823 protein-coding genes, 10 tRNA genes and 1 pseudogene (2 of these 834 running past the window's edge) are annotated in these 919,527 nt (G+C 66.1%); 475 read left to right on the top strand and 359 right to left on the bottom strand.

Features of this window, described 5'->3' with window-relative positions; all coding sequences use genetic code 11:
• Both glmM and thiD read left to right on the top strand, forming a co-directional pair.
• A protein-coding gene (glmM, locus tag WDM91_10205; GenBank protein ID MEI9994956.1) for a phosphoglucosamine mutase crosses the window boundary here: on the top strand, positions 1 to 786 show its 3' portion. The gene continues 561 nt to the left of window position 1, outside the view; 786 of the gene's 1,347 nt are visible here — the last part of the coding sequence; its start codon lies beyond the left edge, outside the window; its stop codon occupies positions 784 to 786.
• Positions 787 to 867: 81 nt separating this feature from the next.
• Positions 868 to 1,668 carry a bifunctional hydroxymethylpyrimidine kinase/phosphomethylpyrimidine kinase gene (thiD, locus tag WDM91_10200; GenBank protein MEI9994955.1) on the top strand — a complete coding sequence of 267 codons (801 nt, stop codon included), beginning with the start codon at positions 868 to 870 and terminating at the stop codon, positions 1,666 to 1,668.
• Positions 1,669 to 1,675: 7 nt separating this feature from the next.
• On the opposite strand, the gene WDM91_10195 is transcribed toward thiD, so the two are convergent.
• The 3 genes from WDM91_10195 to WDM91_10185 all read right to left on the bottom strand — a co-directional run bounded on the left by WDM91_10195 (position 1,676) and on the right by WDM91_10185 (position 3,646).
• On the bottom strand, positions 1,676 to 2,548 hold the full coding sequence (locus tag WDM91_10195; protein MEI9994954.1) for an NAD(P)-dependent oxidoreductase: 873 nt from the start codon (positions 2,546 to 2,548) through the stop codon (positions 1,676 to 1,678).
• 29 nt (positions 2,549 to 2,577) lie between these two features.
• Positions 2,578 to 3,138 carry a PAS domain-containing protein gene (locus WDM91_10190; GenBank protein MEI9994953.1) on the bottom strand — a complete coding sequence of 187 codons (561 nt, stop codon included), beginning with the start codon at positions 3,136 to 3,138 and terminating at the stop codon, positions 2,578 to 2,580.
• Positions 3,139 to 3,199: 61 nt separating this feature from the next.
• Positions 3,200 to 3,646, bottom strand: coding sequence for a DUF1810 domain-containing protein (locus tag WDM91_10185; protein ID MEI9994952.1), 447 nt, complete (start codon positions 3,644 to 3,646; stop codon positions 3,200 to 3,202).
• 88 nt (positions 3,647 to 3,734) lie between these two features.
• On the opposite strand from WDM91_10185, the gene WDM91_10180 reads away from it, so the two are divergent.
• The 17 genes from WDM91_10180 to ftsZ all read left to right on the top strand — a co-directional run bounded on the left by WDM91_10180 (position 3,735) and on the right by ftsZ (position 22,828).
• Complete coding sequence (locus WDM91_10180) at positions 3,735 to 4,223, top strand: hypothetical protein (GenBank protein MEI9994951.1); 489 nt, start codon at positions 3,735 to 3,737, stop codon at positions 4,221 to 4,223.
• A 474-nt stretch (positions 4,224 to 4,697) separates the two neighbouring features.
• Entirely contained in the window at positions 4,698 to 5,159 is a 462-nt protein-coding gene (locus WDM91_10175; GenBank protein MEI9994950.1) for a hypothetical protein, read from the top strand.
• Positions 5,156 to 6,070: a 16S rRNA (cytosine(1402)-N(4))-methyltransferase RsmH gene (gene rsmH / locus WDM91_10170; protein MEI9994949.1), complete on the top strand. Its 915-nt coding sequence runs from the start codon at positions 5,156 to 5,158 to the stop codon at positions 6,068 to 6,070. Before WDM91_10175 ends, rsmH begins: the two co-directional genes overlap by 4 nt.
• Positions 6,071 to 6,082: 12 nt before the next feature.
• On the top strand, positions 6,083 to 6,433 hold the full coding sequence (locus tag WDM91_10165; GenBank protein MEI9994948.1) for a hypothetical protein: 351 nt from the start codon (positions 6,083 to 6,085) through the stop codon (positions 6,431 to 6,433).
• Positions 6,434 to 6,440: 7 nt separating this feature from the next.
• Complete coding sequence (locus tag WDM91_10160) at positions 6,441 to 8,048, top strand: penicillin-binding protein 2 (GenBank protein ID MEI9994947.1); 1,608 nt, start codon at positions 6,441 to 6,443, stop codon at positions 8,046 to 8,048.
• Positions 8,048 to 9,526 carry a UDP-N-acetylmuramoyl-L-alanyl-D-glutamate--2,6-diaminopimelate ligase gene (locus WDM91_10155; GenBank protein MEI9994946.1) on the top strand — a complete coding sequence of 493 codons (1,479 nt, stop codon included), beginning with the start codon at positions 8,048 to 8,050 and terminating at the stop codon, positions 9,524 to 9,526. The genes WDM91_10160 and WDM91_10155 overlap by 1 nt, the downstream gene beginning before the upstream one ends.
• On the top strand, positions 9,523 to 10,893 hold the full coding sequence (locus WDM91_10150) for a UDP-N-acetylmuramoylalanyl-D-glutamyl-2,6-diaminopimelate--D-alanyl-D-alanine ligase (protein MEI9994945.1): 1,371 nt from the start codon (positions 9,523 to 9,525) through the stop codon (positions 10,891 to 10,893). The genes WDM91_10155 and WDM91_10150 overlap by 4 nt, the downstream gene beginning before the upstream one ends.
• 4 nt (positions 10,894 to 10,897) lie before the next feature.
• On the top strand, positions 10,898 to 11,989 hold the full coding sequence (mraY, locus tag WDM91_10145; GenBank protein ID MEI9994944.1) for a phospho-N-acetylmuramoyl-pentapeptide-transferase: 1,092 nt from the start codon (positions 10,898 to 10,900) through the stop codon (positions 11,987 to 11,989).
• Positions 11,990 to 11,992: 3 nt separating this feature from the next.
• Entirely contained in the window at positions 11,993 to 13,411 is a 1,419-nt protein-coding gene (murD, locus tag WDM91_10140; GenBank protein MEI9994943.1) for a UDP-N-acetylmuramoyl-L-alanine--D-glutamate ligase, read from the top strand.
• Positions 13,408 to 14,559, top strand: a complete 1,152-nt coding sequence (locus tag WDM91_10135) for a putative peptidoglycan glycosyltransferase FtsW (protein ID MEI9994942.1) — start codon at positions 13,408 to 13,410, stop codon at positions 14,557 to 14,559. The genes murD and WDM91_10135 overlap by 4 nt, the downstream gene beginning before the upstream one ends.
• Positions 14,556 to 15,647, top strand: a complete 1,092-nt coding sequence (gene murG / locus WDM91_10130) for an undecaprenyldiphospho-muramoylpentapeptide beta-N-acetylglucosaminyltransferase (GenBank protein MEI9994941.1) — start codon at positions 14,556 to 14,558, stop codon at positions 15,645 to 15,647. Before WDM91_10135 ends, murG begins: the two co-directional genes overlap by 4 nt.
• A complete protein-coding gene (gene murC, locus WDM91_10125) occupies positions 15,644 to 17,077 on the top strand; it encodes a UDP-N-acetylmuramate--L-alanine ligase (protein MEI9994940.1) in 1,434 nt (477 codons plus the stop codon). The genes murG and murC overlap by 4 nt, the downstream gene beginning before the upstream one ends.
• A gap of 109 nt (positions 17,078 to 17,186) precedes the next feature.
• Entirely contained in the window at positions 17,187 to 18,089 is a 903-nt protein-coding gene (murB, locus tag WDM91_10120) for a UDP-N-acetylmuramate dehydrogenase (GenBank protein MEI9994939.1), read from the top strand.
• On the top strand, positions 18,086 to 19,012 hold the full coding sequence (locus WDM91_10115; GenBank protein ID MEI9994938.1) for a D-alanine--D-alanine ligase: 927 nt from the start codon (positions 18,086 to 18,088) through the stop codon (positions 19,010 to 19,012). Before murB ends, WDM91_10115 begins: the two co-directional genes overlap by 4 nt.
• Positions 19,000 to 19,935, top strand: coding sequence for an FtsQ-type POTRA domain-containing protein (locus WDM91_10110; GenBank protein MEI9994937.1), 936 nt, complete (start codon positions 19,000 to 19,002; stop codon positions 19,933 to 19,935). The genes WDM91_10115 and WDM91_10110 overlap by 13 nt, the downstream gene beginning before the upstream one ends.
• The gene (gene ftsA, locus WDM91_10105; GenBank protein MEI9994936.1) at positions 19,935 to 21,215 is read left to right on the top strand and encodes a cell division protein FtsA; all 1,281 of its coding nucleotides are present in this window, start codon (positions 19,935 to 19,937) and stop codon (positions 21,213 to 21,215) included. The genes WDM91_10110 and ftsA overlap by 1 nt, the downstream gene beginning before the upstream one ends.
• Positions 21,216 to 21,292: 77 nt before the next feature.
• Positions 21,293 to 22,828, top strand: coding sequence for a cell division protein FtsZ (gene ftsZ / locus WDM91_10100; protein MEI9994935.1), 1,536 nt, complete (start codon positions 21,293 to 21,295; stop codon positions 22,826 to 22,828).
• 41 nt (positions 22,829 to 22,869) lie between these two features.
• On the opposite strand, the gene WDM91_10095 is transcribed toward ftsZ, so the two are convergent.
• From WDM91_10095 to WDM91_10085, 3 genes are all read right to left on the bottom strand, one after another.
• Positions 22,870 to 23,703 carry a hypothetical protein gene (locus WDM91_10095; protein MEI9994934.1) on the bottom strand — a complete coding sequence of 278 codons (834 nt, stop codon included), beginning with the start codon at positions 23,701 to 23,703 and terminating at the stop codon, positions 22,870 to 22,872.
• A complete protein-coding gene (locus WDM91_10090) occupies positions 23,700 to 24,779 on the bottom strand; it encodes a hypothetical protein (protein MEI9994933.1) in 1,080 nt (359 codons plus the stop codon). The genes WDM91_10095 and WDM91_10090 overlap by 4 nt, the downstream gene beginning before the upstream one ends.
• 99 nt (positions 24,780 to 24,878) lie before the next feature.
• Positions 24,879 to 25,001: a hypothetical protein gene (locus WDM91_10085; protein MEI9994932.1), complete on the bottom strand. Its 123-nt coding sequence runs from the start codon at positions 24,999 to 25,001 to the stop codon at positions 24,879 to 24,881.
• Positions 25,002 to 25,187: 186 nt separating this feature from the next.
• Between WDM91_10085 and lpxC the strand changes: the two genes are divergently transcribed.
• The 4 genes from lpxC to ligA all read left to right on the top strand — a co-directional run bounded on the left by lpxC (position 25,188) and on the right by ligA (position 30,910).
• On the top strand, positions 25,188 to 26,045 hold the full coding sequence (gene lpxC, locus WDM91_10080; protein MEI9994931.1) for a UDP-3-O-acyl-N-acetylglucosamine deacetylase: 858 nt from the start codon (positions 25,188 to 25,190) through the stop codon (positions 26,043 to 26,045).
• Positions 26,046 to 26,179: 134 nt separating this feature from the next.
• Complete coding sequence (locus WDM91_10075) at positions 26,180 to 27,046, top strand: outer membrane protein assembly factor BamD (protein MEI9994930.1); 867 nt, start codon at positions 26,180 to 26,182, stop codon at positions 27,044 to 27,046.
• A 10-nt stretch (positions 27,047 to 27,056) separates the two neighbouring features.
• Positions 27,057 to 28,751, top strand: a complete 1,695-nt coding sequence (locus tag WDM91_10070; GenBank protein ID MEI9994929.1) for a DNA repair protein RecN — start codon at positions 27,057 to 27,059, stop codon at positions 28,749 to 28,751.
• Positions 28,748 to 30,910, top strand: coding sequence for an NAD-dependent DNA ligase LigA (gene ligA / locus WDM91_10065; GenBank protein MEI9994928.1), 2,163 nt, complete (start codon positions 28,748 to 28,750; stop codon positions 30,908 to 30,910). Before WDM91_10070 ends, ligA begins: the two co-directional genes overlap by 4 nt.
• Positions 30,911 to 31,055: 145 nt before the next feature.
• Here ligA and WDM91_10060 read toward each other — a convergent pair whose 3' ends face one another.
• The gene (locus WDM91_10060) at positions 31,056 to 32,066 is read right to left on the bottom strand and encodes an alpha/beta hydrolase-fold protein (protein ID MEI9994927.1); all 1,011 of its coding nucleotides are present in this window, start codon (positions 32,064 to 32,066) and stop codon (positions 31,056 to 31,058) included.
• A 272-nt stretch (positions 32,067 to 32,338) separates the two neighbouring features.
• On the opposite strand from WDM91_10060, the gene WDM91_10055 reads away from it, so the two are divergent.
• Complete coding sequence (locus WDM91_10055; GenBank protein ID MEI9994926.1) at positions 32,339 to 33,859, top strand: site-specific integrase; 1,521 nt, start codon at positions 32,339 to 32,341, stop codon at positions 33,857 to 33,859.
• Positions 33,860 to 34,110: 251 nt separating this feature from the next.
• Here the strand turns inward: WDM91_10055 and WDM91_10050 are convergent, their stop codons facing one another.
• From WDM91_10050 to WDM91_10040, 3 genes are all read right to left on the bottom strand, one after another.
• Positions 34,111 to 35,532 carry a UvrD-helicase domain-containing protein gene (locus WDM91_10050; GenBank protein ID MEI9994925.1) on the bottom strand — a complete coding sequence of 474 codons (1,422 nt, stop codon included), beginning with the start codon at positions 35,530 to 35,532 and terminating at the stop codon, positions 34,111 to 34,113.
• A complete protein-coding gene (locus WDM91_10045; GenBank protein MEI9994924.1) occupies positions 35,525 to 37,234 on the bottom strand; it encodes an AAA family ATPase in 1,710 nt (569 codons plus the stop codon). The genes WDM91_10050 and WDM91_10045 overlap by 8 nt, the downstream gene beginning before the upstream one ends.
• A gap of 169 nt (positions 37,235 to 37,403) precedes the next feature.
• Complete coding sequence (locus WDM91_10040; protein ID MEI9994923.1) at positions 37,404 to 37,601, bottom strand: hypothetical protein; 198 nt, start codon at positions 37,599 to 37,601, stop codon at positions 37,404 to 37,406.
• Between the two features lie 531 nt (positions 37,602 to 38,132).
• Between WDM91_10040 and WDM91_10035 the strand changes: the two genes are divergently transcribed.
• From WDM91_10035 to WDM91_10025, 3 genes are all read left to right on the top strand, one after another.
• Positions 38,133 to 38,354 (top strand): hypothetical protein, encoded by a 222-nt coding sequence (locus tag WDM91_10035; protein ID MEI9994922.1) that lies wholly within the window; start codon positions 38,133 to 38,135, stop codon positions 38,352 to 38,354.
• A complete protein-coding gene (locus tag WDM91_10030) occupies positions 38,351 to 38,728 on the top strand; it encodes a hypothetical protein (protein MEI9994921.1) in 378 nt (125 codons plus the stop codon). Before WDM91_10035 ends, WDM91_10030 begins: the two co-directional genes overlap by 4 nt.
• Positions 38,729 to 38,933: 205 nt before the next feature.
• The gene (locus WDM91_10025) at positions 38,934 to 39,743 is read left to right on the top strand and encodes a hypothetical protein (protein ID MEI9994920.1); all 810 of its coding nucleotides are present in this window, start codon (positions 38,934 to 38,936) and stop codon (positions 39,741 to 39,743) included.
• A 1-nt stretch (position 39,744) separates the two neighbouring features.
• Here the strand turns inward: WDM91_10025 and WDM91_10020 are convergent, their stop codons facing one another.
• The gene (locus WDM91_10020; protein MEI9994919.1) at positions 39,745 to 40,143 is read right to left on the bottom strand and encodes a hypothetical protein; all 399 of its coding nucleotides are present in this window, start codon (positions 40,141 to 40,143) and stop codon (positions 39,745 to 39,747) included.
• 6 nt (positions 40,144 to 40,149) lie between these two features.
• Positions 40,150 to 40,332: a hypothetical protein gene (locus WDM91_10015; GenBank protein ID MEI9994918.1), complete on the bottom strand. Its 183-nt coding sequence runs from the start codon at positions 40,330 to 40,332 to the stop codon at positions 40,150 to 40,152.
• Positions 40,333 to 40,421: 89 nt separating this feature from the next.
• Here WDM91_10015 and WDM91_10010 point away from each other — a divergent pair, with 89 nt between their 5' ends.
• Positions 40,422 to 41,138 carry a tyrosine-type recombinase/integrase gene (locus tag WDM91_10010; protein MEI9994917.1) on the top strand — a complete coding sequence of 239 codons (717 nt, stop codon included), beginning with the start codon at positions 40,422 to 40,424 and terminating at the stop codon, positions 41,136 to 41,138.
• A gap of 36 nt (positions 41,139 to 41,174) precedes the next feature.
• Here the strand turns inward: WDM91_10010 and WDM91_10005 are convergent, their stop codons facing one another.
• The 3 genes from WDM91_10005 to WDM91_09995 are packed head-to-tail and all read right to left on the bottom strand — an operon-like array spanning position 41,175 to position 42,706.
• Complete coding sequence (locus tag WDM91_10005) at positions 41,175 to 41,915, bottom strand: hypothetical protein (GenBank protein MEI9994916.1); 741 nt, start codon at positions 41,913 to 41,915, stop codon at positions 41,175 to 41,177.
• A 10-nt stretch (positions 41,916 to 41,925) separates the two neighbouring features.
• Positions 41,926 to 42,408 carry a hypothetical protein gene (locus tag WDM91_10000; GenBank protein MEI9994915.1) on the bottom strand — a complete coding sequence of 161 codons (483 nt, stop codon included), beginning with the start codon at positions 42,406 to 42,408 and terminating at the stop codon, positions 41,926 to 41,928.
• 16 nt (positions 42,409 to 42,424) lie between these two features.
• Positions 42,425 to 42,706, bottom strand: a complete 282-nt coding sequence (locus WDM91_09995) for a hypothetical protein (protein MEI9994914.1) — start codon at positions 42,704 to 42,706, stop codon at positions 42,425 to 42,427.
• Between the two features lie 118 nt (positions 42,707 to 42,824).
• Between WDM91_09995 and WDM91_09990 the strand changes: the two genes are divergently transcribed.
• Positions 42,825 to 44,396, top strand: a complete 1,572-nt coding sequence (locus tag WDM91_09990; protein MEI9994913.1) for a TraM recognition domain-containing protein — start codon at positions 42,825 to 42,827, stop codon at positions 44,394 to 44,396.
• The gene (locus WDM91_09985) at positions 44,393 to 44,941 is read left to right on the top strand and encodes a hypothetical protein (GenBank protein ID MEI9994912.1); all 549 of its coding nucleotides are present in this window, start codon (positions 44,393 to 44,395) and stop codon (positions 44,939 to 44,941) included. Before WDM91_09990 ends, WDM91_09985 begins: the two co-directional genes overlap by 4 nt.
• Before the next feature lie 6 nt (positions 44,942 to 44,947).
• On the opposite strand, the gene WDM91_09980 is transcribed toward WDM91_09985, so the two are convergent.
• From WDM91_09980 to WDM91_09965, 4 genes are all read right to left on the bottom strand, one after another.
• A complete protein-coding gene (locus tag WDM91_09980; protein ID MEI9994911.1) occupies positions 44,948 to 46,006 on the bottom strand; it encodes a hypothetical protein in 1,059 nt (352 codons plus the stop codon).
• 277 nt (positions 46,007 to 46,283) lie between these two features.
• Positions 46,284 to 46,751 carry a hypothetical protein gene (locus WDM91_09975; protein ID MEI9994910.1) on the bottom strand — a complete coding sequence of 156 codons (468 nt, stop codon included), beginning with the start codon at positions 46,749 to 46,751 and terminating at the stop codon, positions 46,284 to 46,286.
• A complete protein-coding gene (mobQ, locus tag WDM91_09970) occupies positions 46,741 to 47,727 on the bottom strand; it encodes a MobQ family relaxase (protein MEI9994909.1) in 987 nt (328 codons plus the stop codon). The genes WDM91_09975 and mobQ overlap by 11 nt, the downstream gene beginning before the upstream one ends.
• 690 nt (positions 47,728 to 48,417) lie before the next feature.
• The gene (locus tag WDM91_09965) at positions 48,418 to 52,008 is read right to left on the bottom strand and encodes a choice-of-anchor K domain-containing protein (protein MEI9994908.1); all 3,591 of its coding nucleotides are present in this window, start codon (positions 52,006 to 52,008) and stop codon (positions 48,418 to 48,420) included.
• Positions 52,009 to 52,374: 366 nt separating this feature from the next.
• Between WDM91_09965 and WDM91_09960 the strand changes: the two genes are divergently transcribed.
• The 3 genes from WDM91_09960 to WDM91_09950 all read left to right on the top strand — a co-directional run bounded on the left by WDM91_09960 (position 52,375) and on the right by WDM91_09950 (position 53,910).
• Complete coding sequence (locus WDM91_09960; GenBank protein ID MEI9994907.1) at positions 52,375 to 52,722, top strand: hypothetical protein; 348 nt, start codon at positions 52,375 to 52,377, stop codon at positions 52,720 to 52,722.
• Between the two features lie 568 nt (positions 52,723 to 53,290).
• Entirely contained in the window at positions 53,291 to 53,614 is a 324-nt protein-coding gene (locus tag WDM91_09955; GenBank protein MEI9994906.1) for a type II toxin-antitoxin system RelE/ParE family toxin, read from the top strand.
• Entirely contained in the window at positions 53,611 to 53,910 is a 300-nt protein-coding gene (locus WDM91_09950; GenBank protein MEI9994905.1) for a helix-turn-helix transcriptional regulator, read from the top strand. Before WDM91_09955 ends, WDM91_09950 begins: the two co-directional genes overlap by 4 nt.
• Positions 53,911 to 53,932: 22 nt before the next feature.
• Here WDM91_09950 and WDM91_09945 read toward each other — a convergent pair whose 3' ends face one another.
• On the bottom strand, positions 53,933 to 57,736 hold the full coding sequence (locus WDM91_09945) for an AAA family ATPase (protein MEI9994904.1): 3,804 nt from the start codon (positions 57,734 to 57,736) through the stop codon (positions 53,933 to 53,935).
• A 434-nt stretch (positions 57,737 to 58,170) separates the two neighbouring features.
• On the opposite strand from WDM91_09945, the gene WDM91_09940 reads away from it, so the two are divergent.
• Entirely contained in the window at positions 58,171 to 58,476 is a 306-nt protein-coding gene (locus WDM91_09940; protein MEI9994903.1) for a hypothetical protein, read from the top strand.
• 208 nt (positions 58,477 to 58,684) lie between these two features.
• Here the strand turns inward: WDM91_09940 and WDM91_09935 are convergent, their stop codons facing one another.
• Both WDM91_09935 and WDM91_09930 read right to left on the bottom strand, forming a co-directional pair.
• Complete coding sequence (locus WDM91_09935; GenBank protein MEI9994902.1) at positions 58,685 to 60,517, bottom strand: aminopeptidase P family protein; 1,833 nt, start codon at positions 60,515 to 60,517, stop codon at positions 58,685 to 58,687.
• Positions 60,518 to 60,656: 139 nt separating this feature from the next.
• A complete protein-coding gene (locus WDM91_09930; protein ID MEI9994901.1) occupies positions 60,657 to 61,514 on the bottom strand; it encodes a 50S ribosomal protein L11 methyltransferase in 858 nt (285 codons plus the stop codon).
• Positions 61,515 to 61,574: 60 nt separating this feature from the next.
• On the opposite strand from WDM91_09930, the gene WDM91_09925 reads away from it, so the two are divergent.
• The gene (locus WDM91_09925) at positions 61,575 to 62,126 is read left to right on the top strand and encodes an AAA family ATPase (protein MEI9994900.1); all 552 of its coding nucleotides are present in this window, start codon (positions 61,575 to 61,577) and stop codon (positions 62,124 to 62,126) included.
• 201 nt (positions 62,127 to 62,327) lie between these two features.
• A complete protein-coding gene (locus tag WDM91_09920) occupies positions 62,328 to 64,457 on the top strand; it encodes a catalase (GenBank protein MEI9994899.1) in 2,130 nt (709 codons plus the stop codon).
• Between the two features lie 13 nt (positions 64,458 to 64,470).
• On the opposite strand, the gene WDM91_09915 is transcribed toward WDM91_09920, so the two are convergent.
• Positions 64,471 to 64,872, bottom strand: a complete 402-nt coding sequence (locus WDM91_09915; protein MEI9994898.1) for a hypothetical protein — start codon at positions 64,870 to 64,872, stop codon at positions 64,471 to 64,473.
• A 407-nt stretch (positions 64,873 to 65,279) separates the two neighbouring features.
• Between WDM91_09915 and hpnI the strand changes: the two genes are divergently transcribed.
• The 10 genes from hpnI (at position 65,280) to hpnE (ending at position 76,074) form a co-directional block, all read left to right on the top strand.
• Positions 65,280 to 66,422 carry a bacteriohopanetetrol glucosamine biosynthesis glycosyltransferase HpnI gene (gene hpnI, locus WDM91_09910; protein MEI9994897.1) on the top strand — a complete coding sequence of 381 codons (1,143 nt, stop codon included), beginning with the start codon at positions 65,280 to 65,282 and terminating at the stop codon, positions 66,420 to 66,422.
• 9 nt (positions 66,423 to 66,431) lie between these two features.
• Positions 66,432 to 67,856, top strand: a complete 1,425-nt coding sequence (gene hpnJ / locus WDM91_09905) for a hopanoid biosynthesis associated radical SAM protein HpnJ (GenBank protein ID MEI9994896.1) — start codon at positions 66,432 to 66,434, stop codon at positions 67,854 to 67,856.
• A 190-nt stretch (positions 67,857 to 68,046) separates the two neighbouring features.
• Positions 68,047 to 68,880 carry a hopanoid biosynthesis-associated protein HpnK gene (gene hpnK / locus WDM91_09900; protein MEI9994895.1) on the top strand — a complete coding sequence of 278 codons (834 nt, stop codon included), beginning with the start codon at positions 68,047 to 68,049 and terminating at the stop codon, positions 68,878 to 68,880.
• 167 nt (positions 68,881 to 69,047) lie between these two features.
• On the top strand, positions 69,048 to 69,953 hold the full coding sequence (locus tag WDM91_09895) for a hypothetical protein (GenBank protein MEI9994894.1): 906 nt from the start codon (positions 69,048 to 69,050) through the stop codon (positions 69,951 to 69,953).
• Positions 69,954 to 70,076: 123 nt separating this feature from the next.
• Complete coding sequence (locus WDM91_09890) at positions 70,077 to 71,054, top strand: lysylphosphatidylglycerol synthase domain-containing protein (GenBank protein MEI9994893.1); 978 nt, start codon at positions 70,077 to 70,079, stop codon at positions 71,052 to 71,054.
• On the top strand, positions 71,054 to 72,043 hold the full coding sequence (gene hpnA, locus WDM91_09885; GenBank protein ID MEI9994892.1) for a hopanoid-associated sugar epimerase: 990 nt from the start codon (positions 71,054 to 71,056) through the stop codon (positions 72,041 to 72,043). The genes WDM91_09890 and hpnA overlap by 1 nt, the downstream gene beginning before the upstream one ends.
• Positions 72,040 to 73,170 carry a glycosyltransferase gene (locus WDM91_09880; GenBank protein ID MEI9994891.1) on the top strand — a complete coding sequence of 377 codons (1,131 nt, stop codon included), beginning with the start codon at positions 72,040 to 72,042 and terminating at the stop codon, positions 73,168 to 73,170. The genes hpnA and WDM91_09880 overlap by 4 nt, the downstream gene beginning before the upstream one ends.
• Entirely contained in the window at positions 73,167 to 74,003 is an 837-nt protein-coding gene (hpnC, locus tag WDM91_09875; protein MEI9994890.1) for a squalene synthase HpnC, read from the top strand. The genes WDM91_09880 and hpnC overlap by 4 nt, the downstream gene beginning before the upstream one ends.
• Complete coding sequence (hpnD, locus tag WDM91_09870; protein ID MEI9994889.1) at positions 74,000 to 74,833, top strand: presqualene diphosphate synthase HpnD; 834 nt, start codon at positions 74,000 to 74,002, stop codon at positions 74,831 to 74,833. Before hpnC ends, hpnD begins: the two co-directional genes overlap by 4 nt.
• Entirely contained in the window at positions 74,830 to 76,074 is a 1,245-nt protein-coding gene (gene hpnE / locus WDM91_09865; GenBank protein MEI9994888.1) for a hydroxysqualene dehydroxylase HpnE, read from the top strand. The genes hpnD and hpnE overlap by 4 nt, the downstream gene beginning before the upstream one ends.
• Positions 76,075 to 76,076: 2 nt before the next feature.
• Here the strand turns inward: hpnE and WDM91_09860 are convergent, their stop codons facing one another.
• Together WDM91_09860 and WDM91_09855 are read right to left on the bottom strand one after the other, a co-directional pair.
• Complete coding sequence (locus tag WDM91_09860; protein MEI9994887.1) at positions 76,077 to 76,853, bottom strand: SDR family oxidoreductase; 777 nt, start codon at positions 76,851 to 76,853, stop codon at positions 76,077 to 76,079.
• Positions 76,853 to 77,182, bottom strand: coding sequence for a nuclear transport factor 2 family protein (locus tag WDM91_09855; protein MEI9994886.1), 330 nt, complete (start codon positions 77,180 to 77,182; stop codon positions 76,853 to 76,855). Before WDM91_09855 ends, WDM91_09860 begins: the two co-directional genes overlap by 1 nt.
• 53 nt (positions 77,183 to 77,235) lie before the next feature.
• Here WDM91_09855 and WDM91_09850 point away from each other — a divergent pair, with 53 nt between their 5' ends.
• The 3 genes from WDM91_09850 (at position 77,236) to WDM91_09840 (ending at position 80,480) form a co-directional block, all read left to right on the top strand.
• Entirely contained in the window at positions 77,236 to 77,664 is a 429-nt protein-coding gene (locus WDM91_09850; protein MEI9994885.1) for a helix-turn-helix domain-containing protein, read from the top strand.
• A 6-nt stretch (positions 77,665 to 77,670) separates the two neighbouring features.
• A complete protein-coding gene (gene shc, locus WDM91_09845) occupies positions 77,671 to 79,626 on the top strand; it encodes a squalene--hopene cyclase (protein MEI9994884.1) in 1,956 nt (651 codons plus the stop codon).
• 182 nt (positions 79,627 to 79,808) lie between these two features.
• On the top strand, positions 79,809 to 80,480 hold the full coding sequence (locus WDM91_09840; protein MEI9994883.1) for a hypothetical protein: 672 nt from the start codon (positions 79,809 to 79,811) through the stop codon (positions 80,478 to 80,480).
• Here WDM91_09840 and hpnH read toward each other — a convergent pair.
• Together hpnH and ispH are read right to left on the bottom strand one after the other, a co-directional pair.
• Positions 80,424 to 81,572 carry an adenosyl-hopene transferase HpnH gene (hpnH, locus tag WDM91_09835; GenBank protein ID MEI9994882.1) on the bottom strand — a complete coding sequence of 383 codons (1,149 nt, stop codon included), beginning with the start codon at positions 81,570 to 81,572 and terminating at the stop codon, positions 80,424 to 80,426. The two genes, WDM91_09840 and hpnH, sit on opposite strands and share 57 nt — an antisense overlap.
• A 66-nt stretch (positions 81,573 to 81,638) precedes the next feature.
• Positions 81,639 to 82,586 carry a 4-hydroxy-3-methylbut-2-enyl diphosphate reductase gene (gene ispH / locus WDM91_09830; protein ID MEI9994881.1) on the bottom strand — a complete coding sequence of 316 codons (948 nt, stop codon included), beginning with the start codon at positions 82,584 to 82,586 and terminating at the stop codon, positions 81,639 to 81,641.
• A 212-nt stretch (positions 82,587 to 82,798) separates the two neighbouring features.
• Between ispH and WDM91_09825 the strand changes: the two genes are divergently transcribed.
• The 3 genes from WDM91_09825 (at position 82,799) to WDM91_09815 (ending at position 86,427) form a co-directional block, all read left to right on the top strand.
• Positions 82,799 to 83,734, top strand: coding sequence for a polyprenyl synthetase family protein (locus WDM91_09825; protein MEI9994880.1), 936 nt, complete (start codon positions 82,799 to 82,801; stop codon positions 83,732 to 83,734).
• Positions 83,734 to 85,545 (top strand): 1-deoxy-D-xylulose-5-phosphate synthase, encoded by a 1,812-nt coding sequence (dxs, locus tag WDM91_09820; GenBank protein ID MEI9994879.1) that lies wholly within the window; start codon positions 83,734 to 83,736, stop codon positions 85,543 to 85,545. The genes WDM91_09825 and dxs overlap by 1 nt, the downstream gene beginning before the upstream one ends.
• 264 nt (positions 85,546 to 85,809) lie before the next feature.
• Complete coding sequence (locus WDM91_09815; GenBank protein ID MEI9994878.1) at positions 85,810 to 86,427, top strand: ABC transporter substrate-binding protein; 618 nt, start codon at positions 85,810 to 85,812, stop codon at positions 86,425 to 86,427.
• Positions 86,428 to 86,471: 44 nt separating this feature from the next.
• Here WDM91_09815 and WDM91_09810 read toward each other — a convergent pair whose 3' ends face one another.
• The 4 genes from WDM91_09810 to WDM91_09795 form a co-directional block, all read right to left on the bottom strand.
• A complete protein-coding gene (locus WDM91_09810) occupies positions 86,472 to 87,437 on the bottom strand; it encodes an alpha/beta hydrolase (GenBank protein ID MEI9994877.1) in 966 nt (321 codons plus the stop codon).
• A gap of 212 nt (positions 87,438 to 87,649) precedes the next feature.
• Entirely contained in the window at positions 87,650 to 89,131 is a 1,482-nt protein-coding gene (locus tag WDM91_09805) for a hypothetical protein (GenBank protein ID MEI9994876.1), read from the bottom strand.
• A 10-nt stretch (positions 89,132 to 89,141) separates the two neighbouring features.
• Complete coding sequence (locus WDM91_09800) at positions 89,142 to 89,513, bottom strand: DUF423 domain-containing protein (protein MEI9994875.1); 372 nt, start codon at positions 89,511 to 89,513, stop codon at positions 89,142 to 89,144.
• Entirely contained in the window at positions 89,510 to 90,769 is a 1,260-nt protein-coding gene (locus tag WDM91_09795) for a M20 family metallopeptidase (protein MEI9994874.1), read from the bottom strand. Before WDM91_09795 ends, WDM91_09800 begins: the two co-directional genes overlap by 4 nt.
• An 86-nt stretch (positions 90,770 to 90,855) precedes the next feature.
• Here WDM91_09795 and WDM91_09790 point away from each other — a divergent pair, with 86 nt between their 5' ends.
• The 4 genes from WDM91_09790 to WDM91_09775 all read left to right on the top strand — a co-directional run bounded on the left by WDM91_09790 (position 90,856) and on the right by WDM91_09775 (position 95,226).
• Positions 90,856 to 91,644 carry an alpha/beta hydrolase gene (locus WDM91_09790; GenBank protein ID MEI9994873.1) on the top strand — a complete coding sequence of 263 codons (789 nt, stop codon included), beginning with the start codon at positions 90,856 to 90,858 and terminating at the stop codon, positions 91,642 to 91,644.
• A gap of 128 nt (positions 91,645 to 91,772) precedes the next feature.
• The gene (locus WDM91_09785; GenBank protein ID MEI9994872.1) at positions 91,773 to 92,696 is read left to right on the top strand and encodes a pepsin/retropepsin-like aspartic protease family protein; all 924 of its coding nucleotides are present in this window, start codon (positions 91,773 to 91,775) and stop codon (positions 92,694 to 92,696) included.
• 38 nt (positions 92,697 to 92,734) lie between these two features.
• On the top strand, positions 92,735 to 93,952 hold the full coding sequence (locus WDM91_09780; GenBank protein ID MEI9994871.1) for an acyl-CoA dehydrogenase: 1,218 nt from the start codon (positions 92,735 to 92,737) through the stop codon (positions 93,950 to 93,952).
• Between the two features lie 155 nt (positions 93,953 to 94,107).
• A complete protein-coding gene (locus WDM91_09775) occupies positions 94,108 to 95,226 on the top strand; it encodes a CoA transferase (protein ID MEI9994870.1) in 1,119 nt (372 codons plus the stop codon).
• A 245-nt stretch (positions 95,227 to 95,471) separates the two neighbouring features.
• On the opposite strand, the gene WDM91_09770 is transcribed toward WDM91_09775, so the two are convergent.
• A complete protein-coding gene (locus tag WDM91_09770) occupies positions 95,472 to 95,813 on the bottom strand; it encodes a hypothetical protein (protein MEI9994869.1) in 342 nt (113 codons plus the stop codon).
• A 78-nt stretch (positions 95,814 to 95,891) separates the two neighbouring features.
• Here WDM91_09770 and WDM91_09765 point away from each other — a divergent pair, with 78 nt between their 5' ends.
• Positions 95,892 to 96,089, top strand: coding sequence for a helix-turn-helix transcriptional regulator (locus WDM91_09765; protein MEI9994868.1), 198 nt, complete (start codon positions 95,892 to 95,894; stop codon positions 96,087 to 96,089).
• Between the two features lie 675 nt (positions 96,090 to 96,764).
• On the opposite strand, the gene WDM91_09760 is transcribed toward WDM91_09765, so the two are convergent.
• Entirely contained in the window at positions 96,765 to 97,661 is an 897-nt protein-coding gene (locus WDM91_09760) for an SDR family oxidoreductase (protein MEI9994867.1), read from the bottom strand.
• 129 nt (positions 97,662 to 97,790) lie between these two features.
• Between WDM91_09760 and WDM91_09755 the strand changes: the two genes are divergently transcribed.
• The gene (locus WDM91_09755; GenBank protein MEI9994866.1) at positions 97,791 to 100,367 is read left to right on the top strand and encodes a ligase-associated DNA damage response DEXH box helicase; all 2,577 of its coding nucleotides are present in this window, start codon (positions 97,791 to 97,793) and stop codon (positions 100,365 to 100,367) included.
• A gap of 219 nt (positions 100,368 to 100,586) precedes the next feature.
• A complete protein-coding gene (gene pdeM, locus WDM91_09750; protein ID MEI9994865.1) occupies positions 100,587 to 101,276 on the top strand; it encodes a ligase-associated DNA damage response endonuclease PdeM in 690 nt (229 codons plus the stop codon).
• Between the two features lie 160 nt (positions 101,277 to 101,436).
• On the opposite strand, the gene WDM91_09745 is transcribed toward pdeM, so the two are convergent.
• The 10 genes from WDM91_09745 to WDM91_09700 form a co-directional block, all read right to left on the bottom strand.
• Positions 101,437 to 102,186: a TIGR02186 family protein gene (locus WDM91_09745; GenBank protein MEI9994864.1), complete on the bottom strand. Its 750-nt coding sequence runs from the start codon at positions 102,184 to 102,186 to the stop codon at positions 101,437 to 101,439.
• Positions 102,183 to 103,100 (bottom strand): sulfite exporter TauE/SafE family protein, encoded by a 918-nt coding sequence (locus WDM91_09740; GenBank protein ID MEI9994863.1) that lies wholly within the window; start codon positions 103,098 to 103,100, stop codon positions 102,183 to 102,185. Before WDM91_09740 ends, WDM91_09745 begins: the two co-directional genes overlap by 4 nt.
• Before the next feature lie 198 nt (positions 103,101 to 103,298).
• A complete protein-coding gene (locus WDM91_09735; GenBank protein MEI9994862.1) occupies positions 103,299 to 105,632 on the bottom strand; it encodes a hypothetical protein in 2,334 nt (777 codons plus the stop codon).
• 292 nt (positions 105,633 to 105,924) lie between these two features.
• Positions 105,925 to 106,275 (bottom strand): DUF962 domain-containing protein, encoded by a 351-nt coding sequence (locus WDM91_09730; GenBank protein ID MEI9994861.1) that lies wholly within the window; start codon positions 106,273 to 106,275, stop codon positions 105,925 to 105,927.
• The gene (locus WDM91_09725) at positions 106,275 to 106,937 is read right to left on the bottom strand and encodes a CAP domain-containing protein (protein MEI9994860.1); all 663 of its coding nucleotides are present in this window, start codon (positions 106,935 to 106,937) and stop codon (positions 106,275 to 106,277) included. The genes WDM91_09730 and WDM91_09725 overlap by 1 nt, the downstream gene beginning before the upstream one ends.
• A 2-nt stretch (positions 106,938 to 106,939) precedes the next feature.
• On the bottom strand, positions 106,940 to 108,145 hold the full coding sequence (locus tag WDM91_09720) for an acetyl-CoA C-acyltransferase (protein ID MEI9994859.1): 1,206 nt from the start codon (positions 108,143 to 108,145) through the stop codon (positions 106,940 to 106,942).
• A gap of 62 nt (positions 108,146 to 108,207) precedes the next feature.
• Positions 108,208 to 108,876, bottom strand: a complete 669-nt coding sequence (locus WDM91_09715) for an SdpI family protein (GenBank protein MEI9994858.1) — start codon at positions 108,874 to 108,876, stop codon at positions 108,208 to 108,210.
• A complete protein-coding gene (locus tag WDM91_09710; protein ID MEI9994857.1) occupies positions 108,873 to 109,154 on the bottom strand; it encodes an autorepressor SdpR family transcription factor in 282 nt (93 codons plus the stop codon). The genes WDM91_09715 and WDM91_09710 overlap by 4 nt, the downstream gene beginning before the upstream one ends.
• A gap of 230 nt (positions 109,155 to 109,384) precedes the next feature.
• A complete protein-coding gene (locus WDM91_09705) occupies positions 109,385 to 109,939 on the bottom strand; it encodes a hypothetical protein (protein ID MEI9994856.1) in 555 nt (184 codons plus the stop codon).
• A 59-nt stretch (positions 109,940 to 109,998) separates the two neighbouring features.
• Positions 109,999 to 111,282: a tetratricopeptide repeat protein gene (locus tag WDM91_09700; GenBank protein ID MEI9994855.1), complete on the bottom strand. Its 1,284-nt coding sequence runs from the start codon at positions 111,280 to 111,282 to the stop codon at positions 109,999 to 110,001.
• Between the two features lie 174 nt (positions 111,283 to 111,456).
• Here WDM91_09700 and WDM91_09695 point away from each other — a divergent pair, with 174 nt between their 5' ends.
• A complete protein-coding gene (locus tag WDM91_09695; GenBank protein ID MEI9994854.1) occupies positions 111,457 to 111,867 on the top strand; it encodes a PaaI family thioesterase in 411 nt (136 codons plus the stop codon).
• 2 nt (positions 111,868 to 111,869) lie between these two features.
• Entirely contained in the window at positions 111,870 to 112,280 is a 411-nt protein-coding gene (locus WDM91_09690; protein ID MEI9994853.1) for a PaaI family thioesterase, read from the top strand.
• Here WDM91_09690 and WDM91_09685 read toward each other — a convergent pair.
• Positions 112,277 to 112,870: a TetR family transcriptional regulator gene (locus tag WDM91_09685; protein MEI9994852.1), complete on the bottom strand. Its 594-nt coding sequence runs from the start codon at positions 112,868 to 112,870 to the stop codon at positions 112,277 to 112,279. The two genes, WDM91_09690 and WDM91_09685, sit on opposite strands and share 4 nt — an antisense overlap.
• A gap of 103 nt (positions 112,871 to 112,973) precedes the next feature.
• Here WDM91_09685 and WDM91_09680 point away from each other — a divergent pair, with 103 nt between their 5' ends.
• The 4 genes from WDM91_09680 (at position 112,974) to WDM91_09665 (ending at position 117,001) form a co-directional block, all read left to right on the top strand.
• On the top strand, positions 112,974 to 113,423 hold the full coding sequence (locus WDM91_09680; GenBank protein MEI9994851.1) for a nuclear transport factor 2 family protein: 450 nt from the start codon (positions 112,974 to 112,976) through the stop codon (positions 113,421 to 113,423).
• A complete protein-coding gene (locus WDM91_09675) occupies positions 113,420 to 114,235 on the top strand; it encodes a hypothetical protein (GenBank protein ID MEI9994850.1) in 816 nt (271 codons plus the stop codon). Before WDM91_09680 ends, WDM91_09675 begins: the two co-directional genes overlap by 4 nt.
• Before the next feature lie 75 nt (positions 114,236 to 114,310).
• Entirely contained in the window at positions 114,311 to 115,132 is an 822-nt protein-coding gene (locus WDM91_09670) for an SDR family oxidoreductase (protein ID MEI9994849.1), read from the top strand.
• Positions 115,133 to 115,165: 33 nt separating this feature from the next.
• Positions 115,166 to 117,001 (top strand): patatin-like phospholipase family protein, encoded by a 1,836-nt coding sequence (locus WDM91_09665; GenBank protein MEI9994848.1) that lies wholly within the window; start codon positions 115,166 to 115,168, stop codon positions 116,999 to 117,001.
• Between the two features lie 163 nt (positions 117,002 to 117,164).
• Here WDM91_09665 and WDM91_09660 read toward each other — a convergent pair whose 3' ends face one another.
• Entirely contained in the window at positions 117,165 to 118,031 is an 867-nt protein-coding gene (locus WDM91_09660; protein MEI9994847.1) for an enoyl-CoA hydratase-related protein, read from the bottom strand.
• Positions 118,032 to 118,310: 279 nt separating this feature from the next.
• Here WDM91_09660 and WDM91_09655 point away from each other — a divergent pair, with 279 nt between their 5' ends.
• From WDM91_09655 to WDM91_09635, 5 genes are all read left to right on the top strand, one after another.
• Entirely contained in the window at positions 118,311 to 119,189 is an 879-nt protein-coding gene (locus WDM91_09655; protein MEI9994846.1) for a MaoC/PaaZ C-terminal domain-containing protein, read from the top strand.
• Between the two features lie 6 nt (positions 119,190 to 119,195).
• Positions 119,196 to 120,257 (top strand): tetratricopeptide repeat protein, encoded by a 1,062-nt coding sequence (locus WDM91_09650; GenBank protein MEI9994845.1) that lies wholly within the window; start codon positions 119,196 to 119,198, stop codon positions 120,255 to 120,257.
• Between the two features lie 57 nt (positions 120,258 to 120,314).
• A complete protein-coding gene (locus tag WDM91_09645; protein ID MEI9994844.1) occupies positions 120,315 to 120,974 on the top strand; it encodes a hypothetical protein in 660 nt (219 codons plus the stop codon).
• A 125-nt stretch (positions 120,975 to 121,099) separates the two neighbouring features.
• A complete protein-coding gene (locus WDM91_09640; protein MEI9994843.1) occupies positions 121,100 to 121,474 on the top strand; it encodes a hypothetical protein in 375 nt (124 codons plus the stop codon).
• Positions 121,475 to 121,558: 84 nt separating this feature from the next.
• Positions 121,559 to 122,158, top strand: a complete 600-nt coding sequence (locus tag WDM91_09635) for a TetR family transcriptional regulator (protein ID MEI9994842.1) — start codon at positions 121,559 to 121,561, stop codon at positions 122,156 to 122,158.
• A gap of 118 nt (positions 122,159 to 122,276) precedes the next feature.
• Here the strand turns inward: WDM91_09635 and WDM91_09630 are convergent, their stop codons facing one another.
• The gene (locus WDM91_09630) at positions 122,277 to 123,161 is read right to left on the bottom strand and encodes an alpha/beta hydrolase (protein MEI9994841.1); all 885 of its coding nucleotides are present in this window, start codon (positions 123,159 to 123,161) and stop codon (positions 122,277 to 122,279) included.
• Positions 123,162 to 123,285: 124 nt separating this feature from the next.
• On the opposite strand from WDM91_09630, the gene WDM91_09625 reads away from it, so the two are divergent.
• The 3 genes from WDM91_09625 to WDM91_09615 all read left to right on the top strand — a co-directional run bounded on the left by WDM91_09625 (position 123,286) and on the right by WDM91_09615 (position 126,165).
• A complete protein-coding gene (locus WDM91_09625; GenBank protein MEI9994840.1) occupies positions 123,286 to 124,830 on the top strand; it encodes an AMP-binding protein in 1,545 nt (514 codons plus the stop codon).
• The gene (locus WDM91_09620; GenBank protein MEI9994839.1) at positions 124,823 to 125,548 is read left to right on the top strand and encodes a gamma-glutamylcyclotransferase; all 726 of its coding nucleotides are present in this window, start codon (positions 124,823 to 124,825) and stop codon (positions 125,546 to 125,548) included. The genes WDM91_09625 and WDM91_09620 overlap by 8 nt, the downstream gene beginning before the upstream one ends.
• Positions 125,549 to 125,712: 164 nt before the next feature.
• Positions 125,713 to 126,165: a MaoC family dehydratase gene (locus WDM91_09615; protein ID MEI9994838.1), complete on the top strand. Its 453-nt coding sequence runs from the start codon at positions 125,713 to 125,715 to the stop codon at positions 126,163 to 126,165.
• A gap of 230 nt (positions 126,166 to 126,395) precedes the next feature.
• Here the strand turns inward: WDM91_09615 and WDM91_09610 are convergent, their stop codons facing one another.
• Positions 126,396 to 126,680 (bottom strand): TMEM165/GDT1 family protein, encoded by a 285-nt coding sequence (locus tag WDM91_09610; GenBank protein ID MEI9994837.1) that lies wholly within the window; start codon positions 126,678 to 126,680, stop codon positions 126,396 to 126,398.
• A gap of 109 nt (positions 126,681 to 126,789) precedes the next feature.
• Between WDM91_09610 and WDM91_09605 the strand changes: the two genes are divergently transcribed.
• Together WDM91_09605 and WDM91_09600 are read left to right on the top strand one after the other, a co-directional pair.
• Entirely contained in the window at positions 126,790 to 127,686 is an 897-nt protein-coding gene (locus WDM91_09605) for an alpha/beta hydrolase (GenBank protein ID MEI9994836.1), read from the top strand.
• An 89-nt stretch (positions 127,687 to 127,775) separates the two neighbouring features.
• Positions 127,776 to 129,104 (top strand): sorbosone dehydrogenase family protein, encoded by a 1,329-nt coding sequence (locus WDM91_09600; GenBank protein MEI9994835.1) that lies wholly within the window; start codon positions 127,776 to 127,778, stop codon positions 129,102 to 129,104.
• A 31-nt stretch (positions 129,105 to 129,135) separates the two neighbouring features.
• Here the strand turns inward: WDM91_09600 and WDM91_09595 are convergent.
• A tRNA-Gln gene (locus WDM91_09595) sits at positions 129,136 to 129,210 on the bottom strand.
• Between the two features lie 65 nt (positions 129,211 to 129,275).
• Positions 129,276 to 130,556 (bottom strand): cation:proton antiporter, encoded by a 1,281-nt coding sequence (locus WDM91_09590; GenBank protein ID MEI9994834.1) that lies wholly within the window; start codon positions 130,554 to 130,556, stop codon positions 129,276 to 129,278.
• Between the two features lie 370 nt (positions 130,557 to 130,926).
• Here WDM91_09590 and WDM91_09585 point away from each other — a divergent pair.
• The 3 genes from WDM91_09585 to WDM91_09575 all read left to right on the top strand — a co-directional run bounded on the left by WDM91_09585 (position 130,927) and on the right by WDM91_09575 (position 134,148).
• Positions 130,927 to 131,003: transfer RNA gene (locus WDM91_09585), tRNA-Pro, on the top strand.
• Positions 131,004 to 131,284: 281 nt separating this feature from the next.
• Positions 131,285 to 133,834 (top strand): CHASE3 domain-containing protein, encoded by a 2,550-nt coding sequence (locus WDM91_09580; GenBank protein MEI9994833.1) that lies wholly within the window; start codon positions 131,285 to 131,287, stop codon positions 133,832 to 133,834.
• Complete coding sequence (locus tag WDM91_09575; GenBank protein ID MEI9994832.1) at positions 133,831 to 134,148, top strand: hypothetical protein; 318 nt, start codon at positions 133,831 to 133,833, stop codon at positions 134,146 to 134,148. The genes WDM91_09580 and WDM91_09575 overlap by 4 nt, the downstream gene beginning before the upstream one ends.
• A 72-nt stretch (positions 134,149 to 134,220) precedes the next feature.
• On the opposite strand, the gene WDM91_09570 is transcribed toward WDM91_09575, so the two are convergent.
• Together WDM91_09570 and WDM91_09565 are read right to left on the bottom strand one after the other, a co-directional pair.
• Complete coding sequence (locus WDM91_09570; GenBank protein MEI9994831.1) at positions 134,221 to 135,012, bottom strand: TorF family putative porin; 792 nt, start codon at positions 135,010 to 135,012, stop codon at positions 134,221 to 134,223.
• A gap of 221 nt (positions 135,013 to 135,233) precedes the next feature.
• Complete coding sequence (locus WDM91_09565; protein MEI9994830.1) at positions 135,234 to 136,046, bottom strand: SDR family NAD(P)-dependent oxidoreductase; 813 nt, start codon at positions 136,044 to 136,046, stop codon at positions 135,234 to 135,236.
• A gap of 134 nt (positions 136,047 to 136,180) precedes the next feature.
• On the opposite strand from WDM91_09565, the gene WDM91_09560 reads away from it, so the two are divergent.
• Together WDM91_09560 and WDM91_09555 are read left to right on the top strand one after the other, a co-directional pair.
• Positions 136,181 to 136,741, top strand: coding sequence for a histidine phosphatase family protein (locus tag WDM91_09560; protein MEI9994829.1), 561 nt, complete (start codon positions 136,181 to 136,183; stop codon positions 136,739 to 136,741).
• A gap of 250 nt (positions 136,742 to 136,991) precedes the next feature.
• Entirely contained in the window at positions 136,992 to 137,738 is a 747-nt protein-coding gene (locus WDM91_09555) for a dienelactone hydrolase family protein (protein ID MEI9994828.1), read from the top strand.
• A gap of 684 nt (positions 137,739 to 138,422) precedes the next feature.
• Here the strand turns inward: WDM91_09555 and WDM91_09550 are convergent.
• Together WDM91_09550 and WDM91_09545 are read right to left on the bottom strand one after the other, a co-directional pair.
• Positions 138,423 to 139,409, bottom strand: a complete 987-nt coding sequence (locus WDM91_09550; protein MEI9994827.1) for a D-glycerate dehydrogenase — start codon at positions 139,407 to 139,409, stop codon at positions 138,423 to 138,425.
• 80 nt (positions 139,410 to 139,489) lie between these two features.
• Positions 139,490 to 140,743, bottom strand: coding sequence for a serine hydrolase domain-containing protein (locus WDM91_09545; GenBank protein MEI9994826.1), 1,254 nt, complete (start codon positions 140,741 to 140,743; stop codon positions 139,490 to 139,492).
• Between the two features lie 317 nt (positions 140,744 to 141,060).
• Between WDM91_09545 and WDM91_09540 the strand changes: the two genes are divergently transcribed.
• From WDM91_09540 to arfB, 5 genes are all read left to right on the top strand, one after another.
• Positions 141,061 to 142,386, top strand: a complete 1,326-nt coding sequence (locus WDM91_09540) for an acyl-CoA dehydrogenase family protein (protein ID MEI9994825.1) — start codon at positions 141,061 to 141,063, stop codon at positions 142,384 to 142,386.
• A 111-nt stretch (positions 142,387 to 142,497) separates the two neighbouring features.
• Positions 142,498 to 143,526, top strand: a complete 1,029-nt coding sequence (locus WDM91_09535; protein ID MEI9994824.1) for a fatty acid desaturase — start codon at positions 142,498 to 142,500, stop codon at positions 143,524 to 143,526.
• A gap of 79 nt (positions 143,527 to 143,605) precedes the next feature.
• Entirely contained in the window at positions 143,606 to 145,345 is a 1,740-nt protein-coding gene (locus WDM91_09530; protein ID MEI9994823.1) for a class I adenylate-forming enzyme family protein, read from the top strand.
• Positions 145,346 to 145,358: 13 nt separating this feature from the next.
• The gene (locus tag WDM91_09525) at positions 145,359 to 146,183 is read left to right on the top strand and encodes a DUF2971 domain-containing protein (protein ID MEI9994822.1); all 825 of its coding nucleotides are present in this window, start codon (positions 145,359 to 145,361) and stop codon (positions 146,181 to 146,183) included.
• Between the two features lie 213 nt (positions 146,184 to 146,396).
• On the top strand, positions 146,397 to 146,819 hold the full coding sequence (gene arfB / locus WDM91_09520) for an alternative ribosome rescue aminoacyl-tRNA hydrolase ArfB (GenBank protein MEI9994821.1): 423 nt from the start codon (positions 146,397 to 146,399) through the stop codon (positions 146,817 to 146,819).
• Between the two features lie 129 nt (positions 146,820 to 146,948).
• Here arfB and WDM91_09515 read toward each other — a convergent pair whose 3' ends face one another.
• From WDM91_09515 to WDM91_09495, 5 genes are read right to left on the bottom strand one after another with little or no spacing between them, the layout of a single operon-like run.
• Positions 146,949 to 147,323: a hypothetical protein gene (locus tag WDM91_09515; protein MEI9994820.1), complete on the bottom strand. Its 375-nt coding sequence runs from the start codon at positions 147,321 to 147,323 to the stop codon at positions 146,949 to 146,951.
• A 47-nt stretch (positions 147,324 to 147,370) separates the two neighbouring features.
• Positions 147,371 to 148,582: a TetR/AcrR family transcriptional regulator gene (locus tag WDM91_09510; protein MEI9994819.1), complete on the bottom strand. Its 1,212-nt coding sequence runs from the start codon at positions 148,580 to 148,582 to the stop codon at positions 147,371 to 147,373.
• A complete protein-coding gene (locus WDM91_09505; protein ID MEI9994818.1) occupies positions 148,579 to 150,060 on the bottom strand; it encodes an MFS transporter in 1,482 nt (493 codons plus the stop codon). Before WDM91_09505 ends, WDM91_09510 begins: the two co-directional genes overlap by 4 nt.
• Positions 150,061 to 150,068: 8 nt before the next feature.
• Positions 150,069 to 151,526 (bottom strand): MFS transporter, encoded by a 1,458-nt coding sequence (locus WDM91_09500; protein ID MEI9994817.1) that lies wholly within the window; start codon positions 151,524 to 151,526, stop codon positions 150,069 to 150,071.
• Between the two features lie 22 nt (positions 151,527 to 151,548).
• Entirely contained in the window at positions 151,549 to 153,084 is a 1,536-nt protein-coding gene (locus tag WDM91_09495; GenBank protein ID MEI9994816.1) for an MFS transporter, read from the bottom strand.
• A 336-nt stretch (positions 153,085 to 153,420) separates the two neighbouring features.
• Here WDM91_09495 and WDM91_09490 point away from each other — a divergent pair, with 336 nt between their 5' ends.
• The 12 genes from WDM91_09490 to WDM91_09435 all read left to right on the top strand — a co-directional run bounded on the left by WDM91_09490 (position 153,421) and on the right by WDM91_09435 (position 166,890).
• The gene (locus tag WDM91_09490) at positions 153,421 to 153,918 is read left to right on the top strand and encodes a spore coat U domain-containing protein (GenBank protein ID MEI9994815.1); all 498 of its coding nucleotides are present in this window, start codon (positions 153,421 to 153,423) and stop codon (positions 153,916 to 153,918) included.
• Between the two features lie 12 nt (positions 153,919 to 153,930).
• Complete coding sequence (locus tag WDM91_09485; protein MEI9994814.1) at positions 153,931 to 154,662, top strand: fimbria/pilus periplasmic chaperone; 732 nt, start codon at positions 153,931 to 153,933, stop codon at positions 154,660 to 154,662.
• A complete protein-coding gene (locus WDM91_09480) occupies positions 154,662 to 156,773 on the top strand; it encodes a fimbria/pilus outer membrane usher protein (protein ID MEI9994813.1) in 2,112 nt (703 codons plus the stop codon). The genes WDM91_09485 and WDM91_09480 overlap by 1 nt, the downstream gene beginning before the upstream one ends.
• Positions 156,763 to 157,236, top strand: a complete 474-nt coding sequence (locus WDM91_09475) for a spore coat protein U domain-containing protein (protein ID MEI9994812.1) — start codon at positions 156,763 to 156,765, stop codon at positions 157,234 to 157,236. Before WDM91_09480 ends, WDM91_09475 begins: the two co-directional genes overlap by 11 nt.
• Positions 157,237 to 157,301: 65 nt before the next feature.
• On the top strand, positions 157,302 to 158,771 hold the full coding sequence (locus WDM91_09470; GenBank protein MEI9994811.1) for an AlkA N-terminal domain-containing protein: 1,470 nt from the start codon (positions 157,302 to 157,304) through the stop codon (positions 158,769 to 158,771).
• 49 nt (positions 158,772 to 158,820) lie between these two features.
• Positions 158,821 to 159,372, top strand: coding sequence for a methylated-DNA--[protein]-cysteine S-methyltransferase (locus tag WDM91_09465; protein MEI9994810.1), 552 nt, complete (start codon positions 158,821 to 158,823; stop codon positions 159,370 to 159,372).
• A 27-nt stretch (positions 159,373 to 159,399) separates the two neighbouring features.
• Complete coding sequence (locus tag WDM91_09460; GenBank protein MEI9994809.1) at positions 159,400 to 160,698, top strand: ATP-binding protein; 1,299 nt, start codon at positions 159,400 to 159,402, stop codon at positions 160,696 to 160,698.
• 75 nt (positions 160,699 to 160,773) lie between these two features.
• Entirely contained in the window at positions 160,774 to 161,490 is a 717-nt protein-coding gene (gene phoU, locus WDM91_09455; GenBank protein ID MEI9994808.1) for a phosphate signaling complex protein PhoU, read from the top strand.
• Complete coding sequence (gene phoB, locus WDM91_09450) at positions 161,487 to 162,188, top strand: phosphate regulon transcriptional regulator PhoB (GenBank protein MEI9994807.1); 702 nt, start codon at positions 161,487 to 161,489, stop codon at positions 162,186 to 162,188. The genes phoU and phoB overlap by 4 nt, the downstream gene beginning before the upstream one ends.
• Positions 162,189 to 162,261: 73 nt before the next feature.
• Positions 162,262 to 162,891 carry a 2OG-Fe(II) oxygenase gene (locus WDM91_09445; GenBank protein MEI9994806.1) on the top strand — a complete coding sequence of 210 codons (630 nt, stop codon included), beginning with the start codon at positions 162,262 to 162,264 and terminating at the stop codon, positions 162,889 to 162,891.
• Between the two features lie 266 nt (positions 162,892 to 163,157).
• Entirely contained in the window at positions 163,158 to 165,446 is a 2,289-nt protein-coding gene (locus WDM91_09440; protein MEI9994805.1) for a TonB-dependent receptor, read from the top strand.
• 4 nt (positions 165,447 to 165,450) lie between these two features.
• Positions 165,451 to 166,890, top strand: coding sequence for an esterase-like activity of phytase family protein (locus WDM91_09435; GenBank protein MEI9994804.1), 1,440 nt, complete (start codon positions 165,451 to 165,453; stop codon positions 166,888 to 166,890).
• Here WDM91_09435 and WDM91_09430 read toward each other — a convergent pair.
• Genes WDM91_09430 through WDM91_09415 form a run of 4 tightly spaced genes read right to left on the bottom strand, consistent with a single transcriptional unit; the run spans position 166,823 to position 168,972 of the window.
• Complete coding sequence (locus tag WDM91_09430) at positions 166,823 to 167,797, bottom strand: phosphotransferase (protein ID MEI9994803.1); 975 nt, start codon at positions 167,795 to 167,797, stop codon at positions 166,823 to 166,825. The genes WDM91_09435 and WDM91_09430 overlap by 68 nt on opposite strands.
• A gap of 4 nt (positions 167,798 to 167,801) precedes the next feature.
• The gene (locus WDM91_09425) at positions 167,802 to 168,278 is read right to left on the bottom strand and encodes a glutathione peroxidase (GenBank protein MEI9994802.1); all 477 of its coding nucleotides are present in this window, start codon (positions 168,276 to 168,278) and stop codon (positions 167,802 to 167,804) included.
• A gap of 43 nt (positions 168,279 to 168,321) precedes the next feature.
• Complete coding sequence (locus WDM91_09420) at positions 168,322 to 168,489, bottom strand: hypothetical protein (protein MEI9994801.1); 168 nt, start codon at positions 168,487 to 168,489, stop codon at positions 168,322 to 168,324.
• 24 nt (positions 168,490 to 168,513) lie between these two features.
• Positions 168,514 to 168,972 carry a GcrA family cell cycle regulator gene (locus tag WDM91_09415; GenBank protein MEI9994800.1) on the bottom strand — a complete coding sequence of 153 codons (459 nt, stop codon included), beginning with the start codon at positions 168,970 to 168,972 and terminating at the stop codon, positions 168,514 to 168,516.
• A gap of 215 nt (positions 168,973 to 169,187) precedes the next feature.
• Between WDM91_09415 and WDM91_09410 the strand changes: the two genes are divergently transcribed.
• Both WDM91_09410 and argF read left to right on the top strand, forming a co-directional pair.
• A complete protein-coding gene (locus tag WDM91_09410) occupies positions 169,188 to 170,381 on the top strand; it encodes an aspartate aminotransferase family protein (GenBank protein MEI9994799.1) in 1,194 nt (397 codons plus the stop codon).
• Entirely contained in the window at positions 170,378 to 171,328 is a 951-nt protein-coding gene (gene argF / locus WDM91_09405; protein ID MEI9994798.1) for an ornithine carbamoyltransferase, read from the top strand. The genes WDM91_09410 and argF overlap by 4 nt, the downstream gene beginning before the upstream one ends.
• A gap of 195 nt (positions 171,329 to 171,523) precedes the next feature.
• On the opposite strand, the gene WDM91_09400 is transcribed toward argF, so the two are convergent.
• The gene (locus WDM91_09400) at positions 171,524 to 171,991 is read right to left on the bottom strand and encodes a GIY-YIG nuclease family protein (protein ID MEI9994797.1); all 468 of its coding nucleotides are present in this window, start codon (positions 171,989 to 171,991) and stop codon (positions 171,524 to 171,526) included.
• 23 nt (positions 171,992 to 172,014) lie between these two features.
• On the opposite strand from WDM91_09400, the gene WDM91_09395 reads away from it, so the two are divergent.
• Genes WDM91_09395 through WDM91_09385 form a run of 3 tightly spaced genes read left to right on the top strand, consistent with a single transcriptional unit; the run spans position 172,015 to position 175,719 of the window.
• Positions 172,015 to 173,724 (top strand): molecular chaperone HscC, encoded by a 1,710-nt coding sequence (locus WDM91_09395; GenBank protein ID MEI9994796.1) that lies wholly within the window; start codon positions 172,015 to 172,017, stop codon positions 173,722 to 173,724.
• Between the two features lie 2 nt (positions 173,725 to 173,726).
• The gene (locus WDM91_09390) at positions 173,727 to 174,749 is read left to right on the top strand and encodes a hypothetical protein (protein MEI9994795.1); all 1,023 of its coding nucleotides are present in this window, start codon (positions 173,727 to 173,729) and stop codon (positions 174,747 to 174,749) included.
• A gap of 43 nt (positions 174,750 to 174,792) precedes the next feature.
• Entirely contained in the window at positions 174,793 to 175,719 is a 927-nt protein-coding gene (locus WDM91_09385; protein ID MEI9994794.1) for an Hsp33 family molecular chaperone HslO, read from the top strand.
• A gap of 129 nt (positions 175,720 to 175,848) precedes the next feature.
• Here the strand turns inward: WDM91_09385 and WDM91_09380 are convergent, their stop codons facing one another.
• On the bottom strand, positions 175,849 to 176,706 hold the full coding sequence (locus WDM91_09380; GenBank protein MEI9994793.1) for an alpha/beta fold hydrolase: 858 nt from the start codon (positions 176,704 to 176,706) through the stop codon (positions 175,849 to 175,851).
• Positions 176,707 to 176,775: 69 nt separating this feature from the next.
• Here WDM91_09380 and WDM91_09375 point away from each other — a divergent pair, with 69 nt between their 5' ends.
• The gene (locus WDM91_09375; GenBank protein MEI9994792.1) at positions 176,776 to 177,390 is read left to right on the top strand and encodes an HAD-IA family hydrolase; all 615 of its coding nucleotides are present in this window, start codon (positions 176,776 to 176,778) and stop codon (positions 177,388 to 177,390) included.
• Here the strand turns inward: WDM91_09375 and WDM91_09370 are convergent.
• The 7 genes from WDM91_09370 to metZ form a co-directional block, all read right to left on the bottom strand.
• The gene (locus WDM91_09370; protein MEI9994791.1) at positions 177,362 to 177,853 is read right to left on the bottom strand and encodes a VOC family protein; all 492 of its coding nucleotides are present in this window, start codon (positions 177,851 to 177,853) and stop codon (positions 177,362 to 177,364) included. The genes WDM91_09375 and WDM91_09370 overlap by 29 nt on opposite strands.
• On the bottom strand, positions 177,850 to 178,992 hold the full coding sequence (gene argE, locus WDM91_09365) for an acetylornithine deacetylase (protein ID MEI9994790.1): 1,143 nt from the start codon (positions 178,990 to 178,992) through the stop codon (positions 177,850 to 177,852). Before argE ends, WDM91_09370 begins: the two co-directional genes overlap by 4 nt.
• 2 nt (positions 178,993 to 178,994) lie before the next feature.
• The gene (gene folE / locus WDM91_09360) at positions 178,995 to 179,606 is read right to left on the bottom strand and encodes a GTP cyclohydrolase I FolE (GenBank protein ID MEI9994789.1); all 612 of its coding nucleotides are present in this window, start codon (positions 179,604 to 179,606) and stop codon (positions 178,995 to 178,997) included.
• A 122-nt stretch (positions 179,607 to 179,728) separates the two neighbouring features.
• Positions 179,729 to 180,121, bottom strand: a complete 393-nt coding sequence (gene apaG / locus WDM91_09355; protein ID MEI9994788.1) for a Co2+/Mg2+ efflux protein ApaG — start codon at positions 180,119 to 180,121, stop codon at positions 179,729 to 179,731.
• A 65-nt stretch (positions 180,122 to 180,186) separates the two neighbouring features.
• Positions 180,187 to 180,642, bottom strand: a complete 456-nt coding sequence (locus WDM91_09350; GenBank protein ID MEI9994787.1) for an OsmC family protein — start codon at positions 180,640 to 180,642, stop codon at positions 180,187 to 180,189.
• 130 nt (positions 180,643 to 180,772) lie between these two features.
• The gene (locus WDM91_09345; GenBank protein MEI9994786.1) at positions 180,773 to 181,276 is read right to left on the bottom strand and encodes a hypothetical protein; all 504 of its coding nucleotides are present in this window, start codon (positions 181,274 to 181,276) and stop codon (positions 180,773 to 180,775) included.
• A gap of 106 nt (positions 181,277 to 181,382) precedes the next feature.
• Positions 181,383 to 182,576, bottom strand: a complete 1,194-nt coding sequence (gene metZ / locus WDM91_09340) for an O-succinylhomoserine sulfhydrylase (GenBank protein ID MEI9994785.1) — start codon at positions 182,574 to 182,576, stop codon at positions 181,383 to 181,385.
• Positions 182,577 to 182,729: 153 nt separating this feature from the next.
• Here metZ and WDM91_09335 point away from each other — a divergent pair, with 153 nt between their 5' ends.
• Genes WDM91_09335 through WDM91_09325 form a run of 3 tightly spaced genes read left to right on the top strand, consistent with a single transcriptional unit; the run spans position 182,730 to position 184,550 of the window.
• Positions 182,730 to 183,149: a tellurite resistance TerB family protein gene (locus tag WDM91_09335; GenBank protein ID MEI9994784.1), complete on the top strand. Its 420-nt coding sequence runs from the start codon at positions 182,730 to 182,732 to the stop codon at positions 183,147 to 183,149.
• On the top strand, positions 183,146 to 183,667 hold the full coding sequence (locus WDM91_09330) for a histidine phosphatase family protein (protein MEI9994783.1): 522 nt from the start codon (positions 183,146 to 183,148) through the stop codon (positions 183,665 to 183,667). The genes WDM91_09335 and WDM91_09330 overlap by 4 nt, the downstream gene beginning before the upstream one ends.
• Positions 183,657 to 184,550 (top strand): phosphotransferase, encoded by an 894-nt coding sequence (locus WDM91_09325; GenBank protein ID MEI9994782.1) that lies wholly within the window; start codon positions 183,657 to 183,659, stop codon positions 184,548 to 184,550. Before WDM91_09330 ends, WDM91_09325 begins: the two co-directional genes overlap by 11 nt.
• Before the next feature lie 10 nt (positions 184,551 to 184,560).
• Here WDM91_09325 and WDM91_09320 read toward each other — a convergent pair whose 3' ends face one another.
• Positions 184,561 to 186,084, bottom strand: coding sequence for a sulfatase (locus WDM91_09320; protein MEI9994781.1), 1,524 nt, complete (start codon positions 186,082 to 186,084; stop codon positions 184,561 to 184,563).
• On the bottom strand, positions 186,081 to 186,626 hold the full coding sequence (locus tag WDM91_09315) for a GNAT family N-acetyltransferase (protein ID MEI9994780.1): 546 nt from the start codon (positions 186,624 to 186,626) through the stop codon (positions 186,081 to 186,083). The genes WDM91_09320 and WDM91_09315 overlap by 4 nt, the downstream gene beginning before the upstream one ends.
• A gap of 444 nt (positions 186,627 to 187,070) precedes the next feature.
• On the opposite strand from WDM91_09315, the gene WDM91_09310 reads away from it, so the two are divergent.
• The 4 genes from WDM91_09310 (at position 187,071) to WDM91_09295 (ending at position 192,462) form a co-directional block, all read left to right on the top strand.
• The gene (locus tag WDM91_09310) at positions 187,071 to 189,014 is read left to right on the top strand and encodes a PrkA family serine protein kinase (protein MEI9994779.1); all 1,944 of its coding nucleotides are present in this window, start codon (positions 187,071 to 187,073) and stop codon (positions 189,012 to 189,014) included.
• A 142-nt stretch (positions 189,015 to 189,156) separates the two neighbouring features.
• Positions 189,157 to 190,455 (top strand): YeaH/YhbH family protein, encoded by a 1,299-nt coding sequence (locus WDM91_09305; protein ID MEI9994778.1) that lies wholly within the window; start codon positions 189,157 to 189,159, stop codon positions 190,453 to 190,455.
• A 100-nt stretch (positions 190,456 to 190,555) separates the two neighbouring features.
• Complete coding sequence (locus tag WDM91_09300; GenBank protein ID MEI9994777.1) at positions 190,556 to 190,981, top strand: GIY-YIG nuclease family protein; 426 nt, start codon at positions 190,556 to 190,558, stop codon at positions 190,979 to 190,981.
• Positions 190,978 to 192,462 carry a SpoVR family protein gene (locus tag WDM91_09295; protein MEI9994776.1) on the top strand — a complete coding sequence of 495 codons (1,485 nt, stop codon included), beginning with the start codon at positions 190,978 to 190,980 and terminating at the stop codon, positions 192,460 to 192,462. The genes WDM91_09300 and WDM91_09295 overlap by 4 nt, the downstream gene beginning before the upstream one ends.
• Here WDM91_09295 and WDM91_09290 read toward each other — a convergent pair.
• Positions 192,459 to 192,641: a hypothetical protein gene (locus WDM91_09290; protein MEI9994775.1), complete on the bottom strand. Its 183-nt coding sequence runs from the start codon at positions 192,639 to 192,641 to the stop codon at positions 192,459 to 192,461. The genes WDM91_09295 and WDM91_09290 overlap by 4 nt on opposite strands.
• A 271-nt stretch (positions 192,642 to 192,912) precedes the next feature.
• On the opposite strand from WDM91_09290, the gene WDM91_09285 reads away from it, so the two are divergent.
• The gene (locus WDM91_09285) at positions 192,913 to 193,284 is read left to right on the top strand and encodes a hypothetical protein (protein MEI9994774.1); all 372 of its coding nucleotides are present in this window, start codon (positions 192,913 to 192,915) and stop codon (positions 193,282 to 193,284) included.
• A 6-nt stretch (positions 193,285 to 193,290) separates the two neighbouring features.
• Here WDM91_09285 and WDM91_09280 read toward each other — a convergent pair whose 3' ends face one another.
• Both WDM91_09280 and WDM91_09275 read right to left on the bottom strand, forming a co-directional pair.
• Positions 193,291 to 193,515 carry a hypothetical protein gene (locus WDM91_09280; GenBank protein ID MEI9994773.1) on the bottom strand — a complete coding sequence of 75 codons (225 nt, stop codon included), beginning with the start codon at positions 193,513 to 193,515 and terminating at the stop codon, positions 193,291 to 193,293.
• A gap of 110 nt (positions 193,516 to 193,625) precedes the next feature.
• Positions 193,626 to 194,468 carry a VOC family protein gene (locus tag WDM91_09275; GenBank protein MEI9994772.1) on the bottom strand — a complete coding sequence of 281 codons (843 nt, stop codon included), beginning with the start codon at positions 194,466 to 194,468 and terminating at the stop codon, positions 193,626 to 193,628.
• Between the two features lie 3 nt (positions 194,469 to 194,471).
• Here WDM91_09275 and WDM91_09270 point away from each other — a divergent pair, with 3 nt between their 5' ends.
• Positions 194,472 to 196,346, top strand: a complete 1,875-nt coding sequence (locus tag WDM91_09270) for a potassium/proton antiporter (protein ID MEI9994771.1) — start codon at positions 194,472 to 194,474, stop codon at positions 196,344 to 196,346.
• Between the two features lie 79 nt (positions 196,347 to 196,425).
• Here the strand turns inward: WDM91_09270 and WDM91_09265 are convergent, their stop codons facing one another.
• The 4 genes from WDM91_09265 to pnuC all read right to left on the bottom strand — a co-directional run bounded on the left by WDM91_09265 (position 196,426) and on the right by pnuC (position 200,127).
• A complete protein-coding gene (locus tag WDM91_09265) occupies positions 196,426 to 197,337 on the bottom strand; it encodes an SDR family NAD(P)-dependent oxidoreductase (protein MEI9994770.1) in 912 nt (303 codons plus the stop codon).
• Positions 197,338 to 197,405: 68 nt separating this feature from the next.
• On the bottom strand, positions 197,406 to 198,566 hold the full coding sequence (locus WDM91_09260; protein MEI9994769.1) for an acyltransferase: 1,161 nt from the start codon (positions 198,564 to 198,566) through the stop codon (positions 197,406 to 197,408).
• On the bottom strand, positions 198,563 to 199,594 hold the full coding sequence (locus WDM91_09255; GenBank protein ID MEI9994768.1) for an AAA family ATPase: 1,032 nt from the start codon (positions 199,592 to 199,594) through the stop codon (positions 198,563 to 198,565). Before WDM91_09255 ends, WDM91_09260 begins: the two co-directional genes overlap by 4 nt.
• On the bottom strand, positions 199,546 to 200,127 hold the full coding sequence (gene pnuC, locus WDM91_09250; protein ID MEI9994767.1) for a nicotinamide riboside transporter PnuC: 582 nt from the start codon (positions 200,125 to 200,127) through the stop codon (positions 199,546 to 199,548). Before pnuC ends, WDM91_09255 begins: the two co-directional genes overlap by 49 nt.
• 87 nt (positions 200,128 to 200,214) lie before the next feature.
• Between pnuC and WDM91_09245 the strand changes: the two genes are divergently transcribed.
• A complete protein-coding gene (locus tag WDM91_09245; protein MEI9994766.1) occupies positions 200,215 to 201,492 on the top strand; it encodes a nucleoside transporter C-terminal domain-containing protein in 1,278 nt (425 codons plus the stop codon).
• On the opposite strand, the gene WDM91_09240 is transcribed toward WDM91_09245, so the two are convergent.
• A complete protein-coding gene (locus tag WDM91_09240) occupies positions 201,489 to 202,517 on the bottom strand; it encodes an LLM class flavin-dependent oxidoreductase (protein MEI9994765.1) in 1,029 nt (342 codons plus the stop codon). The two genes, WDM91_09245 and WDM91_09240, sit on opposite strands and share 4 nt — an antisense overlap.
• 84 nt (positions 202,518 to 202,601) lie before the next feature.
• Between WDM91_09240 and WDM91_09235 the strand changes: the two genes are divergently transcribed.
• The 13 genes from WDM91_09235 to WDM91_09175 all read left to right on the top strand — a co-directional run bounded on the left by WDM91_09235 (position 202,602) and on the right by WDM91_09175 (position 211,681).
• Complete coding sequence (locus WDM91_09235) at positions 202,602 to 203,132, top strand: PAS domain-containing protein (GenBank protein MEI9994764.1); 531 nt, start codon at positions 202,602 to 202,604, stop codon at positions 203,130 to 203,132.
• Entirely contained in the window at positions 203,132 to 203,701 is a 570-nt protein-coding gene (locus WDM91_09230; protein ID MEI9994763.1) for a PAS domain-containing protein, read from the top strand. Before WDM91_09235 ends, WDM91_09230 begins: the two co-directional genes overlap by 1 nt.
• 102 nt (positions 203,702 to 203,803) lie before the next feature.
• Positions 203,804 to 204,328 (top strand): PAS domain-containing protein, encoded by a 525-nt coding sequence (locus WDM91_09225; GenBank protein ID MEI9994762.1) that lies wholly within the window; start codon positions 203,804 to 203,806, stop codon positions 204,326 to 204,328.
• Positions 204,329 to 204,364: 36 nt separating this feature from the next.
• Positions 204,365 to 205,510 (top strand): acyl-CoA dehydrogenase family protein, encoded by a 1,146-nt coding sequence (locus tag WDM91_09220; protein MEI9994761.1) that lies wholly within the window; start codon positions 204,365 to 204,367, stop codon positions 205,508 to 205,510.
• Between the two features lie 126 nt (positions 205,511 to 205,636).
• Positions 205,637 to 205,855 (top strand): hypothetical protein, encoded by a 219-nt coding sequence (locus WDM91_09215; GenBank protein MEI9994760.1) that lies wholly within the window; start codon positions 205,637 to 205,639, stop codon positions 205,853 to 205,855.
• Positions 205,856 to 205,857: 2 nt separating this feature from the next.
• Positions 205,858 to 206,229: a PIN domain-containing protein gene (locus WDM91_09210; protein ID MEI9994759.1), complete on the top strand. Its 372-nt coding sequence runs from the start codon at positions 205,858 to 205,860 to the stop codon at positions 206,227 to 206,229.
• Positions 206,226 to 206,819, top strand: coding sequence for a uracil-DNA glycosylase family protein (locus tag WDM91_09205; protein MEI9994758.1), 594 nt, complete (start codon positions 206,226 to 206,228; stop codon positions 206,817 to 206,819). The genes WDM91_09210 and WDM91_09205 overlap by 4 nt, the downstream gene beginning before the upstream one ends.
• On the top strand, positions 206,756 to 207,715 hold the full coding sequence (locus WDM91_09200; GenBank protein MEI9994757.1) for a lysophospholipase: 960 nt from the start codon (positions 206,756 to 206,758) through the stop codon (positions 207,713 to 207,715). Before WDM91_09205 ends, WDM91_09200 begins: the two co-directional genes overlap by 64 nt.
• 70 nt (positions 207,716 to 207,785) lie before the next feature.
• Positions 207,786 to 208,760: an ATP-binding cassette domain-containing protein gene (locus tag WDM91_09195; protein MEI9994756.1), complete on the top strand. Its 975-nt coding sequence runs from the start codon at positions 207,786 to 207,788 to the stop codon at positions 208,758 to 208,760.
• On the top strand, positions 208,729 to 209,568 hold the full coding sequence (locus tag WDM91_09190; GenBank protein ID MEI9994755.1) for an ABC-2 family transporter protein: 840 nt from the start codon (positions 208,729 to 208,731) through the stop codon (positions 209,566 to 209,568). Before WDM91_09195 ends, WDM91_09190 begins: the two co-directional genes overlap by 32 nt.
• Positions 209,569 to 210,345 (top strand): ABC-2 family transporter protein, encoded by a 777-nt coding sequence (locus WDM91_09185; GenBank protein ID MEI9994754.1) that lies wholly within the window; start codon positions 209,569 to 209,571, stop codon positions 210,343 to 210,345.
• Between the two features lie 59 nt (positions 210,346 to 210,404).
• On the top strand, positions 210,405 to 210,587 hold the full coding sequence (locus WDM91_09180) for a hypothetical protein (protein MEI9994753.1): 183 nt from the start codon (positions 210,405 to 210,407) through the stop codon (positions 210,585 to 210,587).
• 230 nt (positions 210,588 to 210,817) lie between these two features.
• Complete coding sequence (locus tag WDM91_09175; protein MEI9994752.1) at positions 210,818 to 211,681, top strand: DUF2182 domain-containing protein; 864 nt, start codon at positions 210,818 to 210,820, stop codon at positions 211,679 to 211,681.
• Positions 211,682 to 211,735: 54 nt separating this feature from the next.
• On the opposite strand, the gene WDM91_09170 is transcribed toward WDM91_09175, so the two are convergent.
• Positions 211,736 to 212,392 (bottom strand): TetR family transcriptional regulator, encoded by a 657-nt coding sequence (locus WDM91_09170; GenBank protein ID MEI9994751.1) that lies wholly within the window; start codon positions 212,390 to 212,392, stop codon positions 211,736 to 211,738.
• Between the two features lie 107 nt (positions 212,393 to 212,499).
• Between WDM91_09170 and WDM91_09165 the strand changes: the two genes are divergently transcribed.
• Together WDM91_09165 and WDM91_09160 are read left to right on the top strand one after the other, a co-directional pair.
• The gene (locus WDM91_09165; protein MEI9994750.1) at positions 212,500 to 213,489 is read left to right on the top strand and encodes an aldo/keto reductase; all 990 of its coding nucleotides are present in this window, start codon (positions 212,500 to 212,502) and stop codon (positions 213,487 to 213,489) included.
• 14 nt (positions 213,490 to 213,503) lie between these two features.
• Positions 213,504 to 214,514: an NAD-dependent epimerase/dehydratase family protein gene (locus WDM91_09160; GenBank protein ID MEI9994749.1), complete on the top strand. Its 1,011-nt coding sequence runs from the start codon at positions 213,504 to 213,506 to the stop codon at positions 214,512 to 214,514.
• Positions 214,515 to 214,541: 27 nt separating this feature from the next.
• Here the strand turns inward: WDM91_09160 and WDM91_09155 are convergent, their stop codons facing one another.
• The 4 genes from WDM91_09155 to WDM91_09140 all read right to left on the bottom strand — a co-directional run bounded on the left by WDM91_09155 (position 214,542) and on the right by WDM91_09140 (position 219,708).
• Complete coding sequence (locus WDM91_09155; protein MEI9994748.1) at positions 214,542 to 216,194, bottom strand: phage tail sheath C-terminal domain-containing protein; 1,653 nt, start codon at positions 216,192 to 216,194, stop codon at positions 214,542 to 214,544.
• 134 nt (positions 216,195 to 216,328) lie between these two features.
• Positions 216,329 to 217,495, bottom strand: coding sequence for an acyl-CoA dehydrogenase family protein (locus tag WDM91_09150; GenBank protein ID MEI9994747.1), 1,167 nt, complete (start codon positions 217,493 to 217,495; stop codon positions 216,329 to 216,331).
• A gap of 141 nt (positions 217,496 to 217,636) precedes the next feature.
• Complete coding sequence (locus tag WDM91_09145; GenBank protein ID MEI9994746.1) at positions 217,637 to 219,070, bottom strand: class I SAM-dependent methyltransferase; 1,434 nt, start codon at positions 219,068 to 219,070, stop codon at positions 217,637 to 217,639.
• Between the two features lie 77 nt (positions 219,071 to 219,147).
• Positions 219,148 to 219,708, bottom strand: coding sequence for a carboxymuconolactone decarboxylase family protein (locus tag WDM91_09140; GenBank protein ID MEI9994745.1), 561 nt, complete (start codon positions 219,706 to 219,708; stop codon positions 219,148 to 219,150).
• Between the two features lie 174 nt (positions 219,709 to 219,882).
• On the opposite strand from WDM91_09140, the gene WDM91_09135 reads away from it, so the two are divergent.
• Together WDM91_09135 and WDM91_09130 are read left to right on the top strand one after the other, a co-directional pair.
• Positions 219,883 to 220,872 (top strand): aspartyl protease family protein, encoded by a 990-nt coding sequence (locus WDM91_09135; GenBank protein MEI9994744.1) that lies wholly within the window; start codon positions 219,883 to 219,885, stop codon positions 220,870 to 220,872.
• Between the two features lie 7 nt (positions 220,873 to 220,879).
• Positions 220,880 to 221,611 (top strand): SDR family oxidoreductase, encoded by a 732-nt coding sequence (locus WDM91_09130; protein ID MEI9994743.1) that lies wholly within the window; start codon positions 220,880 to 220,882, stop codon positions 221,609 to 221,611.
• A gap of 236 nt (positions 221,612 to 221,847) precedes the next feature.
• Here WDM91_09130 and WDM91_09125 read toward each other — a convergent pair whose 3' ends face one another.
• A complete protein-coding gene (locus WDM91_09125) occupies positions 221,848 to 222,828 on the bottom strand; it encodes a 2-oxoglutarate and iron-dependent oxygenase domain-containing protein (protein ID MEI9994742.1) in 981 nt (326 codons plus the stop codon).
• Between the two features lie 97 nt (positions 222,829 to 222,925).
• Here WDM91_09125 and WDM91_09120 point away from each other — a divergent pair, with 97 nt between their 5' ends.
• Positions 222,926 to 223,627 (top strand): SDR family NAD(P)-dependent oxidoreductase, encoded by a 702-nt coding sequence (locus WDM91_09120; protein MEI9994741.1) that lies wholly within the window; start codon positions 222,926 to 222,928, stop codon positions 223,625 to 223,627.
• A gap of 3 nt (positions 223,628 to 223,630) precedes the next feature.
• Here the strand turns inward: WDM91_09120 and WDM91_09115 are convergent, their stop codons facing one another.
• The 3 genes from WDM91_09115 to WDM91_09105 form a co-directional block, all read right to left on the bottom strand.
• A complete protein-coding gene (locus tag WDM91_09115) occupies positions 223,631 to 223,822 on the bottom strand; it encodes a hypothetical protein (GenBank protein ID MEI9994740.1) in 192 nt (63 codons plus the stop codon).
• An 86-nt stretch (positions 223,823 to 223,908) separates the two neighbouring features.
• Complete coding sequence (locus WDM91_09110) at positions 223,909 to 224,577, bottom strand: nitroreductase (protein MEI9994739.1); 669 nt, start codon at positions 224,575 to 224,577, stop codon at positions 223,909 to 223,911.
• Positions 224,578 to 224,587: 10 nt separating this feature from the next.
• Positions 224,588 to 226,534, bottom strand: coding sequence for an NAD(P)/FAD-dependent oxidoreductase (locus WDM91_09105; GenBank protein ID MEI9994738.1), 1,947 nt, complete (start codon positions 226,532 to 226,534; stop codon positions 224,588 to 224,590).
• Positions 226,535 to 226,882: 348 nt separating this feature from the next.
• Here WDM91_09105 and cydP point away from each other — a divergent pair, with 348 nt between their 5' ends.
• Genes cydP through cydX form a run of 4 tightly spaced genes read left to right on the top strand, consistent with a single transcriptional unit; the run spans position 226,883 to position 229,836 of the window.
• Positions 226,883 to 227,035 (top strand): cytochrome oxidase putative small subunit CydP, encoded by a 153-nt coding sequence (gene cydP, locus WDM91_09100; protein ID MEI9994737.1) that lies wholly within the window; start codon positions 226,883 to 226,885, stop codon positions 227,033 to 227,035.
• Positions 227,036 to 228,595 carry a cytochrome ubiquinol oxidase subunit I gene (locus WDM91_09095; GenBank protein MEI9994736.1) on the top strand — a complete coding sequence of 520 codons (1,560 nt, stop codon included), beginning with the start codon at positions 227,036 to 227,038 and terminating at the stop codon, positions 228,593 to 228,595.
• Positions 228,592 to 229,710, top strand: a complete 1,119-nt coding sequence (gene cydB / locus WDM91_09090) for a cytochrome d ubiquinol oxidase subunit II (GenBank protein MEI9994735.1) — start codon at positions 228,592 to 228,594, stop codon at positions 229,708 to 229,710. Before WDM91_09095 ends, cydB begins: the two co-directional genes overlap by 4 nt.
• A 9-nt stretch (positions 229,711 to 229,719) precedes the next feature.
• Entirely contained in the window at positions 229,720 to 229,836 is a 117-nt protein-coding gene (cydX, locus tag WDM91_09085) for a cytochrome bd-I oxidase subunit CydX (protein MEI9994734.1), read from the top strand.
• 17 nt (positions 229,837 to 229,853) lie between these two features.
• Here cydX and WDM91_09080 read toward each other — a convergent pair whose 3' ends face one another.
• Positions 229,854 to 230,666, bottom strand: coding sequence for a phytanoyl-CoA dioxygenase family protein (locus WDM91_09080; GenBank protein ID MEI9994733.1), 813 nt, complete (start codon positions 230,664 to 230,666; stop codon positions 229,854 to 229,856).
• Between the two features lies 1 nt (position 230,667).
• Positions 230,668 to 231,438: an SDR family oxidoreductase gene (locus WDM91_09075; GenBank protein MEI9994732.1), complete on the bottom strand. Its 771-nt coding sequence runs from the start codon at positions 231,436 to 231,438 to the stop codon at positions 230,668 to 230,670.
• A 99-nt stretch (positions 231,439 to 231,537) separates the two neighbouring features.
• Here WDM91_09075 and WDM91_09070 point away from each other — a divergent pair, with 99 nt between their 5' ends.
• The 5 genes from WDM91_09070 (at position 231,538) to WDM91_09050 (ending at position 235,631) form a co-directional block, all read left to right on the top strand.
• Positions 231,538 to 231,831, top strand: a complete 294-nt coding sequence (locus WDM91_09070) for a chorismate mutase (protein MEI9994731.1) — start codon at positions 231,538 to 231,540, stop codon at positions 231,829 to 231,831.
• Entirely contained in the window at positions 231,828 to 232,382 is a 555-nt protein-coding gene (locus WDM91_09065; GenBank protein MEI9994730.1) for an aspartyl/asparaginyl beta-hydroxylase domain-containing protein, read from the top strand. Before WDM91_09070 ends, WDM91_09065 begins: the two co-directional genes overlap by 4 nt.
• Positions 232,379 to 233,122, top strand: coding sequence for a hypothetical protein (locus WDM91_09060; GenBank protein MEI9994729.1), 744 nt, complete (start codon positions 232,379 to 232,381; stop codon positions 233,120 to 233,122). The genes WDM91_09065 and WDM91_09060 overlap by 4 nt, the downstream gene beginning before the upstream one ends.
• Before the next feature lie 91 nt (positions 233,123 to 233,213).
• On the top strand, positions 233,214 to 234,398 hold the full coding sequence (locus tag WDM91_09055; protein ID MEI9994728.1) for an acyl-CoA dehydrogenase family protein: 1,185 nt from the start codon (positions 233,214 to 233,216) through the stop codon (positions 234,396 to 234,398).
• Positions 234,399 to 234,500: 102 nt separating this feature from the next.
• A complete protein-coding gene (locus tag WDM91_09050) occupies positions 234,501 to 235,631 on the top strand; it encodes an acyl-CoA dehydrogenase family protein (GenBank protein ID MEI9994727.1) in 1,131 nt (376 codons plus the stop codon).
• Here the strand turns inward: WDM91_09050 and WDM91_09045 are convergent.
• Positions 235,613 to 237,100, bottom strand: coding sequence for an ATP-binding protein (locus WDM91_09045; GenBank protein MEI9994726.1), 1,488 nt, complete (start codon positions 237,098 to 237,100; stop codon positions 235,613 to 235,615). The genes WDM91_09050 and WDM91_09045 overlap by 19 nt on opposite strands.
• A gap of 122 nt (positions 237,101 to 237,222) precedes the next feature.
• On the opposite strand from WDM91_09045, the gene WDM91_09040 reads away from it, so the two are divergent.
• Positions 237,223 to 238,020 (top strand): crotonase/enoyl-CoA hydratase family protein, encoded by a 798-nt coding sequence (locus tag WDM91_09040; protein ID MEI9994725.1) that lies wholly within the window; start codon positions 237,223 to 237,225, stop codon positions 238,018 to 238,020.
• A gap of 30 nt (positions 238,021 to 238,050) precedes the next feature.
• On the opposite strand, the gene WDM91_09035 is transcribed toward WDM91_09040, so the two are convergent.
• Entirely contained in the window at positions 238,051 to 239,463 is a 1,413-nt protein-coding gene (locus tag WDM91_09035; GenBank protein MEI9994724.1) for a HAMP domain-containing sensor histidine kinase, read from the bottom strand.
• A 129-nt stretch (positions 239,464 to 239,592) separates the two neighbouring features.
• Here WDM91_09035 and WDM91_09030 point away from each other — a divergent pair, with 129 nt between their 5' ends.
• Positions 239,593 to 239,883 (top strand): putative quinol monooxygenase, encoded by a 291-nt coding sequence (locus tag WDM91_09030; GenBank protein MEI9994723.1) that lies wholly within the window; start codon positions 239,593 to 239,595, stop codon positions 239,881 to 239,883.
• A gap of 305 nt (positions 239,884 to 240,188) precedes the next feature.
• On the opposite strand, the gene WDM91_09025 is transcribed toward WDM91_09030, so the two are convergent.
• The 4 genes from WDM91_09025 to WDM91_09010 form a co-directional block, all read right to left on the bottom strand.
• Positions 240,189 to 240,446, bottom strand: coding sequence for a CHAP domain-containing protein (locus WDM91_09025; protein MEI9994722.1), 258 nt, complete (start codon positions 240,444 to 240,446; stop codon positions 240,189 to 240,191).
• Between the two features lie 66 nt (positions 240,447 to 240,512).
• Positions 240,513 to 242,090: a phosphoglycerate dehydrogenase gene (serA, locus tag WDM91_09020; protein ID MEI9994721.1), complete on the bottom strand. Its 1,578-nt coding sequence runs from the start codon at positions 242,088 to 242,090 to the stop codon at positions 240,513 to 240,515.
• Positions 242,091 to 242,106: 16 nt separating this feature from the next.
• Entirely contained in the window at positions 242,107 to 242,829 is a 723-nt protein-coding gene (locus WDM91_09015; GenBank protein MEI9994720.1) for an enhanced serine sensitivity protein SseB C-terminal domain-containing protein, read from the bottom strand.
• 11 nt (positions 242,830 to 242,840) lie between these two features.
• On the bottom strand, positions 242,841 to 243,998 hold the full coding sequence (locus WDM91_09010; GenBank protein ID MEI9994719.1) for a phosphoserine transaminase: 1,158 nt from the start codon (positions 243,996 to 243,998) through the stop codon (positions 242,841 to 242,843).
• 121 nt (positions 243,999 to 244,119) lie between these two features.
• Here WDM91_09010 and WDM91_09005 point away from each other — a divergent pair, with 121 nt between their 5' ends.
• Positions 244,120 to 244,593 carry a hypothetical protein gene (locus WDM91_09005; GenBank protein MEI9994718.1) on the top strand — a complete coding sequence of 158 codons (474 nt, stop codon included), beginning with the start codon at positions 244,120 to 244,122 and terminating at the stop codon, positions 244,591 to 244,593.
• Between the two features lie 60 nt (positions 244,594 to 244,653).
• Positions 244,654 to 245,151, top strand: coding sequence for a DUF3775 domain-containing protein (locus WDM91_09000; GenBank protein ID MEI9994717.1), 498 nt, complete (start codon positions 244,654 to 244,656; stop codon positions 245,149 to 245,151).
• Here WDM91_09000 and WDM91_08995 read toward each other — a convergent pair.
• From WDM91_08995 to WDM91_08985, 3 genes are all read right to left on the bottom strand, one after another.
• On the bottom strand, positions 245,148 to 245,957 hold the full coding sequence (locus tag WDM91_08995) for a PhzF family phenazine biosynthesis protein (protein ID MEI9994716.1): 810 nt from the start codon (positions 245,955 to 245,957) through the stop codon (positions 245,148 to 245,150). The two genes, WDM91_09000 and WDM91_08995, sit on opposite strands and share 4 nt — an antisense overlap.
• 120 nt (positions 245,958 to 246,077) lie before the next feature.
• A complete protein-coding gene (gene rpoH / locus WDM91_08990; GenBank protein MEI9994715.1) occupies positions 246,078 to 246,974 on the bottom strand; it encodes an RNA polymerase sigma factor RpoH in 897 nt (298 codons plus the stop codon).
• A gap of 147 nt (positions 246,975 to 247,121) precedes the next feature.
• Entirely contained in the window at positions 247,122 to 248,135 is a 1,014-nt protein-coding gene (locus WDM91_08985; protein ID MEI9994714.1) for an RluA family pseudouridine synthase, read from the bottom strand.
• On the opposite strand from WDM91_08985, the gene WDM91_08980 reads away from it, so the two are divergent.
• The 10 genes from WDM91_08980 (at position 248,125) to tsaD (ending at position 255,132) form a co-directional block, all read left to right on the top strand.
• Complete coding sequence (locus WDM91_08980) at positions 248,125 to 248,484, top strand: hypothetical protein (GenBank protein ID MEI9994713.1); 360 nt, start codon at positions 248,125 to 248,127, stop codon at positions 248,482 to 248,484. The two genes, WDM91_08985 and WDM91_08980, sit on opposite strands and share 11 nt — an antisense overlap.
• Positions 248,481 to 248,930, top strand: coding sequence for a M67 family metallopeptidase (locus WDM91_08975; protein MEI9994712.1), 450 nt, complete (start codon positions 248,481 to 248,483; stop codon positions 248,928 to 248,930). The genes WDM91_08980 and WDM91_08975 overlap by 4 nt, the downstream gene beginning before the upstream one ends.
• Positions 248,931 to 248,947: 17 nt before the next feature.
• A tRNA-Glu gene (locus WDM91_08970) sits at positions 248,948 to 249,022 on the top strand.
• Between the two features lie 318 nt (positions 249,023 to 249,340).
• Positions 249,341 to 250,963, top strand: coding sequence for an NAD(P)/FAD-dependent oxidoreductase (locus WDM91_08965; GenBank protein ID MEI9994711.1), 1,623 nt, complete (start codon positions 249,341 to 249,343; stop codon positions 250,961 to 250,963).
• A 97-nt stretch (positions 250,964 to 251,060) separates the two neighbouring features.
• Positions 251,061 to 251,543, top strand: a complete 483-nt coding sequence (tsaE, locus tag WDM91_08960) for a tRNA (adenosine(37)-N6)-threonylcarbamoyltransferase complex ATPase subunit type 1 TsaE (protein ID MEI9994710.1) — start codon at positions 251,061 to 251,063, stop codon at positions 251,541 to 251,543.
• A complete protein-coding gene (tsaB, locus tag WDM91_08955; GenBank protein ID MEI9994709.1) occupies positions 251,540 to 252,199 on the top strand; it encodes a tRNA (adenosine(37)-N6)-threonylcarbamoyltransferase complex dimerization subunit type 1 TsaB in 660 nt (219 codons plus the stop codon). The genes tsaE and tsaB overlap by 4 nt, the downstream gene beginning before the upstream one ends.
• The gene (locus tag WDM91_08950) at positions 252,186 to 252,908 is read left to right on the top strand and encodes a Sua5/YciO/YrdC/YwlC family protein (protein ID MEI9994708.1); all 723 of its coding nucleotides are present in this window, start codon (positions 252,186 to 252,188) and stop codon (positions 252,906 to 252,908) included. Before tsaB ends, WDM91_08950 begins: the two co-directional genes overlap by 14 nt.
• Before the next feature lies 1 nt (position 252,909).
• A complete protein-coding gene (locus WDM91_08945) occupies positions 252,910 to 253,533 on the top strand; it encodes a hypothetical protein (GenBank protein ID MEI9994707.1) in 624 nt (207 codons plus the stop codon).
• The gene (locus tag WDM91_08940; GenBank protein MEI9994706.1) at positions 253,530 to 254,144 is read left to right on the top strand and encodes an L-threonylcarbamoyladenylate synthase; all 615 of its coding nucleotides are present in this window, start codon (positions 253,530 to 253,532) and stop codon (positions 254,142 to 254,144) included. The genes WDM91_08945 and WDM91_08940 overlap by 4 nt, the downstream gene beginning before the upstream one ends.
• Complete coding sequence (gene tsaD, locus WDM91_08935; GenBank protein MEI9994705.1) at positions 254,137 to 255,132, top strand: tRNA (adenosine(37)-N6)-threonylcarbamoyltransferase complex transferase subunit TsaD; 996 nt, start codon at positions 254,137 to 254,139, stop codon at positions 255,130 to 255,132. Before WDM91_08940 ends, tsaD begins: the two co-directional genes overlap by 8 nt.
• Before the next feature lie 44 nt (positions 255,133 to 255,176).
• Here tsaD and WDM91_08930 read toward each other — a convergent pair whose 3' ends face one another.
• Positions 255,177 to 256,430, bottom strand: coding sequence for an MFS transporter (locus WDM91_08930; protein MEI9994704.1), 1,254 nt, complete (start codon positions 256,428 to 256,430; stop codon positions 255,177 to 255,179).
• A gap of 68 nt (positions 256,431 to 256,498) precedes the next feature.
• On the opposite strand from WDM91_08930, the gene WDM91_08925 reads away from it, so the two are divergent.
• A complete protein-coding gene (locus WDM91_08925; GenBank protein MEI9994703.1) occupies positions 256,499 to 257,401 on the top strand; it encodes a peptidylprolyl isomerase in 903 nt (300 codons plus the stop codon).
• A 112-nt stretch (positions 257,402 to 257,513) separates the two neighbouring features.
• Here the strand turns inward: WDM91_08925 and WDM91_08920 are convergent, their stop codons facing one another.
• On the bottom strand, positions 257,514 to 259,436 hold the full coding sequence (locus tag WDM91_08920) for an AI-2E family transporter (protein MEI9994702.1): 1,923 nt from the start codon (positions 259,434 to 259,436) through the stop codon (positions 257,514 to 257,516).
• A gap of 136 nt (positions 259,437 to 259,572) precedes the next feature.
• Here WDM91_08920 and secF point away from each other — a divergent pair, with 136 nt between their 5' ends.
• Positions 259,573 to 260,511: a protein translocase subunit SecF gene (secF, locus tag WDM91_08915; GenBank protein ID MEI9994701.1), complete on the top strand. Its 939-nt coding sequence runs from the start codon at positions 259,573 to 259,575 to the stop codon at positions 260,509 to 260,511.
• A 3-nt stretch (positions 260,512 to 260,514) separates the two neighbouring features.
• On the opposite strand, the gene WDM91_08910 is transcribed toward secF, so the two are convergent.
• On the bottom strand, positions 260,515 to 261,096 hold the full coding sequence (locus WDM91_08910; GenBank protein ID MEI9994700.1) for an EipA family protein: 582 nt from the start codon (positions 261,094 to 261,096) through the stop codon (positions 260,515 to 260,517).
• A 180-nt stretch (positions 261,097 to 261,276) separates the two neighbouring features.
• Here WDM91_08910 and WDM91_08905 point away from each other — a divergent pair, with 180 nt between their 5' ends.
• The 3 genes from WDM91_08905 to WDM91_08895 all read left to right on the top strand — a co-directional run bounded on the left by WDM91_08905 (position 261,277) and on the right by WDM91_08895 (position 263,152).
• The gene (locus WDM91_08905; protein ID MEI9994699.1) at positions 261,277 to 262,290 is read left to right on the top strand and encodes an SPFH domain-containing protein; all 1,014 of its coding nucleotides are present in this window, start codon (positions 261,277 to 261,279) and stop codon (positions 262,288 to 262,290) included.
• Between the two features lie 11 nt (positions 262,291 to 262,301).
• Positions 262,302 to 262,799, top strand: a complete 498-nt coding sequence (locus WDM91_08900; GenBank protein MEI9994698.1) for an NfeD family protein — start codon at positions 262,302 to 262,304, stop codon at positions 262,797 to 262,799.
• A 101-nt stretch (positions 262,800 to 262,900) separates the two neighbouring features.
• The gene (locus WDM91_08895) at positions 262,901 to 263,152 is read left to right on the top strand and encodes a hypothetical protein (GenBank protein ID MEI9994697.1); all 252 of its coding nucleotides are present in this window, start codon (positions 262,901 to 262,903) and stop codon (positions 263,150 to 263,152) included.
• Positions 263,153 to 263,158: 6 nt separating this feature from the next.
• Here the strand turns inward: WDM91_08895 and cysQ are convergent, their stop codons facing one another.
• Positions 263,159 to 263,953: a 3'(2'),5'-bisphosphate nucleotidase CysQ gene (gene cysQ / locus WDM91_08890; GenBank protein ID MEI9994696.1), complete on the bottom strand. Its 795-nt coding sequence runs from the start codon at positions 263,951 to 263,953 to the stop codon at positions 263,159 to 263,161.
• A gap of 160 nt (positions 263,954 to 264,113) precedes the next feature.
• On the opposite strand from cysQ, the gene WDM91_08885 reads away from it, so the two are divergent.
• From WDM91_08885 to WDM91_08870, 4 genes are all read left to right on the top strand, one after another.
• Complete coding sequence (locus WDM91_08885) at positions 264,114 to 264,755, top strand: ABC transporter substrate-binding protein (protein ID MEI9994695.1); 642 nt, start codon at positions 264,114 to 264,116, stop codon at positions 264,753 to 264,755.
• Positions 264,756 to 264,863: 108 nt separating this feature from the next.
• Positions 264,864 to 265,478 (top strand): histidine phosphotransferase family protein, encoded by a 615-nt coding sequence (locus WDM91_08880; GenBank protein MEI9994694.1) that lies wholly within the window; start codon positions 264,864 to 264,866, stop codon positions 265,476 to 265,478.
• Positions 265,479 to 265,570: 92 nt separating this feature from the next.
• On the top strand, positions 265,571 to 265,936 hold the full coding sequence (locus WDM91_08875; protein MEI9994693.1) for a response regulator: 366 nt from the start codon (positions 265,571 to 265,573) through the stop codon (positions 265,934 to 265,936).
• Between the two features lie 8 nt (positions 265,937 to 265,944).
• On the top strand, positions 265,945 to 266,781 hold the full coding sequence (locus WDM91_08870; protein ID MEI9994692.1) for a protein-glutamate O-methyltransferase CheR: 837 nt from the start codon (positions 265,945 to 265,947) through the stop codon (positions 266,779 to 266,781).
• Here the strand turns inward: WDM91_08870 and WDM91_08865 are convergent, their stop codons facing one another.
• Complete coding sequence (locus WDM91_08865) at positions 266,782 to 270,063, bottom strand: carboxyl transferase domain-containing protein (GenBank protein ID MEI9994691.1); 3,282 nt, start codon at positions 270,061 to 270,063, stop codon at positions 266,782 to 266,784.
• Positions 270,064 to 270,066: 3 nt separating this feature from the next.
• Between WDM91_08865 and WDM91_08860 the strand changes: the two genes are divergently transcribed.
• From WDM91_08860 to WDM91_08805, 12 genes are all read left to right on the top strand, one after another.
• A complete protein-coding gene (locus WDM91_08860; GenBank protein ID MEI9994690.1) occupies positions 270,067 to 270,831 on the top strand; it encodes an SH3 domain-containing protein in 765 nt (254 codons plus the stop codon).
• On the top strand, positions 270,815 to 272,356 hold the full coding sequence (locus tag WDM91_08855; GenBank protein ID MEI9994689.1) for an MFS transporter: 1,542 nt from the start codon (positions 270,815 to 270,817) through the stop codon (positions 272,354 to 272,356). The genes WDM91_08860 and WDM91_08855 overlap by 17 nt, the downstream gene beginning before the upstream one ends.
• 205 nt (positions 272,357 to 272,561) lie before the next feature.
• Positions 272,562 to 274,469, top strand: a complete 1,908-nt coding sequence (locus WDM91_08850) for a methyl-accepting chemotaxis protein (GenBank protein ID MEI9994688.1) — start codon at positions 272,562 to 272,564, stop codon at positions 274,467 to 274,469.
• Positions 274,462 to 275,961, top strand: a complete 1,500-nt coding sequence (locus tag WDM91_08845) for a chemotaxis protein CheW (GenBank protein MEI9994687.1) — start codon at positions 274,462 to 274,464, stop codon at positions 275,959 to 275,961. Before WDM91_08850 ends, WDM91_08845 begins: the two co-directional genes overlap by 8 nt.
• Complete coding sequence (gene cheB / locus WDM91_08840; protein MEI9994686.1) at positions 275,958 to 277,055, top strand: chemotaxis-specific protein-glutamate methyltransferase CheB; 1,098 nt, start codon at positions 275,958 to 275,960, stop codon at positions 277,053 to 277,055. The genes WDM91_08845 and cheB overlap by 4 nt, the downstream gene beginning before the upstream one ends.
• Before the next feature lie 46 nt (positions 277,056 to 277,101).
• Positions 277,102 to 277,644 (top strand): HEAT repeat domain-containing protein, encoded by a 543-nt coding sequence (locus WDM91_08835; protein MEI9994685.1) that lies wholly within the window; start codon positions 277,102 to 277,104, stop codon positions 277,642 to 277,644.
• The gene (locus WDM91_08830; protein ID MEI9994684.1) at positions 277,637 to 278,488 is read left to right on the top strand and encodes a protein-glutamate O-methyltransferase CheR; all 852 of its coding nucleotides are present in this window, start codon (positions 277,637 to 277,639) and stop codon (positions 278,486 to 278,488) included. Before WDM91_08835 ends, WDM91_08830 begins: the two co-directional genes overlap by 8 nt.
• Positions 278,481 to 278,864, top strand: coding sequence for a response regulator (locus WDM91_08825; protein MEI9994683.1), 384 nt, complete (start codon positions 278,481 to 278,483; stop codon positions 278,862 to 278,864). Before WDM91_08830 ends, WDM91_08825 begins: the two co-directional genes overlap by 8 nt.
• Entirely contained in the window at positions 278,861 to 280,717 is a 1,857-nt protein-coding gene (locus WDM91_08820) for a chemotaxis protein CheA (protein ID MEI9994682.1), read from the top strand. Before WDM91_08825 ends, WDM91_08820 begins: the two co-directional genes overlap by 4 nt.
• A gap of 125 nt (positions 280,718 to 280,842) precedes the next feature.
• Positions 280,843 to 281,220, top strand: coding sequence for a response regulator (locus WDM91_08815; GenBank protein ID MEI9994681.1), 378 nt, complete (start codon positions 280,843 to 280,845; stop codon positions 281,218 to 281,220).
• Positions 281,217 to 281,867: a chemotaxis protein CheX gene (locus tag WDM91_08810; GenBank protein ID MEI9994680.1), complete on the top strand. Its 651-nt coding sequence runs from the start codon at positions 281,217 to 281,219 to the stop codon at positions 281,865 to 281,867. Before WDM91_08815 ends, WDM91_08810 begins: the two co-directional genes overlap by 4 nt.
• The gene (locus tag WDM91_08805) at positions 281,860 to 283,878 is read left to right on the top strand and encodes a PAS domain S-box protein (GenBank protein MEI9994679.1); all 2,019 of its coding nucleotides are present in this window, start codon (positions 281,860 to 281,862) and stop codon (positions 283,876 to 283,878) included. The genes WDM91_08810 and WDM91_08805 overlap by 8 nt, the downstream gene beginning before the upstream one ends.
• Before the next feature lie 200 nt (positions 283,879 to 284,078).
• On the opposite strand, the gene WDM91_08800 is transcribed toward WDM91_08805, so the two are convergent.
• The 6 genes from WDM91_08800 to bioB all read right to left on the bottom strand — a co-directional run bounded on the left by WDM91_08800 (position 284,079) and on the right by bioB (position 290,516).
• A complete protein-coding gene (locus tag WDM91_08800; GenBank protein MEI9994678.1) occupies positions 284,079 to 284,699 on the bottom strand; it encodes a hypothetical protein in 621 nt (206 codons plus the stop codon).
• A gap of 10 nt (positions 284,700 to 284,709) precedes the next feature.
• Positions 284,710 to 286,014, bottom strand: a complete 1,305-nt coding sequence (locus tag WDM91_08795) for a tetratricopeptide repeat protein (GenBank protein ID MEI9994677.1) — start codon at positions 286,012 to 286,014, stop codon at positions 284,710 to 284,712.
• A gap of 367 nt (positions 286,015 to 286,381) precedes the next feature.
• The gene (purH, locus tag WDM91_08790; protein MEI9994676.1) at positions 286,382 to 287,980 is read right to left on the bottom strand and encodes a bifunctional phosphoribosylaminoimidazolecarboxamide formyltransferase/IMP cyclohydrolase; all 1,599 of its coding nucleotides are present in this window, start codon (positions 287,978 to 287,980) and stop codon (positions 286,382 to 286,384) included.
• Positions 287,981 to 288,015: 35 nt separating this feature from the next.
• Positions 288,016 to 288,216, bottom strand: a complete 201-nt coding sequence (locus tag WDM91_08785; protein ID MEI9994675.1) for a DUF2905 family protein — start codon at positions 288,214 to 288,216, stop codon at positions 288,016 to 288,018.
• A 3-nt stretch (positions 288,217 to 288,219) separates the two neighbouring features.
• Positions 288,220 to 289,488 carry an adenosylmethionine--8-amino-7-oxononanoate transaminase gene (locus WDM91_08780; protein ID MEI9994674.1) on the bottom strand — a complete coding sequence of 423 codons (1,269 nt, stop codon included), beginning with the start codon at positions 289,486 to 289,488 and terminating at the stop codon, positions 288,220 to 288,222.
• A gap of 50 nt (positions 289,489 to 289,538) precedes the next feature.
• Entirely contained in the window at positions 289,539 to 290,516 is a 978-nt protein-coding gene (bioB, locus tag WDM91_08775; GenBank protein MEI9994673.1) for a biotin synthase BioB, read from the bottom strand.
• Between the two features lie 81 nt (positions 290,517 to 290,597).
• Between bioB and bioF the strand changes: the two genes are divergently transcribed.
• Both bioF and bioD read left to right on the top strand, forming a co-directional pair.
• Positions 290,598 to 291,746 (top strand): 8-amino-7-oxononanoate synthase, encoded by a 1,149-nt coding sequence (gene bioF, locus WDM91_08770; GenBank protein ID MEI9994672.1) that lies wholly within the window; start codon positions 290,598 to 290,600, stop codon positions 291,744 to 291,746.
• Complete coding sequence (gene bioD, locus WDM91_08765; GenBank protein MEI9994671.1) at positions 291,743 to 292,420, top strand: dethiobiotin synthase; 678 nt, start codon at positions 291,743 to 291,745, stop codon at positions 292,418 to 292,420. The genes bioF and bioD overlap by 4 nt, the downstream gene beginning before the upstream one ends.
• Here bioD and WDM91_08760 read toward each other — a convergent pair.
• A complete protein-coding gene (locus tag WDM91_08760; GenBank protein ID MEI9994670.1) occupies positions 292,417 to 293,058 on the bottom strand; it encodes a glutathione S-transferase family protein in 642 nt (213 codons plus the stop codon). The two genes, bioD and WDM91_08760, sit on opposite strands and share 4 nt — an antisense overlap.
• Positions 293,059 to 293,346: 288 nt before the next feature.
• On the opposite strand from WDM91_08760, the gene WDM91_08755 reads away from it, so the two are divergent.
• The 5 genes from WDM91_08755 to WDM91_08735 all read left to right on the top strand — a co-directional run bounded on the left by WDM91_08755 (position 293,347) and on the right by WDM91_08735 (position 300,702).
• Complete coding sequence (locus WDM91_08755; GenBank protein MEI9994669.1) at positions 293,347 to 294,723, top strand: hypothetical protein; 1,377 nt, start codon at positions 293,347 to 293,349, stop codon at positions 294,721 to 294,723.
• 42 nt (positions 294,724 to 294,765) lie between these two features.
• Positions 294,766 to 294,850, top strand: a tRNA-Leu gene (locus WDM91_08750).
• A 99-nt stretch (positions 294,851 to 294,949) separates the two neighbouring features.
• Positions 294,950 to 297,088 (top strand): ATP-binding protein, encoded by a 2,139-nt coding sequence (locus WDM91_08745; protein MEI9994668.1) that lies wholly within the window; start codon positions 294,950 to 294,952, stop codon positions 297,086 to 297,088.
• A complete protein-coding gene (locus WDM91_08740) occupies positions 297,085 to 298,194 on the top strand; it encodes a DNA cytosine methyltransferase (protein MEI9994667.1) in 1,110 nt (369 codons plus the stop codon). Before WDM91_08745 ends, WDM91_08740 begins: the two co-directional genes overlap by 4 nt.
• Before the next feature lie 525 nt (positions 298,195 to 298,719).
• A complete protein-coding gene (locus WDM91_08735) occupies positions 298,720 to 300,702 on the top strand; it encodes an ATP-binding protein (protein MEI9994666.1) in 1,983 nt (660 codons plus the stop codon).
• A gap of 27 nt (positions 300,703 to 300,729) precedes the next feature.
• Here the strand turns inward: WDM91_08735 and WDM91_08730 are convergent, their stop codons facing one another.
• Positions 300,730 to 301,749, bottom strand: a complete 1,020-nt coding sequence (locus WDM91_08730; GenBank protein MEI9994665.1) for a hypothetical protein — start codon at positions 301,747 to 301,749, stop codon at positions 300,730 to 300,732.
• Between the two features lie 218 nt (positions 301,750 to 301,967).
• On the opposite strand from WDM91_08730, the gene WDM91_08725 reads away from it, so the two are divergent.
• The 3 genes from WDM91_08725 to WDM91_08715 all read left to right on the top strand — a co-directional run bounded on the left by WDM91_08725 (position 301,968) and on the right by WDM91_08715 (position 304,814).
• Positions 301,968 to 302,195 carry a hypothetical protein gene (locus tag WDM91_08725; protein MEI9994664.1) on the top strand — a complete coding sequence of 76 codons (228 nt, stop codon included), beginning with the start codon at positions 301,968 to 301,970 and terminating at the stop codon, positions 302,193 to 302,195.
• Between the two features lie 380 nt (positions 302,196 to 302,575).
• Positions 302,576 to 304,267, top strand: a complete 1,692-nt coding sequence (locus WDM91_08720; GenBank protein MEI9994663.1) for a ParB/RepB/Spo0J family partition protein — start codon at positions 302,576 to 302,578, stop codon at positions 304,265 to 304,267.
• Between the two features lie 337 nt (positions 304,268 to 304,604).
• Positions 304,605 to 304,814, top strand: coding sequence for a hypothetical protein (locus tag WDM91_08715; protein ID MEI9994662.1), 210 nt, complete (start codon positions 304,605 to 304,607; stop codon positions 304,812 to 304,814).
• Positions 304,815 to 304,847: 33 nt separating this feature from the next.
• Here WDM91_08715 and WDM91_08710 read toward each other — a convergent pair whose 3' ends face one another.
• From WDM91_08710 to WDM91_08700, 3 genes are all read right to left on the bottom strand, one after another.
• The gene (locus tag WDM91_08710) at positions 304,848 to 305,816 is read right to left on the bottom strand and encodes a hypothetical protein (protein MEI9994661.1); all 969 of its coding nucleotides are present in this window, start codon (positions 305,814 to 305,816) and stop codon (positions 304,848 to 304,850) included.
• 124 nt (positions 305,817 to 305,940) lie between these two features.
• On the bottom strand, positions 305,941 to 307,392 hold the full coding sequence (locus WDM91_08705) for a type IV secretory system conjugative DNA transfer family protein (protein MEI9994660.1): 1,452 nt from the start codon (positions 307,390 to 307,392) through the stop codon (positions 305,941 to 305,943).
• 3 nt (positions 307,393 to 307,395) lie between these two features.
• On the bottom strand, positions 307,396 to 307,869 hold the full coding sequence (locus tag WDM91_08700; protein ID MEI9994659.1) for a hypothetical protein: 474 nt from the start codon (positions 307,867 to 307,869) through the stop codon (positions 307,396 to 307,398).
• Between the two features lie 509 nt (positions 307,870 to 308,378).
• Between WDM91_08700 and WDM91_08695 the strand changes: the two genes are divergently transcribed.
• The 4 genes from WDM91_08695 to WDM91_08680 all read left to right on the top strand — a co-directional run bounded on the left by WDM91_08695 (position 308,379) and on the right by WDM91_08680 (position 312,349).
• A complete protein-coding gene (locus tag WDM91_08695; protein ID MEI9994658.1) occupies positions 308,379 to 309,527 on the top strand; it encodes a transposase in 1,149 nt (382 codons plus the stop codon).
• Positions 309,528 to 309,747: 220 nt separating this feature from the next.
• The gene (gene mobC / locus WDM91_08690) at positions 309,748 to 310,104 is read left to right on the top strand and encodes a plasmid mobilization relaxosome protein MobC (GenBank protein MEI9994657.1); all 357 of its coding nucleotides are present in this window, start codon (positions 309,748 to 309,750) and stop codon (positions 310,102 to 310,104) included.
• Positions 310,101 to 311,414, top strand: coding sequence for a relaxase/mobilization nuclease domain-containing protein (locus WDM91_08685; protein ID MEI9994656.1), 1,314 nt, complete (start codon positions 310,101 to 310,103; stop codon positions 311,412 to 311,414). The genes mobC and WDM91_08685 overlap by 4 nt, the downstream gene beginning before the upstream one ends.
• 341 nt (positions 311,415 to 311,755) lie before the next feature.
• Positions 311,756 to 312,349: a site-specific integrase gene (locus WDM91_08680; GenBank protein ID MEI9994655.1), complete on the top strand. Its 594-nt coding sequence runs from the start codon at positions 311,756 to 311,758 to the stop codon at positions 312,347 to 312,349.
• Between the two features lie 24 nt (positions 312,350 to 312,373).
• On the opposite strand, the gene WDM91_08675 is transcribed toward WDM91_08680, so the two are convergent.
• Entirely contained in the window at positions 312,374 to 315,301 is a 2,928-nt protein-coding gene (locus tag WDM91_08675; protein ID MEI9994654.1) for a cold shock domain-containing protein, read from the bottom strand.
• 138 nt (positions 315,302 to 315,439) lie between these two features.
• Here WDM91_08675 and WDM91_08670 point away from each other — a divergent pair, with 138 nt between their 5' ends.
• From WDM91_08670 to WDM91_08650, 5 genes are all read left to right on the top strand, one after another.
• Positions 315,440 to 315,823 carry a hypothetical protein gene (locus WDM91_08670; GenBank protein MEI9994653.1) on the top strand — a complete coding sequence of 128 codons (384 nt, stop codon included), beginning with the start codon at positions 315,440 to 315,442 and terminating at the stop codon, positions 315,821 to 315,823.
• A gap of 366 nt (positions 315,824 to 316,189) precedes the next feature.
• Positions 316,190 to 316,981: a type IV toxin-antitoxin system AbiEi family antitoxin domain-containing protein gene (locus tag WDM91_08665; GenBank protein ID MEI9994652.1), complete on the top strand. Its 792-nt coding sequence runs from the start codon at positions 316,190 to 316,192 to the stop codon at positions 316,979 to 316,981.
• Between the two features lie 186 nt (positions 316,982 to 317,167).
• On the top strand, positions 317,168 to 317,455 hold the full coding sequence (locus tag WDM91_08660; GenBank protein MEI9994651.1) for a helix-turn-helix domain-containing protein: 288 nt from the start codon (positions 317,168 to 317,170) through the stop codon (positions 317,453 to 317,455).
• Positions 317,452 to 318,741: a type II toxin-antitoxin system HipA family toxin gene (locus WDM91_08655; protein ID MEI9994650.1), complete on the top strand. Its 1,290-nt coding sequence runs from the start codon at positions 317,452 to 317,454 to the stop codon at positions 318,739 to 318,741. Before WDM91_08660 ends, WDM91_08655 begins: the two co-directional genes overlap by 4 nt.
• Positions 318,742 to 318,806: 65 nt before the next feature.
• Positions 318,807 to 319,589 (top strand): hypothetical protein, encoded by a 783-nt coding sequence (locus tag WDM91_08650; protein ID MEI9994649.1) that lies wholly within the window; start codon positions 318,807 to 318,809, stop codon positions 319,587 to 319,589.
• 544 nt (positions 319,590 to 320,133) lie between these two features.
• Here WDM91_08650 and WDM91_08645 read toward each other — a convergent pair.
• On the bottom strand, positions 320,134 to 320,316 hold the full coding sequence (locus WDM91_08645; GenBank protein ID MEI9994648.1) for a hypothetical protein: 183 nt from the start codon (positions 320,314 to 320,316) through the stop codon (positions 320,134 to 320,136).
• A 158-nt stretch (positions 320,317 to 320,474) separates the two neighbouring features.
• Positions 320,475 to 320,741, bottom strand: a complete 267-nt coding sequence (locus tag WDM91_08640; protein ID MEI9994647.1) for a hypothetical protein — start codon at positions 320,739 to 320,741, stop codon at positions 320,475 to 320,477.
• 237 nt (positions 320,742 to 320,978) lie between these two features.
• On the opposite strand from WDM91_08640, the gene WDM91_08635 reads away from it, so the two are divergent.
• A complete protein-coding gene (locus WDM91_08635; GenBank protein MEI9994646.1) occupies positions 320,979 to 321,830 on the top strand; it encodes a hypothetical protein in 852 nt (283 codons plus the stop codon).
• 14 nt (positions 321,831 to 321,844) lie between these two features.
• Here WDM91_08635 and WDM91_08630 read toward each other — a convergent pair whose 3' ends face one another.
• Entirely contained in the window at positions 321,845 to 322,570 is a 726-nt protein-coding gene (locus WDM91_08630) for a hypothetical protein (GenBank protein MEI9994645.1), read from the bottom strand.
• A 156-nt stretch (positions 322,571 to 322,726) separates the two neighbouring features.
• Here WDM91_08630 and WDM91_08625 point away from each other — a divergent pair, with 156 nt between their 5' ends.
• The 6 genes from WDM91_08625 (at position 322,727) to rlmJ (ending at position 326,493) form a co-directional block, all read left to right on the top strand.
• Positions 322,727 to 324,100 (top strand): MFS transporter, encoded by a 1,374-nt coding sequence (locus tag WDM91_08625; GenBank protein ID MEI9994644.1) that lies wholly within the window; start codon positions 322,727 to 322,729, stop codon positions 324,098 to 324,100.
• 123 nt (positions 324,101 to 324,223) lie between these two features.
• Positions 324,224 to 324,430: a hypothetical protein gene (locus tag WDM91_08620; GenBank protein MEI9994643.1), complete on the top strand. Its 207-nt coding sequence runs from the start codon at positions 324,224 to 324,226 to the stop codon at positions 324,428 to 324,430.
• Positions 324,431 to 324,539: 109 nt separating this feature from the next.
• Positions 324,540 to 324,914 (top strand): DUF2089 domain-containing protein, encoded by a 375-nt coding sequence (locus WDM91_08615; protein ID MEI9994642.1) that lies wholly within the window; start codon positions 324,540 to 324,542, stop codon positions 324,912 to 324,914.
• Positions 324,911 to 325,183, top strand: a complete 273-nt coding sequence (locus tag WDM91_08610; GenBank protein MEI9994641.1) for a hypothetical protein — start codon at positions 324,911 to 324,913, stop codon at positions 325,181 to 325,183. Before WDM91_08615 ends, WDM91_08610 begins: the two co-directional genes overlap by 4 nt.
• 12 nt (positions 325,184 to 325,195) lie before the next feature.
• Positions 325,196 to 325,621, top strand: a complete 426-nt coding sequence (locus tag WDM91_08605; protein ID MEI9994640.1) for a hypothetical protein — start codon at positions 325,196 to 325,198, stop codon at positions 325,619 to 325,621.
• A 62-nt stretch (positions 325,622 to 325,683) separates the two neighbouring features.
• Positions 325,684 to 326,493 (top strand): 23S rRNA (adenine(2030)-N(6))-methyltransferase RlmJ, encoded by an 810-nt coding sequence (rlmJ, locus tag WDM91_08600; GenBank protein ID MEI9994639.1) that lies wholly within the window; start codon positions 325,684 to 325,686, stop codon positions 326,491 to 326,493.
• A 24-nt stretch (positions 326,494 to 326,517) separates the two neighbouring features.
• Here the strand turns inward: rlmJ and WDM91_08595 are convergent, their stop codons facing one another.
• On the bottom strand, positions 326,518 to 326,694 hold the full coding sequence (locus tag WDM91_08595; protein MEI9994638.1) for a hypothetical protein: 177 nt from the start codon (positions 326,692 to 326,694) through the stop codon (positions 326,518 to 326,520).
• A gap of 144 nt (positions 326,695 to 326,838) precedes the next feature.
• Here WDM91_08595 and WDM91_08590 point away from each other — a divergent pair.
• Positions 326,839 to 326,928 (top strand) — tRNA-Ser (locus WDM91_08590).
• 3 nt (positions 326,929 to 326,931) lie between these two features.
• Here the strand turns inward: WDM91_08590 and WDM91_08585 are convergent.
• Together WDM91_08585 and WDM91_08580 are read right to left on the bottom strand one after the other, a co-directional pair.
• Positions 326,932 to 327,396 (bottom strand): hypothetical protein, encoded by a 465-nt coding sequence (locus WDM91_08585; GenBank protein MEI9994637.1) that lies wholly within the window; start codon positions 327,394 to 327,396, stop codon positions 326,932 to 326,934.
• Positions 327,397 to 327,507: 111 nt separating this feature from the next.
• Positions 327,508 to 329,316 carry an ATP-binding cassette domain-containing protein gene (locus WDM91_08580; protein MEI9994636.1) on the bottom strand — a complete coding sequence of 603 codons (1,809 nt, stop codon included), beginning with the start codon at positions 329,314 to 329,316 and terminating at the stop codon, positions 327,508 to 327,510.
• A gap of 115 nt (positions 329,317 to 329,431) precedes the next feature.
• Between WDM91_08580 and WDM91_08575 the strand changes: the two genes are divergently transcribed.
• From WDM91_08575 to WDM91_08560, 4 genes are read left to right on the top strand one after another with little or no spacing between them, the layout of a single operon-like run.
• Positions 329,432 to 329,818: a DUF6481 family protein gene (locus tag WDM91_08575; GenBank protein MEI9994635.1), complete on the top strand. Its 387-nt coding sequence runs from the start codon at positions 329,432 to 329,434 to the stop codon at positions 329,816 to 329,818.
• 2 nt (positions 329,819 to 329,820) lie between these two features.
• Positions 329,821 to 330,750, top strand: a complete 930-nt coding sequence (locus WDM91_08570; protein MEI9994634.1) for a phytanoyl-CoA dioxygenase family protein — start codon at positions 329,821 to 329,823, stop codon at positions 330,748 to 330,750.
• Positions 330,743 to 331,261, top strand: coding sequence for a mismatch-specific DNA-glycosylase (locus WDM91_08565; GenBank protein ID MEI9994633.1), 519 nt, complete (start codon positions 330,743 to 330,745; stop codon positions 331,259 to 331,261). Before WDM91_08570 ends, WDM91_08565 begins: the two co-directional genes overlap by 8 nt.
• Positions 331,236 to 331,973, top strand: a complete 738-nt coding sequence (locus tag WDM91_08560) for a DUF72 domain-containing protein (GenBank protein MEI9994632.1) — start codon at positions 331,236 to 331,238, stop codon at positions 331,971 to 331,973. The genes WDM91_08565 and WDM91_08560 overlap by 26 nt, the downstream gene beginning before the upstream one ends.
• On the opposite strand, the gene WDM91_08555 is transcribed toward WDM91_08560, so the two are convergent.
• The 11 genes from WDM91_08555 to WDM91_08505 all read right to left on the bottom strand — a co-directional run bounded on the left by WDM91_08555 (position 331,963) and on the right by WDM91_08505 (position 343,068).
• Positions 331,963 to 333,129 carry a phosphatidylinositol-specific phospholipase C1-like protein gene (locus WDM91_08555; GenBank protein MEI9994631.1) on the bottom strand — a complete coding sequence of 389 codons (1,167 nt, stop codon included), beginning with the start codon at positions 333,127 to 333,129 and terminating at the stop codon, positions 331,963 to 331,965. The two genes, WDM91_08560 and WDM91_08555, sit on opposite strands and share 11 nt — an antisense overlap.
• 37 nt (positions 333,130 to 333,166) lie before the next feature.
• The gene (locus WDM91_08550) at positions 333,167 to 334,105 is read right to left on the bottom strand and encodes an alpha/beta fold hydrolase (protein MEI9994630.1); all 939 of its coding nucleotides are present in this window, start codon (positions 334,103 to 334,105) and stop codon (positions 333,167 to 333,169) included.
• A gap of 6 nt (positions 334,106 to 334,111) precedes the next feature.
• Positions 334,112 to 334,291, bottom strand: a complete 180-nt coding sequence (locus tag WDM91_08545) for a DUF1328 domain-containing protein (GenBank protein MEI9994629.1) — start codon at positions 334,289 to 334,291, stop codon at positions 334,112 to 334,114.
• 74 nt (positions 334,292 to 334,365) lie between these two features.
• Positions 334,366 to 335,001, bottom strand: a complete 636-nt coding sequence (locus tag WDM91_08540; protein MEI9994628.1) for an ABC-type transport auxiliary lipoprotein family protein — start codon at positions 334,999 to 335,001, stop codon at positions 334,366 to 334,368.
• A complete protein-coding gene (locus tag WDM91_08535) occupies positions 334,998 to 335,873 on the bottom strand; it encodes an MlaD family protein (GenBank protein MEI9994627.1) in 876 nt (291 codons plus the stop codon). Before WDM91_08535 ends, WDM91_08540 begins: the two co-directional genes overlap by 4 nt.
• 14 nt (positions 335,874 to 335,887) lie before the next feature.
• Positions 335,888 to 336,655 carry an ABC transporter ATP-binding protein gene (locus WDM91_08530; GenBank protein MEI9994626.1) on the bottom strand — a complete coding sequence of 256 codons (768 nt, stop codon included), beginning with the start codon at positions 336,653 to 336,655 and terminating at the stop codon, positions 335,888 to 335,890.
• Positions 336,656 to 336,657: 2 nt separating this feature from the next.
• Positions 336,658 to 337,818 carry an MlaE family lipid ABC transporter permease subunit gene (locus WDM91_08525; protein ID MEI9994625.1) on the bottom strand — a complete coding sequence of 387 codons (1,161 nt, stop codon included), beginning with the start codon at positions 337,816 to 337,818 and terminating at the stop codon, positions 336,658 to 336,660.
• Positions 337,819 to 338,065: 247 nt separating this feature from the next.
• Positions 338,066 to 339,679 carry an inorganic phosphate transporter gene (locus WDM91_08520; protein ID MEI9994624.1) on the bottom strand — a complete coding sequence of 538 codons (1,614 nt, stop codon included), beginning with the start codon at positions 339,677 to 339,679 and terminating at the stop codon, positions 338,066 to 338,068.
• 113 nt (positions 339,680 to 339,792) lie between these two features.
• Entirely contained in the window at positions 339,793 to 340,674 is an 882-nt protein-coding gene (locus WDM91_08515; GenBank protein MEI9994623.1) for a Kdo hydroxylase family protein, read from the bottom strand.
• Between the two features lie 27 nt (positions 340,675 to 340,701).
• Entirely contained in the window at positions 340,702 to 341,388 is a 687-nt protein-coding gene (locus tag WDM91_08510; protein MEI9994622.1) for a VOC family protein, read from the bottom strand.
• Positions 341,389 to 341,541: 153 nt separating this feature from the next.
• Positions 341,542 to 343,068, bottom strand: a complete 1,527-nt coding sequence (locus WDM91_08505; protein ID MEI9994621.1) for an ABC-F family ATP-binding cassette domain-containing protein — start codon at positions 343,066 to 343,068, stop codon at positions 341,542 to 341,544.
• Positions 343,069 to 343,165: 97 nt separating this feature from the next.
• Here WDM91_08505 and WDM91_08500 point away from each other — a divergent pair, with 97 nt between their 5' ends.
• Positions 343,166 to 343,957: an SDR family NAD(P)-dependent oxidoreductase gene (locus WDM91_08500; GenBank protein MEI9994620.1), complete on the top strand. Its 792-nt coding sequence runs from the start codon at positions 343,166 to 343,168 to the stop codon at positions 343,955 to 343,957.
• Positions 343,958 to 344,162: 205 nt separating this feature from the next.
• Here the strand turns inward: WDM91_08500 and WDM91_08495 are convergent, their stop codons facing one another.
• A complete protein-coding gene (locus WDM91_08495) occupies positions 344,163 to 344,876 on the bottom strand; it encodes a class I SAM-dependent methyltransferase (GenBank protein ID MEI9994619.1) in 714 nt (237 codons plus the stop codon).
• Positions 344,877 to 344,915: 39 nt separating this feature from the next.
• Between WDM91_08495 and WDM91_08490 the strand changes: the two genes are divergently transcribed.
• The gene (locus tag WDM91_08490; GenBank protein MEI9994618.1) at positions 344,916 to 345,560 is read left to right on the top strand and encodes an SOS response-associated peptidase; all 645 of its coding nucleotides are present in this window, start codon (positions 344,916 to 344,918) and stop codon (positions 345,558 to 345,560) included.
• 3 nt (positions 345,561 to 345,563) lie between these two features.
• Here the strand turns inward: WDM91_08490 and WDM91_08485 are convergent, their stop codons facing one another.
• The 4 genes from WDM91_08485 to WDM91_08470 all read right to left on the bottom strand — a co-directional run bounded on the left by WDM91_08485 (position 345,564) and on the right by WDM91_08470 (position 349,076).
• A complete protein-coding gene (locus WDM91_08485) occupies positions 345,564 to 345,980 on the bottom strand; it encodes a Zn-ribbon domain-containing OB-fold protein (protein ID MEI9994617.1) in 417 nt (138 codons plus the stop codon).
• 5 nt (positions 345,981 to 345,985) lie between these two features.
• Positions 345,986 to 347,155, bottom strand: a complete 1,170-nt coding sequence (locus tag WDM91_08480) for a thiolase domain-containing protein (protein MEI9994616.1) — start codon at positions 347,153 to 347,155, stop codon at positions 345,986 to 345,988.
• Positions 347,156 to 347,291: 136 nt separating this feature from the next.
• A complete protein-coding gene (locus WDM91_08475) occupies positions 347,292 to 348,008 on the bottom strand; it encodes a DUF1365 domain-containing protein (GenBank protein ID MEI9994615.1) in 717 nt (238 codons plus the stop codon).
• A gap of 30 nt (positions 348,009 to 348,038) precedes the next feature.
• Positions 348,039 to 349,076: an acyltransferase gene (locus WDM91_08470; protein ID MEI9994614.1), complete on the bottom strand. Its 1,038-nt coding sequence runs from the start codon at positions 349,074 to 349,076 to the stop codon at positions 348,039 to 348,041.
• Between the two features lie 216 nt (positions 349,077 to 349,292).
• Between WDM91_08470 and WDM91_08465 the strand changes: the two genes are divergently transcribed.
• Genes WDM91_08465 through WDM91_08455 form a run of 3 tightly spaced genes read left to right on the top strand, consistent with a single transcriptional unit; the run spans position 349,293 to position 351,525 of the window.
• Positions 349,293 to 349,856, top strand: a complete 564-nt coding sequence (locus WDM91_08465) for a sigma-70 family RNA polymerase sigma factor (protein MEI9994613.1) — start codon at positions 349,293 to 349,295, stop codon at positions 349,854 to 349,856.
• Positions 349,853 to 350,494 carry a ChrR family anti-sigma-E factor gene (locus WDM91_08460; protein MEI9994612.1) on the top strand — a complete coding sequence of 214 codons (642 nt, stop codon included), beginning with the start codon at positions 349,853 to 349,855 and terminating at the stop codon, positions 350,492 to 350,494. The genes WDM91_08465 and WDM91_08460 overlap by 4 nt, the downstream gene beginning before the upstream one ends.
• A 47-nt stretch (positions 350,495 to 350,541) precedes the next feature.
• Entirely contained in the window at positions 350,542 to 351,525 is a 984-nt protein-coding gene (locus tag WDM91_08455) for an aldo/keto reductase (GenBank protein ID MEI9994611.1), read from the top strand.
• A 32-nt stretch (positions 351,526 to 351,557) separates the two neighbouring features.
• Here the strand turns inward: WDM91_08455 and WDM91_08450 are convergent, their stop codons facing one another.
• Both WDM91_08450 and WDM91_08445 read right to left on the bottom strand, forming a co-directional pair.
• Positions 351,558 to 352,982, bottom strand: a complete 1,425-nt coding sequence (locus tag WDM91_08450; protein ID MEI9994610.1) for an efflux transporter outer membrane subunit — start codon at positions 352,980 to 352,982, stop codon at positions 351,558 to 351,560.
• 379 nt (positions 352,983 to 353,361) lie between these two features.
• Positions 353,362 to 353,931, bottom strand: coding sequence for a hypothetical protein (locus WDM91_08445; protein ID MEI9994609.1), 570 nt, complete (start codon positions 353,929 to 353,931; stop codon positions 353,362 to 353,364).
• Positions 353,932 to 354,058: 127 nt separating this feature from the next.
• Here WDM91_08445 and WDM91_08440 point away from each other — a divergent pair, with 127 nt between their 5' ends.
• A complete protein-coding gene (locus WDM91_08440) occupies positions 354,059 to 354,400 on the top strand; it encodes a DMT family protein (GenBank protein ID MEI9994608.1) in 342 nt (113 codons plus the stop codon).
• A gap of 1 nt (position 354,401) precedes the next feature.
• On the opposite strand, the gene WDM91_08435 is transcribed toward WDM91_08440, so the two are convergent.
• Positions 354,402 to 354,839, bottom strand: a complete 438-nt coding sequence (locus tag WDM91_08435) for a hypothetical protein (protein MEI9994607.1) — start codon at positions 354,837 to 354,839, stop codon at positions 354,402 to 354,404.
• 161 nt (positions 354,840 to 355,000) lie between these two features.
• On the opposite strand from WDM91_08435, the gene WDM91_08430 reads away from it, so the two are divergent.
• A complete protein-coding gene (locus tag WDM91_08430; protein MEI9994606.1) occupies positions 355,001 to 356,227 on the top strand; it encodes a pyridoxal phosphate-dependent aminotransferase in 1,227 nt (408 codons plus the stop codon).
• Positions 356,228 to 356,385: 158 nt separating this feature from the next.
• Here the strand turns inward: WDM91_08430 and WDM91_08425 are convergent, their stop codons facing one another.
• The gene (locus WDM91_08425; protein ID MEI9994605.1) at positions 356,386 to 357,234 is read right to left on the bottom strand and encodes an alpha/beta hydrolase; all 849 of its coding nucleotides are present in this window, start codon (positions 357,232 to 357,234) and stop codon (positions 356,386 to 356,388) included.
• Positions 357,235 to 357,309: 75 nt separating this feature from the next.
• The gene (locus WDM91_08420) at positions 357,310 to 357,960 is read right to left on the bottom strand and encodes a methyltransferase domain-containing protein (protein ID MEI9994604.1); all 651 of its coding nucleotides are present in this window, start codon (positions 357,958 to 357,960) and stop codon (positions 357,310 to 357,312) included.
• A 133-nt stretch (positions 357,961 to 358,093) separates the two neighbouring features.
• Here WDM91_08420 and WDM91_08415 point away from each other — a divergent pair, with 133 nt between their 5' ends.
• From WDM91_08415 to WDM91_08390, 6 genes are all read left to right on the top strand, one after another.
• Positions 358,094 to 358,264, top strand: a complete 171-nt coding sequence (locus WDM91_08415; GenBank protein MEI9994603.1) for a DUF1843 domain-containing protein — start codon at positions 358,094 to 358,096, stop codon at positions 358,262 to 358,264.
• Between the two features lie 161 nt (positions 358,265 to 358,425).
• Entirely contained in the window at positions 358,426 to 358,596 is a 171-nt protein-coding gene (locus WDM91_08410) for a DUF1843 domain-containing protein (protein MEI9994602.1), read from the top strand.
• Positions 358,597 to 358,603: 7 nt separating this feature from the next.
• Complete coding sequence (locus tag WDM91_08405; GenBank protein MEI9994601.1) at positions 358,604 to 358,777, top strand: DUF1843 domain-containing protein; 174 nt, start codon at positions 358,604 to 358,606, stop codon at positions 358,775 to 358,777.
• A gap of 9 nt (positions 358,778 to 358,786) precedes the next feature.
• Entirely contained in the window at positions 358,787 to 360,238 is a 1,452-nt protein-coding gene (locus WDM91_08400; protein ID MEI9994600.1) for a radical SAM protein, read from the top strand.
• A 274-nt stretch (positions 360,239 to 360,512) separates the two neighbouring features.
• Positions 360,513 to 362,552, top strand: a complete 2,040-nt coding sequence (locus tag WDM91_08395) for an elongation factor G (GenBank protein MEI9994599.1) — start codon at positions 360,513 to 360,515, stop codon at positions 362,550 to 362,552.
• Between the two features lie 122 nt (positions 362,553 to 362,674).
• Positions 362,675 to 363,232 carry a DUF308 domain-containing protein gene (locus WDM91_08390; GenBank protein MEI9994598.1) on the top strand — a complete coding sequence of 186 codons (558 nt, stop codon included), beginning with the start codon at positions 362,675 to 362,677 and terminating at the stop codon, positions 363,230 to 363,232.
• Between the two features lie 337 nt (positions 363,233 to 363,569).
• Here the strand turns inward: WDM91_08390 and WDM91_08385 are convergent, their stop codons facing one another.
• The 3 genes from WDM91_08385 to trxB form a co-directional block, all read right to left on the bottom strand.
• Entirely contained in the window at positions 363,570 to 364,430 is an 861-nt protein-coding gene (locus tag WDM91_08385; protein MEI9994597.1) for a neutral zinc metallopeptidase, read from the bottom strand.
• Between the two features lie 251 nt (positions 364,431 to 364,681).
• Positions 364,682 to 365,572 (bottom strand): LysR family transcriptional regulator, encoded by an 891-nt coding sequence (locus WDM91_08380; protein MEI9994596.1) that lies wholly within the window; start codon positions 365,570 to 365,572, stop codon positions 364,682 to 364,684.
• A 76-nt stretch (positions 365,573 to 365,648) separates the two neighbouring features.
• Complete coding sequence (gene trxB / locus WDM91_08375; protein MEI9994595.1) at positions 365,649 to 366,590, bottom strand: thioredoxin-disulfide reductase; 942 nt, start codon at positions 366,588 to 366,590, stop codon at positions 365,649 to 365,651.
• Between the two features lie 288 nt (positions 366,591 to 366,878).
• Here trxB and WDM91_08370 point away from each other — a divergent pair, with 288 nt between their 5' ends.
• Together WDM91_08370 and WDM91_08365 are read left to right on the top strand one after the other, a co-directional pair.
• A complete protein-coding gene (locus tag WDM91_08370) occupies positions 366,879 to 367,358 on the top strand; it encodes an Lrp/AsnC family transcriptional regulator (protein MEI9994594.1) in 480 nt (159 codons plus the stop codon).
• Between the two features lie 79 nt (positions 367,359 to 367,437).
• Positions 367,438 to 367,782, top strand: a complete 345-nt coding sequence (locus WDM91_08365) for a hypothetical protein (GenBank protein MEI9994593.1) — start codon at positions 367,438 to 367,440, stop codon at positions 367,780 to 367,782.
• Between the two features lie 12 nt (positions 367,783 to 367,794).
• Here the strand turns inward: WDM91_08365 and WDM91_08360 are convergent, their stop codons facing one another.
• Complete coding sequence (locus WDM91_08360; protein MEI9994592.1) at positions 367,795 to 369,438, bottom strand: MFS transporter; 1,644 nt, start codon at positions 369,436 to 369,438, stop codon at positions 367,795 to 367,797.
• A gap of 61 nt (positions 369,439 to 369,499) precedes the next feature.
• Entirely contained in the window at positions 369,500 to 370,033 is a 534-nt protein-coding gene (locus tag WDM91_08355; GenBank protein ID MEI9994591.1) for a PAS domain-containing protein, read from the bottom strand.
• A gap of 214 nt (positions 370,034 to 370,247) precedes the next feature.
• On the opposite strand from WDM91_08355, the gene WDM91_08350 reads away from it, so the two are divergent.
• Positions 370,248 to 370,817, top strand: coding sequence for a VOC family protein (locus WDM91_08350; GenBank protein ID MEI9994590.1), 570 nt, complete (start codon positions 370,248 to 370,250; stop codon positions 370,815 to 370,817).
• Here the strand turns inward: WDM91_08350 and WDM91_08345 are convergent.
• A complete protein-coding gene (locus tag WDM91_08345) occupies positions 370,790 to 371,815 on the bottom strand; it encodes an aminoglycoside phosphotransferase family protein (GenBank protein ID MEI9994589.1) in 1,026 nt (341 codons plus the stop codon). The two genes, WDM91_08350 and WDM91_08345, sit on opposite strands and share 28 nt — an antisense overlap.
• 39 nt (positions 371,816 to 371,854) lie before the next feature.
• On the opposite strand from WDM91_08345, the gene WDM91_08340 reads away from it, so the two are divergent.
• The 3 genes from WDM91_08340 (at position 371,855) to WDM91_08330 (ending at position 375,285) form a co-directional block, all read left to right on the top strand.
• The gene (locus tag WDM91_08340) at positions 371,855 to 373,669 is read left to right on the top strand and encodes an acetyl-CoA hydrolase/transferase C-terminal domain-containing protein (protein ID MEI9994588.1); all 1,815 of its coding nucleotides are present in this window, start codon (positions 371,855 to 371,857) and stop codon (positions 373,667 to 373,669) included.
• Positions 373,670 to 373,750: 81 nt separating this feature from the next.
• Entirely contained in the window at positions 373,751 to 374,515 is a 765-nt protein-coding gene (locus WDM91_08335; GenBank protein MEI9994587.1) for a hypothetical protein, read from the top strand.
• Between the two features lie 8 nt (positions 374,516 to 374,523).
• Positions 374,524 to 375,285 (top strand): hypothetical protein, encoded by a 762-nt coding sequence (locus WDM91_08330; protein ID MEI9994586.1) that lies wholly within the window; start codon positions 374,524 to 374,526, stop codon positions 375,283 to 375,285.
• Here the strand turns inward: WDM91_08330 and WDM91_08325 are convergent.
• Both WDM91_08325 and WDM91_08320 read right to left on the bottom strand, forming a co-directional pair.
• Positions 375,282 to 375,776, bottom strand: a complete 495-nt coding sequence (locus tag WDM91_08325) for a GFA family protein (protein ID MEI9994585.1) — start codon at positions 375,774 to 375,776, stop codon at positions 375,282 to 375,284. The genes WDM91_08330 and WDM91_08325 overlap by 4 nt on opposite strands.
• A 132-nt stretch (positions 375,777 to 375,908) precedes the next feature.
• On the bottom strand, positions 375,909 to 376,916 hold the full coding sequence (locus WDM91_08320; GenBank protein ID MEI9994584.1) for an NAD(P)-dependent alcohol dehydrogenase: 1,008 nt from the start codon (positions 376,914 to 376,916) through the stop codon (positions 375,909 to 375,911).
• Positions 376,917 to 377,034: 118 nt separating this feature from the next.
• Between WDM91_08320 and WDM91_08315 the strand changes: the two genes are divergently transcribed.
• Entirely contained in the window at positions 377,035 to 378,078 is a 1,044-nt protein-coding gene (locus tag WDM91_08315; protein MEI9994583.1) for a serine hydrolase, read from the top strand.
• An 85-nt stretch (positions 378,079 to 378,163) separates the two neighbouring features.
• On the opposite strand, the gene WDM91_08310 is transcribed toward WDM91_08315, so the two are convergent.
• The 7 genes from WDM91_08310 to WDM91_08280 all read right to left on the bottom strand — a co-directional run bounded on the left by WDM91_08310 (position 378,164) and on the right by WDM91_08280 (position 387,708).
• The gene (locus WDM91_08310) at positions 378,164 to 378,547 is read right to left on the bottom strand and encodes a hypothetical protein (GenBank protein MEI9994582.1); all 384 of its coding nucleotides are present in this window, start codon (positions 378,545 to 378,547) and stop codon (positions 378,164 to 378,166) included.
• 50 nt (positions 378,548 to 378,597) lie between these two features.
• Positions 378,598 to 380,280: a DUF87 domain-containing protein gene (locus tag WDM91_08305; GenBank protein MEI9994581.1), complete on the bottom strand. Its 1,683-nt coding sequence runs from the start codon at positions 380,278 to 380,280 to the stop codon at positions 378,598 to 378,600.
• Positions 380,277 to 381,101 carry an ATP-binding protein gene (locus tag WDM91_08300; GenBank protein MEI9994580.1) on the bottom strand — a complete coding sequence of 275 codons (825 nt, stop codon included), beginning with the start codon at positions 381,099 to 381,101 and terminating at the stop codon, positions 380,277 to 380,279. Before WDM91_08300 ends, WDM91_08305 begins: the two co-directional genes overlap by 4 nt.
• A 93-nt stretch (positions 381,102 to 381,194) precedes the next feature.
• A complete protein-coding gene (locus WDM91_08295) occupies positions 381,195 to 383,105 on the bottom strand; it encodes a S9 family peptidase (protein ID MEI9994579.1) in 1,911 nt (636 codons plus the stop codon).
• A gap of 89 nt (positions 383,106 to 383,194) precedes the next feature.
• Positions 383,195 to 384,580 (bottom strand): HlyD family type I secretion periplasmic adaptor subunit, encoded by a 1,386-nt coding sequence (locus WDM91_08290; GenBank protein MEI9994578.1) that lies wholly within the window; start codon positions 384,578 to 384,580, stop codon positions 383,195 to 383,197.
• Positions 384,577 to 386,346 (bottom strand): type I secretion system permease/ATPase, encoded by a 1,770-nt coding sequence (locus WDM91_08285; protein ID MEI9994577.1) that lies wholly within the window; start codon positions 386,344 to 386,346, stop codon positions 384,577 to 384,579. The genes WDM91_08290 and WDM91_08285 overlap by 4 nt, the downstream gene beginning before the upstream one ends.
• 3 nt (positions 386,347 to 386,349) lie before the next feature.
• Positions 386,350 to 387,708 (bottom strand): TolC family outer membrane protein, encoded by a 1,359-nt coding sequence (locus WDM91_08280; GenBank protein ID MEI9994576.1) that lies wholly within the window; start codon positions 387,706 to 387,708, stop codon positions 386,350 to 386,352.
• 225 nt (positions 387,709 to 387,933) lie between these two features.
• Here WDM91_08280 and WDM91_08275 point away from each other — a divergent pair, with 225 nt between their 5' ends.
• A complete protein-coding gene (locus WDM91_08275; GenBank protein MEI9994575.1) occupies positions 387,934 to 395,034 on the top strand; it encodes a M10 family metallopeptidase C-terminal domain-containing protein in 7,101 nt (2,366 codons plus the stop codon).
• 99 nt (positions 395,035 to 395,133) lie between these two features.
• On the opposite strand, the gene WDM91_08270 is transcribed toward WDM91_08275, so the two are convergent.
• Positions 395,134 to 396,255 (bottom strand): IS630 family transposase, encoded by a 1,122-nt coding sequence (locus WDM91_08270; protein ID MEI9994574.1) that lies wholly within the window; start codon positions 396,253 to 396,255, stop codon positions 395,134 to 395,136.
• 61 nt (positions 396,256 to 396,316) lie between these two features.
• On the opposite strand from WDM91_08270, the gene WDM91_08265 reads away from it, so the two are divergent.
• The 4 genes from WDM91_08265 (at position 396,317) to WDM91_08250 (ending at position 400,595) form a co-directional block, all read left to right on the top strand.
• Entirely contained in the window at positions 396,317 to 396,907 is a 591-nt protein-coding gene (locus WDM91_08265; GenBank protein MEI9994573.1) for an alpha-ketoglutarate-dependent dioxygenase AlkB, read from the top strand.
• Between the two features lie 355 nt (positions 396,908 to 397,262).
• Positions 397,263 to 397,703: a hypothetical protein gene (locus tag WDM91_08260; GenBank protein MEI9994572.1), complete on the top strand. Its 441-nt coding sequence runs from the start codon at positions 397,263 to 397,265 to the stop codon at positions 397,701 to 397,703.
• A 23-nt stretch (positions 397,704 to 397,726) separates the two neighbouring features.
• Positions 397,727 to 399,784, top strand: a complete 2,058-nt coding sequence (locus WDM91_08255) for a tetratricopeptide repeat protein (GenBank protein ID MEI9994571.1) — start codon at positions 397,727 to 397,729, stop codon at positions 399,782 to 399,784.
• A 109-nt stretch (positions 399,785 to 399,893) separates the two neighbouring features.
• Positions 399,894 to 400,595: a hypothetical protein gene (locus WDM91_08250; protein ID MEI9994570.1), complete on the top strand. Its 702-nt coding sequence runs from the start codon at positions 399,894 to 399,896 to the stop codon at positions 400,593 to 400,595.
• Between the two features lie 696 nt (positions 400,596 to 401,291).
• Here WDM91_08250 and WDM91_08245 read toward each other — a convergent pair.
• From WDM91_08245 to WDM91_08235, 3 genes are all read right to left on the bottom strand, one after another.
• Positions 401,292 to 402,671 (bottom strand): hypothetical protein, encoded by a 1,380-nt coding sequence (locus WDM91_08245; protein MEI9994569.1) that lies wholly within the window; start codon positions 402,669 to 402,671, stop codon positions 401,292 to 401,294.
• A 36-nt stretch (positions 402,672 to 402,707) separates the two neighbouring features.
• Complete coding sequence (locus WDM91_08240; protein ID MEI9994568.1) at positions 402,708 to 402,950, bottom strand: hypothetical protein; 243 nt, start codon at positions 402,948 to 402,950, stop codon at positions 402,708 to 402,710.
• Between the two features lie 141 nt (positions 402,951 to 403,091).
• Positions 403,092 to 403,182: transfer RNA gene (locus WDM91_08235), tRNA-Ser, on the bottom strand.
• A 319-nt stretch (positions 403,183 to 403,501) separates the two neighbouring features.
• On the opposite strand from WDM91_08235, the gene WDM91_08230 reads away from it, so the two are divergent.
• Positions 403,502 to 403,996 (top strand): tetratricopeptide repeat protein, encoded by a 495-nt coding sequence (locus WDM91_08230; protein ID MEI9994567.1) that lies wholly within the window; start codon positions 403,502 to 403,504, stop codon positions 403,994 to 403,996.
• Between the two features lie 87 nt (positions 403,997 to 404,083).
• On the opposite strand, the gene WDM91_08225 is transcribed toward WDM91_08230, so the two are convergent.
• From WDM91_08225 to WDM91_08215, 3 genes are all read right to left on the bottom strand, one after another.
• Positions 404,084 to 404,515: a hypothetical protein gene (locus WDM91_08225; protein MEI9994566.1), complete on the bottom strand. Its 432-nt coding sequence runs from the start codon at positions 404,513 to 404,515 to the stop codon at positions 404,084 to 404,086.
• 135 nt (positions 404,516 to 404,650) lie between these two features.
• Entirely contained in the window at positions 404,651 to 404,971 is a 321-nt protein-coding gene (locus WDM91_08220; protein ID MEI9994565.1) for a lipid-A-disaccharide synthase N-terminal domain-containing protein, read from the bottom strand.
• The gene (locus WDM91_08215; protein MEI9994564.1) at positions 404,971 to 405,696 is read right to left on the bottom strand and encodes a glycosyltransferase family 2 protein; all 726 of its coding nucleotides are present in this window, start codon (positions 405,694 to 405,696) and stop codon (positions 404,971 to 404,973) included. The genes WDM91_08220 and WDM91_08215 overlap by 1 nt, the downstream gene beginning before the upstream one ends.
• A 217-nt stretch (positions 405,697 to 405,913) precedes the next feature.
• Between WDM91_08215 and WDM91_08210 the strand changes: the two genes are divergently transcribed.
• The 5 genes from WDM91_08210 (at position 405,914) to WDM91_08190 (ending at position 412,198) form a co-directional block, all read left to right on the top strand.
• On the top strand, positions 405,914 to 407,680 hold the full coding sequence (locus WDM91_08210) for a glycosyltransferase family 39 protein (protein MEI9994563.1): 1,767 nt from the start codon (positions 405,914 to 405,916) through the stop codon (positions 407,678 to 407,680).
• Between the two features lie 501 nt (positions 407,681 to 408,181).
• Complete coding sequence (locus WDM91_08205) at positions 408,182 to 409,423, top strand: KamA family radical SAM protein (protein ID MEI9994562.1); 1,242 nt, start codon at positions 408,182 to 408,184, stop codon at positions 409,421 to 409,423.
• 183 nt (positions 409,424 to 409,606) lie between these two features.
• Positions 409,607 to 410,599, top strand: a complete 993-nt coding sequence (locus WDM91_08200; GenBank protein ID MEI9994561.1) for a hypothetical protein — start codon at positions 409,607 to 409,609, stop codon at positions 410,597 to 410,599.
• Position 410,600: 1 nt separating this feature from the next.
• Positions 410,601 to 411,584, top strand: a complete 984-nt coding sequence (locus tag WDM91_08195; protein MEI9994560.1) for a hypothetical protein — start codon at positions 410,601 to 410,603, stop codon at positions 411,582 to 411,584.
• Positions 411,584 to 412,198 carry a hypothetical protein gene (locus tag WDM91_08190; GenBank protein ID MEI9994559.1) on the top strand — a complete coding sequence of 205 codons (615 nt, stop codon included), beginning with the start codon at positions 411,584 to 411,586 and terminating at the stop codon, positions 412,196 to 412,198. Before WDM91_08195 ends, WDM91_08190 begins: the two co-directional genes overlap by 1 nt.
• A gap of 168 nt (positions 412,199 to 412,366) precedes the next feature.
• Here WDM91_08190 and WDM91_08185 read toward each other — a convergent pair whose 3' ends face one another.
• From WDM91_08185 to WDM91_08175, 3 genes are all read right to left on the bottom strand, one after another.
• On the bottom strand, positions 412,367 to 413,077 hold the full coding sequence (locus tag WDM91_08185; GenBank protein MEI9994558.1) for a carbonic anhydrase family protein: 711 nt from the start codon (positions 413,075 to 413,077) through the stop codon (positions 412,367 to 412,369).
• Between the two features lie 473 nt (positions 413,078 to 413,550).
• On the bottom strand, positions 413,551 to 414,456 hold the full coding sequence (locus tag WDM91_08180) for a DMT family transporter (protein MEI9994557.1): 906 nt from the start codon (positions 414,454 to 414,456) through the stop codon (positions 413,551 to 413,553).
• 9 nt (positions 414,457 to 414,465) lie between these two features.
• The gene (locus tag WDM91_08175) at positions 414,466 to 415,440 is read right to left on the bottom strand and encodes a magnesium transporter CorA family protein (protein ID MEI9994556.1); all 975 of its coding nucleotides are present in this window, start codon (positions 415,438 to 415,440) and stop codon (positions 414,466 to 414,468) included.
• Between the two features lie 220 nt (positions 415,441 to 415,660).
• Between WDM91_08175 and WDM91_08170 the strand changes: the two genes are divergently transcribed.
• Both WDM91_08170 and WDM91_08165 read left to right on the top strand, forming a co-directional pair.
• Positions 415,661 to 416,653 carry a threonine/serine dehydratase gene (locus tag WDM91_08170; GenBank protein MEI9994555.1) on the top strand — a complete coding sequence of 331 codons (993 nt, stop codon included), beginning with the start codon at positions 415,661 to 415,663 and terminating at the stop codon, positions 416,651 to 416,653.
• Between the two features lie 97 nt (positions 416,654 to 416,750).
• Positions 416,751 to 417,344 carry a hypothetical protein gene (locus WDM91_08165; GenBank protein MEI9994554.1) on the top strand — a complete coding sequence of 198 codons (594 nt, stop codon included), beginning with the start codon at positions 416,751 to 416,753 and terminating at the stop codon, positions 417,342 to 417,344.
• Positions 417,345 to 417,434: 90 nt separating this feature from the next.
• Here WDM91_08165 and infC read toward each other — a convergent pair whose 3' ends face one another.
• Together infC and thrS are read right to left on the bottom strand one after the other, a co-directional pair.
• Complete coding sequence (infC, locus tag WDM91_08160; protein ID MEI9994553.1) at positions 417,435 to 417,923, bottom strand: translation initiation factor IF-3; 489 nt, start codon at positions 417,921 to 417,923, stop codon at positions 417,435 to 417,437.
• Positions 417,924 to 418,151: 228 nt separating this feature from the next.
• Positions 418,152 to 420,128, bottom strand: a complete 1,977-nt coding sequence (gene thrS / locus WDM91_08155; GenBank protein MEI9994552.1) for a threonine--tRNA ligase — start codon at positions 420,126 to 420,128, stop codon at positions 418,152 to 418,154.
• Positions 420,129 to 420,275: 147 nt separating this feature from the next.
• On the opposite strand from thrS, the gene WDM91_08150 reads away from it, so the two are divergent.
• Entirely contained in the window at positions 420,276 to 420,608 is a 333-nt protein-coding gene (locus WDM91_08150) for a hypothetical protein (protein ID MEI9994551.1), read from the top strand.
• 44 nt (positions 420,609 to 420,652) lie between these two features.
• Here the strand turns inward: WDM91_08150 and WDM91_08145 are convergent, their stop codons facing one another.
• The gene (locus WDM91_08145; protein MEI9994550.1) at positions 420,653 to 421,186 is read right to left on the bottom strand and encodes a DNA starvation/stationary phase protection protein; all 534 of its coding nucleotides are present in this window, start codon (positions 421,184 to 421,186) and stop codon (positions 420,653 to 420,655) included.
• Between the two features lie 485 nt (positions 421,187 to 421,671).
• Between WDM91_08145 and WDM91_08140 the strand changes: the two genes are divergently transcribed.
• Entirely contained in the window at positions 421,672 to 422,136 is a 465-nt protein-coding gene (locus WDM91_08140; protein MEI9994549.1) for a hypothetical protein, read from the top strand.
• A 121-nt stretch (positions 422,137 to 422,257) separates the two neighbouring features.
• The gene (locus WDM91_08135; GenBank protein ID MEI9994548.1) at positions 422,258 to 422,845 is read left to right on the top strand and encodes a PAS domain-containing protein; all 588 of its coding nucleotides are present in this window, start codon (positions 422,258 to 422,260) and stop codon (positions 422,843 to 422,845) included.
• Between the two features lie 13 nt (positions 422,846 to 422,858).
• On the opposite strand, the gene WDM91_08130 is transcribed toward WDM91_08135, so the two are convergent.
• Positions 422,859 to 423,557, bottom strand: coding sequence for a S24 family peptidase (locus WDM91_08130; GenBank protein MEI9994547.1), 699 nt, complete (start codon positions 423,555 to 423,557; stop codon positions 422,859 to 422,861).
• 310 nt (positions 423,558 to 423,867) lie between these two features.
• Between WDM91_08130 and WDM91_08125 the strand changes: the two genes are divergently transcribed.
• Complete coding sequence (locus WDM91_08125) at positions 423,868 to 424,359, top strand: PAS domain-containing protein (GenBank protein MEI9994546.1); 492 nt, start codon at positions 423,868 to 423,870, stop codon at positions 424,357 to 424,359.
• An 11-nt stretch (positions 424,360 to 424,370) separates the two neighbouring features.
• Here the strand turns inward: WDM91_08125 and trxC are convergent, their stop codons facing one another.
• Positions 424,371 to 424,895, bottom strand: a complete 525-nt coding sequence (trxC, locus tag WDM91_08120) for a thioredoxin TrxC (protein ID MEI9994545.1) — start codon at positions 424,893 to 424,895, stop codon at positions 424,371 to 424,373.
• Between trxC and WDM91_08115 the strand changes: the two genes are divergently transcribed.
• Positions 424,894 to 425,163 carry a DUF3297 family protein gene (locus tag WDM91_08115; GenBank protein MEI9994544.1) on the top strand — a complete coding sequence of 90 codons (270 nt, stop codon included), beginning with the start codon at positions 424,894 to 424,896 and terminating at the stop codon, positions 425,161 to 425,163. The two genes, trxC and WDM91_08115, sit on opposite strands and share 2 nt — an antisense overlap.
• 5 nt (positions 425,164 to 425,168) lie before the next feature.
• Here the strand turns inward: WDM91_08115 and WDM91_08110 are convergent, their stop codons facing one another.
• The 3 genes from WDM91_08110 to WDM91_08100 form a co-directional block, all read right to left on the bottom strand.
• Entirely contained in the window at positions 425,169 to 425,675 is a 507-nt protein-coding gene (locus tag WDM91_08110) for a DUF1993 domain-containing protein (protein MEI9994543.1), read from the bottom strand.
• 94 nt (positions 425,676 to 425,769) lie between these two features.
• A complete protein-coding gene (locus WDM91_08105) occupies positions 425,770 to 425,913 on the bottom strand; it encodes a hypothetical protein (protein ID MEI9994542.1) in 144 nt (47 codons plus the stop codon).
• A 341-nt stretch (positions 425,914 to 426,254) separates the two neighbouring features.
• Positions 426,255 to 426,908, bottom strand: a complete 654-nt coding sequence (locus WDM91_08100) for a retropepsin-like aspartic protease (GenBank protein ID MEI9994541.1) — start codon at positions 426,906 to 426,908, stop codon at positions 426,255 to 426,257.
• 160 nt (positions 426,909 to 427,068) lie between these two features.
• On the opposite strand from WDM91_08100, the gene WDM91_08095 reads away from it, so the two are divergent.
• Positions 427,069 to 427,623 carry an energy transducer TonB gene (locus WDM91_08095; protein ID MEI9994540.1) on the top strand — a complete coding sequence of 185 codons (555 nt, stop codon included), beginning with the start codon at positions 427,069 to 427,071 and terminating at the stop codon, positions 427,621 to 427,623.
• A gap of 530 nt (positions 427,624 to 428,153) precedes the next feature.
• Here the strand turns inward: WDM91_08095 and groL are convergent.
• Complete coding sequence (gene groL, locus WDM91_08090; protein MEI9994539.1) at positions 428,154 to 429,803, bottom strand: chaperonin GroEL; 1,650 nt, start codon at positions 429,801 to 429,803, stop codon at positions 428,154 to 428,156.
• Positions 429,804 to 429,840: 37 nt separating this feature from the next.
• The gene (locus tag WDM91_08085) at positions 429,841 to 430,149 is read right to left on the bottom strand and encodes a co-chaperone GroES (GenBank protein ID MEI9994538.1); all 309 of its coding nucleotides are present in this window, start codon (positions 430,147 to 430,149) and stop codon (positions 429,841 to 429,843) included.
• A gap of 181 nt (positions 430,150 to 430,330) precedes the next feature.
• Between WDM91_08085 and WDM91_08080 the strand changes: the two genes are divergently transcribed.
• On the top strand, positions 430,331 to 430,690 hold the full coding sequence (locus WDM91_08080; protein MEI9994537.1) for an NIPSNAP family protein: 360 nt from the start codon (positions 430,331 to 430,333) through the stop codon (positions 430,688 to 430,690).
• A gap of 7 nt (positions 430,691 to 430,697) precedes the next feature.
• Here WDM91_08080 and WDM91_08075 read toward each other — a convergent pair whose 3' ends face one another.
• From WDM91_08075 to WDM91_08065, 3 genes are all read right to left on the bottom strand, one after another.
• Positions 430,698 to 431,156 carry a host attachment protein gene (locus tag WDM91_08075; GenBank protein MEI9994536.1) on the bottom strand — a complete coding sequence of 153 codons (459 nt, stop codon included), beginning with the start codon at positions 431,154 to 431,156 and terminating at the stop codon, positions 430,698 to 430,700.
• A 76-nt stretch (positions 431,157 to 431,232) separates the two neighbouring features.
• A complete protein-coding gene (locus tag WDM91_08070; protein MEI9994535.1) occupies positions 431,233 to 431,628 on the bottom strand; it encodes a DUF1398 family protein in 396 nt (131 codons plus the stop codon).
• Positions 431,629 to 431,652: 24 nt separating this feature from the next.
• Positions 431,653 to 432,099, bottom strand: a complete 447-nt coding sequence (locus WDM91_08065) for a MarR family transcriptional regulator (protein MEI9994534.1) — start codon at positions 432,097 to 432,099, stop codon at positions 431,653 to 431,655.
• Positions 432,100 to 432,239: 140 nt separating this feature from the next.
• On the opposite strand from WDM91_08065, the gene WDM91_08060 reads away from it, so the two are divergent.
• A complete protein-coding gene (locus tag WDM91_08060) occupies positions 432,240 to 433,010 on the top strand; it encodes a hypothetical protein (protein ID MEI9994533.1) in 771 nt (256 codons plus the stop codon).
• On the opposite strand, the gene WDM91_08055 is transcribed toward WDM91_08060, so the two are convergent.
• Complete coding sequence (locus WDM91_08055) at positions 433,003 to 433,371, bottom strand: DUF983 domain-containing protein (protein MEI9994532.1); 369 nt, start codon at positions 433,369 to 433,371, stop codon at positions 433,003 to 433,005. The two genes, WDM91_08060 and WDM91_08055, sit on opposite strands and share 8 nt — an antisense overlap.
• A gap of 129 nt (positions 433,372 to 433,500) precedes the next feature.
• Positions 433,501 to 434,403 (bottom strand): formylglycine-generating enzyme family protein, encoded by a 903-nt coding sequence (locus WDM91_08050; protein MEI9994531.1) that lies wholly within the window; start codon positions 434,401 to 434,403, stop codon positions 433,501 to 433,503.
• 154 nt (positions 434,404 to 434,557) lie between these two features.
• Between WDM91_08050 and WDM91_08045 the strand changes: the two genes are divergently transcribed.
• The 3 genes from WDM91_08045 to WDM91_08035 all read left to right on the top strand — a co-directional run bounded on the left by WDM91_08045 (position 434,558) and on the right by WDM91_08035 (position 437,022).
• Entirely contained in the window at positions 434,558 to 435,013 is a 456-nt protein-coding gene (locus tag WDM91_08045) for a PaaI family thioesterase (GenBank protein MEI9994530.1), read from the top strand.
• Between the two features lie 49 nt (positions 435,014 to 435,062).
• A complete protein-coding gene (locus tag WDM91_08040) occupies positions 435,063 to 435,581 on the top strand; it encodes a hypothetical protein (protein MEI9994529.1) in 519 nt (172 codons plus the stop codon).
• A 313-nt stretch (positions 435,582 to 435,894) separates the two neighbouring features.
• Entirely contained in the window at positions 435,895 to 437,022 is a 1,128-nt protein-coding gene (locus WDM91_08035; GenBank protein ID MEI9994528.1) for a DUF6624 domain-containing protein, read from the top strand.
• Between the two features lie 410 nt (positions 437,023 to 437,432).
• Here the strand turns inward: WDM91_08035 and WDM91_08030 are convergent, their stop codons facing one another.
• Both WDM91_08030 and WDM91_08025 read right to left on the bottom strand, forming a co-directional pair.
• Positions 437,433 to 438,464 carry a histone deacetylase family protein gene (locus WDM91_08030; protein ID MEI9994527.1) on the bottom strand — a complete coding sequence of 344 codons (1,032 nt, stop codon included), beginning with the start codon at positions 438,462 to 438,464 and terminating at the stop codon, positions 437,433 to 437,435.
• Positions 438,461 to 439,300, bottom strand: a complete 840-nt coding sequence (locus tag WDM91_08025; protein MEI9994526.1) for a DMT family transporter — start codon at positions 439,298 to 439,300, stop codon at positions 438,461 to 438,463. Before WDM91_08025 ends, WDM91_08030 begins: the two co-directional genes overlap by 4 nt.
• Before the next feature lie 69 nt (positions 439,301 to 439,369).
• On the opposite strand from WDM91_08025, the gene WDM91_08020 reads away from it, so the two are divergent.
• The 3 genes from WDM91_08020 to ald all read left to right on the top strand — a co-directional run bounded on the left by WDM91_08020 (position 439,370) and on the right by ald (position 442,479).
• Entirely contained in the window at positions 439,370 to 440,503 is a 1,134-nt protein-coding gene (locus WDM91_08020) for a DSD1 family PLP-dependent enzyme (GenBank protein ID MEI9994525.1), read from the top strand.
• A 98-nt stretch (positions 440,504 to 440,601) separates the two neighbouring features.
• Positions 440,602 to 441,030 (top strand): hypothetical protein, encoded by a 429-nt coding sequence (locus WDM91_08015; GenBank protein MEI9994524.1) that lies wholly within the window; start codon positions 440,602 to 440,604, stop codon positions 441,028 to 441,030.
• A 330-nt stretch (positions 441,031 to 441,360) separates the two neighbouring features.
• On the top strand, positions 441,361 to 442,479 hold the full coding sequence (gene ald, locus WDM91_08010) for an alanine dehydrogenase (protein ID MEI9994523.1): 1,119 nt from the start codon (positions 441,361 to 441,363) through the stop codon (positions 442,477 to 442,479).
• Here ald and WDM91_08005 read toward each other — a convergent pair.
• The 3 genes from WDM91_08005 to WDM91_07995 all read right to left on the bottom strand — a co-directional run bounded on the left by WDM91_08005 (position 442,448) and on the right by WDM91_07995 (position 445,666).
• A complete protein-coding gene (locus tag WDM91_08005) occupies positions 442,448 to 444,454 on the bottom strand; it encodes an acyltransferase family protein (protein ID MEI9994522.1) in 2,007 nt (668 codons plus the stop codon). The genes ald and WDM91_08005 overlap by 32 nt on opposite strands.
• Positions 444,455 to 444,521: 67 nt before the next feature.
• Positions 444,522 to 444,905: a lysozyme inhibitor LprI family protein gene (locus WDM91_08000; GenBank protein MEI9994521.1), complete on the bottom strand. Its 384-nt coding sequence runs from the start codon at positions 444,903 to 444,905 to the stop codon at positions 444,522 to 444,524.
• A complete protein-coding gene (locus WDM91_07995; protein ID MEI9994520.1) occupies positions 444,902 to 445,666 on the bottom strand; it encodes an SDR family oxidoreductase in 765 nt (254 codons plus the stop codon). Before WDM91_07995 ends, WDM91_08000 begins: the two co-directional genes overlap by 4 nt.
• A gap of 100 nt (positions 445,667 to 445,766) precedes the next feature.
• Here WDM91_07995 and WDM91_07990 point away from each other — a divergent pair, with 100 nt between their 5' ends.
• From WDM91_07990 to WDM91_07980, 3 genes are all read left to right on the top strand, one after another.
• The gene (locus WDM91_07990; GenBank protein MEI9994519.1) at positions 445,767 to 446,402 is read left to right on the top strand and encodes an OmpA family protein; all 636 of its coding nucleotides are present in this window, start codon (positions 445,767 to 445,769) and stop codon (positions 446,400 to 446,402) included.
• Positions 446,403 to 446,491: 89 nt separating this feature from the next.
• Entirely contained in the window at positions 446,492 to 447,199 is a 708-nt protein-coding gene (locus WDM91_07985) for a hypothetical protein (GenBank protein MEI9994518.1), read from the top strand.
• Positions 447,200 to 447,275: 76 nt separating this feature from the next.
• Positions 447,276 to 447,746, top strand: a complete 471-nt coding sequence (locus WDM91_07980) for an OmpA family protein (GenBank protein MEI9994517.1) — start codon at positions 447,276 to 447,278, stop codon at positions 447,744 to 447,746.
• A 36-nt stretch (positions 447,747 to 447,782) separates the two neighbouring features.
• Here WDM91_07980 and WDM91_07975 read toward each other — a convergent pair whose 3' ends face one another.
• Both WDM91_07975 and WDM91_07970 read right to left on the bottom strand, forming a co-directional pair.
• A complete protein-coding gene (locus WDM91_07975; protein MEI9994516.1) occupies positions 447,783 to 448,265 on the bottom strand; it encodes a glutathione peroxidase in 483 nt (160 codons plus the stop codon).
• 55 nt (positions 448,266 to 448,320) lie between these two features.
• A complete protein-coding gene (locus WDM91_07970; GenBank protein ID MEI9994515.1) occupies positions 448,321 to 448,944 on the bottom strand; it encodes a LysE family translocator in 624 nt (207 codons plus the stop codon).
• A gap of 111 nt (positions 448,945 to 449,055) precedes the next feature.
• On the opposite strand from WDM91_07970, the gene WDM91_07965 reads away from it, so the two are divergent.
• The 12 genes from WDM91_07965 (at position 449,056) to WDM91_07910 (ending at position 464,340) form a co-directional block, all read left to right on the top strand.
• On the top strand, positions 449,056 to 450,297 hold the full coding sequence (locus tag WDM91_07965; GenBank protein ID MEI9994514.1) for an EAL domain-containing protein: 1,242 nt from the start codon (positions 449,056 to 449,058) through the stop codon (positions 450,295 to 450,297).
• A 64-nt stretch (positions 450,298 to 450,361) separates the two neighbouring features.
• Complete coding sequence (locus WDM91_07960; GenBank protein ID MEI9994513.1) at positions 450,362 to 451,207, top strand: TIGR01459 family HAD-type hydrolase; 846 nt, start codon at positions 450,362 to 450,364, stop codon at positions 451,205 to 451,207.
• A gap of 25 nt (positions 451,208 to 451,232) precedes the next feature.
• Positions 451,233 to 451,655, top strand: a complete 423-nt coding sequence (locus WDM91_07955; GenBank protein ID MEI9994512.1) for a MaoC family dehydratase — start codon at positions 451,233 to 451,235, stop codon at positions 451,653 to 451,655.
• Positions 451,655 to 452,602: a bifunctional riboflavin kinase/FAD synthetase gene (locus WDM91_07950; GenBank protein MEI9994511.1), complete on the top strand. Its 948-nt coding sequence runs from the start codon at positions 451,655 to 451,657 to the stop codon at positions 452,600 to 452,602. The genes WDM91_07955 and WDM91_07950 overlap by 1 nt, the downstream gene beginning before the upstream one ends.
• 322 nt (positions 452,603 to 452,924) lie before the next feature.
• On the top strand, positions 452,925 to 455,819 hold the full coding sequence (gene ileS / locus WDM91_07945; GenBank protein MEI9994510.1) for an isoleucine--tRNA ligase: 2,895 nt from the start codon (positions 452,925 to 452,927) through the stop codon (positions 455,817 to 455,819).
• Between the two features lie 174 nt (positions 455,820 to 455,993).
• Positions 455,994 to 456,512, top strand: a complete 519-nt coding sequence (lspA, locus tag WDM91_07940) for a signal peptidase II (GenBank protein ID MEI9994509.1) — start codon at positions 455,994 to 455,996, stop codon at positions 456,510 to 456,512.
• A gap of 3 nt (positions 456,513 to 456,515) precedes the next feature.
• The gene (locus tag WDM91_07935) at positions 456,516 to 457,121 is read left to right on the top strand and encodes a DUF3035 domain-containing protein (GenBank protein MEI9994508.1); all 606 of its coding nucleotides are present in this window, start codon (positions 456,516 to 456,518) and stop codon (positions 457,119 to 457,121) included.
• Between the two features lie 46 nt (positions 457,122 to 457,167).
• A complete protein-coding gene (locus WDM91_07930; protein ID MEI9994507.1) occupies positions 457,168 to 458,511 on the top strand; it encodes a pitrilysin family protein in 1,344 nt (447 codons plus the stop codon).
• Positions 458,508 to 459,848 carry a pitrilysin family protein gene (locus tag WDM91_07925; GenBank protein ID MEI9994506.1) on the top strand — a complete coding sequence of 447 codons (1,341 nt, stop codon included), beginning with the start codon at positions 458,508 to 458,510 and terminating at the stop codon, positions 459,846 to 459,848. Before WDM91_07930 ends, WDM91_07925 begins: the two co-directional genes overlap by 4 nt.
• A 91-nt stretch (positions 459,849 to 459,939) precedes the next feature.
• Positions 459,940 to 461,220 (top strand): hypothetical protein, encoded by a 1,281-nt coding sequence (locus tag WDM91_07920; GenBank protein MEI9994505.1) that lies wholly within the window; start codon positions 459,940 to 459,942, stop codon positions 461,218 to 461,220.
• A gap of 108 nt (positions 461,221 to 461,328) precedes the next feature.
• Positions 461,329 to 463,110: a DNA mismatch repair endonuclease MutL gene (gene mutL, locus WDM91_07915; protein MEI9994504.1), complete on the top strand. Its 1,782-nt coding sequence runs from the start codon at positions 461,329 to 461,331 to the stop codon at positions 463,108 to 463,110.
• Positions 463,111 to 463,230: 120 nt separating this feature from the next.
• Positions 463,231 to 464,340 (top strand): pentapeptide repeat-containing protein, encoded by a 1,110-nt coding sequence (locus tag WDM91_07910; GenBank protein ID MEI9994503.1) that lies wholly within the window; start codon positions 463,231 to 463,233, stop codon positions 464,338 to 464,340.
• A 4-nt stretch (positions 464,341 to 464,344) separates the two neighbouring features.
• Here the strand turns inward: WDM91_07910 and WDM91_07905 are convergent, their stop codons facing one another.
• Positions 464,345 to 464,986, bottom strand: coding sequence for a GNAT family N-acetyltransferase (locus WDM91_07905; GenBank protein MEI9994502.1), 642 nt, complete (start codon positions 464,984 to 464,986; stop codon positions 464,345 to 464,347).
• A gap of 214 nt (positions 464,987 to 465,200) precedes the next feature.
• Between WDM91_07905 and WDM91_07900 the strand changes: the two genes are divergently transcribed.
• A complete protein-coding gene (locus tag WDM91_07900) occupies positions 465,201 to 466,391 on the top strand; it encodes an MFS transporter (GenBank protein MEI9994501.1) in 1,191 nt (396 codons plus the stop codon).
• Here WDM91_07900 and rsmD read toward each other — a convergent pair.
• The gene (rsmD, locus tag WDM91_07895) at positions 466,364 to 466,897 is read right to left on the bottom strand and encodes a 16S rRNA (guanine(966)-N(2))-methyltransferase RsmD (GenBank protein ID MEI9994500.1); all 534 of its coding nucleotides are present in this window, start codon (positions 466,895 to 466,897) and stop codon (positions 466,364 to 466,366) included. The two genes, WDM91_07900 and rsmD, sit on opposite strands and share 28 nt — an antisense overlap.
• Positions 466,898 to 466,933: 36 nt before the next feature.
• On the bottom strand, positions 466,934 to 467,935 hold the full coding sequence (locus WDM91_07890; GenBank protein ID MEI9994499.1) for an NADP-dependent oxidoreductase: 1,002 nt from the start codon (positions 467,933 to 467,935) through the stop codon (positions 466,934 to 466,936).
• A gap of 100 nt (positions 467,936 to 468,035) precedes the next feature.
• On the opposite strand from WDM91_07890, the gene WDM91_07885 reads away from it, so the two are divergent.
• From WDM91_07885 to WDM91_07875, 3 genes are all read left to right on the top strand, one after another.
• Complete coding sequence (locus WDM91_07885) at positions 468,036 to 470,093, top strand: protein-disulfide reductase DsbD domain-containing protein (GenBank protein MEI9994498.1); 2,058 nt, start codon at positions 468,036 to 468,038, stop codon at positions 470,091 to 470,093.
• A 1-nt stretch (position 470,094) separates the two neighbouring features.
• Complete coding sequence (locus tag WDM91_07880; protein MEI9994497.1) at positions 470,095 to 470,844, top strand: N-acyl homoserine lactonase family protein; 750 nt, start codon at positions 470,095 to 470,097, stop codon at positions 470,842 to 470,844.
• Positions 470,845 to 471,413: 569 nt separating this feature from the next.
• Entirely contained in the window at positions 471,414 to 471,890 is a 477-nt protein-coding gene (locus WDM91_07875; protein ID MEI9994496.1) for a VOC family protein, read from the top strand.
• A gap of 11 nt (positions 471,891 to 471,901) precedes the next feature.
• Here WDM91_07875 and WDM91_07870 read toward each other — a convergent pair whose 3' ends face one another.
• The 3 genes from WDM91_07870 to phhA all read right to left on the bottom strand — a co-directional run bounded on the left by WDM91_07870 (position 471,902) and on the right by phhA (position 473,820).
• Positions 471,902 to 472,255, bottom strand: coding sequence for a hypothetical protein (locus tag WDM91_07870; protein MEI9994495.1), 354 nt, complete (start codon positions 472,253 to 472,255; stop codon positions 471,902 to 471,904).
• Positions 472,256 to 472,376: 121 nt separating this feature from the next.
• Positions 472,377 to 472,766, bottom strand: a complete 390-nt coding sequence (locus tag WDM91_07865) for a GIY-YIG nuclease family protein (protein ID MEI9994494.1) — start codon at positions 472,764 to 472,766, stop codon at positions 472,377 to 472,379.
• A gap of 145 nt (positions 472,767 to 472,911) precedes the next feature.
• Positions 472,912 to 473,820, bottom strand: coding sequence for a phenylalanine 4-monooxygenase (gene phhA, locus WDM91_07860; protein MEI9994493.1), 909 nt, complete (start codon positions 473,818 to 473,820; stop codon positions 472,912 to 472,914).
• 139 nt (positions 473,821 to 473,959) lie between these two features.
• Here phhA and WDM91_07855 point away from each other — a divergent pair, with 139 nt between their 5' ends.
• A complete protein-coding gene (locus WDM91_07855) occupies positions 473,960 to 475,027 on the top strand; it encodes a Glu/Leu/Phe/Val dehydrogenase dimerization domain-containing protein (protein ID MEI9994492.1) in 1,068 nt (355 codons plus the stop codon).
• 33 nt (positions 475,028 to 475,060) lie between these two features.
• Here WDM91_07855 and WDM91_07850 read toward each other — a convergent pair whose 3' ends face one another.
• The 3 genes from WDM91_07850 to WDM91_07840 form a co-directional block, all read right to left on the bottom strand.
• Positions 475,061 to 475,741, bottom strand: a complete 681-nt coding sequence (locus WDM91_07850) for a hypothetical protein (GenBank protein MEI9994491.1) — start codon at positions 475,739 to 475,741, stop codon at positions 475,061 to 475,063.
• Between the two features lie 102 nt (positions 475,742 to 475,843).
• Entirely contained in the window at positions 475,844 to 476,086 is a 243-nt protein-coding gene (locus WDM91_07845) for a hypothetical protein (protein ID MEI9994490.1), read from the bottom strand.
• Between the two features lie 80 nt (positions 476,087 to 476,166).
• Entirely contained in the window at positions 476,167 to 476,322 is a 156-nt protein-coding gene (locus tag WDM91_07840; protein MEI9994489.1) for a DUF3096 domain-containing protein, read from the bottom strand.
• 151 nt (positions 476,323 to 476,473) lie between these two features.
• Between WDM91_07840 and WDM91_07835 the strand changes: the two genes are divergently transcribed.
• From WDM91_07835 to WDM91_07800, 8 genes are all read left to right on the top strand, one after another.
• Positions 476,474 to 477,583, top strand: coding sequence for an S-(hydroxymethyl)glutathione dehydrogenase/class III alcohol dehydrogenase (locus tag WDM91_07835; GenBank protein MEI9994488.1), 1,110 nt, complete (start codon positions 476,474 to 476,476; stop codon positions 477,581 to 477,583).
• Between the two features lie 43 nt (positions 477,584 to 477,626).
• Positions 477,627 to 477,902, top strand: a complete 276-nt coding sequence (locus WDM91_07830) for a hypothetical protein (protein MEI9994487.1) — start codon at positions 477,627 to 477,629, stop codon at positions 477,900 to 477,902.
• Positions 477,903 to 478,230: 328 nt separating this feature from the next.
• Positions 478,231 to 478,821, top strand: coding sequence for a TetR family transcriptional regulator (locus WDM91_07825; protein MEI9994486.1), 591 nt, complete (start codon positions 478,231 to 478,233; stop codon positions 478,819 to 478,821).
• A 26-nt stretch (positions 478,822 to 478,847) separates the two neighbouring features.
• Positions 478,848 to 479,975 carry a ferritin-like domain-containing protein gene (locus WDM91_07820; protein ID MEI9994485.1) on the top strand — a complete coding sequence of 376 codons (1,128 nt, stop codon included), beginning with the start codon at positions 478,848 to 478,850 and terminating at the stop codon, positions 479,973 to 479,975.
• A gap of 154 nt (positions 479,976 to 480,129) precedes the next feature.
• Complete coding sequence (locus WDM91_07815) at positions 480,130 to 480,453, top strand: 2Fe-2S iron-sulfur cluster-binding protein (GenBank protein MEI9994484.1); 324 nt, start codon at positions 480,130 to 480,132, stop codon at positions 480,451 to 480,453.
• Positions 480,454 to 480,617: 164 nt separating this feature from the next.
• A complete protein-coding gene (locus WDM91_07810; GenBank protein ID MEI9994483.1) occupies positions 480,618 to 481,886 on the top strand; it encodes a cytochrome P450 in 1,269 nt (422 codons plus the stop codon).
• A gap of 399 nt (positions 481,887 to 482,285) precedes the next feature.
• Entirely contained in the window at positions 482,286 to 483,410 is a 1,125-nt protein-coding gene (locus tag WDM91_07805) for a diiron oxygenase (GenBank protein MEI9994482.1), read from the top strand.
• A 210-nt stretch (positions 483,411 to 483,620) separates the two neighbouring features.
• Positions 483,621 to 484,538, top strand: a complete 918-nt coding sequence (locus WDM91_07800; GenBank protein MEI9994481.1) for a DUF2189 domain-containing protein — start codon at positions 483,621 to 483,623, stop codon at positions 484,536 to 484,538.
• A 4-nt stretch (positions 484,539 to 484,542) separates the two neighbouring features.
• Here WDM91_07800 and WDM91_07795 read toward each other — a convergent pair whose 3' ends face one another.
• Positions 484,543 to 485,127 carry a helix-turn-helix domain-containing protein gene (locus tag WDM91_07795; protein ID MEI9994480.1) on the bottom strand — a complete coding sequence of 195 codons (585 nt, stop codon included), beginning with the start codon at positions 485,125 to 485,127 and terminating at the stop codon, positions 484,543 to 484,545.
• Between the two features lie 85 nt (positions 485,128 to 485,212).
• Between WDM91_07795 and WDM91_07790 the strand changes: the two genes are divergently transcribed.
• Positions 485,213 to 486,034, top strand: a complete 822-nt coding sequence (locus WDM91_07790; GenBank protein MEI9994479.1) for an SDR family NAD(P)-dependent oxidoreductase — start codon at positions 485,213 to 485,215, stop codon at positions 486,032 to 486,034.
• Here the strand turns inward: WDM91_07790 and hemE are convergent.
• Positions 486,031 to 487,053: a uroporphyrinogen decarboxylase gene (gene hemE, locus WDM91_07785; GenBank protein MEI9994478.1), complete on the bottom strand. Its 1,023-nt coding sequence runs from the start codon at positions 487,051 to 487,053 to the stop codon at positions 486,031 to 486,033. The two genes, WDM91_07790 and hemE, sit on opposite strands and share 4 nt — an antisense overlap.
• Positions 487,054 to 487,153: 100 nt before the next feature.
• Between hemE and WDM91_07780 the strand changes: the two genes are divergently transcribed.
• Complete coding sequence (locus WDM91_07780; protein MEI9994477.1) at positions 487,154 to 487,645, top strand: OsmC family protein; 492 nt, start codon at positions 487,154 to 487,156, stop codon at positions 487,643 to 487,645.
• 177 nt (positions 487,646 to 487,822) lie between these two features.
• Here WDM91_07780 and msrA read toward each other — a convergent pair whose 3' ends face one another.
• Positions 487,823 to 488,344 (bottom strand): peptide-methionine (S)-S-oxide reductase MsrA, encoded by a 522-nt coding sequence (msrA, locus tag WDM91_07775; GenBank protein MEI9994476.1) that lies wholly within the window; start codon positions 488,342 to 488,344, stop codon positions 487,823 to 487,825.
• Between the two features lie 305 nt (positions 488,345 to 488,649).
• Between msrA and WDM91_07770 the strand changes: the two genes are divergently transcribed.
• From WDM91_07770 to WDM91_07760, 3 genes are read left to right on the top strand one after another with little or no spacing between them, the layout of a single operon-like run.
• Entirely contained in the window at positions 488,650 to 489,978 is a 1,329-nt protein-coding gene (locus tag WDM91_07770) for a hypothetical protein (protein MEI9994475.1), read from the top strand.
• 39 nt (positions 489,979 to 490,017) lie between these two features.
• Positions 490,018 to 492,084 carry a LodA/GoxA family CTQ-dependent oxidase gene (locus WDM91_07765; protein MEI9994474.1) on the top strand — a complete coding sequence of 689 codons (2,067 nt, stop codon included), beginning with the start codon at positions 490,018 to 490,020 and terminating at the stop codon, positions 492,082 to 492,084.
• Complete coding sequence (locus WDM91_07760) at positions 492,014 to 493,210, top strand: NAD(P)/FAD-dependent oxidoreductase (GenBank protein ID MEI9994473.1); 1,197 nt, start codon at positions 492,014 to 492,016, stop codon at positions 493,208 to 493,210. Before WDM91_07765 ends, WDM91_07760 begins: the two co-directional genes overlap by 71 nt.
• Positions 493,211 to 493,479: 269 nt before the next feature.
• On the opposite strand, the gene WDM91_07755 is transcribed toward WDM91_07760, so the two are convergent.
• From WDM91_07755 to WDM91_07725, 7 genes are all read right to left on the bottom strand, one after another.
• Positions 493,480 to 493,644, bottom strand: coding sequence for a hypothetical protein (locus tag WDM91_07755; GenBank protein ID MEI9994472.1), 165 nt, complete (start codon positions 493,642 to 493,644; stop codon positions 493,480 to 493,482).
• An 870-nt stretch (positions 493,645 to 494,514) separates the two neighbouring features.
• Positions 494,515 to 495,021: a hypothetical protein gene (locus WDM91_07750; GenBank protein MEI9994471.1), complete on the bottom strand. Its 507-nt coding sequence runs from the start codon at positions 495,019 to 495,021 to the stop codon at positions 494,515 to 494,517.
• An 89-nt stretch (positions 495,022 to 495,110) separates the two neighbouring features.
• Positions 495,111 to 495,425: a hypothetical protein gene (locus WDM91_07745; protein MEI9994470.1), complete on the bottom strand. Its 315-nt coding sequence runs from the start codon at positions 495,423 to 495,425 to the stop codon at positions 495,111 to 495,113.
• Positions 495,422 to 496,531, bottom strand: coding sequence for an IS5 family transposase (locus tag WDM91_07740; GenBank protein MEI9994469.1), 1,110 nt, complete (start codon positions 496,529 to 496,531; stop codon positions 495,422 to 495,424). Before WDM91_07740 ends, WDM91_07745 begins: the two co-directional genes overlap by 4 nt.
• 471 nt (positions 496,532 to 497,002) lie before the next feature.
• A tRNA-Thr gene (locus tag WDM91_07735) sits at positions 497,003 to 497,077 on the bottom strand.
• 316 nt (positions 497,078 to 497,393) lie between these two features.
• Positions 497,394 to 497,861 carry a hypothetical protein gene (locus WDM91_07730; protein MEI9994468.1) on the bottom strand — a complete coding sequence of 156 codons (468 nt, stop codon included), beginning with the start codon at positions 497,859 to 497,861 and terminating at the stop codon, positions 497,394 to 497,396.
• A gap of 47 nt (positions 497,862 to 497,908) precedes the next feature.
• On the bottom strand, positions 497,909 to 498,328 hold the full coding sequence (locus tag WDM91_07725; protein ID MEI9994467.1) for a hypothetical protein: 420 nt from the start codon (positions 498,326 to 498,328) through the stop codon (positions 497,909 to 497,911).
• 327 nt (positions 498,329 to 498,655) lie between these two features.
• Here WDM91_07725 and murA point away from each other — a divergent pair, with 327 nt between their 5' ends.
• The 13 genes from murA (at position 498,656) to WDM91_07660 (ending at position 508,803) form a co-directional block, all read left to right on the top strand.
• Positions 498,656 to 499,936: a UDP-N-acetylglucosamine 1-carboxyvinyltransferase gene (gene murA, locus WDM91_07720; protein ID MEI9994466.1), complete on the top strand. Its 1,281-nt coding sequence runs from the start codon at positions 498,656 to 498,658 to the stop codon at positions 499,934 to 499,936.
• Positions 499,933 to 500,367, top strand: coding sequence for a DUF2948 family protein (locus WDM91_07715; protein MEI9994465.1), 435 nt, complete (start codon positions 499,933 to 499,935; stop codon positions 500,365 to 500,367). The genes murA and WDM91_07715 overlap by 4 nt, the downstream gene beginning before the upstream one ends.
• Before the next feature lies 1 nt (position 500,368).
• Positions 500,369 to 501,670 (top strand): histidinol dehydrogenase, encoded by a 1,302-nt coding sequence (gene hisD / locus WDM91_07710; protein ID MEI9994464.1) that lies wholly within the window; start codon positions 500,369 to 500,371, stop codon positions 501,668 to 501,670.
• Positions 501,667 to 502,137 carry a UPF0262 family protein gene (locus WDM91_07705; protein MEI9994463.1) on the top strand — a complete coding sequence of 157 codons (471 nt, stop codon included), beginning with the start codon at positions 501,667 to 501,669 and terminating at the stop codon, positions 502,135 to 502,137. Before hisD ends, WDM91_07705 begins: the two co-directional genes overlap by 4 nt.
• A gap of 4 nt (positions 502,138 to 502,141) precedes the next feature.
• Positions 502,142 to 502,603: a hypothetical protein gene (locus tag WDM91_07700; GenBank protein ID MEI9994462.1), complete on the top strand. Its 462-nt coding sequence runs from the start codon at positions 502,142 to 502,144 to the stop codon at positions 502,601 to 502,603.
• Between the two features lie 194 nt (positions 502,604 to 502,797).
• Entirely contained in the window at positions 502,798 to 503,016 is a 219-nt protein-coding gene (gene infA, locus WDM91_07695) for a translation initiation factor IF-1 (GenBank protein ID MEI9994461.1), read from the top strand.
• Entirely contained in the window at positions 502,976 to 503,593 is a 618-nt protein-coding gene (locus tag WDM91_07690; GenBank protein ID MEI9994460.1) for a Maf family nucleotide pyrophosphatase, read from the top strand. The genes infA and WDM91_07690 overlap by 41 nt, the downstream gene beginning before the upstream one ends.
• A 30-nt stretch (positions 503,594 to 503,623) precedes the next feature.
• Positions 503,624 to 505,147 carry an Rne/Rng family ribonuclease gene (locus WDM91_07685; GenBank protein MEI9994459.1) on the top strand — a complete coding sequence of 508 codons (1,524 nt, stop codon included), beginning with the start codon at positions 503,624 to 503,626 and terminating at the stop codon, positions 505,145 to 505,147.
• Positions 505,131 to 505,331, top strand: coding sequence for a DNA gyrase inhibitor YacG (gene yacG, locus WDM91_07680; GenBank protein MEI9994458.1), 201 nt, complete (start codon positions 505,131 to 505,133; stop codon positions 505,329 to 505,331). Before WDM91_07685 ends, yacG begins: the two co-directional genes overlap by 17 nt.
• 59 nt (positions 505,332 to 505,390) lie before the next feature.
• A tRNA-Phe gene (locus tag WDM91_07675) sits at positions 505,391 to 505,466 on the top strand.
• Positions 505,467 to 505,512: 46 nt separating this feature from the next.
• Positions 505,513 to 506,475, top strand: coding sequence for a glycosyltransferase family 2 protein (locus tag WDM91_07670; GenBank protein MEI9994457.1), 963 nt, complete (start codon positions 505,513 to 505,515; stop codon positions 506,473 to 506,475).
• Positions 506,476 to 506,485: 10 nt separating this feature from the next.
• Positions 506,486 to 507,463 (top strand): lysylphosphatidylglycerol synthase transmembrane domain-containing protein, encoded by a 978-nt coding sequence (locus tag WDM91_07665; protein MEI9994456.1) that lies wholly within the window; start codon positions 506,486 to 506,488, stop codon positions 507,461 to 507,463.
• 2 nt (positions 507,464 to 507,465) lie between these two features.
• The gene (locus tag WDM91_07660; protein ID MEI9994455.1) at positions 507,466 to 508,803 is read left to right on the top strand and encodes an NAD(P)/FAD-dependent oxidoreductase; all 1,338 of its coding nucleotides are present in this window, start codon (positions 507,466 to 507,468) and stop codon (positions 508,801 to 508,803) included.
• Between the two features lie 9 nt (positions 508,804 to 508,812).
• Here the strand turns inward: WDM91_07660 and WDM91_07655 are convergent, their stop codons facing one another.
• Entirely contained in the window at positions 508,813 to 510,348 is a 1,536-nt protein-coding gene (locus tag WDM91_07655; protein MEI9994454.1) for a glycosyltransferase family 39 protein, read from the bottom strand.
• Between the two features lie 189 nt (positions 510,349 to 510,537).
• Here WDM91_07655 and gnd point away from each other — a divergent pair, with 189 nt between their 5' ends.
• From gnd to upp, 4 genes are all read left to right on the top strand, one after another.
• Positions 510,538 to 511,554, top strand: coding sequence for a decarboxylating 6-phosphogluconate dehydrogenase (gnd, locus tag WDM91_07650; protein MEI9994453.1), 1,017 nt, complete (start codon positions 510,538 to 510,540; stop codon positions 511,552 to 511,554).
• Positions 511,554 to 513,128: a glucose-6-phosphate dehydrogenase gene (gene zwf / locus WDM91_07645; protein ID MEI9994452.1), complete on the top strand. Its 1,575-nt coding sequence runs from the start codon at positions 511,554 to 511,556 to the stop codon at positions 513,126 to 513,128. Before gnd ends, zwf begins: the two co-directional genes overlap by 1 nt.
• Positions 513,129 to 513,414: 286 nt before the next feature.
• Positions 513,415 to 513,951, top strand: coding sequence for a phosphoribosyltransferase family protein (locus tag WDM91_07640; GenBank protein MEI9994451.1), 537 nt, complete (start codon positions 513,415 to 513,417; stop codon positions 513,949 to 513,951).
• A 10-nt stretch (positions 513,952 to 513,961) separates the two neighbouring features.
• Complete coding sequence (upp, locus tag WDM91_07635) at positions 513,962 to 514,591, top strand: uracil phosphoribosyltransferase (protein MEI9994450.1); 630 nt, start codon at positions 513,962 to 513,964, stop codon at positions 514,589 to 514,591.
• Positions 514,592 to 514,645: 54 nt separating this feature from the next.
• Here the strand turns inward: upp and WDM91_07630 are convergent, their stop codons facing one another.
• A complete protein-coding gene (locus WDM91_07630; GenBank protein MEI9994449.1) occupies positions 514,646 to 515,104 on the bottom strand; it encodes a DUF2846 domain-containing protein in 459 nt (152 codons plus the stop codon).
• A gap of 172 nt (positions 515,105 to 515,276) precedes the next feature.
• Between WDM91_07630 and deoC the strand changes: the two genes are divergently transcribed.
• From deoC to WDM91_07605, 5 genes are all read left to right on the top strand, one after another.
• Positions 515,277 to 516,287 (top strand): deoxyribose-phosphate aldolase, encoded by a 1,011-nt coding sequence (deoC, locus tag WDM91_07625; GenBank protein ID MEI9994448.1) that lies wholly within the window; start codon positions 515,277 to 515,279, stop codon positions 516,285 to 516,287.
• A gap of 2 nt (positions 516,288 to 516,289) precedes the next feature.
• Positions 516,290 to 518,629 carry an aldehyde dehydrogenase family protein gene (locus tag WDM91_07620; GenBank protein ID MEI9994447.1) on the top strand — a complete coding sequence of 780 codons (2,340 nt, stop codon included), beginning with the start codon at positions 516,290 to 516,292 and terminating at the stop codon, positions 518,627 to 518,629.
• 140 nt (positions 518,630 to 518,769) lie between these two features.
• Complete coding sequence (locus tag WDM91_07615; protein ID MEI9994446.1) at positions 518,770 to 519,261, top strand: cytidine deaminase; 492 nt, start codon at positions 518,770 to 518,772, stop codon at positions 519,259 to 519,261.
• A 9-nt stretch (positions 519,262 to 519,270) separates the two neighbouring features.
• On the top strand, positions 519,271 to 520,599 hold the full coding sequence (gene deoA / locus WDM91_07610) for a thymidine phosphorylase (protein ID MEI9994445.1): 1,329 nt from the start codon (positions 519,271 to 519,273) through the stop codon (positions 520,597 to 520,599).
• A 38-nt stretch (positions 520,600 to 520,637) separates the two neighbouring features.
• Complete coding sequence (locus tag WDM91_07605) at positions 520,638 to 521,636, top strand: adenosine deaminase (GenBank protein MEI9994444.1); 999 nt, start codon at positions 520,638 to 520,640, stop codon at positions 521,634 to 521,636.
• A 264-nt stretch (positions 521,637 to 521,900) separates the two neighbouring features.
• Here WDM91_07605 and WDM91_07600 read toward each other — a convergent pair whose 3' ends face one another.
• Together WDM91_07600 and WDM91_07595 are read right to left on the bottom strand one after the other, a co-directional pair.
• On the bottom strand, positions 521,901 to 523,364 hold the full coding sequence (locus tag WDM91_07600; GenBank protein ID MEI9994443.1) for an AMP nucleosidase: 1,464 nt from the start codon (positions 523,362 to 523,364) through the stop codon (positions 521,901 to 521,903).
• Positions 523,365 to 523,590: 226 nt separating this feature from the next.
• Positions 523,591 to 524,799 carry a phosphopentomutase gene (locus WDM91_07595; GenBank protein MEI9994442.1) on the bottom strand — a complete coding sequence of 403 codons (1,209 nt, stop codon included), beginning with the start codon at positions 524,797 to 524,799 and terminating at the stop codon, positions 523,591 to 523,593.
• A 193-nt stretch (positions 524,800 to 524,992) separates the two neighbouring features.
• Here WDM91_07595 and WDM91_07590 point away from each other — a divergent pair, with 193 nt between their 5' ends.
• From WDM91_07590 to WDM91_07545, 10 genes are all read left to right on the top strand, one after another.
• Entirely contained in the window at positions 524,993 to 525,811 is an 819-nt protein-coding gene (locus WDM91_07590; GenBank protein ID MEI9994441.1) for a purine-nucleoside phosphorylase, read from the top strand.
• A gap of 345 nt (positions 525,812 to 526,156) precedes the next feature.
• A complete protein-coding gene (locus tag WDM91_07585) occupies positions 526,157 to 528,790 on the top strand; it encodes a TonB-dependent receptor (GenBank protein MEI9994440.1) in 2,634 nt (877 codons plus the stop codon).
• Positions 528,791 to 529,333: 543 nt separating this feature from the next.
• Entirely contained in the window at positions 529,334 to 530,398 is a 1,065-nt protein-coding gene (locus WDM91_07580; protein ID MEI9994439.1) for a LacI family DNA-binding transcriptional regulator, read from the top strand.
• Between the two features lie 227 nt (positions 530,399 to 530,625).
• Complete coding sequence (locus WDM91_07575) at positions 530,626 to 531,756, top strand: fumarylacetoacetate hydrolase family protein (GenBank protein MEI9994438.1); 1,131 nt, start codon at positions 530,626 to 530,628, stop codon at positions 531,754 to 531,756.
• Positions 531,753 to 533,189: an aldehyde dehydrogenase family protein gene (locus WDM91_07570; protein MEI9994437.1), complete on the top strand. Its 1,437-nt coding sequence runs from the start codon at positions 531,753 to 531,755 to the stop codon at positions 533,187 to 533,189. The genes WDM91_07575 and WDM91_07570 overlap by 4 nt, the downstream gene beginning before the upstream one ends.
• 18 nt (positions 533,190 to 533,207) lie before the next feature.
• Positions 533,208 to 533,954 carry an SDR family oxidoreductase gene (locus WDM91_07565; protein MEI9994436.1) on the top strand — a complete coding sequence of 249 codons (747 nt, stop codon included), beginning with the start codon at positions 533,208 to 533,210 and terminating at the stop codon, positions 533,952 to 533,954.
• Complete coding sequence (locus WDM91_07560) at positions 533,951 to 534,769, top strand: SMP-30/gluconolactonase/LRE family protein (protein MEI9994435.1); 819 nt, start codon at positions 533,951 to 533,953, stop codon at positions 534,767 to 534,769. The genes WDM91_07565 and WDM91_07560 overlap by 4 nt, the downstream gene beginning before the upstream one ends.
• Positions 534,770 to 534,903: 134 nt before the next feature.
• Positions 534,904 to 536,682, top strand: coding sequence for an IlvD/Edd family dehydratase (locus tag WDM91_07555; GenBank protein ID MEI9994434.1), 1,779 nt, complete (start codon positions 534,904 to 534,906; stop codon positions 536,680 to 536,682).
• 134 nt (positions 536,683 to 536,816) lie between these two features.
• Entirely contained in the window at positions 536,817 to 538,283 is a 1,467-nt protein-coding gene (locus WDM91_07550) for a sugar porter family MFS transporter (protein MEI9994433.1), read from the top strand.
• Between the two features lie 328 nt (positions 538,284 to 538,611).
• On the top strand, positions 538,612 to 541,929 hold the full coding sequence (locus tag WDM91_07545; protein ID MEI9994432.1) for a TonB-dependent receptor: 3,318 nt from the start codon (positions 538,612 to 538,614) through the stop codon (positions 541,927 to 541,929).
• A 315-nt stretch (positions 541,930 to 542,244) separates the two neighbouring features.
• On the opposite strand, the gene WDM91_07540 is transcribed toward WDM91_07545, so the two are convergent.
• From WDM91_07540 to WDM91_07520, 5 genes are all read right to left on the bottom strand, one after another.
• The gene (locus WDM91_07540) at positions 542,245 to 542,586 is read right to left on the bottom strand and encodes a hypothetical protein (GenBank protein MEI9994431.1); all 342 of its coding nucleotides are present in this window, start codon (positions 542,584 to 542,586) and stop codon (positions 542,245 to 542,247) included.
• Between the two features lie 89 nt (positions 542,587 to 542,675).
• Entirely contained in the window at positions 542,676 to 544,835 is a 2,160-nt protein-coding gene (locus WDM91_07535) for an alpha-glucuronidase family glycosyl hydrolase (GenBank protein ID MEI9994430.1), read from the bottom strand.
• A gap of 10 nt (positions 544,836 to 544,845) precedes the next feature.
• Positions 544,846 to 546,150, bottom strand: coding sequence for a serine hydrolase domain-containing protein (locus WDM91_07530; GenBank protein MEI9994429.1), 1,305 nt, complete (start codon positions 546,148 to 546,150; stop codon positions 544,846 to 544,848).
• Positions 546,147 to 547,322: an endo-1,4-beta-xylanase gene (locus WDM91_07525; GenBank protein MEI9994428.1), complete on the bottom strand. Its 1,176-nt coding sequence runs from the start codon at positions 547,320 to 547,322 to the stop codon at positions 546,147 to 546,149. Before WDM91_07525 ends, WDM91_07530 begins: the two co-directional genes overlap by 4 nt.
• Positions 547,319 to 550,177: a glycosyl hydrolase 115 family protein gene (locus tag WDM91_07520; GenBank protein ID MEI9994427.1), complete on the bottom strand. Its 2,859-nt coding sequence runs from the start codon at positions 550,175 to 550,177 to the stop codon at positions 547,319 to 547,321. The genes WDM91_07525 and WDM91_07520 overlap by 4 nt, the downstream gene beginning before the upstream one ends.
• Before the next feature lie 291 nt (positions 550,178 to 550,468).
• Here WDM91_07520 and WDM91_07515 point away from each other — a divergent pair, with 291 nt between their 5' ends.
• The 5 genes from WDM91_07515 to WDM91_07495 all read left to right on the top strand — a co-directional run bounded on the left by WDM91_07515 (position 550,469) and on the right by WDM91_07495 (position 558,415).
• Positions 550,469 to 551,749, top strand: a complete 1,281-nt coding sequence (locus WDM91_07515) for a hypothetical protein (GenBank protein ID MEI9994426.1) — start codon at positions 550,469 to 550,471, stop codon at positions 551,747 to 551,749.
• A gap of 1 nt (position 551,750) precedes the next feature.
• Positions 551,751 to 552,998, top strand: coding sequence for an MFS transporter (locus WDM91_07510; protein MEI9994425.1), 1,248 nt, complete (start codon positions 551,751 to 551,753; stop codon positions 552,996 to 552,998).
• On the top strand, positions 552,988 to 554,628 hold the full coding sequence (locus WDM91_07505; protein MEI9994424.1) for a glycoside hydrolase family 43 protein: 1,641 nt from the start codon (positions 552,988 to 552,990) through the stop codon (positions 554,626 to 554,628). The genes WDM91_07510 and WDM91_07505 overlap by 11 nt, the downstream gene beginning before the upstream one ends.
• A gap of 99 nt (positions 554,629 to 554,727) precedes the next feature.
• Positions 554,728 to 557,127: a glycoside hydrolase family 3 N-terminal domain-containing protein gene (locus WDM91_07500; protein MEI9994423.1), complete on the top strand. Its 2,400-nt coding sequence runs from the start codon at positions 554,728 to 554,730 to the stop codon at positions 557,125 to 557,127.
• 1 nt (position 557,128) lies between these two features.
• Positions 557,129 to 558,415 (top strand): MFS transporter, encoded by a 1,287-nt coding sequence (locus WDM91_07495; protein MEI9994422.1) that lies wholly within the window; start codon positions 557,129 to 557,131, stop codon positions 558,413 to 558,415.
• Here WDM91_07495 and WDM91_07490 read toward each other — a convergent pair.
• Positions 558,385 to 558,984, bottom strand: coding sequence for an aspartyl/asparaginyl beta-hydroxylase domain-containing protein (locus WDM91_07490; GenBank protein ID MEI9994421.1), 600 nt, complete (start codon positions 558,982 to 558,984; stop codon positions 558,385 to 558,387). The genes WDM91_07495 and WDM91_07490 overlap by 31 nt on opposite strands.
• A 44-nt stretch (positions 558,985 to 559,028) precedes the next feature.
• Between WDM91_07490 and WDM91_07485 the strand changes: the two genes are divergently transcribed.
• The 4 genes from WDM91_07485 to WDM91_07470 all read left to right on the top strand — a co-directional run bounded on the left by WDM91_07485 (position 559,029) and on the right by WDM91_07470 (position 562,635).
• A complete protein-coding gene (locus tag WDM91_07485) occupies positions 559,029 to 560,228 on the top strand; it encodes a sulfotransferase (GenBank protein ID MEI9994420.1) in 1,200 nt (399 codons plus the stop codon).
• The gene (locus tag WDM91_07480; GenBank protein ID MEI9994419.1) at positions 560,215 to 561,036 is read left to right on the top strand and encodes a Stf0 family sulfotransferase; all 822 of its coding nucleotides are present in this window, start codon (positions 560,215 to 560,217) and stop codon (positions 561,034 to 561,036) included. Before WDM91_07485 ends, WDM91_07480 begins: the two co-directional genes overlap by 14 nt.
• A gap of 178 nt (positions 561,037 to 561,214) precedes the next feature.
• Positions 561,215 to 562,324, top strand: a complete 1,110-nt coding sequence (locus WDM91_07475) for an IS5 family transposase (GenBank protein MEI9994418.1) — start codon at positions 561,215 to 561,217, stop codon at positions 562,322 to 562,324.
• On the top strand, positions 562,321 to 562,635 hold the full coding sequence (locus WDM91_07470) for a hypothetical protein (protein ID MEI9994417.1): 315 nt from the start codon (positions 562,321 to 562,323) through the stop codon (positions 562,633 to 562,635). The genes WDM91_07475 and WDM91_07470 overlap by 4 nt, the downstream gene beginning before the upstream one ends.
• On the opposite strand, the gene WDM91_07465 is transcribed toward WDM91_07470, so the two are convergent.
• Both WDM91_07465 and WDM91_07460 read right to left on the bottom strand, forming a co-directional pair.
• A complete protein-coding gene (locus WDM91_07465) occupies positions 562,632 to 564,554 on the bottom strand; it encodes an asparagine synthetase B (GenBank protein ID MEI9994416.1) in 1,923 nt (640 codons plus the stop codon). The genes WDM91_07470 and WDM91_07465 overlap by 4 nt on opposite strands.
• A gap of 21 nt (positions 564,555 to 564,575) precedes the next feature.
• Entirely contained in the window at positions 564,576 to 564,749 is a 174-nt protein-coding gene (locus WDM91_07460; protein ID MEI9994415.1) for a hypothetical protein, read from the bottom strand.
• A 349-nt stretch (positions 564,750 to 565,098) separates the two neighbouring features.
• Between WDM91_07460 and WDM91_07455 the strand changes: the two genes are divergently transcribed.
• The 4 genes from WDM91_07455 (at position 565,099) to WDM91_07440 (ending at position 567,361) form a co-directional block, all read left to right on the top strand.
• Positions 565,099 to 565,620 (top strand): tail fiber protein, encoded by a 522-nt coding sequence (locus WDM91_07455; GenBank protein MEI9994414.1) that lies wholly within the window; start codon positions 565,099 to 565,101, stop codon positions 565,618 to 565,620.
• A 23-nt stretch (positions 565,621 to 565,643) separates the two neighbouring features.
• A complete protein-coding gene (locus tag WDM91_07450; GenBank protein ID MEI9994413.1) occupies positions 565,644 to 566,186 on the top strand; it encodes a tail fiber protein in 543 nt (180 codons plus the stop codon).
• A 32-nt stretch (positions 566,187 to 566,218) separates the two neighbouring features.
• Positions 566,219 to 566,752, top strand: a complete 534-nt coding sequence (locus WDM91_07445; GenBank protein ID MEI9994412.1) for a tail fiber protein — start codon at positions 566,219 to 566,221, stop codon at positions 566,750 to 566,752.
• A 96-nt stretch (positions 566,753 to 566,848) separates the two neighbouring features.
• Positions 566,849 to 567,361, top strand: a complete 513-nt coding sequence (locus WDM91_07440) for a GNAT family N-acetyltransferase (protein ID MEI9994411.1) — start codon at positions 566,849 to 566,851, stop codon at positions 567,359 to 567,361.
• Between the two features lie 16 nt (positions 567,362 to 567,377).
• On the opposite strand, the gene WDM91_07435 is transcribed toward WDM91_07440, so the two are convergent.
• Entirely contained in the window at positions 567,378 to 567,671 is a 294-nt protein-coding gene (locus tag WDM91_07435; GenBank protein ID MEI9994410.1) for a hypothetical protein, read from the bottom strand.
• Positions 567,672 to 567,786: 115 nt separating this feature from the next.
• On the opposite strand from WDM91_07435, the gene WDM91_07430 reads away from it, so the two are divergent.
• From WDM91_07430 to WDM91_07415, 4 genes are all read left to right on the top strand, one after another.
• Entirely contained in the window at positions 567,787 to 568,716 is a 930-nt protein-coding gene (locus tag WDM91_07430; GenBank protein ID MEI9994409.1) for a hypothetical protein, read from the top strand.
• On the top strand, positions 568,713 to 569,609 hold the full coding sequence (locus WDM91_07425; GenBank protein ID MEI9994408.1) for a sulfotransferase domain-containing protein: 897 nt from the start codon (positions 568,713 to 568,715) through the stop codon (positions 569,607 to 569,609). The genes WDM91_07430 and WDM91_07425 overlap by 4 nt, the downstream gene beginning before the upstream one ends.
• Positions 569,606 to 569,908 (top strand): PqqD family peptide modification chaperone, encoded by a 303-nt coding sequence (locus WDM91_07420; protein ID MEI9994407.1) that lies wholly within the window; start codon positions 569,606 to 569,608, stop codon positions 569,906 to 569,908. The genes WDM91_07425 and WDM91_07420 overlap by 4 nt, the downstream gene beginning before the upstream one ends.
• Before the next feature lie 128 nt (positions 569,909 to 570,036).
• Positions 570,037 to 571,470: an ATP-binding protein gene (locus tag WDM91_07415; GenBank protein MEI9994406.1), complete on the top strand. Its 1,434-nt coding sequence runs from the start codon at positions 570,037 to 570,039 to the stop codon at positions 571,468 to 571,470.
• A 77-nt stretch (positions 571,471 to 571,547) separates the two neighbouring features.
• Here the strand turns inward: WDM91_07415 and WDM91_07410 are convergent, their stop codons facing one another.
• The gene (locus WDM91_07410) at positions 571,548 to 572,993 is read right to left on the bottom strand and encodes a class I SAM-dependent methyltransferase (GenBank protein MEI9994405.1); all 1,446 of its coding nucleotides are present in this window, start codon (positions 572,991 to 572,993) and stop codon (positions 571,548 to 571,550) included.
• A gap of 386 nt (positions 572,994 to 573,379) precedes the next feature.
• Between WDM91_07410 and WDM91_07405 the strand changes: the two genes are divergently transcribed.
• A complete protein-coding gene (locus WDM91_07405; GenBank protein ID MEI9994404.1) occupies positions 573,380 to 573,655 on the top strand; it encodes a hypothetical protein in 276 nt (91 codons plus the stop codon).
• 14 nt (positions 573,656 to 573,669) lie between these two features.
• On the opposite strand, the gene WDM91_07400 is transcribed toward WDM91_07405, so the two are convergent.
• Entirely contained in the window at positions 573,670 to 574,488 is an 819-nt protein-coding gene (locus tag WDM91_07400; GenBank protein ID MEI9994403.1) for a phytanoyl-CoA dioxygenase family protein, read from the bottom strand.
• Between the two features lie 230 nt (positions 574,489 to 574,718).
• Here WDM91_07400 and WDM91_07395 point away from each other — a divergent pair, with 230 nt between their 5' ends.
• The 5 genes from WDM91_07395 to WDM91_07375 all read left to right on the top strand — a co-directional run bounded on the left by WDM91_07395 (position 574,719) and on the right by WDM91_07375 (position 582,520).
• On the top strand, positions 574,719 to 577,121 hold the full coding sequence (locus WDM91_07395; protein MEI9994402.1) for a TonB-dependent receptor: 2,403 nt from the start codon (positions 574,719 to 574,721) through the stop codon (positions 577,119 to 577,121).
• A gap of 84 nt (positions 577,122 to 577,205) precedes the next feature.
• Complete coding sequence (locus WDM91_07390) at positions 577,206 to 578,540, top strand: MFS transporter (protein MEI9994401.1); 1,335 nt, start codon at positions 577,206 to 577,208, stop codon at positions 578,538 to 578,540.
• On the top strand, positions 578,537 to 580,183 hold the full coding sequence (locus WDM91_07385; GenBank protein MEI9994400.1) for a carboxylesterase family protein: 1,647 nt from the start codon (positions 578,537 to 578,539) through the stop codon (positions 580,181 to 580,183). The genes WDM91_07390 and WDM91_07385 overlap by 4 nt, the downstream gene beginning before the upstream one ends.
• Positions 580,180 to 581,766, top strand: coding sequence for an AMP-binding protein (locus WDM91_07380; protein ID MEI9994399.1), 1,587 nt, complete (start codon positions 580,180 to 580,182; stop codon positions 581,764 to 581,766). Before WDM91_07385 ends, WDM91_07380 begins: the two co-directional genes overlap by 4 nt.
• A 13-nt stretch (positions 581,767 to 581,779) precedes the next feature.
• Positions 581,780 to 582,520, top strand: a complete 741-nt coding sequence (locus tag WDM91_07375; protein ID MEI9994398.1) for a TetR/AcrR family transcriptional regulator — start codon at positions 581,780 to 581,782, stop codon at positions 582,518 to 582,520.
• Between the two features lie 10 nt (positions 582,521 to 582,530).
• Here the strand turns inward: WDM91_07375 and WDM91_07370 are convergent, their stop codons facing one another.
• The 4 genes from WDM91_07370 to WDM91_07355 form a co-directional block, all read right to left on the bottom strand.
• Positions 582,531 to 583,679, bottom strand: a complete 1,149-nt coding sequence (locus tag WDM91_07370; GenBank protein MEI9994397.1) for a diaminopropionate ammonia-lyase — start codon at positions 583,677 to 583,679, stop codon at positions 582,531 to 582,533.
• A 42-nt stretch (positions 583,680 to 583,721) separates the two neighbouring features.
• Positions 583,722 to 585,152, bottom strand: coding sequence for an amidase (locus WDM91_07365; GenBank protein ID MEI9994396.1), 1,431 nt, complete (start codon positions 585,150 to 585,152; stop codon positions 583,722 to 583,724).
• Between the two features lie 93 nt (positions 585,153 to 585,245).
• A complete protein-coding gene (locus WDM91_07360) occupies positions 585,246 to 585,860 on the bottom strand; it encodes a TetR/AcrR family transcriptional regulator (GenBank protein MEI9994395.1) in 615 nt (204 codons plus the stop codon).
• A 102-nt stretch (positions 585,861 to 585,962) separates the two neighbouring features.
• Complete coding sequence (locus tag WDM91_07355) at positions 585,963 to 586,121, bottom strand: hypothetical protein (GenBank protein ID MEI9994394.1); 159 nt, start codon at positions 586,119 to 586,121, stop codon at positions 585,963 to 585,965.
• Between WDM91_07355 and WDM91_07350 the strand changes: the two genes are divergently transcribed.
• The 10 genes from WDM91_07350 to WDM91_07305 all read left to right on the top strand — a co-directional run bounded on the left by WDM91_07350 (position 586,096) and on the right by WDM91_07305 (position 599,774).
• On the top strand, positions 586,096 to 587,556 hold the full coding sequence (locus WDM91_07350) for a M81 family metallopeptidase (GenBank protein ID MEI9994393.1): 1,461 nt from the start codon (positions 586,096 to 586,098) through the stop codon (positions 587,554 to 587,556). The two genes, WDM91_07355 and WDM91_07350, sit on opposite strands and share 26 nt — an antisense overlap.
• Before the next feature lie 42 nt (positions 587,557 to 587,598).
• Positions 587,599 to 589,800 (top strand): TonB-dependent receptor, encoded by a 2,202-nt coding sequence (locus WDM91_07345; GenBank protein ID MEI9994392.1) that lies wholly within the window; start codon positions 587,599 to 587,601, stop codon positions 589,798 to 589,800.
• A gap of 22 nt (positions 589,801 to 589,822) precedes the next feature.
• Entirely contained in the window at positions 589,823 to 591,724 is a 1,902-nt protein-coding gene (locus tag WDM91_07340) for a serine hydrolase domain-containing protein (GenBank protein ID MEI9994391.1), read from the top strand.
• A complete protein-coding gene (locus tag WDM91_07335; GenBank protein MEI9994390.1) occupies positions 591,721 to 593,115 on the top strand; it encodes an MFS transporter in 1,395 nt (464 codons plus the stop codon). The genes WDM91_07340 and WDM91_07335 overlap by 4 nt, the downstream gene beginning before the upstream one ends.
• Positions 593,116 to 593,129: 14 nt before the next feature.
• Positions 593,130 to 594,269, top strand: coding sequence for a C45 family peptidase (locus WDM91_07330; GenBank protein MEI9994389.1), 1,140 nt, complete (start codon positions 593,130 to 593,132; stop codon positions 594,267 to 594,269).
• A 72-nt stretch (positions 594,270 to 594,341) separates the two neighbouring features.
• The gene (gene surE, locus WDM91_07325; protein MEI9994388.1) at positions 594,342 to 595,229 is read left to right on the top strand and encodes a 5'/3'-nucleotidase SurE; all 888 of its coding nucleotides are present in this window, start codon (positions 594,342 to 594,344) and stop codon (positions 595,227 to 595,229) included.
• Positions 595,226 to 596,368: a DSD1 family PLP-dependent enzyme gene (locus WDM91_07320; protein MEI9994387.1), complete on the top strand. Its 1,143-nt coding sequence runs from the start codon at positions 595,226 to 595,228 to the stop codon at positions 596,366 to 596,368. Before surE ends, WDM91_07320 begins: the two co-directional genes overlap by 4 nt.
• A gap of 138 nt (positions 596,369 to 596,506) precedes the next feature.
• Positions 596,507 to 597,652, top strand: coding sequence for a TIGR03364 family FAD-dependent oxidoreductase (locus tag WDM91_07315; protein MEI9994386.1), 1,146 nt, complete (start codon positions 596,507 to 596,509; stop codon positions 597,650 to 597,652).
• The gene (gene phnX / locus WDM91_07310) at positions 597,649 to 598,446 is read left to right on the top strand and encodes a phosphonoacetaldehyde hydrolase (GenBank protein ID MEI9994385.1); all 798 of its coding nucleotides are present in this window, start codon (positions 597,649 to 597,651) and stop codon (positions 598,444 to 598,446) included. The genes WDM91_07315 and phnX overlap by 4 nt, the downstream gene beginning before the upstream one ends.
• 32 nt (positions 598,447 to 598,478) lie before the next feature.
• The gene (locus WDM91_07305) at positions 598,479 to 599,774 is read left to right on the top strand and encodes a DUF5690 family protein (GenBank protein ID MEI9994384.1); all 1,296 of its coding nucleotides are present in this window, start codon (positions 598,479 to 598,481) and stop codon (positions 599,772 to 599,774) included.
• 18 nt (positions 599,775 to 599,792) lie between these two features.
• Here the strand turns inward: WDM91_07305 and WDM91_07300 are convergent, their stop codons facing one another.
• Positions 599,793 to 600,761, bottom strand: coding sequence for a LysR substrate-binding domain-containing protein (locus tag WDM91_07300; protein ID MEI9994383.1), 969 nt, complete (start codon positions 600,759 to 600,761; stop codon positions 599,793 to 599,795).
• Between the two features lie 233 nt (positions 600,762 to 600,994).
• Between WDM91_07300 and WDM91_07295 the strand changes: the two genes are divergently transcribed.
• From WDM91_07295 to WDM91_07285, 3 genes are all read left to right on the top strand, one after another.
• The gene (locus WDM91_07295; GenBank protein ID MEI9994382.1) at positions 600,995 to 603,658 is read left to right on the top strand and encodes a TonB-dependent receptor; all 2,664 of its coding nucleotides are present in this window, start codon (positions 600,995 to 600,997) and stop codon (positions 603,656 to 603,658) included.
• Positions 603,659 to 603,720: 62 nt separating this feature from the next.
• Positions 603,721 to 605,727: a sulfotransferase gene (locus WDM91_07290; GenBank protein ID MEI9994381.1), complete on the top strand. Its 2,007-nt coding sequence runs from the start codon at positions 603,721 to 603,723 to the stop codon at positions 605,725 to 605,727.
• A 466-nt stretch (positions 605,728 to 606,193) separates the two neighbouring features.
• Positions 606,194 to 608,023: a beta-L-arabinofuranosidase domain-containing protein gene (locus WDM91_07285; GenBank protein MEI9994380.1), complete on the top strand. Its 1,830-nt coding sequence runs from the start codon at positions 606,194 to 606,196 to the stop codon at positions 608,021 to 608,023.
• A gap of 4 nt (positions 608,024 to 608,027) precedes the next feature.
• Here WDM91_07285 and WDM91_07280 read toward each other — a convergent pair whose 3' ends face one another.
• The 5 genes from WDM91_07280 to WDM91_07260 all read right to left on the bottom strand — a co-directional run bounded on the left by WDM91_07280 (position 608,028) and on the right by WDM91_07260 (position 614,166).
• Complete coding sequence (locus tag WDM91_07280; GenBank protein MEI9994379.1) at positions 608,028 to 609,794, bottom strand: sodium:solute symporter; 1,767 nt, start codon at positions 609,792 to 609,794, stop codon at positions 608,028 to 608,030.
• Positions 609,795 to 609,842: 48 nt separating this feature from the next.
• Entirely contained in the window at positions 609,843 to 610,778 is a 936-nt protein-coding gene (locus WDM91_07275; GenBank protein MEI9994378.1) for a Gfo/Idh/MocA family oxidoreductase, read from the bottom strand.
• Positions 610,779 to 610,801: 23 nt separating this feature from the next.
• Positions 610,802 to 611,782: an AraD1 family protein gene (araD1, locus tag WDM91_07270; GenBank protein MEI9994377.1), complete on the bottom strand. Its 981-nt coding sequence runs from the start codon at positions 611,780 to 611,782 to the stop codon at positions 610,802 to 610,804.
• 3 nt (positions 611,783 to 611,785) lie between these two features.
• Entirely contained in the window at positions 611,786 to 613,366 is a 1,581-nt protein-coding gene (locus WDM91_07265) for an aldehyde dehydrogenase (NADP(+)) (protein ID MEI9994376.1), read from the bottom strand.
• 80 nt (positions 613,367 to 613,446) lie between these two features.
• On the bottom strand, positions 613,447 to 614,166 hold the full coding sequence (locus WDM91_07260; protein ID MEI9994375.1) for a FadR/GntR family transcriptional regulator: 720 nt from the start codon (positions 614,164 to 614,166) through the stop codon (positions 613,447 to 613,449).
• 250 nt (positions 614,167 to 614,416) lie between these two features.
• Here WDM91_07260 and WDM91_07255 point away from each other — a divergent pair, with 250 nt between their 5' ends.
• The 4 genes from WDM91_07255 (at position 614,417) to WDM91_07240 (ending at position 621,140) form a co-directional block, all read left to right on the top strand.
• Entirely contained in the window at positions 614,417 to 617,122 is a 2,706-nt protein-coding gene (locus tag WDM91_07255; protein ID MEI9994374.1) for a TonB-dependent receptor, read from the top strand.
• Between the two features lie 72 nt (positions 617,123 to 617,194).
• Positions 617,195 to 618,223 carry an arabinan endo-1,5-alpha-L-arabinosidase gene (locus tag WDM91_07250; GenBank protein MEI9994373.1) on the top strand — a complete coding sequence of 343 codons (1,029 nt, stop codon included), beginning with the start codon at positions 617,195 to 617,197 and terminating at the stop codon, positions 618,221 to 618,223.
• Positions 618,224 to 618,234: 11 nt separating this feature from the next.
• Positions 618,235 to 619,791, top strand: coding sequence for an alpha-L-arabinofuranosidase C-terminal domain-containing protein (locus WDM91_07245; GenBank protein MEI9994372.1), 1,557 nt, complete (start codon positions 618,235 to 618,237; stop codon positions 619,789 to 619,791).
• Positions 619,791 to 621,140, top strand: a complete 1,350-nt coding sequence (locus tag WDM91_07240; GenBank protein ID MEI9994371.1) for a glycoside hydrolase family 27 protein — start codon at positions 619,791 to 619,793, stop codon at positions 621,138 to 621,140. Before WDM91_07245 ends, WDM91_07240 begins: the two co-directional genes overlap by 1 nt.
• A 5-nt stretch (positions 621,141 to 621,145) precedes the next feature.
• Here the strand turns inward: WDM91_07240 and WDM91_07235 are convergent, their stop codons facing one another.
• Entirely contained in the window at positions 621,146 to 622,288 is a 1,143-nt protein-coding gene (locus WDM91_07235; protein MEI9994370.1) for an aldose epimerase family protein, read from the bottom strand.
• A gap of 305 nt (positions 622,289 to 622,593) precedes the next feature.
• Between WDM91_07235 and WDM91_07230 the strand changes: the two genes are divergently transcribed.
• The 6 genes from WDM91_07230 to WDM91_07205 are packed head-to-tail and all read left to right on the top strand — an operon-like array spanning position 622,594 to position 630,119.
• The gene (locus WDM91_07230; GenBank protein ID MEI9994369.1) at positions 622,594 to 624,396 is read left to right on the top strand and encodes an IlvD/Edd family dehydratase; all 1,803 of its coding nucleotides are present in this window, start codon (positions 622,594 to 622,596) and stop codon (positions 624,394 to 624,396) included.
• Between the two features lie 36 nt (positions 624,397 to 624,432).
• Complete coding sequence (ugpC, locus tag WDM91_07225; protein MEI9994368.1) at positions 624,433 to 625,518, top strand: sn-glycerol-3-phosphate ABC transporter ATP-binding protein UgpC; 1,086 nt, start codon at positions 624,433 to 624,435, stop codon at positions 625,516 to 625,518.
• Positions 625,519 to 625,520: 2 nt separating this feature from the next.
• Positions 625,521 to 626,453, top strand: coding sequence for a sugar ABC transporter permease (locus tag WDM91_07220; GenBank protein ID MEI9994367.1), 933 nt, complete (start codon positions 625,521 to 625,523; stop codon positions 626,451 to 626,453).
• The gene (locus tag WDM91_07215; GenBank protein MEI9994366.1) at positions 626,450 to 627,283 is read left to right on the top strand and encodes a carbohydrate ABC transporter permease; all 834 of its coding nucleotides are present in this window, start codon (positions 626,450 to 626,452) and stop codon (positions 627,281 to 627,283) included. Before WDM91_07220 ends, WDM91_07215 begins: the two co-directional genes overlap by 4 nt.
• On the top strand, positions 627,283 to 628,602 hold the full coding sequence (locus WDM91_07210) for an extracellular solute-binding protein (GenBank protein MEI9994365.1): 1,320 nt from the start codon (positions 627,283 to 627,285) through the stop codon (positions 628,600 to 628,602). The genes WDM91_07215 and WDM91_07210 overlap by 1 nt, the downstream gene beginning before the upstream one ends.
• A gap of 14 nt (positions 628,603 to 628,616) precedes the next feature.
• Complete coding sequence (locus WDM91_07205) at positions 628,617 to 630,119, top strand: alpha-N-arabinofuranosidase (GenBank protein MEI9994364.1); 1,503 nt, start codon at positions 628,617 to 628,619, stop codon at positions 630,117 to 630,119.
• 180 nt (positions 630,120 to 630,299) lie between these two features.
• Here WDM91_07205 and WDM91_07200 read toward each other — a convergent pair whose 3' ends face one another.
• The 3 genes from WDM91_07200 to WDM91_07190 all read right to left on the bottom strand — a co-directional run bounded on the left by WDM91_07200 (position 630,300) and on the right by WDM91_07190 (position 631,639).
• Positions 630,300 to 630,953, bottom strand: coding sequence for an SLATT domain-containing protein (locus WDM91_07200; protein ID MEI9994363.1), 654 nt, complete (start codon positions 630,951 to 630,953; stop codon positions 630,300 to 630,302).
• Between the two features lie 180 nt (positions 630,954 to 631,133).
• Positions 631,134 to 631,427 carry a hypothetical protein gene (locus WDM91_07195; protein ID MEI9994362.1) on the bottom strand — a complete coding sequence of 98 codons (294 nt, stop codon included), beginning with the start codon at positions 631,425 to 631,427 and terminating at the stop codon, positions 631,134 to 631,136.
• Positions 631,428 to 631,483: 56 nt separating this feature from the next.
• Complete coding sequence (locus tag WDM91_07190) at positions 631,484 to 631,639, bottom strand: hypothetical protein (GenBank protein ID MEI9994361.1); 156 nt, start codon at positions 631,637 to 631,639, stop codon at positions 631,484 to 631,486.
• Between the two features lie 387 nt (positions 631,640 to 632,026).
• Here WDM91_07190 and WDM91_07185 point away from each other — a divergent pair, with 387 nt between their 5' ends.
• Both WDM91_07185 and WDM91_07180 read left to right on the top strand, forming a co-directional pair.
• Positions 632,027 to 632,860: an IS5 family transposase gene (locus WDM91_07185; GenBank protein MEI9994360.1), complete on the top strand. Its 834-nt coding sequence runs from the start codon at positions 632,027 to 632,029 to the stop codon at positions 632,858 to 632,860.
• A gap of 206 nt (positions 632,861 to 633,066) precedes the next feature.
• Entirely contained in the window at positions 633,067 to 633,741 is a 675-nt protein-coding gene (locus tag WDM91_07180) for a hypothetical protein (GenBank protein MEI9994359.1), read from the top strand.
• 14 nt (positions 633,742 to 633,755) lie between these two features.
• Here the strand turns inward: WDM91_07180 and WDM91_07175 are convergent, their stop codons facing one another.
• The 6 genes from WDM91_07175 to WDM91_07150 are packed head-to-tail and all read right to left on the bottom strand — an operon-like array spanning position 633,756 to position 640,378.
• Complete coding sequence (locus tag WDM91_07175; protein ID MEI9994358.1) at positions 633,756 to 634,676, bottom strand: Gfo/Idh/MocA family oxidoreductase; 921 nt, start codon at positions 634,674 to 634,676, stop codon at positions 633,756 to 633,758.
• A gap of 16 nt (positions 634,677 to 634,692) precedes the next feature.
• On the bottom strand, positions 634,693 to 635,436 hold the full coding sequence (locus WDM91_07170; GenBank protein MEI9994357.1) for a FadR/GntR family transcriptional regulator: 744 nt from the start codon (positions 635,434 to 635,436) through the stop codon (positions 634,693 to 634,695).
• A gap of 39 nt (positions 635,437 to 635,475) precedes the next feature.
• The gene (locus WDM91_07165) at positions 635,476 to 637,047 is read right to left on the bottom strand and encodes a sodium/solute symporter (GenBank protein MEI9994356.1); all 1,572 of its coding nucleotides are present in this window, start codon (positions 637,045 to 637,047) and stop codon (positions 635,476 to 635,478) included.
• Positions 637,048 to 637,086: 39 nt separating this feature from the next.
• On the bottom strand, positions 637,087 to 637,713 hold the full coding sequence (locus WDM91_07160; GenBank protein MEI9994355.1) for a 2-dehydro-3-deoxy-6-phosphogalactonate aldolase: 627 nt from the start codon (positions 637,711 to 637,713) through the stop codon (positions 637,087 to 637,089).
• Positions 637,710 to 638,648, bottom strand: coding sequence for a 2-dehydro-3-deoxygalactonokinase (locus WDM91_07155; protein ID MEI9994354.1), 939 nt, complete (start codon positions 638,646 to 638,648; stop codon positions 637,710 to 637,712). The genes WDM91_07160 and WDM91_07155 overlap by 4 nt, the downstream gene beginning before the upstream one ends.
• On the bottom strand, positions 638,648 to 640,378 hold the full coding sequence (locus WDM91_07150) for an IlvD/Edd family dehydratase (GenBank protein ID MEI9994353.1): 1,731 nt from the start codon (positions 640,376 to 640,378) through the stop codon (positions 638,648 to 638,650). The genes WDM91_07155 and WDM91_07150 overlap by 1 nt, the downstream gene beginning before the upstream one ends.
• Positions 640,379 to 640,619: 241 nt before the next feature.
• Here WDM91_07150 and WDM91_07145 point away from each other — a divergent pair, with 241 nt between their 5' ends.
• A complete protein-coding gene (locus WDM91_07145) occupies positions 640,620 to 643,343 on the top strand; it encodes a TonB-dependent receptor (GenBank protein MEI9994352.1) in 2,724 nt (907 codons plus the stop codon).
• A gap of 58 nt (positions 643,344 to 643,401) precedes the next feature.
• Entirely contained in the window at positions 643,402 to 644,505 is a 1,104-nt protein-coding gene (locus WDM91_07140; protein MEI9994351.1) for a glycosyl hydrolase 53 family protein, read from the top strand.
• On the opposite strand, the gene galA is transcribed toward WDM91_07140, so the two are convergent.
• The 3 genes from galA to WDM91_07125 form a co-directional block, all read right to left on the bottom strand.
• Positions 644,506 to 647,004 (bottom strand): beta-galactosidase GalA, encoded by a 2,499-nt coding sequence (galA, locus tag WDM91_07135; protein ID MEI9994350.1) that lies wholly within the window; start codon positions 647,002 to 647,004, stop codon positions 644,506 to 644,508.
• Positions 647,005 to 647,100: 96 nt separating this feature from the next.
• Entirely contained in the window at positions 647,101 to 647,814 is a 714-nt protein-coding gene (locus WDM91_07130) for an alpha/beta fold hydrolase (protein MEI9994349.1), read from the bottom strand.
• 12 nt (positions 647,815 to 647,826) lie between these two features.
• Positions 647,827 to 648,861 carry a hypothetical protein gene (locus tag WDM91_07125; GenBank protein ID MEI9994348.1) on the bottom strand — a complete coding sequence of 345 codons (1,035 nt, stop codon included), beginning with the start codon at positions 648,859 to 648,861 and terminating at the stop codon, positions 647,827 to 647,829.
• Between the two features lie 163 nt (positions 648,862 to 649,024).
• On the opposite strand from WDM91_07125, the gene WDM91_07120 reads away from it, so the two are divergent.
• Positions 649,025 to 649,840, top strand: a complete 816-nt coding sequence (locus WDM91_07120; GenBank protein ID MEI9994347.1) for an IclR family transcriptional regulator C-terminal domain-containing protein — start codon at positions 649,025 to 649,027, stop codon at positions 649,838 to 649,840.
• A 161-nt stretch (positions 649,841 to 650,001) separates the two neighbouring features.
• Here the strand turns inward: WDM91_07120 and WDM91_07115 are convergent, their stop codons facing one another.
• A complete protein-coding gene (locus WDM91_07115) occupies positions 650,002 to 652,281 on the bottom strand; it encodes a TonB-dependent receptor (GenBank protein ID MEI9994346.1) in 2,280 nt (759 codons plus the stop codon).
• Between the two features lie 205 nt (positions 652,282 to 652,486).
• Positions 652,487 to 653,647 carry a CoA transferase gene (locus WDM91_07110; GenBank protein MEI9994345.1) on the bottom strand — a complete coding sequence of 387 codons (1,161 nt, stop codon included), beginning with the start codon at positions 653,645 to 653,647 and terminating at the stop codon, positions 652,487 to 652,489.
• Between the two features lie 158 nt (positions 653,648 to 653,805).
• Here WDM91_07110 and WDM91_07105 point away from each other — a divergent pair, with 158 nt between their 5' ends.
• From WDM91_07105 to WDM91_07085, 5 genes are all read left to right on the top strand, one after another.
• Positions 653,806 to 654,591 carry a citryl-CoA lyase gene (locus tag WDM91_07105; GenBank protein MEI9994344.1) on the top strand — a complete coding sequence of 262 codons (786 nt, stop codon included), beginning with the start codon at positions 653,806 to 653,808 and terminating at the stop codon, positions 654,589 to 654,591.
• 77 nt (positions 654,592 to 654,668) lie between these two features.
• Positions 654,669 to 655,817 carry a cobalamin-independent methionine synthase II family protein gene (locus tag WDM91_07100; protein ID MEI9994343.1) on the top strand — a complete coding sequence of 383 codons (1,149 nt, stop codon included), beginning with the start codon at positions 654,669 to 654,671 and terminating at the stop codon, positions 655,815 to 655,817.
• Positions 655,818 to 655,838: 21 nt separating this feature from the next.
• Positions 655,839 to 656,375 (top strand): VOC family protein, encoded by a 537-nt coding sequence (locus WDM91_07095; protein MEI9994342.1) that lies wholly within the window; start codon positions 655,839 to 655,841, stop codon positions 656,373 to 656,375.
• An 8-nt stretch (positions 656,376 to 656,383) separates the two neighbouring features.
• Positions 656,384 to 656,812 carry a pyridoxamine 5'-phosphate oxidase family protein gene (locus tag WDM91_07090; GenBank protein MEI9994341.1) on the top strand — a complete coding sequence of 143 codons (429 nt, stop codon included), beginning with the start codon at positions 656,384 to 656,386 and terminating at the stop codon, positions 656,810 to 656,812.
• A gap of 132 nt (positions 656,813 to 656,944) precedes the next feature.
• Positions 656,945 to 657,292, top strand: coding sequence for a hypothetical protein (locus tag WDM91_07085; GenBank protein MEI9994340.1), 348 nt, complete (start codon positions 656,945 to 656,947; stop codon positions 657,290 to 657,292).
• An 88-nt stretch (positions 657,293 to 657,380) separates the two neighbouring features.
• On the opposite strand, the gene glk is transcribed toward WDM91_07085, so the two are convergent.
• Together glk and WDM91_07075 are read right to left on the bottom strand one after the other, a co-directional pair.
• Entirely contained in the window at positions 657,381 to 658,361 is a 981-nt protein-coding gene (glk, locus tag WDM91_07080) for a glucokinase (protein MEI9994339.1), read from the bottom strand.
• 108 nt (positions 658,362 to 658,469) lie between these two features.
• Entirely contained in the window at positions 658,470 to 659,039 is a 570-nt protein-coding gene (locus WDM91_07075) for an HD domain-containing protein (GenBank protein MEI9994338.1), read from the bottom strand.
• Positions 659,040 to 659,128: 89 nt separating this feature from the next.
• On the opposite strand from WDM91_07075, the gene WDM91_07070 reads away from it, so the two are divergent.
• From WDM91_07070 to WDM91_07060, 3 genes are all read left to right on the top strand, one after another.
• Positions 659,129 to 660,232: a pyridoxal phosphate-dependent aminotransferase gene (locus WDM91_07070; GenBank protein ID MEI9994337.1), complete on the top strand. Its 1,104-nt coding sequence runs from the start codon at positions 659,129 to 659,131 to the stop codon at positions 660,230 to 660,232.
• A gap of 63 nt (positions 660,233 to 660,295) precedes the next feature.
• Entirely contained in the window at positions 660,296 to 662,941 is a 2,646-nt protein-coding gene (pepN, locus tag WDM91_07065; GenBank protein MEI9994336.1) for an aminopeptidase N, read from the top strand.
• Positions 662,942 to 662,950: 9 nt separating this feature from the next.
• A complete protein-coding gene (locus WDM91_07060) occupies positions 662,951 to 664,342 on the top strand; it encodes an amidase (GenBank protein MEI9994335.1) in 1,392 nt (463 codons plus the stop codon).
• A 4-nt stretch (positions 664,343 to 664,346) separates the two neighbouring features.
• On the opposite strand, the gene WDM91_07055 is transcribed toward WDM91_07060, so the two are convergent.
• Together WDM91_07055 and WDM91_07050 are read right to left on the bottom strand one after the other, a co-directional pair.
• Positions 664,347 to 665,462 (bottom strand): aminotransferase class I/II-fold pyridoxal phosphate-dependent enzyme, encoded by a 1,116-nt coding sequence (locus WDM91_07055; GenBank protein ID MEI9994334.1) that lies wholly within the window; start codon positions 665,460 to 665,462, stop codon positions 664,347 to 664,349.
• Positions 665,459 to 666,424, bottom strand: a complete 966-nt coding sequence (locus tag WDM91_07050; protein MEI9994333.1) for a hypothetical protein — start codon at positions 666,422 to 666,424, stop codon at positions 665,459 to 665,461. Before WDM91_07050 ends, WDM91_07055 begins: the two co-directional genes overlap by 4 nt.
• Before the next feature lie 225 nt (positions 666,425 to 666,649).
• Here WDM91_07050 and WDM91_07045 point away from each other — a divergent pair, with 225 nt between their 5' ends.
• A complete protein-coding gene (locus WDM91_07045) occupies positions 666,650 to 669,019 on the top strand; it encodes a TonB-dependent receptor (protein ID MEI9994332.1) in 2,370 nt (789 codons plus the stop codon).
• A 62-nt stretch (positions 669,020 to 669,081) separates the two neighbouring features.
• Here the strand turns inward: WDM91_07045 and WDM91_07040 are convergent, their stop codons facing one another.
• The 4 genes from WDM91_07040 to WDM91_07025 form a co-directional block, all read right to left on the bottom strand.
• Positions 669,082 to 669,771 (bottom strand): TetR/AcrR family transcriptional regulator, encoded by a 690-nt coding sequence (locus tag WDM91_07040; GenBank protein ID MEI9994331.1) that lies wholly within the window; start codon positions 669,769 to 669,771, stop codon positions 669,082 to 669,084.
• A 49-nt stretch (positions 669,772 to 669,820) separates the two neighbouring features.
• A complete protein-coding gene (locus tag WDM91_07035; GenBank protein MEI9994330.1) occupies positions 669,821 to 670,966 on the bottom strand; it encodes a P1 family peptidase in 1,146 nt (381 codons plus the stop codon).
• A 7-nt stretch (positions 670,967 to 670,973) separates the two neighbouring features.
• Positions 670,974 to 672,296, bottom strand: a complete 1,323-nt coding sequence (locus WDM91_07030) for an aspartate aminotransferase family protein (GenBank protein ID MEI9994329.1) — start codon at positions 672,294 to 672,296, stop codon at positions 670,974 to 670,976.
• 77 nt (positions 672,297 to 672,373) lie between these two features.
• The gene (locus WDM91_07025; protein MEI9994328.1) at positions 672,374 to 673,768 is read right to left on the bottom strand and encodes an MFS transporter; all 1,395 of its coding nucleotides are present in this window, start codon (positions 673,766 to 673,768) and stop codon (positions 672,374 to 672,376) included.
• A gap of 227 nt (positions 673,769 to 673,995) precedes the next feature.
• Between WDM91_07025 and WDM91_07020 the strand changes: the two genes are divergently transcribed.
• From WDM91_07020 to WDM91_07010, 3 genes are read left to right on the top strand one after another with little or no spacing between them, the layout of a single operon-like run.
• Positions 673,996 to 675,417, top strand: a complete 1,422-nt coding sequence (locus WDM91_07020) for a serine hydrolase domain-containing protein (GenBank protein ID MEI9994327.1) — start codon at positions 673,996 to 673,998, stop codon at positions 675,415 to 675,417.
• Positions 675,418 to 675,427: 10 nt separating this feature from the next.
• Positions 675,428 to 676,438 (top strand): D-cysteine desulfhydrase, encoded by a 1,011-nt coding sequence (locus WDM91_07015; GenBank protein ID MEI9994326.1) that lies wholly within the window; start codon positions 675,428 to 675,430, stop codon positions 676,436 to 676,438.
• Entirely contained in the window at positions 676,431 to 677,132 is a 702-nt protein-coding gene (locus WDM91_07010; GenBank protein ID MEI9994325.1) for an amino acid racemase, read from the top strand. The genes WDM91_07015 and WDM91_07010 overlap by 8 nt, the downstream gene beginning before the upstream one ends.
• Here WDM91_07010 and WDM91_07005 read toward each other — a convergent pair.
• The gene (locus tag WDM91_07005; GenBank protein MEI9994324.1) at positions 677,129 to 678,106 is read right to left on the bottom strand and encodes a dipeptide epimerase; all 978 of its coding nucleotides are present in this window, start codon (positions 678,104 to 678,106) and stop codon (positions 677,129 to 677,131) included. The two genes, WDM91_07010 and WDM91_07005, sit on opposite strands and share 4 nt — an antisense overlap.
• Positions 678,107 to 678,192: 86 nt before the next feature.
• Between WDM91_07005 and WDM91_07000 the strand changes: the two genes are divergently transcribed.
• Positions 678,193 to 679,623, top strand: coding sequence for a serine hydrolase domain-containing protein (locus WDM91_07000; protein ID MEI9994323.1), 1,431 nt, complete (start codon positions 678,193 to 678,195; stop codon positions 679,621 to 679,623).
• Here WDM91_07000 and WDM91_06995 read toward each other — a convergent pair.
• From WDM91_06995 to WDM91_06985, 3 genes are all read right to left on the bottom strand, one after another.
• The gene (locus WDM91_06995; protein MEI9994322.1) at positions 679,616 to 680,938 is read right to left on the bottom strand and encodes an aminotransferase class III-fold pyridoxal phosphate-dependent enzyme; all 1,323 of its coding nucleotides are present in this window, start codon (positions 680,936 to 680,938) and stop codon (positions 679,616 to 679,618) included. The genes WDM91_07000 and WDM91_06995 overlap by 8 nt on opposite strands.
• Positions 680,939 to 681,130: 192 nt before the next feature.
• The gene (locus WDM91_06990) at positions 681,131 to 682,651 is read right to left on the bottom strand and encodes a carboxylesterase family protein (protein ID MEI9994321.1); all 1,521 of its coding nucleotides are present in this window, start codon (positions 682,649 to 682,651) and stop codon (positions 681,131 to 681,133) included.
• Positions 682,652 to 682,696: 45 nt separating this feature from the next.
• Positions 682,697 to 683,527 carry an FCD domain-containing protein gene (locus WDM91_06985; GenBank protein ID MEI9994320.1) on the bottom strand — a complete coding sequence of 277 codons (831 nt, stop codon included), beginning with the start codon at positions 683,525 to 683,527 and terminating at the stop codon, positions 682,697 to 682,699.
• Between the two features lie 161 nt (positions 683,528 to 683,688).
• On the opposite strand from WDM91_06985, the gene WDM91_06980 reads away from it, so the two are divergent.
• The 6 genes from WDM91_06980 (at position 683,689) to WDM91_06955 (ending at position 693,738) form a co-directional block, all read left to right on the top strand.
• Positions 683,689 to 685,956: a TonB-dependent receptor gene (locus tag WDM91_06980; protein ID MEI9994319.1), complete on the top strand. Its 2,268-nt coding sequence runs from the start codon at positions 683,689 to 683,691 to the stop codon at positions 685,954 to 685,956.
• Positions 685,957 to 686,073: 117 nt separating this feature from the next.
• Entirely contained in the window at positions 686,074 to 687,852 is a 1,779-nt protein-coding gene (locus WDM91_06975) for a CocE/NonD family hydrolase (protein ID MEI9994318.1), read from the top strand.
• A 25-nt stretch (positions 687,853 to 687,877) separates the two neighbouring features.
• Positions 687,878 to 688,891: an alpha/beta hydrolase gene (locus WDM91_06970; protein MEI9994317.1), complete on the top strand. Its 1,014-nt coding sequence runs from the start codon at positions 687,878 to 687,880 to the stop codon at positions 688,889 to 688,891.
• 138 nt (positions 688,892 to 689,029) lie between these two features.
• On the top strand, positions 689,030 to 690,091 hold the full coding sequence (locus WDM91_06965; GenBank protein ID MEI9994316.1) for an alpha/beta hydrolase: 1,062 nt from the start codon (positions 689,030 to 689,032) through the stop codon (positions 690,089 to 690,091).
• 42 nt (positions 690,092 to 690,133) lie between these two features.
• The gene (locus WDM91_06960; GenBank protein ID MEI9994315.1) at positions 690,134 to 692,404 is read left to right on the top strand and encodes a glycoside hydrolase family 3 C-terminal domain-containing protein; all 2,271 of its coding nucleotides are present in this window, start codon (positions 690,134 to 690,136) and stop codon (positions 692,402 to 692,404) included.
• A complete protein-coding gene (locus WDM91_06955) occupies positions 692,404 to 693,738 on the top strand; it encodes a sugar MFS transporter (protein ID MEI9994314.1) in 1,335 nt (444 codons plus the stop codon). Before WDM91_06960 ends, WDM91_06955 begins: the two co-directional genes overlap by 1 nt.
• Positions 693,739 to 693,889: 151 nt before the next feature.
• On the opposite strand, the gene WDM91_06950 is transcribed toward WDM91_06955, so the two are convergent.
• From WDM91_06950 to WDM91_06940, 3 genes are all read right to left on the bottom strand, one after another.
• Positions 693,890 to 694,672, bottom strand: coding sequence for a DeoR/GlpR family DNA-binding transcription regulator (locus WDM91_06950; GenBank protein MEI9994313.1), 783 nt, complete (start codon positions 694,670 to 694,672; stop codon positions 693,890 to 693,892).
• A gap of 86 nt (positions 694,673 to 694,758) precedes the next feature.
• Positions 694,759 to 696,048 carry an L-rhamnose catabolism isomerase gene (gene rhaI, locus WDM91_06945; GenBank protein ID MEI9994312.1) on the bottom strand — a complete coding sequence of 430 codons (1,290 nt, stop codon included), beginning with the start codon at positions 696,046 to 696,048 and terminating at the stop codon, positions 694,759 to 694,761.
• 17 nt (positions 696,049 to 696,065) lie between these two features.
• A complete protein-coding gene (locus tag WDM91_06940; GenBank protein ID MEI9994311.1) occupies positions 696,066 to 698,171 on the bottom strand; it encodes a bifunctional rhamnulose-1-phosphate aldolase/short-chain dehydrogenase in 2,106 nt (701 codons plus the stop codon).
• A gap of 109 nt (positions 698,172 to 698,280) precedes the next feature.
• Between WDM91_06940 and WDM91_06935 the strand changes: the two genes are divergently transcribed.
• The 7 genes from WDM91_06935 to WDM91_06905 all read left to right on the top strand — a co-directional run bounded on the left by WDM91_06935 (position 698,281) and on the right by WDM91_06905 (position 710,539).
• Positions 698,281 to 699,681 (top strand): hypothetical protein, encoded by a 1,401-nt coding sequence (locus WDM91_06935; GenBank protein MEI9994310.1) that lies wholly within the window; start codon positions 698,281 to 698,283, stop codon positions 699,679 to 699,681.
• Entirely contained in the window at positions 699,678 to 700,844 is a 1,167-nt protein-coding gene (lldD, locus tag WDM91_06930) for an FMN-dependent L-lactate dehydrogenase LldD (protein MEI9994309.1), read from the top strand. Before WDM91_06935 ends, lldD begins: the two co-directional genes overlap by 4 nt.
• Positions 700,841 to 701,920: an L-rhamnose/proton symporter RhaT gene (gene rhaT, locus WDM91_06925; GenBank protein MEI9994308.1), complete on the top strand. Its 1,080-nt coding sequence runs from the start codon at positions 700,841 to 700,843 to the stop codon at positions 701,918 to 701,920. Before lldD ends, rhaT begins: the two co-directional genes overlap by 4 nt.
• 89 nt (positions 701,921 to 702,009) lie before the next feature.
• Positions 702,010 to 703,587: a carboxylesterase family protein gene (locus WDM91_06920; protein ID MEI9994307.1), complete on the top strand. Its 1,578-nt coding sequence runs from the start codon at positions 702,010 to 702,012 to the stop codon at positions 703,585 to 703,587.
• Positions 703,588 to 703,625: 38 nt separating this feature from the next.
• Entirely contained in the window at positions 703,626 to 704,693 is a 1,068-nt protein-coding gene (locus WDM91_06915) for an alpha/beta hydrolase (GenBank protein ID MEI9994306.1), read from the top strand.
• A 186-nt stretch (positions 704,694 to 704,879) separates the two neighbouring features.
• Complete coding sequence (locus tag WDM91_06910) at positions 704,880 to 707,039, top strand: TonB-dependent receptor (protein ID MEI9994305.1); 2,160 nt, start codon at positions 704,880 to 704,882, stop codon at positions 707,037 to 707,039.
• A 146-nt stretch (positions 707,040 to 707,185) separates the two neighbouring features.
• Positions 707,186 to 710,539, top strand: a complete 3,354-nt coding sequence (locus tag WDM91_06905; protein ID MEI9994304.1) for a glycosyl hydrolase — start codon at positions 707,186 to 707,188, stop codon at positions 710,537 to 710,539.
• Positions 710,540 to 710,695: 156 nt separating this feature from the next.
• On the opposite strand, the gene WDM91_06900 is transcribed toward WDM91_06905, so the two are convergent.
• The 4 genes from WDM91_06900 to WDM91_06885 form a co-directional block, all read right to left on the bottom strand.
• Entirely contained in the window at positions 710,696 to 712,303 is a 1,608-nt protein-coding gene (locus tag WDM91_06900; protein ID MEI9994303.1) for a tannase/feruloyl esterase family alpha/beta hydrolase, read from the bottom strand.
• A gap of 60 nt (positions 712,304 to 712,363) precedes the next feature.
• Positions 712,364 to 714,049, bottom strand: coding sequence for an AMP-binding protein (locus WDM91_06895; protein MEI9994302.1), 1,686 nt, complete (start codon positions 714,047 to 714,049; stop codon positions 712,364 to 712,366).
• 162 nt (positions 714,050 to 714,211) lie between these two features.
• Positions 714,212 to 715,375: an efflux RND transporter periplasmic adaptor subunit gene (locus WDM91_06890; GenBank protein MEI9994301.1), complete on the bottom strand. Its 1,164-nt coding sequence runs from the start codon at positions 715,373 to 715,375 to the stop codon at positions 714,212 to 714,214.
• Positions 715,368 to 718,565, bottom strand: a complete 3,198-nt coding sequence (locus WDM91_06885) for an efflux RND transporter permease subunit (GenBank protein ID MEI9994300.1) — start codon at positions 718,563 to 718,565, stop codon at positions 715,368 to 715,370. The genes WDM91_06890 and WDM91_06885 overlap by 8 nt, the downstream gene beginning before the upstream one ends.
• A gap of 244 nt (positions 718,566 to 718,809) precedes the next feature.
• Between WDM91_06885 and WDM91_06880 the strand changes: the two genes are divergently transcribed.
• Entirely contained in the window at positions 718,810 to 719,406 is a 597-nt protein-coding gene (locus tag WDM91_06880; protein MEI9994299.1) for a TetR/AcrR family transcriptional regulator, read from the top strand.
• Positions 719,407 to 719,437: 31 nt separating this feature from the next.
• Here WDM91_06880 and WDM91_06875 read toward each other — a convergent pair whose 3' ends face one another.
• Genes WDM91_06875 through WDM91_06865 form a run of 3 tightly spaced genes read right to left on the bottom strand, consistent with a single transcriptional unit; the run spans position 719,438 to position 722,131 of the window.
• Positions 719,438 to 720,655, bottom strand: a complete 1,218-nt coding sequence (locus WDM91_06875) for an LLM class flavin-dependent oxidoreductase (GenBank protein MEI9994298.1) — start codon at positions 720,653 to 720,655, stop codon at positions 719,438 to 719,440.
• Between the two features lie 22 nt (positions 720,656 to 720,677).
• Positions 720,678 to 721,616 carry a cyclase family protein gene (locus tag WDM91_06870; GenBank protein MEI9994297.1) on the bottom strand — a complete coding sequence of 313 codons (939 nt, stop codon included), beginning with the start codon at positions 721,614 to 721,616 and terminating at the stop codon, positions 720,678 to 720,680.
• 5 nt (positions 721,617 to 721,621) lie between these two features.
• Positions 721,622 to 722,131, bottom strand: a complete 510-nt coding sequence (locus tag WDM91_06865; protein MEI9994296.1) for a VOC family protein — start codon at positions 722,129 to 722,131, stop codon at positions 721,622 to 721,624.
• A 166-nt stretch (positions 722,132 to 722,297) separates the two neighbouring features.
• Between WDM91_06865 and WDM91_06860 the strand changes: the two genes are divergently transcribed.
• Positions 722,298 to 722,900, top strand: a complete 603-nt coding sequence (locus WDM91_06860) for a TetR family transcriptional regulator C-terminal domain-containing protein (protein ID MEI9994295.1) — start codon at positions 722,298 to 722,300, stop codon at positions 722,898 to 722,900.
• 145 nt (positions 722,901 to 723,045) lie between these two features.
• Here WDM91_06860 and WDM91_06855 read toward each other — a convergent pair whose 3' ends face one another.
• Genes WDM91_06855 through WDM91_06845 form a run of 3 tightly spaced genes read right to left on the bottom strand, consistent with a single transcriptional unit; the run spans position 723,046 to position 725,434 of the window.
• Positions 723,046 to 723,696: a TetR/AcrR family transcriptional regulator gene (locus tag WDM91_06855; protein ID MEI9994294.1), complete on the bottom strand. Its 651-nt coding sequence runs from the start codon at positions 723,694 to 723,696 to the stop codon at positions 723,046 to 723,048.
• Between the two features lie 29 nt (positions 723,697 to 723,725).
• Complete coding sequence (locus WDM91_06850; GenBank protein ID MEI9994293.1) at positions 723,726 to 724,529, bottom strand: glucose 1-dehydrogenase; 804 nt, start codon at positions 724,527 to 724,529, stop codon at positions 723,726 to 723,728.
• On the bottom strand, positions 724,526 to 725,434 hold the full coding sequence (locus WDM91_06845; protein ID MEI9994292.1) for an alpha/beta hydrolase: 909 nt from the start codon (positions 725,432 to 725,434) through the stop codon (positions 724,526 to 724,528). Before WDM91_06845 ends, WDM91_06850 begins: the two co-directional genes overlap by 4 nt.
• Before the next feature lie 250 nt (positions 725,435 to 725,684).
• Between WDM91_06845 and WDM91_06840 the strand changes: the two genes are divergently transcribed.
• The 3 genes from WDM91_06840 to WDM91_06830 are packed head-to-tail and all read left to right on the top strand — an operon-like array spanning position 725,685 to position 729,343.
• Positions 725,685 to 728,009 (top strand): TonB-dependent receptor, encoded by a 2,325-nt coding sequence (locus WDM91_06840; GenBank protein ID MEI9994291.1) that lies wholly within the window; start codon positions 725,685 to 725,687, stop codon positions 728,007 to 728,009.
• A 60-nt stretch (positions 728,010 to 728,069) separates the two neighbouring features.
• Positions 728,070 to 728,867 (top strand): enoyl-CoA hydratase/isomerase family protein, encoded by a 798-nt coding sequence (locus WDM91_06835; protein ID MEI9994290.1) that lies wholly within the window; start codon positions 728,070 to 728,072, stop codon positions 728,865 to 728,867.
• Positions 728,868 to 728,869: 2 nt separating this feature from the next.
• Positions 728,870 to 729,343 (top strand): DUF3237 domain-containing protein, encoded by a 474-nt coding sequence (locus WDM91_06830; protein ID MEI9994289.1) that lies wholly within the window; start codon positions 728,870 to 728,872, stop codon positions 729,341 to 729,343.
• 168 nt (positions 729,344 to 729,511) lie between these two features.
• Here WDM91_06830 and WDM91_06825 read toward each other — a convergent pair whose 3' ends face one another.
• Positions 729,512 to 730,078, bottom strand: a complete 567-nt coding sequence (locus WDM91_06825; GenBank protein ID MEI9994288.1) for a VOC family protein — start codon at positions 730,076 to 730,078, stop codon at positions 729,512 to 729,514.
• 51 nt (positions 730,079 to 730,129) lie between these two features.
• Here WDM91_06825 and WDM91_06820 point away from each other — a divergent pair, with 51 nt between their 5' ends.
• Positions 730,130 to 731,752, top strand: a complete 1,623-nt coding sequence (locus WDM91_06820) for an NAD(P)/FAD-dependent oxidoreductase (protein ID MEI9994287.1) — start codon at positions 730,130 to 730,132, stop codon at positions 731,750 to 731,752.
• A 14-nt stretch (positions 731,753 to 731,766) separates the two neighbouring features.
• On the opposite strand, the gene WDM91_06815 is transcribed toward WDM91_06820, so the two are convergent.
• From WDM91_06815 to WDM91_06740, 16 genes are all read right to left on the bottom strand, one after another.
• On the bottom strand, positions 731,767 to 734,037 hold the full coding sequence (locus WDM91_06815) for a CHAT domain-containing protein (GenBank protein MEI9994286.1): 2,271 nt from the start codon (positions 734,035 to 734,037) through the stop codon (positions 731,767 to 731,769).
• 57 nt (positions 734,038 to 734,094) lie between these two features.
• Positions 734,095 to 734,361, bottom strand: a complete 267-nt coding sequence (locus WDM91_06810) for a hypothetical protein (protein ID MEI9994285.1) — start codon at positions 734,359 to 734,361, stop codon at positions 734,095 to 734,097.
• A 273-nt stretch (positions 734,362 to 734,634) separates the two neighbouring features.
• Positions 734,635 to 737,769, bottom strand: a complete 3,135-nt coding sequence (locus WDM91_06805) for an efflux RND transporter permease subunit (protein MEI9994284.1) — start codon at positions 737,767 to 737,769, stop codon at positions 734,635 to 734,637.
• Entirely contained in the window at positions 737,769 to 738,896 is a 1,128-nt protein-coding gene (locus WDM91_06800; protein MEI9994283.1) for an efflux RND transporter periplasmic adaptor subunit, read from the bottom strand. The genes WDM91_06805 and WDM91_06800 overlap by 1 nt, the downstream gene beginning before the upstream one ends.
• 175 nt (positions 738,897 to 739,071) lie before the next feature.
• Entirely contained in the window at positions 739,072 to 739,215 is a 144-nt protein-coding gene (locus WDM91_06795) for a hypothetical protein (GenBank protein ID MEI9994282.1), read from the bottom strand.
• Positions 739,216 to 739,340: 125 nt separating this feature from the next.
• A complete protein-coding gene (gene ccoS / locus WDM91_06790) occupies positions 739,341 to 739,481 on the bottom strand; it encodes a cbb3-type cytochrome oxidase assembly protein CcoS (GenBank protein MEI9994281.1) in 141 nt (46 codons plus the stop codon).
• Positions 739,478 to 741,664, bottom strand: a complete 2,187-nt coding sequence (locus WDM91_06785; GenBank protein ID MEI9994280.1) for a heavy metal translocating P-type ATPase — start codon at positions 741,662 to 741,664, stop codon at positions 739,478 to 739,480. The genes ccoS and WDM91_06785 overlap by 4 nt, the downstream gene beginning before the upstream one ends.
• Positions 741,652 to 742,131, bottom strand: coding sequence for a FixH family protein (locus WDM91_06780; GenBank protein ID MEI9994279.1), 480 nt, complete (start codon positions 742,129 to 742,131; stop codon positions 741,652 to 741,654). The genes WDM91_06785 and WDM91_06780 overlap by 13 nt, the downstream gene beginning before the upstream one ends.
• The gene (ccoG, locus tag WDM91_06775) at positions 742,128 to 743,642 is read right to left on the bottom strand and encodes a cytochrome c oxidase accessory protein CcoG (GenBank protein ID MEI9994278.1); all 1,515 of its coding nucleotides are present in this window, start codon (positions 743,640 to 743,642) and stop codon (positions 742,128 to 742,130) included. Before ccoG ends, WDM91_06780 begins: the two co-directional genes overlap by 4 nt.
• Before the next feature lie 9 nt (positions 743,643 to 743,651).
• Positions 743,652 to 744,524 (bottom strand): cytochrome-c oxidase, cbb3-type subunit III, encoded by an 873-nt coding sequence (gene ccoP / locus WDM91_06770; GenBank protein ID MEI9994277.1) that lies wholly within the window; start codon positions 744,522 to 744,524, stop codon positions 743,652 to 743,654.
• Positions 744,524 to 744,691: a cbb3-type cytochrome c oxidase subunit 3 gene (locus WDM91_06765; protein ID MEI9994276.1), complete on the bottom strand. Its 168-nt coding sequence runs from the start codon at positions 744,689 to 744,691 to the stop codon at positions 744,524 to 744,526. The genes ccoP and WDM91_06765 overlap by 1 nt, the downstream gene beginning before the upstream one ends.
• A 2-nt stretch (positions 744,692 to 744,693) precedes the next feature.
• Positions 744,694 to 745,422, bottom strand: coding sequence for a cytochrome-c oxidase, cbb3-type subunit II (gene ccoO / locus WDM91_06760; GenBank protein ID MEI9994275.1), 729 nt, complete (start codon positions 745,420 to 745,422; stop codon positions 744,694 to 744,696).
• A complete protein-coding gene (ccoN, locus tag WDM91_06755; GenBank protein MEI9994274.1) occupies positions 745,422 to 747,095 on the bottom strand; it encodes a cytochrome-c oxidase, cbb3-type subunit I in 1,674 nt (557 codons plus the stop codon). The genes ccoO and ccoN overlap by 1 nt, the downstream gene beginning before the upstream one ends.
• Entirely contained in the window at positions 747,073 to 747,243 is a 171-nt protein-coding gene (locus WDM91_06750; protein MEI9994273.1) for a hypothetical protein, read from the bottom strand. Before WDM91_06750 ends, ccoN begins: the two co-directional genes overlap by 23 nt.
• 64 nt (positions 747,244 to 747,307) lie before the next feature.
• A complete protein-coding gene (locus tag WDM91_06745; protein ID MEI9994272.1) occupies positions 747,308 to 747,595 on the bottom strand; it encodes a hypothetical protein in 288 nt (95 codons plus the stop codon).
• A 16-nt stretch (positions 747,596 to 747,611) separates the two neighbouring features.
• Complete coding sequence (locus tag WDM91_06740; protein MEI9994271.1) at positions 747,612 to 748,256, bottom strand: OmpW family outer membrane protein; 645 nt, start codon at positions 748,254 to 748,256, stop codon at positions 747,612 to 747,614.
• A gap of 214 nt (positions 748,257 to 748,470) precedes the next feature.
• On the opposite strand from WDM91_06740, the gene hemN reads away from it, so the two are divergent.
• From hemN to hisG, 6 genes are all read left to right on the top strand, one after another.
• The gene (gene hemN / locus WDM91_06735; protein ID MEI9994270.1) at positions 748,471 to 749,799 is read left to right on the top strand and encodes an oxygen-independent coproporphyrinogen III oxidase; all 1,329 of its coding nucleotides are present in this window, start codon (positions 748,471 to 748,473) and stop codon (positions 749,797 to 749,799) included.
• 831 nt (positions 749,800 to 750,630) lie between these two features.
• The gene (locus WDM91_06730) at positions 750,631 to 752,886 is read left to right on the top strand and encodes a PQQ-dependent dehydrogenase, methanol/ethanol family (protein MEI9994269.1); all 2,256 of its coding nucleotides are present in this window, start codon (positions 750,631 to 750,633) and stop codon (positions 752,884 to 752,886) included.
• 9 nt (positions 752,887 to 752,895) lie between these two features.
• Positions 752,896 to 753,465: a TonB family protein gene (locus WDM91_06725; protein MEI9994268.1), complete on the top strand. Its 570-nt coding sequence runs from the start codon at positions 752,896 to 752,898 to the stop codon at positions 753,463 to 753,465.
• 65 nt (positions 753,466 to 753,530) lie between these two features.
• Positions 753,531 to 755,006 carry a histidine--tRNA ligase gene (gene hisS, locus WDM91_06720; protein MEI9994267.1) on the top strand — a complete coding sequence of 492 codons (1,476 nt, stop codon included), beginning with the start codon at positions 753,531 to 753,533 and terminating at the stop codon, positions 755,004 to 755,006.
• A 2-nt stretch (positions 755,007 to 755,008) separates the two neighbouring features.
• Positions 755,009 to 756,175: an ATP phosphoribosyltransferase regulatory subunit gene (locus WDM91_06715; GenBank protein MEI9994266.1), complete on the top strand. Its 1,167-nt coding sequence runs from the start codon at positions 755,009 to 755,011 to the stop codon at positions 756,173 to 756,175.
• Positions 756,175 to 757,149 carry an ATP phosphoribosyltransferase gene (hisG, locus tag WDM91_06710; protein MEI9994265.1) on the top strand — a complete coding sequence of 325 codons (975 nt, stop codon included), beginning with the start codon at positions 756,175 to 756,177 and terminating at the stop codon, positions 757,147 to 757,149. The genes WDM91_06715 and hisG overlap by 1 nt, the downstream gene beginning before the upstream one ends.
• Here hisG and WDM91_06705 read toward each other — a convergent pair.
• Positions 757,146 to 757,298 carry a DUF3309 family protein gene (locus WDM91_06705; GenBank protein ID MEI9994264.1) on the bottom strand — a complete coding sequence of 51 codons (153 nt, stop codon included), beginning with the start codon at positions 757,296 to 757,298 and terminating at the stop codon, positions 757,146 to 757,148. The two genes, hisG and WDM91_06705, sit on opposite strands and share 4 nt — an antisense overlap.
• A gap of 140 nt (positions 757,299 to 757,438) precedes the next feature.
• Positions 757,439 to 758,794, bottom strand: coding sequence for a M48 family metallopeptidase (locus WDM91_06700; GenBank protein ID MEI9994263.1), 1,356 nt, complete (start codon positions 758,792 to 758,794; stop codon positions 757,439 to 757,441).
• 278 nt (positions 758,795 to 759,072) lie between these two features.
• Between WDM91_06700 and WDM91_06695 the strand changes: the two genes are divergently transcribed.
• Positions 759,073 to 759,819, top strand: coding sequence for a hypothetical protein (locus WDM91_06695; protein ID MEI9994262.1), 747 nt, complete (start codon positions 759,073 to 759,075; stop codon positions 759,817 to 759,819).
• Here the strand turns inward: WDM91_06695 and queG are convergent.
• From queG to WDM91_06675, 4 genes are all read right to left on the bottom strand, one after another.
• Positions 759,816 to 760,919 (bottom strand): tRNA epoxyqueuosine(34) reductase QueG, encoded by a 1,104-nt coding sequence (queG, locus tag WDM91_06690; GenBank protein MEI9994261.1) that lies wholly within the window; start codon positions 760,917 to 760,919, stop codon positions 759,816 to 759,818. The genes WDM91_06695 and queG overlap by 4 nt on opposite strands.
• Complete coding sequence (locus WDM91_06685; protein MEI9994260.1) at positions 760,900 to 761,544, bottom strand: glutathione S-transferase family protein; 645 nt, start codon at positions 761,542 to 761,544, stop codon at positions 760,900 to 760,902. The genes queG and WDM91_06685 overlap by 20 nt, the downstream gene beginning before the upstream one ends.
• Positions 761,545 to 761,639: 95 nt before the next feature.
• Complete coding sequence (gene mtgA / locus WDM91_06680) at positions 761,640 to 762,413, bottom strand: monofunctional biosynthetic peptidoglycan transglycosylase (GenBank protein MEI9994259.1); 774 nt, start codon at positions 762,411 to 762,413, stop codon at positions 761,640 to 761,642.
• A 47-nt stretch (positions 762,414 to 762,460) separates the two neighbouring features.
• Positions 762,461 to 762,625: a Flp family type IVb pilin gene (locus WDM91_06675; GenBank protein MEI9994258.1), complete on the bottom strand. Its 165-nt coding sequence runs from the start codon at positions 762,623 to 762,625 to the stop codon at positions 762,461 to 762,463.
• A gap of 210 nt (positions 762,626 to 762,835) precedes the next feature.
• Between WDM91_06675 and WDM91_06670 the strand changes: the two genes are divergently transcribed.
• On the top strand, positions 762,836 to 763,642 hold the full coding sequence (locus WDM91_06670) for an undecaprenyl-diphosphate phosphatase (GenBank protein MEI9994257.1): 807 nt from the start codon (positions 762,836 to 762,838) through the stop codon (positions 763,640 to 763,642).
• Here WDM91_06670 and WDM91_06665 read toward each other — a convergent pair.
• The 3 genes from WDM91_06665 to WDM91_06655 form a co-directional block, all read right to left on the bottom strand.
• Positions 763,617 to 764,591: a complex I NDUFA9 subunit family protein gene (locus WDM91_06665; GenBank protein MEI9994256.1), complete on the bottom strand. Its 975-nt coding sequence runs from the start codon at positions 764,589 to 764,591 to the stop codon at positions 763,617 to 763,619. The genes WDM91_06670 and WDM91_06665 overlap by 26 nt on opposite strands.
• A 63-nt stretch (positions 764,592 to 764,654) precedes the next feature.
• A complete protein-coding gene (locus tag WDM91_06660; GenBank protein ID MEI9994255.1) occupies positions 764,655 to 764,939 on the bottom strand; it encodes a hypothetical protein in 285 nt (94 codons plus the stop codon).
• 1 nt (position 764,940) lies between these two features.
• Positions 764,941 to 765,264, bottom strand: a complete 324-nt coding sequence (locus tag WDM91_06655; protein ID MEI9994254.1) for a YbjQ family protein — start codon at positions 765,262 to 765,264, stop codon at positions 764,941 to 764,943.
• Positions 765,265 to 765,517: 253 nt separating this feature from the next.
• Between WDM91_06655 and WDM91_06650 the strand changes: the two genes are divergently transcribed.
• Positions 765,518 to 765,602: transfer RNA gene (locus WDM91_06650), tRNA-Leu, on the top strand.
• Between the two features lie 174 nt (positions 765,603 to 765,776).
• On the opposite strand, the gene WDM91_06645 is transcribed toward WDM91_06650, so the two are convergent.
• The 12 genes from WDM91_06645 to WDM91_06590 form a co-directional block, all read right to left on the bottom strand.
• Positions 765,777 to 767,042 (bottom strand): FAD-dependent oxidoreductase, encoded by a 1,266-nt coding sequence (locus WDM91_06645; protein ID MEI9994253.1) that lies wholly within the window; start codon positions 767,040 to 767,042, stop codon positions 765,777 to 765,779.
• On the bottom strand, positions 767,039 to 768,127 hold the full coding sequence (locus WDM91_06640; GenBank protein ID MEI9994252.1) for a saccharopine dehydrogenase NADP-binding domain-containing protein: 1,089 nt from the start codon (positions 768,125 to 768,127) through the stop codon (positions 767,039 to 767,041). The genes WDM91_06645 and WDM91_06640 overlap by 4 nt, the downstream gene beginning before the upstream one ends.
• A gap of 7 nt (positions 768,128 to 768,134) precedes the next feature.
• Positions 768,135 to 768,596: a MaoC/PaaZ C-terminal domain-containing protein gene (locus WDM91_06635; protein ID MEI9994251.1), complete on the bottom strand. Its 462-nt coding sequence runs from the start codon at positions 768,594 to 768,596 to the stop codon at positions 768,135 to 768,137.
• A gap of 13 nt (positions 768,597 to 768,609) precedes the next feature.
• Entirely contained in the window at positions 768,610 to 769,572 is a 963-nt protein-coding gene (locus tag WDM91_06630) for a sterol desaturase family protein (GenBank protein ID MEI9994250.1), read from the bottom strand.
• Positions 769,569 to 770,342 (bottom strand): methyltransferase domain-containing protein, encoded by a 774-nt coding sequence (locus WDM91_06625; protein ID MEI9994249.1) that lies wholly within the window; start codon positions 770,340 to 770,342, stop codon positions 769,569 to 769,571. Before WDM91_06625 ends, WDM91_06630 begins: the two co-directional genes overlap by 4 nt.
• 33 nt (positions 770,343 to 770,375) lie before the next feature.
• The gene (locus tag WDM91_06620; GenBank protein MEI9994248.1) at positions 770,376 to 771,200 is read right to left on the bottom strand and encodes an SDR family NAD(P)-dependent oxidoreductase; all 825 of its coding nucleotides are present in this window, start codon (positions 771,198 to 771,200) and stop codon (positions 770,376 to 770,378) included.
• Entirely contained in the window at positions 771,197 to 773,332 is a 2,136-nt protein-coding gene (locus WDM91_06615) for an AMP-binding protein (protein MEI9994247.1), read from the bottom strand. Before WDM91_06615 ends, WDM91_06620 begins: the two co-directional genes overlap by 4 nt.
• Positions 773,333 to 773,335: 3 nt before the next feature.
• Positions 773,336 to 773,779 (bottom strand): hypothetical protein, encoded by a 444-nt coding sequence (locus WDM91_06610; GenBank protein MEI9994246.1) that lies wholly within the window; start codon positions 773,777 to 773,779, stop codon positions 773,336 to 773,338.
• Positions 773,776 to 774,537, bottom strand: a complete 762-nt coding sequence (locus WDM91_06605; protein ID MEI9994245.1) for an alpha/beta fold hydrolase — start codon at positions 774,535 to 774,537, stop codon at positions 773,776 to 773,778. Before WDM91_06605 ends, WDM91_06610 begins: the two co-directional genes overlap by 4 nt.
• Positions 774,534 to 781,928, bottom strand: a complete 7,395-nt coding sequence (locus WDM91_06600; protein ID MEI9994244.1) for an amino acid adenylation domain-containing protein — start codon at positions 781,926 to 781,928, stop codon at positions 774,534 to 774,536. The genes WDM91_06605 and WDM91_06600 overlap by 4 nt, the downstream gene beginning before the upstream one ends.
• Positions 781,921 to 785,289 carry an amino acid adenylation domain-containing protein gene (locus tag WDM91_06595; GenBank protein MEI9994243.1) on the bottom strand — a complete coding sequence of 1,123 codons (3,369 nt, stop codon included), beginning with the start codon at positions 785,287 to 785,289 and terminating at the stop codon, positions 781,921 to 781,923. Before WDM91_06595 ends, WDM91_06600 begins: the two co-directional genes overlap by 8 nt.
• 143 nt (positions 785,290 to 785,432) lie before the next feature.
• Positions 785,433 to 786,887 carry a coproporphyrinogen-III oxidase family protein gene (locus tag WDM91_06590; GenBank protein MEI9994242.1) on the bottom strand — a complete coding sequence of 485 codons (1,455 nt, stop codon included), beginning with the start codon at positions 786,885 to 786,887 and terminating at the stop codon, positions 785,433 to 785,435.
• A gap of 206 nt (positions 786,888 to 787,093) precedes the next feature.
• On the opposite strand from WDM91_06590, the gene WDM91_06585 reads away from it, so the two are divergent.
• The 3 genes from WDM91_06585 to WDM91_06575 all read left to right on the top strand — a co-directional run bounded on the left by WDM91_06585 (position 787,094) and on the right by WDM91_06575 (position 792,022).
• Positions 787,094 to 787,708 (top strand): 4'-phosphopantetheinyl transferase superfamily protein, encoded by a 615-nt coding sequence (locus WDM91_06585; protein ID MEI9994241.1) that lies wholly within the window; start codon positions 787,094 to 787,096, stop codon positions 787,706 to 787,708.
• 57 nt (positions 787,709 to 787,765) lie between these two features.
• A complete protein-coding gene (locus tag WDM91_06580) occupies positions 787,766 to 789,745 on the top strand; it encodes an SGNH/GDSL hydrolase family protein (protein ID MEI9994240.1) in 1,980 nt (659 codons plus the stop codon).
• Between the two features lie 396 nt (positions 789,746 to 790,141).
• Complete coding sequence (locus tag WDM91_06575; GenBank protein MEI9994239.1) at positions 790,142 to 792,022, top strand: carbamoyltransferase; 1,881 nt, start codon at positions 790,142 to 790,144, stop codon at positions 792,020 to 792,022.
• On the opposite strand, the gene WDM91_06570 is transcribed toward WDM91_06575, so the two are convergent.
• Genes WDM91_06570 through WDM91_06555 form a run of 4 tightly spaced genes read right to left on the bottom strand, consistent with a single transcriptional unit; the run spans position 791,985 to position 795,553 of the window.
• Positions 791,985 to 793,355, bottom strand: a complete 1,371-nt coding sequence (locus WDM91_06570) for an MATE family efflux transporter (protein ID MEI9994238.1) — start codon at positions 793,353 to 793,355, stop codon at positions 791,985 to 791,987. The genes WDM91_06575 and WDM91_06570 overlap by 38 nt on opposite strands.
• A 16-nt stretch (positions 793,356 to 793,371) precedes the next feature.
• The gene (locus WDM91_06565) at positions 793,372 to 794,439 is read right to left on the bottom strand and encodes an LLM class flavin-dependent oxidoreductase (GenBank protein MEI9994237.1); all 1,068 of its coding nucleotides are present in this window, start codon (positions 794,437 to 794,439) and stop codon (positions 793,372 to 793,374) included.
• A 29-nt stretch (positions 794,440 to 794,468) separates the two neighbouring features.
• Positions 794,469 to 795,371 (bottom strand): hypothetical protein, encoded by a 903-nt coding sequence (locus tag WDM91_06560; protein MEI9994236.1) that lies wholly within the window; start codon positions 795,369 to 795,371, stop codon positions 794,469 to 794,471.
• On the bottom strand, positions 795,365 to 795,553 hold the full coding sequence (locus tag WDM91_06555) for a hypothetical protein (GenBank protein MEI9994235.1): 189 nt from the start codon (positions 795,551 to 795,553) through the stop codon (positions 795,365 to 795,367). Before WDM91_06555 ends, WDM91_06560 begins: the two co-directional genes overlap by 7 nt.
• A gap of 363 nt (positions 795,554 to 795,916) precedes the next feature.
• On the opposite strand from WDM91_06555, the gene WDM91_06550 reads away from it, so the two are divergent.
• Entirely contained in the window at positions 795,917 to 796,423 is a 507-nt protein-coding gene (locus WDM91_06550; protein MEI9994234.1) for a hypothetical protein, read from the top strand.
• A 16-nt stretch (positions 796,424 to 796,439) separates the two neighbouring features.
• Positions 796,440 to 797,174, top strand: a pseudogene (locus WDM91_06545) (DUF6880 family protein).
• A 342-nt stretch (positions 797,175 to 797,516) separates the two neighbouring features.
• Here WDM91_06545 and WDM91_06540 read toward each other — a convergent pair.
• From WDM91_06540 to WDM91_06530, 3 genes are all read right to left on the bottom strand, one after another.
• Positions 797,517 to 800,555 (bottom strand): TIR domain-containing protein, encoded by a 3,039-nt coding sequence (locus WDM91_06540; GenBank protein ID MEI9994233.1) that lies wholly within the window; start codon positions 800,553 to 800,555, stop codon positions 797,517 to 797,519.
• A gap of 104 nt (positions 800,556 to 800,659) precedes the next feature.
• A complete protein-coding gene (locus tag WDM91_06535) occupies positions 800,660 to 802,069 on the bottom strand; it encodes a hypothetical protein (protein MEI9994232.1) in 1,410 nt (469 codons plus the stop codon).
• Positions 802,070 to 802,072: 3 nt separating this feature from the next.
• Positions 802,073 to 802,681 (bottom strand): hypothetical protein, encoded by a 609-nt coding sequence (locus WDM91_06530; protein ID MEI9994231.1) that lies wholly within the window; start codon positions 802,679 to 802,681, stop codon positions 802,073 to 802,075.
• Between the two features lie 1,117 nt (positions 802,682 to 803,798).
• Here WDM91_06530 and WDM91_06525 point away from each other — a divergent pair.
• The 3 genes from WDM91_06525 to WDM91_06515 are packed head-to-tail and all read left to right on the top strand — an operon-like array spanning position 803,799 to position 809,462.
• Positions 803,799 to 805,940, top strand: a complete 2,142-nt coding sequence (locus tag WDM91_06525; GenBank protein ID MEI9994230.1) for a TerB N-terminal domain-containing protein — start codon at positions 803,799 to 803,801, stop codon at positions 805,938 to 805,940.
• Positions 805,937 to 807,247, top strand: coding sequence for an ATP-binding protein (locus tag WDM91_06520; protein MEI9994229.1), 1,311 nt, complete (start codon positions 805,937 to 805,939; stop codon positions 807,245 to 807,247). The genes WDM91_06525 and WDM91_06520 overlap by 4 nt, the downstream gene beginning before the upstream one ends.
• Positions 807,219 to 809,462: a DEAD/DEAH box helicase gene (locus WDM91_06515; GenBank protein ID MEI9994228.1), complete on the top strand. Its 2,244-nt coding sequence runs from the start codon at positions 807,219 to 807,221 to the stop codon at positions 809,460 to 809,462. The genes WDM91_06520 and WDM91_06515 overlap by 29 nt, the downstream gene beginning before the upstream one ends.
• A gap of 198 nt (positions 809,463 to 809,660) precedes the next feature.
• Here WDM91_06515 and WDM91_06510 read toward each other — a convergent pair whose 3' ends face one another.
• A complete protein-coding gene (locus WDM91_06510) occupies positions 809,661 to 810,821 on the bottom strand; it encodes an aminotransferase class V-fold PLP-dependent enzyme (protein ID MEI9994227.1) in 1,161 nt (386 codons plus the stop codon).
• Positions 810,818 to 811,633, bottom strand: a complete 816-nt coding sequence (locus WDM91_06505) for a tryptophan 2,3-dioxygenase (GenBank protein MEI9994226.1) — start codon at positions 811,631 to 811,633, stop codon at positions 810,818 to 810,820. The genes WDM91_06510 and WDM91_06505 overlap by 4 nt, the downstream gene beginning before the upstream one ends.
• 55 nt (positions 811,634 to 811,688) lie before the next feature.
• On the opposite strand from WDM91_06505, the gene WDM91_06500 reads away from it, so the two are divergent.
• Genes WDM91_06500 through WDM91_06470 form a run of 7 tightly spaced genes read left to right on the top strand, consistent with a single transcriptional unit; the run spans position 811,689 to position 818,807 of the window.
• Complete coding sequence (locus WDM91_06500; protein ID MEI9994225.1) at positions 811,689 to 812,423, top strand: SDR family NAD(P)-dependent oxidoreductase; 735 nt, start codon at positions 811,689 to 811,691, stop codon at positions 812,421 to 812,423.
• Positions 812,420 to 812,878, top strand: coding sequence for a MarR family winged helix-turn-helix transcriptional regulator (locus WDM91_06495; GenBank protein ID MEI9994224.1), 459 nt, complete (start codon positions 812,420 to 812,422; stop codon positions 812,876 to 812,878). Before WDM91_06500 ends, WDM91_06495 begins: the two co-directional genes overlap by 4 nt.
• Positions 812,875 to 813,684: an enoyl-CoA hydratase family protein gene (locus tag WDM91_06490; protein MEI9994223.1), complete on the top strand. Its 810-nt coding sequence runs from the start codon at positions 812,875 to 812,877 to the stop codon at positions 813,682 to 813,684. Before WDM91_06495 ends, WDM91_06490 begins: the two co-directional genes overlap by 4 nt.
• Before the next feature lie 7 nt (positions 813,685 to 813,691).
• Positions 813,692 to 814,096, top strand: a complete 405-nt coding sequence (locus tag WDM91_06485; protein MEI9994222.1) for a RidA family protein — start codon at positions 813,692 to 813,694, stop codon at positions 814,094 to 814,096.
• A 3-nt stretch (positions 814,097 to 814,099) separates the two neighbouring features.
• Entirely contained in the window at positions 814,100 to 816,469 is a 2,370-nt protein-coding gene (locus WDM91_06480) for a hypothetical protein (protein MEI9994221.1), read from the top strand.
• A 26-nt stretch (positions 816,470 to 816,495) separates the two neighbouring features.
• Complete coding sequence (locus WDM91_06475) at positions 816,496 to 818,064, top strand: benzoate-CoA ligase family protein (protein ID MEI9994220.1); 1,569 nt, start codon at positions 816,496 to 816,498, stop codon at positions 818,062 to 818,064.
• Positions 818,061 to 818,807: a creatininase family protein gene (locus WDM91_06470; GenBank protein ID MEI9994219.1), complete on the top strand. Its 747-nt coding sequence runs from the start codon at positions 818,061 to 818,063 to the stop codon at positions 818,805 to 818,807. The genes WDM91_06475 and WDM91_06470 overlap by 4 nt, the downstream gene beginning before the upstream one ends.
• 10 nt (positions 818,808 to 818,817) lie before the next feature.
• Here the strand turns inward: WDM91_06470 and WDM91_06465 are convergent, their stop codons facing one another.
• From WDM91_06465 to WDM91_06440, 6 genes are read right to left on the bottom strand one after another with little or no spacing between them, the layout of a single operon-like run.
• Positions 818,818 to 819,672 carry an NAD(P)-dependent oxidoreductase gene (locus WDM91_06465; GenBank protein ID MEI9994218.1) on the bottom strand — a complete coding sequence of 285 codons (855 nt, stop codon included), beginning with the start codon at positions 819,670 to 819,672 and terminating at the stop codon, positions 818,818 to 818,820.
• A gap of 23 nt (positions 819,673 to 819,695) precedes the next feature.
• Positions 819,696 to 820,628, bottom strand: coding sequence for a 3-keto-5-aminohexanoate cleavage protein (locus tag WDM91_06460; protein ID MEI9994217.1), 933 nt, complete (start codon positions 820,626 to 820,628; stop codon positions 819,696 to 819,698).
• On the bottom strand, positions 820,625 to 821,584 hold the full coding sequence (locus tag WDM91_06455; GenBank protein ID MEI9994216.1) for a 3-hydroxyacyl-CoA dehydrogenase: 960 nt from the start codon (positions 821,582 to 821,584) through the stop codon (positions 820,625 to 820,627). Before WDM91_06455 ends, WDM91_06460 begins: the two co-directional genes overlap by 4 nt.
• Before the next feature lie 3 nt (positions 821,585 to 821,587).
• A complete protein-coding gene (locus WDM91_06450; protein ID MEI9994215.1) occupies positions 821,588 to 822,571 on the bottom strand; it encodes a dipeptide epimerase in 984 nt (327 codons plus the stop codon).
• Positions 822,556 to 823,578, bottom strand: a complete 1,023-nt coding sequence (locus WDM91_06445) for a DUF1611 domain-containing protein (GenBank protein ID MEI9994214.1) — start codon at positions 823,576 to 823,578, stop codon at positions 822,556 to 822,558. The genes WDM91_06450 and WDM91_06445 overlap by 16 nt, the downstream gene beginning before the upstream one ends.
• Complete coding sequence (locus tag WDM91_06440; protein MEI9994213.1) at positions 823,575 to 824,840, bottom strand: aminotransferase class III-fold pyridoxal phosphate-dependent enzyme; 1,266 nt, start codon at positions 824,838 to 824,840, stop codon at positions 823,575 to 823,577. Before WDM91_06440 ends, WDM91_06445 begins: the two co-directional genes overlap by 4 nt.
• Here WDM91_06440 and WDM91_06435 point away from each other — a divergent pair.
• The gene (locus WDM91_06435; protein MEI9994212.1) at positions 824,815 to 825,831 is read left to right on the top strand and encodes an XRE family transcriptional regulator; all 1,017 of its coding nucleotides are present in this window, start codon (positions 824,815 to 824,817) and stop codon (positions 825,829 to 825,831) included. The genes WDM91_06440 and WDM91_06435 overlap by 26 nt on opposite strands.
• On the opposite strand, the gene WDM91_06430 is transcribed toward WDM91_06435, so the two are convergent.
• Genes WDM91_06430 through WDM91_06405 form a run of 6 tightly spaced genes read right to left on the bottom strand, consistent with a single transcriptional unit; the run spans position 825,823 to position 833,367 of the window.
• Complete coding sequence (locus tag WDM91_06430) at positions 825,823 to 826,953, bottom strand: C45 family peptidase (GenBank protein ID MEI9994211.1); 1,131 nt, start codon at positions 826,951 to 826,953, stop codon at positions 825,823 to 825,825. The genes WDM91_06435 and WDM91_06430 overlap by 9 nt on opposite strands.
• Positions 826,950 to 828,389, bottom strand: coding sequence for a serine hydrolase domain-containing protein (locus tag WDM91_06425; protein ID MEI9994210.1), 1,440 nt, complete (start codon positions 828,387 to 828,389; stop codon positions 826,950 to 826,952). The genes WDM91_06430 and WDM91_06425 overlap by 4 nt, the downstream gene beginning before the upstream one ends.
• A complete protein-coding gene (locus WDM91_06420) occupies positions 828,386 to 828,922 on the bottom strand; it encodes a sarcosine oxidase subunit gamma family protein (GenBank protein MEI9994209.1) in 537 nt (178 codons plus the stop codon). Before WDM91_06420 ends, WDM91_06425 begins: the two co-directional genes overlap by 4 nt.
• Positions 828,915 to 831,836, bottom strand: coding sequence for a sarcosine oxidase subunit alpha family protein (locus WDM91_06415; GenBank protein ID MEI9994208.1), 2,922 nt, complete (start codon positions 831,834 to 831,836; stop codon positions 828,915 to 828,917). Before WDM91_06415 ends, WDM91_06420 begins: the two co-directional genes overlap by 8 nt.
• On the bottom strand, positions 831,833 to 832,105 hold the full coding sequence (locus WDM91_06410) for a sarcosine oxidase subunit delta (GenBank protein ID MEI9994207.1): 273 nt from the start codon (positions 832,103 to 832,105) through the stop codon (positions 831,833 to 831,835). The genes WDM91_06415 and WDM91_06410 overlap by 4 nt, the downstream gene beginning before the upstream one ends.
• An 11-nt stretch (positions 832,106 to 832,116) precedes the next feature.
• On the bottom strand, positions 832,117 to 833,367 hold the full coding sequence (locus tag WDM91_06405; GenBank protein MEI9994206.1) for a sarcosine oxidase subunit beta family protein: 1,251 nt from the start codon (positions 833,365 to 833,367) through the stop codon (positions 832,117 to 832,119).
• 90 nt (positions 833,368 to 833,457) lie between these two features.
• Between WDM91_06405 and WDM91_06400 the strand changes: the two genes are divergently transcribed.
• The 9 genes from WDM91_06400 (at position 833,458) to WDM91_06360 (ending at position 844,279) form a co-directional block, all read left to right on the top strand.
• Positions 833,458 to 834,390 carry a 3-keto-5-aminohexanoate cleavage protein gene (locus WDM91_06400; GenBank protein ID MEI9994205.1) on the top strand — a complete coding sequence of 311 codons (933 nt, stop codon included), beginning with the start codon at positions 833,458 to 833,460 and terminating at the stop codon, positions 834,388 to 834,390.
• Positions 834,272 to 835,510, top strand: coding sequence for a serine hydrolase domain-containing protein (locus WDM91_06395; GenBank protein ID MEI9994204.1), 1,239 nt, complete (start codon positions 834,272 to 834,274; stop codon positions 835,508 to 835,510). Before WDM91_06400 ends, WDM91_06395 begins: the two co-directional genes overlap by 119 nt.
• Entirely contained in the window at positions 835,504 to 837,084 is a 1,581-nt protein-coding gene (locus tag WDM91_06390) for an ABC transporter substrate-binding protein (GenBank protein ID MEI9994203.1), read from the top strand. The genes WDM91_06395 and WDM91_06390 overlap by 7 nt, the downstream gene beginning before the upstream one ends.
• Before the next feature lie 27 nt (positions 837,085 to 837,111).
• A complete protein-coding gene (locus WDM91_06385; protein ID MEI9994202.1) occupies positions 837,112 to 838,113 on the top strand; it encodes an ABC transporter permease in 1,002 nt (333 codons plus the stop codon).
• 23 nt (positions 838,114 to 838,136) lie between these two features.
• Positions 838,137 to 838,985, top strand: coding sequence for an ABC transporter permease subunit (locus tag WDM91_06380; GenBank protein ID MEI9994201.1), 849 nt, complete (start codon positions 838,137 to 838,139; stop codon positions 838,983 to 838,985).
• An 11-nt stretch (positions 838,986 to 838,996) separates the two neighbouring features.
• Entirely contained in the window at positions 838,997 to 839,974 is a 978-nt protein-coding gene (locus WDM91_06375; protein MEI9994200.1) for an ABC transporter ATP-binding protein, read from the top strand.
• Positions 839,967 to 840,929 (top strand): oligopeptide/dipeptide ABC transporter ATP-binding protein, encoded by a 963-nt coding sequence (locus WDM91_06370; GenBank protein ID MEI9994199.1) that lies wholly within the window; start codon positions 839,967 to 839,969, stop codon positions 840,927 to 840,929. Before WDM91_06375 ends, WDM91_06370 begins: the two co-directional genes overlap by 8 nt.
• A gap of 278 nt (positions 840,930 to 841,207) precedes the next feature.
• Complete coding sequence (locus WDM91_06365) at positions 841,208 to 843,238, top strand: TonB-dependent receptor (GenBank protein MEI9994198.1); 2,031 nt, start codon at positions 841,208 to 841,210, stop codon at positions 843,236 to 843,238.
• Positions 843,239 to 843,295: 57 nt separating this feature from the next.
• A complete protein-coding gene (locus WDM91_06360; GenBank protein ID MEI9994197.1) occupies positions 843,296 to 844,279 on the top strand; it encodes a CPBP family intramembrane glutamic endopeptidase in 984 nt (327 codons plus the stop codon).
• A gap of 209 nt (positions 844,280 to 844,488) precedes the next feature.
• Here WDM91_06360 and WDM91_06355 read toward each other — a convergent pair whose 3' ends face one another.
• A complete protein-coding gene (locus tag WDM91_06355) occupies positions 844,489 to 845,439 on the bottom strand; it encodes an AraC family transcriptional regulator (GenBank protein ID MEI9994196.1) in 951 nt (316 codons plus the stop codon).
• A gap of 163 nt (positions 845,440 to 845,602) precedes the next feature.
• Here WDM91_06355 and WDM91_06350 point away from each other — a divergent pair, with 163 nt between their 5' ends.
• From WDM91_06350 to WDM91_06325, 6 genes are all read left to right on the top strand, one after another.
• A complete protein-coding gene (locus WDM91_06350) occupies positions 845,603 to 846,361 on the top strand; it encodes an SDR family oxidoreductase (protein MEI9994195.1) in 759 nt (252 codons plus the stop codon).
• Positions 846,362 to 846,370: 9 nt separating this feature from the next.
• A complete protein-coding gene (locus WDM91_06345; protein MEI9994194.1) occupies positions 846,371 to 847,294 on the top strand; it encodes an SDR family NAD(P)-dependent oxidoreductase in 924 nt (307 codons plus the stop codon).
• Positions 847,295 to 847,689: 395 nt separating this feature from the next.
• A complete protein-coding gene (locus WDM91_06340; protein ID MEI9994193.1) occupies positions 847,690 to 848,205 on the top strand; it encodes a sigma-70 family RNA polymerase sigma factor in 516 nt (171 codons plus the stop codon).
• Positions 848,202 to 849,158: a FecR domain-containing protein gene (locus WDM91_06335; protein MEI9994192.1), complete on the top strand. Its 957-nt coding sequence runs from the start codon at positions 848,202 to 848,204 to the stop codon at positions 849,156 to 849,158. The genes WDM91_06340 and WDM91_06335 overlap by 4 nt, the downstream gene beginning before the upstream one ends.
• A gap of 183 nt (positions 849,159 to 849,341) precedes the next feature.
• Entirely contained in the window at positions 849,342 to 851,864 is a 2,523-nt protein-coding gene (locus WDM91_06330) for a TonB-dependent receptor (GenBank protein ID MEI9994191.1), read from the top strand.
• Complete coding sequence (locus WDM91_06325) at positions 851,858 to 854,065, top strand: prolyl oligopeptidase family serine peptidase (protein MEI9994190.1); 2,208 nt, start codon at positions 851,858 to 851,860, stop codon at positions 854,063 to 854,065. The genes WDM91_06330 and WDM91_06325 overlap by 7 nt, the downstream gene beginning before the upstream one ends.
• A gap of 85 nt (positions 854,066 to 854,150) precedes the next feature.
• On the opposite strand, the gene WDM91_06320 is transcribed toward WDM91_06325, so the two are convergent.
• Genes WDM91_06320 through WDM91_06310 form a run of 3 tightly spaced genes read right to left on the bottom strand, consistent with a single transcriptional unit; the run spans position 854,151 to position 857,536 of the window.
• A complete protein-coding gene (locus WDM91_06320) occupies positions 854,151 to 854,828 on the bottom strand; it encodes a class I SAM-dependent methyltransferase (protein MEI9994189.1) in 678 nt (225 codons plus the stop codon).
• Between the two features lie 50 nt (positions 854,829 to 854,878).
• Positions 854,879 to 855,409, bottom strand: a complete 531-nt coding sequence (locus WDM91_06315; GenBank protein ID MEI9994188.1) for a hypothetical protein — start codon at positions 855,407 to 855,409, stop codon at positions 854,879 to 854,881.
• Positions 855,410 to 855,421: 12 nt separating this feature from the next.
• Positions 855,422 to 857,536: a TonB-dependent siderophore receptor gene (locus WDM91_06310; GenBank protein ID MEI9994187.1), complete on the bottom strand. Its 2,115-nt coding sequence runs from the start codon at positions 857,534 to 857,536 to the stop codon at positions 855,422 to 855,424.
• 102 nt (positions 857,537 to 857,638) lie between these two features.
• On the opposite strand from WDM91_06310, the gene WDM91_06305 reads away from it, so the two are divergent.
• The 3 genes from WDM91_06305 to WDM91_06295 are packed head-to-tail and all read left to right on the top strand — an operon-like array spanning position 857,639 to position 859,555.
• Positions 857,639 to 858,799: a PepSY domain-containing protein gene (locus tag WDM91_06305; protein ID MEI9994186.1), complete on the top strand. Its 1,161-nt coding sequence runs from the start codon at positions 857,639 to 857,641 to the stop codon at positions 858,797 to 858,799.
• 4 nt (positions 858,800 to 858,803) lie between these two features.
• On the top strand, positions 858,804 to 859,004 hold the full coding sequence (locus WDM91_06300) for a hypothetical protein (protein MEI9994185.1): 201 nt from the start codon (positions 858,804 to 858,806) through the stop codon (positions 859,002 to 859,004).
• Positions 859,005 to 859,033: 29 nt separating this feature from the next.
• Complete coding sequence (locus WDM91_06295) at positions 859,034 to 859,555, top strand: iron transporter (GenBank protein ID MEI9994184.1); 522 nt, start codon at positions 859,034 to 859,036, stop codon at positions 859,553 to 859,555.
• Positions 859,556 to 859,607: 52 nt separating this feature from the next.
• On the opposite strand, the gene glgA is transcribed toward WDM91_06295, so the two are convergent.
• The 4 genes from glgA to WDM91_06275 form a co-directional block, all read right to left on the bottom strand.
• Complete coding sequence (gene glgA, locus WDM91_06290; protein MEI9994183.1) at positions 859,608 to 861,029, bottom strand: glycogen synthase GlgA; 1,422 nt, start codon at positions 861,027 to 861,029, stop codon at positions 859,608 to 859,610.
• A 133-nt stretch (positions 861,030 to 861,162) separates the two neighbouring features.
• Positions 861,163 to 862,209 (bottom strand): ROK family protein, encoded by a 1,047-nt coding sequence (locus WDM91_06285; protein MEI9994182.1) that lies wholly within the window; start codon positions 862,207 to 862,209, stop codon positions 861,163 to 861,165.
• A 29-nt stretch (positions 862,210 to 862,238) separates the two neighbouring features.
• The gene (gene otsB, locus WDM91_06280) at positions 862,239 to 863,018 is read right to left on the bottom strand and encodes a trehalose-phosphatase (GenBank protein ID MEI9994181.1); all 780 of its coding nucleotides are present in this window, start codon (positions 863,016 to 863,018) and stop codon (positions 862,239 to 862,241) included.
• Complete coding sequence (locus WDM91_06275; protein MEI9994180.1) at positions 863,015 to 864,118, bottom strand: mechanosensitive ion channel domain-containing protein; 1,104 nt, start codon at positions 864,116 to 864,118, stop codon at positions 863,015 to 863,017. Before WDM91_06275 ends, otsB begins: the two co-directional genes overlap by 4 nt.
• Positions 864,119 to 864,379: 261 nt before the next feature.
• Here WDM91_06275 and WDM91_06270 point away from each other — a divergent pair, with 261 nt between their 5' ends.
• Genes WDM91_06270 through treY form a run of 7 tightly spaced genes read left to right on the top strand, consistent with a single transcriptional unit; the run spans position 864,380 to position 880,156 of the window.
• A complete protein-coding gene (locus WDM91_06270; protein MEI9994179.1) occupies positions 864,380 to 867,130 on the top strand; it encodes an alpha-1,4-glucan--maltose-1-phosphate maltosyltransferase in 2,751 nt (916 codons plus the stop codon).
• Positions 867,127 to 870,303: a maltose alpha-D-glucosyltransferase gene (treS, locus tag WDM91_06265; protein ID MEI9994178.1), complete on the top strand. Its 3,177-nt coding sequence runs from the start codon at positions 867,127 to 867,129 to the stop codon at positions 870,301 to 870,303. Before WDM91_06270 ends, treS begins: the two co-directional genes overlap by 4 nt.
• On the top strand, positions 870,300 to 872,420 hold the full coding sequence (gene glgB / locus WDM91_06260; GenBank protein MEI9994177.1) for a 1,4-alpha-glucan branching protein GlgB: 2,121 nt from the start codon (positions 870,300 to 870,302) through the stop codon (positions 872,418 to 872,420). Before treS ends, glgB begins: the two co-directional genes overlap by 4 nt.
• On the top strand, positions 872,417 to 874,468 hold the full coding sequence (gene glgX / locus WDM91_06255) for a glycogen debranching protein GlgX (protein ID MEI9994176.1): 2,052 nt from the start codon (positions 872,417 to 872,419) through the stop codon (positions 874,466 to 874,468). Before glgB ends, glgX begins: the two co-directional genes overlap by 4 nt.
• On the top strand, positions 874,465 to 876,072 hold the full coding sequence (gene treZ, locus WDM91_06250) for a malto-oligosyltrehalose trehalohydrolase (GenBank protein ID MEI9994175.1): 1,608 nt from the start codon (positions 874,465 to 874,467) through the stop codon (positions 876,070 to 876,072). Before glgX ends, treZ begins: the two co-directional genes overlap by 4 nt.
• Positions 876,072 to 877,754, top strand: a complete 1,683-nt coding sequence (locus tag WDM91_06245; GenBank protein ID MEI9994174.1) for a 4-alpha-glucanotransferase — start codon at positions 876,072 to 876,074, stop codon at positions 877,752 to 877,754. The genes treZ and WDM91_06245 overlap by 1 nt, the downstream gene beginning before the upstream one ends.
• Positions 877,751 to 880,156, top strand: a complete 2,406-nt coding sequence (gene treY, locus WDM91_06240) for a malto-oligosyltrehalose synthase (protein ID MEI9994173.1) — start codon at positions 877,751 to 877,753, stop codon at positions 880,154 to 880,156. Before WDM91_06245 ends, treY begins: the two co-directional genes overlap by 4 nt.
• 26 nt (positions 880,157 to 880,182) lie before the next feature.
• Here treY and WDM91_06235 read toward each other — a convergent pair whose 3' ends face one another.
• The 7 genes from WDM91_06235 to WDM91_06205 form a co-directional block, all read right to left on the bottom strand.
• Positions 880,183 to 882,624 (bottom strand): glycogen/starch/alpha-glucan phosphorylase, encoded by a 2,442-nt coding sequence (locus WDM91_06235; GenBank protein MEI9994172.1) that lies wholly within the window; start codon positions 882,622 to 882,624, stop codon positions 880,183 to 880,185.
• A gap of 75 nt (positions 882,625 to 882,699) precedes the next feature.
• The gene (locus tag WDM91_06230) at positions 882,700 to 883,077 is read right to left on the bottom strand and encodes a GFA family protein (GenBank protein ID MEI9994171.1); all 378 of its coding nucleotides are present in this window, start codon (positions 883,075 to 883,077) and stop codon (positions 882,700 to 882,702) included.
• A 34-nt stretch (positions 883,078 to 883,111) separates the two neighbouring features.
• Positions 883,112 to 885,298 carry a prolyl oligopeptidase family serine peptidase gene (locus WDM91_06225; protein ID MEI9994170.1) on the bottom strand — a complete coding sequence of 729 codons (2,187 nt, stop codon included), beginning with the start codon at positions 885,296 to 885,298 and terminating at the stop codon, positions 883,112 to 883,114.
• A 62-nt stretch (positions 885,299 to 885,360) separates the two neighbouring features.
• Complete coding sequence (locus WDM91_06220) at positions 885,361 to 886,167, bottom strand: heme ABC transporter ATP-binding protein (GenBank protein ID MEI9994169.1); 807 nt, start codon at positions 886,165 to 886,167, stop codon at positions 885,361 to 885,363.
• The gene (locus tag WDM91_06215; GenBank protein ID MEI9994168.1) at positions 886,164 to 887,246 is read right to left on the bottom strand and encodes an iron ABC transporter permease; all 1,083 of its coding nucleotides are present in this window, start codon (positions 887,244 to 887,246) and stop codon (positions 886,164 to 886,166) included. The genes WDM91_06220 and WDM91_06215 overlap by 4 nt, the downstream gene beginning before the upstream one ends.
• Positions 887,243 to 888,094, bottom strand: coding sequence for an ABC transporter substrate-binding protein (locus WDM91_06210; GenBank protein MEI9994167.1), 852 nt, complete (start codon positions 888,092 to 888,094; stop codon positions 887,243 to 887,245). Before WDM91_06210 ends, WDM91_06215 begins: the two co-directional genes overlap by 4 nt.
• Positions 888,091 to 889,170 carry a ChuX/HutX family heme-like substrate-binding protein gene (locus tag WDM91_06205; GenBank protein ID MEI9994166.1) on the bottom strand — a complete coding sequence of 360 codons (1,080 nt, stop codon included), beginning with the start codon at positions 889,168 to 889,170 and terminating at the stop codon, positions 888,091 to 888,093. The genes WDM91_06210 and WDM91_06205 overlap by 4 nt, the downstream gene beginning before the upstream one ends.
• Before the next feature lie 119 nt (positions 889,171 to 889,289).
• Between WDM91_06205 and WDM91_06200 the strand changes: the two genes are divergently transcribed.
• Positions 889,290 to 891,437, top strand: coding sequence for a TonB-dependent hemoglobin/transferrin/lactoferrin family receptor (locus WDM91_06200; protein MEI9994165.1), 2,148 nt, complete (start codon positions 889,290 to 889,292; stop codon positions 891,435 to 891,437).
• Between the two features lie 45 nt (positions 891,438 to 891,482).
• Here WDM91_06200 and WDM91_06195 read toward each other — a convergent pair whose 3' ends face one another.
• Positions 891,483 to 892,211, bottom strand: coding sequence for a ZIP family metal transporter (locus WDM91_06195; protein ID MEI9994164.1), 729 nt, complete (start codon positions 892,209 to 892,211; stop codon positions 891,483 to 891,485).
• A gap of 71 nt (positions 892,212 to 892,282) precedes the next feature.
• On the opposite strand from WDM91_06195, the gene WDM91_06190 reads away from it, so the two are divergent.
• The 12 genes from WDM91_06190 to ptsN all read left to right on the top strand — a co-directional run bounded on the left by WDM91_06190 (position 892,283) and on the right by ptsN (position 902,371).
• Positions 892,283 to 892,546 (top strand): hypothetical protein, encoded by a 264-nt coding sequence (locus WDM91_06190; GenBank protein MEI9994163.1) that lies wholly within the window; start codon positions 892,283 to 892,285, stop codon positions 892,544 to 892,546.
• Positions 892,547 to 892,586: 40 nt separating this feature from the next.
• A complete protein-coding gene (locus WDM91_06185; GenBank protein ID MEI9994162.1) occupies positions 892,587 to 893,033 on the top strand; it encodes a GNAT family N-acetyltransferase in 447 nt (148 codons plus the stop codon).
• On the top strand, positions 893,030 to 894,214 hold the full coding sequence (locus WDM91_06180; protein ID MEI9994161.1) for an MFS transporter: 1,185 nt from the start codon (positions 893,030 to 893,032) through the stop codon (positions 894,212 to 894,214). The genes WDM91_06185 and WDM91_06180 overlap by 4 nt, the downstream gene beginning before the upstream one ends.
• Before the next feature lie 46 nt (positions 894,215 to 894,260).
• Positions 894,261 to 894,872: a ribonuclease H-like domain-containing protein gene (locus WDM91_06175; GenBank protein ID MEI9994160.1), complete on the top strand. Its 612-nt coding sequence runs from the start codon at positions 894,261 to 894,263 to the stop codon at positions 894,870 to 894,872.
• Positions 894,873 to 895,074: 202 nt separating this feature from the next.
• The gene (locus tag WDM91_06170; protein ID MEI9994159.1) at positions 895,075 to 896,097 is read left to right on the top strand and encodes a KpsF/GutQ family sugar-phosphate isomerase; all 1,023 of its coding nucleotides are present in this window, start codon (positions 895,075 to 895,077) and stop codon (positions 896,095 to 896,097) included.
• A gap of 1 nt (position 896,098) precedes the next feature.
• Positions 896,099 to 896,800: an LPS export ABC transporter periplasmic protein LptC gene (gene lptC / locus WDM91_06165; GenBank protein ID MEI9994158.1), complete on the top strand. Its 702-nt coding sequence runs from the start codon at positions 896,099 to 896,101 to the stop codon at positions 896,798 to 896,800.
• Positions 896,797 to 897,333 carry a lipopolysaccharide transport periplasmic protein LptA gene (lptA, locus tag WDM91_06160; protein MEI9994157.1) on the top strand — a complete coding sequence of 179 codons (537 nt, stop codon included), beginning with the start codon at positions 896,797 to 896,799 and terminating at the stop codon, positions 897,331 to 897,333. The genes lptC and lptA overlap by 4 nt, the downstream gene beginning before the upstream one ends.
• A 44-nt stretch (positions 897,334 to 897,377) precedes the next feature.
• Positions 897,378 to 898,163 (top strand): LPS export ABC transporter ATP-binding protein, encoded by a 786-nt coding sequence (lptB, locus tag WDM91_06155; protein ID MEI9994156.1) that lies wholly within the window; start codon positions 897,378 to 897,380, stop codon positions 898,161 to 898,163.
• A gap of 22 nt (positions 898,164 to 898,185) precedes the next feature.
• Positions 898,186 to 899,715: an RNA polymerase factor sigma-54 gene (rpoN, locus tag WDM91_06150; GenBank protein MEI9994155.1), complete on the top strand. Its 1,530-nt coding sequence runs from the start codon at positions 898,186 to 898,188 to the stop codon at positions 899,713 to 899,715.
• 233 nt (positions 899,716 to 899,948) lie between these two features.
• Complete coding sequence (locus tag WDM91_06145) at positions 899,949 to 901,334, top strand: ATP-binding protein (protein MEI9994154.1); 1,386 nt, start codon at positions 899,949 to 899,951, stop codon at positions 901,332 to 901,334.
• A 211-nt stretch (positions 901,335 to 901,545) separates the two neighbouring features.
• Positions 901,546 to 901,875: a ribosome-associated translation inhibitor RaiA gene (gene raiA / locus WDM91_06140; protein ID MEI9994153.1), complete on the top strand. Its 330-nt coding sequence runs from the start codon at positions 901,546 to 901,548 to the stop codon at positions 901,873 to 901,875.
• Between the two features lie 22 nt (positions 901,876 to 901,897).
• Entirely contained in the window at positions 901,898 to 902,371 is a 474-nt protein-coding gene (gene ptsN / locus WDM91_06135; protein ID MEI9994152.1) for a PTS IIA-like nitrogen regulatory protein PtsN, read from the top strand.
• Positions 902,372 to 902,377: 6 nt separating this feature from the next.
• Here the strand turns inward: ptsN and WDM91_06130 are convergent, their stop codons facing one another.
• Positions 902,378 to 903,319 (bottom strand): LysR family transcriptional regulator, encoded by a 942-nt coding sequence (locus WDM91_06130; GenBank protein MEI9994151.1) that lies wholly within the window; start codon positions 903,317 to 903,319, stop codon positions 902,378 to 902,380.
• A gap of 97 nt (positions 903,320 to 903,416) precedes the next feature.
• On the opposite strand from WDM91_06130, the gene WDM91_06125 reads away from it, so the two are divergent.
• Positions 903,417 to 904,676, top strand: coding sequence for an NADH:flavin oxidoreductase/NADH oxidase family protein (locus tag WDM91_06125; GenBank protein ID MEI9994150.1), 1,260 nt, complete (start codon positions 903,417 to 903,419; stop codon positions 904,674 to 904,676).
• Between the two features lie 71 nt (positions 904,677 to 904,747).
• Here WDM91_06125 and WDM91_06120 read toward each other — a convergent pair whose 3' ends face one another.
• Together WDM91_06120 and WDM91_06115 are read right to left on the bottom strand one after the other, a co-directional pair.
• Entirely contained in the window at positions 904,748 to 905,005 is a 258-nt protein-coding gene (locus WDM91_06120; protein ID MEI9994149.1) for a DUF1150 family protein, read from the bottom strand.
• A complete protein-coding gene (locus tag WDM91_06115; GenBank protein ID MEI9994148.1) occupies positions 905,002 to 905,451 on the bottom strand; it encodes an Hsp20 family protein in 450 nt (149 codons plus the stop codon). The genes WDM91_06120 and WDM91_06115 overlap by 4 nt, the downstream gene beginning before the upstream one ends.
• 159 nt (positions 905,452 to 905,610) lie before the next feature.
• Here WDM91_06115 and WDM91_06110 point away from each other — a divergent pair, with 159 nt between their 5' ends.
• Complete coding sequence (locus tag WDM91_06110; protein ID MEI9994147.1) at positions 905,611 to 907,392, top strand: aminodeoxychorismate synthase component I; 1,782 nt, start codon at positions 905,611 to 905,613, stop codon at positions 907,390 to 907,392.
• Here the strand turns inward: WDM91_06110 and WDM91_06105 are convergent.
• On the bottom strand, positions 907,366 to 907,743 hold the full coding sequence (locus tag WDM91_06105) for a hypothetical protein (protein ID MEI9994146.1): 378 nt from the start codon (positions 907,741 to 907,743) through the stop codon (positions 907,366 to 907,368). The two genes, WDM91_06110 and WDM91_06105, sit on opposite strands and share 27 nt — an antisense overlap.
• Positions 907,740 to 909,239: an FAD-dependent oxidoreductase gene (locus tag WDM91_06100; protein ID MEI9994145.1), complete on the bottom strand. Its 1,500-nt coding sequence runs from the start codon at positions 909,237 to 909,239 to the stop codon at positions 907,740 to 907,742. Before WDM91_06100 ends, WDM91_06105 begins: the two co-directional genes overlap by 4 nt.
• Positions 909,240 to 909,493: 254 nt before the next feature.
• On the opposite strand from WDM91_06100, the gene WDM91_06095 reads away from it, so the two are divergent.
• Positions 909,494 to 909,790: a hypothetical protein gene (locus WDM91_06095; protein ID MEI9994144.1), complete on the top strand. Its 297-nt coding sequence runs from the start codon at positions 909,494 to 909,496 to the stop codon at positions 909,788 to 909,790.
• Between the two features lie 47 nt (positions 909,791 to 909,837).
• Here WDM91_06095 and WDM91_06090 read toward each other — a convergent pair whose 3' ends face one another.
• A complete protein-coding gene (locus tag WDM91_06090; GenBank protein MEI9994143.1) occupies positions 909,838 to 910,470 on the bottom strand; it encodes a TetR/AcrR family transcriptional regulator in 633 nt (210 codons plus the stop codon).
• A 164-nt stretch (positions 910,471 to 910,634) separates the two neighbouring features.
• On the opposite strand from WDM91_06090, the gene WDM91_06085 reads away from it, so the two are divergent.
• Positions 910,635 to 911,552, top strand: coding sequence for an NADP-dependent oxidoreductase (locus WDM91_06085; GenBank protein MEI9994142.1), 918 nt, complete (start codon positions 910,635 to 910,637; stop codon positions 911,550 to 911,552).
• Positions 911,549 to 912,739, top strand: a complete 1,191-nt coding sequence (locus tag WDM91_06080) for a TCR/Tet family MFS transporter (GenBank protein MEI9994141.1) — start codon at positions 911,549 to 911,551, stop codon at positions 912,737 to 912,739. Before WDM91_06085 ends, WDM91_06080 begins: the two co-directional genes overlap by 4 nt.
• A 36-nt stretch (positions 912,740 to 912,775) precedes the next feature.
• Here the strand turns inward: WDM91_06080 and WDM91_06075 are convergent.
• Both WDM91_06075 and WDM91_06070 read right to left on the bottom strand, forming a co-directional pair.
• A tRNA-Ala gene (locus WDM91_06075) sits at positions 912,776 to 912,851 on the bottom strand.
• A gap of 79 nt (positions 912,852 to 912,930) precedes the next feature.
• Positions 912,931 to 913,434 (bottom strand): TIGR02300 family protein, encoded by a 504-nt coding sequence (locus WDM91_06070; GenBank protein MEI9994140.1) that lies wholly within the window; start codon positions 913,432 to 913,434, stop codon positions 912,931 to 912,933.
• 205 nt (positions 913,435 to 913,639) lie between these two features.
• On the opposite strand from WDM91_06070, the gene aroA reads away from it, so the two are divergent.
• The 6 genes from aroA to WDM91_06040 all read left to right on the top strand — a co-directional run.
• Positions 913,640 to 914,983, top strand: a complete 1,344-nt coding sequence (gene aroA, locus WDM91_06065; protein MEI9994139.1) for a 3-phosphoshikimate 1-carboxyvinyltransferase — start codon at positions 913,640 to 913,642, stop codon at positions 914,981 to 914,983.
• On the top strand, positions 914,980 to 915,669 hold the full coding sequence (gene cmk, locus WDM91_06060) for a (d)CMP kinase (protein MEI9994138.1): 690 nt from the start codon (positions 914,980 to 914,982) through the stop codon (positions 915,667 to 915,669). The genes aroA and cmk overlap by 4 nt, the downstream gene beginning before the upstream one ends.
• A 145-nt stretch (positions 915,670 to 915,814) precedes the next feature.
• A complete protein-coding gene (gene rpsA / locus WDM91_06055; protein MEI9994137.1) occupies positions 915,815 to 917,560 on the top strand; it encodes a 30S ribosomal protein S1 in 1,746 nt (581 codons plus the stop codon).
• Between the two features lie 505 nt (positions 917,561 to 918,065).
• Positions 918,066 to 918,497 carry a VOC family protein gene (locus WDM91_06050; GenBank protein ID MEI9994136.1) on the top strand — a complete coding sequence of 144 codons (432 nt, stop codon included), beginning with the start codon at positions 918,066 to 918,068 and terminating at the stop codon, positions 918,495 to 918,497.
• Positions 918,498 to 918,506: 9 nt separating this feature from the next.
• Positions 918,507 to 918,902, top strand: a complete 396-nt coding sequence (locus WDM91_06045; GenBank protein ID MEI9994135.1) for a TfoX/Sxy family protein — start codon at positions 918,507 to 918,509, stop codon at positions 918,900 to 918,902.
• A 55-nt stretch (positions 918,903 to 918,957) separates the two neighbouring features.
• A protein-coding gene (locus tag WDM91_06040; protein ID MEI9994134.1) for an ATP-binding protein crosses the window boundary here: on the top strand, positions 918,958 to 919,527 show its beginning. 1,119 nt of this gene lie beyond the right edge of the window; only the first 570 of its 1,689 coding nucleotides appear in the window; its start codon is at positions 918,958 to 918,960; the stop codon falls past the right edge of the window.

Genomic DNA, 919,527 nt, shown 5'->3' with positions numbered 1-919,527 from the left:
GCCTACAAGGTCGCGCCCGAAGTGCTGTGGGAGCTCGGCGCCGAGATCATCCCGATCGGCGTGGCGCCCGACGGCTTCAACATCAATTCGGGCTGCGGCTCGACCTCGACCGAGGCGATGTCGGCCAAGGTGCGCGAGATGCGCGCCAATTTCGGTATCGCGCTGGACGGCGATGCCGACCGCGTCGTGATGTCGGACGAACGCGGCCGCGTCATCGACGGCGACCAGGTGCTCGCGCTGATCGGCAAGTCGTGGTCGGCGCGTGGCAAGCTCAAGGGCGGCGGCGTGGTCGGCACGGTGATGTCGAATGCCGGGCTCGACCGCTACCTGAAATCGCTCGGCCTCAACCTCGCGCGCGCCGCGGTCGGCGACCGTTACGTCATCGAGCAGATGACCAAGGGCGGCTACAATGTCGGCGGCGAGCAGTCCGGCCATATCGTGCTCAGCGACATCTCGCCGACCGGCGACGGCCTGATCGCCGCGCTCCAGGTCCTCGCGGTGCTCGCGGCCGAGGGCAAGCCGGCCAGCCAGGCGGCGCATCTGTTCGACGCGATGCCGCAGGTCCTCGAAAGCGTGCGCTTCCAGAGGGGCTCGCCGCTCGCCAATGCCCGCGTCGCCGAATGCATCAAGGACGGCGAGGCGCGTCTCAACGGCTCCGGCCGCCTGCTGGTGCGCAAGTCGGGCACCGAGCCGGTGATCCGCGTGATGGCCGAAGGCGACGACGAGACGCTGGTCCGTTCTGTGGTGAACGACATCGTGAGCGCGATCCAGGAAGTGGCGGCCTAGTCGCGGCGACATTGTCATCCCCGGCTGAGCGATACTTTCGCGGCACTCGGCCGGGGATGACAGCATAGCTGGGGAAAGAAAATTCAAACGACCGCGAAACCCATCCGCTTCCTCAGCATCGCCGGCTCGGACTCCTCCGGCGGCGCAGGCATCCAGGCGGACATCAAGACCGCGTCGGCCTTGGGCGCCTATGCGATGACGGCGATCACCGCCATCACCGCGCAGGACACCACCGGCATCGGCGCGATCCATCCCGTTCCGCCCGAGGTCGTCGCCGAGCAGATCGTGCGCTGCCTCACCGACATCGGCGCCGATGCGATCAAGATCGGCATGCTGGGCACGGCGGCGGTCGCGCGCGCCGTCGCCGCCGCGCTCGCGCGGCACGCGCACGGCATCCCGCTCGTCGTCGATCCCGTGCTGACGGCCACGCGCGGCGCCGTGTTCGCCGACGATGCGGTCGTCGCAGTCCTCAAGACCGATCTCTTCCCGCGCGCCGCGCTCGTCACGCCCAACATCCCGGAAGCCGAGCGTCTGTGCGGTTTCGCCCTGCGGACGCCGGACGACCTGCAGCGTGCGGGGCGGCATCTGCTGTCGCTGGGCCCCGCCGCCGTGCTGCTGAAGGGCGGTCATGCCGCCGGCGCCACGCTCAGCGATCTTCTCTTCACGCACGACGCCGCGCCGCAAAGCTTCGCCGCGCCGCGCCGCGACACGCGCCACACCCACGGCACGGGCTGCGCGCTGTCCTCCGCCATCGCCTGCGGCCTGGGCGAGGGGCTGGCGCTCGCCGACGCGGTGGCCCGCGCCCATGCCTTCGTGCAGCGCGCCATCGCCACGGCCCCCGGCTTCGGCGCCGGCAACGGTCCGCTCAATCTCCTGGCCTGAGGACGTCCTATAGTCCCGCCTTCTGTGCGATCAGCGCCGTCACGGCCGTCAGGTCCTTCTCGCTCCAGCCCGCCGCGACCGCCTCATCCAGATGCGTCCGCATCAAATCGCCCAGCGGCAAGGTCGCGCCCAGCTCCGCGGCGGCATCGCGCGCCAGGTTCACGTCCTTCAGGCCGAGCACCAGCCGGAAGCCCGGCGGCTCGAACGCCTCGCTGACGATCAGCTTGCCGTAGCCCTGATAGATCGGCGACGCGAACAACGTCGACGCCATGATCTCCTGGAACTGCGCATGGTCGCCGCCGCCCTTGCGCAGCAGCGCGAAGGCCTCGCCCAGCGTCTCGACGACCGAGACGATGAGGAAATTGCCGGCGATCTTGAACAGGTTCGCCTGCTCCGGCTTTGTGCCGACGATCTCGACGCGGCGCCCGACCGCCGCGAACAGCGGCTGCAGCCGCGCGACGGCATCGGCGGCGCCGGCCGCGACCACCAGAAGCTGACCCTCCGCCGCGACGCCGGGGCGTCCGAACACCGGCGCCGCGACATAGCCGAGCCCGCGGGCCGCATGCGCCGGCGCGAGTTCGCGGGCCAGCGCCAGCGACACCGTCGCCATGTTGCAATGGATCAGGCCCGTGGCCGCATGGTCCAGCAAGGCGCCGTCGAGCCCGACGCCGCGGATCGCCGCGTCATTGGCGAGCATCGAGACCAGCACCTCGCCGCCCAGCGCTTCTTCGGGCGCCTTCGCCGCCGTCGCGCCTTTGGCGACCAGCGCCTGGACCGGCTCGGGCGAGCGGTTCCACACGGTGACCGCGTGTCCGGCGCGCAGCAGGCTGCCTGCGATCCCGGCGCCCATCGCGCCCAGTCCGATCACTCCGATTTTCATGGCATGGCCTCTGCGTCGCTGCGACGGGACTATACCGCGGCCTTTTCTTCGTGGAGCGCGCAGATTCGGAAATCGAGCGGATCGCCGAGCGCTTTTTGCGTCGAGCGGATCTGCACGAACTCCTCCGCCTTCCAGTTGACATGCACCAGCACCGGATGGGTATCGCCGCATTCCGGCGCGAAGGGCAGCAGGATCTCTTCGCAGACATAATCCGCGCCATGCGTCAGCGGCACGCGCCGGTGCCCGACGCCGATCGCGCCGCGCGCGATGGCCGAGATGATGCGCAGCCGCTCGGCGCGATAATGCTCCGGCGCCAGCGCGATCCAGTCCTGGCCGGTGAGTTCGGTGTTGAGGGCGCGGCGATAGCGCGTGCCGGCCAGGCGGATGACGACGCTCTTGTCGGGCACGACTTCGAACAGCAGCAGGTTCGGCAGGAACGGCTTGATCTGCCTGGGATCGAGCTTGGCGCGGGGCGGCAGGGCATCGCCGGTCCATAGCGAGAGCCAGTGATCGGCCAGGACGCGGTTGTCCGGTTCCAAGGCAAGGCCTGCAAGGACCTGTGCGGCGGCTCGTTTGCTGACCGGTTTCATCGCCTCGAAGACTCTCACCGCGCGACGCGGGCGAGGCTAGGGGCAAACCGCTAATGCTTTGTTAGCGCGGGTGTCGTCGCGGCTCGGCAAGTTTTGCGCGTGTTGCCGCATCCTCGACGCCGGCGAAATATTTCGTCAGGGCCGCGCGGAACACCGGTTCCTGCGGTGCCGCGCATGCGAACAGCGTCATCGACGAGCGGAATTTGAGGTCGTCCGGGCTGCCGAAGATCGCATGCGCATCGCGGCTTTCGACCGAGAGGACGAGCTCGGTGCAGGCCTTGAGCCGTGGCCCGAGCACCGGATGCGCCAGATAGGCGCGCGCCTCGTCGAGCGAGCCGATCGCGTAGCGTTGCGCCATCGCGCTGAAACCCAATCCCGCGATCTGCGGAAACACGAACCACATCCAGTGGCTGCGCTTGGCGCCGGCTTCCAGTTCGGCGTGGACGCGGGCGATGACCGGCGCCTGGGCCGTCACGAAGCGTTCGAGGTCGAAAGAGGGCTCGGACATGCAGAGACTATCGCACGGAAATAATTTTCCTACAGCCTCTTGAAATAAAGGTATTTAAGCCTATTTCTGGGATTTGGAGAGGAAGAGCATGACAGATCCCGTGAAGACCGCGTTGGAGCGCATCGCTGGCGGACAATCAGAATGGAAGGCGCGCCCGACCGAAAATTCTCCTGCGCCGGGGCCGCGCCGCGCCGTCATCCCCGAAGCGCCGGCGCTGCCGCAGCAGCCCACCCTTCGCATCCCCGCGCGTCCGCTGCCCGAAGAGGATCCCTGGACGCTCCACCGCAAGCCCGCCGCGCCACAGGACACCGAAGCCTGGCTGAACACGTTGATCGGCGAATGCCATTTCCTGATGAGCGAGGTCGCCTATCGCTGCCTCGCGCAGTCCTCCGATCCGCAGGATCGCTTGGCCTTCATGCGCGTCGCGCTGGAATGCGCCCATACCGGCGCCCATGTGGCGCAATCCGTTGCGACGCTGCGGTCCACACCGCTCAGCGAAGATCGCCGGTTCGCCGATGTCGTCGAAGCCCACAAGATCCTCGACGCGCGAAAAAAGGCGGAGGCTGGCAAACAATGATCAAGGCCTTGCGTCCCGACGATGTCTGGCAACCAAAGCTGGGCGCGCCACTCGGCAACCGCAATGCGCGAAAGCATGGCCGACGCGACGCCCAGGCGCGCCTGCTGCGGCGTCGCATCGCCGCCTTTCGCAGGAGCGCGAAAGCCTTGCTGGCACGGATTGAAAACGAGAGCGCGGAACCTCACCGACGGCATTGGAAGGACCAGATAGGCATAAATTCCACTAGGATATAATTCCGATGCTCGGCGTTAAGCTTTCGTTTACCGGGGTGACCATAGGGTTTACACGTTTTGGTTTTGTTCCGCAGACACTACAGCTTGACGAGGGGATTCTACGGGTAGACGCCAAGTCCCTCATTTTGCACGGCTTTTTGGTTGACTACCGTTCACATCCCATGCTATCCCAGACTGTCCCAGAGGCTTTGTATTAGGTCATCCCGCCGCAAAGCCCCTTCGGACGAGGGGATGCGCGTTTATGACCAGCCTGCCGTTCATGTCGACGGTGATGGGGTCGCTCGATAGCAAAGGGCGCGTCTGCATCCCTGCGACCTTCCGGCAGGTCCTCGCCGCCCAGAACACGGCCGGTGTCTATCTCTACCCCTCCTTTGTCGATGCGGCGCTCGAAGGCTTCGGCCAGGTCGCGATGGACGGTCTGAGCGCGCGGCTCGCCGCGCTCGATCCCTTCCTCTCGCCGGCGCATGACGACATGGCGATGGCGATCATCGCCCGCACCCAATTGCTTCCCGCCGACGATGGCGGCCGCGTCCGCCTGCCCGACGCGATGATCGCGCATGCCGGTCTCAAGGACCGCGTCGCCATCGTCGGCATGGGCCAGAAGTTCAAGATCTGGGACGCCGATGCCTATGCCGCGGTCGAGGCCGAAAGCGTCGCCCGCATGAAGGCGAAGTTCGAAGCGGCGAAGGAGGGCGGCGCATGAGCGGCCATCTCCCCGTGATGCTCGACGAAGTCCTGCGGATGCTGGCGCCCCGGGATGGCGAGCACTATGTCGACGGCACCTTCGGCGGCGGCGGCTACACCCGCGCGATCCTCGAAGCCGCCGATTGCCGCGTGCTCGGCATCGACCGCGACCCCGACGCCATCGCCCGCGGCCAGGCGCTGGTCGAGCGCTTCGCCGGACGCCTCACGCTGGTGCAGGGCGAGTTCTCGCAGCTCGCCTCCTATCTGGACGGCGCGCGCACCGACGGCATCGTGCTCGATCTCGGCGTCTCGTCCTTCCAGTTCGACGAGCCCGAGCGCGGCTTCTCCTTCGCCAAGGACGGGCCGCTCGACATGCGCATGAGCCGCGACGGCGAAAGCGCCGCCGATTTCGTGAACACGGCGGACGAGAAAACGCTCGCCGGCGTGATCGCCCGTCTCGGCGAGGAGCGCAACGCCCGCCGCATCGCGCGTGCCATCGTCGCCGGGCGTCCCGTCGAAGGCACCGCGCAGCTCGCCGAGATCGTGAAGACGGCACAGGGTCCCGCCGCCGCGCGCTTTGCGATCCATCCCGCCACCCGTACCTTCCAGGCGCTGCGCATCCATGTGAACGACGAGCTCGGCGAGCTCGAGCGGGCGCTCGAAGCCTCGGTCGACACGCTGGCACCGCAAGGCCGCCTCGTGGTCGTCGCGTTCCACAGCCTGGAAGACCGCATGGTGAAGCGCTTCCTTTCGGCCCGCAGCACCTCGGCCCCCAACGCCTCGCGCCATGCGCCCGACGCCCGTCACGCCGCGAACGCGCCGTTCAAGCTTCTGACCTCACGTCCGCTCAGTCCGTCCGAAACCGAGATCAATGCCAACCCTCGCGCCCGTTCGGCGCATCTGCGTGCCGCCCAGCGTCTGGCGGCTTAAGGAGGCTTCGATATGGTTCGCGTTCTCAACACTCTCTGCGTGGCCCTGGTCGGCCTGTCGATCCTCGCGCTCTACCACGTCTCCGAGCGCACGCGCGTCGCGCGTGTCGAGCTCGTCAACGTCAACCAGCAGATCGCCGCCGAGCAGGCGCATATGAGCGTTCTCGAAACCGAATGGGAGCGCGTCGCGCGCCCCGAGCGCATCCAGGCGCTGGCCGAGAACCATCTGGGCATCAGCGGCGCGCCGAGCGTGCAGCTGTCCTCGTTCGAGGCGCTGCCGCGCCGCGGCGACGAGGCGCCGCTCAGCGACACGCCGATCCGCCAGGCCGCAATCCAGACACCGGCGACCGATACGAGATTCTGAGCTGCGCATGACCCAGGCCCCGACGATCTATCAGCGGCGCATCGTGATCGGTGCAATCCTCTGCGTCGTGGCCTTCGCGCTGATCGGCGTCCGCCTCGTCGACGTCACGTTGTTCAAGGCACGGCTCGCCGGCGGCGCCGTCACCGACAACGCGGTCTTCGCGCGCGCGGACTTCGTCGATCGCAATGGCGAGCTTCTCGCCCGCGACCTCCCCGTGATGGATCTCTACGTCCTGCCGCACGCCCTCTATGACAAGGACGAGGCCGCGCGCGACCTCGCCGGCCTCACCGGCACCGACGCGCGCCGCCTGCGGGCGGCCTTCGACAACACCAAGCACCCTTATGTCCTCGTGGCGCGCCAGCTGACCCCGGACGTCCAGGACAAGGTGATGCATCTGGGCCTGCCGGGCCTGGAATTCGAACCGAACACCAAGCGCTATTACCCCGACGGCCGCGCGGCCGCGCAGCTGCTGGGCGTCACCGATCCGGACGGCAACGGCCAGTCCGGCCTCGAAGGCGGCCTCGACACCCAGCTGCGCACCGCGCCGTCCGAGCCGGTCCAGCTCGCGGTCGACATGCGGGTGCAATTCATCCTGGCCAGCGAGGTCGAGGCGGCGCGCAAGACCTTCCGCGCCGTGAAGGCCGGCGGCATCGTGATGAATGTGGACACCGGCGAAGTGCTCGCGATGGTGTCGGTCCCGAATTTCGATCCCAACGACCGGCATTTCAAGGGCGACGACAGCGACAAGAACATCATGGCGGGCGACCGCTACGAGCTCGGCTCGGTGTTCAAGGTGCTGTCCTTCGCGCTGGCGACCGAGGACCACACGACGACGCCGGACGAGGTCTTCCGCATCGGCAATGGCTTCAAGATCGGCAAGTATACGATCCACGAAGCGGAAGCGATGCCGGCCACCTATACGGCGCGCGACATCCTCGCCCATTCGTCCAATATCGGCACGGCGCAGATCGCTCTCCGCTCCGGCGGCACGCGGCAGCGCGAATTCCTCGACAGCCTCGGCATCCTCCACACGCTGCGCACCGAGCTGCCCGAATTCGCCCGGCCGCTCTACCCATCGCCGGCGCATTGGGGAACCATCGAGACCGCGACGATCGGCTTCGGCCACGGCATCTCGGTGGCGCCGCTCTCCTACGTCGCGGCCGCCGCCATCGTGGTGAATGGCGGGCGCCGGATTACGCCGACCTTCCTCAAACATCCCGCCGACGCCCGCGGCGCGCAGGTGCTCAAGCCCGGCACCAGCGCGAAAATGCGCGATCTGCTGCGCTATGTCGTGACCAACGGCACCGGCCGCAAGGCCGACATCCTCGGCTATGACGTCGGCGGCAAGACCGGCTCGGCCGAAAAGCCGCGCGAGGACGGCCATGGTTACCAGCACCATGTCCTGGTGACGTCGTTCCTCGCGGCGTTTCCGATCGAGGATCCCCGCTACATTGTCTTCGTGCTGCTGGACACGCCGCACGGCACCAAGGAAACCGGCGGAATCGCGCTCGCCGGCTCGACCGCCGCGCCGCTCGCCGGCCGCGTGATTTCGCGCATTGCGCCGCTTCTGGGCGTGCCGCAGAAGCCGGTCCCAGCGACCCGCGAGAATACATAATGGCAACACATTCCGGGGACAGGATCGGAGCCGGTCAGGTGGGCGAGAACGCCATGCAGGCGTCGGACGGTTTTACGGGACTCGCGAGCGACAGCCGCGAGGTCAGGCCCGGCTATTTGTTCGCCGCGCTCTCGGGCTCGAAGGCCGACGGCGCGGCCTTCCTGAAGGACGCCGTCGCGCGCGGCGCGGTCGCGGTGCTCGGCCGTCCTGACATCGGTCCGGCCGCCGCGGCGCTCAATGTGCGCTTCATCGCCGACGACAATCCGCGCCTCGGCCTCGCCCGCCAGGCCGCGCGCTTCTTCGGCGCCCAGCCGAAGACCGTCGCGGCCGTCACCGGCACCAAGGGCAAATCCTCCATCGTCGCCTTCGTGCGCGAGATCTGGACGGCGCTGGGCAAGCCCGCCGCCAGCCTCGGCACGGTCGGCGTCGTGACGCCCTCCGGCGAGATCCCGCTTCGGCACACCACGCCCGATCCGATCGAAGTCCACCGCCTGCTCGCGCAGCTGAAAAAGGACGGCATCGATCATCTCGCGTTGGAAGCGTCCAGCCACGGCCTCGATCAGTTCCGCCTCGACGGGGTGGAGATCGCCGCCTGCGCCTTCACCAATCTCAGCCGCGACCATTTCGACTATCACGGCACGGTCGAGCACTATGTCCGCGCCAAGCTGCGCCTGTTCTCCGAAGTGGTCCGCGAGGGCGGTCTCGCCGTCGTGAATGCCGATGCGGAATATGCCGAGCGCTTCATCGCCGCGGCGCGCCAGCGCGGCCTGAAGATCATGGCGGTCGGCGAACGCGGCGAAGCCATCCGCCTTTTGTCCCGCGAAGGCCGCATCGACGGCCAGACGCTCCGCCTTCGGCATGCCGGCCAGGATTATACGGTCGGCCTGCCGCTCGCCGGCAGCTTCCAGGCGTCCAATGCCTTGATCGCTGCCGCGCTGGTGATCGGGCTGGGCGACGATCCGGACCGAGTTTTCGCCGCGCTCGAACATCTCAAAGGCGCTCCCGGCCGGCTCGAGAAGGTCGCCTACGCCGCGTCCGGCGCGCCGATCTATGTCGACTACGCCCACACCGATGCGTCGCTCGCCGAGGTCCTGACCGCCGTCCGGCCGCATGTGGCGGGCCGGCTGCACGTCATTTTCGGCTGCGGTGGCGACCGCGACAAAGGCAAACGCCCGCTGATGGGCAAGGCGGCGACCGACAACGCGGATGTCGTGATCATCACCGACGACAATCCGCGCACCGAAGATGCCGCCACGATCCGCAACGAGGCGCTTGCCGGCGCGCCCGGCGCACGCGAGATCGGCGACCGGGCGACCGCCATCCACGAAGGCATCGCCGCGCTCGCGACCGGCGACCTGCTGATCATCGCGGGCAAGGGCCACGAGAGCGGCCAGATCGTCGGCACGGAGACCCGTCCCTTCTCCGACCGCGACGAAGCCGTGAAAGCCGCATTGTCTCTGGGAGGGCGCGCCGCATGACCGCGCTCTGGACATCGGAGGAGGCGCAGGGCGCCACGCTCGGCATTCCCGGCCGCGCCTTCGAGGTGGACGGCCTCTCCATCGACACGCGTACGCTGCGCAAGGGCGATCTGTTCGTCGCACTGAAGGGCGACAGCCGGGATGGCCATGATTTCGTCAAGGCGGCGTTCGACGCCGGGGCCGGCGCGGCGCTGGTCAGCCGCGATCCGCCGGGTCTCGGCGCCGGCGCGGCCTTGCTTACGGTCGCCAACACCCAGCGCGGCCTGGAAGATCTCGCCCGCGCCGCCCGCGCCCGGTCCTCGGCGAAGATCGTCGGTGTCACCGGCAGCGCCGGCAAGACCACGACCAAGGAATTGCTGCGCGTCGCCCTCGGCGCCCTCGGCACGACGCATTGCTCGGCCGCGTCCTACAACAATCACTGGGGCGTGCCGCTCAGCTTGGCCGCCCTGCCGCGCGACGCCAAATACGGCGTGTTCGAGATCGGGATGAATCATTTCGGCGAAATCCGTTCGCTGGTCGGATTCGTCCAGCCGCATGTCGCGCTGGTCACCACCATCGCGCCGGCGCATCTCGAATTCTTCGGGACCTGCGAAGCCATCGCCGACGCCAAGTCCGAGATCTTCGAAGGCCTGAGCCCCGGCGGCGCCGCGATCCTGCCGGCCGACAGCCCCTACGCCGACCGCCTCGGGGCCCGTGCCCGCCAGGCGCATGTCGGCCGCATCCTGAAATTCGGCGAGAAGCCGGGCAGCGACGCCCGTCTCATCGCCTATGAAGAGTCCGCCGATGGTTGTCACGTCAAGGCGGATATCTGCGGCACGCCGGTCGAATTCCGCATCGGCGCACCGGGTCGGCACATCGCGGGCAATGCCGTTGCGGCGCTGCTCGTCGTCGCGTTGCTCGACGGCGACGTGTTGAACGCCGCCGCGGCGCTCAAGGATTTTGCCGCGCTCAAGGGCCGCGGCGCCCGCTTCGCGGCCGGCGATGTCGATGTGATCGACGAGAGCTACAACGCCAACCCGGCCTCGATGGCCGCCGCGCTGGCGCTGCTCGGCGCCGCCAAGGGCCGCCGCATCGCCGTCCTGGGCGACATGCTGGAGATGGGTCCGGATGGCGCGTCGCATCACGCCGGCCTGGCGGTTCCGCTCGAGGCGGCCCGTGCCGATCTCGTCTTCCTCTGCGGGGCACAGATGAAATCCCTATGGGACGTCCTGCCCACGGCGCGCCGCGGCGCCTGGACGCAAACCTCGGCCGAGCTCGCGCCGCTTCTGACGGCGGCGCTGAAGGCCGGCGACACCGTCCTGGTCAAGGGTTCGCTCGGCAGCAAGATGGCCGTGATCGTCGATGCGTTGAAAGCGAGGGCTGCATAACGCCATGCTGTATTATCTCTCGCTGCTCACCCATACCGACCAGCTCGCCTTCTTCCGGCTGTTCAAATATCTCACCTTCCGCTCCGGCGGCGCCGTCATCACGGCACTGATCCTCGCCTTCATCGTCAACGGCTCGCTGATCCAGTGGCTGAAGGTGAAGCAGGGCAAGGGCCAGCCGATCCGCGCCGACGGCCCGCAGCGCCATATCGTCGAAAAGGCCGGCACGCCGACCATGGGCGGGGTCCTGATCCTGCTGCCCTGGATCGTATCCACGCTGCTCTGGGCCAACCTGTCCAACCAGTATGTCTGGATCGTGATGCTGGTGACGATCGCCTATGGCGCGCTCGGCTTCGCCGACGACTATCTGAAGGTGAGCAAGCGCTCGTCGGCCGGGGTCAGCGGCTATGTCCGCCTTGCGGTGGAGTTCGGCGTCGCCTTCGCGGCCACCTGGCTGGTGATGCGGCTCGAGGACCCCTCGCTGCAGGGCACGCTGGCGGTGCCGTTCTTCAAGAACTTCGTGATCCCGTTCGGGATCGGCTTCGTCGTGGTCGGCGGCATCGTGATCGCGGGCGCGGCCAATGCGGTGAACTTCACCGACGGGCTCGACGGCCTCGCCATCGTGCCGGTGATGATCGCCGCCGCGACCTTCCTGCTGATCGCCTATCTCGTCGGCAACTACAATTTCTCGAGATATCTCGAGCTGATCTACGTCGCCGGCAGCGGCGAGCTTGCCGTCTTCCTCGCCGCCCTGATCGGCGCCGGTCTCGGCTTCCTCTGGTACAACGCGCCGCCCGCCATGGTCTTCATGGGCGACACCGGTTCGCTCCCGCTCGGCGGGGCGCTCGGCGCCGTCGCGGTCGCGGTCAAGCACGAGATCGTGCTGTTCATCGTCGGCGGCCTCTTCGTGTTCGAGACGATTTCCGTGATCGTCCAGGTCATCTCGTTCAAGACCACCGGCAAGCGCGTCTTCCGGATGGCGCCGATCCATCATCATTACGAACAGCTCGGCTGGAAGGAGCCCACCATCGTCATCCGTTTCTGGATCGTCGCGGTGGTCCTTGCGCTGGTCGGCCTTGCAACCCTGAAGCTGCGATAGCCCATGATCGTTGCGCGCTCCTTCCATGGCAGGGACGTCGGCGTCTTCGGACTGGCGCGGAGCGGCCTTGCGTCCATCGCCGCGCTGAAGGCCGGTGGCGCGAATATCCATGCCTGGGACGACAAGGAGGAGGCGCGCCGCGAGGCTGCGGCGCTCGGCGCCGTCATCCTGCCCTTCTCGGAATGGCCGTGGGACCGGATCAGGTCGCTGGTGCTCTCGCCCGGCGTGCCGCTGACCCATCCCAGGCCGCACGCCATCGTCGAGCGCGCCAAGGCCGCACAGGTCGAAGTCATCGGCGACATGGAAGTGTTCGCCCGCGAGATGGGCGCCGATCCCGCGGTTCCGGGCCGTTCTCCCGTCATCGCCATCACCGGCACCAACGGCAAGTCGACCACGACCGCGCTGATCGGCCATATCCTCGCGGCCAACGGCTACGACGTGCAGGTTGGCGGCAATATCGGCAAGGCCGTGCTCGATCTCGAACCGCCTGGTCCGCAGACGGTCTATGTCCTGGAGCTTTCGTCCTACCAGATCGACCTCGCGCCGGGCCTTGTGCCCGACGTCGCGGTGCTGTCGAACATCACGCCCGACCATATCGACCGCCACGGCACGCTGGAGAATTACGCGGCCGTGAAGGCGCGACTCCTGAGCCAGACCTCGAAGAGCGGGCTGGTCGTGGTCGGCGTCGACGACGCGCCCTCCGCCGCGATCTTCACCCGCCTTGCCGCCGGCGGCGGCGCGGCGGCCGTTCCTGTCTCGGTCGGCAAGGTGCTGGGCCGCGGCGTCTTCGCGGTCGACGGCGCGCTCTACGATGCGCAGGGCCAGCGCGCCGCGAAGGTGATGGATCTCGCCGGCGCCGCACATCTTCCCGGTGCCCACAACCAGCAGAACGCCGCGCTCGCCTATGCCGCGACCAAATCCTTCGCCCGCGATGCCAGGACGATCGCGACAGCCATCGCCGATTTCCCGGGCCTGGCCCATCGCATCGAGGAGGTTGGACGGATCGGCGAGGTCCGTTTTATCAACGACTCCAAGGCCACCAATGCCGATGCGGCGGCACGGGCCCTTGCCTGCTATCCCGACATTTTCTGGATCGCCGGCGGCAAGGCCAAGGCGGGCGGCATCGAGAGCCTCGCGCCTTTTTTCCCGCGCATCCGCAAGGCCTATCTGATCGGCGACGCCGCGCGTAGCTTCGCCGCGACGCTCCGCGGCCAAGTCGCGTACGAGATATCCGGCACGCTCGGCTCGGCCGTCCGCGCCGCCGCCGCCGATGCGGCGCAGTCGGGGCTGTCGTCGCCCGTGGTGCTGCTTTCGCCCGCCTGCGCCTCCTTCGACCAGTTCAAGGATTTCGAGCATCGCGGCGACGTCTTCCGCGACCTCGTCGCCGATCTGCGCGCCGATCCCGTACGGGAGGCGTCATGAACAGCCGCGCCGACCGCAGCTCCTATGCCGCCTGGTGGTGGACCGTCGACCGCCCCGCGCTGGTGCTCATGCTCATGCTCATCGCCATCGGCCTGATGCTCGCCTTCGCCGCCAGTCCCGCCGCGACCGGCGGCTCGCTGACGGCCGGCGATTTCCGCTATGCCGTGAAGCAGATCGTCTTCGCGGTCATTGCGGCCGGCATCGTCGGCGGCGCCTCGCTGCTCTCGCTGCAACAACTCAAGGTCGCCGCTGCGATCATTTTCGCCGTGGCGCTGATCGGCTCCGGGCTGGTACTGGTGGTCGGCAACGAAGCCTTCGGCGCCCACCGCGCCGTCGAACTCGGTCCCTTCTCGCTCCAGCCTTCCGAATTCCTCAAGCCGGGCTTTGCGGTGCTTGCCGCGGCGATCATCGCCGACCGCAATCCGATGCCGCTGCCCAAACCGTTGATCGCGCTGCTCCTCATCCTGCCCGCCATCGCCGTCCTGCTGAAACAGCCCGATGTCGGCCAGACCACGCTGCTGCTCGCGCTCTGGGCCGCGCTGCTCTTCTTCTCCGGTGTGCCGCTCAAATGGATGAGCATCCTGGCCGGCAGCACCGTCGTGCTGGGCACGCTCGCCTATGCGCTGTTCCCGCATGTCCATCACCGCATCGACCAGTTCCTGGACCCCGACGGCGAGGGCGGCTACCAGACCAAGCTTGCGCTGCGGGCCTTTGCGCATGGCGGTCTCACCGGCGTCGGACCGGGTGCCGGCACGGTCAAGTACCACATCCCCGAGGCGCATTCCGACTTCGTCTTCGCCGTGGCGGGCGAGGAGTTCGGTCTCATCCTGTGCGGAGTCATCGCGCTGCTGTTCTGTGCCCTTGCGGTGCGGCTGCTGCTGCGTTCGGCCGAACAGCGCGACCGCTTCTCCCAGCTCGCCGGCGCCGGCCTCGCCACCGTCACCGCGCTGCAGGCCTTCATCAACATGGGCGTGGCGGTGCATATGCTGCCCGCCAAGGGCATGACGCTGCCGTTCATCTCCTATGGCGGCTCGTCGCTCTTCGCGGTGGCGCTCACCATGGGCTTCGCGCTCGCGGTCACCCGCCAGCGTCCGCAGCTCCCGACCCGCGAGCACTCCCTCTACGAGCTTCTGGGAGCGCGCGCATGAGCGTCATCGTGCTCTCGGCCGGCGGCACCGGCGGCCATCTCTTCCCGGCGCAGGCGCTGGCAGGCGAGCTGCAACGGCGCGGCGCGACGGTCGTCGTCTTCACCGATGCGCGTTTCAAGAACTACGCCACCGCCTTTCCCGATGCGCGGATCGAGACCGTGCCGTCCGCCGCCTTCTCCGACCGCTCCATCCTCGGCCTGCTGAGTGCGCCGTTCGAGATCGTCGGCGGCATCGCCCTGTCGTGGATCAAGCTCCGCCGCCTGAAGCCTGTCGCGGTGGTCGGATTCGGCGGCTATCCAAGCGTTCCCGTCATGATCGCCGCCATCGCGTGCCGCATTCCGACCGCGATCCTGGCGCCGGATGCGCTGCTCGGCCGCGCCAACCGGCTGGTGATGAATCACGTCCGCCTGATCGCCGCAAACCTGCCGCTGGTCCGCTTCCTGCCCAAGGACATGAAAAAGGTCGTCTACACCGGCAACACGCTGCGTCCCGAAGTCGTCGCGCTGGCCGGCGCGCCTTACGACAAGCCGACGCCGAGCGGCCCGCTGAAGCTGCTCGTCTTCGGCGGCAGCCAGGGCGCGCGCGTCTTCAGCGAGCTTGTTCCCGCCGCTATCGCGCTGCTGCCGGAGGCGATACGCGCCCGTCTCGATATCGTGCAGCAATGCCGGCCGGAGGACCTCGAAGCGGTCAAGGCCGCCTATGCCCGCGCCGGCGTGAAAGCCGAGCTCGCGCCGTTCTTCGGCGATATGCCGGCCCGGATCGCCGCCGCCCATCTCGTCATCGCCCGCTCCGGCGCCGGCACGGTGAGCGAGCTCGCCGCGATCGGCCGTCCCGCGATCCTCGTGCCGCTGCCGCACGCCCTCGACGACAACCAGACGCCCAATGCCGACGCGCTGGAGAAGGCCGGCGGCGGCTGGCGCGTCCGCCAGTCGGAGCTCACCGCGCAAAAACTCGCGGATATGCTGACCGCGGCATTTGCCGCGCCCGACGATCTCGCCCGGCGTGCCGCCGCCGCGCGCAGCATCGGCAAGATCGACGGCACGCAGCGCTTCGCCGATGCCGTCGAGCAGATCGCGAGGGCCGCATGACCGCCCCCGCCAAGACCCGCGTTCCGCTCGATGTCGGCACCATCCATTTCATCGGCATCGGCGGCATCGGCATGAGCGGCATCGCCGAGATCATGCACAATCTGGGCTACAAGATTCAGGGCAGCGACGTCGCCGACAGCGCCAACGTCAAGCGGCTGCGCAAGATGGGCATTCCGATCATGATCGGCCACAGCCCGGAAAATCTGCGTGACGCCCACGCCGTGGTCTATTCCTCCGCCGTGAAGCCCGGGAATCCCGAGTTCGATGCCGCCCGGGCGCTCAGCCTGCCGCTGGTGCGCCGCGCCGAGATGCTGGCCGAGATCATGCGCCTGCGCTCCTGCGTCGCCGTCGCCGGCACGAACGGCAAGACGACGACCACGACGCTGATCGCGGCCCTGCTCGACGCCGGCGGCCTCGACCCCACCGTCGTCAATGGCGGCATCATCAACGCCTACGGCACCAATGCGCGGCTCGGAGCCGGTGAGTGGGTCGTGGTCGAGGCCGACGAGAGCGACGGCACCTTCCTCAAGCTGCCGGCGACGGTTGCGGTCGTCACCAACGCGGATCCCGACCATCTGGATTTCTACGGCACCTTCGACCGCATGCGCGACGCGTTCCAGCGCTTCGTCGAGAACGTGCCGTTCTACGGTTTCGCCGTCCTCTGCCTCGATCATCCCGAGGTGCAGGCCATGGTCGGCCGCATCGAGGACCGGCGGATCATCACCTATGGCCTGTCGCCGCAGGCCGACATCCGCGCCACGAACGTGCGGTTCTCCGAGGGCGCCTCGCATTTCGACGTGGTGATCACCGATCGCCGCGCAGGCACGCAGAGCCGGATGGATGACCTCAGCCTTCCGATGCCGGGCGAGCACAATGTCCAGAACGCGCTGGCCGCGATCACCGTGGCGCGCGAGCTCGGCATCGGCGAGGAGATCATCCGTGCTGCGCTCGCCAAATTCGGCGGCGTCGGCCGCCGCTTCAGCAAGGTCGGCGAGTGGAACGGCGCGGCGATCATCGACGACTACGCGCACAATCCGTTCAAGATCGCGGCGGCGCTCAAGGCCGCCCGCCAAGCCTATAGCGGTCCGGTGGTCGCGATCGTCCAGCCGCACCGCTACACCCGCCTGCACGACACCTTCGAGCAGTTCGCCAAATGCCTGAACGATGCCGATGTGGCGATCATCGCGCCCGTCTATGCGGCCGGCGAGAAACCCATCGAGGGCATCAGCCGCGACAGCTATGCCGAGGCGCTGCGGGCCCATGGCCACCGCGACGTCCGGGTGATCGAGGGTGAGGCCGATCTGCCGGCGCTGCTCGCGACGCTGGAGAACAACCTGGACGGCGGCGCCATCGTCTTCCTCGGCGCCGGCTCGATCACGCAATGGGCACATGGGTTGGAGCTGGTGATGAAGGCGAGGGGCACGCCATGAGGTGTTCCGTGTGCATGGCGAATAGCGAATGGCGAGTAGCGAATAGGGAAAGCCACGTTTCCCCCCGCTCGCTACTCGCCATTCGCTATTCGCTTGCGGCAGCGGGGGCATGATGATGACCCGCCCCTGCGATGCCCTCCCGCCCGTGCGCGGCACCTACACCGCCGACGCGCCGCTCAAGGACCTCGTCTGGTTCCGTGCCGGCGGTCCGGCGGAGATTCTCTTCCGCCCTGCCGATGCGCAAGACCTCGCGACCTTCTTGGCGGCGAAGCCGGCGGATCTGCGCGTCGGCGTGATCGGTGTCGGCTCGAATCTCCTGATCCGCGACGGCGGCATTCCCGGCGTGGTGGTGCGCCTACCGGGCGCGATGGGCAAGACGAGCATCGACGGCACCCGTGTCACGGCCGGCGCCGCCGCGCTCGACGGCAACGTGGCGAAGCTTGCGGCGGATGCGGGGATCGCCGGTCTCGAATTCCTGCGCGGCATTCCCGGCACGGTGGGCGGCGCGCTGCGCATGAACGCCGGATGCTACGGCCGCGAGATCAAGGACGTGCTTGTCGAGGCCACCGCCATCAACGGCCGGGGTAGTGTCGTCACGCTCAAGCCTGCCGATATGGGTTTCACCTATCGCCACAGCGCCGTGCCGGACGATGTCATCTTCGTCAGCGCCGTGTTCGAGGGCACCCGGGACGATCCCGCCGCGGTGCGTGCCCGCATGGACAAGCTGGTCGCCGACCGCGAGGCCAGCCAGCCGGTGAAGACCCGCACCGGCGGCTCGACCTTCAAGAATCCGCCCGGCCGCAAGGCCTGGCAGCTGATCGACGAAGCCGGTGGCCGCGGCCTGCGGCGCGGCGCGGCGCAGGTCAGCGAGATGCATTGCAATTTCCTCATCAATCTGGGCGATGCGACCGCCGCCGATATCGAGGCCTTGGGCGAAGAGGTCCGTGCCCGGGTCAAGGCGAAGTCCGGTGTCGTGCTGGAGTGGGAGATCAAGCGGGTGGGCGTGGCATGACTTCATACAAGCGCGTGGCAGTCCTGCTCGGCGGGCGTTCCGCGGAACGCGAAGTCAGCCTGTCGTCCGGCGCCGGCATCGTGAAGGCGTTGCGCGAAGAAGGCTTCGAGGTGCTCGAGATCGATCCCGCCGACAATCTCGCACAGCAGCTTCTCGATGCGCAGCCCGACGTCGTCTTCAACGCGCTGCACGGGCGCTGGGGCGAGGATGGCTGCGTCCAGGGCCTGCTCGAGCTTCTGCGCATCCCCTACACCCATTCGGGCGTGCTGGCCTCGGCGCTGGCGATGCACAAGCAGCGTACCAAGGACGTCTATCGCGCGGCCGGCCTGCCGGTGGTGAACTCCATCGTGGTCGACCGCCGCGAGGCCGCGGCGCAGCACCTGATGGAGCCGCCCTATGTGGTCAAGCCGGTCAACGAAGGCTCGTCGGTCGGCGTCTTCATCATCCGCAAGGGCGCGAACCGCCCGCCCGAAGCGCTGGGCGCCGAAGACTGGACGATCTCCAGCGAGATGATGGTCGAGGAGTTTGTCCCCGGCCGCGAACTCACGGTCGCGGTGATGGGCGGCAAGGGACTTGGCGTGACAGAGATCACCACCAATCTCGAATTCTACGACTACGAGGCGAAATACGCGGAGGGCGGCTCGATCCACGTCCTTCCCGCGAAGATTCCGGCCGCCGTGGCAAAGGAAGCTTTGGCGCTGGCCGAGCGTGCCCATGCGGCGTTGGGCTGCCGCGGCGTGTCGCGCACCGACCTGCGCTACGACAACACGGTGACGGACAAGCATCGCCTGGTGCTGCTCGAAACCAACACCCAGCCGGGCATGACGCCGACCTCGCTGGTGCCGGAACAGGCCGCCGTCAACGGCATGTCCTATTCCAAGCTCTGTCGCTGGATCGTGGAGGATGCCTCGTGCGATCGGTGAAGATCGACCGCAAGACCGCCCAACCCCGCAGCAAGAGCGGGCGCGGCTCCGCGCGTGCGTCGCGCAAGACCCCTGCACAGGCAAAGCCGTTCGGCCGCCGCAGCCGGCCAGAGCGGCTCTCGCGTGCCTGGCGCGCTCTGACCGGCTGGCTCCTGTTCCGCCGCCCCATGCTGGTGTTGTCGGGCGTTCTGCTGCTCGCCGCCTTCGTCGTCGCGCTCTTCGCCGGCGGCTATGTCCACCGTGCCTTCGCTGCCGTCGATACCGCGACCGCGACGACGCTCGACGATGCGGGCTTCGGCATTTCCAAGGTGCATCTCGCCGGCAACCAGCGCACCCCCGCGGAGTCGATCATCGCCGCGCTCGGCTTCGAGCCCGGCCAGTCGATCTTCGGCGCCGACGTCCAGACCGCGCGGCTGAGGCTCAAGAAGCTGCCCTGGGTCGCCGATGCCGATGTTCGCCGGCGCTATCCCGACGACATCTCGGTCCGCATCGTGGAGAAGCTGCCCTTTGCCGTATGGCAGGCGCCGGACCGGAAGGTCTGGGTCGTCGAGCGTGATGGCGGCCTGATCACCACCGACGGCGTCGACGAATTCCGCCGCCTGCCGATCCTCGCCGGCGCCGGCGGCTCCAATGCCGCCGATATCGTCGATGCGGTGGCGACGCATCGCGCGGTTACCGCCCGCATCCGCGCCTATCGGCGGATGGAAGAGCGCCGCTGGGACCTGATCCTCGACGACGGCGTCGTCGTGCAGCTCCCCGAGACCGGCTGGAGCAAAGAACTCGACGCGCTCGAGCATCTCATCATCGACAAGGGCGTTCTCGAACGGGATGTGACCGTCGTCGATATGCGCGCGCCGCAGCAATATTTCCTCACGCTCAAGAGCGGCGAGAAGAAGACCGAGCCGAAGGGGAATGCCGCCTGATGGGAGAGACGATCAAATTGCGCACGGGAGGAGAGATGCCGGCCTATCGCGCCGGCCTGGTCGCCGTCCTCGATGTCGGCTCGTCCAAGACCGTCTGCCTGATCGGCCGCGCCGAGCCGGGGAGCTTGCGCGTGGTCGGCGCCGCGTTGCGCGAGAGCCAGGGCATCCGCGCCGGCACCGTGATCGGCATGGAGCATGCCGAGGAATCGATCCGCGATGCGGTTGCTGCGGCCGAGAACCATGCCGACCTGCGCATCCAGAACGTCATCATCTCGGTCAATTGCGGCCAGCCGGTCAGCGTGACCAGCCGCGCCGCCATGGCGCTCGACGGCGAATTGGTGAGCGACGCCCATCTGCGCCGCCTCCTGGCCGACGGCCGCTCGCGCTGCCTGCTCGAGGACCATGAGCTGATCCAGAGCGCCCCGACCACCTATGTGGTCGATGAGGCGCGCGGCGTGCGCAATCCGCTTGGGATGTTCTGCCAGCGCATCGGCGTCGCCATGCACGCGGTCGCGGTCAAGCCGTCGCCGCTCAACAACCTCAAGCTGGCGGTCGAGCGCTGCCATCTGGGCGTCGTCGGGACTCAGTTCGCGCCCTATGCCAGCGGCCTCGCGACTCTGACGGACGACGAGAAGCAGCTCGGCGCCACCGTCATCGACATGGGCGGCGGCGTCACCTCCATCGCGGTCTTCCTCGAAGGCCATCTCGTCCATGCCGACGTCGTGCCGATGGGCGGCCAGCAGGTCACGGCCGACCTCGCCCGCATGCTCGCCGCACCGATCTCCGCGGCGGAGCGCGCCAAGACGCTGTACGGTGCGGCCCTGGGCGACATGGAGGCCGGCGCCGACGTCATTCCGCTGGCCCAGATGGGCGAGGAGGGCGAGGACAGCGCGATGCGCGTGCCGCGTTCGATGCTCACCCGCATCATCCAGGCCCGCCTGGAGGAGATTTTCGGCCAGGTGCAATCGCGCCTGCGCGCCAGCGGCTTCGACGTGGCCGCCGGCCGTCGCGCCGTGCTGACGGGCGGCGCCTGCCAGCTCGCCGGCACGCGCGAGCTCGCGGGCCGCATCCTCAACAAGCAGGTGCGCATCGGCCGCCCGCAAAGCTTCCCCGGCCTTCCCGCCGCGTCGCTCGGTCCCGACTACGCGACGGCGGTCGGTCTTCTCATGGCGGGCGCGACGTTGCCGCCCGAGGTCCTGAACCCAGAACGTGCGCATGAAACGCCGGAAACAAAGGCGTCCGGATGGCTTGGCCGGTTGACCGGTGGGCTGTTCGGATGATTCAACAATAACAATGCGAATCAGTTGGGCGACTGGGTGTGACGTGGTCATGACGAAAAACAGCCAAGGAGAGCGATATGGCGATCAACCTTAAGGCGCCCGAACTTACGGAATTGCGTCCGCGAATCACCGTGCTCGGCGTCGGCGGCGCCGGCGGCAATGCGGTCAACAACATGATCGCGTCCAAACTCGAAGGCGTCGAATTCCTCGTCGCCAACACCGACGCGCAGGCCCTGGCCCAGTCCCGGGCCGAACGGCGCATCCAGCTCGGCCACAAGACCACCGAAGGTCTCGGCGCCGGCGCCTCGCCCGATGTCGGCCGGGCCGGCGCGGAAGAGTCGATGGACGAGATCATGGAGCAGCTCGCCGGCTCCCACATGGTGTTCATCACCGCCGGCATGGGCGGCGGCACCGGCACCGGCGCGGCGCCGGTCATCGCCCGCGCGGTGCGCGAGATGGGCATCCTCTGCGTCGGCGTCGTGACCAAGCCCTTCGCCTTCGAGGGCGACAAGCGCATGCGCGCGGCCGAGCGCGGCATCACCGAGCTGCAGCAATACGTCCACACCCTGATCGTCATCCCGAACCAGAACCTGTTCCGGGTCGCCAACGACCGCACCACCTTCGCCCAGGCCTTCGCCATGGCCGACGAGGTGCTGCATGCCGGCGTGCGCGGCGTCACCGACCTGATCGTGATGCCCGGCCTGATCAATCTCGACTTCGCCGACATCAAGTCGGTCATCTCCGAGATGGGCAAGGCGATGATGGGCACCGGCGAGGCCGAGGGCGAGGATCGTGCCTCCAAGGCCGCCGACATGGCGATCTCCAACCCGTTGCTGGACGATGTGTCGATGAAGGGCGCCCGCGGCGTGCTCATCAATATCACCGGCGGTCCGGACCTCATGCTGTTCGAGGTCGAGCAGGCCGCGAACCGCATCCGCGCCGAGGTCGATCCCGACGCCAACATCATCTTCGGCAACACGATCCTCGACGACATGGAAGGCCGCATCCGCGTCTCCGTGGTCGCCACGGGAATCGATGCGGAACAGCTGCGCATGCCGGAAAAGGTCCAGCCGCTGCGTCCGCACATCAAGCCGGTCGCCCTGAAGCCTGAACCCGCCAAGCCGGAGCCCAGGATCGAGCCGCGTCCGGCCGTCGCGATGGGCGTGACCAATGCCGTTCATCGCCAGCACGAGGCGCTGGCCGACGAGCTCGGCGCCCAGCTGCCGGTCCGCCCGGTGTCGCCCGCCGAAGAGATGATCCTCGGCGGCGAGGAAGCGCCGGCGATCGAGGACGACATCCCGCCGATGCCGGCCGTCGCGGCCGTCCGCAGCGCGCCGATCCCGCGCATCGAGCCGATGCGTCCGCAGCCGATCGCGCCGGAACCGGAAAAGAAGCTGTTCGGACTTTTCGGCCGCAAGAAAAAGGACGAGCCGCGCATCGAGCCGCTGCAGCAGCGCCCGGCGCCGCGCGCGACGGCGCAGCCCATCGTGGCCCGCCAGCCGCAGCAGGACGCTCCGAAGGCCGCTCCGTCGCTCGCCGACGACCTGTTCCCGGACCACAAGCGCGACGAGCAGTTCGAAATCCCCGCCTTCCTGCGGCGGCAGTCGAACTGAAGGCTCCGGGCCGCGCCGGCCAGGATTCCGGCGCGGCTTCGTCAGGTGGCGGACGAAGGCTGCGCTTTTGGCGTGGGCTTCGTTGGCGGCAACAGGCGCAGGCGTAAGGTGACGGTACGCCGGCAATGCTCCTTTGCGGCTCGCGATGCTTGCGAACAAAATTCGGCGTTTCCGGATCGCGCGCCGTGCGGCTCGGCGGCCATCGTCACGAAGCGCTGGATGTCCTGTTCGTCGGACGGAGCCGTCGCCGAGCATTGCCTGACGATATTGTCCGCGCGTTCATAGGCAATGAGGGCATTGCAGATATAGCGATCGAAGCCATTCACCTCAATCTGCGATATCGCGTGCGGAGTGAGTGTGCTTTGCACTTTGTAGTAACCCTCCAGATCGGCTGCTGTGAAAGGGCTTTTTTTTCTGCTGCGGGCGCGGCCGGCCCGCGGCGCCGCAGTCATGGCGCAGTTTTCGAAGTTGGAATATTCGCCGCTGGTGTGGCCAACGACCTCCAAAAGGACCGAAGATCGATTTGCGCGCGCGATCTGCACCAGGTCCTTCAGGTCCGTGCATAGCGCGACGAGGCCCTTGTTGTCGGTCCCGATCGTCGTCTGTGCTGTCGCATATTGAATGTCCGGGTACTGCGCGTCGATCTGACAGTTCGGAACATTTACGGTGCTGGTTCTTTCCGGTGTGGGTCGCGCGAACGCGAGCATGCCGGGATCCCTGCCGCATCGGGCGGGAAACGTGGCAACCCCCAACGAGGCATGGATCACAGCGCCTCCAATCATGATCAGTCCCGCGCCGCCGAGCGCAACCAGCCCCATGAAGTTCGCGAGCAAATCCATATAGATGCGCCAGATATTCAGGGGCTGGCGAATCACGAGGTCGGCTCGTCGGCTGCGTTGCGCTTGCCGGCTCCATCGCTCTTGGCTTTTACCATGGACTTTTTTTCCTGAGTCGGCTTTTCGCGGCCCTTCCAGAATTCTGCCCTGATCGTGCGCAAGACCTTTGTCCGGATTTTCGACAAGGCTCTGATCTTCTCTTCCAGCGCTTCCGCCGATTCCGGTCCGGCGGAAAGATCGTCGCTGTCGAGCTCATTGCGAATCGCCTGTTCGAATTCGGCGCCGTTCTTGTGGATGATGGCAGCCAATTTCCGGTCGATCATGTCGGAGACTTCGGCATCCTCCGCGGCGATGGCGTCGAGCTGGACTTGCATGGTCGCGATGTTCTTCGCCATATGTTCGAAGTCTCTCGAGAGATCGGCTGGCGATTTCACCGGCATGCCGAATTTCGCGGTAAGTTGACGAGCCGCGACGGCCAGCATGATGCCGTTGAGGCTGGCGATCAGGCCCACTGCCAAGCTCGAACCGAAGACCACCGCGGACGTCACGATCATCACGCCGAGTTCGCTGGGGTCGTCGGCGCCGATCACGGCTTGCCGGATTGTATCGGTCGAGAGCGTGACCAACCCGAGGGCCAGTCCGACAAAAGTGAACGCAACGCCGACCAGCGTGAAGATGTCGCCCGGCGGTTCGTGAATTGCAGCAATGGCGCGCAGATCGCGCTTGCCTATCAGCGGCGTTTTGTTGGGATGAGGCCGCGTAGCGCAAAGATAGATTCCGAACTGACGCCAGAACCGCCACAAGACGCCGAAGGCCAAGGCCGTCACAATGACGGACAGCCCACCCCCTTCCCAGAATATGGCACCTGCCGCATTCCAGAAGTCGCGCCACTCATAAGACGCGAAGATCGTATGTTCGAGCTGCCGCGTGCGCCAGAACCAGATAACGGCTACCAGAGCCGAGCAGATAAGAAACGGCCGGAGGAAATAAATTCGATGAACTGACAGGATATGCCTGTCATCCAGTAAGTATTCCTCGCTTAAATAGTGCTGCTTTTCTGTATCTGCACGATTACTTGATTTCCCTGCGTCATTTTCGAGATCTGAATACCCCATGTCCCCCAACAATACTGCCCATTGAGAGAGTATTTACCATCAGCCCAGACCGCTGTCCATAAGTTGAACCGTCCGCGGAATACAACCCGGCTTGGGTAGCTATACGACGATATCCAGGTGCCGCCCGGGCCGCACGGGCTCGCAGCGTTCCAAATCGGACGCCTCGGCTTCCAGCTGCTCCGCTGTGCGCTGCATCAGGTCGATATAGTTGAGCAGCGTCATCTCCGCCGCGCGACGGCGGAACCGCTCCGCGATCGCGCGGAGCTCTCCAGCCTTCGATATATCCAGCCTCGCCATGGAATTACAACGTGCGACGATCGCACGGCGTTCCGTTTAAGCTCTTGTTCAGCATGGCTTTGCCGGCTCGCCGCGGATTTCATTCGCGCCGAAAGGCTCTATATTGCGCCCATGACAACCCGTAGGACGCTCGCGCGCGAAATCCGGACTGAAGGCGTGGCACTTCATGCCGGCGGTCTCATGCATATGACCCTGTCGCCGGCCGCTTCGGGCTTTGGCATCGTGTTTCGCCGCAGCGACAAGGGCGGCGCCGAAATCCCCGCGCACTACGATGCCGTGACCGAGACCAATCTGGGCACGGTGATCGCCCGTGGCGACGTCAAGATCGGCGTGATCGAGCATCTGATGGCGGCCGTCGCGGGCGCCGGCATCGACGACCTGCTGGTGACGCTCGACGGCGCCGAGCCGCCGATCCTCGACGGCGACGCGCTCAGCTACCTGAATCTGCTGGATGCGGCCGGGACGAAGGAGCAGCCGGGTGTCCGGCGCGCCATCAAGGTGACGCGGCCGGTCGAGGTCACGATCAAGGACGCGCATATCCGGCTGAGCCCGGCCGAGACGCCGGAATATTCCTACGAACTCGACTATTCCAACACCAAGGCGATCGGCCGGCAGGTGTTCCGCACGGAGTTGTCGCGCGCCGCCTTCGCCCGCGACATCGCTCCGGCCCGCACCTTCGGGTTCATGCATGAGCTCGAATATCTCAACAAGATGGGTCTGGGCCGCGGCGCATCTCTGGAGAACACGCTGGCGATCCAGGGCGACGAGGTCCTCAACAAGGACCTGATGCGCTTCCCCGACGAATTCGTCCGCCACAAGATCCTGGACGCCATCGGCGACATGGCGCTGGCCGGCGGTCCGCTGATCGCCCGGTTCGAAGGGGTCAAGTCCGGCCACAGCACCAACAATGCCGTCCTGCGGGCCTTGTTCGCCGATCCGGCCAATTATGTGACGGTGGATTTAGGCTAAAGGCCGGCAAGCCATGCTATAAGCCGCCGTCGCGGGTCTTAACTTTGGCCCGGATTGGGCTGGACCGCGCCTTGCCGCGAATGGCATAAGAGCTTGGTCCCACACGAAAAACGAGCGGACGGGTAAGCTTTTCGATGGCGCTTCGAGTTCTCAAACCTGCCCGCAATGTGGGTCTGGCCCTGCTGCTTGCCGTGGCGGGCGCCGGCCTGTCCGGCTGCGACACGCTCAACAGCCTCACCGGCCGGGGCGCCGATGCGGACAAGCCGCCGGAATATGTCGAGCGCCCGGTCGACCAGATCTACAACGACGCCTGGAAGAAAATCCGGCAGGAAGACTGGGTCGGGGCCGGCAAGCAGTTCGACGAGGTCGAGCGCCAGCATCCCTATTCGATCTGGGCCCGCCGCGCGATGCTGATGTCGGCCTATTGCTACTACAAGGCCAACCACTACACCGAAGCCATTTCAAGCGCCGATTCCTACATCCAGCTCCATCCGGGCAGCAAGGAAGTGGCTTACGCCTTCTACCTCAAGGCGATCTCGCTCTATGAGCAGATTGTCGACGTCGGCCGCGACCAGTCCAACACCGAAGACGCGCTGACCGCGCTGCAGGACGTCGTGCAGCGCTTTCCCGACACCGAATATGCCCGCGACGCGACCCTGAAGATCGACCTGACGCTCGATCATCTGGCCGGCAAGGAGATGGCGGTCGGCCGCTACTACCTGCGTTCGCAGGATTATATCGGTGCCATCAACCGCTTCCGCGTCGTGGTGGAGCAGTATCAGAAGACGTCGCAGATCGCCGAGGCGCTGGAACGCCTGACCGAGGCCTATTACGCGCTCGGACTCTATAATGAGGCGAAATCGGCGGCGGCGGTGCTGGGCGCCAACTATCCCGGCAGCCCGTGGTACCAGGACGCCTACAAGCTCCTGACCGAACACGGCATGCAGCCGGAGATGGACGAAGGCTCCTGGCTGAGCAAGACTTTCGGGCGGATTCTCTAAGGCTGAGCCGATGCTCGCGACGCTCACTGTCCGGGACATCGTTCTGATCGAAAGCGCGGCGCTGGAATTCGCGCCGGGCCTCAATGTGCTCACGGGCGAGACCGGCGCGGGCAAGTCGATCCTGCTCGACGCGTTGGGCTTGGCGGCCGGCGGGCGCGGCGGCGGACGGGCGGCGGTGCGTCCCGGCGCAACCCAGGGCTCAGCGACCGCAGTGTTCGAACCGCTCAAATCCAATGGCGCCTTCGCGCTGCTGGCCGAACAGGCCATTCCCGCCGAGAGCGAAATTGTTCTGCGCCGGACCTTGGGGCAGGACGGCCGCACCCGCGCCTTCGTGAACGACGAGCCCGTCGGCGTGGCGCTGCTGCGCGATATCGGTGGCGCGCTGCTGGAGGTCCATGGCCAGGCCGACGATCGCGGCCTGTTCGACGTGGCGACGCATCGCGGCCTGCTCGACACCTTTGCCGGCCATGACGTGCTGCTGCGCGAGACGGCGCTGGCTTTCGCCGGGTTCGATGGCGCGCGCAAGGCGCTTGCCGATCTCAAGGCCGAGGCGGCCGCGGCGGCGGCCGATGCCGATTTCGTGCGCCATGCCGCCGAGGAGCTCACCGAGCTGGGCGCGGAAGAGGGCGAAGAGCCGCGTCTGGCCTCCGAGCGCGCGCTGCTGATGAATGCGACCCGCATTGCAGAGGATGTGAACGCCGCGGCCGACCTGCTGGCCGGCGACCGCGGCGCCGCCAATTCCATCTCCGGCGCCCTGAAGCGTCTGTCGCGGATGAACGAGGAGGCGCGCAAGGCCGCCGCCTCGGCCGAGCAAGCGCTGGACCAGGCCTACAACGCCATCGAGGAAGCCCGGCGTGAGCTCGAGATCCTGCAGGCCCGTCTCGACATCGAACCCGGCCAGCTCGAGACGGTCGAGGATCGCATCCACGATCTGCGCGCCGCTGCCCGCAAATACGGCGTACAGCCCGATGCGCTGCCGAAGCTGGCGGCGGATTTCCGCTTCAAGCGCGACACGCTGAGCGGCAGCGGCACCCAGATCAAGACCGCCGAGGCCGCGCTGGCCGCGGCACGCACGGCCTATCTGGCGGCGGCGCGCAGGCTGTCCAAGTCGCGGGCCGAGGCGGCGCGGCGGCTGGAGGCCGCCGTCGCGGCCGAGCTGGCGCCGCTCAAGCTCGGCCATGCGAAGTTTCGCGTCGCCCTCGAAGCGCTCGACGAGGATGCCGGCACGGCCGGCGGTCTGGAGCGCGTCGCGCTGGAAGTCGCGACGGTGGACGGCGCGGCCTTCGGCTCGCTGGCCAAGATCGCGTCGGGCGGCGAGCTGGCGCGCTTCTCGCTGGCGCTGAAAGTGGCGCTGGCCGAGGCGACGCCGCCGGCGGCGCTGGTGTTCGACGAAGTGGATCGCGGGGTCGGCGGTGCGGTGGCCGATGCGGTGGGCGAGCGGCTGCAGCGCCTGGCGCAGACCACGCAGGTCCTGCTGGTGACGCACGCGCCGCAGGTCGCGGCGCGGGCCGAACGGCATTTCCGCATCATCCGCTCCGGCGACAAGACCAAGGTCGTGCTGCTTGACGACGAAGCGCGGCTGGAAGAAGTGGCGCGGATGCTGTCCGGCGCCGTGGTGACGGAGGAGGCGCGCGCGGCGGCGCGGCGCCTGCTGGCCGAAGCGCGCACGCCCGCGTTGGCGCCGAAGAAGCGCAAGCGGGCATGAGCAGGAAAGGCGTCGACAAGCTGACCTCGGCCGAGGCGGCCAAGGAGCTCGACCGGCTGGCAGTCGAGATCGCCGAGCATGACCGGCGTTATCACGCCGAAGATGCGCCGACGATCAGCGATGCCGACTACGACGCGCTGCGCCGGCGCAACACGGAAATAGAGGCGCGCTTTCCCTTGCTGGTCCGCGCCGACAGCCCGTCGCATCGCGTTGGCGCCGCGGTGTCGGCGAAGTTCGCCAAGGTCGTGCATGCCAGGCCGATGCTGTCGCTCGACAACGCGTTCAGCGACGAAGACGTGCAGGAGTTCGCGGTGCGGGTGCGGCGCTTCCTGGGCATGAAGGAGGACGATCCGCTGGTCTTCACGGCGGAGCCGAAGATCGACGGCCTGTCGGCCACGTTGCGCTACGAGAACGGCGTTTTCGTGCAGGGCGCGACGCGCGGCGACGGCACGGAAGGCGAGGACATCACCGCCAACCTCAAGACCGTCAAGGACATCCCGCTGCGCCTCCACGGCAAGGCGCCCAAGGTGCTGGAGGTGCGCGGCGAGGTCTATATGAGCCATCGCGAATTCGCGGCGCTCAACAAGCGGCAGGAGGAGGACGGCAAGCCGACCTACGCCAATCCGCGCAACTCCGCCGCCGGCTCGGTGCGCCAGCTCGACCCGGCGATCACCGCGTCGCGCAACCTGCATTTCTTCGCCTATACCTGGGGCGAGGCGAGCGCGCTGCCGGCCGACACGCAATGGGGCATGCTGAAGGCGTTCGAGGCCTTCGGCTTCCACGTCAATCCGCTGATCAAGCGGGTCGACAGCGTCGAAGGCGTGCTGAAGTTCTACGAGGACATCGGGCACAAGCGCGCCGCGCTCGGCTACGACATCGACGGCGTGGTCTACAAGGTCGACAGCCTGGCCCTGCAGGATCGCCTCGGCTTCGTCTCGCGCTCGCCGCGCTGGGCCATCGCCCACAAATTCGCCGCCGAGCAGGCCGAGACCGTGCTCGAAGACATCGACATCCAGGTCGGGCGCACCGGCAAGCTGGCGCCGGTCGCCAAGCTGAGGCCCGTCACGGTCGGCGGCGTGGTGGTGCAGAACGCCACCCTGCACAACGAAGACGAGATCGCGCGGCTCGATGCGCGGATCGGCGACACGGTAATCATCCAGCGCGCCGGCGACGTGATCCCGCAGGTGGTGCGGGTGGTCGAGGAGAAGCGCAAGCGCAGCGCCAAGCCTTACCAGTTTCCCCACAAATGCCCGGCCTGCGGCAGCCATGCGGTGCGCGAGGTCGACGAGAAGACCGGCAAGGAAGACGTCGACCGGCGCTGCACCGGCGGGCTGATCTGCCCCGCCCAGGCCGTCGAGCGGCTGCGCCACTTCGTGTCGCGCCAGGCCTTCGACATCGAAGGCTTCGGCGGCGTCTATATCGAGACGCTGTTCGAGAAGGGGCTGCTGAAGGAGCCGGCCGACGTCTTCCGGCTGGCGAAGAAGCCCGACGTGCTGAATCGTGCCCTGGCCGAGCGTCGCGCCGAACTGTCGGCGGAGCGCCGTGCCAAGGACGGCAAGGACGAGGTCAAGAAGAGCAAGAAGGAGGCGGATGCCGAGGACAGCAAGCTGGTGGAGAACCTCGTCGCGGCGATCGAGGCGCGGCGCAGCATCGCCTTCGACCGCTTCGTCAACGCGCTCGGCATCCGCCATGTCGGCGAGACCAATGCGCGCCTCATCGCGCGCAACTATCCGACCATCGAGGCCTTCATCGCGGCGATGGAGGGCGAGAACGCCCAGGCCGAGCTGATGGAGATCGACGGCGTCGGCGATGTGCTGGCCGAAGCGATCAAGGATTTCTTCGACGAGCCGCACAACAGGAAGCTGGTCGATCACCTGTTGAAAGAGGTCGAAGTCGTGCCGCTGGCGGCGCGCAAGATCGACGGCTCACCGGTCGCCGGCAAGACGGTGGTGTTCACCGGCAGCCTGGAGAAGATGACGCGGCAGGAGGCGAAGGCACGGGCGGAGTCGCTGGGCGCCAAGGTCTCGGGCTCGGTCTCGGCGAAGACCGACCTGGTGGTCGCCGGACCGGGCGCGGGCTCGAAGCTGAAAGAGGCCGAGAGGCACGCCGTTCAGGTGATCGACGAGGATACGTGGCTGAAGATGATCGAGGGGTTGTAACTCCGCTGTCATCCCCGGCCGAACGCCGCGCAGGGGCGTGAGGGGAAGGGGACCCAGGCGCCCACCACCGTCACCGTATTTGCTGCCTGGGTCCCCTTCCCTTCGCGATGCTGACGCATCGCTCAGCCGGGGATGACAAGCGATGCTATGTCGCCAACGCCTTCGCCAATATCGGCAGGCTCACATCCATCCGGTAGTCCACCGAGGAGTGATTGTCGGGAAACTCTTCGTAGGTGTGCGCCACGCCCATCGCGTCCAGCCGCTTGTGCATCCGACGCGCGCCATAGACGAGGTTGTACTGATCGACGTCGCCGCAATCGATGTAGAGCGCCTTGAGCTTCTTCAGGCCCGGGCCATGCTGCTCGACCAGCGTCAGCGGATCCCATTTGAGCCAGTTGGCCCAGCGTTCCGGAATGACTTCGCAGGTGTCGTGCGTGACGGGCAGGCGCAGGCCGTAACGCGCCGCCGGATCGGGGTCGAAGCTCGCGGCCTGGGCGAGGATCATGAGGATGTGGACGTCGCTGTCCCTGGTCTTCTTCGCCTCCCAGAATTTGTCGACCCAGGCGCCCGTGTCGAAGCCGAGCTTGGTCAGTTCGCGCAGCACCGGCACGAATTCGTGGCCGTAGAGCAGCTGGAAACCCATGTCGCCGGAATGGACCGCGGCGGCGCTCCAGAAATCGGGATGGAGCAGGGCATGCACCATCGCGCCATAGCCGCCGCTCGACTTGCCGAACAGGCCGCGCCGGCCGTTGCCGCCGCAGCCGAATTCACTTTCGACGAACGGCGCGGCTTCCTGCAGCAGGAAATCGTCCCAGCGGCCCATGGCGATGGAGTTCACATACTGGTTGCCGCCCAGCTTGGTGAAGCAGTCCGGAAAGGCGACGACGCAGGGCGGCATGGCGCCCGCCGCGATCAGGCGGTCGAGGCGCTCGGGAAGGTTCTCGCCGAAATTCTTCCAGTTGACATGGACCGGTCCGCCGGCAGTGAAGCCGACGACGTCGACCAGGAGCGGCAGGCCCCGACCGTCATGGCCGTGCGGGACGTAGACGTCGATCTCGCGCCGGGTGGGGTCGCCCAGCATGTTGGCCTTGAGGACTGTGCTGTCGAGCGTCAGGCGATGGATGGCGCCGGCAGGTGTTCTTTGATCTCTTCGCATCTCATCCTCGAAAACTCCGCTGTCATCCCCGGCGAGCGAAGCGAGGGAAGGGGACCCAGGCGGCAAATACCGTCACGGTGTTTACCGCCTGGGTCCCCTTCCCCTCGCGATGCTAACGCATCGCTCGGCCGGGGATGACAATAAATAGCTAAATAACTAGAAGTAAACAACTATTTCTGGTATAAAATAGCTACACAAACCCGACACAGCACGGCTTATCAAGTACTTACAGCGGGAAACCTGCACGGAATCTGCACAGGGATGGAGGCGTCATGGCGTTCATGATGGACACGGAGGAGGTGAAGCGCGGCGTCGTAATCTTCCGGCGCGCCGATGTCGGTCACGACAACTGGTACTGCCGGATGCGGCTGCCGAAGCAGGACCGCTACAAGACGGTCTCCCTCAAGACGCCTTACATCGAAGACGCGCGCCGCATGGCGGGAGAGCAGGAAATCGAGCTGCGCGTCGCCATCAAGCACGACATGCCGCTGTTCAACCGGCCCTTCCGCCAGATCGCCAAGGACTTCCTGGCCGAGGAGGAGCTGCGGGCCAAGGCCGGACAGATCACCTATGAGCGCGTGAAGCGTATGCGCTCGGTCATCGAAAGCAAGCTCAACGCCTATGTCGGCTCCATTCAGATCAACCTCATCGGCTCCGACCGCTGGGAGAACTACCCCAACTGGCGGCGCGCCTATGGCGAAGGCCGCATGGCGCGCCCCGGCTTCACCCGGGAGCGCACCGATGACGAGGTCGAGCGGTCCAGGAAGCTGGCCGACGCCGCCGACGCGGCGCGCGAGAAGGCGCGCCGCGCCAAGATCGACCGGCGCAAGTTTCCCAAGGTCAATGCAACCGCCAAGGGCAAGGACCAGCCCTGGATCATCGTCAGCGACGCCACCATCGGGTTCGAGATGTCGATCTTCGGCGCAGTCATGGCCTATGCGCAGCGCAAGCGTTATGTGTCCGCCGAAAAGCGCTTCGAAGGCAGGCTGAACCTCAAGAAGCTCAGGCGCGACGAGTTCACGCTGGAGGAATATCGCCGCCTGCATACCAAGGCGCGCAAGTGGATCACGGAGGCCTCCGACGCGCGCTCAGCTTGGTATCGCGAGATCGCCTATAATTTCATGCTGATCATGTGCAACACCGGAATGCGGCCGCCCGAGGCACGCAATCTACGCTGGCGGGATATCACCGCCGCCAGGGACCGTGAAGGGCGTGATCTCGTGGTGCTGTTCGTGACCGGTAAAGGCAAGTCGCGCAAGCTGGTCGCGCCGGCCAGTGTCCATGGCTATCTCGAACGCGTCCGCAAGCTGAGCAAGGCTGTCGGCCCTGCCGATCCGGTGTTCTCGACGCTCAGTGGCAAGTCAGACAAATCGCTCTACAAGCACCTCATCGACGCAATGCTCGAATACGCCGAGCTGCGCGACGGCCCGCAGGGCATTCCGCGCTCGACCTATTGCTTCCGCCATACCTACGCCACGCTTCGCCTGAGCGAAGGTGTCGATGTGTATTTCCTGGCCGAGCAGATGGGCACTTCGGTCAAGATGATCGAGGAGCACTACGGCCACGTGAACACGATCAAGCACGCCGACCGCGTGCTGCAGGGCATCGGCAGCTGGGACCCGGTCGATCCGGCGCAGGATGCCGATGGCAATGCGGAAGCCGATGCCGGCAAGAAAACGAAACCCGCAAAGAAAGCGCGCAGCAGGAAAAGCAGCCGCAAGGATGCCGATGCCAAAGCGGCCCGTGCGCTGGCGATCCGCCGTAGGCCGACGCCGCCACGAACTCACGCCTGATCTTCGTTACCCTTTCGGGGCCTGCACGACGCCGGGAAAACAAGCAGCGAGCTTCGCTGCGCCGGCAGTTGGCGGCTCCGCGCCATGACGGCGCGCCGCTGGCGAACTTAGCCGTCCTGGCGCCAAGACGGCGGGCGGAGAAAGGCGCGTCGAGCCTCGACGCGGCCCGCCTGCCGGCGTCTTCCGCAGCGCCCGCCCATCGGCCGCCGGCCACTGGGATGGGCGGAAGCGAGGGCTTTTCTTCTCTCAACCTATCTCGGTTGAAGAATAGGATTCGAAGAGCAGACGACAAGCGCTTTCGAGCTGCGCGTCATTGCCACGTACAAGTTGTGCGCATCGAGAGCATCCGCGTTCAGGATGACTGCGACTTCGGCTTCGAGCCCTTTAAGCAGCAGCGTACTGCCGACAGCACGGCGCGGAAGCGAACGGCCGAGTGCGCGGTTCTGCTCCCGGACGCGAATGGCTGCCTCGTAGAGGGCGTTCGGCTCACCCTCCTTGCAGGATCGCAGAGTGCGCAAGCAAGCCTGCAGCACGCCCGGGCGATGGGCTCGTACGCCGCCTTGGCGACCAATCTCCGCTAGAAGTGCACCAGCCGAGGTATGCGAGGGACTTGTTGTGAAGTCGAGCGCGGCCTGCTCCGCCTCGCTGGCCGCTTTGCGCGCAGTTCCGCGTCTAAGAGAATCCACGCGTCGGATCATTTCTGCGGCGCCGACGTTCGTCATGACGCTTTGCGCGAAGTCGATAACGTGATTGACCGCGTCCGGCTGTGAGAGGTCGAATTTCTCGGCAAAGGTTACGAGGTCGCGAAGATCGACACTTTCAACCGTCACAGCGCCAGGCGTTTGGCTGGCGAACTCGCGTTGACCGGCTGGGTTTATTGCATCGCCAATAATCAGAACGCTGCCTCCCTCATCCGGCGCGCGCGTCGCGGCAGCCTTAAGCTGACGTTTGCGGTTTTCCGTACCATCGAGATGAACCCACGTCACATTGCTCGGCGCGGTACGCAAATCGATTGCCTCCCGCGCTAAGAGTTTTTTTCTCACGTTGAGCAGCCACTGACCGAAAGACTCTGTTCCGGCGTTCTTCCATCGCCAGGGCGTGGTCAGCTCTCCGACCAGCGGGAAATGCGCACAGACGTCCGTTGCCCAATCAACGAGACGGCCTTGAAATCCAAAAATTCCCTGCATCGGGTCGCCCAATAGGCAGCTCGGCAGAGTCGCTGCGGTGCAATAGACGATGCCATGCTGATGAAGGGAGCAGTCCTGATACTCATCAACGAGGAGTCGAGAATAGCTGGCATGAATGACGTCGCGGATATGCCCAGATTTGAGCAAGCCGAACGCGGCATTGCGAATGTTCGGATAGTCCGTCTTGGGGTTCGCAAGCGTCAAACAGTTCGGCGCGGCGCCGCTGCGCGCCGGGAATGTCGAAACTAATCGCATCGCCCAGCCATCAATGGTGGAAAGGCGGTAAGATCGCGGATTGACATTCGCGCCTTCCAAACGCCCGCGTAGCGCTGCCACGCCCGCATTGGTATGAGTCAACACTAAGATTGGCTTGGCAACGGACGCGCGCATCAGAGCCTGGGCGATTAGATGCGTCTTACCGCACCCAGCCGGCGCGGAAATAGTACCTCTCTCAATGGCCAGGAGATCAAACTCAGGGTCAGCCATTTTCCAGCCACATGAACATATCGTAGAGAAACTTCGAGAAGCCTTGGTCGGAAGCGGTTTCGAGCGCCGGCCCAACGATGTCGCAAGCAGCCGATTCCATCCATGTGACCGATTTGAACCAACCAGCTTTTTTGGAACACGACGCCCTGGCCAAGGTGGAACGTGCATTGTCATTCAACCCAACACGGTACGCCGCCAAGGCCGCAGCTCCGCCCGATGCGGATTTGATATGGTCGTCCACTAGGGATTCGCCATGGACTTCAATGGCGCGATTCAGCAGCAAAGCCACGGCCTGCAAGCTCAAGCTAGCAAACAGTTCATCTTCAAGGCAGCGCGGAATGCGCCAACACTGGAGCTTCCCTCCAGCGTGAGTCAGTAGACTTTCCTCTTCCGGCTTAGGCAGCACGTCGCTGTCGCGAAGCAACATAACGCGATAACCGAGCGCAAGAAATGCAAGTGCCCGCGGATAGACCTTGGTGATGCCGTTTCCGTCCACAAGCGCGACTCCCATGGCGCCGAGCGATTGGTAGCCTCTGCTTATGCGAAACAAATCCAAGCCTCGCAGAAGTCCCACCTCGCTGGCTCCTTCGCAAACTACAACGGTTGATGCCAAGAAAGCCTCGGGATAGAGACGCACGGTGCTTTGAATGTCATCGCTCGTTCCGACAGGAAGAACGACATGCGTATCCGCAGTCCGCCGGATGACAAAGAGCTGGTCGCCGGTGAGCTCCCGAACCGCAACGGGGGAGTGGGTGGTGACGAACGCCTGAAGCGGGGGCGCCTTCTCCTTCGCACCCAGCGAGCTGAGGAGCCGCATGATTCGGTGCGGCTCCAACCCATGCTCAAGTTCATCGACAAGAACGATGGTTGCTTGCTTGGACGCCTTGCGCTGCAGCGCAGCCGTCAGCAGCCGTACTGAGCCCAGGCCGAGGCCGCGCAAAGGCACACCTTGCTCGTCATGGAGGGAAATCGTGCCTCCGCTGAACGAGACGGAATGTGTGTCAAGCAGTGCCTTCAGTGCCTTGCCGAAGGGGATACCAAGCTCTTTTGCTGTCTTCGCGACTATGTCGAGTGTTTCGCCCAACTGTTCTTCGGCCTGATCGCCGAAAGCCGCGCGGGCATCTCTTGCTGCCTTGACCAAGGCTGCCGACGCGTCGGGCCGCTCTTCCGAAAGAAGATTCAGCACCGAGCCACGCCGCCAGCTCAGATTGTTGTCCGCAAATGCCCCGATGCGGGTCGGAGCTAGCCGAACGCGATCCGCCCAACTCAAATTTCTCGTGACGCCCTGCGCGGCAGCGCGTTCGGACCTCAGCGTCCATACTGGCTCAAGATCGGTTGATACGGAGAGGTTGATTGTCAGAACAGTCTCGCCGTCTTTCTCAGGTTCATCCTCGATTGCGCCATTCCTGTCATCGAAGCTGCGAAGGTATAGCCCGTATCCATCGAGCTCCTTGAGGCCTTCCTCAAGCTCTCCAATTGTAACCGAGATCGAGATCGGCGCTGAAATGTCGAGCGCATGAAAGTCAGCATCCGTGAACTGCACGTTCCGGCGCGCGCCGAGGCAAAGATCGATGGCGTCAAGCACGGTAGTTTTGCCGCTATCGCCCGGACCGATCAAGCAGTTGATACCGGCAGACGGAAGCCACCGAAGAGATTTGATCCCTCGGAAATGGTGTATTTCAACGACGCGAACCCGGGCCATTTCATCTCCCCTTCCGGCCTTAGTGATAGCAGTATTTGTAGTTGTCACCACCTCCCAATTCTCGTTCTAGGTGGCGCTCAAGGGCCACCCTTTACCGCATCGATGAGTTCAGCCAGCGCCGCGATCAGCTGAGCGACAGCAGCAAGCAGCAGCGTGAATTTCGCGAGCTTCATTGGCGCCTCCATTGAGAGGCGCTGTTTTTGGCCAGTCGTCCGGCGCGGCGGAGCCGTTCGCGAGCAGCGAAGGTTGCGCGTTGTCCATTCGGGCCTTGCGCGAGATCGAGCAATTCTGCCGTCACCGCGCAGGCGAAGGCCAGCACGCCCAGCCATTTGCAGGTCCTTAGTTCGATTTTCGTCAGTGGTTCCATAAGTCCTCCTTCGTTTCCGGCTCGCGACCATCGCGGCCATGCGAAGAGGAATTGCGCCGCAGGGGGCAGCCGCATCGCTTGCGACCGCAATGTAAGTGGAGGAGTGCTTGCACTTGCCGGCCCCGGCCGACGAAGGCGCTACCGATCGAGCCAGGCCCTGCGATGGCGACCGAATACGCGAGGACGCCAGAACCGTTGTGAATCGAACCCCGTGCCTGCCTGCTGGCGTGTTCCCATGTGCCGCAAGCCGATAGCTGCGTTGCAGCCCGTTCGGTTGGGCGAACGCCAACGGCTCCTCCCGGCGCCATACGTGAACATCGCTGCTTCTTATTAGTGAGCGTTTTGGCGCGGGCCCGCCGCCGATCAACCTAGCTCGCTTCCTCCCCCGTCTTCACTGCGCTTCGCCGAGTCCGTGCAGCTCCGCTCCCTTCGGGCACGGCGTGAGGTGTGACCGCCGGCTCGAATGGCCCGCTCCCTTGGCTCCCCATGAAGCCGCGGAATGGTCCGTGGCGGAATTGGAAGGAGACCATCATGGCTAAATCTGCAAACCAACCGAAGCTGCCGGGCCGAAAGCCCACGCATCGGCTCTACCGAGTCATCGGGGAAGGCGACGCAGCAAGCTGGACTCCCATCGGGGCCGCTTGGGTTCACAAGGATGGCCTGGGCTTCTCGCTCGCCTGCGATGCCGTGCCGCTGCAAGGCCGCATCGTCATGCGCATCATCCGCGAAGGTACCGAGGGAGGTCAGCAATGACCTCCCGCTCCTCTCGCAAGCCGCTGCGCAAAGCTGCCAAGCGCAATTCCGTCAAACCAGCCGCCAAGCCGAGGAAGCGCGGCGTCACAAAGGGAAAGCTGCTATGGACCGACGTCTCGCTCGAAATCTCCTACGAGCGAAACTGGATGGGAATGAAGGACGGCATCGCTCACCTTGAGATCCGGGTATTGAGCCCGAAGGGAGCTGTCATTCCCCTCACCGATACCGGCTACCGCTCGCACTTTATCAGCGACGTGTATGTCGATAGCGCCGGTGGCCCGGTCGCCTACGTCCGCGCGTGGCTTGCAGCCGAAGCCGCAACGGCCTCATGGAAGAAGCGAGATTTTGCCTCGCGTCAGCTGAGCCTGTTCTGACGGAGACGGGGCGGCTTCGGCCGCCCCTCTTTCGCGCGGTTGGTTCTCTTTTCGAGAAATCAGCCGCTTGCGCGAAAGTTAACGACTTCTTAATTGCCGTTTGCGATAATTTGAGTAGAGCGGAGTTGTTATCGCATTTCAGCCTACAGATTTATCGCGTCAGTCTGCATCGAGTGCGAACAGCAACGATGCGCTGTCCGCCGATATGCTTGGCGATCTTGACGCAGCCCAGCGCGCTCTTTCCGCGCAGCTCGACGAACTTCGCAGCGCTGATACGCAGCATCTTCATGCCGACACGCTGGCGCTTGGTGGCGCTAAGCTTCTCCAACTGAGCCGTTTGCGAGACCAATTGGTCTCAAGCGCGAAGGACGTGACCGTCCTTCGCGCGGCCCTGGCGTCCGCCGTAGCGGACGCTCACGCTTATACGTCAGCGGCGCGTACCGCGACGACGGCTGTCCAGGGCGCGACCACCGAACAGACGGCGAGCATGACGTTGACTGCCGCCAGCGAGGCGGCGCGCAACGCCACGACCGGCTTCATGGACGACTACTACAAGCGTCGCATCTTCGATTCCTACCTGACCTTCGCGTCGGCGCAGGATGAAGAAGAATACCGACATCGCGAGGCTGAGCGGCAGCAAGCTATCGAGAGGGCCAGGGCGGAGAATTCCCCGGAAGGAAACCTTCGTGCCGTCCAGCTCTCCATCGACCAGTTGCACGACGCTGGGGCGCACGGAGCGACGAGGAGCCCGGCGTACAAGAAATGGGAGGACGATCTGTACGCCAAACGGGACAGCCTCCAAGGCGCCATCGCCGGGCGGACAGAGGAAAAGACGGCGCGGGCAGCGTCAACGGCCGTCGATGCGGCCAAGCCGGTGGCTGTCGTTTCGCCCGAGCTACTCGCGGGCATCCGTGCGAACGGGATCACGCTCGCCGATCAGGACGGCACCGGCCCTGGCGTCGCCGCACGCGACACTTCGGCAAGCGGTCGGGCGGCCGCGCTACCGCCCCGATAGCTTACATCAGTCCCACCGCCTTGCAGGTCGCGGCCGTGCTTAAATAGTACGACCGGTCGCGCATCATCCGGGGCAGCTCGGAGTCCTGGGCGAATTCCAGGTCGCGGGCGATTTGCCCATCCGCCAGGCCGAGCTTGGCGCCGATCTTGTACGCAAGGTCGAAGGATCGCCGCGCTTTCGTCCGGTACTCGTCGGCCTTGGCGGCGTCACCCGCGTCATGGTGATCGTCACTGGCGAGACCGTTGGCGACGGCGCATTTGAGCGTCGCGTCGTAAGCCAGCCTGTTGGCGTGGGCGGCAGCATCGTCGGTTCTGCCGGCCGTTGCTGGAGCGCTAAGACCGAATCCGGCCAGCAGCGCGGCGGCCAGGAGCCGCCGCGCCTTCGAGGGAGTCGCGTGCATACTCGGCTACCGACGGCCCTTGAACACGAAATGCAGGATCGTCCCGCTGACGACGCCTCCGGCGCTCTGCTTGACGATGTCGCCCAGGAGCTTCTTGAAATTCTCGGCCGTGTGATCGTCGTGGTGGTGACTGGTCGTCACTGTATAGGTCTGGCCGTTGCTGTGCTTTGCTTCGTAGACATTTGCCATGTCGCGGTCCTCACCCAAGTCAAAAGCGAGGAATTTTTAACACTACGGGGAATTCCGTTGCGCAAAGCGCGGCTTTCTTCCAGGTGTGGATGCATGATCTCTTGCAGGAACATCGGCGCGGAAGGCGCCCGCGAAAATCTGTACTTCGTGAGGCCCGGCGCGCCTTTCCGCCCGGACCCGTCTTGCAACACTATTCCCCGAAATGGTGCATTCCTCCGGCGGGGCGCTTCATGCCCGCGCTCTTAGAGCTTTACGACGCGCATGGCGGACGCAAATATCTTTGCGCCAGGGAGCTATCGCGGTTCCTCGCGGCGGCGGCGCAGTCCGATGAATCGACGCGGTTGCTGTGCTCCCTGATCGCCTATTCGGGATGCCGCGTCAGTGAAGCGCTGGCATTGACCGCAGACCGGCTCGACGCCGATACCGGCCGTGTCGTTTTTCGCTCGCTCAAACGGCGAAAGCTCGCATTTCGCGCCGTTCCCATTCCGCGCGAGCTCTTGCTCGCGCTCAAGGCGCACACGGCCGCAACGCAAGGCGACGGCCGTGTGTGGCCGTGGTGCCGCCAAACCGCCTGGCGCCGCATCAAGAAAGTGATGGACGCTGCCGGCGTCACCGGGTCCCAGGCCATGCCGAAGGGGCTACGCCACGGCTTCGGCGTCGCCAATGCCGAGGAGAACGTGCCGATGGCGACCACGCAGCGCTGGCTCGGCCATGCGAAGCTGGAGACCACCGCCATCTACCAGCAGGCGGTCGGGCGCGAAGAGACCGCGTTCGCGCGTCGCCTTTGGCGAAAGTGGGATAGCTGAGGACGGACGTCGCTCCGATACGCGGCGACCACTACTCTAGCTGGCCAGCGCGACCAATGCCGGCCGCTCCCCTTCCGGCTCCGACTGCACCGGCACAAATCCGCTCAGCACGGTGTAGAAATTTCTGGATTGCAGGCCCAGCGTCCGCATGTGCGCGAGCGTGTTCTGCGTCATCTGCGCCAATGTCGGGTCGGTGGAGAGCAGCCCCTGCAGACTCTCGCCGGGATATTTCGCGTGAAGCTCATAGATGTACTGGGTGAGGTTCAGGAGCATACGGGTACGCCGATCCTGGTCCTGCTCGCCCTCGTAGATCAGCAGCTGGGAATCGACATCGCCGATGCGCGTCACCAGCTCATGCCGCCGATTGGCTGCCTGCGTGGCATCGGCTTCGCGCTCGGAGGTCCGGCGCATGGTCTCAAGCCCCTGCGCCTGTGCTTGCTCGCGGCTGCGCTGCAGGGCGTCCGCCCGGCGGAATTCCGAGGTCAGCTTTTGCGCCATGTACCAGCGCGCGAAATAGTGGGCCGGAATGAACATGAACGGCGCGGTGATCAGGCAGACGAACTTCTCGAATCCGTAGCCGGATTCGATCCCGCCCCTGTCCCACCATGACTGCGCGACGCCGATCAGGCCGCTCGCCTGCGGCAAGGCGGCGAGTGCGGCCTGTTCCGCCGCCGAAATGCTGTGCCACCAGTAGACGACCCAGGCGACCATGAGCAGCAGCCCGACACCGTTTCGAATCCGCTTGATGGCCTGGTGGACCTCTTCGATGTCGATCACGTGTGCCTCCTCAAATTGCTAGGGCGTTTACACAGCGCCCGTCCAGAATCAGGTTGCTTCCGTCGAGAAGAAAGACGATCTCCGTCATTTGCCGGTAGATTTGCCGGGCGTCGCTGCGGATGCGGCGTAGCTCCGTGTCCACCTCGTTGAGCCGCCACCGGTATTCCGAGCGCGCCAGCGGATCGTCCTGGCGCAGCATCTCGCGCGAGACCGCGCCCTGCTGGTCGAGGTATCGCGTCGCCTGCTCGGCATAGAGCTGCAGCACTTCGCTGAAGCCGCTCCGGACGGCCGAGACACGCTTGTCGATCAGCGCGTCGATCAGGCCCTTCATGACCTCGGCCCTCGCCTCGAACAACCCGCGCTCATGCGCCAGCCGCGCCGTCGATTCGTGGAGCTGGTGGCGGCTGGTCGCGACATCGCGGCTTTGGGTCGCCAGGTGCGCCGCCGTCGAGAGCATCCCGAGGATGATTTGCGAGTGTGCCGGGGTGATCATCGGGTCGTTTCCTTTCCTACCGGTCGATATCAAGGCCGCGTTCATGGCGGTCGCGCGCGTTCGGCTCGCGCGGGGTCCACATCTCTTCAAAGGATGGGCGGCGGTCGCCGAGCGATCCGAGTTGGTCGGCGGGCGGCCCCCGGTCCATTTCAACGACCGGCGCGGCGCTGACGGCCCGGCCGAACCAGCCCTCTTCGACAAGTTTCTGCCGAATGTCCTGAAGTGCCTGGCGGAATTCGCCGAATAGGAATTCCGCGAGGCCGGTCGGCCCCGACGGGTTTTTCGTCTCGCTGCTCATCTGTCCCTCGCTGCGGACCGCAGTCGCGAATATTACGAACGGCACGGAACTTTAGTTCCCGCCGTGAATTCAATATTTCATCGAATCTGTATTTCGATGACTTATCCGGGGACTTGAAATGACCTTTGTCAGCGATCTGGACGCGCCGCTCCTGCAGCTGTCGGCGAAGGATAAATTTACGATTCGCGACGCCTGTCAGGGCGTGCATGTCTTCGGCGGCATCGGCTCCGGCAAGACCTCCGGTTCGGGGAAAGCGCTCGCCGCGGCATTTTTGCGCGCCGGCATGGGCGGGCTGGTCCTTTGCGCCAAGCCGGAGGAGGTCGAGCAATGGTGCCGCTACGCCGCCGAGAACGGCAGGGCCGAATCGGCCATGCTCTTTGGCCAGCGCGGCGGGGGACGCTTCAACTTCATCGCCTATGAGCTGGCCCGCCAGGGGCCGGCGGGCATCGGCAGCGTCGTCGAATGCCTGATGCGCATTCTTGAAGCCGCGCGGCTATCGCATCCCAGCGCCGGCCAGGGCCAGCAGTTCTGGGACGACGCCATGCGCCAGTTGCTGCGCAACACGATCCCGCCGCTCTATGCCGCCACCGGCACCGTGCGCATGGGCGACATTACCCGCTTCATCGCCTCCGCCCCGATGAGTCTCGAGCAGGCGCATAGCCCCGCATGGCAGGGCTCATCCTTCATGTTCGCCACCATGCTGGCGGCCGAGAAGAACCCTGTCGTGCGCCTGAGCCGGCAGGACTTGGACAAGATCGGCAGCTACTGGCACGACGAGTTCGCCCAGCTCGACCCGAAGACCCGCAGCAATATCGCCATCTCGGTCTCCACCGCGCTCGACCGCTTCACACGCGGCCGGCTTCATACAGCTTTCTGCACCGATACGACGCTCGTGCCCGAGCTGACCTTTCACGGCGCGGTCATCATCATGGATATGTCGGCGCTGACCTGGAACGAGGACGGCATTATCGGCCAGCAGCTATTCAAGTACATGTGGCAGCGCGCCGTGCTGTCGCGCAACGCGCTGGAGCCGAAGCATCGCGAGCGGCCCGTATTCCTGTGGGCGGATGAGAGCCAGTATTTCGTCAATTCGTTCGACACCGACTTTCAATCGACCTGCCGGGGCAGCCGGGCCTGCACGGTCTACCTCACGCAGTCGCTGCCGACCTACTACGCCAAAATCGGCGGCGAGCAGGCTAAGCACAAGGCCGACATGCTGCTCGCCAACTTCGTGACCAAGATCTTCCATAACAATGCCGACCCGGAAACCAACCGCTGGGCCGCCGACACCATCGGGCGCGTCATCCAGCGCCGCGCCAATTACAGCGAGGGCAGCTCGACCGGCCGTTCCTACGGCATGAACGAGGGTGAGAACATGAGCTGGGGCACGAATTCCAGCGCCGGGTCGTCCCGTGACAGCCACGGCGGCTACTCGACCAGCTCAAGCATCGGCAGCAACGCAGGCGGCGGCGAGAGCACCGGCCGCAACCGTGGCCTCAATCGCGGCCAGAGCGTCAGCGGCGGCTTCAGCGAGACCATGGACTACGAGCTGGAGCCCGGCGCGTTCTCGCGCGTGCTCAGGACCGGCGGGCCCGCGAACGGCAACAACGTGACGGCGGTGTGGTTTCAGGCGGGCAAGTCCTTTCAGGACAGCCGCCGCAATTATCTTTTCACGAGATTCGTCCAATGAAGCGCCCCGGACCCGTCGTCTACCTCTTCGGAAATCCGCTGAGCGTTCTCGCGCTCGCAATCCTGACCGCATATCTCATCTATGTCTGGTGGGCCATGCAGGGCTCGGGAACGCTTGCCTTCGTCGCGCTCCTGACCGCTTCCTACGCCTTCAAGGCCAGCGATCAGCTCACGAAGTTCAGTCGGTGGAAACGCGAGTGGCAGGCGATGGAGGGCAGTGCGCCGGGCGCGTCGCTCCGTCGCTTTGTTCCGTCGTGGCGCGTCCTTGGAGGCGTCGTGGGCCTGGGCGGCGGAGGCTTTCTGTTACTTGCTGCTCCCAAAACGCCGGACGGCAATATCGCCAGTGGCGTTGTTGTATTGGCGGTTTTGATTGGCATCGTGGGGATACTCTTTCGCCGGTCGTGCCAGGGTCGTCCGCGACGCGGGGAGGCGGCTAGCCGCGACGTAGTTGTGACCGTGTGCGTGGTGATGCCGCGCCAAAAGTCGGCGCTGGCATATGCTTATGCTGCCCTGCCAGAATACTGTGCGGCGTTAATAAATTGGTGAAGCGATCTATATCTCTGTTCGCGCGTCTTTCCATTTGGCGTGAAAAATTGTCATGAATTTATCGAACAGCGGCTCCCTCCCTTTTCGCCACTCGACGTATGGCATGCGTTCAGATGAATACGAGCCGTAGAAGCCAGTGTAGACGACCTCGTATTCAAGTTTTCTTTTCCCGTCTTTTTCAGCGACGAGCTCGCGACCTACGGCAACAATCGGGTAATTCACTGTGTTCTCATAAAATCGCACTTCCAGCTTTCCTCCCGCTGTTCTGTCACTTGTTTTCTGAGCCCTCTGCCAGAAATCTTTGGCATCGACCATCACCCGCTCGGTGAAAGACTCAGGTGTTCCGTAATTCTCGGGTAACTCACGGAATCGATGGAGCAGGCTAGGGTCCGTTGGGTGCATAAGGAGCATTTTTACGTTTGCCCCTTCGGCTAGTGCCTCCGAAATTTCCAATCCAACCGTTTCCGTCGCTTCGGCAAAAGTATTCATGTAGTACACCGTCGAGCCCGGCTTAGCGGCTCGAACCGCCTCAATGAAGACGGTGCTTAGGGATGGACCCTTAACTCCCCGAGGGCGGGGTATACCCAGAATACCGAAGAAGCCGTGGTCGATAGCGGCCGTCTGGAATTGGTCATGACGGGATAGCTGATCTAAGGACTCTTCGTATGTCTGTTTTGACTCAGCGCTTATCCGTTTTATCCATTTGACAAGCGAGTCAGTTCTCTGGCCGAGGGCAGAGAGTTGGGTTCGAATGTCATTCTCGATCGGGCGAAGAATCCCATATCTTTCAAGCACGCTTAAAGTAACGCCGACCCCTGTTACCCCGATGATGCTGTTCAGAAGTGCGGCCGCTGTCCACAAATACGGGTTATCGCCATTGTTTTTTAGCAATATATCGATGCCAACCGAAAGCACTAGAAGAAGAATTGCAGATAGCAATAGAATAATTCGCGTTCTTATGTTATCGTGCGGTTCAGATAAGACACCGCTTTTTAATTCGATATCGATTTCCTTTATTTCGACATTTACAATTTCTTTCGTTTCAACATCCATTTCCTCAGTCATTTTATGGCTCCATCGGATGATGCATCACCACCTGGCCGGGTACCTTTGCATGGAAGGCTCAAAGTTGAGAAGGAGCATTTCGATCGAAGATTGCAAATCTTGGAAGACGGCGCGGAACGACTAGCCGACATTTTTAATGGCCGTCCCGATAGTTATTCTGAGCGAACTAAATTGGGTAAGGACAAAGGATCAAAGAGGGAATGACTTGGAAGTGATGGCTCTCATCCTGTCCAAGGTCTGAGCCCAACCATCCTGTCCAAGGTCTGAGCCCAACGGTCTAGAGGGTGATAGGCCCGGGCCTCACAATAGAAATCCTCTCTACTATCGCCTCTCCTTTGGGCGGTGTGCTCTGCCAAATGCACGGTGAGTATTGCTGCACGAAGGTGACCTGACGCCGCGCGAGCTTCTTGCGCAGGTCGCGCAAGTGCGCGCCGTCGATGACGACGATGCAGTCGGGCAGGAACAGCTTGATCTGTTCCTCGCCGACGTAGTCGGTGCGCATCAGGAAACGATATTGAACCTCCGTGCCCTGCGCGATGGTCGTATTCTCCATCCACCCTTGAATATCGCAGGTCTCGGCAATGCCCTCGGCCGCCATCGCGCCATAGGCGCGATACGCGTCGTGGCGGGCAGGCTGTTCCACCGCTGCCGGCGATGGCGGCAACGGCTGGCCGCGGCCGAGCCGTTCGGCGAAGGTCTGGGTGGCGACGGCGTTCGCGGTCCTGTCGAAATCTCTAGCGGTCAAGCGATACCTCCGGAATGTTTGGCGGTGGGTGGCGATGGCCGGCGGCGAAGTCCTCGGCCATCTCGGAGAGGCGCAGCACGAGTTCGGCGAGCTTGGTCGGGTCGCGGTTCTTATAGTGCTGCGCCTCGCGCCAGATCATGGCGCGCTTCTTGACCGCGACCCATTGCGTGATGCGATCGCGCAGATAGGCATAGGCATTTTCGATATGGCGGGCGAGGCCGATATGCGTCAGCGGCGGACGGAAAATGCCCTGCGCTTCCAGCGTCCGGTGGTCGATCCGCGCGGTGGAGCCGACCTCGCGCAGGGCCTTGTTGGCGGTATCGGCCCAAGCCTTCCGCCATTGATTCACATTGCGCTGGGCCTCGACGGCATCGAGCGCCAGCTTGTCCGTCTCAAGGCCGGTGTTGTTGAACCGCTTGCGCGCCTCGGCCACCGCCCTGGCGATGTCCGGGTCCTCATTCCATTCGCGAGATTTCTGTTTGGCGAACCCGGACGGCGTGGTCGGGTCCAGCCGGCGCAGGGTGAGCATCACATGCGCGTGCGGCTGTTCCTGCCCGTCCGAGGCGCTGGGGCAATGAATGCCGATATCCGCCACCATGCCCTTCCGCACGTAATTTTCATTGACGAATTCGCGGACCAGGGTGATGCACTGCTCCCGCGTCAACTCGCGGGGGAGGGTAATTTCGATCTCGCGCGCCAGCTGGGCGTCGCACCGCTTCTCGCAGCGCTCGACGGTGTTCCACAGCATTTGCCGGTTAAATACCCAATCCGGGGCACCGGCCGGGGCAAGTATCTCGTTGTGGAAGACATCGTCCCGCTCGAAGGCAAACCATTTCCCTTGCAGAGAATCGTATAGCCTCTCCCCCGAGCGATAGGCGGCCGCCGCCACGGCCGACTTGCGCGTTGCTCCACCCGGCCGGGCAGCTCTGCCCAGAGACCGGGAAATCACCTTGAGCCTGAGGTGATAGATGGCCAAAGCGCCAGACCCTTCCAACCCTTTCCAAAAGCGAGAAAAAGAAGGCTATACCGCCATGTGTGCACTTATACATTGCTACGCAACGTGCGTTTACAAGGACTCGCGTTTCGGTTGAGTAAAACGTGAAGTATTCGCGCAACTGCGGCATCGGACCCACAGTCGCGCGACGGGGGACTTGGAGGGGTTCGCGCCAACCCCTGTGACCCGGCGATCCGCCTCCATTCCCATTTTGGCGGAGCGGGCAGTACGCCTTCCCGCACCCTTGCGCTTGGGTTCAGGCCACCCAAGACCGGCCTCTCGTTTCAAGAATCTGCTGGCCGACGGTTGCCCCCATACATCGCGATGTATGTAGGTCGAGACATTCCTGACCCGCATACCTGCTGTCTCAGGCTCAGGCCACCCAAAATCAGCCTCTCGTTTCGAGAATGGCGATGCCAGTCAGGCGCTCTCGATCCCGCCGCTTTGCGGCTCCTGCGGGTGCACCACTGCGTGCGCTTTGGCGCTGAACCACGGACCCGGCGCTTCCCGGTCCGTCTGTCGCCAAGCCTCCTTGCATCCCCAGCGTGGCGGACGACGCCGGCCTTACGGTCGGACAAAGCGGGGGTGACAAATGGCGCACCCAAGGCCTTACACCGACTGAGACGGAGATCGCTGTAAGGCCGAATATGATGACTAGGGAAGATGTACCGTTCAGAAGTGATAGGCCGCGTCTAGATGGAAAAACGCCTGCTGCTGATTGCCGCTGAAACGGCCCTCGATGCCGGCATCGACGCTCCACATCGTCGAGAATTGCGCCATAAGACCGAGACGGACCAGCGCCGCCGAAGTGTCGGCACCAGGAGATGGCGCGATGAAGTCGGTGTTGAGGCTGTTTGCCAGCCGCATGGCGACCTCCGGTGAGGCCGAGTCCGTATTCACCGCTTCGAACGCTGCCAACAAATGCGGCCACAAGACAGCTCCGTTGGATGTCGTGAACGTGTGATTCAACATGATGCCGAAATCATACCGCCTCAAGTCACTGGAGCCGTGCAGACCGGCGAGATCGAGGCCGCCGCCACCTGTTTCGACAAGCGGGCCGTACGACAGGTGCGCGTAAGTCGCTCGGACGAGCGGAACAACGTCACCGTTCAGTAGCGGATGGCTGATCTGAGCGGAAAAACCGATTGTAGTATTCGTCACAGTAGATTGAATCGTGCTGCCAAAGCCGCTGGCACGGCTGATATCGGCATCGCCCGCCATATAGAAAACGTCTGCATCGAGGACGGCGACTGCCCAGGGCGCATGACCGGCGAGCGAAACGAAATACTCGTTGGTATCTGCTTTAGCATTGGCGCCACTGACACCCAGTGAGCCTGAGCTGTAGGCGGCTGCGATATTGAGCGACGCACTGTTGCTGAAGGAGCGATCAACACCGCCCATGAAACCCCAATTGTGGGTGGTGAATGCGGTCGCGCCATTGCCGGCATCGGTGTGCTCGGTGCCGCCAAAGCCATGCGCCCAGAATGACCAGGAACTGCAATCCGCCGCCAAGCCAACGGTATTGTTGACGTAGGACGTGCAACCACCGAATGCGGCATGATCGAAAGCGGTGACGTTCAGCGCCGTAGCATAGTCGAGGCCGGCGGTAACGAGATCACCATAGATTTGTCCCGCCGACTTCGGAGACACGACAATATCGACCTCCCTATTGGTCGGGGCATAATAAACGCCGTAGACCCAGTCGGCATTTGTGCCTGTGGCAGAAAAGGTCGAGAACGTGCCGGTGATCGAAGCAGCTTTCAGTATCGGGAGGATCGCCGGCGTGTAGGTCCCGGCGTCGAACGCGGCACTGAGCGTTCCATTGAGCGAGGCAGCGCCGGTGACATTGAGTAACGAAGCCATCGTCGGCGCAACTTCTACCGCCAGAGTACTGCTTGAACTCTGCGTATAGCTACCAACGGTCAATGTGCCGATGCTGCCGCCTGGCGCGACTGTGCCACCGGCAGTATTGGCGACACTGCCGGCGATCGTGCCATGTCCCGACAGAGTGGCCCGGTTGGCAACTGTGACCGGGCCTGCGAGGCTGGCAGTGGCATGGTTTGCATCCCCGACCTCAAGTCTGCCGGCAGCGACCGTGGTCAGGCCGGTATCGGTGTTCACGCCATTGAGAACCAGAGTGCCGCTACCCGCCTGGGTCAGCGCGCCGGTCCCGGAGATAACGCCGCTAAAGGTGAAGACATCGGAGCGGTTGAAGATCAGTCTGCCGTCGCTGACAACCAACTGACTGGCGATCGAACCCGTGGTGCCGCCGCTACCGATCTGCAGCGTGCCCGCGACAATCGTGGTGGTGCCTGTATAGGTGTTGGCACCGGTCAATACCTCAGTCCCACCGGTTATGGCAAAACCGCCGTCGCCTCCGATCACACCGGAAAACGTATGGCTCGCTGCGGTCAATACCAGCGTCTGCGCGCCCAGACTTACCATTCCGTTGCCGGATAGGGTCGTGATCGGAACAGCCGAAAACGCTCCGGAAATATCGAATGTGCCGTTGTCGACAATGCTCTGCGATGCAGCGAGGGAGCCAGATTCGCTCAGCGCCAATGTGCCGCCGCTGATGGTAGTTATGCCGGAAAATGTATTGGTTCCCGACAAGAACAAGGTGCCGCCCGTCAGCACAACATTTCCCGTTCCGGAAATCACGCCGCCGTAGTTTCCTCCCGCGGCGAGCGTCAGCGTGCTGTCGGCAAGACCAGTCGTGCCAAGACCTGTAAGGCTGCCGATCGTCTCGGAATCAGCAAGCGCAAAGGTCGCACCGTCCGCGATACTGATCTGTGCCGTGTCGGCGATGCTATGACCGCCCGAAGCCGTCAACGTACCAGCGAGAATGTACCAATCGGCATTTTGTGTGGCAGTGCCGGTCAAGGTGATATTTGAGGCATCCGCTTTAATGAAAGTGTTGAAGTTCGCATAAGTTGTGCCGATCAGGCCGGCGCCGAAGGAAAAATCCGTCGTCCCACCGAGTTGCAGCGTATTGGTACCGCCGAGTGCATCGATCGCCACATTCGTGTCGGTCGTCGCGTTGATATAGCAGACATCGTTGGCATTGGTCGGCGCGCATGCCGAGTCAATAAAGCCGCCGGAGGAAGGATTCTGGAAGCCCAGAACGGTCAAAGTATAACCGGCATCGGTGTAGATGGTCCCGGTCCAAACGCCGGAGTCCTGCGCATACATCCCCGTTGGTGCCGTTAACGTCGGGTTTAGTGTGACGTACAGATCGGCCGTGGCGGTATCACCTTCGAGGACGTGGAACGTATAGCCATAATCCCCAAGCACGACATAATCGGCGCTGGCCTCAGGGTCGTCGGTGTTCACGGTATTAACGAGTGTGAAAGAAGAATTCAGGGAAAAGTTCTTTTCGGGGATGTTGGTGAAATTTAGCGCCGCTCCGAAGTCGACTGAATCCGCACCGCTATCGCTGGTGATCGTGCCGTTGTGAAAGGTGATCGTTCCCAATTTGAACGGGGTCTTGGGTTTCGTGTCGAAGTCCGCACCCGTGAAAATCAATTCGCTCTGATCTGGGCTACCGACGCCCCAGGAAAAGCTGTCTGTACCAACACCGCTGACGGTGGCGGAACCCGGTGATGGATTGGTGAAGGTCCCCGCGACCGTGCCCACCGTCGCCTTTTTCATCGACCAGCCCCAGGAAATTCCATTCTCGATCGTTAGCGCATTTCCTTTCACCAACACCGGATAAAGGTTCGCCTGCCAATTGATGGGATACGCAGTGCTGAACTGCGACGAATCGCGAAGCGAAAAATCGTAGAAATTGATCTGGCCAGCCGGAATAGACGGAATCAAGTTTTCGTTCATGCAACCATAAAATGGCGCAGGCGAATGGCAATCCTTCGTTGGGCCGATGTCGAGAAAAGGCGACGTGGTGCTACCGGGTGGCGTATTTGCCGTGACAACCTGAATCCACTTCAAACTTGTCCCACTTGGCAATGCTGAGCCGTAAGAGTACAGCGCCTCGAAATGGCCGCCGCCCGTTGTGGCGCTCACATAACCCGCGCTGTATGCCGGGCTGGAAATGAACGACTGAATTGAGAGACTGCCCGTGTTTCCCGTTGTCGTCGTGTAGCCATAGCTCGCGAGCGGCGTTGTGAACGAATCTGCGATGACACTAGAGTTCGGCAGCAGACGGACGACGCTCGCCCCATCCGGCGACAATGCATAGTCTTGCGCTGATGCTGCGGACATCAGGCATGACGACAGTAACAGAATGCTTGTGATCGACAGTCTCATAGTCGCCCCCCGAACTCTTCAGACAACTATAAGTTTTGTTCGGAATTCATTACAAGGCGGTGGCGGGTCGGAATTCAGTATTTAGACGAGGCGCGCTATTCTACTGGATTTGATCACAAAATATTTCTAAGAAGAACTCGATGATATTTTAGTTCGGTATTATTATTGCGGTAAAACATATAATATTGATAATTACTTCATCGCGAAGGCAAGTCCGGAGGCAGCGTGTTCTGCAAGACGCGAAAAATGCTGTAATTTCCCGGGCCTTGGTGCAGTGGGGACGCAATGAACTCTCGGATTCGATATTTGTTGATAGGGGCCGCGATAATCGGAAGCTTAATCCCCGCTAGTGCCAATAGCCTGCAAGTGCTGGTTTTCGAACGTGTGGGTCCGCAAAATACCTCGCTGCGGCCGTGGACCATCGAGGTTGGGGCGGTCGAGCAGGGCGCGCCGATGTGCATCCGCGTTCCCCAAAAGGCCTATGATAAGATCACAGAGGCACTGGATGCTGATGCGCGCTCGTCGAATGATATACCGACACCGCAAGCAGCTTTTCTGGTGAAGGAGCAGGTTCCACCAAGCGGACGTGTCTGGCAAGTTCACTCTCAGGGAGTTCGCGCGATCATTTCCATCGTCCGGACGGCATATGCCGCCCGCAAACGCAGTGTACCGGCCCCTATGTCGTATATGGAAGCGGATGACGCGCCGCAGTAACCAGCTCAGTAAAGCGCGTCGACCGGCTATGGAGGATCCCCCTCAGAGGTCTAGCCGCTTAGGTTCGGACCCGATGTCGGCTATGCGTTTTGCCCGAATATCTTAACGAGCGACCCGAGTGCGATTAGCGAGAGGCGCTGAGCAAATAACAATGCGCGCCGGTTCTTGGGACGAGAGCGCACAAGCCAGTCAGGCGCACTCGGTCCCGCCGCTTCGCGGCTCCTGCGGGTGCGCCACTGCGTGCGCCTTGGCGCTGACTGGCACGCGATCCGGCGCGTCCCGCCTGCGCTGTTGCGCAGGCTCCTAGCAGCCTCTGGATAGTAGGTCGGTAGCAGCTTCTTGGCCGGACCCGGTATCGGCACGACGTGCCACCGAACCGATACCGTGCCGGCCGTCACTGCCAGTCCTTGCGGCACTCCGTCTGCGCCGGAACGGGACCAGTCCCGTATACCCAGATCGGGGTGGGCGCACCCCCGATACCCCCGCGCTAACCGCTCAAAATGCAGCCGTTCACGGTTTTTCTTGCGCCCTCGTCCTATATCATATATGGTATAGAAATGAGGAAGGCGTGAGTTGGTCCGTTCTGTACGTGAACGCTGCTGCGCGGGCCGAGCTGGAGGCTTTGCCTGCCGACATGCGTGCGCGGTTCGAGCGGATCGTGGGACTGATTCAAGCCCAAGGGTTGGAGAAGGTCCGGGAGCCTTACGTCAAACATCTTGACGGCAAGCTTTGGGAGATGCGGTTGAAGGGGCGGGACGGCATTGCACGCTCGATCTACGTGACGGCCAGCGGCAGGCGGATTGTGGTGTTGCGAACCTTCGTCAAGAAAACCGAAAAGACGCCGAAACAAGAGTTGGAGTTGGCGCGGGAACGCGCGAAGGAGATTTTATGAAACACAAGCCTATCCCCGTTGAAAAGAGCTTCGCCAAGTGGCGGAAAGACCCTGCCTATCGCGCAGCCTATGCCGCGCTGGACGAGGAGTTCACGCTGGCGTCAGCGCTGATCGAGGCGCGGACTACTGCCGACATTTCCCAAGAGGAAATCGCCAAGCGCATGCGCACGTCGCAACCGGCTGTCGCACGGCTGGAAGGCGGCAAGGGAAATCCCTCGCTCAAGACGCTTAGGGGCTACGCGCGCGCTACGGGCACGCGTTTGAAGATCACGTTTGTGCCAAAGGAAGCTCGGTGACAGCGCTCCCCGTCTGGTCGGATTATTTCGGCTTCTCGAAAAGGACGCCCAACACAGGCCACAGACGGGTCAGATTCGTACCGTCAGCGGCGTCCAGGGCAAGCACAATCGGCTCAAAATTTCCACCGATCTCCAGACTCTCGAGAATGATCTTGCCATTCCCCGAACGCAGCCGCTTGAAGTACCGCCCATTGTTCGAATCTTCGGCGATCACCGGCTTGCCTTCCAACAACGCGCCGGACTGCTGGTATGTCGTCTCGTCGCCGATAATCAGGAATTGCTCGTCCAGCGCATAGGGCTCGGCACTGTATCCATCCACTTCGACCAGGCCCTTGGTTCCTGCCATGGCCGAGGTCAACCGGCTCTCGCCGCCGCACTCCGCAATCTCCATCGCATCGCCTGTCGGCTTGTTCCATTTTGCGCTGTCGTAGATCACGCCTACGACCTTGCGTAACGTGAGCGTCGAGAACTTCGCCACAATTGGCGGTGCGATCATGCGCGGGTTGATCGCATCAGCAGTTAGCACCGCCACATCGGAATGGTTCTCCGCGATCTGCAAGCGTCGTGCAAGCAGGCGATCCTCGCTCAACGCTACCACCAACGACTTGGGCGTCACCTGGGCGTGCTCGCTTACCAGCAGTATGTCGCCGGCGCGGGCGACAGGCTCCAAGGTTGGCGTAGTTAGACGGAACACGACATGATCGCCCAGCTCAACGACGGGGAGCTTGCCCGTGTCGAAATTGAGTTCGACGCATCCATCCGCTGCCCGGCCATTGCTAAGCGCAGCCGCTTTTCCAAGAAGCGGAAGTTGGATCGTTCGAACCTTGTCTTTCAGGCCTTCAGGCAAGACCACAGTGGCGGGTAGGGCGTGCAGCGCGGTTAAGCCGCCGTGCAGTGCGCGATGCTCGCGCGCAATTCGAAACGCACGCTCTAGCGCGCCACGAAGATGTTCGCGCCAGTATTTTTCCAAATCGATAGCCTCGGCGAGTCCGAGATTAGCGCCCGATGCATGGTGAGCGGTCTCAAAATATTTGATTTCCTTGACGCCGTTGCCGAGCAACCCGGCGAGATTCGCGAAGGCGCTTTGATTCCAGGGCGCAATGTTCGCCTTGTTAAGTTCCGTTAGCTTGTTACGGGACGCGCCCACAACGAATGTCGAGACACTCGGGTCTACGCCTCGCAGCATGATCCGCAGCATGCCCTCGACGTACTCTCGCATCACCTTCATGTAGTCGCGCGCTGCGACAGACGTCTTGACCTTCTGCGCCTCAACCCAGCGCCGATTCAGTTCGTCGCCATCGAAGATCCCGATATGCCCTAGCTCCGGTCCTACCGACGAGATCATCGCGCGACGGCCTGTCACACCGTCGATTCCTAGGAACGACAGGAACAGTTCTTCATGCGTGGTCAGGACGATCTGCACGCCATCGGCGCTTTGCATTTTTGCGATCTGTTCGGCCCAGCGGTGCCGATGTTCGCTATCGAACGTTTGTTGCGGGTCATCGAGGAGTAGAATGGGGAACACGTCGCTCCCCATCTGCTCGACGGCTTCCTGCCGCAGGGCAAAAATGAATGCCCAAAGGATTCCGCGCAGCCACGAGGTATTGGCGACCAACGTCGCGTCGATCCGCACGTCGTTCGCGAGCTTGCCGCGCACGATCAGGCCAGCCTTCTTTTCGAGGCCCGCACTCTGAAATTTGAGCTGGTCGGCCAAATAGGTGGCGCTGTGAATGGTGCCGATCTTACCCGAAAGCTCATCGATGGCGCGGCGCGCTTCGGCTTCCGCCAGGTTTCCGAGCTTCTTTAACGGCTCCAGCGCGTCGGTGATCTCCTTGCGCTGAGCCTGTTCTTTTTCGATCGTGGCCGCTGTCTTGCCCTGCGTCCAAGCGGAACGCATGGCCTCGGCACCAATTCGGTATGGCTCCGCCGTGCTGAGGGATTTACTGAGCCGAGCTAGATGGGCAGTCAACGCCTCTGGCGCATCAGGTGTGGCACCGCCAGAGGTTTGGCTGATGCCCACCCACCACCCTGTCCATGAAGCTTCCTCTGCCCCAAACCAATCGGCGAGCAGGTAAAGCGCCTCGATTCGCGCCATGCGCTGAACAAGAGGTGCGATCTCGGGCGACGACGTAGCCGCCGCTGCTGGCTTCTGTAATTCGACCGCCGGCGCACCAGTGCAGCTCGCCGCACAGAGAGCCCCGCATTTCACGAGATATTTCGAATACCTGTCGGCGGACACGAACTTCTGTTGGAAGTCGGCCAGCAACGAGGCGCGGGGTTCGGCGGTGACGGAATCCGACAGATACCGCCTGAGCAGTATCGGTACAGCGTGTTCAAGCGCCATCATGATCGCGCTAACGTTGTCTCGGAGGCTGCGCGTCGCGGCCTCGCCAGCTGTGCGCAGCTCTTCCAATTCGGCGCGGAGCGTCGGATTTGCATCCATTGAAATTTGGCATAGCGGACAGCTCTCCAGAGCCCCCGAGCCGTGCTCTTGATGCCAGTGCGCGCCGGCAGCCTTTAGCCGATACCTTGTGTCGGCTTGTTCTTTGTCATGGAACGCACGCGCGGTAGCGAGCGCTTGCTGCGCCGAGGCAACCGCATCCCGCAATTGCTGGCGCTTTGCCGCATCAAGTGTGTCCCGGATCGTGCAAAGGAGCTTCCAGGTGGCTAGCCCTCCCAACCCTGAAGCCACATCCTCCTCGGCTCCGACGAGAGCCGCTCCGATCTGTTTCTGGATTTCAGGACTGGAGAGATCGAGGCCGGAAGCGAGATCGTCCGACACGACCTTGGTCAGCTCGGCAGCGTCGTCGTTCAGTTTTTTCCCCAGCAGCGCGAATGCACCGTCCTTCGCATCGGTGTCGCTCGGCTTGAAAACCGGCACCGCGATGGATACGGGCGCGAGCGCAATTCGGGCGCGTTCGACGTGCTGCTCGAACTGGCTAGCAGCTAGTTTCAGCTCGTTGGTCTTGTAAGCCCGGTATTCGCGGGTCGCATGGCATAGGCCCTGAACGAACGCTCCGAGCTCGACTAGATCATCTAGACCGGTGAGTTTTTGAACGGCATCAGTTAGCTGGCCCTTGCCCTCGTCTAGCCGCAGCCGCGGCAGTCGCGACGGCATGAGAAGGCCAGCTTCGAGCAAGATAGGTGGAATCTGCAGCGCCGGATCGATCAAGGGTTTCGATGGAGTGCCGTCATACGTTCTCACTGCCGAAGCTGTCGCTCCCGAGGACGTTGTGAACACGACCTCGACACGCACATTCGGCTTTTGCGTCAGTCCGGCGGCAGTGAGCGGATAGGTCGCCAGAGGCGGCCAGTCGCCGACCGGCTTGTCGTCGCTTCCGAACACCGGACGGACCTCATCGGGCGTAATCTCGCCCTGGTCGCGCGGACGCTCGCCGGTCAAAGTCCAAATAATCGCCGCCGTCAGCGATGACTTGCCGCTGCCGTTAGGCCCCTCGATGAGCAGGCTTTCGCCATCGAAGTTCAGCTCGAATGGCGGGCCACCGGGATAATTTACCCCGCCAAAGCCTTCGATCTTGACCGACTTGATTTTCCAGGGGCCCGACGTAGCCGGATTGATATTGGCTTGGTTGGCGGCCGAAGCAGGATCTCCGGCTCCGGCATAGGCGGCTGCGATACCCGTCGCAAAATCCTGGGGAAGCCCTTTGACATCGCGAACCTTCGATCCAAGCAGGTATGCGAACAGCCGCCGCTGTTTCGCAGAGTCGAGGACGATGGACGCGGACTTGTTGTTCGCTTCCTTCCACTCAACGGATTTTCCGTCGAGCAGGCGACGTTCAATTTCGCTCTTGGTTAGACGAGCCATCCCCACCCCTCCGCTTCCGATAGATACGCCGCACTCACGAGCGTTGGGTGCATTGCCTAAAATATGGATCGACTAGAGGTTGTAGCCGTGAGCTATCGCCGTCAAGCACAAAACTTGCATTTTGCGGATGTCTCTCAGGTCTTTGGTAGGGCTGCGCCTTTCCAGTTGTCTTGTTGGCGCGCCCTTCGGGCCTGGCTCTATACGCTGCGCGCACCGAGCCGCTAACGCGTCTCGGCCCTTCGGGTAACGATCCCTCGCGCGAGATAGGGCTGCGCCCTTTGCCGTCAAGACCAGGACAAGCGCCGCGCGTGACCGTGTAGTCGCTTCGCTCCGGCCCGCACCAACTTCACGCGCGACGGTCTGTGACGGCTTCAACCTGCTCATTGCCGCTTGGCTAGTTCGGTTTGCATTGCGCAAACCACTAGGAGGCTCAAATGAAGAAAGAACGTATCCAACAGATCGAAACGATTGAGTGGAGAGGGATCGAGGTAAAGGTGACCTATGAGCCGGACTGGCTCGGCATGGGTTACACCGCGCACCTACAGCTGGAGGCCGTGCGTCCGGAGAGGGTGAAGCTACCTGTTACCGAGACAGGCTATCGCTCCCACTTTCTTTCTATCGGCAGGATCGAAGCGTTCGGCGGCCCGACAGCTTATGCTCTCGGCTGGCTGGACGAAGCGGCCGCCACAAAGGAGTGGAAAGCCATCGAAGCTGCAAGCAGGCAGCTCTCGCTATTCTGATCCGCGCGGGTCTATTGGCACTTCCACCAATGTGAATAACAACGTTGTTGAACGTGCAAATTCGCGCCGTAACTGATAGAGATCGGCAGAAATGTGCAGAACCACCTACACAAATCCTACACAGCCAAAACTGGGCAAAATCAACTCATATATCTCAGTGGCTTGGATACCCTATGTCCTATCGCGGGGATGACAGCGGAGCGGTGTTTCAAATCGCTCTTGTCGCCTGCTCCAGCCAGGGCTGCGTCTCCTCGTCGACCAGCGGCCCCACCGTCTCGCGCACGCGGGCGTGATAGGCGTTGAGCCAGGCGCGCTCGGCGTCGGTCAGCAGGCTGGGCTCGACCAGGCCCAGGTCGATCGGCGCGAGCGTGATGGTCTCGAAGCTCAGGAATTTGCGTTGCGGGTCGCCGCCGGGCACGGGGGCCGCGTCGCTCACCACGACCAGGTTCTCGATCCGGATGCCATATTCGCCGGCCTTGTAATAGCCGGGCTCGTTGGAGCAGATCATGCCGGGCCTCAAGGGCTGGGTGACCGTGTAGCGCTTGGAGATGCTCTGCGGCCCTTCGTGCACCGAGAGGTATGAGCCCACGCCATGGCCGGTGCCGTGGTCGTAGTCGCATCCGACGTCCCACAGCGCGCGGCGCGCGAAGGCATCGAGCGCGGCACCCGGCGTACCTTCGGGGAAGCGCGCGGTGGCGAGCGCGATATGGCCCTTGAGGACGCGGGTAAAGCGGTCCTTCATCTCGTCGCTCGCTTTGCCGACGATGATCGTGCGCGTCACGTCGGTCGTGCCGTCGGGATATTGCGCGCCGGAATCGATCAGGAAGATCTCGTTGTTCCGGATCGGCCGGTTGGTCGCAGTGGTCACGCGGTAATGCACCACGGCGCCGTTCGAACCCGCGCCCGAGATCGAGTCGAAGGAGAGGTCGCGCAGCGCGCCGGTGCGGGCGCGGTAGCCCTCCAGCGCCTTGGACGCGTCGATCTCCGTCAGGTGCCCGTTCGGCGCCTCGCGCGCCAGCCAGAACAGGAAGTTCGACAGCGCCGCGCCGTCGCGGATGTGCGCCTTGCGCGTGCCCTCGATCTCGACCGGGTTCTTGCAGGCCTTGGGCAGCTGCACCGGATCGGGGGCGCGCTTGATCTTCGCGCCGGCGCTGGTGAGGCGGTCGAAGATCGCCGCCGCCGCCGTGCCCGGATCGGCGATCACCGTCTTGCCCTTCAAGGCGTCGAGCGCGGGCGCAAACTCCGATGGTGGGCGCAGGCGCACCGCATTGCCCAGATGCTTCTCGAGCTCGGGCGACGACTTGCGCTCGTCCATGAACAGGTCGGTCGAGCCGTCCGCGTTCTGGATCGCGAAGGACAGGGCAAACGGCGTGTGCGGCACGTCGGCGCCCCGGATGTTGAGCAGCCAGCAGATCGAATCCGGCAGGGTGATCACCGCGGCGTCGGCGCCTTGGGATTTCACCTCCTCGGCGATGCGGGTGCGCTTGGATTCGGCGCTTTCGCCCGCGAGGTTGGATGCCTGGATGATCGCCTTGGCGGTGGGCGCGTCGGGCTGGTCGTCCCACACTGCGTCGATGGGATTGGAGTCGAGCGCGACCAGCGTGCCGCCGGCCTTGTCTGCCGCCACGCGCAGAGCCTCGACGCCGTGCGCCGTGTGCAGCCAGGGGTCGTAGCCGAGCTTCGCCCCCTTGGGCAGAGCGTGCGCGATCCAGCCGGCGGGACCTTCCTCTAGCTCGCGCGGCTCGAACAGCGACGTGTCGGTCTGCTGGCGGATCTGCAGGGTGTAGCGGCCGTCGACGAACACCGCGGCTTTGTCGAGCAAGGCGACGGCGGCGCCGGCCGAGCCGGTGAAGGCGGTGAGCCAGGCGAGGCGCTCCGCCCGCTTGGGGACGTATTCGCCCTGGTGCTCGTCGGCCCGCGGCACGACGAAGCCGTCGAGGCCGCGGCGCTTGAGCTCGGTGCGCAGACGGCTAAGGCGCGGCGCGCAGGTCGCGGCGTCGGTCTCGTTGTCGTAGGTCTGGAAGGGGCCGGTCTTGTCCATGGATGGTGCCTATTCTGAAAAACCGTCATCGCCGCCCTCGTGGCGGCGACCCATGATCTCCCTGCCAGATGGGTGTTCATGGGTGGCCGGGACGAGCCCGGCCATGACGATGTGTTGGGCGATGAGCTTAGTCCTGCGCCTACGGTTTCTCCAGCACCAGCGCGGTCCATGGCCCGTCGCGGCGGCGGGCGCGCAAGATCAGGCGGTGCGGCGTATAGAAACTCACAACAAGATTCTCCTGCCAGGTCAGCAGACCCGAGAGGACCAGCGTGCCGCCGGGGGCCAGCGCCCGGGCGACCGCCGGGGCGATATGGGTCAGCGGGCCGGCCAGGATGTTGGCCAGGATCAGGTCGAACGGCGCCGCGGCCGCGATCACCGGATGGGTCAGCCCCTCCGCCATGGCCGCGCGGATCAGTGGCGCCACGCCGTTCGCCGCCGCGTTCTCCTCCGTCACCTCCACCGCGTCCGGATCGATATCGGTGGCCAGCACCGGGCGCCGCCACAGCTTGGCCGCGCCGATGGCCAGCAGCCCCGTGCCGCAGCCCAGGTCGAGCACATTCGTATAGCGCCGCCGCTTTGCCAGATCGCTGAGCGCGGCGAGGCATAGCGCGGTCGTCTCGTGGTGCCCGGTGCCGAACGCCATGCCGGCCTCGATGCGGATCGGGATCACGCCCGCAGGCACCTCGCCCGCATCATGCGCGCCATAGACGAAGAAGCGCCCGGCGCGGACCGGCGGCAGGCCCTCCTGGCTCAGCCGGATCCAGTCCTGGTCGGGCAGCGGCGCCACGTCGATGGTGTAGCCGGTGAGGCTGGAGAGGAATTGCGCGTCCGGCGGCTCTATATAGAGCGCCTCGACCGTCGCGTCCGGCTTGAACGGCTCCTCATGGATCAGCACCGCCTGCGGCCCGGGCGGCGCCAGCTCCAGCGCCGCGCACACATCGGCGGCCAGCGACTTCTCCAGCGTGACGCTGGCCTTCCACAGCGGCGGATTGCTCATGCGTGCTCGCATAGCGCAAACGCCCCTGCCGCGCAAAATTGCCTGGGCTATAATCGCCGCATGGCACGGATCATCCTCCTCAACGGCGCAGGCAGCGCGGGCAAGAGCTCGCTGGCCAAGGCCCTCCAGGCCGAACTGCCGGGCGTCTTCCTGCATGTGGCGATGGATGCCTTCCTTGAGATGATGCCGGCCAGGACGCTGGGCACGGCGGACGGGCTGACCTTCGAGACCATCCAAGAGGACGGCAAGCCGTCGGTGATCGTGACCTCCGGGCCGGCGCAGGAGCGGGCGCTCAAGGGCATGCGGCACGCGGTGGCCGCGATGGCGGATGTGGGCTGTGACCTGATCGTGGACGAGGTGATGTTCGATCCCGCGCCGCTGGCAGAATATCGCGCGCTGCTGGCGGGGCACCTTCTGTGGGTGGTGGGCGTGCAGGCGCCGCTGGGCGTGCTGGAGGCACGCGAAGAAGCGCGCGGCGACCGCGCGCCCGGCCTGGCGCGCTGGCAGTTCGGGCGGGTGCATCGCGGCATGGTGTATGATTTCGAGATCGATACCAGCATGGCGACACCGGAAGACTGCGCGCGGGCAGTGGTGGAGGGGTTGAAGTTCTGATCCGCCTCCCCGCGTGCGGGGAGGTTGACGCGCAACGCGCGTCGGGTGGGGACGACGCGCTTCTCCACCCGAACGTTGCGCGTTTCGACCTCCCCACGCTGGGGAGGTGAAAAGACGTTTTCTTTGGAACGATTCTGAACACTGCACGCTCCCCTCATGGGCAGCGCTTGTGCGCGCCCTTCACACAGACGGAGGCGGGCCATGGCGAAAGCATCCAAACGCGCGGGCAAGACCGCATCCCCCAGCGGAACCGGCCAATACGGCGAGGTCGAAGTTGTGCGCGGCGCCGGCGGCGAGACGCATCAAACGGCCGCCGAAGGCCTCGAAGTGATGACGACGGCGCAGGGCATGCCGATTTCGGACGATCAGAACTCGCTCAAGATCGGAACCCGCGGCCCGACGCTGCTGGAAGATTTCGTGCTGCGCGAGAAGATCTTCCATTTCGACCATGAGCGGATTCCGGAGCGCGTGGTGCACGCGCGCGGCTTCGGCGCGCACGGCTTCTTCGAAGCGTATGAATCGCTTGCCGACATCACGCGCGCGGATCTCTTCCAGCGCAAGGGCGAGAAGACGCCGGCCTTCGTGCGCTTCTCCACCGTCGCGGGCAACAAGGGTTCGGCGGACTTGGCGCGCGACGTGCGCGGCTTCGCGGTGAAGCTCTACACCAAGGAAGGCAATTGGGACATCGTCGGCAACAACATCCCGGTGTTCTTCATCCAGGACGCGATGAAGTTCCCCGACCTCATCCATTCCGCCAAGGACGAGCCCGATCGCGGCTTTCCGCAGGCGCAGACCGCGCACGACAATTTCTGGGACTTCATCTCGCTCACGCCCGAGAGCATGCACATGGTGATGTGGATCATGTCCGACCGGACGATCCCGCGTTCCTTCCGCTTCATGGAAGGCTTCGGCGTCCACACCTTCCGGCTGGTCAACGCCGCGGGCAAATCGACCTTCGTCAAGTTCCACTGGAAGCCCAAGCTCGGGCTGCAATCGGTGGCGTGGAACGAGGCGGTGAAGATCAACGGCGCCGATCCCGACTTCCACCGTCGCGATTTGTGGGACGCGATCCAGCAGCGCGACTTTCCGGAATGGGAATTGGGGATGCAGCTGTTCGACGAGGATTTCGCAGACAAGTTCGATTTCGACGTGCTCGACGCGACCAAGCTGATTCCGGAGGAGGAGGTGCCGGTGCGCATCGTCGGCCGCCTGGTGCTCAACCGCACCGTCGACAATTTCTTCGCCGAGACCGAGCAGGTCGCGTTCTGCACCCAGAACATCGTGCCGGGCGTCGACTTCTCCAACGACCCGCTGCTGCAGGGCCGCAACTTCTCCTATCTCGATACCCAGATCAAAAGGCTGGGCAGCCCCAACTTCACGCATCTGCCGATCAACGCGCCCAAATGCCCCTTCGCGCATTTTCAACAGGATGGGCACATGGCGATGCGCAATCCGAAGGGCCGGGTGAATTACGAGCCCAATTCCTGGGACGCCCAGGGCATCGGCGGCCCGCGCGAGATTCCGGACGGCTTCCGCTCGGTGGCCGAGCCGGCGGACGGCGTGAAGGCGCGCGCCCGCAGCGCCACTTTCGCCGATCACTACAGCCAGGCGCGCCAGTTCTTCGCCAGCCAGGCTGACATCGAGCAGCTGCACATCGCCAAGGCGCTGGTGTTCGAGCTCAGCAAGGTCGAGCGGCCGGAGATCCGGGCGCGGATCGTGGCGCATCTGCGCAACATCGACGAAGGCCTGGCGGGCAAGGTGGCGGACGGGCTCGGACTTCCCGAGCTGCCGGCCGCCGCGACGCCAGCGCTGGCGCCGCGCGACGACCTCGCGCCGTCGCCGCTGCTCAGCATCGTCGGACGCGGGCCGGCCACCTTCAAGGGCCGCAAGGTCGGCGTGCTGGTGACCGACGGCGTCGATGCCGGTCTGCTCAAGGCGTTGCGCGCGGCGCTCAAGAAGGAGGGTGCGGCGATCAAGATCGTGGCGCCCAAGATCGGCGGCGTGACCGATAGCGCGGGCGAACTCGTCCCGGCCGACGAGAAGATCGACGGCGGCCCCTCCGTGGTGTTCGACGCCGTGGCGATCCTTGCCACCGAAGAGGGCGCCGCATTGCTCGCCGCGCTGCCGCCGGCGCGCGACTTCGTGGCGGACGCCTTCGCGCATTGCAAATTCGTCGCCTATACGGCGGCAGCGCAGGCGCTGTTCGACAAGGCGGGCGTGACGCCGGATGACGGGTTCATCGCGCTGGCGAAACCGCGCGATGCCGCGACGTTTGTCGAAGCCTGCCGCGCGCTGCGGCTGTGGGATCGCGAATTGAAGATGCCGTCCTAGGACGGCGCGTGGATCAATTGCGGCCCGGCGCACCCTGGCTCGGCCTGAACAACCAGGGCGCCGCGATCGCGATCGCGTGCGCGGGCTGAAGAAGCGTATCGTATCCAAGCCCAACGAAGGAACCGGGTCCACCCGCCACCATCCAGCTTATCGTCGCTGCGATGGCCGCAGCGACGATCGGCGAGTTTCCCAGAAAGGCGCCGCCGATGGCGGCGACGCAATTGACCAGAAGCGTGACCACGGCGGCCATGACCATGAGAAGCGGAAATTCGATGAAAAACCGCGCCAGCATGCGGTCGGTCGACCCGCCGTCCGCCAACGCCAAGAGCAGGGCTATCGCCGCGAATATCATCACCGTCACGATCGTGTTGACGGGAATGTGCCGGATCAGGAGCATCGCGCGAGCGTAGCGCACGCATCATTGCAGTTCGGTTATGGGCTGAAGCCTTTCGGTCGCTGCTCCGCGGAATCGCGGAGTGAAGATGCCGGCATGAGGATTCGACCTTCCCATATGCGCGGCGGTGTGCGCTTCAGAACGCCGCAGGCCGCCCGACGACCCTGGTTCCACGCCCACCGCCGACGTCTTCGGATGAAGCCGAATGCGTTTGCAGGGCTGTTCCCCAAGGTTTCGTGCGGTTCTGCGCCTGTTCGGCGCCGCCGCTTGCCGGCAATCTCTCGGAATAACCAGACGGAACAATGGACTTACGCGGCCGTAATGCGACATCTCTTAACCGCGCGGCACGCTAGGGCTTTCCCATCCGGCACCGAAAATGCGATGTTGCGTCCGTCCGCAGTGGGGGCTGGGACGTCCGGAGCGCGCACGTGCATTTGGTTGTCGAGACCACTGGCTGGCTTTTCGTCGCCCTGTCGCTGGCAGGTGCGCTCTACGCGCTGCTGTCCGCCGGCGTGATCGGCCGTTTCGCCGCGACGCGGTTGCCCGCCGTCACGGCGCTGCCGGCGGTCACGCTGCTCAAGCCGCTGCATTTCGACTCGCTGGGCCTTGAGGACGATCTCGAGACCTTCCTGGCACAGGACTATCCCGCGCCGATCCAGATCGTGTTCGGCGTGCAGAATCCGTCGGATCCTGCCATCGCCATCGTCAACCATCTGAAGGCGCGCCATCCCGGCATCGACATCGCGCTGGTGGTCGACGAGCGGCGCTATGGGTCGAACGCCAAGATCTGCAATCTCATCAACATGGCCGAGCACGCCAAGCACGGCGTGCTGGTGATGAGCGACAGCGATATTGCGGTGCCGCGCGACTATCTCGCCAAGGTGGTGGGTGCGCTGCTGCAGCCCGGCGTCGGGGCGGTGACCTGTCCCTACACCGGCCTTGCCGGCGCCAGCGCGTGGTCGACGCTTGCGGCGATGGGGACCTCCTACGACTTCCTGCCGAACATGGTGTTCGGCACCTGGTGGGGCTTGGCCAATGCCTGTCTCGGCTCGACCATCGCGCTGCGCCGCGCCAGCCTCGACCAGTTCGGCGGCTTCGAGGCCTTCGTCAATTATCTCGCCGACGATTACGAGATCGGCCGCGCCGTGCGCCATCGCGGCCAGCGCGTCGTCGTGCTGCCGCTGGCCGTCACCCATCGCTGCACCGAGGAGACGGCGCGCGAGCTGATCAGCCACGAGCTGCGCTGGAGCCGCACGGTGCGGATCGTGCGGCCGGGCTCGCATGCCACCACGGTCATCACCCATCCCTTTCCGCTGGCCCTCTTGGGAGTCGCTTTCCTGGGGCTGGGGACGATCCCGCTCGCGGCGGTAGCAGCAGCATTGCTTGCCCGTTTAATCCTCAAGTTCCGTGTGGAAAAAGCATTCGGCGCAGCGTCCGGTCCGGCCTGGCTGATGCCGGTGCGGGACACTATATCGATGATGGTTTTCTTCGCGTCGTTTTTCGGTCAGAAGGTGGCTTGGCGCGGCACGCGCCTGAAGGTCGAGCCTTCCGGCGCGATGTCGCAGTTGTAGAGGTCTGTTATGAAAGCGCTTTTCCTCCAGGCTCCGTCCTTCGACGGTTATGACGGCGGCGCCGGCGCGCGCTACCAGATGAAGCGCGAGGTCAAATCCTTCTGGTTCCCGACCTGGCTGGCGCAGGCGGCCGCCATGGTGCCGGGCTCCAAGCTGATCGACGCCCCGCCGCACAACCTCTCCTTCCAGGACATCGAGGCGGACGTGAAGTCCCACGACTTCATCGTGATCCACACCTCGACGCCCAGCTTCAAGTCGGACTGCAAGACGGCGACGATGATCCGCGCCCTCAACCCCACCGCCAAGATCGGCTTCATCGGCGCCAAGGTCGCGGTCGAGCCGATTGAGAGCATGGAAGCGTGCAGCGCGCTCGATTTCGTGGCGCGCAACGAATACGACTTCACGATCAAGGAAATGGCCGAAGGCGCCGACTGGTCGACCGTCGCGGGCCTCACCTATCGCAACGCCGCGCGCGAGATCATCACGAACCCGGAGCGCGAGATCCTGGTCGACATGGACAAGCTGCCGTCGGTCCTGCCGCTCTACAAGCAGCTCGACGTGAAGAAGTATTTCGGCGGCTACCTGCTGCACCCCTACATGTCCTGGTACACGGGCCGCGGCTGCAAATCGCGCTGCACCTTCTGCCTGTGGCCGCAGACCATCGGCGGGCACAAATACCGCTTCATGTCGATCGACCGCGTCGTGGCGGACGTGAAATACGTCAAGGAGAACTTCCCCGAAGTACGGGAGATCTTCTTCGACGACGACACGCTGACCGACAATCACGACCGCGTGGAACAGCTCGCCAGGGCGCTCGGCCCGCTCAATGTCGTGTGGTCGTGCAACGCCAAGGCGAACGTGCCGCGCAAGACGCTGGAAGTGATGAAGGCGAACGGGTTGCGCCTGCTTCTCGTCGGCTATGAATCCGGCAACCAGCAGATCCTGCACAACATCAAGAAGGGCCTTCTGGTCGACGTCGCGCGCCGCTTCTCCAAGGACTGCCACGAGCTCGGGATCGTGGTGCACGGCACGTTCATCCTCGGCCTGCCGGGCGAGACGCGCGAGACCATCCAGGAGACGCTGCAATTCGCCAAGGACGTGAACCCGCACACCATCCAGGTGTCGCTGGCCGCGCCCTATCCGGGCACCTTCCTCTACAAGCAGGCCAAGGAGAACGGCTGGTTCGCCTCCGACGTCGACCTCTTGACCGACGACGGCACGCAGATCGCGCCGCTCAACTATCCGCATCTCGGCCACACCGAGATCTTCAATTCGGTGGAGGACTTCTACAAGAAGTTCTACTTCCGTCCGTCCAAGATCCTGGAGATCGTCAAGGAGATGCTGACCAGCCGCGACATGCTGGTCCGCCGTCTGCGCGAGGGCGTGGAGTTCTTCTCCTTCCTGCGCAACCGCGAGGACATGATCGTCTCGTAGCGCCGCTCCGGCGTCTCGGCCCACGCCCCGGTGTCATGGCCCGCGAATGCGGGCCACCCAGGTGGGGTTCGCTTCGGTCTCGATGTTTGAGCAATGTAATGGCGCCAATTTGCAGCAGATCGCCGGCGTCAACTGGGTGGCCCGCATTCGCGGGCCATGACAGTTTTTGTTTTTGGCGAAAATTACGCCTATGAAATCCCTCATCGTCACCGCCGACGATTTCGGCGCCGCGCGCGAGGTGAACGACGCGGTCGAGATCGCGCACCGGGACGGCATCCTCACCGCCGCGAGCCTGATGGTCGGCGCGCCGGCCGCCGGCGATGCGGTGCGCCGCGCCCGTGCCAATCCGCGGCTGCGCGTCGGGCTGCACATTGTGCTGGTGGAGGGCCGCCCCACGCTGCCCGCGCGTGCCGTGCCCGACCTGATCGGCGCCGACGGCAATTTCCGCACCGACATGGCGGCGGCAGCGGCGAACATGTTCTTCCGCCCCAAGGTGCGCCGCCAGCTCGAAGCCGAGGTCGAGGCCCAGTTCGATGCCTTCCGCGCCACCGGACTGCCGCTCGACCACGTCAACACCCATAAGCATTTCCACCTGCATCCGACCATCGCCTCGACCATCCTCAGGGTGGGCAAGCGCCACGGCCTGCGTGCGATGCGCGTGCCGTTGGAGCCGAACGGTCCGCTGCGCCGCGCCGACCGCCAAGCGAAGCTGCCATCGGCACTTGTCACCGCGCCCTGGGCGATGCTGGCGCGCGCCCGGCTGCGCGCCGCGGGAATGAAAGTGCCCGACCAGGTCTTCGGCCTCGCCTGGTCCGGCGCGATGACGCCCGCGCGCGTGCTGGGCCTGATCGAGAACCTGCCCGACGGTCTCACCGAGCTTTACCTGCATCCGGCGACCGGACCTTATGAAGGCTGCGCGCCCGGCTATGCCTATGCCGACGAACTCGCCGCGCTTGTGGCGCCGCGGGTGGTGCAGGCGTTTCGGAATTCCGCCATCGCCAAGGGCGGCTTCGCGGATTTTTGAGAGGGCTGTCCCGCGACACGGGCAATTCCATCTTCGCTTTTGCGAAATGGCCCGTGTTCTGCTATCTCCCAGCCACACTTAAGCCCTTCAATTTACGGAGTTTTCTCCGGGGCCTTGGCGTACGGGGAGCCCCCTGCGACAGTGGCGGAAACCGGCGGATGATACGCATGACGGCACTCACCTTTCCCGAGATCACCGGCACCGGCCCCGCCGTGCCCGAAGGCCGCATCCGCTGGGGCTCCGAAGAGCACAAGCGGCTGTTCTGCAAGACGCTGCTCGACACCTTCAATCCCTATCGCCCGGCCGTGATCGACTGGCCGAAGCTGGAGGCCGAGACCCAGGCGCGCATCACCGCGCTGCCGATCTGGGACATCGCAGTGCAGACCGAGAACCGCGCCGGCCTCAACGTCTGCACCTATGCCGAGCTGATCCCCGATCCGCTGCTGCGCAAGGCGGTCGAGCTCAACGGCTTCGAGGAGCGCCGCCATCGTTACGTGCTGTCGAACCTGGTCGAGGCCTACGGCATCAAGCTGGCGCCCGAGCCCGCCTATCCGCGCCCGAAGGATCCCGAATGGGCCTTCCTGGTGACCGGCTACAGCGAATGCATCGACAGCTTCTTCGCCTTCGGGCTTTTCGAAACGGCGAAGCAGTCGGGCTTCTTCCCCGCCGATCTTGTCGACACCTTCGAGCCGGTGGTGCACGAGGAAGGCCGCCACATCCTGTTCTTCGTCAACTGGATCGCCTGGCACCGCCGCAACATGCCGCTCTGGCGCCGTCCGTGGTTCGAGCTGAAGGTGCTCGCGGTCTGGGCCTTCCTGGTCTATGAGCGCATCGGCATCGCCTCGGACGTCGGCAACGGCCAGCAGGACAACAATTTCACCGTCAACGGCGCCACCCAGCTCACCGACGGCGACATCGACATCTACAAGCTGATGGATACCTGCCTGGCGGAGAACGACCGCCGGCTGGGGATCTACGACAGGCGGCTCAAGCGCCCGCGCTTCGTGCCATTCATGATCCGCACCTTCCGCCGCTTCTTCGGTCCGAAGCGCGCCGTTCCGGCGGTTGCTTGATCGCATGCATCTCTCTCCTGTCATGCCCGCGAAGGCGGGCATCCAGAAACAGCGAGGCTGGAGTCCCGCCTTCGCGGGCATGACAATCGCGTTGCGATCCCTATCCAGACCGGGGGGCGGCAAATGAAACTCGGTGTCATCGCTGCCGCGCTGGTCGGGCTCGCCTTGTTCGTCTGGCTGCTGCTGCATATCGGCATCGGCGAGGTGCTCGCGGCCGTCGCCTCGGTCGGCTTCCTCGGCTTCGCGCTGATCTGCCTCTACGGCCTCGCCGTCGTCATGCTGATGGGCGGCGCCTGGTATGCGCTGACGCCGGCGCGCTCGGTCCGCGCTCTCGCCACCTTCATCATCGGCCGCCAGACGCGCGACAGCGCCGGCGACATCCTGCCCTTCAGCCAGCTCGGCGGCATCGTGATCGGCGCCCGCGCCGTGATCCTGCGCGGCATCGCGGCGCCGCTCGCCTTCGCTTCGGCCATCGCCGATGTGACGACCGAGCTGATGGCGCAGATCGTCTTCATCCTGATCGGCATCGGCCTGTGCATCGCCGAGCTGCGCGCCGCCAGCGCCACCGCGCCCTATGTCGACGGGCTGATCCTCGGCACCCTGCTGCTGGTGCCGGGCATCGCCGCCTTCGTGGTGCTGCAGCAGCGCGGCAGCGCCTTCGCCGAAGGCCTCGCGACGCGCTTCCTGCCCGCCGCGCTCAAGCACACCGCGGCGTTCGGCGAGCAGATGCGCGCAATGTACGATTCGCCGGCGCGGCTCGCAGTGTCCTCGACCATCCATCTGGTGTCCTGGATCGCCTCCAGCGGCCTGATCTGGCTCAGCGTCCACCTGATCGGGAGGCAGATCGATTTCTTCTCCTGCATCGCGATCGAGGCGCTGCTGGCGGCGCTGCGCAGCGCCACCGTCTTCATCCCCGCCGCCATCGGCGTGCAGGAGGCGGGCTATGCCGCGCTGATGCCGCTGTTCGGCCTCGGGCCGGAGGTCGGCGTCGCCTGCTCGCTGCTGAAGCGCGCGCGCGACGTCGTGATCGGCGTGCCCGTGCTCCTCGCCTGGCAGGCCTTCGAGGGCCGCCGGGCGCTTGCCGCGCCGGTGGAAGGCTGATGGGCGACAAGGTCCTCGTCACCGGCGCCTCGGGCTTCGTCGGCTCGGCCGTGGCGCGCGCCTTGTCGCGCCGCGGCGATACGGTGCGGGTGCTGATGCGCAGCACCTCGGTCCGCACCAATGTCGAAGGCGAGGTCTTCGAGATCGCCGAGGGCGACATGCTCGACCGCCACGCCATGATCGAGGCGATGGATGGGGTGCGCCACGTCTTCCATGTCGCCGCCGATTACCGGCTGTGGGCCCGCGATCCACAAGAGATCGTGCGCAACAATCTCGAAGGCACGCGCGTGGTGATGGAGGCGGCGCGCGACACCGGGGTGGAGCGCATCGTGTACACTTCGAGCGTCGCGGCGCTGAAGCCGATCCACGGCGTCGCGGTGGACGAGACCTCGCGTCATTCGGAAGCGACGGTGATCGGCGCCTATAAGAAATCCAAGCTGGTGGCCGAGCGGCTGGTCGAGCGCATGGCCGGCGACGGGCTGCCGGTCGTCATCGTGAGCCCTTCGACGCCGATCGGGCCGCGCGACGTCAAGCCGACGCCCACGGGCCGGATCATCGTGCAGGCGGCCAATGGCGGCATGCCGGCCTTCGTCGACACCGGGCTCAACCTCGTCCATGTCGACGACGTCGCGCAGGGCCATATCCTGGCGCTGGAGAAGGGCCGCACCGGCGAGATCTACATCCTGGGCGGCGAGGACGTGCGGCTGAAGGACATGTTGGCGGTGATCTGTCCGCTGGTCGGGCGCAGGCCGCCGCGGCTGCAGCTGCCGCGCGGGCCGCTCTATCCGCTGGCGCTGTGCGCCGAGGCAGTGGCGCGCTACACCGGCAAGGAGCCGATGCTCACCGTCGATGCGCTGAACATGAGCAAGCACCACATGTTCTTCTCCTCGAAGAAGGCGCAGGACGAGCTCGGCTTCACAGCGCGGCCCTACCGCGAGGCCATCAAGGATGCGGTCGCGTGGTTCCAACAGGCGGGCTACATCACGTGATCGCGCTCGTCGCTCTCCTCCCGGTGGCGATCTGGCTTTACCTGCTGGCCGGGCGCGGCATGTTCTGGGCGATGCAGGAGCGCGACGACGCCGATACGCCGCCCGAGCCGGTGCAATGGCCCTCCGTCGTCGCCGTCGTGCCGGCGCGCAACGAGGCCGACGTCATCGCGCGTTCCATCGGCAGCCTGTTGGCGCAGGATTATCCCGGACCGTTCCGCATCGTGCTGGTCGACGACCAGAGCGGCGACGGCACCGGCGAGATTGCGCGCAAGCTCGACGGCACCGGCCGTCTCGAGGTTCACAGCGGCACGCCGCGGCCCTCGGGCTGGGCGGGCAAGGTGTGGGCGATGAAGCAGGGCGCCGGTCTCGCCGGTACGCCCGAATATCTGTGGTTCACGGATGCCGACATCGACCACAGGCCGGAAAATCTGCGCCGCCTCGTGGCGCGGGCGGAGGCCGGCAAGCTCGTCCTCACCTCGCTGATGGTGAAGCTGCATTGCAGGGGATTCGCCGAAGCCTATCTGATCCCCGCCTTCGTGTTCTTCTTCGACATGCTCTATCCGTTCCGCTGGGTGAACGATCCGCGCCGCAAGACGGCGGCGGCGGCCGGCGGCTGCATGCTGGCGCAGCGCGCGGCGCTGGAACGCGCGGGCGGCATCGACACGATCCGTTCCGAGATCATCGACGATTGCGCGCTGGGCCGTGCGATGAAGGCCGAGGGTCCGATCTGGCTCGGCCTCACCGAACGCGCCGCCTCGATCCGGCCTTATGCCGGCCTGCCCGAGATCCGCCGCATGGTGGCGCGCTCGGCCTATGCCCAGCTCGGCTATTCGCCGTTGGCGTTGCTCGGCGCGTTCGTCGGGATGATCGCGGTCTATGGCGCGGCGCCGGTGCTGGCGATCGTCGCGCGCGATTCGGCGCAGGCTTCGGGCTTCCTCGCCTGGCTGGCGATGGCCTTCGCCTTCCAGCCGATCCTCAAATTCTATCGCGCCTCGCCGCTCTGGGGCCTGGCGCTGCCGCTGATCGGCTTCGTCTATGCGCTGTTCACCCTCGACTCCGCGATCCAGCATTGGCGTGGCAGGGGCGGCATGTGGAAGGGCAGGGCGCAAGCCCTGGGGCAATCATGAGTGCCGCCGAGCTCGCATCGGGCAAGGGCGCGAAGGACGAGAACTTCCCGGTCGCCTCGGTATTGATCGCCAAGAAATACCGCCCGCCGGTGATGGCGTTCTATGCCTTTGCGCGCGCGGCCGACGACGTCGCCGACCACGCCGCCGCCCCGCCCGACGAGAAGCTCGCCGTGCTCGAAAGCATGCGCGGCAGCCTGACCGGCGAAAGCGACATCTCGCCGGAGGGCGTGGCGCTGCGGGCCGCGCTCTCGGCGCGGGGCCTCACCATCCAGCATGGTCTCGATCTGCTCGAAGCCTTCCGCCGCGACGTCACCAAGGCGCGCTATGCCGACTGGGACGAGCTGATGGACTATTGCCGCTATTCGGCGATGCCGGTCGGCCGCTTCGTGCTCGACGTGCACAGCGAGAGCCGCGCCACCTGGCCGGCCAATGATGCGCTCTGCGCCGCGCTGCAGGTGATCAACCACCTGCAGGACTGCGCCAAGGATTACCGCGAGCTCAACAGGGTCTATATCCCGCAGGACGTGCTGCCCGATCCGCAGGTCCTGTCGGCGCCGAAGGCCGGCCCCGAGCTGCGCGCAGCCCTTGCCGGCCTTGCCCGCCGGACCCAGGACCTGCTGGCCCAGTCCCGGCCCTTCGCGGCCCAGATCCGCGACCGCCGCCTGAGCCTGGAGGTCAGCGTGATCCAGACCCTGGCGGAGGACCTGACCGCCCGCCTGCTGGTCCGCGATCCCCTGTCGGAGCGGGTCCACCACCGGCGCGGCGAAATGCCGGGACTGTTGCTCCGCGCCCTCTCCCGCTTCGCCGTCTCGCGCTTTACAACGCCCTCATGAGCAGCGATTCCGGCACCACCCAGCAGAAGCTCGCGGGCAGCTCCTTCTATTCGGCCATGCGCCTGATGCCCAAGGCCGAGCGCGAGGCGATGTTCGCGATCTACGGCTTCTGCCGCATCGTGGACGACATCGCCGACGACGGGATCGGGACGCGGCCCGAGCGCGCGGCACAGCTCACCCAGTGGCGCGTCGCGCTGGACGACCTCTATGCCGGCCAGCCGCCCGAGCGCATCGAATTCCTGGCGCCCCATGTGGCGCGCTACGGCCTGCGCAAAGCCGATTTCCTCACCGTGATCGACGGCATGGACATGGATGTCGCGGAGGACATCATCGCGCCCGACCTGAAGACGCTCGACCTCTATTGCGAGCGCGTCGCCAGCGCGGTGGGCCGGCTCTCGATCAAGGTGTTCGGGATGGACGAAGGGCCGGGCGACGCGCTGGCGCATCACCTCGGCCGCGCCCTGCAGCTCACCAACATCCTGCGCGACATCGACGAGGATGCGGGCATCAACCGCCTCTATCTGCCGCGCGAATATCTCGACGCGGCGGGGATCGCGGCGCGCGATCCGAAGGCCGCCATCGCCGATCCGCGGATCGACATCGTGTGCCAGCGCATCGCGCGCGACGCGCATGGCTGGTACGACGGCGCCGCCGCGGTGCTGGCGAAGCGGCCGAAGGGCCGCCTCGCGACGCCGCGCCTGATGGGGGCGGTGTATGAGGAGATCCTGCGCCAGACCGAAGCGATCGGCTGGACGCCGCCGCGCAACCGCGTGTCTCTCTCCAAGCCGAAGCTCCTCGGCATCGTCCTGCGCCACGGATTGTTCGGATGAACACGACATATGTCGTGGGCGGCGGCCTCGCAGGCCTGTCCGCCGCCGTGGCGCTGGCCGGCAAGGGCCGCAAGGTCGTGCTGATCGAGGGCGCGCCGCAGGCCGGCGGGCGCTGCCGCTCCTATTTCGACGCCGCGCTCGGCCTCACCATCGACAACGGCAATCATCTGGTGCTGTCGGGCAACACGGCGGTGCAGTCCTATCTCGCGCAGATCGGCGCGGCCGACGCGCTGGCCGGTCCGCCGCGCGCGGTGTTCGACTTCATGGATGTGAAGGACGACCGGCGCTGGACCCTGCGTCCCAATGACGGGCTGCTGGCATGGTGGGTCTTCATCCGCGAGCGCCGGGTGCCGGGCACCGAGCCGCAGGACTATCTCGACCTGCTGCGCCTGATCGCGGCCGACGGCGACAAGACGATCGCGGAGGTCCTCGAATGCCGCGGCCATCTGTGGACGCGGCTGCTGCAGCCCTTCCTGCTCGCCGTGCTCAACACCGACCCGAAGATCGCCTCGGCGAAACTCGCGGGCGAAGTGGTCAAGCAGTCGCTGGCGCGCGGCGGCCTCGCCTACCGGCCACGGATCGCCCATCCCACGCTCGCCGCCGCCTTCGTCGAGCCGGCCCTGGCGTTCCTGAAAGCCAGGGGCACCGACATCCGCATCGGCCAGCGGGTGCGCGGCCTGACGATGGACGACTGGCGCGTCACCGGTCTCGATCTCGCGGGCACGCCGGTGGCGCTCGACAAAACCGATACGGTGATCCTCGCCGTGCCGCCTTGGGCCGCGACCGAGTTGCTGCCGGACCTCGTCGCGCCGATGGAGTTCCGGTCGATCGTCAACGCGCATTTCAAGCTCGCGCCGCCTGCCGGCACGCCGCTGATGACCGGCGTGATCGGCGGCAGCGCCGAATGGATCTTCGCCTTCGAAGACCGGGTCTCGATCACGGTCTCGGGGGCAGACGCCATCGTGGACGACGACCGCGAGGTGTTGGCACGGCGGTTCTGGACCGACGTGGCGAAGGTGCTGCGCCTGCCCGCCGATCCCCTGCCGCAATGGCAGGTGGTGAAGGAGCGCCGCGCCACCTTCGCCGCGACGCCCGAGCAGGCCCGCCGCCGCCCGCAAGCCCGCACGAAGTGGGCGAACCTGCTGCTGGCCGGCGACTGGACGGCCACCGGCCTGCCCGCCACCATCGAAGGCGCTATCCGTTCGGGACAGACGGCAGCGGGGCTGGTCCCGCCGCGTTGACGTCAGGCGACGGGGACAGTGCCGCCGTCTATCACATATTCGGCGCCGGTGATCGACGCGGCGCGTGGCGACACCAGGAACGCGACCAGATCGGCGACCTCCGCGGGCTTGGCGGGGCGGCCGAGCGGAATGCCGCCCAGTGAATCCATCAGCGCCTGCCGCGCGCTCTCCGTGCCGGTGTTCATCGTCTTGGCAAGAGTCTCGACCAGGCCGATAGCGGCCTCGGTCTCGACCCAGCCTGGCGACACCCGGACCACCCGGATGCCCTTGGGACTCACCTCCTTGGACAGCGCTTTGCTGTAGGTCGACAGTGCTGCTTTCGCTGCGGCATAGGCGGTGGTGGCCTCCGGCAGCGGCATCTGCCGCTGGATCGAGGTGACGTGCACGATGACGCCGGCGCCCCGCGCCAGCATCCCGGGCAGGAGCGTGCGATCCAGCCGCACCGCCGCCATCAGGTTGAGGTCCAGGGCGCGCTGCCACTGTGTGTCATCGAGCACCGCGAAGCCGCCGGCCGGCGCCGACGAGCCGCCCACGACATGGACGACGATGTCGATGCGGCCGAGCGTCTCGCGCGCCGCCTGGGCGATGATCCGGCAGCCCTCGGCGGTGGCCGCATCGGCCGCGACGAAGGACACGCCGGCTGGCGGGTCGACGGGCTGTGCGCGCGCCGTGGCGAGCACGGTCGCGCCCAGTTCGTGCAGCCGCGCCACGACCGCGGCGCCGATGCCCTTCGTGCCGCCCGTGACGAGGGCGTTCTTGCCGTCCAGTTCGCCGCCCATCAACCGACCTCCAGCGCCGCGATCCGGCCGTCGGCGGCGAAGCCGAAGCGGTAAGTCAGGAGGGCGGGGCTGCCGTCGAAGGTGCCGGAGACTCTGGCCTTCAGGACCGTGCGGTCGCCCGCGATCTGGGTCTCCAGCGGTTCCACCGTGACGCGGTATTTGGCGCTGGTCTGCTCCTTCCAGGCGCGGATCGCATCGCTGCCCACGATGTCGCGGCCTTCGTCGCGGACCCGCGCATCGGGAGCGAAACAGGCCACCAAGGCCTCGATATCGTGGCGGTTTTGCGCGTCGAGGTAGCGGCTGAGCGTGCTCGGGAGATCAAGGGCCATGGGGTTCCGTTCCATTTGCTGCGTCCAACCCGATGTGTTGCTATAAGGCGGTCATGGCAAGAACCGACAAAAAGGTGGGGTACTCACCAACGGGTTATCTTCGGGACGTCACACCCGAAATGGCGGCGCGCGGCATCGAGCGGGCGTTCTCCATCCTCGATGCGCGGTGGAAGATGGTCATCATCCTCCAGCTCTTCGACAAGGACACGCTGCGCTTCTCCGAGCTCGAAAAACTCATCGCCGGCGTCTCGCAGAAGATGCTCGCCCAGCACCTGCGCGAACTGGAACGCGACGGTGTCGTTGCGCGGGAGGTCTATCCGCAGGTGCCGCCCAAGGTGGAGTACACATTGACCGCCTGGGGCCGGGCGATGTGCCCGGCGCTCGACAGCCTGCTGGAATGGATCGCGCTGGAGGAACCTGCGAAAGCCGCGGCCGCCTTGCAGCCGCCCGGTGCGGCGCAATCGGCACAGCTGTTGGAATAGGCCGCGATGAACCAGATGCTCCTTTCCCGCGGCGCCGAAGACACCATCGCGGTCGACAAGATGCTCGGCGATGCCACCGCCGCGCTGCTCAAGTCGCAGCGCGACGACGGCCATTGGGTGTTCGAGCTCGAAGCCGATGCGACCATCCCGTCGGAATACGTGCTGCTCGTCCATCACCTGGCGGAGACGCCGAACCTCGAACTCGAAGCCAAGATCGGCAACTACCTGCGCCGGATCCAGTCCAAGGAGCACGGCGGCTGGCCGCTCTATCATGCGGGCGCCTTCGACATCTCGGCGACGGTGAAGGCCTATTTCTGCCTCAAGATGATCGGCGACGACATCGACGCGCCGCACATGGTACGGGCCCGCGAAGCGATCCGCGCCCGCGGTGGCGCGATCAAGGCGAACGTCTTCACCCGCATCCTGCTGGCGCTCTACGGCGAGACCTCGTGGCAGAACGTGCCGACCGTGCCGGTGGAGCTGATCCTGCTGCCGCGCTGGTTCCCGATCCATCTCTCCAAGATGAGCTATTGGGCGCGCACCGTGATCGTGCCGCTGCTGGTGCTGGCGGCGAAACAGCCGCTGGCGCGCAATCCGCGCGGTATCCATATCCCCGAATTGTTCGTCGAGGGCGTGCCGGTGATCAGCCCGCGTGCGCCGCACCAGTCGGCCGGCTGGTCGTTCTTCTTCAACACGCTGGACAAGGTTCTGAAGGTGGTGCCGTGGCCCAAGGGCCTGCGCAAACGCGCCATCGACAAATGCGTCGCCTGGACGACGGAGCGCCTCAACGGCGAGGACGGGCTGGGCGCGATCTATCCCGCGATGGCCAACAGCGTGATGATGTACGACACGCTCGGCATCGGGCCGGAGGATCCACGCCGCGCCATCGCGCGCAAATCGGTCGAACTGCTGCTGGTCGTCAAGGACGGCGAAGCCTATTGCCAGCCCTGCGTCTCGCCGGTGTGGGACACCGCGCTTGCGGCGCATGCGCTGATGGAAGCCAAGACCGGTGTCGCCGACGCCGCGGTCGCCAAGAGCCTCGAATGGCTGCGCCACCGCCAGGTGCTCGACGTCGCGGGCGACTGGGCGGAGGAGCGTCCCGACGTGCGCCCCGGCGGCTGGGCCTTCCAGTACAACAATGCGCATTATCCCGATCTCGACGACACCGCCGTCGTGGTGATGGCGCTGGACCGCGCCAAGAAGAGCAACATCGCGCTGTCCGATTATGACGCGCCTATGGCGCGTGGGCGCGAATGGGTCGAGGGCCTGCAGAGCAGGAACGGCGGCTGGGGCGCCTTCGATGCCGACAACGCCTATTACTACCTGAACAACATCCCCTTCGCCGATCACGGCGCGCTGCTCGACCCGCCGACCGACGACGTCTCGGGGCGCTGTATCGGCATGCTGATGCAATTGGGCGCGACGCCGGACGATCCTTATGTGAAAGCGGGCGTCGATTTCCTGCGCAAATCGCAGCTCGCGGACGGCTCGTGGTTCGGCCGCTGGGGCGTCAACTACATCTACGGCACCTGGTCGGCGTTGGCGGGACTGAACGCGGCGCAGGTGATGCCCGACGATCCGATGATGACCAAGGCGGCCGCTTGGCTGATTGCGATCCAGAATCCGGACGGCGGCTGGGGCGAGGATTGCAACTCCTACAAGCTCGATTACAAAGGCTACGAGCCCGCGCCCTCGACCGCGTCGCAGACCGCCTGGGCGCTGCTGGCGCTGATGGCGGCGGGGCAGGTCGATCATCCGGCGGTGGCGCGCGGCATCCGCCATCTCGAAGCGACGCAGCAGGCCGACGGTCTGTGGGGCCAGGAGCACTACACCGGCGGCGGCTTCCCGCGCGTGTTCTACCTGCGCTATCACGGCTATCCGAAATTCTTCCCGCTCTGGGCGGTGGCGCGGTATCGCAATTTGAAAGCCGGAAATTCGCGCCACGTGAGCTACGGCCTCTAGCACATGCATCTCTTGTCATCCCCGGCGAGCGCGAACGCAGTGAGCGCGAGGGAAGGGGACCCAGGCGGCAAACACCGTCACGGTATTTGCCGCCTGGGTCCCCGCACGCTGTCGCTACGGGGTCCCTCGCATCGCTTCGCGATGCTCGCCGGGGATGACAAGGATTTTGGGGTTCGCCCCACATGACCGTCATCGCCGTCACGGGCCTGGCGCGCGAGGCGCGGATCGCGCGGCGGGGCAAGCTCGTGCCCGTGATCAGCGCGGGCGACGGCGCGCTGCTCGAGAAGCGCCTCGAAGAGGCCATCGCCAAGCACAAGCCCAAAGGCATCGTGAGCTTCGGCATCGCGGGCGCGCTGGCGCCGCTGCTCAAAGTGGGCGACACGGTGATCGCCACCCATGTCGTGCACGGCGAGGAGCGCTATCCCACCGATGCCGCCTGGACCGCGGCTCTGCGCGCCAAGCTGCCGCGCGCCCATAGCGTGATCCTCGCGGGCCACGACCAGATCGTCAGCCATGTCGACGGCAAGCGCCGGCTCTTTGCGCTGACGGGGGCGCATGCGGTGGACATGGAATCCCACATCGCGGCGCGCGCCGCGGCGCGCCATGGCCTGCCTTTCGCCGTGCTGCGGACGATCTCCGACGCGGCGCGGACGGGGCTGCCGCCCGCGGCGTTGCTGCCGCTCAAGGCGAGCGGCAAGCCGCGGATGCTGCGCATCCTGGGCTCAGTCGCGACCGAGCCGTCGCAGATCGGCGATCTGTTGAAGACTGGCCGCGAGAGCGGCCGGGCGTTCCGCGCGCTACTCCGCGGCCGCCACGCTCTCGGGCTTCTGCTTGGCTTTCCGGATCTCGGCTAGCTTGTTCTCGACATGGGCGGAGAACACGAAGTCCGCCGGCCGCTGTTTGGACGTGTCGATGTCCTTGGCGAACGGGCCTTCGGTCTTCACGCCGCGCATCGCCAGCGGGATCAGCTTGTGCGGCCGCTTGATCGAATCGATCACCGCGGTGCCTTCGAAGCCGCAATGGACCATGCAGTCCTGGCACTTCTCGTATTTGCCGACACCGTACTTGTCCCAGTCGGTGTCTTCCATCAGCTCCTTGAAGGTCTTCACATAGCCCTCGCCGAGCAGGTAGCACGGCTTCTGCCAGCCGAACACGCAGCGCAGCGGCATCGACCACGGGGTGCACTCATAGGTCTGGTTGCCCGCGAGGAAGTCGAGGAACAGCGAGCTCTGGGTGAACTCCCAGTTCTTGCCGCCATTGCCGCGGCTGAGGATGTCGCGGAACAGCTTCTTGGTGCGGTCGCGGTTGAGGAAGCTGTCCTGGTCCGGGGCGCGCTCATAGGCATAGCCGGGCGAGATCGTGATCCCGTCCAAGCCCATCTCCATCATCGTGTCGAAGAACTTGGCGACGCGCTCCGGGATCGCGTTGGAGAACAGCGTGCAGTTGATCTGGGTGCGGAAGCCCTTGGACTTCGCCAGCTTGATCGCCGCGATCGCCTTGTCGTAGACGCCGTCGAGGCAGACCGAGTGATCGTGCATCGCCTTGTCGCCGTCCAGATGGATCGACCAGGTGAAGTTCGGATGCGGCTTGTACTGGTCGATCTTCTTGGAGAGCAGGATCGCGTTGGTGCACAGGATCACGAACTTGTTGCGGTCGATGAAGCCCTGCACGATCTGCGGCATCTCGCGGTGGAGCAGCGGCTCGCCGCCCGCGATGGAGACCGCCGGCGCGCCGCACTCGTCGATCGCATCCATGCAGTCCTGATAGGACAGGCGCTGGTTCAGGATGTCGTCGGGATAGTCGATCTTGCCGCAGCCCGCGCAGGCGAGGTTGCAGCGGAACAAGGGCTCCAGCATGAGCACGAGCGGATAGCGCTTCTTGCCCGTCAGGTGCTGCTTCATCACATAGGAGCCGATCTTCGCGGCCTGGTGCAGAGGTATACCCACTTTTATTCTCCCGTCCCGCGGAACGCGGGCAAACAGAACCACGCCCGCGGAACGCGGGCAGACACATTACGCGGCCGGAACGCGGTCGTTGCGCAGCTCCGCCGGCAGGCGGAACTCGATATGCTCTTTCTTGCCGTCCATGGTCTCGACGCTCACCGGCGCGACCGCGATCCGGCGCAGCGCGGCGATCACGTCCTCGACCAGCCGCTCAGGCGCGCTCGCGCCGGCCGTCAGGCCCACCGCGCTCTTGCCTTGGACCCATTCGGGCCTCAATTCGCTTCCATCCGCCAACAGATAGCTCGGCACGCCGACCTCGCGGCCGATCTCGACCAGCCGGTTGGAGTTCGAGGAATTCTTCGCGCCCACCACCAGGATGACGTCGGCGACCTCCGCGAGCTGGCGCACCGCGGTCTGGCGGTTCTGCGTCGCGTAGCAGATGTCGGTGGTCTCGGGCCCCACGATGTCGCTGAAGCGCTTCTTGAGCGCCAGGATGATGCCCTTGGTGTCGTCGATCGAGAGCGTGGTCTGGGTGATGTAGGCGACCGGCGTGGCGGTCGGAATGGTCATGTCGGCGACTTCGGCTTCCGACTGCACCAGCGTCACCGGGGCGCCGACCTGGCCCATCGTGCCTTCGACCTCGGGATGGCCGGCATGGCCGATCAGGATGAGCTGGCGGCCGTGCTGGACGTAGCGCTTGCCCTGATTGTGGACCTTGGAGACCAGCGGGCAGGTCGCGTCGAGCACCGGCAGCTTGCGGTCCTGCGCGGTCTGCACGACGGTCTTCGGCACACCATGGGCGCTGAACACGGTGACGGCACCGTCGGGAACCTCGGTGAGCTCCTCCACGAAGACCGCGCCCTTGTTCTTCAGCGTGTCGACCACGTGCTTGTTGTGCACGATCTCGTGACGGACATAGACCGGCTCGCCATATTTCTCGAGTGCCCGCTCGACGATGTCGATGGCGCGGACGACACCGGCGCAGAAACCACGGGGTTGGGCGAGAATGACTCGCATGAACGCTCCTTCAAGGACGGTATCTTGCCCGAATTCGAGGCTATAGCCAGCCGGATGATGCAGTGCAACCACAGGGGCAGAAGGACCCTCTGGCATTTACCATTCCCAGCATATAGGTCTGCCGTTTCTATCGATCAATTGTGCTAGGCTGATGGCGTTATGTCCCTGCCGGTTTTGGGGAAAATAGAAGCCGGCAGGCCTACGGGGTTTAGATGGTGAGTTCATCGATCGGGGTGCCGCGCGCGCCGGCCCGTCCCTTGAGTGCAGCCTTGCCGCAGGCCCTGGCCGCCGCCGCGACCGCGGTGGATGCCACGCTGGAGCAGGTCCTGCCCAAGCCGCACGGCCTGCAGGCGCGCGTGCAGGAAGCCATGCGTTATGCGACGTTCGCGGGGGGCAAGCGCCTGCGTCCCTTCCTCGTCCTGAACGCCGCCAAGCTGTTCGATGTCGACCCGGCACAGGCCGCGCGCGTCGGCGCCGCCATCGAGGTGCTGCACACCTATTCGCTGGTGCATGACGACCTGCCCTGCATGGACGACGACGATCTGCGCCGGGGCCGGCCCACCACGCATATCGCCTATGACGAGATGACGGCCGTGCTGGCGGGTGATGCGCTTTTGACACTCGCCTTCGAAATCTTGGCCCGGCCCGAGACGCACGCCTCGGCCGAGGTCCGTTCCGCCCTGGTCCTGCGCCTCGCCGAAGCCTCCGGCCACAGCGGCATGATCGGCGGCCAGATGATCGACATGCAGGCGGCGCAGAGCGCCTTCGGGCAGGACGAGATCCTCCTGCTGCAGCGCCTGAAGACCGGCCAGCTCTTCGAGTTCTCCTGCGAGGCGGGGGCGATCCTCGGCCAGGCCGGCAGCGAACATCGCGACCGCCTGCGCGCCTATGCCCGCGATATGGGCCTGGTGTTCCAGATCACCGACGACCTGCTCGACGTGACCTCGACGGCGGAGAAGACCGGCAAGGCTGTCGGAAAAGATAAGGACCAAGGCAAGGCGACGCTGGTATCCATCCTCGGCCTGGAGGGGGCGCGCGCCGAGGCCGAGACGCTGGCCCGCCGCGCCGCCGCCACGCTGGCGCCTTACGGCAATGCCGCGCCGGAGCTGGTCGATCTTCCCCTGTTCCTCCTGGACCGAGAGTCGTGATGCCCGATATCGCTTCCCGCACACCGCTCCTCGACAACATCGTCTATCCGTCGGATCTGCGCCGCCTCGACAAGGCGCAGCTGCGCCAGGCGGCGGACGAGCTGCGCCACGAGCTGGTCGATGCCGTGAGCGTGAGCGGCGGGCATTTCGGCGCCGGGCTCGGGGTGGTCGAGCTCACCGTCGCGCTGCACTACGTCTTCAACACGCCCGACGACCGCATCATCTGGGACGTCGGCCACCAGGCCTATCCGCACAAGATCCTCACCGGCCGCCGCGACCGCATCCGCACCATCCGCAAGGCGGGCGGGCTCTCCGGCTTCACCCGGCGCAGCGAGAGTGCATACGACCCGTTCGGCGCGGCGCATTCCTCGACCTCGATCTCCGCCGGCCTCGGCATGGCGGTGGGCCGCGACCTGCTGGGCAAGGACAACCATGTGATCGCGGTGATCGGCGACGGCGCGATGAGCGCCGGCATGGCCTATGAGGCGATCAACAACGCCGGCCACCTGGGCAGCCGCCTGCTGGTCGTGCTCAACGACAACGACATGTCGATCGCGCCCGCCACCGGCGCGCTTAACACGCATCTCAATCATCTCGCTGCGACGGGCTCGGCCGAGCACACGCTGTTCGAGAAGCTCGGCATGATGCATATCGGCCCGATCGACGGCCACGACGTCGTCGCGCTGGTCGCGGCGCTGGAGGCGATCCGCGACGGCGCGCCCGCGCCGGTGCTGCTGCACATCCGCACCCGGAAGGGCAAGGGCTATGCCCCGGCGGAGACGGCCGCCGACAAGGGCCATGCCAATAACGGCTTCGACGTCGCCACCGGCGAATTGAAGAAGAGCGCGTCCAAGGCGCCGACCTACACCGCGGTCTTCGCCAAGGCGCTGATCGCGGAAGCCAAGGCCGATCCCACCGTCGTCGCGATCACCGCCGCCATGCCGTCGGGCACCGGCCTCGACGCCTTCGGCAAGGCCTTTCCGGACCGCACCTTCGATGTCGGCATCGCCGAGCAGCATGCGGTGACCTTCGCGGCCGGCCTGGCGGCCGAAGGCCTCAAGCCCTTCGCGGTGATCTATTCGACCTTCCTGCAGCGCGCTTACGACCAGGTGGTGCACGACGTCGCGATCCAGAAGCTGCCGGTGCGTTTCGCGATGGACCGCGCCGGCCTGGTCGGCGCCGACGGCGCGACCCATGCCGGTTCGTTCGACCTCGCCTATCTGTGCTGTCTGCCCAATTTCGTGGTGATGGCGGCGGCCGACGAGGCCGAGCTGATGCACATGGTGGCGACCGCCGCGGCCCATGACGACGGCCCGATCGCGCTCCGCTATCCGCGCGGCGAAGGCACCGGCGTGGCGTTGCCCGAGCGCGGCCAGGTCCTGCCCATCGGCAAGGGCCGCGTGGTGCGCGAAGGCAAGGAGGTTGCGATCCTCTCGCTCGGCACCCGCCTGGCGCCGGCGCTGGCCGCCGCCGACGAGCTCGCGCGCAAGGGCATCTCCTGCACCGTCGCCGATGCGCGCTTCGCCAAGCCGATCGACACCGATCTGGTGCGCCGCCTGGTGCGCAACCACGGCATGCTGGTGACGGTGGAAGAGGGCTCGACGGGCGGTTTCGGCAGCCAGGTGCTGCACTTCATCGCCAATGAGGGCCTGCTCCGCCCCGGCTTCGACATCCGCACCATGACGCTGCCCGACCTCTTCCAGGAGCACGACAACCCGGACAAGCAGTACGAGACGGCGGGCCTGTCGGCCGCCGATATCGTCCGCGTGGTCCAGGCGCATTTCGTGACCAAGGCGCAGGCCAGGGGATAGCTGTCGGCAAGCACCTCTTGTCATCCCCGGCCGAGCATCGCGAAGCGATGCGAGGGGAAGGGGACCCAGGCGGTCGAGCTTCCGTGCTCTCGAAATTCATATCCCGTTCAGGCGCTGGTGTTTAGTCCAACCGCCTGGGTCCCCTTTCCCTCACGCCGCTGCGCAGCGTTCGGCCGGGGGTGACAACTGCGCAGCGTGGAACCAAAATCGCGTCGCTCGGTTGAAAGGGAAACTTCTCCCGCCTTTGTGTCCAAGGAGACCTCGATGAGATTTACAATCGCCCGTATTTCCGCATTCCTCGCGCTGTTCTTCGCCGTCGCGCTGCCCCTCGGCACCGCGCAGGCCCAGACCGACCCCGCCGTCGCCACCGTGCAGGGCTTCTACGACGCGCTGCTCGACTCGATGAAGGGCGGCAAATCGCTGGGCGCGCAGGGCCGCTACGCCAAGCTGCGCCCCGCGGTGGAACAGGCCTTCGACGTCAACACGATGATCAAATACGCCGTCGGTCCCGGCTGGGACACGCTCGGCGCCGCCGACCAGACGTCGCTGACCGCAGCCTTCTCGCGCATGACCGCCGCGCAATATGCCGGCAATTTCGACAGCTTCAACGGCGAGAAATTCGTGGTCGATCCGAACGTCACGGTGCGCGGCACCGACCACTACGTCTCGAGCAAGCTGGTGACCAAGGACCAGACGGTTCCGTTCATCTACCGCGTGCGCCAGTTCGGCGGCGGCTGGAAGATCATCGACGTCCTGCTCGACGGCAATATCAGCCAGCTCAATGTCTACCGCTCGGACTATTCCGCCACGGTGAAGGCCGGCGGCGCCGCCGCGCTCGTCAAGAAGATCGACGAGCTCGCGGACAAGGCGCTGAAGGGGTAGGGGCGGGTGTTTCCAAGAACTGGTGTCATGGCCCGCGCGCGTCCTCACCCGAAACGCCGCTTCAGCCAGTCGACCATGATCGTGTTCACCTGGTCGGGATGCTCCTGCTGGGTCCAGTGACCGCAGTCGCGGATCAGCGCCTTTTCGAGATCGGGGACATATTGCTCCATGCCCTCGGCCATGGCGGGGGAGAGGACGATGTCGTCCTCCGCCATGATCATCAGGCCGGGCACGTCCACCTTCTGCGCGATGCCTTCGGCGCGCTCCCAGTTGCGGGTGAAATTGCGGTACCAGTTGACCCCGCCGGTGAAGCCGGTGCGCGTATAGGTGTCGACCCAGTATTTCAGCTCCTCCGGCGTCAGCAGCGGCGCGCCGCCCCAGGCCGCTTCGTCCGACTGGATCGCGCCCAGCAAATTCAGGTTGCGCTGCTCCTGCGGCAGCTTGGCGTAGTCCGCCGCCTTCATCCCGGTCTTGCGGAAGAAGAAGCGCAGCGTCTTGCCGACGTCCTTGGCGAGGATCGGATCGGCATAGCCGGGCTTCTGGAAGGTCACGATGTACATCTCCTCGCCGAACACGGCGCGCATCATCGCGATGGGATCCATCGGGCCGCGGGCGAGAAAGGGCGTGTTCACCCCGATGACGCCGCGGACGCGGCCGGGGTGGAACAGCGGCATCTGCCACACCACGAAGCCGCCCCAGTCATGGCCGCAGAAGATCGCGTCCTTGAGGCCGAGCGCGTCGAGCAGGCCGGTGAGGTCGCCGGTCAGGTGCTCCATGTCGTAGTCGGTGATCGCTTCGGGCCGCGAGCTGCGGCCATAGCCGCGCTGGTCGGGCGCGATGGCGCGGAAGCCGGCGGCGGCGAGCGCCGGGAGCTGGTGGCGCCAGGAATAGGCGAGCTCGGGAAAGCCGTGGCAGAGCACGACGGGCACGCCGTCCTTCGGCCCCATCTCGTACACGGCCATGTCGATGCCGTTGGTCTTGATCATGGTGGGCTCGGGAAAGGACGTCATGTGTGTCTCCGTTTTCGAAAGTGATCGCCTCGAACATCGCTGTCATCCCCGGCGAGCAACGCGCCACGCGCGTTGCGAGGGAAGGGGACCCAGGTATCGAAGCCGCTGAAATGTCAGGGCGAGAAACTCCGCACCGTCCTTATCTTTACCGCCTGGGCCCCTTCCTCGCGCAATCCTCTGGATCGCTCGGCAGGGGACGACAAGCGGGGTTGTCACGCCGCGATGTTCAAGACCTTCATCATCCCGGCGCGGTCGGGGCCGGCCTTGGGCGGGTAGAGGCCGCGGCGCTCCTTGTCCGCCTTCGGGGTCGCCCACACCGCCATGATGCGCGCGACGATCGCGGGGCGTTTCAGGAAGGCGGTCGGCTCGTCCAGCATGTGGAAGATTCGCGACATGGCGCGGCTGACCTCGACGTCGGCGCGCTGCGCCGGCATCAGCCCGTCCTCGGTGAAGCTCTTGGCGAGGCGGGCGCGATAGCTCGGGCGGTGGCTGGGATCGAGCTCGTTCCTGGCGCGCTTGATCGCGTTGAGGTCGAGCGAAACCATCGAATCGAAATAGGGACGGATCGCGGCCGTCACGTCGCGCTCGTATTTCTTCGCGCGCTCGACCGGATCGGCGCCGGCGTCCAGCGCGGCGCGCAGCAGATGCGCCTCGACCACGCCGGAGGAGCAGCCGCGGCCGTAGAGCGGGTTGGTCCGCACCGCCGCGTCGCCCAGCGCGAAGAAGTTGAGCACCTGCGGCTCGCCGTCCTTCATGTAGTGGCGCCAGACATTGTAGAGCTCGCCCATCGCATAGACCTTGCTGACGGGCTCGGCGCGCGCCGGATCGACCCAGCGCGCCGCGCCGGGCATCGCCCGGCAGGCGGCATCGAACGCCTCGGGTTTCATGATGGCGGTGCGCAACCGGCTTTCGATCTCCGGCACCGCCAGGGTGACGGAGAAATGCCGGTTGTCGGCGATGAAGACGCCGAACTTGATGTAGCCGAGATCGGCGCCGCCGGGCGGGCCGTCGCGCGGCGGCTCGTCCTGCCCGTCGCGCAGCTTGTAGTGGCGGGTGAAGTAGAGGATGCCGCAGGGGCTCGATTCCTCGCGCACCGTGGCGCCTTCGGCGCGCAGCCAGTCGGGGAACGGCGTGTTGCGGCCGGTGGCGTCGACCGTCACGTCGGCGCGCATGTCTTCTTCCACGCCGTCGCGCTCGACCTTGAGGCCGTCGATCACGATCTTGCCGTTCTCGCGGCGCGTGACGAGACCGCGCACGCCGGCATCGGCGATGAAGGTGATGCCGGGCAGCTTGGCGGCGTAGCGGCGCAGGATCAGCTCCAGCGTGGTGCGGCGGCTGAACAGCAGCTTGAGATCCTCGTCGCCTTTGGCGGGCTTGTAGTCCTTGGCCAGGGCGGGCGTCAGCCCGTCCTGGAAGCCGAACAGCCGCGTGCCTTCGGCCAGCAGCTCGGCCATCAATTCGGGATAGCGGTCGCGGATCAGCGAGGTGAGGCGGCCAAGGAAGGCGTGGCTGTGGCGCAGCTGCGTCGCCCCGCGGCGCTCCCAGCCGGTGAACGCCTCTTCGGCCGAGCCGGCGGGCGGCGGCGGATCGCGGTCGAGGATGGTGACGCGGCGCGTGCCGCCGCCGAAGGCGAGCGCGGCGCCGAGCCCGGCAATGCCGCTGCCCGCGATCAGAACATGTTCGTCGTTGCGCATCACGCGTCCATCACCTCGGCAATCGCATGGCGGCCAGCGCGAGGGCGCTCCAGCCGATCAGGAAACACACGCCGCCTATCGGCGTGACCAGCGCCAAGCCCTTGGCGCCCGTCAGGGCGAGAAGATAGAGCGAACCGGAAAAGAGCAAAATGCCTGCGAGAAAAAAGCCGGACGCTACAGTCGCGGCACCTGCCGCTGCGTCACGTATCGCGAAGGCCGCGAGCCCGAGCGCGAGCGCATGATACATGTGATAGCGCGCCGCGGTCTCGAAGATCGCCAGCGCATGCGCGTCGAGCCGGCCCTGCAGGCCATGCGCCGCGAAGGCGCCTGACGCTACGGCAAGCCCGCCATTGATCGCCGCGATCAGCAGCCAGGGGCTCATGCGCAGCCGCAGCCGCCATGGCCGTGCTCATGCGGCGCGGATTCGCGGGAGCGCGCGATGGCGGCCTGGGAGAGCTCCGCGGTCGCGGCGAAATCGGCGCGCGCCGCCGCCATCCGCGCCGGATCGGCCATCAGGTCGAGCGCCGTCATCGCCATCGATTTGGCGCCGTCGATCACCGCCTGGTCGCCCTTGTCCGCGGCGGCGTAGCGGGCGAATTCCGGGTTGTGGATCACCACGCCGGCCGGCGCGATGCCGAGCATCGGATGGATCGAGGGCACGCGGTGGCTGACATTGCCCATGTCGGTCGAGCCGGCATAGCCGGGCGGCAGATCCTTGACCGGGAAGAAGTCGCGGCCGAGCTTGACCGCGTTCGCCTCGTACATCTCCGCCATCGGCCAGTTGGTCTTGAGGTCGAGATAGTCGGTGTCGCCCCAATGCGCCTCGAGCCGGCAGCCGGTGGCAAGCGCGCCGGCCTCGAAACACCGCTGCACCCGCAGCTTCAGCGGCGCCAGCTCATGCGCGTCGATGGCGCGAACATAGAAGCGGCAGGCGGCGCGGTCCGGCACGATGTTCGGCGCCAGCCCGCCCTCGGTGATGATGCCGTGGATGCGGTCGGTGTTGCGGATATGCTGCCGCAATTGCGCGATGGCCTGGTAGGAGGTCACGACCGCATCGAGCGCGTTCAGTCCGCGATAGGGCATCGCGGAGGCATGCGCGGTGCGGCCGTGGAAGATCGCCTCGACCTCCGCGATGGCGATGCAGGGCATGGTGACGAGATCCTGGTTGGAGGGATGGATCATCATCGCCGCGTCGGTGCCGTCGAACGCGCCCTCGCGCGCCATGATCTCCTTGCCGCCGAAGCGCTCCTCGGCGGGCGTGCCGAGATAGCGCACGCGCCCGGGCAGGCGGCCGTTCAGCTTGGACAGCGCGATGGCCGCGCCATAGCCGCTGGTCGCGATGATGTTGTGGCCGCAGGCATGGCCGATGCCGGGCAGCGCGTCATATTCGGAAAGGATCGCGATGTTCGGCCCGCCCGCCTTGCCGAACTCGGCGGCATAGCCGGTCTTGAGTCCGAAGGCCTCGCGCTGCACCTTGATGCCATGGCCTTCGACCGCATCGGTCAGGCGCTGGGCGGCCTTGAATTCCTCCAGCGCCAGCTCGGGCTCCTGGTGGATCGCATGGCTCAGCGCCAGCAATTCGGCGCGCAGATCGTCGACCGCCGAGCAAACGTCTTTCTTCAATTGTTCCAAGGACATGGACAAGCCTTCCGGGTGCGCGCACGCATCATAGACAGTCCCGCCGGGCTTTGCGAAGGTCGAACCGTCCCACAGGAAGGGCTCGGATGACCGTCTTTGCCACAGCCGCCGACGGCGTGCGCCTCGCCTATGAGATCGCCGGCGGCGGGACCGATATCGTGTTCCTCGTCCACGGCTTCGGCTCGTCGCGGGCGCAGAACTGGCACGACACCGGATGGTACGACACGCTGGCCAAGGCTGGCTATCGCGTCGTGGCGATGGACGCGCGCGGCCATGGCGAGAGCGACAAGCCGCACGCCTCGGAAGGCTATGGTCACGCCGCGATGGCGAAGGATGTCCTCGCGGTGATGGACGCCGCCGATATCGCGGCGGCGCATGTCATGGGCTATTCGATGGGCGGCTTCATCGCCATCCAGCTCGCCGCGCAGCATCCCGGGCGGCTGCGCAAGCTGGTCGTCGCGGGCGTGGGCGAGAGCTATCTCGACGCGTCCGACCGGCGGCGCGACCGGGTCGCCGATCCGCTTGTGCGTGCCGCGATCGTCGCGGCGCTGCGCGCGCCCGATCCCGCGACCATCGAAAACCCGACCGCCCGCACCTTCCGCGCCTTCGCCGACCAGCCGGGCAAGGACCGCCTCGCGCTCGCCGCCTGCATGGCGGCGCCGGCGGCGAACCTGCCGGCCGAAGCGCTGGCGCGGATCGCGCTGCCCGTGCTCGTCGTCTGCGGCGAGAAGGACGACCTCACCGGCCGCCCCGAGGGCCTCGCCGCGGCCTTCGCGCACGGCCGCGCCGTCACCGTTCCGGGCCGCGATCACATGACGGCGGTCGGCGACAAACTCTACAAGGGCGCGGTTCTGGACTTCCTCGCCGGCGATTGAGTAGAAAAGGCCGACGGACGTCTTTGGGGGGAGTCATGAAGCCGGCTGTGTTGTTCGGTGGGGCGGTCTTTGCTTGCGCGCTTCTCGCCTGTTTCAGTCCGGCATTGGCAGAAGACTGTGTCCTGAAAATGAAGACCTCGGTGCCGCTCACGATGAGCGAGAATTCGCTCGAAGCTTACGTGCCCATCGCAATTCAAGGCGTGCCGAAAGTGATGCTTTTGGATACGGGCGGCGCTGTCGAGGAAATCACCGCGACCGTTGCCGACGAGCTGCATCTGCACAGGACGATGGGCAAGATCACGTTGTACGACGTGGCCGCGCAGACCTCGAGCGACACGGTGTATGCCGACCTGCAGCTCGGCAATCTGAAAGCGCCGGCGGTTCCGATGGTCGTCTGGAACACGCCGGGCGAGCTCTCCGATCAGCCCGGTTTCGCCGGAATTTTCGCTCCCGATATCCTGCAGAACTACGACGTCGATCTCGATTTCGGCGCCAGGAAGCTTTCCCTGTTTTCGCAGGATCATTGTCCGGGCGGTGTCGTCTATTGGCCGCACACCGTGCTTGCAGTCGTGCCGATGAAGAGCCTGAGCGACGGGCATATCATCATTTCGGTCACGCTGGACGGCCATCCGGTGGACGCCATCCTCGACACCGGCGCCGGCGGAACAACGCTTCAGGATCGCGACGCCGAGCATGTATACGGACTGAAATTGGGATCGGAAGATACGCCGGCCATCGGCAAGTTCCAGGATGGGTCGGCGCGGCCTGTCTATCGCCACACCTTCGCATCGCTCGGCTTCGAGGGCATCGCCGTCACGCACCCGCAGGTGGACATCATTCCCGATTCCATGCGCAAGCGCTTCGAAGCCAAAAGCGAGATCGTCACGGGGAGCAATATCACCGGCACGCCGGAGCCTGGCGCGGGCGCAAGCATGCTGGTCGGCATGAACATCCTGCGGCATTTTCATATCTATATCGCGTACAAGGAGCGGAAGGTCTATATCACGCCCGGCAGCGCGCCAGCGGCCCCGGAGGCCGCCGCGCCACATTAGCGTCGTCTTCCGGCGGCGCGCCGATCGAGAGACACGTCATGAGCGCCGCCGAAGACCATTCCGCCAAGCCCTCCGCGAAGCTGGACCGCAACGCCTTCGACTGGGCCGATCCGCTGCTGCTCGAAGGCGAGCTCTCCGCGGAGGAGCGCATGGTGCGCGACAGCGCCCGCGACTATGCCCAAGACCGGCTGGCGTCGCGCGTGAAGCTCGCCTTCCGCCATGAGACCTTCGACCGTGAGATCATGACCGAGATGGGCGCGCTCGGCCTGCTCGGCGCGACGCTGCCGGAGGAATATGGCTGTGCCGGGCTCAACTATGTCTGCTACGGGCTGGTGGCACGCGAGGTGGAGCGGGTCGACAGCGGCTATCGCTCGGCGATGAGCGTGCAGTCCTCGCTGGTGATGCATCCGATCTATGCCTATGGCTCGGAGGAGACGCGGCGCAAATATTTGCCGAAGCTCGCGAGCGGCGAATTCGTCGGCTGTTTCGGCCTCACCGAGCCCGATCACGGCTCCGATCCGGGCGGGATGACGACGCGCGCGGTGAAGGACGCGGGCGGCTATCGCCTCAACGGCGCCAAGATGTGGATCACAAATTCTCCCATCGCCGACGTCGCGGTGGTGTGGGCCAAGCTCGACGACGTGATCCGCGGCTTCGTGGTCGAGCGCGGCATGAAGGGATTCTCGACGCCCAAGATCGAAGGCAAGTTCTCGCTGCGCGCCAGCGTCACCGGCGAGATCGTGCTGGAGGACGTGCTGGTGCCGGAGGCGAACCTGCTGCCGCATGTGCGCGGGCTGGGCGGACCGTTCGGCTGCCTCAACCGGGCGCGCTACGGCATCGCCTGGGGCGCGATGGGCGCGGCGGAGGCCTGCTGGCACGCCGCGCGGCAATACACGCTCGATCGCAAGCAGTTCGGCCGCCCGCTGGCCGCGACGCAGCTCGTCCAGAAGAAGCTCGCCGACATGCAGACCGAGATCACGCTGGGCCTGCACGGCGCGCTGCGGCTGGGCCGGCTGATCGATTCCGGCGACGCCGCGGCGCCCGCGATCTCGCTGATGAAACGCAACAATTGCGGCAAGGCCCTCGCCATCGCGCGCGAGGCTCGCGACATGCATGGCGGCAACGGCGTCAGCGACGAATACGGCGTGATCCGCCATGTCCTGAACCTGGAGGCCGTGAACACCTATGAAGGCACGCATGACGTGCACGCGCTGATCCTCGGCCGGGCGCAGACGGGGATCCAGGCGTTTAGCTAAGAGCCGCATAGCTTTTCTCCCCCGTAACCACGGGGGAGGAAAGATCGGCGCGACTATATCTTTCCACTACGCGCCGCGTCGATCTTCACAAGGTTCGCCCGCACATGGAGAGCTCTGCTATATCCGGACCGCAACCGAAATCGAGTGGGGCGGCCGTGAAGCTCGAAGGCGTCAAGGTGCTGGATCTCTCGCAGTTCCTGCCCGGGCCGCATCTGACGATGACCATGGCCGATCACGGTGCCGACGTGATCATGGTCGAGCCGAAGAACGGCACCGGCGAGCCGGTGCGGGCGATGGGCACGCGCGCCGCCGACGGCACGGCGGTGTGGTTCCGCAACATCGCGCGCGGCAAGCGCAGCCTCGCGCTCGATCTCAAGGACAAGGACGACGTCGCGGCCTTTTTCGCGCTGGCGGACGAGGCGGACGTGATCGTCGAAGCCTTCCGGCCCGGCGTGGTGCAGCGGCTGGGCATCGGCTATGACGCGGTGGCGGCGCGCAACCCGCGTATCGTCTATTGCTCGATCAGTGCTTTCGGACAGGGCGGGCCCTGGGTGCGCAAGCCCAGCCACGATCTCGGAGTCCAGGCGCTGGCCGGCACGCTCGATCTGTCGCGCGGCCTTTCCGACAACAAGCCGAACATGCCCAACCTCGTCGCCGCCGACATGGCGTCGTCGCTGACCGCGCTGTCGGCGATCCTGATGGCGCTGCTGGCGCGCGGGAGGACGGGCAGGGGCGACCATATCGACATCGCGATGTACGACGCACTGCTCGCCTGGACGCCGAACATCACCGGCGCGGTGCTGGGCGAAGGCCGGGCGCCGGAGCCGCATGCGATGCGCAATTATGGCGGCCAGGCGATGAACCGCATCTACGAGACCAGCGACGGACAGTTCATCGTGCTCGCGGGCTCGGAGGCGAAGTTCAGCGAGAACTTGCTGCGCGCGCTCGGCCGGCTCGATTTCCTCGCCATCGCAAAGGGCGAGCCGGGGCCGTCGCAGGCGCCGCTGATCGCCTGGTTCACCGAACTGTTCGCGAGCCGCACGCGCGCGGAATGGGAGGCGTTCCTGGCGCCGATCGATTTGTGCTGGGCGCCGGTACGCACGTTGAAGGACGCGCTCGGCGACGCGAACGCGGCGGCGCGCGGATTGCTGCTGCACGACGCCGCGGGCCATCCGCATATCGGCCCGGCGATCAAGTTCGCGGCCGAACCGGCGAAGCCGGGCTTCGAGCTGCCGGCATATGAGCCGGGAAAGATGTTGGGTTGGAAGCGCTGACGCATGGTTTTCCTTTCCGCTCGCGGGAGCGGCTGCCGGATGGATGGAGCTGTGGCGCGCTCGCTCAGCATCTGCATGCGGTGACGATGCTGATGAAGTCATGCGACAACTGGGCAGAGTTCGAACGTAGGTTAGACCGCGCAGCTCCTAAGCGGAGCTCAAACCCCGAACTTGAATTCGTTGACAAGTAAAGCGGGACGTCTTCACCGCAATAGCTTTTCTACGGAGAAAGACGCTGACGCTGTTTAGCGTTGTTGCGGTGCGGCGCATGCAGCAGCCCATGCATCCTCCGATGGCGCTTCGTTCAACTGCGGCGACGCTCCTGCTGCGATCTCGTCAGCATTCGGCATCAAGATGTAATACCGGCCGCCTCCAGCGATTCCGCATTTGACCAGATGACCGCCAAAGCTGGAATCCCACGTCCTATCGGGTACCGGCCTGCTGGGTGTTTCTTTGGTCGGCGCTGCCGCAGATACCGGCGCGGTCGGAGAGAGCGCGCTGAGAAGACCGCCGACGAGCGTTACGCCAAGAATCGTCATGACGATGATGCCGCCAGTTTTTGGCTGCACCTGTAGGCTCGAATCCATTATCGGCTCTGCCGTCGAAAATCATCACTATAGTGACTGTCTGGAAGTTAAAGAATCCTTCCGCTTGTTGGGATGCGATTGGCACGCATCCTCGGGATCGATGTCCGGCGGCTCCGCAAGGCGCGGAAGCTGAGTCAGGAGGCGTTGGCTGATGAGGTCGAGCTTGCCGTCACCTATGTCGGCCAGATCGAGCGCGGCAAGCGCAATCCAACGCTCGATGTGGTCGAGACGTTTGCGAAGCTCTTCGGCGTCGATCCGTTGGACCTGCTAAGATGAGATTGGTCTTGTGCCAACTTCCACAGCACAACGCCGTCAGGTCCATGCAGTGACTCCAACACGCCCATTGTCCGTCGATAACGGTTTAGGCAAACCCGTATGCGTTGCTGCATTGTGCGGAAGAGCTTTGCGTCATCCAAGGGCAACCCCCGCTCTTTCATGAGCTGTTCGGTGATGTGCCAAGTGCTCAACGGCTTTTTGGCAGCGTGCGGTACCTGAAAGATCGGTCGTATGGAGCCGCCAGAATGCGCTGCATTTGCTCCTCCCCCGCTTCGCGGGGGAGGATTTGTCGAACAAAAAACCTCGCCGCTTGCGCGACGAGGCTCTTCGATTTTTCGATTCCAAGAAGCTCTGCTTCCCGGTCGCCCTTTAAGAAGGGGCTCTCTCATACGGACGTCCGTCCGTTTCGACGTCGTTTCAATTGTGGGTGGCGATCGACCTTGCGTCTCGGCCGGTCGTGGCTCCGCGGCCTAGGCGGAGCCCCGGTCTTATACCCGGTGGAGTGTCTTCCATGCGGAGCCTCCTTTGATCTCTTCGGTTTCACCTGTCGCTCGCGGGTTACTCGCCGTCTCGTTGGGCCCGTTGGCCTGCGCCGCGTCCGCGCACACGACGGTCAGGATGCTCCGCCCGCCGGCCACATGAGTCAATACGCAACCGCGTGCAACTTCGGTTCCGTCATACGCTGCGTTGCGCCTTGTCCTTGTCATTGGTGGCGCGGATCTCGCCGCGGATCGCCTCCCATTCCGCGTCGCCCAGCGACGCGAGCCGCGCGAAATTCCCGCCCGTCGCAAGATGCAGTGCGCCGTCGATCGCCAGCGTCTGGCCGGTGAGATAGTCGCAGCCATCGGCCATCAGGAAGGCGGCGAGGTTCGCGAGCTCCACCATCTCGCCATTGCGCGCCATGCCGGCGGTCTGGCGCGCCGCCGCTTCGCTGTTGCCGGAGGCGGCGGGATTGAGACGGTCCCAGGCGCCCTTGGTTGGAAACGGTCCGGGCGCGATGGCGTTGAGGCGGATGCCGTTCGGGCCCCATTCCTGCGCCAGCGACTTGGTCATGATGTTGAGGCCGGCTTTCGACATCGCGCTGGGCACGGTGAACGGCCCGCCGTTCCAGATCCAGGTCGTCAGGATCGAGATCACGCTCGCCTTGACGTTCTCGTCGATCCAGCGCTTGCCGCAGGCCAGCGTGACGTAGAACGAGCCGCGGAAGACGATGTCGGCGATCGCATTGAAGCCGCGCGGGGAGAGGTCCTTGGTGCGCGAGATGAAATTGCCCGCCGCGTTGTTGACGAGGCCGGTCAGCGCGCCGCCATCGGCCCAGATCTGCGCGATCATGTCGTCGACCGCTTCGGCCACGCGGATGTCGCAGGCGATGCCTTTGACGGTGGAGCCGGTCTCGTCGCTGATCTTCTTGGCGGTCTCGTCGAGCACGGCCTTGCGGCGGCCGCAGATATAGACGGTGGCGCCGAGCTGCGCGTAAGCCTCGGTCATGACCTCGCCCAGACCGGTGCCGCCGCCCGTCACCAGGATGCGCTTGCCCTTTAAAATGCCATCCTTGAGCATGAGGTTGTACATGGTCTGTTCCTCCGGAAATCTTTGAGGCAGAGTAGGGGTGATGAAGCCCGAAAAGCAAAAATGACGGCGCGGAAGCTGAAAATCAGGTCCTCCACCGCGATAGCGGGGGAGGGGGACCATCGCGTAGCGATGGTGGAGGGGGCAGCCACGGAGCTGGCCCCCTCCGTCTTGGCGCTGGCGCGCCAAGCCACCTCCCCCGCTTGCGCGGTGGAGGAGCAGGTTGTCGCTGCGCTCCCTGCCGTCTTCTCCGACTGGTTCGCGTCGCGCGGCTGGCAGATTCGGCCGCACCAATCGGCGCTGATCGAACATGCGCAACGCGGCGAGTCCGTGCTGCTGGTGGCGCCGACCGGCGGCGGCAAGACGCTGGCGGGGTTCCTGCCCAGCCTGATCGACCTGGCGAACCGGCCGCGCCGGCGGGTGAGCGCGTTGCATACGCTCTATATCTCGCCGCTGAAGGCGCTGGCGGTCGATGTCGCGCGCAATCTCGAGGCGCCGGTGGCCGAGATGGGGCTGCCGATCCGGGTCGAGACCCGCACCGGCGATACCTCGGTGTCGAAACGCCAGCGCCAGCGGCACGCGCCGCCGGACATCCTGCTGACCACGCCGGAGCAGCTTGCGCTGCTGATCTCCAATCCCGGCGCCAGTCTGATGTTCGCGGACCTCAAGACCGTGGTGCTGGACGAGCTGCACGCCATGCACAATTCCAAGCGCGGCGATTTGTTGGCGCTGGGGTTGGCGCGGCTGCAGACGCTGGCGCCCGGCCATCGCCGCGTCGGGCTCTCCGCCACCGTCGCGGATCCGGCGCCGCTGCAGCGCTATCTGATGCCGCAGCCCCCCGCGGGCGAAGCCCGCCAACCGTCAACGGAGGGCGAGGCGAAATCGGCGCTGGTGCTGGGCCAGGCGGGGGCGAGGCCGCAGATCGAGATCAGCACCTCGGATTCCTATGTCCCCTGGGCCGGGCATCTGGCGCGCCACGCGATGATCGACATCATGGATGCGATCAAGAGCGCGAAGACCGCGCTGGTCTTCGTCAACACGCGCAGTCAGGCGGAGCGCACCTTCCAGGAATTGTGGCGGATCAATTCCGACAATCTCGCCATCGCGCTGCATCATGGATCGCTGGCGCCGGCGCAGCGCCGCAAGGTCGAGGCCGCGATGACGCGCGGCGCGCTGCGGGCGGTGGTCTGCACCTCGACGCTCGACCTCGGCATCGACTGGGGCGCGGTGGACAAGGTGATCTGCGTCGGGGCGCCCAAGGGCGCGGCGCGCCTGGTGCAGCGCATCGGCCGCGCCAATCATCGGCTGGACGAGCCGAGCCAGGCGCTGCTGGTGCCGGCCAACCGCTTCGAGGTGCTCGAATGCAACGCGGCGCGCGACGCGGTGCTGGCCGGCGAGCTCGACGGCGAGCGGCTGAAGCGCGGCGGGATCGACGTACTGGCGCAGCATGTGCTGGGCACCGCGTGCAGCAAGCCGTTCGATGCGACCAAGCTGTTCGAGGAGGTGCGCTCGGCGTCGCCCTATACGCATCTGGTGCGTGAGGATTTCGACAAGATCGTGGATTTCGTCGCCACCGGCGGCTATGCGCTGAAGCGCTATGACCGTTATGCGCGGCTGCGCCAGACGCCCGAAGGGCTGTGGCGCTTGTCCCATCCGCGGCTGGCGCAGCAATACCGCATGAATGTCGGCGTGATCGTGGAAGATCCCATGATCGACATAAGGCTGCAGGCCAAGGGCCGTCCCACCGGCGCGGGCGGCCGCGTGCTCGGCCAGCTTGAGGAGTATTTCGCCGAGCAGCTGACGCCGGGCGACACCTTCGTGTTCTCCGGCCACGTGCTGCGCTTCGAGGGCATGCGCGAGGACGGCGCCTATGTGTCGAAGACGCATGAGGCGGAGGCGCAGATCCCATCCTACAATGGCGGCAAGTTCCCGCTCTCGACCTTCCTCGCAGAGCGCGTGCGCCAGATGGTGTCGAACCCGGAGAGTTGGGCGCATCTGCCCGATCCGGTGCGCGAATGGCTGCGCATCCAGGAATTGCGCTCGGTGATCCCCAAGCCCGGCCAGTTGCTGGTCGAGACCTTTCCGCGGGGATCGAAAGAATATCTCGTCTGCTATCCGTTCGAGGGGCGCCTCGCGCACCAGACGCTGGGCATGCTGCTGACTCGGCGGCTCGAAAGATTGCGGCTGCGTCCGCTGGGCTTTGTCGCCAACGAATATGCGCTGGCGGTGTGGGCGCTGCGCGACATGGGCGGGGCCGACATGGCTGCGCTGTTCTCCGAGGATATGCTGGGCGACGACCTCGACGCCTGGCTGGCGGAATCGGCGCTCTACAAGCGCACCTTCCGGACCTGCGCGATCATCTCGGGCTTGATCGAGCGGCGGCTGCCGCGCGGCGGGGAGAAGACCGGGCGCCAAGTCACGTTCTCCTCCGACCTGATCTACGACGTGCTGCGCGAGCACGAGCCCGATCATGTGCTGCTGCGTGCCACATACGAGGACGCGGGTTCCGGCTTGCTCGACATCGCCCGGCTGGGCGATATGTTGCAGCGGGTGCGGGGCCGGATCGTGACGCGGCGGCTGGAACGCGTCTCGCCGCTGGCGGTGCCGGCGCTGCTGGAGATTGCGAAGGAGATGGTGGCCGGCGAGGCGCATGAGGATATCCTGCGCGAAGCCGAGGAGTCGCTGATCGCGGATGCGATGCGGATATAGGGATAAACCCTCCCGTGAACGGGACGGTTTGGAGTCTGTTGTGATCGGTTTGAATCACGACTGTCATCCCGGCCAAGCGATGCGTCAGCATCGCGCTGAGCCGGGACCCATTGTGCAAGCGGCTCAGTGGGTCCCGGCTCTCCCCCGGCTCAAGGCCGGGGTCGGCCGGGATGACATCTTGCGTAAGATTGATCGCACCTTGTTCTAGATTGGGAATCGATGTCGGACGATCTTCATGCCGAGGTGAACGGCGAGACGCTGATGCTCGACTGCGCGGGCGCGCTGTGGTGGCCGGCGGAGCGCACCCTCGTCTTCTCCGACATCCATTTCGAGAAGGGCTCGTCGCTGGCGCGGCGCGGCGCCCTGCTGCCGCCTTACGACACACGCACCACCTTGAAGCGCATGGCGATGCTGATCGGCCGCTATGCGCCGGCGCGGGTAATCGCGCTGGGCGACTCGTTCCACGACCGCGAGGCGGCGGACCGGCTGGATGCGGAGGAGCGCGCCGTGCTCGCCGGGTTCGTCGGCGGCCGCGACTGGGTGTGGATCGAAGGCAATCACGACCCGCAGCCGCCGGCCTGGCTCGGCGGCACGGTGACGGCGGAGATCGCGATCGGCGGTCTCGTCTTCCGGCACGAGCCGTCGGACGAACCGCAGCCGGGCGAGATCGCGGGTCATCTGCACCCTTGCGCGACGGTCACGCTGCGTGGCCGCAGCCTGCGCCGCCGCTGCTTCGCCTCCGACGGCACGCGGCTGGTGATGCCCGCCTTCGGCGCCTATGCCGGCGGCCTCGACGTGCGCGATGTCGCGATCGCGACGCTGTTCGGCGGCGCCTTCGCGGCCTACATGCTGGGCGGGCGGCGGGTCTATGCGGTCGCGGCGCGGGGCAGGCCGCGGATTGCGCTTTGAAGCATCCCTTGTCATCCCCGGCCGAGCGATGCGTTAGCATCGCGAAGGGAAAGGGGACCCAGGCGGGAAATGCCGTGACGGTATTTGCCATCTGGGTCCCCTTCCCCTCGCAGCGCTTCGCGCTGCTCGGCCGGGGATGACAAGGGAGGCATGGCGGACCTCACTCGTTCCGCCTGAACACCACCGAGCTCAGCCAGCCCAGCACCATCGCCATCAGCACCGTCGCGACGCCGTAGGACAAGGGCTCGTTGTGCGCGAAATTGTAGAGCCGGCGCTCGAGGCCGGTCTGGTCGATGAACAGCGGCGTCGACTGGGCGCTGATCACGTTCCCGTCGCGGAAGAGATAGACCTCGGCGTTGTACTGTCCGCGCGGCACCGTCGCCGGCACCGGCACGCGGGCGCGGAACAGGGTGGGGCTCAGCATCTCGACGCCCTCGGCCGTCTCGCCATAGAGCCCGTCCTGCCGCTTGTGGCGGATCAGCGCCAGGCGGAACGGTTCGGGATCGTGATGGCTGTCGGCGCGCTCCGGCACGATGTTGTTCAGGCCGATGGCATAGCGCTCCAGCGTGGTGCGCGCCGCGATGCGGTCCGGCGGCCGTGTGCTGGCGATGAAATAGTAGGACGGCATGCCGGACAGCTTGGCCTGGTCGCGGTTGATCCAGATGCCGCCGACCCATTGCTTTTCGCGCACCGTCATGTCGGCGTCCGGCCCGCGGACCACGACCACGACGTCGTTCGCGCCGGTGTCCTCGGGATGCTCGATGGCGCCGAACACCACGATGTCGGTGCCGGTGTAGTTGGAGGTGATCTCCACCGTGTCCTGCGACAGGCCGGAGACGAGGTCTTCGGTCGCCGCCGCGGGCGCGAGGCTGAGCGCGATCGCCGCAAGAAGTCCCAGCCGCCGCCTCACCGCATCACCGTCGCGACGGAGAACAGGTCGTCGGGCTTGAGCACCAGGCCGAGCAGGAGGCGGGCTGCGACCGCCAGCACCAGCAGCGCCAGCAGCAGGCGAAGCTGCTCGCCGCGCAGCCGCTCGCCGACCCGCACACCGAACTGCGCCCCGACCACGCCGCCCAGGATCAGGAACAGCGCCAGCATGATGTCGACGGAGTAGTTGCTGGTCGCCTGCAGGATCGTGGTCGCGGCGGTCACGATGATGATCTGGAACAGCGAGGTGCCCATCACGACATTGGTCGGCATGCGCAGGATGTAGATCATCGCCGGCACGATCACGAAGCCGCCGCCGACGCCCATGATGGCAGAGAGCACGCCGACGAACACGCCGATGATCAGCGGCGGGATCACGCTGATGAAGAGCCGCGACTCGCGGAAGCGCATCTTGAAGGGCAGGCTGCGCATCCACTGGCCCTGGCCCAGCCGGCGCGGCGGCGGCGCTCCGCCGCGCGCGGCGCGCAGCGCGCCCAGGCTCTCGTTCAGCATCAGCCCGCCGACCGTCCCCAGCAGCAGCACGTAGCTCGACGACACCAGCAGGTCCATCTGGCCGTAGCGCCGCATCACCGCGAACAGCCAGACGCCGAACGTCGTGCCGGCGAGGCCGCCCGCCGCCATGACGAGGCCCATGCGCAGGTCGAGCGCGCGCTTGCGCCACTGGGTCAGGGCGCCCGAGATCGACGACGCGGTGATGTGGCTGGCCGTGGTCGCGACCGCGACCTCGGCGGGCACGCCGTAGAAGATCAGCATCGGGGTCAGCAGGAAACCGCCGCCGACGCCGAACAGGCCGGAGAGGAATCCGATCGCCCCGCCCATGCCCAGCACGATCAGCCAATGGACCGACATCTCGGCGACGGGCAGATAGATTTCCATCTAAACGCGCGGATCACGGGAAAAATGCGAATCGAATGTGCGCGCGCAGGCCCGAGGGGTCAACCGCGCAGAGCCGCTGCGCCGCGCTTTACTCCAATGGAGGGGAGACGGCCCTCGTCCTTCGACACGCTCAGGATGAGGGCCAATTCACAACCTTCATCCTGAGCTTGTCGAAGGATGGATGGCAGATGCGAAGGTCTACCCCGCCACGTCGCCCATCTGCGGCGCGACATTGGCGCGGGGGTCGAGGGCCTGCGGCTTGAAGCTCTCCGCCGCGTGCTGCGCCGCCGCCTTGTCGTCGGCGGTGAGCTGGCTGCCCAGCGCGTCGACCCGCGCCTTGGATTCGTTGTCGCCGCTGGCCGCTGCGATCGAATACCATTTGAAGGCATCGGGCAGGCTTTGCGGCACGCCCAGGCCGCGCTCATAGAGCACGGCGAGGTTGAATTCCGAATCCGCCAGGCCGAGCGCTGCGGCCTTGGAGAACCAGCGCGCCGCCTCCGCGAGGTTCTTGGTCGTGCCGGTGCCCGAGGCATAGGCGACGGCGAGATTGTGCATCGCCTTGCGATTACCGGCCTGGGCCGCGAGCTGGTACCAGTGCACCGCGCGCGCCGTATCGGCGGGAACGCCGCGGCCGCGCTCATACATCGTGCCGAGACGATATTGCGCCACGGCAAGGCCCTGCTCGGCGGCGCGCTCCAGCCATTTGGCGGCATCGGCTTCGTTCACCGTCACGCCGTCGCCGTCGAGATATTTGAGGCCGACCACCAGCTCCGCCTTGGCGTTGCCGGCGGTGGCGAGCTGGGTGAGCTTGTCGAGCGGGGTCAGCGCGGCGGCCGGTTGCGGCTTGATCGCGGCGGCCGGCGGCGCAGGAGCGGCCGCAGCGGGAGCGACGACCTGCGGCGCATGCACGGGCGCGGACTTGATGGTGTGCGGCTGCAGCGGCGTCAGAGCCGGCGCCGGCGTCGCGGCGACATCGCTGCCGCTGGACGAGGGCAGCAGATCGGCGGCCGGGCGGGTCGGCAGCGGCGCCACGGCGTCGGCCTTCTTCGGGAACAGCAGGCTGACGGTGCGGGTGGAGTTGGAGTTCAGCGTATGGCTCAGCAGCACGCCGGCCGCGATCGCGAAGACCGCGAGCAGCGCGATGATCACGATCCAGACATAGTTGCGTGAGGCCGGCTTCTCCTCGGCGGGAATGGCGGCGGCGGCGCCCCAGGAGAATCCGCCCATGCGGCCGCCGCGTTCGGTGTCGGCCTGGGCCGCGGCGGCGCGCGCGGAGCGGCGCGCAGCGGAGAGATAGTTGTCGGGCTCGGAGACCAGCGGCGGCGGCGCGAAGGGATCGGCGGCGAAGACGCTTTCCGCGCCGAACGGCGTGGCCGGAGCATCGAAGCCCGGTGCGGCGGCGAAGGGATCGGCACTCTGCTGGAAGGGGCCGGCCGGCGCCATCTCGGGGAAGGGCGGCGCGTCGAAGCTCTGGTGCAGCGGCGGCGGCGCGAAAGGCGACGGCGTGCTCGACAGCGTGTGCAGCGCCGGCTCGGGCGCGGCGGCGCGGTTCGCCGTCTCGCTGATCGCGGCGCGCAATTCGGCGACCTGGTCGCGCTGACGCGCTTCGGCGGCCTCGATACGCTGGGCGAGGCGCTTGATGTTGTCTTCGACGGCGTCGTTGGAGGCCGGCGAGTCGAAGCGGCCGACGATGTCGGTGAGGCTGCGCTCGATGCCGGAGAGGCGGCGGTCGATCGCGGGATCCGGCGCGCGCGTCTCGATGCGCGAGACATTGTCTTCGAGGCGCGAGATGGCGCCGGCGGTCTCGGCATCGCGGCGCAGCGCGGCCGCTTCCTCGTCCTTGCGCGCTTCGATGCTGTGCACCGCATGGGTGAGCACGTCGTTGCTCGCCTGGGCAGCGCGCTCGACCGCGCGCAGGCGCTCGTCGAGGGCGGAGACCAGCGCCAGGCGCTGGTCGACATGCGCCACCTTGGAGTCGATCTGGGTCACGCGCTGCTCGATGCCGCGCACCGCGGCCTCGCTCTCGTTGCGCGCCTCGGCGAGGCGGCCGGCGAGCGCTTCGAGATTGCCCGCGAGCTGCGAGATCTGCGTCGCGGACTGGTTGGCGGTGGTGGCGATCTGGTCGGCGAGGCGCGACAGGCCCTGGTGCAGGCCCTTCACCGCATCGCGGGTGCCGTCGCTGGCGCCGGCACGTTCGAGCCGCTCGAGACGGTCGGCGAGGGTCACCACGCTGCCGCCGAGCTGGTCGAAGGCCTGGGCCTGCTCGCGTGCGACGACGTTGATCTCCGATGCCGCCTTGCTCATGGCGCGGTTGTTCTCGGACTGGCTGCGTTCGGTGGATTCGAGGCGGCGCGCGACGTTGCGCAACTGCTCCTCGATGCGGCGATAGACGTCCTGCGCTTCGCTCTCGCTGCGCGCGACGTGCGCGAGCATGTCCTCGGTGTCGCGGCGGGTCGCGCCGAGGCGCGGTGCTTCGGCATGGCCGGCATAGCCATTGCCGTTGGACGACCAGTGTTCACGCGCGGGTGTCATATCGTCCGGCCCATCGGAAAAGCTGCGGAGTATCCTCCGGGTCATCCATTCGCCGACTGACAGACCTTCGCGGCGTGCTGCGGCTCTTGCCGCCTCGCGCGCCTCGGGCGGGATACCCGCCACGTTCCAGGGAATGTCAGGCCGCATTTCGACTCACTTAGCACCGCACACGCTAGGATAAGTACCGGTGTCAAGATGTAGTGTAAAGAATGGTTGTGTACCCGTTGGGCAGCGGTCACTCCGAAGCACCGTTGCTCACCGATCAATTTCGCCGATCAGCGTTAATGTCGGGTTAGCGACCGACGCCGGCTTCGTGCAGCTCGGCCTCGAGATGGCCGGTGGCCCAGGACCACGCCATCCGGAAGTCGGAAACGAGCGACCAGACCGGATAGGTGAAGGTCGCCGGCCGGTTCTTCTCGACGAAGAAATGCGCGATCCAGGCCGGTCCATAGCCCGCGACAAGGGCGATCAGCGCGAGCAGCGGCCGGCCCAGCACGATCGCGCCAACGATGCTGGCGAGCGCCAGACCGGTGCCGAAGAAATGCAGATTGCGGGTCGCGGGCCTGGCATGTTCCTGCAGGTAATAGGGCCAGAACTCCGTATAAGTCCGGATCGGGCGGTTGGTCGGGCCGGCGCCGGTCATCAATTCACCCCTTCGCTTCCGCGCAGCAGCGGCTTGGGCTTGGGTTCGGGCATCGCGTCCTTGCCGGCCCTGGCGCTCGGCACGGGCGTGACCACGGCCGGCGGCGCGTCGTCCTGGTGCGGTCCCATGCCCAGATCGGTGGAGAAGAGCTGGGTCACATAGACCGTGTCGCCGTTCACCGCTGCGCCCACGCCGGTGCGATTGTAGTCGGCGAAGGCGAGATTCTCCTTGTGCGGCGCGCTCTTGAGCCAGGTGTCGACGAATTTGCGCGCGAAGCCCTCCACGTCGACGCCCAGCGCGGGCGTGTAATGCAGCGCCGCCATGTTCTCGCCGAGGATGCCCTGGAAATGCGGATCCTCCGCCGTCAGCAGCGAGCCCGAGGTGTCGCCATTGGGTGCGGTATGGGCGAAATAGTTCTTCGCCGCCATGTCGGCGGCGCGCTGACGCGCGATGCCCGACAGCTCGGGATCGATCATCAGCGGCTTGGCATTGGGATCGATGCGCGCGCGCGCGTCGGCGATCAGGACGGCGATGCGCTGCTCCAGCGCGGGCATCAGGGTGCGCGGATCGGGCGGCGGTGGCGCGGGCGGCTGCACCACGGACTCGAATGTCGAGCAGCCCGCCAGAAGGACGAGGACGACGAAGGGGGCGAGCCGGCGCATGCCTATGGCAGGATCTCGAACAGCCCGGCCGCGCCCATGCCGCCGCCGATGCACATGGTGACGACGCCGAACTTGGCCTTGCGCCGCCGCCCCTCGAGCAGCAGGTGCCCCGTCATGCGGGCGCCCGACATGCCATAAGGATGCCCGATGGAGATCGCGCCGCCATCGACGTTGCACTTGTCGTGCGGGATGCCGAGCGTGTCCATGCAATAGAGCGTCTGGCTCGCGAAAGCCTCGTTGAGCTCCCACAGGTCGATATCCGCGACCTTGAGGCCGTGACGGTTCAGCAGGCGCGGCACGGCGAGCACGGGGCCGATGCCCATCTCGTCCGGCTCGCAGCCCGCCACCGCGAAGCCCCGGAAAATACCGAGCGGCGCGATGCCGCGCCTGGCGGCCTCCGCGCCGTCCATCACGACGACGGCGGCCGCACCGTCGGCGAATTGCGAGGCGTTGCCGGCGGTGACGTATTTGCCGTCCTTGACCTGCTGGCCGCCGCTGAACACCGGCTTGAGTGCCTGGAGGCCGGCCAGCGTGGTGTCGGGCCGATTGCTCTCGTCATGGTCCACCGTGACGTCGACGACGCTTTCGGTCCCCGTCGTGCGGTCGAGCTTCTTCATCTTGGTCGCCAGCGGCACGATCTCGTCCTTGAACTTGCCCGCCTGCTGCGCGGCGGCGGTGCGGCGCTGGCTTTCCAGCGAATATTCGTCCTGGCGCTCGCGGCTGACCTGGTAGCGCTCGGCGACGATCTCGGCCGTCTCGATCATCGCCATCCACAGCGCCGGCTTCACCTGCATCAGGTGCTCTTCGGTGAAGTGGTTGAGGTTCATGCCGCCCATCTGCACCAGGCTGATGGACTCGACGCCGCCGCCGACTGCGACGGGCGTGCCCTCGGTCATGATCTGCTGCGCCGCCATCGCGATGGCGTTGAGGCCGGAGGAGCAGAAGCGGTTGATCGTGACGCCCGCGGTCGACACCGGGCAGCCGGCCCAGATCGCGCTGGCGCGGGCGATGTTGTTGCCGGTGGCGCCTTCGGGCAGGGCGCAGCCGAGATAGACGTCCTCGACCTCGGCGGGATCGATCCCGGCCCGCGCGATGGCGTTCTTGACGGCGTGGCCGCCCATCGTCGCGCCATGGGTCAGGTTGAAGCCGCCGCGCACGGATTTGGCGAGGCCGGTCCGCGCGGTGGAAACGATGACGGCGTCTTTCATGGAGCGCTCCGTGAGGGCAAGGCGCGCGAACCTAGCCTTTCACGCCGCGCGGGGCAAAGCGCTCAGGGCTGCGGGCTCCGCTCGGGGTCGCGGCGCCAATAGACATAGGATGCCACGATGCTCAGCACGATGGCCGCCGCGATCGCGGTGAGGAAGACGTGCGACGCTTCGCGCCCCGGCAGGGCGACGGCCGCCGCGAAGCCGACCGCGCCGGCGGCGACGAACATCTTGCCCGCCAGGCTGTTCGTGCGCTGCCAGGAATATTCGCTCGACAGCGTCCAGGGGGTGCGGACGCCGCCGAGGAACATCGACCGCGTCTTGCCCATGTAATTGCCGATCACGATCAGCAGCAGGCACACGGCCGCGAGGATCACGCTGCCGACGCGCAGGCCGGCATGCAGCGCGGCATAGAGCGCGACGCCATGCGTCAGCGCGAGCAGGAGGATCGCGCCGGTCCAGGCGGCGCGGTAGAACTTGCTGCTGGCGACAAGGTTGAGACGCCGGGGCTCGATCGCGGGGATTCCCCAGAACACTATCGTGATCAGCGCGGTCATGAACGGGATCACGAACAGCGCGTAGCGGCCATGGGCGAAGCCGTCGGCCTGGCCATCGATGCCCCAATGGATCGGGATCGGTGTGCCGGGCGGCAACTGGAACCAGGCCCAGGCGCTGGTGGCCAGCATGACGGCGAAGACGGCGGCGCTGACGACGAGAGGCGTGCGGCTGTTCATGTCTTCGACTCCTTCGCGCCGCGCAGGCCGGCCAGGTCCATCATGGCGGCGGCGGCTTCTTCCAGGACGCTCATGTTCACGCGGTAGAGGATGGTGGTGCCCTGGCGCTCGGCGCTGACGAGGTCGGCGGCCTTCAGCACCGCGAAATGACCCGACAGGGTGGGCTTGGCGAGATCGAACCGGTCCGCCAGCTCGCCGGCGCTCATCGCACGCCGGCGCAGCAGCTTGAGGATCTTGCGGCGGACCGGATGCGCCAGGGCGTCGAACACGTCGCTCATATTTCGGTATTTAGGGAAATAGCGAAATATAGTCAAGCGGGGTGCCGGAGCGGACGTGTTCAACGCATGCGTCTCGGGTGTCATCCCGGCCGAGCGCAGCGAGAGCCGGGACCCATCGAGACGCAGGGCGCCATGGGTCCCGGCTCGGCGCGATGCTGGTGCATCGCTTGGCCGGGATGACAGAGGAGGAGATCAATCGAAATGCAATTCGAGTTGGAGACCCTTCCGCGTCACTCCGGCGCGGCGCCGCCATGGCTGCGCAGATAGGCCGGATATCGGAGGCTGAAGGTCAGCGCCGCGGCCAGCGCGACAAGGCCCGCGACCACCGCCCAGGTGAGGGAGATCGCGCCCGCCAGCGTCGCGGCCGCGTCGGCCGCCGTCATCACCGCCAGCGCCGCCGCCCAGACGCCGCTGAGCACGTAGTTGGAACGCACGAAACCCGGCGCCTCCCATTGCTCGCGCGGGATCTGCTCGCGGGAATATTGCAGCGTGAAGGGCGCGCGGCGCAGCAGCGAGCCCAGCGCGAGCAGCAGCAGGGCGCCGTCCACCGTCAGCAGCACCGTGCCGAAGGACAATCCGGGCTGGAGGAAGCCCTTGTAGAGCGCGAGCAGGCCGAACAGCAGCGTGTTGCCCGCATCCAGGGTCTTGAGCACCTGGGTGTCGAGGAAGGAGCGGATGGTGAGCGTGAAGGCGGCGGCGAATGCGGCCCACAGCGCCAGGTCCACCGACTCGCGCATCAGAAGATCGAACAGGATGAACGGCACGAAGCCGAGCACCAGGGTCATGGCGGGACCTGGACAGGAAAGCGCCGGAGCGGTGGGCCGCTCCGGCGCGTTTCAGGACGTCACTTCGCCGGCGTGGCGGCGGCGTATTTGCGGTTGGCGAAGAGCAGCCAGAGATGCTGCGCTTTCGCGAAGCCGGGCGTCGGGTTGTGCAGCGCGTTGAACGCGGCGACCCCGCCGGCCGTGTCGCCCTGCAGGATCAGGGCTTCGCCGAGCACCATATTGGCCTCATTCGAGTCGGTCTTGGGACCGCCCTTGGTGAGGGCGCGGCGGGCCGCCTCGGCCGCGTCGGCATAGCGGCCATAACCGTAATAGGTCTCCGCCAGGCGCAGGTCGAAGTCGCCGGTCGCCGTCTTGCGGGCCAGCGCGTCGAACTGCTTGATGCTGGCGCGGTCGGTGTTGGCCCGGGCGCGCGCTTCGCTGATCTGGGCGGCGGTCTTGCCGCTCGCCTGCACCACGCCGGCGGCGATGCCGGCGTCGAGGAATGCCTCTGCCTCGACCGGATAGCCGGCCTGCAGCGCGATCGATGCGGGGATCGTGTAATCGTCCGCCTGGCCCTTGGCCTTGGCCGGCACGCGCAGGCGATAGATGTGCAGGCCTTCGAGGTTCTTGATGCCCTTGACGCCCAGCGAGGTGTCGATGAGCTGTCCCCACTCCTCGGCATCGTCGTAATAGGTGAGGCTCTTTTCGAGCGTCAGCATCGCGGCGTCCTGCTTGTTGGTCTTGAGCTGCGAGACGAACAGGATCTCGAACGCGGCCTGCGGCGGCGACGCGCCGGCCGGCGTCGTGTCGATCAGCTTCTGCGCCACCGCTTCGGCGTTCGCGTAATCGTTGCTGTAGTAATAAGCCTGTCCCAGGCTCGATAGCGCGACGGGATCCGGCGCGCCGCCCAGGGCGTTGAAGGCGCTCAGGTATTTGATGCCCTTGTCGTAATGCTTCTGCTCGGTCGTGAGCAGGCCGGCGATGCGCAGCGTCTGTGCCTTCTCCTCCGGCGTCACCTCGGCCAGGGAGGGCGAATCGGCCATCGCGATGTAGGCGGCCTCCGCCGTCGCATGATCGCCGGTCTTGATCGCGGCATTGGCGAGGAATTCGTTGATCTTGTAGGTGTCGAACGGCGTCTGGTCCGGCAGGGCCTGCGCCTGCTTGATGAGGCCGAGCGCGGTCTGCGGATCGTTCGCCTCCAGCGCCTTGGCGGCCGGCTGCAGCAGTTTGGCGACCGGCGCGCTCACGCTGGGTCCGGTGGGCTTGGCGGCATAGGCGGGCATCGCCGCGAAGGGCAGGGCGAAGCTTGTGGCGGCTCCCAACAGGCAAGCCGTCAGGGCGGCGCGGACGAAACGCATGGTCATGAAAGTCCTCACTTGGCTGGAAACCATCTGGGCTGGATACGGCGTGCGCTTGAGCGACCCCTCGCCTGACGCATCTTACTTATATCCCGAACTTTAGAGGGACCGCGCGACAAATCCAATGCGGCAAGGCGCGGATTGTTGCGATGCAGCGAGAAACCGCTTATCGCTTCGGCAATGAGCGAAATCCCTGAAGGCCTGCCCGCGGGCGCGGAAAACATATCGATCGGCGGCTTCAACCTCCATGCCGGACCGATATGGCGGCTGCCCGCCGACGGCGAGCTGCGGCGCTTCGCGCTGCCCATCCTGGCCAAGCACATGAACGGCTCGGGCAGCATCCATGGCGGCATGCTGATGACCTTCGCCGACATCTCGATGAGCCAGACCGCGCGCGCCGCGTCGGGTGCCGCGGGCTGCAGCACGGTCTCGCTGACCTGCGATTTCGTCGGGCCGGCCAGGCCGGGCGAGATCCTCGAGAGCCGCGTGCGGGTGACGCGGCTGACCCGCACCATGGTGTTCCTCTCCGCCGACATCGTCTGCGGCGCCCGGCCGGTGGCGGTGGCGACTGGTCTGTGGAAGATCGTCTGAGCATGGCCGCGCCCGTCCCGCCCGGATTCGCCGAGACCCATCTCGTCGATCCGTTCGAGGTCCATGTCGGGCCGCTCTACGAGCAGGGCGAGAAGGGCGCCAAGCGCTTCGGCTTCCGCGTCGCGGCGCGGCACGTCAACATGCGCGGCGTGGTGCATGGCGGCACGCTGATGACCTTCGCCGACGCGGCGCTCGGCCAGGCGGCATGGGATGCCTGCGACCGGGCCAATTGCGTGACGCTGAACATGCAGAGCCAGTTCCTCGCCCCCGCGCGCGAAGGCGACTGGATCGAATTCGCCCCGGTGCTGACGCGGCGGACCAAGGCGCTGCTGTTCCTGCGCGGCGATTTCACGGTCGACGGCGCGCCGATCTATTCGGTATCGAGCGTGTGGAAGATCCTGGGCGCGGATTAGGCGAGCGCGCCGCGCCAATATTCCGTCAACGCCTCCAGCAGCTCGGCATGGAAGCCCTGCGGGCGGGACGATTGCCACAAACCCCGCGTCAGGGCGTAGGTGCGCATCAGTATCCGCACGCCATGGCCGTCGGCCAGTTTCAGGGCGCTTTCGGCCAGCGCGCCCGTTTCACCCAGCGTGGCGAGGAACGCGGCCTTGAACGCCTTGAGTTTGGCCGGCTCGAGGTTTTTCTCGAGCACGCCATAGCCGAGCGCGTCGAGCCGCAGCAGCCCGGGATGGCTTTCCAGATGGCGGATGAAGGCTTTGAGAAACGCGGCGCTCTTCGCCGTCCGCGTGCCGCGCGTTCGCCCGAGCGTGCCGCCCACGTCCTGAAGCAGGGCGGCCCAGCCTTCGAGCAGCAGGGCCGCGAAAATCTCCTCCTTGGTTCGGAAATAGAGATAAACCGTGCCCTTTGCGATACCCGATTTCGCCGCGATCTGCGCCGCCGAGGGAAGGGTGCCGTCGCCGGAGAGGAAAAGCCGTCCGGCCGCGTCCAGGATCATCTGGCGGCGGCCCTGCTTGTCCTGCGGCGCGAGCGCGTGGCGTCCCATGGCGTCTTCTAGCGCCGGCGCCGTGGAATGACCAGCGGTCATTTTGATTGACCGCTGGTCATTTCATGGCTATGCAGGCGGCCGTACCGCAGGAGGCCGTCCCATGACAACCGACGACGAGATTCGCGTCCGAACCTTGCAGCTGGTCGGCGCCTACCAGACGCTCATGGCAAGGGGCGATTGGGACGCCTGGATCGATCTGTGGGCCGAAGACGGCGTCCTGGAATTTCCCTTCGCGCCGGCCGGCCGGCAGCCGATCTACTGCGGCAGGCCGGAGATCCTCGGCTATATGAAGGCGGCGGCAGGCAGGATCGCGATCGACGCCGTGGCGCGGGCCCGCGTCTTCCCGATGCACGATCCGGCGGTCGCGGTCGCGGAGGTCGCGATCAAGGGCCACGTGCTGCCGGGCGGCGCGCCATACGACCAGAGCTACGTACTGTTCTTCGAGACCAGCGATGGCAAGCTGGCGCGCTATCGCGAATACTGGAATCCGCTGGTCTCGATGGCCGCGTTCGGCGCGGACTGGGCAACCGGCTTCGGAACGCCGCGGTGAGCGTGGTCCTGGTCACGGGCGGCACCGGCAAGGTCGGCCGCCGGCTGGTGGCATCGTTGCGGGCCGGCGGCATCGCGCATCGCGTCGCCGCGCGCGCGACCGGCTTCGCTTGGAACGACGCCGGCACCTGGAGTGCCGCGCTCGATGACGTGTCGTCGGTCTATCTCATCGCGCCGACGCAGGCCGGCGATCCGTCGCCGGCGATGATCGCCTTCGCCCAGACCGCCATCGCCCTCGGCGTCCGGCGCGTTGTCCTACAGAGCGCCTCTCTGCTCGACGCCGACGGGCCGGCGATGGGACAGGTCCATCGATGGCTGCGGCACAATGCGCCGCAATGGGCGGTGCTGCGCCCGAGCTGGTTCATGCAGAACTTTTCGGAAGGCCCGCATCTGGCGACCATCCGCGGCGAGAACGCGATCTATTCCGCCACCGGCGACGGCCGCGTCCCCTTCATCGACGCGCGCGACATCGCCCGCTGCGCGCTGGCGGCGTTGACGAAAGCCGATGGCCCCAACGCGGATTTCGTGCTGACCGGCCCCCACACACTGTCTTACGACGACGTGGCGCGCAGCATCGGCGCGGCCGCCGGCCGTCATGTCGTTCATCGCCGCGTCGACGCGCAGGATCTGGCGGCGCGCCACATGGCCGCCGGGCTGTCGCCGCTGACGGCGCAGATCCTGGCGGGGATGGACGCCGCCATTGCGGGGGGTGCCGAGGACCGCGTCACCGGCGCGGTGGTCGCGCTGACCGGCGATCCGCCCGGCGATTTCGATGCGTTCGCGCATGCCGCGGCGTCGGCATGGCGCGATTAACGGAGCATTCACGCTAACGCCGCGTTTACCCGTCTGTGCCTAGATTGCAGGCATCAGGGGACGGAGGCTTTGCTCATGGGTCGGCACGACGCCGCCCTTTCCGGCGCGCAGGCGTCGACGATGTTCCGGCTCGACGGGCGGATCGCATTCGTCTCGGCGGCGCCCGGCCATCTGGGCCAGGCCATGACCCGTGCGCTCGCCGGCGCCGGCGCGCACGTGATCCTCAACGCGCGCGATGACGCCAAGCTTGCCGCCTTCGAGACCGAACTCGCCGCCGAAGGCCATTCGGTCGAGCGCGCCGCCTTCGACGTCGCCGACACCGCGGCGGCCCGCGCTTTCTTCGCGGCGCGCTCGCGCCTCGACATCCTGGTCAACAACGCCATCGCGATGACGCCCAAGCCGTTCGCCGCGCTGGAGCCCTCCGACTTCGCCGCGACCTATGCCTCCAGCGTTACCGCCGCCTTCGAGATGACGCGCGCCGCGCTTCCGGCGCTGCGCGCCGCCGCCTCCGCCGCCGGCGAGGCGAGTGTCGTCAACATCGCGTCCATGTATGCGCTGGTCTCGCCCGATGCGCGGATCTATGCCGAGCGCGGCGGCCAGAGCCCCTTTCACTACGGCCCCGCCAAGGCAGCGCTGCTCCAGCTCACCCGCCATCTTGCCGCCGAGCTCGGACCGGAAAACATTCGCGTGAACGCGCTGGTTCCCGGGCCCTTCCCGCGGCCCGCGATCCGGCAGGCCGATCCCGCTTTCGCCGCCCGTCTGGCCGCCCGCACCATGCTCGGCCGCCTCGGCGCGGCGGACGAGATCGCCGGGCCGCTGCTTTTCCTCGCCTCCCGCGCCTCGTCCTTCATGACCGGGCAGGCGCTGACCGTCGATGGCGGTTGGACCGCCTGGTGAGCTAAGAAGGAGGGGCAGCTTCGCAAGATGAATATGGCGTTTCTCTCGTCCTTCAAATCCGGGTCCGACACGGCCTATCCCGAGCATCTGCGCCAGCGGCTGCGCAGCTTCCCGCTGCTGGAGGATGTGAGCGACGCGGGGCTGAAGAAATTGCTGTCGGAGGCCAACTGGTTCGGCCTGCCCGGCGGCATGCTGCTGCGCCGCGATGGGGAGAATTCCCAGGCCGTGTTCCTGGTGATCTCCGGCAGCCTCGGCGTCTTCGCCGAGGACGAGCACGGCAAGCGCCGCTTCGTGGCGCATGTCCCGGCCGGCGAGACCGTCGGCGAGATGTCGCTGATCTCCGGCTCGACCGAGCATTCCGCCCAGCTCGTCGCGATGCGCGACACCGAGCTGCTGCGCGTCCCGCCCGCCGCCTTCGACGCGCTGATCGGCCGCCATCCCCGCGTCATGCTCAACATGATGCGCATCCTGGTGAAGCGGCTGCAGGAGACGACCAAGAATTCCACCGACACGGCGCGGCCCAAGACCTTCGCGATCGTGCCGCTGCAGCCCGGCCTCGACCAGTCGCCCATCGCGCACCGCCTGGCGAGCGCGCTGGTCAACATGGGCTCCAAGGCGGCGGTGCTGGATTCCTCCTGCGCCGAGCAGAGCGGCGACTGGTTCAACACCTTCGAGGCGGCGCACGACATCGTGTTCTATCGCGGCGACGCGCCCGACAGCGCCTGGACCCATCAATGCCTGCGCCAGGCCGACCGCATCTTCCTGCTGGCGCGGGTCGACCAGCCGCTGCCCGACCAGGCGCTCGAACTGCCCGCGTTCAAGGAGCGCGCCAGCGGCCTGCCGCAGCTCCTGCTGCTGCATCCCACCGAGAAGAACCAGAACCTGCCCGAGCATTTCGCGGTGCGCAGCGGGTTGTTCGAATCGCATCATCACGTCCGCGCCGGCAAGCCGGACGACATCAAGCGCCTGGCACGCTTCATCGCCGGCCGCGCCGTCGGCATCGTGCTGGCGGGCGGCGGGGCGCGCGGCTTCGCCCATATCGGCGTCGTCAAGGCGCTGATCGAGGCCGATGTCCCGTTCGACAATATCGGCGGCACCTCGATGGGCGCGCTGATCGCGGCCGGCCTGGCCTGCGAATGGGGCATCGAGGAATTGACCGAGCGGATGCGCGCGGCGTTCGTCAACGGCAATCCGCTGAACGACTATACGCTGCCCTTCATCTCCATCGTGCGCGGCAAGAAGGTCACCGACCTGCTCAAGCACAATTACGGCGACCTGCGCATCGAGGAACTGGCCAAGCCGTTCTTCTGCGTCTCGTCGGATCTCACCACCGGCCGTGTCCATGTCCACCGCGCCGGCACGCTGTGGCGGGCGCTGCGCGCCAGCGTCGCGCTGCCCGGCATCCTGCCGCCGGTCACCCATAACGGCCATCTGCTGGTCGACGGCGGGGTGATGAACAACCTGCCGGTCGACGTGATGGCCGAGCGCTCGAGCGGCCCGATCATCGCCTCGGACGTGACCGGCGAGCTCGACCTGCGGGTGGAGGACAGCAAATATGGCGAGCGGCCCTGGTGGCAGCTCCTGGCGCAGCAGATGGCGGGCACGCCGTCGATCGTCTCGATCCTGATGCGCTCGGGCACGGTGGGCTCCGAGGTGCAGCGCCGCCTGGCGCGCGAGCAGGCAAACTACATGTTCGAGCCGCCGCTGCAGGGCGTGGGCCTGCGCGACTGGCGCGCCTTCGACCGCTGCATCGCGGAAGGCTATGAGCACGCGCTGCGGATGATCGAGCAGCACGGCGTGCCGCTGACCGAGGTGTGGAGCGAGGGTCCCGCCGTCTCGATCGAGCACCACGTCAGCGCCGCGGAGTGAATTATCCTCGCCCGCGAAGCACCACTGTCATCCCCGGCTGAGCCGCGCGACAGCGCGGCGAGGGGAAGGGGACCCAGGTGCTTGCCACCGTGACGGTATTTCCGACCTGGGTCCCCTTCCCCTCGCAACGCTTCGCGTTGCTCGGCCGGGGATGACAGGTGTGCTACTCCCCGCTCAACGCCCGTCGCCGGATCGGCAGCAGCTCGTCGAACGCGCCGGGGCGCTTCTCGTTCTTCGCCTTGAACGCTTCCATCATGTCGGCCTCGGGGTGGTACATGCCCGCCTGCCATGTCGCGATGTAGTCGAGGCCGTCCGCGATCGTGTGGTCGCGCGCGTAGTTGATCATCACCTTCGAGCCGTAGACCGCGAGCGGGGATTTCTCCGCGATGTCCTTGGCGATCCCCATGACATGCTCGAGCATCGCCGCCTGCGTCGCGAACACCGCGTTGACGAGGCCGAGCTGCAGCGCCTTCTGCGCCGGCAGGCGGCGGCCGGCATAGGCGAGCTCGCGCACCATGCCCTCGGGCATCAGCTTGCACAGCCGCGGGAAGGTGCCGACATCGGCGGTCATCCCGATATTGATCTCCTGGATGACGAAGAACGCATCCTCGGTCGCGTAGCGGCAGTCGCAGGCGCTCGCCATGTCGACCGCGCCGCCGACGCAGCCGCCCTGGATCGCGATCAGCACCGGCACCCGCGCCTTCTCGAGGATGTTGAAGGATTCCTGGATGTCGAGCACCGAGAGCCGCAGGCTCGCGCGCACCCGGCCTTTCTCATGCGGCGCCCGCGCCGCCGCGGTGCCGGCCGAGCCGCCGCCGGTGAACACCGCCAGATCCATGCCGCCCGAGAAATGCTTGCCGGTGGAGGAGATCACGATCACCCGGGCCTTCGCGTGGTCGTCGATGTCCTTCACGATGGCGGGCAGCTCGGTCCAGAACTCCGGCACCATGGTGTTGAGCTCGGCAGCGCGCTTGAGCTGGATATGCGCGATGCCGTTCGCAATCTCGACGTCGAAGCAGCGATAGGTCATGGCAGGTTTCCTCTGCGGCAGGGCATGGTTTTGCAGAGACGCTAGCATCATCGCACGCATGGGCGCCATAAACTCCCTTGTCATCCCCGGCGAGTGCGAGCGAGCGCGAGGGACCCCGTAGCGACAGCGTACGGGGACCCAGGTAGGAAACACCGTGACGGTTTCTGCCGCCTGGGTCCCCTTCCCTTCGCGTCACTTCGTGACGCTCAGCCGGGGATGACAGCGGCGTGTTATGCGAACTACTCTCTCCGCCAGAACACATGCGGGAAGGAAACGGCCATGCCGATCGATTACGACCAGATGATGCAAGCCAAATCCGAAAATCTCGAAGCCAGCTATGGCGACCGCGAGGTGATGCTCTACGCGCTCGGCGTCGGCTTCCAGCGCGATCCGATGAACGAGGCGGAGCTGCCCTTCAGCTATGAGAACGACCTGCAGGTCGTGCCGACCTTCGCCACCGTGATCCCGCGCGGCCGGCCGCGCCCCGGCGCTGCGGACGGCGGCAGCCGCGCCCTGGCCGGCATCAACTACCTGATGGTGGTGCATGGCGAGCAGCGGGTGCAGATCCACAAGCCGCTGCCGCCCTTCGCCGAGGTGCTGTCCGACGAACGCGTGCTCGGGGTGTTCGACAAGGGCAAGGACAAGGGCGCGATCATCGTCAACGAGCGCGTCATCAAGGAGAAGGCGACGGGCGACAAGCTCGCCACCCTGGTCTCCACCATCTTCGCGCGCGGCGATGGCGGCTTCGGCGGCCCCAAGGAAGGCGCGCCCGAGCCGCACCAACTCCCCACCCGCGCGCCGGACGTCGTGCACGAATGCGACACGCGGCCGGACCAGGCGTTCCTCTACGCGCTGTCGGGCGATCGCAATCCGCTGCACCGCGATCCCAGGATCGCGAAGATGGCCGGCTTCCCGCGCCCGATCCTGCACGGGCTGTGCTCCTACGGCACGGCGTGCCGCGCGGTGATCTCGACCATCGCGAAATACGATCCCAAGAAGATCACCAGCTTCGACGTGCGGTTCTCCTCGCCGGTCTTCCCGGGCGAGACCATCGTCACCGAGATGTGGGTGGACGGGAACGTCGTGTCCTACCGCTCGCGGCTCAAGGAGCGTGACGTGGTCGTGCTCAACAACGGCAAGTGCACGCTCGCCGGCTGATCCGTCATGGTATCGGACGACCCCATCGGGGACGCGGTCGCGCTGATCGAGGGCGGTCGCGCGCCCGACGCCGCGGCGCTGCTGCAGGCACTGCTGGACGCCAATCGCGGCGGGCTCCTGGCGCGGCTGACGCTGGTGCGGGCGCTGCTCGCGGCCGGCGACGTCGCGTCGGCGCTGGAGGCGGCGCGCGATGCCGTCGCGCTCAACCCGCAAGTGGCGCAGGCGGTGATCGCGCTCGGCGACGCCCTGCTCGCGGCGGGGCTGCTGCCGGTCGCCATCGCGGAGTTCCAGCGCGCCCTGCGGCTCGATCCCGATTCGGACGAGGCGCGGCGCAAGCTCGGCCTCGCCTGGCTGGAGGCCGGCGAGGCGGACAAGGCGCTGGCGCAGTTCGAATCGCTCGACGATGTCGCGGAGCTTGTGGCGCGGGCGCAGGCGATGCGGACGCAGCCGCGGTCCGATGCCGGCTATGTCCGCCATCTCTTCGACCAGTTCTCCGCCGATTACGACCAGCGCATGCGCGGCCAGCTCCGTTATCGGGCGCCGGAGATCCTGCGGGAACTGGCGGATCTGGTGATGCCCGGGGCGCGCGGCCTGACGGTCTTGGATCTGGGCTGCGGCACCGGCTTCGCGGCGCAGGCCTTCGTCGACAGGGCTTCGGCGATCGACGGCATCGATCTCAGCCCCGCGATGATCGCCAAGGCGCGCGCCCGCGGCCTCTATCGCGATCTCGCAGTCGCCGACATCGAGACCGCGCTGACCCAGGGCGGGACGGATTACGATCTTGTCATCGCGGCCGACACGCTGGTCTATCTGGGCGATCTCGCCGCGACCTTCGCTGGTGTCGCGCGCCGCCTGCGACCCGGCGGCTTCTTTCTGTTCACCGTCGAGAGCGGCAGCGACGACTTCGCGCTCGGCCCCAAGCGCCGCTGGCGCCATTCCGAAGCCTATCTGCGCAAGCTTGCGGCAGATTCGGGACTGGACGTATCGGGTATCGTGGCTTGTGCGCCACGCTCGGAGGCAAACGCACCCGTCGAAGGCCTCGCCGTCGCGCTGGCCAAGATGTCCTAGGCACCAAATCTTGTATCCCGCGTTGTTGTCGGTGAACGGCAGGCGGAACTCGCAGACATGGTAGCCATCGACAGCTCGCACGAGATTGCGCCCCCGACGCAGACCCCCAGCGGCCATACGGGATCGATCGTCCTGTTCGCGCTGCTGCTGTCGGCGCTGGTCGCCGTCGCCTCGCTCAGTCTCCAGGCCGGAACCGGCAATGGCTGGGCGGAAGCCGGCACGCAGGTCGGCCGCTTCGCGCTGCTCCTCTTCGTCGCCGCGATGGTGGTCGAGCCGCTCGGCCGCCTGATCCCGCTCAAGCCGATGCAGGCCGCGGCCCGCGAGCGCGGCGGCCTCACCCTCGGCTTCGTCACCGCTTCCGCCGTCGCGCTGGCCTGCGAGCTTGCGCCGATGCAGTTCGGCGGCGCGATCGTCAGTGCGCCGACCATCGCCTATTGCGCCTTCACCGGTCTGATCCTGGCGGTCCTGCTGTTCAGCGGTCATCCCGCGACGCTGCGCTTCCTCGGCGAGCCCGCCTGGCGCGCCATGCAGCGCATCGCCACCGCCTATTTCTGGTTGGCCTTCACCCTCACCGGCATCGAGCACATCGTCGGGCCGCACCGTCCCGACAGCTGGCCCGGCTTCTCGTTGCTGCTTCTGGTCGCGGCCCTGCTGATCCGCTTCGCCGACGCCTTTGTCGCGCATTATCGCGGCGGCATGCCGCGCAGCGCGCGCTGACATGATGTTGGCGCCCGCCGCCCTGGCAGGGTGAACGCGCGGCCTTTATCCGCCCCCCGGTGATGTGCTTGTATCCCCGCAGCTTTGCGAGGGGTCGCAAACCCAAGGGGAGTAGGAACTCTATGATGTGGAAGACTTTTGCTTTGGCCGCCGCGCTGGCCACCGTTCTGGCCGCACCGGCCATGGCGCAGAGCAGCATGTGCTCGGAGCCGATCGCGCCGGCCGCCGTCGACGGCAGCACCGCGACCGCGGCCCAGTTGCATGCGGCCGTGCAGGACGTGAAGACCTTCCTCAAGCAGTCGGACGACTACCAGGTCTGCCTGCTGCGCGAGCTCGACAACGCCAAGGACGCGGCCAAGAAGGACAAGAAGGATATCGATCCGGCGATCCCCGCCGCCGTCGACGCCAAGATCAAGGCCAACCAGGCGCTCAAGGAGCGGGTGGGCGCGGAGTACAACACCGCCGCCACGGTCTACAACAAGGCGCATCCCGACAAGTGATCCGGCCGCGCCGCAGTTGAGGGAAGGGTCGCGCTTGTCGCGGCCCTTTTCGTTTCGGCGCCGCGAATCACGTATCGTCGCGCCATGACGAAGGCGGCCATAGCCGAGCACCGGACGAAGCGGCGGGCCCAGGCGCATGCCGCGACGCGCGGTGCGATCCTGGACGCGGCGCGCCGCGTCGCCGCGCGCGACGGCGCCCGCGACCTCTCGCTGCGCGGCGTCGCCGCCGAGGCCGGCTTCGCGCCGGCGGCGCTCTACGGCTATTTCGCGGGCAAGGACGATCTGCTGCTGGCGCTGGCGGCGGAAGACCTTGCGCAGCTCGCCCGCGCCATGCGCGAGGCCGCGGCCGCGCCGGGCGGGCAGGGCCGGCTCGCCGCCGCCTCCGGCGCCGCGCTGACGGCGCTCAGCGGCACCGAATCGCTGGCCGCGGCGCTGGCCGGCATGTCGAGCCAGGGCCATGCCAGCGACGCCCAACGCCTCTTCAACGGCCGGATGATCGCGGCGCTCAGGGCGCTGTCGGAGGCGAGCGGCAAGTCGGCCGCCAGCCGCGAGGCGCAATGCGATGTCGTTCTGGTGGCGGCGGCGGTCGCCGGTCTCGCCCTGCTGGCGCGCAGCGGCCGCCTCGAAGCGCTGGGCTTTCAACCGGCGGAAATCCTCGCGCGGCTGGATGCGCATTTCACGTAAGGCACCGCCCCCTTGTGGGGAGCACGTCGGGTTGGAGAGCGCTCTATCCAGATGGACCCACCCCCACCCCGAAATGCTTCGCGTTTCCGACCTCCCCGCAAGGGGGAGGTGACCAGTGCTACGCCGTCGCCCGTCCCATCCGCGCGATCTCGTCCTGCACCACGTCGGGCCGCTCCATCGGCAGGAAATGCGTCGTGCCGGGCACGTGCACGATGCGCGCATCCGGCTTGCGCCGCGCCACGACCGCGACCTCGCGTGCCTTCGCCGTGCCGCGGCCCGCATGGATCAGCGTCAGCGGACAGCGCACCCGTCCCGCCAGCCGCGCGATGCCGGGCGGCGCCGTCTGGAAATTCGCCGACTCCCAGGCGGGGTCGCAGGCCAGCCGCATCTCCGTCCCGTTCCCGGTTGGGATCAGCCCGCCTTCGAGATAATCCGCGATCACGTCTTCCGGCCAGGTCTTGAAGGCGCCGCGGCCGCGATAGGCCGACAGCGCCATCTCGAAGGAGGGGAAGATCGCGCGCCGCTTCGCCGCCATGGCCGCGAGGTCGCCATTGGGTGGCGCGCGGCCCAGGAGCTTCATCACCTGCATCATCTGCCGGGCAAAGCGCGGCATCAGCACCGGTTCGATCAGCACCAGCCCGCGTACCCGCTCCGGATGCGCCGCCGCGACCATCAGCGAGGCGATGGCGCCCATCGAATGGCCGGCGAGGATCACCGGCCGGTCCGGCGCCAGCGTGTCGATCACGCGGGAGAGGTCGGCGCCGTAGATTGCCCATTTTTCCTGCATGCCCGGCACGGCCGGCAATGCCGTCAAGCCATGACCCCGCATATCGGCGGCGGTGACGCGAAACGGGCCCTGCAGCGGCGTCAACAAGGCGCGATAGGTCTGCGCGTTGAAGCCATTGGCGTGCGTGAAGTGGAGCAGCGGCGCCTGCGCCGCCCATTCGAGATAGGAAACCTCGCCATCGGGAAGCGTCAGATTCTTGCGCGTCGGTTCAGCCATGCTTCGGATGTGGCGGTCGTCCGTGCCGCTGTCAACCTGACGGATGCGTCAGCGGCTTTACGCGCAGGCCCCACGCGCCGTACAAATTTTGCCAACGATATCCAGAAACGACCGGGAAACGCCCATGCATCCGACGATTGCCGCCCAGAAGACACCCGACAAGCCCGCCGTCATCATGGCGGCCACCGGCGAGACCGTGACCTTCGGCCAGCTCGATGAGCGCTCGAACCGCGCGGCACAACTCTTCCGCGCCCTCGGCCTCAAGCCGGGCGACGGCATCACCATCTTCATGGAGAACAACGCCCGCTATCACGAGATCTGCTGGGCGGCGCAGCGCGCCGGGCTCTACTTCACCGCGGTCTCCTCGCGGCTGACGGCCGGCGAGGTCGAGTACATCGTCAAGGACGCGGGCGCCAAGGTGCTGATCGCGGGCCATACCCTGGCCAAGGTCGCGGCCGAGGTCGCGCCGCTCCTCCCCGGCGTGAAACTGCTGATGGTCGGCGGCACGATCCCCGGCTACGCCTCCTATGAGGACGAAACGGCGAAGATGCCGGCGGCGCGCATCGCCGACGAGACTTCGGGCGCCGCGATGCTCTATTCGTCCGGCACCACGGGGCGGCCCAAGGGCGTGCGCCAGCCGCTCAGCGGCCTGCCGATCGACGCGCCGGCGCCGCTGCTCGGCCTCGTCACCATGCTCTACGGCATCAACGAGGATTCCATCTACCTCTCGCCCGCGCCGCTCTATCACGCCGCGCCCTTGCACTATTCGATGACGGTGCAGCGCCTCGGCGCCACCGTCGTTGTGATGGAGCATTTCGATGCGGAAGCGGCCCTGGCCGCGATCGAGACGTACAAGGCATCCGCCAGCCAATGGGTGCCGACCATGTTCGTCCGTATGCTGAAGATGCCGGAGGAACAGCGCCGCAAATACGACGTCTCCTCGATGAAGTCGGCGATCCATGCCGCGGCGCCGATCCCGATCGAGGTCAAGCGCAAGATGATCGACTGGTGGGGGCCGGTGCTGCACGAGTACTACGCCGGCACCGAGGGCAACGGCATGTGCTACGTCAACTCCGCCGACTGGCTGGAGCATCCGGGCACCGTCGGCAAATCGCTGCTCTCGCCCGTGCACATCTGCGACGACGAGGGCAACGAGGTGCCGGTCGGCGAGGAGGGCACGATCTATTTCGCCTCCGCGGCGCAGTTCACCTATCACAACGATCCCAAGAAGACCGCCGAGTCGCGCCATCCGGTGCATCCCGAATGGTCGACGCTGGGCGATGTCGGCAAGCTCGATGCCGACGGCTATCTCTATCTGACCGACCGCAAGGCCTTCATGATCATCTCGGGCGGGGTGAACATCTATCCGCAGGAGGCCGAGAACCTCCTGATCAACCATCCCAAGGTCGCCGACGTCGCCGTCATCGGCGTGCCGAACGAGGATTTCGGCGAAGAGGTGAAGGCCGTGGTCCAGCCGCTGGACTGGGCCGATGCCGGCCCGGCCCTGGCCGAGGAACTCATTGCCTATTGCCGCGCGAGCCTTTCGCCGATCAAATGCCCCCGGTCCGTCGATTTCGACCCGGAGCTGCCGCGCCATCCAACCGGCAAGCTCTACAAGAGGCTGATCCGGGACCGGTACTGGGGAAAACGCGAGTCGCGCATTGTCTGACGAAACCGCGAAATTCGACGATCCGTTCCAGCCGCTCGGCCGGGAGCTGCGCCGCGACGACTTCACGCCGGAGCGCGTGCGCCGCATCGCCGACGCCGCGATCGCCGGCGGCCGCCTGCCGCTGATGTCGGAGGAGGCGCGGCGCGCCTCGCTCAAGACGGTGCGGGACGCCATCCCGGCCGGCACGGACGCCTGGGTGTTCGGCTATGGCTCGCTGATGTGGAATCCGGCCATCGCGGTGGTGCAGAGCGCCAAGGCGCATGTCCGCGGCTATCACCGCATGTTCGGCCTGACGCTGCAGGTCGGACGCGGCAAGCCGGACAAGCCGGGCCTGATGCTCGGCATCGACCGCGGCGGCTCGGTCAGCGGCGTGGCGCACCGCATCGCGGCGGAGGCGGTCGACAGCGAGCTTTCCATCCTGTGGATGCGCGAGATGCTCTCGGGCGTCTATGAGCCGCGCTGGGTCAATGCCGATATCGCGGGCCAGGGCCGCAGCCGCGTGCTGACCTTCGTGATCAACCGCTATCATCCGCGCTATGAAGGCGCGATCGACGGCGCCGAGGCGGCGCGCCGCATCGCGCAGGCGGAAGGCCCGCTGGGGACCAACCGCGACTATCTCTACCGCACGGTTGCGCACCTCGCCGCGCTCGGCATCCAGGATGGCCCGCTGCACAGCCTCGAGGCGCGTGTGCGAGCCATCGCCAACGAATCCTGTTGAGGGCCGTGTGACACCAGGAAACCCGTCTTCTCAACCGTCATTGCCCGGCTTGTCCGGGCAATCCAATTCTGCACCGGCGAAAATTGGATCGCCCGCATGAAGCGGGCGATGACGGCTGGGAAGGTCCAAATCGAAACCTAACGAACCAGGCAGGAGCTTCTTTCATGCAGACCGCAACCTTCGAAACCGTGGCCGCGCTGGCAGGCCTGGAGATCGGCGTATCCGACTGGGTCGAGATCACCCAGGAGCGCATCAACCAGTTCGCCGAGGCGACGGGCGACCATCAATGGATCCATGTCGACGTCGAGCGCGCCAAGGCCTTGATGCCGGGCGGCAAGACCATCGCGCACGGCTATCTGACGCTATCGCTGATCCCCTGGCTGACGGGCGGCATGCTGCAGATCGACGGCGTGACGCGCGGCATCAATTACGGCTCGAACAAGGTGCGCTTCACCAGCATGGTGCCGGTCGGCTCCAAGGTGCGCGCGCGCCAGAAGCTGCTGAGCGCCGAGGCGCGCGGCGGCGGCATGCAGCTGATCAACGAAGTGACGATCGAGATCGAGGGCCAGGAGCGCCCCGCCTGCGTCGCCGAAACGATCAGCATGATTTACAAGTAGCGACGGCTTCCCATAACAGGCGCGCTGTCATCCCGGCGAGGGAGGCGTGCGTCAGCACGCCGAGGGAAGGGGACCCAGGCGGTCGGGTTATGAGAGTCTGGCCGGTCGAATGCGGTATTCGACCGGCTGCGCTCGCGTTGCGACCTGGGTCCCCTTCCCTCGCATCGCGCGCTGCGCGCGCAATGCTCGCCGGGGATGACAGCGGTGCTTTGACGGGTCGCGGCGAGAATTCACGCCCCCCGGAAATGACTCGCCACGGTCCAGGCGCCGATGGCGATGAAGCCCAGGCCGGCGATCAGCTTCAACGGGATGAATGTCAGGTAGCGCTCGGCCAGCGTGCCCAGCACCACCGCGATCGCGGTCGAGAGCACGAGGGCGCCCGCCGCGGCGCAGAACACCGCGAAGGGCGACACCTCGGCCTTGCTGTCGCTCGCGAACAAAAGGGTTGCGAGCTGGGTCTTGTCGCCGAGCTCGGCGAGGAAGACGGTCGAGAAGATCACGAACAATTCGCGCATGGCGGGCCTCGAAAAGCTGCGCCCGCTCTATAGCCCGCCGCGCCGCTTGACGGGTGGCGCGCGCCCGGCTCGAATTGCCGCAGCGAACATAAAAGGGGAGGCCTCCGCCATGCCGCAGATCGCCGCCAACGGCATCCAGCTCGAATATGTCTCTTATGGTCCCGAGAGCGCCGAAACGGTGCTGCTGATCATGGGGCTGGGGGCGCAGATGACGCGCTGGCCGCTGCCGCTGATCCAGCAATTCGTCGCCAAGGGCTATCGGGTGGTGACCTTCGACAATCGCGATGTCGGCCTCAGCCATAAGTTCGATGCCGCCGGCCCGGGCGATCCCGCCGCGGTGCTGGCGGCGCGCGCCGCCGGCCGGACGCCGCAGGTCGCCTACACGCTCGACGACATGGCGGACGACGCGGCGGGGCTGCTCGACGCGCTCAGGATCGCCCGCGCCCATATCGTCGGCGCCTCGATGGGCGGGATGATCGCGCAGATGGTGGCGGCGCGGCATCCGGGCAAGACGCTGTCGCTCACCTCGATCATGTCGACGACCGGCAATCCCGCGGTCCCGCCGGCCAAGCCCGAAGCGATGGCGGTGCTGATGACGCGGCCCGATCCCGAAGACTTCAAGGCGATGGTCGAGCATGCGGTGAAGGCGCAGATCGTCACCGGCTCGCCTGGCTATCCGCCGGACCCCGCCGCGCTCAAGCGCCAGGTGATCGCCGATCTCAACCGCTCGACCTATCCGGTGGGATTCAGCCGGCAGATGGCGGCGATCCTGGCGAGCGGCGACCGGCGCGAGGCGCTGAAGACCATCGCGGCGCCCACCGTCGTGCTGCACGGGACCGACGATCCGCTGGTGCCGGTCGAGGGCGGCCGCGACACCGCGGCGGTAATCCCGGGCGCCGAGCTGCGCGAAGTCCCCGGCATGGGCCACGATCTGCCGGCGCCGCTGTTCGGCGCGGTCGTCGAGGCGGTGGAAGCCGCCGCCGCCCGCGCCCGCGCGCTGGCCTGAGCAGGCTCCCGCCGTTCGGCAACCCGGAACCGATGCTGTAAGCTGGCGTTCCTGGCAGGGCGCCCGCCCCCAAAATCCGGAGATTTCCCATGCGCGCCTTGAAATGGATCGCGATCGTCCTGATCGTCGCCGTCGCGGCCGGCGCTGTGGTCTGGTTCACCCGCGGCGACACGGCGACCCTTCCGGCCGAGGCCGGCTACGGTCCCAGGCCCACGCTTCCCGCGCCGCATCCGACGCTGATCCCGACCATCAACCAGGCGAATGGCGTCGGCTGGCCGGCCGGCGTCAAGCCGGTTGCGGCTGCGGGCTTGGCGGTCGCGGCCTTCGCCGACAAGCTCAGCCATCCGCGCTGGCTCTATGTGCTGCCCAATGGCGACGTGCTGCTGGCGGAGACCAATTCGCCGCCCAAGCCCGACGACATGAAGGGCGTGCGCGGCTTTGTGGCCGGCGTCATCATGGGTGGTGCGGGCGCGGCGACCGATAGTCCCAACCGCATCATCCTGCTGCGCGACACGGATGGCGACGGCGTCGCCGACAAGCGCTTCACCTTCATCAGCGGTCTCAATTCGCCGTTCGGCATGACGCTGGTGGGCCACGACCTCTATGTCGCCGACACCGATGCGGTGCTGCGCTTTCCCTATCGCGACGGCGAGACGCAGATCGCGGACAAGGGCACCAAGCTCGTCGACCTGCCCGCCGGGACGATCAACCATCACTGGACCAAGAACGTGATCGCGAGCCCCGACGGCTCCAGGCTCTACGTCACGGTCGGATCCAATTCGAATGTCGGCGAGAACGGCATCGCCGCCGAGGCGGGCCGCGCCGCGATCTGGCAGGTCGATCCCAAGACCGGCGCGCACCGCATCTTCGCCTCGGGCATCCGCAATCCCAACGGCATGGACTTCCTGCCGGGCACGGACACGCTGTGGGTGACGGTGAACGAGCGCGACGAGATCGGCAGCGACCTGGTGCCCGACTACATGACCTCCGTGAAGGACGGCGCGTTCTACGGCTGGCCCTATTCCTATTACGGCCAGCATGTCGACAGCCGCATGCAGCCGCAGCATCCCGAGGCGGTCGCGCGCGCGATCGCGCCCGACTACGCGTTGGGCGCGCACACTGCGTCGCTGGGCCTGACCTTCTCCGACAAGGCGAAGCTCGGCGAGACTTACGCGCACGGCATCTTCATCGGCCAGCATGGTTCGTGGAATCGCAATCCGCGCGCCGGCTATCGCGTGATCTTCGTGCCCTTCGCGGGCGCCAAGCCGAGTGGCCCGCCGCAGGAGGTCCTGACCGGCTTCCTCGACGCCAAGGGCGGCGCCCAAGGCCGCCCGGTCGGCGTGGTGATCGCCAAGGACGGCGCGTTGCTGGTCGCAGACGACGTCGGCAACACGGTGTGGCGCGTGGTGCGGAAGTGATGGCGTAAGCCGGCTGCGAAGCAGGGTAGGCTGGCTGGGGCGGAAGGGATCGAACCTTCGAATGCCGGAATCAAAATCCGGTGCCTTACCGCTTGGCGACGCCCCAATGCTCCCGAAGGCGCGGGACCATAGGCAAAGTCGCCCGGCGTTTCAACGCGCGGTTCCCGCGCCTCAGGCTTCGACGCCGGCCGGGATGGCGTAGCCCGCCCGCGGCAGCAGGACGCGCAGCAGCGGCCCCGTCATCACCGTCGTGACCACCGCCATGATCACCAGCATGGTGAACACCTTCTGCGGGATGAAGCCGAGATCGAAGCCGATATTGAGCACGATCAGCTCCATCAGGGCGCGGGTGTTCATCAGCGAGCCGAGGATGGTCGACTCGCGCGGCGTGAAGCCGGAGATCCGGCTCGCAACATAGACCGGAACGACCTTGCCGAGGATCGCGGCGGAAAGGATCGCGGCCAGCCACGCGGCGTCGCTGGCGCTCGAAAGGCCGAGCACATTGGTGCGCAGGCCCGTATAGGTGAAGAAGATCGGCAGGAAGAACACCAGCACGAACTTGCCGATCTGCGCCCGCCAGGCCTCGACGAACGCCTTGTCCTGGTGGAACAGCAGGCCGGCGAGGAAGCCGCCGAAGATCGTGAAGATGCCGAGATAATAGGTGCAGATGCCCATCGCGAAGACCAGGCAGACGACGATCGTCATCAGGTTGGGCGGCAATTGCCCGTCGCGCACCGGCATCCACGCCAGCAGGCGCCGGACCAGCGGGCGGAGCAGGAACAGCGCGACGCCGAGCAGCAGGACGATCCCGCCGACCTGCAGTCCGATCGCGCCGGCCGAGAATTTCGCCGATGCATAGGCCGAGATGCCGGCGAGCAGCACCCAGCCCGTGACGTCGTTCACCGCGGCGGCCGAGATGGCGACGACGCCGATCTCGGTGCGGGTCAGGTCGAACTCGCGCAAGATGCGTCCCAGGATCGGGACCGCGGTGATGGCGAGGCCGACGCCGAAGAACAGGCTGTAGGTCAACGGATCGATGGCGGGCGCCAGATAAGGTCCCGAGAGCTGGCCGATGCAGAAGCCCAGCGCGAAGGGGATGCTGACGGAGGCGGCCGCGATGCCGATCGTGCCGTTGCGGTTCTTGCGCCGCGTGAGGTGGCCGAACTCGAAATCGGTGCCGATCTGGAACATCAGGAGCACCAGTCCGATCTGGCTGAGGATCGTGATCGGCGCCGAGGCCTTGGCGCCGAACAGAGCCAGCGAGGCCGCCGGATAGAAATGACCGAACAGCGAGGGTCCCAGCAGCAGGCCGGCCACGATCTCGCCGATCACGCCCGGCTGGCCGAAGCGGCGCAGGATCTGGTTGCCGATGCGCGCCGCGGCGATCATCACGATCAGCTGCAGCAGGATGTTGAACAGCAGGTTTTCGGTCTGATGAACCGTGGAATGCATGGCTTCCTCCCCGTCGCGCTTGCCGGCGACCCCTCAAGACTATGATAGCGCTATCAACACCTGACAATCCCCCATATATGTCGGGGTTGACCCGCGAAGCATGTGGTTCCGTGGGGGCATGACAAAGTGGTTGTGGTTACGCATCGCGTCCGGAGCCTAGAATCGTTTCCGGTTGAATTGCTCCCCTAATCCGTCACGGCCCACGTCATACGGGCGACCCATTTCACTCTTGGGCGGAAAAAGATGGGTTGTCCGGACAAGCGGGGCAATGGCGGGGTGGGACACCGGTTCAATATGAGGCCGTTTGGGCCGAGGCGGGCGGTTGCGGGGCCGGGGACGCCTCTATATAAGACCGCCTCCCGTCAGAAATCGGAGAGTAGCTCAGCCTGGTAGAGCACTAGCTTCGGGAGCTAGGGGCCGGAGGTTCGAATCCTCTCTCTCCGACCATTCGCGGCAAAGCCGCGGATGGTCGCCGCGCCATAGCTTCGAAGGAGCGTGGGCGGGCTGGAGCAGTTTGCGCGCCGACAAGCCGGCCGATAACGCGGGGACTTTCCGCGCGGTTTGCGGTGCGCGTTCCGGATGGTATCACTATCGTTCCAGCCGTTGCCGTGTGGGACGCTGGCTGTACGGTGAAGGCGTCCCAAAATCTGCGTGCTGGAATGTCCATGAGTGGAACCGATCAGGCCAACTCGCGTTCTGCTGACGGGTTGTCAGGGGTCGGGGGAATAGTGGCCGCCAATCGTTGGTTGTTGTTGGCAGCGGTACCTTTATTTCTGGTGCTGGCCGGCGCGGTTTATCTTGCCATCGCATTCGCCCGAGATGAGCGGGACGAGCAGGCCTGGGTCGTCCACACCTATCAGGTGATGGACTCCCTGCACGCCTTGTTGTCGGACGCATCCGACGCCGAGACCGGCCAGCGCGGCTATCTGCTGACGCACAAGCAGAGCTTCCTGACGCCCTATCGCGCGGCCGAGGCGCGTATCGACCGCGACCTGGGCACCTTCACCACGCTGACGCGAGACAATCCCGTGCAGCAGAAACGCGCCGTGGCGCTCCGCGGCCTGATGGAAGGCCGCCTCAAGATTCTCGACAAGGGCATCGCCGCCGGCGCGCTGGCGACGCCGGTGCCGGAGCCCCTGATGTCCTTGCTCGAACAGGGCAAGGCCGTGATGGACACGCTGCGCCTGGTGGTCGGCGCGGGCATGGACGAGGAGCGGCGTCTCCTGGTCCAGCGCGTCGCGAGCCGCCGCGCCGTCGAGCGCTCGGAGATCACCAGCGCGGTGCTGGCGGTCATCCTCGCCCTGATCGTCCTGCTGGGCGCCGCCGGCCTGCTGGTGCGCAACAATGCGCGCCTCGCGGTCAGCGAAGCGATCCGCCGCCGCCAGGCCGCCATCCTCCAGGCGACGCTCGACAATATCCGCGACGGCATCCTGGTGTTCGACGAGAAGGACCGCGTCGCGGCCTTCAACAACGTCTTCTTCCGCTTGATGGATTTTCCCGAACGCCTCGCCGCGATCGGCGCGACGCTCGACGCCTTCAAGAACTTCGACGCCGGGCGGTCGCGCCGCGGCTTCGGCGAGGTCGCGATCACGCCGGCCGGCGAGAGCCGCTATGAGCGCTTCGCCCGGGCCGAACGGGATCTGGACGTCTACCGCGCCAGCGTGCCGGGCACCGGCTTCCTGGTCGCCGCCGCCGATGTCAGCGCCCGCGTCCGCGCCGAGGCGACGCTGCGCCAGGCGCAGAAGATGGAGGCGGTCGGCCACCTGACCGGCGGCGTGGCGCACGACTTCAACAACCTGCTGCAGATCATCAGCGCCAATCTGGACCTCGCCGTCGCCGACGCGCGCGCCAATCCGAAGACCGCCGAGCGGCTGCAGAACGCGATCTCCGCCGTGGAGCGCGGCTCGCGCCTCACCGGCCAGCTCCTGGCCTTCGCGCGGCGCCAGGCGCTCGATCCGCGCTCGACCAATCTGGGACGGCTGCTGCACGACATGACCGACCTGCTCCGCCGGACGCTGGGCGAGCGCATCGAGGTGGAGTCGATCGTCTCGGGCGGGCTGTGGAACACGCTGGTCGATCCCAGCCAGGTGGAGAACGCGGTCCTCAACCTCGCGATCAACGCGCGCGACGCGATGCCGGAGGGCGGCAAGCTCACCATCGAGCTCGCCAATGCCTATCTCGACGACACCTATGCGGCGCAGCACGCGGAGGTGACGGCTGGCCAGTATGTGATGCTGGGCGTCAGCGATACCGGCACCGGCATGCCGCCGGAAGTCGTGGCGCGCGTCTTCGATCCCTTCTTCACCACCAAGCCGGAAGGCAAGGGCACGGGGCTCGGCCTCAGCCAGGTCTACGGCTTCGTGAAGCAGTCCGGCGGCCATGTGAAGGTCTATAGCGAGCCCGGACAGGGCACGACGGTGAAGATCTATCTGCCGCGCACCCGCAAGCCGCAGGAAGGCCTCGATCCGGTCGCGACGCTCGCCGCCGAGGGCGGCAACGAGACGATCCTGGTGGTGGAGGACGACGCCGGGGTGCGCGCCGCGGTGGTCGATATCCTCGGCGACCTCGGCTACAGCGTGCTGAAGGCGGAGAGCGCCGAGCAGGGGCTCGCGGTGATCTCCAGCGGCGCGCGGATCGATCTTCTGTTCACCGACGTGGTGATGCCCGGGTCGATGAACACCCGCGACTTCGCCCGACGCGCCCAGGAACTGCGGCCGGGGCTGAAAGTGCTCTACACCTCGGGCTACACGCAGAACGCGATCGTCCACAATGGCCGGCTCGACGACGATGCGTTCCTTTTGAGCAAGCCCTATCGCAAGGACGACCTGGCGCGGAAGCTGCGCAGCCTGCTCGACGGCACGCCGCCGCCGATCGCGCCGCCGCCGATCGTGCAGGTCGACGCGGGCGCCTTGCCCGCCGGGCGCCGCAAGGTGCTGGTGGTGGAAGATGTCGCGCTGATCCGCATGACGACGGTCGACATGACACAGGAGATCGGCTTCGACACGGTCGAGGCCGGCGATGGGGCGGAGGCGCTGGCGCTGCTGCAGAACGATCCGGCGATCGACGTCCTTTTGACCGATCTCGGCCTGCCCGGCATGAACGGCCGCCAGCTGGTCGAGGAGGCGCTGCGGCTGCGGCCGGAGCTCAAGGTGATCATCGCCAGCGGCTATTCGACCGAAAGCGGCGCGGGCGGCATGCCGGAGGGCGTGATCGCCCTGACCAAGCCCTTCGACATGAACGCGCTGAAGCGGGCGCTGAAGGCGGTGGGTGCGGCGTGACCAAGGAAGAATTGCGCGCCTGGGCGCTCGCCAATGGCTGGACCGAGATCGGCGGCTTCCTGAGCCTGACCAAGCCCTCGAAGCCGTCGGAAGCCATCGTCCGCCTGGTGCTGAAGGGCACGGTGGTGCAGCTCGAGATCAAGAAGCCCGCCGGCAAGTGGGAGAAGATCACCAGCACCGCTTACGCGGCGATCGAGCCCGATTCGGAGACCGGCTTTCCGCGCGGCCTCGGCCTGGACACGATCACCGGCTTCTCATCGCTCATGCAGGACAACAAGCTGCGCGCCGTCTTCGCGAAGAAACCGGGCCAATAGCCGGCTCGCCCGAAAAGAAAAAGCCCGCGGGCCTTTCGGCGCGCGGGCTTCCCCTATTCCAGGTCTACGCGATCACGGATTGAGGACGTCCGGGATGTTGTAGGTGAGCGTCGCCACAACGCCGGTGGTGCAGATGCCGGAGTTGAAATTGGCCGACGGCATGTAGAAGTTGCGGCAGGCCGAGCCGCTCAGATCCGTGCCGTTGGCGCGGACGTCCAGCGACCAGTGGCGGTAGGTCGCCGTCAGGCCGAGGTCGAAATGGGTGTAGTCGGTCGGCGCCGCGTCGACCCACTGATGGCCGACATTGCCGCTGATCGAGAGCCAGTCGAGCAGCGGATAGGACGCCGTGCCCTCGATATAGCCGCCGGTGCCGCCGCCCAGGCTGAACTCGGGCGAAACCGCGCCGGTTGCGGTGAGCGCCAGGTTGCCGAAGCTGTGCGACAGCTGGAAGATGCCTTCGAAATAGCTGGCCTTCTTCGGTCCGAGGAACGCCGAATTGGCATCGGGATAGGCGTAGTAATAGGCCTCGACGTTCAGGTCGGTGCCGCCGAGGTCGAAATGCTTGCCGCCATAGAGGTCGAGCTCATAGGACGGGGTGCCGCCGATGATCGGCGCGCCGATCCAGTTGGTCTTCGAGATCCAGGTGCCGACATAGAAGCCGTCCGGGCCGCTCCAGTTGATCGAGGCCTGCGGCGCAAATCCACCGGCGTTCTGGCTGATGCCGCGGAAGCGGTAATCGCTCGTGACGTCCACATAGGCGGAGACCGTGCCCCAATCGTCGTCGGCATAGGCCGCGCCGGTCGACGCCATCACGCCGGCGAGGCTCGCCGCGCCAAGCATCAGTTTCATTCCGAGATTCTTCATAGTCAGCCCTCTTGTTAGCGGCATTTCGCGCACGCAACAGCACACGCCGCGCCGGGACCGACTTTTGTGACCGGCGCGTATAAATTCAATACGAAATACCTCGTTGTACGCACGTTTCGTGCGGAATAGGACCAATTCGCCATCAGCGTTGTTGCGGCGCAACACATAGTTGCATGAAGGTTGTGCAAACCGCCGCCTGATTGGGCGAAAATTAAGTTGCCTTAACGGCGCGCGCCCGCAAATCCCAGATGGATGCCGCCATCGGTCAGCAGGGTCTCGCCGGTGATGTTCCCCGACTCGGGGCCGGCGAAGAACAGGATCGTCTTGGCGATCTCCGCCCCGTCCGCCACCTTCTGCAGCGGGTTGCGCTTGCCCTCGGCTTCCGCGATGCGTTCGGCCCGCTCCTTGCCGAACTGCTTGGCGAACCAGTTGGTGTCTACGAAGCCCGGGCACACCGCGTTCACCCGCACCTGCGGCGCCAGCGCGCGCGCCAGCGAATAGGTCATGGTGTTGAGCGCGCCCTTCGACGCCGCATAGGCGACCGAGGAGCCGATCCCCGCGACGCCAGCGATCGACGAGACGTTGACGACCGAGCCGATGCCGCTGGCGCGCAGCGGCGCCAGGCAGGCGCGGATCATCTGGAACGGCCCCACCACATTCACGGCATAGAGCTGGGTGAAGTCTTCGGCAGTGAGGCCGTCGAGATCGGCATGGTCGACGAATTTCGTGGTGCCCGCATTGTTGACCAGGATGTCGATCCGGCCCCACGCCTCCAGCGCGGCCTGCGCCAGCTTGATACAAGCCTCGTCCGAGGCCACGTCGCCCTGCACGATGCGCGTTTCCGTTCCGAACCTGGCGAGGCCGGCGGCGGTCTGCTCCGCCTCGGCGGCGCTGCGGGCATAGTTGATCACGACATGGGCGCCGCGCCGCGCCAGCCCTTCCGCCACCGCCGCCCCGATACCGGAGGCCGAGCCTGTGACAATTGCTACCTTGCCCGCGAGATCGCCGTGTTCCATCTGCCTCTTCCCCGTCATGTTGCGATGCTTGATTATGGGCGGATCGTATACAGCCCGGGCCCCGCGCTCGCCAAGGAGCCGCCATCAGCACCGTCGCCGCCGACCCGACGCCCGTCCGCCGCCTGCGCCGTCATGCGCATGCCGAGGCGCCGATGCGCATCGTGCTGATCCGCCATGGCCGCCCGGCGATCTCGACCAACCCGCGCACCTCGCATCACGGCTTCCGCGACTATATCGACGAGTACGAGGCCGCCGGCCTCGACCCCTCGAGTGCGCCGCCGGAGGAGCTGCAGGATCTGGTGAAGGAACTGGCCGCCGTCTACACCTCGGACCGGCCGCGCTCGACCGGCAGCGCCAAGGCGCTGGCGCCCAATGCCGAGCTGATCGCCGACCCGCTCTTCGCCGAGGCGCCGCTGGCCAGCCCGCGCATCCCGCTGCTGCGGCTCAAGGTGCCCGCCTGGGCGGTGATGGCGCGCATCCTGTGGCATGCCGGCTATCACCCCGAGATCGAGAACTACCGCAAGGCCAAGCACCGCGCCGCCGAAGCGGCCGACATCCTGATGAAGCGCGCCGCGGCGGAGGGCGCGACCGCGCTGGTGGCGCATGGCTATTTCAACCTGATGATCGGCCGGGAGCTGCGCCGCCGCGGCTTCCGCAAATCGGGCGCGCATCGCGTCCGCTACTGGAACGCGGTGATCTACGAGATGCCGTAAGCGACGCAAAAGCCATCGTGCGAGCTTGTCGCGGCACGCTTCACGGCCCGGAAAATCGCGCTACTCTCTTTAAGTAAACAAAGCTGTCATCCCCGGCCGAACGCCGCGGAGCGGCGTGAGGGGAAGGGGACCCAGGCGGCAAAGATCTATCGGTCTTTCAGACCTGGGTCCCCTTCCCTTCGCGTTGCTGACGCAACGCTCAGCCGGGGATGACAGCTTTGCGAGATTGAAAGAAACACCGGAACGCCCCATGCCCGAGACCCAGCACGATTTCGCCACGCCCGACGGCGCCGTCGAGGCGTTCCTCTTCACCCCTGCGCACGGCACCGGGCCGTGGCCGGGCGTGGTCTATCTCACCGACATCATGGGTATCCGCCCGGCCTATCACCAGATGGCGCAGCGCCTGGCGGACGAGGGCTATGCCGTGCTGCTGCCCAACGTCTTCTATCGCGGCAGCGAATTGCCGGTGCTCGATTTCGTGCCGAAATTCGGCGAGGAGAAGACGATGCAGCGCATGGGCGCGCTGCGCGCCGCCCTGCCCAACGCCAAGATGGGCCCCGACGGCGCCGCCTATGCCGACGAACTGTTGGCCCAGCCCTTCGTGAGCGGCAGCAAAGTCGGCGTCGTGGGCTATTGCTTCACCGGCGCGATGGCGGTGCGTAGCGCCGCCGCGGCGCCCGACAGGATCGCGGCGGCCGCCTCGTTCCATGGTGGTGGTCTGTACACGGATCAACCCGACAGCCCGCATCTCCTCCTGCCGCAGATCCGGGCCCGGCTTTATTTCGGCCATGCGGTGCAGGACCGCTCGATGCCGGCCGAGGCGATCGCGAAGCTGGAAGCGGCCCTCGCCGCCTGGCCCGGCCGCAGCGAAAGCGAAACCTACGAAGGCGCCCTGCACGGCTGGTGCGTGCCGGGACACGTGGGTGCCTACAACGAGGCGCAGGCGGACCGGGCGTTTGGAAAGCTGGTGGAATTGTTCGAGGCGGAGTTGAAGTAGGGCGGCGTGCGCCTCCGCACGCACACTGCTTGTCATCCCCGGCGAGCATCGCGCGCGCAGCGCGATGCGAGGGAAGGGGACCCAGGCGGCAAACACCGTCACGGTTTCGACGCCAAGGCACAACTGAAAGCCCGGTCAGCCGGCAAACATCCTCGATCCCGACGTCGTCATCGTCATCCGCGACCTGTTCGCTGTACCAATCGGGCATGGAAGATGCGTCGTCCATCGAGCCGCCAACCGGTCCGACATTGACCGACAGCATGCCGTGCTTAAGCGGATGTACACCGGACGGCCGTCCGGCGTTCGTGCGTGCCACTGGACCGGCAAGAAACGCGTGACCATTTCCACGTCCTTGACGACATGCGTGTTCACCGCGCCGCCCGATCCGGCGCTTCGCCTATGCCGATTGCGTCCTTCACACGCCGCAACACCCAATATTCCCCGGTCTCGCCGCGGCGATGCGCGCGGTCCAACTGGATGTCGCGATTGAACGAGGCCCAGTTGGTGCGCGCCGCGAAGATGCTGGATGCGTTTGCGGAGTCGTGAGAAACAAGGGCGAGACCGCCAATGTCTCATTGTCAACTGTGGCGCATAGAAAGTCAGATGATTTTGGACAAGTAGAGAGGCGGTTCCTTACGGTGGTGCCGCGCTTATTAGACTAATATTTGCCTCGCTAACGTCGCCCTACAGCATCGCCGGAATCACCCTATCCGGCGGCTTGTGCCCATCCGCGAAGGTCTTGATGTTGATGATCACCTTCTCGCCCATGTCGATGCGGCCCTCGATCGTCGCCGAGCCCATATGCGGCAGCAGCACGACGTTCTTGAGCTTCAGCAGCTTGGGGTTCACTGCCGGCTCGTGCTCGAACACGTCGAGCCCCGCGCCGGACAGCTGCCCGGCCTCCAGCATGCGCGCCAGCGTGTTCTCGTCGATCACCTCGCCGCGCGCGGTGTTGACGATATAGGCGCTCGGCTTCATCAGCTTGAGGCGCCGCGCGCTCAGGAGGTGATAGGTCGCCGGCGTGTGCGGGCAGTTGACGCTCACGATGTCCATCCGCGCCAGCATCTGGTCGAGGCTTTCCCAATAGGTCGCCTCGAGCTCGTGCTCGATGTCGGGATGCACCGGCTTTCGGTTGTGGTAGTGGATCTGCAGGCCGAACGCCTTGGCGCGCCGCGCCACCGCCTGGCCGATGCGCCCCATGCCGACGATGCCCAGCCGCTTGCCGAAGATGCGATGCCCCAGCATCCAGCTCGGCGACCAGCCCTTGAAGTGCTCGTCCTCCAGCTCCTTGACGCCCTCGACCAGGCGGCGCGGCACCGCGAGGATCAGCGCCATCGTCATGTCGGCGGTGTCCTCGGTCAGGACACCGGGCGTGTTGGTCACCGCGATGCCCTTGTCGAGCGCGGTCTTGACGTCGATGTTGTCGACGCCGGTGCCGAAATTGGCGATCAGCTTGAGGTTGGGGCCGGCCCGCACGATGACCTTGGAGTCGATCCGGTCGGTGACGGTGGGCACCAGCACGTCGGCCTTCTGCACCGCCTCGATCAGTTCGGCCTGGCTCATCGGCTTGTCGTCGAGATTCAGCTTGGCGTCGAACAGCTCGCGCATGCGCGTCTCGATCGCGTCGGGCAATTTGCGCGTGACGATGACCAGCGGCTTTTTGGCGGGCATTTCCGGGGCAACCTTGATCGAACGGGCGCCGTTTTACGGCGTCCGTCCGGTCTTAGCAGATGGTCCGACCCGGTCAAGGATCAGAGATTGCTCTCCGTCATCGCCGAATAGGCCAGGGTGCGCAGGTCGCGGCGCAGGGTCAGGCGCGCATCGGTGCCCATCACCTGGGTCATGAACACCACGGCGAGGTCTTCCTTCGGATCGATCCAGAACGCGGTCGAGGCCGCGCCGCCCCAGAAGAACTCGCCCGGCGTGCCCGGCAGGCGCGTCAGCTCCGGCCCCATGCTCACGCCGCAGCCGATGGAGAAGCCGACGCCGTTATAGCCCGCCTCGCTGAAGGTCACCGCCGCCGACAGGTCGCTCAAGAGCTTGCCGCCCGGCAGGAAGTTCATCCCGAACAGCGCCACCGTCTTGGGCGAGAGGATCTGCACCCCGTCCAGCGTGCCGCCGCCCAGCATCATGCGGCAGAACCGCATGTAGTCGGCCGCGGTGGAGACCAGGCCGCCGCCGCCCGATTCCAGCTTCGGCGGCTCGGCATAGGTCGACTTGCCCGCATCGTCCTGCAGGCGCAGCCCGCCGCCCGCCTTGGGCATGTAGCAGGACGCGAAGCGGTCGAGCTTGCCGGGCGGAATGCTGAACGATGTGTCGTGCATCTTCAGCGGCTCGAACAGCCTTGTGCGGAGGAATTCGCCGAAGGTCTGGCCCGACAGCTTCTGGACGAGATAGCCCATCACGTCGATCGATACCGAATAGTTCCACTGCGTGCCCGGCGAGAAGTCGAGCGGGATCTTCGCGAGTTGCTCGATGAAGGCATCGAGCCCGCCCGGCGTCTGGAAGTCGCCGACCTTCTGGCGGCGATATTCCGCGTCGATCGACGTGCGTGACATGAAGCCGTAGGTCAGGCCCGAGGTGTGGGTGACGAGGTCCAGCACCTTCATCGGACGTTCGCAGGGCAGCGTGATGAACTGGCCCGACGTATCGGCGACCAGGCTCGGCATGCCGCTGGCATAGACGCGCAGGTTCTTCCACGAGGGGATGTGCGTCGCGACCGCGTCGTCGAGGCCGATCGCGCCTTCCTCCGCCAGCATCATCAGCGCCACGGCGGTGATCGGCTTGGTCATCGAATAGATGCGCACGATGGCGTCTTCGCGCCACGGCTTGTTGCGTTCCAGGTCCATCGAACCGGCGAAGGAATTGTGCGCCAGCTCGCCGCGCCGCCAGATTTGCGTCTGGATGCCGGGCAGAAGACCCGAATCGACGTAACGCTCCTTCATCACCTTATCGAGCGTCCTCAGACGCGCCGACGACATCCCCACGCTTTCCGGCTTGGCCATGTGTTCTCTCTCCCTGTTGTCGCTGAGCACAGCTTGACCGCATCGCACCCCGCTTGTCATCCCCGGCTGAGCGCGAGCGACAGCGAGTGCGAAGGGAAGGGGACCCAGGTACCCGCGACCGTCACGGTGTTCCCGCCTGGGTCCCCTTCCCCTCACGCCGCTGCGCGGCGTTCGGCCGGGGATGACAAGATTGGCGCGCCCCGTCCGCCGCGACAATCGCGGCGCCCGCCGCCATTTTTCGAAAAACCGGTATCTTTTCCGTTGCGGCAGGTCCGGCGCGGCGGGATACTGCGGCAAAGACAAACGGGAGCGCGCCGATGGCCTGGGACTTCGAGACCGATCCGGAATACCAGAAGAAGCTGGACTGGGTGGAAGTGTTCGTCGAGACCGAGGTCGAGCCGCTCACCCATATCGGCGTCGGCCTGGGCGGGGTGAAGTCGAAGACCTACCAGAAGGCGATCCGGCCGCTGCAGGCCAAGGTGAAGGAGCAGGGCCTGTGGGCCTGCCACCTGACGCCCGATCTCGGCGGCCAGGGCTATGGCCAAGTCAAGCTCGCGCTGCTCAACGAGAAGCTCGGCCGCGTCGGCCTCGCACCCGTCGTGTTCGGCTGCCAGGCGCCCGACACCGGCAATGCCGAGATCATCGCCCATTACGGCACGCCGGAGCAGAAGGAGAAATATCTCTGGCCGCTGCTCAACAACGAGATCACCTCGGCCTTCTCGATGAGCGAGCCGACCGGCGGCTCCGACCCGCTCTATTTCAAGACCACGGCGGAGCTGAAGGGCAACGAATGGGTGATCAACGGCGAGAAGTGGTTCTCGACCGGCGCGCGCAATGCCGAAGTGCTGGTGGTCTATGCGGTGACCGATCCGGAGCACAAGGATCCCTACAAGCGCATGTCGATGTTCCTGGTCCCGAAGAACACGCCCGGCGTGAAGATCCTGCGCAATGTCGGCGTCGGCACCATGCAGCACGGCAATGAGGGATATGTGCAGTACAAGGACGTGCACGTCCCCTTCGACGCGATGCTGGGCCCGCGAGGGCACGCGTTCGAGCTCGGCCAGGTCCGGCTGGGCGGCGGCCGCGTGCACCACGCGATGCGCACCGTCGGCCAGTGCCAGAAAGCGCTCGACCTGATGTGCCAGCGCGCCGTATCGCGCAGCACGCGCGACGGCCGGCTCGGCGACTACCAGATGGTGCAGGAGCAGATCGCCGACAGCTACATCCAGCTCACCCAGTTCCGCCTGATGGTGCTGCACGTCGCCTGGCTGATCGACAAGCACAAGGACTACAAGAAGGTGCGCAAGGACATCGCCGCGGTGAAGGTCGCGATGCCCAAGGTCTATCACGACATCGCGGCCGCCGCGCTGCACCTGCACGGCGCGCTCGGCGTCTCCAACGAGATGCCGTTCATGGGCATGGTGACCTCGTCCTTCGTGATGGGCATCGCCGACGGACCCACCGAGGTCCACAAGGTGACGGTCGCCAAGCAGCTCCTCAAGCAGTTCAGCCCCGACAACGACCTGTTCCCCTCCTATCACCTGCCCAAAGTCCGCGAGCGCGCCCGCGAGAAGCACCCCGACCTGGTGGCGGAACTGAAGGAAGAATGGGCCAACCGGGCGCAGAGCATCGACGCGCTGTGATTTCGAGGCCCAGGCCGGCGAATTAACGCGATGCGTTTCGTCGATTCCGTACCCCTTTTCGCCCGAATTGGAGTATGGAGTGCGCGCCGCGTACCGCACAGGGCTGACCCATTGTCCCATTCAGAGACTGCCGCCGCCGAAGCTCCGGCGTCGGATTGGATCGGCATTCTCAGCCGCTACCGCAATCCGTCGCCGATCCGCAGCAGCTTCGAGCTGGTCGTCACCGCGGTGCCCTTCCTGGCGCTGTGGCTGCTGATCTGGGCGGCGTGGGAATTCGGCTTCTGGTGGGCTTCCGTGCTGCTGACCCTTCCTGCCGGTGCCTTCCTGGTGCGGCTGTTCATGATCCAGCACGATTGCGGCCACGGTTCCTTCTTCCGCTACCGCGCGACGAATGACTGGGTCGGGCGGATCATCGGCGTGCTGACGCTCACGCCCTATGACGCCTGGAAGCGGGCGCATGCGATCCATCACGGCACCTCGGGCAATCTCGACAAGCGCGGCGTCGGCGACCTGCAGACCCTGACGGTGCGCGAATACCGCGCCCTGTCGGGCGTCGGCCGGCTGGGCTACCGCCTCTATCGCAACCCGCTGGTGCTGTTCGGCCTGGGACCGGTCTACCTGTTCGGCGTGCGGCACCGCTTCCCGCTGGGACCGACCATCGCTCATTGGCGCGGCTGGGTCAGCCCGATGGCGACCAATCTGGGCATCGCCGCGGTCGTCGCCGGCATGATGTATCTCGTCGGCGTGAAGACCTTCCTGCTGACCCAGGTCCCGATCACGCTGATCGCCGGCACCATCGGCATCTGGCTGTTCTTCATCCAGCACCAGTTCGAAGACACGGTGTGGGCGGAGAACGGCGCCTGGAACGTGCACGAGGCGGCGCTGCGCGGCAGCTCCTATTACGTGCTGCCGCATGTGCTGCGCTGGTTCACCGCCAATATCGGCATCCACCACGTTCATCATCTCTATGCGCGCATTCCCTATTACCGGCTGCCGCAGGTGATCCGCGAGCAGATCCGCCTGGCCGATGTCTCGCGCGTCTCGCTGCTGCAGAGCCTGCGCTGCGCCCGCCTGGCGCTGTGGGACGATTGCCAGAACCGGCTGATCACCTTCCGCGAAGCCCGCCGCCTGCCGCGCTAGGGGCTCCGCGCCGCCTTTCCCGAATGCTTTGCGCGTGCCAATAATCGGCCAACCGCTATCAAAGCACCAGGAAACGCCCATGACTCTTCCCGCCGGCTGGCCCGCCATGTCCCTTGCCGAGGCGCATGCCCTTCTGACTGCGCCCGGTACGCGCTTCGAGACCGCGATGGAGATCATCCGCGGCATCCCCACCAAGGTGTGGAAGAACGCGCCGCCGACCAACCGCGAGGTCTTCCTCGCCGGCCGGATGTATGGCGATCGCGAATTCCTCGTCTACGAGGACGACCGCTGCACCTATGAGGGCTTCGCCCGCGCCACGCTGGCGCTCGCGGCGCAGCTGCAGAAGGATGGCGTCAAGAAGGGCGACCGCATCGCCATCATCATGCGCAACCTGCCCGAATGGCCGGTGGCGTTCTATGCCGCCGAACTGCTGGGCGCGATCGTCACGCCGCTCAACGCCTGGTGGACGGGGCCGGAGCTGGAATACGGCCTGGTCGATTCCGGCACCAAGATCGCGTTCGTCGACGCCGAGCGGCTGGAACGCATCGCCGAGCATCTGGTCAATTGCCCCGACCTCGCGAAGATCTACGTCAGCCGCTATTCCGACGAGATGCCCAGCCCCATCGTGCATCCGCTGGAGGATGTGATCGGCAAGGTGAACGACTGGGGCACACTGCCGCCCGGCGAGATGCCGGCGGTCGAGCTCGGCCCCGAGGACGACGCGACGATCCTCTATACCTCCGGCACGACGGGGCGGCCCAAGGGCGCGCTCGGCACCCAGCGCAACATGACCTCGAACATCGCTGCCGCCGGCTTTTCGGCGGCGCGCAACTTCCTGCGCCGCGGCGAGCCGGTGCCGGTGGTGGAGAACCCGCTGGATGCGCCGCAGCGCTCGACGCTGCTCAGCGTGCCGTTCTTCCACGCCACGGGCTGCTTCGCGGTGATGGGGCCGACCGTGGTCAGCGGCGGCAAGATCGTCCTGATGCGCAAATTCGAAGCCGAGAAGGCGATGGCCCTGATCGAGAAGGAGAAGATCAACGGCGCCGGCGGCGTGCCCACCATCGCCTGGCAGATCCTGGAGCATCCCAACCGGCACAAATACGACCTGTCCTCGCTGGAATCGATGGCGTATGGCGGCGCGCCCTCGGCGCCCGAGCTGGTGCGCCAGATCAAGGAAATCTGGCCGAACTCCGCGCCGGGCAATGGCTGGGGCATGACCGAGACCTCGGCGACCTGCACCACCCATTCGGGCGAGGATTACGAGAACCGCCCCAATTCCTGCGGTCCCGCCGTCGGCGCCTGCGAGATCAAGATCATGGACCTTGAAGGCGCGCGCGAGCTGCCGCGCGGCGAGGTCGGCGAACTCTGGGCGCGGGGCCCGAACATCGTCAAATGCTACTGGAACAAGCCGGAGGCGACCGCCGCGACCTTCGTCGACGGCTGGGTGAAGACCGGCGACCTGGCGCGGATGGACGAGGAAGGCTTCTGCTTCATCATCGACCGCGCCAAGGACATGCTGATCCGCGGCGGCGAGAACATCTACTGCATCGAGGTCGAGAACGTCCTCTACGACCATCCCGCGGTGATGGACGCGGCGCTGGTCGCGGTGCCGCACAAGACGCTGGGCGAGGAGCCGGGCGCCGTGGTGCATCTCAAGCCCGGCATGCACACCACGGAGGAGGAGCTGCGCCAGTTCGTGGCCGGCAAGCTCGCCGCGTTCAAGGTGCCGGTGAAGGTGGTGTTCTGGCCCGAGACCCTGCCGCGCAACGCCAACGGCAAGATCCTGAAGACCGAGCTGAAGAAGATTTTTGCGGGGTGAGGGTGGTAAGAGCGTGAAATCCAAAGATGGCTTCTTGCCTCCTGACGCTCAGTGTATGGGGATTTCGCGCCTCTATCATTATCAGGCCTTCAACGAGGTGCGCCTCCGATCGATTCTCCAAGAAAATCAGATATATTTCTCAAATCCGGCTGACTTCAACGATCCTTGGGATTGCCGACCGTGGTACGCGGTTCCTGGAACAGATCGAGAGCGCAGAGATTTAATTGCAAAGTTGAAGACTGCGCATCAGAAGCGATTTCCTAACCGGACGCGCGTAGAAAGAAGAAAGGCAGCAAAGTCTCTTCTCGGAACGCCAACACTATTGAAATCTGAAATCGAAAAGCTGTCCACGTCAATGTGGACGCAAATGCAAAATCGCTACCGTGTTTACTGCCTTACAGAGAACCCGGTCTGTCCTCTTATGTGGGGGCACTACGCTGACCATCATCGAGGGGTGTGTTTGGAATTTGACGCGTCCAACGAAATCGTCGGGGCCGCAATGAAAGTTGAATATTGCAAGGAATATCCCACGTTCAATTTTTTTGATGGATACGAGCTCTTGCCATTCGTCGCAAAATCTCACCATTGGAACTACGAACGAGAGTTCAGACTCGTTTCCGAAGAAATCGGAGCGGCGCTTTCTGCGGCGACGCTCAAAACACGGAATGGCATTTTCGACCTGCCTGCCAATTCGATCAAATCGATAATCGTTGGCTCGGAAGCGTCTATAGAGACGCACAAGATAGTCCGCGATTTGGCAACTGAGTTGGACGGGAGCGTCTCGGTCGTCAGGGCAGTTAGATCGGCGGATAAATATGAATTGCGAATTGACAAATAAGCTCACGCTGTAAATCGCGATCGCGGCGCACAAGGCGGAACTTGCGGGCATCGACTGCGGCAAGGGCTGCATCCGCTACAAGAACCTAGCCAAGATCGATTTCGGCGTCGTCGCCTCGCTGTTCGAACACATCGCGAAGCACAAGAGGTGAATCACGCGGAGACGCGGAGAGCGCGGAGGCGTATACTGTCGCCGCGTCTCCGCGTGCAAATCATGGACTTGAAAGTCACCACGTCAATTTTCATCCCCGAGCGCGAACTCGATGAGAGCTTCATCCTGTCCTCCGGCGCGGGCGGGCAGAACGTCAACAAGGTGGCAAGCGCGGTGCAGCTGCGCTTCGACGTGTTGCACAGCCCGAGCCTGCCCGACGACGTGCGAGTGCGCCTGCTGCGCCTGGGCGGCCATCGCCTGAGCAAGGACGGCGTGCTGATCGTCACCGCGCGCGAAAGCCGCGACCAGGTCCGCAACCGCGAGACCGCGCGCATGAAGCTGGCCGAGTTGGTCCGCGCCGCGACCCATGTGCCGAAGAAACGCAAGCCGACCAGGCCGTCGAAGGCGGCCAAGGAGCGCCGCATCGACTCCAAGAAGCGCGACGCACGGACGAAACGGCAGCGGTCGAAGACGTTCGAGGACTGACATCCTTCCGCGCTTCGCGGGCGAGGCGCGGCTCAGCCTTGCGTCCGGCTCGTCATCGCCGCCCGCATCTGCATGGGGGCTGCTGCTCTCCTCCATCGTCGCCGCGAAACGCCCCGACCCGGTTGGCGCTCAACTCGGCTTGAGCGCTTTCACGTCTTCGAAATCGCCAAAACTCTTGCTCAGGAGAATCGAGCAACCCCCGTTTTTGGCAGGGTTGGTGCCGAGAATGGCTTTGATCGTGGCGATCGAATCCGCGTCACTCGGGTCCATGGGATAGAGGCCGATGGACGAAATTTGCGACACTCCCGCATCGCCTTCCGGCGACGTTGTCATGAGGTCGATCCAGAGGCGCCGGTTGTCCTTGAGCACGATGGGCCCTATCCGTTCGGCGACCATTTTGCGAGAGCATCGTATTGAAACTGGAAATGGCCGCGTCGCCCGCATGTCGTGGCGTTCGGATTCGCGATCCGACATTGCCGCCAGTTGGCTGGCATCCGCGCTCATGGGCGCGACGTGGCCGGCCTCCGGGACGGCAGGCTGAACGACGGGCGTTATCGGCTGAACACGCCCATCAGCATCGGCTTGGCATACAGCGCCGGCGCGTCGAACGCCGCGACATCGGGGATCGTGAAGGGCAGGTCGGACGCGGCGTTCAGCGTCGCGTTGAGCATCTGCGCCGCGATATAGGGATCGACCGGGCGGATCGAGCCTTCCGCCACGCCGTCGGAGATCATCGCCGCGAAACGCTCCGACACGCGGTTGGCGCGCTCGACCATGGCGAGGCGCATCGGCTCGGGCAGGGCGCTGAGCGCCGAGGAGCGCAGCAGCGGCCCGCGATCCGAGAGCTGGAATTCGACCAGCGTCGCGGCGGCCGACGAGATCTTCTGCCAGTAATCCCCGCTCTCGCCCAGTGCCGCCGATTGCACCCGCCGCATCGCCTCGAAGGTGCGCTCGAAGCATTCGACCACCAGCGCGTCCTTGGCGTCGTTGTGATGATAGAAAGAGCCCTTGGTGACGTTGAGCTGCTCGGAGATCTTCTCGACCGAGGCGCCGCGATAGCCGCGCTGGTTGATCAGCCGCGTCGCGGCGGTGAGGAAGGTCTCGCGCTGGCTCTCCTGCGCATCGTGCGGCGGCGGCAGCTCGGGCAGGTGTGTCGGCCGCCACGCCGCGCCGTCGGGTGCCACGCCATGCGCCAGGATGTCGAACATCCGGTCGCGCACCCGCCCGTAATCGTCGAGGTCGTGGCGCGGCAACCAGGTCACCGACCAGTAGAGCTGCTCCAGAAGCATATGCGTGCGCGCCGTCGACATCCGCCGGTCGAGCCATTCGTAGCCCGGCGCCTTGAACAGCGCGCGCACCTTGCGGAAGAACTGGCCATAGGCCTTGCCGACGATCGCCAGGTGCGGCTCCTTGAGCGCGCGGATGTCGTTGAACACCGCGATCGGCGCCTCTTCGCCCTCGCGGATGCGGCGGTGCAGGTCGAGATAGAGGCCGAGGAATTTCAGCAGCCGCGCCGGCGGGTCCGCGTCCTGCAGCGCGACCGAGATCAGCGCTTCGAACCGCTCGATCCCACGCAGGTAGCAGGCGACCGCGAGGTCTTCCTTCTTCTTGAAGTAATAGGTGACCGAGGTGGTGATCAGGTCGACGCTCGCCGCCACGTCGGCCAGCGTCATGCCGCGCACCCCGCGCCGGTTCAGGATGCCGGCCGCTGCCGCGAGGATCGCTTCCTTCTTCTTGTTGTAGCGGTCGGTGGAGGGGTTCACGGGTGCTCGGACGCGGGCATGTGCTCGGCTTCTGCGGCCAGCCTACGCAGGTTTTCCTCGTGATGCGACCGGTCGATCGGGAAGCGCGAGATGATCGCGATGCCGATGATGTACAGGGTCACCACCGAAGGCAGGTAGACCAGGCCCATATTGTGGATGATCGCGGGCGCGACATGGCCGGGCACGGCATCGTCGGGAAAGCCGATGAGGTGCAGAAGCTGGCCCGACAGCAGAAGCCCCAGGCCCGACACCGCCTTCGCCATGAAGCTCGATCCGGCGAAGAAAAGCCCCTCGGACCGCCGCCCGGTCTTCAGTTCGCTGTCCTCGACCACGTCGGCCAGCATCGCGGTCATCAGGATGGAGCTGCCGATGGTCATCGCGCCCGAGACCACGGCAAACCCGAACAGGGTCGGCAGCAGCCAGGGCGAGCCGTTGGCCCAGAACAGGCCGAGCAGGCGCAGCGAGATGGGCAGGATGGAGACGCAGAGCCCGATCGCGAACAGCAATACGGCGCCGATCCGCTTGCCCAGGCGTTTGGCGACCGGCAAGGCGATGAAGAAGGCGAGCACGAAGGCGACGACGGTGCCCAGGCCGAGGACCGCGACCTGCTGGCTCGACAGCTCCCAGAAATAGGTCCCCAGATAGATCGCCATCGCGAAGACGAGGCCCGTGGCCGCGCCGAAGGCGAGCTGGGCCAGCATCAGCACCGCGAAGGCGCGGTTGCCCAGCGTTGCCAGCATCTCCCTGAAATATTGGACGATGGACATGCGCCGGTCCGGCGGCTTGCGCAGGATCGGGATGAATTTGTGCGTCCCCGCGGCGGAGATCAGGATCGCCGCGAACATGAGAATCGCGGCCAGGATGCCGTAGTGCGAATAGCCCGTCGCGTTGAGCTGCCCGATCTTGTGCGCCTTGTCCGGTGCCAGGAACACGAAGAGCGCCAGAAGGTACATCGTCATGCCGCCCGACCAGGCGAAGAAGACGCGATAGCTGGAAAGCGCCGTGCGCTTGTCGTAGTCGCCGGTGAGCTCGGAGGTGAGCGCGGCGCTCGGAATCTCGTAGCAGCTGATGAAGGTGCGCACGATCACGGCGACGACGAAGAGATAGATGACCAGCCCGTTCGGGCTCAGCGCGGGCGGGTTCCACAGCAACAGGTAGCTCGCCGCGACCGGCAGGGCCGAGAGGTAGAGCAGGGGATGGCGCCGGCCCCAGCGCGTGCGCAGATTGTCGGAAAACTGCCCGATTATGGGATCGAAGAGCGCGTCGACGCACAGCGCCAGGAACAGCAGCTGCCCGACGGTCTGCGGCGGCAGGTGCATGACCTGGTTGTAGAACAGCAGCAGGATGGTCTGGAACCCGTTGTCCTTGACGCCGAAGGCGACCGAGCCGAAGCCGTAGAGCAGCTTGGTGCGCAGGCTGCCGACATCGCGCTGCAGTTCGGGGAACGCGGTGGGAACGGCGATCGGTTGGTTGTCCATGCGAACCTCTATGGGGGCGGCGATGCGACGATCGCAACGGCAGCCTGGGCCTCTGCGTCCGACAGGAGCCGGATATTTTCCTCATGCCGCGCCTTGCTGATGCGATAGCGCGACAGGATGACGATGCCGACGCCGTACAGGACGATCAGCGCGGGAAGGTAGAGCTGGGCCATCGCAGAGGGCGATATCGCGCTGTGCCCGCTCGCGGTGGTCTGCGCGAGCTGCAGCACGGCCCCGGCCAGGATCAGGCCCATCGCGGACACCAGCTTGTTGACGAACGCCATGGCGGAGAACATCAAGCCTTCGGAGCGGCGGCCGGTCCGGACCGCATTGTCCTCCACCACATCCGCGACCATCGATCCGAACAGGATCAGGCAGCCCACGCCCAGCGTGAGCGAGAAAGCGCGCTCGGTGAACAGGAGCCCGACCAGCAGCGGCGTGCCGTTGGCGGGGAACAGATCCAGCAGGCGCAGCGACATCGGCGTGACGCCGAGCACCACGCAGGAAAAGTAGAAGACGAGCGCCGCGTTCTTCTTGCCCAGGTAACGCGACAGCGGCCAGGCCAGGAACGGCGGCAGGATCACGGCCGGCAATCCGGCCAGCGCCAGGAGCGAGATCTGGTAGTTGCTGAGGCCCCAGAAATAGGTGTTGAAATAGACCGCCAGCGCCGCCGCGAGGCCGATGGCCATCGCGCCGAACACCGTGGCCGAGAACACGACCAGGAATTGTCCGTGTCCCAGCGTCGAGAGTCCCTCGCGCACGATCTGGCCGACGCCCGGTCGCTTGGCCGTCGGGACGCGGAACAGCGGAATGTAGCGATGCGTGCCGCGCGCCGAGATCAGGATGCTGGCGAGCATCAGCACGGCCGAGACCAGCGCATAGCGCGTATAGCCCGCGGGATTGAAGCGTGCATCGGGATGCGCCGTGTCGGCGAACAGCAGGAAGCCGAAGGTCGCCGCGTTCATCAGCACCGCCGCCGCGACGCCGAAGACATAGCGGATCGAGATGAACGCGGTGCGCTGGTCGTAATCGTCGGTCATCTCCGGCACCATGGCGGAGCTCGGGATCTCGTACAGCGAGATGAAGAAGCGCACGACGACCGCCATGCCGAACAGGTAACCGAGCGTGGCGGGCTCGCTCCAGCCCTGCGGCGGGATCCACAGGAAGTAATAGGAGACCGCCAGCGGCAGGGCCGCGGCATACATCAACGGATGCCGGCGGCCCCAGCGCGTGTTGAGGTTGTCGGAGATCTGGCCGATGACCGGATCGACGACGGCGTCGACGCAAAGCACCGCCGCGACCACGAGGCTGACGGTCCAGGGCTCGATGCCGACCACGCGGTTGTAGTAGAACAGCAGCAGAGTGCCGAAGCCGAAATCCTTGATCCCGAAGGCGATCGAGCCGAAGCCGTAGAACAGCTTGGCGCGCAGGCTGCCGAGCTCCGCGCGCGCCACGGGACGGCTCATATGTCGTCTCCTGTCGAGAATCTCATGCGCCCGGCGCCCGCACGGCCAAGGCGGCATCCTCGGCCGTCTCGTCGCCGCTGCCGCCCATCGCCGACACCGGCGAAACCTCGGCCAGCACGGCGATCTGCGCCAGGCGCTCCAGGTTGTCCTCATGCGTCTTGCGGTCGATGCGGTAGCCGGTGACGAGCGAGATGGCGATGAACCACAGCACGAGCTGCAGCGGCATGTAGATGAGGACGAGGTCGCGCACGGCGTGCGGCGCGATGCGGTCGACCACGTCCGGCGCCGCATTGACGGGAAGATGCACGATGTCGATCAGCACGCTGCCCGCCAGCAGGCCCAGCCCCGACGTCGCCTTGTTCACGAAGCTCAGCGAGGCGGAGATCAGGCCTTCGGAGCGCCGCCCGGTCTGCCGCTCGCTGTCCTCGACCACGTCGACGATCATCGACGAGATCAGGATGCCCGCGGTGATGGCCAGCGCCACGCCGACCGTGATCGAGACGAAGAAGATCGCGAGCAGGGCGCCCGAGCCGCTGGGCGGCAGCAGGCCCAGAAGCTTCAGCGTCATCGTGATGTTGTTGACGAACAGCGAGGCGAAGGCGGCGACCATGAAGCCGCGCTTCTTCTCGAAGCGGGCGGAAATCAGCGGTGCGATGGCGACCGCCAGCGCCGTTGCGAGCAGTGCGGCGACGCCGATGACCGAGAGCTGCGCCGCCGTGAAGCGCCAGAAATAGGTGCCGAAATAGGTGTTCAGCGCATTGCCCATGCCGCTCGCCATGCCGCTGAACAGGCCGGAGACGGTCACCAGGATCAGCGAGCGGTGCGACAGCGTCGCGATCATCTGCCGGGCGATCTCGCGCAGCGCGGCGCGCGGCTTGGCGGGCGGCTTGCGGAAGCCCGCGATGCGCGAATGGGTGCCGGCGGCGGAGACCAGGATGCTGACGGCCATGACGATCGCCGCCACCAGGCCATAGGTGAGATAGCCGTCATGGTTGAGGATGCCGAGCGGCTGCGCCCTGGTCGGCACCAGGAAAAGGGCGAAGGCGACGATCAGCATGACCCCGCCGCCGAGCAGGCCGAACATCCAGCGATAGGCGAGCAGCGAGGTGCGCTGGTTGTAGTCGGGGCTCAGCTCCGGCGCGAGCGCCGAGCTGGGAATCTCATAGCAGGCGATGAAGAAGCGCACGAGCACAGCGACGACGACCAGGTAACCGAACAGCGCGCCGCCCGTCCAATGCGGCGGATTCCACAACAGAAAATAGAACAGCGCCACGGGCAGCGCGGCGCCGTACATGAAGGGATGGCGGCGGCCGAGCCGGGCGCGCCAATTGTCGGAAATCTCGCCGATGATGGGATCGAAAACCGCGTCGGCGACGATCGCGATGGCGATCGCCAGGCCCACCGCGCTCGCCGACAGGCCCAGCACCTGATTGTAGAAGAAAAGAAGGAAGATCGTGAAGCCGCCGTCCTTGATGCCGAACGCGACGGACCCGAAGCCGTAGAGCAGCTTCGTACCGATCCGTGGTGGCGGGTTCGCACCCGCTGCCGCATCCGCCATTCCCGTCTCTCCCGCCGTGCCCCTGGACGACCCGGCTCATTTTCTCGCGCGATCCTCTGCGGGGTCGGCGCCGGTCATGATGGCCGTGCGCTGCGCCGCCTTGTCAAACGAATACGGAAAAGCGGTATCGGCATTCCGCCGCCGAGCGCGACGCCGACCGTCAAAATCTCGCCGGAATCGGCGGCGCGTCCACGCTCCGCCGCGGCGAAAAGCTCATTTTAGAATGAATGGTATGGCCGTTGCGTCGGTAAATCTGCCTAGGGCGAAATTAACGCGGCGTTTACGGGTTGCGCCTAAATACCGCACTCAACCCATAGTTGTATAAAGGAAGGACAAATGCACAGACACTTTACGCTTGGCATTGCAGCGTTGACGACGGCTTGCCTGGGCGCAGCCCCTGCCTGGGCCGGCCAAGCCACCACGACCTTGGCCGTCAGCGCGACGGTCCAGTCGTCCTGCGCGGTCTCGGCCGGCAATCTGGCCTTCGGCAACTATACCGCGGCCTCCGCGACGCCGAACGACGTGACCAGCTCGATCTCGGTGACCTGCACCAGCGGCCTTGCCTATACGGTCGCCCTCGACGGCGGCACGACGACGACGACGGTCAACGCCCGGGCGATGACCGACGGGGCGACGCACAACCTGACCTATGCGCTCTACACCAACAACACCCACGCCACGCTGTTCGGCGACGGCACGTTGTCGACCCAGACCGCCAGCGGCACCGGCAACGGCGCGGCGCAGACGATCTCGGTCTTCGGCCGCATCCCGGTTTCGCAGTTCGTCACCGCGGGCAGCTACACCGATACCGTTGGCGTGGCGGTCAACTACTAGGGGGGACGTGCGATGCGGAAGCTCCTTCTGCCGTTGCTGCCGCTCCTGGCGGCTGCCGCCGCGCAAGCGGCGCCGCCCGCGGTCTCGATGGACGTGGCGCCGACGACGCTCGAGCTGACGCCGGGCCGGCCGGGCCTGTTCTACGTCTCCAACCACGGGCCGCAGCCGGTCACGGTCCGCATCGAAGGCTTCGACTGGGAGCAGCCCGGCGGCGCCGACCGGCTGGCGCCCTCCGGCGATCTCGTCGTGAGCCCGCCGCTGGCGACCATCGCGCCCGAGGCGCGGCAGCTCGTGCGCGTCCTCGCGCCGGCCGCCAAAGGCGAGCGCAGCTTCAGGCTGCTGGTGAGCCAGCTGCCCGTGCGCGACGCAACCCCGATCGAGCCACCTCCCAATGTCGCCGCCGGCACCGCCGTGCGCATCCTTCTCCGCTTTGGCGTGCCCGTGTTCGCGGGCGATCCGGTGACGTCCTCCCCCGTTCTCGCCTGGAACGTCGCCCGGCACGGGCACGCCATTCTTCTCACCGCGCGCAATGACGGTCCGCACACAGCCAAGCTGGTCGGCGTGCGTCTCGCCGACGGCGGCACGACCGCAAAGCCGGATGACGACAGCTTCGCCTGGCTGCTTCCGGGTGCGATCCATACCTTCACCTTCTCGCATCCGCCGCAGGGCGCCAGCCTGCACCTCGCCGCCCGCGACGGCCGTGGCGGCAGCGAGGTCATCGCCGATATTTCCGCGCCGCCCTGATGCGCGGCCCGGCGGGAGCACTGGCGGCGCTCGCGCTTTTCCTGGTGCCGGTTGCGGCGAAGGCGACGGACAAATTGCTGCTGGAAGTCTGGATCAACGGCGATACGCAGCATCGGACCATTGCGGTGACGCAACAAGGGAACGCTCTGCTTGCCGATGCCGAAGATCTGCGCGGCGCCGGACTGGTCCTGCCGCCGGGGACGCGCGGCGCCGTCGACCTCCATGCCCTGCCGGGCCTCGCGGCGAAGATCGACGTCCCCGATCAGGTGCTCGCGCTGACCGTCCAGGCCCGCGATCTCGACCGCAACGTCTACGACCTTCGCCCCTCGCTCGATCGTGCGGCGCCGGCCTCGATGCGCGGCGCGGTGCTGCGTTACGATCTGACGGGGGAGGCGGGCGACCTCGGCCGCCTGGGCCGCACGCTGTCGGGCGGCGCCGGCCTTTCGCTCGACGTCTTCTCGGGCGACATGCTGTTCAGCAGCAGCGGCTTCGCGAATTTCGCCAGCCACGCCAATTCGGCCCGCCTCGATACGACGCTGGAGATCGACGATCCCGCCGCGATGACCCACCTGGTGTTCGGCGACGCGATCGGCGGCGCGCTGTCCTGGTCGCGCGCGGTGCGCTTCGCGGGCGTGCAATATGCCAGCGACTTCTCGCTGCGCCCCGATCTCGTCACCCAGCCGCTGCCCGCCTTCTTCGGCGAAGCCGCGGTGCCGACCACGGTCGAGGTCTTCTCCGATGCCGCCAAGGTGTTCGAGCAGGACGTCCCGCCCGGCCCCTTCGAGCTCCACGACCTGCCCATCGTCACGGGCGGCGGCACGGCGTCCATCGTCACCAGCGACGCGCTGGGGCGCCAGACGACGCAGACCCTGTCGCTCTACACCACCACCGACCTTTTGGCCGCCGGCCTCACCAGCTTTGCGTTCGATGCGGGATTCCTGCGGCGCGACTATGGCGTGAAGAGCTTCGGCTATTCGCAGCCCGTCGCCTCCGCCACGGTCCGGCATGGCTTCGCGGACACCTGGACGCTCGAGGCGCATGGCGAGGCGGCGCCCGGCCTGGGCTTGCTCGGCGGCGGCGTCGCGCGCAGCCTCGGCGGCTTGGGCGCGTTCTCGCTGGACGGTGCGCTGAGCACCGGCGGGCACGGCACGGGCTGGCTCGGCGGCGCGACGGTCGAGGGCGGCAGCGGTCCGCTGCATGTCTTCGGCAACCTGCAGGCGACGGGCGGCGATTTCCGCGATCTGGCGAGCCTCGACGGCAGCGCGCCGCCGCTGTCGCGCTGGCAGGCCGGCGCGTCGATGGATTTCCACCACTATGGCGCGCTGGCGCTGAGCTGGATCGGCGAGACGCCGCGCCGCGGCACGCCATCGCAGTTCCTCACCGCATCCTATTCGCTGTCGCTGGCCGGAAGCGCCTCGGCCGGCGTCACCGGCTTGCGCGACCTGGCCGACGGCAAATGGTCGGTGCAGCTCTTCCTGTCCATCCCGCTCGGCGGCGGCTACCTCTCCGGCGCGCTGTCGGCGGCGCCGGACGGCCGCACGGCGCTCGTCGCCTACGACCATCCCGCGGATCCGGATGGCGGCCTGGGGTGGCGCGCCACCGCGCAGGCCGGCGATTTCGCGCGCGCCGAGGCTGATGTCGACTGGCTCGGCGACCGCGCCCATCTGGGCGCCGCCGCGGCGGTCGACGGCGCCATGCCCGCCCTGCGCGCCGACGCCGACGGTGCCCTGGTCCTGCTCGACGGCGCGCTGTTCGCGGCGCGCGACCCGGGTGGCGCGATGGCGCTGGTCCATACCGGCGTGCCGGGCGTGCATGTCGCGCGCGAGAACCGCCCGGTCGCCGTATCGGATTCCGACGGCGACGTGCTGCTGACCGGCCTCGACTCCAACACGCCGAACCATATCAGCGTCGACGCGCGCGACTATCCGATGACGGCCGCGCTGCCGCCTTCGGACCAGTCGGTCGTCACGCCGCGCCGTGGCGCGGTGGTGGCGGATTTCCGGCCGCAGGGCGAGATCGCCTTGCCCAACCTGCTGACCGCAGGCGCCGCGCAGGCGCCCAAGCGCTGCGCGACCGGCGATGCCTGCCTGAGGCTCGCCGATGCGCATTAGCTTCGCCGCCCTCGTGCTCCTTTTGCTGCTGCCGGCGCCGGCGCAGGCTTTGCTGTGCGGCACGGTGCTCGAGCCGGTGCGCGTGACGACCGCCGGGCTCAGCTTCGGATCCTATTTCCCCGGCGCGGCGAGCGATCTCAAGATCAACGGCACGCTCAAGATCGATTGCGGCGCGCTCAGCCTCGATCTCCTGCCCGACTTCACCGTCTCGCTCGGTCCGGGCAATGCGGCGACGCCGGCGCCGCGCTACATGCTCAAGAGCGGCGTGCACCTGAACTACAATCTCTACACCACCAGCGGCTACGGCACGGTGTGGAGCACCACCGCCGGCTCGACGGTGAGCTTCAGCGCGCTTCTCAACCTGGGTACCGTCAGCCTGACGGTCTATGGCGCGGTCTTCAAAGGCCAGTTCATCGCCACCGGCAGCTACACCGACACCGTCCAGGTCACCGTCAACTACTGACGGGTTTGGACGTCGGCGTCCGAAAACGGCCAGCCGGAACCCTCCGGCTGCGCTATACCAGGGCGATGGACGGGCTTGCCGACGACATCTGCTATCGCGCCATCGCGACGCGCGACGCCCGTTTCGACGGGCGGCTCTTCGTCGGCGTGAAGACGACGGGCATCTATTGCCGCCCCATCTGCCCGGCGCGCACGCCCAAGCGTGAGAACGTCACCTTCTGGCCCAGCGCGGCCGCGGCGCAGGAAGCCGGCTTCCGCCCCTGCCTGCGCTGCCGCCCCGAGATCTCGCCCGACGCCGCCGCGTGGCGCGGCACGTCGAACACCGTCAGCCGCGCGCTGGCGCTGATCGCCGAAGGCGGGCTCGACGGCGACGAGGCCTCGCTCGCCGCGCTCTGCGAGCGGCTGGGCGTCGGCGAGCGACAATTGCGCCGGCTGTTCGACAAGCATCTGGGCGCGCCGCCCATCGCCGTGGCGCAGACCCGCCGCGTGCTGTTCGCCAAGCAATTGATCCAGGAGACACGCCTGCCGATGGCCGCGGTCGCCGACGCCGCAGGCTTCGGCTCGGTCCGCCGCTTCAACGACGCGTTTCGGAAGCTTTACCGCCGCGCGCCGCGCGATCTGCGCCGCCACTCGGGCAGACCGGCGATGCTGTCCAGCGTCACCTTGCGCCTCGGCTATCGCGCGCCCTATGACTGGGACGCGATCCTCGCCTTCCTGGGCCAGCGCGCCATCGCGGGCGTCGAGCTGGTCGAGAAGGACCGCTATGCCCGCACCATCCAGATCGACGGCCTGTTCGGCGCCGTCCAGGTCGCGCCGGGCCGGAACCATCTGGAGGCGACGATCCGCTTTCCGCGCGTCACCGCGCTGCTCGCCATCGTCGCGCGGCTGCGCCGGCTGTTCGACCTCGACGCGGACATCCAGACCATCGGCGCGCATCTGTCGGGCGACAGCGCGCTGGCGCCGCTGATCGCGCGCCGCCCGGGCTTGCGCACGCCGGGCGCCTGGGACGGCTTCGAGCTCGCGGTGCGCGCCATCCTCGGCCAGCAGATCACGGTCGCCGGCGCGCGCAAGCTCGCGGTGACGATCGTCGGCCTCGCGGGCAGTCCCGTCGCACCCGAGATCAGCGGCGACGCGCGCCTGAACCGCGTCTTCCCGGCCGCGACGCGGATGGCGGTGGCCGATCTGTCGACGCTCGGCATGCCGCGCGCGCGGATCGCGGCGCTTGCGGCGCTCGCCGGCGCGGTCGCGGCCGATCCCAAGCTGATCGAGCCTGCAGGCTCCTATGAGGAGACCATCGCGAAGCTCCTCGCGCTGCCCGGCTTCGGTCCGTGGACCGCGCAGTACTGGGCCTTGCGGGCGCTGCGCGACAGCGATGCGTTCCCCGCCGCCGATGTCGCGCTGCTGCGCAGCCCGCTGGTTGCGGAGGCGGGCAAGCGGCCGACGCCAAAGGCGCTCCTCGCCCGCGCCGAGACCTGGCGCCCCTGGCGTGCCTATGCCGCGCAACATCTGTGGACCGCCGATGGCGAGCGGGTTTGACCGCGTTTTCACCTCCCCGCAAGAGGGAGGTGAACATGAGCAGCGAACGATGACCGAGAATATGCTCTTCCTCGACCATGTCGCGACACCCATCGGCGAGATCCTGCTGGTCGCGGACGGCGACGGCGTGTTGCGGGCCCTCGAATTCGCCGACAAGCCCGAGCGCTGGCGCCGCGATTTCGCGCGCCGCTTCGCCGACCGCGCGATGCGGGAGACAGCCAACCCTGCCGGGCTCTCCGCACAGCTCGACTCATATTTCAACGGCGACATCGCCGCCCTCGACGCGATCGCGGTCGCGCCGCACGGCACCGAATTCCAGCGCGCCTGCTGGACGAATCTTCGCAAGATCGCGCCCGGCACCACGACCAGCTATGGCGCGCTCGCCGCCAAGATGGGCAAGCCTTCGGCGACGCGTGCGGTCGGCCTTGCGAACGGCGCGAACCCGGTCGCCATCGTCGTGCCGTGCCACCGCGTACTGGGCAGCGACGGTTCCCTGACCGGATATGGCGGGGGCCTGGAGCGCAAGCGCTGGCTGATCGCGCATGAGCGAAGATACGCGGCCGCCGTGCGTAACTCGTCGCACCGTCACGAAACCGTCTAAGATGCGGCGCCTTGTAAGCGAACCCGCATGATTCCGATTCAAACCTACTGGTCCACCATCGCCCGCATCCTCTGGCCCGCCCTGCTCGGCATCGCCGGGGGCGGCGCGCTGGCGCTGCTGTACGGCGCGCAGACGCTGGCGATCGTCGTCGCCGGCGGGATTGCGGTCGCGCTGCTGGTGTCGTTCATCGCCCGCCAGGGCCGCCTGCATCTGCTGGAGCAGCGGGCCGAGCTCGGCGATCCGGGGAAGTCCGCGCTGTCGCCGCTGGCGCGCGAAGTTCTGGCGCATTTGCCCGATCCGCTGATGCTGCTCGATCCGGCCGGCCGCGTGCTGTTCGCCAATGCCGCGATGTATACGGTGATCGGCGTCGCGCCCGAGAACAAGCACGTCTCGCTGCTGCTGCGCACGCCCTCGGTGCTGGAGGCGATCGCGCATTCCACCGCGACCGGCGAGAACGCCACCGTCGAATTCGTCACCCCGGTGCCTGTGACGCGGCACTACCAAGCCTATGTCACGCATCTGGCGTCGCAGCCCCCGGTGACCGCGCTACTGCTGCACGACCTCACCGCGATCAAGCGCACCGAGCAGATGCGCGCCGACTTCGTCGCCAATGCCAGCCATGAGCTGCGCACCCCGCTCGCCGCAGTGTCCGGCTTCATCGACACGCTGAAAGGCCATGCCCGCGACGACGCCCAGGCGCGCGACCGCTTCCTCGACATCATGGCGGTCGAGGCCGGCCGCATGCGCCGCCTGATCGAGGACCTGCTGTCGCTCACCCGCATCGAGCTGAACGAGCATGTCCGTCCCTCCGGCAAGGTCTCGCTCGAGACCATCCTGCGCGAGGCCTTCGCGGCGCTCAGCCCGCTGGCCAGGATCGACGACATCGCGCTGGAGCTGAACGCGGCGCCCGGCCTGCCGTCGATCACCGGCGACCGTGACGAGCTGATCCAGCTCTTCCAGAACCTGATCCACAACGCGATCAAATATGGCCGGACCGGGGGGCATGTCTGGGCCAGCATCGTGCCGGCGCCGGCCTCGGGCGGCCGCGGTGCGGCATCGCAGCTCGCGGTCACCATCCGCGACGACGGCGAGGGCATCGCGCCCGACGCCATCCCGCGGCTGACCGAGCGTTTCTACCGCGTCGACGTCAAGCGCAGCCGCGAAAAAGGCGGCACCGGGCTCGGTTTGGCCATCGTCAAGCACATCGTGAACCGGCATCAGGGCCGCCTCACCATCGAGAGCCGGGCCGGGGAGGGCAGCGCGTTTACCGTCCTGCTGCCCATCGCGCCGGGCGCCGCACCCGCCGGTGTCACGGAAGTGTTATAGAATTGTCGCATATCCATGCGGCTGGGGCGCTAATCACCTGCCAGGCCCCTCAAGGCGCAGAGTCGGACAAAACACATGAACGATCACACAGTTAAGGCCTTCAGCGATCAGCTCGAGCAATTGTCCGCCTCCATCGCGCAGATGGGCGGCCTCGCCGAGGCGCAGTTCGCCGCCGCGGTCGACGCGATCGCGCGCCGCGACACCAGCCTTGCCGAGAGCGCGGTGGGCGGCGACGTCCGCATCGACCAGCTCCAGATCGACATCGAGGACAAGGCGCTCAAGCTCCTCGCCCTGCGCCAGCCCATGGCCGTCGACCTGCGCGAAACCCTGGCCGCGATCAAGATCGCCTCCGAGCTGGAACGCATCGGCGATCTCGCCAAGAACATCGCCAAGCGCGCCATCGTGCTCAACCGCGAGCCGCCGATGCGGCTCACCGCTTCGCTCGCCCGCATGGGCAAGCAGGCCCTGGCGCAGCTCAAGCAGGTGCTCGACGCCTATTCCGACCGCAACGCCGAGGCCGCCGAAGCGGTGTGGAAGCAGGACGGCGAGATCGACGAGACCTACAACAGCCTGTTCCGCGAGCTGCTGACCTACATGATGGAGGATCCGCGCACCATCGGCTCCTCGACCCATCTTCTGTTCATCGCCAAGAACATCGAGCGCAGCGGCGATCACGCGACCAACATCGCCGAAGTCGTCTACCACATGGTGCGCGCCGACCATCTGTCCAGCAACCGGCCCAAGGCCGACACGACGTCCGAGACGACGGTGCCCTTCGAGAGGAAATCATGAGTCTCAAGCCAAGCGTCCTGATCGCCGAGGACGAAGGCGCTCTCATCACGCTGCTGCGCTACAATCTGGAGCGCGAAGGCTATCGCGTGCTCGAGGCGCAGGACGGCGAGGAAGCGCTGCTGATCGCCGCGGAGGAGAAGCCCGATCTCGTCCTGCTCGACTGGATGCTGCCGCAGCTCTCCGGCATCGAGGTCTGCCGCCGCCTGCGCGGCCGCCAGGAGACCCGCAACGTCCCGATCATCATGCTCACCGCCCGCGGTGAGGAGAGCGACCGCATCCGCGGCCTCGACACCGGCGCCGACGACTACCTGACCAAGCCGTTCTCGATGACCGAGCTGCTGGCGCGGCTGCGCGCCGTGATGCGCCGCATCCGCCCGAGCCTCGCCCCCGACACGGTGGCGATCGGCGATATCGAGATGGACCGCGCCGCGCACCGCGTGCGCCGCGCCGGCAAGGAAGTGCATCTGGGTCCGACCGAGTACAAGCTGCTCGACCACCTGATCCAGCATCCGGGCCGCGTCTTCAGCCGCGAGCAGCTGCTCGATGCGGTCTGGGGCTCCGACGTCTATGTCGAGGCGCGCACGGTCGACGTCCATGTCGGCCGCCTGCGCAAGGCGCTCTATGTCGACGGCGTGCGCGACCCGATCCGCACCGTCCGCTCCGCCGGCTACTCGCTGGACGACGCATTGGCGAATTGATCTCCAACCCTCCCTCAAGGGGAGGGTTGGACGGTATCGCCGCCAATCCCGATTTGTTGCTATCCTCCGGCGCATGCCCGATCCGGCGCCCGCGCGAACCGTCTACCTGCCGCCCTACCAGCTCCGGCATGACCTGTTGCCGGCCGCGCTGGCCGACGAGCTTCTCGCCTTCGCGATCGCGCGCGAAAGCCGGTTCGTGCCGTCCGAGGTCAACCGCCCGCACGGTGTCGAGTTCGATCCGACCTGGCGCATTTCGCTGATGCTGCCCGAGCTGGGGAGCATCAAGGATGTGCTCAAGGCCCATGTCATGCCCCTGGCCCCCGAACTGACGGCGGCGCTCGGCATGGAGCCGTTCGAGCCCGTCCGCGCGGAGCTTTCGCTGGTCGCGCATGGCGACGGCGCCTTCCTCACGCGCCATATCGATTTCCTGCGTGCCCGGACCGACATGCCCACCCGGCGCCTCTTGAGCGGCGTCTATTATCTCCACGCCCGGCCGAAAGGCTTCTCGGGCGGCGCCTTGCGGCTGCACCAGCTGATGGCGCGCGGACCTGAGGCGCAGTTCATCGACATCGAACCGAGGCACAACAGCATGCTGTTCTTCCCCTCGTTCATGCCGCACGAGGTACGGCCCGTCGCGGTGCCGTCGGGCCGCTTCGCGGAGTCGCGCTTCGCGATCAATTTCTGGATCCACGGCGCGCGCTGAATTCCGGACTCGATCGCATCGCAAGAAAGATCGTCCCGGGCGCCCATGACGGTGGGGGATCAAGGCCTCCGATTAACCGCATCACCTGCGCGCCCGACCGCGTCACTGCGCGGCTGATAGCCGTTACAAAAGCGCAATCAACCTGTGAAATAGCTCTGCCTCTAACGACATCCGGCGCCGCGGACGCAAGTCCCGCGGCGCTTTGTGCAAGTGAGGGCAGAATGTTGCTGAAGTCCGCTGTCGCGTTCGGGGTTATCAGTTGTTTCATGTTTACAGCCCAAGCGGAGGCGGCGGATGCGCCGTCCACGGCGACGGACGGCAGCGAAGTCGAGACCGTCGTCGTCATGGGCGCCGGCGAGACCCGCTCGGTCTCGACCCTGCTGCCGGCCAACCTCGATGTGCTGCCGCCCGGCGCCAGCGTGCAGAAGGCGCTGAACGTCCTGCCGGGCGTGATGGCGCAGTCGATCGACGCGCTGGGCGTCAATGAACAGTCGCTGTCCCTCCAGGTGCGCGGCTTCAGCACCACGCATCTCGGCTACACGCTCGACGGCATGCCGCTCGGCGATGGCGCCTACAACAACTACAACGGCCTCACGATCAGCCGTGCCCTGATCTCCGAGAACCTCGGCCGCGCCGATCTCGCGACCGGCATCGCCGGTCTCAGCGTCGCCTCGACCAGCAACCTCGGCGGTGCGCTGACCTATGCGTCCAGCGCCCCGCACGAGGAGCTGGGGCTCGCGGCAAGCCAGAGCGTCGGCAGCGACGATGGCGCGCGCACCTTCCTGCGCTTCGATACCGGCGAGTACGACGGCTTTTCGGCCTATGTCTCCGGGCAGTACAGCCAGCAGGATCTGTTCGTAGACCAGCGGGCCTACAACCAGTCCACCGGCAAGCAGCTCAACGGCAAGGCGCAGTACAAGTTCGACGGCGGCACGATCACGGCCTTCGCGGACCTTTCGCGCACCAACCAGGCCGACGACCCCTACCTGTCGAAGGACATGCTCTCGCGCCTCGGCCCGGATTGGGGCGGCTACGCGCCGGACTGGCAGGACTATGTCAACCGCGCCGCATGCGGCGTGCCTTCGCTGGCAGCCAACTGCGTCACCTCGACGGCGCCGGAAAAGCTCGCCGACGTCACCTTCACCAACGGCCAGATCCTGCGCAACGACGACCTGTTCTATCTCGCCGGCGACTACGCCTTCACCGATTCCCTCAGCGCGCGCTTGCAGGTATATCGCCACACCGACAAGGGCGCCGGCAACAACTTCATCACCGGCTTGTCCACCCAGGGCACGGCGTCCACGGCCGACGACCTGCCGGTCCAGGTCCGCGACACGCGCTACACCATCAACCGCGACGGCGTGCTCGGAAGCCTGACATATGATCTCTACTTCAACCACATCCAGGCGGGCTTCTGGCTGGAGGAGAACACCAGCAGCGCCGCGCGCTATATCTGGACCAATGTCACGGGGCCGTTCAGCCTGGCGCATTTCCTGAAGGGCCAGCCGAATACCGCCCAGTGGGTGCAGCAGACCACCTGGAACACGCAGCAATTCTACCTTCAGGACACCGTGACGCTGTTCGATGACGCGCTGAGCATCGATTTCGGCTTCAAGAGCACCGACGCGAAGTCGGACGCCCAGGCCGAACGCGGCATCGCCGTGACGCCGCCGCCGGCGTCCAGCCAGTTCGCGACCGGTTCGCTGACGGCCAAGGACAATTTCATGCCGGAGGCGGGCGTGCGCTGGAAGTTCGCGCCCGGGCACGAAGTGTATGCGAGCTACTCCGAGAACATGGCGATGTTCCAGGGCGGCTTCAAACTCGGCCCACAATCGGTTTCGCAGGCCGTCTGGGACGTGCAGGGGAAGACGTTGAAGCCCGAGACCTCGAAGAGCTTCGACGGCGGCTACCGCTATGTGGGCGACCAGCTGCAGCTTTCGCTGGCGCTGTACGACGTGGATTTCAAGAACCGCCTGTTGCAGTACAACCCCTGTCCGACAAACCAGCAGCAAAACCCGGGCTGCGGCAACTCCTTCCACAATGCCGGCAGCGTCACGAGCAAGGGCGCGGAACTCGCCGTGCTGTGGCAGCCGCTGGCGTGGCTGAGCTGGTACAATTCGGCCTCGCTCAACGAGACCACCTACAATCAGGACCTCAACTTCTGCACGACCACCTGCGTGCTCTACGCCACGGCCGGCAAGCAGCAGGTGGATACGCCGAAGCAGATGTATGCCAGCGTGCTGAACCTGAGACAGGGCGGTTTCTGGGCTTCGCTGGCGGGCAAGTTCACCGGCCGGCGCTACTACACCTACACCAACGACCAGGGCTTCGGCGCCTACACCACGTTCGACCTCGGCCTCGGTTACGACTTCGACGCCATCGGCCCGCTGAGCGGCGCGAGGCTGGCGCTGAACGTCACCAACCTGACCGATGTGCGCTACGCGGCGAACTTCGACAACAGCGTGTTCGCGCCGAGCGATCCCGCCGGCAGCATCCTGGTATTCCACTCGTCGGCGCCGCGGCAGATATTTGCCACCATCAGCGCCGGGTTGTGAGCGCATGCGCGCCGCGCTGATCCTGTTGTGTCTCTTACCGGCCTTCCCCGCCTTCGCCGGCGGGGAAGAGTCCGCCACCCGGCCGCAGCTCGTCGGGGTTGGGCGCATCGCTTCGGATGCCCTGGACATGCAGGGCGAGACGCTGGGCGGCATGGGCTCGGGCATGATGCTTGTGCCGCATAGCTGGCGTCGTGTGGGGAAGACATTCGTCGCGCATCTCGATCTTTTGCCGGATCGAGGCTGGAACACCGCCGGCAGCGTCGATTACCGGGCGCGGGTGCAAAAGTTCGATATCAGCCTGTTGCCCGACTACGATGCGCCGGGACATGAAGGCCAACTGACCCTTGCTCTCAAGAAGAGCCTTCTTCTGACGGACGACAAGGGGATGCCGACAACCGGCTTCGACCCCGTTGCTGTGCGTCCCGCGGCCGGCGCAATTCCCGACCTGCCGGTCTCGGCCGATGGTCGCGTCAGTCTGGACGATGAAGCCATCGCACCGGACGGAAAGGACGGCTTCTGGATCGGCGACGAGTATGGACCCTATGTGTATCGCTACAATGCACAGGGGCGCATGATTGGAGCCCTGCGGCCGCCCGAGGCGTTCATTCCGCGGCGCGACGGCCAGGAGAATTTCTCCGCCAACAGCCCTCCGGCGGGCAGCGCAGTCGACACCGGCAATCCCGAAACGGGCCGGCAGAACAATCAAGGCTTCGAGGGCATGAGCGTCAGCCCCGACGGCCATACCTTGTTCGTCGTCAACCAGAGCGCGCTGCGCCAGGACCTCGACGCCGGCAATGTCGCCGCCACGCGCCGCAATGTCCGCCTGCTCGCGTATGACATCACGGCCACGCCCCGTTTGATCCATGAGTATGCGCTTCAGCTGCCGCTATATGAGGCGGGCGGAAAGACCAATGTTGCCGCGCAAAGCGAACTTCTGGCCATCGACGATCATCGCTTCCTGCTTCTGTGCCGCGACAGCGGCGGCGGGCTCGCGTCGAAGCGCCCGGCCTCGCTTTACCGCAAGGTCGTGCTGGTGGATGTGCAAGGCGCCACGGACATCGCGGGCCGCTATGATGACGCTGCCGGCAGCATCGCGCCGAACGGCATCCTGCGCGGCGATATCATGCCGGCGGCCATGGCGGATTTTGTCGACCTGAACGACAACGGTCAGCTCGGCCGCTTTGGACTGCACAACGGGGCACCGGCGGACGCCCATGATCTCTACGAGAAGTGGGAAAGCCTGGCATTGGCGCCCGCGGAGCAACCCGGCGAATATATTTTGCTTGTCGGCAGCGACAACGATTTCATCACCCAGCACGGCCGGATGGCCGGCAAAGCCTATGCCGACGGCAGCGGCGCCAATGTCGATACCTTGATCATGGCGTGGCGTGTCCGGATACCGGAGCAATCGTCTGCCGCAGGATCTGCTGCGCATCCGCGATGAGTGCGTCGCCGGCGAAGGGGCGCGAGAGGAAGTCCGCCCAGGCCGACATGTCGGCGAGCCGCGTCAGCGCGCGCCAATCCTCCGGCAGGAAGCCGCCCGCGGCGCGATAGCCGTCCGCCACGCCCTCGACGAATGCGGTGCTAAGGCCGAGCGGCGGGCGCAGCAGGTTGCCGAAATCCGGCGGCGGCGACGCGCTGGCGGCGAATTCCCAGTCCACCACGGCCGCGACCGAGAAATCGTCGCGCAGCAGGATATTGCTGCCGCCGAAATCGAAATGCGTCAGCCGCGGCGGCTGCGACCATGCGGCGAGGCGGTGCTCATTGGCCTCGGCGAAGGCCACGACCTCTGCCGCGAGCGGGCGGCCCAGCCGCTCGCCCGCGATGCCCTCGAACGTGGTCGCAAGGAACCCAGCCGAAGAGCTGCCGCCGGGAAACGGATGGATGTTCAGATCACCGTCGAGGAAGCCGGCCTGTGCGAAGGTGACGCCGTGGATCGCGGCGAGCACGCGGCCGACCTCGTGCCCCGCAAAGCGCAGGTCGCTCTCGCCCGCGCCGCGCGCCATCGCCTCCAGCGGGCGGCCCTCGATCCATGCCACCACGGCATAGGCCGCACCATTCACTGGGCGCGTGCCGCAATGGCGATAGACGGGCACGGGCACCTGCCCGGCCAGACGCCGCGACAGCGCCGCTTCCTTCCGCATCTGCCCTGGGTCGCGCTGGTAGAGCCGCAGCACGACGTCGTGCGGCGCGCCGCTCAGCCGCACACGGATATTGGTGTTGGATTTTCCGCCGCCCAGCGGCTCCAGCGCCGCCACCGCGACGTCGCCGAGGGCGGGGCGCAGAAGCTCGGCTGCCTCGGCCGCGCCCAGCGTGATCGCCGCATCCGCCCGCTGCCACGCCTCGCGCACGGCGTCAGAGCACCTTGGCGATCGCGCCTTCGATGTCCTTCGGCTTGGTGGTCGGCGCGAAGCGGCCCACCACCTTGCCCTCGCGGTTCACCAGGAATTTCGTGAAATTCCATTTGATGCCGCGCCAGCCCAGGCCGCGCTTCTCGTTCTTCAGGAAGGTGTAGAGCGGATGCTCCGCCGGTCCGTTGACGTCGATCTTGGCGAACATCGGAAAGCTCACCCCGTAATTGACCTGGCAGAACGCGCCGATCTCCTCGGCGCTGCCCGGCTCCTGCGCCCCGAACTGGTTGCAGGGAAAGCCCAGCACCACGAGCCCCTGGTCGCGATGCGCCTTGTAGAGCTCTTCGAGCCCTTCATATTGCGGCGTGAACCCGCATTTGCTCGCGGTGTTGACGATCAGCATCGGCTTGCCGCGAAACTCCGCGAGCGGCACATCCTTTCCCTGCAAGGTCTTGGCCGAGAAATCGTAGATGCTGGTCATCGAACCGCTCGCTCCCGGACGTCCGCCCGCGCGGGCAGGAAGACTAATGATACAACCCCGATGACAGTCTCGTCTCCGCCAGCAGCCGGTCGAGCAACGCGAGCGACGCCCCGCCGCCCCGCTCCATCTCGGCCCAGGCCTCGCGCAGCAGACGCGTGATCGCGGCGTCGCGCTTGACGGCAGGCACAGGCTCGGCGGCACGGTCTCTCATGGCGCCAAGCCTAGCACAGAGTCTTCAGCCGGCCATTCGTCCGCGGTCACGGCGCTGCTGCTGGGGCTGATACGCCTTGCGCGCATGCGCCTCGCAATAGGGCGAGCCGGATTTCGGGCTGCGGCCGCAGAAATGGAACGCGTCGGCCGAAGGATCGCCGATCGGCCAACGGCACATCCGGTCGTTGATGGTCAGCACCGTCGCGTGGTTGCCGTCCGCCAGCGTCAGCGGATCCTCCTCGACCACCGGGGCGGGCGGGGTGTGCTGGCGCAGCGAGACCTTCGGCGCCATGGGCAGGCGGGGGCGTTCGGTGCGCGACGGGCTGGCCCGGCCGGCGAGGCCGAGGCGGTGGACCTTGCCGATCACGGCGTTGCGGGTCACCCCGCCCAGCGCGCGGGCGATCTGGCTCGCGGAGAGCCCTTCGGTCCAGAGGTTCTTGAGCTGTTCGACGCGATCGTCGGTCCAGTTCAGCAATTGGGTCACAAGCGGCTCCTGATGGCTAAGGCCACAAGATATCGTATCGCTGCCGTCATAACGCACAAGCGGCACAGGGGTGCCGCAAGCCCTTGTCCACAACATGGTGAGTCGCACGCATGGGGGCCATTCGCTTGCCCGTCATGCGGTTTGAGTAGATAAACCGCGCCTTGCGCGGGGACTTGTCCGCGCCGCGTTCCGCGATCCCAGCGATGGAGAGTCCAGTGTTTCCCTCGGTTTTGCCGACCTACAATCGGGCGGATGTCGCCTTCGTCCGTGGCGAAGGAGCGTATCTGTTTGCCGAGGACGGCCGTCGCTATCTGGATTTCGGCGCCGGCATCGCCGTCAACGCCTTCGGCCATGCCCATCCGCGACTGGTCTCCGCGCTGACGGCGCAGGCGAATCGGCTGTGGCACACCTCCAACCTCTACCGCGTGCCCGGGCAGGAGAGCCTGTCGAAGAAGCTGGTCGATTCGACCTTCGCCGACACGGTGTTCTTCACCAATTCCGGCGCCGAGGCCTGCGAATGCGCCTTCAAGATGGCGCGCCGCTATCATTATGTAAGCGGCCATCCCGAGAAATTCCGCATCATCACCTTCGTGGGCGCGTTCCACGGCCGCACCATGGCGGGCATCGCCGCCGGCGGGCAGGAGAAATATCTCGAAGGCTTCGGGCCGAAGGTCGAGGGCTTCGACCAGGTGCCGCCCAACGATCTCAAGGCGCTGGAAGCCGCCATCACCCCGGCGACCGCCGCGCTGATGATCGAGCCGATCCAGGGCGAGGGCGGACTGCATCCCATGCCGCCGGATTTCCTGCGCGCCCTGCGCCGGATCTGCGACGAACGCGGCCTGCTGCTGATCCTCGATGAGATCCAGTGCGGCGTCGGCCGCACCGGCAAGTTCTTCGCCCATGAATGGGTGGGCATCGCGCCGGACATCATGTGCGTCGCCAAGGGCATCGGCGGCGGCTTCCCGCTCGGCGCCTGCCTCGCCACCGCCGAAGCCGCCAAGGGCATGACGGCCGGCACGCATGGCTCGACCTATGGCGGCAATCCGCTGGGCATGGCGGTCGGCAACGAAGCGGTCGATATGGTGCTGGAGCCCGGCTTCCTCGAGCATGTGCAGCAGGTCGGCGGTTATATGCGCCAGCGGCTCTCCGGCCTGATCGCCGAACATCCCACGGTGTTCGAGGAGTTGCGCGGCGAGGGCCTGATGCTTGGCCTCAAGCTGCGCGTCTCCAATGTCGAGTTCGTCGCCGCCGCGCGCAAGCACGGCCTGCTGATCGTCGGCGCGGGCGAAAACGTCGTGCGCCTGTTGCCGCCGCTGGTCATCGGCGAGGAACAGGTGCGCGAGGGCGTCGCGCTGCTCTCGGCCGCCGCGGCGGATTTCGAGGCCCAGGCCAGGACGGTGGCGGCATGAACGCGCCAACGGGACGGGTCGGGACGGTGAAGCATTTCCTCGACCTCAGCGATTTCGACGCCGCGACGCTGACGGCGCTGATCGCCGACGCCCGCCGGCGCAAGGACGCGCGCGCCCATCTGCCCAAGGGCGTGGAGGATGCCGACCGTCCGCTCGCCGGCCGGATGCTGGCGCTGATCTTCGACAAGCCGTCCACCCGCACCCGCATCTCCTTCGATGTCGGCATGCAGCAGCTCGGCGGCAAGACGCTCATGCTGACCGGCGCCGAGATGCAGCTCGGCCGCGGCGAGACCATGGCCGACACGGCGCGCGTGCTGTCGCGCTATGTCGACGCGGTGATGATCCGCACCCTCGACCAGGACATGCTGCACGAGCTGGCCGACAACTCGACCGTGCCGGTGATCAACGGCATGACCAAGCTCAGCCATCCCTGCCAGGTGCTCGCCGACATCATGACCTTCGAGGAGCATCGCGGTCCGATCCAGGGCCGCACGATCGCGTGGACCGGCGACTCCAACAACGTCCAGGCGAGCTGGGTGCATGCCGCGGCGACGCTGGGCTTCACCTTCCGCATCGCGACGCCGAAAGAGCTGGCGCCGCGCGAGAGCCTGCGCCAATGGGCCGAGGCCGCCGGCGCCAAGGTGCAGTTCATGAGCGACCCCGAGGCGGCGCTGGACGGCGCGGACTGCGTGATCGCCGACACCTGGGTCTCGATGGGCGACGAGGACACGACGCGCCAGCGCCACAACCTGCTCAAGCCCTATCAGGCGAACGAGCGGCTGATGGCACATGCCGCGAAGGACGCGATCTTCATGCACTGCCTGCCGGCGCATCGCGGCGAAGAGGTGACGGACGAGGTCCTGGACGGCCCGCACTCGGTCGTGTTCGACGAAGCGGAGAACCGCCTGCACGCGCAGAAGGCCGTGCTGGTGTGGGCGCTGGGGTAGCAAAATCGGGTGTCGGCCAATCGACCGAAAGCCCTATCGCGGCCTGAAACGGCGTGCTGGAAAGCGACGGCAATGAAAATTCGAGCTCCGAGCCCCAATCCTTCGGTGTCATGGCCCGCGAATGCGGGCCACCCAGGTGACGCCGCCGAGCTGTCGAAGGAATTGATCACCAACTGGTTGGCCCAGCATCAAGGATCAGGACAGCGTCTCATATAAATCCTCCCATTCGACATTCCGTACCTGGATCAAATTGATCTTCCATTCGCGTTTGTATTTCTTCAATCGCGTCTCGCGTGCGATAGCGAAGCCGATGTCATCGAAGACCTCATAGTAGACCAACGTCGTCACGTGATGCTTCTTCGTAAACCCTTCGACCAAGCCCTGCTTATGTTCCCAAACGCGCCGAGCAAGATCGTTGGTGACGCCGATATAGAGCGTGCCGTTACGCTTACTCGCAAGAATATAGACGTAGTAAGTCTTCGACACAGCGGCCGTCACCTGGGTGGCCCGCATTCGCGGGCCATGACAATTTGAGGTGGAGGGGTAGCCCCGCTCGGAAAATATACCTGCATCGCCTTTGAACTCAAAAAGTGACCGAGAGCCTGTTGGCGCACGACGCCGTCGCAATCCTGTGACCAATCGCAGGTTTTCGCCCGCTCGCATTCCGTGCCATCCTCGCGACCATCATGATCGTCGGCATAGACCTCGGCACCACCAACAGCCTGATCGGCGTCTGGCGGGAGGGTGAAGCAACCCTCATCCCCAATGCGCTCGGGCAATACCTGACCCCATCCGTCGTCGCGGCCGACGACGGCGGCAACATCCTCGTCGGCCAGCCGGCGCGCGACCGCATGGTCAGCCATCCCGGCTCCGCCGCCGCGTTCTTCAAGCGCTACATGGGCACCGACCGCGCCATCCCCGTCGGCAAGAAGACCTATCGTGCCGACGAGCTTTCGGCCCTGGTGCTGCGCGCCCTCAAATCCGATGCCGAGGCCTTCCTCGGCGAACCCGTCACCGAGGCCGTCGTCACCGTCCCCGCCTATTTCAACGACGCCCAGCGCAAGGCGACCAAGGCGGCGGCGCAGCTCGCCGGCCTGAAAGTCGACCGCCTCCTCACCGAGCCGACCGCCGCGGCGCTCGCCTACGGCTTCACGCTCGGCGAGGACGAGAGCACCGTGCTGGTGATCGACCTGGGCGGCGGCACGCTCGACATCTCGCTGCTGCATTCCTTCGAAGGCATCATGGAGGTCAAGGCGACCGCCGGCGACATCTGGCTGGGCGGCGAGGATTTCACCGACGCCATCGTCGCCGCCTTCCTGGCCGAGGCCGGCAAGGCCGCGGGCATCCCGCCGCTCGCCGAAGGCCTCGCGGTGCACGCGACGCTGCGCCGCCAGGCCGAGCTCGCCAAGCGCCTGCTGAGCGAGAAGGAGGAGGCGACCCTCACCCTCAACTATGAGGGCAAGCCCGTCAGCTGGACGCTGACCCGCGACGCCTTCGACCGGCTCGGCGAGCCGCTGCTGGCCAAGGTGCGCCAGCCGCTGGAGCGTGCGCTGCGCGACGCGCGCATCGCGCCGGACAAGATCGACCGCATCGTCTTCGCCGGCGGCGCGACCCGCATGCCGCTGTTCCGCAAGCTGGTGGCGCGGCTGTTCCGCCAGCTGCCGGTCTCGCACATCAATCCCGACGAGGTGGTGGCGCGCGGCGCCGCGGTGCGCGCCGGCCTGCTGGCGGGCGGCAAAGGCCTCGAGGAGCATGTCCTCACCGACGTCGCACCGTTCACGCTGGGCGTCGAGATCTCCAACCGGACCGAGAACGGCGCCCTGCTGCAGGGCCTGTTCCTGCCCATCATCGAGCGCAACACGATGATCCCCGCCAGCCGCTCGCATGTCCTGAGCACGCTGAGCGACAACCAGGATCGCGTGCTGGTGCCGATTTATCAGGGCGAGGCGCGCTTCGTGCGCGACAATGTCCGGCTCGGCGAGCTCCTGTGCTACGTGCCGCGCGCGCCGGCGGGCAAGGAGCGGCTCGAAGTGCGCTTCTCCTACGACTCCAGCGGCCTGCTCGACGTCGACGTGACGGTGCTCAGCAACGGGGCGCGCGCCAACCTGCTGATCGAGGGCAATCCGGGCGTGCTCACGCGCGAGGAGATCGCGACGCGGCTGGCGGGTCTGGCCAGGCTCAAAGTGCATCCGCGCGACGAGGCGCAGAACGTCGCGGTCGTCGCGCGGGCCGAGCGCATCTTCCAGGAATCGCTGGGCGACGTCCGTTTGGCGGTGGGCCAGTGGCTCGATGCCTTCTCCATGGTGATCGAGAGCCAGGACCTCGACGCCATCGCGGCGGCGCGCGCGGCCCTCGACAAGCAGCTCGACATGGTCGACACCAACGCGCTGCGCTGACCATGTGGAAGACGCTGGGGATCGCGCCGACGACGGACGCCAAGGCGATCCGCCGCGCCTATGCGCAGAAGCTGCGCGCGCTGGGCCCCGATCCGGACGCGCGGTCGTTCCAGACCTTGCGCCGCGCCTTCGAGGGCGCGCTGCACCATGCCGAGCGCGGCGCGGTGGCGGTTCTGACGGCGCAGGAGGACGCCGCCGCCGTCGCGGAAGAGATCGCGGAGACGCCCGCGACGCCGCCGGCCGTGCCCGTCCCGCAGCCGCGTCCCACGCCCGTGCCTGCGCCGGCCGCACCGCCAGAGCCCGACGAGGCCACGCTGCTGGTGCATGCGATGGACGCCGCACTGCGCGACCGGCGCTATGCCGATGCCTTCGAGGTCAACGACCGGGGCCTCGCCAACGGCGCCTTCACCTTCGGGGCGCGCGAATATCTCGCTGAGCGCATCCTGGCGGCGATGACGGCCGATCCCGCGATCGCGGGCGGCGCGTTCATCGCCGCCATGCAGCGGGTCGGCTGGGATGTGTTCCCCAAGGCCTCGGACCGCCTCTCGCGCGCGCGCAATGCGGCGAGCGCCAAGCTGGAGGCGGAACTCTGGTATCGCAACATCGCCGCCCTGGCGGGAGGGATCGGCGGACGCAAGCGGCGCGGCGAGCCGGACCGCTGGTGGCACAGGTGGATCGCGCGGCGCCGCACGCGGCGCGTCGCCGCGATCGTCGCCGGCAAGCCCGCTTGGTTCAACGTCGCGCAGGCGACGACGGCGGAACTCAAGGCGCGCGCGGCGGAATTCGCCTATTACGCCAAATGGCTGGGCGACCGCGGCCGGCCCGCGGCGGTGGCGCGGATCGAGCGCGTCCTGCGCCGCGACGCCGTCCTGGGTCGCGCGGCGCGCATCGCGCTGATGGTGCTGATCGCCATACCGATTGTCGGCGCCGGCCTCGGCTTTCTCGTCGGCGGCGGGCCCATCGGCATCGGCGTCGCGGCGATGCTGGGCTTTCGCTATCTCTTCGGCGCCGCGCGCCGTCGCTAGCCGCGATTGAAAAGCGGCCGGGGGTGCCCCATATAACCACCCCATGCCCGAAAAACCCTATCGCCACGCCCCTGCGGCCGACTTCGTCCTGCCGTTCGACCTGCCGGAAGTCGGCCTGCGCGGCCGCTTCGTGCGGCTCGACGCCACCGCGACCCGTGCGCTGTCGGCGCATGCCCTGCCGGAGCCTGCGGCGCGCGCCACCGGCGAAGCGCTCGCGCTGGCGGCGATCCTCGGCACCGCGCTCAAGCTCGACGGCCGCCTGACGGTGCAGACCAAGAGCGACGGCCCGCTCGACCTGATCACCGCCGACTACTACGGCGCCGATGGCGACGTGCCGATCGGCTTGCGCGGCTATGGCCGGCTCGATGCCCAGCGCTTCGCCGACCTGCCGGCGCCGGTGGCGTTCGAGGCGCTGGCCGGCGACGGCTCGATGGCGATCACCATCGAGCCGCGGCGCGGCGGCAAGACCTATCAGGGCATCGTCGAGCTCAATCCCGCCGGCGTCGCCGCTTCCGCCGAAACCTATTTCGCGCAGTCGGAGCAATTGCCGACCGTGTTGCGTCTCGCGGCCGGGCCGCTGTTCGTCGCGGGCAGGCCGGAGCCGACCTGGCGCGCGGGCGGCATCATGCTGCAGGCGACGCCGGACGGCCTGGGCGCCGACGACGATTGGGAGCGCCTGTCGATGTTCCTCGCTTCGGTCGAGGATCTCGAACTGCTCGACACCGAGCTTCCGGCCGAGCAGTTGCTGTGGCGGCTGTTCCACGAGGACGAGACGCGGGTGCAGCCCTTCCAGCCGGTCGAATTCCGCTGCGGCTGCGACACCAGCCGGATTTCCGCCGTGCTGAAGTCCTACAGCCCCAAGGACCGCGACGGCCTCGCCGATCCCGATGGCATGATCCGCGCCCGCTGCGAGTTCTGCGGCACGGTGCACGCGATCGATCCGAAGACGCTGGAAGGCGCGAGCAAGTAGCGTCTCTAGCTCCTCCACCGCGCAGCGGGGGACCATCGCGAAGCGATCGTGGAGGGGCGGTTGGGCGCTTGCCCCCTCCGTCTCGGCACCACGGGCCGATCCGCCGCCCCGCTTCGCTGTGGACGAGCGTTATTTCAAGAACGCCACCGCGATCGCGTTGTAGACATCCGGCTGCTCCAGCGGCCCGAAATGGCTCGCGCCCGGCACGATGATCTCCGTCGCGCCCGGGATGGCGTGCGCCAGCGCGTCGGTGTGCGCCCGCAGGATCGCGTCATGCGCGCCCGCGACGATCAGCACCCGCGCCTTGATCCGCCCCAGTTGCGCGGGCGTGTAGTGCGGCTCGGTCTCGATCAGGGTGCGGATCTTGCGCACCATCACCGGGAAATGCTTCGGGTCCGGTGCGATGGCCTCGTAGAACGGCCGCACCTCATTGATCTCCGCGTCGAACGTCGCGGGCGTGACCTGGCTTTTGTCGACGCCGTTCGCGTCGTAGTTCCCACCGATCGCGATCAGCCGGCGCACGCGGCCCTTCATCGCCATGTCGAGGCCGACGATCCCGCCATCGCTCCATCCCACCACGTCCGCCTGCCCGATATGCAGCGTATCCAGCAGCGCGATCATGTCGTCGCCCATCCGGCCATAGGTGAGCGGCTCCGGTCCGTCGGTCGAGCGGCCCTGGCCGCGGCTGTCGACGGCGATCACAGTGTGGGTCCCGCTGAGACCGCCGATGAAGTAGTGCATGGTCTCGAGGAACGCGCCCGCGCCGTGCAGCACCAGCACCGGCGGCCCGCTGCCATAGGTCTCGTAGTAGATGCTCACGCCGTTGACGGCTGCGCGATGGCCCCCATGGAACTGGCCGCCCAGCGCGCGCCAGACATAGAAGCGCGGAATGCCGAAATTGGCGCGGTCGATCTGCACGAAGCCGAAGATCGCGCCGGCGCCGGCGACGACCACGATGGACAGAATGAGCAGAAACCTGCGCGACATGCCGGACCTGTCTTGCGTGGCCGGCGAGTGTATGGCCGGCTGGCATGACGGCTCAAGCGGAAGGCGGCGATGGCGGTTCTGGTCCTGGATTGCGACGGCGTGGTGGTGCGCGGGCACGCGGAGGGCGGCCGCTGGGACAGGAATCTCGAACGCGACCTCGGCCTCGATCCCGAACGGCTGCACAAACGCTTCTTCGCGCCCCATTGGCGCCGCATCGCCGCCGGCGAGACCGAGATGCTGGCGGTGCTCGAACGCGTCTGGCCGGAGCTCGGCTGCGCGGCGAGTCCGCGCGCCTTCGTCGATTACTGGTTCGCCGGCGACGCGGCGCTCGATGACGCCGTGCTGGCGCAGGTCGATGCCTGGCGGGCGCAAGGCGGCCAAGCCTGGCTCGCCACGGTGCAGGAACACAACCGCGCCCGCTATCTGATGGAGACGCTCGGCCTCGCCCGTCATTTCGACGGCATGCTCTATTCCGCCGCGCTGGGCGCGCTGAAGCCGGACCGGGCGTTCTACGCGCGCGTCCAGGCGCGGCTGCCGGTCCGCGTCCCGGATGAAGTGATCTTCCTCGACGATGCCCTCGCGAATGTCGAAGCCGCGACCGCCTTCGGCTGGCGTGCGACGCAGTTCAGGACCGCCGACGACCTGCGCGCTGCGCTCAGCGCTTCAGCGCCGCCCAGGGATTGAGCCAGGTGGTCAGCTCGTTCCAGCGTTCGACCGCCAGCTTGCGCCGCGCCCGCCGCGCCACGACCTCGTGCCGCAGGCCGTCCGGATCGCCGAAGAAGATCGCGTAATAGTCATCGGCATATTCCGGATAGAGGGCCGGCGCCGTCGTCTCGATCCCCGCCGCCTTCAGCAGGCGCGCCAGCGTGTCGACCGCCGCCGCGTCCGCGACCTGCAGGCACAGATGGTGCAGCCCGGGCGCATAGGGATTGTGCTTGCCGCCCTGCGCGGGGCGGATGCTGATCTGCATGATCCTGTTGAAGTAGTGGCGGTGCGGCGCGCCGCCGACCGGCGCGTCGAGCTTGCGGAAATCGAGCAGCCCCAGCACCGTGTCGTAGAACGCCTCCGAGCGCGCCAGCTCCGACACCGTCAGATAGACATGGTCGAGCCCCACCACCTCGACCCGCTCGGGCAGGAGATCGCTCACGCCGCCGCCCTCGCGATCACCTTGCGCAGGAACGTCTCGCATGTCTCGAGCTCGCGCAGCGCCACGAATTCATCCGCCTTGTGCGCCTGCTCGATCGAGCCGGGGCCGCAGATCACCGCCGGAATGCCGGCGCGCTGGAAATGTCCCGCTTCCGTGCCATAGGCGACCGTCTCGACAGCGTTGGCGCCGCTGATCTCGCGCGCCAGCGCCACCGCGGGCGACGTCTCGTCCAGCACCAGTCCCGGGTAGCTCGCATGCAGCACGGTGTCGAAGCGCGCCTCGGCGGCCCGGGCGCGGTATTTCGGCAGGATCGCCGCATCGGCACGCGCCCGCACCGTCTCGACGATCCTGTCCACGTCGCGGTCGGGCAAGGCGCGGTATTCCCAGGTCACCGTCGCGTCACGCGCCAGGATGTTCACCGCCGAGCCGCCGGCGATCATGTTCGCCTGCAGGGTCGTGTGCGGCGGGTCGAAACGCGGATCGGCATCGGCGCGCAGCTCGTTCCACACCGCGTCCAGCAGCGCGACGAACTCGCCCGCCATCATCACCGCATTGGCGCCTTTCTCCGGTGCGCTCGAATGGCCCTCGCGGCCGTGGCAATGGGTGTGCAGCACCGCGCCCGCCTTGTGCGCGCCGACCACCGCCATGAGGGTCGGCTCTCCCACGATGGCGAGCGCGGGGCGGATCTCCGCCGCCTTCAGGTCCTCGAGCAGGCCGCGCACCCCGACGCAGCCGACTTCCTCGTCATAGGACAGCGCGAAATGGATCGGCCGCGTCAGCCTGGCCCGCGCGATCTGCGGCAGCAGCGACAGTGCCACGCCGAGGAAGCCCTTCATGTCGCAGGCGCCGCGCCCGAACAGCTTGTCGCCGCGCACCTCCGCCTTGAACGGGTCGGATGACCAGTCCTGTCCGTCGACCGGCACCACGTCGGTATGGCCGGAGAGCACATAGCCGCCCGGCGCGTCGGGCCCGAAGCTCGCGAACAGGTTCGCCTTGGTGCGGCCGTCGTCGAAGGTGCGGCGGCAGCGCGCGCCGGCCGCCTCCAGCATCTCCGAAACGAAATCGATCAGCGCGAGGTTGGAGCCGCGGCTCGTCGTGTCGAAGCCGATCAGCTTCTGCGTCAATTGCAGCGCGTCCACAGTCAGCTCATCCGCGAAGTGGGATTGCCGATCACCGCGAGGAATTCGCGCCGCGTGATCTCGTTGCTGCGGAAATCGCCCAGCATGGTGGAGGTCACCATGCTCACGCCGGTCTTGTGCACCCCGCGCGTCGTCATGCATTGATGCGACGCCTCGATCACCACCGCGACCCCTTTGGGCTCGAGCACGCGCTGGATGGTGTTGGCGATCTGGGCGTTCATCTTCTCCTGCACCTGCAGGCGCCGGGCATAGGCCTCGACCACCCGCGCCAGCTTGGAGATGCCCACCACCTTGTTGTTGGGCAGGTAGCCGACATGCGCCTTGCCGATGATCGGCGCCAGGTGATGCTCGCAATGGCTCTCGAAGCGGATGTCCTTCAGCACGATCATGTTGTCGTAGCCTTCGACCTCCTCGAAGGTCCGGCGCATATATTCTTCCGGATCGGCGCTGTAGCCGGAGAACCAGTCCTCGAAGGCCCGCACCACGCGGGCCGGCGTTTCCTTCAGTCCCTCGCGGTCCGGATCGTCGCCGGTCCAGCGCAGCATGGTGCGGATGGCGGCCTCGGCTTCTTCCCGGCTCGGGCGGTCGCGCAAAGGGGTCTTGGACTCGGACATGGCTCGGTCTCTTGAGGGGACCCGATTGTAGGCATGCCCGACCCGGGCTGTCATGCCCGCGCGCCGCGACCCTGTCATGCCCGCGCGGGCCATGACGCAGATATTTATATTGAGTCCAGACCCTAGTGGATCTGCCGCTGTTCGTGGGGGCTTTCGAGGAGAAACGCCGGGATATCGGCCTCGAAGGCCTCGCCGCTGCTTGAGCGCATCTGGTACTTGCCGCTCATATAGCCGGAGGCGGTGGGCAGCGGACAACCGCTGGTGTACTGGAATTTCTGCCCCGGCGCGATCACCGGCTGCGCCCCGACCACGCCCGGGCCGCGCACTTCCTTGGTCTGGCCGTGGCCGTCGGTGATGTGCCAATAGCGCGACAGAAGCTGCACCGTCTCCGGTCCCGTGTTCTCGATCGTGACCGTGTAGGACCAGAGGTAACGCTGATCGTCCGGATCGGATTGATCGTCGAGAAACGCCGGTTGGACGGCGACACGGATATTGCGGGTGGAGCGTTCGTACATGCCTAAAGTATCTTAAGGCGAAATCCCCGGCGCAAGGCCCTGAAAGCGCTGTCGTTAACGTCGCATCACCACTGTGGCGCCACCGACACGTCCGTCTTAACCGAGTTCGCGATGAAACATTCCTCATGGCTTCGGTGATGAATCTCGGCCAGGACCGCGATGTCCGGCGAAGTTCCCGCCGCGAACGCGACACGGGGAGCAAGGCGCACGCGCGCGATCCACAGTTTCCCGTTGGAACCCTTCTCCAGGAAACCGACCGCGTCATCCTCGTAAGCGTCGACCGCAAGCCGCTTGCGGGCGCAGATCGCGAGGAAGCTCAGCATGTGACAGGCGCTGAGCGCCGCGACGAACGCTTCCTCCGGATCGACGCGCGCCGCGTCGCCGCGGAAGGCCGGCGCAGCCGAGCCCGGCAGCATGATCGCGCCGCCCTTGAACCGCACCTCATGCGCGCGGTTGTAGCTCTCATAGGTGAAGTCGGCGCTGCTGCGGGTCCAGCGGACGGACGCGTGGTGTTCGGACATGGGCGGCTCCTTGCCGTCGTCCTTCGCGGCTTCCCCCGCTCTTCGGCCGGGGCCTCAGGACGACGCATTCTTCGGTCGCATCATGCCGAGATGCGGTGCGCAGCGTCGAGCCTCTAAGCGCGCATGAAAGCTATGCATCCCGCAGCCATTTCTGCATCGCGGGAAACGGCGCCATGTCGGCGCGCGCCGCCCGTCCCGTGTGGTTCGTCATCCCGCACCAGGCCAGGTACGGCACGCCGAAATACTTGCCCGCCGCGAAATTCTCCAGGATCGATGCGCCGCCGCCGCGATAGCCGGCTGCATGGAAGACGAGCGCCGGGTCGATCTCCAGATGCAGTGCCGCGGCATAGGACCAGGCGATCGCCCCCATCTCCTCGCCGCCGTCATTGCCGACGTCATGATGGAAGCTCGCGCGCTGGTCGGGCGCGGCGACTGCGAGATGCCCGGCCTCATGCAGCAGGTCGCCGGGATAGGCCAGCCGCGCCTCGTCGACGACGAGGACGCCATGGTCGATGTCGATGCCCGGCAGCGCGGTCTCGTCCGGCACCGCGCCGGCACGGATATCGAGTCCGATCTGCCCCAGGAAGATGGCGATGGCCCGCGTGAGCGGGTGCTCGAAGTCGGAAGAGGTCATGGCGAAGAATTGCCGCGGCCCGGCTTCGATGCCAAGCGGATTCGAACGCAAAACGCTTTTCACCTCCCCCTCGCGGGGAGTTGAAAGGTCTGCTACCCGCTGGGTTCTATGCCGCGTTCAGCGCCTGCGCCAGGTCTTCGCAGAGATCGGCCGGATCCTCGAGCCCGACCGACAGCCGCAGCAGGCCCGAGGTCACGCCCAGCTCGGCACGCGCCTCCGGCTTCAGCTTCTGGTGCGTCGTGGTCTCGGGGTGGGTGATCAGGCTCTTGGCGTCGCCGAGATTGTTGGAGATATCGATGATCTTGAGCGCGTTGCCCATCTTGAACGCGGCGGTCTTGCCGCCCTCGACCTCGAAGGCCACCACGCCGCCGCCGCACTCCATCTGCGCCCGCGCCAGGTTGTGCTGCGGATGGTCGGGCCGGAAGGGATAGAGCACCCGCGTCACGCGCGTCTGCTTCGCCAGGAAGTCGGCGACCTGCGCCGCCGCGTCGGAATGCGCCCGCATCCTGAGGTCGAGCGTCTCCAGGCTCTTGAGATGGATCCAGGCGTTGAACGGGCTGATCGACGGCCCGGTGTTGCGGATGAAGCTCTGCAGGTGGTCCTTGAGGAAATCCTCCTGGCACAGGATCACGCCGCCCAGGGCGCGGCCCTGGCCGTCGATATACTTGGTCGAGGAGTGCACCACGATGTCGGCGCCGAACTCGAAGGGCCGCTGCAGGCAGGGTGTCGCGAAGGCATTGTCCACCACCAGGCGCGCGCCGCCGCGATGCGCGATCTGCGCCACGGCTTTCAGGTCCACGATCGCCAGCGTCGGATTGGACGGGGTCTCGAGGAACAGCATTTTCGTCTCGGGCCGCATCGCCTGGGCCCATTGATCGACGTCGCCGCCGTCGACCAGCGTGAAGCCGATGCCGAAGCGCGGCAGGATCTCCTCCACCACATGGCGGCAGGAGCCGAACATCGCCTTGGCCGCCACGACATGGTCGCCGGCGTTGAGTCCGCTGAGGAATGTCGCGGTCACCGCCGCCATGCCGCTGGCCGTGGCGCGTGCCACCGGAGCGCCTTCGAGCGCCGCCATGCGCTGCTCGAACATGGTCACGGTGGGATTGCCGAAACGGCTGTATTGATAGCCGTCGATCTCGCCCTTGAAGCGGGCCTCCGCCTCCTCGGGCGCCTCATAGGCATAGCCGGACGTCAGGAAGAGCGCTTCGGAGGTCTCCTGGAACGCGGTGCGCTGTGTCCCGGCCCGCACGGCGAGCGTGCGTGGGCGCCATTTTCCGGGCTTTTTGTTCGTTGCCATAACCTGACCGTCATCCTTCGAGCCGCCTGCGCGGGCACCTCAGGATGACGCAAAGCCGTCATGGTGAGGTGCGAGCATCGCGAGCCTCGAACCATGGCGGCGCTTGGCAGGATGGGTCAAGTTTCATAAGGTCGCGCCGCATCGAGGACAACCATGAATAATATGAACACCATCAGCCATCACACCGCGCTCGTTTACGTGATGGTGATCATGTCCGCCGCCGACGGTTCCATGAGCGAGCGCGAGCTCAAGATCATCGGCGAGCTCAGCAAATCGCTGCCTTCGTTCGCCGGCTTCGACCACAGCCGGCTGCTCGCGGTCTGCCAGGATTGCGCCCAGATCCTCAAGGAACCCGACGGCATCGACGCCATCCTCGGCCTGGTGAAGGAAGGCCTGCCCGACGTGCTGCACGAGACCGCCTATTGGGTGGCGCTCGAGGTCGCGCTGGCCGACCGCCGGATCGCGCTGGAGGAAGTGCGGATGCTCGACGTGCTGCGCCGCGCCCTCGACATCGACAAGCTGACCGCCGCCGCGATCGAACGCGGGGCGCGCGCCAAGTATCAAATCGCGTGAAGCGGCTGCTGCTGCTGCGCCACGCCAAGGCCGTTCCCGGCGGCGGAAGCGACGATTTCGAGCGCGAGCTGACCGCGCGCGGCCGTGAGGATGCGCCCAAGCTCGGCACCTATATCCGGCAGCAGCGCTATACGCCCGACACCATCGTCGCCTCGCCGGCCCGCCGCACCATGGAGACCGTCGAGCTCGCGACCGACGAATTCAACGGCACGCGCCGCGTCGATTATCTGGAGCCGCTCTATCTCGCCGAGCCGGAGCTGATCCTGTCGATCGTCCGCCTGGCACTGGACAAGACGAAGACGCTGATGGTCGTCGGGCACAATCCGGGCCTGGAGCAGATCGCCACCTTCCTCGCGCGCGAGCCGGTCAAGCGCAAGGAGCGCGACCGCTTCGACCTGATCGAGGAGAAATTTCCGACCGCGGCGCTCGCCGTGCTCGATTTCGACGTGGCGCGCTGGCGCGACGTCGGCCAGGGGCAGGGGGTGCTGAAGGATTTCGTGCGCCCCCGTGACCTCTGACGCAGCCCCGGAGCTTCTCCTCGCGCGCATCCGCGAAACCTTTCCTGCGCTCGGCTTCACGCAGTCGCGCCTCATCGATGAGGGCGACGACAACCGGGTGGTGGTGCTGGACGAGGGCTGGATCGTGCGTTTCCCGCGCAACGACGAATACCGCGCCCGCTTCGCGGCGGAGCTGAACCTGCTCGAACGCGTCCGCGCTGCGACGGCGGTGCCCGTGCCGGCCTATGAGCATGTCGCGCCGGACCGCAGCTTCGGCGCCTACCGGATGATACGGGGTGATCGCCTGACGCCCGAGATCTTCCGTGCGCTGACGCCGGCGGAAGGCCGCGCGATCCTCGTCGCGATGGGCGTCTTCCTGTCGGCGCTCCACAGGTTGCCGCCCGCAACCATCGCGCAGCCCGATGGCGACATCCCGCCGGCCTGGAGCGGGGCGCAGTTCGCCGCGCTTTATCGCGGCCGGCGCCGGGCGAAGATCGCGCGGTTTGCCGATGCGAGGACGCTGGCCCGCTTCGATGCTTTCCACGACGCGTTTGCCCAGATCGCGCCCGGCGTCCCGCGCCTGATCCATGACGACCTCAGCGACGACCATATCCTGGTCGCCGGCGGCCGGCTGGCCGGCATCATCGATTTCTCCGACGCATCCTTTGGCGACGCCGCGATCGACTTCGGCTGGTTCTGGCGGCTGGGCGAGGAGTCCGTCGACACGCTGTTCGCGCACTACGATCTCTTCGCGGAAGACCGGGACCTGAAGCGGCGGTCCTACTGGACCTTCCTGCGCTATTTGATCAACCAGCTTTATTATGACGGCTTGGCGAAGTGGCAGCTGACGCCGGAACGGGCGCTCGCCGAGATCGCGCCGCATCTGACGGCGCTCGGCTTCTGACGGCCGGGCCTCAGGCCAGCCCCAGCCGGGCGAACTGTTCCTCCGGCGCCTCGACCGTCTTCAGCGCCTCGCGCAGCATCGCCGCAAGATCCTTCTCCAGCCCGCCGCCCGCGAGATTGTTCTCCTCGCCCGGATCCTGCGCCAGATCGTAGAGATGATGGCCGGAGAACCGCGCCGCCGCCCAGAACGGCACCGCGTCGCTCTCGTCCCAGGTCTGGCGGATCACCGGCACCTTGCTGCCCGGCATCCGGTCCAGCCGCGCCCGCGCATCCGGCAGCGGCATCTCCTGCTCGCGGCTGAGGACGTGCGTCGGCATGGTCGACCAGCGATTGGACCAGGTGCCCAGCGGCCGGTTCGCGGCCACCGGCGCCCGGGCATATTTGTGCCGCCCGTCGATATAATGCACCTCGCGGCCCCACACGCCCGCCAGCAGCCAGTCGCGCACCGCCGTCTTCTCGCCCGAGAGCAGCGGCAGCAGCGAGCGGCCATGCGTCCGCTGCCGCACCCGGTCGCCGACGCCGAACAGCGCGGCCAGCGTCGCGAAGATGTCGACGCTGGTGGTCAGCGCGTCGTTGGTCCCCGGCGCGACGCCCGGCGCCGCGATCATCAGCGGGATGTGTCCCAGCGTCTCGTAGATCGGCACGCCCGGCTTGCCCCAGACATCCTTCTCGCCGAGATAATGGCCGTGGTCGGTGCAGAGGACGACAAGCGTGTCGTCCCACAGCCCCTTGGCATCGATCTGGTCCAGCACCTTGCCGAGCCAGCGGTCGATCATGGTGAGCTTGGCGCCATAGCGGGCGCGAATCTGCTGCCCCTCGCGCGCCGTCATCACGCCGCGCCTGACGAGGCCCACGCCATAGGGCGGCCAGATCAGCGGCGGCCCGTCCCAGTCGGGATCGTAGCGCTTGATGTAATCGTCCGGCGTGTCGAACGGCTCATGCGGATCGAACTCGTCGACGAACAGGAAGAACCGCTCATGCGCCCCGGCATTGTCGGCCAGCCAGTCCGCCGCCGCCCGCATGGTGCGCGGCCCGGGAAAGTCCGCCTCGCCGCGGAAATAGCCGCGCGACTTGTCATAGGGCATGTCGCGCTGCAGGCCGATATGCGGCGCGCCGGCCCAGCTCGGATCGGCCTTGGTCTTCCACGCGTCGCCTTCATGGCCGCGCTGATAATCCCAGGCGGTGAAGTCGACGTGGTAGTTCTCGCCGCCGGTCTCGAACAGGTGCGGGTGATCGCTGATCAGCTGGCTGACCACGCCCGCCTTGCGCAGCGGATAGGTGATCGCGTCTTCCCACAGCTCGACCGAGCCCCAGGGCCGCCACAGGAAATCCCATGCGCCGCACAGGATGTCGTGCCGCGCCGGCATGCAGGGCAGCGAGGCCGCGTAGTGCTTTGTGAACCGCAACGAGCGCTGTGCCAACCGGTCGAGATTGGGGGTGGCGAACTCCCGTCCGCCATAAGCGCCGACCATGTGCCGGTTGAGGCTGTCCAGCAGAAGGACGATCGCGTTCTTCGCGACCGGTGCCTTGGTCATCGCGCGTGGCTGCGCTCGGCCAGCGCCAGCGTCTTCCAGCCGAACGCGACCTCGGGCACCATGTCGCCCATCATGCGCTCCGTACGCTCGGCCACGCTGCGCCCGCCCATCGACTCGTAGAAGAAACGCGCATTGTTCTTCGCATGCGCCCAGATCACGCAGGAGGAGAAGCCGCGCGCCCGCAGCACGGCGAAGCCGCCCTGCAGCAGCGTGCGCCCCGCGCCACGCCCGAAATGGTTCGGATCGACGTAGAGCGTGTAGACCTCGCCGTCATAGCCGAGCGTGCGGTCGCGCGACGGGCCAAGGCTCGACATCGCGACGATGCCCGCCTTCGCATCCTCCGCCACCAGCACGGTCTCGCGCTTCTGCGCCCGGATCGCCGCCTGCCAGCGCGCGGTCTGCCCCGCCGGCGTCATCGCGCACAGCATCGCGCGCGACAAAACCGCGGGATAGGTATCGTGCCAACTGTCGATATAGACGCGTGCAACGTCCGCCGCGTCCTTGGGACGCGCCACTCGTACCGAAAGGGCGAGCTCATCCATGCGCGAAGCTTCGCCCAACAAAATCGAACCGGCAAGCGGATTCGTAAGATGAACGAAGCGTCTTCGTTCATCTTCATGAACGGATGGTTGTTGCGGGCGCAACACGGACAGCCGGGAAATCATGGCGAATTCGCGGCCGGTAACAATGTCGCGCAGTAAGCATTTGCGAAGCGTGCGAAGCGGCGTATGCTCGAATCAACGATCAGCCGAGCTTTCCTTCGAAGGGGTTAGCATGCGAGCTGCGAAAACAGATGACAGGAAACGCCGGGACGGACGGTCGCGCGAGAGTCGCGCGGGCGAAGGTTTGGCACGTGGGCTGCGAGGGAACCAATGGTTCCCGTCAGCTTTAACAAGGTGCGATTACGAGAGTGGGACGCGGCAGACGGGGAATTTTCCAGGATCGGACATCATCGCCGCTAGCGGCGAACAGCAGGAGTCAGAGTCATGAGTTCGCTCGACGTCTTTGACATCTTTACCCGCGATTACGCGCGGGAGCGGTTCGAGACCATGTCCCTGCGGGACTGGCTGCTCGCCGCCCGCGACGACAAGATGCTCTATGCCACGCCGCCCGAACGCATGGTCGCCGCGATCGGCGAGGCCGAGCTGGTCGACACGGCACAGGATCCGCGCCTCGCCCGGCTGTTCTCGAACCGCACGATCAAGACCTACAAGGCTTTCGAAGGCTTCTTCGGGATGGAAGACACCATCGAGCGCATCGTCGGCTACTTCAAGCACGCGGCGCAGGGTCTCGAGGAGAAGCGGCAGATACTCTATCTCCTGGGCCCTGTGGGCGGCGGCAAGTCCTCACTCGCCGAGCGGCTCAAGGACCTGATGGAGACGCATCCCATCTACGTCCTCAAGGCCGGCGAGCGGATCAGTCCGGTGTTCGAGAGTCCGCTGGGTCTCTTCCGCTCGGCCGAGCTCGGCAACCTGCTGGCCGAACGCTACGGCATCGAGCGCCACCGCGTCGGCGGCATCATGAGCCCCTGGGCGGTGAAGCGGCTGGACGAGTTCGGCGGCGACATCTCGAAATTCGAGGTCGCCAAGATCTATCCCTCGAAGCTGCGCCAATACGCCATCGCCAAGACCGAGCCGGGCGACGACAACAACCAGGACATCTCGGCGCTGGTCGGCAAGGTCGACATCCGCAAGCTCGAGCATTTCAGCCAGAACGATCCCGACGCCTATTCCTTCTCTGGCGGCCTGTGCCTGGCGAACCAGGGGCTTCTCGAATTCGTCGAGATGTTCAAGGCGCCGATCAAGGTCCTGCATCCGCTGCTGACCGCGACGCAGGAAGGCAACTACACCGGCACCGAGACGCTCGGCCCGATTCCCTTCAACGGCACGATCCTCGCCCATTCGAACGAGGCGGAATGGACCGTCTTCAAGAACAACCGCAACAACGAGGCGTTCCTCGACCGCATCTGCGTCGTCACGGTGCCCTATTGCCTGCGCGTGACGGAGGAGACCGCGATCTACCGCAAGCTGCTGGTGGGCTCCAATCTCGTCAGCGCGCATACCGCGCCCGAGACGCTGGAGATGCTCGCCAAATTCTGCGTCGCGACCCGGTTGAAGGAGCATGAGAACTCCAACATCACCTCCAAGATGCGGGTCTATGACGGCGAGAAGCTGAAGGACACCGATCCGAAGGCCAAGACGCTGCAGGAATACAAGGACATGGCCGGCGTCGACGAGGGCATGACCGGCATCTCGACCCGCTTCGCCTACAAGACGCTGTCGGAGACCTTCAACTACGACCACTCCGAGGTCGCGGCCGATCCGGTGCATCTGATGTACGTGCTGGAGCAGGCGATCAAGCGGGAGCAGATGCCGGACGAGACCGAGAAGCGCTATCTCGAATTTATCAAGGCCGACCTCGCGCCGCGTTACGCCGAGTTCATCGGCAAGGAGATCCAGAAGGCCTATCTGGAATCCTATGGCGAATACGGCCAGAACCTGTTCGATCGCTACATCGCCTATGCCGACGCCTGGATCGAGGACCAGGATTTCAAGGACGCCGACACCGGCCAGCTGCTGAACCGCGAGTCGCTCGACAACGAGCTCAGCAAGATCGAGAAGCCGGCCGGCATCGCCAATCCGAAGGATTTCCGCAACGAGGTGGTGAAGTTCGCGCTCCGCTACCGTGCCCAGAACGACGGCCGGAATCCGGCCTGGACGGCCTATGAGAAGATCCGCTCGGTGATCGAGAAGCGCATGTTCACCCAGGTCGAGGACCTGCTGCCGGTGATCAGCTTCGAATCCAAGAAGGACAACGACACGGCGAACAAGCACAACGAGTTCATCAAGCGCATGCTGTCCCGCGGCTATACCCCGCGCCAGGTGCGCCGGCTGGTCGAGTGGTACATGCGCGTCAACAAGGCGGGGTGACTCCGATGCCATCCCCGGCGAGCCGCGAAGCGGCGAGGGAAGGGGACCCAGGTGGGAAGACCGGGTCCGGTCTCTCCACCTGGGTTCGCTTCCCCTCGCAATGCTTGCGCATTGCTCGGCCGGGAATGACAGCGGTGCTGACATGACCCACTTCGTCGACCGCCGCCTCAATCCCAAGGGCAAGAGCCTCGCGAACCGGCAGCGCTTCCTGCGCCGCGCCCGCACCCAGATTCGCGAGGCGGTGCAGAAATCGCTCAAGGATTCGGGCGTCGCCGACCTCGACAAGGATCGCAAGATCCGGATCTCGACCAAGGGCACCAAGGAGCCGCGCTTCCGGCTCGATCCGCGCGCCTCGGGCGAGCGCGACTTCGTGCTGCCCGGCAACCGCGAGTTCACGCCCGGCGACGCCATCGACAAGCCGAAATCCGGCGGCGGCCAGGGCGGCAAGGACGCTGCCGATTCCGGCGAAGGCGACGACGATTTCGAATTCACCATGACGCAGGACGAGGTGCTCGACATCTTCTTCGAGGACCTCGAACTGCCGAACCTGGTCCGCACCACGCTCAAGGAGACGCCGAACAAGCTCTGGAAGCGCGCCGGAATCACGACCGCCGGCTCGCCGACCCAGATCAACCTGGTGCGCACCATGCGCAACTCCTTCGGCCGCCGCCTCGCGCTCCGCCGCCCCACCACCGACGACATCGTCGCGCTGGAGGCCGAGCTCGAGGCCGCCGAGCGCGAGACGCCGGTCGAGCCCGCCCGGATCTCCGACGTGAAGGCGCGCCTTGCCCAGGCGAATGCGCGGCGCAAATGGGTCGGCTTCATCGATCCGATCGACGTGCGCTTCAATGCCTTCACCGAACAGCCCGTGCCGACCAGCCAGGCGGTGATGTTCTGCCTGATGGACGTGTCCGGCTCGATGGGCGAGCGCGAGAAGGATCTCGCCAAGCGCTTCTACATGCTGCTGCACCTCTTCCTGCGGCGGCGCTACAAGAAGGTCGACGTCGTCTTCATCCGCCACACCCATGACGCGCAGGAGGTGGACGAGCACGAGTTCTTCTATTCGCGCCAATCGGGCGGCACCATCGTCTCGACCGCGCTGGACAAGATGCTGGAGATCCAGAAGGAGCGCTACACTTCGGCCGACTGGAACATCTACGCCGCCCAGGCCTCCGACGGCTACACCCAGTCCGGCGACGCGCGCCACTGCGTCGACCTGCTGAACCAGATGATCATGCCGCTGTGCCAGTACTATGCCTATATCGAGATCCTCGACGAGCGCGAGATGGAGGTCTTCGCGAGCGAGGAATCCGGCGCCGAGCTCTGGCGCGCCTATCGCACCGTGGCCGAGGAATGGGAGAATTTCGCGACCAAGCGCATCGCCAAGCCGGCCGACATCTTCCCGGTGTTCCGCGAACTGTTCAAGAAGGCGGAGGCATGATGGCATTGCTTGCCCCCAACCACCGCTCTCGTCATGCTGAGGTGCACCGCGAAGCGGTGCCTCGAAGCACGCAGGGCCGTTGATGGGCGGCCGGTGCTACATGCTGCGCTGCTCCGACGACAGCTACTATGTCGGTTCGACGTCCTATGACGAGATCGACGTGCGCGTCGGCGAGCATGATGACGGTCGCTTCGAGGGTTACACGTCGAAGCGCCGACCGGTGACGCTTGTTTGGTCTGAGCGATACGAAGACCTCATGCAGGCGCATGCGGCGGAGCGCCGAATCAAGGGCTGGCGGCGCGAAAAGAAGGAAGCGCTGATCCGGCGCGATTGGAACGCGCTGCCCGATCTGGCCAGGCGCCCGGCCGCGCGTCGCCCTTCGAGGGCCGCTTCGCGGCCACCTCAGGGTGACGCGCTTTTGAGAGAACGCACCCGCGACGCGAAAACAGGCGCCAGCAGTTGTAATCGTCATCCTGAGGTGCGAGCGCAGCGAGCCTCGAAGGATGACGGCGGAGAAACCGCATGAGCCGCCTTCTGTTTGAAGAATCCGAATGGGACTTTCCCACCATCGACCGCACCTACCGTGCGATCGAGGACATCGCGCTGAACGACCTCAAGCTCGACGTCTATCCCAATCAGATCGAGATCATCTCGTCCGAGCAGATGCTCGACGCCTATTCCTCCATCGCCATGCCGCTGATGTACAATCACTGGTCGTTCGGCAAGATGTTCGCGCGCGAGGAGGCGATGTACCGCGCCGGCTACAGCGCGCTGGCCTATGAGGTGGTCATCAACTCCAGCCCGTGCATCTCCTACCTGCTGGAGGAGAACAGCATGACCATGCAGGCGCTGGTGATGGCGCATGCCGCGTTCGGCCACAACCACTTCTTCAAGAACAACTACCTCTTCCGGCAATGGACCAATGCCGAGGGGATCATGGACTATCTCGCCTTCGCCAAGCGCTACATCGCCGCCTGCGAGGAGCGCTATGGCCGCGACGAGGTCGAGGCGGTGCTCGACTCCGCCCATGCCCTGATGGACCAGGGCGTGTTCCGCTATCGCCGCCCGCCCCGCGCGTCGCGCGAACGCATCCAGGAAAAGCGCCGCCGCCGCGCCGAATACGAAGAAGAGGCCTATAGCGAGCTCTGGCGCACCCTGCCCGCCGGCATCGAGCCGCCGGCAGCGCCGCCGACGCCGGACCCCGAGGACGAATACGGCGGCGATGCCAAGCTGCCCGAAGAGAACCTTCTCTACTTCCTCGAGAAGAATTCGCCGGGCCTGCGACCGTGGCAGCGCGAGACGCTGCGCATCGTGCGCAACCTGGCGCAGTATTTCTATCCGCAGCGCCAGCTCAAGGTGATGAACGAGGGCTGCGCCACCTTCGTGCACTACACGATCATGAACACGCTGTACGATCGCGGCCAGATCACCGAAGGCTCGTGGCTGGAGTTCATGCACAGCCACACCTCGGTGGTGTTCCAGCCGGAATTCTCGGATCGCCGCTACAGCGGCTTCAATCCCTATGCGCTGGGCTACGGCATGATGGCGGACATCCGCCGCATCTGCGAGACGCCGACCCCGGAAGACCGCGACTGGTTCCCGGACTTCGCGGGCAAGGGCGACTGGATGGGCACGCTGAAGGACGCCTGGGCGAATTATCGCGACGAGAGCTTCATCGAGCAGTTCCTCTCGCCAAAGCTGATGCGCGACTTCCGGCTCTTCGCGCTCTACGACAAGGCGGATGCGGGCGCCTATAAGGTGTCAGCGATCCATGACGAGAAGGGCTACCGCGCGGTGCGCGCCATGCTGGCGCGGCAATACGACGTCGGCGCCGCCGACCCGAACATCCAGGTCACCGGCGCCGACCTCAAAGGCAACCGAACTTTGTATCTGTCCCACACGATGCATCGCGGCATCCCCCTGCACAATCAGACCAAGGAGCTCGTCCTCGCCCACGTCGAACGGCTCTGGGGCCACGACGTGAAGCTCGAGGAATGCGCCGCCTAGTTGCGTGCGAGCCGCTGGGGCGCCGGCGGCATGGTCACGGTCTGCACCGTGGCATGCTTCTCGCCGCCCTGGATCACCGGCGACCAGGTCGCCTCCAGGAACAGCAGCGCCGCGCCTGCGATCATCGCGAACATCAGCACCTTGGCGCCGAAACTGTCGGTATAGCTTTCGTCACGCATGACCCACTCCATTATCGGCCGGCGAGACCGTCTCGCCTGGCCATGACCGGGAAATGGGGCGCGTTGGGGAGTCCACAATAGCGGGCATGCTGCATTGCACCGAATGCGAGCCATGCGAAAATCGAATGCATCCAATCCTTGTCCCCGGCGCATCGCTCTCCAGATAGGGTGGGTGCGGCCTTCAACCGGCCTGCGCGCCGTGCCACGCTGCCTTTACCGGAGCGCGAGCCCCCGTTTGGGCGCCGCGAACACCGCGTGGAGGGGGAATGACATGGTTCGCAGGATTTTGGGCGTCGTGCTGGGCATCGCGGCCTGGTTCGTCGTCGTGCTGGGCATCAGTTTCGCGATCCGGGCGGCCGACCCGGCGCTGAATGCCGCACTGCTCGCGCACGCGACGACCGCCGCGCAGGCGGAGCGTCTCGCCATCAGCTTCCTGGGGACGCTGGCGGCGGGCTTCATCGCCGCACTGGCGAGCGGTGAGCGTTCGCGTGCGCCGCTGATCGCCGGCGTGCTATTGCTGCTCTTCTGGGGCTACTACCACGTCACGATGATCTGGCACCAGTTTCCGCTCTGGTACCACCTGACCTTCTTCGTCTCGCTGGTCCTGCTGAGCGTCGCGGGCGGACGCCTCAAGCGGGGCTGATTTGCCTCAGTCCTTTTGCCTTGGCGGTTCGGTAAGGGACGCCTTCTTCATGGCCCAGCCCGCGAACAGGAGCGCCGGGCCCAGGAAGACCGAGACGGACATCATCGTCCGGTCCGGCTCCTTGACGTGTTCGAACGATCCGCCCGTCAGGAGCAAGCCGATCGTCGAGAGCAGAAGCAATGCCAGGATGCCGCCACCCAAATACTCCAGGAATACGCCCAGCTTGAACATCTGCGTCTCCACCGCTCGGAGGCGATTTTTATCACGGCATCGCCGCGCGAAGAAGAGCGGCTTTGAGGCGGCGCCGTCAGTGCGAGCGAATCGGCCGATCGCGACAGGCTCTAATCGTTGCCCGACAGCATCAGGGTCGGTACGCCGCCGGTGCCGCTGCGCACCGTGAAGACCTTCGTTCCCGGCTTGCGCCCGCTCCGCACCTCCGACACGTCGAGGCCGGCCGCCGCGATGCGTGCCCGCGCGCCGTCCGGATCGCGCACCCGCCAGGCGAGGCCGCCGAAGCGGTCTCTCGCACCGCTCGCCGGCGCCTTCAGGCTCGCGCCGATCTCGACGACCGCGTCGCCGCAGCGGAAGAACAGCTGGCGCGCGCCCCATTCCTCATTCGTGCGGTCGAGCCGCAGGTCGAGTCCGAGCCGGCCGCCATAATAGGCCACCGCACGCTCCGGATCGGTGGTGGCGATCACGACGTGATCGAGCGCCGTGACGGAGGCCGCGCCGAACTGCGGCGCGGCGGCCGGCCAGCGCTCGGCGCCGCTCTCGACCAGGAATTGCGCCAGGCCGTGCGCGGAGTTGCGCCGCAGCACGGCGATCCGCCATTCGCGCACGCGTCCGTCATCCGCGACGGAGCGCGCGACATGCGACGGCACGAACGCGAGTCCGCGCCGTTCGAAAAGCCGCCGCGCGCCCTCGAGGTCCGGCACCGCAAAGCCCAGTCCCCAGATACCCTCCCCGAACCGTGCGATTTCGGCGCGGACGGCATCGGCAGCTTCGCTTTCGCCGTCGGCGCCGATGACATCCAGCGCCATGTTGGAGAACTGGAACCAGGCATGTTGCACGCCGTCCAGGCGCCCGCGCCAGTTCGGCACGACGCCGAAGACCGCCTGATAGCCGCGTAGCGCGGCTTCGAAGTCCTTCACTTCGATCGCGATGTGGTCGATGCCGGTGATCATGACTTGGCGTCCATCTTCGTCGCCAGTGTTTCATCCGATATCGCACGCGACAAGGCGGCGCGACTGGAATTGCGCCGCCGTCTGTCCTATCTCGAACGGATGGAAGCCTTGGAAACCGCCAACACCGTCCTGCTGCTCGGCGCCGCGCTGATCATCGCGGGCATCCTGTCGAGCCTGATCGCGACGCGCTTCGGTGCGCCCATGCTGCTGGTCTTCCTCGGCGTCGGCATGCTCGCGGGCGAGGATGGCCCGGGCGGGCTCCACTTCTCCGATTACCATCTCGCCAATCTGATCGGATCCCTGGCGCTGAGCGTCATCCTGTTCGATGGCGGTTTGCGCACCCGGCTGGCGGCGTTTCGCGGCCTGCTCGCGCCGGCGCTGGTGCTGGCGACCTTCGGCGTGCTCGTCACCGCGGCGCTGACGGCGGTCGCCGCGGCCTATCTCCTCCGTCTGGGCCCGGCCCAGAGCTTCCTCCTCGGCGCCGTGGTGGCGTCGACCGATGCGGCCGCCGTCTTCTTCCTGTTGCGGGCCGGCGGCGTGCAATTGCGCCGCCGCGCCGGCGCGATCCTCGAGCTGGAATCCGGCACCAACGATCCGGTCGCGGTGTTCCTGACCATGACGACCATCGCCTTCATCGCCGCGCCGGGCGGGATGGGCGCTCTCGCCATTGCCGGATCGCTGCTCCAGCAGGCCGGGATCGGTGCCGCCATCGGCTTGGGCGGCGGCTTCGCGCTGGTCGAGCTGCTCAACCGGGCCAAGCTGCCGAGCGGACTGCATCCGCTGCTCGCCATCGCCGGAGCGGTGCTGATCTTCGCGCTCGCGGCGACGGCGGGCGGCTCCGGCTTCTTTGCCGCCTATATCGCGGGGCTGGTCGTCGGCAACCGTCCGGTGCGGGCCTATGCCGGCATCCTGTCGCTGAACGACGCGGTGATGTGGCTGGCGCAGATCGTGATGTTCCTCATGCTCGGCCTGCTGGCGGCGCCGCACCGCCTGGTCGGCATCGCGCTTCCCGCATTGGGCCTTTCGCTGTTCCTCATCTTCGTCGCGCGGCCCGTCGCGACCTGGGCGAGCTTGCAGCCCTTCGGCTTCGATTGGCGCGAGAAGACCTTCGTGAGCTGGGTCGGCCTGCGCGGCGCGGTCAGCATCTTCCTCGCGGCCGTGCCGACCCTGGCGCATCTGCCGCATGCCGAGCTCTATTTCGACACCGCCTTCTTCGTCGTGCTGGTGTCGCTGCTCCTGCAGGGCTGGACCACGAAAGCCGTGGCGGGCCGCCTGCGCCAGGTCCTGCCGCGCCGCACCGCCGCGGTGCAGCGGATCGAGATCGATCTCCCCGGCCAGACCGATGTCGAACTGGTGGGCTACCCCATCCTGCCCGACAGCCGCGTGCTCAACGTGGCGGCGATGCCGCGCTGGGCGCGCACCGCGCTGGTCGTGCGCAATCGCCAGATCCTGGAGCCGTCCGAAGCGGGCAAGCTGAAGAGCGGCGACTACGCTTATCTTCTGGCGTCGGCCCTGCGCGTCGCGCGGCTCGACAGCTTGTTCGCCCCCCTGGCCGAGGCGGGCGCGGCCGATGATTGCGATTGCGAGTTCGCGCTCCACGGCTCGGCGCCGCTGGCGATGCTGTCGGCGATGTACGATCTCAGTCTCGCGGGACTCGACGGCAAGCAGACCATCGCCGGGCTGTTCGCCGAGCGCTTCGACCAGGCACCCGAGATCGGCGATCGCCTGCCGCTCGGCAATTGCATCCTGACGGTGCGCGCGCTGGACGGCGACGAGGTCGCCGAAGCGGGCCTGCGCTTCGACGAAGAACAAAAGGCGCGGCCCGCCCCGCGGCTCCGCGCCTTGTTCAGGAAATGGATCGGAAAAAAAGAGGGCTGAACCGCTTCCTTTCCTCCCCCGTGGTTACGGGGGAGGTGGCTCGGCGCGCAGCGCCGAGACGGAGGGGGCGGCGCAGCGTCTATCCCACCGCCGGCGTGTCCTGCACCCGCGCGAAGAACTTCTGGCTCTGCTCGCCGCCCTGGTTGTAGTGCTTCGCGTCCTTGAAGTCCGTGATCTTGGCGATGTTCGCCGCCACGTCGTCGGCCGTCGCGGCATGGCCGAGATTGACGCCGTCGGTCTCCACGATCTGCGCCGCCGCGAACACGCCCGCTGCCGCCGTCAGGATCGTGCCGGTCGGCGCGTCCTCGCTCACCAGGTACACCACCGCCGGCGTGACATATTCCGGCTTGAGCATGGCGAGGATGTTCGGCGGCATCAGGCCTTCGGTCATGCGCGTGCCGGCGACCGGGCAGATCGCGTTGACCTTGATGTTGTCCTTGGCGCCTTCGAGCTTCAGCGTGTTCATGAAGCCGATCAGCGAGAGCTTCGCCGCGCCGTAATTGGTCTGGCCGAAATTGCCGTACAGGCCGGTCGACGAGGTCGTCACGACGATGCGGCCATATTGCTGCTTCTTGAAGATCTCCCACAGCGCCTTGCAGGGCTTGACCGTGCCCATCAGGTGCACGGCCATCACCGCGTCGAAATCCTTCATCTCCATCTTGGCGAAGGACTTGTCGCGCAGGATGCCGGCATTGGCGACCAGGATGTCGACCCGGCCCCACTTGTCCATCACCTGGGCGACGAGATGGGCGACGCCCGCGTCGTCGCTGACCGACGCGCCATTGGCGATCGCCTCGCCGCCGGCATCCGTGATCTCCTTCACCACGGCTTCCGCCGCGGCGGAGTTGCCGCCCGTGCCGTCGACCGAGCCGCCCAGGTCGTTGACCACGACCTTGGCGCCGCGCTTGGCCAGGTCGAGCGCGTGTGCGCGGCCCAGCCCGCCGCCGGCGCCGGTGACGATGGCGACCTTGCCCTTGAACTCGATGGTCATGGCGAAAACTCCGTTGGAAAGAGGGTGGAATGGCAGGGGCAGAGTGATGGCGCAGCCCCGTTTCGGGGTCAAGCCGTGGCGGGTTTGGGCGCGAAAAAGCGCCGCAGTGCGCGGTTTGCCGGGATCTCGCCATAGGTGCTGAGGAACCAACCCCAGGCGATGCAGACCGCCAGCAGGGCGAAGGGCTCCGGCCACCAGATGAGGTCGGCGAAGCGCATCCCGAAGATCGGCGTGGCGTCCGCCGGATAGAAGCTCTCGGCGACGCGGATCAGCTGCAGGAAGATCGTCTGGCCGATATAGATCGCATAGGACCATTCGCCCAGCCGCCGCAGTACGCCGGTCTGAAAGAACCGCGCCAGGAAGCCGCGGTCGAAGCTGAGCGCATAGACCAGCGCGAACATCGGCAGCACGGTGTAGATGTCGCGTGCGGTGTGCGACCAGCCATTGTCGAACAGGCCGTAACCCAGCCAGACCAGCACACCGAGCTGCAGCAGCGAGAGCACCGTTTCGGGCAGGGCGTCGCCGGCGGCTTTCGTCTTGCCGTGCAGCACGCTCATCCCGACGCCGGCGGCGAAGGCGCTCATCCCGCGGAAGATGCCGTTGTGGAAGGTGATGTCGAGGCCGTGCTTGCCGGTGAAGGAGAGCCAGGCCAGCCCGGCGACGCCGGCTGCGACCAACCCGATGGCGCTCAGCCAGCCGCGCTGCGCCAGCACGAGATAGGCGGGAAACAGCAGGCAGAGCAGGAACTCCACGCTTACGAACCAGCTCGCGCCGTTCCAGGTCAGGTAGGGAAAGATGTTCCACGCCTGCACCAGGAAGAGGTTCGCGACGAAGCTTGGCCAGGTCAGGATGGGGTGATAGGGCAGCTCGAAGATCGAATGCCCGCCCGTCGCATGCGCGACGCCGTCGATGACGAGCATCAGGACGAGCATCAGCAGCAGCATCGCCAGGTGCAGCGGGTAGAGCCGCGCGAGCCGCGCGATGAGGAATTCCTTGTAGGTCCGGCCGCGCCAGAAGTCCCGGACGCGCGCCCCGTAGACATAGGTCAGGATGAATCCCGACAGCGCGAAGAAGAACTCGACCCACAGATAGCCGTGCCCGACCACCAGGTCGAACGGCTTGAAGTCGCGATAGCCGTGCCCCTCGCAGAAATGATAGAGCACCAGGATCAGCGGCGGGATGGCGCGCGCCCCCGCGAGGGCGCGGATTTCGCCGGGCCTTTCGCTCATGGCGTCGCCACCTCCGGAAAGCGTGCCGTGATCGCGTCCACGGCGGTCTTGAGCCGCGTCTCATGCGGCCCGGAGACCAGCACATAGGGCAGGCGACGCCTCTCCAATTCGTCGCGGCACAGCGCGAAGAAGCGTTTGCGCTCTTCCATCGCCGCCAGATGGCTGTAGCGCGTCCCGTCGAAGGTCCATGGCACGTCGATGTCGCACAGAAGGTAGAGGTCGGCGGTCCGCGCCACGCTGTCGAGATCGGCCGGCCGCCGACCCAGCAGCATGTCGGCCCACACCGCCGTCTCCACCGCGTCGGTGTCGAGGACCAACAGCTTGTTCGCCTCGCGCCGCGCCGCGAAATCCTGCGCCACATGGCCGCGCACGATGGCGCGAAGATCGTCTTCGTCGCATTCGCTGCCGAACACCTCGCAATAGGTCCGGCCGTATTCCGGCGCCGCCACCGTATCGAAATGTGCCGCCAGCGCCGCCGACAGCGTGCTTTTGCCGGTGCTCTCGGGACCGTGCAGGCACACCGTCTTGACGTAGTGCGCCCGCACCGGCGGCGGCAGGAAACGCCAGGCGGCGAACGGATCGTCGCGCACCTGCGTCGCCGACACCGGCAGGGTCAGCCGCTTGGGGTCGAACGGCACGAAATCGGCCCGCAGTTCATGCGCCAGCCGCGCGCCATATTCTTCGGACGCGAAGACGAAATCGATGGCTTCCGGATGCGCCGCCCGCGCGATGCCGCGCCAGATGTCCCAGAAGTCGGGATGCTCCGACGGCTCCTGCGGCACCTCCCGGTCGTAATGCACCACCCGCGCGCCGGGGCACAGCTCGCGCATCCAGGCAAAGCGCGCCGTGCCGTCGATCGGCTCCGAGGGCCGTGTGCAGACCAGCACGGTCAGCTCGTCGCAATAGGCGCGCGCGAAATCGCACAGCGCGACGTGGCCCAGATGCGGTGGCATGAACTTGCCGAGCAGGAAGCCGCGCGTCATGCCGCCGCCGCGAGCCTGCTCGCGCCGTCCAGCTGCCGCCGCCATTCGATGAACCCGATCACCGAGAGCACCAGGAACACGGCATAAAGCGCCGTCGTCGGATAAAGCCCCTTCCAATAATAGAGCCCGATCTGCACCACATCCGTCGCGATCCACAGGACCCAGTTCTCGAGCTTGCGCACCGACAGAAGATACTGCGCCACCACGCTCACCGCCGTGGTGTTGGCGTCCATCCAGGGCGCGGCGTCCGGGGTGTAGCGCGCCAGGTACCAGCCCTCGCCTACGGTCGCGACTGCGATCACCGCCAGGGCGATCAGCCGCGCGCTGTTACTCATGAGTTCGACCCGCGCCAGCCCGTCCGCGCCGCGGGCGCGCAGCCAGTTCCACCAGCCATAAATCTGCACCGCCAAGAAGAACACCTGCAGTGCCGCATCGGAATAAAGCTTGGCCTGAAAGAACACGACGCCGTAGAGGACCACCATTGCGATCCCGAACGGATAGTTCCAGATGCTGCGCCGGACCAGCAGCGCGACATTGGCCACGCCCAGGACGGCCGCGATGATCTCGATCGGCGACATGAAAACCCCTTGCGACCGGCCTTCTACCACGGCGCCGCTTCCTCTGCCCACGGTTTCGCGTAAGCTGGCAGCGCTTTGGGGGGATTCATGGCGCAGCTTCAGCCTTTCATGTCGCAATTGCAGTCGGCGTTGGGCATATTCGTCATCCTTCTGGCCGCTTGGCTGTTCTCGGAGAACCGGCGCCTCTTTCCCTGGCGGATCGCGATCGTCGGCATCGCGCTGCAGGCGGGCATCGCGCTGCTGCTGCTCAAGGTGCCGCTGGCGCGCGACGCCCTGTTCGGCCTCAACGGCGTGGTGACCGTCCTGACCGAGGCGACCCGGGCGGGGACGGGCTTCGTCTACGGCTTCGTCGGCGGCGGCCCATCGCCCTTTCCGGCCAGCGTCGTCGATCCGCGCAGCCTGACGACCTTCGCCTTCGGCATCCTGCCGCTGGTGATCATCATCTCCGCGCTGTCGGCGATCCTGTGGTATTGGCGCATCCTGCCGCTGATCGTCGGCGCCATGGCGTTCGTGCTGCGCCACACGCTGGGCATCGGCGGCGCGGTCGGCCTCGGCTCGGCGGCCACCGTCTTCCTCGGCAATATCGAGGGTTCTCTCGTGGTGCGGCCCTACCTGCCGCGCATCACCCGCACCGAGCTTTTCATCCTGATGACCACCGGCCTTTCCGTCGTCGCCGGCACCGTGTTCGTGGTCTACGCCAACATGCTGGAGAAGGTCCTGCCCGGCGCGCTCGGCCACATCCTGGTCGCTTCGATGATGTCCTTGCCGGCAGCGATCGTCGTCGCTTGCATCATGGTGCCGGGCGACGCGGTGACCGACGTCAGCCAGGTCGATGAAGAGCACAAATACCACTCCACCATGGATGCGATGGCGCGCGGCACCGAGGACGGCCTCAGGATCTATCTGCAGATCGTGGCGATGCTGATCGTCACCACCGCGCTGGTCGCGATCGTCAATTCCATCCTCGGCCATGTCCCCGCCGTCGCCGGCGCGCCGCTGACCCTGCAGCGCATCCTGGGCTGGGTGTTCGCGCCCCTGGTCTGGCTCTACGGCGTGCCGGGGAACGAGGCGGTGCAGGCCGGCAGCCTTTTGGGCGTCAAGACCATCCTCAACGAGTTTATCGCCTATTCGCAGCTCGCGGCCCTGCCGGCCAACACGCTGGACCCGCGCGCCACGCAGATCATGGTCTATGCGATGTGCGGCTTCGCCAATTTCGCCAGCGTCGGCATCCTGATCGCCGGCTTCGGCACGCTGATCCCGAACCGCCGCGACGAGATCGTGCCGCTCGCGATGCGCGCCATCGTCTCCGGCACGATGGCCAGCGGCCTCAGCGGCGCGATGATCGGCCTGCTGACGCCGGGTTAGGCCGCAGCCACCAATCCGAACGCCTCGGCCAGCAGCTCATAGGAGCGCAGCCGCGATGCGTAGTCGTAGGTGATGGTGAGGACGACGAGCTCGTCGGCGCCATGCGCCCGTGCCAGTTCGCTCAGCTTGTCCTGCACCACATCCTTGGTGCCGACGATGGAGCGCTTCGCCACCGTCGCCAGCAGCTTCTCCTCCTGCGCCGACAGCGGCTGGGCCAGCGCCTCCTCGGGCGAGGGAAACGGGATCGGCCGCCCGCTCAGCAGCCGCACGACCCACAGATTGCGCGACGCCGCGAGCCGCCGCGCCTCGTCCTCCGTCTCGCCGACCAGGGCCGCGACGCCCAGCGAGACGCGCGGCTCCGGGCAGGCGGCGCTGGGCTTGAAGCGCGCGCGGTATTCGGCGACCGCGTCCTCGCTGCCCTCATTGGAGATGAAATAGGCATGGCTGAACGGCAGCCCGAGCTCCGCCGCATACACGGCGCCATGGATGCCGGAGCCCAGCATCCACAATTCGGGGCCGGGGGTGTCCGCGCGCGGCATCGCATGGATGCCGCGATAGGGATGATCCTCGGCCAAGGGCGCGCGGCCCGACGAATCGTCGAGGAATTGCCGCAGCAACTGCACCTGGCTCGGGAAGGCATCGATCGGCCAGGCTTGCGGACCCGCCTGCAGCGCCCGCGCCGTCATCTGGTCGGTGCCCGGCGCGCGCCCGAGGCCCAGATCGATGCGTCCCGGGTTCAGCACATCGAGCATGCGGAACTGCTCCGCCACCTTGAGCGGGCTGTAATGCGTCAGCATCACGCCTCCGGAGCCGACCCGCAGCCGCGTCGTCTCCTGCGCCACCCGTCCGATCAGGATCTCCGGGCAAGAGCCCGCGAAGGAATTGCTGTTGTGGTGCTCCGCCAGCCAGTAGCGGTGATAACCCAGCCGGTCGCAGGCCTTCGCAAGTGCGATGGTCTCCGCCACGGCGTCGGCGGCTGTGCCGTCCTTGCGGATGGGGGATTGGTCGAGGACCGAAAGAAGCATCGCACACTGACTATTTCCGAGTGCCGTTCGCACTCCGTTAACCACTATCACGCAGCCTGTGGCGGACCAACCAAGAAACCCGCCGTGCCCGCACCGAACGTCATAACGCTCGCAACTGGCGTCCCGGAAAGCGCATCCGGGATCATAGCGCTGGACGCGATCGAAAGTCCCATCCTTCGCCAGGGCGTCGACTATTGGCGCCGGCTCAAGGGCGCCCGCACCTATCCGACCCGCGCCGACCTCACGCCGCGCGATCTCTCGCCGCTGCTGCGCAACATCGTGCTGCTGCGCCTGGTCGACGGCGGCGCCGACTATGAGTATCGCATCGTGGGCGACGCCCATGTCATCAGCCATGGCTTCACCATGCAGGGGCTGAAGGTCAGCGACGTCGACAAATTCTCGCCGGGCTACGGCCCGGTGCTGCGGAGCCTGTACGACCGCGCCGTGCGCCGCCGCGAGATCTATGCCTTCCGCGGCTGGCTGGAGCGCGGCGACAAGCACAAGCAATACATCTACAGCGAGAGCGTCTTCATGCCGATGGGCCCGGACGAGGCGACGATCGACCATGTGCTGAATTTCTCGGTCTACACCCCGCGCGACAGCTTCGACGGCTGATGGCGATGCAGGGGGCACCGAAACTGGACGTGGCGCCGTGGCGCGTCCCGCCGCCGCACACGCTGGAGATGCAGGCGGCGCCCGAGCAATCCTCGGTGACGGCGGTGGCGCTCGACGCGCTCGACAACGCGGCGACGCGCACGGCGGCGAACTATTGGCGCATGCTGCGCGGAAGTCGCGGGCTCCCGGCGCGCAGCGCTTTGAGCCCGAAGGACATGCGCGCCCTCCTGCGCAACATCGTCCTGCTCCGCGTGATCGACGGCGGTGCCGACTACGAATACCGCATCGTGGGCGACGACTTCGTCTGGGCTTATGGCCTGCGCTTCCGCGGCATGCGCCTGACCCAGATCGAACGGGCCGACCCCGGCCATGGCGCGCGGATGCGCGAACTCTACGAGCATGTGCGCGTGACGGCCGAGCCGCTCGGCCTGCAGGGCTGGATCGGCCGCGACCGGCCCAATTCGCTGTTCGTCTATTACGAGAGCGTCCTGCTGCCCTTCGCCGATGACGGGCGAACGGTCGACCATGTCCTGGTCTGCGCCTTCCACGTGCCCAAGGCGCCGGAGTGACCGCAACCTATCCGTGTACGGTATATTGTGCTGCGCGGCGGTCGAACGCTTCCATCAAATCTTAGGAGTTTCTGGCCGAACCTTCCGCATCCGGGGAATCCGATGCCGCCAGTTCTGGGAAGTGCCTCGCCGAACCGACGCGACCGATCGTCCGTCTACGTTGTTTCGCTCGACGCGCTGGACCATGCGATCCTGCGCAACGCCGCCGCGCTTTGGCGGGCCCTGAAAGGGCCGCGCCGGCTGCCGGCCCGCTCGCAGCTTCGCCCCCGCGACATGGCGGGCTTCCTGCGCAACATCGTCCTGCTTCGCGTCGTGGACGGCGGCAAGGACTACGAATACCGCATCGCCGGCGACGCCCATGTCCAGGCCTATGGCATCTCGTTCAAGGACCTGCGCATCAGCCATATCCGGACGGCGGAGCCCGCGCTCGGCAACATGATGTACAGCGTCTACGAGCACGTCCGCACGACCGCCGAGCCCTTCGCCGTGCGCGGCTGGGTCGGCCGGGAAATCCCCGATGCGCGTTTCGTCTATTACGAAAGCGCCTTCCTGCCGCTGGGCGAAGACGGCGAAACCGTCGACCATATCCTGGTGGTCAGCCTTTATGTCCCACGCGCGGCGGACTGATCTTTTTGCTACGCTCCTTTCCACAAGGAGATCCCCATGCCGCTCGACCTCGAGACCCGCGACCAGCTTCTGGACACCGTGCGCCGCTTCGTGCGCGAGACCTGCGTGCCGATCGAGGCCAAGGTGGCGGAGGAGGACCGCGTCCCCGACGCGGTGATCGCCCAGATGCGCGAGCTCGGCCTGTTCGGCCTGTCGATCCCGGTCGAATATGGCGGCCTCGGCCTCACCATGGAGGAAGAGGTCCTCGTCGCCATGGAGCTCGGCCGCACCTCGCCGGCCTTCCGCTCGGTGATCGGCACCAATGTCGGCATCGGCAGCCAGGGCGTCGTGATGTTCGGCAACGACGCGCAGAAGTCCGAATGGCTGCCCAGGCTCGCCAGCGGCGAAGTGATCGCGAGCTTCGCGCTGACCGAGCCGGGCGCCGGCTCCGATGCGGCCTCGGTCCGCACCACGGCGATCCGTGACGGCGACCACTATGTCGTCAACGGCACCAAGCGCTTCATCACCAACGCCAACCGCGCCGGCATGTTCACCCTGATGGCGCGCAGCAATCCGGAGCGCAAGGGCGCCGGCGGCATCTCGGCCTTCATCGTGCCGTCGAACCTGCCCGGCATCACGGTCGGCAAGCCCGAGAAGAAGATGGGCCAGCAGGGCGCCCATATCTGCGACATCCACTTCGACAATGTCCGCGTGCCCGCGTCGCTGCGGCTCGGCAAGGAGGGGGAGGGCTTCAAGGTCGCGATGCAGGTCCTCGACCGCGGCCGGCTGCACATCTCGGGCGTCTGCGTCGGCGTCGCCGAGCGCCTCATCCAGGACAGCGTGAACTACGCCCGCGAGCGCGAACAGTTCGGCCAGAAGATCGCCGAGTTCCAGCTCATCCAGGGCATGCTGGCGGACTGCAAGACCGAGACCTATGCCGCGACCTGCATGGTGATGGACGCCGCCCGCAAGCGCGACCGCGGCGAGAGCATCACGATGGAAGCGGCCTGCACCAAATATTTCGCCTCCGAGATGGTCGGCCGCGTCGCCGACAAGGCGGTGCAGATCTTCGGCGGCGCCGGCTATGTCGCCGATTACGGCATCGAGCGCTTCTACCGCGACGTCCGCATTTTCCGGCTCTACGAGGGCACCAGCCAGATCCAGCAGATCGTGATCGCGCGGGCTTTGCTTCGGAGCGATTAGCGCTTTCATTGACAGCAGTGCCAGCATTATGCTAGCACTGCTGTCATGGCAACACTGACAATCCGCAACGTCCCGGACGATGTCCACAAGGGCCTTCGCCTGCGCGCAGCCGAGAACGGCCGCAGCGTGGAGGAAGAAATCCGCCGCATCCTCGCGGAGCAGGTAGGGCCAGGAGCCGAACACAAGAATGCCAAGACGCCCGACGAAATCGACGCGGCGGTGAAGCGTCTGCAAGCGGCGTTCGCACCGCTTCGCAGTCGCTATTCCGTCGATGAGTTCATCGCCGAAAAGCGCGAAGAGGCGCGGCGTGAATTCGCGGATGAGCCGAGGCCGTTCGAAAAGTGATTGTGCTCGACAGCTCCGCGATCCTGGCCGTCGCATTGCGCGAGCCGGGCGCCGACGCCGTCGTCCGGATCGCGGCATCGGCTTTGATGTCGTCGGCCAATCTTGCCGAAGTGCTGCTCGTCGCGTCTCGCAAAGGCTTGGATAGCGAAGCGATCTGCCACGATGTTCTCGGTCTTGGTCTGGACATCGTTCCGGTCACGATTGGCCACGCTCGTATTGCCGCGCAGATCTGGCGTGCCCATCCGACGCTGAATCTCTCCCTTGGCGACAAACTGTGTCTCGCCCTGGCATTCGACAAGAATGCCGAGATCATGACCTCCGATCGCGAGATGACGAGGGTCGGGATGGATTTGACCATCACTCTTTTCCGATGACCGCCACGCCGCGCGAACTTGCCCGCCTCGTCGCCGAAATCCGCGCCTGCCGCATCTGCGCCGACATCCTCGATCCGCATCCGATCGTGCACGTCTCGCCCACGGCGCGCCTCCTGATCGCTTCGCAGGCGCCGGGCCTGCGCGTCCACCGGACCGGCATCTCCTTCAATGATCCTTCCGGCGACCGGCTGCGCGACTGGATGGGCGTCGACCGCGCGACCTTCTACGATCTCTCGCGCATCGCGATCACCGGCATGGCCTTCTGCTTCCCGGGCTATGACGCCGCCGGCTCCGACCTGCCGCCGCCGAAGATCTGCGCCCAGCATTGGCGCCACCGGCTGATGGAGGCGCTGCCGCCGCCGCGCCTGCTGCTCCTCGTCGGCTCCTATGCGCAGACCTGGCATTTGGGCGACGCCGCGAAATCCAATATGACGGAGACCGTGAAGGCGTGGCGCGACTATGCGCCCCGCCATATCCCGCTGCCGCATCCGTCGTGGCGCAACAATGCTTGGCTGAAGAAGAACCCATGGTTCGAGGACGAACTGCTGCCCTATTTGCGAAAGCGTGTGCGGGCCTTGCTCTCCTCCTGATCGCCGCCTGCGCGCCGGTGCTGGCGCCGCGCGGGATCGGTGATGCGGCGCCCGCGCTCGCGGACGGCGCGCTCGTCGCCCGGGACGGCGAGAGGCTGCCGCTGCGCGTCTGGGCGCCTCCCGGCCCGCCCAAGGCCGTCATCGTCGCGCTGCACGGCATGGGCGATTATTCCAACGCTTTCGCCATGCCCGCGCCGTTCTGGGCGGGACACGGCATCGTCACGCTCGCCTATGATCAGCGCGGCTTCGGCAGGGCGCCGAACCCTGGCTTGTGGGCCGGCGGCGACACGATGCGCCGGGACTTCGCCGATGCGCTCCGCGCCGCGCGCGCCCGCTATCCGGGCCTGCCGGTCTATGCGCTGGGCGAGAGCATGGGCGGCGCCGTCGTGCTCTCGGCGCTGGCGGAGCCCGATCCGCCGCGGCCCGACGGCGTGATCCTGGTGGCGCCGGCCGTGTGGTCGCGCTCCGACATGCCGCTGTCCTATCGCGTGGTGCTCTGGCTCACCGCGCACACAATGCCCGGACTCACGGTCTCCGGCCGGGGCGTGGTGCAGATCTGGCCCTCGGACAACATCCCGATGCTGCGCGCCTATGCGCGCGACCCCTTGGTGCAGAAGGCGACCCGCACCGACGCGGTCTATGGCCTGACCAACCTGATGGACGATGCGCGCAAGGCCGCGCCGCGCCTCGGCGATCCGCCGCCGCTCCTGTTTCTCTATGGCAAGAACGACCAGGTGATCCCCGCGCCGCCCACCGAAGCGGTGCTCGCGGATCTCGGCACGAAGGCCCAGGTCCACCGCTACGATCATGGCTACCATATGCTTTTGCGGGATCTCGAAGGTCCTGCCGTGTGGCAGGATGTGGTGGCGTGGATCGAGAAGGGGGGAAAGCAATGATGGCGACGATGCTTATGTGCGCGCAAGCTCGCACGCTCCGCTTCGTTCCTCCTGTTGCCGAACCGATCCCATGTCCATCGTCTCCGTCGAGAACCTCCGCAAGACCTATCGCTACGTCCGGCGCAAACCCGGCCTGAGCGGCCTGTTTCGGCGCGACATCCGCGTCGTCACGGCGGTCAGCGGCATCTCCTTCGAAGTCGCGCAGGGCGAACGCGTCGCCATCATCGGGCCGAACGGCGCCGGCAAGTCGACCACGCTCAAGATGCTGTCCGGCATTCTCGAGCCTGCCGGCGGAACCGCGCAGGTGCTTGGACTGGTGCCCTGGAAGCAGCGCCGCGCGCTCAACCGCCGCATCGGCGTGGTGTTCGGGCAGCGCTCGCAGCTCTGGCCCGAACTGCCGGCGCGCGACGCCTTCGCGCTGCTCCGGCGCATCTACGACATCGACCGGGCGGCGTTCGATCGCCGCCGCGACCAGCTCGTCGAACGCTTCGGGCTCGGCAGCCTGCTCGACCAGCCGGTGCAGCGCCTGTCGCTCGGCCAGCGCATGCGCTGCGAGATCGTCGCGAGCCTGCTGCACGGCCCGGCGCTGCTCTTCCTCGATGAGCCGACCATCGGCCTGGACATCACCGCCAAGGCGGCGATCCGCGACTTCATCCGCGAGCAGGCCGGCGCCGAAGGCCAGACCGTGCTGCTGACGTCGCACGACACGCGCGACATCGAGCTCGTCTGCGACCGGGTGATCGTGATCAACGAGGGGCGCATCGTGGTCGACCAGCCGACCGACCAGCTCCGCCGCCGCTTCCTCGGCCATCGCCTGGTGACCCTGCGCTCCGTTGCGCCGCGGCTCGAATTGTCGCTGCCCGGCGTCCTGCGCCGCCCCAGCGGGCCGCATATCGCGATCTTCGAAGTCGACACGGGCAAGGCGCGCGTCGAAGCCGTGGTCGCCGCGGCGCTGGCGCTGGGCGGCATCGAGGACATCACCATCGAAGACCCGCCGATGGAGGAGGTGGTCCGTGCGATCTACGACGCAAACGGCGCGCGCTGAGGCGCCGGCCGGCGCCGCGCTTGCAGCGGCGTTCTCGGCCTTCGCATTGGGCCTGCGGCGCAATTTCGCGAACTGGCCGATCCTGATGGGCCGCGCGCTGTTCTATCTCGTCGCGATGGCCGTGCTGTCGGGGCTGTGGGACAAGGTCGCGGCGCAGCGCCTGGCCGGGACGCTCGCGACCACGCTGCCGTCCGGCGGCCTCACCCTCTATTTCGGAACGACGGAGTGGATCGCGCTGTCGGTGGCCGCGATCCATCTGCGCCTGGAAGACGACATCCGCCTCGGCCTGCTGGAGCCGCATCTGCTGCGGCCCAAATCCTATCTGCTGCAGAAGATCGCGGAATCGTTCGGCGACTCGTTCGGCCGCCTGATCGGGATCGGCACCGCGGCGCTCGTTGCGCTCGCGCTGTCGGGCCGCGCCCTGCCGCCGCCCGCCGCCTTCGGCTATGCCGCCATCCTCGGCGTGTTCGCGACCATGATCGGCGTGCTGCTCTTCACGGTCGTCGGCCTCGCGGCGTTCTGGGTGCGCCGCGTCCTGCCGCCCTATCTGATCGTGCAGAAGGCGACTTTCCTGCTCGGCGGTCTGTTCGCGCCCATCACCCTGTATCCCGGCTGGCTCTATCGCTGGGCGGCGGTGACGCCCTTCGCGGCGAACCTGTTCGTCGCCGGCAACCAGATGATCGCGCCGTCCGCCGCCGCCTTCGCGGCGTCCCTCGCGTTGCAGCTGATCTGGCTCGCGCTCCTGAGCGGGCTGATCGCGCTGCTCTGGCACGCGGGCCTGAAGAAGATCCTCCGGGAGGGGCTGTAGATGGGCATCGTCTCGACCTATGCCGCCAATGTCCGCGCCGCGATCCGCACGTCGCTGACGGACCGCGTCAATTTCTTCCTCAACGCGTTCGGGATGGTCCTGAACGACATCTTCTTCCTGGCGCTCTGGTACATGTTCTTCGCGGGGTTCCGCCGGGTCGGCGGCTGGGGCCTGCACGACGTCGCGCTCCTGCTCGGCCTCGTCATGACGATCGTCGCCGTTTCGGGCGTGTTCTTCGGCGGCTATCGCGACATGGCGGCCGTCATCCTGCGCGGCGAGCTCGACGCGCTGCTGACCCAGCCCAAGCCGGTGCTGGCGCGGCTGCTCGCGCGCGAGAGCATCGCGACCGCCTGGGGCGACCTCGTCATGGGCATCTGGATGCTGGCGACCTTCGCGGACCTTGCCTGGCGCGACGTTCCGTTCGTGCTGCTCGGCCTGGCGTGCGGCACGACGGTCTATGTCGCGTCCGCCGTCGTGTATGCGAGCCTCGCCTTCGGGTTCGCCGGGGCGCGCAGCTTCGCGCGCGACCTGACGGATTTCATGCTGCTGTTCTCGAGCTATCCCGGATCGGTCTATTCCGGCGCGACCAGGATCGTCGCCTATACGTTGCTGCCGGCGGGCTTCGTCGTGCTGGCGCCGGTCTCGTTCCTGCGTGCGCCGTCCGTCGCGACATTGGCGGTGCTGCTTGCCTCGGCGGCCGGCTATGCCGCGCTGGCGCTCGCGGCGTTCCATCTTGGATTGCGGCGCTATCGGCGCGGTCTCGTGGCTGCGGCTTAGGCCGTGCAACGATTGCGTCGCGCGGCCGTTTTCTCTTTGGAACAACCGGAGAAAGTCCCATGGCTGCGAAACAGCACGATCTGCGCGACGACATCTATGCGCCGCGCACGACTGTTACGAACACCGACGAGCGCCTGGCCGGCGCGGAGCCGTCGACCGTCGATCCGGAAAACGGCAATTTGAAGCTCGTTCGCCCGGAACCGGGCAAGAACGTTCCCGACGGTGTGACGACGAAAGGCTGACAAAGGCCGGGAAGCAACGAGACCGGGACCGCTGGCGCACCGCGTCGGCGGTCCCTTCCTATGCGACAAGCGCGGCGATTGCCGAAATATTCGAAGTATTCGGACATGTATTACCATTGATATATTCAAGTATTGGGCGCAATCTGAAATAGAGATTTCGACCAAGGGGGCGTCGCTTGAGGAGTGGGCTCCACGGCGTAACGCGGCGGTCGGCTGTCCCGGGTCGCGGCATGAATGCCGTGCCGCCCGTCCCGCTGCTTCTGCTCCTGACGAGCGCGCTGGCCTGGACGGCGCTTTGGCGCGGGGCAAGCGCGGCCTTGGCCATGCCCAGCCTGTGCGGCACCGCTTCCGATCTTGCCGCGGCCTGGGCGGCCGCCCAGCTCGCGCTTGCCTTGCATCCGCCGCTGCAGATCGCCCTGTCCTGGCTCGTCCTGCTTCTTGCGATGACGCTTCCCCTGGCCGCGGGCCCTGCCGAACAATTGTGGCGCCGAACGCGCCATGGCTTGGCGCTGGGTCTGTTCCTCTGTTCATATCTCGCGATCTGGCTGGCGGCAGGTGCGGTGCTGGTGCCGCTGGCACTTGTCATCGGCGTCGCTGCGGCGGCCCTGGGGGTACCGGCACTCGGTCTCGTCGCGGCGCTGGCGCTCTTGTGGCAGGTCATGCCGCCCAAGCGGGCCGCGCTTCGGCTCAGCCTGCAGGCGCCGCCGCATGCCAGTCGCAGCCGGCCGATGCCCGTCGTGGCTCTACGCTTCGGCGCCCGTGCGGGGGCCGGCTGTGTCGGATCCGGCTGGGCCCTGATGCTGGCGCCGCTGGTGCTGAACGGCGGCAGCCGTCTCGTCATGATCGCGGTCGCGGCCCTGCTGCTGATGGAACGCCGAGCGGTGGCCGGCGCATTCGCCCATTGGCGGTGGCAGCGGAGCGCGGGCGCGGCGCCGGATCGCCGGGTTCGGGTGGCGACGAGCGCCGACACGAAACACGGCCGTGCCGATGACGGCATCGCCTCGCGATCGGAAGTCCAAGTGGAAGCGCGCTCCTGCGGCCGCCAGCTCCGCCTGCCGTGCCCCGCGACGCCATTCCACTTCGAAGTGCGCTGACGACCCCCCGCAGCGCACGCCGCGGCGGAGAGCGTCCGACGCTCTCCGCCGCGATCATCTCGAAGATCCCCTTCGGCTCGGGCGGCGCGCGCTCGGCCTCTTTGCTGCCGGCGAGTCCTCGCCGTCGATGAGCTGCTGGATGAGCGGTGCGAGAAGCGCGATGAGGACCTCGGGCTCGGCCTGCGCCAGGGCCGACAGGCCGATCATCTGCCGCATCACCTGGACGCCCGCGACCAGCGACAGCACCAGCGCCGCCCGCTGGGGCGCGAACCGACCGCTGAGCGCGCCGGTCAGCGACTTCTGATGCCCTTTTTCGATCTCCGCGCGGCCGATTTCGGCGGCGCGCCTGCTGGAGGCCGAGTGCAGCATGATCAGGAAGCCGTCGAGTGGCGTCTGCCCCGCCGCGGTCAACCCGATGAGCGCGGCGGCGATGTCGGCGCCCGGGGTCGCCGAACCCAGGATCTCCGGCACGAGGATGATGGGCGCCGCCATGGTGTCGGCGGTGACCTCCGCGAAGAGCTGCTCCTTCGAGCCGAAATAGCGATTGACCAGCATCGCGGTGACGCCGGCGCCCTGCGCGATCTCCCGCACCCCGGCGCCGTCATAGCCGGACCGTGCGAAGGCCCGTCGCGCCGAAGCGAGGATCGCGTCGCGCGTCGCGGCCGCGTTCCGGCGTCGCTTGGGCGGGGCTTTCGTGGAGGATTTCCGCATAATTCTACGACCGTAGACTTTTGTGCCAATGACAAGTATACATCGGTAGACATGGTGTGGGAAATGCCGCGAGCCCGGTGCCGGCGCTATTCGGCGGAAGGATATTCATGACGCTCCCCAAACGCAGGCTTGGCCGTCAGGGCCTCGAGGTCTCGGCCATCGGTCTCGGCTGTATGGGCATGAGCCAGTCCTACGGGCCGGCGGACGAGGCGGAGTCGATCGCGACCCTGCACCGCGCCATCGATCTGGGCTGCACCTTCTTCGATACGGCGGAGAATTACGGGCCCTTCGCCAACGAGGAATTGCTCGGCCGCGCGCTCAAGGGGCGCCGCGACCAGGTGGTGCTGGCGACCAAGTTCGGCTCCCGCTTCGAAGGCAACCGGATCGTCGGCGCGGACAGCCGGCCCGAGAACATCCGCCGGGTGGTCGAAGGCTGCTTGCGGCGGCTGCAGACCGACCGCATCGATCTGTTCTACCAGCATCGCGTCGATCCCGCCGTGCCCATCGCCGACGTGGCAGGCGCGGTCGGCGACCTCGTCGCCCAAGGCAAGGTCCGCTTTTTCGGCCTGTCGGAAGCAGGGGCCGCCAACATCCGCCGCGCCCATGCCGTCCACCCGGTCTCCGCGCTGCAAAGCGAATATTCCCTGTGGGAGCGGAATCTGGAGCCGGAGATCCTCCCCGTGCTGCGCGAGCTGGGCATCGGGCTGGTGCCGTTCTGCCCGCTCGGCCGCGGCTTTCTGACCGGCGAGGTCAAGCCTGCCGACGACTATCCGGAGGGCGATCACCGCCGCACCGATCCGCGCTACCAGGCCGGCAATTTCGAGGCGAATGTGAACGCCATGCGGGTCGTGCACGCGGTCGCGGCGCAAAAGCAGGCGACGCCGGCCCAGATCGCGCTCGCCTGGGTGCTCCACAAGGGCGAGGATTTCGTGCCGATCCCCGGCACCAAGCGGCGGAAATATCTGGAGGAGAACCTCGCGGCGCAGTCCGTCACGCTCGATGCCGCGCAGATGCAAGCGCTCGACGACGCGCTCGCGCCGGGAAAGATCGCAGGCCCGCGCTACGTGCCGTGGATCATGGCCACCATCGACCGCTGAAGGACTTTAAATCCATGACCGAGACGGTCCTCGTGACGGGCGGCAGCGGCTTCATCGGCGGCTGGTGCATCGCCGAACTCCTCAAGCGCGGCTATGCGGTGCGCACCACCTTGCGCAGCCTGGCGAAAGAGCCTGCGCTGCGCTCCGCCGTCGCGGCGGCCGGCGCTTCCGGCGATCGCCTGAACGTCCATGTCGCCGACCTGACCCGCGATGCCGGCTGGGACGACGCCATGCGCGGTTGCGACTATGTGCTTCACGTCGCCTCGCCGCTCGGCACCGGTGTTTCCGACGATCCGGGCGCCTTCGTCGCCGCGGCGCGCGACGGGGCCCTGCGCGTGCTGGCCGCCGCGGTGAAGGCCGGCGTCCGGCGCGTGGTGATGACGTCCGCCGCCGCGACGGCCCGTCCGCCGCTGGATGTCAGCAATGCCAGCGACGAGACCGTCTGGGCCGATCCGGACGATCGCCAGTTCGATTCCTATCGCCGCTCCAAGATCCTCGCGGAGCGCGCCGCCTGGGCTTTCATGGCGGGCAAGCCGACCGCCTTCACGACGATCCTGCCGGGCGCCGTGTTCGGTCCGGTGCTGACGAAAGAAAGTCTGGGCTCGGTGGGCGTGATCGCCGGCCTGCTGCATGGCCGGCCGCCGGGCATCCCCCGGATCGGCTTCTGGATCGTGGACGTGCGCGATCTCGCCGACCTGCACATCCGCGCCATGCTCGCGCCGCAGGCCGCCGGCGAGCGTTTCCTCGCCGCCGGAGACTTCCTTTGGATGGCACAGATCGCGGCGACGCTGCGCGCGGCTCTTGCCGCCCGGGGCGCGAAGATCCCGGCGCGGCGCCTGCCGGATTTCGCCGTCCGCGTCCTTGCGCTGTTCGTCGCGCGGCTGCGCATGATCCGGCCGCTCCTCGGCGTGAAGACCGATCTCTCGACCGCGAAAGCCCGGCGGATGCTGGGCTTCGCGCCGCGTCCGGCGACGCAGACGGTCCTCGACTGCGCCCGGAGCCTGCTCGCGGGCAAGACTGTGTAGCCCGTCCGCCGTCCTTGACGGCTTTCGCTATGCCTTGCCCGGTGCGGCTGCGGCGCCCTGCATCTGCTGCGTGAAGGTCAGCGCGATGAACTCGGCGGGATGGACCATCTGCAGCGTCACCTGGACGATCATGTAGCCGTTGAGGACGTCCTGGGCCGTCATCGTGCTGCCCAGCCCGCATTGCACCGTGTAGGCCTCGCTCGCCCGGGCGCCCATCAAGCCGCCCTGCGACCACACCCCGTTCAGGAAGTTGGAGATCATCGCGGTGACGGCGGCCCAGGTCGTCGCATCATTGGCCGCGAAGACGAAGGGCGCCAGCGCGCTCTTGATCGACTGCTCGATGTAGATGATCGTCCGCCGCACCTGGATATAGCGCCAGTCATTGCTGTTGCCGTCCAGCGTGCGCGCGCCCCATACGATGGTGCCGCGCCCCGGAAAGTCGCGGATCGCGTCGATCGCCTTGCCGTCGAGCGGCACGTTCAGGTCGCCCTGGAGCTGGTCGTCGATCGGCGCGCTGGCCTTTTGCACCATCTGGACGGCGATATTGGCCGGCGCGTTCCACACCCCGCGCATCGCGTCGTTGGCGGCGAAGAGGCCCGCCATCGCCCCGCTCGGCGGCAGCAGGCTCAGCTTGCCCGCGACGATGGCCTCCATCTCCCGCAGCAGCGGCAGCGCCGCGACCAGCGCCGCGTTCAGCTGTGCGATCGCCGCCGCATCGGCCGGCGGGCTCGATCCGGGCAGCGTGGTCTTCATCGCGGCGATCGCTGCCGCCACCTCGAGATATTCCGGATTGCGGTTTGTCGCAGGCGAGGTCGCGGCGCCGTCGGGATAGAGGGTGTTCGCCTGGGCCGTCAGCAGGCTCGCGAGCAGCGCCAGGTTCTTCGCGTCGGTCGCGAAACAGGTGTAGTCGATCTCGGCCGCCTGCACGACGGTCGTCACCAGGAACGGAAAATAGGCCGCGCCATAACCCAGGCCCGCATCGCCGGTCTGGGCGCGGAACGCCGCGGCGCAGGCCGTCACGCCGGCCGCGTTTGCCGTCGGCGTCCGCGTGTCGATCGCTTGCGTCCCGTAGAGATCGAGCAGCGCCAGACGATCGGTCCGCGCCGCGCATTGCGCCAGCACCGCGCGGATCAGCGCGCCGAAGGCCGTCGAGGTGGGGATGCCGTCCGCGGCGCCGTCCGCCGGCAGCGAGACGGCGTCCGGCACGGCAACCAGGGTGATCCCGGCCTGATCGCCCGCCGCCTTCACCCCTTGCAGCAGCGCCTCGGGCGTCACCATGCCGTCATAGCCGCCGACCGACACCACGAAACAGGAACCGCCGCCATTGGCGAAGAACAGGCGCAGGCTGTTGTAGAGCTGGAACCGAATCGGCACGGCGAGGGTGAAGCTGCCTCCCACGAAGGCGTCGCCGTTCCAGAGTGGCGCCACGATGTCGGGCTCCGCGCCTTGCGCCGTCGTCAGGATCGGACATTGCGCGGGCGCCGCGCCGCCGAACACGCGCTCATACGCCGCCAGCGATGTGATCGCCACCGGCGTGAGCGCCACGCTCTTGCCGTCCGCCGCCGCCGTCTGGGTATAGCCGATGAAGACCGGCACCGCCGTCGCCACGCCCACGATGCCGGGCGGGAAGGCGTCGAGCTCGGTGATGTAGACGCCCGGCGTCTTGCGGTCCTTGAACATGCTGTCCTCGTCGCACGAACAACGGGCAAGACGCACCCTCGTGCGCGAGACAAGCACATTCCGCCGCAAACGAAAACGCCCGGTTCAGGTCGCCGTGAAATTCCCCGCCCGCGCCGCGGCCGCGCCGCGATCCCTCATCGCTTCGACCCCAGGAGATTGCGCGCCACCACCCATTTGTGCACCTCGGTCGGGCCGTCATAGATGCGCATGGTGCGCAGCCTGGCCTGCATCAGCTGCAGCGGCAGCTCCTTGGTCATGCCCATCGCGCCATGCGCCTGCATCGCGCGGTCGACGATCTCGTAGGCCATCTCGGTCGCGAAGGCCTTGATCATCGAGATCTCGACGCGCACGTCGCGCCCCTGGTCGAGCTTCCAGGCGCAGTCGTACGTCATCAGCCGCGTCGCATGGATCTTGGTCGCCGCGTCGGCCACCCACCACTGGATCGCCTGGCGCTCCGACAGGGGCTGGCCGAAGGTCACGCGCGTCGGCGCAAACGCGCAGATCATGTCGAGGGCGCGCTGCGCCATGCCGATCGACCACGCCGCCATCTCCAGCCGCCGCGTGCCGAGCCGCAGCTGCATCGGCGCGAAGCCGTTGCCTTCCGCGCCGAGCAATTTCCAGCCCTCGACCCGGCAGTCCTCCAGCGCGATCTCATAGGTCGCCGCGCCGCCGATCATCGGGATGCGCCGCAGCACATTGAACCCCGGCGCGTCGCGGTCGACCAGGAAGGCCGAGATGCCGCCGCGCGCCCGCTTCTCCTTGTTGGTCACCGCCATCACGATGGTGAAGTCGGCATGGTCGGCGCGGCTGATCCAGATCTTGCGCCCGTTCAGCACCCAGTCCTCGCCGTCGCGTGTCGCGCGCGTGATCATCCCGGCCGGGTCGGCGCCCGCGCCCGGCTCCGAGATGCCGATCGCCGACACCGTCTCGCCGCGCACATAAGGCTCGAGATAGGCGACGCGCTGCCGCTCGTTCACCGTCGCCATCAGCATGCGCAGATTGGGCGAGTCCGGCGGCAGGGTGTAGGGCGTCACCGTCCGCCCAAGCTCCTCGTTCACCCCGATCATCGCGACCGCCGGCAGGTCGGCGCCGCCGATATCCTCGGGCGCGTCGAGCCCCCACAGTCCCAATTCCTTCGACACCTTGTCGATCCGCGCCGTTTCGGCCGCGCCGATGGTCAATCCCTGGCCCTTCGCCTCGCGGTCGAGCACGCCGGCCTCCAGCGGCATCAGCTCGTCCTCGACGAAGCGATGCACCAGGTCCTTCAGCATGCGGTGTTCTTCGGACAGCTCGAAATCCATCAGCGTTCTTCCCTTTGCATGGCGATCCTTGCCCGGCCGTGACGCGAAGCCACGGCAACCGATTACCGCCGTTTTCACGGATGTGAAAGACGAACCATTGCGCGCGAACGCCCGCGGCGCGGGTTTGGGCGGCGTCCGCGCTCATAGCGGCTTGCGGCACCAGAAGTCGTACATGGCCGTGAACAGGCCCGGATCGTCGCGCTCGGCCTGCACCCATGCCGCGAAGTCGCGCTGCAACGGATCGCCGGGATGCTCCCGCCGATAGCGCGCACGGTGCGCCTGGCGCGGCAGCTCGAAGCGGATGAGCTCGAGCCCGAGGTTGTCCAGCCCGCGCCGGATGCGCGGTATGTCGAACGGGTCCTCGTGGCGGTGCGCCAGGAGGTCGTGTGCCCCCGCCAGCGAATGGAAGTCGCGCGTGCGCAGATGCGTCCGGGTCGGGGGCAGCGCCAGCACGCGGCGACGGATCTCGCGCAACGTGTCGTCGCTCATCGGCCCCTTGACGATGTCGCCCAGGGTTTGGCGCAGCGCCGCGACGCGCAGCCGCCCCACCCGGCTATAGACCATGACATGCATCAGGCCGCCGGGCTTGAGCACCCCGGCCAGCGCCGTCCAGCCCGCCTCGGGATCCGGCAGGTGATGCAGCACGCCGGTGCACATCACGACGTCGAAACGGCGCCCGAGCGCGGCGGCATCGTGCAGGTCCAGCATGCGGAACGTCGCATTGCCGATTCCGAACGCGGCGCAGCGTTCCTCCGCGCGACCCAGGCTCGCATGGGAAATGTCGATGCAGGTGAAGCGGTCTTGCGGCGCGCGCAGCGCCCACAGCGCTACCTGGCGCCCGGTGCCGCAGCCCGCGATCAGGATTTCGGCGGGCGTGGCGATCGTATCGGGGCCGCTGGGATCTAAATCGCGCAGCCGCGCCGCGACGGATCGGGTGCCGCCCTGAAGGATGCGTGTCCAGGCCGGATAGGGCCACGCCTCATATTGTTCTGCGACGGCGCGCGTCACGGGGTCGGCGAAGGCGGGTTCGGCCCGCCGATGCGGTGCCGGCGGCAGATAGGCGCGGGCGAAATCCTCGGCCGCCGCCAGCGCGGCCCGTTCCTCTTCGTCGAACGGCCAGGCGCCGCCGTTCAGCGCGGCCTGCGCGATCAGCGCCGCGCGCAAATTCGGAAAATCCCCACCCTGCAGCAGCAGCCAGCGCCGCACCGCGGTCAGCGCCAGCTCCGCGCCGACATGCGCCACGACGTCCTCTTGCAACAGCGTCAGGACCAGCGCGTCGGCCGCGATCCGGCGCGCCATCTCCGGCGGCGGCGCCGTCAGCAGGTCCGTCTCGCGCGCCAGATAGCGCCATCCCGCGCCGCTCACCGCCGACGGATCGATCTCGCGCCGCGTGAGCAGCTCGATCAGCAATCCGATGCGGTCCGCGGTCAGAAGATCCGGCGCGTCGCGATAGATCCGCGCCAGGAAGATCTTTTCGCCCGGCCCCGGCGACGCATCATAGGCCCGCAGCGCCTCGCGCAGCGCATCGGGGATCGCGCCGTCCTTCCAAAAGCCCCGTGCCGCTTCCGAAGCCATGGTCAACCGATCCGATCCGACGCGGCCAGCCTCATGCCGGCGCCGATCACCACAGCGGTCTTGTCCTGCAGCCGCATCTAGAAGCCCTTGAGGTCGGGATCGAGGGTCTGGCCCTCGTCGAGCTGCACGCCGAAGGAATTGAGGATCATCGAGACCTGGGTGTACTGCCCTGCGGTGAACACGACGTCCATGCATTGCTTCTGGGTGAAATGCGCGCCGAGCGCCTTCCAGGTCGCGTCGGTGACGAACTGGCCCGCATGCAGCTCGTCGCTCGCCCGGATCAGCGCCGCGTCGGCCGCGCCCCAGCCGGCGTCCGCGCCTTGCTTGATCCGCGCGATCTCGTCGTCGTTGAGCCCTTCGCGCTTGCCGATGCCGACATGCTGCGTCCACTCATAGCCCGATCTGCAGAGGAACCCGATGCGCAGGATCACGATCTCCCGCTCGCGGGCGGGCAGGGCGTTGCGCTTCGACAGCACATAATTGCCCCAGGCGAGGAAGCCCCGGATCGCCTTGGGCTCGCGTACCAGGGTGCGGAAGATGTTCAGCACCCGTCCGCCCATCGGCGCCAGGATCTCCTGCTGCTCCGGCGTGAGCTCGGCGTCGGTCAGGGGCGCGATGCGCGGCTGGGTCAGTCTCACGTGGCGTCTCCGCTATGGTTTTCGCCGATCCTAGCACCGGAACGCGGCCCAGCGGCACGCCGCGAAGCCGCCGCCGCCGGCGGACCGAAGTGACGCGAGCGTGATCGCCGGCCCCCCGGGCCGGTGCTAGGCTCCGCCCAAAGACGCGTCGCCGATGGACGCCTGGGAGGGACCATGTCGCAGTTTTCCCGCCGGAGCCTCTTGGGAACGGGCGCCGCGGCGCTCGCGCTGGTGCCGCCGCTGGCCCGCGCCGCAACCGGGCCGCGCCTGGCGCCGCTCCCGCCGCTCGTCCTGCCGCCGCTTGCACTGCCGCCCGCGACCGAGAACATCCAGGGCGTCGCCGACGCGCAGGATCGCCTGACCGTCGAGACCTATATCAACCAGAAGGGTCCGTTCCGCTTCGTGGTCGACACCGGCGCCGACCGCAGCGTGATCGCCGACGACGTCGCCGCCGCGCTCGGGCTGGTGCCGGGCGAGAATGTGATCGTCCAGGGCATCGCGCGGGCGCTCCCCGCGCCGTCGGTGCATCTCGACAATCTGCGCGTCGGGCATGTCAACGTGGACTCGCTGCCCATGCCCGTCCTGCCCCATGGCTGGCTGGGGGCGGACGGCTATCTCGGCATCGACGTGATCGACCGCCAGGCGGTGACCTTCGACTTCCTGCATCATCGGCTGACGGTCGCGCCCTCCGATGTCGACGCCGGCTGGCGGTCGATCGTGTCGGACCAGGCGGTCGTCCGCGTCAACGGCTCGAACGGCAAGCTCACCGCGTTCAATTGCAGCGTCGACGGCAGCAAGGCCTTCGCCTTCGTCGATTCCGGGGCGCAGATCTCGATCGCCAACACGCATCTGTTCAACCAGCTTCAGAAGAACGGCGGCAAATATCTCGGCGATTCGGTGATCCAGCTCCTCGGCGTCACCGGCGGCTCGGCCGGCGGCCGCCTGACCTTCGTCGAGCACATCAAGCTCGGCGCGCTCGCCTTCAACAATTCGGTGCTGGTGGTCTCCGACCTCGACGTCTTCGACGTCTGGGGGCTGGCCGACAAGCCGGCGCTGTTCATCGGCATGAACTTCTTGCGCCAGACCTCTTCGGTCACTATCGATTACGGCCGTAAGGAGCTGCGCTTCAAGCTGGCGCAATTCATGATGGCGAGCCGCGGCTGATGCACCCATGCGTTTGAAGGACAAGATCGCCGTCGTGACCGCGGCCGGCGCCGGTATCGGCCGCGCCACCGCGCTCGCCTTCGCCGCCGAAGGCGCGACGGTCTGGGCGACCGACATCGACGAAGCGGCACTGGCGTCGCTGGAAGCCGGCGGCATCCGCGTCGCGCCGCTCAATGTCGTCGACGAAGCCGAGGTGAACGGCTTCTTCGCCGCGCTTGGCCGCTGCGACGTGGTGTTCAACTGTGCCGGAATGGTGCCGAACGGTACCGTGCTCGACACCGCGCCGGAGACCTTCAACCGGGCCTGGGACCTGAACGTCCTCTCCATGGTCCGCACCATCCGCGCCGTGCTGCCCGGCATGCTGGCGCGCGGCCATGGCTCGATCGTGAACATCGCGTCGGTGGCGTCCAGCCTCACCGGCGTGCCCAACCGCAGCGCCTATGGCACCACCAAGGCGGCCGTGATCGGGCTCACCAAATCGGTCGCCGCCGATTTCGTGGCGCAGGGCATCCGCTGCAACGCGATCTGTCCCGGCACGGTCGACACGCCCTCGCTGCAGGCCCGCCTCGCCGCCCAGCCCGATCCCAAGGCGGCCCTCGCGTCCTTCATCGCCCGACAGCCCATGGGCCGCTTCGGCCGCGCGGAGGAGATCGCCGCCGCCGCGGTCTATCTCGCGAGCGACGAGAGCGGCTTCGTCACCGGCCAGACGCTGGCGATCGACGGCGGCTGGACGACCTGAGAAGATTCTTTTGCCGCAACAAAATATCGTCCGCTGCGGCGCGGGCGCGGACTTATCCCCCACGCGTTCCGGTTTCCGTCAGCCGCGCCGCCGCTTTCACGCGCGTCTCCGGGGGATAGTCCGTCTACGGAATTATTTTTCGGCGCCCCTTGAACCGAGTCGGTCCAAGCCCCATTTCCGCCAAATCCCCACAGGTGCGTAACGAGCGCGTTTCCTGCACACGCCGTTGCGCGGCGCTACGACATCACGTCCCGCTTGAGGTCCGGAAACACCTTTCCGACCTTTCCCAGGAGATAGGCGCCATAGCTGCCGCGGAATGCATGCACGCTCTCGCCGTCCCACCGCGTCGCGCGGTCGTCCTGCGCCGTCGCATGCGCGGGCAGCGGCACGATCTGCGTCTCCCAGCCGGGATCGAAGAAAAAGGGAAAGGACAGCCGCCCGCGTCCGCTCGTGTTCTTGGCGCGATGCGGCGTCGAGCGGTAGAGGCCGCCGGTCAGGCGGTCCAGCATGTCGCCGATGTTGCACACCAGCGTGCCGGGCAGCGGCGGCGCCTCGAGCCAGCCCTGCGGCGCCTTCACCTGCAGCCCGCCCGCATCGTCCTGCGCCAGCAGGGTGAGCAGGCCGTAGTCGGTATGCTCGCCGACGCCCCATTGCGCCGACGCCGGCACGTCGGGCGGATAGTGGAAGATGCGGAACAGGATCGTCGGGTCGGCGGTGTAGTGGTCGCGGAAATATCCCGCCTCCAGGCCGAGGCTCAGCGCGATCCCTTCGAGGATCGCATGCGCCGCGCGTGTGTTGGCGTCCAGATAGTCGAGCACCGCCGCGCGCAAGCCCGTCGGCCGCGCCGGAAACTGGTTGGCGCCATGCAGCGGAACGCCGGCGCGCACCCGCGGGTGCTCCGCCGCAAGCTCGCTGCCGAAATAGATGCCCTCCTTGCGGTCGGGCTTGCCGGAGGTCAGTTCGCCGCCGACGGGGAAATAGCCGCGCCAGGCACGTCCGCCGCGCGCCATGGCGATCTGCATCTTCTCGGCTTCCGGCAGCGCGAAGAATTGCCGCGCCAGCCCGTCGAGCGGCGTGGAATCGACGCCGTGGCCGGTCGCATAGAAGAACCCGTTCTCGCGGCAGGCCCGCCCGATCGCGAGCGCCGTCGCGGCGCGCGCCGCATCGTCGCTGCCGAACAGCGGCGCGACATTGATGACTGGCAGGGTTTGGGACATAGGAGATAATATATGCGTCTTCCGCCGCATTGGGCAAAGCCGCCGGCGCGGCTTTCAGGGCGAGCCGCTCCGCCCGCGCCGTCTATTGGAGACCTGCATGTCTGATAAAGTCTGCCTCATCGCCGGCGTGGGGCCTGGAACCGGCGCCGCACTGGCCCGTCGTTTCGCGGCCGGCGGCTACAAGGTCGCGATGCTCGCCCGCGTCGCCGAACGGCTCGTGGCCCTCGAACGGACGGTGCCCGGTACCAGCGCCTATCCTTGCGACGTGACCGATCCGGCCCAGATCGCCGCAACCTGCGACGCCGTCGAGCGCGACCTCGGCGCCCCCTCCGTCGTGGTCCACAACGCGGTCGGCGGCACGTTCGGCAGTTTCCTCGACCTCAAGCCGGAGGTCCTGAACCAGAATTTCCAGACCAACACGATGGTCCTGCTCTCGCTCGCGCAACGCTTCGTCCCCGGCATGATCGCCAAGGGCGACGGCGCGCTGATCGTCACGGGCAACATGAGCGCCCGGCGCGGCCGCGTCGACCTGGCCGGACTGGCGCCGACCAAGGCCGCCCAGCGCATCCTCGCCGAAGCCATCGCGCGCGAGGTGGGCCCCAAGGGCGTGCATGTGGCTTATGTCGTGATCGACGCCGTGATCGACACGCTGTCGGCGCGTGATCGGCTGAAGGCCAAGCCGTCGGATGCGTTCATCAAGCCTGCGGCGATCGCCGATGAGATCTGGCACCTCGCGCACCAGGACAGGAGCGCCTGGAGCTTCAACGTCGAGATCAGGCCGTTCAGGGAAGTGTGGTAGGTCCTAGGGCTCCGGCGCGACGCTCGGCGGATCGCGCCGCTTGGTGTGTGACACCGCGGACATGATCCCCAGTCCCACCACGATCAGCGCGCCCACGATGATCCAGGTCTGCGGAACATGGACCAGGAAGGCCGCATAGATCAGTCCTGCCAGCAGGACGAAGAAGCCGACGACATAGAGCGTAAATGCGGACATGAGACGGCCTTGTGGGAACCCACCGAAGATAACGGTGGCAACAGAGGTTTCGTTCCTGCCTCGCCTCTCCCGCGAGGAGTTGGGGCTCAAAACCCGTGGAACGTCGCAAAACGCTCCACCGGCTCGCGCTCCGAGACCAGCGTGTTCACGGGCGACGCCTCGTCGGCATAGCCCAGCGAGATGCCGCAGAGGATGTATTCGTCCTCCGGCACGTTCAGCACCCGCCGCGTCACGCTCCAGTAGTTGTTCCACGCGCCCTGGGCGCAGGTGTCGAGGCCGTGCAGCTTGGCCGCCAGCATGAAGCTCTGCATGAACATCCCGATGTCGACGAAGCTCATCGCGTCGAGATCCTTGTCGATGGTGAAGATCAGGCCGACCGGCGCGTCGAAGAATTTGTAGTTGCGGCCCCATTGCGCCCAGTTCGCGGCCTGGTCGCCCTTGGGGATGCCGATCAGGGAGTACATGTCCTTGCCGAGCTTGCGCATGCGCCCGACATAGGGCTCCTTGCGCTTGCCGGTGCGCGGAAACTCGGCGCGGTCGTCGGGCGGATTGGAGTCGCGATGCGCCAGGACTTCGGCCTCGAGCCGGGCCCGCACCGCGCCCGCCACGACATGCACGTTCCACGGCTGGATGTTGGTGCCCGATGGCGCCCGCGACGCCAGCCGCAGCAGTTCCTCCACCGTCTCGCGCGAGACGGGATCGGGGCGGAAGGCGCGCACGGATCTGCGCGCATGCAGGACGTCGATGAGATGCACCGCGGGTCTCCTACTGTGCCGCGACCTTCGCGTCCGGCGCGCCGGAGAGTTCATAGTCCGCCGGATTGGGCGTGCGCGTCGCATCCCAGTAATCCACCAGCGGCCACGGCCAGTTCTGCGTCACCCGGCCGTTCTGGTTCTTGTACCAGGAGGTGACCTGCGGCACGCCCCAGGCCATCTGCGCATTGCTCTGGTCCACCCGGATGTTGAACGCGTCATGCACGTCCTTCTTCACCTCGATCGCGCGCGCATGGGAGCGCAGCAGCAGCTCGAGCAGGCCCTGGATGTAGCGGATTTCGCATTCGGAAAAGAAGATGATCGAGCCGTTGACCACGATGTTGGTGTTCGGCCCGTACATGATGAACAGGTTCGGGAAGTTCGGCACCGCGATGCCCAGATAGGCCCGCGCATCGCCGGCCCATTGCGCGTGCAGGTCGATCCCGCCCTTGCCCTTGAACGTCATCGGCTCCAGGAACTGGCTTGCGGTGAAGCCGGTGCCATAGATGATGACGTCGACCTCGAAGTTCCGTCCGTCCCGGGTCTTGAGTCCGGTCGGCGTGATCTCGGCGATCGGATCGGTCACCGTCTCGACGTTCGGCCGCTTGAGCGCCGCCAGCCACACGCCGTTGTCGCGCACGCTGCGCTTGCCGCCGGGCGGATAGTTCGGCGTCGCCGCCGCCTGCAGGTCGGGGCGCCCCTCGAGCTGGCTGTGCGTGTATTGCGTGAGCAGCTCGCGGAGCATGTCGTTCTGCGCCCCCACGCTGTCCTTGCGCGCCGTCCAGTCCGGATCGGCCTTGACGAACTCATAGATGCCGTCGGTCAGCATCCAGAACAGCCAGAAGCGGTACCACTTGGCATAGAAGGGCACGTGCTTGAGCAGCCACTTCTTACCTTCGTCGACCTTGTGATGGTAGTTTTCGGTCGGTCCCAGCCAGGGCGGATTGCGCTGGAAGACGGTGAGCCGCGCCGCATCGGGCGCGATCTCCGGAACGAACTGAAAGGCGCTCGCGCCGGTGCCGATCACCGCGACGCGCTTGCCTTTCAGGTCGACGGAATGATCCCAGGTCGCCGAGTGGAACGACCGGCCCTTGAAGCTCTCGATTCCCTTGATGTCCGGCAGGCGCGGCCGCGACAGCTGTCCTACCGCGGTGATCACCGCATTGGTGACAATGGTGTCCTCTTTACCGTCCGCGGCGCGCACCCGCGTATGCCACTGCGCCGTCGCCTCGTCATAGGCGCTCTCGATCACCTCGGTCTGGAAGCGGATCGCGGGCTTCAGCCCGTACTTGTCCGCCACGCCCTGGAAATATTTCCACAGCAAGGGCTGGGTCGAGAAGTGATAGGGCCAGTCATGGTTCGGCTCGAAGGAGTAGGAATAGAGATGGTTCGGATTGTCGACCCGGCAGCCCGGATAGGTGTTCACGAACCACGTCCCGCCGACCTCCGTGTTCTTGTCGACCATCACATAGGGAATGCCCGCCTGCTTGAGCCGTATCGCCGCCAGCAGGCCCGACATCCCCGCCCCGATGATCAGGACGTGGAAGTCTTCCTTCTTCGCCGCCGGCAGCGACGCCAGTGTCGGCACCGCCTTCACGTCGGTCGCCGTCAGCGCCAGCTCTTCTTCGAGGAACGGGACGTAGCGCTCCGGGATGTCCGCGCCCGCGACGAAGTTCATCATCTTGCGCACGGTCGCGGAATTGGGCTGGGCCGGGACCGCCTTGCCGTCGCGCAGCGCCTTCAGCGCCGCGACCGCCCGCGCTTTGGTGTCGGCGCGCTGCGCCTCCGTCAATCCGCCCTGGCCGTCGCCGAAGAAATCGTAGACCGGCTTGATCTCGCCGGTGACCAGGCTCTCGTCGCCGGTGACGTGCACCAGCGCCGCGATCAGGCTGGGCAGATGCGCCTGCTCGACGGCATTCGCGATGACATCGTCGCCATCCGTGACCGGCGGGGTGGACATGAGCGTGCTCCCGATATTTTCGGGGAGTTTAAGGAGAATCCCCGCCGAACCAAACCACAAAGCATCCGCCGGCAATTCCGTAGAGGAACCATTGTCATCCCCGGCCGAACGCCGCGTAGCGGCGTGAGGGGAAGGGGACCCAGGTGGGAGATACCGTCACGGTGTTTGATGCCTGGCTCCCCTTCCCCTCGCACTCGCCTCGCTCCTGCTCGGCCGGGGAGGACAGCAGAGTGCCGCCCCAATCCCCCACCGCCCCGCTCAACAGTCGCGGCATTCCCGCGCGCGGCAGCCCGCGCATGGACTTTCGCGCGCATAAGGAGAAGATATGGTTCCGAAGGGAATGAGCGCATGATCCTCGCGCGTCGCCGTCTCGGTTTGGAAATCGGCGCCTTGCTCGCCGCCAAGCTCGTTCTTCTCGCCGCGCTCTATTTCCTCTTTTTCTCGCAGCATGCGCCGAACGGGCCGGCCGCCACCGGCGCGCACATCATGGGAGTCCGCTGAATGGACATCGTCGTCCTCTCCCGCCTGCAATTCGCGACCACCGCGCTCTATCATTTCCTGTTCGTGCCGCTGACGCTCGGCCTCTCCGTGATCCTGGTGATCATGGAGTGCGTCTATGTGATGACCGGCCGCACCATCTGGCGCGACATGGTCAAGTTCTGGGGCACGCTGTTCGGCATCAACTTCGCCATGGGCGTCGCCACCGGCGTCACCATGGAATTCCAGTTCGGCACCAACTGGGCCTACTACGCCCACTATGTCGGCGACGTCTTCGGCGCCCCGCTGGCGATCGAGGGCCTGATGGCCTTCTTCCTCGAGGCGACGCTGATCGGGCTCTTCTTCTTCGGCTGGGACCGCCTCTCGAAGGTCGGCCATCTCGCGGTCACCGCCGCGGTCGCCGTCGCCAGCCAGTTCTCGGCGCTCTGGATCCTCATCGCCAATGCCTGGATGCAGTTTCCGGTCGGCGCGAAGTTTAATCCGGACACGATGCGCATGGAGGTCGCCGATTTCAGCGCCGTGCTGCTGAACCCCGTGGCACAGGCCAAATTCGTGCATACCGTCGCCGCCGGCTATGTCACCGGCTCGATGTTCGTGCTCGCGGTCAGCGCCTTCTATCTTCTCGCCCGCCGCCACCGCGCGCTCGCGCTGCGCTCGATGACGGTGGCCGCCAGCTTCGGGTTCGCCGGCGCGCTCTGCGTCGTCGTGCTGGGCGACGAGAGCGGCTACACCGCGTCCGAGAACCAGAAGATGAAGATCGCCGCCATCGAATCGATGTGGGACACCGAGCCTGCGCCGGCGTCCTTCACCCTGGTCGGCATTCCCGACCGCGCGGGCCGCAGGACCGACTACGCGGTCAAGATCCCCTGGGTGCTGGGCCTCATCACGACGCGCTCGGTCGATCGCCAGGTCCCGGGCATCAACGATCTCGTGAAGCTCGCGCAGCAGCGCATCCGCAACGGCCTCATCGCCTATGAGACCCTGGCCAGGCTGCGCGGCGATCGCGGCAATGCGGTTCTGCGGCAACAGCTCGACGCCCATGTCGCCGATCTCGGCTACGCGCTCCTGCTCAAGCGCTACCGCCCCGATATCGAGAACGCCACCGCGGCCGACATCGCGCGGGCGGCGGACTCCACGGTTCCCGATGTCCCGGTGCTGTTCTGGTCCTTCCGCCTGATGGTCGCCTGCGGATTCTGGTTCATCGCGCTGTTCGGCACGGCGTTCTACTTCTCCGCCACCCGCCGGCTCGACCGCTACCGGCTCTTCCTCTACGCGGCGCTGTTCAGCCTGCCGCTGCCCTGGCTCGCGGCCGAACTCGGCTGGATCGTCGCCGAATATGGCCGCCAGCCCTGGGTGATCGAGGGCGTGCTGCCCACCTTCCTCGGCGTCTCCGGCACCGATGCCCACAACGTCCTGTTCAGCTTGCTCGGCTTCGTCCTCTTCTATTCCGGCCTCGCCGTCGCCGACGTCTACCTGATGGTGAAATATATCCGCCTTGGACCCGACGGGACGATCGGTCACCCCGTCGCCCCGGCCGGCGCCCGCGAGGTGGTGACGCCATGAGCTACGAACTCCTCCGTCTCATCTGGTGGGCGCTGCTCGGCATCCTGCTGATCGGCTTCGCCGTCACCGACGGTTTCGATCTCGGCAGCGCCATCCTCAGCCCCTTCGTGGCGCGCAGCGACCTGGAGCGGCGGCAGGTCGTCAACACGATCGGCCCGGTGTGGGAAGGCAACCAGGTCTGGTTCATCCTCGGCGGCGGCGCGATCTTCGCCGCCTGGCCGATGCTCTATGCCGCGTCCTTCTCGGGATTCTATCTCGCGATGTTCGCCGTGCTGGCGGCGCTGATCTTCCGTCCGCTGGCCATCACCTATCGCAGCAAGGTCGCGCATCCGCGCTGGCGCGCCTGGTGGGACTGGACCTGGTTCGTCACCGGCGTCGTGCCGGCCCTGATCTTCGGCGTCGCCTTCGGCAATCTCTTCCTCGGCGTGCCGTTCGGCTTCGACGGCGATCTGCGCTTCCATTCGACGATCACGCTGCTGTCGCTGCTGCGCCCGTTCCCGCTGGTCGCCGGTCTCGTCAGCCTCGCGATGCTGACGCTGCACGGCGCGACCTGGCTCGCCCTGAAGACCGACGGACCGGTCGCCTTGCGCGCCCGCAGCGTCGTGCCCGTCGCGGCCGCCGTCTTCATCGCGCTCTTCGCGCTGGCTGGCGTCTGGCTCCTTGCGCTCGACGGCTATGTGATTGCATCGCGGATCCCGCATGACGGCGTCTCGAACCCGATGCTCAAGACGGTGATGCTGCAGCCGCGCGGCTGGCTGCTCAACGCCGGCGGCCATCCGCTGTTGTGGTTCGCGCCGGTGCTGGCCATTGCCGGCGCCCTCGTCGCGATCGTCTCGCGCCGGCGCCCGGTGCTGGCCTTTCTCGGCTCGGGTCTTGCCTGCGCCGCCACCATCGCGACGGCCGGCCTGGCGCTCTTTCCCTTCCTGCTGCCCTCCTCGAGCGAGCCGAATGCCAGCCTCACCATCTGGGACGCCTCGTCCAGCAAGCTGACTCTGGAGATCATGCTGGGCGTGACGGCCCTCTTCCTGCCCATCGTCCTGGCCTATACCGGCTGGGTCTATCGCGTGATGCGCGGCCCGGTCCGGACCGCCGACATCACCGACCATCACTATTAGGAGCGCGCCATGTGGTATTTCGCATGGATCCTGGGCCTCGGCTTCGCTTGCGCCTTCGCCGTCCTCAACGCGATGTGGCTCGAGTTCGACAGCGCGGAAGAACGCCCCGAGGTCGGCAAACAATGATCACGATCTAGCGGTCTTCAGATTCCGCCGTCCAAGATCTTGAACTGCCGCGCGGGATCGTCCTGCCGCACCCGCACGCCGCTGCGCGTCGTGTAAGCGTCCTCCGGCGCATATTGCAGGATATAGGCCTTGCGCACCGACCCGGTCTTCAGGTTCGGCCCCGTCCGGTGCGGCGCCAGCGAGGAGAACGCGATCACGTCGCCCGCCTTGGCTGGCACGCAGACCGCATCCTCGGCCTGTTCGAGGCACTTGAACCCGAGCGGCGTCAGCCAGTGTTCCAGCGTGCCGCGCCTGTGCAGCCCCGGCGCGATCCAGGGGCAGCCGTTTTCCGCGTCGACATCCACCAGCGGAATCCACAGCGTGAGATATTGCTGCGGCTCGATGAAGGTGTAGCCATTGTCCTGGTGCCAGGGGAATTCCTGCGCCTTGCCGGTCTTCTTGTAGACCGACTGGTCCCAATAAAGTCGCACCCCGCCGCCGATCAGGTCATGGCAGATGTCCTTGATCCTGGGATGCGCCGCGAAGGCTTTCAGCGTCTCCGACTTGGTGACGATATGGGTGGTGAAGGTGATGACGTCCGCCTCGGAGATCGAGATGCGGCCGCCCAGGCTGCGCAGATGCGCTTCGCCCGCCTGCTCCAGGGGATCGATCGCCGCGGTGACGGCCGCGATCTCCGCCGCCGAGAACACGCTCTCGAGCTTGACGAAGCCCTGCGCGTCGAACTGCCGGTACTGCTCCGGCGTCAGGGCGCGCAGGCCCTGTGGCTGCGGCATCGACCATGCAAAATCGACATTGAGCGGATGCGGCTTGATCTCGCGGAGCATCGACATGTCAGCCCCGCGAATAGCTGACGCCGCCGTCCACCACCACGGTCGAGCCCACGACGTAATCGCCCGCTCGCGAGGCGAGATAGATGGCGGCGCCCGCCATGTCCTCCGTCGTGCCGATGCGGCGCGCCGGAATGCCCTTGGACACCGCATCGCCGTGATCGCGCGCGTCGCGGTTCATGTCGGAGGCGAAGGCGCCCGGCGCGATCGCGGTCACCGCGATGTTGTCCTTGATCAGCCGCATCGCCATGCGCTTGGTCAGGTGGATCAATCCCGACTTCGACGCGGCGTAGGAGTAGGTCTCCTGCATGTTGACCGAGATGCCGTCGATCGAGGCGATGTTGATCACCTTGGCCAGCCGCTCCTTGGTGCCCGCCGCGCGCAGTGCGCCGTGCAGCGCCTGCGTGAGGAAGAACGGCGTCTTGACGTTGAGGTCCATGACCTTGTCCCAGCCGCTCTCGGGGAACTCGTCGAAATCGGCGCCCCAGGCCGCGCCCGCATTGTTCACCAGGATGTCCAGGGTCCGCTCGTGCTTGAGATAGGCCTCGGCCATGGCCTTGGCGCCGTCCGCGCCCGAGGCGTTGCTGGTGATCGCAACGCAGGGCCCGATCTTCGACAACTCCGCCGCCGTCTCCTCGAGCTGGCCGCCCTTGCGGGCCGAGATGTAGACCTTGGCGCCCTGATGCAGGAACCCTTCGGCGATCATCTTGCCGATGCCTCTGGAGCCGCCGGTGATCAGCGCGGTCTTTCCGGCCAGCGAAAACAGGTCTTTCATGCGGTCCTCCGATGGTTTTGCTGCCGCCCTTATGCCCCGGCTGTTGCCGTCAAACCAGGGCTTGCTTATGACTGGGCCCTCGAAACAGGGGCCTTTGCCATGACCGCGCCACATCCCGAACTGCTCCGGCTGCGCGACAGCATCGACAATATCGATGCCGCTCTGATCCATCTGCTGGCGGAGCGCTTCAAGTGCACCCAGGCGGTCGGCGAGTACAAGGCGAAGCACGACCTGCCGCCGGCCGATCCCGCGCGCGAGGAGCAGCAGATCGCCCGCCTGCGCCGGCTGGCGGACACCGCCAAGCTCGATCCCGATTTCGCGGAGAAATTCCTCAATTTCATCGTCAAGGAGGTCATCCGCCACCACGAAGCGATCCGCCAGCAACGCGCATGAAGCTGCCCGAGCGCCTGATCGAGCTGTTCGACTATCCGGTCGGCGACATCGCCGCGGCGATGCCGGACGCCGCGTCGCCGCTGTGGGACGTGAACCCATATCGCCAGACCAAGCACGCGGTGCACAGCCAGACCCGTTCGATCATCTTCGAATGGATCAGCGATTCCTGGCAGCCCGGACAGGAAGCGATCGTGCTGCATTCCGACCCGGCGCCGCCCGCCCTGACGCGCGCCGCCTATGCCTGCGCCGAGACGCTGAACCGCCGCTACAACGGCCAGATCATCCGCCTGCTCCTCGCCGAACTGAAGCCGCGTGCGAAGGTCGCGCCGCACAAGGACAGGGGGCCGGGCGTCGTCCTCGTCCATCGCCTGCACGTGCCGGTCGTGAGCAATCCGGGCGTCAAGTTCTTCATCGACGACGTCGCGCACTATCTGGAGCCCGGCATCGCCTACGAGTTCGACAACACCCGCCGCCACGCGGTCGACAACGACAGCGACAGCCCGCGCATCCATCTGATGTGCGACATCCTTCCCGCCGAACTCGTCGTATGATCCTCTCGCACCGGCACCGCTTCATCTTCATCAAGGGCATGAAGGTCGCCGGCACCAGCTTCGAGATGGCGGTCGCCCCGCTCTGCGGCCCGGACGATATCGTCACGCCGATTTCGCCGATCGACGAGTTGGCGCGGCTGCCGGCCGGCGCCTGCCGCAACTACGCCGCCGACCGTAGGGCCGAAGCGGACTATCTGGAGCGGCTCGCCGCCTCGCATCCGGTCGAGTTGGCGGCGCTGCAGCAACCGCCGCTGGTCTACTACAACCACATGATGCTGCGCGAGGTGCTGGCGAAGGCCGCCCGGCCGCTGGACGGCTACCGCGTCGTCGCGATCGAGCGTTCGCCTTACGCCAAGGTGATCTCGTGGGCGAATATGCGACTGAGCTATGGCGCCTACCGCATCGGCGGCGAAATGCGCGCGCGCGCCGAAGACGTCCGGTCCGCCATCGACAAGGGTTTCGAGACGGGCCTCGTCCTCGCCGCGCGCAACATCGACCGCTACCGGCTTCCCGACGGCCGGCTCGCCACGCAGCCTTTGCGCTATGCCGCCCTGCGCGAGGAGTTCACGGCTTTTGTCCGCAGCCTGGGGGTCGACGATCCGCCGTCCCTGCCGCACGCCAAGAAAGGCCCCATGTCCGACACGCTCGACCCGCGCGACGTCCTCCGTCTCGACCAGATCGCCCGCATCAACGAGGCTTTTGCCGGGGAATTCGACGCTTTCGGCTATGATCGGATCTGACCGCGCCATCGGTCGCGCTTTGCACCCTTGAAGCGCCGGTCGCGCTCGCTATCATGCCTGACAAAATGTCGATAAGCCGCCGGGAGTGCCCATGGACCTGACCTTTTCCCCCGAAGAAGAAGCCTTCCGCCAGGAAGTCCGCGCCTTCATCGCCGATGCGCGGCCGCAGCTTCCCGATGTCGGCGCCCCCGAGCTCGCCAACCGGACCAAGGAGGACTACCTCGCCTGGCACAAGCTGCTCTACAAGAAGGGCTGGGTCGCGCCACTCTGGCCCAAGCAGTACGGCGGCACCGGCTGGAACGTCACCCAGCGCTACATCTTCAATGAGGAAGTCGCCGACGCCGGGATGCCGACGACGTTGCCCTTCGGCCTCAACATGGTCGCGCCGGTGATCTTCACCTACGGCAATGAAGAGCAGAAGAAGAAGTATCTCCCGCGCATCCTTTCCGGCGAGGATTGGTGGTGCCAGGGCTATTCCGAGCCCGGCTCCGGCTCCGATCTCGCATCGCTCCGCACCAAGGCGGTGCGGGACGGCGATTTCTACATCGTCAACGGCCAGAAGACCTGGACCACGCTGGCGCAGTTCGCCGACTGGATTTTCTGCCTCGTCCGCACCGACCCGAATGTGAAGCAGCAGGAAGGCATCACCTTCCTGCTCATCGACATGAAGACGCCGGGCATCACGGTCAAGCCGATCATCGTGCTCGACGGCGCGCATGAGGTGAACGAGGTCTTCTTCGACAACGTCAAGGTGCCGGTCGAGAACCGTGTCGGGGAGGAGAACAAGGGCTGGACCTACGCCAAGTTCCTGCTGGTCAACGAACGCTCCGGCATCGCCGGCGTGGCGCGGTCCAAGAAGGCGGTCGAGCGTCTCAAGGAGATCGCCGGCGCCGAACGGATCGACGGCGAGCCCCTGATCGACGACGAGGATTTCGCCCGCAAGATCGCCGATCTGGAGATCGATCTCGCGGCGCTGGAGTTCACCGAATTGCGCACGCTGGCGGCCGAATCCAAAGGCCGGATGGCCGGGCCAGAGAGCTCGATCCTCAAGATCCGCGGAACGGAGATCCAGCAGCGCATCACAGAGCTGACGGTCGAGGCGATCGGCTACTACGCCTATCCCAACGATCGGGCCCTGGGCGCGAACGAATTCATCGGTCCCGATTACGCGCTCGGCGAAGCCGGCCATTACTTCAACATGCGCAAGACTTCGATCTATGGCGGATCGAATGAAATCCAGCGCAACATCATCGCCAAGGCTGTGCTGGGCCTCTGACCGATTTGATCCTCCCCCGCGAAGCGGGGGAGGGGGACCGCCGAAGGCGGTGGAGGGGGCGGTCGCCCCGCACCGCCCAGCGACAATTTAGGAAACGCACCAATGGATTTCTCCTTCACCGAAGAACAAACCCTTCTCCGCAACTCCGTTTCGAAATATCTCGCGGACAATTACAAGTTCGACCAGTGGCGCAAATTCACCCGCTCCGAGCTGGGTCGCGACGCCGGCCATTGGAAGCAATTCGCCGAACTGGGCCTGCTCGCCGCGGCGCTCCCCGAAGAGCATGGCGGTCTCGGCGGCGGTCCCGTCGATTCGCTCGTCATCATGGAGGAATTCGGCAAGGCGCTGGTCGTCGAGCCCTACATCCCCACCGTCGTGATCGGCGCGGGCTTCCTCAAGGCGGCCGGCAGCGAGGCGCAGAAGTCCGAGTGGCTGAACAGGATCGCCGCCGGCGAGACCATGATGGCCTTCGCCTTCGCCGAGCCGAAAGGCCGCTACAATCTCGCCGACCTGTCGACGACGGCGAAGAAGCAGGGCGCCGGCTATGTGCTCAACGGCCAGAAGGCCGTCGTGATCGGCGCGCCCTGGGCCGACACCCTCATCGTCACGGCGCGCACCTCCGGCGGCCAGCGCGACAGGAACGGCATCAGCGTCTTCCTGGTCGACAAGAAGGCCAAGGGCGTCACCACCCGCGACTATCCGACGGTCGACGGCCTGCGTGCTTCCGAGATCACCTTCGAGAACGTCGAGGTTCCGGCCACGGCGCTCATCGGCGCCGCCGACGCGGGCCTGCCGCTGGTCGAACAGGTGACGGACGAAGCGATTGCCGCCGTCTGCGCCGACGCGACCGGTGCCATGAAGGTGCTGGTCGACACGACGGTCGAGTATTCCAAGACCCGCAAGCAGTTCGGCGTTCCGATCGGCAAGTTCCAGGCGCTGCAGCACCGCATGGTCGACATGTTCGTGAACTACGAACAGTCGGTCTCGATCACCCTGATGGTCACGCTCAGGCTCGGCGAGAGCGAGACCGAGCGCGCCAAGGCAGCCTCAGCCGCGAAGGTGACGATCGGCAAGGCGGGCCGCTATGTCGGCCAGCAGGCGGTGCAGATCCATGGCGGCATCGGCATGACCGACGAGCTGAATGTCGGACACTATTTCAAGCGCCTGACGCTCGCCGACACGCTGTTCGGCAACATCGATCACCACCTCAAGCGCTATGCCGCGCTGAGCTGAGAGCGCTCGGCGGCGGTCCTGAAGCGCTGCCGTGCCCGCCCCGCCGGCAAGGTGATGGTGATGCGGGTGCCTTCATTGGGCACGCTGCGCAGCATCACGTATCCGCCATGCGCCTCGGCGAGGCCCTTCACGATGGGAAGACCCAGCCCCGTGCCCTTGTCGGCCAGGATCGCGTCGTGGCGGCCCTGGCCGAAGCTTTCGAACACCCTGGCATGATCCTCGGTCGCTATGCCGATGCCGGTGTCGTCGATGCCGAAGGACAGCGCGCCGTCGGGCGCGACATTCGCGAAGGCCGTGACGCGGCCGCCCGGCGGCGTGAATTTGATCGCGTTGGAAGCCAGATTGACCAGCATCTGCCGCAGCGCCCGCTCGTCGGCATAGATGTTCGGAAAGGCGCGCTCGACATGGACGGCAAGCGAAATGCCGCCCGCGATCGCCCTGGTGCTCATCATCTTCGCCGCATCGTCCATCAGGGACCGTATGTCGAGTTCGGCCTCGCGCAGCATCAGGCGCCCGGCTTCTATCTTCGCGAGGTCGAGGATGTCGTTGATCAGCGAGAGCAGGTGCTCGCCCGAGCCATGGATATAACCGCCGTACTCGGCATACTGATCGACCGCGTCGGGACCCATCGCCTTGGTATGGATGATCTCCGAAAAGCCCAGGATCGCGTTCAACGGCGTGCGCAGCTCATGGCTCATATTGGCGAGGAAGGCCGACTTCGCGGTGCTGGCCAGCTCGGCGCGATGCCGCGCGGCGTCCGACTCCGCCTTCGCGGCCTTGAGGCCGTCGACCAGTTCGGTGCGCTCCTGCTCCAGCCGGATCATCCGCTCGCGCGTATTGTAGTTCGCCATCAGGAGCACGCGCATGACCAGCCAGAAGCCGGCCGCGAGGACGGCCAGTGCCGCGCCCCCGGGCCGCCCGGTCGCCAATGGCAGCGCGACCAGCGTGACGAGATAGGCCGGCATCCCCACGGCCGCGGTGGCAAGATGGAACGCGCCCGTCGCGCTCCAGCTGGAAAGCGAACAGGCAAGGACCAGGAGGAGGAATCCCTGGTGTGGCGCATCGTCCGGCGTCCACAACGCCACGGCCATGGCGCACCACAGCGTGCTTTGCAGCAGCGTCAGGCGGGCATGCACCCGTGCCCTGCGCCCGACATCGGCCGCCGAATGATCGGCGCGGCGCAGCAAGTGGCGGTAGTACAATTCGCTCGCCGCGCATGCGACGATTACCAGCAGCGCCCACCCGGTCCAGCGCCAGACGGGGACGAGATGGGCCGTGGAGCCGGCGATCAGGACGGCACCAAACGGGCCGGCATAGACGTTTGCCCAGCTTGCATTGCGCGCCAGCGACAGCTGCTCGTCGACCAGTCTCACATCGGCCGCATCTTTGGGACGCAGCGACCGCCGGAGCGCGCTGCGGAATTCGGCAAAAGCCGAAGCCGTCGGTCGCGCAAAGGCTGCAATGGTCACCGACCCGGACTCCGAAACACTACTTCCGGTCGTGAGCATGACGTACGATCTCTTAACGGAACTTTTCGCTTTGCCTGCAATAGGATGGTAAAACGCCGTTCACGATATTTGGCGAGGAAAACATGCCCGCATTGCTGATGGAAAAGAACGGCGCCGTCGCGACGTTGACGATCAACCGGCCCGAGAGCCGCAATCCGCTCGGCGAGGACGGCGACGGACCGCTTTTCGCCGAAGCGTGCGCCGCCATCAATGCGGACCGGGAGATTCGCTGCGCCATCCTGACCGGCGCGGGCGCGGCGTTTTCGGCGGGCGGCAATGTGAAGGCGATGCGCGAACGCTCGGGCAGCTTTGCCGGCGCGGGCGTCCATCTTCGCGAACGCTATCGTAACGGCATCCATCGGATCGTGAAGAGCCTGTGGAATCTGGAGGTGCCGTTGATCGCGGCGGTCAACGGCCCCGCGATCGGACTGGGAAACGACGTCGCCTGCCTGGCCGACATGCGGATCGCCGCCGACAACGCCGTGTTCGGCGCGACCTTCCTCAAGATCGGCCTCGTGCCCGGCGACGGCGGCTCGTGGATCCTGCCGCGCACCATCGGTCACGCCCGCGCCGCCGAATTGTTCTTCACCGGCGACACGATCGATGCGCCGACGGCGCTGGCCTGGGGTCTGGTGAGCCGCGTCGTTCCCGCCGGATCGCTGATGGACGAGGCGCGCGGCCTCGCTGCCAAGATCTGCCGCCAGCCGCCCGACGTGCTGCGCATGACCAAGCGCATGATGCGCGAAGGGCAGAATGTGAGTTTCGATATCATCATGGAGATGTCGGCCGCGTATCAGGCGCTCGCCCACCTGACCGACGATCACCAGGAAGCGGTTGCGGCGTTCTTCGACAAGCGTCCGGGCATCTACAAGGGGCAGTGAGCGCGCCGCGTTCGTCTCCGGGACTTTCGTTCAGAACGCGATTTTCAGCGCCGTGTCCTTGCTGACGCGGCTTGCGGGGAAATAGACGGTCACGGTCGTGCCTTCGCCCGGTTCGCTGCGCAGCGCGATGCGCCCGCCATGCGCCTCGGCGAGGCCCTTGACGATGGGGAGGCCGAGGCCGGTGCCTCTGTCGCTGGCGACCACGTCGTGGCGGCCCTGGCCGAAATTCTCGAAGACGCGGTCGTGTTCGTTCTTCGCGATGCCGACGCCGGTGTCCGTCACGCCCAGGCAGATTTCTCCGTTCGGCTCTTCGCGCGCGAAGACCAGGATACGGCCTCCCGGCGGCGTGAATTTCACTGCGTTCGAAGTCAAGTTCAGCAATATCTGCATCACCGCGCGCTCATCGCAAACCAGGGTCGGAAGCTCTTGCGCCACGTCCGTGACAAGGGCGCAGCCGCCCGCGGCTGCCTTTGGCCGCATCATGGCGCAGGCGTCCTCAATGAGCGTGCCGAGCTCCACGTCCTTTTCGCGAAGCCGCCAGGTTCCGGATTCGATCTTCGCCAGATCCAGGATGTCGTTGATCAGCGACAGCAAATGCGCGCCCGAGCTGTGGATCAGGCCGGCATATTCGTATTGTTTTTCCGGCGCGCCGGCGAAGATGCGCGAGGTGATCATCTCCGAGAAACCCATGATCGCATTCAAGGGGGTGCGCAGCTCATGGCTCATATTGGCCAGGAATTGCGACTTGGCACGGCTCGCGCCCTCGGCGGCCTCCCGCGCCTTGTCCGACTCGGCCTTGGAGCGCGCCAGCGCCTCGATCAGGTCGTTTTTCTCGTAGCTCAGCAGCAGCATGTCGCGCGCCGTGAGGTAGATCTGCCGCGACATGAACAGCATGTAGCCGATGTAGATCAGCGAAAGCACCGCGATGCCGTGATAGACGAGGCCGCTACCCTGCAGGGGCGTCAGCACGAGCGCCGTGCCGTAGCTGCCATAGGACACGAGGGTCAGCGGCCGGCAGGCGCCGACCAGCGCACCGTTTCCCGCCGCCGTGCATGCGATCAGCATGATGGCGATCAGGCTGGCCAAATCATTGTGCGGTACCCAGAGGAAGAAGCCCAGCGACGACCAGCCGATCGTATAGGCGAGGTAGGCCAGCGCCGCGGCGATCAGCGGGCGCCGCGATTTCAGCGTCGCCGGTCTCTCGGGGAACCGCCGCGCCACGATGGCCAGCGGCGTGCAGGTCAGCACGACCAGGGAAAACCAGAGGGCCAGGCGCGGTGCCGCGATCCATTGGTGGAACATCACGCAGATCACCGCCGCCAGCACCGGCATGACATAGGCGTTGGGTCGAAGATTGCGCAGCGCAAGGCCCAGCTGATCCAGCACGAGCTTGCGCTCGTGTTCATCGGGCGATCTTGTGAGGCGCTGGCTACCTGCGGTCATCACGTCCTTGAAGGCCGCTGGCGCGGCGTTTCGAGGATGCGGCCCGCCGGGTTAATTGCGGATAAAGGCGCTTTGCGGTTTGCCGACGTCCGGTTTACCGTCTGCGCCGGCTAACCATCGGAGGACATTATGGCTATTGGCGTCGTTGCGACCATCAAGATCAAGGAAGGCACGAATGAGGCGTTCGAGGCGGTCGCAAATGAAATGATGGCCGCGGTGCGCGCCAACGAGCCCGGCAACACGCTCTACCAGTTCTGCCGCTCGAAGAGCGAGCCGACGACTTATGTCGTGATGGAGATCTATGCCGACCAGGCCGCGCTGGAGGCGCATGGCAAGTCCGAGCACTTCCGCACCATCGGTCCGAAGATGGGCCCGTCACTGGCCGGCCGCCCGGACGTGCAGTACTTCGATACGGTTTAGAGTCCTGGAGCGGATCACCATTCCGCGGAATCGGCGATCCGCTCGAAGTTGGTTGGTCGCGATTCCTGACGGAAAACCGCCTCGCGATTCGCGCGGGCGCGACGCGTCGGCGTAACAAATTCGCCGCGGCGGCTAGGGTCCGGACTCAATTGGGATTCGCAGTGTCACTGTCATGGCCCGCAAAAGCGGGCCATCCAGGTGACGCCGCCACAATCGTCGAAAGCACGAGCGCACCAACGGGATGGCCCGCTCTCCGGCGGGCCATGACAAGCCTTTGAATGACTCAGGGCAATTGAGCACGGACCCTAGGCCGTCGTGTTGATGAACCCTTTTACCGTCTTGTCGTACCGCCGCGTCCGGCGGGCGACCTTGCCGCCGTCCCGCTGGCTGCCATGTCCCGTCGTCGTGTTGAATTCGATGGTGGAAAGGGAGGCTCCTGTTGCGCTTTCGACGATGCCGACATGGTCCGCGCCTTTCCCGAAATTGTAGATGACCAGCCAGCCGGGCTTTGGAATCGTGGCTTGCGGCTTGGCATCGAGCCATCGGCGCTTTCCCTTGGCCACGTAGTACATGTCCCACACTGATGGGCTGGGATAAAAATGATAGTGGTCGAACTCGTCCAGTATTGATCAGAACGCAAGCGCCTTGGCGTGCCGCACCAGCGGAAGGCTGCGGATGTCGGCCAGCACCTTCTCGCCGATCGGTCCGTCGACTTCCACCAGCGCGATCGAATCCTGGCCGGGGCCGCTGCGGCCCAGGTTGAAATTCGCGATGTTCACCAGCGCGTCGCCGAGCAGCGTGCCCAGCTTGCCGATGAATCCCGGCTTGTCCTCGTTCACGACGTAAAGCATGTTCGGCGCGAATTCGGCGTCCAGGTTGATGTCCTTGACCTGGATGAGCCGTGGCCGGCCGTCCGAGAAAACCGAACCGGCCACGCGGCGCGTCGTGCCGCCGAGATCGACCGTCACCTTGATGTAGCCTTCATAGATGCCCTGGCGCGGACGCCGCGTCTCGCTGACCTTGATGCCGCGCTCCTTGGCGACGATCGGCGCGTTGACCATGTTCACGCCCGACAGTGTCGGCTTGAGCAATCCGGCGAGCGCGGCTTGCGTGAGCGCGCGCTGGTTGAGTTCCGCGGCCGTGCCCTCATAGAGGATCTCGACGCCCAGGATGCTGGTATCCGTCACCTGGCCGGCGAAGGAGCCGAGCTTTTCCGCCAGCGAGATCCACGGCCGGACCTTCTGGGCCTCCGCGGCGGAGATCGACGGCATGTTGAGCGCATTGGTGATCGCGCCTGTGAGCAGATAGTCCGAAATCTGCTCGGCGACCTGCAGTGCGACGTTCTCCTGCGCTTCGGCCGTCGAAGCCCCCAGATGCGGCGTGGCGATCACCTTCTCGTTGCCGAACAGGAGGTTTTCCTTCGCCGGCTCCTCCTCGAACACGTCGAGCGCCGCGCCGGCGACCTGACCGCTGTCGATCGCCGCCTTCAGCGCCGCCTCGTCGATCAGCCCGCCGCGCGCGCAATTGATGATGCGCACGCCCTTCTTCGTCTTGGCGATGGCGTCGGCCGACAGGATATTCCGGGTCTCCGCCGTCAGCGGCACGTGCAGCGTGATGAAATCGGCGCGCGCCAGGAGATCGGCGAGCTCGACCTTCTCGACGCCGAGATCCTGCGCCCGTTCCGCCGACAGATAGGGATCATAAGCCACGACGCGCATCTTCAGACCGCGGGCCCGATCCGCGACGATGGAGCCGATATTGCCGGCGCCGATCAGGCCCAGCACCTTACCGGTGATCTCCACGCCCATGAAACGGTTCTTCTCCCATTTGCCGGCCTGGGTGGAGGCGTTGGCGGCCGGAAGCTCGCGTGCCAGCGCCAGCATCAGCGAGATCGCATGCTCCGCCGTGGTGATCGAATTGCCGAACGGCGTGTTCATCACGATCACGCCGGCGGCCGTTGCCGCGGGAATGTCGACATTGTCGACGCCGATGCCGGCGCGGCCCACGACTTTCAGGTTCTTCGCCGCCTTGATGACGTCCGCCGTGATCTTGGTGGCGGAGCGGATCGCGATGCCGTCATACTGGTCGACGATCTTGAGCAATTCCTCCTTGCCGAGCCCGGTCTTCACGTCGGCCTCGACGCCGCGCTCCTTGAAGATGGCGACGGCGGCAGGCGACAGCTTGTCGGCGATCAGAACGCGGGGCATGGCGGTTTCCTTCGGCTCAATTCAGGACGGGTGTCCGGGCATAGAAAGGCGGGGTTTGCGCCAGCCGGCCGGAAAGGCTCTCCGGCGGTTCGGCGCGGTCGATCGGCACGAGATCGAGGATCGTCTCCGGCGAGACCGCGGCGGCGAGCGCGCTCACCTCGGCTGCGATCTTCGACCAATTGTCCGTCGTCTCGATTCCGATCAGCGGATGCGGCGGCTCGCTGCCGTCGAGAGGCGCGGCCTCGAGCAGATGCGCGGCGAGGACGCTGCCGCGATTCCGGAAGAAGATGCCGAGCGCGTCGATCAGCTTGCGCGGCGGCGCCGGGGCGGCGGCAAGGCGCACCTCCGTCGCGCGCAACCGGCGCCGCGCCCGCGCCGAAGGATCGAGCCAATAGGCGATCTCCGCGGCCGTCAGCAGCTTGCCGCATGCGCAGTTCGGATTGAGCGTGAAATTGACGCCCTTGGTCGTCTCGAACAGCGTGCGCGCCGGCATCCGGAAATGCTCCCGCCCCGCACCGGCGAAGGTCGTCAGGCGGGAAAGCGCGCTGAAGGCCGGCAGATATTCGCGGCCGTTGTGGCGCAGCGCCGCAATGGTCAGCTGCAGCGGTTCTCCGGCCGCGCGGCCGAGCACGACGAGCTCGCTCTCCATCAGGAGCCGGTAGAATTCCGGACGCGCGAGCGGGTCGCTCACCGCCCGCGCCAGCGTCTCTTCCAGCGGATTTTCCGGCAGGAACGCCATGCGGCCCTCCGTCAAGACGCCTTCACTTTGGACCAGGCCCAGTCGAGCCAGGGCGTCAGGGCTTCGAGATCTTCCTTGTCGACGGTCGCGCCGCACCAGATCCGCAGGCCCGGCGGCGCCGAGCGATAGCCCGCGACGTCATATGCGACGCCCTCCTTCTCGAGGAGCGAGGCGATCTTCTTCGCGGCATCCGCCTGTGCGTCCGGGCTCAGGCCGGCAAACCAGGGATCGACGATCTTGAGGCACACGCTGGTGTTCGACCGCGCGCCTTGCTCGCGGGCCAGGAAGTCGGCCCAGCCGCATTCGCGAATCCAACGGTCCAGCACGCCGAGATTGTCCTGCGACCGCGCGATGAGCGCCCTCAGCCCGCCGAGGCCCTCCGCCCAGGTGAGCGCGTCGAGGTAATCCTCGAGCGCCAGCATGGACGGCGTGTTGATCGTCTCGCCTTCGAAGATGCCGTCGACGATCTTGCCGCCCTTGGTCATGCGGAAGATCTTCGGCATCGGCCAGGGCGGCGTGTAGCTCTCCAGCCTGGCGACCGCGCGCGGCGAAAGCACCAGCATGCCGTGCGCCGCTTCGCCGCCGAGCACCTTCTGCCAAGAGAAGGTCACGACGTCGAGCTTGTCCCACGGCAGGTCCATCGCGAACGCGGCCGAGGTCGCATCGCAGATCGTCAGGCCTTCGCGGTCCTTCGAGATCCACTCCGCATCCGGCACCCGCACGCCGCTGGTCGTGCCGTTCCACAGGAACACGACGTCATGTGCGGGATCGGCCTTGGTGAGATCGGGCAGTTCGCCGTATTCCGCCTTGAGAACGCGGCTGTCCTTGATCTTGAGCTGCTTGAGCGTGTCGGTGACCCAATCCTCGCCGAAGCTTTCCCAGGCGAAGCAGTCGACCGGCCGGGGGCCCAGCAGCGACCATAGTGCCATCTCCACCGCGCCGGTATCCGAAGCCGGCACGATGCCGACGCGATAGTCCCCAGGAATCCCCAGCAGCGTCTTGGTGCGGTCGATGGCGTCCTTGAGCTTGGCTTTACCGGGCTTGGAGCGATGCGAGCGCCCCAGCAATGCGCCGTTCAGCGCTTCCGGCGTCCACCCCGGCCGTTTGGCACAGGGGCCGGACGAAAAAAAAGGCCGTGCAGGGCGCACGGCCGGCGTATCACCGGTCATATCGACATTCCTTCCAGAATGTTCGCGCCTCGTTGGGGAGGCGTGGCCCGCGATCCTTTTAGGGAGTCGCATGCGCGCCGTCAATTCCGTAGCATCGCCTGCGACACAATGGGGTGCTGTCATGCGTCACAAATCATTCGCCATCTTGTCTATCGCCGCCGCGCTTGTCGCGACCTCCGCACATGCGGCTGCGACGAAGATCGCCGATCCCGTCGTCTTCGTGAGATCGGTCTACGCCACGACGGTCGGACGGCATCCCGAGCCCGACGACATCTACACGCCGCGGTTGGATGCGCTCTTCAAGCTCGAGCAGAAGGAAGCGGGCGACGGCGTCGGCCGTCTCGATTTCGATTTCTGGATGAACGGCCAGGACGGCACGATCACAGGCGCCGCCATCTCCAAGATCGATGTCGAGGAGGCCGCCGGACGCGTGATCGTGGTGGCGAAGTTCAAGAATGAGAAGACGCCGAACGAAATCCACTTCTATTTCGAGAAGATCGGCGGCGGCTGGAAGCTGGACGATGTGCGCTCGGTGATGAACGATCCCTGGGTGCTGTCGCTGATCCTCAAATATGGCTGGGACGGCAAGCCCTGAGCTTGAGGGAACGGCACGTGCGGCCGGGCGTTCCTGTTGGGAACAACAGGATAATTCCCCATGCCGCAGAACGGCGCCGACGCAGACACCACATCCGTGCCGCAGACGACCGACGAGGACGGGTCGCCCGCGCTGACCATTCCGAGCGACAAGCTCGCCTTCATCATCGAGAAGGCGCGCGAGTTCGACGTGAAGGAGGAAGTCTCGGATCCGGATTCGGGCTCCAACCCGACCGATGACGGATCGACCGACGTGCTCGAAGACCAGGCCGATGATCCGACCCGCGCCGAATTGTTCGATGCCATCCGCGGCCTCAACGAGGATCAGCGGATCGAACTGATCGCGCTCGCCTGGATCGGCCGCGGCACCTACGACATCGCGGACTGGCAGGAAGCGCTCGACACCGCCTATGCCGAGCACGGCAAGCGCCCGGCGACCTATCTGCTGTCCATGCCGCTGCTCGGAGATTATCTCGAGGATGGCATGGCCGAGTTCGACGAGGGCATCGTCGACACCGACGAGGCGCTCGAAGGCCCGTCGACCGAAGACAACGCCTAGACCGTTATCTCCGCCGTCATGTACAGCGCACAGGGTCCGGAAAGGATCGTGCGGCCGTCCGCGTCGGTGCAGACCAGGTCGCCGCCGCGCGGGCTGACTTGGCGCGCCTTGAGCGTCGCCTTGCCGAGCCGTTTCGCCCAATAGGGGGTGAGCGCGCAATGCGCCGAACCTGTGACGGGATCCTCCGGCACGCCCTTGTCCGGCGCGAAGAAGCGGGAAACGAAGTCATAACCCTGATCGCCCGGTGCGGTGGCGATAAAGCCCCAGAGACCCAGCGAGCGGAGGACGCGTGCGATGTCGCCCGGTCCGCGCAAACCGCGCACGACCCGGGCATCGTCCCACACGGCAAAGAGATAGCGGCCCTTCAGAATCCGCTCGGGTGCCGGCGCGTCCAGCGCCGTGCCGATCTCCTCGGCCAGTCCGGTCGCGTCAAAGGGGGCCACGGGGTCGGAGGGCAGGGACATCACATGCAGGCCATTGTCCCCACGCTCGACCGTCAGGGTGCCCGAGCGCGTCTCGAAGGCGACGGCCTCCAATTCGGGTTCGAGCCGATCGAACAGCAGCCAGGCGCTGGCCAGCGTGGCATGGCCGCAGAGATCGACTTCCGCTTCCGGCGTGAACCAGCGCAGGTGATATCGGCCGGGTGCCTTGCGTACGAAGAAAGCAGTCTCGGCGAGATTGTTCTCGTTGGCGATGCGCTGCATCAGCCCGTCATCGATCCAGGTCTCGAGCAGTACGACCGCCGCCGGGTTGCCTTCGAGCACGTTCCTCGCAAACGCATCGACCTGCCAGAGCTTCAGGATCATCGCCGCCTCCAGAATGGGCGGCGAGCCTAGCCGTTCCGGCCGATCTTTGGCATTACCGGAGTCGCATGACGGTCACGCGGACTGATGGTGGAGGGCTTCCAATGGGGAAGCCCTCCGCCGCTAGGCCTGCACCGGCACGATGCTGTTGGCCTTGGCGCTCAGCGCGCTCTTCATCTGCTTCTGCAGCTTCTCGAAGGCGCGCACCTCGATCTGACGCACGCGCTCGCGCGAGATGCCGTATTTCTGCGACAGCTCTTCCAGCGTGGCGGGCTCGTCCTGCAGGCGCCGGGCCTGGATGATGTCGCGCTCGCGCTCCGTCAGCTCGTCCAGCGCACCGGTCAGCAGCGTGTGACGGTCGCCCAGCTCCTCGCGGTCCGCCATGCGGGTTTCCTGGTCGAGCGTGTCGTCCGCCAGCCAGTCCTGCCACTCGCTTTCGGAGTCCGACCGCAGCGGCGCGTTCAACGAGGAATCCGGGCCGGACAAGCGCCGGTTCATCTCGGTGACCTCCTGGGCGCTGACGCCGAGATGATCGGACAGCGTCGCGACATGCTCGTTCGTCAGGTCGCCTTCCTCGATGGCGCCGATCTTGTTCTTGGCCTTTCGCAGGTTGAAGAACAGCTTCTTCTGGTTCGCCGTCGTGCCGAGCTTCACGAGACTCCACGAGCGCAGGATGTATTCCTGGATCGCGGCGCGGATCCACCACATCGCGTAGGTCGCGAGGCGGAAGCCCTTGTCGGGCTCGAAGCGCTTCACGGCCTGCATCAGGCCGACATTTCCCTCCGCCACGATCTCGGAAACGGGCAAGCCATAGCCGCGATAGCCCATCGCGATCTTGGCGACGAGGCGCAGATGGCTGGTGACGAGCTTGCGCGCGGCGCTGGGGTCCTCGTGTTCCTTCCAGCGCTTGGCCAGCATGTACTCCTCCTGCGGCTCCAGAAGCGGGAACTTCCGGATTTCCGAGAGGTATCGGGATAGACCGCCTTCGCCCGAGAGGGCCGGCAAGCCGCGACTGCTCATGAAAAGACCCCTTTCCCCCGTCGTGACGATGCCCAAGCGCATCGGCCGGCGGCTGCGTGGCTCTAGCAACTATACAACGCCCGAGCCCGCAGGTGGACTGCGACAGCCTTCGAAGTGCCGCAACCCGGAGCACGACATGGGGACGGATCAGGACTTTTTCAACCCTCGAAGCGCGGTCGCCAAAGCTTCCATGTCGGCCGGCCAGTGCCGCTCGAATCGCAACGTCCGATGCAGGCTGGGATGTTGAAAGCCCAGAATAAAGGCATGCAGCGCCTGGCGCGGGAAATTGGCGGCGGCGGCGAAAGCCGTCTCTTCCTCCGGGGTCTTTGCCCGAGGCGGCAACCGGGCCTTGCCATAAGACGGATCGCCGATCAGCGGATGGCCCAGATGCGTCAGATGCACGCGGATTTGGTGCGTCCGCCCGGTTTCCAGCCGGCACTCGACGAGGCTGGCGAACGGCCGCGCGGGGTCGCCGAAGGTCTCGGCCACGCGGTAGCGCGTCCGGGCCTCCTTGCCGCCGCCGCGCAGCACGGCCATGCGCTTGCGGTCGAAGGGATTGCGGCCGATCTGGCCTTCCACCAGGCCCTCGCCTGCGCGTGGAGCGCCCCAGACGATGGCGTGGTAGGCGCGCTCGATGGTGTGGTTGGCGAATTGCTTGCCCAGGCTGGTCATCGCCCGCTCGTTCTTCGCCGCGACGAGCAGGCCGCTGGTGTCCTTGTCGAGGCGATGGACGATCCCCGGCCGCGCCTCGCCGCCGACGCCCTGCAGCGAGGTTCCGCAATGGGCGATCAGCGCATTGACCAGCGTGCCGTCCGGGTTGCCCGCCGCCGGATGCACGACCAGCCCGGCGGGCTTGTCGATCACGATGAGATCCTTGTCCTCGTAGACGACGTCCAGCGGGATGTCCTGGCCTTGCGGCTGCGCCGGCAGGGGCGGCGGCACGGAGACGGTGTAGGCTTCGCCGGGTTTGACCCGGAAATTGCCGTCTCTTATCGTTTTGCGCGTGTGCGTGACCGCGCCGCCTTCGAGCAGTTGCTGGATGCGCGAACGGCTGATATCGCCCAGGGCAGCGGCCAGGAAACGATCGAGCCGCCAGCCGGCCTGTTCCGGCGCAACCACCGCGCGGCGCGGCGCTTCATCGGAGGAATGGGTGTCAGACATCGAAACGCCGGTCGATCCTAAGAGCACGGCGGGCTATCGCGCGGCGAAGCTCGCCGTCATCGTGCTCTCCGCGCTTATCATCCTGGCGCTCGTCGGGCTAGTCGCCGGCATGGTCCTGAAGATGAGCGGCCGGCCGGTCCATCTCCTGGGCGGGACCGGCCCCGAGGCGGCGGGCAACGCCGCCGGGACCGCCGTCTTCACATTGCCGCCCGGCGCGAAACTCGTCTCGATGGACAGCCAGCCCGGCCGGCTGATCCTGCATCTCCGGACCGGGAACCGCGACCAGATCGATATTCTCGATACGGATGACGGGCACCTGGTCGCGAAAATCGCCGCCCCGGATCGATGAGCACGCTCGCCCTGCCGCCCGCCTTGCGGCTGCAGCTCGAGCGCGAGGCCCGCGGAGCAGATCCGCGCGAGTGCTGCGGTTTGATCGAGGGCGCAACGCATCCGGCGGGCTTCGAAGCCTTGGCGCTTCATCCTGCGCGCAATCTCTCGGCCGACGACAGCAGTTTCGAAATCGCGCCGGCCGATCACATCCCGATCCTGCGCGCGGCGCGGACGCGGCGGACTGCGATCATCGGGTGCTATCACTCCCACCCGAACGGAAGGCCCGAACCCTCTGCGCGCGATCTGGCCGGCGCGGCGGAGACCGGTTTCGTCTGGCTGATCGTGGCGCTGCGGGGCGCTGAGGATGTCGAGATCGGAGCCTATGTGTTTGACGGAAAGGGATTTTCCGCTCTCACACTTACCGAGGCGGTGTCGCTTGATCCTGCGGCGCGCTCAAGGGTATAAGCGCCGCCTCACCGCATGCTCCCATCGTCTAGCGGTTAGGACGCGGCCCTCTCAAGGCTGAAACCGGGGTTCGATTCCCCGTGGGAGCGCCAGATCTCGGTCAGAAATGTGAACCTCAGATACAGGACTACGTCACCCTCTCGTTCTTCGGCGTAGCCGGAAGCGATCATTTCCATCCATTCATCGCGCAGACTCCAGATGCCGTCTGAGGGTGATGCGCCGCCATCAATCCAGATGGGTTACGGTATCGTGCGTCACCGTAGGTGCGACGATCCTGATGCCGCCGACATACAGCTTGAAAGCACGACCAGCTTTTGGACACGCCCGCATTTTTTTGATGGTATTCCATGGGGCACCGAGCCTGCCGGAGCAGGCGCGCTCCCTAGGCGTGCAAGACGGTGGCAAAGCTTGTGAGCAGAAGCACTTGCGACGCGGCGATTGTCGGCGGCGGGCATAACGGGCTCGTCTGCGCCTTCTATCTCGCCCGCGCGGGTCTCAAGGTGCGCGTCCTGGAACGCCGTCATCTCGTCGGCGGCGCCGCGGTGACAGAGGAATTCCATCCCGGCTTTCGCAATTCGGTCGCGAGCTACACGGTCAGCCTTCTCAATCCCAAGGTGATCGCCGACATGGCGCTCGCCGATCACGGCCTGAGGCTCGTCGAGCGGCCGATCGCGAACTTCCTGCCGCAGCCGGACGGGCGCTATCTCAAGTTGGGCGGCGGTCTGGAACGCACACAGGCCGAATTCCGCAAGTTCTCGGACCGCGACGCCGAGATGCTGCCCGAATATTACAGCGCGCTCGATGCCGTCGCGGATGTGCTGCGCGGCCTCGCGCTGCAATCGCCGCCCAATGTCGGCGGCGGGTTGCCGGCATGGGTTGCGGCTGCCAGACAAGGCCGCAGCCTCGCAGGCCTCGATATTTCGCGGCAACGCGATGTGCTCGACCTCTTCACCAAGAGCGCACGGACGTTTCTCGACACCTGGTTCGAAAGCGACGCCGTGAAAGCCGCGTTCGGCTTCGATTCCGTGGTGGGCAATTATGCGAGCCCGGATACGCCGGGCTCCGCTTATGTCCTGCTGCATCATGTTTTCGGCGAAGTGAACGGCAAGAAGGGCGCCTGGGGCCACGCCATGGGCGGCATGGGCGCGGTCACCCAGGCCATGCGCAAGGCCTGCGATCGCGTGGGTGTCGAGATCAGCCTGGAGGCGCCCGTCGCGCGGGTGCTGGTCGATGCCGGCAAGGCCGTCGGCGTGCTCCTCGAAACCGGCGAGGAGATCATGGCCGCGGCGGTCGTATCGAATGTCGGGCCCAAGCTGCTCTATGACAGGCTCATCGCAGCGGACGATCTGGCGCCGGAATTCCGCCGCCGCATGCGGGGATACAAGGTCGGCTCGGGCACCTTCCGCATGAATGTGGCCCTGTCCGAACTGCCGAGATTCACCTGCCTGCCCGAGCCCGGCGAACACCATCAGAGCGGCATCGTCATCGCGCCGACCCTCGACTACATGGATCGCGCATTCGCCGACGCGAAGCGTCTCGGCATGTCGGAGAAACCGATCGTCGAATTGCTGATCCCATCCACGGTGGACGACAGCCTCGCGCCGCCCGGCCGGCACGTCGCAAGCCTGTTCTGCCAGCAATTCGCTCCCGCGCTCCCCGACGCAAAGAGCTGGGACGATGCGCGCGAAGCCGCGGCCGACCGCATCATCGAGACGGTCGATGCCTATGCTCCCAATTTCAAGAACGCGGTGATCGCGAGGCAGATTCATTCGCCGCTCGATCTGGAACGCAAATTCGGACTGAGCGGCGGCGACATCATGCATGGTGCCATGTCCCTCGATCAGCTCTGGTCGGCAAGGCCGATCCTGGGTTACGGCGCCTATCGGGGGCCGCTCAAAGGGCTTTATATGTGCGGCGCGGGCACGCATCCCGGCGGCGGCGTCAGCGGTGCGCCCGGACACAACGCGGCGCGCGAAATTCTGGCCGATCGTGGCTTCCTCAAGCGCATATTCGGACCGGCAGCTTGGGGCTAAGGTTCGCCGCCTGCCGGTTGCTCAGGCGACGGCGCAAGGCGTATCACCCTGCTGCGCATGATCACGTCGGGATGAAAATCTGGGATAGCGTAGAGTTATGTATGCCATTGAAGTTATTTGCGAAAATGTTGCACGGACGGCGGCACTGGCCCATGCGTTTGGGCCTTTCGTCCGGCCAGGCGATGCGATCTTGCTCAGCGGGGCCCTGGCAAGCGGAAAGACCTACTTTGTGCAGAATCTCGTGAAGACGCTGGGCTCGTCCGATCGGGTCACGAGCCCGACCTATGCCATCGCGAATTCCTACCAGACCGAGGCCGGTCCCTTCCTGCATGTGGACGCCTACAGGCTGTCCGGCGTGGCGGAATTCAGGGATCTGGGTTTTGACGATCTGGACGGCGCGATCGTCGCAATAGAATGGGGCGAGAAGCTTCAGAGTGAGTTTCCGAACGGCCTGCACATGAATTTTGCCTTTTGCGGAACGGAGCAGGAGCAGCGGCGGATCAGGCTTTCGGGCAGCGATGCCCGCTGGGCGGCACCTCTGGCGAATTTGCGGGACGAGTTCGAAAGGATGTCGCCGTGAGCCTGTTGCTCGGGATCGAAACATCGTCCAGCGAATATGCGATGGCTCTTGGCCGCGACGGCAAGATCATTTTCGACTCGGCACCGCTTTACCGGGATCGCGCCGCTCGGGACCTGAGCCTGATATTGGACCGTGCCTTGGCGGAACTCCAGATCCAGGTTGCGGACATCGATGGGATCGCGGTGAATGTCGGTCCGGGCGGCCTGGGAGCGATCAGGGCCGGCGTGGCATTCGCCAATGCGTTGAGCTTTGCCCTCGGCAAACGGATGCTTCCGATGAACTTTTTCGAGCTGGCAGGCGTACAGGCGCAAAGGCAATTCGAACGTCCTGTGCTGACCGCGATCCCCGCCTCCGATGGAATGGCGTATCTCGGACTCTTCGAGAACGGACGGGTGCAGGAAGCGAGGTTCGGCCGCTTCGAAGATCTGGTGGGCCAAGTGGCCGCCGGCCGCGGAAGCCTGGCCGCAGCAGGGCGTCTTCGCGGCGCCGTTTCGAAAATGTTGCCCGATGTGGACGTCGCGGATACACAGATCGACTCGCCAAGTCCCGCGACGTTGATCGCGGCGGCTGCCGCCGCGCTCCATCGGCCGGAGCTCTGGGTTTCGCAGGTGGTGCCGTTGAACGAGGAAGCGGAACTATTCCATGCGAAAGCCTGATCTGATCGTCGGTCGGGACGAGAGAACGCGGAACGGCGCACTGCGCACATATATCGTTCAGCAAGCTCGGAACAGCCTGCTGAAACAGGGATTTGTGCTTCTTCCCAGCGACACCTGCTATTCACTCGCGATGCTCGCCGCAGACGAGGCGGCGCACGCAACGGTCAACCGGATATTGAATCGGAAAAAAGCGCCGCTCTCGCTTGCGTTTCCGAGCTATCTGGAGGTTCAAGGTTTTGTCGACATGGACGCAATCACGGCTGCGCTTTTGGAGCGGTTCTGCCCCGGACCTCTCACCGTGGTTTGCAGGGCGACCGACAAGCTGCCCGAGAAATTTCTTACGCACACCATTGCAAGCACGCGGCATACCATCGGCGTGCGGATTCCGGACAGCATCGTCGAACGCGACATCGCGGCGAGCACGAGATATCCGCTGACCACGGTCGCAATTCGCGATCCGAAAACGAATGTTCCTGTTCGCGACTTCGGCAAGGCGATTGAGATTTTGTCCGACGGTATCGCCAAGGTGGGGGATGCGAGCTGGATCGCAATCGAGGGGGGTGAATTCTATTCCGACCATTCGACGGTCGTGGAAGCGGTGGGCGGCGCCGAGAGAGTAAGACTTCTGCGAGAAGGAGATATTCCGTTTCGGGCGATTCTGGACATAGCCCAGGGCATTTCGGGCCTGATGCTGGAGGGTTGGAGATAATATGTCGTCGTCGGAACTCGAGGGACGGTTCGCGGCAGCCGGGTCCAACGTATTCGCCAGTCGCGATGCCGTGGAGCGCATAAGATCGCAACTCGCCGTCGGCGATATCGGCGAGAGCGAGGCGCTCAGGCAGTTGACGCAACTGGAACGATCGCTGTCGCTTGCGCCGTTGCAGTTCACCTCGCGCCAATTCGAAGATGAATGGCTCACCCTATCGCGATTGCTGGAGATGTCGGAAGCAAAGTGGAAGCGTCTCGCATCAAGTCAATTTCTTGTCGGACTGACGGCGTTGCCTCTGACGGTGACGCTCGCGTTCGGTTCGCTTCTCCTCGGATGGCAGAAAGAACCCGGCGCTGCGATCGTCGCCGCGGTGCTTGCCGGATGTTTATCGGCGATTGCGGTTCATTCGTTTCTGATCTTGCGGATTCATCAACAAGCGGGGCTGGCGGCGGAGCGCCTATCGGAGAAGCGTGTCGGGGCTCTCTTTCTTCGCCTTGCCGCGAGCCGGGAAGACTCGGAGGAAGCCGGACGGCTGCTGAGCGCGGGCACCGCAATGTTCCTGGGGCACTACGCTCCTGACACCGTCCCTTTGCGTGCAGACGATTTTTCGGCGGCAAAACGATGACGTCCTCCGCTTTCGATGAGCAAGTTCAACGTGTGGTGGCGAGCCTGTCTTCGGGCGGCGTCGCGCTGCTTCCCACGGACACGGTCTATGGACTGGCCGCCGTCCCGACGATGAGCGCCGCGGTGGACCGTATCTTTGCTCTGAAGCGGCGCCCGCCGGAGGTGAATCTCCCCATAATGGTCTCCTCCATCGCGGAGCTGGAAGGTTTGGGCCTGGCGCTCGATGGAGGGGCTCATCGTCTTCTGCACTCTCCGCTTGTGCCGGGCGCCTTGACGATCGCGCTGGGTTTCCGGGGGACGGCCGCGGTCGACTGGCTGCGGGACCGTGACGAGGTCGCCATCCGGATCCCGAACGATCGTCGCTTGCTGGAGATATTGCGTCGCATCGGGCCGCTTCTCATGACGAGCGCCAACGCCCACGGCAATGCCGCCGGCGAAGACGTGCCGGAAATCCTGGCGCAGCTTTCCGGAATGCCGGACGTCGTGATCGACGGCGGCACGCTGCCCAGGGTTCCGTCGACCCTGGTGAACTGTCGAAAAACGCCGCCGCAGATCGAGCGCGAAGGCGTGATACCTCGAAGCGAAGTGGAAAAGTACCTGGCCGATGCGTAAGGAACTGGTTCTGGGAATCGAGTCGTCCTGCGACGACACCGCCGCATCCGTCGTCGATCGCGCGGGCAATGTCCTGTCGTCCGTCGTGGCGACGCAAACCAAGGTCCACTCCGCCTTCGGCGGCGTCTATCCGGAGTTCGCGAGCAGGGCGCACATATCGACCATCGTCGGCACCGTCGAAAAGGCGCTTGCGGACGCCGGTGCGGTGCCGCGGGATCTCACCGCGATCGGCGTTACCCGGGGGCCGGGGCTCATCGGATCCCTGGTCGTGGGTCTCAATACGGCGGCGGGCCTCGGGCTGGGCTGGGGCGTGCCGGTCATCGGGATAAACCATCTGCGCGGGCATCTGCGAAGCGCGGACCTCGAAGAGCGCCGCGTGAAGTTTCCGGCCGTCGTGCTGCTGGTCTCCGGCGGCCACACTTTTCTGGCCTATATGGAGGATTTCGGAAGCATCGAGTTGCTGGGTACCACGCGCGACGATTCCGTGGGCGAGGCCTATGACAAGGTCGGCCGGATGCTCGGCCTTGGCTATCCCGCCGGAGCGGCGGTCGACCGGATGGCCAAGACGGGCAATCCCAGAATACGGTTCCCGCGCCCGATGATCTCGGAAGGCTTCGAGTTTTCCTTTTCCGGCCTGAAGTCCGCCGTCGCGCGGCATGTGGAGCATTCGGAAAATCCGGTGTCCGAGGATGTGGCGGCATCCTTCGTCGAGGCGGCAATGGACATTCTGCTGACCAAATGCGCTCGGGCCCTGAAGGAGCGCAGTCCGCGCTCTCTGGTTGTCGTCGGCGGTGTTTCGGCCAGTCCGCAGCTGCGTGCGCGGGCGAAGGAGCTATGCGACAGGGCGGATGTCGAATTGTGCCTGCCGCCGCTGCGCTGGTCGACCGACAATGCCGCAATGATCGCGCTCGCGACCTGGGACTATCTGGACGCGGGACAAGCGCCGCGGCCGCTGCCGCAAACCGAACTTCCAATCACGGAGTACTGAACGGCCGCCTTGTTGCATGCGATGTTGCAGAGCGCGTTTGCCATCTAATTTTCGGGAAGCGTAGGCTCTCCATGAGGGATGGGCAACGCGGCGCGGCTCTTGTGCGTCGCCGCATACCACGCAAAGAAGATCGCGGGCAGCACCATCAGGCTTGCCGAAAAGAACGGCGCATCGACGCCGATCCGGCGGAACGTCACGTCCGCGACGGAAGGCCCGGAAAGACGCGCCAGGGCGCCGACGGCATTGTTGAGGCCGAGATACTGGCCCTGATGCTTCAGGTCGACGTTGCGGGAAAGCAGCGCGGAGACGTTGGGCCATGCCACGGACTGGCCGAAGGCCGAGAGCGCCAGCAGCGCGACCGTGATCCCGCCGCTTGGCGAGAAGGCCTGCAGCGCGGCGCAGACGCTGGTCAGCGCCATGCCCAGGGTCAGGACGCGCGCCTCGCCGAAACGTTTCGAGGCCGGTCCGGTGACGAACACCTGGCAGATCGCCGCAACGACGCCGGTGATCGCGAAGGCGGTGCCGACTTCCTGCGGTCCCCAGGCAAAACGCGCCTGCGTCCAGAGGCCGAAGATGTATTCGATTCCGTTGAAGGCACTGCCCGCGAGGAACGTCACCAGGAACAGCCGCCCCACGACCGGGTTGCCGATCGCGGTCGCAACCACCGCCCAGCGGCTGGGGCGGCCGGAGATGCGCTGGTGCACCCGGCTTTCCTTCAGGAAGAAGATCAGGCCGATGACGCAGACCGCCGACAGGCTCGAGGCGACCAGGAGCGGCGTGCGGAAGCCGGCATGGCCGGCGGCGGGGTTCGCCAGCAATCCGCCCAGCGCCGGGCCGACGATGAAGCCGATGTTGTAGGCGGCGCCGAGCCACGACATCTTGGCCGTCCGCTCGTCCGGCGGCGTCACATCCGCAATGTAGCCTTGGATTACCGCGCCATTGCCGCTCGCCATGCCGCCGAGAAGCCGGACGGCGAAGGCGACATAGATGTTCGGTGCGAAAGCGAGGGCGAGATAGCAGAGACAATTGCCCGTCACGGTGCTGATCAGGATGGGCTTGCGGCCGATCGTGTCGGAGAGCCGGCCCCAGAACGGCTCTCCGAAGAATCCGCCGATCGCATAGGCGGAGAACACCAAAGCCATCTGCCAGCCCGGCGCATGGAACGACTTGCCGTAGAACGGCAGCAGCGGAACGATGATGCCGAAGCCCAGAAGATTGATGAACATCACGGACAGCAGCGTCGGCAACGCGGCCGGGGAGACCGGTGTGGATGTGGGATTTTGGCGGGCGGCGGTCATGGCGTAGGGTCTTAATAGGCAAGCGGGCGCGCCGGGCAAGGTGCGTCCGGTCGCAGGAGCGGGTGGCGATGAAGTTTCATGCGGCGTTTGCGTTGAGCATGCTTCTTTCCGTGGCGATGGCTTCGGCGGCCGAAGGACCGTCCGCGCCGCCGCCGGAGGCTTGGCGGACGGTCGATCCCGAAAACCTGGTACTGATCGCGACGAAATATGGCGAGGTCGTGGTCGAACTCGCACCGCAATTCGCGCCGGAGCATGCGGAGCGTGTCCGTGCGCTGATCCGGGCCCATTTTTACGACGGGCTATCCTTTTATCGGGTGATCGAAGGCTTCGTGGCCCAGGGCGGCATCGGCGAGGGTACGGCCTCGACCAAGGATCATCCCAAGGAAGCGGAAGGGCTCAAGCAATGGCCCGCGCTGAGGGCCGAGTTCGATCGCGCTTCGCCGCCCGCCGGTTTCACGCCGCTCGGCAATGCGGATCTGATGGCGCCTGAAGTGGGATTCGAGGACGGCTTTCCCGTCGCACGGGATCCGGCGGCCGATCGGGAGTGGTTGATCCACTGTCCCGGCACCTTCGCGTTCGCGCGCGACAACGATCCGGACACCGCGACGACCGAGTTCTACATCGTCATCGGCCAGGCCCCGCGGCGGCTCGACCGCGACCTCACCGCGTTCGGCCGGGTGTTGAGCGGCATGCAATATCTCCAGAAGCTCGAGCGCGGGGATCCGGATGTCGACAGCGGCGTGATCGGCGATCCGGGCAAGCGCGATCCGATCCTCCGCATGCGGCTGGCGTCCGATCTGCCGGCGGCGGAGCGGCCCGCATTCCAGGTGATCCGCACGGATTCGAAAACTTTCGCCGACCAGGTGGAGGCGCGGCGCCACCCGACTTCGCCCTTTTACTTCCGCAAGCCGCCGCCGGTGCTCGACATCTGCGGCGTGCCGGTGCAGGCAAGGCGTATCGGCGGCCCTTGAAGACGGGCTTGCGCGTTCGGAAGTCTTCACGCCTTCGCGTTGGTGCCCGTCCGGACGACGGCGGGGATTCGACCATGTACGGCGCGCGGGACGTCCGACGGTGCAATAAGCATCAGTCGGTCACCGCCTCTTCTTCCGCCGGGCGCACGATGCTGACGAAGCGGCCTTCCGACGCCGGCTTGCGCATCAGCGCGACGACCTGATCGACCGCCTGGCGCAGCGTGTTGGCGAGGAAGTCGCATTCGGTGGCTTCGAAGCTGTCGAGATATTGCGTGTCGTCTTCGATCACGCTCCAGAACCCGGCGATCAACGGCAGGCCCGGCATGCGCTTGCGCAGGCGACGCGCGAGATAGCGGGCGTTCTTCGGGCTTCCCGGCTCCAGGTAAGAGACGCAGATCGCGCGTACGCCGTCGCAGACGAGATCGTGGATGTTGGCCGGCGACACCTCCTCGAAGGTCGCAAGCCGCGCCCCGATTCCCTGGCGCTCGAAGAGATGGGCGAGCAGCGAGGCTGCGGCATGATCCAGCACGCTGCGCCCCGCGACGCACAGCACGGGTTTGTGCTGCCAATCGGGCGGCACGACCTCATGCGTGATGCTCGCCTCGCGGCTCTCGGCGCTTTCGTTCAACGTCAGATTGTCGATGAAGCCCTCGACCGCCTTGGCGATGCGCTGGCGGCCTTCCTCGGTGAGCGCGCCGCGGTTGACGTCGAGCTGGGCCAGCGCCAGGCCGCGGACCGCGACGTCGTCGAAATAGGCGGGCAGGGTGTGCTCCGACAGATAAGCCTCCGCCTGTTCGGCGGCCTCGTCGGCGTTGCCGGCGAGCATGCGCAGATAGAAGCTTTCTTCGGGCGCCATCGGCGGCGCGTCGCCGAGCATCACATCGAGGAAGCGCAACTGATCGACATGCCGTCCGATCACGACCAGGCACATGGTGAGGGGCGTGGAAAGCAGCAGTCCCACCGGTCCCCAGACGAATGTCCAAAAGCCGGCCGCCACCACGACGGCCAGGGCGGACAGACCCATGTTGCGGCCATAGAGCCAGGGCTCGACGGCCTGGCCGGTGATCGATTCCAGCCCGATGAAGACACCGAGCGTCCAGAACGTGACCGACCAGCCGGGATCGACGGCGATCGACAATGCGAGGGGCAGCACGGCGGCGATCGGAACGCCGATATAGGGCACGAAGCGGAACATCGCGCCGATCAATCCCCACAGGGCGGGGTTCGGCACGCCGGCCGCCCACAATCCCAGCCCGACCAGCAGGCCGAACGACGTGTTCACGCCCGTTTGCAGAAGGAGATAGCGGCTGAGGCGCTCGGCGCCGTCGTCGATCGCCAGCGTCGTTCGCTGCAGGTCGCGCGCGCCCGCCAGCATGATGAAGCGGTCGCGCAGATCCTCCTTCTGCAACAGGATGAAGATCACGAAGATGATGATGATCGTGAGGTTGGCCAGCGGCTCGAGCACCGGCCCGGCGAAATTCTGCATCAGTTCCAGCGGCCCGGGCGGCGGCTGCTGGATCACCACGGGTATGGCGGGATTGCTGGACTGCGAGGTCGTCTTGGATTGCAGCTCGCGGTCGCCGACCGTCGGGCCGGGAACCTGCGCGATCTGTTCCGAGAGGTTGTTGAACAGCCCGATCGCGCCCTTCACGATGCCGTTGTTGGCCGCCGAGCCTTCTACCGACTGAATCTTGGAAACGATGTTGTGTTGATACTGCGGCAGGCCGACCGCGAGCCAGGCGATCTGGGTGCCGATGAAGGTGGCGATGCCGATGATCACCAGCACTGCCAGCGTCACCGTCACGATCACGCCGGGAATGCGGCCCAGCCTCAGCCGGCGCAGGAATTCCACCACCGGGGCGAGCGCGAAGGCCATCAGGATCGAAAGCGCCAGCGGCACGAGCAGCGGCCGACCGAAATAGACCAGCGCCACCACCACCGCTGCGATGACCGCGGCATACGCGGTTTCCCGCAAGCCCGCCTCGCTGGGCGTGACCTTGGCTGGCTCGTGGTGGCCGTGCTGGGCGGCGGCCATGAAACGGGTCCTTTGGCTTCCGGCGAAAGTGTCGCAAAAACAGGGAATTATGCAAATCGGCTTGCCGGCCGCGGCTCGCCTTGTCGGCGCGGCCCGCACCGGATATGTCTGCCGGGCTTTTTCCGGAACCCTATTTATGTCTTGGCTGCGCTTTATCCCCGAGACCACCAATGTCGATTTCGTCGGATGGCGCCGTTGGGCCTTCGCTGTCGACGGGCTGCTGCTGCTGGCCTCGATCGTCTCCATCCTCGTCCAGGGCTTCAATCTGGGCATCGACTTCAAGGGCGGCGTCCTGATGGAGGCGAAGGCCCAGCATGCGGTCAACATCAGCGAAGTGCGCGGCCGGATCGCGACCCTCGGCTTCGGCGAAGCGCAGATCCAGACCATCGGCGGCGGCGGCTGCGACACCCCGGCCAATTCCTGCGTGATCATTCGCGTGCAGCCGAAGACCGATCAGCAGAGCGCCGGCGCGGTGCAATCGATCAAGGACCGGCTCGGCGCCGGCTACACGATCCGCAACACCCAGGTCATCGGTCCCAAGGTGAGCCAGGAGCTGTTCCAGAGCGGCGTCATCGCCATGGTGCTGGCCGTCGTCCTCATCTCGGCCTATGTGGCGTTCCGCTTCGAGTGGCAATACGGCGTCGGTGCGCTCATCGCGACGGGCCATGACGTGCTCGTGACGGCCGGCTTCTTTTCCATCGTGCAGATGGATTTCACGATCAACACCGTCGCGGCCCTGCTCTTGCTCGCGGGCTATTCGATCAACGACACGGTGGTCGTGTTCGACCGCCTTCGCGAGAACCGGCGAAAATACAAGCGCATGGGGCTTCCCGAACTCATCAACCGCTCGACCAACCAGATCGCGACGCGGACCACGCTGGTGTCCGCGGCGACCGCCTTGTCGGTCATCCCGCTGCTGTTCGGCGGTCCCGTGCTGCTGAACTTCAGCGCCGCGATCCTGTTCGGCATCGTGGTCGGCACCTTCTCGTCGACCTATGTCGCGGCGGCGCTGCTGCTCTACCTGCCGGCGCCGGCCGGCAGCTTCACGGGCGAGCCCGGCGACGCGACGGCCTAAAGGTCAGAGCGGAAACCAGTCCCGCTTGTCGCTGTAGACCTGATAGTGGGCATTCACGCCGGCGCGCAGGCCGACGCCGGTCCGCATCGGCGCCAAAGTCACGCCGCCGGACCGCATATAGTTCACGCCGATGCCGGCGACGAAATAGATGCTGCCTTCGACACCGGGAAAGCGCTGATAGAGCCGCTGCTCTTCCTTCAGATCGTAGACCAGGGTGAAGACCTTGGACCCGTTGCCGCCCGCGTCGAAGCCGATCGACGGACCGCGCCAATAGACCTTCTTCGGCTCCATGCCCTTGCGGATGAGCCAGCCCGAGCCATAGCGCAGCCCGACGACGAACGCGCCCGAGCCTTCGTCGCCTTTGATGTAGCCGTCCGGCAGGCCGAGATCCTCGGTGACCCGCTGCACGGCTTTGGCCATTACCTCGGTGGTCACGCCGAAGAAGTCCGACCCGGCCTGGACGACCTCATTGGGTGTGAAGGTGTCGTCATGGGTGTCCTCGTCATTGGCGGCGGTGGGGCTGATGCTCAGCGCCAGCACGGCGAGGCCGGCGAACAGGGGGCTCAGAAGCCGAAGCGGTTTCATGGGTTTCTCCACAGCGAATCAGGTCGTCCCCGCCCATGTCATCTTTGCCAAAATCGGCGTGCCGCGACAAACCGGGTAGCGCCATGTTGTCGGCTTTCAAGGCCTTTTGATGGCCCCGTGGCGTGATTATGTGGGAGCGCGTAGGCTGATCGAAACAGCGGAAACGGGGAGGTTTCATCCATGGATGGCTTGACGCTGGTTGCGGCGGCGATTGCAGCCCTGGCGCTGGTGACGATCTTCGCGGGCGTCAAGGCCGTGCCGCAGGGGCGCGAATGGACCGTCGAGCGTTTCGGCCGGTTCACCAAAGTGCTCAAGCCCGGCCTGAACCTCATCATTCCCTATTTCGACCGGATCGGCCGCAAGCTGTCGATGATGGAGGAGGTCCTCATCATTCCCAGCCAGGTCGTGATCACGCGGGACAACGCCACGGTCACGGCCGACGCCATCGCCTTCTATCAGGTCGTCGATGCGGCCAAGGCGGCATATGAGGTCGCGAACCTGCAGGCCGGCATCACAAATCTCTGCTTGACCAATGCGCGTACCGTGATCGGCGCGATGGATCTCGACGAGGTCCTCTCCAAGCGGGACGAGATCAACCAGCGGCTTCTGTCCGTCGTCGACCAGGCGACCAGTCCGTGGGGCGTGAAAGTCACGCGTATCGAGATCAAGGACCTTTCGCCCCCGACCGACATCACCGAGGCGATGGCGCGGCAGATGAAGGCCGAGCGCTTCCGCCGCGCCGAGGTCACCCAGGCCGACGGCGAGAAGCAGGGCGCGATCCTGCGCGCCGAGGGCGCCAAGCAATCCGCCATCCTTCAGGCTGAGGGCCGCAAGGAAGCGGCGTTCCGCGATGCCGAGGCACGCGAGCGGCTGGCGCAGGCCGAGGCCAAGGCGACGCAGATGGTTTCCGACTCGATCGAGGCCGGCAACGTCAATGCGCTCAACTACTTCCTCGGCCAGAAATATGTCGACGCGTTTGCACAGCTCGCCAGCGCACCGAACCAGAAGTTCGTCATCGTGCCGATGGAATCGGCCGGCCTGCTCGGTTCCATCGCCGGCATCGCCGAAATGACGCGCGAGGCGATTTCCAGCCAGGTTGCGTCCACCGCGACGCCGGCCGCCGCGCGAGGTACGCGCGCCGCCGGCACGGTGCCGAATGTCCAACCGCCGCCGACGCGGCCGGCCGGAACCTGAACGAGGCCGTCATGCAAACTCTCACCGATGTCCTCAATTCGCAGCCGGCTTGGCACTGGTGGGTGCTTGGCGCCGCACTGCTCGCCATCGAGATGATCAGCACGACACAATACCTGCTGTGGCCGGGGATCGCCGCACTGGCCGTCGGGCTGCTCAAATTCATCATCCCGCCATTGGACGGATGGGTGGCGCTCCTGCTGTTCGCCGCCATATCGGTCTTCGCGACGGTCGCGTGGAAGCGCTCTCCCATGGGCCGCGCCGAGCGCAAGACGCACGCGACCCTGAACCAGCGCAGTGCGCAATATGTTGGCCGCGTGGTCGAAGCCGAAGAAGACTTCGTCAACGGCCGCGGTGCGGTGCGGGTCGACGACACCCGCTGGTGCGCCGCGGTCGTCGATGGCTCCGCACCGATCAAGGGCGACAGGCTGCAGGTCTCCGGCGCCGATGGCGCGGAACTGAAGGTCCAGTTGGCGCCTGGTTCCCTGGTGCTCGGCGCTGTGGCGTCTTAGCTCTTAACAAAGTCCTAATTTTCGGGCCGTTCGCCGCAACACGCCTGCCATGATGAACGAGAAGTTGGTTGTCGCGTTATCAGGGCATGAGTGGCAGCTATATGACAGACGGACATGACAGCGACGACCACGCCCACCTTTCGCGTGGCGGGTGGCTGGCGCTCATCGTCCTGCTTGGATTCCTCGCGGTTTCGATCTGGTACGCGGTCTACACCTGGACGGCCATTGGCGACGCGCATATGAGCGCGTTCGGCTGGGTTGCGCTGGTCGGCGGCTCCCTCATCACCATCGCGGTCGGCGGTGGCCTGATGGCGCTGGTGTTCTATTCCAGCCGGCACAATTACGACCGCTAGCCGCCTTCAGATGCCGCCGCGCGCGACAAAGTGCGGGTTGGTGAACCCGTCTTTCGTGCGGCCATAGAGGAACGGCGAGCCGTCGAGATGTGTCACGGAGCCGCCCGCGGCCGCCAGCACCGCGTGGCCGGCCGCCGTGTCCCATTCCATGGTCGTGCCGTGCCGCGGATAAATGTCGGCCTCGCCCGCCGCGACAAGGCAGAATTTCAGCGACGAGCCCGCCGTGATGAAATCCCTCACCGGGTAGGCTGCAAGATATTCCTCGGTCTTCTTGTCGCGATGCGAGCGGCTGGCGACGGCGATTAGGCCGTCCTTCGGCGCAGGCCGCACGTGGATCGCGCGCGCCAGTGCGAGATCTGGCGGCGTCTCGACTCGGGTTTCGCTTTCCCAGGCGCCCCCTGGCGTCTCGCCGAGGAACAGCCGTCGCTTGGCGGGGGCGTAGACCACGCCGCGCACCGCGATGCCGTCGACGATCTCGGCGATGTTCACGGTGAACTCGCCATTGTGGCTGATGAACTCCTTGGTGCCGTCGAGCGGATCGACGAGAAAGAAATGGCTGCCGACCTGCGGCAGGCGCCCGGCCGCGACTTCTTCCTCGGCGACGATCGGGATTCCGGGTGCGATCGTCGCAAGGCCTTTGAGGATATGCGCTTCGGCTTCCTCGTCGGCGTCCGTCACCGGCGAGTGGTCCGACTTCCGGCGCGCCTGGGTTCCGGCCTCGTAATGCCGCATGACGACGACGCCCGCTTCATGCGCCAGCGTGGCGAGCGCGATCAGGCGCGGCGAAGGAATGAGACTCATGCAGCTTACCCCGGTGACGGATTTTCCTAGCATATTACGCTCTCGATGGAACTCGCCGTTCCATATGCTCGGCCCTATTGCCGCCATCATGCGACGTCATACGGCGCGCGAATGTGCGGCGCCCCCGCCTTGCACCCCGCTCCTACAAAACGGATCCACGATGCGCACCAGTTCTCCTGGCTTTGCTTCCGCCGTGCGCCATGTCGTTTTCGCGATGGCGCTGCTCTTCTGCGGCACCGGACTGGCCGCGGCCGCCACCCCGGCGGAAGCTCTCATCTCCGGCAACATCAACACCGGTCTCGAAATCCTCAACGACCGCCAGCTCGACACCGAGCAGCGGCGCGTCCAGTTCGAGAATTTCCTTCTCGGCGTGACGGACCTGAAACGGGTTGCCACCTTCACGCTCGGGCCCTATGGCGCCAAGGCCTCGCCGGAAGACCGTGACGGGTTCGCCATCGCGTTCCAGAATTACGCGGTCGCGGTGTACCAGTCCTACTTCGCGAAATATGCTGGTCAGAGCCTGACGGTCACCGGATCCAGACAGGTCGCTCCCCAAGACGACATCGTCAGCACGGTGCTGATCGATCCGACCGACCGCGGCGGCCGCCCGCTGGAGGTCGATTTCCGCGTCCGCTCGAATGCGGCCAAGCCCGTCATCGTCGACTTCGCGGTCGCAGGCGTCTGGCTCGCGCCGGCAGAGCGCGACGAATTCGCCGCCTATCTCGGGCAAAATGGCGGCGATGTGCGCAAGCTGATCGCTTATCTGGACCAGTTGCGCGGGCGGATCGCCGGCGGCGGCTGACGAAGTGCCCGTCGCCTCGCGGTTGCGCCTCTCTTAAGTCTTCCTTAAGACGCCCTGATCATGGTTACCAATCCCCAACCATCGATCGCTCATGAGGGCCGGCCTTCCATGGATGATATTGAATTCGCTGCCTTTCTGGTCAGCCGTGTCTGCCATGACCTGGTCGGTCCGCTCGGGGCGGTGGTGAACGGCCTCGAAGTCATGGAAGACGAGCGCGACGCGGCCATGCGGGCGGATGCCCTCAAAATCGTCACCTCCAGCGCACTCCAGGCGCTGGCGCGGTTGCAGTTCCTGCGCATCGCGTTCGGTGCCGCCGGTTCGGCGGGTGCCGAACTCGACGTCGGCGAGGTCGGACGGCTGGTCAGCGGGCTGCTTTCCGGCGGCAAGGTCCAGCTCAACTGGCAGGCCCAACAGATCAACTGGCCCAAGAATTGGGCGAAACTGCTCATGAACGCGGCGCTTTTGGGAGCGGACTGCCTGCCGCGCGGCGGCCAGCTCGAGGTGACGATCGGCGCCGATCCGGCCATACCCTCCTTCCGCATCGTGGCGACCAGCCCCTATGCGCGGCTCCAGGAGGACGTCGCCAACGCGGCGCGGGGCGAAGAGGCGCATCTCGATGCACGGGGAATCCAGCCCTATCTCACCCACAAGCTGTCGCGAGACCTCAATGCCGGACTGACCCTGACGGCGTATGAGGGCCGGGTCGAGCTGGCGGCTGGTTAATCGCTCCCTAAACGCGACATTTACGTCTTACACTCTAAGCTGGATGCGGGAATCACTGCCGCGGCGTCGCGGCTCCGCCAGGGTTTTGAACCATGAGACATTGCCTCGTCGTCGACGACAGCCGGGTGATCCGCAAGGTCGCCTGCCGGATCCTGCAGGATCTGCAGTTCGCGACCGACGAGGCCGAGGACGGGCTGAGCGCGCTGGCGGCGTGCCGCGCCCGGATGCCGGAGTTGATCCTGCTCGATTGGAACATGCCCAACATGAACGGCATCGAGTTCCTGAAGACCCTGCGCCGGGAGCGCGAGGGACAGACTCCGATCGTCGTGTTCTGCACCACCGAGAACGACGTGGCGCACATCACCGAGGCGCTGAGCGCCGGAGCCAACGAATACATCATGAAGCCGTTCGACCGCGAGATCATCGAGGCGAAGCTGGTCGAAGTGGGCTTGATGTAAGACCGCCGATGACCGAAGACGATCTCAGCTTCCTCGCGCAGGTGGTGCGCCGCCGGTCGGGCATCAACCTGCCGCCGCACAAGACGCAGTTCATCGAGGGCCAGCTTGCACCGGTGATGCGGCGTTTCGGCTTCCGGACTGTCGACGGGCTGCTGGCCGAACTGCGCCACGGCCGCGATTCGCTGGCACGCGAAGTGACCGAGGCGATGACGACAAACGAATCCTCCTTTTTCCGCGACCGCCCCGCCTTCGAGCAGTTCCGCGACCTCGTCCTGCCGCGCCTGATCGAGGATCGTGCGAAGACCAAGCGCCTGCGCATCTGGTGCGCCGCCTGCGCTGCGGGGCAGGAGCCTTATTCGCTGGCGATGCTGCTCGACGACGAGAAGCTCGCGGCCAAGGGCTGGAGCATCGACTTGATCGCGACCGATCTCAGTTCCGAGATGATCGCGCGCGCCGAGATGGGCGTCTATTCGCATTTCGAGGTGCAGCGCGGCCTCGCGATCCGCCGCCTGGTCGCGCATTTCTCCCAGGAAGGCGGCAGCTGGCGCATCCATGAGAGCCTCCGCCGCATGGTGACGTTCCGCCAGTTCAACCTGCTCGATTCCTATGGCTGGCTCGACGACCTCGACGTCGTGTTCTGCCGCAATGTGCTGATCTATTTCGACCGCAAGATCAAAATGGACGTGCTGGACAAGATCGCCGACGCGCTGATGCCGGACGGCGCCCTGATGCTCGGCCATGCCGAGACGGTGCGCGGGCTGTCCAGCGTCTTCCTGCCGGTCGACCACGCGCCCAGCCTGTTCGTCAAGGACAAGGCCGTGGCGCAACGTCTGGCGGCGAGCTGATCACCACGTATCGATGAACGTCCGGCGCTTGCCCGGATCGTGCGGCGGCAGCGAGCGATAGCCGCGCAGGATCCAGCGCCGCGTGTCGGCGGGATCGATCACATCGTCGATCTCCAGATAGGCTGCCATGTTGGTCGCCTTGCCGCGGGCATAGGATTGCGCCACCAGCTTCTTGAACAGTTCCTCGCGCGCTTCGGGCGTCGGCTCCGCTTCGAGCTCTTTGCGGTAGCCGAGGCGCGCCGCGCCTTCGAGGCCCATGCCGCCGAACTCGCCGGTCGGCCAGGAGACGATGAAGAACGGCGCGTGGAAACTGCCGCCCGCCATCGCCTGGGCGCCGAGGCCATAGCCCTTGCGCAGCACGACGGTGAAGATCGGCACGCTGAGCGCGCCGCCGACCACGAACATCCGGCTGACGCGGCGGACCAGCGCGGTCTTCTCCGCCTCCGGCCCGACCATGAAGCCCGGCGTGTCGCAGAGTGAGATGATCGGCAGGCCGAACGCGTCGCAAAGCTGCAGGAACCGTGCAGCCTTGTCGGCGCAGGGGCCGTCGATCGCGCCCGCGATGAACATCGGATTGTTGGCGATCAGGCCGAAGGGCTGGCCCTCGATCCGCACCAGCGCAGTGATCATGCCGGGCGCGAAGCCGGCCCGCAATTCGAGCACGCTGCCGGTGTCGGCCAGCGTCTCGATCACCTTGTGGCTTTCATAGACCCGCAGGCGGTTCTCCGGGATGAGATGGCGCAACGCCTTCTGGTTGGCGGCATCCCATTGGGCGAGCGGGCCCTGGAAATAGGCGAGGTATTTCTTTGCGACCTCGACGGCCTCGATCTCGTCCTCCACCGCGACGTCGACGACGCCGTTGGGAACCTGCACCGACATCGGCCCGACCTCGTCCGGCTTGTAGACGCCGAGTCCGCCGCCCTCGATCATTGCGGGACCGCCCATGCCGATATTCGAGTTCTTCGTCGCGATGATCACGTCGGACGCGCCGAGCAGGGCCGCGTTGCCGGCGAAGCAGCGGCCCGAATTGATCCCGATGCGCGGGATCAGGCCGGAGAGCTTGGCGTATTGCCGGAAGGTCGGGGTGTCGAGCCCCGCGACGCCGGGGAAATCGGTATCGCCCGGCCGGCCGCCGCCGCCTTCGGCGAAGCAGATGATCGGCAGCTTCCATTCCTCGGCGATCTTCAGAAGGCGGTCCTTCTTCTGGTGGTTCATGTGGCCTTGGGTTCCGGCCAGCACGGTGTAGTCGTAGGCCATGACGGCGCAGCGCGCCTTGTTCTCTCCGAAGGCGGCGGCGTTCACCGTGCCGATGCCGGTGATGATGCCGTCGCCCGGCGTGTTGGCGATCAGGTCCTCCAGGGTGCGGCGGCGGCGCTGCGCCGCGAAGGCCAGCGCACCGTATTCGATGAAGCTGCCCGGATCGCAGAGCTGTTCCAGGTTCTCCCGCGCGGTCCGCTGGCCGGTCTTGCGGCGGCGGGCGACCGCCTCGGGCCGGTTGGCGTCATGGCCGAAGGCATGCCGCTCATTGGCCTCCTGGAGATCGGGCCGGATGAAATCCGGGTCGACGGTCTGCTGCGCGCCCGCATCGACGCCTGCGACGTCTTCGGGGCTGAGAAAGAGCAAGGCGTCGCCCTCGAACAGGACCGTGCCGGGCGCCTGGGCCAGCGAGTGGACGCGGCCGGAGACGGCGGCGGTGACGATGTGCTCCATCTTCATCGATTCCAGCACCGCGACGGCAGCGCCTTGGCGCACCGTATCGCCCGGCTTCACGTCGATGGAGACCACCTTGCCCTGCATGGGGGCCTGGACGGCGACGGTGCCCGGCGGCAACGCGGCATGGGTGACGACCGGCGTCGCGGCCATCGGCATCGGGGCCGCCATCGTCTGCGGCTTCCAGGTCGCGGCGGCGGCGACGAGATCGGCGGTATGCTCTTCGACATAGCGCGTATGGGTCGCGCCGTTCAGCACATCGTCGCGCACGATCAGCGCGTGCAGGAAAGCGATGTTCGTCGCGACGCCGTCGATCGCGAATTCGCTCAGCGCCCGTTTCGCGCGGCCCATCGCCGAGGCGTAGTCGGGTCCGTGCACGATCAGCTTGGCGAGCAGCGGGTCGAAGGCGGGATTCGTCGTGTATCCCTCATAGCCGAACGTATCGACGCGGATGCCCGGCCCCGAAGGCGGCGTGAAGCGCGTGAGCGTGCCGCCCGACGGCTTGACCGTGCCGTCGGCTTCGATCTTCTCCATGTTGATGCGCAGCTGCACGGCGCTGCCGCGCGGGACCGGGACGTCCTCCTGGTGCAGGCCGATGTCGCGCAGGCTTCGGCCGCGCGCCAGCTCGATCTGTACGCCGACGAGGTCGACGCCGGTGATCTCCTCCGTGACCGTGTGCTCGACCTGCAGGCGCGGATTGGCTTCGATGAAGGCGAAGGCCGAGGCGTGGCGCACCGGCTTCGGATTGACGAGGAATTCGAACGTCGCCAAGCCGCGCAGGCTCACATCGTCCGCCAGCCAGACCGCCGCGTCGCAGAGCTGCTTGCGCAGGCCGGGATCGAGCCCCGGCGCGGGCGCGATCTCGACGATCTTCTGATGCCGGCGCTGCAGGGTGCAATCGCGTTCCCAGAGATGGCTCGCCGATTTGCCGTCGCCCGCGACCTGGATCTCGACATGGCGGGCGTCCGGCATGAAGGCCTCGGCATAGACGGCATCGTTGCCGAAACCGGTCAGCGCCTCCGACCTGCAGCGCGTATAGGCGCTTTCGAGCTCCTCCTCCTTCGTCACCACGCGCATGCCGCGGCCGCCGCCGCCGGCAATGGCCTTGATGATGATCGCGCCGTGCTTGCGGAAGAAGGCGCGGGTCTCTTCGAGCGTCGCCGGTCCCGGCGTCCCTGCCAGGACCGGCACGCCGAAACGTTCCGCAAGGGCGCGGGCGCGGGCCTTGTCGCCGAAGATCGACAGCACCTTGGGCGATGGTCCGATGAACTGCAGCCCGACCTTCTCGCAATCGGCGGCGAAGTCCGCGTTCTCGCTCAGGAAGCCGTAGCCGGGATGGATCGCCGCGCAATGCGAAGCCTTGGCCGCGGCGATGACGCGCGCGATGTCGAGATAGGCGGCGGGACCGCTGGCCCCCAGCGCCTGTGCCGCATCGGCCGCCTTGACATGGGCCGAAGTTGCATCGTCGTCGGAATACACCGCCACGCTTCTTATGCCGAGATCGGCGGCGGCGCGTGCGATGCGGACCGCGATCTCGCCGCGATTGGCGATCAGGATGCTGTCGAAGGTCATGGCTTGTCCGAGGGAATGGCGATCCTTGGACTTTGCCATGCCTGCCGGGGCTTACAAGGTGGCTCGGATGCCCCGTGGCCGGCGATGCCGGGCGCCGCCAACCGGCGCGCCTGCCGGACCGGTTCTCGGCCGCTCGAACAGTTCCCATCGACCGTTCAGCGTACCGGCACAGATGCGAGACGTTCCCAAGACCAAGCGGGCGGACGGGAACCTATGTCGTCGCACCGCATCAATCCTCTCGAAAAGCGGCCGCCGGGCCGTATCATTTGCGCCGCGATGATCAGCGATTCTCCGAGAATATTGCGTGCCGCCGCGATCCTGGCGGCTTTGGTCCTGTTGTCCGCCGAGACGCCGCCGCCGAACGTGCCGCATTATGCGAGCATCCGCCGCGGCGAGGCGAACCTGCGTGAGGGACCGTCCTATTCCCACCGCATCTTGTGGATTTATCAGCACAAGGATTATCCCGTGAAGATCATCGCCAGCTACGATGCGTGGCGCCGGGTGAAGGATTCGGACGGGACGATCGGCTGGATGCACCGGACCCAGCTCAGCGATCGCCGCACCGTCCTGTTCATCGGATTTACAAAGTCACCCCTGCGCCGTGCCGGCGACCCCAAAGCGGCTATCGTGGCCTATGCCCAGCCCGGCGTTGTGGCCCGGCTCAAGGCATGCGAGCCTCAATTCTGCGAAGTCGAAGCTGCGGGCGTCGACGGCTGGGTCGACAAGAGAAACATCTGGGGAGTGGAGACGGGTGAAGTCTTCCAATGACGCGGGCGCCAAGCCCGCGCGGCGTTTGGCGGACGCGGAGCCGGCAACGGCCGGCGAACCCACGGATCCCGCTTCGCAGGCGGCCTTGGCAGCCACCGGCCTCGCGGCCTGGCTGCACAAGCCGGCCGGCATCTCCGCGACCGGCGGGCCGATCGCCAGCCGGCTCGGCCAGATCTCGTGGGCGATGTTCGAGTGCGCTCGCATCCCCTATATCCTGCTCGTCACGATCTATCTGTTCGCGCCCTATTTCACGCGGCACATCGTCGGCGATCCGGTGCGCGGCCAGATCATCTGGTCGGCGATCTCCTCCTGGGGCGGTTTCGCGACCGCGGTGGCGGCGCCCTTCCTCGGTGCCATCGCCGATATCGGCGGACGCCGCAAGCCTTGGATTTTCGTCTACACCCTGATCATGGCGGTCGCGATGCTGGCGATGTGGTACGGCGTGCCGCACGCCTCGACCGGCCAGCTCGTGCTGATCGGCGTCGCGATCGTGGCGGCCAATTTCGCCTATGAGTTCTCCTCGGTCTTCCACAATGCGATGCTGCCGACCATCGCGCCGCCGGAACGTGTCGGGCCGCTTTCCGGTCTCGGCCTGGCGTTGGGCAATCTCGCGGGCATCGTCCTGCTCGTCTTCATGATGATCGCGTTCTCGCTCCCGGGGCACGTCGACTGGTCTTTCGTGCCGAGCCATCCGCTGTTCGGCGTGAGCCAGGCGGCGCACGAGCCGGAGCGGCTGTCGGGGCCGGTCTCGGGCCTGTGGCTGCTCGTGTTCAGCCTGCCGTTGTTCCTCTTCACGCCCGACAAGCCCGACACCGGCGTTCCGCTCGGGCGGCAGATGCGGCTGGGCATCCGCGCGGTGTGGAGCACGGTGAAGAGCCTGCGGCACTACCGCAACGTCGCGACCTATCTCGTCGCCCGCGTGTTCTTCAACGACGGCATGAGCGCGGTGCTGCTGTTCGGCGGCATCTACGCCGCCGGGACGTTCGATTTCGGCGCGCTGGCGATGATCGTCTACGGGATCGAGCTCAGCGTGTTCGCGGTGCTCGGCGGCTTCTTCGGCGGTTGGCTCGACAACCACCTGGGCTCCAAGCGCGCCATCTTCGTGAGCGTCGGCGGGACGCTGATCTTCTTCGCCGCGGGGCTGACGATGGCGCCCGACCGCATCCTCTGGTTCATCCCCTATGACGTGCATGCACCGCACATCGACGCGCTGCCGTTCTTCAATACCTGGCCGCAGGTCATCTATCTGATGCTGGTCAACGGCGTGGCGGTGTGCATCACCGCGGGCTATGCCAATGCGCGCACCATGATGGCGCGGCTCGCGCCGCCGGAGAAGATGACGGAGTTCTTCGGGCTGATGTCGCTGTCGGGCACCTCGACGACCTTCCTGGCGAATGTTTCGGTGACGGCGATGACGGCGCTGACCCTCAGCCAGCGCGGCGGAATGCTCGCAATATTGGGTTTCCTGGCGCTGGGTCTCGTGCTGATGGCCTTCGTGAAGGAGGAGCGCGCCGTCGCGGTTTAGGGCTGGCGCTGCTCGTCGACCGCACGCACCGGACAATCTCCAGAACGCATCCCGGTCGGGCAAGGTTTGGCAGCGCTTGACGGTCGACCATGCCTTCGCCGGTGGTTTCGACGGGTTTTCGGGCCGAGTTGGATGTCCGAATGTTGTGGACTACGCTCGCAGCTTCTCGCCTCCCGCGTCGCAGCTCCTTCGGATACGGACCCTCATGGCTCTCGTCAAAACGACCAAGATTTCCGCGAACAAAGCTGACAGCCGGCCCTTGCCTGCGAAAGCGGCGGCGGTGAAGGCGCCGGCCGCGAAGTTGCGCGGGAAGGAAACCTTGTCCGAGCGCGTGGCGGCTGCGACCGAACAGCTGGCGAGCGGGTTGACCGAAGCGTCGGCGGCGGCGAACCAGCTTCGCGCTTCCATGGAGCAGATCGCGGGCGGGGCCGAAGAAGCGGCCGGCGCTTCCCAAGAGCAGCTCGGCGCGATCAAGCGCATCTTCGACGCGTTGCGCACCGCCCGCACCGAGGCGGACGCCTCGCGGCGCCGGACCGAAGCGGTGCAGTCGCTGCTCGCGGAGACGTCGGGCCAGATCACGACGTCGGCCCGCGCCATCGAGCGCAACGCCAAGCGTCAGGAAGCGTCGATCGAGATCATCTCCGAACTCGAACGCCGCGCCCGGGACATCGGCGAGATCACGCAGACCGTGAGCCGGATCTCCGACCAGACCAATCTCCTGGCGCTCAACGCGGCCATCGAGGCGGCGCGCGCCGGCGATCACGGCCGCGGCTTCGCGGTCGTGGCCGACGAGGTGCGGGCTTTGGCCGAGACTTCGGAAGGAAGCGCGCAGGAGGTCAAAGGCCTCGCGGGCGATATCCAGAACGAGGTGCGGGGCGCGGTCGCGAGCGTGAGGAGCGCCGCGACGACTTCGGCAGGCGAGGCGAAAGCTGCGTCAGCCGTCGTCGAGGCGCTCGACGCGCGGCGCGAGGACATGGCGCGCCTTGCGGAGGGCAGCCAAGACGTCCTGACGGCCGCGTCCGAAGCAGAACGCGCCGCGGCGGAGGCGCAGAAGGGCGCGGAACAGGTCGCGAGCGCCGCCGAAGAGCAATCGGCCGGGGCGAGCGAAGCGCAATCCGCGATTCAGGAGCAGGCACAGTCGCTCGAACAGGGGCAGATCGCGGCGCAGAACCTCGCGGCGCTTGCCGAGCAGCTTCGCACCGGCAAGGCGGGCGCGTCCGGCGCCGAGCAGATCGGCGCCACCGCGGAAGAGCTTTCGGCGACCATCCAGGAACTGACCAGCGCCGCCACGCAGATCATGGCGGCCGTCGAGCAGATCAATCGCGGCTCGCAGATACAAGCCTCCGCGACGCATGAAACCGCCGCCGCGCTGTCGCAGATCGAGAAGAGCGCGCGGATCGCGCAAAGGAACGTCGCCGATGCCAATGCGCGCGTGCGCAAGCTGGAAGAATCGCTCGCGACAAGCCGCCAATCCATCGAGAAGCTCATGAACGGCGTCGGAGAGGCGCTGACGGAGACGAGGGCGAGCGTCGCGACCATTGCGAAGCTCGAAGCGGTCGGCCGGCGCATCGAGAAGATCGTGGACGCCATCGCCCTGATCGCGGTGCAGACCAGCATGCTGGCGGTGAGCGGCTCGGTCGAGGCGGCGCGCGCGGGCGAGGCAGGGCGCGGCTTTGCGGTGGTGTCGGGCGACATCCGCGTTCTGGCGCGCGAGGCGGCCGACAATGTGGACCGCGCCAAGGATACGGTGCGCGGCATCCTCGAGCAGATCGCGGCCCTCAAGCGCGACCTGGAACTGAGCATCGCGACCGCCGAGATCGAGGTGCAGAACAACCGCAACGTCTTCGGTGCGCTGGACAAGGTCGCGGCCGAAGTGGCCGCGGTGAGCGCGGGCAACAAGGCCATCCTCGATGGCGCCGAAGCGATCCTTTCGAGTGCGTCTGAGACTGCGGCGGGAGCACGCCAGATCGCCGCGGCGGCCGAAGAGGCAGGCAACGCTTCGCGCCAGGCGGCGACGGCGTCGGCACAGCAGGCGCAGGGCGCCGACGACCTCGCTGCCGCCATCGAGGAGATTGCGGCCCTGGCGGATACATTGAAACAGCAAAATGGCTGACGCCCAGATTTCCGGCGCGTCGCGGCGTTTCCTGACCTTTCGTCTGGATCGGCGGCTCTACGCCCTGCCGGCGGAGGAGGTCGTCGAGGTCATCCGTCTGCCGCAGGTCGCGAAGGTGCCGCAGGCGCCCAAGGCGCTCATCGGCGTCGCCAACTTGCGCGGCACGGTGCTTCCGCTCGCGAGCTTGCGGGTGTTGCTGGGTGGGGACGACGCCGATCTGTCTGCGACGCGCGCGATCGTTCTCGACGGCGCGGCGCCGGCGGCCATCGCGGTCGACGGCATCGAAGCGCTGGTGACGGTCGCGGCCGAAAAGATCGAAACCCGCCAGGCGGAACTCGCGGCGAGGGGCGGCGAGAAACTGATCGGCGCGTTCGAGGTCCACGGCCAGGGCATCGCGAAAATCGTCGACATCAAGGCGCTGCTCGATGATGTTTTTGCGGCGCGCGCGCAACGCAAGCGCCAGCCGGCCGCGCCGGCGCTCGGTGCCGTGAAAACTGTCGAGAGCGACCTTCGAGGTGATGCCGAGGTTCTCGTCACCTTCGACGTGGCAGGGCAGGAATATGCGCTTGCGTTGTCTGCGGTGCAGGAGATCGTGCCGTCGCCCGAGACGATCACCGCGATGCCCCACGCCGAGGAGTTGGTCGTCGGCATGATGGCCTTCCGCGACCAGCTCTTGCCGCTGCTGTCTTTGCGCGGCCTGCTGGGGTTCAAGCCCGGCGTGCCGGATGCAAGCGAGAAGGTTCTGGTCACGTCGGTCGGCGGCGCGGTCGTCGGCCTCGTCGCGGACCGGGTGCGCGCGGTCATCCAGGCGGAGCGCGAGTTGATCGATCCGGTGCCTTCGGTGCTGGCGGCGCGCTCGGGCGGCGAGACGCGGATCGCGGCGATCTATCGCGGCGACGCGGGCAAGCGCCTGATCTCGATTCTCGCGCCGGATCGGCTCTTCCGGGAGGACGTCATGCAACGTATCGGGCCAGCCCGACAAGGCAGGCCGCAGGCCGACGCCGCGGCGCGATCCGCCGAACGCCGATTCGTGGTCTTCCGCCTCGGCGACGACGAGTTCGGTCTGCCGATCGAATCCGTGGACGAAGTGGCGCGTGTGCCCGAACAGGTGACGCGCATACCCAGGACGCCGAAATTCCTCGAAGGCGTCGTCAACCTGCGCGGCGAGGTGCTGCCCGTCGTGGACCAGCGTCGCCGCTTCGATATGCCGGTGCTGGAGAGCGGCGACGGCCGCCGACTGATCGTGGTTCGGACGGAGCGCCATCGCGCCGGTCTCATCGTCGACAGCGTATCGGAAGTGCTGCGCTGCGCGGCCGATGCGATCGAGCCGCCGCCCGACCTGACGGGCGACATCACGCGGCTTGTGCATGGCGTCGTCAATCTCGAAGGCCAGGGCCGCATCGTCCTTCTGCTCGATCCCGCGGAACTGCTGACGCGCGCGGAGCACGGGTTGCTCGACGCGTTCGAAGCCAAGGCAAAGGCGGCGAAGTGACGAAGGTCCTGGTGGTCGACGATTCCGCGCTGGTGCGGAAACTGTTCGGCCGGGTTCTGGAAGGCGAAGCGGATTTCGAGGTCGCGTTCGCCCGCAACGGGCTGGAGGCGCTCAAGCAGCTCGAGGCATTCCGGCCCGACGTGATCACCCTCGACATCCATATGCCGGAGATGGACGGCCTCGCATGTCTCGACCGCATCATGTTGGAGCGGCCCTGTCCCGTGGTCATGGTGTCGTCGCTGACGGCCGAGGGTGCCGAGACCACGCTGGAGGCCCTGCGGCTGGGCGCCGTCGATTTCGTCGCCAAGCCGGAAGGCGCGGTGAGCCTTCATATGGACGTCTTCGCCCCGCTGTTCATCGCCAAGGTGCGCTCGGCGGCCGGCGCGAAACTGAAGGCGAGTCTGCGCCTGCGCGAACGCATCCGCCATCGCATCGGACGTGCCCCGGTGCTCCGAAGTCCGGTGTTGCCCCTGCTGGGCGCCGATGGGCATGCCGAAGGCGCTGGGCTCGTCCTGGTCGGAACGTCCACCGGTGGGCCGCCGGCGCTCGAAGCCCTGCTGACGCCGCTCCCCGCCACCTTTCCCTGGCCTATCGTGATCGCGCAGCATATGCCGGCGAGCTTCACCGGCCCGCTGGCGCGGCGGCTGGACGGGATTTGCCAGTTGCGGATCGAAGAGGTCACACGCGCCACGATCCTCGAACCGGGCCGCGCCTATATTGGCCGGGGCGACGGCGATGTGGTGGTTTCGCGCAGGGGACCGGATTTCTTCGCGGCCCCCGCCGCGCCCGAAGATTATCCCTGGCATCCGAGCGCCGACCGGCTCGTCAGCAGCGCTTTGCTCGGCATCCCCGCGAGCCAGCTCATAGGCGTCCTCATGACCGGCATGGGCAATGACGGCGCTGCAGCCATGGCGCGGCTTCGCGCGTTAGGAGGGCGAACCATCGCGGAGGCCGAAGAGACCGCCGTGGTATGGGGCATGCCGGGCGAGCTCGTCAAAGCCGGCGGTGCCGACTGGATTTTGCCGGTGCAGAAGATCGCGGAGAAATTGCAACAATTGGTCCCGTTCCATGCCGCTGATACGAAAAGCGCCTGACACGGCGCTCGCACCGCCGACGACAGAGGGCGACCTCGCGTCTCGATTGGCGGATCCCTCTCCGGATGTCCGGTGGACGGCGGTCCGCGATGCGGCGACCGGGCACGGAAGCGTCGCAACGCTGTCGCGGGCTCTGATCCACGAAGGCGATGCGCGGGTACGCGAGGCGATCTTCACGGCGCTGGTCAAGCTCGCGTCTTCGGAGAGCATAGACGTGTTGCTGCAATCGCTGCGTTCCGATGAATCGCATTTGCGCACCGGTGCGATGGATGCGCTGCGGACGGCACCGGCGGTGATCGCGGTCCAGCTCCCCCTTTTGCTGGCGGACGCCGACAGCGATGTCCGGCTTCTCGCCTGCGATCTCGCGCGCGAACTGGACGGCGCGGTGGTGCAGGGCCTGCTCTGTGCCCTGATCGACAGCGATCCGCAACCCAATGTCTGCGCCGCCGCCATCGAGGTGCTCACCGAGATCGGCGATGGAGAGGCGCTGCCGTCTCTGGCGCGTTGTGCCGATCGCTTTCCGGACGATCCCTTCCTGCTGTTCGCCATCGCCGCGGCCTCCGAGCGCCTGAGCGCACCCCGTGGCTGACAGCGCGCCGATCACGCACGAAGAATATCGCAGGCTGTGCGAGTACCTCTATCGCCGCACGGGCATGACGTTCAACGAGACGCGCCGCTACTTCGTCGATCGCCGCGTCGCCGACCGCATGGCGGCGACGGGTGCAAGCACTTTTGCCGATTATTTCGCGCGGCTGCGCGGCGATATCGACGGCGAGATCGAGCAGTTCGTCAATGCCTTCACCGTCAACGAGACCTATTTCTATCGCGAGGATCATCAGCTTCAATGCCTGACCGCGAATCTACTGGAGGAGCGGTTGAAGGTGAAGCAGAACGGCGAAACCATGCGCATCTGGTCGGTGCCTTGCTCGACGGGTGAGGAGCCCTACTCGATCGCGATGTGGCTGCTGGAGAACTGGCCGCAGGTAGACGCGCACGATATCGAGATCGTTGCTTCCGATATCGACACCGAAGTTCTCTCGGCGGCGCGCGAGGGCGTTTTCGGCAAGCGGGCGCTCATGCGGCTTTCTCCCGCGCTGATCGACAAATACTTCGTCGCGCTTGGCGGCGATCGCTGGCAGATATTGGACGACCTGCGGAATTCCGTGCGGTTCACGCCCGCCAATCTGGTGGAGCGCGCCGAAACCCGCCCGCATGGACTATTCGATGTCATCTTCTGCCGCAATGTGCTGATCTATTTCGACGACACCTCCCGGCGTGTCGCCGCGGAGAACCTTTATGAGAACCTCGCGCCCGGCGGCTATATCTGCCTGGGGCATACCGAATCCATGAGTCGCATCTCGCCCTTGTTCGAAGTGTGCCGGTTCGCGGACGCCATTGTTTATCGCAGACCGATGGGGGATAGGCGTGGTTGATGCGAAGCGGGTTCTCGTCGTGGACGACGCCGATCTGATGCGGCGCTATTATCGCCAGATCCTCGAGACGGCCGGCTACACGGTCGACGAAGCGCTCAACGGTATCGAGGCGATGGAGAAACTGCTGGAGAACGCGCCAGACCTTCTCATCGTCGATATCAACATGCCGCAGATGGACGGCATGACGTTCCTCGATATGCTGCGCCGCCAACCGCTCCCGCATGGCGGCATCCCGGCGCTGGTGACGACCACGGAAGCGAAAGTCCGGGACCGGAATGCCGCGCGAAAGGCGGGCGCCAATTTCTACCTCACAAAGCCGGTCGGCAAGCAATCCCTGGTCGATCACGTGGCATTGCTTTGTGGCGGTCCGGCATGAACGAGTTTCTCGAACAATTCGTGCTGGAAGCACGCGAGCTTTGCGAACAGGCGACGGCGGAGCTTCTCGCGCTCGAGGCCGCGCCGGAGGACAAGGGCAGGATCGATGCCGCGTTCCGTGCCTTCCACACAATGAAGGGCGGCGCCGGAATCGTGGATTTCATGGCGATGTCGCGGGCCGTGCATGCGGCGGAGGATGCCTTGGCTGCGGTGCGCGCGGGCGATCTGCAGATATCGTCCGGCCTGATCGGCGATGGCCTGTCCTGCATCGATCTCGTGTTGCAATGGCTCGACCAGATCGAAGCCTCGGGCGATTTGCCGGCGGCGCCCGACGCCGCCGCGGATGCGATGGCCGCGAGGTTCGAGGCGGCACGGCCTGGTGCGAGCGTTGGCGTCGTGCAGGCGGTGGAAGTCGCCGCCCCGATCGGCGCCGTCGCCCGCGCGATCCTCGCGGAACAGCTTCTGCTGATCGCCGATCCGGAATGGGCGGCATCGGAAGGCCGGCTGGCGTCGGCGATACGCGTTACCGCGAATGTCTTTCGCAAATCGGGTGTCGGAGGCGAACCGCTGGAGGAAGCAGTTCTGGCTGGTCCGAGCGTGCAGCCGGACGCGCTGGCGAGCGCCATTCGGCATGCCCTGGGCGAGGCGCCCAAGGCGGGCGGCGGCGCGCCGTCGAAGGCCGATGCACCGTCGCGCGTTCTGCGCGTCGATGCCGAGCGGATCGATGCGCTCGTAAGCCTCACGGGGGAACTCATGGTCGCCAAGAACGCGATCGGCCATATCGCAAAGCGGGCGGGATCGGGCGAAGGCGATGTCGCGGCATTGCTGAAGCAGGAATATGCCCGCCTCGAGCGGCTCACTGCGCGGCTGCAGGAGTCGGTGCTGGCCTTGCGCGTGCTGCCGCTGCGAAATGTTTTCCAGCGTTTCTCGCGTGTCATCCGCGAACTGGCCGTGGATTTGGACAAGCCGGCCAGCCTGGTTACGGAGGGCGACGATACCGAGGCCGACAAGGCGATCGTCGAGATGCTGTTCGAGCCGCTGCTGCACATCGTGCGCAACGCGATGGATCATGGCATCGAGGCGCCAAAGGACAGGGTGGCGTCCGGCAAGCCGGTGGTCGCCACGATAAGGCTGCGTGCGTCGCGCCAGGGAGACCATGTCGTCGTCGAAGTGGCGGATGACGGCGCCGGTGTCGACCTGGATCGCGTGCGGGAGGTGGCCTTGCAGCGCGGGGTCGCGACGCTGGAGAGCCTCTCGGCGATGAGCGATCGGGACCTTGCCGATCTCATCTTCGCGCCCGGCTTTTCGACCGCGAGCGCGGTGACCGATCTCTCGGGCCGCGGCGTCGGGCTCGACGCGGTGCGGGCCGCCGTCGAGCGCATCGGCGGCCGCGTCGGCCTGTCGACGGACAGGGGCAAGGGCAGCACGGTGCGCTTCACGTTACCCTTCAGCATCATGATGACGCGGGTGATGACGGTGGAGGCCGGCGGCCAGCTCTTCGGCATTCCGCTCGACTCGGTGGTCGAGACCGCCCGCCTGCCGCGCGAACGCATCCGGCCCATCGGCAAGATCGCGGCGTTCGTCCTGCGCGACCGCACGATACCGCTCATCGATCTGGCCGCGACGCTCGGACGCGGCGGTACATCGCCCCCGGCGCATGAGGCCTTTGTGGTCATCGCACAAATGGCCACGGAGCTGGGCGCGCTGGAGATCGACCGGCTGGGCGAGCGGATGGACATCATGCTCCGGCCGACCGAAGGCCTTCTCGCCGGCACCCCCGGCATCGCGGGCACGACCCTGATGGGCGACGGCCGGGTCTTGCTGGTGCTCGATCTGGCGGATTTGCTGGGTTGAAATGAGTCCTTTTCTCGGCAATTTCATTGCCCTAGGTTGCGCGCGCGCAACGGGCCTTTTCCGCCATCGCGCGTTTCTTCGAGAACTTTCTCAAATCGGAATTCTTATTGGCAGGCTGGGTGTTCATGAAAGTGCTCGTGGTTGACGACAGCAAGCTGGCGCGGATGGCGGTTGCCAAGGTGCTGAGTGCCGTTCATCCCGGCTGGACGAGGATCGAGGCCGCCAATGCGGATGAAGCGCTCGTGCAAGTGAAGACCGCCGATCCCGACATCGCCGTGTTCGATTTCAACATGCCCGGACGTGACGGTTTGGACCTGGCGGCCGAAGTGCGCTCTCTCAAGCCAAACATGCAGGTCGCGATCATTTCCGCGAACCATCAGCAGGAAGTTGTCGATCGCGCGATCGCGCTCGGCGCGGTGTTTCTTTCCAAGCCCATCACGGAAAAGGCGTTGACGGATTTCCTGGACGTCGCGGAGAAGAAACTGAAAGCGGTGGGTCGGTGACGTTCGCCAACCCCACGGTGATCACCGAGCTTCAGCTCGATGCCCTGACGGAGCTCGTCAATCTCGGCGTCAGCAAGGCTGCCGTCAGCCTTCGCGAGATGGTTGCCCGACAGGTGCTGCTCTCGGTCCCGAGCGTCGAACTGGTGAGCAGGGACCGGGCCATCGAGGTCTTGAGCAAGACCGGGCACAGCAATCTCGTCGCCGTCCATCAGGTGTTCGAGGGCGACATCACGGGCCGCGTGCTCCTGATCTTCCCGGAGACGAAAAGCCTCGAACTCGTACGCGCCGTCACGAACGGCGACCTGCCGCTCGAAGACATCATCGAGCTCGAGCAGGAAGCGCTCGCCGAGACCGGCAACATCATCCTCAACGGCTGCCTGGCGACCATAGCGAACGAGTTGCAGCGCACTTTGAAGATATCCTTGCCGGAGATCCTGCGCGGCGACAGCCAGACGCTGTTCAGCCTCGAGCCGCCGCCCGAGGCCGGCGACGTGGTGCTGTTCGTCTACATCAATTTTTCGGTGAAAGACCGCGATCTTCAAGGCTACATCGCGATGTTGATGGACATGCCATCGCTGGCGGCGCTCACGGCGCTGCTGGACGATTACATCGTGCGCGCCGGTGGTACACCGGAAGCCGATGTCTGAGGCCGGACAGGACTATTCCCGCGCGATCTTCGATGCGCTCGACACCGGCTTGATATTGCTGGATCGCAAATGCCGGGTGATCCTGTGGAATGCGTGGTTCTCCGCGATGTGCGGCGTGAGCTCCGACGCCGCGGCGGGCAAGACCTTCGAGCAGATATTTCCGGACGGGAAATCGCCGAGGCTGGCATCCGCCGTCGCGTCGGCATTCGAGTCCGGCGTTTCGAGCCTGCTGACGCACTCGCTGCATCCATCGCTCTTCCCGCTGAGGACTCGCGCCGGCCGCAAGCTCGTTCACGACGTGATGGTCGGCGCCGTCGGCAAGGCGCCGGCCACGCTATGCCTCATTCAGGTCGTCGACGTCACGGTGTCGGCGGAACGCGAGCGTGTGCTGCGCGACCGCCAGAACGCACGCTACGATGCGGTGGTCGACAGCGCGCCCGACGTGATCGTGACGCTGGACGAGGTCGGCACGATCCAGCTTGCAAACCCGGCGGCACAGAGCCAGTTCGGGTACGATTCCGCCGAGCTGGTCGGGCGGAGCGTGGAGATCCTGTTCCAGGATCAGCACAGCTGGAGCGAAGCGCTGGCCGCCATCATCGCCGGGCGGCCGGTCCAGCAGCCCGTCGAGGTCGTCGCGCGGCGCAAGGACGGCAGCATCACCTATCTCGAAGTCTCCTTTTCCCGATGGCAGAGCGAGGCGCGGGTCTTCGTCACCGCCATCCTGCGCGACGTGAACGAGCGCCGCAGCGCCGAAGCCGCGCGGCAGGCGGCGGCGGAGGCCTTGGCGGAGCTCAACGCCACGCTCGAGCAGCGCGTCATCGAGCGCAGCACGCAGCTCGTCGAAGCCGAGGAGGCGCTGCGGCAGAGCGCGAAGATGGAGGCCGTCGGTCAGCTGACCGGCGGGATCGCGCATGATTTCAACAATCTTCTGCAGGGCATCATCGGCGCGCTTGATCGCGTCCGCAAAAGAATCTCCGAGGGCCGCATCGGCGACGTCGACCGCTTCCTGGACGGCGCGGTGGCGTCGGCCAACCGTGCGGCCGCACTCACGCACCGGCTGCTCGCTTTTTCCCGGCGCCAGCCGGTCGATCCGCGTCCGGTCGATGCCAACGACCTGATCGCTTCGGTCGAAGAGCTGTTGCGCCGCTCCATCGGCGAGACGATCGCCATGAGCGTCGTGCCCGCAGCCGATCTCTGGCTCGTGCGCTGCGACAGCAACCAGCTCGAAAACGCCCTGCTCAATCTGACGATCAACGCGCGCGATGCGATGCCCGAGGGCGGCAGGATGACGATCTCGACCGAGAATATCGTGCTCGGCCAGCGCGAGGCGCTGCAGTACGAATTGCCGCCCGGCGAATACGTGTCCTTGCGCGTCACCGATACCGGCGTCGGCATGCCGCCGGACGTGCGCTCCCGTGCGTTCGACCCGTTCTACACCACCAAGCCGATCGGGCAGGGCACCGGCCTGGGCCTCTCCATGATCTACGGCTATATCCGCCAATCCGACGGCTCGGTGCGGATCGAAAGCGCCGTGGGCAAGGGCACGATGATCGAGATTCTTCTGCCTCGCTATGTCGGCGATGCCGCGGTGACTGCGGCGGCGGAAGACGCCGGCGACAGCCCGGCGGGCGCGAACGAGGTCGTTCTCGTGGTCGAAGACGAAGCGGTCGTGCGGCTTCTGATCGTCGAGTTGCTGAACGATCTGGGCTATCTCGCCCTCGAAGCGCATGACGGACAGTCGGCTTTGCGCATCCTGCAATCCGCCCAGCGCATCGATCTGCTCGTCAGCGATATCGGGCTGCCGGGGCTGAACGGCCGCCAGCTGGCCGATGCCGCGCGCGAGACGCGCCCGAACCTGAAAGTCCTCTTCATGACGGGTTATGCCGAGAAGGCTGCCGGCAGCGCGTTTCTCGCCTCAGGCATGGAGATCGTCGCCAAGCCCTTCACGATGGACGTCCTGGCGACGAAAATCCGGGAGATGATCGAAAGCACGCCGAGACCGCCAAGCTAAAGCGGATTTGGATTGAGTTTACCCATTTCACTTCCGTCATTGCCCGGCCCCCCGGCTCGCGCGAAGCGCGACCGATCGACTCTAGCGTCCGGCGTCCGGCATGCAAAGGTCGACCGAAGACATCGCCGCGGAGCGCGGTCAGGGCGATGGACTTCTTTTCCTTGCCCGTGGTTACGAGGGGAAAGGAAGGCGAAGCTCGGTCAATGGCCGTGCCCATCATGCCCATCGTGACCGTCATGACCGTCATGACCGTCGTGATCGTCGTGATCGTCATGATGCGGCGGCGGAGCATCGGGGCCGCGGTCGTCATCGTCGCGCCAGTCGGCGTCGCTGTGGCCATACCAGTCATGGCCATGCGCCTCGTCCGGAAGGACGCGCTCGCGGCGTCCGCGATCCAGCCATTCCTGCCCGACATGGTCGCCGTCGCGCCAGCGCCGTTCATAGTGCTCCGCATCGTAGCAGCGCGCGCTGGTGCAGGGCGCCGGCCCGTCATGCTCGCCGTCATGTCCGTCATGATGGTCGTGGCGGTCGCCGTCGCCGCACTCGTCGTCGCAGCGACCTTCGTGGCGATAATAGTGGCGGTAGTGATGGCGGCGATAACAGCCCTCGTCGCAATCGACATCGCGATAGCCGCCGCAACCATAGCTGCAGCCGCCGCCATAGCCGCCGAAATGATGGAACTGGATCTCCGGCACCGGATCGAAGGGATCGAGCAGCACCGCGCCGCTGGTCGCAACGCCGGCGCTGGCTCCGGCGGGCAGCAGCAGTGCCGCCATCAGCAGGCCTGCGGGCAAGCCCAGTCTGCGCAGGAATGTCGTCATGGCATACCTCTCAATTCTGGCCGGGACGCGGTGGCTCGTTCGCGGCGGCGTTCAGCAAGGCCCCAAGCTGGTTCATCGTCGGGCGGAAGCCGGCGACGGCGGAACTGGTGATGTAGTCGTTCGACTTGTGCAGGTCCTGCTCGATGCCGGGCGGCCCGACCTTGTAGAGCACGCCCAGATGATAGAGCGCCGCGGGATAGCGCTGGTCGGCGGCCTTGGCGAACCAGTACTCGGCGCGGACATAATTGGTCACGACGCCCAGGCCCTTGGCATACATCACGCCCAGCGTGTTCTGCGATTCCGCGTCGCCATCGACCGCCGCGCTCTGGATCGCGCGCACGAGCTGGCTCGCCGTCAGCCGTCCCGTCGCCTCGTCGGGCAGCGAGGCCTGGTATTTCACGATCGCCTGCGGTCCCTTGAAGCCGAGGAAATAGAGCGCGTGGCGCGTCGCCTCCGGCGGAACCGCGGCGGCGAGGGCCAGCGCCCGCGAGCGCTCGATCCCGACCGGGCATTCGTCGCTGAGCGGCACGCCGCCGGCGGAGTCGCCGGGCGGATAGAATTCGAAGGGCGGTGTCCAGTAATGGAAGGCCTTCGCCTGCTTGTCGACGATGCGGTTGCCCAGATAGGAGCTGCGCATGGCGCCTTCGAGCGTATTGAGATAGGGCCGGCCGAGCGGGCTGCCCATCGCGTCGGCGATATGGAAATAGACCAGCGCCTCGGAGTCGTTCGGCGTCATCACCGTCGGCGGCGGGCCGCGGCGGTCGCGGCCGCGACCATTGTCGTAGCCGCCATCCTCGTCATCGTCATAGTCGCGGCTGTGCGTGTTGGTCGTGATGCGGCCGAGTTCCAGGAAGCCGTTCGCGCCGCGGCAGCTGAGGATGTAGGTGATGCGGTCGCGGGCATCGCTGCGCTGGCTGTTCGACAATTCGAGCAGGAGCTCGCCCTGCTTGGCGAGGGCATGGCCGCGCCTGGTGCGCATCACGTCGGCGGCCTCGTCGCCCCAATAGCGGCCGTGCCCGGCCTTGTTGCGGCCCGCGATGTAGAACCAGACATAGGCTTCGACCGGATCGTAGAAGCGGCTGTCGGAGGCGTTGGAATAGACGTCGCCGAGGCGCACCTGGGCAAGGAAGTCGTCATTGGCCCAGGAGGCGGCGCGCCAGATGCGGACCGCAGCTTCGAGGCTGATGTGATTGGCGGCGTAGTTGCCGTCGGCATAGTCGGCGGCGCCGGCCGGCGGAATCAAGATCGCGGCCGCTGCCAGCCCGAGCGCCAATCCAGCCTGCCGGATGGCGCGATATACGCCCGAATAATCCACGGCCAATTCCCCCGACCGCAAAACCCAAAAACGTTTGTCTAATTAGGTTTAACGTTAACAGAGAAAACGTGCCAGCGCGAATCCGGTGGGTTCGTTCGCTCTGTGTGTGCGGTTTACATGGTTAATCGGGAATGGGGCGGATTGTGGGCGTGGGCGGTGAGAGAATCGCTCTTCACTGTCGTGCCCGCGCAGGCGGCCGTTTGGTGATGCGCACTATCACCACATCGTCATCGCCGGGCTCGTCCCGGCGACCCATGAACTCCCTGCCAAATGGGTGTTCATGGGCGGCCGCCACGAGGGCGGCCATGACGGTTTTAAAATATCGCCTCGATTGTTGAACCCGCCTTGTGTGGGGCACGGCGGCGCGCTAGTGCCGGAAGTGCCGCATGCCGGTGAAGACCATGGCAAGGCCGGCTTCGTCGGCGGCGTCGATCACCGCCTTGTCGCCGATCGAGCCGCCGGGCTGGATCACCGCCGTGGCACCGGCTTCGGCGACGGCAAGGAGCCCGTCGGGAAACGGAAAGAACGCCTCCGACGCGGCGGAAGAGCCCTTGGTCATCGGCTCGGCCCAGCCGGCGGCCTTGGCGGCGTCCTTGGCCTTCAGGAAGGCGATGCGCGCGGAGTCGACGCGGCTCATCTGGCCGGCGCCGATCGCGGCGGTGGCGCCGTCCTTCACATAGACCACGGCGTTCGACTTCACATGCTTGCCGATGGTCGAAGCGAGCAGCATGTCGGTGAGCTCCTGCTCGGTCGGCTGTCTCTTCGTGACGACCTTCAGTTGCGCGCGCGCGACGCGGCCATTGTCGCGCGTCTGCACCAGGAAGCCGCCGGACACCGAGCGGAAGGTGAGGCCGGCGCTGTCGGGATCGGGCAGGCCGCCGGCGATCAGCAGGCGCAGATTGCGCCGGCTGCTGAGAATCCTGCGCGCATCTTCGTCCGCATCGGGCGCGATGATCACTTCGGTGAAGAGCTTGGCGATCTCCTCGGCGGTCTCGCCGTCCAGCGTGCGGTTGAAGGCGAGCACGCCGCCGAAGGCGCTGACCGGGTCGCAGGCCAGCGCCTTGCGATAGGCGTCGGCGAGAGTCGGCGCGAGCGCGACGCCGCAGGGATTGGCATGTTTGATGATGGCGCAGGCGGCCGAAGCGGTGGGCGCGAACTCCGCGACCAGCTCATAGGCTGCGTCGGTGTCGTTGATGTTGTTGTAGGAGAGTTCGCGGCCCTGGAGCTGCTGCACCGTCGCGACGCCCGGGCGCGGATCGCCGGTGACGTAGAACGCCGCCTCCTGGTGCGGGTTCTCGCCATAGCGCAGCGGCTGGCGCAGCATGCCGGCGAAGCTGCGGCGGCGCGGCGGCGCCTTGTCGCCGTTCCGCGCGAGCTCGCCCGCGAACCAGTTCGATACGGCGGCGTCGTAGGCGGCAGTGCGTGCGAAGGCGATCTGCGCCAGACGGCGGCGCAGCGCGCCCGACACCGTGCCCTTGTTGTCATCCATCTCGCCCAGCACGAAGCTGTAGTCTTCCGGATCGACGACGACCGCGACCCATTCGTGGTTCTTCGCCGCCGAGCGCGTCATCGCGGGACCGCCGATGTCGATCTGCTCGATCGTGTCCTCGAAGCCCGCGCCCTTCGCGACCGTCGCCTCGAAGGGATAGAGGTTGGAGACGAGCAGATCGATGCCTTCGATGCCATGGCTCGTCATCGCCTCGGCGTGGTCGGGCTTGTCACGGAGCGCCAGGAGGCCGCCATGGACCTTGGGGTGCAGCGTCTTCACGCGGCCGTCCATCATCTCGGGCGAGCCGGTGACCTCGGAGATGTCGGCGACCGTCAGGCCCGCATCACGCAGCGCCTTGGCGGTGCCGCCGGTGGAGATGAGGAACACGTCGTGGCGCGCAAGTCCCTGCGCGAATTCGACGAGGCCGGTCTTGTCGGAAACCGAAAGGAGCGCGCGGCGGATCGGGCGGTGCGTCATGGGCGACTCGGGCGCTTGCGGGGTTACGGCGGGTCTTACCGCTTGACCGCCCAAAAGATAAGCCCCGCCAACGCCACAGCCCCCAGCGAATAGAGCACGGGGATGTGGATAGTCCAGGTTTCCGAGGCCTTATAGGTGATGTCGCCGGGCATATCGTCGAGCCCGATCAGGACGACCACTTGGCTGAACAGCAGCATCCCTGCCAGGATCACGACCAGGTAGATCAGCCAGCGCATCGCTCATGCTCCTTGCGACACGACCGCCACGACGGCGTCGGTCAGCGTCTTCAGGTCGTCGGGGCCGATCGTCAGGGCCGGCGTCAGGTAGACGATATTGCGGAACGGACGTACCCAGACACCCCGCGCCGCCAGCCGGCGCTTGAGATCGTTGAGATCGGCGATGCCATCCAGCTCCACCACCCCGATGGCGCCGCGCACGCGGACGTCGCGGACGCCCTTGAGTCCGAGGCAGGCACCCAGCGCCGGCGCCATCGTCTTGGCGATCTCGGCGGCCTGGAGCAGGCGATTCTCCCGTTCGAAGAGGTCGAGCGAGGCATTGGCGGCGGCGCAGGCCAGCGCATTGCCCATATAGGTCGGGCCGTGCATCAGCGCCTTGCCCGGATCGTCGGACCAGAAGGCGTCGAACACCTTGGCGGTCGCGAGCGTCGCGGCGAGCGGCAGGGTTCCGCCTGTCAGGCCCTTGCCGACCGTCAGGATGTCGGGCGCGACCTCGGCCGCCTCGCAGGCGAACATCGCGCCGGTGCGTCCGAAGCCGGTGAAGATCTCGTCGAAGATCAGCAGCAGTTCATATTTGTCGGCGGCGGCCCGCAGCCGGCGCAGCACGCGCGCGTCGTGGAACAGCATGCCGCCGGCACCTTGCACCAGCGGTTCGACCAGGATGCCGGCGATCTCGGGCGCGTGGCGTTCGAGGAACGCGTCGAAGGCGGCGATGCTCGCCTCGTCGCGCGGCAGGTCGATCACGTGATGCTCGGGCAGCAGGCCGGTGAAGAGGGCATGCATGCCTTCGTCGGGGTCGCAGACCGCCATGGTCGCGATGGTGTCGCCGTGATAGCCGCCGCGAAAGGCGAGGAATTTCGTCCGTCCCCGGACGCCCCGGTTGAGCCAGTATTGCGTCGCCATCTTCATCGCGACTTCGACCGCGACGGAGCCGGAATCGGAAAAGAACACGCGTTCCATGGCGCCGGGCGCGATGGCGCACAGGCGCTGCGCCAGGGTCAGCGCCTGCTCATGGACGAGGCCGCCGAGCATGACATGCGGCAGCTGCGCCGCCTGCGCCTGGATCGCCGCGACGATGTGGGGATGGTTGTAGCCGTGACAGGCGGTCCACCAGCTCGCGATCCCGTCGACCAGCTCGCGGCCGTCGGCGAGGGTGATGCGGGTGCCTTGGGTGCGCACCGCGGCGAGAGGCGGGTTGGCGGTCTTCATCTGGGTGTAGGGCAGCCAGATGTGCGGCAGGCCCTGCGCGTACCAGTCTATTTTTTCCGTCACAGTATATCCACATCGTCATGGCCGGGACGAGCCCGGCCATGACGTTCAATTTATAACGCCATCGGCGCGATGCCGAGCTTTTCGAACAGCTTGTGGTCGTGGCTCTCTTCGGGGTTCGGCGTGGTGAGCAGCTTCTCGCCGTAGAAGATCGAGTTGGCGCCCGCAAGGAAGCACAGGGCCTGGGTCTCGTCGCTCATCTCGCCGCGGCCGGCGGAGAGGCGCACCATCGACTGCGGCATCACGATGCGCGCCACCGCGATGGTGCGGACGAAGTCGATGGCGTCGAGCGCCGCGCTGTCGCCGAGCTTCGTGCCCTTGACCTTGACCAGACCGTTGATCGGCACGCTCTGCGGATGTTCGGGCAGGGTCGCGAGGGCATGGATCATGCCGACGCGGTCGTTCTCCGCCTCGCCCATGCCGACGATGCCGCCGCAGCACACATGGATGCCGGCGTTGCGCACCTGCTCCAGCGTGTCGAGACGATCCTGGAACGTCCGTGTGGTGATGATCTCGCCGTAATATTCCGGCGAGGTGTCGATGTTGTGGTTGTAGTAGTCGAGCCCGGCGGTCTTCAGCCGCGCCGCCTGCGGACCGGTCAGCATGCCGAGCGTGACGCAGGTCTCCATGCCGAGCGCCTTGACGCCCTCGACCATCGTGCACACCGCCTCGAGATCCTTGTCCTTGGGCGAGCGCCAGGCGGCGCCCATGCAGAAGCGCGTCGCGCCGGCGGCCTTGGCGGCGCGCGCATCGGCCAACACCTTCTCGATCTCCATCAGCTTGGAGGCCTTGAGCCCGGTCTCGTGGCTGGCGCTTTGCGAGCAATAGCCGCAATCCTCCGGGCAGCCCCCGGTCTTGATCGAAAGCAGGGTCGAGATCTGCACCTCGTTCGCCGCGAAGTTCTGCCGGTGCACGGTCTGGGCCCGGAAGATCAGGTCGGCAAAGGGCAGGGCGAAGAGCCGCGCGATCTCCTCCCGCGTCCAATCATGCCGCACGGCGCCGTCATGGAGTTCGGGAGCGGGAGCGTTCATGGGACACCTGATTTGTAGCGCGGACCTTGAGCCATTATAGGGGCGGACGATAACGCGCAAGCTGGGTGCCGAACCGGACATATGCCATCGCTCGATCACGTCGCCTCCGCCAAGCTGGCCGCGCTGGAGACGGCGCATTTGCGGCGTTTCCCGCACGAAACGGCGCGCGCGGACGGGCTCTGGGTGACCCGGGGGAACCGGCGGTTGCTGTCCTTCTCGTGCAACGACTATCTGAACCTCACGCACCACCCGCGGGTGAAGGCGGCCGCCATTGCCGCCATCGAGAGGCATGGCGCCGGCGCGGGGGCCTCGCGGCTGGTGACCGGCAACCATCCGCTCTATGCACGGCTCGAGGCGCGGCTGGCGGCGTGGAAGGAGACCGAGGATGCCTGCGTCTTCGGCTCGGGCTATCTCGCCAATGCGGGCATCATTCCGGCGCTGATCGGCGAGGGCGACCTTCTGCTGGTCGACGCCTTGTCGCATGCCTGCCTGTGGGCGGGCGCACAGCTGTCGCGCGCGACGGTGATCACCTTCCGGCACAACGACGTGGCGCATGCGCGCGACCTGCTTGGGGCGATGCGCGGCCGATATCGCCATGCCCTCATCGTCACGGACGGCGTGTTCTCGATGGACGGCGATCTCGCGCCGCTGCGCGACCTCGCCGCGCTGGCGCGCGAGCATGACGCTTGGTCGATGTCGGACGATGCGCATGGTCTCGGCGTGCTCGCCGATGGCCGCGGTTCGGCCTTCGTCGATGGAGCGAAGGCGGCGGTCGACCTGCAGATGGGGACGCTGTCGAAGGCGATCGGCTCCTATGGCGGCTATCTGTGCGCCTCGCGGCCGGTGATCGATTTGATCAAAACGCGGGCGCGCACGCTGATCTATTCGACCGGGCTGCCGCCCGCGAGCGTCGCGGCGGCCATCGCGGCGCTCGACATCGTCGCGGACGATCCGGCGCTGGCGGCGCGGCCGCTGGCCAAGGCACGGGCCTTCACGCAGGCGCTCGATCTGCCGCCGGCGCAAAGCCCCATCGTGCCGCTGCTGCTGGGCGAGGCGCCGCGCGCGCTGGCGGCACAGGCGGCGCTCGAACGCGAAGGCTTCCTCGTCGCCGCGATCCGGCCGCCGACCGTGCCCGCGGGCACCGCGCGGCTGCGCTTCGCCTTCACCGCCGGACATCCGGAACAAGACATCGCGCGCTTGGCGCGCCTCGTACGGGAGCAGATTCTTTGACCGCATATTTCGTCACCGCCACGGGCACCGACATCGGCAAGACCTTCGTCACCGCGGGGCTGATCCGCGCCTTTCGCGACGCGGGCAAGAAGGTCGATGCCTTGAAACCGATCGTCAGCGGCTTCGACGTCGCGACCTCGGCGCTCAGCGATCCGGGCGTGCTGCTCGAGGCGCTGGGCGAGCCGGTGACGCCCGAGGCGCTGGACCGCCTGTCGCCCTGGCAGTTCGCCGCGCCGCTGTCGCCCGACATGGCGGCGGCGCGCGAGGAGCGGACCATCGTCTTCAACGATCTCATCGCGCTGTGCGAGGACGCGGCCGCCGCCAGCCGCGGCGGCATGCTGTTCATCGAAGGCGTCGGCGGCGTCATGGTGCCGCTCGACGCGCGGGTCACGGTGCTGGACTGGATGCGCGCCTTGAACATCCCGCTGATCGTCGTCGCGGGTTCCTATCTCGGCAGCATCAGCCACACGCTGACCGCGCTCGAGGTGATCGCGCGCGCCAAGCTGAAGGTCGCGGCGCTGGTGGTGAACGACAGCGGCGATGGCGCCGTGCCGCTGGACGAGACGGTGTCGACGCTGCGCCGCTTCGTCGGCGTGCCGACCGTCACGCTGCCGCGGGTCAAGGCGCCGGCCGGCGCGCGCGCCGCCTTCGCGCGGCTCGCAGCCCTGCTTTAGGCCGCCGCCTTCACCCCTTCGGCGCGCGCGCTCGGCCGTGCCGAGACGCGGGCGTGCCAGGCGGTCAGATGCGTCAGATCCGCCGGGATCGGCATATCGACGAATCTCGCGAAGTCGAGGCCGCAGAGCAGCACGATGTCGGCCATCGAGAAATAGTCGCCGACCAGATACTGCCCGCCGCCGGACAATTCCTTATCGAGCCATTTCATCGCGCCGGCGGTGACGCGGCGCATATGCGCGCCATAGTCCTTGAACTGGTTGGGATTGACGCGGGCGGTGCGCGCGTCGTCGTGGATCCAGACCTGGCCCATCGGCGTCCATAGGCGGAATTCGGCGCGGCGGATCCACATCTCGACCTCCGCCATCTCGAACGGGCTGCGCCCGAACAGCGGCGGCACCGGATGGAGGGCCTCGAAATAACGGCAGATCGCGACGGATTCGGAGAGAAAGCGGCCGTCATCGGTCTCCAGCACCGGCACTTGGCCGAGCGAGTTCTTGGCGATGAAATCGGGCGCCTTGTGCATGCGCTCCATCATCCGGGTATGGACGCGCTCGACGTCGGCGATGCCCTTTTCGGCCAGATAGATGTGGACCTTGCGCGGATTGGGCGCGGGGTAGTTCTCGGTATAGAGTTTCATGGCGTTTCCCCTTTTTTGTTGCCGCAAGCGTAGTGGCGCGGATACGGGCCGCGCAACGGCGATAGAGCGCAGTGGCGGTCGATCCGCGTCGATAATTGTTGGCGAACGCGCGCCGTCTTGCTAGACGTAGCGGCCATGCCCGAGTGGTGGAACTGGTAGACGCGCTGGACTCAAAATTGGATACGAACGAAAAAACATAACAAAATCAGGTATATAGTAACATCAAAGGCTTACACAAAGCTTACACACTCTGGACATTTTTACGCAAAGCGCGTATGCGTACGCGTGATGAGTGGGACGCTCGACCTCGCCGGCGGAAAGCTGCATCTCTACAAGAGAGAGAACAGCGACCTATGGCAGTGTTCGGCGTATCTCGCAGGCAAGAACCGCCGCATCTCGACGAAGCAGCGCGACGTCGAACGCGCGCGCGAAGTCGCCGAGGAGTGGTATCTCTCCCTGCGCGTGAGCGACCGCTCCGGCGAGCTAAGAGGTGGGCCGACCCTCGCCGATGCCGCCGCCAAGTTCACTCCTGAATACGAAACCCTCACCGCCGGCGAGCGGAACGCCCAATATGTGAAGAGCCATGGCGACCGGCTACGGGTTCATCTTCTCCCCTTCTTTGGCAAGATGCCGGTTGCCGCGATCACCTCCCAGACCGTGCAGGACTACCGGGTCGACCGCATGACGAAGTCCGAAGCGGTCAAGAAGCGCGAGGAGAAGCAGGCGGAAGAAGATAGGCTTGCCCGAGAAAAGGGGCAGAAGGTCAAAATCCGCAAGCCCTGGACGGCGCCGTCGCGCAGCACGATGCATCAGGAAATCGTCACGTTGCGCCTCGTCCTTAAGACGGCGCACCGTCTTGGCTGGATATCGGCCATTCCCGATCTCTCTCCCCCTTACAAATCGTCGGGCAAGATCAGCCATCGCGGCTGGTTCTCGCTCGAAGAATACAACGAACTCTGCCGGGTCACGCGCGAACGCGCGAAGGACCCGCCCAAGCCTCGCTGGAAGTGGGAATGCGAGCAGCTCAACAACTTCGTCGTCTTCATGGTGAACACCGGACTTCGCCCGGACGAAGCCGCACGGCTGGAATTCCGGGACGTGGAGATCGTGAAAGACAAAGCCACCAACGAAACCATTCTGGAAATCAGCGTGCGCGGCAAAAGAGGGGTCGGCTACTGCAAGAGCATGCCGGGCGCCGTCTATCCCTTCGAGCAGCTGAAACAGCGCAAGCGCATGGCGAAGGCCGGCGTTCGCCGTTCGAAAGGCGGCGAGGCCGAGGAAGCCGAAACGGATCTCGTGCTGCCTCAGCCGACCGATAGGCTGTTCCCGTCGCTTCGCCCTCATCACCTGAACGCCGTGTTGAAGGAAATGGGATTGAAGTTCGACCGCGAGGGGCTGCGCCGGTCGGCTTATTCCCTCCGCCACACCTACATCTGCCTTCGCCTCATGGAAGGCGCGGACATCTACGCCATCGCCAAAAACTGCCGTACCAGCGTCGAGATGATCGAAAAGTTCTACGCCGCTCACATCAAGAACATGATCGACACGACGAAGACCAATGTAAGGTCCAAGGACGGGCCGAACGGCACCGTCCCCAAGCGCGCTGCGAACGCGAAACGCGCCCCGGCGGCAAAGGCCCGAGGGTACCCGAGGCCCCGCCGATAATTCTTGGCGAACGCCACCCGGCTTGCTAGAGGTATCCGCCGTGCCCGAGTGGTGGAACTGGTAGACGCGCCGGATTCAAAATCCGGTTCCGCAAGGAGTGTCGGTTCGATTCCGACCTCGGGCACCAACGACGCTCCCAGCGTCGCGTGTACGTGAGCCTCTCGGCCGACGAGGAATTCGCCACCCTCGCAGCATCGCAAGAAGCAACGGCGGAGAAGGGGGCGAAGTGGCGAATAAATACTCGATGCGCATTTCGCGCCTCACGGTCGATAAACTCGGCGTGAAGCTGTACGACCGCGCGTCCGCAGTCATCAGCGAACTCATTTCGAATTCCTACGATGCTGACGCGACGCTCGTGACGATCGAGGCACCCATGGGCCAATTTCTCGCGACCCAAGCGGGGGGGAAGATCACGGACAAGGGCTTTGCAATCAGCGTCATCGACAACGGCATCGGCATGACGCCAGCCGAATTGCAGGATTTCTACCTCATCATCGGCAAAGAGCGCCGTAACGATCCTAAGCAGGGAAGTCTCTCGCGTATCTTCAAACGCCACGTTACAGGGCGCAAAGGAGTCGGGAAGCTCGCGCCCTTTGGCATTTGCCGCACGATCGAGGTGATCAGCGCGGGCGGCGAGTTGGTTGACGGCAAGGACGCAAGCGGCAAGAGAGCCAAAGGTTATCTCACTTCACACGTCATTTTGGATTACGAGAAAATTGCCGTCGACGATGGTGACAAAAACTATGAACCGACCGTCGGCAAGCTGGATGGCACCGTAAGCAAAGCCAGCGGGACGACGACGCGGTTGAGCGGTTTCGCGCATCGGCGCGTTCCCGACATGGATGATCTTTCGCGCCAGATTGCGCAGCGCTTTGGCTTGCCGTCCAAGAATTGGAGCATCGTGCTTCAGGACAATACCAAGACGAAAGGCTCTGCCGGGTACGAGACGAAGGTAGGCGACTTCAAAGTCGAGACCATGCCGAACACGAAGATTGTCTTTCACGGGCCGGAGACGACGTTTCTGAATGGTGCCGCATCTTCGAAGTACTACGTCACCGGACCCGATGGCGAGACGATCGACGACCTTGCGGCTGGATTTTTTCACGACGGCCAATTTTATCCCGTTCGTGGTTGGGTCGCCTACTCCAAGGTGCCGTACAAGGACGACTTGATGGCAGGCGTTCGTATTTACTGCCGCGGCAAGATCGCTGCTCAAACGTCCGTCTTTGGGCGCAAAGCCGGCTTTACGGGCGAACACAACGTGCGTTCCTATCTGGTTGGGCAGATAGACGCGGATTGGCTCGATGAAAAGGAAGATCTGATCCAGACGGATCGCCGAGACCTGCTTTGGTCCGACGAAGTGGCTTCTGCGTTCGAACAGTGGGGCCAGAAGATCGTAGCCCGCATCGGCACACTGGCGCGCGATCCCCTGCGTAAGAGTGCCATAGAAAAGTTCTTCGAAGTCGGAAACGTCGAGAAACGCATCACCCAGGAATTCCCCGGAGCCGAACAGAAGGAAATCCGTGATAGCGCAGTCGAAGTCGCGCGCACCCTGGGACGGGCGATCTCTCCCGGCGATCTTGACGACGAAGATGTCGTCAAGGACTTCGTCGATCTTACGTTGCTCTTGGCGCCGCACATTACCCTCGACGAAATGCTCCGGGCTGCGGCCGACGAACCGGCCAATCTGCTTGGGGCCATTTCGAGCATCTTGCGGACGGCCCGGCTTGCCGAATTGGCTTCCTTCGGTCGCATAGCCGAAGACCGTATCCGCGTCATCGAAAAGCTCGAGCAGCTCAAGGATGACGACGACACCAACGAAGACGAATTCCAGAAACTCATCGAGGACGCACCTTGGTTGATCAACCCCCAGTGGGCGCCAGTATCGGCAAATGCGTCCTTCAACACGCTGCGGCGCGAGTTTGAGAAGTTCTACAAGAAGAACATCGGCAAAGAGATTTATCTCGGCGAATTCTCGTCGGGGAAGAAGCGACCTGACTTCGTCTTGTCGAGCCAGGATACCTATTTGCAGGTAATCGAGATCAAGAAGCCCGGCCACAAGATCGCCAATGCGGAAATGGACCGCATCATCACGTACGACGAGCAATTCGATCAATTCCTCAGCGATCCCAAGCATGAGGAGTTCAAGCAGATGGTGCCGAACTACAAGATCACGTTGGTTGCAGACGGTCATTCGCTCACCGGTGCGCAGAAGAAATCGTACGAGTCGATGATCAAGGAAGGAAGGCTGGAGCATATTACCTGGCGGTCCTTCCTCGCGCGCACGCGAAAGATGCATCGCGCCTTCCTCGACGAGGCCGAACGACAAAAGAAAATCGCTCGCGAGATGGGGAAGACGTCGTGAACGATTTGACGGCAATCGACCTGTTCGCCGGCGGCGGTGGTCTAACCGTGGGACTTAAACGCGCCGGGTTCGAAGTCGCAGCTGCGGTCGAATTGGATGACAGTGCGTACGATACTTACATCGCCAACCATCGGGACGTTCGAGCGTACAAGCAGGACATCAGAACGATTTGCGGACGCGATCTTGTACCTGGCGATCACCAGGCAGTGATCGACCTGATCAGCGGCTGCCCCCCTTGCCAAGGCTTTACGAGCCTGACGGCCAAATACAAAAAGAGCGATCCTCGCAACGCACTCATAAATGACATGCTGCGGATCGTCGGTGAACTGAGTCCGCGCGCGGTAATGATGGAGAACGTTCCAGGGCTGCTCATTCGCGGTAAGCGCCGGTTTCAGAAGTTCAAAAAGTCACTGGAGGCGATGGGCTACGTCGTTTCTTACGGAGTTCTTCAAGCGGCCGATTATGGCGTTCCTCAGTACCGACGTCGCCTCGTTCTGTTGGCGGGTCTAGGCTTTGAGATTCCATTGCCCGCGGCGACGCACTCGAAAGATGGCAAAGACGGGCTGAAAAAGTACAATACGGTGCGCGACACGATTAGCAGCATGTCCGTGCCCGTACATTTTTCCGATTTGCGTGAAAGGAAGATTTCTCCAGCGAAAACCGACTGGCACATCATCCGAACTTTGACGCCCGAGAACATGGCACGGATGCGCGCAGCACGCGTTGGCCAACAATGGTGGAAGATACCTTCAAAGCTCCGACCGAATTGCCATAAGGGACGCAGCTACCGGGGATTCGGCAGCGTATATGGTCGTATGCGCTGGGCTGACGCGTCTCCGACCATCACAGGCGGCTGTACCACGTTTAGCAAGGGCCGTTTCGGGCACCCACAGGCGAACCGGACGATCTCGGTTCGGGAAGCGGCGATGCTGCAAACGTTTCCAAAGGATTACGTTCTCGATACGTCGAGCATTGAAGATGCCTGCAACATCGTCGGTAACGCACTGCCTTGCTTGTTTGCCGAGGTTCTTGCTCGCCAATGCAAGAAATATTTGAAAGCCAACCAGACCCCGTCAATATCGAGGAAGAAAAAACGGCAAAGGTGACGTTTCAGCACGGCCCGCGTATGTCTAAGGTGAGGCAAGCGAACACGCCTCCCGAGATAGCGGTGCGGCGCATCGCTCATGCCTTGGGTCTTCGGTTTCGCCTTCACGGGAAGAATCTGCCGGGCCGCCCCGATGTCGTTTTTCCCAGGTTCAAAACCGTCGTATTCGTGCATGGCTGCTTCTGGCATCGCCACGCAAAGTGCAAACGAGCGTCGATGCCAAAGTCGCGCGTGAAATTTTGGACGGAAAAGTTCGATCGCAACGTCGCTAGAGATCGCCGCGTGACGCAAGCTCTTAGGAGCCTGGGTTGGCACGTGTTTGTGATTTGGGAATGTCAAACGACGAACGAGTCGCTTATCCGGCATAGGCTCTCGGCGATTGAGCGACGCTGAACCGCGGCATTAAGCGAGATTTCGCTTGAATTGGCGTTAAACTGGTCGAACGTCGCCAAATCGTCGAAAAAGCACTATGTTATCCAGCCTTCGATTCTAGACCTCACCATCGTCGCGCGATTGGACACGTTCAATGGCACGTCCGCGCAAGATTCGTCAGACACCAAGTCAGGTTCTGCTTGAGGGAAGAGACCCCAAAGAACTGGTGCTCACTTATGCCGGTAACATCATCAAGCATCTCGGCGTCCAGATGTATGCAGGACGTCCTGTGCCGGCCATCGCTGAACTCATCTCCAATGCATGGGATGCCGACGCGCGGACGGTAGACGTCATTGTCCCGATGGGCGAGGCCTGGCGACCTGACGATGCTGCCCACGTTATTCGCGTCGAAGACAACGGCAATGGCATGACCTGGGATATGATCCGAGACGCCTATCTCGACGTTGGCCGTGACAGACGCGAGGAAGACAATACGGACAAATCACCTGGCGGCCGTCTTCTTCAAGGCAGGAAGGGGATCGGAAAGCTAGCCGGGTTTGGCGTAGCAGACGTGCTCGAAGTCCAAACTGTGTATCGTAAGCCCGACAAGAAGCTGGGCGAGAGGGTGCTGATTTGGTTCAAGCTGGACTTGCAAAAGCTAAAGGAGATCGAACGTCGACCTGCCCCCGTTGACGTAATTTTCGCCGGCCCGGTAAGCAAAGCCCCGGCCAAAGCGCGCACGACGCGCGGCACCACGATCATCTTGCGCCGCCTTCATTCTCGGAAGGCGCGGAGCAGTGAACTGTTCAACCACAGCATGGCGGAACGGTTTCTTTTCATTGGCCCGAAATTTCGCGTTCGCCTCAATGGCGACGACCTGAAACCGGAGGACATCAACCTTCAGTGGCGATGGCCGAAGGCCGGCTGGACCAAGGATCACGTCAAGGGCTGCGGTGACGTTCGGTATTGGATTGGATTCACGCCCACCCCGAGAAAACAGAACGAAGGGCAACTGAGCGGAATCCTGATTTATACGCGGGAGAAAATCTCTCAAGAGGCGATGGTATTCGACATTAGTGGCGGCGTGACAGGCCAACATGGACTTCGTTATCTCGTCGGCATGGTGAAAGCTGAGTGGCTCGACGCCGGCATTCACGAGACGGACTTCATCGCGACGCCCCGAGATGCAATCGCATGGGAGAGTCCCCAAGGCGCCGCGTTCAAAGAGTGGGGACAACAACTCGTCAAGAAATACCTCGCCGAGTGGGCACGTCGCCGCGCCAAGCTGCGCGAGAAACAGATCAAAGAGCTAAATCCGGCAATTGCCGCGCGCATCGATCATCTAGCACCCGCCTACAAGGACGTAGCGGTTCAATTCGTTGATAAGTTCAAGTCCATTGAGATGGAACCCAGTGAGTTCGAAGGAATCCTTTCTTGGTTCCTCGACGCGCTGGAAAATGCCACGCTTCGAAGCATCCTGAAGAAGCTGCGCGAGTCCGACATCAGCGATCTCGCTCAATTGGACGATCTTCTTTCGAAGATGGAAGTGCGCACCGCCGTAACGCTTTTACAGATCATCGACAGCAACCTGGCTGCGATCGACACTTTGCAACGAATGCACGATCACGACGCTAAGGAACGGGGCGTGCTCGCGAAGCATCTTGAAGGCAATCCTTGGCTCATCGACACAACTTGGATGCTCAATAAGGCCGAAGGCAGGGTCGCCACTTGGATAAGGACGGAATTCGGGAAAAAGGCTGGACGGCAGAAGCGGAAGGGAGACGACGACCGAGCCGATTTCTTCTGCGTGGCCATTGGCGGAACACTTCACATCGTCGAGATCAAACGAGGCGCGTTCGTAGCGAGGCTGGCCGACGTCAATCAAGCTAACCGGTATCGCGACTATGTGCTTAAGCGCTTTTCGGAACTTACTGATCCCAAAGCAATAAAGTACACCCAGGTACAAAGCCATTTGATTGCAGCTCGCCTCCACGACGAGGCCTTGTCCACCGCCGAGTCCCTTCAGAATACCGGCAAGGTTTTTTTCACGTCATGGGATGACCTGATTGAGCGTGCCAAGCACAGCCATCGTCAGTTCCGCGCTGCACTCCAAAAGAAGGCCGTGGAAGCCGGCTAAGGCATTCCACCCACAACCCACGCTAGCCTAGCCGCGGACCAGTTTCTCAGGGCTGTCGGCGATCTTGAGCTGGACACTTCGCCCGTCGGGCAGGTCTGGCTCCGGATTTGCATTTGCCATGTGCAAAACTAGGGAGCCAGCCGTGATCACTATACGGCCGGACGCAACACCCTCATCGACGAGGGCTTTTTTGATTGCCGTCACCCGGCGAAAGCTTATGTCGGTAATACTGCCATCATCTCCGCCAGGTGATGCAAGCGCTGTCGCGAGCTGTGTGAGCGACGTAAGCGTCTGCGATGGTCCCTGCCGGATTTGTTCCTGCGTGATCAAATTCACCATCAGTCCTGGATGTTCGTTCAGCAGGCCTGCCCATTGCATCAGTACAGTCTTGCCCGAAGGCGAGATCTCCGCGCTTTCTCGTCCGAAAAAGATTTTGTCTCCGATCGACGTCAATTCATGCTCTGCGATCGTCATTTCGCTATCGCTCGGCCGTGCCAAAGGCATGGCAATGCCAGCCGAACGACGGACCGCGTCGGCGTTGGGATCGGTGCTTGGCGGCAACTGAACAGGTAGCGATGTATTTGCCTCAACCTGAACTGGTGAAGAAGGTCTAGCCGGCGCCAGCGCCTGCCTAACCCCGACTGGACGCAAGTTCGAAACGGCTTTGACATCGCCGCGAGCCAGCGTGGTGGGCGGCGGCGCGAGACGATTGCTGGGAGCCGATACAACCCGCACAGGAAGTGCGGACACCGAACTCGGGACAATGTGTTGACGGCCCAATGCGACTTGATGCCTAGGAACGACGTGCTGAACGCGTGTTCTTTCCGCTAACCGGTGATCAACCATGCGGTCGATGAATGCCGAGAAAGTGTCACCAAGAAAGGTATATGCCGAAAGCGCGGCCTCGAAGCCTCCGACTATCGCGAGCACCGCCGTGATAACGGCGAGACCCCGGTTGCGCCGGTGTTTCTTCCGGAACACCACCCCAGAACTCAATACAAAAAATAGTCCTGAGATCGCAGCTACTAACGCATGAATTATCGCCATTGGCCGACGCCTCCAGCATCCTTAATCGGCTCGCACATAATAACCATCCATCGGTTATTTGTGCTCAAGGCTTTTTGTGCCGGTGTGATCGCTTGGAGAATCTAGTGTTGCCAAGCACTTATAGATCAAGATTTTCCTTTTTACTTTCACAAAACCACGCTATTTTTTATGTGAAATAGCGAGGACCTGTGTTTGACCGACCCAATGTAGATGCACCTTTGTCGAACGATGACGCGTGGGATTGTGAAGTCGATTTGATTCGAAGAAATGCGATCATCACCGGGTTTGGTTTAGGGGCTTTCGAAATACTCCTGGGCATTTCAGACGGTCTGGCCGTCCGCAATCTGCCGTACCTAATCGGCGCTGTGGCGGTATTCCTGTTGGCGAGCCGTCCAAACATTGTGCGCCTTGGCGAACTAAATCGCGCGGCGAGATTAGATCGTTAGCCAATTCCACTTGTGCGCGCCGCTTCGCGGCCGGGCTCTCGCGTGCCGAGCCTGAAGTCTCGGCCCTTCGGGCTTCGATCCCTCGCGCAAGGAGCTTCCGGCATCGCTGCGCGATGGCTTTGTTTGAAGCCAATCCCGGTGCGCCGGGTGGGCGGCGCTCCCTTCTAGGCCGTTCGCGGCGAGCCGCAACCCGCTATCGCGGGTCCTCCACTTCGTTGCGGCCCTTCGGATGCAGCCCGCCTCAATCGAACGGCCTCTGCGGTCGCTTTCTCGCCGCCCACCCTGCTTCCGGGGATTGGTGCGGAAGGGGGCAGGTGCAGGGTGCGCCAGTTTTCCTTCTCGATTGAGAGCATCCCCGGGGGCGTCAATGGAGACACACTATGGAACTAAGACACATACCCCTTGAGCAGTTGCATATCTCATCCCTCAACATGCGCCATGAGAAGAAGGCCCCGGATGTTTCCGACATCCTGCCAAGCATCCGCGCGCGGGGCATCCTGCAGCCGCTTCTCGTCCGCCCGAACCGGGAAGGATTTGAGATCGTTGCCGGGCGGCGGCGCTACTTCTCGGCCAAGGCCGTCGAGAAGGAGCGCGGGTCGTTCGACGATATCCCCTGCGCCGTGATGCAGCAGGGCGACGACGCGGCGGCGCTCGAAGCGTCCCTTATCGAGAATGCCGCCCGGCTCGACCCCACGCCCATGAAGCAGTTCGAGACCTTCTATCGCCTCGTGAAGGAGGGAAGGACGCCGGAGCAGATCGCCATCACCTTCGGCCTCACGAGACGTCAGGTGGAGCAACGCCTGGCGCTCGCCAATCTCCATCCCAAAATCCGCGAGCTCTATGGCGACAGCGAGGTCGGTGACGAGACTGTCGAGTATCTGACGATGGCTACGAAAGCGCAGCAGAAAGAATGGCTGGAGGCGCACGAGGATGGAGTGGCGTTCTATGGCCGCGACTTCAAGCACGTTCTGTTGGGCGAGGAAGCCATCGATACCGGGGCGGCGCTCTTTCCCATCGGGGACTACAAGGGCGGGATCAAGACCGATCTGTTTGGCGAGGACAGCTACTTCTCGGATGCCAAAACCTTCTGGGAACTGCAACGCGCCGCCATCGAACAGCGCAGGCAGGCCTACCTCGAAAGCGGCTGGCAGGAGGTGATCGTGCTGCCGGACGGCGACCACTTCCAGCAGTGGGAGCATGAGCGGCTTCCGAAGACCCGAGGCGGCAAGGTCTTTGTCACCGTCTCCAAATATGGCCGGGTCGAGTTCTTCGAAGGCTGGATCAGCCGCGCCCACCTTGAGCGGGCGAAAAAGCAGGAAGCAAAGGCGAAAGCCGATAAGCCCGATCCCGCAAACCGTCCGCAGATGACGCAGGCGATGGAGAACTACCTTGAGCTTCATCGGCACGCCGCCGTGCGGCTTGCCCTGCTTGTCGATCCCGCGAAGGCGTTTCGCCTTCTCGTCGCCCACGCCATCGCATCGAGCGGCAACTGGTCCGTGCGTTTGGAAGCGCAGCGTTCGCACTCGAACGCGATCAAGGGCAGCATCGAGAGCAGCGCGGCGCAGCAGCAGTTCGAGAAGGAACGCCGGAAGGCCTACGATCTTCTCGACCTGCCGGAGACCGTCACGGGCGACGAGCGCACCGCGCTCTGCTTCGTGAAGCTGCTCGGCATGAAGGACGCGCAGGTCATGCGCCTCGCGTCCGTCATCATGGCCGATACGCTCGCGGTGGGTTCCTTCCCGGTCGAGACAGCAGGTGCCGTGCTGGAGGTCGATGCCCGTCCGCACTGGCAGGCCGACGACTGCTTCCTCGACATGATCCGCGACAAGGCAACGTTGAGCGCCATGATCGCAGAAGTCGCGGGCAAAGACGTGGCCAAGGCGAATGCGGGCGGGAAGGCCGCAACGCTCCGCCAGATCATCCGCGACGCGCTTGCGGGCCGAAACGGACGCAAGAAGGCAGAAGGCTGGTTGCCCGGCTGGATGGCATTCCCGTTCGCCGCCTACGGCAAGGGCTCGTCGGGTCTCGCGGAGGCATCGGCTACCGCGAAGAAGCTTCTCCGCAAACTGTAGGAGCGGCGCGCTCCGTCGCCGCTTCTGCGGCTGGAAAGGCCCGGCGAAAGCCGGGCTTTTCTTTTGCCCTTCGAATCAGCTTGGCGTGATCGGGGAGCCTTGGTTTCCGTGTCTTGCGCCGTTCCTTTCGGGCGAACCGCTTATCGGCCTCAAGACGATGCGTGGTTCTGGACGCGCGCGCGCCGCCGTCAACGGGTGGGTGCTCGCTTCCTCCACTTCGTTCCGTGCAGCTCCGCTCCCGCTACGCGCCGTTGACGCCGCCGCTTCTCCGCCCGTCCAGACGAACCGCATCGAGGCCGCATGAAGCGGGCTCACCAACAAGCGAAAGGAACAGACAATGAGCAAGACAAAACCCGAAACCAAGGCCGCGCCCGCCTACCGCATCTTCAGCGTGACGAAAGAGGAAGGCAAAGATGCCGTCTGGCAGGAGATCGGCGCCGCCTGGATGCACAAGGACGGCAAGGGCCTCAACCTTCAGTTCAAGGCGCTTCCGCTTCCCGATGGCGAGATCGTTCTCCGCGAACCGAAGCCGAAGGAGCAGAAGTAGGATACCGCCGGCCGGAGCGGGCAACCGCTCCGGCTATCGCGGCTCCGTGGGAATGGCCCTGATCCGGCCGAGTCGCTGGCGATGGAATTGCAGGTAATATTTCTGCATGTTGTTCGCGGGCTTCGTAGGCGGCGCGAAGGGTCGTATAGACGTGCCTTCGCGGGCGTATTTTGCGCGCAGGTCGTTCGCCAGTTGGATCGCCTCCTGGCGGCGATGCGGCGGCGGCTCCCATCCAACCGTGAGAAGACGATAGAGCCGTGCATGAGCCCACATGGTCATGCAGTGATCTTCCTCCAAGGGTTTGCCGTAATCGCCCAGCTCGCCGCCCAGGACCATCCAGCCGTCATCAAAGTCTCTTACTGTCTCGCACTCCGAACGCGCAATTGCGTGCAAATCGTCAATCGTCTTGTAGTAAAAATACATGCCGGATTCGGAGAGGATGAACATGCTGGTCTCGGTCGGCTTGGTTTGAACGCCTCGCAGAACTCCTTCGTGAAACCAGAATCCCTGGCGGTTCCAGTGCGCGTCGAGATCGTCCTTCGGTGGCGTCCGGAAAGGCTGGTCGAGACGCCCGAGAAGTTTAAGCGGGAGATTTACCTCTGGGCTGTTGGAGAGTCTCGGATAGCCCTGGTCGAAGTAGTATTCGGGGATGGGCTGACCGACCTCGATGTTCGCCAGCGTGAATATCGTGGACGGTTTGGCGCGATAAGGCGCATGTCCGCCGCTCAAAGGCGCGGCGATCTTCGCGCGAAATGCCAGGCCAGGCCGAGGCGGTCTATGTGCTGCGCCGTTCCGAAACCCGATATTGATTTTGCCAAACCGCACGGCTTGGCGGTCGAATATCGTCCGCTTGACCTCCGTAAAGACCAACGCCGTCAGGATCGTGTGAACCGAGCCGTCCGCACCGACCCACTCCGTGCCAGTGGACTGGTGCATCATGCCGTGAATGGTCGCGCCGATATCGAGCTTCGAAAGTGTCGTGCCGCGTCTATGTAATCCCATCTTGCCCCCGCCGCCGATTTTAACGGCAGAGGGCGCAAGTATTTACAAAATTCGTCCGTAGCCGGACGATCTGTTGATATTCAAGGGGAAATTGGACCGCAGAGTTAAGTTTCAGGCAGGGACGTCAGCCGGACGCGTGCTTATAGGGATTTTCCCTGGCCCTCTTTTCGAGCTTGATCACTTCCCCGTAATAAGGCGCGTAGGCCGAGATGGTCTCCGACATCCCGGCAAGCCACATGAACATGAACCCGTTGCGGACCGCGAAAAATTTCTGCGGCACGAGGAACGGCACCTTGATCTGCTGCCAGCTGAGGCTTTCGCTGGTCGAAGTCCCGTTTTCGCTCACACTTGAGCTCTTGCTGCGGTTCTCCGCGGTGTCGGTCATGTCGCCCGCGCGCTCCGACATCCATTTCGCCGTTGTTAAGTCTCGCGCGCCGAACGATACGACTGCTCCCGACATGCCGATGAACGTTTCCCAGCGTTCCTTGTAAAGTGCCTTCAGCTGGTTGAGATCTTGCAGCACCGGCATGATCTGGATGCCGTAGCCTCGGACCAGGGCCCAGACGGTCTCGATGATCTGCAAATGGCCCAGCGCCGCGAACTCGTCGATCATGAAGAGCGTGCGCGGTTCGCCTTTTTCCCGCGCGCGCATGACGCCGCGGAGCGCCGAGGTCAGGACGAGCCTGATCCATTTGGAATGCCGCTCGATCATCTCGGGCGGAAGAACGATATAGACCGTCACGGGCCTTTTCTTCATTTCCCGGAAATCGAACGTGCCGCGCGCCAGGTCGGATGCGATCTCGTCATCGTCGAACGGTTCCGTCTGCCGCTTCGCGGCGGAGGCGATGCTGCGGATTTCGTTCGTCCAATCGTTGAATTGCCCCGCCTTGTTGCGCAAGCCGGCAACAGACGATTGCATCATTTCGCGGGCAAGTTCGGGAATGCCACGCCCGCGATAACCGTTCCGCTCGTTCGGTTCTTCGCTTGCCATACAGAGGAGTTCGCGCACGTCGGAGAAGACCGGAATGTTTCCCGTGCGGCGCGCTTCGATGCAGACATACATGATGATCGCGGCAAGAAGGCTGCGTGCCGATCCGTCCCAGTGGGGATCGCTGCTCTCGACCTTGATCAGAGCTTCCGCGAGCAATGCGGCATCCGCATTGAAGGAAGGTGCCGTCGGATCGAGCGCCACCATCGGATTGAACCCATCGCTCTTGAGGTCTTCGTAACCCGGTCTGCCGGCAAGAATGCCGAACGGATTTATGATGACGACCTCGCCAAGCGTTCGCCGGTAGGGAGCCGAGACGGCGGCAAGCTCTCCTTTCGGATCGACCACGACGATGCTTCGATCTTCGAGTTCGAGGAGATTGGGAAGCAACAGTCTCGTGCTCTTGCCCGAACCGTTGGGGCCGAACACCAGGGTATGCAGTTGCCCGCCGTAGCGCATCTTGCCTCCAAATTCGGGCACGTCACCGTCGAGCCTTACGATGCGTCCCAGATTGATGGCATCGGGAGCGGAGGAACCGAGAACGGATAACCCTTTTGACGCTTGTCTCGCGGGGTACGGACCGGGCATGGGCTAGTCCTCGAATTGAGGGGGAATCTCTGGTGTGGGATCGCCTTTGAGAGCGATATGTACATGGCTTTCCCGCGCGACGGGAGGTTTGCCGTACGGATAGTGGTGTGCGCGATCTTCAAAGCCGAGCGAGGAGTCGGCAACGAAAAGCGTCTCATATACGAGAGAGAAAAGGGACAGGACGAGAACAGCGCTTTGGCAAAAGCCAGCATATAACAGCAGCGCCATAACGCCTTCATGGTTGCTGGGATTTCCGGTGCGATGGAGAGCGAAAATGCCTAGCCCGCACACTGTCACGCCTACAAAGAGGGGCCGGATGTATCCCCTCAAGAGGTGCCAGCTGCTTTTGAAGCGTTCAGGCAGAGAGAGGAAATAGCGTCGCCAGGGAAATTTGCGAATCCAGTTGAAGACGATCAGGCCCAGGCCTGCCGCGACAAGCGCGGCGACTAGGTTTTCTGGCCGATCCCACCCGTGCATGGCGAGCGTCCCCGGAGTGACGGGATAATTCTAACCCCACCGACCGAAAATTTCACAAGAGATTGGGGTGCGCCTCGATCTACCAGTTTCTTGGGATAGTCCCGGCTACGGACGATCTGGTATATTTCCCATATTCCGTGCCATGGCCGGAACGGGCGGCGGTTGCCCTGCCGCCGCACCTCGTCCCCCATATTGAGGGGGATCGAGGTGCTCGCTCCGAGGGAGAAAAAGGGCAAAAATAGTCGAGAGAAAGGTTTGGCAAGCCATGCGCGGTAGTGCGCGTCGGATTTCCGGCAGAGCCGAAAACCCTTGCGCGCCGCGCGGCTTGGCAGGGGGCTTGCGCCCCCGTGCACCCCCTAAAAAAAGGCCTTGCCCCTCGTTGGATGGCCCGCGCAGAGGTGCTTCAGCCCCTGCGTCCCGGACCGAAGGGGTCGCTCCCATAGGCGCTAACTTAAGCATGGACGTATGGAATCGCTCTGTGATTCATAGGGAAGATGCGAATCGCATCTTTGCTGACCGGTCGCTGGGACGAGCTTGCTTTGGCGGTTATGCCCGGCGCGGAGCTTCAATCGCTGGCACGGGCGCGCCGTGCGATCGTGCGCAGCCGCAAGCTGGGCCAAGCCCAGCAATTGCTGCGCCTGGCTTGGCTGTACGGCCCCGGCGGAATGTCGTTGCGCACGGCGGCGGGCTGGGCGAGCGGCAGCGGACTTGCGGAGCTGTCCGATGTCGCCGTGCTCAAGGCTTTGCGCCGCATGGCCGATTGGATGGAGGCGCTGGTCGGCACGGCGTTGGCATCGCGGCTGGAGCAGGCGATCCCCTGCGAGCGTCCGATCGTGCTGATCGATGCCACCAGCGTGGCGCAACCGGGCGGGACGACGGCGGACTGGGTCCTGCACTGCCGCTATCGCACCGATGTCGGCTTCACGGGCTTCGAACTGACCGATCAGCATGCCGGCGAGCACCTGTCGCGTCATCGGCTCAATGCCGGAGAACTGGCAATCGCCGACCGCGGCTATGCGCGCGGTTCGGGGCTCGCTTATGCCCTGGACTGCGGTGCCGACTACCTGATCCGCACGGGCTGGCGCTCGCTGGCCTGGCGCGACGCGGACGGCAGCCGCTTGAACCTGCTCGGCCGTCTGGAACATCTCAAGCCCGGCGAGATAGCCGATCTGCGCGTGCAGGTCGCGGTCAAGGAACGGACGCTGACGACGCGGCTGATTGTGCTGGCGCGCGACGAAGAGGCCACGGCAAAGGCCGAGCGCAACGTAAGGCTCAAGGCCCAGAAGAACTGCCGCCCGGGAGACAAGCGCAGCATGACGGCGGCGCGCTATCTGATGGTCGTCACCTCGCTCGATGCCGAGCACTACCCCGCGCAAAAGATCCTGGCGTTGTACCGGATGCGTTGGCAGATCGAGTTGGCGTTCAAGCGCCTGAAGTCGCTGCTGCGCTTCGACCGCCTCCCGGCCAAGGACAAGGATTTGGCGCGAACCTGGCTCAACAGTCATCTGCTGCTCGCTCTGGTTCTCGACAAACTGACCCAGCAAGCGCTGGACTCTCCCCCCTGTGCGGATCGCAACGCGCGGGCGGCGGCACTCTATCTGGCGCGTCCAGCATTTGCTCAAAACCGCTCTCCTCGTCATCGTCATGGACGGCATTGAACAGATGTGGCGACGGCTCGAAGGCGTCTTCTACAGATTGTTCGAGCCGCCAAGACGACGAACCCTCCAACTGGAGCTGCCGCCATGAGCGCCGCAAAGTTAGCGCCTATGGGGGTCGCTCCCTCGGGACCCCCGTCCGAGGAGCCTTGCTCCCCAAGACGCCAGCGCCGGACGTGGGATGTTTCCCTCTACGGCTCCTTCCAGGCCCCGGGTGCCGGCTATGACCAGCGGCACTGAAAAACGCGCACGGAGCAGTCACATCACGATCCGGCTGACAGAGGACGAGCGCGCGGCTGTCAACGCGGCAGCGGAAGACGCGGGCCTCACGCCGGGAAGCTACGTCCGCCAGGTCGTGCTCGGGGCGCCTGTGCCCCGACAGGGCAAGCGCCGTCCGACCGAAAAGACAGAACTGGTCCGTCTCCTCGGCGAAGTCGGAAAGATCGGCAGCAATCTCAACCAACTCGCGCACCGGGCGAACAGCGGCGATGCCGTCAAAGCCCAGGAAGTTGAGACTGCCCTTGCCGGGTTGCATAAGATGAGGGCGTCGCTCCTCAAGGCACTCGGACGCGAGCCATGATTATCAAGGGCAAGTCGATCACCGGGCCGCAGGCTCTTGGTCCCTATCTCGGGAACGCCGAAAAGAACGAGCGTGTCGAGGTCCTCGAAGTCAAAGGCACGCTTGCACAAGACCTTGTTGGCGCCCTCATCGAGATGGATGCCTACGCCGAGGGCACCAAATGCGAGAAGCCGCTGTACCACGGGAAAATCAATCCCGAACCGCCATATCGCCTGACGCCAGAGCAACGCAGCGAGGCAATCGACGCGTTGGAGAAGAAGCTGGGACTGGAAGGTCACGCCCGCGTCGTCGTCCTTCACGAAAAGCTGGGGCGCGAGCACATCCACGTCGTCTGGACGCGCATTGATCTCGAAAACATGCGGGCCGTCCCGGACAGCCATAACTACCGGAAACACGAGGAAGTCGCACGCGACCTGGAGCGGCGCTTCGATCATCCCCATGTGCAAGGCGCACATGCCGAACGCGACGGCGCCGAGCGGCCAGACCGCAGTCCTTCACGCGCGGAAATGCGGCAGGAAGAACGCACCGGCATCAAGGGCAACGAAGTCCGCGCCGAAGTGACAGCGGCGTTCCGAGCAAGCGGCGGCGCTGAGGCATTCAAGGCCGCACTCGAAGCCAAAGGCTACATACTCGCCCAGGGCGACCGGCGAGATTTTGTGATTGTCGATCGCGAAGGCGGCGTTCACAGCCTCGCGCGCCGGATCGAAGGGGTAAAGGCGGCAGAACTGCGCGAGTTCATGAAGCCGGTCGACCGGGGAAACCTGCCAAAAGCCGAGCAAGCGAAAGAGGCACAGTTAGACCGCCAACAGGGTCGGTTATCGCTACTCGATCAGGCCGAATGGGATAACGCGTTGGACAAAAACGCAATCAAGAAGGCGAAAGAGCAGGACGACGACCGGAAGCGTCGCACGGCGGAAGGCCGCGGAGCGCGGAAGAAGGCGAAGGTTGGAAAATCATATGCGCGGGGCGAAGATTATGTGACCCAGTCCACAGCGGCGCTCAAGCATCACAAGCGCCGACAGAAGAATATTGATAAGGAAGCGCGGCCGCAGAGACCGCAAGCCGCTGTTTCGCATTATGAAAAAATAAAGGCCGGCGAGACACCGCGTGCAGAGCAGCAGATATCCGGGAATCATTTGTCGCTCTATGAGCGCATGAAGGCGAAGGCATCCGGCAAAGAAGTCACCGACAGGATGGGCCGGGCGCTTGACCGCGCTTCGGCAAATTCCCTCGAAGGAGAGCACTGGACTGACCGAGATCCCGACCGGCAGCCGGAGGCTCCTGGTGGAGGCCGCACCCGGAGCCGATAAGGGCAGCTGGCCAAAGCTGTAAATCATATGGGTATGACTGGCGCGGTGCAGCGGATGTCGTTGTAAGCCCGTTGCCGATTCCCATTCGTCCGAGCGGGATGTGCGAGGCGCAGCGGGCGGATTTTGCCGCCGCGTGCGAAGGCAAAATCACCTGGCAGCAGTACTTCGCCAAGTGGGGGCCTGCGTGCCTCAAATTGTAGAGAAAAATGTGGATCGATTTCGCTAGGCGACTCGGATGCGCGAGCGTATCGGTGAACAGAATGCTGTATTCTGTTCACGCCTCCTTTTCTCCGTCAACCGCTCAACCTCGCTTTTCGGCACAAAATGCGCGGAATTCGCCTATGTCGGATTCCCTTTTTGACGCTTACGGCGCACGCAAATACATCGTTCCCCGCGAAAGAGAGGCATTCGTTAGGACCGCTTTGCAAGCAGAGACCGATTTTGCAGCGTTTTGTCTGACACTCGCGATCACCGGCGCGCGCATCTCAGAGGTCTTGGCTCTTGGCTGTTCCGGAGTGGATGCCGGGGACGAAGGTATTGTTTTTCAGACTCTAAAACAGCGAGGGAAGAAGCGATTTCGCTTGGTGCCCGCTCCCGCCTTTCTCCTCCGACGGCTCATCGCACTTGGAGCTAACCAGAGCGGAGACCGTCTTTGGGCGTTTCAGCGGACCCACGCGTGGAGCCGGGTAAAAGCGATCATGCGCACGGCGGGTATTGGTGAACAGCAGTGTAAGCCAAAAGCACTTCGACATGGATTTGCTGTGGACGCGGTGCTTAACGGCGTCCCGCTAAATATCCTTCAGCGATGGATGGGCCACGCACGAATAGAGACTACGGCGATCTACGCTGCCGTCCTCGGTGAAGAGGAAAGAACACTCGCCCGTCGGGTATGGCGTTCAATTGAAGTTGCAGTAACGCCACCTTCGTCTGATTGAGCGGCCAATCTCAAATAGTGAGCGCTATATGATCTCGACTGACGTTGCCATGTATCCCTTACCCAATCGGCCGGACTCAATCTTCACGCGAACCGCCTGATCTTGGACCAGGTTTTTTATGCCGCTCTGATCAAGGACGCGCGCAGAGACATAGACGTCTTCTGGGAGTAGGTCAGCCTTAATGAAGCCATAGCCTTTGTGCGAATTGTAGAACTCGACGTGTCCATCAACTTGCTGCTGAGCTGTAGACGTTTGCACCGTTGAGCCCTGGCTTCGCTGCAATGAGTATACCGCAATCACCTGCAATCTGCCCTGAGCTCCTACCGCAATGTCACAGGTGATAGAGTCTCCCTCGCTGACGTGATCGATTTCCGCGAGCTTTAAGATAGTGCCGTGGAGAAATGCATCTTCTTCCAACCCCGCTTCGACAAAGCCATATCCTTTAGCGGGATTGAACCACTTTATAGTGGCCGGAACTTGACTGTATCCGGGTTGACGAGATGTGCGTTCATCGCCCTTAGCGCCTTGCGCTATAGTGTCGTCGATCCACCGTCCCCGAAGGTCGGCTCTCAGCTGTCTTTGCCCATTGTACAATTCGTCTGCCGGCAGTCGCATGAAAATCGTGTCTTCAGCGACGCAATAATTAGCAAACAACTTCTGGACTTCGCGCCAAGCACCTGCCCCCATCTTACCTTCGCTACGAATCCCGCGCAGACGATCGACAAATTCGGTACTTCTGGCCGGCGTGGCGTAGGCCATATCGGTCAGGTAAATCGGATCATTCAGTGCCATATCGTAGTGAATACGGCCCGCATGGGTAATCGCGATACGGTCTGAGGTTTCCAACGTTTCATTCGATGCGTCATATGGCTGCAAAAGTCGGCGAGCTAACAGGACGCTCAAGCCGTAATTTATAGCGGCCTCAGTGACGCCGGTTGAATCAAAATATTGCCGCACTTGGTCAACCGACATGTAGTTACCGATACCTGCCTCGTCGCCTGCGCGATCGATCAGCACTTTCAGCACGCTTAGAAGCAGCAGCGGACTAGTCGGGTAATGCGGGGATATCTCGAACACATTCAAAATGTATGGATTTTCTTCTGGTTGAAAATGATTGTGGTTGCCGAGAACCAACGCGTGCATCATTTTGCGGTGCTCAAGTTGCACGTGCATCTGCGCACCGCCGGCAATATATGCCTTCACCAGATCATCGATACTAAAGTATGGCGAGATTATAACACGGTGCGTGATGGCGAGCGTCGTCTGAACGTTGTTATTCGCGAGCCAACTAACTCGACGTGCTGCAAAATCTTCTTGGAGAAATACTTCCTCGACACATGCTGCGAAGGCGTTGATGTTGTCGACGCTGAGTTTAATCCCGCGGGTAAGAAAGTATGCTTTCTTGTCAACGCTTTCGTCGACTTTTCGTTTTAGGTAAGCGACTCTCTTTTCCAGCACAGCCTTGGCGGACGGCACTGGCAAATAGAACATTTTGCTCTTGTACGATTGGAACGGGCCGGCTTTAGAAAGCCGCCAAAAACTTGTATCCGTTATCGGTACGATCGCAAACGTGAATGGAATGTTCTCTCTTATTGCCTGAGAGAACTGAAATACGCTCTCTTGTACTTTCAGACTTGCTAGGGCGTCGGTATTGTCAAAAATCAGGCACGGTAGCAGCTTGCGATTATGCACTACATCCGAGAGCATTCGTAGAACATAGTCGTAGGGATTTTTGTCGAGCTGCTCGTGCAAAAACTCTCCGAACTTAATCTTGAAGGCGTCCTTGTTAGAGTCGTAGAGCGGCTTGAAGTGACCCTGGCTCCATCGTTGATATTCAGAGAAATATAGCCCCATCAGCGCGTCGTAGTTGGGGCCAGTCGCTCCATAGAGCAATTGTTCAATCGTGGCTTTTGCTTTGAGCGTCAACCACCCCTGCAACGCCCCTATGTCGCCGGACCACTTTTTAAGATCGATTTTGATGACTAAACACCTACTGCGAAGTGTCGGCTCAAGCACAGAAGCAAAAAATCTTTCCATGAACGTCGATTTGCCAGCGCCGGCATTTCCAACGATGACAATCGCTTCGCCAGTGCCACTTTCGACGGCGGTCAGAATTTCCTTAGCCAGAAGATTGTCGGTTGCGGGGCCCAGCTCCTCGATGGAGGTGGTTACTGTCCGTACAAGTTTCTCAAGGCTGGCATCGGCGAAGCGGCTTTCCCGAGTCTCCACAAAGCAATCGATTAGCATTTCGAGATTGTTATCGGCGGACATCGCACCGAAAAATTCTCGGAATACCGGGTCAAGATCTGCTGCGAGAGGACTAGGAGCAATCAGACGCGCGTCTTCGTTTCGGTTCGCAACAACAAGCGGCTCAAATTCCGCAATAGAGAGACCTGCCGCGCGAGCGAAACGCAGCGTATAGAGTCGGCTTGCGGCGCCAGACTTTGATAGCAAATCAAAGAACGCTGCGAACTCGTCGAGGATGGCCGTGAAGTTTGGAAAAACGAAGGCATGACCTTCACGGAATGAAACGCCCGCACCGGGGAAGGGCATAAAGACAATCCATGCAACTCCCGTGGTTACGACCGCACAGTTTACGCCGTGGTCGAAACAATATTTTGCTGCTTGTTCGACGCCGTCGATTGCGGAGGCGATGGCCTTGCCGCCAACCTTATAAGAGGCAAATCGCGGATTGAAGGTATCGACAAGTATTGTCCCTATGCGCTTGGCCTCCACAACAAGGCGCTTTTGGCCTGTGGCGCTGAGTAGGTAATCAGTGAATCCTGAAGGGCTATGAGGTTCGGTCTTGATGTCGGCGTAATCCCATCCCAGCACCTCGACCAAAATACGATTGATGAGTTGGAGACGTGCGTCCTGCTCGGTCTCAATCTCGCGGACGCGGTCAGTGACTTCGGCAAACAACGCGGTCGCCTTTGCCAGTGCGTCATCCATCTGCATTTTGAGGATGCCTTTCACAAAATTGGGGCGAGCTGGCCAGAACTCGCCTTGCGCCGCCGGCTATCCTACTGCGAACCCTAGGGTTTGCCATTGTGATGAACAGAATACAGCAAATTGTTCAGGGCGGCGGCCATGGCCGTGGAAAGGCTGAAGGCGATGACGAAGCGTCTATTCAGAGGACTTATGGGTGCGGGGCTTGGCTTGGTATCGGGAGCATTTTGGGGCCTCGTCGGAACGGCGGCGCTCATGGCCTTTCTCGGCCTTCTGGCGGTCGCTATTGCGGCGTTGTTCGGTTTCCTCCCTGCTCTCAACCCGCACATGGCGCCTAGCACGCTGGGCATGTACGCCCTCTGGGTTCTGAAAATCGGTGTGGTTATCGGCGTCGTGGTCGGCCCCTGGCTTGGGTTCGCCAGTGGATTCGAGAAAGATGCGTCGGAAAAGTCGTACTATGACTATGTGAAACCGATCTGGCCCTTCTATCTATTTCGCCGCCGTAGCGCGAACGGTGAGGCCTAGATTTGGTTGGAGGGTGTTGGTTGATCGATAGAAATGTTCTCTATCGATCATCGCAGGAAACTTGCGTTACGGCATATCCCGCTCCAACAGCCGTCTCGATTTCCGCGCGCTTATTCTGCGACGGTGCGATAACGCCTGAGTTATCGAAGTCGGCCAGACTAATAACGTAGGCGTTATCGTGCGATGGCCGTGCTGTTGAACGTTATTCCGCAGTTATATTGTCAAGTTTTTTAGCAAGAAAACTTGACATAACCGGCCGCTATGGGGCGCTCACTCTACCCAATTTCATCGATCAGCCCGCGGTTATGGTTTATATTATAGTAGATTTGCGGCGATCATCGCCGTGAGAATTGCAGTGAGTAAACCATGCCCGTGAACGCCGACCTGCGCGCGAGGCTCACCAAACTGGTGCCCTACGGGTTTCTGGTCACGCGCCGTTGGCTCATCGCTCAGGGTGTCGAGCGGCATGGCATCGATAACCTGGTGAAGAGTCGCCAGCTCATAACTTTGTTCTCCGGCGTCTACACGCGCCCCGAAACCAAGCCCACCTGGCAGGGCGTCGTCTGCTCGCTTCAGCGCATGGGAAGTTCGCTCACCGTCGGCGGCCTTACTGCGCTTCAGCTTCAGGGCTTCTCGCACTATCTGCCCCTCTCGGAATCCGTGACCGTCCAACTTTGCGGCAGCGATCTTCTGCCGGCATGGGTGAGCAAGTTGGGATTCAAGGCGAAGTTCTTGCATCGCAGCGACGCGCGACTGTTCGGACGGGAGAAAGCATCTTCGGCCGACCGCAATAAGGATTCCACCGTCCGACTCCCGTGGGGAGATCACACTTTTGCCTTGCGGGTATCAGCCCCCGAGCGGGCAGTATTTGAACTTCTCGAAGAGGTGCCGGAGAAAATCTCCTTCGAGCATGCCGACCAGTTGATGCAGGGATTGGTCAATCTATCGCCGCGCCGGCTGGAAAACCTTCTCCGCCGCACGCGGAGCATCAAGGTCAAGCGGCTGTTCTTCTGGTTTGCCGAACGTCAGCGCCATGCTTGGTTCAACAAGCTCCGCTCCGAAGATTTCGATCTCGGCAGCGGAAAGCGCGTCCTGGCAAAGGGCGGCAAGTTCGACAAGAAATACGGCATAACCGTTCCGGAGGAGATGTGCAGATAGGCCGGCCGACATCGTCGGGTGATCGACAGGTCAGAGGGTCACTCGTTTAATAGTTAGGTATTTCAAATGCTTACGTGAATGCGGCCGTTGATGAGTTGCGGAATGTAACCGATAGATGACATTTTTCATTGTAATCGATCGGTGACATATGGTAGTGTACCCGAACGGTGACATTTGAAAAGCACGATGCTCATAAGAACTCCGGCCGATCTTGGCGCGGTCATTCGGGACCGCAGGAAGCATCTTGCCCTCGACCAGGCGACGCTTGCCAAACGGATTGGCGTCAGCCGCCGATGGGTGATCGGAATTGAGCGAGGACGCGCGCGCGCCGAGCTCGGTCTCGTCCTGCGCGCGCTCGACGCCCTGGACATAAACCTTCAGGCAGACATGACAACCCGGAAGCCCGGCCGTTCGCCCGTGCCTGGCGTCGATCTCGATGCGATCATCACTTCCGCGAAGAAGAGCAAGCGGTGAGCGACCTCATCGCACTCATAGCCGGGAAGAAAGTCGGCCGTGTCCATCGCGATGCCCGAGGCCGGTTGACCTTTGTCTACGACGAGGACTGGCGGCAGGCCAGCGGCGCATTCCCTCTTTCGCTTTCGATGCCGCTGGCAGCCGCAGAACACCGCCCGGCCGTCGTCGAGGCTTTTCTATGGGGGTTGCTTCCCGACAACGAAATGGTTCTCGGGCGCTGGGCGCAGAAGTTCCAGGTGTCGGCGCGCAATGTCTTCGCGCTCATGTCGCATGTCGGCGAGGACTGCGCTGGAGCGGTCCAATTCATCCCGCCGGAACGCCTGGAAGAAATCCAGAGCGGCAAGGACGACAAGGTCGATTGGCTCGACGAGCGCGGTATCGCCGAACGGCTGAGGACCTTGCGCGAAGATCATGCCGCGTGGCGCCTGCCGCGCGACACCGGACAGTTCAGCCTGGCGGGAGCTCAGCCCAAGACCGCCCTAATCTTCAAGAACGGTCGCTGGGGTATTCCGTCGGGGCGGATTCCGACGACGCACATCTTGAAGCCGCCGACCGGCCAGTTCGACGGTCATGCCGAGAACGAGCATATCTGCCTCGCGCTGGCGCGCAGCGTCGGCCTGCCAGCCGCACAATCGAAAGTGATGCGCTTCGGAGACGAGATCGCCATAGCGATCGAACGCTATGACCGGCAGCGCACCGGGAGCGAAATCGTCCGCGTGCATCAGGAAGATGCCTGTCAGGCGCTCGGCATCATGCCGACAAAGAAATATCAGAACGAGGGCGGCCCCAGCGCCGCAGACGTCGCCGAATTGCTTCGCGTCTATTCGAGCGAGCGCGATGACGACGTGACGACGTTTGCAAAGGCGATCGGCTTCAACTGGCTGATCGCCGGAACGGACGCGCATGCCAAGAACTACTCGCTCCTGATCGGCGGCGGGCCGCGCATACGGCTTGCCCCGCTCTACGACGTTGCCAGCATCCTCCCCTACAAGGAATTCGACCTTCACAAGGTCAAGCTCGCGATGAAGGTGGGCGGCGAGTACCGGCTGCGGCAGATCAGTGGCCGGCACTGGCAAAAATTTGCGCGGGAAGTGCGTGTGGAATCCGGCGCGTTGTTCGACGCGTTGCGCGCAATGGCAGAACGGGTACCGGACGGATTGAACGATGCGCGAAAGCGCGCGCATGAGGATGGCCTCGATGGAACGGTCATAGACCGTCTCGCCGCCGGCCTGAACGAATGGATTGCGGAGTGCAAAAGAGCGTTGAGTTTCGTGGGCAAGGAGTAAGATTTGCGAGGCATCTGTATGCCCGATCGCTGGTGCCATTGTTCCAGCACAAAGGAGGAAGCGCGATGCCTAAACGCCCACCATCCATATTCGACAATCCCCAGCTCATCGAGCTTCCGGCCGAACTTCACCCTCTCGTCGCGGCCTGGATGGAGTGGGAGCGCCGAGCCGAAGAAGAGGCGCGCAAGGAAAACCGCAAAACCTGGCCGAAGAACGAAGACACTTACATCGGCCGCCGAAGGATCCGCATTCGTGACGCTCTGTTCAAGGCTGCGGAGGCGAAGGGCCATGGCTTGGAGCATCCCGAGGGACAACCATTTCCGGTTTCATTCCAGATCAAGGGGCGGCTCGTAGAATGGTCGCTCGAGGAGCAGCCCGGCCACACCTTCAGGCTTATTGCCACGATAGGGCAGAGGAAAAGCCGGATATCGGAAAAGCCGCACAAGTCTTTCGACCGGCGGGCAGACGTGCTGCTCGATCGCCTTGAGAAGTTCGTCGACGCGACGATCGCCGATGAGATCAGGTGCGCGGAAATCGATCGGCAAATCGAAGCGGAGATCAGGGCTGAGGAGCGGCCCCGGCGGTTGAAGGCGATGGAGAGCGCCCGTTGGGATTGCCTAGGCGAGCTTGCCAAGGATTGGCAGAAGGCAAGATTGCTGCGATCCTTCATCGACGAGGTCGAACGGTCGTTGGGGCCGAACGCCCGAGCGGGCAGGGCAACGGCCTGGCTGGAATGGGCACGAGCGCGGGTGCACCGGCTCGATCCCTTGTCCGATGGACGCATCGACGCGCGCAGGATCGTCGGTTGGCGCTACGAGCCCGATCCTGATGAATATGAGGTTTACTGAAGGCCGATGCAGGCCGCTATCGCTAGAAGCCTTACACATTCCTTACACATAGACGTAAAATTAATAAAATATACCATTAAAACAATGACTTAGAAATTGTCCATACAGACTCAAAATCCAGTACCTTCACAGGTGTGTCGGTTCGATTCCGACCTCGGGCACCATGCTTCCCCGCGTCTCTATCGTCTCCGGTCCATGCGCTTGGAATATCTCGCAAAGCCCGCGTTGGTAGAACGCCGGGCGTGGTACCCAGTGCTTCCCCGAGGTTAGGGCGTGCATCTCTATCGAATCTGCGGACTGGTCGTTGCCAGCGATTTGGTTTTGCCGGGTGCGATCGCGCTGGAAACACGACGGGACGCCGCCGATGTCCGCCTCCGAGAGGCCAACGTTCCGCCAGATCTCGAGGCTGCCCTCCACTCGGGACCGATCTGGCAATTCGATGCCGACCGATTTCTCATGCACATCCCCGGCGTGGGACGCTTCCTGTCGACCGCGGGCCGGGACATCACCTTTGCGCGGGACGATGGCGTGCCGACGGCCGACATCACGGCGTTCTGGTCGGAACGATGTTCGGCATCCTGCTGTACCAGCGGTCCCAGGTGGCGCTGCATGTGCCGGTTACGGTGCCGGATTCGGCGCGCTTCGCGGACACTCCGAAGAGCTTCGGCGCTTCATGACTTTTTTTGCCGGAAGCACCGATGACATCCACCGTCTTCTCGCGATTCATTTCGCACTTCACCCAAGAATGGGCGGACCATGCATAAATATGAGGTCGTCGCCAATTTTTGCGGCCGCGCTTCGAAAAGTTTTCGCGGGTATCGATTGCAAACATGAGGCGGTCGTAATGTCCGTAGCAGGCGCCATCCTGCGTGACGCGAACGAAATCTACCGTCGCTTGCGCCTTCCGCTGGCGAGTCGCTTTTGATTGGCGCGCATGATCGTCCGATAACGGCGCAGGACGCTCGTCGGCGATCCGCCGCTTGCGAGCGTGGCAGCGGCTTCCATCCCTGCGAGGAGTTTTTCGCGAACCATCGTTTGCGCTTCTCTCTGCGCGGCGGCATCGCCCTTTGCCAGTTTCACGAGACGCAACGCGATGACCTGCTGGGCTTCGATACCGGCCGCGACGACGTCGTAGGAGAACTGCCACCACATTCCGTCAAGACCGCAAAATGAGTTCCGTGTCCGAGGCATCGCGTAGCCGGACAGGATCGAACGCCGCCGTCGGAGAGAACCATTTGGCACGGCGCGGGTTCCCGCGTCCCGCCGCTGCTGGCGCGAGTTCCCGCAGTGCAAGCATTCATTAACCCCGAATGCGGCCAATCGTCGGAAAATTTAAACCAATTGGCCGGCCGCGCGTAGTCGCCATACAACCCGTCTGAAGGGGATTCGGTGGCTTTTCTTTCGACCTCGCAAAGCGCCGGCGTCGTTGCGCCCATTCCGCCGCTCGCCGCGGCGGAACGTGCGCCTCTTGTCACCCTGGCGCAGACCGGCGCGCTGCCCGACAGCGATCTGGTCCTGCGGTTCTTCCCGGTCTACGACTTCCAACGTCAGGGTGTGGCGGCGCTGTTCTGCACGCCGATGTGCGACCGCGTCGGAGCTGAGGCGATCTACGGTCATCGCGCGTTCCGTGACTTCTCAGTCGAGGAATGGACCGCGATCGATTGCGCCATGCTCAGCCATGCGGTCGACTTCGCCGATCTGCTGGCGCGCAATGGGATTGTCGTCGCGGTCGGTGCTTCGGTGAGCTTCGCGACGCTCAGCGATCCGCGCGGCCGCGTCGCCTATCGCGAGGCGCTGCGCGGCAGTCACGCGCGCGAGCAGACCTATCTCGTCGTCAAGCTCGAGGACATTCCGGCGGCGACCGCCGGCAAGCGTATCGGCGAGATCGCGTCCTGCCTGAAAGGCCTGGCGCCGCGCGTTTGGGTGCATCTGCCGGGCAGCCATGTCCCGCTCGGCGGTCACGATGCGCTCAGCGCCGCCGGTCTGGTGCTTTCGATGCCGGCCAAGCTGCCGCTCCACGGCATGCAGACCGAAGCACGCTGGCTGGCGAAACAGGCGACGCAACATGCCGCGCTCGCTTGCATGGATCATGTCGACACCGCGGCGGAACTGGACACGACACGCGCCGCCGGCGTGCGCTTCGTGGCGGGTCATGCGTTGCACCGTCCCGCGCTCGCGTCGGCCGCGCCGCTGGATGAGATCCGCGCCTCGCTCTACGGCGAGGTCGCCGGCAGCCGTTAGGGACGCGACCACCGTCAGTAGCGGATCGCGGCGAGGCTGTGATCGCGGTTCTTGATGATCGTGATGTCGGCTGCGGCGCGATCCTTGACGATGTGCTCGCGCAAGTTCGGCAGGTTGATACCGTTCCATACCCGGCCGGCGAAGTCGCGCCGGCCGATGTCATCGAGGTCGCGGAAGCCGAAATAGAAGGATTTGGGATCGTCGCGCCCCGCCAGCATGAGCGGCAGCAGGCGAGCGGTGAACCAGGCCTCTATCAACACCTCTTCCGCGTCGAGATAGATCAGGCTGTCGATCAGGCGCGGCGCGCCCAGCCGCTCGATCTGCGCCAGATGAAGGCCGTCGAGGATCAGGACGCCGGGTCTCTCGACGACCATCGGGTTCTCGCGGTCGACGTCATAGGTGATGTGCGAATAGCGCGGCAGCGCGACACGGTCGCCGCTCTTGATCGCGGCAATGGCCGCGCGCATCGAGTCGACGTCGAAGGATTCCGGAAAGCCCTTGCGCAGCGAGAGGCCGCGCTCGGCGAGGACCGCGTTGGGAAAAAGGAATCCATCGGTCGCGACATTCTCGACGCGCGGCCGTTCCGGCCAGGCGGCGATGGCGTCGCGCAATGCCGCCGCGAAGGTGCTCTTGCCGACCGCGACGCTGCCGGCGATGCCGACCACGAAGGGAATGCCCGCGGCTTGGGCCGGCGCCGCGCGGCGGCGCAGCTCCGCGCTCAGGGAAGACAGATCGCTCATCCGCCGATTATGGCATGGACAGCGGCATGCGGGGAGCACGGGAGGAATGCCCGGGATGATCGGTGGTCGAGCCGGCCCGACTCTCCGGGGCTCGCATGCCGGACTATCTGACGACCGTCGCCTGAGCTAAGTAACGCTCCCCGGGGAGAACACGTCATGGACAGCACCGTCGCGGGCATCGCCGCGCGCCTCGAACGCCTGCCGGCCGGACGCGCGCTGTGGACGCGGGTGGTGCTGCTGTCGCTCGGCGGCTTCTTCGAGTTCTACGACATGTTCATGGCGGCCTATGTCGGACCGGGCCTGGTGCGGGCGAAGATCCTCACGCCCACGACACCGGGCCTGTTCGGCACCGAAGGCCTCGCCGGATTCGTCGCCGCCTTCTTCGCCGGCCTGTTCGTCGGGACCGCGCTGTTCGGCTTCGTCGCCGACCGCTTCGGGCGGCGCAGCATCTTCACGTTCTCGCTGCTCTGGTACACCGTCGCCGCGGCGGTGATGGCGTTTCAGACCACGGCGTTCGGCCTCGACCTGTGGCGCTTCATCGCCGGCATCGGCATCGGCGTGGAGCTCGTCACCATCGACGCCTATATCGCCGAGCTGGTGCCGCGCCATGTCCGCGGCCGTGCCTTCGCCTTCAACCAGGTGGTGCAGTTCGCCGCGATCCCCGTGGTCGCGCTGCTCGCCTGGCTGCTTGTTCCCATCGCGCCGCTGGGGATCGACGGCTGGCGCTGGGTGGTGCTGGCCGGCTCGGCCGGCGCGCTGGTCGTGTGGGTCATCCGCCTCGCCGTGCCCGAGAGCCCGCGCTGGCTGGCGCAGCATGGCCGCAACGCGGAGGCGGACCGCATCGTGGCGGCGTTCGAGGCCCAAGCGGCGGTCGAGAGCGGGCCGTTGCCGCTCGCGATCGCGCAGCCGGTCGAAACGCTGCAGGGCGGCTTCGCCGAGATATGGCGCGCGCCCTATCTGGCGCGCACGCTGATGCTCATCGTCTTCAACCTGTTCCAGACGGTCGGGTTCTACGGCTTCAACAATTGGGTGCCGAGCTTCCTGATCGGGCAGGGGATCGGGGTGACCAAGAGTCTCGGCTACACGTTCTTCATCGCGCTGGCCGCGCCGGTCGGGCCGCTGCTGGCGGTGCTGTTCACCGACCGGATCGAGCGCAAATGGGCGATCGTGGGTGCCGCCGCCTGCGTCGCGGTGTTCGGGCTGGCCTTCGGACAGATGCGCGATGCGGCGCCGCTGATCCTGTTCGGCGCACTGGTGACGCTGTCGAACAACATCATGTCGTTCTCCTTCCACGCCTATCAGGCGGAGCTCTACCCGACCCGCATCCGCGCCCTCGCGGTGGGCTTCGTCTATTCCTGGAGCCGGCTGTCGACGGTGTTCAGCGCCTTCGTGATCGCGTTCGTGCTGCGCGATTTCGGCGTCGCGGGGGTCTTCACGCTGATCGCCGCGAGCATGGCGGTGGTGATCGCCGCGATCGGGATCTTCGGCCCCAAGGTGAAGGACCTGACGCTGGAGGAGATCTCGAAATAGCCGGCGGCGGCCTTAACCACGTTCGCGGGTTGCATGCTGCCTGGGCGAGTTTGCCTGTATCACGAACGCACGACCGGCCCCGGGGACCGGTTTGACGTAAATGATTTGTGGAGTACCCCGGAAATGGCGACCACGATGAGCGTGCGGGCGACCGCCGATTTGCTGATCCAGGGCTTTCCGGACGACGCCCATGCGATCGCGCTGCACTTGGCCGAAGACAATCTCAACAACGGCGACCCCGACCGCGCCGCGATGTGGGCCGACGTCGCCGAGACGGTCGAGGTCCTGATGGAGATGGGCCGAGGCGAGGATGTTCCGGCGGACGCGTAGGGACGCAGGAAGTCTCCAGTGAAGCAGATAGTTGAGAAATTCAATTTTTCTGACTTGAAATATCAATTTTATTGATCAATATACCGCCCGTGTTCCGGCGCGTCTGCCCATGCCCAAGGCCAAAGACTGGCAAGACCTCACCGCCCTGACCCAGGGTGCGCCGCTGGTCGTGGAGCGGGTCCGGCTTGCCGATCGCGACATCGCCGTCGAAGGCGCCTTCGAGCTGCCGCAGCTCGCGCGGCTGCCGATGGACGACCAGATCTTCATCGCCGCTTTCGTGAAGAGCCACGGCTCCATCAAGGAGATGGAGAGCGTGTTCGGCGTCAGCTACCCGACCATCAAGGCGCGGCTGAACCGCATCGCGGGGATGCTCGAATTCATCGACACCGATCCGGCGCCGGGCCGCAGCGAAGTGCTGGACCGCCTCGCCCGCGGCGAGATCAGCGCCGCCGATGCCATCAAGGCCCTGGAGGGACGCTCATGACCTTGCTGCCGCCCATGCTGGCCGTCGTGCATATCCAGCCCAGCCGCGCGCGGCGCGGCATCCGGCTGTGGGTGCCGCTGTTCCTGATCTGGCTGCTGCTGTTGCCCTTCATCCTGGTGTTGCTGCCGGTCTATTTCGTGATCTGCGCGGTGATGGACATCGCGCCATTCAAGACGCTGGGGGCGTTCTTCGCGGTACTCGGCAGCCTCGGCGGCATGCATCTCGAGGTCGATAGCCCCGACGCCGCCGTCTTCATCCATGTCTATTGAAAGGGCACAGCCATGAGCGAGAACCGCCGCCAGATCCTGGATATGCTGGCGTCCGGCAAGATCACCGCCGACGAGGCGGAGCGTCTGTTGAGCGCCGTGGAGCGCGAACCGGCCGCGCCCGGTCCCGCAAGCGAGCCGCGCCGCGGCGATCGGCTCAAATATCTGCGCGTCATGGTCGACGCCGCGGATGCGCATGACGGTGCGACCAAGGTGAATATCCGCGTGCCGATGCAGCTGCTGCGCGCCGGCGTGAAGCTCACCTCGATCATCCCGCCGCGGGCGCGCGATGAGGTCAACGCGGCCCTGAAGAAGGAAGGCATCGAGATCGATATCGGCAAGCTGACGCCGGAAAGCCTCGAGGAGATCGTCGAACAGCTGCGCGACCTCACGGTCGACGTCGACAACGACAAGGCGAAGGTCCGCGTCTTCTGCGAGTGAGCCGCGCCGCGGCGCGGTCCGACACTGTATGCGAGCACGGGTTAGGAACGGCCAGCCTTGCAATGAACTACCGTCACGCCTTCCATGCCGGGAATTTCGCCGATGTCGTGAAGCATCTGGCGCTGGTCGCGATTCTTTTGCATCTGCGCAGGAAGGATGCGCCCTTCGCGGTGATCGACACCCATGCCGGGCGCGGGCGCTATGATCTCACGGGCGCGGAAGCCTCGCGCACGTCGGAGGCGGCCGATGGAATCGGCAGGCTCGGCGCGGTGGAGGCAGACGGAGCGCTGGGCGAATATCTGCGTCTGGCGCGCGGTGGATCGAGCTATCCCGGGTCGCCATTGCTCGCGGCGGCACTGCTACGGCCGCAAGACCGCCTCGTGGCGATCGAGAAACAGCCTGCGGAGGCGGCGCTGCTGAAGGCGGCGCTGGCCGGACTGCGCAACGCGCGGGCGGAGGAGGGTGACGGCTATTTGCGGCTGCCGGCGCTGCTGCCGCCGCCCGAACGGCGCGGGCTGGTGCTGATCGATCCGCCTTTCGAGGCGCCGGACGAGTTCGCGGCGCAGGCGCAGGCGCTGACGGCAGCGCTCAGGCGGTTCGCGACGGGCATCTATCTCCTCTGGTTTCCGATCAAATCGGCGGCGGAGGCGAATGCCTTCTGCGGCGAGATCCTGGCGAGCGGCGCCAAGAAGGTGCTGCGCGTCGACCTGGATCTCGGCCTGCGCGATGCCGAAAAGCTGTCCGCCACGGGCCTGATCGTCATCAATGCGCCCTATGGCTTCGCACAGGAGATGGAGGCCGTGCTCCGGCGCATTGCGCCGCTCCTGGCGCCGAACGCACGCGCCGATGTTCGTGTGTTGGCGGGCGACTGAACTGTCGCAAGGCAGGCCGGCCTGCTAGGCTGCCCGCAGCGCTTCCCCTTCGCGGACGACGCGCTTGCGCTGCGCCGTTTCGACGACATGGCGAAGGACCCGCGAGCCGCGACGCCGTCCGCTGCGCACTTCCTGCATCATCTCCCGGTCGCGCGCGCCTTCAACGCGGCCCGCGAGGGCGACCGACGCGCGCCGTTGCATGATATCCCCAAGTCTCCGGAAGCGATTGCCGTTGCTCGGGGCGCCATTGCCCCAGCAGGCTGGAGACAGGCCCGGAGCCGCGACCGGGAGCAACAGGGGTGGCTTGCACTCCCGCCCCATCTTAAGTATTTGAGCGCGTTCCGCGGACAGGTGGTCGAGTGGTTGATGGCACCGCACTCGAAATGCGGAGAACCTTTACGGGTTTCGTGAGTTCGAATCTCACCCTGTCCGCCACTCTCACATCCCGGCACGTTCCGCCTTGCGCGACCGGGGCCGTCGCGCCGGCTGCGTCGCCGCTATGCCGTTCAGCATCGTATGGGTGAGTTCCCCGGCGAAGTCCTGCGGCCAGGGCCGCTTCGGGTCCGCCAGCAGGATGAGCGCATGGAGAAAGAGCGGGCAATGCGTCGCCGCCCAGCCCTCGTCGGATCCGAAGAGCTGCAGCGAGAGCGGCGCGGTGAGCTTGCTCAGAAAGCGCAAGGCGCTCAGGGCCACCCGCTCGTCGCTCTGCGCCGCTTCCGCTTCGCCATAGAGGACGCACCGCGAGGAGCGATCCGAGGGATGGGCCGAACAACGCGATCCGGTCGCGATCCACATCCCGCCGTCCGACGAGATAGTCGAGGACGGCTTTGGCCGGCACGTGCGCATGAAGTTGAATGCAGGCGTTCCGATGTCCATCGCCTTTTCGCCGAAATCGATTTTCACGGAACCTCTTCCGCGCCGTGCGCCGGACGATCCCTGCGCCGGAGTTGCGTCAAGAGCGCAAAGGCTCCGCTCATGTGGGGATGTTCGCGAGGCGCACCGCCGTGCGGGCTTTCAGCCCCGCTCGATTTCTTCGCGCAGCATCTCGAGCTCCAGCCAGCGCTCCTCGCCGGCGGCATGCGCATGCTGCGTCTCGGCGAGGTCCTGCGACAGGGCCGCGAATTTCCTGGCGTCGCGCGTGTAGAGATTCGGCGCGGCGAGCTGCGCCTGCAGCTCGGCGATCTGTTTTTCCAGCGCGGCGAGACGGCCCGGCAATTTCTCCAGGTCGTGCTTGTCGGAGAAATTCATCTTGCGCTTCGGCGCCTCGCGCACGCGCTCACGCCCGCCGGACGGCTTTGCGGCCTTCGCCGCGCCGTCGACCTTCGCCTCCACGCCCTTGCCGCGCTGCGCCAGCATGTCGGTGTAGCCGCCGGCATATTGGACGAAGCGGCCGTCGCCCTCCGCCATGAGGATCGAGGTCGCGACGCGGTCGAGGAAATCGCGGTCGTGGCTCACCAACAGCGCCGTGCCGGGATATTCGTCGATCATCTCCTCCAGCAGGTCGAGGGTCTCGAGATCGAGGTCGTTGGTCGGCTCGTCCAGCACCAGCAGGTTCGAGGGCTGCGCCAGCACCTTGGCGAGCAGCAGCCGCGCCCGCTCGCCGCCCGACAGGACCTTCACCGGCGAGCGCGCCTGGTCGGCGGTGAAGAGGAAATCCTTCATGTAGCTGACGACGTGCCGCGGCTCGCCGCCGACCTCGATATAGTCGCCGCGCCCACCGGTCAGCACGCTGGCCAGCGTGTCGTCGGGCTCCAGCAGGACGCGGGTCTGGTCGAGCCGCGCCATCTTCACGTTCACGCCGATCTTCACATTGCCCGCATCGGGCTCGAGCCGGCCGGTCAGGAGGTTCACCAGCGTCGTCTTGCCCGCGCCGTTCGGGCCCACGATGGCGACCCGCTCGCCGCGATGGACGCGCAGCGAGACGTCGTTCACGACGGGGTTGTCGCCCCAGCTCTTGAAGATCCGCTTGGCATCGATGACGCGGGTGCCGCCTTCCTCGCTCTCGGTCACTGTCATCTTGACGCTGCCGGTGACGTCGAGCTGCTCGCGCCGCCCGGTGCGCAGGCCGCGCAGCTTGGCGAGGCGGCCCTGGTTGCGCTTGCGCCGGGCGCTCACGCCATAGCGCACCCAGTCTTCTTCCATGGCGATCTTGCGGTCGAGCTTGTGGCGCTCGATCTCTTCCTGCGCCAGCACCTCGTCGCGCCAGGGCTCGAAATGCGCGAAGCTCTTTTCCAGCCGACGCGTCGTGCCGCGGTCGAGCCAGACCGTGGCGCGCGACAGGGTCTCCAGGAAGCGGCGGTCGTGGCTGATCAGGACAAGCGCGGATTTGAGCGCCGTCAGCTCACCCTCCAGCCACTCGATGGCGGGCAGGTCGAGATGGTTGGTCGGCTCGTCCAGCAGCAGGATGTCGGGCCGCGGCGCCAGCGTGCGGGCCAGCGCCGCGCGGCGCGCCTCGCCGCCGGACAGCGTATCGGGCGTCTCCGCGCCGCTCAGGCCGAGCTTGCCGAGGAGGTAATACGCCCGCGCCGGGTCGTCGCCGGGCATGAGGCCGGCCTCGACATAGGCGTGGGTGTCGGCATAGCCGGCCAGGCTCGGCTCCTGCGCCAAATAGCGGATGGTGGCGCCCGGCTGGGCGAAACGGGTGCCGTCATCGGCTTCCATGAGCCCCGCGGCCACTTTCAGCAGCGTCGATTTTCCCGAGCCGTTGCGGCCCACAAGACACAGCCGTTCGCCCGCCGCGACGGATAGTTCCGCGCCGTCCAGCAGATGGGTGTTGCCGAACGTCACATGGATGTCTTGCAGGAGAAGCAAAGGAGGTGCCATGGCCGCCTTATGTCACATTTTGCGGCAACTGCACGGCAATTCCGGGCTTGAAAATCGGCGGTTTTGGCATAGTTTCCGGTCTTCTCCCGGCGAAAAGGATGACAGGTTGAACGGCATGCGCGGTTTCAAGGAAAAGGGCTTCAACGACAGACTTCAGGAACAGGCAAAGGCGAAGGCCGCGCTGCTGGAACGGGCACGCGCCAAGGCGCCGCAGAACGATCCCGAATTCGCCGCCCGCCAAGCCGAACGCAAGCGCATCGCCGACGAGCGCGAGGCGCGCGAAGCGGCCCGAGCCGAGGCCAAGGCCGCGGCGTTGCGCGAGGATGCCGAGCGCAAGGCTGCCGAGGAGGCCGCCAAGCTCGAGGCCGAGCGGTTCGCGGCGGAAGAGGCTGAACGGGCCAAGCGCGCCGAGGCCGACAAGCTGGTCCAGCTCCTCGCGGAGCAGAAGGCGGCGCGCGATGCGCGCTATGCCGCGCGCAAGACGCGCCAGAAGAAGCGCTGACCGTGAACGCGCGCTTCACCCAGGAGCATATCGACACCTGGCGGCGAGAGGGCGCGTCGCCGATCCCGAATTTCTTCACGCCGGAGGAGGTCGCCGCCGTGCAGGCGGACTTCGAGGCGGTCTTCGCGCATCCCGAAGGCGAGGGCGAAGTCCTGGACAAGAAGCGCCCGGGCGAGCTCGGTCGCTTCCACAAGTCCCAGTTCAAGGACATCCAACCCGTTCCGATCGACTGCTCGCCGGCGCTGAACCTGATCGGCGTGCACCCGGCGCTCATCGCCTTCGCCAAGGCGGCGCTCGGGACCGACGACGTGCACTGCTACCAGTGCCAGAGCTGGGCGAAGTTCACCGGCGATGCCGATTACGACCAGCCCTTCCACACCGACTTCTCGAATCACACGCTGACCGTGCCGTCGGAGGACGTGACGAAGAACTCCGTCACCATCTTGTGCTATTTCAGCGACGTCACCGACGCGCATGGCGCGATGAACTACGTGACGCGGGGCGACAGCTTGAAGGTCGCGGGCCCGGAAGCCTCGCTGAGCCAGGAGCCGGCGGCGCAGGCGGCGCTGCAGGAAGGGCTGCAGCGCTATGCCCGCTCCAGCGCCATGCCGGCCGGCAGCATCGTGCCCTACAGCACCGACATCTATCATCGCGGCACCAATCTGACGGCGCCGAATGCGCATCGCTATGCGCTGATGACCTGTTTCCGCAAGGCGCATGACGACAGTGTCGCGTTCACCGCCTGGGCGTTCCATCACCAGAAGCCCTGGGCGAACATCTTCGACCACGCGACGCCCGAACAGCTCGCCTGCTTCGGCGTGCAGAAGCCCGGCGATGCGTTCTGGACCGAGACCACGCTCGCGCGGGCGCAGATCCGCTATCCCAACTGGGACCTGACGCCCTACCGCCGGGCGATGCGCAAGGTTGCCTGAAGCGCCGGTCCTTCCCGACGTTCTGCCGCCCGGACTGACCTTGGTATTCTGCGGCACGGCGGCCGGACGGCTGTCGGCACTGCGCGGGCAGTACTATGCCCATCCGCAGAACAAATTCTGGCGCACGCTCCATGCCGTCGGCCTCACGCCCCGGCTGTATGCGCCGCACGAATATCCGCTCTCGCCCGGACTCGGCATCGGTCTCACCGACATCGCCAAGCATGCCAGCGGCATGGACCACCAGTTGCCGGCCGGCAGCCTGGGCCGCGAAGCGATCGACGACCTGCGCGCGCGCATCGGACGGGCCAGGCCGAGAATCCTCGCCTTCACGAGTCTGGCGGGCGGACGGCGCCTGCTCGGGCCGAGGGCCAAGGCGGGCAAACAGGACGCGACGATCGGCGAGACCGCGCTGTGGATATTGCCGTCGCCGTCGCCGGCGGCGCAGAACGCCTGGAACGAAAGCATTTGGCGGGCGCTAGCACGGGATGTCGTCCGCCTCCGCGAAACCTAGGATTCTCATCGGTACGGCCGGCTGGAGCCTGCCCGGTACGCAGCGCGATCGCTTCGCCGAAGGCCCGAGCCTTCTGGCGCGCTATGCCACGCGACTGGACGCGGTCGAGATCAACTCGTCCTTCTACCGCCCGCATCGGCCGGCAACCTATGCGCGATGGGCCCAATCCGTGCCGGACGGCTTCCGGTTTGCGGTGAAGCTGCCCAAGACCATCACGCATGAGCGCCGCCTGAGCGACGCGGAAGGCCTCCTTGACGTGTTCCTGCATGAATGCGGCGCCTTGGGCGACAAGCTCGGACCCTTGCTGGTGCAATTGCCGCCGAGCCTGAAATTCGATCCGCAGATGGCGCGGGCCTTCTTCGCCGTGCTGCGGGAGCGTTTCGACGGCGCCGTCGTCTGCGAGCCGCGGCATGCGACGTGGTTCACGCCGGCGGCCGACGGCTTGCTGGCTGCGGCGACGGTCGCCCGGGCGGCGGCCGATCCCGCGCGCGCGCCGGGCGCGGAGCGGCCCGGCGGCGACGCGGCTATCGCCTATTACCGATGGCACGGCTCGCCGCGCCTCTATTATTCGGACTACGACGCCGCGCGGCTCCGGGCCTTGGCGCAGCAATTGCGCGCGACGCGCGCGGGCCAGGTATGGTGCATCTTCGACAACACGGCGCTCGGTGCCGCGACGGCGAACGCGCTGGAGATGGCCGCGCTCATGGCTTGACGGCCGCTTCGACCGGCAGTCCGGCGCAGCGCTCGGGCCGGCGCTGCGGGTTGCAGGCCGCGACCACGCCTTGCGGCATGCGCGCGAGATAGGGGCCGAGCCGCGAATCCGGTTGCATGTAATCCGTCGAGACATATTGCGCGCCGGAGGCGAGGGCCTTGTCGCGCCGCTCGGTGGTGTTGGCCCGCGCTTCCACCGTGTCCGCATCGGCCCGGGTGCGCACCAGGAAGTTCTTTCGCACATCGGCCGTGATGCGCGGAATGTCGGCGGTCTCGTTCAGCGTGAGATAGGCGGCGGCCGGCGAATCCTCGTCCGTGTTGACGAACATCACGCGGCCCTCGAGCGATTTGCGGCCGCCGATATAGGCCTTGATCTTGTCGCCGCTCTCGTCCAGCGCGAACAGGACCTTGCCGCGCGTCGCGCCCAGCGTCGGCCAGCCATTGGCGAGGATCGCATCGCGCAGGGTCGGAGCCGCGCCCTGGACCGCATCGGGTGTGACGATCCCGTCGCGCGGGAATACCGAGAGCACTTCCGCGTCCAGGGCATCGAACGCTGCCGTGTCGAACGGCAGCGGGGTCACCGAGCCGGGCATCGAGATCGCATCGTCCTTGGCGTTGAGCGTCACGAGGATCGGCACATGGTCGGGATGCGCGTCGGACCATGCCTTGAGCTCCCGCAGGCAGGCGGTGAAGGTCAGGCAGACGGCATGGAAATCGATATCCTGGATGTGCAGCACCTTGAAGCCGGGCTCCGCCATCGTCGCGGCGAAGCTGTCCGGCATCGTCTCGCCGGTCATCGCGGCCCCGGCCGGATGGGCGTAGAGACCGCCTTTCGGATCGTAGACGACGTCGATCTCGATCGCGCGCGCGCCGTCGTTCAGCTGATCCGTCAACGGCAGGTGCGAATAGTCGAGACCCGGAGCGACGCGCGGCGCCCCCATCCGGATCAGAGCCATGATCTTGGGCGGGATCGCCGCCTTGTAGCTGTTATGCGTCCCCACCGTGACGATGTCGTTGAGCCGGAGATTGGCGTCCATCCAGGCACGGGCGCATCCCGCGCCCGCGGCGGCGGCATCCGCGGCATGGAGGTCGCACTGGGCCAACGCCGGCGTGGCGCACAACAAGACCGCCGTCACGGCGCCCGATAGAATTCGCATCGATTCCCCCTCGAAGGCGTCCCACGACCTTATACGGCTAACGGGCGCGCGCCAGCCGGCCGTCGAGCCAGGAAAACACTTTGCCGAGTACGCGGTCCCGCCGCTTCCAGTGAAGCAGCAAATGGGGGCCGTTCCTGAAGCGGGCCCAGTCTTTTTCGCCCGAAAGGCCGTGATGCAGCCGCGCGATGCACGCCTCGCGCAGCAGATCTTCCTTGCCGCCGATCATGGTGAGGGAGGGGATGCGGACATGTCCGGCCTCGTCCACCGCGCTGCGCGACAGCTTGAAGAGACCGAACAGCTGCGCCGGCCGCACGCGGCGCAGCACCATCGGGTCGCTCAGCAGTCGGATGGCGGAGGCCGGGGTGAATTCCCAGGCGGACAGCCGCTCGATCCGGATGCCGGCATTGGGCAGGAAAAAGCGCAGCACACGCGTCAGCGCCGAGCCGAACAGGCGGCGCCAGGCGCCGCTGATCGCGCCCGGCGCCGCCAGCACGATGCCGGCGAGATCGAGGTCTGGCGCGCGCGACGCCGCATGCACCGCCAGCGCCGCACCCATGCTCTCGCCGACGATGAAGACCGGCAGGGCATCGCCGTAGCGCTTGCGCAGGAACAGCACCGCCTCGATCGCATCGCGGATCATGCGGTTCTTGCCGCACCACAGTCCTCGCGTGGCGGTGGCACCGAAGCCGCGCTGGTCGATGGCGAGCGCCGTGAATCCCCGCGCGGCGAACAGCGGCCCGATCTCATCGAATGCGCCGGCATAATCGGTGGCGCCGTGCAGCAAGAGCACCATGGCGCGGGCGTTCTCCGCCTTCCACAGGCGATACGGCACCTGCTGGCCGTCGGAGGCTTCGAAGTGACCGGAACGCAGTCGCGCCGCAGGATCGAGCCCCGACAGCGACCAGCGGGCATCGGCGATGCTCGGCTGCTCGGCCGGGGGGTAGAACTCGAACCCGACGCGGTAGACGTCGCTCACCGGGATTTATTCTCCCGACACACGTCGCGCGACCGTGAGGCCGAGGACGAGCAGCACCAGGAAGATCACCATGAAGACGTAGAACAGCGTCTTGGCGATGGCAAAGGAAGCGCCGGCTATGCCGCCGAAACCGAGCAAGGCCGCGACCAGCCCGATGATCAGGAAAAGAAACGCCCAGCGAAGCATTCGGGAACTCCGTGCAAAATCCCACAGTTAACGGGATTTGACCGGGGAAAGTTCCCTGCGCGCCGATGCGTCATCTAGGTCCGGGCCGGTATCGGCGCGCCCAGCGTCCAATCGACGATCTGGCTCAGCGTGGCGCCGAGCGCCTGGTTGAACGCCATGACCACGGCCGGCACGCTATTCGCGGCGGCGGCGACTTCGCTATGCGCGATCAGCGATTGCGTGATGATGCGGCCGTGTGCCGCGATCAGCTTCGCCGCGATCCGCACGGTCGCCGTCGGGACGCCGTCCTGCTGCGCATAGACCGCTTCGAAATCGCGGACGTCGGTCTCCAGCAGGTAGTCGGATTTGAGGCCTTCGGTGTCGCGGCCCACCGCCGGGATGCGGCCGCTGGCCTCGAAGGCGTCGATCAAGGCGCTCTGCACGAGGAAGGGCATGCGGTCCTGCCACGAGGAGTTCGCGTAGTAATCCCACTGGTTGTTCGGCTGCACGAGAGCGATGCGGCTGGTATCCAGGCTGTCGGCGGCTTCGGGAAGGACGACCGAAAGCTGCCAGGGCACGCGCGGGCCGCCGCCCGGCGCCGGCGGCACGGGCTTGAGCAGGTAGAGCGGGCCCGGATCGGGCGGGCCGATCAAGCCGCTGCACGCCGACAGCGCGACGGAGGCGAGGCCGGTCGCCAGCAGGGCGCGGCGGTTGAGCGAGAAGGTCGTCATTTCGGTGTGTATCCCTTGCGCCTGTCGCCGAAGATCACGCGTGTCGGCTCGCGGTTGAGTTCGTCGGACAGCTTGGTGAGGCTCGTGACCAGGCGCCGTCCGTCGGCCAGCAGCGCGGAAAGCTGCGCGACGCCGTCGCCCGTCACCACCGCGTCCGCGTCGGTGGAAAGCTTGTCGAGCTTCTTGAGCGTCGCATCCGCCTGGACCAGCGTGGGATGCAGGTCGCGGCTGGCGACCGCGAGGTTGTGGGTCGCCTCGTTGGTGCTGCGGAAGGTCGCGTCGATATCGGCCTTGTGCGACGCCAGCGTCGTGCTGAGCGTGTCGAGATTGGCCAGCGTATGCGCGAAGGCGGCGCGGTTCTTGTCGTCCAGCACGAGGTTCAGCTTGTCCGCGATCTTGTTGAGCTTGTCGACGACCTGCGGCGCGGTCTGTTCCAGCAGCGCCAGGGTCGATTGGCGCGACTTGATCTCGGGATAGGGCTTGGCCGTGGTCTTGGGCAGCTTGTCCTGCTCGTCGCGCAGCTTGCCGCCGATGATCTCGATATAGGAGCCGCCGGTCAGGCCCTGGCTGGCGATGGAAGCCGTGGCGTCGCTGTAGATCGACAGGTCCGGCCGCACCTGAAGGGTCGCGATGACGCTGGAAGGATCGTTGGGCGCGAAGTCGAGGCTGTCGACGCGGCCGACCTCGATGCCGTTGTAGCGCACGACCGTGCCCTTGCCGAGCCCGCTGACCGAGCCGCTGAACTTGGTCGTGTAGTAGACATATTCCTGGCTGTACTGCACGCCGGCCAGCCACAGCACCGTGACGACCAGCGCCAGCATGCAGGCGAGGACGAAGGCACCGACGGCGACGTAATTGGCTTTGGTTTCCATTCGCTAAAATCCCCCTAGGCCGCGGCGCGTCCGCGCGGGCCGGAAAAATACTCCTGAATCCACGGATGCGGATTGCGGCGCAATTCGTCGATCGTCCCCACCACGATCTTCTTGTCGACCAGCACGGCGATGCGATCGGTGGTCGCGCGCAGCGTGTCGAGGTCGTGGGTCACCATGAAGACGGTGAGCTTGAGGCTCTTCTGCAGGTCCTTGACCAGCTCGTCGAACATGTTGGCCGAGATCGGGTCGAGCCCCGCGGTCGGCTCGTCGAGGAACACGATGTCGGGGTCGAGCGCCAGGGCGCGCGCCAGACCGGCGCGCTTCTTCATGCCGCCCGACAGCTCGGAGGGATGCTTCGCCGCCGCATCCTCGGCCAGGCCGACCATCGAGAGCTTCATCGAGGCGATCTCGTTCATCAGCTCCTGCGACATGTCGGTGTATTCGCGCAAAGGGACCTGGATGTTCTCCGCGATGGTCTGGGAGGAGAACAGCGCGCCTTCCTGGAACAGCACGCCCCAATGCTGCTCGATCTCGCGCCACTGCGCCTCCGAGAGGTTGGAGGTGTCGCGGCCGAACACCTCGATGGTGCCCGACTGGATTTGGTTGAGGCCGATGATCGAGCGCAGCAGCACCGACTTGCCGGTGCCCGAGCCGCCGACCACGCCGAGGACCTCGCCGCGATAGACGTCGAGGTCGAGATGGTCGTGCAGCACCTGGGTGCCGAAGCCGTTGACCAGCCCCCGCACCTTGATGACGACGTCCTTGTCCTGTCCCTCCGCCACGCTCAGATCCCTATGATGGAGAACATGATCGAGAACCCGGCGTCGAGCACGATCACGAGGAAGATGGATTCGACCACCGAGCGGGTCGTGAGCTTGCCCACGCTGGCGGCGTTGCGCTCGACCTGCAGGCCCTCGAAGCAGCCGACCAGGCCGATGATGAAGGCGAACACCGGCGCCTTGATCATGCCGACCATGAAGGTGTTGACGCTGATGGCTTCCTGCAGCTGGCGCATGAACACCGGGATGGTGATGCCGAGGTCGAAATAGCACATCACCGCGCCGCCCAGCAGACCCATGATGTCGGCATAGAAGGTGAGGAAGGGCAGGGCGATGACCAGGCCGAGAACCCGCGGCAGCACCAGTGCGTCGACCGTGTTGATGCCGATGGTCTGCATCGCGTCGATCTCTTCATTGACCCGCATCGTGCCGATCTGTGCGGTGAAGGCCGAGCCCGAGCGGCCCGCGACGATGATGGCGGTGACGAGGCCGCCGAGCTCGCGCAGCAGGCCGACGCCGAGCAGGTTGATGGTGAAGACCTCGGCGCCGAAGCGCTTGAGCTGGTCGGCGCCCTGATAGGCGAGCACGATGCCGATCAGGAAGGACAGCAGGCCGACGATGGGCAGCGCGTTGATGCCGGTCTCTTCCACCTGGTGCACCAGCGCCGCGATGCGCAGATTGCCGCGCGGATGGTAGATCGCTTCCGTCGTCTCGACGGTGACGCGGCCGATATAGCCCAGGATGCCGACGCCCTGTTGCAGGCCGTGGATCGTCGCCTTGCCGACACGGGTGACGAACGCCTCCAGGGTGTGGCGGTCGTCGATGACGACCGGCGGCGCGGTGTGTTCGTTCTCCACCGTGTGGAGCAGGGTGGCATAGACCGCCGGCAGGCTGATCGGGCCGACACGCTTGCCGCGCTTCTCCCATTCCCGCTTGGTGCGCACCAGCAGCCAGGCGCCGGCGCTGTCGATGCGGGCCAGCGCCGATCCGTCGATCTCGGCGTCCACCGCGTCGCCCAGCTCGATGCTCTTGAGCTGGCTGTCGAGTTTGGCCGCATCCTTGGTCGTCCACTCGCCTTCCGCGACGAGCCGCAGCAGGCGCGGCTTGCGCTCCATGCGGAAGCGGGCGCGCGCATCGGCGGCCGTGGCGTCGTGGGCGGTGCTCATGTCCGGTGAAAACTCTAGCGAGGGCGCACTGCAGAGACCATGCTATACCCGCGGAATGCGCACAAGGCGACGGCGGGCGCCGTGCCGGTGAGCTCGGCATGGCCGGATCAAGCGATTTGGCGCGACCCCGGCCCGCAGATTGCCATTACCAAGTCTTGGGAACTTTAAGGGGCAGCTCGACGTCTCCGCCCATGGATGCCGGCCGGGACCGGCGGCGGGGACAGGTGTCCCGCCGCCTTGGCCAGCCTCATACGACCATGCGCAGGACGTAATACAGCCCGCCCGCGATCGCCATCGCGGCGGGAAGCGTCAGCACCCAGGCGGCGGCGATCGAGCGGATGGTGCTCCATTGCAGGCCGGAACCGTTCGCGGCCATCGTCCCTGCGACGCCGCTCGACAGGATATGGGTCGTCGAGACCGGCAGGCCGTAGACCTCCGCCGCGCCGATGGTCAGCGCCGCGACCAGCTCGGCCGAGGCGCCCTGTGCGTAGGTCAGATGGGTCTTGCCGATGCGCTCGCCGACCGTCACGACGATCCGCTTCCAGCCGACCATGGTGCCCAGCCCCAGCGCGATGGCGACGCAAACCTTCACCCAGAGCGGGATGAAGCGCGTGCCCTTCTGCAGCCCGTCGGTATAGGTCTTGAGCGTCGCGCTCTCCTTGTCCGAGAACTTCGCGCCCTCTTTCGGCAGAAGGCGCACGGCGTCGCCCGTCAGGTACATGTCGTTGCGCAGGTTCGGCGTGGCGGCGGCCGGGACATGCGAGATGGAGCCATAAGTCCTGACATTCTTCGCGATGTCGCCGGACAGGCTGGCGAGCGCCGCATAGACGTCGGGGCGGTTGACCGTCTTTTCGCGCAGTGCGGTGCCCACGACGCCGCGTGCGGCCGCCGGCGAGACCGCCGCCTGCCCGGCGGCATGCGCCGCGAACACGCCTTGCGCCGCGACGGCCGATTGCACGAAGGCGGGCGCTGCTTCGTCCGGCATGGTGCGGTTGAGCGCATAGGCGGTCGGCGCCGCGCCGATCAGGATGAGCATGATCAGGCCCATGCCCTTCTGCCCGTCATTGCCGCCATGCGCGAAGGACACGCCGGTGCAGGTCAGGATGAGCAGGCCGCGGATCCACCAGGGCGGCGGCGCATCGCTCTTGGGCTCCTCGTAGAGCTTGGGGGAGCGCACCAGGAACTTCATCACCAGCAGCAGCAGCGCGGAGAACACGAAACCCATCAGCGGGCTGAACAGCAGGGCTTCGCCGACATTGAGGGCCTGGTTCCAGTCGACACCGGAGGTGCCCTGGCCGGCCTTGGCCATCAGCTGATTCGCCAGGCCCACGCCCATGATCGAGCCGATCAACGCGTGGCTGGAGCTGTTCGGGATGCCGAGCGCCCAGGTCGCGAGGTTCCAGGTGATCGCGGCGATCAGCAGCGCGAAGATCATCGCATAGCCCGCGCTGCTGCCGACCTGTAGGATCAGCTCGACAGGCAGCAGCGTGATGATGCCGTAGGCGACCGCGCCGGTGGAGACCATGACGCCGAGGAAGTTGAAGACGCCGGACCAGATGACCGCCACCACCGGCGCCATCGAATGCGTATAGATCACGGTGGCGACGGCATTGGCGGTGTCGTGGAAGCCGTTGACGAATTCGAAGCCCAGGGCGATCAGCAGCGCCAGGCCCAACAGCGCGAACACGCCCAGCGCGAGCGGCTCGTGGACGCTCCGGATGTCGTCGAGCAGCCCGTGGATTCCGTAGCCGATGCCCGCCGCCAGCAGGCAGAAGAAGACGATCACGGTGACCGGCCCGGTCTTGTGGTCGAACTTCGGCTTGCCTGCGCCTTGGAATGTCGAAGCCGTCGCGTCCGTCATGGTCTCGTCCCCGCAAAGTGCGTGGCCGATCTAAGCTGGTGGCGCGAAACTTTTATGACCGTTGCCGTGCAGGCGCTGCTTACACCCGCGGCATCCCCGTCCGGGCGGCGGCGTCAGACCAGCGCCTGCCCGGTCATCCGTTCGAGGATCTTGAGCGGCGAGCGCTCGGGATAGGCGAGCGCGGCCACCGGCAGGTGGAAGGTCTGCTCCAGCGCGAACTGGCCGCTGCGTGCGGCATGCATCGCCTGGTCGGTGAAGCACATCCAGCTCGTGCCGGCGGGAAAGGCGAACGCCACCTGCGGCGCATTGGCCTGGTAGCCGGTATCGAGCTTGGCGCCGTCATGCAGGCCGAGCATCAGATAATCATAGGCGCTGCGCCGGCCGCGCGTGACGCCGAGGGCCTCGAACAGCCAGGGTTCGAGGGGCAGGGGCTTGCGCGCCTTGGCGGCGTATCGCTTCGCGACGTCTTCGAACGGCTCGCCGACATGCCAGACGCGGCGCCCGCCCATCGGGTGGATGTTGGAGAACACCCGCAGGATGCGGCTGCCGCGCTGCGGCCGCGACGGGAAGGCGTCGACGTGCAGCCGCTTGTCGTCGTTGCGCGGGCTGGCGCTGCGCCCGGCGATCTCGACGGGTCGATAGCTCGTGCGGGCCTGCGCGATGGTCGCGGCATAGCCGGGGAAAAGCCCCAGCACCAATGCGCGGGCCTGCTCGGCGAAGCGCCCCATCATCGCCGAGAGCTGCGCCGCCGTTTCGGGCGCGGCGGAATCGCCCTGGATGCGGCCATCGGGATCGCGGCTGATGTTCTTCTGCCGCCCATTCGACAGCGCGTCGGTCAGCAGCGTGTTCTCGCTGTTGCCGACGACGAAGGGCAGATGGGGGAAATAGAGCACCTGGCCGCTCTCCAGCGCATCCTGCGCCGCGGCGCGCTCGGCGTCGCCGAACGGCCCGGTCCAGCGGTCGAATTCGAAGGTCGAGATGGGCTCCAGCGTCATGCAGGCCTTGTAGCAAAGGGACGCGCGCTACTCCAGCGAGCCGGTGAGCGTGGCGCGCTGGGAGATCTCGATCCAGTTGCCGTCCGGATCGCGCACCATGGAGATCCGGGCCGTGGTGCCCAGCGTCGTCGGCGCCAGCGCCTCGCGCCCGCCATGCGCGAGGATGCGGGCGTGCTCTTCGTCGCATCTGAACACCTGGAAGGTGATGTAGCGGAAGCCCGCGCCCTGGAACGCCGCATCGGCCGGCGCGTCGTCGGACTCCTCGAGCAGGATCGCAGTCTCGCCGGCGCGGAAGGCCGCGCCATGGCCGTGCGCGATCTCGGTGAGGCCGAGCGCTTCGCGATAGAACCGCTTGTGCGCTTCGAGATCGCGCACCTTGAGCTTGATGCCGATCTGCTCGATGCCGAGCGTGCCCGGCGGCACGAGCGTGACGGTCGTGCCCTCCGGGTCGGTGAACAGCTGGATGTCCGGCAGGCCGGCGCGCGCGATGAGGACCTCCGCGTAGCCCGCCCGCGGCACCTCGGGCAGAGGATCGGCGAAGTGGTTGATCTTGAGGACGGAGCCCGACAGATCGTGACGGTGCTGCTTCTGCCCCTTGCGGATCGGCAGGACATGATCGAACGGCACGCCCATCCGTCCCTGCCAGAAGGCGAGCATCTCCTCCAGCCGGTTGGTGTTGAGCCCGATATCGACGCGGGGCTTGGCGAGGTTCATGGATAGTCCTTCTCGCTGTCATCCCCGGCTGAGCGCGCGCAGCGCGCGAAGGAAAGGGGACCCAGGTAGGAAATAGCGTGGCGATGTTTGCCACCTGGGTCCCCTTCCCCTCGCGATTCCGTCGCATCGCTCGGCCGGGGATGACAAGTTGTTTCAATCCGATTGCGCATCAAAGAACTCATCCGCATTCTCCACATCCACCAGACGCCCTTTGCGGATCTCGAGGAACCGCGTTGCGGCGGTGCGGGTGAAATAGCGGTCATGGCTCACGAAGATGCAGGAGACGTCCGATTCTTCAAGCTGCGCCTCGAGGTCTTCCTGCCCCTCGATGTCGAGATGGTTGGTCGGCTCGTCCAGCATATAGAAGTTCGGCTTGAGCAGCTTCATGCGCAGAAAGACCAGCCGTGACTGCTCGCCATAGCTGAGGCTGCCGATCGCCGAATCCATCCGCTCGAAGGCGAAGCCCGCCTTGGCCAGCACCGCGACCGCCTGGGCGTTGTTCACGGTCTTCACCTGCGCGATGTATTGCGCCAGCGTCATGTCCAGCGGCAGGTCCGCCATGCGCTGGTCGAAATAGACGAGATTGGTCGCCGGGTTGAAGCGCACCGGGGCGCGGCCGTCGTAATGCTCCTGCGCCGGGTCATAGGCGCGCGCCAGCACGGTCAGAAGCGTCGATTTTCCCGAGCCGTTCGGCCCCAAGAGCGCGACGCGCTCGCCCGCCGCGACCACCAGGCGGTCGATGGTGACCAGGGTGCGCGCGCCGTCCGGCGTCTTGACCGCCAGGTTCGAGAGCCGCAGCGCGACCTTGGCGTCGATCGCCTCGTCGTTGAGCTCCAGCTTGCGGTTCTTGGGCCGGTAGACCTCGGTCGCGCCGTCTTCGATGCGCGCGATGCGCTTTTCGGTGGCGCGCTGCTTCTTGTGGAATTTCGAGTTGAGCACGCCCCAGGCCTTGTAGCGCGCCGCTACTTTCTCCAGCCGCGTCACCTCGCGCTCTTCCAGCTTGCGCTGCTTGGCGGCGGTGGCATCGCGCTGCAGCAGCTCCTCGCGCGCCGCGGCAAAGGGCGCCTTGAAGGCATGCGCGCCGTCCTTGCGCAGGAAGATCGTGCGCGCCGTGGTGCGGCCGAGGAATTCGCGGTCGTGGCTGACGATCAGCATCGGCATGCGGTCGTCTTCCAGCCAGCGCTCGAGCTTGTTGATGTTCTCGAGGTCGAGATGGTTGGTCGGCTCGTCGAGGATCACGATATCCGGCTCGCCGAGCTTGGCGGCGGCGATCAGCAGCAGCCGCTGCCAGCCGCCGGACAATTGCCCGAACGTCTTCTCCGCGATCTCGGACGGGATGCGCAGTTCGTCGAGCAGGACGTCGATCTTCCAAAGATCGTCGCGCGAATCGGCGGGCAGGGCGTGCTCCAGCATCGCGCGCACCGGCATGTCGGCCAGCGCCTCGGGAATCTCCTGCGGCACGATGCCGACTCGCAGGCCGCGGCTGCGCACGATCGTCCCGTTCGACAGTTCGAGCTCGCCGGCGAGGCATTTGAGCAGTGTGGATTTGCCGGCGCCATTTTCGCCGACCAGCGCGGTGCGCGCGTCGTCCAGCAGGAACGACACGTTCTCGAAGATCTTCGTGACGCCGAAATGAAAGCCGCCCCGGTCGATGCCGAGGACGGCCTGACGCGCTGCCATGGCCGGTTCGATTGATATCCGCCGGCAGTTTCGCACACGCTTTGCGCCCCGCCAAATCGCCCCTATGCTCGTCGCCAGAAGACATCGGGAGAACGTCATGGATCGCTTGAAGGACAAGGTCGCCATCGTCACGGGCGCGGCCAGCGGCATCGGCCGCGCCAGCGCCAAGCTGTTCGCGGCGGAGGGCGCCGCGGTGGTCGCGGTGGACCGTGCCGAGGGCGTGGCGGAGACCGTGCAGGCGATCAAGGATGCGGGCGGCCGCGCGCTGGCGCTCACCGCCGACGTCTCGCAGGAAGAGGATGTGGCCGGCTTCGTCGACGCCGCGGTCAAGGAATACGGCAAGCTCGACGCGATCTATGCCAATGCGGGTATCTCCGGCGGCGGCCAGCCGCCGTTCTTCGAGCTGACGGCGGAGCATTGGCGCCAGGTGCTGGACGTCAACCTGATCGGCGTCTTCCTCGCGATCAAGCACGCGGCGCGGGTGATGATCCCGAACAAGAAGGGCTCCATCGTCTGCACCGCCTCGGTGGCGGGCATCCGTTCGGGCGCGGGCGGCGGACCCTACAGTGCGTCCAAGGCGGGCGTGATCAATCTCGCCACCACGGCGGCGAATTACCTGGCCGGCACCAATGTGCGGGTGAATGCGATCTGTCCCGGCATCATCGAGACCGGCATGACCAAGCCGATCTTCGACTATGCCGAGCAGCGCGGGACGAAGGACCGCATCGGCCAGCTCAATCCGCTCAAGCGCTACGGCCATCCGGAAGAAATCGCGGCGCTGGCGCTGTTTCTTGCGAGCGACGAGGCGAGCTACGTCAACGGCCAGCACATCGCGGTCGATGGCGGCCTGACGAGCTCGATGCCGGTGACGGGACGGATTGGGCGGTAGGGGCCTTGAGTCGAGTGGAAGGTGGCGGGTCTGCGGCCATGGTGCGCGATGCTCTTTGCAGCCTACGCAAGAATGTCGTCCCGGCCGAGCGGAGCGAGAGCCGGGACCCATCCAGACGCTTGCACAATGGGTCCCGGCTCAGCGCGATGCTGACGCATCGCTTGGCCGGGATGACAGACGTGATTCAAACCGAACCCGACGAACTCTAAACCCGCTCCGCCAGCACCAGCCAATCCCACGGCAGGCGCGTGCCGGCGCCGCGCGGCTTGCGCAGGCCTTCCTTCTGCCAGGGATACGTTACGCGCTGCAGCTTGCTGACGCGGAACCCGTGGCGACCCAGGATCTCGTGCAGTTCATCGCGCGCGAAATGCTTCTGCCGTGCGCCGCCCCGGTCCACCAATCCGCCCGGCGCCTCCGCCTTGGCCTGCGCCAGCGAGGTGCCATAGGCGACGCGCTCCACCATGCGGTCCGACTCGATGGAGGGCACCACGATCAGCGCATGGCCGCCCTTGCGGGTGACGCGCGCGATGCCGTTCCACATGCTCTCGCGGATGCGGTCCTCGGGCATGGTGATGACGTTCATGCAGACGGCGAGATCGGCGCGGCGCCCGATCTTTTTCGCCGCCGGCGGAATGTTCGAGGTGAGGAACGTCACGTCTTTGCGCCCGGCCAGCGCCTTCTTCGCCCGCGCGATGATGCGCGGCGCATGCTCGACCGCATAGCTGTGCGCGAACAGGCCGCCATAGCGCGCCACGAACGTGCCCAGGCCGCAGCCCAGATCGACCAGAACCGGCTTCTTCGCCTTCAGAGACAGGCCGCGCACGATCCGCGCGATGCGGTCGGTCCTGGTCTCGCGCGTGATGTCGCAGACCTCGCGCTCGAACGCATCCGCGAGCTTGTCCCATTCTTTGCGGCTCACCATGTGCTAAAGGAACGGCGATTCTAGAGCCTTGCGCAAATGTGCGGAAAATTCACACAGGATTTGAACGACGCCGAGCTGGATCGCGTGATGCCGTCGCTCGCCGTCGAGACGGTGACGCCGATGCGCTTCGCCAGCGTGGTGCGGCTGGGCGCGCAGGGCGTGCGCGAGATCGCGCGGATGCGCTGGGGTTTGGTGCCTGCCGATGCGGCGGACCCGAATATCGGCACCAAATTCATCCATGCTCGCGCCGAGACCATCGAGCAGAAGCCGACCTTCCGCGATGCGTTCTTCCGGCGCCGCGGCCTCGTCGTGGTCGGCTCCTTCAACGAAGGCAAGGAGATCACGCCGAAGAAGACCGAACAGTATGTCGTCACGCCGCGCGGCCGGTTGTCCCTCGCCATTGCGGTGATCTGGGAGCGCTGGAACGGTCCCGCGCCGGTGCCGCTGGAGAGTTTCGCAATGGTGACCACGCCGCCCAACGCGCTGATCGCCAGCATCACGGACCGGATGCCCGCGGTGATCGCCGACGCGGACTGGGGCAAATGGCTGGGCGAGACGCCTGCCACGATCGACGAGCTGAAGGCGATCCTCAAGCCGTCCGACATCGCGATGGACATGGAGCGCGCCGGCAAGCCTCCGCCGCCGCCCAGGCCCGCGCCGGTGCAGGGGTCTTTGTTTTGAGCGCTATGCCAGCGTGAAGAACGGCACCGGCGCGCCGCCGTCGCTCGGCTTCCACACGAGCTTCGCCGCCGCGTCGATCGCGATCTTCTCGAAGTCGCAATCGACCAGGTTGGTCAGGATGCGCGGCCCTTCGGCGAGCTCGACATAGGCGATGGTATAAGGGCCGGTCGGCGAACGGTACATGATCGAATAGGCATAGACCGTCGCATCGCCGCTGGCCTGCCGCCATTCGACGCGCTCGGAGAAGCAGAAGGGGCAGAAGCTCCGCGGATAGTAATGCGGCTCGTTGCAGGCGAGGCAATAGCCGTAGAGCAGCTTTCCTTCTTCAGCGGCTTTCCAGAACCTCTCGGTCTCCGTGTTCACGGCTGGCGGGAAAATCTTGCGGACGGCCGGCGCCTTCTTCTCTCCCGGTTCGGACATCGCCGCTACTCCCGTTCCATGATGAGCGTGGCCGAGCCATGCCGTGTGCCCAGCGAGCCGCCCGTGCCATGCGCGATGGCGAGGTCGCAACTCGGCACCTGCACCTTGGGATGCGCCTCCCCGCGCAGCTGGCGCACCGCTTCGATCACCTTGGTGATGCCGCCGCGGTTGGTCGGATGGTTGTTGCACAGCCCGCCGCCATCGGTGTTGAAGGGCAACTTGCCGACGCCGGAGATCAGGTTGCCGTCGGCGACGAATCTGCCGCCCCGGCCCTTCTCGCAGAAGCCGAGGTCTTCGAGCTGCATCAGCACGGTGATGGTGAAGCTGTCGTAGATCGAGGCGTATTTGATGTCGGACGGCTTCACGCCCGCTTCCGCGAAGGCCTTGGGCCCGCTCCACGCGGCGCCCGTGAAGGTGAGATCGACCTTGCCGCCATAGGTGCCCTTGGGCGCCTCGCCCGCGCCGAGCACCTTCACCTTCGGGCGGTCGAGCTGCTTGGCGACCTCCGGGCTGGTGACGATCAGCGCGCCGCCGCCATCGGTGACGACGCAGCAATCGAGCCGGTGCAGCGGCGTCGCGATCATCGGCGAGTTCACGACATCGTCGACCGTCACGACCTCTTTCAGGAAGGCATGCGGGTTCCACTGCGCATGATGCGAGGCGGCGACCTTGATCCAGGCGAGCTGCTCGCTGGTCGTGCCGAACTCATGCATGTGGCGCGTCGCGCACATCGCGTACTGATTGTGCGTGGTGCCGCCATAAGGCATCTCGAACGCCGCTTCCGGCGCGGCCGCGAAACCGCCGCCGCCGCGTCCGCCGCCGGGCGGCGAGGTCCGCGGCTTGCCGGCCAGCGTGATCAGCGCGACCGAGCATTTGCCCGCGGCGATCGCCTCCGCCGCATGTCCGACATGCAGGATGTAAGACGAGCCGCCGGTCTCCGTGGAATCCATGTGCCGCAGGTTGCGCAGGCCCATATAATCGGCCATCGACAGCGCGCCGAAGCCCGGCGCGTCGCCGGCGCAGAAATAGCCGTCGATGTCGTCTTTGTTCAGCCCGGCATCGGCCAGCGCGCCGCGGGCGCATTCCGCGTGCAACTGCGCGACGGATTTGTCGGGCGCCTCGCGCGTCGGGTGCTCGAACGCGCCCATGACATAGGCCTTGCCTTTGATGCTCATCGTCGGTCGTTCCGCGGATATCGATGCCCAAAGGCTCTACAAGCGCGCCGGGAATGAATCAATCGGCGATGCCGAAAGCCGCGATTGCCGCAGGGGCGGCAAGGCTCGCCGAAGGTCGGGCAGCAAGTGCCGATGCCTAAGCCGCACCATGGGCGTGCCGTGCCACGCCTTTCCACATCAGGCGCACGGCCTCGAAATGGATCGCTGCGATCACCTTCACCGTCATCAGCGGATGGCGCAGCAGGACGGCGAAGAGTCCGGCGTTTGTGAGCGCCTTGCGCGTTCCCGAAAACGTCGCGGTCAGGATCGCCTTGCCGGCTTCTTCCTCGTCGATCGCGACCAGCACGCCATCGCCCGGCGGCTTGACCTTGAAGTTGTAGACGCAATCCATCGAGAGGAAGGGGGAAACATAGAAGGCCTTCGCGGTCCGCTGGCGCACGACCGTCGCGTCGTCGCCCACGCGCAAGACATAGGCGTGCCGCTCGCCATGGGTGTTGTGGACTTCGTAGACGATGGCGGCGAGGCGCCCGGCGCCGTCCTGGCAGAACCAGACGCTCAGGGGATTGAAGACATAGCCGAACAGGCGCGGATAGCAGAGCACGCGGCGCGGGCCCGTCGCGACGATGCCTTCACGCCCCAGGAGATCGTCGAGCCAGGCGCGAAGCGGCCGGCCGTCGCCGTGGTCGCGCGCCGCAAAGCCGACGAGGCCGAGCCGGAACGGCCACAACCGCCTCAGCGCCGCGATCTCGTCCAGGTCGAGCAGCAGCGCGAAAACGCGATAGCGGAAGGCATGATGCTTCGGCGCAAGCCGGCGATGCATCACCCAGCCATCGTAGATCGCGCTATTCTCCATCCCCTTGTACGGCCCATGGCGCGGGATGGATCAGGCCGGCGCGAGTTTCCGGGGCTGGCGCAGCAGACTCTGGATCGGGTGGTCGAAATAGCGGTTTGCCAGGGCGGCTGCGGCGACAAGGCCGGCGAGAAGCAGGCTCGATGCGGCGGGCAATGCCGTGGCCGGCACCAGCACGGTGATCGCCGCGATCAGCGGCGGGTGCAGGATGTAGAGCGGATAGCTGACCGCGCCGGCCCAGGCGAAGGCCCCGGCCAGGCGCCGGGCACCGATGGGTTCGCGCGACGCGATCACGACGGCTGGAAACAGCCCCGCCACGACGACGAGATCCCAGATCGGTCCGCCTCCCGCAAAGCCCGTGAACGCGAGTCCCGTCGCGCCCAAGGTCAGCCAAGCCGGCGCCCGCAGAGCCGGCAGCCTGCCGGCTGCGTGCAGGCGATACAGCAGCACGCCCAGCGCGAACGAGAACAGGAACCGCACATAGCCGCCGGCGAGACCGGCGCTCGATACCCCGACATCCAGGTTGCCGGTCTTGAAGGCAACGACCGCCAGGCCGCACAGCCCCACCGCGGCGAAAGCCGCGAGCAGCGGCGTCCGCAGCGTGCGAGCCAGACTCGCATAGGCGAGGTTGCCGAACAACTCGACCGAGAGAGACCAGGACGCGGAATTGAACGGGAAGGCTGGGCCGCCATAGGCCGCAAGCTGCGGCAGGAATGCCAGGCTCGCCGCAATCGCGGCGGCCAGGGGCATGTGCGGAAAGACGAACGGGGCATCGGGCCGTGCGAACCGTATGAGCGAGAAGACCAGGACGCCAAGCACGACGCCGAGGCCATAGAGCGGCCATAGCCGCTTCAACCGCACCAGCAGGAAGGCGCCGGTGCCCATCCCCGCCAGCAGCCGCGCTTCATAAGCGGCGGCGATCACGAAACCACTCATCAGGAAGAACAGGTCGACCGCGAGATAGCCGCGCGGCGCCAACACGTGCAGCGGTCCCGGCAGGTGGTAAAACACCACGCCGAGTGCCGCGATCGCGCGCAAACCGTCAAGCCTGTCGAATTTTTGCCCAGCCATCGGCCGCAATGTGCCGCCGCCGCCCTTACCAAGCCGTTTCGCCGGCGCCGCGGTCTTCCGTGCCAAAATCGGTCATCACTGATCCGAATGCGACGCGGCCGCGTAAAGCGCGCTATGATGGCGTATGCGGCGAGCTGGTCTCAGCCCTTGTCTTTTCGCCCCCTGCGGACGGGGAGGGCGCGGGCGCATCCCTTTTCCGGGGCGGCGAGCGCATTGATGGAAAGGGCGGCCAGCGACCCGACGCGCCTGAATGCGGCCATGGCGGCGGTTGCGCTGGCGCGGGATCGAGCCGCCTTCCAGTTGCTGTTCGATCATTTTGCGCCGCGCGTGAAGGGCTATCTGATGCGCCTCGGCGTCGGCAACGCCGCGGCCGAGGATCTCGCGCAAGAGGCGATGCTGCTCGTATGGCGCAAGGCGGCGCTGTTCGATCCGGCAAAGGCCTCGGCATCGACATGGATATTCACCATCGCCCGCAACCTGCGGATCGATGCCATTCGCAAGGAGCGGCGGCCCGAACTCGATCCCACCGATCCGGCGCTGCAGCCCGAATCGGAGCGCCCGGCGGACGAGTCGATCGACTGGAGTCAGGCAGAGGATCGTTTGCGTACAGCGTTAGCCAGCCTGCCGCGCGAACAGTCGCAGATTATCGTGCTTTCCTTCCTTGCGGAAAAACCGCACAGCTTGATCGCGAGCGAATTGGGATTGCCGCTGGGTACGGTCAAGTCCCGCATCCGCCTTGCCATGGCGCGCTTGCGTGTTGCGTTGGGAGATGGAGCATGACGATCAACCACCATCCGGGCGAGGAGCTGCTGCTCGCTTACGCCTCGGGTGCGGCCAATGAAGCGGTGTCGCTGCTCGTCGCCTCGCATCTCACGCTCTGTCCGCTCTGCCGCGCGGCGGTCGCCAGCGCGGAAGCCGCGGGCGGTTCGCTCCTCGCCGAGCTGCCGCCCGTCCCGCTCGATCGCCAGGCCTATCAGGCATTGCTCGCCCGACTGGATGAACCCTCGGCAGAAATTCTGCGCAATGCCCGTCTGACGAGCAATGTGCCGGCGCCGCTGCGGCCTTATATCGGCACCGATTTCGAGGCCATTGCCTGGCGTCATATCGCCGACGGTCTCTCGCACTACCCGCTCGTCACCAAGGGCGGTGTCCGTGCCCGCCTGATCCGGGCGATGCCCGGCGCGGCGGTCGCGACCCATACCCATCGCGGCGAAGAATGGACCCTGGTGCTGACCGGCAGCTTCAGCGACGCCACCGGCCGCTACAGGATCGGCGATGTGCAGTCGACCACGCCCGATGTCACCCATGAGCCGACGGCGGATCCGGGTCCGGCCTGCATCAACCTGGCGGTGACCGACGCGCCGCTGGTGTTCCGCGGCTGGTTGCCGAAGCTTGTGGGAAAGATTCACGGTTTCTGAGCCGCGCGCCTCGGCTAAACTCCTCCCGGCGAAACCGGAGAATGCCGATGGAAACGACGCGTCTTGGCCAGACCGGCCTGAAAGTCTCGCGCATCTGCCTGGGCACCATGACCTATGGATCGCCGAACTGGCGCGACTGGGTGCTGGGCGAAGAAGAGGCGCGGCCCTTCATCAAGCGCGCCCTCGAAGCCGGGATCAATTTCTTCGACACCGCCGACGTCTACTCGACCGGCCGCAGCGAGGAGATCGTCGGCAAGGCGCTCAAGGACTTCGCCAGGCGCGACAATGTGGTGCTGGCGACCAAGGTCTGCGGCGTGATGAGCGACGACGCGAACGACCGCGGCCTGTCGCGCAAGCACATCCTGTCGTCGATCGACGCTTCGCTGCGCCGCCTCGGCACCGATTACGTCGATCTCTACCAGATCCACCGCTTCGACCCGACTACGCCGGTCGAGGAGACCGTCGAGGCGCTGAACGACGTCGTGCGCTCGGGCAAGGCGCGCTACATCGGCGCCTCGTCGATGTATGCCTGGCAGTTCGCGAAATACCTGCATCTGCAGGAGAAGACGGGCGCGGCGAAGTTCGTCTCGATGCAGAATTTCTACAACCTCGTCTACCGCGAGGAGGAGCGCGAGATGCTCCCGCTGTGCCGCGACGCCGGCATCGGCGTGATCCCGTGGAGCCCGTTGGCGCGCGGCTTCCTCGCCGGCAACCGTTCACGCGACGGCGAGGCGCAGACGACGCGGGCCAAATCGGACGCCAACATCCTCACCCCAAGCGCCTTCCTCGAAAGCGACTATGCGATCCGAGACCGGGTCGACGCGATGGCGCAGGAGAGGGGCGTCTCGGCGGCCCAGATCGCGCTCGCCTGGCTGCTGCATCGGCCGCCGGTGAGCGCGCCGATCGTCGGCGCGTCGAAGATGAAGCATCTCGACGATGCGATCGCCGCGGTGGACGTCAAGCTGAGCGAGGACGACGTGAAGGCGCTCTCGGCGGGCTATCAGACGCGGCGGATCATCGGGCACGTGTAAGACCGACCCTCCCTCAAAAGGGAGGGTAAATCCTACAGCGGGCTCCAATCCACCGGCGGCGGCGCGTTGGGGTCGGTGGCGACCGTCCAGCCGCCGCCCAGCGAGCGATAAAGGCTGATATTGGCCTGCAGCCGCGCCAGGCGGATCTGCACCAGCTGGTCCTGCGCGGTGAACAGCGTCTGCTGGGTCTGCAGCACGTTCAGCAGGTCCGTCACGCCCTCGCGATATTGCAGCTCCGCGATCCGGTAGGCTTCCGCCGCATTGCGCTCCTGCTCGGAGACGAAATGCTCCTGATCGGTCAGCGATTTCACCTGGCCCATCGAGCTCTCCACGTCGCTGAGCGCGCTGAACACCGCCTTGCGGTAGTCGAGCACCAGCTCGGTCTGCATCGCCTTCTGCAGGTCGCTCTCGGAGGACAGCAGGCCGCCGTCGAAGATCGTCTGCAGCAGCGAGGCGCCGATATTCCACGCCAGGCTGGAAGGACTGAAGGCCTGCGTGATGCCGCCCGACAGGTCGAGATGCGGGAAGAATGCCGCCCGCGCCGCGTCGACATTGGCGTGCTGGGCGCGCAGCTGGGCTTCCGCCTGGGCGATGTCGGGCCGCCGCTCGAGCAGCTCGGTCGGCAGGCCGCCCTTCACGGCCGGCGCGACGATGCCGTCGAGATTCTGTGCCGTGACGTCGAAGCCCTCGGGGGCGCGGCCGAGCAGGATGGCGAGGGCGTAGCGCGCCTCGCGCTCGAGTTCCTCGAGCTGCGGCACGGCCGCTTCCTCGCCCGCGACCTGGGCGCGCTGCTGCGCCAGTTCGAGGTTGGACGACACGCCGTTCTGCACCTTCGCCTCGGTGATGGTGAGGATGCGCTTGGCCGCGTCGATGTTGCGCTTGGCGATCGCGATGCGCTCGCGCAGCGCCAGGACGTCGAGATAGGTGTTGGCGACGTCGGAGGTGATGGTCAGCGCCACGGTCTGCTGCGCATAGCGCGCCGCAAGCTCGGACTCCTCGGCGGCACGGAGCTGGTCGCGGTTGAGGCCCCACAGGTCGACCTCGTAGCTTGCCTGTGCCCCGATGCCGAAAGTGTTGCCGGTGTTGGTCGTGCCCGGCAAGCCGCGCAGATTGGTGCCGCTGCGCGAGGCCGTTGCCGTGCCGCTCAGCGTCGGGAAGAGCGCGGAACCCGCGATGCCGGTATTGGCCTGGGCCTCCACCACCCGCGCCGCGGCGGCGAGGAGATCGAGGTTCTCGGCCTTGGCCGTGGTCTCGAGGCCGGGGAGCTCCGCGGCATTGAAGCCGGTCCACCAGTCCGTGGCGGGCCAGATCGGCGCGGTGGCGGTCTCCGGGGTGGTCGGTGCGGTGAAGGCGGGCGGCACGTCACCCGGCTTCAGCGGCACGGGCGGCGGCGTGGCACAAGCGCTCAAAGCCAGGGCCAAAACGGCCAGCGACGACGTACGCATCAGGAATTTCATGGGGGGATCTCTCGAAATCGACCGGACCGAGTCCAGCTTACATAAAGGCTCGAAGGCCGAACACAAGTGCCGACCGCTGAAGGTCCCTACACCGCCCATCCCCATTGGGGCAACGCGGGTTTCTGAACGGGAGACGAAGGTGGGCGGCCGGGCCGAATGCTTCGACTTGGGGGCGTCTCAGCCGGCCCAGCCGCCCCTTCGACCGTGCCCGGACTGGAGCGCCTAGGGGGCACGGGCAAATTGGTGCGTGGAACGACTGCAATGTGCCGAGGCGGATGCTGCGGGGAAAGGCTGCAATTGTATTGGTCTGTCGCCCTGCAACGGCCGAAGCGAGGCTTCGCGAAACAAATCGCGGTAATGCGAACGCTGCCTGCGCCCGTCAGGTGCCGCTGGGCTTTTCGACGAGCTTGAACCGCTTCAATTCGTCGCTCGCCGGCGCGAAATCGGGCTTCAGCGTTGCCGCCTCGCGATAGTCGTCATAGGCGGCCCGCAGATCGCCCAGCCCTTCCTCCGCAATCGCGCGGTCGTAATAGGCCAGATGCGGCTGCTTGGTGCCCAGAGCGAGGCCCTTGGTGATGTTGCGGACAGCCTCGCCGTAGCGCTTGTGCGCGATCTGCGTCGCACCGAGATCGATATAGGCCTCGCCCATCTTCGCATCGATCGCGAGACTGGCCTGGAAGTCGGCCGCGGCAGGGTCGACGTCGGCCATCGCCAGCTTGAGCACGCCGCGGTTGACGAACGTCGCGGCGCGGTCCGCATCCGACAGGGTGCCCGCGAGCGCCTGGTCGCAATAGCTCATGAAATCGGCCGGCGAGGCGTTGGTGTCGGCGGCCTGGTAGCACAGCTGCGCCGGGCCTGCGCCGACCACACTGACGGCGGCCTCCGCGCTCAAGGAGAACAACGCGGCACCGAGCACCGCGGCAGGCGCCCATCCCAGGCGAGCGTTCATGGCAGCCCTCCTCGCTGTGAACCCCTGGAGCATGGCATTTTCACAGCCGATTCGTCCACGGCCCGGCCAAGGGGCGGAACACCGTAAATCCAGCCGCGTTCGCTGCTGGCGCTGCAAGGAGCCTCTCATGACCTGGCCGATGGTCTTCCCCATTCTGTTGCTCTGCGTCTCGAACGTCTTCATGACTTTTGCCTGGTACGGCCAGCTCAAATTCCCCACCACGCCGGTATGGATCCTCATCCTTGCCGGTTGGGGCATCGCCTTCTTCGAATATTGCTTCGCGGTGCCGGCCAACCATTTCGGTCAGCGAGTCTATTCGCCGGCGCAGCTCAAGACGATCCAGGAGGTGATCACGCTGCTCGTGTTCGCCGGCTTCTCGGTGTTCTATCTGGGCGAAGCGATCCGCTGGAATCACATCGCGGCGTTCGGCTGTCTCGTCCTGGCGGCCTATTTCTCGTTCATGAAGTAAGTCAGTGCCACGGATCGTCGCTGAAATCGGTCACCGGCTTCAACGGCATTTTGATCACAGGCCGCGTGCCGAGATAGACGTAAAGCGTCATCGCCTTGGTCGCCGGGTCCCATGCGATCTGCGGCGCGATTCCGCCGGGCTTGCGGAAGACCGTGCCGTCGAAATCCATTTTCCGGGGCGCGATCTCGCCCCAGCCGCCCGCCAGCCTTGCCGCCATGTTCTGGCGCATCATGGCGCGGTCGTCATCGCCGACGGCGCCCGTATCGGCCACGTCCGGGGCGCTGACGCGCACCTGGCCGTCGCTTTCGATCTCCAGCCGCGCCGCGACGAACGTGCCGTCGGCCTCATAGCCGCCCTCCCAGCGACCGCTGGGTGGCAGGGCCTTCGAACAGGCGGCGAGAACCAGGACGGCGAGCAGCAGCGCGGGAAAAGAGCGCATGGGAGCACCCCCGAATCGACGCAAGGAGGATAAGCCGGGTTGAGAAACGCTCATACCGGCTCCCCAAATCGCCCTTGCGGCCATTTTTCGTTGTACCTGGGGCTTTCGGATTGATACGTCATCGCCCCGGCCCAAGAAATTTCGTGTTGAGAGTCCTTCCCATGTCGCAAGCTGGCGCCCTGCCCAAAGGCTTCCTCGCCGAATCGCTCAACCGCATCCAGCCCTCGCCGACCATCGCGGCGACCCAGAAGGCACGCGACCTCAAGGCCGCCGGCCGCGATGTCATCGGCCTCGCCGCCGGCGAGCCCGACCACGACACGCCGGAGAACATCAAGGAGGCTGCGATCGCCGCGATCCGCCGCGGCGAGACCAAATACACCGCCGTCGAAGGCATCCCGGAGCTGCGCGCCGCCGTCGCCGCGAAGTTCAAGCGCGAGAACAATCTCGACTACAAGGTCTCGCAGACCTTCGTCTCGCCGGGCGGCAAGGCCATCGTCTACAACGCGCTGCTCGCGACGCTGAATCCCGGCGACGAGGTGATCTGCATCGCGCCTTATTGGGTGAGCTATCCCGACATCGTCCTTCTGGGCGGCGGCACGCCGGTGATCGTCGAGGCGAAGCTCGAGGACGGCTTCCGCCTGACGCCGGACGCGCTCGAAGCCGCGATCACGCCCAGGACCAAGTGGCTGATCTTCAACCAGCCCGGCAATCCGTCCGGTGCCTGCTATACGCGCGCGCAACTCAAGGCGTTGACCGACGTGCTGCTCCGTCATCCGCAAGTGTGGGTGCTGACCGACGACATGTACGAGCATCTCGTCTATGGCGGCTTCAAGTTCTCGACCATCGCGGAGGTCGAGCCCGGGCTCTACGACCGCACGCTGACGATGAACGGGGTGTCCAAGGCCTATTCGATGACCGGCTGGCGCATCGGTTATTGCGCCGGGCCGGAGCCGCTGATCAAGGCCATGGCCAAGCTGCAGTCGCAATCGGCGTCGAACCCCGCCTCGATCTCGCAATGGGCGAGCGTGGAGGCGCTGAACGGGCCGCAGGATTTCATCCCGAAATTCCAGAAGATCTTCGAAGGCCGCCGCGACCTCGTGGTTTCGATGCTGAACCAGGCGAACGGCATCGAGTGCCCGACGCCGGAAGGCGCGTTCTACGTCTATCCTTCGGTGCGCAAGCTGATCGGCAAGGCGACGCCGGGCGGCAAGACCATCGCGAGCGACGCGGATTTCGCCAACGAGCTGCTGGAAAGCGAAGGCGTCGCGGTGGTGCACGGCGCCGCGTTCGGCCTGTCGCCCTTCTTCCGCATCTCCTACGCGACGTCGACGCAGGCCTTGGAAGAGGCATGCCGGCGCATCCAGCGCTTCTGCGGGAATTTGCGATAAGATAAAAAGTGTCATCCCCGGCGAGCGCGAACGTAGTGAGCGCGAGGGAAGGGGACCCAGGCCGGAAATACCGTCACAGTGTTTCCGGCCTGGGTCCCCTTCCCTCGCCGCGCTGCGCGCGGCTCGCCGGGGATGACAACGGAACAGGATGCGGGCGATTAACTGTCCGCTTCCATCTCCCCCGCAAACGCGCGCAGCACCTGCGCATACGCCTCGGTCTGGCTGACGAATGGCGCGTGGCCGGCGTTCTCGATCCATTGCGTCCCGCCACGCCACAGATTGCCCCAGCGCAAGGCGTCGAGCTTCGCCGGATCGAAGAACACTTCCTGCCGTCCTTGAACCAGCGCGATGGGCCTCGGCCAGCGTGCCACGGTCACGCGCTGCGGTTCCAGGTGCGGGTTGGCGAAGACATATTCAAAGAAATGCCGGCGCAGCCTTCCATCGGCGCGCGCAGCGGCTGCCGCCTGTGCCGCGTTCGGTAACGAGGGCGCATAGACGATCTCGAGGAACGCCGCGATCTGTGCCGCGCTCGGATGTTCCATCGACATCACTTCGCTGCCTGCCACGGGCAGGAAGGTCGCGGCGATCTCCGCGGGGTCGGGACCGCAAGGCGGCGTTCCCGTCAGCACGAGGCCCGCCGGCTCGGCGCCATGCAGCAGCGCCTCGATCGCGACGTGGCCGCCGAGCGACCAGCCGACCAGGGCATAGCGCGTCAGGCCCAATGCGTTCACGACCGCCACGACCGCTTCCGCAAGGCCGGGCAGGTTATAAGTCTCCTGCGGCGCGCGCGCGTCGGCGGACTCGCCGCAGCCCGGCAGGTCGAGCGCAACCAGCCGGTGCCGCGCCAATGCGGTGCTTTCGAACAGCGGACGGAAGGCCTCCTTCGAACAGGAATTGCCATGGATCAGCACGAAGGGCAGGGCGTCCCCGTCGCGATCCCATGCCGCGATCCCGTCGCCGCGGTGCGCGAGCCGGACGGTGTTCGTATGGGCAGGCGCGGTGGGCATCGGCGTCGTCTCCTCGGGCGCGGCCCGGTTCGTCCGACTTTTCACCAGGCGATCGGAGATTTCAAACCCGTCTTCTCAATGGCGGACTTCGAAGGCACCGAGCGCGATCCAGCCGACCTCCGCCGCGCCGATCTGGCGGAACCGCCGGTCGGCGGCAAGGCGGTCGCGCAGGGTGGAGACGCTGATGACGACCGTCTGCCTAGCCGCCGCATAGTCGAGAAGCCGTGTCCGCAAATGGCGATAAGCGGAGGGAAAGAACGGATTCATGACGATCAGGGCCTCGGCGGCGGGCCAGGGCAGCTTCAGCGCGTCGCCGGTCCGGATCGTCGCGGCGCCTGGCGGCAGATGCGCCGACGCCGCCATGCGCGCCAGCGCCGCCCGCGCTTCGAGGATCTCGATCCCCGTCACGCGCGGTGCGCCCAGCAGCGCGGCGTAGAGCAGCACGCGTCCCCGGCCGCAGCCGACATCGAGCAGTGTCATGCCGGGACGGGGCAGAAGGCCGAGCGCGGCACGCACCACGTCGTAGTTGGGCGGATCCTCGCCGAATTTGTGCAGCCCCAGCCGCTGGACCGTCTCGCCCAGGCCGTCCTCCGCCAACGCTGCCCCGGTTCCGAAGATGCGTCGTTCGATTTCGCGGCTGGAAAGCGCGATCTCGCCGGCGTGATAACGGCGGATGTCGCGGTACAGGCTTCGGCGATCGCCGGCGATCGATGAGCGGGCCGTCATGAATATTGTATTCCTCAGATATCACCCAAGTTGTGGTGATATAGACGGCCGAATACCAAATAATTATTCTACCAATATTGATGTATTCGGTGAATGCTGCGAGCCTCAGGGGGCGTTTAACAGGGAGAGGCATATGGTCAAGCCTTACGGCCCGGCGATCCAGCAGGCAGTCGCTTCGGGCAATCTCAAGACGATGAAATCGCTGGCGACGGCCGCGGAGAAGCATCTCGAAGCGCATGGCGACGTCAGCGCCGCGCTCCAGATGCTGAAGGCGGAGATCGCCAAGCTCGAGCACAAGGCGTAGCCGCACAACCGGCTGAAGTCGATTTCCGAAGCATTGATAAAGTTATATGGTTATTTCTTCCGGATTTCGTGAAATCACTGACAAGTATTCGTAAATTATTGACTTGATAGTGCATATAAATACTGACATATTATTGTGCGTCATCTGGTTGGGAGGCGGACATGATCCTCGCATATGGGCCTGCGATTCATCAGGCGGTCGCTTCGGGCAATCTCAAGAACATGAAGGCGGTGGCGAAGGCGGCGGAGAAGCACCTTGCCGAATACGGCGATGTGCGATCCGCCCTCGAACTGCTCAAGATCGAGATCGCCAAGCTCGAACGCAAAGGATAGGTGCGGCATGTCGGTTGAACCTTACGGCCCTGCGATCCAGCAGGCGGTCGCATCGGGCGATCTCGGAGCGATGAAAGCCGTGGCGAAGGCCGCCGAAAAATACCTCGCCGAGTATGGCGACGTGCGCAGTGCGCTGGAAGTGCTGCGGGGCGAGATCGCCAAGCTCGAACGCGGGAAATAAACACCGGTCGTGATTGCGCGCTGGCGAACGGCACAGGATCTCGAACGGCGAAGGCCGCGCCACGCCGTCTGGGAATTCACGCTGTCCTGCAACCTCAAATGCCGCCATTGCGGCTCCCGCGCCGGTGCGCCGCGCGACGACGAATTGTCGACCGCCGAGGCGCTGGCGCTCGTCGACGACCTCGCCGCAGCCGGGGTGCGCGAGATCACGCTGATCGGCGGCGAGGCCTATCTGCGGCGCGACTGGCTGGAGATCGTCGCCGCGATCCGGCGGCACGACATCTATTGCGATATCCAGACCGGCGGGCGGGCGCTGACGCGCGAGAAGCTCGCCGCCGCGGCGGAAGCGGGGCTGGACGGCGTCGGGGTCTCGATCGACGGCCCGGAGGAGATCCACGACGATATCCGCGGCGTGCCCGGCTCGTTCCGCCAGGCGCTTTCGGTCGTGCGCAACGCGCGCGCGCTGGGGCTGGCCGTGAGCGCCAATTCGCAGGTGAATGCGCTGACCCGCGGCGCGCTCGATGCATTGTTCGACATCCTCGTCGCCGAGGGCGTGACGCATTGGCAGCCGATGCTCACCGTACCCATGGGCAACGCGGTGGAGAACGAACGGCTGCTGCTGCAGCCGCATGATTTGCTCCGCGTCATCCCCAAACTGTCCGAGTTGTGCCTGCGCGCCAAGGCGCGCGGCATGGTGGTCACCGCGAGCAACACGATCGGCTATTTCGGACCGCATGAACGGCATTTCCGCGGCCTGGCGCAGGCAGAGCGCCATTGGAAGGGCTGCGAGGCCGCCGCGACGGGCATCGGCATCGAGGCGGATGGAACGATCAAGGGTTGCCCTTCGCTGGAGACGCGCAAATTCGGCATGGGCCATGTGCGCGAACGCGCCTTCGCCGATATCTGGCGCGACGGTGAGCCCGTGCGGCGGCGCAAATCCGGCGCGGCGGAGGACCAGCCGAATTTCTGCAATGTCTGCTACCACCGCGACACCTGCGCGAGCGGCTGCAGCTGGCAGGCCGATTCCGTCACCGGCGATCTGCGGAACAACCCGTTCTGCCACTACCGCGCGCTCAGGCTCGCCACGCATCGCCTGCGCGAGCGCGTCGCGAAGGTCGAGGAAGCGGCACCGCTCCCCTTCGCGGTGGGGCGCTTCGCCGTGATCCTCGAGGACCAGAACGGGGCGCCGGCCGGCGCCGAAGCCTGGGACCGCGTGGCGGCGGACGAGATCGCCAAGCGTGCCGGCGTGCCGGCGGGCGACATGCTGCTCTGCGCGAGCTGCGACCAGTTCTTCTATGCCGGCCACGCTGATTGTCCGCACTGCGCCGCGCCGGTCGGCGAGGACGAGCGGCGCGACCAGATCGGCACGCTCGAAGCCTATCGCGCGATGGATTTCCTGCGCGACCGCCTCGGCGAGCTCGGCGTGCCCCTGGCGCATGACGAGAACCCCGCGCCGGCCTGAAGCGCGTTGGTTGTCGGATCGACGGTTCTGCGAACTGTCGCATCCGGCCTTCGCAGTCGCAATATCCGAAGCGTCCCTCCGTCGCCGGTTTTTGTGACGGCGACCGGCTTGCCTTCGGCCTCGCCCGGCGCGAGCATCGGCCATCGAAGTGGGGCGCGTGACGCGACCCGAAGACCCGGGATGCACGCCCGCCGCGCCCTGAAGCGCAACGTCAGCCGCGCGCCCAATAGGCGCGCAACGTCTGCTGCGCTTCAAAAAGTCTGAGAGGCGCTCAATGTCTGGAGAAAACAAAGGCGGCAGAGAACCACGCGCCGTGGCCGTGGTGGGACCCTATGGCAGCGGCAAGACCACGCTGCTGGAGAGCATCCTTTCCGTCACGGGCGCGGTGCAGAGAAAAGGCGCGATCGCGCAGAAGAACACGGTGGGAGATGGGAGCGCGGAAGCGCGCGCCCGGCTGATGAGCGTCGAGGTCAATTGCGCCACGACGCGCTACATGGAGCAGAATTTCACCTTCCTCGATTGTCCCGGCTCGATCGAATTCCTCGCCGACACGCTGAACGTCCTGCCCGGCGTGGACGCCGCCATCGTGGTGTGCGAGCCCGAGCCCGGCAAGCTGCAGATGCTGCAGCCCTATCTGAAGCGGCTCGCCGATCTGCGCATTCCGCATTTCCTGTTCGTCAACAAGATCGACAAGGCGAGCGGCTCGCTGCGCGCCCTGCTCACCATGCTGCAGGATGCCAGCGGCGCGCCGCTTCTGCTGCGGCAGATCCCGATCTGGGAGGACGACGTCGTCTCCGGTTTCGTCGATCTCGCGCTGGAGCGCGCCTATATCTACCGCAGTCACGCTCCCAGCGAGATGATCGACATCGCGGACAAGGACGGCGAGAAGGAAGCGCGCTTCGCGATGCTGGAAAAGCTCGCCGATTACGACGAGCACCTGATGGAGGAGCTCCTGTCGGATATCGAGCCGCCGAAGGAGGAAGTCTTCACCGACCTCGCCAAGGAACTGGCGCAGGGCCTCGTCGTGCCGGTGCTGATCGGCTCGGCGGAAGGCGACAACGGCATCCGCCGGCTGCTCAAGGCGCTGCGCCATGAAGTCCCGTCCGTCGGTGCCGCTGCCGAGCGCCTCGGAATAACGCCGAACGGCGATGCGGTGGTGCAGGTTCTCAAGACCTACCATTCGAGCCATGGCGGCAAGCTCAGCCTGGCGCGGGTGCTCGCCGGCACGCTGAAGGACGGCGCCCTGCTGCGTCGGAGCGATGGCGACGAAGCCCGCGTCGGCGGCATCTTCGCGCTGAAGGGCGAGGCCCAGACCAAGCTCGCCGAAGCGGTGGCGGGCGAGACCGTCGCGCTCGGCCGGCTCGAGGGCGTGGCGACCGGCGAGACGCTGGCGACGGGCAAGACGAAGCTTCCGAACGTCGCGATCGAACGGCTGACGCCGGTCTATCGCCTCGCGATCGAAGCGGCCGACCGCAAGGACGAGGTCAAGCTCACCGCCGCGATCGCCAAGCTGCGCGAGGAAGATCCGTCGCTGGTCTTCGAGCAGAACGCCGAACTGCAGGAGATGGCGCTGCTCGGCCAGGGCGAGATCCATCTCAAGGTCGCGGTCGAGAAGCTGCAGAGCAAATACGGGCTCAGGCTCAACGTCCATGCCTCCCGCGTGCCCTACAAGGAGACGATTCGCAAAGCCGTCGCGCAGCATGGCCGTCACCGGCGGCAGAGCGGCGGCCACGGCCAGTTCGGCGACGTCCATATCGAGATCAAGCCCCTGCCGCGCGGTGGCGGCTTCGTCTTCGAAGATCGCATCAAGGGCGGCGTGGTGCCGCGGCAATGGATCCCCTCGGTTGAAAAAGGCGTCGTCGACTATCTGCACAAGGGCCCGCTGGGCTTTCCCGTCGTCGATGTCGCGGTGGCGCTGACCGACGGCTCGTACCATGCCGTCGATTCCTCCGACGCGGCGTTCCAGACGGCGGCCCGCCTCGCAATGAGCGAAGGCATGCCGAACTGCGCCCCGGTCCTCCTCGAATCCATCATGCATGTGCGCATCCATGTGCCGAGCGAGGCGACGGCGAGGGTCAATGCGGTGGTGAGCGGCCGGCGCGGCCAGCTCATGGGCTTCGACGCGCGTGAGGGCTGGAAGGGCTGGGACACGGTGGAGGCGCAGATGCCGTTGGCCGAGCTGTCCGACCTGATCATCGAGCTGCGCTCGCTGACCCAGGGCGTCGGCACGTTCGAGACCGCGTTCGACCACCTTGCCGAACTGACCGGCAAGCTGGCCGACCAGGTCGTGGCGAAACACCAGGCCGCGGCTTGACGAGGGGCAGGCGGAACGGCTGCGGGCACGGCCGTTCCGCTCTTTGCCGCGGCATCGGGTTCGATTGAATTCGCACGCGAACAGGCGCTAGCTCTGCAGGCCGCCTCCCGCAGGATCCTCCCATGGCCGATGCCCGCCTCGACACACCGTTTCACGGCCGTCTGCGTGCCTCTTCCGGCGGCCTGTTCTGGCTCGGACTTGCGATGGTGCTGCTGGGTCTGGCCGCCATCGGCTTTCCGCTGACCTCGACGCTGGTCGCAGCGCTGCTGGTCGGCTGGACCTTGCTGTTCGCCGGGATCATCGCCTTCGTCGGCGCGTTCTCGATCCATGGCACGGGGCCGTTCTTCGGCGCGCTGCTCTCCGGGCTGCTCTCGCTGGCGGCCGGCGCCTTCGTCGTCTTCAATCCGCTCGCGGGCGCCGTGGCGCTGACCCTCATCCTGGGCTTCGTCTTCATGATCCAGGGCGCGTTCGAGATCTTCTTCGCTTTCGAGACGCGGCCGCATCCCGGCTGGTGGGGCATGCTGCTCTCGGGCCTGGCGAGCGCGGTGCTGGCGGTGGTGATCGCGATCGGCTGGCCGGCGATCTCGATCATGGTGCTCGGCATCCTGCTGGGGGTGAATTTCATCTCCACCGGGCTGGGCTACATGCTGATCTCGCGGGCATTGAAGAGCACGACCTGAAACGGCTTGGTGTGAGTCGAATTGCCCCAATCCGTCATCGCCCGCTTCATGCGGGCGAGCCGATTTTCCCAGCCGCAGAAAAATGGGTTGCCCGGACAGGCCTAGGGTCCGTATTCAATTGCCCTGAGTCATTCAAAGGCCTGTCATGGCCCGCCGGAGAGCGGGCCATCCGGTTGGTGCGCTCGTGCTTTCGACGATTGTGGCGGCGTCACCTGGATGGCCCGCTTTTGCCGGCCATGACAGTGACACTGCGAATCCCAATTGAGTCCGGACCCTAGCGAGAGCGTGGGCCGGGCAATGACGACTATTGGGTGCGGCTTCCTGAGCCAGAATTGGTCTAAAGCGTGCTCGCGCCGAACGTGTCGCAGGCGTTCATGTCGCCCTCGGCGAGGCCGCGCTTGAACCAGCGCACCCGCTGCGCGCTGGTGCCGTGGGTGAAGGAATCCGGCACGACATAGCCCTGGTTCTGCTTCTCCAGCGTGTCGTCGCCGACCGCGCTGGCGGCGCGCAGGCCTTCCTCCACGTCGCCCTTCTCGAGGATGTGGAAGCGGACATTCGCATGATAGGTCCACACCCCGGCATAGCAGTCGGCTTGCAGCTCGGTCCGCACCGAATTGCTCTGCGCGCCGGTCTCGCCGTCCTGGTGCGCCGCCATCGTTCCCATCAGCTGCTGGATATGATGGCCGTATTCGTGCGCGATCACATAGGCTTGCGCGAAATCGCCGGCGGCGCCGAACCTCGTCGCCAGCTCGTTGAAGAAGGCGAGATCGAGATAGATGTGCCCGTCGGACGGACAATAGAACGGCCCCGCAGAAGACTCGCCCTCGCCGCAGCCGGTCGGCGTCGCGTTGTCGTAGACGGTGAAGGTGGCCGGCGTGAACGCCACGCCACGCGCCTTCAGGATCGGCGACCAGACGTCCTCGGCCGAGCCGACGATCTTGCGGGAGAATTGATACGCGGCATCGTCGCTGCGCGGGCCGCCGCCGCCCCGGCTCTGCTGGGTCGCCACGCCGACATTGCCGTTCAGCAACTGGTTGGGGTCGACGCCGAGCAGCATCGCAACCACCACGACGCCGACGAGGCCCAAGCCACCGCCGATATGCGGACCGTATCCACCGAACCCGCCGCCGCCAAAGCCGCCGAAGCTGCCGCGCCGATCGTCGGTATTCTCGGTCGGGCGGAGGTCGTCGAGACGCATGGCATTCCCCTGCAGCGGCGGATGAAAAGATAGTACGCGCATGGCGGCGGAAAAGTGTCGGTGCCGGCACAAAAAAACGCCGGAGCGATTGCGCGCTCCGGCGTCAGGCTTTGCTTGGGATGCGCGGAACGGAAGGCTCCGCACCCGGGCGGGTGCCTTGGGAGCACCGTCCGTGCCGCGGGCCAAACTGGGGGGACGGTCCGCGACACCAGTGAGATAAGGACGAGTTCCGGGCCTTCAAGCCCCGGCGATCAGAATTTCCAGTCCTTCGAGGCCTTCACCAGGAAGTCGCGGAAGGCCGCGACCCGCTTGGACTGCCGCAGCGCGTCCGCATAGACCAGATGAACGTCGAAGCTCGGGCCCGGCACGTCGGGCAGCACGCGGATCAGGTGCGGCCGGCTCGCCGCCACATAGTCCGGAACGGCCGCGATGCCGAGACCGGCTTCCGTGGCGCACAGGATGCCGGTGACGTTGTTGATGCGCACCGTGCGGCCCTTGCCGCCCAGGCGACGCCGCGTCTCTTCCAGCAGCCAGTTGATCTCGCGGATTTCCGGCGCCGCGGTCTCGCCATAGGCGATGACGGTATGATCGGCGATCTCGTCCAGCGTCTTGGGCACGCCACGCGCGTCCAGATAGGCTTTCGTCGCGTACATATGGTAGTGCACGGTGAAGAGCTTGCGCTGGATCAGGTCGGCCTGGACCGGCGCGCGCATGCGGATGGCCAGGTCGGCCTCGCGCTGCGCCAGGTCGAGCTCGCGATCCTCCATGATGAGATGGACTTCTACCTCGGGGAATTCCATGAGGAATTCGTCGAGCCGCGGCAGCAGCCAGTACGTCCCGATGCCGTGGCTGGAGGTGATCTTGAGCGCGCCGCGCGGCGCCTCCCGCACGTTCTTCAGCGCCTCTTCCGCCTGTGCGAGGCGGTTCAGCACGTCGCTCACCGCGGTATAAAGCATCTCGCCCTCGTCGGTGAGGGTGAGCCCGCGGGCGTGGCGCTGGAACAGCGGCGTGGTGATCTCTTCCTCCAGCGCGCTGATCTGGCGGCTGACCGCGGACTGGCTGAGCGTCAGCATCTGCCCGGCATGGGTGAAGCTGCCCGCCGAGGCGACCGCGTGAAAGATGCGAAGCTTGTCCCAATCCATCTTCGTTGCCTTTTTCGGGCCGCTCTCATGCGGCCCTTATCGTCGCCCTGCAATGCACGCTTCGTGACGCATAATTTCAGGAACCATGACCGCTGGCCAGGAACCGTTCCGCCTCGAGCGCCGCCATGCAACCCATGCCGGCCGCCGTCACCGCCTGGCGGTAGATCTTGTCCTTCACGTCGCCGGCCGCGAACACGCCGGCGACGCTGGTGTGGGTCGAGTCGGGGGCGGTCTTGATGTAGCCCGCCTCGTCCATCTCGATCTTGCCCTTGAACAGTTCCGTCGCCGGCGAATGGCCGATGGCGACGAACACCCCGTCCACCGCGAGATCGCGGGTCGAGCCGGTGACGGTGTTGCGCAGCGTGACGCCGGTGACGCCCTTGGGGTTCTCGCCGCCCAGCACCTCGACCACTTCGGTGTCGAACAGGCAGTCGATCTTCCGGTTCGCCAGGACGCGCGCCTGGTTGGTCTTGTCGGCGCGCAGCGTGTCGCGGCGATGGATCAGCGTCACCTTGTCGGCGAAATTGGTGAGGAACAGCGCTTCCTCGGTCGCGGTGTTGCCGCCGCCGACCACGGCGACGTTCTTGCCGCGGAAGAAGAAGCCGTCGCAGGTGGCGCAGGCGCTGACGCCGAAGCCTTGATATTTGCCCTCCGAAGGGAGGCCGAGCCAGTTCGCGCTCGCGCCCGTCGCGATGATCAGCGTGTCGGCCGTGTAGGTCGCGCCGCTGTCGGCCTTCAGCGTGAAGGGCCGGCGCGCCAGATCGACGTCGACGATCGTGTCCTGCACCATCCTGGTGCCCAGATGCGCCGCTTGCGCCTGCATCTGCTCCATCAGCCACGGTCCCTGGATCGCCTCGGCGAAACCCGGATAGTTCTCGACCTCGGTGGTGATGGTGAGCTGGCCGCCCGGCTGGATGCCGGCGATCAGAGTCGGCTCCAGCATGGCGCGCGCCGCATACACCGCGGCGGTGCAGCCGGCCGGTCCGCTGCCCAATATAATGACTTTGGAATGAGACATGGCGGCTCCGACTCGAAAGAGCCGGATGCTTCCGGCCCGCCGCCATCGGCCGCGCACCGCGAAGCCCTCTGCCCCTTGGCTTGATGCCCCTGATATCGGAAGCGCGGCCTCAAAGGTCAAGCTTGGCGATTACACTTTTGTGGCAAGCGCTTGCCCGGTGCTGTCGCGGCTTCGAACAATGGGTATGGCGAATCGCCGGACCGTCGCACCTTTGTCAGAAATATTATTGCGCTAAAGGCCTCCCTTAGGTTAAAAGCGGGCCGTTTCCTGTCACCCGAAGGTCCCGCCGTGGAGCATCACAAGCTCGATTCCATCGATATGCGCATCCTGGCCGAGTTGCAGGCCAATGGCCGCATCACGAATGTTGAATTGTCCCGCCGGGCGAAGATCACCGCGCCACCCTGCCTGCGCCGCATGCGGGCGCTCGAGAAGACGGGCTTCATCCAGGGCTATCACGCCGACCTCGACGCCAAGGCGCTCGGCTTCGAAGTGACGGCCTATGTCTTCGTCGGCCTGTCGAGCCAGCATGACGCGGATCTCAAGCATTTCGAGGAGCGCGTGCGCTCCTGGCCGGCGGTGCGCGAATGCTACATGCTTTCGGGCGAGGTGGACTTCCTGCTGAAATGCGTCGCCACCGACCTCTCCAGCTTCCAGCGCTTCATCACCGAGACGCTGACCGCGGAGAAAAACGTCGCCAGCGTGAAGAGTTCGCTTGTAATCCATTCGAGCAAGAGCGAAGCCGGCGTCCCGCTCGACGTGCGGCCCTAGCCGCAGCGGCATACCACCCGCGATTGCACTTTGCTTTCCATCGGCTAATCTCCCGCAGATTCCCGGGGGGGCGATGATGATGAGAGCATTCCGTACGGTCAGATTGCTGGGTGGTTTGGGTGCCGTGCTGTTTCTGGCGGCCTGCAGCGGTCCCAAGATGGAAGTCCACCGCTACAATTTGGCGTTTGTCGATCACGTGGTGATCACCTCGCAGGACAGCGATCCCTTTACGATCCAGCGCATTGTGATCAACGGCAACAGCACCGATTCCGGCTGCACCGATTCGGACCAGGTCACGCTGCAGCCTCGTGAACAGCACGAGCTGACCTTCTGGCGCTGCGGCACGCTTTCGACCATCGAAGTCCAGACCGACCGCGGTACCTGGTCGGGCACGGTGACCGAGCAGCAGCCCGGCGGCTCGTGAGGGCGCGGGGCTTCAGGTCGTGATGTCCCGGCCTCTCGTCTCCGGCAGGAAGAGCAGCGTCACCACGAAGCCCACGGCCGCCACCGACACCGGATACCAGAGGCCGGCATAGAGGTTTCCGGTCGCCGTCACGATGGCGAAGGCGATGGGCGGCAGGAAGCCGCCGAACCAGCCGACGCCCAGGTGATAGGGCAGCGACAACGCCGAATAGCGGATGCGCGTCGGAAACAGCTCGACCAAAGTCGCCGCCTGCGGTCCATAAAGCGCCGCCGCGGCGATCACGAAGAGCAGCAGGATCGCGAAGGCGAGCGGCGCGTTCACCCGCGCCGGATCGGCCTTGGCCGGATAGCCGGCCTGGCTCAGCATCCTGTTGACCTCGGACCCGAAATTCTTCTGCGCCACCGCCAGCGCCGAAGGCGCCAGGACCGTCCCGTCGATGCTCGACAGCGTCACCGTGCCCACACGGATGCGCGCGAGCGCGCCGTCCTCGATCGCCTCGTTGCGATAGGGCACGCCGAGATTGGCCAGCGTGCTCTTGGCGATGTCGCAGGAGGTCGCGAATTTCTTGGTCCCCACCGGATCGAACTGGAAGGAGCAGTCCGAGCGCGCGGCGAAGACCGTCACCGGCGCCCGCGCGATGGCCTCGCTCAGGCCGGGATTGACCGCCGCGGTCAGCCATTGGAAGCCCGGCAGGAAGACCAGCGTCGCAAGGCCCAGCCCGAACAGCATGATCGGCTTGCGGCCGATCCGGTCGGACAACCGGGCGAAGAAGATGTGGAGCAGGGCGCTGGCGACGGTCACGCTGAGGATCAGCCAATTGACGGTCACCGGCTCGACCTTGACGGCGCGTTCGAGGAAGAACTGGGTGTAGAACTGGGCCGTGTACCATACGACGCCCTGGCCCATCAGCAGCCCGATCAGCACCACGAACACCACGCGCAGATTGCGCCAGCGCAGGAAGGTCTCCGACAGCGGGGCGCGCGAGGTCCGGCCCTGCGCCTTGAGTTGCTGGAAGGCCGGCGATTCGTCGAGCTTGAGCCGGATCCATACGGAGATCGCGAGCAGCACCGACGACAACAGGAACGGCACGCGCCAGCCCCAGGCGGCGAACGTCTCCTCGCCCAGCGTCTTGCGGACGGCGAGGATCACGCAGAGCGCGAGCAGCAGCCCGACGGTCGCGGCGACCTGGATCCAGCCGGTCGCCGCGCCGCGCTTGTTCGCGTCGGCATGCTCGGCGACATAGACCGCGGCGCCGCCATATTCGCCGCCGACCGCGAAGCCCTGCAGCACGCGCAGCCCGATCAGCAGATACGGGGCCAAGGCTCCGATCGCCGCGGTGTCGGGCAACAGCCCGATCGCGAAGGTCGCGAGGCCCATGACGACGATGGTGATGAGGAAGGTGCGCTTGCGCCCGGTCAGGTCGCCGAAATAGCCGAAGACAAGCCCGCCGAACGGCCTGACGAAGAAGCCGACCGCGAAGGTCAGGAGTGCGAAGATGTAGCCCTGGGTCTCGCCCGCATTGGCGAAGAAATGCTTGGTGACGATCGAGAGCAGCGAGCCGAAGATGAAGAAGTCGTACCATTCGAAGACCGTGCCGGCCGCCGAGGCGGACAGCACCAGTCCCATCCGCGCGCGGCGCGGCTCCGCCTCGGCCATTGCGAGCCCTCCCCGGGTCGCGCCATAGCTAGCGGAGCGGCAGCGCTACCTCAAGCGTTCGTCAAACCGGCCGGGGCGGCGGCGGGCTCACCAGCTTGCCGCCGTTCAGGCGCGCGATCTGGCGCGCCAGCAGCATGCGGTCGCGGTCGCAGACGAAGGCGTGCAGGATGTGCGTGACCGTTTCGCCGTCGTCCGAGAGCGGCAGATAGATCGCCTCGAACTCCTCCATGCCCTCCGCCAGCCAGTTCGCATCGCCGGCGGTGCGCACCACCACCTTGTCGTGCGCCACCTTCTCGAATACGGCGTTGACCGCCTTCGCGACGGCCTCGCCACTGAGCGCGAACGCCTCCGTCACCGTCTGGCCGGTGGCGTCGGTCGCGAAATATTGCGTCACGAGGGTACCGATCAGGCGGTAGCGGAAATCCCGCCCGCCGGGCAGCACGTCCACGATCATCACCCAGCCGAGATGGTCCTTCAGATGGGCCGGCGAAAGATCGCTGCGGGCCGGCATGGCGCGCGCCCCGCGCCGGACGTTCCAGTAATTGCGCAGGAACATGCAGGTCGGATGATCGAAACGATCGGGATCGACTTGCATGACGGTTTCGGGAGTCCGCTGGGCCATGGGCGTGAACCGCCACTTGTCTTGCCGGGGGAATCCTAAGCGCAGGCGCTTAACAGGTCGTTATGTCCGGCCGCGCGGCATTAACGGCCGCATCGGGGCGGACGGCCGTTTCCCCAGCGGAAAGAGGTTCGAACTCGTGTGCGGCGGCGGGTTCTGTTAGCCTGAGGGCGCGATCGGGAGTTCGGCCATGGCCAACACGGAATTCGACCTGCGGGGCGTCAATCACCTCGCGCTGGTGTGCAAGGACATGGCGCGCACCGTCGATTTCTACAGCAACGTGCTCGGCATGCCGCTGATCAAGACGATCGAGCTGCCGAACGGCATGGGGCAGCATTTCTTCTTCGACATCGGCAATGGCGACAGCTTGGCCTTCTTCTGGTTTCCCGACGCTCCGGCCGCCGCGCCGGGCGTCGCCAGCGCGACGCCCGGCATGCTGCCGGGACCGTCCGCCCACGGATCGATGAACCATATCGCGATCAACGTGCCCGGCGACCGGATCGACGAATATTACGAGAAGCTGACGGCCAAGGGCATCCGGGCGAGCCGTGTCATCAGCCACGACGAATCGCCGATGCAGGCAAGCCTGGAGATCACGCCGACCACCTTCGTGCGCTCGATCTATTTCTTCGATCCCGACGGCATCGCGCTGGAATTCGCGGCCTGGACTCGGCCGCTGGGTGCCGCCACCGACGTCGCGGTCAAGCCCGCCAAGGCGGTCGACAAGGAACGCTATCGTGAGCCGGCGACCGCGAAATAGGTTTCCGCCAGCAGGTCGAGGTTGTAGGGCGGCTCGATGATCATCTGCAGCGCCGCCGCGCGGACGAAGGCGCGGTCGGCGTCGTCCGTCAGATACTCCACCGGCGATTTCCCGTCGACGCGTGCCAGGAACAGCATTGGCAGCAGCCGCGCCGTGCGCCGGTCGATCTCCTGCGCCTTCTCCCAGGTGACGCCGGCCAGATAGGCCGCCTTCATCGCCGCGAAGCTGCGCGCATAGCCGGTGGTCCATTCGGGATGCCACACCGCCTTCAGCAGGAAGTGATTCAAGCAGAACGCCAGGTCGAACGCCGGATCGCCGTAGCAGGCGGTCTCCGCGTCGAGGAAGACCGGACCTTCGGGCCCCTGCAGGATGTTCTTCGGGCTGATATCGCCTTGCATCAGCGCGATCCGCGCGGCTGCGATGCGGTCGACTTCGTCGCGAATCGCCTGTGCCAGGTCGGTATGCCGCTCGGCCGTGAACAGAAGATAAGGCTCCAGCCGCAGGGCAAGGAATTGCGCACCATTGTCGAACGCCGCCGCGACCTCGCTCTTTCCCGCCGTCGCGCCGTGGATGCGCGCCAGCGCCGCGCCGACATCGCGCGCGAAGCCCGTGTCGATCCGTCCCGCCGCAAGCTCCGTCTTCCAGACCGGATATCGCTCCGGCGGCAGGAATTCCATCGCAAACAGATGGCGTTCCCGGTCCTCGCCGAGAATCGCCGGGACCCAGCGCGGCGCGATGCCGGCGACCAGCCGGATCCAGGCCACCTCCGCCGCCGCCCGTTCCGGCGGCGCCTCCCACAGCGCGCTGACCCGCAGCCGCGGCAGGGCCCGCTTCACCACGAAGGGCGCGCGTCCGCCGGCGGTGACGCGAAGAACGTCGCAAGACACGCCGCCCGACAGAGTCTCGACGCCGAAATCCTCCCCCGTGCCGATCAGTCCCATCGCCGCGAGCGACGTCCCGATCTCCGCCAATTCTCCCGGCGCTGTCTTTGTGGTCATATCGCTCTATAACCGCTTCGCCCCGCCCGACACAAAGCCATGCCGAAAATCTTCACCGATCCCGACACCATCGTGGACGCCATCATCGCCGAGGTCGGGCGCAAGATCGTGCTCGGCCTGCCGCTGGGGCTGGGAAAGGCGAACCACATCGCCAACGCGCTCTATCGCCGCGCCGCCCGCGACCCGTCGCTCGACCTCCATATCTTCACCGCCCTGACGCTCGAGGCGCCGCGCGGCAAGAGCGAGCTGGAAAGGCGCTTCGTCGACCCGATCTCGCAGCGCCTGCTGGGCGGCTATCCGCCGCTCGAATACGCCCTGGCGGCGCATCGCAATGCCCTGCCGCCCAATGTCCGGGTGGACGAGTTCTTCTTTCTCGCCGGACAGTGGATGGGCAATGCGGGCGCCCAGCGCAGCTACATCTCGGCCAATTACACCCACGCCGCGGACTACCTGCTGGCGCGCGGCGTCAACGTGGTGGCGCAGCTCGTCGCGAAAAAAGTCGGACGCTACTCGTTGAGCTGCAATCCCGATCTCACGCTCGACTTGCTCGATGTACGGGCCGCCGGCCGGGCGCGGTTCGTCCTCGCGGGCCAGGTCAATTCCGAACTGCCCTTCATGCCGGGCGACGCCGATCTTCCCGCCCATGCCTTCGCCTTCGTGCTCGACGGCCCCGCCGCCGACTTTCCGCTGTTCGCGGCGCCGCGCCAGCCGATCTCGACGACCGAGCACGCCATCGGCCTGCACGTCGCGCGGCTGATCGCCGACGGCGGCACGCTGCAGATCGGCATCGGCGAGGAGGGGGACGCCGCCGTCCATGCCATGATCCTGCGCCATCGCCAGACGGCCGCGTTCGGCGACACGATCGCGCGCCTCACCGCCGATGCGCCGCCGCTGGCGATCGAGGCGCGCACGCCGTTTGCGCAAGGTCTTTATGGCGTCAGCGAGATGTTGGTCGACGGCTTCCTCGAGCTCATCGACGCCGGCATCCTCACCCGCGCGGTGGACGGCATCCTGGTCCATGGCGGATTTTTCGTCGGCCCGGGCAGCTTCTATCGCCGCCTGCGCGAGATGCCGCCGGACGCGCTTGCCCGCATCGCGATGACGCGGATCACCTTCACCAATCACCTGTATGGCGACGAGGCGGGCAAGCGCGCCGCGCGCGTGAAGGCGCGCTTCATCAACAACGCGATGATGGCGACGCTGCTGGGCGCGGTGGTCTCCGATGGACTGGAGGACGGCCGGGTGGTCAGCGGCGTCGGCGGCCAGTTCAACTTCGTCGACCAGGCTTTCGCGCTCGAAGGTGCCCGCTCGATCCTCTCGGTCAAGGCGACACGCGGCCGGCAATCGAACATCGTCTGGTCTTACGGCCACACCACGATCCCGCGTCACCTGCGCGACGTCATCGTCACCGAATACGGCATCGCCGATCTGCGCGGGCTGAGCGACGAGGATGTCGTGGCACGCATGCTCGCCGTCGCGGATTCGCGCTTCCAGGGCGATCTCCTGGCCAGGGCCAAGGACGCCGGCAAGATCGCGAAAAGCTATCGGATCCCCGCCGCACAGCGCGAGAACCATCCCGAGCGCATCGCCGCCGCGCTGGCGCCGCTGCGCGAACGCGGTCTTTTGCCCGATTATCCGTTCGGCGGCGATTTCACCCCGGTCGAGCAGCGCCTGCTGCCGGTGCTGGAGCGCCTGAAGAACGCGACACCGTTCCAGCTCGCCCGTTTCGCCGCCGCCGGCCTGGCGCCTGCGCCCGACGATGCGGAGCCGCTCGCGCGCCTGGGTCTCCTGCGGCCCGCGACTCTGGCCGACAGGTTTTACAAGGTGCTTTTGCGCGGCGCGCTCAGAGCCTGACGGATTGTCCGGGGTTTCACCGGTCCGTGCATCCCTGCCGCGGCCGAGGTAGGGTGTCATAACACCAAAGGGGAGAACGTCATGAAACGCCATTGGATGCTCGCGGCCGCGCTCGCCGCCGCGTTTGCCGCATCGGCTTTCGCCAAGCCCGTCACGCCCGCCTATGTCGCTGCCGCGCTGAGCGACACTGCGCGCCCGGACGATGAGAAGAAGCTCGATGCCGACCGCAAGCCCGAGGCGTTGATCGCCTTCGCCGGCGTCAAGCCCGGCAGCCGCGTGATGGATATCATGCCGGGCCAGGGCTATTTCACGCACATCTTCGCCAAGGTCGTCGGCGACAAGGGCTATGTCTACGCCTACTCGCCGACCGAGATCGATTCCTTCGTCCAGAAGAAGTCTCCGGGCGCCGACGTCACCAAGCAGTTCGCCGCCTATCCGAATGTCAGCGTGCTGCACGCGCCGATCGACAAGCTCTACGCTCCGGAGTCGCTGGACGTGGTGTTCACGGCACAGAACTATCACGACCTGCACGACAAGTTCATGGGACCGGCCGACCTCGCCGTGGTGAACAAGGCGGTCTATGACGCGCTCAAGCCGGGCGGCGTCTACATCGTGCTCGACCATGCGGCGGCCGACGGATCGGGCCTCTCCGCGACCGAGACGCTGCACCGGATCGACGAGGCGGTGGTCAAGCAGGAGGTCGAGGCGGCCGGCTTCAAGCTGGCCGGCGAGAGCAATGTCCTGCGCAACCCGAAGGATCCGCGCGACAAGCTCGTATTCGATCCCTCGATCCGCCATCATACGGACCAATTCATCCTCAAATTCGTCAAGCCGAGACACGGATAAGGATCACGATGCGCGCCCGGAACCGGTTCTTCACACTGCTTTCGGGCGCGCTTCTCCTGATCGGTGCGGCCGGCGCCCAGACCGGCCAGCCGGCGGTGCTCGCGGTTCCGGCCGTCGCACCCGCCGTGCCCGCGCCGTCCGCCACGCTTGCGCCGCCCGGCACGCAGCAGCGCTATCGCGGCACCATCGCCGAGTTCGACGGCCCCTTCCTCACGCTCAAGACGACGGAGCGCAAGCTCGTCACGCTGGGCATGACGACGGCGACGCGGCTCGTCCACAACCGGCTGCTCAAGCTGACGGATCTCCAGCCCGGCGCCATCCTCATGGTCGCCGCGTTGAAAGGCGCCGACGGCAAGTTCCGCGCCCAGGGCATCCGCGTCTATCCCGCCACCCTGCGCGGCCAGAACGAAGGCGCCTGGCCGGTCGACCCCGCCAACCCGACGCGCCTGGTGATCGGCGGCGCGCTGACGGCCGTGACGCCGGGCGGCGTCGGCGGCACGCTGGTGGTGGCGTTCCATGGTGCCGAGCCGCCGGGCTCGCCGGCCTGCGATGGCCATGCCGCGCCGGGCGGCACCGGTTGCAACGGCGCGGCAGAGATCCAGTTCGCCCGCGGCGTCCCGATTCTCGCGATCGAAGCCGGCGACACATCGCAGCTTCTTCCCGGCGCAACGATCAGCGCCGCCGCCGCGGCCGATGCCGGCGGCACGCTGGTCGCGACCGGCGTGACGGTCGAGCGCGACGCGCCGGCGCCGAAACCGCCCAAGCCCTAGTCGATCCAAAGCCCGCGCTTGCGGTGCCACTGCTCGATCGAGAGCCTGGGGTATTCGCGGAACTTCTGGTCGCCGCGGCCGAAATCCGGCACCACCCAGCTCGGCTTGAAGCGCAGCATCAGGTGCACCTTCGACGGCGGCTTGGGCAATGCGGTGTCGATGGCCGAGGCGAAGGGATGCACCAGCTCCGGCCATTGCGGATCGAACAGCCAAAGCGCGCTGGCGCACTTGCTGCAGAAATTCCGCTGCCCCTTACTGGTCTCGCAACGCCCGGAATCGTCGCGGATGCGCGCGCGATAGACCCGCAACGCCCGCTTGCCCTTGATCTCGAGCGTCCGCGCATCGCCCATCAGGTTGATCGTGAAACCGCCGCCGCCGGCCGTCTTGCGGCAGATCGAGCAATAGCAGAGTTGGTAGGGATAAGGCGTATGGCTCTGCACCCGGAACGTGACCGCCTGGCAGCGGCAGGAGCCTTCGAGCAATTTTGGCATGGAATACCTCGCGCGTGAACAACAGACGAAGGCGACGGTTGTTCCGCACGCCGGAACTCTCGCGAGCCAGCTCCTCCCCTGCGCATCGCGCGGGGGAGGGCCCGGCAGCCTCGCCCCGCGCGGTAGAGGTTCTCAAATCCTCAGCACGATCTTCCCGAAATGGCCGCCGGCCTGCATCAGGCGCAGGGCGTCGCGCAATTCGCCGAACGCGAACACCTGGTCCACCACCGGGGTCAGCTTGTGTGCCTCGATGAAGGCCGCCATGTCCTCGAACTGTGCCCGGCTGCCGACCGAGATGCCGTGGATGTGCAGGTTCTTGGCGAACACGACCGGGATCATCATCGGGGCGGAGAAGCCGCCCAGCACGCCGATCACCACGATATGCCCGCCGACCCGCGCCGCGTCGAAGGATTGCGACAGCGTGTCCTCGCCGCCGACCTCGACCACGACGTCGACGCCGCGCCCGCCGGTGATCTCGCGCGCCAGCCGGCCCCAGTCCGGCGTGGTCTTGTAGTTGATCAGGTGATCGGCGCCGAGCGCCTTGGCCCGCACCAGCTTCTCGTCGCTCGACGAGGTCGCGATGACGCTTGCGCCGCGCGCCTTGGCGAATTGCAGCGCGAAGATCGACACGCCGCCCGTGCCCTGCACCAGCACCGTGTCGCCGGGCCCGACCGGCGCCTCGACGGTCAGCGCACGCCACGCGGTCAGTCCGGCGCAGGGCAGGGTGGCCGCTTCCTCGAACGACAGATGCGCGGGGAATTTCGCGACGCCTTCGGCTTCGACCAGCATCTTCTGCTGCAACACGCCGTCGAGCGGCCCGCCCAGCGGCCGATGACGGCTTTCCGCCGTGACCGGCCCGCCGAGCCAGGACTGAAAGAACAGCGGGCACACGCGGTCGCCCACCGCGACGCGCGTCACGCCCGGCCCGATCGCCTCCACGATGCCCGCGCCGTCGGAGAAAGGGATCAGCGGCAGCGGAAAGCCGCCCGCGAAGCCCTGCACGGTCATGAGGTCGCGATAGTTGAGCGACGCGGCCTTCATCGCCACGGCGATCTCGCCCTTGCCCGGCTTCGGCGCCGGCCGCTCGGCAATGTTGAGATTGTCGATGCCGTAGGCGTTCTGGATTTCCCAGACTTTCATCGCGTCGGTCCTTGCAAGTGGGAAAGGCGGTCGCCGCACTCTGCGATCTGCCCGCGATGCGATCAACCTTCCGCCACGACACTCGCGGCGCACAAATTTTGCGTCTAGGCTTGTCGGCATGAGCACGCTTCCGCCGCTTCCCCCGCAACCCGCCGACACGCCCTGGCCGACGCAGGACTGGCCCCTGGGCGACATCCCTGCGGACGCCGACGCCGCGCGATTGGCAAGCCTGGTCGACTATGCCTTCACGCCGCTCCTGCCCGACGATCTGCGCGAGACCAACGCGCTCGTGATCGTCCATCGCGGCCGGCTGGTGCTCGAACGCTACGGCCAGGGTCATGCCGCCGGCGACACGCAGCCCTCCTGGTCCATCGCCAAGAGCATCACCCAGGCGCTGGTCGGCCTCGTTGTGCAGGACGGCAAGCTCGACATCCACGCGCCGGCCGCCGTGCCGGAATGGCAGGCGCCGGACGATCCGCGCCGCGCCATCACGCTCGACCAGTTGCTGCACATGTCGAGCGGCCTCGCCTTCATCGAGGAATATGTCGCCGACAGGACGTCCGACACCATCGCGATGCTGTTCGGCGCGGGCAAGGACGACGTCGCGCATTACGCGGCGTCGCAACCGCTGGCCCATGCGCCGGGCAGCTTCTGGGCCTACTCCAGCGGCACCGCGAACATCGTGGCGCGCGCCGCGGGCGCGGCGGCGGGCGTATCGGGCGCCGAACTCGAAGCCTATATGCGGGCACGCCTGTTCGCACCGCTGGGCATGACGTCGGCGCTGCCGAAATTCGATCCGGCCGGCACCTTCATCGGCTCATCCTTCTGCTTCGCGACGCCGCGCGACTTCGCGCGCTTCGGCCTGCTCTATCTGCGCGGCGGCGTCTGGGACGGCGCGCGCATCCTGCCGGAAGGCTGGGTCGACTACGCCCGCACGTCGACCTGGCAGCAGCCGACCGACAGCGCGCGCTATGGCGCCCATTGGTGGCTCGACCTCGCCGGCCCGGGAAGCTTCTCGGCCAATGGCTATCAGGGCCAATATGTCGTGGTGGCGCCCGAGCGCGACCTGGTCCTCGTGCGCCTGGGCGTGACGCCCGACGATGCGCTGGAGCCGGTGAAGCGCTGGCTCAAGTCGATCGCGGAATGCTTCTCGCGGGGCTAGGTTGGGGACTCAAAAAAAGTGTCATGGCCGCGACTGCGGGCCATGACACGGCGTTTGATTTGTTGGCGCCAATTGAGTCCAGATCCTACCCGATCCGCCGGCAGCTGACCGTGTAGATATTCCTGCCGTCGAGCAGCAGCGGCCACCAGAAACTGTCCGGCACCACGCCGTCCAGATGCGTCGCCTGCATCGAGAATTCGCCGCGGCTCATGAACCCCATCGCGCCGCCCCAGTGGATCAAGCCGCCGCTCACGCCATAAGGCGCGAAGGGCTGGTCGTCCGGCTTGCCGCTTTCGTGGAAGCGATAGGTCTGGCCGCGGATCTCGACCTGGCCCGGCGTGGTCAGGTTGCCATAGGCCGAGGCGCCCGTCAGGCAGTTGTAGGTTCCGTCGCGCAGCACGGCCGCCGAAGCGGGCGCGGCGATGAGAAGCGCGAGCGCGCCGAGCGCGATGGTCCGTCCGAAGGTCATGGAATCGTTCCGGGATGCGCCCGCACATTGGCGCAACCCGTCGCGCGGGTCTACTCCCGCTCGCGTCCGCCCAGGCGCCAGCGGGTGACGATGGCGTCGAGCGAGGCGCGCTCGAGCTTCTGCGTCTTCCACGATTTCGAGAAGCCGGCATTCATGTTCTTCGGTACGTTGCCCCGGGTGAGCTGGTCGAACTTGATCCGCATCGGCATCGACACGCCCTGGCCGAGCACGATGGCCTCGCGGTCGCCGAGCAGCGGCAGGAAATCGAGCAGGTCGATCATCCCCTCATAGGTGTTGGCGCGGATCACCTGCTGGTCGCGCTCGCTGGACAGCCGCATCGCCACCGCGGTGCCGCATTGCGAGAGGATGTTGGGGTCGAGGTCCGACGGCCGCTGCGTCACCAGCGCCAGCGACAGGGAATATTTCCGTCCCTCCTTGGCGATGCGCGACAGCGCCGCGCGGGTCGGCACGAAGGTGAGGTCGGCGCCGGCCGGCGCATAGCGATGCGCCTCCTCGCAGACCAGCAGCATCGGCACCGCGCCGTTGCTCCATACCGCCAGGTCGAAGGCGAGGCGCGAGATCACCGAGATGATCACGTCGAGGATCTCCGGCGGCGCGGTCGAGAGGTCCACCACGGTGATCGGCCGGCCCTCGTTGGGGATGCGGAACAGCCGGCTCAGCACGTCGGTCATCGTGTCCTGGATGGTCAGGCTGCCGAACATGAAATTGTAGCGCTGGTCGGCGACGAGATATTCGATCTGCGTCTTCAGCCGGCGATAGGGCAGGGTGAGATGCGTGCGCTCCAGCTTGCCGAGCCGGTCGTCGATATAGGCGGTGACGTCGGACAGGCGGAACGGCGTCGGGGTGTCGACGCTGATCGTGCCGGTGAATTCGGTCGGCCGGCGCGCCCGCCCCGCCGCGGCCTCGGAATAGCGGCGCTTGGCGAAGACCACCGCTTCGCTGAGGATCTCGAGCTCGGCATCGTGGTGCTGGTCCTTGGAGGTCAGCGCCGCGGCGAGCTCGGTGAAGTTGAGCAGCCAGAAGGGCAGGTTGAAATTGTTCAGCGTGACCTTCTCCACCATGCCTTCGAAGGCGGTGGAATATTCGTTGTGCACGTCCAGGATCACGACATGCGCGCCGGAATGCTCGTAGAGCAGGCGCTGCAGGATGGCGGTCAGGGCGCAGGATTTTCCCGAGCCGGTCGAGCCGACCACGATGAAATGCTTGGACAGGAGGTCGTCGGTCAGCAGCCGCGCCGGCACGCTCGGGTCCTGGAACAGCGTGCCGACCTTGACGCTCGCCACGGCGGGTGGGGCATAGACGCGCGTCAGGTCGTGGCGGTCGGCGAACAGCACCGCGTCGCCGATCGAGGGAAGCTGGGTCACGCCGCGCTTGAAGGTCAGCCGCTTGGAGGCGTCGTCGAGGCCGACCTCGCCGGCGAGATTAATCTCGATCAGTCCCATCTCCTCATGGCCTTCGCCGTTCGGCATCGGCGCGGTCATCGCCGAGACCAGGCCCATCACCGCGGAGTCGGGTGTCACGATCTTGACCAGCGCGCCGATCTGCACGCGGGGATCCTTGGCCGCGGCGGCGGCTTGCGCGGGCTTCTCCAGCACGGCGATGGCGTGACTGCCCGCGACGGAGACGATATGGGCGATCTGCACCGGCGGCACGGCCGGCACGCCGCGGCGCTCTTTGGGCGGGGTCCGCGGGTCGCGGAAGATCTGGTTCATGACGCGGCTCCCGTATCGGGCGGCAGCCGCAGCAGCACCGTCGTGCCTTGTCCGGGCCGGCTCTCGATCAGCAGCTCGCCGCCATGCTGCCGCGCAAGGCCGCGCGCGATCGGCAGGCCGAGGCCGGTTCCCTCCGCCGTGCGCGACAGATGGGACTGCACCTGTCCGAACGGCTTCAGGGCCGTCGCGATCTCGTCCGGCGACATGCCGACGCCGGTGTCCGCGACGGCAATGGTCGCGCCGCCGTCGGGATTGCGCTGCGCCACCGCAACGATCCGGCCGCGCTCGGGCGTGAACTTGTTGGCGTTCGACAGCAGGTTGACCAGCGCCTGGCGGACGCGCTTGCCGTCGACCGACAGCATCGGCAGGTCCTGCGGCAGCCGCAGGTCGAGCGTCTGATGCTTGGCTGCGACGGCGTCGCGCAGCGTGTCGGCCGCGTGCTCGACGATCTCCGCCAAGTCGGTGGGCTGGCGGTTCAGCACGAAGCTGCCGCTCTCGATCTTGGAGATGTCGAGGATATCGGACACGACGTCGAGCAGGCGGCGCCCGGATCGGGCGATATGCGCCGCATATTCGGCGTTCCTGGGATCCTTCTGCGCCACGATCACGTCGGAAAACCCGATGATCGCGTTGAGCGGCGTGCGCAGCTCGTGGCTCATCGTCGCGAGGAAGGCGGATTTGGTGCGGCTGGCGAGTTCGGATTCGGCGCGCGCCGCCTTCATCGCCTGTTCGTTGCGCCGCCGCATCGCCATCTCGCCGAGAGATTCCGAATATCTCGACAGAAGCGAATCCCTGAGCGCGATCTTGCGCTGACGCTGCATCTACGCATGTTCCCAGCCTGCGCGTGCAGTGTAAGGATTAACTCATTCACCGCCGGTTAACGTCGGCGGGGCCGATGGTAAAGGCGCGTTAACTCAGTCGGGCGGATTGTTGGCCTCGAGGAACGCGACCATCTCGCGCAGCATCTGCAGCCGCGTGTCGGAGCGCGACAGCCAGTGGTCCTCGCCCTCCAGTCGCACGAAGCGCACCGGCTTGCCGGCGGCGCGCAAGGCGTCGTCCATCTCCTCGCTCTGCGCGATCGGGACCACGGTATCGTCCTTGCCGTGGATCAGCAGGATGGGAATGTCCGCCTGGGCCGCATGGAGATGCGGCGAGATGTCGGCCAGCCGGGGATCGTCGATATCCTCCGCGCCCATGAAGCGCGTCCAATAGCGCAGCGTCGCGCTGTCCGAGCGGTATTGCCGGGACCGCTCCCACCGCATCATGTCGTGAAGATCCGACAGTCCCGACACCGATACGGCGCAGCGATAGACCCCGCGGTCCAGCGTGGCGCCGGCCAGCGCGGCATAGCCGCCATAGCTCGCGCCCGCGATGCAGACGCGCTTGGGGTCGATCGTGCCCTCGGCCGCGAGGTGGCGCACGCCGTCCGACAGGTCGGTCTGCATCTTGCGCCCCCACTGGCCGAAGCCGGCGCTCAGATGCGCGAGGCCGAAACCGGTCGAGCCGCGGAATTCCGGCTGCAGCACCGCATAGCCCCGGCTCGCCAGGGCCTGCGACCACCAGTCGAACTCCGGCGAGTCGCGGTAGGCCGGACCGCCATGCGCCAGGACGACCAGCGGCAGGCCCTTCGGCGTCCGGCCGAGCGGCAGGGTGAGATAGGCGGGAATCTCCATCCCATCGGCCGCGCGATAATGGATCAGCTTCACCGGCGCGACCGCTGAAGGATCCAGGCCTTCGTAAATCGGGGCCAGCACCGTCGCCTTGTGCGCGTCGAGATCGACCAGCTGGTAGACCACCCCATCGCTCGGCCCGTCGACCCGCACCACGACGCGTTGGCGGTCGTCGCTCCACGACACCAGCTCGACATTCTCGCCGTCGAAGGCCGTCATCAGGCTGCGCCAGGCGAGGTCGTCGGCGTGTCCGAAAAAGACGTAGCGATAGGCGATGCCCTCGCGCATCGCGCCGATCATGCGGTGCGTGACCGGATCGTCGACGGGCATGTTGTAGTCGCTCTCATAGGGCGACGGAACGACGCTGCCGTCCGCCAGCTTGATCAGCCGGTCGTCCTCGCCAGGCAAGGCCAGGATCAGTCCGCCGCCGTCCGGCGCGATGCCTTCGATCTGCGGCAGGTCGATCGGCGCGGGCGTGGAAAACACTTCGCGCCAGCTATTGCCGTCATGCAGCCGCACCCGCCAGACCTGCGACCGCTCGGAATATTCGGTCACGGCGACCACGCGGCCGCTCTCGTCGATCGTCCAGCCTTCGGTGTCCTGCGTGCCCTGCTGGACCAGCCGGGTACGGTCCGCATCGAGATCGGCGGCGTACAGGGCCGGCACGCCGGTCTCGCTGGGAAAGTCGATGCCGGTGAGGAACACGACGGTATGACCGTCCATCGTCCGGACTTCCGGGTTCCCTCGCACGACGTTCATCGCGTTCGCGATATTTTCCAGCAGCGGCTTCAGCTTGTGGGTGCTGAGCTTGAAGCTCTGGATGAGGTAATATTCCTGCTTGGGGCCGCTGACTCCGATCGCGGTGTGCGCCGTCGACGAGGTGATGAGCAGGTTGTCGTTGCCGGCCCAGCTCAGGTCGCGGATCTTCTCGTCGCCGGTGTGCATGGCGGCGATGATCTTGTTGTTGTCGCCCAGAGCGGCGATTGCCACGGCGCGCTGGCCGTCCAGGCTGGTCGCGAAGGCGATATCCTTGCCGTCCGGCGAGATCGCGATGTTCTCGACGCCGGGCAGCCGGCCATAGGTCTCGAGCGGCGCCGCGAGCGCCCCGGCCGGCAGGCAGATCGCGAGAGCCGCGAGGATTTGCGTCAGGCGCATGACAGGCCCCCCGCCTGCGAACGGACGCGACACCGCAGGCATTTTCCCGAGGCGAAGCTAAGCCGGTCCGCCGCCCGCGCGCAACGCGATTACTTCTCCCGCATCCCCTTGCGCAACACGTCGGTGATCGGCTCGACGAAATACTCGAGCGCGGTGCGCGAGCCGGTGTCCAGCGCGACCTCGACCGGCAGGCCCGGGATGATCCGCGCATTGGGATAATCCTTGAGCGGCGTCCGGTCGACGGTCAGGCTGACATTGAAATAGGCCTGTCCCGTGCGCTGGTCGGTCAGCCGGTCGGCGGAGACCGTGTTCACCACGCCTTCGATGATCGGCAGGCGGCGGCTCTGATAGGCGCTGAGATTGACCTTCGCCGTCATGCCGACATGGATGCTGTCCGCGTCCTCGGGCCGGACATGCGCTTCGACTTCGAGCGCGTCCTTCTGCGGCACGATCTCCATGATCGTGTCGCCCGGCTTGAGCACGGCGCCGTTGGTGTGCACCGCAAGGCTCACCACCTTGCCGGATACCGGCGCGCGCACCGTCAGGCGCGCCAGCACGTCGCGCGCCTGCTGCGCCCGGTCGAGGATGTCGAAGCGCTTGGTCTGCACGTCGCGCAGGTCCTTGACCACGTCGCTGAGCTGCTGGTTCTTCAGGTTCATGATCTGCAGCTCGTTCTCGCCGGAGGTGAGCTCGGTCTGCGCGATCTTCTCCACCAGCTGGCCGTGCTGGCCCGCGAGATCCGCCGCCTGGCGCTGCAGCGCGAGCAGCCGGGACAGGGTCGCGAGCTTCTGGTCGTAGAGCCCCTGCACGCTCTGCGTCTCGCGGTCGATCAGGGCCTGCTGCTGCTCGACCGCGGTCACCTCGTTGCGCAGGCCCGCGACGATGCGCGCGTTCTCGGCCGTGCGCTTGCTCAGGATGGCGATCTGCTTGGCCAGCGTCTCGCGCCGCGCGCCGAAGGCGCTCAGCTCGCCCTTCATCGCGGCGTCGACCTTGAGGTCGGCGGCGCGCGCCAGCAGGTCTGCGGGGAAGGCCACCGTGGCGGCGCCGTCGCGTTCGGCGGTCAGCCGCGCCTCCTGCGCCGCCAGCGCATCGCTCTCGCCCATCAGCAATTGCAGGCTCGCCCGGGCCTGGGTGTCGTCGAGTTGCACGAGCAGCTGGCCCGCCGTGACGGTCTGGCCGTCCTTCACCAGCACGTCGCGCACGATGCCGCCTTCGAGATGCTGGATGGTCTTGCGGTGCGTCTCCACCACGATCACGCCGGGCGCCATCACCGCGCTGTCGAGCGGCGCCAGCGCCGCCCAGCCCAGGAAGCCCACGACGAAGACGAGGATGACCAGGCGGCCGGTGCCGATGATCGAGCGCGCCTTCATGAACGCGAGATCGGGATCCTTCGACTCCTCCACCGGCGAGACGAGCTCGCGGCCCCAGACGGCCGCGGCGCCGGCGCCGTTCCTGATCTGCGACAGCCAGGTCATGGCATGCGCCCCGATCCGTCGCCCGGCGTCATGGCGACGACATTGGCCTGCGGCCGCTGCGGCGCCTGGCGGGCGGCGAATTTCTGCATCACCTCGGCGCGGAGTCCGAACATGTCCATCGTGCCGTTGGCCTTCAGCACCAGCATCTTGTCGACGTTCTGCAGGATGCTGGGGCGGTGCGCGACCACGATGACGGTGACGCCGTCCTGCTTGAGATCGGCCAGGGTGCGCAGCAGCGCCTCCTCGCCGGCGCCGTCGAGATTGGAATTGGGCTCGTCCAGCACGACGTAACGCGGCTCGCCATACAGCGCCCGGGCGATGCCGAGGCGCTGGCTCTGGCCGCCGGACAGCTTGTGGCCGTAATCGCCGATGTCGGTGTTGTAGTCCTTGGGCAGTCCCAGGATCATCTCATGCGCCCCGGCGCGCGTCGCGGCGCGCACCACGGCGTCCGGCTCGCCCTCGTCCAGCCTTGCGATGTTCTCGCGCACCGAGCCCGCGAACAGCTCCACGTCCTGCGGCAGGTAGCCGATATGCCGGCTGAGCTCGCCGCGCGGCCAGGCATAGATATCGGCGCCGTCCAGCCGCACCACGCCGGCGCTGCACGGCCAGGCGCCGACCAGAAGGCGCAGCAGCGTCGACTTGCCCGAAGCCGACGGGCCGATGATGCCGAGCGTCTCGCCGGCATTCAGTTCGAAGCCGATGCCCGAGAGGATCGCGCGCCGCGTCCCGGGCACGACATATTGCAGGCCGGCGACCTGGAGGCGGCCGGTCGGCGCCGGCAGCTTCATGCCTTCGTCGCGCTGCGGCGCCTGGGCCAGCAGCTTGACGAGACGGTCCCATGCCCCGCGCACGCCGATGATGTGCTTCCAGGTCGAGACGACGGTCTCGATCGGCGCCAGGGCGCGCGCGCCGATGATCGAGGCGCCGATCATGATGCCGCCCGTCGCCTGGAAATCGAGGATCAGCAGCGCGCCCACGCCGAGCAGCACGACCTGGATCAGCAGCCGCACGCCGCGCGACAGGGAGGAGAGCCGGCTGTCGCGGTCCGAGGCCTGCGTCCCCTCCGCCAGCGCCGCCAGCCAGCCCTTGCGCCAGCGTTCGACGAACACCGCCGACATGCCCATGCCTTCCAGAACTTCGGCATTGCGCAACCCGTCATCGGCGAAGGTTTGCGCCCGCATCGAAAGCTGGATGGAGCGCGTCAGCGGCGGATGGGTCGCGCGCTGGTTCGCCAGCGCGATGGCGACGAGGATGGCGCCGCCGACCACGACCACCAGCAGGAACCACGGGCTCAGCAGGAACAGCACGAGCATGTAGACGACGATGAACGGCGCATCGAGCAGCGCGGCGAAGCCGGGACTGGCGACGAAGCCGCGGATGGTATCGACGTCGCGCAGCCCCGAGCGCAGCGTGTTGCCGCCGTTCTGCGACGCCAGCGCCACCATGGCGCGCAGCACCCGCGACGCCAGCGCCTCGCCGACCCGCATGCCGATGCGCTGCAGCAGCCGGGCCCGCAGCGAATCCAGCGCCGCGAACACGCCCAGCGCGACCACCGCGATGACGGTCAGCAGCAGCAGCGTATCGTCGCTGCGGCTTGCCAGCACGCGGTCATAGACCTGCAGCATGTAGAACGAGGTCGTCAGCGCGAGCAGGCTCATCGCGGCGCTGAACAGGATGGCGCTGGCAAAGAGCGGCCGGCTGGCGGCGAGTGCCTGCCGCACCGGATCGTGTCCGCTCTGAAGCGTGTTGGTCGGTCCGCCGCTCATCGTCTATTGCCCAAATCCCACCCAGGCGTCCGCCGCGCCGTCATAGTGCTCCCGCGGGTCGTACAGCTTCACGTTGAGGCTCAGATGACGCGCTGTGAGCTGCCCGGTCGCCGACAACACGCGATAGGACGCCACGAAATAGTCGTGGCGCGACGCCGCGGCCGCGATCTGGGCGTTGATGTATTCCTGCTGCGCGTTCAGCACGTCGAGCTCGGAGCGCTCGCCGCCGCGGCGCTCCTCCGCCACGCCCGCCGCCGCCTCGCGGTCGGCTGCCGCTTCGGCCTCGCTGGCGAGCGCCGCCGCTTTTTGCGACAGCAGGGCCGACCACGCGCTCGCGACGTCCTGCTCGACGCTGCGCTGCGCCGTGACGATGTCGATCCGTGCCTGGTGCGAGATGTCCTTGGCGCGCCGCACCGTCGCCTCCTCGCCGCCGCCCTGGTAGATCGGCACCGTCACTTGGCCCAGCACGCTGAGGATCTGCTGCGGACTCTTGGTCGCGAAGATATTGGTCCCCGCCGCGTCGCGCAGATATTGATACTGTCCGGCGACCGAAACCTGCGGCAGCAGCGCGCCCGCCGCATCGTCGACGGCATATTCCGCCGCCCGGGCGTCGTACATCGCGGCGACGAGATCGGGATTTTGCCGCAACGCGATCGCCAGCGCCGTCTCCCGCGATGCCGGCAGCGCCGGCGCGCGCAGGTCTTCCTGCAGCGTTTCCGCCGGCCGGCCGATCACGGCCTCGAAGGCGGCGCGGCTTGCGGCCAGTCGCGCCTCCGCCAAAGCCAGGTCGGACTTCGCCCGCGCCAGCCTCGCCTCGGCCTGCAGGGCGTCCGTCTTGGTGACATCGCCGGCGGCGAGCTCGGTGTGCACGGCCTTCACTTCGGCTTCGAGGCTGCGGACGTTCTCATTGTTCAGGCGCCAGACCGTCGAGTCGCGCACCACATCGGCATAGGCCGTCACGGCCGCGAGCAGCACGGCCTGTTCCGTGGAGGCGAGCTGGGCGCGGCCGGCATGGACCAGCGCAATGGCGCGCCCGATCTCCGCCACCGTGCGGCCGCCGCGGAACAGCGGCTCGCTCACCGTGACCTGTCCGATCAAGGGATAGGAGTCGAAAGGCGCTGCTATGCCGTCGACGGTCCCATGGGTGTAACCATACGAACCGCTGGCATTCACGCTCGGCCGCCAGCCGGCGTTTGCCTGCGCCACGCCCTGATCGAGCGCGTCGAGCGCCGCGCGGGCGCTGGCAAGCTGTGGATTGGTGTCATAGGCGGTGACCAGCGCATCGCCGAGCGCGAACGGCTGTGCGCACGCCGGAACCGTGAACATGGCGATCAGTCCGAACGCAGCAAGGCGTGCACGCATCGAGGAGTTCCGAACGCTCGAACACTTTGCCGGATGAATGGGAACGCCGAAGCGCCGGCAATGTCCGCTCCGCACAAGTCGGATGGCGCCGCCGATGGAACTTTCCCGTCTTCCAGCCGCCCACGGGAAAGTTCTCGGCAAGATAATGCATCGGCGATGGCGGCACAAACAATGGGCTTCGGTCTCGCCGCCCGTGCTGTTTCTCTATAAGGTGAACGCGCGCGCATGATCGAGGCGGACTTGGCCGCGAAGACCTTTTCGTGGTTCCGGAATTTGTCGCGGCTCGACGATGACGGCCGCGACCGTTTCGGAGACCCGACGGACAGTTTCGCGAATCCCGCCGATGGGCATCCCGCGCTTGCCGGCGGTCTCCATGCCTCGCAGCCGCAATTGCTGTCCGGTTTCGCGCTCGATCCCTATGCCGTGGACGGCGCCGCGCGGGTCGAGCTCAGCCCCACCTCGGCGGCCTTCGGCCAGTCCGACGAGATCGCCTTCATCGCCGGCGTCTACCAGGACGGCACGCTGCCGCTCTATGCCTTCAGCGCCTGGAACGGCGACAATCCGGCCACCTATACGGGTGGGTTCACCAACACCGGAAAATGGGGGGCGCCGACGGCGCAGACCGCGGGCGGCACGATCCTCTATTTCTTCACGCCGTCGTCGCATTGGAGCAGCACCGAACAGACGTTCCTCGCGGCCGGTCTCGCCTTGTGGTCCGACGTCGCCGACATCTCCTTCGCCCAGACGACCAACGCATCGCAGGCCCAGATCGTCTTCACCCGCGGCAGCGACGGCGGCGCCGAGACCTCGCCGACGCTGAGCGACCCGGGCGGCGGCGGCCAGACCGGCGGCAGCGTGCTGCTCACCCTGACCAAGGCGACGATCTCCATCGACACGTCCGGCAATGGCTTCGGTCCGATCGACGGCGCGTTCACCACCCAGGGCGGCTACCCGATCATGACCTTCCTGCACGAGGAAGGACATGCCATCGGGCTCGGCCATGCCGGTCCCTACAATGGCAATGTCGACGTCACGACGCAGCAATTCAGCCCGTATGACACGCGCCTGTGGTCGATCATGTCCTATATCGAGCCGCGGACGACCTCGGCGGAGTACTACAGCCAATATCCCGTCGCCGGCACGAACTGGCGTGGCAGCGCCGGGTTCAGCGATCCCACCGGCCTCATGCCGCTCGACATCCTGGCGGCCCAGGCGCTGTACGGCGCCCCCACGTCGACGCCGCTGTCCGGCGGCCAGGTGTTCGGCTTCAACTGCAACATTGTCGGGCCGACGGAGATGTTCTTCGACTTCACGAAGAACAGCACGCCCATCCTCACCCTGTGGGACGCCGGCACGGGCAACACGCTGGATCTCAGCGGCTTCGCGGCGGCCTCCGCGGTCAACCTCAGTCCCGGCACGTTCAGCAGCGTCGATGGGCTGACGAACAATCTCGGCATCGCCTTCGGCACCGCGATCGACAAATTCGTCGGCGGTTCGGGCAATGACGCGGTCGCCGCCAACGGCGACGGCGACACGTTCAGGGGCAATGGCGGCAATGACCGCTTCACCGGCGGCAGCGGATCGGACACCGCGGTCTTCAGCGGCAACTACGCCAGCTATACCGTCAGTCCGGCCGGCGGCTCGACCTTCACCGTTGCCGACAACCGCGCCGGTTCGCCCGATGGCGTCGACACGCTGACCGGAGTCGAATTCGCGCAATTCGCCGACCGGACCATCGCGCTGGGCGGCAATCTCGCGCCGGTGCTCGGCGGTGCCGGCAATGCGGTCGGCTATACCGAGCAGGCCGCCGCGGTCGCCGTCGATCCGGCGATCACGGTCGGCGACTCCGACAGCGCCAGCCTCGCGGGCGCGACCGTCACGATCGCGTCCGGGTTCGTCGCCGGCGATCGGCTCGCCTTCACCAACCAGAACGGCATCACCGGCGCCTACGACGCCGCGACCCATGTCCTGACCTTGACGGGCTCCGCCTCGGTCGCGAATTACCAGGCGGCGCTGCGTTCCGTCGCCTTCTCCTCGACCAGCGACGATCCCACCGCTGGCGGCAGCGCGACCCGGACCATCAGCTTCACGGCCAGCGACGGCACCAGCACGAGCGCGGCGGTCAGCGCGACGGTCGCGGTCACCGCGGTCAACGACGCGCCGACCCTGGCCGGCGCCGGCAACACCGTCGGCTTCATGGAGCAGAGCGCGGCCGTCATCCTCGACGGCGCCATCACGGCCGGCGACGTCGACAATGCGACGCTGGCGGGCGCCACGGTGACGATCTCCGCCGGTTTCGTCACCGGCGACACGCTCAACTTCGCCAACCAGAACGGCATCAGCGGCAGCTACGATGCCGGCACCCATGTGCTCACCCTGACGGGCGCCGCATCGGTCGCGAGCTACCAGGCTGCGCTGCGCTCGGTGACCTTCTTATCGGCGTCCGACAATCCGGCGAATTTCGGAGCCAGCCCGACACGCACCATCTCCTGGCTGGTCGATGACGGCCAGAGCGCAAATCACGCCAGCAGCACCGTCACGACGACGCTGAACCTCACGGCGGTGAACGACGCGCCGACGCTTTCCGGCGCGGGCAACACCGCCGGATACACGGAGCAGGGCGCGGCCGCGCTCCTCGACGGCGCCATCACGGTCGGCGATGCCGACAGTGCGAATCTGGCGGGTGCGACGGTGACGATCTCCGCCGGCTTCGTGGCCGGCGACACGCTCAATTTCGCCAGCCAGAACGGCATCAGCGGCAGCTACAATGCCGCCACCCATGTGCTCACCCTGAGCGGCGGCGCCTCGGTCGCGAACTATCAGGCGGCGCTGCGTTCCGTGACGTTCTCCTCGACTTCCGACAATCCGGCCAATTCCGGCGCGAGCCCCGCACGCACCATCTCCTGGACCGTCGATGACGGCCAAAGCGCGAGCCATGCCAGCAATAGCGTCACGACGACGCTGAATATCACCGCGGTCAACGACGCGCCGACGCTGGCCGGCGCCGGCAATACCGTCGGGTTCACGGAGCAGGGCGCGGCGACCGTCCTCGACGGCGCCATCACGGTCGGCGACGTCGACAACGCGACCTTGGCAAGCGCGACGGTGACGATCTCCGCGGGCTTTGTCACCGGCGACACGCTCGATTTCACCAACCAGAACGGCATCACAGGCAGCTACAACGCCGGCACCCATGTGCTGACGCTGAGCGGCGCCGCGTCGGTCGCGAACTACCAGGCCGCGCTGCGCGCGGTGACCTTCACCTCCGCCTCCGACAACCCGGACAATTTCGGCGCCAGCCCGTCGCGCACCCTTTCCTGGGTTGTCGATGACGGCCAGAGTGCGAACCATGCCGCCGGCGCGGTCACGACGACGCTGGACATCACGGCCGTCAACGATGCGCCGACGCTGGCCGGCGCCGGCAATTCCGTCGGGTTCACGGAGCAGGGCGCACCCGTCGTTCTCGACGGCGCCATCGTCGTCGCCGACGTCGACAACGCGACGCTGGCGGGTGCCACCGTGATGATCTCGGCCGGTTTCGTCGCCGGCGACACGCTCGATTTCGCCGGCCAGAACGGCATCGCCGGCAGCTACAATGCCGGCACCCATGTGCTGACGCTGAGCGGCGCCGCCTCTGTCGCGAACTACCAGGCGGCGCTGCGTTCGGTGACGTTCTCCTCGACTTCCGACAACCCGGACAATTTCGGCGCGAACCCGTCTCGCACCCTTTCCTGGGCTGTCGATGACGGCCAAAGCGCGAACCATGCAAGCGCCGCCGCAACGACGATGCTGAACGTCACGGCCGTCAACGACGCGCCGAGCCTCGGCGGCGCGGGCAACACGCTGGGCTATACGGAGCAGGCAGCGCCCGTCGCGCTCGATGCCGTGCTCACCGTCGCCGACAGCGACAGCACAAATCTCGCCGGCGCCACGGTGGCGATCTCGTCGGGGTTCGTCTCGGGCGACACGCTCAACTTCACCAACCAGAATGGCATCGCCGGCAGCTACAATGCCGCCACGCATGTGCTGACGCTGACGGGCGCGGCAAGCGTTGCCGGCTATCAGGCCGCCCTGCGTTCGGTGACGTTCTCCTCGACTTCCGACAACCCGGACAATTTCGGCGCCAACCCGTCGCGCACCGTCTCCTGGACCGTCGATGACGGACAGGGCGCGAACCATGCGAGCAGCACGGTCGCGACGACACTGAACATCGCGGCCGTGAACGACGCGCCGACGCTCGCCGGCGCCGGCAACACTGTCGGGTTCACCGAGCAGGGCGCGGCGGCGGTCCTCGACGGCGCCATCACGGCCGGCGACGTCGACAATGCGACCCTGGCGGGCGCGACGGTGACGATCTCCGCCGGCTTCGTCACCGGCGACACGCTTAGTTTCACGAGCCAGAACGGCATCACAGGCAGCTACGATGCCGGCACCCATGTGCTCACCCTGACGGGCGCGGCGTCGCTCGCGAGCTACCAGGCGGCGTTGCGTTCGGTGACCTTCACCTCCGCCTCCGACAATCCGGACAATTTCGGCGCCAGCCCGTCACGCACGCTTTCCTGGAGCGTGGACGACGGCCGGCCGGCCAATCACGCCGGCGCGCCGGTGACGACGACGCTCGACATCACGGCGGTCGACGACGCGCCGGTCCTCGGCGGTGCCGGCAACAGCGTCGGCTATACCGAACAGGCAGCCGCGGTCGCCATCGACGCCGCGCTGACGCTCGCCGACAGCGACAGCGCCAGTCTCACCGGTGCCACCGTGACGATCGCTTCCGGCTTCGTGGCGGGCGACCTCCTCGGATTCACGAACCAGAACGGCATCACGGGCAGCTACAATGCCGGGACCCATGTCCTCACCCTGAGCGGTGTCTCCAGCGCCGCGAACTACCAGGCCGCTTTGCGCTCGGTGACATATTCATCGCTCAGCGACGACCCGACGGCAGGGGGCGCAGCCGCGCGGACCATCGGCTTCGCCGTCACCGACGGCGTGGCGGCCAGCGCGGCCGCGACGAGCACCGTCGCGGTCACGGCCGTGAACGACGCGCCGACGCTGGGCGGCGCGGGCAACGTCGTCGGGTTCACCGAACAGGGCGCAGCCGTCGTTCTCGACGGCGCCATCGTCGTCGGCGATGTCGACAGCGCAACGCTGACCGGCGCGACGGTGACGATCTCGGCCGGCTTCGTTTCGGGCGATACGCTCACCTTCGCCGGCCAGAACGGAATCAGCGGCAGCTACAATGCCGCCACCCATGTGCTCGCTCTGACGGGCGCGGCGAGCGCTGCCAACTACCAGGCGGCATTGCGCACGGTCGCCTTCTCCTCCGCCTCGGACAATCCGGCCAATTTCGGCGCGAGCCCGGCACGCACCATCTCCTGGACCGTCGACGACGGCCAGAGCGCCAACCACGCCAGCAATGCGGTCACGACGACGCTGACCGTCACGCCGGTCAACGACGCGCCCACCCTGGGCGGTACGGGCGGCACGCCGAGCTATACCGAGCAGACGGCACCCGTCGCCGCCGATGCCGCGCTTACCGTGGTCGACAGCGACAGCAACACCCTGGTCGGCGCCAGCGTGACGATCTCCACGGGATTCGTGTCGGGCGACACGCTCGGCTTCACGAACCAGAACGGCATCGCCGGAAGCTGGAACGCGAGCACCCATGTCCTGACGCTGAGCGGCACGGCGAGCCTCGCGAGCTACCAGGCGGCGCTGCGCGCGATCACCTTCTCCTCGTCCAGCGACAACCCCGACAATTTCGGCGCCAATCCCGCCCGTAGCCTGTTCTGGACGATCGACGACGGGCAGTCCGTCAACCACACCGGCAGCTTCTATACATCGCTCACCATCGCCGCGGTGGACGATCCGGCGGTGCTGCACGACGACTCCTTCGCGACCGGGCGGCAGATCGTCGCCGAGAATGTCTTCGCCAACAACGGCCATGGCGCCGACAGCGACCCCGACACCGTGTTGCACGTCACCGCGGTGAACGGCAGCACCGGCAATGTCGGCCACCAGATCACGCTGACCTCGGGCGCGCTCCTGACGCTCAACGGCGACGGCAGCTTCATCTACGATCCCAACGGCGCCTTCGACAGCCTGCCGAGCCCCGATTCCGGGGCCGCGAACGCCACAGCGACCGACAGCTTCACTTATTCGGTCGGCGGCGTCACCGCGACGGCGACCATCCAGGTCACCGGCGACGATTCCAACGACATTCTCGTCCCCGGCACGGCGGATGTGATTCACGGCGGCGACGGCAACGACGTGCTGATGTTGAGCGGCAACCAAGCGGATTACACGCTCACCCTCCAGGACAGGCCCTATTGGATCGGGCAGATCTACGGGCTTCCGTCGTCGGGCTGGGTCCTCGCCGACAACCGCTCGGGTGCGCCCGACGGCTCGCACCAGATCGACGGCATCGAGACGCTCCATTTCGCCGACGGCAGCACGCTCGATATCTCGAGCGACACGGTCAACAATTCCGTAGGCAGTGCCGGCGGGCCGGAGACGATCGTCTACGACACCGGCAACGACTTCCACTGGGGCTCCATCGACATCAGCCACGACGCGTCGGGCAGCATCAAGTATGTCGACACGATCACCGATGCCGGAACGGAATGGACCAGCTTCTTCGACGTCCAGAACCAGTTCGATCTCGCCTGGGCGGTGACGGAACGCTCGACCGATCCCTCCAGCAACGCGCCGATCACGCAGACGGAGACCTACGACAACGGCACGCATGACGTCTATCTGGCGGATATCGGCAACCAATATGCCTTCGCCTGGGCGCGGATATTCTACGATGCCAATTGGAACGTGACGGGCATCGAAGGCCAGCAGGACACCGGCAGCGCGCCGGTCACGCTGGCCGAGGTCGGGCCCGCCTTCGATGCCCAGCTCTGGCTCACCACGCCCTATGATCCCAACCAGGGCGCGGCCGTCGCGCTGAACCAGACCGGCGGCAGCGAAAACGACATGCTCTACAGCTTCGCGGGCAACGACACGCTGAACGGCATGGGCGGCAACGACCTGATCGTGGGCGGCACCGGCAACGATATGCTGACCGGCGGCGCGGGCGACGACCGCTTCGTCTTCCACAATGGCGACGGGCTCGACACCATCACCGATTTCAGCCCCGGCAGCGCCTCGGGCGACGTGATCGAGCTGCACGGCTACGACGTCGCGACCTTTGCGGCGCTCCAGGCCCTGATGACCCAGTCCGGCTCGGACACCGTCATCGCCTTCGACCCCGCCAACCACATCACGCTGCACAACGTCGTCCTGGCGCAACTCAACAGCGGCGATTTCGTCCTGGGCTGATGCACAAGATATCTTTCAGTACCGTCTGGAGTCTGTTGTGATCGGATGGAGCCACCCATGGCACAGGGTTGGGTTGCATCAACTTGAAAGCAACGGACTCTAGTGTCCTGATTCAGAAGTTCTAGCGTTTTTGGCTTGGTAGTTGGCGATCTTCAGGGTTGCGAGACAGAAGCGCTTGATGGAGGCCAGGATGTCGTCTGCGGTCTTTGTCCACCGGAAGGGCTTTGGGTCGTCGTTGACGCATTTGATGTAGTCGCGGATCGCGGCTTCGAGCTGGCGCGTCGAGCGGTGGGCGCCACGGCGGATTTTGCGTTCGCTCAGATCGGCGAAGAAGCGTTCGACCTGATTGATCCAAGAGGCGGAAGTGGGCGTGAAGTGGACATGCCAGCGCACACGCTTGGCCAGCCAGCGGCGGATCGCCGGCGTCTTGTGCGTGGCGTAGTTGTCCATCACCAGGTGGATGTCGAGATCGTCCGGGACATTGGCCTCGATCTCGCGCAGGAACTTCAAGAACTCGCTGCCGCGATGGCGCGCGAAGCATTTGCCGATCACCGTTCCGCTTGCCGTATCGAGGGCCGCGAACAGCGACAAGGTTCCGTGGCGGGTATAGTCGTGACTGCGCCGCTCGGCTTGTCCGGGCCGCATCGGCAGCAAGGGTTGCGTGCGATCCAGCGCCTGGATTTGGCTCTTCTCGTCGACGCACAGAACCAGCGCCCGCTCCGGCGGAGCGAGATAAAGGCCGACGATGTCGCGAACCTTCTCCACAAACAGCGGGTCGCCGGAGAGCTTGAAGGTCTCGCTGCGGTGCGGCTGAAGACCGAAGGCCTGCCAGATGCGGTGGATCGTCGAGGGCGCATGACCAACCGCCCGCGCCATCGAGCGCAAGCTCCAATGGGTCGCGTTCGCCGGTGCCGCCTCCAGCGTCAGACGGATCGTCTCGGCAATCTCGTCGTCACCGATCTGGCGCGGTGCGCCCGGACGCGGCTCGTCGTAAAGCCCCTCCAGGCGCTTGGCCGCATAGCGCCGACGCCACGATCCCACCGTGTTCTGGCTCGCCCCAAGCCGCTCCGCGATGACTTGGTTCTCAACTCCGTCCGCCGCCATCAGGACAATTTGCGCACGACGCGCCAGTCCCTGTCCCGTCTTGCGCCGCCGCGCCAATCCCTCAAGCTCTCGCCGTTCCGGCGCGCTCAACTCAATCGCGGGTGCAGGCTTGCCCATCCATCATGCCCTCCGAATCACTCAGACATGATCTCAGAAACTTCTCGATCAGGACACTAGGATGGCCGCCAAGCACCAGCCCGATCTCTTCGCCGCGCCCGCCCCTCAGCCCGACGGCTTGCGCTACCGCGAAGCCGTGCTCTCGCCGTCCGAGGAGAGAGCCTATGCCGCGCGGTTCGCCGCGCTGCCGTTCAAGCCATTCGAGTTCCACGGCTATCTCGGCAAGCGGCGCATCGTTTCCTTCGGCTGGCGCTACGACTATGCCGGCCATGCGCTGCGGGAGAGCGTGCCGATCCCCGATTTCCTGCTGCCCTTGCGCGAGACGGCCGGCGCTTTCGCCGGCCTGCCCGCCGCCGGCCTGCAGCAGGCCCTCGTCACCGAATACGCTGCGGGAGCCGGCATCGGCTGGCACCGCGACAAGCCGATGTTCGACGACGTCGTCGCGCTCTCGTTTCTTGCCGACTGCACCCTGCGCCTGCGCCGCCGCCGAGGCCCCGGCTGGGAGCGCGCCGCGCTGCCGGTCGCGCCGCGCTCGGCCTATCTGCTGCGCGGCGCGGCGCGGCACGTCTGGGAGCACAGCGTCCCGCCGGTGGCGGCGCTGCGCTACTCGGTGACCTTCCGGAATTTCGCGGGCGCCCCGACCAAGGCGTAGCCCCGCGAGGCCGCAGCCGGAATCGATGGCGGAGGATTGGGCACCGAAAGCGGATATTCCCCGGCCCTCCTACGCCAAGGCTTCGGAGGGCATCCACCGCGGGGTTGGCTCACCTCGTCCGCCGGAGCTTCGGCGAAGGCGGATGGCGGGCCGCGACCGACGATGATGAGCACTATGTCTACGCTATAGCCCTATGATTTCGTATCCCTGCGATGTCCGGACGCAGTCGGGAAAAGTCCAACGCTACGCAGTCTACGATGCACCTCCTTTTGCCGTCTGGCCTCGCGTGTGATTTTCCCGATTTCGGACGCCATGTCTCAAGAAAGGCTTAACGCGTGGGCGATATTCTGACGGGATGGCTGACGAAAGCAGGCAGCTCGCGACGCTGCTCCTGGGTAACGCGATGGGATTCCATTTGGCCGCTAAGCGCATCGCGAGTTGCGGCGTTGAACGCGACTTTCCATGGCCGCCGTTCTTCGCCAACACCGGATATGCGCTCGAATTGTCGTTGAAAGCCTACATCATCCATAGCGGCGGAACCGACAAGAAATGTCGCGCTATAGGACACGATCTGCACAGAGCCATAGATGCAGCATGCGCTCTCGACCTCACCCATCCGAGTCAAGCCGTGATGGCATTAGTTGATAGGATCGGACCTTATCATCGGGACCACAACTTTCGCTATATGGCGCCCATCGATGTTGAGGTGCTGCCGGACGTTCAGGAGACGCTTACCGTCACCAATCAACACCTGTTGAGCATCGCAGACCAGTTGCCCGAATTACTGCCGGAATGATTAAGCCGCGATAGGAGAATCCCGTGTTCGGTTTCAAGCGCAGTGCCCGTGAACATGCTGCCCACGACGCCGCAGTTGTGGCGGCCGTGCATGCCAAGCTCACCCGTGAAATCGCGGAGGTTCTCGCGTCGGCTATAGCACAGCCCGGCAGGACACTGCTTGACGCCGATAGGTTCACATTGAACGCCGCGGACATGCAAAGAGGCGTTGACGCCTTGCTAATCCACGGCGCCGATCCCCTTGGCCCCGACCTTGCGCAAGCCGAACGCCACACCCAAGCCGGTGCCTGGCTGGCGCGCGCGGCATGGAACATGGCCGTGCTTGGTAACACCCTCGATAGTCCCCAAAGCTACACTGATTTTTACCGCGCACTTCGGCTTCCACGGGACTTCGCTGCGCTTCGGCAAAAAGCTGAACAAGGCGATCGCGCGGCGCAGTTCCAGCTCGCCTTCGCCTTGTCGCAAGACACAAAGGTTGACGAAGATGCGCCAACTTACGATGAGGCGGTGAAGTGGTGGCGAGAAGCCGCCCTGCGCGGCGATACGCGTGCGCAATTCAATCTTGCCTATCTCTATGCCACGGGCCGTTGGGCATCGAAAGGCGGACCCAGAAACCTGGAGGAAGACCTACAAACGCAGCTCCAACAGGGAGACTTGGCACGCAAGGAAGGCCGTGAGGAAGCGATCAAATGGCTGCATACCGCCGCGGAGAATGGCCATGCTGGTGCGCAGTACGTGCTCGGTCACATATCAGGTCTGGATTCGGCAGAGCAGGCGATAGAGGCGGTCAAGTGGTACCGGCTTGCCGCCGAAGCCGGGCATGCCGGAGCCCAATCGCAGCTCGCGTCCATTTTTGCCAGCGAAATTCTGCATAATTCCCCCGACTTTGCCCCGGCGGGCTTGAAAGAAGCCAAGCTGCACGACCCCGTTGAGGGTGCCACATGGTATCGCAGAGCGGCCGAACAAGGCGTAGCGCACGCCCAGGTCGAACTGGGCGACATTTGCACGATAGGCAAAGGTGTTCCGCAAAATCTCGCCGAAGCTGCGCGATGGTACCGAGCAGCAGCGGAACAAGGATCATCGTGGCGCGGCGAGCCCGAAAACAGACTCGGTCATATGTACGCTGTCGGTGACGGCGTGCCGCAGAACTTCGCCGAAGGTGGCAAATGGTATCGCTTGGCGGCTCAGCGGCTTCGCTGGCGCAAGGAGGACGCAGGCAGTTACGAAGGGCGCATTCACTTCTGGCCGGCGACTCGTGCCGAGGCAGCGGCATGGCTCTGTGGTGCCGCGGAATCCGGATGGGAATTGGCCCGGCGCGCAATCGACGGTATGCGCGAAGTATCGGCGAAGGAGCCTCAAGAGGAACTCATGAGCGAGTTCCGTCAGGCCGCTGAAGCAGGGGACATGAAAGCGCAATTCCATCTTGGTGGAGAGTGGTTGCAAAAAGCAGCACGCCAGGGCTTCGCGCCCGCCGCGCGTCAGCTTGGCGGGATGTACGAAGAAGGCGAGGGCGTTTCTCGGGACCGTAATCAATCAGAATACTATTATCGCAAGGCTGCTGAATCAGGGGACGCGATTGCGCAATACGAACTCGGACGCGCGCTGCTACACGTGGAAGTACCGGCGGCGCTGCTTGTAAGGTCCGGCGACGCAATAACGGACCTACTCCAAGGCGCTGCAAAAATAGGTGAACTTACAAGCATGATCCCCGCGCAGAAATACGTCGAATCCGCGGACTGGTATGGGAAGGCCGCTGCACAGGGGCACGCTCAAGCGCAGTATCAGCTCGCGATCATGTGCCGCGAGGGAAAATGGATACCGAAGGATCATGAACGCGCCGCAAAATTGTTCCGCAGTGCCGGGGAGCAAGGCTACGCCAACGCGCAATATGAGCTTGCAGAGATTTATTCGGGCGGCCGAGGCGCTCCGTGGGATCGTGACGAAGCCAGGCGGTGGTATAGCAAAGCCGCAGCCCAAGGCCACAAGCCGGCCAAGGACCGCTTAGGAGGATTCGACTTTGCCGGTGATCCGCTGTCGCAGAATGGCGCCGAAATAGTGGCATGGCTTGAGAGCGCGGAATAGAGGCTCCGTGCGCCGACGCGCGGCAAATAGCATACAGGAACACCTTCCCCTTTTGGTGCAGCCGGTCTCAATCTTCGAGTGGCATTTCAAGGGATGGGGAGATCAGAAAATGGCAACGTCCGCTGGCGACTTACCGCCGCACCTCGCGCACAAGTGGCGGCAGGAACTGCTGGAACAGATGAGGGGAGAAGAGATTCTAGACGCCGATGAGCTGTCCCTGTTCGAGTGGTACGTGCATGAAAATGGGAAGGTGATAGAGCGGATGCTCGCGGAGGAGCGTGCGTTTGTAAATGAACAGATCGACGCCGGACAAACAGACGCGAGTGCCGACAACGCGGGGTGGCTTGTCGCTGAATACCACATAAAGAGGATCCGTTACGCAGATGTCATCTATATGGCGTCGTTATTGGAAATGTATCTTGCCAAAGCTTGCAAAAAGGTGACCACAATCCTCGGCGAGCACAACGTCGTATTTCGGTCCGACGAATTGGCTGGCGACAAATGGACCAAGCGAAAGAAGTTTCTTGAACGCTATGGAAGGTTCGAGTTTCCGCCAGATAATTGGTCTGAACTTCAGGTACTCGTCAGAGTCCGGAATATTCTCGTGCATGAGAATGGAAGTTCAGAGTCGATCACCGCGTCCGACAAGAACCAGCTTGTGGCGCGCGGCATAACGGTTGATCGGCATGAGCTGGTGATCGAAGATGCGTTCATCACGCACTGCTTTTTAGCTTTCCGCTTGCTTGTCGCGTTCGTTGGGCAGCAGGTTGATCAAATGGCGGCTCGCGCTTTGCACCCTGAGAGCTTGTGAGGTGGGCCTGTGAGCGGGCCGGCGCCGTATTCTACTTGCAGGAGTGCAAACACCGCACGCCTGAGCTGGTCTTGGTCACCACATTGATCGCCAATTTTTGGCCGATTGAGGCGCGAAATCGCCGCATCGGGATTACAGCGGTGAGCATGAACCGGGCGCGTCAGTAGCTTGAATTCCACGCCTAATCCCCATTGGAATCTAGGCTTGGCACGTGGATTTGGCGCGCCGGTCGTCATGTCTTCTGCAACGAATAGGCGTGTTGGCCACCCAATTTTTGTGATCGTTTAGACTTCTCGGCGGCACATGCAGTGCCGAATCGGAACGCGCTGACCCCAACATGCGAGTGTCGGAATATAGAAATTTTTGGACTGCGAGATAAAAGCGTCCTTAGCGGGTCGTGGATTGTGGTTCTGCTACAGAGGTTTACGGCGACCGATGCGACGCTTGCAGCCAGCCGCGCGCCACACTTGCCGCTGATACTCAAAGGCTTAGATGCCAGCCATCCCTCCAAACGTGCGATTTTGTGCGATGGCTCGCCGCGATGGCGAACCGCACCGTGGCGCATGAATCGGCCATTCTGCTTTGGCCGCGATGGCGCGACGCTTGGCTCATGTCCGAGCGCCGCCAACCGCCAAAAGATTCGCCGCTCCGGAACACCCGGACGCTCTCGCGGCGTGGCATCCTTCCCGACGATCTTTACGACTTCGCGGCACCACCGGCGCGGCGGAGCGGACGCCCGCCAGCGCACGACCTGTCGGCCTGGACAGTCACCGACGACTGGCCGGAGCACGTGCCTGTGACGGACCGCGAAGTGGATGTGTTCGAAGCCTGGTTTGGTGATATTTTGGACGAACTGCTTGGACCCATCTGAGGAGTGACACCATGAACGCACCGCAACGGACCGTGCCGCTCCGCGCAGCCCTTTACTTGCGTGTCTCGACCGTCCGGCAGGCCGAGCATGACGTGTCCATTCCCGACCAGCGGCGGCAGGGCGAAGCCTATTGCCATTCGCGCGGCTATCAGCTCGTCGAGACCTATGTGGAAGCGGGTGCCTCGGCGACCAACGACCGGCGGCCAGAGTTTCAGAAGATGATCGAAGCGGGAACCAGCAAACCATCGCCGTTCGACATCGTCATCGTTCACAGCTTCTCGCGTTTCTTCCGCGATCACTTCGAGCTGGAGTTCTACGTCCGCAGGCTTGCGAAGAACGGCGTCCGGCTCGTCTCCATCACACAGGAGATGGGCGACGATCCGATGCACGTCATGATGCGCCAGATCATGGCGCTGTTCGATGAGTACCAGTCCAAGGAGAACGCCAAGCATGTCCTGCGCGCCCTGAAGGAGAATGCCCGGCAGGGCTTCTGGAACGGCTCGCTGCCGCCTATCGGCTATCGGGTGGTCGCGGCCGAACAGCGCGGTGCCAAGACCAAGAAGAAGCTGGAGGTCGATCCGCTCCATGCCGATACGGTCCGGCTGATCTATCGGCTCTTCCTGGAAGGGGATGGAACGTGCGGCCCTCTCGGTGTGAAGAAGATCGTCTCCTATCTGAACACACACCGCATCTTCACCCGCGACGGTGGCCGGTGGGGTGTTGGGCAGGTCCACCGTATCCTGACCCGCCGCACCTATGCCGGCGCGCACGAGTTCAACAAGCGCTCCAAGTCCAAGGAGCTGAAGCCCATCAGTGAGGTGGTGACGGTTCCCGTCCCGCCGATCATCGATCAGGCCACGTTCGATGCCGTGCAGGCGCATCTGCGCGCGCGCAATCCAAAGGTGATTCCCGCCCGCGTGGTGAGCGGCCCAACGCTGCTTACTGGCATCTGCTTTTGCGCCGACTGCGGCGGCGCCATGACGCTGAGGACCGGGAAGGGCGGGCGCTATCGGTATTACACCTGCTCGATCAAAGCCCGGCAGGGCGAGACCGGCTGCAAGGGCCGGTCGATCCCGATGGAGAAGCTGGACGATCTGGTTGCCCGCCATTTGGAGGATCGGCTGCTCGATAGCGAGCGCCTCGAAGAAGTCCTCGCCTCGCTTCTGGACCGGCGCCAGGAGCGCACCGAACGCCGCCGCGAGCACATCGCCGAACTGAACAAACGCGCTGCCGAAACGGAGCTACGCCTCAAACGCCTCTATGACGCCATCGAATCCGGGATTGCCGATCTGGACGACCCGGCGCTCAAGGACCGAATTGCCGGTCTCAAAGCCGTGCGGGATCAGTCCCGGAACGACGCGGAACGCGCCAAGGTTAGTTTGGAAGGTGCAGGCGCCGCCATCACACCGGCGCTGCTCAAAGGCTTTGCCAATGCCGCCAGGACGCGCATCCGATTGCCCGGTGGCGGCTACCGCCGCGACCATCTTCGCGCCCTCGCGCAGCGCGTGGAGGTCGCCGCGAGCGAAGTTCGCATCATGGGATCGAAGAGCGATCTGCTCCGGACTCTCACCGCGGCGGCAGGCGTAAAATCGGCTACGCCCGGCGTTCGCAGTTCGGTACTGAAGTGGCGGACAGGGAGGGATTCGAACCCTCGAACGGCTATTAACCGTTACACACTTTCCAGGCGTGCGCCTTAAACCACTCGGCCACCTGTCCGGGGAGCCCGCCGATCAGCAGGCAGGGAGCGCGAAATATCCTGCCTGCGCCCCAAAAGCAAACCAGCCGCCCAGGCCCGTGCGGCGTACCCGCGCCCGTCGAAGCCGGCCGTCTCGCCACGGCCGGAGCGGCCGGGCCGGTGCACTGCCGGGCGTGGTCGAAAGGCGGCCCGCCATCGTGTCCGGCGACCGTCGCAAGCGGCATTTCCAACGAAAACTTCATGATATTCCGGCCCGCGCCGGGAAACTTTTGAGAGATGCCGCGCCTTAGCTGACACGGGAATGCGGACGTCGTGGGGATGCCGCCGCGGGAAGCACACGTGCAGACACCGGACAGCCATGCCAGGATTGAGGTTCCGGTCGAGCTGCTTGCCGCGATCGACCGCGCCGAGCAAGGCGGCGACGGGGCGGCGGCCGTCGCGCTGGCGCAGCGCGCCATCGAAAGCGGCTACGTCCATCCGCGCCTGTTCGATCTGCGCGGCCGCTGGATGCGCGACCGGGGCCGGCTTCGGGAGGCGCTCGACGACCTGCAGCGCGCCCACACCCTGGCCCCGAAGACGGTCTCCATCCTCGTCGCGCTGGCGGCGTGCCTGAACGATCTGGGCCGCCACAAGCAGGCGCTCCTGGCGGCCGGCGACGCACGGGCGATCGATCCCGCCTGTCCCGGCGCCTGGCTGCAGAAAGGCATCGCCCATCGGCGGCTGGAACAGCGGGATCGCGCCCGTGCCTGCTTCGCGGAAGCCGTCCGTCTCGATCCCGGCATGAGCGACGCGAAGGCGCAGCTCGCCGAACTGGGCGCCGCACCGTCCCCTTGAAGGCAACAGGCGCCCCGGGCCGCCGCACGAACGGAAACGGGCGGCCTTTTTGGGGCCGCCCGTCCTCTGCGGTTGTCGCCCGTCCGCTCAGTCCGTGCCGGCGCGGCCCAGGCCGAGGTCGTGCTCCGCCGCGACGATGGAGATCGTGTAGCCCGCGATCACGTCGAACAGGGTCATGATCATGATGAAGAAGAAGGGCGACGAGGCGAAGCCCTTCAGCGTGATGAACTCGATCAGCGCGATCACGAAGGTCAGCATAGACAGGCCGTGATTGATGATCTCGCGCGAGGTCGTGCGCGTCGCCTTCACCACTTCCACGAACAGCAGGGCCAGCGTCAGCAGGATCAGCAGGTCGCCGAAGCTGAAATTCCACGCCTCGCCCGAGAACATCCGGATGGGAAGCGCATGCGCGCTGCTCAGCGCGTCCTGGATGTTCATATGGAACAGGACGCCGCCGAAGAACACGATCAGATTGTAGATGACGACCGGGACCAGAAGCAGCGGAAACAGACGGAACATCGAAACCTCCCCTGAAGCATCCCGGCGGGCTTGCCCGGAAGATGCGCCAAACCAACGGGCCACCACGGCCATGTGAGGCTTGTACCATATTGGGGCGAAAAAGGGGCGCGGTTAACGCGGCTTTCGCGGCCTTGGTTAAGCGGCCGGGCTCTCCGCCGACCGGTCGCGATATATAAGGTACAGGTTGCGGACATAGATCGGGATCGGGATCGCCTGGCCGAGCACCAGCGGCCAGGCCTGCATGTGCACCGCATATGTCAGGCTGATGACGCCGCCGATGATGCTGCAATACCAGAAGGCCAGCGGCACCACGCTGTGGCCCTCCTGCTCGCTCCGCACCCATTGGATGAGGAACCGGATGCCGAACACGATCTGGCCCACGAACCCGATGCCGCCCCACAGCGTGTCGTAGGGATGCGACGCCGCCTGCAGGTAGAGATGCGTGAGATAGGTCATCAAAGCTCTCGCGTTTCGCTGCCGCGCTTGAAGCGCCGCTGCAGCCAGCGCACGCCCAGAAGGTCGTTCACGCTCACCAGCATGCGGCCGAAATTGGTGTATTTCGAGCTGCCGTGGGTGCGCGGCCGGTGGTTCACTTCGACGAAGCGCACGTCATAGCCCTCGCGGATCATCAGCGTGATGATGAAGCGGTGCAGGTGATCGAAATAGGGCAGGGCGAGGAAGGCGTCGCGGCGGAAGGCCTTGAGGCCGCAGCCCGTGTCCGTCGCGCCGTCGTTCAGCAGGCCCTGGCGGATGCCGTTGCCGAGGCGCGAGGCGAGACGGCGGCTGAACGTGTCCTGGCGCTTGGCGCGCACGCCGGAGACGACCCCGATCTGCGCGTTGTCGGGCCCGCGCAGGATCGCGAGCAGCTTGGGGATGTCCGCCGGATCGTTCTGTCCGTCGCCGTCGAGCGTGACGATGATGTCCGAGCGCGCGGCGCGCACGCCGGTGCGGATGCCGCGGCTCTGTCCGAGATTGGTGCCGTGCTGGATGACGCGCAGCGACGGGATCTCCGCTTTCAGCGCCTGCAGCGCCTCGGCGGTGCCGTCGCGCGAGCCGTCGTCGACGAAGATGATCTCGGCCCCGGCCTCGCCGGCGACCGCGGCCGCGATCTCGCGCGCCAGCGGCCCGACATTCTCGGCCTCGTCCTTGACGGGCACGACCACGGAGAGAGAGGCCGCCATGCTGAGGTTCCGTTCGATCCCGTCGTAGAATAGAGTGGCGGCCTGCCGGTCTTCCCGGCTTCCCGCTTTCGCGTATGCGTTCCGGCCGGGCGCCTTATACAGGCCCATGCCGTCCAGAAACAGGCTTGTTCCAGGATGACCCATTTGCCGCATTCCTTATGGCCGATCCGTCCGGCCCCAAGGCGGGCATACAAGCTTCGTTCCGGAGGAATCTGACATGAGAGACGACGCGGATGAGGCGCCGTCGCCGGCCGTCCTGCCGCCGGCGGGTCCGGTCGTTCCGGCCGGCCCCGCCGGCCATGCACTGTCCTGGGCGGCACGGCATTGGTGGGCGACGCTGGCGTTGCTCTGCATCGTCCTGTGGACGCCGGGCATCCTGAGCCTGCCGCCGATCGACCGCGACGAGAGCCGCTTCGCCGAATCCTCCCGCCAGATGCTCGAGAGCGGCAATTTCGTCGACATCCGCTTCGGCCATGTCCCGCGCTACAAGAAGCCGGCCGGGATCTACTGGCTGCAATCGGCAACGACCGCGATCGCCGGGCTGGGCGACCGCAGCCATATCTGGACCTACCGCCTCGCCTCGCTGCTCGGCGGCATCCTCGCCGTGCTGCTGTGTTTCTGGTGCGCCCGCGCCTTCGCGAGTGCCGAGGTCGCGTGGGGCGCCGCCGCCCTGCTGGCGACCTCGCTCCTGCTCACCGCCGAATCGACCATGGCGACGACCGATGCCTGCCAGCTCGCGGCGGTGATGGGCGCCATGGGCGTCCTGCTGCGCGTCTATCTCGCGGCGCGCGACACAACCCGGGCCGCCGTTCCGACGCGCACCGTCCTGCTCGGCTGGGCCGCGTTCGCCGCCGGGGTCCTGATCAAGGGACCCGTCGTGCCCGGCGTCTGCGCCGTGACCATCCTCGCCCTTCTCGCCTGGGAGCGCGGCGACTGGCGCTGGCTGAAGACCACCAGGCCGCTCTATGGCGTGCCGCTCGCGCTCCTCATCGTGCTGCCCTGGGCCGTCGCGATCCTCGTCGCGAGCCACGGCGAATTCTACGAGCAGTCGCTGGGCCAGGACTTCGCCGCCAAGATCGCCGGCGGGCAGGAGAGCCATGGCGCGCCGCCCGGCTATTACCTGCTGCTGGTGACGCTGACCTTCTGGCCCGCGATCCTGTTCGTGGTGCCCGGCCTCGGCGCCGCGTTGCGCCGCCTCGCCGATCCCGCCACCCGCTTCCTGCTCGCCTGGGCCGGCGCGAGCTGGCTGATGTTCGAAGCCGTACCGACCAAGCTGCCCAACTACGTCCTTCCCGCCTATCCGCCGCTCGCCATGCTGGCCGCGCTATGGCTGTTCTGGCCGCGCGACGCGAGCGAGCGCCGCTGGCAGCCCGTGCTTTTCTATCTCGCGGCCGTGCAATTCGCGGTCGGCGCCGCCGCGCTCGCCGCCGCGCCGATCCTCGCGACCCGGTCCTATGGCAGCGGGACGACCTGGTGGCTGGTGGGATTGGCCGCGCTGGGCGCGGCGCTGGGCGCCATCGCGCTCATCGCCCATCTGCGCCGCGCCAGGCTTTTCGCCTTCACGGCTGCGGCGCTTTCGGCGCTGGTCTTCTATCCGACCCTCACCGCCGGCGCCGCGCCGCGCCTCGACGCGATCTGGATCAGCCCCCGCGCCGCCGCGCTCATCGCGAAATACCAGCGTCCCGGCGACCCGCCGCCCGCGCTCGCCGGCTACACCGAGCCCAGCATGATGTTCCTCCTGGGCAGCGAGACCCGCCTGACCGACGGCCGCAGCGCCGCCGAGATCGGCGGCTATCAGGGCGGCCTCGCCCTCATCGAGGACCATGAGCGCGCCGCCTTCCTCGCCCATATCGCCGAGCTCGAGACCGACGCGGCGCCGCTCGCCCGGCTCGACGGCCTCAACTACACGCGCGGCGCCAAGGTCCACATGACCCTCTACCGAGTCACCGCGACCCATGACGTGACCGTTCCCCCGGCCGAGTGATGCCAGCGGGCCACAAATGCGATTTTCATTCACAGGGACGTAGCCCCCGCCCGGCCTCGGCGCGACCCCGCCGTCGCGACATCCGCGATGGACCGGCGACGCTTGCAGGAGCCCTGGCCCCGTGCCGTTGCCGCGATTCGCGAAACACGTTTCATATCGATGGCGCAAGGCTTAGATGAAATCGCGCCCGCCGCGCCCGCCGGCGTCCGCGCCGCCGGCCGAAATAATCCGTCTACGGATTGAATCGGGGGTGTACGGCCTTCCGGGGCGCTGCGTTGCGCCATCGCGGGCTGCACCCCCTCTCTCGTTTCTCTTGACGGCTGTATTCAAGCCACTAAATATCGGCGCGTTGCAGGATCGTTGATGGGGAGTCGTCGGGGCTTTCGCGTGATCGGCAACACCGGAGCGTCTTATAGGACGATGAGTCTCCAGATCGCGCGGGGGCGTGAAGCCAAGCCTCCGCTTCGGACGATACGCCCAAGGCAGGACGTCCGACCCCAATTGAAGGAAGCGTCCGACGCGCCCGTCGCCGCGGCACTGCCCGCGAAGAAGACCGCGCTCCGCTTCCCCGTAAACCCCGACACCCGCGCATTCTATAAAGAGTTCTACCCCGGCACCTCGACGGTCGAGTGGAACGACTGGCGCTGGCAGATGCGCGCCCGCATCCGCACCCTCGACGAGCTGGCCCGCATTTTCCGCCTGTCGGAGGACGAATATCAGGCGGTCGCCCGCCACAAAGGCTCCTTGCCCGTGGGCATCACGCCTTATTATGCGTCGCTCATGGGCCTCCGGGATCCGTCCGAGCCGCTGCGCCGCACCCACATCACCACCGGCGGCGAATACATCCGCACCGCGGGCGAGGACAACGACCCCCTGGGCGAGGACCACGACACGGTCGCCCCCGGCATCGTCCACCGCTACCCCGACCGCGTCCTCTTCCTCACGACCGGCACCTGCTCGACCTATTGCCGCTACTGCACCCGGGCCCGCGTCGTGGGCAATCCGGGCGGCGAGTACAATTTCTCGCTCAAGCAGTGGGAACAGGCGCTGGCCTACCTTGAGGCCCATACCGAGGTCCGCGACGTCCTGCTCTCGGGCGGCGACCCGCTCACCATCGGCGACGACAAGCTGGACTGGCTGCTGACCCGCCTGCGCGCCATCAAGCACATCGAGTTCCTGCGCATCGGCACCAAGATGCCGGTCGTGACGCCCCAGCGCATCACCAAGAACCTGGTCTCGATCCTCAAGAAGCATCATCCGCTGTGGATGAGCATCCACTTCACCCATCCCAATGAGCTGACGGACGAGGTCACCGAGTCCACCGCCCGCCTGGCCGACGCCGGCATCCCGCTGGGCAGCCAGACCGTGCTCATGAAGGGCATCAACGACGACATCGCCGTGATGAAGCCCCTGATGCAGGGCCTGCTCAAGCGCCGGGTGCGTCCCTATTACCTCTACCAGTGCGACCCGATCAGCGGCTCGGCCCATTTCCGCACCACGGTGCAGAAGGGCCTGGAGATCATCGAGGGCCTGCGCGGCCACACCACCGGCTATGCGACGCCCATCTTCGCGGTCGACGCGCCCGGCGGCGGCGGCAAGATCCAGCTCGCCCCCGATTTCGTCATGGGCCGCGACGGCGACGACCTGCTGCTCAAGAATTTCGAGGGCCAGGTCTACCGCTACCCCGATCCGGGCGGCACGCTGGGCCGCGGCAAAGGCAAGCTCAAGCTCGCCGCCGAATAACGACGCAGGTCGAGAGCAGCTATGATGGATCATCACCTCCCCCTTGTGGGGAGGTCGAAAAATCGCGCAGCGGTTTTTCGGGTGGGGGGATGCCCCGTCCGGATAGAGCTGCCCCCCACCCGACGCGCTTCGCGCGTTCGTACGCTGTCGCTACGAACCCTCCCCACAAGGGGGAGGTGATCCATGCTCCGCATCGGCGTCACCTACGACCTGCGCTCCGACTACCTCGCGCTGGGCTACAGCGAGGAGGACACCGCCGAATTCGACGCCGAGGTCACCATTGACGGCCTCTGCGACGCCCTCACCGGCCTCGGCTTCGTCCCCGACCGCATCGGCAACATCAAGCCGCTGACCGCCCGCCTCGCCGCCGGCGAGCGCTGGGATGGGGTCTTCAATTTCTGCGAAGGCCTGCACGGCCTCTCGCGCGAGGCCCAGGTTCCCGCCCTGCTCGAAGCCTATGAGATCCCTTACGTCTTCTCCGATCCGCTCACCATGGCGCTCACACTGGACAAGGCGATGTGCAAGCGGGTGGTGCGCGATTGCGGCGTGCCCACCACCGATTTCGCGGTGATCGAGACCCTGGCCGACTTGCCCAAGGTGACGCTCCCCTTCCCGCTCTTCTGCAAGCCGGTCGCCGAGGGTTCGGGCAAGGGCATCGGCACCAACAACCGGGTCGAGAACTCTGCCGAGCTCGCCGCCACCGCCGCCGACCTGCTGGCCCGCTTCCGGCAGCCCGTCCTGGTCGAGCCTTATCTGCCGGGCCGCGAGTTCACCGTCGCGATCACCGGCACGGGCGACGCCGCGTCCGTGCTGGGCGTCAGCGAGATCGTCCCGCTCGCCGGCTATCACGGTCACGGCTACGGCCTGGTCAACAAGGAGGACTGGCACGGCCGCCTCGACATCGTGGGCGCGCCGCCGGCCGATGCGAAGGCCGCCGGCGACGTCGCGCTCGCCGCCTGGCGCTGTCTCAGATGCCGTGACGGCGGGCGAATCGACATACGCTATGACGGCGCGAGCCGCCCGCATTTCATCGAGGTGAATCCGCTGGCCGGCCTGCGCCCGGAGTATTCGGACATGTGTTTCATCGCGGAGCGCGAGGGGGTCTCCTACCAGGAGCTGATCGGCAAGATCATGGAGTCCTTCCTCGCGCGCTATCCCGCGCTCAAGGGGAAATAAGATGCGCATCCTCGTCCTGCACTCCGACGTGGCGCCCGACGCGCCGCCGGAGGAGATCGACACCCTGACCTCCGCCGCCGCGGTCGCCGACGCGCTCGCCCTGAACGGCCACGAGGTCGCCCAGGCGCCCTTCACGCCCGATCCCGACCGCTTCGAGGCGCTTCTGGCGGCGCACAGGGCCGACGTCGTGTTCAACCTGGTCGAGGGCATCGACGGCATCGGCGCGCTCGCCTGCACCGCGCCGCGCATGCTGGACGAGGCCGGTGCGGTCTTCACCGGCGCCGACGGCGTCGCCATGGCGCTCACCTCCGACAAGCCGCTCACCAAGCGCCGCATGCGCGAGGCCGGCATCCCCACCGCCGACTGGTGCGAAGGGCCTGACTGGAAGGGCCTGAAGGACGACGCGAAGTACATCGTCAAGTCCACGCTGGAGGACGCCTCGGTCGGCCTCGACGACGGCTGCGTCTGCCTGGGCAAGGACGTCGTCGCCCGCGCCGAGGAGAGCGCCCGCCGCCACGGCGGCACATGGTTCGCCGAGGCCTATATCGACGGCCGCGAGTTCAACATTTCGGTGATGGACGGCCCCGACGGGGAGCCTCTCGTGATGCCGCTGGCCGAGATGCGGTTCGACGACTGGCCGTCCGACAAGCCGCGTATCGTCGGCTATGGCGCCAAATGGGACGAGAGCCTGGACATCAACGACCAGATGGTCCGCGCCTTCGATACCGAGAAGAACGATCCCGTCCTCGCCGCCAAGCTGCGCAAATCCTGCATCGGGGTGTGGAAGCTGTTCGACCTCACCGGCTATTGCCGCGTCGATTTCCGCGTGACCCCTGAGGGCGAGCCGCTGGTGCTGGAGATCAATACCAACCCCTGCATCGCGCCCGATGCCGGCTTCGCCGCCGCCGGCGCCGAGCTCGGCATCCCCTACGACAAGCTCATCGTCAAGCTGGTGGACACCGCGCTGGCCGGCGCCGCCCGCTGATGGCCGTCGTCCGGCTCGCCCGCGACTATGTCTGCGTGCAGGGCGCGCCGGTGATCCATTCGGTGGATACCGACATCTTCGCCTTGCGCTATTTCGCGCGCTGCATGGACTGCGCCTTCTGCGACGACCAGTGCTGCTCCTATGGCGTGGACATCGACCTGGGCAACGTCATGCGCCTCGCCGCGCTGGGCGAAGACTTTGCCGCCCGCATCGCCGTGCCGCGCAGCGAATGGTTCACCGCCGACATCGTCGAAGATCCGGAATTCCCCACCGGCCGCTATGTTCGCACGCAGGAGAAGGGCGGCCGCTGCGTCTTCCGCAGTCCGCAGGGCCGCGGCTGCGCCATCCATGGCTATGCGCTGGAGAAGGGCATCGACTATCACGAGCTCAAGCCCATGGTGAGCACGCTGTTCCCCACCACCTTCGACTATGGCGTCCTGGTGGCGAGCAGCGAAGTCCACGACAAGAGCCTGGCCTGCGCCGGCGCCGGTCCCACGGTGTATGAAGGGGCGCGGGACGAGCTCAGGTACTATTTCGGCGAAGAGTTCGTCGCCGAGCTGGATAATCTTTGCCGCGCGACGCAACAAGAAGGCGCCGCCAAGAGCTTCGCGTAAGATTTTTCCTCCCCCGTTGTTACGGGGGAGGGGGACCAATCGCGAAGCGATTGGTGGAGGGGGCCGGCACGGCGCTGCCCCCCTCCGTCGCGCCGCTGCGCGGCGCGCCACCTCCCCCGTAAACACGGGGGAGGAAACGCGACGCGTCGGCACTCCGGATGACGTCTTTCAATGTGCCGGTCCCTCCAGGATGAACCGCCGGTTCAGGTCCTGCACCTCCCGGGCATCGTTCGGGAAGATGCTCGCGAATTTGTCGATGCTTGGCTGGTCGACCCGCACATGGTGCTTGAGCACGATCCAGCGCACGACCTGGTCGTAGTCCGGCGTCGTGAGCGAGCCCATATACATCCAGTAATGATGATCCGCCGGCAGCAGCTCGCTGGGGTCGATGTGGACCACCACATGGACGCCGGGCTGGAGCGGCGCCGCCCGCATGACCGTTGCGAAGGCGGGATTTTGCCCGCCGGCATCGACGAACACGCCGAAGACCACCGCGGTGCCGTCCGCGTTCTTGTTGACGAAATGCACCTCCATCTGCGGTGCAGGCGGCGGCGCGTTGGCCACCTGGTGTTCGGCAGGATGGTGAAAATGGAATTCGGACAATTTGTAGGTCTTGCCGTCATACATCGTCTCGTAGGTGACGCGCAGCGGTGCGACCTTGATCGTATGGCCGTCATTGTAGACGTCGAACTCCGCCAGCCCGCGCGGATAGCGGATCTGCAGCGGTTGGATATGCGCCGGAATGGCGCCGGTGATCACGATCGGCGATTGCTGGTCGCCGAGGGGCTGGCCGGCCGGGGCTTGGCCCAGGGCGACGAGGCCGGAGAACGCGACGGCAAGGACGGCCGCGAAGCCGCCCGCCACAATTCTGCGATGCATGGGAATCTCCAAGTCCACTGTCGTCACGTAGACGCCGCGACTCGGGTTGCAGTATGCCTCGGGACGCGACCTGCGGCGAGTAACCGGAAGTAATTGCATCGCGAAAATCCGGACGGGGATAAGTCGTGTCGGATTCTATCTAGCGCGTTGATTTTATTAGTCTTGGATAAATGTTATCCAACACCGGAAAACCGGCCTTATACTGCTCACGATAAAGGTCCGAGGAGGCTATGAACTAACGGGGTGCAGCATGGGCACATACAGGTCGGGGGCGCGCGCTCGTGCTCGCCCGCGCGGACGCCGAGCGGTTCCCGCCTCGCTATGCGAGGGTCTGGCAGCGCGGAGCAGGACGCAGGGGACCGTGGGTTCGAAGCGAGGAGTGCCTGTCGGCCGGCCGGATGCGGCCGACCGCTGGCTGCGGCGCGGGTAGATCAGGGGCGGAGACGGCAACGACTCCGCCCTTTTTTTCGCGGCTATATCGCTTCGACCCGGCTCGCCAGCTCGCGTCCCAGCCGATGCTCGCGCCAGGCGATGAACGCGCCGGCGGCCGTCACCACCGCGGCGCCCGCGATCACCGGAAGCGCCGGCACTTCGGCGAAGATCAGATAGCCGAAGGCCACCGCCCAGATCATTCCGATGTAGTCGAACGGCGCCAGCAGCGACGGCTCGGCATAGCGATAGGAAAAGGTCATGGCGATCTGTCCCACCCCGCCCGCGATCCCCGCCGCGACCAGCCAGCCTGCCTGGTCCCAGCGCAGCGGCACCCGCCACCACAGCATGGTCGCCGCGCCGACCACCGCGCAGAACGACATGAACCAGAATACGATGGTCTCGCTCTTCTCGCTGGCGCTCATCTGGCGGATATAGATCACCACGAAGGCCGAGCAGAACGCGCCCGTCAGGGCCAGCAGCGCGCCGCCCGACAGCCCGTGGCCCGCGATGGCGAACAGCCCGCCATGCGGCTCGATCATCAGGAGGATTCCGGCGAAACCGATCACCACTGCGGCGCCGCGATGCGGCCCTACGGTCTCCTTCAGCACCAGCGCCGCCAGCACCACCGCGAAGATCGGCTGCACGAAGCCGAACGCCGTGATGTCGGCCAGGGGCAGACGCTCGAGCGCCGCGAAGTTCAGGAACATCCCCGTCGCGCCCACCGCCCCGCGCACGATATGCAATCCCGGCCGCGCCGTATGCACCGCCGCTTTCAGTCCCACGGTCCGGGTCGCCAGGAGGAAGAGCGGGATCAGCGCGAAGAAGGCGCGGAAGAACACGATCTCGCCGACCGGCACGTTGCCGGCCAGCTTGATGCCGACATATTGCAGGGCGAAAGCGAGCGTGGCGCCGAGCTTCAGCGCGATGCCGCGGGAGGAATGCTGCATAGCGCCCGACTATAGCCAGCCGCGGCGCTTGAACCACACATAAGGCAGAATGCCGGATATGACGATCATGACCAGCGCGACGGGATAGCCCCAGGCGGTATGCAGCTCCGGCATGTTCTGGAAGTTCATTCCCCAGATCGAGGCGAACAGGGTCGGCGGCAGGAACACGATCGCCGCGACCGACATGATCTTGATGATGTTGTTCTGGTCGATATTGATCAGCCCGAGCGTCGCGTCCAGCAGGTAGTTGAGCTTGCCGCCGAGGAATCCGGTGTGGTCCTGCAGCGACTGGACGTCGCGCGTCAGCGTCTTGATGTGCGTCCGCACCTCCTTGTTCGGCTTTCCCTCCATCGCCGGTGTGAGGAAGGAGAGCACGCGGCTGATCGACAAGAGACTCTCGCGCATCTTGCCCGTCAGGTCGTGCTTGCGGCCCAGCCGGCGCAGGACGTTCTGGAAGTCCTTGGATTGCATCACGGTGCCTTCGTGCGGCTGGAAGATCTCGCGCGAGAGGGTCTCGATCTCCGCCCCGGCACGCTCCAGCACGTCGGCCATGCGGTCGATGATCACGTCGAGCAGCCCCATCAGCACCATTTCGGCCCGCTGCGGCGTCGCACTGCCGCGCTCGCAGCGCGCCGCGAAGGTCTTGAAGGGCTGCGGATCGATGTAACGTACGGTCGCCAGCTTGTCCTGGCTCAGCACGAAGCTCACCACGTCCGCGAACGGCTGGTCGGTCTCCATGTTCGACAGGATCAGCGCGGTCAGGAAGATGCCGCCGTCCTCCTGGTAGAGCCGGCTGGAGACTTCGATCTCCTCCATGTCGGCGCGGGTCGGCATCTCCATGCCGAGCATGGCATTGACCTTGCGCCGCTCCTCATTGGTCGGGCTGATCAGGTCGAGCCACACGGCATCGGGCGGAATCGGATCGGCCTCCGAAAGGTTCATGCCTTTCAGGCCGCCATTCTGCTGCTGATAGATCTTCAGCATGCGAAGTCTCGCGTCGCGCAAATCGGATTAAAGGCTTGTATCCGCCGCCCCCGGGCCCGGACACGGCCGGACCATAAGCCGGGCTCGCGAACGGTGCCAACCCCTTCCGGCCTGCTATGCGGCGATATGCGTCCAGCCATGATTCGCCAGACCCGGCATGCATGCCGCCGCCCGCAGGAATCCGTTCTAGGATCGCGCCGGAGTCGTCCAGCGGCCCGCCATGTCCATCGCAGTCCCCACCTTCGCCGACGTCGAAGCGGCCGCAGTCCGCATCGCACCCCATGCGGTCCGCACGCCCCTGCTCGAGAACGCTGAACTGAATGCCCGTACCGGTGGCCGCGTGTTCCTCAAGCCCGAGATTTTCCAGCGCACCGGCTCCTTCAAGTTCCGCGGCGCCGTGAATGCGGCGCTCCAGATCCCGGAAGAACGCCGCGGCAACGGCGTCATCGCATTTTCTTCGGGCAACCACGCACAGGGTGTCGCGGCGGCCGCTGCCCTCTTCGGCATGCCTGCCACGATTGTCATGCCCAAGGATGCTCCGGCCGCGAAGATCGCCGGCACACGCCGCCTCGGCGCCGATGTCGTGTTCTACGATCGCCGCACCGACGACCGCGAAGCCATCGCTCGCGAGATCGTCGGCCGCACCGGCGCCACCCTGATCCAGCCGTTCGACAACGCCATGGTCATAGCAGGACAGGGAACTATAGGCTTGGAGATCGCGGCGGACGCCAAGGCTCTTGGCATCGCTCTCGATGCGGTCGTCGCGCCTTGCGGCGGCGCGGGACTCCTCACCGGCGTTGCGCTCGCCCTCTCCGGAGCAAGCCCGGGGACCAAGGTGATCGGCATAGAACCCGAACGTTTCGACGGGATGCGTCTGTCCCTGGCAGCGGGCCGCCGAACCTTCGCGCCGGGCGGCGCCCTGTCCCTCGCGGACGCCCTGATGGCGCCGGCGCCCGGGCACATCCCCTTCGCCCTCGCAAAAATCCTGGCGCCGGAAATCCTTACCGTGAGCGACGGCGAGCTCGAAAAAGCCGTGAGTTTCGCCGCGCAGCGCCTCAAATTGGTCGTCGAACCGGGCGGCGCAGCCGCCCTCGCAGCCCTGCTGGCGGGCAAAATCGCCACGGAAAACAAGGCGATCGCGCTGGTCCTGACGGGTGGTAATTGCGATCCTGCAACCCTGGCGCGCTGCTGCGCGGCAGTCACCAATCCGTAATCGCATTCGCTTACCATGCTTTCTTCTTGAGCTTCCCTTATCCACAACAACCTGTTTAGGATTGGGCAACCATAAGAAGTCGGGCGTTGGGGTAATTATGGGCGTGGGACAGGCCAGCGGCTCTATCCGCTATGCCGCTTCGATTGCAATTGCCGTGGTGGCTCTGGCGCTGGTCGGATGCGGCACCCTCACGCTGCTGCCGCGGCAAGCGGATTCACCCGCCAACAGCATCAAATCGCTCAAGGATCTTGCCGAAGCTTATGCTCGGGTTCAGCCGGGCGAGACCCGCGCCTCTCAACTCGGCGGTCTCGGTTTCGATTCCGCCACGCCGAATGTGGAAGTGCTTTCCTATCTCGGCGTGATGGAACGCTTCATGACAGGCGACTCCACGAAATTCGATCGTCTGGACGAGGCGCTGCAGGACTGCATCGAAGCGCGCGACCACTGCACGGCCTATGTCTTCAAGTCCGCCGACCTGGAACCCGGCAAGGGGAACATGCTGGCCTCGCTCGGCTTCGGCGCGGCCAATGCCGCCGGTCATATACCGGAAGTGACGCTGGTCGTTGAAAACGGTCGGGTAGCCTACAAGATGATCAGCGGCGTGCCGCAGACCCTGCTGGCGCGCCATATGCCTGTTGCACCGATGGCGATGCCGCGGACCGCAGTTATGCCCGTCGCGTATCGCTACTGACCAGCTTTCACGGCGCTTTCCGTACCATAAGCAAAAGGCGCCGACAGCGATCGCCGTCGGCGCCCGATGCTATCGCCGGTCGCAAGACATCTATCGCGGCGCCAGGACCATCATCATCTGGCGGCCTTCCATCTTCGGCCACTGCTCCATCTTGGCGACCGGCTCGACGTCCTTGTGGACGCGGTTCAGCAGGTCCATGCCGAGATTCTGGTGCGCCATCTCGCGGCCGCGGAAGCGCAAGGTGACCTTGACCTTGTCACCCTCGTCGAAGAAGCGCCGCATCTGCTTCATCTTGGTGTCGTAGTCGTGGTCGTCGATGGTCGGGCGCATCTTGATCTCCTTGATCTCGATGACCTTCTGCTTCTTGCGCGCCTCGGCCGCTTTTTTCTGCTGCTCGTATTTGTATTTGCCGTAGTCCATCAGCTTGACCACGGGCGGCTTGGCCTCGGGCGATACCTCGACCAGGTCGAAGCCCTTCTCCTCGGCGATCGCGCGCCCTTCGTCGATGCCGATCTCGCCATACTTATGGCCGTCGTCTCCGATCAAAAGGATCGTGCGCGAGAAAATCTCGTCGTTGATTCTGGGCCCGTCCTTGGCTGGTACCTTGTCGGGCTGCTGGAAACGTCTGGGAACTATGACTTTCTCTCCTGTGGTGAGCCCGCGCGGAAACGCATTTCGCGAGAACCTTGCCTGTCAGCCTCGCGAAACGATGTCCGATTCCTGGGGCGTGGGCGTGTGTCCTCGTGGCGCGCCAAGCGGGCGGCGTTGACGTGTTAAGAATAGGAGCCAAATCCGTTTGCGCAAGGGCTATTCGGCCACATCCACGCGGGATTCGGCCTCCTTTTTCAATCTTTCGATGACGGTTTCGACCGGCATCGGCCCCAGATCCTTGCCGGAACGCAGGCGAACCGCGACCTTGCCCTCCGCAGCCTCGCGTTCGCCGACCACCAGCATGTAGGGGATTTTCTGCAGCTGCGCATCGCGGATTTTCTTCTGCATGCGCTCATTCGAGGTATCGATGTCGACGCGCAGGCCGGTCGTCCCGTTGACCACAGGGGCCTGGAATATCCGCTCCACGACCTTGTGGCCGTATTCGAACGCCTTCTCGCTGATCGGAATGACCCGCGCCTGGACCGGCGCCAGCCAGGTCGGAAAGTTGCCGGCATAGTGCTCGATCAGGAACGCGGTGAAGCGCTCATGCGAACCCAGGGGCGCGCGATGGATGACATAGACCGGGTGGTCCTGCCCATCCTCGCCGATGTACCTCAAGCCGAAGGTCTGGGTCGCCATGAAATCGAGCTGATTGGTCGAGATCGCGTATTCGGTGCCGATCACCGATTTGATCATGAAGTCGACCTTCGGGCCGTAGAACGCGGCTTCGCCTTCCGCCTCGATATAGGGCAGGCCGCTTTCGTTCATCGCGTCGCGGATCACCTGGCCGGCGGCTTTCCACTGCTCCGGCTCGTCCACGAAGTTGTGCTTCTTGGTCAGGTCGGGCAGCGAGAACCGCATATAGTAGTCCTTGATGCCCATCAGGTCGTAATAGCGCGCGTGCAAGCGCATGACCTTCAGGAACTCGTCCTTGGCCTGGTCGAAGCGGCAATAGATATGCGCGTCGTTCTGGGCAAAGCCACGCACCCGCATCAAGCCCGATAGCCCGCCCGACGCTTCATAGCGATAGCAATGTCCATACTCCGCCAGCCGCACGGGCAGCTCGCGATAGGAATGGCGTGTCGCCAGATAGATCATGTGATGATGCGGGCAGTTCATGGGCTTGAGGTAATAATTCTCGCCCTCGATATCGATCGGCGAATACATGTCGTCGCCGTAATAGGCGAGATGCCGCGACCGGATGTAGAGGTTCTCCTTGGTGATCTCCGGAGTCGAAACGCGCTTGTAGCCGTCCTTCCGCTCTTCCTGGGTCGCGAGAAATTCCAGTTCCTGCCGTATCACCATGCCATTGGGCATCCAGAGCGGCAGCCCCGCGCCGACGTCGGGCGAGAAGGTGAAGAGTTCCAGGTCCTTGCCGATGCGGCGATGATCGCGCTTTTCCTGTTCCTCGAGCCGCTTCAAATATTCGTCGAGTTCTTTCTGGTCGCGCCAGGCGGTGCCGTAAATGCGCTGCAGCTGCGCGTTCTTCGCGTCGCCGCGCCAATAGGCGCCCGCGAGTTTGGTCAGCTTGAATGCATCGCCGACTTGTGCGGTGGTCGCAAAATGCGGCCCACGACACAGGTCGTGCCAGTTGCCGTGATAGTAGATCGAGACATCCTCGTCCGACGGAATGCTCTCGATCAGCTCCGCCTTATAGGTCTCGCCGATATCCTTGAAATGCTGGATCGCCTTGTCGCGCGGCCACACTTCACGTGCGGTCGGCAGCCCCGCCTTGACGATCTCGCGCATCTTGGCTTCGATCTTCGGCAGATCGTCGAGTGTGAACGGCTCGGCGCGCGCGAAGTCGTAGTAGAAGCCATCATCGATCGCCGGGCCGATGGTCACCTGGGTGCCGGGATACAAGTCCTGAACCGCCATGGCGAGCACATGGGCCGCGTCGTGCCGGATCAGCTCCAGCGCCTCGGGATCCTTGCGGGTGATGATCCGTATACGGGCGTCTTCTTCGATCGGCCGGAACAGGTCCCATTGCCGGCCATTCACCTCCAGGATCATTGCGGCCTTCGCCAGCCCCGGACCGATGGAGGCCGCGATTTCCGCGCCTGTCACGCCCTTTTTGAATTCCAGCGCCTTGCCGTCGGGCAGGGTGATGTGGATCGGGGCGGCGGCGGACATGGCAGTTTCTCCATACGGAAGAGCGGGCGAGACCATGATTCAATGTGACGACGTAAGTCAAGGAAAGCCGCGAGATTCCGGCTATGCGCCGGCGCCCGTCTGCGCGAAACTGGCTTCGGAGCGGCAGTCAAAAACTGGAGGATCGATATGAAGAAGATCGTAGAGCTTGGCGCCCTGCTGGCGCTGGGTGCGTTGCTGGCGACGCCGGCGGCGGCCGAGCGGCACAATATCTGCCTGGAAACGAGCCGCATCGACCGCACCACGGTGGTCGGCACGCAGGATATCCTGTTCCGGATGAAGGACGGCAAGGTTTACCGCAGCCACCTGCGCACGCCATGCCTGGGCCTGAAGTTCAACGGCTTTTCCTACGTGACCCCGATCGACGAAATCTGCGGCGGCGCCCAGTCGATCCGCGTGCTGCAAACGCGTGAGCTTTGCATGCTTGGGCCATTCGAGCCGGACACGGTCAAGCACGGCTAGGCGAAACAGCCTCTCCCCTTGCGGGGAGAGGCGTCTTGCACCTGTCAGTGGCCGGAGCCGTCGACCCCGCGGCTGGCCTCGAACAAGAACCAGTTGCGCTTCTCGGCCTGGTCGATGAAGTTCTCCAGGATGCTCGCGGTCGCGACGTCGTCGTGCTTGTCCGCGACCTCGTGCGCCGCCCGCATGTTGCCGATGACCGTCTTGTTGTCGTTCATCAATTCGCGGAGCATGTCGCCGGGCGATACGAAGTCCGCCTCATTCTCCTTGATTGAAGTGATCTTGAGCATCTCGGCCAGCGAGTGCACGGTCTTCGCGCCCAGCTTGCGCACGCGCTCGGCCAGATCGTCGGTGCTCGCGAAAATTTCCGCCGCCTGCTCGTCGAACAGAAGATGATAATCGCGGAAGTGCGGTCCGGAGACGTGCCAATGGAAATTCTTGGTCTTCAGATAAAGCACATAGGAATCGGCGACGAGGCCGTTCAACGCCTCGGCGATTTCCGGAATCGCATTGTCCGACAGGTCGGTCTGGGTTTCCAGACGTGCTGGGGCTTTGCTTTTTTGCTTGTTGGCCTTCGACATGGCTTGTCCTCAATAAAGGTGGATCTCCCCTAGGAGCCTCGGCTGGTCCGGGAGGTGCCGAGGCACGCCTAGCAGATCTAGTTTAGAGCATTTACAATCTGTTCGCGCCACCCAAGCATCGCTTTCGAGACGCAGGTATAGCCTCGCCTTCACTTTACCCCGGTTGCACAGCTTGGTTGGTGCGATTTTCCAGTCATTGGCCGCAGCCATCGTCTGGACCTGACGGGGCGCCGGGGGCAAGTATTTCGCCTTCGCTTCGGCTGTCATTGCCGCAATGGCCCTTCGAACTGGATTTTGGATTTCGTCGTGCATCAATCCGAATTGCTGCTTTGGGGCCCCGGCATGCCTGCAATGGGTTTCGGCTTAGGCCATCCTGGATTCCGCGTTGTCGAATTCATGTTAGCAGCCCATGGGTCGATGACCGTAGCTGCGCTCTGCGACCAGGAGTTGGGATGAGGTCGATCCGGCGCGCGGCGCTCTTTTGTTTGGCTTCATTTTTTGTGCTCAGCGGCTGCGGCGGCCCGCCGCCTCCGGCCGACAAGGACATGGCGGCGTTCTTCGTGGCCAAGCGGGCCAGCTTCGAGGCGCTGCGCACGGCGTTGTGCAAGCTGCATTACGACCAGACGATCATGCGCGACCCCGCCTGGGCCCAGCCTCAGATGCCGGCCGAAGACGAGAGGCATTTTCGCGCGCTGCTGGCGGATATCGGCGCCACGGGAGTCAAATATCTGCGCGGCTGCCAGTTCTGGATCGGAATGTGGTCGTCGGGGACCGGCCCCGATGCCGCATTCAAGAAATTCCGCTATGGCCCGCCCATGTACCGCATCATCGAGGTCAAGGAGCCCCCGCCGAAGGACCTGAACAGCTACCTCGACAAGCGCGTTCGCATCGCCTCGTTCGAGAAGAACATCGAAGGCGATTGGTGGATCGAGCTCGATCACTGGCAATAGCCGGGCGCGAATTCTACTCGCGGTAGAGGGCCCGGCGCTCTACGCCCCCCAAAATAAGGGGGATGCCGCAGGGAGCGTTTCACCCAATATTTTCGGCGGTAGCCGATATCCTGCGGATGCAATGACACGCACATCCGAAGACGGCGCGAACGTGCACGGCCGTCTGCCCACAGACCAATTCGCCGCGGTCTTCGAGAAGACGCCCGGCCTCCATCTGGTTCTCGATCCGAGCTTCACGATCGTGGCGGCGACCGATGCCTATTGCGCGGCGACGATGACCGATCGCGACAAGATCGTCGGTCATCACCTCTTCGAGGTCTTTCCGGACGATCCCGACGACTACGCGGCCGACGGCGTCAAGAACCTGCGCGCCTCCCTGCTGCAGGTCCTGAAATCGCGGACCCCCGATCGGATGACCATCCAGAAATACGGCATCAGGCAGCGCGGCTCGGACGTCTTCGAGACCCGGTATTGGAGCCCGTTCAACGTGCCCGTGCTGGGCGCCGACGGCTATGTCCAATGGATCATCCATTGCGTCGAGGACCTCACCGAGCTCGTCGGCCTGCGCGCCGAGTTCGCGGCGCGGCGGGATGGCGCGGCCGCGCAGCGGATATTGGTCCGGTTGCGCGATGCCGAGCGCGAGCTCGAGGCGGAGCGCGACGAGAATGCCGAGTTGCGCGAGACGATCCGCAAACAGGCAAAGACGTGAAGGGTCCCGGCCGTCAGATCAGACCGCCGCGCCAGCGCACCAGGCCGAAGACGTTGAGCCGCGCCGCCTCTTCGGGCGATAGCGTCTGCATGCCGTAGTCGGGATTGCGCGACTTCAGCGCAACACGGCCGTCGATGAAGGTTTCGACGAAGCGCGCGAGATAGCGCGCATCTCGCGCGAAGACATAGAGCGCGTCGTCGGTGATTCTCTCGACCGAGGTGTCGACCAACATCGTATCGCCGTCGCGGATCGCCGGCTCGTTCGCATTGCCGCGCTGGACGACGATGCGGAGCTTGTCCTGCGGCCCCGGCGCGATCATCCGCAGCCAGGCGCGCGAGAACAGCAGCACGGATTCCTCCTCTGTGCCGCCGAAACGCGTATCGGCATCGGCCTGAACCGGGACGGCAACGAAGCCGTCGGGCTCTTCGCTGCCCGTCGTCCGGGCGCCTTCCCCACTCGCCAGCCAGTCGAGCGATACCTGTTTCGTGGCCGCGAGCCGGGCGATCAGTTCGAAGGGCGGCTTGGCCCGTCCGGCGATATAGGAAGGAAGATGCTCGGGGGATACGCCGGCGATCTCTGCCGCTTCCGCCCGGGTGGAAAACTGGTCGAGAAGCCAGCGGATGCGCGAGCCCAGTTCGACGCGGAACTCGGCCGGACCTTCCCCGACATTGCTCGGAGACCTCGTGTTTACTTTAGGCTTCCGGCCGCTCAAGACGATTTCCCTGCACTTTTATCTTGACGCCGGGTTGCAAACCCCGGTATTTAAACTTTTGTCTGCAATCCGACTTGCAGACCAAAGGATTTCCGAAGGTGACCCTTGTAAATCTAGGGTTCTCTCGCGGATGCGTGCCCGCAAATCGCGGGAAGGCTAGTCCTTTATCGGGTTGGTATGCGGAGGGCGTCAAGGTAGCGGCGCACAGAAGAGTTGCGTCCTCGCCAGCGTCTTCCGCTCTGGTGGCTCTTCTGTGCGTTGCGTCCAACATTTTTTTGGGTGTCACGCGCCGGCCGTTACGGCGTCGCGCGTGAAGCGAACGTCGACGCAGATGGGCCAGCCGCAGCAGGAAATCCATCGCCTGGGTGCCCAGACGCGCTCCCTGCCGTCTCACCTGGAATCGCTGCTGTCTTACTGGCTGCAGAAATGTTCCGGCCGGGAGATGCCTTCGCGGGACGAATTGCCGGTGCAGGAATTGCGCCCCTGGCTCGGCCAGCTCGCGTTGATCGAAGCCGCCGGCGAAGCCGACTTCCGGATAAGGCTTTGCGGCACCAACCTGATCCGGCGGTTCGGACGCGAGGCAACCGGCTTGGCGGTCGATGAGCTGGCCGATGACATCGCGCAGCAGTTGCGGGCGATCCTGCGGGCAACGGTGCGCGCCGGGGCGCCGGTGGTCGCCGTCTCGCCGGTACAGCTTGGCCGCATCACGGTTTGGCATTCGGAGGTCGCCCTGCCGCTCTCCGGAGCCGCGGGCCAGATCACCACGCTGATGCTGGGCTGCTACCCGGTTCGCGAGGCGTAGCGCGCATCGGGTCAGGCCGGCAGATGCGCTTCGAGCCAGCGGTCCAGCTCCGCCGGCGGCAGCGCGCCGCTGATGCGGGCGATCTCCTTGCCGCGTTTGAGCATCACCAGGGTGGGGATGGAGCGGATGTTGAAGCGCTGCGCCAGTGCCGCTTCCGCGTCGGAATCTACCTTGGCAAAACGGGCACGCGGCTCGAAGGCGTGCGCGGCCTTCTCGAACACCGGCGCCATGGTCCGGCAGGGGCCGCACCAGGCGGCCCAGAAGTCCACCACCAGCGGCAGCTCGGCCTGGGCATGGCGGTCGAACCGCGCCGCGCCGAGCGCAACGGGATGCCCCTCGAACAGCGGCTTGTGGCACTTGCCGCACTGGCCTTGGACGGCGGCACGGCCGGCGGGCACCCGGTTCAGCGTGTCGCAATGCGGGCAGGGAACAATTCTCGTCTCGGTCATGATCGGGGAAATGGGGATCGCGGCGGCGGGTTGCAATCCCGCGCCCGGTTCGCATAGTGCCGCCGAAATCCCAGCGCGGCCCGCCATGCCCGATACGCTTCCCGACCGCCTCTCCACCGACCCGACGAGCAAATATTACGATCAGGCGCTGCTCGAACGCGGCGTGGGCATCCGCTTCAACGGCGCCGAGAAGACCAATGTCGAGGAATATTGCGTCAGCGAGGGCTGGGTCCGTCTCGCCGTGGGCAAGACGGTCGACCGCCACGGCCGGCCGATGACGGTCAAGTACAAGGGCACCGTCGAGCCCTATCTGCAGCACACACCGCAGACCGAGCCCGACGGCAAGCCCGAATAGCGGCCTCAGGCGCCGCCGAGGAAATCCATCTTCCCGATCGCGATGCCCTTGTGACGCAGCAGGGCGTAGGCGGTCGTCACATGGAAGAAGAAGTTCGGCAGCGCGAAATTCGCGAGGAAGTCGCGGCCGGTGAACTTCATCTCCCCTTGCGGGAATTTGAGCACGACCTCGCGGTCCTCGGCGCCGGCCAGCTGTTCCGGCGTGACGCTCTTGAGGAAGTCGATCGTCTTGGCCAGACGGGCGTGCAGCTCGGCGAAGCTCGTCTCGGTATCGGGCATTGCCGGCGCGGCGATCCCGGCCAGGCGGGCGGCGCAGCCCTTGGCGGCATCGGAGGCCGACTGGATCTGGAAGGTGAAGGGCCGCATGTCGGCCGCGAGCTTCGCCTCGAGCAGGTCGGAAAGCGGCTTGTCTTCGCCCTTGGCCTGCGCCACCGCCTTGTCGAGGATCTTCGACAGGTTCGTGAGCGCGCGGATCATCACCGGGATGGAGGCATCGTAGATCGAATAGGCCATGGGTTCCTCTTATCTGTTATCGGGCACGCGCAAAGAACCAGGTGATCCGCCGATCGGCGCACCAGGTCCGCGCGCTCGAGAGGGTACCGAGACTTTACGAGAACAAGTCGAAGTCGACGCCGGAATTCTCGAAGAGCTGGCTCCCCGGCACCAGGATGACCCCCACCGTCGGCTTGACCCACTCCGATTTCGTGACCGTCGTCTTGGGAGTGGACGGCGCCGCTTGCTGCTCTTTCATGTCTCCTCCGTCACCGGTCCGCGAACTGAAGCCAACGTTACGGTTACAATATCCTGCGCCAGCGGTCGAGCCCCGCACCCGCGCCGCGCCGGCACGACAGATGCCGCTTTCACGCCATGCCGTTGCGGTTAGAACATCATCTCCTCGAACGCTTCGTCGAGGAAAAGCTGGGGATTCGCGGCGCGGATTATCAGCGAGGATAGCAAATTTAATGCTGGCGCGAATAGGCGAATGGAATCCGCGCCGGCGCGCCGGCGCGGCTGTAACAATCGGCCGCGTTATCCCCCAGGGCGATTTTCGCGGCTGCTGGAGTCAGTCGGCAAGGGGAGCCGCGGCGAGTCCTAGTGCGGCCCGCCATCCTGCGCCGTGAGCCCGCCCTCGTTCGGCGCGGCGTGCGCGGGGGAGGAGGGACGTTCGTCTTCGCTGTGCGACGCGTGACCGTTCGACGTCTGCGCCACCATCGGTCCGCCGTCATCAGGTCCCTGGCGGTGCGGGGCCGGGGGACGTGGCGGCAGCGTCGCTGCGGTCGGCGTTCCGACGAGCACGAGCGCATGATGGCGGTTGTCCAACGACCACGCCGAAAAGCGTTCCAGGAAGCTTTGGCCCAGCAACGCGCTGGCGCCCGCGCCGCCGACGCTCGCCACCACGTCCTTCACGACGAGGCCGCCGACCTTCAAGGCCCTGATGCGCACCACGCGGCCGCGCTGGGTCGAGCCGTCGGCGAGGGTGTAGGTCCGCGTCCCCAGCATGTCGCCGTCGCCCAATGAGCCGGAGCGCAGCAATTGTTCGAAGACGCGCGAGGGGATGTTCACGTCGCTCGCGCCGCTGTCGACGATGCAGTCCACGGTGACCGCGCCGTTCACCGATACCGGCACGACATAGACGCCGCCGTCCTTCTTCATCGGGATCGCGGTGGTGAGCGCGGGCTTGGGCGGCGGGGCGGCGCGCGCCGCGCCCGGCACGAGCAGGGCGGCGGCGACAACGAGGGCGGACATCGGATTGCGCATCGGGAGGCTCCCAGCACCGGGATCATCATTGCCCGGGAAAATGGACAAATTGTGGACCAAGGGGAAGGCCCGAGCTGCCACGAGGCTTTCCGGTGCGGTTTTGCCGCCGGGCGGCTAAGCTGCGCGCCCATTCCAGGCAGAGGCCTTTGTGATCGTCATCGAGTTCGTCATTTTCATCGTGTCGTCCGGGCTGTTCTACAGCGGACGGTTTCGCCACCACATCTGGGCGGTGCTGATCGCCGGCGCCATCGCGACGGGGTCGTCGCTGCTGTTCTTCTACGACGTCTACGAGAAGCTGCAGGCGCGCACCGAGGCGCCGGTCAAGGTGGTGCGGCAGACGGTGCGCGTGCCCGTCATCCAGCACGTCTCGCGGCCGCCGGCGCTGTCGAAGCCGGAGAACTGCCGCGACCATTATCCGTTCTTCGCCCGCATCCTCGGCGACGAGGGCACCACCGAGCTCGCCTTCACGGTCTCGGCCGACGGCACGGTGCGCGACGTCAAGGTCGCCAAGTCGAGCGGTTCGGAGCGCCTCGACGACGCGGCCGTGGAGTGCGTCGCCAAATGGCACTACCGGCCCGCGATCCAGGACAGCCAGCTCGCGGATGCGCCGATGACGGTGAAGGTGGGATGGAATTTGGATGAGAAGGATGGGGCAGCCGACGCCGCCACGAACCTTGAGACCACGGGCAGCGACAGAAAGTAAGACGCGTCAGCGCAGGTTGGCATTCCCCGCGAGATGAGCGGCCGAGTCCGTAGTCTGGCTGCACAGCCATGAGGTCTCTGCGCACGTCGTTGGCCAACGGGTATCTCACAAATTGTTCGAGCCAATGTCAGCGCAAAAGACACGACCAAATCGTCGAATCTTTTTATTTGTTCGTCATCCCTGGGGTCCGAGCTCAATAAACGGTGTCATGGCCCGCGAATGCGGGCCATCCAGCTGGGTTCTGCAGGATGCCATTCGTTTTATGAAATCAGGTTGATTGTGGTTGGATTTCGCAGGGATCACCTGGATGGCCCGCATTCGCGGGCCATGACACCTTTTACGGGTTCAGACTCTATCATTGCCGGTCAGAGTGCCGAACGATTTGTCCGCACTGCGCAAACAAAAAGGCCCGGTGCTCGCGCACCGGACCTTTCCGCATTCTGTGCTGGGTTCCGGACCGACCCGCCTTCCCCCGGACCAAGTCCGGGGTTCGGCGTGGTCATTGTCCGGCGCCTTGCGGCGCCGTCCAATCAAAAGTCCATGTCGCCCATGCCGCCGCCCATGCCGCCGCCGGGCATGCCGCCGCCGGCCGATTCCTTCTTCGGACGATCGGCGACCATCGCCTCCGTCGTGATCAGGAGCGAGGCCACCGAGGCCGCGTTCTGCAGCGCGGTGCGGACGACCTTGGTCGGGTCGACGATGCCGGTGTCGATCAGGTCGCCATACTGCTCGGTCTGCGCGTTGAAGCCGAAGGTGGTCGACTTCTGCTCGAGCAGCTTGCCGACGACGATGGAGGCCTCGACGCCCGCGTTCTCGACGATCTGACGGATCGGCGCCTGGATGGCGCGACGGACGATCGCGATACCCTGGGTCTGGTCGTCATTGTCGCCGGTCACGCCGTTGAGCGATTTGGTGGCATAGAGCAGGGCGGTGCCGCCGCCGGGCACGATGCCTTCCTCGACCGCCGCCTTGGTGGCGTTGAGCGCGTCGTCGACGCGGTCCTTCTTCTCCTTCACCTCGACCTCGGTCGCGCCGCCGACGCGGATCACCGCAACGCCGCCCGCCAGCTTGGCGAGACGCTCCTGCAGCTTCTCCTTGTCGTAGTCGCTCGTGGTCTCCTCGATCTGCGCCTTGATCTGGTTGACGCGGGACTGGATGTCCTTCTTCTGGCCGGCGCCGTCGATGACCGTGGTGTTGTCCTTGTCGATGCGGACCTTCTTGGCCGTGCCCAGCATGTTCAGCTTGACGTTCTCGAGCTTGATGCCGAGATCTTCGCTGATCACCTGGCCGCCGGTCACGATGGCGATGTCTTCCAGCATGGCCTTGCGGCGATCGCCGAAGCCCGGTGCCTTCACCGCCGCGACCTTCAGGCCGCCGCGCAGCTTGTTCACGACGAGCGTGGCCAGGGCCTCGCCCTCGATCTCTTCCGCGATGATCAGCAGCGGACGGCCCGACTGCACGACCGCTTCGAGGATCGGCAGCAGGGGCTGCAGGCTGGTCAGCTTCTTCTCGTGGATGAGGATGTGCGGCTCGTCGAGCTCGGCCACCATCTTCTCGGCGTTGGTGATGAAGTAGGGCGAGATGTAGCCGCGGTCGAACTGCATGCCTTCGACGACGTCGAGCTCGGTGAGCAGGCTCTTGGCCTCTTCCACCGTGATCACGCCTTCATTGCCGACCTTGGCCATCGCCTGCGCGATCATCGCGCCGACTTCCTTGTCGCCGTTCGCCGAAATCGTGCCGACCTGGCCGATCTCGTCGTTCGACTTGACCTTCTTGGAGCGCTTCTTGAGGTCGGCGATGACGATCTCGACCGCCTTCTCGATGCCGCGCTTCAGGTCCATCGGATTCATGCCGGCGGAAACCGCCTTCGAGCCTTCGCGCACGATGGCGCGGGCCAGAACGGTGGCCGTCGTCGTGCCGTCGCCGGCCGCGTCGTTGGTCTTGGAGGCCACTTCGCGCACCATCTGGGCGCCCATGTTCTCGAACTTGTCGCCGAGCTCGATCTCCTTCGCCACCGTCACGCCGTCCTTGGTCGTGCGCGGGGCGCCGAAGCTCTTCTCGATCACGACGTTGCGGCCCTTCGGGCCCAGCGTCACCTGCACCGCGTCGGCGAGGATGTCGACGCCGCGCAGAAGCTTCTCGCGCGCGTCGGCACCGAATTTAACGTCCTTGGCTGCCATGTGATTCTATCTCCTGAATTGTTTTGAGTGGCGCGGGTTACTTCTTCGAAGCCTTGCGGCCTTCGAGAACGCCCATGATGTCGGACTCCTTCATGATCAGGAGATCCTCGCCGTCGACCTTGACCTCGGTGCCCGACCACTTGCCGAACAGCACGAACTCGCCGGCCTTGACCGTGGTGGGGATGAGCTTGCCGTTGTTGTCCGGCGCGCCGGGGCCGACCGAGATGACTTCGCCTTCCTGCGGCTTCTCCTGGACGGTGTCCGGGATGATGATCCCGCCGGCGGTCTTTTGATCTTCTTTCACGCGGCGGACGACCACACGGTCTCCAAGCGGACGGAATTTCATGCGTCTTGCTCCCTAAAGGTATGAAAAGATTACGAAATCTGTTCGTGGCAGCACTCAGCCTTGGGGAGTGCCAAGCCACTGGCCGGGTATTTAGGGAGACTTCCGGACAGCGTCAAGGGCGGCAGGCAGGGCAAGTCTGGCGCCGCGAGGTCTATTCTTCCCGCTCATCGGGGAGTCGAGGATGTTCACCTGCTTCATCCGCTACCAGATCGCGCCCGGGAAGCGGGCCGAATTCCTGGAATATGCCCATGCCTGGATCGCGCTGATCCGCAAATATGGCGGGACGCATCACGGCTATTTCTTGCCGGGCGGCGAGGGCGACGTGCTGCCCGAAGCCGCGTTCAGCTTCCCGGAGCTGGGGCACGCGGGGCCGCCCGACACCGGCGTCGCGCTGTTCAGCTTTCCGTCGCTCGAAGCCTACGAGAAATATCGGCGCGACGTCGCGCAGGACGAAGGCTGCGACGCCGCGACCGCGCGGTTCAACGAGACCCGGTGCTTCACGCGCTATGAGCGAAGCTTCCTGGTGCCGGTGTTCGATTAGGCCGCGGCTAGGTGGCCGGCTGCTGCAGCAGCGGGATCAGGTGTTCGCGGATCTGCGGATCGGTGAGGTTGGCGTACTCCTTGGCGACTTCGCGCCAGACGGTCTTGAGCACGCTGGGGCTCGCGACGCTGCGGAATTCGCCGACGCTGCGCGAGGGCGCCACGATCACCAGCCGGCCATAGGCGTGCTGGCCGAGCGCGCTCTCGATCGCGCCGGCGATGGCGCGCACGAAGTCGTGCTTCTCGAGCTTGCGGGGGTCGTGCTCGGATTCGAAGGCGTGGTGCTGGCCGTGCGCGATCGAGCTGCCCGGCCGGTCTGCCTCGATGTCGCGGCGCGCATGGTGCAGGCCGGAGGCGACCTCGCCCAGCACGACCTCCAGATGGCCGTGTGCCTCCTTGTATTCGAAGAACCGGACATGCGCGGAATCGAAGACGGCGACGAGGGTGCGATCGGCAGCGGCGGTCATGGGGGAGCCTCCTTGGCGCGAAGGTAACGCGATGGCGCGGGCATCGTTTCGTGCCGGTCGGCAGGTTCGGCCGCCGCTAGGAGGGGAAGTGCTCGACATGGGTCTCCGCGGTGCGCCCGAAATAGACGACGCGGCGGCCGAGGATCGACACGAGATAGCCGGGACAGCCGGCCGCCATGATCATCCCGCGGAAATCCTCATAGCTGTGCGCATTCGCTTGCGACAGGCGGACGGCCGTTTCGACCGCAGCCGCGTCGAAGCGTTCGGCCACCGCCGCGGCGGTCCTGTGCCCTGCGATCTCGATGCTCTCGCCATCGGGAAGATAGTAGACCTTCACCCCGCGGCGCAGGTCGGCGTAGTAGGCTTCGATCCCCGCGGCTGCGAGCTTCGCGAGCGTCTGGGGAAAGCTCAGATGGCCGTCGTCGGAAGCCTTCGAGCATTCCTCGGCGACGGATTTGGCGTGCGTGTTCATCTTTTGCCTCTGCAATTGGATGGGTCAGTCGATCGGGAGGGTTTTGAGACCGCGGCGCTCGACGATGCCCTTGAGCAGGCGCTTCAGCGTCGCCGTCTCCGCCGCCGTCAAATGATCGAAGAACTCGGCGTCGTTCCGGTCCGCCAGCGCCGCAAGTTCGGGCACCAGGCGCCGGCCTTGCGCGGTCAGCGTCAATGTCTGCGCGCGCGCATCGTCCGGATTGGCCTTGCGCGTCGCGAGCGATTTCTCGATCAGCCGGTCCGCCAGCTTGGTGATCGCGCCGCGCGTCATGCCGAGCCGTCCTGCAAGCCGGCTGGGCGCCACGGCCTCGCCGTCGTGAAGTTCGCGCATCACGACCCATTCGGCCGCCGTCACGCCATGCCCTTCGAGCTTGCGCGCGAAAGCCTGCGATACGTGATTGGAGACGTAACGCAGCCAGAAGCCGACATGGGCGGTGAGATTCGAGACCACTGGGAGATGCCTTTTGTTGAATAGGAAACTATATCGCTTCTGTTTCCTTGTCAACTATATCTTCGGTGCGCGCTTGCCAGCCTGCCGGCACGCAGGCAGCATCGCGCGGGGGAGATGCGAAGGACGTCCGCGCAAGCCGCATGCCCGCCCGATTCACCTTGAAGGACGCACAGATGCTGTGGCGGGCAGGGCTTGCCTATGCCGAGGGCGACGGCCGCGGCTTGGCGGGATCGCTGGCGCTGCACGGCCTGTTCGCGCTGCTCGTGGTCCTGCTGATGCTGCGTGGGCTGAGCGCGCCGCCGGCGGCGCCGCCGCGCTTCGTGCCGGTGGATGTCGTGCGCATCGGCGAGGAGACGACGTCGCCGCCTTCACCCGTCAAGGCGAAGATCCCGCAGCCGCTGACGCCGCGCCGCCCGCCGCGCGCCCCGGCCTCGGCCAACGCGCCCGAGGGCACGTCGCCGACGGGCGTCAAGCCGGTCGACGACCTGGAGACCAAGCTGCGGGCGCTGGCGCATCTCAAGCAGCCGGAGAGCAACACCGCGCCGCTCGATACGCCGGGTGCGTCGGACCAGGCGACGAGCAACGACGCCCAGCCGGGGGCGGAGACCGCCTATGCCGTGCGCGACCTGATCCGCGCCCAGGTGATGCGGCGCTGGAGCTTCAACGCGGTGGCGCTGGGCAGCCACAGCTTCCAGATCGCGCTGCGGGTGACGGTGCTGCGCAACGGAACGGTCCAGAAGGCGGAGATCCTCGACCGCGAGCGCTATACCAACGATGCGCTCTATCGCGACATCGCGCTCAGCGCGCGCAACGCGGTGCTGCTGTCGTCGCCGCTGACGCTGCCGGCGGGCGCGTTCGGCGACCGCATCGTGGTGACGCTGACCCTGAACCCGCGCGATACGCTCAGATAGCGGACGACGCCTCGCGCAGGCGCTTGGCGCCCGCAAAGCCTTCCATGCCCATCTGCCATTGCAGCGCGACGACCGCGCCCTTGACGGGCTGGATCAGCGCCAGCGCCATCGCCACGGTCAGCGGCAGCCAGATCAGCGCCGAGAGCCAGAGGGGCGGCGCGAAGGCCACCTCGACCGCCAGCGTCAAGCCGACGATCACATGGCCGACGATGACGACCACGAGATAGGCGGGGAAGTCGTCCGCCCGGTGGTGATGCAGCTCCTCGCCGCAGGCCGGGCAGGTATCGGCGACTTTGAGGAAGGCGCGGAACATGTGGCCTTCGCCGCAATTGGGGCAGAGGCCGCGAAAGCCGCGAACCATGGGTCTCGCGAGAAAGTCCGCGAGCTTTTCAGACAGCGCGTTCATGGAGGAGATGTAGGCCCGCAGGCCTTGCGGAACAATGCAGACCGGCCCCCATGTCGCAGGCCCGGTTGTCGCAGCCCGTGCCGCTCACGGCAGCGTCCGCGCCACGCGGAATCCCGCCAAGCTCGAATAGTCGTATTCCCCTTTGACCGCCGGGGCGCCGCTGCGGGCGGCGGAGCGCACGAAAAGCGGGACGTTGTCCCAGGAGCCGCCGCGCAACACATGGCGCGTGCAGTCGCCGCCGGCGGTCCAGGCGCTGCCGTCCTGCGGCGCGCCGCTATAGCTGGGATGCCAGCAATCCGCGGTCCATTGCCAGGCATTGCCCAGCATGCCGTAGAGCCCGAACGGGTTGGCGGCGAAGCTGTCGACATCGGTCAGCACGCGGGCGTCCGAGGCGCTGCCGCAGCCATTGCAGTTCGCGTTGCCGGTGCCCAGCGCGTCGCCCCACCAGCGCGCGGTCGTGGTGCCGCCGCGCGCGGCATACTCCCACTCCGCCTCGGTCGGCAGGCGATAGGGCCCGGCATGGCCGCCGATCTGCGGCCGCGCCTTGCGCACCATTGCGTTGAGCCAGGCGATATAGGCCTGCGCATCCTTCCATTCGAGACAGACCGCCGGCCAGCGCGGCGGCTCGACTTCGACCGGCGGGCGCGCGATGCCGTTGTCCGGCGCATGCCAGCGCAGATCGAGGATCGGATTGCAGGGCGCGGGCTTGTAGCCGGTCGCCTGGAGGAAGTTGAGGAACTGCTCGCCGGTTACGTCGAACTTGGCCAGCGCGAAGGCGCGCACATGCACCGCGTGACGCGGCCCCTCATTGTCGAAATGGCCCACCTCTTCCGCCGGACTGCCCATCGTGAAGCTGCCAGCCGGAATGCCGATCATGAGCGGGCAGTCGGGACATTCCTGGAATTCGCGCTCCTTGTGCTCCTCGCCCCAGGCCGGCGCGAGCAGCGCGCAGGCGAGCAGCGACAGCAGGAGAATGGCTCTTCGCAACGGTGATCCGGCAATGTTGGGCGGCATGACGGACGGTAAGTTTGCACAGGCGCGCTGGCAAGCCGCGCCGACAGGGTGACGCAATCGTGAGCCCGATGTTGTGTGCGCCAGCATTCGCCGCCACAGTGACTGCAACCGCTATCCAAAGGCCGCCATGTCGACGAACATCCCGGAAGGCTTCAGGCCGCTCCGCTTCAACACCGGCTTCATCGAAGCCATCGGGCCGCTCTACGGCAAGTGGGACGGCAGCAAGCTGGTCATGGGCTTCCGGGTCGAGATGCGCCACTGCAATCCCGGCCAGGTCGCGCATGGCGGCATGCTGGCGACCTTCGCCGACATGTTCATTCCCATCGGGGCGCGGATGCAGAGCAAGGCCGATGTCGGCTTCGCGCCCACCGTCAACCTCACGCTCGACTTCATCACGCCGGCCAAGCTGGGCAGCTGGGTGGAAGGCAGCGCGGAATTCCTGCGCGCGGGCAAGAGCCTGTTCTTCGCCCAGGGGCTTGCGACGGCGGATGGAATCCTGTGCCTGCGGGCCAGCGCAATCTTCAAGGTCACCGCGCCGATCGGCGCCATGCCCACGCCCGAGACCATGTTCGGCGATCCCTGACGACGCGAAGTTCTGGCGCCCTCGTGCCCTCCTGAGGCAGGATGGCGCCATGACCGATGCGCCCGTGCCCGTCCCGCCGCCCGCCGAGCCCGTTCCGCAACGCGATCCGGACGCACGCTGGCGCTTCCTGCGCGACGTCGCGGTGTTCGAACTCAAGCTCGCGCTGAACAATCTGCACAATTTCTTCCAGATACCCCTGACGCTGGCGGTGGCGGCGTTCGACCTCGTCGCCGGGGGCAAGACGGAGGGCGAGCGCTTCTACAAGCTGGTCGAGATGGGCCGGACGATCGACGATTCCATCGACATCTACTCCATCGTGGAGCATCGCGAGCGCAGCCTGAACAAGGACTACACGGTCGACACCGTGATCGTCAGGCTCGAGGACGTCATCAAGCGCGAATACGAGAAGGGCGGCACCGCGGCCAGCGTGAAGCAGGCGCTCGACAAGGCGATCGACGGGCTGCAGGCCACGGCGGGCAAGCCGGCGAGCAAGGCCGCCGACGCGATGAAGTCCGCCGCCGACAAGCTGCACGAGGCGATGCAGAAGATGGGCGGCGACGCGCCGTGATGGGCGCGTCTCTCATGCGGAGCGCGTAGCGACCGCGCTCTATCCGGATGGAGTTTCCCCCACCCGGAAATGCTTCGCATTTCCGACCTCCTACGGAGGAAATCTCCAAGGTGCCGGGTGGCTGTTGGATTGACACATTTTGCGGATCGCCGGCGGCCGAGAATGCTCCCAACGAAGTTGCATATAAAGATGTTAAGCACATTCTGCGAGTTTCTGGAGTCGGCGGCAGCCGGAGAAATATTCAACAGAGCGAACAGAGACGTTTCCTTTCAGGATGTGTGCGCGAGGTTTGATGCTGAGGAGACGCTCGTCCTTGAGCATCGCATGCACCGATGCCATCTTACTCCGGCGCTCGAGTATTGATGCCATGCGAACGACCGCATCGGAACATGGAGGCATGCACATGCAATTCCGCCGGCTGGCTTTCTTGATCGGGCTGACGTTCGCGAACAGCTTTTCTGCAATGGCAGATAGTCCACCGGCGGAACCGGCGATGCCGACGGTATTGGGCAAATATCTCGTGGATGGACGTATCGGCGTCGATGATCTTGGGTGGATGCGAGGACGATTTCCGCACGCCTCTTTGACAGATCAGGCGAATTGGCAAGAAATCAAGAAATGGCTGGAGGGGTGTCAGCAACGGGCGACGGCACACGTTCGGGAGGAACTGATATCTTTGGGGGTGCAGCCGACAGCGTTGCAGACTGACGCTTATGAGGATGAATCCTGCGCTCTGGTTCTGTTCGCGGACTTCATAGCGAACAAATTTGATTCTTGGACGACCTTTGAAGCGGCACGAAAGGAAGCACTTCCTTACTACTTGAGCTATCGATATGCATCTGAGGTCGCGGGCGCTGTCGCGGAGCCCGACGATCCGACTGCGATCGGTGAACGTCTACGAGCGGCATTCACCGTCGACCAGATATTGCGTCATGGTGCCCACTGGCAAGGGCATGATGAAATAAAGCCGCCGGAGCTATCGGGAGCGGCCAAGCAGGTTCTATTATTTCTCCTATCTCGAGAATTCGTGCATCACGACTTTGCCGACACTGCAATGCTAAGATCAATTATCTCGTCCGGTGGATGGCCGAAAAGCTCCGTGGTTGGAAAGACCGTTGCCTTTGATGCTTGGTTGCTTGTTCAGCATGCGGATGCCGATCCCGCCTTCCAACTAAGAGTTCTGAGGTTGATGGAGCCAATGGTCAAAGCGGGTGACGTTGACCCTGGCGACTACGCGGCACTCTTTGATCGGACGATGTTGAAGATAACCGGCCATCAGGACTATGGAACACAATTCCTGTGCGTCGCTGGCCGCTACGAACCGAAGGGGCTTACGGATATGGACGGCGTCGATATTCGGCGAAAATCTGTCGGCTTAGGACCCCTCGCTATATACCGCAAGACGATCGAATCCAGTTACGGAACGACATGCACATCATAGTGGTGCTAGAACTTTGTAGGTTGGTTCAGACCGGCAAGTGAAATTACACGATCTGCGCTCGCAATTGTTTGTGGACGGTGAGCTAATATGATGCGGGTCGCTCGTTGTTCCCGAATTGCCATGGCGATTTGGGCCTCGCGTTCCACATCGAGATGACTTGTTGCGCCTCGCGCGCAGATTGTCCTGATGGCGGCGGATGGAGTTGAGAACCAGGTCATCGCGGAGACGCTCGCTCGGTGCTTTCTTGCGCCCGAAAAGCTCAACAGCAGTCGGTCGCAAATTTTTGTGCAGACCGCTTGGAAAGCGCCTTATTTGTGCAAAGCCCCGCAAGGGGGAGGTGATTGGAGGCGGTTGTGATCGGATTGCGTCGTTGGAAGCCTATCATGGCCTCAACCTGAAAACAGCCGGCTCTAACGGCTTTCGAACCCTTCCAGTACGTTCACCGTAATCTGCGCCAGCGCTTCGAGGTTGTAGCCGCCTTCGAACAGGAACACGGTCGGCAGCTTCAGCGCCGCGATGCGTTCGCCCAGCCGCAGATAGTCCGTCGCGGCGAGCTTGAACTTGGAGATCGGATCGGCCTCGAAGGTGTCGAGCCCGAGCGACACCAGCAGGACGTCCGGCCCGAACGCCGCGATGCGCCGTGCCGCCGTCGCGAGCGCCTGCGCATAGCCGTCCCACGCCGTGTACATCGGCAGCGGCAGGTTGAGATTGGCGCCTTCGCCCGGGCCTTCGCCACCCTCGTCCGCGAAGCCGAGGAAATGCGGAAAGGCGAACACCGGATCGCCGTGCAGCGAGCAGAACAGCACATCGGGGCGGCGGTAGAAGATGCTCTGCGTGCCGTTGCCGTGATGGTAGTCGACGTCGAGGATCGCGGGCTTCAGGCCCTGGTCGACCAGCCACTGCGCCGCGATGGCGACGTTGTTGAGATAGCAATAGCCGCCGAACACGTCGGCGCTCGCATGGTGTCCGGGCGGCCGGGCCAGCGCGAAAGCCGCGCGGTCGCCGTCCTTCACGGCCTGCGCCGCCGACAGGGCGCAATTGGCGGCTGCCAGCGCGGCGCTCCACGTGCCCTTCACGATCGGCGTCGCGGTGTCGAAGGCATAGGTTCCGAGCCGCGCTTCCACATCGCCCTCGAAGCGGTTGCGTAGACCGCGGGCCGGCCACGCCGACGGGATCGCGGGCGGCGCGCCGTCGCCATAGCGCTTGCGCCACAGTTCGTTCGCTTCGCCCAGGAACCGCAACAGGCCCGCGTCGTGCACGCGGACTGCCGGCTGGAGACCAAAGTCCGCTGGCGCCAGGACCGGGCCGAGCTTGCGCCGCTCCGCTTCCGCCTTCACGCGTTCGGCGCGGGCCGGAACCTCGACGGCAGGACTCAGCCGGCCGCCCTCGAATTCCTCGGGCGGGGCATGCTCCAGATGCGCGGGCGAATAGAAGACCTTCATGAGCCCATTTGTAGCATGATCGCGCCCGCCGCAATCACGCCGGCGGCGATCCAGCGGCGCAGGGTCATGTGCTCGCCGAGGAAACTCATCGCCAGGGCGGTGCCGAACAGCACGCTGGTCTCGCGCAGGGCCGCGAGCTGCGCCGTTGCGCCGAAGCGGTAGGCGAGCATCGCCGAGCCATAGGTGACGATCGACAGCGCCGCCACGCCGACGCCCAGCTTCCATTGCCGCCGCGCCTCGATCACCACGGCGCGGCCGCGGATCCCCGGCGCGGTCGCGAGCACGCAGGCGCCATGCGCCACGAAGAACCACAGCACGTAGGTGAAGGGCTCGGGGACGGCCCGCACGCCCGAGGCATCGATCAGCGTGTAGCAGCCGATGGTCACGCCCGTCGCGAGGGCATAGCCCAGGCCCTTGAGCGCGCCTTCGGTGGCGCGGTGCGACAATCCGATCGCGATCACGCCGCCGCAGACCATCGCGATGCCGAGGATCTCGGTCGGCGGCGCCGGCTCGTGCAGCAGCACGATGGCGCCCAGCGCGGTGAATAGCGGTCCCGTCCCGCGCGCCACCGGATAGACCGCCGAGAACGCCGCCGTCTCGTAGGATCGCACCAGCAGCAGTTCGTAGAGCGCGTGCACGAAGGCCGTGCCTACCAGGAACCAGACGGCGGGGCCGCGCGGCAGCGGTACGAAGAACAGGGCGGGCGTGACCAGCACGGCGGAGAACACGCCGATCAGCAGCCGCATGGCGTATTTGTCGTCGGCCCGCTTGGTCAGCACATTGACCACGGCATGCACGATGGCGGAAAGAAAGATGAGAAGGAGTGCGAAGGTCACGCAGCGACCTTATAATGTGCCCGGGATCGCGCAATACTCCGCGTCATCTCACGCAACAGCCGGGGAACGATGAAAGCTCTGAACGAAAACCTGATCGGCATCCCCGGCGGTGCCGCGAGGCTGCAGACACCCGCCCTCGTCCTCGACCTCGATGCGTTCGAGCGCAATGTCGCGCATATGGTCGAACATGCGCGCAAGGCCGGCATCGGCTTGCGGCCCCACGCCAAGACGCACAAATCCGTCGAGATCGCCAAGCGTCAGATCGCGGCGGGCGCCAATGGCGTGTGCTGTGCAAAGCTGGGGGAAGCCGAAGCACTGGCCGCCGGCGGGATCGGTTCGATCCTCCTTACCTCGCCGGTGGTGACCGAAGCCGGCATGGCGCGGCTCATGACGCTCAATGCAGGGATGGAGGAGCTGATCGTCGTCTGCGACAACGCCACCGTTGCGGCCCGGCTCGACGATGCGGCGCGCCAGGCGGGCAAGCCGCTCAAGGTGCTGGTCGACATCGATCCGGGCATCAGCCGCACCGGCATCCGCCCCGCCGACGCGCCCGCATTGGTGGCGCAGGTCGCGGCCGCCGCCGGTCTCGAGTTCCTGGGCCTGCAATGCTATGCCGGCCAGGCGCAGCACATGGAATCGCCGAACGAGCGCCGCGACACCACGCTCAAGGTGATGGCGGACCTCGGCGCGCTGCGCGACACGCTCGCGGCGGCGGGCGTCGCGCCGAAGATCATCTCCGGCGGCGGGACGGGCACGTTCGATATCGACCCGCAAGCGCATGTGCTGACCGAGCTGCAGGTCGGCTCCTACATCTTCATGGACAGGCAGTACAACGACGTCTGGGAGAAGCCGGGCGAGCGCCTGCCGTTCGAGACCTCCCTCTATGTGCAGGCGACGGTGATCAGCGCCAACCGGCCGGGCCTCGCCACCACCGATGCGGGGTTCAAGTCCTTCGCCACCGATGCGGGGCTGCCGCAACTGAAATCCGGCGCGCCGGAGGGTGCGGCCTATTTCTTCTTCGGCGACGAGCAGGGCGGCATCGGCTATCCGCGCGAGGGTGGGGCGCTGGCGCCGGGCGACGTCGTGCGCTGCATCGTTCCGCATTGCGATCCGACGGTGAATCTCTACGACCGCTATCATGCGGTGCGCGGCGATACCCTCGAAGCGATCTGGGATATCGAGGGAAGAGGGCGCTCCGCCTGATTTTCTCATGCGCCGTTTCCTGACAACGCCATTCATGTTGGGTTCAGGCGGCGGCCGTCATTCTCATCCTCGGCAATTGATTCCAAACGAGGTGAGCCATGAAACTCTTCACGAAAGCAGCACTCGGCGCGTTGATGCTGGCGGGCGCCGCCGCCTTTACGGCGGCGCCGGCAGAGGCGCGTGTCACGGTCGGCATCGGCCTGGGCGACGGCTATTACGGCCCGCGCGTACCGGCCTATTGCGACCCTTATAGCCGCTGGTACGACCCCTATCGGTGCGACGACTACGACAACTACGACGCCTATGATGGGCCGGTGTTCATCGACGGCATCTGGCTGAACGGCGGTTTCCGCTCGCGCTGGTACGGCGGACATCGCCAGTTCTACTACCATGGCGGCTGGCATGGCGGTTCGGGCTGGCATGACGGCGGCTTCGGCCATGGCGGCCATGGCGGCGGCGGACATGGCGGTGGCGGCCACTGGGGTGGCGGTCACGGCGGCGGTGGCGGTGGACACCACCACCACTAAGGTCGGAACGCCGGCCTTGTGTCAGGCGGCGTGACGCGGACGGCTCCTGTGGCGCAACATGGGAGCCGTCTGTTTTTTGCAGGCGAGGGTCGAGCGCATGCGGCTCTCTGTCCCGCGCGGCATGTCCCGGATGCGCGTGGATTGCGGCGCACGGCGTTCGGGTGAAGCCGGGCGACGAGGCGCGAATCGACGACGTCCGCGTTCTGTGGCTCTCGCGGGCGCTGTTCTGAAACTTTCGATCCCCTGCGACCATGCATCGCGCAACGTCCTTCGATTGAATGTGGAGAGGTCCGCGCGTAGTTTCGGCTCCGCTTGCGAAAGGATTCCGCCATGCGCGTCGGCGTGCCGAAGGAAATCAAGAACCACGAATATCGCGTCGGCATGACGCCCTCGGCGGTCCGCGAACTGACCTCGCGCGGGCACCAGGTGTTTATCGAGACCCATGCCGGCGACGGCATCGGCCTGCATGACGAGATGTACGTCCGCGCCGGCGCCCAGATCCTTGCGACGGCGGACGAGGTCTTCGCCACCGCCGACATGGTCGTGAAGGTGAAGGAGCCGCAGCCGGTCGAGATCGCGCGGCTGCGTCCCGGCCAGGTTCTGTTCACCTATCTGCATCTCGCGCCCGATCCCGAGCAGACACAGGGACTGCTCAAGAGCGGCGCGATCTGCATCGCCTATGAGACGGTGACCGACGCGCGCGGCGGCCTGCCGCTGCTCGCGCCGATGAGCGAAGTCGCGGGCCGCATGTCGATTCAGGCCGGCGCCCACTGCCTCGAGATCGCGCAGGGCGGCCGCGGCCAGCTGCTGGGCGGCGTGCCGGGCGTTCCGGCGGCGAAGGTCGTGGTGCTGGGCGGCGGCGTCGTCGGCACCAATGCGGCGCGGATGGCGATGGGGCTGGAGGCGCATGTCATCATCCTCGACGTCTCTCTGGGCCGCCTGAAGGAGCTGGACGAGCAGTTCGGCTCGCGCATGCACACGCTGTTCTCCACCATCGACGCGATCGAGGAGCAGGTGATCAGCGCCGATCTCGTCATCGGCGGCGTCCTGCTGCCCGGCGCCGCGGCGCCCAAGCTGATCACGGCCAAGATGGTCAGCCAGATGAAGAAGGGCTCGGTGATCGTCGACGTCGCGATCGACCAGGGCGGCTGCGCCGAGACCAGCCATGCGACGACGCATGCCGATCCGACCTATGTGGTTGACGGGGTGGTGCATTACTGCGTCGCCAATATGCCGGGCGCGGTGGCGCGGACCTCGACCTTCGCGCTCAACAACGCGACGCTGCCCTTCACGATCGCGCTGGCCGAGCGCGGCGCGGACGGCGCGATGAAGGCGAACAAGCACCTGCTGGCCGGCCTCAACGTCTACAAGAACACGTTGACCTACAAGGCGGTGGCGGACGCGCAGGGCCTGCCGTTCAAGGCGGCGGAGAGCGTGCTGGGCGCGTGACGGGGCCTGCCAGATAGCGCATCAGCGGCTCGAACGCCGCTATCGCATAGGCGGCGCCCTCGATGTTGAGATGATGGGTGTCGCGGTATAGCGGAAGCCCGCCACGCGCGACACGGCATCGCTGCGCGTCGCACAAGAGCGCCGCCGGATCGAGGAAGCGGATCCGATAGCGCCGCGCCAGTGCGGCGAAGCTTGCATTTGCGACCTCTCCGCTCGCATCGAATTCGGCCCGCGTGGCGCCGAGCGCCAGCGTGGGCGGCGGGATGCCGTTGGGATCGTCGAGGCCGAGGATGCGGGCCTTCGCCAGGGTCCGCGTGACACTAACCCTGGCCTCGGGAACATCCCGCGCGATGTACAGCGTGCCGCCCGTGTCCCGCACCAGGCGGGCCATCCGGCCCAATCCGTCGTCCAATTGCGCCAGCCATTGCCGGCCGCGCGGATCGCCCGCGAGGGCCGCCTGCCTGGCCAGCGCGGCGGTGCTCCAGCGTTGCGCGATGATCACGGCCTTGGGCTTGAGGGCGACGATGAGCTTGCGGATCTCGGCGTTGCGCGCAGCGCATGCTTCGTCCGCCGGCTCGGCGGCGGCGAAGACGAACGCGCGGCAGGCTTCCGCGCTGAACATGTAGCCCGATACGCCGAAGCGGCGCGCCAGCGCGTCCAGCGCTTCGAAATACATGTCGGCGTGGGAATCACCCGAGATGACGAAGCTCGGCGGCGCCAGCGGACTGCCGAGCTTGCAGAGCCTGCCGTCGGCGACGGACCGCGCCGACTGCCCGTCGCAGGGATTGTGCACGCGCACCTCGTCCCGGACGATCCGCCGGGTGAGCGGATCGAAACGCTCCGGTGCGCCTTTCAGGGCGACGACGCCCACGGCGAACAGCGCCAGGACGAGGCTGGCGCCGGCCGCGGCGAGAAACACGGCCGGGCGCGACGGGAGCACGGCGCGAGCGCGGAACGGCCGCTCGACATAACGCCAGGACAGGAATGCGACCGGAACGCTCGCCAGCGCCAATGCGATCTTCGCCGCGGGTTTGTAGCCGTCGTCCAGGATGTAATACGTCCCGAAGGCGATGAACGGCCAGTGCCACAGATAAAGCGAATAGGAGGCGAGCCCGAGCAGGACGAGGGGCCGCGCGCCTAGGACGCGCGCGACGCGCGATCCCGGCGCGCTGGTTCCGTCGATGACGAGCGCGGCGCCCGCGCAGGCGAGCAGGACTTCGACCCAAGGGAAAAACGGCGTGGCGTGCGCGCGCGGCACTGCGCCGGCAATCAGGGCGATACCCAGCACCGCCAGCGCGTCGCCCACCCCCCGCGACCGCGGTAGCGGAAGACCGCCCGACGCCAGGAAGGCGCCCAGCAGGAACTCCGCTGCGCGCAGCACAGGCGAGAAAAAGGCGGCATAGGGCAGGCGGTCCACGACGGCGAGACCGACGAACACGGCGAGGCCGCCGCTCACGGCGATGAAGGCCGCCGCGCCGCGCCGGCCGAAGCGCGCGGCGACCAGGACGAGAAGCGGCGGGAGGACGAGGTAGAGCTGCTCCTCCACCGCCAACGACCAGGTGTTCAGCAGCGGCGCATATTGCGGATCGATCCCGAAATAGCCGAACGACCGCCAGAAATAGAGATTGGAGGAGAACGTGACGGTCGACAGCAGGCTCTTGCCGAATACGACCAGGTCTTCCGGCAGCAGCAGCAGCGAGACCGCGGATGCAAGCGCCAGCATCGTCAGCAGCGCCGGCATGATCCTGCGCACCCGCCGCTCGTAGAAAGCCGCGAAAGAGAAGCTCCCCGACTCGGTCTCTCGCAGCACGATGCCGGCGATGAGGTATCCGGATATGACGAAGAAGACGTCCACGCCGGCAAAGCCGCCGCCGAACAGCGGCACGCCGGCGTGGAAGAAAAGCACCATCAGGACCGCGATGGCCCTCAATCCGTCGATCTCGGGACGGCGGCGTGCGATCGGTGACGAGGTCATCGGTGCCCGGATTCGTCTCGCGGAGATTTCCCGGATCGATCGCCCGCGGCGGCCGGCGCGGGCCTCGTCATCGCACCTCTTTCAGCAGCTGCTCCAACTGGCGGGTGCGCGCATCGGTCAACGCCGTGACGCAGCCGGCATAGACCATCGGGTAGATCGTGCCGCCCTCGTTCTGCGCCGATTCGAGCCGACACTCCTGGTCGCGGAATTGAATCCAGGCGCGTTGCGCGTCGCGCAGCTTGAGCCGGCCGCCATCGTCCAGCGCGGCACGCAGCGTCTTGTAGACCGCGTTCAGCTTTCCATCGGATTTGTAATAGTCCTTGTCGGCGCAGATGTTCATGTCGAACTGCGTGATCGCGTGGGCGCAATCGACATAGTCGTCGGCGGCGTGGGCGGGAACGGCGGGCGACACGCAGCAGGCGAGCGCGGCCGCGAGCAATGCGCGTCTCATGCCAGCGTGCCGCCGTCGATCACGATGCTCTGGCCGGTCATCCACGCGCCCGCCTTGGAGGCGAGGAACACGGCGGCGCCCGCGATGTCGTCCGGCTCGCCGAGGCGGCGCAGCGGAAATCCCGAACTGGCGCGCTTCTCGCCTTCCGGCGTGTCCCACAGCGCCTTGGCGAAATCGGTCTTTACCAGGCCCGGCGCGATGCAGTTGACGCGGATGTTGTTCGGGCCGTTCTCCACTGCGAGGTTGCGTGCAAGCTGCAGGTCGGCGGCCTTGGAGATGCAATAGGTCCCGATCACCGACGAGCCGCGATAGCCGCCGATCGACGAAACGATGATGATCGCGCCGTCCTTCTTCTCGATCATGTCGGGCAGCACCATCTGGGCCAGCCAGTGGTTGGACTTGATGTTGGCGCCGAGGATCTTGTCGAAAGCGTCGTCGGCGATTTTCGACATCGGGCCATAGGCCGGATTGAGGGCTGCATTGCACACCAGGACGTCGATCTTGCCAAGCTGCCTGTGGGTCTCGTCGACCAGCAATTGCAGCTGTTCCTTGTAATTGATGTTGCAGGCGATCGGCACGGCGACGTTCGCGCCGCGCGCCGCGTTGATGTCGTTGGCGACCTTCTCGCAGGCATCCGCCTTGCGGCTGGAGATCACCACCCTTGCGCCGTGCTCGGCCATGCGATGCGCGATGGCTTCGCCGATGCCCTTTGTCGAACCGGTGATCAGCGCGACTTTTCCCGTCAGATCGAACAGCGTCATTTTTTCTTCCCCGTGCGTTTTGGAAATGGCGATAGCCTTCTTTAGCAGGGGGCCGCGGTCTGGCCAAATATCCGCCACCTTTGCGAGGCGAAGTCCGCCGATGAAAATCCCCGCCTCCCGTTTCCTCATTTCCGCGCTCGCCGTTGCGCTTTGTGGGTGCGGCGGCCCGCGGCCGATCCTGGAAGCGCCCCTGCCGCTGCCGGCGCGCGCCCGTCCCGCACCGTCAAAGCTGCCGCCGCTACGCAATGCCGCGCGGATTCCGGCAAAGCCGTTGCCGCCGCCGCCCGTGGTCACGCCGCTCACCGTCGCGCGCGTCGGCAGCTATATGGATGAGCTCGAGGGCGAGCTGCGCCGCCATGTCCATGGCGGGGCGATCGCGCGGCAGGGCGACAACATCACGCTCGTCATTCCCAATAGCATTTTATTCCCGGACGATGGCGGCGTCGCGGGCGACAATGTGCTCGGGCCGCTGGCCGCGATCTTGCGCAACCATCCCCATATCCGCATCGCGGTGAACGGCTACACGGACACGCCGGGCACGGCGCAGCAGAATCTCGCCGTGTCGCAGAAGCGGGCGCAACTGGTCGCGGATGCCTTGGCGCGCCGGGGTGCCGCGGCGGGCCGCATCACGGCGACTGGGTTCGGCGAGACCCATTTGCGGGTCGCGACCGGCGACGACCGCAAGGAGCCGCGCAACCGCCGCATCGAGATCGCGCTGCGGCCGGCGCCGGGATGACGCAGCGGTACGCCGTAAACCTGCCGCCGCCTTGCGCCGGGGCGCGATATCGTGTGCATTGGCGCGAAAATCCGAACCGGGGAAACGCCATGACATTCCGTATGCTGACGATGACCGCCTTCCTCGCCCTTACCGCGACGGGCGCGGCCGCCGCTCCGGCCGCGCCGCCGCCGCTGCTGGTGCGCGGCACCATCACGGGCGTCGATGCCAAGTCGATCACCATCGCGAAGGCGGACGGCACGTCCGTCACCGCCACGCTCGCGCCGACGACCTTCTTCGCCGCGGTCGAGCCGCGCCGTTTCGAGCAGATCAAGGCGACCGATTTCGTCGGCGTCACATCGGTGCCGGGTCCGAACGACACGCTGAAGGCGGAGGAGATCCATATCCTGCCGATCCATGTCGGCGAAGGCTCTTATCCCTGGGATCATCATCCCGATGGCGCCAAGACGGCCGGCAGCATGACCAACGGCACCGTCGCGGTCGTGCATGCCGGGCCGACGACCGCCGGCAGCATGACCAACGGCACGGTGACGACCTCGAACGGCTGGTCGCTGAAGGTGACCTATCACGGCTCGGCGGTGGTGAACGGCAAATGCGTCGGCCTCGCCGCGATGGGCGGCACCAGTCCCTGCACCGGCGTGGCCAGCGTCACGGTCACGCCCGCGACGCCGATCGTCGCGATCGTGCCGGCAAAACCGGCCGATGCGAAGGCCGGGCTCGCGGTGTTCGCGAATATCTCGAACGGCGCCGCGGCGTCCGTGGTGCTGGAGAAGAACGGCATCAAGCCGCAAATGTAGGGAACCGCCGCCACCATTCGGCCGCAGATTCGTTTCCGACGCGAGCGGGGAGTTCCCTCCAGCGAAGGATTTGAACATGTCGCGTATGATGTTGGCTGTAGCCGCGTCCGCTCTGCTGCTTTCCGGTTGTGCGGACCATTACGACTACAATGCGTACCCGGACGGTCAGGCGCCCTGGCGCATGACCCAGAGCGGGAACGAGATCGACTACGAATTGCTGGATCAGGTCCTGTTCCGCAACGATTCGGCGGATCTTTCGGAGCATGCCGAGCGGGTGATCGGCGCGCTCGCAAACGAGGCGCGGCGCCATAAGGGCGCGGCGATCGTGGTGGACGGCTATACCGACACCACCGGCACGCCCGAGCACAACCTCGATCTCAGCCGCGCGCGGGCCCAAAGCGTCGCCGATGCGCTGGTGCGCGAGGGCGTCAACGACCGGCGGATCGAGACGCACGGCTTCGGCGAGACGCATCTTGCCGTGCCGACCGGCGACGAGGTCAGCGAGCCGCGCAACCGCCGCGTGGTGATCCGCCTGATTCCCGCCTGAGCCGATGCGAGCCTTCCTCCCGGCGCGGGAGGAAGGCTACTTCGCCAAGGCCTCGTCGATGGCCGCGTTCATCGCGGCGTCGTCGGGCGCGGTGCGCGAGCCGAACACGCCGGCGATCGTGCCGTCCCTGTTGATAAGGTATTTGTGGAAGTTCCATTTGGGCGCGGCGTCCTCGCCGAGCTCGCCGGCGAGCCATTTGTAGAGCGGGTGCGCCCCGGCGCCGATCACGTCTTCCTTCGCCGTCATGGGAAAATCGACGCCGAACCGGGTTTCGCAGAACGTCTTGATCTCGCCTTCCGTCCCCGGCTCCTGCGCGCCGAAATTGTTCGCCGGAACGCCCAGCACGACGAGACCCTTGTCCTTCTTGGATTTCCACAGCGCCTCGAGGCCCTCATATTGCGGCGTCAGCCCGCATTGGCTGGCGACATTCACCACCAGCACCGCCTTGCCCTTGAAGCCGGCCATCGGCAGATCGCCGCCGCCGATGCCCTTGAATGTGAAATCATGCGCCGTGGTCATGGCGGCTCTCCTCGATTGACCGCCGAGTGTACCGCCGGATCGCCAAGCGAGCCAGCTAGCGCCTCTGCGAAAACAATCCCACGCCGAACGCGATGAGCACGCTGCCCGTTACGCCATCGAGCGCGCGGGTTACGCTGCTCTTCTGGATCCAGCCCGCCATCGGCCGCATCAGCGTCGTCAGCAGCCAGAACCACAGCAGGCCCTCCGCATCGTGGATGAGCGTCAGCAACAGGCTGAAACCGACGACGTTCGCGCCGGGCGGAATGAACAGCGGCAGGATGGTGATATAGAACGCGCCAGCCTTCGGATTCAGGATATTGCAGAGAAAACCGCGCAGCAGCCACGATCCGGTCCCGCTCGTGTCCGCGGCCGCAGTCGCTTCGGATTTGCGCCATGCCGCCAGCACCAGGCGTGCGCCCAGCCACATCATGTAAAGGGCGCCCGCGATCCGCAGCGCGTCATAGGCGAGCTGCGAAATCGCCAGCAAGGCGCCCAGCCCCAACGATGCCGCGGTGCCCCAGGCCAGGCAGCCGAGGCCGATGCCGGCCGCGACCTGCATGCCGCGGCCCCGGCCTTCCACCGCCGCGGTCCGGAGCACCAGTGCGGTATCGAGTCCCGGCGTCACGGTCAGAAGACCGGCGGCCAGCGCAAAGGCGGCAATCGCCTGGAGATGGGTCATCTTTACCCTTTGTTAAGGCCATGAGCCTGACAGAGCGGCGCGATTTTTGGTTAAGCAATTTGAAATGACAGCCATGCAAATTTTGCCCAGCGAACATTTCGGACCCCTGCCATGACGCGTGCCCTGATCGTCGTGACCTATCTGATGGCCTGCGCCACCGTCGCGACCGCGATGTTCATGGTCGCGGGGATTCCGATCGGCCTTTTGACCGGCGTCGTGCTGGCGCTGGCCTGCACCCAGATCCATGCCGCGTTCGGCCGCCGCCACGACAAGCGGATCGCCGATCGCGAGATCGCCGGCCTCAAGCGCGTGAGCTTCCAGTTCGAGCAGGCGCTGAACGACACTCGCAGCAAGATGGACGGCATGTCCCAGGCGATCGAGGCGAAGACGTCCGCTCAGAACCGGAAGATCGTCGCCGAGCTCCAGGTGCTGGAAACCTTGATGCGCGAATTCGCCAGCAAGGTCTCCGGCAGCGCCAAGAAGGAGCCGCTGGCGGCCGCTTCCGCGCCTGCGCCGCGCCAGGGGACGGTCGGCGCCTATATGAACACGCTGGGCGATTCCGGCATGCTCGAGACCATCCGCGCCTCGCTGGAGCAGAATCGCGTCGACCTCTATCTCCAGCCGATCGTGAGCTTGCCGCAGCGCAAGCTGCGCTTCTACGAGGCGCTGTCGCGGCTGCGTTCGGAGGACGGCAAGGTCATCATGCCCGAGCAGTACATCAAGGTCGCGGCCCCCGCCGGCCTGATGTCGGTGGTCGACAACCTGCTGCTGTTCCGCTGCGTCCAGATCGTGCGCCGCCTGACCCAGAAGCACCGCGACATCGGCGTGTTCTGCAACATCTCCGGCGACACGCTGACCGATGCGGAGTTCTTCCCGCAATTCCTGGAATACATGCATCACAATCGCGATCTCGCGAGCCAGATCGTGTTCGAGTTCAGCCAGGACGCGGTGCTCAAATCCGGCGCCCAGGGCGAATCCAACCTCGCCTATCTCGCGAGCCTCGGCTTCGCGCTGTCGATGGACCATGTGGGCTCGCTGGCGCTCGATTTCGCGAAGCTCAAGAAGATCGGCTTCCGCCACATCAAGGTCCGGGCCCACACGCTGACCGACGGCATGAGCGGGGCAGGCGCCGCCGTCGCCGCCGAGGACCTCAAGAAACTGCTCGAGCGCAACGGCCTCAACCTCATCGCCGAGCGCGTCGAGGACGAGCGGACGGTGGTCCAGCTCCTCGATTACGGCGTCGATTTCGCGCAGGGCTATCTGTTCGGCGAGCCGCGCGCGGTGCGCGAGGAATCGCTCAAGGCGATGGACAAGGACAACGCCACGGTCGTGCCCTTGCGCAAGGCCGGCTGACGACTCCGCCCGAATCCAACACGCCCCATTGACCGCGCGGCGCCGGACATGCGACCGCTAGCACATGACGGACGAGCCCTTGCTGTTGCAGCACTTTTCGGACATCGCGCAGGACTATGACGCCCTGATCTGCGACGTCTGGGGCGTGCTGCACAACGGCGTGGCGGCCTTCGCGCCGGCCTGCGCCGCGCTCAAGGCGTTCCGCGAAACCCGCGGCCGCGTCATCCTGCTCTCCAATGCGCCGCGCCCGGCCAGCGATATCGAGAGCCAGTTCGAGCGCTTCGGCGTGCCGCTCGATTGCTACGACACCATCGTCACCTCGGGGGGCGCCGCGCGCGAGGATCTCGCCAGGCGCGCCGCCCGCGGCGGCGTCGCCATGCTGCATCTGGGACCCGCGCGCGATCACGGCGTGTTCGACGGCCTCGGGGTCGACCTCGTCGACCTCGCCCAGGCGGAGATCGTCCTCTGCACGGGCCCCTACAATGACGACGTCGAAGGGCCCGACGACTACAAGGCGATGCTGGCCGACCTGAAGGCGCGGGACCTCGCCATGCTCTGCGCCAATCCCGACCTCGTGGTCCAGCGCGGCGGCAAGCTGGTCTATTGCGCGGGGTCGCTGGCGAAGGCCTATGAGGCGATCGGCGGGAAGGTCGTTTACTATGGCAAACCGCACGGTCCGATCTACGACCATGTCCGCGCCGTGGCCGGCGGGGCGCGGCGGATGCTGTGCATCGGCGACGGCCTGAAGACCGACGTGAAGGGCGCCAACGCCGCCGGCTTCGACGCGCTGTTCATCGCGGACGGCATCCATGGCGAGGACGTCCGGGAGTTCACGCCGGCTCATATGGCCGAACTCTTCGCCAAGGAGGGCGTGCATGCCCGCGCGGCGATGCGGGCGCTTGTCTGGTAGGCGTGGGCTCCGTTAGAACGGAGCCATGACCTATTATATCGACGACCTGAAGCCCGGCATGTCCGAAAGCTTCACCAAGACGGTGACCGAACGCGACATCGAACTGTTCGGCGAGGTCTCGGGCGACGTGAACCCCGTCCATTTCGACGAAGCGTTCGCCGCCAAGACCATCTTCAAGGGCCGCATCGCGCATGGCGTGCTGTCGGCGTCCTACATCTCCACGGTGCTGGGCATGAAGATGCCGGGCCCCGGCACGATCTTCCTGTCGCTGACGACGCGCTTCAAGGCGCCGGTGCGGATCGGCGACACGGTCACCGCGACCTGCACGGTGCGCGAGGTCGTGGCCGACAAGCGCCGCGTCGTGTTCGACTGCGTCGCCAAGGTGGGCGACACCACGGTGGTCGACGGCGAGGCGATGGTCATGGCGCCGGCGCGTCCGAAAGCCTGATGCGCATCTTCCGCCACTACAAGGATGTGCCCGATGCCTATAAGGGCGCGGTGGTGGCGGTCGGCAATTTCGACGGGGTGCATCTGGGCCACCAGGCGCTGCTCGGTGCGGCGCGCGACATGGCGCGCGAGCGGAGCGCATCGTTCGGCGTCCTCGCCTTCGAGCCGCATCCGCAGGAGTTCTTCCGGCCCTCGCCGGAGTCCTTCCGCCTCACCCCGTTCCATGCCAAGGCGCGGCTGATCGCCGAACTCGGCGCCGACGTCCTCTATGCGCTGCACTTCGACGCCGAGATGGCCGCCAAATCCGCCGAGGATTTCGTGATGGACGTGCTGGTCGACGCGCTCGCCGTCGGTGCCGTCGTGGTGGGGCGCGATTTCCAGTTCGGCAAGGGCCGGGCCGGCGATGCCGCATTGCTGGGCTATATGGGCGAAATGGAGGGCTTCGGCGTCACACTGTTCGATCCCGTCATGGCGCATGGCCACGACAAGATCTCGTCCACCGAAATCCGGGACGCGCTGAAAGCCGGCAAGCCGGAAATCGCGGCGCGCCTGCTCGGCCATCACTGGGGCATCGAGGCCAGGGTCGAGCATGGCGACAAGCGCGGCCGCACCATCGGCTTTCCGACCGCCAATATGCGGCTCGACGATTGCCTGAAGCCGGCCTTCGGCATCTATGCGGTGCGCGCGAAAATCATCGAGGAGGGCTGCGTGGTCGCGGTGCATGACGGCGTCGCCAATTTCGGCATCCGTCCGATGTTCGAGACGGACGTGCCGCTGCTGGAGACCCATCTGTTCGATTTTGCCGGCGATCTCTACGGCAAGCACATGGCGGTCGAGCTGATCGCCTATCTGCGGCCCGAGGCGAAGTTCGACTCGCTGGACGCGCTGGTCGCGCAGATGAACCGCGACAGCGAGACGGCGCGGAAGGCTTTGGCGACCGCGCCATAGTTTCCTTCCCCCGTTGTTACGGGGGAGGTGGCTCATCGCGCAGCGATGAGACGGAGGGGGCCGACGCCGGTGGCCGCCCCCTCCACCACATCGCTGCGCGATGCGGTCCCCCTCCCCCGTAACCACGGGGGAGGAAAGGATGGACGCTCCCCCTCCGGCGCTGTTAGAACCAACCAAACCGATTTAGGCTCGAACGCAAATGCTTGATTTCGCGGGATTTTCGCGAATTCGCCACCCGGCTCTGCGCCGGGGCTGACCCCTCACGCGCGGAGGCCGGGTTCGAAACCTCGCCAACCACTTTCCGCGAAAGCCTTTAGAGACAATGGCCAAGACCGACACACCGAGCGACGCGCACGACTATCGTGCCACCCTGTTCCTGCCTTCGACCGACTTTCCGATGAAGGCCGGCCTGCCCGAAGCCGAGCCCAGATGGCTCGCGCGCTGGGAGGCTATGGACCTCTACGGCCGCATCCGCAAACAGGCGAAGGGCCGTCCGCTCTTCGTGCTGCATGACGGCCCGCCCTACGCCAATGGCGAGATCCATTCGGGCACCGGCCTCAACAAGGTGCTCAAGGACATCGTGGTGCGCAGCCGCGGCTTCCTCGGCTTCGACGCGCCCTACATCCCGGGCTGGGATTGCCACGGCCTGCCGATCGAATGGAAGATCGAGGAGAAATACCGCAAGGAAGGCAAGTCCAAGGACGACGTGCCGATCGACCAGCTGCGCAAGGATTGCCGCGACTTCGCCAATCACTGGATCGACGTCCAGCGCGCGCAGTTCAAGCGCCTGGGCTGCATGGGCCAGTGGGACAAGCCCTATACGACGATGGATTATCGCGCCGAGGCGACCATCGCACGCGAGCTGCACAAATTCGTCGACAACAAGCTGCTCTATCGCGGCTTCCGCCCCGTGATGTGGTCGCCGGTCGAGAAGACCGCCCTCGCCGAGGCCGAGGTCGAGTATCACGAGAAGACCAGCCCGACGATCTATGTGAAGTTTCCCATCGTGAAAGGCTCGGACTCGCTCAAGGACACGAGCATCGTCATCTGGACGACCACGCCTTGGACCATCCCCGGCAACCGCGCCATCGCCTTCGCCCCGACGCTCGACTACGGCGTCTATGAGGTAGTGGTAGCGGAAGAGGGCGCGCTCGCCTCCGTCGGCGAGAAGATCGCGCTGGCCGATGCGCTGGCCGACCAGACCGCGCGGCATTCCAAGATCACTCTTAAGCGGCTGCACGCCGCCGATCCGAAGGACGCGGTCGCGGCGCATCCGTTCCGCGGCAAGGGCTACGAGTTCGACGTTCCGGTCTTGCCCGGCGATCACGTCACCGCCGACACCGGCACCGGCTTCGTCCACACCGCGCCCGGCCATGGCGAGGAAGACTTCGTCCTGATGATGGACACCTATCCGGGCTATGCCGCAAGCAATCCGGATGCCTTCAACGTCGTGAAGGAAGACGGCTCCTTCAACGCCCATGTCCCGATCTTCGCGGGCAAGTTCATCCTGTCGCGCGACGGCAAGAAGGAGGGCGATGCGAATGGCGCGGTGATCAAGGAATTGATCGATGCCGGCGCGCTGCTCGCCAAGGGCACGCTGCGCCATTCCTATCCGCATTCCTGGCGCTCCAAGGCGCCGGTGATCTTCCGCGCCACGCCGCAATGGTTCGCGGCGATGGACAAGGAGATCCCCGGCGGCGGCACGCTGCGCGAGCGCGCCATGACCGCCATCGGCGACACCAAATGGTATCCGCCCTCGGGCCAGAACCGCATCGCGGGCATGGTCAAGGACCGCCCCGACTGGGTGCTGTCGCGCCAGCGCGCCTGGGGCGTGCCGCTCGCGATCTTCGTGGAGAAGGCGTCCGGCGAGATCCTCAACGATCCGGCCGTCAACCAGCGCATCGGCGATGCGTTCGAGGTCGAGGGTGCCGACGCCTGGTTCAAGGCCGACTCCGCTGCCCGCTTCCTCGGCAACGAACGCGATCCGTCCGATTACGAGCAGGTGAAGGACATCCTGGACGTGTGGTTCGACTCCGGCTCGACCCATGTCTTCACGGTGGAGCAGCCGCTGGAGCCCGAGTGGCCGCAGAAGGACCACGCCGACCTTTATCTGGAAGGCTCCGACCAGCATCGCGGCTGGTTCCAGTCCTCGCTGCTCGAAAGCTGCGCCACCCGCGGCCGCGCGCCCTATGACGAGGTGCTGACCGCCGGCTTCGTGCTCGACCGCGAGGGCGACAAGATGTCGAAATCGGTCGGCAACGTCATCCTGCCGCAGACCATCGCCGACAAGAACGGCGCCGACATCTTCCGCCTCTGGGTGGCGTCGTCCGACTTCACCCAGGACCTGCGGATGGGCAACGACATCATCCAGTCCAACACCGACGCCTATCGCCGGCTGCGCAACACCATCCGCTTCATGCTCGCGAACCTCGAAGGGTTCGACGCGAAGGAGCGCATCGGCGTGGACGAGATGCCGGAGCTCGAGCGCTTCATCCTCGCCAAGCTGGCCGAGATCGACGCGGTGGTGCGCGAGAGCTATCGCACCTACGACTTCAACCGCGCTTACAACACGGTGTTCAGCTTCTGTACCAACGAGCTGTCGGCCTTCTATTTCGACATCCGCAAGGACGCGCTCTATTGCGATGCGAAGTCGTCGGCGCGCCGTCGCGCCTCGCGCACGGTGACCGATGAGGTGTTCCGGCGGGTCGCGACCTGGCTGGCGCCGATCTTGTGCTTCACCATGGAAGAAGCCTGGCTGCTGCGCTTCCCAGGTGCCGACGACAGCGTCCACTTGCAGACCTTTCCGGAGACGCCGGCGACCTGGCAGGACGATGCCCTGATCCAGAAATGGGATCGCATTCGCACCCTGCGCCGTGTGGTCACCGGCGCGCTGGAGATCAAGCGCCGCGACAAGGTGATCGGCGCCAGCCTCGAAGCGCGGCCGGTGCTCTATGTGAGCGAGCCGAAGGACGCCGCGCTGTTCGACGGCCTCGACCTCGGCGAGATCGCGATCACCTCGCGCGCCAGGGTCTCGACGCATGAGGCACCCGTCGACGCCTTCCGCCTGCCGGAGATCGCTGGCGTCGCGGCGGAATTCCATCATGCCGAGGGCGACAAATGCGCCCGCTGCTGGATGATCCTGGAGGAAGTCGGGACGCATCCGGCGCATCCGGATCTCTGCAACCGCTGCAGCGAGGCGGTGGATGCGGCCGGCTGACATCGCTCCGAAATCTCCTCCCCCGCTGTTGCGGGGGAGGGGGACCATCCGCCGAAGCTTTAGCGTAGGCGGATGGTGGAGGGGGGCAGCCGCCTGCGCCGGCCCCTTCCGTCTTGGCGCTGCCGCGCCAAGCCACCTCCCCCGTTACAACGGGGGAGGAAAGTGACGTTGCGCATGACACCGCGCGACTGGGGGCTTGCGGCGGCGGCAGGGGCGCTCTTCCTCGACCAGGCGAGCAAGCTCGCCATCCTTTATGGGCTCGGCTTCAAGGCGGCGGAGGACTATGTCTCCATCCCCATATTGCCGTTCTTTAATCTGACCATGGTCCGCAACCATGGCGTCAGCTACGGCCTGTTCCCGGCCCATAGCAGCTGGGGCGTCGCCCTCCTCGTTTTTCTCTCGTTTCTGGCGGTAATCGGGCTTGGCTGGTGGCTATGGAACGCACCGCGCCGGGCGTTGACGGTCGGGCTGGGGCTCGTGATCGGCGGGGCGATCGGGAACAATCTGGTCGACCGGCTGATCTATGGCTGGGTGGCCGATTTTTTTGACTTTCACGGCTTCGGCTATCACTGGTATGTGTTCAACGTGGCCGACGCCGCCATTACTTTCGGCGTCATCGCGCTGCTGTATGATGCGCTGATGCGGCCGGAGAGCGGCCCGGAGCCGGAAAAACGTAGATCTGTTCAGGAGTAGTCGATGGTTTCGCGCAAAGTCCTTGGCATCGCGCTTCTCGCCGGCGCCGCCGTCACGCTGGCCGGCTGCGACACGCTGCGCAATGCCGCGGGGCAGGGCAAGGATTCGCCGGACGAGTTCGCGGTCGTCACCAAGGCGCCGCTGGTCATCCCGCCCGACTTCAACCTGAAGCCGCCGGCGCCGGGCACGGCGCCCGCCAACCAGGTCGAGCCGACCCAGGCGGCGCAGAACGCCCTGTTCAACGCCGATCCGGCCACCGTCGCGGCTTCGCTGCCGCCCAGCATGAGCATGGGCGAGCGCTATCTGCTTGCTTCGGCCGGCGTGCAGAACGCCGACCCGACGATCCGCCGCCAGATCGCCGCCGACGGCGCCGGCATGCGGGGCTCCGACGACGATTTCACCAAGAACGTGCTGTTCTGGAACGGCCCGACGCCGGCGCCGGGCTCGACGCCGGTCGATGCCGACGCCGAGGCGCGCCGGGTCGATGCCGCCCGCAATGGCGGCGCGGCCAACGCGCCGGCCGCCGCCACGGCAACGCCGGCACCACCGCCCGCTCCGCCGCCGGCCAAGAGCGACGACGGCTGGCTCAGCGGTCTGTGGCCGTTCTGATCACTTGCTCCTTCATGTGATGCATCCGTCTTCGACGACCTCCCCCTTGTGGGGAGGCGATTTCCGGCGATGCTGCGCCGTCCTATGTGCCGTCGCGTTTTTCGCCCTTGCGCCCGCGCGGGCCGCCGATCCCGTCGTTTCGCAGTTCACGCTCGCCAACGGCATGGAGGTCGTGGTCATTCCCGACCACCGCGCCCCGGTCGCCACCCAGATGATCTGGTACCGCGTCGGCGGGATGGACGATCCGCCGGGCCGCTCCGGTCTCGCGCATTTCTTCGAACACATGATGTTCCGCGGCACCAAGGCGGAGCCGAACGGCGCCTTCAGCCGCGACCTTGCCCGCAATGGCGGCGACGACAACGCCTTCACCACCGAAGACTACACCGCGTTCTACGAGCAGATCGCGCGCGACCGCCTCAAGCTCGCCATGACGCTCGAGGCCGACCGCATGGCGCATCTCGACCTCTCGGACGCCGCCGTGCGCACCGAGCGGGACGTGGTGCTGGAAGAGCGCCGCATGCGTATCGAGAACAGTCCGGCCGCGCTGGCCGGCGAGCAGGTCGACGCCGCGCTGTATCTCTCCCATCCCTATGGCCGCCCGGTGATCGGCTGGCCGCAGGAGGTGCAGCGCCTCGATCGTGCCGCGGCGCAGAGCTTCTACGACCATCACTATGCGCCCAACAACGCGATCCTGGTGATCGCGGGCGACGTCACGCCGGACGAGGTGAAGGCCGACGCGGCGTCGACCCTCGCGCGCGTTCCCGCCCGTCCGCTGGAGCCGCGCACCGTGTTCGCCGAGCCGCAGCGGCTGGGCGAGACGCGCCTCGCGATCTCGCGCCCCGATGCGACGGTGCCGAGCTTCACGCGCGCCTATCGGGTCCCGAGCTATTCCACCGCCCGGTCCGGCCAGGCCGAGGCGCTCGACGTGCTCGCGGCGCTTCTGGGCGGCGACGCCAACGGATTGCTCTACCGCAAGCTCGTGGTCGAGCAGAAGCTCGCCACCGATGCTGGCGCAAGCTATGACGGCGACGCGCGCAATTCCGGCTCTTTCTCGGTCTATGCCGTGCCGCGGTCCGGTGTCGCGCTCGCCGTCGTGGAACGCGCGGTCGACGCGCTGATCGCACAACTCGCGCACCGGGCGGCCGCAGCGCCGGACCTGGCACGCACCAAGACCCAGCTCGTCGCCGGCGAGGTCTTCCGCCGCGACAACCAGCTGTCGCTCGCGACCGAATACGGCCAGGCACTGGTCGTCGGCCAGAACGTCGCGGAGGTGCAGAGCTGGCCGCGCCGCATCGAAGCCGTCAGCGCCGCGGCCGTGCGCGATGCGGCGGCGCAAGCCCTGCAACGCCGCGAATCCGTGACGCTCTACCTGACACCGGGGCCGGCGTGAGAAAGCTCGTCGCCGCGCTCTGTTTCACGGCGATGTGCGCCGTGCCCGCCTTCGCATCGCCGCCGCGCATCCTTGAGATCGGGGCGAACGAGCAGGTCTGGTTCGAGGAAGACCACACCGTGCCGATGGTGGCGCTCAGCATCTCGCTGCCCGCCGGCTCGGGCTACGACCCGGCCGGCAAAGCCGGCCTCGCCGCGCTCGCCGCCTATATGTTCAATGAGGGCGCCGGCCCGCTGCGCTCCGAGGACTATCAGCGCGCGCTCGCCGACCGCGGCATCCAGCTTTCGATCGCGCCCGACCGCGATTACCTCGTCCTTTCGCTCACCATGCTATCCTCGCAAAGCAAGGAGGCCTTCCGGCTCTTCGCGCTCGCGCTCCAGCATCCGCGCTTCGATGCCGACGCCGTCGCGCGCGTCCGCGTGCAGATGCTGCAGAGCCTGCGCCAGGACGCCTCCGATCCCGCCGCCGTGGCGGGCGACCGATTCTACAAAGTCTATTTCGGCACGCATCCCTACGCCCACGCCGTCGGCGGCGACGAACCGGGCCTTGAGCATATCGGCGTGGCGGACCTCAAAGCCTTCGCGCGCGACCACTGGGTCAAGGGCGGCGCAAAGATCGCGGTCTCGGGAGACGTCGATCCGGCGACGCTGACCACACTGCTCAAGTCGACGTTCGATGCGCTGCCGGCCGCGGTGCCTGCGCCGCCGCCGCCCGTGCTGCACGCCGGGGCGCCGGGCGAGAGCGTCGTCGCGATGGCCGTGCCGCAGCCGACCGCGGTCTTCGGCCTTCCGGGTCTCTCCCGCGCCGATCCCGACTATCTTGCGGCCTACGTCGCCAATCACATTGTGGGCGGCGGTGGATTCTCTTCGCGCCTGACGGACGAGGTGCGCGAGAAGCGCGGCCTGACCTATGGAATCTCGACGGGTTTGAGCGATTTCCATGGCGGCGGCCTGGTGGTCGGCCAGGTCGCGACCCGCAACGACGCGATGGATGCTTCGCTGGCCGTCGTCCGGCATGTTCTCGCCGACTACGCCGCGCACGGCCCGACCCAGGCCGAGCTCGACGACGCCAAGACCTATCTGACCGGCTCCTATCCGCTGGCCTTCGCATCCAATGCTGGAATCGCCTCGCAGCTCAACAGCTTCCAGCGGGCCGGTCTGCCGCTCGACTATGTGGCGCGGCGCAACGGCCTGATCCGGGCGCTGACGCTGGCCGATGTGAAGCGCGCCGCGGCTCGCCTGTTCGATCCCGCCCGCCTCACGGTCGTTGTCGGCGGCAGCATCGCGGTCGCGTCGACCGGTCACAAGCCGGCCAGGAAACCCGCCTCGCGCGGGTGAGTTGTTGCTTCGGCCCGTCCCTTGCGGGAGGGTCGCTCCGCCCGATTTTCGCCCCTCCCAGCGGGAGGGTAGGAACACAAAGGACACGCCCATGGCTCTTCCCTTCAGCATCTCCCTCGACCTGGCGCTGGGCGGACCCGGCGCGGTCCCGCGTCCCGCGTTCGACGCCGCGCTCCAGGAGGCCGGCACGGCGCTCGCCTGGCTCAGGGACCAGAAGAAAGCACACGCCCTCGAACTCCTCGACATCGTCGAGCGGACCGACGACATCGACGCCGCGAAGGCCGTCGCCGACGAATGGAGCAAGGACACGTCCGACGTCGCCGTGCTCGGCATCGGCGGCTCGAGCCTCGGCGGCCAGGCCTTGAAGGCGATCGCCAAGGCCGGCCACACGCCGCGCGTCACCTTCCACGACAATCCCGATCCCTGGAGCTGGGCCGAGGCCATCGCAGGCTTCGACCTCAAGACAACGCGCTTCATCGTGATCAGCAAGTCCGGCGGCACCGCCGAGACGCTGTTCCAGGCGCTTACCGCGGCCGAAGCCATCGAGAAGGCGGGCGGCGGCAAATGGCTCAAGCAGCATTTCGTGGCGATCACCGAGCCGAAGAAGAGCGCGCTGGCCGATTTCGCCGACAGCATCGGTGCGCCGAAGCTCGATCATCCGCTCGGGATCGGCGGGCGCTATTCGGTGCTCAGCATGGTCGGCATCCTGCCCGCGCTGCTGATGGGCCTCGATGTCCACGCCCTGCGTGCCGGTGCGAAGGCGGCGCGCGACGCGGTGCTCGATGCGCCCTCGGCCGAGCAGGCGAGTTCTGCCGCCGGTGCCGCGCTGCATCACGCCCTCGCACGCGAGGGCAAGCTGCACCACACCGTGCTGTGGAACTATGCCGACCGCCTGGGCACGTTCAGCGGCTGGTGGCGCCAGCTCTGGGCCGAGAGCCTGGGCAAGGATGGCAAGGGTTCGACGCCGGTCGGCGCGGTCGGTCCGGTGGACCAGCACAGCCAGCTCCAGCTCTTCCGCGATGGGCCGAACGATGCGCTCTACACGCTGGTCGTGCCCGACACCAAAGGCGAAGGCCTCGTCGCGCCGCCCGCGCGCGCCCGCGCGCTGGGCCTCGACTATCTGGCCGGCAAGCATATGGGCGACCTGGTTGCCGCAGAGGCGCGCGCCACGGCGCAGACCTTGTCGAAGAACGGCCGTCCGGTGCGGCAGATCCGCGTGCCGAAGATCGACGAAGAAGCGGTCGGCGCGCTGATGATGCATTTCATGCTGGAGACCATCCTGATGGGCCGCCTGATGGGCGTCGATCCCTTCGACCAGCCCGGGGTGGAAGAGGGCAAGGTGCTGGCAAGGCAGTTCCTCGGCGAAGGATAGAGCCGCGTCGCCGTCTTCCTCCCCCGTAACCACGGGGGAGGAAACGATGAAACCCTTCATCCACAGCGCTTTTGCGGGTGTGCGGCAATGGCCGTGTATAGTCGGCGCATGAAGATTCGCCGCCTGTCCGAGGGAACCGTGAACCGCATCGCCGCCGGCGAAGTGGTCGAACGGCCTGCGAGCGCTGTGAAGGAACTGGTCGAGAACGCGCTCGACGCCGGCGCGCACCGCATCGAGATCACAACCGCCAGCGGCGGCGTCGACCTCATCCTGGTCGAGGATGACGGCGAAGGCATGGAGGCCGACGATCTGCGCCTCGCGGTCGAGCGCCATGCGACCTCCAAGCTGCCGGCCGACGACCTCTCGCATATCGTGACCATGGGCTTTCGCGGCGAGGCGTTGCCCTCCATCGGCGCGGTCGCGCGGCTGACGATCTGCAGCCGCACCGCGCGCGGCGAGGCGCATGAGATCAAGGTCGATGGCGGCATGTTGTCCGGCCCGTCGCCGACGGGTTTCCGGGCCATGGGCCAGCACGGCACGCGGGTGGAGGTGCGCGAGCTGTTCTTCGCCACGCCGGCGCGGCTCAAATTCCTCAAATCGGCGCGCTCCGAGGATCTCGCGACGCTCGATGTGATCAAGCGCCTCGCCATGTCGCGCCCCGATGTGAGCTTTACGCTCGTCATGGACGGCCGCCGCGCCCTCGATCTGCCCGCAGAGACCGATCTGATCGGTCCCCAGCTGAAGCGCCTGTCGAAGATCATGGGCCGCGATTTCGGCGACAACGCCGCGCCGGTGAATGTCAGCCGCGAGGGCGTCGCCATCGCAGGCTTCGCGGGCCTTCCCACCTACAACCGCGCCAACGCTCAGATGCAGTTCCTGTTCGTCAACGGCCGCCCGGTGCGCGACAAGCTTTTGGTCGGCGCGGTGCGCGGCGCCTATGCCGATTTCCTCGCGCGCGACCGCCATCCCGCGCTCGCCCTGTTCCTGCACTGCGATCCGGCTTTCGTCGACGTCAATGTGCATCCCGCCAAGACCGAGGTGCGCTTCCGCGACGCCGGCCTGGTGCGCGGGCTGATCGTTTCGTCGCTCAAGCATGCCCTGGCCGATGCGGGGCATCGCGCCTCGACCACGGTCGCAGGGGCGGCACTCGCGGCGCTGCGGCCGCAGACGGGGACATTCTACCAGCAGGATTACACGCCGCGCCCGGGGACCAACGACCCAGGGCGGAATTTCTATGCGCCGCTGCTGGACGGCAATGCGGCGCCGGCCGCACGCATCGAAGAACCGGCGGCACAACACGCCGCGCAGGAGCTTCCGCTCGGCGTCGCGCGGGCGCAATTGCACGAGACCTATGTGATCGCGCAGACGCCGGACGGCATCGTGATCGTCGACCAGCATGCGGCGCATGAACGGCTGGTCTATGAGCGCATGAAGAAGGGCCTGGAGAGCGGCGGCATCGCGCGCCAGCCGCTGCTCATCCCCGAAGTGGTCGAACTCGATCCCGCCGAGGTCACTCGCGTCGCCGCGCGGGCCGGCGAGCTTGCCGAACTCGGCCTGGTGGTCGAGCCCTTCGGTCCCGACGCGGTGATGGTGCGGGAGATGCCGGCGATGCTCGGCAAGGCCGACATCAAGGGCCTGATCCGCGACCTCGCCGACGATATCGCGGAGACGGGCAATGCGCTCTCGCTCAAGGAACGCCTCGAAGAGGTCGCCGGCACCTTGGCGTGCCATACGAGCGTGCGCGCCGGCCGGCGCCTCAATGCGGAAGAGATGAACGCACTGCTGCGCGAGATGGAAGCGACGCCCCATAGCGGCCAATGCAATCATGGCCGACCGACCTATGTGGAGCTCAAGCTCAGCGATATCGAGCGGTTGTTCGGGCGGCGATAGGGCCGCGGCGGATTTGGGATGTTGTCGGCCGTCGCACCGGCGCAAGCATTTCCTTAAGGCTTGTCTGCGACACTCGCACGATCCGTCCGACGGGCCGGAATCGTGCTGCAGCGGGCGTTCATGCTCAAGAGCCTCTATCAGGATCCGCGGAAGGCGCTGAGCCAGCAGGAGCTCAACGCCGTGCTCCTCGCGCATGAGCGGATGCTGTCCTATCAGCGCGGCGCCGCCAAGGCGGAGCTTGCGCGGACCAAGCTCGACCGCCTCAACCTCGCCAACCGCAATCTCGCCGAAGCGGATTTCTCTTTCGCCTCGCTGGTCGGCGCCGTCGCGTTCGGCACGACGCTCGACCGCGCCAATCTGCATTGCGCCGATCTGCGCGACTGCGACCTCACCTCGGCCAAGCTCGTCAAGGCCGATCTGCGCGGCGCCTCGATCTGCGGCGCCAGGCTCGGCTTCGCGCGACTGGACGGCGCGGATCTGCGCGCCGTCACCGTCGCCTATAAGGGGCCGGGCGCGGCCAAGGAGGGCGAAGAGACCTATCGCGTCGATTTCTCCAACGCGTCGCTCAAGGGCGCGTCCTTCGGCCATGCCCAGCTCGAGGGCGTGAACTTTTCCGGCGCGATCCTGGAAGGCGCCAATTTCAAGAACGCCAGACTGTCCAATGTCACCTTCAAGAACGCCGTCCTGACCGGCGTGAACATCGCCGATCTCGGCGTTCCGCCACAGGCGCTGGAAGGCTGCATCCTGAGCGCCACGGCCGCGGCCATGGCGAGGGCCGGCGCGCTCGTCGCGATGCTCGACGGGCATGTACTCTGCATCGCCAGCGGCGCGGTGCAAGGCGCGCAGGCCGTTCTCGACGGCGAGGACTTGCGGGTCGTGCGCAGCCAGTTCGCCGGCAAGGCGCTGAGCGGCCTGTCGGCGCGGCGCGTGCTGGCGATCGGGATGGATTTTTCCGACTGCCAATTGCAGGGCGCCCGGTTCGAGGGCGCCGATCTGCGGGACTGCGATTTCTCCGGCGCCGACCTGCGCGGGGCCTCCTTCCGCAACGCCCGGCTGGCGCATGCCAAGTTCGAGAAAGCCAATCTCGGCAGCTTGCGTCTGCCCGGCGGCAAGACGCTGGCGCCGGACTTCACCGGTGCCGACGCGGTACGCGGACAGTTCTTCCACGCGATCTTGGAGGATGACATCAAGGCCTTGGGCCTCGGCGCGCCGGCCGCGATTGCGGCCTGACCTGCTATAGATCGAGCGCCAGCCGCCGGATTCCCGGCACGCCCATCGCCGCTTCGAAATCCTTGGCAAGCTTCTCCTCGGCGAAGGTGAAACCGCAGGCGCGATAGACCGCTTCCGCCGGCGCGTTGCCGATGAGGAAGCTGATCTGCACCTGTTTGGGGCCGCGGCCCGTCGCCATGGCGTCGAGCATGTGCTCGATCAGCGTCCGCGCGATGCCCTGGCCGCGGAATTCCGGCAGGGTCGCGACGTTCTCGATGGTCCAGCAATCCTCGTCGCCGCTGGTGGCGCTCATCATGAAGCGGCCGCGCGGCCAGAGCTCGGCCTGCTCGGCCTTGCCGATGCCCATCCGGTCGGACGCTTCCGCCATCGCGTCGCCCGAGACCCTGTAAGGCGCCTCGTCCGGAAAGGCGCAGGCGGCCGCCGCCGGCGCGCCATCGACTTCGGCGATGGTGAAGAAGGAATGGTGCCACCACGATTTCGCCTTGGCGTTCGCCAGCCGGGCGCAGAAGGCGAGGTCGAACTCGACCGGGCGGCGCAGCACGATGTCGAACCAGCCGCGCGGCAGGTGTCCGCGCGCCGCCATGAACATCACCCAGCCGAGGAATTTCGCGTCGGCGGCGGTCGCGGGGCGGAAGTGTGTCGTCATGGATGACACAGTAGCGCATTTTCGCCGCCGTTCCTCCCCCCTGTCGATTGAAGGTGTCGTCGTGACGGTCTAGCGTGACGGGATCAAGGAAGGATCGGTCCAAAAGTGTTGGTCGGACGAACAAGGTAACTCGCTCTTTCGGTGCGCGCCGCGCGCGGCCCGCCGAAGGAAGACGCATGCCTGATTCTCGCCAACACGTTCCTTGGGGACCACCATGGCCTTCTTTCACAATCGCACCATAAATCTGCTCAACCTGCATTACGTCATCGGCACCGTCGCGATCGGCGGCGGCGGGGCGTTCTTTTCCGTCTATCTGCTGAAGGCCGGTCTGGGCGTACCGGCCGTGCTGCTGACCCTCGCGATCGTCTTCGGTTCCCGCCTGGCGATCCGCACCGTCCTGCTTCCGCTCGGGATCCGGATCGGGTTGCGCCGGCTGGTGGTGCTCGGGGCGGTCCTGATGGGCTGCAGCTATCCCTTCCTCGCGGGGGTCCACGGCGTGGGCTGGGGCCTGGTCTGGCTGGTGCTGGTCTCGGCCCTGGCCGACACGGTCTACTGGCCGAGCTATCACGCCTATTTCGCGGCCCTCGGCGATGCCGAGCACCGCGGCCAGCAGCTCGGCATCCGCGAGGCGGTCGCGGCGATGCTCGGCATCGTCAGCCCGCTGGCGGCCGGCTGGCTGCTGGTCGTCTTCGGACCGCAGACCGCTTTCTGGGCGACCGGCGCGGTGCAGGTGCTGTCGGCCATTCCGCTGCTCTGGACGCCGGATATCGCCGTCGCGCGCAGCGCACCCGGCGTGTTCCGCGCCGCGTTGTCCGGCGTCATGTTGTTCGTCGCCGATGGCTGGGTGGCGGCGGGGTATTTCATCGTCTGGCAGGTCGCGCTGTTCGTGACCCTCGGCCAGGACTATCTCGCCTATGGCGGCGCGCTGGCCATCGCGGCCCTGGTCGGGGCGGTCGGCGGCCTTGTGCTCGGCAGGTTGATCGATTCCGGCAAGGGCAGCCGCGCCGTGTGGTATTCGGTCGGCCTGCTGTCGGCCGTCATCGCCTTGCGGGCCAGCGTGGCGCATCATCCGGTGCTCGCGGTCGCGGCCAATGCGCTGGGCGCCCTGGTCTCCTGCCTCTATGTGCCGACGCTGATGACGGCGGTGTACAACCAGGCGAAGCGCTCGCAATGCGTGCTGCGATTCCACATCGCGGCGGAGGGCGGCTGGGATGTCGGCGTGACGAGCGGCCTGTGCCTCGGGGCCGCGATCACCGGGCTCGGCTATCCGATCGCCGACGCCATCCTCATCGCCTTCGTCGGCGCCGCGACGGTGTTCGTCCTGCTGCAGCGCTACTATGCGGCGCATGCGGCAGAGCTCATCGATGCGTCGCAGACTCAGGCCGAGGAAGCGCTGAAGATATGAATCGCAGTCTCGCCATAGTTGCGGGAGTCGACTGAGCGGAAGCCATCGGGCGGGGCGAGCGTCTCGTCACTTGCGGTCTCGATAATGATGAGCGCGTCCGGGGCAAGCCAGCCGCCCGCGGCCAGGCTGGCCAGGGCCCGCTCGCTGAGACCCTTGCGATAAGGCGCGTCGAGGAAGGCAAGGCTGAACGGGCCGCCGGCACCGGCGCCGAGCGGGCCGAGATCGGCGGCATCGCGCCGCCAGATCTTGGTCGTGCCGGTGAGGCCGAGGCCCTCGACATTGCGCCGGATCAGGGCGCGGCTGTCGGCGCTGTCGTCGACGAACAGCGCGAAGCCGGCGCCGCGGCTCAACGCCTCCAGCCCGAGCGCGCCGGTGCCCGCAAACAGGTCGACGACGTTCGCGCCCGCGAGCGTGAAGCCGAAAGCGTTGTGCGCGAGGATGTTGAAGATCGCCTGCCGCACCTTGTCGGAGGTCGGCCGCACCCGGTTGTCCGGCGGCTCGGCCAACGACCGACCGCGCAATGCGCCGCCCGTGATCCGCACTCAGGACTCCTGCGAGACCTGCAGCAGCAGCTTGCCGGTGTTGCCGCCGGTGAACAGCATGCCGAGCGCGTCGAGCGCGTTCTCGATGCCGGGCACGATGGTGGTGTCGTATTTGATCTTGCCTTCCGACACCCAGGGGCCCATCGCGGCGATGAATTCGGCGAAGCGCGGCAGGTAGTCGATGATGATGAAGCCCTCGATCCGCGCCCGCTTCATCAGGACGTTGGTGAGGCTGGGGCCGGGCGGCGGGGTCACGGCATTGTACTGCGAGATCATCCCGCACAGCACGATGCGGGCCTTGAGATTGATCTGCTCCATCACGGCATCAAGGATCTCGCCGCCGGCATTCTCGAAATCGACGTCGATGCCGTTCGGGCATTCGCGGCGCAGCGCGGTACGGAGATCTTCCGTCTTGTAGTTGATGCAGGCATCGAAGCCGAGAACGTCGACCGCGTGGCGGCACTTCTCGTCCGAACCCGCGAGCCCGACGACCCGGCAGCCCTTGAGCTTGGCGATCTGGCCGACGATGGAGCCGACGGCGCCGCAGGCGGCGGAGACGACGACGGTCTCGCCCGGCTTGGGCTGGCCAAGGTCGAGCAGGCCGAAATAGGCGGTGGCGCCGGTGGCGCCGAGCACGCTCATATAGGCGGGCAGGGGGACGGACTTGTCGAGCTTCTGGGCGCCGTCGAGCACGACATATTCCTGCCAGCCGCTGAAGGCGTTGACGACGTCGCCAGGCTGGAAGGCCGGATTGTTCGACTGCTCGACCACGCCGATGGTGCCGCCGCGCATCACCTCGCCCAGCACCACGGGCGGCATGTACTGATCCATGTCGCTCATCCAGATGCGGTTGGTGGGATCGAGCGAGAGATACACGGTGCGCATCAGGAACTGGCCGGGACCGGGGACGGGGATGGGCTGCTCCACCAGTTCGAGATCGCCCGGCTTGATGTCGCCTTCCGGCCGCTTGCGCAGGATCCATTGGCGGTTGCTGTTGCGCATGTTCGTTTCCTCGATGGTGGTTGCGCGGGAGCCTAGCCTTGCGCTCACGCCTGCGCGAGGGCGCTGGCGGAGGCACGCGGACGCAGCTATGACGCTCAGGATGAGAGCATTCCTGACCCTGCTGCTCGCGATGTTGTTCGCCGTGCCCGCCCTGGCGCAGGTCGACGGCGCGCCCAAGGTCCAGGCGCGGCTGATCGCCGAGCAGGACAGCATCGCGCCGGGCGGCACGATGACGGTGGCTTTCGAGCAGATCATCCGGGCCGGCTGGCACACCTATTGGCGCAACCCCGGCGATGTCGGGCAGCCGACCACGCTGGACTGGTCGCTGCCGCAGCGATGGAAGGCCGGCGCGCTGCAATGGCCCTATCCGAAGCGCTTGCCGGTCGGGCCGTTCATGGATTTCGGCTATGAGGGCACGGTCTGGATCCTCTCGTCCGTCACCGCGCCGGCCGATGCCAAGCCCGGCGACCGCGTCACGCTGAAAGCCGCCGCAAGCTGGCTGGTGTGCAAGGAGGTCTGCGTTCCGGAGGACCGGACGCTCAGCGTCACGCTCGTCGTGGGCGCGCCCGGCGCGGCACGGGATGCCGCTGCGTTCGCCGCAGCGCGGACTCGCCTTCCGGTGCCGGCGCCCTGGCCGGTGCGCTATCACGCCGATGGCGGCATCCTCGATCTGGGCATCGCGAGTGCGGGTCTGCAGTTGGCGGCGCCAGTCGGCGTCGATTTCTTTCCGTTCGACGACACCGTGAAATACACGGCGCCGCAGCGCCTGGGCAGCAATCGCGACGGGCTCGTGCTGCGCATGACGCCGGGCAAAGGCTTCGGCAAGACGCGCGAGCTGCGCGGCGTGCTGGTGCTGACGTCGCGCGACGGGTCGGTGCAAGCGGTGGCGGTCGCTGCGCAGCCTGGGCCGGTGGCGGCGCCGGTCTTCGCGGAAGGCAGCGCGTCGGGCGGCTTCCTCACCGCGTTATTGCTCGCCTTTCTCGGCGGGCTGATCCTGAACCTGATGCCTTGCGTGCTGCCGATCCTGGCGATGAAGGCCTTCGCGCTGTCGTCGCAGGCGGGACGCGACCGCCGCGAAGCGGTGCGCGAGAGCGTCGCCTATGGCGCCGGCGCGGTGCTGAGCTTCCTGGCGCTGGGCGGCCTGCTGCTGGGCTTGCGCGCCGGCGGCGCGGCGATCGGCTGGGGCTTCCAGTTGCAGGAGCCGATCGTCGTCGCGGGTTTCGCGCTGTTGATGTTCGGCGTCGGGCTCAACCTGTCGGGTGTGTTCGAGGTCGCGGGCTTCGGCGGCGGCGACCGGCTCACCCATGCGGGCGGCGCGGTGGGCTCGTTCTTCACCGGCGTGCTGGCCGTCGCGGTCGCGGCGCCCTGCACCGCGCCGTTCATGGCGGCGGCGCTCGGCTTTGCCCTGACGCAGCCCGCGGCCCTGGCGCTCGGCGTGTTCCTCGCGCTCGGCATCGGCTTCGCCGCGCCGTTCGTCGCGGTCGGCGTCTCGCCGCTGCTGCTGCGCGCGCTGCCGCGGCCCGGGACCTGGATGATCGTGTTCAAGCAGGCGCTGGCCTTCGCGATGTACGGCACCGCGGCGTGGCTCGTCTGGGTGCTGGCGCAGCAGGCGGGCGCCAATGCGGTGGCGGCGGTGCTGGCGGCGATGGTCGCAGTCGGATTCGGCGCCTGGATCTGGGGCCTGTCGCGCAGCTTCGCGCCGCGCGGCCGCGGGATCGGGGCGCTGCTGACCCTGGTCGCCATTCTCGCGGCGCTGTCCTGTCTCTCCGTCCTCAAGGCGCTGCCGGCGCAAGCGTCGAGCGTGAACGCCACCGGTCTGGCGTCGGAGCCTTATTCGGCGGCGCGGCTCGCGGCGCTGCGCGGCGAGGGCCGGCCGGTGTTCGTCAACGCGACGGCGGCGTGGTGCATCACCTGCCTGGTCAACGACGAGGTCGCGCTGTCGGGGCCGCGCTTGAAAGCGGCGTTCGCGCGCCGCCATGTCGCCTATGTCGTCGCCGACTGGACGCGGCGCGATCCGGCGATCACGGCGCTTTTGTCCGTACACGGACGATACGGCGTGCCGCTCTACCTCTATTATCCGCCGGGGGCGGCGGAGGCGACGGTGCTGCCGCAGATCCTGACCGAGGACACGGTGCTGGCGGCGATCGGGGAGCATTGAGGTGACGGCGGCGCTCTTCGCCTTCACCTGCGGCCATCTCAGCGATGCGCGCGACGCCTTCCTCGCCGGCGAGGCGGGCCGCATCACCGTGCCGATCCCGGCCTATCTGATCGAACACCGCCAAGGCCGCGTCCTGTTCGACACCGGGCTCAACCTCGCGCTGCAGCAGGCCGCCGCGATCGACCGCCCGGCGCAGGCGATCGACTTCCCGCCGGGCACCGACATCGCGTCGCATCTCGCGCGGCTCCGTCTGAGGCCCGCCGACATCCGCTATGTCGTCAACTCGCATCTGCATTTCGACCATTGCGGCGGCAACGCGTTCTTCCCCGACGCGACGCTGATCGTGCATGCCAAGGAGTGGCGCGCGGCGCAGCTGCCCAGCACCCAGGCGGCCGGAATCTACAACCCCGCCAACTTCGCCCATATGGAGACGGTCCGCGTCCTCGACGGCGCGCTCGACCTGTTCGGCGACGGCGACGTCGTCGTCTTCCCGACGCCGGGGCACACCCCCGGCCATCAATCGCTGCGCGTCCGGATCGCCAGCGGCAGCGTCGTGCTCGCCGCCGATTGCTGCTACCTCCGGCAGACGCTCGACACGCTCCACCTGCCGGCCCAGGCCTACAACCGGGACCAGATGCTCGAGAGCCTGGCGGAGCTCCGGCGCCTGCAGGGCGAGGGCGCGCGTATATTTTTCGGCCATGACGGCGAATTCTGGCGAACCGTGCCGCAGGCGCCGGCGCCCGTGGATTAGGCCCTCCAGCGCCCGCAGCAGGCCGCCCAGGGCGCGGGCATCCGTCAGGCGCTGGGCGGAGGCACGGCGGGCGGCGCGGGCGGCGGCACGCGCGGCCCGGGCGGCGCGGCTGTAGCGGCCATGGATCCAGCGATTGCGGTTGCCCAGCGGCGCGCCGGGTTTTCGCCGCGGTGGAAAAAGTGCGGATTGGAGGTTCAATTCCGCCGATTTCGCGCCAAGGGCCTGACACCATTGGACGATCGCGGGGGACAGGGGCGGGACGGCGGGCGGCCGGACAGCGGCGCGGTCGGGCGCGCGCGGGCGCTGCCGCGGGGACGGCGAGGCAGGACGGACGGGGCGCGGGCTCACGGGCATCCGCCGCAGATAGGCTTTCATTCTATGCAATCAAGGGTTGCGGAGGTTTATTTCATGCGCCCGAGGGCGCGGTGCGTGTCGGGACGGCGGCTGGCAATCCCACCCGAAAATTCGCTCCCCGAATTTCGGCCCCCCGTGCCGGGGCGGTGGATCGGCGTTGGTGTCGGGGCGATGCTCGGGCGAACGTCTTTCAGAAGGATCAGGAAGGACACGTCATGACCAAGATCATTCCCCATCTCTGGTACGCCCGCGACGCCGAGGCGGCGGCGCGGTTCTATGTTTCGCTGCTGCCGGATTCGCGGATCGACAGCGTCGACACGCTGCCCAGCGACAGTCCGAGCGGGCCGGCGGGGTCGGTGACGATGGTGCGCTTCACCCTGGCGGGGCAGCCCTTCCAGGCGATCGGCGCGGGGCCGCTCGATCCCTTCAACCATGCGGTGTCGTTCGTGATTGCCTGCGACGACCAGGCGGAGATCGACCGGCTGTGGGCCGCGATCCTGGCGCATGGCGGGACGGCGGAGCAATGCGGCTGGATCCGCGACCGCTACGGCCTCTGCTGGCAGATCGTGCCGCGCGTTTTTCCGGAGATGATGGCGGACGGCGACCGGGCGCGCGCCGGCCGCGTCGCGCAGGCGATGCTCAAGATGGTCAAGTTCGACATCGCGGCGCTGCAGGCGGCGTATCAGGGGTAGGGCACAGGGCCCTACCGCGCGACCGCGACCTGCGCCTTGTCCTTGATCACGATCTCCGGCTTGTCGTGGTAGCGGGTGATCGTGCCGGTGATTGCCAGTGTCTTGCCGATCAGCGCATGGCCGTCGGGGATGCCGCTCACGCGCAGCGGGATGAAGATCGTGATGGGATTGCCGGGATAGGCGCCGCCGACATTCCACAACACGCTGCCGCCGCCGGTCACATGCACGCCGGAGAGCACGCCGACCACCGTCACCGTCTGGCCGACATGCGCGGCGGATTGCGCCGCCGGGATGCGGGCCGGCGCGGCGAGCGCCGGCGCGGCGGCGGCCAGGGCGAGTGCGAAGGCAAGAGAGACCGGGCGCATGTCGCGTGTGTCCTCGTAAAAAGGCCGCGTCGGGAGGATGGCGGAAATCGGGAGGGGAGTCGATTGGGGGCGACGGTTGTCATCCCCGGCAGAGCGACGCGCTGCCAGTGCAACGCACGTGTCATCCCCGGCTGAGCGACGCGCCAGCGTCGCGAAGGGAAGGGGACCCAGGCATATCCGGCAGCGCGATCTCACCCATCAAGCGATCGTATATATCGTTCCAGCCGGAATTATGCTGTTCGATAAGTTTCACCTTCCACGCTCTATTCCAGCGCTTCAGGCGTTTCTCGCGAGCGATCGCGACGCTGATATCCTCATGGACCTCGTACCAGACCAGAATGTGCACCCCATACTTCTTCGTGAAGCCCTTTATGAGGTCGTTCTTATGCTCCCAGGTCCTTCGCATGACGTCGTTCGAAACACCGACATAGAGCGTGCCGTTTCGACGGCTCGCGAGAATGTAGACGTAATAGACATGCTCCTTCATCTTTCGAGAATAGCGCGAACCCACCGCATTTCGTAGCGCTCGACCACCTGGGTCCCCTTCCCTTCGCGACGCTGACGCGTCGCTCAGCCGGGGATGACACGTGTGAGTCTGCGCTGGCGGCGCGTCGCTCAGCCGGGGATGACAAGGGCGTTGCGGGATGACAGCCGCCTTACGCCGCGTGGGTGCCGCCGACATAGGTGTGGGTGCCGCGGGTGTGCAGGCGGTCGGCTTGCAGGATGTCGCCGGGCTTGTGGGTCGGGCCGCTCTGCAGCTTGGTGTAGAGCGCCGCGAAATCCTTGTAGGTCTCCTGGAACAGCGCGTCGAAGGAGTCGATGACGAAGTAGCTCTCCTGGAAATCGTCGATCCGGTATTCGGTGCGCATCACGCGCTCTAGGTCGAAGGCGATGCGGTTGGGCGAGGGGCTCTCGACCGCATAGACGGTTTCGGCGCGGCTCGAGACGATGCCGGAGCCGTAGATGCGCAGGCCGTCGCGGCCCTGGATCAGGCCGAACTCGACCGTGTACCAATAGAGCCGCGCGAGGTTCTTCAGCGCCGAGAATTCGTTGAGGGCGCGCACGCCGCCCTTGCCGTAGGCCTCCATGTAATCGGCGAAGACCGGATGGGCGAGCATCGGGACATGGCCGAACACGTCGTGGAAAACGTCGGGCTCCTCGATGTAGTCGAGCTGGTCGGGGCGGCGGATGAACTGCCCCGCGGGGAAGCGGCGATTGGCCAGATGGTCGAAGAAGATCTCGTCCGGCACCAGCGAGGGCACCGCGACGACGCGCCAGCCGGTGAGCTTCTGAAGGCCGTCCGAGAGGCGCGCGAAATCGGGGATGCGGTCGGCGACGAGGTCGAGCTTGTCCAGTCCCTGCAGGAACTCGTCGCAGGCGCGGCCGGGCAGGACCTTCGCCTGACGGTCGAACAGCGTCTTCCAGACGCCATGCTCGGCGGCGCCGTAGCGCTCCCAATGCTGGTCGATGGTGAAATCGGGGCGGATTTCGGGGTGCTTGGCGCGCAGCGTGTCGAGGTTCGGCATGGCGGGAATAGAGAACGCGGAACCGGCGCTGTAAAGCATTTCCCCGGGTGATTTTTGTTGCGCGCGCCGCGGCATGCCCGCACCGGTCATGCGGCCTGCGGCGCGAAAAACGCAAGCCAATTGCCGCGCGCAAAGGCTAAGGTCGCGCAACTTCCTTGCCGACGAAAGCGCGACCGCCATGAACGTGTTCGATTCCGCCGATTTCGACCATCACGAGACGGTCGCCTTCTTCGACGACAAGCAGACGGGGCTGCGCGCGATCATCGCGATCCACTCGACCGCGCTCGGCCCGGCCTGCGGCGGGACGCGGATGTATCCCTATGCGAGCGGCGACGCGGCGCTGACCGACGCGCTGCGCCTGTCCAAAGGCATGAGCTACAAGAACGCCATCGCCGACCTGCCGCTGGGCGGCGGCAAGGCGGTGATCCTCGGCAATCCGGCGACCGACAAGTCGGAGGCGAAATTCGCCGCCTATGCCGAGGCGATCAACGCGCTGGGCGGCCGCTACATCACGGCGATGGATGTCGGCGTGGTGCCGGCCGACATGCCGGTGATCGCGCGGGGCACGCCGCACATCGCGGGCTACGACCAGCCGGGCCGGGCGGGCGGCGACAGCGGTCCGGCGACCGCGCTGGGGGTGTTCGCGGGACTGAAGGCCGCGGTGAAGCACCGGCTCGGCACCGACACGACGAAGGGCTTGCGGGTCGCGATCCAGGGGCTGGGCAAGGTCGGCATGGGCGTCGCGAAGCGCCTGCAGGCCGAAGGGGCGCGGCTGATCGTGGCCGACACCAATATGACCGCGGTGCGCGAGGCGGTCGAGACGCTGGGCGCGGTGGCGGCGACGCCGGACCAGATCGTGACGGTGGAGTGCGACGTGCTCTCGCCCAATGCGCTGGGCGCGATCCTCAACGACCAGACGATCCCGCGGCTCTCCGCGCGGGTGGTGGCGGGCGGCGCGAACAACCAGCTGGCGCGCGACCATCACGGCGCGATGCTGCGCGACCGCGAGATCCTCTATGCGCCGGACTACGTGATCAATGGCGGCGGGATCATCCGCGTCGCGGCACAGATCGAGGACTGGAGCGACGCCGAGGTCGAGCGCCGGGTGCTGGGCATCGCCGACACGCTGGGCGCGATCTTCAGCCGCGCGGCGCGCGACGGCGAGCCGACCAGCACGATCGCCGACCGCATGGCGGAAGAGCGCATCGCGCGCGGCCGGGCGGCAGGCGCGAAGGCGGCGGAATAGACGTCTTCACCTTCCCCTTGCGGGGAGGTGAACTCAGCGCTCCAGGAACTGCGCGTCGCCGCAGACCCAGCCGGTGTAGAAGGGCATGCCGGAGGGCAGCAGGATCTGGCTCAGCGCGTCTTCCGAGACCGCGCCGCCGAGCAGCGAGACGAAGGCGGCGTATTCCTCGAACCAGTGGCGGTGCGGCGAGAAGGAGTGGACGATCATCACCGCGGCATCGGTCTTGAAGCGGCCCGCTTCGATGATCGCCGAGCCGGCGCGGTGGAAGAGCTGGTAGAAGAGGTGATCGGGCGGCGGATAGTCGATGCCCAGCGCGCCGCAGAGATAGCGCAGCCGCGCCTGCTTGCCCTCCGAGGCGCCGCGGCGCCAGTCGCCGACCGTCTGGCCGAACGGCTCGGCCACCTTGCCCTCGACCGCCATCGCGATGGTGCGGTCGCCGCAGCGCAGCAGCGCGAAGACATCGTTCTGGCTTTCCGTCGTGCCGCCGGGCAGCGGCACCTTGTGCTCGGGGATGGCGATCAGCAATTCGGGCACGGCCTTGAAGCCCGGCGTCGCCGCGAAGCGTTCGGCGATCTCGGGCGGCAGGCCGTCGGCCGCTTCCCAGCTATGCGCCAGGGTGCGCGCGGAATAGCCGGTCTTCCATTGCCGCTCCGGCTCGGGGAGGAAGGGCTTCCACGACTCGGCGCCGGTGCTGGGGACATAGATGCGATTCATGACGGTCTCCGGACGGTGAAGCGGAATTCACCATGGCCTGCATAAAAGAAAAGGCCCCCTTCCGGGGGTTGGAAGAGGGCCTCGTCCGAAAATCGGTCTGGCTCAGTAGGTGTGCGGCACGGCCGCATCGCCGGTCTTCACCTTCTTCTCGGCTTCCTTCACGGCGTGCGTGTCCGGCGTCGGCGAGTCGCTTTCGCGCTCGACCGGGGCGCCGACGATGTGCTTGCCGCCCGAGAAGCTCGGCGGGTCGGAGGCGGGGAAGGTGTCCTCCATCTGCTGATCGACCTTCTGGTCCAGCTTCTGCTTTTTCGTCTCGGGGGTCTTCTTGTCGGGTGTGACGGACATGGGTGTCCTCCGTTCTTGGCAAGCACGCAGACGCACCCGCCTTGGACAGTGGAAACGGCCGGGCGCGGCGAAAGTTGCCGTCAGCCGGTGAAGCGGGTGAGCAGGCCGAGGCCGGTGATTCCGACCAGGATCAGGTAGATCGCGATCAGGTAGTTCAAAATGCGTGGCATCAGGAGAATGAGGACGCCGAAAATCAGCGCGATCAGCGGCTGGATAGTGACGGATGTGAGATGCATGGCGGGAGTTCCCTCTTTGTCGCGCCGTTAACGCATGGGCGCGGCTTTCGTTACCTGAATTCAGCGACAGATGCGGCGGTCCGCTTGCAATATCGCGGCGCCGCGCTAGGAAGCCGCGTCGCCTTACGCTGAACGTCCCGGGAGAGATCGCTTGAAAACGCGTGCCGCCGTCGCCTTCGAGGCGAAGAAGAAGCTGGAGATCGTGGAGCTGGACCTCGAAGGGCCCAAGCCCGGCGAGGTGCTGGTGGAGATCAAGGCCACCGGCATCTGCCACACCGACCAGTACACGCTGTCGGGGCTCGATTCCGAGGGGCTGTTCCCCTCGATCCTCGGCCATGAAGGCGCCGGCATCGTGCGCGAGGTCGGGGCGGGCGTGACCAGCGTCAAGCCGGGCGATCACGTGATTCCGCTCTACACGCCCGAATGCCGGCAGTGCAAATCCTGCCTGTCGGGCAAGACCAATCTGTGCACCGCGATCCGCGCCACCCAGGGCAAGGGGCTGATGCCGGACGGGACGTCGCGCTTCTCCTATCGGGGACAGCCGATCTTCCACTACATGGGCTGCTCGACCTTCTCGAACTTCACCGTGCTGCCGGAGATCGCGGTGGCGAAGATCCGCGCGGACGCGCCGTTCGACAAAGCTTGTTATTGCGGGTGTGGGGTGACGACCGGTGTCGGCGCGGTGATCAACACCGCCAAGGTCAAGCCGGGCTCGAACGCGATCGTGTTCGGGCTGGGCGGCATCGGGCTCAACGTGCTGCAGGGGCTCAAGCTCGTCGGGGCGCAGATGATCGTGGGCGTCGATCTCAACCCGGGGCGCGAAGAATGGGGCCGCCGCTTCGGCATGACGCATTTCGTGAACCCGAAGACCATCGACGGCGATCTCGTGGCGCATCTGGTGGCGCTGACCGATGGCGGGGCGGACTACACCTTCGACTGCACCGGCAACGTCACGGTGATGCGCCAGGCGCTCGAGGCCTGCCATCGCGGCTGGGGCGAGAGCACCATCATCGGCGTCGCGCCGGCGGGGACGGAGATTTCGACGCGGCCGTTCCAGCTGGTGACGGGACGGGTGTGGCGCGGCACGGCGTTCGGCGGGGCGCGCGGCCGCACCGATACGCCCAAGATCGTCGATTGGTACATGCAGGGCCTGATCCAGATCGATCCGATGATCACGCATGTGATGGGGCTGGAGCAGATCAACGACGCGTTCACGCTGATGGAAGAGGGCAAGTCGATCCGCAGCGTGGTGGTGTATTGACGTATCGCTTTCGGGGACGGGCGAGGAAGACGGGAAGGAAGCTATGAGCGACGCTCTCGGCCCTGGCGATTTGGTTCTGTGCGTCAATGCCGCCCCGAACCATGTCACCGGCCGGCCGGTGCCTCTGGTGGCCGGAGAGACCTACCGTGTGGTCGAGGTCATGGCGTATGCCTGCCCCTGCGGGCGTTCCGATGCGCTGCTGGATGTCGGCGTTGAATTCGCCTGGTGCCAGACGCGTTTCCGGCTTCTGCCCAAGCCCAAGGCCGAGAGCAAGCCGCGCCGCGTCTCGGCGCCGAGGGAGAAGGAAACGGTTCGGTAGACCGCGGCGCATTTGGGAGGCGGTACTCACCGGGCGGTAGCAAGAAGGCGTTCGACCGCCTTCGTTCAAGGCACCGTTGTCATCCCCGGCCGAGCGCGAGCGAAGCGAGTGCGAGGGGAAGGGGACCCAGGTGGGAGATACCGTCACGGTGTTTGGCGCCTGGGTCCCCTTCCCCTCGCGATGCTGTCGCATCGCTCGGCCGGGGATGACAGCTATTTGACATCCTTCCCCACCGGCGCCGCCGCGATCAGCCGCGGCAGGTCCGCCAGCGCGCCAAGTCATTTCCCGTTGACATCGGTTCCGGACGTCGCCACGATGTCATCCCAGAATGACAAACGCCACGACCCTTGCTCCCGAACGCACGCCTGCGCGCAAGCGCGATGCGGAAGCGACCCGCGCCGCCATCCTGGCGGCGGCCAAGAAATGCTTCGCCCGGTCGGGCTATGACGGGGCCTTCCTGCGCGACATCGCGGCCGAGGCCGGGGCCGACGCGGCGCTGATCAACCGCTATTTCGGCGGCAAGGACGGGCTGTTCGCCGCCGCGCTCAAGGATTCCATCGCGCCCGACGCGATCTCGCACTGGGAGCGCGCCACCTTCGGGCGCGCGGTCGCCGAGATGATGGCGGGCCATGCGCACCAGCATGTCGAGCGCACCCATGCCTTCGAATTCCTGCTCCAGGCCGCGACCAATCCGGCGACCGCGTCGCAGCTCAACGCGGCGGTGCAGGAGCGCTTCATGGGCCCGATCCGCGAGTGGATCGGCGGCGCCGAGGTCGAGGCGCGGGCGCGGCTGCTCGCCTCGATCTTCATCGGCCTCCTGGTCGAGCGGCTGATCCGCGACGAGGCGCTGGCCGGCGCCGAGCGCGAAACCTTCATCGAACGCACCGCGGCTTTGTTGCAGTCGCTGGTGGACCATTAAAGCAACGCTGGACGGAGGAACGGGACATGGCAGACGGGAACATCACCAAGGACATCATGTACGACGCGGTGGCGCCGGACGATTTCGAGTCGATGATCGAGCTCGACCGCTATGAGAAGCGCTCCACCGCCTTCGACAAGATCATCAGCGCGACGCACGACCATTTCTGGGATCCGCTCGACAAGAAGTACATCGACTTCGACGAGCCGTGGGACATGACCCAGGCGATGCAGCCGGAAGACCAGATCTTCGCGCTGCAGATCCCCTATGTGAAAGACCACCTGGAGAAGACCGGCCAGGTCGCCAAGTTCATCAATGAGATGACGCTGTGGAATTTCTCCTCGATCCTGCATGGCGAGCAGGGCGCGCTGAATCTGTCGGCGTCGCTCTGCCACGTCCTGAAGGACCAGGGGGCGCAGGAATACGCCGCCAACCAGACGCGCGAGGAAGCCCGCCACGTCACGGCGTTTGCGAAGTATGTCAAGGCGCGCTGGGGACGGCCGCGGCCCTGCGGCTCGGTGCTGAAGGCGCTCCTGGTCGACATCATCGCGGCGCCGGAGGTCTATAAGAAGATCATCGGCATGCAGATGCTGGTCGAGGGCCTCGCCATGGGCGCCTTCGCGGCCGGCTACAAGTTCAACCGCGACCCGCTGGCCAAGAAGCTGTTCCAGCTCGTGATGACGGACGAGGCCTTCCACCACAAATTCGGGAAGATCTGGGCCGACAAGACGATCCCGAAGATGTCGGAAGAAGAACGCAACATCGTCGAGGACTGGGCGGCGCACTGCTTCCAGTCGCTGATCATGAACATGGGTTCGCCGCAACAGCAGGCCGAGATGTTCAACGAGTTCGGCCTCGATCCCGCCAAGGTGATGGAAGGGCTGATCGCGCTGCGCGCCGACGCCAAGCAGCGCGAGCGGATGAAGGAGAGCACCAACATCTTCCGCGTGCTGATCAAGACGCTGCTCAAGGCGGGCCTGATCACCGACCGTACCCGTGCCTTCTATGCGACCTATGTCGACATGGAAGAGCTGGTGGCCGAGGGCGACCGCATGGTCGGCGACGACATCGCCGAGGAAGGCATCAAGTACCTGCAGGAGATCAACTTCAAGGACCGCTCCAACGCGGCCGCGATCCGGATCGCGGCGGAGTAGCGCTGCACCCTTCGAGGCATCGCGGGCTTCTCACGAAGCCCGCGCTGCACCTCAGGGTGACGAGAATTGAAATGAAAGCGTCATCCTGAGGTGCTTCGCGCAGCGAAGCCTCGAAGGATGCGCGGCACGGACAGCATCACAAAAACGGACGGACATGCCCAAGATCAAATACATCGAGCACAACGGCAAGGAACACGAGATCGAGGTTCCGGAGGGCTGGTCCGTCATGGAAGGCGCCGTGAAGAACATGCTGCCGGGGATCGACGCCGATTGCGGCGGCGCCTGCGCCTGCGCGACCTGCCACGTCTATGTCGACGATCCGGCCTTCGCGGCGAAGATCCCGCCCAAGACCGACATGGAAGAGACCATGCTCGACTTCGCGCCGGAGGTTCAGCCGACGAGCCGGCTGTCCTGCCAGATCAAGGTGACCAAGGAATTGGACGGGCTCGTCGTGCGCATGCCCGAGAGCCAGCACTAGAGGAGCTGTTTTGAAACACCCGCCGCCGTCATCGCCGGCCTTGTGCCGGCGACCCATGATCGCAACTGCTGCAGGGGTGTTCCTGGGTGGCCGGCACAAGGCCGGCCATGACGCTGACAGGTGATTCAACTCAAGCTGAAAGACCTTCAAAAAAGGAAGCGCCGATGAACATCGCCGTGAAGCCCGACATGAAATCCGCCCGCGACGCGGCTTACGCGCTGCCGCTCGCCGAGCTCAATCCGGCGCAGGGCATCCTGTTCCAGACCGATACCATGTGGCCTTACTTCGAGCGCCTGCGGAAGGAAGACCCGGTCCACTACACGGCGGACAGCGAGTTCGGCCCCTACTGGTCGATCACCAAGTACAACGACATCATGGCGGTGGACACGAACCACCAGGTGTTTTCCTCCGACTTCACCTATGGCGGCATCACCATCGGCGGCGGCCAGGCGAATTTCGAGCCGCTGCCCATGTTCATCGCGATGGACCCGCCGCGCCACGACATCCAGCGCAAGGTGGTGACGCCTGTCGTCAGCCCCGCGAATTTGCAGGTGCTGGGCCCGATCATCCGCGAGCGCGCCGGCAAGATCCTCGACGATCTGCCGATCGGCGAGCCGTTCGACTGGGTCGACAAGGTCTCCATCGAGCTGACCACCATGACGCTGGCGACGCTGTTCGATTTCCCGTTCGCGGACCGGCGCAAGCTCACTTACTGGTCCGACGTCGTGACCGCCGTGCCGGGGCATGGCCTGATCGACACCTTCGAGCAGAAAATGGCGGTGTTCCAGGAATACCACGCCTATTTCACCAATCTGTGGAATGAGCGCGTCAACGCGACCGAGACGAAGGGCGACCTGATCTCGATGCTGGCGCACAACCCGGCGACTCGCGACATGTCCCCGCGGGAATATTTCGGCAACGTCGTGCTGCTCACCGTCGGCGGCAACGACACGACGCGCAACACGATCACCGGCTCGGTCCTGGCGCTCAATCAGAATCCCGACCAATATCAGAAGCTGCGCGAGAACCCATCGCTGATCCCATCGATGGTGTCGGAGACCATTCGCTGGCAGACGCCGCTCGCCCATATGCGCCGCACCGCGACGCAGGACTTCGAATTCCAGGGCAAGCAGATCAAGAAGGGCGACAAGGTCGTCATGTGGTACGTCTCGGGCAACCGCGACGACGAGGTGATAGAGCGGCCCAACGACTACATCGTCGACCGCGAGAACCCGCGCCGCCACATCTCCTTCGGCTTCGGCATCCACCGCTGCGTCGGCAACCGGCTGGCGGAATTGCAGCTCCAGATCATCTGGGAAGAGATCTTCAAGCGCTTCCCGGTGATCGAGCAGGTCGCCGAGCCCAAGCGGACCTACTCCACGTTCGTGAAGGGCTATGAACACCTCCACGTGGTGATCCCGAAGCGCGTGTGATCCACCCTTGACTTGTCATGGCCCGCACGTCTCCAGCCGTTGCGCTATCCAGCGGCCGAGGCGCCGTTCTACGATCCCTTCGCCCGCTGGGTGGCCAGCGCGCCGTCCGGCGTGCGCCGACCGGGCCGACCTGCCGGAGAGCTGCACCCCAACGCGGCGGGCTATCGGCGCATGGGCGAGCGGTTTCATAAGCTAATGCTGACGGGCAGCCATGCGCTTATTTGAAACTCCGCTGTCATCCCCGGCCGAGCGTAGCGAGGGGAAGGGGACCCAGGTGGGGGACACCGTGACGGCACTTCCTACCTGGGTCCCCTTCCCCTCGCGCCGCTGCGCGGCGTTCGGCCGGGGATGACAGCGGAGTGGCTGGACGGGCATACTGCATCGCTTCGGGAGGACCTGATGACCGACACGAACATCACCAAAGACCAGATGTACGGCGCCGTGGCGCCGGACGATTTCGAGTCGATGATCGAGCTCGACCGCTACGAGCAGCGCTCGACCGCTTTCGACAAGATCATCAGCGCCACCCATGACCATTTCTGGGATCCGCTGGACAAGAAATACATCGATTTCGACGAGCCTTTCGACCTCGAGAACGAGGCCATGCTGCCCGAAGAGCAGCAGCCCTTCCTGCGCCTTCCCTATATCGCCGAAAAGCTCAGCGATCCCAAGGACCGCATCCGCTTCATCAACTACATGCAGCTGTGGAATTTCTCCGGCATCCTGCATGGCGAGCAGGGCGCGCTGAATCTCTCGGCCTCGCTCTGCCATGTCCTGAAGGACCAGGGGGCGCAGGAATACGCCGCCAACCAGACGCGCGAGGAGGCGCGCCACGTCACCGCCTTCGCGAAATACATCAGGGCCCGCTGGGGCCGCCCGACGCCCTGCGGCACCGCGCTCAAGGCGCTGCTGGTCGAGATCATCGACAGTCCGCTAGTCTACAAGAAGATCATCGGCATGCAGATGCTGGTCGAGGGCCTCGCGATGGGCGCCTTCGCCAACGGCTACAAGCACAACCGCGACCCGCTCGCCCGCAAGCTGTTCCAGCTGGTGATGACCGACGAAGCCTTCCATCACAAATTCGGGAAGATCTGGGCCGACAAGACCATCCCGAAGCTCAGCGAAAGCGAGCGCAACATGGTCGAGGATTGGGCCGCGCATTGCGCCCAGTCGCTGCTGTTCAACCAGGGCTCGCCCGACCAGATGGCGGTGATCTTCGGCAAGTTCGACCTGGATCCGCAGCGCGTCGTCGCCGACATCATGGAACGCCGCAAGAGCCGCGACCCGAAGAAACGTTTCCGGAGCGAGACCAACATCTTCCGCGTGCTGATCAAAACCCTCCTCAATGCCGGCCTGATCACCGCGCGGACGCGCGGCTTCTACGCGACCTATATCGACATGGACGAGCTCCAGGCCGAGGGCAGCCGCATGGTCGGCGACGACATCGCGGAGGAGGGTATCCGCTACCTCCAGGCGATCAATTTCAAGGACCAGGGCCGGGTCGTTTCGGTCGCGGCGGAGTAGGCCCGCCCCCTCCGTCTCGTCCGCTGCGCGGCCGATCCACCTCCCCCGCTGCGCTGTGGAGGAGCCGATTCCCGCTGTGCGGGCAAAGGCAAGAGGTATAGGGTGCCTCCCATATCGAAGGTTGCGGGGTTGCCGTGACCGACGGCAGGTGTAGGCCGCCAGGCCATGCGATCCACGAGCCCTCGAACAACAACGTTCGGGAGATCGCTCATGACAACTATCAAAAATCCCATCGAATGGGGCGGCGCGCAGCTGGCGCAGGCGGCGCATGCCCTCGGCGCGGCGGGCAGCTCGCTGCATCACATCCAGGACACCATCCACTCGCCCATGCCTCGGGTGGCGAAGATCGGCGTGGCGGATCTGCGCGCGGCGCTGGCCGAGGGCTTCGCCGATTTCGAGGCCTATCGCAGCGACGTGCTGTTCGTCGGCGTGGTCTATGCGGTGGTCGGCGCGGTGCTGGCGCGGGCGGCATTCGGCATGGACCTGCTGCCGCTGCTCTTCCCGCTGGCGTCGGGCTTCGCGATCGTCGGGCCGTTCGCGGCGGTCGGGCTCTATGAGATGAGCCGGCTGCGCGAGCAGGGCGTCGCGGCGAACTGGACCAATGCGTTCGACGTCTTCAGGGCGCCGGCGATCGGCGCGATCGCGGTGCTGGGCGGGACGCTGATCGCGCTGTTCCTCATCTGGCTCGGCACGGCGTGGGAGATCTATGCCTGGAAGTTCGGGACCGAGCCGATCGTCTCGCTGCGGCAGTTCTTCCAGGACGTGTTCTATTCGCCGGGCGGCCACGTGATGATCGTCGTGGGCGTCGGCGCCGGCTTCCTCTTCGCCCTGCTGGCGATGGCGATCAGCCTGGTGTCGTTCCCGCTGCTGCTCGACCGCGACGTCGGCCTGGACACCGCGATCCGCACCTCGGTGCGCGCCGTGGTGCTGAACCCGGCGGTCGCGGCGCTGTGGGGCCTGACGGTGGCGGCGGGCCTGGTGCTCGGCTCGCTGCCCCTGTTCACCGGACTGATCGTGGTGCTGCCGGTGCTCGGCCACGCGACCTGGCATCTTTACCGCAAGCTGGTGCCGCGCGAGGGCGAGGGGCGCGGGGCGCTGCGGCAGGCTGCGTTCGACGACGTGCAGTAGCGGCTCAGCGCGGCGGGCGGTAACGCAGGCCGTCCATCACCAGCCGCAGCACCCGGGCGGCGCGGGACTGCCAATCGCCGTCGCCCGCGAAGGACCAGGTGCTGGCGGCGACGGCGAGCAGCACGTCCTGCGGATCGGCGTCCTCGCGGATCGCGCCGCTGCGCGCCGCCGCCGCGACGAGAAGCGCGGCGGCGTCCGCGAGGCGGTCGCGCGAATAGTTCGAAGTCTCCGAACCCGGCTCGAAGATCGATTGCAGCGCTTCCTTGAGGCCGCGCTTGGTGACGATCAGAGCGGAATAGCGCCGCAGCCATTCCTCCAGCGCGGCATCGGGCGGCAACTCGGCGAGAAGCCGGTCGGCGTCTTGCGCAAGGCGTTCGACCTCGTGGCGATAGACCGCCTCGACCAGTGCGTCGCGGGTCGGGAAGTGCCGATAGAGCGTGCCGATCCCGACGCCGGCGCGCTCGGCGACCGCCGACAAGGTGACCTCGCCATTCGAGGCGGCGAACAGATCGAGCGCGGCGGCGAGCAGGCGCTCGCGGTTGCGCTGGGCGTCGGCGCGGGGATTGCGGGAATTGTCGGCGTGCGACACGGTCGGCCTCTTGTAAAACGGAGGACCCTCCGTATATATCCTGCGAAGCGGAGCGTCCTCCGCTTCCTATATGGAGGCAAACAGCATGTCCGACAAGGTTTGGTTCATCACCGGGGCGTCCAAGGGATTCGGTTATGTCTGGGCGGAGGCCGCGCTGGCCCGCGGCGACAAGGTCGCGGCGGCGGCGCGCAATATCGGCGCGCTCGACGCGCTGGCGGCGAAATACGGCGACCGGCTGATGCCGGTGAAGCTCGACGTCGGCGACCGCGCGGCGGCCTTCGCGGCGGTGGCGGCGGCGCATAAGCGCTTCGGGCGGATCGACATCGCGATCAACAATGCGGGCTACGGCCTGTTCGGCGCCATCGAAGAGGTGAGCGAGGACGAAGCCCGGGCCCAGCTCGAGACCAACCTGTTCGGGGCGCTGTGGGTGACGCAGGCGGTGCTGCCCATCATGCGGGCGCAGAAATCGGGGCACATCATCCAGATTTCGTCCATCGGCGGCGTCTGGGCGGTGCCCACGGTGGGGCTCTACCACGCGTCGAAATGGGGTCTCGAGGGCTTCAGCCAGGCGCTGGCCGCCGAGGTAAAGGAGCTGGGCATCAAGGTGACGATCGTGGAGCCGGGCGGCTTCGCGACCGAATGGGGCACGACCTCGGCGCACCGCGCCCAGCCGCTTGCGGCCTATGACGCGGCGCGGGCGTCGCTGTCGGGCATCCGCACCGCATCCAAGCCGGGCGATCCCAAGGCGACGGCCGCGGCGCTGTTCAAGATCGTCGACGCCGAGGCGCCGCCGCTGCGCGTCTTCTTCGGCGATGCCGGCCTGAAGATGATCCGCATCGAATATGCGCAGCGGCTCGGCGAGTGGGAAGCGTGGAACGACGTGTCGGTGCTCGCGCAGGGCAACTAGACGCCCTTCACGATATCCACCAGCCGCGCGACGTGATCGGGCGGGGTCGGCTGAAGCACGCCGTGGCCGAGGTTGAAGATGAAGGGCCGTCCCTTCATCGCGCCGAGGATGCGGCGTGCGTCGCGCTCCATCGCGTCGCCGCCCGCGAGCAGCAGCAGGGGATCGAGATTGCCCTGCAGGGCGATCCGGTCGCCCGCCGCGTGCCGCGCGAAGGCGAGGCCGGTGAAATGGTCGACGCCGACCGCATCGACGCCGGTGCGCTGCGCATAGGCCGCCAGATGCGAGGCGGCGGCGCGCGGGAAGCCGATGATCGGCAGGGCGGGATGGCGGGCCTTCACGGCCGCCACGATGCGGGCGGTGGGTCCGATGACGGCGGTCTCGAACAGCGGCGCGGGCACGCTCCCGGCCCAGGTGTCGAAGATCTGCAGCGCCTCGGCGCCGGCATCGGCCTGGGCGATCAGGTAGGACGCGGTGGCATCGACCAGCTTGTCGATCAGCGCAGCGAACAGGGCCGGCTCCTGCCACATCATGCGGCGGCAATTCTCGTAGTCGGTCTTGCCCTGGCCCTCGATCATGTAGGTCGCGACGGTCCAGGGCGCCCCGGCGAAACCGATCAGCGTCACGTCGGCGGGCAGGACGGCGCGGACGCGCCTGATGGTCTGCATGACGGGCGCGAGGATCTCGGCGGCGCGATCTTCCGACAGCCGGGCCAGCGCGGCGGCGTCGCGGATGGGCTCGAGGCGCGGCCCTTCGCCCTCGAAGAAGCCGACGGTCTGGCCCAGCGCGTGCGGGATCAGGAGGATGTCGGCGAACAGGATGGCGCCGTCCATGCCGAAGCGGCGGACGGGCTGCAGCGTGACCTCGGTCGCGAGCTCGGGATTCAGGCAGAAGTCGATGAAGCTCTTCGCATCGGCGCGCAGGGCGCGGTATTCGGGCAGGTAGCGGCCGGCCTGGCGCATCAGCCAGACGGGCGGGCGGGGCAGGGCTTGGCCCGACAGGGCGGCGAGGAGCGGTTTCACGCGCCACACATGAACCGGCGGCCCGGCCCTGTCAAAGCGGCGGCTTGACCGCCTCCGCGGGCCGGCTCACACCGGGCGGCAAAGCGGACGGGAGGCAGGCATGAGCGGCGCGGCGGACAAGGACGGCGAGGCGATCCTGGTCGAGGAGACGGGCGCGGGGCGCTTCCAGGTCAAGGTGACGGCGCATTCGGCGAGCTTCCTGGTCGACGAGCCCACCGAGGCCGGCGGCCTGGGCACGGGACCCAATCCCTACGACCTGCTCAGCGCGGCGCTGGGCGCCTGTTCGGCGATGACGGTGCGGCTCTATGCCGAGCAGAAGAAATATCCGCTGGCGCATGTGCGGGTGAAGGTCACGCATCACCGCGCGGCGCTGGCGGCGCGCGACGTGTTCACGCGGGAGATCTCGTTCGAAGGCGCGCTGGACGCGGCGCAGACGGCGCGGCTGCTGGCGGTCGCCGAGCGCTGCCCGGTGTATCTGACGCTGACGCGCGGGGCGGACGTCCAGACCACGATCGTGCAGGTGCCGCCCGGCGCCGATCCCGCGACCAAGTGCGAGCACAGAGCGGGGATGGACGAGGCCTGCCGGGAGTAGATTCGCCATTGTCATCCCCGGCGAGCGCGAGCGATAGCGAGCGCGAGGGAAGGGGACCCAGGCGGCCAACACCGTCACGGTATTTGCCGCCTGGGTCCCCGTACGCTGTCGCTACGGGGTCCCTCGCTTCATGCGCAATGCGCATGAAGCTCGCCGGGGATGACAATGGTGCTGCGTTTACTCCGCCGCCTGCTGGCTGCGTTTTGGCAGGATCCAGTTGGGGCGGGCGAAGTGGCAGGTGTAGCCGTTGGGGATGCGCTCCAGATAGTCCTGGTGCTCCGGCTCAGCCTGCCAGAAGGGGCCGGCGGGCTTGACCTCGGTCACCACCTTGCCGGGCCACAGGCCCGAGGCGTCGACATCGGCGATGGTGTCGAGCGCCACCGCCTTCTGCTCCTCCGACGTGGTGTAGATGCCCGAGCGGTAGCTCATGCCGAGGTCGTTGCCCTGGCGGTTGAGGGTCGTGGGGTCATGGATCTGGAAGAAGAATTCCAGCAGCTTGCGGAAGCTGAGTTTGGCGGGATCGAAGACGATCTCGATGGCTTCGGCATGGCTGCCGTGGTTGCGGTAGGTCGCGTTGGGCACGTCGCCGCCCGAATAGCCGACCCGGGTGGAGATCACGCCCGGCATGCGGCGGATCAGGTCCTGCATCCCCCAGAAGCATCCGCCGGCAAGGACGGCACGTTCGGTCTGGTCGGTCATGAGGGTCTCCGTGAATGGGGCAGGTGGGAGAATACCATGTGGGCGCGGGGAGGACAGCAATCAACGGGGGGCGGGGCGCAACCCGCGGCAACCGATCCGCCTTGGGCTTCGTCGGAGGCGCGCGTCGCCGATGTGGATACGTCCCGCGAGTCATAAACAGATCAAGAATAATGGCTTTCGAATATTGTGCATTCGCGCCGAGTTATTTGACTTACTTTTGTCGTTAACTTAGCTTCCCGGGACCGTGAGACAGCGTCCCGCGCCGATGTGCGTATCACCCGGCGCCCCGATAGAGGAGGGTGCATATGGGAGCGAGGCTTCTGTCCTGCGCGGCCGCGGCCGCTTTCCTTGCGATGGCCTGGGGACCGGCCGCCGCGCAGAGCGATGCGCCCTGCCTCGCCATCGAGAAATGGTTTCCGCATCCCAAGACCCGACCGCCCAATTCGAAGGGCTTCCCGTCCGCGCCGAACAATTGCGACTTCCATCAATGGTCGTGGAACGCGTTCCTGTGGCTGACCCAGGACGTGAAGGGCCAGCCGCGCTTTGAGACCATGCCGGCGGACGGCGTCGAGACGCCGGCCGGCGTGCTCAATCCGCTGATCGGCCGCGCGGCCAAGGCGACCGAGCTCAATCTGGTGCAGCAGGCCGGTCCCGACGGGATCATGGTCGATCTTCAGGGTCATCCGATCTACTACTCGATCCATTCCGACAAGACCTTCGGCGCCTTCGTGAAGACGAACGGGCTGCTCGATCCGGCCAAGCTGCGCGCCTTCGATCCCAACACCAGCTTTCCGGTCGACACGCTGACCTTGAAGGCGGCGTGGAAGGTCGTGGAAGCGGGGGAGGACACATCCGGCTTCTACACCCGCCGAGCGAAGATCGCGCTGCTGGCGACGAAGAACGGCCAGATCGTCGTCACCAACAAGACCAAGACCGTGAAGGTCGCGCTGATCGGCTTCCACGTCGCCGGCACGGTGAACGGCCATCCGGAGATGATCTGGGCGACCTTCGAGCAGATGCAGAATGCGCCCGACCTGCCCAAGGCGGTGGACCAGATGGCGCCGAACGACATCGTCTCGGACAAGAGCTGGACGTTCTACACCGCCAACACCCCGTTCAAGACCTGCAACGTCAATTCGGCCGGCGCGGGCGCGCTCAAGCTGGACGCGGCGGCGCAGACGCTGAGCCCCGTCACGCAGGTCTGCCGCATCATCCCCTATGGCGGCGGCGCGGCGAGCAACATCGCCAACATCAAGACGTTGAACGATTCCGTGCACAAGACGCTCACCGGCGTATGGAACAACTATTTCGAGGTCGGTGCGATCTGGTTCAACCGGGCCGACGCCCTCAAGCCCGACTGCACCTTCCAGCCCGGCGCGCTGCAATGCTCGACGACGCCGATCCTGACCGGCTCGACGCAGTTGTCGAACGCGACGGTTGAGACCTTCACCCAGGCGCAGTCGGCGCAGAACAACTGCTTCGCCTGCCACAACACGGTGCAGGTGACCTCGCCCAACACGACGATGCCCTCGCTGCCGGGCAAGAATGTCGACATCAGCCATGTGCTGATCGACGCCTATTTCAACCCGACGCCGAAGACGAAACCGAAGCCCAAGGCCAGGGCGAAACCCTGACGTCAGGCGCTCGATCTCTCGGGACACAGGAGCAGAACCATGTCCGAACTCATCTTCCGCGTGCACCCCGCGATCGGCATCGGACGCGTCGGCTACAGCGAGGACTTCTACATCGCGCCGGTGACCGCGGCCGGTACCTACGAGCCCGGCGGGTTGATGGGCGGGCTGCCGATCAAGCCGGGGACGGAGGACACGGCGATCACGGCGGACGATTTCCGCGACGCCCAAGGCCATGTGAAACGGCAGGCGGCGCGTTTCCGCATCTATGCCTATCCCGCCGGAACCTCGGGCACTTATCCCAATGGCGGCGGCGCGCCGGTCACGATCGGCAGCACAGTCAACGGCAAGAAGGTCGTCGATATCGTGTGGACGGTGCATCTCGCCAACAAGAAGCTCAACAACTACTCGACGGTCAGCAAGGGCGACCAGTTCCGCGGCATGGACGCCTATAAGGACCCCTCGCTGCTCGAGCTACGGAGCGATCCCTACAAGGGCAGCTCCAACAAGGACGATCCGGTCAGGCTGCGCGAGCTGTTCATCGATCCGGGCCCGCGCGCGATCAAGGCTTCGGGCGGCACAGGCGCGGTGATCGGCTTCGACGCGGCCACGCCCGCGGCCTATGCCGACACGACGGGCGCCATCGTGCCGGTGCCGAACTATCCCAAGAGCTTTCCGTCGATGTTCAACACGCTGGTGGAGGAGCTGGGCCCGCTCACCTCGCTCGGCGACATCCGCGTCGACGAAAAGGGCGGCGTCATCGTCGGCGGCGGCTACGGCAAGGTCGCTGCGGTCAGCGCGGACGGCAAGACGCCCGACGATCCGCTCGACCAGGCGACCGAGAACGGACTCTGGTACGACGATGCCGGCGACGGACCGGTCAACGCGGTGCTGGTATTCGACGACAAATCCACGACGGCGGTGCAGGGTGCGTGGTACGTCACCGGCGATCCCGGCTATGCGCCGCAGACCCGCAACATCATCTCGACCTGGGACGACGTCTACGACGTGTGGGTGCGCGAACTGGGCCTCGTCCCGGCGCTCTACGCCGGCGGCAAATTCCAAGCGAGCTACAAGCCGTCTTTCCCGGACGACATCCAACCAGTGTTCCACGGCGCGATGCTGCAGCGCTGGAACACCAACCTGCCGCAGGTCGCGATCCAGAACCACGACATGGTCGGCGCGATCAAGCCGACGGACGATCCCACCGCGAAGATTCCCAATTTCAAGACCCTGCTGCGCGATCCGAGCAGCAGCGCCGACACCCAGACCGGCGCGCCGATGATGCCGCTGTCGCTCGGCGATGCGCAGAAGAGCTTCCTCTCGGTCAGCCAGACGCAGTATTTCCTGCTGAACCAATGGCACGCGAAGCTCTTCGCGCCGGGTCCGGGACCGAAGCACGGTCCGGGCGAACTGCTCGACCGGATCACGCTCGAGAACTGCCTGGGCGGACGCTACAGTCCCGGCATCGAGGTGTCGTTCCCGGTGCGCGACGCCAATCTCTACATCATGGATTGGCAGAAGCAGGATTGCGGCCCGTTCCGCATCAACGCAGCGCCGATGGACTACAGCAAGGCGTCGAAGGACACGCCGTTCCTCACCTTCGGCTATATCCCGCTGCAGAAATACGCGGTCGAGCCGGGCGACGTCTCCAAGTTCATGTCGGTGCCGTGGTTCACCGACTACAATTCCTGCGGCACGCACCTGCCCGATCCCAATCCGGCGGGCAACAACACGCTGTTCTGGTCCTGGCCGGCGGAGCGGCCCTTCGCGGTCTATCCGGTGTCGCTGTGCCACTACGATCCGAAGGCCAAGACCTGGACAGTCGGACAGCAGGTCTATTCCGTGCGCGGTCCGGGCACCGAGACGGATTATCCCGCCCAGGCCGGCCGTTTCCAGAAATATCCGGACTACCTGAAGAACTGGTTCAAGGTCGGCTTCATCATCGAGGGACCGCAGGTCGCGCCGCCCGCGGGCAAGGCGCCCTATCCGGCGAACATCTTCCTGGAAGTCGCCAGCGCGTTCGACACCGGCAGCGATTTCGTGCCGCCCTGGCCGCAAGCCGACGTGCCGCACTATACCGAGCCGCCGCCGGTGCGGGGCCGGTGAAGCGCTGAACGCGCCGGGGCCAGTCCATGCCCGAAAGCACCGCGTCGTCATCGTCGGCGGCGGGACGGCCGGCTGCGCCACGGCGATCGCGCTGCGCGCACATGGGGTCGCCGACATCGTGGTGGCCGAGATGCGGCCGGCGCCGGAATGGCGCATCGGCGAGGCGATCCCGCCTGCGGCCGGCGCGTTGCTGCGCAAGCTCGGCGTCCGGGACGCCTTCCTCGCGCAGGATCATCTGCCGTCGGCCGGAAGCTGCGCGAGCTGGGGCCGCGACGCGCTCGCCTATAACGACTTCATCCTCGGTCTCGAAGGCGAGGGCTGGCACATCGATCGCGCGGCGTTCGACGCGATGCTGGCGCGTGGGGCGGAGGATGCGGGTTGCCGGTTTCTGCGCGGCCATCGGCTGCGCGATGCGGCGCGGCGCGAGGACGGAGGCTACGACCTCACATTCGACACGGACGCAGGCGGCGGGACGGCGCTGGCGGCGGAATTCCTGGTCGACGCGACCGGTATCGCGGCCGGCGCCGCGCGGCGGCTGGGCGTCGCGCGCAACCAGGTCGATTGCATCGCGGTGATCGCCGCGCCGTTCGAACTCGCGCGGCCGCAGACCGTCCCATCGCAGGCCCTGCTGGAGGCGAGCGAGGAGGGCTGGTGGTATGCCGCCAAGCTCCCGCGCGCGCAGATGATCGTGGCGCTGGCGGTCGAGCCCGCGGAGCGGAGCCGCTTCGCCGACGCGGCGATGTGGTCGCGCGCCCTGGCGCGAACGCGCCATGTCTCGGCCTGGATGGCGCGGGGCGGGGCCGGCGGGCCGGCGCCGTTGCGCGTCGCGTTGGCGCCTTCGGCGATCCTGAGCTGCGTGGCGGGTCAGGAATGGCTTGCGGTGGGCGACGCGGCCAGCGCCTATGATCCCATCGCCGCGCAGGGCATCGTGAAGGCGCTCGGAGACGGCTGGGAGGCCGGCGAGGCCATCGCGGGCTTCTTCGCGCGCGGCCAGGCGCCGCTGGACGCCTATCAGGAGCGCGTCTTCGCGCGCTTTCGCGATTACGTCCGCCTGCGCGGCCAGCTCTACGCGCGCGAGCGGCGCTGGAACGACGCCCCGTTCTGGCGCGGGCGGAGATTTGATTGAGAACGAGCCACAGCTCGCGGCAACGGGTCCGGCTTCGCCCCTGGGGCTATGCCGCGACAGTCCGAATGTGCCGGGCGCGCATCCGGCCCGCTCTCACCACCGGCGATCACCCACGGCTTCTCCTTCATGTGGAGGAAATCGCCGGGAAGACGCAGCGGCCCGAGCGCTGGCTCATAGGAGACAAATATCTGCCAACCCATTCGTGCGAGGGGCCGGATGTAATGCCAGCGCTCGTCGAATTCTTGCTGGCACTCGGTTGAGAAGCCCAGTCACAGCCGCGGGTTCGGCCACGGCCCGCAATGTGAGACTTCCCGCTTGTCCGGACGTGGCTGGGCGATGGCATCGATCTCAGCATCCAGCAGGTCGTACAGATATGGATCCAGAAAGAAGCGCGCCATCACGTCGGCGCGCTTGGTGAGCAACTGTTCTTGCATCAAGCACATTTGGTCGTGCTACAGCGGATTCAACTATTTAGAACGGATCGAGAGTCCGGTATTCGAGTCGTCGGGCGAGCACCGTTCAATCGCAAAGCGGGCTTCTATCTTCCTACGAACCCCACCGCTTTGCTCGCGACTTCCGAGCTATCTCCGAAGCGTTTCTGTCCTTGGGGCCTTTAGGTATCCGCTTTTCCCTTACGGTTCATTCTCCAGAGCAGTAGGCCGAAGAAATAAAACCCAATACCTATTCCGACCCAGCCCATGAGAACATGGTCAAAGCTGAACATCTCCTGGAGTCCGGCCAAGATGGCGAAGAGGCCACACGCCAGAAGGAAGCGCGTTGGATCGTCTGTTATGCGGAAGGACACGTGACAGGACTCCTGGCTACCTCCGACCCTAAGCCCTAGCCGAAAATCCGGCAATCCCGCAACTTTCAAACTGAGAGACCATCAGAAATAGGGGAGGCGCTTCACCGCATGGATCACGGTAATCTTTCCCAGCCTCGCCCCGCTGCGGTCTTTGGTTTCGGCGGCGCTTTGGTATGCCGCCGGCTCATTTAACCAGCCAACTATATATCGCCCTAATCACAACGAATCCTGCGATACCAGTGATCACGCTCACTATCGCCGGTGCCCCCATCCTATCTGCAACGATGTAGAAGAACGCGGCACAAGCCAGGCTCAATGAGATGGCGGCGCGCGTGCTCAATGCCGTCTGATGGACATGCGTGTACCCATCCTCGATCAACTGCAACGGCTGCTCTACCAATTCCACTAGAGCGTGATTCTTCCTCGTCGACGACCGACCAACACAAATCGCCTCTGTCGATGTGCATGCTGCCGAGGCGGCTCTGCTTGTGAAGCCGCTTTAGATAGTCCCGAAAATCGACATAGCGAAGTCCGCCGCGACGGGAGAAAACGAATTGAATTTTTGACCGCCCCCGTTCCGATGGGGGAACGCGGTCCTCGCAAAAGCTAGTGACTCGCTCAAGGAGCAGTCGCGTAAGCCACCAATAGAGCCACGCAGTTCCTTGCCGCTTACGAATTCGGCTGCTTGATTTTTCCACCCCTCGATATTCTTTTTGTTCGATACAACGACGAAGAACCGGCATGCCTTTTCGTTGATTGTCTCGCAAGCGATTTTCTTCTTTGCTGGGATCAGGTCCTTGTAGTGGAGAAATTCGGAATTTACGTTTGTGAACTTGGATTTTATCTCTCGGACCCAGCCGAGGCATTTGTGATCGTTTTCGATTTTGACCACAAAACACGATAGAATTAGCCATTCGGTAGCGCCCGCCGCCGAATTACTCGGTTTGACATTTTCAAGCCCGGTGTCTCCCGACTCGTCGATGTATGCTACAAATCGAATAGCCACGAATGAGGACTCTGCAAATGGCTTGGAAGCCAAACGCAGCAAAACCAAAGAGTCAAACCAAGGACGACTTCGAGTCAGTCGGCAAGCGTCTAGCAGGCTGTTGAAGAAGTCTTTTGCCGACGGGCGATGAAGGGGATGTCGTCGCCGTTTTGGAGGGAGATTTCGCCTTCGAGGGAGTCGTCGGTTTTGATCTCGGCCCATCCCTCGCCGGAAGCTTCGTCCATTTCGTCGTTTCCTGACCATTCGAACTCGATGGCATCGCTTGCGCAGGCGCCCTGGAAGGAACCGGTGAGGCAATCCAGGGCGAACTCGCCCCCATCCTTATCGAACAGGATGTAGGAGCCCGGCCCGGCCATGTCATATCCCGGCGTCTCGACGACGCGCCATTTGCCCTTCAGCGTCATGCCGGCACCGCCAGGAGTTTGGGCAGGCGGATGAGGTTGTAGGCGGACAAGGCCATGACGAAGGTGGCATTGACACGCGCCAGCCCACGGACCTTGACCTTGGCCAAGCCGGCCGATGCCTTGATCCAACCGAACACCTCTTCGATGCGCTTGCGGCAGACTTGGCTCACGGCATAACCGCAATGGCGCAGCGTCCGGTTGTCGATGGCCGTCTTGCGCGGCTTGCCGGTCTTGCTCAAATGCCCATCGATGGCGACGTGCGGCGTGATCGCGCGCGCCCTAAGCGCCTCGACGAAGGCCTCCACGTCATAGGCCTTGTCGGCGCCTAGCGTGATCCGCCGTCGTCGCCGGGGACGATGGCGATCCACCAGCGTCAGCGCTTGGTCCCGTTCGGCCATGCCGTTGGCTTGGCTCGCCTGGCCTAAGACCGCCAGGCCGTGGCGGTTCTCCATCAGCGCATGCCCCATGTAGCAGAGCTTGGCCGGCTGGCCATCGCCCTTCTTGTAGAGCTTGGCCTCAGGATCGGTCGTGCTCTCATGGGTCTCGTTGGAGCGTTTCTCCTTGTGGAAGCTGCGCTCGGCGTTGCGGCCCGGACCATCCTGGTCGTTGTCGGCGCCGTCCTTCCTGCGGAAGCTCTTGAGCGAAGCCCACGCCTCGATCAGCGTCCCATCCACCGAGAAGTGCTCGCTCGACAGAAGCCGCTTCACTCGAGGCTGAGCCAGGATCGCGTTCAGGAACTTGGCCGCGATGTCACCTTGAAGCAGCCGATCCCGGTTCTTCGAGAACACCGAGTGGTCCCATGCCGGATCATCCACCCCAAGCCCGACGAACCAGCGGAACAGAAGGTCAAACTCTATCCGTTCCATCAGCAGCCGCTCCGAGCGCACACCGTAGAACGCCTGCAACAGCGTCGCCCGCAACAGCTTCTCCGGCGCGATCGAGGGACGGCCAAAGTCCGTGTAGAGCTCGTCGAAGTCCTTCGACAGATCCATCAACGCCGCGTTCGCAATTTCCCGGATCACCCGCAGAGGATGGTCATGGCGAACCCGGGACTCCAAATCCACGTAACTGAACAGCGCCCCGGACCGCTCGTCGCTTCCACGCATCGTCCATCCCTCGGCCGACCCGCCCAAAGGGAATCACGATCCCAAACGCGCCGCCAGAGACTTCTTCAACAGCCTGCTAGGCGCCTACGAGGATAAGGACCGCTTTGAGGCGAAGCTAAGGAAGATCGCGAAGGCGAAGTCAAAGGCCAAGCAGTGATCCGCGCACCCGCCATTGTCCTCGCGCTGGCCCTGCCCATAGGCTTGGCGGGCATCTTTCAAACTTCTGCAGCCTACCGCACTCCGGTCATCATGAGTGAGCGTTCGCGCGAAGAGATCGTTTGGCTCCGGCTTCCCTGCCCGCGCCCTTGCACTGGCCCGGTGTGCAATGAATGCTTGGAATATTACATTCCTCCGCCGGACCTCCCTATCGAGCCCTAGCCCCGGGTTTGTCAAAGATAACATCGCCGGTCCGCCTTCGCTCGCTTTGCGAGCTTCGGCGTGACGGCACCATTTCTTCGCGAAGCGAAGAAATGGTGCCGGAGGAGAGAATTGAACTCTCGACCTACCCCTTACCAAGGGGTTGCGCTACCACTACGCTACTCCGGCATCCGAGGCCGCAAACGCTGCCGTTTGGGCCGAAAGGAGGGCTGCTATAGCCAACCCGAAGGCAAAGGGAAAGGCCTGTTCCGCCGCCATGGTCAAGAAGTCCTCTTCCCGGGAGGAAAGGCTGGCCGCGGCGCTGCGGGAGAACCTCAAGCGGCGCAAGGCGGCGGAGCGAGAGAGAAAAGCCGCCGAGGCCGGCCCGGCGCCACCCGCCCCGGCGCCACCCGCGTGTCCGGACGGCGACGGCTCGGGGCCCGCTCCACCGGAGACCGGCGGCTAACCCCCTCCCGCCGCAGGGGGGTCGCTCGACCGAGCGCGGTCAGAGCGATTCGAGCGCCCGGCCTTCCGCCATCGCAACGGCCTGCACGTCGACGGGCAAGGGAAGGCGCCAGCACTTCTCGGGCTCCCGCGACACCGCGGCGTCGAGAAACTCATTGTCGAACGTGATGTTCATGTTCTGCCAGACATTCGCGTATTTCTCGGGCAGGTATTTCTTGACGACGAAAAGAGTCGGTCGCCGATCCCCGAACGCCGATCGCTGGAGCAGCAGACCTTCGGGGACGAAGACCCCGCGCGCGCGCAGCGCATCTTCCTGCAGCAGGACCGAGACGACGAAGCCCGGGCGCTCCGCCAGCGGCAGGCGTCCCATCTCCGCCATCACGGATTTGAACGCCGGTGTCGTGACGAAATCGATGATGTCCGCATAGGTGCGGCGCATCACCGCCGCAAGTTCTTCCCGGCCGTAGCCGAGACGATCATAAGTCCGGTCCGTGGCGGGCGCAGACATGCGAATGCCTCCTTCGTTCCAATGGAGCAACCCTGGCCCTGGCGCCGCTAGGTCGAAAAGCCGCCGCAGCCGCAGAAGGTGAGTCCGCCGGCGCCGGCGCAAGCGCCCCAGGCGGCCGTACCCTGCTCGAGAGAGGAAACCGGATGCGCCTCGAAGCGCATGCCGCTCGCCTTGTCTTCGAACACGCGGCTGGTCAGCCGGAAGTCTTCGGGGATTTCGGCGCCGGCGCCACGCAGCGACTCGAGGCTCAGGAGCTGCCCGGCGGTTTCGATCCCGGCGCCGCCGGCGATCTTCTCACGCGCCTGGCGCATCTTTTCGATGAATTGCGGCGACGTGATCGTCTCGATCACGCTGTTGGTGACGCGGACCAGGCGTTCCCGGTCGAGTTGCGATTTCACCTCGGCGCGCTGGGTGTCGATGCTCGCGATCTGCGCAGCGAGGGCGGTTTCCTGGGGTCGAGTCTGCATATCCCACTCCCTTTCTCATTTTCGTAAAGTATTCATCAAAAGTAATATTGGTAATTATTATCGTCGTTGGAAATACAATTCAAGATTGCAGACAGTTTTATTTTACATTTCGCAATATAGAGATGAGTTGAGTTGGTAACTTCGTCCGGCATGACTTGCCGTTCGCGCCGCGTTTCCGGCGAAGGGCTTTCGGTGGCCCGTTCGCGCTCGCCCGAATCCGGCCGGAAAGGTGCGATCCCATGAGACGGCAGGCGTGGCTGTTCGCGGAGGCGGAGCCACGCTACAAAAGGCTTTGCGCGGCGGGCGTCACGCCCGCCCAGAGGGACCATGGACAGAATCCGCGTACGGGGCGGCAACCGCCTCAAGGGTGACATCCCGATTTCCGGCGCCAAGAATTCGGCGCTGAAGCTGATGGCGGCGGCGCTGCTGACCGACCAGCCGGTGACGCTCCGGAACATGCCGCGGCTCGCCGATATCGGCGGGATGAGCGACCTGCTCATGCAGTTCGGCGTGACGCTGAACATCCGGCGCGGCGCCAGGCTGGGCGAGAGCGATACGATGAAGCTGCACGCGGCGACCATCGAGTCGGCGCTCGCGCCCTACGACATCGTGCGCAAGATGCGGGCGAGCTTCCAGGTGCTGGGGCCGCTGCTGGCGCGGCATGGCGAGGCGAAGATCTCGCTGCCCGGCGGCTGCGCCATCGGGGCGCGGCCGGTCGACTTCCACATCCAGGGCCTCGAGGCGATGGGCGCGAAGATCGACCTGGAAGACGGCTATGTGATCGCGAGCGCCGCGGGCGGCTTGCAAGGCACGAGCTTCACCGTGCCGCGCGCCTCGGTCGGCGCGACGGAGAACCTGATGACCGCCGCGACGCTGGCCAGGGGCACCACGGTGCTCAAGAACGCGGCGCGCGAGCCGGAGACGCGGGACCTCGGGCATTTCCTCAACGCGATGGGCGCCAAGGTCACGGGGCTCGGCACGGGCGAGATCGTCATCGAAGGCGTCGACCGCCTGCACGGCGTCGACTATGCGGTGATGCCGGACCGGATCGAGACCGGCACCTATGCCATCGCCACCGCGATGGCGGGCGGCGAAGTGGAGCTGGTGGGGGCGCGGGCGGATTCCAACGTCGCGCTGTTCGCGCTGCTGCGCAGCATCGGCACCGAGGTGCGCGAGACCAATCGCGGCGTCGCGGTGCACCGCAACGGCGTGCGGCCGACCGCGGTCGACGTCGCGACCGACGTGTTCCCCGCCTTCCCGACCGACCTGCAGGCGCAGTTCATGGCGCTGATGGCGGTGGCGGGCGGCGTCTCGCATATCCGCGAGACGGTGTTCGAGAACCGCTTCATGCATGTGCCCGAGCTCGCGCGCATGGGGGCGAACATCAAGGTCGAGGGCGACACCGCGACCGTGACGGGGGTCGACAAGCTCAAGGGCGCGCCGGTGATGGCGACCGACCTGCGGGCCTCGGTCAGCCTGGTGCTGGCGGGGCTGGTCGCGGAGGGCGACACGATCGTCAACCGCGTCTATCATCTGGATCGCGGCTTCGAGCGGCTGGAAGAGAAGCTCTCGGGCGTCGGCGCGGATATCGAGCGATTGTCGGCATGACAGGCATGACTTTGGCGGCGGAAGATGCCGCCGATCTGGAAGTGATCTCGGCGCGGCTGCAGGATGCGGTGGCGCAAATGCAGGATCTCGTCTACCTGCCGAAGAAGCGGCGCTTCGCGGCGCTGTTCAACCGCTTCCAGTGGGAGACGGACAAGAAGCGCGGCGACCTCAGGGTCCGCTCGGGGCTGCATTTCGACGGCGTGCTGTCGGTGAAGTCGCACAATCTCAAGCGCGGTGCGCCCGAGGCGGTGGTGTCGCTGCTCGCGATCACCTTCACGCCCAGGGGCGGCGAGGATCCGGGCGGCACGGTGGAAATGGTGTTCGCGGGCGGCGGCGGGCTGAAGCTCGAGGTCGAGGTGCTCGACGCCGGGCTGACCGACATCAGCGGCGTCTGGGCGGCGCGCGGCCGGCCCGAGCACGAAGAATCTTGAGATGGCGCGGCGGCTCGATGCTCAGGCGCCCGATTTTCCGGCGCAGTTCGACGCACTTCTGAACGCCAAGCGCGCGGAAGAGGAGGATGTCGCGGCGGCGGTGCGCGGCATCCTCAAGGAGGTGCGGACGCGGGGCGACGCCGCGCTGGTCGAACTCACCAACAGATTCGACAAGGCCGGCGTCACGGCGGCGACGCTGCGGCTGACCCAAGCCGAGATCGATGCGGCGGAGGCGCAGTGCTCGCAGGCGGCGCTGGATGCGCTCGGCGTCGCGGCGCAGCGGATCGAGGACTATCACCGGCGGCAGATCCCGCAGGATGCTTGGTTCACCGACGCCACCGGCGCCAGGCTCGGCTGGCGCTGGACGGCGCTCGACAGCGTGGGACTGTACGTACCGGGCGGCACGGCCTCCTATCCGAGTTCGGTGCTGATGAACGCGGTGCCGGCGCGGGTCGCGGGCGTCGGGCGCGTCGTGATGGTGACGCCGGCGAGCGGTGGGACGATCAATCCGCTGGTGCTGGCGGCCGCCAAGCGCGCGGGGGTGCGCGAGATCTACCGCGTCGGCGGAGCGCAGGCGGTGGCGGCGCTGGCTTACGGCACGGCCAGCATCGCAGCGGCGGACAAGATCGTCGGGCCGGGCAACGCCTATGTCGCGGCGGCCAAGCGCGAGGTGTTCGGCACGGTCGGCATCGACTCGGTGGCGGGACCGTCGGAGATCCTGGTCGTGGCGGACGGCGCGAACAATCCGGACTGGATCGCGGCCGACCTGCTCAGCCAGGCCGAGCACGACGCCTCGTCGCAGAGCATCCTGATCACCGACGACGCGGATTTCGCGGGACAGGTCGAAGCGGCGGTGGAGCGGGCGCTGGCGCTGCTGCCGCGCGAGACGATCGCGCGTGCCAGCTGGAGCGATTACGGCGCGGTGATCGTGGTCGCGACGCTGGACGATGCGGCGGCGCTGGTCGACGCCATCGCGCCGGAGCATCTGGAGATCGCCACCGCCGAGCCCGAGCGCCTGCTCAAGCAGGTTCGTCATGCGGGCGCGATCTTCCTGGGCCGCTACACGCCCGAGGCGATGGGCGACTACATCGCGGGACCGAACCATGTGCTGCCGACCTCGCGCACCGCGCGGTTCTCCTCCGGCCTGTCGGTGCTGGACTTCCTGAAGCGCACCACGCTGCTGCAATGCGAGCCCGGCACCATCGCGCAGATCGGGCCCGACGCCATCGTGCTGGCGCAGGCCGAGGGGCTGGACGCGCATGCCCGCTCGATCGCGGCGCGGCTGAACGCAGCGCGCGGATGAGCGATTTCCGCCTCTGCGCCATCACGCTGGACGAACGCTCCATCGTGCGCCGGACCCGCGAGATCGAGCAGGAGCGCGACATCGCGATCTACGACCTGCTGGAGGCCAACAGCTTCACGCCGGAGGGCTCGCCGGGCGGGCCGTACCGGCTGATGCTGGGGATCGAGGAGAGCCGGCTGGTCTTCGACATCATGCTCGAGGACGGCAGTCCGCACGGAAGGGTGATGCTCTCGCTCACCCCGTTCCGCAAGGTGATCAAGGATTATTTCATGATCTGCGAGAGCTATTTCAAGGCGATCCGGCACGCCCCGCCGTCGCAGATCGAGGCGCTCGACATGGGGCGGCGCGGGCTGCACGACGAGGGTTCGGCGCTGCTGCGCGAGCGGCTGACGGGCAAGGTCGCGCTCGACCACGACACGGCGCGCCGCATCTTCACCCTGATCTGCGTCCTGCACCTGAAGGGCTGAGGCGATGCGGGGCCCCCATGGCGAGGAGCTGCCCGGCGCCATCCTGTTCGCCTGCACGATGAATTCGGTGCGCAGCGTGATGGCCTTCGCCATCATGAAGCACCTGTTCGGCCGGTTCGTCTATGTCGACGCGGCGGGGGTGCGGGCCGGGGCGCTCGATCCCTTCGCCGTCGAGGTGATGGAGGAGATCGGCATCGAGATCGGCAAGTACCATCCCAAGACCTTCGAGGAGATGGAGGATTCGTCGATGTTCGACCTCTGCGTGACGCTGTCGCCCGAGGCGCAGCACCGCGCGGTCGACCTGGCGCATACCAGCGCGATCGAGATCGAGTACTGGCCGACCATGGACCCGACCCTGGTGGAGGGCTCGCGCGAGCAGCGGCTGGAGGCCTATCGCACGGTACGCGACGGCATCCTGAAGCGGATCCAGGACCGCTTCGCGGAGAAACAGGCGAGCGATACGTGAGACCGCCCCCGCTTGCCGGAGGGCGGGAAAATCGGAGCGGCGCGATATATTTCGAGGCGGCGTCCCGCCTTCGCGCCGGAGCCCGCCCCGAATTCGCCGTGCGAATTCGACTCTCCCGCGCGGGGAGGGTGGATTTTCTTGCTTTTGGCCGGTTTCAGTGGCATTTCCCCCGCCAGCCAGACACAAGAGGACGAATGGCAAAGGAAGACCTACTGGAATTCGAGGGCACGGTGAGCGAGCGCCTGCCCAACGCGACGTTCCGCGTCATGCTGCAGAACGGCCACGAAATCATCGCCCATACCGCCGGCAAGATGCGCAAGAACCGCATCAGCGTGCTCACCGGCGACAAGGTCATGGTGGAAATGACGCCTTATGACCTCACCAAGGGACGCATCACCTATCGCTTCAAATAGGCCGCGGCTCGTCCTGGCGAGCGAGAGCCCGCGGCGCCTGGCGCTGCTGGCGCAGGCCGGACTCGTGCCCGACGCGGTGCGGGCGGCCAGCATCGACGAAACCATCCACAGAGAAGAATTGCCCCGGCCCTATGGCTTGCGCCTGGCGCAGGCCAAGGCGCAGGCGGCCGCGGCCGCCTGGGACGGCGGGCCGGCCCTGTTCCTCGCGGCCGACACGGTCGTCGCGGTGGGGCGCCGGGTGCTGCCCAAGGCGGAGACCGACGACCAGGTCCGGGACTGCCTGACGCTGCTGTCGGGACGGGCGCACCGGGTGACGACCGCCGTCGCGCTGCGCACGGCCGAGGGAAAGATTCGTATACGGAGCGTCGAGACGAGACTGATATTTTGTCGGTTGGATCGGGCGCAGATCGAGGCCTATGTGCGTTGCGGCGAAGGCCTCGGCAAGGCGGGCGGCTATGCGGTGCAGGGCCGGGCGGAAATCTTCGTGCGCCGGATGAGCGGCTCCTATTCAAATGTCGTCGGACTGCCGCTGCACGAAACAATCTCGCTGCTTCGGGGTTCGGGTTATCCGTGTTAGCGTTCGTCGTCGCTATTGCCTGAGCTCGAAATGCAGAAGGACGTCCTGATCAACGCAGGTGCGGGGGAAATCCGCGTCGCCGTCGTCGAAGACGGGCGGCTGCAGGACCTCATGCTGGAGCGCACCATCGGCCTCGACGACGGGCCGCGCCGCAAGAGCGACGGGCGCAGCGGCCACAGCCTGATCGGCAACATCGTGCTGGGCCGGGTGCAGCGCGTGCTGCCCGGCATGCAGGCGGCGTTCGTCGATGTCGGGCTGGAGCGGGCCGGCTTCCTCGGCGCACGCGAGGCGCGCTGCCTTGCCGACCTGCCGGGCTACGACGAAGAGCGCATGCCGAAGATCAGCGAATGCGTCCATGAGGGCGAGGAGATCCTCGTCCAGGTCGTGAAGGATCCGATCGGCGACAAGGGGGCACGGCTTTCGGCCAACATCACCATTCCGGGGCGGCTCGCGGTGATGGTGCCCAACACGCCCGGAATCGCGCTGTCGCGGCGCATCGAGGAAGAGGGCGAGCGCGCCCGCATGCTGGCGCTGGGCGAGCAGATGATCGCGGAAGGCGGCGACCGGCTGGTGCCGGGCGCGGGCTATATCCTGCGCACCGCGGCGAGCGAGGCGACGCTGGCCGATCTCAAGGAAGACGCCGAGCGGCTGGCCGAGGCGTGGCGGCCGGTGCTGGCGCGGCGTCAGGCCGCGAAGGCGCCGGCGACGCTCTATCACGATCTCGATCCGGTCGAGCGCACGATGCGCGACACGGTGCGCAGCTCCACCACGCGGGTGGTGATCGACGACGCGCAGGCGGTGGAGGCGGCCAAGGCCTATTGCCGCCGCGCCATGCCGGAAGCAGAGGCGAAGGTCGAGCTGTTCGCGGGGCCGGGCGCGCTGTTCGACGCCTACAATATCGAGGACGAGATCGACCGGCTGACCACGCCGAAAGTGCCGCTGCCCTCGGGCGGCTGGATCACCATCGAGGGCACCGAGGCGCTGACCGCGGTGGACGTGAACTCGGGCAGCTTCACCGCCTCGACCGGGCTGGAAGAGACCAGCTTCCGGGTCAACCTCGAAGCGGCGGACGAAATCGGGCGGCAGGTGCGCCTGCGCGGCGTCGGTGGGCTTATCGTGGTCGACTTCATCCATCTGGGCGAGCCCGCCAACATCGAGAGGGTGCTCGACACGCTGGCGGAGAGCCTGTCGAAGGACCATACGCCGACGCAAATCTCGCCGATGTCGGAGTTCGGGCTGGTGGAGATCACGCGCAAGCGGGTGCGCGATCCGCTGGTCAAGCTGATGAGCGAGTGCTGCCGCTCCTGCTCCGGCCATGGCCGCAAGCGGACGCGCGACAGCGTGGCGCTGGAGGTATTGCGCAGCGTCGAGCGCGCGGCGCTCGCGGCGCCGGGCCGGCCCGTGACGGTGCGGGCGTCGGGCGAGGTGGTGCGCTGGCTCGAGGATCATGGCGACGAGGTGCGGATCGCGCTGGCGCGGCGCGGCGCCGGCCGGGTGGCGTTCGAGGCGAACGACGCCTTCGCGCGCGAGGGCTTCGATGTCTCCACCGGTTGAAGGCGGCGGCTCCTGCCCGATCTGCGGCAAGCCGCGCGACGCCAAGTTCAAGCCGTTCTGCTCCAAGCGCTGTGCCGACCTCGATCTCGCCAAATGGCTGCGCGGCGAATACACCATTCCCGGGGCTCCGATCGACGAGGCGGAACCGGCCCCGGAGCCGGACGAAGACGCTGAATTGCATTGATTTTCGCCGCGCTGGACAGGGCGGCGGCTGTCGCTTAAAAAGCCCGGCCTTGACGGCAAGCCCAGGTAGCTCAGTCGGTAGAGCAGTGGATTGAAAATCCACGTGTCGGCAGTTCGATTCTGTCCCTGGGCACCAGTCTTCGTTGCAGCCGTCCGACAGCCGCCGGTTCGGGGAGTGGATTTTGGATAGCCGGCCTCTCCTTTCGGTCATCGTGCCCTGCTTCAACGAGCAGGAGGTCATCGAAGAGACCCATAAGCGCCTGAGCGAGACGCTGACCCAGGTGCAGGGCGGCGTCGAGATCATCTATGTGAACGACGGCAGCCGCGACCGCACCGTCGAACTCCTCTTCGCCATCCAGGCCCGCGACCCCACCGTCCGCGTGATCTCCCTGTCGCGCAATTTCGGCCACCAGCTCGCGGTGACGGCCGGCATGGACGCGGCGGCGGGCGAGGCTGCGGTGCTCATCGATGCCGACCTGCAGGATCCGCCGGCCGTGATCCTCGAGATGGTGGAACTCTGGCGCCAGGGCTATGACGTCGTCTACGGCACGCGCAGCGAGCGCGAGGGCGAGACTTCGTTCAAGCGCGTCTCGGCGAAATACTTCTACCGCATCCTGAACATGCTGTCGGAGGTGCCCATTCCGCTCGACACCGGCGACTTCCGGCTGGTGAGCCGGCAGGTCCTCGAGACGATGAAGTCGATGCGCGAATACGACCGCTTCGTGCGCGGCATGGTGAGCTGGGTTGGCTACCGCCAGATCGCGCTGCCCTATAAGCGGGCGCCGCGCTTCGCCGGGGTGAGCAAATACCCGTTCTGGAAGATGGTGCGCTTCGCGGGCGACGGCATCCTGTCCTTTTCCATCGTGCCGCTGCGGCTGGCGACCTGGATCGGCGTCGTGACGGCCGGCCTGGGCTTTCTCGGCATCTTCTATGCGCTGGTGCTGCGTCTTTTCACCAGCAACTGGGTCAGCGGCTGGACGCTGCTCTTCATCGCGATCGTGCTGATGGGCGGGATCCAGCTCGTGATGCTGGGCGTGCTCGGCGAGTATATCGGCCGGCTCTACCGTGCCAGCAAGAACCGGCCGCTCTATGTCGTGGGCGACCGTCGCGGCTTCGGCGATCCGCCGCCGCCGCCCCGCCGCTGATCGCGACCGCATGAGCCCCCGCACCCGCCGCATCGCGCAGATCGCGTTCGGCCTCGCCGTCACCGCCGTCTTCGTCTGGCTGATCGCGCGCAAGGTCGATCTGGGGCAGATGCGCGCCGCCTTCGCCCATCTCCGGCTCGGCGTCGCGGCGTGGGGCCTGCTGGCGCTGGCCGCGGCCTATGCGGTGCGCATCCGGCGCTGGCAGCGCATGCTGGCCGCGCTGGGCGCCGGCGTGACCTATCTCGCGACGGCGCGCGCCTTCCTCTCGGGCACCGCGATCAACAACGTCGTGCCGCTGCGCGCCGGCGACGCGGCGCGCGTCGTGCTGATCGCCCGGCACAGCGATTTTCCCATGTCGCGGGTGCTGAGCTCGTTGATCGTCGAGCGCCTGCTCGACGTCTGCGTCCTGCTGATCCTGCTTTTCGCGATGCTGCTGCTGATGCCGGCGCACACCTTGCCGGGCTGGATGATGCGCTCGTCGGAATGGCTGATGGGCATCGCCGTCACGGCCGCCATCGCGATCCTCGCCGGGCCGAAGCCCGCCATGCGGCTGATCGAGCGCTTCGTCACGCCGGTGTCGCCGAAGATCGGCGCCGTCGTGCACAACATCGCCTCCGCCTTCGCGGATCTCGCGCGGCCGGCGCTGATGGCCGAGCTGTTCGCCTACAGCGTGGTGTCCTGGGGGCTCGAGGGGCTGCTTTACGTCGCGTTCGTCGCCGCGGCGCAGGGCCGCGAGCCGGTCGCCGCGGGCTTCACCACCTTCGCGCTCGGCACGCTGTCGACCCTGATCCCCAGCGGGCCGGGCTTCGTGGGAACTTTCGACATGTTCGCGATCATCGCCCTGCAGATTTTCGCCATCGGCGCGAACACGGCGGCGGTGATCGCTGTTAGCATCCACGCGACATTGTGGGTGGTGACGACCGCGGCGGGGGCGTGCTTTCTCGTGCTCGGACGTTCGCTGTTCGCTTCGAAGACAAAGGCAGGATGACGATGGATAGCACTGCGCGCGAGGACGGCGTCGTCGTGATCGGCGGCGGGTTCGCGGGATTGGCGGCGGCCTGGGACCTGACGCGGCGCGGCATCCCCGTCACCGTGCTGGAAGCCGATGCGACGGTCGGCGGGCTGGCGGGCGGCTACGAGGTCGGTGGCGAGATCCTCGAGAAATTCTATCACCACTGGTTCAACAACGACCTCCACATCCAGAACTTCGTGCGCGAGCTGGGCTATGGCGACCGCATCGTGGAACATGAGAGCCGCACGGGACTCTATTACGTCAACACGATCTTCCGGCTGAGCAAGCCGACCGACGTGCTCAAGTTCAAGGCGCTGAGCATCGTGGGGCGTTTCCGCCTCGGCATCCTCGCGCTGCTGGCGCGCCGGGTGCGCAACTGGCGCAAGCTCGAATCCGTCACCGCGCGCGACTGGCTGATCCAGCTCGGCGGCGCCGAGGTCTACCGCGTGGTGTGGGAGCCGCTGCTGCGCGGCAAGTTCGGGCGCTATGCCGAGCAGATCTCGGCGGTGTGGTTCTGGAACAAGCTCTGCCTGCGCGGCGGCAGCCGCGACACGTCGGGCCGGGAAGTGCTGGTCTATCTGCAGGGCGGCTTCCTCGCCTTCGCCGAGGCGGTCGCGGCACAGATCGAGAAGGCGGGCGGCAAAGTCCTCACCAACACCGCCGCCACCGGGCTCGAGGTCCGGGGCGGGCGGGTGCACGGCGTGACGACGGCGGCGGGCGTCGTCCCGTGCAGCACGGTGATCGCCACGCCGGCGCTGCCGATCCTCGCAGACATCTTCGAGGGGGCGTTCGATCCGGCGTATATCGCGCAGCTGCGCAAGATCGAATATCTCGCGAATATGTGCCTGGTGCTGGAGCTCGACCGGCCGCTGTCGGACACCTACTGGATCAACGTCAACGACGCGAATTTCCCGTTCGTCGGCATCATCGAACACACCAATTTCGAAAGCGCGAAGAGCTATGGCGGCCGCCACGTCGTCTATCTCTCGAAATACCTGCCGGCGGACCACGAGCTCTACGGCTTCGGCGACGAGCAGTTCCTGAATTACGCGGTGCCCTTCATCAAGCAGATCTTCCCGCAATTCGAGGAGAGCTGGATCCTGCGTTACAAGCTGTGGCGCGCCGACTACGCGCAGCCCGTCGTCGGGCTGCACTATTCGCAGCTCATCCCGCCGACCAAATCGCCGGTCGCGGGCGTCTATGTCGCGACCATGGCGCAGATCTATCCCGAAGACCGCGGCACCAACTATGCGGTGCGCGAGGGGCGGGCGGTGGCCGCGCTCGTCGCCGCCGACCGCGCGGCGCAGACGGCCTGACGTTTTCCGTCAGGGCGACAGCACGATGATGTCGGCGTTGCGATAGACGATCTTCGCCGCGGGCGCCGCCTGGGCGGAGTCCCAGCGGGCCTGCGCATTGGCGTCGAGGAAGCCCTGACGCGGGATCACATAGAAGTCCGCAGCAAGCGCGTGACCGGCGAGCACCGGCAGGGTGCAGGCGACGGTGGCGCAGGCGGTGATCGCGGGAACGATCTTCTCGGAATAGTCGGTGAAGGTGGGATGCCGGCTGGTCCATTCCCGGCCGCGATAGGACAGCAGGTCGGTGCGGCCCGCGGTCACCGGAAACTCCTCGCCGGCATCGCCGAGCACCACGAAGCGCGCGCCGGGCGGGGTGTGCTCGCGAAGCCAGACGAAGCCGCTCGCGACAGTGGCCGTGAAAGGGTGGGCCCGGGCGTGCGGGTCGAGCGCCGGCGTCACATAGGCGAGGCCCTCGAACAGCTGCACGACGAGCAGCGCGGCGCCGATCAGCAGGGCGGCGTGGCGGTGGGCGGCAAGAAGATACTTTTGCCACGGCTTGGGCAGGGCGGTCTCGGGCGGCGCGGCCGGCGCCCATTCGGCCATGAAGCGCGCCGCGAGCAGCGCGCCGACCAGCAGCGTGCGCGGCTCGCCGAGCGTGAAGCCGGCGAGGAACAGCCAGCCCGGCAGGACCAGGCGGCCGCGGCTGAGATCGTAGAGCGCGAGACAGAAGGCGATGGGACCCAGCGTGGAGACGAAGCTGCCGCTGGTGGCGCGGAAGAGCGTGAGGAACCAGTAGAGGCGCGCGGCATGGCGCGAGCCGCCGGCCTGCAGGATGGGCGACAGCCCGCCATGCAGCACGATCGGCGCCCACCACGGACTGGAGACCAGGAGCGCAACGGCGCCGACGGCGACGAGCCGCTGGAGCGCGCGCAGCCAGGGCCGGCGGAAGACGGCGAAATAGACGATGGAGACGACGCAGAAGAGCGCTTCCTGCGGATGCGTGCCGACCGCAAGGCCCGTGAAGGCACCGCAGAGGATGATCGCCGCCACGCCGGCGCGGTCGGGCTCCCGCAGGAAGACGCGATGGGCGAAGACCAGCGCCGTGGCCGTGAAGAGCAACCCCAGGGCACGGACATAGCCGCCGGCATCGGTCGCGAACTCGATGGCGGCCGGCGACAGCGCGTAGAGCGCCGTCGCGATCGCGGCCGCGAGCGCATTTTTCGAGAAGGCGACGGCGAGCCGGTAGATGGCGACCAGCGCCACGCCGTAAAGCGCATAGCCGATCCACAGCAGGCTCTGCATGGTGACGAGGCCGAGACGGTCGAACAGGGCGATGAACCACAGGCCGAACACCGGATAGGCCATGGGCACCGCATCGGGGCCGTAACCGGAGATGCTGCCTGGCCGTGCCCCGGCGTGCCGCGCCAGGTCGAGGAAGAAGCCGCCGAGACCGCCCGCCGCGTGGAAGCCGCGCCACTCCGCCAACGCGACCAGCGCGAGCGGCACCAGGAAGACGCCGGCCAGCGCGATCGAGGTGGCGGGACGGGGCGACGCGGATTCGGGCATGGACGCGGACCGGTGGATGGCGAGGGCCGCCACCGGAAAGCGCCCCCGCCTCGTTGCGCCGGCATCTTCGGGGCTGGTCGTGCGATATTCAAGCCGAAGCGGCAACGGAACGGATGGAGTTCCGGATCGTTTGACAAGCTTGGACCGGGCGAACAGGTTGGCGCGGCGGTCGCGCGAGAGTATCTCAACATGCAGATCGGCGTAGTCGGCCTCGGCCGCATGGGTGGCAATATCTCCCGCCGTTTGATGAAAGCCGGACACCGGACCGTTGTTTTCGACGTCAACGCGAAAGCGCGCACTGCGCTCGTCGCGGACGGCGCGACGGATGCCGCGTCGCTGGCCGCAATGGTGCAAGCGCTGGGCGCATCGCCGCGCGCCGTGTGGCTGATGCTGCCGGCGGGCAAGATCACCGAGGACGCCGTCAAGCAGCTCGCCGGGCTGCTGGGCGACGGCGACATCCTGATCGACGGCGGCAACTCCTATTACAAGGACGACATCCGGCGCGCGAAGCTGCTCGCCGAAAAGGGCATCCGCTATGTCGACTGCGGGACATCGGGCGGCGTATGGGGGCTCGAGCGCGGCTATTGCATGATGATCGGCGGCGCCAAGGAGGCGGTCGATCACCTCGATCCGATCTTCGCCGCGCTGGCGCCGGGCGAGGGAGACGTCCCGCGCACGCAGGGCCGCTCGGACGGCGCCGATCCGCGCGCCGAGCGCGGCTATATCCATGCCGGGCCGCCGGGCGCCGGGCACTTCGTCAAGATGGTGCACAACGGGATCGAATACGGCCTGATGCAGGCCTATGCCGAGGGCTTCGACATCCTGCGCAACAAGAACTCCGACCAGCTCTCACAGGACGAGCGCTTCGACCTCAATATCGCCGACATCGCGGAAGTGTGGCGGCGCGGCAGCGTGGTGTCGTCCTGGCTGCTCGACCTCGGCGCCTCGGCGCTCGCCAAGGACGCGAAGCTCGACGCCTATTCGGGCTTCGTCGACGATTCGGGCGAGGGACGCTGGACGATCGAGGCGGCGGTGGAGCAGGCGGTGCCGGCGCCGGTGCTGTCGGCGGCGCTCTATGCCCGCTTCCGCTCGCGCCAGGACCATACGTTCGGCGAGAAGATGCTGTCGGCGATGCGCTTCGGCTTCGGCGCCCATATCGAAGGCGCGTTGGAAGGCGGCAAGCCGGTCAAGAAAGAGGACAAGTGATGCCGCAGGACGGGGCTATCCGCGTCGCGCAGGGCGCCGCGGCGCCGCAGGATGCGTCGGTGCACGCGCCGCGCCCGGCCGATCCCTGCGCGCTGGTGATCTTCGGCGCGGGGGGCGATCTCACCAAGCGCCTGCTCGTGCCGGCGCTCTACAACCTGGCGCGCACCAAGGTGCTGCCGGAGAATTTCGCGCTGATCGGCGTGGCGCGGCACGAGATGGCGGTCGAGGATTGGCGCAGCCAGCTCCACGATTTCCTGAAGGACTCGCTCAAGGGCGAGATCGACGAAGCGGCCTGGGCCAAGCTCGCCCAGGCGATGTCCTATGTGCGCGGCGATATCACCGAACCGGCGCTCTATGAGGCGCTGAAGGGCGCGCTGGACGAGGCGGCGAAGACGCACGGCACCAAGGGCAATGCGATCTTCTACCTCGCGGTGGCCGACAAGCTGTTCGGCCCGGTGATCGACGCGCTGGGTGCCGCCGGCCTGACGCGGGAGACGGACGGCGCGTGGCGCCGCGTGGTGGTGGAGAAGCCGTTCGGGCACGATTTCGCCTCCGCCAAGGCGCTGAACAAGCGGATCCTCAACGTGCTGCGCGAGGACCAGACCTTCCGCATCGACCATTTCCTCGGCAAGGACGCGGTGCAGAGCATCATGGCATTCCGCTTCGCCAACGGCCTGTTCGAGCCGGTGTGGAATCGCGACCGCATCGACCATGTCCAGATCACGGTGGCGGAGACCGTGGGCGTGGAGACGCGGGGCGATTTCTACGAGTCGACGGGCGCCTTGCGCGACATGGTGCCGAACCACGTCTTCGCGCTGGTCTCGATGGTGGCGATGGAGCCGCCGGTGGGATTCAACGAGGCGGCGATCCGCTCGAAGAAAGCGGACGTGCTGTGCGCCATGCCGTCGATCGATCCGGCCGACGTGGTGCGCGGGCAATACGGCGCAGGCACCGTTCTCGGCAAGGCGGCGAAGGCCTATCGCCACGAGCCGGACGTCGCGCCCGATTCCGATACCGAGACCTATGTCGCGATGCGGCTGGAGATCGACAATTGGCGCTGGGCCGGGGTGCCGTTCTATGTCCGCACCGGCAAGCACCTGGCGGCGCGCAACACCGAGATCGCGATCTGCTTCAAGCAGGCGCCCTATGCCGCGTTCCAGGACACCACGGTGGAGTCGCTGCGGCCCAACTGGCTGGTGCTGCGCATCCAGCCCAACGAGGGCATCTCGCTGCAATTCGACGTCAAGCGGCGCGGGCCGGCGGTCGAGCTGGCGGCGGTGAAGATGGATTTCCGCTATGACGACTGGTTTCCGAAGGAGGCCAATGTCGGCTACGAGACCTTGATCTACGACGTGATGATCGGCGATCCGACGCTGTTCATGCGCGCCGATACGGTGGAGCAGGGCTGGCGTGCGGTGCAGCCCGTGCTCGACGCCTGGGCGGCGAAGGCCACCGACCTCGAAGCCTATGAAGCCGGCAGCGACGGACCGGCGGCGGCCGATGCCCTGCTGGCGCGCGACGGCAGCCGGCGGACTTGGCGGCCGGTGCGTTCGCCGGGCGACGGAACGTCCTAGGGTCCGGACTCAATAAAAAACAGATGTCATGGCCCGCGCCCTTCGACGCCGCCTGCGGCGAAATCCAGCAATGCTTTCTCAGGCGCCACAAGATAACCGGCATCTTGCAGAACCCAACTGGGTGGCCCGCATTCGCAGGCCATGACAAGTTGTTGATTAGGTTGACGCCAATTGGGTACAGACCTTAGACCACCCTGCGGCGAAGGGTCCTGCTGTGCATAGAGCCGTGCCGGGCCGTTCCCAAGCGCGGCGAAGGCGGCGATAGTCCTTTCGACGGAGGACTTTCATGCGGCTGGAAAACAAGCGGCGCCTGTATGTGCGGGTGAGCTGGAACGAGATCCATCGCCAGATGCGCGAGCTCGCCTGGTGGGTGCACGACGTGATGACCGCCGGGCGCAAGATCGAGATCGTGGTCGGCGTCTCGCGCGGCGGCCTGCCCTTCGCCGCGGTGCTGGCGCGCGAGCTCAACATCCGCGAGAACATCGAGAGCATCGGCGTGTCGTCCTATCGCGGCGAGAAGCAGGTGAGCGGGGCGCAGATCATCAAGCCGCTGCATCCCGACATCGTCGCGAAGATCCGCAACGGCGGCGAGAACATGATCGTGCTCGACGACCTGGTCGACACCGGCGGCACCTTCCGCGAGCTGCGCAAGCTGTGGCCCAATGCGCTCTACGCCGCGATCTATTCCAAGCCGGAGGGCGAGGCCGAGGTCGACATGCGGCTGCTGCAGGCGCCGCAGAATTCGTGGGTCATCTTCCCCTGGGACGCCAAGGACGGCGATCCGCAGGAGGTCGACCCGATCGGCGGGGCGGAGACGGAATAGGGAGCGCGCCATGGCGGGTCTGACGGTCCTCGATCATCCGCTGATCCAGCACAAGCTGACGCGGATGCGCGACAAGCGCACCGGCACGAAGGATTTCCGCGAACTGCTCAACGAGATCGGCATGCTGATCTGCTATGAGGTCACGCGCGACCTGGCGGTCGAGACGGTCGAGATCGAGACGCCGGTGGCGGCGATGCGGGCGCCGGCGCTGGCGGGCAAGAAGCTGGTCTTCGCGCCGATCCTGCGCGCCGGCACCGGATTCCTCGAAGGGATGCTGAGCCTGGTGCCGTCGGCGCGCGTCGCGCATATCGGACTCTATCGCGATCACGCGACGCTGGAGCCGGTCGAGTATTACTTCAAGGCGCCGGAGGACATCGCCGAACGGCTGGTGATCGTGATGGACCCGATGCTGGCGACCGGCAATTCGGTGAGCGCGGCGGTGACGCGGCTGAAGGCGGCGGGGGCGAGGCGCATCCGGCTGATGACGCTGCTCTGCGCCCCCGAAGGGATCGCCACGTTCCAGGCGCGCCACCCGGATGTGCCGATCTGGACCGCGGCGATCGACAGCCACCTCAACGCGCACGGCTACATCGTGCCGGGCCTGGGCGACGCGGGCGACCGGATGTTCGGGACGAAGTAAAAAAGGCCGGGCGGATTGCCCCGCCCGACCCGCCCTTTGAGATCGCGCCCTGCTCTACGGCTTTTGCGGATCGCCGATATAGTGACAGCCCTTGATCTCCGCGATCGCCTGGTCGGGCCAGATCAGCGACGGCGCGACATGGCCGACCAGCAGTCCCATCTGGATGTCGAGCCGCACATAGCGCACCTCGCCGCTCTTGATCGCCACGCTGATCGATTCCTTGGTTTCGGTCGTGGTGCTGACTTCGTATGTGCCGGCGGGACGATCGACATAGAAATATCCGCCGGGCTTGGCGGAGCCGACCGCGACCCCGTCGATCTTGACGGACGGCTGGATGGCGGAACCCACCATCGTCGAAAGCCGGTAGAAATAGATACGGGCGGATTCGGCGCTCACCGCCGGTTCGCTCGCATGCAGCGCATCATATGTCGGTCCGCTGGCACAGGCCGCGAACAGTGGCACGGCCGCCACGATGAACGCTGCGCGCAGCCAAGTCTTTACGCCGATAAGCATTCTTGCCCCCTCATGAGCTTGGTGAAGGCGCAAGCATATTAAACGGCACGGCTCCGGCGCAATGTTCGCGGTCCGCGACAAAAAACGACGAAAAGCGAAGCGGCCGTCGAGCCTGCGCAATCGCAATCGTGCCGTCCTTGACTGGCGGGAAGGGGCGTGAAAGTTTCGCGCGATGTCCAACATCCAACCGATCATTTCGCGCGGTTCGCTCCGCGGCAATGCCCATTTGGCGCTGGATAGGCATGCCCGCAATCCGGGCATCGCGTTCGATGCCGACGTCATCGACTCGCTGCGGGTGAACCGTTCGGCGGCGGAGCGGCGGGTCGCGACGCTGCCGGCGCGGCGTTCGGTCAAGAAGGAATGGCAGGCGGCGTGGCTGCTCAAGGCCGTGACCTGCATCGACCTCACGACGCTGGCGGGCGACGACACGCCGGGGCGGGTGCAGCGGCTTTGCGCCAAGGCGCGGCGGCCGGTGCGGCAGGACCTGCTCGATGCGATGGGCAGGGATGCGATCACGACCGGTGCGGTCTGCGTCTATCACAATATGGTGGAGACGGCGGTCCGGGCGCTGGCGGGCACGGGGATTCCGGTCGCCGCGGTGTCGACGGGATTCCCGGCCGGGCTCACGCCCTTGAAGCTGCGGCTGCAGGAGATCGAGATGTCGGTCGCGGCGGGGGCGCGCGAGATCGACATCGTGATCGACCGCGGTCATGTGCTCACGGGAAACTATCGCGCGGTCTATGACGAGATGACGGCGTTCCGGGCCGCCTGCGGTCCGGCGCATGTGAAGGCGATCATCGGCGCCGGCGATCTGGGGACGCTGAGCCATGTCGCGCGCGCCTCGATGGCCTGCATGATGGCGGGCGCCGATTTCATCAAGACCTCCACCGGCAAGGAGCCGGTGAATGCGACGCTGCCCTTCGCGCTGGTAATGACGCGGATGATCCGGGCCTATCGCGAGATGACCGGCGTCCGCATCGGCTTCAAGCCGGCGGGCGGCATCTCCACCGCGAAGGACGCGCTGAACTACCAGATCGTGATGAAGGAGGAGCTGGGACTGCCCTGGCTGCAACCCGATCTCTTCCGCCTCGGTGCGTCGAGCCTGCTGACCGACATCGAGCGCCAGCTCGAGCATTTCGTCACCGGCCGCTATTCGGCCGCGCACCGCCATCCGATGGGTTGACCGTGAACGTCCGCAGCGCTTTCGAGACGATGGACTACGGCACGGCGCCGGAGGCGTCCGCGGCCGCCGAGGCCTGGCTCAAGCGGCATGAAGGCGGGTTCAAGCTCTTCATCGGCGGCGCCTGGGTTACGGCGGCGGCGCATTTCGACTCGGTCAATCCCGCGACCGGCAAGACGCTGGGCCGCGTGGGCGACGCGTCGGCGGCGGATGTCGATGCCGCGGTGGCGGCGGCACGGGCGGCGCAGCCCGGCTGGGCGAAGCTCGGCGGGCATGGACGGGCGCGCTTTCTCTATGCCCTGGCGCGGCTGGTGCAGAAGCATGCGCGGCTGTTCGCAGTGCTGGAGACGATGGACAACGGCAAGCCGATCCGCGAGAGCCGCGACATCGACGTGCCGCTGGTGGTCCGGCATTTCTATCATCACGCCGGCTGGGCGCAGCTGATCGAGAGCGAGTTCGCGGGCTACGCGCCGCTCGGCGTGGTGGGGCAGGTGATCCCGTGGAATTTTCCGCTGCTGATGCTGGCGTGGAAGATCGCGCCGGCGCTGGCGGCGGGAAACACGGTGGTGCTGAAGCCGGCGGAAGACACATCTCTCACGGCGCTGCTGTTCGCCGAGATCTGCGAGGAGGCGGGGCTGCCCCGGGGCGTGGTGAACATCGTCACCGGCGCGGGCGAGACCGGCCAGGCGCTGGTCGAGCATCCCGGCATCGACAAGGTGGCATTCACCGGCTCGACCGAGGTGGGGCGGCTGATCCGCGCCGCGACCGCGGGTTCGGGCAAGAGGCTCACGCTGGAGCTGGGCGGCAAGTCGCCGTTCATCGTGTTCGAGGACGCCGACCTGGATGCGGCCGTCGAAGGCGCGGTGGATGCGATCTGGTTCAACCAGGGCCAGGTGTGCTGCGCCGGCTCGCGGCTTCTGGTGCAGGAGAGCGTCGCCGAGACGCTTTACGCCAAGCTGCGGGCGCGGATGGAGACGCTGCGCGTCGGCGATCCGCTCGACAAGAACACCGACATCGGCGCCATCGTCTCGCCCAAGCAGCGGGCGCAGATCGAGGCGCTGGTGCGCAAGGGCGTGGACGAAGGCGCGACGCTGTTCCAGCCGAAAGGCTGTCCGGAGGGCTGCTTCTATCCGCCGACGCTGCTGAGTGGCGTCGAGGCGGCTTCCACGGTGGCGCAGGTGGAGATCTTCGGGCCGGTGCTGGTGGCGATGAGCTTCCGCACGCCGGCCGAAGCGGTGCAACTCGCCAACAACACGCGCTATGGCCTGGCGGCGAGCATCTGGTCGGAGAACATCAATGTCGCGCTCGACCTCGCGCCCAAGGTGAAGGCGGGCGTGGTGTGGGTGAACTGCACCAACCAGTTCGACGCCGCGGCGGGGTTCGGCGGCTATCGCGAATCCGGCTTCGGGCGCGAGGGCGGGCGCGAGGGAATGTTCGAATATCTCAAGCGCGTGTCGCTCGCGAGGCCGCAGAAGGCGGCGAAAGCGGTCGTTGCGAAGGAAGCGCTGCCCGCGCCCATCGACCGCACGGCCAAGCTGTTCATCGGCGGCAAGCAGGCGCGGCCTGACGGCGGCTACAGCCGCGCGGTGCTGTCGCCCGCGGGCAAGCAGATCGGCCTGGTCGGCGAGGGCAACCGCAAGGACATCCGCAACGCGGTCGAGGCGGCGGCGAAAGCGGAAAGCTGGGCGGCGACCAGCGGTCACGCGCGGGCGCAGATACTCTATTACTGCGCCGAGAACCTGTCGGCGCGGGCCGACGAGTTCGCCAAGCGGCTGACGCAGATGACCGGCGTGTCGGGCGCGCGCGAGGTCGCGGCGTCGATCCGGCGCCTGTTCACCTATGCGGCCTGGGCCGACAAGTTCGACGGCGCGATCCACGATCCGCCGCTGCGCGGCGTGGTGCTGGCGATGCACGAGGCGGTCGGGACGATCGGCATCGCCTGTCCGGACGAAGCGCCGCTGCTCGCATTCATATCCTTGATGGCGCCCGCCATCGCGATGGGCAACCGGGTGGTGATGGTGCCGTCGGAACGCCATCCGCTGGCGGCGACGGATTTCTACCAGGTGCTCGAAACCTCGGATGTGCCGGCGGGCGTGGTGAATATCGTCACGGGAGCGTGCGATGCTCTGGCGCAGACGCTGGCCGAGCACGGCAATGTCGAGGCGGTGTGGTATTTCGGCGGCGCGGATGGGGCGCGGGCGGTCGAGGCGGCATCGGCCGGCGACCTCAAGCGGACCTGGACCGGCGAGGCCATCGCCTGGTTCGACGATCGCGACGGCGAGGGGCGGCATGTCCTGCGGCAGGCGACGCAGGTGAAGAATATCTGGATTCCCTACGGCGCTTAGGGGTGGGGCTCAAAAATCCTGCGAAATGGTGTCTATCGGATCTTGTAAGATAAAGGGCATTTTGCAGAACCCAACTGGGTGGCCCGCATTCGCGGGCCATGACACCTGTTTTTGCTGAGTGCAGACTCTAGGAGCACACCATGGACATCACGCGTCGGGATACCGTGCTGGCGGCGGTTGCGGGCGGCACGCTGCTGGCGAGTGCCGCGGACGCGAGCGCGGCCACCAATGCGACGCCGGCGCAGCAGGCGCTCATCGACGCGGCCATCGCGGCGCGGCAGCGGGCTTATGCGCCCTATTCCCATTTCCTGGTCGGCGCGGCGCTGGAGACCGCGGATGGCACGGTGTTCCAGGGCTGCAATGTCGAGAACCTGTCCTATGGCGCCACGATCTGCGCCGAGCGCAATGCGGTGTTCCAGGCCGTTGCGGCGGGGCACCGCAAATTCAAAGCGATCGCGGTGGTGGGCGACCTGCCGGGGCCGATCACGCCGTGCGGGATGTGCCGCCAGGTGCTGGGCGAGTTCGGCGGCGCGACGGAAGTGATCTGCGCCAATCTCAAGCAGGACGTGATGGTGATGACGGTGGGCGCCCTGCTGCCGGCGGCGTTCGACTTCGATCCGACGAAGGTGTAGCGCACCGCCGTGCTCCCGCAAGAACTCATCCGCAAGAAGCGTGACGGTCATGCCCTGACCGAGGACGAGCTGGTCTTCGCGGTGAAGGGCATCACCGACGGCGGCTTCAGCGAGGCCCAGGTCGCGGCCTTCGCGATGGCGGTCTATTTCCAGGGCATGAACGGCGCCGAGCGCGTCGCCTTCACCCGCGCCATGACGCGCTCGGGACGGGTGCTGGACTGGGGCGAGCACGAGCTCGGCGGGCCGGTGCTCGACAAGCATTCGACGGGCGGGGTGGGCGACAAGGTGAGCCTGATGCTGGCGCCGATCGTCGCGGCCTGCGGCGGCGTGGTGCCGATGATCTCGGGGCGCGGCCTCGGCCACACCGGCGGCACGCTGGACAAGATGGGCGCGATCCCCGGCTATGTGTGCGATCCCGACATCGAGACCTTCCAGCGCGTCGTGCGGCAGGTCGGCTGCGCCATCATCGGGCAGACTGCCGACCTGGCGCCGGCCGACCGGCGGCTCTATGCGGTGCGCGACGTGACCGCGACGGTGGAATCCATCCCGCTGATCGCGGCCTCGATCCTGTCGAAGAAGCTGGCGGCGGGGCTGAGCGGGCTGACGATGGACGTGAAGACCGGCTCGGGCGCCTTCATGGCGAAGGCGGACGATGCGCGTGCGCTGGCGGAGACGCTCGTTTCCATTGGACAGGGCGCGGGGCTGCCGGTCACCGCGCTGATCACCGACATGGATTCGGTCTTGGGCACCACGGTGGGACATGCGCTGGAGATGCGCGAGGCGCTCGATTATCTCACGGCCAAGGGCGCGCGCGACGCGCGGCTGCACGCGGTCACGCTCGCGCTGGCAGCGGAGATGCTGCTGCTCGGCGGCTTGGTGCCGAACCTGGACGAGGGGCGCGACGAGGCACAGCAGGCAGTGGACAGCGGGCGCGCCGTCGAGGTCTTCGCGCGCATGGTGGCGGCGCTGGGCGGCCCGGCGGATTTCGTCGAGCGCGCCGACGCCTATCTGCCCGCGGCGCCGGTGGTGAAGCCGGTGATCGCGCGGCGCACCGGCTTTGTCGCGGGGATGAATGCGCGCAGCATCGGGGTGGAACTGATCGACCTGGGCGGCGGGCGGCGCCGGACGACGGATATGCTCGACCTCGCGGTCGGTTTTTCGCGCTTCGTGCAGGCGGGCGCGAAGGTGAGCGCGGGCGACACGCTGGCGCTGGTCCATGCGGCCGACGAAGCGGCGGCGGCCAACGCGGTCGCGGTGCTGGGCCGCATCCTCCATATCGACGATCCCGAGCCGGGGGCGCGGCCGGTCGTGACCGCGCGGATCGCGGCGCCGCGCTGAGCGCTCGACTTTTCGCGCGGGGCGCCATAACAGGGCGCATGACGAACCGCGCCGCCTTCATCGCCGGCCTGCCCAAGGCCGAGCTGCACATGCATATCGAGGGCAGTCTCGAGCCTGCGCTGATGTTCGCGCTGGCGCGGCGCAACAAGGTCGCGATCCCGTTCCGGAGCGTCGAAGAGGTCCGCGCCGCTTACAGCTTCTCGAACCTGCAGGATTTCCTCGACATCTATTACCAGGGCGCCGCGGTGCTGCAGACGGAGGAGGATTTCGCCGATCTCGCTTCGGCATATCTCGCGCGGGCGCGGGCCGATGGCGCGCGGCATGTCGAGATGTTCTTCGATCCCCAAACGCACACGGCGCGGGGCATTCCGTTTTCCGTCGTCGCCGACGGCTTCCTCGGCGCGATGGCCAATGCGGGCATCAGCTCGAAGCTGATCCTGTGCTTCCTGCGCCATCTCGACGAGGACGATGCCTTCGCGACGCTGAAGGCCGCGGAGCCTTACCTGGACCGCATCGCGGGCGTCGGGCTGGACTCGTCGGAGCTCGGCCATCCACCGGCGAAGTTCGCGCGGGTGTTCCGTGCGGCACGCGAACGCGGGCTGAAGCTGGTAGCGCATGCCGGCGAGGAGGGGCCGCCGGATTATGTCTATGAGGCGCTCGACGTGCTGCAGGTCGACCGGCTGGACCACGGCAACCGGTCGCTGGAGGATGCGGCGCTGGTGGCGCGGCTGGCGGCGGCGCGGATGACGCTGACGGTGTGTCCGCTGTCGAACCTGAAGCTTCGCGTGGTGAAGGACCTGAGGGAACATCCGCTGCGCCGCATGCTGCAGGCGGGGCTGCGCGCGACGGTGAACTCGGACGATCCGGCGTATTTCGGCGGCTATCTGAACGACAATTACACGGCGGTGGCGGAGGCGCTCGACCTGACGCGGGACGAGATCGTGACGCTGGCGAAGAGCAGCTTCCTGGGATCGTTCCTGAGCGAGGCGGAGATCGCGGTGCATCTTGCGGCGGTGGATGCGTATGCGGGCGCATAACACCCTTGTCATCCCCGGCGAGCACGAGCGTCGGCGAGTGCGAGGGAAGGGGACCCAGGTCGGAAACACCGTGACGGTGGTAGCCACCTGGGTCCCCTTCCCTCGCCGTGCTGCGCACGGCTCGCCGGGGATGACAAAGGGGGCGGGAAAGACCGTAGCGCCCTGGAGCAATTCCAGGAAAAGTGCGAGGCGGTTTTCCGCCGGGAATTGCGACCAACCCATACCTTAGAGCGGATCACCGATTCCGTGAAACGGTGATCCGCTCTAGCGAAACGCCGGCTCGGTGAAGCTGCGCAGTTTGCGGGAGTGAAGCGTCCCCGCCCTGGCTTCCTCGCGCATGAATTCCAGCGCCTTGATGCCGATCTGCAGGTGCTGGCTCACGCGCTCCTCGTAGAACGCGTCGGCCATGCCGGGGAGCTTGATCTCGCCGTGCAGCGGGCGGTCGGAGACGCAGAGCAGGGTGCCGTAGGGCACGCGGAAGCGGTAGCCGTTGGCCGCGATGGTCGCCGATTCCATGTCGATGGCGATGGCGCGGCTCTGGTTGAAGCGCATCGCGAGCTCGTCGAAGCGCAGCTCCCAATTGCGGTCGTCGGTCGTCACCACGGTGCCGGTGCGCAGGCGCTCCTTGAGCTCCTTGCCCTTGAGGCCGGTGACGGCGGTCACGGCCTGGGCCAGGGCGAGCTGCACCTCGGCGATGGTGGGCACCGGGATGGCGAGCGGCAGGACCTGGTCGAGCACATGGTCGTCGCGCAGATAGGCGTTGGCGAGGACGTAGTCGCCCAGCCGCTGGCTGGCGCGCAGGCCGCCGCAATGGCCGACCATCAGCCAGACATGCGGCCGCAGCACGGCGAGATGGTCGGTCACGGTCTTGGCGTTGGACGGGCCGACGCCGATATTGATCAGCGTGATGCCTTCGCCGTTCGGCTGCACCAGGTGATAGGCGGGCATCTGCGGCAGCTTGGCGAGCGGTGGGGCGGTCGGCTCCCGGCCGCGCTCGGTGATCCGGTTGCCGGGCTCGATGAAGCGGACCGCGCGGCCGGCCTCGATCTCGGCGAGGCCATAGGCGACGAACTCGTCGATATAGCGCTGGTAGTTGGTGAAGAGCACGAAGCTCTGGAAGCTGGCCGGATCGGTGCCGGTGTAGTGGCGCAGCCGATGCAGCGAATAGTCGACGCGCTCGGCGGAGAACAGCGCCAGCGGCCCGGTCTCGCGGCCGGTCCAGCGGCCGCCATCGACCACCGTGTCGTGCGCCGCGTCGAGGCGGGGCAGCGGGAAGTGCCGCGCCAGTTCGAGACGCTGCTCGGCCGACATCGCCGAAGCGGCGCGCTCGACCGCAAAGGTCAGGGGGATCGGGCTGTGGCTCTTGCCGACATAGATGTCGGCTTCGCAATTCTGCGCCAGCAGGGTGAGCTGCTCGGTGAGGTAGCCGCGGAACAGGCGCGGATTGGTGACGGTGGTGCCGTAGAAGCCCGGCCGCGCCACCTTGCCGAAGGCGAGCGGGGTGGAGCGCGGCACCGAGCTGACCTCGACGCCGAGATAGGGGTAGACCGAATTCTTCGCGGGCTTGTGCTCGCCCCGCGCGAAGGCCTCGAAATTGGTCTCGATCTGCGCGATGGCGGTGTCGTAGAGATCGACCAGGCGTTCGACCGCGTCGTCCACATTGCGGCAGTGCGTCAGTTCGGTGGCGGGGACATTGCCGGCGCGGGGGCCGTGGGAGGCGGTGGGCATTTTGTTTTCTAGAGCAGAGTGGGGGGCGGGTGAAGCACTCATTGTCATCCCCGGCTGAGTGCGAGCGTAGCGAGCGCGAAGGGAAGGGGACCCAGGTGTCAACACCTGGGCGGCGAGGAAAGAAGAGCACCGCGCAAATTCTCCACACCGAACAGGCTTCGACGCCTGGATCCCCTTCCCTCGGTGCGCTACGCGCACCTCGCCGGGGATGACAGCGGCGGGGCGGTTATAGGAACGACGTACCCACCGGCAGCGCGTCCATGCCCAGATGGCTCGCCACTGACTGGCCGATATCGGCGAAGGTGTCGCGCTGGCCGATGGCGCCGGGCGCGACCTTGGGACCGAAGGCGATCACGGGAACGAATTCGCGGGTGTGGTCGGTGCCCGGCCAGGTCGGGTCGCAGCCGTGATCGGCGGAGAGGATCGCCAGATCGTCCGGCCGCAGCGCGGCCCGCAGCTCGGGGATGCGCCTGTCGAAGGCTTCGAGCGCGGCGGCATAGCCCGCGACGTCGCGGCGATGGCCGTAGAGCGTATCGAAATCGACGAAATTGGCGAAGATGATCGCGTCGGCGGGGCCGTTCTTCACGAGGTCGAGCGTGGCGTCGAACACCTCGTCATTGGTGAAGGCCTTGACGTAGTTCGTGATGCCCCTGGCGGCGAAGATGTCGGAGATCTTGCCGATGCCGTAGGTCGGGCGGCCGGTCGCGGCATAGCGGTCGAGCAGGGTCGGCGCGTGCGGCGGCATCGCGTAGTCGTGCCGGTTGCCGGTGCGCGTGAAGGCACCGGCGGTCTCGCCGACAAAGGGCCGCGCGATGACGCGGCCGATATTGTATTTGTCGACCAGTTCGCGCGCGACGTGACAGCAATCGTAGAGCCGTTGCAAGCCGAAATGCGTCTCATGCGCCGCGACCTGGTAGACCGAATCCGCCGAGGTGTAGACGATCGGCTTGCCGGTGCGGATATGCTCCTCGCCGAGCCGGTCGAGGATCTCGGTTCCCGAGGCATGGCAATCGCCCAGGATGCCCGGCACGCCGGTATGCGCGATGAAGGCCGCGGTGAGCGCGGCGGGGAAGGTCGGCACGGTGCGCGGGAAGAAACCCCAATCATAGTCGACCGGCAGGCCCATCATCTCCCAGTGACCGCTCGGCGTGTCCTTGCCGCGGCCCAGTTCCGCGGCGTAGCCGTAGCGCCCCGTGATCCGGGCCGGCGCGGCGAAGGCGACGCGCGGATCGGCCGCCTTCGCCGCCTCGCCCAGACCGAGGTCGAGAAAGTTCGGGATGTCGAGCGGACCGCGGCGGCCGTCCTTGCGCGGCAGGCCTTCGGCGCAGGCTTTGGCGATATGTCCGAAGGTGTTGGCGCCTTGGTCGCCGAAACGTCCGGCATCGGGTGCGGAGCCGAGGCCGAAGGAGTCGAGAACACCGATGATCGCGCGCAAAGGGACGGTCCTGGAGGATGCCGCCCAGACTACAGATTTCCTCCGGCGGACGGAAATGTATTTGCATGGCCGGCAACAGCGGACCATCCGGCTGGTCAAGCACAATTCCGAAACGGCGAAGTGCGCGTCACCTGGATGGCCCGCATTCGCGGGCCGTGACAGAGTGTGTTGTTGGAAAGCGAGGGACGAGCCCATGACGGAGATCGAGCGCGGCGTCGCCGCGGTGAAGGCCGTTCTCGGCGAGGCGTTTCCCAAGACCGCGCTGGTGCTGGGCAGCGGGCTGGGGCCTTTCGCCGACACGATGGCGGACGCGGTCGACATTCCCTATGGCGACATCCCCGGTTTCCCGGTGCCGACCGTCGCGGGGCATGAGGGACGGCTGCGCATCGGTACGGTGGGCGGACATCCGCTCGTATGCATGCAGGGGCGGCTGCATGGCTATGAAGGCCATCCGGCGCAGGCGCTGGCGGTGCCGGTGCGCATCCTGCGCCGGCTCGGCGCCGAGCGGCTGATCCTCACCAATGCGGCGGGCGGATTGAGACCCGATCTGCCGGCGGGCACGCTGATGATCGTCGAGGACCACATCAATTTCTCCGGCCGCAATCCGCTGGTCGGGCCGAACGACGACAGCTTCGGGCCGCGCTTCCCCGACATGTCGCATGCCTATGACCCGGAGCTGCGCGTGCGGCTGGCGCAGGCGGCGCGCGACGCGGATGTCGCGGTGACGCAAGGCATCTATGTCCATGTGCTGGGACCGAGCTTCGAGACGCCGGCCGAGATCCGGATGTTCGCGGCGCTCGGCGCCGACGCGGTCGGCATGTCGACCGTGCCCGAATGCCTCGTCGCGGTGCATGCCGGCATGAAGGTCGCGGCGCTGTCGCTCATCACGAATCTCGCAGCCGGCTTGTCGGCAGTGCCCTTGACCCATCATGAGACGCTGAGCGAGGCGGCGAAGGCTTACGCACGGGTCGAGCGTCTGCTGCTGCGATTCTTCTCCTCCTTCGAGGACTAGCAACAGGCGTCACGGACTGCGTTCACGCCGCGTGATGGTTGCGCGAAACGCCGATGACATTTTTCAGAACCGGACACAGTCGCGAGATTTTTTTTCGCGCCGCGGATTTTCCGCGCCGTTGGCGGCGCGTCGCGCGCCGCGTTGCAAATCTGAAAAGCGCGTAACGTAAATCTGTAAATGACGCGAAATACATTGCGCGTGTTGAACGCATGCGAGCGCGCGTTCCATGCAGAACCGCGTCGCGACATGCTGGGGGACCAGGAAACCGAACGTCGAAGCTTCCGGACGGCAGAGATGCCGTGTGCGGCGTGGAGCCGCTTTGTCGAAATTTTGAGGGGATCTAGAATGAAGACGCGTAACCTGAAATCGCTGATGCTGGGCGCCAGTGCGCTCACCCTGGCCGCACCGCTGCTGTCGATCGCCGCGCAGGCCCAATCGACCGGCACACAGGAGGTCGAGACCGTCGTCGTCACCAGCGAACGGACTCAGACCAACGGGCTGATGAACGCCGCGCCGATCGCCAAGGAGCGTTCGACGATCACCAGCGAGTTCCTGCAGACGCAGACCGCCGGCCAGACGGTGTTCCAGTCGCTCAACTACATGCCGGGCGTGAACTTCACCAACAACGATCCCTATGGCTCGAGCGGCGGCAACATCCGCATGCACGGCCAGGACGGCAACCACATCTCGCTGACGCTCGACGGCATGCCGCTGAACGACACGGGCAACTACGCCGTCTACACCAACCAGCAGCTCGATCCCGAAGTGGTCGACCGCATCAGCGCCAACCAGGGCTCGACCGACGTCGACAGCCCGACGGCGGCGGCCACCGGCGGCGTCATCGCCATCATCTCCGACCATCCGCATGAGAATTTCGGTGCCGAAGCCGTGCTCACCGGCGGCTCGTTCAGCGACCAGCGCTATTTCGGCCGCATCGATTCCGGCACGTTCGGTCCGTGGGACACCAAGGCGTTCGCCTCGCTCTCCTGGCAGGACTACGACAAGTTCAAGGGTCCGGGCGACCTCAAGAAGTGGCAGGGCAACGTCAAGTTCGAGCAGGACTTCGGCGATCTCGGCTGGATCACGCTGGCCGGCCACTGGAACAGCAACCGCAACAATTCCTATTACGCCGAAGACTATGTGCCCAACACCACGGGCTTCACGGGATCGACGACGGTGCCGCCGAGCGGCCTCGCGGCGACGGCCGACCTCATCAAGGGACCGGATGGCGGCTATATCGCCAACCCGCTGAACACCTCGACCAGCTTCAGCGGCACGGGCTGGGACCGCGACTACATGACGAGCTGCGCCTATACCGCGCCGGTCGCCGGCACCGCGGACAACACGATGACCACCTGCGGCAACTTCTACAAGGTGAAGATCAATCCGTCGGACACCGGCAATATCCGCATGCAGTCGCTGTGGCATCTCGCCGATGCCCTGACGCTGACGGCCGACGCCAACGTGCAATATGTGCTGGCGAATGGCGGCGGCGCGTTCTCGTTCAAGGAGAATGGCGGCCAGCTCATCGGCAACACGACGATCGCCGGCGCGGGCACCACCACGACGCCTTATACCTGCCTCGCGGGCCGCGGCTGCGACCTGAACGGCGACGGCGACGTGATGGACACGGTCGAGCTCTACCAGCCCAGCACGACGAATACCCGCCGCTGGGGCTTCAACATGTCGCTGATCTACGAGTTCGACGACAACAACACCGTCCAGGCCGCCTACACGCTGGATTACGGCCTGCACCGCCAGACGGGCACGACGTCGTACTTCGATCCGGTCAACGGTCCCTACGATCCCTTCGCGGGTCTCAAGGACAAGGCCCATGAGGTGCTCGACGCGGACGGCACGCCGCTGCGCTATCGCGATCGCAAGTCCAAGGCGATCATGAACCAGGCGGCCTTCGACTATGAAGGCAAGTATTTCGACGGCGCGGTGCGCGCCTCGCTCGGCTTCCGCCTGCCGTTCCTCGAGCGCGACCTCAACCAGTACTGCTACGAGCAGGCCGGCTCCTCGACCGCATACTGCACCAACCAGACGCCGACTTCGTTCGACGCGGCCAGCAACCGGTACTTCTTCGCCGGCGGCAACGCGGCCGGCTATACGGCGCCGGGTCACACGGTGCGGCGCTACAACCGCTTCCTGCCGCATCTGGGACTGAGCTATCTGCCGTTCGGCGACGAGCATCAGTTCTTCGCGTCCTACACCCAGGAAATCGCGGCGCCGCGCACCGACAACCTGTACCAGAGCGTCTGCACCTCCAACTCCAATCCGTGCACGCACTACACCACCTTCACCAGCACGAAGCCGGAGACCTCGACGACCTATCAGGCGGGCTATCGCTACCTGACGAGCGACCTGCAGGCCTCGCTGGTCTATTGGAACTCGCAGGTGCGCAACCGGATCGTCAGCTCGTTCGACCCGGACACCAACACCTATTTCGACCACAACGTCTCAGGCGTGAACTTCTGGGGCTTCGACATGGAGGCGAACTGGTTCGCGACCGACCAGCTCAGCTTCTACGCCAATGGCGGCTACGACCGCGCCCGCATCACCGGCAACATCCCGGTGGGCGGCGGCTCCGTGCCGACTCTGAACAAGCAGCTTTCCGAGACGCCGAAATGGACCTTCTCGGGCCGGGCCCAGTTCGCGGCCATGCCGGACCTGCGCCTGGGTCTCGAAGGCAAGTATGTCGGCAAGCGCAACCAGACCGAAGACAACAACGCCTTCGTTCCGGATTATTTCACGGTCAATGCCGACATCACCTACGACCTCGACGCGATCGGCTGGGACAATTCCTCCATCCGCTTCAACGTCGACAACGTGCTGAACAAGCACTACTTCACGAGCCTCGGCACCCAGACCTGCTGGACGCCGGTGGCGCCGACGACCAGCGGCTGCACCACCTTCCCCTATGCTTATCTGGGCTCGCCGCGGATCTTCCAGGTCTCGCTGACCGCGCGCTACTAGGCGGCCGGTGGAAATCAGGCCGGCCGGGCGCAATCCCGGCCGGCCTTTTCCGTTTGCGGCGCGTAGCGATGCCGCCGTCCGGGCGCCGTCAGTCCTGGCTGGGTAACTGCCGCCCGGGCATCGGCAGGACGCTAGCGGTCCTGGGGTCCCTTGGGCGTGGTTTTATGTATCGCAATATGCTAAATCCACGCCGCGTAAAGCGGGGACGATCCTCATGCACCGCGTAGGGTTTGCCCTTCTGGCCGTTCTCATTGCCGTGGTCCTCCTATCCGGGGCGGCCTATGACGCCAGTCTTCTTTCCCATTACCTCATCCGCGCAATGGCTCACGCCGGACGTGCTACCGCCATATCCATCTCGATGACAACCAGCTTGGGCTGCGCCTATTTCGTCATATGGATGGGCTTGCGCCATCGCGCGCGCAAGCAATAGCTCCAATCCGCGCCTGAAAATCCGAACTGCAACCGTGCCGCCGTCCGGGGATACTTTGCCCGGGCGGGATTGTCTGGTAGGGGAGGGTCCCGCCTCAACCGGAGAGTGAAAGTTTGGCCCAGAAGAGCGGCCGCCGCGGCAATAACGTCGTGACCATTCACGAAGTGGCGCGCCATGCCGGCGTCTCGCCGATGACGGTCAGCCGCGTGGTCAACGGCGAGAGCAATGTGCGCGAATCGACCCGCGTGAAGGTCGCGGCCTCGATCAAGACGCTGCATTATTCGCCCAATCTCGCGGCCCGCAGCCTGGCCAGCGCCAGCGCGGTGCGGGTGGGCCTGCTCTACTCGAACCCGTCCGCCGCCTATCTGAGCGAATTCCTGGTCGGCAGCCTGGAGCAGTCCTCGCTCAGCGGCTGCCAGCTGGTGATCGAGAAGTGCGACGGCCCCGACAGCGAGCGCGCCGCGATCGAGAAGCTGGTGCGCACCGGCGCCGACGGCGTGATCCTGCCCCCGCCGCTCTGTGATTCCGAGGAGGCGTTGCGCGCGGTCGTCGACGCGGACATCCCGGCGGTGGTGGTCGCCACGGGACGGCCGGCGGCGGGCATGTCGGCCGTCAGCATCGACGATTTCGAGGCGGCGCGCTCGATGACGCGGCGCCTGGTGGCGCTCGGCCATCGCAATATCGCCTTCATCACCGGCCATCCCAACCAGACCGCGAGCGAGCAGCGCTATCGCGGGTTCGTCGCGGGCATGGAGGAGGCGGGCCTCAAGCCCGACCCCAAGCAGGTGGCGCAGGGCTATTTCACCTATCGCTCCGGCCTGGAAGCGGCGGAGAAATTGCTGCGCGGGCCCAAGCGCCCGAGCGCGATCTTCGCCAGCAACGACGACATGGCGGCCGCGACGGTCGCGGTCGCGCATCGCATGGGACTGGACGTGCCGCGCGACCTCACCATCGCCGGCTTCGACGACACGCCGCTGGCGACGACGGTGTGGCCCGCGCTCACCACGGTGCGCCAGCCGATCGCCGAAATGGCGCGCGAGGCGGTCAAGCTGCTGCTGGAGCAGATCCGCCGCAAGCGCTCGGGCGCGGAGTCGGAGCCGGTCCAGAAGCTGCTCGAGTTCACCCTCGTGCCGCGTGAATCGACCGGCCGGGTCAGTGCGCTGGCGCCGGAGCGCTAGCTTCAGCGGTCCGACGGGCCGGTCGCCTTTTGCACAAACCGTCGACCCGTGGTCCGCTATTGTGCATTGCAGCAGGGGCTTGGCCCGTTGCGCAGGCGCGTTCGCCGCGCCCAACGCCCTTGACAGGCAGGCGCCCTTGCTGTGTTGGTAGCGCAACCAAAACACAAGAAGCGTCGGAACGGACGCCGTGGGATGCTGTGGATGGGACGCTTTGAACAGGTTCTGTCATGACTGATTTTCTGCCCCGCGACTGGCGGGAGGCGACGCTGGTCGGCCGGCTCGACCAGGGCGCCGGGCCGGTGCCCGTGCTGCTGCGCGAAGGCCGCGTGCTGGACGTGAGCCGCGCCGTGCCGACCGTGTCGGCACTGCTCGACGGCTGGACCGGTTCGGCGAGCGGCCGCGATCTGGGCGAGATCACCGATCTGGGGCTGCTTGAGGCCTGGGTCGGCAAGGGCGAGGCCAGGCTGCTGGCGCCGCTCGACCTGCAATGCGTGAAAGCCGCCGGCGTGACCTTCGCGGTCTCGGCGGTGGAGCGGGTGATCGAGGAACGGGCGCGGGGCGACGCGTCGAAGGCACAGGACATCCGCAATGCGTTGAAGGATCGCGTCGGTTCCGACCTGCGGGCGGTGAAGCCGGGGTCGCCCGAGGCGGTGAAGCTGAAAGCGGCGCTGATCGCCGACGGACTGTGGTCGCAATATCTCGAGGTCGCGATCGGGCCGGATGCGGAGATCTTCACCAAGGCGCCGCTGCTGTCCTCGGTCGGCTGGGGCGATTTCATCGGCATCCGCTCGGATTCGGACTGGAACAATCCCGAGCCGGAGATCGTCATCGTCTGCAACCGCGACGGCAAGGCGATGGGCGCGGCGCTGGGCAACGACGTGAATCTGCGCGATTTCGAGGGCCGCAGCGCGCTATTGCTCGGCAAGGCCAAGGACAACAACGCCTCCTGCGCCATCGGGCCGTTCATCCGGCTGTTCGACGAGCATTTCACCATGGACGACGTGCGCCAGGCAGTGATCGAGCTGGAGATCGTCGGGCCGGAGAACTACCGGCTCGAAGGCCGCAGCACGATGGCGGAGATCAGCCGCGATCCGCTGGACCTGTGCAAGCAGGCGATGAGCGAACATCAGTACCCGGACGGGTTCGCGCTGTTCCTCGGCACGCTGTTCGCGCCGACCCAGGATCGCGACCATCCCGGCCGCGGCTTCACCCACAAGATCGGCGACATCGTGCGCGTCTCGACTCCCAAGCTCGGCGTGCTGGAGAACAAGGTGACGACGTCGAAAGCGGCGCCGCCGTGGAATTTCGGCGTCGGCGACCTGATGCGCAGCCTGGCGCAGAGAGGACTGCTGCAATGACGCAGACCCTGACCCATTTCATCGACGGCGAGCGCGTGACGGCGGATGCGCCGCATGAGAGCCTGAACCCGTCCAACACCGACGAGGTGGTGGCGCGCTTCCCCGACGGCGGCAAGGCCGAAGTCGACGCGGCGGTCGATGCCGCGCGCAAGGCGTTTCCCGGGTGGAGCGGTGCGTCGCCGGAAGTGCGGGCCGACCTGCTGGACAAGGTGGGCGAGACGATCCTCGCGCGGCGCCACGATCTCGGAAAACTGCTTTCCCGGGAAGAAGGCAAGACGCTGCCCGAGGGCATCGGCGAGGTGACGCGCGCCGGGCGCATCTTCAAGTATTTCGCGGGCGAGGCGGTGCGGCGGCATGGCCAGAACCTGGATTCGGTGCGGCCCGGCGTGGAGATCAACACCTTCCGCGAAGCGGTGGGCGTGTTCGGGATGATCACGCCGTGGAATTTCCCGATCGCGATTCCGGCGTGGAAGACCGCGCCGGCGCTGGCCTTCGGCAACACGGTCGTGCTCAAGCCGGCCGGTCCGACGCCCGCGACGGCGGCGGCGATGGCCGACATCCTCTTCGAATGCGGCGCGCCCAAGGGCGTGTTCAACATGGTGATCGGACGCGGCCAGGTGGGCGACGCCATCGCCAAGCATCCGGATGTCGACGGCATCTCCTTCACCGGCAGCCAGGGCGTCGGCGGGCAGGTCGCGCTGGCGGCGGTGGCGCGCCAGGCGCGGGTGCAGCTCGAGATGGGCGGCAAGAATCCGCTGGTGGTGCTCGACGACGCCGATTTCGACCGCGCGGTGCTGTGCGCGCTGGACGGCGCGTTCTTCGCCACGGGCCAGCGCTGCACCGCGTCGAGCCGGATCATCGTGCAGGACGGCATCTACCAGAAATTCGTCGCGGCGCTGACGGAGAAGACGCTGGCGCTCAAGGTCGGCGACGCGCTCGATCCGGCGTCGAAGATGGGCCCGGCGGTGAGCCAGCAGCAGCTCGAGCAAAACCTCTCCTATGTCGACATCGCGGTGAAGGAGGGCGGCCGCCTGACCGGTGGCGGCGCGCGGCTGACGCTGGGCACGCCCGGCTACTACATGAGCCCGGCCGTGATCGCCGACACCACGGTGCCGATGCGCATCAACAACGAGGAAGTGTTCGGTCCCGTCGCCTCGGTGGTGCGCGTGAAGGATTACGACGAAGCCCTCGCGGTCGCCAATGCCGGCGAATTCGGCCTGTCGGCGGGCATCTGCACCGGCTCGCTCAAATATGCCCGGCATTTCCAGCGCAACGTCCGCGCCGGGATGGTGATGGTCAACCTCCCGACCGCCGGCGTCGACTATCACGTGCCGTTCGGCGGCTCGCGCAAGTCGAGCTATGGCGCGCGCGAGCAGGGCTTCGCCGCCATCGAATTCTACACCCAAACCAAGACCGCCTATTCCTTCGCGTAAGGGGTCTGAAGAGGAACTATGTCGTCAGCCATCTATCCGAGCCTGAAGGGCAAGCGCGTCGTGGTGACGGGCGGAGGCTCCGGCATCGGCGCCGCGATCGTCGCCGCCTTCGCGCGGCAGGGCGCGAAGGTGTATTTCCTCGACATCCTCGACGCCGAGAGCCATGCGCTGGAGCAGGAGTTCGGCGGCTGCGACCACGCGCCGGTGTTCTGCCACTGCGACCTGACCGATTTGGACGCGGTCACCAAATTCTTCCGGGAGACCGGTCCGGTCGACGTGCTGGTGAACAATGCCGGCAATGACGACCGCCACAAGCTCGCCGACATCACGCCGGCCTATTGGGACGAGCGGATCGCGGTGAATTTGCGTCACATGCTGTTCTGCGCCAAGGAGGCGGCGCCGGGCATGAAGGCGCGGGGCGGCGGCGCGATCATCAATTTCGGCTCGATCTCCTGGCATCTGGGCCTGCCCGACCTCGTCATCTACGAGACCGCCAAGGCCGGGATCGAGGGCATGACGCGGGCGCTGGCCCGCGAGCTGGGCGGCGACAATATCCGCGTCACCGCCGTGGTCCCCGGCAACGTCAAGACCCCGCGCCAGATGAAATGGTACACGCCGGAGGGCGAGAACGAGATCGTCAGCCAGCAGTCCTTGAAAGCGCGCGTCGAACCTGAAAATGTTGCGGCGCTGGTGCTGTTCCTGGCATCGGACGACGGCCGGATGTGCACCGGCCACGAGTATTGGATCGACGCCGGCTGGCGATGACACCCGACTGCGTATGGAACGTGGAGGCGATGCTGGGCGAGGGACCCCTCTGGGTGCCGCGCGACCAGGCGCTGTGGTTCGTCGACATCAAGAAGCGGCATATCCACCGCTACGAGCCGGCGACGGGCGGCAAGGCGACGTTCGACGCGCCGGAAAGCCCGGGCTTCCTGACGCCGGAGGGCGACGGCTTCATCGTCGGCCTGACCAGCGGCCTCTACCGCTTCGATCCCAAGACGAGCGCATTCGACCTGCTGCACCGTGTCGACGCCGACAAGCCCGGCAACCGGATCAATGACGGCGCGCGCGACGCCGCGGACCGGCTGTGGTTCGGCACGATGGACAATGGCGAGGCGGCGCCGACGGGCAGCCTCTACCGGCTCGACGCCTCCGGCCCTGTCGCGGTCGAGGGCGGGATCGCCATCACCAACGGGCCGTGCTCCAGCCCCGACGGCAAGACGTTCTATCACACCGACACGCTGAAGAAGCAGGTCTACGCCTACGATCTCGGAGCGGACGGGGCGCTGTCGAACAAGCGCGTTTTCGCGACGATCGAGGACGGCGCGGGCTATCCCGACGGCTCGGTGATCGACGCGGAGGGCTGCCTGTGGCTCGGGCTCTATGGCGGCTGGGCCGCGCGGCGCTATGCGCCGGACGGAAAACTCGTGTCCACGGTGCGCTTTCCCTGTGCCAACATCACCAAGCTCGCCTTGGTGGGCAAGACGGCCTATGCCACGACGGCGTGGAAGGGGCTGGACGACAAGGCGCGCGCGGAGCAGCCGCTGGCCGGCGGGTTGTTCGCGTTCGAGCTCGTGTAATCCCTATTGTCATGGCCCGCAAAAGCGGGCCATCCAGGTGACGCCACCAAGCTTTCGCCAGATGTGGCTCACCAGCTGGATGGCCCGCTTTTGCGGGCCATGACAAGTCAGTTGAACGGCAAAAGGAGAGGCCCATGCCCGAGCGCAAACCCGCCAAGCGTTTCCGCTCCCTGGACTGGTTCGCGGCGCCGGGGCGCAACGACATGGCGGCGCTCTATCTCGAGCGCTTCATGAATTACGGCATGACGCCGGAGGAATTGCGCTCGGGGCGGCCGATCATCGGCATCGCGCAGTCGGGCAGCGATCTCAATCCCTGCAACCGGCACCATCTCGAACTCGCCAAGCGGGTGCGCGACGGCATCCGCGACGCCGGCGGCATCCCCATCGAATTCCCCACCCATCCGATCTTCGAGAATTGCCGCCGCCCCACCGCGGCCGGCGACCGCAACCTCGCCTTCATGACGCTGGTGGAGATCCTGCACGGCTATCCGATCGACGCGGTGGTGCTGACCACCGGCTGCGACAAGACCACGCCGGCGGCGATCATGGCGGCGTCGGCGATGGACATCCCCGCCATCGTGCTGTCGGGCGGACCGATGCTGGACGGCTGGCATGACGGCGAGCTGGTCGGCTCGGGCACCGTGATCTGGCGCAGCCGGCGCAAGCTGGCGGCGGGCGAGATCACGGAGGAGCAGTTCCTCCAGGCCGCCTGCGATTCCGCGCCGTCGGCCGGACATTGCAACACGATGGGGACCGCTTCGACGATGAACGCGGTGGCGGAGGCGCTCGGCATGTCGCTGCCCGGCTGCTCGGCGATCCCGGCGCCCTATCGCGAGCGCGGCCAGATCGCCTATGAGACCGGCAAGCGCATCGTCGACATGGCCTATGACGACCTGACGCCGTCGAAGATCCTGACCCGCGCGTCCTTCACGAATGCGATCGCGACGGTCGCGGCGATCGGCGGCTCGACCAACGCGCAGCCGCATATCGTGGCGATGGCGCGCCATGCCGAGGTGGAGATCGGCGTCGCGGACTGGAACGCGGCGCACGACATCCCGCTGCTGCTGAACATGCAGCCCTCGGGCAAATATCTGGGCGAGCGCTTCCACCGCGCCGGCGGCGTGCCCGCGATCCTGTGCGAGTTGCTGAAGGCCGGGCGGATCGACGGTTCGGCCCTGACCTGCACGGGCGCGACGCTGGCGCAGACTATCGCGGGCCGCGAGACCCGGGACCGCGAGATGATCGCGCCCTATGACAAGCCGCTGATGGAGCGCGCCGGCTTCATGGTGCTGAAGGGCAACCTGTTCGACTTCGCGATCATGAAGACCAGCGTGATCTCGGCCGATTTCCGCAAGCGCTATCTCAGCAGCCCCGGGCGCGAGAACGTGTTCGAGGGCAAGGCGGTCGTGTTCGACGGCTCGGACGATTATCACCACCGGATCAACGACCCGGCGCTCGGGATCGACGGCAACACCATCCTGGTGATCCGCGGCGCCGGCCCGGTGGGCTGGCCGGGCTCGGCGGAGGTGGTGAACATGCAGCCGCCCGATGCGCTGCTGAAGCAGGGGATCGCGTCGCTGCCGACGCTGGGCGACGGGCGGCAATCGGGGACGTCGGACAGCCCGTCGATCCTCAACGCCTCGCCGGAAAGCGCGGTGGGCGGCGGGCTGTCCTGGCTGCGCACGGGCGACCTGATCCGCATCGACCTCAACAAGGGGACCTGCGACGCGGTGGTGCCGGAGCCGGAGATCGCGCGCCGCCGGACCGAAGGCCTGCCACCGGTGCCGGAGACGGCGACGATGTGGCAGGAGATCTTCCGCGCCACGGTCACGCAGATGGACAGCGGCGCGGTGATGGCGCCGGCGCTCAAATACCGGCGGATCGGCGCAAAGACGCCGCGGCATAATCATTGAGCGCGCATTGAGCGGGGAGCATCGCTAACAATTCCCGCGCCCTTGCGCGGTGGTATCGCTATCAATAGGGTTTGCCAAGGGATTTGACGTCCGGCGCCAAGACCGGGCCGTCAGGAAACGCAAGGGGATACGCCATGACCAAGCCGAACTACGGCCTCGTAATCATGCTGACCGTCGCGGCGACGCTGGGCGGCCTGCTGTTCGGCTACGACACGGCGGTGATCTCCGGCGCGACCGATGCGATCACCTACAATTTCGTCACGCCCCTGCACCTGCCGGAGAGCAGCGCGAATTTCCTTTCCGGTTTCGCCATCGGCTGCGCGCTTCTGGGCTGCGTGCTCGGGGCCGCGATCGCCGGGCCGGTCTCGACCGGGCTGGGACGCCGCACCGGCCTGCTGATCGCGGGCGTGCTGTTCTTCGTCTCGTCGATCGGCGCGGGCTTTCCCGAATTCGGCTTCGGCGCGCTGGGCTTCACCGGGCCGCATGCGCTGCCGATCTTCATCTTCTATCGCCTGATGGGCGGCACCGCGATCGGCATGGCCTCGATGCTGGCACCGATGTACATCGCCGAGATCGCGCCGCCTTCGACCCGCGGGCTTCTTGTGACGTTTCAACAAATCGCCATCGTGGTCGGCATCAACCTGGTCTATTTCGTCAATTGGTTCGTCCAGTCGATGGGCAATCACGACTTCCTGATGAATCTGGGCTGGCGCTACATGCTGGCCTCGGCGGCGATCCCCGCAACCCTGCTGATCGTCTTCATGCTGCTGGTTCCCGAGACGCCGCGCTATCTGGTGCTCAAGGATCGCGGCGCCGAGGCGCTGGCGCTGCTGCGGCGGCTGGGCGGCGGCGATCCCGACACCACGCTGAAGGAGATCCAGGCGACGCTGACCCAGCACACGCGGCCGCTGCTCAGTTTCGGCTGGCTCGTGCTGATCGTCGGCATCATGCTGTCGGTGTTCCAGCAGGTCGTGGGCATCAACGCGGTGCTCTATTTCGCGCCCAAGATGTTCCAGAACATGGGCGCCTCGCAGAACGACGCCTATCTCGAATCCGCTTGGTTCGTCGGCGTGACCATGACGCTGTTCACCCTGGTGGCGACCGCCACGGTCGACCGGCTCGGGCGCAAGCCCTTGCTGGTGTGGGGCGCGCTGATCATGGCGGCGGCGATGCTGACGCTGGGCACGCTGTTCCACCTGCATCTGGTGAGCGCCACGGTGCAGGCCGGCGCCTCCGGCACCAGCGGCTCGTCCTATGTCGCGATTGCGGCGGTGGTGGTCTACATCATCGGGTTCTCCTTCTCCTGGGGACCGGTGACCTGGGTGATGCTGTCGGAGATCTTCCCCAATTCGATCAAGGGCAAGGCGATGTCGATCGCCGTGGCGGCGCAGTGGATCGCGAATTTCGTGGTGTCGCAGACCTTCCCGATGCTGGACGGCTCGTCGGCGCTCAACGCCGCGTTCAATCACGGCTTCGCCTATTGGCTGTACGGCGTCGGCGGCTTGCTGGCCGCGGTGTTCGTGCTGCGCTTCGTGCCGGAGACCAAGCAGCGCAGCCTCGAGGCGATCGAAGGCCTGTGGGGCAAAAAGCGCGCCGGCTGATTCGGGGACGTCTGCGGAAGACAGCGCTGTCTGCCGGCGCATGCCAGGGGCCGCCACATGAATCCGTCACGTCCGCGCCGATCCGTCCGTGCACGCATGATCGCGGCGTTGCCAATTGGACACCCTGCGCGGAATTCCATTGCGCGTTTGCAGTGCAGCACGACGCAATCCTCTTGACGGCACTGTCACAGAGGAATAAACATGCAGCGTTATGGGACCGCTACCATAACAAGGGGATTAACAGGAAACGTCAGTTCGCTACCGCTAACAACGAGACCGCATAAGCGGTCCGATACAGGCGGGGCTGCGAACACTAGGGGAGGTATGCATGCGTCCGTCTTTTCGCATTCTGAACAACCGTGCGAAGTCCGTGCTGAGGGGCACGACATTGCTGGCCGGTCTCGGCGCGGCTTTCGTGGCGACTGCGCCGGCTTTCGCCGCGGACGCCGACCAGGTCGAAACGGTCACCGTCACGGGCTATCGCGCCAGCTTGACCGCGTCGACCGACGCCAAGCGCGCGTCGACCAACTTCACCGATTCGGTGTTCGCCGAGGACATCGGCAAGTTTCCCGACACCAACATCGCCGAATCGCTGAACCGCATTCCGGGCGTCACGATCAGCCGTGAAATCGACGGCGAAGGCGTGAACGTCTCGATCCGCGGCCTGGGCACGAGCTTCACCAAGATCACGCTGAACAACGCCGCCATCGCGGTGGCCTCCACCGGCGCGACCGACGCGCGCAACAACAACCGCGAAGTCGACCTCAACATGTTCCCGACCGAGCTGTTCACCCAGCTCACGGTCTCCAAGTCGCCGACCTCCGACCAGGTCGAAGGCGGCGCGGCGGGCGTGGTGAACATGCGCACCCAGCGGCCCTTCGACAAGGAAGGCTTCCGCTTCACCTATAACCTGCAGGGCTCCGACGTTTCGACGGCCAGCGAACCGGGCGAGCGCGGTGCGCTGATCCTCTCCGATACCTGGGGCAGCTTCGGCGCCCTGATCGGCGTCGCGGGCGTGCACAGCAACGTGTTCGTCAAGGGCTGGGAAGACGGCAATGCCGGCTGGGTCGGCCCGACGCTCGCGACAACGGCATCCGCCACCACGCCGGTGCAATGCTCGCCGGCCGCGAGTTGCGGCACCTTCGGCTCCAAGTCCTGGGGCGTGCCGGGCACAATCCCGACCAACGTCGCCATCCCGATCCCCGGCGGCGGCGGCGCGACCTACGCGCCCGGCACCGCCATCGACCAGGCCTGGCTGCTCGCCAACAATCCGGGCCTCACCATCGGGCAATTGTCCAACGCGCTTCTGCCGCGCCTCGGCCGCTCGATGTTCTCGGAAGGCACCCGCGACCGCTACAACGCGGTCGCGAGCCTGGAATGGCGCCCGATCGACGGCATGCACTTCTATTTGGACGGCATCTTCGGCCGCCAGTTCAACGACCTGAACCGCTCCGACATCAACTTCGGCGTCCGCGCCGGCAACGGCAGCCAGCCGCTCATCCCGACCAATGTCGTGCTGCAGCCCGACTGGCTGGGGCTGTCCAATGGCGGCGGCGGCGCGGTGCAGAGCGGCACGTTCTACAACGCCCAGTTCGCGCTGGAAGCGCGGCCGTTCCGGGAGAAGGGCGACTTCTACAGCCTGAACCCGGGCGTCGAGTGGCAGGTCAACGACACGCTGTGGGCCGACGTGCAGCTCAACGCGACGCGCAGCCACTTCTTCCGCGATTCACCGACCGTATTCGTCGTCACCTGCCCCAGCGCCGGCAATGCCGGCGTACCGGGCTGCGCGGCACCGGCCGGCGGCGTGGCCGTGAACTTCAGCAATCCCGTGGGCGCGGCCTTCCCGTCGATCACGACCAACATCAACCTGAACGACCCGGCCAACTACCAGTGGAACAACGGCCGCGTGAATCTTCAGGACGAGAAGCGCTTCACCGTCACCGACGGCGCGCATTTCGACGTGAAGTGGGGCGGCGACGCGCTCTCGATCCAGGGCGGCGGTGCGTTCGACCATGCCTTCCGCAGCATCATCGCCGTCGATGATTCGGGCCGCTGGCAGAATGCGATCTGCGGCGACAACCCGAACGTCTACCTGCCCGGCCCGAACGCCGGCAATGGCGTGGGCTGCAACGGCCAGACCAGCGCCACGCCGGTCGGCGCCAACAATCCGCTGACCAACTGGCCGGGCTACGGCACGGGCTACAGCAGCGGCTTCCCGGCGCAGGTCTTCCAGGGATCGCTGGTGCCGCAATCGGCGCTCGCGAGCTACCTGGAGAAAGGCCCGACCGGCTTCGTCACGGTCGACTACAACAAGATCTTCGCGGCGTCGAACTACTACGCGATCGACAATGCGGCGATCGCCTCGCTGGACAATTGCTCGACGCTGAAGTGCACGCCGATAAGCCCGGCCTTCGCGACGGCTTCGAACACCGGCGGCACCTCCGGCGGTGTCGACGAGAAGACCTACGGCCTCTACCTGAAGGCGGATGGCATCCTGCACCTCGGCGAGCGCGACCTGAAATGGGATGCCGGCGTGCGCTGGTTCGAGACCCACCAGACCATCATCTCGCCGACCCAGCATACCGATCCGCGCAATGTGGGCCTGGCGCAGGGCGGCCTCTATCCGAACTACTTCACCTTCTCGCCGGCCAAGAACGACTACAACGCGTTCCTGCCGAACCTGAACCTCGTCTACGACGTGGCGGACGATTTCCTGGTCCGCGCCTCGCTCTCGCGGACGATGACGCGCCCCGATCCGAGCCAGATGATCTCGGCCGTCAACTTCTCCGACCCGACGGCAGCGGCGGCCAGCGTGGGCAATCCGGCGCTCAAGCCTTACTTCTCCAACAACATCGACCTGGGCGTCGAGTACTACACCGGCGGCGAGGGCTATGCGAGCGTGGCGGTCTTCCGCAAATCCGTCAGCAATTTCACCAACCAGGTCAGCATCAAGCAGCCCTTCTCTTACCTGGCGCAGTTCGGCATCAACTATGCGAGCCTGACCGACAGCCAGCAGCAGGCCCTGTGCGCGCGGGCCGGCTGCGCGAACTACCACACGGCGACCGACGCGGACGTGGCCGACACGTCGCTTTCGGTCACCGAGCAGCTCAATTCGCCGGGCCTCAAGATCATCAACGGCATCGAGCTGGGCTATGTGCAGCCGCTGGACTTCCTGCTGGAGCCTTACGGCCTGAAGGGCTTCGGTCTGACGGGCAACCTCACGATCATCGACCAGAAGGCCACGGGTTCGGTCCCCTCGATCGCAACCGGCGTGGCGCCGTTCACCTACAACGTCACCGCCTACTATGACGACGGCAGCCTGAGCGCCCGGCTCTCCTATGGGTTCGCCGACACGTCCTACGCGTCGCTCTCCAACCAGCAGAACGTCTGTCTGCCGGCCGGCTCGTCGCCGAACTGCCAGACGGGCGCGTATCTGTTCTCGAAGGCTTATGGCCAGGCGGACTTCTCGTCCAGCATCCACCTGAACCGGTTCTTCGGCGATTTGCCGAGCGATCCGGAACTGACCTTCGACGTGCAGAACATCTTCAGCGCCAAGCAGGTCAGCTACTTCCAGCTGCCGGACGCGGTGCACAGCTACTACATCAAGGGTCAGACCTACCTGTTCGGTATCCGCGGCACGTTCTGATCTCCGCGATCGCGTACCGCCGCCGTTCGACGAGGAACGGCGGCGGATCTGAGTGTGATTGGATTCCCCAATAACTCGAGCGGCCCGTCCCAAGGATGCGCCGCTCGATTTTTTTATGGGACGTGCGCCGGGAATTGCTCCGGACCTGTCGCAATCAGATGGGCTCAAGAAATCCGTCATGGCGCGCGAATGCGGGCCACCCAGGCGACATTTGTGCCTGCTTTGGAAGAAGAAATACCCGCGCGCCTTTTGACATCGTGCAGAACCGAACTGGGTGGCCCGCGGGCTATGACATCAGCTTGAGATCAAATCGCTCTACGGCGCCGCCGGCGGCGTATAAGGCTCGGCGTGGCTGATGCGGCAGGTCTGGCGATGGCCGTCGATCGTGCCGGCGATCACGTCGTCGCCCATCCCGACGCAGTTGAAATCGCTCGACAGCCGGATCATGTCGGCCGAGCGCAGGCCGATGCAAGTCGTGCTGAGGCGCAGCTGGCGATGGTCGCGGCCGATGGTCTGCCTGGCAACGATGTCGTGGCCTTCCAGATACAGCGCCTGGTAACTCCTCCGGGGATCGATGCAGATCTTGCCGGGCGGCGGCGCGGCGAGGGCGGCCGGGGCGGCCAGCAGCGCGGCCAATACGATGCAGGATGGTCTCATGGGCGGGTCCTCCCTGACGCGACGGCGCCAAGCTGCAAGATATCGTGCCGCGACTGAACCGGCGATGAACGGATGAATGTCGCCCGTCGTCAATGCCCCGGCACGAAGGGGAAGTTGATCGCCTTGTAATAGGCGACGTCGTGCGGCGGTGCGGCGTGCCCGGCCGGGAAGGGCCGCTTCGAGAAGGTCGCGAAATAGGCGAGGCAGGCATCGCGCCACCACTGCGCCTCCTTCTCCTCGATCGCGAGATAGGCGGCCTCTTCGTTGAAGCGCTGGGCATCGACCCAGGGCTTCATCCGGCTCCAGGTCGCGCGCGCCCGCGCCGTCGCGTCGACACCGTCGTCATAGCGCACCACCAGCTCGTCCCACAGGGTGCGGCCCGACTTCATCTTGCGGTCCCAGGGCACGTGATGGAACCAGAGGAGGAATTTCTCCGGCGTCGTGTCGATGTCCTCGAATTGCTTTGCCACCGGCGGCGCGTATTGCGAGGTGGCGCCGCTGCCGGTCGCCGCGGTGCGGTCGAAGCCGAGGCCCGCGGCGTCGGCGCGATGGTAGTAGACCGGATTCCAGTCGGGCCGCTTGAGATCGTCGACCCAGGGGCCCGGGCCGTAATGATGCCCGGTCGCCATCAGGTGATGCAGGCCGAGCGGCGTCATGTAATCGACCGTCGCCTCGCGCGAGGCCATCATCATGTCGACCACCGGTCCCAGGAAATGCGAATCGTTGCTGAAGGTCTGCCGCGCCCATTCCTCGGCGATGGCGCGCGACGAGAGCGACGGATCCCAGGCGAGGCGGCCGAAGACGTACCAGTTCGCCTGGTTGAACTCCGAGCCGGTCCAGTTGCGGTCGTCGCCCATGTTGGACACGCCGGCCATGCCGGTCAGCGTGTTGCCGAACAGCGAGCCGTCGACGACTTTCTCCACGGTCGAGCCCGGCCCCTTCGCGTAGGTGTCGGCGTGCAGTACTTCCTCATAGAGCGGCCCGAGATAGGCGAGGCTGGTCGCCAATCCGAGATATTCCTTGGTGAGCTGCACTTCGAGGAACAGGTTGGTGTGCGGCAGGGCGCCGAACAGCGGATGGAAGGGCTCGCGCGGCTGGAAATCGATTGCGCCGTTCTTGGCCTGCACGACGACATTGTCGCGGAACTTGCCGTCGAGCGGCACGAACTCGCCATAGGCCTGCTTGGCGCGGTCTTCCGGATTCTCCGCCGCATAGACGAAGGCGCGCCACATCACGATGCCGCCGTGGGGTTTCAGCGCATCCGCCAGCATGTTCGCGCCGTCGGCGTGGCTGCGGTGATAGTCGCCCGGTCCCGGCTGGCCCTCGGAATTGGCCTTGACCAGGAAGCCGCCGAAATCGGGTACGTAGCGGTAGATCTCGTCCGCCTTGGCGTTCCACCAGGCCTGCACCGCGGGGTCGAGCGGATCGGCGGTCTTGAGGCCGCCGATCTCGATCGGCGCGCTGAAGCGGGCGGAGAGATAGACCTTGATGTGCCAGGGGCGGAACAGATCGGCCAGCGCCTTCACCTTGGCGAGATAGAGCGGCGTGAGAATCTGCGCGCTCGCCGCGACGTTGTTCAGCACCGCGCCGTTGATCCCCAGCGAGGCATCGGCGCGCGCGTAGTCCGTGTAGCGCGGGTCCATGTAGTCCGGCATCTTGTGCCAGTCCCAGATGGAGAAGCCGGCATAGCCGCGTTCCTGGGTGCGGTCGAGATTGTCCCAATGATCGAGGATGCGGACCTTGAGGCGCGGCGCCGAGGCGATGTCGAGCATGTCGATCGGCTGCCAGGTCTGCAGCAGCCGCAGATAGGCGAACACGCCGTAGAGCACGCCGGCGTCGCTGTTGCCCGCGATCACCGTGACCTTGCGGCCCTCCGCGACGGTGGTGCGGATGAGATAGCCTTCGTCGCCGAGCCCGTTCAGCGCCGGCGCCAGGGTCCGGATCAGCGGCGAGCTCGTGGGCGTGCCGAGCACGATGGTGCCGTCGCGGGCGATGGCGCGCGTCACCGTGAACGGGCGTCCGAGCAAGCCGCTCAGGTCGCGCCGCAGCTCCTCGGTCGCGGCCGCGATGGTCGGCGAGGTCTCGCGGCCGCTGGGCACGATGGTCGCAAGCTGGCTGCGATAGACCCGCAGCGGCGAAGGCGCGATCTGGCGATAGCGCAGCCACAGATCGTAGCCGTCCTCGGCATGGGCGAAGGTCGGCATTGCAAGCGCGGCAAGAGCGACAATCAGGCGGAGGAGGGATCGCATGAGGACACCTTTATCGTGACGAGGAGGGGGCGCCGTAGACGGCGTCGCGGAAAGCCTTGTGCAGCGGCACCTTGCCGAACGGCATGTATTGCGTGAACAGCACGGCGGTGATGCGGTTGACGGGATCGACCCAGAACAGCGTGTCGGCGGCGCCGTCCCAGAAGAACTCGCCGACGGTACCTGCGGCCTCGTCGCCCTGGGGCTGGGCGGTGCGCACCGCGAAGTCGAGCCCGAAGCCGACGCGGCCCTTGCTCGGCAGCCAGGAGCGGTCGGCGATCTCGGCCGGAAGCTGGTTGGTGGACATCAGGCGGACGGTCTCGCGCTTCAGGACGCGCGCGCCATCGAGCTCGCCCTCGTTCTCCAGCATGCGGGCGAAGCGCATATAGTCGTCAAGCGTCGCGGTGAGGCCATAGCTTCCGGGCGTCAGCGGCCAATCGCCGGTGTTGAAGGCGAAGGCGCGGTCGTCGGGGGCGCGCGTCAGCGAACCGTCCTCATGCCAGTCGTAGAGCGCCGCCAGGCGGGCGCGGCGTTCGGGGCCGACATGATAGCCCGTCTGCGTCATCTTCAGCGGCGCGAAGATGTGATCCTGCAGATAGAGGTCGAAGCGCTGGCCCGAAAGACGCTCGACCAGCAGGGCCTGCATGTCGACCGCGGGGCTGTAGAGCCAGTGCTCGCCGGGATGATAGGCGAGCGGCACCTGGCCCAGCAGCCGCGCCTCCTCGGCGAGCGTGTGGGCCTTGTTGCCGGGATCGAGACGCGTCATCTCGTTCTCGACATAGGCGATGCCGGAATAGCCGGTCGTCATGCCGGCGGTGTGGCGCATCAGGTCCAGGATGGTCATCGCGCGATGCGGCGCCACGAGGATCGGCTTGCCGGCGGGATCGAGCCCGGCGAAGACCTTCACGCCCGCGAGCTCCGGGATGTATTTCGCCACCGGATCGTCGAGCCGGAACAGACCGCGCTCGTAGAGCTGCATCAACGCCGCGCCCGTGACCGGCTTGGTCATGGAGAAGATCTGCACCAGCGTGTCGCGCCGCATCGGCACGGACATCTCGCGGTCGGCCGCGCCGAAGGCGCCGAAATAGACCTCCTTGCCGTCCTTGAAGACGAGGGCGGAGACGCCGACGAGCTGGCCGCGATCGACGAAGCCCTTCAGCGCTGCGTCGATGCGCGCGGGATCGATGGCGGTGACGATGCCGGCACCCGGCGGTGCGACTGCGACCGGCGGAGGCGGCGCGACCGGCGGCGGCGGTGCAAGTGTGCTGCAGGCCGAGAGCACGGCCGTCGCCGCCAGCGCGAGGACGGCCGGCCTCACAGCAGCCAGTTCCGTTGCGGCGCGGCGCGGAAGGCGCCGGCGATGGCATCGCGCATCGGCTTGGGCCGGTAGTCGTCGTCATAGAGGCTCGGCCGCTTGGGCAGGCCGTCGGGGCGCGGCCAGCGTTCGCGCAGCCAGGAATATTTGTCGACCAGGCCCCAGGCCATGACATAGCGCAGCTGCGGATAGCTCAGCATGACGTCGAAATAGCGCCGCGCCAGGTCGGCCACTGCGGCGTCGCGCAACGCGATGTCGGCCGGCAGGTTCTGGTCGCCTTCGTCGAACTCGGTGATCACGAGGTCAAGGCCGAGCCCCGTCGCGGCGTCGAGGAAGCCGCGCCATTCGCGCTCGTCGCCGGGTCCGAGGGTCGGCGTGGTCGCCGAGGCGCCGGGGCCGATATGGGCCTGCACGCCCAGCGCGTCGATCGGTGTACCGTTCTTCTTCAGACGCTCGAGCAGCGCGACGACGCCGGCGCGATGCTTCGCATTGCCGGGTCCCCAGCTCATATAGTCGTTGTAGACGAGCTGGGCATGCGGCAGCGCGGTGCGCGCCGCGTCGAAGGCGATGTCGATCACGCGGTCGCCGAGATAGCGCGTGAACACCGTCTCGCGCATCCCGCCGGTGTCGGGATCGATCGTCTCGTTGACGACGTCCCAGGCGAAGATGCGGTCGCCGTACTTGCCGCAGACCGTTGCGATGTGCGCGCGCAGCAGGCGCTCGGCTTCGGTCGCGGGGCGGGGTCCGAAGTCGTAGTTCGCGACCCAGGCGGGAAACCATTGCATGTTGTGCCATAGCAGCGTGTGACCGCGCATCAGGAGGTTGTTGGCATCGGCGAAGGCGATCAGCCGGTCGGCGCGGCTGAAATCGAACACGTCCGGCGCCGGCCGCAGCGTGTACCATTTGAGCTCGTTCTCCGGCACCAGGATGCCGCATTCGCGCAGGAAGATTTCGCGCACCTGAGGATCGTCGTAGGAATTGGCGCGCTTGCCGTCGAAGCTGCCGGGATGCGGCGCGCCGCTCGGTCCGGTGCCGAGACAGGACCCGAAGCGCAGGCCCTTCGCGGCGGCGAGCGCGTTGAGCGAGGCGGGTCCGGCCGCCGAAGCCCGCGCGAAGCCGGGCATCAGCGCGGCGGCCGACAGGGCGAGCAGTTCGCGGCGGGACAATTCGCTCATTTCACGATCCTCGTTTCGGGCACCGGGTCATAGGCGCGGGGTGCGCCGTCGAAGGCGATCTCGAAACGGTCGAGGATCACGCCGGGGTCGAGCGCGGTGACGCGCAGCGTGTGCGCCCCGGGCGCGAGCCGCAGGGCGTTCACTTCGCCCACCGCGCTGTTGCCGAGCACGTTCTGCCGCCAGGCGGCGCTGAATTCGGCGGTCTTGAAATCGAGCACGACCGGCGCGCCGCCGTCGATCGCAACCGCGACCCGCATGCCGTTCCGCGATGTGATAGGGAGCACGGGAAGCGCGATCACCCGCAGCGTCGCCCGATCGTCGGCCGTGGTGGTGGCGAAGCGGTAGGTTGCGCTGGGGCCGCTTGTTTCGGACGATTCCGTGTTCAGCGCGCTGCGCAGGCTGGCGCCGGTATGGCCGAGGCCGTTCAGAACCTCCCAGGCGCCGGTCATCATGTCGGGATGAGTCGCATAGATCGAGACGATGCGATCCTCTTCGAGGAACGAAACATCCTTCACGGTGTTGCGCGGCGCGAGGCGGACGGTCACGGCGAGCGTCGTCACTGTGCCGTCGCAGGTCAGCGCGATGCTGCCTTGCCCGCCGTCGGGCGCGGCCTCCCAGTCGATGGAGACGTGCAGGCGCTGTTCCGCGGTCCGGGCGTCGAAAGCGCCCCGGAGGCGGTCGAGCCTGATCCACGGCGCGCTCGGAGTCGCCGTCCAGTGCGCCAGCGCCGGCGCCTTCAGGAAAAGATCGATGTAGCGCGTGCGCGGCAATTCGCGATGGAAGGGCGGCAGGGCCGGCGTGGCGCCACCCCTGTCGTAATAGCTTCCGCCCTCAGCCTGCAGCGCGCAGCTCGCGTCGCCGCTGTTGCTCCAGTACGGATAGTCGGGCTGGTCGTATTGCGGCAGCTTCGCCGGCGCGATGTCCATCATGCCGCGCCATTTGCCGCCGCCCATCGCGTTGTAGGCGGCCGCGCCGGCGAGCAGCGCCGCATGCGCGTCACGCGCCCGCAGCGCGTAGGCATTGGCACTGGCGCGGCGCTGCAGGCCATAGGCGATGGCCTTGTCGAGATCGAGGGCGCGTTCGTTGATCGCGGCGGCGGCGCCGACCGGATAGAAGACCAGCTGATCGAACGCATCCCACCGGTCGCTCGGCAGCGTCGTGCGCAGGGCGGCGGCGCGGGCCGCGATGTCGCGATAGGCCTCGAGGCGGCGCGCGTTCTCGTCGCCGAAGTCGATCATGTCGAAGTCGGTCTGGCGCGGTGCGGTGGTCGGGTAGTGCGTGTTGAAGCCCATGAACTCGGGCTTGCGCGAGAAGGCGAGGTCGTAATAGCGCCACAGGATATCGGTGATCGCATCGGCATGCTCTGCGCCGAACTGGGCCGCGGCGAAGGCGTGCAGATGCGCCCGCACGCTCGCGATGTCGGCGAAGGCGTCGTCGTCCCACGCCATGTCGAGGAAGAGCTGGCTGAGATACTCGCCCGGCTTGATGTCGCCGACATTGAGCACCCAGATGCGCCGTGCGTCGAACAGATAGGCCTTGCGCATCTCCTCCCACATCAGCGCGGGATGCGCCGAGGCGAGCCAGAGATAGGACATCGGCCCGCCCCAATAGGAGATGTGATAATAGACGCCCGAGCCGCCGCTACGCCCGCGCTCCTGCGGATTCGAGAGGCGGCGGATATAGCCGAAATTGTCGTCCGGCCAGGTGAGCGTGACGTCGTCGGGCACTTTGAGCCCGGTGTCGTAGGCCGGCAGCACTTCCTTGTAAGGCGTGAAGACCTGCGGGATCGTGTTCGCCGGCCGCCCGAGGCGATGCGCGAGGATGGCGCGCTGCCGGCCGAAGACGTCCGTGAGGATGTCGCGCATCTGCTCCGGCCCATCGGCGCCCAGCATCGGGTAGTCGCCGACGCCGCGCAGGCCCAGCGTGTAGATGTTCTCATACTGCTTGTGGCCGTCGACGGCCTCGTCCCAGTAGTCGAGCAGGGCCTGGCGATTGGTCTGCCAGTTGAACGGTCCGCGCCTGGCCGGATCCCATTCCCGGTCGTTGTTGCGCAGCATGGGCTCGGCATGGCTGGTCGCGTGGATGATGGCGTAGTCGTCGGCGGTTTGGGCATTGCCGGGCACGTCGTCGAACGCCACCGTGCCCTTGTGCATGGCGGGCCAGATCGTGTCGGCCTTCAGCCGCCACATCAGCTCGAAGATACGGGCATAGGTGCGCGGACCGACGGTGCCGGCCTCGGGCTCATAGGTCTTCGCCGCCCAGGGCTTCAGCCCGAAATCCTCGTCGTTGAGGAAGATGGCGCGATAGCGGACGGACGGCTCCCGGGAATAGCGCAGCGCGGCGTCGACCGTGAGGGTCGCGACCTTGCGGATCGTCACGTCCGCCCACCATTCCCAGGCCGAGACGCCCAGTTCGCGCGTCAGGTCGATCACGCCATAGATCGCGCCGCGCGTGTCGGAGCCGAAGATCAGAAGCGCCCGCTGCTTCGGATTCCATGGCGCGGGAACGACGGCGCGGCCATAGGTCTCCCACTTGCCGGCGATGGGGGCGGTGTCGAGGCGGTTGGCTCTGAGCAGGCTGGCGATCCAGGGCTGGTCGATCCGGCCGACGATCACCGCCGTGCCGTCGACGCCGCCCGGACCGGTCGCGATTTTCGGTGCATGGCCGGTCAGCGCGGTCAGGTCGTGCGCCAGCAGGGCGGCCGCCTTGTTCAGCGGCCGGCTGGCGGCGCCGTCGGTGACGATGCTCGCGACCTGAGCATCGCTATATAGAGTGACACTCCCGGCCCGCGCCGGCAGGGTTGCGAGCAGCGCCAAGGCGATGCTCCAGCCGAGTTTCTGCAATGCGTCCCACATATTGCAGCGCACCAAATTCGATTTCGCAGCGCAGCGTCGATTGTTGGATTTTTCCTTTGGCGCCCGCCAAAGGTAGCGTTACCACTTCATCGCGCCCTGCTCAATGTGGTCTGCGCGCCAAGACGAGAAAGAAGGGGGCAGCGAGGCTGAAGCGAATGAAGCGCCGGACAGGTACACCGTTGCGACCGTCACGGTCAGCATGCAGTTTGACCGCGGAAATCATTCTGGAGGCGATGGCATGAAGATGCGGAGCACGACCGGGCACACGGTGCCGGACGCGGAGCGCGGCTGATGCGGCTGGCGATCTTCGCGATGGCGGCCGCGCTGGCGGCAACCGTGCCGCTGACGGCGGAGCAGGACCACCAACGTATTCTGGACGAACTCCATATCACCACGCTGCGCCCCGGCGTCGACGGCGATGCCAGGGCGCCGAACGCGGCCAATTACGACGAGGCCAAGGCGAACCCGGCGCCCGACCTGCCCGATCCGCTGAAGCTCAGGGACGGCACGCCGGTCACGTCGCGCGACATGTGGTGGCAGCACCGCCGCGAGGAGATCGCCACAGACTACGAGGCCGAAGTCTACGGCAAGCTGCCGGCGGCTGCACCGATCCTCAAATGGGTCGTGGCGGGCACCGCGCCGGAGACGATCGGCAAGGTGGCGGCGACGACGCGCCATCTCGTGGCTCATCCGGGCGGGCTGAGCCCCGCCGCGTTCGACATCACGATGACGGTGAGCCTGCCGGCGAGCGCCAAGGCGCCGGTGCCGGTGGTCCTGCTGCTTTCGGGCGGCGCGAAAGCGGGCCGGCCGTCGACCTGGCGCGCGCAGGTGCTGGCCAGGGGCTGGGGCGCGGCGGAGCTGGACGTCACGAGCGTGCAGCCGGACGACGGCGCGGACCTGGTCAAGGGCGTGATCGGATTGGTCAACGCCGGCAAGCCGCGCGACCTGCACGACTGGGGCGTGTTGCGCGCCTGGGCCTGGGGCGCCAGTCGCGCGATGGATTATTTCGAGGAGGACGCCGCGATCGATTCCGCGCATGTCGGCATCGCGGGACATTCGCGCTATGGCAAGGCGGCGCTGATCGCGATGGCCTATGATGCACGCTATGCCGTGGCCTACATCTCGTCCTCCGGCGCGGGCGGCGCGGCGCTGCTGCGGCGCAATTTCGGCGAGCGGATCGAGAATCTCGCGGGCACCGGCGAGTATCACTGGTTCGCCGGCGAATTCCTGCAATATGCCGGGCCGAAGACGGCGGCCGACCTGCCGGTCGACGCGCATGAGCTGTTCGCGCTGGCGGCGCCGCGACCCATCTTCGTCGGCGCGGGCGCGAAGGGCGACAATTGGGTCGATCCACGCGGCATGTTCATGGCCGAGGTGGCGGCCGGACCGGTCTATGCGCTGCTCGGCAAGAAGGGCCTGGAGACGGCCACCATGCCGCCGGTCGGCAAGGGGCTGACCGGCGGCGAGCTAGCCTTCCGCCAGCATGCGGAGGGGCACACGCCGGAGCCGAACTGGCCGGCCTTCCTCGCCTTCGCGCAGCGCTATCTGCGGCCGGCACCGAAGAAGGGGTGAGATGGGAAAGATCGTCGGCCTGCGCTGGTGGACCATCGGCCTCATCATGCTGGGTGCGACGCTCAATTTCCTGACGCGCAGCACGCTGTCGGTCGCGGCGCCGACCGTGCTGGCGGATCTGCATATCGGCGAGCGGGAATATTCCTGGGTCCTGCTCGCCTTCCAGCTCGCGATCATGGCGCAGCCGGCGGTCGGCTTCTTCCTCGACACGGTCGGCCTGCGGATCGGCATGGCGATCTGTGCCGCGGCGTGGTCGGTGGTGTGCATGGCGCATGGCTTGGCGCACAACTGGCAGACCCTGGCGGGATTGCGCGGCCTGCTCGGCTTTGCCGAAGGCTCGGCCAATCCGGCCGGGATGAAAGTGGTGTCGGAGTGGTTCCCGGCACGCGAGCGCGGCATCGCCGGCGGGATCTACAATATCGGCGCCTCGGTCGGCTCGATGCTGGCGCCGCCGCTCGTGGCCTGGGCGATCATCGCTTATGACTGGCAGATGGCGTTCGTCATCACCGGCGCGCTGGGCTTGGCCTGGGTCGTGCTATGGCTTCTGTTGTACCGGCCGCGCGAGGACCACAAGGCGCTGACCGGCAGCGAGCGCGCTTATATCGAAGCGGGGCAGGAGCCGCATCTGACCGCGCAGTTGGCGCGGCCGTCGCTTCTTTCCCTTCTGCAACAGCGCAATTTCTGGGGCATCGCGCTGCCGCGCTTCCTCGCCGATCCGACCTGGGCGGCGCTGACCTTCTGGCTGCCGCTCTACCTGGTGAAGGCGCATCATTTCGACCTTCGGCATATCGCGCTGTTCGCCTGGCTGCCCTTCCTCGCCGCCGATCTGGGCAGCCTGTTCGGGCCGCTGGTGGTGCTGGCGCTGCAGAAATTCGGCGTCGGGTTGATCGATGCGCGGCGCGGCGCCTTCACGCTGGGCGCCGCGATGATGACCGGCATCGCCTTCACCGGCTTCGTCGCCGATCCCTATGCGGCGATCGCGCTGCTCTGTCTTGGGGCTTTCGCGCATCAGACGCTGTCGGTGACCGTCATCACCATGGCGACCGATCTCTTCCGCCGCGGCGAGGTCGCGACGGTGGCCGGCATGGCGGGGACCTTCGGCAATACCGGTGCGCTCATCTTCAACACGATGGTCGGCGGGCTGGTCGCGCTGGTGGGCTATTCGCCCTTCTTCGTGGCCCTCGCGGTGCTCGACATCGTCGGTGCCGTCGTCCTTTGGTCTTTCGTGCGGGAGCGCCATGTCCGGTAACACGATCCGCAATCCCATCTTGCGCGGCTTCAACCCCGATCCGTCGATCGTCCGCGTCGGTGACGACTACTACATCGCGACCTCGACTTTCGAATGGTTTCCCGGGGTGCAGATTCACCACTCGCGCGACTTGCAGCACTGGCGCCTGCTGACGCGGCCGCTGCGGCGGGCGCGCCAGCTCGACCTGCGCGGCGATCCGGATTCCGGCGGCGTCTGGGCGCCGTGCCTGAGCCATGCCGACGGTCGGTTCTGGCTGATCTACACCGATGTGAAGCGCTACGGCCGCACCAGCGTGGGCGGCGCGTCGGGCGCGAGCCTGCGCGACTTCCACAACTATCTCGTCACGGCGGAGCGGATCGACGGCGAGTGGTCCGATCCGGTCTTCCTGAATTCGAGCGGCTTCGATCCGTCGCTGTTCCACGACGACGATGGCCGGAAATATTTCGTCAACATGCTGTGGGACCACCGCCCCGGCAACAACCGCTTCGCGGGCATCGTGCTGCAGGAATATGCGCATGACGCGCAGCGCCTGGTCGGCGCGCGGCGGCTGATCTTCACCGGCACGCCGCTGGGCCTCACCGAGGCGCCGCATCTCTACAAGCGCGGCGGCTGGTATTACCTGATCACCGCCGAGGGCGGCACGGGCTGGAACCATGCGGTGACAATGGCGCGGTCGCGCAGCATCGACGGTCCCTACGAACTGCATCCCGACACCCATATCCTGAGTGCGCGGACGCGGCCCGATGCGCCCTTGCAGCGCGCCGGCCATGGCGATCTCGTCGAGACGCAGGGCGGCGAGACCTACATGGTCTATCTCTGCGGCCGGCCGCTGCCCAATCGCGGGCGCTGCGTGCTGGGGCGCGAGACCGCGATCGAGCCGATGGTTTGGGGGCCGGACGGCTGGCTGCGCAGCGCCGACGGGCAAGGTATTCCGCATACGGAGGTTCGCGGGCCCGGCCTGCCGCCGCACCCTTTCGCCGCCGCGCCGGAGCGCGAGGATTTCGACGGGCCCGGCCTGCCACTCGCCTTCCAATGGCTGCGCTCGCCCGATCCGGATGCCCTGTTCAGCCTGGCGGCGCGGCCGGGCCATCTGCGGCTGTTCGGGCGCGAGAGCATCGGCAGCCTGTTCACCCAGGCGCTGGTCGCGCGGCGGCAGCAGGCCTTCTGCTATACCGCCACGGCGGCACTCGATTTCGAGCCGCAGCATTACCAGCAGGCCGCGGGCCTGGTCTGTTATTACAGCGGCGTGAAATTCCACTACCTGCACGTCAGCCATGACGAGACGCATGGCAAGCATATCCGCGTGATGTCGGCGCTGCCCGATCAGCCGCAGGCCGATGCCTTCACCGCACCGATCCCGATCCCGCCCGGCACGCGGACAGAATTGCGGGTCGATGTCGACTATGAGCGGCTGGTGTTCTCCTATCGCGTCGGCGGCGCGGCATGGATTCGGCTGCCGCAAGTTTTCGATGCCAGCATCTTGTCGGATGAAGCGACCGCGCCGGGCAATCCGAACTTCACCGGTGCGTTCGTCGGCATGGCCTGCCAGGACACGGCCGGCACCGGTCATCCGGCAGATTTCGACTGGTTCGACTACCGCGAGCGCGACTATATAAGCGTGTTGCCGTGAGCGGGCTGCTTTACAAAAAGGCCTGCAATACCTAGTCTGATAGCGTTACCAATAATAATCGCCGGCGCGACCGGCGGCGCAGGAGAGGGATCGAACGCCATGACGCTCCAACGGGCGGTTTCCAGCACGCTTGTCCTTGCCGCCGCGCTGACGGCGCTTGTCGCGCTCACCGATGCGGCGCCGACGAAGAAGCCCGCGCCGACGAAACCCGCAGCGCAGGCCGCCGCGGCGCCGCTTTACAAGGACGCGTCGGCGCCGATCCCGGCGCGGGTCGAAGACCTGCTCAAGCGCATGACGCTGGAGGAGAAGGTCGCGCAGATCGGCACGATCTGGAACAACAAGGACTCCATCCTCACCCCCGACGGCAAGTTCGATCCCGCCAAGGCGGGCGCGCAGCTGCCTTATGGCGTCGGCCAGATCGCGCGGCCCGGCGACCTCGAAGGCACCAAGCGCACCGGCCGCAGCCGCGACACGCGCGAGGCGACCGCGCTGATCAACGACATCCAGCATTGGGCGGTGGAGAAGACGCGGCTCGGCATCCCGGTGTTCTTCCACGAAGAGGGCCTGCATGGCGCGGTCGTGGTCGACGGCACGAGCTTTCCGCAGGCCATCGCGCTCGCGAGCAGCTGGGACCCCGATCTCGTCCGCCGGGTCAATGCGGTGACGGGCCGCGAGCTCGCGGCGCGCGGCGTCAACGAGGTGCTGTCGCCCGTGGTCGACGTGGCGCGCGATCCGCGCTGGGGCCGCATCGAGGAGACCTTCGGCGAGGATCCCTATCTCGTCGGCGAGATGGGCGTGGCGGCGGTGCAAGGGCTGCAGGGCGATACGCTGCCGCTGGCCTCCGACAAGGTGTTCGCGACCCTCAAGCACATGACGGGACACGGCCAGCCCGAGAGCGGCACCAATGTCGGCCCCGCGCCCTATGGCGAGCGCACGCTGCGCGAGAATTTCTTCCCGCCCTTCGAGGAGGTGGTGCGCCGCACGAAGATCCAGACGGTGATGGCGTCCTACAACGAGATCGACGGCGTGCCGAGCCATGTGAACACCTGGCTGCTGAGCGGCGTGCTGCGCGGCGAATGGGGCTTCAAGGGCGCGGTGGTGAGCGATTATTTCGCCATCGAGCAGCTCGCCGACATCCATCACGTGGTGCCGGACCACGCCGCGGCGGCGATCCGCTCGCTGCGCGCCGGCGTCGACCTCGACAATCCGAACGGCGCGTCGTTCGGCACGCTGGTCGCCTCCGTGCGCGCCGGCAAGCTGGGCGAGAAGGAGATCGACGCGGCGGTGCGCCGGTTCCTGACGCTGAAATTCGAGGCCGGGCTGTTCGAGCATCCCTATCACGATGCCGAAGCGGCCAATGCGCTGACCGGCAATGCCGAGGCGGACGCGCTGGCGGCGGAAGCGGCGCGGCGCGCCATCGTGCTGCTGAAGAACGACGGAACGCTGCCGCTGTCGAAGAGCGGGAAGACGCTGGCGGTGATCGGGCCGAACGCGGCCACGATCCATCTGGGCGGCTATTCCGGCATTCCGCGCAAGACGGTGAACATCCTGGACGGTATCCGCGCCAAGCTCGGGCCGAACGTCAATGTCGTGACGGCCGAAGGCGTGCGGATCACCGAGAGCAGCGAATGGGGCGCCGACGACGTCAAGCTCGCCGACCCGGCGGAGAACCGCAAGCGCATCGCCGACGCCGTCGCGGTCGCGCGCAAGGCCGACACCATCGTGCTGGTGATCGGCGACACCGAACAGACCAGCCGCGAGGCCTGGGCCGACAACCATCTGGGCGACCGCGACAGTCTCGATCTCGTGGGGCAGCAGGACGAGCTAGCGGACGCGCTCTTCGCGCTGGGCAAGCCGGTCGTGGTGGTGCTGATCAACGGACGGCCGCTCTCCGTCAACAATGTCGCGGCCAAGGCGAATGCGCTGGTCGAGGGCTGGTATCTGGGCCAGGAGACCGGCACCGCGATGGCCGACGTGCTGTTCGGCGACGCCAATCCGGGCGGCCACCTGCCGGTGACCATCCCGCATTCGGTGGGACAGCTGCCGATGTTCTACAACTACAAGCCCAGCGCGCATCGCGGCTATCTGTTCGACACCACGGCGCCGCTGTTCCCGTTCGGCTATGGCCTCAGCTACACGACGTTCGAGATCTCGGCACCGCGGCTGTCGGCGGCCACGATCAAGCCCGACGGCGCAGTGACGGTCACGGTGGACGTGAAGAACACCGGCGCGCGCGCCGGCGACCAGGTCGTGCAGCTCTATCTCCACCAGCAGGTCGCGTCGGTGACGCGGCCGGTGAAGGAGCTGAAGGGCTTCCAGCGCGTCACGCTGGCGCCGGGCGAGAGCCGCACGCTGCGCTTCGCGCTCGGGCCGCATGAGCTCAGGATGTACAACCAGGATATGAAGCGGGTGGTCGAGCCGGGCGCCTTCGACGTGATGGTCGGCGGCAGCTCGGCGACGCCCGACCTCAAGACCGCCGTGCTGACGGTCGCGAATTAGCGTGAGCGCCGCGGCGGAAAGCCCCGCGCCGGCCCCGCTGGGCGCGACGCGCTGGATCGTCTGCGCGCTGCTCTTCGCCGCCGTCGCGCTCAGCTATATCGACCGCCAGGTCCTCAGCGTGCTCAAGCCCACGCTGCAGCAGAAATACGGCTGGGAAGAGCAGGGCTATGGCGACGTGGTGTTCTGGTTCCAGATCGCCTATGGCGCCGGCTATATCGCGTTCGGGCGGATCGTCGACAGGATCGGGGCGCGCTTCGGCTATGCGCTTGCCGTCACGCTGTGGACCATCGGCCATATCGGCCATGCGCTGGTCACCACCACGCGCGGCTTCGCGCTGATGCGCATCCCGCTGGCGCTGGGCGAATCCGGCGCCTTTCCCGCCTCACTGGCGGCGGTGGCCGAGTGGTTTCCCACCCGCGAGCGCACCCTGGCGATCGGCCTGTTCAACGCAGGCTCCAACATCGGCGCGATCCTGGCGCCGCTGATCGTGCCGTTCGTGACCCTCGCCTTCGGCTGGCGCATGGCCTTCGTGCTGACGGGATTGCTCACCGTCGTCTGGCTGGCGGTGTGGCTGTGGTTCTACCGCAGCCCGCGCGATCATCGCGGCGTCTCGGCGACGGAGCTCGCCTATATCGAATCCGACCGCGCGCCGGAGACGCATGCGACGATCCCCTGGCGGCAGCTCTTCGCCCGGCGCCAGACCTGGGCCTATATGGCGGGCCGCTTCCTGATCGATCCGATCTGGTGGACCTTCCTGTTCTGGCTACCGGATTTCTTCGGCAAGCAGTACCACCTGGACCTCAAGAATTACGGCCCGCCGCTGGTGGCGATCTATGTGCTGGCCGATCTCGGCTCCATCGCGGGCGGCTGGGGCTCGTCGACGCTGCTCGGCCGCGGCTTCGACCTCAATGTCTCGCGCAAGGTCGCGATGCTCGTCTGTGCCCTGGCCGTCGTGCCGGTGGCGTTCGCGGTGCAGGCGGCGAATATCTGGATCGCGGTGGCGCTGATCGGTGTCGCCTGCGCCGGGCATCAGGGCTTCTCGGCAAACCTCTATGCGCTGCCCTCGGACCTTTTCCCGCGCTGGGCCGCCAGTTCGGTGGTCGGGCTGGGCGGCGCGTCGGGCGCCCTGGGCGGCGCCCTGATGGCGAAATATTCCGGCTGGGTGCTGCAGACCCTGGGCAGCTACACGCCGATCTTCGTGGTCGCGTCCTGCGCCTATCTCGTGGCGCTGGCGGCGGTGCACCTGCTGGTGCCGCGCTATGCGCCGGCCGCGGCCGCCGAATCCTGAGAGGCGCGCGCGAGCAGGTCGTGCAGCCAGCCGTTCACTGCCGCGTCGATCACCAGATGCACGCGGTCGGTGGCGCCGGTGTTCGCGACGCGATGGGGATCGGAGAGCCGCAGATACCAGGCGCTGCCGGGCTCGAGCAGCACGCGGCGGCGGTTGAGCTCGAACACCACGCCGGGATTGGTCGTCACGGGAATATGGATGCGGACCGTGCCGCTGTCGGCGTCGAGATCGAGGTCGCGATGCTCCTTGATCGTGGAGCCGGGCGTCAGGCGCATCAGGCGCACGGATAAAAGTTCGCAGCGGAAGCGCGACAGCACGTCTTGGAAGTAGGGACAGCGGGCGAGGAAGGCGGTGTCCTCGAATTCGGTCGCGTTGGGGTCGGAATAGATCTGCATCACCGGATGGCTCGCGCCCTTGGTGCCGCGCAGGGGCAGCACGCTCCAGTCGCCGTCATAGTTCTGCTGGACGAAATGCGCGATCCATTCGTCGCCGGCAAGGCCCGCCAGGTCGCGCTCGAGCGCCTGCGCGTCGAACGCGAAAGGCAGGCGCAGGCGGTCTGGTAAACTCATCGCGCCACGATATTGTGGCGCCGGGCGGCGGACAAGCGGACGGCATGAGCGAAGCAGGCACAGAGGCGGACGCGGTCCAGGCATTTTTCGCGGCGGTGCGCGCCGATCCCGCGCTGCAGGCGGAATTCGCCGGTTTCGAGGAGCTCACATCGTTCCTGCCCGTCGCGGTGCCGCGGGCACAGGCGCTCGGCTTCTCGCTGAGCACCGAAGCGCTGCGCGACGCGCTGCGCCCGGCGCCGGTGGGGATGGAACGCTACACAGGCGGGCCGCCGACGCTGGACGTGCCGCCGCCGGGCTGGCTGCCGGTCTCCGTCGCTCCGATGTACGGTCAGGTCTGCGTCGACTGGGCCTGGTTCGGGGCAAGGCCGTTCGACGACCCGTTCTATGAAGCCTCGATCCGCTATGCACTGGGACGGCCGTTGTCGCGGATGATGCCGACGCGCACGCTGCTGGGCAATCTGCCGGGATTGACGGCGCAGCTGCCGGTGCTGACGCCGGCGGCCTTCATCTTCCACATGTCGCGCTGCGGCTCGACGCTGGTGTCGCAGATGCTGGCGGCCGAGCCGCGCAACCTGGTGCTGTCGGAAGCGGCGCCGTTCGACTCCGTACTGCAGCTCGACCGCATGGTGCAGGGGCTCAGCGAGGATGTGCATATCGCGCTGCTGCGCGCCATGGCGGGCGTGCTGGGGCAGAAGCGCGTGCCGGGGCAGGAGCGGGTGATCTTCAAGACGGACAGCTGGCACAGCATGGCGCTGCCGCTGCTGACCAAGGCGTTTCCGGATGTGCCCTGGGTCTTCATCTATCGCGAGCCGGTCGAGGTGCTGGCCTCGCAGGTGCTGGAGCGCGGGATGCAGACGCTGCCCGAATTCATGCCGCCCGCGGTCTATGGCCTCCGCGACGAGGATGCGGAGGACTCGACGATCTATTGCGCCAAGCTGCTGGCGGCGACCTGCACGGCGGTGCTGGAGCCGTTCAAGGCGGGTGGCGGGCTGCTGGTGAATTATCGCGAGCTGCCGGATGCGGTGTTCACGAAAATCCTGCCGCATTTCGGGGTGACGGTCGGCGACGAGGTCCGCGCCGCGATGAGCGTGCTGACGCGGTTCCACGCGAAAACGCCGGGCATACCGTTCGAGACGCGGGAGGCGGCCAAGGCGGAAGTGATCGACGCCGCGCTGCGCGCCCATGCCCAGGCGCATATGATGCCGGTCTATCGCGAGCTGGAGCGGCTCCGTGGCGCGGGCTGAGGTCTACGATCTCACGCTGGCGTCGGCCGATTATCCGGATTGGACGGGCCCACCGCGCCGCTGTCTCGTCCTCTGCACCCAGCAGCGCTCCGGCAGCACGCTGCTCGGCGAGGCCCTCACCTTCGCGCGCGGCCTCGGCTGTCCGCTCGAGTATTTCCACGAGGGGTTTCGTCCCGCGTTCCAGGCGCGCTGGCAGGCCTCGGAGCTCGACGGCTATGTCGCGAATCTGTGGCGCCGCCGCACCGATCCGTCCGGCGTCTTGTCGATCAAGCTGTTCTGGCGCGATCTCGTCGCCCTGGCGGAAGAGATCGCGCCCGACAACGTCGCGGATGAAGACCGCATGCGTCCCGCCGCCACGCCGGCGGATTTCTATCGCGGTCTCTTCGCACACATCGCGCCGCGTCTGCCGCATGCGGAATTCCTCTTCCTGCACCGCCGCGACACGGTGCGGCAGGCGATCTCGAACTACGCGGCCTGGCGGACCGGCGGCTGGCGGCGGCTCTCGGCGCGCGACGCGCCGCCGCCGCCTTACGATTTCGACGCGATCCTCGGTCTGCACCGCCGCATCCTGCGCAGCAACGCCCATTGGCGGAATTTCTTCGCCGCCAACGCCCTCGTGCCGCACGAGATCGTCTACGAGGATATGGAACAGGACTACCAAGCCGCCATCCGCCGCCTGCTCGATGCCCTCGGGCGTGCGGACGCGCCCGTCGTCCCGCCGCGCCTCCACAAGCAGGGCGATGACGCGGCAATTGCCGCGCTCACCGAACGCTTCCTGCGCGATTTCCACGCCCGCGGCGTCCCTTAGAGCGGATCACCGTTTCACGGAATCGGTGATCCGCTCCAAGGTATTGGCTGGTCGCAATTCCGGGCGGAAAACCGCTTCGCGCTTTTCCCGGAATTGCTCTAGCAGGCTGTTGAAGAAGTCTCTGGCGGCGCGTTTGGGATCGTGATTCCCTTTGGGCGGGTCGGCCGAGGGATGGACGATGCGTGGAAGCGACGAGCGGTCCGGGGCGCTGTTCAGTTACGTGGATTTGGAGTCCCGGGTTCGCCATGACCATCCTCTGCGGGTGATCCGGGAAATTGCGAACGCGGCGTTGATGGATCTGTCGAAGGACTTCGACGAGCTCTACACGGACTTTGGCCGTCCCTCGATCGCGCCGGAGAAGCTGTTGCGGGCGACGCTGTTGCAGGCGTTCTACGGTGTGCGCTCGGAGCGGCTGCTGATGGAACGGATAGAGTTTGACCTTCTGTTCCGCTGGTTCGTCGGGCTTGGGGTGGATGATCCGGCATGGGACCACTCGGTGTTCTCGAAGAACCGGGATCGGCTGCTTCAAGGTGACATCGCGGCCAAGTTCCTGAACGCGATCCTGGCTCAGCCTCGAGTGAAGCGGCTTCTGTCGAGCGAGCACTTCTCGGTGGATGGGACGCTGATCGAGGCGTGGGCTTCGCTCAAGAGCTTCCGCAGGAAGGACGGCGCCGACAACGACCAGGATGGTCCGGGCCGCAACGCCGAGCGCAGCTTCCACAAGGAGAAACGCTCCAACGAGACCCATGAGAGCACGACCGATCCTGAGGCCAAGCTCTACAAGAAGGGCGATGGCCAGCCGGCCAAGCTCTGCTACATGGGGCATGCGCTGATGGAGAACCGCCACGGCCTGGCGGTCTTAGGCCAGGCGAGCCAAGCCAACGGCATGGCCGAACGGGACCAAGCGCTGACGCTGGTGGATCGCCATCGTCCCCGGCGACGACGGCGGATCACGCTAGGCGCCGACAAGGCCTATGACGTGGAGGCCTTCGTCGAGGCGCTTAGGGCGCGCGCGATCACGCCGCACGTCGCCATCGATGGGCATTTGAGCAAGACCGGCAAGCCGCGCAAGACGGCCATCGACAACCGGACGCTGCGCCATTGCGGTTATGCCGTGAGCCAAGTCTGCCGCAAGCGCATCGAAGAGGTGTTCGGTTGGATCAAGGCATCGGCCGGCTTGGCCAAGGTCAAGGTCCGTGGGCTGGCGCGTGTCAATGCCACCTTCGTCATGGCCTTGTCCGCCTACAACCTCATCCGCCTGCCCAAACTCCTGGCGGTGCCGGCATGACGCTGAAGGGCAAATGGCGCGTCGTCGAGACGCCGGGATATGACATGGCCGGGCCGGGCTCCTACATCCTGTTCGATAAGGATGGGGGCGAGTTCGCCCTGGATTGCCTCACCGGTTCCTTCCAGGGCGCCTGCGCAAGCGATGCCATCGAGTTCGAATGGTCAGGAAACGACGAAATGGACGAAGCTTCCGGCGAGGGATGGGCCGAGATCAAAACCGACGACTCCCTCGAAGGCGAAATCTCCCTCCAAAACGGCGACGACATCCCCTTCATCGCCCGTCGGCAAAAGACTTCTTCAACAGCCTGCTAGGCGTTGCCGCCTTCGAACCAGCAGACGAAGCGTCCGATGTGCACCGCGCGCGTCAGGCCGGCGGCGAGCTCGGCCTTGCGCGGTTCTGCGGCGTCCGCATCCTCCGGCCAGTCGGCCATCGCGGCGCGCAGGCGCTTGAGATCGATCAGGCGCGAGGCCAGCGGCGAGGCGGCGATGCGCGCGATGTCCGCCTCGATCGCGCCGCGCTGCAGCTTCAGGCGCGCGAACCATTCGGGCGTCTGGATGCCGGCCTTCTGGTTGCGCAGGATCTGCGGCGGCAGGCGGTCGGCCAGCGCATCGCGCGCCAGCGCGCGTGGCCAGCCGCCGCGCAGATAATGCTCCTCGGGCACGTTGAGGCAGAACTCGATCAGGCGCGGATCGCCCAGTGGGCTGCGTTTCTCGAGTCCCATGAAGGCCGGTGCCTGGCCGGTCCAGTCCAGCCCGATCTCGTTGCTGCGCACCAGCCATTTGACCCGCGCGGCGAAGGGATCGGCATCGGTGCGCCCTTCCTGCCAGCCGCCGATCTCCCGGATCCGCGCCTTGAGGTCGTGCGCGGCGAGGAAGTCGGGCGCGACGAAGCCGCCATGCTCAAGCCCCACGCCCAAGCCGCGCCGCCGCCGCCGCCAGGCGCGCAACGCTTCGGGCTCCAGGCGCCGCAGCAGGCGGTGGCGCAGGACCTTGTGGAACGGCCGGCCGCTGACCCGCCAATTGGCGTGGAGCTCGCGCAGGAAGGTGAGCGGCGCGCCGTGCAGCAGGTGCCAGTGCAGGCTGCTGTTGGCGCCCCAGGTGAGGGTGAAATTCCCCCAGAGCCCATCCAGCAGGACGCGATGGCCGCCCGCCACGGCCCGGTCGATGGTGGCGGAGAGCCAGCCATGGTTGAGCGGGTTGAACACCGGCATGCCGTTGATCGCGAAACGCAGCGCGGGATTGAGGTCGACCGCATGCAGATCGGCGTCGTCCGCCTCGACCAGGTCGATATTGGGGTGCATCGCGGCCAGGGCGCGCACCCCGGGGCCCTCGTCGAAACACTGCCGGTCGTTGTCGGGCCGGCGCAGCGCCGCGGGCGGCACGCGCGCGATGACGGTGAGATGCCGCGGCGCCAGCAGCCGCGCCGCCGTTGCGGCCACCGCCGGAGAGTCGAGCCCCGCGCTGCATTGCACCGCGACGGGCCGCTCGCTGCGCAGCATCGGCGCCACGGCGCGGTCGAGGTGTTCGCGCGCGGCCTCGACATAGTCCGCATGCCGCTTCAGGCCCAGGTCGCGGCGCCGCGGCGTCCAATAGGACGATACGCGGATGCCGTTCGCGTCGCACTGCGCGAGGCTGCCGGAGGGCACGCGCAGCACGCCGCGATAGATCGTGCGGCTCTGCTCGAACATGTTGAGGGCGAGGATGTCGCCGAGCACGGTCTCGTCCAGCGCGCGCGGGATTTGCGGCAGCATGAAGAGCGCGTTGAAGCTCGTCGCGAAGGCGAGGAAGCCGTCGCCGCAGTGGTAGAAGAGCGGCCGCCCGCCCATCTTGTCGCGTCCGAGCAGCAGAGTCCGTTGCGTGTCGTTCCATAGGGCGAACGCAAAGCCGCCTTCCAGGCGCGGGGCGGCTTCGGGCCCGAAGCGCTCGAAGGCCATCAGGCAGAGTGCGCCGTCCGGGGTTTCGCGCAATGTCGCGGCGCCGACGCCGAGCGCGGCGGCAATCTCCTCGCGGTTGTCGAGCCGGCCGGCGAAGACGAAACGGCTGTCTCGGCCGTGACCACTCAGCGGCTGGCGCTCAAGCCGGTCCTCCGGCGTGATGACGAAGAGGCGATGGACGAGGGCGGCGCGGGGCGATGACCACTGGGTCTCACGCAATCCATCGAATGCGGGAAGGCCGCGCGCCAGACGCTCGACATCGCGCACGCCCACCGGCGGACCGGTGAAGCGGATCAACCCGGCAAATGCGCTCAGGGCTTAGGACGCGTCGTTGGAAGCATGTGGGTTGGAGTCCTGGTGCAACTGGTAGGAGTTGGCGGAATCCTCCAGCCCCGTGCCGTGCACGACGCGCGGCGTCAACCACGGCTTGCGCTGCACCGCGCCACCGGACGCAATGTCTTTGATTTCCCGAGACTTACCGGCGCCGTTCATACCATCCCCGCTGTAGAATCGATCAGGAACCGGCTTTAGCACACGCCGGACGCACCGTCAGGATGGTACCGAACTTCCTCCGCGATCACAACCGCCATGCAGTGCGGTTCGGCGGCGGCGTACCATTTGCGTCACGTAGTTTTCGCACACGCGAAATCGCCTCTTGGTATTGCGATATCTGGGCGCGCAACCACAACGATTTTATCATTCCAAAATGTACTTCGGCTGTTCTAACAATTCATTTGAACAATCGCGACTCGCTAGTTAAGTTTCTCGTGCTGTCGATTCCTATTCTCTGGCGAAACGCCGGAATCCCTCCTGTCTACTTCCCCTCTCTTGAGGAGTTCTCATGACCAACTATTACCTGGGCCAGATCGGCATTTACGGGTTCAACTTCAATCCGCGCGGCTGGGCGCTTGCCAAGGGAGACATCATCCCGCTGGCGCAGAACACGGCGCTCTATTCGCTGCTGGGCACGACCTATGGCGGCAACGGCCAGACGACCTTCGGCCTGCCGGACCTGCGCGGCCGCACGCCGATGGCGTTCGGTCAGCTGACGTCGATGGGCGAGATGACCGGCACGGAGAGCGTGACGCTCCTGATCACCGAGATGCCGTATCACTCGCATGCGTTCATGGCGAACAACAGCCCGGGCACCCAGGCGGGCCTGCAGGACGGCGTGTTCGCCGCGCCGGTCAACGGCAAGACGGGCGCCGCGGAGAACTTCTATTTCGCGACCGGGCCGAACGTCGTCCTCAACCCGCAGCAGTGCAGCGTGGCCGGCGGCAGTCAGGCTCACAACAACATCCAGCCGAGTCTCGGTCTGAACTTCTGTATCGCGACCACCGGCTATTATCCGGCCCGTAATTAGCGCCTGGAAAGAGGAAACCACACATGACCAATCCCTATCTCGGCGAAGTCCGGATGTTTGCGGGCAACTTCGCACCCAAGAACAATGCGATGGCCTGGGGCCAGATCATCAGCATCCAGCAGAACAGCGCGCTATTCTCGCTCTACGGCACCTATTACGGCGGCAACGGCACGACGACGTTCGGACTGCCGGATCTGCGCGGCCGTCTCGCGGTCGGCCAGGGCCAGGGTCCGGGCCTGCAGAACTGGACCATGGGTGAGCAGCAGGGCACGGAGGCGGTGACGCTGACGACCCAGCAGATGCCGATGCACAACCATCCGCCGACCGCGACAACGGTCGGCACGGCGAACGTGAACACGCCGCAGGGCAATTATCCCGCGACGCTCGCGAACCCGCCCTGGACGGGCTACTGGATCGCGAACGGCAAGCAGACCGGCTCCCCGATCCAGTTCTCGGCGAGCGCGGTCGGCTTCACCGGCAACAACCTGCCGCACGAGAACCGCATGCCCGCGATGGCGCTCACCTACATCGTCGCGCTGTCGGGCATCTTCCCGAGCCGCAACTAATCCAATTCAACCCCTCGCGGGAGACCAAAACTATGTCGATGCAGTATATCGGTCAGGTCATGCTTTACGGCTTCAACTTCGCGCCGATCAATTTCGCGTTCTGCCAGGGCCAGCAGATCGCGATCTCGCAGAACGAGGCGCTGTTCTCGATCATCGGGACCACCTATGGCGGCAACGGGGTGACGACCTTCTCCCTGCCGAACCTGATGGACCGCTCCGTGATGAGCTGGGGCCAGGGGCCGAGCCTGTCGAACTACGACCTGGGCCAGACCTCGGGCCAGACCTCGGTGACGCTGAGCCAGAGCCAGTTGCCGCAGCACAACCATCTGGTCTATGGCACCCAGCCCGGCGCCACCACGGATTACGGCCTGGTGCCGACGCAGAACGGCTGGTTCGGCGACCGCGGCCAGCCCGGCAGGATCTTCGCGCCGACCCCGACGGGCAACACGCTGGGGGTCAATGCCCTGCAGCCCAGCGGCGGCAGCCAGCCGCATGAGAACGAGCAGCCGATCCTGGGCATGAACTATTGCATCGCGCTCTACGGCATCTTCCCGTCGCGCAACTAGCCGCGGGTCCGCAAAAGCGCGCCACGGGCGCCGGTTTTGGAGCATGATCCGACCCCATGGAATCGGGTCATGCTCCCATCGTTTTGCGGGATCGCCATGCTTGCGCTGCCTGAACGCCTGACGCGCGACGGCATCGCGCTGCGCCCGTCCAGGAAGCGCGACCAGCCCTTCCTGCGCGCCCTGTTCGCCACGCTGCGCATGGATGCGGCCGCCCTGGCGCAATGGCCGGAGGCCCAGCGCGAGCCTTTTCTCGACGACCAGTTCCGCCTCCAGGACCTCCATTTCCGCCGCTTCTATCCGAAGGCGGACTTCCTGGTGATCGCGCAGCATGGCACGCCCATCGGCCGGCTGATCCTGGACCGTGGCCCGAGCGAATGGTCGCTCATCGATATCGGTTTCCTGCCGCCCTTCCGCGGCCGCGGGCTGGGAGAGGGGCTGCTGCGCTGGGTCCAGGCTTCGCTGAAGGACGCCGGCGCCAGGACCTTCGTGCTCCAGGTCGAGTTCGGCAACCCGGCGCGCCGGCTCTATGAGCGCCTGGGCTTCGTGGAAGACGGCAACCTCGAGCCGGGCGGGCTCCATGCCGCGATGGTGTGGAAGGCCGGGCCGTGATCCGACCGGATCGCGCTTAGTTGAAGATCGCCTCGTATACGACGCCGTCGCGCTCGCGCCCGATCGGCACGATGAAGATGTCGAGCTTGCCGGTCCCCGGGTTGGTGAACGGGTAGGTCTTCTGCGGCAGCAGGATCGGATTGGCGCATTTGAAATAGAGCGTAAAAGGCTCGGCCCGCAGGCCCGCGACCACCCGCGGCGGCCGCCGCCGGGCCTCGACCAGGGTCATGTCGACCGACGATTCGCCCAGCGCGATCGAGAAGATTTCGCGCAGATGGCCCGCAAAGAACTCATAGGAATAAGCCTGCATTACAGCCCCGATTACCGCTTCGACATCTGCGCCGAATTTTCGCCGTCCACGCGCAACTTGTAAATATGGCAAGGTTCGTTTAGCCCAAACACGTTGGGGACAAGGCAAAGGCGGCATGCATCATTACCGGGTGTGCGGTTACACCGTGGTCTCCGATCTCGATCTCCCGGGCGCTATCGCCGCGCCGCCCCCCGGTGCGGCACCGGACGTGCGGGTGCGCCGCGGCGCGGTCCCCGCCACCCTTGGCGAGGCCTCTCACCGCGGTCCCAATTGGGCGATGACGGACGACCGCTTCATGCTGCGTGTTCCCGGCGTGGCCCGCTTCCTGATCGCGCAAGGCCGCGAGATCCTGTTCGAGACCGAAGGCGGCACCAGCGAGGCCGATGCCGCGATCTTCCTGCTCGGCAGCGCGTTCGGGATCTTGCTGCACCAGCGCGGGCAGATGGTGCTGCATGCCAGCGCCGTGTCGGTGAGCGGAAAAGCCGTGCTGTTCTGCGGCCCCTCGGGCGCCGGCAAGTCGACCATCGCCGCGGCGCTGGGGGCGCGGGGGTTCGCGCATGTCAATGACGATGTCTGCTGCCTCGGCTCGGATGCCGACGGCCGGCCCACCATCGTGCCCGACGGCAGGATGCTGAAGCTCTGGGCCGACGCGGTGGAGCGCCTCGACGTGGCGGAGCACAAGGGCGCGGCGGTGCGCTCGCAGATGGAGAAGTTCTATGTCGAGCCGTCGTCGGCGGCGGTCGAGGACGCGCTGCCGATCGGCGCGATCTACATGCTGCGGCGCGAGCGGCCGTCGCTGGCGCGCGGCATCGAGCCGCTTTCGCCGCTCGATGCCGCGATCCTGCTGCGCCGCAACGCCTATCGCCCGCGCCTGATGCGGATCATGGGCCTCGCCGATCGCTTCTTCCGGGAATCCTCGTCGCTGCAGCGCCACGCGGGCCTGTTCCGGCTCACCCGGCCGCTCGATTTCGCCATGATGCCGGAGGTGGCGGACATGCTCGCGGCGCATTGGCGCCGGCTCGGATTGCTGGAGACGGCGCGGTGAGCGGTCTGGTCTGGCTCGCCTCCTATCCCAAATCGGGCAACACCTGGTTCCGGCTGCTGCTGTCGAACCTGGCGGGGCAGGGCGAGACGGACATCAACGATCCGAACGAGGACATGTCGGTGGCGAGCGCGCGCTACCCTTTCGACGACATCACGATGCTCGATTCGAGCCTGCTGACGCCGGACGAGGTCGATCTCCTGCGCCCCAGCGTGTTCGAGACCATCGCCGGCGGCGACTATCGCGACTATTCGGCCTCGCGCGAGATCGCGAACGGTCCGTGGCCGCGCATCATGAAAGTCCACGACGCCTACACGCGCAACGCCGACGGCCGGCCGCTGCTCGGCGCCGCGCAGGGGGCCATCGTGATCGTGCGCGATCCGCGGGCGGTGGCGCCGTCGCTCGCCAACCATCTGGGCTGCAGCATCGACGCGGCGATCGAGACGCTGGGCTCGGAGAACAACGTGTTCGGCGGCGTCTCGGGCCGGCTGGGCGTCCAGCTGCGGCAGAAGCTGCTGAGCTGGAGCTCGCATGTCGCGAGCTGGCTCGACCAGAGCGATGTGCCGGTGCATCTCGTGCGCTATGAGGCGCTCAAGGCCGACACGCCGGGGGTTCTGCGCGCCGCGCTGGCCTTTGCGGGCCGCGACATCACGCCGGCCGAAGCCGGGCAGGCGGCGCGCCTCGCCGATTTCGCGCGGCTGCAGGCGCAGGAGCGCGCCAAGGGATTCCGCGAATGGACTTCGCCTCATGGCGGCCTGTTCTTCCGCCGCGGCGAGGCGGAGGCCTGGCGCGAAGAATTGTCGCCGCCGCAGATCGCGCGGATCGAGGCCGACCATGCAGCCATGATGCGCCGGCTGGGCTATAAATTCCTGCAGCAGGGGGGAATGGGCGGATGAGCGACGACATGGACCTGACGCCGCGGACGCGGATCGCACGCGCCGAGGGCTGGCTCACGGCGCGGGTCGGCGACGAGCTGATCATGATGAGCGGCAGCACGGGCCGCTATATCGGCTTGACCGAAACAGGCAGCCGCATCTGGGAACTCCTGGCCGAGCCGCTGGCGCTGGCGCCGCTTTGCGATGCCCTGGAAGCCGAATACGACGCGCCGCGCGACGTCGTCGAAGCGGAGGTCGTTGCGTTCCTGCGCGACCTGGCCGCGCATGGCGCGGTGCATCTGACGCCGGCCGCCGGCTAGCGAAGCGCCAAGGGTTGAAATTGCGTGAACGGGGCAAATTTCCGTTAACCCTGAGCGCTATGCAAATCTTTACTCGGGCTGGGGATGATACGGCGGGAACACCATAATCAGGTCCGCTGGTTATCCGGATGCAGGCGCCGACACAAGATACTTCGAGATCGGCCGACAGCGGTTACGATCTGGACCGGTTGCGTCTGCGCTTCGGCGATCCGGCGATCGAGGAGCGCTTCCGCGTCGAGAGCATAAATGAATCCCGCCCCCTGATCCGCACCTATCTCGTCGCCGCGGCGATGCTGTACCTGACCTTCGGGGTGCTGGATGCGGTGGTCGGCGGCTCGCTGGTGGGCATCCTCTGGTTCATCCGCTACGCCGTGGTCTGCCCGATCCTGCTGGGTTCGGCGGCGCTGACCTATGTGCCGTCCTTCGAGACGTTCTCCCAGCGGGTCATCTCGACCGCCATGATCACGCCGGGGCTCGGCGTGGTGGTGATGACGGCGATCATGCCGGCCCCGTTCAACAGCCTCTACTATGCCGGCCTCATCATGGTGGTGATCTACGGCAGTTCGCTGGTGCGCCTGCGCTTCATCAATTCGGTGATCATCTCGCTGACGCTGGTCGGCCTCTACCAGGTCGTCTCGCTGGTCATCAATCCGATCCCGTTCAAGGACTACCTCAACAACAACTTCTTCCTGGTGATGGCGACGGCGGTCGGGCTGTTCTCGGGCTACATCCAGGAGACGTATGTCCGCCGCTCCTATCGCGCGCAGAAGGTGATCGAAGCCAAGAACGCCGCCGCCAACGTCCTGCTGCTGGAGGCCGACAAGGCGAACCGCGCCAAGAGCGAGTTCCTCGCCAATATGAGCCATGAGCTGCGCACGCCGCTCAACGCCATCATCGGCTTCTCCGACATCCTCAAGAAGCAGCTCTTCGGGCCGATCGGCAACGAGCGCTATGTCGAATATGTCGGCGACATCAACGACAGCGGCAACCACCTGCTCGCGATCATCAACGACATCCTGGATCTCGCCAAGGCGGAGGCCGGCAAGCTGACGCTGCAGGAGGACGAGATCGACCTGGTGCGCTGCCTCGAGGATGCCATGCGCATGTGCCGCGGACGCGCCGCGGCGGGCGGCGTCGAGCTCTCCTTCACCGGCGGCGGCGAACAGCTCTATGCCAGCGTCGACGAGCGCGTCGTGCGCCAGATCGTGCTCAACCTGCTGACCAACGCGATCAAGTTCACCCGCGAAGGCGGCCGCGTCACGCTCGGCGTCGCGGCGGAGCCGGGCAGCGGGATCTACATCCGCGTCACCGATACCGGCATCGGCATCGCGCCGGACGACATCGCCCGCGTCATCCGCCCGTTCGAGCAGGTGGAGAACGTGCTGTCCCGCACCCATGGCGGCACCGGCCTGGGCCTGCCGCTGACGGCCAAGCTCACCGAACTGCACGGCGGCGAGCTCACGATCACCAGCCAGGTCTCGCAGGGCACCACCGTCACGGTCCGGCTGCCGCCCGAGCGCCTGCGCGCCCCGCCGATCAAGCGCATGCTGAAGGCGGTATAGACCGCAGGGGACGGGCTCATCCTTCGACAAGCTCAGGCTTGAGCGGGTCCCTCAATCCGAGCCTGTCGAGGGCCGCCTCAAGCCTTGCGTATGAACAGCATCCGCACGCGTCCCGTCCGCTCCGTCTCGGTCCACGCCTTGGCCGCGTTGAGGCCGTCGGCCCAAGCGGTCATGCAGGCATCGTCGCGATAATGCAGCGTCCAGTCGGTGATGTATTCCATCGGCCAGTAATTGCTGAGCGGGCATTCGTTCATGTTGCCGATGATCAGCAGGCCGCCCGGCGCCAAGAGGTCGAACAGCTGGCCGACCAGCGCTTTGGCGCGGTGGTCGGTCAGGTAGTCGAGCAGACCGACCGAATAGACCAGATCCTGGGGCGGCAGGCCGGCGAAAGCCTCGTTGCCGCGCAGGATGTCGGTGAAGGAGATGTTGAGTCCCTGCACCTTGATCCGCCCGTCGGAGTTCAGCACATAGGGATAGGTCGACTCATGCGCATAGAGCAGCGCCGATTCTTCCTGGTCGATCAGCGAGAACTCGACGCGATGGCCGCCCGCGCTGTGGCTGCTCAGATAGGAGCCCACCTCGCGCGCCGGGCCGCTGCCCAGGCTGGTGATGCGCGCCGGCCGGTCGTGGCCGCGCTCGCGCACCACGTCGGCGATATGGGTGCGCACGACCTCCATGCGGGTGCGAATGCACTCGGCGACTTCGAGGCCGACGCGATGCATCAGCATCTCATAGGCGTCGGTGCCGAGGCGTTCCCAGTCATAGACCTGGTTCATGATCTCGAAGTCGCCGGGATAGCCGAGCGGCTTGGCGTAGGAGCGGTCCCAGATCGCGCCCTTGCGCAATTCGGGCGTCAGCACGAGCTCGGTGAACTCCTTCGCCGCCTCGCGGACTTCGCGGTCGTTGATCAGCGGCAGGGTGAGGTCGTTGCCGGTGCGCCACAGCGCGCGCCATTGCTGGATCAGGCGCGGCTCGCAGGTCTCGAACGCCTCGACCTGGTCGAGGCCGTGGCGGAATTCGTTCGCCACCGCCGAATTGGATTCCAGCACCATCCGATAGGAGCGCAGCAGCTTCAGCACGTCGGCACAGAAGGCGCGGTATTCCAGCGGCACGAGCTGCACGGACTCCGAAGCGAAGGCCGGCGCCCGGGCCGCGATCTGCGCCTGGGTGTTGCGGGTCAGCAGCTTGTCGAACTCGACGAAGCGGTCGACGAAGTTGAAGGCGAGCTTGGAGCCGAACACCGTGCTCTCGGAACGGCAGACCCGCGCCGTGCTCTCGAAGATCGGCAGGCCCGATTGCTGGATGGACAGCGCGACGGTCTCGCCGACCTCGGGCAGGTCGTCATGGCTCTGCTTCGACAGCGCGGCGAGGCCGCCGAGGCTGATGTCGTGCAGACGAAAGGCCGACGAGCGCACGCGCACGCGCGGCGCCAGATTCGGAAACATCCGGCGCGCGTCGTAGCGCGGCGGGCGGAAACGGATCTGACGTCCCGTCGATCCCTTGAGCTCTTCATACGCAAGCATGGCGGCACCTCTGTGAGAACAACTCGGTCTCCTCCTGAAGGCACCCCGCGGCGCCCCTGTTGCGGGACGCCTTTTTCCATCACCCCGTGGCGCCGGCCGTTGAGTCGTCCGGTCACCGGTGAAAGCGTTAACGAAACATTAATAGCCGAAAGAGTCAGCGGAATCAATCGGATGCGCACCCCCTATTTTGGGGGAGGGGTAGGGTTACCCGTTAACCTTGGTAAATTTCGTGCCAAGGGATTCAAAAGGTTGTGCAATTTGAGTCGCTTAACGCGCGGGAACTTCCGGCGCGGGGGCCGTACGACGCGTAAAATACTTCGTATCGCGATAGCCGATCCTTAGCGGGCGCGGCGATAACATCGTCCCGCAGTCGATGCGAGGCGGCGATGTTTCTTTATCGCGTGAAAGTCGAAGAGCGCGAGGCGGCGCGGATGATCGCCCTCAAGGGCGATGTCGAGTGCAGCGAAACGGCTCTGCGGAGCCATTGCCCGATCCGCGAGATGAGCGTGGTCGCGCAGGCGACGGAACTCGATATCTATCTCGCGCTCGACGACGTCATCGAGACCCTGCAGCTGCACCGCCTCGTGACCGCACTCAATGCATTGCTCGAGGGCAGATCGGCTGTGCGCCGCACCGTCAGCTCCGAGCTGATCCACATTTGAACGGGCGACGGCGATCAGCCGTCGTAGAAGAACGCCGGGTGCAGGCCGATCAGCGTGCGTTCGCGCTCGGTCCGGGCGCGTGCGATCGCTTCGGGCATCAGGTGATTGACCTCTGCCGTCGTGCGGATGCGCTGTGCGATGTCGCGGCGGCCGTAATGGCATTGGAGGAAGAAGCGGCGGTGTCCGTCCTGGGCCGGCGTGCCGCGATGCCAGACGTCGGAGACGAACAGGATCGCGTCGCCCGCCCTTGCGGGAAGCAGCACCGGCGCCTTGTTCTCGAAAGTGAGGTCGGGATCGTCCTGGCGGTCGCGCGGCGGCGCGCGGCCCGAGCGGTGGGAGCCCGGCAGCACCGCGGTGGGGCCGTGCGCGACGGTGCAGTCTTCAAGGAAGAGATGCGCGCCGATGGCGAACACCGGATAGGGAATCGCGTCCGGCCACGGCACGTTCTCCGGCCGCGGCACATGCGGCCCGGCATCGACATGCCAGCGTCCGCCCCGATGTCCCGGCGCGTTGCGCCACGCGGTGTTGGCGATGACGTGGCAATCCTCGCCGAGCAGCGGCTCGACCGCGTCGAGGATGGCGCGGCTCGCGACGGCCTTCTGTGCCAGCGCCGAGCGGTTGAGCATGCCGTAACGGAATTCGTCGCGTGCATCGCGCTCGCGGTCGGTGCCGGAGGCCTCGAACACCGCCGCGATCTCGGCCGCCAGGGCCGCGACGCTCTCGGCGTCCAGCACGTTGCGGATCAGGGCATAGCCGTTGCGCTCGAGCTGCTCGGAGGCCGCGGGCGCGGGCTCCCGACGCAGTTTCAGATTGCCGTGGCGGCGCGTCAGCATCGCGGAATGCTAAGCGCGCAAGCGCACCGGGAGCAACATTCTCGCAAGCGCGGCAATAGGTGGGACGTCGAAGCTCCAGGCGGTACTTATGTCTATATCCGCGAGGCTATCGGGGTCGGAATGATATTAACTCCCGTGTGAGTGAGTATTGACAATGGCCGCGTTATGGGTTGCCATCGCGACGTTGGAGCGTCGGCACTCATGATCGACGCGTTCGGGAGGGAAATCAGATGAGGGCAATTCTTCTCGCGTCGGCTTGTGCCGTCGCGCTGTCGGCGCCGTGCATGCCTGCGCGAGCACAGACAACTCAGGGCGGCGGGGACAGTGCCGATCAGGCGGGGCAGCTCGAGACCGTGGTCGTGACGGCGGAGCGCCGATCGGAAAACCTGATGAGCTCGCCGATCTCCGCCGACGTCATCGCCGGAGACGAGCTGAAGAACAAAGGCGTGCTCAAGGTCGACGACCTGCAATTCGTCTCGCCGGCCGTGACGATCAACAATTTCGGCCAAGGCATCGACTTCAACATCCGCGGCATCGGCAAGGGCGAGCACAACAGCCAGACCCTGACGGGCGTCATCACCTATCGCGACGGCGTGCCGACCTTCCCCGGCTATTTGACGGAAGAGCCCTATTACGACATCGCGAGCGTCGAAGTGCTGCGCGGCCCCCAGGGCACGTTCGTGGGCCAGAACGCGACCGGCGGCGCGGTGTTCGTTACCTCGAACAATCCGCAGATCGGCGGCGGCTATGACGGCTACGGCTTCGCCCAATACGGCAACTACAACGACGTCGACCTGCAGGGCGCGCTCAACATCCCGATCAGCGACACGCTGGCGGTCCGCGTCGCCGCCAATGGCGAGAGCCGCAGCAGCTTCTACAGCATCCAGGACCGGACCACGACCGCCAACACCGCGCCCGGCTACTTCACCTCCGCGCCGGACAATTGCCCGGGGGCAAAATATGCGGGCTGCAAGCCGGGCTTCAATCCGGGCGACCAGCGCTGGGGCGCCGGCCGCGTCAGCGTCCTGTGGACACCCACCGACTCGCTGACGGTTTCGTTCAAGACCGACGTGGACTATCTCGACAACGGCGCCTATCCGGCCGATCCGTACACGGATCGCCTGCCGGTCGGCACCATGGTGCCGGTCCTGCTGGGCTATGGCGCGTCGGACCCCAGCTCGACCGTCTTCCGGCCGAATCCGCAGCAGAACGACCTGTTCCACATCACGGCCAATTCACCGCAGTCGGCTCTCGACCGGCTCGTGCGCTCGGTTCTCAAGATCGACTACGTGTTGCCGGGCGGCATCACGCTGCGCTCGGTCTCCGGCTACCAGCAGGGCAACACCAACTACACGGCAGACCTGGACGGAACGGACATGGGCGGGCTGCCCAATCTGACGATCTACGGCGTCCAGGCCAACAACTACACGTTCTTCGATCGGGTGGACGAGACCATCTATTCCCAGGAATTCAACCTGATATCGCCCGACAACCAGCGCCTGACATGGATCTTCGGCGTGTTCGGGCAGTCGGACAGCTACAACTTCGAGAAGCCCTATCAGTTCTGGATCGGCACCCCGTACTTCGTCACCTCGCCGCCCACCGCGCCATCCGGACAAACCGGTTCCTATGGGCTCCAGGGCACCAACGCAAACGCCGCCTGGGCGGCGTTCGGTCAGCTCAGCTACAAGCTGACGGATTCGTTCGAGGTGCAATTCGGCGGCCGCTGGTCGACGAACCGGTCGCACAACGTCGTCGACATCGCGCAGTACGGCACGCTGCTGACGGCCAATCAGGCGACGAGCTCGAACAGCCTGGACTACAAGGGCTCGCTGAACTGGCAGCTCAACGAGAACAATTTCCTCTATGCCTTCATCTCGACCGGCTACAAGCCCGGCGGCCTGAACCTCCCTGCCTATGTCGGCGATCCCGCTCTCCCGTTCGGTCCCGAGCGTGTCACGGAATACGAGGGCGGCTGGAAAGCGACCCTGTTCGACGGCCATGTCCGCACGACGCTCGACGGCTACTACAACCAGTACAAGGGCTTCCAGGTCACCATCGCCTATCCGTTGATCCCGACCTTCGGGCGTGAAATCAACGTTCCGCACACGACCTCCATCTACGGCATGGAAGGCGAGATCGAAGCGGCGTTCGGCGATTTTTCGGCCAGCGCCGGAATAGGCCTGCTGCACTCGTCGCTCGGCGGATTCTATGCCGTCGACAGCCGGGAGTGGAAGACCGGCTTGACCTGCGATCCCGTGGCGGGCAATCCGGGCAATCCCAATTGCGTGTATATCGGCGGACATCCGCAGACTTATGCACCGAGCGTGTCGGGCGACATCGGCGTGCAATACATGTTCCATCTGGACGGCGGCGACACGCTGACGCCGCGGGTGAGCTTCGCCTATCAGGGCGGGCAATGGGCGTCGCTGTTCGACAACCCGCTCGAAGGCGACCTGCTCGATGCGCGCCATCTTCTGGGTGCGCAATTGGAGTGGAAGACCGCCGAATGGACCTGGACGCTGTACGGCACCAACCTGACGGACCAGCACTATGTCGCGGCGATGAACTCCGGTCTCGACTTCGCCGGCCCGCCGCGGCAGTTCGGCGTGCGCTTGCTGAAGGTGTTCTGATCCCCGAACTGTCGGCTGCCGGCGCAACCCGTCGGCAGCCGAATCTTTTCCCGGTCATATTCCGCATGGGCCATGATTTCTGAGATGCGCGCCGCAACGAGACCGCCCCATGCGGCTGGACGTCCGGGCACCGCTTCGGCCGTCTCGGCCGCGCGGCCCGGCGCGCGCGCCTGGATCGTGTTGGGCATCCTGTGTTTCGTCTATGTCCTGAATTTCCTGGACCGGTCGCTGCTGTCGATCCTGGCCAAGCCGATCCAGGACAGCCTGCACGTCTCCGACGGGCAGCTCGGCCTGATCGGCGGTCTTTATTTCGCGCTCTTCTATTGCTTCATCTCGATTCCGGTCGGCTGGATCGCCGACAGGACCAACCGGGTCTGGGTCCTGTCCATCGCCTGTGCGCTGTGGAGCGCGGCGACGATGGCGTGCGGTGCCGCCGCGACCTATCCCCAACTCGTTGCCGCACGGATGACGGTCGGCGTGGGCGAGGCGGGCGGCGTGCCGCCCTCCTATGCGATCATCTCCGACTATTTCCCGTCGGGCCGCCGCGGCACGGCGCTCAGCCTCTACAATCTGGGTCCGCCTATCGGCGCGGCGCTGGGGACCGCCTTCGGCGCCTCCATTGCCGCGGCTTATAGCTGGCGCGCGGCATTCGTCGTCCTGGGATCGGTCGGCCTGTTCGCGGCCTTGCTCGTCATCCTGTCCGTTCGCGAGCCGCGGCGCGGCGGCCTCGATGCGCCCTCCGTCGGCGCCGCGGCGTCCGGTTTCGGGCAGACGATCGTGATGTTCTTCTCGAAGCCGGCGCTCGTGCTCGCCGCGCTCGCGAGCGGCGCGACGCAGATCATCACCTATGGCGCGGGAAACTTCTCGACGCTGTTTCTCATGCGCGAGAAGGGCATGACGCTGCACGAGGTCGCGATCTATGCCGCGCTGGCCGTCGGGATCGCGATGAGTGCCGGCATCATCGTCTCGGGCCGGGTGATCGACCGGTTCACGCGACGCTCCCGGCAGGCCTATGCCCTGATTCCCGCCGCGTCGCTGACGCTCGCCATCCCGTTCTTCGTCGGATTCATCCGGGCGCCGACATGGCCGCTGGCGCTGGCCTTCATGATCGGCCCGTATTTCCTCAACTACTTCTACCTGTCGTCGTCGGTGACGCTGGTGCAGGAGGAAGTGCGGCCCGACCAGCGCGTCACGTCCGGCGCGCTGCTGCTGCTGGTCATGAACCTGATCGGCATGGGGGTCGGCCCGACCTTCGTCGGTGCGGCGAGCGATTTCTTCCATGCGAGCCATCCGCACAATTCGCTTCAGCTCGCCTATTATGCGCTCGTGCCGTTCTACGTCCTTGCGATCGTGCTGTTCCTGTGGCTGGCGCGCGTGCTCCGCAACGAAGACCTCACGATGGGAAAGTCACCGCGATGATCGCCTTGCGTCGTCTCATCCTCAGCGTCGCCGCGGTGGCCAGCCTTGCCATAGCCTCGCCCTCGCGCGCGGACGAGACACCGGTTCTGGACGCGCCGGCCGGTCCATTGAAGGGACAGATCGAAGGCGCGCTGCATGTCTTCAAGGGCATCCCCTATACCTTGCCGCCGGTGGGCGCCTTGCGCTGGAAGCCGCCCGCGCCGATGCCGCGCTGGACGGGGGTCAGAGCGGCGACCGCATACGGACCCGAATGCGTCCAACCCAAAGGCGCACTCTCGACCATCTACTCCGAAGATCCGGTGCCGATGAGCGAGGATTGCCTGACGCTGAATGTCTGGGCGCCCGCCGACGCGCATAATGCGCCGGTCTTCGTCTGGATCCATGGCGGCGCGTTTTGGGGCGGATCGAGCCGGGAGACGCTCTATGACGGCGCCCGCCTGGCCGCGCACGGCGTCATCGTGGTCACGATCAACTATCGGCTCGGCGTCCTGGGCTGGCTTGCCCATCCGGCGCTCAGCGCCGAGTCGCCGCTCGGCGTCTCCGGCAATTACGGCCTGCTCGACCAGATCGCGGCGCTGCGCTGGATCAAGGACAATATCGGCGCCTTCGGCGGCGATCCCGCGAACGTGACCATCGCCGGCGAGTCGGCGGGCGGCCTCAGTGTCGTCTATCTCCTGGCCTCTCCGGAGGCACGCGGCCTGTTCTCGAAGGCGATCGCCGAAAGCGCCTATACGATCTCGACGCCCGAACTCCGCGACAGCCGCTTCGGCGATCCGCCGGCCGAGGCGGTCGGCGTCTGGCTCACGAAGAAAGCGGGCGCGGCCGATCTCGCGGGGCTGCGCGCGATGGACGCCGTCGCGCTCACCGATGCGGCGGCGCAAGCGGGGTATGGGCCGTTCGGGACGGTCGACGGCAAAATCCTGCCGCGCCAGCTCGTCGAGACGTTCGATCGGGGCGAGCAGGCGCGCGTACCGATCCTCGCCGGCTTCAACAGCGGCGAGATCCGCTCGCTGCGCATCCTGGCGCCGCCGCCGCCGCCCGATCCGGCGAGCTATACGGCCATGATCCGCGCCCGCTACGGCGATCTCGCCCACGACTTCCTGCAGCAATACCCCGCGGCCACGCTGAACGAGAGCATCCTGAGGACGACACGGGACGCGCTCTATGGCTGGACCGCCGAGCGGCTCGTCGCCAAGCAGGCCGCGCTGGGCGCGCCGGCTTTTCTCTATTACTTCGATCACGGATATCCCGCGGCCGATGATGCCGGTCTTCATGCCTTCCACGCCAGCGAGCTCCCTTTTGTGTTCGGCAATACCGACCGCACCGCGCCGCTCTGGCCGAAGATCCCGGCGACGGCCGCGGAGACGAACCTGACGGACGCCATTCTGGGCTACTGGACCGCATTCGCCCGCGACGGCGCGCCGCGCGCGGCCGGCCAGCCGCAGTGGGCGGCCTATGGCAGCGATCGCGCCTATATGGCTTTCGAAGACGCGCCGCGGCCCGGCACGCATCTTCTGCCCGGCATGTACGAGTTGAACGAACAAGTGGTGTGCCGGCGCCGTGTCCAGGGCGGCATCGCCTGGAACTGGAATATCGGCCTCGTTTCACCGCCGCTTCCCGCCGCATCACCGGAGTGCCAATGATCGACGGCGACATGCAGCCGTTTGCGCTCACGCTCAACAAATTCCTCGAGCACGCCGCCAAATGGCATCCGAGCGCCGAGGTCGTGACGGCGCGCGAAGGCGGCCGGATCGAGCGGATCGGCTATGCCGCGCTGAAGGCGCGCAGCCTGAAGGTCTCGGGCGTGCTCGGGAATTTCGGGATCGGGGCGGGCGACCGGGTTGCGACGCTGGCGTGGAACACACAGGCCCATGTCGAGGTGTGGTACGCGGTCATGGGGATGGGGGCGGTCTGCCACACGCTCAATCCCCGCCTCACCGATGCGCAGCTCGCCACGATGGTGGCGCAGTCGGAGGCCCGTATCCTGATCGCGAGCGCGGACCTCGCGCCCCTTGCCCGGCAAATTGCTGCGCGCGTGCCGTCGCTCGAACGGCTGCTCGTCATCGATGTGCCACAAGACGTTGCCGCCCCGGGTGCAGAGGCTGCGCCTGCACTCGAGCCGTTGATCGCCGCGGCCGAGGACGGCGTGCGTTGGGGCGAGTTCGCGGAGACGACGGCGTCCGGGCTGTGCTTCACCTCGGGGACCACGGGGGCGCCCAAGGGCGTCAGCTATACGCACCGGTCGAGCTTCCTGCACACGCTGCGCCTGCTGCAGGCCGATGCGATGGCGATCACCGCGGCGGACAGCGTGCTCGCGGTCGTGCCGATGTTTCATGCCAATGCCTGGGGCCTTCCCTTCGCCGTGCCTGCGGCGGGCGCGAAGCTGGTGTTGCCGGGCCGCCAGAGCGACGGCGCGAGCCTGGCGCATCTGATCAATGCCGAAGGCGTCACGATCGGCGTCGGCATCGCCACCGTCTGGCTCGGGCTCTTGGAGCATCTCGAGGCCGGCGGCGGCGAGGTGGCGACGCTCCGGCGCATCATCGTGGGCGGCGCGGCGCTGCCGCCGGCCCTGATGGCGCGCATCGAACGCCGGCTGGGCGTGACCGTCCAGACCAGCTGGGGCATGACCGAGCTGTCGCCGCTGGGCACGATTTCGCCGCCGGGGGAGCCGGTGCGGTCCGCTGCCTCGTCCGGCCGTCCCGCGGTCGGCGTCGATCTCCTGCTGACCGATGCCGAAGGCCGCGCGCTGCCCGATCAGCGCGGTGTCGAGGGACATCTGCGCGTCCGCGGCGCGGCCGCCGTCGCGCGCTATTTCGGCGAGGAGACATGCGCGACGGATTCCGGCGGCTGGTTCGCGACCGGCGATCTCGCGAGGATCGATCCGGACGGCAATCTGATCATCACCGGCCGCGCCAAGGATCTGATCAAGTCGGGCGGCGAATGGATCAACCCCGCCGAGATCGAAGCGATCGTCAGCACGCTTCCCGAGATCTCGCTCGCCGCGGTCATCGGACGCGCGGATCCCAAATGGGGCGAGCGGCCGATCCTGCTGGTGGAGACGCGCGGCGCGCAGGCGATCAGCGACGAGGCGTTGCTGGCGCCGTTGCGCGGCGCAGTCGCGTCGTGGTGGATTCCCGACGCGATCATCCGTCTTCCGCGCATGCCGCTGGCGCCCACGGGCAAGGTCGACAAGATGCGCTTGAGGGCCGAATATGGCGGCGATTGAACACGAGACCAGCATGCGATCGCCCAACGCCGTCACCCCGGCGCGCAAAACCCGCGCCGCGCCTGAAGACGGAAAATCCCGCCGCCGCCCCACCAAGGTGCAGCAGCGGGCGGATAAGATGGAGCAGATCCTCGACGCCGCGGAATTGCTGTTCTCGAGACATGGCCTCCATGGCGTGACGCTCAAGGACGTGGCGAAGCTCGTCGGCGCGCATCATACGCTGCTGAACTATTATTTCGACGACAAGAAGAAGCTGTTCGATGCCGTCTTCGCCCGCCGGGCGGCGGTCACGAGCACGCGACGCATGGAGGCGCTCAACGCCTATGACGCGGCGACGAAAGGCCGGCCGACCGTCGAAGGCGCGCTCCGGGCGTTCCTGGACACCGATCTCGACCTCTACATTCAAGGCGGCGAGAGCTGGAAGAATTACGGTGCGCTCGGCGCCCAGGTCGCCAACACCCCGCAATGGGGCGCCGAACTGATGGACGAGCATTTCGACCCGGTGGTGCTGCGGCTGATCGAACTTCTGAAGAAGGCGCTTCCGGACAGCGCGGAGGAAGACATCTTCTGGGGCTATCACTTCGTCACCGGCGCGCTGATGCTCACGCTCGCGCGGACGGGACGTATCGACAAGCTCTCGGCCGGGCTTTGCAAGTCGGACGACTTCGTCGCCGTCAAGGACCGCATGGCCTCCTTCATGGCGGCGGGCTTCCTTGCGATCCATGCCCGTCACAAGGATGGCCAGAGGCGCTGAGCGGGCTGCGTCAGGTCGGAGCCTTGCCGACCAGGCGCTCATATTGCTCGGGGTCGGTCGCGCCCTCCGTGCCGATGAGGAGCACCGTGGCGGCCCGCGACAGCCCCAGGGCATCGAACCAAACCTCGCGTGCGCAGACGGCCAGCAGGCCGGCGAGACCGGTCGCGCCGGACTCGCCGCTGACGATCGCGGGGTCCGGCGCCGTCGGAAATGCCAGGCGCCGCATGGCCGGCACGGCCAGCGCGTCGGGGACGTCCAGGAAGTCGTCGCAGCCGGTGTCCAGGATGTCCCAGGCGGGCTGCGAAGGACGCAGGCATTCCAGCATCGCGTAGATCGTCGGTTCCGTCTGCGGAATCTCCAGAAGCCCGCCGGACCGGCAGCTCTCCAGCAGGCAATTGGCGCGCTCCGGCTCGACCACGACGATGCGGGGCGCGTCGTGTCCGAAGCGGTTTCCGCAATAGGCCGTTACGGCCGCGGCAAGACCGCCGACACCGGCCTGGACGAACACATGCGTGGGCGGTCGCGGCAATTGGGCGATCGCTTCGTCGATCAGAACCGTGTAGCCGCGCATGATCAGATGGGGAATCTCCGCGTCGCTTTGTTCCGCGGTGTCGGGCACCAGCGTCCAGCCGCGATGCAATGACTCGCGGCGCGCCTCCTCGACGGAATGGTCGTAGGTGCCGGGGACGATGCGGATGTCCGCGCCCAGCTGCGCGATCCAGTCGCGTCGGGCGGCGCTGACGCCTTCGTGCAGGAACACGACGCATCTGGCGCCGAACAGCCGGGCGCCGGCCGCCACCGAGCGGCCGTGATTGCCGTCGCTCGCACAAGCAAAGGTCATCTCCGATGCGATCCCGCGAACGTCGTCCGAAAGAAGATCGCGCGGCGATATCGTGCGGCCGGTTTCCCGTTCGGCGCGGCCGCGGAGGATTTCGGCGATGGCGTATACGCCGCCCAGCGCTTTGAAACTGTTCAGCCCGAGCCGATAGGATTCGTCCTTGAAGAACACACCGCCCAGCCCGAGCTCCGCGGCCAAGGCATCCAGATGCCATAGCGGCGTCGGCTTGTAGACAGGACAGCAGGCGAGCAAACCCAGCACCTCGCGTGCGGCAGCCATGCCGAGCGCCGCGACCGCCGGCGGCATCGGGTTGCTCGCCATGCGCTTTCGGGGATTGTGAAGCAATTCCATGTGAGGGGGCCGTCAGAAGATGCCGATGGCGGGATGCCGGTCGCGCCACGGCAGCGCCTGTTCGAGCTGGCCGGCGAGCGAGAACAAAGCCTCTTCCGCGGCGTAGCGTCCGACCATCTGCGTGCCGATCGGCAGGCCGGCGGCGTTTTGATGGAGCGGCATGGTCATCGCGGGCTGGCCGGTCATGTTGTATTGCGCCGTGAACGCTGCCAGGCCGAGCAGATCACGCAGATAGCGCGCCATGTCGGTCACAGGCGCGTCGGCGTCGATCACGCCGAGCTTCGGCGCCGCCTGGGACAGGGTCGGCGTCACCAGGACGTCGTATGTCTCGAAGAACGTGCCGATCTGCCGGCTGATCGCGTTCATCCGGTCCAGCGCGCCGAGATAGGCGTTGGACGAGATCTCCGCGCCGAGCCGTGTCATCGCCAGGGTCGACGCCTCGAGCGTGTCGCGGTCCGCTTTGCGCCCGGTGGCCGCTTCGAGCTTGCGAACGCTGTGATGGATGTTGGCGCACCAGATGGTCTCCAGCGTTTCGACGAACGTCTCCGGATCGAAGGACGGAGCGGCCTCCTCGACATGATGTCCGAGCCGGGCGCAAAGCGTCGCCGTCGCGCGCGCCGCGTCGCGGACATCGCTTGAAACGCGGTCGGCCAGCGGGCTGCCGAGCGAGACGGCGATGCGCAGCCGGGCCGGAGCCCGCCTTGCCGCCGAAAGAAACGTGCCGCCGGACGGCGGCGCGGCGTAGCGGCATCCCGCATCGGGGCCGGCAGTGGCGTCGAGCACGGCCGCCGAGTCGCGCACCGTTCGCGTGAGGACGTGCGCGACCGTGAGGCCGGCATTGACCTCGCCGGCCTGCGGCCCCGTCGGATTGCGGCCGCGGGTGGGCTTCAGGCCGAACACGCCGCAGCAATGTGCGGGCACCCGGATGGAGCCTGCGCTGTCGCCGGCATGTGCGACCGGCACCGCGCCGGACGCGACGGCGGCCGCGGCGCCGCCGCTGGAGCCGCCGACCGAGCGCGTGAGATCCCAGGGATTTTTCGTGGCGCCGGTCGTTTTCGGCTCCGTCGTGAAGGTCCCGCCCAGTTCGGGAGTCGCCGAGCGGCCGATGATGACCAAACCCGCTGCGCGCAAACGGCGCGTCAGTTCGGAATCGCGATCGGGTGTGAGGCCCTGCGCCAACGCGCAGCCCATCTCCTGCGGCAGGCCGGCCACCGCGGCGCCGATGTCCTTGATGAGCGTCGGCACGCCCGCGAAAGGCACGTCCTCGGTCGGGGCAGGCGAGGGGAGGGCAACCGGTTCGCCGACCAGAAAGTTGAGCTCGCCGTTGAGCCGGGCGCTCGCCTCGGTTGCGGCGGCGCGCAATTCGGAGGGCGAGACCTGCTTGGCGCGGACCAGCTCCGCCAAGCCCAAGGCGTCGTATCGTGCATATTCGACCAGTTTCATTTGCGACTCGTTCCTCGGTTCGAGACCTTTGCGACGCACTGACTGACAGTTATTCATTGGGTCGGGCAGGCCCCTGGACGTCCCGGCACGTCGTCAAGACCGGGATTTCTTCGAGGGCCCTTGAAAGCTGCGCAGGGCGGCGAGGATCCAGCCGACCACATAGGCTTCATAGTCTTTGGAAACGCGGTTGCCGGAATGGCCGAACAGGCGGCCCATGGCGCCGTTGACGGAGTCGATGATCAGCCAGGACACGACGTTGGGATCCGCATCGGGACTGACGTCGCCACGCTTCTGCCAGGTCCGCACGAGATTCAGCGCGAACTCGTTCGTCGGGCGATACATCTCGTTCCACGCCTGGCGGTCCATCCCATGCGCGGCGCCGCCATCGGTGCTTTCCAGGACGTCGCGATATTGAAAGCAGACCTTATAGTAGGACATCACGGTGTTGCGCAGCGCCGTTTCCATGTCCTGTTCCGGCGAATGCGTCGCTTCGATCATCGCGAGTGCGTCGTTGATCATGCTCCGGAACAGCTCGGCAATGACCGCTTCCTTCGACGCGAAGTGCAGATAGAACGAACCCTGGCTCATGCCGGCCTTTTCGACGATGTCGGAAACCCGCATCTGTGCGAATCCCTTCTTGGCCAGAACGGCGCGCGCCGCCTTCAGGAGCTGTTCCTTGCGGACCTCGGCCGGCCTTGTGCGCGTCATGCTCTTCCCGTTCCGTTTGCGCGACCTCGCCGCGCCATGCTCCGCCGCTTCGCGGTCACGACGATCTCCAACCGATTCTTCGTGCGTACCAATCATGACGTCCTATTGACAGGAGCCAAACGGCGCGTCAAGAATAAATGACTGACGATCAGTCGTATTCTTGCAGAGGCCTGTTTCATTGGTGCGCGGGCGTAAAATCAGGGTGTTTTCCGGCGCGATCTCGGCGGAGACGAATGTGTTCTCGCCGATCACCACCGACATGGCGAGCTTCGAATCGCATCTTTTCGTCCGGGCCGGCACGCTGGATTTCGACGGCGAGGCGGCATGGCCGCTGCCGCTCGAAGGCTTTCGGCAAAGCTGCCGGCGGAACGGCTGGCAGATGGTGCAGGGTCTCTGCGTCGGCGCAGAGCCGGCGGGTCCGGTGCCGCAGGATGTCTATGAGCGGCTGCGCGACGGGCTGCTGGCGGACCTCGCCGCCGCGCTCCCCGTGAATATCGTGGCGCTCTGCCTGCATGGCGCGATGATCGCTTCGGATTGCGACGATTGCGAAGGCGACATCCTGCGCCGCGTGCGCGCGATGGTCGGCCCGGACGTCCTCGTCGGAGCGGTGCTGGATCCGCACGCCCATCTGAGCGATGCGATGATCGACAACGCGACGGCACTGGTCTTCTTCAAGGAATACCCGCACACCGACGTCCGCGAGAGCGCCGTCGAACTGATCGAACTTCTGGGCGCATGTCTTGCCGGGAAGGCGCGGCCACAAGCCTCGGTCTTCGATTGCCGCATGATCGCCTTCTATTTCACCGACAGCGAGCCGATGCTCGGCTTCGTCAAGGCGATGCGCAGATGGGAGGCGCGGCCGGGCATCCTGTCCGTCTCGCTGGTGCACGGCTTTCCCTGGGGCGACACGCCGGCCATGGGAACGAAAATGCTCGTCTACAGCGATGCGCAGCCCGAACTGGGCGCACGTTGCGCGCGCGAACTGGGCAGCGCGCTTTTCGAATTGCGTGGCCGGACCATGCCGGAATTGTCGTCCATCGCCGCAGTGGTGTCGGAATTGACCGCCGCGCGAACCGGAACGGGACCGGTCGTGCTCGCGGACGTGGCCGACAATCCGGGCGGCGGGGCGCCCGGCGATGCGACCTTCCTGATGCGCGCGCTGATCGAGCGGGGCGTCGAAGGCGTGGCGTGCGGCCCCTTCTGGGATCCGCTCGCGGTGCGCAACGCTTTTGCCCTCGGCGAGGGCGCGCGGGGATTCATGCGCATCGGCGGCAAGGGCTCGCCATTCTCGGGCGTGCCGCTCGATCTCGATGTGACCGTGGAGCGGCTGGTGCCGGCGGCACATCAGGTCATCGACGGCTGGGCCTGGCCGATGGGCGACACGGCGCTCCTGCGAGCGGGAGGCACGGCGTTCGTGGTGACGACCGAGCGGCTGCAATGCATCAATACGGACATCTTCACGGTCGTCGGACTTGCGCCCGAGCGGCAGGACGTGATCGTCGTGAAGTCGGCGCAGCATTTCGTTGCGGCCTATGCACCGTTCGCCGTGGCGATCCGCTATGTGGATTCGCCGGGCGCGCTCTTCCTCGGCGCCGATCCGGACCGGTACCGGCATCTGACGCGGCCAAAATGGCCGTTCGATGAACAGCCCTTCGGCGCGGCTCCGGCGGGGGACGTTTTGCGGTCCACTATATGAATGATCGTCAGTCAGTATGAATCCAGCGAGTAAGGGGGCAGTATGCGTAGGTTCAACGTCGAGAAGCAGGTAATGGAGTTGGCCGGATCGTCGACATGCGGGTGGCGGCGGTCCTGTGCGGTGGGAGCGGGGGTTTTTCTGACCCAGGTGCTGGGCAGCGCGGCCTATGGACAGGTAGCGCCGGCCAAGGCGGACCAGACGATCGAGACCGTGGTGGTCACCGCCGAAAAGCGGCCGGAGGATCTTCAGAAGGTCCCGCTTTCGATGACCGTGCTTTCGTCGCAAGACCTCAGCAAGAAGGGCGTCAACAATCTGCGGCAGCTCGAATTCTCGGTTCCCAACCTGACCTTCGAGGGTGTCGATACCGGCATCGGGCCGACAGTGGCGATCCGCGGCATCTCCAGCGACGCGCGCAATATCGGGTTCGAAAGCGGCGTCAGCATGTATGTCGACGGGGTCTATACCGGTCGGCCGGACACGTTCAACGCCGACATGCTGGGCATCGAGCAGATCGAGGTGCTGCGCGGTCCGCAGGGCACGCTGTTCGGCAAGAACACGACGGCGGGCGCGCTCAACATCACGACGCGGCAGCCGACCGACACCGTGCAAGGCTCCGCCGAGTTCGAGTACGGCAATTTCAACCAGGTCGTCGGCCGCGGCACGATCAGCGGGCCGCTGGTGGACGGCAAGCTCACGGCGGAGGCCGGCGGCTTCTTCCGCTTCCGCGGCGGCTATGAGGAGAACCTGTTCGATCATTCGCGCGAATACGACGAGAACTCGCTCGGCGGCCAGGCGAAATTGCGCTTCACGCCGTCCGCGTCCACCGACATCACCCTGGCCGTCGACGGCCTGGCGGAGCATTACCGTCCCGACGTCAACCAGGTGCTGCCGGGCAGCTTCGGCTATGCCCCGGGCCAGGACCCGCGCGCGGTGAACATCGACGCGCCGGTCTTCCAGAAGCGCCAGATCTTCGGCACCAGCCTGACGACGAACGTGCAGTTCGACGACGGCTCGACGCTGACCGCCATCAGCGCCTATCGCCTGGCCGATACCCATTTCCTGTCGGACGACGACGCGTCGCCCGAGCCCTTCCTGACCTCGAACTTCATCGACGACCAGAACCAGTTCTCGCAGGAGGTGCGCCTGGCGTCGCCGAGCGACGGCAGGTTCAGCTATGTCGCGGGCGTGTTCTTCTTCGCCCAGGGTATCGGGACGCGGCGTGCCTCCGTCATTCCGCCGTTCACGCTGCTCGGCCCAGCAAGCGTCGCGGTGACGCTGGACGGCAGCGTCGACACGCGAAGCTATGCGGCCTTCGGGCAGGCCGAATACAAGTTCACCGACGCGCTCAGGCTGAGCGCCGGCCTGCGCTACACCTATGAGGAAAAGAACCTCTGGATGAACCTGGTGGGGTCGCCGCTGTTCAACATCATCGACCTCAGCACCACGCGATCGATCTCCGATTCCAACCTTTCGCCCATGGTCTCGCTGTCCTACGCGTTCAACGACGAGGTCAACGGCTATGCCAAGATCTCGGAGGGCTTCAAGTCCGGCGGCTTCAATGCCGACTTCGTCGCCAGCAGCCAGCTGGAGTTCAAGCCGGAGACCGTCACCAACTACGAGATCGGCCTCAAGACTCAGATCGCCGACCATCTGCGGCTCAATCTCGCGGCGTTCTACATGGACTACGACGATTTGCAGGTCTCGAGCTTCGAGCAGTTTTCGGGCTTCGTCATCTCCAATGCGGCCAAGGCCCATATCTGGGGCGCGGAACTCGACGGCGTCGCGGACTTGTTTCCCGGCTTCGCGCTCAGCGGCGGGCTCGGCTACCTGAACGCCACCTTCGCGTCCTACCCCAATGGCGGCGGACTTGGCATCGATTACACAGGCAACACGCTGCCCAACGCACCGCATTGGACGGGCAATGTCGCGGGCGAATACGACTTCAAGCTCCTGGATCTGGGCACCGCCTTCGTCCGCGCCGAATACGCCTATCGCGACTTCTCCTTCACCGATGCCAGCGACGACGCCGATCATCTGCTTTCGGGCTTCGGCCTGCTCGATGCGCGTGTCGGCCTGAATTCCGAAGATGGGCGCTGGACCTTCGAGGTGTGGGGGAAAAACCTGACGGACAAGCTCTATGCCAATGATCGCGGCGTTCCGATCCTCGGCGGCATCCTGGGGCAGACCTTCACCAGCTATGGCGCGCCTCGCACCTTCGGCCTCCGCGTTGCAACCAATTTCTGACCTTCACGATCGGTTTGATGACATGAAACGCTTTCTTGTTCTCCTTGTGTTGGTCGCGGCGTTTTTCGTGCCGGGGACGGGCCTCGCCGGCGCCGCGCCGCCTCCGGCGCAGGGAGAGCTCGAGCATTGGGCCGACGCCATGCTGGCGCGCGATCTCGCTGGGCATCGCGCGTCCGGCCTGGCGATCGCGATCGTCAGTGGCGGCCGCATCTCCTATCTCAACGGCTACGGCCCGGCCGGCGTGGGCGACAAGACGCGGGTCGACCCCTCGAACACATTGTTCTCGCTGGGTTCGATCACCAAGCTGTTCACCGCGACGGCCATCGCGCAGCTGTTGGAGCGCGGCCGGATCCACTCCCTCGACGATCCGGCGAACCGCTACCTGCACCGCTTCCAGCTGCCGCGCGCCTTCGGCCGCGACATCACGATCCGCAACCTGCTGGATCATCGCGGCGGATTCGACGAATCCGTCTACAGCCTGGCGACGATGCACGACGTGGCGGTGCCGATCAGCGGGCAGGACATCCTCAAGCGCCTGCCCAAGGTCGTTCGCATGCCGGGCCAGATCTCGGTCTATTCGAACGCAGGCTATGGCGTTCTGGGAATGCTGGTCGAGGACGTCAGCGGCCTGACCTATCGCGACTATGTCCGGAATAACATTCTCAAGCCGCTTGGCATGACGAAATCCTATATCCGCTACAGCCCATCGGAGCCCATCGCGACGCCGGGGACGGTGGCGGCGGACGGCAGCCTTTCGCCGATCTCGCAGAAATGGGCCTATCACCCTTTCATCGCGCCCTCGACATCGCTGGTCTCCACCGCCGAGGACATGGGCAAGTTCATGCTGGGCCAGTTGAAGGCCGAGCATGGCGCGCAGCCGAACCTGATCGGCGTCAAGGGCGCGCATCTGCTGCACGACCGCGGCACCGCCAACGCCGCCGCCACGACGGGCTTCGGCATGAGCTTCTTCGCGCATCGGTGGAACGGCGAGCGCATCGCGGAGAACGCCGGATCCGGCCCGGGCTTCCAGGCCACGCTGATCCTGCTGCCGGACAGCGATGTGGGCTTCCTGGTCATGATCATGGGCAATTCGGCGACGCAGGGAAACTCGCTGGACATGTTCGAGGTGCGCGAGAAATTCCTGAACTACTATCTCGGTCCGCTGCATCCGAAGGCGGGGCCGCCGTCCGGCCTGCCGATGCGCGCATTCGCCGGCCTGTATCGCAACGAGCGCCGGCCGCACGGCACGGTCGAGGCGATGATGAACATGGGCACCAGCCTGCAGGTCGAGGCCGGCGGCCCGGACACGCTGACCATCGACGGACGGCCCGGATACCGTGAGATTGCGGCGGGCGTGTTCTGGAAGCCGGGCGTCATTCCCTTCGTGCCGGACGAGGCGAGCTCGGATCTCTATGCCTTCAAGATCGAGAACGGGCGCGTGATCGGTGCCGTCCCCTATATGGGCATGGACATCTACAAGCCGGCGATCCTGGCGCCGCAGACCGCACTCTATCTCATTGCCGGCCTGCTGGTGCTGTGTGCCACGGGGCTCGGCGCGTTCTTCTGGCGCGCGACGACACGGGTCGAACGCTGGACGAGACGGGCTGCGGTGTCGATCGGCGTCGTTGCGATCGCCGTGCCCGTCTCGCTGATCGCGGGGTTCATGATCGTCGGCAATCCCTATCTGTCGTTCGGCTTCGGCAACGTGACGCTCTACATCGTCACCGCGACCTTCACCAATCTCCTGGTGCTTCTGACCTTGATCTTCCTGCCGCTCACCGTCGTCTGCGTCGTGCGGAACGGCGGGCCGCGTTCGATCGCCGGGACGGCGCGCCATCTGCACTACGGCGTCGTGCTGTTGGCGGGGCTGGGGCTGATCCCGCTGTTCGGCTATTTCAACTTCCTCGGCTATCAGATCCCGTGACAACGCCATCGCGCCGCAACGGCTCATCCCAGGACGACGGGCGTCTTTCGCTCCGGACGATCCTGATCTTCGCGCTGCCGGCCTTGCCGATCGCGATGATGCACATCCCGGTCGGTGCGGTGATCCCCGGGTTCTATGCCAAGCATACCACCGTCACCTTGTCGGCCATCGGCGGCATCTTCCTGCTCTCGCGCATCTTCGACGCCGTGATCGATCCGGGCATCGGCTATCTGAGCGACCGCACGAGGAGCCATTTTGGCAAGCGCAAGCCGTGGATCGCCGCCGGCACGGTGATCGCGGCCGTGTCGATCTACCTGCTGTTCACGCCGGCGCCATCGGCCGGCCCGCTCTATCTCCTGACGGCGTCGATGGCGCTCTATCTGGGCTGGACCGTCCTCGAAATCCCCTACCGCGCCTGGAGCGCGGAGCTTACCCACAGCTACACCGAGCGCTCGCGCATTTCCGTCCAGATCGCGGTGATGGGTGCGCTCGGCACCATCCTTTTCATGGGCGTATCGCTGCTGCCGGTCTTCAAGGACCGCGAGATCGGGCCCGACACGATGCGCGTCATGGCGCTTGTCGTCGTCGTGCTGCTGCCCGTGCTGACATTTCTCGCCTTGGCGCGGATTCCGGAAGGGAAGCATGTGGCGCCGGCGCGGTCGTCGGCGCTCGACGTGTTCCGCTCGGTCGGCCAGAACAAGCCGCTACAGATCTTCGCAGTGGCTTATATCTTCGGCGGGCTCGCGAACGGCGTCTTCAACGCGGTGCTGTTCATCTATGTCGATTCCTACCTGGCGATCGGCGATAGGTTCACCACGATCTATGTCTTCAACGCCATGGCGAATCTCGTGGCGCTGCCGGCATGGAACTATGCGATCGCCCGGCTCGGGCAGCATCGCTCGCTGGCGCTCAGCTGGTTCTGCGTCTCGGCACTGCAGCTTGTCATGCTGGCGGTTGCGCCGGGGCCGGCGGCTTTCCTGCCCATGGTCGTGTTCGGCGTGATCTACGGCGTCGGCGAAGCAGCGACCAAGGCGGTGCCATACGCGCTGCTGGGCGACATCGTGGATTATGAGATCCTGCGCAGCGGGGTGAACCGCAGCGGCAGCTACTTCGCCTTCCTCACTCTGGTCGCCAAACTCAACTTCGCGATCGGCGGCGGCGTCGCTCTCCTGCTGCTGGGGCTCGTCGGCTACCAGGTCGGTCACGCCAACGATCTGATGGAGAAGAGCGGATTTCTCGCGATCTTCATTGGGCTTCCGGCGCTGCTGTTCCTGCTCGCCGGCCTGGTGCTCTGGCGCTTTCCGCTCGACGAGCGCCGCCAGGACATCATCCGTCGCCGGATCGAGCAGCGCGCCGCGCGGAACGCTCGCAATGTCCTCGCACAAGCTTGACGATGGTATAATCCATGCTAACCAGCCGATTGCCGGTCATCGAATTGTCGGGAACGCCGCGGGAGCGGGGGCGGATCCACGGCGCGGCGATGCGCGAGCACATCCGTGCGCTGATCGCGGCGCACGAGCAGTTCCTGCGCGAGTATTTCGGCGCCGATCCCGACGAATACCTGGGCAGCTTCCGGGCTTATGGGGCGTTCGAGCAAGCACTGGCCCGATGGACGCCGGACCTGCTCGAGGAAGTGCGCGGCATCGCCGAAGGCGCGGACCTGCCGTTCGAGACGATGCTGCAATATCAGTTGATCGACGAGGAATGGGCTTACGGGTTCTATCATCGTCGGCCCGTCGTCCTGCGCCAGAAGTGCAGCGCGTTCGGCATGCTGCCGCAGGACGGACAGCCCGGCTATGCCGGACAGAACATGGATGTGCCGCGCTATATCGACGGTCATCAGGTCTTGCTGCGGATCGCCGACGCGCAGACGGGCGCCGCGAGCTATGTCTTCACCTATGCAGGTCTCATCGGCCTCGCCGGCATGAGCGACGTGCCGTTGGGCATCACCTGCAACACGCTCAACCAGCTCCGTGCGTCGAATGACGGCCTGCCGGTCGCGTTCATCGTGCGTCATGTGCTGGCCTGCCGTTCGCCGCAGGAGGCGCTAGGATTCCTGCGCACGGTCCCGCATGCCTCGGGGCAAAATTACATCCTGAGCAGCCGCGACAGCGTGCATTGCCTCGAATGTTCCGCCGGCAAGGTGGTGGAGTTCTTCGGCAACGGCGCGGGCCGCCGGGTCTGCCACACCAATCACGCGCTCGCCAACGACGACGAGCAGGATTTCCAGGCCCTGATGGCCGCGCTGCCGCCGGACGAGCAGGTTCATTTCAGCAATTCGCGGCAACGCTATGCTTCGATAAGCACGCGGCTGGGCGATCTGCGGCGCTTCGTCGACCTGGCGGCGGTCAAGACGGCGCTTAGCGCGCATGACGATCCCGAGAACCCGGTCTCGCGCACCTATCTCGACACCCATGGCAGTTACATCGGCTTCACCGCGGGATCTCTGATCTACGATTACGGCGAGCCGCCGCGCCTGCACCTCGCATCCGGCCCGCCCTGCTCGACGGAATACCGGACGTTCGACCTGAAGCGCGCGCAATGAGCGCGCCACGCCGGAAGGTCGCGGGTTCTGAAGTGCTCTTTTCGGACCTCGTATGGAACTGAAGATGTGGAGATGCGCGCGATGATGCGGCAAACGACGATGCCTTGGGCCGGAGCGTGGACGACGCGCGTGCTTGCCATCGTGGCGTTCCTAGCGGCCGGACTCGTTTCGGCTTCGGCGCAGGACACAAGACCCTGCCGCATTCTGGTCACCAATGACGACGGGATCGGTGCGCCCGGCATCGCCGCGCTCTATCGGAGCCTGAAAGATATCTGCGAGGTGCTGGTCGTCGCGCCGGCCGTCGACCGGTCGGGAACGAGCCATTCCATCCCCGACGCGCGGCAGGGCTTCGCGGCGCGACCGGTCGAGGTCGATGGCGACAAGGTCGGCTATTCCGTGGACGGAACGCCAGCCGAGGCCGTGGCGCTTGGCTTGATACAGTTCGGCGTGGACAGGCCGTTCGATCTCGTCGTGTCCGGTATCGACAACGGCGAGAACACCGGACTTGCCAATCTCTATTCCGGAACGGTCAACGCCGGGATGGAAGGCCTGGTCCGCGGCGTACCCGCGATCGCGATTTCGCAGTCCGGTGCTTTCGGGACGGACTACACCGTCGCGGCGGCGTTCGCACGTATGCTCGTGCGCCGGGTGCTCAAGAGCGGATTGCCCAAGGGCATCATGCTGAACGTCAACATTCCCAAGCCGGCGACCGGCGAAGTCCTTATCCTGCCATCGGCCGGGCTCAGCCTCGCGCTGACCGGCTTCACCGCGACGCCGCTGGCGCAAGGCGGCCTGTTCTACAGGCCGAATTTCCGGCCGGCCGCCCAAACCGGTGCGGAGAGCGACACGGCGATGTTTGCCGGCGGCCGGATCACGATCGCGCCTTTGGCGCTCGACCGGACGGCGTATGGCGCCTTGGCGGCCCTTCGCAGCTGGAATTTGTCCGGCGAACGACCATGACGAAGCCCAGCCTGAATGCGCATCTCGTCGGTGTGGAAGGTGGGCGCTGGCGCCTCAATACACCGGCGTTGATCGTCGACCTTGATGCGTTCGAGCGGAACCTCGCGGCGATGGCGGTGCATGGCCGCTCGCATGGCATCGCGCTGCGGCCGCATGCCAAGAGCCACAAATCCGTGGCCGTCGCGCGGCGTCAGATCGCGGCTGGCGCCATCGGCCAGTGCTGCGCCAAGCTGGGCGAAGCCGAAGCGCTGACCGACGGGGGCATCTCGTCCATCCTCATCACCTCGCCGATCGTCGCACGCGAAGCCATCGCGCGGCTCGTCCAACTGAACGCGCGCGCCGATGATTTGATGCTGGTCGTGGATTCCCGGCCGGTATTGGCCGATCTGGCGAGGGCGTTGGCAGGTTCCGGTCGGCGTCTGAAGCTGCTTGTCGATATCGATGTCGGACTGCGGCGCACCGGCATCGTTCCGGGGCCGGAGGCCTACGCGCTGGCCGAGGAGATCGCCGCGAACCCCGCGTTCGAATTCGCGGGCATCCAGGGCTATGCCGGCCATCTCATGCATGTCGCGGATCGGGCGGAGCGGCGTGCCCGTTCGCTGGAGTCCATGTCGCTTCTCCGGGAGGTACGGGACGTCCTGACCGCGAGAAATCTTGTGCCGCGCATCGTGACGGGGGGCGGCACCGGCACGTTCGATATCGATCCGGCAGCCGACGTCCTGACCGAGCTGCAGGCCGGCTCCTATGCCTTCATGGATCGGGAATACAACGACGTATGGCATGGGCCGTGCGATACGCCGCCCTTCGAAACCGCGCTTTTCGTGCAGACGACGGTGATCAGCGCCAATGCGACGGGCCTGGCGACGACGGACGCCGGCTACAAGGCGTTCGCCACCGATGCAGGCCCGCCGGCGATCGCCGCCGGCGCGCCGGCGGGAGCCGCATATTTCTTCTTCGGCGACGAGCATGGCGGCGTCACCTTCGCGTCGGACAAAGATCGGCTTGCGCCGGGGCAGGTGCTCACCTGTATCGTGCCGCATTGCGATCCGACGGTTAATCTCTACGAGCACTACCATGTCGTACGAGACGGCAGGCTGGTGGAGATCTGGCCGATCGAAGCGCGCGGTGCGTCGCAATAGGACGGGCGGCGCATTTCCATCGCTTATCCGGAAGCCGTATCCATTCTGTCATGAAGGCCGCGTAGCTTGGCCGCTTCGCGGGTCGCTCCCGCGAGAGTCCGCGCTCGCAAATGAGCTCCCATCCCGAATGTCGATGTGATGTCTTCCCAGATATTCGATCTGGCCGTGGTCGGCGGCGGCGTGATCGGCCTTGCCCATGCCCTTATGGCGGCCAAGGCCGGCAAGCGGGTCGCGGTGATCGAGCGGAATGCCCGTGCCGACGGCGCCTCGATCCGCAATTTCGGCTTCATCACCGTCACCGGCCAGGAACGTGGCGACAGCTGGCGGCTCGCACGCCGCACGCGCGACGTCTGGGCGGAGCTGGCGCCGCAGGCCGGCGTGCGGATCGAGCAGCGCGGCCTTTGCCTTACCGCGCGTTCGGAAGAGGCGATGGCCGTGATCGCGGCCTTTCTCGCAACGGAGATGGGCGAGGGATGCCGGCTGCTGACGCCCGACGAATATCGGTGTTCGGCGGGAGGGCTGGGCGGTCCCGGGCTGAAGGGCGCGCTTTTCAGTCCGCACGACATCCGCGTCGAGTCGCGGACTGCGATCCCCGCCCTGACGGCCTGGCTGAAAGAGAGGCAGAACGTCGTCTTCTTCAACGAGACGGCGGTTTTCGAGGCCGCGCCGCCGCGCCTGCGCACCTCGCGCGGCGTGATCGCGGCGGGCGCCGCGGTGGTCTGTCCCGGCGACGACTTCGTCACGCTCTATCCCGACCGGATCGCACACCATGCGCTGCGCCGCTGCCGTCTCTCGATGGTCAAGCTTGCCGATCCCGGCATAAGGCTGCCGCATGTGCTGATGTCCGACCTCGGCCTGACGCGCTATCGCGGCTATTCCGCCCTGCCGGAGGCGCGTGCGCTGGAAGCCAGGCTGCGCGCGGAGCATCCGGGATGTTTCGAACACGGCGTGCATCTGATCGTCGCGCAAGGCGCGGACGGCGGACTGATCGTCGGCGACAGCCATCACTACGACGATCTGCCCGCACCATTCGCGCCGGCGGGCGCAGAGCGGGAAATCCTGGGCGAATTTGCGCGCGCCACCGGACTTGAGCCGCCGGCGGTGCGGGAGCGCTGGACCGGCGTCTATGCCGTCGCCGACGATCGCACCTATCTGATCGACACGCCGGAGCCCGGCGTGCGGCTGGTGATCGTCACCAGCGGGACCGGCGCTTCGACCGGCTTCGGCATCGCCGAGCGAGTCGTCGGCGACCTCTTTGGCCTGGATGTGGAGGGCAGGGCGTGAGTTTTCCCGTCAAGGCGGTGGTGTTCGACTGGGCCGGCACGATGATCGATTTCGGCTGCATGGCGCCTGTGCGCGCCCTGATCGATGTGTTCGCCGGCGCGGGGATGGCGCTTTCGGCGCAAGAGGCGCGGCGCGACATGGGCAAGGCCAAGCTCGACCACCTGCGCGCGCTGCTGGCGAATCCGGCCGTGGCCGCGCGTTGGACGGCGTTGAAGGGCCGTCCTCCGGCCGAGGCCGATGTCGACCGGCTCTATCAAGAGCTCGTGCCGGCGATGACGCGCGCGGCGGCCGAAAGCGCGCTTCTGATACCCGGTGCAGCCCGCGCCGTAGACGAATTGCGGGCGCTCGGCATCCGTATCGGCTCCGGCACCGGCTATACGCGCGATATGATGGCGGAGATCCTGCCACGCGCAGTGGAGCAGGGCTATGCGCCGGAGATCGTGGTCTGCGCCGGCGAGACGCCGAGCGGAAGGCCGGCGCCGCTGATGACCTGGAAAGCGCTCATCGCGCTCGACGCGTGGCCCGCGCGCGCCTGCATCAAGGTGGACGACGCGCCCGTCGGGATCGAGGAGGGCCGGCTGGCGGGATGCTGGACGGTCGGCTTGTCCGCCTCGGGCAACGAGGTCGGGCTCGATCGCGAGTCATTCGAGGCTCTGGCGCCGCCGGAGCGGCGGGCAAAACTCGACGAGGCCGAACGCACCCTGAAGGCTGCCGGCGCGGATTTCGTCATCGAGGACGTGTCGCTGCTCCTGCCCGTGGTCCACGAGATCGCGCGCCGGATCGCCGCGTCATGAGTCAGGCATCGGCTTCTCGCAGGCTATCGATCATGGCGCGCTTGCGCGACTGGCTTTCCCGCGCGCCGGCGCCGGTTTTCGCGCTGTACGGCGGCACGATGGCGTTCGGTGCTTACTTCGCCATGTATGCGTTCCGGAAGCCTTTTGCGGCGGCGAGTTTCGCCGATGCCGCGCCGGTCCTGATGGACTACAAGATCGCCCTGGTGATCGCCCAGGTGTTCGGCTACGCCTTGTCCAAGGTCGCGGGCATCAAGGTGGTCTCCGAAATGCCGCCGCAGCGGCGGGCCGTCGCCATCCTGGTCCTGATCGCGGCCGCCGAGCTCGCCCTCGTGCTGTTTGGCCTCATTCCCGCGCCTTGGAACATCGCCTGCCTGTTCGCCGACGGCCTGGCGCTCGGGATGATCTGGGGTCTCGTGTTCGGCTTCCTGGAAGGACGACGGGTGTCCGAGGTGCTCGGCGCGATGCTGTGCGCCAGCTTCATCGTCTCGTCCGGCGTGGTCAAATCGGCCGGCGCAAGCGTGATGCTGCATGGCTGGGCGAACGAATACTGGATGCCGGCGGTGACCGGGCTCCTGTTCACGCCGCTCCTGCTGGTCTGCGTGTTCGGTCTCGCCGCCCTGCCGCCGCCGAACGCGCAGGACGAGGCGCAGCGCGTGGCGCGGGCGCCGATGGACGGCGCGTCGCGACGCGCCATGTTCGCGGCCTTCGCGCCCGGCCTGATCGCGTTGATCGTCATCTATGTCGGGCTGACGGCCTTGCGCGATTTCCGCGACAATTTCGCGGCCGAGATCTGGAACGATCTCGGCTTCCGGAACGACGCGGAGATCTTCACGCTGTCCGAGCTCCCGGTGGCGGCCATCGTCCTCGCCACGCTCGCCCTTCTGATGTTCATCCGCGACAACCGCCGCGCCTTCCTCGCCAACCTCGTCCTGGTGGCGGTGGGATTGGGGCTGGCCGGACTGTCCTCCGCGGCCTTTCAGGCCCATATGATCGGGCCGGTCGCGTGGATGATCGCGCTGGGCGCCGGCCTCTATCTCGCCTACACGCCGTTCAACGCCTTGCTGTTCGATCGCTTCATCGCCGCCAGCGGGCGCAGCGGCACGGCCGGATTCCTGATCTACGTCGCCGATGCCTGCGGCTATCTGAGCTCGGTCGCGCTCCTGCTGTTCTACAATTTCGTCGGCGTGCACATCCCATGGGTCCCGTTCCTGTGCCGTATTTCGTATGTCGCGGCGGCGGCGGGGCTCGTGCTGATCGTCGGCGCGGCGGTCTATTTCCGCCGGCGCCTGGTACGGGGCGATCCGCCGGGCGCGGCCGGCAGCGCCTGACGCCTTGCGTGGCGAACGTCAGCGCGCGGCCGCCAGCAATTCGGCTCTTCCGGCGGGACGCGCCGACTGCACCGCCACGGCGCCTGCGGGATGCACGGGCAGGGGGCTCATGGCACGAAGCCCGGCGGCGGCGTCCACGACCGAACACAAAAGCGGCGTCCGCCGTCGTTCGTTGAGGCAAACGACGTAGCCGGTGAGACGGCACAGGCCGACATCGACGTCGAGCGGCACAAGGCCGATCCGGTTGTCGGGCGGGCAGTCGAGCGAGAAGAATATCCCGAGGCCCAGGCCGATCGCGACGCCCTCACGGATCGCTTCGCGCGTATGCAGCTCCATCACCTCGGCCGGCGCGATGTCGAAGGCCTGCAGGAGCTCTTCCGTGGCCAGCCGCGTCCGGGAATTCGACTCGCGGACCAGCAGGCGCTCGCTTGCGAGCGCGGCGAGCGGGAATACGGATTGCCTGGCCAGCGGATGGTCCTTGGGCACCGCGATCACGAGCCTGTCGCTGAACAAGGGGTCATAGGTGAAGGCGTTGTCGCCGGGCGGATCGCTGACTATTCCGACGTCGATCTGCCCGTCTTTTAGCCAGGAGAAGGTTTCCACCGCATTGCCGATACGGACGCGGATGGCGATCGCCGAATTCCGCGCGCGGATTGCGGCCGCTAGCCGCACGGCAAAGAACGGCGAGTCCGATCCGAGACGCAGCTCGGCTGTCATGCGTCCTTCAGGATCGCGCAGCAGGTCGTCGATGTCCTGCGAGGCCACGAACAGCTTGCGCGTCAGGTCGAACAATTGCTGACCGAAGGCCGTCAGCCGGAGCGGGGGCTTGCGTCCGTCGAACAGCGCCGCCTGGTGGCGCCCTTCGAGCGCCTTGAGCTGTTGCGAAAGCGTGGGCTGCGCCACGTTCAGCCGCCGTGCCGCGCGGCTGATGCTGCCTTCGATCGCGATCACGTGAAACGCGCGCAGATGCTGATGATTCACGCTCACGCGCCGAATGCCCCGCGATTGACCGGCCAACGCGGGAGCATACGCGCCAAGGCCGACGGTTTTGTGACGCGCGGCGCGCCATAGGTCCTGCCTATGCCGCGCATTCAAGCGAAGTATTAGCCGCCGTTCGCGGAACGCATGTATCCCCGCACCGCAACACGCGACCGTTGGGATCGACGCGGCGTTGCGATGGTTTTTGGGCGTTCCTGCGAGATTTCCCGGGGGTTAAATTCATGAAAGCCAGATACAAGTTTTCCTGCGCCGTCGCGGCGCTTCTCAGCGGATATAGCAGCGCCCTTGCGGCCGACGCGAACACGCAGGGCGGCGGCATCGAAACGGTCGTCGTGACCGTCGAGCGCCGCGACCAAAGCGTGCAGGACGTCCCCTCGACGGTGCAGGCGTTCACCGCGCACGACCTCGCCGACCTCAACGTGGTCAACGTCCAGGAGCTTCTGCGCTACACGCCCAACGTCACATACGGCAACAACGGCCCGGGGCAGGGCGAGATCATCATGCGCGGCCTGAGCAACGGCTTCCGCGGCAACCAGTCCAGCGGCACGATCGGCAACTTCCCGAACGTCGCGATCTATCTCGACGACCAGTCGATGCAGTTCCCGGCGCGCAACGTCGACATCTACATGGTCGACATGAACCGCATCGAGGTGCTCGAAGGCCCGCAAGGCACGCTGTTCGGCGGCGGCGCCGAAGCGGGCGCCATCCGCTACATCACCAACAAGCCCAACCTCGATGCGTTCGAGGGCAAGGCCGAGGCCGGCTATGGCCTCACCGCCGAAGGCGCGGACAACAGCAGCGCGAATGCGATGATCAACGTGCCGATCATCGACGGCAAGCTCGCGATCCGCGCCGTGATCTATGACGAGCGCCAGGGCGGCTATATCGACAACGTGCCGAGCACCTTCACGCGCTCCAACCAGGATCTCGGCAACCACTATTTCGGCATCCATCCGACCGGCGGCACCTGTCCCAACGGCCAGGCCGTCGCGGATCCGACGAGCTATTGCACCCTGCCGAACGCTCCGCAGGCCAACAACTTCTCGGTGCAGGGCAAGGACTTCAACCCGACCACCTATAGCGGCGGCCGGGTGTCCGCGCTGTACCAGATCAACGACGACTGGAACATCCTGATCGCAGAGAGCCTGGACAATCTGGACGCCGACGGCCTGTCGGTCGAATACCCGACCGGCTCGGACTTCCAGCCCTTGCAGCCGCTGCAGGTCACGTCCTTCGCGCCGTCCTATGTCAAGGACCGCTATACCAACACGGCCTGGACCGTCAACGGCAAGATCGCCGACTTCAAGGTCGTCTATACCGGCGGCTATACCGACCGTCACATCTCGCAGCAGGAAGACTATACGAACTACTCCCGTTCGGGCGGCGGCATGTACTACCAGTGCGTCGGCGGCTCGACCGGCTGGGGCGCCGGCGCTCCGAGCTGCTACTCGCCGGTCGGCTACTGGCAGGACACGATCAGCAGCACGCATCTGAGCAACGAATTCCGCATCAGCACGCCGGACGACTGGCGCCTGCGCTTCATCGCCGGTGCGTATTGGGAGCAATTCCGCATCTACGACGACATGAACTTCAACTACAAGACGATCCCGTCCTGCAATCCGGCCAATCTCACGGCGGCGCTCGGCGGCGGGCCGGTCTGTGTGGCCAATGTGCGCACCGCGCCCGATTCGACCGCGAACTTCCCGGGCATCCGCAGCGACGCGACGGCCTTCGGCGAGGATACGCAGCGCGGCTACGACCAGACGGCGTTCTTCGCCTCCGCCGACTACGACGTCATCCCCGACACGCTGACGGTGACGGCCGGCACGCGCTGGTATCAGTACCGCGAGTTCGAAGTGGGCTCGCAGTACGGCACCGGCACGGGCTGCCTGAACGTGCCCAACGGCCAATGCGCCGGCGGCCTGGTCAACATCGACGATGCAAACGACCGGAAGACCTATGCGGGCTTCAAGAGCCGCGCCAACGTCACCTGGCACATCACGCCGGACATCATGGCGTACTACACCTTCTCGCAAGGCTTCCGTCCGGGGGCGTTCAACCGCTCGGTCAGCGCGGTCGCGACCGGTCCCGGCAACATCCCGCAGTTCATCAAGCCCAACGGCTACGGCCCCGACTCCCTGCAGAACCAGGAAATCGGCATGAAGGGCACGTTCCTGGACAACCGCCTGCAGGTGAACCTCTCGGCTTACCTGATGCAGTGGAACAACGTGCAATTCCTGTTCTTCAACCCGCCCTATCTCGGCAACACGACCTTCGGCATCAACGGTCCCGACTATCACGTGAAGGGCCTCGAGGGGCAGATCGAGGCGCTGATCACCGACGGGCTCACGGTCGAAGGCTCGGGCTCGTACAACGACGACACGCAGGCCGGCTCGCCGTGCCTCGTCAGCAACAATCCGGCCTCGCCGACTTTCGGAAGTTGCATCACGGAGATCGTCCCGAAGGGCGGCAGCACGCTGCAGCCCTTCACGAACCCCTTCGGCGCACCGGGCACCGTTCCCGCCTTCTCGCCGAAATTCCAGGGCAATATCCGCTTCCGCTACGACTGGACGGCGTGGACCTACAACATGTTCGCGATGGTCGGCGCCAGCTACACCGGCAGCATGTACAACCAGCCGGCGACCTATACGTCGGGCGTGGGCGTCGTCGTGCCGAGCACCACGTTCCTGCGTTACCTGCAGCCGGCCTTCACGACCTTCGACGCCTCATTCGGGATCTCGCTGGAGAAGTGGTACGTGCAGATCTACGGCACGAACCTGGGTGACAGCCACGCCAGCCAGTTCACGTCTTCGGCGCAGTTCATCAAGTCCGAAGTCCCGCTGCGCCCGCGGGTGGTCGGCGTGAAGATCGGATACAATCTCTAGGATCGTTTTCTGCTAAGGTGATAGGCGGGCGGCAACGCCCGCCTATTTCGTTTGTGGACTCCATGGCGGCTGTTGCAGACATCTCGCCCGTCGAACGGGACGTGCGCCGGCTGCAGGACCTGCAGAAGGCCGGCCGGCACGCAGACGCCCTGCGCGAGGCCCAGTCCCTGTTGTCCGGCCTGCCGGAAAATCGCGATCTGCTGCTGATCGCCGCCGCCAGCCATCGGCACCTCGGGCGCCTGGAGGAAGCGCTGGAGACGCTGGCGCGCCTCGAAGCGCTTCGGCCGCGCTTCAGCCTGATGCACCAGGAGCGCGGCCTGTGCCATATCGCGCGCCGCGACGCGCCGCGCGCCATCGACGCCCTGCTGCGCGCCGTGAACATCAACCCGGCGCTGCCCTTGAGCTGGCGCATGCTGGAGGGCACCTATCGCATCAGTGGGGACATGCAGAACGCCGCGACGGCTGCCGCGCATGTCGCGACGCTCAAGCATCTGCCGCCGGAGGTCGTCACCGCGACGTCGCTGTTCTCCGACGGGGACCTCGTGCCGGCGGAGCAGATCATCCGCGCCTTTCTCCTGCGCCACGGCGATCATCCGGAAGCCATGCGGCTGCTGGCCAGGATTGCCATGGCGCGCGACGTCCTGGACGACGCGGAGCTCCTGCTGGGCGCCGTCCTGACGCTGTCGCCCGACCATCGCGCGGCGCGCTACGACTATGCGCAGACGCTGGTGCTGCGGCACAAATACCCGCAGGCGCGCGAGCAGGCCGCACGGCTGCTGGCGCTCGAACCCGCCAATCCGGATTATCGCATGCTGTCGGCCACGGCCGCGATGGGCTTGGGCAGAAACGAAGAAGCCATCGCGCTCTACCGCGACATGCTCGCGACCGTGCCGGATTCGCCGGACGTGAATCTCTGGCTGGCGCATGCCCTCAAGACCGTCGGGCAGGTGCCGGAGGCGATCGTGGCCTACCGCGCGGCCGCCGCGGCGCGAGCCGATTTCGGCGATGCGTATTGGAGCCTGGCGAACCTGAAGCTCTATCGCTTCAGCGAAGACGAGATCGCAACGATGCGCGCCGCGGAAGCGGCGGCGCCGACCGCGCCGGTCGATCGCTATCATCTGTGTTTCGCGCTCGGCAAGGCGTTCGAGGATCGCGGCGAGATCGCAGAGTCCTGGCGCCACTACGAGCAGGGCAACGCGCTGAAGCGCTCGGAAAGCCGGTATCGCCCCGAGGTGTTCGAGACCAACACCGCGAAGCAGATCGAAACCTGCACGCGCGATTTCTTCCGGCGGCGCGTGGGTTGGGGCGATCCGCGGCCCGATCCGATCTTCATCGTCGGCCTGCCGCGATCCGGCTCGACCCTGCTCGAGCAAATCCTCGCCTCGCATTCGCAAGTCGAGGGCACGCAGGAGCTGGCCGACATCCAGCGGATCGTCCTGGAATTGCAGGGCCGCGATCCCGATCTCGACAATCCGCGTTATCCCGCGGCGCTCGAGGACATGACGCGCGAGGATTTCGCACGGCTGGGTGGGCGCTATCTGACGGAGACGCAGGTTTACCGGACGGACAAGCCCTTCTTCATCGACAAGATGCCGAACAATTTCCGGCATGTCGGCCTGATCCACCTGATGCTGCCGAATGCGCGCATCATCGACGCCCGGCGCGAGCCGATGTCCTGCTGCTTCAGCAACCTGAAACAGCTCTTCGCCAACGGACAGGAGTTCAGCTACGGCATTGCGGACATCGCGCGCTACTACCGCACCTATCTGGATCTGATGCGGCACTGGGATGAGACGCTGCCCGGCCGCGTCCTGCGTGTGCAGCACGAGGACGTCGTCGCCGACCTCGAAGGCAATGTGCGGCGGCTGCTGGATTTCTGCGGCCTGCCGTTCGAGCCCGGCTGCGTCGACTTCCACAAGACGAGGCGCAGCGTGCGCACGCCGAGCTCCGAGCAGGTTCGCCGGCCGATCTTCCGCGACGGGTTGGAGCAGTGGAAAGCCTACGAGCCCTGGCTGGAACCGCTCAAGGCCGCACTGGGCGATGCCCTGTTTCGCTATCGGGACGAATAGCCGCGCGCCGCCGCCGCGGCAACCGCTATCATCGTCCCGTCATGAATCCGAAGCCGCGAAAGAGAACGAAACGCGGCCCGTCTCTACCGCATCTCGCGGTCGATGCGATCCTTTCGGGGATGTCCCTCCCCCAGCGGCGGCTGCCGTCGTCCCGGGAGCTTGCCCGGCATTTCGGCGTCGCGCGCAACACGGTGGTGCTGGCCTACCAGCTTCTCACGGCGGAAGGCTATCTGATCGCGCGAGCGCAGCGGCCTGTATATCAACGAAGACGTCATCAAGGGCCGTGGCGAAGGATTTCGTGATCGTCGAAGACGATTTCGCATTCCGCATTCCGGGGGATCATCGCATCGACACCGCTGCGACGGCCCATGCTGCCCAGGCCCTGCCGTCGACGCAAGACCGCGCGCGTTGAAAGCGCCTCGCGGCCATGCCACTCTAAATGTCAGACAAATCGCGGAGGCAAGGCATGACCTTTTCGCGGCGATCCCTCCTGCGGCTCGCCGGCGCGGCGGCGGCGGGTGCGGCTCTGCCCGGCCGTGCGCGGGCAGATGTCTTGCCGGTGTCGCAGGCCAGGCTGGTGCCGGCACGTTACGGAGATGTGGCATTGCGCGACGGGCCGCTGCGCGAACAGTTCCTCGCCCAGCGCGCGGCGTTGCTGGCGATGGACGAGGACGCCTTGCTGAAGCCGTTCCGCGCCGCCGCCGGCATGGCGGCGCCGGGCGCCGCGCTGGGCGGCTGGTACAACGCGTCGCCGTCCTTCGATCCGCCGGCCGACATGCACGGCTTCATTCCCGGCCATAGCTTCGGACAATACGTGTCCAGCCTGGCCCGCGCCTTTGCGGTCACCGGAGACGAGGCGACGCGGCAGAAGGTGCGCCGGCTGGTCGCCGGTTTCGCACAGACGATCACGCCGCGTTTCTATGACGGCTATACCCTGCCGGCCTACACGTTCGACAAGATCAATATCGGCCTGATCGACGCGCATGAATTCGCGGGCGACGAGACGGCGCTCGCGGCGCTGAACCGCGCGACCGACGCGGCGCTCCCTTCTCTGCCGGAGAAGGCGCTGACGCGGCCGGAGATGGCGGCGCGGCCGCATCCGAACGTCGCGCACACCTGGGACGAGTCCTATACGCTGCCCGAGAACCTCTATCTCGCCTGGCGGCGCGGCGCGGGCGAGCGCTATCGGGCGCTGGCATCGCGGTTCCTTCTGGATGGCGATTACTTCGAGCCGCTCGCGCGCGGCGAGAACGTGCTGCCGGGCCGCCATGCCTACAGCCATGTCAACGCGCTCAGCTCGGCGATGCAGGCCTATCTCGTCGATGGCGATCCCAAGCACCTCCAGGCGGCGAAGAACGGCTTCGACTTCGTCGTCGCGCAGAGCTTCGCGACGGGCGGCTGGGGACCGAATGAGGGCTTCGTCGTCCCCGGCTCCGGCGCGCTCGGCGACTCCCTCGGCACCACCCATGCCAGCTTCGAGACGCCTTGCGGCGCGTATGGACATTTCAAGATCGCGCGCTACCTGATGGGCATGACGGGCGACAGCCGCTATGGCGACAGCATGGAGCGCGTTCTCTACAACACCGTGCTCGGTGCGCTGCCGATGAAGCCGGACGGCACGGCGTTCTACTACGCCGACTACAATGGGAACGGCGCGAAGACCTATTTCGAATATCGCTGCCCGTGCTGCTCGGGCACGCTCGGCCAGGCCGTGGCGGATTATGGGATCAGCGCCTACTTCACGGACGATGATGGGATTTACGTCAACCTGTACGCGCCATCGCGCTTCACTTGGCGACGCGGCGGGCACGCCATCGCGCTTGGCCAGGAAACGGCTTATCCCCTTGACTCCGACATCGCGCTCACCGTGGAGGCGGCAGCAGCCGAGACGTTCTCGGTGCGCCTGCGCATTCCCGCCTGGGCGGGACCACGGACGGCGATCGCCGTTAACGGCACGCGCATCGCCGCGCCCGTCCGCCCGGGCAGGTTCCACGCGATCCGGCGGACATGGCGCGACGGCGACAAGATCACGCTGTCGCTCGACAGAGCGCTGCGGTTGGAAGCGGTTGACGACAAGCATCCCGATCTTCTGGCGGTAATGCAGGGGCCGCTGGCGCTGTTCGCGACCGGCGACCGCTTCCTGCCGCTGAAGCGCCGCGATCTGATGGCTGTGCGGCAAGTTGCGGCGGGCGGGCCCGATTGGCGTGTCGAGACCGCCGACGGCGCGCAGACCTTCAAGCCCTATTTCGCGATCGGCGGCGAGACCACGCGGCTGTACCAGCCGGTCTCGGGCTGAACCTTTACCAGAACGCGACGTAGAACGCGGCCACTGTCGCAAGGACAACGACGCTCAGCGCCACGTCCCATCCGTTCCAGCTCGCGCGGGTGGCCGCTTTCTCCGCCGGCGTCGCGCCATACCAGGTGAAGCGGCGGGTGGCGGCGTCCGGCGCGGGGCTCAGCAGGCTGATCGCAACCATCAGTACCGCGGTCACGACCAGAAGGATCTGCGTGTAATAGAGCCAGTTGATGTTCCAGAAGTCGAAGATCCAGCCATGCGCGGCTCGGATCGGTGCCAAGGCCGCTGCATATTGGTCCGCCGTGATGGCATGGTGAAAAAGCTTCTGCTTGAGCGCGGTCACGGCCGCGCCGTCGTCGCGCATGACGAGGTCGGCCGCCAGCCGCGCAAAGCCGCCCGCGACTCCGACGACGAAGGCCCAAAGGGCCGCCGGCGCGGTCGCGCGCGTCCAGAACACGCCGAACAGGAACAGCACGGCGATGGCCGGCGAGAGGTAGCCCTGGACGCTCTGCAGGTAGACGTAGAGATCCGAATGCAGGCTCTTGATGACCAAGACCCACAGAATGCCCATGACGACGATCGCCGCCGTCGCGATGCGCCCGACCAGGACCTCGGTGCGGCCCGACGCGTCCGGATACCATTCGCGGAAGAAGTCCATCGTGAACAGCGTCGCCGAGGCGTTGAACTTCGAGGCCAGCGACGCCATCAGCGCCACGATCATCGAACAGGCGACCATGCCGCGCAGCCCATGCGGCAGGATCTGCGCGACGAGCGAAGTATAGGCGGCGTCGCCGCTGGTCGTGAAGCCGCTGCCGGGGGCCTTGGTCAGCGCGAAGGCGATCATGCCGGGCACCAGGAAGATGAAGACCGGCGTGAGCTTGAGGAACGCCGCCAGGATGGCGCCGCGGCGCGACTGCTGCTGGTTCTGTCCCGCCAGGACGCGCTGCACGATGTACTGGTCGGTGCACCAGTACCAGAAGCCGATGATCGCCGAGCCCGGGATCACCGCCGCCCAGGACCATTCGGGGTCGCCGAGCGGCCGGATGAGATGGATGTTCGCGCCGGCCGCCGCGAGCGTGGCGCGCCAGCCGGCCGCAAGGTCGCCATGCCCCAGCGCGCTCAGGCCGGTGTAGAGGATGCAGAGCGATCCCAGGATGAGGACCGGCGCCTGCAGCACGGCGGTGTACATGATGACCCGCAGTCCGCCGAGCACGGTGTAGAGGCCGGTGGTGAAGGCGAGCCCCAGTGCGATGACCCAGAACACATCGACCCGCACGCCCAGCAGGTTGACGCTGTCGATCCCCAGCAGCGTGCGGATGACGACGTCGCCGGCATAGATGGTCACCGCGATCTTGGTGAGCACCAGGCTCACGATGGTGAGGAAGCTCAGCACGTTGCGCGAGCCGCGGCTGAAGCGCAGCTCCAGGAACTCCGGCATGGTGAAGACCTTCATCCGGCTGTAGAGCGGGACGAACACCCAGCCGAGCACGAGGATGAGCCAGGACTGAATCTCCCAATGCGCCATCGCCATGCCGGTGGCGAACCCTGCGCCGGCGAGGCCGACGAGATGCTCCGAGCCGATGTTGGAGGAGAAGATCGAGCTGCCGATCTGCAGCCAGTTGCTGTCGCGGCCGGAAAGGAAATAGTCCTCGCCGCTGCGGACCTTGGTGCGAATCGCATAGAGCACGATCGCGATCATGGCCGCGACGAAGGCCGCCACGACCAGCCAGTCCTCGAAATTGAACACGGATTCGTGCAGCGCCGCCTTCATGAAATCCTCCCGTTTCCATGCGTCGGCGCGGTATTCCGCTGCCGCGTTTCAATCTTCGAAGGGCTCGACCGCGATGTGCTTCGCGACCAGGAAAATGTCGGCGACGAGCTGCAGGGGGCGGGCGTCGACATCCGAGGCGCCGCGCGCGATCAGCGCCGCGAAATCCCGGTAGATCGCTTCGTACTCGCTGTGCAGGGCGCCCGGATCGCGCGGCACTTCGTCGGCGCCGACGGTCAGGATCCCACCGCCGGCCGACAATTTGAGCGGACCGCCATCCGTGTCGATGTCGATGTCCCAGGTCTGCGTGCCGGTGTGACGGAAGTCCAGCGCCGCGGAAATCTCCACGCCGCCATCGGTGACGAATTCCAGGTCGGCCGCTATCGGCGCGTCGCAATTGGCGGGAACGTAAAGGCTTGCGGATCGCGGGTAGAACGGCTCGGGGACGATCCGCGTCAGGATCGAGAGCGCGTTGATGCCGGGGTCGAGGACGCCGAAGCCGCCGGCCTGCCAGATCCAGGTCTGGCCGGGATGCCATTGGCGCACATTCTCCTTCCACGTCACCTGGACGCGGCGGAGCTTGCGCTGCCGCAGCAGCCGCTCGGCGGGCGCGACGCCATGCGCATGCTGCGAGTGCCAGGTCTGGTAGAGCGTCCGCTTTTGCCTTGCCGCCAGTCTGACGAGATTGTCGAGCCGTAGCAGCGACGTGCAGGGCGGCTTTTCCAGGAGAACGTGCTTGCCGGTCTCGAGGGCGAGTTTCGCGGCGGGATAGTGCACCTGCGGCGGCGTGCAGATCGCCACCGCGTCGACATCGCGGCAGCCTTCGAGCATCGCCTCGATGGTCGGGAAATTCCGGACGCCTTCGACCGTGCCGTGCCGGCTCGCGGCCGCCACGAGCGCGAACGCGCCGTTCGCGGCGATCGCCGGAATGTGCTGGTCGCGCGCGATCTTGCCGACGCCGACAATGCCGATGCGCGTTGGCTGCATGATCCCGCCTCCCGTTGCCGCCGTCACAGGCTTCGCACGCCGCTCGGCGGCGCGGCCACGATCTCCAGCGGATTGCGCAGCGGAAGACGAAACGGCGCCGCCGAAATCTCGAAGACGTCTCCCGGCTGCGCCTTCACGCCGTCGGCGAAGGACAGCGTCGCCGTGCCGAAGAAATGCACATGGATGTCGCCCGGCCGGCGGAACAGCGCATATTTGAAGTGATGGTGCTCGAGATTGCGCAGGTGATGCGACATGTTCGCCTCGCCCGTCAGGAACGGCTTCTCCCAGATCGTCTCGCCGCCGCGCGTGATCTTCGCCGTGCCGCGGATATCCGCCGGCGGCTCGCCGACAAGCAACTCCGGTCCGAGCGACGCGGGGCGCAGCTTGGAATGGGCGAGATAGAGATAGTTCGTGCGCTCGGTGACGTGGTCGGAGAATTCGTTCGCCAGCGCGAAGCCGAGGCGGAACGGCGTGCCGTCGCGGCCGATGACGTAGATGCCCGCCAGCTCCGGCTCCTCGCCGCCGTCGAGCGCGAAGTCGGGTGAGGCAAGCGGCTTTTCCGGCGCGATGAGGCTCGTGCCGTCGCCTTTGTAGAACCATTCGGGCTGCACGCCGGCGCCGGTCGCGGGCTTGCCGCCTTCGAGCCCCATGCGGAACATCTTCATCGAATCCGTCGCGTCGGCGGATTGCGCCTTGGCGTGCATCCGGTCGCGGGCATCTGCCGAACCCAGATGGGTGAGGCCGGTCCCGGTCAGGAGAACGCGGGCGCTGTCGGGATGATCGATCGGCGCCAGGATGCGGCCGCCGGCCAGCGACGCCTCGAGGTCGACGTCGTCGCCATATCCGGCTTTCGCGACGACATCCGCGAGGGTGGCATCGCGATCGATGGCCGCGTTCGCCAGCGCATAGGTGCTTGTCGCATCCTTCACGCGCCTGGCTCTTGCGCCATCGTCGGCGACCACCATCCGATCGCCATTCGCATCCAGCATCTGCACCAGCCGCATGTCTCAGACCTTCGCTTCGTATCTTCCGTCGACCATCCGCCGGAATCCCGCCTTGTCGTCGCGGCGCAATTCCGCCGGCAGCACTGCGTCCGGGACATCCTGGTAGCAGACGGGGCGCAGGAACCGCTCGATCGCGAGCGTGCCCACCGAAGTGGCGCGCGAATCCGAGGTCGCGGGAAACGGTCCGCCATGGACCATGGCGGGCGACACTTCGACGCCGGTCGGCCAGCCGTTGAACAGGATGCGCCCGACCTTGCGCTCCAGCAGCGGCAGCAGGCGCGACGCCAGCGCGTGATCCTCCGCATCGGCGTGGAGCGTGGCGGTCAGCTGTCCGTCGAGCCGCGCGACGACCGTCGCCAGCTCGTCGATGTCACGGCAGCGAACGATCAGCGAGGCCGGCCCGAAAACCTCTTCACCGAGCACATGGCTGGCCAGGAAATCGCGCGCGCTGGTCTGGAACAGCGCGCCGCCGGCGAGGCCCTTTCCATCCGACGCGGGACCGGCCGCGATATGCGCGACGCCGGCATGATCTCTCAGTCGCCCGACCCCGGCCTGATAGCTCGCACAGATCGCCTGGGTCAGCATGGTTCCGGCCGCGGATTTTGCCAGCGCCTCGGTCGCCGCGGCCACGAACCGGTCGAGATCCGGACTTTCGAGGACCAGGACGAGGCCGGGATTGGTGCAGAATTGGCCGACGCCGAGCGTCAGCGATGCCACGAAGCCGGTCGCGATCGCTTCGGCCCGGACCTTCAACGCGGCGGGAAAGAGAAGGACGGGATTGACGCTGCTCATCTCGGCATAGACCGGGATCGGCTCGGCCCGCGCCGCGGCGAGCCTGGTCAGCGCAAGGCCGCCGGCGCGCGAGCCCGTGAAGCCCACCGCCTTGATGCGGGGATCGGCGACCAGGGCGGCACCGAGTTCGTTCGACGGCCCGGCAAGATGCGAGAAGACGCCGTCGGGCAGGCCGCAGGCGCGCGCCGCATCGACGATGGCGGATGCTGCAAGCTCCGACGTGCCCGGATGCGCGGGATGCGCCTTGACGATCACCGGGCAGCCGGCGGCGAGGGCCGAGGCGGTGTCGCCGCCGGCCGCCGAGAAGGCCAGCGGGAAGTTGCTCGCGCCGAACACGGCGACGGGGCCGAGCGGTATCTTGCGCTGCCGCAGGTCGGCACGGGGCAGCGGCTTGCGCTCCGGCTGTGCCGGGTCGATCCGCAGGCCGAGCCAGTCGCCCTGCCGCACCACGTCGGCGAACAGGCGGAGCTGTCCGACCGTGCGGGCGCGCTCGCCTTCGAGCCGGGCGCGGGGCAGGGCGGTCTCGCGGCTCGCCCGATCCAGCAGCGCGTCGCCCAGCGCCATGAGATTCTCGCCGCAGAGTTCGAGAAAACGGGCACGCGTCGCCAGATCGGACTGGCGATAGGGATCGAACGCCGCGGCGGCCAGCGCACAGGCCCGTTCGACATGCTGCGGGCCGGCGATGCTGAAGGCCGGCTCCAATATGCCGCCACGCGCCGCATCCACCGCATGGAAATGCTGTGGGGAAGAGACGCGGCCGAAGCCGATCAGGATGTCGCCGGCGATGGGCATAGGGACGGGGGACCTCGGGAAGCGGCAGGACCCTATGATAACTCAGACAATATGTCAGCCACAATCTTCGGATCGCGGTGCTATCCGGCGCGCCGCCGATTCGCGCCGCCGGAGATCGGCGTGTCCATGCGCGCGAGCTCGATCAGTTCGCTCATCGCCTGCTGGGCCTTGGCGGAATCCTTCTCGGCGATGGCTTCGAAGACCTTGAGATGGTCCGGAAGCGGATCGCGGCGCAGCGGCCGCTTGCGCTGCTTGAACATCGTGGTCGTGCTGATCGCCGCGCTGACGCCGTTGGTCAGCGATATGATGAAGGGGTTGTTCGTCGCGTCCAGCAGCGTGGCGTGGAAGTCGAGATCCGACTGGCGCCCCGCTTCGGTCGCCAGCGTATGCTTCGCCATGCCTTCGAGCGCCGCGCGCATCGCCTTGAGGTGGCTCGGCGACCGCCGCAGCGCCGCGAGGCCTGCGGCGGCCGATTCGACGACGTTCCGCAGTTCGAAAAGGCTGTTCAGCAGGGCGAGATCGGGCTCGGTGTCGAAGGTCCAGTCAAGCACGTCCGGATCGAGCAAATTCCATTTGCTCTGCGGATTGATGCGTGTGCCGACCTTGGGGCGGGCGTCGACGAGGCCCTTCGCGGCCAAAATGCGCACGGCCTCGCGATAGGCGGTGCGCGACACTTCGAGCTGCTCGCTGGATGCGATCTCGCCGACGAGGAGATCGCCGGGCTTGTATTTGCCCGACACGATCGCGATGCCGAGGGCGCGCGCAATCGTGCCGTGCAGGCGTAGCGATTTTCCCGGCATTCCGGGCGCGCGCGACCGTTCGTCCATCTGTGCCAATGAAGCCCGTCCACCGCCATTTTATCTATAGGCCGTTGATACGATTGTCCAATCGGACCCTCCGTTGCGGCCAGGGCACACCGGCCGGACAAACAAAAAAACTCAGACAAAAGAGAATTTGCGCCCTTGTCGGACATTTCGGGTCGGCATATTGTCTGAGTTATACAAAATAGGAGTCGCGCCAACGTGCGGCGGCTCTCGCAGGAGGGGAAAGATGAAATTGCGTACGGCATTGGCCTGTTCAACGGCCCTTTTCGCCATGTCTGTTGCCGCGACTCCGTCACAGGCACAGAACGACACACAATCCGGCCAGGTCGAGACCGTGATCGTCACCGGCGTCCGGGCCAGCGTGCGGTCGGCGATCGACACCAAGAAGAACTCCGACCAGATCCAGGACTCGGTCGTGGCGGAGGACATCGGCAAACTGCCGGACAACAACGTGATCGAGGCGTTGCAGCACGTCACCGGCGTGCAGGTGAGCCGCAACGCCGCCGAGGCGAACCAGCTCCTGATCCGCGGTCTGCCGGACATCGCCACCCTGCTCAACGGCCGTGAGATCTTCACCTCCACCGGCCGCTTCATCACCTTGCAGGACATTCCGGCCGAACTGCTCGCCAGGGTCGACGTCGTGAAGTCGTCGCGGGCCGACGATCTCGAAGGCGGCATCGCCGGCCTGATCGACGTGCGCCTGCACCGGCCGTTCGATTTCGAGGGACTCGAGGTCGCCGGCGGAATCCAGGGTACGCACAGTTCGCTCTCGAACGCTTTCGATCCGAACGGCAGCCTGCTGGTGAGCGATCGCTGGAACACCGGAATCGGCGAGATCGGCCTGTTGGTGGACCTGTCCTTCCGGCAGGATCACTATAAGGAAGAGATTCTCGATAACTACATCTCCAGCCAGTCGATCGGGCCGGTTCCCGGCTCGACGGGGCCGGGCGGCGTCGCCTATCTGCCGCTGACCCAGGGCGCCCAGTCGATCCCGGGCAATCGCCAGCGCGCCGCCGCGGACGTCGCGCTGCAATGGCGCCCGAACGAGAACGTCGAGGCCTATGCGGAAGTGTTCTACACGCGCTATCGCAACCCCAACAGCGACGACTTCTTCGTCGGCCTGCCCTGGCTCGGCGCTAACCCGGCAACCGCAACGGTGTTTCCCGGCACCGACGAGGTGAAGACGGTGAATGCCGGCGGCTACGACCTGACGAGCGACCAGTCCTTCGTACCGAAGACCGACACCTATCAGGCGGCGAGCGGCGTCACCTGGACGCACGACAATCTCACGCTGTCGTCCGAGGTCGACTACACCGACAGCAAGTTCACCCAGACCGGCGTCATTCTCGACACCGAATACTATCCGCCGGCGGCGCCGGCCACCGGCAACGGCCCGGGGCTTCCCGGCTATTATGCCGACTTCAACTACCACGGCACCGGCACGCCTTACATGAACGTCACCGGCGTCGATCTGACGGACCCGTCGCAGTACCACATGCGCCAGTTCTACGATCAGTGGACAAGGCAATCGGGCGACGAGATCGACTGGCGCGGCGATGCGAGCATCGCGCTGGGCGACGACAGCTTCTTCCGGTCGGTCAATTTCGGCGTCCGCTATGCCAACCGCTATGCCCAGAACCGGGCGGACAATGCGGGCGGTCTCGACTGCCGCGGCGTGGCCGATCCCTCGAGCCCGCAATTCGCGGCGGTCGCGGCGGCGATCGCTTCGCATGCCTGCTTCACGGCGCTGAACGATCCGACGCTGCCGGGCACGGCCTGGCACCTGACCAGCGGACGGCAGTTCGACGGACAGTTCGGCATCGTGAACTGGATCGACGCCGATCCGAAATGGCTCAACAACAATGTCGGATTCCTGAGAGCCGATTTCGGGCAATCGCCCACCGGCGCGCCGCCACCGGAAGACCCGACCCAGTCGTTCGACGATCGGGAAGTGAGCTATGCGCTCTACGGCAAGACCAGCTTCGGATTTCAGCTGGGATCGCTGCCGGTGGACGGCAATATCGGTCTTCGCGTCGTCGACACCGATGCCGACATGAAGGGCAACACGCTGGTGGTGACCAACACCGGCGGCGTTTATTCCTTCGCTTACAGCCCGACGGAAAGCAAGACGAGCTCCGTCGACTGGCTGCCCAGCCTCAACATGCGGTTCCAGCTGCAGGACGACCTGTTCCTGCGCGTCGCCGCGAGCCGGACGGTCACGCGTCCGACCTTCGCGCAGCTCAATCCGGGCTTGAGCCTTTCGGCGTCGACCGCGACGCTGCTGGGTTCGGGCAGCAGCGGCAATCCCGACCTGGGACCGGAGAAGTCGGACAATGGCGACATATCGCTCGAATACTATTTCGGTCCCTCGAACGTCGTCAGCGGCGCGGTGTTCTACCGTTCGGTCGACGGCTATATCGGCAGCACCGTCACGCCCGAAGTGATCGGCGGCATCACCTACCAGGTGACCATGCCGATCAACTCGCCGGCCGGCCATATCGACGGCGCCGAGTTCGGCTATACCCAGTTCTTCGATTTCCTGCCGGGCTTCTGGAGCGGGTTGGGCACGCAGATAAACGCCACTTACGTCGAGGGCGCGTTCCAGAACATCTCGAAATGGTCCTACAACCTCGTGGGAATTTACGAGCAGGGACCGGTCTCCTTCCGCGCGGCCTACAATTGGCGCGGCGGATTCAATGTCGGCCCGGCGCCGGGCGGCGGCATGCAGCCGGGGACCATCTTCGCCAAGTCGCAGCCCTGGCTCGACCTGTCGGCGAGCTATCGCTACAGCGATAACATCACGCTCACCCTGGACGCCACCAACCTGCTGAACAGCAACTACCAGGACTATTTCGGCAATCCGACAGTCGATCCGCGCGACACGCGCATCTTCGACCAGACGATCTCGCTGGGTATCCGTTTCCGGCTGTAGGGCCGCGTGTTTGACATAGGCCGGCCGCTCGAGAAGGCGGCCGGCCGTTGCCGTCCGGGAGAGGAGAACGCGGTGACCGGATCCATGCTCGATAGACGCGCCCTGTTGCATGCCGCGCTGGCGGCGGGTGGCACCACGCTGGCCCTTGGGACGCTGGGCCGCACGCTGGGCGGCGTGATCAACGACCGCCTCACGGGCGATCTTTCGCCGGTCCACGATCCCTGCGCCATCAAGGACGGCGACACTTATTACGTCTTCTGCACCAGCGGAAACGCGACGGAGGGCGGCCTGATCCCCTTCCGCGCATCGAAGAACCTGCTGCAGTGGGCGCGGCGCGGCGCGGTGTTCGCCGAGATGCCGAAATGGGCGGCCGACGCGGTGCCGGGCGCCAAGGGCATCTGGGCGCCGGACATCTCCTTCTTCGCCGGCCGCTTTCACCTCTACTACGCGGTCTCGACCTTCGGCTCGAACCATTCTGCGATCGGGCTCGCGACGAATGCGACGCTCGATCCCACATCGCCAAATTATGCCTGGCAGGACCAGGGTATGGTCTTCTCCTCCGACACCTTCGACAAGTACAACGCCATCGATCCCAGCCATGTCGTGGACCATGACGGCGGACACTGGCTGTGCTTCGGGAGCTTCTGGACCGGCATCAAGATGATCCGGCTCGATCCGGCCACCGGCAAGCGCGCCGCCGACGACGACATGGTGCATGCGCTCGCCTGGCGGCCGCAGCCGCCCGATGCGATCGAAGCGCCCTTCATCATCGAGCGGGGCGGCTATTATTACCTGTTCGTCTCGTTCGACTTCTGCTGCCGCGGCGCCAACAGCAACTACAACATCGTGGCGGGACGCGCGACGCAGATCGCCGGACCGTATCTGGGCCCCGACGGCAACGACATGATGCACGGCTACGGCCAGCAGCTCCTGGTCGGCAACGACCGCTTCAAAGGACCCGGCGGCGCCTCGGTGCTGCGCGATCCCAACCGCGACTATCTCGTCTATCATGCCTATGATGCGCAGAATGCCGGCATTCCCACGCTGCGCATCTCGCCGATCGGCTGGACGCCGGATGGATGGCCATCCGTCATTCTCTAGCGGAGGACCACATGCTCTTGTCGCGATACGCCCTGGCGCTCGCCCTGCTTTTGCTTCCGCTCTGCGGCGCGCGCGCGCAGCCGGCAAGCGTCGTCGCGACGATCCATGCCGATCGTCCGGGTCCGGTGATCGATCGTCATATCTACGGCCAGTTCGCCGAGCATCTGGGCCGCGGACTCTATGAGGGCGTCTGGGTCGGCGAGCATTCGTCGATCCCCAACACGCGCGGCTTCCGCAACGACGTGCTGGGCGCGTTGCGCGCGCTGCATGTTCCGGTCGTGCGCTGGCCGGGCGGCTGCTTCGCCGACGAATATCACTGGCGCGACGGCATCGGGCCGCGCGCCAGGCGGCCGGTGACGCTGAACACCAATTGGGGCGGCGTGCCCGAGCCCAACAGCTTCGGGACGCACGAGTTTCTCGACTTCGCGCAGATGATCGGTGCGGACGCCTATGTCAACGGCAATCTCGGCACCGGTTCGCCGCGCGAGATGGCCGAGTGGCTGCAATACATGACCTCGGACAAGCCGACGGCGCTGACCGCCGAACGCGCCCGCAACGGACATCCAACGCCCTGGAAGATCGCCTATTTCGCGGTCGGCAACGAGGCCTGGGGCTGCGGCGGCGACATGACGCCGGAGCATTACGTCGATCTCTTCAGGCAATACGCGTCGTTCCTGAAGGCGCCGGCCGGGGCGCGCCCGCTGATCGTCGCCAGCGGCGGCAACGACAACGATACGTCATGGACCGAAGCGCTGATCTCCAAGGTCCCGCTGCGCGACCTCGGCGCCATCAGCTTCCACTACTACACGATCCCGGGCGACAAATGGGATACGAAGGGCCCTTCGACCGGCTTCGGCGAGGAGCAGTGGATCTCGACCCTGGCCCATACGCTGCGCATGGACGATTTCATCACGCAGAACGCGGCGGTGATGGACAAATACGATCCGCAGAAGAAGGTGGCGTTCGCGGTCGACGAATGGGGCACCTGGTACGATCCGGAGCAGGGCCGCGTGCCGGGCTTCCTCTACCAGCAGAACACGCTGCGCGACGCGGTGGTGGCGGCGCTGAACTTCAACATCTTCCACCGCCATGCCGACCGCGTGCGCATGGCGAACATCGCGCAGATGGTCAACGTGCTGCAGGCGATGATCCTGACGGACGGCCCGCACATGGTGCTGACGCCCACCTACCACGTCTTCCGCATGTTCCGGCCGTTCCAGGATGCGACGTTCCTGCCCGTAGATGTTGTGGCGCCGCGTTACGCCTTGGGCGGCGTGTCGGTGCCCGCGGTCAGCGTGACGGCCGCGCGAACGACCGATGGCGCGATCGCGATCGCCCTGGTCAATCTCGATCCCAACCACGCCATGCCGATCTCGGTACCGATCGCCGGAACGCCGGCGCGGCATGCGAGCGGTGAAATCCTGACGGCGTCCGCGATGGACGCGCGCAACACTTTTTCCGCACCCGATGCCGTGCATCCGGTGGCGTTCTCGGGTGCTTCCATTGCCGACGGAGTGCTCTCGCTGACTCTGCCGGCCAAGTCCGTCGTCGTCCTCAGGCTGGAGTGATGTTCTCCCGCCGTGCTGCCTTGGCCGGCCTGGCGCTGACGCCGCTCGCGGCCAGCCGGGCGCGCGCGGCGCAGGACTTCCGCAGCCTGGCGCCGACGCCGCCGATGGGGTGGAATTCCTGGGACAGCTTCGGGCCTACCATCGCGGAGGAGGCTGCGCGGGCCAATGCGCGGATCCTGGCGGAACGGTTGCTGCCGCATGGCTACGACGTCTTCACGATCGACATCCAGTGGTACGAGCCGGGCGCCGACAGTTTCGACTATCGCAAGGGCGCCGAACTGACGATGGATGGTTGGGGACGGTTGCTGCCGGCGCCCAATCGCTTCCCGTCGGCGGCGGGCGGTGCGGGGTTCAAGCCGCTGGCGGACTTCGCGCATTCTCTCGGTCTCAAATTCGGCCTCCACATGATGCGCGGCGTGCCGCGGCAAGCGGCCGACCGCGATCTGCCGATCCAGGCAAGCGCCTATCGCACGGGCGCCATCGCCGACCGTGTCAATGTCTGTCCGTGGAACACCGACATGTACGGGATCGACATGGGCAAGCCGGGCGCCCAGGACTACTACGACTCCGTCGCCCGGCTTTATGCGTCCTGGGGCGTCGATTTCGTCAAGGCCGACGACATGAGCAGGCCCTATCAGCGCAACGCGCCGGAAATTCATGCACTACGCCACGCCATCGACCGCTGCGGCCGTCCCATGCTGCTGTCGCTGTCGCCGGGCGAGACGCCGCTCGCCGCCGCCGACGACGTCGCGCGCAACGCGAACATGTGGCGGATCAGCGACGATTTCTGGGATACTTGGCCGGCGTTGCTCGAGCAGTTCGGCCGCTTGAGGAATTGGAGCGCTTTTCGCCGGCCCGGCAGCTGGCCGGATGCCGACATGCTGCCGCTGGGCGTGCTCGAGATGGGGCGGCGCACGACGCGATTCACGCCCGAAGAACAGACGACGCTGATGACGCTGTGGTGCATCGCGCGCGCGCCGCTGATCATGGGCGGCGATTTGCGGGCGCTCGACGATGTCACCCTGGCGCTGCTCGCGAACGACGAGGTGCTCGCGGTGCATCGCGCCAGCGACGGCAATCGCGAGCTCTTTCGCGCGGACGGGCTGGCCGCGTGGCACGCGCGGTCGACCCTGGATGGCGCGAGATACGTCGCGCTCTTCAACCTGCGCGACACGACGGCGGACGGTGCGCCCGCGGCTGTGCCCGTCGCGCTCGCCGCGCTGGGATTGGATGGGCCGGTGCAGGTGCGTGATCTTTGGCGCCGTCGTGATCTTCCGTCGGTCCGTGATGTCTTCGCGCCGACTATTCCGCCGCACGGTGCGGGTCTCTATCGGCTGTCGGCGGCTTAGCGAAGCTATTTCACGACGCGGAAGGCGAGCACGGTCTTCTCGGAATAGGTTTCGCCCGGCCGCAGGATGGTGGACGGAAAGTCCGGGCGGTTCGGCGAGTCCGGGAAGTGCTGCGTCTCCAGGCACAGGCCCGTGCGGTGCGCGAACACCGTGCCGCCGCCCGCCGGCTTGCCGTCGAGGAAATTGCCCGAATAGAACTGCAGGCCGGGCTGCGTGGTGCGCACTTCCAGCGTGCGGCCGCTGCGTGGGTCGAAGAGCAAGGCCGCGCGGCTCAGCGCACCCGGCTTCGGCTTGGTCAATATCCAATTGTGGTCGTAGCCCTTGCCGATCCGAAGCTGGTCGTCTGCGGCTTCGATGCGGCTCCCGATTGCCGCAGGCGTGCGGAAATCGAACGGTGTGCCCTGCACGGCGCGAAGCTCTCCGGTCGGAATGAGCGTCGGATCCACCGGCGTGAAACGGTCGGCGTCGATCGTCAACACGTGGTCGAGGATCGTCTGCCGCGGGTCGCCGGTCAGGTTGAAGTAAGCGTGGTTGGCGAGATTGAGCGGCGTCGGCGCCGTGGTCGTCGCCTCGAATTCGATCGCCAGCGCGTCGTCGTCGCCGAGCCGGTAGGTGACATGGACCGTGAGTTCGCCGGGATAGCCTTCTTCGCCCGCGGCACTCACATAGGTCAGGCGGAGCGCCGGCCCCTGCGGCGTGTCGAGCGGCTCCGCCGTCCAGACGCGCTTGTCGAAGCCTTGCTTGCCGCCATGCAGGCTGTTGGGGCCGTCGTTTTGCGGCAACTGGTAGGTCTTGCCGCCCAGGGCGAAGCGGCCATTCGCGATCCGGTTGGCGTAACGGCCGACCGTCGCGCCGAAATACGGAACGCCCGCGAGATAGGGTTCGAGCGTGTCGAAGCCCAGGACGATGTTCTGCAGATGGCCGTCGCGGTCCGGTGTCTTGAGCGAAACGATCGCCGCGCCATAGGTCATGATGCGCGCCTCGATTCCGCCGGCATTGGTCAGCGTATAGATGTCCACGGTCTCGGCCCCGGCCTTTCCAAACGGCATTTTCAAGATGGCATGATGCAGCAATCCGGCCGCCGGCGCGGACGGCACCATGGTTGCAGCCGAGAGCGCAATGGCTGCGACCAATCGGGCAAATCCCATGCGCGTCTCCCCGGTCCTTGCCGCTGCGGATCGCGATTAAATCAGACAATTGGAATTCCAACCAGCCTGGAAATATTTGGCCGATAGGCCCATCTGCGGGCGCGGACGGATCGGTCCTCATCTTGCCAACCGGAGACCGCTATGGCAATTTGTCTGAGTAAATACGAACAGGGGCGGCGCCGTGCGGCGCCTCGCGGTTCACGGGCCCGTTCGGCACCCGCACACCGCGTATTCTCTCTATCGTTTGGCCGGAGCCGGCGAAGGCGAAGCGCCGGCCCTTTGGACATCGTGATCGGACAGCAAGAATGACATCGGCTCCCCAGCCCAGCCGCCGCCTTCGCTCCCGCGCCTGGTTCGACGACCTGGACAACACGGACATGACCGCGTTGTACCTGGAGCGCTACATGAATTTCGGCCTGACGCTCGAAGAGCTGCAATCGGGCAGGCCGATCGTGGGGATCGCGCAGACGGGCTCCGACCTGTCGCCGTGCAACCGCCACCACCTGGTGCTGGCGCAGCGCGTGCGCGACGGCATCCGCGACGCCGGCGGCGTGCCGATCGAGTTTCCCGTCCATCCCATCCAGGAGACCGGCAAGCGTCCGACCGCGGGGCTGGACCGCAACCTCGCCTATATGGGGCTTGTCGAAATCCTCTACGGGTATCCCATCGATGGCGTCGTGCTCACCACCGGCTGCGACAAGACCACGCCGGCCTGCCTGATGGCGGCCGCGACCGTCGACATTCCCGCGATCGCGCTGTCGGTCGGTCCGATGATGAGCGCATGGGCGGACGGAAAGCGCATCGGTTCCGGCTCGGTCGTGTGGAAGGCACGCGAACGCCTGGCCGCGGGGGAGATCGACCGCGCCGCCTTCATCAAGCTGGTGGCCTCTGCTGCGCCGTCGACCGGCTATTGCAACACGATGGGGACCGCGAGCACGATGAACAGCCTGGCCGAGGCCTTGGGCATGTCGCTGCCCGGATCGGCCGCCATCCCGGCGCCGCACCGCGACCGCCAGGAATGCGCCTATGAGACGGGCCGGCGGATCGTCGAGATGATCCACGCCGACCGCAAGCCGTCGGACATCCTGACGCGCGAGGCGTTCATCAACGCCATTCGGGTAAACTCCGCGCTCGGAGGCTCGACCAATGCGCCGCTGCATCTCATCGCGCTGGCGCGGCATATCGGCGTCGAGCTCACGATCGACGATTGGCAGACCTACGGCTACGACGTCCCGCTGCTGGTGAATCTGCAGCCGGCCGGCGAATATCTCGGCGAGGATTTCTACCGCGCCGGCGGCGTGCCCGCGGTCGTCGCGCAGCTGATGGCGCAGGGGCTGATCCACGAGACGGCGCTGACCGCCAACGGCCGCTCGCTCGGCGAAAATTGCACGGGCGTCCGGATCGAGGACGAGGCCGTGATCCGGCCGTTCGGCAAGCCGCTCACCGACAAGGCCGGGTTCATCGTGCTGCGCGGCAACCTGTTCGACTCCGCCATCATGAAGACCAGCGTCATCGCGCCGGAATTCCGGGCGCGCTATCTCTCCGATCCCGCCGATCCCGACGCCTTCGAAGGCCGTGCCGTCGTCTTCGACGGACCGGAGGACTATCATGCGCGGATCGACGACCCCGCGCTGGACATCGACGAGCGCAGCATCCTCTTCATGCGCGGCGCCGGCCCGATCGGATATCCCGGCGGCGCCGAGGTCGTGAACATGCGCGCGCCGGTGCAGCTCATCGCGCGCGGCGTGCACCTCCTGCCCTGCATCGGCGACGGGCGGCAATCGGGCACCTCGGCCTCGCCGTCGATCCTCAACGCCTCGCCGGAAGCTGCGATCGGCGGCGGGTTGGCGGTGTTGCGGACGGGCGACCGCGTGCGCGTCGACCTGCGAAAGGGCGCGGTCAACGTCCTCTTGTCCGATGAGGAAATGGACGAACGGCAGGCGGCGCTCGCCGCCGCGGGGGGATACAAGTATCCTGCAAGCCAGACCCCATGGCAGGAGATGCAGCGCGGCGTGATCGGCCAGATGGAGACCGGCGCGGTCCTCGAGCCGGCGGTCAAGTATCAGCGTATCGCGCAGACGAAGGGCATACCCCGCCACAACCACTGAGGCGCGGGCGATAACAAAAAAATCGGGAGGCGTAGCGTGGGCGGCGTTTCGCTCAGGGGCATCAGCAAGCGTTTCGGCGACACGCTCGTCCTCGACGACGTCTCCCTGGAGATGGGCGACGGCGAGTTCGTGGTCGTGCTGGGGCCCTCCGGCTGTGGGAAGTCGACGCTGCTGCGCGCCATCGCGGGGCTCGAGACCATCGACGCCGGCGAGATCGCGATCGGCGGCGAACGCATCGATCGCCTGCCGCCGGGCAAGCGCGGCGTGGCGATGGTGTTCCAGAGCTACGCCCTCTACCCGCACATGACGGTGCGCCAGAACATGGCGTTCGGTCTCGACAATATCGGCGTCGCCCGCGCGGAGATCGCGCGCCGGATCGCCGAGACGGCACACATGCTCGAGATGGACCATCTCCTGGACCGTCGGCCCGCCGCGCTTTCCGGGGGCCAGCGCCAGCGCGTCGCCATCGGGCGCGCCATCGTCAAGCAGCCGCGGCTGTTCATGTTCGACGAGCCCCTGTCCAACCTGGACGCGGCTTTGCGCGGACGCACGCGGCAGGAGATCGCGGCCCTGCATCGCCGCATCAAGACGGCGATGGTCTTCGTGACCCACGACCAGACGGAAGCGATGACGCTGGCGGACCGGATCGTGGTCATGAACCAGCAGCGCATCGAACAGGTCGGGACGCCGCTCGAGATTTATCGCAACCCGGCAACGGCTTTTGTTGCGACATTCGTGGGCACGCCGGCGATGAATATGCTGCCCGTGACGGCGATGCCGTCCTCCGGTGCGTTTCAGCGTGTCGCGCTGGGAGACGGGACCACGGTCGACATGACGGCGCCGTCGGCACCGGCGGACGGGCCGTTGCTGCTCGGCCTTCGCCCCGAAGCGGTGCGGCTTTGCGCGGCGGGGACCGGCAATACCGACGCGACCGTCTCGTTCATCGAGTTCCTGGGCGACAAGACGCATGTCTTCCTGTCGCTCCCAAGCGGTGACCGGATCGTGGCGCTGGAAGGCGCCACCGCGCCCGCGCGCCAAGGCGAGGCGGTGGGCGTCACGTTCGACGGAAGCGCGGCGCACCTGTTCGGCGCCGACGGCCGCAACCTGCGGCGCGCGGGCTGACCATGGAGGCGCTGGACATTCCGGCCGCAGGCCGCGAGGCGGACGTCACGGTCCGGCGCCCTTGGACCGCGAGCGCGAGCGAGACGCGCGCGGGCCTGCTGTTCGTGGCGCCTTATCTCGCCGTGTTCTGCCTGCTTCTGGTCTATCCGCTGCTTTCGGGAATCTGGCTAAGCCTGCATAAGGCCGATCTGTTCGGCGGCTCGCGATTCGTCGGCGCGGAGAATTACGTCCGCTTGCTCCATGACGACATTTTCCGCCAGGCCGTGTGGAACACCTGCAATTTCGTCATCCTCACGGTGCCGGCGCTGACCGTCGCCGGCCTCGCGCTGGCGCTGGCCTTGAATACTTCTTCCCGCTGGTCTGCCGTCCTGCGCGGCCTGTTCTTCTCCTCGTCCGTGTTGTCCGTCACCATCGTCACGCTGGTCTGGCGGATGGTCCTGATCCCCGACGGCGGCCTTGTCGCCAATCTGCTCGCGCTCCTCCACCTGCCCGCGATACCCTTCCTGAGCGATGCCCGCCTTGCGCTGCCGGCGGTCGCGATCACGACGATCTGGTGGTGCATCGGCCTGCCGATGATGCTGTTCCTCGCGGCACTTCAGCAGGTGCCGAAGGATCTCTACGAGGCGGCCGCGCTCGACAATGCCGGCTGGTGGCGCACGCTGCGGCGCATCACGCTGCCGTCGATCCGGCGCACCGCGCTCGTCGTCGTCGTCATCGAGGTGATCCTGCAATTCCAGCTCTTCGGCCAGGCCCAGATCATGACGCTGGGCGGTCCGAACAACGCCTCGCTGCCGATCGTGCTGTTCATCTACCAGATCGGCTTCCAGCGCTGGGACATCGGCTATGCGGCGGCGGCATCCGAGATCCTGTTCTGCATCATCCTGGTGGCGGCGATGGCGCAGTTCCTCGCCTCGCGCGGGCGGGAAGACGGATGACGGCGATGCGCAATCCCGGCCGGGGCCGCAACTGGACAGCCGCCGCCGCGCTCGGGCTCGCGGCGCTCGCCATGGCCGCACCGCTGCTCTGGACTTTGCTGCTGTCGCTGAAGGCCAATGACGCGCTTCTGCGCGGCACGGCGAGCGCCTTCGCGCCGCCCTATACGCTGGAGAACTATGCCGACATCCTCGGCCATTCGGCGGTGTTCTTCTGGCTGCTCAACAGCACCATCGTCTCGCTCGGCGTCACCGCCGGTGTTCTTTGCCTGTCGTCGCTTGCCGGCTATGGCTTCGCGCGTCTCAGGTTTCCCGGTCGCGACATCGTCTTCGTCCTCGTGCTGTTCGGTCTCGCGATCCCCGAGCAATCGGTGATCATCGCGCGCCATCAGATGTTCGGCGCTCTCGGCCTGCACAACAGCTATGGCGGGCTGATCTTCCCCGGCCTCGCCGCGCCGTTCGGCGTGTTCCTGATGACGCAGTATTTCCGCGCCATGCCGAAGGAACTGGAAGAGGCCGCTTGGCTCGACGGCGCGTCGCGGTTCAAGACCTTCTGGCGCATCCTGCTGCCGCAATCGCTTCCGGCGCAGGCGACGCTCGGCATCTTCACCTTCCTGTCGACCTGGAACGACTATTGGTGGCCGCTGATCTCGGCGACCAATTCGCGCATGTACACGCTGACGGTGGGCGTCGCGTCTTCGCAGATGAACTTCGCCCAGACCAACGGACTGGGCTTCCTGATGGCGCAGGCCGTGTTCGCCAGCGTGCCCATCCTGATCGTCTATGTGATCTTCCAGCGCTACATCGTGGCCGGCGTGCGGGCGGCGGCGTGATGCGGCGGATCCTCGCGCTGTTCGCCCTGGTCGCGACGGTCCTTGCCGCCGGTTGCCAGCGTGAATCCTCAGGTCCTGTGGAGCTCACGCTTCAGCGCTTCTTCGGCGCCTGCGACGCCGAGTATGGCGGGTCGGTCGACGTGTCGGCAGCCGAAGGCGAGTGCGGGATTATCACCACGCTGGTCAATCGCTTCAACGCGCAAAACCGCGACATCCACGTCAAGGTGAACGTCGTCTATTGGCCGGGCTACGATCAGCTTTCCGCCGAACTCGCCGCCGGCGATCCGCCCGACCTGGTGACGATGCATCAGTCGGTGATCTCGGACTACAGCCAGCGCGGCCTCATCGCGCCGCTCGACGCCGGGCTGAGATCGGTGGGCGTCGATCCCGCCGGCTTCACGCCCGCGGCGCGCGCCGGCGTGATGCGCGGTGGACGCGTCTACGCCTTGCCGTTCGACAACTGGGCGATGCTTTGGCACGTGAACCTCAATCTGTTCCGCACCGCCGGACTGGTGCGCGACGGCAAGCCGTTGATGCCGCACAATCCGGAGGAGCTTCTGGCGCAGGCGCGGCAGTTCACGCACGCGACGGGCAAGCCCTATCTCATCCAATCGATGGTGAACGAGCCGTCCGCCTATGCGCGCAACCTTTTCACCTTCCTCCTGCAGCAGGACGCCGGTTTCTTCGCCGACCCGCGCCACATCAAGCTCCAGACGCCGCAGGCCCATCGCATTCTGCAGCTCTTCAAGCAGCTCTATGACGAAGGTCTCACCACCAAGAACCAGGACTATACGGCCGCGACGGCGGCGTTCCTGAACGGACAGGGCGGCGTCTATCTCGTCGGGACCTGGATGATCGGCGCCTTCGACCAGGCGGCGCGGCAGCCCGGCTCGCCGCTCGCCGGCGGTTATGCGGTCGTGCCCTATCCGCAGCTCTATCCGGCGCGCGACGCAACCTATGCCGACGGGCATTCGTGGGTGGTACCGACGGCGCAGCGCAGTCCGCAGAAGACCCGGGCGATCTTCCGGCTGCTGCGGTTCCTCAAGGACAACGACTTCGCGTGGTCGCGGACCGGCCACCTGCCGGCCTATTCGGCGGTCATCGCGAGCGCGCGCTGGCGCGCCTTGCCGCATCGCGGCGACATCGCGAAGCTGGTGGACACCGCCGCGCCGCTCGCGCCCGGCGTCCAGCGTCAATTCCTGATCCAGCAGATCATCTCCGAAGAGATGGAATCCGCCATCACCGGCCAGAAACCCATCGATACGGCGCTGGCCGATGCCGAGCGCCGCGTGAATGACGTCCTTTTCAACCTGCTTTGACGGAGCCTCCTGCCATGCCGACCAGCAAAATCGTCGTCGACCGGGATTTCGCGATCGGGCCGCTGGACCGCCGCATCTTCGGCACCTTCGTCGAGCATATGGGCCGTTGCGTCTATGGCGGCATCTACGAGCCGGGCCATCCGACGGCCGACGCGAACGGCTTCCGGCAGGACGTCCTCGCGCTGACGCGGGAGCTCGGCGTCACGATCGTGCGCTATCCCGGCGGCAATTTCCTCTCCGGCTACAATTGGGAAGATGGCGTCGGGCCGAAAGAGGAACGCCCCGTGCGCCTCGACCTGGCATGGGGCAGCACCGAGACCAATGCGTTCGGCACCAACGAGTTCATCACTTGGTGCAAGGCGGCGGCGGTCGAGCCGATGTTCGCGGTCAATCTGGGCACGCGCGGCCCCGACGAGGCCCGCCATTTCATCGAATACTGCAATCATCCGGGCGGCACGCATTATTCCGACCTGCGCCGGAGCCACGGCTACGAGGCGCCGCACGGCATCAAGCTCTGGTGCCTGGGCAACGAGATGGACGGTCCCTGGCAGATCTGCCAGAAGACCGCCGCGGAATATGGGCGCGTGGCGCAGGAGACCGCCAAGGTCATGCGCTGGGTCGATCCCGGCGTCGAGCTCGCGGCCTGCGGCTCCTCCAGCCGCGACATGCCCACCTATGGCCACTGGGAGCACGACGTCCTCGAACGCTGCTTCGACCAGGTCGATTTCATCTCGCTGCACCAGTATTTCCGGAACGACGCCGACGACATCGCATCCTATTTCTCGGTCATCGAGGATCTCGAGTCCTTCATCAAGGAAGTGGCGGCGATCGCGGACGCGGTGGCGGCGAAGCGCCGGTCGCCCAAGCGCATCATGCTGTCGCTGGACGAATGGAACGTCTGGTACAAGGCCCGCGATGCTTCCCATCTGCGCAAGCCGGGCTGGCCGGTCGCGCCGAAGCTGATCGAGGAGGTCTACAATTTCGAAGACGCGCTGATCGTCGGCGGCGTGCTCATCACGCTGATGAACAATGCCGACCGCGTGAAGGCGGCCTGCCTGGCCCAGCTCGTGAACGTCATCGGCGCGATCATGACGGAGGAAGGCGGCCCGGCCTGGCGGCAGACGATCTTCCATCCCTTCGCGCAGGCGGCGCGGTATGGGCGGGGCACGGTCCTGCGGACCGCGTCCAGCGGCGGCGAGGTGTCCGCACAAGCCGGACGCGAGCCGCTGTTGAAGAGCGTCGTCCATGACGAAGACAGCGGCCGCGTCGCGGTCTTCGCACTCAACCGCGATCTCGCCCGGTCGGTGGAGCTGGCGGTGGAATTGCGGGCCCTGGGACATCATAAGCTGGTCCTGGCGAACGAGCTTTGCCATGCCGATCTGAAGGCGGAGAACACCAGCCATGCGCCCGATACCGTGGCACCGCGGCCGAGTCACGCGGCGGTCGCCGATGGCGTTACGCTGCAGGCGACGCTTCGGCCGCTGTCCTGGAACGTCTTCGTCCTGGAAAGAGAATGAACGGCGCCCGTTCGGGAATGGCCCGCAGTGTGATCTAAGAGACTGTTTGAAAAGTCCGTGCAAAGAGCAAATTGTGGTTTATGGCGCGCTATAACCGGTTGACAAAGCTCAGTTATTTGCAAAACAAACCATGAACAGTATTTTGAGCCATATTGCATAGGAGAAGCGTCGCTTCAAATATTACTTTGCTTTTGGCGGGCAATCTTGAATGCACGGCTGTGTGAGTTGTAAGCCGAGATCACGAGCGGGAAGAATGTGGAAAACAAAAAACCACACCGCGAATATAACAATCAGCCACATAAACGCGGACTGCCAATTATTTGCCAAAGCCAGACGCCAGTGGATTCTCAGTCGAGCGGTCCAGCCCAGCGGATGCATTTCGGGATGTTCGAGTCGGTATTTGTCGTAGTCCACGTCATCTTGATTGATGCTGTATTTTTGCAAAATTCGTCCATATCGTTCTCCGAAATCCTTTATTTGCTCCGGCGTTATGACGTCCGCTCGTGCACGCAATTCACGTCGGAGTTCATTTATTTCCAACGCACATCTATGATGTTGCTCCGCATTCACCGCATCGTTGTTGCTGTATTGAAGTAGCGAGATAGCCAGAATTAAAACAGACATCGCTAGCGTCAGCGCGCTCAGATCCCCTGAAACCGTGCCCGTCAGGCGATAGATAAATGGCAGTACCGTTAGCGCGATTACCAAAGCTGACGCCATGGCAGTGAGAAGGGCCATGCGTTTATCGCGCCCCTCCAACCGCTTTGCCGCGTTGAAGCGTGCACCCTTCGTACTACTCATGTCTTCAAGTAGCTTTTCAACGTTAGTAGCCATCTAACCCTCTTTAGAGGCGAAACTTGAGGCTGGGTATAATTTTTAACATGACTGGTGTCCTTAAAATCCGTGTAGAGAGCAAATCGGCCAACGCGGGCTTCGTAGGCGATTGGAAACTTAGTAATTTACCGAGCCAATCGCGAACGAGGCTTCAAGTGAAATTCAGTCTATCAGTAACTCTTAGTTGGTTTGGTCTACGTTTAATACTATGGGGCAATCCGGCTTATCTTCGACCATTTCAAGTGCGCCCCGAAGGTTTTGTGCTATTTCCGGTGCGAGGTGAATACGAAGTTTCAGAGGATCCTGCGTACCAACCACCGCTACCAGCCCATCGAGGAAAATCGCGCCCTCAGGGGATTTTTGTACGACTATAGGCGATTCAAAATAAAATTCTTTGTCCGGCTTACGAGCGATTAGTGCCCGCGCTCTCTCGGCGGATTTCATCACATTCGAAAAGAAATCATCGTCTGACATGCCAAGTCCCCAATTGGGCCTTTGCGGGCGGCGTTTTCTCGCCGCGTCACCATAACTCAAATCCAGTGGAAGTGTTTGGCGATGCCGAACGCCACCATAAACAGAATGAAGATCAACAGACCTTTCGGCCCTTTGATGCCCGTGCGATCAGATTCGTTTTGTGAATAACCCAGCAGCTTGCCGGTCTTGTCGCGGTATTCTCTTTTAGCCATTTGCCGTCCCCAGCTACGAGAACGCACCAATGCCGCCGCTTACCGTCCCTGGTGCCGGGCGGTTAGCTGCATGGAAACCTCAAGGGCAAACATGCCCCACCTATTCGCGCAGACGTGCTTTCGCACATCAGGAGGCTATTGCATTCAGTGGGCCGCCCGACGTGGGGCTTCCCTGTGGTTTCGCCGCAGCTACGCAGCTATATGATGGTGCCGCAAAGCCAATACGAGCGCAACGACCGTGTAATAATATTTCTTCAATACTCACAAGTGTTTGATATATCACAGTTATTTACTTTGTAAGACATCATAACCGTTTGGTCCCGCTCGTAAAACTTGGTACAATCAGCAGTAGAATTTGAGGCGAATGGCCGTAGCTGGCCGGAAACCGTGTCATATCCATCAGATCTCACCGACCAGCAGTGGACGGTGATCGGCTCTCTTTTGCCCCCGCCCAAGTCGGGTGGACGGCCACGCAAGACAAACTTACGTCGCGTTTGCGACGCGATTTTCTACCTTCTCAAGACCGGGTGCCAATGGCGCTTCATTCCTGGCGATTTCCCGCCGTGGCGAACCGTCTACGAATATTTCATGGCCTGGCAGGCCGATGGAACGCTGCGGAAAATCCAGCGCAAGTTGTTCGGCAAAGTCCGCCGCAGCGAAGGCAAGAAGCTGTATCCGACGATAGCCATCGTCGATAGCCAGACGATAAAAACGGGCCGTACCGTCAGCAGAGAAAAGAATTACGACGGTGCCAAGCGCCTGGTCGGTCGCAAACGGCATGTCGCTGTCGATATTCTCGGCCTACCGATTTCGATCTTGGTAACGCACGCCAAAGTATCCGATATCGAGGGCGGCAGGAGAGTTCTTCGCTTGGCCTCTCGCTTCTTGAAGGGACGCCGGTTGAAGAAGGTCTATGCCGATGGTGCCTATCGCGGCGAGCGCTTCCGCAATTTCGCGTTGGAGGCCGTCGGCGCGGTTGTCAGCATCAAGAAGGGCGTACATCAGAAGGCGAAGAAATTCGTGCCAATCCAAAAGCGGTGGGTGGTCGAACGGACCTTTGGTTGGTTCAACGGCTATCGACGGCTCGACAAGGATCAAGAACGGCTGACGAAAAACTCGGTCGCGATGGTTCGTTGGTCTTGCGTCAGCCTGATGTTGAATCGGTTGAAACCTAATCCGAATACCGTCGCTTGGCCGCCGCGTCCGCCCAAGGCTGTTTAGGATGCTCTGGCCGCATTGCGTTCAGAGTGCCTTCAAAGCGTAAAAATCGCTCAACCCTTGGTGTCGGAAAGCCGACAAGCCGCTAACCGCCAGCTATTGCTCAGCTGCCTGTTGTGTAAAGTAGCCGTGTAACCGACTTTTCAAACAGTCTCTAAGGTCCGTGCGCGGATCTCAGACGGCCATCGCGCGCACGAAGGACGCTCGCCATGATTCCCTGGGTCCATCTGGACACCGCGACGGTGCCCGGCGGCGGCGAGCTCCGGCTCCTGCGGCGGGGCGACGAGTTCTCGATCATGGCCGGCGCCACCGCGCTCATGAACAGCCGGTTGAGCGGCTCCGAAGTCGCGCTGGCCGAGATCGCCTGCGAACGCCTGCGCGGCCGGAGGAATTGCCGCATGCTCATCGGCGGCTACGGGATGGGTTTCACCTTGCGGGCGGCCCTCGCCGGGCTGGGCAGCGATGCGCAGGTCGTGGTCGCCGAACTGGTGCCGTCCATCCTGGAATGGGCGAGGGGCCCCATGGCCGGGCTCACCGGCACATCTCTCGCTGATCCGCGGGTCAGCATCCATGATGGCGATGTCGGAGAACTGATGGCGTCGGCGCGATCGCGGTTCGACGCGATCCTGTTGGACGTCGACAACGGACCGGACGGATTGAGCCGCAGCGCGAACGACCGGCTTTACGACCTGCGGGGGCTCAAGATCGCGCGCCAGGCGCTTCGCCGCGGCGGATTGCTGGCGATCTGGTCGGCGGCACCGAACAAGGCGTTCGTCGGCCGCCTGGGCCACGCGGGATTCGCGGTGGAGGAGATCCAGGCACGAGCCCACAAAGGGCGCGGCGGACGGTCGATCGTGTGGGTCGCGACGAAGAGCAGCGCCTGAGGCGCAGGCGCCTTTCAAGGATGAAAGGGTTCGACCTCGACGCGCCGTCCTACCAGGACGGCATCGGATACCAGCTGGAAGGGAATTCCGTCCACATCGGATGCGCCTTCATGGATGAGCTGCGCGAAGCGGCGGTACAGGGCGGGATATTCGCCGATCGTTGCCAGCTGAGTCGCGGCGGGGCTCAGCGCGCTTCCGCCTTCCGACAAGGTCAGCGGGCCATGGTCGGTTTCAATTTCGATGTTCCAGGTCTGCGTGCCGGCATGGCGAAAATCGAGTTCCGCCGCGATCCGCGCGCCGTCCGTCGTCACCAGCGTCAGATCGGCGGCGATCGGCGCCTGACAATTGGCGGGAACGTAGAGGTTGGCGCTTTCGATCAGCACCGCCATCGGAAGAATGTGGCTGAGGATCGACAGCGCGTTGATCCCGGGATCGAACACGCCGAATCCGCCGGGCTGCCATAGCCAAGTCTGGCCCGGATGCCATAGCCGGACATCTTCTTTCCATACGATGCGCCCGCCGGTGACGCGGCGCTCCGCGAGCCGCCGCCGGGCCGGCGCGACGCCGGCCGCATAGCGCGCGTGCCAAGTCTGGAAAAGCGTCCGCTGCGCCGCCGCCGCCGCGCGGACGAGCATGTCGAACTGTCCCATCGTCTCGCAGGGCGGTTTCTCGAGCAGGACGTGCTTGCCGCGCTCGAGCGCGTACAGCGCCATCGCGAAATGGGTCTGCGGCGGCGTGCAGATCGCGACGGCATCGAGCGCCGGCATCGCATCCAGCATGTCGCCGATCGTCGCGAAGGCGGGGACGCCGTCGATCCCCTCATGCCGCGTGACGCAGGCCGCGATCTCGAAGGACGGATCGGCGGCGAGGGCCGGGACGTGCTGGTCCCGCGCGATCTTGCCGACGCCGACGATGCCCACCTGGATGCGTTTCACGGAATCCTCCGAGACCTCAGCGGCCGGCGCGGGCGATGAGGCGGTCGCGCGAACCGGCGGCGGATTCCGCCTTGCGGATCAGCTCCAGCGCTTCCTCGATAAGGTCGCGCATCGCCGCTTCCGCGACCTGCGGCTTGCCGGCGAAGATCGCGTCCGAGACCCTCTTGTGATCGGCGACGCTGGCGCGCGAGACGCCCTTGTAGTGGTTGGTCATGCCGATGCTGAAGCGCAGCGCGCTTTCGATGAGCTCGTGCAGCTGCGAATAGAACCGGTTGCCGCTCGCCTGCAGCACGGCGGTGTGGAAGGCGATGTCGGCGAACAGCGATTCGTTGCCGTCATAGGCGGCATTCATCCGCTCCAGCGCGGCCTTGATCGCCTCGCGTTCCCGGGCACCGGCCCGCTGCGCCGCGAGCGCCGCCGCCTTGGGCTCGACCGCGAGCCGCACCTGGGTGAAATCGATGAGGAGGGAAAAGGAGAACTTCCGCTCCAGCAGCCAGCGCAGCACGTCCGGATCGAACAGGTTCCAGGTCTCCTCCGGCTGGATCCAGGTGCCTTGCCGCGGCCGCGAGCCGAGCAAGCCCTTGGCGGTCAGCATCTTCACGGCTTCCCGCACGATGCTGCGGCTTACGCCGTAATGCGTGCAGAGGTCGGCCTCGACCGGAAACGGATTGCGGACCGAGTAGCGCCCGGTGACGATGGCGACGCCGAGATCCTGCACCATGCGATGGGTGAGGTTCTGGCCGGAGCGATTCGCTTTCATGCTGTCCGTTCGCCGCAGTCGGTTGGGCTCATTGCCGGCTCACCAGAACCTGACATACAGGCATATGAGGACGCCGATGACGACGAGAGCGGCAACATTGAAGCCGGTACTCGTCGCGTAATCAATGTTCTTGAGGTCCATGGTGACCTGCGGCGCCCGTCGCGGTCCGAGCAGGGAGACGACGATCGCGGCGCCCAGGCAGATCAGGAACACATAGCCGACCCGGTTCATGAACGAGATTCCCGGCAGATATCGCCAATAGACATAGGACAGCGCCACCGATCCGACCGCGGCGACGAAGGCGCCGGCCGTGGTGGCACGCGGCCAGAACATGCCCAGCAGGAAGATCACGACGATGCCGGGCGTCACGAAGCCGGTGTATTCCTGGATATACTGAAAGGCCTGCGGCAGGTTGCCGAGCAGGGGGCGGGCGGCGAGCATCGCCGCGGCCAGCGCCACGACCGCCGTCAGCCGCCCCACCACGACAAGGTGACGCTCGCTCGCGCCTTTGAACGCCGGCTTGTAGAGATCGATGGTGAAGATCGTCGCGATCGAATTGATCTTCGAGCCCATCGACGCGACGATCGCGGCGATCAGGGCGGCGAACACCAGGCCGAGCAGGCCCGGCGGCAGCAGCCGCATCAGGAACGGATAGGCCTGGTCCGGCCGCCCCAGATGCGGCGCCAGCACGCCCGCCGCGATCCCCGGCAACACCACGAGCAGCGGCATCAGCAGCTTGAGGAACGCGGCGAGCACGATTCCCGCCTGCGCCTCGCGGGTGTCCTTGGCGCCCAGGGCGCGCTGGATGATGTACTGGTTGAAGCCCCAATAGGACAGATTCATGATCCACATGCCGCCGATCAGGACCGAGAGGCCCGGCAGGTCCTTATAATTGGGATTGGAGGGGTCGAGGATCATGTGGAAATGATCCGGCAGCTTCGCGGTGAGCGTCGTGAACCCCGCAACGGCGGCACCGAAGCCGGTGCCGCCGGAAATATGCTCGAGGGCGATGTAGGAGATCACCAGCCCGCCGAGCACCAGAAGAGTGACCTGGACGATATCCGTCAACGCCACCGCCTTGAGGCCGCCATACAGCGCATAGGCGCCGGCGAAGACGCCGAGTGCGAGCATCGCGTAGGTGATGTCGATGCCGGTGACGGTCGAGACCGCCGTCGCGCCGAGCCACAGGATGGCGGTCAGGTTCACGAAGATGTAGAGGCCGAGCCAGAACACCGCCATGACGATGCGCACGGAATGGCCGTACCGGCGCTGCAGGAATTCCGGCATCGTATAGATCTGGTTCTTGAGAAAGATGGGCAGGAAGAACTTGCCCACGATCAGCAGCGTCAGCGCCGACATCCATTCATAGGATGCGATGCCGAGCCCGATCACATAGCCGGAGCCCGACATGCCGATGATCTGCTCGGCGGAGATGTTCGCGGCGATCAGCGAGGTGCCGATGGCCCACCAGGGCAGCGTCTTGCCGGCGAGGAAATAGTCCTTGCTGTCCTTGACGTGCCCCGCCTTCTCGCGGCTCACCCATTGGGCGAGCGTGAAGATCGAGACCGCATAAACGGCCAGGACGGCAAGATCGATCGTGGACAAGCTCATCTGTTTCCCCTCTGACCCGCCCTTTTCGGGCGTGGCACTTCACTTTCGCGCGGCCTTCAGCGCGGCGACGACATCCCCTGCGCGCCGTGCGACCTCTTCCGCGCCGTAGCCCGGCTTGAACACCTCCGAACCGAACCCGAAGCCCGCGGCGCCGGCTCCGATCCAGGTTTCGACATCGCCGGCGCCGATGCCGCCGACCGCGTAGACGGGCACATCTGCCGGCAACACGGCCTTCAGCGCCTTGAGATGCGCCGGCCCGAAGCTCGCAGCCGGAAAGAGCTTGAGGCGCCGCGCCCCTGCATTGATCGCGGCGAAAGCCTCGCTCGGCGTGGCGAAACCGGGCGTGAGGGCCAGGCCCAGCTCGACCGCGCGCGCGATGACGGCAAGGTCGACATTCGGCGTCACGATGAGCTTGCCGCCGGCACGCGCCACGTCGTCGACCGCCTTCGCCGAGAGCACGGTCCCCGCCCCGACCAGGCAGCGTGAACCCAACGCCGCGGCGAGACGCGCAATGCTCTCCAACGGTTCGGGGGAATTGAGCGGCACTTCGATGACCCGGATGCCGGCTGCGTAAAGGGCTTCCCCGATGGCAACGACGTCACCAGGCGTCACGCCGCGCAGGATCGCGATCAGGGGCAGCGCATCCAGATGGGCTTCGGTGTTCATGAGACCGCCCTCCCAATGGTGCCGCGATACAGCGCGGCCAGGCCGGCCAGCGACGCGGCATCGCCGTCGATCCGGCCGGCCGCCAGATCGCGCGTGCGTAAGGCATGGACATAGAAATCGCAAAGCTTCGGTGCGCCGATCACCGTGACATGTCCGGCGGCCGCGAGATCGCTGCGGAAGAAGCGCTTCGCGCCCGAGACGTCCTGGCCGATGATCAGGCCGGAGAGATAGGCGGCGGCATCCTTCTGCTTGAGGCTGCCGTCGAGCTGGCGGCTCCGGGTCTCGAACAGCAGATGGATCAGTTCGGCGTCGGGATACATCTTGGTCTGGTCCAGCGCGCTGGCGAATATCTTGCCGTCCGAAACGTCGGCCGGACCATCGCTGCGCACCAGCACGCTGTGCTGCCGCAGGATGTCGAACAGCTCGCCGGTGAGCGCGGTGAGGAAATGTTCGACCGCGCCGTCCTTGAGGGAGACCCATTTGGTGTGGGTGCCGGGCATGCAGAGGAACCTGCGGCCCTCGCGCAATTTCGGTTCGAGCGCGAGCGCCCCCAGGATCTGGGTTTCCTCGCCGCGCATCATGTCGGGCGCGAGCAGCCGGTTGCGGCACGAGAGGCCGGGCGCGATAACAATGGCGCGGCCGCCGTCCTCGAAACGCAACGCGCTCTCCGCGATGGCCTGCGGATGCGCCGGGCAGGCGAGATAAGGCACTTGCCGCCAGCCGATGGTCGAGCCCACCATGCCGCAAAGCACGGCGGGGAGCTTGCCATGTGCGGCATCCCATTCCGCGGCAAGCGCACGGAAGACGTCCTCTGCCTTTGCCTGCGCCACGCCGGCGCCGGTCTTGGCGGCGATCACGCCCGCGGACGCGTCGCACAGGAACAGCCGCAGATGCGTCGTCCCCCAATCGCCGGCGATGAAGGCGGGCGTGCCCATCAATGGGATTCCCGGTCCACGACGGCGCCGCTGCCGCCGACCAGGAAATCGAGATCGCAGCCGCGATCGGCCTGCAGCACGTGATCGACGTAGAGCTTGTACCAGCCGCGGGTCCAGACCGGCGGCGGGGGAGCCGCGCGCCATGCGGCGAGTCGGCGCGTGATTTCCGTCTCGGCGACCAGCAATTCCAGCGTCCGGCCGGGACCATCGAGCCGGATGACGTCGCCGTCCTGCACGATCGCAAGCGGCCCGCCCGCCGCGGCCTCCGGCGCGGTATGCAGCACGACCGTGCCGAAGGCGGTGCCGCTCATCCGTGCGTCGGAAATCCGCACCATGTCCTTGACGCCGCGCTCGAGAAGCTTGCGGGGCAAGGGCATGTTGCCGACTTCCGGCATGCCGGGATAGCCCTTGGGACCGCAGCCCTTGAGCACCAGAACGGAATTCTCGTCGACATCCAGCGCGGGGTCGTCGATCCGTGCCTTGAAATCCTCGATGGATTCGAACACCACCGCGCGGCCCTCATGCTTGTAGAATCCCTCCGACGCGGCGCTGGGCTTCATCACCGCGCCGGACGGACAGAGATTGCCGCGCAACACCCATATGCCGGAGGACGGGCGGACCGGCGCGTCGATGGGCCGGATCACGGCGCGGTTGAAGCATTGCGCCGTCTCGATCGTCTCGCGATGGCTCCGGCCCGACACGGTCGGTGCGTCGAGATGCAGGAAAGGCTCGATCTCCTTCATCAGCGCAGGGACGCCGCCCGCATAGTGGAAATCTTCCATCAGGTACTGGCCGGACGGCTGGAGGTCGACGAGCAGCGGGACTTCCGCCGACAGCCGGTCGAAATCGGCCAGCGAGAGCCGCACGCCCAGCCGCCCCGCGATCGCGAGCAGATGCACGACGGCGTTGGTCGAGCCGCCGATCGCCGCCAGCACGCGGATCGCGTTCTCGAACGCCTCGCGCGTGACGATCCTGGAGAGGCGAAGGTCGCTCCTGGCCATCGCGACGATGGTGCGGCCGCTCTCATGCGCCAAGGCCCGGCGACGGGCGTCGACGCCAGGGATGGTGGCGTTGTAGGGCAGGCTCAATCCCAGCGCCTCGACCATGCTCGCCATCGTCGAGGCCGTGCCCATGGTCATGCAGGTGCCGGGGCTGCGCGACATCCCGCTCTCCGCCGCCATGAAATCCTTCAACTCCATCTCGCCGGCGCGAACGGCCTCCGAGAATTTCCACACATCGCTGCCCGAGCCGATGTCGCAGCCGCGGAATTTGCCGTTCAGCATCGGCCCCGACGATACCACGATGGTCGGCAGATCGACGCTCGCGGCGCCCATGATCTGGCCGGGCGTGGTCTTGTCGCAGCCGCCCAGCAGGACCACGGCGTCGATCGGATTGCCGCGAATCGACTCCTCGACCTCCATCGCCAGCAGGTTGCGGAACAGCATCGCGGTCGGACGCATCTGGGTCTCGCCCAGCGACATCGCCGGGAATTCGAGCGGCAGGCCGCCGGCCTCCCACACGCCGCGCTTGACGTAGTCGGCAAGGTCGCGCAGATGCGAATTGCATGGCGTCAGTTCCGACCAGGTGTTGCAGATGCCGATCACCGGCCGGCCGTCGAACACATCGGCGGGAAGCCCCTCGGCCTTCATCCAACTGCGATGAATGAAGCCGTCGCGGTCCTTCGGGCCGTAGCTTTTCGCGCTGCGGAATTTCTTTTTCTGCTCGGACACGGTTTATCCCGAAGATCGCGGTCGGCCGAAGCCGGAAGCGTTAATTATATGATAAATAGGCCAACTGTAAAGCCGGCACATCTCGTGTCGGCTTAGGGATTCTTCGCGAACAAAGCGAGCGTAACCCGCATCCGGTTGGCGATATTCGCCGTCCCCCGTTGACACGAAATCCAATTGTATTATAAATAGGATTATATAATCAGGCTCGTTGTACCAGGGGCGGGCAATAGGGGAGGTCATCGTGAACGTCATTCATCGTGCGCTGCTCTGCGGCGTGAGTTTGGCTGCGCTCTGCGGCTCGTGCGGCGCAGCCTTCGCCGAAGACCCATCGACGGTCGAGACGGTGATCGTCAGCGGCGTGCGCAGTTCGCTCCGCGATTCGATCGACATGAAGAAGAATTCCGATCTCGTCACGGACAATATATCGAGCAAGGATATCGGCGAGCTTCCCGACATCACGATCGCGGAAGAGCTGAACCGCCTCCCCGGCCTCAACACGACGCTGGACCGCGGCAATGCCAGCCAGGCATCGGTGCGCGGACTAGGACCCCGCCTCGTGCTGGGCCTGGTGAACGGCCGCGAAGTGGCGTCGTCGGAGCCCGACCAGAACGTCCGCTGGGAAATCTATCCGTCCGAAATGGTGGCGGGCGCCACGGTCATCAAATCGCAGTCGGCCAGCCTGCTGGATGGCGGCATCGCAGCGACCATCGACATCAAGACTCTGCGGCCCCTGGACTATGAAGGTCCGGCGCTCTCGTTGCGGGTGGGGCCGGAGTACAACGAAGAAGCCAATGCGTTTCCCAACTACACGCCGTGGGGCCTGCGGGGCAGCGCCGCCTATATCACCCATCTCGACGACACGCTGGCCATCGCGCTCGCGGGCAGTTTCCAGCGGGAGCAGAACGGCTACGACTCCTTCCAGGGCTGGGGCTACAACCTCGCCAATAGCGGCACCGCCGGCGACGTGACGGGCGATGGTGTGCCGGACTCGACGCCGTGGGGCGCGCAGTCCGCGGTGACGGAGATCCAGCAGGACCGCATGGCGCTCTCGGGCGTGGTGCAGTGGCGGCCCTCCTCCAGCCTCGAAGTGACGGTCGATGCGCTGTATTCGGCCTATGCCATCCACGAAAACCAGTTCCAGGCATGGTACGGGGACAACAACAATCTGGGCGATTACACCTATCCGCAGAACAGCGCCTGGTGCGGCGGTGCCGATTCTTGGGCCTATGACTGCGTCGGCGGGACGACCGGCACGCCGCCCAACCTGGCCATCCAGAACGGCGTCGTCTCAGGCGGAACCCTCGGTGGCTCGTACATCTCGGTGACCAATGTCATCGCCAAATACACCGAGCGTCACACGCTGGCGGTCGGCGGCGTCAACGCGAAATGGACGGCCGGCGCTTGGCAGGTCACGGCCGACCTCTCGCATTCCGAGGCGTGGCGCAACAACCAGTGGGCGGCGATCGAGGCCGAGGTCTATCCGACCTCGTCGGTGTTCAACACCGGCGCCGGCGTCGTGCCGTCCTGGCAGACCTATTCGGACAATGCGGCGACGGTCCCCTACAATCCCGCCGATGTCTCGAGTCAGTTCATCCAGACATATCGGCCCGGCCAGGTCACGGGGCCGGAGCATACGATGGACAATCTTTCCGCCGCCCAGCTCGATGTGACGCGGGCGTTCGATGGTTCCGGATTGACCAGCTTCGATTTCGGCCTGCGCTATTCGGGCCGCAAGAAGAGCCATACGGACAATTCGTGGCTCGAGTGCGGCGGTGCCGGCGCTTCGACCACGGACTGCTCGGCGACGTCCGGCTTCCTTCTGCCCGCGGCGGACCTCAGCAATTTCACCGTCAAGGACTACAACGCGCCGCCGATGCTGTACGGCAATTTCGACCAGCTCGCGGCGGCCGCCTTCACGAACTTCTCCGACGGTCACTTCACGCGACCCGCCGGCACCGACGTCCTCGGCGAGCACTGGACGGTCAACGAAAACAGCTTCCAGGCTTATGTCAAAGCGGGATACGGCTTCGCGCTCGGTTCCGTGCCGGTGGACGGTTCCGTCGGTGTCCGCGTCTCCAACGTATCCTCGACCAGCACGGGCTATCTGACCGACGGCACCGGATATACGCCGTCGACGGCCAGCAAGAACTATACGGACGTGCTGCCCAGCCTGAACGCGAACTTCCATCTGGCGGACGACCAGATCGTCCGCTTCGGCGCGTCGATTGCCGTGTCGCGTCCGCCGCTGGACGAGCTTCGGGTCGGCAATTCGATCAGCACCTCGCCGCCCTACACAGGGTCGGAGGGCAATCCGCTGCTCAATCCCTACAAGGCGGACCAGGTCGACCTCGACTATGAATGGTATTTCCGTCCCGAGGCGTTGTTCGTCGTGGCGGGCTACTTCAAGCACCTGAACAGCTTCATCGGCTACCAGACCCACGCCGAGCTGATCAACGGCAACACCTATACGATCGCCCAGCCGGTGAACGGCCCCGGCGGCGACGTCGCCGGCCTCGAAGTCACGCTGCAGACGCCGTTCTACTTCCTGCCCGGCATCCTGAGCGATTTCGGGATCTACACGAACTATTCGTATGTCAGTTCGGGCGTGCACGAGTTCGCGCCGGTCGCCAATCCGCTGGAGGCGACGGGCCTCGCCCGCCATACGGCCGAGATGGATCTGTGGTACAGCCGCGACGGTCTCGAAGCGCGCCTCGCCTACAAGATCCACAGCCCGTTCACGATCATCGCGGGCTGGAATTCGCAGACGCTCACGCGGCTGCAGTGGGAGCGGACGCTGGATGCGAGCCTGTCCTACCAATGGAACGAGAGCATCGGTTTCCGCTTCCAGGCCCGCAACCTGACCAACGGCGTCTCGCGCTCCTATTGGGACAACAACCCGTCCGAGCTCGCGCGCTACGACACCTTCGGCCGTTCCTACCTGTTCGATATCTCGTACCGCCTCTGATCCCGTGCGACTGCGGCGGAGGGCGCGTGTCCTCCGCCGTCTTTTTTTGGGAGTTCGAATGAAGCGTCTTCTCCTCGCTCTGTTGCTGGCGGCGGTGCCGGCATCTTCGGGCGCCGCCCGCGACCTGTATTTCGGCGGCGATCTCTCCTTCGCCAACGAGATGGACGATTGCGGCGCGGTCTATCGCGACCACGGCGTGCAGAAGGACGTCTACCGCATCTTCAAGGATCACGGCGCCAATCTGGTGCGCATCCGCATCTGGAACAACGCCGACTGGACCAAGTACAGCAATCTCGCCGACGTCGAGAGGAGCATCCGCCGCGCCAAGGCGGCCGGCATGCGGGTGCTGCTCGACTTCCATTATTCCGACACCTGGGCCGACGGCGATCACCAGATCGCGCCCAAGGCCTGGGCCGCGCTGGCCGACAGCGCGAAGCAGGCGGACGCGCTCTATCGCTATACCTTCGACACGCTGGCGACTCTGGATCGTGACGGCCTGATGCCGGACCTGGTCCAGGTCGGCAACGAGATCAATCGCGAATTGCTGGGCGCGGCCGACTGGGCGATAGACCGGCCGATCGACTGGACGCGCAACGCCTTGCTGATCAATGCCGGCATCAAGGCCGTGCGCGACGCCGGTGCCCATTCCGCGATCAAGCCGAAGATCATGCTGCACATCGCCCAGCCCGAGAACGCCGAACCCTGGTTCCTCGCGGCGACCAAGGCGGGCATCACGGACTACGACATCATCGGACTCAGCTATTATCCCAAATGGTCGAAATACAACGTCGCGGGCCTCGGCATCGAGATCTACCGCCTCCGGCACATCTATCCGCATGCCGAGGTGATGGTGGTCGAGACCGGCTATCCCTGGACGCTGCAATGGAAGGACGATCTCGCGAATGTGCTGGGCGCGGATTCGGTGATCCCCGGCATGCGTCCGACGCGGGAGGACCAGCGCAAGTACCTGCTGGACCTGCGCGACGCGGTGCTCAAATCGGGCGGCGACGGCATCGTCTACTGGGCGCCGGACTGGGTATCGACCGGCTGCATGACGCAGTGGGGCAGGGGCTCGAGCTGGGAGAACGCGGCGCTGTTCGATTTCGACGGCGAGCTGTTGCCCGGCATCGACTTCCTGGATCCGCCGGGCGCGGCGCACTGATCAAGCGGCGACGAAGGGCCGGATGCGCGCCGCCCGCGCGGGCAGAGCGAGCGTCGCCGGTGCGAGTCCGGGCGCTTCGGCGTCGAGATGGATCGTGCCGGACTCCCGCGCCGCTTGCACGAGCGCCAGACACAGGCCGTTGAACGCGTTGCGCTGCGTCGCCTTGTCGGGCTCGTGGCTCCGCGGGTCGCCATTGCCGACGCCGATGATCGCGCCGGGGCCGGAGATATGGAACGCGATGGGATGCGCTGCGGTCGGCACCAGCCGCCCCGCGGCGTCCGCGATCTCGACACGCACCGATGCAACGTCTTCGCCGTCGGCCGCAAGCGCGGCCCGGTCGGGCACCAGGCGAATTTGCGCCGGCGGGCCGCTGGTCTCGCGCCGTTCCGTCAGGACGAGCCTGCCGCCCTTGTAGCCGCGCGCCTCGATCGCGCCGGGCGCGAAAGGCACGTTCCACTCGACATGTCCGTAACGCGGGACGTCCTGCACGCCGGCGCTCGTGCCGTTGACGAGCAATTCCACGCGATCGAGATTGCTGTGGCACCACACATTGATCGCCTGCCCCTCGCGGCCTGGCCAAGTCCAGTGCGGGAAGAGGTGCAGCAGCGGTGCGTCGCGCCACTGCGCTTTGTAATAGAAGCAATTGTCCTTGGGAAAGCCGCACGAGTCGAAGATCCCGAACTGCGACGCGACATTGGGCCAGCGGTTGAACGGGGTTGGTTCGCCGCGGTAGTCGAAGCCGGTCCAGACGAAGCCGCCAGCGATATAGGGCGCCGGCGCCACGATCTTCCACCACGCCTCCGCGGTGGAGGCCCACCAGGGGAATTCGGTATCATAGGCGGCGCTGTAGCCGCTCGCGGGATCGCGCAGATAGATGCCGCGCGTCGACACCGTGCTGCCGGTCTCGCTGCCGAACACCGGCTTGTCCGGCTGGCGTGTGTGGAAGGCGGGAATCTGGTCGGTGCGATAGTTGCAGCCGAGGACGTCGAGGACCGGCGTGATGCCTAAGCCCCAGGCCTTGGGATCGTCGACCGCCGCCGTGATCGGGCGGGTCGGATCGAGCCGGCGGACCAGCCGCGTCATGTCGCCGGCGACCCGCGCGCCGCGCGCCGTGCCCTGCTGCGGCTCTTCATTGCCGATCGACCACAGGATGACGCTCGGATGGTTGCGGTCGCGGCGGATGAGCCGTGCGAGCTCGCTCATGCTCTCGCCATCGGCCGACATGCGCCGCGTCTCGTCGATCACCAGCATGCCCAGCCGGTCGCAGGCATCCAGCAATTCGGGCGCCGGCGGATTGTGCGCCGCGCGATAGGCGTTGGAGCCCATCGCCTTCAGCGTCTCGACGCGCGAAGCGTGCAGCCTATCCGGCAAGGCTGCACCCACGCCGGCATGGTCCTGGTGATTGCAGGTGCCCTGGAGCTTGAGCGGCTTTCCATTGAGCAGGAAGCCGCGTTCCGCATCGAAACGCGCACTGCGGATACCGAAATCCGCCGTCATTTCGTCCACGGCCATCCCGTCGGCCACGATGCGTGCCGCCACGCGATAGAGGTTCGGCGTCTCGACCGACCATGGCCGCGGCGCCGCCAGGCGAAGACGTTGCGTGACCGCGCGCGCCTCGCGCGGCTTGAAGTCGATGGGCCGGGAGGTTGTCGTCGCACCCGCCTTGCCGTCCGGATCCAGCAGGGTGAATTCGAGGCGGAAGCGGCGGGCCGCGTCGCTCTCGTTCTCGATCTCGGTTTCGACCGTCAGCGCCGCGTCGGGGCCGTCCAGGGCGCTGCGCACCCACACGCCCCATTGTGCAATGTGCAGCGGATCGGTCTTCACCAGCCAGACATGGCGGTAGATCCCGGCGCCTTCGTAGAACCAGCCCTCGCCCAGCGTCGCGTCCACCCGCACCGCGAGCTGGTTGCGCTCGCCGCAATTCACGAAGTCGGTGATGTCGACGCGGAAGGGCGCATAGCCGCTGTCGTTGCGGCCGGCGACATAGCCGTTGACCATGACCAGGCAATCCCGGAACACGCCGTCGAATTCGAGGGACAATCGCCGGCCGGAATCGAACGCCGGAACGTCGAAGGCGCGACGATACCAGCCTATGCTGGTCTCCGGATAGTCGCGGCCCAGGGGCCGGAAGCCGTGCGCCGCCCGCGGATCGTCGTCGGGCGGCGGGTTGGTGCTTGCAACGAACGGAAGCGCGACCGCCCAGTCATGCGGCAGGTCGACGAGGGCCCAGCCGTGGTCGTCGAAGCCGGCCGCCGCGGCCGCGCCGGTGTTGGCGCCGGCCTTGGCATAGGTGTTCTGTCCGCCGCCGAAACCGAAATCCCGGCTCGGATCGGCGGCATGGCCGAGATGGAAACGCCAGCCGGGATCGAACAGGAGCCGCTCGCGTGTTGCGGCCTTTGGCGCGGTGCGGCCGGGCGAAGCCATGCCGGGGACGGACAAGGCGCCGATGCCGGCAAGCGCACCGCCCTTCAGGAGACTGCGGCGACTGACCCGTTGCATCGCTTCGAACAGCTGGGTTTTGATTTGTCATATAATTATAGCGCGGCGGTCCGGCCTTGCAATATGCGCCGGCGTCCGATGCAGACCGAATTCGGCCTAGCCGACCAGCCAGTGCCGCAGCGCCGCAGTGACGAGGTCCGGCCGTTCCATCGCGACCATGTGGCCGCATTGGGGGAGCACGTCCAACCGGCTCCGCGGAATCGCGTCGGCCATCTCGCGGTGCACGGCGACCGGCCGCAGCGTATCCTCGTCTCCGGCGACAAGCAGGGTCGGGCAGGAGACCTGCGGCAGGAGGTCTGCGAAATCCGGACGCGTCAGTCCCGCCAGGGTTTGGGCGGCGAGCTGTTCCGGCGTGTGCCGGGCCATCATCTCCGCAATGGCGGCCAACAGGGGCGCATCGTCCAGCCGGCTCGGCGACACGACCTGGCGGGCCCAGCCGCGCGAGAACTCGGCAAGGCCGACCGCGGCGACGCGCGCGATCATCCCGTCGCGCCGCGCGGCTTCCGCGGCGCGTGCCGCATCGTCGGAATGGCCGCGGAAGTCCGTCGCAAGCAACGCCAGCCGCGTCACCCGCTGCGGCACGCGGCGGTAGATCGCCTGCGCCACGCGGCCGCCCATGGAGTGCCCGGCCAGCGCGAAGCTGTCCGGCGCGCCGGCCAAGGCCACATCCGCCATGGCGTCGATGCTGTCGGCATCGCCGAACGCGATCACGCGCGGCGTGCAGACTCCGGCGAGGGCGGCGGTCTGCGCCTCCCAGGACGCCGCGTCGCACAGCATGCCGGGCAGCAGCAGCAGATCGGGTTTCGACATCGCGCTTCGCCCCTACGCCGTGAGCTTTTGGCGGACGAGCTTCGCGCCGTCGGCCATCGCCTTCATCTTGCCGAACGCCACGTCGCGCGGCAGGTATTTGAGACCGCAATCGGGCGCCACGACGATGCGCCTGGGATCGACGTAGGGCAGGGCGCGCTCGATGCGCGCGGCGACGATCTCCGGCGTCTCGATCTCGTGCGTCGAAAGGTCCAGTACGCCCAGGATGATCGTCTTGTCGGGCAGGGTCTTGAGGATCGAGGTGTCGAGGTTCGATTGCGCCGTTTCGATCGACACCTGCTGGACCGTGGTGCCGGCGAATTCCGGCAGGAAGGAATAGCCCTCCGGCCGTTCGTGGATGATCGCCGCATAGCCGAAACAGATGTGCACCGCCGTCGTGCCGGTGATGCCTTCGAGCGCGCGATTGAGGGCCGCGACCCCGAACTTCCGCGCCTTGTCCGGGCGGGCCTGCATATAGGGTTCGTCGATCTGCACGATGTCGGCGCCGGCGGCGAACAGGTCGGCGATCTCCGCGTTCACCGCGGCGGCATAGTCCAGCGCCATCTCGCGCTCATCGGCATAGAAATCGTTTTGCGCCTGCTGCGACATGGTGAAGGGGCCGGGCACGGTCATCTTCACCGGCTTGTCCGTCTGGGCCTTGAGGAATTTGAGATCGCGTACCTCCACCGGACCACGGCGCCGGATCTTCCCGACCACGCGCGGCACGGGGTTGGGATGGCCGCTGCGGTCGAGCGCCGTGCCGGGATTGTCCAGGTCGACGCCCTCGAGCTCGGTCGCGAAGCGGTTCGAATAGCTTTCGCGGCGGATCTCGCCGTCGGTGATGATGTCGAGGCCGGCCCGTTCCTGGTCGAGGATGGCGAGGCGCGTCGCATCGTTTTGCGCCTCCTCCAGCCAAGGCTCGTCCACCCGCCACAGCTCGCCGGCGCGCACCCGAGGCGGAAAACGCTTCGCGAGCTTCGAGCGATCGAGGAGCCAGTCGGGCTGCGCATAGGAGCCGACGAGACTGGTGGGAAGGAGCGGCAGCGGCATATCGGTGTCCTTGCTGGCTTGCACGAAGGGGCACCGCCAGCATACGGTTTTCACTATCCGAATGAAACTTCGACTTTCGAAAATAAGCCCTCTTCGCGCCAGCAATCATGGACAAACAGGACGGCACGGCTTCTAGTGCGGAGTGCCCAGCCGAACCGACTCGATGACGGATTCAGACGCCGACTCCCGCGCCGACAGCGAATACCTTTCGACGCTCGAACGCGGCCTTTCGGTCCTGCGGGCGTTCGGCCGCGAGAATCCGCAGATGACGCTCAGCGAAGTGGCGGAGGTGACGGATCTGTCGCCCGCCGCGGCGCGCCGCTGCCTCAACACGCTGGTGAAGCTCGGCTATGTCGCCAAGCATCACCGGCATTTCCTGCTGCGGCCGGAGGTCATCAGCTTCGCCTCGGCCTATCTCGACTCGATGAGCCTGGGCGAGATCGTCCGTCCCCATCTGCAGGCGGTCCGCGACGAGACCGGCGACAGTTCCTCGCTCGCGGTGCTGAGCGGCTCCGACATCCTCTATCTCGTCCATGTCTCGACAAACCGGATGGTGCGATTGGCCGCCGGCGTCGGCACGCGCTATCCCGCCTTTGCCACGTCGCTCGGCCGCGCCCTGCTTGCCTTCGAGCATGAGGACGTGCGCAACCACTATCTCGACACCGGCGCGTTCCATCCCTTCACCGAACATACCGTCACCGGCCGGGCCGAACTGCGCAAGCTGTTCCACGACGTGCGCAAGACGGGCTATGCCGCGACGCAGGACGAGCTCGACTATGGGCTGATCTCCATCGCCGTGCCGATCCTCGACGAGAGCGGACGCTCGCTGGCGGCGATCAACTGCTCGACCTCGACCTCGCGGGTGAGCAAGGAGGAGCTGGTCAAGACGCGGCTGCCGATCCTGACGAACGCGGCGCGGGTGATCGAGCAGGCGCTGCGCCGGCAGCCCTATCTGCTGCGGTCGGTGCATCCGGATTGAGTGCATCGGCGCACTCGATTTTATTGAAATGGCATACTTGCTGTCATCCCGGGCGAGCGGAGCGAGACCCGGGACCCATCGAGCGTGTTGCGCGATGGATCCCGGCTCGGCGCGCTGCTGACGCAGCGCTTGGCCGGGATGACAGTGGTTTTTTGCTATCCCTAGAAGCGCTTCGTGACGTCGATGCCCCAGCTGATCGGCTCGCCTTTGAAAAGGAAGCCGCCCGTCGAATATTCGGTGTTGTAGCGCTCGTCGAACAGGTTCTTCGACCAGGCCGTCACCTGCCAGTTGCTGTCGTCCGCCGCCAGGCCGATGCGCAGGTTCACGAGGTTGACGGGATCGCGCGCGATCGGGACCGCCTCGCCGGCCGCCGGAACGGGGATGACGAAGATCGTCGGGCCGATCAGGTTGTCGTCGAACCGGATCTGGGCTTTGACGCCGTCCCACAGCGGATGCTCGTATTGCAGGCCGACATTGAGCGTGTAGTCGGAGACGAGCGGCGCCTTCGATCCCACCACCAGCGCGCTGGATGCGCCGGGGAACTTGGTGATCTTGCTGTCGGTATAGCCGAAGCCGACATTGGCGCTCAGCTCGTCGGTGATCTGGGCCGTGGCGTCGAGGTCGAAGCCCATGAAGCGCACGCCCTGGATGTTGCCGAGATTCTGCGTCGAGTTCGACGCCAGGAACACGAAGTAATAGTCGTTGTGGTCCTGCGTGATGTAGGCGCTGCCGTTGAGGGTCAGCCGGTCGTCGAACCAGCGGGTCTTGGCCCCGACCTCGTAGGTGGTCGCGGTCTCGGCGTTGAACTGGTCGCCGACATTGTCGAAACCGGCCAAGGTGGCGGCCGCGGCGACGCCGGTCTGGTTGAAGCCGCCGCTGCGGAAGCCGCGGCTGTAGCTGGCATAGACATTCACGTCCGGGTCGATCGTGTAGCGCAGGATCGCCTGGGGCTGGAACGCGTCCCAGGTGTGGGAGCGCTGCTCGCCCGTCGTCGCCGGGATCGCGGCGCGGCTGGTGATCGGGTTGGCGTCGAGGAACTCCTGCGGCGTCAGCGTGGTGTTCTTCCGATGGTCGCTGTCGAAGCGGGCATTGAGCGACAATTCGAGCTCGTCGGTGATCTCCGTCGAGGTGTCGATGTAGAAAGCCCAGGCGAACTGGTTCTGGCTGTCGGCGAGGAAGCTGATCTGCGACTGCGGCGCGAAGGACACCAGGCCGAATTGCGGGTTCGGGGTCCGGTAGATCGGCTGCACGCCCGAATCGGTCGTGCCGTCATAGGTGTTGCCGGTCGAGATGTAGCGGTCGGTCGCGAAGATCTGCCCGCCCGCGATATAGCGGAAGCGGCCCGTCGACGGCGAGGTGAAGCGCAATTCCTGGGTGAAGGTCTTGACGTCCAGGAACTGGGATTGGCCGTAGTCGAAGCCGACATTGGACTGGCCGAAGGGATTGAAGCCATAGCCGTCGCCGGTGAGGATCTCCCGCACCGTGCTGTAGCCGGTGATCGAGGAAATCTGGCCCGCGCCGGTCTCGTAGCTCACCTTCAGGGACGCGTCGTAGATCTGGCGGTCGTCGAAACCCGAATTGTTCAGGTTGATCGGCTGCGCGGTGTAGTTCGGATTGTTGAAGTTCGGCGAGCCGAAAGGCGGCACGATGTAATACAGGCCGCGGGTATTGAGGATGTCGGTCGACAGGCGCAGGTCGACGGTCAAGTCCGCGGTCGGCGTGTAGAGGAACGACACGCGCGCATTGAGGTCCTTGACCGGATCGGCGTCGCGCCTGGCCGAGGGGTCGGTCGTGTCGACGTTGCGCAGATGGCCGTCCGTGTTGAAGTAGGAGACCGCGGCGCGCATCTTGAGATCGTCGGCCAGCGGGCCGCTGATCACGCCCTGCAGCTTGCCGCCCGGGCCGCTCTCATAGCCGGCGGTGACGCGGGACTGCCATTCGTCGGTCGGCTGCTCGGTGGTGATCAGGATCGCGCCGCCGATCGCGTTGCGGCCGTAGAGCGCGCCCTGCGGGCCCTTCAGCACTTCGATCTGCGCGATGTCGAAGAGTTCCTGGTTGAACTCCGCCGGCTGGGTCATCGGCACGCCGTCGACCACGATCGCGGCGGAGGGCTCGCTGTTGCGCGCCTGGCTGATGCCGCGCATCACGATGAAGCTGGTGCCCGCGTTCTGGGTGGTGACGAAGGTCACGTTCGGCACCGAACTCAGGAAGTCCGAGGGGGTCTCGATGCCCCTGGCCAGGATCTGCTCGGCGGTGAAGGCGGTGTCCTGCGCCGGCACGTCATGGATATCCTCGGAGCGCTGGCGCGCCGTGACCACGACGGTCTCGATCTGCTCGTCGGCGAAGGCCGGCGTCACGCCGGTGGCGAGCGCCACGAACGCCGCGCCGCAGAGAAGCAGCTTGGCAACACCACGCGGCGTGCGGCGACTGGTCCGGTTCATGCGATTCCCCCGTTACACGGCGCGGCAAAGCCGGCCATTCGATCCACGTATCGTCTGAATGGCGGCGGCCTGTTTCGGCTCGCCACGCGCCCGACAAGTCGGACTCAAACGCTGCGTGGATTCCTCCTGAAGCGACGGTAGGATATTTCGTTTTGCGAAGTCAATTTCGGTATCCGAATTCTGAGCGGATTCCGGTCCTGTGCGTCTATTCCGCTGCACCGTCGCGGCGCCACAGCCGGCCGGCCTGCGCCCGGATGGCCGAGTCGTGCTCGCCCAGCGTGGGCGGCGGCAGGACGTCCTCGGCATGACGGCCGTCGAAATTCACCGGGAAGCGCACGGTGCGGAAGGTGCCCATGGTGGGGTGATGGCCTTCAACCTGGATTCCGAGATGCCGCGCCTGGCGGTCCTGGAGGGCTTCGCTCGAATCGTAGACCGGCGAGAAGGGCACGCCTTGGCCGTCCAGCCGCGCACACCATTCGGCGCGGCTCTTCGCCTTGAAGATCGGGGTCATCAGCGCGATCAGGTCGTCCTGGTGCTTGATGCGGCTGGGGCGGTCGGCGAAGCGCGGATCCGCGAACAGGTCCGGGCGGTCGATGGCGGTCGCGAGCCCTTCCCAGAATTTCTCGGGCGAGGACATGTGCAGCGCCACCCATTTCCCGTCGGCGCATTCGAAGACATAGGATTGCGAGACGCTGGGCCGGCTATACGGTCCCATGATCTCGTTCTGCGAGAAGTAATGCGTGAAGTCGTCGAGGTTGAAATGGCACATGGCCTCGAGCATCGAGATGTCGATTCGCCTGCCCCGCTTGGTTTTCTCGCGCTCGTGCAGCGCGCCCAGGATGCCGAACGCGGCATAGAATCCGGTCACCGCGTCGGCGATCGCCGGCCCGACGACGCGCGGGTTCTTCGGATTGATCAGCAGGCGAAGCCAGCCGCTCGCCGCCTGCGCCACGGTATCATAAGCCGGCCGCTCCGCATCCGGCCCGTCATGGCCGAAGCCCGAGATGCCGCAATAGATGAGGCCGGGATTGATCGCCTGCAGCCGCGCGCATCCGACATTCAGGTCCTCGGCGACGCCGGGACGGAAATTCTGGATGAAGACGTCGGCGTTGGCGACCAGCTCGTCCAGCAGCGCGAGGTCTGCCGCGTTCCGCGTATCGACCGTCAGGCTGCGCTTGTTGCGGTTGTAGGTCTGGAAATGCGGGCTGTAGAGGCCGCCGTTGAAGGCGCGGAACGGGTCGCCGGTCTTCGGCCGCTCGAGCTTGATGACGTCGGCGCCCATGTCGGCCAGGATCATCCCGGCGGCGGGGCCGGTGATGAAGGTACCCATTTCCAGGACCCGCACGTCGTCGAGGACTTTGGTCATTCTTGCTCCGGGCGGCATCGGGGCGGCCGCCGCCGCGCCCGCTGAAGACGGCGCAGAGTAGGAATTTCCGTATATCGAAGTCAATTTCGATATTTGGTAAGTTCGACGCTTGTGCGCTAGGCTGACATCGTACAACCGGGGGCAAGCGGGAGAGCATCATGCGTATCGGCAAGCAGGACAATCCTTTCACGGCGATCTCCACCGCCGATGCCGCCTCGATCACCATCCGCGGCCGCGACCTGTGCAGCGAGCTGATCGGCAAGATCGATTTCATCGACTATTTCTTCCTCCTGCTGATGGGGAAGGAGCCGACCGAAACCCAGCGCTTCTTCGTCAACGCCCTGCTGGTGTCCATCGCCGAGCATGGGCTGGTGCCGAGCGTCCAGGCCGCGCGCATGACCTTCGCCGCGGCGCCCGAGGCGATCCAGGGCGCCGTCGCGGCCGGCCTCCTGGGCTCGGGCTCCGTCGTGCTCGGCAGCGCGGAGACCGCCGGCTATTTCCTGCACGATCTCGTCGAGGCCGCGAAGGACCGGAAGGCTACAGATGTTGCGGCGGAGCGCGTGCGGAAGATGCGCAAGACCAAGACGGCGATTCCCGGCTTCGGCCATCCGCAGCATTCCGGCGGCGATCCGCGTGCGAATGTCTTGCTGGGCCTCGCGAAGCAGCATGGGCTCGACGGTCCCTATCTGGGCATGCTGCAGACCGTGGCGGAGATTCTGCCCGAAGCGCTGGGCCGGCCCTTGCCGATCAACATCAACGGCGCGATCCCCGCGATCCTGCTCGAGATCGGCTTCCCGCTCACCGCGCTCAAGAGCATCTCCATCCTCGCCCGCACTGCGGGCCTGCTCGCCCATCTCCAGGAAGAGGCACAGCGCCCGATCGGCTTCATCCTGTCGAATGCCGCGGCGGACGCGATCTCCTATGATGGCGCGAAGGCACGATGAGCACGGCGCGCTTTGCAATTTGCCCATCGCCGCGATAGCCTTCCTTCCGAAAACAATTTCGATAATCGAAAAAGCTCGTGACCCTGCGCAGCACCGATCGCTTTCTAACCACCCATACCGGAAGCCTGCCGCGGCCGGACGACCTCATCCGCATGATGGTGGCACGGGAGGAGGGCGTGCCGGTCGACGCCGCGGCGCTCGACGCAAGGGTGCGCGATGCGATCGGCGAGATGGTGCGCAAACAGGCCGAAGCCGGCGTCGACCTCATCAATGACGGCGAGATGTCCAAGCCGAGCTATGCCACCTATGTGAAGGATCGCCTCAACGGCTTCGGCGGCACCTCCAACAGCTTCGTCTTCCAGGACCTCGTCGGCTTTCCCAGGAGCCAGCAACGCGTGTTCGGCGATCCCGGCCGCAAGAGCCGCAAGACGCCCGGCTGCAACGGGCCGATCTCGGTGCGCGACCACGCCTCGCCGAAGGTCGATGTCGAGAACATGGCGGCCGCGACGGCGGACGTGAAGACCGTGGGCCAGTTCTCCAGCGCCGCCTCGCCGGGCGTGATCTCGCTGTTCTTCCGCAACGACCACTACAAGACGCAGGAGGAGTATCTCTACGCCATCGCCGACGCGATGCAGTACGAGTACGAGACCATCGCCGATGCCGGCATGACCTTGCAGCTCGATTGCCCCGATCTCGCGATGGGCCGGCATGTGCAATATGCCGATCTCACGCTCGAGGCGTTCCGCAAGCGCATGCGCCTGCATATCGAGGCGCTGAACCATGCCGTGCGCAACATACCGGCCGAGAAGCTGCGCATGCATATGTGCTGGGGCAATTATCCCGGCCCGCATCACTGCGACGTGCCGTTTCGCGACATCATCGACGTGCTCGACCACGCCAAGCCCAGCGCGATCCTGTTCGAGGCCGCCAATCCGCGCCATGCGCATGAATGGCGGATGTTCGAGGAGATCAAGCCGCCCAAGGACAAGGTGCTGATCCCCGGCGTGATCGAATGCCAGTCCAACTACATCGAGCATCCCGAACTGGTCGCCCAGCGGATCGAGCGCTACGCCAATCTCGCGGGCCGCGAGAACGTGATGGCCGGCGTCGATTGCGGCTTTTCCATCCATGTCGGGCAGGGCGGCGTCGATCCCGACGTCGTCTGGAAGAAGCTCGCCGCCCTCGCCGAAGGCGCGCGCCTCGCGTCGAAACGGTTCTGGCACTAGACGGCAATCAAGGAGGAACCCATGACCGGCCAAGCAACGCTCCCCAGTCGGCTGCATCACACCGCCTATGTCACGCGCGACATGGAGGCGACGCGGAAATTCTACGAAGAGGTGATCGGCCTGCCGCTGATCGCGACCTGGAGCGAATCCGACGAGTTGTTCGGTGCGATGCGCACCTATTGCCACTGCTTCTTCGGCCTCGGCGACGGCGGCGCGCTCGCCTTCTTCCAGTTCGACAAGCCCGAGGACCAGGAGCAGTTCGGCCCCAAGATGCCGTTCTCGCCCTTCCACCATATCGCGCTCAACGTCGATGCCGAGACCCAAAAGGCCATCGAGGGCCGCATCCAGGCCGCCGGCTACAAGGAGCCGGAATCCTATGTGCTCGAGCATGGCTATTGCCGCTCGGTCTATGTCACCGATCCCAACGGCATGATCCTCGAATTTACCTTCGACGCGCCCAATGCCACACTGATCAACGAGGTGCGCCGCAAGAAGGCGCATGAGGAATTGTGGAACTGGCTCAAGGGCGATCACACCTCCAACAACACCTACCGGTAGGGCGAGCGATGGCGACGATTCCCAAGAAGATATGGCCGCTGATAGACGGGGCTTTTCCGACCCATACCTGCCTGATCGGCACCGTGCTCGCCGACGGCTTCGCGCAGATTACGCCGCGCGGCAGCGCGCAGGTCTATGACGGCGAGCACATCTCGCTGTGGGAGCGCGGCCGTGGCTCGACCGCCGCGCAGATGGCCGACGGCACCAAGGCCACGGTCTTCTTCTTCGACCTCTCCAAGCGCGACATGCTGCCGATCGGCGGCCTCGCGCGGCTCTACGGCACCGCAACGGTGCACAAATCCGGACCCGTCTACGACAAGGTGTGGGAGCGCCTGATCGAGCCGGAGAAGAATTCCGATCCCGAGAAAAAGGGCTGGGCCGTGCTGATCAAGATCGACCGGTCGGAAGACCTGCTGGGGCAGCCGATCACCGATTGAAGGCTGGTTTTGATGCCGCCGAATTCTCAACTTGTCATGGCCCGCACGTCATCCTGAGCGGCGCCGCAGGCGGCGTCGAAGGGCGCGGGCCATGATCGCGAGTTTTGGTATCGAACTTCAAAGGAGCACGCCATGACCTTGCGCACGCTCATCCTTGGCGCCGTATTTCTCACCGCGGCTGCGACGCCCGCGCTCGCCGACACCTGGACGGGCGTGTACGGCAACACGATCACCTCGACCTATAGCGACGGGCGCGTCGTGAAGGTCTATGTCAACGCCGATCACAGCTACTCCGTCGCGTTGCCGGACGGCAAGACGCTGAACGGCACCTGGGCGGATGCGGACGGGCAAAGCTGCTTCACGCTGTCGGGCGGCGGCAAGCCGAGTTGCTTCCCGATCAAGGACTACAAGGTCGGAGACAGCTTCAGCGGCGCCGATTCGACGGGCGCCTTCACCGGCGTGATCACGGCGGGGCGGTAAGGTGGTCGATACTCGGCCTTAGGGTCGAGGACCGTCGTCTTCGCGTGACTGTCCGGTCGAGCCGTCGCAAGTCGCGCGGAAACCGGCCCTATACCGTGACGTCGCGGAATTCGCGGCTGGCGTTTGCCGCGCCGAGGAACGCCGTGTCTTCGCTCAGGATCAGCCGGGTCGGGATGGCTTTGACATAGTCGGAAAAGCGGCCCTTGCTTTCGAAGCGGGCCCGGAAGGCGCTGGCTTCGAGGATCGCTTCGATCTTGAGCGCGATACCGCCCGCCACGTAGACGCCGCCGCGGGCGCCATAGGAGAGCGCGAAATCGCCCGCCACCGCGCCATAGATCCCGCAAAACATATCGACCGCATCCCGGCAGTCGGGATCGTCCGCCCGGCGGGCGACGATGTCGGGCGCGCTCAGGGACGCAGGCCTGCGTCCGCCGAGTTCGGCGAGTGCGCCATAGAGATTTTCCATTCCCGGACCCGACAGAATGCGTTCGATCGAGACATAGCCAAAACGGCGGGCGAGGATCCCCAGCACGGCGACTTCCTGTGCATTGCCCGGGGCGAAGCCGGCATGGCCGCCTTCGGTCGCGATCGGAACGGCGCGGCCGTGGAAGCGCGCCAGGCAGGACACGCCGAAACCGGTCCCGGCGCCGAGGACGGAGATCGGCTCGCCCGCCAGTCCGGCCACATCAGGGCCGATCGTGCGGAAGTCGTGCGGTCCAAGCGTCGCGACGGAGAACGCCAGCGCCACGAAGTCGTTGATCAACAAGGCCTGGTGGAAGCCCATCTCGCGAAGGTCCCCTTCCGCGATCCGCCACCCGCGGTTTGTAAGCACCACCTGGCCGTCATGGACGGGGCCGGCCACCGCAAGAGCGATTGCCGGCGGCAGAGCCGCCAGTCCAGCCTGATCGAGATAGGAGCGCAACGACGGAGCGAATGTGGAAGCCGTTGCTTCGATGTCGCTCCGATGGTCGATCTGCCAGGGCGACGTAGACATGTTCACGACCGCGAAGCGGGCATGTGTCCCCCCGATATCGCCGACCAGCACCGTGTCTTCGGCCGCGCCGCTCATAACTCGATGCTCTGTAGGGCAAGCATGGCGATGTCCCGGATGCGCGTGTGCTGACGGACGACATATACCAATTCCGGCGGCAAGCCATGCGAAACATCCGGCGCCGGATCACGACGCCCATTCGCGCGGCCTGGCGAAGACCCGCCGCACCAGCGCATCGAAGGCATGCAGCGGCAGCGTCGGGTAATCCGGATCGAACGAGCACTGGTCGTATTTCTCGCAGAATTCCGCCGTCGCGGCGAAATGGGGATGGCCACGATAGCGTTCGCGCGCGTCGCGATCGCGGTCCCGGCCGTCGAGATGCCAATAGTAATAGCCCTGGAACACGGCGTGATGCGCGACGATGAAATGCATCTCTTCATCGACATAGGGCCGCAGGATCGCGGCGGAGATGTCGCCGTGGTTGTGGGGCGCCAGCGTGTCGCCGATATCGTGCAGGAGCGCCGCCGCGACATAGGATTCGCTGCGCCCGTCGTGGAGCGCCCGGGTCGCCGATTGCAGGGAGTGCTGGAACCGGTCTATGCGATATCCGATCGGATCGCCCAGCAGGGTCTTGAGCTGGTCGAAAAGGGCGTCGACATGTCCGGTCACACAGCGCGAGACGTCGAACAGATCGGCGACCAGGCGGAAATCCTCCGCATCGCCCGCATCCATTCGGGTGAATTTGGCGATCGGCATGGCGTGACCTCACGATGGACAGCAGTAATATAAACGGTGTTAATATCAGCGGGCGGCCGACACAAGCCGTTTTCGGGCGGGGCAGGGCGATGCGCTACAAGAGAATGCCGATCGAAGTCGAATCGCCGGAGGAATACGGCTACGACCTGATCCGCCACAACCTTTCGGAGAGCTCGGTCGCCGACCGCTCGCTCTCGTCCTTGGGGCTGTCGGTGCCGGACCTGACGCTTCTTTACGGCGAGCATCGCGGCAGCGCGGAACTCCGCGCCCTCATCGCGGCAGACGGCGACGGTCTGTCGGCCGACGACGTCCTGATCACCATGGGCGCCGCCGGCGCGCTGTTCATCGTGGCGACCACGCTGCTGGGGCCGGAGGACGGGCTGGTCGTCATCCGGCCGAACTACGCGACCAACCTGGAGACCCCGCGCGCCATCGGCTGCGCGATCGCCTTCATCGATCTGAAATTTGACAATGCCTTCCGGATCGACATGGCGGAGCTCGCCGCCGCGATCACGCCGCGCACCCGCCTGATCAGCGTGACCTGTCCGCACAACCCGACCGGCACGTCGCTTACCCGCGGCGAGCTCGACGCCCTGGTCCGTCTGGCGCGCCAGCATGGCTGCCACCTGCTGGTGGACGAGACCTACCGCGATCTGTCGTTCGACGCCGCCCTGCCGCCGGCCGCGTCGCTCGGCGAGCATGTCATCTCGGTCTCGTCGCTCTCCAAGGCGTATGGCGTGCCCGGCATCCGGGCCGGCTGGCTCATCACCCGCGATCCGGGCCTCAAGGAGAAATTCCTCGCGGCCAAGGAGCAGATGACCATCTGCGGCAGCGTGATCGACGAATGGGTCGCCCTCGAGATCCTGAAGAACCGCGAGCCGCTTCTGGCGGCGACCATGGGCGAGATGCGCCGCCGCCGCGAGCTTGTCGCGCAATGGCTGGCGGATGAGGACCGGCTGGAATGGGTGAAGCCGTCGGGCGGCGTGGTGTGCTTCCCGCGCATCCGGGAAACGCCGAAAGGCGGCTTGGACGCGTTCTACAAGCGGTTGCTCGCAAGGCATGGGACCTATGTGGGGCCGGGTCATTGGTTCGAGATGCCGGACAGCTATTTCCGGCTCGGCTTCGGCTGGCCGACCTTCGCGGAGCTGGAGGCCGGCCTCGCCGGGATATCGCGCAGCCTGCGCGAAGAATGAGCAGAGCGGCGGACGCGCGCCGGCGCTTGCCTATATGAACGTTGTTCATATAGGCTCGTGCGCATGTCGTCAGAAGCAACGCCGCAGATCGAAGGGACCGTCCGCCTCGCCGACTACCGCGCGCCGGATTTCCACATCGACACGGTCGAGCTGACCTTCGATCTCGATGCCGCGCGCACGATCGTCGAAAACCGCATGACGCTGCGCCGCGCCGATACCGCCGCACCCGAGGCGCCCCTGGTGCTGGACGGCGGCGAGGCGATGGAGCTCGTCGGACTCAGGCTCGACGGCCGCTCGCTATCGGGCGCCGCGTTCCTGGCGAATGGTGGGCAGCTCGTCATTCCGGGCGTGCCCGATTCCTTCACGCTGGAGATCGCGACCGCGATCGCTCCGGCGCAGAACAGCACGGCCAAGGGGCTTTTCGAGCTGGGCGGCAAGCTCGCCACACAGTGCGAGGCGGAAGGCTTTCGCGACATCACCTATTTCCTCGACCGGCCGGACGTGCTGGCGCGCTACCGCGTGACCCTGCGGGCGGACGCAGCGAAATATCCCGTCCTGCTGTCGAACGGCAATCCGGAAAGTGCCGGCATGCTGCCGGACGGCCGGCACTGGGCGACCTGGGTCGATCCCTGGCCCAAGCCGTCCTACATCTTCGGCGTGTTCGCCGGCGATTTCGGCCTGCTGGAGGACAGTTTCGTCACCCGGAGCGGACGACCGGTGAAGCTCGGCATCTATGCCGATCACGATCTCGTATCGCGCTGCCGCTTCGCGATGGACGTCGTCAAGCGCTCGCTCGCCTGGGACGAGGAGACCTACGGCCTCGAATACGATCTCGACGTCTACAACATCGTCGCCCTGACCGGCTGGGCGGGCGCGATGGAGAACAAGGGCCTCAACCTGTTCGAGGCCCATGGCATCGTCACCGATCCCGACATCACGACCGACGGCGACTATGTGATCATCGAGCGCATCATCGGCCATGAGCAGTTCCACAACTGGACCGGCAACCGCGTCACCTGCCGCGACTGGTTCCAGCTCTGTCTCAAGGAGGGCCTCACCCGCTTCCGCGACCAGCAGTTCATCGAGGACAAGATGGCGGCCGGGGTCTGGCGGGTCGAGGGCGTGCAGGCGCTGCGCCGCAACCAGTTCACCGAGGACGACGGCGCCGCCGCCCATCCGGTGCAGCCGCCGGCCTATGCCGAGATCGACAATTTCTACACCAACACCGTCTACGACAAGGGCGCCGAACTGGTGCGCATGCTGCGCGCGATGCTGAGCCCCGAGGTCTTTCGCAAGGGCTTCGACCTCTACATCGCGCGCAATGACGGCAAGGCGGTGACGATCGACGAATGGCTGGCCGCGATGGAAGCGGCGTCGGGCCGCGACCTCGGCCAGTTCCGCCGCTGGTACACGCAGGCGGGGCGGCCGCGCATCGCGGCGCGTGGCGCCTATGACGCCGCCAGGAGGCAGTATCGCCTGTCGCTGACACAGACCTGTCCGCCGACCGCCGGTCAGCCGGACACGCTGCCGTTCCAGATCCCGGTCGCCGTTGGCCTGCTGTCGCGCGACGGCGCGCCGTTGCGCTTTTCGCTGGACGGCCGCGAAGCCGAATCGGCCGTGCTCGATTTCACGCAGGCCGAGCAGACCTTCGTCTTCGACGACGTCGAGTCGGAGCCCGTGCCGTCCCTGCTGCGCGGGTTTTCGGCGCCGGTCACCGTCGACGCCGGGCTTTCGAACGACGATCTGGCGATCCTGATCGCCGGCGACAGCGATCCCTTCGCGCGCTGGGACGCGGCGCAGACGCTCGGCGTCCGCCTCATCCGCGGCCTCGCTTCGGACATTTCCGCCGGCAAGGCGTTGCAGGTGCCGCCATCCTACCTCGCCGCCATCGGCCGTGTGCTGACCGACAGCAATGGCGACAAGCTGCTGCGTTCGCAGATCCTCGCCATCCCCGACGAGCCGATGGTGAGCGAGGGGCTGGCGCAGATCGATCTGGACGGGCAGGTCGCGGGACGCAATTTCCTGCGCCGCGCCGTCGCCGAGCGGTTCGGCGACAAGCTCGTCGATCTTTACGCCGAGCTCCGCGAGAGCGGGCCTTATGCGCCGGACATCGCCGGCATCTCCCGGCGCCGGCTGAAGAACGTCGTGCTGGACCTGCTGGCGACGCTGGGCGGAGAACCATCGGCAAAGCTCGCGCTGGCGCAGCTCAAATCGGCCACAAACATGACCGACATGTACGAAGCGCTGTGCACGCTGACCCACATGGACCGGCCGGAACGCGACGAGGGCGTCGCCTGGTTCTATGAGCGCTGGAAGAGCAACTCCACCGTGGTGGACAAGTGGTTCGGCGCCCAGGCGCTGTCGCGCGCCCCGGGCGCGGTGGACCGCATCATCGCATTGGAGGAGCACCCCGCCTTCGACTTCAACAACCGGGCGCGCGGCATGCTGTATTACGGCGGCTTCTGCCGGCAGAACCGGGTGGCGTTCCACGACCCGAGCGGCAAGGGCTACGAATTCCTCGCCGACCGCCTGCTGATGATCGACAGGATGGGCCGCACCGGCGGCCACTACATCATGCCGCAGATCAACCAGTGGCGGCGCTACGATCCCCACCGCCAGGCGCTGATGCGCAAGGCGCTGGAGCGCGTCGCGGGAACACACGGGATTTCCAAAGGGCTGGCCGAGAACGTCACCAGGGCCCTGCAATAGGAGCGTGCGATGCCGTCGCTTGTCGAGATTTCCAACAAGGTGCGCCGCGGCGAGATGAAGGCGCGCGACGCGGTCGCCGGCGCGCTGGCCGCGATCGACGCGCGCAATCCCGCCGTCAACGCCTTCATCGTGCTCGATCGCGACAATGCCTTTCGCATGGCCGACGCGATCGACGCCAAGGTGGCGCGGGGCGAGGACCCGGGCAAGCTCGCGGGCGTGCCCTTCGGCGTGAAGGACCTCGAGGATTGTGCCGGCTTCCGGACGACGCAGGGCTCCGTCTTCATGCTCGACACGCCGATCAAGACGAAGGATTCGCCGCATGTCGCGCGGCTGCGCGCCGCCGGCGCCATTCCGCTCGGCAAGACCGCGACCGCCGAATTCGGCATGGACTCCGCGACCTTCACCAAGGCCTGGGGGGTGACGCGCAATCCGTGGAATCCGGAGATGACGCCGGGCGGCTCCAGCGGCGGCTCCGCTGCGGCGGTGGCGGCCGGCATGGTGCCGTTCGCGACCTCGACCGACGGCGGCGGCTCGATCCGCCAGCCCGCGGCCTTCACCAACCTGATCGGCCTCAAGCCCAGCCATGCCCGGATCGCCAAGGTGAACGGCTTCGCGAACTGGTCCGTGCACGGAACGGTGACGCGCAGCACGGCCGACCTGGCGCGCTATCTCGACGTCGCCGCCGGCCCGGACGACCGCGACCGCCAGTCGCTGCCGCAGGTTCCCTATCTCTACGAAGACATCATCGAGACGCTGGACGTCTCGCGGCTGCGCACGGTCTTCACCCCCGATTGCGGCTATGCGGTGGTCGAGCCCGAAGTCATCGCGCTGGCGCGCCAGGCCGCGACGCGCCTGATCGCGGTCGCCAAGCTGGCCGAAGTGGACCAGCTCTTCCACTCCACCAACATCCTGCGCGACTGGGGCGCGCTCAATCTCGGCACGCTGGAGGCCGATTTCATCCGCGACGGCATCCTGCCCGGCGGTTTCGACAAGCTGGCCGACACCACGCAGTTCTTCCTCGGACGCATCCGCGACCGCCGGGACGAGATCGACCTCAAGCAGAGCTGGAAGAACATCGAGAAGCTGACCTATGAGGTGGCCGATTTCTTTCGCGAGAACGATCTGCTCATGTCGCCCGCGACCGGCTGCCGGCCTTACAAGGCCGATATCACGCCGCCGCAGGTGATCGACGGCCGCGATGCCAGCGAGACCGGCGTCGAGCCCTTTGGGATGCTCGCCAATGCCTGCTGGAATCCCTCGATCTCGATCCCCGCGGGATTCACCTCGGACGGCTTGCCGGTCGGTCTGCAGATCACGGCGCGCCGCCACCGCGACGACATCCTGCTGCGCCTGGCCCGTCTCTACGAGCAGGCGTTCCCCTGGACGTATCCTTGGAATTGAAGGCTCAGGCGATCGCGCGCAGCACGTCGTCGATCCGCCTGAGGCCTTCTTCGAGTTCATGGGCGTGGCCGCCGGTGCCGATGCGCAGGTGGCCGTCCATGCCGAACCACTCGCCGGCGACGACGAATGTCCCCTTCTTCTCGCGCAGTAGGTCGCTCAGCGCCGCCGAGCCGATCTTGACGTCGTAGCGCACGAACACCATGCCGCCCGCCGCCGGGCGGTCATAGGCGAGCCGGCCGTTCCAGCGCGAGATCCAGCCATCGATCACGCCGAGATTGCGGGCGAGGATGGCACGGCTGCGCGCCAGGATCTCGTTGCGGCGCGCCGGCGCCAGCAGCTTGGCGCCGAGGAACTGGTTGATCGGCCCCGTGCCGATGGTCGTGTAGTCCTGCCGCCGCATGCATTCGTAGATGAAGTCCGGCGGCGCGACGATCCAGCCCAGCCGCAGGCCGGCATGCGCCAGCGATTTGGACGTGCTCGAGGTCACGATCGTGCGGTCGGTGGCGCCCCAGAAGCTCGGCGTCTCCGCCCGGCCGTCGATCTCCGAGCCGCGATAGATCTCGTCGCACAGCAGCCAGGCATTCTCCGCCTTCGCCGTCGCGGCGACGACGTCCATGTCCGCCCGCGACAGCACCGCGCCGCTCGGATTGTTCGGATTGCACAAGGCGATGAGCGTCGCACCTTTCGCCGCCGCGCCGAACGCCGCGCGGTCGAGCTGCCAGCCCTTGCGGGGATCGAGCGGAAACGTCTTCACGGTCGCGCCGAGATTGCGTCCCAGCCCATGCAGCTGCATGAAGTTCGGCACCATGAAGGCGAGCGTATCCTTGGGCGACAGAAGCGCCCAGGCCGCCAGGAAATTCGCTTCCGCCGCGCCCGTGGTGACGAGCACGTTTTCGGCGCGGGCGCCCGGATACCAGGTCGCGATCGCCGCCCGCAATTCCGGCGTGCCCTCGGTATAGTTATAGCCCAGCCGCAGCTTGTGCAGTTCGGCCAGCTCGGCCGGCGACAGCAGGGTTTCGAGCGTCAGCGGCTCGACGCCGCTCTCGGTGAGATTGATCTCGACCGTGTTCTCGTAGAGCGACTGGCTGCGCTCCAGGACGAAAGTGTCGATCGCGCTCATGCTCTTTCCTTTTCGATGGCGTCGAGGACAGCTTTCGCGATCTCGACGTCCTGCACCGCGACGCCGGTCAGGTCCGCGATCGTGATCTGGCCGTCCGACGTCCGGCCGCGCGCCTTGCCGCTCGCGATGGCACCGATCTCGAGGGCGCTGTCCGCTAGCCTTGGATAGGCGGCAAGCGCGTGGTGCAGCTCGCCGCGCTCGAGCGCCTGGCTCCTGCTGTCCACCACCACGATGTCGGCCCGGGCCAAGAGGTCCGGCGCAAGCTCCTGCTTCTCCGGCGTGTCGGAGCCGATGGCGCTGATATGCGTTCCGGGGCGGATGTCGGCGGCCGTCAGGAGGGCTTGCCGCGAGGCGGTCACGGACACGATCAGATTGGCCTGTGCCGCGACGGCGGCGGGCGTGGCGGCGACGCTGACGTCGAAACCGGCGGCTTCGAGATCGCCGGCACAGGCGCGCGCCGCATCCGTGCGGCGCGCCCAGAGGATCACCGAGCGGCAGGGCGTCACGGTTCGCAGCAACTCGGCCTGGAGCCGGGCCTGTACGCCGGAGCCGAGGAGACCGATCTTCGAGACCATGCCGGGCGCGAGATATTGCGCGGCGAGGGCGCCGGCCGCCGCCGTGCGATAGTTGGTCAACAGGCCCTCATCCAGGAGAACGGCCCGCACCATGCCGTCGACGGCGCTGAACACCAGCAGGGCGCCCGAATTCGCCGGCAAGCCGCGGGCGGCGTTGCGATAGAAGCCGGTCGCGACCTTGACCACGAACAGCGCATCGCCCGCGATATAACCGGATTTGATGTGCGCCTCGCCATCGACCTCCGAAAACAGGATTTCGCCGACCGGCGGGACGATGGCGCGGCCCGCGGAATAGGCGGCGAACGCGCGCGCCATCGCGCCGACCGCATCGATCCTCGGAAGGAGGGCTTCGATCTCGGCGCGCGTCACGACCAAAGGTGCTTTCAAGGTCACAGTCCCGGGAAATTATCGGCGGCGCCGGCTTGCTGCGCGCTTGTTCGGCAAGTGCCGAGGATGCATGCAGATTTCGCGCAAACTATAGGCATGACGGAGTGCCCTGCCAATATGAACGACGTTGACATTCGAAAAATTCCCTAAGTAAACTATGTTCATATTAGTGGTGTGACGACATCGGGGTGATCGTGTCACGCTGCGCTTGTGTGAGGGGTCGACATGCGCGTATCTGCAGCACTCAGGGCGTTTCTTCTCGCTTCCGTCGCCGCGCCGGTTTTCTGGCCGGTCATCGCGTCCGCTGACGACAATATCGAGACCGTGACCGTCACGGCCGAGCGTCGCGAGCAGAAGCTCATCGACGTGCCGGCCACGGTCACGGCGATCTCCGGCGACCAGATCAAGAACCTCGGCTACACCGACCTGAAGTCGGTGATCGCCATGGTGCCCAACGCGGTCCTGCCGGACGATTCGGAGAATTTCGAGACCTTCATCAACATCCGCGGCGTCCATCAGGCGGACATCAACGCGGAGCCGAATTTCGGCCTCTACCGGAACGGCATCTTCAACGGCGGCCAGCGCGGCAATCTGGGCGCCCAGATCGACGTGGCGCGGGTCGAGGTCCTGAGCGGGCCGCAATCCGGCCTCTATGGCCGCGACGCGGTCGGCGGCGTCGTCAACGTCATCTACGCCACCCCGAGCACGGACGGCTTCGGCGGCTACGTCACCGGCGACTATGGCCGCTACCAGCGCAGCGAGATCCAGGGCGCGGTGAACGTTCCGATCACCGACAATTTCGCGGTGCGCGCGACCGGCTGGTGGATCAACCAGGACGAGGGCCAGCTCTACAACATCACCCTCAACCAATATATCGACCGCAAGCGCGACATGGGCGGCCGCCTCGGGGCGAAATGGGATGTGACGGACCAGCTCTCGGTCCTGTGGACCGCCGAGATCCAGGAGGTGCACGGCCCGTCCTTCACGGCTTATGCGCCCAATGGCGTTGGGGCGGTCTTCAACGTTGCGTGCTGCGGCCTGCCGGTCTCGGCGCCGGAGACGCTGCAGACCATCACGCAGGACACGCCCGACACCGAGCGCTGGCAGCAGACCTATCTCTCGCAGGACGTCAACTTCGACACGCGGAGCTGGGCCGGCACGTTCGAGTGGCAGGCGGCCTATCGCAACTACCATCTCAACCTGCAGGAGGACCAGGACCACACCGCGTTCGGTCCGACCTATGACCCGTCCGTCGCCTTCCGGCAGGTGCAGTACCGCGACGAGAGCCTGCACAACTTCTATACGCAGGTCCTGTGGAAATCGAATTCCGACCAGAAGCTGACCTGGATGGCCGGCGCGGACTATTTCAACGAGACCTTCCGCTTCGACCGGGTTCTCGCCGGCAGCGTCAATTTCAACAATCTCAACACGGAACTCGCGCCGGGCTACACCTATGGCAACCTGATGTGCCAGTTCCTCATGTCGCCCTATGACGGCGGCTGCGAAGGCAACGCGACTTCGCCCGGTCTTCCGGGCGCCGGCGCCGGCCAATATCCGTACACCTTTCCGAACATCGGCGTGCAGAGCGGCGCCAATGCGTTCGGCGCGCCGGGCAGCCTGATCAATTCGCTGTCCTACTCCGCTTTCGCCACGGCGACCTATCAAGTCACGGACGCGTTCAGCGTCACGGCCGACATCCGGTGGGACCAGACGAAGAAGCGGCTCGTCTACATCCAGGGGCCGGTGGCCGGCTATGGCGCGACGGCGCTCGGTTCGTCCTATCTGACTCCGCTCTTCGCGCAGATATTCTATCCGTATACGGATCGCCAGAAGGACGCCTATGTGAACCTGGCGCCCAGCGTCACGCTGCAATACAAGCTCAGCGACAGCGCGAACCTGTATGCGACCTACGCGACCGGCTTCCGGGCCGGCAGTTTCAATCTGGGCACCTCGAGCCCGCAATATCTCTCCTACGATCCGGAGAAGAACACCAATTACGAAATCGGCGCCAAGACTGCCTGGCTGGACGGCCGGCTCGCGGTCAATGCCGACTTCTTCTACATGACGCAGACCAAGCTCGTGGAACCGCAGAACGATCCCAGCGAACCTTCCTATCTCGGCCTGTATTATCTCGCGAATGTCGGCGACGCGCGCACCTATGGCGCCGAGCTCAGCGTCGCCTATCAGCCGCTCGATTGGCTGAGCCTCGGGACGGCGATCGGCTGGCTCGACGACAAGTTCACCAGCGGCAGTTCGAACGGCGTCCCGGTGAAGGGCCAGGAAATCCCGCTGACGCGGCACTGGACCATCAACTTCAACGGCGCCGTGAACTATCCGATGGGTGACGATGTGAGCGTCGTCGGCGACTTCAGCTACCGGCTGGAGTATGGCGGCTTCCTGCCGTCCTCGACCGTGGCCTATCAGGATCTCAACAAGCTGGACATCAATGCCGGCTTTGCGTTCGGCGGGACGCGGGTCGTGGGCTATATCGACAATGCCTTCGACTCGGTGATCCCGCAATTCGTCTATACCGACGGCGTGGAGAACGTGAATCTGGGCCGCACCTACGGCCTGCGCATCCAGCACAATTTCTAGAGAAGACGCGACGCAACCGGCCGCCCGGAGCAATCCGGGCGGGCGGCTTTTTCAGGACGGGTCTACCAGGAGAGTTCCTTGGCCACGGTTCCGTCGAGCAGGGTGCTCAGCACGTCCTCGACGAATTTGCGGATTTCGGCATCGCTGCCGGTCTCGAACTGGAACTGGTCCTCGATGATGTTGCGTGCCAGGCCGTAGACCATCGCGAGGACCGCATAGGCCGCGCGGCCCTTGTAGTGCATGCCGGCGAGATCGGTCGGATCGTAGATGTCCTTGCCGTAGATCAGGTGCATCAGCTGGCCGAACGAGGCGTCGGAGGCTTCGCGAAACCGCTGGTTCTTGTGGGCATTGGGGATCTGTCCGAACATGATCCGGAACACCTGCTTGTTCGTCATCGCGAATTTGACGAATTTGAAGCAGCGCTGCAGCAGCGCCTCCTTGCGGCTTTGCGCGCTGGCGATGATCTGTTCCGCATCGAGCCGGATCTCGTCGAAGCCTTCCGCCCCCAGGCTCAGCAGCAGGGCCTCCAGGCTTTCGAAGTGATTGTAGAAATTGGCCGGCGTGACGCCGACCTCGCGCGCCAGCCGGCGGACCGAGACGTCCTCGAAGCTCTCGTCCCGCAGGATGCGCCTGGCGGCGAGCAGCAGGTCCTGCGCGACATTGCCCTTGTGATAGGCGCGCAGCTTCCGGGGCGCCGCCTTGCGCTGCAGTGTGGCCGCGGTTTTTTTCCTGGCGCCGGCGGGTGATTTCATGGGAGTCGAATATCTCGCTACGGGAATGCTGGCAAGCGCGCTCCGCGAATCAGTCTTGTGAGTCGGTCTCTTCGAGGCGATTGTGGCGTTTCAGGATCGTCCGGATGCGCTCGACCGGCAGGCCGGGGACCGAACGTCCGTCGCGCCCCGTCATCGTTTCGTTCGCGAAGATCGAGTTCATGATGGCTTCGTCCACCGCCTCGATGGTCGCCTCATAAAACCGGCTGAGGCCTTCTTCGCCGAGATAGCTCGCCGAAACGATGCCGGTGTGGGTGTCGACCGCCGGACGGTTGCCGGTGGAGAAGGCGAGGATCAGGTCGCCCGATTCGTTCGACGCGATGCCGCCCGAGCGCGCGATGCCGAACGAGGCGCGGCGCGCCACGCGGCGCAGCTGATGCGGCATCATCGGCGCGTCCGTCGCCACGATGATGATGATCGAGCCGAGCTCGTCGTCGGCCTCGAGCGGGCTCGCGACCGGGATCTCGCGGCCGATGGGAATGCCGGCGATGTGCAGCAGATGGCGCTTGCCGAAATTGGATTGCACGAACGCACCGACGCAATAGTCGGTGCCGGCATAGCCGACGACGCGCGACGCCGTGCCGGAGCCGCCCTTGAACTCATAGCAGCGCATGCCCGTGCCGCCGCCGACGCTGCCTTCCTCGATCGCGCCGCCATGGGCGTCCTCGAACGCGGCGATGACATGCTCGGCCTTGATATGATGGCCGTTGATGTCGTTCAGGTTGCCGTCGAAGGTCTCGGCCGAGACCGGCAGCCAGAAGGGCTGGTCGTCCTTCGGGCTGGTCTCGAGCTGTGTATAGAGCCACTTCGCGGTGACGTCGCGCGCCAGGCCGCAGGAATGGGTGTTGGTGATGGTGATGGGGCCGTCGAAGCGGCCGCGTTCCTCGACCAGCGCCATGCCGGTCATCTCGCCATTGCCGCTCATATTGTAGTAGCCGGCATAGGTCGCCGCGTTCGGCCGGGCGCGGCCATGCGGAAAGATAGCGGTGACGCCGGTGCGGATCGGTCCCTGGCCGACGACCAGCGGCCCTTCGCCCGAGATCAGGGTGCAATAGCCGACTTCGATATTCGCGACGTCGGTGATGGCATTGTTCGGCCCGGGCGTGCCGGTGAAGGGCACACCGGCGCCGCGGGCGCGCAGCCTGCCGGAAGGGGTCTTGCGATGGGTCGGGTTCATGGCGCTCTCAATCCAGTTGCCGCAGGCCTTCTACCGTCTTTTCCAGCACGTAATCGATATCGCCTTCGGTCAGCGCGGTGGAGAGCACGAAAAAGCCCGGTGCCCCGATCAGGACGCCGTTGTTCAGCATGAAGCGGAAAAACTGCTCCGCCCGGGCCTGGGCGCGGGCATTGCCGGCCTGCGAGGCGACCACGTCGCGATAGGTCTCGATCTGCGCTTCCAGGTGGAACAGGCAGATCATCGAGGTCGCGCCCCCCACCATGCCGGGCGCGCCGGTGACGCGCAGCGCCTCGCGCAGGCCCTGCCGCAGGCGCTCGCCCAGCGCCGACATGCGGTCGAACGCGGCCTGGTCGAACATCTCCATCGCGACCGCACCGGCCGCCATGGTCATCGGATTGGCGTTGAACGTGCCGCCATGGTTCATCTTGGGCCGGCCGTGGCGCGGATCGAACACCGCGTCCATGACCGCGCGCCGGCCGCCCACCGCGCCGACCGGAAGGCCGCCGCCGATGATCTTGCCCAGCGCCGTCAGGTCGGGCGTGATGCCCAGCGCGCCTTGCGCGCCATGGAAGCCGAGCCGCAGGCTGTAGACCTCGTCGAAGATAAGAAGGGCGCCGGCCGCTTCGGTCTCTTCGCGCAGCATCGCGACGAACTCCCGCGTCGCGGGCTTGTAGCCGAGATTCTTCACCAGCGGATCGAGGATGACGCCCGCGAGGTCGGCGGCGTGCTTGCGCAGGATCTTCCGCGTCGCCTCGACCTGGTTCATCGGGATGACGATCGTGTCCGCCGCGGTGCCCGGGCCGACGCTGGCCGGCGCGACGCTGTTGGGTGCATCGGGATCGCCCCATTTGTCCGGCGACGGCGACATGCTCACGCTGACGGTCTCGGCGCTGCCGTGATAGGCGCCCTCGACCCGCGCGATCTTCGGCTTGCCCGTATAGGCGCGCGCGGCCTTGATCGCGAGCAGCACGCCTTCGGTGCCGGAATTGCCGAAGCGGATCGACTCGACGCCGGGCAGCCGCGCGGTGACGATCTCCGCCAGCCGCACCTCCTCCTCGGTCGGCAGCGAGATCGAGAGCAGGCGGTGCGCCTGCTTCACGATCGCCTCGACGATCCGCGGATGGTTGTGGCCGTGCACCAGCGACGAATAATTGTTGATGAAGTCGAGGCGGTCGGCGCCGTCGACGTCCCATACCCGTGCGCCCTGCGCATGCGCCGCATAGACAGGGTAGGGCGGGAAATAGACCGTATGGCGCGAATTGCCGCCCGGCATCACCTTGACGGCGCGCGCATAGAGCTTGGCGGATTTGGATTTCTCGTCGGGGTACATGCGACCTCCTGGCAGGCCCTGTTCTCCGGCCTCGATATAAACAGTGTATATATTCAGCGGCTTCGCGGTCAAGCCTGTCAGGGGACGGGTGTGCCCAGGAGGGGCTCGACCACGACGCGGCGCTCGATGCGGCGGCGGATCACGCTGTGGCGCGCGGCGTCGATCGGGAAGAACCAGGCGATGGCCGAGGCGATGAAATAGAGCAGGGCGGGGAACACGAGATAACACAGCAGCAGGCCGAGATTGGCGTGCGCACCGTTGCTGTGCCCGACCTTGTAATGGAACATGTCGAGCATCAGGAAGGCGAAGCCCGCCCCCAGCGCCATCGTCGCCTTGATGAGCAGGGTGTTGAAGGCATAGAGATTGCCGGTCTTGTTCATGCCCGATTTCATCAGGTCGTAGTCGGCGACGTCGCCCAGGATCGCGGTGGGGCAGAAATTCGCCGGGGCGTTGAGGAAGGCGCCCAGCGCGCCGATCGCCAGCAGCGGCACCATGCCGGCGCCCGGCGCCAGCAGCAGGATCAGCGGCCGGCTGAGTGCATCGAGCGTCATGGTGACGGCCCAGACCCGATGCCGGCCATGGCGCGTCACGATCCATTGCCACAGCGGCATGGTGACGGCCTGCACGATGAAGAACGCGATCATCAGCACCGGGAAGTACTGTGCCATCTGCAGATAGTCGGACAGGAAGATCAGGATGACGGAAAGATACGCGCCCTGGCCCAATCCCCAGGCGGAGATCGCGCCGTAATAGTTCCACAGCGGCTTGTTGCGGCCGAACGACTGCAGCATCTGGCGGACGGTGGAGAGCTTCTCCTGCGTCTGGATGCCGGAGGAGACGAACAGCACCGCCAGGATCACGCCCACCGGCATCAGCGCGACATAGAGCCAGGCGATGCCCGACAGCGTCGCGCCGGTGATCGCCATCGTCCCCGTCAGCCGCGACAGGGCGAGGGGCATCAGCCAGAACACCAGGCTGCCGACCACGTTGAAGATCGCGACATAGGTGTTGAGGCGCGCCCGCTGGTGATAGTCGCGCGTGACTTCCGCCGTCCAGGCGCCGCGCGGGATCTCGAACAGCGTGAAGCCGAAATAGAGCAGGAACGACCAGACGCCGTAATAGACGAAGTCCGCTTTCGGCGGGGGCTGGAACAGGAAGTAGATCGCGATCGAACAGACGATCGCCGCCGCCAGCACCCAGGGCTTGCGGCGCCCCAGCCGCGACTTGGTGCGGTCCGACAGGTAGCCGATCGTCGGATCCAGCACCGCGTCGAGGATGCGGCTCGCCGTCGTCACCGACGCGATCTGCAGCAGCGTCACCGCCGTGTGCGCCGCATAATAGGCGGGGATGACGATGTTGAGCGGCAGCGCGATGAAGGCATGCGGCAGGGACGGGAAGGAGAACAGCGCGAGCTGCAGCCGCGTGGGCTTGCTCTCGCCGGCCGGCGTATCCGTCTTGCGCCGCTCCGCCATGCCGCCAACCCCTCATGCCCAACCGAAAATATACATCGTTTATATCGCGGCTCAACAAGGATCGCGCCGGCGCGGGCGGCATTCGTACAATGGCGCGAAACTGTTCGGCGGAATGCCGCTTCCCTGGGCATGCGCGGGTGGCGGTCCCAGTTGACCGCGGGCTCCGCCGCGCTAATATTAACATCGTTTATATTTGGGTGGGCGAGCGGCCCGCCGAAAGGTGACGCATGTCCGATCTATCGCCGGCGGCGCGGCTGGCGCGCAACCTGATGCCGATCACCCGGGTCGCCGGAGAGAATATCCGTTGGACGATGGACGAGCGCCTCGCGGCCTATGAGTGTCCGGCGGTCGGCGTCGCCGTCATGGAGGACGGTGAAGTTGCGTGGAGTGAGGGCTATGGCCACATCGAAGCCGGCAAGCCCGCGCGCGTCCAGGCCGACACGATGTTCTCCGGCGCCTCGATCAGCAAGCCGGTGACGGCGATGCTGGCGCTCCAGCTCGTCGACCGCGGCGTGTTCGATCTCGACGTCGACGTCAACCGCTACCTCAAATCCTGGCAGGTGCCGCAGAACGAATTCACACGGCAGCAGCCGGTGACGCTGCGCCTGCTGCTGTCGCACCGCGCCGGCACGACGATCCACGGCTTCGGCGCCTTCGATCCCGCCCAGCCGCATCCGCGCGCGCTCGACATCCTCACGCGGCGGGTCGAGTTCAAGAACAGTTCGACCAACGGCGTGACGGTGGACAAGGTTCCAGGCGGCACGGTGCGCTATTCCGGCGGCGGCACGACAGTGGTCGAGCAGATGCTGGAAGACGCATCGGGCAAGCCTTTCCACCAGCTTGCGCGCGAGAACGTCTTCGAACCGCTCGGCATGACGCGCTCGACCTTCGAGGCGCCCTTGCCCGAGCGCTACCGCGGCAACACCGCGGTCGGCCATGAGGATGGCGGTCCCTTGCCGGAGAAATTCGTCTATGTGCCGGCGATCGGCGCCGGGGGCATCTACACCACCGCGGCCGACTATGCCCGCTTCATGTTGGGCTGCCGCGATGCCTGGCTGGGCAAGCCCAACGCGATCCTGGGGCAGGGGATCGCGCAGGAGATGATGACACCGCAGGGTGGCGGGGAGTTCGGCCTCGGTTGGGAACTGTTCGGCAGCGGTGCGAACCGCCGTTTCGGCCATGGCGGCTCCAATGCGGGCTATCAGTGTGAATCCACCTGCTATCTCGAAAAAGGCATGGGCGCGGTGGTGATGACCAATGCCGATTCCGGCCTCATCTTTTATTGGGAGGTGTTCGCCGCCGTCGCCGACCAGCATGCCTGGCCGGACTATCTGCGCGCCGAAAAGCACGTCCGCGAGATTCCGCAAGCCGAGCTTTCGCGTTACACCGGGACTTACGATATCGTCACCGGCGTCGACGCGCCCGCCATGCGGATCTGGGCGGAGAACGGCACGCTCAGGAGCGAGATCAAGGGCATGCGGGGCGGACCGCGCGAGATTTTCATGGATCAGAACGGCCGGTTCTTCAACCGCATGGGGCCTTACGAGACCGCCGTCACCTACGACGCGAACGGCCAGGCGCATGAGCTCGCGATCCTGCGCGACGGCGTGACCGAGATCATGCGCGCGCGCCGCCGCGCCGAAAGCTGAAGGACACAACATGCATTTCGCCCGTTTCCCACGTGTCCATCTCGCGCATCTGCCGACGCCGCTGGAGCCGATGGAGCGGCTGTCCAGGCACCTGGGCGGGCCGCGGCTCTGGATCAAGCGCGACGACTGCACCGGGCTTTCGACCGGCGGCAACAAGACGCGCAAGCTCGAATTCCTGATGGGCGAAGCGCTTGCGCAGGGCGCCGACACCGTCATCACCCAGGGCGCGACGCAGTCGAACCATGCGCGCCAGACCGCGGCGGCCGCCGCCAAGCTCGGCCTGGCGTGCCACATCCTGCTGGAGGACCGCACCGGCTACACGTCGCGGGACTACACGCTCAACGGCAATGTCCTGCTCGACCGCCTGCACGGCGCGTCGCTCTCGAAGCGCGCCAAGGATTCCGACATGAACGCGGAGATGGAGACGCTGGCGACCGGGCTGCGGGACAAGGGGCGGCGGCCCTATATCATTCCCGGCGGCGGCTCCAATGTCGTCGGGGCGCTGGGCTATGCCAATTGCGCGCTCGAACTGCTGCATCAGGCGAACGAAAGGGATCTGAAGATCGGGCACGTGGTGCACGCGACCGGTAGCGCCGGAACGCAGGCCGGTTTCGTCGCGGGACTGGTGGCGTTGAACGCGGGCATCCCGGTGCTCGGCATCTCGGTGCGTGCGCCGAAAGAAAAGCAGGAGGCGAATGTCTTTGCCCTCGCGGAAAAGACCGCCGCCTATTTCGGCGCGCCGGGCGTCGTCGGACGCGAACATGTTGTCGCGAACGGCGACTATGTCGGCGCCGGTTATGGCGTGCCGACCGACGGCATGCGCGAGGCGGTGAAGCTGGCGGCCCGTTTCGAGGGTCTGCTGCTCGACCCCGTCTACACCGGCAAGGGTTTCGACGGCCTGCTCGACCATGTGCGCAAGGGTTTCTTCCCGAAGGACAGCGACGTCGTCTTCCTTCATACCGGCGGCTCGACCGGCCTGTTCGGCTATCCCGACGCTTTCGACCTGCCCGGCTATGGCTGAGAAGATCGTCGGCGTCATCGGCGGCATGGGACCGGAGGCGACGGTCGACTTCCTCGCGCGCCTGCTGCGCGCCACGCCGGCCGCCGACGACGGCGACCACATCCGCGTGCTGGTCGACAACAATCCGAAGATACCGTCGCGTATCGCCGCGCTGATCGACGGCGACGACACCGATCCCGCGCCCGTGCTCATCGCCATGGCGCAAGGTCTGGAGCGCCAGGGCGCGGACTTTCTCACCGTCCCCTGCAACACCGCGCATCACTATCTGGCGCAGATCGCCAAGGCGGTCTCCATCCCGGTTCTGGACATGGTGGCGCTGGCGATCGCGCGGCTGGACGCACTGGCGCCGAAGGTCGAACGCGTCGGCATGCTGGCATCGCCGGCGGTCGAGAAGGTCGGCCTCTATGCGGCGCGGCTGCGCGACGCCGGGATGACGGCGCTGTTTCCGGACGCGCCCGGTCAGGGCAGGATGCTGGCCGTCATCCGCGCCGTGAAGGCCGGCGCTGTGACGCCGCAGAGCCGCGCCGACTACGCGGCGTTGGCCGCAGCGCTCGCACAGGACGGCGCCGATGCGTTCCTCATCGCCTGCACCGAGCTCTCGGTGCTGGGCGCACCCGCCGGAATTGCGCTGCCGGTGGTCGACGCGCTGGATGCGCTGGTCACGGAGACCGTACGCATCGCGCGCAACCGCTAGCCCCAGAAGCGCGAGTCGAACGCGTGGAGCTCGCCCGCGCGCGTGACCATGCCGCCGGCCCGGTCTTCGAACAGCAATTCCTGGCTGTCGATGTCGCGATAGTCGCACAGCGCGCCGATCACATAGGCCGGCGCATTGCCGAGCGAGGTTGCGCCGTTGCAGCCCATCATCAAGCCCATCCCCGCCGCCCGCGCGGCGCGGGCCAGGGCCAGCGCCTCCGTCAGGCCGCCGGTCTTGTCGAGCTTGATGTTCACCGAGTCGTACCGTTCCGCGAGCACGCCGATCTGCGATGCCGTGGCGCAGCTCTCGTCGGCACAGAGCGGGATGGGGCTGTCATAGCCGGCCAGCGCAGCGTCATGATCGTGATGCAGCGGCTGCTCGATCAGCACGACGTCGAGTGCCGCCAGCGCCGGGGCGAGGGCGGAGAGCTGTTCCATGCTCCACGCTTCGTTGGCGTCCACGATGAACTTCACGCCCGGCACCGCCTTGGCGATGGCGTCCACCTTCTCGAGCACGCTGTCGGCATCCGCCTTCAGCTTGAGCAGGCGGTAGCCGCGCGCCACGGCCTGCTCGGCGTCCGCCCGCATCTTCTCCAGCGCATTGATGCCGATGGTGATGTCGACCTCGATCTTCGGCACCGGATCGACGCCGCTGAGCTGCCAGATCGACGCACCGCTGCGCTTGCATTCGAGGTCCCACAGGGCGCAGTCGACCGCGTTGCGCGAAGACTGCGCGGGCACGGCGCGGTTCAGCTCCGCGCGCGAGCCGATCGCGGCGATGCGGCCGGCGATCTCGCGCAGCTGGGCGGCAACGCTCTCCGGCGTCTCGTCTTTGAGCGACTGGATGCCGCATTCACCGCGCCCGATATGGGTCCCGTCGCTGACATGGACGACGAACAGGGGCGCCGCCTGGCGGGTCTCGCGGGCGAATTTGAAGGTCTGGCGATAGGGCCATTCCTGGTAGGCGACGGTCATCTGCAACGTCATTTGGCCCCGCAACAAATGCTTTTGCCGAATATAAACATCATTTACATTGGGTCGGCAATCGCGAGGGGCGCGTCATGGCGGATTTGAAGACGGCGGTCGAACGCAACATCCTGCCGATCGTCCGGATCGCGGGCCGCGACGAGCGCTGGACGCTCGCCGAGCGCATGGCGCATTACGGCGTGCCGGGCGTCGGCATCGCTGTGCTGCGCGGCGGCGTGCTCGACTGGGCCGCAGGCTATGGCGTACGGGAGAAAGGCGGCGCCGCGCCGGTCGACGCCGACACGATCTTCATGGGCGCCTCGACCAGCAAGCCGGTGACCGCCTTCCTGATCGCCCAGCTGGTCGAGCGCGGCGTGCTCGATCTCGACACCGACATCAACCGCTATCTCAAGCGCTGGCAGCTGCCGCAGAACGAATTCACCCGCGCCGCGCCGGTGACGCTGCGCAATATGCTGAACCACACGGCCGGCCTGACCGTGAATGGCTGGCCGGTCGCGCCGCGCGGCCGTCCGCTGCCTACCGTGTTCGATCTGCTCGAAGGAACGCGGCCACCGGTGGCCGATCCCGGACCCAACGAATTCGTCCTGCCGCCCGTCCGCGTGAACAAGCCGCCGAACGGCGCGCGGCGCTATTCCGGCGGCGGCTTCCTGCTCGCGCAGATGGCGGCCGAGGACATGACGGGCAAGGGTTTCGACGTCCTGGCCGAGGAAATGATCTTCGAGCCGCTCGGCATGACACGCACGACATATCAGTCCAATCCGCTGGCCGCGTGCTTCACCGGCAACATCGCCTCCGGCCACGGCCCCGATGGTGCGCCGCTGCCCGGTGGCTGGCATGTCTCGCCGGAGATGGGCGCCGGCGGTCTCTTCACCACGCCGGCCGACTATGCGCGCTTTCACATCGGCTTCCGCGAGGCTTGGCTCGGCCGCCGCGGCGCGCTGCTGCGCCGCGACCTGGCGCAGGCGATGGCGACTCGGCACGGCGACGGCGAATTCGGCCTGGGCTGGCGCGCGCTGGGCGACGGGCCGACCCTGCACGTCAATCACGGCGGCTCGAACGGCGGCTACCAGTCGGAGACCAACTCCTATCTCGAGAGCGGCGACGGCGCGATGGTCTTCACCAATGCGGTGGCCGGGATATTCCTGTTCGTGGAAGTGCAGAACGGCGTCGCCGGCGTCTACGACTGGCCGGACTTCCTCGTGCCGCCCAAACGCGTCGTGCCGATCCCGGCCGATAGGCTCCGGCTGTATGAGGGCGAGTACCGCATCACCAGCGGCATCGAGCTGCCATTGATGAAGATCTGGAGCGAGGATGGTCAGCTCAAGAGCGAGATTCCGGGCCTGCGCGTCGGCGTCCGCACGCTGCACATGGACGATACCGGCCGATTCTTCAACCAATCCGGCCCTTACGAGACCGCGGTGATCTACGGTCCCGACGGCCGCGCCCAGGAGCTGATCGCCTATGAGGGCACCAGCGAGATCCTGCGCGCGGTGCGCGCTACGTGACGCTGCGCAGCGCCTTGCGGACGCCGTCGACGATCGCGTCGATGTCGCTCCTGGTGCTGGTCAGGATGGGCGCGACGGCGATGGTGTCGCCGTTCGAGCGGATTGCGACGCCATGGGCATATGCCGCCAGGAAGACGTCATAGGCGCGCACGCCGCCCTCGCGCGGCGCGATGGTCAAGCCGCCGGCCAGGCCGATATTGCGGACGTCGCTGACGAAAGGCTCGCCCTTCAGGCTGTGCATCGCGTCTTCGAAATAGGGCGCCAGCGCGGCGGCGGCTTCGTAGACGCCCTCGTCGCGGATGATCTGCTGCGTCGCCAGCGCGGCGGCGACCGCGAGCGGGTGGGCGGAATAGGTATAGCCGTGGAAGAACTCGATGCCGCCCGCCGCCGCCTCCAGGATCGTGTCGTGGATCCGGCGCGAAGCGATGGCGGCGCCCATCGGCACCGCGGCGTTGTTGATGCCCTTTGCCAGGGTGCAGATGTCGGGCTCCACGCCGAAATAGCTCGCGGCATTGGCCGCGCCGAGCCGGCCGAAGCCGGTGATCACCTCGTCCAGGATCAGCAGGATGCCGTGCCGCGCGGTGATCTCGCGCAGTTTCCTGAGATAGCCTTCCGGCGGCACGAACACGCCGGCGGAGCCGATGACCGGCTCGACGATGACCGCCGCGATCGTGCTGGCATCGTGCAGCGTGACGATGGTCTCCAGCTCCTTCAGGTACAGCATGGGATCGCCCTGCGGCTGGCCGCGGGTGAAGGCGTGCGCCGCGGCGTCATACGGGAAAGGCAGGTGGTCGACGCCCGGCAGGAGCGGGCCGAAGGTCTTGCGGTTGTTCGGCATGCCGCCGACCGAGATGCCGCCGAAGCCGACGCCATGATAGCCGCCCACCCGTCCGATGAAGCGAGTCCGGCTGCCTTCGCCGCGCGCCCGGTGATAGGCGAGCGCCATCTTCAAAGCGGTATCGACCGCTTCCGAACCGGAATTGGTGAAGAACACGTGGTTGAGCGCGCCGGGAAATTGATCGGCGATCCGGCTCGCGAGTTCGAACGCCCCGGGGAAGCCGAAATTGAAACCGGGCGAATAGTCGAGGCGCCGGGCCTGCTCCGCGATCGCCGCGACGATCTTCGGATGGCCATGGCCGAGGATGGAGCACCACAGGCCGGAGAAGCCGTCATGGATGCGGCGCCCGTCCTGCGTCGTATAGAACTGCCCCTCGGCGCCAGTGATCAGCCGCGGCGCCGCCTTGAACGCCTTGTTGGGCGTGAACGGCATCCAGAAGGCCGTCAGGTCGTTGGGCAGGGCGGATGCGGAATCCATGGCGTCGTTCCTCATACGTATTCGACAGCTACGCTGCCACCCTAACGCATGCCGCCGATATGAACAAAGTTTACATCGGTGCGTTGGTCCGCATCGGAGGACGTCCGAAGCTTATGCCGATCAAACAACAAGCATGTCATGGCCCGCAACAGCGGACCATGCCAAGTCGGGGGAGCGTCTAGGATTCGCCCCTCAGGGCAGCGGATAGCTCGCCGCGATGAAGTCGAGCCGCTGCTGGTCGAGATGCGGCCGGACGGTTGGCGTCCCCTCCAACGTGAACTCCAGCGTCGGGTCCGCGCCGGCATCGTAGCCCGGCCAGGCCGCGAGGCCCGCGCCGTTCGGATCGCCGCCGCGCGCGAACGCGACCCAGCAGTCCATCATCGCGGCCGACATCTTGCGGTCCAGCGCCGAGACTTGGAAGCCTGCGGCGTCGAGCGTGCCGAATACATACGGGATCTCCGACGCATGCGCCGCGCCCGCGCCGCCGTCGCGCCGCGCTTCGGCGACATAGGAAAACCGGTAGAGCCAGGTCGGCGCTCCGGCGGCGGCGTGGCGGCCGGCCAGGTAGCGGGCGGGCTCGACGAAGGAGATGTCGTCGAACAAATCGGCCGGGTGCGCGCCCGCCCCGTAAAAGGCCTGAAGCGCCTTCCCGCGGGGCCCGAACTTTTCCACCACCGGTCCTGTCAGCATCGGCAGGAAGGCGGCCGGCACGGCGCCGAGCTCGTCATTGGTCGCGCCGATCAGCAGCGGCACATGCTGTTCCGCGCCACGCGCGAAGAAGGTGTCGACGTCGTCGGGAACGAGAGCGCCGTCGACGATCGCGCCGGAATAGGTCTCCGCCTCGCCGTTCAGGAGTCCCAGGTCGCCGAGGACGGTTTGCGCGGGAATGGCACGCAAGGCGGCGGGGTCGTCGCTCGTCACCCCGGCCTTGCGGGCAAAGGCCTCGCCGATCTTCAGCGCCGATGGCTTGCCGCCGGCAGCGCCGTCGAGGCGGCTCCAGCGGTCGCGTCCGCCGCCGGATTCGGCGATGGCCCGCGCGAACAAGCCATGGGCTTCGGGACACATCATCATGTGCAGCACCGAAGAACCGCCCGCCGATTGGCCGAAGATCGTGACATTGGCCGGATCGCCGCCGAACGCCGCGATGTTGCGCTGGACCCAGCGCAGCGCCGCGAGCTGGTCCATCAGACCGTAATTGCCCACCGCCTCGCCGGGATGCTCCTTCAGCAGGGCGGGATGGGCGAAGAAGCCGAAGCGGCCGAGACGATAGTTGAACGAGACCAGCACCACGCCTTTGCGCGCCAGATTGGCGCCGCTATAGACCGCCGGCGCGCTCGAGCCGGTGGTGAGGCCACCGCCATGGATCCAGACCATCACCGGCAGGTGCGCGCCGGCATGCGCGGGGGCCCACACATTGAGATAGAGGCAGTCCTCGCTGAGCGGCTGCGACGACGCCGCGGAGTCGCCGGGGAAGCGGTTCTGCATGCAGTCATTGCCATAGGCGGTCGCGTCGCGCGGGCTGGCCCACGGCGCCGGCGCCTGCGGCGGCCGCCAGCGCAGGACGCCGACCGGCGGTGCAGCGTAGGGGATGCCTTTGTAGGAAACGACGTCGCCGTCGACGGCGCCGCGTATCGCGCCGGAATCGATTGCGGCGCTCGGGGCGCTGCTTTGCGGCTGGGCCGCGGCGGACGTCGCGCCGACAAGCATCGCCATGACCATGCTTCCGGCCGTCTTCCACAGTCGCATCGGCAGTTCCCCTTATTCTTCCGTCCATGAGATCGGCGGCCGGCGTTGTGCCGCGCTGCGCCGCGCGGTGCGGGCGGCGCGTTCCTCGTCCGCCTGGAGTTTGGCTTCGACGGCGGCGGCGAGGTGTACGCCGCCCTTGCCGTAGTTCTCCATCGCCTGCTGCAGCCGCTGGGCGTCATGCGCCAGCAGCGCCTCGACCAGCGCCTTATGATTGGTGTTGTCGAAATCGGTGTCGGCCTGCACGTCGGACACCAGCCAGCGATAGCGCTCGACCTGGTCGAGCAGGCCGTCATAGACGCGCACCAGCGCCGGCGAATTGCTGCCCGCGATCATCTCGCGATGGAAGGCGCGGAACAGCGTGTCCCAGATCTCGTAGAGCTGCGGATTGTCCTTCGCCGCGTTCCAGTCGAATTTCAGCGTGTCGTAGAGCGCCAGCACGAGCCGCTTCTCCCAAGCCGGATCGCCATTCTCCAGCGCCATGTTGAGGCCCATCCGCCACAGCCGGCCGAGGATGCGGCGCACGTCGCGATAGTTTTCCAGCGAGACGGGCGCGACACGGAAGCCGCGGCGATCCTCGCGGATGACCAGCCCGGTGGCGCTCAGCAGCGAGAGCGCTTCGCGCACCGCGCTCAACGCGACGCCATAGCGCTGCGCCAGGCGATCGATCTTCAGCCGCTCGCCCGGCGCGAAGCCGACGCGGACGATCTCGCGCAGCATCCGGTTGTGCACCTGGGCGATCAGTGAGGCCGGCACGGCCGGCTTCTTTTCGCGGACGGGGCGGTCGGCTTTGGGCGTCGCGGCGCGCACGTTTATGTCCGATTCGATGTTCAGTCCCTCAGGCATATCACCTTGCACCCTCAGCCCCGCTCCAACATCGCAGGAAAATCGATTATTCCGTTGCAAGCCGACAAAGAATATATTATTTTTGATCAAAGTCGATCCATTTTGATCGGATCAAGAACAGGGACTGATCGGTTTTGATCAGCCATTCGAAGGGGAAGGTCATGTTCAGGAAAGCTTTGCTGGCCACGGCCAGCATCAGTGCCTTGGTGTGCGCGCAGCCAGTCCTTGCGGACGATGCCGCAAGCTCTGCGGGCTCGGTCCAGGTCGAGACGGTCGTGGTCACCGCCGAAAAGCGCCTCGAAAACCTGCAGGACGTGCCGGTCGCGGTGAGCGTGATCTCGGGCGACACGCTGCAGCACCAGAACATCACCAATATCGACTCGCTCAAGCTCGCGGTGCCGAGCTTCGAGAGCACGCCCTTCGGCACGGCGGTGCGCGGCGTCGGCACCGCGACCTTCTCCAATTCCATCGAGCCCAGCGTCTCGACCGTGATCGACGGCGTGGTCTACGGCCGGCCGGAAATGGGGCTGGGGAGCTTTTACGACATCTCGCAGGTCGAGGTGCTGCGCGGGCCGCAGGGCATGCTGTTCGGCAAGAACGCCTCGTCGGGCCTCCTCAACATCACGACCAACGCGCCGAACCTCGACGGCTACCAGTTCATCGCCAATGCCAGCTATGGCGAGGGCGGCTATGGCCAGTACGACGCCACGGCGAACGTGCCGCTGTCGGATACGCTGGCGCTTCGGATCGGCGGCTATGACAACCAGCTCGGCGGCGTGCTGCACAACACCGTCGACAGCCGGCATTTCAATGGCAACGACGAATGGGGCACGCGGGGCAAGCTGCTGTGGGAGCCCACCGCCGACCTCACCATCACGATCATCGCCGATTACGAGCACCAGAACGCGGCGGTCACCTGGTCGCCCTACAAGGACGCGCCGGGCGGCCTGATGGCGACCCTGCACGCTGCCTGCGGCGTGACGGCGTCGCCCGACGACACCGCGGTCTGCATCGACGGCACGGTGTTCAAGCACCGCGACAATTACGGCATCTCGGGCCAGATCGACTGGAAGGTCGGCGACCTTACGCTGACCTCGATCACCGCCTATCGCCGCGACATCGACCTGAGCAACGGCGATTCCGACAGCCTGCCGATCAACATCCTCAACACCAACACGGCGAACCAGGACACCAACGAGTTCACCCAGGAACTGCGCGTCACCTCGCCGGCGGGCGAGACGTTCGAATACGTCGCCGGCGTCTACTACTTCAATCTGAAGGACACGCAGGACAGCGACCAGGCCGGCACGTTCGGGCTGCCGCTGCCCCCGGGCTTCCAGGCCGACACCGCGATCGACAGCTCGTCGCGCACCGAGAGCGTCGCGGTCTTCGCGCAGGGCACTTACCACATCCTGGACGGCTGGCGCCTGATCGCCGGCGGCCGCTACACCCATGACCGGGTGTCGCTGCATTTCGACCAGTTCACCCAGCCGGGCCTGTTCCTTCCGGTGCAGCCCTCCGTGCTGATCGACGACTCCGTGACCGCAGACAATTTCTCGTGGCGCCTCGGTACCCAATACGACATCAGCGATCGCGTGATGGCCTATTTCACAGCGGCGCGCGGCTACAAGGGCCCCGGCTTCAATCAGACCGGCATCACCAGCCCCTCCATCAGCCAGGCGGCGCGGCCGGAGATCCCGATGGACTACGAGCTCGGCCTCAAGGGCGCGTTCCTCGACAACCGGCTCGTGCTCGACGTCGCGCTGTTCGACGAGACCTTCCACGACTACCAGGCGCAGATCGTCGACGAGTCGATCACGCCCGCCGTGTTCCGCACCACCAATGCGGGCGCGCTCAAGACCAACGGCGTCGAGCTCGACGCGACCGCGGTGCCGATCGAGGGCCTCTTCCTCAACGCGGGGCTCGCCTATCTCAACACCGAATATTCCGATTTCGGCGGCGTTTCCTGTTATCCGGGCCAGCCCATCGGCACCGGGGCGCATGACTGCCAGGTCGTGTTCGATCCGGTCACCCATCTGCCGGTGGGAACGGCGGTCAATGTCTCGGGCCGTTCGCTCTCCGGCGCGCCGCGCTGGAAATACAACCTCGTGGCCCGCTACGAGCACGCGCTCACCGAAGGCGTCACCGGCTATATCTCGGGCAATTACTCCTGGCGCAGCGCCATCAACTTCTCGAGCAATGGCGATCCGAACACGCTCATGCCGGCGCTCGGCATCCTGGGCGCGGAACTCGGTGTCGAGAGCGAGGACGGACGCTGGCATGCTTCGATCTGGGCGAAGAACCTGCTCGACCAGCGCTATCCCGGCATCCTGTTCGGCACGCCCTTCGGTGGTGCAGGCGACTACAGCCAGGTCTTCACCCAGGATTCCTTCCGCCGTGTCGGGGCGACGGTCGGATTGCGGTTCTGAGCTGCCCGCGCGGGCCCGCATTGGCTATGCGGGCCCTTATGGATCAATTTCGATCAGGATTGATCTTAACCGCGCACCGGCTATTGTCCGCCGTCTGGGTTCGGGAGAGTGCACATCATGACGGCGAAGCGGCGCAGGCGCGTCATCGCGCTTTCCATCTGTGCCGCGCTGGTGGTGCTGGGCTATGTCACCTGGGCGCCGCTCGCCAATTGGCTGATGGACGCCGCCATCCACCGCGTCATGGCGGACCGCTTCGCGGACATGCCGCCCGAGACGACCGAAGCGCAGCCGGCGCAGACCGTCCAGGTCCGCATGCGCGACGGCGTGCGGCTCGAGACGCACATCTATCTGCCGCAAGGCAGGGGGCCGTGGCCGGTCATCCTGGTGCGCGATCCTTACGAGCTCACCAAATTCCTCTCCTGCCGGATCTTCGTGCATTACGGCTATGCCTGCGTGCACCAGGACGTGCGCGGCCGTTTCGGCTCGGGCGGCGCCTGGTATCCGCTGCTCAACGAGCGCAATGATGGCCTCGACACGATCGACTGGATCCTGACCCAATCCTGGCAGAACCGGAAGCTCGCGCTGTGGGGCGAGTCCTATCTCGGTCTCGTCCAATGGGCGATGGCGGACAAGCTGCGCCCCGAGGTGAAGACCTTCGTTGCCGGCGTCTCGCATGGCGACATGTACCAGATGATCTACCACAACGGCATGTTCGTGCAGGGCATCGTCGGGCTGTGGTCGGCGGGCCTGTCCCAGCCGCTCTGGAAGTCCTTCACCGCGCAGGATCATTGGAAGGACAGGATCGCGGGAAAGATTCCGGCGGTCGCCGTCGATCCCGACGACTTCCGCGCCTCCTGGGCATCCTATCACGACTACCTGCTGCATCCCGAAAAGGGCGACGCCTATTGGCATTCGCCGACCTATGACGCGATCCGCGAGTCCTACAAGGGCGTGCACGTCCCGGTGCTGATGTTCGGCCGCAGCTACGACTTCTTCCTGCCCGGCATGCTGGACACGTTCCGCCGCCTGCCGACGCGCGCGCAGAGCGTGCTCTATCTCGGCCCCGGCGAGCATGGCGGCGCGCCGGGCGATCTGAAGGTGGACCATCCGAACCGCCGCTATTTCGCCGACATCATCGCCTGGTTCGATCATTTCCTCAAAGACAAGCCGCTGCCGGCTTCGCTCGCGCCGGGCTATCATGTCTATGTCAACGGCGCGGACCGCTGGCAGCACTATGCCGACTGGCCCGGCGCGACGCAGCCCCGCACGCTTTATCTGGACAAGATCGCCGCCTCGCATGGTTGCGAGCGTGGCGCGCTATCGGCGCGGCCGCCGGCCGCATCCGCGTCCGCCGCCTACCGCTACGATCCGCGCAATCCCGTGCCGACGCGCGGCACCTCCTATTCGCTCTCCACGAGCTTGGTGCCGTCCGCCGTGGCCGAGCAGAAGAACGATCTGTGCGGCCGGCCCGACGTCCTGTCCTTCGCGTCGGCGGTCTTTCCGACGGCGCAGCTGATCTCGGGCGGTATGCAAGTCAAGCTGCTGGTGGCGAGCGATGCGCCGGACACCGCCTTCACCGTGAAACTCTCCGAGCATTTCGCCGACGGCCATGTCTTCAACATCCGCGACGACATCAGCACGCTCGGCCTGCGCAACGGCGCGGTGCGCCGGCTGGTCTATCGGCCTGGCGACAAGGTCGAGGTCGATTTCGCGCTGACGCCGATCGCCTGGCAGATGCATGCCGGGTCGCGGCTGCGGCTCGACGTCTCCTCCTCGAACTTCCCGGTGTTCAACGCCCATCCCAACCGGGCAGGGCTGTGGAGCACGGCCGCGAGCCCGGTCGTCGCGCGGCAGACGCTCTATGGCGGCGCGCTCGAGATTCCTTTCGCGAAATAGCGGACGACCCATGGTGGAGAAACGGATGAGACGGCGGATCGGAAGCTTTGCGGCGGCGCTGGGCTGTGTTGTTGTGCTGTCTCTGGCGGGCGCGGCCTGCTCGGCATCCGAAAGCTCGACCAGCGTGATCGTGGACAATGTGAAGCCGGATCCGACCACGCCGCAGGAATTCGCGATCTGGCCCGGCGTCGCGCCGGGCTCCGAGAACTGGACTCAGGAGCAGAACGACCTCTCCATGCTGGGCACGCATGCGGTCTATAATGTCGTGCGGCCGACGCTGACGGCCTATTTCCCCGATCCCAAGAAGGCGACCGGCACTGCGGTGATCGTCGCGCCGGGCGGCGGCTTCCGCTTCCTCAACATCGACGCCGAAGGCACCAACATCGCACGCTGGCTGGCGGCGCACGGCATCGCCGCTTTCGTGCTCAAATACCGCACGGTGAAGATGCCCGACAGCACGCCGGGCTTCCTGCTCGCCTTCATGCAGTATGCCGGACGGCTGAAGGACGCGTCGGAGCGCGCCGCGAAAGGCGAGATCTCCCTTGCCGGCGGTCCCGATCCGGCCGGCGCCGATACACCGGCAAGCATGTTCGACTGGCCGCCCTATGCCGCGGCCGACGGGGTGCGTGCGATGAAGCTGGTGCGGGGGCACGCGGCGCAATGGGGCATCGCGAAGGACCGGATCGGCTTCATGGGTTTCTCGGCCGGCTCGATGGTGACGTATGGCGTGCTGACCACCGCGAGCGCCGAGGACATGCCGGATTTCGCGGCGCCGCTGTATTATTCGCTGTCGCCGAAGGTACCCCTGCCGGCCCATGCGCCGCCGTTGTTCCTCGCCGCGGCCAGCGACGATCCGATCTCCTGGGGCATGCCGCAGACCTATACGCGCTGGATCGCGGCAGGCCATCCGGCGGAGCTCCATATGTGGGCCAAGGGCGGCCATGGCCTGGGCATGACGAAGGACAGCCTGGGCAGTTCCAACTGGATCGGCGCGTTCTATGGCTGGCTGGACACCGAGGGCTTTCTCAAGGAGAAATAGTCGGCACAGGCGTTGATCGATTTTGATCGACAATATTGACATTGTGACTGGTTTTGAGAATGTAAGGTTGCGGCCGGAAAACCGGCGCATCGCACATGGGCGTATCGCGCCCATGAAAGACGGACAGGGGCGACGCAGATGGATCGGGTCTTCCGCGGTGCGGCGGCTTTCGCATTGATGACGCTCTGGGCGCTGCCGTCCGCCGCAGAACCTGCGACCGGTGGCGCGCTGCGCGAGGTCATCCCCTCCGCGATCTCGCCGCAGGCCCATGCGATCTTCGAGGCGCTGCTGCCCGGCGTCGCCGCGCGCCGCAAGCTGGTGAAAATCCCCAGGACACAGGCGGAGTTCGACGCGCGCAACGCGGCCATCGTCGCCGGTCCGGAATCGCAGGCGGACGCATTGCTGAAGGCGCGCGGCGCCGCCGCGACGACCCGGCATCTGGGCGGCGTCGGCGTGCTGGAGACCACCCCGCCGCAATATAAGGACGACGGCACGGTGCTGATCCGCGTCCATGGCGGCGGCTTCATCCAGGGCTCGGCGCGTTCCTCCATCGGCATGGACATCGACATGGCGATCGCCACCGGGCGCCGCGTGCTGTCGATCGACTATACGCTCGCGCCGCGCGGCAAATGGAACACCGTCACCGACCAGGTGATCGCGGTCTACAAGTCCGTGCTCGCCGAGGGCTACAAGGCACAGGACATCGGCATGTTCGGCGATTCCGCGGGCGGCAACATCGTGCCGGCCAGCGTGCTCAAGCTGCGCGACCAGGGCCTGCCGATGCCCGGCGCCGTCCTGCTGCTTTCGCCCTGCGTCGACTTCAACCTGAACGGCGACACCGAAACGACGCTCGCCGACGCCGATCCCGCGCTCGCGAACCGCGAAGACCTGATCAACGGGCTCAAGGCCTATGCCGATCCCACAGAATGGAAGAACCCCTATGTCTCGCCGATCTACGGCGATTTCACCAAAGGCTTCCCGCCGGTGCTGCTCCAGGTCGGCACGCGCGAGATCCTGCTGAGCGATTCCGTGCGCTTCTACCAGGCGGTCAAGGCGGCGGGCGGCGACGCACAGCTCGACATTTATGAAGGCATGACGCATGTCTTCCAGACCTACATGGCGAATACGCCGGAGGGCAAAGCCGCTTACGCCGAGATCGCCCGCTTCTGGTCGCATCATCTCGCTTCCCGCAAGCCATAGACGTCCATCGAATCCGCTCCCATCCGCACGAGGTCTTTCGCAATGAGAATGTTCGCAAAGGCGGCCCTGGCGACCGCCTTCCTCGCCATCGCCGCCGCGCTGCCGGCCGCCCGGGCGCAGGACGCCGCCGCGCCGCAGCCTTGGATGAACACCGCGCTGTCGCCCGATGCGCGCGCCGCTCTCGTGCTGGCCGCGATGACGCAGGACGAGAAGCTGCAACTGGTGAACGGCTATTTCGGCATCTCGCTGCCGGGCATGCCGCTGCCGCCCGGTGTCGCGGCCGCCGACCTGCCCAGCGTCTCCGGCTACATCGCGGGCATCCCGCGTCTCGGCATTCCCGCGATCAAGGAGAGCGACGCCGGCATCGGCATCGCCAACCAGCTGCATCTGCGCAAGGGCGACCAGGCGACGGCGCTGCCTTCCGGCCTGCTCACCGCCGCGACCTGGAATCCGGACATCGCCTTCGCCGCCGGCAGCGTGCTGGGCGAGGAGGCGCGCGACCGCGGCTACAATGTCGTGCTCGGCGGCGCGATGAACCTGGCGCGCGAGCCGCGCGGCGGCCGCACCTTCGAATATGCCGGCGAGGATCCGCTGCTGGCCGGCACGATCGTCGGCGAGGAAATCCGCGGCATCCAGGCGCAAGGCGTGATCACCACCGCCAAGCATTACGCGCTCAACGACCAGGAGACGGCCCGCACCGCGCTGAGCGCCAGGATCGACTGGGCCGCGGCGCGCGAATCCGATCTCCTCGCCTTCGAGATCGCGCTCGAGCACGGCCATCCCGGCGCGATCATGTGCTCCTACAACAAGATCAACGGCGTCTATGGCTGCGAGAATCCCTACATCCTGACCAAGGTGCTGAAGCAGGACTGGGGCTATCCCGGCTGGGTGATGTCCGACTGGGGCGCCGTGCACAGCACGGTCGCCTCGGCCAATGCCGGCCTCGACCAGGAATCGGCGTGGATCGCCGACGGCCAGGATTTCTTCGGTGCGCCGCTCGGCAAAGCGCTCGCCGACGGACAAATTCCGCAGGCGCGGCTCGACGACATGGCGCGCCGCATCGTGCGCAGCCTGTTCGCCGCCGGGCTCGTCGACCATCCGCTGACCGTCAAGCCGACCGATCTCAAAGCCCATGCGGTCACCGTGCAGGACGATGCGGAGCAGGGCATCGTCCTGCTGAAGAATGACGGCGTGTTGCCGCTCCCCGGCCGCGCCAAGCGCATTGCCGTGATCGGCGGCTATGCGGATCGCGGCGTGCTGTCCGGTGGCGGCTCCTCGCAGGTCGTTCCGGTCGGCAACACGCCGGATTCCGAAGTGCCGTTGAGCGGTCGCATCCTGCAATTCCCCGGCCTCGGCCTGATCCGCATGCCGGCGATCATGCTGAGCCCGCCGTCGCCGCTGGCGCGGATCGCCGCTCTGGCGCCGCAAGCCCGCGTCCGTTACGAGCAGGGCGACGACATTGCCAAGGCCGTGGCGCTCGCCCGTAACTCGGACGTCGTCGTCGTGTTCGCCGTCCAGTGGATGACGGAGGGCGAAGACGTGCGCGACCTGTCGCTGCACGAGCATCAGGACGAACTCATCGCGGCGCTCGCCGCGGCCAATCCTCACGTCGTGGTCGTGCTGGAGACGGGTGGTCCCGTGCTGATGCCGTGGCTGTCGTCGGTCTCCGCCGTGGTCGAGACCTGGTATGCCGGCAACAGCGGCAGCGCCGCCATCGCCAATGTGCTCTTCGGCAAGGTCGACCCGGCTGGGCGTCTGCCGATCACCTTCCCGGCGAGCGAGGATCAGTTGCCGCGGCCGCAGATCCCCGGCGCCGGCATCGTCTCCGACCCGTTCCAGCCCAGCAAGCCGCCGGCCGGCCTCGAAGTGGACTACCGCGAGGGCGCGAATGTCGGCTATCGCTGGTTCGCGCAGCAGAACCAGAAGCCGCTCTTTCCCTTCGGCTTCGGCCTCTCCTATACGAGCTTTGCGCTGCGCGATCTGTCGGTTTCCGGCGGCGCCGTCCTGACGGTCCACTTCACCATCGCCAATACCGGCAAGCGCGCCGGCTGGCAGACCGCGCAAGTCTATGCGACACCGCCTGCCTCGGGCGCCGTCGCCCGGCTTGTGGGATGGACCAAGGTGATGCTCAAGCCCGGCGAGAAACGCGACGTGTCGGTCACCGCCGATCTGCGGACTATCGCGGCGTTCGACGACGCGGCCGATCTGTGGCGGATCGCGGGCGGCGGCTACCGCGTCGCGGTCGGCACCTCGTCCGCCGATCTCGCGCTTGTGGGAACCGCCACGCTCGACGCCGCGACGCTGAAGCCCTGATGGCCGGTGGCGCGCCCGGCGTGAAAGCCCCTTCGCCATCCGCCGCCGGCACCGCGATGGTCCCGCTGGTGGTCGGCCTGTTCTTCGTCTGGGGCTTCATCACCGTCCTGAACGATCCGCTGGTGGCGAAGCTCAAGGGGCTGTTCGCGCTCGATTACACCGAGGCGATGCTGACCCAGTTCGCGTTCTTCCTGGGCTATTTCGTTTTCTCCGTACCGGCGGGGTTCGTGCTGAACCGCTTCGGCTATGTCCGCAGCATCGCGCTCGGCCTGGCGATCATGGCGATCGGATGCCTCGGCTTCGCGCCGGCGGCGATGAGCGGCTTCTTCGGCGGTTTCCTGGTGGCGCTGTTCTGCGTCGCGGCGGGGATCACGCTGCTGCAGGTCGCGGCCAATCCCTTCATCGCCGCGCTCGGCTCGAGCGCGACGGCGCCCAGCCGCCTGACGCTCGCCCAGGCCTTCAATTCGCTCGGCACCTTCATCGGTCCGTTCGTCGGGGCGCTGTTCCTGCTGCAGAACGGCGTCGGGGCACCGGCCGCCGGCGCCTCGCCTGCGGCGCGCATCGCGGAGGCCGAGCTGGTGCAGCGGCCCTTCCTCGCCATCGCCGGTGTCCTCTTGCTGCTCGCCATCGTCTTCTGGCTGCGGCGCGGCGCGCCGGTGCCGCCGACCGATTCCCAGGACATCAACCCGTTCAGCCGCCGCTTGCTGGGCCGTCCGCGCCTGATGCTCGGCGTGCTCTCGATCTTCCTCTATGTCGGCGCGGAGGTGTCGATCGGCAGCGGCCTGATCAACTATCTGTTGCAGCCGACGGTGATCGGCGGCCAGGCCGCCTCGCTCGGCGCCGCGGCCGCGCGCGGTCTGCATGCGCTGTTCGGCGGACGTTACGCCTTCAACGTGGCCCAGATCGCCGGCGTCATGGTCAGCCTCTATTGGGGCCTCGCCATGCTGGGCCGCTTCGCGGGATCGGCCGTGCTGGCGCGCGTCTCCCCCGGCAAGGTTCTGGCCGGCAACGCGCTCGCAGCCATTGCGCTGGCACTGCTCTCCGCGATGACCGGCGGCGCGGTCGCGGCCGGCAGCATCCTCGCCATCGGCCTCGCCAATTCGATCATGTTCCCGACGATCTTCGCGCTCGCGCTGGACGGGCTGGAGGAGGAGACCGCCAACGGTTCGGCGCTCCTTTGCATGGCGATTGTTGGCGGCGCGATCGTGCCACTGGCATATGGCGCCATGGCCGACCGCTTCGGCCTTTCGCTCGCGTTGCTGGTCCCTGTCGCGTGCTACGCCCTGATCGCCGGCTATGGCGCGTTCGCGGCCCGAACCTCCGTCAGCGAGTAATTGTCATATTTGATCATAAATGATCATTTATATTGACAAATAGATCGATTGTGAGAGCATGCGCACGGCACTTGCATCGCATGCAGCGTGCTTCCCGTGCGACTGGCGGCCCGCGCAAGCTGGGCCGCCTTTTTTTGCGGCGGCGCGACGCTCAATTGTCCTCGGCGATCAGGACCTTCACATTCGCCTTTTCGAGCATCTTGACGTGCTTGTCGGAGATCGCGCTGTCGGTGATCAGGATGTCGATGTCCGACAGGCCGCACACCGCATGGCCGGTCGGCGCGTCGAACTTGCTGCTGTCGATCAGCGCCACGACCTCGTCGGCGCGGTCGAGCAGCCGGCGCTCGACCTGCACCAGCAGCACATCGGTCTGCATCAGGCCGTGCGTCCCGATCGCCGCCGCGCTGAGGAACAGCTTGGAGGCGTGGAAACGCTCCATGCCGTCATCCTCGATCGGCGACAGGATGATGTTCTGTTCGCGGAACAGCGTGCCCGCCGGCACCGAGACCTGCGTCCCGCTCTGCGACAGCAGCGCGCTCACGATATGCAGCGAATTGGTCAGCACCTGCAGCCCCAGCGGCTCCAGCAGGTGGCACATCTGCAGCGTGGTCGAGCCCCCGTCGATGATCACCGACTCGCCCGGCCGGCACAGCGCCGCCGCGGCGCGGCCGATGGCTTCCTTCTGCTTGCGGTTCTTGCCGATATTCTCCTGGAACGGCACGCCGGCGAGACCCGGCCGGATCGAGCGGTCGCTGCCGATCAGCCGCGCCCCGCCGCGCAGGCGGGTGATCTTGCCGTCCTTCTCGAGCCGGTGGAGATCGCGCCGCAAGGTGGCGGGCGAGCCCTGGATCCGGCGGTCGAGCTCTTCGAAGCGGATGAAGCCGCGCTGGCGCAGAAGCTCGAGGATCAATTGTTCGCGTTCGGCTGCGTGCATGGGGGACTCAGGGTAAATGCCGGAAGGATTCGATAGCATTCAAGCATAACCGATCACGACGCAAGGCCGATAGACGGCGCAGCGGCTCAGACGATGCCGGCCGCGGTCCCGGCAGGCTTGCGTTCCTGCGCCTTGCGGGCGCGCCAGCCGCTCGCCCGATAGGCGTCGAGCGGATCGATCGCGCCGCCGGCTTCCAGCCGGACCATCGCCACCAGCGGCGAGACGTCGGTGGCATAGGCCCGGCGCAGCGCCTGGAACGCCATCATCACATCGTTCGAGTCCTGCGCGGCGTGCAGCGCCTCGCGGTCGACCAGAAGCGCCTTGGCATAGGCCGAGGCGATGGCGTCGGCGGAGGACAGCAGGCTCTCGATCGGATCGGTGACGTTGTGCGACTGGTCGATCATATAGGCCGGCGCGAAATCGCCGCGCGACCGCGCCTCGGCCTCCACGAGCTCGTTGAACACCAGGAAGAGCTGGTGCGGATTGATCGAGCCGCTGTCGAGGTCGTCGTCGCCGTATTTGCTGTCGTTGAAGTGGAAGCCGCCGAGCTTCCCCGCGCGGTCCAGCCGCGCCACGATCTGCTCGATGTTCACGTTCGGCGCGTGATGGCCCAGATCCACCAGGCAGCGCGCCTTGGGCCCAAGCTGCTGCGCCGCCAGCAGCGACGAGCCCCAGTCCGATATCACCGTCGAATAGAAGGCCGGCTCGTAGAGCTTGTGCTCCAGCAGCATCTGCCAGCCCTCGGGCAGTGCGGCATGGATCTGCGCTGCGGAGTCGATATAGCGGTCGAAGGCGCGGTTGAAATCCTGCTGCCCGGGGAAATTCGAGCCGTCGCCGATCCAGACGGTCAGCGCGCGCGAGCCCAGCGCCTTGCCGGCTTCGATGCAGTCGATGTTATGTGCCACGGCCTGCGCCCGCGCCCCCGCGTCGGTCGAGGCGAGGCTGCCGCTGCGATAGGAATGCGCTTGGCCCGGCTGGTCCTGGAAGGTGTTGGAGTTGACCGCATCGAAGCCGAGGCCGAGCGCGTCGGCCTCCGCGCGCAGCGCGCCATAGTCGCTCACCTTGTCCCACGGAAAATGCGGCGAGACCCGCGGCGTCATCCGGCAAAGCTGCTGCACCACGGCGCAGTCTTCCAGCTTCTCGTGGATGTTGGTCGGCTCGCCGGGGATCGGAAACTTGGCGAAGCGCGTGCCGCCGACGCCGCTCCCCCAGCTTGGCGTCGCCACCGAGAAGCGGCTCAGCCTGGTCTTGATCGCGCCGAGGTCGACGCCGCGCCGTCCCAGCGTGCGGCCGAGGCTGCCGTAATCGTCTTCGAGCGCGCTGCGCCGCGCCGCATTGCGGCCGGCGATCTGGTCGGAGGACAGCGGCAGGGCCATGCGGCGAGTGTCTCCGATCAGCGCGGGAATGCCAACGGATTGCCGGCATCGACATTGATGATGTTGCCGGTCGATTTCGCCGAAGCGTCGCTGGCGAAGAAATACACCGCCTCCGCGACGTCGGCCGGCAGGACATGGCGCTTCAGCATCGAGCGGTCGCGATAGAAATCTTCCAGCTCCTCGCCCTCGTCGATGCCATAGGCGCCGGCCCGCTGCTTGCGCCAGTCGCCGCTCCAGATGCGCGAGCCCTTGATCACCGCATCGGGATTGACGACGTTGACCCGGATGCCGCTCTCGGCGCCCTCCAGCGCCAGGCAGCGCGCCAGGTGCAGCGCCGCGGCCTTCGCCGAGGCATAGGCCGACGCGTTCGGCGTCGCCGCCAGCGCGTTCTTCGAGCCGATGAAGACGATCGAGCCGCCGCGCTGCAGCTTCATCAGCGCGAAGGCGCCGCGCGCGGTGAGGAAATAGCCCTGCGCCAGCACGTCGTAATTGCGGTTCCACATCTCGACCGTGGTCTCCCCGATCGGCGCGGAGGTCGCGATCCCGGCATTGGCCACCACGATGTCGACGCCGCCGAACGCCAGCGCGCAGGACGCGAAGGCGGCCTCGAGCTGCTCCTCGCGCGTGACGTCGCAGACCGCGCTGCGCACGACGTCCTTGCCGAAGCTCTTCTTCAGCCGAGTCTCGACCTCCGTCAGCGCCTCGGCCTCGCGGTCGAGCAGCATCACGCAGCAGCCTTCGGCGAGGAACCGCTCCGCCGTCGCCGCGCCGATGCCGCCGGCCGAGCCGGTGATCAGCGCGACGCGGCCCGCCAGCGCCTTGGGCTTGGGCATGCGCTGCAGCTTGAGGTCTTCGAGGATCCAGTACTCGATGCCATAGGCCTCCTTCTCGGGCAGGCCGAGATAGGTGCCGATGGTCTCCGCCCCGCGCATCACGTTGATCGCGTTGGTGTAGAACTCCGCCGCCAGCCGTGCCGTCGTCTTGTCGGCGCCGAAGCTCATGCAGCCGACGCCCGGCAGCAGCACCACGGCCGGGTTGGGATCGCGCATCTTGGGATCGCCGTCGACCGCGCAGCGCCCGTAATAGGCGGCATAGCCCTGACGGTATTCCTCCAGCGCCGCGGTCAGATAAGCGGCGTCGTCGATCCGCGCCGGATCGAGCGCCAGCGGCGCGATCTTGGTGCGCAGGAAGTGGTCGGGACAAGAGGTACCGATCGGCGCGAGCTTCGCGAAGTTCCGGCTGCCGACGAATTCCAGCACTTCCGGCGCGTCCGAAAAATGCCCGACCCGATGGCGCTCGCCCGGCATCAGGCCGCGCAGCACCGGCATCAGCTTGGCGGCGATCGCGCGCCGCTTGGCCTGGGGCACGGCCGACACGAGCGGGCCGCCGAAGGCCGGTCCCTGTGCCAGGCGCGCGTTCAGGAAATGCGCGACATCGCCGATCAGGCCGATCGTGTTCTCGTAGCATGCCTTCGCGGTGTGGCCCCAGCAGATCAGGCCGTGATTGGCGAGCACTGCGCCGCGGGCCTCCGGGTGGCGCGCCGCGAAATCGCGGATCTTCAGGCCCAGATCGAAGCCCGGCCGCTGCCAGCCGATCCAGCCGACCTTGCCGCCCCAGATCTTGCGCGTGATCGCTTCGCCTTCCGACGACGCGGCGAGCGCCGTCACGGAATCGGGATGCACGTGGTCGACATGCGCGAAGGGCAGATAGGCATGCAGCGGCGTGTCGATGGAGGCCGCCCGCGGATTGAGGTTGAAGGTGCAATGCGGCAGGTAGCCGACCATCGCGTCTTCCTGCGCCAGGCCGCCATAGATCGTCTCGAGGCCCAGCAGCTTGTCGAGATAGAGCGACGCCAAGCCCTCGCGCGTCATCGTGCCGATGTCGCCGCCCGAGCCTTTGACCCACAGCACCTTGACCGGCTGGCCGGTGAGCGGATCGGTCTCGGTGGATTTCGCCGAGGTGTTGCCGCCGCCGTAATTGGTGACGGTCAAGTCGGCGCCCAGGAGATGCGAGCGATAGAGCAGCAGGTCCACTTCGGATTTGCCGGCCGCGTCCGCATCGACCCAGCGCAGCGCCGGCACCGCAAAGGGCAGGGCCGCGACCGCAATTGACGCATTGTCCATGCGCGTTTTCTCCGCTGAATAACTAATTGCTCGCATTTTATCGCGGCCTATGTCCTAATACAATCAAGATCGATAGAAATCGATCAAAATACATCGTCGGAGGAAGTGCGTGGCGGGCGGATCCATCGCCGTCCTGGATGTCGGCAAGACCCTGTCCAAGTTGACGCTGTGGAAGGCCGATGGCGCGCTGATCGAGCGGCGCACCCGGCGCAACGAGCGCGTCATCCACCAGGGCTGGGCGGTGCTCGACACGACGGGGATCGAGAATTGGCTCGCCGATACGCTGCGCGATTTCGCCGGGCTCTCGGAGATCGCGGCGATCGTCCCCGTCGGGCACGGTGCGGCTGTGGCGCTGCTGCGCGACGGCCGCCTGGTCGCGCCGCCGCTCGACTACGAACAGCCTCTGCCCGAAGGCGATTACGATTCGCAGCGCGATGGTTTCGGCGCGACGGGGTCGCCGCCGCTGCCGGGCGGACTTAATATAGGGGCGCAGCTCCATGCGCTCGAAGCCCACGATCCCAGCCTTCTCAAAGGCGCGACAATCCTACCCTGGGCGCAATATTGGGCCTGGCTACTTTGCGGGATCGCCGCGTCCGAGGTGACCAGCCTGGGCTGCCATAGCGATCTCTGGCGCCCGCTCGCGAATGCGCCGTCTGCGCTGGCGGTGCGGCGCGGCTGGGCGGCACGCCTGGCGCCGCTGCGGCCGGCGAGCGATGTGCTGGGGACGCTCACGCCGGCCTGGGCGGCGCGCACCGGTCTTCCCGCAAGCGTCCGCGTCTATTGCGGTCTGCACGATTCCAACGCGGCGCTGCTGGCGGCGCGCGGCTTCGCGGAGATCGCGGAGCGCGAGGCGACGGTCCTGTCGACCGGCACCTGGTTCGTGGCGATGCGCTCGCCGGCCCGCGATGCCGCCGTCATGCCGCTGCCCGCGGCGCGCGATTGCCTCATCAATGTCGATGTGCGCGGCAGGCCGATTCCCTCCGCCCGCTGGATGGGCGGCCGCGAGGCCGAGATCCTGATGGGCATCGACACGCGGGACGGCGACCTGGCCGCCGGCCGCGGCATCGACGCGCTGCCGCGCGTGCTGGCCGAGGGGCACATGCTGCTGCCCGGCTTCGCGCCCGGCACCGGGCCCTTCCCTGCGGGCGAAGGCCGCTGGCTGGATGGCGAGCCGGCCGATCCCGCGCTGCGCCGTGCCGCCGTGCATCTTTATCTCGCGCTGATGACCGACGTCTCGCTCGGTTTGATCGGCACGCGCGAGCGCCTGCTGGTCGAGGGACGTTTCGCGGAAGCCGGGTTGTTCGTCCGGGCGCTTGCCGCGCTGCGTCCCGATCTTTCGATCTACGCAGCCAATTCGCACAACGACGTATCCTATGGCGCGCGGCGTCTGCTGCAGCCGGACCTGGCGCCGCTCTCGGCGCTGACACGGGTGGCGCCGCTCGATCACGATCTCGTGGAATATAGGGCGCGTTGGAGCCGCGAAGCCGAGCGGGCAGGGCGGACAGCGTGACGCCGGCTTCGGTCTCCGATTATCGCGAAAGCGCGCGGCGCCGGCTGCCGCCTTTCCTCTTCGAGTATATCGACGGCGGCGCCTATGCGGAGCAGACGCTGCGCCGGAACGTCGACGATCTCGCCGCGGTCGCGTTGCGCCAGCGCGTGCTGTGCGACGTGTCGCGGATCGACCTCTCCGCCAGCTTGTTCGGCCAGGACGTCGCCATGCCGGTGGGGCTCGGTCCGATCGGCCTCGCCGGGATGAATGCGCGCCGCGGCGAAGTGCAGGCGGCACGGGCCGCGCAAGCGGCGCAGGTCCCGTTCTGCCTCTCGACCGTCTCGGCCTGTTCGCTGGAAGAAGTCGCCGGCGGCACCACGTCGCCGTTCTGGTTCCAGCTCTACATGATCCGCGACCGCGCCTTCATGGGCGACCTGCTGGCGCGCGCGAAAGCGCTGGGCTGCAGCGCATTGGTCTTCACCGTCGACATGCCGGTGCCCGGCACGCGCTATCGCGACCTGCGCTCGGGCCTGGCCGGAGCGCCCGGCCTGCGCGGCGCCGCGCGGCGCTTCTTGCAGGCGATGCGCCGTCCCGCCTGGGCCTGGGATGTCGGACTGCGCGGCGGGCCGCACAGTCTCGGCAATGTCGCTTCGGTGCTCGGCCGCAACAGCGGGCTGGAGGATTTCTTCGCCTGGATGCGCGCCAATTTCGATCCCAGCGTCACCTGGCGCGACATGGAATGGGTGCGCGACACCTGGCGCGGCCCGTTGATCGTCAAGGGTATCCTCGATGCCGAAGACGCGAAGCAGGCCGCCGCGCTCGGCGCCGACGGCATCGTCGTGTCCAACCATGGCGGCCGCCAACTCGATGGCGTGCCCTCGACGGCGCGGGCGCTGCCGTCGATCGCGGAGGCGGTGGGCGATCGCCTGACCGTGCTCGCCGATGGCGGCGTGCGCTCCGGCCTGGACGTCGTGAAGCTTCTTGCGCTGGGTGCGGACGGCGTATTGCTCGGCCGCGCCTGGGCCTATGCGCTCGCGGGCGCGGGCGGCGCCGGCGTCGCGCATGTGCTGCGCCTCATCGAGGCCGAGATGCGCGTCGCCATGGCGCTGACCGGCACAACCGACATCGCCGCGCTCGATCGCGGCATCCTGGTCGAAACCGATTCGAAAGCAGGTCGTCGATGAACGCCAATCCCTTGCTGGGCGTGTTCTTCCATTGGCTGGGCGGGCTGTCCTCCGCCAGCTTCTACGTCCCCTACAAGCGCGTGCGCCGCTGGTCGTGGGAGATATTCTGGCTCACGGGCGGCATCTTCAGCTGGCTGCTCGCGCCCTGGATCTTCGCCGGCCTGCGGACCAACGATCTGCTCGGCGTGCTGTCCGCGTCGCCGCGCTCGGCGCTGGAATGGTGCTATTTCTGGGGCGCGATGTGGGGCTTCGGCGGCCTCACCTTCGGCCTCACGATGCGCTATCTCGGGATGTCTCTGGGCATGGCCGTCGCGCTCGGCCTCACCACCGTCATCGGCACGATGGGCCCGCCGATCTTCCACGGCACGCTGGGCGCCCTCGCCGCGACCTCCAGCGGTCGTATGACCTTCGCCGGCATTGCGGTCGCGATCCTCGGCATCCTGATCGTCGCGCAGGCCGGCCGCGCCCGCGAGCGCGAGCTGACCGGCGCGCAGAGCCGCGCCGCCATCGCCGAGTTCAGCCTGCGCAAGGGCATCCTGGTCGCGATCTTCTCCGGCGTGATGTCGAGTTGCTTCGCCTTCGGGCTCGATGCGGGTGCGCCGATCCGCACGCTCACCCTGGCTGCCGGCACCGATGTGCTGAGCCAGGGCTTGCCGGTGCTGTGCGTGGTGCTGGCCGGCGGCTTCACGACGAATTTCCTGTGGTGCCTCGTGCTGATCCTGCGCAACGGCTCGGCCGGCGAGCTTGTCGGCCGCAGCGGTCCCGCGCCGGACGCCGACGGCGCGCCGCCGCCGCTGCTCGCCAATTACCTGCTCTGCGCCCTGGGCGGCACGCTGTGGTACTTCCAGTTCTTCTTCTACACGATGGGCGAGAGCCAGATGGGCCGCTTCAGCTTCTCGAGCTGGACGCTGCACATGGCGAGCATCATCCTGTTCAGCACGCTCTGGGGCTTCGCCCTGCGCGAATGGGCGGGCACCAGCGTCCGCACCCGCAGCCTGGCTTGGGGCGGGATCGCGACGCTGGTCGGCGCGACCGTCGTGATCGGCGTCGGAAACTATCTTGCCGCGCATGGCTAGCGTTTCGCGACCACATTCTCAGATTTGATCAGTATTGATCATATTGCTTCGCCGTGCCTATAGTCCGCCACGCCGTTAGAGGAGGTTGCGTGCTGAAAATCGTCTCTTGCGGGATCGCGGCGCTCCTGGCGCTGGCGGGCGGCGCCTTCGCGGCGCCGAATTCCACCGCGCCCCTGGTCGCACTCGACGGCGGCAAGATCGCCGGCGAGACCGCCGACGGCATCGCGATCTTCCGCGGCATCCCCTATGCCGCGCCGCCGGTCGGCGCGCTGCGCTGGCGCCAGCCGGCGCGTCCCGCATCGTGGAGCGGCGTGCGCGATGCGAGCAAGTTCGGCCCGTCCTGTCCGCAGGCCGCCCCGGGCGACAAGAGCAACATCCTCACCTACGGGGGCGCGCCGGAACCGACCAGTGAAGACTGCCTGACGCTCAACGTCTGGGCGCCCGCCCATGTCGCCAAACGCGCGCCGGTGATGGTGTGGATCCATGGCGGATCGGGAAAGATCGGCGCCGGCTCGCTGCCCTATTACGATGGCGCTTCCTTCGCACGCGACGGCGTCGTGCTGGTCACGATCAACTATCGTCTCGGCAATCTCGGCGGCTTCGCCTATCCCGGGCTCGTGGCGGACGCCGCGAAGCATGGCGAGCATGTCGGCAGCTACGCGATGCTGGACCAGGTCGCGGCGCTCGAATGGGTCAAGCGCAACATCGCGGCTTTCGGCGGCGATCCGGGCAATGTCACGATCTTCGGCGAATCCTCCGGCGGCATCAGTGTGTTCGCCATGCTCACCTCGCCGATAAGCTGGGGCCTGTTCCACAAGGCGATCGTCGAGTCCGGCGGCGGCTGGTTCGGCCCGCCCGCCAAGCCCGAAGACACCGAGAAGCGCGGCAAGGAGATCGCCGCTGCGGCGGGCGCGCCGCCCGGCGCGACGCTCGACAAGCTGCGCGCGCTTCCGGCCGCAGCCTTCACGCGTGTCGCCGGCGACGTCGCGGCGGAGCCCGATCCTGCCCTCGTTCCCTCGGGCATCACGGTCGCGATCGCGGCGGGCCGCGTCGCGCCGGTGCCGCTGATGATCGGGATCAACGACGGCGAGGATTCCCTGATCGATCGCGGCATCGCCAAGGCGGTCGCCGGTGTCGACGACGATACGCTCGCCAAGCTGCGCGATCTCTACGGCGCCAAGCTCGACCGCGAGACGGCGGCGCGGCTCCAGTTCCGCGACATGCTCGCGACGGCGCCGGCCCGCTGGGTCGCGGCGCACTGGCCGACCTCGGCCTATCTCTACCGCTTCGAGCACGTGACCGAATCCTACCGGCCGACGCGGGCGCGCGCCCACCACGGTGCGGAGATCTTTTACGTGTTCAAGACGCTCGGCCGCGAGCCGGACGAAGTCTCGCGCCCGACGCCGGGCGATACGCAATTGGCGGACCAGATGCATGCCCGCTGGGTCGCCTTCGCGCGCTCCGGTGCGCCGAACACGGCCGGCGCCGCGCCTTGGCCCACCTATAGCGCCGCGGACGACCGCTGGATGGTCTTCGGCCAGGACCGCACGACGGTGCAGGCCGGCGTGATGAAGAAACAGCTCGACTATTACGAGGGCAAGATCGGCTGGCTGATCTTCTACCTCCGCGCGGCGGACACCGTCGCGCGGTTCTTCGCCTGGCTTTAGCGGCAAGCGTCAAGACAAACCTAGGGAGTGACAGCGTGATGCGTTCCAGCAAGCGGATGTTCCTCGGCCTCGCGGCCGGCATGGCGGTTCTGGCGGGCGCGGCATCGGCGGCCGATCCGCAGCTGCCGGCGACCGGTTTCCGGACCTTCATTCCCGATTCCGTTTCCCCGCAGGCGCGCGCCATCCTGGAGAAATTCGCGCCTGGCGCCGCCGCGGCCATGGCGAACTTTCCTTCTCTCAAGACCGATGCCGACCTCATCGCGCTGCACGACCAGATGGAAGCGGCCGGCCTGCCGCGCGCCGCGGCCGAGGTGAAGGCGCTCGGCGTCTCGTCCGTCTATTCGCAGCTCGGCGGCGTCGGCGTGCTGACGACCGAGCCGCCGAACTATGTCGACGACGGCACGATCCTCATCCGCGTCCATGGCGGCGGCTGGATCCTCGGCTCGGCGCGCTCCACGGCAGGGGCCGACGCCGCGATGGCGATCCAGACCGGGCGGCGCATCGTCTCGGTCGACTACACCACCGCGCCGCGGGGCCGCTGGCCGCTCGTCACCGACCAGGTCGTCGCGGTCTACAAGGCTGTGCTCGCCAAGGGCTACAAGCCGCAGAACATCGGCATCTTCGGCGAGTCGGCCGGCGCCAATATCGTTCCGGGCAGCATGCTCAAGGCGCGCGACCAGGGCCTGCCCATGCCGGGCGCGATGCTGCTGATGTCGCCTTGCGCCGATCTGCATCTGGACGGCGACACCGAGACGACGCTGCGGCTCGCCGATCCGGTGCTCGATATCGGCCCGATCTGGCCGGGCCTCAAGGCTTACGCCCCGCCGGAAGACTGGAACAATCCCTATGTCTCGCCGGTCTATGGCGATTTCTCGAAAGGCTTCCCGCCGGTGCTGATCCAGGTCGGCACCAAGGAGCTGCTGCTGAGCGATTCCGTTCGTCTCTATCAGGCGGTCAAGGCGGGCGGCGTGCCGGCGATCCTCGATGTCTATGAAGGCATGCCGCATGTCTTTCAGGGCTACATGGCCGGAACGCCCGAGCAGAAGGCGGCCTATGCGGAAATCCGGCGCTTCTGGAAAGCCCATCTCATAGCCGCCAAACCCTGACATGGCCGACGGCGCGGCGGGTTCGTCGCCGCGCCGGGGTGGCGCGAAAGTCACACGGGCTATCGATTATGATTGAAGATGGTTGGAAACTTGACAATTTTGTCGATTTTGCGAAAGTGTGCGCAATAACAAGCAAACGCGCGCATCCGGTTCATCCGGGGCGAGGAAACGAAGGGGAGGTCACTGGTGAACCATCGCAGTCATGAGCATGTCCGGCGTACGACGGCCTATTGGATGCAGGGCGTCGCTTTGGGCGTGCTCGCGCTCGTCACGACCGGTCCCGCGCTGGCGCAAAGCGTCACCACGGTCGAAACGGTCGTCGTGACCGCCGAGCGGCGCGCCACCGACCTCCAGACCACGGCCATCGCGGCCAAGGTGCTGTCGGGCGAGGACCTGAAGGTCCGCAACATCAACACCGTCGACTCCCTCGCTTTCGCGACCCCCTCGCTGACCGTCCAGAGCTCGGGCGAGAACTCCCTCATCAACATCCGCGGCATCGGCAAGAGCGACGGCGGCGCGCAGGATTCCTCCGGCGTCCTGATCTATCGCGACGGCGTCTCGACCACGCCGAACGGCTTCATCTCGGACGAGCCCTACTACGACATCTCCAGCATCGAAGTGCTGCGCGGCCCGCAGGGCACCTTCGCCGGCCAGAACGCCACCGGCGGCGCGATCTTCATCAACGAGACGGGCGCCAGCCTCGACGCCGGCTATAGCGGCTATGGCGAGCTGCAATATGGCAGCTACAACGACGTGCGCCTGCGCGCCGCGATGAACATTCCGTTGACGGACGATTTCGCCATCCGCATCGCGACCGACGAGGAGAACCGCGACACCTTCTTCAAGATGTCCGGGCCTTACACCGGCAATCCCGGCAACCTGCATACGACCAACGCCCGCGTCAGCGCGCTGTGGCAGCCCACCGACGCCTTCAAGGCCGAGTTCAAGGTGGACTACAATTATATCGACCACGGCGGCTCGCCGGCCGGCCCGTTCAACGGCTCGACCAAGAACATCTTCAACGTCGCCTCCGACGCGCATCTCCAGGGCGTCGAGCAGCAGGTCCGCGGCGTGCTGCATCTCGACTACAAATTCGACAACGGCATCACGCTGAAGTCGATCTCCGGCTATCAATATGGCCGGCTGTCCTACGACCTGGACGCCGACGGCACCGCGAACCCGGCGCTGGCCGAGATTTTCGACGCCGTCGCCAAGGACCAGACGATTTCGGAAGAGGTCAACCTCGTCTCGCCGGACAGCGGCCCGCTGACCTGGGTGGTCGGCGGCGTCTACCAGGACGACGTCCTGAACGTCCCGACCTTCGTCCTGTCGCTGGCGCCGGGCGGCACCACGACCACCGGATTGGCGATTTCGTCGGTCCAGGACAAGGCGATCCGGCAGAGCTGGGGCATCTTCGCCCAGGCCAGCTATCAGATCACCGATGCACTGAAGCTGCAGGTCGGCGCGCGCTATTCGGAGACGAGCTTCAAGCTCGACGCCCTTGCCTATGCGCTCTTCTTCGGAGCACCCATCCAGGCACAGGCGGTCAACGGCGAGATCCAGCGCGACTCGCGGCTGACCGGCAAGGTCGACCTCGACTACAATCTGGACGAGAACAACTTCCTCTATGCCTTCGTCGCGACCGGCCACAAGGGCGGCGGCATCAACGGCGACGGGACGGTGTTCCAGGCGGAGAACGTCACGGACTATGAACTCGGCTGGAAGGGCAAGTTCTTCGACGGCCACGTTTTGACGCAGCTCGGCGGCTTCTACGACGAATACAAGAACTTCCAGCTTCCGCTCTTCGTGCCGACGGCGGGCGGCGGTGCCGGCGCCGGCGAGACCTACAACGCCACCGGCGTCACGAACCTGAAGGGCATCGAGGCGCAGATCCAGGCCGTGTTCGGCGGCTTCTCGCTCGACATGGGCGGCTCGTATCTCGACACGGCGCTCGGCGACTTCATCGGCATCGACTCGCGCGATCCGACGCATACGCCGCAGGACCTCACCGGCCGCATGCTGCCCAATGCGCCGCATTGGACGGCCCAGTTCGGCGTCCAGTACGCCTTCGATCTCGGCGAGGACCAGACGCTCACGCCGCGCCTGGATTACGGTCTGGCCGGCTCGCGCTGGGCGAACGCGTTCGAAGTCAGCCCCGGCGACCGCCTGATGGCCCAGAATATCGTCAACGCGCAGATCACCTATGATGCCGTCGACCACTGGGAAATCACGGCTTACGGCACCAATATCTTCGATCTGCACTATGCGACGCTGCAATTGCTCGGCAATCTCGCGATGCCGGGCGCGCCGGCCCAGTTCGGCATCCGCGTGGCGAAGAGCTTCTGAAGAGCCACGGGGCATCCGTGCCCCCGCGCCGGCAAGAAATGGAACATCCGGGCGGCAACCGCCGGGATGTTCTTTTGCCGAACAAGACGTGTTGCACGCGACGATCTCGGGAGGATTGAACGATGCGGCCTCGCAGGATTTTGCTCATGGGCGTGGCCGCGGCCGCGCTGACCGCGGGCATGGCCGTTTGGGGCGACCATGCCGCTTCCGTCGCGGCCGCGCCCGCCGATCCGCTGTTGCAAGGCTTCGAAGCGCCGCCGCAATCGGCCAAGCCGCGCGTCTGGTGGCACTGGATGAACGGCAACGTTTCCAAGGACGGCATCCGCAAGGATCTCGAATGGATGCGCCGCGTCGGCATCGGCGGCATCAACGCCATCGACGCCTCCCTCGCGACGCCGCAGGTCGTCGACAAGCGGCTCATCTACATGACGCCGGAATGGCAGGACGCGTTCCGCTACACCGCCGGCCTCGCCGACAAGATGGGCCTGGAGATGTCCATCGACTCCTCGCCCGGCTGGAGCGAGACGGGCGCGCCCTGGGTCACGCCGCAGGACGCGATGAAGAAGCTGGTGTGGAGCGCGACCGCGCTCGACGGCGGCAAGCCGTTCCATGGCGTCCTGCCGCAGCCGCCCGGCAATAGCGGCCCGATCCAGAACGCGCCGATGGTGGTTGGCGTGCTCGATCCCAAGCCGAAGACCGCCGGGCTGACGTTCTATCGCGACAGCGCCGTCGTGGCCTATCGCGTCGCGGCGGCGCCCGCGCCGATTGCGCAGGCCGTGTCGAGCAGCGGCGCACTCGATCCCGCATCGCTGAGCGACGGCGATCTCACCGACGGTCCCGCGCTGGTGCCGGCGGAGGGCGGCAAGCAGGTCTGGGCCCGCCTCGACTATGCCAAACCGGTACAGATCCAGGCCATCACGCTCGCCGCTTCCGCCGAGGGCGCGCCCGGCGTCGACGCGGTGCTCGAAGCGAGCGACGACGGCAAGGCATGGCGCCACATCGTCGATATCCCGACCGCGAAAGTGCCCCAGCACACGCTCGCTTTCGCGCCGGTGACGGCGCGGCACTTCCGCGTCACCCTCTCGCCTGCGCCGTCGCCGATTCCGCCGGGCATCTTCACCAATTTCGCGCCCGGCGCCGCCGCGCGCGCCCTGATCGCGATGCTCGTGCCGCCACCGGCGCCATTGCGATTCCATCTTCATGAATTGGTGCTGCACACCGAAGCGACGGTCAACGAGGCCGAGGCGAAAGCGGGCTTCGGCATCGTGCAGGATTACTACGCCGTCGCGTCTCCGGACGCGGCAAAAGACACCGCGGTGCCGTCCTCCGGCGTCGTCGTGCTCACCGATCGCATGACGGCGGACGGCACGCTCGACTGGACGCCGCCGCCCGGCCATTGGGTCGTGTTGCGGCTGGGTTATTCGCCGCTCGGCACCGAGAACCATCCGGCCCCGGCCGAAGCCACGGGCCTGGAGGTCGACAAGCTCAACCGCGATCACGTGCGCGATTACATGCAGGGCTATTTCGATCTTTACAAGAAGACGACCGGACCCGATCTGTTCGGCCATCGCGGCGTGACCGCGCTGACCGTCGACAGCACCGAGATCGGAGCCCAGAACTGGACCGAATCCCTCGTCGCCGACTTCAAGCAGTTGCGCGGCTACGATCCGACGCCCTGGCTTCCGGTGCTGACCGGCGTCGTCATCGACAGCCCGGCGGCGAGCGACAAGTTCCTGTGGGATTTCCGCCGCACCATCAACCAGCTCCTCGCGACGAACCATTACGGCGAGATCGCGGCGCTGGCGCACGCGCAAGGGCTCACCAACTACACGGAGGCGCTGGAGGATCACCGTCCGACCTTCGGCGACGACATGGAGATGCGCCAATATGCGGCGATCCCGATGGCGGCGATGTGGACCTATGGCGCCCGCCGCGAGCCTTTCCCGACCTACGTCGCCGACATCCGCGGCGCGGCCTCGGTCTCGCACATCTATGGGCAGAACCTCGTCGCCGCCGAGTCGCTGACGTCTGCGGTGCAGCCCTGGGCCTATGCGCCGCGCCAGCTCAAGCCGATCGTCGACCTGGAATTCGCGCTCGGCGTCAACCGCATCGTTGTGCACACGTCGGTGCACCAGCCGGTCGACAAGCCGCCGGGCCTGTCGCTCTTCATCTTCGGGCAGTTCTTCAACCGCCTCGAGAACTGGGCCGACTACGCGCAGCCCTGGGTCAGCTACATGGCGCGCTGCTCCTATCTGCTGCAGCAGGGTCATTACGCCGCCGACATCGCCTATTTCTACGGCGAGGAGGCGCCGATCACCGGCCTGTTCGGCGAGAAGGACATCGACGTCCCGCAGGGCTACGGCTTCGACTTCGTCAATTCCACCGTGCTGCGCGAAGAGGCGGCCGTAGACGGCCATGACCTCGTCACGCGCACCGGCATGCATTATCGCGTGCTTTATCTCGGCGGTTCGAGCCGCTACATGACGCTGCCCACGCTGCGTCGCGTCCGCGATCTTGTCGCGCAAGGCGTGGTGCTGGTCGGGCACCGGCCGCTGGCCTCGCCGAGCCTTGCCGACGATGCGGCGCAGTTCGCCGCCGTCGCCGACGAGCTGTTCGGCGGCAGCGAAGGCGACCGCAGCTTCGGCAAGGGCCGCGTGATCTCCGCCGGAACACTCGAAAGCGCGCTCGCGACGCTGAACCTGGCGCCGGATTTCGCCTACACCAGGCCGGAAGCCGACACCGAGCTCCTCGCGATCCATCGCAAGCTGCCGCAGGGCGATCTCTACTTCCTCACCAACCGCCTGAACCGGCCGGAGAAGATCACCGCGACCTTCCGCGTCGCCGGCTTCGCGCCCGAGTTGTGGAACGCGGTCACCGGCAAGGTGACGCCGGCCGCCTATCGCATCGTCGACGGCCGCACCGAAGTGCCGCTCTCGCTCGGCGACTACGGCTCGACCTTCGTTCTGTTCCGCAAGCAGACGGCTGCCCTTGCGCGCGAAGACCATGCGCCGTCGGCGGAGCCGGTCGCGACGCTCTCCGGCCCCTGGACCATCGCCTTCCAGCCCGGCCGCGGCGCGCCGGCACGCGTGACGCAGACCGCGCTGACATCCTGGAGCGACGATAGCGATCCCGGCGTGCGCTACTTCTCCGGCATCGGCACCTACACCAAGAGCTTCGTCCTGCCGCCGTCGCGTAACGGCGCGCGGTTGACGCTCGACCTCGGCGACCTGCACGAGGTTGCCGAGGTGAGCCTCAACGGCCACGTCCTCGCGACCTTGTGGAATCCGCCCTATACGCTCGACATCACGGCCGCGGCGCGGCCGGGCGCGAATGTGCTGCAGGTGAAGGTCGCCAATCTCTGGGTCAATCGCCTGATCGGCGACGCCCAGCCCGACGCGAAGCAGAAATACACCTTCACGACGATCCCGACCTACGAGCCCAATGCGCCGTTGCGGCCATCGGGCCTGCTGGGCCCGGTCCGGGTGCTGCAGACGCGGTAGGGCCCGGACTCAATATGAGAATGGGTGTCATGGCCCGAGGATCGAGCACGGACCTCATCCTGAGCCCGTCGAAGGATGCGCCGGCTCGCGCTTCAAATGAAAAAGGGCGAAGCGGCATCCGCTTCGCCCTTTTCTTTTACAACGCGCGTCGCGCGCTCACCGCGTCTCGTGCACCGGCGTCGGTGCCTGGCAGACGTAGTTTGCGGCCTGGTCCGGCGAACCCGTGCCCGTCCAATGCGCGACCTGCGGATAGGCGCAGATCGGCCGCGTCGACAGCGGCTCGCCGGCCGGCAGGCCGGCCAGCACGAGCATCGCATTGCCGTAGCGCGCCGCCGCGACCTGGGCCGGCGCCACGCCCTGCTCGCGCCACTGCTCCAGCGCGCCGATGCAGTCGAGGCTGCTGGGCCCCGGCCCGTCGCCGCAATGCATCATGCCCGGCGCGACGAACAGGCGGACGAAGCCTTCGGCTTTCGCCTTGCCCATCGTCTTCTCGATGTTCTCGTAATACTGGATGGTGCCATAGGCCGTGACCGCGGCATCGTCCCAGCCCTGGAACAGGATCAGCTTGCCGCCATGCGCGGCGAAGGCGCTGAGATCGGGATCGTTCGAATTGATGATCGGCCCGATCTGCGCATCCGCCTGCGCCAGGTCCTTGGCGAAGTCGAAGGTCCGATAGTCCCAGTTGGGATCGCCCTTCACGATCGTGCCGTAGAACTGGTTGGCGAACTGCGCCTGCGACGCCTGGGGCGAAGTGATCCACTGCGTCCAGTTCTTCGCCAGGCCTTCGCCGCCCGCCGGAAAGCCCGGATAAAGCGACTTGTGCGTCTTGGGATCGATCGGGCCGCTGTAGATCTTCAGCAGCGCGTCGAGCTGCGCCCTGGTCAGGCAGTCCGGCCCGTCGCCCGACTTGCACAGCAGAACCTTGGGATCGAAGCGGCAGGCCGCCGGCTCGTTGATGATGTTGTCCTTGACCCCGTCGCGTTCGTCGCACTGCGCGAGTACCGCGTTCTGGATGACCGTGAGCTTGGCGTCGGGAATACGGCTCTCCGGCGTCGCGGTGAGCGCCTGCTCGTTCCACAGGAAATTGGCCATCAGATGCGTCCAGGAATTGGCGGGCGCGCCGGCGATGATGCCGTCATAATCCTCCGGATAGCGGATCGCTTCCATCATCGCCTCATGCCCGCCGTTCGAGCAGCCGCGGAAATAGGACAGCTTGGGCGGCTTGCCGTAGTAGGCCGCGATGATCGCCTTGGCCGCGACGGCCGTGACATGGTCGGCGCGATAGGCGAAATCCTTCACCTTCTCGGGATGGCCGATCGCCCAGCTCGCATCGATCTTGGGGAACGGCGTCTCATGGCCGAGATCGTCGCCCGCCGCCGCATAGCCGCGCGTCAGCGCCATGCGCATGTCGAGCATCGGTCCGCCGATCGAGCCGCCGAAGCCGCCATTGCCGCTGCCGAGGAATTTCTCGTTCCACGCCGACGCGTCCGGCAGCCAGACCTCCGCGAGGATGGACGAATCCGGCGTGGGGGTGAGCGTGACCTGGACCCGGCAGAACCCGGCCGGCGCCGGCAGCGACAGCGGCAGGCCGGGCAGCGGCACCGCCGCGTCCTTCGCGACGACGGTCGCCGCGGTGATCTTGCCGTCCTTCAGGACGAAATTCGTCAGGTCCTCGCAGGGCGAGGCCTGCGCCGCCGAAGCGAAAGACAACGCGAAAAGCGCCGCCAGGCCGACGAGAGCCGGTCGGCACGCCCGTATGTTCATGGTCCGATGCACGGAATGTCCTCCTTGGGGTGATACTGTGGAAAAGCGTCGTCGCCGCCTTCAGGCGGTCTTGGCTTCGCTGAGCGCGAGTTCTTCGATCATCGTGTTGCGGATGACGAATTTCTGGATCTTGCCGGTGACGGTCATCGGGAATTCGTCGACGAAGCGGATGTAGCGCGGCACCTTGTAGTGCGCGATCTGGCCGCGGCAGAAGGCGACGATCTCCTCCGCGTCGGCCTGCTCGCCCTGGCGCAGCCTTATCCAGGCGCACAATTCCTCGCCGTATTTCGCATCCGGCACGCCGACGATCTGCACGTCCTCGATCTTCGGGTGGCGGAAGAGGAATTCCTCGACCTCACGCGGATAGATGTTCTCGCCGCCGCGGATCACCATGTCCTTGAGCCGGCCGACGATGTTGCAATAGCCGGCCGCGTCGATCACCGCGAGATCGCCGCTGTGCATCCAGCCCTCGGCATCGATCGCCTCGGCGGTCTTCTCCGGCTCGTCCCAATAGCCGAGCATCACGGAATAGCCTCTCGTGCACAGCTCGCCGCGCGCGCCGGGCGCCACGATCCGGCCCGTCTCGTCGACGATCTTCACCGCGATATGCGGCAGGACGCGGCCGACGGTCGAGACGCGGCGCTCCACGGGATCGTCCGGCGTGCTCTGGAAGCTGACCGGGCTGGTCTCCGTCATGCCATAGGCAATGGTGATCGCGCGCATGTGCATCTTGTCGATCACCCGGCGCATGATCTCGACGGGGCAGGGCGCGCCCGCCATGATCCCGGTGCGCAGGCTCGAGAGGTCGAATTCCGCGAAGCGCGGATGCTCGAGCTCGGCGATGAACATCGTCGGCACGCCGTGCAGCGCGGTGCAGCGTTCGGCCGCCACGGTCTCCAGGACCGACAGCGGATCGAACCCCGCCGCGGGGAAGACCATCGCCGCGCCATGGGCGACGCAGGCCAGCGTCCCCAGCACCATGCCGAAGCAATGATAGAGCGGCACGGGGATGCACAGCCGGTCTTCCGGCCCCAGCGCCATGCGCAGCCCGGTGAAGTACCCGTTGTTGAGGATGTTGCGGTGGGAGAGCGTGGCGCCTTTCGGCAGGCCGGTCGTTCCGCTGGTGAACTGGATGTTGATCGGATCGTTGGCGTCGAGCTGCGGCGCGATCTCGCCCAGTGCGGCGCGGCTCGCCGGCGTCGCCAGGGCCGAGATGGCGTCGAAGGCGAACCAGCCCGGCCGCACCTCCCCGTCGATCCGGATGACGCTCTTCAGCGCCGGCAGCCGCTCGGCCCGCAACGCGCCCGGCGCACAGGCGGCGATCTCCGGCGCCAGCGCCTCGATCATCCCGGTATAGTCGCTGGTCTTGAAGCGGTCGGCGCAGAGCAGCGCCGCGACCCCCACCTTGTTCAGCGTGTATTCGACTTCCGACAGGCGATAGGCCGGATTGATCGTGACCAGCACGAGCCCCGCCTTCGCCGTCGCGAATTGCGTCAGCACCCATTCGGCGCAATTGGGCGCCCAGATGCCGACCCGGTCGCCGCGCGCCAGGCCCAGGGCCAGGAATCCCGCCGCGAGTTCATCCACCCGCCGGCCGAATTCGGCATAGGACCAGCGGATGCCTTGATGGCGCGACACCAGCGCCTCGCGCTCCGGCGCCCGGGCGATGGTCGCCGCCAATGCGTCGCCGATCGTGCATTCGAGAAGCGGTGGCGACTCCGCACCGCGGACAAGGCTCTCCGGCATCCCTCACCTTATATATTGCGTCCGTGTCCCGGGCCGCATTGCTTTTCGGGCATTATAGGCCAGAAAACGTCATATTCAATCATAATCGCTCGCGCCAAGGCTCGAGCAGGATGCCTCGCCCGCCGTCGGGTCTCAACCGCGGCGCCTGCCGGGAAAAAAAGCTTAGGACCCCTGCGCCGCCGGCCGCACTTCGTCGCCCGCACGCAGCGAGTCGGGCGGATTGTCGATCACGCGGTCCCGGTGCGTCAGGCTGCCGGCGATCTCCACCGCGGTGCCGAAGTCGCGCAGGATCGTCACGGGCTTCACCACGACGCGGTTCTTCGGACCGACCACCGCGACCGCCGTGCCGTTGTCGCCGAAGATCAACGCGCTGGCCGGAAGCCGGATGGCGTCGAGGCTCGCCGGCAGGTTGAACGTCACCTGCGTGTAGTCGCCCGGATTGAGCAGGTTCTGCGAATTGTCGGCCAGCAGCTGGATCAGCACCGTCCCGGTCTGGGTGTTCACCGACTCGGCATTGGCGGCCAGCGTCGCGGTGAAGACCTGCCCGGGATGCTGCGGCACGGTGAAGCTCGCCGTCATGCCGGGCTTGATCTGGGTGGTGTAGTTCTGCGGCACGTTCACATAGATGCGCACCTTGCTGTCGTCGGCGACGGTGAAGAGCGGCGTGGCGCCGACCGTGCCCGTGCCGACCGTGACCAGCGCGCCGACGTCGACGCCGCGGCTGGTCACCGTGCCGTCGAACGGCGCGGTGATGCTCTTGAACTTCGTCAGGTCGGCCAAGCGGTCCACATTGGAGCGGGCCGAGGCGACCGCTGCGGTCTTGGCGGCGAGGTCGGCGTTCTTCTCGTCCACGTCCTGCGGCGCCACGGCGTTCAGCTTGGCCAGCATGTTCCAGCGCTTGGCCGTCTCGGCCGAGAGCTTCTGGTTGGCGATCGCGGTGTTGAGATCGGCCCGTGCCTGCGCAAGCTGCGCATCCTGGTCCGGAACGTCGATCTCGGCGAGCAGCTGCCCGGCCTTCACCTTGGCGCCGATGTCGACGTACCATTTCTTCAGGTAGCCGCTGACCCGGGCATAGAGCTGCGCGCTGTTGAAGGCCTGAACATTGCCGGGCAGGACGAGATTGCCCTTCTCGTTGACCGCAAGATTGATCACGCTGACGGTGGGCAGCGCGTTGGCCTGCGTCCACACATCGACCTGGCGGCTCGCCGTCACCCGCGTGACGAGGCCCACGACCACGATCAGCACCGCGACGACGGCGGCGACGATGCCGACGAGCTTCAGGCGCCGCGGCGGAACATAGCCGAGCAGATTGCGATCCTCAGGCATAGGCAGGGTCTCCGGCCGGCGGCGCGCTGGGATGCGCGTCGCCGCTTGTCTTGGCGGCCTTGCGGCCGTGAACGATGCTGAACACGACCGGCACGAAGATCAGCGTCGCACAGGTCGCGAAAACGAGGCCGCCGATCACCGCGCGGCCCAGCGGCGCATTCTGCTCGCCGCCTTCGCCCAGGCCCAGCGCCATCGGCGCCATGCCGATGACCATGGCGAGCGCCGTCATCAGCACCGGGCGAAAGCGGGTGACGCCGGCCTCGATCGCCGCCAGCGCGGCGTCTCCGGTGGCATCGAGGCGCTCGCGCGCGAAGCTCACCACCAGGATCGAGTTCGCTGTCGCGACGCCCATGCACATGATCGCGCCGGTCAGCGCCGGCACCGACAGCGTCGTGCCGGTGCCGAACAGCATCCACAGGATGCCGGCCAGCGCCGCGGGCAGGGCGGTGACGATCACGAAAGGGTCGAGCCAGGACTGGAAGTTCACCACGATCAGCAGATAGATCAGCACGATGGCCGCGAGCAGTCCATAGGACAGGCCGGTGAACGCCGCGTCCATCGTCACGGCCTGGCCGCGCAAGTTGACCGTCACGCCCTTGGGCAGGTCCTTCGCCGTCGCCGCGATCAGCGCCCGCACGTCGCTCGTCACGCCGCCCAGGTCGCGGTCCTGCGTCGTCGCATAGAGGTCGATCGTCGGCTGCACGTTATAGTGCGAGACCACGGCATTGGATTGCTCGCGGCTGATCTTGCCCAGGCCGCCCAGGATCTGCAGCCCGCCGGAGCTGCCGGTCACCGGCACGTTCTGCAGCGCCGCCAGGCTGCTCACCTGGTATTCGGGCGTCTGCGCCACGATCGGATAGGACACGCCGGTCTGCGGATTGAGCCAGAAGGTCGGCGCGGTCTGCGAGCTGCCCGCCAGCGAGGTGACCACGCTGTTGGTCACGTCGCGCTCGGTCAGGCCGAGCTGCGCCATGCGCGAGCGGTCGACGTCGACCCGCAGCTGCGGATTGCGGAAGGATTGCTGCATGCGCGCATCGGCCAGGCCGCGGATGCCGCGCAGCTTGCCCAGCAGCATCAGCGCATAGCCGCTGTCCTTGTCGAGCTTCGGCCCCGCGATCTGCAGGTCGATCGGCGCCGGCGCGCCGAAGTTCAGGATCTGGCTGATGATGTCGGCGGGCAGGAAGGAGAAGGTCGTGCCGGGGAATTGCACCGGCAGTTTCTCGCGCAGCCGCCGCACATAGTCCGCGGTGGCGTGGTGATTGCCGTTCAGCGTCACATAGATGTCGCCGTCCTGGTAACCGATCAGGCCGGAATTGTTGTAGACCGTGTTGATCGAGCTGGTGGGCAGGCCGATATTGTCGACGATCGACGACAGCTCGCTCGGCGGGATCGTCCTGCGGATCTCGCGTTCGATGTCGCCGAACATCGCCGCGGCATGCTCGATGCGCGTGCCGACCGGCGGGCGGACATGCAGCGTGATCTGGCCCGCATCGACCGACGGGAAGAAGTTCGAGCCCAGGAACGGGTAGAGCACGAACGACACCAGCACGAAGCCGAGGAAGCCGATGACGAAGATCCTGGCATTGGCCAGCGCCATCGCCAGCAGGTTGCGGTAGCCCTCGCGGAAGCGATCGAACCGCGTCTCGAAGCCGCGCTGGAAGCGGGAAAACGCATTGTTGCCGAGCGCCGCCGCATGCGCCGCGTCGCTATGCGGCTGCAGCAAGTACATCGCCATGGTCGGCACCAGGGTGCGCGACAGGATGAAGGACGCGATCATCGCGAACACCACCGCCTCGGCCATCGGCACGAACAGGAATCCGGCGACGCCTTTCAGCGCGAACATCGGCACGAACACGATGCAGATGCAGAGCAGCGAGACGAAGGCGGGCTGCACGATCTGCTGCGCGCCGTCGAGGATCGCGGTCTTGACGTCCTTGCCGTGCTCGAGATGCCAGTTGATGTTCTCGATCGTCACCGTCGCGTCGTCGACCAGGATGCCGACCGCCAGCGCCAGGCCGCCCAGCGTCATGATGTTGAGCGTCTGGCCGTAATACCACAGCCCCGCCAGGGCGCAGAGGATCGCCAGCGGGATCGAGATCGCGATGATCACGGTCGAGCGCCAGCTGCCGAGGAAGAGCAGGATCATCAGGCTGGTCAGCGCGGCGGCGATGATGCCTTCGCGCACCACGCCGGAGATCGCGGCCTTCACGAACACCGACTGGTCGTTGAGCAGGTTGACCTTGAAAGCCGGCGGCAGCGTCGCGGCGATCTTGGGCAGCAGGTCCTTGACGCCCTGCACGATGTCGAGGGTCGAGGCCGAGCCGGTCTTGAGGATGGTGGTCAGCACGGCGCGCGCGCCGTCGACATGCACGATGCTCTGCTGCGGCGGGTTGCCGTCGCGCACATGCCCGACGTCGCGGATATAGACCGTCGCGCCGTTCATCGTCTTGATCGGGATGTTGTTGAGGTCCTCGATCGTCTCCGGCGCGTCGTTCAGCTTGACGGTGTACTGCGTCGCGCCGAACTTCACCGTGCCGGCTGGCAGGATCTGGTTCTGCGCCGCGATGGCGTTCTCCACGTCCTGCGCCGAAAGCTGCTTGGCCTGCAGGGCCTGCGAATCGAGGTCGATCTGCAGCTGGCGCACCTTGCCGCCATAGGAATAGGGGATCGCGGCGCCGGGGATCGTCGACAGCACCGGCCGCACGAAATTCTGCGCCAGGTCGAGCACCTGCTGCTCCGACATGTGGTCGCCGGAGAAGGCGAGCTGCAGGATCGGCACGGTCGAGGCGTTGTAGTTCAGGATCAGCGGCGGCGTGGAGCCCGGCGGCATCTGCTTGAGCACGGTCTGCGAGATCGAGGTGACCTGCGCCGTCGCGGTGCGGATGTCGACGCCCGGCTGGAAATAGATCTTCTCGATCCCCATGCCCGGCAGCGAGGTGCTCTCGATATGCTCGATGTCGTTGACGGTGGTCGTGAGCACGCGCTCGTAAGGCGTGATGATGCGGCCGGCCATCTCGTCGGGCGACAGGCCGGTGAACTGGAAGGCGACGCCGATCACCGGGATCTTGATGTCGGGGAAGATGTCGGTCGGCATCGACAGCGCCGCCAGCGGACCCACGATGACGATCAGGATCGCCATCACGATGAAGGTGAGGGGTCTCTCCAGCGCTACACGGACGATCCAGGTCATGCAAAGACGCCTTTGAGGCTTCCAGAAATGAACTCTCCGCCGGACCCGATGCCCGGCGGCGCTATCCCCGTGCGGTTCGAGGCGCCGAACCGCGTCGCGCAACGTCTCGAGGCCGGACCGTCCCCCGACGGCTTGCGGCAAGAGGGGTACCGACCTATGTTACCGACCGGTACGTTGTGCGGCGCTATATAGGTACCGCTCGGTAACACCGTCAAGGCGAAGGGCTGTGACAAAAAGAAAGCCTGTGCCGTCCGTCCGCAAGGTTCCCAAGCCGCACAAGCGCGCGGCCGACCGCATCCGGGAATCCGCGCGCGATCTTTTCTATCGCCAGGGCATCCGCGCCGTCGGCGTCGACGAGATCGTGGCGCGCGCCGGCGTCACCAAACCCAGCCTTTATCGCAGTTTTCCCTCGAAAGACGAGCTTGCGGCGGATTATCTGCGCCATATGGGCGAGGAGGGGATCGCGCGCTTCGACGCGACCGTTGCCGCGAACCCTGCCGATCCGCGGGGCCAGCTCCGCGTCTGGCTCATGGAGCTCCAGCAAAAAGCGGGCAAGAGCGACTATCGCGGCTGCGGTACCACCAATGCAGCGGTGGAATACCCCGACCGCAAGCATCCGGCGCGGATCGTGGCGAGCGACATCAAGAATCGGTTCCGCGCCCGACTCGCGGCACTGGCCGCGGCGATGGGCGCGCGCGAGCCGGACCGGCTCGGCGATGCGCTGATGTTGCTGTTCGAAGGCGTCTACGCCTCGGGCCAGCTCTTCGGGGCCGGCGGCCCGGCGCGGGTCGTGCTGGACGCGGCCGACGCGCTGGTCGCCAGCCATCTGGCGGAACGCTGAACGGCCGGGGCCGCCGGCGTTCCGCCATGCGTCACGCCTGGGCGGCGCTCGCGCGATGCTTGGCGAATTGCGGGATCAGATATTCTCCGGCCAGGCGCGTGCTGCGCAGCACCGCCTCGTGCGGGATGCGGCCGAACTGCAGCAGGCACATCAGCCGGTCGGCGCCGATGCCGGCATAGAGCGCCGCCTTCCTGGCGCAGTGCTCGGGGTCGCCGATGATCACCGAGTCGAGGCCTTCCAGCACCTCATGGGCTTCCTCGTTCGAGATGTCCTCGCCGCGCGCCATGCGCTTGAGCACCGCGATCACCGGCAGTTCGTCGGCATCGATCTCCAGGCTGGTCGGATCGGCGCCCTCGAGCGCCGCGATCTCCTTGGCCGATTTGCGCGCCAGATGCGGGCTGAGGCCGGCGCGGATCATGTCCCACCAGATCGAGCGCGGCACCTTGAAGGCGATCGGCGCGGCATGGACGTACCACAGCGCGGCCTTGGCGGCGCCGTTGGCGATCGCCTCCTTCCGCGATTCCGCGACATGCACGAAGGTGAAGACGCCCTTCTGATGATTGAGGAAGCGCCCGGCCGCGGCCTGGCGCGACGCGAAGCCCTTTTCATATTCGTCCAGCATCGCCTTCATGAACGATACCGGGCTCAGCAGCGTGGTGCCGAGCACGCCGACGCCCAGCTCGCCCGCCATGCGGAACGAATCCGGGCTGCTTGCGGTCTGCCACAGGCGCGGATGCGGCTTCTGCACCGGCCGCGGCACGACCTCGCGCTCGGGCATCTGGAAGATCTTGCTGTTCCAGCTGAAGGTCTCGTCGGTCCACATCTTGGGGATCATCTGCAGCGCCTCGCGCAGCTCGTCGCGCGCGGTCTCGGGGTCGACGCCGAAGGTCTCCCATTCCTTGCCGCCCGACTTGGCGAGGCCGAGCTCGAAGCGTCCGCCGCTCAGGATGTCGAGCGTCGCGGCGCGCTCGGCGACCCGCAGCGGCCCGTTGATGCGGAACGGCGCCAGCACGCCGGCGTGGCCGACATGCATGCGTTGGGTGTTCAGCGCGATGGCGGTGAGGATCAGCTCGGGCGCCGAGCTGTAGCTGAACTCGGGCGCGCCGTGATGCTCGACCTGCCACCAGATCTCGAAGCCCGCCTTGTCGGCGGCCCGCGCCTCTTCGATGGTGTCGAAGATCAGCTTCCGCTCATGGTCGGGCGGAAACGGCTTGGCCAGCTGGATTTCGCAGAAGACATCGAACTTCACGCAACGCACTCCTTGATGATGGTCACAGTATCGCGATGGGGTTGACGGGCGAGCCCGTGCCGCGCTCGACGCGCAGGGGCGCCACGGTGAAAAGGAATTCCCAGCGCGTTTCGGCGGCGCAGGCTTCGGCCAGCTCCACGAAGCGCAGATTGTCGAGCAGATGCAGCCCCATCGACACCAGGCCGCACATATGGACCGGAATGGGGAAGTCCTCGATCGGCTGCGGCGAGGGCGTCGGATCGTGCACCGCGTCGGAGGCGAGCACGGAGATCTTCCGCTCGAACAGCCAGGGGATGCAGTCCTCCGACAGCCCGGCCAGCGGCGGTCCCTCGCCCGGGTTGGGCGTGTTCGCCGCGCGCCAGGCATCGCGCCCGACCATCACCAGCAGGATGTCGCCCTCGCCGACGCGCACGCCCTGGCGCTCTTCGGCGGCGCTCAGCTCTGCGGGCGTGACGGGCGACGCGGGATCGACATAGGCCGCACCGCGCAGCCGCGGGATGTCGAGCAGAACGCCGCGGCCGCACAGCCCGTCGCGCGCCGCCATGATGCTGTTGCGCCGCGCCCCCGTCGAACGGACGTCGGTGGCGGGAAAGCCGTTATACATCTTGCCGTCGACGAAGACGTGGCACAGCGCGTCGATATGGCTGGAGGCGAGGCCGTGATAGGCGATCCCGATGAAATCGAGCGACACCTCCATGCCCGGAATACCGTGGGTACACGGATCGTCGCCGCCGACCACGATGTGGTGCAGTGCCGGCGTCGGATTCTCCGGCCCCGGCTGCACCGGGAAGTTCCGCGCGCAGCTGATCGTGCGGCCGGTCCTGACCAGCTTCGCCGCCGCCGCCGTCCGCGCCGGCGTCAGGTAGTTGAGGGTGCCACGCTCGTCCTCCGCCCCCCAGCGTCCCCAATTGGAGACCTCGCGGAAGATCGCCTGCATCTCGGCCTTCGATTTCGCGGCCATCCGGGTCAGGCCTTCTTCAGCAGGGCATCGTTCGCCTTGCTGTGACGCTGCCCCGGATTGAGCTCGATGAGCTCGATCAGGTTGCCGTTCGGGTCGTAGCAGCAGCAGCTTCCGACGATGCCGAGCTCGGGATGGGTGAAGAGTTCGCGTGTGAAGCGCACGCCCTGCGCGGTGAGCTCGTCATAGGCCTGCCGCACGTTCTTGACGCGGAAGGCGATGATGCGCGGCACCTCGCCCTCGGCGACCGGGATCGCGGCGGTCTTCGCCCGCGGCTCGCTCCAATGGATCAGGTCGATCATCGGCCCGCCCGGATCGTTCGGCAGCACCATCAGCACGCCGCTGCCCTTGGCCCGCTTCATCCCGAAGATCGTCGCGACGAAATCGGGCCACTCGACATGCCGGCGGTCGTCCAGCACCTCGAAGCCGAGCGTCGTGTAGAACGCGACCGATTCGTCGAGATCGCGCGCATTGACGACCGTGTGATAGAGCCGCTCCAGAAACCAGTCCCGCGCCATGTCCCGCCCCTTTTGTCTCGTTCCGCCGACGGACGATCTTGGGCGTAAATATAACAAGCGTTACAAAAAGCGCAACGGCAAGTTTCTGCTGCGGCGCGACAATTCACGAGTTGAACCGGCGCCGCCATCTGGGCACTGTCAGCACGCTGATTTGCAAAGGCGGGGAATGCCGAAGAAAGTCGATCCGACCGCGCGCCGCGAGGCCTTCCTCGCCGCCGCCTATCGCATGATCAAGAAGCACGGGATCTCCGGCGTGACCGCCCGCGCCGTCGCCGCGGAGGCCGGCTACACCACCGGGGCGCTGGTCCATTACGTCAGGTCGATGGACGACCTGCTGGTGGAAGCCTCGGAATATTCCGCCCGCGACGTGCGGGCCCGGATGCTGGAAGTCGAGGCGCTGCCCGATCCGCTGGCGGCGCTGCGCGGCGTGCTTTATCTCGCGCTGCCCAGCGATCCCGACAAGCGCGGCAACTGGAACTTTTTCCTCGGCTTCTGGGAGCGCTCGGTGCACAACGCGGCGGTGCGCAAGGTCACGCATCTGCGCTACGAGGAATGGCTGAAACGCTGCACCCGGCTGATCCATCGCGCCAAGCAGGCGGGCGCTCTTGCCGACGACCTCGACGTCCCCTCCGCCGCCCGCGCCGCGGTCGCGCTGACCGACGGCATCGCGATCCAGGTGTTGCGCTCTGGCAAGCCGCCGACGACGCAGCAGCAGCGCTTGCTGATCGATCACTTCATCGAATCCTGGCTGCGCCCGACGGGGAAGTAGAGCCACAAGCTCCGCTGTCATCCCCGGCGAGCATGCGCACTGGCGCGCGCAATGCGAGGGACGGGGACTCGGGCCATGACACCGAGTGGGTTGCGTCAATATGGAAACAACTGACTCTGGAAGATCCACCGACACCGGCGCTGCATCAGCGCGCCGTCCGCCGCGCCCCGAAGGGCACGACATTGTCGCCGCGGCCGCGTTTGGCCGTGCCCAGCATCCGCTCGATCCAGCCGTCGATCTGTTGCCGCAGCTTGCGCGCCGTGGGCGCCCGGCCGCTGACCAGCACATGCACGCCGATCCCGTCCATCTGGCAGATCAGCGCCGCCGTCGCGTCGGCGATCTTGATGTCGGGGCGGATGTCGCCCGCCTTCTGCGCCGCCTTCATCAGCCGGCCGTAGCGGCGATAGGATTCGGCATAGCGGTCGTGCGTCGCCGCGCGGATCAGCTCGCTGGTCTGCGACAATTGCCAGAACCCGAACCATATCTTCCAGTGCCCGAGCATGTCGTCGTCGGCCGGCAGGCCTTCGTACAGCACATGCCGCAGCGCCGCGATGCCCGTATGGTCGCGCTCCGCCCGCTCCATCCGGCCGCGGATGACCAGGGTCGAGTATTCGGCGGCCTGCAGGAAGATATGGTCTTTGGACGGAATATAGTGCACCACCGCGCCGACCGAGGAACCGGTCTCCCGCGCGATGTCTCGGATCGTCGCCTTTGCGACTCCCTTCTTGCGGATCACGCGGAAAGCGGCGCGGGCGATGTCGTCGCGGCGGACGTCATGGTCGACGATCTTGGGCATGGGGACCTCGGACGGCGTGTGCGCGCCTTCTAGCCCGCCATCACGCCGCCGTCGATGACGAGTTCGGTGCCGGTGATGAAGCGCGACTCGTCGCCGGCGAGGAACACAACGCCCGCCGCGATGTCGCTGGGCAGGCCGGAATGGCCGACCGGGGTCGCCGCGGCGCCGGCGGCGCGGATCTCCGCCATCGCGTCGGAATTGCGCCGCGCATCGGAAGCCGGCATCTCGCCGTCATTGCCGAGCTTCAGCCAGATCGGCGTCTCGATCGAGCCCGGATGCACCGAATTGACGCGGACATTGTTGCGCGCCTGGGCGCATTCCAGCGCCACCGCCTTGGTGAACATCCGCACCCCGCCCTTGCTGGCGCAGTAGCCCGACATGCCGGGCACGCCGCGCAGGCCCGCGACCGACGACATGTTGACGATCGAGCCGCCCCCGGATCTCTCCATCAGCGGCAGCGCCGCCTTGGTGCCCAGGAACAGCCCGTCGAGATTGATCGCCAGCTGCCGCCGCCAGCTCTCGAAGCTCATCTCCAGCAGCGGCCGCGAGATGCAGATCGCGGCATTGTTGACGAGGATGTGCAGCGCATCGAATTTCTGCGCCGTCGTCGCGACGATCGTCTTCCAATCGTCTTCGCGCGCCACGTCCAGCGGACGGAAATGGGCCCTGCCGCCGGCCGCGGCGATCGCATCGCGGGTCTCGGCTCCGCCCGTCTCGTCGATGTCGCCGATCATCACCACTGCGCCTTCGGCGGCCAGGGCGAGGGCGCAGGCGCGCCCGATGCCGCTGGCGCCGCCCGTCACGATGGCGACCTTGCCGTCCAGTCGGCTCATGTCCGTTCTCCGCGCGCCTGTCGATCCCATGTTCCGACGGTGTAAGCCGCCATCTGGCGCAGCGCCGCCGCGCCTTCGGGCAGCATCGGGTGGAACATGTGCCAGACATGGATCATCTCCGGCCAGATCTCGAGCGTAGCGTCGACGCCGACGGCTCGCGCCGCATCCGCCAGCGCCGTGGCATCGTCCAGCAGCACCTCGTCGCTGCCCACATGGATCAGCATGGGCGGCAGGCCCTTGAGATCGCCAAGCGCCGGGGAGGCGAGGGGCTGCGCCGGATCGCCCGCGCCCATATAGGCATCCGCCATCTCCTTGAGGCTGCGCCGTGTCAGCAGCGGATCGACCGCGGCCTTGCTGTCGAAGCTCTCCGCCGCGCAGCGCATATCGGTCCATGGGCTGATCAGCGCCAGCGACGCGGGCAGCGGCAGGCCCGCATCGCGTGCCGCGAGCACGGTCGCAACGGCAAGGCCGCCGCCCGCCGACTCGCCGCCGACCGCGATATCGCCGGCTTCGCGTCCGCCCGCAAGCAGCGCACGATAGGCCGCCAGCGCGTCGTCGACCGCTGCGGGGAAAGGATGCTCCGGCGCCAGCCGGTAGTCGATGCTGACCACGCTGCAATGCGCAAGCCGCGCGAATTCGGTGGTGAACGGGCGCGAGCCGGCGGGATGGCCCAGCACATAGCCGCCGCCATGCAGGTGGAAAAAGGTCCGCGCCGGATGCGCGCCCGACGGCGTGATCCACTCGACGGGGATGCCGCCCAGCGTGCCGGGCGCGATCGCGACGTCGTCCGGCGCGACGAAGGCGGCGGCGAATTGCTCGGCCTGGGCGCGGCGCGCCATGAAGGGCGTGTCGGGCCCGCCGACCAGGCTCTTCAGCATGTCACGCACCGCATCTATGGGCCGCATTGCGTCTCTCGTGTTCGAACCTGAATCGCTTGTAACGGGGCTGCCGTGCGCCGGCAATCTATTTCGAACGCGCGTTCTATAAAACGACGGCTTCGCACTTGCGAAAGCGATGTTGCGGCGCGTTTGGGTGCGATGGCCCAGAAAGCGTTTGTCAGATATTGTAACACCTGTTATATAAACGCCAAAGGGCCGGCTTGGCGGGGTGCCTTCGCGAGGCGGGTTTAAAAAAATTCGAAGGGGAGTGAAGCGTATGCGTATGGACCTTACGGCCGCGCTCAAAAGCGGCGCAGCCACATTCTGCTTGCTTTTGACGACCATCCCCGCGCTTGCCGCCGATCCCGGCGCCGGCGGCGGCTCGACGGTGGAGACCGTCGTGGTGACGGCCGAGAAACGTTCGGAGGACAGCCAGACCGTTCCGGTGGCGCTGACCGCGCTCAACGGCGGTTCGCTCGACTCCCAGGGCATCGTCGGCTTCAACGAACTGGGCCAGCGGGTGCCGTCCCTGCGCTTCGGCGCCGGCGTCACCGGCGGCGAGAACGTCATCACCATGCGCGGTCTGGGCAGCCAGAACACCACGCCGGGCGGCGACTCGCCGGTGGCCTACAGCGTCGACGGCGTCACGCTGCAGCGCTCGACCTCGGTCGACCCGGAGTTCTACGACATCGAGCGCATCGAGGTGCTGCGCGGCCCGCAGGGCACGCTCTACGGCCGCAACTCGGTCGGCGGCTCGATCAACGTGATCACCAACAAGCCGGGCGACACGCTGGGCGCCGGTCTCGACGTGCTGGTCGGCGACTATGCCCAGCGCACCTTCCGCGGCTGGGTCAACGCTCCGCTGATCGACGACGGCGACTTCAAGATGTACGCCCGCGTCACCGGCGTCTCGGCGCAGCACAACCCCTATGCGGAGAACCTGTCGACCGCGCCGGGCGCCACGCACACCCAGGACGGCCAGGACTTCCAGATGGTGCGCGGCCAGCTCTATATGGAGTTCTCGCCCAACCTGAACCTGCTGCTCTCAGCCAGCGCCAATTCGAACAACACGGCGGCGGCGACGGCCACCGCCTGGTGGGAGACCCCGACCCGCTACATGACAGGCACCGATCCGATCCCGGCCGGCTCGCCCTGCGATTTCAGCACCCAGGCGAAGTTCGACCCGCGCAAATTCTGCCACGACTATCCGGAGAACGCCTATAACCGCCTGACGCTCTACAGCGGCACGCTCAACTGGAATCTCGACTTCGCGACGCTGACCTCGGTCACCGGCTACAGCACCAGCAATGTCAGCCAGACCAGCGACGGCGACGGCTCCGACGCGCCGCTCGCGATGGGCTCGAGCTGGATCCTGCGCCAGCACCAGATCTCGGAGGAGGTGCGTCTCGCCTCGAACGACGACGGCTCGCCGCTCAAATGGATCTTCGGCCTCTACTACTTCTGGTCCAACAACTACGAAGACTTCGCCTATTCCGACACCGGCCTGAACGACGCGTCGGCGAACGTCGCATCCGACACCTACAACTTCCTCAGCCACGGCTATTCGAAATCGCAATCCTTCGCGCCGTTCGGGCAGATCGACTACGACCTGGCGAAGACCGCGCTGGGCATTCCGCTGACCCTGACGGCCGGCGTGCGCTACAGCTACGACCGCAAATACGGCTACAACTATCTCGACTACCAGTTGCCGCTGATCTGCGGCGGGCCGGGCAATCCCAGCGGCTCCTGCGGCGTCACCGCGGGGCCGTTCGACAAGACCTGGGGACAGTGGACCGGAAAGGCCGGCCTGAACTACCAGGTCAGCGACCACGTCATGGCCTATGCCTCGGCCTCGCGCGGCTATCTCTCGGGCGGCAACATCATCGGCCTCGCCAATATCTACGGCCCCGAGAGCATGTGGTCCTACGACGCCGGCGTGAAGTCGCAGTTCTTCGACGACCGCCTGCAGCTCAACGTCGCCGCCTATCACGAGGAGATCGCGCATCTGCAGGTCTTCGTGCAGAGCACGACGCAGTCCGGCATCAACAACGTCAACGGCATCACCCAGGTGAACGGGCTCGAATTCGAGGCCGTCGCCCTGCCGGTCGACAATCTGCGCCTCAACGCCACGGTCACGGTGAACCGCGCCACCTACGGCAATTACATCACCACCGACACGCGCTTCGGCGCGCCGGGGCCGGGCTGCGGCCCGGCGCCGGTCCTGTGCAATTTCCGCGGCAACACGCTGAACCAGACGCCGCCCTACACGATCGATTTCGGCGCCGAGTACAATTTCGAAACCTCCATCGGCACGATCACGCCGCGGGTCGACACCTTCGTCTCCGGCAAGGTCCAGTTCCTGCCGGACAACTACATCACCTCGCAGCAGAAGCCTTACACGCTGACCAATTTCCACCTGACCTGGCTGTCGACCAACGGCCACTACAAGGCGGAGGCCTTCGTGAACAACATCGAGAATGCGGACGTCATCTCCAATGACGGCATGCAGTCGATCAGTCTCGGCCAGCAGATCCAGGAGCCGGACAACTTCGTCTACTACCCGCCGCGGACCGTCGGCATCCGGTTCGGAGTGAACCTCTAGACCGGTAGGGCGGGCGGCTGTGCGTTGAACAGCCGTCCGCCCGCCCGCGCGGATCCCGCCATGCCCGTCACCATCCAGGTTGAACGCCGCGGCGAGGTCGAGTGGCTAACGCTCAACCGCCCCGACCGCCTCAACACGCTGACCGGCACCATGGTGCGCGAGCTGTGCGCCTATTTCGAAGGGCTCCAGCAGGATTATGGCGTCCGCATCGTCGTGCTGCGCGGGGCCGGGCGCGCTTTCTGCGCCGGCCTCGACATCAAGGAGCATCTCGCGGGCGACCGCGTGCCGGAGGGCGCCGGCCGCCTCCGCCCCGGGCATCACCTGTTCGACATCGTCAAGCTGATGCGCGCCTGTCCGCAGCCCATCGTCGCCCTGGTGCACGGTCCGGCGTGCGGCGGCGGCTTCGCGCTGGCGCTGGCGGCGGACATCCGCATCGCAGGCGAGAGCGCCCGGATGAACGACGCGTTCGTGGCGCTGGGCCGCTCGGGCTGCGAATTGGGCCTCACCTATTTCCTGCCGCGCATCGTCGGCCTCGGCGTCGCGACGGAGCTCATGTACACCGGCGCCTTCATCGACGCGGCCCGCGCGTTGCAGGTCGGCCTCGTCTCGCGCGTCGTCCCCGATGCCGGGCTGGAGGACGCCGCGGCGCTATTCGTCGCGCCGATGCTGCACACCGCGCCGCTCGGCCTGCGCCTGACCAAGCAGACGCTCAACACCTCGCTCAAGATCGACGATCTCGCGGCGGTGATCGACCTCGAGGAGCGCGCCCAGGCGATCTGCGGCCGCGGTCCCGATTTCGAGGAAGCGATGAACGCCTTCCTGGAAAAGCGCCCGCCGCGCTATGCCGCGCCGGCCTGACGATGACGCCGCCAGGCCTTCGCCCGCTCTGCCTCTATCGCGCCACGCTTGACCGGCCGCAGCACGACACCGGTGCCGCGCCGTTCGGCCGCCGCATGATCGCGGTTGTGACCGGCGGCGATATCGTGGGCGAGCGCCTGAACGGCACCGTGCTTCCGGGCGGCGGCGACTGGGCGCTGATCGACGCGGCGCGCGACGTCCTGCGCCTCGATGCCCGCGTCACCTGGCAGACGCAGGACGGCGCCAAGATCTATGTCAGCTACACCGGCATCTTCCGCCCCTATTCCGAGGGCCCGAAGCAGTTCGCACGCGGTGGCACCTTGAGCGCAGCCGACCGCGCCGCGCTCTATTTCCGCACCCGCCCGGTCTTCGAGACCGGCGACGCCCGCTATGCCTGGCTCAACGATCTCGTTGCGGTGGGTGTCGGCCTGGTGACGCCGGAGGGCGTGGCGTACGAGATTCACGAGGTCATTTAGCACCTCCACTTGTCATCCCCGGCGAGCCGCGCGAAGCGCGGCGAGGGAAGGGGACCCAGGCAGCAAACACCGTGACGGTCTTACCGCCTGGGTCTGTGTACGCTGTCGCTACGCAGTCCCCTCACGCCGCTTCGCGGCGTTCGGCCGGGGATGACAAGCTGTGGTGTCTTACGCTTTCCCCTCCGGCGTAAACACTTCCCGGATCTTCGAATGCCGCAGCCCCGGCTCGAGCTCGATCATCTCGATCAGCGTCCCGTTCGGGTCATAGGCGACGATGCAGCCCGTGATCCCCGCCGCGGGGATCGAGGTCGGCTCCTCCGTCGTGAACCGCACGCCCTGCGCCTTCAGCGCGACATGCGCCGCGCGGACATTCTCCGTGCGGAACGCCAGCACGCGCGGCACCCGCGTCGGCGCGCCCTCCGGAAACTCGGCGCGCGGCGCCTGCCATTCGATGATGTCGAGCATCGGGCCGTCCGGATCCGACGGCAGGATCATCAGCACGCCACGGCCCTTCGGATTGGGGATCAGCGCGAAGGAGGCGCCGCTGCCGTCCGGCCATACCGCGTCGCGCCGGTCGGAGACGATCCGGAATCCCAGCATCTCGTAGAACCGCACCGACTCGTCGATGTCCCGCGCGTTGATGATCGTGTGATAGAAATGCCTGAGCCGCCATTCCGCCATCGTCGTCCTCCCGGTCTGCGCCGCGATGCGGCTTGTCGTGATTGCATAACGCATGTTATAGAATGGTGGTTCTAAAACAACAAAGATCGCCCAGGGAGCACGCCGATGGACACCCCCCAGCCGCCGGGCCGCAGGCCGGATTGCGACGCCGTGGTGATCGGCGCGGGCTTCGCCGGGCTTTACGCGGCGCACAAGCTGACGACGCTGGGCTTCACGGTCGCGGGCTTCGAGAAGGGCGACGACGTCGGCGGCGTCTGGTACTGGAACCGCTATCCCGGCGCGCGCTGCGACTGCGAAAGCTACTATTACAGCTATTCCTTCTCGAAGGAGCTCGAGCAGGAATGGTCGTGGAGCCTGCGCTATTCCGAGCAGCCGGAGATCCTGCGCTACCTGAACCATGTCGCCGACCGCTTCGACCTGCGCCGTCATTTCCGCTTCTCGCGCGCCGTGACGTCCGCCGTGTTCGACGATGCCGCCGCCCTGTGGACCGTCACCGACAGCGCGGGCGAGACGCTGACCGCCCGCTTCGTGATCTCCGCCGCCGGCTGTCTTTCGGAAGTGCAGCGCCCCGCGATCCCCGGCCTCGAGAATTTCACCGGCGAGGTCCTCTACACCGCGGCCTGGCCGCACACGCCGCAGGATTTCACCGGCAAGCGCGTCGCGGTGATCGGCACCGGCGCCTCCGGCGTCCAGGCGATCTCGCGCATCGCCAGGCAGGCGGACAGCCTCGTCGTCTTCCAGCGCACGGCGAACTGGGTGATCCCGGTGTGGAACGCGCCGATGAGCGCGCAGTTCGACGCCTGGGTCAAAGAGCATTATCGCGAGATCCGCGCCAAATGCTTCGCCTCGTCGGGCGGCGTGCCGTTCGATCCGCCGGAAGCGGCCGCGCTCGCGGTGACCGAAGACGTCCGCCGCGCCACGCTGGAAAAGTTCTGGCAGATGGGCGGCACGCGCTTTTTCAGCGCCTTTACCGATATCTTCGCCAGCGTCGAGGCGAACGAGGTGATGTGCGGCTTCGTGCGCGACTATATCAAACAGGTCGTGAAGGACCCCAGGACGGCGGCGCTGCTGACCCCGACCGACCATCCCATCGGCACCAAGCGGCCGCCGATGGACGACGACTATTACGAGACCTTCAACCGTCCGAACGTGACGCTGGCCGACCTGCGCGCCGCGCCGATCACCGGCATGGAGGGCAAGACGATCCGCACCGCGGACGCGGCCTATGAGGCCGACGTGCTGGTGCTGGCCACGGGCTTCGACGCGATCACCGGCCCGCTGCTCGCCATCGACATCCGGGGCGCCGGCGGCCTGAGTCTGCGCGAGGCCTGGGCGCAAGGCGCGGGGACCTATCTGGGCCTCGGCATCGCGGGCTTTCCCAATCTCTTCACCATCACCGGCCCGCTCAGTCCGTCCGTGCTCGCGAACATGCCGGTGGCGGTGGAGCAGCATGTCGACTGGATCGCCGATTGCCTCACGCATATGCGCGCCCAGGGCCTGACGCGGATCGCGCCGCTGCCGGACGCGCAGGCGGAGTGGACCGCCCATGTTGCCGCGGTCGCGGGCCACACGCTCTATCCGCGCTCGAACTCCTGGTATTTCGGCTCCAACATCCCGGGCAAGCCGCGGCAGTTCGGCGTCTATGTCGGCGGCTTCGCCAACTATTCGCAGCGCTGCGACGCTTCGGCCAAGGCCGGCTATGAAGGCTTCGCGTTGGCGGCGGAATGACCGCCGCCGCGAAGCTATGACGTCCTGATCCGCAGTTCGGACCAGCAATAGGGCGTGTAGACCAGGCCGAACATGTTGCCTTGCCGCAGGTAATCCATGCGGATGGCGCGCAAGGCCGCCTCGACCGTCTCGCCGCGCACCCAGGATTCGAAGAAGCGCTGGCCGACATCCATCGCGAGCGGCTGGCTGACCTTGATCTCGGTGCCGATCACGCCGGATGCGTTGCCGCTGCCGAGGAAGGCGTCGAGATAGGACACGAGCGTGGTCGACTCGATGGCCAGCGATTGGCAGGCGTTGACGAAGATGAGCGGGCGAACCTCGTCCCAGAACAGTTTTTTCAGCTTGCCGTACCAGATGCGGGGCCAGCCGACGACGTCGCCCGCGGTGATCGGCTCGTCCTTGCCGACCGCCAGCCAGAGATTGGGATCGGCGATATTGCGCTTGTTGCCGTGGCAGAAGAAATAGACGAAGGGCAGGTTGGACCCGAGCAGGTCTTCGAGCGTCTGGCGGCTGCGGCCTTCGCTCAAGGTCGCCTTGGGCAGCGCGCCGGCGAGCAGGGCGCGCAGCTTCGCGATATGGGCGTCGAGCGCCTTGAGGTCGATTCCGATTTGGGTTTCGCCGACCACCCATCGGCTGTCGGGGGCCGCGACGATTTCCTTGGCGATGGCGTCCGTCCGCGACAGCTGTTCGACGGTGTAGCGGAATCCCCAGAAGCCGAACGGGCAGAGCACGTCGCGCAGATGCGGTCCGTGCGGGCACTGCCTCGGCATGCCGTCGAACAGATCGCGCTTGCCGTCCCAGGTCGCGACCATCTCGCACAGCGCCGGTTCGACGCCGGAGGTCAGCGGAATCTCGTAGATGAGGTCCCATGGCAGGACGAAGCTCGACGTATCGGGGCGCGCGACCTGGATGACGTATTTCTCCGGGTTGTCGTAGACGTCGAGGAAGAAGCCGAATGCCTTCTGGCCGGGAAGCTGCTGGTAGAGGAGGGCGCCGAGCGGTGCGATCTTGCGCAGCAGCGCGGCCAGCGCGTCGCGCGAAACCTTGGAGGTTTCGGGCGCCAGCGAGGTCAGCGCCTTGCGCAGATCCGTGACGGTCGGGTCGATCTCCTTGCCTTCGACCGCGACGGTGACCGCACTCTCCGTGCCGGTCTGGGCAACGTCCGGATGCCGCAGGATGATCTGGTGACCGCCGTCGTCATTGGCGTTGGTGAAGACGCTGAGGCGCGGCCGGTCCGGAATCGCATCGAGCCCGGTCAGGTCGGCGGACTGCGTGTAATCGGTCACGACTTTGAAGCCGCCATCCCCGCCGACATGGGCGATCAGGCACTGCGACTGCACCAGGATGTTGCGGTAATAGTAGCCGATGCGGGCCCGCGCCGGGGCGTCGCCGCGCGGCCGGTCGGGCGCGGTCAGTTCAAAGACAAGGTGCCTGCCGCCGTCGGGATTGGTGGCGGGCCCGCCGTCGCCGGGAAGAAACAGGCGGCTTTGCGCGACCGTGCCGCGTGCCTTGCCGTCATGCGAAGCGACGACGAAATCGGTGCTGCTCACCAGCACATCGAGCCAGATATCGACCGGCAGGATGCGGTCGGGAAACTCTTCCGGGTTTTCGACCTGGCTCTCCGCCGAGAGCGGTCCGATATCGAGCCGCAGGCGGACCGTTTGCGCCGGCTCCAAGCTCCGGCTGCGATCCAGGACCGTGCCGCGGCCGTTCGTGAGAACGACATTGGCGAAGCGCGCGGTCCGCTCCGGCATCTGCGGCGGGCCGGCCGTCCGCAAAGCCTCCATGAAAGCAGCCGTGGGATGATCCGAGTCTCCGGTCAGCGTGTCGAACATCCGCCGCGGCGCCCGTTCACGCCGCGGGCGGGCGGGCTTCCGCCGGCTTTTTGTCGAATGCGCGCTCGCAGGGCGGCCTTCGCCATCGGAGCTCTTCTTCTTTTTCGCCTTTTTCTTCGGCTTTTTCGCCAGGCGTTTGACGGCGCGCGCCGCAGGCGGCTTTTTTCCTGCGGTCTTCTTGGCGACGGGCCTGGGTGCGGCCTGTTGCAGAGAGAGGTTCAGAACGACGGCTGCGAGCAGATCGCCCGCCGTTCGGACGTTGCGCAGGGCGTCCATGCTGAGTTCATAGCGTTCCAGCGCCGGGAGGCGCATCAGCGCGGCAGCCAGGTGCCGCACCGCCGATTGCGGCAATGGCAGACGCAGGAGTGCCGCCGACGCCAGACGCGGCAGTTTCAGCCGCGACAGGAGCAGCCGCCGCAATTGCGTCAGAAGCCAGGCCCTGTCGGGCATCCCTGCTTGCGCCATTTGCCTTCACCGGAAGATTTCGGTTCGCACCCCGCCGCGGCGTCAGTCGCCGTTGCCGAGCCAGCTTGTGTTCTTGAACACCGTGTTGCCCAGGATGAGATAGCCGAAGAAGCCGGCGAACAGGCCGATGCAATACCAGCTGAAGATCTCCGGCCTGAACAGCGCGGTGACGGCGGCGCCGCCGATCGCGCCGATGACGCTCGCGATGTTGGAGAGCGCGACGGTCTCGCCCTGCCGCCGCAGCGTGCGGTAGGTGATCCAGCCCACGATGACGCCGAAACACAGGGCCCCGAGAATGTTCACGTCCATGGCGATGCTCCCGCGCAGGATCGCACCGGCCCTCGCCCGCAAGGCGCGGACAAGTTCGCGAACGATCGATTTTGGGTTGTGCCGAACGCAAGGATACACAGGCCGGCAAAGCTTAGTGGACTTTGCCGAATCCGATCAAGGGCGCCGTCATTCCATTTTTATGGAGTACGGAGGGTCCAGACTCAATTGGGATTCGCAGTGTCACTGTCATGGCCCGCTCTCCGGCGGGCCATGACAGGCCTTTGAATGACTCAGGGCAATTGCGTAAGGACCCTAGGCCTCGCGCGCGGGCTCGGCGGTCCGCCGCCGCCGCAAGCCGCCGCGCACGATCTCGTAGAACAGCGGCACGAAGAAGATCGCCAGGATCGTCGCCGACAGCATGCCGCCGATCACGCCGGTGCCGATGTCGTTCTGGCTCGCGGCGCCCGCGCCGGTCGAGATCGCCAGCGGGATGACGCCCGCGATGAAGGCCAGCGAGGTCATCAGGATCGGCCGCAGCCGCAGCCGCGCCCCCTCCAGCGCCGCGTCGCGCACCGACGCGCCGCGCTTCTGCGCATCGACCGCGAACTCGACGATCAGGATGGCGTTCTTCGCCGCGAGGCCCATGGTGGTGAGCAGGCCGACCTGGAAATAGATGTCGTTGTAGAGCCCGCGCAGCGTCGCCGCGAGGATCGCGCCCACGATGCCCAGCGGGATGACCAGCATGACCGAGAGCGGGATCGACCAGCTCTCATAGAGCGCCGCCAGCAGCAGGAACACGACCAGCACGGAGATGCCGTACAGCGCATAGGTCTGCGCCCCGGCCTGCCGTTCCTGATAGGAGAGGCCGGTCCATTCCAGCCCGACACCGGCCGGCAGCTGCTTGAACAGCCGCTCGACCTCGTCCATCGCGGTGCCGGAGCTCTCGCCCGGCGCCGGCGTGCCCTGCAGCTCGAGCGAGCCGATGCCGTTGAAGCGCTCCAGCTTGGCGGGACCCAGCGTCCATTTGAACGTCGCGAAGGACGAGAACGGCGCCATCTCGCCCGTGCTGCCGCGGACATACCAGCGATAGAGATCGTCGGGCAGCATGCGATAGGGCGCGTCCGCCTGCACATAGACCTGCTTGACCCGGCCGCGGTCGACGAAGTCGTTGATGAACTGCCCGCCCCAGGCGATGCTGAGCGTGTTGTCGATGTCGCCGAGCGACAGGCCCAGCGCGCTGGCCTTCTCGCGGTCGATGTCGACGTGAAGCTGCGCCGTGTCGTCGAGCCCGTTGGGCCGCACGCCGGACAGAAGCGGATCCTTCGCCGCCAGGGCGAGGAACTGGTTGCGTGCGTTCATCAGCCCGTCATGGCCGAGATTGCCGCGATCCTCCATCTCGACGTCGAAGCCGGAGGATTGCCCGAGTTCCTGCACCGCCGGCGGCACCAGCGCGAACACCATGGCATCGCGGTATCTCATGAAGGTGCCCATCGCGCGCTGCACGATGCCCGGCGCGTGGTTCGCCGCGCCGGAGCGCTCGCTCCAGGGCCGCAGATGGACGAAGGCGAGACCCGAATTCTGTCCCGCGCCGGCGAAGCTGAAGCCGGCGACGACGAAAACCACGTCGACATTGGCCTTCTCGTCCACCATGTAGTGGTGCTCGACCTGCTTGGCGACGGCGAGGGTGCGCGCCTGGGTGGCGCCGACCGGCAGGGTGATCTGCGTGAGGATCGCGCCCTGGTCCTCCTCGGGCAGGAAGGCGGTCGGCAGGCGCAGGAAGAGCAGCACCAGCACCACGATGATGCCGCCATAGATCAGCAACGCCGGCGTCACCCAGCCGAGGAAGCGCGTCAGCGCCGAGGCATAGCGCTCGCGGCCGTAGTCGAAGGTCTCGTTGAACCAGGTGAAGAAGCGGCCATGGCGTTCCGCGCCGTCCTTGGGGATCGGCGTCAAGAGCGTGGCGCACAGCGCCGGCGTCAGGATCAGCGCCACCATCACCGAAAGCACCATCGCCGACACGATGGTGACGGAGAACTGCCGGTAGATCACGCCCGTCGAGCCGCCGAAGAACGCCATCGGCAGGAACACCGCCGAGAGCACCAGCGCGATGCCGATCAGCGCGCCGGTGATCTCCTGCATGGATTTCTTGGTCGCGTCCTTGGGCGACAGGCCCTCCTCGCGCATCAGGCGCTCGACGTTCTCCACCACGACGATGGCGTCGTCGACCAGAAGGCCGATGGCCAGCACCAGCGCGAACATGGTGAGCGTGTTGATCGAATAGCCGAAGGCGGACAGCACGCCGAAGGTGCCGAGCAGCACGACCGGGACCGCGATCGCGGGGATCAGCGTGGTGCGCCAGTGCTGCAGGAAGATGAACATCACGACCACGACCAGGATCGTGGCCTCCACCAGCGTCTTGATCACGTCGTTGATCGACAGCCGGATGAAGGTCGTGTTGTCGACCGGGAAGGCGAGCTTCACGCCGGGCGGGAAGGTCGACGACAGCTCGGTCGCCCGCGCCTTGACCGCATCGGCGGTCTTCAGCGCGTTGGCGCCGGGCGCGAGCTGGATCGCGATGCCGGCGGCCGGCTTGCCGTTCATCCGGCTGACCACGGCATAGCTCTGGGCGCCGAGCTCGACCCGCGCCACGTCGCCGAGCCGCACGATGGCGCCGCCCTGGCTCGCTTTCAGCACGATGTCGCGGAATTCCTGCGGCGTCGTCAGGCGCGACTGCGCCGTGACGGTCGCGTCGAGCTGCTGGCCCGGCACGGTGGGCTGCGCCCCCAGCTCGCCGGCCGAGACCTGGACGTTCTGCGCCAGCACCGCGGCCTGCACGTCGCCCGGCGTCAGCCCGAAGCTGTTGAGCTTGTAGGGGTCGAGCCAGATGCGCATCGCATAGGGCGAGCCGAACACCTGCGCCTGGCCGACGCCGGAGACCCGGCTCAGGGGATCCTGCAGCTTGCTCGCGAGGAAGTCGGAGATGTCGACGTTGTTGTAGCGCCCGCTGTCGTCATAGAGCGCGACGATCAAGAGGAAGCTCGACTGCGATTTGAGGACGACGACGCCCTGCTGCTGCACTTCCTGCGGCAGGATGGGCAGCGCCTGCTGCACCTTGTTCTGCACCTGGACCTGCGCGATGTCCGGGTTGGTGCCGGGCGCGAAGGTCGCGGTGATCTGGATCTGGCCGTTCGAGCTCGACGACGACGAGAAATAGAGCAGGTTGTCGACGCCGGTGAGCTGCTGCTCGATCACCTGCGTGACCGAGTTCTGCACGGTCTCGGCCGAGGCGCCGGGATAGTTCGCCACGATGCTCACCGCGGGCGGCGCGATCGTCGGGTATTGCGTGATCGGCAGGGTGTTGATCGCGAGCAGGCCCATCAGGGCGATCACGATGGCGATCACCCAGGCGAAGACCGGCCGTTCGATGAAGAACTGCGAAAAGCCCATCAGCCACCCGCGGCGGGTTTGGCGGCCGGCTTGGCATAGGACGCCGGCGCGGCGGTCACCGGCATGTCGGGCTGCACCTTCTGCAGGCCCTCGACGATCAGCCTGTCACCCGGCTTGAGGCCGTCGGTGACCAGCCATTTGTCGCCGATGGCGCGCCCGACCTTCAGCAGCCGCAGCCTTGCGAAACCCTTGGCGTCGACGACCATCGCGGTCGGATCGCCCTTCTCGTTGCGCCCGATGCCCTGCTGCGGCGCCAGGATGGCGTTGCGGTCGATCCCTTCGATGATCGCGGCGCGCACGAACATGCCGGGCAGCAGGATGCCGTCCGGGTTGGGGAAGATCGCGCGCAGCGTGACCGCGCCGGTCGTCTGGTCGACGGTGACCTCGCTGAACTGCAGCGAGCCCGGCGTCGGATATTGCGTCCCGTTGTCGAGCGTCAGCGTCGCGTGCGCCGAGGCCGGCCCGTTGCGCGTCATCGTTCCGCCCTGCAAGGCCAGCTTGAGGTTCAGCAGCTCGACGCTCGATTGCGTGATGTCGACATAGATGGGATCGAGGGTCTGGATCACGGCGAGCGCGGTCGTCTGGTCCGCGGTGACCAGCGCCCCCTCGGTGACGGCGGAACGCCCGATGCGGCCGCTGATCGGCGCGGTGATCTTGGTGTAGCCCAGATTGATCGCCGCGGTCTGCAGGTTGGCCGCCGCCTGCTTGTAGGCGGCCAGCGCGTCGTCATAGTCCTGCAGCGCGACCGCGTTCAGCGCCTTCAGCGCGCCATAGCGGTCGGACTTCGCCTTGGCGGTGGCCAGCGCCGCCGCGGCATTCGCATAGGCGGCCTGATAGGGCGCCGGGTCGATCTGGTAGAGCGGCTGGCCGGCCTTCACCAGGCCGCCTTCGACGAACAGCCGCTTGAGCAGGATGCCGCTCACCTGCGGCCGCACTTCGGATACCGCAAACGAATCGGTCCGCCCCGGCAATTGCGTGGTGAGCTGCACGGCCTCGGGCGCGATGGTCACGACGCCGACCGTCGGCGGCGGCCGCTTGGGAGGCGTGCCCTGGCCGCAACCGGCAAGGGACAGGCACCCGATCAGCGCGAGGCCAAGCCCCGTCTTTTTCGTCTGGTTCGAATTCATGCGCGAAAATCTCGGACGGCGTTGGGCAACGGGCGGGGCATGCCGCCACTCCGTATCCTTCGCAATCGCAATAATCTAGGACAAAACGCCGATTTGAATAGGATTACAGTGCCAACGGCGCCGCCATCCCGGATTGAGACACAATATTTCGCAAACCTGGCGTTGCAGGACGGCCTTACCAGAACATCCCAAAGAGCTGGTCGATGGCCAGTTTTGCACAGGGCACGGCCAGCGCGATGATCCCGATGACGACAAGAACCAGTCCGACGACCGCGAGATCGTGTTTGCGATGGGGCTGATGCTGATGAACCAATGCCATGGCAAATCTCCCAAGGCGGATTCTGCGACCCGTTGAAGAAAGTGTGCGCCGAATTGTCACGAAGCGCTACAGGAATCCGCACGCCGCACAGGGGAATTCGCAGTCATGCTGCGGTGCGGCGAAATTCACTCGTCGTCGAGCAGGATGCGTTCGGCGTCGCCTTGCGGGTCGTCATATTGCCCGCTCTGGAGCGCCCAGAGCAGGATGCCCAGCGCGACGAGCCCGAACAACAGCGCCGCCGCGATGATGAGCGCGATCCCGCTCATGCCTTGCCCTGCCGCGCCAGCCGCAACGCGTTCAGCGTCACGACCAGCGAGGAGCCCGCCATCGCCGCCGCCGCGACCAGCGGGGTCACCGCGCCGAAGGCCGCCAGCGGAATCGCCACGAGGTTATAGAGCGTCGCCACCGCGAAATTCTCCAGCACCAGCCGCCGCGCCTTGCGTGCCACGTCGATCGCTTCGACCAGCGGCAGCAGGCTCTCGCCGCGCAGCACCATGTCGGCGGCGCGCTGGCTCACATCCGCCGCGCTGCCCGGCGCGAGCGAGGCATGCGCCAGCGCCAGCGCCGCCGCATCGTTGATCCCGTCGCCGATCATCAGCACGCGCCGGCCCTGCGCCCGCAGCGCCTCCATATGCGCCGCCTTCGCCTTGGGCTCCACGCCGGCCATCCAGCGCGCGATGCCGGCCTGTGCCGCCAGCGCCGCCGCCGGTGCTTCCCGGTCGCCCGTCAGCATCTCGACCGCGATGCCGCGCGCTTCGAGCGCACGCAGCAGCCGTATCGTCTCCGGCCGGATGTCGTCCTGGAAGCGGAAGCACACCGCCGCGTCATCGCCGGCCACGAACCACAATTCGCTGCTCTGCGCCGTTTCGCGCAAGCCGCACCACGCCGCGTTGCCCAGGCGCAAGTGCCGGCCGTTCTCCTGCGCTTCGAGGCCTTGGCCCGCCACTTCGCGGACCTGCGCCGCGACGCCGCCTTCGCCGGCCGCGGCCGCCAGCGCCCTGGCGAGCGGATGCCGGCTCGCCCGCGCCAGCCGCGCCGCGGCGGCGAGGCTCTCGGGCGCGATCTCCGCGCCGTTCTGCAGGCGCGGCGTGCCCAGGGTGAGCGTGCCGGTCTTGTCGAACACCGCCATGTCGATCTCCGCGAGACGCTCGAGCGCGTCCCCCGATTTCACGAACAGCCCGCGCGCGAACAGCCGTCCCGTTGCCACGATCTGCACCGCGGGCACGGCCAAGCCCAGCGCGCAGGGGCAGGTGATGATGAGCACCGTGATCGCATCGGTGACCGCGACGCCGACACCGGCGCCGGCCACCAGCCAGCCGAGGAAGACCAGCGCTGCCAGTCCCGTCACGAACGGCACATAGGCGCGCGCCGCGCGGTCGGCGAGGCGGACATAGGCGCTGCGCGTCTGCTGTCCCGCTTCGAGCAGGCGCGCCAGGTCGGCGACCAGGGAATCCTGCAGCCGCGCCGTGACCTCCAGCAGGAGCGCCGCGCCCGTGACGATGGAGCCGGCATGGATCGCGGTGCCGTGCAGCGCCTTGACCGGTGCGCTCTCGCCGGTGACCAGCGAGACGTCCAGCTCGGTGTCGCCGCCGGCCCGGCCGTCGACCGGCACGCGCTCGCCGCTCGCCAGCAGGATGCGGTCGCCCGGCATCAGGTCTCCGGCCGCGACGGTCTCGACCGCACCGTCCGGCTTCAGGCGCCGCGCGAGCAGCGATTGCAGCGTCAGCAGGTGCTGCGCCGCGCCGCGCGCCCGGTCGCGCAGCAGGAAATCGAGATAGCGCCCGATCAGCAGCAGGAAGGCGAGCATCGCCGCGGCATCGAAATAGGTGTTCCGGCCGTGGATCGCGGTCTGGTAGACGCTGAGCCCCAGCGACAGCACGATCGCCAGGCTGATCGGCACGTCCATATTGGTGCTGCGCTTGGAGAGGCTGCGCCACGCCGAGCGGAAGAAGGGCAGGCTCGCATAGAGCGACACCGGCACCGAGACTGCCGCCGCGAGCCAGAAGAACAGGTCGCGCGTCGCCGCGTTCATGTCGCCGCCGCCATACCAGACGCCGTCGGTCAGCCCCATCACGAACACCGTGCCGAAGCCCGCCACCGCCAGGCTGCGCAGCAGGAAGCGGCCTTCGCTCGCCTCCGCGTTCAGCACCGCGGGCGCGTCATAGGGCTGCGCCTCGTAGCCGAGCGCGACCACCCGCGCGATCACCGCGCCCGGCGACGTCTCGGCGCCGCGCCACGACACGGCCAGCTTGCCGGTCGAAAGATTGAGCCGTGCCATGGTCACGCCGGGCATCGCGCCGACGCCGCGCTCGATCTTGCCCAGGCAATTGGCGCAGTGCGCGCCCTTCACCGCGACCTCGAACGTCGTCTCGCCCGCCGGCCCATGCTGCAGGTGACGCGAGAGGTCCGCGTCGCCGAAGGAGGTCGGGGCGAGCGTCAGCGTATCCATAGCCGCCGGCTCGCTTCGAAGGGCCGGGCCGGCGACGGCGAGGTGACGATGGCGTCCCAGGCGCCCGCACTCACGCCGGCAAGCCGCGCCTCGTACTGTCCCGGGGCGCGCTCCACCAGCTGGAAGGTGCGGTCGCGGTTCTCATCGGCGGGATGGCGCAGTTCGCCCGACAGGGCGACGCCCCGGACCGGCGTCCCGTCGCGCCCCGCGATCGCCACGGCCAGCGTCACGGCGCCGTCGCGCTGGCGCGTGCCGGCGATGGCGGCGTGCCAGCCGAGGCGGGCCTGCTCGGCGCGCCGCGCCAGCGTGTCGTTGTATTCGATACCCTGCAGATAGGGCTTCTGCTCGTCCTCGCCGCGGAACGTCGTGACCGACAGCACGATGAAATAGACGTTCACCGCGATGACAGGAACGAACAGCGCGGTCAGCCAGATCAGCAGGTCGCGGCCGGTGAAGGTGCGGGTCATGGCGTGCCTCCGGAGACGAAGACGGCGTTTGCGTCGCGCCGCTCGCCCTGTGTCGTATCGCTCAGCGAGAACACCACGGGCTGGGAGCCGCCGCCGATGCCGCCCCGCGCCGCCGTCACCAGGACGCGCAGCGTGCGCACCTTGTCGGCGCCGACGCCGAGCGCGACCGGCAAGCGGACGTCGCCCATCCCGATGATGTTCACGGCGCGCGGTTTCAAGCCGGCGAAGTCGAGACGGAAGGTCCGCGGCGCGTCGGCGCGGTTCATCAGCTTGAGCGTGTAGCCGTTGCGCACCGCGCCGTCGGCCAGCGTGACGAAGTCCGGATTGCGGTCGCGCAGCACGTCGAGATCGACGGTCCGCCGGTTCGCCAGGCTCGCCGCCATCACGCCGCCGACGATCAGGATCACCGCGCCGTAGAGGATCGTCCGGGGACGGACGAGGCGGAAGCCGGTCTCCTCACCCCGCTTGCGGCGCGCCGCGTTGGCATCCGTGTCATAGGCGATGAGGCCGGCCGGCCGGCCGATGCGCGTCATCACGTCGTCGCAGGCGTCGATGCACAGCCCGCAATTGATGCATTCGAGCTGCGCCCCGTCGCGGATGTCGATGCCCATCGGGCAGGCCGCGATGCACTGGTTGCAGTCGATGCAGTCGCCGCGGCCCTCCCAGTTCGCGCCCTTCTTGTGCGCCCCGCGGGGCTCGCCGCGGTCGGTGCGATAGGTGACGGCCAGCGCCTCCTTGTCCGTCATCGCGCCCTGGATGCGCGGCCAGGGGCACATATAAGTGCAGACCTGCTCGCGCATCAGTCCGCCCAGCGCATAGGTGGTGGAAGCCAGGGTGGCGATGGCCGCGTAGATGACGAGCGAGCCGCCGCCGGTCAGCAGTTGGGCCGCGAGGGTCGGTGCGTCGACGAAGTAGAACACCCAGGCGCCGCCGGTGGCGACTGCGATGACGATCCAGATCGCATGCTTGAGCACGCGCTTGGCGATCTTCCCGCCGCTCCACGGCGCCGCCGCCAGCCGGATGCGGGCGCCGCGGTCGCCTTCGATCAGGGTCTCGACGTAGATGAAAAGATCGGTCCACACCGTCTGCGGGCAGGCATAGCCGCACCACAGCCGTCCGAACAGCGAGGTCACCAGGAACAGCGACACCGCCGCCAGGATCAGCAGGCCGGTGATGTAGTAAATCTCCTGCGGCCAGATCTCGATGAAGAAGAAATAGAAGCGCTCATGCGCGAGATCGACCAGCACCGCCTGGCCCGGCGCCTGCGGCCCACGCTCCCAGCGGATCCAGGGCACGAGATAATAGATCGCCAGCGTGACGGCCATCACCGCCCATTTGATCCTGCGGTAGGTGCCATGGACCCGCTTGGGATGGATCGGGATCCGCGCCTGGTAGAATTTGCGGTCCGCGGCGCTGTTGGTGGCCCGCGCGTCGGAGCGCAGCACACCCTCCGCCGCCACCGCACCGTGCTTGGGGACTCCGTTGACCGTGAACTGGGTGTGCGCGTTCATCCGTGCTGGCTACTCGCCGCCTCCCAGGCCGTGGACGTAGACCGCCAGCGCCTTGATGGTCTCGGGCGACAGCCGCCCGCCCCAGGTCGGCATCACCCCGCCATGGCCGTTCCAGATCTGGTCGTGGATGTTCTCGCGCGCCGGTCCATAGAGCCATTCATTGTCGGTGAGGTTGGGCGCCCCGAAGGCGCGGTCGCCCTTGCCGGCCGGCCCGTGGCACGCCGCACAATTGTCGGCGAACAGCTTGGCGGCGCGGCCGACGGCCGCCAGGTCGGCCGGCCGGTGCGACAGGTGCACGACGAATTCCGTCAGGTCGTCGATCTGCGCCGGCTTGAGCAGCGCGTCGCGCCCGAAGGCCGGCATCTGCGACTGCCGCGTGCCGGGATCGGTGGAGCGCACCCCGACCGTGATGGTGTGCTGGATGTCGCCCAGCGTGCCGCCCCACAGCCAGACGTCGTCGTTGAGGTTGGGATAGCCGTGGGCGCCCTGGGCGCCGGAGCCGTGGCAGGGTGCGCAATTGTCGGCGAAGGCCGCGCGGCCCTCGGCCTGGGCGAATTGCAGCAGGTCGGGATCGTGCAGGATCCGCTTGAGGTCGGCATGCGCGAGCTGCTGCTCCTGCCCGGTCCGCGCGGCCTGCAGGGCGCGCACGCCGGCCGCCGCGTCGTCGCGCTGCGAATGGTTCAGCAGGCCGTGCGTATAGCCGCTGAAGGTCGGCCAGGCCGGCATCAGCACCCAATAGCCGACCGCCCACAGGATGCAGGCGTAGAACACGAACAGCCACCAGCGCGGCAGCGGCGTGTTCAGCTCCTCGATCCCGTCCCACGAATGCCCGGTGGTCTCGGTCGCGGTGACCGCGTCGATGTGCTTCTTGTCGTCCGACATCAGGCGGCCTCGTCGTCGTCGAGTGGGATATGCGCGGCATGCTCGAAGCGCGTCCTGTTCGACGGCCACAGGGCGTAGACCAGCGCCGCGACGAACATCGCGAGGAAATAGACGACGCCCCAGCTTTGCGCGAAGGCGAGCACGTCCTCATAAGCCCAGGATTCCATCTTTATCTCCGGTTTTCCGGCGCGTCGGCGTGGTAGGTCTTGAAGTCCACCATCGTGCCCAGCACCTGCAGATAGGCGATCAGGGCGTCGGCCTCGGTGATCTCGTCGGGATTGCCGTCGAAGTCGCGGATCTGCGCCTTGGGATAGCGCGCCTGCATCTTCGTCCCGCCCGCCGCGGTCGGATCGGCCTGCGCTTCCAGGTCGGCCTGCGCATTCGCGATGTCGTCGGCGGTGTAGGGCACGCCGACCGCCTTGTTGGCCCGCATCAGGTCCGCGATGTCGCGCGTGTCGAGCGCCGTCTGCTCGAGGAATTTGTAGGGCGGCATGATCGACTCCGGCACGACGGCGCGCGGATCGGCCAGGTGCTGGCGATGCCATTCGTCGGAATATTTGCCGCCGACCCGCGCCAGGTCGGGGCCGGTGCGCTCCGAGCCCCATTGGAAGGGATGGTCGTACATGCTTTCCGCCGCCAGGCTGTAATGGCCGTAGCGCTCGACCTCGTCGCGCAGCGAGCGGATCATCTGGCTGTGGCAGACATAGCAGCCCTCGCGGATGTAGATGTTGCGTCCCTCCAGTTCGAGCGGGGTGTAGGGCCGCACGCCGCCGACCTTCTCGACCGTGCCGTTGATCCAGAACAGCGGCGCCACCTCCACCGCGCCGCCGATGGCGACGACGATCAGGATGCCGATCAGCAGCAGGATCGAGTTGCGTTCCAGGACTTCGTGTTTCATCACGCGATCTCCGCGGCGGCTGCGATGGGGAAGACGTTCGCGGGCAGCGGCGCCGGCTTCGCCGCGGCCAGCGGCTCGCCGCGGCGGACCGTCATCCACAGATTGTAGGCCATGATCACGGCGCCGATCAGGTAGAGCAGGCCGCCCAGGGCGCGGATGATGTAATAGGGGTGCATCGCCTGCACGACCTCGACGAAGGAATATTCGAGGAAGCCGTAGTCGTTATAGGCGCGCCACATCAGGCCCTGCATGATGCCCGCCACCCACATCGAGGTGATGTAGAGCACGATGCCGAGCGTCGAGATCCAGAAGTGCCACTCGACCAGCGAGTCCGAATGGAGCTTCTTCTTCTTCCACAGCCACGGCACCAGGCAGTAGAGCGCGCCGAAGCTGATATAGCCGACCCAGCCCAGCGCGCCGGAATGGACGTGCCCGATGGTCCAGTTGGTGTAGTGCGACAGCGCGTTGACCGTCTTCACCGACATCACGGGCCCCTCGAAGGTGCTCATGCCGTAGAACGCGACCGAGACGACCAGCATGCGCAGCACCGGATCGGTGCGCAGCTTGTCCCAGGCGCCCGACAGCGTCATCAGCCCGTTGATCATGCCGCCCCAGCTCGGCATCCACAGGATGATCGAGAAGGTCATGCCGAGCGTCTGCGCCCATTCGGGCAGCGCGGTGTAGAGCAGGTGATGCGGCCCGGCCCAGATGTAGATGAAGATCAGGGTCCAGAAATGCACGATGGAGAGGCGGTAGGAATAGATCGGCCGCTCGGCGCGCTTCGGGATGAAGTAGTACATGATGCCGAGGAAGCCGGCGGTCAGGAAGAATCCGACCGCGTTGTGGCCGTACCACCACTGGATCAGCGCATCCTGCACGCCGGAGAACAGCGCGACGCTCTTGGTCGAGAGCAGCGACACCGGCATCGACAAATTGTTGACGATGTGCAGCAGCGCGACGGTCGCGATGAAGGCGAGATAGAACCAGTTCGCGACGTAGATGTGCGGCTCTTTGCGCTTCCACAGCGTGCCGAGGAAGGTCAGCAGGTAGCTGACCCAGACGATGGTGAGCCAGGTGTCGGCATACCATTCGGGCTCGGCATATTCGCGGCCCTCGGTGACGCCGAGCAGGTAGCCGGTGCCCGCCAGCACGATGAAGGTGTTGTAGCCCCAGAACACGAACCAGGCGAGCGAGCCGCCGAACAGCGCCGCGCGCGTCGTGCGCTGCACGACGTAGAACGAGGTCGCGATCAGCACGTTGCCGCCGAAGGCGAAGATCACCGCCGAGGTGTGCAGCGGCCGCAGCCGCCCGAAATTCGTCCAGCCGAAGTCGGAGAAGTAGAAGAGATTGGGGAAGGAGAGCTGCAGCGCGATGACGACGCCGACCAGCATGCCGGCCAGGCCCCAGAACATCGCGGCGATCACGCCGGCCTTCACCACGGCGTTCTGGTAGCCGCCGCGCTCCTCCTCGGGCACGCCCGTCGCATAATTGCGCAGATACCAGCCGCCGATGACCAGCATGCAGGCCGCGAAGGTCCAGGCCTGGATCACCATCGCCGGATCGTGCGAACGCGCCGCCGCGTAGACCGCGGCGAAGAACATCGCGGCGACGAGCAGGGGCAGGATCAGCAGATCGGCGCGCCAGGATGGCTCAGAAACGGCGGTGGTCTGCATCGCCTTCGTCCTTCTGGGTTTGGGGAGCGGACCGGACCGGGTCCGATGCATCGGGAGCGTCGTCGGCGCGCGCTGCGCGAGCCGCTTCGCAGAAGGCCAGCCAGCCATGCACCGTCGCGGCGCCGGTTGTTGCGAACGTATCGGTCACGGAGTCACTCCCGGGAGATTGCCTGTTTTGTCGATGGCTTCGCGGCGCGCCGCATTGATCGCAATCAATCGCTGCGCCCCCGCAGGAAAACGGAGCAGACGTGCCAGGTCGCGGTGAAGGATGCGGCCGCCTGCGCGCGTCCCTGTCCGGTGGCGACATAGGGCGCGGCCGCGGCGCCGAGGCCGCCCTCCAGCACCAGCATCGCCGCCAGCGCCAGCCATCGCGCGCGCAGCCCGGTGAAGCTCGAGGCGGGAACGGCCGGGTCGCCCGGGCCGAACAGCCGCGTCTTCACCGCGCCGGCCGCGATGCCGCATTGGCTGAGCAGGAACGCGATGAGCGTGCAGCAGGGCATCGCCGGCCGTCGCCGATCAGAAGCGGATGCCGACGCCGGCGCCGACGATCCACGGATCGAGATCGGCGCTGGCCCGGATCGTGCCGCCCGCAGCCTTCATGGTGGTCGAGAGGAACAGCTTCTTGGCGTCGATGTTGAAGAAGTACGGGCTGTCGCCGATCGGCACGTCGACGCCGGCCTGCAGCGCCCAGCCGAAATTGTTCGAGAAGCTGATCGGCGGATAGGCGGCGCTGTGCGCGTCGTAGAAGAACGTGTAGTTCACCCCGGCGCCGAGATAGGGGCGGATCGCACCGGTCGGATCGAAGTGATACTGCACCGTCAGGGTCGGCGGCAGCAGCCAGACGCTGCCGACGTCGCCGGCCACCGAGTGATGCACGGCGTGCTTGGTCGTGCCGGCAATCAGTTCCAGGCCGATATGGTCGGTGAGGAAATAGGTGCCGTCGACCTCCGGAATGAAGGAATCGGTGACGTCGGTCTTGCCGCCGATCGGGCTGCCGGCGACCGTCACCTTGGCGCTCGCGTCGGGCGCCACGACGAGGCCGCGCAGGCGGACCTGGAAATGTCCGGCGACGCCGGTGTCGGCGGCGTCATCGGCAAGGGCCGGCGCGGCGCCGGCGACGCAGGCGAGCAAGGCGCCTGCAAAGGCAAGTGTGCGACTCATGGACAACTCCTTCGATAAAGCGAAGGCGTTCTTAGAGGCGGGGACATCGCGTCCGTTGATCCCGATCAATCGGCCGCCAGGCGCGCATCGCGCGTGTCGCCGCGACCACATTGTGGACGTTGCGTATGACGCAATGTCGCGCAGGGGATGTGCCGTGGCGCATATTTGACCTCGCGCAACATCGCGCTCGGCCGCTTCGCCGACAACGCCGCGCATGAGAAAGCCCGAAGACATTTTCGCGGCGCGCGTGCCGCGCTACACGAGCTACCCGACGGCGCCGCATTTCCATGCCGGCATCGGCGCCGATGTCTATCGGACATGGCTGGGCGAATGCGACCCCGGCCTGCCGCTGTCGCTCTACGTCCACATCCCGTTCTGCGACACGCTGTGCTGGTTCTGCGGCTGCCACACCCGGGTGGTGAACGCCTATGGCCCGGTGGCCGCGTATCTCGATCTGCTCTATCGCGAGATGGAGCTGGTGACCGAGGCGCTGGGTGCCAGGCGGCGCGTCTCGCACATCCATTGGGGCGGCGGCTCGCCCACCCTGCTGCAACCGGCCGATATCCGCCGGCTCTCCGCCGTGCTGCACGACTTCTTCGCGGTCGAGGACGGCGCGGAATTCGCCATCGAGATCGACCCGCGCGGCTTCACCGCGGCGACGGCCGAAGCCCTGGCCGAGGCCGGCCTCACCCGCGCCAGCATCGGCGTCCAGGATTATGCGCCGCAGGTCCAGCGCGCGATCAACCGCCTGCAGGACGCGGCGACGACGGCGCACTGCGTCCGGCTGCTGCGCGCCAACGGCATCGACCGGCTGAACATCGACCTGATCTATGGCCTGCCGCACCAGACGACCGAGGGCCTGATCCGCACCATCGACGCGGTGCTCGAACTCGCGCCCGACCGGCTGGCGGTCTTCGGCTATGCCCATGTCCCGGCTTTCAAGAAGCATATGGCCCTGATCCCCGAAGCGGCGCTGCCCGGCATTGCGGAGCGCTATCGCCAGTCGGAAACGGCACGCGCCCGGCTGCTGGCGGCCGGCTATGTCGCGATCGGCCTCGATCACTTCGCCAGGCCGTCGGACCCGATGGCCAGGGCCTTGGCCGCGGGCAAGCTGTCGCGCAATTTCCAGGGCTACACCACCGACGACGCCCAGGTCTTGCTCGGCTTCGGCGCCTCGGCCATCGGCTCGCTGCCGCAAGGCTATGTGCAGAATCTCAGCGACGTGCCGGCCTGGCGCGCCGCGATCCGCGGCGGCGCGCTGCCCATCGCACGCGGCGTGGCGCTCAGTGCCGACGATCGCCTGCGCCGCGACATCATCGGCGCGCTCATGTGCAACCTGTCGGTCGATCTCGCTGCGGTCTCGGCGGCGCATCATCTGGCGCCGCCGGCGCGTCCGCCGGCGCTCGACACGCTGGCCGCCGAAGGCGCCGTGACGATCGACGGCAGCACGATCAAGGTGACCGAACGCTCCGCGGTGCGCCTGGCCTGCGCCGCCTTCGACGCCTATCTCGGCGGCGCGGGCGGCCACTCCTCGGCGATCTGACGAAAGTCCTCTTACGCTCCGCGGGGTCTGTAGCGGCTGTGTACAGCCGACGCATAAAACTTACGGTTAGCGCAGTACGGCGAAGCTAGACAGTTTCCGGTAACGTTGAGCAGCCGTGCAAGCGGCCCGCCGCCCTTCGAGGCTCGCTGCGCTCGCACCTCAGGGTGACGGGCCTACTGTAGAAGTAGCGTCATCCCGAGGTGCTCCGCGAAGCGGAGCCTCGAAGGACGACGCGCCGCTGCGGTGTTGCAGCTCGATCAGAAACCGCACCAAGCGTTGGTTTTTTCCGGATGAGAGACATTGGCGTGAAGCGCCACGCTTGCACGTAGACACGGCGCCCCCCGGGGATAAGTCGGAACGAAAATCGGCTTGCCCGTTGAGATCATTGCCCTCGCAGAAACCTTATCCCCACCCCTCCGGAGCGGCCTTATGATCCTCGTGTCGGAAGCTTCGAGGACGAGATGAACTAACCGCGTGCAGCATGAGCCCATACAGGTCGGGGGCGCGCGCTCGTGCTCGCCCGCGCGCAACGCAAAGGTGGTTCCCGCTTCGGCTCGAAGGTCTGGCAGCACCGGCAACGCGCAAGGGACCGAGGCGGTTGAAGCGAAGGTGCTTGTCGGCCCGCCGGATGCGGCGCGCCGCTGGCCTGCCGCGTAGCGACAAGACCAGAGCGGGTTCGCCGCGCGCCGGCAGGGCGCCAAGGTGCTCCCGCTCTATTTCTTTGGGATCGCGCGCGCCCGAAATACCCCCTCCCTCCCGCGGGGCGGGCCGTGTAGCCTCTGCGGACTCGCGCCGGCTCGTGAGCGTGGGCTGTACACCCGGGGGGTCTTCATGTTGTCGTATCGTCAAGTCGGTTTGGCGGCGTTTCTGCTGTTCGCGCTCGCCGGCTGCGGCCCCAGCGAGACGCCCAAGCCCGCCGCGACGCCCGCGCATCCTGCCGCCGCGGCGCCGGCACCCGTCCCCGCCGCGTCCGACAACAATGGCGACCCCGCCTCGCGCCTCGGCGATGCCGCCAACATCGACGGCGACCGCATCATCCACGCCGACGCGACGCCCGGCGACTGGCTGGCGCATGGCCGGACCTATTCGGAGCAGCGCTATTCCCCGCTGAAGGACATCAACACCGGCACGGTGAAGCAGCTCGGCGTCGCCTGGGAATTCCGCACCAACACGGTGCGCGGCCTCGAGAGCACGCCCATCGTCTCCGACGGCATCATGTTCGTCACCGGCTCCTGGTCCAAGGTCTGGGCGCTCGACGCCAGGACCGGCCGCCAGATCTGGTTCTACGATCCCGAAGTGCCCGGCCAGTGGGGCCGCTATGCCTGCTGCGACGTGGTCAATCGCGGCGTCGCGGTGTGGAAGGGCGCGGTCTATGTCGGCACGCTCGACGGCCGCCTGATCAAGCTCGACGCCAGGACCGGCAAGCCGGTCTGGGACATCAACACCATCGACCGCAACCGTCCCTACACGATCACCGGCGCGCCGCGCATCGTGAAGGGCATGGTGCTGATCGGCAATGGCGGCGCCGAATACGGCGTGCGCGGCTATCTCACCGCCTATGACGCCGACACCGGCAAGCAGATGTGGCGCTTCTACGTTGTGCCCGGCGATCCCAAGCTGCCGCCCGAGAACAAGGCGATGGCCGACGCGCTGAAGACCTGGAGCGACGGCGGCACGCAGCACAAATGGTGGGAGCAGGGCGGCGGCGGCACGCCGTGGGACTCGATGGCCTACGATCCCGACCTCGACCTGCTCTACCTGGGCACCGGCAATGGCGCGTCGTGGAACCGCAACCTGCGTTCGCCCGGCGGCGGCGACAATCTCTACCTGTCGTCCATCGTGGCGCTGAAGCCGGAGACCGGCGAGCTCGTCTGGTACTACCAGACCACGCCCGGCGACGACTGGGACTACACCGCGACCCAGCACATCATCCTCGCCGACATCGCCATCGACGGCGTGGTGCGCAAGGTGCTGCTGCAGGCGCCGAAGAACGGCTTCTTCTATGTGATCGACCGGACCACCGGAAAGCTGATCTCGGCCAAGCCCTACACCGCGATCACCTGGGCCAAGGGGGTCGACATGAAGACGGGCCGCCCGATCGAGGCGCCCGGCGTGCGCTATGCCCGCAATCCCTCCGTCCAGATTCCCGGGCCGGTGGGGGCGCACAATTGGCAGCCCATGGCCTTCAACCCCGACACCGGCCTCGTCTACATCCCGGTGATCGACGGCAACTTCATCTATGCCCAGCAGCACCAGCTCGGCTACAAGCCCGGCGCCTGGAACGTCAGCGACTTCGCGCAGCTCGGCCAGATGATCGTCGCCGGCATCGCCAAGGGCCAGATCCCGGCGCCCGCCAAGGGCTATATCCGCGCCTGGGATCCGGTGGCCCAGAAGATGGTCTGGCAGGTCGAGATGACGGGCGGCTGGAACAGCGGCCTGCTCACCACCGCCGGCGGCCTTGTCTTCGGCGGCGGCTCCGACGGGATCTTCGGCGCCTATGACGCCAGGACGGGCGGCAAGCTGTGGTCCATCGACCTGAAGACCGGGATGACGGCGCCCGCGATCACCTACACCGTCGACGGCGAGCAATATGTCGCCATCGCGGCGGCGTTCGGCGGCTCCGGCGGGCTCGGCGCGACCTCCGATCCCAATACGGCGCTGCAGAAATGGCACAACAACCAGGGCCGCATCTTCGCCTTCAAGATCGGCGGCACCAAGACGGTGCAGGCGATCCCCGCCGACATCAACGGCGAGGTGCCGCAGCCGCCGGCCGAGAAGGTCGATCCCAAGCTCGCCGCCAAGGGCTTCGCGCTATTCCACCAGAACTGCGCGGTGTGCCACGGCGTCCTGATGATGTCGTCGGGCGAGGTGCCGGACCTGCGCATGGTGAACGCGGAAGTCTGGAACCAGTACGACAACATCGTGATCGACGGCGCGCTGGCCGACGCGGGCATGGGCTCGTTCAAGGATATCCTGTCGCCCGCCGACGTGACGGCGATCCGCGCCTATGCTTTGAGCCAGGCGCAGGCGCTATATGCTCAGAAGCACCCGACAGCGGCCGCACCCGCGGCTGCGCCCGCACATTGAGGAGCCGCCATGACCCGCATCGCCGCTTTCTTCGCCGCAGCCGCCGCCGTCCTGGCCGCGGCGCAGGCATCCGATGTCACGCCCAGCCGGGCCGTCGGCCAAACGCATAGCTGTGCCGCCTTCTACCCGGATGCTTCGCGCCGGATCTGGGAGACGGGCGACGTGTTGATCCGCTACGACGTCGCGGCCGACGGTAAGATCGGCAATATCTCGGTCGTGAGACCCAGCGGCGCAGAGCGGCTCGATCAGGCCGCGGTCGCCTGCGTCGACAATGCCTGGCGCAACACGCCGGCGCTGCAGGACGGCAAGCCGGTGGCGTCGCCCGGCCACGAGGCGATCGTCCGTTTCAGCATGGCGCCGCCGGACACCGCGGAGGCCTATATCAGCCGCGGCTATGCGCGCGCCAACAGAGGCGACCTCGACGGCGCGGTCGCCGATTTCTCTGCCGCCATCGCGTTGGCGCCCAAATCGGCTGCCGGCTACAGCGCGCGCGCCGCGGCATATGATCATCTCGGCAAGCGCGTGCTGGCGCGCTTCGACTATGACACCGCCAAGACGCTGTCGGCCGCCACGCACTGAAGGGCGCTTCCTTGCTCCGGGCCGGGCGAGCCTTTACAAGGCCGCTCCGACCTCTCAGGCGTGCCATGGCGAGTGACAAGCAACCCCGGCCCAAGGCCCGGACCGTGCGCGGATTCCGCGACCGGGCCGCCGGCGAGCTTGCGGCCGAGCGCGCGATGCTCGACACCATCCGCCGCACCTACGAATCCTACGGCTTCGATGCGCTGGAGACGCCCTTCGTCGAATACACCGACGCACTGGGCAAGTTCCTGCCGGACGTCGACCGGCCCAATGCCGGCGTCTTCTCGTTCCGCGACGAGGACGAGCAATGGGTCTCGCTGCGCTACGACCTGACCGCGCCGCTGGCGCGCTATGTCGCCGAGAACCAGCAATTCCTGCCGCGCCCCTTCCGCCGCTATCAGATCGGCACGGTCTTCCGCAACGACAAGCCCGGTCCCGGCCGCTACCGCGAGTTCATCCAGTGCGACGCCGACACCGTCGGCACCGCCTCGCCCGCCGCCGACGCCGAGATGGTGATGATGTTCGCCGACACGCTGGAGGCGCTCGGCCTCAAGCGCGGCGAGTACATCATCAAGTTCAACAGCCGCAAATTGCTGGATGGCGTGCTGGAATCGTCCGGTGTCGCACTTGACGATCTCAAGACCCGCGGAACGGTTTTGCGGGCGATGGACAAGTTCGATCGCGTCGGTGCCAAGGGCGTAGCCCTGCTGCTGGGTGCCGGTCGGAAAGACGAGTCGGGTGATTTCACCGAAGGCGCCGGACTGTCGCCTGAAGCGATCGAGCGCATCCTTTCGTTCATTCAGCCGACGAGCGATGCCGAATTGCTGGATTTGCTCAATACGGCCGTGGTGCCGTTCAGCAAGATCGGCGGCGAGGGGATCGCCGAGATTCAGGCGATCAGCGAACTCGTGTTCAAGAGCGGTTATGGGCATGATCGGGCGAAGATCGATACCTCCATCATCCGCGGCCTCGACTACTACACCGGCGCCGTCTTCGAAGCCCAGCTCGCCTTCCCGGTCCAGAACGAGAAGGGCCAGACCGTCGTGTTCGGCTCGGTCGGCGGCGGCGGGCGCTACGACGATCTCGTCGCGCGCTTCACCGGCCAGAAGACGCCCGCCGTCGGCTTCTCCATCGGCGTGAGCCGCCTGCTCACTGCGCTGCAGATGCGCAAGGCCGCGGTGGCGAAGGTCCCGCCGCTGGTTGTCGTCACCGTGTTCGACAAGCACGATGCCGCCCCCGCCTTCGCGATGGTCCGCGAGCTGCGCGATGCCGAGATTCGCGCCGAGGCTTATGTCGGCACCGGCAAGCTCGGCGACCAGTTCAAATACGCCGACAAGCGCGGCGCGGCCCTGGCGGTCGTCGCCGGTCCGGACGAGACGGCGCAAGGCAAGGTGAAGATCAAGGACCTGGCGCTGGGTGCCGCGCTCGCGAAATCCGCCGAGACGCGCGCCGAGTGGATCGGCAATCACCAGGCCGAGATCGTGGTGGACCGGGCGGATCTCGTCGGCGAGGTGCGCAAGCTTCTCGCCCGCGAGCACTGACCATGACGGCCTTTCCCTACCACGACACGCCGTCCATCGAGGCGTTGAACGTCCAGGCGCTCGCGATTCTGAAGAGCTTCGAGGCGCGCGGCTATGTGCGCCACGAACCCAGCGTGCTGCAGCCCGCCGACATCTTCCTCGACCGCTCGGGCGAGGAGATCCGCCGGCGCACCTTCACGCTCACCGATCCGTCGGGCCGCGAGCTCTGCCTGCGCCCCGACCTCACCATTCCGATCTGCAAGCACGCGGTCGACACCGCCGCCGCGCTGCCGGCGCGGCTCTGCTACAACGGTCTGGCCTTCCGCCACCAGCCGAGCGAACCGCATCGCCCGACCCAGTTCTTCCAGGCCGGGGTGGAGTTGCTCGGCCTCGAGGACGGCGCTGCCGGCGAGATCGAGACCATGACCCTCGCCATCGAAGCGCTGCACGCGGCGGGTCTCAAGGATTTCGACATGAAGGTCGGCGACCTCGCGTTGTTCGGCGCGCTGGTCGATGCGCTCGACGTGCCGGCGCAATGGCGGGCGCGGCTCAAGCGCCACTTCTGGCGCGCCGGCTATTTCGAGGCTCTGCTCAACCGCCTGACCCATGGCGCGGCGACCGACGCGCAGCGCCTGCTGGGATCGCTGGGCAATCTCAATGCCGCCGAATCCCGCGCCGCGATCGAAGGCCTGATGGACATGGTCGCCGACGCGCCCCAGGGCGCCCGCACCCGCGAGGAGATCGTCGAGCGGCTGATGGAGCAGGCGGCCGATGCCGCGGCCTTGCGCCTCGATCCGAGGATCGCCGCCGTGATCACCAGCCTCCTGAGCGTCTCCGGCACCGCGCAATCGGCCATCGGGGAGATCCGTACCTTGACGAAAGACGCCGGCATCGCGCTCGACGCGCCGCTGGCGGCGATGGAAGCGCGGCTCGCCGCCCTCAAATCGCTCGGCATCGATCCGGGACGCGTGGCGTTCGCGGCGCGCTTCGGGCGCAATATGGAATACTACACCGGCTTCGTGTTCGAGCTGTGGTCCGCCGACGCCGAAGGCCGCGTCCAGGTCGCGGGCGGCGGCCGCTATGACGCGCTGATGGAAGCGCTTGGCGCGCCGCACCGCATTCCCGCCGTCGGCTTCTCCATCCGCACCGAGCGCGTGCTCGCGGCGCGGCGCTTCGCCGAGGTCGGGTGATGGCCGCGCTCACGCTTGCCGTGCCGTCCAAGGGCCGCCTGCAGGAGCAGGTGAACGCCTATTTCGCCGACGCCGGCGCGACGCTGAAGCAGACCGCCGGCGCACGGGGCTATCGCGCCACGCTGGCCGGCTTTCCCGATATCGAGGTGATGCTGCTCTCGGCATCGGAGATCGCCGCCGCGCTGATCGGGGGCGACATCCATCTGGGCGTCACCGGCGAGGACCTGCTGCGCGAACAGGCGCCGGAGCTCGCCGGCCGCATCCACCTGATCAAGCCGCTCGGTTTCGGTTTCGCCAATGTGGTGGTCGCGGTGCCGCAATACTGGATCGACGTCTCGACCATGGCCGATCTCGACGACGTCTGCGCCGCCTTCGCGCACAAGCATCGCCGCCGCCTGCGCATCGCGACGAAGTATCTCCAGCTCACCCGCGCCTTCTTCGCGCATATGGGCATTTCGGATTATCGGATCGTCGAGAGCGCGGGCGCCACCGAAGGCGCGCCCGCCGCCGGCACGGCGGAAGCCATCGTCGACATCACCACGACCGGCGCCACGCTCGAGGCCAACGGCCTCAAGGTACTGGACGACGGCACGATCCTCGAAAGCCAGGCCCAGCTCGCCGCCAGCGTCGGCGCGGACTGGACGCCGCAGGCGCGCGCCGCCGCCGAAGCTCTGCTCGGGCGTCTGGGCGCCCGCGAGCGTGCCAAGACCTCCCAAATCCTCCGTGTACGGCTTGATGAGAATGTGGAGCGCGTGCTCGCGGCGCTCGCGAAGGACGCGGACGCTTCGGTGTTGTCGCGTCCAGCCGACGGCAGCGGCGAGTTTTCGCTGCTCTGTCCCCGGCCCAAGTTGATGAATGCCATCGCCACCCTGCGCGCGCAGGGCTGTGATGCGCCCGCGACGACACAGGATGCCGATTACGTTTTCGACACGGCCAATCCGCTCTATGCCGGATTGGCCGCGATGCTCGGCTAGACGCGGACCGCGCCGAGCAGCCACAAAACCAGGAAGATGATCAGGATGGTGCCGACGATGCCGCCGGCGCCGCCATAGCCATAGCGGCTGTAACCGAAACCGCCGCCGCCAAGCAGCAAGATCAACAGGATGATGATAATCAGCGTCATGGAAATCCCCGGTGCGTATCGGGGTGGTAATGCCCGCCGGCGGCGGAAGTTCCCTCAGACCAACGCCGCAGCAAGGCGGTTGTGCGCCGCGAGGCGCAGCGGCGCGTTCTCGCCGTCGAAGGTACGGGCGAAGCCGCCGCTCACTGCGGCGATACCGGCCCGGCCTTGATGTCGGGATCGTTCAGATGCTCCGCCTTCCAGCGCATCATCTCCCAGATGCGGGTGCGTCCCGACGGGTGGTCGTAGAAGACCGCCTCTTCCCAGGGCGACGGATCGAGCTTGCGGTAGGTTGAGAGCTTCAGAACGACGGTCGAGAACGCGTCGGGCCTGCGTACGGCGTTGATCCCGAACATGTCCGCCTGGATCTCGGTCGTTCGGCTGATCGCGTTGGTCACCGGCGTCGCCAGCAGCAGGAAGATGGTGCCGAGCGCCGCCAGGACCGGCAGGCCCGCCGGGTCGTCGATCTCCCGGATGTCCCAGCTGCCCCCGAACCAGCCCACCGCCCAGTAGAACGCGGCGTTCACGAAGGCGAAACCGACGAGTGCGAGCAGCGCCATCAGGGTCAGGAGACGGACGGAGTGATCGAGCACATAGTGACCCATCTCGTGGCCCAGCACGGCGAGGATTTCGTCATGCGTCGCATGCTTGAGCAGATTGTCGTTGAGCGAGATCCGCGTCGTTTCCAGGAAGCCGGAAACGTTGGCCGAGATGCGGTCGGATTGCCGCGAGGCGTCGACCAGATAGATGTTGTTCGCCGGGATGCCGTTGGCGCGCGCCAGCGCCAGCACATCGCGCTTGAGCGGGCTGTCGGGCAGCGGCGTGTAGGTGTTGAAGAGCGGCGCAACGAAGACCGGTGCGATGACGATCAGCAGGGCGGCGAAAAAGGTGGTGATGGCCGTGCCCCAGATCCACCAGTTCCGGCCTGCGCCGCGGATCGCGGCGTACAGGATGGTCAGCACCACCGTCCCGGCGATCAGCGTCAGGCCGGTGCTGGTCAGGAAATCGCCGAACCACGCGGCGAAGCTCTGGTTCATCAGCCCATAGGATCTTTCGCGGAAGAATCCCTCGAACAGCGTCAGCGGGAAACTGAGCGCGGTGACGATCAGGATGTAAGGTCCGGCATAAAGCGGCACCTGCCAGAAGCGCGAGCGCGTCTGGCGCTCGGCGAAATCGCGCAGATAGGCCGACACGCGGAACCACAGGAGGAAACCGGCGATGGCCAGCGCATACAGCGCATCCACCAAGGTCAACCAATAGCCGCCTTCGAAATAGGCGTCGGAACGCGCCTTGGCAGGGCCGCTGATGCGCGCGAGATAGGCCTCGGTGGCTTTCCGCGGGTCGAACGAGACCGCCACGGCGCCAGCGATGGGCGGCAATGCGTGGCTCTCGATGGTGGAGGTCGGCGCCGGCGCGGGCACTGCCTGCGCGGCCGCCACGCCGGTGAAGATGAGGAGCGCGACGCTCACCAGCGCGAACAGCGAAAACGATCTGGCCATGGAATCCTCCCCGGTGGACACTATCAGATGACGTCGCCCGCGCTAGTTTGCGGCCCCACAATGGGTTATTCGACGCTATGGTCCCTCGTTGTCGGCGCGGACGGAGAACGGACCGCCTATCGGCAACGTCCGGTCCAACATAACCGGCAGCAAGGCGCGAGCGCTGGATACTTTGGCCGAAGGGCGGCGCTGGCTCCGCGCTTCGATTGTGTCGGTCAGGACGCCCAGGCCGGCAATTTTCGCGATGGGACGGTCACATATCATGTTGGAGAGTTGAGATGAGACCGTTGCTGCACGCCTGCTTCTTCTTTGGCTTTTTCGCTGCGCTGGCGGCGCCCGCCGCGGCCGCATCGCAATATGACACCTGCCTGACGCAGGCGCAGACCGATCCGGCCGGCGCGCTCCAAACGGCAGGCGTCTGGGCGAGACAGAACGGCGGCGCGGCCGCCGATCACTGCACCGCCCTGGCGCTCGTCGGATTGCGCCGCTTTGGCGAAGCCGCGGCCAAGCTCGACGCACTGGCCCGCAGCGGCTTCGCGGCCGATCCCGAGCGCCGCATGGCGCTTTACGACCAGGCCGGCAACGCCTGGCTGCTGGCGTCCCGGCCCGACAGCGCCATCGTGTCGTTCTCCGCTGCGCTGGCGGCCGATCCGCTCGATGCCGATCTGCTTGCGGACCGCGCTCGTGCCTATGCCGCCCGGCAAAGCTGGGCCAAGGCCGAGTCCGACCTGACCGCGGCATTGCTGGTCAGTCCCGACCGCGCCGATCTCTACGTGCTGCGCGGCAGCGCCCGCCACGCGCTCAATCGCCGTCCCGACGCGCGTGCCGATTTCGATCGCGCGCTGCGACTGCAACCCAACAATCCCGACGCGCTGGTCGAACGTGGTGCCACGAAGTTCGAATCCGGAGATCTCGCCGGCGCCCGCGCTGACTGGCAGCAGGTCGTTTCCGTCTATCCCGGCAGCGCCGCCGCCGACGCCGCACGCCAGCATCTCGCCGACAGTGCCGCGCCCGCCAAGCCCTAGGATGCCATCTCGGCAAGCACGTCGGGATCGCTCTCCTGCCGGGCCGGCAGGGCGGCTCCCAGCCGTCGCGCTGCCCATACCGCCATGGCGCGCACCAGCGGCGACGGATCGTCGAACAGACGCTCCGCTTCCACTGCCAGCGTCGCATCGCCCGAATTGCCGATGGCGATCAGCACATTGCGCAGGAAGCGGTCGCGCCCGATGCGCTTGACCGGCGATTTGCGGAACAGGGTGCGGAATGCGGCGTCGTCCAGCCGCGCCAGTTCGCGCAGTGCCGGGCCATTCAGCTCGTCGCGCGCGGCCAGGCGGTTCTCGCGCCCCGCCTGCGCGAATTTGTTCCACGGACACACCGCCAGGCAATCGTCGCAGCCATAGATCCGGTTGCCGATCGCCGCGCGGAATTCGCGCGGGATATGTCCCTTGTGCTCGATGGTCAGATAGGAGATGCAGCGCCGGGCATCGAGCTGATAGGGCGCCGGGAACGCGCCGGTGGGGCACACGTCGAGACAGCGTGTGCAGTGCCCGCAATGATCCGCCTCGGCCTCGTCGGGCGCCAGGTCGAGCGTGGTGAAGATCGAGGCGAGGAACAGCCAGGAGCCGAATTCGCGGCTGACGAGATTGGTGTGCTTGCCCTGCCAGCCTATGCCGGCACTCTGTGCAAGGGGCTTCTCCATCACAGGCGCGGTGTCGACGAAGACTTTCACCTCGCAAGCGAGATCGCGCGCGATGTCGCCCGCGAGCCGCTTCAGCTTCGCCTTGATGACGTCGTGATAATCCTCGCCCTGGGCATAGACCGAGATCGCGCCGACGCTGCGCTGCGCCAGTACCGCGCGTGGATCCCCATCAGGCCCGTAGTTCAGGCCCAGGACAATGACGCTCCGGGCCGCGGGCCACAGCACGCTGGGATCGGCACGGCGGTCGGCGTTGCGCTCCAGCCAGTCCATGCTGCCGTGCCGCCCCTCGGCGAGGAAGATGTCGAGATGCTCCGGCGCCCGCGGCGGCGCCACGGCGCGTGCGATCCGAACGGTGTCGAAGCCGTCGGCCAGCGCCCGGGCGCGGATCGTCCCCTTTGGATCGTCCCTAGAAATCGAGCTCGGCATAGCTCGCCGTCGGCGGTTGTCCCGGGACCTTGTCGCCCAGCAGCGTGCGGAAGGAAGGCCGCGACTTGATCCGGATGTACCATTCCGCCGCGAGGGGAAAATCCGTCCACGGAACTTCCCCAAAATAATCGAGCGAGGACAGATGCGCCGCCACCGCGAGATCGGCGATGGTGCAATCGCGCGTCGCGAGGTTGCCGTTGGCCTCCGCCGCGTCGCCCAGCATCTTGAGCACGGAGCGCAGGGCCTCGCGGCCCTGGCGGATCACGTTCATGTCGGGTGCCAGGCGCTGCGGCGCGCCGGTGTAGCGTTGGGCGCCCTTCTCGAACAGGATGCGCCGTGTCACGTGGTCCTGCAGCGGCCCCATCGCCCAGTCGAGCCAGCGTAGCGCATTGCCGCGGGTGGTCGGGTCCTCCGGTATCAGCGGCTGTTCGGGATAAGTGCCCTCGAGATGGTCGACGATCGCCCACAGCCCCGTGACGGTCGTTCCGTCCAGGTCGACGAACGCGGGCAGGTGCGCCAGCGCGTCGTCGCACAGGACGGGGTCGCAGGCCAGCCGCTTTTCGCCCACCAGCAGGCGCGCCAGCCGCGATGCCGGCGAAAGAGTGAGATGAATCAGTTTGCGCATCTTGGGCGCAATGTAGAGCAAATCCGCTTCGGGAAAAATTCGCCTCCGGTCCGGCTGTCAGTGCCGCAATCGGGTTCGCGCACCGCGCCGGCGCCCTACTTCAGGCACCAATCGAGCGCATCCCGGGTCACCTGATGCTGGCGCGAGACCAGCGTTCCGGTGCGTTTGCGGACATAGCGGCCGGGATGTACCGCCTTCCACTTCTCCGGATTGGGCAGGATCGCGGCCAGCCGCGCGGCCTGGGCCGGGTTCAACGCCGCCGCGGAGATGCCGAAATAGGCCTGCGATGCAGCCTCGGCGCCGTAATTGCCGTGCCCCCAATCCACCGTGTTGAGATAGACCGTCAGGATTCGCTTCTTCGGCCACAGGGCTTCCATCAGCACCGTGAGATAGGCCTCGATCCCCTTGCGCACGAAGCTGCGCACCGGCAACAGGAAGACCTCGCGCGCGGTCTGCTGGCTGAGCGTGCTGGCGCCGCGCAGCGCCTTGTGCCGCACGCTGTAGTCGTGCCAGGCGTCCCCCAGCTCCTTCCAGTCGAAGCCGTTGTGATTGCAGAAATTCTGGTCCTCGGCGCCAACGACGGCCCGGCCCAGATAGGGCGAGATCGCCTCGGCCGGCCGCCACGCGTAATGGACGTCCTCAAACGTCACGAAGGCGGCGGCCATCTGCGCCGTGAAGGGCAGCGGCAGAAAACGGAAGATCAGCAGCACCAGGACTGGCGCGGGCAGGGCCAAAAAGAAGACTACGGACAGAATGCGCCGCGCCCAGGGTGTCTTGGCGCCGTCATGCCCGCGCCAGAACCGGTGGAAGAAGCCGCGCGCGTTCGCCCGTGGCGTCGACGCGCGGCTTTCCTGATCGTCCCCATCCATGCGCCGAGCATAGCAAATACGACGCCGCTCGGCGCAAGGAGAGTGCCTTACTTGATCTTGTTCGATACCGTGGTGAAGGTGGTCGACAGGTTGGTGCCGACGACTTCGACGGCGCCGATGATGACGACCGCAATGAGGGCGGCGATCAGGCCGTATTCGATGGCCGTGGCGCCGGATTCGTCGCGGATGAAAGACTGGATCAACTTGGTCATGGGATGCCCCTGTTCAAAAAATCGTTGCGGAAGGCCGTCGGGCGGCGTGGGTGCAATCATGCGCAGTCCAGCTTTCCTCGAGTTTAAGTTCGATCGCCAAAATCGAATTGAATTTGCCGCCAATGAAATGCAATGGTCCTGTGAAAGCCGCGGCTTTGCGGCCTTTTTTTATGTTACCACTGTCTTGAGATAACGCCTGGGAAACCATAAATGCATGATGTTCTGAACGCGATCATCCTGGGCGTCGTCGAAGGCCTGACCGAGTTTCTTCCCGTCTCCTCGACCGCCCATCTGCTGATCGTGCAGGACATGCTCGGCTTCAAGCCGCCGGGCGAGGTCTTTCCCATCGTGATCCAGTTCGGCGCGATCCTCGCGGTGGTCGCGGTCTACTGGCGGCGTTTCTGGGACGTGCTGGTGACGCTGCCGCGTTCGCGCGAATCACAAAATTTCGCGCTGGCGGTGATCGTCGCCTTCCTGCCGGCGGCCGTGATCGGCGCCTTGCTGCACGATTTCATCAAGACCGTGCTGTTCGCGGAAGACGTCGCGCCCAAGGTCATCGCCGCGACGCTGATTCTCGGCGGCATCCTCATCCTGGTGTTCGAGCGTTTGGCACCGCCGCCGCGCTATCTCGACGGCGACAAGCTGCCGCTTTCCAAGGCGTTGCAGATCGGCTTCTTCCAGGTTCTGGCGATCGTGCCGGGCGTGTCGCGCTCAGGCGCCACCATCCTGGGCGGCGAGCTTGTCGGGGTCGACCGGCGGGCGGGCGCGCTCTTCACCTTTTACCTCGCGGTGCCGACGATGTTCGGCGCGACGGTGTACGACCTGTGGAAGAACCGGCACAGCCTCAACATGGATGCGGGGCTCGACATCGCGATCGGCTTCGTCGTCGCCTTCATCGTCGCGCTGTTCGTGGTGCGGACCTTCATCGGCTTCATCGGCCGCCACGGCCTCAAGCCGTTCGGCTGGTATCGGATCGCGGCCGGCCTCGGGATTATCGCGGTATTGCTGCTTCGCTGACGCGGTCGCGCACCGCTTCCTCGTATTGTCCCTTCGCCCGGAAGCGCCACAGATAGGTCGGCAGCTCGGCCTCGACCGAAGTCGGCACGATGCCCAGCGTCGCGAGCGTATCCCCGCCCGTCACGACATTGTCAGAACGCAACAGCGTCACCTGGTCCGGCGTCAGCAGCGGATCGGGCAGGAATTGCAGGAAGAATGCTTTCAGCGTCGCCAGCGCGAACGGCACCGGCACCAGCAGGCGGCTCCGGCCGGTCTCCTGCAGCACGATCTGCATCAATTCCTTGAAGGAATAGACCGTCGGGCCGCCGGCCTCGTAAATCCTGCCGCCCAGCGTCGGGTCCTGCGCCAGCTTCGCAATGGCGGCGGCGACGTCGCCGACGAACACGGGCTGAAATTTCGTCTGCCCGCCGCCGATCAGCGGCAGCACCGGCAGGACGCGCGCCAGCGCCGCGAAGCGGTTGAAAAAGCTGTCCTCCTGCCCGAACACGAGCGAGGGCCGCAGGATGGCGGCGTTGGCGAAGGCGGCGCGCACCCGGGCCTCACCCGCGCCCTTGCTCGCAGCATAGCTGCTCGCCGCATCCTTGTCGGCGCCGATCGCCGAGACATGCACGAGCATCCGGACGCCGGCGTCCGCAGCGGCCTTGGCGATCGTCTCGGCCGCCTCGACATGCAGGCTGTCGAAATCCTGCCCGCCATGCGGATAGAGCAGGCCGGTCAGGTTGACGACCGAATCGGCGCCTGCCACCGCCGCGGCGACCTGTTCGGCGTCCTGCACGTCGCACTTCATCAGCGCGATCTGGCCGACCGTGCCGTTGGGCGGCAGGAAGAAGCCCTTGTTGGGATGGCGCACCGCGACGCGGATGCGAAGCCCCGCCTTGGCGAGGGCGCGGACGGTGTGCCGGCCGAGAAAGCCGGTGCCGCCGAAGACCGTGATCAGGGAAGCGCTCATAGGCGCTTCATAGCCGGGTGCGGCGCTTAGGAAAAGTCCGCCTTATGCCGCTCCCCGCCACACCTACTCCTGCACATAGGCGCGTTCGCCGCTCCTGGGCTCGATATAGACCGTCACCGGCTCGCCGGTCCGATCGTCGACGAAGCGCTCGGGTGTGCGTTCCCAGCCCGGTCCGGGCCGCGCGGGCAGCATGTGTTTGTAGATCACGCGCTCGAACACCGTGGTGAGCACGATCATCGCGCCCCAGAAGCCGAACACGATGGCGGGCGGGAACGCCCCGGTCGCCAGGGCGGCAAGGCCGCAGACCAGGGAAAGGAGCCCCAGCCCGATCACGAGGAATCGCAGCATCTCAAGCCTCCGGTTCCAGCACGACCGCGGTGCCATAGGCGACGATCTCGCTCATGGTCTGGCCGATCTCCGACGAATCGAAGCGCATCATCACGACGCCATTGGCGCCCATCGCGGTCGCGTTGCGCACCATGCGGTCGATCGCCTGCCGCCGTGTCTCTTCGAGCAGCTGGGTGTATTCGTGGATCTCGCCGCCGACGATCGAGCGCAGGCCGGCCATGATGTTGCCGCCGAGGCCGCGCGAGCGCACCACCACGCCGAACACCTGGCCCAGCGAGATCTTCACGCGCTGGCCTTTCACATTCTCCGTGGTCGTAACGAGCATGCCATCCTCCCTTTGCGCGAAGGCGCGCGAGACCGGCCGCGAATCCGGCGGCAGCGGCGGAGCGCTGCTGCAGCTTACATAAGGCGTCGCAGGCCCCAGCAGAAGAAGGCGGCATCTGCGGCAGGTCGATTTTTCCGCATGCCTTCGATTATTGCTTGTCGCGGACGCACCGGCGGCGCCGTCCGTAAAAGGCCGGATTGGCGGAAGAGTTTGACAGGGATTGCCCGCTTCCTTAAACAGCGCCCTTCCATCGGCCCAGATGGCGGAATTGGTAGACGCACTAGTTTCAGGTACTAGCGCTGCAAGGCGTGGAGGTTCGAGTCCTCTTCTGGGCACCAGGAAAAATTCAATTAAGTCAAATACTTATCTAAAATAAAAACAGTACACGGACGAATGTGTCAGAAATCGTCTAACAAACCCAACCTCTTACCAGTCGACCAAAATTGAGTTGGAGTCGGCATTGGGACTCGAACGGCTCGCGCAAAGAGCGGCCTGCTTTGCTGCAAAGTTCCTCAGATTGAATTCGTACCGACAGGGCCGGCGGCACTTGCGAGCGAGCAGAGCGATAGAAATAGGTCCGATGCCTTGTCGTTCATTGGCTTATCGAGCAGGCGAGAGACCAAGAGCCGGCCGCAGGTCGTGCCCAGACCGAGGCCGCGGCCATTTCCGATTACGCCAATGGCGACGTTCTCGAGATTGGGTAGCCAGTCCAGGATGGGCAGCCCGCTGCGCGTAAAGCATTCCAGGCCGGACCATATGGTCGCGATCGGGGGATCGCCGAGGCCGGGATAGCGACGCTGCAGCTCGCGCAGCAGGAAGCGGAAGCTGCGCGCGTCCCAGTCCTGGTCCAGGTCCTTGGGCGGCCACAGCGTCGAGGCGCCGAAGATTAGCTCGCCGCTTTGCCGGAAACGCTCGAACAGCCGCGGGCCGCCGGATCGGCCGCGGAAATCGTTGAGGATGACGTCGTCTGCTGGTCCGATCGCCTGGCGTGCCGCCGGCGGGAGCGGCGCGGTCGCGGCCGCATAGACCCGGCAGGGGACCAGAAGGTCGTCGCGCCGGCTCAGCGCGCCGGAGAAGCCGTTCACAGCCAGCACCGCATATTTGGAACGCACTGTGCCGCCCGGCGCGCGAACGGTGACGGGCTCCCCGCCCGTCACGTCATCGACTGCGGTCCCTTCGAAAAGGCGCACGCCGCGCCGCAAGGCCGCCGCCCGCAAACCGCGCGCCATGTTCCACGGATCGACGACGGCCTGGTTGCCCAGGCGCAGCGCGCCGAACGAGCGGTAGGTCGTTGGCCAGGAGTCGCGCAGCGGCTCGGCGGCGATCCCGGCGCCGCGAAGAAGGCTGGAGGCCCGGATCAGATCCTCGTAGCCGGCTTGATCGTGCGCGATGAGCCATAAAGGCCGTCGCAGCAGGCCGCAGGCGACGCCGTTCGCGCCGAGGAACCTCTCCGCTGCGTCGATCGCATCTTGCGACCAGCGCAGGATCGACTTGGCCATGGCATCGTCGGCCAGCCACGGCGCCGCCGCTTCGCCCCAGGTGACAGGAAGGGTGAGCATGCCCGCGGCACGTCCCGAGGCACCATGGCCGACGAAGGCGCGCTCGAGCAGGACGACATCAAGACCGGCATCGTGGGCCGCAATGGCGGTGGAGACGCCGATGACGCCGCCGCCGACAACGGTGAGGTCGGCCTCGATATCGCCCTGCAGCGGCGGCGCAAGCTCGGCGGCGGTGTCCGGGCCCCAATAGGAGCGCCGCAGCGGAAGGTCGACCGTCATGGCGACACGCGCACGGCGTAGCCGGCCTTCGCGAGCGGCTGCAGGATCGCCTCGGCAGGCGCGAGGTCCCAAAAGAAGCCGACTCCCGTCCGCTCGATCCGGCCGGCGCGGAGCGCTTGGCAGAAGCTTGCTGGGACCAGGCCCATCAGCGCCATCCCGCCGCGCGATACGAGGTGGACGCCGACCTCGCGCCGCGTCCCGCTCGATGTGCCGGTCGCGGCGAAGACCAGGGCTTCGCCCGCGCTCCGCCGCTGCGCATCTTCCTGGCTGGCGCGCACGATCCGGTCTGCGTCGAGAGCGCTGCCGGATCGTGCCCGCTCCGCTAGCGCCATCATGAGCCGGTCGCCAATGCCCACGCAGAACGCGACGTGCGCGACCTGGTTTTGGAGCCCACTGGCTTCGACGCCTTGGCGCAGATGCAGGGGAAAATTGGGCACGACCATCTGTTTGCCGACCGGCTCGGGGAAGACGAACACGTTCGATTTGGCGTTCGCGGTCCAGACGCCGCCTCGGTACGCGCCTCGCGTGTCGCCCGCATCCGGCCGCCGCGCCTCGTCCAGGATCTCCTCGGCGCCGGCGATACCCAGCGGGCCTTGATAACGCGCGAAGAATGCGATGCGCTCGATTGTGTCGAGGCGCGCGCGGGCGAGCGCGACGCCGTGGAAGAAGAGCAGCTCCGCCAAGCCCGGCATCCATGACGCACCCAGTGCGCAGACGCGTGCCGTTGCACGGAATTGCGGCCCGAGTTCGCTTGCCAGACGGTCGCGAAGCGGAAGCGGCGTACCGACATCGACGTAGTGCGCGCCGGCGGCCACCGCCGCGTGCGCTGTCCGCATCCGCGCTTCGATGTCGGACGGGCCGCTATACAGCAGCACGTCGCACTCCCGTGCGAAGCGGTGCAGCGAGTCGCCATCCGTGACGTCGACGGCCGCCGCTTCGGCGCAGCCGCCCAGTTCGGAAGCAAACACCGCCGTCTTGGCTGGATCGCGTCCTCCGATGCGCACACGGACGCCCGCGTCCTCGGCCAGAACGCGGGCCGCGATCGCGCCGACGGCGCCGTATCCGCCGATGACGGCAACCCGCACCTTGCGCCTACGCCGCCGGCGTTGTCGGACGCCTGGCGAACATGCCGGTCGCAACCAGCGCCAACACCTTGGCGCCGTCCTGGTTGGTCAGCACGACCTGCATCTTGGTGATGCCGACCTTGTCGTTGGACTTCGACTCGCGCTTCTCGATCGGCGTGGACGAGATGCTGATCTTGTCGCCGGCGCGGACGGGGCCGGTGAACTCGATCTCCAGCTTGAGCACGGCGAGTGCCGCGAACGGCTCTACCGCGCGGCGGCGCAGATCGTGCAGCAGCGCGTAATAGATCGCGATGGTGTGCGAGCCGGATGCCACCAACCCGCCGAAATGCGATTTCTTCGCTGCTTCGGGATCGACGTGAAATGGCATGGGGTCCCACTTCTTGGCGAAGGTGACGATCTCGTCGGCCGTCACTTCGTAGGGACCGGCCGTCATCTCGTTGCCGATCTCGATGTCTTCGAAATACCGCATGCTCCGTCTCCCGTTATGAGTCCGCCCGTTGAGGCGGCTCGGCCCATTGTGTGAGCGGGCCGCCGACGCGGGCCCGGCTGAAGGGCAGCACCATGAGGTCCCAGAAGCCGCGCGGCGCCTCGCCGTCGCGTCCCATCCGGGCCGGTGCGGCCGGGTCCGCCGGCAGGTAGAAGGTGCCGAACAGGATGTCCCAGACGATGAGGCCGATGCCGAAATTGCGGTCGGCGCCGTGCGTCGGATCGACGTTGTGATGCCAGCGATGGTTCTCATTGGTCGCAAGGACATGGCTCAGCCAGCCGCAGCGATGGCCGACGTTGAAATGAGTGAGAAGCCCCAGCACTTGGACGATGGCGACCGCAACGAACACCGCCGACGGCCGAAAGCCGATCCACATGGGAATCAGGAGCGGCAGCACATTCCTGAGGACGTAGTCGATGGGGTGGGCGAACAGAGCGTTGGAGAGCCGGACCTTGGCGATGCAGTGGTGGATTGCGTGGAAGCGCCACAGCACGTACCAGCGATGCTGCCAGCGATGGACCCAGTAGCGCGCGAAATCCATGATCAGGAAGGAAAGCAGAACCTGCAAACCGACCGGCAGCGTTCCCACGCCGTTTCGGCCCGCGTCGCCCGTTGCGCGTCCCACGAGCGCGGTGAGCAGCAGGGGAAGCCCTATCGTTATCGCCTGGCCGACCAGCACGGCGTTGAACAGGCTGTTGGCGATCTCCATGGGGACGCCGGTCGGGCGGTCGCGCGGATGGCGCTCGAACGGAAAGCTACGCTCCAGCGCGAAGCCGACCGCGACGAGAGTGACGAACAGGCCGGCGGAAAACGCCGCTTGCGGAACGCCGGCGGAGACCGCGAACAGCGCCGCGGCCAGCACCGCCGCGAGGACGACCGGGACGAACCAGACCGAATAAGATGGCCCGGCGTCGCGGCCCGGCGCGATATCCAGGTGACCGTCCCGCCGGACGCTCAAGGCCGCTGGCCCCAGGCGCAATAATGCGTCGCGCTGATCGCGCGAAACGCCGGACGCTGGATTTCTCTGAGCAGCCAATCGGTGTCGGCGGCGCCCGCGCGGCCTTCCGAGATCACGCGGGGCGCGATCTTCTCGAAGGTCCTGAGGAAGACCGAAGGCCGCTCGCCGGCGCCCGTCCACTCCGATGTCCAGCCTTGAAGGCGCACGTTGGACAGCCCGGCGGCCCGCAGCATGCCGGCGAGCGAAAGACCCAGAGCCGGGTGATAGCCATGCGCTTGCATCGTCGCGATGAAGGCGCGGTAGAGGTCGCGGAAGCGATCGGGATCGTCGGAGTTGCTGTGCAGGGCTGATACCAGATCGGCGTCTTCCACCACGACCCAGCCGCCCGGCCGGGTTGCGATCACCATGCGCGCCAGCACGTCGTGCGGCGCGGCGAGGTGCTCCAGGACCTTGCGGGCATGGACGAGATCGTAGGCGCTGTGTTCAAGCGGGTCGGTTCTGATGTCGTGCTTGCGGATTTCCATGTTCGCCGGCGGCACGCCGAGGAGATCGGTCTCGAGGTCCGTCGCGACCACGCCGCCGGACGGTCCCACCGCTTCGCTCAGCCAGCGCGCGATAGAGCCCGCTCCCGCGCCCACTTCGAGGCAGCGCCAGCCGGCGCCGACGCCGACGGCAAGAAGCGTGGCGATCGAATATTCGTCAAGGCTGCCTTCGATGGCGGCGAGGCGCTCGCGCTCGTGGCTCCAACTGTGCGCGTAGAGGTACACCATTGCTCGATCCCTCCCGGATCTCACGCCGATCTGCTACGCCGTACGCGCGGTCTGGCGAAACCTCACCAGCCGCTGGCCCATATACCATGCGAACACACCCGGGGCTAGGCGATGCAGCAGGTGGATGACGCGCGAGCGGCGCGGAAAGATCACCAGCCCTTCGTTGCGCGCCACGCCGGCGAGGATGCCGTCGATGCATCGCTCCACCGGCATCAGACTGACGGCCGGATCCGCAAAGATGCCTGCCTTGTCGACACGGCGCAGGGTGAGCTTCTCGATCATCGGGGTGTTGACCGAACTGGGACAGACCACCGTCACCTTCACGCCGAGGGCGCGCGCTTCCACCCGCAGCGAGATCGAAAGGCCGACCACGGCATGTTTGGTCGTGGCGTAGCCGATCATGACGGGATGCGGGATCAGTCCGGCGGTGGAGGCGGTGTTGACGATGTGTCCGTAGCCTTGGGCGACCATGCGCGGATAGGCGGCCTGCACGCCGTTGGCGACGCCCTTCACGTTCACGTCGATCATCGCGTCCCAGTCTTCCGGGAGCATGTCGCGGACCTCGCCCATGACCGTGACACCGGCGTTGTTGAACATATGCGTGAACCGTCCGTGCCGCCGCAACGTTTCAGCGAGCAGTGCATCCACCTCCGCAAAGCGGCGGACGTCGCAGGCGACGAACGTCGCCGACCCGCCGCGCGCCACGATCTCGGCCGCCACTTTCTCGCCGGATGCCCGGTCGATATCGGCGATGACGACCGTGGCGCCGTAGCTCGCCAGCTTTTCACAGAGGCCGCGTCCGATTCCCGAGGCTCCACCCGTCACGACCGCGACGGCATTGGCGAAGGTCTCTTTCATGCGCGATCGTCCTTCATCAGCTCGTGGAGCATTCTGTCGACGGCCTCGTCGGTGAAGGACGTCACGTCGCTGGAATCCTCGTCTTGGCGGGAGGGCTGTGCGGCGATGGCGGCGGCCAGTTCCTTCACGGAGTGCGCTTCCGCCAGCGCAATGGCGGATATCCGGATGCCCAGTTCGTCGCGGATGCTGTTCAGCAATTCGACGGCCATCAGGGAGTCCACTCCCAGCTCGATCGGCGAGCGATCCGGATTCAAAGCCTCCGAGTCGTCGAGGACACCGCGCCGCGACAGCTCTTCGGAGAGCTGCTTCATGAGATAGTCGACGAGGGACGAGCGGTCGCCCACCAGATCGGCGAGGGTCCAGTCCAGCAGCACCGGCAGCGCTCCTGCCTCCAGGGCGGTTCGGGTCGCGGCGCGCTGCAGCTTTCCGCTCGACGTCTTGGGCAAGCTGCCGGATGCTATCAGGACCACGCGCGCGACGTGGAGGCCGACTTGATCCACCACGGTCCTGCGAATTGCGGCGATGGCCTCCCCGAAATTCGAAGGCGAACCTCGCACCTCGGCGACAACCACGAGCTTTTCCTCGGTCTCGCCGTCCGTCGAGAACGCCGCCGAGCGTCCCGCGCGCATGATGGGATGGGCGTTCTCCACCGCCTCTTCGATGTCCTGAGGGTAGTAGTTGAGGCCGCGGACAATGACGAGGTCCTTGAGCCTGCCGCAGGGAATGAGCTGGTCGGTCCATATGAAGCCGAGGTCGCCAGTCCGGTAGAAGGGGCCGTCCCCGTCCGGCAACCGTGCTTGGAACGCACTTGCCGTGATTTTTGGCCGCTGCCAGTAGCCGGCGGCGATGCTCGGACTCTTGACCCAGATCTCGCCGACCCGGTCGGGTAGACAGCGTCGCCCGGTTTCGGGATCCACGATCTCGACCCGAGTGCCGGGCCCAATCCAGCCGCAGGCGACGAGCCGTCGCGTGTCCTTGCCCGGTATCGGCGCGTGGACCGATCCTTGCCGCAGCGCCGCCGCATCGAATTCACAAATGTCCGCGCCGCGCGTCGTCGTGGAGGAGACCTTCAGGACCGCCTCGGCCATTCCGTAGCACGCCGAAAGCGTGGGGTAGCGCAATCCGCAGGGCGCAAAACGCGCTGCGAACCTCTCGATGGTGTTGGCGCGCACCGGCTCTCCGCCGATGACCGCCACGACCCACGAGGAAAGGTCGATTTCCTGCAACTCGCGATCCGTGACGCGCCGCAACGCGTGTTCGAGACCGAAGTTCGGTGTCGAACTGTGCGAGGCGCGAAAGCGCGAGATGGTCTCCAGCCAGAAGGCTGGCCGTCGCATGAAGGCGTCGGGCGACAGGAATATTCCCTCGCCGCCTACATAAAGCGGCTGAAGAACCCCGAAGACGAGACCCAGGTCGTGGAAATTGGGGACCCAGGAAACGGTAACGCTGTCATGCGCGAACGCCGCCTCGACCGCGTTGTTCGCCAGACCGTAGATGAGATTGGCGTGCGTGATGCACACACCCTTGGGGTCGGCCGTCGAGCCGGAGGTGTACTGCAGAAAAGCAATCTCGCTGTTCCCGGCCAGGGCTTGGCCGCCCGCGGCGCTCAGTTCCTCGTCCTCGCTCGTCGCGATCCATCGGACGCCTGCCAATGCCGCGTCGAGGCCGAACTGGGAGTCCGCCAATCCGGATTTCACCAGGTTCGCCAGCTTGGCGTTGGCGAGGGCCAAGGAGGGTTTGCAGTCCCTGGCGATGGCCGTGAGCCGCGGAAACATGCGCTGCAGTCGGCCGGGCATTGCCGGCGGCGCGGGGACGGCGATCAATCCCGCATAGAGGCAGGCGTAAAACGAGATGATGAAATCCAACCCCGCGGGATAGATCAGCAGGACCGTGCTGCCTTCGCGCGCCGTCTCGCGAAGGAGGCGAGCCCGCTGCTGCGCCCGAGCCTGCAACTCGCCGAAGGTGAGCGCGCGAGCGGCGGCGTCGGGATTCGCCGATTCGACATAGCGATACAAGACGCGGTCCGGATGCATCTGCGCGCGGGCGGTGAGCATCTCGCACAGCGTCCGGGCGCCGGAGAGGCTCGCCGCGGCAGAGCGGACCGGCGCGGATATGTCGGCGTCCCTGCCCACGCCTCATTCTCCCTGGGGTTCGCTGCCGTAGCGCGGCGCTTCGCAGCTCCCGGCATGGGCCGCGCCGCGCCGCGTGACGACGATGCTGTATATTGCACAATAAAAGGCGCCGACGATCACGGCGGGCAAGATCGAGACAAGTATTCGCGGCGTTCCGGCGAGCCGGTGCATTCCCGCCTGCAATACGATCATCGTCGCGATCGCCGATGCCGCGGCCGCTGCGACCGCGACGGGTCGCGACGCCCTTTCCATGCGGCCGAGGATCCACTCCATGATCATCGTCACCACATAAGTCATCACCGAACTGAGAGCGCCTTGAACGATGCCGGCCCGGACTCCCGCAGCTGCGCCGAAATCCCAATTTGCATATGCGGCCCAGCTGCCCTGCACGAGCATCGCGCCTACGGCCATGATGAGACTGCGCTGCTGCGCACCGCTGCGGCTCATGGCGCAGTCCTCGACGGGATGGGAGACGCGCCGAGCGCCTCCGATATGTGCCGCATCACGTCGTCCCGATGCTGATCCAGGACGAAATGGTCGCCGCGATATTCGCGCGCATTGAAGCCGGCCATGGTCTGCGAACGCCATCCGGAGAGGGCGACGGGATCCTCGAAGGCCGGATCGCCCTTTCCGGCGAAGGCGCTGATCGGTACCGGAAGCGGTCTCGGATTCTCGCAGTGATAGGATTCCGCGACCGCCAGATCCGCGCGCAGAATGGGAACGAGCAGGTCCGTCATCTCGGAGCCGAGCTCGGCGGGGAACGCGCGCCCGGTATTCCTGGCGACGGCATTCATCATCTGCGTGGTGTCGAGATGGCTCACGCGTTTCGCGGGCCGGGCGCCGGGCGCCGGCGTCGAGACCACGAAGAGATGCTCGGGGACCTGTGCCCCGCTTTCGCACAGCCGCCGCGTCAACTCGAAGGCGAGAAGCCCGCCCATGCTGTATCCGAGAAATGCGAAGCGCCCCCGGCACAGCGGCTCCAGCGCATCGCGCAGAGGGCCGCTCAGGTCGTCGAACCGTGTGTAGAGCGGTTCGCGAATCCGGGTCCAGCGCCCTGGGAGCTCGACGGCACAGACTTCGATCCGCGCGGGCAGTGCGCGCCCCCAAGTGGCGAACGCGTTTGCGCCGGCGCCCGCGTTGGGGAAACAGATGAGCCTGATTTCGTGCTCGGGCCGCGGAATCTGACAGCGGATCCAACGGTTCATGACACGATCCTCTCGCGCACCAGCGAAGCCGCGGAGTCGAACTCCGTGGCGAGCTGGGCGGACAATTCGCGAATCGTCGTGCTTTCGAACAGCAGGATCGCGGGGACCTCCTCGCCGAGGAACGTCTCCAGGTCCGCCATCACGCGGGCGACGTGAACCGAATTCCCGCCCAAATCCAGATAGCTGTCGTCGATGCCCACGGGCTCGTCGAGTTCCAGGACGGTTTGCCACAGGTCGAGCAGCTTTGCCTGCAAGGCGTTCTCCGGCACGCCGGAGCGCGCGCGCGCCTGCGGATTTTCCGCGCTCAGCAGGCCGGCCAACGTTTTGCGATCGATTTTTCCGTTTGCCGTGAGCGGCCACGCCTCCAGGACCACGATCTGGGACGGTACCATGTAGCCGGGAAGAATTTTTCGCATGCTCCGGTGAAGGGTCTCGGCATCGACGCCGCCAATCACGTAAGCCACCAGCCTGCCGTCGGTCCGTCCGCCGATGCGCTCGACTACCGCCTGTTTAACGCCCGGCGTTGCAAGGAGATGGGCTTCGACCTCCTTGAGCTCGACGCGGAAGCCGGAGATCTTTACCTGGCCGTCTTCGCGTCCGAGGAATTCGATGTCGCCCGAAGGCATCAGACGTCCGAGATCTCCTGTCCGATAGAGACGCTGGCCTCGGTTCGGCGGGACGCAAAAGCGCTCCGCGGTCTGCTCCGGGTCTCCCCAATAGCCGCGGGCCAGGCCCAGGCCTTCTATGCAAATCTCGCCAACCACGTGTTCGGGGCAGGGTTCGAAATCTTCATCGAGCACATACAGGCGCTGGTTTCGCATCGCTTTTCCATAAGGAATGCTCTTCCAGCCCGGCTTCACCTCTTCGATCTCGTAAAGCACGGACCAAATCGCGGCTTCCGTGGCGCCCCCGAGGCTGACGATCCGGGCGTTCGGAAAGACCCTGCGGATGCGGTCGGGCAGTTCGAGAGGAATCCAGTCGCCGCTCAGCAGGACCAGCCTCATCCACTCGCGGGCCTCGCCGAGACGGTCGATGCCTGCCGTCTCGATGTATCCCAGAAGCATCTCCATGAACGCCGGCACCGAGTTCCACAGCGTGATCCGGTGCGTGGCCAAATCGTGCACCCAGGCGCCCGGATCTTTCTCCGTGCCACGGCGCGGAAACACGACGCAGCCGCCGGCGCCGGCGACGCCGAACATATCCCACACGGAAAGATCGAAGGTGAAGGCGGACACCGCGAACAGGCGGTCGGCGGCCGACACGCCAAAGCGCGCGTTCATGTCCGCGAGCGTGTTCGCGACGGCGGCGTGTTCGATCGCGACGCCCTTTGGGACGCCGGTCGATCCGGAGGTGAACATGATGTAGCTCAAATCCGACGCAGCGGGCCGCGGCCACGCAGTCTCGCCTGCATCGTCGTTCGGCGCGTCGAGGCCGATACTGGCGACATGGGGCGCCAACTGGAGACCGTCCAGCCGCTTCGTATCGCCCACGACCGCCTGCACCTCGGCGGCGTCGAGAGCTTGCGCGATCCGCGCCGGCGGCCAGTCCGTTCCGATCGGCACATAGCAGCCTCTGGCGCGCAAGATGCCGAGGGCGGCGGCCATGGCCTCGACCCGCGATTCCGCAAGGATCGCCACCCGAGCGCCGTCCGCCAGTCCGCGCTTCGCCAGACTACGTCCGAGCGCGTCGGCACGCTGAACCACGCTCTCAAAGGTCCAGGCGTGCTCGCCCTCGATTGCAGCCAGGCGCTCGGGTGCCGCGCGCGCCGTATGCAAGATCGGCTCGTGAAGCCGCACGTCCGGCGCCGCCGCGGCGGTATCATTGGCGGAATCGATCTTGTCCCTGGCCGCCGCAGGAAAAATATCTAAGCGGTCGTCCCAAGCGCCGCGCGCGACATGTTCAAGCAGCCGCATGTAAGCGGCATGCATTGCGGCAACCAGGCCTTCGGGAAAGAGATCGTCCACGAAGTCCCACTCGGCAACCAGCCCACCGTCGTCGGCTTCCAGCGCCTTGTTGTCGAGCCAGACTTGCGGCGTCTGGCTGATGCCGAAGGTCTGTGCCCGGTAACCGGGAAAGAAAGCCGACCGATCGCCCCGGCCGAAACGGCCGTTGAGCAGGCTCGTGAATACGACCGGCGCAATGTTTCCGGACAGCCGCCCCCTGTGTCTCGATATGTCGCGAAGGACTTCGACTCCGCTGTATTGATCGTGACGCAGATCTTCGAGCAATTGTTCCTGAAGCAAGCGCGCGCACGTCTCGAAGCTCGCCCCCGGGGGTGGTTTCTTGGCGACCAGCAATTCGATGCCGGTGAACTCGCCGAGCAGGCGGTCCACGTCCGGATGCATCGGGAGACGGCGCTCGACGGACAGATTCAAGACGAAGCTCTTGTTCCGGCACCAGCGCCGCAAAACCTCGGCGTAAGCCGTGAGCATAACGCTGGTCGGGGTCAGGCCTCGCGCGCGGGCCCCTTGCATGAGCGCCTCCCAGTCGCGCGGCGGCAGGACGGCCGAGAGGCGGGAGAAGCGGGGCGTGCCGATCGCCGATGCCTGTACCCGTAGCGGGAGCTCCGGGCCGGACGCTAGATCGGCGAACCGGCCTGTCCAATAGGCTTTGGCTTCGGCGTAGCCTTCCGTTTCGCGCAAGCGGCGTTCGCCCAGAACGAAGTCGCGGAACGAGATCGCCGGCCGGGGAGGCAGGTCCTGACCCTGGTAGAGCGCGCCCCATTCGAGCAACGCCATCCGGATGCTTCCCGCATCGAGTATGAGGCTGTCCACGCTCACGTGGAGGAGGTCGCACCCGGGCAGACGTGTGACTCGAACGTCGAAAAGCGGCCAGCGACCAGCGGGGAGGACCTGATGCGACATCTCTGCGCGCACTGCTTCGGCGGCTTTCGCCCGCGCCGCATCCTCGGCGGCGCGAAGATCCAGAACCGGAATGCGAAGGGAAGGCACGTCGGCGAGCACGCGTTGCATGCCATCGTCCTGGATGACCGCGCGCAGCATGTCGTGGCGCGAGATGAGCAGATTCAGCGCCTCTTCGAGCCGGGGAAGGTCCAGCGCCTCGAACTCGAATTCGAGGTAGCCGTGGGTGCCGACGCCGCCCAGTTCCTGCCCTGTCTGGCGTCCCACCCAGTAGGCTTCCTGGACCGGAGTCAGCGGAAACGGTTCGTGCCATGCCGTGGGCTCCGGTCGCAGTTCCGGCCATTGCCGTTCGCGGACGGAACCCGAAAGCTGTGCCAGGAGCTCCGCCAAACTGCGATCGAAGAGATCGCGTGGCGCGATGACGATGCCATGGCCGCGCGCACGGCCCACGACCTGCGCGGCCGCCACGGAATCCCCACCCAGGGAAACGAAGTCGAGCGCGTCCGGCACGGTGTCCAACCCGAGAACATCCGCGACGATGCCGCGAACGATTGCGCCGGCCTCGGCCGGATTCGCTTGGGGGAGCACGCCGGCCGGAGAGCGCACGAGCTCGTTCAACATCAGCGCGAGATCGGGCCGCCACACCGCGAGCCGGTCCCAATCCGCCGGAACCGCGACCACATGCGCCCGCCGCGAGGCCATGGCAGCCTCGAGCATGCGCAGGCCGGTGGCCTGCGAAATCGGCTTCAATCCCGCTGCATCCATGAGCGGCTGGACATGCGGCAGGCGCGCCGTCATCCCACCCTCGCTCCAGACACCCCAACTCACCGAAAGCGCCGGCAACGCCTGGCGCCGCCGTTGCTCCGCGATACCGTCGAGCGCGGCGTTGGCAGCCCCATAGGCAGCCAAATTCGGTAACGCGAAAACCGAACTGATGGACGAAAACAGGACGAAGTGGTCGAGTTCGACATCTCGCGTCGCCGCGTGAAGGTTGCGGGCGCCCTCAACCTTCGGGGCCATCACGTCATGGAACATGCAAGGCGGCGTCGTTTCGCGCCCATCTTCGCCATACACACCCGCGGCGTGGAACACGCCTCGAAGAGGGGCTTGCGGGTCGCAGAGGTCCTTGACCAGAGCGCGGACGCCGGCCTCGTCGATCACATCGCAGCGCCGATAGAAGAGCTTGTCGCCATGCTGGGACAATTCGGCGAGCGTTTCCAGGCTGGCTTCCGAGCGGCCCACGAGACAAACGCGGTGTGCACCCTTCTCAAGAAGCCAATGCGCGACACAGCGGCCGACGCCCCCCAGGCCGCCCGTCACCAGATAGGTGCCGTCTGCGCGAATGGGCGGGCTTGCGGTGCTCGGCTGCAGCGGCCGCAGGCGGCGCACAGTACGGCCCGAACTCTCCAGTCGGATCTGTTCGGACGTGTCCGAGGTTTCGAGTTCGCGCGCTACGGCGGCTGCAGCTTGCGGATCGTGCCATCCCGCGCTCGCGTCCAGACAGCGGATTCGGGCGCCGGGGAATTCCTCGCGGATGCTTTGCGCCACGATTCCGGCGGCTGCGGCATACGGCTCGCCGTCGGCGGCGCCTTTTGTGAGAACGACGGTAGGGCCACGCCAATTGGCACGCCCCAGTTCCCGAAGCTGCTGCGCAAGCCTTTGCGTTGACGCCGCGAGATCGTCCCCGGGCGGTGCGCCGGCCCGTGCAAAGATGATCCCGAAAGGCGCCCAGGCTTCACACTGCTCCACCGGCAGAGAGTCGGCGCAAATCGCAACAGCGTTCTCGAGGATGTTGTCGAGTTGTCCAACGTCGCCCATGATCCGCCAGCCGGCGACGTTGCTCTGTCCGGTCGGTTGCTCTGCCCGGACCCAGGTGATCTCGTGCAGTCTTTCGTCCGGCGCGCGCGCTTGCTGTTTGGGACCGACCCAGCAGGAGATGCGCCGAAAGGGCAGTCGCGGCGCATCGATGCGCCAGTAGCCACGGTCCGCGTAATACCGGTTTCCCCGGGCGGCGATCCCATGCTCGTAAAGCCGCGCCAAGGCGCGCGTGAGTTGCTCGGTGTCGTTCTGCCCCCGGCGCAGCAGCGCAATCCCTGGAATCCGAGGCTCAATCGTAGTGGCGGCCCCGAGAAGGACCGGATGCGGTCCTAGCTCCACGAAGAGATCCGCGCCGCTGTGCGCCAGGGTCCTGACGCAGCGTTCGAACTGGACGGTCGATCTGGCGTGCGCGCGCCAGTAGGCCGCGTCCACCGTCTCGACGAGCTCGCCCGTCAGGTTCGACGCGAGAGGAATTTGTGGCGCCCGATAGCCGATGTCCGATGCCGCCAGCTGAAACGAATCGAGCACCGGGTCGATCATCGCGGAATGGAAGGCCTGCTCCACCTTGAGTCTGACGGCGCCAATTCCCTCCTTGCCGAACCACGCGACGGCCGCTTCGAGTGCGGCCTCGGCGCCGGAGACCACGATCCGCTCGGGTGCGTTGACGGCGGCGATTGCAAGTTGTGATCCCCAAGGCGCAATTCCATCGCGCACAACGCTCTCCGGCGCCTCCACTTCCGCCATGGCGCCACGCGTCTGACTCATGAGCCGTCCACGGACAGCCACCAGACGGATGGCGTCCTCCGGGCTCATCACGCCGGCAACGCTAGCCGCGACATACTCGCCCAGACTGTGGCCAGCCACGGCGTGCGGTTCGATGCCCCATTCGCGCAGCAACGCCGCGAGCGACCATTCCGTGGCGAACAGGACCGGTTGCGCGAACCTTGTATCCCGCAGCGCTTGCGAAGTCGGATCGAATGCGAGCTGCGGGAGCAGCACGCCGACCTCGTCCGCAACCGCGGCGGCGCAACGGTCGAACTCGGCACGGAACACCGGCTCGGACTCGTAGAGCCCCGCGGCGAGGCCTGCATATTGAGACCCCTGTCCGGTGAAGAGGAATGCCGGGCGCGGCGGACCGGATACGTGGCGGGCTTTTCCGCCCTGCGCCGCCTCGTGCAGCAGCTTCGTCATCGCCTGCGGGTCGTCAGCCACGAAGGCCCGTCGCCACGGCAATTGCGCGCGGCCGACATGTGCCGTGAAACACAGATCGCCCAGCGCTTCCGGCTCGGCTTCGATCACGTCGGCATAGGCTATTGCCAACTCCGACAGGGCTTCCGGCTCATGGGCGCTCAGTGCCAGAAGATAGGGCCTGCGCTCCGGCGCAAGGCGCCGACGCACCCGCTTCGGTGGTGCGCCGAGGATCGCGTGCGCGTTGGTTCCGCCCATGCCGAACGATGAGACGCCGGCGACGCGCGGCGCTGCTGTCGGCGGCCAATCCTCCAGTCTTGTGGCCACGTAGAAGGGGCTCGACTCGAATGGGATTTCCGGGTTCGGTGTCTCGAAGTTCAGGGTCGGAGGTATCTGGCCGTTCTCGACTACGAGCGCGGTCTTGATGAAGCCCGCAATTCCGGCCGCCACCTCCAAATGCCCGAAATTCGATTTGACGGAACCGATGGCGCAGAAATTGGTTCGTGTCGTGCCGCGCCGGAAGGCGCGCGTCAGCGCCTCGATCTCCATCGGATCGCCAAGCGCCGTGCCGGTGCCATGACATTCCACATAAGCAACGGAGTCCGGTTCGATGCCGGCGACTTCCTGCGCTTCGGCGATCACGCGCGATTGACCGCGGATTGCCGGGGCGTGGAACGTCGCCTTCGCGGCGCCGTCATTGTTGACGGCCGTGCCGAGAAGGACCGCGCGGATCCGATCGCCGTCGCGCACCGCCGCGTCCAACCGCTTGAGAACCACCGCGCCGGCGCCGTGTCCAAACAGCGTGCCGCCGGCCCGCGCGTCGAAGGGACGGGTGTGTCCGTCCGGACTTTGAATGAGACCGTCTTCGAACAGATAGCCCGCGCCCTCCGGCGGGCGGATCGACACGGCACCCGCCAGCGCCAGATCGCACTCGCCGGAGAGGATGCTTTGGGCCGCCAGATGGATGGCCACCAAACCGGTCGAACACGCCGTCTGGCAAGTGATCGCGGGACCCGTGAGGTTCAGCCGGTATGCCACCTGAAGAGAGAGAAAGTCTTTGTCATTGGTGAGGAACATCGGGAGCATTTCGCTCAGCGAACGCGGCTTGCCGTCCGCCAGGAGATGCCAGAGCATGTAGGTATTGATCGAACAGCCGGCAAAGCAGCCGATCGGGCCATCGTAGGACCGCGGATCGTAGCCGGCGGATTCCATGCAGTGCCACGCCGTTTCCAGGAATATCCGCTGCTGCGGATCCATCAGGCGCGCCTCGCCCACGGTCAGGCCGAAGAACCCGGGGTCGAAGAGGTCCACGCCTTCGATGCTGGAGACGGCACGGACATATTCCGGCCGGTTCACGAGCGCTGAGTCCACGCCTGCGGCGATCAATTGCTCGCGGGATGGAAAGGTCAGAGACTCTTCGCCGCCGCAGAGATTGCGCCAGAATTGCTGCTCGGTCGCCGCTCCCGGAAACCGACAAGCCAGTCCGATTACGGCGATGGCGTCTGCGGGCGGATCCTCAGCCATGCGCGTCTTGCCCTCTCGGGCGCGTCCGCCGCATGCGCGTTTCCCTGCGAATGCGGCCACGGGCCGCGCCGGCGTCCGCCGAGTCGGGCGCGGCCTCGCCGCCGCGCACGAGCGCCGCGATCCCGCGCACGCTCGCATGTTCGAGAAAGATCGCGATCGGAATGTCTACGTGGAATCGTCGGCGGACTTCTCCCTGTATCTGTACGAGCTGCATCGACGTGCAACCCTGGTCGAAGAAATTGTCGAGCGGGCCCAGTTCGCCGATCTGCAGCACCTCCATAGCCAGACCGGCGATCTCGATCTCGACTCCGACCAGTGGCACCTCGCGAACGGGCTCTTCGCTGCGTTGCGGCTCGGCGAGCGCCTGCCGGTCAATCTTGCCGTTCGCCGTGAGGGGAAACTTGGCCACCGCATGCACTGCCGATGGCACCATGTAGACCGGAAGGCCTGCCGCCGCCCGGCGTTTGAGATCGCTCACCAGTTCGGCGGCCATCGTGGCGTCGTCGACAATCACCCAGGCCACCAGCCGCTGCCGGTCGGGCGCCTCGCCGCGGACATCGACCACGACGTCACGCACCCGTGCATCCTGCCGTAGCACGCTTTCCACCTCGCCCGGCTCGATCCGGTGTCCCCGGATCTTCACTTGCCGGTCCAGACGACCGAGGATCTCCACGTGGCCGTCGGGCCGGTAGCGGCACGCGTCGCCGGTCCGGTAGTAACGCTGGCCGGTGCGCGCGTCGACGACGAACGCTGCTTCGGTGCGGTCGGGATCGTCCCAATAGCCCTGCGCGAGGCTTTCGCCTCCGATCCACAATTCCCCGGGAACATGGGTCGGGCGATCGACACCGCGACGGTCGACGATCCGGAAGTGCTGGTTCGTCAGCGGCTTGCCGTAAGGGATGCTTGGCCAAGTCTGGTCGATGGCATCGATCTTGAAAATCGTCGACCATATCCCAGCCTCGGTGGCGCCGCCGAGGCTGTAGATTTTCGCCTTCGGCCACAGCCGCCGGATACGATCGGGCAAGCCGATGGGAATCCAGTCGCCACTCAGAAGGACCAGACGCAGGGAGCCGCCCATCTCCTCGACGCCGCGCCGTTCGAGTTCGTCGACGAGGAGGGTCATGAGAGCCGGAACGGAATTCCAGACCGTTACGCCACAATTCTCGATCAGTTCGAGCCAATGAGCGGGGTTGCTGGTACGATCGAAAGCTGGTGCCACGACGGCGCCGCCGGATCCGAGGAGGCCGAATATGTCGTATACGGACAGATCGAAGGCGAGGCTTGAAACGGCCAGGACGCGATCCGCGGCGCCGATCTCGAAGCGTTCGTTGAGGTCGCGGATGGTATTCCACGCCGCCCGATGCCGGACAGCGACGCCCTTCGGCCGGCCCGTCGAACCCGAGGTGAAAATCACATAGGCCAGATCCTCGGCGTCGACTTCGCCCGTGCCGTGCGATGCGTCGTCCATCGCCGTTCGAATGGAAACCCAACTGCGCGCTTCATCTCGCTCCGCGGGATCGCACGACCCGTCGGTACAGACCGCACGGGCGCCCACCGCGGCAAGCAGCGCGGCACGGCGCGCGGGCGGTGCGTCCGTGGCGAGCGGGACGTATGCGCCGCCCGCCTTCAGGGTGCCCAGAACGCCGATCAGCTGTTCCCGCTTCTCTCGCGCCAGAATCCCCACGCGGTCGCCCCGCGCGACGCCCGCCTCGCGTAGTCGCTTCGCCAAGGAGCCTGCCGCGCCCAACAACGCGCCATAGGACATCGAACTCGCAAGATCGACCAGAGCCATACGGTCGGGTCTGCGGTTGGTCTGGCGCTCGAAGGCGTCTTCGAGACGCGCCGGCACAACAACCGCTGCCGTGCGGTTCGCTTCGATCCGTGGCTGCAGATCGATGGGATCGCAGATGTCGAGGGTCTCTCGCTCCCAAGCCGCGTCTTCGAGAGCCAGCAGATCGACAAGTCGGGCAAATGAAGCCTGCATGCGGTCGATCAGTCCCTCGGGAAAGAGCTCCTCGACCGCGTCCCAATTGTGCAGCACGGCGCCGTCCGGCTCCGGAACGACTTGATAGTCGAGTTCGACTTGCGGCGTCTGGGAAACTGCGAACCTCACACGTCCGAAGCTGGCGAGCCCGTCGCCCTGGGGTGCGATCCCCAGCGCACTCGTAAAGACGACGCTGAGGTCCGCTTCTCCGCGCAGGCCGCGCTGGCGCCGGAATTCCCGGCGAATCCGCACACCGCTGACCGCGCTCTTTTCCATACCCTCCCACAGCCGCACTTGCATCGCCTTTGCCCGCAATACGAAGCCGCCGGTTTCGGCATGGAAGTCCACCGGCATCATCGAGGTGAAATCGCCGACCAGATCGTGGACGGCGGGATGGAACGGTCGACGATTGAAAAGCGTCACGTTGATGGTGAGCGCAGTGTTGCGCCCGTACAGCGCGAGAACCTCGGCATAGGCGGCCAGCAGAGCGGACGACGGCGTCAGACCATGCCCTCGAGCCCGGTTTTCGAACTGCGCAAATTTCTGGCGCGACATCCGCAGCGTCCGCCGGACGAAACGCGGCTTGCGCAGGGCGTTCGCGGCGATGCGATGCGCAAGTTCGGGCTTTGGCGGCAGCGTCGAAAGGCGTGCCCGCCAAAATTCGAGTGCGCTCAAGCCTTGGCGCGACTTGCCCTCGTCCTCAAGCGCACGGGCGTAGTCGCGATAACCGATCGGGAGCGGCGAAAGCCTGGCCTCGGGTTGTTCGTAGAGCAGCCGCCATTCTCGCACCAAGATAACCAGACTTCCCAGGTCGAGATTCAGCAAGTCGACGCTCAGAAAGAGTCGCGTCGTGCGATCGTCGATACGCGCGGATCGGAAGTCGAAGAGATAGCCGCCGTCGGCCGGCCTCACCTCATGCGACATCTCCTCCCGGATTTTCGCGGTCCTGATATCGATCTCCCGGGGCTCGACACCTCGCCAGTCGTCGCACGGGATGTCGAAGCGCGGTGCTTCTTCGAAAGGGCGAACGCACTGGCGACCATCCGACAGAATGACGGCTCGGAGCATGTCGTGCCGCTCGATGAGCTTGCGCCACGCGTCTTCGAGCCTCGTAACATTGAGGTCGAGGCAATCGATTTCGACATAGCCATGAACCCCCACGCCACTGAGTTCGCCGTACCCGCTGCGACCGAGAAGGTATGCCTGCTGGACGTCCGTGAGCGGGAACGGTTCATGGCGTCCGCCCGGCTCCGGCCGGAGCGCGAGCGATGCCCCAGTCTCCCGCTCCCGCAGAAGCCGCGCGAGCAGTTCGCGCTTCCCCGCGGGACTCAAAGCCCTTACCGCCTCTCCCTCGCGTGCGGAACCGCGCGGGATCATCTGCGGTGTTCCTGCGAAGGTCGTCTGACCATGCTCATCACCACTCCATGGCGCTATCCGCACTTCGCTCGCCCGCTGCCGATGTCGAGCTTACCCACCCATCCATCGGCTCAAATTCGTCAGGACTGGTTTGGTCCAATCGGTTAGGTACTTGTCGGCTGGACGCGCAGCTGAACCATCGGTCTCGCCGGTTTGCCCGAACTCTGCTGCTGAATTTCCTTCACCCGCTCCTGCGCCAGGATGGCTTGAATAAGCGGTGTGAAGAACACGCCGTCGCCTATCGTCTCCAGGAAGTCCTCGGTTGCCGAGAGCCAGCCCTCCTCGCGTAGCGCCTCCCAGACGAGAGAGAACTCCTCGTAGACGTCTTCGCCGAAGACCGCGCGATAACCGCGCCGGTCTATCCGCATGGATTGCAGGCTCTGGAAAATCGCCAGGAGATGACGGTCTTTCTCTGAATACGCAAAGAAACGATTTGCCGGGAAGCGGCCGGCCTCCAAAGCCTTCGCATAATCCGCCACGGTCGTCGGGTTCATATAAGCGGCGCCGGGATCGCGGGCGGATCCAGGGAAGATCGACACAGCGGCGAAGCCCAGTCCAAGCATCTGCGGCACTCGCTTCTGCTCGGCTCCGTCGTAGGTAAAATTGCGGGTCGCCTCTTCGTAAGCGTAGGTCCCTTGCCGAGGCGACGATGGATCCCGTTTCTCGAAGTCGTATGGCGTCGCTTGGCGGAAGCCACGAGAGAGAAGGAAATCCCGGCCCGCCCGGTACATCTGAAGATTGTCCTCGATGCTTGGGAGCGAGTCGCGGTGCGTCCTGGCGAAGTCGCTTCGTCCCGCGACATTCAACTCGTAATGGGTGATGTGGCGAACGCCGAGATCCACCAGGATCTCCAGGTCGCCGAGCATGTCCTCAAGCGTCTGAGTGGGCCAGCCAAAGATCAGATCGACGCTGGTGACGACGTCGTTCTCCGCGCACCAAGCCAAGGTCCGGTAAACCTGGTCGGCCGTCTGGTTCCGTCCCGAAAACTTGATCAACCGATCCTGGAGCTGTTGAACGCCAATGCTGACGCGGTTGATCCCGGCGTCCTTCATCGCGCGCAGTTTTCGATCATTGAAGAGCTGTGGGATGCCTTCGAGCGTGATCTCTGCGTCCGCGCTGAGCAGAGGAAAGAGCTTTCGCACCACGTCGCAGAGCTGGCGATAGACTCCATCTCGATAGAGGTTGGCCGTTCCCCCGCCGAAATAGACGCTGGTAACCGGAAGGCTTCCGACGTGCGGACGGTACAAGTCGCATTCCAACGAGAGGTAGTGGAGGTATTCGTCCAGCTGCGAAGAGCGATGGTAGTCCTCGCTCGGAAACAGGCAGAACCCGCAACGGGTAGGATTCGTCGGAAGACAGTAGGGCGTAGCTACGTAGAGGCTGACGGGTCCCCCTCCAGACACGGCCGGATTGTTGATGATGTCGACCACGGGGGCTTCAGGGTCGCGCCAGAAAAGGGGCGACGGATGAGCATGCAGAACCTTGTTCGACTGCCTTCGTCCCCGCCTGCTGCGGATATGCTCGCGCATCTCCGCCACCGTGCTGATAGCGCCCTGCATGCCATCACCGCCAATATTCAAACTCAAAGACTAGCATCAGCATAGTATGAATTTGAGCCGGAGTCTTGCCTATGACAGACAAGGAATGCGGATAAATTCGTAGTCTTATCGCCATCAAGAACCTACAAATCTCGGAGGCGACGGTTGTGTCCACGATGCGAGACTTGCTTCCTCTACCGGCGGTTGTCGAGCAAGCGACCCCGGACATGTGGAACACGCCGCACCGAAGCGAAGAGGAGGTCTTCCTGGAACGAGCGGTCGAGAAGCGCCGCCGGGAATTCCGGGCCGGCCGAGCCTGCGCGCGACGTGCGCTGCAGGTGCTGGGCCTCTCGACGGATATCCTTTCGGTGGGTCCCGATCGCGCGCCGGTGTGGCCGGTCGGCGTTGTCGCAAGCATCACGCACAGCGGAGGTTTCTGCGCGGCCGCAGTTGCGTGGCAAGACGCCTTTGCCGGAATTGGGATAGATGCCGAACGACGCCGTGCCATCGGCCCAGAGTTGGTTTCCCATATCTGCACACCAGCCGAACAACGTTGGATCAAAAACGCAGCCCCTCCTGCGGATGGCTCCTTGGCCGATTGGCCGACGCTCGTATTCAGTGCGAAGGAGTGCCTCTATAAGGCGCTGCCTTCCTCTGCCGGCCGCCGCTATTTGGGGTTCCAGGATGCGAATGTCTCTGTCGTTCCGAATGAAGGAGTATTTGATATCGAGATGAATCCCCGTCGCCAGCCTTGGCCTTTGACGAGGCATTTTCGAGGCCGCTTCCGCATGACCCAGGATTACGTCCTGGCCGCCCTTACGCTTCCCGGTCCTGGCAAGTGAAGCGGGAAATTGAGCGGCAAACGTTCTCCCGCATGAGCTTCCCAAAGGCGCCAACCGATGCCACTTCGAATTGCGATTCTGGGGGACTCGAGCAGCAGCGGCATCGGCCTTGGAAGAGACTGCTATCCCGCCAGGCTGCTCGCTCATCTGCGTGAGGAGATGGACGTCCAGCTATCGAACTATGCGGTGCCGGGCTTCACGTCGGCCGACGCGAGCCGCTTCTTTCACGCGGTCGGCGCGCAGGAGCGCACCGATTACCTGATCATCTATTTGGGGAACAACGAAGGCGCTCACTCGGCTCAAAAGGGCTACTACAGCCCGGCCAAGGCAAGCTTAACGGCTTGGATCACAAGGCCGCCGGCGAGGCAGTTTCGTCCCGTCCTTTCACCGCCGCGCTTTCGGTTCCAACATCGGGTTGCGCCGCCAGCCCCGGCGACCACGCCACTGGAATTCCGCAAGAACTTGCGGTCCATCGTTCGCCGCGCCACGCGTCAGGGGACGAAGGTCATTCTCATCAACCCGGTCGCGAATGCCCGGTTCCCGTGCGGTGTTGGAACCCCGAACAGCTCATACATGTGCTACTTGGATGATCTGGATCGATTGGGTTATGAGATCAAGAATCAGCCGGCTGACGACATCGCGGAGCGATTGAGTGGCGGGATCGGGCATTATACCGCGGGGCGCTGGGCCGAGGCTATCGCGTCGTGGCAGCCGGTCGCGCCGACTGCCGGGGTCGCGGGCTTCATCGCCAGGCACAATCTGGCCTGCGCGCGGGCCCGGCTGGGCGACTTGGCTGGAGAACGCCAGCTGCGGGCTTTGCTCGGGCAGTTTCCCGGCTACGATAGCATCATATTGTACAATCTCGCGCGGCTCATGGAATGGCGCGATGATCGCGAAGGAGCCGCCGATCTGGGGCGGCAGGCGCTTGAAGCGGACGGTTCGGTCTACCGGATACACGAGAAATATCGTGACGCGATTGCGACGTTCGCCTCGAACAGCGACGTCCGCATTCTCGACTTGGCGCCGATCCTGACTGCCGAGCATTTTATCGACTATTGCCATCCGACCGGAGCCGGCCACGAAAGGATCGCGCTCGCTTTGGCGCAGCTCATCCGGGACGATCATCGTGCGACCGGTTTGGTCGAGGGCTCGCGCCTTGAGATTACGCTGCCGACGCCCAATTACCTGTACGCTCCAGGGCAGACGCTGATCGACTACTACTGCATGGATTGGCCGATCGATCGCTTGCAAATTGCGGCGCTTGTGGAGGGCCAACGACATGCGCATCCCAGCGACCCTCCCGCTGATGAGAAGCTCGGCGCGTGCATCAAAAACTTTTTCGAGTCGAATCGGCAGCATCCGATCTTCACCGCCAACATCGAATTCTCGGGGTCATGGATTCCCATGAGCCACGAAATCCTGTCGTTCCCGGAATTCTTTCTCTACCGCGTGCTCCGCGGCTATTCGGCGGCGTATGAAAACGCCGGTCTCGCCGGCCGCCTCTCGGCTGCCCCTCTGCTTGAGCCGATCCGCTTTTCGTCGAACGACTATGAGAAAATCATCTTGCGGCAGAACGGTGAGCCGCTCGACATCGATCTCGATCTCAGAGGGGCGTATCAACGCGCTATCATCGAGAAGGTGAGAGACCAGCTGACGTCCGATAGCGCGATCTTCCGGCCGACGATCGGCGAGCGGATCCGAACCGTCACGCGGTGGTATACGCGTGAGGCTTTCCGCTATGGAACCCAGTCGAGACTTTCCATGCTGTATGCACGCTGGGACATCGAGAGACTGATCGAAGGACTGGTCGTCGCCATCGTGATCGCGCAAAGCCGCCAAGAGGCCGCCGCGGGGCATATCGAGGCGTTGGATCGGCTGCTGTTGCGCATCCTGGAGCTGATCGGAATTCATGAGCGTCACGTGGACCGATATCGCCAGAATGAGCGGGCGTTCTCGATAGCTGCATACGGTTCGGATCTGGCCCGGATGCGCCAATCCGTCGAGAACGCGCTCTGCGCTTCGGCGATTTGGCTTTAGAATCAACCCGTCGGATACTTGGCTTGGACGGGCCTTGACAGGTTGAATTCTGCGGGTTCTCTGTGGCATGAGCGCCGAGCATAGCGTGGCGACATCCAGCAATCCGGGAGATTGTCGGTCGAATGGCAGAACGAAGGACTCCGCAACAGACGCATGTCCGGCTGGGAAGTCTCTTCCGCTACGCTGCGCAATTGATCGTATTCGGGTTCATCTTCTATGCTGTGGTTACACTGGTAGGCGTGCTGGTTCGGTTGGTGCGAAGGGATCCGTTGGCGCTGCGCTTTGATCCGCACGCCGCCAGCTACTGGGTTGGTCGCGTGCCGCCTGGTCCGCCGCCGAATTCGATGAAGGGTCAATACTGATGGCGCGGTTCAGCGCGGCGGATTTGAGGTCGTCGTGGCGAAGGTCGCGGCGGCCGCACGATGTCCCGTCATACCTGCGATGCGCATCGTAGGCATCTCGGCATTCTATCACGATGGCGCGGCCGCGCTGATAGACGACGGCCGGATCGTTGCAGCCGCGCAGGAAGAACGTTTCACCCGGAAAAAGCATGACGCCGGCTTCCCTCGCAACGCGCTGCACTATTGCCTGAAGGCCTCGGGCGGCGGACTGGAAGATGTCGACTATGTGGCCTTCTATGACAAACCGTTTCGCAAGTTCGAACGGCTTCTGGGAACCTACCTTGCGTCCGCACCGAAGGGTTTCCGCTCGTTCCGCCAGGCCATTCCGCTCTGGCTGAATGGAAAATTGTTTCAGAAGACGCTGCTCTGCGACGAACTGCGAAAAATCGCGCCGGATTTCGACGGAGAAGATCGCTTGCTATTTTGCGAGCATCACCAAAGTCACGCCGCCTCCGCTTTTTTTCCGTCGCCTTTTGACGAGGCCGCAATTCTTACGATGGACGGTGTCGGAGAATGGACGACGACCTCGGCCGGGTTCGGCCGGGGTGCCGACCTCGTGATCGAAAAGGAGCTCTATTTTCCCCACTCCCTCGGCCTCTTATACTCCGCTTTCACCTACTATACCGGGTTCAGGGTGAATTCAGGCGAGTACAAGGTGATGGGGTTGGCGCCTTACGGGCAACCCAAATATGCCAACACGATCCTCGACAATCTGATCGATCTTAAGCCTGACGGGACCTTCCGGCTTGATCAGTCCTATTTCGACTATTGCACGGGTCTCAAGATGACCGGACCCCGCTTCGACCGTCTGTTCGGTGGGCCTCCTCGCGATCCTGAAGAGCCGCTGACGCAGCGTCATATGGACCTGGCTGCCTCAATTCAGGCGGTGACGGAAGAGGTGATGCTTCGCCTTACGCGGTCGCTTGCAGCCGATAGTGGCGCCCGCAATTTGTGTCTTGCCGGTGGTGTTGCTTTGAACTGCGTCGCCAACGGGAGAATTCTCCGCGATGGTCGATTCAAGAACCTCTGGATCCAGCCGGCAGCCGGAGATGCGGGCGGTGCGCTTGGCGCTGCCTTGGCCGCATACCACCTCTATAAGGGGGGCCGGAGGCACGTGAGCGGCCCACGAGACGGGATGAGGGGTGCGCTTCTCGGTCCTTCGTTCGACGATGACGAGACATCTTTGCGCCTTCAGGCGGCGGGAGCGACTTTCACCCGCCTTGGCGAGCAGGAATTGGTTGAACGGGCGGCGTCCGATCTCGCCCAGGGCAAGGCTCTGGGGTGGTTCCAAGGCCAAATGGAGTTCGGCCCGCGCGCGCTCGGCAATCGCTCCATTCTGGCCGATCCACGCTCGCCTGCGATGCAGTCGGAGTTGAATCTCAAGGTCAAATTCAGGGAGTCGTTCCGGCCCTTCGCGCCCGCAGTGCTGCGCGAGGAAGTGGGCCGCTGGTTCGACCTCGATTCCTCAAGCCCATACATGTTGCTCGTCGCAGCGGTGGCGGAACAACACCGCCGGGCGATGACCCCGGACCAAGAAGCTCTTTTCGGCATAGACAAACTCAACGTTCCGCGGTCGCAGATCCCGGCTGTGACGCATGTGGATTATACGGCTCGCGTTCAGACCGTCGACTCCGAGACCAATCCGCGCTTTCACGCGCTTATCTCGGCCTTCGCCCGGCACACGGGCTGCCCGGTGTTGGTGAATACGAGCTTCAACATTCGCGGAGAGCCGATCGTCTGCTCACCCGATGAAGCCTTTCGCTGCTTCATGGGTACGGGGCTCGACGTTCTCGCGATCGGCTCCCTCTACTTGAGCAAGGCTGACCAGGATCCGCGCCTCATTCGGGACTACCGCGGCGAAGTGGAGTCGGACTGACGACATCCATCGCTCGACCGAGCGACGCCTTCGCCAGCCAATGAATCGCAAAGCGGTCCGAAATCATCGCGGCGAGCGCGACACCGGCGAAAAGTCCCGGAAGCCCCAACACGCGATCGCCGAGAAGGGCCAGCGGTATGGGCAGTACGAAGGCGCGAAGAATGCTGATCGCGGCGGCTTCGAGAGGCTTTTTGACGGCATTGAGGGCTGCGCTCGACACCGTCGTCGTACCGATCCAGGCAAAACCCGCCGAGGCAACCCACAGAAATGCTGCGAGTGCTCCGGTCACGCCTGGGTCATCTGAGAACAAGCCGGCGATCGTCGTCGCCAATGCGGCAAGAATGGCCCACGCGACAAGCCCCCAAAGCAAAGCGCCACGACGCGCGACCGCAACGCCCTGCCGGGCCCGCTCGATCTGCGAGGCCCCCCAATTCTGGCCGACAAAGGGTGCCAGCGCGCCGGACAACGCGAGGGGCACCAACCGCACCAGATTGTCGATCCGTCCTGCCACGCCATAGGCCGCCACGGCACCCGGCCCATGCCCAGCGATGAATCCCGTCAACACCGCCGCCCCAAGGGGCACGCTGACATAGGTAACGGACGCAGGACCCGCCACTCGGCCGATTTCCTTCCACGACGCGAGGAGGCCGTGCGCACGATCGGACAAGTCCAACAATCCAAATGCCAGCATGCGCCTCATCGTTAGTGCGGCCGCGACACCGTTTCCAATCAGCGTTGCGTATGCAGCGCCGGTGAGCCCCATCGCCGGGAAGCCCAGCCAGCCGAAAATGAGAATCGGATCCAGCGCGATGTTCAAGACTGCGGCCGTCAGGAGCACGATACCGGAGGTCTTACTGTCGCCTGCTGCGCGCAGCGCAGCGGTTCCGATCTGCATAAGAGCCTGGAACGGAGCTCCCCATAGCCAAACGGCCAGGAACGAGACGCTTTGCGCCGCTATCGGGTCCTGCGCGCCGAGCGCCCTGACGATTTCCCATCTGAGCATGAAGACCAAAGGGCCAAGCGTCATGGCCACCACAAGCCCCAGCCACACCGAGCGGGTTGCCAACGTCCGGCCTCCCTCGAAGTCGTGCGCGCCCAACTTTGGTGCGACGCAGGCAGTCGCTCCCATCCCGAGGCCGAACATGATGTTCACGACCAGAAGTACCGGGGGAATCGCGTAACCGAGCGCGGCGAGCGGAGCCGAACCGAGTCGGCTCACGAACACGCTGTCGGCAAGCAGGTAGAGCGTCGTGCCGGACAATCCGAGGAGGATTGGAGCGGCCTGCTTGAACAGCAAGAGGGAAATCCTCGGATTTCCAAGCAGCTCGTTCATCGCTCTCCACCGCCTCCTAGACTGCCCGTATGGACCTGCGGAATGCGGGCCGGATCGATGCCTGTACCCGCTCCATCAGCTTAAGCGTGTGGGAATGAGGCGATCCCCCATAGGCTACGACGATGCTCATCTCGGTGATCCCATAGCGCTCTTCCGCGCGGCCTATCTCCTCCACAATTTCGTCCGTGGATCCGGCGAAACACATCGCTTTCAGAACCATCTCAAAAGGTATTGCATGCGGCACCATTGTCCGAAGACGCGCGTAGAGCCCGTAACCGGCTGCATCGAGCTCGTCATCCGAATACGCGCCAAGACCCCGAAGCGCACTCGCGTTAAACTGCGCGAACGCCATCACCGTCTCCTCGTACCGATCGCGAATCTCTGCGGCGCTGTCGCCGATACAGACGACGCGATGGCACACGATGCGTGGGGCGTGCCCATTCTCCCGACACCGTGCGCGGTAGACCGCGAGCGGTTCGGCGAACATCTCCAGCGGGAATACGGGGTTCAACAGGACTCCGAACCCGCGCGTGCCTGCATCCTCGGTATTGTTTGGACTCGATGCAACGACGAAGAGCGGAGGATGCGGCCGCTGCAGTGGCTGAGGAACAACCATCGCGTCCCGGACGTTCCAAAATCGCCCCTCGCGATTGACGGGACTCCCATCCCAAGCGCGCAATAGGAGATCCAATGATTCCTCAAAGCGGGCTCTCGTCTCCTCCAGCGGAATCCCGAATCCGGGACACGCCCAAGGATGCCCTCTCCCGACTCCGCACTCCAACCGGCCTCCGGTAAGGATGTCTGCCGCGGCCACCTGTCCGGCAAGTTCCATCGGGTTCTTCGGCGTCAAGTTCAGCAGTTCGACCCGATAGCGGATGCGCCGCGTCCGCTGCGCCGATGCTGCGAACAGTGCGAGAGGATTGGCGGAGATCCCGAATTGGGGAAAGAAATGATGATCGATCGTCGAGGCTGTCTCGTATCCCAGCGCATCCGCCGCGTCGAACTGCTCGAGCGTTTCCTGGTAGACAGCCACAGCCTGCTTTTGCGGCGGGCACTGCATCTCGGAATAGATTCCAAAATCCAAGTCCGCCTCCGCATCTCGGCCGAAGCCTATTAGCTGTCGAGTGCCTTATAGTGATCGAAGAGCCGCGCCGCGAAACGTTCATTCGACTCACGGCCCGGATGCCGCCCGTCTGCGGCGGTGTCCACCAGGATGCCCTTGTCATTGATTGACCAAGGACAGACCCGCGAGACATCGATCGAGCCGATCACCGGACCAAACAATTGATCTTCGCGAAGGGAATTGTCGGACAACACCTCATGGTTCGTCCACGCAATCGCATGCGGAATGCCTCGTGCCTGGCAATAGAACTGCAGCAGGGCGATATTCTTGAGACTGTTCATCAGTCCAAAGTCGTCTTCATAAAACGTATAGAAGCGTTTGGCGGTCTCGACGACCATCTCTCCGACAGACCGTTGGGCCGGCGGGATTTGAGGCATGGTCCTCAGCGCTTGTTCGAGAGAGGTCCACCATGGCCCAATTTGTGCGCACATCCGGTCGGGGAGAAAGGTCTCGACACGGGCCTGCTCGGTGAAGAGCACAAGCACGAGATCCGGCACCACCCGCTCGCACTGCGAGATGGCGGTGCGCGCGATATAGTCGTTGGAACTTCCGGCTTCCGCGAAGTTCAAGAGATCCACTTCGTCTGCCGCGCAGCCGAGAGCCTCGGCATACCGTAACTTGAACCTGTAGCTCCACGTTTCCTCGAACTCGATGCCCACGCCAATGGTCAGACTGCAACCGACGGCAAAGATTCGGGCGCGCGCATCCGGCCTTGGGTCGGGGCCCCGAAAGCCCAGCGAGTTGAACCCATAAGTGCAGTTGCCCGAGAAATCGAGCGAGTAAATCTTTCGAACGCTTGGCTTGCCCGGCCCCTCCGGCAGATGCTCGAAACGCCGGGCGCCGAAATAGGGTTGAAACGACTGTGCCGAAGCGGGCTCCGTCGATTTCACCATAGCGGGTAAATCTCCGGATCGTCCTTCTGCAATCTCTGCATCTTCTTGTGAAGCCACTGAAGAAATGAGCTCGACCCGGCCTTCGGTCCCTCGAGCGAGCCTGTCTCGACGGCCGCGCTTTGCGCCGGCACATCCTCGTCAGTGTCGGACCGGACCGGACGCTTGTCGGCTTCCATGCTCATCTCAATCTCCTTGGATGCTGGCAACGCCGCCATGTCGCAGAGTTTGCCGGCCGAGAACCCATTCTGAGATGTGGCCACTATGCAGGTCGTCAAGGCGTTGTTCAAGTCTGCACAATACTGGTCCTCGGTCTTGCCGATCGGCCAAAAGGCCCATCTAATCTAGACGAGCATTGTCCTCGATATCATGCGGAGCTGACCAGGTCTGAAACGAGCAATCCGGACCTGCCGAAACCCCGGTCTCCAGCGTCAGGATCGCATCGGCGTGGCGATGATCGAGGCGCTGAAGCGCGACGGCGAGATTTCTCCGCAGCGAACCACGCTGGTCGGGCCGACCAGCGGCAACACCGGCATCGCGCTCGCCTTGTGGCCGCGGCCAAGGGCTACAAGCCGATCCTGACGATGCCGGAATCCTTTTCCATCGAGCAATGCAAGATGCTGGCCCTGCTCGGAGCGCGTTTGGTGCTGACCGGAGCCGCCAAGGGCATGAAGGGCGCGATCGAGAAGGCGCAGAGTATCGTCGCGACGGCACCGGGCGCGATCAGTCCGCGCCAGTTTGACAACCCGGCAAATCCGGACGTTTCATCGCCGCACGACGGCCCAGGAAGTCTGGAACGACACGGGTGGAAAGGTCGACGTTCTGGTGGTCCATTGAGTTCGTGTCGGAGATCGAACCATTTTTCGAACGATGCGCTGGGTGCGCGCGAAGGTGGCTTATCTGGTGCGGGCGTTCCTCTGTCGCAGCAGGGGCTTGGAGACATTCCAGCTTGGGTCGTCTCGAGCGCAGATTGCGATGCAGAGATACGCAGCCTTGCAAAAAAGCCGTTGGTCCGGTGTTGGTTCGGCTGTTTCGTTCGAAAAATAAACCAGTGATACCAGCGGGTTAGATGCCGACCGGATGCGCGCCTGGGCAGCGAATGTTGAGGCAATTCTGGTGCACCTCGAAGGCATGATCGACAAGGCGCGAGCGCCGATGGTGCTGCACCTGCTCGATGATTTCTTCGTCCGCATGGACAAGGCGTTGCAGAGCGTCGACGACTCGGACGGCCATGGCGGCGGCCTGCTCGCGCGGGCAAGCGAGTTGGACCTCAGGGCCTGCCGCGCCGGCAAACCTGAGCCGCTGGCGCTCGCACGCGACCTCTTCCGGCGCGAAACGGAATGGGAAAGTGAGTATTTTTGCCGTGCGAGCGAACGCTATCGGACACTTCTGGGGAAGGCTGGTTTGGCCGAATATCGTCGCCTCGCGCGGGAAGCCTGGGCGGAATTCAAGCCGCTGCGCGGTGGTGCGCGGCGGGTGCGGGACGATCGGCCCGAAATGCGCTACCGGGTGCAATCCATTCTCGAAAGCTTCGCGGCGCGCGACGGCGATATCGATGCATGGATCGCGATCCGTGCCACCGACCTGTCGTCGGCCGATGCCTATCTGCAGGTCGCGAAGCTATGCGCGGATCACGGCCGCACGGCCGAGGCGCTGAAATGGGCCGAAGAGGGTCTGTGGCAATTCGAGGATGAGCCGGATAGGCGGCTCACGGCGTTCGCCGCGACGCTGCGACGTCGTTTGGCGGCAACCGGAAATTCGGTCGACGGCATGCAGAGCCGCGGAAAGCCAAAGAGAAGACGATAAAATCGGATTGTCGCGAGTGTCCGCAAAAACGAGAGCGCTGGAAGTCTCGGTGGCTTAGAAGGCTATTCCGCCCGACGAGACGGCGCGGTTTCGGTTCGACCGGAGGCCTGCTAGCGAGATATCGGCATTGCCGGTGAGAGTTTTCGAAGTGGGGGCTGGCGATGCAACTGGTCTTCATGGAGGCCGCGCGCAGCGCTCGTTTTGCAACGACCCATTTCGGGCCGTTGCAAAACGAAGCAGTTCCTGTACGAACGGAAAAGCGTCGAGTATCTCCAAAGGGCGACCCAACCCAAGACGCGTCATGTTCCCGGGACAGCAATACGCTCCTGGTTTCTTAGTGCGCTACTTCAGCCTTAAGATCGTGTCTCCCTCGACCGTTAGTCCGGTCTCTCGTTGCGAGTCGCGATAGATGTCGGCAGGGGAGTCGGTATCTAGGCGGAGCATCGCCTCCAGATCGACCACACGCACAATGCCGTCCAGTCCGCCATAGGCCAGGCGCGTGCCTTGGGGGTCGAAGGTGACCCACCAGATCGTACCGTCATGGCCGCTCAGGCTCCGCAGATGGTGAAGGTCTTTTATGTCATAGAGCTCAACGCTAGGCCCGACGCCGCCGGCGGCGACCCAGCCGTGTTTTGCGTCATAGGCGACGCTGTTAATGGTTGGATTGACTTTGGCGTCGTCCGACGACGTTCCGATCTTTTCGCCCTTGTTCGGTCCGGCCCAGCCCGCATCGGGCGGCACCCAGCGGTAGACATGGCCATCCGAATTTCCAGACAGGATGGAATGGGGTGTGTCCGCCAAGGCAAGGCTCCATACGTTCACTTCGCCCTGGGTGACATTGATGGTCTCCGCAGTCGTGCCGAGCCCGGCATCACGTACCGCTACACGCGCCTTGGAATCGCCGGCGACAATCCGGCCGCTGACAGGATCGCAGACGAGCGCGTAGACGCTATCGACAAGCTGACCGGGCTTGGTCTGGTCGATCATAGACCAGTCGCTGGTGCGCCAGCGTTTGATCTTGACGTCCGGGCTCTGGTTGCTTGAGGCAAGTTGAGAACTCCTGGAGTCGAAACACAGACCCCAGACGAAGCCACCGTGCTTCATGACATCTTCGGTGCCCGGGACCTTTTGCCAACCGGGCTTGGTGCGATCCCAGACATGAATCGTGCCCTTGCCACCACCGGCAACGATCCAACGCCGGTCAGGGCTGAAGACAACTCCGTTTATGTATTCGCCTGGTGCTCCGGGATCGAGCAAATAGACCAGGCGGTTGGAACGGTTCCAGACGCGGATGCGTCCATCGTCGTTGACTCCGCTGGCAGCGAGAAATTCGCCCGTGGGATCGAACGCCAGCACCCCGATTGTTGCGCTGCCATTCCAAAGCCGAGCGACAAGGGAGCTTCCCTGGACCGACCATACGCTCCAGCCCTTTTCACTGCCGATGTGCACACCGGTCTCGAACCGAGGAGTCGACACCGAGCGCACGGCCTCGTCATCCGGCTTGAACTTATCGAGAAGTCGGCCGGCCGTGGCATCCCACAGATCGGCGGCTCCATCGCTCGCACCGGAGGTCAGGAATTTCCCGTCGTCGCTAAAAGCCAGTGCAAGAATTGTTCCGTCATGTCCCGAGAGTGTAGCTACGGTTTGTGGTTGATTGTCCTTGAGCTGGGTAAGGTCCCAGATACGGATGGTGCGCTCATACCCGCCAGATGCGATCTTGCAGCCTCCATCGAATGTCAACGGCGCTGGCGGCTTATCGCCCGGTGGCGTGACCTGATTGCTTGCAGGCGTGAGATGACATCCATCTGGACCGAACGCGACCACGAACACCGAGTCATTGTGACCTGTCAGCGTGAACACCGGCTTGATCGTATGAGCCTCATAGGGCGCGTGCGGATCGTAGTTTGCGCCGGTCATATCGACCGTCTTCCAAATATTCGCGAGATAGTCGCCGCCGGCCGATGCCAGCAACGTTCCGTCGGCATTGAAGGCAATCCCGTGAACATCGGGGAAATGCGTGTTGTCTTGCTCCCAAATCAGGCGGGGCCGCTCCAGCGATAGATCCCAAAGCATCAGCTTGCTGTCCTCGCCACCGGTCGCAAGCCAGGGACGGCCAGGGCTAAATGCCATGGACGGGATGCGCTTGTCATGACGGCCGGTCTCGGTTCCCGTCGTGAGTTCGCGCATTTGTCCAGTCGGCCTTCCGTCCGGCAGATTCCAGACGCCGACATGGAATGTCTTTGCATCGTTCTCCGGCCACGCCGCCGCGATCTGTCGGTTGCCGTATTTGTGTTCGCTGAATGCGATGGAATCGGGAACGCCCGCTGCCGACGGCAGCGTGATACGCCACAGCAATTTTTTATCGGATGGCGACAAGACCGAAATCGTTACGCCGGATGCACCCCGCGTGACCGCCGCCACAACGCCGCCATCACTGCTGAAAACATTCAGCTCCGAGGTCAGGTCTTTGGCCGACCGTGCAACGGAACTGACTCCTCCCAGGCGGGCTGCGAGCAAGAGCTTTCTCGCAGCATCCGTATCGCGATAGGTCAGCGCTTCGGCCGCTGCGATCTCCGCCTTGGCATAGTCTCGCTGGAATAGTTCACTGCCAGCTTCGGCTATAAATTGCGATGAACGGGCATCGAGCGTGTTGGCCCGAAGAAAATAGAAGATCACGCCCAAGATTACAGCCACGACAGCTAGGGCACCGGCAAATTGCAGTCTGAGCCGGGCGCGCTTTGCCTCGGCGTCCCGCCGTCGCAGCTCTTCGAAACCAAGCCCGAGCAGGCCCGCGATTAGCTTGAGCTTCGCATGCTCTCGTCCGTCGCCCTCTGGCCGCGCGTCGGCGGCAAGCGGGTGTGTGCGCTCGCCTGATAGATTTCCGTCCTTGCCGAGCTTGAATTTGAGCGCACGCGGGAAGCTTGCTTGTGGCAGTGCCGCGCCACGCGCTGCGGCTCCTGTTCGTTCCGCCAGTTCTTCGAGCGAGGGTTCATCTTCCGCGGTGGGATGACCTGAGACGACGAGGGTCTGGATCCGGTTCTCGCGACCGAGACGCTTGAAAGCAAGAATTTCCTCATTCACCCAACGGCTGGCCGCACTGTTTGGCGAGCCAATGACGATGAGGTTGGCCGATTGCTGGAGGGCGACCTTGATCTGCTCGTTGAGATCGTGCGCAGTCGGCAATTCCTCGCGGTCGCGGAATACGGGGTAGAAGCGCGCCGGACGCGGACCGTCCGGTCCTGGGGTGCCGACGAGGCGGCGCGGTATCGGATAGGTTTCCAGCGCCTTGTGCAGCCAGTCGCCCCAGTCCGCATCGCGATGACTGTAGCTGAGGAACGCCTTGTATTTGTACGGAACGCCGTCTTTCGGAATGTCGGACATACCTACCCCAATATCCAATTCCCCTTAAGGCAGCCTGACACAGAAAGAACTCTAGTCAATAATCGTGCGCCAGTGTCACAGTGCCGAACCGAGCTGATCGCTTGTCATTTCGAATGTTGCGCAAAGGTATCGATGGCTGTGCGAAAGCTTGGCGATTGTTCAGGATCGCGGATGCCATAAACCACTTTGAGTATCCCGCGCAGCACCGTGCCGAGCCTGCGCCGCGAAATTGGCCGCCTGTCGAATTCCTTACCCAGTCCCTTGCGCATCAAGATGAGCTCGGGCCCGAGAGCCGTTCCACCATCAGACGAACCAAGCTGCGGTTGGTGATAGCGAGTAGGCACGGGCACGAAGCCCAGATGTTCGAAGATGCGTTGCTGAACCGAATTCGGATCGCATTCGATATACCACTCGCGCACATCCGGCTCGTCGCGGATCATGCGTTCTTCCATCCGCTTGAGCAGGACGCGCGACAGGCCGGCGCCCGCGAGTGGCGCCTCTAGCGCGATATATCCGCCAAAACCAAAACTGGGCATCACAAAGAAAGCGGCCATGCCGTGGACCGGTGCAACCGGCGTCTCCGCCAATGCCCAGAAGTGGTAGTGGTGATGCTTCCGTGTACGCATGCGCGATAACGACCGGACAAAGGTGGAAGGATCGACCGTGGAGGGCCCCGGCGGGAATGCGCGAGCATAGACCGCCGTCGCTCCAACGAAATTGGCGTCGGAAGGTCCGGTGGTTTCGCGGACGTCTAGCGCGGGCGAGGGTGAGCGACCAATATAGCGCGCGAGAGGTTCGATCGCGACGCGCTCGACCGTGCCGAGATCCTCGGCCATTGAACGAAAGGTCGCATTGCGCATGGGAACCGGAATGCGCATGGCCAGAATGAGATAAGCCTCGAGAAATTGCCGGACACGCTCGGATGGTATCGATTGCGCAAATTCTGGGGCGAACGGTTTCGCGGCCAGGATCAAACAGTCAACCGGCTTTTGATTGGCCGACAATGATGGTTGGACATAGCGAAACCGCAGGTGGCCATAGCCCCATCCGTTCCAAGCCATTGCCCGCGAGAAGGGATCGAAATTGTCTCGCTTGGCCGGCACACGGAACGGATCGTTGAGTTCGATAATGTTGGCGTCTAGTCCTTCCTTGCCAGTCCTGCGCGCATCGTCATGCAACAGCGCAAGTGTAGCCTCGTGGATGCGGCGGCCAAGGCCGCTGCCGCGCCGCCCTTCGTCCACCAGAATGAATTCGATGACGCCAAAATTTACATCGGCGAAATAATCGCTGACCGATGCGGCCACGACCTGGCCTTCATCCATTAGTAACGCGATGTGATAGTTGTTGCGCCCATACCAACCCTCGCGCTTGAGGGTGAGATAGCGTTGCATGTTTGCAAGTGACTCGCGCTCGTCCGCATCGGGGAAATTGGCGACATAGACTCCTTCGTAAAATCGGAAAAGGAGCGCCAAATCGGCTGGCGAATCCGTTAGGTCGCGAAGTTGCGGCGGCATCGCTCAGTAAGCCGGTTCGAGTGGCCGCTCGCGATGGGCGCGCAGCCAGCTCTCGTTCTCTGCCAGTGCCTTTCGGCCCAGCAGGAAAATAAGGTCCTTGCGGCGCGCGTCCTTTGCTGCAACAGACAGGTCGCCCGTCGCAAGGTCGTCCAAGACCGAATTGGCCATCTGGAATGCATCGAGCGCGTGTTCATAGCCGCGCAGCTCTGCTTCCCAGGATAATTTTTCCGCCACATAGCGAGCGGCGCCGGCGAACGTCACGAAGACTATCAGAGCGATCCCAGCCCACGCGACGCCGGCGCTCGACTCTTGCGGTGAGTAATACGAGCCGCCAACGAACATCATGCCGATGAACAGCGCGCCGACCGACATCCAAGGCAGCAGGAGCGGTTTGCGCTGGTTTGACGAACTCATCAGCAATCGCCGCCGCAGCAAAGCGAGAACGCAGAAATCACAAAACCTGCGCCCGCGATTGCGAACATCAGCGCCGAAAGGCCGGGCGCGAGGAAATCCTCGAAACGGCGGTCCGACACCGTCACCAAGGCGGAAATCGCGTTCTTCTCGGCAATAGCCATCGCTATCAATGTCTTCCCAATTATGAGAATGGTTCACGGACCTGAAATCCAAGCATAGCAGAGAACTTCCCACTAACATCACCTCGACGACGGTCGCAATGATGGCTGTCTGAATGCGCGCTGCGAGCAGCGCTTGTAGATGCGGCTTCTAAGCCGCCTCCAAACCTTGTTCGGAATTTGAGCGGCGAGCGCGGCCTTGTCCTGAGGCAGAAGCGTCCGTAGTGCTTTGCCACCCACCATCGCCGGCGTGTCCTGGATGGCGTAGCTGCCCCATCCTCAAACCAGTCGCATTCGATATTGACACAACCTGAACGTGAGTGGAAACTTAGTCTCGGTGCAAGAACAGTGACGACAGGTTTTGCCAAAGACTTAGCGGTCTGGTGATTTAGAGCTTTCCGTTAACAAGTTCGAAACGAGCACGAAATGGGGCGGCGCGCCGAGGCTCGCCGCCCCTTCTCTTTGTGTGTACTGCTAAACATCTGGCCGGCCATCTTTGAGCCAATGCAGTTGACCGGCACGCAATTGATGATTGTTTACTCCCTTGGGGCGGGGCCGTGTCGAAGCATCGGGAGACAGCTCGTCGTTTGACCGGCCGACTGCGGCTCGTGGTGCTCGCTGGGCTCGCGTTGCTCTTGGCGGCGGTTGTTCCGGCGGAAGCTGCTGCGGCGACATCGGACCAGACGCGCGCGGCGCAGCAGGCGCTGACGTCGCTGGGCTACGATCCGGGACCCGCCGATGGCGCCGCGGGGCGCCGTACGCGGCAGGCGCTGCGCAAATTCCAGCGGCAGATCAGCCTGCCGGCGACCGGCCGGCTCGATGACGCGACGCTCGCTGCGTTGAATATCAAGGAACCGCCGACTGCCGATCCGGTTGCCGCTGCGCCGGCTGAGCCTGTTGCGCTTGCCGCTACCGGCAGCGCGTCCAGTGGTAGCGGCACCGGAATGTTTATCGTTCTTTTTCTCGCGGGCGGCATTGCAGTCGTCGTCTGGTATTCGCGTCGCGGAAAAGCAGCGGCTGTCTTTGCACCTTTGCCGCAGTCAACTCCGATAAAGAGGCAAATCGAGACGCCCCTTTCGCAGCAGACTTCAGTCAAGAGTCGAACCGCTGTGTCCGTGCAAGACGTGCCTGCGAAGCAGGATTGGTGGAAGGTTCGCATGCCGATTGAAATCGATATCGTCGCGGCGCGAGAGCCCGACACCGCCCTCGAGCGCATGGAGCAGGCGCGTCACGCCTGGGTGCCGGCGGGGCAGGCGGCGACCATCGCCGGCTACCGGATCTCGTCCGGCCTTGTCTATGTCGGCGCGGCGCTGGCCCGGCAGGACGGTCTCGGCAGCGAAAACTGCCTGATCAATCCCGGCTTTGCCGTGTCGCCGGATGCGCGCAATGACGACGGCGCGGGTATGTCCTACTATCCGTCCTACGCCGGCCTCGATCCGGCATCGCGCGCCTCCTATCTGAACTGGCTGGCGACGGGCAAGTCCGATCCCGATGCCTATATCGGCTATGTCTTCCTCTACTTCTACGGCCTCGAACGCCGCCTGTTCCTCGACGATGCGCGCGCCGATGCCGACGCGATCGTCGCCGAGGTCCGTCGGCTGCTTGCGATCTATGGCGGCAATCACTCCTTTGCGCGCTATGCGGACGCGCTTCTCGATGCAGCCGCGTTGCGGGCGGGCGTGGCCGGTCCGGTTCCGCCAGCGCAACTGCGCAAGCGGATATGGGAGCTGCCGCTTGGCCTGCGTGCTGCGCTCGGCCGCCAGATCGCCGCCGGGCAGCCGCTCTCGGCCGATCAGATGCTGTCCTGGTTTTGCGCCCACCCCGACAAGCGGGTCCCGGCCCGGCTTGTCGTGCGCTGCCCCGAAGAGTTCTGCAAACTCTTCGCGCTGCGCTTTGCCGAGACATACCCGCAGGGCTGGAAAGTCGCGCCGCCGGCGCGCAAGCTCTCGGCGACCTACAAGGCCGCCAGCGGCTCGTTCTCGGTCGCGCTGCATGGCGTGTTCGAGGACTGGCCGGACGTCGGCGGCGTGACGGCCCCGCTCAATGCCGTGCAAACGCTCGTCGATGCTTGCGAGGCCGAGCTTGAGCCCTACGCCCAACGCGCCGGGCGCGCCGCGGACAGGCGCGAGCCGCTGGACGTCGCCCTGGCCCTGCCGCCGGCGCTGCGCGACGCGCCTGCGGCCGAGCCGCTTCAGGCGTTGAAGCAATTCGTCGCCAAGACCTGGACGTCTCCGGCGGCGCTTCTGCCGCTGAACGATCTCGCCGCCGCTGCGGGTATCTCCTCGGATGGCAACGGTAATTACGGCAAGGCCGACATGTTGCGGCTGGCGCGCGCCTTGGGCGCTTGCGGTTTCGGGATGGAGCCCGACCCGCGCATCGATTATTCCCGCATGGGGTTCGGCGACGTCGCCGTGCTGTTCGAAGCGAAGGATGCGGACAAGGAGCCCGCGCCCGGTCCGCAGTTCCTCGCTGCGATGCTGCGCATCGACCTCGGTGCCATGGTGGCCGCCGCCGACGGCGTGTTCGCACCGTCCGAGTTCGCCGCCATCGAACGGGAGCTTGCCGCGAATGTCGAGCTCGGCGGGGCGGACCGCGTGCGCCTCTTGGCGCGTGTCGCGTATCGCATGAAGAAACCGGTGGTGCCGCGCAGTTTCAGGCGGCTCGGCGAACGCAGCCTGGACGAACGCTCGGCGCTGGCCCGCTTCGCGGTGTCCGTCGCCACCGCCGACGACCGGCTCGCGATCGAAGAGGTGCAGTTGCTGGAGAAGCTCTACAAGGTCCTGGATCTGCCCGAAGCGCAGCTTTATTCCGATCTTCAGGGGCTGAGCGCGTCGACGGCCGATCTGCCTGCCGCTGCAAAACCCGATGCCGCCATTCCCGCGGCACAGGCCGGCGCGGCGGTCTTGCGCAAATCGATTCAACTCGATCCGGGCCGCCTTGCACGGACCCGCGCCGAGACCGCCGAGGTCGGCGCGCTGCTGGGCAAGATCTTCGTCGACGACGCGCCGCCGGCAACGCCCACACGCGTCGTAGCGCAGGCCTCGATCGTCGCGAAATACGATCTCGATGGCCTGGACCCGCGTTATGCCAGCCTGGTCTGCGCCCTGGGCGAACGCGCCTCCATCGACCGCGCCGAATTCGCCGAATTGGCGCATGCCTGCGATGTCTTGCCCGATGGCGCCATCGAAGCCGTCAACGACTGGGCTTTCGGAAGATTCGACCAACCATTGCTGGACGAGGGCGCTGCGATCACGATCGACCGCTCTCTTCTGCACGTATCGGAAAGAGCGAGCGCATGAGCAATCCCGGCGATTCTGCGATCCGGCCCAAGGAACGCGACACCATCATCCAGGCGCTCGGCGCCGGCGTCGTGCCGCGCATCGGACTGAAGCACATCCAGGTCGGACGATTGAGGGAGATACAGGCGCTGGTACGCGACCTCGACCGGATCGCGGACGGCGGCAGCGCGGTACGCTTCATCGTCGGCGAGTATGGCGCGGGCAAGACCTTCTTTCTCACCCTGATCCGGCTGATGGCGATGGAGAAGCGGCTGGTCACGATCTCGGCCGACCTCGCGCCCGATCGCCGCCTGCAGGCGTCCGGCGGGCAGGCCCGCAATCTCTATGCCGAAAGCCTGCGCAATCTTTCGACACGCAACAAGCCGGACGGCGGCGCGCTGTCCAACGTCGTCGAACGCTTTGTGTCGGATGCCAACGACGAAGCCCGCAAGAGCCAGACTGCGATCGAAGACGTCATCCAGGCCAAGCTTGCGTCGCTGCGCGAGCTCGTCGGCGGCTATGATTTCGCGCAAGTGCTGTCGGCCTACTGGCACGCGGCGGAGGCCGCAAACCAAGCGGGCAAGGACGCCGCGCTGCGCTGGATACGCGGCGAGTACAGCACCCGCACAGAAGCGCGCCAGGCGCTCGGCGTGCGCGTCGTCGTCGATGACGCCTCGATCTACGATCACTGGAAGCTGCTGGCCGCGTTTGTGCGCCTGGCGGGCTATGCCGGCCTGCTGGTCTCGCTGGACGAGATGGTCAATCTCTACAAGCTGCAAAGCGGCCAGGCGCGTGCCGCCAATTACGAGCAGATCCTGCGCATGGTGAACGACGCGCTGCAAGGCTCGGCCGGCGGCATCGGATTCCTGTTCGGCGGCACTCCGGAATTCCTGATGGATACGCGTCGAGGCCTTTACAGCTATCCCGCCTTGCAGTCGCGGCTGGCGGAGAACGCCTATGCCACGGGCGAGCTCGTCGACCTCTCCGGGCCGGTCCTGCGGTTGCAAGCGCTCACGCCGGAAGATCTGCGCGTCCTCCTGGAAAAGCTGCGCGGCGTTTTCGCCGGTGGCGATCCTGCCAAGCATCTGGTGCCCGACGAAGCCTTCGATGCATTCATGGAGCATTGCCATAAGCGCATCGGCGAGGCCTATTTCCGCACGCCGCGCACCGTGATCAAGGCGTTCGTGCAGATCCTGTCGGTGCTGGAGCAGAATCCGGGCACGGATTGGAGGATGCTGGTCGGCGCCGCCGCGCCGGAAGCCGACGCGGCGCCCGATCCTGCGCCGGCGGCGGATGGAGATGACGAGCTTGCCACCATCAAGCTTTGACGCCGCGGCGATCGGCCGTCTCGATGCGCGTATCCAGCGCTGGATATGGGACCGTGGCTGGAACGAGCTGCGCGACATCCAGGCCGAAGCGATCCACACGCTGCTCGAAACCGGCGACGACATCCTCATCGCCGCCGCGACCGCTTCGGGCAAGACCGAAGCCGCGTTCCTGCCGATCCTCAGCCGCATTGCCGAACACCCGCATGACGGCATCCGCGCGATATATGTCGGACCGCTCAAGGCGCTGATCAACGACCAGTTCGCGCGGCTGGAGGATCTGTGCGAGCGCCTCGAGATCTCCGTCACCAAATGGCACGGCGACGCGTCGGCCGCCGGCAAGCAGCGCGCCCGCGAGCATCCCGCGGGCGTCTTGCTGATCACGCCGGAATCGCTGGAAGCGATCTTCCTGCGGCGGCCCGAAGACCTCACCCGCATGTTCGCCGAGACCGAGTTCGTCGTGATCGACGAGCTGCACGTTTTTCTCGGCAGCGAGCGCGGTGTCCAGCTTGCATCGCTCCTCAAGCGTCTTGAGCGGCGCACCCAGCGCCGGCCGCGCCGTGTCGGGTTGTCGGCGACCATCGGCGATCCCGACGTCGCCGCGCGCTGGCTCAATCCCGCCGGCACCGCCACGGTCACGACGATCCGAAGCGCCGCCGCCGGCGCGGAATTGAGGCTGCAGATACGCGGTATCCTGGGCGCGGCGGAGGATGACGAGGAGGAGGAAAGCGAGGCGCGGTCCGGGGAGGCCGCGGGCGGTGTGCGGGACGCGCCCGCCTTGCTCCAGGTCGCGCGGCATCTTTTCGCGACGTTGCGCGCGAACGGAAATCACCTCGTGTTCGCCGGCAGCCGCCGCAATACCGAGGCGCTCTCGGATCGGCTGCGGATTCTCTGCGAGCAAGCGCACGTTCCCAACGAGTTCTTCCCGCATCACGGCAACCTGTCGCGCGAGACGCGCGAATGGCTCGAGCAGCGGTTGAAGGAGGGCGGCATTCCCACCACCGCGGTCGCCACCACCACCCTCGAACTCGGCATCGACATCGGCTCGGTCGAGAGCGTGGCCCAGGTCGGCGCCCCCGCTTCCATCTCGTCCCTGCGCCAGCGCATCGGCCGCTCCGGGCGGCGCGCCGGCAAGCCATCCGTCCTGCGCATCTATGGCATCGAGCATCCGCTCCACGCCGACAGCAGCCTCTTCGACCGCCTGCGGGTCGAGACCGTCCAATGCGTCGCCGCCATCCGCCTGTTGCAAAGGCAATGGGTCGAGCCGCCGCGCGAAGGCGGCCTGCACCTTTCGACTCTGCTGCACCAGACCTTGTCCGTCATCGCCGAGCGCGGCGGTGCGCAGGCGCAGGCGGCCTTCGACTTGCTGGGCGGCGCCGGGCCGTTCGCCTCCGTGGCGCCGGCGCAGTACGCGGCGCTCCTGAAAGGCATGGCGGCGCGCGAGGAGCGGCTGATCGAACAGGCGCCGGATCGCACCTTGATGCTGGGTCCGGCGGGCGAAAGGCTCACCGATCACTACCGCTTCTATGCCGTGTTCGAGAGCCTCGACGAAAGCACGCTCATCGCGGACGGCAAGACGCTGGGTACGCTGTCGGTCCGGAACGCGCTCGGCCCGGACGACTTCGTGATCTTTGCGGGGCGGCGCTGGAAGGTCGTGAACGTTGACGACCGCGCCCGGAAGATCTTCGTCGAGCCGGCTCCAGGCGGCCGCGTCCCGAGATTCGAAGGCGAGGCCGCGCCGTTGCATGACGAACTCGCCGCCGAAATCGAGCGGGTCTATCGGAGCAGTGAGATCCCGGCTTACCTGGACGCCCAGGCGATGCGGCATCTGGCCGAAGGGCGCGAAAACTATGCGCAACTGCAGTTGAACCGCAGACCGGTGATTTCCGACGACGGACGCATCCATCTCTTCCCCTGGCTCGGCACGGCCAAGCTCGATACCCTGCGGCTTGCGTTGCGCTATGCGGGCCTCAAGGTCGAGCAGAGCCGCATCCACCTGTCGGTCGGTGACGCCACCATTTCCCTGGTCGAGGAAGCGCTGGGCGCGCTGGCCGCAAAACCGCCGCCCGCGGAAACCCTCGCCTTCCTGGCCGACAATCTGCGCACCGCGAAGTTCGACGGCTTCATTCCCGACGAGTTGCTCCGCGAGGCGTTCATCCGCGACCGGCTGGAGATCGGGAGCCTCGCGGACGCCGTAGGCCGGCTGCTGTCGGCCTAACGCGCTGGCGAATTTTGCGCCACGGGTTTGTCTGCGTTGTTGAATGTCGGCGAAATCGGTCTTTCCAACAATTGGAGCATGAGGCCTTCAACGCTGCTCCGCCAACTGCCAAACGTCCTCAAAAGAGCCTTACGACGTCATGCATCAAAGGCGCACAATCAGATCCGGGGTGACGGCCATTGCGTATGCCGCGCCCGATCAATCGGCGATCCTTTCGCAAAGCGCGTTGATGTCGGCCTTGTCGTGATAGAGTCCCAAACCGATCCGTAACACATCGTCGCGCGCGTCGGTGACGACGTCGCGCGCAGCCAACTCGGCCTTCCAGGCTTGGGCTCGTGCGTCACGCAGCGCGATGAAGCGGCTCTGCGGGCCCTTCGCGTTCGGGCGCAGAAGGGCGGCTTCCTGGAGCGCGCCAAGCCGGCCCGATGCGATGGCGGCTTCGAGTTCTTCCCGCAGCATCTGCGTGCGCGTTGCGATGCCGCCCGTGTCGAGGTTTTCGGCGCCGAGCGCTGCGCGCACCGCGTTGAAACGGTATAGCCCGCTTGGATCGCACGTCGCGCCCATGAAGCGCATGCCGTCGGCGGAATAGAGCACGCCTTCGGTCCGCGCCTCGATGCTTGCGAACTCGGCAAACCAGCCGGTGTTCACCGGCCTCGGCCCGAAACCCGGCGGCGCGTGCAGGAACGCCGCGCCTTCTCCCGCCATGGCATATTTATAGCCGCCGCCGATATAGAAGACGCGATCCGCGGCGCGGCCGAGATCGACAGGCAGCGCCATGAACGCATGATAGCCGTCGATCACCACCCAGGTGCCGTCTGGCCGCGCATAGGGCGCGAGCGCGTCGATCCCGTCGAAGCGCAATCCGCTCTTGTACATGACGTGGCTTACGAAGGCGATATCCGGTGCCTTTTGCGCCATGGCATCCAGATAGCGTTCGGTGAAGGTGTCGAACGGCTCGCACGACACGATACGCTGCTTCACGCTGCCTTGTTCCTCCCACCGCGCGGCCTGTCTGCGAAAGGAATGGAATTCTCCGTCGCTGGTGAGAATGTCCAAGGGAGCGGTTCCCTGCTTCGCCGAAAAGAGGCGCTGCACAAGCTCGTGGGTGTTCGGTGCGAAACTGACGGTGCCGGAATCCGGCAGGTTCAATTCCTGGGCGACATGTCTTTGTGCGGTTGGAATCACGTCGCCGAATATCTTGTCCCATTTCCGATCGGCGAGATGCGCGGCATCGTTCCAGGCCTGCAAGTGTCCGTCATAGGACGCGTCGGGCCACAGATGGTGCGAATGGGCCGCGAAGTGCAGACGCTGCGGCGCTGCCGCAAGCGCGCGGGAGAAAAGCGGCTTGTAGGATTTCATAGCTTGGTCCGCATCGACCAGATCTCCGGAAAGCACCGCCGCGCGAGCGTCTTCTGAAGATAGGCGACGCCCTCGGTGCCGCCGGTGCCGCGCTTCATCCCGATCACGCGTTCGACGGTCAGCACATGCTTATGCCGCCAGGTGAGCAGCGCGTCGTCGAGATCGAGCAGCTTCTCGGCGAGCTGGTAGAACGCCCAATGTTTGTGCGTGTCGCGATAGATCTCTATCCAGGCCGCTTCCACCGCCTCGCTCGGGACATAGGCTGCGCGCCGCGGCTGCCCGACCTTGTCGGCTGGAACGGCAAAGCCAGCCTTCGCGAGCTGCGCCAGCACTTCGTCGTAGAGACTCGGTCCCTCGATTGCGCGTTCCATCAAGCGGCGCTCCTCGGATCCGTCCTCCTGGAACTTCAGGAACGCCTCGTCCTTGAGTCCCAGACGGTATTCCAGCGTGCGGAACTGGGCCGACTGGAAGCCGGAGCTCGTGCCCAGCACGTCGCGGAAGCCGAGATAGTCGGCAGGCGTCATGGTCGCGAGGATGTCCCAGGCCTGCGTCATCACCATTTGTATGCGCGAGACGCGTGCAAGGCCCTTATAGGCCGGCACCAGGTCGCCGCATGCGATCATCGCCTGGGCGGCATCGATCTCGAACAGCACCTGCTTCATCCACAGTTCCATGGTCTGGTGAAGGATCACGAACAGCATTTCGTCGTGCCGTCCGCTCAGCGGCTGCTGGCAGGACAGCAGCTCGGGCAGGTGCAGATAGCCTCCATAGGTCATCGATCGCATCGAACTCATGTCGTCACCCTTTTGCAAAAGGTCGGTCCGCGGTCACTTGCCTTAGTCCTAAAGTAATCTATGATGAAGGGCAATGAGACAGACTCGTCCGCGCGTACTGGTTACCGGCGGTTCCGCCGGCATCGGCTTTGCGATCGCCCGTGCCTTCCGGGACGCGGGCAGCGAGGTGGTGATCGCCGGCCGCGACCGGGCGCGGCTGGAGGGCACCGGCTTTCCCCATGTCGTCATGGATGTGTGCGATCCCGAAGCCGTCAGCGCGGGGTTGCGCGAGGCGGGGCGGATCGACGTCCTGGTCGCCAACGCCGGCGGTGCCGATACGGCGCCGGCACTCAAGACGTCGCCCGAAACCTGGGACCGGATGATCGCGCTCAATCTCACCAGCGTCGTGCGCTGCGCCCAGGCCGCGGTGCCGGCCATGGTGGAGCGCGGATGGGGACGCCTCATCGTCCTGGGATCGACCGCCTCGCTGAAGGGATATCGCTATGCGAGCGCCTATGCGGCGGCGAAGCACGGCGTGCTGGGTTTCATGCGTTCACTGGCGCTCGAACTCGCGAAAACCGGCGTCACGGCGAATGCGCTTTGTCCCGGCTATACCGATACGCCGATGATCGCCGGAGCGATCGATGCGTTCGCCGGCAGGACGCGACGTACACAGGACGAGGCCGCCGCCGCGTTCACCAGCGCCAACCCCATGGGGCGGCTTGTCCGGCCGGAAGAAGTGGCAGCCGCCGCGCTGTGGCTGGCAAGCGACGCGGCCGCGGCGGTCAACGGCCAAGCCATCGTCATCGATGGTGGAGAAACCGCATGACGGACGATCGCGATTCGCTTCGGGCGTGGCTTGCCCTGCTTTCAGCCTCCAACACGATCAAGAAGACCATCGATGCCCGCATGCGGCAAAATTTTGGTCTGTCCATCTCGCGCTTCGACGTGCTCGCGGCACTTGATCGCGCCGGCGGGGAGGGGGCGACGGCCGGAGCCTTATCGGCCTACCTCAAGGTCACCGACGGCAACACGACGCAGGTTACGGCGCCTCTCATAGTTGCCGGTCTGGTGCAGCGCTCCGCCAGTCCGAGCGATGGTCGTGTCGCGATCTTCCGGCTCACCAAGAAGGGCCGGCGCATATTCGCGGACATGGCCGATGCGAACCGTCGCTGGGTTGCCGAGTCGTTTTCCGCGCTCTCGCCGGCGCAGGTCTCGAACCTGCGCGGACTTCTGAATGCGCTCGGCCATCCCGCAAGCCAGTTCGAAGAGGAGGCGGCATGAACCCGGAAACCTTTGCGCCACGGCATTTCTCGTGGGCGTTTTCGCAAGGCGTCGCACGCATCGCGATCGACCGCCCGGCACGGAAGAATCCGCTCACGTTCGAGTCCTATGCCGAATTGCGCGATATGTTTCGCGCCCTGACCTACGCCAAAGCCGTGAAAGTGGTCGTCTTCGGCAGCCAGGGCGGCAATTTCTGTTCCGGCGGCGACGTACACGACATCATCGCGCCGTTGACAGGGATGTCCGTGCCGGAATTGCTCGACTTCACGCGGATGACGGGCGATCTGGTCAAGGCGATGCGCGGATGCCCGCAGCCGATCATCGCCGCGGTGGACGGGGTGAGCGTCGGCGCGGGCGCCATCCTGTCGATGGCGTCCGACATCCGCTACGCGTCGCCGGAGGCGACGACGTCCTTCCTGTTCAATCGCGTCGGCCTGGCCGGCTGCGACATGGGGGCGTGCGCGATCCTGCCGCGCATCATCGGGCAGGGCCGGGCGAGCGAGCTCCTGTTCTTCGGCCGCGCGATGAGCGCCGCGGAAGGAAAGATGTGGGGTTTCTTCAACGATGTCGTATCGGCCGCGGAGCTCGACGCGCATGCGATGAACGCGGCCCGCAAGCTTGCGGCGGGGCCGACCTTCGCCAACGGGATCACCAAGAACCAGTTGAACATGGAATGGGACATGAGCCTCGACACGGCGATCGAGGCGGAAGCCCAGGCCCAGGCGCTCTGCATGCAGACCCGCGATTTCGAACGCGCCTACCGCGCGTTCGTGGCGAAGCAGAGGCCGGTATTCGAAGGCGATTGATCGAACGATGACCAGAACAATCCTACAGCCCCCGAACTGGACACGCCCCAAGGGATATGCGAACGGCATCGCCGCCTCGGGGCGTTTCGTGTTCACCGCCGGCGTGCTCGGCTGGAACGACCAGGAGCAATTCGAACATCGCGACCTCGCGGGGCAATTCCGGCAGGCGCTCCTCAACACGCGCGCCATCCTCGCCGAGGGCGGCGCCGCGGCCGCCGATATCGTCCGCATGACATGCTATGTGACGGACCGGCGCGAATATCTCGAACGGCGCGCGGAGATCGGCGCCGCCTGGCGGGACGTGCTTGGGAAAGTCTTTCCCTGCATGGCCGTCGTGGAAATATCGGCACTGTTGGAAGACCTGGCCAAGGTCGAGATCGAGACGACCGCCGTCGTCTCCGACGGGCGCTAGGCCATGGGATCGCCGAAGATCGCCGTCATCGGCGGGGGGCCGGGCGGGCTCTATTTCGCGCTTCTCACGAAAAAGCGCCTGCCGGACTGCGCGATCGACGTCTATGAGCAAAACCGGGCCGACGATGCCTTCGGCTTCGGCGTCGTCTTCTCGGACGAGACGCTGGACGAATTCCTGAGCGCCGATCCGCAATCCTATGAAGCGGTGCGCGCCAACTTCGCCTATTGGAGCGATATCGTCATCGAGCGCGAGGCGGAGCGCACGGTCGTCGGCGGAAACGGCTTTGCCGGCTGCTCGCGAAGGGCTTTGCTGGGCCTCCTGCAGGACCGTTGTCGGTCGCTGGGCGTGACTTTGCATTTCTCGACGGCCATCGACGCGGACGAGGTCGAGGAACGCTTTGCGGACTGCGACCTCGTCGTCGTGGCCCAGGGCGTGAACAGCCCTATTCGCGCGAAGCATGCCGATGCTTTCGGCGCACGCGTCGTCGAGACCCGCAACAAGTTCTGCTGGCTGGGATCGACGCGGCCGCTCGATGCCTTCACATTCTTCTTTCGCCAGACCGAACATGGGCTTTTTTGCGCGCACACCTATCAGTATGAGAGCGGGCTCTCGACCTGGGTGATCGAAACGACGCCGGAATGCTGGGCCGCAAGCGGACTCGCGCATATGAGCGAGGCGGCCAGCGTGGCCTGTCTGGAGAACGTGTTCGCGCGGGAGCTCGACGGTCATCGCCTTGTTTCGAACAGGTCCATCTGGCGGAGCTTTCCGGCCGTGAGCTGCTCGTCCTGGCGACACGGCAAGATGTTTCTCCTGGGCGACGTGAAGGCGACCGCCCATTGGTCCATCGGCTCTGGCACCAAGCTCGCGATGGAATGCGCCGTTGCGCTCTCGGACGCCGTGGTGACGCATGGGGCGGACGCGGACGCCGTGGAGGCCGCCTACGAAGCCGGCCGGCGCACGCCGGTCGAAATCACGCAGCACAATGCACAGGTCTCGCTGCGCTGGTTCGAGGATATGCCGAATCACTGGAACAAGGAGCGGTACGCGTTCGCCTTCTCGCTGATGTCGCGCGCGAAGTCGCTGACCTGGGACAACATCGCGATGCGCGACAAGGCGTTTCTGCGGCGCGTCGAGGACGAATTTTATGCGCGCTATGGGCGCGCGACCGGACGCGACGTGGCCGCAGAGCAGCCGACGCCCATGTTCACGGCGTTCGACCTGCGCGGCCTGGTCGTGCCGAACCGCGTCGCCATGGCCCCGATGGCGCAGTATTGCGCCGTCGAGGGCGACCCGAACGACTGGCACTTCGCGCACTACGCCGCGCGGGCGATCGGCGGCGCGGGCCTTATCTTCACCGAGATGACATGTCCGACACCCGATGCGCGGATCACGACGGGCTGCACCGGACTTTGGAGCGACCGGCAGGAAGACGACTGGAAACGCCTCGTCGAATTCGTCCATCGCACGACGCCGGCGAAGATGGCGCTCCAGCTCGGCCATGCGGGCCGAAAGGGATCGACCGACGTGCCGGAGCGTGGCGCCGATCTGCCGATGCGCGCGGGCAACTGGCCGATTTATTCGGCGTCGCCGCTCGCCTATTTCGAGGACCGTTCGGACACGCCGGTCGCGCTGGACCGCGCGAAGATGGACGAGGTCCGCGAAAGTTTCGTTGCGTCCGCGCGGCGCGGCGCGCGCGCGGGCTTCGATATGCTGGAGCTTCATTGTGCGCATGGCTACCTGCTGGCCAGCTTCCTGTCGCCGCTGACGAATCGGCGCGCGGATCGCTATGGCGGCGATGCCAGAAACCGGGCGCGGTTTCCGGTGGAAGTCTTCTCCGCCATGCGCGAGGTCTGGCCGTCGGACAAGCCCATGTCGGTCAGGCTTTCCTGCAGCGACTGGGCCGACGGCGGGATAACGCCGGACGATATCGTCGTCATCGGGCGCCTGTTCAAGGACGCCGGCGTCGATATCATCCACGCGTCCTCCGGGCAGACCGTGCCGTGGCAGAAGCCGATCTATGGCCGGATGTGGCAAACGCCCTTCGCCGAGCACATCCGTCAGGCCGTCGGTATCCCGACCATCGCAGTTGGAGACATAACGTTGCCGGAGCAGATCAATACCATCGTCGCGGCCGGTCGCGCCGATCTTTGCGCGCTGGCGCGCCCGATGCTCAACGATCCCTTCTTCGCCCGACAGGCGGCCGGCCACTACGGTGTCCGTTCGGCGGGCGGCGTGTCTCTAGGTTGGCCGATTCAATTGCGCAGCGGCGAATACCAGCTCTATCGCGAAGCCGAAAAAGCCAATGAGAAGCTCGCCGCGCTCAACGCCAAAGCGCGCCCCAACCGGCGCCACTATCAGCAGGCCGAGAACTGACGCGCCGCGCCGCAGGAGAGGCTGCCATGGAATTCGAAAGCCCGATGTTTCCCGAAGACTTCAACATGGCGGACTATTTCGTCTTCGCCAATCTCGAAGCCGGACGCGGCGACAAGACGGCCATCCTGTTCGAAGGGCGCGCCATTACCTACGCGGAAGTGGCGCACAATGTGATGCGGGTTGCGGAGAAGCTGATCGGCGACGGCCTGCTGCCCGAGCAACGCGTGCTCCTTTGCATGCGGGATTGCCCGGAGTTCGTCTATGTATGGTTCGGCGCGATCAAGGCCGGCGGCGTCGCCACGCAGATCAACCCGCTCCTGCCACAAAGCGACTACGAATACTATCTTTCCTACGTGAAGCCGCAATTTGCGTTCATCGACGATGCGAGCGCGCCGGCGTTCGAGGCCGCGGCGGACATGTCGCATCATTGCGGCGGCGGCGCCAATATCGTCTGCGCGGGCACCCACGGGCGAAAGAGTTTCGACGACTGGCTGGCCGAGACGCCCAAACGGGGCGGGGCACCATGGCCGACCCGCAAGGACGACCCCGCGGTCTGGCTGTTCACGAGCGGGACGACTGGACAGAGCAAGGGTGCCGTCCATTGTCACTTCCATTTCCCGTTCAACACCGAGATCTATGCCAAGCGCTTCATCGGGATGCGCGAAACGGACGTGACGATTTCCGGTCCGCGCCTGTTCTTCGGATATGCCACGGGAACGAACCTCATGTTTCCGTTCGCCGTAGGCGCGACAACCGTGCTGTTCCGCGAGCAGCCGAGCGCCGAGCGCATGTTCGACCTGGTCCGGGAGCATCGGCCGACCGTGCTCACCGGCGTTCCCACGCTCATCAACAAGATGCTCGAGGCGCCGGCCGGAAAAGAGGCTGACCTGTCCGGCATACGCTTCATGTGGAGCGCCGGCGAGGCGTTGCCGCGCGACCTGCACGCGCGGTGGGACAGCGCATTCGGCGTGCCGATCATCGACGGCATCGGCAGCGCCGAGAGTTTTCACATCTACATCAGCAACCGGCTCGGCGACATAAGGCCGGGAAGCCTGGGCAAGCTCGTTCCGGGCTATCAGACACGGCTCATCGACGACGAGGGAAACTCCGTTGCACAGGGCGACGTCGGAACGCTTTGGATAAAAGGTGACTCCGTCGCGCTCTGCTATCACGGCGCCTACGAGAAATCGAAGGAGCATCTGCGCGGCGGCTGGGTCGTCAGCGGCGACAAATTCCGTCAGGATTCCGAAGGCTATTGGTACTACGAAGGGCGCGGCGACGATCTCATCAAGAGCGGCGGCATCTATGTCAGCCCGATCGAGGTGGAGAACTGTCTCGTGCAGCATGAAGCCATCCGCGAATGCTGCGTGATCGGCAAGAAGGACGGCGCGGGATTGGAGAAGCCTCTGGCCGTGGTCGTCCTCAAGGACGGATTGGCGCCCCTGCCGGCGCTCCAGCTCGAGCTCGTCGATTTCGTCAAGCAGCGGCTTGCACGCTACAAGGCGCCGCATTGGGTGGTGTTTTCCGAAACTGCGCTTCCGCGCAACGATCGCGACAAGGTCGACAGGAAGGCGCTTCGCAGGCGGTATTCATGAAATTTGCCGATCGGGCCTGGCCGGCGATCCGGGACATCGCGGCCAGCAGCCGCGCCGTGGCGATCCTGCCTTGCGGGGCAACCGAGGCGCATGGGCCGCATCTGCCGCTCGGCACCGATGTCATCATCAGCGTGGGCGTGGCGCGGCGCGCGGCGCAGACGCTCGAGCAATCCGGCATCGCTGCGCTTGTTCTGCCGTCGATCGCCTATGCCCCGGCCGACTGCGCGGCGGAGTTCGCAGGCACCATCACGATCGGGCCGTTGGCCGCGAAGGCGGTCCTGGCCGACATCGCCCGCAGCTTGAAGATGCAGGGCTTCTCCTGTCTTGGCATCGCCAACAGCCATTTCGATCCCGCGAATGTCGCGATGCTCCGCGACGTGGTCGCCGATATTCGCGGAATGGGACTTGCTGTTGCATTCCCAGACTTCACCCGCCGCGCCCTGGCGCAGAGCCTGACCCCGGAATTCCTCTCGGGCGCTTGTCATGCCGGCCGGTTCGAGACCAGCCTTGTCCTGGCGGATCGGCCCGATCTGGTGAACGAAGCTGTGCGATGCGCGCTGCCGGAGAATCCCGCCAGCCTGACCGAGGCTTTCTCCCGGGGCGCCCGGACGTTTGCGGAAGCCGGGGGCGCTGATGCTTATTTCGGCGACCCGCGGCTTGCGACGGCGGAAGAGGGCGAACGGACCTTTCGGATCATGGCGGATGCGCTTGCCGCCGCCGTTCGCGAGGCGATCGCATTTTGAAGTCCGTCCGTCAGAACACCTGTCGCTCCAGCCAGGCATAAAGACCGCTATGATCCAGGTCGGCTAGTCCGTTTGCGCACATCGCCGCATAGAGCGCCTCTACCGTGTGCAAGGTCGGCAAGGTGAGCCCCGCATGGATCGCGAGCGACTGCGCCGTGCGAAGATCCTTGAGCTGTGTCGCAGCGTGGGCGCCCGGCGCGAAGTCCGCCGCAACCATACGGGGTCCGTGGATGCGCAGCACCGCTGAATCGGCAAATCCCCCGCCCAGCGCGTTGAGAATGCGGTCGGGGTCGGCACCCACGGCTCTTGCCAGGAGCGTCGCTTCGGCGACCGCGGCGATGGTGATGCCGACAATTGTCTGATTGACCAGCTTGGCGACTTGGCCGCTTCCCACCGGACCGATGTGGCTCGGCCGGCCCATCGCCCGAAGCAGGGGATTGATCGAGGCGAATTCTTCCTCAGGCCCGCCGACCAGGATCGAGAGGCTGCCGTTGCGCGCCCCGACTTCTCCGCCGGACACCGGCGCGTCGAGATAGACCACGCCGATGTTTGCAAGACGCACGGCTTGGTCGCGTGCAGCTGCCGGAGGAATGGAGCTCATGACGATCACGCGGCAGCCCGGCTTTGCGGCGGCGACGACGCCGTTCGGCGCGAAAAGGACGTCCTCCACCGCATCGCCGGTGCTGACCATGATCACGATGGCGGCCGCGTCGCCGACGGCTTCCGCGATCGTGGATGCGGCGGTCGCTCCCGCCGAGATCGCCGGCTCGCAATCTCTCGCCGTCCGGTTCCAGACGCGTGTTGGAAAACCGGCGCGGGCTATCCGGGCGGCCATCTGGCGACCCATGATCCCCATGCCCAGCACGGCCACGCGCGATGGCGCCGCCGTCAAAACGCGACCTCATGCGCGCCTTTGAGATGGAGCATCGCGCGCGCCTCGTCCGGCGTCGCCACGTCGAACGACAGGGCCTCCAGGATGCCGCGAATCTTCGCGACCTGTTGCGCGTTGCTGGTCGCCAATTGCCCCTTGGCGATGTACAGGCTGTCCTCAAGCCCGACGCGGACCGATCCGCCCATGATCGCGCCGAGCGTGACGAAGCGCATCTGGTGGCGTCCGGCGGCGAATACCGAAAGGTAATAGTCGTCGCCGAACAATTTGTCGGCGACGTTCACCATATAAGTGAGATTCTGCGGATCCGGGCCGGCGCCACCCATGAGACCGAATATGCACTGGATGAAGAAGGGCGGCTTGGCGAGGCCGCGCTCGGCGAAATAGGCGAGGGCATAGAGGTGGCCGATGTCGTAGCATTCGTATTCGAAGCGGGTGCCGTGCTCGAGCCCGACCTCCGTCAGGATCCGTTCCATGGTTTCGTAGCTGTTCGCCGCGATCCCGCCCTTGAACGCCTCGAGATAGGGCTTTTCCCAGTCGAATCGCCAGGCCTTGACGGCATCGGTCGGCATCACGCCGGCGTTGAAGGAGCCCATGTTGAGCGAAGCGAGCTCGGGGCTCGCCCGCTTGGCGGCGCGCAGGCGGTCTTCGACGGAGATTCCCGGCCCATGGCCGGTCGTGACGTTGAGCACCGCGCCGCATTGCTGCTTGATGCGCGGGAGGAACTGCAGGAACAATTCCGGATCGGCGCTCGGGCGTCCGTCCAGCGGATCGCGGGCGTGCAGATGCACGATGGCCGCGCCCGCCCCGGCGGCCTCGACCGCGGCGCGCGTGATCTCCTCCGGCGTGATCGGAAGATGCGCCGACATCGAGGGGGTGTGGATCGAGCCGGTCACCGCACAGGTGACGATGACCTTCTTGGCCTTTTTCATTGTCGACTCCCTTTTCGCTTCGAGCGCTTGCCGGCAGGGTGTGGTTCGATCAGTTCGCGCAGCCGCAGAAGGTTGCGATCGCGCCAGGCGACGCGCGCGCCGATGCGGTCCAGCCGAAGAACGGAACGGCGGGCTTCGATCACGGTCTTGATCGCGCGCGCCTGCCAGGCTTCGCGACAGCCGAGCTCGCCGCCGAGCGCTTGGTAGTCGTTGCCGAACTTGCCGATATAATCGGCGATCCCGCCATCGGCGTTGAGGTCCATGGTCTCCAGCGGGCCCATCAGGCTCCAGCGGAGCCCCAGCCCCCAGCGCAGGCAGGCATCGAGGTCCGCCGGGCTGGCCACCTCTTCGGCGACAAGATGCATGATCTCGTTGACGACGGCCGCCTGCAGGCGGTTGCCGATGAAGCCCTTGATGGGCCGCTTCAGCAGAACGGGATGCTGCCCGCTTTGCGACAGCAGGCGCTTCGCTTCGGCTATCGTTTTGGGCGCCGTCTTCGGCGCCGGAACCAGCTCGACGAGCGGGATCAGGTGCGGCGGGTTGAACGGGTGCGCGATAAGGCAGCGCTCCTCATGCGGCAGCCCCGCCAGAAAGTCCGCCGGGGGGATGGCGGAGCAGGAGCTCGCCAATATGCAGCGCGGCGGGGCGATCGCATCCATCTGCTCGAAGATGCCGCGCTTGACCTCTACGTTTTCCGCGACGCTCTCCTGGACGTAGTCGGCGCCGTCCAGCGCTTCGTCCAGCGTGGTCACCGCTTGCATTCGGCCCATGATCGTCTCGATGCCGGTCTTGCCGATTTCCAGCGCACGCAATGCCTGCCGCGCCTTCCGCAAGGCCTGGCGCGCGGCTTTCGGCTGGATGTCGAAAAGCCTGACTTGCGCGCCGGCGCGGGCGAAAACGATCGCCCAGCTCCGCCCGATGACGCCGCAACCGACAATAGCGACCGTTTTTCGCATCGCTCAGCCCCACAATTCGCGTTGCGGAAATGCCATCAGGCCGTCGTCGTACCGGATGGCAGGCTGGTGATCGCCGACCTGCAGCAGCGGCCCGTCCAGATCCACGAACTGGCAGCGCTGCGCCAATACCGCGGCCGGCGCCATCGCCAGGGAGCTTCCCCACATGCATCCGACCATCAGCCGGAATCCGCGCGCCTGCGCCGCATCGGCAAGGTCGAGCGCGGCCGTGAGGCCGCCGGTTTTGTCGAGCTTGATGTTGACGACGTCGTATCGCCCCGCAATGCGATCGAGGTCGCCGGGGCCGTGGATGCTTTCATCGGCGCAGATCGGTATGGCGCGGGGGATATCGGCCAGCGCCGCGTCGTCCTCCGGCGCCAGCGGCTGCTCGATCAGCACAACGCCCAGGTCGCGCAATCGGGGCAGCAGGCGGTTCAGCAAGTCGATGGACCAGGAGGCGTTGGGATCGAGAATGATCGCCGGCCGCGGCGCGCCCTCACGCACTGCTTGGAGCAGCGAAAGGGGGTCGTTTGCGTCCACTTTTATCTTGAGCACGGTATGGTGGCTAAGTTCGGCGGCGCGTGCGCGCATCCGGGCCGGATCGCCGATCCCGATCGTGACGGCGCTGGTTTTCGGAAGGGGCGGAGGCAGGCCGGCGCTTCGCCATGCCGGAATGCCGGAACGCTTGGCCTCGATATCCCAAAGCGCGGCATCGACGGCGCAACGCGCGCCGCCGGCGGGCAGGAGGCCGAGCAATTCCCGGCGACCAATTCCGGCGCGGATATCCGCCGCCGCAGCAGCGATCTGGGCGAGCATTGTATCGGGCGTTTCGTGGCGATAATTGACACCATAGGCCTCACCCCTGCCGATATGGCCGTCCTCGTCGAAGAGCACGACGAGCACGCCGTCCGCGGTCGACGCCGTCCCGCGCGCGATCGTGAACGGTTCGCGCAGCCTCCAGGAGATTGCTCCGGTCAGGAGGGTGAGCATACGGTCTCGTCCAACCGGGCGAACAGCGGCGTGAGATCGCCTTTGAGCGGGTCGAATGCGATAAGACCCGTCTCCGCCTCCACCGCGCGAAGCGTGGCGGTCGCTTCCGCGGTGCCGAGCTTCGAGGTGTTGAGGCTGACGCCCACGAACCGCGCCGCGGGGTTTGTGAGGCGGCCGAGCCGTTGATAGAGATCGATGGCTTCGGTGAGAGACGGCAGCGGGTAGTCCGGATAGTTGCCGATGTGCTTGCGGATCGGATCGTGGCACAGCACCATCGCGTCGGGCTGGGAACCGTGCAGCAGGCCGAGCGTGACGGCGGCATAAGCGGGATGGAAGAGCGAGCCTTGTCCCTCGATCACATCCCAGTGCTCGGGCGATGAATCGGGCGAAAGACGCTCCGCGACACCGGCCAGGAAGTCGCTGACGACGGCATCCACCGCGATGCCGCCGCCGGAGATCATGATTCCGGTCTGGCCGGTCGCGCGGAAGGTGGCCGGTCGGCCCTGCCTGCGCATCGCGCGCGCGAGGCTCAGCGCGGTGTATTTCTTGCCCGAGGAACAGTCGGTGCCGACCATCAAGAGCCGCTTGCCGGTGCGCTTGCGCCCGCTCGCCACGCTGCGTTCGTATTGGCCGTGCCGGACGTCGTACAGCGCACGCCCCTGCGCCTGCGCGGCTGCTGCGAGCGGGGCGACGGACGACAGTCGCAGGTGCAGTCCGCTGACGATATCGAGGCCGGCTTGCAGCGCTTCCAGGAGCGGCGGAATCCAGTGATCGGGAAGACCGCCGCCAAAGGGGGCGGCAGCGATCAGGAGCGAGCGGGCGCCCCGCGCGCGGGCCTCGCGGGGATCGAGCTGCGCGAAGCCGAGATCGACCCGTCCTTCCGGCAAAGACCATTGTCCGATGCATGCCTCCGGCGCCCAGTCACGCATGCCGTAGGCGGTCTTGGCGGCGGGTCCGTCATCGAGATCGCCGAGGAAGACCAGATATGGCCTTGGAAGCTCGTTCATATGCCGGCTTCGGTCTGTTTGCGCAGGACCGCTTCCAGACGCTCGATCAGCGTGTCGATCACCGTCTCGTTCATCGGCGTCGACAGGATGAACAGGAGCGTCGACGTGCAGAGGATACCTTCGTCGAGAAGTCCGAGATGGACCCGGGCCGCCAGCGCCCGATCGGCACCGTCCGTCATCATGGCGCGGTACTCGTCCGCCGGCTTGTCGGAAAAACGCAGGCTTGCGAGGGAGCCTTGGCCGCGCACGGTCGCCGCAATGCCAAGGCGTTTCACGACATCGCGCATGCCGGTGCGGAGCCGTTCGCCCAGACCATCGAGCCGGTTCAACGCATCGGGCGTCAGCATCCGCATCGCCGCCAGTCCGGCGGCCATCGTTATCGGATTGGCATTGTAGGTTCCGCCGTGCACGACACGCGGCATGGCATCTTCCGAGGCGAAGACCGACATCGCGTCCCGGCTTCCGCCGATGGCGCCGACCGGCAACCCGCCGCCGATGATCTTTCCGAGCGCGGTCAAATCCGGCCGTATCCCCAGCGCCTCCTGCGCGCCGCCGTAACCGAGCCTAAAACTGTAGACCTCGTCGAAGATGAGGAGGGAATTTAGCCGCGTCGTCTCCTCGCGGAGCATGGCGAGAAAATCGCGGCTGGCGGCGGCAAAACTCAGTCGCGACGGGAGCGGATCGACGATGACGGCCGCCAGCGCGGCGGCGTTTTCCCGGATCAGTCTTCGTGCCGTCTCGATGTCGTTTTGCGGCAGGACGACGACATCGTCGAGCGTCGACACCGGTGTGCCGTGGCAGAGCGCGACACTGGCGGGATGATCCGCGGGGCCCCAATCGCTTGGCGTCGAGGCGAGGCTGATTTCCGTCGGGTCATAGGCGCCGTGGAAGGCACCTTCGATCTTCGCGATTTTGGCTTTTCCGGTGTAGGCACGCGCCGCCTTGATCGCCAGCATCACTGCCTCCGTCCCCGAGTTGGCGAACCGGATGTGGTCGATGGACGCCACGCGAGCGCACAACAATTCGGCCAGTTCGACTTCCTGCCTGGTAGGCAGACCCACGGCGAAAAGCTGGGCGATCTGTTCGCCCACGGCCTTCTGGATCGGTGCAGGGCAATGACCGTGGATCAGCGAAGAGTAGTTGTTGATGAAGTCGACGCGCTCTACACCGTCGATGTCCGTCACCGTATAGCCGGATCCGTGCGCCGCGTAGGGTGGGAAAGGCGGAAAGAAAATCGTGAGCCGCGAATTACCGCCTGGCATAACCGCGCGCGCGCGCGCGAAGAGAGCGGCGGACGCCGGCGATCGCGAGGCCGCTTCCGCGTCGGGCATTACGATAGGCATGCAATTCCTCTTCACGTGCCTCGGATCGTGGCGGCACCGTCGCGGGCAGGATAAACCAAATTCGCCATATCGTATCGTATTTCGGAATAATTATGTCAATAAAGAATATAGCCCGCTTGTTCATCGACGCCGCGCCGGGATTGGGCTAACCAGCGCGCATGCCCGTGCCGCGGCCCAATCGGGCATGGGTGTCGGGAAAAGGACGAACATGGCGGACAAGGAAACAGGACCGAGCTTGGGTCACAACCTGAAGCGGCTGCGCACGGACCGCGGCTGGAGCATGGTCAAGATGTGCGATGTCATCGGCATTTCGCAGTCGAGCCTGTCGAAGATCGAAAACGATCTGATGTCGCTGTCCTACGACAAGCTCGTCGATGTCGCCCGCAAGCTCGACTGCGACATCTCGGAGCTGTTTCGCGAAGAGCCGTCCTCCGCGCGCGGAATGGCGGCCTCTGCGCGGTTCTCCATCGATCGCGGCAGCGACGGAAAGCTCGTTCAATGGCGCAATATCCGCCACAGGCAGCTGGCCATCGAAGTGAAGGACAGGCTGATGATCGCGACGTTCGCCGAGATCCTCGGCGACGGAGCCATGCCGAAGCTGGAACTCGGCGATTATTACGGGGAGCGATTTCTGTACGTTCTGGACGGCACGATCATCTTTCACAGCGAGTTCTACGAAAACCGCACGCTCAAGGCCGGCGACAGCATCTATTTCGACATCCGGATGCGTCACAATCTGACGGCGCCTAAAGGCAAGCGCGCCACCTGCATTGTCGTCACCGCCTCGGAAGACAAGAAGTTCATGGAAATGGAGCGCGCGCTGGCGGCGCAGGGCCTGACCAACATCGCGGAATTCGAGCACCTGCAGCGGCCGACCGCACGCAAGGACGCCAAGGGCGAGTCAGGCTGAACGGGCGGCCGCGAGAGCGAGAAATTCGCATTGCGAGGGCGCGCCCGGAGCGACATGCATGACGGGCTCGTCGCCGATCTCGAAGACCGTCGCGCCGATCGTCATCCAGCCGTCCGGGACGGCTTCCCGGCAGACCGGGTAGGACGGGTCGTCGCGCGCGCGCAGCGCGGCCTGCGCGTCGCCGACGGAGCATCGCCCCCGCGACGCGGCGAATCGCGCCTTCAGGCTCTCGAGCCGCCGCAGGCTGCTGGTTTCCAATGCCTCGTCGAGTGCGTCGGGCGCTCTCTTGCGCCAGTCCGCGAAGCGGGCGGTGAAAGGGCTGATCAACGGATGGTTGGTATGGACGACGCGATCCGAACGGCCGTCCAGCCGGAACGGCACCGCGCCGCCGGCGCTGCATTCGAAATTGATCACGTCGTGGCGGCCGGCCAGCAGGTAGTTCTGTCCCGACGCATGCGGAACGGTCCTGAGAAACTCCGCCGCTTCCTGGAAATCCCTGCTCGCCAAGGTGCGGCGGACGATCGCCGCGACCGGCAGGCCGGCGGGATCGGGATCGAGCTGCAGCAGGGTATTGCAGCACAGCCCGATGCCGTTGCCGCTGATTCCGTTCATGCCGATCATGCCCGCGACCGTGAATATGAGCGTCTCGCCGCCGGTCACTGCGTCGCGCAGCCGAAGAACGGCTTGCGCGCCGTCGGCCCAGGCGCCGACATCGATGTTCTGCGCTATCACGGTCGCACCGCTTGCGTCGCCGACGGCGCCGAGGCTGCTGCAGCGGTCGCCGCGCGCCGGCTCCGCGAAGCGATCGCGCAGGTACCAGCGCGCCTCGTCGCCGAACTGGAAGGCCAGCACCAGGTCGGGGGGCTGGTTCGCGCCGTCGGCGATACCGGCGATTTCCTCCATCAAGGGCGGCATGTGGTGCCGTATCTGATCGGTAAAACGTGTTTCGGCCAGGAAGCGTTCGATGAAATCCTGAAACGAGAGTCCGCCGGGAAGCGTGGTGGTCGCGCGCCACAGTTCGAGAATGCCGGCGATCTTGTCGCGCAGGGCTTCCCCATGCGCGCGGCCATTGTTCCGCGGCGAGGCGGCGAGTTCCACGATCGGCAAATCTTTCGTCATCATGGCGCGGATGTCCTGTCAAAGCGGCCGAAGAGGGCGTGATCCAGCGCGTCGACGCGGCCGGCCGAACGCAGGAAGCGCAACCGCATATAGGCTCCGAGCAGCTCCTGCTCCATGCCGACATCGTGGTGCTTGAGATCGAAGACGTCCTCGCCGACGGGGAGCAGATCCGCCGTCAGCATCGCGCGGTCTTCCATTTCGAACGCCAAGCCGCGATCGCTGCGATAGATTGCGGCGCTACCATAGATCGGGCTGTGATAATGGCCTTGCACGCCGTCCGGCGACGCTCCGGGCACCGCACCTTCGGGAAACCGTTCCTTGACGTCGGCGATCGCGTTCGCGACGCGCTCGACGAAGCTCTTGTGCATGATGTCGATCCAGTCCTTGGGCGGCGCGCCGAGAAAGGCGTCCAGCATCAGATAGACGGCCGCAATCGATGCCGGGCTGTAGAGGTTGACGACGCAGGCGAGGCCAAGCCGCTCCTCGGGACAGAACGCCACCATGGTGGTCGCGCCGAGTTCGCTTCCGGTGTGCCGGTAGACGCGCCGGCCGCCGTAATCGAACGGTCTCCAGCCCATCGCATACAGCGAGAATTGCTCGCCGGTGTTCGGATCGGGCGTATCGATGGATTGCGGCGCGCGCGTCTCGGACATCGCCGCCTGCGATATCACCGGCCGGCCCCCCACCGCGCCGCCCTCGATCTGCAGCTTGAGCCAGCGCGCCGCGTCGTCGGCCGACAGATAGATCGCGCTCGATCCTTCCCAGCCGACGCAGAGCGGTGCGGGCAGGGGAAGAAGCTCGTCGTGCAGCCGTACGTGCGGCGTGAAGGGATCCGGGTGCTGCCCCAGAAAGCCGGTGCGCGAGACGGCATGCGCCATGCCGGCCGGTGCGAAAATCCTTTTTTGCACCAGATCCGAGTAGGGAAGGCCGGACTTGCGCGACAGAAGCAAAGCCGCAGCGGCATAAGCGCCATTCATGTACGACGTCTTTTCGCGGAAACCGGCGACGCGATCCAATCGGCCCATCATTGGGAGGTAGTCCGCCAAGGAACGGGTCGGGTTGAACGGAAACTCGCAGGCGCCATCGCGCTTGAGGCCTACGCGCATTCCCAGCAGGTCGCGAAGCGTCGTGTGACGCGTGATCCAGGGATCGTCGAGCGCGAATTCCGGCAAGGTGTCGATGACGGGTTCGTCCCAGCGGACAAGGCCGTCGTCGACCAACGCCGCTGCCGCCGCGCCGCAAAATGCCTTGGAACAGGAACCGATCGAAAAGGCCGTGCCCGGACCGACCGGTGCGGGTTCGCCGAGCCGTTTCGGCCCATGCGTCTTGATGAAGACGTCGTCGTCCTTGACGGCGACGGCAAAGGCGGCGGGAATCTCGAACTTGCGGAATACCGCCGAGAGCATTTCATCGATCGATTCTGCGAACATTTCGCTCATGCATTCTCCTCATGTGTTGTCCGCAGGGCTCCGGAATCAGCCCCGACTTCGTCGATCGCGATACGAAGAAGGTCTCGGATGTAGGACTCGAACGAGCGCTCGACCTCCAGGCGGAAGGTGGACGGATCAATCCGCCAGAGAAGAATCGGGGCTTTGTTGAACACCGTCCGCACAGCACGGCCTGCCGGGAAGGCGGCGAGATCGAGCGGGCAACCGCTCGCCAGGATCTCCTCAACGGCTTCGCCGGTGAGAAGAAGCCCGATGTCGCGATCGGAAATATCGACGAGCGCGTGCGGTTGGCTCGACAGCGCGTCCATGACGGCCTGCCTCACAGCATCTGTCTTCGTCGTCGGCATCGTCAGAAGCCACTCGTCGGGTCCAAGACATGCCGTCGCGAAATCGGTGCCGGACGCCGTTTCGCCGACCGCAAAGGGCAGGCCCAGGCTTGTCAGCGACGGATTTGCCATCGCCTGTTCGCGCGCACAGCGCAGGATCAGGCGCGATGCCCGGGATGCGGTGCGGAGCTCAGCCATGGAGGCGCGCTCCGTCGGGATCGAAGAATGGCAGCGGCGCGACGCGAACGGGATGAAAACCGCGCTCGCCGGAGACGTAGAGACGTTCGCCCATCCTGGCGCGGCCATTCTCGACCAGCGCCATGGCGATCGACCGTTGCAAGGTTTCGCTCCAGCAAGACGACGTCACATGGCCGATGGCGTGGGTCCGGAGCGGCGGCGCCGGGCAGTCGACCACCTGCCCGCCTTCGGCCGGCACGATCGCGGGATCGTCCGTTGCCAGCCCGACCAACTGCTTGCGGTCGGCGGCCACGAGGCCGCTGCGCGCAAGCGAGCGTTTGCCGATGAAATCCCGCTTCGTCTTGCCGACAAGCCGGCCGAGCCCGGCATCGGCCGGCGTGACGCTGCCGTCGGTATCCTGACCGACGATGAGAAAACCCTTTTCCATGCGCAGCGTGCGCATCGCCTCCGTCCCATACGCCGTGCCTTCGAGCGCGGCTGCGCGGGTCCAAAGCTTCTCCCACACGCTGCGACCGTAGCCGGCCGGAACGTTGATCTCGTAGCCGCGCTCGCCGGTGAAGCTCACGCGAAACAGTCGCAGCGGAATGCCAAGGAAATGCCCGTCGCGACAGCTCAAATGCGGCATCGCCGCGTCGGAAAGCTCGATGTCGCGCACGAAAGGTTCGATGACCTGGCGCGCCTTCGGTCCTTGAACGGCGATGACCGCCCATTGCTCCGTCGTGGATGTGAGCCAGACCTTGAGTTCGGGCCATTCCGTCTGGCGATAGTCTTCCATGTGGGCAAGGACGCCTTGGACGCCGCCGGTCGTGGTCGTCACATGGAAGCGGTCTTCGGCAAACCGTCCGACGACGCCGTCGTCGAAAATGAAACCATCCTCGCGCAGCATCAGCCCGTAGCGGCAGCGCCCAGGTTCGAGCTTGCGCATGGTATTGACGTAGATGCGCTCCAGGAACTCGGCCGCGTCCGGGCCGGCGACTTCGATCTTGCCGAGCGTCGATGCGTCGAAGATGCCGACGGCGGACCGCACCGTCCGGCACTCGCGGCGAACGGCCGAACGCATATCTTCGCCCGGCTGCGCGAACCAATGCGCGCGGCGCCATCCACCGAGAAGCTCGAAAGCCGCGCCATGCTCTTCGGCCCAGCCGTCGATGGGCGTTTTGCGCAACGGTTCGAACAGCGCGCCCCGCGCGCGGCCGGCCAGGGCGCCGAAGCTCACGGGCGTGTAGGGCATGCGGAAGGTGGTCAGCCCGATCGCCGGGATCGGCTTGCCCAATGTGCGGGCGGCGATCCCCAGGGCATTGAGGTTCGACGTCTTGCCCTGGTCCGCACCCATGCCGCTCGTCGTATAGCGTTTCAGGTGCTCCGCCGCGCGAAAGCCCTCCTGCAGCGCGAGCCGGATATCCTTGACCGTCACGTCGCTCTGGTGGTCGACGAACGCCATGCCGCGCGCCTCACCGATATTCGGCAAGGCAAACGTGCCGTGTGTGCGTGCCGGACGCGGCCCGCTGACGTCACCGGCGGCCGCCTCATAGCCCTCCGCCACGATCTCGTCGAGAACGAAGCTTCCGTTGCACGCGCCGGCGCAGCGCACGCCGGGGTGACGTTGATCGGCTAGGAAGAAATGGCGGGCCTCGTCGTAGATCAGGCCCGCGCCGGTTTGGGAATAGAGATGGACGGCGGGCGCAAAGCCGGCGCTCGTCAGAACCAGGTCGCAGGGAATCCGCCGCCCGTTGACGACAATGGCGCGAACTTGGCGGTGGCCGGCGACGCGGTCCACGCGCGCGTTCAGTTGCGTGACGATCGACAGCCGGCGAGCGGTGGTGCGAAGCGTCTCATGCACTTGCGAGCGCAGATCGGCTATGACGGCGATTGTGATGCCCGACCGGTGCAGATCGAAAGCCGCCTCCCACGCACTGTCGCTGGCGGTCGCAACGACGGCGCGCGTTCCCGGCGCCGCGCCCCAGCGCCGGACATAGGCGCGCGCGGCGCCGGCCAGCATGACGCCGGGCCGGTCGTTATTGGGAAATACGAGCGGTTGCTCGATCGCGCCCGTGGCCAGGACGATCCGCCTGGCCCGCACCTGCCAGAGCCGCTCGCGCGGCAGCCGGGGATCGGGATGGGCGACGTGATCGGTCAGCCGCTCGCACAGCCCGACCATGTTGTCCGCGAATATCCCGAACGCCGTGGTGCGGGCCAGAAGCCGGACCTGCGGCGCCGCGCGGAGCGCGCGGAGAGCCTGCTCTCGCCAGGCGTCGGCAGGGACGCCTCCGATGCTCGCATCCGGATCGTCCAAAAGCGTCTCGCCGAAATTGGCTCTTTCCTCGCAGAGGATGACGCGCTCGCCGCGGTCGATCGCCGCCGAGGCGGCCGCAAGTCCGGCCGGTCCGCTGCCGACGACCAGAAGATCGCAATGCGCAAAGCGGGTGGAATAGGCATCGGGATCGGATGACGCCGGTGCCGTGCCGAGTCCGGCGGCTTGCCGGATGAGCGGTTCGTAGACGCTGCGCCAGAAGCGGCGCGGCCAGAGGAATGTTTTGTAATAGAACCCGGCCGCCAGGAACGGGGAAGCCAGCCCGGCCAACGCCCCGATGTCGTGGCGCAGGCTGGGAAAGCGATTCTGGCTGCTCGCAGTCAGGCCATCGTACAACTCCACCATGGTGGCGCGCGCATTGGGCGTTCCCCCGCTCCGGCCGAGATTGACCAGGCCGTTGGGTTCTTCGGAACCCGCCGTCAGCAATCCGCGCGGGCGATGATATTTGAAAGAACGCGCCACCAGACGGACGCCGTTTGCAAGCAGGGCGGACGCCAGCGTGTCGCCCGCGAAGCCATCGTAGCTGCGGCCATCAAAGGAGAAACGCAAGGGCTGCGTGCGATCCAGCAGGGCGCCGCCCGCAATGCGAAAAGGTCCGCTCATGGGCTGGTCCCGCCGGCCGCCGCATCGGATGTCACGAAGCGATCCGTCATCGTGTCGCGCTGCGCGTTGAAGAAATGTCCACAGCCATGGGCGTGATGCCACCGCTCGGCGTGGACGCCCCGCGGATTGCTGCGTTCGTACAGAAACGCGGACCATTCCCGATCGCCGGCGGAAGAGGGGTCGGCCGGTCTCTCGATATGGGCCGCACCGGCATAGCGGAATTCGATTTCCGGCCGCGAACCACAATAAGGACAGGGAATGAGAAGCATCGCTGGGCCCGTTAATGGGTGACGCCGGCGGCGGTGGCTTCGTCGATCAGCCGGCCCGTGCGGAAACGGTCGAAGCCGAACGGAGCATTGAGGCGATGCGGCTCGTCCTTCGCGATCGTCCACGCGAAGACATGGCCCGATCCCGGCGTCGCCTTGAATCCGCCGGTGCCCCAGCCGCAATTGACGTAGAGGCCGGGCACGTCGGTCTTGTCGATGATCGGCGAGCGATCCGGCGCGATGTCGACGGTGCCGGCCCAGTTGCGCATCATCCGCAGGCGGCGAAATGCCGGGAAGAGCTCGCACAGGGCCTCCAAAGTGTGCCCCGTCACATGCAGTGCACCGCGCTGTGAATAGGAGAGATAGGCGTCGGCCTGACCGCCGATGACGAGCTCGCCCTTGTCGGATTGGGAGGCGTAAGCCTGGATGGTGTTGGATATGACCACGCAGGGCAGAACCGGCTTCAGCGGCTCGGAGACCAGCGCTTGCAGGGGAAAGCTCTCGATCGGCGCGCGCAGTCCCGCCATCGCCAGCAGGCGGGTGCTGTGCCCGGCAACAGCGATGCCGATTTTCGGCGCGCCGATCGCACCCCGTGTCGTTTCGACGCCGCAGACCGCGCCGCTATGGTCGCGCCGTATTCCCATGACCTCGCAGTTCTGGACGATGTCCACGCCCAGAGCGGCTGCCGCCCTCGCATATCCCCAGGCGACCGCGTCGTGGCGTGCCGTGCCGCCGATACGCTGAAGCGCCGCGCCTTCCACGGGATGGCGGCTGTCGCGGCCGATGTCGAGCAGCGGACAGAACGCCTTCGCCTCATGGGGCTCGAGCCATTCATTGTCGATTCCGGCAAGCCGGTTGGCGTAGATATGACGCTTGAGAACGCGGATGTCGTTCGCCGAATGCGCCAGCGTCAGCACGCCGCGCGGCGAATACATGACATTGTAGTTCAGGGCCTGGCTGAGGTCCTTCCAAAACGTCAGCGCGTGATCGTAAAGCGCGGCGCTTTCCTCGAGGAGATAGTTCGAGCGGATGATGGTCGTATTGCGGCCGGTATTGCCGCCGCCCAGCCAGCCGCGCTCGACCACAGCGATGTTCCGCAATCTGTGTTCGACAGCGAGATAGTATGCGGTCGCGAGTCCATGGCCGCCGCCCCCGACGATGACGACGTCATAGCGGGCTTTCGGTTGCGGCGAAGGCCATTGTTCGGGCCAGTCGCGGTTTTGCCGGATCGCGTTCTTCAAAAGTCCGGCGAGGCCGAAGCGCATATGCCCTCTGGATATATCATTTTGGAATTAAACATTCCATATGAGAATATACTATGCTAGTTTCTCTGACAAGCTGGAGGAAGCCTCGTCATGATTCATGCGAAGAAGGCGATCATCACCTGCGCCGTCACGGGAGCGGTGCATTTTCCCTGTCAATCGGCATACCTGCCGATCACGCCCGACCAGATCGTGAAAGAATCCGTGGCCGCCGCGAATGCGGGCGCGGCGATCATCCACCTCCATGCGCGCGATCCGCGCGACGGCAGGCCGACGACGGATCCCGACGTCTATGGACAATTCCTGTCGCGCATCAAGCAGCAGACCGACGCCGTCATCAACATCACGACGGGGCAGCCGGGTACGTTCCAGGAGCGGATGCTGGCGCCGGAGCGGTTCGCGCCGGAGATCTGCTCATTCAACCTGGGGCCGATGAACGCGGCGTTGTTCGCGATGGTTCCGCGCTACGAAGGCAAGTTCAAGCATCCCTGGGAACGCGAGCTCATGGCGATGACGAAGAACTTTAATACGGTGAACACGTTCGAGAACATGGAATACATCGCCCGCGAGCTGGGCGAGAAGCGCGGCGTCCGGTTCGAGTTCGAATGCTTCGATATCGGTCACCTGCACACGTTGCGGTTCATCGCGGATCAGGGCTGGGTCAAGCCGCCGTTTTTCATCCAGTCGGTCTACGGCTTCGTCGGCGGATTGGGTGCGCTTCCGGCGCATGTCCTGCACATGAAACAGACCGCTGACGAGCTCTTCGGTGATCAATACTACTGGTCGAATCTCGCCGCGGGCCGCAACCAGATGAAGTTCGTCACGCTGGGAGCGATCCTGGGCGCCAATGTGCGGGTGGGAATCGAGGACAGCCTGTGGGAAGCCAAAGGACAACCCGCGAAGTCCAATGCCGATCAGGTGCGGCGGATCCGCCGCATTCTCGAGGATCTCTCGATCGAGATCGCCACGCCGGACGAGGCGCGCGCTATGCTGGGCACCAAGGGCGCCGACAAGGTCAACTTCTGACATGCCGGTTTCTGGAGCCGACATCGTGGAATCCGACTTTTCCGATCTGCTTGAAGAAATGCGCGGCACGCGGGGCTTTCCCGGCGCTACGGCCGCCATTGCGTTCGACGACGGCACGACTTGGCGCGCGGCGGCCGGCTATGCGGATCCGGATGCGGGTGTGCCCATGGGTGTCGACGCGGTGATGCTCCAGGCAAGCGTCGGCAAGATGTATGTCGGCGCGCTCGCCAAACGACTCGAAACCGAAGGCGTGCTGAACCTCGATGAACCGATCGAACGCCATATCGGGAATCGGCCGTGGTTTTCCCGCCTTCCGAACGGCCGCCATCTCCACCTGCGTCATCTGCTGAACCATAGTGCCGGTCTCAACGACTACATCACGGCCGATGCTTTCCAGCCCAGCGCCATCGCGCTTTCCGCGAACCCCGATCTGGTCTTTCCGCCGGAGATGTTGATCGGCTTTGTTCTCGACCGGCCCGCGCTGTTCGAGCCCGGCACTGGGTTCGCCTACAGCGATGCCGCCTATCTCGTCGCTGGGCTGGTCATCGAGGCCGCATCGGGCGCACGATATTACGATCTGGTCCGGCAGTACTTTCTTGCCCCCTGGGATCTGACGGCGACCCATGCCGCCGAGCATCGGCATATCTCGGGCTTGGTGCCGGGCTTCCGTGGACTCAATCCCTTCTCGTTGCCGCGGCGATCGATGGAAAATGGTGCGCTGACCCTTCATCCCGGCAGCGAATGGGCCGGTGGAGGATGGGCGAGCACAGCGTCCGACATGGCAATTTTCGCCCATCGGCTTCTGGGCGGAGCGGAAAAGGCCTATCGCGACGAGATCGTCGCCAGCGGACAGCCTACACCGCCGCCTCTGACGGGTATCTATGGCCTTGGCGTTCTGGCTGCCGACGGTCCGCTCGGGCGCCGCTTCGGCCATGGCGGATGGACACCGGGATACCGGACCGACGTGCAATGCTATCCCGACGCCGGTTTCGCGGTGGCGGTCATGGTGAACACCGACGATCCGGTCCATGCATCCCGCGACGACGTGTTGGATCTCGGCGCGACGCTGGCAACCTCTGCGATGCACCGGGGCCTCGACAAAAGGAATGTCCGATGTTGAACAATCCCATCGCCCGGCGCCCGGTCTTGGCGCTCCTGGGAGCGTCTCTCATGGTCGCCGCCAGTTGCAGCCGCGGTGCCAAGACGCCGTCATCGAGCAGAAAAACATTGGTCATCGGTCGCGCGCTCGACGATCGCAATCTCGATCCGGCCTTCGAAGCATCCCTCACCGACGGTTCGGTCATGGAACTGGCGTACGAAAGGCTGTTGCGCGAAGTGATCCGTGACGGCGTTCCCTCCGGCGAATTCGAGGGCGTCCTGGCGGAGCGCTGGGAAGCCGATCCGTCCGGCCTGATCTGGACGTTTCGTCTGAAGACCGATCGCCGGTTCAGCGACGGCACGCCGGTGACGGCGCACGCGTTCGCGTTCAGCCTCAAACGCGCGCTGAGCCTGCAACCCGCGCTCGCGGCGAACTTCTTCTGGCTCAAGCGCTATGACGTCGTGGATGACCACACATTGCGCTTCGAGCTTCATCAGCGGTTCGCGATCTTCCTGAACTTCCTCGCCATCACGGTCGAGTTCGTCAATCCGAAGGTGCTTGCGCACGAGAAGAACGGCGACCAGGGCGCCGCATGGCTGTCGGAAAACAGCGCCGGCAGCGGTCCCTATCAGGTCGAGCGTTGGGAACGGGGCCAGCAACTCGTCATGTCTTCCAACCCGCACTATCCGACCCCGCCCCGATATTTCGATCGGGTCGTTTTCCGCTTCGTCAAGGAGCCGAATGCGCGCCGCCTTGAGCTGGGCAGGGGCGAGATCGATATCTGCGAAGGGATCAGCATCGACGACAGCGAACGCTTTCGCGCAACGCCCGGCGCGGCTCTCTTCGACAAGGTCAGCCCGCAGATCGTGTTTATCGACATCAACAATCGCCACCCGATCCTGTCGGATGTGCGCGTACGCCGGGCCCTGGCATTGGCCGTCGACTACGAACAGATCATCAAATCCGTCCTGCTCGGACGCGCGACACCGTGCTCCGGTCCCATTCCGCAGGGCATGCCGGGATACGACGCCGCGTTACCGGTCATGAAGCGCGATGTCGCCGCCGCCAAGGCGCTGATGGCGCAGGCGGGACATCCCACGTTGGGCTTGACGCTGAGCTATGTTCAGGGCGGCAGCACGGTGGATTCCACCGTGCTCATGATACAAAGCAATTTCGCGGACATCGGGGTCAAGTTGACCTTGGAGCCCGTGGCGCCGTCGGCGTTCGTCAGCAAGAGCCTGGGCGGCGAGTATGAGCTCGCCATCAACAATTTCGTCCCGGCCTTCGCCGATCCCTGGCTCGTGCTTTTTCCTCTTTACTTCTCGAAGAATTCCGGCGCGGGCGGCAACACCGCCTTCTACGGCAACGACGCGGTCGATCGCCTGCTTCTGCAGGCACAGGCCGAGCTGGACGCCAACGCGCGGCTCTCGCTCTACCGGGCGGCCGAGAAACTCATCCTCGCCGACATGCCGCGCATCTTCCTATTCTCGCCGCACGCCTTGCTCGGGTACCGCGACGAAATCGCCGGGATGGAATACAGCGCTTGGCGGCCGCTGGTATACAACGCCGACGCGATGTTGCGTCGTTCCGCCTGATCGGGATCGCCCTTGTCCATATCAACGATGATAGTGCGGCGCCTCGGCATGCTTGTGGGCGTGCTGCTGGGCGTGACCCTGCTGACCTTCGCGATTTCCCATTTGATTCCGGGCGATCCGGCGCAACTCGTCGCCGGACCGCATGCCGGCGCCGAGGCCATCGCCAAAATCCGGCAACAGCTGGGTCTCGACCGGCCGCTCTATGTCCAATACCTCGCCTATCTGGCGCAACTGGTCCGAGGTGACCTCGGCGTATCCGTGCTGACGCATCGCCCCGTCCTGACCGAACTGTTCGAATATTTTCCCGCGACTGTGGAGCTGATGCTGGCCGCGCTCCTGGTCTCGATCGCGCTGGCGCTCGTGCTCGGCGTCCTGTCGGCGGTCTATGCCGATAGCTGGATCGACCATCTGTTGCGCCTCCTCGCCATCGCAGGCGTATCGACGCCGCGCTTCGTGCTGGGGCTGCTGCTTCTGTTGCTCCTTTACGGGGAATGGAATCTTCTGCCCGGTGCCGGGCGGCTCGATCCGGCGCTCACGCCGCCGCCCGTCGTCACCGGCATGCTTCTTGTCGACAGCTTGCTGGCGGGCGACGTCGCCGTCTTCGACAGCGCGTTGGCGCACATGATCCTTCCGGTGCTGACGCTTTCGTTCTCCACCATGGGCGGATTCATGCGGCTGGTACGCACGTCGATGCTGGAGGCTTTGAACGAGGACTATGTGCGCACCGCCCGGGCGATGGGCCTGCGGCGCTGGACGATCATCCTTCGCCATGCGCTGCGCAACGCCCTTTTGCCGTTGGTGACCGTGGCCGGCCTGGCGATCGGCTCCCTGCTGTTCGGCTCCATCGTGGTCGAGACGATATTCGCGTGGCCGGGCGCCGGTTCCTATGTCCTCAACGCGATTTTCGCGCTCGATTTCCCCGTCATCATGGGATTCACGGTGATCGTGTCGCTGGTCTATGTGCTGGCCAACCTCGCCGTCGATCTCATCTATCTTGCGATCGATCCGCAGATCCGGGAGATCGGGTAGTGAGCGGGTTCGCAGAGACAACGATGACGACGCGTTCTCCCGGGCGGGAGCTGTTGCGGCATCTCGTCTCGAGCCCCTTGTCGATAACCGGCTTGATCATTCTCGGCGTCGTGTTCGCCGGCGCCTGCCTGGCGCCGCTGATTGCGCCATATGATCCCGATCTCATCGATGCGGCAGCCCGGCTGGCGCCTCCGAGCCTGGCGCACTGGGGCGGGACCGACGAAGTCGGCAGGGACATCTTCTCGCGCATTCTGTGGGGCGCCCATGCGTCGTTGGGCGTGGGCCTCGGCGTGGTCGCGATCGGCGCCGGCGCGGGCACGCTGATCGGCTGTTTTTCCGGTCTCGCGGGCGGCTGGATCGATGCCCTCATCATGCGCATCATGGATATCGTGATGGCACTGCCCGGACTGGTCGTTGCATTGGCGCTGGCGGCCGCGCTGGGTCCGAGCCTGATCAATGCCATGATCGCCATCGGCGTGCTGGGCATCCCCGGCTATGGCCGTGTCGCGCGCGGGCTGGCGCTGGGGATACGCAAACGGAACTTCGTGCAGGCGGCGCGAACCTTCGGCGCCGGCCGCTGGCACGTTCTCGTCCGCCATGTCATTCCCAACGTCTTCTCGTCCATGCTGGTGCTGGCGACGCTCGACGTCGGCAATGCGATGCTCGGCGTCGCGACGTTGAGCTTCATCGGGCTTGGTGCGCGTCCCCCGCTCGCCGAATGGGGGGCGATGGTCAATGCCGGCCAGCCCTACATTCTTGGCCAGTGGTGGTACGCGTTGCTGCCCGGCCTGGCGATCCTGATGACGGCGCTGGCGTTCAACCTCATCGGCGATGCGATCGGCCCGCTGGTCGACCCGCGGCGAGAGAAATAGCGGCCGATGCGATGAGCGATCACGTCGTAGAAATCGATGGCTTCAGCCTTGCCTTCGCCACGGACAACGGCCCCTTGCCGGTGCTCGACGCCATCGCGCTCGCGGTCGGCGCCGGCGAGATCGTGGGATTGGTCGGAGAATCCGGGTCGGGCAAGTCCGTCACGGCGACCACATTGCTGCGCCTTCTGCCGAAGGCGGGATGGTCCGCCAGCGGCACGATCCGGGTGCTGGGAAAAGACATGCTGGCGATGCGGGAGCCGGAGCTCGAGGACTTCCGCGGCGCGAAGATCTCGATGATCTTTCAGGAGACCTCCAACGCCTTGGATCCGCTGCTGCGTGTCGGCGATCAGATCGCGGAGGTCGTCCGGCGTCATGGCCGCACCACCAGCCGCGAGGCGTCGGCGCGGGCCAAGGGCCTGCTCGCCGACATGCAGATCGTCGACGTCGAAAGAATCATGCGCGCCTATCCTTTCATGTTGAGCGGCGGCATGCGGCAAAGAGTGCTTATCGCAATGGCTTTTGCATGCTCGCCCGCCGTGCTGGTGGCGGACGAGCCGACGACGGCGCTCGACGTTACGGTGCAGGCGAAGATCCTGCGTCTTCTGCGCGACAAGGCGCGACGCTCCGGTACGTCGGTCCTTCTTATAACGCACGACATGGGCATCGTCCGCCACCTCTGTGATCGCGTCTACGTCATTCATGCCGGCCAGATCGTGGAGCAGGGACGAACGGCCGACGTCCTTCTGTCTCCGGCGCACCCCTACACGCAGGCGCTTCTTGCCGCATCGCCGGAGCGCTACGCATCGAAACAGGCAATACCGACTTTGCGGGCGACCGCCGGCCCGTCCCAACGCGCGGTCGGTTGCCGGTTCGCGCCGCGCTGCGGCTTGGCGCATGAGGCGTGCCGGGTCAAGCCCGGCTTCACGCCGCTTTCGCAGACGCATGAAACGGCATGCTGGGCCGTGCAGGAGGCATCTGCGCATGGATGATGCGGTGCTGATGGTCGACCATGCAACGGTGCGCTACGATGCGCCGGGACGCCGGCGAGGCGTTTTCGCGCTCCGCGATGTCTCCTTCGAGCTGAGGTCCGGCCTGACGCTCGGCGTGGTCGGAGAATCCGGCTGCGGCAAGAGCACGCTCGCGCGAGCGATCGTGAATTTGGTTCCGTTGACGGACGGCGCGATCCGGTTCGAGGGCCGTCCTGTCGTAACCGGCGGCCGGCCCGCCGAGAAGCTGTTCCGCCGCAGCGTTCAACTGGTTTTCCAGGAGCCACAGTCGTCCCTCAATCCCCGCATGCGGGTTGGCGACATCATCGCCGAGCCGCTTGTGGCGCAGGGGATCGGAAGCCGCGCATCGCGGCGCGCGGTCGTCGCGCAGATGATGGAGAAAGTCGGATTGCCGCTCGATCGCGCCGACCGCTTTCCGCACGAATTTTCGGGCGGGCAGCGGCAGCGCATAGCGATCGCACGCGCGCTTGTGCTTGAACCCAGGCTGATCGTGCTGGATGAGCCGACCTCGGCTCTGGACATCTCCGTTCAGGCGCAGATTTTGAATCTTCTGCTCGAACTTCAGGCACAGCGAGGCCTGACCTATGTGCTGATCAGTCACGACGTGTCCGTCGTGCGCCATCTCGCAGACCGCATTATCGTCATGTATCTCGGCCAGATCGTGGAGGAGGGGCCGGCAGCAGCGGTATTGGAGAATCCCCGTCATCCCTATACGCGAGAGCTGCTGGCTTCGGTGCCGACGCTCGACGGTGGGACGTTCCTCGATATCGAGGATCGGGGCGATACCGATACTGATGCGGCTGTGGCGCCGGTCGGCTGCGCGTTCCGGACGCGATGCTCCTTCGCAGGCGCCGGTTGCGAGCAGCCCCAGAAACTCGACTCCATTTTGCATCAGCCGGAGCGGCGTGTGCGCTGCTGGCGCAGCGAGTCCCTGTAAGACCGTCTGGCACAAAATATTCATATTCTGAATTGACATATCAATTCAGAATAACTTATTCTTTGTGACGGGGAATGTGTACCGGCTGTCCGTCGCTGCGACGGCAGCCGGCCAGTTGCAGCGAGTAGGGGGTTGGGATGACGAGTGCGGGTCTTAAAGGCATGCGGGCACATAGCCTTGGGGCAGTGTCGCTTCTGGCGCTGGCTTGTGGGGCGTCGCCGGGATGGGCGCAGACTGCGGATACGGCTGTCGCACAAAGGGCCCAAGGCGGAGGCGGCGTGGAAACCGTCGTCGTGACCGCCACGCGCCGCCCGGAGGCCATCCAGACCGTGCCGATGTCCATAACGGCTTTCACCGATGCGACGTTGCGCAAGCTGGGCGCGGACAATCTGAAGGACTTCGCGGACAAGGTGCCGGGTCTCGAATTCGCGTCGTTCGCGCCGGGCCTGAACCGGGTCACGATCCGCGGAATTTCAACGCAGACCGGCGAGTCGAGCGTCAGCTTCTATCTCGACGAGATGCCGATTACCGCAGATCCGACCGCCCAGCCCGATGTGAAGGTGTTCGATGTCGACCACGTCGAGGTGTTGCGCGGTCCTCAAGGGACGCTGTTCGGCGAATCCTCGCTGGGCGGCACGATCCGGATCATCACGCATCAGCCCGATGCGTCGGCCTTTTCCGGCGCCATCCAAGGCATGACGTCCAACACGTCCCACGGCGGCGAAAATTACAGCGCCGACGGCATGGTCAACATACCCATCGTGCAGGACGAGCTTGCGCTGCGGGTGGTCGGCAGCTGGCGCAACGATGCGGGCTTCATCGACAATCAGGTGCTCCACAAGAATGACGTGAACGATTCGCGTTCCACGAACTATCGCGGCATTCTGGCCTGGACGCCGACGCAGGCGCTTACCGTATCGCTGGCCTATCAGGGCGAGAACCAGCGCAACAACGGCTCCTTCATATCCGACGGGGACTTGCAGCAGTTCCGCTACGTGCCTGAAAGCCGCGTCGACAATTTCCAGCGCTACAATCTGACCGTGAAATACGATGCCGATTGGGCCAGCATCGTATCGTCGACGTCGTATTTCGGGCGCCAGACCGAGAGCAAGACTGACGATACCGGCGCCGGCTTCGGCATCCTGCCGCCGGGCGTGACGGCCGTCGCGCCGGACAAGATCGACTACAACATCTTCACGCAGGAAGTCAGGGTCGTGTCGAACCAGTCCGGGCCGCTGGAATGGATCGTCGGCGCCTTTTACAAGAACAGCACGCGTTCCGATCTGAACAGCATCGATACCACGCCCGACTTGGGCCCTTTGCTTGACGGCGATTTCAATTACCGGTTCCGCCAATGGGCCGTTTACGGTGCCTTGACCTGGCACATCACCGATCTGTTGGAGGCTTCGGCGGGCCTGCGGTACTTCAACGAAGACGATCGATTCCACACCGATGTTTCCGGTGCGTTCGCCGGCCCGGGCTTGGTGAACACCTCCGTGGAGAACACGTCGGGACTCGCGCCGCGGGTGAGCCTCAAATACAATTTGGCGGATTCGACGATGGCCTATGCGACGGTGTCCAAGGGGTTTCGTCCCGGCGGCGCCAACCCGAGCAAGCCCATCTTCGATCTGCTTGGCGTGCCTCTTCCGCTGACGTTCAAGCCCGACACGATTTGGAACTACGAAGTCGGCGTCAAGGCCGATCTGTTCGACAATCGCCTGACGTTGGATCTCGCGGCCTATTACATGGACTGGCAGAATATCCAATTGCCGGCCAGCGCGGCCGTGTTCAACGGCACCTACAATGCCGGCGGCGCGACCAGCAAGGGCGTCGAACTGGAAGGACTGGCCAGGCTGACGGAACGCCTCACGCTGAACTTCAGCGGCAATTACACGGATGCGACGCTCTCCGATACGGTCATCCTCAACACGCCGTCCGGGCCCGTGACCGAAGCGCTGAAAGGCAACCAGCTTCCGCTCGTCCCGCAGTGGAAGGTGAGCTTGGGCGCCGAATATCGCTGGCCGATCTCGGACGATTGGTCGGCGGCGCTGCGCGGCGACGCCTCCTTCGTCGCGTCGCGCTATAACTTCGCGGACGACAATCCGGCGCAGCGCCTGCGCGCCTATCAGCTCCTCAATCTTCAGCTGGAAGCCGACGGCCCAGGCTATGCCGTCACTCTGTTTGCCGATAACCTGACGGACAAAGTCGTCGAATATGCATTCGAGGCGGATCCGTCGCTTCCCAATACGCGGCTTTTCAACGTCGGTCAGCCCAGGACGATCGGCATCAGGCTACGCAAGGATTTCTGACGGCTGTTTTCCACGCGGGCGGCGCGGCGCGCCGTCCGTTTTCTTCCGGTGTTCGTCATGAATGTAAGCCGCCATCGGCCCTTTGCGGTCTTCTATGCCTGGACCTTCGCGATTCCTTTCGTGTTGGCGCTTCTGTTTGCGTATTATCCCGAGCCGTTCTTTCCATTGCAGGGCGGGCCTTTCGTATTCCTGTCCCTGATGCACGATACGATGGCGAGATCGGGCGTCACGCTCCGCGGTGGCGCGCTGCTCCCGCTGCTCCAGGCCGTCTGGGGCCAGCCCGTGCTGGTCATCGCCGTGCTCGCGTCGGCCATTCCGTCCCTGGTGGCGATCGTCCTGGTCGCGATGAAGGATGGCGCGGGCGGGCTGGCGAGCCTCTTCGGCCGCCTGCGTCCATGGCTTGGCGGCGTCAAGGCTTCCGAAGGGCTGTCGATCTGGCTGCGTCTCATGGCCGTTGTCGTGGCCGTGCAATTGGTCACCTTCGTTGCGCAGGTTCTCTTCTCGGGCGCCGCGGGATGGACCGTATCCTTCAACCCCGCCTTGCTTTCCGCCGCCGCCATCCCGCTGCTTCTGGAAGCGATGTTCCTCAATCAGGGCGGATTGCTGGAAGAGCTTGGTTTTCGCGGCTACGGGCTTCCGCTGCTTCAGGGTGAAATGTCGCCGATCAAGGCCAGCGTCGTCCTGGGCCTGTTCTGGGCATTCTGGCATGTTTCGCGCGATATCCTCTTCCAGACGCCGGCCGCGATGGGGCTGTTCGCCTACGGCCTGATATTGCTGCCGCTGTTTGCGATCTGGTGCGTCGGCGCGACGATCGTGATGGCCTATTTCTTCAATCGCACGGGCGGCAGCGTGCTGGCGACCATTGCCGTCCACGGCTTTCTCAATGACGGCGCACAGCTTTCGGGAATTGTCCTCGGCGGCAATCCCATGTTTCAGCTTGCTATCCGCGCGGTCGTCGTCGGCGGTGCAGGGCTGCTCGTCTTCCTGATCGCGGGTCGCGCTTTGGGACGGCGCGGCGAAGACGCAGCGGCAAAAGTCTAAATGCACCGCGGCCTCTTCACCGATACGAATCGACCCTCTAAAGCGGCTTCGTAAGCTATGCAGCAACGGGGTTCAACGCCGATCGCCTTGAGCTCAGCCCGGGCCGCCCAGCTGAGAGACACGATTGGGCGAGGCGCTTGCCTGCTGCGTCGCTTGCTTTGGGGAGCGCCATCGGCAGAACCGCGCTCGCGGCTGCCATCCGGTCCGCCTTAGGCAGCAACCGCTCGGGCATCTTCAGCGATCAATTCTGCACCGGAGCGGGCGCGATCTTCCTGAAGCACGACCCGCATTTGGTTAACGTCGCGCTTTGGCGGCGCGCCGAACATGCGGGCATATTCCCGGCTGAACTGCGAGGGACTTTCGTAGCCGACCTCGAACGCCGCCGCTTCGACGTTGAATCTGCGGGAGACCATCAGGCGGCGCGCCTCCAGCAGGCGGAGCTGCTTCTGATATTGCAGCGGCGTCAGCGACGTCAGCGCCTTGAACTGACGGTGGAAGGCGGAGGTGCTCATCCGGGCGACCGCGGCCAATTCGTCGATACGAATCGATTCTCTGAAGCTGCTTCGCAAGCTGTGCATGGCGCTCATCACCTGCTGCGACGGGCTGTTTGCCAGTGTCAATCTGGCGACGTCTCCGCCATGAGGGCCGGTCAGAAGCCAATAGCAGATTTCGCGCATGATGATGGGGCGGAGCGTCGCAATCGCCTCGGGCATATCGAGCAGCCGGACCAGGCGCAGCGCGCAGTCGGCCAGCGGGCCTCGAAAGTTCGTCACGAAGACGCCGCGGCCGGGCTCACCGCTCGCCCTTGGCGGCGTGTCCAGTTCCTCCGCAACGCTCCGCATGATCGCAAGATCCAGTTCGAACGCGAGGACAAGACAAGGCGCCCCAGGGCTCGCTTCAACCACCCGGCCGATCGAGGGCGTTTCAACGCCGATCAGGAGGGCCTGCCCCGCCCTGTACTCAAGCTTGTTGCCGCCGAACATCGACCACTTGGCGCCCTGCGCCACGATGCACATCGCCGGCTTTGAAATCATGTGGCTCGGCGGCTTCGGATGATCCGATCGCACGATGGCCAACCCGTCGATGGCGGTCAGGAACGGGCTCTCTCCGGGCCGGCTATCCGTATAGCGCAGGAGCGCTTCCGCCAATTGATCGGGCACATCCGACCCTTCCGTTCACGTTGAAACGGCCGCGAGAATATCCCGTGAGGCAGGAATAGGCAAGAAATTGGCGGGTTCCGGCATTCCGCTTTCCGGCCTTCGGCAATCATAGTCGATCAACGCAATTGGCTCCGGAACGGCGGTTCCCAATGGAAAACCACTTATGACAGATGGCAAAATCGCGATCGTCACCGGCGGCAGCCGGGGGATCGGCCGCAACACGGTCCTCTGCCTCGCCAAGCGCGGGGTCCGTTCGATACTCACGTTCAACACAAATCGTGCAGAAGCCGACAAGGTCGTGGCGCTTGCCGCGGAAGCGGGCGCCGGTGCAGTCGCACTGCAGCTCGACACGGGCAATGTGGGCTCGTTCGACGGTTTCGCGGCGCAGGTACAAGACGTGTTGGCCGGCATGAAAGCCGAGCGCTTCGACTACCTCGCCAACAATGCCGGGATTTCGTCCACCGCAAGCTTCGAGTCGATAACGGAAGCGGAGATGGACGCGCTCTATAACGTCCACTTCAAGGGCGTCCTGTTCCTGACGCAAAAGCTTCTGCCGCTCATGAATGATGGCGGTCGCATCGTGAACATCTCCTCGGGATTGGCGCGCTTCACCGGACGCAACCGCATCGGCTATGGTTCGATGAAGGCGGCGGTCGAAACGCTGACACGGTACATGGCCCTGGAATTGGGACCGCGCCGGATCGCGGCGAACGTCGTCGCGCCGGGCCCGATCGCGACCGATTTTTCCGGCGGCATGGTTCGCGACAATCCGGGGGTCAACAAGATGATCGCCGATCATACGGCGCTCGGCCGTGCCGGAGTGCCGGAGGATGTCGGGCCGGTCATCGCCGGCCTGCTGTCCGACGACTTCGGCTGGGTCAACGCCCAGCGGATCGAAGTCGCCGGCGGCATGCAGATCTGAGGGGGCGTCATGTCGAAAGCAGACTTGAGACATCCCGCAGGTCGTAAAGCGTACATCATCACCGGTCCGACCTCTGGTACCGGCCGCGAGACCGCTCTTAAAATGGCCAGGCACGGCACGCTTGTGCTCGCGGGCCGGAACAGCGGCAAGCTCGATGACGTCAGGAAGGAGGTCGAGCGACGGGGCGGGCAGGCGGTGCCGGTCGTATGCGACATGTCGGATCTGGCGGGCGTACGCCGCGCCGCCGCGCAGATCATCGCGCTCGATCTGCCGATCGTCGGGTTGCTCAACAACGCGGGCGTCCAGAACCCGCCCGTCATGAAGACCGCAGCCGGTTGGGACATGACGTTCGCGACGAACCACCTCGGACCGTTCGCGCTGACCGAGGCGCTCCTGCCGCATCTGCGCGATGGTGCGAATGTCCTCTTCGTCGGCTCGGCTACCGAAGATCCCGAGCGCGGGCCCGCCAAGCGGGCTGGCTTTCGCGGTGGCCGCTACATCTCAGCCGAGGCGAGCGTGCGCGGCGAATGGAAACCCGGCGGCGCCAAGCAGCCGGGCTATGACGCCTATGCCACCTCCAAGCAGTGCAATATCGCCACGGCCATGGCGCTCGCGCGCGAAAACCCGCGGCTGCATGTCAACGCCATCGAGCCGGGCATCATGTTCAACACCGGCCTCCACGGCAACATGAACATCTTCTTCTACATCCTGGCATATTACATCGTCCCGCTGATGGCGCCGTTCATAAAGGTCTTGAGCACGCCGAAGCGAGCTGCGCGCGTGTTCACCGAGATCCTGCTCGACACATCCGGTCGAACCGGAATCTACTACGACGAAGGCGGGCACCCTATGCAAGGTTCCGCACGCCTGCGCGACCCGGAATTCCAGGACCGTGTTGTCGCCGAGACGCGGGCCTTTCTATCGCAGCGGTGAGCGGGAGGCGGCCATGCCCCGCGCCGCACCAGGAAATCTCCGCGCGCCGGCGCTTGTGATCCTCGGTTCATGCGCAGCACGGATCGCTACTGGTTGACGAGACCTCTGCCGCAGGTCTCCGGCGATCTCCATGTGCCGCCGAGCGCCGTCTGCAATCGGCGACACGCTTCGGTCCGGCGTTCGCGGTGCTGTTCCGTTCCCGGCGAGCGCAGATACACTTCACGCGCCGAAATCCCTACGCGCATCCGCAATATTTCCGCGGTGCGTCGGTGGCGCCACAGGCGATACGAGAAGACTTGTAAAGCCGCCGTCGCTCCATTCTTCTGTTCGCCATGCCGAGGCTCACGAGCCAGCGGGCCCAGTGGTTGGCCCAAAATATTGTGCCCCATGAGCGCGTGATCCGCGCCTGGCTTTCGCGGCGCGTCTATGAATTGGACATCGACGACATCATCCAGGAGATGTACGCGCGCCTCGCCTCTCTCGATTCCGTCGCCGATATTCGCAATCCGCGGCAATACGCGGCCCAGACTGCGTTCTCCATTCTCGCCAACCAGCTTCGACGCCTGCGCGTCGTGCCGATCGTCGCGGTCGGCGATGTCGAGTCGATTGAAGCGTTTGCTCTGGAAGCGTCGCCGGAAGAGCAAGTCGCCTTGCGCGACGAGGTCCGCGAAGTGTACGAGGCTTTGGCGGACTTGCCGCCGCGCTGCCGCCAGGCCTTTCTTCTCCGCCGGGTGGAAGGATTCTCGCAGCGCGAGGTTGCCCAGCGTCTTGGTGTCAGTGAAAAGGCCGTCGAAAAATACATGGCGCAGGGCGTGCGCTGTCTCATCAGCGCGTTCGGCCGGGGAGGGAAACCGGCGTCCCAATTGTCTATAGGAGCAAGGGTGCGTGCATCCGGGACGCGGCGAAAATGACCGAGAGACCTTCCGCCCAGAACGTTTACGACCAAGCGGCCCTCTGGGCGGCCAAGAGCGACGCCGGACCGCTGCATCCGGGCGAACAGGCCGAGCTCGATGCATGGCTGAGCGAAGATGTGCGGCATGTCGGGGCGTTCGCCTTGGCAAGTGCCCATCTGACGCCTTTGCAGCAACATGACGCTCCGTCTCGGCAGGCGGAGAGGCCGGCGTTCTCCCGCCGCCGCGTCGTTCTGGGCGGCGGCATCGCCGCCGCCGCTGCGGGTCTGGCGGTCGTGGGACGCTCGGCGCTACGGTATTTCGGCGAGGAACGCTACGCGACGCGGGTCGGCGAAATGCGCGTCGTGCCGTTGAACGACGGCTCTCTCATCAGTCTCAACACCCAATCGGAAGTCGTTGTCCGTTACTCCCGGAATCGCCGCGACATCGATCTGATCCAGGGCGAGGCTCTGTTCGACGTGGCCAAGAACACACAAAGGCCTTTTGTCGTTCATGCCGCCGACACTGCGGTTCGTGCGGTCGGTACCAGCTTCACGGTCCGTATATTGCCGTCGCAGCCCGTGCAGATTCTCGTCAAAGAAGGTGTGGTCGAGGTGACCCGCCCCGATATCCCCGTGGCGCCGCCGGTGCGGGCGCCGGCCAACACCCGCGCCATCGCGCCCGTGAACGCGCCGATCGTGGCCAAACCGATTGAAACGGCCGAGGTGGAACGCGCGCTGGCGTGGCGCGACGGCCGCATCGCGTTCCACGGCGAGACCCTTGGAGTCGCGGCTGACGAGTTCGCGCGCTACAGCGATATCCGGATTCGGATTGACGATCCCTCCATCGCCGAGGAACGGATCGCCGGATTGTTCCTGGCAGGTGATCCGATTGGTTTCGCCCATGCTGTCGCGGTCTCGTTCGATCTTCGTGTTGCGGTCGCGGATAACGAAGTTCGCCTCTCGCGCCAATGAAGTGCGACAACCGCGTAGGGAAATGATGACCGTCATGTGTCTCCTTTTCTGACAGGTTCGCGCGGGGCGGCCTGCAGTACGGGGGCGAGTATGAAGTTGCGTGCGTCAAGACTGTCAGCGGTGAACCGGCTCGCTTTGCGAAGCAGCGTCGCCGTCGGAGCGTTGCTGTGTGCCACGGCTGCCATGGCGCAGACGCGGAACTTCGATGTGCATTCCGACGCGGCCGTCAACGCCATTCCGGAATTTGCGCGTCAGGCCGGCATCCAGATCGTGGCGCCCGCGGACCAGCTCAACGGCGTCAGGACCCACGAGGTCAAGGGAAGCCTCGATCTCCATGCCGCGCTGTCGGAACTCCTGGCAGGAACGGACATCGAGATCGCATCCGAGAATACCCAGACCATCATGTTGCGTGTCCGACCAAAAAACGCCGAAGCCGCCTCTGACGAAGAGGCGGCGAGCACCGCGACGAAGGGGCAGCCGACCGAGACCGTCATCGTCACCGGCACGAATATCCGCGGCGTGACCAATCCGGCGGCCCCGGTCGACAGCTACTCGCGCGACCAGATCGACCTCTCGGGACTGGGAAGCATCCAGCAATTCGTGAGGCGGCTGCCGGAGAATTTCGGCGGTGGGGCGTCCGACGAAACGATTGGAAGCCTGGTCGGCGGGGGCAATGCGGTGAACGCGGTCGGCGGAGCGGGCGTCAATCTGCGCGGACTCGGCAGCGACGCGACACTTGTCCTGCTCGACGGACACCGGATCGCGCCGGCGAACAACAACGGCAATTTTGTCGACGTCTCGATGATCCCGCTCAGCGCGCTCGAGCGGGTCGATGTCCTCGCCGACGGCGCGTCGGCGATCTATGGATCGGACGCCGTGGGCGGGGTGATGAATCTGGTCCTGCGGCACGATTTCGACGGAGCCGAGACGCGTGCGCGCTTTGCGGCGCCGACCGACGGCGGCGGTGCGGAAGAGGAGTTCGCGCAAACCCTGGGTCGTACCTGGGGCAGCGGCTCGGCGCTTGTCAGCTACGACTACAACCTGCGTTCGTCGATCGACTCGAGCCAGCGCAGCTATGCGAGCGGCAATGCCAGTCCGTTCACCCTTGTGCCCAAGCAATTGCACAATTCGGTGTTTGCAATGGGCAACCAGTCTTTGACCGGCGATATCAGCGTGTTCGGCGAAGGCCTCTGGTCGAACCGGTCGTCGTCCAATGACGAATTCTTCACCGGCATCGGCGACGATCATAATGTCGTGTCGGCATCGAACTATGGCGGGACTGCCGGCGTCGACGTGGCGCTGCCGGAGGATCGGCAATTCGAGTTGAGTACGACCTACAGCGCGAGCGATACCACCCAGACCGACACCTTCGCCGGCGCGCCTTCGTCGCATGTCCACACGATCGCGACGGTCGGAACCGTGGATGCCAAGCTCGACGGCGCGCTCTTCTCGCTGCCCGCCGGTCCGGTGCGGTTTGCGGTCGGCGGCCAATATCGTTTCGAGACCCTCGATTCCAAAGACCTCATCGCGGACAGCACCTATTCTCCAAACCGAAGCATTGCGGCCGGGTTTGCAGAGCTCGACATCCCCATCATCGGTCCGCGCGATTCAGCGCCCGACAATCGCCTGGAACTCAGCCTTGCCGACCGATACGAGCACTACAGCGATTTCGGCTCGACCGATAATCCCAAGATCGGACTGAGCTGGATGGCGCAATCGGACCTCAAGCTTCGCGGCACCTATGGGACCTCGTTTCGCGCGCCCTTGCTGAGCGATCTCAATCCGACGCCGTCCCAGGTCGTCGCCTTGCCGGAGGCGGATCCGACGACGGGCGGCGCGTCCAACGTCCTGGTGGTTTTCGGCGGCAATCCGAAGCTCTCCCCGGAGAAGTCGACCAACTGGACGCTCGGCGCGGACTGGGCGCCGGACGCCTTTCCGGGAGTCAGGGTCAGCACGACCTATTACAACGTCCATTTCACCAATCTGATCACGACCGCGCAGACGGCGGGATTCGATCTCTTCGATGCGCTCAACAATGCATCGACGTTCGGTCCCCTGATCCAGCGCAATCCGCCGGCGGCGGAAGTCGCGTCCCTGGTCGCCACCACGCAGGAGTTCGACGATTTCACCGGAATCCCCGGTGGCGTCGATCTTTCCACGATAGCCGCCATCGTCGATTCGCGCTCGACCAATTTGTCGGCGCTCGACACGAACGGCATCGATTTCAAGGTGTCCTATGACGGCGATTTCTCCTTCGGCCATCTCGAGACCGGCCTCGACGGCACCTATATCCTCACCTTCAAGCAGAAGGTGGCGCCGGGCACGCCGACCGCCGACGTGCTGAACACGCAGTACAACCCCGTCGATCTGAAGCTGCGCGGCCGCGTGATCCTGCGGCACGGCAATTTCGATTTTGCGCTGTTCGCGAACTATGTCGACTCCTACCGCGATGTCCGGAATTCACCCTCCGTCCCGATCGCGTCGTGGACGACGTTCGATCTTGCGGTGGAATACAATTTTGACCAGGGGTCCGGAAGTCCGCTCGATGGGCTCGTTGCCGGCTTCAACGTCATCAACGTCGCCGATACAAAGCCGCCCTTCGTCGCGACGCCGGACCCGGGCGTTGCGCCCGGACTCGTTTTCGACGGCGCGAACGCCAACGTGCTGGGGCGGGTCGTTTCGCTTCAGTTGACCGAGCGATGGTGACCGGCCACGCGCCGGAGGTGACGACCCTGCGCGACACGGGCCTAGAGAGAATGGCACCGGCCGGTGGCCGCAGGATGCTCCGCGTCGCGGTCGCGATTGCCGTGCTCGTTCTCGGCGGGCCGGCCGCGGCGGATGCAAGTCCCAGGCGGCCGGTCACGCTGGACGATCTCGACGGCGTGGCTTCAGGCGAAGCCTCGATGCTGGCGACGCTCGACCTGTCCGCCGACGGCAAGTCTCTCGCCGTCGAGCGCGGCGGCGAGCTGTCGGTCGTGCGCGTGGAAGACGGCCGCATCCTGCAACGTCTCGGCGAAGGGCTGATACCGCGCTGGTCGCCCGACGGCGAAAGGCTCGCCTTCTATTCGCGCCGATCCGGCACGCTGCAGCTCTGGCTGTGGAACCGGAGCGATGGCGGCGTGCAGCAGCTGACGCAATTCACCGCCGGCGTCGATCCCGAAATCGAGACCCGGATGATGGGCTATGTCGGCGACGCGTTCCGGATGCGGTGGTCGCCGGACGGCCGCGACATCGTGCTTGCCTCCCGCGTCGCATCACTCGCGCCCGTGCCCTCCGCGGCCGGCGCGCCGCTGGTCTTGGACAACACGACGCCCCCAGGGCGGATCCTCAGCGACGTGTTCGCCCATCCCGGCGGCGGGACAGGCGGCATCGTGGAGGCCCGGGACGGCCGCGATGTCGGATTTCGATCCCCCCGGCCGGGAGAGGCGCTTTACAGCCAGCTCTTCATCGTCGATGTCGACTCGCATCGAAGCCGCCAGATCACCCACGACAGCGCGATGGCGTTCGATCCGGCCTGGTCTCCCGATGGCCGCACCATCGCCTTCGCCCGCATCCGGTCGGATGATCCAGGCGCCGCAGCCGGCGGCGGCATCATCTCGGCGACGAAGGGCGAGATCATGCTTCTCGATCTTCGCAGCGGGAATGTCCGCACCTTGGCGGTGGGCAATGGCGTGAAATACCGCCCCCTCTGGTCTTCGGACGGCGCGCGTATCGCCTTTCTCGTCAGCAGCCGCTTCGACGGCCCGGCCGCTATCCGTGTCGTCCCGCTGGATGGCGTGGACAGTGCGCGCGAATACAGATTGAACGGTCCGGTCGTGAATTACGATTGGGACCGGTCTGCCGGGCGCGACGGCTTTCTCGTCTCCTACGATAGCGGAAGCGGTAGGGGCTCCGCCCGAGGCACGCCTGTCGCGCATGTCCGCGACACCAATTTCCTCGGCGCGCGGACATCCGCTCCGGTCGGGCCATGGTCGCAGGCGCGCAGCGGCGCAGTGGCCTGGGTCGAAGGCGAGGCCGGCCCCGTCGTGTGGCTGTCGTCCGACGGGGGGACGACCGCGGAAAGACTCCTCTCTCTCACGTCCGGTGGCGATCTCGAATTGGCGAGGTCGGAAACCGTCACGTGGCGCAACGGCCATCATGAGATGCTTGCCGGCGATCTGCTCTATCCCGCGCACTATGTGCCCGGGACGCGATATCCGCTGATCGTCGATGTCTATCCGTTTCCGGGCGGCGGCGGTGGCTGGATGAGCCCGCTGGCGGGGAACCAGGCCTGGGCGTCGGCCGGCTACATGGTGTTCAAGCCACGACCGCGTGCGCCACATTCGGCGCCGAATTGCTCGGGCGCACGGGCGTTCTGCAAGCGAGGCGAGGGCCCTGCCGCCTGGGATACGACCGTCGACGACGTGATGAGCGGCGTAGCGGATCTCGAGCGGCGGGGCCTCGTCGATCCCGAACGGATGTGCCTCTACGGCCATAGCAATGGCGGCGGCGTCGTCGATTACCTCGTGACGCGAACCGACAGGTTCAAATGCGCGGTCTCCGTCGCGCCGGCCTTGCCCGACTGGATCGGAACCTCGCTCCTCTGGTTCGACGGCCTGGGCTTCATGGCGGACCTGGCCGGCGCGAAATTGTGGGAGGATCCGTCCGCCTATGTGAAGCTTTCGGCCGTGTTCCGCGCCGGCAAGGTGAAGACGCCGATGCTGCTCGCGGACGGGGACGAGGACGGAAACTTCCTTCTGGGATCGATCGAACTGTACAACGTCCTGCGCGCCGCCGGCGCCAATGTAACGCTGCTTCGCTATCCGGGCCAAGGACACGTGCTGACCGGCGCAGCGCTTCGGGATTTCTGGCGCCGCGAGACGGACTTCTTCGCGATCCATCTGCAACCGGAGAAGACGGACCGGTAGGTCGACATGGTGCTGGCTTGCAAGCCGCTACACCCGAGACCGCGTTCGCGTCGACGGGGACTTATCGGCCGCATCCGCGCACCGGTCAGATCTTCACGGAAAATTCCGTTCCGCCGCGCAGCGGCAGCAGGGTCGAGACGAAGCCGTTTGCCGGGCGTCGCACGAAGTCCAGATAGTCAACAAAGGTCTTGGGAAAATGTCCCACATTGTCGGCGATGACGATCGCGCCCTTGCGCAGTTGCGGCGCCATCAGCTCGATGATGGGCCTGGCGAGCTTGGGAAAGCCGTCGACCAGGAGAAAATCGACGGGACCGCCGCAGTCTTTGAGGGTTTCGAGCGCGTCGCCCTCTCGCAGGTCGATCAGGTCTGCAACGCCGGCCTCCGCAAAATGGCTTCGCGCGTGCCGCGCTTTCTCGGCGTCGATCTCCGTCCCGATGACGAGACCGGCGCCTTGATCGCGCATCGCCGCGGCAAGGTAGAGCGTGGAGACGCCATAGGAAGTTCCGAACTCGACGACACGCCGGGCCTGCTGGGCGCGGCAGAGCGTGTAGATCAGCCAGCCTTGGCCGCGATCGATCGGGATCAGCTTGTCGCGATAATACGCCGCCTCGACAGGCCGCGGGCCGCCTACCAGCTCCTTCAGGGCCTCCAACGCCAAATGGACGACCAGCCCCGGCAATTGCCGGGTGGCCCGGCGGTGCAGGCGCTGCAGAACCGCGTCGATCCGCCGATCGGCGATGGGATTCGAAGATGGCGGAGCCATGGGACAGCCTCGCGTCGATTTTGCCGTTGTCGTGCTGAACGCCTGCCGCTTCAGTGCACCAGGGCGGAGCCATGATGGGTCTGGCGGCAGGCGTGATGGGTCGAAGTCCGCGGGCTCTCGCGCAATGGCACGAGCAAGCGCGCACGTGCCAAAGCCGACGCGAGGCCTTTTGCGGGAAGGATGGCGAGCCGCACCACGGCCGGCGGCAGCCAGTCCGCCAGCACGTCGCGGGCATCGAACATGCGGCCGTGTTGCAGCAGGCTCACGATCTGGAGCAGGCGGCCTTCATCGCGGCTCAGATGCGGACAATGACGGCAGCGGACGTCGAGCGGGCGTCGGCCGGCCGCACCGACGATGCCGAACAGCGCATCGAACGCCGGCACTGCGCAGCAGCCGGCGCCGGACGCCAGGAGACCGCCGCGCCAGTCATGTCCACCCTCCGGGTCGCAATGCGCCAAGGCGAACAGGCGGAGAGACGCGACCAGCACGAGTTCTGCCGTGCACAGCCCCGATAGCGGCGCGTCGTCGGGATAGGCCGGCGGCGGAACATAGGCGGGGAAGTCTCGCTGCGTGATCGTCATGCCGTGATCCTCTTACTCGAAGTGCCGCGTGAGGCTGCCGATGATGGTGCGGCCGCGGCTGAAGTGGCACACTTGGCCGAAACAGAGCTGCGTCCGGCTGTCGGCGACGTTGTCGACGTTGAGCGCGATGCGCCAGTTCGCGACTTCGTAATGCGCGTCGGCGTCGAAGAAGGTCAGGCTGCCGGTGCGGATCGTATTGGTGGTGTCGGTATAGGTTTCGCTGGCATAGCGCATGCCGCCGCCAAGCCCGAACCCTTGCAAGGCGCCATCCTGGAACGTGTAGTCGCCGAACAGCGAGACTTGGGTGGGCGGCGTGTTGGCCGGCTGACGGTCGATCTCGGTCGGATCGGTGGACTCGGTGATGCGCACGTCGTCATAGGTATAAGCGCCCGTGACGTTCAGGCCGGGGAGGGGAGTCACGACGGTCTCGAACTCGATGCCGCGCGAGCGTTCCTCGCCGGTCTCCACCTGGAAGCCATTGTGCGCGATATCGGGATCGGCGCTCAGGACATGCTGCTCGGTGAGGTCGTAGAGCGACAGCGTTGCGCTGATCCAGCCGCCCTTGGGCATGTAGCGGATGCCCGCTTCATATTGCCGGCCGGTGAGCGGGCTGAACGGCTTGCCGAAGAAATCGGTGCCCGATTGGGGCACGAAAGACGTCGAATAGCTCACATAGGGGGCCAGACCGATATCGGAGACATAGACGAGGCCGGCGCGGCCGGTGAGCGCGCCGTCATCCTGCTGCGCCGGCGCGGTGCCGAAGAAGGCGCCGGCGTAGTTGACGGTCTTGATCGACGACCAGTCTTGGCGCAGCCCAGCCGTCAGGAACCAGTGATCGTCGAACGCCATCTGGTCCTGCGCATAGACACCGACTTGACTGGCGCCTTGATGCACCGACGACGACACGGTAGTCGGCGGGGCGATGGGCAGGTTGTAGGACAACGCGAAGTAATCGGCATCGGGGGCATCGCCGACCAGATCGAGCGCCGAAAACGGATCGTTCTGATAGTCCACGCCGAAGATCAGCGTGTGCTTCACCGGGCCGGTCTCGGCCTTGCCCGTGACATTGGTGTCGAGCGTGACGGCATCGAGCGTATTGGTCAGATGCTCGGCCTCCATCGCGAGCGTCGTGGCGCTGTCGAAATACAGCGGATTGACGGTGAGCAAATTCGCGCGCGAATCCGTGTAACGGAACGACTGGTGCAGGTTCCAGTCGTCGGCCAGGACCTGGTCGAACTGGTAGCCGATGGCGAAGGTTTGCTGCGTCGAGGTGTTGAACAGGGGATCGAAGCGCCAGATCGACTGCGGATAGCCGGGCGGCAGCACCGCCCGGTCGAACGCCTCTTCCGATTCGCCGCCCGAGACGCGCTGATAGCTCGCGAGGATGGTGAGCGAAGTGCCGGCGCGCGGCTTCCAGGTCAGCGCCGGCGCGATGTAGGTTTCGTCATCGGGCACATTGACGTATTGCGTGCCGGACTGGCGATAGACGCCGGTCAGCCGCGCCAGCACCGTGCCGTCGTCGGTCAGCGGCGCGTTCAGATCCCAGCGACCGTCATAGCGGTCGTAGTTGCCCAGCTGAAGCTGAAGCTCCGCAAAGGCGTCGGCCTGCGGACGCTTGGAGACGATATTGACCAGGCCGCCCGGTGCGTTCTGGCCGTAGAGCACCGAGGTCGGACCGCGCAGGATATCGATCTGTTCGAGGCCATAAGGTTCCAGCAGCGGACCGATGAAGTCGCTGGCGAAAAGGCGCGTGCCGTCCTGGAAGACGCCGTTGTAGAACTCACTGAAGCCGCGCACCTGGAACTGCGGAAAGCGCGGATCGTAGCCGAACATCGCCGGCGTCACGCCGGCCGAGTAGCCGATCGCCTGGCTGATATCCTGTGGGTTCTGCAGCGTGATCTGGTTTCGGTTGATCACCGAGATCGACTGTGGCGTCTGGATGATCGGCGTGTCTGTCTTGCTGCCGGTCGTCGAATGGCTGGTCAGCAGGCTTCCCGTGACGACGACGGTCTCGATCTTCGAATCCTTGTCGCGAATGTCCTGCGCAAGGGCCGCGCCGCCGCGCAGCAGGCTCCCCGTTCCCAGCAGCGCCGCACCCGCCCATGTCCCCCATATCCTGATACGCATAAGCCCCTCTTGTTGAGAATGGATCGCAACTACGCTGTCTCTATTGATATTGAGAGTCAATTGCAATATTGAGTTTGTCGCGGTTTGCTTGGGTTTCGAGCTTTGTCCGGTACGCGTGCCCTGGGGGCCTGGCGCTTTGTCCACACCTGGACAAGCCTCGTCTGCACGGCGTTCCTGCTGATGCTTTGCCTGACAGGGCTGCCGCTCATCTTCCAGGACGAGCTCGAGGACGCGTTTCCCGGCGGGCCGGTGCCGGCGGCGGCCGTCGCCGGGAAGCCAGTCCTTCCGCTCGACCGTTTCGCGCAGGCCGCGCGCGGGCGATATCCGCAGGACGCTTTGCGCAGCCTCTTTCTCGACGACGATGCGCCGCAGGTCTTTGCGGTCCTTGCGCCGTCCATCGATGCGCCGAACGCCGCCAATCACGTCTTGACGATGGACGCGCATACGGGCGTCGTGCTGCGGGACTCCCTGCATCCGGCAGGCGGCGGCGCGGACGCTTTTCTCACCTTCGCTCGCATCCTGCATGCGGAGCTCTTTCTCGGGCTTCCGGGCGACCTCTTCCTCGCCGTGATGGCGTTGCTGTTCCTCGCCGCGCTGGCGTCCGGCGTCGTGCTCTATGCGCCGTTCGCCCGGCGCGCCCCGTTCGGCACGGTGCGCAATGCCGGCAGCAATCGCTTGCTCTGGCTCGATCTGCACAACGTCCTGGGCATCGTCGTCGCCGCCTGGCTGCTGGTCGTGGGCTTCACGGGGCTGATGAACACGCTCTCCACGCCGTTGTTCGGTCTGTGGGAGATCACCGATGTCGCAAAGATGCTCGCAGGCTATGACAAGCTGCCGGTCGTCACGCCCACGACGTCGATTCAAAGTGCCGTAGACGCGGCGTTGCACGCCATGCCCGGTTCTGCCGTCTCGTCCATCACGATGCCGACGCATGTCGACGGCAGTCCGTTGCACTATGTCGTCTGGACCAAGGGCGCGTCGCCGCTCACCGCGCGCCTGATGACGCCGGTGCTGGTCGATGCGCGGACCGGGCGGGTCGCGCGCGTCGTCGCCCTGCCGGCCTATCTCCGGGCCGTGGAAATATCGCGCCCGCTGCACTTCGGCGATTACGGCGGATTGCCGCTCAAGATCCTCTGGGCGCTGTTCGACATGGTCGCCATCGCGGTCCTCGGCAGCGGCCTCTATCTCTGGGCGGCCAAGCGTTTCGGCCGTTCCGTCAGGACCGATGCGACGGGCGAGCTTGTGCCCGCGCCTGCGGAGTAGCCCGATGAACGCACCACCCACAAAGGCCGCTGTCCTGTGGCGCATGCCGCTCCTGCTTGCCGGCCTCACGCTGTTCGGGTTGCTGGACGCGCTGCTGGTCGACAACAACTTGGCGCGCATTCTGGCCTGGGCGGCGCTTGCCGCGCCGCTCGGCGCGACGATTCGATGCCTGCACGGAGCTTTCCAGGCCGCCGCATCGGCGTAACATCATCTGCATCCATCCAGGAGGACGACATGCGCAGGACAATCGCGGTTTCACTAGGATTTCTGTTCGGCGGACTGCTGTCCACGGCGCAAGCCGGCGAATTCTATGTCGGCGAGCCCGTCGTGGCGGACGGTCTGCAGATCGTTCCGAATTACCTGGTCGGGATCGAGATGGATCGCATGCCGCCGGGCGGCGCGATGGGGCCGAATTCGGTGCATTTGGAAGCGGATGTTCACGCCACCGCGGACGAGAAACACGGGTTCTCCGAGGATGCGTGGATACCTTATCTCACCATCCGCTATACGCTCACCAAGGTGGGCGCCAAGTTCAAGAAGACCGGAACGCTGGCGCCGATGACGGCCGGTGACGGGCCGCACTACGCCAACAACGTCGTCATGGACGGACCGGGTACTTACCAGCTCACGTATGAGATTTCCCCGCCGTCGGCCAACGGCTTCATCCGCCACGTCGACAAGGCGACCGGCGTTCCTGCGTGGTGGAAGCCGATCAGGGCGCATTGGACGTTCGCCTATCCGAGCAGGACCAAGTGACGCCGTCGCAGCGCAGGGACATGCGGATGACGCCGATCGATGGGTGCGGCGGTTAGGCGGCCACGCTCTCGTAAATCTGCCCATAGTTTCGCGCCGAATGCTGCCAGCCGAAGGGCTGGGACATCGCCCGCTCGCGCATCCGGTTCAGGCGTTCCTTCGTCCGAAAGGTCGCGAAGGCCCGGGAGATCCCCTCGAGCAGGGATTCCGTCGAAGGCTCCGAGAACAGGAAGCCGGTCTCGCCGTCGACAATGGTCTCCGAAAGTCCGCCGGTCTGGCGTCCGATGGGCAGCGAGCCGAAGCGCTGCGCATACATCTGGCTGAGGCCACAGGGCTCGAACCGCGACGGCATCAAGGTGAAATCGCTGCCGGCGAAAATGCGCCGCGCCTCGCCATCGTCGAAGCGGATCGCGGCGGCGATGCTGTCGGGGTTGCGACGCTCGACGTCTTTCAGGGCTTCTTCGAACTCGGTCTCGCCCTTGCCGGTAACGATGATCTGGCCGCCGGCCTTGACGATCGTATCCGCCGCCGCGAGGACAAGGTCCACGCCCTTTTGATGGACGAGTCGTGCCACCAGGCCGAAAAGCGGACCGCGCGACAGCGCCAATCCGAATTCCTTGCGCACGTGATCGGCATTGACGGTCTTCCCATCCCATTCGCCGACCGCGAAAGGCGCCGCCAGCGCCGGACAGGTACGCGGATCCCAGCTCTCGTCGATGCCGTTCAGGATCCCGCTCAGCTGCCGGGCGTCCGCTCTGCGCCGCAGCAGGCCTTCCAGGCCGCAGCCATGTTCGGGCGTCGTGATCTCGCGGGCATAGGTCGCGCTCACCGTGGTGAGATGCGTGGCGTAGATCAGGCCGGCCTTCAGGAACGAGGTCTTGCCGTAGAATTCCAGGCCGTCGATGTGGAACGCGCTCTCCGGCGCGCCGATCCGGCGCGCGGCGGTGCGGTCGAACAATCCCTGATAGGCCAGATTGTGGATGGTCAGCACGGTGGGGACATCCGCGCCGCTCCACGCCAGGTAGGCGGGGATCAGCGCCGATTGCCAATCATTGCAGTGGACAACATCCGGCCGCCAGTGCGGGTCGAGCAGTCCCGACGCAAGTTGGGCGGCCGCCGACGCAAAACGGGCGAACCGGATGTCGTTGTCGGGCCAGTCGCGTTGCTGAGCGTCGCCGTAGGGGCCGCCGTCGCGTTCGTACAATTCAGGACAGATCACCGCATAGACCGGCAGGCCGTCCGCGGTCTTGGCTAGCCCGAGCGTGCAGGCGGGAAGCCCGGCGCTTTCGCGGCATGTCGCTATGATCTCCAAAGGGGCAAGATGGCGGAGCACCTCGCGGTAGCCGGGAATGATCACACGGACCTCGCCGAACGGCGCCAAAGCACGCGGCAGCGCCGCGGATACGGCAGCAAGGCCTCCGACGCTTATGAAGTCTTCCATCTCCGGCGTGGCGAAAAGAACGCGCATGGTTTCCAAGCAACTTTGGTTCCGCAGTGCAAAACGCGCGGTCTCGCCAACCGTTCATCCGCTGGAGCGCGAAACAGCTGCCCTGGTATTGAATCGAACGGAGTAAGTTGTCGCAGCCGAGGTGGAGACAGGTTGACGGGCGCTACTTTGCCTTCGTTTTGTGCGGCTTGCGGTTCACAAAAGAGGCATTGCCCAGACCAGTGCCCAAGGTGAGGATTCCCCACCGTTGCACATCCGTCATGGTTGCCGTTTCGCTCAACCCTTGCACGACGGCATCGTTGTGAAGTGCCACCTGCGTGTCGTCCTCGCCGATGAGCGGTATCGCCTCGACGATGCGCTGAGGAAGGTTGAAACGCGCGCTGGCCCAATTGCCCGGCAGGTTCTGTGTCCCGCGATCGATCGAGCCGTCCGGCTCGATGATGCCCGGGCAGCCGATGCCGATGAAGGGCGCCAGCCTGAGCTGGGCCTTTTCCGCGCGCCGGATGATGTCGCCGATCATCTCCACGAGCGAGCCCACCGCGGCGTCGCGCGTGACGTCGTCGTCGGCATGGCACCAGATCTCGCGTTCCGTCACGGCGGCGTCGCCGAAGCCGGGCGCCTTCTTCAAGTCGAACGCGACGAGGCCGACACGCATATTGGTGCCGCCGATATCCACTGCGACGAGGGCGTTATGGCCCTTGAAGACCCATTCGGGCGCGAGCTGGACGGCGCCCAAGAGTCCGGCATCGTCCGGATCGCTGTCGATGGGTACGATCTCGACGTCGATCTTTTCGGCCTTGAGGAGGGCGGAGAGCCGGCCGATGGCCAGCTCGCCGATGCGGTGGCCGCGCATTCCGCCGCCGACGGCGATCCGCTCGACGTCCTGCCAGCTCTTGTCCTTGAGCAGCCGCCGCACGACGAACGCGAAGTCCTGCGAGAAGTCTTCGACGATGGTATGGACCAGGCCTGCTGTTTCGGCGTCGCCCGTCTCCAAGGCCTTGTCGAGCTCTTTTTTTCCGATCTCGGTGCTCGGCCGTTCGCCGAACGGGTCGCGGCCTTCCTTGATCAGAGGTTTGCGGGCTTTGTCGAGAATGGCCGCCAGGGCCTTCTTGCTCGCGCGGTCGCCGAGAAATCCGCCACTGTCCTTGAGCTCGATGTTGTAGGAGACGATGTCGACTTTGGGGAGCCGCAGGCTTCCATGTCCACACAACAGAGGTGCCTTCGCGGTCCCGCCCTCGCTCATGGACGATCAACGAACGCGGTCGTGCTAGGTTCCTTTGGCTTGTTGGCTTGCGGTTCGAGCAGCCCATGCAGCCATTGGCGGAGCGCCTCGGGGTCGGCGGCCTGATAGGCCGCGCCCGGGAACGGGCGTCCTACCGAGATTCCGAGGCCGCCGAGGCTTTCCAGCACCGCGAAGGCATAGCCGTCGGTCACGTCGTCACCGGCGAACAGCGGCACGCGACCCGCGAAGGGCGGCTTGGTCATGAAGGTGCGCAGCGCGGTGCCCTTGTCGGTGCCCGCAGGTTTGAGCTCCAGGACCTTCTTGCCATGCAGGAGAGAAAAACCGGCCCGTGCCGCCGCGGCCTCGACCTCGGCGACCCGCGCAGCCGGCAGCGTCGCGTCCACGAGCAGGCGATAATGCAATGCGAGCGTGACTTCCTTGTCTTCGATGAACATGCCCGGGCGGTCGGCGAGCGCCGCGAATTCGGCGCGCAATTCGGCCGGAATGGGACGCGTGAGATGACCGATCGGTGCGTTGGGGTCGGGCCGGACTTGCGTGCCGTGCGCGCCGGCCGCGGGAAGCCTGAGCGGCGCGAACAACCTGTCGATGTCCTCCAGCGTCCGTCCGCTTACGAGTGCCAGCGCGCCGTCGCAGCGCGCGCGAAGCCGTGCAAGGTCGTCCACCAGCATATGCGGCACGCGGACGGACTCCGGCGTCAGCGCGATATCCAGCAACGTGCCGTCGATATCGAGGAACAACGCGGTGCGATCGAGGTCGAGTGCCGGCAGGGAGGTCATGCGCCCACGGCCCGGCGCTGGGGCCGCGTGTCGCCTTCGGCGATCGAGCGCTGGCGCGAGGTCGGCAAGGCCCAGGGAAGCTCCTTCTGGAGATAGCCGATCAGCTTTTCGCGCACCTCCGCCCGAAGATCGGCCACCGTCGGAGAGTCGTGGGCGCTCACCAGCGCACGCAGCTCGATCACATTGTCCCTGGCGTCGTTGACTTGGAGGTTCACGACTTGGCCGTCCCACAATTTGGACTCCTTGACGATCTCTTCGAGCTTGCGGCGGACCTGCTCGACAGGCACGGTGTAATCGGCATAGACCATCACCGTGCCGATGAGCGAGGCGGAGGCCCTGGTCCAGTTCTGGAAGGGCTTCTCGAAGAAATAGCTGAGCGGCACGATCATCCGGCGCCAATCCCACAGCTTGAGAACCACATAGGTCGAGGTGATCTCCTCGACCGTTCCGTATTCGCCCTCGACGATGAGCACATCGTCCAGCCGGATCGGCTGGGTGATGGCGAGCTGGACGCCCGCCAGCAGGTTCTCGAGGACCGGCCGCGCGGCCAACCCCGCCGCGATGCCCGCGACGCCGGCCGAGGCGAACAGGCTGACGCCGAACTCGCGCACGGAGTCGAAGGACATCAGCGCGAAGGCGACCGTGACCACCACCATCACCGAATCCAGCGCGCGCTTGAGCAGGCGCATCTGCGTCACGGCCTTGCGGGCAAGAAGATTGTCGGAAACGTCGAGCTTGAAGCGTCCGACATAGCGGTCGATCGCCAGATTGACGCCGACGATCGCCAGCCAGCCCAGGAATACGATGAACGCCGCCAAGAGCGCACGGTTGGCGTCGTCGGCGACGCGCGGATGCAGCGGCGCGATGGACACGGCCATGCTGAACGCGATCATGATGAAGGCGAAGCGGCTGATGCCGCTCGTACGGCCGACGATTTCGTGCACGAACGGGTAGCGCGCCCCGAAGAAGCGCTTGAACAGCGCCCATAGCAGAGCGTGCACGGCGACCGCCAGCGCGATCGCCGCGACGACCAGCGCAAGGACGATCAGGGGCCGCGGCGCCCAGGGGAACAGGTCGAGCAGGAGTCTGTTGTCGGTCATCGATCCTCGTCTTGCCGCTTTCCCCTTCCAGGCATAAAGCCGCGGCGATCCAATGGGTTCCGGGGAACTTTTTGCGCTGCAACCACGTTGCGTCCATGTCGAATTTTACGTGCAACCGGGGCCTTGCCGATGTCGCCACCGCGGATTTGTGACCTCGGAGCGGCTGCTGTGGACTCCGCCGCCGCGGCACGCGCTAGCGCGCTCGGCTTCGACCATCTCGCGAGCAATCATGGGTCGCCATGGCCGAAGAGTGGGTTGAAGGTGTTGGCGAATGTCGACCTGGCGGAATTGCCGTCCGACGATCCGCTGGTCGAGGCACATCCCGATTGGTTCGCCGTCCGACCCTCTGCGGATCCGGCTCGCGCGATCGATCCGCGTCACCTCGTCCAACTGCAAGGGCGGGCCGTCGCACGCTTCTATGCCGCATGCGACGGATTCGGAGCGTATTGGCGCGATCGGCTGGTGCAGCTCGCCTCGCAAGGCGTGTGCGGGTTCAGGCTCCGCCAGCCGGGACGCGTGCCGCCGGCGCTGCTGCGTCAGTTGATTGCCGAACTGCGGTCGAACGCGCCGTCCATCGTCTTCGTCGCCGACATCGCGGGGCTCGCGCGCGAGGCGCTCGCCGGACTGGCGGGATGCGGTTTCGACTATTGCCTGTCGTCGCTCGCGTGGTGGGATTTTCGCGCGGCTTGGCTGGAGGAGGAGTATCAGGCGGCGTCGCGCATCGCGCCGGTCTTGGCGCGGGTCGGCGTGGAGGGGATCCCGGCTGGACTCCGCGAGCGGCGGGCACGCTATGCCGTGGCCGCCGTGGCGGGTTCGGGCATCTGGATGCCGGCCGAATTCGCGACCGACGAAGACATCGACGATTGCATCGGAGCGACGAATGCGCTCGTGGCATCCGATCCGGTCATTGCGGCGCGTGGCATGCTGGCGCGTCACGGCAACGCCCTGGTCCGCACGGCGGAGCCCGATGCCCGCCTCGCGCGCAGCGCGCTGATCGCGCTCGTCAATCCCGGCGACACCGTATCGCCGGCTCCGATCGCGCTCGAGGACTGGGATATCCCGCCGGCGACGGTGCTGGCGCCGCATGAGGTTCGCCTTTTGCGCGTCGATCGCCGCGCTCCGCTCCGCGCCGTGCCGCCAAAGCTCGGCGCGGAAGAGCCCAGGATCGTCATCGCCGACGTCACGCCCGCCTTGGGCGATGGTCGATTTACCGTCAAGCGGATCGTGGGCGACGCAGTGGTGGTCGAGGCGGACATATTCGCCGACGGTCATCCCCTGATCGCGGCGGAGCTCGTCCATGGCGAACGGCGCATTGCGATGCAGCCCATCGGAAACGATCGCTGGCGCGCATCGCTCCTGCTCGACCGCGTCGGACGTCATGACGTCTTCATCGAGGCCTGGATCGATCGCTATGGCGGCTTCGTGCGCGATCTTGCCCGGAAGCAGGAGGCCGGCCGCGATATCGCGCTCGACGTCCGCGAAGGCGACGCGATGGTGCGCGAGGTGCTCGGCGTGTCCGCCGGCGATCCCGCGATATTGCTGGCGCCGGAAACGATCGAAGCGATGCATCGGCTGGAGGACCGGCGCTTCCTCAGCCGCAGTCCGAGCTATCCGATAGACGCCGACCGCGCCGGTGCCGGCTTCGCAAGCTGGTACGAGCTGTTTCCGCGCTCGCTGACGGACGACCCTGGGCGACATGGCACGTTCCGCGACGTGATCGCGAGACTGCCCGCCATCCGCGCCATGGGGTTCGACGTGCTCTATATGCCGCCGATCCATCCGATCGGGCGGACCAACCGCAAGGGCCGCAACAACACCCTGCGGCCGGGGCCGGGCGATCCCGGCAGCGTCTACGCGATCGGCGCGGCGGAGGGCGGCCACGACGCGGTTCATCCCCAGCTCGGGACGCTCGACGATTTCCGCGCCCTGATCGCCGCGGCGCGCGCGGAGGGGCTGGAGATCGCGCTCGACTTCGCGGTGCAGTGCTCGCCGGATCATCCCTGGCTCGAGGAGCATCCCGGCTGGTTCGATTGGCGCGCGGACGGTTCGATCAAATATGCCGAGAACCCGCCCAAGCTTTACGAGGACATCGTCAATGTCGACTTCTACGCCAAGGACGCGGTTCCCGGCCTTTGGACCGCGCTGCGCGACATCGTCGGATTCTGGGCGGGGGAGGGCGTGCGCATCTTCCGGGTCGATAACCCGCACACCAAGCCGTTCGCGTTCTGGCAATGGCTGATCGCGAGCGTCCGGGCAAGCGACCCGGACGTGATCTTCCTCGCCGAAGCGTTCACGCGACCGAAGGTCATGTATCACCTGGCGAGGATCGGCTTCACCCAGTCCTACACCTACTTCACTTGGCGCAACACCAAGGACGAGCTCACGGAATATCTTCGCGAGCTTAACGCGGCGCCGGCGCGCGATCTCTTCCGCCCGCACTTCTTCGTCAACACGCCGGACATCGATCCCTATTTCCTGCAGACCTCGGGCCGCCCCGGCTTCCTCATCCGCGCTGCGCTGGCGGCCACGCTGTCGGGCCTGTGGGGCATCTACTCGGGCTTCGAACTCTGCGAAGCCGCCGCATTGCCGGGGCGCGAGGAATATCTCGACTCGGAGAAATACGAGATCAAGCCGCGCACCTGGAACGCGCCGGGGAACATCGTCGCGGAGATCGGGGTCCTCAACCGGCTGCGCAAGGCGCATCCTGCGCTGCAGACGCATCTGGGCGTCACGTTCTACAACGCCTTCAATCCGAACGTCCTCTATTACGGCAAGCACGTCCCCGGCGAGACCATCCTCGTCGCCGTCAGCCTCGATCCGCACGCCCCGCAGGACTGCGATTTCGAGATTCCGCTTTGGGAATGGGGACTGCCGGACGGCGGAGCGCTGTTCGTCGAAGACTTGCTCAGCGGCCGCCATTTCACCTGGCGCGGCAAGCTCCAGCATCTACGCCTGGAGCCGGACGCGCCGTATCGTCTGTGGCGCGTCTGCCCGGCGGAGGACCAGCGATGAACGTCCGCGAAGATCTGCATCTCCCCCGCGATGCCGAGACGATCCAGGAGGAGCGCGCGCACGATCCGCTCTGGTACAAGGACGCGGTCATCTACCAGCTCCACGTCAAATCGTTCGCCGATGCCAACAATGACGGCGTGGGCGATTTCGCGGGCCTGATCGGCAAGCTCGACTATCTGGCCGAGCTCGGCGTCACCGCGATCTGGCTGCTGCCGTTCTATCCCTCGCCGCGGCGCGACGACGGCTACGACATCGCCGATTATCGCGGCGTCCATCCCGACTATGGCACGATCGACGACGTGCGTCGCTTCATCGAACTGGCGCATGCCAAGGGCATGCGCATCATCACCGAACTGGTGCTGAACCACACCTCCGACCAGCACCCCTGGTTCCAGCGCGCCCGCAAGGCGCCGCCAGGCTCGCCGGAGCGCGATTTCTACGTCTGGTCGGATAGCGACAAGCGCTATGCGGGCACGCGCATCATTTTCCTGGACACCGAGAAGTCGAACTGGACCTGGGATGACGGGGCGCAGGCCTATTACTGGCACCGCTTCTATTCGCACCAGCCCGATCTCAATTTCGACAATCCCGCCGTGATCGCCGAAGCGCTTTCCGTGATGCGCTTCTGGCTCGACATCGGTGTCGACGGGCTGCGCCTCGACGCGGTGCCCTATCTGGTGGAGCGCGAAGGCACCAACAACGAGAACTTGCCGGAGACGCACGCCGTCTTGAAGCGCTTCCGCGCCGAGGTCGACGTCCATTATCCCGGCCGCATGCTGCTCGCCGAGGCCAACCAGTGGCCGGAGGACGTCCAGGCCTATTTCGGCGACGGCGACGAATGCCACATGCTGTTCCACTTCCCGCTGATGCCGCGGATGTACATGGCGATCGCGCAGGAAGACCGCTTCCCCATCATGGACATCATGCGCCAGACGCCGGATGCGCCTGCGAATTGCCAATGGGCGACCTTCCTGCGCAACCACGACGAGCTGACTCTGGAGATGGTCACCGACAAGGAGCGCGACTATCTCTGGAAGACCTATGCCGCCGACAAGCGGGCGCGCCTCAATCTCGGCATCCGGCGCCGGCTCGCGCCGCTGCTCGAACACGACAGGCGGCGCATCGAGCTGATGAACTCGCTGCTGCTCACCATCATGGGAACGCCGATCCTCTACTACGGCGACGAGATCGGCATGGGGGACAACATCCATCTGGGCGACCGCGACGGGGTGCGCACGCCCATGCAATGGTCGCCCGACCGCAATGGCGGCTTCTCGCGCGCCGATCCGGCGTCGCTGGTGCTGCCGCCGATCATGGACCCGATCTACGGCTTCGAAGCCGTGAACGTGGAGGCCCAGTGGCGCAGCCCCTATTCGCTGCTCAACTGGGTGCGCCGCATGCTGGTGGTGCGCGGCCGCTGGAAGGCGTTCGGCCGCGGCACGATCCGTTTCCTGCGGCCGCAGAACCGCAAGGTGCTCGTCTATCTGCGCGAGTTCGAGGGCGAGACCGTCCTCTGCGTCGCCAATGTGTCGCGTACGGCGCAGGCGGTCGAGCTCGATCTCGGCGAATTCGCCGGCCGCACGCCGGTCGAGCTGTCGGGCGAGGTGGCGTTCCCGAAGATCGGCCAGCTCACCTATCTGCTCACGCTCCAGCCTTTCGGGTTCTACTGGTTTTCGTTGAGCGCCGAGACCAACCAGCCGGCGTGGAGCACGGCCACGTCCGACAACATCGCGGAATATCACACCTTCATCATCCGCAACGGCTTGAACGACATCATCGACGGGCGGCAGCGCAATGTCCTGGAGAAGGAAGTGCTGCCGGCCTATGTCGCGCAGCGGCGTTGGTACCAAGCCAAGAGCACCGGCGTGCCCGCGGTCCGGATCGCGGACACGCGGGACTTCGACAAGGAGCTCCTCTTCGGCGTCCTCGACGTGAACGGCGAGCACTATGCGCTGCCGCTCGCGATCGCCTGGGAGGACGCGCCGTCGAACCCGTTCGAGGCGGCGCTCGCCCTGGGGCGCGTGCGGCGCGGCGCGAAGATCGGTCTTCTGACCGACGGTTTCGCGACGGCGAAGTTCGCGCGCGCCCTCCTGCGCGGGCTATCCGAGGGCTGCGGACCAGGCGCTCTCACCTGCAGCCGCGCGCCAGCCTTCGCCGATATCGCGCCGGACGCGGAGATCGAATGGCCGGGCGCCGAACAGAGCAACTCGACGCTGATCGTCGGCCGCCGCGCCGTGATAAAGCTGTTCCGCCGCCTCGTCGACGGCGTCCATCCCGAGGCGGAGATGGTGCGCGTGCTGACCGAACGCGGCTTCACCGGCATCGCTTCGCTCATGGGCGAGGTGCGCTACAAGGACGCTGCCGCCGCGGTGGTGCAGCGCTTCGTCGAGAACCAGGGCGATGCCTTTCAGTGGTCGCTGGAACAGGTCGGCCGCCTGATCGACGACAAGGCGGTGACTGACGGCGAGAGCGGCAACGATCTGGAAGCCTATCGCAATTTCATCGCGGTTGCCGGCCGCCGGCTGGGCGAGATGCACGAAGTGCTCGCGCAGCCTTCGGACGATCCCGATTTCGCGCCGGAGAAGGCCACCGCCGAAACGATCGCGTCCTGGCGGACGCGCCTGCGCGCGCAACTCGACGCCGCTTTTGCGCTGCGCGACCTCGGCGACCGCAAGGCGCTGGACGCGGCGGCGGAAGGAGCCTTGGCCGCAGGCGAAGGGTTGCCGCTCACGCGCATACATGGCGACCTGCATCTCGGCCAGGTCCTCGTGGCGGCGGGCGACGCGGTCATCATCGACTTCGAGGGCGAGCCGGCCAAGCCGCTGGCCGAGCGCCGCGCCAAGAACTCTCCTTTGCGCGATGTGGCCGGGATGCTGCGGTCCTTCGACTATGTCGGCGGCGTGGTCGCGCGCAACGACCGGCTGGTCAACACCAGCCAGAGCGCGGATCGCGCCAAGACGCTGCTCGCGGAATTCGGCCGCGTCGCGCGCGACGCCTTCCTGGAAGGCTATGCGAAAGGCCGCGGCCGTCCGCTGGACGCGCGCGAGGCGAAGCTGCTTGCCGTCTTCGCGCTCGAGAAGGCAGCTTACGAGATCGTGTATGAAGCCAACAACCGCCCGGATTGGATCGACCTTCCTGCGGCGGGCTTTACCGGACTGGCGGCGGCGCTATGAACATGCAGGACGGCCAGGAGATCGCCCAGGCGCTGATGGTGGCGGATGGGCGCCACCCCGATCCCTTCGCGTTCCTCGGTCCCCATGACGGCATCGTGCGCAGTTTCCAGCCGGGGGCCTTGCGTGTCGAGATCGTCTGCGGCGAGGACGTCGCGGCGCTCTTGCCGGTGGGAAGCACTGGCGTGTTCGTCGGCCGCGGCGTGCGGCCGTACAAGCTTCGCGTTCACTGGCAAGGCACGGTCCAGGAAGCGGAAGACCCTTATGCTTTTGCGCCGATCCTGGGCGATGTCGATCTGCATCTTTTCTCCGAAGGTTCGCATTGGGAGCTGTCGGAGCGCTTCGGCGCCGCGGTGGACGTGATCGACGGCGTGGAGGGCGTGCGCTTCGCGGTATGGGCGCCGAACGCGCGGCGCGTCTCGGTGGTCGGCGATTTCAACGGCTGGGACGGACGGCGCCATCCGATGCGGCTGCGGCACGGCGCCGGCGTGTGGGAGATCTTCGTGCCGCGCCTGATGGCGGGCGAGCGCTACAAATACGAGATCGCCGGCCCGGACGGCGCGCTGCTCCCGCTCAAGGCGGATCCCCTGGCGCGTGCCACCGAGCATCCGCCTGCGAATGCGTCCGTCGTCGCCGCGCCCTGGCGCTTCCATTGGACGGACGGCGACTGGCTGGAGCGGCGCGCCGCCGCGCAGGCGCCGGAGGCGCCGATCTCGATCTACGAGGTCCATGCCGCGTCCTGGCTGCGGCCCGAGCATGGCGAGACGATGGATTGGCGCGGCTTGGCCGAGCATCTCATCCCTTATGTCACGTCGCTCGGCTTCACCCATGTCGAGCTGCTGCCGATCATGGAACATCCCTTCGGCGGCTCCTGGGGCTATCAGCCGTTGTCGCAATTCGCGCCGAGCGCGCGCTTCGGCACGGCGGAGGGGTTCGCGGGCTTTGTCGATGCCTGCCACCGCGCCGGCCTCGGCGTGATCCTCGACTGGGTGCCGGCGCATTTCCCCTCCGACGCGCACGGCCTTGCGCATTTCGACGGCACCGCGCTCTACGAGCACGCCGATCCGCGCGAGGGCTTCCACAAGGACTGGAACACCCTCATCTACAATCTCGGCCGCCGCGAGGTGCAGGGCTTTCTCACCGCGAGCGCGCTGTTCTGGCTCGAGCATTTCCATGTCGACGGCCTGCGCGTCGATGCGGTGGCGTCGATGCTCTACCGCGACTATTCGCGCAAGCCCGGCGAGTGGATCCCCAACCGCTACGGCGGGCGCGAGAATCTCGAGGCCGTCGACTTCCTCAAGCGCCTGAACGCGCTGGTGCGCGAGCGCCATCCCGGAGCGATCACGATCGCGGAAGAGTCGACGGCCTGGCCGGGCGTGACCGCGCCGGACGGGCTGGGCTTTTCCTACAAGTGGAACATGGGCTGGATGCACGATACGTTGTCGTACCTCTCTTACGAGCCGGTGCATCGCCGCTGGCATCACCACGACATGACCTTCGGCCTTGTCTATGCCTGGTCCGAGCGTTTCGTCCTGCCGCTCTCGCATGACGAGGTGGTCCACGGCAAAGGTTCGTTGTACGGCCGCGTGCCGGGCGATGTCTGGCAGAAGTTGGCGACGTTGCGTGCTTATTTCGCGTTCTTGTGGACGCATCCCGGACGCAAGCTGCTCTTCATGGGCGGCGAGATCGCAAGCCCGCGCGAATGGGATCACGACGGAGAGGTCGATTGGGACCTGCTCAAGGATGACGGACATGCCGGCGTCCAGCGCGTCGTCGGTGACCTGAACCGGATCTATGCGCGCGAACCCGCGCTCCACGCCCTGGACGGCGATCCGAAGGGCTTCCGCTGGGCCGTCGGCGACGACAGCGCGAACAGCGTCTTCGCCTATGAGCGCATCGCGCCCGATGGGCGCACGCTGCTCGTCGTCGTCAACATGACGCCGGTACCGCGCTACGATTACCGCATTCCCGTATCGCACGACGGCACGTGGCACGAGCTCCTCAACACGGACTCGCAGATCTACGGCGGCAGCAATGTCGGCAATGGCGGACAGGCCGAAGCCCGCGATGGCGCGTTGATACTCACCCTGCCGCCGCTCGCAACATTGGTACTTGGATGAAACTGGAACTTGGACTGCCTTACCCGCTCGGCGCCACCCATGACGGACGCGGCGTGAACTTCGCCGTCTTCTCGGCTCATGCCGCGAAGGTCGAGCTCTGCGTGTTCGACAAGGACGGCGGCGAGACGCGCATGTCGCTGCCCGGCCATATCGACGAGGTTTGGCACGGCTATCTTCCGGGCGCCGCGCCGGGGGTGGCCTACGGCTATCGCGTCCACGGTCCTTACGAGCCGGAGAACGGCCACCGCTTCAATCCCAACAAGCTTCTGCTCGATCCTTATGCCAAGGCGCTGTCCGGCGCAGTGAAGTGGGACGATACGCTGCTGGGCTATGCGCCCGGCGGCGAGGATGCCGATCTTACGTTCGATGAACGCGACAGCGCGGCCTTCATGCCGAAAGCCCTCGTGACGAAGGAAACATTCGACTGGGGCGACGACCGCCCGCCGCGCATCGGCTGGGCCGATACGGTGATCTATGAGGCCCATGTCAAAGGCCTGACCAAGCTGCTGGGCGCCGTGCCGGAAGCCGCGCGCGGGACCTATGCGGCGCTCGGAGCCGCGCCGGTGGTCGACCATCTGCGCCGGCTCGGCGTCACCGCGATCGAGCTACTGCCCATCCACGCCTTCGCGCAGGATCGCACTCTGGTCGAGAAAGGCTTGAGCAATTACTGGGGCTACAACACGCTCTCGTTCTTCACGCCGGAGCCGCGCTACGGCACGGCGGACGAGCTTCGCACCGCGATCCGCGCGCTGCACAAGGCCGGCATCGAGGTCATCCTCGACGTCGTCTACAACCACACTTGTGAGGGCAGCGAGCTCGGTCCGACGCTGTCCTGGCGCGGTTTCGATCACGCGAGCTATTACCGGCTGCCCGACGAAGACCGTCGCCGGACGGTGAACGACACCGGCACCGGCAACACCGTGAATATGTCCCATGCCCGCGTCGCGCAGATGGTGATGGATTCGCTGCGTTATTTCGTACAGTCGTTCCACGTCGACGGCTTTCGCTTTGATCTCGGCGCCACGCTCGGCCGCGAACATTCCGGCTTCGATCCCGGCTGCGGCTTCTTCGATGCGCTGCGCCAGGATCCGGCGCTCGCCGGCGTCAAGCTGATCTCGGAGCCGTGGGACATCGGACCCGGCGGCTATCAGCTCGGCAATCACCCGCCCGGCTTCTCGGAGTGGAACGACCGCTATCGCGATACGGTGCGCCGCTATTGGCGCGGCGACCCAGACCAGCGGCCCGATCTGGCGGAGCGGCTTTCCGGCTCCTCCGACTTCTTCGCGCTGCGCCGGCCGTCGGCGTCGATCAACTATATCGCCAGCCATGACGGTGCGCCGCTGGCGGATCTCACCCTGTACGAGGGCAAGCACAATGAGGCCAATGGGGAGGAGAACCGCGACGGCATATCGGACAATCTCTCGCGCAACTGGGGCGTGGAGGGGCCGAGCGACGATCCGCAGGTCAATGAGATGCGCGCGCGGATGCGCCGCTCGCTGCTCGCCACGCTGTTCTGGTCGCGCGGCGTGCCGATGCTGCTCGCCGGCGACGAGCTCGGCCGCACGCAGAAGGGCAACAACAACGCCTATTGCCAGGACGACGAGATCTCCTGGCTGGACTGGTCCGCGGCCGACGCGGCGCTGATCGCCTGGACGGCGCGCCTCATCGCGCTGCGCCGCGAATTCGCCGGCCTCCGCGAGGACCGCTTCCGCCATGGGCAGGAGATCGCGCCGGGCTTCCGCGATCTGGATTGGCTCGACGAGCGCGGCGAAATCCTGTCCGACGAGGATTGGCAGAATCCGGAAGGCCGCGCGCTCGTGATGCGCCGCACGTCGCGGCGCGCCGACGGCAAGGTCGAGATCATCGCGCTTCTGATGAACGGTTCGGAGGATGCGCTCGAATTCGCGCTGCCGGAGGCGTTTGACTGGCGCGTGGTCTTCGACGGCGCCGCGCCCGACCGCGAGCCGGGCGCATGCGGCGGGAAATCCTGCAAGGTCGAAAGTCATGCCTGTGTGATGGTCGCGGCGCTGCTGGAGACGCCGTCATGACACGCGTCCGGCTCTGGGCGCCGGCCTGTGCGCATGTCGATCTCGAACTCGCTGGACGGACGATACCGATGGCGCCGGCGTCGGACGGCTGGCATGAGACCGACGCACAGCTTTCGCCGGGCGCGCGCTATCGCTTCCGGATCGGCGATGCGACCGTGCCCGATCCAGCGTCGCGCTTGCAGGACGGCGAGTGGAGTGTCGTCACCGATCCCGGCGCCTATCGCTGGCGGGACGACGCGTGGCGCGGCCGGCCATGGGAGGAGACCGTCCTCTACGAGCTGCATGCCGGCCTGATGGGCGGGTTCACAGGCATCGAAGCGCATCTGCCCAGGCTCGCCGAGCTCGGCATCACCGCGGTCGAGCTGATGCCGATCGCGCATTTTCCGGGCACGCGCAATTGGGGCTATGACGGCGTGCTGCCCTATGCGCCCGCGCGGGCCTACGGCACTCCGGACGCGCTGAAGCAGATGATCGACCGCGCCCATGCGCTCGGCCTGATGGTGTTCCTCGACGTGGTCTACAACCATTTCGGACCGGACGGGAATTACCTGCCGGTCCATGCGCCGGATTTCTTCCGCGAGGATCGCCACACGCCCTGGGGTGCGGGCATCGACTTCCGCAAGGAACCGGTGCGGCGCTTCTTCATCGACAATGCGCTTTATTGGGTGCGCGAATTCCATATCGACGGGCTCAGGCTCGATGCCGTGCACGCCATCGGCGACGACGGTTTCATCGCGGAGCTGGCGCGCACCGTGCGTGCCGCGGCGCCCGGCCGCCATGTCCATGTCGTTGTCGAGAACGAGCGCAACGACGCGAAGCTGCTGGCCGAGGCCGGCATCGCGCAATGGAACGACGATTTCCATCACGCCGTCCATGTGCTGCTGACCGGGGAGAGCGAGGGATATTACAGCGCCTATGCGGCGGCGCCCGTGCAAGGTCTGGCGACCTCGCTCGCCGGCCGGTTCATCCAGGAGCGCAGCGGACCGGGTCCGCAGCTTCCTCCCACCGCCTTCGTGAATTTCCTGCAGAACCACGACCATGTCGGAAACCGCGCGTTCGGCGAGCGCTTGACGGTGCTGGCGGATGAGACGGCGCTGAAGGCCGCCATCGGCTTGCTGCTGCTTGCGCCGCCGATCCCGCTGCTCTTCTTCGGCGAGGAGACGGGCGCGCGCGATCCGTTCCTCTATTTCTGCGATCACGCGGACGGCAAGCTCGCCGATGCCGTGCGCGAAGGCCGCCGCGGCGAGTTCGCCAAATTCCCCGAATTCCGCGATCCCGCCAGGCGCGCGCAAATCCCCGATCCCAACGCGCCGGATACCTTCGAGCGTGCGCGGCCGCGCCTCGACGGTGGCACCGAATGGCACATGTTCTATAAGGATCTGCTCGAGCTGCGCCGCGCGCGGATCGTGCCGCGACTCAAGGGCTGTACGGCGGAAGGCGCCGAGGTCGTGGGACCGAAAGCGGTGCGCGCCGCCTGGCGCCTGGGCGACGGCGCGCGGCTGACCATCCTGGTCAATCTCGGCCGCGAGACGGTGTCCTGTCCGCTCCCATCCGCAACCCCCATCTGGGACAGCGCCGGAACGCGCTGCTGGATCGAGCCATGATGAGCGACGCCGCCCTGTACGACCGCGCGCGCAAGGCCGGCCTGGCACCGGATTGGATCGACGCGTCGGGGCATCCGAAGACCGTGTCCCCGGACACCCTGCGCACCGTGCTCGATGCCCTGGGCGGCTACGAGATGGGCGATGAGCAGCCAGGCAGCGCCGAGCAATGCTTTTCGCTTGGCGAAGCCGCGCCGGGGCGGCGCGTGGCGGGCCTGGCGGCCCAGCTCTACGCGCTGCGCGGCAGCGACGGCTTCGGCGATCTCGGCGCGCTGGCGCGCTTTGCCCGCGAGGCGGCGCCTCTCGGCATCGACGCGATCGCGGTCAGCCCGATCCATGCGCCGTTCCTCGCCGCGCTCGACGAGATCAGCCCCTATTCGCCGTCGAGCCGGCTGTTCCTCAATCCGCTCTACGCCGCGGAAGACGTGCCGGACGACGGACGCGACGGCCTGGTCGACTGGCCGGCGGCGGCGCGCGCGAAGCTCGCGCGGCTGCGCGTCGCTTTCGCACGCGCGCCATCGGCGCCAGCAGACGGGCGGCTGCGCGATCACGCCCGGTTCGAGGCGCTCGACGCGCATTTCCGCGAACAGGGCCTGTATCGCTGGCAGGACTGGCCGATCGCCTACCGCGATCCGCGTAGTGCCGCGGTCGAAACGTTCGCGCGCGAACATCGTGACGACGTCGAGTTCTACGTTTTTCTCCAGACGTTGACGGAACGCAGCCTGGCGGACGCGCAAGCCGCGGCGCGCGACGCGGGGATGCGCATCGGCCTGATCGCCGATATCGCCGTCGGCATGAGCCCGCATGGCAGCCACGCCTGGAGCGCGCCGGGCGATGTCCTGCGCGGCCTCACCATCGGCGCCCCGCCCGACATCTTCAATCCGCAGGGCCAGAACTGGGGCCTCACCGCGCTGTCGCCGGCGGCGCCGCGCGCGGCCTTTGCCGACACCTGGGACGCCGCGATGCGCCATGCCGGCGGCGTGCGGATCGACCATGCGATGGGCCTCAACCGGCTCTGGGTGATCCCCGACGGTGCCGGCCCGCAGGACGGCGTCTATCTGCACTATCCGATGCGGGCGCTGCTGGCGTTGCTGGCGGAGCACTCGCGGCGCCATCGCGCCATCGTGATCGGTGAAGACCTGGGCACGGTGCCGGACGGCTTTCGCGACGCGATGCGCGGCGCGGACATGCTGGGCATGGAGGTGCTGTGGTTCCAGCGCGAAGGCCGCCGCTTCCTTGCGCCGGAACGTTGGTCGGCGCGGGCCGCGGCGCTCTCCACCACGCACGACCTTCCCACCATCGCCGGCTGGTGGCGCGGCCGCGACATCGACTGGCTGGAGACGCTGGGCCGCAGATCCGAGCACGGCGACATCGCCGCGGAGCGCTGGGCACGCGGCGAGGATCGCGCCTATCTGTGGTCGGCGATCGGCCAGGGGCCGGAGCCGGCGCCGGAGGACACCGAGCGCGTCGTCGAGGCGGCGCTCGCCTTCGTCGGCCGCACGCCGTGCGAGATCGCGATCGTGCCCGTCGAAGACGTGGTGGGTGTGATCGAGCAGCCCAATATTCCGGGCACGATCGACGAGCACCCCAACTGGCGCCGCCGCCTGCCGCCCGGCGACACGCTGGCAGGTCCCGTGGCGCGCGCCAACCTCGCCGCGCTCCTGCGCGGTCGGTCGGCACCATGACCCCACGTGCGACCTATCGCATGCAGTTCCACAAGGGTTTCACCTTCGCGGACGCGGCGGCGCTTGCGCCCTATCTTGCCGCGCTCGGCATCAGCCACCTGTATTCGTCCCCGATCCTGGCCGCGCGCGCCGGCTCGATGCATGGCTATGATGTGATCGATCACGCGCGCATCAATCCCGAGCTCGGCGGCGAGGACGGCTTCCGCGCCCTGGCGGCGGCGCTCCGGGCGCACGATATCGGCATCGTCCTCGACATCGTGCCGAACCATATGGCGGTCGGCGGCGCTGATAACACCTGCTGGCTGGACTTGCTGGAGAAGGGGCGCGACAGCGTCTTCGCCAACATGTTCGACATCGACTGGGAGCCGGCGCAGCCAAACCTGCGCGACAAGGTCCTGGTGCCGCTGCTGGGCTCCAAGCCGCGCGACGCCATCGCGGCCGGCGAGATCACGCTGATCAAGGACGAGGCGCTCGGCAAATACGCTTTCGCCTATGCCGAGCATCGCTTTCCGCTGCGCAAGGAGGATTACGAGGAGGTCGAGGCCGATCTCGCCGCGGCCAACACGCCCGCGCGATTGAGCGAATTGCTGGAGCGGCAGAACTTCCGCCTCGCCTTCTGGCGCGATGCGGGCGAGCGCATCAACTGGCGGCGCTTCTTCGACATCACCGAGCTCGCGGCGCTGCGCGTCGAGGACGACGGTGTGTTCGAGATCATCCACGCCACGGTCTTCCGGCTCTATGGCGAGGGCCTGATTGATGGCGTGCGCGCCGATCATGTCGACGGCCTCACCGATCCGAAGGCCTATTGCCAGCGGCTGCGCGCGCGTCTCGATGCGCTCAATGCGCAGCGCGAGCGCAAGGATGCACCTTATATCGTGGTCGAGAAGATCCTGGCGCAGGATGAGAGCCTTCCCGGGGATTGGGGCGTCGACGGCACGACCGGCTACGACTTCATGGACCAGGTCTCGGCGCTGCAGCACGATGGCGCGAACGCCGAACGCTTTGCGGAGCTCTGGGCGGAGATTGGCGGGCGCTCGCCCGACTTCGCGCCGGAGGAACGCGCGGCGCGCCGCGAGGTGATGCGGCATGCCTTCGCCAATCAGCTGCGCGCGGCGGCCGCGGCCTTCCAGCTGCTGTCGCCCGCCATCGGCCAGGACGAATTCGAGACCGCGCTCGCGCATCTGCTGGAAAACTTCCACGCCTATCGCACCTATGCCGGAACGCCGAGTCCGTCCTTCGATGCGGCGTATGACGCGGCCAAGGCCGCCGTGCCGGGCAAGGCGCTCGACGCGATCGCGCAAGCCATGCGCGCCGGCGACGAGGCGGCGCGCGATGCGATGCGGCGCTTCAATCAGCTTGCCGCGCCGGTGGCGGCGAAGGCGGTCGAGGACACCGCTTTCTATCGCTACGGGCGGCTGCTCTCGCGCAACGACGTCGGTTTCGCGCCGGAGCGTTTCGCGATCTCCCCCGAAGACTTTCTAGGCAAGGCGGCCCGGCGCGGCCGGACGTTTCCCAACGCGATGCTGACGACCGCGACGCACGACCACAAGCGCGGCGAGGATGTGCGGGCGCGGCTGGCGGCGTTGAGCGAGATCCCCGATCTCTGGGAAGACGCGGTGCGCGCCTGGTTCGCGACGAACGCGCCGTTGCGGCCGCCCAAGGTGATGCCGGGCGACGAATACCAGCTTTATCAGACCCTGGTCGGCTCGTGGCCGATCGAGACCGAGCGCGTGCTGGCCTGGCGCGAGAAATCCCTGCGCGAGGCCAAGCTGCAGACCTCGTGGTTCGCGCCCGATGCGGCGTTCGAAGAGGAGAATGCCGCGTTCGTGCGCGCGATTCTCGATCCCGGCCATGGCTTCGTCCCGCGGCTTGCCGGCTTCGTCGCGAGGCTGGCGCCGGCCGGCCTATGCGACAGCCTCGTGCAATGCGCGCTGCGCTATACGCTGCCGGGCGTCCCCGATCTCTATCAGGGCACCGAGCTTTGGGATTTCAGCCTGGTCGATCCCGACAACCGCCGCCCCGTCGACTACGCGCGAAGAAACGAAATGGTCTCGAGCCCGGTCTCGTTGGACGCTTGGCAAACCGGCGCGCCAAAACTGGCGCTGATCCGGCGCCTGTTGGCCCTGCGCGGGGAGCGGCCGGAAGCTTTCGCGGCAGAGGTCGAGCCCGTGACGGCGCCCGAGCATGTCTTCGCCTTCCGGCGCGGGCCGCTTTTCGTCGCGGTGCCGCGTCTCTCGGCCGCTTCTTCCATGGAGCGCGGCATTCCTTTGCCTGCCATATCCGGCACCCTTCGAGCCGAAGGGCGCTGGCACAATGCGCTCGATCCCGCCTTGCCGCCCGTGCGCTCGCTCGATTGCGCCGAATTGTTCGACACCTTTCCCGTCGTGGTGCTGGTGGCGTGACGGCGCGCCGTTCGATGCGCTGGATCTCATCCGGAGATTGGCGCCGGCTTCACGTCCCAGACGCGCTCGGCATATTGGCGCACGAGGCGATCCATCGAAAACGGGCTCATCCGCGCGACGTTGAGGATGGCTTTCGTCGTCCACGCCGTCCCGTCGCGCCACGCCTCGTCCACCGCTGCCTGGGTGCGCACATAGGCGTCGTAGTCGGCCAGCACCATGAAGGGGTCGCCGCCCTTCAAGAGCGCGTCCACCACGGGCACGAACAGGTCGCGGTCGTGCGGGGAGAAATAGCCGTCGCGGACCATGTCGAGGCTCTGGCGGATTTCCGCGCTCTCGCGATAGATCGCGTTCGGATCGTAGCCCGCGGCGCGCAGCGCCTGGAGCTCCTCGAAGCTGTGGCCGAATATCCAGATGTTCTCCGGGCCGACCGCATCGCGGATTTCGGTGTTGGCGCCGTCCTGGGTGGCGATGGACAGCGCGCCGTTCAGCGCGAGCTTCATGTTGCCGGTCCCGGAGGCTTCCGTGCCCGCGGCCGAGATCTGCTCGGACAGATCGCCCGCGCTCACCAGCTGCTCGGCGATCTGCACGCCGTAATTCGGCACGAACACGATCTTCAGAAGGCCGCGCGTCTTGGGATCGTTGTTCACGATGTCGGCCACCGCGTTGATCAGATGGATGATGCGCTTGGCCATGGCATAGCCCGGCGCGGCCTTGCCGGCGAAGATCACGGTGCGCGCGACCTCGTCGACGCCGGCGCGGATGCGGTTGTAGCGGCCGATCACCTGCAGGATGTTGAGGAGCTGGCGCTTGTATTCGTGGATGCGCTTGATGTGCAGGTCGAACAGCGACGCCGCGTCGATCGCGAGGCCGTGCCGCGCGCTCAATATCTGGGCGACCCGCGCCTTGTTCGCCCGTTTCACGGCCGCGAAGTCCGCGCGGAACGCCGCGTCGCCCGCATGGGGCTCGAGCTCGCGCAGCCGGTCGAAATCGGCGGGCCAGCCGCCCTTGATGCGCGTTGCGATCAGCGCCGTCAGCGCGGGATTGGCGTCGACCAGCCAGCGCCGCTGGGAGATGCCGTTCGTCAGGCTGATGATGCGTCCGGGCCACAACCGGTCGAAGTCGCGGAACAGCGTCTGCCGCATGATGCCGGTATGGGTATGCGAGACGCCGTTGACCCGGTGGCTGCCGATGATCGCCAGATGCGCCATGCGCACGCTCTTCGCGCCGCTCTCGTCGATGATCGACATGCGGCGCAGCAGGTCCGTGTCGCCCGGATTGCGGTGCATCACGTCGCGCAGGAACCGTGCGTTGATCTCGTAGACGATCTGCAGGTGGCGCGGCAGCAAGGCCTCGAACAGCGGCACCGGCCACAATTCGAGCGCCTCGGAGAGCAGCGTGTGGTTGGTGAAGGCGAAGGTCGCGCAGGTGATCTCCCACGCCGTGTCCCAGCCGACGCGGTGGACGTCGACGAGCAGGCGCATGAGCTCGGCGATCGCGAGCACGGGATGGGTGTCGTTCAGCTGGATGGCGACATGGTCGGCCAGGTCTTCGATCGCCATGCCGCGCCGCAGATGGCGGTGCAGGATGTCCTGGAGGGAAGCGCAGACCAGGAAGAACTCCTGCTTCAGCCTCAGCTCGCGGCCGGTATTGATCGAGTCGTTGGGATAGAGGACGCGCGACAGCGTCTCCGACTGGACCTTTGCCTCGACGGCTTCGGCATAGTCGCCGCGATTGAACCAGGCGAAGTTGAAATCCGACGTCGCCTTCGCCGACCACAGCCGGACCATGCTGGTCGTCTCCGCGTTCGCGCCGATGACCGGCATGTCGTAGGCCATGGCATTGACGGTGTCCGTCTCGCTCCAATGGATTTCGAGCTCGCCCTTCCAGTTGGTCACCTGCGTCACGCGGCCCTTGAACGGAACCGCATAGGTGAAATCGGGCCGCGGGAATTCCCACGGATTGATCTCCTTCAGCCAGTTCTCCGGGTACTCGACCTGCTCGCCGTTTTCGATCTCCTGGCGGAACATGCCGTATTCGTAGCGGATGCAGTAGCCCAGCCCGGCATAGCCGAGCGCGGCCATGGATTCGAGCAGGCAGGCCGCGAGCCGTCCGAGTCCGCCATTGCCCAGCGCCGGCTCGACCTCGATCTCCCACAGCGTGTCGAGATCGACGCCGCAATCGCCGAGCGCACCGCGGCAGACCTCGAGCAGTCCCTGGCTGTTCAGGCAGGTGCGCAGGAGCTTTCCGGGCAGGAGTTCCATCGAAAGGTAATAGGTCCACTTCGCGCCATGATCGAAGTTGCGCCGCCAGGTCTCGACGCGCGCCGCGCTGAGCCGCCCGCGCAGATAGTAGGCGAGGGCGTAGAACCAGTCCCGCTTCGTTGCCGTCTGCGGGTCGCGCCCCAGAAGCTCGACGACGTTGGCGAGCAAGGCATCCCGGATTTCCGCCTGTGTGGGCTCGGATTGCACGGTCAAGGACATCACCACCACGGGCTTTGGATCGCCGGGCGCAGCCTAGAGGCGCTTCTTGAGGGCGACAACCCGCTACGGCTTCTGCGGCAACCCGTCCGTGATCTCGTAATAGTCGCCCTTCTCCGTCACGAAGACGTTGATCGCCAGCTGCGTCTGCGTCGGCCTGTCGAAGGCGCCCATCGCGATGCCGATCCAGTCCTTGTGGATCGGATCCCAGAACAGCGACGCGCCGCAGGTCGAACAGAAGCCGCGCCGCACCTTCTCCGACGAGCGGTACCAGGTGACGTTCTCGGCGCCCTCTATCGTCACGGCCGAACGCGGCACGTCGGTCGAAACGAAGATGTGACCGGACTGCTTGCGGCACTGCATGCAATGGCAGGCGTCGGGCGGCGGCAGGGCAACCGACACCGTGAACCGCACCGCGCCGCAAAGACAGGATCCCGTGTGCATGTCCCGCTCCGTTCGGTGATGACGCCACGCGCCCTTAGGGGTGACCGGCCCCCGGCCGCCACGCGGGAAGCCCCGCGCGCCAGAAGATGAAGCTGTACATGTCGGCATAGAGCGCGTCGTTCTGCGACTTGGTCGAACCGATGCCGTGTCCGGCTGCTTCGTCGATCCGCAGCAGGATCGGCTTGGCGGTCCCCGTCGCCTGCAGATAGGCCGCGAGCTTGGCCGGCTCCCAGGGCGAGACGCGCGGGTCGTTCAAGCCGGTCGTGATCATCACGGCGGGATACTGCGCGCCCTTGCGCACATGCTGCAGCGTGTCCATCGCGTAGAGGTTCTCGAAGCCGGCCTTCGTCGCGATGGTCCCGAACTCCGGAATGTTCGGCGGGCCGTTGGGCGAGAACTCCGCCCGCAACGGGTTCGCCGAAGGCACCGAGTCGATCACCCCCGCGAACAGGTCGGGCCGTTCGGTCAGCGCCCGGCCCATCGTGATCCCGCCGGCCGAGCCGCCGAAGATGAAGAGCTTGTCCTTCGTCGTATAGCCGCGGGCGATGAGGTCCTGGGCACAGGCGATGAGATCGCGCCAGGTGTGGACCTTGTTGGCGTCCTTGCCCGCCAGGCGCCAGGCATCGCCCAGCTCGCCGCCGCCGCGCACATGGCAGGAGGCATAGGTGCCGCCGGCCTCCAGGAAGCTGACGGCGCGCGGCGAGAAATCGGCGAGCTGCGAGATGCCGTAGGAACCATAGGCCTGGATGAGCACGATCTGCGGCCCCCGGGCGTCCTTCGGCCGCACCAGCGTGTCGGGCACCAGCACGCCGTCCTCCGCCTTGGCCTCCAGATCGCTGACCGTGTAGCGCCCCGAGTCATAGGCCGGCGCGACGCCCAGCTTCAGGTCGGCGAAGCGCTTCGTCGCGGGATCGTAGGCGAGGGTCGTCGGCGGGACGACGAAGCTCTCCAGCTCGATCGTGATGCCGGGCGCGCGGGGATCGGTGAACGCTTCCGCGACGTGGCCCTTGAAGGGCAGCGCGATCTCCTCGATCGCGCCCGCGCCGTCGGGAATCCGCAGCAGCAGCGAATAGGCGCCCTTGCGCGCCAGGACATAGAGCGCATCCGATGCGGCGCGGACCGAATCGATCACCCGGTCGGGCTGGGCGGGGATCAGCACCGTGGCGGCGGACAGCGGTTCGCCGGCCTTCACCGAGAGCACTTTGAAGGTCGGCGCATCCTTGTGCGACAGCAGATAGAGGCGGTCGCCGCTCGCATCGAAGCCGTTGACGTCGTCGGCGCGTGTGACGAAGGGCTTCCAGTCCGCTTTGGGATCGTCGGCCCGATCGGCCGGCGCGATCCACAGCGCCTGCTCGTTCTGCACGCCGTTGATCGACAGCGCCACGGCCATCGGCCCGTTGGGGACGATCCCGAGGGCGGGCGTCTCGTCGGGTCCGAAGGCCGGCCCATGCCCGACCTTGGACCCCAGGATGGCGACCGGTTCGGATTTGAGGTCCCAGGAGACCAGCGACGCATCGCGGTAGCGCTCCGTTCCCGGATCGCCGGCGCCGAGCGTCTTGAGCCGGATGAAAAAGAGCCTCTTGGAATCCTTCGACCAGGTCGTGGCGCCGAACTGGGCGCGGTCGACCGGTCCGGCCACCTGCTGGCCGGTCGCCGCGTCATAGACCGCGATGGATGCGTCTTCCGAACCGCCTTCGGAGACGCCCGCCGCCACCAGATTGCCGTCCGGCGAGGCGAGGAAATAGTTGATCGCGAAGGGTTTGCCGTCATGCGCGGCGCGCAGCGCGGCGACGTCTATGATCTTGCGCGTGCCCTTGTCGTCGCGGACCATCAGGTCGAAATTGTCCGAGCCCGGCCTGCGCTCCTCATAGAACGCGCGGCCGCCGAAGCGCACATAACCCTGGACGAAGCCGAAGCTGCCGGTGAAGGCGGCGATCGTCCGCGCCAGCGCGTCGCGCGGCGCGATGCCGTCGAGGATCGACCGTGTATATCCGCCTTGCGCCTTCATCCAGGCGATCGTCTGCGGGTCGAGCGCCTCCATATAGCGGTAATCGTCGGTGACCTTGCGGCCCCACAGCGTCTCGGTGACCGGCTGGACCGGAGCCGCAGACGGCTTCGGCGGCGCCCCGATGGGCGCCAGGGGATCCGTCGCCGTGGCGGCGAGCGAGCCCGCCGTCAGGACCGCCAGGACGGCGCCAAGCTTCAACGCGCGGATCTTCATCGGTCATCCCTGACGGCTGCGGCGCGGGATGATAGCCGTTGTCGGGTCCGGCGGCGAATGGCCTAGACGCGTTCCGGCGGCCGCGGCTTGACCAGGACCTGAACGGTATCGCCGTCTGCGGCGACGGCGCAGTCCACCCGCCAGATGCGGGTGATGCGTTCCGCCGTCAGCACCACCGCCGGCGCGCCGGCGGCATCGACCCGGCCATTCGCCAGCACGATCAGGCGGTCGGCATAGGCCGCGGCGAGATTGAGATCGTGCAGGACGGCGAGCACGCCCGCCCCGGCGCGCGCGATGCTGCGGGCTTTCGCCAGGATCGCGTGCTGGTGAAAGAGATCCAGGCTCGCGGTCGGCTCGTCGAGCAGCAGCATCCGGGCGCGGCCGTCGGCGAGCGGCGTCCAGATCTGTGCCAGGGTGCGCGCATAATGCGTGCGGTGCATCTCGCCGCCCGACAGCGTGCGGCAGTCGCGCCCCGCCAGCGCGGCGATTTCGGTTGCGTCCATCGCGCCGCGGACGGCGCTGCGGTCCTCGTCCGGCGTCGCGCGCCCGCGATGGGGATGGCGCCCCAGCTCCACCACGTCCCAGGCGCGGAAGGAGAAAGCGAGCTCCGGCGCCTGCGGCAGCACGGCGCGCTGCAGCGCCATCTCTTCCGCGCTCCAGCCGCGCAACGGCCTGCCGTTCAGCGTGACGTCGCCGGCGCGCGGCGCGAGATCGCCTGACAGGACCTTCAGCAGCGTCGACTTGCCCGCGCCATTGGGCCCGACCACGGCGGTGACGCGGCCGGGCGGCACCTCGGCGTCGACGCCGTCCAGGATGCGCCGTCCGCCCGCGGTGACGACGAGGCCGTGCGCCGCCAGTCCTGCCGTCATGGCGCGGTCTCTCCCAGGCGGCGGCGCAGCAGCCAGATGAAGAACGGCGCGCCCAGCGCGCTGGTCACGACGCCCACGGGCAGCTCGGCCGGCATCACCGCGATCCGCGCGAACAGGTCGGCCGAGACCACCAGCAGCGCGCCCATCAGCGCGGCGGCGGGCAGCACGAAGCGGTGCGCCGCGCCGCCCATCAGCCGCACCAGATGCGGCGCCGCCAATCCGACGAAGCCGATGATGCCGGTCAGCGCCACGCCGGCGCCCACCCCGAGCGCGACCAGCACGATGGTGGCGCGCCGCAGGATCTCCACCCGCAGCCCGAGATGCCCGGCCGCGCTCTCGCCCAGCGCCAGCACGTCATAGCCGCGCGCCAGGACCGCGAAGCCGGACAGGGCGCCGGCCATCAGCAGCAGCACCGGCCAGATCTGCCCCCAGGTCGCACCGCCAAGTCCGCCCAGCAGCCAGAAAGTGAGGGCACGCAGCTGTGCATCCGTACCCAGGAAGGTGAGGTAGCCGACGATCGCCGTCGTCAGCGCGTTCATCGCCAGGCCGGCCAGCAGAAGCGTCGCGATATCGGTGCGGCTGCGGCTGCGCCCGATGAGATAGACGCCGATCGTCGCGGCGAGCCCGGCCGCGAACGCCGCCAGCGGCATCGCGATGGCACCATTCGCCCAGGCCGGCGCCGAGGCGCCCAGTACGATCCAGCCCACCGCACCGCAGGCCGCGCCCCCCGACACGCCGATCAGTCCCGGGTCCGCCAGCGGATTGCGGAACAGCGCTTGCAGCGCGGCGCCCGCTACCCCGAGCGTCATGCCGACCCCCAGGCCGAGGGCCACCCGTGGCAGGCGGATGCTGAACAGCGCGGCATCCTCGAACGGCGCGACGGGAACGCCCAGATCCCATCCCGCCCGGCCGGCCAGCGCCGCGACGACATGCGACAGCGGGATGTCGAGCGCGCCGATCGTGCTCGCCGCGAGGCAGGCCACGACCAAGAGGGCGACAAGCCCGCCAAGGATGAGATGCCGCCGCAGCCGCAAGGGATCGCGCAGCGGATCGAAGGCCACGGCGGAGATCGCGCTCACGGCGCCGCGATCCGGCTCTTGCCATGCAGCGCATCCGCCAGCGTCGCCAGCGCTTCGGGCGTGCGCGGCCCGAACCCCAGCAGCAGGAGCGCGTCCATCGCGACGATCCGTCCGGACTTGCCGGCCGGCGTCATCGCGATCTCCGGCCGTGCCCGAAGCGCCTCCATGCCGCCGAGCATCTTGATCGCATGATCGGCGATCACGATCACATCGGGCTTCAGCGCGATGGCGGCTTCCGGCGTCAGCGGCTTGTAGCCGGAGAATGCGCCGGCGACGTTCTGTCCCCGCGCCAGCGTGAGCATGATGTCTGCAGCTGTGTCGCGCCCGGCCGCCATCGCACCGCCCGGACCCTGCGCCATCAGGAATACCACGCGCGGGCGATCCTTGTAGGCGGCAAGCCGCGCCGTCACCGCCGCCATGTCGGCGCGAAAGCGCGCCTGCAATGCGCGCCCTTGCGCCGGCGCGTTGAGCGCCTCGGCGATCGTGGCGATCTTGACGAGCACCGCGTCCGGCGCATGCGCGCTGGTCACATGGACGATGCGTATGCCGGAGCCGTCCAACTGCGCCATCGCCGCCGCCGGCCCGGCATCCTGCGAGGCGATGACCAGGTCCGGCTTGCAGGACAACACGCCCTCCGCCGCGAGGGTGCGCAGATAGCCGACCTGCGGAAGCTTGGTCGCTGCCGCCGGATACAGCGACGTCTGGTCGTCGCAGACCAGCCGGTCGCCGAGCCCCAGCGCATAGACGATCTCCGTCACGTCGCCGCCCAGGGCGACGACGCGTTGTGCGGCCTGCGCCGGAAGCGCCAGCACGCAAAGCGCCGCCGCGAGCCTCAACAGGCGTGTCATAGCAGCCCCGGCAGGATCGCGAGAACCGCGCGCCACGCCTCGAGCTCCGGCTTGCCCGGCTTGCGCACGCCGAACAGCTGCGCAAAGCAGAAGCCGTCCTTGTCGAACAGCTCCAGCGACGTCACGTCGCCGTCGCGCGTCGGCTTGCGCACCACCCAGGCGCTCGCGATCGCGTCCTCGCGCAGATGCAGGTTGAAGGTCGGATCCAGCACGTTGAACCACGGCCCCATGCGCTTGAGGGTGGTCACCGGGCCGCTATGGATCTGGATGCAGCCGGGATTGCCGACGAACACCATGATGGGCGTCGCCGCGTCGCGCGCGGTCTCCAGCGTGCGCGCGAGGCTGTCCGTCGTTACCGGCTGCGCGAATTGCGGGCCGGCGAGCCGCAGCGCCTGGAGACGGCCGGTGCCGTGCTTGCGCAGCATGCCGAAGAACTCGTGCGTGTCTTCCAGTGCGCTCCAGGCGCGGCGCAGGCCCTCGACGTCGATCTCGCTGTCGGGCCGGTCGGCCTTGGGCGCCGCGATGGCGACGGGCTGCAGCACCGGCGACTGGTCCTCGGCGCGCCATTGCGAAATCAGGCGGTCGAACGCCGCGACGTCGGTCGCGGGCTTCTGGTAGATCTTGTGGACCGCGGTGCCGTCCGCGTCGAAGACCTGGAGCGAGCGGCGCGGCCCGTCCTCGGTCTCGTCGATCACCGCAAAGGTGTGATGCCAGCGCGACGGAAAGAGCCGCAGGTCGATCAGCTCGCCGAGCACCAGGCCATGCGCCGCCTCGATGCTGACGTCGAGATAAGGCCCGATCTTCTCGTGCACGCAATGCGCGTTGCGGGTCAGCGCCATCACCGGCCCCAGTGCGGGCACCTCCCGGATGATCGCCGCACCATCCGTGCGCAGCCGCGTCGCGCTGTCGCCGACCAGGCTCGCGATCAGTTCGCCTTCGCTGACACCCAGTCGCGCCGCGGCATCGCGCGACCGCAACCGGCCGGCGGACCGGTCGCTGAGATCGCTCCACGCCTGCCGCAGCGCCGCGCTTGAAAGATGCGCGTCTTCTCTCGACCGTATTCCCGCCTCGCTCATGGGCCTCTCCTATTTTTGCGATTGACTCGCAATTGCATAAGTGTGATGACCATATGCACTTGAGAGTCATTTGCAGTCAAGCGCGGCCGCTGTGCCGCCATTTCGAAGGGGTTTCTTTCATGCGTGCGGTTCGCCAATTGGCGCTGGCTTCAGTGTGTCTTGCGGCTTTGGGGGCGATGGCTGCGGCGCAGGACGCGCCGGCCAGCGCACCATCCACCAAGCTCGCCCTGGTCGAGACGGTGACGGTGAGCGCGACGCGCAATCCGACCTCTGCGACCGACTATCCCGGCATGGTCGACGTGCTGGGGCCGGATCAGATCGCCGCATCGATTCCGTCGACGATCGCCGACCTCGTCGACAACATGCCCAACGTCCAGTTCGTGGGCGGGCCGCGCCGGACCGGCGAGAGCCCCAACATCCGTGGCCTCGGCGGCCAGGACGTCCTGATCCTCGTCGACGGCGTGCGCCAGGCGTGGACCTCCGGCCATGACGGCCGCTTCTTCCTCGATCCGGCGCTGCTCACTGCCGTGGAAGTGGTGCGTGGCCCGGCCTCGGCCCTGTACGGCTCGGGCGCGCTCGGCGGCGTGTTGGCATTCCGCACCGCAGACGCGTCCGACCTGCTGGCACCCGGCCAGACCGCCGGCCTGCGCGCGGCCTTCGGCTATCAGGACGTCGATGCGGAATTCCTGCGCACCGCGACCGGCTTCACCCATATCGGCGATTTCGATTTCGTCGGCAGCATAGGCGAGCGCTCCTCCGGCGACATCAAGCTCGGCTCGGGTGCGAGCCTGCCGGCCGACGACGACATCGTCACCGGCTTCGCCAAGGCGGGCTACGATTTCGGCGACGGGCTCACCGCCAAGGTCACCTATCAGGGTTTCAAGAACGACGCGGTCGAGCCCGATGACGGGCAGGGCCTCACCACCGGCGCGCCGGTCGACAAGACGATCGTCTCGCAGCAATTCTCCGGCGAGATCGACTGGAAGCCGGCGGGCGCCGACGGCCTGGTAGACCTGCATCTGACGCCCTACCACGTGCAGAGTTCGGTGCAGGAGGTCGATCCGGTTACGCTGGAACGCACGCTGCGCGACATCAAGACCGACGGTTTCAGCGTCGACAACCGCACGCCCTTCGCCTTCGCCAACGTCTCGGGCCTCTTCACGGTCGGCGGCGAGTGGTATCAGGACGACCAGGTCGGCCGCGACACGCTCGGCGCCGGAGGCGTGCGTTCCGGCGTGCCCAACGGCAAGGACGCGTTCTGGGGCGTCTTCGCGCAGGTCGAGGCGAACATCGACCAGCCGCTGGGCGCGCCCGGCAAGCTCACCCTGATCCCGGCGGTGCGCTACGATTCCTACAGCACCTCGTCCACCGGCAATCCCGACACCAGCCGGACGGCGGTCTCGCCGAAATTCGCCGCGACCTATGCGCCGGTCGACTGGCTGTTCGTCTTCGGCAATGTCGGCAAGGCCTTCCGCGCTCCCGGGATCAACGAATTGTACCTCACCGGTGAGCATTTCACCGTGCCGCATCCGATCCTGCCCGGTGTCTCGGTGGCGAACAATTTCGTGCCCAACCCAAACCTGAAGCCGGAGACCTCCAAATACTGGGAAGCGGGCGCCGGGCTCGTGTTCGACGATCTTCTGGCGTCGGGCGACGCGCTGCGGGTGAAGGCGTCCTACTGGAGCCAGAGCGTCGACGACTACATCAATCTGAGCGTCTTCGTGCCGCCGACTTTCTATACGGCCGGCTGCTTCACGCCGCCGACCTTCCTCGTCGGCTGCAATGTCGGATCGACGACCGCGATCAACGTCGACGCCGAGCTGCAGGGCACCGAACTCGAAGCACTGTACGACACCGACCGGCTGCGGCTCCAGCTCGACTACGGCCATGTCACCGGTCATGAACGCGGCACCGCGTTCGACCTTGCGTCCCTGATGCCGGACATCGTCACCGTCATCGGCACCGTCAAGGTCCCGGAGGTCGACGCCAGCTTCAATGCGCGGCTGCAATTCGCGGGCGACTTCGACAAGAGCTACGACCCGGCGAGCAACGATCCCTCGACCGAGAGCCGCAAGGGCTACACGCTGCTCGATCTCTACGCGACCTGGGCGCCGGGCGACGACATCCTGGGCGGCGCGTTGCGCGGCGTGCGCATCGATGCGGGCGTCGACAACGTGACCGACGCGAATTACACGCCCTACCAGGCTGGCGTCAGCGCCCCGGGGCGCAATTTCAAGACGCTCGCGAGCTACACGATCGCATGGTGAAACCGGCGCGGCCTGCCGCCACCATATGATGCCGCGGGCCGCGCCTCACGCCGTCCAGACGCTGACCGCATAGACCAGCGCCGCGCCGGCCAGGGTCATCGCGGTGGTGAGGAATTTGGGGTGCGCGTGATGGCTCTCCGGCACCAGGTCGCTGGCGCCGAGATAGAGGAAGAGCCCGGCGAAGGCTGCAATCACCGTTCCGAACACGCCGGGCGGCAGGTGCACGAAGGCGGTGACGCCGATGCCGGCCGCCGGCGCGAGGGAATCCGCCAGCAGCCAGCGCAGGCCCATGGCCCGCGTGCCGCCGTTCTTCAGCACCACGTTCATCGTGTTGATGCCGTCCGAGAAGTCATGCGTCAGCACCGCCAGCGCCACCCCGAAGCCGATGGCGTTGGAGACCTGGAACGCGAAGCCGATCGCCATGCCGTCGAACACGCTGTGCGCCACCAGCGTGACCGCGCCCAGGCCGCTGCGCGGTGCGCCATGGCCATGCTCGTGATCGTGCCCATCGCCGTCCGCCTGTCCATGCAGCAGCGCCAGCCGGTCGAGCAGCAGATAGAAGAGGAAGCCCCCGGCGACATACAGCATCGTCGTCGTCGGCATGCCGGGCGTCAGCTTGAGCGCTTCCGGCATGAGATCGAAGAACGCCACGCCCACCACCGCGCCGGCGCTGAAGCCGAGGATTAGGTGCAGCCGGTCCCGCAGACGCAGCGCCACTAGGCCGCCGAGCATGGTCGCGCCGAAGGCGGCCGGCGCGAGAAGGAGTGCGATCATGAAGGGGGCGGCCGTTGCGTGTCTCGAGCCTCATACCATAGCATCGCGCCGCCGCACGCATGGGATGGATCATGGCCGCCAGGAAGAAAAAGCGCTCAGCGAAGAAGGCCGCCAAGGTCGCGTCCAAGGCGAAGCGCAAAGCCCCCGCGAAGCGCAAGGTCGCCGCGAAGCGCAAGCCGGCCGCGAAAGCGAAACCGGTGCGCCGGGGCAAGACGGTGCCGGCCCGTAAGACCGCGCCGCGCCGCCGTCCCGATCCGGTCGACGAAAGCTCCGATGAGAGCTTTCCCGCCAGCGATCCGCCGAGTTGGACGCCGGTGACCGGCGAGGGCGGCTGACGGCGTTGACGAAAGGGTGGCGGCGCGCCACCACTGCCCTATGACGCCCGCGCCCGCCGCCGAAACCGATATCGAATCGTGGCTCGCGCTGGTGCGAGAGGTCGAGCCGCTGTTCGGCCCGATGCCCATGTTCGACGTCACGCTCCGGAACAACATCGCGCGACGCTCCGCCTTCTGCGTCCGCGGCCCGGCGGGCGCCGTGCTGGGCGGGATCCTTCTGGGCGGCGCGGCGCCCGACAACTGGATCCGCTGGCTCGCCGTGACCTCGCCGGCGCGCGGGCAGGGCATCGGCGCGGCGCTGCTGCGCCACGTCCTCGCGCTCTGGCCCGGCCCCTGCACGATCTCGCTCGCGACCTTCGGCGCGGACAATCCGGCGGGACGCGCCGCGCGCCGCCTTTATGAAAGTCACGGCTTCGTGCCCGGCGCGATGCTGCCGCAAGGCCCCGAAGGCGGCACGCGCCAGCGCTATACGCTGGTGCGCCCGTGAACGGGGCGCTGAGCCCGGGGACGCGTCGCAATCTTCGCCTGCTGAGCGCCTTCAGCTTCTGCAACGATTTCCGCCTCTACGCGCCCGTGATGGTGGTGTATTTCGCGGACGTCACCGGCTCGCTCGCGCTGGCGACGCTGCTTTTCGCCATCGCCAAGATCGCGTGGTCGGCGCTCGAAGTGCCCACCGGTATGTTCTCCGATTTCATCGGCCGCCGCCTCACCCTGGTGCTGGGGCAGGCCGCGTCCGTCCTCTCCATCGCGCTCTACGCCTTCGGACGGGATTTCGCCGTGCTGGCCTTGGGCGCGGCGGTCGAGGGCCTCGCCTTCTCGCTGTTCAGCGGCAACAACGCCGCCTATCTCTACGACACGCTGAAGAGCGAGGGCGGTGAGGGCGAATTCGCCGAATGGCAAGGCCGTGTCAGCGCGATGTTCCAGCTCGCGCTCGCGATCTCCGCGCTGGCCGCGATGGCGGCGCTGCCTTTCCTGCCGTTGCGCGCGATGTTCGCTCTGACGCTGGCGCCGGCGGTCGCCGGCCTGGGCTTCGCGCTCCTGCTTGCAGAGCCTGCACGGCACAGCGACACGATTCCCACCAACGTCTTTACGCATCTGCGCGAGGCGCTCGGGGCCTTCGCGCGCGACGCGCGGCTGCGCCGCCTGAGCTTCGCCGCGATGCTCGGCTTCGCGCTGGGCGAGGCCAAGCACATGTTCCATCCCGCCTTCTTCGCGCTGTTCTGGCCGGCCTGGGCGCTCGGCCTTGCGGGCGCGCTGGTCCATGGCTTCGGCGCACTCGGCTTCCGGCTGGGTGGCGCCATCAATCGCCGCTTCGGCGAGTTGCGCGTCCTGCTGGTGGCGAGCTATTCGAGCCTCGCCGGCGGCATCGCCGCGACCGCGCTCCCGACCATCGCCAGCCCGGCCATCGTCTCGCTCGCCTCGCTGGCCTTCGGCCCCGCCATGGTCGCGCAGGGCAGCCTGATGCAACGATCCTTCACCGACGCCCAGCGCGCCACCATGGCCTCGCTGATCTCGCTGGGCGGGAACATCCTGTTCGCCGTCGCGGTCTTCGCCATCGGCTGGCTGGCGGACCGGATCGGCGCCCGTTTCGCGCTGCTCGCGGCCGAGATCGCGACAATCCCCGTGACCGTGCTCTATTGGCGCCTGTTCGCCGCGCAACCCCGCTGAGACGGCACGCTTGGGCCTGGATGCGGATTTGCTGTAAGACGGTTCGATGAAAATCAAGCTCCACAAGGGCGATCTGCCCGCCACGCTCGATCTCGGTCCCCTGGTCGCCATCGACAGCGAGACGCTCGGCCTCAATCCCTTCCGCGACCGGCTCTGCCTCGTCCAGCTCTCCTCCGGCGACAATGTCTGCCACGCGGTGCAGTTCGCGCCGAACGACTACGCCGCGCCGAACCTCAGGAAGATGCTGGCCGATCCGAAGGTCACCAAGCTCTTCCACTTCGCGCGCTTCGACGTGGCGATGTTCCGGCGCTATCTCGGCGTCGTCACCGCGCCGATCTACTGCACCAAGATCGCCTCCAAGCTGGTTCGGACGTATACGGACAAGCACGGCCTGAAGGACCTCGTGAAGGAACTGCTCGGCGTCGACCTGTCCAAGGAGCAGCAGAGCTCCGACTGGGGCGCGCCCACGCTGACCGAGAAGCAGCTCGCCTATGCCGCCAACGACGTCGCCTTCCTGCACAAGCTGAAGGAGGCGCTGGACGGCATGCTGGCGCGCGAGCACCGCACCGAACTGGCGAAGGCGTGCTTCGAGTTCCTCCCCTCCCGCGCCGAACTCGATCTCGCCGGCTGGGAAGACGTGGACATCTTTGCGCACTGAAGCAGCGATCCTTTCCTCCCCCCGCAACCACGGGGGCGGAAAACGGCGGCACTCGCTTCTTAGGTAAATCCCCCATTTACCGCACCGCAATAAAGTAACTTGCGCCGCCGCCGCCGCTGGGACACATTTGGCACGAATTTCGCTTACAAGCGCGATCGGTTTGGCGCGTTCGTAGGAACGATCAACAAAAACAAGGGGCTGCATGGCTTCCGCCAAGATCAAGGCCGTACGTCCGGCCGCCACCAAGGCGCGCGATCTCGCGGCCGCACGCCGCGTCCTGCGCCATGCCAGCGACGCCATCACCGTCCTCGGCGAGACGCTGAACGGCGAGTTCTCGCGCGCCATCGACGCGATCCTCGGGGTCAGCGGCCGCGTCATCGTCAGCGGCATGGGCAAGTCCGGCCACATCGCGCGCAAGCTCGCCGCCACCCTCGCCTCCACCGGCACGCCGGCGCTCTTCCTGCATCCCGCCGAGGCCAGCCATGGCGATCTCGGCATGGTGACCCGCGCCGACGCGCTGCTGATGCTGTCGAATTCGGGCGAGACCGCCGAGCTCGCCGATCTCATCACCTATGGCAAGCGGCTTTCCATTCCGCTGATCGGCATGGCGAACAATGCCGACTCCAGGCTGCTGCAAGCCTCCGACATCATGCTGCTGCTGCCCAAGGCGCAGGAGGCGTGTCCGATGGGCCTCGCGCCGACGACCTCGACCACCATGATGCTCACCCTCGGCGATGCGCTCGCCGTTGCGCTGATGGAGCGGCGCGGCTTCTCCGCCGACCAGTATCGCGACTTCCATCCCGGCGGCGCGCTGGGCAAGAAGCTGATCCGGGTGAGCGACATCATGCACAAGGGTGAGGAGCTGCCGCTGGTCTCGCCGGAGACCGCGATGCGCGACGTGATCATGACCATGACCTCCGCCAAGTTCGGCATCGCGGGCTATGCCGGCGTGGTCGACAAGAAGGGCGCGCTGGTCGGCATCGTCTCCGACGGCGACCTGCGCCGCCACATGGAGACCGGACTGCTCGACAAGCTGGCGCGCGACGTCATGACGGCGAATCCCAAGACCGTCTCGCCCGACATCCTCGCCTCCGAGGCGCTGACCTTCATGAACGCCACCCCGCCGAAGGTCACGTATCTGTTCGTCGTCGATCCCAAGGGCCCGGACCGCCGGCCGGTCGGCTTCCTCAGCGTGCACGACATCCTGCGGGCAGGCCTTTCCTGACATGACACGGCGGAGCGGCGCGAGCGAAGCGGTGGCGGAGCCGATCACGGCCAAGCCCGCGCGGCCGAACCGCGACTGGACCGCCCGTACCCGCGACACCGCGATGAACGCGCTGCGCTATTCGCGCTTCGTGATGGTGATGAAGCGGGTGCTGCCGATCGCCGCCGGCCTTCTGATCGCCGCGGTCATCGCTTATTCGCTGGTGCCGCGACAGTCCGAGAAGCTGTCGCTCGCCACCCAGACCGTCGGCATCATCAACAACGACCTGACCATGACCAAGCCGCGCCTCACCGGCGTCGACAAGCGGGGCCACCCCTTCCTCATCACCGCCGAGGCCGCGGTCCAGGACCCCGCCAATATGCGCCGCGCCACGCTGAGGACGGTGCAGGCCGACCTGACGCTCGACAAGGGCCGCTGGCTCAACGCCACCGCGGTGCACGGCTTCGTCGACATGGACAAGGGCGCGCTGGCGCTCGGCGGCGGAATCGCGATCTATTCCGACGACGGCTATGAGCTGCACACGTCGCGCGCCGATGTCGATCTGAAGCGGGGTATCTTCAAGGGTCCCGCCCCGGTCACCGGCCAGGGGCCGGCCGGCACGCTGCGCGCCGACAGCTTCGAGATCGACCGGGAGACCAGCCAGCTCGTGCTCAACGGCCATGTCCAGATGATGATCTATCCCGACGAGGCGAAAACCAAATGACGCGTGTCCTGCTGTTCGCGATTCTCGGCCTTTGCGGCGCCGCGCAGGCGGCCACCACGACGCCCTTGCTGGATCACCACGACGCCAACCAGCCGATCAACGTCGCCGCCGATCACTTCATGGCGGAGAAGAATCCCGATGGCGGCGCCGCCGGCACGATCACCGGGACCTATACGGGCAACGTCGTCATCACCCAGGGCGACATCAAGATGCGCGCCAACACGGTACGCATCAACGTCATCGCCAACAAGCCGAACAAGATCTACGCCAACGGCAATGTCGTGGTGATCTCGACTTCGGGCACCGCGACCGGCGATGCCGGCGTCTACGATGTCGCGCCGCGCCTCGTCACGCTCACCGGCCATGTCGTGCTGACCAAGGAGAAGAACGTCATGCGCGGCCAGCAGCTCACGGTGAACCTCGTCACCGGCGTTGCGCAATTGGGCGGCGGCAGCGGCGTTGCCGGCACGCATGGCGGCGGCGGCCGCGTGCAGGGCGTCTTCACCCCGCCGCCGCAATCGGGAGGAAAGTGAATGGCTTCACCCTTCCTTAAACACGAACGGGCATGGTTTTTGCCATGAGCGACGCCAGCACCGACAGCCCGGCAGATATTGCCGCACGCCCCCGCGTGATCGCGGGCGGCAAGGGGCTCGTCGCCACGCGCCTCGCCAAGGCCTACAACCGCCGCCCGGTCGTGCGCTCGGTGACCATCAATCTGAAGCGCGGCGAGGTCGTCGGCTTGCTCGGCCCCAACGGCGCCGGCAAGACGACCTGCTTCTACATGATCTCCGGCCTCATCCCAGCCGATGCCGGCACGATCGAGGTCGACGGCACCGACGTGACGCGCATGCCGATGTACCGTCGCGCGCGCCTGGGCATCGGATACCTGCCGCAGGAGGCCTCGATCTTCCGCGGCCTCACCGCCGAACAGAACATCCGCGCTGCTGCCGAGCTGATCGAGCCCGACGCCAACCGCCTCAATGCCATGGTCGAGGAGCTGCTCGCTGAGTTCGGCGTCAGCCATGTCCGCCACACCCCGGCCATCGCGCTGTCGGGCGGCGAGCGCCGCCGGGTCGAGATCGCCCGCGCCCTCGCCACGCACCCGTCCTACATCCTGCTCGACGAACCGCTGGCCGGCATCGATCCCATCGCCGTCGCCGACATCCGCGCCCTGGTGGTGCATCTGAAGGACCGCGGCATCGGCGTGCTGATCACCGACCACAATGTCCGCGACGCGCTGGAGATCATCGACCGTGCCTATATCCTGCATGATGGCGTCGTCCTGAAGGAAGGCACGCCGTCCGAGATCGTCGGCGACCGCGACGTCCGCCGCGTTTATCTGGGCGAAAGGTTCTCTTTGTAACCATGGCTCCGGGGGCAGGAACATGGCTGGCGTAGGACAAAGACTGGAGATCCGGCAGGGCCAGGGCCTTGTCATGACGCCGCAGCTGCAGCAGGCGATCAAGCTGCTGCAATTGTCCAACGTCGAGCTCGCCGAATATTGCGAGCAGGAGCTCGAGCGCAACCCGCTGCTGGAGCGCGACGACGGTCCGGCCGCCGCCGATGGCGAGCGCGAGACCGTCGAGCCGGCCGCGAAATCCGAGAGCCTCGACACCGAACTCGCCCGCGACGACTTTTCCAAGGTCGCCGACATGGACACGGCCTCGCACGAGAACATGTATGACGGCGACACGCCGCAGCCGGCGCCGCCGCAGGGCGATGCCGCGCCGCTCACCGACTGGACCACCGTCAAATCCGGCAACAGCTTCGAGGGTGAAGAGGATTTCCTCGAATCGACGCTCGCCGATGGGGGTACGCTGAAGGACCATCTCCTCGACCAGCTCGGCATTGCCGCGCTCGCGCCGGAGAAGCGCCTGATCTGCCTCACCCTGATCGACTCGGTGGACGAGGCGGGCTATCTGCGCGCCGACATCGCCGAGGTGGCGCAGCGCCTGGGCTGCGAGCTTGCCACGGCCGAGCAGGTGCTGCGCACGCTGCAGGGCTTCGATCCCGTCGGCGTCGGCGCCCGCGATCTCGCCGAATGCCTTGCGCTGCAGCTCAAGGCGCAGAACCGCTACGATCCCGCCATCGCCGCGCTGCTGTCGCGGCTCGACCTCGTCGCCCGCCGCGATCTTTCCGCGCTGTCGCAGCTCTGCGGCGTCGATGTCGAGGACGTCGGCGACATGATCGCGGAGATCCGCGGCCTCACGCCCAAGCCCGGCCTCGCCTTCGGGTCCGAGCCCGTGCAGCCCGTCGTCCCCGACGTCTTCGTGCGCGTCGCCTCCGACGGCGGCTGGGCGATCGAGCTCAACTCCGACACGCTGCCGCGCCTCCTCGTCAACACGCGCTACTACGCACAGGTGAACAAGGGCGCCCGCGACAAGGATTCGAAGACCTATCTCGCCGAATGCCTCAACACCGCCAACTGGCTGGTGAAAAGCCTCGACCAGCGCGCCCGCACCATCCTCAAGGTCTCGTCCGAGATCGTGCGCCAGCAGGACGGCTTCCTCACCTATGGCGTGCGCCATCTGCGGCCGCTCAATCTGCGCACGGTCGCCGACGCGATCGGCATGCACGAATCCACCGTCAGCCGCGTCACCTCGAACAAGTACATCGCCACGCCGCGCGGCCTGTTCGAGCTCAAATACTTCTTCACCGCCTCGATCCAGTCGATCAACGGCGCCGAGGCTCATTCCGCCGAAGCGGTGCGCGACCGCATCAAGGAGATGATCCAGAACGAGGAGGCGATCGAGATCCTCTCCGATGACCGCATCGTCTCGCTGCTGACCGCGGACGGCGTGAATATCGCGCGCCGCACCGTTGCGAAATACCGGGAGGCCATGCGCATCCCGTCCTCGGTCGAGCGCCGCCGCCTCAAGGCCGGGCAGGACGTCCAGGCTTCCGCCTATCGCTGAGAAGCGCGGCGATATCGTGCAAAGACGAAGATAGTTTGCGTGACGGTGAAACTATATTTACGTTAATTAGTTATCAATGCGGATTGTATTTGGCTGGATTGTCTTTCCATAACCTTTACTGCGCCATGCCCGATATTGGTTTTATTTGAATCGTTACCGAATTCGGCCTTCGGATGCTTCCGGCCAGGATCGTTCGCGCCTGTCCGTCACGGCGCCCGTAGGAAAGCTGGAACATGCGTTCGACATCGCTTTCTGCCGACGGATCGGACTCCCCGGGGTATCGCGCCGTCGCGGCGCAGAAGACCGTGGAAAAATTGCTGCGGCAACAGGTGGCGCTGGCCGATTTCGGAAGCTTTGCCTTCGGTGAATCCGACCTCCAGAAAATACTGATGCAGGCGGCCGTGATTTGTGCGGCGGGGCTCGATGCCCATTACGCGAAAATCTGCCGATACCGCACGACCGAGCACGATCTTCTCGTCGTGGCCGGCTGCGGCTGGCACAAAGACGTCGTCGGCTATGTCGTATCGCCGGCCGACGAGACGTCCACCCAAGGACGCGCGTTCGTCACCGGCGAGCCGGTCATCCTCGAAGACGTCTCGACGAACAACAGCTTCGCGCTTCCGTCTTTCTACGCCGAGCATGGCATCGTCGCGACGGTCGACGTGCTGATCAAGGGGCGCGATGGACCGTGGGGCGTCCTGGAAGTCGACAGCGAGGTCGCCCGCAAATTCGACCGGGACGATGTCGTCTTTCTGACGGGCTTCGCCAATGTCCTCGCCGAAGGCGCCGCCGCCGCCGAGCGCAGACAAGGTCTGCGCGATGCGGCCGAAGAGGCCGAGGCGCTGCTGGCGCAGAAGGAGCGTCTTTTGCTGGAGCGCAATGCGGCGGATCTGCGCATGCACGAGATGCAGTCAGAGCTGCTGCGCGTCACGCGGCTGAACGCCATGGGCCAGATGACCGCGGCCATCGCGCATGAGCTGAACCAGCCCCTCGCGGCGATCTCCAACTATATTTCCGCGGTCCGCCGGACGCTCGAATCCGGCAAGCCCGACGCGTTGTCGCTGCTGCCGCAGATGATCGACAAGGCGGCGGACCAGACCAAGCGCGCCGGCGACATCATCCGGAATTTGCGGAATTTCGTGGAGCGGCGCGAAGGGGTCAAGACCTCGGAGAACCTCGCGGCCGTCGTGCACCGGTCGCTCGCCATGGCGAACTTCACCGCCGTCGACGAGGAGATCACAGTGACGCTGCATCTCGACGAAACGCTGTCGCCCGTCACCATCGACGTGGTCCAGGTCCAGCAGATTCTCATCAACCTCATCCGCAACAGCGTCGAGGCGATGCGCGGGCGCGCCAGGCGCGAGCTTTCGATCGTCACGGAACGCAGCGACGTCGGCTGCGCGCGCGTGACGGTGCGCGACAGCGGCCCCGGCCTGACCAGCGCGGTGCGTGGAAAGCTGTTCCAGCCCTTCCTGACGACGAAGAGCACCGGCTTGGGACTCGGGCTCACCATCTGCGAGGTCCTGGTCTCCGCGAATGGCGGCCGCATCTCGCTGGTGGACGGCCTGGACGGCGGCGCCGGCTTCGCGTTCACCCTGCCGCTGACCGACAGCGCCTAGATCGGCCGCTTGCGGCCGACGCCCGGGGCGCGGCGCAAACATCGCCGGCGCCGCGCAGCGCTCGGGAATCGCGCCCTTCGGCCGTTCACCAATTGCAAGAATTGACATTCGGAAATCCCCGGCCTACACACCCGCCGCCCTCGCTCCGGGCGTGTCGAAAAGCGGAACAATTGTGACGCAAAGCGCGTTCAGGCCAGCACAGAAGAAGGCCATGCGGGTACGGGTTTCAGGCAAACAGATCCAGCTCGGCGAGACGCTGCCTGCCGGCGTGCGGGTGCGTCTCGAAGAGACAGTCGCCAAGCATTTCGACGGCGGCGCGGACGCGCATGTCGTGTTCAGCCATGACGGCCCGTTCTACCGCGTGGCCTGCACGCTGCATCTCGATTCGAAGACCATCGTCAAGTCGGACGGCGAGGGGCCTGACGCCCATCGTGCTTTCGACGCCGCCTTCGTGCATATCGAATCCCAGCTGCGCCGGTACAAGCGCAAGCTGAAAAACCATCACGCCAAGGCCGCCGCGCGCAAGCGCGCCGTCGCCTGACGCGATATCGGGAAGGTCGCCTATGAACATCTCCGATCTGCTGCAGCCGGGCGCCGTGATCGCCACGCTCAAAGTGCAGGGCAAGAAGCAGCTGCTGCAGGAGCTCGCGGCGCGCGCCGCGACGCTGGTGCGCCAGCCCGAGCGCAAGATCTTCGAGACGCTGATGGAGCGCGAGCGCCTGGGCACCACCGGCGTCGGCCAGGGCATCGCCATTCCGCATGGTCGTCTGCCGGATCTCAAGGATATCGTCGGCGTCTTCGCACGTCTCGAATCGCCGATCGACTACGACGCGGTCGACAACCAGCCGGTCGATCTGGTGTTCATGCTGCTGGCGCCCGAAGGCGCGGGCGCCGATCATCTCAAGGCGCTGGCCCGCGTCTCGCGCCTGCTGCGCAACCAGCCGGCCACGGAAAAGCTTCGCGCCGCCAAGAGCGCCGAAGCGCTCTACGCCATCCTCACCGATACGACCGGTTCGGCCGGCGCCCAGGCGGCCTGACGCCGCTCACAGCGACGTGGCGCTCGGCGCCAGGCCGATCCGCCTGAGCCGCGCGTCCAGCCCCCGCAGCATCGCCGTCAGGTGACCGATCAGCGCCCCGACCCGGCGCGGTCTCTGCCGCGCCGCGGGCAGCACGATCTGCAGGTCGACATCCGCCGGGCAGGCGTCCACCAGCAGCGGTTCGAGCAGGCCTTCCTCGATATCCACCGCCACGTCCCAGGCCGATTTCAGCACGACGCCCTTGCCCGCGATCGCCCAGCGCCGCAGCAGGTCGCCGTCGTTCACCGCGCGGTCGCCGAACACTTTGAGCGTCGTGACGACGCCGTCGCTGACGAACGGCCAGAGATCGAACCGGCCGCCGCCGCGCAGCAGCGCCATGCAGTTCATCGCCAGCAGGTCGTTGGGCTTCGCCGGCCGCCCGACGCGGTCGAGATAGGCCGGCGCCGCGACCGGCACACGGCGATTGGTCGAGATGCGCCGCAGCTGCAGTCCGCTGTCCGGCAGCCGTCCATAGCGGATCGCGATGTCGATCCCCGCCTGGTTGAGGTCGAGCGTCGTATCCGACAGCATCAGGCTGGCCGAGACCCCGGCATGCGCGGCGATGAAGCTGTCGAGCGCCGGCGCGACATGGTTGCGTCCCAGGTCGAGCGGCGCGGTCACCCGCACCGGCCCTTTCAGCGTGCCGCGATCCTGCGCCAGGCTCTCGCACAGATCGTCGATCTCGCCCAGCACGCGCCGCGCCGTCTCATAGAACCGGTCGCCGGCCTCGGTGAGCTGCAGCCGGCGCGTGGTGCGGCGCAGGAGCTGGGTCTCGGTGGCCCGCTCCAATGCCGTCAGCCGCAGCGAGACCGCGCCCGGCGACAGCGCGAGCGTCTGTGCCGCCGCCGTCAGCGAGCCGCGCTCGACGATGGCCACGAACAGCCGGAAATCGTCGAGCCGGTCGATCATTGAGTTTTCCAAATGAATATCTTCGATCGTACGGGATTTATTGGGTCCCGGCCATATGTGAACTTCGAGGTGAATATCCCCCGCGCCAGGAGCCGCCATGTCCGATTCGCTTGCCCAGCCGCTCGTCTTGCCTTGCGGCGTCACGCTGCCCAACCGCCTCGCCAAGGCCGCGATGAGCGAAGGCATGGCCGATGCCCGGAACCATGCGACGCTCCGTCTCGAAACGCTGTATCGGCGTTGGGCCGCGTCCGGCGCCGGCCTGCTGCTGTCGGGCAATATCCAGGTCGACCGCTGGCACCTCGAGCGGCCGCTCAACGTCGTCGCCGACGACGCGGGCGGCGCCGCGGCGCTGGCGCGGTTTGCTGCCGCCGGCACGGAAGGCGGCGTGCATTTCTGGGCCCAGCTCGCCCATACCGGCCGTCAGGTCGACAGCGCGATCAATCCCGAGCCGCTCGCGCCGTCGCGCGTCGAGATCGATGTCGTCCGCGGTGCCGGCTACGCCTTCGCGCCGCCGCGCCCGATGACGCAGGTCGAGATCGCGCATGTGATCGGCCAGTTCGCGTTCTCCGCCCGCCAAGTCCGCGCCGCCGGCTTCACCGGCGTCGCGCTGCATGCCGCGCATGGCTATCTGTTCTCGCAATTCCTCAGCCCGCTCACGAACCGCCGCACCGACCGCTGGGGCGGTTCGCTGGCGAATCGCGCGCGGCTCCTCCTTGAAACCATCGCGGCCGTCCGCGCCGCCGTCGGCCCAGACTTCCCGATCGCGATCAAGCTGAACGCCTCCGACTTCCAGAAGGGCGGCTTCACCAATGCCGAATGCCTGGAGCTGGTCGGATGGCTCAACGACTCGACGCTCGATCTCCTCGAACTGTCCGGCGGTTCGCTCGAACAGCCCAAGATCGTCGGCGTCTCGCTGAAGGACGAAGGCGTCGATGGCCGCCGCGACAGCACGCTCCGGCGCGAAGCCTATTTCCTCGACTTCGCGGGCGCGGTCCGTGCCGCCGCGACCATGCCGGTCATGGTCACAGGCGGCTTCCGCACGGCCGCGGTGATGGCGGATGCGCTGCGCAGGGGCGAGCTCGATCTCATCGGTCTCGGCCGGCCGCTCATCGCCGATCCGCGCGCGCCGGCCCGGCTGCTCTCCGGCGAGATCGCGCGCGTCGCAGCGCCCGAGGTGAATCTTTTCCATCTGCTGGCGTGGCACAACATCCAGCTCGAGCGTCTCGCCGACGGGCTCGACCCCGATCCCGCGCTGACCGGCGAGGACGCCGCCGGATGGTTCAAGCGGCTAGAGCGGCAGAACTTCGACCGCCTGCTTGCCGCCCGCGGAGTTGCGGCGCCCGAATCTCACGCATAGGCGCCGGGCACAAAGAAAAAGCCGGCGGCCTTGCGGCCACCGGCTTCTCCCGTTGAACCCGTCCGTCCGGTCTAGTGGACGGACACTGGCGTCAGTTCGTTCTGCACCGCGGCGCCATAGGCGCTGTCATACGCGTCGGTGTAACCGAGCACGCTGCCGTCCACGGCATGCAGAACGTAAAGCTTCACGCCCGGCGGCAGCGTGATCCCGGGAGGGATCAGGCCCAGGCGGTGGGCCTCTTCGTCGCCGGTCGGCTTGATGTAGGTCAGGCGCCTGCCGCCGAACGCGGGTGCACCGTCGTCGATCTTCAGTTCTTCTTCATTGCTCATGACAAACCTCCGTCGCCCTTCCCATTGGTTTTCCCGGCATCCGTCCGGATATCGATCGTTCGTACCGTGCTCTCCGTGGCAGGGCGGGCCAGCTCGATGGTGAGCAACCCATGTTCCAACTCCGCACCGGAAACTTCGATCCCTTCGGCGAGCACGAAGGCCCGCTGGAATTGCCGCGCCGCGATGCCGCGGTGCAGGAACGTTTTGTCGTTGGCCTCGACCTGCCGCCCGCGAATCACCAGCTGGCGGCCCTCGACGGTCACGGCCAGCTCGTCGCGCGCGAACCCGGCGACCGCCAGGGTGATGCGCAGCGTCTCTTCGCCGGACTGCTCGATGTTATAGGGCGGATACCCGTCTCCGGCGCTCTTGGCGGTGCGTTCGAGCAGGCGTTCCAGATGCTCGAAACCCAGGAGAAACGGGCTGTTGAAGTAGACATTCCGGTTCATCGTCAAAGCCCTCCTTCAAGCGGCCTTGGATAGGCTTTGGCCCTCTTTGGGAGCGGCCGATTTTGCTGTGCGGCCCCCGAAGGGCACCACGTCTGGTAAGGATGTGGGGAGCATTCCCCGCAAATCAAGTCCGGGAACCTACGAACTACAGGACGATAAGTGGACAACTGGCCGACCGTCATCCTGGACGATGCGACCCCTGGGGCGGAGCGCCTCCTGCGATTTGGGGCGCCGAAGGCCGTCCTGCAAGCCCGCCGGCCGGATGAGGTCGCGCCCGCCCTGGCCGCGGTCACGGCGGCGCTGGCCGCCGGCCATCACGTCGCCGGCTGGCTGGGCTATGAGCTCGGCTATGTCCTCGAACCGCATCTGGCGCCCCTGCTGGGACCGCCGGGCGATGCGCCGCTGCTATGGTTCGGCGTCTTCGGCGCCCCGCGGGCGATTGCGCGCGCCGATCTTGCCGCGGCCGGCCGTGCCTATGCTGGACCGCTGTCGCATGAATGGGACGCGGCGGCCTATGCCGCGCGCTTCGACCGCGTGCACCGCTATATCGAAGCCGGCGACATCTATCAGGCCAATCTGAGCTTCCGTTCGCGCTTCGCCTTCGCCGGCGATCCCCTGGCGCTTTATCTCGCCCTGCGCGACCGCGCCCAGGCGGCGCACGGCGCTTATATCGACGACGGCGAGCGTCAGATCCTCAGCCTCTCGCCCGAATTGTTCTTCGCGATCTCGGCGCAGGGCGCGATCACCGCCCGGCCGATGAAGGGCACCGCGCCGCGCGGCGCCGACGAACGCGCCGATGTCCGTGCCAAGGCCGCGCTCGCCGCCTCGCCCAAGGACCGTGCCGAGAACCTGATGATCGTCGACCTGGTGCGCAACGACGTCGGCCGCCTCGCGCTGATCGGCAGCGTCGCGGTCCGCGATCTCTTCACAGTCGAGACCTATCCCACGCTGCATACGATGGTCTCGACCGTTACCGCGCAGCTCAAGCCCGCGACCGGCGTCGAGCAGATCGTCCGCGCGCTTTTCCCCTGCGGCTCGGTCACCGGCGCCCCCAAGATCCGCGCCATGGAGATCATCCGCGCGCTCGAGCAATCGCCACGCGGACTCTATTGCGGCGCCATCGGCCATTTCGCGCCGGACGGCTCGGCAAGCTTCAACGTCGCGATCCGCACCATCACCGTCACGCAAGGGCAGGGCACGCTCGGCATCGGCGGTGCCGTGGTGCAGGATTCGAACGCGGCGGGCGAGTATGCCGAATGCCTGCTCAAGGCGCGCTATTTCGACAGCGTGCGCCGGCCCATCGGGCTGATCGAGACGCTGCGCCATGACGCGACCGGCTTCGTCCGTCTCGACCGCCATCTGGCGCGCATGGCGCACTCGGCCAGGGTCCTGTCGCTGTCCTTCGACCGCGCCGCCGCCATTGCCGCGCTCGAGACCACGGTGGGCCAGGCGCGCGAGCCGTTGCGTGTGCGCCTGACGCTGGACGAGCAGGGCGTCTTCGCCTGCACCGCGGCGCCGCTCGGCCCGGCGCAGCCACGCTGGCGCTGGGCGCTCTCGCCGCATCGCGTGAACAGCGCCGACGCGCTCCTGCGCCACAAGACCACTTGGCGCGCCGTCTACGATGACGAGCACGCTCGCTTGGCCGAAGCGACCGGCTGCGACGAGGCGCTGTTCCTCAACGAGCGCGGCGAGCTGACCGAGGGCAGCCGAACGAATATCTTCGTGCGACGCGCCGGCACGTTCGTGACCCCGCCGCTGTCCAGTGGCCTGCTCGACGGCGTCCTGCGCCGCGAGTTGATCGAGACCGGGCAATGCGTGGAGGCTGTGCTCACGCCGGATGACCTCGCCGCGGCGGACGCGGTGCTGCTGGGAAATTCCCTGCGCGGCCTGATCCCGGCGCAGCCGGTGGCGGCGTCAGCTCTGCGTCGCGGCCAGGATTGAAAGCAGCACCAGCGTCTCAGGCAGCACCCAGCCGCGGACTTCGCGCAGCTTGCCTTGCGCAAGATCGGAATTCGTCACCTCGGCAAGCGTGCGCCGTTCCAGCCGCGTCCGCAGGTTCCGCGCCAGGCCGCGCGGGTCTGGCGGCTGGCCGGTCTCGGCGATCGACGCCTGGCCCAGCCGTACAGCGGCCTCGCGGTCGACGAGCTGCGCCAACAGGTCGTCATAGGGGCTGCGGCGATAGCGATGCGCCAGCAGCCGCGGCACGGTGATGCCGAGCGCGCCGATGCCCAGCGCCGCCGCGATGCCGCCGCCGATCGTCACCGCACGCCGACTGAATCCCTTCTCGCTCACTTGGGGACTCCGCGCAGATGCTGGGCCAGGCGCAGCGTGAGCGCCAGCAGGTTCAGCGTCGGGTTGGACGCGCCATAGGTCGGAAACGCGCTGCTGCCCGCGACGAACAGATTGGCGAGGCCGTGCACCTTCAGGTTCGCGTCCAGCACGCCCTGCTTGGGATCGACGTGCATCCGCGTCGTGCCGAGATGGTGATCGCCCCAGTCCAGCGCGTCCTCCCAGTGCTTGCGCGTATGATAGTTGAGCCGGATCATGCCGCTGCCGGCGGCGAGCAATTGCCGCCCCAGCTCCTTCATGGTGTCGCGGTAGCGTGCGAAATCCGCGTCGCCCACCCGGTTGATCAGCTTGAGCCGCGGCAGGCCGAGCGCGTCGCGCTCTCCCGTCAGCACCAGGCGCCGCTCCGGATCGGGCGCCAGCTCCAACCCACAGCCCAGCGAGAACGCCTTGGCGTAGTTCGCCTCCGCGCCCACCGCCAGTGCGGCGCTGACGATCGCCGCCTTGTCGGTCTCGTCGAGCTCGATGGGATTCTCCACGGTGGTCAGGGAGCCAAGCACCTTGCGGTCGCGCTTGTAGTCGTCGGTCGGCGCGAAGGTGGCGCGCAGGATCGCGCCGTTCGCCTGCGTGCCGTTGAAGTAATAGCCCGGCAGGTCGCCGGCGAAATTCACCAGCGTGGCGGTGTCGCGCGGGATGGGGTTGTCGGCGAAGAAGCGGCCGACCAGGTCGTTCTGGTTGCCGACGCCGGCCGCCGCGACGCCGCGCGACGCCAGCATCAGCCGCGCATTCTCGACGCCGCCCATCGCGAGCACGGCCATCCTGGGCCGCACCTTGAAGCGATGGCCGCCCAGCGTCGCGACGTCCAGCGTCTCGAGCGCACCGGCATTCGCCGCCAGGTTCAGCGCCGTCACATTGGCATGCAGGAAGACCTTCAGGTTGGCGATGCGCTTGAGGTCTTCGGCATAGCGTTCGCCGAAATGCGTCGGCAGCACGCTGTCGCGCGTCTTGGAGAACTGGAACCAGCTCGTATAGACGCCGCCGTCCCCCAGATTGAGCATCGGCGCCAGCGCGTTCATCGCCGGGCTCGCGGCGTCGTAGGTCCACGCGCCGGCCTCGACCAGCGCTTGGGCGCGCTTGAAATGAGGCTCGAGCGCGCCGATGCCGAACGGCCAGCCGGAATGGGGCAGCCAGTCGCGCTTCTCGAAATCGATCGGATCGAGCGGCCGGCACCAGCCGCCCCAGTGGTTCGTGCTGCCGCCCAGATAACGCAGGCGCGAGCCGTCCAGTGTAAGGTAGCGCACCCCCTCCGTGCCGCCGCCATAGAGCGCCTGGGTTGCCGGATCGAATGCCAGCCCGCCGCTTTCGAACAGCATCACGCGGAGCGGCGTGTGGGCGAGCGCGATCGCCAGCGTGATGCCGGCCGGTCCGCCGCCGACGATGGCAAGGTCAGGTTCGAGGAGCGTGCCTGCCGGGATGGCGCGGGCGTCGATGAAAGCGTTCAAGGCAGGACGTCCGGTGTGGCTGCGCCGGTTTGACGCTAATAAGGAAAGGTCGGGCCTGTCTTGTCGAAATTGTCCCGGCCCTGCAAGCCGAACTTTTGGGCAGTGCGGCGCGCAAGCAGGCAATCGGGGGTGCGGCGAAGATGTCCAAATAAATGCGCGCGAGGCCGCAATAGCTTCGCCGCCGTGGCGTTCCGGCATAAGGTGGTGTCTGGCGGTCACGGGCAGCATCGGGGTATGGCGTGCTTCGAATAGTCATGGTCTCACTGCTGGTGCTGCTGGGCGGCTGCGCCGAAAGCGACTGGTCCTATGGCCCGCCGGGAGGCGGGGCGCTGCGCAGGGACGACGCGTCGCCGGCCGGCCCATCCGCGGCGGTCGTCAACTACCGCACCGAGATGGTCTCCGAGCAGTCGAACCGGGACAGGTGCACGCGCGTCGCCGCCGAACGGGCGATCGATGCCGACCGCCAGGGCTTCGACGAGACGGTGCATGCTCAGGTTTACGACAAGACCTACGCCGACTGCATGGAATGGTCCGCCAGGCGCGCCCGCTGAGAGATCGAAGCCGTTCCTGGCGAAGGCGCGGCCTAAATTTTGGCGGCTCAAGCGTAGGGCGTTCCCGCCATCGCAGCTTTTAGGCCGACGGTTCCCGTGTCGACAATCGCGAGAAAGACAGCGTTCGCTTCCCCTGTATTGCGACTCCGGCGAAAGGTCCTGTGAGCCTGGATGAAGGCCACGGCCCACGTCGCCAAGAGCAGGTCGGCCGCGAGGTGGGCGAGGGGATCATCCGGCTTTCGCCCTACGCATTCGGCCAGCGCCACCGTGACGACATGCGCCAGCTCGTCTCGTATTGCTCTGGCCCGAGCCTTGAGGGGCTCGCTGGCCTCGATCGTCTCTATGAAGCTTTGGCTCCTGGCGGAAAATTCGACGGCAGGGCTCTGTTCCGCAATCAGCCGATGCGCGAGCAGACGGTATGTCTCGATCGGTGCGACCTGCGGATCACGCTGCCGCAAGGCTTCGCGCAGTATCTCGCGTCCCTCTTCGTCGCGATCAAAGAACATGTCCTCCTTGCGGGGAAAGTGATTGAACACCGTCATCCGCCCGACGTCGGCGGCTGCCGCGATCTCGTCCACCGTCACGCGATCGAAGCCGCGCGCGATGAAGAGGAGCGTGGCGGCGTCGGAGATGGCTTGCCGCGTGGCGAGGCGCTTGCGGGAGCGACGGCTGGACGGCATTGACGGGGCTCCCTCCTCGCGCCATAAGTATACTGAGTACATACTGGTGTCCAGTATATATTCTTCGGCTCGCGCCGGCAAGTTTGCGTCCATGCAGCCACGATACTGAGTGCTTTGAGCAGGAACCGGGCGGGCGCACAGCTCGCGTCGAAGATGAGGACACGATGAAAGCAGCGCAATTCAGCCGGTACGGAGGCCCCGAGGTCCTCGAGATCGTGAACCTTCCCGACCCGCATCCCGGTCCCGGACAGATCCGGATTGTCGTGCACGCCGCCGGCATCAATGCGACCGAGTGGAAGCTGCGCAAAGGCTTGTTGGACTTCGGCGCGGGGCTGCCGCAGACGACGGGCCGCGACGTGGCGGGCGTCGTCGACGAGATCGGAGAAGGTGTTACGGATGTCGCTGTCGGCGACCGCGTATTCGGTGTCTCCGACGATGGTGCCGGCGCGGCCCAACTGGCGCTGCTGACCTATCGGGCGCCGATCCCGCCATCCCTCGGTTTCGTCGACGCCGCCGGCCTCCCCGTCGCGCTCGAAACGGCCACGCGCAGCCTGGACCAGCTCGACGTCGGTCGTGGAACCGGACTGCTCATCAACGGCGCCGCAGGTGGCATCGGCAGCACCGCCGTTCAACTCGCCGTCGCCCGCGGCGCGCGCGTGATCGGCACCGCCAGTGCCGCCAACCACGACTACCTTCGCCTCCTCGGCGCAGAGCCCGTGACGTATGGCGAAGGCATGACCGAACGCGTTCGCGCCCTCGCGCCCGATGGTGTCGACGCCGCGCTCGACGTCGCCGGAAGTGGCGTGTTACCCGCGTTGATCGAGCTCGCCGGCGGTCCGCAGAACGTCGTGACGCTCGCCGACAGCGACGGAGCGAAACAACACAAGGTGCGCTTCAGCACCGGCTTTCAAGGCCACGCCTTTCACGCGCTTGCTGAAATAGGAGCGCTCATCGAAGCCGGGCGCTTTTGGCTTCCCGTCGAGCGAACCTACCCACTCGACGAGATTTCAGAAGCGCACCGCGTCAGTGAGCACGGGCATGTTCGCGGCAGGCTGGTGTTGGTAATCGACCGAAGGTCATGAACAAACCCCTTGTCGTCATCTTTGCCGCAATCTGCCTCGACGCCGTAGGCATAGGCCTCATCTTCCCTATTCTCCCGCGACTTCTTGAGGACGTGACGCACACCCAGGATGTCGCGCCCTACATCGGGATCATGACCGCGCTCTATGCGGTCATGCAGTTCATCTTCGCGCCCGTGCTCGGCGTTTTGAGCGACAACCTCGGCAGGCGTCCCGTGCTGCTCATTTCCTTGGGCGGCGCGGCGCTCAATTATGTCGTCATGGCGTTCGCGCCGCAGCTTTGGATGCTGTTCCTCGGCCGCGCCATTGCCGGCCTGACCAGCGCCAATGTCTCCGTCGCAATGGCCTACATCACGGACGTTTCGCCCGAGGACGAGCGAGCCCGTCGCTTCGGCCTGTTCAGCGCCATGTTTGGCATCGGCTTCATCATCGGGCCGGTTCTCGGTGGGCTGCTCGGCGACACCTGGTTGCGGCTCCCCTTCATCGCCGCCGCCGTGTTGAACGCCTGCAATCTCCTGCTGGCTTTGTTCGTCCTGCCGGAGTCTCACACGCCGGCCCGCCAGAAGATCGATCTGGCTGCGCTCAACCCGCTTCGGCCGCTGCGTTGGGTCTTTTCGATGAAAGGGCTTCTGCCCATCGTCCTCGTGTATTTCATCTTGAGCGCCACTGGAGAGGCCTACGGCACCTGCTGGGCGTTGTGGGGCTTCGACACGTTCCGGTGGAACGGCCTGTGGATCGGCCTTTCGCTGGGCACGTTCGGCGTCTGCCAAACGCTGACACAGGCATTCTTGCCCGGCCCGACGACCAAACTGCTCGGCGAACGCTGGGCCGTTGTCGTCGGGATTGCCTGCACCTGTATCGCTCTCGTCGCCATGGCCTTCGCCAACCAAGGCTGGATCGTGTTCGCCATTATGCCGATCTTTGCTCTCGGCGGCATCGGCACACCGGCGTTTCAGGCCCTGGCCACGAGGCTGGTTGATCCGGCCCGCCAGGGCCAGTTCCAGGGCGTCCTGGCATCGGCTGTCAGCCTGGCGACCATCATCGCGCCGCTCGCTTTCTCGGCCTTCTACTTTGTGGTCCAAAACCGATGGCCCGGCGCCATCTGGCTTTCGGTGGTTGTCATCTATGCAATCGCGGTGCCGTTGGTTTTCCTCGGCACCGCCCGCTCCACGCAGCCTGCGCGCGTGTGAGGTGCCGTCATGCAGAGCTGCTGCGGCAGCGTAGGTTGGTGGAGCCAAGCGGGATCGAACCGCTGACCTCCTGCATGCCATGCAGGCGCTCTCCCAGCTGAGCTATGGCCCCGTACCAGAATCCGGCGTTGGGCCGCCGGATGCATCGTGAACGGACGCGATTGGCGTCCATCCTTTTCAAGGCGAACGCGTCAGCGTTCATCCTTCTCAATGTCGGCGTCGATGATCCCGCTGACGTCGTCGGTCTCGTCTTCGTCTTCCTCGAGGAGGCTGTTGTCCTCCTCGTCTTCCTCTTCGTCGTCGACGACGATGTCGTCGATGTCGTCTTCGTCCACCACCGACATCCCGGCGCCTTCGGCTTCGGACTCTTCGGCGACCTCTTCTTCCTCGTCCTCGTCCTCGCCGGTGGCGGCGATCTGGATGGGCGCCTCGTCGGGTACCGCCTCGACCACCTCATCCTCGGACTCGGCTTCTTCCTCCTCGTCCTCGTTCTCACTTTCCTCGTCGTCGGCATCCGCCGGAACGGCGGCCGCCGCGGCGGCTTCGGGCTGGCGCGGACGGCGCTGCTTGTACATCGCCTCCGGCTCGAATGTGAACGAGCACTTCGGGCACTCGATGGGACGCTTCGAAAGGTCGTAGAATCGCGCTGCGCAATTGGGGCACACGCGTTTCAATCCGAGATCTGCCTTGACCAAGCTGTTTGCTTCCCGTGGGTGGTTTGGAAGGCGGGTCGTTTGCCACTTCTGAATGGCGCTGTCAAAGCCTCATTTCCATGGTGATTTCAAGGGGTTTGCGGCGCCGGGCTGCGGTCGGCGGCCGGGTGCCGCCATTTCGCGGGAGCGAAGGCATCGTACGTCGCCGGTCGTTGCATCCCGCCGCCCGACCGTTCAAGAAAGCGCCATGAGGACCCCGCCCCGCCCGCTCAAAGCCCGCAAAGCCGCCACGCTGCGCGGCACCGCCGAGGTTCCCGGCGACAAGTCCATTTCCCACCGCGCGCTGATCCTGGGCGCGCTGACGGTGGGCGAGACCGCCATCACCGGCCTTTTGGAGGCCGAGGACGTCCTCAACACCGCCACCGCCATGCGGGCCTTCGGCGCCGTCGTCAGCCGCGACGCGCCCGGCGCCTGGCGGGTCGCCGGCCGCGGCGTGGGCGGCTGGGCCGAGCCGGACGATGTTCTCGATTTCGGCAATTCCGGCACCGGGTCGCGCCTGGTGATGGGGGCGATGGCGACGACGCCGATCGCCGCCGTGTTCACCGGCGATGCCTCGCTGCGCGGCCGGCCGATGGCCCGCGTCCTCGATCCGCTTCTGGGCTTCGGCGCGACCTATACGGCCCGCGCCCGCGGCCTGATGCCCGTGACGCTCTGCGGCGCCCGCGAGCCGATCTCCGTCGAGCACCACGTCGCGGTCGCGTCGGCGCAGGTGAAGTCGGCGTTGCTGTTGGCCGCGCTCGGCGCCCCCGGCCGCTCGCGCATCGCCCAAGACGCGCTGACCCGCGACCATACCGAAAAGATGCTGGCCGCGTTCGGTGCCGCGATCGCGGTCGAGCCGCTCCCCACCGGCGAAGCGGTCTATGTCACCGGCGAGGTCGAGCTGAAGCCCTGCGCCGTCGACGTGCCGCGCGACCCGTCCTCCGCCGCCTTCCCGCTGGTCGCCGCGCTGATCGTGCCGGGATCCGAGGTCCGCATCCCCGCCGTGCTGCTCAACCCGCGCCGCATCGGCCTGATCACCACGCTGCTCGAGATGGGCGCGAAGATCGCCATCGAGAACGAGCGCAGCAGCGGCGGCGAGCGGATCGGCGATCTCGTCGTCCGCGCCTCGGCCTTGAAGGGCGTCGAGGTACCGCCCGCGCGCGCGCCCGCGATGATCGACGAATATCCCATCCTCGCCGTCGCCGCCGCCTTCGCCGAGGGCCGCACCGTGATGCGCGGTCTCGAGGAATTGCGCGTGAAGGAGAGCGACCGTCTCTCGGCGATCGCCACCGGCCTGAAGGCGAACGGGGTCCGCATCGAAGAGACCCACGACACGCTGGCCGTCGAGGGCAGGGGCGCGGACGGCGTCCCCGGCGGCGGCCGCGTCGCGACGCATCTCGACCACCGCATCGCGATGAGCTTCCTGGTGATGGGCCTCGCCGCGCGGGACGCGGTGAGCGTCGACGACACCGCGATGATCGCGACCAGCTTCCCGGAATTCGAAGGGCTGATGCGCGAGCTGGGTGCGGATTTCCAGGTGGTGAATTCGTGAGCATCGTCGTCGCCGTCGACGGCACCGCCGCCTCGGGCAAGGGCACGCTCGCCAAGCGGCTGGCCCGCCACTTCAACTTCGCGCATCTGGATTCCGGATCGCTCTATCGCCTGACGGCGCAGAATGTCCTGCGCGCCGGCCGCGATCCGTCGGACGAGGCCGCCGCCCTGGACGGCGCCAGGACCGTCGATCCCGTCTGGGCCAACGATGCGGCGATCCGCTCGGTCGAGGTCGGACGCGCCGCCTCCGTGGTGTCGGCGTTTCCGTCCGTCCGTGCCGCGTTGCTCGATTATCAGCGCGACTTCGCCCGCCGGCCCCCGGGCGGCGCACCCGGCACGGTGATCGATGGTCGTGACATCGGCACCGTCGTCTTTCCGGAGGCGACCGCCAAGCTCTTCGTCGATGCAGCACCGGCAGTCCGTGCCCACCGCCGCTGGCTGGAACTGAAAAGCCAGTGGGCGGAAGGCCCTGGCCTTTCCAAGCTGCCCGACGAGGCGGTCATTTTGGCTGAATTGGTGGCGCGGGACGACCGCGACCGCAACCGGCCCATCTCCCCGATGATGCCCGCGCCCGACGCGGACTTGCTTGACACCACCGCTTTGGCTATAGAGCACGCGTTCGCGGCTGCTCTTGCCTTGGTTTCTCCCAAGGTCACGAGCGCGCTCAAGGCACGCCACAGGGGTTAGGAGACCCGGCGGCCTCATCGAGCCACCCCGAACTTTGCTGAAAACCCAACCGCCCAAGCGGACATCCGTCCGCGCGGGAAGTCCGTCCGCCGAAGCCCAAGGGGCGAAGGCGGATCGGCATTGTGAAGTGAACTGGAAGACCCGAATGGCGCGCTACGCGACCGCAACCAAGATCCGAGACGAATCCCTTGCCTCCCCGAGCCGCGACGACTTCGCGGCCATGCTCGAAGCCTCCTTCGAGACCCAATCCCCCCAGGAAGGCGCCGTCATCACCGGCACCGTCGTCGCCGTCGAGAACGACTTCGCCGTCGTCGATGTCGGCCTCAAGACCGAAGGCCGCGTTTCCCTGAAAGAATTCTCGATGCCCGGCATGCCGGTCACCGTGAACGTCGGCGACAAGGTCGAGGTCTATCTCGAGCGCGTCGAGAACGCGCTCGGCGAAGCCGTCCTCAGCCGTGACAAGGCCCGCCGCGAAGAGAGCTGGATCAAGCTCGAGCGCGCCTTCAACGAGCAGACCCGCGTCACCGGCGTGATCTTCGGCCGCGTCAAGGGCGGCTTCACCGTCGACCTCGATGGCGCCGTGGCCTTCCTGCCCGGTTCGCAGGTGGACGTCCGCCCGATGCGCGACGTCGGCCCGCTGATGAACCAGCCGCAGCCCTTCCAGATCCTCAAGATGGATCGCCGCCGCGGCAACATCGTGGTCTCGCGCCGCGCCGTGCTCGAAGAGCGCCGCGCCGAGGAGCGCACGTCGCTCGTCGCCTCGCTGCAGGAGAAGCAGGTGGTCGAGGGCGTGGTCAAGAACATCACCGACTACGGCGCCTTCGTCGATCTCGGCGGCGTCGACGGCCTGCTGCACGTCACCGACATCGCGTGGCGCCGCGTTTCGCACCCGACCGAGGTCCTGTCCGTCGGCCAGACCGTCACCGTGCAGATCATCAAGATCAACCACGAGACGCAGCGCATCTCGCTGGGCATGAAGCAGCTTCAGACCGATCCGTGGGAAGGCGTCGCCGTGAAGTACCCGCCGGGCGCCAAGTTCACCGGCAAGGTCACCAACGTCACCGATTACGGCGCCTTCGTGGAGCTGGAGCCGGGCGTCGAAGGCCTGGTCCACGTCTCGGAAATGTCGTGGGTCAAGAAGAACGTCGCGCCGTCCAAGATCGTCGTGCCGGGCACCGAAGTCGAAGTGCAGGTGCTGGAAGTCGATTCCAACAAGCGCCGCATCTCCCTCGGCCTCAAGCAGACCCAGGACAATCCGTGGGAAGCCTTCATGCGCGACCACCCGGTCGGCAGCACGATCGAAGGCGAGATCAAGTCGATCACCGAGTTCGGCCTTTTTGTCGGTCTTGGTCACGATATCGACGGCATGGTCCATCTCTCCGACCTCAGCTGGGCGAAGTCCGGCGACGAGGCGGTCAAGGACTATGAGAAGGGCCAGGTCATCTCGGCCAAGGTGCTCGACGTCGACTCCGAGAAGGAACGCGTCAGCCTGGGCGTCAAGCAGCTGGGCGACGATCCGATCGAGAAGGCCGGCGCCGGCGGCGGCGCGCTGCGCAAGAACCAGGTCGTCACCGTCACGGTCACGGAAGTGAACGACGGCGGCATCGAGGTCCAGCTCGCGGACGGCGTGAAGGCGTTTGTTCGCCGCAGTGACCTCGCCCGCGACCGCAACGACCAGCGCCCCGAGCGTTTCCAGGTCGGCAACAAGGTCGACGTCCTCGTCACCCAGGTCGACAAGTCGAGCCGCAAGGTCTCGGTCTCGATCAAGGCGCGCGAGATCTCGGAGGAGAAGGAGGCCGTGGCGCAATACGGCTCGTCCGACTCCGGCGCGAGCCTCGGCGACATCCTGGGCGCGGCGCTCAAGAAGCGCGGCGGCAAGAGCGAAGAGTAATCGTCGCAATCATCGAACCGGAAAGGCGCGTCGGAAGACGCGCCTTTTTCTTTGCGAATGCGTCCTTGGCGTGGCTGCGTTTCGCCGGTGCCTTCGATTTCCGCGCGCGCGCGACCCCGCTGTTCCAGAGCGGCTGAGCGAATGCTCCTGCGCCAGGCACTTATCCACCAGCTGCTCCACCGGCCTTATAATGGCGCCATGGATACGCGCTTTGCTCAGCGAAGACCGCAAGACACGGCCTCGGATGCCGCGCCACCGCGCCGGGCCGAACACTCTTGCGTGCCCGTCATGCTTCGGCTCGGGGGGATAACATGTGCGTCTGGCCGAACGTCCGTGGCCGGCAGCGCTGCGGCCGCCACACGCGCGGAGAACAATTATCTTGCCGAAAATCGCATAAGCGATTGGCGGCCCTCGCGAAACGCGATCCGGGCCGCTCCTGCCACTCTCCTGACAGAACCCTGTCAGCAGCCCCCGCCTATGATCCCGGTCCATTGAGGAGAGGATGATGAAATACGTTTCCATGGCCGCCGGCTTTGTCCTGGCCACGCTGATTACGCTGGGCGCGTCCCCGGGGTCGCAGGCCGCTCCGGCCGCGCAAGCGGCGGCGCCGCCCGACTATGTCGAATTCACCGTCGCCGACATGGCGCGCAGCAAGGCGTTCTATGGCGCCGTGTTCGGCTGGCACTTCACCGACTACGGTCCGGCCTATGCGAGCTTCGACGACGGCCGCATCGGCGGCGGCTTCACCACGCAGGGCACGCCGCATCCCGGCGGCCCGCTCGTCGTGTTCTACGTCGCCGACCTCGACGCGGCGCTGGCGCGCGTCCGGGCGGCGGGCGGCACGGTCGTGACGCCGCCCTTCGCCTTTCCGGGCGGGCGGCGCTTCCACTTCACCGATCCCGACGGCACGCAGATCGCCGCCTGGTCGGAGAAATAGGAGAGCGCCATGCCGCACAAGCCCGCCGATCTGCAGAAGGCGATGGAAGCCGCGATGCCCGCCGGTATCGACTGGCGCTTCCGTCCGATGTTCGGCGGCATCGGCGTCTATGCCAATGACAGGATGTGCGTCTCGCTTTCGGACATCGGCGTCGCGGTGAAGTTGCCGCCGAGGGAGCAGGAGACGCTGCTCGCGCTCGAGGGCGCCAGGCGCCTGCAATACGAGCCGGCCATGCCGCCCAGCAAGACCTACATCGTCGTGCCCGATGCGATGCTGTCCGATCGCAAGACACTCGGCCATTGGCTCGCGGTCAGTGCGTCGCATGCAGCGGCGGCGCCGGCCAAAACGTCGCGCAAAAGCAGCGCGAAAACCCTCAAAGGCCGTGCGCGTGTACGATCGGTTTAACACCTCCTTATCCCATGCGGCGCTACCGTAAGTCGGCTGTCCCGGGAACCAGCTAGTGACTGCGCTTGCCCCTGCATCGTCCGCGCGCGCCGAGCTGCGCGCCACGCCGGCATTTCTTGCGCTGCTGGCGGCGACGATGTTTCTTGCCTCCTGGGGCTGTATCGTTCTGGTTCAGCCCTCCGGTCATGTCTCGACGATCTGGATCAGCAACGCAATCCTGCTTGCCGGTCTTCTCAGGCACGGCGACCGCAGCTGGCCGGAGATCGCCGGCATCGCGCTGTTCGTCGATGTCGCCGCCGACATTCTTTCGGGCGGTGCGCTCTACGGCGCGGTCGGCATCTCGCTCGTCAACGTCACCGAGGTGCTGCTGGTCGCGCTGCCGTTGCGGCGGCTGGGCTTCGACCGGTCGTTCGGCCGCAGCGAGGTGCTGCTGTGTTTCTATGGCCTCGTCATCCTGTCCAGCGCCGCCGGCGCTTTTGCGGCCGCGGCGATTTTCCATGCGATGTCGGGTTCGCCCCTGCTGCCGGCTGCTGCGACCTGGTTCGGCGCCGACACGCTGGGGATGAGCCTGGTCGCCCCGTTCCTGATATGCGTTCGGCCCAAGGCGCTGGCCGAGATGTTCGGT

This window comes from Rhizomicrobium sp. (genome assembly GCA_037200385.1).
Taxonomy (GTDB): Bacteria; Pseudomonadota; Alphaproteobacteria; order Micropepsales; family Micropepsaceae; genus Rhizomicrobium.
Note: the sequence above shows the minus strand (reverse complement) of the source record. Positions and strands in the feature narration are given on the sequence as shown.

Bases quoted from the DNA above. Each gene is read 5' to 3' on its own strand.
- WDM91_08190 (MEI9994559.1), top strand. From the start codon at position 411,584: ATGGCCGTCGTCCGGCTCGCCCGCGACTATGTCTGCGTGCAGGGCGCG.
- WDM91_08380 (MEI9994596.1), bottom strand. From the start codon at position 365,572: ATGGATTGGGACAAGCTTCGCATCTTTCACGCGGTCGCCTCGGCGGGC.
- WDM91_09490 (MEI9994815.1), top strand. From the start codon at position 153,421: ATGCACAGACACTTTACGCTTGGCATTGCAGCGTTGACGACGGCTTGC.
- WDM91_06500 (MEI9994225.1), top strand. From the start codon at position 811,689: ATGAGACAGACTCGTCCGCGCGTACTGGTTACCGGCGGTTCCGCCGGC.
- gnd (MEI9994453.1), top strand. From the start codon at position 510,538: ATGCAGATCGGCGTAGTCGGCCTCGGCCGCATGGGTGGCAATATCTCC.
- WDM91_06335 (MEI9994192.1), top strand. From the start codon at position 848,202: ATGACCGAGAGACCTTCCGCCCAGAACGTTTACGACCAAGCGGCCCTC.
- WDM91_10015 (MEI9994918.1), bottom strand. From the start codon at position 40,332: ATGGCAAATGTCTACGAAGCAAAGCACAGCAACGGCCAGACCTATACA.
- WDM91_06420 (MEI9994209.1), bottom strand. From the start codon at position 828,922: ATGGCTGAGCTCCGCACCGCATCCCGGGCATCGCGCCTGATCCTGCGC.
- WDM91_08865 (MEI9994691.1), bottom strand. From the start codon at position 270,063: ATGACCTTCGACAGCATCCTGATCGCCAATCGCGGCGAGATCGCGGTC.
- bioF (MEI9994672.1), top strand. From the start codon at position 290,598: ATGCCATCGCTCGATCACGTCGCCTCCGCCAAGCTGGCCGCGCTGGAG.
- ptsN (MEI9994152.1), top strand. From the start codon at position 901,898: ATGAACATCTCCGATCTGCTGCAGCCGGGCGCCGTGATCGCCACGCTC.
- WDM91_07040 (MEI9994331.1), bottom strand. From the start codon at position 669,771: ATGAAATCACCCGCCGGCGCCAGGAAAAAAACCGCGGCCACACTGCAG.
- WDM91_09105 (MEI9994738.1), bottom strand. From the start codon at position 226,534: ATGTCCACCCCGCCGGTCACGGATGGCGACGATGTCATCGCGAATGCC.
- WDM91_10060 (MEI9994927.1), bottom strand. From the start codon at position 32,066: ATGCGAAGAGATCAAAGAACACCTGCCGGCGCCATCCATCGCCTGACG.
- WDM91_07660 (MEI9994455.1), top strand. From the start codon at position 507,466: ATGGATAGCACTGCGCGCGAGGACGGCGTCGTCGTGATCGGCGGCGGG.
- WDM91_08610 (MEI9994641.1), top strand. From the start codon at position 324,911: ATGACCTTGCTGCCGCCCATGCTGGCCGTCGTGCATATCCAGCCCAGC.
- WDM91_06600 (MEI9994244.1), bottom strand. From the start codon at position 781,928: ATGGCTGAGGATCCGCCCGCAGACGCCATCGCCGTAATCGGACTGGCT.
- WDM91_06730 (MEI9994269.1), top strand. From the start codon at position 750,631: ATGTTGTCGTATCGTCAAGTCGGTTTGGCGGCGTTTCTGCTGTTCGCG.
- WDM91_08435 (MEI9994607.1), bottom strand. From the start codon at position 354,839: ATGCGCTCTTTTCCCGCGCTGCTGCTCGCCGTCCTGGTTCTCGCCGCC.
- WDM91_07205 (MEI9994364.1), top strand. From the start codon at position 628,617: ATGCCGACCAGCAAAATCGTCGTCGACCGGGATTTCGCGATCGGGCCG.
- WDM91_08805 (MEI9994679.1), top strand. From the start codon at position 281,860: ATGTCTGAGGCCGGACAGGACTATTCCCGCGCGATCTTCGATGCGCTC.
- WDM91_09855 (MEI9994886.1), bottom strand. From the start codon at position 77,182: ATGGCCCTTGATCTCCCGAGCACGCTCAGCCGCTACCTCGACGCGCAA.
- hpnC (MEI9994890.1), top strand. From the start codon at position 73,167: ATGAGTGCCGCCGAGCTCGCATCGGGCAAGGGCGCGAAGGACGAGAAC.
- ispH (MEI9994881.1), bottom strand. From the start codon at position 82,586: ATGCGAGTCATTCTCGCCCAACCCCGTGGTTTCTGCGCCGGTGTCGTC.
- WDM91_09240 (MEI9994765.1), bottom strand. From the start codon at position 202,517: ATGCTTCTTTCGGTCCTCGACCAATCCCCCATCCGCAAGGACGGCACA.
- WDM91_06620 (MEI9994248.1), bottom strand. From the start codon at position 771,200: ATGAAAGAGACCTTCGCCAATGCCGTCGCGGTCGTGACGGGTGGAGCC.
- treS (MEI9994178.1), top strand. From the start codon at position 867,127: ATGAACGTCCGCGAAGATCTGCATCTCCCCCGCGATGCCGAGACGATC.
- WDM91_08285 (MEI9994577.1), bottom strand. From the start codon at position 386,346: ATGAGCGGCGGACCGACCAACACGCTTCAGAGCGGACACGATCCGGTG.
- WDM91_09685 (MEI9994852.1), bottom strand. From the start codon at position 112,870: ATGGGACGCCACGCGCTCGCGCCGCAGGACAAGCAGGGCCGCCGCCAG.
- WDM91_07715 (MEI9994465.1), top strand. From the start codon at position 499,933: ATGACAGGCATGACTTTGGCGGCGGAAGATGCCGCCGATCTGGAAGTG.
- WDM91_08895 (MEI9994697.1), top strand. From the start codon at position 262,901: ATGACAGACGGACATGACAGCGACGACCACGCCCACCTTTCGCGTGGC.
- WDM91_06200 (MEI9994165.1), top strand. From the start codon at position 889,290: ATGCGTGCGGTTCGCCAATTGGCGCTGGCTTCAGTGTGTCTTGCGGCT.
- WDM91_06520 (MEI9994229.1), top strand. From the start codon at position 805,937: ATGAGCAATCCCGGCGATTCTGCGATCCGGCCCAAGGAACGCGACACC.
- WDM91_09290 (MEI9994775.1), bottom strand. From the start codon at position 192,641: ATGCGTGACGAAAGCTATACCGACAGTTTCGGCGCCAAGGTGCTGATG.
- WDM91_07125 (MEI9994348.1), bottom strand. From the start codon at position 648,861: ATGCCGCTGCCGCTCCTTCCCACCAGTCTCGTCGGCTCCTATGCGCAG.
- WDM91_07485 (MEI9994420.1), top strand. From the start codon at position 559,029: ATGAGCGAAGCAGGCACAGAGGCGGACGCGGTCCAGGCATTTTTCGCG.
- WDM91_08670 (MEI9994653.1), top strand. From the start codon at position 315,440: ATGGCCGTGGAAAGGCTGAAGGCGATGACGAAGCGTCTATTCAGAGGA.
- WDM91_07755 (MEI9994472.1), bottom strand. From the start codon at position 493,644: ATGCAAGAACAGTTGCTCACCAAGCGCGCCGACGTGATGGCGCGCTTC.
- WDM91_09125 (MEI9994742.1), bottom strand. From the start codon at position 222,828: ATGTCCCAAACCCTGCCAGTCATCAATGTCGCGCCGCTGTTCGGCAGC.
- WDM91_09655 (MEI9994846.1), top strand. From the start codon at position 118,311: ATGCCGATCGATTACGACCAGATGATGCAAGCCAAATCCGAAAATCTC.
- WDM91_07840 (MEI9994489.1), bottom strand. From the start codon at position 476,322: ATGCATCTCACATCCGTCACTATCCAGCCGCTGATCGCGCTGATTTTC.
- hisD (MEI9994464.1), top strand. From the start codon at position 500,369: ATGGCGCGGCGGCTCGATGCTCAGGCGCCCGATTTTCCGGCGCAGTTC.
- trxB (MEI9994595.1), bottom strand. From the start codon at position 366,590: ATGTCTCATTCCAAAGTCATTATATTGGGCAGCGGACCGGCCGGCTGC.
- glgX (MEI9994176.1), top strand. From the start codon at position 872,417: ATGAAACTGGAACTTGGACTGCCTTACCCGCTCGGCGCCACCCATGAC.
- WDM91_08755 (MEI9994669.1), top strand. From the start codon at position 293,347: ATGAGTGGGACGCTCGACCTCGCCGGCGGAAAGCTGCATCTCTACAAG.
- WDM91_07155 (MEI9994354.1), bottom strand. From the start codon at position 638,648: ATGGGCACGCCCGCCTTCATCGCCGGCGATTGGGGGACGACGCATCTG.
- WDM91_07000 (MEI9994323.1), top strand. From the start codon at position 678,193: ATGGCGGATTTGAAGACGGCGGTCGAACGCAACATCCTGCCGATCGTC.
- WDM91_08320 (MEI9994584.1), bottom strand. From the start codon at position 376,916: ATGAAAGTCTGGGAAATCCAGAACGCCTACGGCATCGACAATCTCAAC.
- WDM91_06700 (MEI9994263.1), bottom strand. From the start codon at position 758,794: ATGGCCAGATCGTTTTCGCTGTTCGCGCTGGTGAGCGTCGCGCTCCTC.
- WDM91_08995 (MEI9994716.1), bottom strand. From the start codon at position 245,957: ATGATCCTGAAGCTCTGGCAGGTCGATGCGTTTGCGAGGAACGTGCTC.
- WDM91_07815 (MEI9994484.1), top strand. From the start codon at position 480,130: ATGCCCAAGATCAAATACATCGAGCACAACGGCAAGGAACACGAGATC.
- WDM91_07195 (MEI9994362.1), bottom strand. From the start codon at position 631,427: ATGTCAGACGATGATTTCTTTTCGAATGTGATGAAATCCGCCGAGAGA.
- WDM91_06145 (MEI9994154.1), top strand. From the start codon at position 899,949: ATGCGTTCGACATCGCTTTCTGCCGACGGATCGGACTCCCCGGGGTAT.
- WDM91_09150 (MEI9994747.1), bottom strand. From the start codon at position 217,495: ATGGATTTCGAGCTGTCCGAAGAACACCGCATGCTGAAGGACCTGGTG.
- WDM91_08345 (MEI9994589.1), bottom strand. From the start codon at position 371,815: ATGACCACAAAGACAGCGCCGGGAGAATTGGCGGAGATCGGGACGTCG.
- WDM91_08420 (MEI9994604.1), bottom strand. From the start codon at position 357,960: ATGACGGCCCGCTCATCGATCGCCGGCGATCGCCGAAGCCTGTACCGC.
- hpnJ (MEI9994896.1), top strand. From the start codon at position 66,432: ATGAAAGCGCTTTTCCTCCAGGCTCCGTCCTTCGACGGTTATGACGGC.
- WDM91_10000 (MEI9994915.1), bottom strand. From the start codon at position 42,408: ATGATCACCCCGGCACACTCGCAAATCATCCTCGGGATGCTCTCGACG.
- WDM91_07885 (MEI9994498.1), top strand. From the start codon at position 468,036: ATGAGAGCATTCCTGACCCTGCTGCTCGCGATGTTGTTCGCCGTGCCC.
- WDM91_07845 (MEI9994490.1), bottom strand. From the start codon at position 476,086: ATGTCCGTCACACCCGACAAGAAGACCCCCGAGACGAAAAAGCAGAAG.
- WDM91_07015 (MEI9994326.1), top strand. From the start codon at position 675,428: ATGCATTTCGCCCGTTTCCCACGTGTCCATCTCGCGCATCTGCCGACG.
- rlmJ (MEI9994639.1), top strand. From the start codon at position 325,684: ATGAACTACCGTCACGCCTTCCATGCCGGGAATTTCGCCGATGTCGTG.
- WDM91_08325 (MEI9994585.1), bottom strand. From the start codon at position 375,776: ATGCCAAAATTGCTCGAAGGCTCCTGCCGCTGCCAGGCGGTCACGTTC.
- WDM91_07540 (MEI9994431.1), bottom strand. From the start codon at position 542,586: ATGAGACCATCCTGCATCGTATTGGCCGCGCTGCTGGCCGCCCCGGCC.
- WDM91_08210 (MEI9994563.1), top strand. From the start codon at position 405,914: ATGAGAGACGACGCGGATGAGGCGCCGTCGCCGGCCGTCCTGCCGCCG.
- WDM91_10150 (MEI9994945.1), top strand. From the start codon at position 9,523: ATGACCGCGCTCTGGACATCGGAGGAGGCGCAGGGCGCCACGCTCGGC.
- WDM91_06185 (MEI9994162.1), top strand. From the start codon at position 892,587: ATGACGCCCGCGCCCGCCGCCGAAACCGATATCGAATCGTGGCTCGCG.
- WDM91_08185 (MEI9994558.1), bottom strand. From the start codon at position 413,077: ATGCATCGCAGAATTGTGGCGGGCGGCTTCGCGGCCGTCCTTGCCGTC.
- WDM91_10185 (MEI9994952.1), bottom strand. From the start codon at position 3,646: ATGTCCGAGCCCTCTTTCGACCTCGAACGCTTCGTGACGGCCCAGGCG.
- WDM91_08020 (MEI9994525.1), top strand. From the start codon at position 439,370: ATGAAAGCTCTGAACGAAAACCTGATCGGCATCCCCGGCGGTGCCGCG.
- WDM91_09940 (MEI9994903.1), top strand. From the start codon at position 58,171: ATGAAGAAAGAACGTATCCAACAGATCGAAACGATTGAGTGGAGAGGG.
- WDM91_09295 (MEI9994776.1), top strand. From the start codon at position 190,978: ATGAGCCGCCTTCTGTTTGAAGAATCCGAATGGGACTTTCCCACCATC.
- WDM91_08680 (MEI9994655.1), top strand. From the start codon at position 311,756: ATGTCGGATTCCCTTTTTGACGCTTACGGCGCACGCAAATACATCGTT.
- WDM91_09390 (MEI9994795.1), top strand. From the start codon at position 173,727: ATGTGGAAGACGCTGGGGATCGCGCCGACGACGGACGCCAAGGCGATC.
- hpnK (MEI9994895.1), top strand. From the start codon at position 68,047: ATGAAATCCCTCATCGTCACCGCCGACGATTTCGGCGCCGCGCGCGAG.
- WDM91_06835 (MEI9994290.1), top strand. From the start codon at position 728,070: ATGCCCGTCACCATCCAGGTTGAACGCCGCGGCGAGGTCGAGTGGCTA.
- WDM91_06300 (MEI9994185.1), top strand. From the start codon at position 858,804: ATGAACGCACCACCCACAAAGGCCGCTGTCCTGTGGCGCATGCCGCTC.
- WDM91_09570 (MEI9994831.1), bottom strand. From the start codon at position 135,012: ATGAAGAATCTCGGAATGAAACTGATGCTTGGCGCGGCGAGCCTCGCC.
- WDM91_06410 (MEI9994207.1), bottom strand. From the start codon at position 832,105: ATGCTTCTCATTCCCTGTCCTTATTGTGGTTCGCGGCCGGAAATCGAA.
- WDM91_06325 (MEI9994190.1), top strand. From the start codon at position 851,858: ATGGTGACCGGCCACGCGCCGGAGGTGACGACCCTGCGCGACACGGGC.
- WDM91_07215 (MEI9994366.1), top strand. From the start codon at position 626,450: ATGACGGCGATGCGCAATCCCGGCCGGGGCCGCAACTGGACAGCCGCC.
- WDM91_10025 (MEI9994920.1), top strand. From the start codon at position 38,934: ATGCTTGGCGATCTTGACGCAGCCCAGCGCGCTCTTTCCGCGCAGCTC.
- WDM91_08290 (MEI9994578.1), bottom strand. From the start codon at position 384,580: ATGACCTGGCTGTCGCAGATCAGGAACGGCGCCGGCGCCGCGGCCGTC.
- lptB (MEI9994156.1), top strand. From the start codon at position 897,378: ATGAGCGACGCCAGCACCGACAGCCCGGCAGATATTGCCGCACGCCCC.
- WDM91_06980 (MEI9994319.1), top strand. From the start codon at position 683,689: ATGTTCAGGAAAGCTTTGCTGGCCACGGCCAGCATCAGTGCCTTGGTG.
- WDM91_09060 (MEI9994729.1), top strand. From the start codon at position 232,379: ATGATCCTCTCGCACCGGCACCGCTTCATCTTCATCAAGGGCATGAAG.
- WDM91_07045 (MEI9994332.1), top strand. From the start codon at position 666,650: ATGCGCGTATCTGCAGCACTCAGGGCGTTTCTTCTCGCTTCCGTCGCC.
- WDM91_06050 (MEI9994136.1), top strand. From the start codon at position 918,066: ATGAAATACGTTTCCATGGCCGCCGGCTTTGTCCTGGCCACGCTGATT.
- WDM91_09700 (MEI9994855.1), bottom strand. From the start codon at position 111,282: ATGACCATGCGTTTCGTCCGCGCCGCCCTGACGGCTTGCCTGTTGGGA.
- WDM91_09640 (MEI9994843.1), top strand. From the start codon at position 121,100: ATGTGGAAGACTTTTGCTTTGGCCGCCGCGCTGGCCACCGTTCTGGCC.
- WDM91_08000 (MEI9994521.1), bottom strand. From the start codon at position 444,905: ATGAGACGCGCATTGCTCGCGGCCGCGCTCGCCTGCTGCGTGTCGCCC.
- rhaI (MEI9994312.1), bottom strand. From the start codon at position 696,048: ATGGCCCTGCCGCTGTCCTCCGACCAGATCGCCGGCCGCAATGCGGCG.
- WDM91_07560 (MEI9994435.1), top strand. From the start codon at position 533,951: ATGACACCCGACTGCGTATGGAACGTGGAGGCGATGCTGGGCGAGGGA.
- WDM91_07025 (MEI9994328.1), bottom strand. From the start codon at position 673,768: ATGGCGGAGCGGCGCAAGACGGATACGCCGGCCGGCGAGAGCAAGCCC.
- WDM91_10045 (MEI9994924.1), bottom strand. From the start codon at position 37,234: ATGGCCCGGGTTCGCGTCGTTGAAATACACCATTTCCGAGGGATCAAA.
- WDM91_06125 (MEI9994150.1), top strand. From the start codon at position 903,417: ATGTCCGATTCGCTTGCCCAGCCGCTCGTCTTGCCTTGCGGCGTCACG.
- WDM91_06090 (MEI9994143.1), bottom strand. From the start codon at position 910,470: ATGCCGTCCAGCCGTCGCTCCCGCAAGCGCCTCGCCACGCGGCAAGCC.
- WDM91_08735 (MEI9994666.1), top strand. From the start codon at position 298,720: ATGGCACGTCCGCGCAAGATTCGTCAGACACCAAGTCAGGTTCTGCTT.
- WDM91_08850 (MEI9994688.1), top strand. From the start codon at position 272,562: ATGGCTCTCGTCAAAACGACCAAGATTTCCGCGAACAAAGCTGACAGC.
- WDM91_08465 (MEI9994613.1), top strand. From the start codon at position 349,293: ATGGAAAGGGCGGCCAGCGACCCGACGCGCCTGAATGCGGCCATGGCG.
- WDM91_08575 (MEI9994635.1), top strand. From the start codon at position 329,432: ATGCGCGGTTTCAAGGAAAAGGGCTTCAACGACAGACTTCAGGAACAG.
- rsmH (MEI9994949.1), top strand. From the start codon at position 5,156: ATGAGCGGCCATCTCCCCGTGATGCTCGACGAAGTCCTGCGGATGCTG.
- WDM91_08265 (MEI9994573.1), top strand. From the start codon at position 396,317: ATGGCCGCCAAGCACCAGCCCGATCTCTTCGCCGCGCCCGCCCCTCAG.
- pnuC (MEI9994767.1), bottom strand. From the start codon at position 200,127: ATGTCGCCGATCGAGATCATCGCGGCCGTCCTGGGCGTGGCCAATGTC.
- WDM91_08975 (MEI9994712.1), top strand. From the start codon at position 248,481: ATGAGCACGCTCGCCCTGCCGCCCGCCTTGCGGCTGCAGCTCGAGCGC.
- WDM91_09175 (MEI9994752.1), top strand. From the start codon at position 210,818: ATGAATGCCGTGCCGCCCGTCCCGCTGCTTCTGCTCCTGACGAGCGCG.
- WDM91_08430 (MEI9994606.1), top strand. From the start codon at position 355,001: ATGTCGCAAGCTGGCGCCCTGCCCAAAGGCTTCCTCGCCGAATCGCTC.
- thrS (MEI9994552.1), bottom strand. From the start codon at position 420,128: ATGTCCGCCGCCGCCCCGATCCACATCACCCTGCCCGACGGCAAGGCG.
- WDM91_08405 (MEI9994601.1), top strand. From the start codon at position 358,604: ATGTCGGTTGAACCTTACGGCCCTGCGATCCAGCAGGCGGTCGCATCG.
- WDM91_06740 (MEI9994271.1), bottom strand. From the start codon at position 748,256: ATGAGTCGCACACTTGCCTTTGCAGGCGCCTTGCTCGCCTGCGTCGCC.
- WDM91_08510 (MEI9994622.1), bottom strand. From the start codon at position 341,388: ATGAACCTCGCCAAGCCCCGCGTCGATATCGGGCTCAACACCAACCGG.
- WDM91_07605 (MEI9994444.1), top strand. From the start codon at position 520,638: ATGACGAACCGCGCCGCCTTCATCGCCGGCCTGCCCAAGGCCGAGCTG.
- WDM91_09320 (MEI9994781.1), bottom strand. From the start codon at position 186,084: ATGACCAAGGCACCGGTCGCGAAGAACGCGATCGTCCTTCTGCTGGAC.
- ald (MEI9994523.1), top strand. From the start codon at position 441,361: ATGCGCGTCGGCGTGCCGAAGGAAATCAAGAACCACGAATATCGCGTC.
- WDM91_06805 (MEI9994284.1), bottom strand. From the start codon at position 737,769: ATGGGCTTTTCGCAGTTCTTCATCGAACGGCCGGTCTTCGCCTGGGTG.
- phhA (MEI9994493.1), bottom strand. From the start codon at position 473,820: ATGCTTTACAGCGCCGGTTCCGCGTTCTCTATTCCCGCCATGCCGAAC.
- WDM91_06295 (MEI9994184.1), top strand. From the start codon at position 859,034: ATGCGCAGGACAATCGCGGTTTCACTAGGATTTCTGTTCGGCGGACTG.
- WDM91_06490 (MEI9994223.1), top strand. From the start codon at position 812,875: ATGAACCCGGAAACCTTTGCGCCACGGCATTTCTCGTGGGCGTTTTCG.
- WDM91_09310 (MEI9994779.1), top strand. From the start codon at position 187,071: ATGAGTTCGCTCGACGTCTTTGACATCTTTACCCGCGATTACGCGCGG.
- WDM91_07030 (MEI9994329.1), bottom strand. From the start codon at position 672,296: ATGTACCCCGACGAGAAATCCAAATCCGCCAAGCTCTATGCGCGCGCC.
- WDM91_07875 (MEI9994496.1), top strand. From the start codon at position 471,414: ATGACCAAGATCATTCCCCATCTCTGGTACGCCCGCGACGCCGAGGCG.
- WDM91_09470 (MEI9994811.1), top strand. From the start codon at position 157,302: ATGGACGGGCTTGCCGACGACATCTGCTATCGCGCCATCGCGACGCGC.
- rpoN (MEI9994155.1), top strand. From the start codon at position 898,186: ATGGCTGGCGTAGGACAAAGACTGGAGATCCGGCAGGGCCAGGGCCTT.
- WDM91_06510 (MEI9994227.1), bottom strand. From the start codon at position 810,821: ATGAAATCCTACAAGCCGCTTTTCTCCCGCGCGCTTGCGGCAGCGCCG.
- WDM91_08925 (MEI9994703.1), top strand. From the start codon at position 256,499: ATGAAGTTTCATGCGGCGTTTGCGTTGAGCATGCTTCTTTCCGTGGCG.
- WDM91_08485 (MEI9994617.1), bottom strand. From the start codon at position 345,980: ATGTCCGAACCGGGAGAGAAGAAGGCGCCGGCCGTCCGCAAGATTTTC.
- WDM91_06130 (MEI9994151.1), bottom strand. From the start codon at position 903,319: ATGATCGACCGGCTCGACGATTTCCGGCTGTTCGTGGCCATCGTCGAG.
- WDM91_07200 (MEI9994363.1), bottom strand. From the start codon at position 630,953: ATGGCTACTAACGTTGAAAAGCTACTTGAAGACATGAGTAGTACGAAG.
- WDM91_07020 (MEI9994327.1), top strand. From the start codon at position 673,996: ATGTCCGATCTATCGCCGGCGGCGCGGCTGGCGCGCAACCTGATGCCG.
- WDM91_07095 (MEI9994342.1), top strand. From the start codon at position 655,839: ATGACCGGCCAAGCAACGCTCCCCAGTCGGCTGCATCACACCGCCTAT.
- WDM91_08845 (MEI9994687.1), top strand. From the start codon at position 274,462: ATGGCTGACGCCCAGATTTCCGGCGCGTCGCGGCGTTTCCTGACCTTT.
- WDM91_07510 (MEI9994425.1), top strand. From the start codon at position 551,751: ATGGGAAAGATCGTCGGCCTGCGCTGGTGGACCATCGGCCTCATCATG.
- ileS (MEI9994510.1), top strand. From the start codon at position 452,925: ATGGCCAAGACCGACACACCGAGCGACGCGCACGACTATCGTGCCACC.
- WDM91_07765 (MEI9994474.1), top strand. From the start codon at position 490,018: ATGTCCGAACTCATCTTCCGCGTGCACCCCGCGATCGGCATCGGACGC.
- WDM91_06870 (MEI9994297.1), bottom strand. From the start codon at position 721,616: ATGGCCGCGAAATCGAAGGCCGAGATGCAGGCGATCTTCCGCGAGGTC.
- WDM91_08940 (MEI9994706.1), top strand. From the start codon at position 253,530: ATGACGTCCTCCGCTTTCGATGAGCAAGTTCAACGTGTGGTGGCGAGC.
- WDM91_06695 (MEI9994262.1), top strand. From the start codon at position 759,073: ATGAGACCGTTGCTGCACGCCTGCTTCTTCTTTGGCTTTTTCGCTGCG.
- WDM91_09735 (MEI9994862.1), bottom strand. From the start codon at position 105,632: ATGACACCCGCGCGTGAACACTGGTCGTCCAACGGCAATGGCTATGCC.
- WDM91_09225 (MEI9994762.1), top strand. From the start codon at position 203,804: ATGCCGCCAGTTCTGGGAAGTGCCTCGCCGAACCGACGCGACCGATCG.
- WDM91_09795 (MEI9994874.1), bottom strand. From the start codon at position 90,769: ATGTCCTTGGAACAATTGAAGAAAGACGTTTGCTCGGCGGTCGACGAT.
- WDM91_06965 (MEI9994316.1), top strand. From the start codon at position 689,030: ATGGATCGGGTCTTCCGCGGTGCGGCGGCTTTCGCATTGATGACGCTC.
- WDM91_09760 (MEI9994867.1), bottom strand. From the start codon at position 97,661: ATGTACAACCTCATGCTCAAGGATGGCATTTTAAAGGGCAAGCGCATC.
- WDM91_09400 (MEI9994797.1), bottom strand. From the start codon at position 171,991: ATGCGAGCGGGCGAAAACCTGCGATTGGTCACAGGATTGCGACGGCGT.
- WDM91_09565 (MEI9994830.1), bottom strand. From the start codon at position 136,046: ATGACGGGGAAGAGGCAGATGGAACACGGCGATCTCGCGGGCAAGGTA.
- cysQ (MEI9994696.1), bottom strand. From the start codon at position 263,953: ATGAGTCTCATTCCTTCGCCGCGCCTGATCGCGCTCGCCACGCTGGCG.
- WDM91_07115 (MEI9994346.1), bottom strand. From the start codon at position 652,281: ATGAACCGGACCAGTCGCCGCACGCCGCGTGGTGTTGCCAAGCTGCTT.
- WDM91_09825 (MEI9994880.1), top strand. From the start codon at position 82,799: ATGGTGAGTTCATCGATCGGGGTGCCGCGCGCGCCGGCCCGTCCCTTG.
- WDM91_07690 (MEI9994460.1), top strand. From the start codon at position 502,976: ATGACCTCACCAAGGGACGCATCACCTATCGCTTCAAATAGGCCGCGG.
- surE (MEI9994388.1), top strand. From the start codon at position 594,342: ATGCGCGCGATGATGCGGCAAACGACGATGCCTTGGGCCGGAGCGTGG.
- WDM91_09995 (MEI9994914.1), bottom strand. From the start codon at position 42,706: ATGAGCAGCGAGACGAAAAACCCGTCGGGGCCGACCGGCCTCGCGGAA.
- WDM91_09650 (MEI9994845.1), top strand. From the start codon at position 119,196: ATGGTATCGGACGACCCCATCGGGGACGCGGTCGCGCTGATCGAGGGC.
- WDM91_09615 (MEI9994838.1), top strand. From the start codon at position 125,713: ATGCAGACCGCAACCTTCGAAACCGTGGCCGCGCTGGCAGGCCTGGAG.
- WDM91_06115 (MEI9994148.1), bottom strand. From the start codon at position 905,451: ATGAACCGGAATGTCTACTTCAACAGCCCGTTTCTCCTGGGTTTCGAG.
- WDM91_06205 (MEI9994166.1), bottom strand. From the start codon at position 889,170: ATGAGCGAGGCGGGAATACGGTCGAGAGAAGACGCGCATCTTTCAAGC.
- WDM91_08315 (MEI9994583.1), top strand. From the start codon at position 377,035: ATGAGCACGCTTCCGCCGCTTCCCCCGCAACCCGCCGACACGCCCTGG.
- WDM91_07730 (MEI9994468.1), bottom strand. From the start codon at position 497,861: ATGTCTGCGCCCGCCACGGACCGGACTTATGATCGTCTCGGCTACGGC.
- WDM91_07575 (MEI9994438.1), top strand. From the start codon at position 530,626: ATGACTGATTTTCTGCCCCGCGACTGGCGGGAGGCGACGCTGGTCGGC.
- WDM91_09545 (MEI9994826.1), bottom strand. From the start codon at position 140,743: ATGGCCAAGCCGGAAAGCGTGGGGATGTCGTCGGCGCGTCTGAGGACG.
- WDM91_09345 (MEI9994786.1), bottom strand. From the start codon at position 181,276: ATGACCTCTTCCGACTTCGAGCACCCGCTCACGCGGGCCATCGCCATC.
- WDM91_09130 (MEI9994743.1), top strand. From the start codon at position 220,880: ATGCGTTTGAAGGACAAGATCGCCGTCGTGACCGCGGCCGGCGCCGGT.
- WDM91_07160 (MEI9994355.1), bottom strand. From the start codon at position 637,713: ATGAACACCGAAGCCCATCTGGATGCGCTGCCCCTGATCGCGATCCTG.
- hpnD (MEI9994889.1), top strand. From the start codon at position 74,000: ATGAGCAGCGATTCCGGCACCACCCAGCAGAAGCTCGCGGGCAGCTCC.
- WDM91_07920 (MEI9994505.1), top strand. From the start codon at position 459,940: ATGGCTCTTCCCTTCAGCATCTCCCTCGACCTGGCGCTGGGCGGACCC.
- WDM91_08240 (MEI9994568.1), bottom strand. From the start codon at position 402,950: ATGGTCGCGGCGGTAGCCGCCACCGGGCAATCGGATGCGCGTCCTGGC.
- WDM91_09530 (MEI9994823.1), top strand. From the start codon at position 143,606: ATGACTCTTCCCGCCGGCTGGCCCGCCATGTCCCTTGCCGAGGCGCAT.
- WDM91_07285 (MEI9994380.1), top strand. From the start codon at position 606,194: ATGACCTTTTCGCGGCGATCCCTCCTGCGGCTCGCCGGCGCGGCGGCG.
- WDM91_06745 (MEI9994272.1), bottom strand. From the start codon at position 747,595: ATGCCCTGCTGCACGCTCATCGCGTTCCTGCTCAGCCAATGCGGCATC.
- WDM91_07460 (MEI9994415.1), bottom strand. From the start codon at position 564,749: ATGAACGGCGCCGGTAAGTCTCGGGAAATCAAAGACATTGCGTCCGGT.
- murD (MEI9994943.1), top strand. From the start codon at position 11,993: ATGATCGTTGCGCGCTCCTTCCATGGCAGGGACGTCGGCGTCTTCGGA.
- WDM91_07525 (MEI9994428.1), bottom strand. From the start codon at position 547,322: ATGAGCGAATTGTCCCGCCGCGAACTGCTCGCCCTGTCGGCCGCCGCG.
- WDM91_07805 (MEI9994482.1), top strand. From the start codon at position 482,286: ATGACCGACACGAACATCACCAAAGACCAGATGTACGGCGCCGTGGCG.
- WDM91_07975 (MEI9994516.1), bottom strand. From the start codon at position 448,265: ATGACCACGGCGCATGATTTCACATTCAAGGGCATCGGCGGCGGCGAT.
- WDM91_06955 (MEI9994314.1), top strand. From the start codon at position 692,404: ATGGCCGGTGGCGCGCCCGGCGTGAAAGCCCCTTCGCCATCCGCCGCC.
- WDM91_08365 (MEI9994593.1), top strand. From the start codon at position 367,438: ATGAGAGCATTCCGTACGGTCAGATTGCTGGGTGGTTTGGGTGCCGTG.
- WDM91_08445 (MEI9994609.1), bottom strand. From the start codon at position 353,931: ATGAACGCTCGCCTGGGATGGGCGCCTGCCGCGGTGCTCGGTGCCGCG.
- WDM91_06635 (MEI9994251.1), bottom strand. From the start codon at position 768,596: ATGCGGTATTTCGAAGACATCGAGATCGGCAACGAGATGACGGCCGGT.
- WDM91_09095 (MEI9994736.1), top strand. From the start codon at position 227,036: ATGGACATCGTCGTCCTCTCCCGCCTGCAATTCGCGACCACCGCGCTC.
- WDM91_08135 (MEI9994548.1), top strand. From the start codon at position 422,258: ATGACACGCACATCCGAAGACGGCGCGAACGTGCACGGCCGTCTGCCC.
- WDM91_07700 (MEI9994462.1), top strand. From the start codon at position 502,142: ATGCGGGGCCCCCATGGCGAGGAGCTGCCCGGCGCCATCCTGTTCGCC.
- WDM91_07280 (MEI9994379.1), bottom strand. From the start codon at position 609,794: ATGAAGGCGGCGCTGCACGAATCCGTGTTCAATTTCGAGGACTGGCTG.
- WDM91_09180 (MEI9994753.1), top strand. From the start codon at position 210,405: ATGGCTGCGAAACAGCACGATCTGCGCGACGACATCTATGCGCCGCGC.
- WDM91_08080 (MEI9994537.1), top strand. From the start codon at position 430,331: ATGTTCACCTGCTTCATCCGCTACCAGATCGCGCCCGGGAAGCGGGCC.
- queG (MEI9994261.1), bottom strand. From the start codon at position 760,919: ATGCCGAGCTCGATTTCTAGGGACGATCCAAAGGGGACGATCCGCGCC.
- mraY (MEI9994944.1), top strand. From the start codon at position 10,898: ATGCTGTATTATCTCTCGCTGCTCACCCATACCGACCAGCTCGCCTTC.
- WDM91_09275 (MEI9994772.1), bottom strand. From the start codon at position 194,468: ATGATCACCGGCATCGACCACATCGCGATCGAAGTGAAGGACTTCGAA.
- WDM91_06310 (MEI9994187.1), bottom strand. From the start codon at position 857,536: ATGCGTATCAGGATATGGGGGACATGGGCGGGTGCGGCGCTGCTGGGA.
- WDM91_08100 (MEI9994541.1), bottom strand. From the start codon at position 426,908: ATGTCCGCCCTCGTTGTCGCCGCCGCCCTGCTCGTGCCGGGCGCGGCG.
- WDM91_07355 (MEI9994394.1), bottom strand. From the start codon at position 586,121: ATGTCGGTGGTGATCGGCGAGAACACATTCGTCTCCGCCGAGATCGCG.
- WDM91_09465 (MEI9994810.1), top strand. From the start codon at position 158,821: ATGACCGAGAATATGCTCTTCCTCGACCATGTCGCGACACCCATCGGC.
- WDM91_09805 (MEI9994876.1), bottom strand. From the start codon at position 89,131: ATGCGCAACGACGAACATGTTCTGATCGCGGGCAGCGGCATTGCCGGG.
- WDM91_07450 (MEI9994413.1), top strand. From the start codon at position 565,644: ATGACCAATCCCTATCTCGGCGAAGTCCGGATGTTTGCGGGCAACTTC.
- WDM91_06660 (MEI9994255.1), bottom strand. From the start codon at position 764,939: ATGCTGCGATTCCTCGTGATCGGGCTGGGGCTCCTTTCCCTGGTCTGC.
- rpsA (MEI9994137.1), top strand. From the start codon at position 915,815: ATGGCGCGCTACGCGACCGCAACCAAGATCCGAGACGAATCCCTTGCC.
- WDM91_06320 (MEI9994189.1), bottom strand. From the start codon at position 854,828: ATGGCTCCGCCATCTTCGAATCCCATCGCCGATCGGCGGATCGACGCG.
- WDM91_07455 (MEI9994414.1), top strand. From the start codon at position 565,099: ATGACCAACTATTACCTGGGCCAGATCGGCATTTACGGGTTCAACTTC.
- WDM91_08535 (MEI9994627.1), bottom strand. From the start codon at position 335,873: ATGGAAACCAAAGCCAATTACGTCGCCGTCGGTGCCTTCGTCCTCGCC.
- treY (MEI9994173.1), top strand. From the start codon at position 877,751: ATGACCCCACGTGCGACCTATCGCATGCAGTTCCACAAGGGTTTCACC.
- WDM91_08490 (MEI9994618.1), top strand. From the start codon at position 344,916: ATGTGCGGAAAATTCACACAGGATTTGAACGACGCCGAGCTGGATCGC.
- metZ (MEI9994785.1), bottom strand. From the start codon at position 182,576: ATGGCAACGAACAAAAAGCCCGGAAAATGGCGCCCACGCACGCTCGCC.
- pepN (MEI9994336.1), top strand. From the start codon at position 660,296: ATGTCGTCAGAAGCAACGCCGCAGATCGAAGGGACCGTCCGCCTCGCC.
- WDM91_07375 (MEI9994398.1), top strand. From the start codon at position 581,780: ATGCGATCGCCCAACGCCGTCACCCCGGCGCGCAAAACCCGCGCCGCG.
- WDM91_06950 (MEI9994313.1), bottom strand. From the start codon at position 694,672: ATGCACGCAGCCGAACGCGAACAATTGATCCTCGAGCTTCTGCGCCAG.
- arfB (MEI9994821.1), top strand. From the start codon at position 146,397: ATGGACTTGAAAGTCACCACGTCAATTTTCATCCCCGAGCGCGAACTC.
- murB (MEI9994939.1), top strand. From the start codon at position 17,187: ATGATGATGACCCGCCCCTGCGATGCCCTCCCGCCCGTGCGCGGCACC.
- WDM91_09255 (MEI9994768.1), bottom strand. From the start codon at position 199,594: ATGGCGGCGGCAGCTGGACGGCGCGAGCAGGCTCGCGGCGGCGGCATG.
- WDM91_08665 (MEI9994652.1), top strand. From the start codon at position 316,190: ATGCCCGTGAACGCCGACCTGCGCGCGAGGCTCACCAAACTGGTGCCC.
- WDM91_07740 (MEI9994469.1), bottom strand. From the start codon at position 496,531: ATGCGTGGAAGCGACGAGCGGTCCGGGGCGCTGTTCAGTTACGTGGAT.
- WDM91_07800 (MEI9994481.1), top strand. From the start codon at position 483,621: ATGACAACTATCAAAAATCCCATCGAATGGGGCGGCGCGCAGCTGGCG.
- WDM91_07990 (MEI9994519.1), top strand. From the start codon at position 445,767: ATGAAAATCCCCGCCTCCCGTTTCCTCATTTCCGCGCTCGCCGTTGCG.
- WDM91_08455 (MEI9994611.1), top strand. From the start codon at position 350,542: ATGGAAACGACGCGTCTTGGCCAGACCGGCCTGAAAGTCTCGCGCATC.
- WDM91_10040 (MEI9994923.1), bottom strand. From the start codon at position 37,601: ATGGAACCACTGACGAAAATCGAACTAAGGACCTGCAAATGGCTGGGC.
- WDM91_08390 (MEI9994598.1), top strand. From the start codon at position 362,675: ATGGCCGATGCCCGCCTCGACACACCGTTTCACGGCCGTCTGCGTGCC.
- WDM91_06890 (MEI9994301.1), bottom strand. From the start codon at position 715,375: ATGCCTGAGGATCGCAATCTGCTCGGCTATGTTCCGCCGCGGCGCCTG.
- WDM91_09850 (MEI9994885.1), top strand. From the start codon at position 77,236: ATGGCAAGAACCGACAAAAAGGTGGGGTACTCACCAACGGGTTATCTT.
- lspA (MEI9994509.1), top strand. From the start codon at position 455,994: ATGACACCGCGCGACTGGGGGCTTGCGGCGGCGGCAGGGGCGCTCTTC.
- WDM91_07070 (MEI9994337.1), top strand. From the start codon at position 659,129: ATGCGCTACAAGAGAATGCCGATCGAAGTCGAATCGCCGGAGGAATAC.
- WDM91_09460 (MEI9994809.1), top strand. From the start codon at position 159,400: ATGATTCCGATTCAAACCTACTGGTCCACCATCGCCCGCATCCTCTGG.
- WDM91_09425 (MEI9994802.1), bottom strand. From the start codon at position 168,278: ATGACCAGCATCTACGATTTCTCGGCCAAGACCTTGCAGGGAAAGGAT.
- WDM91_10190 (MEI9994953.1), bottom strand. From the start codon at position 3,138: ATGAAACCGGTCAGCAAACGAGCCGCCGCACAGGTCCTTGCAGGCCTT.
- WDM91_08945 (MEI9994707.1), top strand. From the start codon at position 252,910: ATGTCGTCGTCGGAACTCGAGGGACGGTTCGCGGCAGCCGGGTCCAAC.
- WDM91_07445 (MEI9994412.1), top strand. From the start codon at position 566,219: ATGTCGATGCAGTATATCGGTCAGGTCATGCTTTACGGCTTCAACTTC.
- upp (MEI9994450.1), top strand. From the start codon at position 513,962: ATGGCGGGTCTGACGGTCCTCGATCATCCGCTGATCCAGCACAAGCTG.
- WDM91_08395 (MEI9994599.1), top strand. From the start codon at position 360,513: ATGTCTGGAGAAAACAAAGGCGGCAGAGAACCACGCGCCGTGGCCGTG.
- WDM91_07470 (MEI9994417.1), top strand. From the start codon at position 562,321: ATGACGCTGAAGGGCAAATGGCGCGTCGTCGAGACGCCGGGATATGAC.
- WDM91_08275 (MEI9994575.1), top strand. From the start codon at position 387,934: ATGATCGAGGCGGACTTGGCCGCGAAGACCTTTTCGTGGTTCCGGAAT.
- ccoP (MEI9994277.1), bottom strand. From the start codon at position 744,524: ATGTCGGACGACAAGAAGCACATCGACGCGGTCACCGCGACCGAGACC.
- WDM91_08500 (MEI9994620.1), top strand. From the start codon at position 343,166: ATGGATCGCTTGAAGGACAAGGTCGCCATCGTCACGGGCGCGGCCAGC.
- WDM91_07245 (MEI9994372.1), top strand. From the start codon at position 618,235: ATGCTCTTGTCGCGATACGCCCTGGCGCTCGCCCTGCTTTTGCTTCCG.
- ftsA (MEI9994936.1), top strand. From the start codon at position 19,935: ATGGGAGAGACGATCAAATTGCGCACGGGAGGAGAGATGCCGGCCTAT.
- WDM91_09635 (MEI9994842.1), top strand. From the start codon at position 121,559: ATGACGAAGGCGGCCATAGCCGAGCACCGGACGAAGCGGCGGGCCCAG.
- WDM91_10175 (MEI9994950.1), top strand. From the start codon at position 4,698: ATGACCAGCCTGCCGTTCATGTCGACGGTGATGGGGTCGCTCGATAGC.
- WDM91_06515 (MEI9994228.1), top strand. From the start codon at position 807,219: ATGACGAGCTTGCCACCATCAAGCTTTGACGCCGCGGCGATCGGCCGT.
- WDM91_06455 (MEI9994216.1), bottom strand. From the start codon at position 821,584: ATGCGAAAAACGGTCGCTATTGTCGGTTGCGGCGTCATCGGGCGGAGC.
- WDM91_08260 (MEI9994572.1), top strand. From the start codon at position 397,263: ATGGCTGACGAAAGCAGGCAGCTCGCGACGCTGCTCCTGGGTAACGCG.
- WDM91_07420 (MEI9994407.1), top strand. From the start codon at position 569,606: ATGAGCGACGACATGGACCTGACGCCGCGGACGCGGATCGCACGCGCC.
- WDM91_06900 (MEI9994303.1), bottom strand. From the start codon at position 712,303: ATGAACATACGGGCGTGCCGACCGGCTCTCGTCGGCCTGGCGGCGCTT.
- WDM91_09160 (MEI9994749.1), top strand. From the start codon at position 213,504: ATGACCGAGACGGTCCTCGTGACGGGCGGCAGCGGCTTCATCGGCGGC.
- WDM91_06765 (MEI9994276.1), bottom strand. From the start codon at position 744,691: ATGGAATCCTGGGCTTATGAGGACGTGCTCGCCTTCGCGCAAAGCTGG.
- WDM91_09030 (MEI9994723.1), top strand. From the start codon at position 239,593: ATGGCTATTGGCGTCGTTGCGACCATCAAGATCAAGGAAGGCACGAAT.
- WDM91_08625 (MEI9994644.1), top strand. From the start codon at position 322,727: ATGGACAGCACCGTCGCGGGCATCGCCGCGCGCCTCGAACGCCTGCCG.
- WDM91_08555 (MEI9994631.1), bottom strand. From the start codon at position 333,129: ATGCGAATTCTATCGGGCGCCGTGACGGCGGTCTTGTTGTGCGCCACG.
- WDM91_07555 (MEI9994434.1), top strand. From the start codon at position 534,904: ATGCCCGAGCGCAAACCCGCCAAGCGTTTCCGCTCCCTGGACTGGTTC.
- WDM91_08525 (MEI9994625.1), bottom strand. From the start codon at position 337,818: ATGAGCACCGCCCACGACGCCACGGCCGCCGATGCGCGCGCCCGCTTC.
- cydP (MEI9994737.1), top strand. From the start codon at position 226,883: ATGATCCTCGCGCGTCGCCGTCTCGGTTTGGAAATCGGCGCCTTGCTC.
- WDM91_09080 (MEI9994733.1), bottom strand. From the start codon at position 230,666: ATGTCGATGCTCCGCGAGATCAAGCCGCATCCGCTCAATGTCGATTTT.
- zwf (MEI9994452.1), top strand. From the start codon at position 511,554: ATGCCGCAGGACGGGGCTATCCGCGTCGCGCAGGGCGCCGCGGCGCCG.
- WDM91_09610 (MEI9994837.1), bottom strand. From the start codon at position 126,680: ATGCGCGAATTGTTCGTGATCTTCTCGACCGTCTTCCTCGCCGAGCTC.
- WDM91_07035 (MEI9994330.1), bottom strand. From the start codon at position 670,966: ATGAACCCGACCCATCGCAAGACCCCTTCCGGCAGGCTGCGCGCCCGC.
- WDM91_09600 (MEI9994835.1), top strand. From the start codon at position 127,776: ATGCGCGCCTTGAAATGGATCGCGATCGTCCTGATCGTCGCCGTCGCG.
- WDM91_09925 (MEI9994900.1), top strand. From the start codon at position 61,575: ATGGCACGGATCATCCTCCTCAACGGCGCAGGCAGCGCGGGCAAGAGC.
- WDM91_07075 (MEI9994338.1), bottom strand. From the start codon at position 659,039: ATGCCGATCGCCAAATTCACCCGAATGGATGCGGGCGATGCGGAGGAT.
- WDM91_08580 (MEI9994636.1), bottom strand. From the start codon at position 329,316: ATGGCACCTCCTTTGCTTCTCCTGCAAGACATCCATGTGACGTTCGGC.
- WDM91_08300 (MEI9994580.1), bottom strand. From the start codon at position 381,101: ATGCAGCGTCAGCGCAAGATCGCGCTCAGGGATTCGCTTCTGTCGAGA.
- WDM91_06810 (MEI9994285.1), bottom strand. From the start codon at position 734,361: ATGGACGTGAACATTCTCGGGGCCCTGTGTTTCGGCGTCATCGTGGGC.
- WDM91_09990 (MEI9994913.1), top strand. From the start codon at position 42,825: ATGACCTTTGTCAGCGATCTGGACGCGCCGCTCCTGCAGCTGTCGGCG.
- WDM91_09350 (MEI9994787.1), bottom strand. From the start codon at position 180,642: ATGTCCGAACACCACGCGTCCGTCCGCTGGACCCGCAGCAGCGCCGAC.
- WDM91_08520 (MEI9994624.1), bottom strand. From the start codon at position 339,679: ATGACGGACGCGACGGCTTCGACATTCCAAGGCGCAGGCAAGCCGAAG.
- WDM91_09690 (MEI9994853.1), top strand. From the start codon at position 111,870: ATGGCCGCGCCCGTCCCGCCCGGATTCGCCGAGACCCATCTCGTCGAT.
- WDM91_09005 (MEI9994718.1), top strand. From the start codon at position 244,120: ATGCGTCACAAATCATTCGCCATCTTGTCTATCGCCGCCGCGCTTGTC.
- WDM91_08545 (MEI9994629.1), bottom strand. From the start codon at position 334,291: ATGCTTCGCTGGGCGTTTCTTTTCCTGATCATCGGGCTGGTCGCGGCC.
- WDM91_08335 (MEI9994587.1), top strand. From the start codon at position 373,751: ATGAAACGCCATTGGATGCTCGCGGCCGCGCTCGCCGCCGCGTTTGCC.
- WDM91_06570 (MEI9994238.1), bottom strand. From the start codon at position 793,355: ATGAACGAGCTGCTTGGAAATCCGAGGATTTCCCTCTTGCTGTTCAAG.
- WDM91_07590 (MEI9994441.1), top strand. From the start codon at position 524,993: ATGACGGAGATCGAGCGCGGCGTCGCCGCGGTGAAGGCCGTTCTCGGC.
- WDM91_08705 (MEI9994660.1), bottom strand. From the start codon at position 307,392: ATGCCCGGTCCGTACCCCGCGAGACAAGCGTCAAAAGGGTTATCCGTT.
- WDM91_06390 (MEI9994203.1), top strand. From the start codon at position 835,504: ATGTTGAACAATCCCATCGCCCGGCGCCCGGTCTTGGCGCTCCTGGGA.
- WDM91_06725 (MEI9994268.1), top strand. From the start codon at position 752,896: ATGACCCGCATCGCCGCTTTCTTCGCCGCAGCCGCCGCCGTCCTGGCC.
- WDM91_06610 (MEI9994246.1), bottom strand. From the start codon at position 773,779: ATGAGCCGCAGCGGTGCGCAGCAGCGCAGTCTCATCATGGCCGTAGGC.
- lpxC (MEI9994931.1), top strand. From the start codon at position 25,188: ATGACAACCCGTAGGACGCTCGCGCGCGAAATCCGGACTGAAGGCGTG.
- WDM91_07995 (MEI9994520.1), bottom strand. From the start codon at position 445,666: ATGACGCTGTTCGATCTGACGGGAAAAGTCGCGCTGATCACCGGTTCG.
- murA (MEI9994466.1), top strand. From the start codon at position 498,656: ATGGACAGAATCCGCGTACGGGGCGGCAACCGCCTCAAGGGTGACATC.
- WDM91_07165 (MEI9994356.1), bottom strand. From the start codon at position 637,047: ATGAGCTTGTCCACGATCGATCTTGCCGTCCTGGCCGTTTATGCGGTC.
- WDM91_09720 (MEI9994859.1), bottom strand. From the start codon at position 108,145: ATGAAAGACGCCGTCATCGTTTCCACCGCGCGGACCGGCCTCGCCAAA.
- yacG (MEI9994458.1), top strand. From the start codon at position 505,131: ATGTCTCCACCGGTTGAAGGCGGCGGCTCCTGCCCGATCTGCGGCAAG.
- cydB (MEI9994735.1), top strand. From the start codon at position 228,592: ATGAGCTACGAACTCCTCCGTCTCATCTGGTGGGCGCTGCTCGGCATC.
- WDM91_07385 (MEI9994400.1), top strand. From the start codon at position 578,537: ATGATCGCCTTGCGTCGTCTCATCCTCAGCGTCGCCGCGGTGGCCAGC.
- WDM91_07545 (MEI9994432.1), top strand. From the start codon at position 538,612: ATGCGTCCGTCTTTTCGCATTCTGAACAACCGTGCGAAGTCCGTGCTG.
- WDM91_08425 (MEI9994605.1), bottom strand. From the start codon at position 357,234: ATGCCCACCGCGCCTGCCCATACGAACACCGTCCGGCTCGCGCACCGC.
- WDM91_08475 (MEI9994615.1), bottom strand. From the start codon at position 348,008: ATGGAGAATAGCGCGATCTACGATGGCTGGGTGATGCATCGCCGGCTT.
- pdeM (MEI9994865.1), top strand. From the start codon at position 100,587: ATGTCGGACGATCTTCATGCCGAGGTGAACGGCGAGACGCTGATGCTC.
- WDM91_07630 (MEI9994449.1), bottom strand. From the start codon at position 515,104: ATGCTTATCGGCGTAAAGACTTGGCTGCGCGCAGCGTTCATCGTGGCG.
- WDM91_08875 (MEI9994693.1), top strand. From the start codon at position 265,571: ATGAGACATTGCCTCGTCGTCGACGACAGCCGGGTGATCCGCAAGGTC.
- WDM91_10090 (MEI9994933.1), bottom strand. From the start codon at position 24,779: ATGGGGTATTCAGATCTCGAAAATGACGCAGGGAAATCAAGTAATCGT.
- mutL (MEI9994504.1), top strand. From the start codon at position 461,329: ATGAAGATTCGCCGCCTGTCCGAGGGAACCGTGAACCGCATCGCCGCC.
- WDM91_08515 (MEI9994623.1), bottom strand. From the start codon at position 340,674: ATGACGCTGGAGCCCATCTCGACCTTCGAATTCGACCGCTGGACCGGG.
- WDM91_09680 (MEI9994851.1), top strand. From the start codon at position 112,974: ATGACAACCGACGACGAGATTCGCGTCCGAACCTTGCAGCTGGTCGGC.
- WDM91_08715 (MEI9994662.1), top strand. From the start codon at position 304,605: ATGAGCAAGACAAAACCCGAAACCAAGGCCGCGCCCGCCTACCGCATC.
- WDM91_08920 (MEI9994702.1), bottom strand. From the start codon at position 259,436: ATGGCCGCCGCCCAGCACGGCCACCACGAGCCAGCCAAGGTCACGCCC.
- WDM91_09505 (MEI9994818.1), bottom strand. From the start codon at position 150,060: ATGGACAACCAACCGATCGCCGTTCCCACCGCGTTCCCCGAACTGCAG.
- WDM91_07910 (MEI9994503.1), top strand. From the start codon at position 463,231: ATGCTCAAGAGCCTCTATCAGGATCCGCGGAAGGCGCTGAGCCAGCAG.
- WDM91_08675 (MEI9994654.1), bottom strand. From the start codon at position 315,301: ATGGATGACGCACTGGCAAAGGCGACCGCGTTGTTTGCCGAAGTCACT.
- WDM91_07110 (MEI9994345.1), bottom strand. From the start codon at position 653,647: ATGACCAAAGTCCTCGACGACGTGCGGGTCCTGGAAATGGGTACCTTC.
- WDM91_07870 (MEI9994495.1), bottom strand. From the start codon at position 472,255: ATGCGCCCGGTCTCTCTTGCCTTCGCACTCGCCCTGGCCGCCGCCGCG.
- WDM91_09395 (MEI9994796.1), top strand. From the start codon at position 172,015: ATGATCGTCGGCATAGACCTCGGCACCACCAACAGCCTGATCGGCGTC.
- lptA (MEI9994157.1), top strand. From the start codon at position 896,797: ATGACGCGTGTCCTGCTGTTCGCGATTCTCGGCCTTTGCGGCGCCGCG.
- WDM91_08075 (MEI9994536.1), bottom strand. From the start codon at position 431,156: ATGACCGCCGCTGCCGATCGCACCCTCGTCGCCGTCTTCGATTCCGCG.
- WDM91_06895 (MEI9994302.1), bottom strand. From the start codon at position 714,049: ATGCCGGAGAGCCTTGTCCGCGGTGCGGAGTCGCCACCGCTTCTCGAA.
- WDM91_10195 (MEI9994954.1), bottom strand. From the start codon at position 2,548: ATGAAAATCGGAGTGATCGGACTGGGCGCGATGGGCGCCGGGATCGCA.
- WDM91_09800 (MEI9994875.1), bottom strand. From the start codon at position 89,513: ATGAGCCCCTGGCTGCTGATCGCGGCGATCAATGGCGGGCTTGCCGTA.
- shc (MEI9994884.1), top strand. From the start codon at position 77,671: ATGAACCAGATGCTCCTTTCCCGCGGCGCCGAAGACACCATCGCGGTC.
- WDM91_07600 (MEI9994443.1), bottom strand. From the start codon at position 523,364: ATGCCCACCGCCTCCCACGGCCCCCGCGCCGGCAATGTCCCCGCCACC.
- WDM91_09200 (MEI9994757.1), top strand. From the start codon at position 206,756: ATGGTTCGAGGACGAACTGCTGCCCTATTTGCGAAAGCGTGTGCGGGC.
- WDM91_09495 (MEI9994816.1), bottom strand. From the start codon at position 153,084: ATGGCGGATGCGGCAGCGGGTGCGAACCCGCCACCACGGATCGGTACG.
- WDM91_06670 (MEI9994257.1), top strand. From the start codon at position 762,836: ATGCATGATGTTCTGAACGCGATCATCCTGGGCGTCGTCGAAGGCCTG.
- WDM91_07770 (MEI9994475.1), top strand. From the start codon at position 488,650: ATGGGAGCGAGGCTTCTGTCCTGCGCGGCCGCGGCCGCTTTCCTTGCG.
- WDM91_10010 (MEI9994917.1), top strand. From the start codon at position 40,422: ATGCATGATCTCTTGCAGGAACATCGGCGCGGAAGGCGCCCGCGAAAA.
- WDM91_06415 (MEI9994208.1), bottom strand. From the start codon at position 831,836: ATGAGCGGACCTTTTCGCATTGCGGGCGGCGCCCTGCTGGATCGCACG.
- WDM91_09950 (MEI9994905.1), top strand. From the start codon at position 53,611: ATGAAACACAAGCCTATCCCCGTTGAAAAGAGCTTCGCCAAGTGGCGG.
- WDM91_06375 (MEI9994200.1), top strand. From the start codon at position 838,997: ATGAGCGATCACGTCGTAGAAATCGATGGCTTCAGCCTTGCCTTCGCC.
- WDM91_09555 (MEI9994828.1), top strand. From the start codon at position 136,992: ATGCCCGAGACCCAGCACGATTTCGCCACGCCCGACGGCGCCGTCGAG.
- WDM91_06995 (MEI9994322.1), bottom strand. From the start codon at position 680,938: ATGGATTCCGCATCCGCCCTGCCCAACGACCTGACGGCCTTCTGGATG.
- WDM91_08220 (MEI9994565.1), bottom strand. From the start codon at position 404,971: ATGACCTATCTCACGCATCTCTACCTGCAGGCGGCGTCGCATCCCTAC.
- WDM91_08730 (MEI9994665.1), bottom strand. From the start codon at position 301,749: ATGGCGATAATTCATGCGTTAGTAGCTGCGATCTCAGGACTATTTTTT.
- WDM91_08620 (MEI9994643.1), top strand. From the start codon at position 324,224: ATGGCGACCACGATGAGCGTGCGGGCGACCGCCGATTTGCTGATCCAG.
- WDM91_09420 (MEI9994801.1), bottom strand. From the start codon at position 168,489: ATGAGAGACCGTGCCGCCGAGCCTGTGCCTGCCGTCAAGCGCGACGCC.
- WDM91_09540 (MEI9994825.1), top strand. From the start codon at position 141,061: ATGGCCTGGGACTTCGAGACCGATCCGGAATACCAGAAGAAGCTGGAC.
- WDM91_07010 (MEI9994325.1), top strand. From the start codon at position 676,431: ATGGCTGAGAAGATCGTCGGCGTCATCGGCGGCATGGGACCGGAGGCG.
- WDM91_07340 (MEI9994391.1), top strand. From the start codon at position 589,823: ATGAAACGCTTTCTTGTTCTCCTTGTGTTGGTCGCGGCGTTTTTCGTG.
- WDM91_06170 (MEI9994159.1), top strand. From the start codon at position 895,075: ATGGCTTCCGCCAAGATCAAGGCCGTACGTCCGGCCGCCACCAAGGCG.
- WDM91_06540 (MEI9994233.1), bottom strand. From the start codon at position 800,555: ATGTCCGACATTCCGAAAGACGGCGTTCCGTACAAATACAAGGCGTTC.
- WDM91_08110 (MEI9994543.1), bottom strand. From the start codon at position 425,675: ATGGCCTATTCGATCTACGATGCCTCCATCCCGGTGATGATCCGCGCG.
- WDM91_08340 (MEI9994588.1), top strand. From the start codon at position 371,855: ATGCCGAAAATCTTCACCGATCCCGACACCATCGTGGACGCCATCATC.
- WDM91_06450 (MEI9994215.1), bottom strand. From the start codon at position 822,571: ATGCTCACCCTCCTGACCGGAGCAATCTCCTGGAGGCTGCGCGAACCG.
- WDM91_07535 (MEI9994430.1), bottom strand. From the start codon at position 544,835: ATGCGATCCCTCCTCCGCCTGATTGTCGCTCTTGCCGCGCTTGCAATG.
- WDM91_07850 (MEI9994491.1), bottom strand. From the start codon at position 475,741: ATGAATCGCATCTATGTCCCCAGCACCGGCGCCGAGTCGTGGAAGCCC.
- WDM91_08685 (MEI9994656.1), top strand. From the start codon at position 310,101: ATGATTATCAAGGGCAAGTCGATCACCGGGCCGCAGGCTCTTGGTCCC.
- WDM91_07180 (MEI9994359.1), top strand. From the start codon at position 633,067: ATGATTCCCTGGGTCCATCTGGACACCGCGACGGTGCCCGGCGGCGGC.
- WDM91_07305 (MEI9994384.1), top strand. From the start codon at position 598,479: ATGGCGCGCTTGCGCGACTGGCTTTCCCGCGCGCCGGCGCCGGTTTTC.
- WDM91_07855 (MEI9994492.1), top strand. From the start codon at position 473,960: ATGAACGTGTTCGATTCCGCCGATTTCGACCATCACGAGACGGTCGCC.
- WDM91_06855 (MEI9994294.1), bottom strand. From the start codon at position 723,696: ATGCCCAAGATCGTCGACCATGACGTCCGCCGCGACGACATCGCCCGC.
- WDM91_08165 (MEI9994554.1), top strand. From the start codon at position 416,751: ATGGGCGTGGGACAGGCCAGCGGCTCTATCCGCTATGCCGCTTCGATT.
- WDM91_09560 (MEI9994829.1), top strand. From the start codon at position 136,181: ATGCGCATCGTGCTGATCCGCCATGGCCGCCCGGCGATCTCGACCAAC.
- WDM91_09660 (MEI9994847.1), bottom strand. From the start codon at position 118,031: ATGACCTATCGCTGCTTCGACGTCGAGATTGCGAACGGCATCGCGCAT.
- WDM91_06815 (MEI9994286.1), bottom strand. From the start codon at position 734,037: ATGCCCGACAGGGCCTGGCTTCTGACGCAATTGCGGCGGCTGCTCCTG.
- WDM91_09725 (MEI9994860.1), bottom strand. From the start codon at position 106,937: ATGCGCCGGCTCGCCCCCTTCGTCGTCCTCGTCCTTCTGGCGGGCTGC.
- WDM91_07330 (MEI9994389.1), top strand. From the start codon at position 593,130: ATGCTAACCAGCCGATTGCCGGTCATCGAATTGTCGGGAACGCCGCGG.
- WDM91_07585 (MEI9994440.1), top strand. From the start codon at position 526,157: ATGAAGACGCGTAACCTGAAATCGCTGATGCTGGGCGCCAGTGCGCTC.
- WDM91_09930 (MEI9994901.1), bottom strand. From the start codon at position 61,514: ATGAGCAATCCGCCGCTGTGGAAGGCCAGCGTCACGCTGGAGAAGTCG.
- WDM91_06705 (MEI9994264.1), bottom strand. From the start codon at position 757,298: ATGACGCTGATTATCATCATCCTGTTGATCTTGCTGCTTGGCGGCGGC.
- WDM91_09480 (MEI9994813.1), top strand. From the start codon at position 154,662: ATGCGCGGCCCGGCGGGAGCACTGGCGGCGCTCGCGCTTTTCCTGGTG.
- WDM91_08710 (MEI9994661.1), bottom strand. From the start codon at position 305,816: ATGGGATTACATAGACGCGGCACGACACTTTCGAAGCTCGATATCGGC.
- WDM91_07405 (MEI9994404.1), top strand. From the start codon at position 573,380: ATGTTTCTTTATCGCGTGAAAGTCGAAGAGCGCGAGGCGGCGCGGATG.
- WDM91_07130 (MEI9994349.1), bottom strand. From the start codon at position 647,814: ATGTCGAAACCCGATCTGCTGCTGCTGCCCGGCATGCTGTGCGACGCG.
- WDM91_06370 (MEI9994199.1), top strand. From the start codon at position 839,967: ATGGATGATGCGGTGCTGATGGTCGACCATGCAACGGTGCGCTACGAT.
- WDM91_07210 (MEI9994365.1), top strand. From the start codon at position 627,283: ATGCGGCGGATCCTCGCGCTGTTCGCCCTGGTCGCGACGGTCCTTGCC.
- WDM91_08030 (MEI9994527.1), bottom strand. From the start codon at position 438,464: ATGAAGGTCTTCTATTCGCCCGCGCATCTGGAGCATGCCCCGCCCGAG.
- WDM91_07980 (MEI9994517.1), top strand. From the start codon at position 447,276: ATGTCGCGTATGATGTTGGCTGTAGCCGCGTCCGCTCTGCTGCTTTCC.
- WDM91_09155 (MEI9994748.1), bottom strand. From the start codon at position 216,194: ATGTTCAAGGACCGCAAGACGCCGGGCGTCTACATCACCGAGCTCGAC.
- WDM91_09985 (MEI9994912.1), top strand. From the start codon at position 44,393: ATGAAGCGCCCCGGACCCGTCGTCTACCTCTTCGGAAATCCGCTGAGC.
- WDM91_07950 (MEI9994511.1), top strand. From the start codon at position 451,655: ATGCGCATCTTCCGCCACTACAAGGATGTGCCCGATGCCTATAAGGGC.
- WDM91_09755 (MEI9994866.1), top strand. From the start codon at position 97,791: ATGGTGGAGGGGGCAGCCACGGAGCTGGCCCCCTCCGTCTTGGCGCTG.
- WDM91_06605 (MEI9994245.1), bottom strand. From the start codon at position 774,537: ATGAACCGTTGGATCCGCTGTCAGATTCCGCGGCCCGAGCACGAAATC.
- WDM91_06555 (MEI9994235.1), bottom strand. From the start codon at position 795,553: ATGAGCATGGAAGCCGACAAGCGTCCGGTCCGGTCCGACACTGACGAG.
- WDM91_09010 (MEI9994719.1), bottom strand. From the start codon at position 243,998: ATGACCGGTGATACGCCGGCCGTGCGCCCTGCACGGCCTTTTTTTTCG.
- WDM91_06985 (MEI9994320.1), bottom strand. From the start codon at position 683,527: ATGCCTGAGGGACTGAACATCGAATCGGACATAAACGTGCGCGCCGCG.
- WDM91_06845 (MEI9994292.1), bottom strand. From the start codon at position 725,434: ATGCGGCCCATAGATGCGGTGCGTGACATGCTGAAGAGCCTGGTCGGC.
- WDM91_08385 (MEI9994597.1), bottom strand. From the start codon at position 364,430: ATGCGTCTCGACGACCTCCGCCCGACCGAGAATACCGACGATCGGCGC.
- ligA (MEI9994928.1), top strand. From the start codon at position 28,748: ATGAGCAGGAAAGGCGTCGACAAGCTGACCTCGGCCGAGGCGGCCAAG.
- WDM91_06405 (MEI9994206.1), bottom strand. From the start codon at position 833,367: ATGCGCTTCGGCCTCGCCGGACTTTTGAAGAACGCGATCCGGCAAAAC.
- WDM91_09135 (MEI9994744.1), top strand. From the start codon at position 219,883: ATGTCGCAGTTTTCCCGCCGGAGCCTCTTGGGAACGGGCGCCGCGGCG.
- WDM91_08200 (MEI9994561.1), top strand. From the start codon at position 409,607: ATGCTCCGCATCGGCGTCACCTACGACCTGCGCTCCGACTACCTCGCG.
- WDM91_08470 (MEI9994614.1), bottom strand. From the start codon at position 349,076: ATGGCTGGGCAAAAATTCGACAGGCTTGACGGTTTGCGCGCGATCGCG.
- WDM91_07970 (MEI9994515.1), bottom strand. From the start codon at position 448,944: ATGACCCATCTCCAGGCGATTGCCGCCTTTGCGCTGGCCGCCGGTCTT.
- WDM91_08560 (MEI9994632.1), top strand. From the start codon at position 331,236: ATGTCGTCCGCCTCCGCGAAACCTAGGATTCTCATCGGTACGGCCGGC.
- WDM91_06860 (MEI9994295.1), top strand. From the start codon at position 722,298: ATGCCGAAGAAAGTCGATCCGACCGCGCGCCGCGAGGCCTTCCTCGCC.
- WDM91_06230 (MEI9994171.1), bottom strand. From the start codon at position 883,077: ATGCACACGGGATCCTGTCTTTGCGGCGCGGTGCGGTTCACGGTGTCG.
- WDM91_08880 (MEI9994694.1), top strand. From the start codon at position 264,864: ATGGATGATATTGAATTCGCTGCCTTTCTGGTCAGCCGTGTCTGCCAT.
- WDM91_09705 (MEI9994856.1), bottom strand. From the start codon at position 109,939: ATGACCCTGGTGCTCGGCTTCGTGCCGTTCATCCTGTTCGATCTTCTG.
- WDM91_06960 (MEI9994315.1), top strand. From the start codon at position 690,134: ATGAGAATGTTCGCAAAGGCGGCCCTGGCGACCGCCTTCCTCGCCATC.
- WDM91_07790 (MEI9994479.1), top strand. From the start codon at position 485,213: ATGTCCGACAAGGTTTGGTTCATCACCGGGGCGTCCAAGGGATTCGGT.
- WDM91_07890 (MEI9994499.1), bottom strand. From the start codon at position 467,935: ATGCGCAACAGCAACCGCCAATGGATCCTGCGCAAGCGGCCGGAAGGC.
- hisS (MEI9994267.1), top strand. From the start codon at position 753,531: ATGGCGAGTGACAAGCAACCCCGGCCCAAGGCCCGGACCGTGCGCGGA.
- WDM91_10085 (MEI9994932.1), bottom strand. From the start codon at position 25,001: ATGACGCTGCTCAACTATATCGACCTGATGCAGCGCACAGCGGAGCAG.
- WDM91_10135 (MEI9994942.1), top strand. From the start codon at position 13,408: ATGAACAGCCGCGCCGACCGCAGCTCCTATGCCGCCTGGTGGTGGACC.
- ccoN (MEI9994274.1), bottom strand. From the start codon at position 747,095: ATGCAGACCACCGCCGTTTCTGAGCCATCCTGGCGCGCCGATCTGCTG.
- WDM91_09280 (MEI9994773.1), bottom strand. From the start codon at position 193,515: ATGTTCAAGCTGGGCGTATTCCTGGAGTATTTGGGTGGCGGCATCCTG.
- WDM91_09440 (MEI9994805.1), top strand. From the start codon at position 163,158: ATGTTTACAGCCCAAGCGGAGGCGGCGGATGCGCCGTCCACGGCGACG.
- WDM91_07955 (MEI9994512.1), top strand. From the start codon at position 451,233: ATGACCTATTATATCGACGACCTGAAGCCCGGCATGTCCGAAAGCTTC.
- WDM91_09260 (MEI9994769.1), bottom strand. From the start codon at position 198,566: ATGAGCGAAAGGCCCGGCGAAATCCGCGCCCTCGCGGGGGCGCGCGCC.
- WDM91_06460 (MEI9994217.1), bottom strand. From the start codon at position 820,628: ATGAAAAAGGCCAAGAAGGTCATCGTCACCTGTGCGGTGACCGGCTCG.
- WDM91_09165 (MEI9994750.1), top strand. From the start codon at position 212,500: ATGACGCTCCCCAAACGCAGGCTTGGCCGTCAGGGCCTCGAGGTCTCG.
- WDM91_07365 (MEI9994396.1), bottom strand. From the start codon at position 585,152: ATGAAACTGGTCGAATATGCACGATACGACGCCTTGGGCTTGGCGGAG.
- WDM91_06850 (MEI9994293.1), bottom strand. From the start codon at position 724,529: ATGAGCCGACTGGACGGCAAGGTCGCCATCGTGACGGGCGGCGCCAGC.
- WDM91_06780 (MEI9994279.1), bottom strand. From the start codon at position 742,131: ATGACCCGCACCTTCACCGGCCGCGACCTGCTGATCTGGCTGACCGCG.
- secF (MEI9994701.1), top strand. From the start codon at position 259,573: ATGTCTTGGCTGCGCTTTATCCCCGAGACCACCAATGTCGATTTCGTC.
- WDM91_07140 (MEI9994351.1), top strand. From the start codon at position 643,402: ATGAAGCGTCTTCTCCTCGCTCTGTTGCTGGCGGCGGTGCCGGCATCT.
- WDM91_09790 (MEI9994873.1), top strand. From the start codon at position 90,856: ATGACCGTCTTTGCCACAGCCGCCGACGGCGTGCGCCTCGCCTATGAG.
- WDM91_08460 (MEI9994612.1), top strand. From the start codon at position 349,853: ATGACGATCAACCACCATCCGGGCGAGGAGCTGCTGCTCGCTTACGCC.
- WDM91_07780 (MEI9994477.1), top strand. From the start codon at position 487,154: ATGAGCGGCGCGGCGGACAAGGACGGCGAGGCGATCCTGGTCGAGGAG.
- WDM91_09445 (MEI9994806.1), top strand. From the start codon at position 162,262: ATGCCCGATCCGGCGCCCGCGCGAACCGTCTACCTGCCGCCCTACCAG.
- WDM91_07370 (MEI9994397.1), bottom strand. From the start codon at position 583,679: ATGGCGAGCAACCCGATGCCGCCGGCGGTCGCGGCGCTCGGCATGGCT.
- WDM91_07905 (MEI9994502.1), bottom strand. From the start codon at position 464,986: ATGACGACACACTTCCGCCCCGCGACCGCCGCCGACGCGAAATTCCTC.
- WDM91_06590 (MEI9994242.1), bottom strand. From the start codon at position 786,887: ATGCAGGGCGCTATCAGCACGGTGGCGGAGATGCGCGAGCATATCCGC.
- WDM91_07320 (MEI9994387.1), top strand. From the start codon at position 595,226: ATGACGAAGCCCAGCCTGAATGCGCATCTCGTCGGTGTGGAAGGTGGG.
- WDM91_08480 (MEI9994616.1), bottom strand. From the start codon at position 347,155: ATGAGCATCAAAGGCAAGGCCTATGTCATGGGCGCGTTCGAGCACCCG.
- cydX (MEI9994734.1), top strand. From the start codon at position 229,720: ATGTGGTATTTCGCATGGATCCTGGGCCTCGGCTTCGCTTGCGCCTTC.
- WDM91_08640 (MEI9994647.1), bottom strand. From the start codon at position 320,741: ATGTGGTGGCAGTTCTCCTACGACGTCGTCGCGGCCGGTATCGAAGCC.
- WDM91_09935 (MEI9994902.1), bottom strand. From the start codon at position 60,517: ATGGACAAGACCGGCCCCTTCCAGACCTACGACAACGAGACCGACGCC.
- WDM91_07570 (MEI9994437.1), top strand. From the start codon at position 531,753: ATGACGCAGACCCTGACCCATTTCATCGACGGCGAGCGCGTGACGGCG.
- WDM91_06175 (MEI9994160.1), top strand. From the start codon at position 894,261: ATGAAAATCAAGCTCCACAAGGGCGATCTGCCCGCCACGCTCGATCTC.
- aroA (MEI9994139.1), top strand. From the start codon at position 913,640: ATGAGGACCCCGCCCCGCCCGCTCAAAGCCCGCAAAGCCGCCACGCTG.
- WDM91_10050 (MEI9994925.1), bottom strand. From the start codon at position 35,532: ATGGCTGACCCTGAGTTTGATCTCCTGGCCATTGAGAGAGGTACTATT.
- hemN (MEI9994270.1), top strand. From the start codon at position 748,471: ATGAGAAAGCCCGAAGACATTTTCGCGGCGCGCGTGCCGCGCTACACG.
- WDM91_09230 (MEI9994763.1), top strand. From the start codon at position 203,132: ATGGCGATGCAGGGGGCACCGAAACTGGACGTGGCGCCGTGGCGCGTC.
- WDM91_09890 (MEI9994893.1), top strand. From the start codon at position 70,077: ATGAAACTCGGTGTCATCGCTGCCGCGCTGGTCGGGCTCGCCTTGTTC.
- WDM91_07440 (MEI9994411.1), top strand. From the start codon at position 566,849: ATGCTTGCGCTGCCTGAACGCCTGACGCGCGACGGCATCGCGCTGCGC.
- phoU (MEI9994808.1), top strand. From the start codon at position 160,774: ATGAACGATCACACAGTTAAGGCCTTCAGCGATCAGCTCGAGCAATTG.
- WDM91_09305 (MEI9994778.1), top strand. From the start codon at position 189,157: ATGACCCACTTCGTCGACCGCCGCCTCAATCCCAAGGGCAAGAGCCTC.
- WDM91_07105 (MEI9994344.1), top strand. From the start codon at position 653,806: ATGCGTATCGGCAAGCAGGACAATCCTTTCACGGCGATCTCCACCGCC.
- WDM91_10160 (MEI9994947.1), top strand. From the start codon at position 6,441: ATGACCCAGGCCCCGACGATCTATCAGCGGCGCATCGTGATCGGTGCA.
- WDM91_09335 (MEI9994784.1), top strand. From the start codon at position 182,730: ATGAATAATATGAACACCATCAGCCATCACACCGCGCTCGTTTACGTG.
- WDM91_07725 (MEI9994467.1), bottom strand. From the start codon at position 498,328: ATGCAGACTCGACCCCAGGAAACCGCCCTCGCTGCGCAGATCGCGAGC.
- WDM91_09670 (MEI9994849.1), top strand. From the start codon at position 114,311: ATGGGTCGGCACGACGCCGCCCTTTCCGGCGCGCAGGCGTCGACGATG.
- galA (MEI9994350.1), bottom strand. From the start codon at position 647,004: ATGCAACGGGTCAGTCGCCGCAGTCTCCTGAAGGGCGGTGCGCTTGCC.
- WDM91_09810 (MEI9994877.1), bottom strand. From the start codon at position 87,437: ATGACGTCCTTTCCCGAGCCCACCATGATCAAGACCAACGGCATCGAC.
- WDM91_09980 (MEI9994911.1), bottom strand. From the start codon at position 46,006: ATGACTGAGGAAATGGATGTTGAAACGAAAGAAATTGTAAATGTCGAA.
- WDM91_06345 (MEI9994194.1), top strand. From the start codon at position 846,371: ATGTCGAAAGCAGACTTGAGACATCCCGCAGGTCGTAAAGCGTACATC.
- WDM91_06275 (MEI9994180.1), bottom strand. From the start codon at position 864,118: ATGACCGACAACAGACTCCTGCTCGACCTGTTCCCCTGGGCGCCGCGG.
- WDM91_08060 (MEI9994533.1), top strand. From the start codon at position 432,240: ATGCCCGCCCGATTCACCTTGAAGGACGCACAGATGCTGTGGCGGGCA.
- WDM91_09055 (MEI9994728.1), top strand. From the start codon at position 233,214: ATGGACCTGACCTTTTCCCCCGAAGAAGAAGCCTTCCGCCAGGAAGTC.
- argF (MEI9994798.1), top strand. From the start codon at position 170,378: ATGAACGCGCCAACGGGACGGGTCGGGACGGTGAAGCATTTCCTCGAC.
- otsB (MEI9994181.1), bottom strand. From the start codon at position 863,018: ATGACCTCCCTGCCGGCACTCGACCTCGATCGCACCGCGTTGTTCCTC.
- WDM91_07120 (MEI9994347.1), top strand. From the start codon at position 649,025: ATGACGGATTCAGACGCCGACTCCCGCGCCGACAGCGAATACCTTTCG.
- WDM91_09630 (MEI9994841.1), bottom strand. From the start codon at position 123,161: ATGGCTGAACCGACGCGCAAGAATCTGACGCTTCCCGATGGCGAGGTT.
- WDM91_08040 (MEI9994529.1), top strand. From the start codon at position 435,063: ATGACCGATGCGCCCGTGCCCGTCCCGCCGCCCGCCGAGCCCGTTCCG.
- mobC (MEI9994657.1), top strand. From the start codon at position 309,748: ATGACCAGCGGCACTGAAAAACGCGCACGGAGCAGTCACATCACGATC.
- WDM91_06655 (MEI9994254.1), bottom strand. From the start codon at position 765,264: ATGCTCGTTACGACCACGGAGAATGTGAAAGGCCAGCGCGTGAAGATC.
- WDM91_06245 (MEI9994174.1), top strand. From the start codon at position 876,072: ATGAGCGACGCCGCCCTGTACGACCGCGCGCGCAAGGCCGGCCTGGCA.
- WDM91_08985 (MEI9994714.1), bottom strand. From the start codon at position 248,135: ATGTCTGACACCCATTCCTCCGATGAAGCGCCGCGCCGCGCGGTGGTT.
- WDM91_06195 (MEI9994164.1), bottom strand. From the start codon at position 892,211: ATGATCGCACTCCTTCTCGCGCCGGCCGCCTTCGGCGCGACCATGCTC.
- WDM91_08820 (MEI9994682.1), top strand. From the start codon at position 278,861: ATGAACGAGTTTCTCGAACAATTCGTGCTGGAAGCACGCGAGCTTTGC.
- WDM91_10030 (MEI9994921.1), top strand. From the start codon at position 38,351: ATGACCTCCCGCTCCTCTCGCAAGCCGCTGCGCAAAGCTGCCAAGCGC.
- WDM91_06495 (MEI9994224.1), top strand. From the start codon at position 812,420: ATGACGGACGATCGCGATTCGCTTCGGGCGTGGCTTGCCCTGCTTTCA.
- WDM91_09515 (MEI9994820.1), bottom strand. From the start codon at position 147,323: ATGAGCGCGGATGCCAGCCAACTGGCGGCAATGTCGGATCGCGAATCC.
- treZ (MEI9994175.1), top strand. From the start codon at position 874,465: ATGACACGCGTCCGGCTCTGGGCGCCGGCCTGTGCGCATGTCGATCTC.
- WDM91_07900 (MEI9994501.1), top strand. From the start codon at position 465,201: ATGGCCTTCTTTCACAATCGCACCATAAATCTGCTCAACCTGCATTAC.
- WDM91_07655 (MEI9994454.1), bottom strand. From the start codon at position 510,348: ATGCCCGAATCCGCGTCGCCCCGTCCCGCCACCTCGATCGCGCTGGCC.
- WDM91_08015 (MEI9994524.1), top strand. From the start codon at position 440,602: ATGAAACTCTTCACGAAAGCAGCACTCGGCGCGTTGATGCTGGCGGGC.
- WDM91_06915 (MEI9994306.1), top strand. From the start codon at position 703,626: ATGCGTTCCAGCAAGCGGATGTTCCTCGGCCTCGCGGCCGGCATGGCG.
- WDM91_08900 (MEI9994698.1), top strand. From the start codon at position 262,302: ATGCAAACTCTCACCGATGTCCTCAATTCGCAGCCGGCTTGGCACTGG.
- WDM91_06585 (MEI9994241.1), top strand. From the start codon at position 787,094: ATGTGGAACACGCCGCACCGAAGCGAAGAGGAGGTCTTCCTGGAACGA.
- ccoO (MEI9994275.1), bottom strand. From the start codon at position 745,422: ATGAAACACGAAGTCCTGGAACGCAACTCGATCCTGCTGCTGATCGGC.
- WDM91_07505 (MEI9994424.1), top strand. From the start codon at position 552,988: ATGTCCGGTAACACGATCCGCAATCCCATCTTGCGCGGCTTCAACCCC.
- WDM91_06210 (MEI9994167.1), bottom strand. From the start codon at position 888,094: ATGACACGCCTGTTGAGGCTCGCGGCGGCGCTTTGCGTGCTGGCGCTT.
- WDM91_10115 (MEI9994938.1), top strand. From the start codon at position 18,086: ATGACTTCATACAAGCGCGTGGCAGTCCTGCTCGGCGGGCGTTCCGCG.
- WDM91_07085 (MEI9994340.1), top strand. From the start codon at position 656,945: ATGACCTTGCGCACGCTCATCCTTGGCGCCGTATTTCTCACCGCGGCT.
- WDM91_07615 (MEI9994446.1), top strand. From the start codon at position 518,770: ATGGACATCACGCGTCGGGATACCGTGCTGGCGGCGGTTGCGGGCGGC.
- WDM91_09050 (MEI9994727.1), top strand. From the start codon at position 234,501: ATGGATTTCTCCTTCACCGAAGAACAAACCCTTCTCCGCAACTCCGTT.
- WDM91_09315 (MEI9994780.1), bottom strand. From the start codon at position 186,626: ATGGATGAGCTCGCCCTTTCGGTACGAGTGGCGCGTCCCAAGGACGCG.
- WDM91_08070 (MEI9994535.1), bottom strand. From the start codon at position 431,628: ATGAACACGCACGCCAAATCCGTCGCCGAGGAATGCTCGAAGGCTTCC.
- WDM91_08005 (MEI9994522.1), bottom strand. From the start codon at position 444,454: ATGACCTCGTCACCGATCGCACGCCGCCGTCCCGAGATCGACGGATTG.
- WDM91_08415 (MEI9994603.1), top strand. From the start codon at position 358,094: ATGGTCAAGCCTTACGGCCCGGCGATCCAGCAGGCAGTCGCTTCGGGC.
- WDM91_10020 (MEI9994919.1), bottom strand. From the start codon at position 40,143: ATGCACGCGACTCCCTCGAAGGCGCGGCGGCTCCTGGCCGCCGCGCTG.
- WDM91_09300 (MEI9994777.1), top strand. From the start codon at position 190,556: ATGCTGCGCTGCTCCGACGACAGCTACTATGTCGGTTCGACGTCCTAT.
- WDM91_08650 (MEI9994649.1), top strand. From the start codon at position 318,807: ATGCCTAAACGCCCACCATCCATATTCGACAATCCCCAGCTCATCGAG.
- WDM91_06350 (MEI9994195.1), top strand. From the start codon at position 845,603: ATGACAGATGGCAAAATCGCGATCGTCACCGGCGGCAGCCGGGGGATC.
- WDM91_09785 (MEI9994872.1), top strand. From the start codon at position 91,773: ATGAAGACCTCGGTGCCGCTCACGATGAGCGAGAATTCGCTCGAAGCT.
- WDM91_09965 (MEI9994908.1), bottom strand. From the start codon at position 52,008: ATGAGACTGTCGATCACAAGCATTCTGTTACTGTCGTCATGCCTGATG.
- araD1 (MEI9994377.1), bottom strand. From the start codon at position 611,782: ATGCGGCTGGTGCAGATGCTGGATGCGAATGGCGATCGGATGGTGGTC.
- glk (MEI9994339.1), bottom strand. From the start codon at position 658,361: ATGAGCGGCGCGGCCGAAGACACGGTGCTGGTCGGCGATATCGGGGGG.
- tsaE (MEI9994710.1), top strand. From the start codon at position 251,061: ATGTATGCCATTGAAGTTATTTGCGAAAATGTTGCACGGACGGCGGCA.
- WDM91_06580 (MEI9994240.1), top strand. From the start codon at position 787,766: ATGCCACTTCGAATTGCGATTCTGGGGGACTCGAGCAGCAGCGGCATC.
- mtgA (MEI9994259.1), bottom strand. From the start codon at position 762,413: ATGGATGGGGACGATCAGGAAAGCCGCGCGTCGACGCCACGGGCGAAC.
- WDM91_08150 (MEI9994551.1), top strand. From the start codon at position 420,276: ATGAAGAAGATCGTAGAGCTTGGCGCCCTGCTGGCGCTGGGTGCGTTG.
- lptC (MEI9994158.1), top strand. From the start codon at position 896,099: ATGACACGGCGGAGCGGCGCGAGCGAAGCGGTGGCGGAGCCGATCACG.
- rpoH (MEI9994715.1), bottom strand. From the start codon at position 246,974: ATGAGCAGTCGCGGCTTGCCGGCCCTCTCGGGCGAAGGCGGTCTATCC.
- WDM91_07055 (MEI9994334.1), bottom strand. From the start codon at position 665,462: ATGAGCGCGATCGACACTTTCGTCCTGGAGCGCAGCCAGTCGCTCTAC.
- WDM91_07415 (MEI9994406.1), top strand. From the start codon at position 570,037: ATGCAGGCGCCGACACAAGATACTTCGAGATCGGCCGACAGCGGTTAC.
- WDM91_09035 (MEI9994724.1), bottom strand. From the start codon at position 239,463: ATGACCGCAGGTAGCCAGCGCCTCACAAGATCGCCCGATGAACACGAG.
- WDM91_07520 (MEI9994427.1), bottom strand. From the start codon at position 550,177: ATGTGGGACGCATTGCAGAAACTCGGCTGGAGCATCGCCTTGGCGCTG.
- WDM91_08295 (MEI9994579.1), bottom strand. From the start codon at position 383,105: ATGCGCCTGACGCAAATCCTCGCGGCTCTCGCGATCTGCCTGCCGGCC.
- WDM91_10180 (MEI9994951.1), top strand. From the start codon at position 3,735: ATGACAGATCCCGTGAAGACCGCGTTGGAGCGCATCGCTGGCGGACAA.
- WDM91_10075 (MEI9994930.1), top strand. From the start codon at position 26,180: ATGGCGCTTCGAGTTCTCAAACCTGCCCGCAATGTGGGTCTGGCCCTG.
- WDM91_08250 (MEI9994570.1), top strand. From the start codon at position 399,894: ATGGCAACGTCCGCTGGCGACTTACCGCCGCACCTCGCGCACAAGTGG.
- WDM91_07500 (MEI9994423.1), top strand. From the start codon at position 554,728: ATGACGCTCCAACGGGCGGTTTCCAGCACGCTTGTCCTTGCCGCCGCG.
- WDM91_09550 (MEI9994827.1), bottom strand. From the start codon at position 139,409: ATGCCCGCCAAAAAGCCGCTGGTCATCGTCACGCGCAAATTGCCCGAC.
- WDM91_07515 (MEI9994426.1), top strand. From the start codon at position 550,469: ATGCGGCTGGCGATCTTCGCGATGGCGGCCGCGCTGGCGGCAACCGTG.
- WDM91_07360 (MEI9994395.1), bottom strand. From the start codon at position 585,860: ATGACGCGCACAAGGCCGGCCGAGGTCCGCAAGGAACAGCTCCTGAAG.
- WDM91_06595 (MEI9994243.1), bottom strand. From the start codon at position 785,289: ATGATCCCGCGCGGTTCCGCACGCGAGGGAGAGGCGGTAAGGGCTTTG.
- WDM91_08360 (MEI9994592.1), bottom strand. From the start codon at position 369,438: ATGGCCGAGGCGGAGCCGCGCCGCGCGCGGATGGGACTGGTGCTGTCC.
- WDM91_08355 (MEI9994591.1), bottom strand. From the start codon at position 370,033: ATGCAAGTCGATCCCGATCGTTTCGATCATCCGACCTGCATGTTCCTG.
- WDM91_08410 (MEI9994602.1), top strand. From the start codon at position 358,426: ATGATCCTCGCATATGGGCCTGCGATTCATCAGGCGGTCGCTTCGGGC.
- infA (MEI9994461.1), top strand. From the start codon at position 502,798: ATGGCAAAGGAAGACCTACTGGAATTCGAGGGCACGGTGAGCGAGCGC.
- WDM91_06485 (MEI9994222.1), top strand. From the start codon at position 813,692: ATGACCAGAACAATCCTACAGCCCCCGAACTGGACACGCCCCAAGGGA.
- WDM91_08615 (MEI9994642.1), top strand. From the start codon at position 324,540: ATGCCCAAGGCCAAAGACTGGCAAGACCTCACCGCCCTGACCCAGGGT.
- WDM91_07640 (MEI9994451.1), top strand. From the start codon at position 513,415: ATGCGGCTGGAAAACAAGCGGCGCCTGTATGTGCGGGTGAGCTGGAAC.
- WDM91_06120 (MEI9994149.1), bottom strand. From the start codon at position 905,005: ATGAGCAATGAAGAAGAACTGAAGATCGACGACGGTGCACCCGCGTTC.
- WDM91_07235 (MEI9994370.1), bottom strand. From the start codon at position 622,288: ATGGGATTTGCCCGATTGGTCGCAGCCATTGCGCTCTCGGCTGCAACC.
- WDM91_06225 (MEI9994170.1), bottom strand. From the start codon at position 885,298: ATGAAGATCCGCGCGTTGAAGCTTGGCGCCGTCCTGGCGGTCCTGACG.
- murG (MEI9994941.1), top strand. From the start codon at position 14,556: ATGAGCGTCATCGTGCTCTCGGCCGGCGGCACCGGCGGCCATCTCTTC.
- WDM91_06685 (MEI9994260.1), bottom strand. From the start codon at position 761,544: ATGCGCAAACTGATTCATCTCACTCTTTCGCCGGCATCGCGGCTGGCG.
- WDM91_07825 (MEI9994486.1), top strand. From the start codon at position 478,231: ATGACAAACGCCACGACCCTTGCTCCCGAACGCACGCCTGCGCGCAAG.
- WDM91_09590 (MEI9994834.1), bottom strand. From the start codon at position 130,556: ATGCATTCCACGGTTCATCAGACCGAAAACCTGCTGTTCAACATCCTG.
- WDM91_08175 (MEI9994556.1), bottom strand. From the start codon at position 415,440: ATGCTGAAGATCTATCAGCAGCAGAATGGCGGCCTGAAAGGCATGAAC.
- WDM91_09780 (MEI9994871.1), top strand. From the start codon at position 92,735: ATGAGCGCCGCCGAAGACCATTCCGCCAAGCCCTCCGCGAAGCTGGAC.
- WDM91_07965 (MEI9994514.1), top strand. From the start codon at position 449,056: ATGACGCGTGCCCTGATCGTCGTGACCTATCTGATGGCCTGCGCCACC.
- WDM91_06430 (MEI9994211.1), bottom strand. From the start codon at position 826,953: ATGATGACGAAAGATTTGCCGATCGTGGAACTCGCCGCCTCGCCGCGG.
- WDM91_08910 (MEI9994700.1), bottom strand. From the start codon at position 261,096: ATGAAACCGCTTCGGCTTCTGAGCCCCCTGTTCGCCGGCCTCGCCGTG.
- WDM91_06795 (MEI9994282.1), bottom strand. From the start codon at position 739,215: ATGGCATTGGTTCATCAGCATCAGCCCCATCGCAAACACGATCTCGCG.
- WDM91_06800 (MEI9994283.1), bottom strand. From the start codon at position 738,896: ATGAATTCGAACCAGACGAAAAAGACGGGGCTTGGCCTCGCGCTGATC.
- WDM91_09730 (MEI9994861.1), bottom strand. From the start codon at position 106,275: ATGACCGGCGCCGGCCCGACCAACCGCCCGATCCGGACTTATACGGAG.
- WDM91_09385 (MEI9994794.1), top strand. From the start codon at position 174,793: ATGCCCGAAAAACCCTATCGCCACGCCCCTGCGGCCGACTTCGTCCTG.
- WDM91_08440 (MEI9994608.1), top strand. From the start codon at position 354,059: ATGACCTGGCCGATGGTCTTCCCCATTCTGTTGCTCTGCGTCTCGAAC.
- WDM91_07345 (MEI9994392.1), top strand. From the start codon at position 587,599: ATGCGTAGGTTCAACGTCGAGAAGCAGGTAATGGAGTTGGCCGGATCG.
- apaG (MEI9994788.1), bottom strand. From the start codon at position 180,121: ATGTACGAACGCTCCACCCGCAATATCCGTGTCGCCGTCCAACCGGCG.
- WDM91_07490 (MEI9994421.1), bottom strand. From the start codon at position 558,984: ATGAGTTTACCAGACCGCCTGCGCCTGCCTTTCGCGTTCGACGCGCAG.
- WDM91_08660 (MEI9994651.1), top strand. From the start codon at position 317,168: ATGCTCATAAGAACTCCGGCCGATCTTGGCGCGGTCATTCGGGACCGC.
- WDM91_09195 (MEI9994756.1), top strand. From the start codon at position 207,786: ATGTCCATCGTCTCCGTCGAGAACCTCCGCAAGACCTATCGCTACGTC.
- dxs (MEI9994879.1), top strand. From the start codon at position 83,734: ATGCCCGATATCGCTTCCCGCACACCGCTCCTCGACAACATCGTCTAT.
- WDM91_08905 (MEI9994699.1), top strand. From the start codon at position 261,277: ATGGATGGCTTGACGCTGGTTGCGGCGGCGATTGCAGCCCTGGCGCTG.
- WDM91_06535 (MEI9994232.1), bottom strand. From the start codon at position 802,069: ATGCCGCCGCAACTTCGCGACCTAACGGATTCGCCAGCCGATTTGGCG.
- WDM91_08630 (MEI9994645.1), bottom strand. From the start codon at position 322,570: ATGAGCGATCTGTCTTCCCTGAGCGCGGAGCTGCGCCGCCGCGCGGCG.
- WDM91_08225 (MEI9994566.1), bottom strand. From the start codon at position 404,515: ATGTTCCGTCTGTTTCCGCTGCTTCTGGTCCCGGTCGTCATCTACAAT.
- WDM91_07745 (MEI9994470.1), bottom strand. From the start codon at position 495,425: ATGACGCTGAAGGGCAAATGGCGCGTCGTCGAGACGCCGGGATATGAC.
- WDM91_06425 (MEI9994210.1), bottom strand. From the start codon at position 828,389: ATGAGCGAAATGTTCGCAGAATCGATCGATGAAATGCTCTCGGCGGTA.
- WDM91_07705 (MEI9994463.1), top strand. From the start codon at position 501,667: ATGAGCGATTTCCGCCTCTGCGCCATCACGCTGGACGAACGCTCCATC.
- WDM91_08350 (MEI9994590.1), top strand. From the start codon at position 370,248: ATGGCCAACACGGAATTCGACCTGCGGGGCGTCAATCACCTCGCGCTG.
- WDM91_06970 (MEI9994317.1), top strand. From the start codon at position 687,878: ATGAGACGGCGGATCGGAAGCTTTGCGGCGGCGCTGGGCTGTGTTGTT.
- WDM91_06385 (MEI9994202.1), top strand. From the start codon at position 837,112: ATGATAGTGCGGCGCCTCGGCATGCTTGTGGGCGTGCTGCTGGGCGTG.
- WDM91_06220 (MEI9994169.1), bottom strand. From the start codon at position 886,167: ATGACGGCAGGACTGGCGGCGCACGGCCTCGTCGTCACCGCGGGCGGA.
- WDM91_09120 (MEI9994741.1), top strand. From the start codon at position 222,926: ATGTCTGATAAAGTCTGCCTCATCGCCGGCGTGGGGCCTGGAACCGGC.
- WDM91_08310 (MEI9994582.1), bottom strand. From the start codon at position 378,547: ATGACCTTCGGACGGACCATCGCGCTCGGCGCGCTCGCGCTTCTCATC.
- WDM91_07430 (MEI9994409.1), top strand. From the start codon at position 567,787: ATGCATCATTACCGGGTGTGCGGTTACACCGTGGTCTCCGATCTCGAT.
- phoB (MEI9994807.1), top strand. From the start codon at position 161,487: ATGAGTCTCAAGCCAAGCGTCCTGATCGCCGAGGACGAAGGCGCTCTC.
- WDM91_07935 (MEI9994508.1), top strand. From the start codon at position 456,516: ATGGTTTCGCGCAAAGTCCTTGGCATCGCGCTTCTCGCCGGCGCCGCC.
- WDM91_07255 (MEI9994374.1), top strand. From the start codon at position 614,417: ATGAAATTGCGTACGGCATTGGCCTGTTCAACGGCCCTTTTCGCCATG.
- WDM91_08085 (MEI9994538.1), bottom strand. From the start codon at position 430,149: ATGAAATTCCGTCCGCTTGGAGACCGTGTGGTCGTCCGCCGCGTGAAA.
- WDM91_07400 (MEI9994403.1), bottom strand. From the start codon at position 574,488: ATGCTGACGCGCCGCCACGGCAATCTGAAACTGCGTCGGGAGCCCGCG.
- bioB (MEI9994673.1), bottom strand. From the start codon at position 290,516: ATGAACGCTCCCGCTCCCGAACTCCATGACGGCGCCGTGCGGCATGAT.
- folE (MEI9994789.1), bottom strand. From the start codon at position 179,606: ATGTCCGAGTCCAAGACCCCTTTGCGCGACCGCCCGAGCCGGGAAGAA.
- WDM91_09220 (MEI9994761.1), top strand. From the start codon at position 204,365: ATGCCGCTCGACCTCGAGACCCGCGACCAGCTTCTGGACACCGTGCGC.
- WDM91_06045 (MEI9994135.1), top strand. From the start codon at position 918,507: ATGCCGCACAAGCCCGCCGATCTGCAGAAGGCGATGGAAGCCGCGATG.
- WDM91_08815 (MEI9994681.1), top strand. From the start codon at position 280,843: ATGAAAGTGCTCGTGGTTGACGACAGCAAGCTGGCGCGGATGGCGGTT.
- WDM91_09860 (MEI9994887.1), bottom strand. From the start codon at position 76,853: ATGGGCGGCGAACTGGACGGCAAGAACGCCCTCGTCACGGGCGGCACG.
- WDM91_06825 (MEI9994288.1), bottom strand. From the start codon at position 730,078: ATGCGTTATGCAATCACGACAAGCCGCATCGCGGCGCAGACCGGGAGG.
- WDM91_10035 (MEI9994922.1), top strand. From the start codon at position 38,133: ATGGCTAAATCTGCAAACCAACCGAAGCTGCCGGGCCGAAAGCCCACG.
- WDM91_07240 (MEI9994371.1), top strand. From the start codon at position 619,791: ATGTTCTCCCGCCGTGCTGCCTTGGCCGGCCTGGCGCTGACGCCGCTC.
- msrA (MEI9994476.1), bottom strand. From the start codon at position 488,344: ATGACCGACCAGACCGAACGTGCCGTCCTTGCCGGCGGATGCTTCTGG.
- WDM91_09205 (MEI9994758.1), top strand. From the start codon at position 206,226: ATGACCGCCACGCCGCGCGAACTTGCCCGCCTCGTCGCCGAAATCCGC.
- WDM91_07230 (MEI9994369.1), top strand. From the start codon at position 622,594: ATGACATCGGCTCCCCAGCCCAGCCGCCGCCTTCGCTCCCGCGCCTGG.
- WDM91_07170 (MEI9994357.1), bottom strand. From the start codon at position 635,436: ATGAAAGCGAATCGCTCCGGCCAGAACCTCACCCATCGCATGGTGCAG.
- WDM91_08930 (MEI9994704.1), bottom strand. From the start codon at position 256,430: ATGACCGCCGCCCGCCAAAATCCCACATCCACACCGGTCTCCCCGGCC.
- WDM91_08595 (MEI9994638.1), bottom strand. From the start codon at position 326,694: ATGCAACGGCGCGCGTCGGTCGCCCTCGCGGGCCGCGTTGAAGGCGCG.
- WDM91_06395 (MEI9994204.1), top strand. From the start codon at position 834,272: ATGCCGATCAGGTGCGGCGGATCCGCCGCATTCTCGAGGATCTCTCGA.
- WDM91_06990 (MEI9994321.1), bottom strand. From the start codon at position 682,651: ATGGCGATGCTTGTCGGCGCGACGTCCGCCGCGGCCCAGCCGCAAAGC.
- WDM91_06840 (MEI9994291.1), top strand. From the start codon at position 725,685: ATGCGTATGGACCTTACGGCCGCGCTCAAAAGCGGCGCAGCCACATTC.
- WDM91_06715 (MEI9994266.1), top strand. From the start codon at position 755,009: ATGACGGCCTTTCCCTACCACGACACGCCGTCCATCGAGGCGTTGAAC.
- WDM91_09605 (MEI9994836.1), top strand. From the start codon at position 126,790: ATGCCGCAGATCGCCGCCAACGGCATCCAGCTCGAATATGTCTCTTAT.
- WDM91_07435 (MEI9994410.1), bottom strand. From the start codon at position 567,671: ATGCAGGCTTATTCCTATGAGTTCTTTGCGGGCCATCTGCGCGAAATC.
- WDM91_09770 (MEI9994869.1), bottom strand. From the start codon at position 95,813: ATGGATTCGAGCCTACAGGTGCAGCCAAAAACTGGCGGCATCATCGTC.
- WDM91_09145 (MEI9994746.1), bottom strand. From the start codon at position 219,070: ATGGCTTCGGAAGCGGCACGGGGCTTTTGGAAGGACGGCGCGATCCCC.
- WDM91_07960 (MEI9994513.1), top strand. From the start codon at position 450,362: ATGACGGACGAGCCCTTGCTGTTGCAGCACTTTTCGGACATCGCGCAG.
- WDM91_06865 (MEI9994296.1), bottom strand. From the start codon at position 722,131: ATGGCGCGGGACTGGTTTCTGGAGCGGCTCTATCACACGGTCGTCAAT.
- WDM91_08330 (MEI9994586.1), top strand. From the start codon at position 374,524: ATGCGCGCCCGGAACCGGTTCTTCACACTGCTTTCGGGCGCGCTTCTC.
- WDM91_09185 (MEI9994754.1), top strand. From the start codon at position 209,569: ATGGGCATCGTCTCGACCTATGCCGCCAATGTCCGCGCCGCGATCCGC.
- WDM91_06625 (MEI9994249.1), bottom strand. From the start codon at position 770,342: ATGGTGTACCTCTACGCGCACAGTTGGAGCCACGAGCGCGAGCGCCTC.
- murC (MEI9994940.1), top strand. From the start codon at position 15,644: ATGACCGCCCCCGCCAAGACCCGCGTTCCGCTCGATGTCGGCACCATC.
- WDM91_07820 (MEI9994485.1), top strand. From the start codon at position 478,848: ATGGCAGACGGGAACATCACCAAGGACATCATGTACGACGCGGTGGCG.
- WDM91_08115 (MEI9994544.1), top strand. From the start codon at position 424,894: ATGCCCGATACGCTTCCCGACCGCCTCTCCACCGACCCGACGAGCAAA.
- WDM91_07985 (MEI9994518.1), top strand. From the start codon at position 446,492: ATGACATTCCGTATGCTGACGATGACCGCCTTCCTCGCCCTTACCGCG.
- hpnE (MEI9994888.1), top strand. From the start codon at position 74,830: ATGAACACGACATATGTCGTGGGCGGCGGCCTCGCAGGCCTGTCCGCC.
- WDM91_06445 (MEI9994214.1), bottom strand. From the start codon at position 823,578: ATGAACGAGCTTCCAAGGCCATATCTGGTCTTCCTCGGCGATCTCGAT.
- WDM91_06665 (MEI9994256.1), bottom strand. From the start codon at position 764,591: ATGAGCGCTTCCCTGATCACGGTCTTCGGCGGCACCGGCTTTCTCGGC.
- WDM91_06380 (MEI9994201.1), top strand. From the start codon at position 838,137: ATGACGACGCGTTCTCCCGGGCGGGAGCTGTTGCGGCATCTCGTCTCG.
- WDM91_09000 (MEI9994717.1), top strand. From the start codon at position 244,654: ATGCCGCAGAACGGCGCCGACGCAGACACCACATCCGTGCCGCAGACG.
- WDM91_07260 (MEI9994375.1), bottom strand. From the start codon at position 614,166: ATGCCGGGAAAATCGCTACGCCTGCACGGCACGATTGCGCGCGCCCTC.
- WDM91_08195 (MEI9994560.1), top strand. From the start codon at position 410,601: ATGCGCATCCTCGTCCTGCACTCCGACGTGGCGCCCGACGCGCCGCCG.
- WDM91_07390 (MEI9994401.1), top strand. From the start codon at position 577,206: ATGCGCGCCGCAACGAGACCGCCCCATGCGGCTGGACGTCCGGGCACC.
- WDM91_07220 (MEI9994367.1), top strand. From the start codon at position 625,521: ATGGAGGCGCTGGACATTCCGGCCGCAGGCCGCGAGGCGGACGTCACG.
- WDM91_07005 (MEI9994324.1), bottom strand. From the start codon at position 678,106: ATGACCGTCGCCTACCAGGAATGGCCCTATCGCCAGACCTTCAAATTC.
- WDM91_06085 (MEI9994142.1), top strand. From the start codon at position 910,635: ATGAAAGCAGCGCAATTCAGCCGGTACGGAGGCCCCGAGGTCCTCGAG.
- WDM91_08280 (MEI9994576.1), bottom strand. From the start codon at position 387,708: ATGCGTGCACGCCTTGCTGCGTTCGGACTGATCGCCATGTTCACGGTT.
- WDM91_08180 (MEI9994557.1), bottom strand. From the start codon at position 414,456: ATGCAGCATTCCTCCCGCGGCATCGCGCTGAAGCTCGGCGCCACGCTC.
- WDM91_08270 (MEI9994574.1), bottom strand. From the start codon at position 396,255: ATGGGCAAGCCTGCACCCGCGATTGAGTTGAGCGCGCCGGAACGGCGA.
- WDM91_10055 (MEI9994926.1), top strand. From the start codon at position 32,339: ATGGCGTTCATGATGGACACGGAGGAGGTGAAGCGCGGCGTCGTAATC.
- WDM91_08720 (MEI9994663.1), top strand. From the start codon at position 302,576: ATGGAACTAAGACACATACCCCTTGAGCAGTTGCATATCTCATCCCTC.
- WDM91_07665 (MEI9994456.1), top strand. From the start codon at position 506,486: ATGAGCCCCCGCACCCGCCGCATCGCGCAGATCGCGTTCGGCCTCGCC.
- WDM91_09485 (MEI9994814.1), top strand. From the start codon at position 153,931: ATGCGGAAGCTCCTTCTGCCGTTGCTGCCGCTCCTGGCGGCTGCCGCC.
- WDM91_06905 (MEI9994304.1), top strand. From the start codon at position 707,186: ATGGGCGTGGCCGCGGCCGCGCTGACCGCGGGCATGGCCGTTTGGGGC.
- WDM91_07290 (MEI9994381.1), top strand. From the start codon at position 603,721: ATGGCGGCTGTTGCAGACATCTCGCCCGTCGAACGGGACGTGCGCCGG.
- WDM91_07685 (MEI9994459.1), top strand. From the start codon at position 503,624: ATGCAGAAGGACGTCCTGATCAACGCAGGTGCGGGGGAAATCCGCGTC.
- WDM91_09500 (MEI9994817.1), bottom strand. From the start codon at position 151,526: ATGAGCCGTCCCGTGGCGCGCGCGGAGCTCGGCAGCCTGCGCGCCAAG.
- hisG (MEI9994265.1), top strand. From the start codon at position 756,175: ATGGCCGCGCTCACGCTTGCCGTGCCGTCCAAGGGCCGCCTGCAGGAG.
- WDM91_08605 (MEI9994640.1), top strand. From the start codon at position 325,196: ATGAGCGAGAACCGCCGCCAGATCCTGGATATGCTGGCGTCCGGCAAG.
- WDM91_06525 (MEI9994230.1), top strand. From the start codon at position 803,799: ATGCCGATTGAAATCGATATCGTCGCGGCGCGAGAGCCCGACACCGCC.
- WDM91_08305 (MEI9994581.1), bottom strand. From the start codon at position 380,280: ATGAACCAGATCTTCCGCGACCCGCGGACCCCGCCCAAAGAGCGCCGC.
- WDM91_10155 (MEI9994946.1), top strand. From the start codon at position 8,048: ATGGCAACACATTCCGGGGACAGGATCGGAGCCGGTCAGGTGGGCGAG.
- glgB (MEI9994177.1), top strand. From the start codon at position 870,300: ATGAACATGCAGGACGGCCAGGAGATCGCCCAGGCGCTGATGGTGGCG.
- WDM91_09645 (MEI9994844.1), top strand. From the start codon at position 120,315: ATGGTAGCCATCGACAGCTCGCACGAGATTGCGCCCCCGACGCAGACC.
- WDM91_09475 (MEI9994812.1), top strand. From the start codon at position 156,763: ATGCGCATTAGCTTCGCCGCCCTCGTGCTCCTTTTGCTGCTGCCGGCG.
- WDM91_09945 (MEI9994904.1), bottom strand. From the start codon at position 57,736: ATGGCTCGTCTAACCAAGAGCGAAATTGAACGTCGCCTGCTCGACGGA.
- WDM91_08145 (MEI9994550.1), bottom strand. From the start codon at position 421,186: ATGTCGAAGGCCAACAAGCAAAAAAGCAAAGCCCCAGCACGTCTGGAA.
- ftsZ (MEI9994935.1), top strand. From the start codon at position 21,293: ATGGCGATCAACCTTAAGGCGCCCGAACTTACGGAATTGCGTCCGCGA.
- WDM91_09695 (MEI9994854.1), top strand. From the start codon at position 111,457: ATGAGCGAAATCCCTGAAGGCCTGCCCGCGGGCGCGGAAAACATATCG.
- WDM91_07810 (MEI9994483.1), top strand. From the start codon at position 480,618: ATGAACATCGCCGTGAAGCCCGACATGAAATCCGCCCGCGACGCGGCT.
- WDM91_09920 (MEI9994899.1), top strand. From the start codon at position 62,328: ATGGCGAAAGCATCCAAACGCGCGGGCAAGACCGCATCCCCCAGCGGA.
- groL (MEI9994539.1), bottom strand. From the start codon at position 429,803: ATGGCAGCCAAGGACGTTAAATTCGGTGCCGACGCGCGCGAGAAGCTT.
- WDM91_06885 (MEI9994300.1), bottom strand. From the start codon at position 718,565: ATGACCTGGATCGTCCGTGTAGCGCTGGAGAGACCCCTCACCTTCATC.
- WDM91_06830 (MEI9994289.1), top strand. From the start codon at position 728,870: ATGACGCCGCCAGGCCTTCGCCCGCTCTGCCTCTATCGCGCCACGCTT.
- WDM91_06330 (MEI9994191.1), top strand. From the start codon at position 849,342: ATGGCGCAGACGCGGAACTTCGATGTGCATTCCGACGCGGCCGTCAAC.
- WDM91_08645 (MEI9994648.1), bottom strand. From the start codon at position 320,316: ATGAATCGCGAGAAGACGGTGGATGTCATCGGTGCTTCCGGCAAAAAA.
- WDM91_08760 (MEI9994670.1), bottom strand. From the start codon at position 293,058: ATGAAACTCTATACCGAGAACTACCCCGCGCCCAATCCGCGCAAGGTC.
- WDM91_06975 (MEI9994318.1), top strand. From the start codon at position 686,074: ATGACGGCGAAGCGGCGCAGGCGCGTCATCGCGCTTTCCATCTGTGCC.
- WDM91_09710 (MEI9994857.1), bottom strand. From the start codon at position 109,154: ATGAGCGACGTGTTCGACGCCCTGGCGCATCCGGTCCGCCGCAAGATC.
- WDM91_06470 (MEI9994219.1), top strand. From the start codon at position 818,061: ATGAAATTTGCCGATCGGGCCTGGCCGGCGATCCGGGACATCGCGGCC.
- WDM91_07380 (MEI9994399.1), top strand. From the start codon at position 580,180: ATGATCGACGGCGACATGCAGCCGTTTGCGCTCACGCTCAACAAATTC.
- WDM91_09075 (MEI9994732.1), bottom strand. From the start codon at position 231,438: ATGAAAGACCTGTTTTCGCTGGCCGGAAAGACCGCGCTGATCACCGGC.
- WDM91_09285 (MEI9994774.1), top strand. From the start codon at position 192,913: ATGGTTCGCAGGATTTTGGGCGTCGTGCTGGGCATCGCGGCCTGGTTC.
- deoC (MEI9994448.1), top strand. From the start codon at position 515,277: ATGTCCAACATCCAACCGATCATTTCGCGCGGTTCGCTCCGCGGCAAT.
- WDM91_06475 (MEI9994220.1), top strand. From the start codon at position 816,496: ATGGAATTCGAAAGCCCGATGTTTCCCGAAGACTTCAACATGGCGGAC.
- WDM91_07295 (MEI9994382.1), top strand. From the start codon at position 600,995: ATGAAAGCCAGATACAAGTTTTCCTGCGCCGTCGCGGCGCTTCTCAGC.
- hpnA (MEI9994892.1), top strand. From the start codon at position 71,054: ATGGGCGACAAGGTCCTCGTCACCGGCGCCTCGGGCTTCGTCGGCTCG.
- WDM91_09265 (MEI9994770.1), bottom strand. From the start codon at position 197,337: ATGACCATCGAGTTCAAGGGCAAGGTCGCCATCGTCACCGGCGCCGGC.
- WDM91_08045 (MEI9994530.1), top strand. From the start codon at position 434,558: ATGTCGACGAACATCCCGGAAGGCTTCAGGCCGCTCCGCTTCAACACC.
- WDM91_07550 (MEI9994433.1), top strand. From the start codon at position 536,817: ATGACCAAGCCGAACTACGGCCTCGTAATCATGCTGACCGTCGCGGCG.
- WDM91_06645 (MEI9994253.1), bottom strand. From the start codon at position 767,042: ATGACGGTCGACCTTCCGCTGCGGCGCTCCTATTGGGGCCCGGACACC.
- purH (MEI9994676.1), bottom strand. From the start codon at position 287,980: ATGACGCACCGCCCGATCCGCCGCGCGCTCCTTTCGGTTTCCGACAAG.
- WDM91_08055 (MEI9994532.1), bottom strand. From the start codon at position 433,371: ATGGTTCGCGGCTTTCGCGGCCTCTGCCCCAATTGCGGCGAAGGCCAC.
- WDM91_08105 (MEI9994542.1), bottom strand. From the start codon at position 425,913: ATGAAAGAGCAGCAAGCGGCGCCGTCCACTCCCAAGACGACGGTCACG.
- WDM91_06675 (MEI9994258.1), bottom strand. From the start codon at position 762,625: ATGACCAAGTTGATCCAGTCTTTCATCCGCGACGAATCCGGCGCCACG.
- serA (MEI9994721.1), bottom strand. From the start codon at position 242,090: ATGCCCCGCGTTCTGATCGCCGACAAGCTGTCGCCTGCCGCCGTCGCC.
- WDM91_09375 (MEI9994792.1), top strand. From the start codon at position 176,776: ATGGCGGTTCTGGTCCTGGATTGCGACGGCGTGGTGGTGCGCGGGCAC.
- WDM91_06560 (MEI9994236.1), bottom strand. From the start codon at position 795,371: ATGGTGAAATCGACGGAGCCCGCTTCGGCACAGTCGTTTCAACCCTAT.
- WDM91_07090 (MEI9994341.1), top strand. From the start codon at position 656,384: ATGGCGACGATTCCCAAGAAGATATGGCCGCTGATAGACGGGGCTTTT.
- WDM91_09040 (MEI9994725.1), top strand. From the start codon at position 237,223: ATGCCCGCATTGCTGATGGAAAAGAACGGCGCCGTCGCGACGTTGACG.
- WDM91_06095 (MEI9994144.1), top strand. From the start codon at position 909,494: ATGGTCTCACTGCTGGTGCTGCTGGGCGGCTGCGCCGAAAGCGACTGG.
- WDM91_09380 (MEI9994793.1), bottom strand. From the start codon at position 176,706: ATGTCGCGCAGGTTTCTGCTCATTCTGTCCATCGTGGTCGTCGCCGGC.
- WDM91_08785 (MEI9994675.1), bottom strand. From the start codon at position 288,216: ATGCGCTGGCTGATCTACCTGGTCGTGATCCTGGCAGGGATGCTGCTG.
- rhaT (MEI9994308.1), top strand. From the start codon at position 700,841: ATGAACGCCAATCCCTTGCTGGGCGTGTTCTTCCATTGGCTGGGCGGG.
- WDM91_07315 (MEI9994386.1), top strand. From the start codon at position 596,507: ATGTCTTCCCAGATATTCGATCTGGCCGTGGTCGGCGGCGGCGTGATC.
- WDM91_08870 (MEI9994692.1), top strand. From the start codon at position 265,945: ATGACCGAAGACGATCTCAGCTTCCTCGCGCAGGTGGTGCGCCGCCGG.
- tsaD (MEI9994705.1), top strand. From the start codon at position 254,137: ATGCGTAAGGAACTGGTTCTGGGAATCGAGTCGTCCTGCGACGACACC.
- ccoG (MEI9994278.1), bottom strand. From the start codon at position 743,642: ATGAACGCGCACACCCAGTTCACGGTCAACGGAGTCCCCAAGCACGGT.
- WDM91_06785 (MEI9994280.1), bottom strand. From the start codon at position 741,664: ATGGATACGCTGACGCTCGCCCCGACCTCCTTCGGCGACGCGGACCTC.
- WDM91_09625 (MEI9994840.1), top strand. From the start codon at position 123,286: ATGCATCCGACGATTGCCGCCCAGAAGACACCCGACAAGCCCGCCGTC.
- WDM91_06440 (MEI9994213.1), bottom strand. From the start codon at position 824,840: ATGCCAGGCGGTAATTCGCGGCTCACGATTTTCTTTCCGCCTTTCCCA.
- WDM91_06820 (MEI9994287.1), top strand. From the start codon at position 730,130: ATGGACACCCCCCAGCCGCCGGGCCGCAGGCCGGATTGCGACGCCGTG.
- WDM91_07275 (MEI9994378.1), bottom strand. From the start codon at position 610,778: ATGCAGCCAACGCGCATCGGCATTGTCGGCGTCGGCAAGATCGCGCGC.
- WDM91_06400 (MEI9994205.1), top strand. From the start codon at position 833,458: ATGATTCATGCGAAGAAGGCGATCATCACCTGCGCCGTCACGGGAGCG.
- ccoS (MEI9994281.1), bottom strand. From the start codon at position 739,481: ATGAGCGGGATCGCGCTCATCATCGCGGCGGCGCTGTTGTTCGGGCTC.
- WDM91_07190 (MEI9994361.1), bottom strand. From the start codon at position 631,639: ATGGCTAAAAGAGAATACCGCGACAAGACCGGCAAGCTGCTGGGTTAT.
- WDM91_06190 (MEI9994163.1), top strand. From the start codon at position 892,283: ATGGCCGCCAGGAAGAAAAAGCGCTCAGCGAAGAAGGCCGCCAAGGTC.
- WDM91_08700 (MEI9994659.1), bottom strand. From the start codon at position 307,869: ATGCACGGGTGGGATCGGCCAGAAAACCTAGTCGCCGCGCTTGTCGCG.
- WDM91_09815 (MEI9994878.1), top strand. From the start codon at position 85,810: ATGAGATTTACAATCGCCCGTATTTCCGCATTCCTCGCGCTGTTCTTC.
- WDM91_09740 (MEI9994863.1), bottom strand. From the start codon at position 103,100: ATGGAAATCTATCTGCCCGTCGCCGAGATGTCGGTCCATTGGCTGATC.
- WDM91_10070 (MEI9994929.1), top strand. From the start codon at position 27,057: ATGCTCGCGACGCTCACTGTCCGGGACATCGTTCTGATCGAAAGCGCG.
- WDM91_09715 (MEI9994858.1), bottom strand. From the start codon at position 108,876: ATGAACAGCCGCACGCCTCTCGTCGTCAGCGCCGCCGTCTTCGCCGTC.
- WDM91_07265 (MEI9994376.1), bottom strand. From the start codon at position 613,366: ATGCCCATCGCCGGCGACATCCTGATCGGCTTCGGCCGCGTCTCTTCC.
- WDM91_07395 (MEI9994402.1), top strand. From the start codon at position 574,719: ATGAGGGCAATTCTTCTCGCGTCGGCTTGTGCCGTCGCGCTGTCGGCG.
- WDM91_07830 (MEI9994487.1), top strand. From the start codon at position 477,627: ATGAGCGACGCTCTCGGCCCTGGCGATTTGGTTCTGTGCGTCAATGCC.
- WDM91_06315 (MEI9994188.1), bottom strand. From the start codon at position 855,409: ATGACGATCACGCAGCGAGACTTCCCCGCCTATGTTCCGCCGCCGGCC.
- WDM91_09665 (MEI9994848.1), top strand. From the start codon at position 115,166: ATGGCGTTTCTCTCGTCCTTCAAATCCGGGTCCGACACGGCCTATCCC.
- WDM91_09070 (MEI9994731.1), top strand. From the start codon at position 231,538: ATGACCGCGCCACATCCCGAACTGCTCCGGCTGCGCGACAGCATCGAC.
- WDM91_08540 (MEI9994628.1), bottom strand. From the start codon at position 335,001: ATGACGACCTTCTCGCTCAACCGCCGCGCCCTGCTGGCGACCGGCCTC.
- WDM91_08505 (MEI9994621.1), bottom strand. From the start codon at position 343,068: ATGGCAGCGCGTCAGGCCGTCCTCGGCATCGACCGGGGCGGCTTTCAT.
- WDM91_09065 (MEI9994730.1), top strand. From the start codon at position 231,828: ATGAAGCTGCCCGAGCGCCTGATCGAGCTGTTCGACTATCCGGTCGGC.
- WDM91_09115 (MEI9994740.1), bottom strand. From the start codon at position 223,822: ATGTCCGCATTTACGCTCTATGTCGTCGGCTTCTTCGTCCTGCTGGCA.
- WDM91_08170 (MEI9994555.1), top strand. From the start codon at position 415,661: ATGTCCATCGCAGTCCCCACCTTCGCCGACGTCGAAGCGGCCGCAGTC.
- WDM91_06360 (MEI9994197.1), top strand. From the start codon at position 843,296: ATGAATGTAAGCCGCCATCGGCCCTTTGCGGTCTTCTATGCCTGGACC.
- WDM91_08885 (MEI9994695.1), top strand. From the start codon at position 264,114: ATGCGCACCAGTTCTCCTGGCTTTGCTTCCGCCGTGCGCCATGTCGTT.
- WDM91_08950 (MEI9994708.1), top strand. From the start codon at position 252,186: ATGCGAAAGCCTGATCTGATCGTCGGTCGGGACGAGAGAACGCGGAAC.
- WDM91_07410 (MEI9994405.1), bottom strand. From the start codon at position 572,993: ATGCTTGCGTATGAAGAGCTCAAGGGATCGACGGGACGTCAGATCCGT.
- WDM91_09170 (MEI9994751.1), bottom strand. From the start codon at position 212,392: ATGCGGAAATCCTCCACGAAAGCCCCGCCCAAGCGACGCCGGAACGCG.
- WDM91_06080 (MEI9994141.1), top strand. From the start codon at position 911,549: ATGAACAAACCCCTTGTCGTCATCTTTGCCGCAATCTGCCTCGACGCC.
- WDM91_10165 (MEI9994948.1), top strand. From the start codon at position 6,083: ATGGTTCGCGTTCTCAACACTCTCTGCGTGGCCCTGGTCGGCCTGTCG.
- WDM91_07060 (MEI9994335.1), top strand. From the start codon at position 662,951: ATGCCGTCGCTTGTCGAGATTTCCAACAAGGTGCGCCGCGGCGAGATG.
- WDM91_09840 (MEI9994883.1), top strand. From the start codon at position 79,809: ATGACCGTCATCGCCGTCACGGGCCTGGCGCGCGAGGCGCGGATCGCG.
- WDM91_09895 (MEI9994894.1), top strand. From the start codon at position 69,048: ATGACGGCACTCACCTTTCCCGAGATCACCGGCACCGGCCCCGCCGTG.
- WDM91_08450 (MEI9994610.1), bottom strand. From the start codon at position 352,982: ATGAAATTCCTGATGCGTACGTCGTCGCTGGCCGTTTTGGCCCTGGCT.
- WDM91_07475 (MEI9994418.1), top strand. From the start codon at position 561,215: ATGCGTGGAAGCGACGAGCGGTCCGGGGCGCTGTTCAGTTACGTGGAT.
- WDM91_07565 (MEI9994436.1), top strand. From the start codon at position 533,208: ATGTCGTCAGCCATCTATCCGAGCCTGAAGGGCAAGCGCGTCGTGGTG.
- WDM91_09435 (MEI9994804.1), top strand. From the start codon at position 165,451: ATGCGCGCCGCGCTGATCCTGTTGTGTCTCTTACCGGCCTTCCCCGCC.
- WDM91_08800 (MEI9994678.1), bottom strand. From the start codon at position 284,699: ATGACGACATTCCTGCGCAGACTGGGCTTGCCCGCAGGCCTGCTGATG.
- raiA (MEI9994153.1), top strand. From the start codon at position 901,546: ATGCGGGTACGGGTTTCAGGCAAACAGATCCAGCTCGGCGAGACGCTG.
- trxC (MEI9994545.1), bottom strand. From the start codon at position 424,895: ATGGCGGGCCGCGCTGGGATTTCGGCGGCACTATGCGAACCGGGCGCG.
- WDM91_09015 (MEI9994720.1), bottom strand. From the start codon at position 242,829: ATGGCGTTCCTGCCGGAAAATCCGCTGGAAGAGACGCTGGCGCGGGCG.
- WDM91_06480 (MEI9994221.1), top strand. From the start codon at position 814,100: ATGGGATCGCCGAAGATCGCCGTCATCGGCGGGGGGCCGGGCGGGCTC.
- WDM91_08215 (MEI9994564.1), bottom strand. From the start codon at position 405,696: ATGGCGGCCTCTCTCTCCGTGGTCGTGCCCGTCAAGGACGAGGCCGAG.
- WDM91_06940 (MEI9994311.1), bottom strand. From the start codon at position 698,171: ATGGACAATGCGTCAATTGCGGTCGCGGCCCTGCCCTTTGCGGTGCCG.
- WDM91_09245 (MEI9994766.1), top strand. From the start codon at position 200,215: ATGGCGCAGCTTCAGCCTTTCATGTCGCAATTGCAGTCGGCGTTGGGC.